We start from the raw sequence: 712,803 nt of genomic DNA, 5'->3' as shown, positions 1-712,803 counted from the left end.
CGAACCTCGCCGCCAACGCCGCGCAGGAGGACGAGGCGGACGACGCCTCGCGCGCGGCGGCGCAGAGCAGCTGACGCACCCGGGCGGGCCGGCCCTCAGGGGCCGACCGTACCGGTGAGGTGCAGCCGTCCCCCCCCCGAGCGCACGGCGAAGCTGCGCGTCTCGGCCTGCTTCTTGGCGGTCAGTGCGCCGCTCAGCTTCGTGGTGCTGCGCGGGGTGCGTGACGGTGCAGGTCTTCGCGCGGGTGGAGCGCACCAAGGCGAACCTCGCCGCCAACGCCGCGCAGGAGGACGAGGCGGACGACGCCTCGCGCGCGGCGGCGCAGAGCAGCTGACGCACCCGGGCGGGCCGGCCCTCAGGGCCGACCGTACCGGTGAGGTGCAGCCGTCCCCCCGAGCGCACGGCGAAGCTGCGCACCCCGCCCGGTCCGGAGGCGTCGGCGCCCGAGGCCACGTAGGTGACGGTGGCGGGCAGCAGGATCGGGGCCTTGAACTCGGCCCGCAGGGTGACCGTTTCGGCGTCCGCGGGGACGGCCTCCGCGGCGCAGCGGGCGACGGTCCACATCCCGTGGGCGATGGCGCGCGGGAAGCCCAGCGGCCGCGCGGTCAGCGGGTGGAGGTGGATCGGGTTCCAGTCGCCGGAGACGGCGGCGTGCTGCCGCCCGAGGCCGGCGGGGAGCCGCCACTCCGCCACGACGGACGGCTCCACGTCCACGTCCACGTCCGCGTCCGTGTACGCGGCGGCCGGCGGGCCGCCGCCGGTCCCGCCGCCCGTGCGGGTCCGGGCGAGGTAGCCGCTGCGGTCCCGCCAGACGACCTCGCCGTCGAGGGACGCCTCCGTGACGATCACGACCTCCACTCCGCGCCGGTGGGGGCGCAACTCCTCGGCGTGGACGGTGATGCCGGGCCGGTCGCCGGGCAGGAGCGGCCGCCGCTGGACGATCTCGATCCACGTGTGCACCAGGCCGAGCAGCGGCAGCGGGAAGCTCCGCCGGGCCATCAGCCGGGCGGCCGGCGGGAAGCCGAGGACGTGCGGGTACGTCAGCGGCAGCCCGGTCCCGGGCGGGAAGCCGCACACCTCGGCGTACGCCGCGAGCCGCCGGGGGGCCACCCGGACGGCAGGAAGGGTCAGCCGGTCGGCGGGCAGCGGCGCGTCGGCGGCCGGGCGCTTGCCGGCCCCGGTCAGTGCGCCTCGGGCGAGGGTGAGCAGCAGGGGCATCGTGGGTTCCCGCGGGATCGGTGGGGCGGTCGTGGACGTGAGGGCGTACGGGCGCCGGGTGGGACGTACGGCGGACTCCGCCCGCGGCGGCCTCCTCGCTGCGTCCGGCCGCCGCGCCACCCGACGGCGACGTCACCGGGGGCAATACGTGCGAACGCCGCCGCGGCGGACCGCCCGGGCGAATTCCCGCCATTTCCCGCGCCGGATCCATAGGCCGCTCGCGCCGCCGGCCGAATTACCGGGGCATTCGCGCCGTCCCACCCGCTCATGAAACGTTGCAGCGCGATTCGGCGCAGCCGACTTCGCACACGGGAGCGAATTGCCCGCGCCCGCCCTGATCCTGACGGGCGCGCCGCAAAAGGCAGGAGCCCCACACGACGGTGCGGGGCTCCTTGGGTACTGCTCGTCGGTTACTGCGCGTCAGTCCGCGATCAGGCGGGGGAGACGTTCTCCGCCTGCGGGCCCTTCGGACCCTGGGTGACGTCGAAGGTCACCGCCTGGTTCTCCTCCAGCGAACGGAAGCCGGAGGCGTTGATCGCGGAGTAGTGGACGAAGACATCGGGGCCGCCGCCGTCCTGGGCGATGAAGCCGAAGCCCTTCTCGGCGTTGAACCACTTGACGGTTCCGGTAGCCATAAGCCCTCCTTGGGCCAAAGGGTTGCCCTGCTCCAGAACCTGCCCTGCTCACTGCAAGAAGTCTGAAAACTACAAAAGCCCGCGGTCACATGCTCCGCAGGCTCTGTACTGCAAGGGAAACCAAACTGCAACTTGCGACGACAGTAGCACGGAGCATCTGCGCCGGGGAAGAGCGACAAGATCGGATTTCACAAGTGCCTCGCGGCGGCCCGCCGCGGGGTTCCTCCGGCGCCCGGCCGGAGGCGGCCCGGCGTGGGGGACGGGGCCCGCCGGAAGTTCCGGGGAGCGGGGGTCTAGCCTCCTGATGTGGACAAATCTGCGCCTCTTCCATCCGCCAGTGGTGTGCGCCGGACCCGGCCCCGCGTCGGGCACATCCAGTTCCTGAACTGCGTGCCCCTTTACTGGGGACTCGCCCGAACGGGTGCCCTGCTCGACCTGGAGCTGACCAAGGACACCCCCGAGAAGCTCAGCGCCCAGCTCGTCTCCGGGGACCTGGACGTCGGCCCGATCACCCTCATGGAGTACCTCCGGCACGCCGAGGACCTGATCGCGCTCCCGGACATCGCCGTCGGCTGCGACGGCCCGGTGATGTCCTGCGTGATCGTGAGCCAGGTCCCGCTGGGCGCCCTGGACGGCGCCAGGGTCGCCCTCGGCTCCACCAGCCGCACCTCGGTCCGCCTGGCCCAGCTGATGCTCGCCGATCAGTACGGGGTCGAGCCCGAGTACTACACCTGCCCGCCCGACCTCTCGCTGATGATGCAGGAGGCCCAGGCCGCCGTTCTGATCGGGGACGCGGCGCTGCGCGCCTCGCTGCACGACGCGCCGCGGCTCGGCCTGGAGGTCCACGACCTCGGGCTGATGTGGAAGGAGTGGACCGGGCTGCCGTTCGTCTTCGCCGTCTGGGCCGCCCGCCGCGACTACCTGGAGGCCCGTCCCGGTGTGGTGCACGAGGTGCACCGGGCCTTCCTCTCCTCCCGCGACCTGAGCATGGAGGAGGTGGAGAAGGTCGCCGAGCAGGCCGCCCGCTGGGAGTCCTTCGACGCCCGAACCCTCCAGCGCTACTTCACCACCCTGGACTTCTCGCTCGGTCCCGAGCAGCTCACCGGCATCGCCGAGTTCGCCCGCCGGGTGGGCTTCCCCGAGCAGGCGCGCGTCGAGCTGCTGGGCGCCGGGGGCTGACCCCGTGGGCCGGCGGGCACCCCCCGCCGGCCGGGGCCCGTTCCCCGGGCCTACTACGATCGGCGGCGGCCCCCCGCTCCGGCTGGGGTGACCACGGCGGCCACGGGTACAACTCCACTGACCTTCCGCACCGGCGAGAGGCGCGCAGATGCAGCCCCTGCAAGCGAACGACCCCCCGTCGATCGGCCCGTACCGTCTGCTCGGCCGGCTGGGCGCCGGCGGGATGGGCCGGGTCTACCTGGGGCGCAGCCCCGGCGGCCGGACGGTGGCCGTGAAGGTGGTGCGCTCGGAACTCGCGGACGACCTGGAGTTCCGCACCCGCTTCCAGCGCGAGGTCGACGCCGCGCGCCGGGTCGGCGGTACGTGGAGCGCCCCGGTGCTGGACGCCGACACCGACTCGCCGGTGCCCTGGGTGGCCACCCGCTACGTCGCAGGTCCCGCCCTCTCCGAGGCCGTCGCCACCTTCGGCCCGCTGTCGCCGCAGGGCGTACGGGCGCTGGGCGCCGGACTCGCCGAGGCGCTGGAGGCCGTGCACGGACGCGGCCTGGTGCACCGCGACATCAAGCCGTCCAACGTGCTGCTCTCGCTCGACGGCCCGGTGCTGATCGACTTCGGCATCGCCCGTGCCATGGACGCCACGGCCGCCCTGACCAGCAAGGGCGTGGTCGTCGGCTCGCCCGGCTACATGGCGCCCGAGCAGGTCACCGGAAGACCCACCGGCCCCGCCGCCGACATCTTCGCCCTCGGCGCGGTGCTGGCCTTCGCCGCGACCGGCCGCGGCCCCTTCACCGGGGACAGCGCGGCCGTCCTGCTCTACAAGGTCGCCCACGAGGAGCCCGAACTCGACGGCGTCCCGGACGAGTTGCGCCGGATCGCCGAGTCCTGCCTCGCCAAGGACCCGGAGGTGCGCCCGACGCCCCGCCGGCTCGCGGAGCTGCTGGCGCCCGGCGGCGACGCCGCGTCGCTGGTGCGCGCCGGCTGGCTGCCGGCCCCGCTGACGGAGCGCCTCGGGCGGCAGGCCGTCGAACTGCTCGACCTCGAACCCACCCCGCACCCGGGCCCGGTGGCCCCGGGCAACGGCACCCCCGAGGGGAACGGCGGGGGACCGGCCGGCGGCCACGGCTCCTACGGCTCGCACCCCTCGTACGGCTCGCACCCCTCGTACGGGTCGTTCGGCCCGCCGCCCTCGCTGACCGCGCCCCAGGACGCGCCGCCGTTCGCCGCCACTCCGCCGCCCACGCCCGTCCCGGGCCGCCGGCGCGGCCGGGCCGCGGCGCTCGCCGCGACGGGCATCCTGCTCGTCGCGGCCGCCGTGACCCTGGCCCTCGTGCTGCCGGGACTCCTCGACGGCTCGAACCAGGCCAAGGGCGGCGAGCGCACCCCCTCGCGGAGCGCGGGGCCCGGGGGCGGTTCCCCGTCCTCGACCACGTCCTCCTCGACCACGTCCTCGACGCCGTCCTCGCCCCCGGCCTCGGGACCGCGCGTGGACGCCCTCCCCAAGGCCTTCGTCGGCACGTGGAAGGGCAGCACGGTCACCGCCGGCGGAGTGCCGGGCACGATGGAGATCACCCTGCGCGAGGGCAAGGTCGGCGCGGTCGTCGGCCGCGACAAGAGCGTGCTGGACCTGCTCGGCCAGTCCTACGACTGCAGCGGCGACTGGAAGCTCGCCGAGGCCACGGAGAAGGGCGTCGTGCTCGACACCAGCGGCGGCACCAACCCGCATCCGGGGATCTGTTCCGACGGTTCGGCCGACGAGCGGTTCACCCTCAACGCGGACGGCTCCCTGCACTACCGCTCGGGCGACTCGCTGGCCGGTCAGCCGGAAGGGGACCTCAGGAAGCAGGGCGGCTGACCCCCTGGCGTAGGCTGGGCGGGTCCGTCACACCCCTCGGAAGGATGCCCGGTGAGCGAGAACGCCGACCTCCAGTCCGTCCTCGACCGTGCCGCCGACGGCGGCCGCATCACCCCCGAGGAGGCGCTCGACCTCTACCGTTCGGCACCCCTGCACGCCCTCGGCGCCGCCGCCGACGCCGTGCGCCGCCGCCGTTACGCCGGTACCGAGCACATCGCGACGTACATCATCGAGCGGAACATCAACTACACCAACGTCTGCGTGACGGCGTGCAAGTTCTGCGCCTTCTACGCCGCGCCCAAGGACACCGCCAAGGGCTGGAGCCGGGACCTCGACGACATCCTGCGCCGCTGCGCGGAGACCGTCGAACTCGGCGGCACCCAGATCATGTTCCAGGGCGGCCACCACCCGGACTTCGGCGTCGAGTACTACGAGAAGCACTTCAGCGCCATCAAGCAGGCCTTCCCGCAGCTGGTCATCCACTCCCTCGGCGCCTCCGAGGTCGAGCACATGGCCCGCATCTCCAAGGTGACGGTGGACGAGGCCATCAGCCGCATCCACGCCGCGGGCCTGGACTCCTTCGCGGGCGCCGGCGCAGAACTGCTGCCGGCCCGGCCGCGCAAGGCGATCGCCCCGCTCAAGGAGAGCGGCGAGCGCTGGCTGGAGATCATGGAGACCGCGCACAAGCTGGGTGTGGAGTCGACCTCCACCATGCTGATGGGCACCGGCGAGACCAACGCCGAGCGCATCGAGCACCTGCGCATGATCCGCGACGTCCAGGACCGCACGGGCGGCTTCCGCGCCTTCATCCCGTACACCTACCAGCCCGAGAACAACCACCTGAAGGGCCGGACCCAGGCCACGCTCTTCGAGTACCTGCGGATCATCGCCATCGCGCGGGTCTTCCTGGACAACGTCGCCCACATCCAGGGTTCCTGGCTCACCACCGGCAAGGAGGTCGGCCAGCTGTCGCTGCACTACGGCGCCGACGACCTCGGCTCGGTGATGCTGGAGGAGAACGTGGTCTCCTCGGCCGGCGCCAAGCACCGCTCCAACCGCATGGAGCTGATCCACCTGATCCGCGCCGCCGGCCGGGTCCCCGCGCAGCGCGCCACCACCTACGAGCACCTCGTCGTCCACGACGACCCGGCGAACGACCCGGTGGACGACCACGTCGTCTCCCACCTGTCGTCGACCGCCATCGAGGGCGGCACGGCGCACCCGGAGCTGAAGCTGCTCAGCACCTCCTGACCGCGCCGCCGATGCTGACGATCCATTCAGGGACCGACGGCACCGCCCTGCTGGTCGACGGCGGCCTCCTCGCCGCCGTCGGCCCGCAGGACGCGCTGCGGGCCGCCCACCCGGGCGCCCGGGTACGGAACTGGCCCGGTGCACTGCGCCCGGGCCTGACCCACGAGGGCGCGCTGCCACCCGCCCCCACCCCGCGCGAACGCGTGCACGCCCTGCTGCTGCGCGGGGTCACCGCCGTCGCCACCGCCCCAGACGACCCCGCGCTGCGTTCCGCGCTGGACCGCAGCGGTCTGCTGCCGGCGCGCCGGGCCCCGTCCCTGGAGCCGGGCGCCCGGGCGGACTTCGCCGTCTTCGACGAGCACGGCACCTGCCTCGCCACCGTCGTCGCCGGGCGGCTCCTGCACCGCAGGGCCTGACCGGCCGCGCGGGCCGTGCCGTACGGCGTGCCACGACCGCGGCGGGGCCCCTGCGCGGGGTGCGGGGACGCCGGGTGAACAATGGGGAGGTGACCCGAGCCTCCCTGGACAAGCAGCCGCACGAAGTCGCCGCGATGTTCGACGACGTCGCCGCCAACTACGACCTGACCAACGACGTGCTGTCGCTCGGCCAGGACCGCCGCTGGCGCAAGGTCGTCGCGCAGTCCCTCGCCGTACGTCCCGGCGAGCGCGTGCTGGACCTCGGCGCCGGCACGGGGACCTCCTCCCTGCCGTTCGCCGGGGCGGGCGCCCGGGTCGTGCCCTGCGACTTCTCCCTGGGCATGCTGCGCGAGGGCAAGCGCCGCCACCCCTTCCTCCCGCTCACCGCGGGCGACGCGACCCGGCTGCCGTTCGCCGACGGGGTCTTCGACGCCGTCACGATCTCCTTCGCGCTGCGCAACGTGCACGACACCGACGCCGCGCTGCGCGAGATGCTGCGGGTCACCCGGCCCGGGGGCCGCGTCGTCATCTGCGAGTTCAGCCACCCCACCTGGGCGCCGTTCCGCACGGTCTACACCGAGTACCTGATGCGCGCCCTCCCGCCGGTCGCCCGGGCGGTCAGCAGCAACCCCGACGCGTACGTGTACCTGGCCGAGTCCATCCGCGCCTGGCCCGACCAGCCCGGCCTCGCCGGGCGCCTGCAGAAGGCCGGATGGTCGAAGGTCGCCTGGCGCAACCTGTCGGGCGGCATCGTGGCGCTGCACCGCGCGGTGCGCTGAAGGCGGGCCGCCCGGCCCGTCCGCGGAGGGGGCCCATAGACTGCTCGGGGTCCGGTCCGGCCGCCGCCGGCGGCCGGAGCCAGGCCCGCAACAGCCCACAGCAGCGAGGAGTGCCGCACTGTGACCGAGACCGCCGCTTCGGAACGCAGCGCCGATGTGATCGTCGTCGGTGCCGGGCCCGCCGGTTCCACGACGGCCTACTACCTGGCGAAGGCGGGACTCGACGTCCTGCTGCTGGAGAAGACCGCCTTCCCGCGCGAGAAGGTGTGCGGCGACGGCCTGACGCCCCGGGCGACCAAGCAACTGGTCGCGATGGGCATCGACATCTCCGAGGAGGCCGGCTGGCTGCGCAACAAGGGCCTGCGCATCATCGGCGGCGGCGTCCGGCTGCAGCTGGACTGGCCGGACCTGGCCTCGTTCCCGGACTACGGCCTGGTGCGCAGGCGCGAGGACTTCGACGAACTCCTCGCCCGCCAGGCGCAGAAGGCCGGCGCCCGGCTCTACGAGCGCTGCAACGTCGGCGCCCCGATCCGTGACGAGCGCACCGGCCGCATCACCGGCGTCGAGGCCAAGCTGGGCGAGGAGAAGACCCCGGTCACCTTCCACGCGCCGCTGGTGGTCGCCGCGGACGGCAACTCCACCCGGCTCTCCCTGCAGATGGGCCTGCACCGCCGCGAGGACCGCCCGATGGGCGTCGCCGTCCGCACGTACTTCACTTCCCCGCGGCACGACGACGACTACCTGGAGTCCTGGCTGGAGCTGTGGGACCGGCGCGTCCCCGGCAACCCGCGGCTGCTGCCCGGCTACGGCTGGATCTTCGGCATGGGGGACGGCACCTCCAACGTGGGCCTCGGCGTGCTCAACACCTCCGCCTCCTTCAAGGAGCTGGACTGGCGCGAGGTGCTGAAGGCCTGGTGCGCCTCGATGCCGGAGGACTGGGGCTACACCGAGGAGAACATGACCGGGCCGATCCGTGGCGCGGCGCTCCCGATGGCCTTCAACCGCCAGCCGCACTACACCAAGGGCCTGCTGCTGGTCGGCGACGCCGGCGGCCTCGTCAACCCGTTCAACGGCGAGGGCATCGCCTACGCGATGGAGTCCGGCCAGATCGCGGCCGACGTCATCGTCCAGGCGCACGCGCGCGGCACCGCGGCCCAGCGGGAGCTGGCGCTGCAGTCGTACCCGCGGATCCTGAAGGACACCTACGGCGGCTACTACACGCTCGGCCGGGCCTTCGTGAAGCTGATCGGCAACCCGAAGGTCATGAAGCTGGCGACCCAGCGCGGCCTGACGCACCCGATGCTGATGCGCTTCACGCTGAAGCTGCTGGCGAACCTCACCGACCCGTCGGGAGGCGACGCGATGGACCGCGTGATCAACGGACTGTCGAAGGTGGCGCCGCGTTCCTGACCCCGGCATCCCGCTCGCCGCGCCGGCCCGTGCTGCACGGGCCGGCGCGGCTTTTTGCTGCGGTGAGACCGGAGGGAGCCGGACGTGCGGAGGCGCGCGGAGGTGCGCGGGGGTACGCGGGGGTACGCATACCTCCCTATCCTTACCTTCACGGGGTAGGATGCGTCACCATGGAGAGGGAATGGCTGTCCGTCGAGCAGGTCGCGGACCGGCTCGGACTGCACGTGCGCACCGTCCGCGGCTACATCCGCGACGGCCGGCTCAAGGCCGTGCGCATCGGCAAGCAGTACCGCGTCGCCCGGGCCGACCTGGACGCCCTCACCGGCGTGCCGGCGGCCGCCGCCCGGCAGCGGGTGGAGGTCTCGGCCATCGTCGAGGTGGACGGCATCGGCCCGGCCGCCGCCGACCGCCTGGGGACCCTTCTCGTGGCCGGTGCCCAGATGGCGCGGGACCCCCACGAGTTGGCCCGGGTCCGGATCGCGTACGACGACGAGCGCTCGCGGCTGAAGGTCGTGGTGCTCGGCGGTGCCGCGGCGACGGCGGACGTCCTGCGCACCATCGACGACGTCATGGGAGGGGGGAACGACATGTTCCCGGAGGAGCACACCGAGGACCCGGAGGCGGGCCGTGGCTGACGTGGTGACCGAGCGGCGGGGCGTGCCCGTCCTCGTCTGCGGCGAGGACGGCGCGAGGATCTCCGGCGTCCAGGACGCGCTCGACGTGATCGGGTCGACCTACCACCGGGCGGACGTGGTGGCCGTCCCCGTCGCCCGCCTGGACGAGCGGTTCTTCGCCCTGCGGTCGGGCCTCGCGGGGGAGGTCCTGCAGAAGTTCGTCAACTACGGCGTCCGGCTCGTCGTCGTGGGCGACGTCTCGGCCCACACGGCGGCCGGCACGGCCTTCCGGGACCTGGTCCGCGAGTGCAACCGGGGCGACCGCACGTGGTTCGTCGACGACCTCGAAGCGCTCGACGCCCGCCTCGGCTGACCGGTCGCCGTCCGTGCCCGGGAGGCGAACCCCGCCCGGTGCGGCGCCCGTTGTCCCGTTGGGCGGCGCTGCGTACCGGGCGGGGTGGTGAACTCCCCCTCCCGGATGGCCGGTTCGCGCGGACCGGGGCGGAGGGGCGCGGGCGGGGCGGGCCGCCGGTGCTTTGACATCGATGTCGTTGACATCGATGTCAGATGCGCCTGCCCCGGAGTCAGCTCGCGCCCGAAATGCGGGATTTGAGGCGCTGTGCTCATACTTTTGATCACTGCTCGGGGATCCGTGATCAACAGAAGGGTGCAGACATGAGCACGCGTATAACCCAGGTCCTCGCCGCCGCGGCCGCTTCGTTCCTGCTCGCCGGAGGGGGCGTGCTCGCAGCCGGCCCGGCCTCCGCGGCCTCCGCGGACCACCGTGCGGGCGACCAGCGCGGTGACGACCGCCGGGACGGCGACCGTCGTGGTGACGACCGCCGTGGCGACGACCGGCGGGACGGCGACCGCCGCGGGGACGACCGCCGCGGGGACGACCGCCGTGACGACGACCGGCGGGGCGACCGGCAGCGTCAGTGCTCGGTCGGTCTGGGCTCCTGGAAGCTGGAGTACCGCCCCGGACGCCTGGTGCGCGTGTCCAGCCACGGTCGCGTCAAGTGGGTCCGCACGCCGGGCCAGTGGGTCAGGGTCTGGCACGGCGGAGGCCACGACTGCCGCCGGTGAACCCGTCTCCCGGAGCCCGGTCCCCCGCCACGGCGGAGCCGGGCTCCGGCGCGTGAGCCCCGAACGGGGCTCCCCGGTCGCCCGGCCCCGCGTGCGGTACCTCTCCTTGCGGCGGGGCCGGGTCCGGCCGCCTGCCGCGGGGCGCGGTGCGGCGGCCCCCCTCGCGGCGGCGGAGGACCGTACGCGGGTGCAACGGAGGAGGCCGCCGGCCCGGGTGCGGGCCGGCGGCCTCCGTGGGGACGGGGCCCGTGATCAGAGCACGCGGACGGCCGACGTCGGCATGTAGTTGGACATCTGCTGGATGACGACGCCCTTGCTCGGGTTCGCCGCGTCCAGGTACTGCCCGCCGCCGATGTAGACAGCCACGTGGTAGGCGGAGCCGACCCCGCCCCAGAAGAGGAGGTCGCCCGGCTGGACCGCGCTCACGGACACCGGGGTGCCGAAGGTCGACTGCGCCTGCGAGGTGCGCGGCAGGTCGACCCCGATGGTGCGGAAGGCGGCCTGGGTGAGACCGGAGCAGTCGTACGCGCTGGGGCCCGTGGCGCCGTATACGTACGGCTTGCCGACCTGGGCCTTCAGGAACGCGAGGACGGAGGCGACGCTGCCCGTCGCGGAAGTGGAGGAGGAGGCGGCCAGCGCGGTGCGTCCGGCGGAGCGGGACGCGATCGCGGTCTCGCGCGCCTTGGCGGCCTTGGCCGCGGCGCGCGACCGCGCGTCGGCGGCGGCCTTCTTCTTCTGTGCGGCCTTCATGGCCTCGGTGCGCGCCTGCGCGCGGGCGGCGTCCAGCTGCTGCTCGACGACGGTCTCGTCGACGGCGTCGGCGGCCTGCGCGGCGGAGGCGGCGGTGGAGAGGGCGGGGATGACGGGGATGCTCCCCGTGGTCGCCGGGTCGGCGGCCGAGGGCTCGGCGTTCGCCGGGGCGGACATTCCGGTCAGGGCGAGCGTTCCGATGACGCCGCCGGCGACTCCTGCGCGGCGCACCCAGTTGGGGCTCTGCGCGGCTCGTCGCCGGCGGCTTATATGCGAGGTCTGAAGGGACATGAAGACTTGGGTATCAGGCCAGGTCGGTTCCGTTCAACAAAAGTGTGATGCGCCACAGTTGGCTCACGACCAGTGGTATTGTCCCCTTTTTGATCTTCCTTATTCAGGACTATAGGGACACCCAAGTACAAATCCTCGTGCGCGCGTTCACGTGCCTCCGGTCGCCGTCAGCGCGCGGTTTCGCGGCTCACCCGCACGGGTGGGGAGGCGCTATCACGTCCCCCGACCCAGCTCCAATTTGCCTCGGCTCGCGGGTGCCTGATAGTGCGGCACCCCTGTTTACCAGCGGAAACGCAGGTAAATGTGACTTCTGGTGATCGTTTGGGATTACTGAGTGAGAAGATCACCGCTCATCCCCGTTCATGATCGTTCGACTGGTGGCAGAGATCACAAGGACCAGACTGAACCCCGTGTCGCAGATCACAGACCAGGAGGCATAGGATGCGGGCAGTCCGGGCTTGTGAACTGCCTCACATGGAGCGGATCCAGGTGGCACGGGGCGCACGTTCGGGCACGGTCCGTCATCAGTCATCGTCGACTGGAAGGAGCGGGGACGTGAATGCCTACGCGCCCATCCTCGTGCTGGGCGGCCTCGGGGCCGGCTTCGCGATCTTCTCCGTGGTCATGGCCTCCATCATCGGCCCGAAGCGGTACAACCGGGCCAAGTTGGAGGCGTATGAGTGCGGCATCGAGCCGACTCCGCATCCAGCCGGGGGTGGCCGTTTCCCGATCAAGTACTACCTGACGGCGATGCTCTTCATCGTCTTCGACATCGAGATCGTCTTCCTCTACCCCTGGGCCGTCACCTTCGACGCCCTCGGGGTCTTCGGGCTCGTCGAGATGCTCCTCTTCGTGCTCACGGTCTTCGTCGCGTACGCCTACGTCTGGCGTCGCGGCGGTCTGGAATGGGACTAGGGGCGGAGAATAGCCATGGGTATTGAAGAGAAGCTGCCGAGCGGGTTCCTGCTCACCTCCGTCGAGGCGGCGGCCGGCTGGGTCCGGAAGGCGTCGGTCTTCCCGGCCACCTTCGGCCTCGCGTGCTGCGCCATCGAGATGATGACGACCGGGGCCGGGAGGTACGACCTGGCGCGCTTCGGCATGGAGGTCTTCCGCGGGTCCCCCCGCCAGGCGGACCTGATGATCGTGGCCGGCCGGGTGAGCCAGAAGATGGCGCCCGTCCTGCGCCAGGTCTACGACCAGATGCCGAACCCCAAGTGGGTGATCTCGATGGGGGTCTGCGCATCGAGCGGCGGGATGTTCAACAACTACGCAATTGTGCAGGGTGTTGACCATGTGGTGCCTGTTGACATTTATCTCCCCGGATGTCCGCCCCGTCCCGAAATGCTGTTGGACGCCATCCTCAAGCTCCACCAGAAGATCCAGCACAGCAAGCTCGGCGTGAACCGCGAAGAGGCCGCGCGCGAGGCGGAGGAAGCGGCGCTGAAGGCGCTGCCGACGATCGAGATGAAGGGGCTGCTCCGGTGAGCGACGCACGCGAGGCCGCCGGTCCGCAGACGAAGACGATGCCCGCGCCTCTGCGCCGAGCGGGCGGAGAAGCGAACGAAGGGGGCGCGCGATGACGGATTCCCCGGACACCCCTAACCCGGACAAGGACGTCAACGCGGCCGGGCTGCCCGGTCAGCGCGGCGACCACGGGGAGGCGATCCGCGTCCAGCGCGGCATGTTCGGTGCCCGCAACGGCGGCGACACCTCCGGGTACGGCGGTCTGGTGCGCACGGTACGGCTGCCCGGTGCGGCGAGCCGTCCCTACGGCGGCTGGTTCGACGACGTCGCCGACGAGCTCGAGGGTGCCCTCGAGGAGCAGGGCCTCGTCGCGGACAACGCGGTCGAGAAGGTCGTCGTGGACCGCGACGAGATCACCTTCCACGTCGCGCGCGAGCACCTGCCCCTGGTCGCCAGGACCCTGCGGGACGACCCCGCGCTGCGCTTCGAGCTCTGCACGGGCGTGAGCGGCGTCCACTTCCCGGAGGACAAGGGCCGCGAGCTGCACGCCGTCTACCACCTGCGCTCGATCACCCACAACCGGCTGATCCGGCTGGAGGTGAGCGTCTCCGACGCCGACCGGCACGTCCCGTCGCTCGTCGAGGTCTACCCGACCAACGACTGGCACGAGCGCGAGGCCTACGACTTCTTCGGGATCGTCTTCGACGGGCACCCCGCCCTGATGCGGATCATGATGCCGGACGACTGGCAGGGCCACCCGCAGCGCAAGGACTACCCCCTCGGCGGCATCGCCGTCGAGTACAAGGGCGCCCAGATCCCTGCTCCGGACCAGCGGAGGTCGTACTCGTGAGCACTCACCACGCACCCCAGCAGGCCGCGGAGCGGGAGACCACCGAGGGCCGGGTCTTCACCGTCACCGGCGGCGACTGGGACGAACTGGCCGAGACCGTCGGCAAGGCCGACGACGAGCGCATCGTCGTCAACATGGGCCCGCAGCACCCCTCCACCCACGGCGTGCTCCGACTGATCCTCGAGATCGACGGCGAGACGGTCACCGAGGCCCGCTGCGGCATCGGCTACCTCCACACCGGCATCGAGAAGAACATGGAGTTCCGGACCTGGACCCAGGGGTCCACGTTCGTGACGCGCATGGACTACCTGACGCCGTTCTTCAACGAGACGGCGTACTGCCTGGCGGTGGAGAAGCTGCTCGGCATCACCGACGCGGTCCCGGACCGCGCCTCGGTGATCCGCGTGATGCTGATGGAGCTCAACCGCATCTCCTCGCACCTGGTGGCCATCGCCACCGGCGGCATGGAGCTCGGCGCCACCACGATCATGATCTACGGGTTCCGCGACCGCGAGATGATCCTGGACGTCTTCGAGCTGATCACCGGCCTGCGGATGAACCACGCCTACATCCGCCCCGGCGGCCTCGCCCAGGACCTGCCGCCCGGCGCCGTGGACCAGGTCCGCGAGGTCGTGAAGAAGTTCCGCAAGAACCTGCCCGAGTACGACAAGCTCGCCACCGGCAACCCGATCTTCAAGGCCCGCATGCAGGACGTGGGTTACCTGGACCTGGCCGGCTGCATGGCGCTCGGCGCCACCGGCCCGATCCTGCGCTCCACCGGGCTGCCGCACGACCTGCGCAAGTCGCAGCCGTACTGCGGTTACGAGAACTACGAGTTCGAGGTGCCGACCGTCGACACCTGCGACTCCTACGGGCGGTTCCTGCTGCGCCTGGAGGAGATGCGGCAGTCGCTGGACATCGTCGAGCAGTGCCTGGACCGGCTGCAGCCCGGCCCGGTCATGGTCGCCGACAAGAAGATCGCCTGGCCCGCGCAGCTCGCCCTCGGGCCGGACGGGCTCGGCAACTCGCTCGACCACATCAAGAAGATCATGGGCACCTCCATGGAGGCCCTGATCCACCACTTCAAGCTGGTGACCGAGGGCTTCCGGGTCCCGGCCGGCCAGGCGTACGTCGCCGTCGAGTCCTCCAAGGGCGAACTCGGCGTCCACGTGGTCAGCGACGGGGGCACCCGCCCCTTCCGCGTCCACTTCCGCGACCCGTCCTTCACCAACCTGCAGACCATGGCGGCGATGTGCGAGGGCGGCCAGGTCGCCGACGTCATCGTCGCGGTGGCGTCCATCGACCCCGTGATGGGAGGCGTCGACCGGTGACAGAGGTATCACTCGGCATCCCCGCGATGCCCGCGCCGGAGTACCCGGCCGACGTACGGCACCGGCTGGCCGAGGACGCGGCGAAGATCATCGCGCGCTACCCCGGCAGCCGCAGCGCCCTGCTGCCGCTGCTGCACCTGGTGCAGGCGGAGGAGGGCCACGTCTCCCGCACCGGCGTGCGCTTCTGCGCCGAGCAGCTCGGGCTGACCACGGCCGAGGTCACCGCGGTGGCCACCTTCTACTCGATGTACCGGCGGGGGCCCTCCGGCGAGTACCAGGTCGGGGTCTGCACCAACACCCTGTGCGCGGTCATGGGCGGCGACGCGATCTTCGAGGAGCTCAAGGAGCACCTCGGCGTGGGCAACGGCGAGACCACCGAGGACGGCAAGATCACGCTGGAGCACATCGAGTGCAACGCGGCGTGCGACTTCGCCCCCGTGGTGATGGTCAACTGGGAGTTCTTCGACAACCAGGACCCCGCGTCGGCCAAGCGGCTCGTCGACGACCTGCGCGCCGGCCGCACCGTCGAACCCACCCGCGGCGCCCCTCTCTGCTCCTTCAAGGAGACGTCCCGGATCCTCGCCGGGTTCCCCGACGAGCGCCCCGGCGCCGTCGAGGCGAGCGGCGGCGCCGGCCCCGCCTCGCTCGCGGGCCTGCGGCTCGCCCGCGGCGAGTCGCTGCCGGGCACCGGGGCCGGCGTGCCCCGGCAGACCTCCGCGCCGCCGCAGGACGAGACGCCCCCGGCCCACCCCAGCTCCCACGATGCCCCGTTGGACTCCGCGGTCTCCGACCCGGAGCACCCGGCGGGACCGGTCACGGAGCGCCCGACCGAAGGCGAGGAGGACCGGTGACCATGGTCGACTCGGCGGAGAAGGTACTGTCACCCGTTCTCTCGGCCTTCTGGGACGATCCGCAGTCCTGGACCCTCAAGACGTACCGTCGCCACGAGGGCTACGAGGGCCTGCGCAAGGCGCTGGCCCTGCCCCCGGACGACGTGATCGCCCTCGTCAAGGACGCCGGCCTGCGCGGCCGCGGCGGCGCGGGCTTCCCCACCGGGATGAAGTGGCAGTTCATCCCGCAGGGCGACGGCAAGCCGCACTACCTCGTCGTCAACGCGGACGAGTCGGAGCCCGGCACCTGCAAGGACATCCCGCTGCTCTTCGCCAACCCGCACTCGCTCATCGAGGGCATGGTGATCGCCTGCCACGCGATCCGCTCGAACCACGCCTTCATCTACCTGCGCGGCGAGGTCGTCCCCGTGCTGCGGCGGCTGCACCACGCGGTGGCCGAGGCGTACGAGGCGGGACTCCTCGGCAAGGACATCCTGGGCAGCGGCTTCGACCTGGAGCTGACCGTCCACGCCGGCGCGGGCGCCTACATCTGCGGTGAGGAGACCGCGCTGCTGGACTCCCTGGAGGGACGCCGCGGCCAGCCCCGGCTGCGTCCGCCCTTCCCGGCGGTCGAGGGTCTCTACGCCTGCCCGACGGTGGTCAACAACGTCGAGTCCATCGCCTCGGTGCCGTCGATCCTGCTCAAGGGCAAGGACTGGTTCCGCTCGATGGGCAGCGAGAAGTCCCCGGGCTTCACGCTCTACTCGCTCAGCGGCCACGTCGCCAACCCCGGCCAGTACGAGGCCCCGCTGGGCGTCACGCTGCGCCAGCTGCTGACCCTCAGCGGCGGCATGCGGCCCGGCCACAAGCTGAAGTTCTGGACCCCGGGCGGCTCCTCGACGCCGATGTTCACCGACGAGCACCTCGACGTCCCGCTGGACTACGAGGGCGTCGGCGCCGCGGGCTCCATGCTCGGCACCAAGGCGCTGCAGTGCTTCGACGAGACGACCTGCGTGGTGCGCGCCGTCACCCGCTGGACCGAGTTCTACGCCCACGAGTCCTGCGGCAAGTGCACCCCCTGCCGCGAGGGCACGTACTGGCTCGTCCAGTTGCTGCGCGACATCGAGGCGGGCAAGGGGACCCTGGCGGACCTCGACAAGCTCGCCGACATCGCCGACAACATCAACGGCAAGTCCTTCTGCGCCCTCGGCGACGGAGCGGCCAGCCCGATCTTCTCCTCCCTCCAGTACTTCCGCGACGAGTACGTGGAGCACCTGGAGGGCCGCGGCTGCCCCTTCGACCCGTCCAAGTCCACGGTCTGGGCCGACAAGTCTCACCTGGAGGTGAACGCGTGACCGTCACGACCAACGCCGCCTCCGGTGAGGCGGCGGTGCCGCCCGAGGACCTGGTGTCCGTCAGCATCGACGGCGTCGAGATCTCCGTGCCCAAGGGCACCCTGGTGATCCGTGCCGCCGAGATGATCGGCATCGAGATCCCGCGCTTCTGCGACCATCCCCTCCTCGACCCCGTGGGCGCCTGCCGCCAGTGCATCGTCGAGGTCGAGGGCCAGCGCAAGCCGATGGCGTCCTGCACGATCACCTGCACCGACGGGATGGTCGTCAGGACCCAGCTCACCTCCGGCGTCGCGGACAAGGCCCAGCGCGGGGTGATGGAGCTGCTGCTCATCAACCACCCGCTGGACTGCCCGGTCTGCGACAAGGGCGGCGAGTGCCCGCTGCAGAACCAGGCGATGTCCGCCGGCCAGGCCGACACCCGCTTCGAGGGACGCAAGCGGACCTACGAGAAGCCGGTGCCGATCTCCACCCAGGTGCTGCTGGACCGCGAGCGCTGCGTGCTGTGCGCGCGCTGCACCCGCTTCTCGCAGCAGATCGCCGGCGACCCGATGATCGAGCTGCTGGAGCGCGGCGCGCTGCAGCAGGTCGGCACCGGAGAGGGCGACCCCTTCCAGTCGTACTTCTCGGGCAACACCATCCAGATCTGCCCGGTCGGCGCCCTGACCTCGGCGGCCTACCGCTTCCGGTCCCGGCCCTTCGACCTGGTCTCCTCGCCGAGCGTGTGCGAGCACTGCGCGGGCGGCTGCGCCACCCGTACCGACCACCGGCGCGGCAAGGTCATGCGCCGGCTCGCGCAGGACGACCCCGAGGTCAACGAGGAGTGGATGTGCGACAAGGGCCGCTTCGCGTTCCGCTACGCGCAGCGCCCCGAGCGGCTGACCACCCCGCTGGTCCGCGACGCCGACACCGGTGAGCTGCAGCCGGCGAGCTGGCCGGAGGCCCTGGAGGCCGCGGCGCGCGGCCTCGCGGCGGCCCGCGGCCGGACCGGCGTGCTGACCGGCGGCCGGCTCACCGTCGAGGACGCGTACGCCTACGCCAAGTTCGCCCGCGTCGCCCTCGACACCAACGACGTCGACTTCCGGGCCCGTGTGCACTCCGCCGAGGAGGCCGACTTCCTGGCGTCCGTGGTGGCGGGCCGCGGACGGGACCTGTCCGGCGACGGCGTCACGTACACCCTGCTGGAGAAGGCCCCCGCCGTCCTGCTGGCCGGGCTGGAGGCCGAGGAGGAGGCGCCCGGCGTCTTCCTGCGGCTCCGCAAGGCCTGGCGCGGGCACAAGCAGCGCACCTTCGCGCTGGCCCCGTTCGCCACCCGGGGGCTGGAGAAGGCGGGCGGCACCCTGCTGCCCGCCGCGCCCGGCACCGAGACCGAGTGGCTGGACGCCCTCGCCGGCGGGGTGGGCCTGGACGGCAACGGCCTCACCGCCCACGAGGCGCTGCGCGAGGAGGGCGCGGTCGTCCTGGTCGGCGAGCGGCTGGCGGCCGTACCCGGCGCGCTGACCGCGGTCGTGCGGTTCGCGCAGGCGACCGGTGCCAACCTGGCGTGGATCCCGCGCCGGGCGGGCGAGCGCGGTGCCGTCGAGGCGGGTGCCCTGCCCGGGCTGCTGCCCGGCGGCCGCCCCGTCACCGACCCGCGGGCCCGCGACGAGGTCGCCGGGGTCTGGGGCGTGGCCACGCTCCCGTCCCGCCACGGCCGCGACACCGGCGAGATCCTGGAGGCGGCCGCGAGCGGCGAGCTCGGTGCGCTCGTCGTCGGCGGCGTCGAGCCGGCCGACCTGCCCGACCCGGCCCGGGCCCGCGCGGCCCTGGACGCCGTGGGCTTCGTGGTCAGCCTGGAGCAGCGTCCCGGCGAGGTCACCGACCGGGCGGACGTCGTCCTGCCGGTCGCCGCCGTCGCCGAGAAGGCCGGAACGTTCCTCAACTGGGAGGGCCGGGTGCGGCTCTTCGAGGCCGCGATCAAGCCCGGCCAGCAGGTCCAGCGCCACCAGTACCCGGACGCCCGGGTGCTGACCATGCTGGCCGACGCGATGGACGTCCCCCTCGGCCTCGCCGACGTCCGCTCGGCCCGCGCCGAGCTGTCCCGGCTCGCCCCGTACGAGGGCCCGCGCGCCGCGGCCCCGCAGGAGACCGGCCGCCAGCTGCCGAAGCCCGGCAGCGGCGAGGCGGTCCTCGCGGGCCACCGGCTGCTGCTCGACCAGGGCCTGCTGCAGCAGGGCGACGACGCCCTCGCCGGCACCCGCCACCCGGCGGTCGCCCGTCTGTCGGCGACCACCGCGAAGGAGATCGGCGTCGCCGACGGCGAGCCGCTGGAGGTGTCCGGTCCGCTGGGCACGGTCCGGCTGCCGCTGCAGGTGACGGCGATGGCCGACCGGGTCGTGTGGGTGCCCCTCAACTCGGCCGGCGGGGGAGTCGCCTCGGACACCGGTGCCCTGCCGGGCCAGGTCGTCCGGATCGCCCCGGCCGCCGTGGACGCCGCTGCCGCACCGGAGGTGACCCCGTGACGGGACTGACGACGCTCGCCGCCGAGGACCTGTCCCTGTTCGGACGGGACCCGTGGTGGCTGATCGCCATCAAGGCGGTCTTCTGCTTCGCGTTCCTGATGGTGACCGTGCTCTTCTCCATCGTGTGGGAGCGCAAGGTCGTCGCGTGGATGCAGCTGCGCATCGGCCCCAACCGGCACGGCCCCTGGGGCATGCTCCAGTCGCTCGCCGACGGCATCAAGCTGATGCTCAAGGAAGACCTGATCGTCAAGAAGGCCGACAAGGTCGTCTACGTGCTGGCCCCGATCGTGGCGGCCATCCCGGCCTTCATGGCGGTCGCGGTGATCCCGTTCGGCCCGGCGGGCAACGAGATCTCCATCTTCGGCCACCGCACGCCGATGCAGCTCACCGACCTGCCGATCGGCGTCCTCTACATCCTGGCCACCGCATCGGTCGGCATCTACGGCATCGTGCTGGCCGGCTGGTCCTCCGGCTCGACCTACCCGCTGCTCGGCGGACTGCGCTCCTGCGCGCAGATGATCTCGTACGAGATCGCGATGGGCGTCGCCTTCGCGTCGGTCTTCCTCTACTCCGGCTCGATGTCGACCTCGCAGATCGTCGCCCAGCAGGAGGACCGCTGGTACGTGCTGCTGCTGCCGGTGTCCTTCATCATCTACATCGGCACCATGGTCGGCGAGACCAACCGGGCGCCGTTCGACATGCCCGAGTCCGAGGGCGACCTGGTCGGCGGCTTCAACACCGAGTACTCCTCGATCAAGTTCGCGCTCTTCATGCTCGCCGAGTACGTGAACATGGTGACCGTCTCGGCCGTGGCCACCACGCTCTTCCTGGGCGGCTGGCGGGCCCCGTGGCCCATCAGCACCTTCTGGGAGGGCGCCAACCACGGCTGGTGGCCGCTGCTCTGGTTCGTGATCAAGGTGCAGCTGCTGCTCTTCTTCTTCATCTGGCTGCGCGGCACGCTGCCCCGCGTGCGCTACGACCAGCTGATGAAGCTGGGCTGGAAGGTCCTGATCCCGGTCTCGATGGTCTGGCTGATGCTGGTCGCCACCGTCCGGGCGCTGCGCAACGAGAACTACGACTTCCAGTCGATCGTGCTCTACGTCGGCGGCGGCGTGGTCCTGCTGCTCCTGGTCTCGCTGGTCTTCGACGTCTTCCGCGACCGCGGGGACAAGGCCAGGGAGGCGGCCGAGGAGGCCGGTCCGCAGGAGCCGTTCGACCCCATGGCGGGCGGGTTCCCCGTACCGCCGCTGCCCGGCCAGGAGCTGCCGCCCGTCCCGCGGCGGCCGTCCCGTGCGGAGCGTCAACTCGTAGGCAAGGAGGCCGACGATGCCTGAGTTCCTGGGCCCGGTAGCCGGCTTCGGCGTGACCTTCAAGGCCATGTTCAAGAAGCGGCTGACCGAGCAGTACCCCGAGGAGAAGAAGCCGACCGCGCCGCGGTTCCACGGCCGCCACCAGCTCAACCGGCATCCGGACGGGCTGGAGAAGTGCGTGGGCTGCGAGCTGTGCGCCTGGGCCTGCCCGGCGGACGCGATCTACGTCGAGGGCGCCGACAACACCGACGAGGAGCGCTACTCGCCGGGTGAGCGCTACGGCCGCGTCTACCAGATCAACTACGCCCGCTGCATCCTGTGCGGGCTGTGCATCGAGGCCTGCCCGACGCGTGCCCTGACCATGACCAACGAGTACGAGCTGGCCGACAGCAGCCGCGAGTCGCTGATCTTCACCAAGGAGCAGCTGCTCGCCGGCCTGGAGGAGGGCATGGTCGACAGCCCGCACGCGATCTTCCCGGGCATGGACGAGGGCGACTACTACCGCGGCGCGGTGACCCACGCGGCACCGGGCACCGAGCGCCAGGTCGCGGTCTCCAAGGGCGAGAAGCCGGACGAGACGGTGCCGGACGACCAGCGCGAGCAGGACGGTGCGGGCACGACGGTCCCCGCGACGGGCGGCACCGCCCCGGCCGGGACGGGAGGCGAGGCATGAACGGCGTGACCACGCTGACCACTGCGGCCGCGTACACCACCTCCACCGGGGAGGCGGTCCAGTTCTGGGTGCTGGGCACCGTCGCGGTGCTCGGCGCGCTCGCGACCGTGCTGATGAAGAAGGCGGTGCACAGCGCACTGTCGCTCGCCGGGACGATGATCGTCCTGGCGGTCTTCTACCTGGCCCAGGGCGCGTACTTCCTCGGCGTCGTCCAGATCGTCGTCTACACCGGCGCGATCATGATGCTCTTCCTCTTCGTCGTCATGCTGGTCGGCATCACCGCCGCCGACTCGCTCAAGGAGACGCTGAAGGGGCAGCGCTGGCTGGCCGCCGGAGCCGGCCTCGGCTTCGGCGTGCTGCTGGTCGCCGGCATCGCCAACGCCTCGCTCAAGAACTTCGAGGGGCTGGGGCGGGCCAACGCCGGGGGCAACGTCGAGGGACTCGCCTCGCTGATCTTCACCAAGTACGTGTGGGCCTTCGAGGTCACCGGCGCGCTGCTCATCACCGCCGCGATCGGCGCGATGGTCCTCACCCACCGCGAGCGCACCGAGGCCCGCGCCACCCAGCGCGAACTGGCCGAGCGCCGGGTGCGCGAGGGCAAGCAGGTCACCCCGCTCCCCGCGCCCGGCGTCTACGCCCGCAACAACGCGGTCGACGTACCCGGCCTGCTGCCGGACGGCACGGTCTCGGAGCTCAGCGTCAGCCCGACGCTGCGCGGCCGCGGCCAGTACCGGGACGTGTCGGCGGAGTCGGTCGCCAAGGTCGCCGAGCTGGAACAGCGCTCCGAGGAGGCGTCGAAGTGAATCCGGTCAACTACCTGTACCTGTCGGCGCTGCTGTTCACCATCGGCGCGGCCGGGGTGCTGATCCGGCGCAACGCGATCATCGTCTTCATGTGCGTCGAGCTGATGCTGAACGCCGCCAACCTGGCGTTCGTCACCTTCTCCCGCATGCACGGCAACCTCGACGGCCAGATCATCGCCTTCTTCACGATGGTCGTGGCCGCCGCGGAGGTCGTCGTGGGCCTGGCGATCATCGTGACGATCTTCCGCTCCCGCCACTCGGCCTCGGTCGACGACGCCAGCCTGATGAAGCTCTAAGGGGTAGCCACAGTGGACTACTTGATCGGATGGCTCGTCCTCCTGCCGCTGCTGGGCGCCGGTGTGCTGCTCACCGGCGGCCGGAGGCTGGACCGTACGGGCCACTGGATCGGCACCGTGCTCGCGGGGTCGTCCTTCGCCGTCGCGGCGGTGCTCTTCTTCGACATGCTCGGTCGCGGCGGCGAGGACCGCGCGCTGCACTCGACCGCCTTCACCTGGATCTCGGTCGGGAGCTTCAAGGCCGACGTGGCCTTCCAGCTCGACCAGCTGTCGATGACCTTCGCGCTGCTGATCACCGGTGTGGGCACGCTCATCCACATCTACTCGATCGGCTACATGGAGCACGACGAGCGGCGCCGCCGCTTCTTCGGCTACCTCAACCTGTTCCTCGCGGCGATGCTCCTGCTGGTCCTCGCCGACAACTACCTGCTGCTGTACGTCGGCTGGGAGGGCGTGGGCCTCGCCTCGTACCTGCTCATCGGCTTCTGGCAGCACAAGCCCAGCGCGGCGACGGCGGCCAAGAAGGCCTTCATCGTCAACCGCGTCGGTGACGTCGGCCTGTCCATCGCGATCATGCTGATGTTCACCACCTTCGGCACCTTCTCCTTCGGGCCGGTCCTCGGCGCGGTGGACGGGGCCGGCGAGGGCGTCCTGACCGGCATCGGCCTGATGCTGCTGCTGGCCGCCTGCGGCAAGTCGGCCCAGGTCCCGCTGCAGTCCTGGCTCGGCGACGCGATGGAGGGCCCGACCCCGGTCTCGGCCCTGATCCACGCGGCGACGATGGTGACCGCGGGCGTCTACCTGATCACCCGCTCCGGCGCGATCTTCGACGCCGCGCCCACCGCCCAGGTGGCCGTGGTGACGGTCGGCGCGGTCACGCTGCTCTTCGGTGCGATCGTCGGTTGCGCCAAGGACGACATCAAGAAGGCGCTGGCCGGTTCGACGATGTCGCAGATCGGCTACATGGTGATGGCCGCGGGCCTCGGCCCGATCGGCTACGTCTTCGCGATCATGCACCTGGTCACCCACGGCTTCTTCAAGGCGGGGCTCTTCCTCGGCGCCGGATCGGTCATGCACGGCATGAACGACGAGGTGGACATGCGCAAGTACGGGGCCCTGCGGAAGTACATGCCGGTCACCTTCGTCACCTTCGGCCTCGGCTACCTGGCGATCATCGGCTTCCCGGGCCTGTCCGGCTTCTTCTCCAAGGACAAGATCATCGAGGCCGCCTTCGCCAAGGGCGGCACCGAGGGCTGGATCCTCGGCGGCGCGGCCCTGCTGGGCGCGGCGATCACCGCGTTCTACATGACCCGCGTGATGCTGATGACCTTCTTCGGCGAGAAGCGCTGGCAGCCCGACGCGGACGGCCACGAGCCGCACCCGCACGAGTCGCCGAAGTCGATGACGATCCCCATGGTCGTCCTGGCCTTCGGCTCGGTCTTCGCCGGCTTCCTGTTCAGCTGGAACGAGGCCTTCGTGAAGTGGCTGGAGCCGGTCACCGGTCACGAGGAGGGCCACCCGCCGATCGGAGCGGGCGCGGTCACCGGCGCCACCATGGTGGTCATGGTGCTCGGCGTGGCCCTGGCCTGGGCCGTCTACGGACGCCGTCCGGTCCCGGCCGTCGCCCCGCGCGGCTCCTGGCTCACCCGCGCCGCCCGGCGCGACCTGCTCCAGGACGACTTCAACCACGTCGCCCTGGTGCTGCCCGGCGAGTACCTCACCCGCGGTCTGGTCTACGTGGACCACAAGGGTGTGGACGGCGTCGTCAACGGCACCGCTGCCGCCGTCGGCGGCCTCTCCGGCCGGATGCGGCGTCTCCAGAACGGTTATGTGCGCAGCTACGCCGTGTCGATGCTGGCGGGCACCGCGGTGCTGGTCGCCGCGACGCTGCTGATGAGGGGTGTTGCCTGATGTCGTTCCCCTTGCTCACCCTGACCGCCGGCCTGCCGGCGCTCGGCGCGATCGTGACCGCCGCCGTGCCTGCCGCGCGGCGCGGGGCCGCCAAGTGGCTCGCGCTGCTCGTCTCGCTGGCGACGCTCGTGCTGGCCGCCGTCGTCTTCGTGCGCTTCGACCCCGGCGGGGCCCGGTACCAGCTCACCGAGTCCCACGCCTGGATCGCCGACTTCGGCGTCCGCTACGAACTCGGCGTCGACGGCATCGGCGTCGCGCTGATCGCGCTGACCGCGCTGCTCGTCCCGTTCGTCATCGCCGCGGGCTGGCACGACGCCGACCCCCTGGAGGAGAAGAACCCCAACCGCCGCTGGCGGCCCACCCAGGGTTTCTTCGCGCTGATCCTGCTGGTCGAGGCGATGGTGATCATCTCCTTCGAGGCCACGGACGTCTTCCTCTTCTACATCTTCTTCGAGGCCATGCTCATCCCGATGTACTTCCTCATCGGAGGCTTCGGGGACCGTGCGCACGAGCACGGCGAGGAGGAGGCGGCCCGTCAGCGTTCCTACGCGGCGGTGAAGTTCCTGCTCTACAACCTGGCCGGCGGGCTCATCATGCTGGCCGCGGTCATCGGGCTCTACGCCGTCACCGCCGACCAGCTCGGGCAGGGCACCTTCTCCCTCCAGGAGATCCTCCAGGCCCGGGCGTCCGGCAAGCTCGACATGTCCACCACCGCCGAACGCGCCCTGTTCCTGGGCTTCTTCTTCGCGTTCGCGGTCAAGGCCCCGCTGTTCCCGCTGCACACCTGGCTGCCCAACGCCATGGGCGAGGCCACGGCGCCGGTCGCGGTCCTCATCACCGCGGTCGTCGACAAGGTCGGCACCTTCGCGATGCTCCGCTTCTGCCTCCAGCTCTTCCCGGAGGCCAGCAAGTGGGCGACGCCGGTGATCCTGGTGCTGGCGCTGATCAGCATCATCTACGGCGCCCTGCTCGCCGTCGGCCAGCGCGACATCAAGCGGCTGGTCGCCTACGCGTCGATCTCGCACTTCGGCTTCATCATCCTGGGCATCTTCGCGATGACCTCCCAGGGCCAGAGCGGCGCGACGCTGTACATGGTCAACCACGGCATCTCCACCGCCGCGCTGATGCTGGTCGCGGGCTTCCTGATCTCCCGCCGCGGCTCCCGGCTCATCGCATCCTACGGCGGGGTGCAGAAGGTGGCCCCGGTGCTGGCCGGCACCTTCCTGATCGGCGGACTGGCCACCCTGTCGCTGCCGGGGCTCGCGCCCTTCGTCAGCGAGTTCCTCGTCCTCGTCGGGACGTTCAGCCGCTACCCGGCCATCGGGATCGTCGCCACCGCCGGCATCGTCCTCGCCGCGCTGTACGTCCTCGTCCTCTACCAGCGGACGATGACCGGCCCGGTGAAGGCCGGGGTCGAGGGCATGCCCGACCTGAAGGTCCGGGAACTCGCCGTCGTGGCGCCGCTGATCGCGCTGCTGCTCCTGCTCGGCGTCTACCCGAAGCCGCTGACCGACGTCGTCAACCCGGCGGTCGGGCAGACGCTCTCCGACGTGCACAAGACCGACCCCAAGCCGGCGCTGGAGGCATCCAAGTGAGCAGCACAGTTGCTGTCCACAGCCTGTGGACAACGGCGGCACCGCTCGCCGCCGACAAGATCACCGCGCCGAAGATCGAGTACGCCCAGCTCGCCCCGGTCCTGATCGTCTTCGGGGTGGCCCTCCTCGGCATCCTCCTCGAGGCGTTCGTGCCGCGGCGCTTCCGCTACACCGGGCAGGTCGGCCTCGCGGTCGTCGGCCTGGCCGCCTCCTTCGCCGCGGTCGTGGCGCTCGCGGCGGGCGGCTACGCCACGACGAAGGCCCACATCGCCGCTATGGGCGCGGTCGCCGTCGACGGCCCGGCCCTCTTCCTGCAGGGCACGATCCTGCTGGTGGGCCTAATCGGGGTGTTCACCTTCGCCGAGCGCCGGCTCGACCCGAAGGCGCACGGCCGGCACGTCGACTCCTTCGCCGCGCAGGGCTCCGCTGTGCCCGGCAGCGACCAGGAGAAGGAGGCCGTCCGGGCCGGCTTCACCACCACCGAGGTCTTCCCGCTGCTGATGTTCGCCATCGGCGGCATGCTGATCTTCCCCGCGGCCAACGACCTGCTGACGCTCTTCGTGGCCCTGGAGGTCTTCTCCCTCCCGCTCTACCTGCTCTGCGCCCTCGCCCGGCGGCGCCGCCTGATGTCGCAGGAGGCGGCCGTCAAGTACTTCCTGCTGGGCGCCTTCTCCTCCGCCTTCCTGCTCTTCGGCATCGCCCTGCTGTACGGCTACGCGGGCACCGTCTCCTACTCCGGCATCGCGTCGGTGGTCGACGGCACCGCCAAGCTCACCCCGGCGCTCGCCGACTCGGCGGGCAGCGACGCGCTGCTCCTGATCGGCGCCGCGCTGGTCGGCATGGGGCTGCTGTTCAAGGTGGGCGCCGTGCCCTTCCACATGTGGACGCCCGACGTCTACGAGGGCGCCCCGACCCCGGTCACCGGCTTCATGGCCGCGGCCACCAAGGTCGCCGCCTTCGGCGCGCTGCTGCGGCTGCTCTACGTGGTCCTGCCGGAGCTGCGCTGGGACTGGCGGCCGGTGCTGTGGGGCGTCGCGATCCTCACGATGCTGGTCGGCGCGATCGTGGCGGTCACCCAGACCGACGTGAAGCGCCTGCTCGCGTACTCCTCGATCGCGCACGCCGGGTTCATCCTGGCCGGTGTCATCGCGACCACGCCGGAGGGCGTCTCCTCGGTGCTCTTCTACCTGGCGGCGTACTCCTTCGTGACGCTCGGCGCCTTCGCGGTCGTCACGCTGGTGCGCGACGCCGGCGGGGAGGCCACGCACCTGTCGCGCTGGGCGGGTCTGGGGCGGCGCTCACCGCTGGTGGCGGCGGTCTTCGCGGTCTTCCTGCTCGCCTTCGCCGGCATCCCGCTCACCTCGGGCTTCGCCGGGAAGTTCGCGGTCTTCAGCGCCGCCGCGCAGGGTGGCGCGGTGCCGCTGGTGATCGTGGGCGTGATCTCGTCCGCGATCGCCGCGTTCTTCTACATCCGGGTCATCGTGCTGATGTTCTTCAGCGAGTCCAAGGCCGACGGCCCCACGGTCGCGGTGCCGTCGCCGCTGACCTCCACGGCCATCGCTGTGGGCGTGGCCGTCACCTTGGTGCTGGGCGTCGCGCCCCAGTACTTCCTGGACCTCGCGAACCAGGCGGGCGTCTTCGTCCGCTGACCCCCTCGCACGGCCCGAGCGCCCCGCGACCGGCTCCCCGGTCGCGGGGCGTCGTGCTGCCGTGACCCGTGCGCCGGGGCGCACTCCGGGCCGTCCATCGAGCGCACATCGGGCCGCCCCTTCGGCCTGTCACGCCCTCATCGCGCCAATTCCCTTCCGGTGCCGACTTCCTGACCTGCGTCCGCCTCCGACACCCCGATGAATTCGGCCACTTCGTGCCCCGGTGAACAGCGATTCTCGATTGTCTAAAGAGTTCGCAATGTCCGGAAAAGTCTTGCAGTGGTGGTCAATTCGGGCTTAGCTTCCTTTCAGGTCACGGTCGGGAGGGGCCGATCAATACCGTGATCATTGGGGGGATTACGTGGTGAAGTCCGCGTTCGCGGTCGACCCTGCCGTGCCGGGGCTGATCGTGAAGATCGGGAACTATCCGCTGCACCACGGTGGCGTGGGGGCCATCCGCAGCCTGGGGAGGCTCGGGGTCCCCATGTACGCCGTCACCGAGGACCGGCGCACGCCCGCCGCGGCCTCCCGCTACCTGCGCGGGCGGTTCGTCTGGCCGACCACCGGACTGGAACCGGCGGAGCGCCTGGTCGAGGGACTGCGCCGGATCGGCCGCCGGATCGGGCGCCCCACGGTGCTCGTCCCGACCGACGAGGAGGCGGCCGTGCTCATCGCCGAGCACGCTGCGCAACTGGACGACCTTTTCCTCTTCCCGCGCGCCGACGACCCGGGGCTGTCCCGGCGCCTGGCCAGCAAGCAGGGTCTGCACGAGCTGTGCGTCCGGCACGGGGTGCCGACGCCCCGGGCGGCCTTCCCCGACTCGCCGGAGGAGGTCGAGAAGTTCGCGGCGGACGCCCGTTTCCCGGTCGTCGCCAAGAACCGGGCGGCCTTCGAGCGGCGCCGGGCACCCGCCGTACCCGGCACCACCCGGATCGACGACGCGGAGGAACTGCTGGCGCTGGCCCGCGGCTGGGGACCGAAGCCCGGCGTGATTCTCCAGGAGTACCTGCCGCGCGAGGAGGCCGAGGACTGGATCGTGCACGCCTACTTCGGGGACGGCGCGACGGAGCCGGTGCTGTTCACCGGGGTCAAGGTGCGTTCCTGGCCGCCGCACGCCGGAATGACGGCCTGCGCCTACGTGGTGGCCAACGAGGAACTCGCCGCGACGGCCCGCCGGTTCTGCGCGGCCATCGGATTCCGGGGCATCGCCGACCTGGACTGGCGCTACGACCGCCGCGACGGGCGCTACAAACTGCTCGACTTCAACCCCCGCATGGGCGCACAGTTCCGGCTCTTCGAATCCGCGGCCGGGATCGACGTCGTTCGCGCGCAGCACCTGGACCTGACCGGCCGGGAGATCCCCCGGGCCGGGCAACTGGAGGGCCGGCGCTTCGTCGTCGAGAACATCGACCTGCCCGCCCTCCTGGCCTACCGCCGCAGCGGCTACACGACGCCCCACGCCCCCGCCCGCGCCACCGGCACCGAACTGGCCTGGCTGGCCGCCGACGACCCGCGGCCGTTCGTCACGATGCTCGCCCGCTTCGTGCGACCGGGCGCCCGGCACCTGATGCAGATGTACCGGTCACGACGTCGAACCGCGATGCGAAGGGAACACCCATGACGACGCCCGTTGCCGTGATCGGCGCCGGTCCGTACGGTCTGTCCACCACCGCACACCTGCGCGAACGGGGCGTTCCCGTACGCACCTTCGGCAACCCGATGGTCAGCTGGCGCGAGAACATGCCCTCCGCCATGGTGCTGAAGTCCACCCCCGCCGCCTCCGACATCTCCACCGCCCGGCCGGGCCACACCCTGCGCGACTTCTGCCTGGACGCCGGGGAGAAGCCGCTGGTCACCGACTGGGACCTGATCCCCGCCGAGACCTTCGTCCGCTACGGCCACTGGTTCCAGGAGCGGCTCGTCCCCGACCTGGAGCAGGTCGACGTGGTGTCCGTGGACCGGGCCGCGAGCGGCGGCTTCGAGCTCAAGCTGGACTCCGGCGAGCAGTTCCGGGCCCGGGCGGTCGTCGTCGCCAGCGGGCTGCACGGCCTGGCGCACACGCCCGACGTGCTGCGCCGCGTCACCTCCGACGGGCCGTCCGCGGCCGGGCCCGTCTCGCACAGCTCCCAGCACACCGACCCGGGCCGGCTCGCCGGACGCGAGGTGGTCGTCGTCGGCGCCGGGCAGTCCGCCCTGGAGAGCGCGGCACTGCTCGCCGAGGCGGGCGCCAGCGTACGGCTGCTGGCCCGCGGACGGCGCGCCGTGGGCTTCGGCGACCCCCCGGACCGGCAGCCGCGCCTGCGGCCCCCGTCGCCCTTCGGCCGGGCCTGGTCGCTGTACGCCTTCACCTACCACGCCCAGTACTTCCGCGGCCTGCCCGCGCCGCTGCGGCTCTACCTCGTGCGGCGCGTGCTGGGGCCGCTGGGGGCCTGGTGGCTGCGGGAGCGCTTCGAGGGCAAGGTCGCCGTCAGCGAGGGCCACACGCTGCGCAGCGCCCGCCTGGACGAGGACGGCGGGGTCGTGCTGTCCACCGCCGCTCCCGGCGGGCGGGCGGCCGAGTTCCGCGCCGACCACGTCATGGCCGCCACCGGCTACCGCGTCGACCTGGAGGCGCTGGACTTCCTCGGCCCGGAACTGCGCGCCGAACTGGCCCGTACCGGCGGTTCGCCCCGGCTGGGCGCCGACTTCGGCTCCTCCGTCCCGGGGCTGTACTTCACCGGCCTGCCCGCCGCGGCCACCTTCGGGCCGGTGCTGCGCTTCGTGTGCGGCACGGAGTGGGCCTCGCCGCGCCTGGCGGCGGCGGTGGCGAAGGCGTACGGGCGCTAGGAGGCCCGGGCCGGCCCGGACCGGCTCCGCTCGGAGAGGGCCCGCGCGGCCATCCACGGCGCGGCCCCCCGCACTTCGCGGGGGCCGCGCCGTTCGCCGTGCGCGCCGGGGGACGTACCGGGGCGGCGCACGGCGGGGGCACGGCGGACGCATGGCGGGCGGTCCGCGGGGAAGGCGGGACAGCGGGAAAGTCCCCGCGCGGGGCCCGTTCCGGGCGCCCCGTCAGAGGTGGTCCGAGGCGGCGGTGGGGCGGCGGCCGGGCGGCGGAGCGGGGCCGAGCCGAGGCGAGGGGCCGGGACGGGCCGGTGGCACAGGCGGGCAAAACCGGGCGTAGTGGCCCGAGGGGGCCATGCCCTCGCAGTGATCGAGAGGCGACCGGTTACTCTGCCGGTGTAGTAAAGCGCCACGCCGCAAGCCGCAGAAGCGATCTCAGCGACAGGAGAATCCCAGGTGACGACCGTCGTCGGGCCCTTCGGGCTGAGCGTCATGGACGAGGACCTCGAGTCCGGGGTCCGGGCCGGGCTGTCCGCCGTCGAGGAAGGCCTCATGGAGGCCACCAAGAGCGATGTGCCCTTCATCACAGAGGCGGCCCGCCACCTCGTGCACGCGGGCGGGAAGCGGTTCCGTCCCCTGCTGGCCCTGCTGGCCGCCCAGTTCGGCGACCCGCACGCGCCCGGCATCGTGCCGTCGGCCGTCGTGGTGGAACTGACGCACCTGGCCACGCTGTACCACGACGACGTCATGGACGAGGCCGACGTGCGCCGCGGGGTGCCGAGCGCCAACGCCCGCTGGGACAACTCGGTGGCCGTGCTGACCGGTGACTTCCTGTTCTCCAAGGCCTCGCACATACTGGCCGACCTCGGGCCGGAGGCCGTACGCATCCAGGCCGAGGCCTTCGAGCGGCTGGTCACCGGGCAGATCCTGGAGACCGTCGGCCCGCGCGACGGACGCGACCCGATCGACCACTACCTGGAAGTCATCGCCGGCAAGACGAGCTCCCTGATCGCCGTCTCGTGCCGCTTCGGCGCGATGATGTCCGGCGCCGACGAGGGCGTCGTCGACATCGTCACCCAGTACGGGGAGCGCGTCGGCACGGCCTTCCAGCTCGCCGACGACGTGCTGGACATCGCCAGCGACTCGCACGAGTCGGGCAAGACCCCGGGCACCGACCTCCGCGAGGGCGTGCCGACCCTGCCGGTGCTGCACCTGCGTGCGGCCGTGGCCAACGCCGGCGACTTCGCCTCGGCGGACGACCGGCGGCTGTGCGAACTGCTGGACGGCGATCTGACGGACGACCGGCGGCACGCCGAGGCACTGGCGCTGCTGCGCACCCACCCGGCGCTCGAGCAGGCCCGTCGGGACACCGTGCGCTACGCGGACGAGGCGCGGGCCCTGCTGGCCCCGCTGCCCGACTGCGCCGCCAAGCAGGCCCTGGAGGGCCTCTGCGACGCCGTGGTGCACCGCGCGGGCTAGTGCCGCCCGGCCGGCCCGCGACGGGCCGTCCCCGGCGCCCACGCGGCCCCCGCGGCCACGGGGGCGGTGGCGCCGGATGCCCTGAGCCGTTGTCAGGGGACGTCATCCCAGAGGTGTACGCGGAGTTGATCCCGGCGGGCGATGCGCCCGGGTGGCGGGATTGATGGGATAAGAGGCACCACCACACGGCGGATCGGGTGACAATGGCCCGAGGTGGACGAGTGCGACGCTGACGGGAACCCGCCGTTGACAACGGAGGTAGGGACGTAATGGCACCCATCCAGCCCATGGACGACGACCGGGAGCCCCGGCGGCGGGCCAAGGCGATACGTTACGCGGTCCCGGTGGCGGCGGCGGGAGTCGCCGCGGCCACCATCGGGCTCGTACCGGCGCTCGCGAACGTGGGCAGCCCGGATCTGCCCAGGATCACGGCCGAGGAGCTGATCGCCAAGGTCGCGGCCTCGGACACCGAGACGATCTCCGGATCGGTCCGCATCAGCACGGACTTCGGCCTGCCGGCCGTGCTGACCGGCGCCACGGGCGCCGCGGGGCCGTTCGGCGGAGGCGGAGGCGGCGGCCGCGGGGATTCCTCGGCCGACCCTCAGGAGCAGCTGCCCCAGCTGCTGGCCGGCTCCCACACCCTGCGCGTGGCGGCCGACGGCCCGCAGCGGCAGAAGGTGTCGATCGTCCAGAACGCCGCCGAGTACAGCCTCATCCACAACGGTGACGAGGTCTGGGCCTACGACAGCGGCAGCAACCAGGCCTACCACCTGACCGGCCTCCCGCAGGAGACGCAGGGTGAGGACCGGGCCAAGGGCGGGCACGAGCTGCCCGAGGGCTGGCCGGCCACCCCGCAGGAGGCCGCCAAGAAGATCCTCGACGCGGCGGACGACACCTCCACCGTCAGCGTGGACGGCACCGCGCGCATCGCCGGGCGGGACGCCTACCAGCTGGTGGTCACGCCCAAGGCGACCGACTCCACGGTCGGGGCGATCCGGATCGGCGTCGACGCCGGCACCGGTGTGCCGCTGAAGTTCACCCTCGCCCCGCGGGGCGGCGGCAAGGCCATCGTCGACGTGGCCTTCACCAAGGTCGACTTCTCCCGGCCCGCCGCCTCCACCTTCGACTTCACCCCGCCCAAGGGCGCCGAGGTGACGACGGAGAAGGCCGGCGAGAAGGCGGCGGAGAAGCCCGGGCAGCAGGGCCGCGGGGCGCACGAGGAGTTCGGTGGCCTCGGCGGCGGCCTGGAGGGTCTGCAGGGCCTGGACGTCCTCGGCAAGGGCTGGGACTCCATCGCCGAGCTGCGGCTGCCGCAGGAGGCGCTCAACGCCGAACCCTCCAAGGGCGGCGAAGGGGCCCCGGGCCTCGGCGGGCAGGGGCTGCTCGGCACCTTCGGCAAGGAGGTCAAGGGCGACTTCGGCACCGGCACGGTGGTCAGCACCCGCCTGGTGAACGCCCTGATCACCGACAGCGGCAAGGTCTACGTGGGCACCGTGACCCAGGACGCCCTGATCAAGGCCGCCGACGCGGCCGCGAAGTAGGGCGCGGAGCAGGGCACCGTCACAGAGCGAAGGAGCGCCGATGGGGGAGCCGTCCGCCCAGACCGGTGAGCACGCGATCTCCACGAGCGGGCTCTCGAAGAGGTACCGCGGCGGACAGCTCGCCGTCGACGGCCTCGACCTGGCCGTCCCCCGCGGCAGCGTCTTCGGCTTCCTGGGGCCCAACGGCTCCGGGAAGACGACGACGATCCGCATGCTGATGGGGCTCATCGCCCCGACCTCCGGCACGGCGCGGGTGCTCGGCGAGCCCATGCCGCGCGCGGTGCGCAGCGTCCTGCCGCGCGTGGGCGCGCTGATCGAGGGCCCCGCCCTCTACGGCTTCCTCTCCGGCCGGGACAACCTGCTGCGCTTCGACGCCGCCGATCCGACCGCCGGACCCCGCACCCGCCGGGCGCGGGTCGACACCGCCCTGGAGCGGGTGGGCCTGGCCGCCGCGGCGGGCAAGAAGGCGCGGGCCTACTCGCTGGGCATGAAGCAGCGGCTCGGCCTGGCGGCCGCGCTGCTGCGGCCCCGGGAGCTGCTGGTGCTGGACGAGCCCACCAACGGCCTGGACCCGCAGGGCATGCGGGAGATCCGCTCGCTCGTCAGGGAACTGGCCGCGGACGGCACCACGGTCTTCCTCTCCTCCCACCTCCTCGACGAGATCGAACAGGTCTGCACGCACGCCGCCGTGATGTCCCGCGGCCGGCTGATCACCCAGGGCCCGGTGGAGGCGCTGTCCTCCGCCGGGCGCCTGGTGGTCGCCACCCCCGACCCCGCCGAGGCGGTGCGCGTCCTGAAGGAGCAGGGGGTCACCGGCCTGGCCGCCGACGGCGACCGGGTCACCGGGGAACTGCCGCAGGAACCCGCGGCGCTCCCCGAACTCGCCGATCTCAACGCCGCACTCGTCGCCGCCGGAGTCCGCGTCCGCGGCTTCGGCGTCGAACGGGCGTCGCTGGAGGACGCGTTCGTCGCGCTGACCGGAGAGGGCTTCGATGTCGCAGGCTGACACCCTGACCAGGTCGGTGTGGCCGATCCGCTCGCTCGGGCTGTTCCGCAGCGAACTGGTGACCGTGCTCCGCCGCTGGCGCACCCTCGCCCTGCTGGCCGTCCTGGCCGGGGTCCCGGTGCTCATCGGCATCGCGGTGCGGATCGAGACCGGTGACGGCGGCTCGGCCGGCGGCGGTGGCGGGGACGGCCCGGCCTTCGTCGCGCTGATCACCAACAACGGTCTCTTCCTGGTCTTCGCCTCACTCGCGGCGACCCTGCCCTTCTTCCTCCCCATGGCGATCGGTGTCGTGGCGGGCGACGCCATCGCCGGCGAGGCCAACGCGGGCACCCTGCGCTACCTGCTGGTGGCCCCGGCCGGGCGCACCCGTCTGCTGGTCTCCAAATACGCCTCCGTCCTGGCCTTCTGCCTGATCGGCACGCTCGTCGTGGCCGTCTCGGCACTGGTGACCGGCGCGCTGCTCTTCCCCCTCGGCGACGTCACCCTGCTGTCGGGCACGACCGTCCCCTTCTCCGAGGGGCTGCTGCGCGCGCTGCTGGTCGCCCTGGTCGTGGCCGCCTCGCTCACCGGCATCGCCGCGCTGGGCCTGTTCATCTCCACGCTCACCACCAGCGGTATCGCCGCCATGGCGACGACCGTGGGCCTGCTGATCACCGTGCAGATCGTCGACACCATCCCCCAACTGCACGCCGTGCAGCCCTACCTCTTCCCGCACTACTGGCTGAGCTTCGCCGACCTGGTCCGCGACCCCGTCTACTGGGACGAGATGCGCAGCAACTTCCAGCTCCAGGCCCTCTACGTCGCCGTGTTCGGATCCGCGGCCTGGGCCCGCTTCACCACCCGCGACGTCACGGCCTGAGGCCGCCGGCCGCCGGTCAGCTGAAGAAGTTCTTCGCCCGGCCCAGCGCCGCCGTGTCCCGCATGATGTCGCCCGGCCTGCTGCCGTAGCCCAGCAAGGCCCCGCCCCAGCGCATCCCGGCGTAGTCCGCCGTGTGGCGCAGGGTGCCCACCAGCGGGGCCGCCGTCGCCGGGTTCCGGCCGCCGTGCACGGTCACCGACCACAGGGTCTTGCCGCGCATCCGCTCCAGGAAGTCCAGCCCTGGCACCCGCATCCACCCCGACCAGTGGTCCAGGTAGAGCTTGGTGGAGGTCGAGACGCTGTACCAGTACAGCGGGGAGACCACCACGATGTCGGTGGCCGCCAAGGTGGCCTCCAGGAGCGTCGCGGCATGCCCGGACGGCGCGGGATAGCGGCCCTCGCCCTCGTGCCGGACGTCCTCGAAGAGCGGCAGCGGCAGGTCCCTGAGCCGCAGCCAGCGCCGGTCCGCCGTGGGCGGAAGCTGCTCGGCCGCCTGCCGCGCCAGCGTCTCGGTGTTGCCGTCGGCGCGGCTGCTTCCCACCAGGAAGAGGAACGACCGCTCTGAGTCCGACACCCCGTCATCTCCTTGCGTGTGCATTAGTTGCGTACGCATGGAGATGTTTTCACCGGTCCGCCTCTGCCGTCAAGGCGAGCGCACGAGGGCTATGCGACGTCGAACTCGTTGCCCTCCGGGTCGGCCATGACGACCCAGGTGCCGGAGGGCTCGGCTATCCGTCGCAGCACCTTCGCGCCGAGCGCTTCCAGCCGGGCCACCTCCTCCTCCCGTCGCCCCTCACCGGGGTGGAGGTCGATGTGCAGCCGGTTCTTCGCCGTCTTGGCCTCGGGCACCCGCTGGAAGAGGATGCGCCGCCCGAGGCCGCTGCCCTTCTCCTCGTCGTACGGGTCGTCCGGATGCCGCACGGCGGCCAGGTCCCGCCAGGCCGCACGGCCGGCGGCCTCCGTCACGAGCTCCTCCGTGACGGCGCCGAAGCCCCGCAGCTTCCCGATCAGCACGCTGTGGTCCTCGAGCGTGTACTCCAGGGCCTCCGCCCAGAAGGCGGCCTGCTGGTGCGGATCCGCCGCGTCGATCACGAGCTTCCAGTGAACTGCCATGACGAGCCCCCTCGTTCGCGTCCCCGCCGGCCGCGGCCGACGCTCGTAACCAGTTATATTGGTTACATGACGGAGCCCGCAATCGGTCTGGTCCTCCATTCATCCGAAGGAGTTGCCTACCGCTTCGACCCGGGCGCGCTCGGCCTGGAACTGCTGCCCACCGGCGGCCCCGGCGCCCACGCCCGCCACGAGGTCCTCCACGGCCCCGCCGACCTGGCCCGCTGGGCGGCGGCGTCCCGGCTGAGCCCCGACCCCGGCGCCCTCACCGTCTCCCCGGACGACGTCGCCGTGGCCCGCTACCTGCGCGACGCGCTCTGGCGCATCGCCGTCGCCCGCGTCCACGGAGAGCCGCTCCCCGCCCCCGACCTCGTCGTCCTCAACGAGGCGGCCGCCTGGCGTCCCCCCGCGCTGCGCCTGGCCCCCGACGGGGGCCGCAGCTGGCGCACCCCGGTCACCGGGAACCAGGTCCTGGCGGCCGTCGCGCGGGACGCGGTGGAGCTCTTCTCCGGCCCGTACGCCGACCGCGTACGGGAATGCTCCGCCCACGACTGCCGGCTGGTCTTCGTGGACACCTCGCGCCCGGGCAGGCGTCGCTGGTGCTCCATGGAGCACTGCGGAAACCGCCACAAGGTCCGTGTCCACCGCTCCCGCCGGGAGGCGCCGCAGACCCGGACGCCGCCGCTCAGCCCGTGACGGCCCCGCGCGGCGCCGCCTCGTCAGGCACCACGGCGGCGTCGCGCACCGCGATCCGGCCGCGCCGGGCGGCGCGCAGCGCGTCCCAGGTCAGCAGGGCCAGGGCGAGCCAGACGAGGCCGAAGCCGGCCCAGCGCTCGGCCGGCATCTCCTCGTGGAACCAGAGGAGTCCGAGCCCGAACTGGAAGACCGGGGCCAGGTACTGCAGCAGCCCCAGCATGCTCAGCGGGATGCGGATGGCCGCCGCGCCGAAGCAGATCAGCGGCACCGCGGTGACGACGCCGCAGGCGGCCAGCAGGGAGGCGTGCCCGGCCCCGTGCGAGGCGAAGGTGGTGTCCCCCCGGGTGCCGAGGAAGACGAGGTAGCCGAGGGCCGGCAGGAACTGGATCGCCGTCTCCGCCGCCAGCGACTCCAGGCCGCCCATGCCGACCTTCTTCTTGATGAAGCCGTACGTGGCGAAGGAGCAGGCCAGCGTCAGCGCGATCCAGGGCAGCCGCCCGTACCCCAGGGTCAGCACCAGGACGGCGGCGGCGCCGACGCCCACGGCCGCCCACTGCGCGGGCCGCAGCCGCTCGTGCAGCACGAGGACGCCGAGGGCGATGGTGACCAGCGGGTTGATGAAGTAGCCCAGCGAGGTCTCGACGACGTGGCCGCTGTTGACGCCCCAGATGTACAGGCCCCAGTTCACGGATATGACGGCCGCGGCCACGGCGAGCATCGCGAGCCGCCGCGGCTGCCGCAGGAGTTCGGGGACCCACGCCCAGCGGCGCATCGCCAGCAGCACGACGGAGACGACGACCAGCGACCAGACCATGCGGTGCGCGAGGATCTCGCCCGCGCCGGACGGTTGGAGGAGCGGCCAGTAGAGGGGGAAGAGCCCCCAGAGCCCGTAGGCAACGAATCCGTACAGCAGACCGGCACGCTGCTCGCTCACTCGTTCCTCCCGGGACGCTCGCCGACTGCTCGAAGGTAGCGTGCGGGGCCTCCTCCCGTCATCTGCGTATCGCATGACGGTCATGACACCTTCGCCGCAGGTCGGGAACGCGCCGGGACGGGCCGCGGGCGGGCCCCGCGAGTGGAGCGCCGCCCGCCGCCCGGGCGCCCGGGGTCAGCCCTTGAGCGCCGCCGCGATGGTGTCCGCGAGCGGGGTGGTGGGACGTCCGATCAGCCGGGCGAGGTCGCCGCTGCCGCCCTGGAGGAGGCCGCGGGAGATGCCGGCGACGTCCACGTCGACGTAGACCGCGGCCATCTGCCCGGGCAGCCCGGCGCCGGTCAGGACCGCCAGGAAGGCGTCGGCGGGCAGGTCGGCGTAGGCCACCGGCCGGCCGGACTGGCGGGCCAGTTCGGCGGCGTACTCGGCCATCGTCCAGGCCTCGTCCCCGCTGAGCTCGTACACGGCGTTCTCGTGCCCCTCGCCGGTCAGCACGGCAGCGGCGGCGTCCGCGTAGTCCCGGCGGGCGGCGGCGCCGACGCGGCCCTCGCCCGCGCTGCCCGCGACGCCGTGCTCCAGCTGCGTGGGGATCTGCGCCGTGTAGTTCTCGGTGTACCAGCCGTTGCGCAGCATCGTGTAGGTCAGGCCGGAGTCCAGCAGGGCCTGCTCGGTGGCGTGGTGCTCGGCGGCGAGCAGGAAGTCGGCGGCCGGTCCGCCGAGGACGCCGGTGTACGCGAGCCGCGCGACCCCCGCCTCCTTGGCGGCCTCGATCACGGCGGTGTGCTGGGCGACGCGCTGCCCGACCTCGCTGCCCGAGATCAGCAGCACCACGTCGCCTGCCCGGAAGGCGCCCTTGAGGGTCCCGGGTGCGTTGTAGTCGGCCACCCGGAGCTCGACGCCCCGGGCGGCCAGGTCCGCGGCCTTGTCGGCGTCGCGCACGACGGCCACGACCTGCTCGGCCGGTACCTCGGCCAGCAGCCGGTCCACGACGAGGCGGCCCAGCTGTCCGGTGGCTCCGGTGACGACGATGCTCATGAGGGGTTCACTCCAGTTTTCGTAGTCCCCGTCGGTGATGACTGGACTAACCCTAAGGCTGGTACTAACTTCCAGAAAGTACCCACTTCAAAGTAAGCTAGTGGCATGGACGTAAGGGAAGAGCTGAGCGAGGTGCTGCAGGCGCCCCCCGACGTGAACGCGCGCAACTGTCCCTCGCGCGTGATCCTCGAGCACGTCACCAGCCGCTGGGGCGTGCTGGTGCTGGCGGCGCTGACCGACGGCACCCTGCGCTTCAGCGAGCTGCGCCGCACGGTCGGCGGAGTCAGCGAGAAGATGCTCGCCCAGACCCTGCAGACGCTGGAGCGCGACGGCTTCGTGCACCGCGAGGCGCACCCCGTCATCCCGCCGCGCGTCGAGTACTCCCTCACCCCGCTCGGCAAGGAGGCCGCCGACCAGGTCTGGGCGCTCGCCCGCTGGACCGAGCGGCGCACCGAGCAGGTCATGGCGGCCCGCCGGACGTACGACGGGGCCCGGGCCTGATCGTCAGGCCCGGGCCCCGTGCGGCGGCCTCGGTGGGCGCCGTGGGCGGGTGGGCTCAGCCCACGACCGTCCAGGTGTCGGTGCCGGCCAGCATGGCGGCGAGGTCGCCCTTGCCGTGCTGCTCGACGGCCTGTTCCAGCTGCTCGGACATCAGGGCGTCGTAGACCGGCCGTTCGACGCTGCGGAACACGCCGATCGGCGTGTGGTGCAGCGTGTCGGGGTCGGCGAGTCTGGACAGGGCGAAGGCGGTCGTGGGCGTCGCGGCGTGCGCGTCGTGGACCAGTACCTCGTCCTCGTTCGACGCGTCGACGTCGACGACCCTCAGGTCGCCGGTCGCCCGGTCGCGCACGACGCCCTTGGCGGCGTCCGCGCCGAAGCGGATCTGCTCCCCGTGCTCCAGCCGGATCACCGCGTTCTCGGCGGAGGTCCGGTCCTTCAGCACCTCGAAGGCGCCGTCGTTGAAGATGTTGCAGTTCTGGTAGATCTCCACGAAGGCCGTGCCCGGGTGCGCGGCGGCCGCCCGCAGCACGCTCGTGAGGTGCTTGCGGTCGGAGTCGACGGTGCGGGCCACGAAGGAGGCCTCCGCGCCCAGCGCCAGCGAGACCGGGTTGAAGGGCGCGTCCAGCGAGCCCATCGGCGTCGACTTGGTGATCTTGCCGAGCTCGGAGGTCGGGCTGTACTGCCCCTTGGTCAGGCCGTAGATCCGGTTGTTGAAGAGCAGGATCTTGAGGTTCACGTTGCGCCGCAGCGAGTGGATCAGGTGGTTGCCGCCGATGGACAGTGCGTCGCCGTCACCGGTGACGACCCACACCGACAGGTCGCGCCGCGAGGCGGCGAGCCCGGTCGCGATGGCCGGGGCGCGGCCGTGGATGGAGTGCATCCCGTAGGTGTTCATGTAGTACGGGAAGCGGGAGGAGCAGCCGATCCCCGACACGAAGACGATGTTCTCCCGGGCCAGGCCCAGTTCGGGCATGAAGCCCTGCACCGCGGCGAGGATCGCGTAGTCACCGCAGCCGGGGCACCAGCGCACTTCCTGGTCCGACTTGAAGTCCTTCATGGACTGCTTGGCCTCGGCCTTGGGGACCAGGGACAGCGCCGGCAGCCCCGGCGTGCGGTGTTCGACGGCAGGAGCCTCAGACATCTGCGCTCTCCTCCTGGATGGCGGCAGCGAGTTGCTCGGCCTTGAAGGGCAGGCCGGTGACCTGGGTGTGCGAGCGTGCGTCGACCAGGTACCTCGCCCGCAGCAGGTGGGCGAGCTGGCCGAGGTTCATCTCCGGGACCACTACCTTCTGGTAACGCCCGAGGACCTCCCCGAGATTCCGCGGGAAGGGGTTCAGATGGCGCAGATGGACCTGCGCGACCGCGCCCCCTGCGCCCCTGATGCGCCGTACGGCCGCCGTGATCGGCCCGTACGTCGAGCCCCAGCCGACGACCAGCGTCCGAGCCTCGCCGTCCGGGTCGTCGACGACCACGTCGGGCACCTCGATGCCGTCGATCTTGGCCTGCCGGGTGCGCACCATCAGGTCGTGGTTGGCCGGGTCGTACGAGATGTGCCCGGTGCCGTCCTGCTTCTCGATGCCGCCGATCCGGTGCTCCAGGCCCGGGGTGCCCGGTACCGCCCAGGGGCGGGCCAGGGTCTCCGGGTCGCGCAGGTACGGCCAGAACTCCTCGGTGCCGTCCTCCGCGACGTGGTTGGGCGACGTCGCGAACTGCACCCGCAGGTCGGGCAGCTCGTCCAGTTCGGGGACCCGCCACGGCTCGGAGCCGTTGGCCAGGTAGCCGTCGGAGAGCAGCAGGACCGGGGTGCGGTAGGTCAGCGCGATGCGGGCCGCCTCCAGCGCCGCGCCGAAGCAGTCGCCGGGGGTGCACGGCGCCACGATCGGGACCGGCGCCTCGCCGTTGCGCCCGTACATCGCCTGCAGCAGGTCGGCCTGCTCGGTCTTGGTCGGCAGGCCCGTCGACGGCCCGCCGCGCTGGATGTCGACGACCAGCAGCGGCAGCTCCAGCGACACCGCGAGGCCGATGGTCTCCGACTTCAGCGCGACGCCCGGACCGGAGGTCGTGGTGACGGCCAGCGAGCCGCCGAAGGCCGCGCCGAGGGCGGCGCCGATGCCGGCGATCTCGTCCTCGGCCTGGAAGGTGCGCACGCCGAAGTTCTTGTGCTTGCTCAGCTCGTGCAGGATGTCCGAGGCCGGGGTGATCGGGTACGAACCCAGGAAGAGCGGCAGGTCCGCCTGCCGGCTCGCGGTGACCAGGCCGTACGACAGGGCCAGGTTCCCCGAGATGTTGCGGTAGGTGCCCGCCGGGAACGCCGCCTCGGCCGGGGCCACCTCGTAGCTGACCGCGAAGTCCTCGGTCGTCTCGCCGAAGTTCCAGCCCGCCCGGAAGGCCGCGACGTTCGCCTCGGCCAGCTCGGGCTTCTTCGCGAACTTCTTGCGCAGGAAGTCCTCGGTGCCCTCGGTGGGACGGTGGTACATCCACGACAGCAGCCCGAGCGCGAACATGTTCTTGCTGCGCTCGGCCTCCTTGCGGGTCAGCGGGAATTCCTTGAGCGCCTCGACCGTCAGGGTGGTGAGCGGCACCGGGTGCACCGCGTAGCCCGACAGCGAGCCGTCCTCCAGCGGCGAGGCCGCGTAGCCGACCTTGCCCATCGCGCGGGAGGTGAACTCGTCCGTGTTGACGATGACCTCCGCGCCGCGCGGCAGGTCGCCGATGTTCGCCTTCAGTGCCGCCGGGTTCATCGCGACCAGGACGTTCGGGGCGTCGCCCGGGGTGAGGATGTCGTGGTCGGCGAAGTGCAGCTGGAAGCTGGAGACGCCCGGCAGAGTGCCTGCCGGTGCCCGGATCTCGGCCGGGAAGTTCGGCAGGGTCGACAGATCGTTGCCGAACGACGCCGTTTCCGAGGTGAACCGGTCTCCCGTGAGCTGCATGCCGTCGCCGGAGTCCCCGGCGAAGCGGATCACCACCCGATCGAGCTTCCTGGTCTCCTTGGCCGGTTTCCGCTGCTCTCCCAGAACGGGACGATCGGGGGTTGTCGGGCTGCTGACCTGGCTGGTCACTGAATCGGACCTCCTTCGAGGCGGCGGCTCACGACCGGGGCCGTGACCTTGTGTCCCACGCGCCATCGTACGTGGGTAAGGGTCGCCTTCCCGGGCCTACCCGCAACGTGAGCGCCGCGCTGAGCTCCCTTTGTGCCCTGATGGGTCACGGTCACCGCCCCCCGGAGCCCGTGCTGCCTGTTTCCTCCATATGGGACGCCTCCTGGCGCCGCTCCGGTTCTCGCCTCCGCGGGTGCCTCTGACGATACGTCAGAGGATCAGGAATTCAGGTACGTGAGCACGGCCAGGACACGCCGGTGGTCGCCGTCGCTGGGGGCCAGCCCGAGCTTCAGGAAGATGTTGCTGACGTGCTTCTCCACGGCTCCGTCGCTCACCACCAGCTGCTTGGCGATCGCCGAGTTCGTCCGACCCTCGGCCATCAGCCCCAGCACCTCGCGCTCCCGCGGGGTGAGACCGGCCAGCACGTCCTGCTTGCGGCTGCGCCCCAGGAGCTGTGCCACCACCTCGGGGTCCAGGGCGGTACCGCCGGAGGCCACCCGTACGACCGCGTCGACGAACTCCCGAACGTCGGCTACCCGGTCCTTGAGCAGATACCCGACCCCGCGGGAACTGCCGGCCAGCAGCTCGGTGGCGTACTGCTCCTCCACGTACTGCGACAGCACCAGCACCCCGAGCTGCGGGTGGTCGCGGCGCAGCCGCACCGCGGCGCGCACGCCCTCGTCGGTGTGGGTCGGCGGCATCCGCACGTCGGCCACGACCACGTCGGGCACCGCCTCCTCGGCGGCGAGCTCCCCGATCACCTTCAGCAGGGCCTCGGCGTCGCCGACCCCGGCGACGACATCGTGCCCGCGGTCGGTCAGCAGGCGGGTCAGTCCCTCCCTCAGCAGCACCGAGTCCTCGGCGATGACCACCCGCACCCTGTCCTCCACCGCTACCGGCTCCCCCGTGTCGACGTCGACGTGTCCCTCCCCAGCATTCCAGCTTCCGGCGGCCGGCACACGGCCTTGCCACCGGGGCGGAATGCGGGGGAGGGACGGAGGGGGGCGCGGTGAGCGTCCTCTCGGTTCTTCTTCGGTTTCTTCGGCTTCTGCGGTCTTCGGGTCTTCCGGTCCTCACCGGTCCAGCGGCTCCGCGGGGTCAGGTCCGCCAGGGCAGCTCGGCCGCGACGGTGGTCGGGCCGCCGGCGGGGGAGTCGACCGCGAGGACGCCGTCCACCGCCCCCAGCCGCTCGGCGAGCCCCGCCAGGCCCGAGCCGCGCCCCGTGGAGGCGCCGCCGCGACCGTTGTCGACGACGTGGATCATCAGCCGGTCCCCGGAGCGCCACAGGTCGACCGCGGCGCGCGAGGCGCCGCTGTGCTTGCTGATGTTCTGCAGCAGCTCGGAGACGGTGAAGTACGCGATGCCCTCGATCGCGGGCACCGGGCGCCCCGGCAGGTCCACGCTCACCTCCACCGGCACGGTGCAGCGCGCCGCGAGGGACGAGAGGGCGGCGTCGAGGCCGCGGTCGGTGAGGACGGCCGGGTGGATGCCGCGGGCCAGGTCGCGCAGCTCCTGGAGCGCCAGCTTCACCTCGCCGTGTGCCTCCTCGACCATGGTGGCGGCCGCCTCCGGGTCCTCCTGCAGCTTCTCCTTGGCCAGGCCCAGGTCCATGGCGAGCGCCACGAGCCGGGCCTGCGCCCCGTCGTGCAGGTCGCGCTCGATGCGGCGCAGGTCGGCGGCGGCGGTGTCCACCACGGTGCCCCGGTCCGACTCCAGCTCCGTGACGCGGCTGGCCAGCCGTGACGGCCCCAGCAGCCCGGCGACCAGGCCGCGGTCCACGTACGCCATGCCGCGGATCAGCCAGGGGGTGGCCAGGACCAGCAGCAGTCCGAGCACGGAGGTCATGGCCACCTCGAACGGCGTGTCCAGCCACCAGCCGTTGCCGTTCCCGTCCCCGTACAGCTGGAGCCCGGGCTGGTCGGTGTAGGCCGGGAAGACCCACTGCCACAGCGGGTACGTGAGGAGCCCCCAGCCGTAGGTGACGAAGGAGACGGCCACCGAGAAGGTGAACACGCCCCACGGGAAGTGCACGAAGAAGTACAGGATGTGCCGCCAGGAGGCGCCGCTGGTCAGCTGGCCGCCGAGCCACGACATGAAGCCCTGGCCGGGGCGCCGGCGCAGCGGCTCGGGCGCGGCAACGTCGATGCGCAGGCACTGGCGGGCCCGCTCGCGCTCCACGACGCCGAGCCCCCGGCAGCCGGCGAGCATGAGGGCCAGGACGGGCAGCCCGAGGAAGGTGACCAGCAGGCCCGCGCCGAGCGACAGCATCGTCACCGTGAAGACGAAGCCGATGATGCCCATCGGCAGGTTCAGCAGCAGATACAGGAGCTCGCGCCAGGTGCGGGCCTCGAACGGCGCGCGCAGCGCCGCGGGCAGCCGGTGCTGGCGCGGCTCCGGGAATCCGTATGCCATGGTCACGTCCGTCCTCTTCGTCGTACCGGCCCTGTCTCCGCCTGTGATGCCTTCAGCCTCCTCTTCCGGGGACCTCGCGCCCATGGTGCGGATCGGCGTCTCGGACCTGGGGAAAACCCCACCCCCGGGCTGCGGCGGCCCGCACCGGGGCGGGGTCAGCGGGGCAGCCGCAGCGCCAGCCCGTCCAGGACGACGTCGAGGCCGTAGGCGAACTTGGCCTCGCGCAGCGCGACCGGGTCCCCGACGGCTTCCGCAGGGTCGGCGTAGGAGGCGGACAGGTGGTCGTGGGGGGCCGCGGCGGCCTGGGCGGCAGGCATGAGGCGGGCGATGAAGTCGGCCTCGCTCTCGCCGGAGCGGGCCACCGTGGTGAGCCAGGCCGCCTCCGTGGTGCTCATGCCGATCACGTAGCTCAGCAGGGTGTCGATCGCCCGGCCCGGCTCGGGGAAGCCGGCGCCGGCGAACAGGGCGGCCAGCCGCTCGGAGTACGACATGAGGTTGGGGCCCAGGTAGGCCAGGCCCGCCTGGCCCAGGACCGAGGACAGCCACGGGTGGCGCAGCGCCGTCGCGCGGAAGGACCCGGCGGCCTCCGTGACCGCCGCGCGCCAGTCGGCGCCGCCGGCGGCGGGGACCGCGATCTCGGCGGCGACCTCGTCGACGGCCAGCTCCATCAGCTCGTCCTTGGTCGCGACGTGCCGGTAGAGCGAGGTCGCGCCCGCGTTCAGCCGGGCCCCGAGCTTGCGCATGCTGAGGGCCTCGATCCCCTCGGCGTCCAGCACGGCGACCGCCTCGCGGACGATCGCGTCGCGGCTGAGCGCGGGCTGGTCGGCCTCGCGCTGCCGGCGGGCCCACACGGAGGGGATCGGGTTCGGCTTCGTCCTGGCGGCCATGGCACTCCTTCGGGGACCTGCGGGCGGTGGCCGAGGTGTCGGGGGCGGGGGCTGCTGCGTACAGCGTTCGCATCAGCGTACAGGAATGGGCGTTGCGCACACTGTTCCGCTGTGCGTACAGTGTGCGCAACGACGGAACGGTGTACGCACGAACCGAGGTCCCGGGAAGGACGCCCCATGGAAACCCGTAACCCACGCCGCTGGTGGATCCTGATCGTGCTCTGCCTCAGCTCGCTGGTCCTGGTGGTCGACAGCATGGCGCTGACCGTGGCGGTGCCCGCGATGACCGGGGACATCGGCGCGAGCGCCCAGGACACGCAGTGGATCCTCGACTCCTACATCCTGGTCTTCGCCGGTCTGCTGCTGACCTCGGGAAGCCTCGGCGACCGGTTCGGACGCCGGAAGGTGATGATCGTCGGCCTGCTGTTCTTCGGGGCCGCCTCGCTGGCCGCCACCTTCTGCACCAGCCCGGGCGAGGTCATCGCCGTACGGGTCGCGATGGGCCTCGGCGGCGCGCTGATCATGCCCTCGACGCTCTCGATCCTCATCACCGTCTTCGACGAGGAGGAGCGCGGCAAGGCGATGGCGGCGTGGAGCTCGGTGTCGATGCTGGGCCTGGTCGGCAGCCCGGTGCTCGGCGGCGTGCTGATCGACCACTTCTCCTGGCACGCGATCTTCCTGATCAACGTCCCCGTCGTCGCGCTCGCCGTCCTCGCGGGCCTCACCCTCATGCCGGAGTCCAAGGGCCCCTGGAGCAAGCCCGACCCGCTCGGCGCCGTGCTGTCCGCGGCCGGCATGACCGCCCTGGTCTGGTGGATCATCGAGCTGCCGCAGCACGGCGCCGTCGGCGGCCGCTCCGGGATCACCCTGGCCGTCGCGGTCGTCGCCCTCGGCGCCTTCGTGGTCTGGGAGAACGTCACCGCCGCGCCCATGGTGCCGCTGGTCCTGTTCCGGCACCGCAACTTCGGCGGCGGCTCGCTCTCGCTGACCCTGGTCCAGATCGGCAACGGCGGCTTGCTGCTGGTGCTCACCCAGTACCTGCAGTTCGTGCTCGGCTACTCGCCGGTCAAGGCGGGCGCCGCCTTTGTGCCGCTGGCGGTCGCCGCGCTGGCCGGCAACGTCCTGGGTGCCAGGATCGCCGCGCGGACCGGGAACCGCCTGCTGATCCTCGGCGGCATGCTCGTCATGGCCTCCTCCTTCGCGCTGCTGGCCACCGTCACCGAGGGCAGCGGCTTCACCGTCCCCGCGGTCGCCCTCGGCCTGCTCGGACTCGGCGCGGGCCTGGCGATGCCGGCCGCGGTCGGCGCCCTGATGAGCACCATCCCCGCGGAGAAGGCGGGCGTCGGCTCCGCCCTGAACGACACCATCCAGCAGGCCGGTACCGCGCTCGGCATCGCGATCCTCGGCTCGCTGCTGGCGAGCGGTTTCTCCCGCGGGATGCCCGCCGGCACCCCCGAGGAGGCGAGGCACTCCATCGCCGGAGCGCTGGCCGCCGCCCACGGCGACGGCGCCATGGTCCGCGCGGCCCGGGAGGCGTTCACCGCCTCGATGTCGACCACCTTCACCATCGGCGCGGTCGGTGTCCTGGCCGCCGCCCTGCTGGCCGCCATGGTCATGCGCGACAGCCGGCCCGAGCCCGCCGCCACCCCGGCGGCGGAGGCCGGACTCGCCGCCTGACGGCAACAGGAGGCCGGCGCCCTCCCCACGGGCGCCGGCCTTCTCCGTGCGCGGCTCAGGCGCGGTCCCGCCAGGGCAGTTCGGCCGTCACCGTCGTCGGGCCGCCCGCCGGGGAGTCGACGACCAGCAGACCGTCCACCGAGTCCAGCCGTTCGGCCAGCCCGCCCAGACCGCTGCCGCCCGACGTGGTCGCCCCGCCCCGGCCGTCGTCACGCACCTGGATCATCAGCCGGCCGTCCGAGCGCCACAGTTCGACGACGGCCCGGCGGGCCCCGCTGTGCTTGCTGATGTTCTGCAGCAGCTCGGAGACGGTGAAGTACGCGATGCCCTCGATCGCCGGCGCCGGGCGGCTCGCCAGGTCCACCTGGACCTGCACCGGCACCGTGCAGCGGGCGGCCACCGAGGACAGGGCGGCGTCCAGGCCGCGGTCGGTGAGGACGGCCGGGTGGATGCCGCGGGCCAGGTCGCGCAGCTCCTGCAGGGCCAGCTTCACCTCGCCGTGGGCGTCGTCGACCATCCTCGCCGCCGCCTCCGGGTCCTCCTGCAGCTTCTCCTTGGCCAGACCCAGGTCCATGGCGAGCGCCACGAGCCGGGCCTGCGCCCCGTCGTGCAGGTCGCGCTCGATGCGGCGCAGGTCGGCGGCGGCGGTGTCCACCACGGTGCCCCGGTCCGACTCCAGCTCCGCGATCCGCCGCTCCAGCTCGTCGGAGGGCGACAGCAGGCCGCGGACCATCGCGCGGTCGGCGTTGGCCAGCCCCCTGGCGATGAACGGCAGCACCGGCCACGCCACGAAGAGCGAGGTCAGGGCGATGGTGAAGGTGGCGATCCCCCACGGCAGCCGGATGAAGAAGTACAGCGCGTGCCGCCACCCCACCGGGTCCTTCAACGAGGTCCACAGCCAGGGGAAGAAGCCCATCCGCCCGGGACGCAACTGCCGGGGCTCCTCCACGGCCACCCCGAGCATGGCGCGCGCCCGTATCCGCTCCAGCCGCCCCAGCAGCCGGCAGCCGGCCAGTCCCAGCGCCAGCAGCGGCAGTCCGATCACGGTCACCGACAGCCCGATGCCGAGGTAGAGCACGACGACCACGAAGACGAAGCCCACGAGGTCCACGGGCAGGTTCGCCAGGAGATACGCGATCTCCTTCCACGTCACGGCGTCGAAGGCGAAGCGCGCCGGCGGCAGCGGGGCGGCTTCCCCGCGCTGGGAGTTGATGGTCATGACGCCAAGCCTGCCGGGGACGGGGCGGCCACCGCCATGGGGTGCGCCTGCCAGGACAAGGTGGGGTTATCCGTACCACCGGTCAGGACGGGTGGTTCGGCTCCGGGGGGCAGGGCCTAGACTCCGTTCGTACAGATCGTCTAAAGATCCACCGGGATCGCTGGACAACGCGCTTACGACGAGAAACGAGGGGCGGACGGACGTGGACTACTTCCACGGCTACTCGGTCGTCGGACTGGTCGCGGTGCTCGGGGTGCTCTTCGTGACCGTGGCCTTCGGAGCCGGTCGCCTGCTGCGGCCCGTCGTGCCGACGCAGGAGAAGATGCTCACGTACGAGTGCGGCGTCGACCCCGTCGGCGAGGGCTGGGCGCACACCCAGGTCCGCTACTACGTCTACTCCTTCCTCTACGTCATCTTCGCGGTCGACGCGATCTTCCTCTTCCCCTGGGCGACGGTGTTCGCCGCCGAGGGGTACGGCGGCACGACGCTGGTCGAGATGTTCGTCTTCCTCGGCTTCCTCGCCGTCGGTCTGCTCTACGCCTGGAAGAAGGGCGTCCTGGAATGGACGTGACCGAAGTGACCGATGTGAGCACTCCCGAGTACCTGCCGGAGCCGCGCCGCCTCGGAACGCTGGCGCGCCTGGCGCCGGAACCGATGAAGGTGGTCCTGAACTGGGGCCGCCGCTACAGCCTGTGGGTCTTCAACTTCGGGCTCGCCTGCTGCGCCATCGAGTTCATCGCCGCGTCCATGGCCCGGCACGACTTCATCCGGCTCGGCGTGATCCCCTTCGCGCCCGGCCCGCGCCAGGCCGACCTCATGGTCGTCTCCGGCACCGTCACCGACAAGATGGCCCCGGCCGTCAAGCGGCTGTACGAGCAGATGCCCGAGCCGAAGTACGTCATCTCCTTCGGCGCCTGCTCCAACTGCGGCGGGCCCTACTGGGACTCGTACTCGGTGACCAAGGGCGTCGACCAGATCATCCCCGTCGACGTCTACGTGCCCGGCTGCCCGCCGCGGCCCGAGGCGCTGCTGCAGGGCATCCTCAAGCTCCAGGAGAAGATCGCCCGCGAATCGCTCGGCGAGCGCTACGGCGACGGCGGCACCCCGCAAGCGTCCACCGCGGCGCTGCGCAGCGGCCTCGTCCAGGCCCCGCCGCCGCCCGGGGAGGCCGCGAAGTGACCACGCCCTTCGACCGGCTCCCCGAGCCGGACGCCGTCGCCGAGGTCTTCGGCGCCGGGGCCACGGCGGAGGAGGCGTACGGTCTGCTCACCGTCGACGTCCCCGCCGTGTCGTGGACGGACGCCCTGCGGGCCGCCCGGGACACCCTCGGCTGCACCTTCTTCGACTGGCTCAGCGCCGTCGACGAACCCGGCACCGGCTTCCGGGTCTGCGCCCACGTCGTGGCCCCCGCGGTCGGCTCCGTGCGGCGGCTGATGATCCGTACGACCGTCCCGCACGAGGCACCGGCCCTGGCGACCGCCACCGGCGTCTACGCGGGCGCCGCCTGGCACGAGCGCGAGACGCACGAGATGTTCGGCGTCGGCTTCACCGGCCACCCGCACCTGGTGCCGCTGCTGCTGCCCGACGGTTTCGAGGGGCACCCGCTGCGCAAGGACTTCGTGCTGGCGGCGCGCGTCGCCAAGGCCTGGCCGGGCGCGAAGGAGCCGGGCGAGTCCGAGCACGGCGGGCCCAAGCGCCGCCAGATGCTGCCACCGGGCGTGCCCGACCCCAACGAGTGGGGCCCGCTGAAGGGGCAGTTGCCGCCCGCCCCGGCACGACCCGCCCGCACCCCGCGCGCGGCCGGTGCCGCGGGTGCCGGTGCGGCGGGCGCCGCCGAGCGCCCCGCACGGCGCACCCGCAGCGTCACCGAGGGCTCCGTGAGCCAGGGCGACGCGGCCCCTGCCGCCCCTGCCGCGACCCCGCGCCGTACCCGCTCGGCCGGCGACGGCTCCGTCAGCCAGACCGGTGCCCCCGCCAGGACCCCCGCGGCGCCGGCCACGGACACTCCCGCGGCTCCCGCGACGCCCCGCAAGCGCACCCCGGACGCCCCCTGGGACGTCCCCCGGCACACGCCCGCCACCGGCCCGGCGCCGGAAGCGGCCCCGCAGGCACCCGCCGCCGAGGCGGCCGACGGCGACCGGCCTCCCGGACGGGAGGCCACAGCGGCCGGCGGCGCGGAGGACGAACCCGCGCGGCCCGCACCGGGCGGCGACGCCGCCGGCACCCCCGACCCCGACGACGCAGAAGGAGGCAGCACACCGTGAGCGACGCCCTCGAAGTGATCCTCCGGCTGCTCGCCGTGCTCGTCGCCTTCCTCGTCCTGCCCCTGGTCGTCGGCCAGACCGAGCACAAGGTCATGGCCCACATGCAGGGCCGCCTCGGGCCCATGTACGCCGGCGGCTTCCACGGCTGGGCCCAGCTCGTCGCCGACGGCGTGAAGTTCGCGCAGAAGGAGGACGTGGTCCCGGCCGACGCGGACCGGAAGATCTTCCAACTCGCGCCCGCCGTCGCGCTGCTGCCCTACCTCCTGGTGCTCGTCGCGATCCCGGTCGGCCCCGACGGGCTCGTCGGCCAGGACATCGACGCGGGCCTGTTCTTCGTCCTCGCCGTCATGGGCGTCGGCGTGCTCGGCTCGCTGATGGCCGGCTGGGCCTCCGCCAACAAGTTCTCCCTCCTCGGCGGTCTGCGCACCGCCGCGCAGCTGATGTCGTACGAGCTGCCGATGCTGCTCGCCGCCGCGTCCGTCGCCATGGCGGCCGGGACGCTCTCGCTGCCCGGCATCGTCGACGCGTACGCCTGGTGGTGGACGCCGTGGCAGCTGATCGGCGCCGTCGTGTTCTTCACCGCCGGCCTCGCCGAACTCCAGCGCCCGCCGTTCGATATGCCCGTCGCGGACTCGGAGATCATCTTCGGTGCGTACACCGAGTACACGGGGATGCGCTTCGCCCTGTTCCTGCTCGCCGAGTACGCCGGCATCGTCGTGCTGTGCGGTCTGACCACCGTCCTGTTCCTCGGCGGCTGGCACGGCCCCTGGTCCGGCAGCGTCGGCTGGCTGTGGACGCTGCTCAAGACCGCGGCCCTGGCCTTCGTCGTCATCTGGCTGCGGGTCACCTACCCCCGGCTGCGCGAGGACCAGCTGCAGCGGCTCGCCTGGACCGTCCTCATCCCGCTCGCCCTGGCCCAGATCGCGCTCACCGGCGTGGTGAAGGTGGTGATCTCCTGATGGGCGTCCCCGGTTCCGGCCTGGCCAAGGGCCTCGCCGTCACCCTGCGCACGATGACCCGCCGCTCGCACACCGCGCAGTACCCCGAGGTGCAGCCCGACCTGCCGCCCCGCAGCCGTGGTGTGATCGCGCTGTTCGAGGAGAACTGCACGGTCTGCATGCTGTGCGCCCGCGAGTGCCCCGACTGGTGCATCTACATCGACTCCCACAAGGAGACGGTGCCCGCCGCGACCCCCGGCGGCCGCGAACGCAGCCGCAACGTGCTCGACCGCTTCGCCATCGACTTCTCGCTCTGCATGTACTGCGGCATCTGCATCGAGGTGTGCCCCTTCGACGCCCTGTTCTGGTCGCCGGAGTTCGAGTACGCGGAGACCGACATCCTCGAACTCACCCACGAGCGCGACAAGCTGCGCGAGTGGATGTGGACGGTGCCGGCCCCGCCGCCGCTCGACCCCGCCGCCGAGGAGCCCAAGGAGATCGGCGCCGCCCGCAAGACCGCGGAGAAGGCCGCCGCCGCGGCAGCCGCCGCAGAGGCCGAGGCCCAGGCGGCCACCCAGACCCAGGCCGAGGAGCCGGGGGGCGACGCGTGAACCTCTCCGCCGCCCACCCCGGTTTCCTGTCCCCGACCGGCGTCGAGATCGTCTTCGTCCTCGTCGGCGTGGCGACCCTGGCCGCCGCAGTCGTCAGCGTCACCACGAAGCAACTGGTGCACGCCGCCCTGTGGCTGGTCGTCGCGCTCGGTGGCGTGGCCGTCGAATACCTCCTCCTCACCGCCGAGTTCATCGCCTGGGTGCAGGTGCTGATCTACGTCGGGTCCGTCGTCGTGCTCGTGCTGTTCGGGCTGATGCTCACCAAGGCGCCCATCGGCCGTTCCCCGGACGCCGATTCGGGCAACCGGATCGCGGCGCTGGCCGTGGCCGTCGCCGCAGCGGGCACGCTCGTGTGGGTCGTGGTCGACGCCTTCCGGGCCACCTGGATCGACGTGGACGGCGCCGCGCAGGGCTCCACCAAGGTCACCGGACAGATCCTCTTCCGGCACTGGGTGCTGCCGTTCGAGGCGCTGTCCGTGCTCCTACTCGCCGCGCTCGTCGGTGCGATCGTCCTGTCCCGCAAGCAGTCCCGTCAGCAGCCGGGAGAGCGCTGATGCATCTCGCCTACCCCGCCGTCCTCGCCGCCCTCCTGTTCTCCGTCGGCCTGTACGGCGTCCTCGCCCGGCGCAACGCGATCCTCGTCCTGATGTCGGTCGAGCTGATGCTGAACGCGGTCAACCTCAACCTGGTCGCCTTCGACGTCTGGCTCCGCGACACCCTCCACGCCGGGCAGGCGCTGACGCTGTTCGTCATCGTCATCGCCGCCGCCGAGATCGGCATCGGCCTCGCCATCGTCCTGCTCGTGTACCGCAACCGGGGCAGCTCGGACGTCGACCGCCTCACCGACCTCGCCGAGCACGGACCGCACGACCCGCACGACCCGCAGGGCGAAGGGGACGGGCCCTCCGCACCCGAAGAGAAGGCCGAGGCCGCAGCGTGACCCCGACGACCCTCGCCGTCCTCGTCCCCCTCCTGCCCTTCCTCGGCGCCGTCGGCGGCCTGCTGCTCGGCCGCACCGCCCCCGGCTTCGTCCGGCCGCTGGCCGTGCTGCCCATCGCGACCGCCTTCGTGCTGGCCGTCGTCGTCGCCGTACGGCAGGGCAGCGGCCCGGCCACCGACGCCGCGACCCGGCTCACCCCGACCGGCTCCGTGCCCGTCGACCTCGCCCTGCACCTCGACGGCTTCGCGGTGCTGATCGCCGTCCTCGTCGGCCTGGTCGCCACCTGCGTGCAGCTGTACTCCACGGCCTACCTGCGCCACGACCCGCGCTACGCCTCCTACTCCGCCCTCGTCTCCCTCTTCACCGCCGCCATGTTCCTGGTCGTCTACACCGGCGACCTGATGGTGCTGCTGGTCGGCTGGGAGATCATGGGCATCTGCTCGTACTTCCTGGTCGGCCACTACTGGGAGACCGAGGTCGCCCGGGCCGCCTCCCTCAAGGCCTTCCTCGTCACCAAGCTCGGCGACGTCCCCTTCCTGATCGGTGTGTTCGCGCTCGCCGCCGACGCCGGCACCTTCCGGATCAACGGCATCCTGACCGCCGCCACCCACGGCCAGATCGCGCACCCGACCGTCGTCGGCGTGCTGCTGCTCGCCGGGGTCGCCGGCAAGTCGGCGCAGTTCCCGCTGCACACCTGGCTGCCCGACGCGATGGCCGGTCCCACCCCGGTGTCCGCGCTGATCCACGCCGCCACGATGGTCGCGGCCGGCATCTACCTCGTCGCCCGGCTGCTGCCGGTCTTCGAGGCCTCCACCGTCACCCTGGCGGTGCTGGGCGTGCTCGCCGCCGTCACCATGATCGGCTCGGGACTGGCCGCGCTCGCGCAGGACGACATCAAACGCGTGCTCGCCTACTCGACGATCGGCCAGCTCGGCTACATGGCCGCCGCACTCGCCGTCGGCGACCGCAGCGCCGCCGTGTTCCACCTCGTCTCGCACGGTGCCTTCAAGGCCCTCCTCTTCCTCGCCGCCGGCGTCGTCATCCACGCCGCCGGCACCAACTCGCTGGCCGCGATGTCCCGCATGGGCGACCTCGGCAAGCGCGTACCCGACGCCATGTGGACCACGGCCATCGCGCTGGCCGCCCTGGCCGCCGTCCCGCCCTTCTCCGGCTTCTTCTCCAAGGAGTCGGTGCTGCGGGCGGCCGAGCACGCAGCCTCCGGCCACGCCGAGGGCGTGCCCTCGGCCGTCGGCTGGCTCGTCCTGGTCGCCGCGCTGATCACCGCCGTGCTCACCGCGGGCTACGCCACCCGCCTGTTCCTCCTCGCCTTCCGCGGCCACGGCGCCACGGCCCCCGAGGCCCACGGCAGGGAACCGGCCGTCATGACCGTCGTCCTGTGGGTGCTGGCCGTCCCGACCCTCGCCTTCGGCGCCGTCGCCCTCGTGCCCTCGCTCCTCGACCTCCCCTCCTGGCTGGACGGCAACGCCCTCGCCCCGACCCTGGTCACCTCGATCCTCGGCGTCGGCCTCGCCGTCGTCGGCATCCTCGCGACCTACGGCGCCTGGCAGGCGACCGCGTCCCGCCGCGGCACCCCGCTCGGCGCGGTGGTCACCGCCGAGGCCGCCGAGGAGGAGCCGGCGCTCACCGAGGCCGCGGCCCTGCAGACCCACGAGCAGGTCTACGGGGACGTCGCCGCCGCCCAGGACCCCGCCGACCCCGGGCGCCTGCTGCTCGGCCCGCTCTTCGGGCCCGCCTCGCACGGCTTCCGTCTCGACGCGCTCTACGCGGCGCTCTTCGTCCGCCCCGTGCTCGCCGCCTCCGGCCTCGTCCGCTTCCTCGACCGCGAGGTCGTCGAGACGTACGTCCGCGGCGCGGGCGGACTGCCCCGGCTGCTCGGCGCCCTCGTACGCCGCACCCAGACGGGCAACGTGCAGACCTATATCAGCGTGCTGCTGGCCGGCTCCGTGATCCTCGCCGTCCTCGTCGCCGTCGGAGCGTGAGCCGTGAACGACACCGTCCTCCAGTACGTCCTCGCGGCCGCCGTCCTCCTGCCGCTGCTCGGCGCCGCCGCGGCCCTGCTGCCGCCCCCGCCCGGTCTGAAGGGGAAGAACCCCGACCAGGCGGTGCTCCGCCACGGCGTCACCGTCACCGGGATCGTCCTCGTCCTGAGCATCGTCCTGGCCGCGGGCTTCGACCACGACCACCCCGCGACGATGCAGGCGAACACCGACATCAACTGGATCCCGGCGCTCGGCGTCCGCATCCACCTCGGCATCGACGGCATCAGCCTCCCCCTCCTCGTCCTGACCGCGCTGCTGACCTTCCTCTGCGCGCTCTACAGCTACTTCAAGATGCCCGCGGGTCCTTCCCCGAAGGCCTTCGTGGCGCTCCTGCTCCTCCTGGAGACGGGCACGCTCGCCACCTTCGCCGTGCTCGACCTGGTGCTCTTCTTCCTCGCCTTCGAGACCGTCCTCATCCCGATGTACTTCCTCATCGCCCGCTGGGGCGGCGAGAAGCGGGAGAAGTCCGCCCTCCGCTTCATCCTCTACACACTGCTCGGTTCCGTGATCATGCTGCTCGGCCTGCTCCTCATCGGGCTGAAGGCGGGCACATTCGACATGGTGGCACTCGCCACTGACAACGGGTCACCGCTCAGTCACTCCACGCAGCTGATCGCCGTCCTCGCCATCGGCCTCGGCCTCGCCGTCAAGGCCCCGATGTGGCCGCTGCACAGCTGGCTCCCGGACGCCCACACCGCCGCCCCCACGGTCGGCTCGGTGCTCCTGGCCGGGGTGCTGCTCAAGATGGGCACGTACGGGTTCGTACGGATCCTGCTGCCGGCCGCCCCCGAGGGCATGCAGACCTTCGCGCCCTACCTCGCCGCCTTCGCGGTCGTCGGCATCGTCTACGGGTCGCTGGCCTGCCTGGCCCTCGCCCGGCGCGGCGGGGGCGGCGACCTCAAGCGCCTCATCGCCTACAGCTCCGTCGGCCACATGGGCTTCGTGCTGCTGGGCATCGCCACCCTGACCCCCACCGGCGTCAACGGCGCGCTCTTCGCCAACATCGCCCACGGGCTCATCACCGGCCTGCTCTTCTTCCTGGTCGGCGCCCTCAAGGACCGCTACGGCTCCACCGACCTGGACACCCTCGCCGGGCAGACCGGCGCCGCCCTGTACGGCAAGGCACCCCGCATGGGCGGCCTGCTCGCCTTCGCGGCCGTCGCCTCCCTGGGCCTGCCGGGCCTGGCCGGCTTCTGGGGCGAGATGCTGGCGATGTTCGGCTCCTTCAAGCCCGCCCCGGGCCTGGACCGCGGCGCCTACCTGGTCTTCACCGCGGTCGCCGCCTTCGGCACCCTGCTCACCGCCGCGTACCTGCTCGTCGTCGTACGCCGCGTGTGCATGGGCGAACGCGACACCGTCCACGCCGCGCCGGAGCTCGCGGACGTCCGGGGCTACGAGTTCGCGGCCTGGACCCCGCTCGTCGTCCTGACCGTCCTCGCCGGCCTGTGGCCCGCCGCCCTGCTCGGCCTCACCGACCCGGCCGTGCGCACCCTGCTCGGAGGCAGCTGATGAGCACCCTCGCCACCTCCGTCGTCCAGTCGGTCGACTGGGCCGCGATCGCCCCGCCCGGCATCGTGGCGGTGGCCGCGATCGTCGTGCTGGTCGCCGACCTCTTCCTGCCCGAGGGCCGCAAGCGGCCCCTGGTGGCGACCACCCTCGCCGGACTCGTGCTGGCCGGGCTCAGCCTGCTGCCGCTGCTCGACGGCGACCGCACCACCTTCTGCCTCGTCGGCAGCCCCGCCGACTGCTCCTACGTCGCCGACCGCTTCACGCTCGTCGTGCAGCTGCTGGTGCTGGCCGGAGCCCTCGTCGCCGCCCTGCTGTCGGTGCACACCCTCGACGAGCTGCCCGCCGGCGAGTTCTGGTTCCTGCTGCTCTCCTCAGCCTCCGGCGCCGCGCTGCTGCCCGCCTCCCGCGACCTGGCGACCCTCGTGATCGCCCTGGAGGTCACCACGCTCCCCTCGTTCGCCCTGGTCGGCCTGCGCCGCGGCGACCGGCTGTCGAGCGAGGCGGCCCTGAAGTTCTTCCTCTCCTCGGTCGCCGCGACCGCCGTCACCCTGCTGGGCGTCAGCTTCGTCTACGCCGCCACCGGCACCCTCCACCTGGAGGCCATGGCCAAGGGACTGCAGGGCGTCGACCCCCGCCTGGACACGCTGGCCGCCGCGGGCGCCGCCCTCACCGTCGTCGGCTTCGCCTTCAAGCTCGCCGTCGCCCCCTTCCACTTCTGGGTGCCCGACACCTACACCGGTGCCCCGCTCCCCGTCGCCGGCTACCTGTCGGTCGTCGGCAAGGCCGCCGGGTTCGCCGGCCTCATCCTCGTCACGGTCGTCGCCTTCCGGCCGTACGCGCACGTCTGGGGCCCCGCCGTCGCCGTCCTGGCCGCCCTCACGATGACCGTCGGCAACGTCGCCGCGCTGGTGCAGCGCCCCGACCGCCCGCGCAGCGCCGTCCGCCTGCTGGCCTGGTCGTCCATCGGCCAGGCGGGCTACCTGCTGGTCCCGATCGCCGCCGCCGCGTACACCGACCCCGACCGCCAGATCGGCACCACCCTCGCCTACGCGCTGATGTACGCCGCCGTGAACCTCGGCGCCTTCGGCGTCGCCGCGCTCGTCGGCCGCTCCGCCCCGCAGAACCGGCTCACCGACTACCGGGGCCTCCACGGCCGCCACCCCCTCGCCGCGCTCGCCATGGCCTTCTTCCTGCTCTGCCTGGCCGGCCTGCCGCCCGGCGTCATCGGCCTGTTCGCCAAGGTCGCCGTCTTCTCCTCGGCCGTCGACGCGGGCCTCGGCTGGCTGGCCGCGGTCATGGCCGTCAACGTCGTGATCGCCCTCGTGTACTACCTCCGGTGGACGTTCCTGCTCTTCGCGAAGCCCGGCACGGAGCCGGCCGCAGCGGTCCGCCCGGCGGGCCCCTCGCGCCCGCTCGGCGCCGCCATCGCACTCACCGCAGTCGTCGGCGTCGTGCTGTCCGGAGCGCCCCAGCTCGTCCTCCGCTTCGCCTCCGCGACCCTGCTCTGAGCACCCGGCAGGAAGGTGCACAAGGGAACTAACGCCCCTCCGGTGGCGTTGGCCCGTACGGGAGGTTCTCCTTGGACGAGGAGAGAAGGTCCTCCCGATGCACAACTTGGAGGGTGTACCGTGCACCGCCGGCACAACGGCCTGAAGACCGCCGCGCTCCTGGGCGGAATGTCGGCTCTCATCCTGGTCATCGGCAGCTTCTTCGGCCGTACGGGACTGATCGTCGCACTCGTCGTAGCCCTCGGGACCAACGCCTACGCGTACTGGAACAGCGACAAGATCGCGCTGCGCTCCATGCGCGCCCGCCCGGTCAGCGAGTTCGAGGCGCCGGCGCTCTACCGCATGGTGCGCGAACTCTCCACCTCCGCCCGGCAGCCCATGCCGCGGCTCTACATCTCCCCGACCGAGGCCCCCAACGCCTTCGCCACCGGCCGCAACCCGCGCAACGCCGCCGTGTGCTGCACCGAGGGCATCCTGCGCCTCCTCGACGAGCGCGAACTGCGCGGCGTCATCGGCCACGAACTGAGCCACGTCTACAACCGCGACATCCTCATCTCCTCCGTCGCGGGTGCCCTGGCCTCCGTGGTCGTGTTCCTGGTCAACTTCGCCTGGCTGATCCCCGTCGGCCGCTCCGACGACGACGAGGGCCCCGGCCTGTTCGGCCTGCTGCTGATGATGATCCTCGGCCCCGTCGCCGCCTCCCTCATCCAGCTCGCCGTCAGCCGCTCCCGGGAGTACGAGGCCGACGCCTCCGGCGCCCGCCTCACCGGCGACCCGCTCGCCCTCGCCTCCGCGCTGCGCAAGCTGGAGACGGGCACCAAGCGCGCCCCGCTGCCGCCCGAGCCCCGGCTGGAGACCACCAGCCACCTCATGATCGCCAACCCGTTCCGCCCCGGCGACGTCTCCAAGCTCTTCTCCACCCACCCCCCGATGGGCGAGCGCATCGCCCGCCTCGAGGAGATGGCCGGCCACCGCCGCTGACACCGGCGTGCGGTCCGGCCCGTACGCGGGTACGGGCCCTGTGGGGGACGCCTGACGGGGCGGCGGCTCCCGCGTCCCCCTGACGGGCGGGGCCACCGGACGCATGGGAGGCTTGGGCCATGAAGGCGGTCAACATCGTCCTGAACGTCGTGTGGCTGGTGATCTGGGGCCTGTGGATGGCGATCGGCTACGCCCTGCTGGGCCTGCTGATGTTCATCTTCATCGTCACCATCCCCTGGGGGATCGCGTCCCTGAGGATCGCCAACTACGTGCTGTGGCCCTTCGGCCGCACCACGGTGGAACGCCGCGACGCGGGGGTCGGGTCGCTGCTCGGCAACATCATCTGGCTGGTCTTCGCGGGGATCTGGCTCGCCATCGGCCACGTGATCGCGGGCATCGGCTTCTGCCTGACGATCATCGGCATCCCGTTCGGCATCGCCAACTTCAAGATGGTGCCGATCTCCCTGGTGCCGCTCGGCCGCGAGATCGTCCCCGTGGACGCCCCGTACGCCACCCGCTGAACCCGGCGCCCGGCACGCCCCGGCATGGCCTCAGCCCGGCTCGATGTTGTGGTTGAGCCGGAACACGTTCTCCGGGTCGTACTCGGTCTTCACCCGGCCCAGGCGCCCCAGGTTGTGCGCGCCGAGACCGGCGATCACGCGGCCCTCGCCCTCGTCGCCGATGAAGTTCAGGTAGACCGCGCCCGAGGACCACTGCCGCAGGTCGGCGCGGACGTCGTGCGCCCACTTCCGGGCCCGCTCGTCGTCCGCCGGATCCGCCCACAGGCCGAAGGGGTGCGCGACCCACGGCGCCCGGCGCCAGGGCAGCGGGTAGTCGGCCGGAGGGCGCGCCACGGCGCCGCCCACGGGGAACAGCACGTGCTGGGAGGGGGAGGGGACCACCATGTCCCGGGCACGCGCGCAGAAGCGCTCCACGGCCGCGTCCGGGAAGTCGTCCAGGTACTCCGCCGACCAGTAGTTCCGGTAGCCCGGCGGGTCGTCGAGCGCCGACTGCAGGTCCGCGTACGGCATCTCCGCCACCATGCGGCCGTGCGGGGCGAGCGCGAGCAGCGGTTCCAGCACCTCGCGCGCCGCGTCCTCGGTGCCCGCGTACGTGAACACCACGGCGCAGGCCAGCGTGCCCACCAGGTGCTCGGGCACGAACTCCTCCGGCGGCCCGGTCAGGAAGATCATGCCCCCGCCCACCTCGTCCGGCGCCGACGCCATCAGGGTGCGGTAGGCGCGCAGCACCTCGGGACCGGCCTCGGGCGGCCACAGCAGCACGGCCAGGGTGGCGGCGGGCAGCGGGTGCAGCCGCAGCGTGAGCGAGGTGGCGACACCGAAGTTGCCGCCGCCCCCGTGCAGCGCCCAGAACAGCTCCGGGTTCTCGTCCTCGGCGGCCCGCACCATGGTGCCGTCCGCCGTCATCAACTCGGCCTCCGCCAGGTTGTCGCAGGCCAGCCCGAACTTCCGCTCCAGCCAGCCCGATCCGCCGCCGAGGGTGAAACCGCCCACCCCGGTCGTGGACACCCGGCCCCCCGTGGTGGCCAGGCCGAACGGCTGCGTCGCCCGGTCCAGGTGGCTCATCGTGGCGCCCCCGCCCACCCGCGCCGTGCGCGCCGCCGGGTCGACCACCACGGCGTGCATGCGCCGCAGGTCGACGACGATGCCGCTGTCGGTCAGCGCCTTGCCGGAGACACTGTGGCCGCCCCCGCGGACGGAGACCTCCAGCCCGCGCTCGCGGCCGAAGCGGATGGCCGCCGCGACGTCGTCCACCGTCTCGCACAGGGCGATCACGGACGGCCGGCGATCGATCATCGCGTTGAACAGGGTGCGGCTCTCGTCGTACGACGCGTCCCCCGGTGCGACGACCTCGCCGGCGAAGCCCTCGCGCAGGGCGTCCAGGGCCTCGTCGTCCAGGACACGGGGTGCCATAGGTGCTGCCCCCTTCCCTCCACCTCCACGGTAGGACGGGGGCAGGGGCCCGGCACGTCGGCGCCGGGCCCGTGCGGTCACTCCGCCAGGCCGGCGGCCAGCGTCGCGCCCAGTTCCCAGCAGGCCCGCAGATCGGCCTTGGACGGCTCCCCGGTGACCGTCACCTCCGCCGCCGCCTGCTCCCAGCCCAGGCCCGTGGTGATCGACCGGATCCCGCGCACCGCCCCCGTGACGTCGTTGCCGCCGTGCACGTAGAAGCCGAACGGGCGGCCGCGCGTGCTGTCCAGGCAGGGGTAGTAGACCTGGTCGAAGAAGTGCTTGAGCGCCCCCGACATGTAGCCGAGGTTCGCCGTCGTGCCCAGCAGGTAGCCGTCCGCCGCGAGCACGTCGGAGGCGGTCGCCGCGAGGGCGGGCCGCCGTACCACGTCCACGCCCTCGATCTCGTCGGTGGTCGCGCCCGCGACCACCGCCTCGAACATCGCCTGCAGGTTGGGCGACGGCGTGTGATGCACGATCAGCAGGCCCGGCACTCAGCTCACTCCGGCGGGCGCCGACGCCGGCAGGCTGTCCATGAACGAGCTCACCGAGAACACCGCGTTGCCGGGACCGGCCGGGCCGTACCCGGGCGGCGAGCTCAGCCCGTACTCCTCCAGCGTCGAGCGGTACACGTCCAGCAGGCGGATGTGGTACTCCAGCGGCGCGCCCTCGGGGTTCGCCTTGCCCAGCGGGGTCGTCGGCTCCGGGCACCAGGTCGTGAAACGCGGCGTGATGCCCCGCGACATGAAGAAGCGCAGGCCCTCCGCCGTGGAGTCGATCGCCTCCCCGACGCTGGTGAAGCCGAACGGCTCCGCCATCTCCACGCCCGCCACGAAGTTGGGGATCACGTTGCGCGGGCCGAAGATCTCCGCCGAGTCCAGGATGCGGCGGTGCCACTCGTCCCGGCCGACGTAACGCTCCTTGCCGGGGCAGTACAGCTCGAACAGACGGCGGTCCCACACCTCGTAGTTGGGGTGGTAGATCTGCACGCCGTAGTCCTTGAAGCGCTGCACGTCCTCCTTGGGCAGCGCCTGCGCGACGACCTTGCCGATCCAGCGGCCGGGGAAGCGCTCCTCGATGGCCTTCGCGTAGTGGCCGTAGAAGTCCGCCTCGTCGCGCCCGGCGACCTTGGAGGTGATCGCCCCGCCGGTCAGGGTGTAGGCGGTGGAGGACTTCGTCTCGTCGTACTTGTCGATGATCTCCAGCGCCTCCAGCACCTCCTCGACCGGCTTCACGCCCGTGTAGGGGCGGCCGGCCGCCTTGTGCTGGCGCCAGTTGTGGTTGATGTCGCAGTACTGGCACTCCTCCTTGGCGCCGAAGTACTGGCACACGCGGAAGACCGTCAGGTAGATCAGGTAGCCCCACTGGATCGTCGGCGCGACCTCCATCACCGACTTCCCGTTCTCCAGGGTGTGCCGGTAGTACGCCGGCATCGGCGGCAGGCCGACGTCCGCGATGCGCACCCCGTCGAGGTAGAGCCCGAGCACCCCGCGCCCGCCCGCCCGCACGCGGTACGGCGAGGCCGGGTTCACCCGCACCGACACCACCGTGCGGCGCAGGTCGTACGGCCCACCGGTGAGCACGATCTCCTCCGGCGGCCGCTTCAGCGCGGCGGCGCCCAACTCGGGGAGGGTGCGGTGGTCGAAGGAGAAGATGAAGTACGACTTCGGCTTGACGTCGCCGTCCTCGTTGCCGCTGAGCGCCGACTCGTCGAACGCGATCCCGCCGCGCAGCAGGTCCTCCTTGATGACCGCCTCACGGGGGACGTGCGGGAAGCGGCTCATCAGGTCCTCGACCAAAGCGGTGCGGCTGTGCATGCCCGGCTCCATCCTCGAGACGCTGCCCCGGGTCCGCCGTCGACGGGCGGGGTCCTGGGGAGACCTAACAGGAAGACATTACGCACCTGCGGCGGCTTCCCGGGCGGCACCCTCCGAATGCGCCCCGTCGTGCGCGTGGCGAAGGCCCCGGCCGCCTCCTCCCGGCCGGGGCCTCGGCAGGGCCTCGCTCAGCGGTAGTTCACGAACTGCAGCGCGAAGTCGAGGTCCTTGCCCTTCAGCAGTGCGATGACGGCCTGCAGGTCGTCCCGGCTCTTGGACGTCACGCGCAGCTCCTCGCCCTGGACCTGCGCCTTGATGCCCTTGGGCCCCTCATCGCGGATGATCTTGGCGACCTTCTTGGCGTTCTCCTGCGAGATGCCTTCCTCGATGGTCGCGAAGATCTTGTACTCCTTGCCGGACAGCTGGGGCTCGCCCGCGTCCAGCGACTTCAGCGAGATCCCCCGCTTGACCAGCTTGGTCTCGAAGACGTCCAGGATGGCCTTGACCCGCTCCTCGGAGTTGGCCTGCATCAGGATCTTGTCCCCGGACCACGAGATCGACGCGCCGACGTTCTTGAAGTCGTAGCGCTGCGAGATCTCCTTGGCGGCCTGGTTGAGGGCGTTGTCGACCTCCTGCCGCTCGACCTTCGAGACGATGTCGAAACTGGAGTCGGCCATCTTCAGTTGGCTCCTTGGCTCTGATCCGTCGGGTCCGCGACCCGCCTCCGGGCCGCCCCCGCAAGCCTAGCCACCGGACCCGCCCGAAGCGCTGATCAATAGGGTGGCGGAGCACCCCCACGCATCGGGTATTGTTTACGACGTCGCCACGGGGACCGCACACAAGCGGCCCGCGGAGACACTTCCCAGGCGGTGTGCCCGAGTGGCCAATGGGAGCGGACTGTAAATCCGTCGGCTTAGCCTACCCAGGTTCGAATCCTGGCGCCGCCACAGTGGAAACACAGCCCCTGAGCTGCGGAAACGCAGATCGGGGGCTGTTTTGTTTGCGCCGGCGGGTGGGGGCTGCCGTCTGTCCGTCCGCTCCCGCACTCCCGCTCCCCGCGGTCGTGGACGGGGCCTGGACGGAATGCTGGGTCCGATGTCTATCGTCGCCCGCATGAAGAGGACTACGCCGCCGCGCCCGCTCGATATCGAAGCGCTCTTCCCGGAACTTGCCGCGCACCGGGGCACGACCACCCGGCTCCACCCACGGCCGGGCAGGCCAGAGGTGTCGGCGAGTTCCGTGGGCGGTCCGATGTTGTGGCCGGCGGACGAGCCGTGGCCGGTGTGCACCGAGGCTCACGGCCGTGGGTGCGGCCGGCGCCCCGCGGACATCCACCGGGAACGACGGATCCTGACCACCGCGTGGACCCGCCGGGCGGCCCCGGGGCCGACGGACGAGGAACGCGGCCTCCTGCAGGAGTTGCGCCGCCCGCACCGGATCGCGGAAGCCTCCGAGACCGACCCGCTGCCGTTGATCGGTCTGGCGCAGCTGTTCCGGCGGGACGTACCCGACCTGGGCGGGCCGGACGACTGCGACCTGCTCCAGGTGTTCTGGTGCCCCTTCGACGCACACGGTCCGGGACGGCACGGCATGCTGCTCGACCTGCGCTGGCGCAGGTCCGCGGAGGTAGGGGAGGTGCTCGCCCTGCCACCACAGCCGCAGGTCGTCGGCTTTGAGGGATACGTCCCGGAGCCGTGTGTCCTGCACCCGGAACAGGTGGTCACCTACCCCTTCGCCGGTCTTCTCCCGGAAGAGCTGTGCGCCCGGATCGACGCCTGGGAAGAGGCCTCGGAAGAAGAGGCCGAGCAGTCTGCCACCGAAGAAGGTGCCGACCCGGTCGGCTATCAGTACGACGTGTCCATCCCACCCGGCTGGCGCGTCGGTGGGTTCGCGTCCTGGCATGTCACCGACCCGTCACCGATGGTGTGTCTCACCTGTGCGACGCCGATGGAACTCCTGCTGACCATCGACAGCTCCGAGTGGGACGGCGGTAGCGCCAGTTGGAAACCGCTCGAAGAGCAAGACCTCTCCCCGCACCCGTTCGCCACACCCACCAAGGTCCGCGTGGGCCGCGACGGTGAACTCAACATCTTCGAGTGCCCCGCCGACCCCGGACATCCGCACCGCTGGAACCTGCAGTAGGACGCCGGATGCCTGCGACCGGACCGAAGCGTCGGTGATCGGCAACGACGCGACGTCGGCGGGACGAACGGCATGAACTCGTCAGATAGGCTGCCGCCTCTTCCAACGGCCTTCTCCTGAAGAGGTGTGAATGAGAACTGGCAGACGAATCGCCGCGGTGGCCACGCTCGTGGGGGCGCTGGGGCTCTCGGCGCTGAGCGCGCCGACGGCTCACGCGGCGGACACCGGCATCACCGTGTCGAACATCGTCGTCAACAACGGCAAGCCGATCGTCGTCGGCACGTCGAAGGTGGTGGAGCCGCCCATGCGGTTCAACATCGCGCTGCCTGCCGGGTACAGCACCGCCGACCCCTCCCGCTATGACGCCTTCCCCTTCCTCTACCGCGGGAGCATCAACACGGCGGCGGACAGCGGGGAGAACTTCATCGGGCCCGGCGGCTACACCTGTTACGAGATCGACTCCAAGCACGCTCGCTGCGAGGGCAACCTCTACATCGACCCGGACCCGAGCCAGGAGCACGTCGACTCCAACAGCGACGCCACGACCTGGAAGGTCGGCGTCTCGCTGCGCCTGTGGAAGGCCGGCGGCGGCCTGAAGGCCGCGGAGCGGGAGACGCGGTCCACGACCGTCCAGCTCAAGCGCGCGGCCAAGGCCACCACCAACGCCTCGCCGGAGCCGGTCACCAAGGGCAAGCCGATCACCGTCACGGGCAAGCTGACCCGGGCGAACTGGAGCACGAAGAAGTACGGCGCCTACAGCGGCCGTTCCGTCAGCCTCCAGTTCCGCGCCAAGGGCAGCGATACCTTCAAGACGGTCAAGAAGGCCACCACCAGCAGCACCGGGGGCCTGAAGACCACGGTCACCGCCTCGGTCGACGGTTACTACCGCTGGGTGTACTACGGCAACTCCACGACCGGCGTGGCCACCAGCGCGTCCGACTACGTCGACGTGCGCTAGGACCAGGCCGGGCGGTTCACCTCACGCTGAGCCCACCCGCGTGCCGACGGGCCCGGCGCTGACGCGCAAGGCCCGTCGGCGGGAGCCGGCGATCTCGACGTGATGCGAGCGGGCGGCGTTCCTGCGACCGGCCGTGACGTGTGCCGCCGGCTACGGCGGCTGCCGCGGATCAGCGGTGCCGGCGGGCCTTGCCGCGGCGACCGGCGCGACGCCGGAGCAGGTGGATGGCCTTGGCCAGGAGGACGGCCAGGAGGGCGCCGAGGGCCCAGTGCTTCCAGGGGCCGGACGTGAGCAGGAGGCCGCCGAGGCCCAGGTGGGCGGCGACGACCAGGACGACGACGGCCGCGATGCCGAGCTTCGTCCCGCGTCGCGGACGTGGCGTGGCGGCTGCGGACGGCTGCCAGGTGACCTCCGGTGCCTCGGGGCCGCCGATCTCCCGCAGCCGTCCGGCGACCAGGTGCTGGATGCGCCGGAGGCTTTCCCGGTCCGCCGCTTCGACGTGGAGCGTCAGCGAGCCGGGCCCGGCCTGCAGGGTGCACCGGCCGCCCTCGGCCTCGATGGTCCCGTGCCTGTCGGACCACGCGGCGTGGTCCTCGTGCTGCGCGGCGGTGCCCGTCACGCCCGCCCGCGTGCACAGTTGAGCCAGGTACCGGGCCGGGTGGTCCGTGGGGATGCGGCCTTCGGCCCGCTGCGACTGCTCGACGCCCATGACGGGGGAACCCCACCTTCCGTGGCCGGTGTGCCTCGTCCATGAGGACAGGGCGGCCGAGCGGAATGTGACACCGGCTGCGCGCTTCGGGGTCAGCGCCAGTAGGTGTCGTGGGTGAGGCGTTGGTGGTGCCCGTCGTACTGGTCGACGGTGGCGATGGTCCTGCCGTCGGGTATGGCGATCGCCCAGGCGCGGTAGTCGGTGCCGGGGACGGTGACGGTGGGGGCTTTGAGGCTGGTGCCGTCGCTGAAGATGACGATGCCGTAGTCGACGGCGGCTTCGGGGTTGGAGACCATGAGGCGGGTGCCGGTGGTGCCCTTGTCGTGCAGGCCCCACAGGCCCGTGTCGCCGGAGCCGGCGGGGTCGTGGGCGCCGGTGACGGGCTGGCAGTCGGACCAGGGTCCGCCCTGGTGGTCGATGCGTACGCCGCCGATGTACATGCGCTGGCACAGCAGTGCGGTGCCGGACGCGGGGGTGCCGTCGGGTGCGGTCGGGAGTTCGTAGCCTCCCGGCAACGTCTTGTGGAACTCCAGCGCCACCGACCAGGCAGTGCCGTCCGTCGTGCCGCCGCCCACGGCTACGGTCACGGGTCCCGGCTTCGCGGTGACCGTGGGACTCGACGCGGGCGAGGAACGCTGCGCGGGTCCGGCGGGGGGGCGGGGGCCGTGGAACGGGAGGGCCAGGGCGACGGCGAGGACGCAGGCCGCACCGGTCACGGCGCCGACCACGGCGGCGGCGCGGTGGCGTTTCCTGCGGGCCCGCGCGGTGGCGAGGATCCGGTCCACGGGGGCCTGGGAAGAGGGGTAGGTGTCGCGCGACCGGGCGAAGGCGTCGCGCAGCCAGTCCTCTTGGGCGGGGCGTCGTCGGTCGTGGTCGGGAGTCATCGTGCCTCTGCGGGGCGGCTGGGCGGGTGGAGGCGGGCGAGCGTCGTCCGGTTGCGCAGTTTGTCCAGGGCCCGGGAGGCCTGGCTCTTCACCGTGCCGACCGAGCAGCCGAGGACGTCCGCCACTTCCTCCGCCGACAGGTCCTCGCAGTAGCGCAGCACGACGACCGCCCGCTGCCGCTCGGGCAGGCCGGCGAGCAGCCGGGCCAGGGCGTCGTAGCCGTCCACGGCCCCGACACCCGCACCGTCCTCGGGGACGGTGCGGGTGTCGGGCAGCGACGGGAGGAGGAGGTGGGCGATCCTGCGGCGGCGGTACCGGCTGCGGTTGGTGTTGACCAGCGCCCGCCGCACGTAGTGCTCGGCGTGCTCGGGCCGCAACCGCCCCCAGTGCGGGTAGACCTTGGCCAGCGTCGACTGCACGAGGTCTTCCGCTTCGTGGAAGTCCCCGGTGAGCAGGTACGCCGTGTGGGTCAGGGCGCGCCAGCGGGCGGCGACGAACCGGGTGAACTCCGCGTCCGGTCCGTCGTCCTCGGCTCGGTCGTCACGTTGCTGCACGGCAGGAGGTGCCCGTCCTTCTTCCCGGGGTCAGCGCCAGTAGGTGTCGTGGGTGAGGCGGTGGTGGCGCTTGTCGTACTGGTCGACGGTGTCGATGGTCTTGCCGTCGGGTATGGCGATCGCCCAGGCGCTGTAGTCGGTGCCGGGGACGGTGACCGTGGCGGCCTTCCGGTGGGTGCCGTCGCTGAAGGTGATGACGCCGTACGCGACGGCCGCTTCGGGGTTGGAGACCATGAGGCGGGTGCCGCTGGTGCCCTTGTCCTGGAAGCCCCACAGGCCCATGCCGCCGGAGCCGGCCGGGTCGTGGGCGCCGGTGACGGGCTGGCAGTCGGACCAGGGGCCGCCCTGGTGGTCGATGCGCACCCCGTCGATGTACATGCGCTGGCACAGCAGTGCGGTGCCGGACGCGGGCGTGCCGTCGGGCGCGGTCGGCAGCTCGTAGCCCTCCGGCAGCGTCTTGTGGAACTCCAGCGCCACCGACCAGAGCTTGCCGTCCACCCGGCCCTTGCCGATCAGCTGCGTGACGACCGGGGACGCCTGCTTCTTCGGCGCGGCGACCGCCGCGGCGGGTACGGCGGCGGGTGCGCCGGCCCGCTGCGCGGCCGGGGCCGCCTGGGCCGCCGGGCCCGACGGCGCCGCCACCGCGGTGGCGCCGAGGGACACCGCGCCGATGGCGACGGCCGCGGCGGTCGCGATGCCCGCCTTCCTGGCAAAACTGAGAGCCACGGAGCATTTCTCCTTCGAAGCTGCCGCCCGGCACGGCGCCGGGCGGTCCTTGGCGGCCGGCGCGGTGGGCCCGCGCGCCGGCCCGCGGTGACCACCGGATGCGGCGGCCGCCACGTTGGACGTCCGTTCGTAGGTACTCCCGAATCTGCGCGGAGGGTTGCACGGCCGGACAAATTCGTTTGCAGCGGAGAGAGTTGAGGCCACAGTCCTACGGTGGCGGCCGGCGGCCGGCGGTCGCTCCGGGGCCGGCCGGGCCCGTGGTCCCGGCCTCCCCGACGGCCGGATCGCCCGCATTCGGGCGCGGAGCGCCGGCGCCGTCCACTCCAGTCAGCGGGCCGCCGGCGAGCACCACCCGGCCGCGATCCGCTCGGCCCCTGCTTCCGCTTCCCGCGCCCGGACGCCCCCGCACGACCGGGCCCCGCGCGGCGCGGTCCCCGGGTACTACTCAGCACTTCCGATATTTCGGGATGAGATGTACGAAAGAGGGGAAAGTGGTTGAAAGCGGCACACCGTCGCGCACTCCTGGAAAGGGAGGAGGGATGTGCGTGTGATCCGCGATCACTGCACCGACACGCTCCGCTGGTCCCCGGGGATCGGCCGGCACCGCCCGCCGGTGCCCCGGGGGCGGAAGAGGGTTCCCCATGAACTACATAGCTGAGCGATTGCGCGTCCCGCCGCAGACCGAGGACGCCGTGCCGCCGCAGCCGCGGGTGACCGCCGGCGACTGCGGCCTGCTGCTGATCCGGCTCACCTTCGGCGTCCTGATGGCGGGGCACGGGCTGCAGAAGCTCTTCGGGTGGTTCGGCGGCCAGGGGCTCACCAGCACCGGGAAGGGCTTCGAGCAGCTGGGCTTCTCGCCGGGCAAGGTCTACGCAGCCATCGGCGGGGCCTCGGAGTTCCTGGGCGGCGTGGGTCTGGCCCTCGGGCTGTTCACCCCGCTCGCCGCCGCGGCGCTGATCGGCGTCATGATCAACGCCATGGTCACCGTGACCGGTGCCCGCGGGCTGTGGGACGAGCAGGGCGGCATCGAGTACAACCTGGCGATCGTCGTCGTGGCCCTGGGCGTCGCCGCCATCGGCCCCGGGCGGCTCGCGCTGGACCGCTGGTTCCGCTGGGGGAGGGGCGGCTGGGCCGACGCGGTCGTCGCGCTCGCTCTCGGCGGCGTGGGGGCGCTGGTCGTCCTGAACCTCTAGGCCGGTCCCCGTACCGGCGGCACGCATCCGTACGACCCCGGGGCGCGGGGGAGCCCCGGGGTCGTGGCACGTCCGGCGCCGGTGGGACACGGGGGTGCCCCCGTCGCAAGCTCACCCCTACGAGTGATGCGTGGGGGCGTGCCGAGAAAATCGAACACGTGATTGAATAACGGCATGGCCAACACCGTGTTCCCGCCCGATCTGGTGCAGGCGCAGCGCGAATGGCACCTCACCTACGCGCAGCTCGCCGCGGAGCCGGCCCACGCGGCGATCCTGAGACGACGCCTGCTGTGGCTGTCCTGCCGGCTGTTCTGGCACCCGTACTGGCACACCGGCCCGGGCCGCTCGCCCGCGGCCCGGGTGGAGTTGCGGCAGCAGGCGCGGGCCGCTCAGAACCCGAGGTCGGACAGACCCGGGTGATCGTCGGGCCGCCGCCCCAGCGGCCAGTGGTACCTGCGCTCCGACTCGGCGATGGGGGTGTCGTTGATGCTGGCCAGCCGCACGCGCATCAGGCCCTCGTCGTCGAACTCCCAGTTCTCGTTGCCGTAGGAGCGGTACCAGTTGCCGGAGTCGTCGCGGCACTCGTAGGCGAAGCGGACCGCGATGCGGTTGCCGTCGAAGGCCCACAGTTCCTTGATGAGCCGGTACTCCTGCTCCCTCGTCCACTTGCGGGTGAGGAAGGCGACGATCTCCTCCCGCCCGTGGACGAACTCGCCGCGGTTCCGCCACCGGCTGTCCGGCGTGTAGGCGAGGGACACCTTCTCGGGGTCGCGGCTGTTCCAGGCGTCCTCCGCGAGGCGGACCTTCTCGATCGCGGTCTCGCGGGTGAACGGGGGTGCCGGGGGTTTCATCGGCATGATGTCTCCGTGACGTCGGGGGATGGCGCCGGCCGTCCCGATACGATCAAGTGCAGCCCAGAGCCGGGCTGATCGCATCTCGGCCGTTCCCCCCTCTACCCGCCCGCCCGTGCCCGCATCCGCGCCGCGCGGAATCGGGGCCACGGGGGGAGGCCGCCCGCCGCGGGCCCGGTTCAGTTGCCGGCGACGTCCTTCACCGCGACCGACACCGGGGTGTGACCCTCGATCAGTTCCAGCGTGAGCCCGGCCGTCGAAGGGGTCTCCAGCAACTCCGCGAGGACCGCCGCGACGTCGTCGCGCGTCACTGAACCGCGCCCGGTCGAGGCGGCGAGCCGGACCCGCCCCGTGCCGGGGTCGTCGGTCAGACGGCCGGGGCGCACGATCGTCCACTCCAGCCCGGTGCGCCGGCGCACCTCGGCGTCGGCGGCGCCCTTGGCCCGCAGATAGGCGGCGAAGACCTCGTCCGTGCCGGGGCGTGGATCGGCGTCGGCCCCCATCGCGGAGACCATCAGGTAACGGCGTACGCCCGCGCGTTCCGCCGCGTCCGCCAGCAGTACGGCGGCGTCCCGGTCCACGGTCTCCTTGCGCGCGAGGCCGCTGCCCGGCCCCGCGCCCGCCGCGAAGACGACCGCGCCGGCACCGGACAGCGCCCGGGCCACCTCGTCCACCGACGCCGACTCCAGGTCGAGCACGATCGGCTCGGCGCCGGCCTCGCGCAGGTCACCGGCCTGTTCCGGCCTGCGGATGATGCCTGCCACCTCGTCCTCGCGCGCGGCGAGCAGGCGTTCCAGCCGCAGCGCGATCTGTCCATGTCCACCAGCGATCACAGTGCGCATGCCACCGACGCTACGCCCGGCGTGCCGTTCATGCCGGGTCACGGCGACTCCTCGACTGACGCGGCAGGTCGAGCGCGAGGGTGTCGGTGTACTCGCGTACCGCGCTGGTCCGGGAGACGACCCGCCCCCGGTGGATGACGATCCGGCTGTACGCGAGCGACAGCGCGCTCTCCAGCCGGTCGGCCCGCACCGCGAGCAGTTCGGCGGGGAAGCCCGCCTCCACCCGCACCTCGGGCAGCCCCATGACGGCACGGGCCTCCCTGCTGACCGCCTCGTACGCCTCGCCGGGGGCGCACTCGCCGTGCGAGGCGAGCAGGAAGGCGGCCTCCAGGGGGTCGCCGCGGCCGACGGGGTTGGTCAGGTCGCGCAGGGCGCCGCTGCCCGCGGCGATCCGGACGCCGGCCGCACGCAGCGTGCGCACCGGCGCGGTGCTGCCCCGACGCACCGACTCCAGCGCGCCGCAGGCGCCCTGGGGGAGGGCGGTCAGCGAGACCCCGGCGGCGGCGAGCTGTCCGGCGAGCCGGACGGTGGTGTCGTACGGCAGCCGGGCCAGGCCCCCGCAGGGGCCGAGGGCGACGCCGGGGCGCAGCCCCCCTGCCATCGCGGCGAGCCGGGAGAGCCGGGCCGGGTCGGCGGCGTCGGTGTGCAGGTCGACGGGGAGGCCGAACTCGGCGGCGACGCCGAGCACGGCCTCCGCGTAGCCGGCCGGGTCGGGGTCGAGGTCGGGGCAGCCGCCCACCACGTCTGCGCCCATCTTGAGGGCGTCGCGGAGCACGGCGAGGCCGTCCGCGCCGGCGGGCCCGGAAAGGACCCGGGGCACGGCCACGGTCTGCACGTCGACCAGGCCGCGCAGCGCGCGCCGGGCCTGCAGCGCGGCCTCCAGGGCGCGCAGCCCCTGGACGTCGCCGATGCGGATGTGGGTGCGGACCGCGGTCGCCCCGTGGCCGAGCTGGTGGAGGGCGCCCTCGGTGACCCTGCGCTGCACGTCCTCGGCGTCGTACGAGGGAGGGCCGGCGGAGCCGGCGGTCAGGGCGGTGTCGAGGTGGGCGTGGGGTTCTGCGGGTGCGGGCAGCAGGAGGTAGCCGCCCAGGTCGACCCGGGTGCCCTCGTGGAGGCTGCCGGCGGTGCCGACGGCCTCGATGCGCGCTCCGGCCAGGCGGACGTCGACGGTGCGTCCGTCGGCGAGGCGGGCACCGCAGAGCAGGAGGGCGGGGGCTGGGGCGGCTTCGCCGAGCGGCGGGTCGGTGGGCTGCTGCGGCTGGCTGTCGGTCATCGCGCTCCTCGGGGCCGGAGGCAAGATCACGCGGTTCCGAGCCTAGGGCGCGCCGCCCGGTACGTCCGGGAAGAGCGAATAGTCGTACTGGTGACGTCAAGTGACGTATGGGGCCGAGCGGCTGGGGCGGCGGAGGTGGGAGGTGGTCCCGCGACCGTCCGCAAGATACGGATTTCACCTTCGGCGGCGGACCGTGTAATGTCTTCCTCGCTCGCCCCAATAGCTCAGTCGGCAGAGCGTCTCCATGGTAAGGAGAAGGTCTACGGTTCGATTCCGTATTGGGGCTCTGGTGATCGGATGACCCGCCACCCGGCGGGTGATCTCTTCATCGAAGCGGCGTAGCTCAGTCGGTAGAGCAAGCGGCTCATAATCGCTGTGTCACCGGTTCAAGTCCGGTCGCCGCTACCCCGCGTAGCCGATTGTGGGATCGGTCCTTCAATCGGCTACTCTTTCCGTGTTCAAACCTTATTGCCGTTCGTCAAGGAGCACTCACGTGGCCGCCACCGACGTCCGCCCGAAGATCACGCTGGCCTGCGTGGAGTGCAAGGAGCGGAACTACATCACCAAGAAGAACCGGCGCAACGACCCGGACCGTCTTGAGATGAAGAAGCACTGCCCGCGCTGCAACGCGCACACCGCGCACCGCGAGACGCGCTGACCCAGGCCGTAAGACCCAAAGAGGCCGCCCCTGTCACCGGGGGCGGCCTCTTGGCGTTGGCGGACCCGCCGACGCGCAGACCGAGTTCCGGAGGTGCCGATGGCGCTGGACCAGTCCTTCGTGGGGCGGACGTATCCGCCCACCGCTCCGTACGAGGTGGGCCGGGAGAAGATCCGCGAGTTCGCCGAGGCCGTCGGTGACCCGAACCCGGCCTACACCGACCCCGACGCCGCCAAGGCGCTGGGCCACCCGGACGTGATCGCGCCGCCGACCTTCCCGTTCGTGATCACGTTCAAGGCCTCGGGGCAGGTCGTCCTCGACCCGGAGCTGGGACTGGACTACGACCGTGTGGTGCACGGCGACCAGAAGTTCAGCTACACCCGGCCCGTCCGGGCCGGAGACCGCCTCTCGGTGACGGTCGCCATCGATGCCATCAAGTCGCTCGCGGGCAACGACGTCCTGGACGTCCGCGGCGAGGTCCACGACGAGAGCGGCGAGCACGTGGTGACGGCGCTGATGAAACTGGTGGCGCGCGCGCCGGAGGGTGAGTGAACCGATGACGGCGAAGATCTCCTACGACGAGGTCGAGGTCGGCACCGAACTGCCGGGCGGCTCCTTCCCGGTGGACCGTGCCACGCTCGTGCGGTATGCCGGCGCCTCCGGTGACTTCAACCCGATCCACTGGAACGAGAAGTTCGCCAAGGAGGTCGGCCTGCCGGACGTCATCGCGCACGGCATGTTCACCATGGCCTCGGCGGTCCGTGTGGTGACGGACTGGGCCGGCGACCCGGGCGCGGTCGTGGAGTACGGCGTGCGCTTCACCAAACCGGTCGTGGTGCCGAACGACGGCACGGGTGCGCTGATCGAGGTCAGCGCCAAGGTCGCGGCCAAGCTGGACGACGACGAGCGCACGGTCCGGGTGGACGTGACGGCCGTCAGCGCCGGCCAGAAGGTGCTGGGCATGTCCCGTGCGGTGGTCCGGCTCGCGTAGCCCGCGCGGCAGGGCCCGAGCGGCAGGGCCCGCGGGGTAGGCCTCGTGAGGTAGGCCTCGTGCGGTGGTCAGGCTCCTGTGGCCGTGAGGAGAAGGCGGCGGGCGTTCCCGCCGCCTTCCTCTTGTCCTGGCTTGTTATTGACTGATAACTTACTTCGTATGGCAGGCGACGGGATGCGGATGAGCGCGGAGGAGCGCCGCGAGGCGGCGGTCCGCGCGGCGATGACGGAGTTCGGCAGGGGTGGCTACAACGGCACCTCCACCGGCGTCATCGCCAAGCGCATGGGAGTGTCGCAGCCGTACCTCTTCCGGCTCTTCCCCAACAAGAAGGCGCTGTTCCTGACCGCCGCGGCACGGTGCGTCGAGACGATCGAGGCGCACTTCGAAAAGGCGGCCGAGGGGCTGGAGGGGGAGGCGGCGTACGAGGCGATGTGCGGTTCGTACCGGGAGCTCGTCGGGAGCGGCGACGTCCTGCGGATGCAGCTGCAGATGTACGTGGCCGCCGTCGACGACGAGGAGATCCGCGAGGCCTGCCGGCGCGGCTGGCTGGGCCTGTGGGACTACATCACGACGCGTACCGGGGTGGGCGACCGCGACGCGGCGGAGTTCTTCGGCACGGGGATGCTCGTGAACGTACTGGTGGCGCTCGGTGTCCCACAGCACGAGCGCAGCTGGGCCGGGATCGACGGCCTCTACGCGGACCGCTTCCCGGAGAAGGGCTGACGGGTCGCGCGGGTCCTTCCGGAGCCCACCCATGTCCATGAAAGTTATTGATCAATTACTAATCAGGTGGGGGAGTTCATGGCACAGCACCCGACGGAGGCCAGGCGCGGCAGCGTCGTCTGGGCCCTCGTCATCACCAGCGTCGCCGGGTTCATGGCGGCGCTCGACAACCTCGTCGTCACCACGGCGCTGCCCTCCATCCGCGCGGACCTCGGCGGGGCGCTGGAGGACCTGGAGTGGACGGTGAGCGCCTACACGCTCACCTTCGCCGTCCTCCTGATGTTCGGCGCCGCCATGGGCGACCGCTTCGGCCGCCGCCGCATGTTCCTCGTGGGCCTCGGCGTCTTCTCCGCGGCCTCGGCCGCCGCCGCGCTCGCCCCCGGCATGGGCGAACTCATCGCCGCCCGCGCCGTCCAGGGCGTTGGCGCCGCGATCCTGATGCCCCTCACCCTCACCCTGCTCTCCGCCACCGTCCCGCCCGAGCGGCGCGGCATGGTGTTCGGCATCTGGGGAGCCGTCAACGGCCTCGCGGTTGCCGCCGGACCGCTGATCGGCGGCTCGCTCACCGAGCACATCTCCTGGCAGTGGATCTTCTGGCTGAACGTCCCGATCGGTCTTCTCCTGCTGCCCCTCGCCCGGTTGCGGCTCGCCGAGAGCCGCGGCCCCGACCCGCGGCTCGACGCGACCGGCACGGTGCTCGCCAGCGTGGGCCTGTTCGGCATCGTCTACGCCCTCGTCCGCGGCAACGCCGACGGCTGGACCAGCGGCCCGGTCCTCGGCGGCCTCATCGGCGGCGGTGTGCTGCTGGCGGCCTTCGTCCGGCACGGGATGCGGGCCCGCAACCCGATCCTGCCGATGCGGCTCTTCCGCAGCCGGGCCTTCGCCGCCATCAACGCGGCCAGCCTGCTGATGTTCCTCGGCATGTTCGGCTCGATCTTCCTGCTCAGCCAGTTCCTCCAGGGGGTAGCGGGCTACTCCCCGACGGAGGCGGGGCTGCGCATGCTGCCCTGGACCGGCATGCCGATGATCGTCGCGCCCATCGCGGGCCTCCTCTCCGACCGCGTCGGCGGCCGGCCGGTGGTCGCCGCCGGACTCGCCCTGCAGGCGGTCGGCCTCGGCTGGTTCGCGCTGGTCGTCGAGCCGGGCATGTCGTACGCGGCGCAGGTGCCGGCGCTGATCGTGAGCGGTGTCGGGATGGCGATGTACTTCGCCCCGAGCGCCAACATCGTCATGGGCAGCGTGCGGCCGGAGGAGCAGGGGATCGCCTCGGGCGCCAACAACGCCCTGCGCGAGGTCGGCGGGGCCCTCGGCGTCGCGACGCTCGCGGCGGTCTTCTCCGCCCAGGGCGGCTACGAGTCCGGGACGCGGTTCGTCGACGGCCTCACCCCGGCTCTCTGGGTGGGCGCGGCCGCCGTCGCGGTCGGCGCGCTCGCGGCGCTCCTCGTCCCGTCCCGGCGCGCCGCGAAGGCGGCTGCCGCGGCGGACGCCGAGGCGGCCCCGGCGCCGGTCGAGCCGCTGGTCGACGCGACGCCCTGACGGTGCATCGCCCGGGGGTGGGTGTGTCACCTCGGCGCACCCGCCCTGCCGGCCCCCCGCCTCACGGGTCGCCCGCCGCACGGGCCGCCCGTCCCGATTCAGCCGGACGCCGCCGGCCCCGCGGTGGTCCAGCCCTCGCTGCGGATGTCGAGGGCGAGGTCGCGGTCGTGGAGTTCCTCCCCGCACGTGCCGCAGTGCTCGACCGCGTCCAGGGGGTGGTCGTCCCGGTGCCGGAGGACGACGGGCGGCTCGTCCACCGCCCACTTGTCGCCCCACGCAACCAGCGCCCGGATGACCGGCGCGAGATCGCGCCCCGCCTCCGTCAGGTGGTACTCGTACCGCGGCGGCCGCTCGCTGTAGGGCCGCCGTTCGACGATGCCGGCCTCCTCCAGGGCGCGCAGCCGGGCGGTGAGGCGGTCGCGCGGGGCACCGGTGTTGCGGGCGACGGCGTCGAAGCGCCGGTTGCCGTAGAGGATCTCCCGGACCGCGAGCAGCGCCCACTTCTCGCCGACGACGTGCAGGGCCGCGGCGGCGGAGCAGGGGCGTCCCGGCAGCGGGGGCACAGGTGTGGTCGGGCTCACCGGACCAGTCTCACACAGCGGGTTGTGATTCCAAACCAACTCGCCCTACCCTTCACCCCACCAGAGAGTTGGAAAATCAAACTAACTGGTACCGCCCCGCACACCCCCCCTCACAGGAGGCGAGAACGCCATGCGCGACGCCGTCGTCGTGGAAGCCGTCCGCACCCCCATCGGCAAGGGCAAGCCGGGTGGGGCGCTCGCCGGGACGCACCCGGTGGAGCTGCTCGCGCACACCCTGAAGGAGCTCGTCGGCCGCAGCGGGATCGACCCGGCGCTCGTCGACGACGTCATCGGCGGCACCGTCGACCAGGTCGGCGAGCAGGCCATGAACACCACCCGCTGGGCCTGGCTCTCGGCGGGCCTCCCCGACTCCGTCCCGGCCACCACGGTCGACCGGCAGTGCGGTTCCTCCCAGCAGGCCGTGCACTTCGCCGCGCAGGGCGTCATCGCCGGCGCCTACGACGTCGTCGTGGCCTGCGGCGTGGAGTCCATGAGCCGGGTGCCCATGTGGTCCAACGTGCCGCCCGGCGCTGACCCGTTCGGCCCGGGCGTCGCCGAACGCTTCCCCGGCGGACTCGTGCCGCAGGGCATCAGCGCGGAGCTGATCGCCGCCAAGTGGTCGCTCAGCCGGGAGGCGATGGACGACTTCGCCGCCGAGTCGCACCGCAGGGCCGCCGCGGCGTGGTCGGCCGGCGCCTTCGAAGCGGAGGTCGCGCCGCTCGCCGGGCTCACCACGGACGAGTCCGTCCGCCCCACGACCACCCCGGAGATCCTCGCCGGACTGCGCCCCGCCTTCGCCGACCCCGGCTACGCCGAGCGCTACCCGCAGATCGACTGGTCGGTCACGGCCGGCAACAGCAGCCCGGTCAACGACGGCGCCTCCGCCGTATTGATCACCAGCGGCGAGACCGCCGAGCGCCTGGGCCTGCGCCCGCTCGCCCGGCTGCACAGCTTCGCGGTCACCGGCTCCGACCCCCTGCTGATGCTGACCGGCGTCGTCCCGGCCACCGAACGCGTGCTGCGCCGCGCCGGGCTGGACCTCGCGGACATCGACCTGTTCGAGGTCAACGAGGCCTTCGCCAGCGTGGTCCTCGCCTGGCTCCAGGAGACCGGCGCCGACCCCGCCAAGGTCAACGTCAACGGCGGCGCCATCGCGCTCGGCCACCCGCTCGGCGCCAGCGGCACCCGGCTGATGACCACCCTCGTCCACGCCATGCGGGCCCGGGGCGCGCGCTACGCGCTGCAGACCATGTGCGAGGCGGGCGGGCTGGCCAACGCGACGGTCCTCGAGGCGCTGTGACCCGTACGGGACGGGCGGCGCCCCTGGCCCGGCCGGCCCGCCCCGTACCCTGAATGCCGTGCACGTACTCAACGACGCCCCGCTCGCGCCCCTGACCACCTTCCGCCTCGGCGGCCCCGCCACGCGCCTGGTGACGGCGACCACGGACGCCGAGGTCGTCGAGGCCGTACGGGAGGCGGACGCGGCCGGGACGCCGCTGCTGGTCATCGGCGGCGGCAGCAACCTGGTGATCGCCGACGAGGGCTTCGCCGGCACCGCGCTGCGCATCGCCACCCGCGGCTTCGAGCTGAACGGCACCGAGCTGGAGCTGGCGGCGGGCGAGGTGTGGACGGACGCCGTCGCCCGCACCGTCGAGGCGGGCCTGGCCGGCGTCGAGTGCCTGGCCGGCATCCCGGGCTCCGCCGGGGCCACGCCGATCCAGAACGTGGGCGCGTACGGCCAGGAGGTCGCCGGCACGATCAGCGAGGTGATCGCGTACGACCGGACCACCGGCGAGACGGTCGTCCTGGACAACGCCGGGTGCGCCTTCTCCTACCGGCACAGCCGCTTCAAGGCCGACCCCGCCCGCTACGTCGTGCTGCGGGTGCGCTTCCGCCTGGAGGACGCCGACGGCATGTCCGGCCCGCTCAAGTACGCCGAGGTCGCCCGCGCCCTCGGCGCCGGCCCGGGCGACCGGGTGCCGCTGGACACCGCCCGCGAGACGGTGCTCAAGCTGCGCTCGGGCAAGGGCATGGTGCTGGACCCCGAGGACCACGACACCTGGTCGGCGGGCTCCTTCTTCACCAACCCGGTCCTCACCGAGGCCGGTTGGGCGGACTTCCTGACCCGCGTCCACGACCGGCTCGGCCCGGACGCCGCGCCCCCCGCCTACCCCGCGGGCGACGGCCGCACCAAGACCTCCGCCGCCTGGCTGATCGACAAGGCGGGCTTCACCAAGGGCTACGGCACCGGCCCCGCGCGGATCTCCACCAAGCACACCCTGGCCCTCACCAACCGGGGCGGGGCGACGACCGCCGACCTGCTCGCGCTCGCCCGCGAGGTCATCGGGGGCGTCCACGCGGCCTTCGGGATCACGCTGGTCAACGAGCCGGTGACGGTCGGCGTGAGCCTCTGATCCACCGGCCGCGGGTGCGCGACGGCGGCCCGGCCGCCGTCGCCCGCTCCGTCCCGGTCCCGATCGATCAGCCGCCGAGCCAGTCGTCGATCCCCGCCAGGAGCTTGGTCCGCACGCCCTCGGGGGCCGCGGAGCCGCGTACCGACTGCCGGGCCAGCTCCGCCAGCTCCTCGTCCGTGAAGCCGTGGGCCTCCCGGGCGAGCGTGTACTGCGCGGCGAGCCGCGAACCGAACAGCAACGGGTCGTCGGCGCCCAGCGCCATCGGCACGCCGGCGTCGAAGAGGGTGCGCAGCGGCACCTGCTCGGGCCGGTCGTAGACGCCGAGGGCCACGTTGGACGACGGGCAGACCTCGCACGTGACCCCGCGCTCGGCGAGCCGGGCCATCAGCCGCGGGTCCTCGGCCGCCCGCACGCCGTGCCCGACCCGGCCGGCGTGCAGGTCGTCCAGGCAGTCGCGGACGCTGCCCGCGCCCGCCAGCTCGCCGCCGTGCGGCGCCGCCAGCAGCCCGCCCTCCCGGGCGATGGCGAACGCCCGGTCGAAGTCCCGGGCCAGGCCGCGGCGCTCGTCGTTGGAGAGCCCGAAGCCGACCACCCCGTGGTCGGTGTAGCGCACCGCGAGGCGGGCCAGCGTACGGGCCTCCAGCGGGTGCTTGGTGCGGTTGGCGGCGACGAGGACGGCCATGCCCACGCCCGTCTCCCGGGAGGCGGTCTCCACCGCGTCCAGGATGATCTCCATGGCCGGGATCAGGCCGCCCAGGCGAGGTGCGTACGAGGTGGGGTCGACCTGTATCTCCAGCCACCCCGACCCGTCGCGGGCGTCCTCCTCGGCGGCCTCGCGGACCAGACGCCGGATGTCGTCGGGGGAGCGGAGCACGGAACGCGCGATGTCGTACAGGCGCTGGAAGCGGAACCAGCCGCGCTCGTCGGTCGCGCGCAGACTGGGCGGTTCGCCCGAGGTCAGCGCCTCGGGGAGGTGCACACCGTACTTGTCGGCGAGCTCCAGCAGGGTCGCGGGCCGCATCGAGCCGGTGAAGTGCAGGTGGAGGTGCGCCTTGGGGAGGAGGGATACATCGCGTGCCATCCACAGATCCTGCCGCACCGGTGGGGGGTGCCGGTACCGCTTTCGGCCGCTTTCCCCGAACGAGGGCTTGCCCGCACACACACGCGGGCCCCTGACCGCCAGGTCAGGGGCCCGCGGGACGGGTTGGGCCCGGGCTCAGGCCTTGGCCTCGCCCAGCAGCTTCTGCATCCGGGAGACGCCTTCGACGAGGTCCTCGTCACCGAGGGCGTACGACAGGCGCAGGTAGCCGGGGGTCCCGAAGGCCTCGCCCGGGACGACGGCGACCTCGGCCTCCTCCAGGATCAGCTCGGCGAGCTCCACGGAGCTCTGCGGCCGCTTGCCGCGGATCTCCTTGCCGAGCAGCGCCTTGACCGACGGGTACGCGTAGAACGCGCCCTCCGGCTCGGGGCAGACGACACCGGGGATCTCGTTGAGCATCCGCACGACGGTCTGGCGGCGCCGGTCGAAGGCCTTCCGCATCTCGGCCACGGCCACCAGGTCACCGGAGACGGCGGCCAGGGCGGCGACCTGCGCGACGTTGCTCACATTGGAGGTCGCGTGCGACTGGAGGTTGGTGGCGGCCTTGACGACGTCCTTGGGGCCGATGATCCACCCCACGCGCCAGCCGGTCATGGCGTAGGTCTTGGCGACGCCGTTGACCACGACGCACTTGTCGCGCAGCTCGGGGAAGAGCGCCGGCAGCGAGACCGCGGCGGCGTCCCCGTAGACCAGGTGCTCGTAGATCTCGTCCGTCAGCACCCACAGGCCGTTGTCGACGGCCCAGCGGCCGATCGCCTCGGTCTCGGCCTCGGTGTAGACGGCGCCGGTCGGGTTGGACGGCGACACGAAGAGCACGACCTTGGTCTTCTCCGTGCGGGCGGCCTCCAGCTGCTCGACGGAGACCCGGTAGCCGGTGGTCTCGTCGGCGACCACCTCCACCGGGACACCGCCGGCCAGCCGGATCGACTCGGGGTAGGTCGTCCAGTACGGCGCCGGGACGATGACCTCGTCACCCGGGTCGAGGATGGCGGCGAAGGCCTCGTAGATGGCCTGCTTGCCGCCGTTGGTGACCAGGATCTGGGAGGCGTCGACCTCGTAGCCGGAGTCGCGCAGCGTCTTGGCGGCGATCGCGGCCTTCAGCTCCGGCAGGCCGCCGGCCGGCGTGTAGCGGTGGAACTTCGGATTGCGGCACGCCTCCACGGCCGCCTCGACGATGTAGTCGGGCGTCGGGAAGTCGGGCTCGCCGGCTCCGAAGCCGATGACCGGTCGCCCGGCGGCCTTGAGGGCCTTGGCCTTCGCGTCCACGGCGAGCGTCGCGGACTCGGAGATCGACCCGATGCGGGCCGACACGCGTCGTTCAGTTGCAGCGGTCATGTCTGCATCGTCGCAGACCCGGCGGCACCGGAGCACACGAGTTCACGTTCCGGGCAGAACCGCGCGCAACCGCTCCGAACCGCGCCCGGACACGCGACGCATTCGACGCCCGGCCCGCGAACACGTACACTCATCCGTCGATGGCCCCCGCGAGCTGATCTTGGCTGCGCACATCGTGCAGCCGCTCGGATGCGGTACGTTGGGGGGCACTCAAAGGGTCGTAGCTCAATTGGTAGAGCACTGGTCTCCAAAACCAGCGGTTGGGGGTTCGAGTCCCTCCGGCCCTGCTACAAGCAGGCAGACGCTTTGAGGATTGTTTCGGCAACGACCCGGATTCAGGTGAGGACGAGTGACGGAAGCCCTGGGCTCCACCGCGACGCCTGAAAGTGGTCGTCCCGACAGTGAATCCGCGGACGCCACCTCCAAGAAGCCCCGCCGCGGCGGCAAGCGCGGCAAGAAGGGGCCCCTCGCGCGCCTCGCGCTCTTCTACCGCCAGATCGTCGCGGAGCTCCGCAAGGTCGTCTGGCCCACGCGCAGCGAGCTCATGACGTACACCAGCGTGGTGATTGTCTTCGTTGTGGTCATCATCGCGCTCGTTACCGTGATTGACTGGGGATTCAACAAGGGCGTCTCGTACGTCTTCGGGTGATTCCTCCCGCGGAGGGCGCCCGCGGCGCCCGACCGCCTGTTCCACATCGTGAAGGAAGAAGCAGCGACCGTGTCTGACCCGAACCTGTACGACGCCGACGAGACCGTCGAGGGCGACGACACCGCGCTCGACATCGTCGAGGCAGCCGACGGCGACATCGACCAGGCGGAGGCTGCAGACGAGGCCGCCGGCGAGCCCGCCGAGCAGGCTGCCGTCCAGGTCGTCGACGAGGACGAGGTGGACGAGGCCGAGGCGGACGAGGCCGACGAGGCAACAGGTGAGGAAGCGGCGGAGGAGCAGGCCCCGGTGGACCCGGTCGCCGCGTTCCGCGAGGAGCTGCGCGTCCTCCCCGGCGAGTGGTACGTGATCCACACCTACGCCGGTTACGAGAACCGCGTGAAGTCCAACCTGGAGCAGCGCGCCGTCTCGCTGAACGTCGAGGACTACATCTACCAGGCCGAGGTGCCCCAGGAAGAGGTCGTCCAGATCAAGAACGGCGACCGCCGCACCGTCCGTCAGAACAAGCTGCCCGGCTACGTGCTGGTGCGCATGGACCTGACGAACGAGTCCTGGGGCGTCGTCCGCAACACCCCCGGTGTCACCGGCTTCGTCGGCAACGCCTACGACCCGTACCCGCTGACGCTGGACGAGGTCACCAAGATGCTGGCCCCGGAGGTCGAGGAGCAGGCCGCCGCCGCTGCCGAGGGCGGCGAGGGCGGTGCCGTACCGAAGCGCAAGGTCGAGGTCCAGGTGCTGGACTTCGAGGTCGGCGACTCGGTCACGGTCACCGACGGCCCGTTCGCGACGCTGCAGGCCACGATCAACGAGATCAACCCGGACTCGAAGAAGGTCAAGGGCCTCGTGGAGATCTTCGGCCGCGAGACGCCGGTCGAGCTCAGCTTCGACCAGATCCAGAAGAACTAGCAGGTCCCGAACCACCGAAGCGCCCCCGCCCGCGGTCACCCGCCGGGACGGGGGCTCTTCCGTGTCCGGCGACGGCCGGCGGGCCGCCGTCCGGTGCCCGGGAAATGCCAGTGGCGGGGGTCGCGCGCGGTGCGGGAGGGGTTGTCTGACCTGCCCGGTTTCAGGGCTCGGCACGATACCCGCTATCGTGGTGCGGTATGCCTGCTCGCAGGCAGGAAAACTCTCACTAGGACCCGGAGAGAGCACATGCCTCCCAAGAAGAAGAAGGTCACGGGGCTTATCAAGCTCCAGATCAACGCTGGTGCGGCCAACCCGGCCCCGCCGGTGGGCCCGGCACTGGGCCAGCACGGCGTGAACATCATGGAGTTCTGCAAGGCCTACAACGCGGCCACCGAGTCGCAGCGTGGCTGGGTGATCCCGGTGGAGATCACGGTCTACGAGGACCGCTCCTTCACCTTCATCACCAAGACCCCGCCGGCCTCCCGCATGATCCTCAAGGCCGCGGGTGTGGAGAAGGGCTCCGGCGAGCCGCACAAGACCAAGGTCGCGAAGCTTACGCGCGACCAGGTCCGCGAGATCGCCACGACCAAGCTGCCCGACCTCAACGCGAACGACCTGGACGCCGCCGAGAAGATCATCGCCGGCACCGCGCGTTCCATGGGCATCACGGTCGAGGGCTGACCACTCCACCAGCAGTTCCGTGGTAGGACCTGCTCGGTCCGCACCACGACTCCTCAAGACACACAGGAGCAGTAGTGAGCAAGCGCAGCAAGTCCCTCCGGGCTGCGGACGCCAAGATCGACCGGGAGCGTCTGTACGCGCCCCTCGAGGCCGTCCGTCTGGCCAAGGACACCTCCACCAGCAAGTTCGACGGCACCGTCGAGGTTGCCTTCCGTCTGGGCGTCGACCCGCGCAAGGCCGACCAGATGGTCCGTGGCACCGTGAACCTTCCGCACGGCACCGGTAAGACCGCCCGGGTCCTGGTCTTCGCGACCGGTGACCGTGCCGAGGCCGCGCGTGCCGCGGGCGCCGACATCGTCGGCGCCGACGAACTGATCGACGAGGTCGCGAAGGGCCGTCTGGACTTCGACGCCGTCGTCGCCACCCCGGACCTCATGGGCAAGGTCGGCCGCCTCGGCCGCGTCCTCGGCCCCCGTGGTCTGATGCCGAACCCGAAGACCGGCACCGTCACCCCCGACGTGGCCAAGGCCGTCACGGAGATCAAGGGCGGCAAGATCGAGTTCCGCGTCGACAAGCACTCGAACCTGCACTTCATCATCGGCAAGACCTCGTTCGGTGAGCAGCAGCTGGTCGAGAACTACGGCGCCGCCCTGGACGAGGTCCTGCGTCTGAAGCCGTCCGCCGCCAAGGGTCGCTACATCAAGAAGGCCGCCATCAGCACCACGATGGGCCCCGGCATCCCGCTCGACCCGAACCGCACCCGCAACCTCCTCGTCGAGGAGGACCCGGCCGCCGTCTGACCGGGTCGGGCCGCCAGGCCCGTGCAGCTGTGAAGCCGGCCCCGCTCCTCTCCGGAGGTGCGGGGCCGGTTTTTTCGTACGACTGTGTCGGCGCGGTGCGTTAACGTGACGAGCGGTTCCACCGGGACCAGTGGACGACGGACGGCATGGGGTGGGGTTTTCATGAGCTTGTCGGCAGCGAAGCGTGTGGGCGTCGGTCTGGCGGCCGTGGCCGTCGTGGTCGGGCTCGCGGGCTGCGACGACGGCGACGGCGGCGGCAGCAAGAAGCGCAAGAAGGCCGACGCGCCCCACGAGGCCGTCCAGACGCAGGGGGACATCACCGAGGCCATCCAGGCCGCCTTCCGCAAGACCTCGGAGGCCAAGTCCGCCAAGGTCCGCATGACGATCACCGTGCCGGCCGGCGCCCAGGGCGGCGGCACCATGCGCATCGCCGGCGTGCAGGGATGGGACCCGGCGGTCATGGACGTCACCATGGACGGCGCCGCCCTCACGGCCGCGGACCCGGACGCCCCCTCCCAGATCCGGATGATCATGCTGGACCAGGCCATGTACATGGACATGGGGGAGAAGTCCGCCGCCGAGATGGGCGGCAAGCGCTGGATGAAGCTGGACCTGAAGGCAGCGGCCGAGGTCAGCGGCAGCAAGGAGCTCCAGCAGAAGATGACCGGCGGCCTGGACAGCACGAACCAGGACCCGGCCGAGCAGCTCGCCCTGCTGCTCCAGTCGCCCAACCTCAAGCACGTCGGCTCGGAGAAGGTCGCCGGCGTCGAGGCGGACCACTACAAGGGCACGCTGACCTTCGAGGAGATGGTGGACGCCAACACGTCGTCCGACGTCCTCTCCGCGAAGGAGCGCGAGGCCCTGATCGCCAACCTCAAGAAGGCGGGCGTCAAGGGCTACGACACCGAGGTCTGGGTCAACCGGGACCACTACCCGGTGAAGATGGTCGTGGGGACGAAGACGCCCGAGGGCACGGTCCGCATGAGCGCCTCCTACTCCGACTACGGCGCCGCGGTGAACGTCCAGGCGCCGCCGGCGAAGGACACGGTCGACCTGTTCGGGATGCTGGGGGACATGAAGGCGTCCGGACTGGACGGGGGCACCGGCCTCGGCGGCTGACCTGCCCCGGTAACGGATTTGCCTGGCGCGGAGCCGTTCGCGTACCCTTCTGCTGAAGCCAAAGACCGCTGGTTGTTGGCGCGCCCGCGAGGGCGCGGCAGCCGAAGGATCCGCTGATGCGGACGGCCCGCGCAGGTGACAGTGGATGTACTCCCGGAATCGCATCGTGGTTCCGGTCGAGTCACGCCCCGTGCGCCTGCGCCGGGGCGTTTGTTTTTGCCCGGCCCCTTCCCGTGCGGTCCGAATCACCCGGAAGGAGGCCGAGGCTCTATGGCGAGGCCCGACAAGGCCGGTTCGGTCGCAGAGCTGACGGACAAGTTCCGCAGCTCCAACGCCGCCGTGCTGACCGAGTACCGCGGTCTCACCGTGGCGCAGCTCAAGACGCTGCGCCGTTCGCTCGGTGAGAACGCCCAGTACGCCGTGGTGAAGAACACGCTGACCAAGATCGCGGCCAACGAGGCCGGGATCACCGCCCTGGACGACCTGTTCGCGGGTCCGACGGCGGTCGCCTTCGTCACCGGTGACCCGGTGGAGTCGGCGAAGGGTCTCCGTGACTTCGCCAAGGAGAACCCGAACCTCATCATCAAGGGCGGCGTGCTTGACGGCAAGCCGCTGTCCGCCGATGAGATCAAGAAGCTCGCGGACCTCGAGTCCCGCGAGGTGCTGCTCGCCAAGCTGGCGGGTGCCATGAAGGCCAAGCAGGGCCAGGCCGCTGCTGTCTTCCAGGCCCTGCCGTCGAAGCTCGTCCGCACCGTGGAAGCGCTGCGTGCGAAGGCCGAGCAGGGCGGTGCCGGTACGCCGGCTCCCGCCGAGGACGCGGAGTAACCACTCCCGTGCTCTAGCGGGCCCGTACGCCCGCCGACATGTACATCCGGCACCCGCCGAATTAGTGGAAGGACCGCCATCATGGCGAAGCTCAGCCAGGACGACCTGCTCGCGCAGTTCGAGGAGATGACCCTCATCGAGCTCTCCGAGTTCGTGAAGGCCTTCGAGGAGAAGTTCGACGTCACCGCCGCCGCCCCGGTCGCCGCCGTCGTCGCCGGTGGTGCCGCTGGTGGCGCCGCCGCCGAGGCCGTCGAGGAGCAGGACGAGTTCGACGTCATCCTCACCGGCGCCGGCGAGAAGAAGATCCAGGTCATCAAGGTCGTGCGCGAGCTGACCTCCCTGGGTCTGAAGGAGGCCAAGGACCTCGTCGACGGCACCCCGAAGCCGGTCCTCGAGAAGGTCAACAAGGAGGCCGCGGAGAAGGCCGCCGAGTCCCTCAAGGCCGCGGGCGCGTCCGTCGAGGTCAAGTGATCCCTGCCCCTTCCGGGGGGCTGATCAGCCGCGGGGCGGCCACCCTTTCGGGTGGCCGCCCTCGGTCGTTTGCGTGGTGCGTCACCCGCTCCGGCGATCGGCCCGGGTAGGGTGATCATCACCGCTCCGGGACCGTCGGCTTCCTTCAGCTGTGACGATCTCCGCGGGGCGGAGCCCTTGACGAACCGCACGTGGCGCGCGATTCTCAGGACGCGTCGTCACATCGGCCATGCACCGAGGCATGGATCGAGGGCGATGCGGGAATGCCTCACCTGGCAAGCGCGAATGAGGGCATGACGGCTCACAACAAGGGGATCCCACGGACCCCTCCGGAGGACGAGATTGGTGCAGCACCGGTCTCCGAAACTCTGCACTGGACATCAGTGTGCCAAGTGGCTACACTGACCCTTTGCGCTGCCTGTTAGCTGCCGCCTGGCCCGTCACCAGGGGCAAGCCCAAGCCTGAGCACACATGAGGAACCGTCCTGACCAGGGCATCCTTGTCTGCGCCCGGGGGCGGAAGCCGGTACGCGCGTAGTGAGTCCGAGCCCTCGGAAGGACCCCCTCTTGGCCGCCTCGCGCAACGCCTCGACTGCCAATACGAACAACGGCGCAAGCACCGCCCCGCTGCGCATCTCTTTCGCGAAGATCAAGGAGCCGCTCGAGGTCCCGAACCTCCTCGCGCTGCAGACCGAGAGCTTTGACTGGCTTCTCGGCAACGCCGCCTGGAAGGCTCGCGTCGAGGCGGCCCTGGACAGTGGTCAGGACGTCCCCACCAAGTCCGGTCTGGAGGAGATCTTCGAGGAGATCTCGCCGATCGAGGACTTCTCCGGGTCGATGTCGCTGACCTTCCGCGACCACCGTTTCGAGCCTCCGAAGAACTCGATCGACGAGTGCAAGGAGCGGGACTTCACGTATGCCGCGCCGCTCTTCGTCACGGCCGAGTTCACCAACAACGAGACCGGCGAGATCAAGTCCCAGACGGTCTTCATGGGCGACTTCCCGCTCATGACCAACAAGGGCACCTTCGTCATCAACGGCACCGAGCGTGTCGTGGTGTCCCAGCTGGTGCGCTCGCCGGGTGTCTACTTCGACAGCCAGATCGACAAGACGTCCGACAAGGACATCTACTCCGCCAAGGTCATCCCCTCGCGTGGTGCCTGGCTGGAGATGGAGATCGACAAGCGCGACATGGTCGGTGTCCGCATCGACCGCAAGCGCAAGCAGTCCGTCACCGTCCTCCTGAAGGCGCTCGGCTGGACCACCGAGCAGATCCTCGAGGAGTTCGGCGAGTACGAGTCGATGCGCGCCACCCTGGAGAAGGACCACACCCAGGGCCAGGACGACGCGCTGCTCGACATCTACCGCAAGCTGCGTCCGGGCGAGCCGCCGACCCGTGAGGCCGCGCAGACGCTGCTGGAGAACCTCTACTTCAACCCCAAGCGCTACGACCTGGCCAAGGTCGGCCGCTACAAGATCAACAAGAAGCTGGGTGCCGACGCGCCGCTGGACGCCGGTGTGCTGACCGTCGAGGACGTCATCTCGGCGATCAAGTACCTGGTCAAGCTGCACGCGGGCGAGACCGAGACCACCGGCGACAACGGTTCCTCCGTGGTCGTCGAGGTCGACGACATCGACCACTTCGGCAACCGTCGTCTGCGCAACGTCGGCGAGCTCATCCAGAACCAGGTCCGCACCGGTCTGGCCCGCATGGAGCGCGTCGTCCGCGAGCGGATGACCACCCAGGACGTCGAGGCGATCACGCCGCAGACCCTGATCAACATCCGGCCGGTCGTCGCCTCCATCAAGGAGTTCTTCGGCACCAGCCAGCTGTCCCAGTTCATGGACCAGACGAACCCGCTGTCGGGCCTGACCCACAAGCGCCGTCTGTCCGCGCTGGGCCCCGGTGGTCTGTCCCGTGAGCGGGCCGGCTTCGAGGTCCGTGACGTGCACCCGTCCCACTACGGACGCATGTGCCCGATCGAGACCCCCGAAGGCCCGAACATCGGTCTGATCGGCTCGCTGGCCTCCTACGGCCGGGTCAACGCGTTCGGTTTCGTGGAGACCCCGTACCGCAAGGTCGACGAGAACGGTGTCGTCACCGACGAGGTCAACTTCCTCACGGCCGACGAGGAGGACCGCTACGTCATCGCCCAGGCGAACGCCCCGCTGACCGACGACGACCACTTCGCGGAGTCCCGCGTCCTGGTGCGCCGCCGTGGTGGCGAGATCGACTACGTCCCCGGCGAGGACGTGGACTACATGGACGTCTCGCCGCGCCAGATGGTGTCGGTCGCGACCGCCATGATCCCGTTCCTCGAGCACGACGACGCCAACCGCGCGCTCATGGGATCGAACATGATGCGCCAGGCCGTGCCGCTGCTCAAGGCGCAGGCCCCGCTGGTCGGCACCGGCATGGAGTACCGCTGCGCGGTCGACGCCGGTGACGTCATCAAGGCCGACAAGGACGGTGTGGTCCAGGAGGTCTCCGCGGACTACGTCACCGTCGCCAACGACGACGGCACGTACAACACCTACCGGGTGGCCAAGTTCTCCCGCTCGAACCAGGGCACGTCCTTCAACCAGAAGGTCGTCGTGGACGAGGGCGCCCGCGTGATCGCCGGCCAGGTGCTCGCCGACGGCCCGTCCACCGAGCGCGGTGAGATGGCGCTCGGCAAGAACCTCCTGGTGGCGTTCATGCCGTGGGAGGGCCACAACTACGAGGACGCGATCATCCTCAGCCAGCGCCTGGTGCAGGACGACGTCCTCTCCTCGATCCACATCGAGGAGCACGAGGTCGACGCCCGTGACACCAAGCTCGGCCCCGAGGAGATCACCCGGGACATCCCGAACGTCTCCGAGGAGGTCCTGGCCGACCTCGACGAGCGCGGCATCATCCGCATCGGCGCCGAGGTCGTCGCCGGCGACATCCTGGTCGGCAAGGTCACCCCGAAGGGCGAGACCGAGCTGACCCCGGAGGAGCGCCTGCTGCGCGCGATCTTCGGCGAGAAGGCCCGTGAGGTCCGTGACACCTCGCTGAAGGTGCCGCACGGCGAGACCGGCAAGGTCATCGGCGTGCGCGTCTTCGACCGCGAGGAGGGCGACGAGCTGCCGCCGGGCGTGAACCAGCTGGTCCGCGTCTACGTGGCGCAGAAGCGCAAGATCACCGACGGTGACAAGCTCGCCGGCCGTCACGGCAACAAGGGCGTCATCTCCAAGATCCTGCCGATCGAGGACATGCCGTTCCTGGAGGACGGCACCCCGGTCGACATCATCCTCAACCCGCTGGGCGTCCCGTCCCGGATGAACCCGGGACAGGTCCTGGAGATCCACCTCGGCTGGCTCGCCGCGCAGGGCTGGGACGTCTCCGGCCTCGGCGACGAGTGGGCGCGCCGCCTGGCGGCCATCGGTGCCGACCAGGTCGCTCCCGGCACCAACGTCGCCACCCCGGTGTTCGACGGTGCCCGCGAGGACGAGATCGCCGGTCTCTTCGAGGCCACGATCCCGAACCGCGACGGCCGGCGCATGGTGCTGCCCTCCGGCAAGGCCCGGCTCTTCGACGGCCGCTCCGGCGAGCCGTTCCCGGACCCGATCTCGGTCGGCTACATGTACATCCTCAAGCTGCACCACCTGGTGGACGACAAGCTGCACGCCCGTTCCACCGGTCCGTACTCGATGATCACCCAGCAGCCGCTGGGTGGTAAGGCGCAGTTCGGTGGTCAGCGCTTCGGTGAGATGGAGGTGTGGGCCCTTGAGGCGTACGGCGCGGCCTACGCGCTGCAGGAACTCCTCACCATCAAGTCCGACGACGTCCTGGGCCGCGTGAAGGTCTACGAGGCGATCGTCAAGGGCGAGAACATCCCCGAGCCGGGCATTCCCGAGTCCTTCAAGGTGCTCATCAAGGAAATGCAGTCGCTCTGCCTCAACGTGGAGGTGCTGTCCTCGGACGGCATGTCCATCGAGATGCGCGACACGGACGAGGACGTCTTCCGCGCGGCGGAGGAGCTCGGAATCGACCTGTCCCGGCGCGAGCCGAGCAGCGTCGAAGAGGTCTGACGGGCCGGCCGGGGAGCCGCCAGTGAGCGGCTCCCCGCCTCCCCCGGACCGTTCAGACATGTTTGACTTTCGACCCCGAAAGAGGGATTGACGACAAAGTGCTCGACGTCAACTTCTTCGACGAGCTGCGGATCGGCCTTGCGACCGCGGACGACATCCGGCAGTGGTCCCACGGCGAGGTCAAGAAGCCTGAGACCATCAACTACCGCACCCTGAAGCCCGAGAAGGACGGACTCTTCTGCGAGAAGATCTTCGGCCCCACCCGGGACTGGGAGTGCTACTGCGGCAAGTACAAGCGTGTCCGCTTCAAGGGCATCATCTGCGAGCGCTGCGGCGTCGAGGTCACTCGCGCCAAGGTGCGTCGTGAGCGGATGGGCCACATCGAGCTGGCCGCTCCCGTGACCCACATCTGGTACTTCAAGGGCGTTCCGTCGCGGCTGGGCTACCTGCTCGACCTCGCCCCGAAGGACCTCGAGAAGGTCATCTACTTCGCCGCCTACATGATCACGTGGGTGGACGACGAGCGGCGCACGCGCGACCTGTCCTCGCTGGAGGCCCAGGTCTCCGTCGAGCGCCAGCAGATCGAGCAGCGCCGTGACGCGGACATCGAGTCCCGGCAGAAGAAGCTCGAGGCCGACCTCGGCGAGCTGGAGGCCGAGGGCGCCAAGTCCGACGTGCGCCGCAAGGTGCGCGAGGGCGCCGAGCGTGAGATGAAGCAGCTGCGCGACCGTGCCCAGCGCGAGCTCGACCGGCTCGACGAGGTGTGGTCCCGCTTCAAGAACCTCAAGGTCCAGGACCTGGAGGGTGACGAGCTGCTCTACCGCGAGCTGCGGGAGCGCTTCGGCACCTACTTCCAGGGTTCGATGGGTGCCGCGGCGCTGCAGAAGCGCCTGGAGTCCTTCGACCTGGACGAGGAGGCCGCCAAGCTCCGCGAGATCATCCGTACCGGCAAGGGCCAGAAGAAGACCCGTGCGCTCAAGCGCCTCAAGGTCGTCTCCGCCTTCCTGCAGACCACCAACAAGCCCCAGGGCATGGTGCTGGACTGCGTCCCGGTGATCCCGCCGGACCTGCGTCCGATGGTGCAGCTGGACGGTGGCCGCTTCGCGACCTCCGACCTGAACGACCTGTACCGCCGCGTCATCAACCGCAACAACCGCCTCAAGCGCCTCCTCGACCTCGGTGCCCCCGAGATCATCGTGAACAACGAGAAGCGCATGCTCCAGGAGGCCGTGGACGCGCTCTTCGACAACGGCCGTCGTGGTCGCCCGGTCACGGGCCCCGGCAACCGTCCGCTGAAGTCGCTGTCCGACATGCTCAAGGGCAAGCAGGGCCGGTTCCGTCAGAACCTGCTCGGCAAGCGCGTCGACTACTCGGCCCGTTCGGTCATCGTCGTCGGCCCGCAGCTCAAGCTGCACCAGTGCGGTCTGCCGAAGGCCATGGCGCTGGAGCTCTTCAAGCCGTTCGTGATGAAGCGCCTGGTGGACCTCAACCACGCGCAGAACATCAAGTCGGCCAAGCGCATGGTCGAGCGCGGCCGCACGGTCGTGTACGACGTGCTCGAAGAGGTCATCGCCGAGCACCCGGTGCTGCTGAACCGTGCGCCGACCCTGCACCGCCTGGGCATCCAGGCCTTCGAGCCGCAGCTGGTCGAGGGCAAGGCCATCCAGATCCACCCGCTCGTCTGCACCGCGTTCAACGCGGACTTCGACGGCGACCAGATGGCCGTGCACCTGCCGCTGTCCGCGGAGGCGCAGGCCGAGGCCCGCATCCTGATGCTGTCCTCGAACAACATCCTCAAGCCCGCCGACGGCCGTCCGGTGACGATGCCGACGCAGGACATGGTCCTGGGTCTGTTCTTCCTCACCACGGACGCGGAGGAGCGCGAGCTCCGGGGCGAGGGCCGGGCGTTCGGCTCGACCGCCGAGGCGATCATGGCCTTCGACGCGCGCGAGCTCTCGCTGCAGTCGAGGATCGACATCCGGTTCCCGATCGGGACCGTCCCGCCGCGTGGCTGGACCCCGCCGGCGGACGTCGAGGGCGAGGAGCCCTGGCAGCTCGGTGACTCCTTCCGGCTGAACACGACCCTGGGCCGTGCGCTCTTCAACGAGCTGCTGCCCGAGGACTACCCGTTCGTGGACTACCCGGTCGGCAAGAAGCAGCTCTCCGAGATCGTCAACGACCTCGCCGAGCGCTACCCGAAGGTCATCGTGGCGGCGACGCTCGACAACCTGAAGGCGTCCGGTTTCCACTGGGCGACCCGTTCCGGTGTCACCGTGGCCATCTCCGACGTGGTCGTGCCCGAGGCCAAGAAGGCCATCATCGCGGGCTACGAGGCACAGGACGAGAAGGTCCAGAAGCAGTACGAGCGCGGTCTGATCACCAAGGACGAGCGCACGCAGGAGCTGATCGCGATCTGGACCAAGGCGACCAACGAGGTCGCCGAGGCGATGAACGCGAACTTCCCGAAGACCAACCCGATCTTCATGATGGTCGACTCGGGTGCCCGCGGAAACATGATGCAGATGCGTCAGATCGCGGGTATGCGTGGCCTGGTGTCCAACGCGAAGAACGAGACCATCCCGCGGCCCATCAAGGCGTCGTTCCGTGAGGGTCTCACCGTGCTGGAGTACTTCATCTCCACCCACGGTGCCCGTAAGGGTCTCGCGGACACCGCCCTGCGTACCGCCGACTCCGGTTACCTGACGCGTCGTCTGGTCGACGTCTCCCAGGACGTCATCATCCGCGAGGAGGACTGCGGCACCGAGCGCGGCCTCAAGCTGGCGATCGCCGAGCGTGCCGAGGACGGTTCGCTGCGCAAGACGGAGGACGTCGAGACCAGCGTGTACGCGCGCTGTCTCGCGGAGGACGTCGTGGTCGACGGCAAGGTGCTGGCCACGGCCGGTACCGACCTGGGCGACGTGCTCATCGAGCAGCTCATCCACAACGGCGTCGAGGAGGTCAAGACCCGCTCGGTCCTGACCTGCGAGTCCGCGGTGGGCACCTGCGCGATGTGCTACGGCCGTTCGCTCGCGACCGGCAAGCTGGTGGACATCGGCGAGGCGGTTGGCATCATCGCCGCCCAGTCCATCGGTGAGCCCGGCACCCAGCTGACGATGCGCACCTTCCACACCGGTGGTGTGGCCGGTGACGACATCACCCAGGGTCTGCCGCGTGTCGTCGAGCTCTTCGAGGCGCGTACCCCCAAGGGTGTCGCCCCGATCTCGGAGGCGGCCGGCCGCATCCGGATCGAGGAGACCGAGAAGACCAAGAAGATCGTCATCACCCCGGACGACGGTGCCGAGGAGATCGCCTACCCGATCTCCAAGCGTGCCCGTCTGATGGTCGGCGAGGGCGACCACGTCGAGGTCGGCGAGAAGCTGACCGTGGGTGCCACCAACCCGCACGACGTGCTGCGCATCCTGGGTCAGCGGGCCGTCCAGGTCCACCTGGTCGGGGAAGTCCAGAAGGTCTACAACTCGCAGGGCGTGTCGATCCACGACAAGCACATCGAGATCATCATCCGGCAGATGCTCCGCCGGGTGACGATCATCGAGTCCGGCGACGCGGAGCTGCTGCCGGGCGAGCTGGTCGAGCGCGGCCGCTTCGAGACCGAGAACCGTCGGGTCGTGGCGGAGGGTGGCCACCCGGCCTCCGGCCGTCCGCAGCTGATGGGTATCACCAAGGCCTCGCTGGCCACCGAGTCCTGGCTGTCGGCCGCCTCCTTCCAGGAGACGACCAGGGTCCTGACGGACGCGGCGATCCACGCCAAGTCCGACTCCCTGCTGGGCCTCAAGGAGAACGTCATCATCGGCAAGCTCATCCCGGCCGGTACGGGTCTGTCCCGCTACCGCAACATCCGGGTCGAGCCGACCGAGGAGGCCAAGGCCGCGATGTACTCGGCCGTCGGCTACGACGACATCGACTACAGCCCGTTCGGCACCGGCTCCGGCCAGGCCGTCCCGCTGGAGGACTACGACTACGGCCCGTACAACGGCTGAGTCGTCCGCTCGAAGCCGCTGGGCGGTCATCCCTTCGGGGGTGGCCGCCCAGTGGCTTTCCGCCTTCCCTGAAGGGCCTGTGGGGCGGTCCGGCCGGGGAGGGGCGGCACGGTCCGGCCGACCGTGCGACGGGACACCCTCGGAACGTGGTTTTCCGGGCATAATGGAGCGATGCGGGCTGCCAACGATGATCGTGAGCGTACGGTGGACGTGCTCAAGGTGGCGTTCGCCGAAGGCCGGTTGACCCAGCCGGAGTTCGAGGACCGGGTCGGGCTGGCCTACCAGGCGGTGACCTTCCAGGAGCTGTACGGCCTCACCGCGGACATCCCGCGTCCCCGCCGGCTGCCCACGCCGCCGCCGCCCGTCAACGCCAAGGCGGTCGCCTCGCTGGTCTGCGGCGCGGTGGGGATGTTCGGGCTGCTGGTCCCGGGGATACCGGCCGTGGTGCTGGGGCACATGGCGCGGCGGGAGATCCGGCGCACGGGTGAGCGGGGCGACGCGCTCGCGGTGTGCGGTCTGGTGATGGGATACCTTCTGACCGCGTTCACGGTCGCGATCACCGCGATCGTCGTTATGGTGGTAGTGGCGGTCAGTCACGGCTGAGTGCGTTCACGCGAGCCCCGGAGGGGCCCGGCGGGAGGGTGCGGCATTGGCCGAGACCATATGTTTTGACCGAAGGCTGAGCGCTGGGTACGCTCTGACCTTGTGCCTGGGGTGTGCCCGGGTTCTCGTGCGTGCACTTGTCCGTACGGGACACCGAGGCCGATACGCCGACAAATACGCATTTTCGCTTCGGCGGAAATCGTATGAGGTGCGCGACACACCCGACCGCGTGGGTCGGCGTGAGCCGCTGAAACCCCAGGTTAGAAGTATCGAGTCGGCACACAGAAACCGGAGAAACGGTGCCTACGATCCAGCAGCTGGTCCGAAAGGGCCGGCAGGACAAGGTCGAGAAGAACAAGACGCCCGCGCTGAAGGGCTCGCCCCAGCGCCGCGGCGTCTGCACGCGCGTCTACACGACCACCCCGAAGAAGCCGAACTCTGCCCTGCGTAAGGTCGCTCGTGTGCGACTGACCAGCGGCATCGAGGTCACCGCTTACATCCCGGGTGAGGGTCACAACCTGCAGGAGCACTCCATCGTGCTCGTGCGTGGTGGCCGTGTGAAGGACCTGCCGGGTGTTCGCTACAAGATCATCCGCGGCTCGCTCGACACCCAGGGTGTCAAGAACCGCAAGCAGGCCCGCAGCCGCTACGGCGCCAAGAAGGAGAAGTAAGAATGCCTCGTAAGGGCCCCGCCCCGAAGCGCCCGGTCATCATCGACCCGGTCTACGGTTCTCCTCTGGTGACGTCGCTCGTCAACAAGATCCTGCTGCACGGCAAGCGCTCCACCGCCGAGCGCATCGTGTACGGCGCCCTCGAGGGCCTGCGCGAGAAGACCGGGCAGGACCCGGTCATCACGCTCAAGCGCGCCCTGGAGAACGTCAAGCCCTCCCTGGAGGTCAAGTCCCGCCGTGTCGGTGGCGCGACCTACCAGGTGCCGATCGAGGTCCGCCCCGGCCGTGCCAACACCCTGGCGCTGCGCTGGCTGGTGGGTTACTCCCGCGCCCGCCGCGAGAAGACCATGACCGAGCGTCTGATGAACGAGCTGATGGACGCCAGCAACGGTCTGGGCGCCGCGGTCAAGCGTCGCGAGGACACCCACAAGATGGCCGAGTCCAACAAGGCCTTCGCGCACTACCGCTGGTAGTCCGCGCCCCCATCGAGAGAACCGAGAGAAGACTGAAGCCTTATGGCTACCACTTCACTTGACCTGGCCAGGGTCCGCAACATCGGGATCATGGCCCACATCGACGCGGGCAAGACGACGACCACCGAGCGGATCCTGTTCTACACCGGTGTCTCGTACAAGATCGGCGAAGTCCACGACGGCGCTGCCACCATGGACTGGATGGAGCAGGAGCAGGAGCGCGGCATCACGATCACGTCGGCCGCGACGACCTGCCACTGGCCGCTGGAGAACGTCGACCACACCATCAACATCATCGACACGCCGGGTCACGTCGACTTCACCGTCGAGGTGGAGCGCTCGCTGCGCGTGCTCGACGGTGCCGTGACGGTGTTCGACGGTGTCGCCGGTGTCGAGCCGCAGTCCGAGACCGTCTGGCGTCAGGCGGACCGCTACGGTGTGCCGCGCATCTGCTTCGTCAACAAGCTCGACCGCACCGGCGCCGAGTTCCACCGCTGCGTCGACATGATCGTGGACCGCCTCGGTGCGGTTCCGCTGGTCATGCAGCTGCCGATCGGTGCCGAGGCCGACTTCAAGGGCGTGGTCGACCTCGTCCAGATGAAGGCCCTCGTCTGGTCCGCCGAGGCCACCAAGGGCGAGATGTACGACATCGTCGACATCCCGGAGACCCACACCGAGGCCGCCGACGAGTGGCGCGGCAAGCTGCTCGAGGCCGTCGCGGAGAACGACGAAGAGATGATGGAGCTGTACCTGGAGGGCACCGAGCCCAGCCAGGAGCAGCTGATGGCGGCCATCCGCCGCATCACCCTCGCCTCCAAGGGCGGCGCGGGCTCCGTCACCGTCACCCCGGTGTTCTGCGGCACCGCGTTCAAGAACAAGGGCGTCCAGCCCCTGCTCGACGCGGTCGTGCGCTACCTGCCGTCACCGCTGGACGTCGAGGCCATCGAGGGCCACGCCGTCGGCGACGCCGAGCAGATCATCAAGCGCAAGCCGTCGGACGACGAGCCCTTCTCCGGCCTCGCGTTCAAGATCATGAGCGACCCGCACCTCGGCAAGCTCACCTTCGTCCGGGTGTACTCGGGCCGCCTGGAGTCCGGCAGTTCCGTGCTGAACTCCGTCAAGGGCAAGAAGGAGCGCATCGGCAAGATCTACCGCATGCACGCGAACAAGCGTGAGGAGATCGAGTCGGTGGGCGCCGGCGACATCGTCGCCGTGATGGGCCTGAAGCAGACCACCACCGGTGAGACGCTGTCCGACGACAAGAACCCGGTGATCCTGGAGTCCATGGACTTCCCGGCGCCGGTCATCCAGGTCGCGATCGAGCCCAAGTCCAAGGGCGACCAGGAGAAGCTGGGTGTCGCCATCCAGCGTCTCTCGGAGGAGGACCCCTCCTTCCAGGTCCACTCGGACGAGGAGACCGGCCAGACGATCATCGGCGGCATGGGCGAACTGCACCTCGAGGTGCTGGTCGACCGCATGAAGCGCGAGTTCAAGGTCGAGGCGAACGTGGGCAAGCCCCAGGTCGCCTACCGCGAGACCATCCGCAAGGCGGTCGAGCGGATCGACTACACGCACAAGAAGCAGACCGGCGGTACCGGCCAGTTCGCGAAGGTGCAGATCGCGCTGGAGCCGCTGGAGGGCGGAGACGCCTCCTACGAGTTCGTCAACAAGGTCACCGGTGGCCGCATCCCCCGCGAGTACATCCCGTCGGTGGACTCCGGTGCCCAGGAGGCCATGAAGTTCGGCATCCTGGCCGGCTACGAGATGGTCGGCGTCCGCGTCACCCTTCTCGACGGTGGCTACCACGAGGTCGACTCCTCCGAGCTGGCGTTCAAGATCGCCGGTTCGCAGGCCTTCAAGGAGGGCGCCCGCAAGGCGAGCCCCGTCCTCCTCGAGCCGATGATGGCCGTCGAGGTCACCACGCCCGAGGAGTCCATGGGCGACGTCATCGGCGACCTCAACTCCCGCCGTGGCCAGATCCAGGCCATGGAGGAGCGCAGTGGCGCCCGGGTCGTCAAGGGCCTGGTGCCGCTGTCGGAGATGTTCGGCTACGTCGGCGACCTCCGCAGCAAGACGTCGGGTCGCGCGAGCTACTCGATGCAGTTCGACTCCTACGCCGAGGTTCCCAAGAACGTCGCCGAGGAGATCATCGCGAAGGCCAAGGGCGAGTAACCCAGCAGTTGTTCCCGCACTAGGCTTGACCGGGAGGCTTGGGGGCATTCCGCCGCGAACCGCAAGGGGAGCGTCGGATGCCCCGGCCGCCCGTAACCCAGCAAAGATCACCCTGGCGCCGATGAAGTAAGGCGTACAGCAACTCCACAGGAGGACCCCAGTGGCGAAGGCGAAGTTCGAGCGGACTAAGCCGCACGTCAACATCGGCACCATCGGTCACATCGACCACGGTAAGACGACCCTCACGGCCGCCATTACCAAGGTGCTGCACGACGCGTACCCGGACCTGAACGAGGCCTCGGCCTTCGACCAGATCGACAAGGCTCCCGAGGAGCGCCAGCGCGGTATCACCATCTCCATCGCGCACGTCGAGTACCAGACCGAGGCGCGCCACTACGCCCACGTCGACTGCCCCGGTCACGCGGACTACATCAAGAACATGATCACCGGTGCCGCGCAGATGGACGGCGCCATCCTCGTGGTCGCCGCCACCGACGGCCCGATGCCGCAGACCAAGGAGCACGTGCTCCTGGCCCGCCAGGTCGGCGTTCCGTACATCGTCGTCGCCCTGAACAAGGCCGACATGGTGGACGACGAGGAGATCCTGGAGCTCGTCGAGCTCGAGGTCCGTGAGCTGCTCTCCGAGTACGAGTTCCCGGGCGACGACCTGCCGGTCGTCCGCGTCTCCGCGCTGAAGGCGCTGGAGGGCGACAAGGAGTGGGGCGAGAAGCTCCTCGGCCTGATGAAGGCCGTGGACGAGGCCGTTCCCACCCCGGAGCGCGACGTCGACAAGCCGTTCCTGATGCCGATCGAGGACGTCTTCACGATCACCGGTCGTGGCACCGTCGTCACCGGTCGTATCGAGCGCGGCATCCTCAAGGTCAACGAGACCGTCGACATCATCGGCATCAAGACCGAGAAGACCACCACCACGGTCACCGGCATCGAGATGTTCCGCAAGCTGCTCGACGAGGGCCAGGCCGGTGAGAACGTCGGTCTGCTGCTCCGCGGCATCAAGCGCGAGGACGTCGAGCGCGGCCAGGTCATCATCAAGCCGGGTTCGGTCACGCCGCACACCGACTTCGAGGCCCAGGCCTACATCCTGTCGAAGGACGAGGGTGGTCGTCACACCCCGTTCTTCAACAACTACCGCCCGCAGTTCTACTTCCGTACCACGGACGTGACCGGCGTCGTGACCCTCCCCGAGGGCACCGAGATGGTCATGCCGGGCGACAACACCGCCATGACGGTCGCGCTGATCCAGCCGATCGCCATGGAGGAGGGCCTCAAGTTCGCCATCCGCGAGGGTGGCCGGACCGTCGGCGCCGGCCAGGTCACCAAGATCCTCAAGTAAGGATCCCGGCGATCTGCCGCTTGCCGTAGGCGAGCCGTACGAGGGCCCCGGCCCACCGTTCACGCGGTGGGCCGGGGCCCTCGCCGTCGTTCCGGGGACGGGGCGGGACGGGTCCTCACACCGGGGTGCGCAGTCGCGGCCGCCAGATCCAGGGCGTCGCGTCCGTACCGAAGCCCACGACGGCCGGCCGGTCCCCGGGGCCGGTGTGCAGCGCCGGGAACCCGTACCCGGGGGCGCCCGGGCGGGCCGCGGCGGCCGGGTGCGCGAGGCCGGCGACGTGGACGGTGCCGTCGCCGGCGCGGCCGGCGAGCAGCCCGTGGGCCAGGGCGAGGGGGCCGTAGCCGTCGAAGTGCCGGGAGCGGTCCGGCCCGAGCGCCGCCCGGACGAGGCCCAGCCGGTGGACGAGGAGTTCGTCGCTCGCGGGCGGCCGGTAGACCAGCGACAGGGAGCCGTCGGGCTCCGCCGCGGCGGCCGGGGGATCGGCGGAAACCGGCAGCGCGGTCAGCGCCCGGCAGACGAGCGGCCGGCCCGGCGCGTCCTGGGACCAGTGGTGGACGGCGGTGCGTCCGGCGGCGAACACATGCACCCGCCCCTCGCGGTCCACGACCGCGCTCAGCCCGTCCTGCACCTCGCCGCCGCCCAGGTCCCGCCAGCCGGTCCAGCCGCCTTCCGGGTCCCGCACGCGGGTGCTCAGGCCCTTGGCGGCGTTGCGCACGAACAGGTGCACCCGGCCGTCCGGCGCCGCCACCGCGACGGGCACGCCGATCCTGCGGCCCCGGTCCGGGTCGTCCTCGGGGCAGCCGAGCCCCTGCCAGTCGCGGCCCCCCTCCAGCACCACCACGTCCCGGGTGTCGGCCGCCCGGTCGCTCTCCAGCGAGGCGAAGCGCAGCGCGAACAGCAGCGGCCCGCCGCCCACCGGGTCGGTGACGACGCTCAGCGCGGGGGCGAGCGGTCCGCCGCCCAGGTCCCGCGGCGGGCCCCAGCGCCCGCTGCCGGGGGCGGTCTCGCGCCAGCGCACCGCCCGGGTGCCGAGCACGCCGTGGGCGACCAGCCGCCCCCGCGCGTCCGTGCCCGGCACGAGGCGGGTGCCGGGGTGCCGGTAGTGGGTGCTGCGCACCCAGCCCTTGCGGTTGGTCAACGGCCTGCCCAGGCCGACCTGGTAGTCGCCGCAGCCGGAGGGGTCGCCGCACGGCCAGTCCGGGGCGCCGCCGTACGGGGCGAGGTAGCCGGCCTTGCGGCGCAGCAGCGCGGGCGGGAGGTTGTGGGGCCAGTGGCGGTTGTAGTAGCCGCGGTAGGCCGTCGTCAGGAAGGCGGGCGCGACGCCTTCCTCGCGGGCCACGGTGTCGGCGTACCGGGCGATCGCCTTCCACGTGAACAGCGCGGTCGCGGTGTGGTCCCAGTGGTCGCTGTAGCCGAGTTGCTCGATGTCCCGTCGCCAGGTGGCCTCGTTGGCCTCCAGGTCCGGGTCGGGGTCGAGCGTGTGGACGACGGTGGGCCGGTGGCGGCGCAGCAGGCCGGCGAGCACGTCCACCAGGAGCTCGTGGGTGTAGGTGCCCCTGGTGGCGTTCGGTGAGCCCGCCGAGGTGAAGGTCGGCAGCGTCATGCCGGGCAGTTGCCACAGCTGCGGCAGCCCGACCCTGACGGTCGTGCCGTGCATGGCGAGGTTGAGGAAGACCAGCACCGCCTCGCGGCCGCGCACCCGCAGCGTGTCGACCTCGGCGGTGAGGCCGTGGGCGAGCCGTGTGGTGCCGCGCCGCCAGGGCGTGAAGACGTCGGTGCCGAGCATCGCGGCGTAGGCCTGCCGCAGTCCCTGGTGGCGGGCGGCGGAGTAGGCGGCCTTGTCGGGGGCCGGACGGGGTTGCCCCGGTGGGCGGTTGACGCCGTGCGCCTCGCCCGCGGTGACGTAGACCGACACCACGGGGACGCCCGCCTCGACGAGCTGCACGGTGTCCGGGTTCATGAAGTACAGCTCGTCGTCGGGGTGCGCCAGCACCTGCAGCAGCCGTGCCCGGGCGGGTACGGCGCGGAACGCCAGGGGTCCGGGCGCCGGACCGGTCGCGGCGGTCCCGGGCCGGGCGCAGCCGCCCACGGCGGCGGCCGCGGTGCCGGCGGAGAGGGCGGCGGCGGCGGAGAGGAGGCGCCGGCGGGTGGCAACGATCTTCACGCCCGGCTAGAGGGCCGTTCCGTCCGCGAGGTTGCCGGACGCCCCTGCGGCGTGCGCCACTCGGGCGACGCGCTACGTCACCGGGGCGACACCTGACGCGGCGGCGTGACGGCGTGTCCGCGTGATGCCGTGTCCGCGTGACGGCGGACCGCCGTGCCCGCTCGCCCGATTGGCGCGCTGCGCGAGCAGGGCCCGAGCACTCGGTGTTACGACTTGTGACGTTCGGTGCACACCCGTACGAGTCCTCCGAGGAGCCCCGCCATGCGCCTGTCCCAGCGCCGGGCAGTGGTCGTCGCCGCCGTCCTGACGGCCGTCCTGCCCGCCCTCGGCGGGGCCGCCGCGGCGCCGGAGCCGCCCGGGGCCCCGCTGCGGATGGCGGCGCACGGCGGCATCACCGGGCAGTACCTGGTGATGCTGCGGCCGGGCACCGACCCGGGCTCGGTGCTGCGCAGCGTCGAGGCGCGGGCGATGTTCACGTTCACCAGCGCGCTGGTGGGCTTCGCCGCCCGGCTGACCGACGGACAGGTCTCCCGGCTGCGCGCGGTGCCGGGGGTGGAGACCGTGGAGCAGGACGCCGAGGTCGCGGCGCCGAAGCCGGACACGCAGACGGCCGCGGCCGCCGCCGAGGTGTCCTGGGGCCTGGCCCGGATCGGCAGCCGGGCCCGCGACGGCGCCGCCTTCGGCGTGCGGGCGACGGGAGCCAAGGTCACCTCGTACGTGATCGACACGGGCATCGACTTCGGGCACGCGGAGTTCGGCGGGCGGGCGGTGCCGGGGTTCGACGCGGTGGGGGACGGCGGGAACGGCGCCGACTGCAACGGGCACGGCACGCACGTCGCGGGGACGGTCGGCGGCGCCACCACCGGGGTCGCCCGGGCGACGAAGCTGGTCTCGGTGCGGGTGCTGGGCTGCGACGGGCGCGGTTCGGTGGCCACGGTGGTCGCCGGGATGAACTGGGTGGCCGAGCACGCGCTGAAGCCGGCGGTCGCCAACCTGTCGACCGGCGGCGCGCGCAGCGAGACGGCCGACCGCGCGGTGGAGGGCCTGGCCGCCGCGGGCGTCTTCCCGGTCGTCGCCGCGGGCAACTCCGACGAGGACGCCTGCGAGGTCTCCCCGGCCGGGGCGCCCGGCGCGTTCACCGTCGCGGCGACCGACGAGAGCGACCACAAGGCGTCGTTCAGCAACTGGGGCGGCTGCGTGGACCTCAGTGCCCCCGGCACGGGGATCACCTCCGCGGCCATGGGCGGCGGCCTGGTCCGCATGAGCGGCACCTCGATGGCCGCACCGCACGTGACCGGGGTGGCGGCGCTCTACAAGGACACCTTCGGGGACGCCTCCACGCCCTCCCTCGCCGCCTGGCTGCTGGCCAACGCCACCCCCGGCGTCCCGGTCGACGCCCCGGCGGGCACCCCGCGGCTGCTGGTCTACACATCCGGACTGTGACCCGGGTTTGGAGGAACGGGGGCGGGGGGTAAGGTACTGCGCCCCGATTGGCGTCCGACGCGTCCGGTATGGCAGACTAGCCGGGTTGCTCGGTCGAGCGCCGATGCTGCGCGCCTCCCGTCGGGAGGACCGGAAGCGAGTCCCACAGTACTCGTCGTCCCTCGCGGGACGGACGTACGGGAATCTTCCGGGAAGCGTCAGCGGGGTGCTCGCCAGGTGCTCGGTGGGTGTCTTCTCCCACGTATCCCCTCCCTGAGGGTCTCCGCCATGCGGAGATTTAAGGGAAGGGAAGCGACACGCCCGACCACGTGGGTCGGAGAAGACGGTCGAACCACCGAGTTCCAGAGCGTTCACTAGCAGACAGGACTACGAAGTAGCCATGGCGGGACAGAAGATCCGCATCCGGCTCAAGGCCTACGACCACGAGGTCATCGACTCCTCGGCGAAGAAGATCGTCGAGACGGTGACGCGTACTGGTGCGCAGGTCGCGGGCCCGGTGCCGCTGCCCACTGAGAAGAACGTGTACTGCGTCATCAAGTCGCCGCACAAGTACAAGGACTCGCGCGAGCACTTCGAGATGCGCACGCACAAGCGCCTGATCGACATCCTCGACCCGACGCCCAAGACCGTTGACTCGTTGATGCGCCTGGACCTTCCGGCCGGCGTCGACATCGAGATCAAGCTCTGAGAGGCGCGGAACAGATGGCTAAGCAGATCAAGGGCATCCTGGGCGAGAAGCTCGGCATGACCCAGGTCTGGGACGAGAACAACCGTGTCGTCCCGGTGACCGTGGTCAAGGCCGGCCCGAACGTCGTGACCCAGGTCCGCACGAACGACGTCGACGGTTACGAGTCGGTCCAGATCGCCTTCGGCGAGATCGACCCGCGCAAGGTGAACAAGCCCCTCAAGGGCCACTTCGCCAAGGCCGACGTGACCCCCCGTCGCCACCTGGTGGAGCTCCGCACCGCGGACGCCGCCGAGTACACCCTGGGCCAGGAGATCACCGCTGAGGTGTTCGAGGCCGGCGTGAAGGTGGACGTCACCGGCAAGAGCAAGGGCAAGGGCTTCGCCGGTGTCATGAAGCGTCACAACTTCAAGGGCCTCGGCGCCGGACACGGCACCCAGCGCAAGCACCGCTCTCCCGGCTCCATCGGTGGCTGCGCCACCCCGGGCCGTGTGTTCAAGGGTCTGCGCATGGCGGGCCGCATGGGCAACGAGCGGGTGACCACCCAGAACCTGACCGTTCACGCCGTTGACGCGGAGAAGGGCCTGCTGCTCATCAAGGGCGCGGTTCCCGGTCCGAACGGCGGCCTCGTCCTGGTCCGCACCGCGGCCAAGGGGGCCTGAGGATATGAGCACCATTGACATTCTGTCGCCCGCCGGCGACAAGGCCGGGACCGTAGAGCTCCCCGCCGAGATCTTCGACGCCAAGGTCAGCATCCCGCTGATCCACCAGGTCGTCGTGGCGCAGCTGGCCGCTGCCCGTCAGGGCACGCACAAGGTCAAGACGCGTGGCGAGGTCCGCGGTGGCGGCAAGAAGCCGTACCGCCAGAAGGGCACCGGCCGCGCCCGTCAGGGTTCGACCCGCGCCCCGCAGTTCGCCGGTGGTGGCGTCGTGCACGGTCCCGTGCCGCGTGACTACTCGCAGCGGACCCCGAAGAAGATGAAGGCCGCCGCCCTGCGCGGTGCCCTCACCGACCGGGCTCGTCACAACCGCATCCACGTCGTGACCGGCGTCATCGAGGGCGAGTCCCCGTCGACGAAGGCCGCCAAGACGCTGCTGGGCAAGATCAGCGACCGCAAGAACGTGCTGCTCGTCGCCGACCGCGCCGAAGAGGTCGCGTGGCTCTCCGCCCGCAACCTGCCCCAGGTCCACATCCTGGAGGCCGGCCAGCTGAACACGTACGACGTGCTCGTCTCCGACGACGTGGTCTTCACCAAGGCCGCCTTCGACCGCTTCACCGGTAACGGCGCCGCCGAGACCGAAGGGAGCGACGCCTGATGGCCGAGCAGACCGCGATCACCAGCAAGACCTTCACGGACCACCGCGACATCCTGGTCAAGCCGGTGGTCTCCGAGAAGAGCTACGCGCTGCTGGACGAGAACAAGTACACGTTCGTCGTCGACCCGCGTGCCAACAAGACCCAGATCAAGCAGGCCGTCGAGGCGGTCTTCTCGGTCAAGGTCACCGGGGTCAACACGATCAACCGTCAGGGTAAGCGCAAGCGCACCAAGACCGGTTTCGGCAAGCGCAAGGACACCAAGCGCGCCATCGTGACCCTCGCTGAGGGCGACCGCATCGACATCTTCGGCGGCCCGGTCTCCTAACGGGGACCGGAACGTGTCGAAGTCCGGAATATTCCGAGGACTGAGAAATGGGTATCCGCAAGTACAAGCCGACGACCCCGGGCCGTCGTGGCTCCAGCGTCGCCGACTTCGTCGAGATCACGCGGTCCACGCCGGAGAAGTCGCTGGTCCGCCCCCTGCACAGCAAGGGCGGCCGTAACAACGCCGGTCGTGTGACCGTTCGCCACCAGGGTGGTGGCCACAAGCGCGCCTACCGCGTGATCGACTTCCGTCGTCACGACAAGGACGGCGTGCCGGCCAAGGTCGCGCACATCGAGTACGACCCCAACCGCACCGCGCGCATCGCGCTGCTCCACTACGCGGACGGCGAGAAGCGCTACATCCTGGCCCCGGCCAAGCTGAGCCAGGGTGACCGGATCGAGAACGGCCCTGGCGCCGACATCAAGCCGGGCAACAACCTGCCGCTGCGCTACATCCCGGTGGGTACGACCGTCCACGCCATCGAGCTGCGTCCCGGCGGCGGCGCGAAGATCTCCCGTTCCGCGGGTTCTTCCGTGCAGCTGCTGGCGAAGGAGGGCTCCATGGCCACCCTTCGCATGCCTTCCGGTGAAGTCCGGCTGGTCGACGCGCGCTGCCGCGCCACCATCGGCGAGGTCGGCAACGCCGAGCAGTCGAACATCAACTGGGGCAAGGCCGGCCGTATGCGCTGGAAGGGCGTCCGCCCGACCGTCCGCGGTGTGGCCATGAACCCCGTCGACCACCCGCACGGTGGTGGTGAGGGCAAGACCTCCGGTGGTCGCCACCCGGTCAGCCCGTGGGGCCAGAAGGAAGGTCGTACTCGCTCGCCGAAGAAGGCCAGCAGCAAGTACATCGTCCGCCGCCGCAAGACGAACAAGAAGCGCTAGGAGCGGGTTTAGATGCCGCGCAGTCTCAAGAAGGGGCCCTTCGTCGACGACCACCTGATCAAGAAGGTGGACGTTCAGAACGAGGCCGGTACCCACAACGTCATCAAGACCTGGTCCCGCCGCTCGATGATCATCCCGGCGATGCTGGGCCACACGATCGCGGTGCACGACGGCCGTAAGCACGTCCCGGTGTTTGTCACCGAGTCGATGGTCGGCCACAAGCTCGGCGAGTTCGCGCCGACCCGCACCTTCCGCGGCCACGAGAAGGACGACCGCAAGTCGCGTCGTCGCTGACCTGCGGAGCGGAACAGTGACGACGAAGACAGACACCGAAGGGACAACCATGGAAGCCAGGGCCCAGGCGCGGTACATCCGCGTCACGCCCATGAAGGCCCGCCGCGTGGTGGACCTCATCCGTGGCATGAGTGCCACGGAGGCTCAGGCGGTCCTGCGTTTCGCCCCGCAGGCCGCGAGCGTGCCGGTGGGCAAGGTGCTCGACAGCGCCATTGCCAACGCCGCGCACAACTACGACCACACCGACGCCCAGTCGCTGTACATCAGCGAGGCGTTTGTGGACGAGGGCCCGACCCTCAAGCGGTTCCGTCCGCGTGCGCAGGGCCGTGCCTACCGGATCCGCAAGCGGACCAGCCACATCACCGTGGTCGTCAGCAGCAAGGAAGGGACCCGGTAATGGGCCAGAAGGTTAACCCGTATGGGTTCCGGCTCGGCATCACCACGGACTTCAAGTCCCGCTGGTACGCCGACAAGCTGTACAAGGACTACGTCAAGGAAGACGTCGCCATCCGCCGGATGATGACGCAGGGCATGGAGCGGGCCGGCATCTCCAAGGTGGAGATCGAGCGCACCCGTGACCGCGTCCGCGTCGACATCCACACCGCCCGGCCGGGCATCGTCATCGGCCGTCGCGGCGCGGAGGCCGACCGCATCCGGGGCGACCTGGAGAAGCTGACCGGCAAGCAGGTCCAGCTGAACATCCTCGAGGTCAAGAACCCGGAGACGGACGCTCAGCTGGTGGCCCAGGCCGTCGCCGAGCAGCTGTCCTCCCGCGTCTCCTTCCGTCGTGCCATGCGCAAGAGCATGCAGAGCACGATGAAGGCCGGCGCCAAGGGCATCAAGATCCAGTGCGGTGGCCGCCTCGGCGGCGCCGAGATGTCCCGCTCGGAGTTCTACCGCGAGGGTCGCGTCCCGCTGCACACCCTGCGCGCCAACGTCGACTACGGCTTCTTCGAGGCCCGTACGACCTTCGGCCGCATCGGCGTGAAGGTGTGGATCTACAAGGGCAATGTCAAGAACATCGCCGAGGTCCGCGCCGACAACGCCGCCGCCCGTGCCGGCAACCGCCCGGCCCGTGGTGGTGGCAACGACCGTCCGCAGCGCCGCGGTGGCGAGCGCGGCGGCCGTGGCCGTCGTCCCCAGGGTGACGCCCAGGCCCCCAAGGCCGAGGCGACCACCGCTGAGGCTCCGGCTGCGGAGACCACCGGAACGGAGGCCTGACCCCCATGCTGATCCCCCGTCGGGTCAAGCACCGTAAGCAGCACCACCCGAAGCGTGATGGCATGGCCAAGGGTGGCACCGAGCTGGCGTTCGGTGAGTACGGCATCCAGGCCGTCACCCCCGCGTACGTGACGAACCGGCAGATCGAGTCCGCTCGTATCGCCATCACCCGTCACATCCGCCGTGGCGGCAAGGTCTGGATCAACATCTACCCGGACCGTCCGCTCACGAAGAAGCCGGCCGAAACCCGCATGGGTTCCGGTAAGGGTTCCCCGGAGTGGTGGATCGCGAACGTCAAGCCCGGTCGGGTGATGTTCGAGCTGTCCTTCCCGAACGAGAAGGTTGCGCGTGAGGCGCTCACCCGAGCCGCCCACAAGCTTCCGATGAAGTGCCGGATCGTCCGGCGCGAGGCAGGTGAGCTGTAATGGCGGCCGGTACCAAGGCGACCGAGCTGCGCCAGCTGGGCGACGAGGAACTCGTCGGCAAGCTGCGTGAGGCCAAGGAGGAGCTGTTCAACCTCCGCTTCCAGGCGGCCACCGGACAGCTCGAGAACAACTCCCGGCTGAAGGTTGTCCGCAAGGACATCGCCCGGATCTACACCCTCATGCGTGAGCGTGAGCTCGGCATCGAGACGGTGGAGAGCGCCTGATGAGCGAGAAGAATGTGACTGAGAGCAGCGAGCAGCGCGGTGACCGCAAGACCCGTGAGGGCCTCGTGGTCAGCGACAAGATGGACAAGACCGTCGTGGTCGCCGTCGAGGACCGTGTGAAGCACGCCCTGTACGGCAAGGTCATCCGCCGTACCAACAAGCTCAAGGCGCACGACGAGCAGAACGCCGCGGGCGTCGGCGACCGTGTCCTCCTCATGGAGACCCGGCCGCTGTCCGCGAGCAAGCGCTGGCGCGTCGTCGAGATCCTCGAGAAGGCCAAGTAACACCGCCCGGCCGGCCGGGCCGTGCGACCCGTTCGCGCGGCCCGGCCCCGGCCGGCATGTAATTCCTGCGGGGGGTTCCCCGCAGGACGGTTCCGCCAGGCTCTCCGGGCCCGCCCCGGAGGGAACCGGCAGACGATCAGGAGATAGACGTGATCCAGCAGGAGTCGCGACTGCGTGTCGCCGACAACACGGGTGCGAAGGAGATCCTTTGCATCCGTGTGCTCGGTGGCTCCGGTCGCCGCTACGCGGGAATCGGTGACGTCATCGTCGCCACCGTCAAGGACGCGATCCCCGGTGGCAACGTGAAGAAGGGCGACGTCGTCAAGGCGGTCGTCGTGCGCACCGTCAAGGAGCGCCGCCGTCCCGACGGTTCGTACATCCGCTTCGACGAGAACGCGGCCGTCATCCTCAAGAACGACGGTGACCCCCGCGGCACCCGCATCTTCGGCCCCGTGGGCCGGGAGCTGCGCGAGAAGAAGTTCATGAAGATCGTCTCGCTCGCGCCGGAGGTGCTGTAACCGATGAAGATCAAGAAGGGCGACCTGGTCCAGGTCATCACCGGTAAGGACAAGGGCAAGCAGGGCAAGGTCATCGCGGCCTACCCCACTGAGGACCGTGTCCTGGTCGAGGGTGTCAACCGGGTCAAGAAGCACACCAAGGCCGGCCAGACCGCTCGCGGTTCGAAGACCGGCGGCATCATCACGACCGAGGCGCCCGTCCACGTCTCCAACGTCCAGCTGGTCGTTGAGAAGGACGGCAACAAGGTCGTGACTCGCGTCGGCTACCGCTTCGACGACGAGGGCAACAAGATCCGCGTTGCCAAGCGGACGGGTGAGGACATCTGATGACTGCCACCACTTCGCCTCGTCTGAAGGCGCGCTACCGCGAGGAGATCGCGGGCAAGATGCGTGACGAGTTCCAGTACGAGAACGTCATGCAGATCCCCGGCCTCACCAAGATCGTGGTCAACATGGGTGTGGGCGACGCCGCCCGCGACTCCAAGCTGATCGAGGGCGCGATCCGCGACCTCACCACGATCACCGGCCAGAAGCCGGCCGTCACCAAGGCCCGGAAGTCCATCGCGCAGTTCAAGCTGCGTGAGGGTCAGCCGATCGGCGCCCACGTCACCCTCCGCGGTGACCGCATGTGGGAGTTCCTGGACCGTCTGCTGTCGCTCGCGCTCCCGCGCATCCGCGACTTCCGCGGTCTGTCGCCGAAGCAGTTCGACGGCCGTGGCAACTACACCTTCGGTCTCACGGAGCAGGTCATGTTCCACGAGATCGACCAGGACAAGATCGACCGCACCCGGGGTATGGACATCACCGTGGTGACCACGGCGACCAACGACGCTGAGGGCCGCGCGCTCCTCCGTCACCTCGGCTTCCCGTTCAAGGAGGCGTGAGCCGTGGCGAAGAAGGCTCTTATCGCGAAGGCCGCCCGCAAGCCCAAGTTCGGCGTGCGTGGCTACACGCGCTGCCAGCGCTGTGGCCGTCCGCACTCCGTGTACCGCAAGTTCGGCCTGTGCCGCGTGTGCCTTCGTGAGATGGCGCACCGCGGTGAGCTGCCGGGCGTGACCAAGAGCTCCTGGTAACCACCAGGGCTCTCGGTAAGCAGATGAGTGGCGGGAGCCCGGCCCTGCATACCGTAAGGTAGAAGGGTTGGGCGCCCGCCGCCCATGACCGTCTTACTACGCCGTAGGTCCCCGCGCCGCACCCGTCCCCAGTCTCATGGGGGAGAGGGATGGCGCATATAGGAAACCCCGGCGAGAGAGGCCTAAGGCCATCACATGACCATGACTGACCCGATCGCAGACATGCTGACGCGTCTGCGGAACGCGAACTCCGCGTACCACGACGAGGTCACCATGCCGTTCAGCAAGATCAAGTCGCACATCGCGGAGATCCTCCAGCAGGAGGGCTACATCCAGGGCTGGAAGGTCGAGGACGCCGAGGTCGGCAAGAACCTCACCATCGACCTCAAGTTCGGTCCGAACCGCGAGCGCTCGATCGCCGGCATCAAGCGCATCAGCAAGCCCGGTCTGCGGGTCTATGCAAAGTCCACCAACCTGCCGAAGGTGCTCGGCGGCCTGGGCGTGGCGATCATCTCCACCTCCCACGGGCTGCTCACCGACAAGCAGGCAAACAAGAAGGGCGTGGGTGGGGAAGTCCTCGCCTACGTCTGGTAGTCGGGAAACGGAGGTATAGCCATGTCGCGTATTGGACGGCTGCCCATCCCGGTTCCCGCCGGCGTGGACGTCACCATCGATGGCCGGACGGTCTCGGTGAAGGGCCCCAAGGGTTCCCTGACCCACACCGTTGCCGCGCCGATCGACATCGTCAAGAGCGAGGACGGCACCCTTCAGGTGTCGCGTCCGAACGACGAGCGTCAGAACAAGGCCCTGCACGGCCTGTCCCGCACGCTGGTGGCGAACATGATCACCGGCGTGACCGTGGGCTACGTGAAGAAGCTCGAGATCAGCGGTGTCGGCTACCGCGTCCAGGCGAAGGGCTCCAACCTGGAGTTCGCCCTGGGCTACAGCCACCCGATCGTCGTCGAGGCCCCCGAGGGCATCGCCTTCAAGGTCGAGAACCCCACCAGGTTCTCGGTCGAGGGCATCGACAAGCAGAAGGTCGGCGAGGTCGCCGCGAACATCCGCAAGCTGCGGAAGCCCGACCCGTACAAGGCCAAGGGCGTCAAGTACGAGGGCGAAGTCATCCGCCGCAAGGTCGGAAAGGCTGGTAAGTAAGCCATGGCATACGGCGTGAAGATCGCCAAGGGCGACGCTTACAAGGGCGCTGCCAAGAAGCGTCGCCACATCCGCGTCCGCAAGCGGATCTCGGGCACCGAGGTGCGTCCGCGCCTGGTCGTGACCCGTTCCAACCGGGGCATCACGGCGCAGGTCATCGACGACCTGAAGGGCCACACCCTGGCCTCGGCCTCGCACCTGGACACCTCGATCCGTGGTGTCGAGGGTGACAAGACCGAGCAGGCGAAGAAGGTCGGCCAGCTGGTCGCCGAGCGGGCCAAGGCGGCCGGCGTCGGGACCGTCGTGTTCGACCGCGGTGGCAACCGGTACGCCGGTCGCATCGCTGCCCTTGCCGACGCCGCCCGCGAAGCCGGGCTCGGTTTCTGAGCCGGTTCCGTAGCTAGCGGAAACAGAGAGAGGTAATCCAATGGCTGGACCCCAGCGCCGCGGTGGCGGTGCCGGTGGCGGCGAGCGGCGGGACCGGAAGGGCCGTGACGGCGGCGCAGCTGCCGCCGAGAAGACCGCGTACGTTGAGCGCGTCGTCGCGATCAACCGCGTCGCCAAGGTTGTGAAGGGTGGTCGTCGCTTCAGCTTCACCGCGCTGGTCGTGGTGGGCGACGGTGACGGCACCGTGGGTGTCGGTTACGGCAAGGCCAAGGAGGTGCCGGCCGCCATCGCCAAGGGCGTTGAGGAGGCCAAGAAGCACTTCTTCAAGGTCCCCCGCATCCAGGGCACCATCCCCCACCCGATCCAGGGCGAGAAGGCCGCGGGCGTCGTCCTGCTCAAGCCTGCTTCCCCCGGTACGGGTGTCATCGCCGGTGGTCCGGTGCGCGCCGTCCTGGAGTGCGCCGGCATCCACGACGTGCTGTCGAAGTCGCTCGGCTCCGACAACGCGATCAACATCGTGCACGCCACGGTGGAGGCTCTGAAGGGCCTGCAGCGCCCCGAGGAGATCGCCGCCCGTCGTGGCCTGCCGCTCGAGGACGTGGCCCCGGCTGCTCTGCTCCGGGCGCGTGCTGGGGTGGGTGCGTAATGGCTCGCCTCAAGGTCACGCAGGTCAAGTCCTACATCGGCAGCAAGCAGAACCACCGTGACACCCTGCGTTCGCTCGGCCTGAAGCGGCTGAACGACGTCGTGGTCAAGGAGGACCGCCCGGAGATCCGCGGCATGGTCCACACCGTCCGCCACCTCGTCACGGTCGAGGAGGTCGACTGACATGGGAGAGCAGTCTCCGCTGAAGGTCCACAACCTCCGTCCCGCCCCGGGCGCCAAGACCGCCAAGACCCGCGTCGGTCGTGGTGAGGCCTCCAAGGGCAAGACGGCCGGTCGTGGTACCAAGGGCACGAAGGCCCGCTACCAGGTTCCGGAGCGCTTCGAGGGTGGGCAGATGCCCCTCCACATGCGCCTCCCGAAGCTGAAGGGCTTCAAGAACCCGTTCCGCACCGAGTTCCAGGTCGTGAACCTGGACAAGCTGGCCGCGCTCTACCCCGAGGGTGGCGAGGTCACGGTGGCCGATCTGGTCGCCAAGGGTGCCGTGCGGAAGAACCAGCTCGTCAAGGTGCTGGGCACCGGCGAGGTCTCCGTGGCGCTGCAGGTGACCGTCGACGCGGTCTCCGGCTCCGCCAAGGAGAAGATCACCGCCGCGGGCGGCTCGGTCACCGAGCTCGTCTGAGTGTGATGCCACATCCAGCCGGGGATGTTCCGCACTTTCGTGCGGGGCATCCCCGGTTGGTCATTCCGGGGACGGATGCTCGCCGGTAAGGTGGGCCGGGCTAGTCTTGCGGAGCCTGTGTGCTGACGCGGGTAAGGCAACCCCGATCGTTTTGCAGTTCCACCATTCGTAGCTTTCAACACCGTCACCTCCCGCCCAAGAAGCGGGGGGCGCAGGAGGCACCGTGCTCACCGCGTTCGCCCGGGCGTTCAGGACGCCCGACCTGCGCAAGAAGCTGCTGTTCACGCTGGCCATCATGGTGCTGTTCCGGCTGGGAGCCCACATCCCGATCCCGGGTGTCGACTACCAGGTGGTCAACTCCTGCATCAAGGCGGTCGGAGGGAACCAGGGCCTCTTCGGCCTGGTGAACCTCTTCAGCGGCGGCGCTCTTCTGCAGCTCACGATCTTCGCGCTCGGCATCATGCCGTACATCACCGCGAGCATCATCCTGCAGCTGCTCACCGTGGTCATCCCGCGCCTGGAAGCCCTCAAGAAGGAGGGCCAGGCCGGCCAGACGAAGATCACGCAGTACACGCGCTACCTGACCGTGGCGCTCGCGATCCTGCAGGGCACCGGCCTGGTGGCCACCGCCCGCTCCGGCAGCCTCTTCCAGCAGTGCCCCGACCGCTTCAACATCGTCCCCGACCAGTCGATCTTCACCACGGTCACGATGGTCATCACGATGACCGCGGGCACCGCCCTGATCATGTGGCTGGGCGAGCTGATCACCGACCGCGGCATCGGCAACGGCATGTCGATCCTGATGTTCCTGTCGATCGCGGCCGGCTTCCCGGGCGCCCTCTGGGCGATCAAGAAGTCCGGGAACATCGCGGACGGCTGGGTCGAGTTCGGCGCCGTCATCATGGTGGGTCTGGCGATGGTCGCCCTGGTCGTCTTCGTCGAGCAGGCGCAGCGCCGCATCCCCGTGCAGTACGCGAAGCGCATGATCGGTCGTCGTTCGTACGGAGGAACCTCCACCTACATCCCGCTGAAGGTGAACCAGGCGGGTGTGATTCCCGTCATCTTCGCGTCATCGCTCCTGTACATCCCGTCACTGGTGGTCCAGTTCAGTGGATCCACCTCGACCTGGGCAAACTGGGTCAGGGACAACCTGGTCAAGGGCGACCACCCGATCTACATCACCGCGTACTTCCTGCTGATTGTCTTCTTTGCCTTCTTCTACGTGGCCATCTCGTTCAACCCCGAAGAAGTCGCGGACAACATGAAGAAGTATGGTGGGTTCATCCCGGGCATCCGGGCTGGTCGTCCCACCGCGGAGTACCTCAGCTACGTGCTCAACCGCATCACGTGGCCGGGCGCGATGTACCTGGGTCTGATCGCCCTGGTGCCCACTGTGGCGCTGGTGCTGTTCAACGCGAACCAGAACTTCCCGTTCGGCGGGACGAGCATCCTGATCATCGTGGGTGTCGGCCTGGAGACCGTGAAGCAGATCGAGAGCCAGCTTCAGCAGCGTAACTACGAAGGGTTCCTCCGCTGATGCGCATCGTCCTCGTCGGGCCTCCCGGGGCCGGCAAGGGTACGCAGGCCGCGTACCTTGCCAGGAACTTGTCGATCCCGCACATCTCCACGGGCGACCTCTTCCGGGCGAACATCAGCCAGGGCACCGAGCTGGGCCGCAAGGCCCAGGAGTACATGGACGCCGGACGGCTGGTCCCCGACGAGATCACCATCGGCATGGCCAAGGACCGCATGCTGCAGCCGGACGCCGGGAACGGCTTCCTGCTCGACGGCTTCCCGCGGAACGTGGGCCAGGCCCAGGCGCTCGACAAGATCCTCGCCGAGAACGGGATAGCGCTGGACGCCGTCCTGGACCTGGAGGTCCCCGAGGAGGAGGTCGTCAAGCGGATCGCCGGTCGCCGGCTGTGCCGCAAGGACGGCGGCCACGTGTTCCACGTGGTCTACAACACTCCGGCCGTCGAGGGCGTGTGCGACCAGTGCGGTGGTGAGCTGTACCAGCGTTCGGACGACACCGAGGAGAAGGTGCGGGTCCGGCTGGAGGAGTACCACAGCAAGACCGAGCCGATCATCGACTACTACAAGCAGCAGGGCCTGGTGCGCACCATCTCGGCCCTGGGCAAGGTCACCGAGGTGACCAAGCGGGCGATGGACGCGCTGCAGGACAAGAAGGACTCGGGCGACAGCGCCGCCTGAGCACATGCGTGACCGTTGCGGCCGCGGTGTCCCCCAGGACCCCGCGGCCGTACCGTTGAGGTATCCCGTGGGACGAAGGAAGGCCAGGACCGATGGTGGAGATCAAGACCCCCGAGCAGATCGCGAAGATGCGCGCGGCGGGCCTGGTCGTCGCGGCGATCCACGAGGCCACCCGTGAGGCGGCCGTACCCGGGGCCACCACCAAGGACCTGGACGACGTGGCCCGCAAGGTCCTCGCCGACCACGGGGCCAAGCCGAACTTCCTCGGCTACGGCGGCTTCCCCGCCACCATCTGCACCTCGGTGAACGACGTGGTCGTCCACGGCATCCCGGACACCGCGACCGTCCTGAAGGACGGCGACGTCATCTCGATCGACTGCGGTGCCATCGTCGACGGCTGGCACGGCGACGCCGCGTACACCGCCTTCGTCGGCAGCGGTCACGCCCCGGAGCTCGTGGAGCTGAGCCGGGTGACCGAGGAGTCCATGTGGGCCGGCATCGCCGCCTTCCGCAAGGGCGACCGGCTGGTCGACATCTCCCGTGCCATCGAGACGTACATCCGGCGGCAGCCGAAGCCCGGCGGCGGCAAGTACGGGATCATCGAGGAGTACGGCGGCCACGGCATCGGTTCGCAGATGCACATGGACCCCCACCTGCTGAACTACGTCTCGCGCAAGCGCGGCAAGGGCCCGCGCCTGGTGCCGGGCATGTGCCTGGCCATCGAGCCCATGGTCAGCCTGGGCACCCCGCTCACCCATGTCCTCGAGGACGAGTGGACGGTCAAGACCGACGACGGCACCTGGTCCTCCCACTGGGAGCACTCCGTCGCGCTGACCGAGGAGGGCCCGCTGGTCCTGACCGCCCGCGACGGCGGCAAGGCCAAGCTGGCGGAGTACGGGATCACGGCCGCGCCGGACCCGCTCGCCTGAGCGCCCCCTCCGTACCGCTTAACGATCTTCGTTCGGGGGCATACACCCCGGATTCGTCTTTCAGGAACGGCTGGCGTAGACTGTCACGTCGGCTCGCGAATGCCTTCAGGCATGCCAAAAGCCGACCAAGGTAGCCGATCCCGAAAGCAGGACATGGCCAAGAAGCAAGGCGCCATCGAGATCGAGGGCACCGTGATCGAGTCTCTGCCGAACGCTATGTTCAAGGTGGAGCTGCAGAACGGTCACAAGGTCCTCGCGCACATCAGTGGCAAGATGCGGATGCACTACATCCGCATCCTTCCCGATGACCGAGTCGTTGTGGAGTTGTCTCCCTACGACCTCACGCGCGGACGGATCGTCTACCGCTACAAGTAGATCTCACGACCCGGAGAACCTGATTCCATGAAGGTCAAGCCGAGCGTCAAGAAGATCTGCGACAAGTGCAAGGTGATCCGCCGCCACGGCCGGGTCATGGTCATCTGCGACAACCTGCGCCACAAGCAGCGCCAGGGCTGACGCACGCCGACCTGCACCTCGCAGTTCTTCGCGCGACGCGAGCAACACATGTACATACGCAGCACCCGTCCGGCCGGAGAGCCTCCGGCTGACGGCACCTCCGGCGGGGGCCGGAGACCTGATCCGTACCTCGTACGGCGGTCAGGAACGGTGCTGCGGAAGACCCCCGGACACCACAGGAGCCATTGAATGGCACGCGTTTCAGGTGTCGACATCCCGCGCGAAAAGCGTGTGGAGGTCGCCCTCACCTACGTCTTCGGCATCGGCCGCACCCTGGCCCAGGAGACCCTCGCCGCCACCGGCGTGAACCCGAACACCCGGGTCCGCGACCTGGACGAAGAGGACCTGGTCAAGATCCGCGAGTACGTGGACGCCAACATCAAGACCGAGGGTGACCTCCGTCGCGAGATCCAGGCGGACATCCGTCGCAAGGTCGAGATCGGCTGCTACCAGGGCCTGCGCCACCGTCGCGGCCTGCCGGTCCACGGCCAGCGGACCCACACCAACGCCCGCACCCGCAAGGGCCCGCGTCGCGCCATCGCCGGCAAGAAGAAGCCGGGCAAGAAGTAGTCCTCAGCGGACGCTCGTCAGCGGTCTTCGCTGTAGGACCGACCACCTCCCGTAGGAGTTAGTAGATGCCCCCCAAGGGTCGTCAGGGCGCTGCCAAGAAGGTGCGCCGCAAGGAAAAGAAGAACGTCGCTCACGGCCACGCGCACATCAAGAGCACGTTCAACAACACCATCGTCTCGATCACGGACCCGTCCGGCAACGTGATCTCCTGGGCCTCCGCCGGCCACGTCGGCTTCAAGGGCTCGCGCAAGTCGACCCCGTTCGCCGCGCAGATGGCCGCCGAGTCGGCCGCGCGTCGCGCGCAGGAGCACGGCATGCGCAAGGTCGATGTGTTCGTCAAGGGCCCCGGCTCCGGCCGTGAGACCGCGATCCGCTCCCTCCAGGCCACCGGCCTCGAGGTCGGCTCGATCCAGGACGTCACTCCGACCCCGCACAACGGATGCCGCCCGCCGAAGCGCCGGCGCGTCTGATCAGCAATCCGCTGAGCAGGTAGGAGAAAAACAGGAATGGCGCGTTACACCGGGGCCGACTGCAAGCGTTGCCGTCGGGAGAAGCAGAAGCTCTTCCTCAAGGGGAGCAAGTGCGAGAGCGCGAAGTGCCCGATCGAGATCCGTCCTTACCCCCCGGGTGAGCACGGACGCGGGCGCACCAAGGACAGCGAGTACCTGTTGCAGATGCGCGAGAAGCAGAAGTGCGCGCGCATCTACGGTGTCCTTGAGAAGCAGTTCCGCGGGTACTACGTGGAGGCGAACCGCAGGTCCGGCAAGACCGGTGAGAACCTGCTCCGCATCCTGGAGTCCCGGCTGGACAACGTGGTCTACCGGGCGGGCTTCGCCAAGTCGCGCGATCATGCGCGGCAGCTGGTCCGTCACGGCCACTTCCTCGTGAACGGCGTCAAGACCGACATCCCGTCGGCCCGTGTCGTCGCGAACGACATCGTCGAGGTCCGTGAGTCCTCCCGCAACCTGACGCCGTTCGCGGTGGCCCAGGGGGAGGCAGGCGAGAGGACCGTCCCGGCCTGGCTGGAGGCGATCCCCTCACGTCTGCGGATCCTCGTGCACAACCTGCCCGAGCGCCCGGTGATCGACACCCAGGTGCAGGAGCAGCTGATCGTCGAGCTCTACTCGAAGTAGCAGGGCTCACGGTCCCGGGCGGTGCGGCACAGCTTGTGCCGCGCCGCCCGTACCCTTGAAGCCTCGGCATCAAATAGTGGGTGCCGGAGACTGGAGGCAATACCCCATGCTGATCGCTCAGCGCCCCTCGTTGACCGAAGAGGTCGTCGACGAGTTCCGCTCCCGGTTCGTGATCGAGCCGCTGGAGCCGGGCTTCGGCTACACCCTCGGCAACTCGCTCCGCCGCACGCTCCTCTCCTCGATCCCGGGTGCCGCCGTCACCTCGGTCCGGATCGACGGCGTCCTGCACGAGTTCACCACCGTGCCGGGCGTCAAGGAGGACGTCACCGACCTCATCCTCAACATCAAGTCCCTGGTCGTCTCCTCGGAGCACGACGAGCCGGTCGTGATGTACCTGCGCAAGCAGGGCCCGGGTGTGGTCACCGCCGCCGACATCGCGCCCCCGGCCGGTGTCGAGGTGCACAACCCCGACCTCGTCCTGGCCACGCTGAACGGCAAGGGCAAGCTGGAGATGGAGCTGACCGTCGAGCGCGGTCGCGGCTACGTCTCCGCCGTGCAGAACAAGCAGCAGGGCCAGGAGATCGGCCGCATCCCGGTCGACTCCATCTACAGCCCGGTGCTCAAGGTCAGCTACAAGGTCGAGGCGACCCGTGTCGAGCAGCGCACCGACTTCGACAAGCTGATCGTCGACGTCGAGACCAAGCCCGCGATGCGTCCCCGTGACGCCGTGGCCTCGGCCGGCAAGACCCTCGTCGAGCTGTTCGGTCTCGCCCGCGAGCTGAACGTCGACGCCGAGGGCATCGACATGGGCCCGTCCCCGACGGACGCCGCCCTGGCGGCGGACCTCGCGCTCCCGATCGAGGAGCTCGAGCTCACCGTCCGTTCCTACAACTGCCTCAAGCGCGAGGGCATCCACTCCGTGGGCGAGCTCGTGGCGCGCTCCGAGGCGGACCTGCTCGACATCCGCAACTTCGGTGCGAAGTCGATCGACGAGGTCAAGGCGAAGCTGGCCGGCATGGGCCTGGCCCTGAAGGACAGCCCGCCCGGATTCGACCCGACCTCCGCCGCCGACACCTTCGGTGCGGACGACGACGCCGACGCCGGCTTCGTGGAGACCGAGCAGTACTGATGAACTGCCTCCAGGCGTCCGCCTGGGGGGTTCCTGACACCGGTACCTGACACGGCCGGTGCAGATCTGAGGAGAAACACCATGCCGAAGCCCGCCAAGGGTGCCCGTCTGGGCGGCAGCGCCGCGCACGAGCGTCTGCTTCTCGCGAACCTCGCGAAGTCGCTGTTCGAGCACGGTCGCATCACCACCACCGAGGCCAAGGCGCGCCGTCTGCGTCCGGTCGCGGAGCGCCTGATCACCAAGGCGAAGAAGGGCGACATCCACAACCGTCGCCTGGTGCTGCAGACGATCACGGACAAGGGCATCGTCCACACGCTCTTCACCGAGATCGCCCCGCGGTACGAGAACCGCCCGGGTGGTTACACCCGCATCACCAAGATCGGCAACCGTCGCGGCGACAACGCGCCGATGGCGGTCATCGAGCTGGTGGAGGCGCTGACCGTGGCCCAGCAGGCCACGGGCGAGGCGGAGGCCGCGACCAAGCGCGCGGTCAAGGAGTCCGAGGCCAAGACCGAGGCTCCGGCCGAGGTCGAGGACAAGGCCGAGGCCACCGAGGCTCCGGCCGAGGAGTCCAAGGACGCCTGACGTCCCGACCGGACGGGCCCGCACCCAGATCGCTGGGGGCGGGCCCGTCCGCGTGTTTGAGAGGATCTGCGGGTGAGTGTGGCGAGCGATGAGGTGGAGCCCGGGTACGTCCGGGTGCGGCTGGACCTGGCGTACGACGGGGCCGAGTTCTCCGGGTGGGCGAAGCAGCGCAGCAGGCGGACCGTCCAGGGAGAGCTGGAGTCGGCCCTGCAGACGGTGCTGCGGCTGCCCGATCCGGTCGAGCTGACCGTCGCCGGTCGTACGGACGCGGGTGTGCACGCCCGGGGACAGGTCGCGCACGTCGACCTCCCGGAGGAGGTCTGGGAGCGGGAGGGCGACAAGCTGCTGCGCCGGCTGGCCGGACGGCTGCCTTGGGACGTACGGGTGTGGAGGGTCTCGCGGGCCCCGGCCGGCTTCAACGCGCGCTTCTCCGCGATCTGGCGCCGCTACGCCTACCGTGTCGGCGACCACCAGGGCGGGGTGGATCCCCTGCTGCGGGGGCACGTGCTCTGGCACGACCGACCGGTGGACGTCGAGCTGATGAACGAGGCGGCGCGCAGGCTGCTCGGCGAGCACGACTTCGCGGCCTACTGCAAGAAGCGGGAGGGCGCGACGACCATCCGCACCCTCCTGGAACTGCACTGGGTACGGGACGCCTCCGGCCTGGCCGTGGCGACCGTACGCGCCGACGCCTTCTGCCACAACATGGTGCGCGCCCTGGTCGGGGCGATGCTGCTGGTCGGCGACGGGCACCGGCCGGCCGGCTTCCCCGGCGAGGTCCTGGCGGGACGGGTGCGGCACTCGGCGGTCAACGTGGTGCGGCCGCACGGGCTGACCCTGGAGGAGGTCGGCTACCCGGCCGACGAACTGCTGGCCGCGCGCAACCGCGAGGCCCGCAACCTGCGCACGCTGCCGCTGCCGCGGGCCTGAGCGGCGGCCGGGGCCGCGCCGCACCGGGTCATCTGCGGCGGCGGCTCATCCGCGGCGGCGCAGTGCCGTGACCACCTGGGTGAGGACGTAGCCGGAGCCCAGGGAGGTCAGCACCAGCGGGACGGGGCGGAGCCGGTCGTGGAAGGCGCCCCACCAGGAGAAGCAGGCGGCGGGGACGACCAGCAGCACGTACAGCGCGCGCGTCGCCCACCAGCGGCCCGGCAGGCGCACCGGAGTGCCCCGCGGGGGGAGCGGCATGCTGCCCTGCTCCGTGGTGAGGGTGTCCCTGACCCCGGAGAGGAAGCCGCGCGGGGCGAGTACCCGGGCCCCGGGGACGCCGTCGAGCGCCGCCTGGCGTTCACCGAACCCCTCCGGCAGCGCCGGCAGGCCCAGTGCCGTCACCGTGTCCGCCAGCCGCCGCCCCGGGGCGTCCATGCCGCGCAGCAGCGCCGTGAGGGGCCGGGCGTCGCGGACGCCGTAGGCCGCGGCGAGGGCGGCGGCCGTGGCACCGGCGGTGTCCAGGGACGGCACGGGCGCGCCCGGCGCCCATTCGTGCGCGGCGACCTTCCGGCCCTTGGCGTACAGCGTGATCCCGTACCGGTCGCCGGAGCGCTGCAGGACCACGGCAGGCCACTTCTCGCCCGCCGTGAAGAGGTCGACGGCCCCGGCCAGGCTGCCCTCCCCGGTCAGCTCGACATGGGTGAAGCCCGCTCCCGCAGGGGCCAGCCGCAGCCCGGTCCGGCACAGCAGCGCCGCCTGCGCGACGGAGGTGAGGGGCGCGGAGGCCACCGCCAGGGTGCGCGGCGCCCAGTCGTGGCCGCCGGCCGGGACGGGGACCGCGGGCGGGGTGCCGAAGAACGGGGTGCGGGTGGCGACCTGCATGCGCACCCCGGTGCGGAAGTCCAGGAACTCCTGGCGGGGGTCGGCGCCCAGGTGGGCCCACGGGAAGCCCGTGGCGTGCACGCCGATGTCGCGGAAGACGCGCAGCGCCTCCTGCCACCGGCCTGCGCGCACCAGCATCAGCGCCAGGTGGTTGCGGAACTCCGCCGCCTCCGGGTCGCCCGGGTCGTACCAGCCGGACAGTTCCAGGGCGCGGTCCACGGCGGCGGCGACGCGGGCCGGCTCGACGGCGTCCGCGCCGGACGCGTCGTCGGTGGTGGTCCCGCGCGCGACGATCTCGTACTCGACGGCGGCGAGCAGCGGCAGCGCGTTGATCTTCGAGCCGGGCAGGGCCTCCTCGGCGGCCTGCTCGGCGAAGTCGAACATCTCGTGGTGGGTGCCGTACCACTTCGCGCACAGATACTGCAGCGCGGAGGCGTGGCAGCCGTAGTGGTGCGGGGCGCGCTCGACGGCCTCGGCCCAGTACGCGTCGAAGATCTCCCGCGAGGACTGCATCCCGCGCGCGTGGGTGAGCGCGACGCGCCACGGGACGGGGTCGGCGGGGTTGAGCTCGGCGGCGGCGCCGATCACCGGAACCGCGTCCTTGAGCAGCGTGAAGAAGGCCTTGAACTGCTCCGGCGAGACCTGCGAGGCCCGGGCGCCGCTGCGTATCTCCCAGGCCTGGTGGACGCGCAGGTCGGCCTTGACCAGGCTCGCGTCCGGGTCCTCCGGGGCGGCGGCGAGCCAGGCGTCCAGCCAGCCGGGGTTGTGGAGGGCGAACTGCGCCAGCTCGGAGACGTAGGTGTCGCGCAGCTCCCACTGGCAGCCCAGCCGGGTCGCGGACAGCAGCTCCCGGGCGGGCCCGTGGTCGCCGCCGCCCGCCGCGGCGAGCGCGCCGCGCAGCGGGAGGTCCGGGACGTCCAGGACGACGGCCTCGTCCGGCGGCAGGCCGGCCCCGACGGCGGCGCCGTGGCGGAGCATGCGGGGCAGGGTCAGCAGCGTACGCAGGGAGGGCATGCCGTTCCGGTCCGGTGGGGTGGGGTCAGTTGGCCGGTGGGGCGGCCTCGGAGGCCATCGCGGCGTCGGCCTGGTCCCTGCCGCGCTGGACGATGCGGTTGAAGGCGTAGTTGAAGCCGTCCTGGCCGGCCTGGCGGGAACCGTCCGAGTTGGTCGCGGCCTTGCCGCCCTTGGGGCCGGCGATGGTGAAGTAGGCGTAGCGGCCCACGGCGCCGGACTTGGACCAGCACGCCACGCCGTGGCAGAAGTCGGCGACGCCGCCGCCGTTCAGCGGGCTCAGGAACTTGTTGGTCCGGGCCACCTTCTTGGCGGTGGCCGCGTCCTTGAACACGGCCACGCCGACGGTGACCGCGGAGCCGCCGCGGGTGTACGTGACGCGCATCATGCGGGTGCAGCCGTTGCGGTCGAGGGCGGTGGCCAGCGAATCGGTCGCGGCGTCGGCGCAGTCGCGGTTCTCCTTGGTCGCGGTCTTCACGTAGGAGCGGCCGCCGGAGTAGTCCAGCTTCTTGCCGGGGAAGAGGGTGCCGGCGCCGAGCGGGGCGGTGTCCTTGGCGGCGGTGGAGAGGAAGTCCAGCGGGCCGTAGGTCGGGCCGGGGGACACCTCGGAAAAGGAGGGCTCGGGCGGCAGGGCGACGTCGGAGGCGGGGGCCGAGGCGGTCGCGGTGGGGGAGGGGGCGGGGCTGCCACCGGAGCTGACCACGGCGACCGTGACGATCCCGGCGACGGCCGCGGCGGCCAGGACGCCGCCGCCTATGAGGAGCAGCCGCCGGCGGCGCCTGGCGCCGGCCTCCGCCTCGTCGGCGAGCGCCGACCAGTCCGGCTGGTCGCCGGCACGCGGCGCGTACTGCGGCTGGGAGGGGCCGCGGGTGCCCTGCCCGGCCTGCGGCGGCGCCCAGTCCGGCGGCGGGGTCCAGGCGGGTTGCTGTGGCTGGTGGTCGGGGCCGCCGACGACCTGGCCGCGGAGCACCTGGCGCTGCTCCCCGGGGGTTCCCGGGACGCCTTGCTGTCCCGGCGGTGCGGTCCATCCCTGGTTCGGGTTGTACGGCTGCTGCGGCCCGTCAGTCATGGCGCGGATTCTATAGAGGAGAAAACCAGTTTGGCGGTGGGCGACCGCGCTACGAGAATCCAGGCATGGGACATGTGGACGTTGCGCATCTGGAGTACTACCTGCCGGACGGCCGGGTGTTGCTGGGCGACGTCTCGTTCCGGGTGGGCGAGGGCGCCGCGGTGGCCCTCGTCGGGGCGAACGGCGCCGGCAAGACGACCCTCCTGCGGCTGATCTCCGGGGAGTTGAAGCCGCACGGCGGCACGGTCACGGTGAGCGGCGGGCTGGGCGTCATGCCGCAGTTCGTCGGCTCGGTACGGGACGACCGCACCGTACGGGACCTGCTGGTGTCCGTGGCGCCGCCGCGGATCCGCGAGGCCGCCGCGGCCGTCGACGCCGCCGAGCTGGAGATCATGGCGCAGGACGACGAGGCCGCCCAGCTGGCCTACGCGCAGGCGCTCAGCGACTGGGCGGAGGCCCGCGGCTACGAGGCGGAGACGGTCTGGGACATGTGCACCACGGCCGCGCTGGGCGTGCCCTACGAGCGGGCCCAGTGGCGCGAGGTGCGCACGCTGTCGGGCGGTGAGCAGAAGCGGCTGGTGCTGGAGGCGCTGCTGCGCGGCACCGACGAGGTGCTGCTGCTGGACGAGCCGGACAACTACCTCGACGTCCCCGGCAAGCGCTGGCTGGAGGACCAGCTGGAGCAGACCAGGAAGACGGTGCTGTTCGTCTCGCACGACCGGGAGCTGCTGGCCCGCTCCGCCGAGAAGATCGTCAGCGTGGAGCCGGGACCGGCCGGCTCGGACGTGTGGGTGCACGGCGGCGGTTTCGCCACGTACCACGAGGCACGGCGGGAACGCTTCGCGCGCTTCGAGGAGCTGCGGCGGCGCTGGGAGGAGGAGCACGCCCGGCTGAAGAAGCTCGTGCTGACCCTCCGTCAGCAGGCGGCGATCAGCCCCGACATGGCCTCCCGCTATCGCGCCGCGCAGACCCGGCTGCGGAAGTTCGAGGAGGCGGGCCCGCCGCAGGAGCCGCCGCGCGAGCAGGACATCCGCATGCGGCTCTCCGGCGGGCGCACCGGCCTGCGCGCCGTCACCTGCGCGCGGCTGGAGCTGACCGGGCTGATGAAGCCGTTCGACCTGGAGGTCTTCTACGGGGAGCGGGTGGCCGTCCTCGGCTCGAACGGCTCGGGCAAGTCGCACTTCCTGCGGCTGCTGGCCGGGGATCCCGGCGTCCGCCACACGGGGGAGTGGAAGCTGGGCGCGCGCGTCGTGCCGGGCCACTTCGCGCAGACGCACGCGCATCCGGAGCTGATGGGGCGCACCCTCGTCGACATCCTGTGGACCGAGCACGCGCGCGACCGCGGCAAGGCGATGTCCGCGCTGCGGCGCTACGAGCTCGACCGGCAGGGCGACCAGCGCTTCGACCAACTGTCGGGCGGGCAGCAGGCACGCTTCCAGATCCTGCTGCTGGAGCTCGCCGGGGCGACGGCGCTGCTGCTGGACGAGCCGACCGACAACCTGGACCTGGAGTCGGCGGAGGCCCTGCAGGAGGGTCTGGAGGCGTACGACGGGACCGTGCTCGCGGTCACCCACGACCGCTGGTTCGCCCGCAGCTTCGACCGCTACCTGGTCTTCGGCTCGGACGGGCTCGTCCGGGAGGTTCCGGAGCCGGTGTGGGACGAGACCCGGGTCGTCAGGGAGCGGTGACCGGGGCCGGGGCCGGGCGCGGAGAAGGAGCCGGGGCCGGGCGCGGAGCCGGGGCCCGCGGGACGGGCGCACGGGCGGGGGCGGCGGGTGCTGGCGCGCCCCTGCACCGGCTGTTTTGACCCGAACGGGCAGCCGCGGGTATTCTGCAGGTTCGTTATGCGTATTGGCTTGCTCGTTCTCACGTGAGAGGCCGCTACGCCGGTTCACCGGGCCGATGACCAGCGTTCGCCCTGCGGTATGCGTCGCCGCAGGCGATAGGGCTGTCGTGATCGTCCGGGTGGCCTTGTCAGTACCCACTCACTGAAGAAGCGAAGGCTACGACCGTGCGTACGTTCAGCCCCAAGCCCGGCGATGTCCAGCGCCAGTGGCACGTCATTGACGCGCAGGACGTCGTCCTGGGCCGTCTGGCGTCCCAGACCGCGTCCCTCCTGAGGGGCAAGCACAAGCCGATCTATGCGCCTCACGTCGACACCGGTGACTTCGTCATCATCATCAACGCCGACAAGGTGCACCTCTCCGGCAACAAGAAGCAGCAGAAGCTCGCCTACCGCCACTCGGGCTTCCCGGGCGGTCTGCGCTCCGTCCGTTACGACGAGCTGCTCGACAAGAACCCCGAGAAGGCCATCGAGAAGGCCGTCAAGGGCATGCTGCCCAAGAACAGCCTGGGCCGCCAGATGCTCTCGAAGCTGAAGGTGTACGCGGGTGCGGAGCACCCGCACGGCGCCCAGCAGCCGGTTCCGTTCGAGATCAGCCAGGTCGCGCAGGGCTAGTCCCGGCCACCACCGACACAGAAAGCATCTGAGGAGCATCGTGGCCGAGACCACCCCTGAGACCCCTCTCGTCGAGGACGGCGAGATCGTGGAGACCATCGAGATCCCGGAGGAGTACACCTCCGAGTCCCTCGCCTCCCGCTTCGGCGAGCCCCAGCCGGCCGCCGGTACGGGCCGCCGCAAGGAGTCCGTCGCCCGCGTCCGGATCATCCCGGGCTCCGGCAAGTGGACGATCAACGGTCGCACCCTTGAGGAGTACTTCCCCAACAAGGTGCACCAGCAGGAAGTCAACGAGCCGTTCAAGATCCTTGAGCTCGACGGCCGTTACGACGTCATCGCCCGCATCAACGGCGGCGGCATCTCCGGCCAGGCCGGTGCGCTGCGCCTGGGCGTCGCCCGTGCGCTGAACGAGGCGGACGTCGACAACAACCGCGGCCCGCTCAAGAAGGCCGGCTTCCTGACCCGCGACGCGCGCGAGATCGAGCGCAAGAAGGCCGGTCTGAAGAAGGCCCGCAAGGCGCCGCAGTACAGCAAGCGCTAAGCATCGCGCGCGCTGCATTGCACGTACGCCCCGGAGGCACTTTGTGCGTCTCCGGGGCGTACGCGTTTCGGGGGGTATAGACGTATAACCGGATGAACGCCCGAAGCGTACGGGGCGGAGCACGGCAACATCTCGGAGGAAAGACGTGGGACGACTTTTCGGTACGGACGGTGTGCGCGGTGTCGCGAACGCGGATCTGACGGCCGAGCTGGCGCTCGGACTGTCGGTCGCGGCGGCGCACGTGCTCGCCGAGGCGGGCACGTTCGAGGGCCACAAGCCGGTGGCGGTGGTGGGACGGGATCCGCGCGCGTCCGGAGAGTTCCTGGAGGCCGCCGTGGTGGCCGGGCTCGCCAGCGCCGGCGTCGACGTGCTGCGGGTGGGCGTGCTGCCGACCCCGGCCGTGGCCTACCTCACCGGGGCGCTCGGCGCCGACCTGGGCGTGATGCTCTCCGCGAGCCACAACGCGATGCCCGACAACGGCATCAAGTTCTTCGCCCGGGGCGGCCACAAGCTCGCCGACGAGCTCGAGGACCGCATCGAGTCCGTCTACGAGGAGCACCGCACCGGCGCCCCCTGGGACCGCCCCACCGGCGCCGGCGTGGGCCGCGTGCGCGAGTACGACGAGGGCTTCGACCAGTACGTCGCCCACCTGATCGCCGTCCTGCCGCACCGCCTGGACGGTCTGAAGATCGTCCTGGACGAGGCCCACGGCGCCGCCGCCCGCGTCTCGCCCGAGGCCTTCGCCCGGGCCGGCGCCGAAGTGATCACCATCGGCGCCCAGCCGGACGGCCTCAACATCAACGACGGCTGCGGCTCCACCCACCTGGAGCTGATCAAGGCCGCCGTCATCGACCACGGCGCGGACCTCGGCATCGCGCACGACGGCGACGCCGACCGCTGCCTGGCCGTGGACCACCAGGGCAACGAGGTCGACGGCGACCAGATCCTGGCCGTCCTGGCCGTCGCCATGCGCGAGGCGGACCGGCTGCGCAAGAACACCGTCGTCGGCACCGTGATGTCCAACCTGGGCTTCAAGCTCGCCATGGAGCGCGAGGGCATCGGCCTCGTCCAGACCGCCGTCGGCGACCGCTACGTGCTGGAGTCGATGAAGGAGCACGGCTACGCGCTCGGCGGCGAGCAGTCCGGCCACGTGATCATCCTCGACCACGCCACCACGGGCGACGGCACCCTCACCGGCCTCATGCTGGCCGCCAGGATCGCCTCCACCGGGCGTTCGCTGACCGAGCTGGCGGCTGTCATGGAGCGGCTGCCGCAGGTCCTGGTCAACGTCCGGGACGTGGACAAGAGCCGCGTCGAGTCCTCCACCGAGCTGTCCGCCGCCGTGGCCGAGGCGGAGGCCGAGCTCGGCACCACCGGCCGGGTGCTGCTGCGCTCCTCCGGCACCGAGCCGGTGGTCCGCGTCATGGTCGAGGCCGCCGACATCGACCACGCCCGCTCCGTGGCCGGCCGGCTCGCCGACGCCGTGAAGTCCGCGCTCGGCTAGACCGGCACGGCCGGGCCGGCTAGGAAGCGCGCGACACCGAACGCCGCCTGCGCTGCATCGCCCAGAAGCCCTTCTGGGCGAGCAGCGTCAGGACGCCGGCGATGACGATGCCCGCCAGGTTGACGCCCAGCTGAGCCGAGGAGCCCCACAGCTCGCGGTAGTCGCCGTACGACAGCGCGAGGGCGGCGTTGGCGGCGGCCGGGACGGTGGTCACCGAGATCGCCACCCCGACCAACGCACCGGACTTGGCGGACGTCAGCGAGAGGATCCCGGCGATCCCGGCGAGGAAGGCCACCACGAAGGAGCTGGCGTCCGGCTGCCAGATGAAAGCGGTCGACGGATGCGGCGCCGTGAAGTCGTCCACGCTGAAGACGCCGAGGACGTCCATCAGGTAGTTGAAACCGCCGGTGAGCACCATCGCCACCGGGAAGCCCACCACCAGCGCCACCAGCGAGCGCCGGGCCAGCCGTCCGCGGCGCTGGACCAGGCCGGTGCACACACCGGCCAGCGGCCCGAACTCCGGGCCCACCACCATCGCGCCGACGATCAGGATCGCGCTGTCCAGCATCACCCCGCAGGCCGCCAGCATCGTCGCCAGGGCCAGGAACGCCAGATAGGTGACGGTGAGGGTGGACTCCTCGTGGGTGGCGTCGGTCAGCGACTCCCACAGCACGGCGTCCGCGCCCTCACCGGGCGCCTCCTCCTCGGCCCTGTCCGCGCTGTCCGACAGTGACAGGTCGATGTGCTCCACCGCGATGGAGCCCGCCTCGGCGACACCCATGCGCCGCAGGGCCCGCAGCAGTTCGTCACCCGCCTCGCGCGCGACGTCGCACATGACGATGTCCCCGCGTGGGTCGCGGGCCGCGCCGGGCAGCACCGCGACGTGGGTGGCGCCGACGGTTCCCTCGACGAGGGAGAGGACCTCGTCGGTGCTCCCCTGCGGGACGATCATCCGAAGATGCAGCATGCGGGGCAGGCTATCCCCGGCCGGCGCACTACAGCTTGCGCAGGGAGAGCTTCTGCACCTTGTGGTCGGGGCCCTTGCGCAGGACCAGGGTGGCCCGGCCGCGGGTGGGGAGCACGTTCTCCAGCAGGTTGGGCTGGTTGATCGCGCGCCAGGTGTGGCGGCCGTACTCCATGGCCTCCTCCTCGGAGACCTCGGTGTAGCGGTGGAAGTACGACAGCGGGTTCTGGAAGGCGGTCTCGCGCAGCTCGCGGAAGCGCGCCAGGTACCACTGCTCGATGTCCTCGGTGCGCGCGTCCACGTACACGCTGAAGTCGAAGTAGTCGGCGAGCGCGACCCGGGTGCGGCCGTCCTTGCCCGGCAGGGCGGGCTGCAGGACGTTCAGGCCCTCCACGATGAGGATGTCCGGCCGCCGGACCACCAGCTCCTCGTCCGGCACGATGTCGTAGATCAGGTGCGAGTAGACGGGCGCACGCACCTCGTCCTTGCCGGCCTTCACGTCGGCCACGAAGCGGGTCAGCGCGCGCCGGTCGTACGACTCGGGGAAGCCCTTGCGGGACATCAGCCCGCGGCGCTGGAGTTCGGCCTTGGGCAGCAGGAAGCCGTCGGTGGTGACCAGCTCCACCCGCGGGTGCTCGGGCCAGCGGGCGAGGAGCGCCTTCAGGATGCGCGCCGTGGTCGACTTGCCGACCGCGACGCTGCCGGCGACGCCGATGACGAAGGGGGTGCCGGCCTGCGAGCGGCCCTCCCCGGTGTCGTCGAGGAAGGTGTTGACCGCGCCGCGCAGGCCGTGGGTGGCGCCGACGTAGAGGTTGAGCAGTCGCGACAGCGGCAGGTAGACGTCGATCACCTCGTCGAGGTCGATGACGTCGCCGAGGCCGCGCAGCCGCTCGACCTCCTCCGCGGTGAGCGGCAGCGGCGTGCGGTCGCGCAGCGCGCTCCACTCGGCCCGTGTCAGGTCGACGTAGGGAGTCGCCTCCGACCTGGGCCGGTGGGCGCTTTGGGGCATCGAGGAGACCGGTGTGATCACAGTCCATTGTTAACGGAGTTTGAACGGGACCGCGGAGTGGGGTGCGTCACGCGAAGGAGCGGACGACGCCACGGGCCGGTGCCGCCAGGAGGTGCGGGTCGCCCTAGTGGTGGCGGGCGACGGCGCCCGCCACCACGACGGCATGCGGCCCTATGCCGAGGTCAGACTCTGCGCGGGCCTGGCGGCCGGGGTGCCGGACGGGTCGTCCGGGGCCGACTGCCCTCGCCGGCCCCGGAGCCGGCGCAGCAGCACCGGCCAGGCCAGGACCAGCAGCGACCCCCCGGCGGCCGCCGAGCCCAGCCGCAGCCCCGGCGGTCGGAAGTCGCAGCTGATCCGGGTGGCGTCGCCGTCCAGCGGCACCGAGATCAGGCCGAGGTAACCGTCGGCCGGCTTCGCCTCACCGTCGCCGGCGGCGCACTGCCAGCCGGCCGTCCGCGGGACGGCGATCACGGCCGTGCCCGTACTCCCGGCGGGCAGTTCGGCCTCCAGACCGCTGCCGCTGACCTGGATGTCGGTGGCCCCGGTGGCCTTGAGCCGCTGTACGGCGGCGGCGAGGCGGGCCGGGTCCAGGCAGCCCACCGGCTGCTCGGGCAGCACGCCTGACCCGGCGGCACTCAGCTCGACGGTGAGCGGGGTCGTCCCCGTGGCCGTGCCGAGCCGTCGCATCGCGGCGCCCAGCTGCGGCGGCTTGCCACGGAACTTCGCGGCCGGTCCGCCGGAGAGCTGCGCGGTCCCGGTGTAACCGGGGGCCCACAGGTACACCTCGCTGCCGGACGGGCAGGAGAAGGTGAGCCGGTCCGTGACCCCCGCGTCGGCCCCACTGCCCCCGGAGAGCTTGTAGCCCTGGTCGGCGGTGCGGGCGGGGGCCTGGCCGTCGGCCGGGCGGACCGAGACGCCGGGAAGGGTGTAGACCTGCGCGCCGAGCAGCTGTTCCTGGTTGCGGAAGGCCGACCGGCCGAAGGCGGGGGGCTGCTCGGACGGCCGCACGGTGACCAGCGGCGGCACGTCCCTGCGGGTGACCGTCATGGTGTCGGGGTGCACCCGGGCGCCGACCGAGAAGATGACGTCGGTGACGGGGTTGTCCAGGCTCTGCGGCGACCGGCCGAGCGCGGACCAGCCTCCGCCCAGGGAGAACAGGGTCCGGCTGAGCGCGATCGAGGTGAGGCTGCTGTAGTACTGGGCCCCCTGCCCACCGACGACCAGCGGATCGTTGCCGACGCCCTGGGGGAGACCGGGGTCGGTGCGGTACCGCGGCCAGCCGTCCGCCTCGGCCACCAGCTGACTCTGGCGTTCCTGGTACTCCCCCCACACCGGGTGGCTGGGGAACTTGTGCTGCCGCGCCTGGGCCGCGTAGTCCGCGCTGACGGCGGCCTGTCCGAGCTGCGACCCCAGGAGCAGTACGGCCGCGGACGCCACCAGGAACCGGCGGGGCCGGCGGGCGGTCAGGCCCAGCAGCACCACGGCGCCTGCCGCGGCCGCGGTGCCCGCGACCAGGGTGGGCACCGTCCAGCTGCTGATGAGCTCGCTCCGCATGGCGCCCGCGGTGATCAGCGCCAGCGCCCCCAGACCGCCGAGCAGCGGCCGGAAGCCCGGTACACCGTGCGCGAAGGCCTGCCAGGCAGCGATCACCAGCAGCCCGCTGAAGATGAACGCCTGCCGGTAGGCGCTGCCGTTGGGCGTGCTGAAGGCATGCCAGGCCAGATGGGTGGGCCCCCACTGCATGGACGCCACCATCCCCACGACCAGCAGGCTCCACACCACCCGTACGCGTGCGGGAACCGCGCCGTTGAACGGCAGGCACAAGGCGAGGAGCAGCACCGCGGTACCCACGTAGACGGCGGGATCCAGCGAGCTGTAGGTGGCCGGGAGCATCCGGGCGAGTACGTCCGTCCAGCCCCGGGGCGAGAACTCCCTCACCGATCCGGGATAGGCGTGCCGGGTGCCCAGCGCGATGGTGAACAGCAGCGGCGCGGACAGACCGATGCCGAGCGCCGTGGTGAGTGCGGCGCGCAGTACGGCCGTGCAGCGCTCCTTGAGCGTGGTGTCGCTGAGCAGCAGTTGGGCGATGAGCACCAGGCCGGCGCCGATGGTGGCCATGTACGCGGTGTAGAAGTTGGCGATCCAGACGACCGCGACCAGCGCCGTGCCGAGCAGTCGGCGACGGCCGTGTCGCGCCCACTCCCCGACCAGGCACAGCACCGGGAATCCGATCAGTCCGTCCAGCCACATGGGGTTGATCGCGCCCTGGAAGAGCGACCAGCCGCACAGCGCGTACCCGGAGCCCAGGACCGCCGCCACCCAGCCGCGGCCGCGCCTCATGGAGAGCAGCAGCCAGGCCATCGCGGCCGCGGCGACGGCCAGTTTGAGCACGGTGATCGCGTAGAGCGCCAGGTCGATCCGGTCCCGCGGGAAGAGCACGACCAGCAGCGCGAAGGGGCTGCCCAGATAGGTCCCCACGTCGGGCAGAGAGCTGGAGCCGTAGCCGGACTGCCAGTTGACCGGCAGGCCGCCGTCCGTGCGACCGTGCAGGAGGTCCCACAGCCAGGTGTGGAAGGGGACGAACTGGTTGGCGAGGTCGATCACACTGCGGGAGCGGGGTCCGAAGGGGAAGCTCCGGGCCAGCGCGTCACCGACGCAGATGGCGACGGCCGTGAGCAGCGCGGCGAGTCCCGCGGCACGCAGGCGCTCCCTGTCCGGCGTCCGGATTGACATCTGGCCCCTTTCGCTCCCGACGGCCTTCCGGAATAACGGACGCCGCTTATACGGGCGCGCACGTACGAAGACCGGACCGATCGCCCGAAAATCGGACTGATCCCGGGGATGCTAGCAGCACGATTAAACCGCCTGGCGCGCTCCACATCGCACCGCGGCAGGGGGACGACGTGCGGGGTGCCGGGCCGGCCGGAGGTGCCGGTGTCCTTGTTCAATAAGTGGACTTGCTTTCGTTACCCACCGCACATCCTCGGCGGGTACACAGGGCACCCTGTCGGTCCGTCGGGCCGATTTCGCCGCCGCCCCCGTAATTGGACTCGTGTTACGGTCGCTGCGCACTTGGCCCAGTAGCACGCTTGGAGCGAGAAGCATGCTCATATCCGTCGTGGTTCCGTGCTTCAACGAAGAGGACGTCATAGCCCGCTTCCATGACCATCTGGTCATGGAACTCGCGATGATCGGCCATGACTTCGAAATCGTCTACGTGGACGACGGAAGCCGGGACCGGACCCTCTCCATCCTTGAGCAGCTGGGCGACCGGGACGGTCATGTGCGGTTCGTCTCCTTCAGCCGCAACTTCGGCAAGGAGGCGGCCATGCTGGCGGGGCTGCAGCACGCCTCCGGCGACGCCGTCGTGATCATGGACGCGGATCTGCAGCACCCGCCGGAGCTCATCAGGCGCATGGTCGACCTGCACGCCGACGGCTACGACCAGGTGATCGCCAAGCGGACCAGGGAGGGCGACCGGGTCACCCGGACGATCGCCGCCCGTGCCTACTACCGGCTCATCAACCGCCTGGTCGACGTGGAACTGGTCGACGGCGTCGGTGACTTCCGGATGCTCTCCCGCCGCGCGACGGACGCGGTGCTCGAGCTCACCGAGTACAACCGCTTCTCCAAGGGCATCTTCGCCTGGGTGGGATTCTCGACCGCCACTTTCGAGTACCAGAACGCCGTGCGCGAGCAGGGCCGCAGCAAGTGGACGTTCGGCAAGCTGCTCAACTACGGACTCGACGGCCTGCTGTCCTTCAACAACAAGCCGCTGCGCATGGCGCTGTATCTCGGCATGCTGCTGCTTTCCGTCGCCTTCGCCTACGCCGCATGGATTGTCGGTAGCGCGTTGGTTAACGGAGTGCGAACTCCTGGATATGTCACGCTCGTGGTGGTCATCACGGCGCTCGCGGGTGTACAGATGGTCATGCTGGGAGTGGCCGGCGAATATGTCGGCCGAATTTACTACGAGGTCAAGCGGCGCCCGCACTATCTGGTGAAGGCCGCCAATGTCGCCTCTGCGCGGACCGGGAGCCGGAACTCGCCGGAGGTGCAGAAGGAACTGGTCCGCTGATGCTCGGCCAGCTCATCCGGTTCGGGATAGTCGGAGTCGCGAACACCGGCGTCTACTACGGCCTGTACCTGTTGTTCCTGCTGCGGCTGCCCTATGTGGCGGCGCACGTCCTGGCCTTCGTGCTCAGCATGATCGGTTCCTACTTCCTGACGACCTGGTTCACCTACCGGACCCGGCCGAGCTGGCGGACCTTCCTGCTCTTCCCGCTCACCAACCTGGCCAACTTCGTGGTCACCACCGGCGGCCTCTACCTGTTGGTCGACGTGCTGCAGGTGGGCAGCTGGTACGCGCCGCTCATCGCCTCGGGGGCGGCCGTGCCGATCACCTTCATCGTCTCCCGCATGATCATGGTCCGGCCCGGGGTCGAGCCGGTCGGCGGCCAGGCGGTCTGAGGCACGGCACCGCCGTACGGGAGGATCCGCGCCCGCCGCTGCGATCCCCGGCTCACCAGGGTTCGTACCCGTGGGAAATTCCGATGTCGGGCAGGCTCCGGCAGGTCCGGGCGCCGGCCGGACCGTAGGCTACGGGCCATGTGCGGAATCGTTGGATACGTGGGCGGCCAGTCCGCCCTCGACGTCGTCATCACGGGTCTGAAGCGACTGGAGTACCGGGGGTACGACTCGGCGGGCGTGGCCGTCCTCGCCGACGGCGGCCTGGCCGCGGCCAAGAAGGCCGGCAAGCTCGCCAACCTGGAGAAGCTGCTGGACGAGCGCCCGCTGCCGACCGGCCCCGCCGGCCTCGGGCACACCCGGTGGGCCACCCACGGCGCCCCCACGGACGCCAACGCGCACCCGCACCTGGACAACGCGGGCCGGGTCGCCGTCGTCCACAACGGCATCATCGAGAACTTCGCCGCCCTGCGCGCCGAACTCTCCGAGCGCGGCCACGACCTGCTCTCCGAGACCGACACCGAGGTCGTCTCCCACCTCCTCGCCGAGGCCTACTCCTCCACCGGCGACCTCGCCGAGGCCATGCGCCAGGTCTGCGGCCGCCTCGACGGCGCCTTCACCCTGGTGGCCGTGCACGCCGACGAGCCGGACGTCGTGGTCGGCGCCCGCCGCAACTCCCCGCTCGTCGTGGGCGTCGGCGACGGCGAGAACTTCCTCGCCTCCGACGTCGCGGCCTTCATCGCGTACACCCGCGACGCGATCGAGCTCGGCCAGGACCAGGTCGTCGAGCTGCGCCGGGAGGGCGTCACCGTCACCGACTTCGAGGGCAAGCCCGCCGACGTCCGGCCGTACCACATCGACTGGGACGCCTCCGCCGCCGAGAAGGGCGGCTACGACTACTTCATGCTCAAGGAGATCGCCGAGCAGCCCAAGGCCGTCGCCGACACGCTGCTGGGCCGGATCGACGCGAGCGGCCTGCTGACCCTCGACGAGGTCCGCATCCCCACTTCCGTGCTGCGCGAGGTCGACAAGATCGTCATCGTCGCCTGCGGCACCGCGTTCCACGCGGGCATGATCGCCAAGTACGCGATCGAGCACTGGACCCGCATCCCCTGCGAGGTCGAGCTCGCCAGCGAGTTCCGCTACCGCGACCCGATCCTGGCCCCCCGCACGCTGGTGGTCGCCATCAGCCAGTCCGGCGAGACCATGGACACCCTCATGGCCCTGCGGCACGCCCGCGAGCAGGGCTCCAAGGTGCTGGCCATCTGCAACACCAACGGCTCCACCATCCCGCGCGAGTCCGACGCGGTGCTCTACACGCACGCCGGCCCCGAGGTCGCCGTCGCCTCCACCAAGGCGTTCCTCACCCAGGTCGTCGCCTGCTACCTCGTCGCCCTCTACCTGGGCCAGGTGCGCGGCACGAAGTGGGGGGACGAGATCGTCGCCGTCATCCGCGAGCTCTCCCAGATCTCCCGCCAGGTCGAGCAGGTCCTGGAGACCATGGAGCCGGTCCGCGAACTGGCCCGCTCCCTCAAGGACAAGAACACCGTCCTCTTCCTCGGCCGCCATGTCGGCTACCCCGTGGCCCTGGAGGGCGCGCTCAAGCTCAAGGAGCTCGCCTACATGCACGCCGAGGGGTTCGCCGCCGGCGAGCTCAAGCACGGCCCCATCGCGCTGATCGAGGAGGACCTCCCGGTCGTCGTCGTCGTGCCGTCGCCGCGCGGGCGCTCGGTGCTGCACGACAAGATCGTCTCCAACATCCAGGAGATCCGGGCCCGCGGTGCGCGCACCATCGTCATCGCGGAGGAGGGCGACGAGTCCGTCGTCCCCTACGCCGACCACCTGGTCCGGGTGCCGCAGACCCCCACGCTGCTGCAGCCGCTGGTCGCGACGGTGCCGCTGCAGGTCTTCGCCTGCGAGCTCGCCACGGCCCGCGGCAACGAGGTCGACCAGCCGCGGAACCTCGCGAAGTCCGTCACGGTCGAGTGACCGCGCCGTGATCATCGGGGTGGGCATCGACGTCGCCGAGATCGAGCGCTTCGAGCAGTCCCTGGAGCGCACGCCCGGCCTGGCCGAGCGGCTCTTCCTCCCCGGCGAACTCCACCTCGCCAGTGGGGCGCGCCGGGGCAGCGCCTCCCTCGCGGCGCGGTTCGCCGCGAAGGAGGCGGTGGCGAAGGCGCTGGGAGCCCCCGGGGGGCTCCACTGGGCGGACGCGGAGGTCGTCACGGAGGATTCGGGGCAGCCGCGGCTCCTCGTCCGGGGGACGGTGGCGGCGCGGGCCGAGCAACTGGGGGTGCGGTCGTTCCACGTCTCCCTCAGCCACGACGCGGGGGTCGCGTCCGCGGTGGTCATCGCCGAGGGCTGAGCGGCGGTCCGGTCGGGGGTGCCCGGTGGCGCGGTGGGCGCGCCCTGCCGGTGTTTTCGGCTGTCCCGGCGTCTCGCGCCCTTCGGGCGCAAAGATGCCTGCTGCGGATGGGGAGGGTGGGGGCCTGCCCTGTTCGCAGTGTGCGGGTGGGTGGGGGGTGCGGGTTCAGGCGCCGGAGCGGGGCTGGTTGCTCGTCTGGTGCCGGTCTCGTTGCCGTCCGCGGGTGCAGATGGCCGGTGACCACGCCATCCGTGGGTGGCGCGCCTGCCGTAACCGGCGTCTGCGGGTGCTTCCCCGATCGGAGATCGGGCTCTCTTCTGACGGCTATACCGCTGAAAGAGAGCCCGATCCAACCCGATCCGAGGATCGGGCTCTGTTTCGACGTCCATACCGCTGAAAGCGGGCCCGATCTTCCGCCGACCGCCCGACAGCACCTCGAATCACCCGCAGTCGCGGGTTACGGCGGGCGCACCCACCACCCACGGATGGCGTGGAAGCGGCCATCTGTACCCGCGGACGGCAACGAGACCGACACCGCCGGAGAGGCAACCCGCTCCGGCGCCTGAACCCGCACCCCCCACCCACCCGCACACTGCACACAAGGGACGCCCCCACCCTCCCCTCCGCAGCCCGCCGCAGTGCGCCCGCAGGGCGCGAGACGAACCCGCACCCACCCACCGGCGCGACCCCCTCCGCCCGTCCCCGCCCCGGTCGACCGGGACCGCCGCCGGGACGGGGAGGCGAACGACCCCGGCAGCGGCCACGACGTACCCGCGCGCCCGGACGGCGCGCAACCACAGCCCCGCGGTGGGAACATGGCCGCATGCGGGTGGCGTACAGCGTGGAGACCGTACGGGCGGCGGAACGGGCGCTCATGGCGCGGGTTCCGGACGGGGCCCTGATGCAACGGGCGGCAGCCGGACTCGCGGCGGCGTGCGTGAACGCGCTCCGCGCCGGGGGCGGGGTCTACGGGGCCCGCGTCGTCGTGCTGACCGGGAGCGGGGACAACGGCGGTGACGCCCTGTACGCCGGGGCCCGCCTGGCGCGGCGCGGGGTGGCGGTGACCGCCGTACTGCTGGCGCCGCAGAAGGCGCACCGCGGGGGCCTGGCGGCCCTGCGTGCCGCGGGCGGCCGGGCGGTCGCCCCGGACGACGTGGACGCGGTGGCGCTGTTCGACCGGGCCGGCCTCGTGCTGGACGGCATCGTGGGCATCGGCGGCAAGGGCGGTCTGCGCCCGGAGGCGGTGCCGGTGGCGGAGGCCGCGCGGGCGTCCCGGGCGGTCGTGGTCGCCGTGGACCTGCCCAGTGGCGTCGACGCGGACACCGGTGAGGTCCGGGGCGCGGCGGTGCACGCCGACATGACGGTGACGTTCGGCACGTACAAGCCGGGCCTGCTCGTGGACCCCGCCGCCGGGCACGCCGGCGCCCTGCGCCTGGTCGACATCGGCCTCGGCCCCTTCCTGGACGGCACCCCGCCCGATCTGGAGGCGCTGCAGCACGCGGACGTCGCCGCCCTGCTGCCGGCCCCCGACGCGGAGAGCGACAAGTACCGGCGCGGGGTGGTCGGCGTCGTCGCGGGCTCCGAGCGCTACCCCGGCGCGGCCGTGCTCGCGGTGGCGGGGGCGCTGCGCGCGGGCGCGGGGGCGGTGCGGTACGTGGGCCCGGGGGCGCGGGCCGTGCTGGCGCGCTTCCCGGAGACGCTGGTGTCGGCGGGGCCCCCGCACAAGGCCGGCCGGGTGCAGGCCTGGGTGGTGGGCCCGGGGCTGGGCGACGGGCCGGAGGCGCGGCGCTCGGTGGACGACGTGCTTGCCTCGGACGTGCCCGTGCTCGTCGACGCGGACGGTCTGCGGCTGCTGGACCGCGCCGTCGTGCGCTCCCGCACCGCGGGCACCCTGCTGACCCCGCACGCGGGGGAGGCGGCGGCGCTGCTGGGCGTCGCCCGCGAGGAGGTGGAGGCGGCGCGGCTGGACCATGTGCGGCGCCTGGCCGAGGCGTTCGGCGCGACGGCACTGCTGAAGGGCTCCACGACGCTCGTGGCGTCCCCGGAGCCGGGGGTGCCGGTCCGGGTCAACCCCACGGGGACGTCCTGGCTGGCGACGGCCGGCAGCGGTGACGTGCTCTCGGGGATCACGGGGTCCCTGCTGGCCGCAGGCCTCGCCCCGCGCGACGCGGCCTCCGCCGGCGCCTATCTGCACGGCCTGTCGGCGCGGGTCGCCGCGGGCCCGGTGGGCGCGCCGATCGCCGCGCACGACGTGGCGGCCGCCCTTCCCGGCGCCTGGCGCGACATCAGGTCCTGAGCCACAGTCAACTGGGCGAAACGGGTGGAGTCCGCCGACGCGGCGTTCTGCGGGGCGGCCGCAGGTCAATTTGTGTGTTCATGGGAACGTATGCCAGGAGCAGGGCCCGGCTGCTCGTCGCGGCGGTGATCGCCCTGGCGGCACTCGGTACGCACACGACGGCCGCCGCGGACGACGACTGGCCGGTGCCGGTCGACCGCCTCGTCCCCGGGGTCCCCTTCGGCCCCGAGGCATCCCGGCAGGTCGACACCCCGGACCAGGGCGCCCCACCGCGCCGGATCGGCATGTCGCCCACCGAGCCCGTGCGCAGCGCCGTGCCCGCGGAGGACCAGGACGACGACTGGGTGGACCCGCAACTGGTGGAGTTCGTGCCGGCCGAGGACACCGAGCTGGCCCGGAAGTTCCAGGAGGAACGGGCCGCGCGGGAGCGGGAACGGGAGCAGAACCAGGAGAGGGAGCGGGAGCAGAACCAGAACCAGGATCAGCAGCAGGACCAGGAGACGTACGACGACGTGGACGAGGGCGGCGGCCCCGGGGACGGGGAGGAGGCCAACGACGGCGGCGACGGCGGCGACGGCGGGAGCGCGGAGAACCCCGAGAACGCGGAAAACCCCGAGAACGCGCAGAACCCTGAGACCGCGGAGAACCAGGAGCCCCCGCAGAACCCGCAGAACCAGGACCACCCGGAGAGCGCCGAGTACTGCACCTCCTTCACCGGGCCCTACCAGCGCGAGGTGGAGAAGCGGCTGCGGCTGCGCGTGAACGGCAAGCAGTCCGAGGCCGACTGCGCGGAGATCCGCCACTACCAGAAGTCCAAGGGCATCGTCCCCGCCAGTGGCTTCGCCGGTCCCACCACCTGGGGCCACCTCCGCCTCGACGAGGCCACCAGGAAGGGCCCGAACGCCTCCCGCCGGTGCCCGGCCCCCGCCCGGGGCAAGAAGATCGTCTGCATCGACCTCAACCGCCAGCTGCTGTGGGTGCAGAGCAGCAGCACCAAGGTCGTCTTCGGCCCGGTCGCCATCCGCAGCGGCCGCAAGGGCTACCTCACCCGTACCGGCCGCTTCACCGTCTACTGGCGCCACAAGAACCACGTCTCCGACATCTACGACGCGCCGATGCCGTACAGCCAGTTCTTCAGCGGCGGCCAGGCGATGCACGCCACTCCCGGGAGCGTCTACAAGGCCCCGGGATCGCACGGCTGCATCAACCTCTCCAACCGCAACGCGCGCCTGCTGTGGGACGCCGTGAAGATCCAGGAGGCGGTGTACGTGTGGGGCGCCAAACCCGCCGTGTGACGGCGGCACAGGCCCGGCCTGAGACACTGGGCGCGATGGAAGAGACGAATCTGCGCGCCCAGGCCACGATCGACCTCGCCGCCCTGCGGTCCAACGTCGCGGCGCTGCGCGCCCGCGCGCCCCGCTCCGGGCTGATGGCCGTGGTCAAGGCGGACGCCTACGGCCACGGGTTGGTGCCGTGCGCCCGGGCCGCCCTCGAGGCGGGTGCCGGCTGGCTCGGCACGGCCACGCCCGATGAGGCGCTGGCGCTGCGCGCGGCCGGGATCACGGCCCCGGTGCTGTGCTGGCTGTGGACGCCGGGCGGCCCCTGGCGGGCGGCCGTCGAGGCGGACGTCGACGTGACGGTCAGCGCGCTGTGGGCGCTGCGCGAGGTCTCGGAGGCCGCCGCGGCCGCGGGCCGCACCGCGCGCGTCCAGCTGAAGGCGGACACGGGCCTGGGCCGCAACGGCGCCCAGCCCTCGGAGTGGCCCGACCTGGTCGCCGCCGCCCGGGCCGCCGAGGCCGAGGGGCTGGTCAAGGTCACCGGGCTGTGGTCCCACTTCGCCTGCGCCGACGAGCCCGGTCACCCCTCCATCGCGGCGCAGCTCGCCGTCTTCCGCACCGCCCTGGAGACCGCCGAGCGGGCCGGACTGCGCCCCGAGGTCCGGCACATGGCGAACTCCCCGGCCACCCTGACCCTGCCCGAGGCGCACTTCGACCTGATCCGGCCCGGTGTCGCGGTGTACGGCATCTCGCCGGTCCCGCAGGTGGGCGGCCCGGCCGACTTCGGGCTGCGGCCGGTGATGACGCTGTCGGCACGGCTGGCCTCGGCCAAGCGCGTCCCCGGAGGTCACGGGGTCTCGTACGGGCACCACTACACGACTCCCGGCGAGACCACCCTCGCGCTGGTGCCCGTCGGGTACGCCGACGGCGTCCCGCGGCATGCCTCGGGCACCGGCCCGGTGCTGGTGGCGGGCAAGTGGCGGACGGTCGCCGGGCGGGTGGCGATGGACCAGTTCGTGGTCGACCTCGGGGGCGACCGCGCCGACGCCGGGGACGAGGCGGTACTGTTCGGCCCCGGTGACCGCGGTGAGCCGACCGCCGAGGACTGGGCGCGGGCGGCGGGCACCATCGCGTACGAGATCGTCACTCGGATCGGGTCCCGGGTGCCGCGCGTCTACGTGGGTACGTAAACGCGTAGCCGAGGGGAAGCAGCGGTACGACCATGACCGAGAGCGGTAGGGCAACGGGGGCGATGGAGGCGGTGGCCGGAGCGGCCGCCGCTTCCGGTCGCTGGCAGCGCGCGGGGATCGTCGGTGCGGCCATCGGCGTCGTGGCGGCGGGCGCCGCCGCGGGCGTGGCGCTGGAACGGGCCACGGTGGGGCGGGGCATGCGCAAGCGCGCCAGGCTCGCCCTGGATCTGACCGGCCCCTACGGCTCGTTGCGCGGGATGCCGGGCCGCGCCGTCGCCGAGGACGGCACCGAGCTCTACTACGAGGTCGAGGAGGCGGACCCGGCGGCGCTCGACGCGGCCGCGCCGCGTCGGCGCCGGCAGTTCTTCCGCCGGGCCGGCCAGGCGCCGCCGCTGACCGTGGTGTTCAGCCACGGCTACTGCCTCAACCAGGACTCCTGGCACTTCCAGCGCGCCGCGCTGCGCGGGTCGATACGCGCCGTCTACTGGGACCAGCGCAGCCACGGCCGCTCCGGCCGGGGCAAGGAGCAGGCGGACGGCGGGGCCGCCACGATCGACCAGCTCGGCCGCGACCTGAAGGCGGTCGTCGACGCCGCCGCGCCGGAGGGCCCGCTGGTCCTCGTCGGGCACTCCATGGGGGGCATGACGGTCATGGCCTTCGCCGACCAGTTCCCCGAGGTGGTGGCCGAGCGGGTGGCCGGCTTCGCCTTCGTCGGCACGTCCTCCGGCAAGCTGGCCAGCGTGACGCTCGGTCTGCCGGCGGCGGGCGCGCGGGCGCTGCGGGTGCTGGCGCCGGGTGTCCTGCGGCTGCTGGGCACCCAGGTCGACCTGGTGGAGCGGGGACGCCGGGCGACGGCGGACCTCTTCGCCGGGATCATCAAGCGCTACTCCTTCGGCTCGGAGGTGGACCCGGGCGTCGCGCGCTTCGCCGAGCGGATGATCGAGTCGACCCCGATCGACGTCGTCGCCGAGTTCTACCCGGCCTTCACCGAGCACGAGAAGAGCGAGGCGCTGGACGTGCTGGACGGTCTGCCCGGGCTCGTACTGGCCGGGGACAAGGACCTGCTGACGCCCAGTGAGCACAGCCGGGCCATCGCCGAGCGCCTGCCGGACACCGAGCTGGTGGTGGTGCCCGGGGCCGGGCACCTGGTGATGCTGGAGCACCCCGAGCTGGTCAGCACGCACCTGGCCGCGCTGCTCGCCGAGGCGGCCGACGCCTCGCGCGCCCCGGTCCCGCAGGCGCTGCGCGCACTGGCCGTGCCGGCGCCCGCCGGTCCGGACAGGGCGGACCGGGTGGTCTCCGGCGGCGCGTAGCATTCGGGCACATGGGCATGGAAGCCATCGGCATGGAAGCGATCCGGGTCACGGTCAAGACCCCCGACCAGATGCGCGAGCTGGGGCGCCGTCTCGCGCCGCTGCTGCGCGCCGGCGACCTCGTCGTCCTCAGCGGTGACCTGGGCGCCGGGAAGACCACGCTGACCCGCGGCCTCGGCGAGGGTCTGGGCGTCCGGGGCGCGGTGACGTCGCCGACCTTCGTGATCGCGCGGGTGCACCCCTCGCTGGGCGGCGGCCCGGCCCTGGTGCACGTGGACGCGTACCGGCTGACCGGCGGTCTGGACGAGATGGAGGACCTGGACCTCGACGTCTCGCTGCCGGAGTCGGTGGTCGTGGTCGAGTGGGGCGAGGGCAGGGTCGAGGAGCTCTCGGACGACCGGCTGCAGCTGGTGATCCACCGCGCGGTGGGCGAGGTCGCCGCGGACGGGCAGGAGGACCACGACGTGCGCGAGGTCGTCGTCACCGGGGTCGGCGCGCGCTGGGCCGGCGAGGACCTGGCGGGGCTCGGCGTCTGAGCGCGTAACCGTTCCGACAAGGTGTCGGGAAGATGTTGCGTACGGCACGTCCTCCGTGTTCTGCTGGAGACAAGGAGCTGGTTAGGCTGCCTAACCCGACCCCGTCGGACCCAGGAGGCATCCATGTCGGCCCACACGGCCCCGGAGCCGGAGCAGGGTTACTCGATGCAGGCGCTGCTCGCGGCCTCCGCGGCGGCGAACGCGGTGTGCACCCCGCCGGGGGAGCACGAGGAGCCGGAACCGGACGCGGCGCAGGACGAGCCCACGACGCGGCCCGAGGCGGACGCGGCGTAGTCCCCGTCAGCCGCCACCGGGGCGCCCCGGGACCGGACCGCCGCGCGTCGCGCGGAGGGCGAGGGCGCCGGTGCCGCGTCGCGCGTGTGCCGTGAGGGCCCCGCAGGCGTCACTCGTCCGGGGGAAATCAGCGGACGACGACGATCTTGCTGCCGATGGTCGCGAACTTCCAGAGCGCGGCCCCGTCCTTCCGCTTCTCGCGGATGCCGCCCGTGTGCTGGCCCGGGGGCGGGGCGTCCGGCAGGGAGCCGTCCTTCGCCGCGCTGAAGCCGATCACCACGCTGTCCACGGTCGTGAACCGCACCACGTTCTCCACGGCCACACCGTCGCCGCCGACGCCCGTGGCGCTGCGGGAGGCCACGGCGTAGGTGCCGGGGGCGGGGTCGACCGTGCCGGGGACGACCGTGTAGGTGGTGCGCGCCTTCCCGTCCTCGCCGACCAGCCACACGCGGTCCGAGCGGAGCGAGTAGACGACGCGGGTGCCGCTGCCGGAGCCGGCGGGGAGCTCGTCCCGTCGCTCCGGTGAGGGCGAGGCGGAGGCCACGGCGGTGGTGCCGGGGTCCGCGGCGTCCACGGGACGGACGCCCTTGGGCATCTCGTCGGCGGAGCTGGAGGCCTGGACGGCGAGCACGCCGACGGCGGCCAGGGCGGCTGCGGTCAGTCCGGTCACGATCGTCCCTGAACCGATCCTTGCCACGGCTTTCCTCCGGAGGTGGGCGTCACGCTGGGTTGACGTTAGCAGCCGTGCCGCACGGCGAAGGGAGCGCCGTCCCGGGGGCCCGCGGAGCCCCCGTCCTGGCAGGGCCACCCCGGTGAACGCCGTAGGCTGAACGCGTGCTGCTGCTTGCCTTCGATACCGCAACCCCCGCCGTGACGGTCGCCCTGCACGACGGCCGGCGCGTGCTCGCAGAGTCGACGGAGATCGACGCGCGACGGCACGGGGAACTGCTGATGCCCGCCGTGGACCGTGTGCTGCGGGAGGCCGGGACGGGCCTCGGCGACGTGACCGGGATCGTGGTCGGGGTCGGCCCCGGCCCCTACACGGGGCTGCGCGTCGGACTCGTGACCGCGGTCTCCTTCGCCGACGTCCTCGGCGTCCCCGTGCACGGGATCTGCACCCTCGACGGGCTGGCGTACGCCGCCGGGATCGAGGGCCCGTTCGTCGTGGCGACGGACGCCCGCCGCAAGGAGGTCTACTGGGCCCGGTACGAGGGCCCGCGGGCCCGGGTGACCGACCCGGCCGTGGACCGTCCCGGGGACATCGCGGCCGAGGTCGCCGGGGTGCCCGCGGTCGGCGCGGGCGCCGCCCTCTACCCCGGGGTCTTCACCGACGTCCGCCCGCCCGCCGACCAGTCCGCCGCCGCGCTGGCCGCGCTGGCCGCCGTGAAGCTGGCGGACGGCGAGGACTTCCTCCCCGCGCTGCCGCTCTACCTGCGCCGCCCGGACGCCCAGGTGCCGGCCGGCTACAAGGCGGTCCTGCCGAAGTGACCGCCGTGATGCGCGAGATGCGCTGGTGGGACCTGGACCCGGTGATGGAGCTCGAACGCCGGCTCTTCCCGGACGACGCGTGGTCGCGCGGCATGTTCTGGTCCGAACTGGCCGACGCGCGGCACCCCTCGGCGACCCGGCACTACGTCGTGGCCGAGGACGGGGCCGGACGGATCGCCGGCTACGCGGGCCTGGCCGCCGTCGCCGGCACCGGGGACGTGCAGACCATCGCCGTCGCCGCCGACCACTGGGGCACCGGCCTCGGCGCACGGCTGCTCGGCGAACTGCTGCGGCAGGCCACCGCCTTCGAGTGCCACGAGGTGCTGCTGGAGGTACGCGTCGACAACGACCGCGCCCAGCGGCTCTACGCGCGCTTCGGCTTCGAGCCGATCGGCTTCAGGCGCGGCTACTACCAGCCGGGCAACGTCGACGCCCTCGTGATGAGGCTCGGCGAGCTGCCGGCCTCCCCTGACGTACCGGGACTACAAGGAACAGAGACCACCCATGGCTGACGAACCCCTTGTCCTCGGCATCGAGACGTCCTGCGACGAGACCGGTGTCGGCATCGTGCGCGGGCACACCCTGCTCGCCGACGCGATCGCGTCCAGCGTCGACGAGCACGCCCGCTTCGGCGGCGTCGTCCCCGAGGTCGCCAGCCGCGCGCACCTGGAGGCGATGGTCCCCACGATCCAGCGTGCCCTGAAGGAGGCCGGCGTCGCCGCCTCCGACCTCGACGGGATCGCCGTCACCGCGGGCCCCGGGCTCGCCGGCGCCCTGCTGGTCGGCGTGTCCGCGGCCAAGGCGTACGCCTACGCGCTCGGCAAGCCGCTGTACGGGGTCAACCACCTCGCCTCGCACATCTGCGTGGACCAGCTGGAGCACGGGCCGCTGCCCGAGCCGACGATGGCGCTGCTGGTGTCCGGCGGCCACTCCTCGCTGCTGCTGGCCCCCGACATCACCGGTGACGTCCGCCCGCTGGGCTCCACCATCGACGACGCGGCGGGCGAGGCCTTCGACAAGGTCGCCCGCGTGCTGGGCCTCGGCTTCCCCGGCGGCCCCGCCATCGACCGCGTGGCCCGTGAGGGCGACCGGGACGCGATCCGCTTCCCCCGCGGCCTGACCGGCTCCCGCGACCCGCTCTACGACTTCTCCTTCTCCGGCCTGAAGACGGCCGTGGCGCGCTGGATCGAGTCCAAGCGCCGGGAGGGCGTGGACGTGCCGGTCGCGGACGTCTCCGCGTCCTTCCAGGAGGCCGTCGTCGACGTCCTCACCCGCAAGGCGATCCGGGCCTGCAAGGACAACGGCGTCGACCACCTGATGATCGGCGGCGGCGTCGCCGCCAACAGCCGGCTGCGCTCCCTGGCGCAGGAGCGCTGCGAGGACGCGGGGATCGTCCTGCGAGTGCCGCGGCCCAAGCTGTGCACCGACAACGGGGCCATGGTCGCGGCCCTCGGCGCGGAGATGGTGGCCCGCGGCAGGCCTTCGTCCACCTGGGACCTGCCGGCGGACTCCTCGCTGCAGGTCACGGACGTGTCCGTGCCCGGTCACACCCACGAGCACGCCCACGACCACGACCACGTCCACGAGCTCGCGAAGGACAACCTCTACTCGTGACCGTTGCCCTGATGTGGGAGGCCCGTGCCGTCGAGGGGCGCGGGCCGGAGCTGCTGGCGTGGGCCCGTGCCCGCCGGCTGTCGCCGGCCCCGCTGCGGCGGGAGACCTTCTCCGCCCCCCAGGACCGGGTGCTGGTCATCACCTGGTGGGACGCCCCGTACGACGCGGAGCTGCCCGAACTGCCCGAGCCGGACGGGGGGCTGGCCCGGCGGGCCGTCCACCGGTGGCGCTTCGAGTCGGTGGGGGAGGGGGCGTAGGTCCTGGCCGCGGGACGCCGGTCGTAGGATGTCTCCGGCGCCGAACGCGACCGGGCTTGTGCCGTGGTGCCCCCGAGCAGGCGTCCTGCCGGACGACCGGTGTCCGGGAGGCGTTCCCCCAGGTGGCGAGAAGACCCGATGACCGACCCCGGCTGTGCCGTCCTCTTCGACCTCGACGGCGTCCTCCTCGACAGCCGGCGGGCGATGCGCAGGGCGATCCTCGACGTCGCCCGCGCGGCCCTCGGCGAGCCCGTCGACGACAGCCGCCTGCCGGCCGGGCTCGACCACCTTCCCCACCACGAACTGCTGGCGCGGCTCGGCGTGACCGACGAGGAGACCGTGTTCGGGGCGGCCTGGGAGGACGCGCTCACCCTCGCCACATGGGGCGCGTCCCCGTTCCCCGGCGCCGCCGGCGTGCTGCGCGACCTCGCGGCCTCCGGCGCGGCGACGGGGGTGGTGACCATGCAGCCGGCGAGCCGGGTGGCACGCCTCGTCCCCGCGGAGTTGTCCGCGCACTTCGGTGTGGTGGTCGGGTGGGGCGACGCGGCGCCCAAGCCCTCCGGGGAGGGCATCCTGCTCGCGCTGGACCGCCTCGGGGTGTCGCCGGAGCGCGCCTGCTTCGTGGGCGACAGCCCCACCGACGTGGCCGCCGCGGCGGCCGCGGGGGTCCCCTCGATCGGCGCGCTGTGGGGGTACACCGGGCCCGCCCTGGGCGACGCGGGGCCCACCGCCCTCGCCGGGGCCCTCACCGAGGTGCCGGGCGTCGCGATGAGCCTCCTCGGGCGGCCGTGACCGGCGTCAGCCGCCGGTCCGGGCCGGGGTGCCCAGCAGCATGCTCGGGGCGCCCGCGACACGGGTCAGGAAGACCGTCGCCGCGTTCGGGCCCTGGGGCTTGACCCGGCGGCGCACCTCCTCCGGTTCGACGGCCGAGCCGCGCTTCTTGACGGTCAGCACGCCCACCTCGCGCTCGCGCAGCAGCGCCTTGAGCCGCTTGAGGTTGAAGGGCAGCACGTCGGTGATCTCGTAGGCGGTCGCCCAGGGCGTGGTGTGCGGCTCGTCCGAGGTGACGTACGCGATGGTCGCGTCGATCAGACCGCCGCCGACCTGCGCCGCCACGTCGGCCACCATGTGGGCCCGGATGACCGCGCCGTCCGGCTCGTACAGCCAGCGCCCCACGGGGCGCACCCGCGGGTCGGGCAGGCCGGCGGCGGGCAGCGAGGCGCCCGACGGCAGGAGGGTCGCCCGGCGGGCCCCCGGGGCCGTGCCGAACCACAGCACCGCCTCCTTCACGTCGCCGTGGTCGGAGACCCACTCCGCCTCGGCGTCCTCCGGCACGGCCTCGTGCGGGATCCCCGGCGCCACCTTCAGGGCGGCCAGCGGGGCCTTCCGGGCCGCCGCGACCGCCCACGACAGCGGCGGGGAGTACGCCTCGGGGTCGAAGATCCTGCCCCGACCGCCGCGCCGGGCCGGGTCGGCGAAGACCGCGTCACAGCCGTCCACGGCGGTCTCCGTCACGTCGGCGCAGCGCACCTCGATCAGGCCGGACAGCCCCAGCGCCTCCGCGTTCGCCCGTGCCACCGCGCAGGTCAGCGGGGAGCGGTCGACCGCCAGCACCTGCACGCCGGCGCGGGCGAGCGGGACGGCGTCGCCGCCGATGCCGCAGCACAGGTCGGCCAGTCGCCGCACCCCGAGCGCGGCGAACCGCTCGGCCCGGTGCCGGGCGACGGAGGCCCGCGTCGACTGCTCGACCCCCTCGGGCGTGAAGTACATCCGGTACGCGTCCTCGCCGAACTTCGCCGCCGCCCGCTGCCGCAGCCGTGCCTGCGTCAGCGCGGCCGCCACCAGGCCGGCGTCGTGCTCCCGCCGCAGCCGTGTCGCGGTCGCCAGTTCGGCGGCGGGGTCGTAGTCCCGCAGGGAGGCCAGCAGCAACTGGCCCTCGTCGGTCAGGAGGGCCGAGAACGCGTCAAGATCCACGCCGTCCATTGTCCCGCGGCGCCGCGGGCGTCGTCCGGGGGCCGTCCGGGGGCCGTGACGGACCCGCACCGCGGCCCGGGCCGGCGGCGGTCGCACAGGTGTCGTCATCCTCGCCCGGCGGGGTGAGCACGCGCCGGACGGTCCCGGGCAATCGGCGGAAGCGGGTTCCAACTCCCGCTGTCGCGGCGCCCGTGACCGGTTCCGCGGCCGTTCCGTACGGCCGGCCTCACCCCCGGGCGCCGTCCGAGGCTCGGCGGCGCGCCGGGCCCGGAACCGCGGACCGGAATCGTGGGGCCGGGCACGCCGTTCCACCAGGGGGAGAGCGGCTCGTACGGCGCGGCGTTGGCACTCCGCTTGACCGAGTGCTAAGCGCGTCATAATCTCGGACCTGGCACTCAGCCTTGCCGAGTGCCAGCACAAACGCGACGGGCAGGTCCGGCACCCGCGACGACGGGCCTACCAGGTCGCCACCCCAGACAGACACTCCCGTGAGCCCTTTGAAGGGGGAGGTCGGATCGTGACGACCGCCAGCACCAAGGTTGCCATCAAGCCGCTCGAGGACCGCATCGTGGTCCAGCCGCTGGATGCCGAGCAGACCACCGCCTCCGGCCTGGTCATCCCGGACACCGCCAAGGAGAAGCCCCAGGAGGGCGTCGTCCTGGCCGTGGGCCCGGGTCGCTTCGAGGACGGCAACCGCATCCCGCTCGACGTCAAGGTCGGCGACATCGTGCTGTACAGCAAGTACGGCGGCACCGAGGTCAAGTACAGCGGCGAGGAGTACCTCGTCCTCTCGGCTCGCGACGTCCTCGCGATCGTCGAGAAGTAGGACCGGCGCCGCGCGCAAGCGAGTAATGCCGTGACCACGCCCCGGGCACACCGAGTCCTCACGGACCGGGGACCCGGGGCGCGGTCTTCGACGAGAACCCAAAGACGAGGAATTCCGCCGGTATGGCCAAGATCCTGAAGTTCGACGAGGACGCGCGTCGCGCCCTTGAGCGCGGCGTGAACAAGCTCGCCGACACCGTGAAGGTGACGATCGGCCCCAAGGGCCGCAACGTCGTCATCGACAAGAAGTTCGGCGCCCCGACCATCACCAACGACGGTGTCACCATCGCGCGTGAGGTCGAGATCGAGGACGCGTACGAGAACCTCGGCGCGCAGCTCGTGAAGGAGGTGGCGACCAAGACCAACGACATCGCGGGTGACGGCACCACCACCGCCACGGTGCTCGCCCAGGCGCTGGTCCGCGAGGGTCTGCGCAACGTGGCCGCCGGCGCCTCCCCCGCCGCCCTGAAGAAGGGCATCGACGCGGCCGTCAAGGCCGTCTCGGACGAGCTGCTCGCCACCGCCCGCCCGATCGAGGGCAAGGACGACATCGCCGCCGTCGCCGCGCTGTCCGCCCAGGACAAGCAGGTCGGCGAGCTGATCGCCGAGGCGATCGACAAGGTCGGCAAGGACGGTGTCATCACCGTCGAGGAGTCCAACACCTTCGGCCTGGAGCTGGACTTCACCGAGGGCATGGCCTTCGACAAGGGCTACCTGTCGCCGTACTTCGTGACGGACCAGGAGCGCCAGGAGGCCGTCCTGGAGGACCCGTACATCCTCATCACCCAGGGCAAGATCGCCTCCATCCAGGACCTGCTCCCGCTGCTGGAGAAGATCCTGCAGGCCGGCGCCTCCAAGCCGCTGCTGATCATCGCCGAGGACGTCGAGGGCGAGGCCCTGTCCACCCTGGTGGTCAACAAGATCCGCGGCACCTTCAACGCCGTCGCGGTGAAGGCCCCCGGCTTCGGCGACCGCCGCAAGGCCATGCTCGGCGACATCGCCACCCTCACCGGTGGCACCGTCGTCGCCGAGGAGGTCGGCCTCAAGCTCGACCAGGTCGGTCTGGACGTGCTCGGCAGCGCCCGCCGCGTGACCGTCACCAAGGACGACACCACCATCGTCGACGGTGGCGGCGAGTCCGCGGAGATCAGCGGCCGCGTCAACCAGATCAAGGCCGAGATCGCCTCGACCGACTCCGACTGGGACCGCGAGAAGCTCCAGGAGCGCCTCGCCAAGCTGGCCGGCGGCGTGTGCGTCATCCGCGTCGGCGCGGCCACCGAGGTCGAGCTCAAGGAGAAGAAGCACCGTCTGGAGGACGCCATCTCCGCGACCCGCGCCGCGGTCGAGGAGGGCATCGTCTCCGGTGGTGGCTCCGCGCTCGTCCACGCGGTCAAGGTGCTCGAGGACGGCCTCGGCAAGACCGGCGACGAGGCCACCGGTGTGGCGGTCGTCCGCCGCGCCGCGGTCGAGCCGCTGCGCTGGATCGCCGAGAACGCCGGCCTGGAGGGCTACGTCATCACCTCCAAGGTCGCCGAGCTGGAGAAGGGCCACGGCTTCAACGCCGCGACCGGCGAGTACGGCGACCTGGTGAAGTCCGGCGTCATCGACCCGGTCAAGGTCACCCGCTCCGCCCTGGAGAACGCCGCCTCCATCGCCTCCCTGCTCCTCACCACCGAGACCCTCGTGGTGGAGAAGAAGGAGGAGGAGCCCGCCGAGGCCGGTCACGGTCACGGCCACGGCCACTCCCACTGAGCTGGACCGCGAAGGCCCCCGTTCCCACCCGGGAACGGGGGCCTTCGGGCTGCCTGAGGGCGGGCCTCAGTCGCGGGGGGAGGCCGGCCCGAAGCTCCGCCCCGCCTTCGACGAGAGGCGGCCGAGCGTCCCGTACGGCGCCACCCTGGCCGCGGCCACCGCGACCTTGTAGCGGGCGTCGGGCACGCTGACGGACCGGCCGCGGGCCAGGTCCCGCAGGCCGGCGGCGACCACCTTGTCGGCGTCCAGCCAGGCCCAGGACGGGATGCCGCCGGTGTCGATCCCGGCCCGCTCGTGGAACTCGGTGCGGACGAAGCCCGGGCACAGCGCCATCAGCCGCACCCCGGTGCCCGCGAGCTCCCGGGCCACGCCCTGGGTGAAGCTGACGACCCACGCCTTGCTCGCCCCGTACGTGCCGCGCGGCGCGAAGGCCGCCACCGAGGCCACGTTGACCACGAAGCCGCGCCCGCGCTCGCCCATGGCCCCGGCCGCGGCGCCGGTCAGCCGCAGGACCGCCTCGCAGTGCACCTTGAGCATGGTCAGCTCCTCGGCCACCGGCACGTCGCCGAAGCGGCCCCGGTTGCCGAAGCCGGCGTTGTTGACCAGCACGTCGACCGGCCGTTCGCGGTCCCGCAGCCGTGCCTCGACCGCCTCGATGCCGCTGTCCTGCGACAGGTCGGCGGGCAGCACCTCCACGGCCACGCCGTACGTGCGCCGCAGTTCCCCGGCGTTCTCCTCCAGCCGCTGCCCGTCGCGGGCGACCAGGACCAGGGCGTGACCGTCCTTCGCCAGCCGGCGTGCGAAGGCCGCGCCGATTCCCGCGGTGGCTCCCGTGATCAGTGAAGTCGTCATGCCCCGCAGGCTAGTGAGCCCCCGTCCGCCGGCGGGCCGCGGCGCGCAGGTCCGCCGGGAGCGCGTCCGCCGCCAGCAGCCGGGGGAGCAGCACGGGCTCCAGGGTGACCGCGCGGAAGGTCAGCGCGACGGTGACCCCGTGGTCCGGGCGGTGGACGACCTCGACCGGGTCGCCGGGGCGGACCTCACCGGCCTCGGCGACCCGCAGGTAGGCGCCGGGCAGCGCGGCCCGCGTGAACGTCTTGATCCAGCCGCCCTGTTCCAGCCAGCCCTGGAAGGTGGCGCAGGGGATCCGGGGGCAGGACACCTCCAGCACGGCGCCGTCCGGCCCGCCGATCCGCCAGCGCTCGCCGATCAGTGCCTCGTTGACGTCCAGACCCGAGGTCGTCAGGTTCTCCCCGAACATGCCGTTGCGCAGCGGCAGGTCGAGCCGGCGCTCCCAGGTGTCCAGGTCCTCGCGGGCGTAGGCGTAGACCGCCTGGTCGGCGCCGCCGTGGTGCGCCACGTCGTAGGCCCGGTCGCCGGCGAGGCCGACCGCGCCGGTGCCCTTGGGGCCCGGTGCGGTCACCGCCACCGGGCCCGGGACCGGGTGCTTGTCGATGCCGGTCGTCCCGGTCGTCTTCCACGGGTTCGGTCGGGGCCGGCCCACGTTCACCGAGAGCAGCTTCATCCCGCGACCGTACGGCGCCGGCCGGCGCCCGGCGAGGTGTTTTCCGGCGGCTGTTTTCCGGCGGCCGGGCGGGTGCTCAGCCCGCGAGCACCCGCAGCAGCCGGTCCACGTCGGCCTTGGTGTTGTACAGGTGGAAGGCCGCCCGCAGGTTCCCGGCCCGGGCCGAGACCCGGATGCCGGCCGCGGCCAGCCGCTCCGCCGCGTCGCCCAGACCGGGCACGGCCACGATCGCCGAGGCGCCTGCGCCGGACGGCACCGCCTTGTGGCCCAGCCGCAGCAGTCCCGCCCGGAAGCGCTCGGCCAGCGCGACGTCGTGCGCGCCGACGGCCTCGACGCCCAGTTCCTCGATCAGTCCCAGGGAGGCCGCCGCCGCCACGTACGGCAGCAGCGGCGGCAGCACGTCGAAGCGCCGGGCGGAACGCGCGAGGTGCGCGACCGGCCCGTAGCAGTCGCCCCAGGGGTCCTCGGCCGCGTACCAGCCGGCGAACTGCGCCGACAGCCCGTCCTCGGCCCCCTCCCGCACGGTCAGGAAGGACACCCCGCGCGGGGCGAGCAGCCACTTGTAGCCCCCGCACACCACGTAGTCGAGGCCGTCCGCGCGCAGCGGCAGCCAGCCGACCGCCTGGGTGGCGTCGACGAGCACGCGCGCCCCGTGCCGGGACGCGGCCTCGCGGACCGCCGCCAGGTCGGCGACCCGGCCGTCCGCGGACTGCACCGCGCTGACGGCGACGAGGCCGGTGCCGGGGCGTACGGCGTCGGCGACGCCCTCCAGGGGCACGGTGCGCACCGTGACGTCGGCGCGGGAGGCGAAGGGGTTGACCAGCGAGCTGAAGTCGCCGTCGGCCAGCACGACTTCGGCCCCGGCGGGGAGCGCCGCGGCGATCATGCCGACGTGCGTGGTGACGGAGGAGCCGACGGCGACGCGGTCGGCGCCGACCCCGGTGAGGCGGGCGTAGGCGGCGCGGGCGGCCGACAGGGCGCGCTCGTGGCGTACCCAGTCGTCGGTGCCGTCGGACCAGGTGCCCACGGCGGTGCGCAGCGCCTCGGCGGAGCGGAGCGGGCCGACGCCCGACGAGGCGGTGTTGAGGTAGGTGGTACCGGCGTCCAGCGCGAATTCCCCGGCGATGTCCATGGTTCCTCAGCCTGCGCCCCGAACTGCCCAAAGTCCATCATCGATCACCGAACGCGATCCCCAAGGAACACTTATGCTCGGAGCGTGTTCGAGGCCCGTCACCTCCGTGTGCTGCGCGCCGTGGCCCGTACCGGCTCGCTGTCGGGCGCCGCGCGCGAACTGGGCTGCACGCAGCCGGCGGTCAGCCAGCAGATGAAGGCGCTGGAACTCGCCGCGGGCACCCCGCTGCTGGTCCGCGGCGGGCGGACGACCCGGCTGACCGACGCGGGCGAGGCGCTGGCCCGGCACGCGAGCGGCATCCTCGCCGGGCTCGCCGCCGCGGAGGAGGAGGTCGCGGCCATCGGGGGACTGCGCGCCGGCCGGGTGCGGCTGGTGTCGTTCCCGAGCGCCGGACCTTCCCTGGTGCCGACCGCGCTGGCCGCGATGCGCGCCGCGCACCCGGACGTACGGATCACGCTGGCCGAGGCGCAGCCGCCCCGCGCGGTGGAGATGCTGCGCGCCGGGGAGTGCGAACTGGCGCTGGTCTACCGCTACGAGGACGACCGGGGCGCTGAGGACGCGGCCGCCTGGGAGGGGCTGCTGGTGCGCCGGTTGCTGGCCGACCGGCTCTTCGCGGTGCTGCCGGCCGGGCACGCGCTGGCCCGCGGCGGGGGCCCGGTGCGGTTGTCCGACCTCGCGGACGAGCCGTGGATCGCGGGCTGCCCCTACTGCCGCCGGCACCTGGTCGAGCTGTGCGGGCGGGAGGGCTTCGAGCCCCGCATCGACTTCGCGACCGACGACTACCCGGCGGCCGTCGGCCTGGTGGCGTCGGGCATGGGCGTCTCGGCGCAGCCCGGCCTGGCGCTGGAGGCCGTCCGGCTGCGCGGAGTGGCCGTGCGCGAGCTGCGGCCGGCGGTACGCCGGGACGTGGCGGCGCTGACGCTGACATGATGCTGGGGCGGCTGCGGCTGGCGGCCCTGCGCGACCCCGGGACGGCCTGAGCCGGCGGCACCGCGGGCGCGCCGTCGCTTGTGATGAAACGTTTCCTCGTCGGCTGACGTCCGGTGGGTCAGTGACTGCCGGTGGCGTGCGAGCTCATGACCCGGTTGCGGGACCGGCCCATCATCTCCTCGCGCTCGTCCTCGGTGAGCCCGCCCCAGACCCCGTAGGGCTCGCGGACCGTCAGAGCGTGCGTCGCGCACTCGGCGCGTACGGGGCAGCGCATGCACACCTCCTTCGCCGCCGCCTCACGCGCGCTCCGGGCGGCACCGCGCTCTCCCTCGGGGTGGAAGAACAGGGAGCTGTCGACGCCGCGGCAGGCGGCGACCAGCTGCCAGTCCCAGAGGTCGGCGTTGGGGCCCGGGAGGCGGGAGAAGTCTGCCATTGCTCATCTCCTCGAGAGGTGGGCTGCAGGGACACCGTCCAGGCACGAAGCTCTGGGAGGGTGCTGTCGACGTTACATCTACTGTCGAAGTAGATGTAAATATGATTCATCACAAAATCGCCAACGAACTCCCGCCATGCGGGTAAAAAGCCTCCAAACAGGCAAAATCTGACATTGCCCCCCGGTCGGCGGCTGATGTGTGCTGCAAGCGGGCGCCCGTCGTGCCGCTTTTTGAGGCCCGGCGAACGGTCGCGACCTGGGATGTTGCTGATCCGTGTCGGTCCGCGCACGGAGAGTGCGGGAGTCGCCCGCCAAACTCCGTAACTCTTTCGAGTGAGGGTCGTTGAAGGTGCGGAAGTGGTTGGCGGTCGAACTAATCGGGCAGGCGCCCGAGGCCGTCATCCCCACCGGTGAACGATTCGTACAGCCTGGAGGCTCAACGTGACGCGGATCAGCTGCGGAGGACGGTCATGACTTCCGTTCTCGTCTGCGACGACTCCCCGCTTGCCCGAGAGGCCCTGCGCCGCGCGGTCGCGACCGTGCCCGGCGTGGAGCGCGTGACGACCGCGGCCAACGGCGAGGAAGTCCTCCGCCGCTGGGGCGCCGACCGCTCGGACCTCATCCTCATGGACGTCCGGATGCCCGGCCTCGGCGGCGTCGAGACCGTACGGCGGCTGCTGTCCGCCGACCCCGGCGCCCGCATCATCATGCTCACGGTCGCCGAGGACCTGGACGGGGTGGCCCTCGCGGTCGCCGCCGGTGCCCGTGGATACCTGCACAAGGACGCCTCGCGCGCCGAGTTGCGGGCCACGGTCACCCAGGCGCTGGCCGACCCGACCTGGCGGCTCGCCCCGCGCCGGCTGCGCTCGGCCGAGATGGGCGCCGCCCCGACCCTGACCGCCCGCGAGATCCAGGTGCTGGAGGGCATGAGCCACGGCCGCTCCAACGCCGAGATCGGCCGCGAGCTCTTCCTCTCCGAGGACACCGTCAAGACGCACGCGCGACGCCTCTTCAAGAAGCTCGGCGCCTCGGACCGGGCCCACGCGGTGGCGCTCGGCTTCCGCTGGGGCCTGGTGCGCTGAGGCAGCGGCTTCAAGGGCTGGAGGGGCCGATGAGCTGTGGGGCGGCTGTGCGGCTGCCCCGCTCGTACCGGTTTCCGCGCCGAGGGCGCATGCTTGAGGTATGGACTCTCGGGGACACGGTCGGGCGGGGCGGCGGGTGCACGACATGACTACGGCCGGTGCGGTCCCTCGAAGCGCCCCGCACGGCGCGCCGCATAACGCTTCGGAGCACAACCACGGGTCCGAGCCCACGGAGCGGCCCTCGGCGATGCACTATGGACGGATGCGCGACGAGGCCACCGGCAATGAGACAGCCATAGGGGCACTCGTACGTCGGGCCGTGGACGGCGACGAGCAGGCGACGCACGATCTGCTCGCCCACGTGCACCCGCTCGCCGTGCGCTACTGCCGTACCAGGCTGTCGCGGCTGCCGGGCGACGCACGCCACTTCGTGGACGACCTCGCCCAGGAGGTATGCCTCGCGGTGCTGTGCGCACTGCCCCGCTACCGGGACCAGGGCCGGCCCTTCGAGGCGTTCGTCTTCGGCATCGCCGCGCACAAGGTCGCCGACCTGCAGCGGGCCGCCATGCGCGGTCCGGGCTCGACGGCCGTGCCCTCCGACGAGATGCCCGAGCAGCCGGACGCCTCGCTCGGGCCCGAGGAGCGGGCGCTGCTCAGCAGCGACGCGGAGTGGGCGAGGAAGCTGCTCGCCAACCTCCCGGAGCACCAGCGGGAGCTGGTGCTGCTCCGCGTCGCCGTGGGCCTCACCGCGGAGGAGACCGGTCAGGTGCTCGGCATGTCGCCGGGCGCCGTCCGGGTCGCCCAGCACCGGGCGCTGTCCCGGCTGCGCGCGCTGGCGGAGGAAGCCGCCGCCGGCGCCCCCGGGTTGAGCGCCTGACGCACGCCGTCCCGGCCCCCGCACCAGGGGCGGAACAGGTTTCCCGCGGGAGCCATTAGCATTGAACATCTCGCCGGGCAAGACCATGGGGAAGGTGTCATGACGTTGAACGCCGACGGAGTAGCCGAGAAGTTCGGGTTGCTCGGACTCACCTACGACGACGTGCTGCTGCTCCCAGGCGCGTCGGACGTCGTGCCGAACCAGGTCGACACCCGCTCGAAGGTCTCCCGGAACGTCAGCGTGAACATCCCGCTGCTGTCGGCGGCGATGGACAAGGTCACCGAGGCGCGGATGGCCATCGCGATGGCCCGCCAGGGCGGTGTGGGCGTCCTCCACCGCAACCTGTCCATCGAGGACCAGGTCAACCAGGTCGACCTGGTGAAACGGTCCGAGTCCGGCATGGTGACCGACCCGATCACGGTGCACCCCGACGCCACCCTCGCCGAGGCCGACGCCCTGTGCGGCAAGTTCCGCATCAGCGGCGTCCCCGTCACCGACGCCTCCGGCAAGCTGCTGGGCATCGTGACCAACCGCGACATGGCCTTCGAGAGCGACCGCTCCCGGCAGGTCCGCGAGGTCATGACGCCGATGCCGCTGGTCACCGGCAAGGTCGGCATCTCCGGCGTCGACGCGATGGACCTGCTGCGCAAGCACAAGATCGAGAAGCTGCCGCTCGTCGACGACGAGGGCCGCCTCAAGGGCCTGATCACGGTCAAGGACTTCGTCAAGGCCGAGAAGTACCCCAACGCCGCCAAGGACGCCGAGGGCCGGCTGCTGGTCGGCGCCGCGGTGGGCGTCGGCGACGAGTCCTTCCTGCGCGCCCAGCGGCTGGTCGAGGCCGGTGCCGACTTCCTGGTCATCGACAGCGCGCACGGCCACAGCCGCGGCATCCTCGACATGGTCGCCAAGGTCAAGGCCAACATCAGGATCGACGTGGTGGCCGGCAACGTCGCCACCCGCGACGGGGCCCAGGCGCTGATCGACGCGGGCGCCGACGGCATCAAGGTCGGTGTCGGCCCCGGCTCCATCTGCACCACCCGCGTGGTCGCCGGCGTCGGCGCCCCGCAGGTGACGGCGATCTACGAGGCCTCCCTCGCGGCCGGCCCGGCCGGCGTCCCGCTGATCGGCGACGGCGGCCTGCAGTACTCCGGCGACATCGCCAAGGCCATCGCGGCCGGCGCGGACACCGTCATGCTGGGCAGCCTCCTCGCGGGCTGCGAGGAGTCGCCGGGCGAGCTGCTCTTCATCAACGGCAAGCAGTTCAAGTCGTACCGCGGCATGGGCTCGCTCGGCGCGATGCAGTCGCGCGGGCAGGCCCAGTCCTACTCCAAGGACCGCTACTTCCAGGACAACGTGCTCTCCGAGGACAAGCTCGTCCCCGAGGGCATCGAGGGCCAGGTGCCCTACCGCGGCCCGCTCTCCGCGGTGGCCCACCAGCTCATCGGCGGCCTGCGCTCCTCCATGGGCTACGTCGGCTCCGCGACGATCCCCGAGCTCAAGGAGAAGGGCCGCTTCGTGCGGATCACCGCGGCCGGGCTCAAGGAGAGCCACCCGCACGACATCCAGATGACCACCGAGGCGCCGAACTACCACACGCGCTGACGGTACGAGCGGACGAACCGGAGCCCGCGGCCGCGCACGGCCGCGGGCTTCCGGCTGCCCTGCCTGGGATACTGGACGGGCAGGCCACGAAGGAAAGGCATAGCGACAGTGACTGAGATCGAGATCGGGCGGGGCAAGCGCGGCCGCAGGGCATACGCATTCGACGACATCGCCGTCGTCCCGAGCCGCCGTACGCGGGACCCCAAGGAGGTCTCGATCGCCTGGCAGATCGACGCCTACCGCTTCGAGCTGCCCTTCCTCGCGGCCCCGATGGACTCCGTGGTCTCCCCGGAGACCGCGATCCGCATCGGCAACCTGGGCGGCCTCGGCGTGCTCAACCTCGAGGGCCTGTGGACCCGCTACGAGGACCCCGAGCCGCTGCTCGCCGAGATCGCGGAGCTGGACGACGCCTCCGTCACCCGGCGCCTGCAGGAGCTCTACGCGGCGCCGATCAAGGAGGAGCTGATCGGGCAGCGCATCAAGGAGGTGCGCGACGCCGGTGTGGTCACGGCCGCCGCGCTCTCCCCGCAGCGCACCGCGCAGTTCTCCAAGGCCGTGGTCGACGCGGGCGTGGACATCTTCGTCATCCGCGGCACGACGGTCTCCGCCGAGCACGTGTCGGGCTCCCACGAGCCGCTCAACCTGAAGCAGTTCATCTACGAGCTCGACGTGCCGGTCATCGTCGGCGGCTGCGCCACCTACACCGCCGCGCTGCACCTGATGCGCACCGGCGCCGCGGGCGTCCTCGTCGGCTTCGGCGGCGGCGCCGCCCACACCACCCGTAACGTCCTCGGCATCCAGGTGCCGATGGCGACCGCGGTCGCCGACGTGGCCGCGGCCCGCCGCGACTACATGGACGAGTCCGGCGGCCGCTACGTGCACGTCATCGCCGACGGCGGCTTCGGCTCCAGCGGCGACCTGCCCAAGGCGATCGCGTGCGGCGCCGACTCGGTGATGATGGGCTCCCCGCTGGCCCGGGCCACCGACGCGCCCGGCCGCGGTTTCCACTGGGGCATGGAGGCCACCCACGAGGAGCTGCCGCGTGGCAAGCGCATGAACCTGGGCACCGCCGGCACGACCGAGCAGATCCTGCTCGGCCCCTCCCACGCGCCCGACGGCTCCATGAACTTCTTCGGCGCGCTGCGCCGCGCGATGGCCACGACCGGCTACTCCGAGCTGAAGGAGTTCCAGCGGGTCGAGGTCACGGTGTCGCCGACGCACCACCGCTGACCGCCGCCGCGCCGCCACGGCGCGGCACAGGGGCCCGGACCGCCACAGGCGGTCCGGGCCCCTCGTCGTTCGTGCCCGCTCCGCCCCGCGGTGCGGTGCGCGTGGCGCCGGTGGTTTTGAGACACACCGAATGGTCGCTGATTGGTAACCGAAAGTTCTTTTTTCTACTTACCTGCAAGGTCCACATATCGGACATGACGGCTTCCTTGTTCATGTGGCATGCCTGCAGGTTGCATATATGCTGCCGGGGCTCGGCGATGTGTTCGACATGTGGAGGCCGGGTAAAGGGTGGGGGCATACGGGCCGGTGGCCCGGGGGGTGGAAATGAGTTCTCTTCAACCTGCGTACGCGGGGGGAAGCCGGGGGCGGCAGCCTGCCGTGAATCGCCGTCACGCGACACGGAAGCACGCCCCGCAGCTCGGCTTGCTGCCCAAGCCGCCCTCGGACCGTGAGAAGTACGCGTACGCCAGGCGCAATCTGTGGGTGCTGACCATCAGCTCCGTGATCAGCTTCTGCTGCCTGGGCTACAGCCAGTACAAGCTCGCCCAGTCCAATCCGCTGCTGTGGCTGTACGCGCCGCCGCTGCTGTTCACCGTGGTCTACTACCTGATCTCGTTGCGGGTGAACGGGTTCTCCCGGGGCTTCGACCTCAAGCGCCACCGGCAGCTGGTGCGCGAATGGCGGCCCCGGGTCTACCCCTCCGTCGACGTGTTCCTGCCGGTGTGCGGTGAACCCATCGAGGTCCTGCACAACACCTGGACGCACGTCCGGGCGCTGGCCGACCGCTACCCGGGTGTGTGCGTCCCGTTCGTACTGGACGACGGCGCCAGCCCCGAACTGGAGGCAATGGCCGCCGATTTCGGATTCCGTTACGGCACCCGCCCGAACCGCGGCTGGTTCAAGAAAGCGGGCAACCTCCACTTCGGTTTCGGGCAGTCGGATGGCAAGTACATCCTGATCCTCGACGCCGACTTCACCCCGCGCTCGGACCTCCTCGAGGAAATGCTCCCGTACATGGAGGCGGACGAGCGGACAGGCATCGTCCAGTCGCCGCAGTTCTTCCGCGTGCTCGACTCCCAGAACTGGATCGAGCGCGGCGCGGGCGCCGTGCAGGAACTCTTCTACCGCTCGGTGCAGGTGTCCCGGCAGAGCAGCGACGGCGCGATCTGCGTCGGCAGTTGCGCCGTCTACCGGCGGGCCGCCCTGGACACCAACGGCGGTACGACCCTCATCGAGCACTCCGAGGACGTGCACACCGGCTTCGACCTGCGCGGCCTGGGCTGGGACCTGCGCTACATCCCCGTCGCGCTCTCCACCGGGGTGTGCCCCGACAACGCGGGAGCCTTCTTCAACCAGCAGTACCGCTGGTGCTCCGGCTCGATGAGCCTGCTGGGAAGCAAGAAGTTCTGGGACGCCCGGATCAAGTTCTCCAGCCGGCTCTGCTACCTGTCGGGCTTCTTCTACTACATCCACACCGCGCTGTTCACCTTCGCGGCGCCGGTCATCCCGATCGTGCTGCTGCTGACCCTGCCGGACAAGCTCGACGTGGACCACCTGCTGATGGTGCTGCCGAGCATCGTCTACACCACCGTCATCTTCCCGATCTGGCACAAGTCGCCGTACCGGCTGGAGGCGTGGTCGGCCCGGCTGATGTACGGCTGGGCGCACTTCTTCGCGATCTGGGACATCCTGCGCAAGCAGCGGATGGGCTGGCAGCCCACCGGTTCGTCAGGGGCGAAGAAGAACAAGACCCGACGGTTCTGGCTCGGCATCCGCATCTGGAGCGCCGGCACCGCCGTGGTCTGGGTGTGCGCCGCGGTCTGGCGCATGCTGGACGGCTACCCGCCGGACTACGCCCTCGTCCTGTCCTCCGGACTCTTCTACGCGCTCGTCGTCGGACGCGTTCTGGTCCAGCCGAGAAGCGAGATCTCCGCATGAGCCGGTTCACCCTGTCCCTGCGCCGCGCGGCGCTCGCGGCCCTCCTCGTCTGCGTCGCCGGCTGCACGTCGACCGCCACCGGCTCCGGGCCCGGCGGCGGTCCCGCGCCGGACCCCGGCGCGTCGAGCGAGGCGCCCGAGACGGCCTACGACGTCACGGACCTGCTGCACCCCGACAAGAAGTTCTTCGGCGTGGCGCTCGACGGCGCCCCCGACTCCCTGGCGCCGGTGACGAAGTACACCGACCTCGTCGGCAAGCAGCCCAACGTCGTCGCCTCCTACTCCGCGTGGGGCAACGACTTCAACATCGACGGAGCCCGCCGCGTGCTGGACTCGGGCGCGATGCTCTACGTCTCCTGGGAGCCCTTCAAACCGTCGATCGCGAAGATCGCCGACGGATCGCAGGACGAGTACATCCGGCGCTACGCCTCCGAGGTGCGCAAGGGCAACGCACCGGTGGCCATCAGCTTCGGCCACGAGATGAACGGCCACTGGTACCCCTGGGGCACGAAGGACACGACCCCGGCCCAGTTCGTGAAGGCATGGCGCCACATCCACGACATCTTCCAGGACGAGGGCGCCACCAACGTCATCTGGGTGTGGAGCCCGAACGTCGTCAACCCGGTCCCCGACGTCGCCCTGAAGCCGTACTGGCCCGGCGACGCCTACGTCGACTGGGTCGGCGTGGTCGGGTACTGGACGGCCACGGGGGCGTCGACCTTCGAGACCCTGTACGGCCCGACGACGAGCCAGGTGCGCACGTTCACGAAGAAGCCCTTCATCCTCTCCGAGACGGCGTCCGAGCCCGGCGAGCGCCGCCGGTCGGACGTCCGCAACCTCGTCGAGGGCGTCGAGGGCGACGACGACATGCTCGGCTTCATCTGGTTCAACATCGCCAAGCGCGCCGACTGGCGCCTCCAGGCGAGCCCGCTGGCCCTGGCGGAGTTCAAGCGCCTGGTCGCCGACGACCGGATCGGTTTCGAGGTGCCGGAGCAGTGACCGAGCAGAACCCCACCCACGGCGACGCGTTCGACCCGTGGTCGCGGCCCACCGGCCGGCTCGACGCCGACGTGACGTGGCAGGAGCACGGAGCGTACCCGCAGTACCAGCCGGAGCCGTACGAACAGCACGACGCGTACGCGGCGGCGCAGCCCTTCACGCTGACGGACGCCCACCCGGCGGACCCGCGGCAGGCCGTGCCCGAGGCGCCGGCCGACCCCGGCTACGTCGTTCCGGAGGTGCCGGTGTCGGCCTGGTCGGTCGACACCCGGCGCAGCACCTGGATCGGACGGAGCGTGGTGCTGTGCGTCCTGCTGGTCCAGGCGGGACTGTCGTTCCGGATCAGCGGGCGCGCCTTCGACAGCGAGGCGCGGTACCTGGCGGTCGGCCACTACCGGCTCGACCACCTGCTCAACGGCACCGACGTGCCGGCCGGCCTCGCGGGCCACCTCCCCGGCCACCCGGCGGTCTACCCGGTGCTGGCCGCGGCGGCGGACTCGGTGGGCGGCCTGTTCGCCGCCCGCCTGCTCAGCCTGTTCTTCATGCTGGGCGCCACCGCGCTGCTCTACGCGATGACCAGCCGGCTGTTCAGCGAGCGGGCCGGACTGTCGGCCGCCGCGCTGTTCGCGGTGGTCGAGTCCACCGCGATGCTCGGGAACCTCGCCGGCTTCGACGCGATGGCGCTCTTCCTGATCGCCGGGGCCGCGTGGGCCCTCGTCCGGACCGGCCGGTCGCACCCCGCCCTGGCGCTGCTCGCCGCCCCCCTGGCGGCCCTCGCCACGGTCACGAAGTACGTCGCCGCGCTGTACCTGCCGAGCCTGGTGGTCCTCGCCGTGCTGTCCGCCTACCCCTACCGGGGCGCGCGGGCGTTCCTGCGCGGCCTGTTCTTCGGCGCCGGGACACTGCTGGTCCTCGCGGGCGCCTACCTCTTCGGCGGGCTGCACGGCTTCACCTCCGCCACCACCGGACGGGCGCACGGCACGGACCCGGCGCTGGACGTGCTGTGGCACGGCGCGCAGTGGGGCGGCCTGGTCCTCCTGGTCGCCGTCGGCGGCGCCGTCGACTACGTACGCAAGTCGCGCATGGGGGAGATGCCCTGGGCGACGGGCGACACCCCCGGGGCGGTCCGGCGTACCGCGCTGGGCCTGGTGCTCTGCGGCACCGCCCTGCTGGCCCCCGTCTGCCAGGCCTATCTGAACGACGACGCCTCGCTCTTCACGCACGTGGGGTTCGGCCTGCTGTTCGCCGCGCCCATGGCGGGACTCGGCATCTCCCGGCTCGTGGGGGCGCACTTCCGCTACCCGCAGCTCGGCATCATGGTCTGGGTGGGCGTCCTGGTCGTGGGCATGGCCCAGACCCAGTCGCTCTACCACCCCGCGGCCTCCGGCCAGGTGGTGGAGTCGCTGCGGAAGGTCGTCGGCAAGGACGGGCGCTACCTCGCGGAGCACTCCGACATCCCCGCCTACTACCTGCGGGACGTGACCCGCCCGGACCAGTGGCAGGGCACGCGCGGCATCGACTTCACCGACAAGGGCGGCGAGCACCACACCGGCGCAGACGGTTTCCGCAGTGCCGTACGGGCGGGGTGGTTCGACGTGATCGTGCTCGACGGGGACGCCACCACGGCCAACGACAAGGCCATCACCGACGCGCTGCACGGCAACCCCGCGTACCGGCTGGTGTCCGTGCTGCCGTCCAGCGACGCCTACGGTTCGACCACCTACCGGATCTGGGTGAAACGATGACCCTCACCGAACCCGCCCACGAGCCGGCGCCCGCGCCTGCCGGGGAGGAACCGGCCCCGCGGCGGCACGGCCGGCCGGAGGACGGCGGCAGCCGGGCCACCACCGCGCTGCTCTTCCTGGTGCCCGCAGGGCTCACGCTCGCCCTCACGCTGCACGGCATCGGCGACCGGCAGCTGTGGCGTGACGAGCACGCCACCTGGTGGGCGACCGGGCTCTCCCTCGGTGACCTGGGCGCACTGATCCGCAACATCGACGTGGTCTTCGCCCCGTACTACTTCGTGATGCACCTGTGGGTCCTGGTCGCGGGGGACTCGCCCACCGCCCTGCGCATCCCGGCGGCGTTCGCCATGGCGGCCGCGGCCGGGCTGCTCGCGCTGGTCGGCCGGCGGATGTTCACCCCGGCGACCGGGCTGCTGGCCGGGCTGGTCTTCGCCACGGTGCCCTCGGTCACCCAGTACGGCGAGGAGGCGCGGCCCTACGCCTTCGCGGTGGCGTTCGTCCTGCTGTCCACCCTGATCCTGCTGCGGGTACTGGAAACGCCGAGCCTCAGGGGCTGGGCGGCGTACGCCGTGACGATCCCCCTGATCGGTTTCAGCCACCTGGTGTCCCTGTCGGTGCTCGCCGGACACCTGGGCCTGGTGGTCACGGCGAAGCGCAAGGGCGACCGCATCGCCCACTGGGCGTTCGCCGCCTCCGCGCTGACGGGTCTGTCCGTGGTGCTCCCGATGCTGGCGCAGGGCTCCGGCCAGAGCGGGCAGATCGCCTGGAACAACCCCACCTTCCAGGACCTGGTCAACCATCCGGAGAAGCTGTTCGGCTCCTGGGTGACCGGCGGGGCGGTGATGGGGCTCGGCGTGGCCGGCCTCCTCGTCGCCCGCAGGTACGCGGTGCTGCTGGCCCCCTGGGTGCTGCTGCCCCCGGTCCTCACCTACCTGACCGCGGCGCAACTGCACCTGTTCCTGCCGCGGTACCTGCTCTTCACCGTGCCCGCCTGGGTGCTGTTGGCGAGCGCAGCCGTCACCCGGCTGTCCGGGCCGCTGAACGCGGCGGCCCGCACCGGCACCGCCCGGCGCGTCGTCGCCGGGGCACTGGTGGCGGCCGCGGCGGTCGTGTTCGCCTGGCAGGCACAGCCCGGCCTGGCGCTCGCCCGGCAGAACGACCCCGCCGAGCCGGACTACCGGGCGGCGGCCAAGGTCGTCGCGCACGGGCTCCGGCCGGGCGACGGGATCGCCTTCTCCGGGCAGAAGTCCGAGCGCCGCGCGATGGCCTACGAGTTCCGCGACGCCGGGACCTCCGGCCGGCCCAAGGACGTGCTGATGTGGCGGACCCCGCAGGAGATGGGCAACTTCGGCGCCCTGGAATGCCCGGAGCCCGCCAAGTGCCTCGCGAAGACCGACCGGCTGTGGGTGGTCTCCACGTCCCAGCTCGGCAAACCGTTCGCCGACATGCCGGAGAAGACGGCGGTCCTGCTGTCGAGCCGGTTCAAGGTCGCGGACACCGACTCCCTGCCCAACGTCCGCGTCCTGCTACTGGAACGCATCCGGTAGCCAGCGCACCCCACCGGGGAGGACCGCGGTCCCGCGGATCTTCCCGACCCACGTACACCTGCCAGGACGGTCACCACGCGCGCGGCGACGTGTGCCGCGTGACCGTCCGCCCGAGACCCGCGCGCCCAGCAACCCGGCACAGCTCCCGCCGGCGCGGCGACCAAGGAGATGCCATGAACCACCCGTTCCCGGACTCCCTCCCCGTCACATGGGGGGACGTACCGGTCACGGTCGTCATGCCGACGTACAACGAGGCGGCGAACCTGCCGCACATCACCGACCTCGTGATGCGACTGCCGGTCCCCGGACTGCATCTGAAGATCGTGGACGACTCCAGCCCGGACGGCACCGGCCGGCTCGCCGAGGAACTGGCCGCCAAATTCAACGAGTTCGGCGCTCGCCCGCGCATGAGTGTACTGCACCGTACGGCCAAGAACGGCCTGGGCAGGGCGTACACCGACGGCATGCTGACCGCCCTGGACGAGGGCGCGGAGTTCGTGGTCCAGATGGACGCCGACGGCAGCCACCCCGCCGACGTCATCCCGCAGATGCTGGGCACGGCGCTCGCCACGGGCGCGGGCTTCGTGGTGGGCAGCCGGTACGTCGACGGCGGCTCGCTGGACAAGGAGTGGGGCAAGCACCGGCAGCTGCTCTCGCGCTTCGCCAACCGCTACGCCCGCGCGGTCCTCGACACCCGGATCCGCGACATCACCGCCGGCTTCAACCTGTGGCGGGCCAGCACGCTGCGTGACGTGGACCTCAGGACGCTGGACAGCGCCGGCTACAGCTTCCAGGTGGAGCTGAAGTTCCTGGCCACGCGGAAGGGACACAACGGCGTGGAGATCCCGATCCGCTTCGAGGAGCGCACCGAAGGCGTCTCGAAGATGACGCTCGGGACGCAGATCGAGTCGGCGCTGGTGCCGCTGCGGCTGCGGATGCGCAACCGCAGGGGCTGAACGGGACTCCGCCGGCCGCGGCCCGGCCGGCGGAGGAGCCGATGCAGGACGACGACGACCACGAGGACCACGAGGACCACGAGCCGCGAGACGGCCGAGACAAGGGACGACTTCACCATGGGCGGACGGCACGCGCTTCCTTCGCGGTTGGGGCACCTGTACCGCGAGATCGCGAAGTTCGGCCTGGTCGGGCTCTCGGGATTCGTGGTCAACCTCGGCGTCTTCAACCTCATCAGGCACGCCGCCCACTGGCAGACGGTACGGGCGAGCCTCCTGGCGACGGTCGTCGCGATCATGACCAACTACCTCGGTCTGCGGTACTTCACGTACCGCGACCGCGACCACGACACGGAGGGCCGGAGCGGTCGGAAGCGGGAGCTCGGGCTCTTCCTCTTCTTCAGCGCGGTCGGCCTGGTCATCGAGAACTCCGTGCTCTACACGACCACGTACGGATTCGGCTGGGAGGGCACGCTCGCCAACAACGTCTTCAAGTTCGTCGGCATCGGCATCGCCACGCTCTTCCGCTTCTGGTCCTACCGGACGTGGGTCTTCAGGACCGCCGGCCGTGGCGCGCAACCCGCCCCGCCGGACCGGCACGTGCCGGCCGCGTCCTCCGAACCCCTCCTGAACGTCTCCTGGGAGAAGACATGAGCGAGGCCATTCTCCTCGTCGGCGGCAAGGGCACCCGGCTGCATCCGCTGTGCACCTTCACGCCCAAGCCCCTGCTGCTCGTCGCCGGGGTGCCGCTGCTGACCCACCAGCTGGCACGCGCCGCGGCGGCGGGGGTGACCCGGATCGTCTTCGCCACGTCCTACCTCGCGGAGCTCTTCGAGCGGGAGTACGGCGACGGTGCCGGGCTGGGCCTGGAACTGGTGTACGTCACCGAGACCGAGCCCCTGGGCACCGGAGGCGCGATCCGCAACGCCGCCCGCCACCTGACCTGCGGGCCGGACGATCCCGTCCTCGTCTTCAACGGCGACATCCTCAGCGGGCTCGACATCCGCGGTCTGCGGGACGGCCACCGGGCCTCCGGCGCCGACGTGACCCTGCACCTGACCCGGGTCGCGGACCCCCGGGCGTACGGGCTGGTGCCCACCGACGGGGACGGCCGGGTCACGACGTTCCTCGAGAAGCCCGAGCGGCCGGAGCAGATCGTCACCGACCAGATCAACGCGGGCTGCTACGTCTTCACGCGCTCGGTCATCGACACCGTCCCCGAGGGGCGGGTCGTCTCCGTCGAGCGCGAGACCTTCCCCGGGCTGCTGTCCTCCGGCGCCATGCTGCGCGGCGTCGTCGACGACACGTACTGGCTGGACCTCGGCACGCCGTCGGCCTTCGTCACCGGCTCCGCCGACCTGGTCCGCGGATACGTGTCCTCGCCCGCGCTGCCCGGGCCGGCCGGGGACGCCCTGATCCTGCCGGGGGCGCTGGTCGACCCGCTGGCGGTGCTCACGGCGGGCACGGCCGTGTGCGCGGGCGCCGTGGTGGAGGCCGGGGCCGTGGTCGAGGGCAGCGTCGTCCTGCCCGGCGCGCGGATCGGCCGGCAGGCGCTCGTCCAGCGGTCCGTGATCGGACGCGAGGCGGTCGTCGGCGAGCGCACCAGCGTCGTCGAAGCGGTGGTCGGCGACCGCGCCCACGTCGGCCCCCACAACGAACTCCCCGCGGGCGTGCGCCTCGACTGCGGCGTCCGCCTGCCCGAACGGGCCGTCCGCGTCTCGGCGCCCGCCTCCCCGGTCTGAGACCGGGGGCTCACAGCCGTGCGGCCGCCCCCGCCGGGGTGGCGCCGCAGGTGTCCAGCATCAACTGGGCCTTCACCGCCAGGCCCTGCATGTCGTAGGTGCGGTGGTGCTGGAGCAGGATCGTCAGGTCGGCGTCCGCCGCGGCCTCCCACAGCGAGTCGGCGCGGGGGACCGGGCGGTCCAGCACCCGCCACCGCGGGACGTACGGGTCGTGGTAGCTCAGCTGCGCCCCCAGCTCGGCCAGCCGGGCGCCGATCTCCCGGGCCGGCGAGCGCTCCTCGTCCGGCAGGTCCGGCTTGTACGTGACGCCCAGCAGCAGCACCCGGGCCCCCCGCAGCGACTTGCCGTGCTCGTTCAGCAGGGCCGCGGCGCGCTGCACCACGTAGCGTGGCATCCGGGTGTTGACCTCCTGCGCGTACTCGACCAGCCGCAGCGGATGGCCGTGCACCCGGCCCTGGTACGGCGGGTGCCCGGGGTCCAGCGGCATGGTGTGGCCGCCGACCCCCGGGCCGGGGCGGAAGGCCTGGAAGCCGTGGGGACGGGTCTCGGCGCAGCGGATGACGTCCCAGACGTCCACGCCGATGTCGTGGCAGAACACGGCCATCTCGTTGGCCAGCGCGATGTTGACGTGCCGGTAGTTGGTCTCCAGCAGGTGCACGCTCTCCGCCTCGCGCACGCCCCGGGCGCGGACGATCCGCTCGGTGAACCGGCCGTAGAAGACGGCCGCGGCCTCCGTGCAGGCGGGGGTGAGCCCGCCGATCACCTTCGGCGTGCCGGGGTGGCGTGCGGGGGCGTACGCCAGGTGGAAGCCGTGGCCGGCCCGCAGGCCGGAGCCCTCCTCCAACAGCGGACGCAGGAAGTCCTCCGTCGTCCCCGGGTACACCGGCGACTCCAGGACCACCGTGCTGTGCGGCCGCAGGTGCCCGGCCAGTGCGCGGGCGGCCTCCGCCAGCGCCGTCAGGTCCGGCTCCCCGCCCTCCCCGAGCGGCGTCGGCGCGCACAGCACGGCCGCCCGCGCCCGGCCCAGGGCGGCCGTGTCCGCGGTCGCCCGGAAGCCGCCCGCGAGCATCCGCCGCACGTCGGCGGCGGCGAGTGCGCCGCAGGGGACCCGGCTGCCGGCGTTGATCGCGTCCACCACGTGCTCGTCCGGGTCGTACCCGATGACCCCGAGGCCGGCGGCGCTGGCCGCCTGCGCGAGGGGCAGGCCGGCGGGGCCGAGTCCGATGACTGCGAGGTCTGAGGGCATGGGGGTCCTCTCCTGCGACGGGGGGCGTCGTGGTACCCGAATGGCGCGAAATCAGGCTAACCAGACAGGTAGCTGATATGACTGCACGCCACGCGGTGCGGCCTTGTATGCCCGGGGTCTGTGGTTGCGGCCGGTTGTCGTGTGCGGGTTGTTTGTGGTTGTCGTTGAGGTTTCTCCCCCACCCTCCCGCCCGATTGCCCGGCACGATCGGTGCGACGTGCGCAAGTTCGTCGGGGGTCGGCGCCGCGCCGGCGCACGTCCTCAACGCTCGCGGTTTGGCCCTACGTCATTCGGCACCGCGTCCGCCGCTCGTCGTTTCCGGGCGCACCCCGACACACCCCCTCCCGTCGTATGGGCGCACAACGGCCGGTGGAGGGTATGGAGGCAGTCCGGAGGCGCCCCGAACCGCCCAGTGACCCCCTACGGCCCTACGGTTCAAGCCCACATCATTCGGCACCGAATTCCACCACCCGTCTCTCCCAGCCTTCGGCCAGGGGGAGCACCCCGACACACCCCCTCCCGTCGTATGGGCGCACACGGCCGGTGGGGGGGCATGGGGGCAGTCCGGGGTGTCCCGAACCGCTCGCTTGCCCCACGGCCCCACGGGTTCAGCCCGCATCATTCGGCACCGGGTTCGCCGCTCGTCTCCCCGGCCTTCGACTGGGTGAGCACCCCGCTACACGCCCTCTTGCTGTGTGGGCGCACGACAGGCGGTGGGGGGCAGTGGAGGCGGTCCGGGTTGCCGCCCATATCTGCCACCGGGCCCCGTCCCACACCTGAGCGGCACCCTGCTCGTGTGGGCGCATGACGGTCGGTGAGGGGTGCGTCGGACAGGTGCGGTACCCCCGGGCTGCCTTGTGACCACCCACCGGCCGTTGGCCGCTGTCGATTCGGAGGGGGTGGGGTCGTAGGGGTGGGCGTTCTGGACGCTGACGTGTATTTGATGTGCGGCAGCGACGGCACCGACGAGTGCTGCCCGTCATGCACATAAATATGCGGTACAGAATGCCCACCCCGGAGGCCCCGCCCCCGGCCCACCCAGCCACAGCGCGCAGCCCGCACCAATCGTGCCGGGCAATCGGGCGGGAGGGCGGGGGATAAACCGCAACCCCAGCCACACACGACCCGCACACACTCCCCGGCCCGGCGAAGCCCGAGGTAGCCGGGGGGCACGACACGGGTAACGATCGTGGGGACGGGGAATGCGCTGAGGCGCGACCCCGCGTCACGACGGGAGGCCAGGATGCTGACGGCGACACTGGGACCGGCGGAGCGTGCCTCCGCGCTCGCCCGGATGGCGGAACAGGAACTCGACGTGCTCGTGGTGGGCGCGGGCGTCGTGGGCGCCGGGACGGCGCTGGACGCCGCGACGCGCGGGCTGACGACCGGCATCGTGGAGGCCCGCGACTGGGCGTCCGGGACGTCGAGCCGGTCGAGCAAGCTGATCCACGGCGGACTGCGCTACCTGGAGATGCTGGACTTCGCCCTGGTCCGGGAGGCCCTCAAGGAGCGGGGACTGCTGCTCCAGCGCCTGGCGCCGCACCTGGTGAAGCCGGTGCCGTTCCTGTACCCGCTGCAGCACCGCGTCTGGGAGCGCTTCTACGCGGGCGCCGGCGTGACGCTGTACGACACGATGGCGCTGTCGTCCGGGCACGGCCGCGGGCTGCCGCACCACCGGCACCTGAGCCGCAAGAGCGCGTTGCGCGTGGCGCCGTGCCTGAAGAAGGACGCCCTGGTCGGGGCGCTGCAGTACTACGACGCGCAGATGGACGACGCCCGGTACACGATGACGCTGGTCAGGACGGCCGCCGCCTACGGCGCGCTGGCCGCGAACCGGGCCCGGGTGATCGGGTTCCTGCGCGAGGGCGAGCGCGTGGTGGGCGCCCGGGTCGAGGACGTGGAGGCCGGGGGCGTCTACGAGGTGCGCGCGCGGCAGATCGTGAACGCCACCGGGGTGTGGACGGACGACACGCAGGCGCTGATCGGGGAGCGCGGCCAGTTCCACGTGCGGGCGTCCAAGGGCATACACCTGGTCGTGCCGAAGGACCGGATCCACTCCGCGACGGGGCTGATCCTGCGGACCGAGAAGAGCGTGCTCTTCGTGATCCCCTGGGGCCGCCACTGGATCGTGGGGACCACGGACACCGACTGGGGCCTGGACAAGTCGCACCCGGCCGCGTCCAGCGCCGACATCGACTACCTGCTGGAGCACGTCAACTCGGTGCTCGCCGTGCCGCTGACCCGGGACGACGTGCAGGGCGTGTACGCGGGGCTGCGCCCGCTGCTGGCGGGCGAGTCCGAGGCCACCAGCCAGCTGTCGCGCGAGCACACCGTGGCGCACCCGGTGCCGGGCCTGGTGGTGGTCGCGGGCGGCAAGTACACCACGTACCGGGTGATGGCAAAGGACGCCGTGGACGCGGCCGTGCACGGCCTGACGCACCGGGTCGCCGAGTGCGTCACCGAGGACGTCCCGCTGGCCGGCGCGGAGGGCTACCACGCGCTGTGGAACGCGCGGGCCAGGATCGCTTCGCGCACCGGCCTGCACGTGGCGCGGATCGAGCACCTGCTCAACCGCTACGGCTCGCTCTCCGAGGAACTGCTGCAGCTGATCGAGGAGGACCCCTCGCTGGGCCGCCCGCTCAGCGGGGCCGACGACTACCTGCGTGCCGAGGTCGTCTACGCCGCCTCGCACGAGGGCGCGCGGCATTTGGACGACGTGCTCACCCGGCGCACCCGCATCTCCATCGAGACCTTCGACCGCGGCACGCTCAGCGCCCGGGAGGCCGCCGAGCTGATGGCGCCCGTCCTGGGCTGGGACAAGGAGCAGGTGGAGAAGGAGGTCGAGCACTACGAGAAGCGGGTGGAGGCCGAGCGGGAGTCCCAGCGCCAGCCCGACGACCAGACCGCGGACGCCGCCCGCCTGGGCGCCCCGGACATCGTCCCGCTGTGAGCCGCCGCCGGTACGCCGGGTGAGGCGTGGGCCACGGCCTTGACGGGATCCGTGGCCCGGCCGGATATCGTTCCTTCTCGTACGTGGCAGGAAGGGGCGCACGATGTCCGACCTCGGACGCCTGGTGGCCGGCAGGTACCGGCTGGTCGAGCGGATCGGCCGTGGGGGCATGGGCACGGTCTGGCGGGCCGAGGACGAGCTGCTGGGTCGTGCGGTGGCGGTGAAGCGCCTGCACCCGCCGCAGCCGCACCTGCACGAGGACGAGCTGGAGACGCTGTTCGAGCGGACCCGGCGGGAGGCGCGCAGTGCGGCGCGGATCAGCCATCCCAGTGTGGTGGTGGTGCACGACGTGGTGGACGACGAGGGTCTGCCGGTGATCGTGATGGAGTACGTGCCGTCGACGACGCTGGGGGATGTGCTGAAGGAGCGGGGTCCGGTGGTGCCGGGGGAGGCGGCGCGGATCGGGCGGGCGATGGTGGCGGCGTTGCGGGCGGCGCATGCGGCGGGGGTGCTGCACCGGGATGTGAAGCCGGGCAATGTGCTGCTGGCGGAGTCGGGCCGGGTGGTGCTGACGGATTTCGGGATCGCGCAGGCTTCGGGGACGTCGACGCTGACGCGGACGGGTGAGCTGATCGGGTCGATCGACTTCCTGGCGCCGGAGCGGCTGACCGGTGGTGCGCCGGGTCCTGAGGCGGATCTGTGGGCGTTGGGGGCGACGTTGTTCCAGGCGGTGGAGGGGCGTTCGCCGTTCCGCCGGGACACGGCGATCGAGACGGCGTACGCGATCGCGACGGACGAGGTGCCGGTGGCGGGGAACGCGGGGCCGCTGGGGCCGGTGATCGCGGGGCTGCTGGTGCGGGAGCCGCAGGGCCGGCTGTCGGCGCCGGAGGCCGAGCGGATGCTGCGGGCGAGCGCCGCCGAGACCGAGACCGCGAGCGTCCCCCGCGAGAGCCTGACCCTGTCGCACACCGCGCCGACCACCGTCGTCCGGCCCCCGGAACCGGTCGCGCAGCCCGCGCCCCCGCACGCCCCCACCCTTCCGTCGGGGGTCCCCGTCCCGGCGGAGCCCCCGCGGGCGCGGCGCCGCACCGGGGTCCGGGTGCTGCTCGCCGCGGTGCTGGCCGCCGCCCTCGCCGGCGGCGGTTTCTACGCCGCGCAGCACTTCGGCGGCTCCACCGGCACCCAGGGCGACCGGCCGGCCCCGAGCCACTCGGCGACCTCCTCGTCGCCGTCCTCCCCGGCGTCCTCCTCCCCGCCCCCCTCCCCGTCCGCTCCGGGCCCGTCGCCCGTGCCGGCCGGCTACCACCTCGCCGAGGAGCCCGAGCAGGGCTTCTCCGTCCCGGTCCCCGACGGGTGGACCCGCCAGGTGCAGGGCGAGCAGGTCATCTACGTCGACCCGAGCGGCCTGGCCGGCCTGCGGATCGGCACGCTGGACTACGCGGCGAGCGATCCGCTGGAGCACTTCGCGGAGGAGGAGCAGCAGACCATCCCCAAGGTGGCGGGGTACGAGCGGCTGCGGATGCAGAGCACCAGGTGGCGTGACCGCCCGGCCGCCATATGGGAGTTCACCTTCCAGGGCAAGGCCCGCGGCTTCCGGGCCATCGACCTCGGCTTCGGGGAGCCCGGCGGACGCGAGTTCGCCGTCTACCTCTCCGCGCCGACGGCCCAATGGGGTGATTTCCGGACGGTCTTCGACGACGCGGTGGCCGGACTCGTCGTCCACGACTAGCACACGGCGGGGCCGGGGTGGGACCACGGCCCCGAGTCAGGGATGATGGAGGTCTCCATCCCGCGGTCGCCGTTGGCAGGCGATGAGGGAGCTTCATCTTCAGCGACTGCAGAGGGATTCATGGGCCAGGCGCACGACACCGACCAGCGGCTCATCGCCGACCGGTACCGACTCGGCGCCGTCCTCGGCAAGGGCGGCATGGGCACCGTCTGGCGGGCCGTCGACGAGACGCTCGGCCGTACGGTCGCCGTGAAGGAGCTGCGCTTCCCGCACAACATCGACGAGGACGAGAAGCGCCGCCTGATCACCCGCACCCTGCGCGAGGCCAAGGCGACCGCCCGCATCCGCAACACCGGCGCGGTGACCGTCTTCGACGTCGTCGAGGAGGACGACCGGCCCTGGATCGTCATGGAACTGGTCGAGGGCCGCTCGCTGTCGGACGCGATCCGCGAGGACGGGCCGCTCTCGCCCAAGCGTGCCGCCGAGGTCGGGCTGACCGTGCTGGACGTGCTGCGGGCCGCCCACAAGGAGGGCATCCTCCACCGTGACGTGAAGCCGTCCAACGTCCTGATCGCCGACGACGGCCGCGTCGTGCTGAGCGACTTCGGCATCGCCCAGATCGACGGCGACCCGTCCGTCACCTCCACCGGCATGCTGGTCGGCGCCCCCTCGTACATCTCGCCCGAGCGGGCGCGCGGCCAGAAGCCCGGCCCGCCGGCCGACCTGTGGTCGCTGGGCGCGCTGCTGTACGCCTCGGTCGAGGGCCGGCCGCCGTACGACAAGGGCTCGGCCATCGCCACGCTCACCGCGGTCATGACGGAGTCGCTGCAGACCCCGCGCAACGCGGGGCCGCTGGCCGACGCGATCCACGGGCTGCTCAACAAGGATCCGGAACTGCGGCTCGACGACGCGGGCGTGCGCCCGCTGCTCACGGGTGTCGCCCACGCGCCGGACGTCCCGGTCGCCGAGGCCACGCGCACCATGCCGCTGCCGCCCTCCGACCCGCAGCCGACGCCCACTGACGCGCCCCCGGCCACCCGGGCCGCCGCCGCCGACCAGGCGGCGCTGCGGGCCGCGAAGGCCAAGCCGGAGCCCGAGGCGACCCCGGCGACCGCGTCCGCCCCGGTCACGCCCGTACCGGTGCCGGCGGCCGCCCCGGCCACCGCCCCGCGGCTGCCGCTCCTGGCGTCGATGGACGAGCGCCGCCGCCGCGCGGTGCTCTTCGCGGCGATCGTGGTCGTCCTCGTGCTGCTCGGGACCGGCATCGGCATCTGGGCCGGCCAGGGCGACGGCGACCCGGGCGCCCGTCAGCCCGCCAATCCGTCCGCCCCGGCGAGTGCCAAGTCCGGTGACGACGGCGTCCAGGACGGCAAGTCCGGCGACGACAAGGGGGGCCAGGGGAGCGAGTCCGGCGACGACAAGGGCGGCGACGACTCCGGCAAGGGGAAGGGCGACGACAACTCCGGCAAGGGCTCGGACACTTCCTCCTCCGGCTCCGGCAGCGGGAAGGACGGCTCCGGCGCGGTTCCGGCCGGCTGGACGACCTACACCGACTCCGAGGGCTTCTCGATAGCGCTGCCCAGTGGCTGGGCCGCGAACAAGGAGCGGGCCGGCAACGGCTGGGTCTTCAACGCCCGCCGCAGCCCCCGGGTGCAGGTCGACTGGACCCACACCCCCGGCAAGAGCGCGGCGGACGCCTGGCGCCAGAACGAGGCCGGTGCTGCGGGCAGGTTCCCCGGTTACCAGAAGGTGGACATAAAGGACGTGAACTACCGCGGCTACCGCACCGCCGCCGACTGGACGTTCACCTACATGTCCGGCGGCACCAAGATGCGCGCCGTCAACCGGGGCTTCGTCGTGGACGACGGGCACGGCTACGCCATCCTCTTCTTCGCGCCGGACGCCGAGTGGAACAGCAAGAAGACCACGGAGATGCGCGAGGCGCTCTTCAACACCTTCAAACCGGCCAAGTGAGGCCGCTCGGGCACGTATCGTGAGTCATTGCGGACTGTCCGCATCCACAACGGATCGGATCTGACGCTTTGGGGAGGCGTCGTGGACGACTACGCGGGACGCGTACTGGCCGACCGCTACCGCCTGCCGCGGCCGCCCGCCGACGAGTTCGAACTGGTGGAGACCAGGGCCTGGGACACCTTCAGCAACCAGGAGGTGCTGATACGCCAGGTCCTGCTGCCCGAGGTCGTCAGCGCCGAGCCGGGACCGCACCACGGGGACGGCGGGGACACCGCCCACCGGGCCCTGGAGGCGGCGCAGGCCGCGGCCGCGATACCCGACCACCCCCGGCTGGTGCAGGTCTTCGACATCTTCGTCGAGGACGGCAGCGTCTGGATAGTGAGCGAGCTGGTCGCCGCCCGCCCGCTGGCCGCGGTCCTCGCCGACAAGCGGCTGAGCCCCTACCGGGCCGCCGAGGTGGCCTCCGACGTGCTGACCGCGCTGCGCGTGCTGCACGCCCACGGCTGGGTCCACCGCAACGTCACCGGCCGGACCGTGCTGGTCTGCGACGACGGCCGGGCGATGCTCTCGGGGCTGGCCGTGAGCGCCGCCCAGGAGGCGCTGTGCGGCTACAACCCGGTGCCGGTGCCCGCGATGGCCGGGGGCGGCGAGGCGCCCGGCGGCGGCTGGGAGGGCCCGCACTCCGCGCTGGAGCTCGAGCGCGCCCGGCAGGCCCGGCTCACCGTCGTCGGTCCCGTCACCGAGCGGTGGGCCCCCGAGCAGGCCACCGAGGTCCACGAGAACTGGCAGCTCGCCCCGCCCGTCGGCCCGGCCGCCGACCTGTGGGCACTGGGGTCGCTGCTCTTCCGCAGCGTCCAGGGGCATCCTCCGTTCCCGGAGGAGAGCACCGCGGAACTGGTCCAGCTGGTCATCGCCGAGCCGCCCGCGTACGCCGAGGAGTGCGGACCGCTGCGGCCCGTCGTGGAGTCGCTGCTGCGCCAGGACCCCGAGGAGCGGCCGGACGCCGAGGAGCTGCGCGGCTGGCTGCGCTCGCTCGTCCGCTCCGCGCCGGAGCCGGACGTGGGGCTGAGCACGGTGCCCGTGCCTGCCGACGACCCGCACAAGCTGCCCGTCGTACGCCGCCGGGGCGAACTGGTGCGCCGCCGCAAGGCCGCCGCCGACCCCGTGCCCGCCCACCCCGCGCACGGGCGCCACAAGCGCACCAAGGAGCGGCGGCAGCGCTCGGGGCGCGGGCCGCGCAGCCTCGGGATCACGCTGGTCGGGCTGGTGCTGCTGCTGATGGTCGCCGCCGTGCTGTACGCCGTGCTCTTCATGCCGCGCGGCGGGTCCACGGACGACGAGGGCGCGGCCGGTGCCACGCGGACCCTGCCCGCGCAGGTGCCCGGCGGCGACGAGCGGCCGCAGACGACCGCCCCGCCGCCCGGCAAGGCCACGCGCGGCTCCGCCCCGGCTACGAGCGCCCCGCCGCCCACGCGGTCGGCCCCGGCGGACGACGCCGCCACCACCGGCCTCGGCGGCGACTTCACGCTGCGCACCGACGCGGAGGGCTTCCGGCTCGCCGTCCCCAACGGCTGGCAGCGCACGCCCAGGAACGCCGACGGGCAGGTCCGCTACACCGGCGGCGACTACCGGCTGCTGGTCGTGCCCGGCCGTGACACCGTCGCCGACAAGGGCAGCGACCCGATCGTCTACCAGAACGACGAGCCCGAGCTGGCCGGCTTCCGGGCTTCCGGCTGGTCCTCGGCCTCCGGGCTGCGCCGCCTGGACATGGGCGGGATCACCGCCGCGGAGGGCGAGTTCAGCTGGAGCGACGGCTCAGGCCGGCAGCTGTTCGCGCGCAACCTGGTGATGATCCGCGACGGCAGGTACCACGTCGTCCTGGTCATCGGGCCGGACGGCCGTCGCGCCGACGTCAAGCGGTACTTCGAGAAGGCCGCGGAGACCTACCGCACCACCTGAGCGCGGTGCCCGGACCGGAACCGCCCGGTCCCGGCGCGCGTTGGAGAGGCCGTGGGGGCAGGGGAGTGAGCGGGAGCGGAAGCGTGCTGGCCGGACGGTACCGGCTCGGCGACGTCATCGGCCGCGGCGGCATGGGGCGGGTCTGGGAGGCCCAGGACGTCGTGCTGCGGCGCACCGTCGCCGTCAAGGAGCTGACCCTCGGCGCCCATCTCGCGGAGGACGACCGCGCCGTGCTCCTGGAGCGGATGAAGCAGGAGGCCCGGGCCGCCGCCCGGATCAACCACCCCAACGTGGTGACCGTCCACGACGTCGTGGAACAGGACGGCCGGCCCTGGATCGTCATGGAACTGGTGGACGGCCGCTCGCTGGACGAGGCGGTGCGCGAGGACGGGCCGCTGTCCCCCAGGCGGGCCGCCGCGGTGGCCGCCGCCGTGCTGGAGGCGCTGCGCGCGGCGCACGCCGCGGGCGTGCTCCACCGGGACGTGAAGCCGGCCAACGTGCTGCTCGCCCGCGACGGCCGGGTCCTGCTGACGGACTTCGGCATCGCCGTCGTCGAGGGCGACTCGGCGATCACCCGCACCGGCGAACTCGTCGGATCGGTCGACTACCTGGCGCCCGAGCGGGCCCGCGGCGGCCGTCCCGGGCCGGAGTCCGACCTGTGGTCGCTGGGCGCCACGCTCTACGCGGCGGTCGAGGGGCGCTCGCCGTTCCGCCGCACGTCGCCGATCGGCACCCTGCAGGCCGTGGTGTACGAGGACCTGCCAGAACCCCGGGCGGCCGGCCCGCTGCGCCCGGTCATCGCGGCGCTGCTCGCGAAGGAGCCCGCCGCGCGCCCGCCGGCCGGGCAGCTGGCGACCACGCTCACGGCCATCGCGGCCGGCGGCCCCCGGCGCCGCCGCCCCGGCGGGCGCCGCGCCGCGCTCGTGGCGGCCGCGGTCGCCGGGGCGCTGCTGGCGGGCACCGGAGGCGTCCTCGCGGTGGTCGAGGGGCGCGGCGACGGCACCGGCGACGCCACCGGGGTCCCGGCCGGCTACGTGCGCGTCCACGACCCGGCGGGCTTCAGCCTCGCCGTACCGCGCGGCTGGCAACGCCAACTGGACGGCGACCAGATCGACTACACGCCCGACGGCGGCGCCCACCGGCTGCGCGTCGGCGTCGGCCGCGCCGCGCCGGGCGTCAACCCGTACATGCACCTGCTCCAGCTGGAGGAGAGCGTGCAGGCGCTCCCCGACTACACCCGGGTGCGGCTGCACCAGAACACCTTCCGGGGCGGCGACGGCTGCCTGTGGGAGTTCACCTGGACCGACTCCAAGGAGCACCCGGGCCCGCGCCGTGCCGTCGACCAGGCGTACGTGACGGCCGACGGCCGCGAGTACGCCCTCTACATGGACGCGCCGGCCGGCGACTGGGCGGCCTCCGCCGCCCGGTTCCAGGTGGCCCTGCAGACCTGGCGGCCGGAACCGGCCGGGTGACCGGCGCTGAGGCATCATGGCCCCATGAGGGGCGACGGGGGGCGGCTGGTCGCCGGGCGGTACCGGATCACGGGGCGGCTCGGGCGCGGCGGCATGGGCACGGTGTGGCGGGCCGACGACGAACTGCTGGGCCGCCAAGTGGCGGTCAAGGAGCTGCACGCCGAGGGCGACGAGGACCGCGCCCTGCGGGAGGCGCGCACGGTCGCCCGGATACGCCACCCCCATGTGATCGTCCTCTTCGACGTGGTCGAGCACGACGGCTCCCCGTGGATCGTCATGGAGCTCGTCGACGGCCGCTCGCTCGCCGACGTCCTCGCCCAGGACGGCCCGCTGCCCCCGCGCGAGGCCGCCCGGATCGGGGCCGCCGTCACCGGTGCGTTGCGGGCCGCGCACGAACGCGGCGTGCTGCACCGGGACATCAAGCCCGGCAACGTCCTCGTCGAGCACGGCACCGGGCGGATCGTGCTGACCGACTTCGGCATCGCGCGGGTGACCGGAGCGACCACGCTGACCGAGGCCGGGGACTTCGTGGGCTCGCCCGAGTACACCGCCCCCGAGCGCATGTCCGGGCGGGCCGCGGGGCCCGCCTCCGACCTGTGGTCGGTGGGCGTGCTGCTGTGCGCGGCGGTCGTCGGGCGGTCCCCCTTCCGCCGGGACTCGTTGGGGGAGGTGCTGCACGCCGTCGTGTTCGAGGAGATCCGGCCGCCGGAGCGGACCGGACCGCTCCTGCCGGTCGTCGAGGCCCTGTTGCGGCGTGAGCCCGAGCGGCGGCCGACCGCGCAGGAGACGGAGGAGCTGCTCGCCGCGTACGCGGAGACCGGCGTGCCGCCCACCGCGGTCCCCGGGCCCGCGCCGGGCACGGAGACGGAGCGCCAGGACGCGCCGCTTCCCCGGCCCCGGCGCAGGCGGGGCCCGCTGGCGGCCGTGCTGGGCGTGGCGGTGCTGGCGGGGGCCGGCGTCGCGGCGGCCTCCCTGCTGCCGGACGCCGGTTCGACGGGCGGCGCCGCACCGGACCGGACCGCCGTCACGAGCGGCGCACCCGCGCGGACCTCCCCGTCCGTCGCGTCCGCTCCGGCGGACCCCGCGTCGGCCACTCCGTCGCTCCCCGCGGGCTTCCGCACCGTCGACGACCCCGCGGGCTTCTCGCTCGCCCTGCCGGACGGTTTCCGGCGCTCCCTCGAACCGCCGCGCGTCTTCTACTACTCCGCCGGCAAGGAGTTCCGCGTCGGCATCCGCACCCAGCGCCCGGACCCCCGCGGGCCCGAGGCGGTCATGCGGGCCCAGGACGCCGCCGGCCCGGCCGCCTACCAGGGTTACCGGGACGGCTTCGTCACCCCGACCACGCAGAACGGGCACCCGGCCGCGCTGTGGGAGTTCACCTGGGACGGCTTCACGCACGGCGTGCCGCGCCGCACCTTCGACCTGTGCTGGGAGGAGGGCGGCCGCCAGTACGACCTGTGGGTCTCCTCGCCGCTCCAGCAGGCCGAGCGGGGCCGCGACTACTTCGACACCGCCCGCGCCGCCTTCCGCGCCGGGTGAGCGCCCGCGCGGGGCGGGCGAGGCACGGGTCGCGGCGTTCCTGCCAGCTTTTGCTGGCGTCATTGTGAAAACCGGCTACTGACGGGTATGCACGCGGTGTCACCGCGTCGTACGCTCCCGCCATGACGGACTCTCCTACTGCCGGTAACGGCAATCCGGTCGCCCCCTCCGGCACCAGGACCGCCGCCGACGTGGTGACCCCGGACCTCGTGGCACGGCTGACGCGAGGCGTGGCCGGCAGCGGCCGGACCGTGAACCACACGCCGCTGACCGGCGAGAAACTGGCGGAGCTCCCGGAGTCGACGCCGCAGGACGTGGCGGCGGCCTACGAGAGGGCGCGGGAGGCGCAGAAGGCGTGGGCGGCGACACCGGTGCGCCGCCGCGCGGCGGTGCTGCTCCGCTTCCACGACCTGGTGCTGGCCAGGCAGTCCGAGGTGCTGGACCTGATCCAGCTGGAGACGGGCAAGGCGCGCCTGCACGCGCACGAGGAGGTGCTGGCGGTCGCCGTCGCCGCCCGGCACTACGGCGTCAAAGCGCCGTCGTACCTGAAGCCCAAGCGGCACACCGGCGCCATCCCGACCCTCACCAAGGTGCGGGAGCTGCGGCACCCGCGCGGTGTCGTCGGCCAGATCGCGCCGTGGAACTACCCCCTCGAACTCTCCGTCGGCGACGCGCTGCCCGCCTTCGTCGCGGGCAACGCCGTCGTGATGAAGCCCGACACCGAGACCGCGCTTACCGCCCTGTGGGCGCGCGAGCAGCTGATCGAGGCCGGACTGCCCGCAGACGTCTGGCAGGTCGTCATCGGCGAGGGCCCGGTCGTCGGCCCGGCGGTCGTGGAGCACGCCGACTACGTGTCCTTCACCGGTTCCACCCGCACCGGCCGGGACGTGGCGACCCGCGCCGCGGCCCGCCTGATCGGCGCCTCCCTCGAACTCGGCGGCAAGAACGCCCTGCTGGTGCTGGAGGACGCCGACCTCGACAAGGCGGCCGAGGGCGCGGTCCGCGCCTGCTTCTCCTCGGCGGGCCAGCTGTGCATCTCCATCGAGCGGCTCTTCGTCCACGCCTCCGTCGCGGACGCCTTCCTGGAGCGCTTCACCGCGCGCACCCGGGCCCTGCGGCTCGGCACCGCCCTCGCCTACGGCGCCGGGATGGGGTCGCTGGCCGGGGAGCGCCAGTTGGAGACCGTCACCCGGCACGTGGAGGAGGCCGTCGCCAAGGGCGCCACCGTCCTCACCGGCGGCCGGGCCCGGCCCGACGTCGGCCCGTACTTCTTCGAGCCGACCGTCCTGGACGGCGTCGAGCCGCCGATGGCCGTGTGCGCCGAGGAGACCTTCGGCCCGGTGGTGTCCGTGTACCGCTTCACCGACGAGGACGACGCGGTCGAGCGCGCCAACGCGACGCCGTACGGCCTCAATTCCAGCGTCTGGACCAAGGACACCCGCCGCGGCGCCCGCGTCGCCGCGCGCCTGCGCAGCGGCACCGTCAACGTCAACGAGGGCTACGCCTCCGCGTACGGCAGCGTGCAGTCCCCGATGGGCGGCATGAAGGACTCCGGGCTCGGCCGCCGGCACGGCTCCGAGGGCATCCTCAAGTACACCGAGGCGCAGACCGTGGCGACGCAGCGGCTGCTGCCGATGGCCCCGTCGCTGGGCATGGACGACTCGGCGTACGCGGCCCTCATGAGCCGCAGCCTGCGGGTGATGAAGACGCTGAGGCTGCGCTGATGGAGGGGGAGCGGATGTCCTACGACTACGACGTGATCGTGATCGGGTCCGGCTTCGGCGGGGCCGTGTCGGCGCTGCGGCTGACCGAGAAGGGCTACACGGTCGGCGTCCTGGAGGCGGGCCGCCGCTGGACGCGGGAGTCGCTGCCGAAGAACTCCTGGCACGTCAAGGACTACCTGTGGGCCCCGGCGCTCGGCCTGTACGGCATCCAGCGCATCCACCTGCTGGACAACGTGATGATCCTGGCCGGCGCGGGCGTGGGCGGCGGTTCGCTGAACTACGCCAACACCCTCTACGTCCCGCCGAAGGCCTTCTTCGAGGACCGCCAGTGGGGCCGCATCACGGACTGGCAGGAGGAACTGGCCCCCTACTACGACCAGGCCAAACGCATGCTCGGCGTGCGGCTCAACCCGACGATGACCCCCTCGGACGTCCACCTCAAGGCGACCGCCGAGCGGATGGGCGTCGGCGACTCCTTCCACATGGCCCCGGTCGGGGTGTTCTTCGGCGACGGCCGGGACGCCGCGGGCGACGCGCGGGCGGTGCCCGGCGGCGAGGTCCCCGACCCGTACTTCGGCGGCGCCGGCCCGTCCCGGCGGGCCTGCACCGAGTGCGGGGAGTGCATGACCGGCTGCCGCCACGGCGCCAAGAACACCCTCAACGAGAACTACCTCCACCTCGCCGAGCAGGCGGGCGCCGAGATCCACGCGATGACCACCGTCACCGGCCTGTCGGAGAACCCCGAGGGCGGCCACGACGTCACCGTCGTCCCCACCGAGCGCCGCCGCAAGGCGGAGCCGCGCGTGCTGCGCGCCCGCCACGTGGTCGTCGCCGCCGGCACCTACGGCACCCAGACCCTGCTGCACCGCATGCGCGACGCGGGCCGGCTGCCGGGCCTGTCCGCCCGGCTCGGCGAGCTGACCCGCACCAACTCCGAGGCGCTGGTGGGTGCGCAGACCGACAGCCGCCGCTACCGCCGGCGCACGGGCGAGCGGCGGGTGGACTTCACCCGCGGCGTGGCCATCACGTCCTCGATCCACCCCGACGAGAACACCCACATCGAGCCGGTCCGCTACGGCAAGGGCTCCAACTCGATGGGCGCCCTGTCGATCCTCCAGGTCCCGCACGGCACCCGGCTGCCGCGCGGACTGGCCTACCTGGCGCACTGCGCGCGGCACCCGGTGCTGCTGATGCGGTCGCTGTCCAACCGCCGCTGGTCCGAGCGCACCATCATCGGGCTGGTCATGCAGTCCCTGGACAACTCGCTGACGACCTACCGCAAGCCCAAGGGCCTGGGGAAGGGCCTGCTCACCGCCCGCCAGGGGCACGGCGCGCCCAACCCGTCCTTCATCCCCGAGGGCGCCGAGGCCGCCCGCCTGCTCGCCGAGGAGATCAACGGCTTCGCGGGCAGCAACGTCGGCGAGTTGATGGGCACCCCGCTCACCGCCCACTTCCTGGGCGGCTGTCCGATCGGGGAGGACGCCGAGCACGGTGTGATCGACCCGTACCACCGGCTGTTCGGGCATCCGGGGATCCACGTGGTGGACGGCGCCGCGGTCTCCGCGAACCTGGGGGTCAACCCCTCGCTCACCATCACCGCCCAGGCCGAACGCGCCATGTCGCTGTGGCCCAACAAGGGCGACGCGGACCCGCGTCCGGCCCAGGGTGAGGCCTACCGGCGCGTCGCCGCGGTCGAGCCCAAGGCGCCGGCCGTCCCGGCGGAGGCCTTCGGCGCGCTGCGGCTGCCCGTGCTCCCCGTACCGCCGGTGCCGCCCAAGGCCTGACCCCGCCGGACGCCGACGGACGCCCGGACACGAGGAGGGGCCGCGCCCGCCGGGGACGCGGCCCTCGGGCCGCTGTTCCGGCCGCCGCCGGACCGCCCGGAGAGCGCCATGTGCGGCCCGACTCACTCGATCGAGGGTCGGATACCTGCTCAAGTGCCGCGAAATGAGTAGTGTGTTCCTCGCAGAGCGGCCGGTCCCGGGCGTCCCCGGAACCGACCGCCACTTTGAGGTGTGACCGGGCTGCTGTCCCCTGCCGTCCGGTCACTGATCACCGGAGCGAGGTCCCACGGCGCGACCGCATTGCTTCCACTCGCGCGGGCGCGCCTCATCGCTCCGGTGGCACCCCGCCCAGCTGCGTCTGAGCGGTGTCCACGCGTGGTCTTCGACGTCCTTGCTTCCCTGGCCCAGGGTGACCGCGCCTGGCTGGCACGGACACCGGATTCAACGAAGGCGTCCGTAGGCGGTCACGTGCCGTACGGGTGATGCCCCCCGAACGGGTCACAGGGCCGGTGCCGCGGGGGTTTCAGACCCGGCCGCGGCACAGTTCTAGCAGGGTCATGGCGAGTGCGGTGCCGGGCCTGCCCAGCGGGTCGCTGTAGCGGCGCAGGACGTCCATCTCGCGGGAGAGGTGGACACGGCGGCCGCCGGACTCCATGCGGGCGCGCTGGATGCCGGCCGAGACCGTCATCCGTTCCCGCACCAGGGCGATGATCCGCGCGTCGAGGTCGTCGATCCGCTCGCGGGCGGCCGCGATGACGGCGGCGGGGTCGGCGGCCGGCGGAGCCGCGGGGTCGGTGGCGGGCGGTGCCGCGGGGGTGCTGCTCATGGGGTTCCTCCTGGGGCCGGGGCCCCCGGGCCGCCCGGGACGGGAAACGCCAGGCGCCCCGGGCCGTGTGGCCCGGGGCGCCTGGTGACGTCTGGATGCGTTCCTCGCTCAGACAGCACGACCATGGCAGCCGGACCAGCCGGTGCCATAGGTAAACGCGAAGTGCGTGCTGCCGAACATGGCGGACAGTGTGACTCCTCGGGCCGGGGAAGTAAAGCCGCGGGCCCCGGTAGAATCAGCAGGGACCCCACGTTCGACCCGCCGGAAGGCCCACCGTGGCATCAGCGACCCCAGCCGCCCCCGACACCGTTCTCGTCGTCGACTTCGGGGCGCAGTACGCCCAGCTCATCGCCCGCCGTGTGCGTGAGGCCCGGGTCTACAGCGAGATCGTTCCGAGCACCATGCCCGTCCAGGAGATGCTGGCCAAGCGGCCCGCGGCGATCATCCTGTCGGGCGGGCCCTCGTCCGTCTACGCCGAGCACGCCCCCCGGCTGGACCGCGCCCTCTTCGAGGCGGGCGTCCCCGTCTTCGGCATGTGCTACGGCTTCCAGTTGATGGCGATCACCCTCGGCGGCACCGTCGACAACACCGGCGCGCGCGAGTACGGCCGTACCCCGCTGCACGTCGGCAAGACCGGCTCCACGCTCTTCGAGGGCACCCCGGCCGAGCAGTCGGTGTGGATGTCGCACGGCGACACCTGCACGGCCGCCCCGGAGGGCTTCTCCGTCTCCGCCGCCACCGACCTGGTGCCGGTGGCCGCGTTCGAGAACGACGAGAAGAAGCTCTACGGCGTCCAGTACCACCCCGAGGTGCTGCACTCCGAGCACGGCCAGCAGGTGCTGGAGCACTTCCTCTACCGGGGCGCCGGCATCGCGCCGGACTGGACCACGCACAACGTGGTCGAGGAGCAGGTCGCCGCGATCCGCGCCCAGGTCGGCGACAAGCGCGCCATCTGCGGCCTGTCCGGCGGCGTGGACTCCGCGGTCGCCGCGGCCCTGGTCAACAAGGCCATCGGGGAGAAGCTGACCTGCGTCTACGTGGACCACGGCCTGATGCGCAAGGGCGAGTCCGAGCAGGTCGAGAAGGACTTCGTCGCGGCCACCGGCGTCCAGCTGAAGGTCGTCGACGCCGAGGAGCGCTTCCTGACCGCGCTCGCCGGGGTCTCCGACCCCGAGGAGAAGCGCAAGATCATCGGCCGGGAGTTCATCCGGGTCTTCGAGCAGGCCGCGAGCGAGATCGTCGCCGAGGCCGGCGCGCACGGCGAGTCGGTGGAGTTCCTGGTGCAGGGCACCCTCTACCCGGACGTGGTGGAGTCCGGCGGCGGCACCGGCACCGCCAACATCAAGTCCCACCACAACGTGGGCGGCCTCCCCGAGGACCTGCAGTTCCAGCTCGTCGAGCCGCTGCGCAAGCTCTTCAAGGACGAGGTCCGCATGGTCGGCCAGGAGCTCGGCCTGCCCGAGGAGATCGTCCAGCGCCAGCCCTTCCCGGGTCCGGGCCTGGGCATCCGCATCGTCGGCGAGGTCACCAAGGAGCGCCTGGACCTGCTGCGCGAGGCCGACGCCATCGCCCGCGAGGAGCTGACCGCCGCCGGTCTCGACCGCGACATCTGGCAGTGCCCGGTGGTCCTGCTGGCCGACGTGCGCTCGGTGGGCGTACAGGGCGACGGCCGTACCTACGGCCACCCGATCGTGCTGCGCCCGGTCTCCAGCGAGGACGCGATGACCGCGGACTGGTCGCGGCTGCCGTACGAGGTGCTGGCCCGGATCTCGACCCGGATCACCAACGAGGTGGCCGACGTCAACCGCGTCGTGCTGGACGTCACCAGCAAGCCCCCGGGCACCATCGAGTGGGAGTAGCCCGCCCGCGTGGGGCGGGCTTGGGGCGATACCGGGGAAACCTGGTATCGCCCCTGTCCATCTGCGGTACCTCGGGGTAACTTCCGCGCCATGACCGACACCGCGCCGCCGCAGCCCGTACCCCCCGACCGGCTCCATTTCGCGCTGCCGCCGACCTTCGAGGACCCCGCGGCCGAACGCCGCCACCGCAAGGAGCGGCTCGTGGTGGCGTTGCGCGCGTTCGCGGAGCTGGGGTTCGAGGACGGGGTGTCCGGGCACATCACCGTGCGCGACCCGGAGCTGGCGGACCATTTCTGGGTGAACCCCTTCGGCGTGCCGTTCCGGCACCTCACCGTGGGCGAGCTGATCCTGGCCAACCAGCACGGCGCCGTCGTCGAGGGCCGGCACCACGTCAACCAGGCGGCGTTCACCATCCACGCCCATGTGCACACCGCGCGGCCCGACGTGGCGGCCGTGGTGCACAGCCACTCGACCTACGGCCGGGCGCTGGCCGCGCTGGGGGAGCGGCTGGAACCGATCACCCAGGACGCCTGCGCCTTCTACGAGGACCACTCGCTGTTCGACGCGTACACCGGGGTCGTGGTGGACGAGGCCCAGGCGCGGCGCATCGCGGTGGTCCTGGGGACGCACAAGGCGCTGGTCCTGCGCAACCACGGACTGCTGACGGTCGGCGAGACCGTGGACGCGGCGGCGTGGTGGTTCATGACGATGGAGAGGTCCTGCCAGGTGCAGCTGAGCGCGAAGGCGGCGGGCAAGCCGGTGTGGATCGCGCACGAGGACGCGATCGCCACCCGTGAGCAGTTGGGACATGATCTGGTCGCCTGGATCAACTACCAGCCCACCTATGAGCGGATAGTCCGCGAGAATTCAGAGCTTTTTGATTGAACGACGGCCGCTTCGCCTACGTATCTCCCAGGGCGCTCCTGGAGAATCGGTCCGGGAGGGGTCCACGGCAGGTGCGTGCGAGAGGGCGGACGTCATGAGCGTGACGGGCACAACGGGCATGAACGGTATGCGGGACACGGAGCGGTACCCCAGTCAGGGTCCGTGGCGGGACACGGCACGGCGCTACGCCCTGCTGCCGCTGCGCATCTTCCTCGGCGTGACCTTCGTCTACGCCGGATTCGACAAGCTGATGTCCGACACCTTCTTCAACGACAGCGCCGCGGGCTCGCTCGTCGGCCTGCTGAACGGGATCCGCGACAGCGCCGCGATCCCGGCCATGGTCGACCTGGCCCTGAAGAACCCGCACGGGTTCGGCTACGCGATCGCCTTCGGCGAGATCGCCGTCGGCATCGGCACGCTGGTCGGCCTGCTCAGCCGGATCGCCGCCCTGGGCGGGGCGCTGATCTCGTTGAGCCTGTGGCTCACCGTCAGCTGGGCCACGCAGCCGTACTACTACGGCAACGACCTCGCCTACCTGATGGCCTGGCTACCGCTGGTCCTCGCCGGCGCCCCGCTACTGTCCGTCGACGCCATGATCGCCGGACGGCGCGGCCGGGGACGGCGCGGCCTGGCCTGACCGCCGGGCGGCCCGCCCCCGGACCATCCGGGAGGTGACCGAGCCGAGTGCCGCGAGCCCCAGACCCGCACAGGTCAGGGGCACCGCGGCCGCCGGGGACAGCGACACCTCGCCGGCCGCGTCGAGCAGGAACACCGCGGCCAGCCCCAGCAGGACCAGCCCGGTCAGCAGCGCCGAGGGCGCGAACGGATGCCTTCTCACGGGAACTGCACCACCTTCACCTGTCCGACGCCCATCTCCACGTCGAGTTCCACCGTGCCCCGCGACTTCCGGCCGTCCGCCGGGTCCAGGGTCACCTTCCGGTCGAGACCGGGCTGGACGTCGACGTCCTTCTCCTGCTCGCCCGGCAACTGCAGGTCGCCCACGCCCACCTGGACGTGCATCCGCAGCGTGACGTCCTCCGGCACCCTGACCACCAGCTGCCCCGCGCCGACCTCGGCCCGCGTCGAGACCGTGCGCCCGCCCGGCTCCAGCGCCGACAGGTCCAGCGTCGCCCGGCCGGTGCCCAGCTCGTACGAGTCCTGCACCGCGGAGAGCGTGGCGGGCGTCCAGGTGCGCTGCTTCCAGTCGGTGCCGACCGAGCGCGGCAGCGTCGTGGAGCCGACCAGCAGCGCGGCGGTCAGCAGCACCACGAAGACGGTGCCGCCGCCGAGCCGCCCCCACCAGGTGCTGACCACGAAACCCAGGCCGAAGACGGCCAGCGCGGAGCCGAGGCCGATCTGCACGCTGGTGGCCAGCGGTTCGGACGACCAGGACGCGGCCAGGCCGCCCGCCGCCGCGGCCGCCGCCAGGAAGAACACGAGCACGCCCAGCCAGGCGCCGTCGCGCCGCACCGCCCGGCGCCGGTCCCGCCACTCGCGGCGGTCGCGCTCCACGTCCGAGGGACCGTCGTCCGGTCCCCACAGGTAGCCGCCCGGCCCCGGCACCGGCGCCGCGTCCTCGACCGCCGTCTCCTTCCACCACGCCGACGTCGCGGGCTGCGGAGGCGGCTGGGTCGGGGGCGGCGCGACCGGCTGGGCGGGCGCCTCGGTCGCCTGCCGCCGGTGCACCGACCAGTAGACGGCGCCGGCGAAGGCCGCCAGCAGCCCCAGCGAGAAGGCCAGGTTCCCGCCGCTGCCCAGCATCGACAGGAAGAGCCCGCAGCCGACCAGCGAGACCAGCACCGCCGTCAGCGCCGTCCCCTCGACCCGCCCGGACAGCAGCCGGTGCGCCTCGCTCTCGGTCTCCCCCGCCGCGGGGACGAGCAGCCACGCCAGGCCGTACGCCACCAGCCCGAGACCGCCGGTGAGCGCCAGCACGCCGAGCACGATCCGGAAGACCACCGGGTCGATGTCGAAGTACCGTCCCGCGCCCTCGCAGACGCCGGCGATCACCTTCCGCTCGCGGCAGCGCGCCAGCCGCGGGCCCGGCGGCGACCCGGCCGTCTCCGTCTCCGTGTACTGCTCCGTCATGGGTCCATGGTGGCGGTCCCGGACGCGCGCCGGTATCCGGAACGACCCTGACCCGGCATGGGGGCCAACCCTGATACCCACCGTGCGCGAAACGTGTGACGATCGGGACATGCCAGCCGCCGGACCACCGACCAGCCCGCCCGACGGGGCGTCGTACTTCGCGTCGCCGGACCCGGCCGGATCGCCGGTCCGCAAGCTCTACCGCAGCTCCGAGGGCCGGATGATCGGCGGCGTCGCCCGCGGGCTGGCCGGGCACCTCGGACTGCCCGTGGCCTGGGTGCGCGTGGTCTTCGTGGTCCTGGCCACCATCCAGGGCCTCGGCATCCTGCTCTACGCGGTCTTCTGGTTCGTGGTGCCGCTCGGCGTCGGCGGGGTCGTCGAGGCCAAGGAACCGCGCGACGCGCGCTCCTGGCTCGCCGGACGCAGGCCCGACCGGGGCCAGATCGTCGCGCTGATCGCGCTCGCCATGGGCCTCGGCATCCTGCTGGACAACCTCAACCTCGGCAAGGCCAACGCCTATGTGTGGCCGCTGCTGCTGATCGGGCTCGGCGTCGCCCTGGTGTGGCGGCAGGCCGACAACGCCCGCCGGGCCCGCTGGGCCGAGCTGAGCCGGCGCAAGCGGCTGCTGCCCTTCGCGCGCGGCGCCGCCGGGGTGATCCTCGTCGGCGTGGGCGTGACCGGCTTCCTCGTCGTGCAGGGCTCGGTCAGCCACCTGGTCACCATCCTGCAGGCCGCGCTCGCCGTCCTGGTCGGGGTGGCGCTGATCGCCGGACCGTACCTGGTGCGCATGACCCAGGACCTGTCCGCCGAGCGGCTGGCCCGCATCCGCGCGCAGGAGCGGGCCGAGGTCGCCGCGCACGTCCACGACTCCGTGCTGCACACCCTGACCCTCATCCAGCGGCACGCCGAGGACCCGCGCGAGGTCGCCCGGCTGGCCCGGGCCCAGGAACGGGAGCTGCGGGCCTGGCTCTACCGGCCCGAGGGCAACGGCAAGGACGACGAACCGGCCACCCTCGCCGAGGCGGTGCGCCGCGCCGCGGCCGAGGTGGAGGACGCGCACGGCGTCCCCGTCGAGGTGGTGTGCGTCGGCGACTGCCCGCTCGACGAGCGCCTGGTGGCGCAGATGCAGGCGGCCCGCGAGGCCATGGTCAACGCCGCCAAGTACGGTGGGGACGAGCCCGTGCAGGTGTACGCGGAGGTCGAGGAGAGCAAGGTCTTCGTATCGGTCCGCGACCGCGGTCCCGGTTTCGACCTCGACGACGTACCGTCGGACAGGATGGGCGTCCGGGAGTCGATCATCGGCCGGATGCGGCGCAACGGCGGCGAGGCGCGGCTGCGCCCGGCACCGGGTGGGGGCACGGAAGTGGAGCTGGAGATGGACAGGGCCCAGGGACCAGGGAGGTCGTCATGAGCACGGAACGACGCGTGAGGGTCGTCCTCGTCGACGACCACCGGATGTTCCGCACGGGGGTGCAGGCCGAGATCGGCGAGACCGAGCGGACCGGTGTCGACGTGGTCGGCGAGGCCGCCGACGTGGACCAGGCGGTCTCGGTCATCACCGCGACGCGGCCCGGCGTCGTGCTGCTCGACGTCCATCTGCCCGGCGGCGGCGGGGTCGAGGTGCTCAAGCGCTGCGCCGGGCTCATGGGCGACGCGGAACAGCCCGTGCGCTTCCTGGCGTTGTCGGTCTCCGACGCCGCCGAGGACGTCATCGGGGTGATCCGCGGCGGCGCCCGCGGCTACGTCACCAAGACCATCACCGGCCCCGACCTGGTGAGTTCCATCTTCCGGGTCGACGACGGGGACGCCGTCTTCTCGCCCCGGCTGGCCGGCTTCGTCCTGGACGCCTTCGCCTCCACCGACGCCCCGCCGGTCGACGAGGACCTGGACCGGCTGACCCAGCGCGAGCGCGAGGTGCTGCGGCTGATCGCGCGCGGCTACGCGTACAAGGAAGTCGCCAAGCAGCTCTACATCTCGGTGAAGACCGTCGAGTCGCACGTCTCGGCGGTGCTGCGCAAGCTGCAGCTGAGCAACCGGCACGAACTCACCCGCTGGGCGACCGCCCGCCGCCTGGTCTGAGCCCTCGCGGCAAGGGCGTCACGCCGGACGCGTGGCGCCCGCGAAGGGCATCTGGTCGACCGGGGCGAGTTTGACGACGTCACCGGTGCGCGGCGCGTGGATCATCATGCCGTTGCCCACGTAGAGGCCGACGTGGCTGATCCCCGAGTAGAAGAACACCAGGTCGCCCGGCTCCAGTTGGGAGCGGGAGATCCGGGTGCCCGCGTTGATCTGGGTGTACGTCGTGCGCGGCAGCGAGACCCCGCCCGCCCGCCACGCCGCCTGCGTGAAGCCCGAGCAGTCGTACGCCGACGGTCCGGTGGCGCCCCAGACGTAGGGCAGCCCGAGGGCGCCGTACGCGAAGGAGACGGCGCGCGCGGCCCGCGCGTTGGGGGCGGCGGCAGGCGTCAGACCGGTGCGGGAGCCGGTGGCGGCACGGCCGGCACGGGCCGGGTCGGCGGAACCGTGGCCGCCGGAGGAGAGCACCTCGGCGCGCCGGCCGGCGGTCAGCCGGCCCAGCAACTGCCGCGCGGAGGCCAGACGCTGCTCCACGGTGCGCTTGTGGCGGGCGAGTTCGGCGCGGGTGCCGCGCAGCTCCTCCAGCTCGGCGCCCGCTTCGGCGCGCAACTGCTCGATGTCCCGCCGCTGGGCCGACAGGGCGCGCAGCGCGGCGTTCTGGCGGCTGCTCATCCGGTCCAGCATCCCGGCGCGCTCCAGGTAGTCGCCGGGGGAGGAGGCGAGGGCCAGCTGGACGGCGGGGTCGATGCCGCCGCTGCGGTACTGGGCGGTGGCGAGGGAGCCGAGGCCGTCGCGGGTGCTGTTGAGGCGCTCGGTCCTGCGGGCGAGCTCGTCCTGGAGGCGCTCGATCCGCCCGGTGGCCGTGTCCGCCTTCTCCTTGGCGCCGTTGTACCGCTCGGTGGCCTGCTCGGCCTCCTCGTACAGCCGGTCCACCCTGGCCCTGGCCTCGTCCGTGGTCAGCCGGGGCTCCGCGTGCCCGGCCTCGCCGAACACCGTCACGGAGGCGGCGCCCGCCAGGGCGAGGCCGACGGCGGTGCGCGCTGCCGTGCCTGCGGGACCGCGGTCCCTGGGCCTTCTGTGCGACGCCACGCGCCGTCACTCCTTCCGGGCTGTCCGTACCTCCCCCCGGCGGTCCGGCGGCGGGCGGACGGGGACCGTCCACCGCCGGACCTTCGGCGGGGGCGGCCGTGCCGGGGACGGGGTCCGCGCGGCAGTGGGGATCGGCCACCTGGGGCAGGACGCTAAACCTGGACGCCGCGAGGGGGCTCCGGAGTGTGCGGGACTGGTCCGATTCGGCCGCGGACTGCCCGCGGATGATCGCTGTTCGACGGGTGACCTGGTCACTTCCGGTCCGTCCCTGACCGATGTGACGGAGGAGCGGGACCTCGGTGCCGGGCGCTGGTATGGGCCTGGCTAGGGTCCTGAGCCATGGACGTACTCATCAACCTGATCGTCGGCCTGCACATCATCGGCATCGCCGCCCTCCTGGGCGGCTTCCTCACCCAGATGAAGGCCATGGGCCGCGGCGAGGCCCGTTTCGTGCCGGGCATGCTGCACGGCGCGCTGACCATGCTGGTCACGGGCGTGCTGCTGGTCGGCCTCAACCAGGCCGACGACCAGCCGGTGAACAACATCAAGATCGGCGTGAAGCTCGCGGTCCTGGTGGTGGTCCTCGGCCTGGTCTACGTCAAGCGGGACGAGGAGAAGGTGCCGGCGGCGGCCTTCGGCACCGTGGGTGCGCTGACCACCGCCAACATCTTCATCGCGGTGCTGTGGACCTGAGCCCGGCCGGCGGCGGCCGGGCGGGGGCCCGGGCTCGGCCGCGGGTTCAGGCTCGGACTCAGGCCATCCGGGCGTAGCCGTAGATCGGCATCTCCGTGATCGGGGCGATCTTCACCACGCTCCCGGTGTGGGGGGCGTGGATCATGTTGCCGCCGCCGATGTACAGGCCGACGTGCGTGATGTCGGAGTAGAAGAAGACCAGGTCGCCGGGTTGCAGCTGGTCCGCGCTCACCCGGGTCCCGAAGTCGACCTGGTCGTAGGTCACGCGGGGGATCGAGACGCCCGCGGCGCCCCAGGCGGCCTGGGTCAGGCCCGAGCAGTCGTAGGAGTTCGGGCCGGTGGCGCCGTACACGTACGGCTTGCCCAGCTGGGCCCGCGCGAACTCGATCGCCTTGGCCGCCTTGGCGGCGTAGGTGCCGGACGGGGCGGTGGAGCCGGTGGATCCCGTGGACGAGCCCGACTCCTTGGCGGCCGCCTCCTGCGCGGCCTTCTCCTTGGCGGCGATCTCCGCGGCCTTCGCGGCGGCCTCCTCCCGGCGCTTCTTCTCCAGCGCCGCCAGCCGCGCCTTCTCCTGCGCGGTGAGGCTGTTGAGCAACTTCTGCGCCGCGGCGAGCTTCTGTTTGACCGAGGTCTTCTCCGCGTTCAGCCGCTGCTGGGCCTCGGTCAGCTTCTGCAGGCTCTCGACGGCCTCGGAGCGCTTGGCCGTCGTCTCGGCCTGCTCGGAGCGGAAGGTCTCCAGCGCGTGCTCCTGGCGGTCGGACAGGCGGTCCATCAGGTGCGCCTGGTCCAGGAACTGCTGCGGGTCGGAGGTGAGGAGGAAGGTCGTCGTCCCGTCCAGGCCGCCGCCGCGGTACTGCGCCGCGGCGTACTCGCCGATGGTGCGGCGGGCGGCGTTGAGCGTCTCGGTCCTGCGGGCCACCTGGTCCAGCAGCGCGTCGGCGCGCGTGCGCTGTCGCTCGGTCTGCTCCTTGGCGCCGTTGTAGCGCTCGGTGGCGGCCTCGGCCTGGTGGTAGAGCTTGTCGACCTGGGCCTTGACCTCGGTGATGGAGGGCTTGTCGGGTGAGGCGGGCGCCGCGCTCGCGCTCTCGCCGAAGAGGGTGACGGTCGCCAGTGCGGCGGTCGTGAGTCCCACCGCGGCCCGGGGGCCGGGGACGGTCAGCGCGCGCGGGCGCGGCTTGCGGTGCGTCGCCAAGTCAGGCGGCTCCTTCCGTGGACCGCCTACCGGGTTAGCTGTCGGGTTCGGGCTTCGGAAGGCCGCCCTACGGTGCGTACGGGCGCGCTGCGCTCGTACGGACCGATTCACCCCAAGGTCGTGGGTCCCCGGCTCCGGCGGTCGCCGGACTCAGCGGAGGCGGCCCGTGACGGCACGGTCGCCGCCGCGTGGAGCGGACCGCCTGATCCGGCACGGTAGTCAACTGCGGGGGTCCGTGGGAACCCTGGTGTTCGAATTGTCCGCAATCATTTCGTGACCTTCGTCATTCGGGGCCGCGAAAGGCTGTGACGCGTTCGCCCGGGACGGGCACCGGGCGACTTCCGGACGCCCCGGAGGGGGCGGGCTCGGGCAAGCGGCACAACGCTGTCCGTCCCACGGCCTAGACTCGGGAGGCGATGAGCAGCCTCTTTGACGACAGCTTCCTGGCCGGCCTCGAACCGAGGGAGGAGGAGCCCCCGCCGCCTCCCGAGGAGGAGCCCGGCACGGTCCCCGACGACCTCTTCGAGGGGCGCTTCGACGCGCCCGTCGACCGGGACGCGTACTACCGGGACGGCGCCCACCGCCCCGTCGTCGACCCGGCCGCGCTGCTCGACGGGCTCAACGAGCAGCAGCGCGCCGCCGTCGAGCACACCGGCTCCCCGCTGCTCATCGTCGCGGGCGCCGGCTCCGGCAAGACCCGGGTGCTCACCCACCGCATCGCGTACCTGCTGGGCGCCCGCAAGGTCCACCCCGGCCAGATCCTGGCGATCACCTTCACCAACAAGGCCGCCGGCGAGATGAAGGAGCGCGTCGAGCAGCTGGTCGGCCCGCGCGCCAACGTGATGTGGGTCTCCACCTTCCACAGCGCGTGCGTCCGCATCCTGCGCCGGGAGTCAAAGAGGCTCGGCTTCACCTCCAGCTTCTCGATCTACGACGCGGCCGACTCCAAGCGCCTGATGGCCCTGGTCTGCCGCGACCTGGACCTGGACCCCAAGCAGTTCCCGCCGAAGTCGTTCAGCGCCAAGGTCTCCAACCTCAAGAACGAGCTCATCGACGAGGAGACCTTCGCCGACCAGGCCGAGAACCCCTTCGAGAAGAAGCTCGCCGAGGCCTACGCGATGTACCAGTCGCGGCTGCGCGAGGCCAACGCGCTCGACTTCGACGACATCATCATGACCACGGTCAACCTGCTCCAGGCATTCCCGGACGTCGCCGAGCACTACCGGCGCCGCTTCCGGCACGTGCTGGTCGACGAGTACCAGGACACCAACCACGCCCAGTACACCCTGGTGCGCGAACTGGTGGGCACGGCGAGCGGAGACGCGCAGGAGGACGGCGAAGGGCCGGCCGAGCTGTGCGTGGTCGGCGACGCCGACCAGAGCATCTACGCCTTCCGCGGCGCCACGATCCGCAACATCCTCCAGTTCGAGGAGGACTACCCGCAGGCCCGCACCATCCTGCTGGAGCAGAACTACCGCTCCACCCAGAACATCCTGACCGCCGCCAACGCCGTCATCGAGCGCAACGCCTCCCGCCGTCCGAAGAACCTGTGGACGGAGGCCGGGCAGGGCCCGGTCATCACCGGCTACGTCGCCGACCAGGAGCACGACGAGGCGCAGTTCATCGCCGACGAGATCGACCGGCTCACCGACGCCGGAGACGCCCGCCCCGGCGAGGTCGCGGTCTTCTACCGGACCAACGCGCAGTCCCGTGTCTTCGAAGAGGTCTTCATCCGCGTCGGCCTGCCCTACAAGGTCGTCGGCGGGGTCCGCTTCTACGAGCGCAAGGAGGTCCGGGACGTCCTGGCCTACCTGCGCGTGCTCGCCAACCCCGAGGACACCGTCCCGCTGCGCCGCATCCTGAACGTGCCCAAGCGCGGCATCGGGGAACGCGCCGAGGCGATGGTCGACGCCCTCGCCTCACGCGAACGGATCACCTTCCCCGCGGCGCTGCGCCGGGTGGACGAGGCCTTCGGCATGGCCGCCCGCTCGGTCAACGCCGTCAAGCGCTTCAACGAGCTGCTGGAGGAGCTGCGCACCGTCGTGGACTCCGGCGCCGGCCCCGCCACCGTCCTGGAGGCCGTGCTGGAGCGCACGGGCTACCTGTCCGAACTCCAGGCCTCCACCGACCCCCAGGACGAGACCCGCGTCGAGAACCTCCAGGAACTCGCGGCGGTGGCCCTGGAGTTCGAGCAGGAGCGCACCGAGGAGGAGCCCGGCACGCTCGCCGAGTTCCTGGAGCGGGTCGCCCTGGTCGCCGACTCCGACCAGATCCCGGACGACGACGAGGGCGGCGGCGTCATAACGCTGATGACCCTGCACACCGCCAAGGGCCTGGAGTTCCCGGTGGTCTTCCTGACCGGCATGGAGGACGGGGTCTTCCCGCACATGCGCGCGCTCGGCCAGACCAAGGAGCTGGAGGAGGAGCGGCGGCTCGCCTACGTCGGCATCACGCGGGCGCGGCAGCGGCTGTACGTGACGCGGTCCACCATGCGCAGCGCCTGGGGCCAGCCCTCGTACAACCCGCCCTCGCGCTTCCTGGAGGAGATCCCGGAACCGCTCATCGAGTGGAAGCGCACGGGCGCCTCCTCGGCGCCCTCCGCCTCGGTGTCGGCGGCGGCCTCGATGCTGTCGCGTTCCCCGTCGAAGATCGGCCCCTCCGGGTTCGCGACGCGGCGCACCCAGGACCGCCCGGTCATCTCGCTGGCGGTCGGGGACCGGGTCACGCACGACACGTTCGGGCTGGGGACGGTCGTCGCGGTCGACGGCAGCGGGGAGAAGGCGAAGGCCACCATCGACTTCGGCGACGAGCGGCCCAAGGTGCTGCTGCTACGCTACGCGCCGGTGGAGAAGCTCTGAGCGGACTATCGGGGTCCCGGTCCCGCCGTGGTGGGGCCGGGGCCGGGGCTCAGCGCGGGTCGATGCCGTGCTTCAGCATCCACTGCAGCGGGTCGATGGCCGCGCCGCCTGCCGGACGCACCTCGAAGTGCAGGTGCGGGCCCGTGGAGTTGCCCGAGTTGCCGGAGTAGGCGATGACGTCGCCGGCCTTGACCGAACCCGATCGGATCTTGGTGCTGCTCAGGTGGCAGTACCAGGTCTCGGTGCCGTCGGGGGCGGTCACTATCGCCATGTTGCCGTAGGCGCTGTTCCACTGGGTGCGCACGACGCCGTCGGTCGCGGCCATCACCGGTGTGCCGTAGTTCACCGGGAAGTCGATGCCGGTGTGGACCGACATCCAGTTCACGCCCGCCTGGCCGAAGTAGGCGCTCAGCCCGTGCTGCTTGACCGGGAGCAGGAACTTGGGGCGCAGCTGCTCCTTGAGGGCCGCCTCCGCGGCCTTCTTCGCGCGCTCCTGCGCCTGGCGCTCCTTGAGGTCGATGCGCTCCTGGTTGCGGCTGGCGCGGTCGGTGAAGTCGTCGACGTCCCGGTTGACCCCGGCGAGCTGCTGGTCGAGCTTGCTGGTCGGGACGTCGGCCGCCGCCTCCGGGGCGCCGTCGGCCTGGGTGCGGCTGGTGTCGGGGTCGTCGGTGTTGACGGTGACGGCGGCCGCGCAGGCGACGCCCATCACCGCGACGGAAGGGACGGCGACCGTGAGCAGGGCCGAGCGCCGGGCCTGCCGGCGCCTGCGGCTCCCGCCGCCGCTTCCCCCGCGCGGGCGCGGCAGTGCGGCCACGGGGGCGCTCTCCTCGGAGTCGTGCTCCGGTTCCGCCTCCGGCTCGGTGTCGTCCTCGGTGTCGTCGTAGGCCTCGGGCTCGTAGCCGCCGGCCTCGTGGGGCTCGGCGTCGTAGGACTCCGGCTCGTAGTGCTCGGCCCGGTAGGGCTCGGCCTCGTAGGAGGCGGCCGCGTAGTGCTCCGGGGTGTGGGCCTCGGCCCCGTACCGCTCCGGATGCTGCTCGTAGGCGGCGGCCTCGGGAGCGGGAGCGTGCGCGTGCGCGGCCTCGGGCTCCTCGTAGGCGGCGTGGACGGCCGTGTGCTCGTAACCCGTGTAGTCGTACGCCGCCGTCGCCTGCGTCTGCGAGGGGTCCAGGTACCAGGTGCCGGTGGCCGCGCCCGTGTGGTCGGCGTAACCCGGGGTGCCGGTGGTCTGCCCGGAGGGCCAGTAGCCGGTCGCGGTGCTGTCGGCGGTGGCGTCGTAGGGCGCGGTGGCGTAGGACCCCGTGTCGTAGGCGGGGTAACCCTGGCAGGAGCCGAAGAGGGGATCGTCATCCGTGTGGGCGGCACCCATGGGCGCGTAGGAGGCGTCGGAAAGCCCCTCGTACCCATAGCCGCTGTACTCGGGGGCGTACCCCGCCGGATGACGGTCGTTCACCGCTTCTCTTTCGCCTCGGCAGCAGGAGAATTAGCGGCGACTGTATCCCCCTGCGGGCGACGCCCACAATCTTCGGCGGGATCTCGGTATCCCCGATGCCTTGTGTTCGACGGCCTTTCGATGCTTATGGGGGCAAGGCCGTCACGCGGCGTCCACGGCCCCCGACGCCAGCTCCTCGCCGAGCAGTGCCTGCCGGATGCCGGCGGCGATGGCCGCGTGGACCGGCATCGTCAGATGGCCGACCCCCGCGACGTGGACGTTGCGCGCGATGAGGTCCGGGTGGTCCAGGCGGGCGGCCTCGACCGGGCTCATCAGCTCGTCCAGATCGCTCCAGAACGCCACAAAACGGGTGCGGCAGCCGGTCGCGGGCTTGGCGAGCTCCTCGATGAGGTCGGAGTTCGGCCGCATCTGGCGGACGATCGGGTGCGGGTTCAGCAGCGGCGCGGCCCGGGTCCCGGCGTGCGGGGTGCCGAGGGTGACCACGGTGCGCACCCGCGTGTCGCCGCCCAGGCGCTGGGCGTAGTAGCGGGCGATGAGCCCGCCGAGGCTGTGGCCCACGATGTCCACCCGGTGGTGCCCGGTCTGCTCGCAGATCTGTTCGACGTGGCGTCCGAGGAGAGCCGCCGCCGTACGGATGTCGCAGGTCAGCGGCGAGTAGTTGAGCGCCTGCACATGCGGCCAGCCGTGCCGCCGCAGCGACCGGCGGAGCATCGCGAACACCGAACGGTTGTCCACGAAGCCGTGCAGCAGGAGCACCGGGGGATGGCTCCGTCCCGCGGTGGGGAGACGGGGCGGCTCCTCGGAGTCACCGACCGCCGGCTGCGGCCCGCGTTCCTGGAAGATTCCGGTCGGGTAGAGGAAGACATGACCGGTCAGGATGGCGATCTCGATCGCCGCGGCTCGTACGTAGGCCGCCTGGCGCACCAAGCGGTCTCCGACACCGAAAGACAGGACGCCCATGGCCTACCTCCCGTGGGCACACGGAGACGGCCCTGTCCCCCGTGCGCCGAGAACGCGACGGCCCGCGTCGCCTGCTGAACGGAGGACGACCACGGGCCGAACGCGTTTCTAACGTGAACGTGTCCCATGTGTGATTTCCCCCTCGGGGCCCTTCGTGAAACTGTCCGCACGGGGGATGCTGGCGATAACGTTCGTTCACACATGTGCCCGCTGAGCGCAGCAATCGTGTATGGAGGCAGCGATGGGAGTGTCCGGACCGATCCGTGTGGTGGTCGCCAAGCCGGGCCTGGACGGTCACGACCGCGGGGCGAAGGTCATCGCGCGGGCGCTGCGGGACGCCGGCATGGAGGTCATCTACACCGGTCTCCACCAGACGCCCGAACAGATCGTGGACACCGCGATCCAGGAGGACGCCGACGCCATCGGCCTGTCCATCCTCTCCGGTGCCCACATGACGCTCTTCGCCAAGGTGATCGAGTTGCTCCGCGAGCGTGAGGCGGAGGACATCAAGGTCTTCGGCGGCGGGATCATCCCGGAGGACGACATCGCCCCGCTGAGGGAGCTCGGCGTGGCGGCGATCTTCACCCCGGGCACCTCGACCGGTGACGTCGTCACCTGGGTGAACGACAACATCCGCCATCCGGCCGAGGCCTGACGGTCGCCGCGGGGGTGCGGGCCGCGTCCCGCACCCCGCCGGCCGGTCCCCGGCCGCCCCCCGTCGGCTGATGCCCGGCCGCCCCCCTCAGGCCAGCTCCGCGAGCATCGCGGCCCGCAGCCGCAGGGTGCCGACCAGCCGCTGGAAGGCCTCCGCCCAGTACGCCCCGGCGCCCGGTGAGGTGTCGGCGGACTCCGCGGGAACGGCGGCCAGTGGGGCCGCCCGGTCGGCCTCCGCCGGGTCCATGCAGCGCTCGGCCAGGCCCATCACCCCGCTGAAGCTCCACGGGTAGCTGCCCGCGTCGCGGGCGATGTCCAAGGCGTCCACCACCGCCGCCCCCAGGGTCCCGGCCCACGGCACGGCGCAGACCGCGAGCATCTGGAACGCCTCCGACAGGCCGTGCGCCTCGATGAAGCGGGCCACCCACTCGGCCCGCTCCGGGGCGGGGAGGATCGACAGCAGCTTCGCCGGGTCCCCGACCGGGCTGACCGCCGCCGCGGGGGCCGGGGTGGGGCCCAGCAGGGCACGGGCCCAGGCCGCGTCCCCCTGGCGCACCGCCGCCCGGCACCACGCGGCGTGCAGATCCGGCTGCCAGTCGTCGGCGACCGGCAGCGCGATGACCTCCTGCGGTGTCCGGCCGCCGAAGCGATCCCGCCACGTGGCGAGCGGCGCCGCGTCCACCACCTGGCCGAACCACCACGCCCGCTCCGCGCGGCCGGCCGGGGGTATCGCCACCACGCCGTCGCGCTCCATGGCCGCGTCGCATTCGTACGGCGCCTCCACGCCGATCCGGCCGGCCGCCGGATCCCAGGCGACGCAGGTCCTGGCCCGTACGGCCATCCGGGCGGCGAGGGCGGAGCCGGGCAGGGCCGACAGCAGCTCGGCGGCGGTGGCCCGCACATTGCGGCTGCGGTCGGTGAGGGACTGCTCCAGGAAGGGCTCGTCCTGCGGCGACAGGCCCTCGCGGAGCGAGTCCAGGAACATCAGCCGGTCCTCGGCGCGCTCGGCGGCCCATCCCGAGCGCAGCAGCTCCAGCGCGCGGCCCGGGTCGCGGGCCCGCAGCCGGGCCAGCAACGCCACCCGTTCGGCGAACAGGCCCTCCTCCCAGAGCGTGCGCACGGCCTCCGGGTCGGCGGTGTCGGGCACGACGCCGGGCGCCCCGGCGCGCAGCGCGAACCGCCAGTCCGCGTTCAGCTCCGCCAGCCACAGTCCGCGCGGTCCCGCCAGGGCCAGGGCGTCCGGCCGCAGGTCGGTGCGCGCGCGGGCGGCGTCCAGCAGCGCGGGCAGCAGCTCCGGCGGGGCCGCCCAGCCGCGGGCGTTGGCCTCGCCGAGCCACTGGGGCAGCAGCTCGGCGAGGTTGGGGGCGGCGCCGCGCCGGCCGCCCCCGCCGCCGACCGAGCGGTCCGCCAGGGCCAGGGACAGCCTCCGTCGGGCCGCCTCGGGCAGCGGCGGCCGCGGGTCGTGGGGCGCCGCGGCCGGCCGCACCCCCGCCGTGGCGGGCCGCGCGCCGGCGCGGCGCCGCAGGACGGCGAGCGCGGCGGAGTCCAGCAGCTCCCCGGGCGTGCCGCCCCTGCGGTCGGTGCCGAGGAGCGCGGTGCCGACCAGGTCGGTCCAGGTTGTCGTCATCGGTCCTCCTTCGTCGTGGTGTGCACGTGCGCGGGCGGGGGGGCTTCCGGGTGGGATCAGGTCGTCAGCGGTACGGGCTGGATGTCCGGGCCGGGCCAGGCGGTGAGGGGGCGCAGGCCCTGGTGGCCGAGTTCGCCGAAGAGGGTCACCGGGTGGCCGCCGGAGACCGCGGCGAGGCGCCACAGTCCCGTTGCGGTCCCGGTGCCGGCCGCCGCGACCGGGACGGCGTCGTTCCCGTCCGCGTCCGCCACCTGCCAGCCCGTGCCACCCGGTATCGGCACGACACCGGCGAGCACGACCGGCCAGGCGTCCAGCCACGGATCGCCGGCCAGGGCCTGCCCGTACGCGTCGAGCGCCGCCGCGACCGGCACGCCCGGGGGCACGCGGCTCGGCAGCGGCGCGCCGTGTCGCGGCCCGAGCGCCGCCCGCAGCGGGCCGGCCCCCGGGTGGAAGGCCAGTTCCGCGTCGAGGCCGAGGCCGACCGGAAGCGCCGGCTCCGGTGGCCGTCCCGCCGCGCCGTAGGACAGCAGCAGTGCCGTCCGGCCCGTGGCCTCCCCGTGCAGCCAGGTCCTGCGGGTGGTGAGACGGTCGTCGGCGGTGTCCTGCCGCGCCAGGACCAGCCAGCGGTCGCGCACCCTGGGCCCGGCGAGGAGCTCCGCCGAGTCCACGGTGAAACCGACCCGGGACCGGACGGTGGCCGCCAAGGGTGCGGGCAGCGCGTCCTGCCGCAGGCAGCCCCGGGCCAGCAGGTGCAGCAGCGCCGTCTCCTCCAGCAGCCGGGACGGCCAGTCGCCCCCCGAGCCGGCCACCGCGCCCAGTTCGCGCACCCGCGAGGCGAGCCCGGGAGCCTGGGCGTCCACCATGCGCGCCGCCGTCTCCTCCCACTGCCGGTACCCCTCGCGTTCCGCGCCCGCCAGGCCTCCCCGCAGCAGGTCCGCCAGCCGCCGCTCCAGCTCGCCGGCCCCGGCGGCCACCCGCCCCGCCCGGCGTTCGGCCCGTCTGCGCGCCGCCTGCGGGTCGCCCCCGGACCTCGCGTGCCCGCCCGGCTCCGTCCGTCCCCCGCGCGCGGCGCGCGCGTCCAGCCACTCGCTGACCCAGCCGGGCCGGCCACCCCCGTGCGCGGCCGGCCCGACCTCGCCCCCAGCCCACAGCAGGAGCAGCGCGACCGCGTGCTCGCACGGGAACGCGCGGCTGGGGCAGCTGCACCCGAAGGCGGGCCCCGCCGTGTCGACGACGGCCCGGTACGCCGCGCCGCCGCCCGCGCACAGCCCCCACACCGCCGTGCCCGAACTCCCCGTCCCGGACCAGCGGGCAGCCGCCGCCAGCTCCTTCCCGGCCGCGCGCGACGCCGCGTCGGGCGCGAGTGCCAGGACCTGGTCGGCGGTCCACCGCTCCGTCCGCTGTCCGTCCATCCCGTCCATGGCCACGACGCTACGGGCAGGCACTGACAAACCGGTCCGAGCTGCGGCTTCCTGACGGTGGAACGGGATTGTCAGTGGGGTGCGCGATGGTGGGAACGCGGACGTCCCGCGGGGGCTGACGGGGCGTCCGCGTCATCCGCTCCATGGGAGAACAGGGGAGAACCATGTCCGTGGACACCGCACTCCGGCCGCACGCCGAAGACGCGTTCGCCCATGAGCTCAAGGCTCTCGCGGCGGCCGACGACCGGCCGCGCCCGGCCCGGTGGAACCTGTCGCCGTGGGCGGTCGCCACCTACCTCCTCGGCGGAGTACTGCCCGACGGCACGGCCGTCACCCCCAAGTACGTGGGTCCGCGGCGGATCGTGGAGGTCGCGGTCAGCACCCTCGCCACCGACCGGGCACTGCTGCTGCTCGGCGTCCCGGGCACCGCGAAGACCTGGGTCTCCGAGCACCTCGCCGCGGCCGTCAGCGGTGACTCCACGCTGCTCGTGCAGGGCACCGCGGGCACCCCGGAGGAGGCGATGCGCTACGGGTGGAACTACGCCCGGCTGCTCACCGGCGGCCCGAGCCGGGAGGCACTGGTCCCGAGCCCGGTCATGCGGGCGATGGCCGAGGGGCGCATCGCCCGGGTGGAGGAGCTGACCCGGATCCCCGCGGACGTCCAGGACGGCCTCATCACGATCCTTTCGGAGAAGACGCTGCCGATACCCGAACTGGGCACCGAGACCCAGGCGGTGCGCGGGTTCAACGTGATCGCGACCGCCAACGACCGGGACCGCGGCGTCAACGACCTCTCCAGCGCGCTGCGCAGGCGCTTCAACACGGTCGTGCTGCCGCTGCCGGCGACCGTGGAGGAGGAGGTCGACATCGTCAGCCGCCGGGTCGGTCAGCTCGGACGCTCGCTGGAGCTGCCGGCCGCCCCGGAGGGCGCAGACGAGATCCGGCGGGTGGTCACCGTCTTCCGCGAACTGCGCGGCGGGGTCACGGCCGACGGGCGCACGAAGGTGAAGTCGCCCTCCGGCACGCTCTCCACGGCCGAGGCGATCTCCGTGGTGACCAACGGCCTCGCCCTGGCCGCGCACTTCGGCGACGGCGTGCTGCGCGCCGGGGACGTCGCCGCGGGCATCCTCGGGGCGGTGGTCCGCGACCCGGCCGCCGACCGCCTGGCCTGGCAGGAGTACCTGGAGACCGTGGTCCGCGAGCGGGAGGGCTGGAAGGACTTCTACCGTGCCTGCCGCGAGGTGACGCCGTGACCGCCGTGGACGGGGTGGCGCTGCTGGGGGTGCGGCACCACGGCCCCGGGTCGGCCCGCGGCGTGCGGGCCGCGCTGGAGCTGCTGGAGCCGCGGATCGTGCTCGTCGAGGGCCCGCCGGAGGCGGACGCGGTGCTGGGGCTCGCCGCCGATCCCGGGATGCGGCCGCCCGTCGCGCTGCTCGCCCACGTCGTGGACGAGCCGTCCCGGGCCGGCTTCTGGCCCTTCGCCGAGTTCTCCCCCGAGTGGGCGGCTATCCGCTGGGCGGCCGGTCGCGGGGTGCCGGTCCGCTTCATCGACCTGCCGGCCGCGCACTCTCTCCTGCTGCGGGACGAGGAGGACGCGCCGCAGCGACCGCAGGAAGGAGAAGAAGGAGAAGGAGTAGGAAGAGGAGAAGGGGAGGGGGGAGCAGGGGAGCCCGGGGCGGCGGACGCGCGGATCGACCCGCTCGCCGTACTGGCCCGGACGGCCGGCCACGACGACCCGGAGCGCTGGTGGGAGGACGCCGTCGAGCACCGCGGCCGGGACGGGCGGGGTGAAGGGGAGGGGGACGGCGATCCGCTGGCCGCGTTCGGCGCGCTCGCCGAGGCCGTGGGCGCGCTGCGCGAGACCTACGGCGACGGGGGACACCCCCAGGACACCGTGCGCGAGGCCCACATGCGGCTGCGGATACGGGAGGCGCGCCGCGCGCACGAGCGGGTGGCCGTGGTGTGCGGCGCATGGCACGTGCCCGCCCTCGCCCGCACGGGCGGGGTCACCGCCGACCGGGCCCTGCTCAAGGGCCTGCCCAAGGCGAAGGTGGAGGTCACCTGGGTGCCCTGGACGCACCGCAGGCTCTCCCGGGCCGCGGGTTACGGGGCGGGAATCGACTCGCCCGGCTGGTACCGCCATCTGTTCACCTCGCCCGACCGGCCCGTCGCCCGGTGGATGACCAAGGTCGCCGGTCTGCTCCGCGAGGAGGACCTCCCGGTCTCCTCCGCGCACGTCATCGAGGCGGTACGGCTCGCCGACACGCTCGCGGCCCTGCGCGGCCGCCCGCTGCCCGGGCTCGGCGAGACCACGGACGCGGTACGCGCGGTGATGTGCGACGGGTCGGACGTGCCGCTGGCGCTGATCCGGGACCGGCTGGTGGTGGGGGACGTGCTGGGCGAGGTCCCGGAGGGCGCGCCCGCGGTGCCCCTCGCCCGCGACCTGGCACGCGAGCAGCGCAGGCTGCGGATGAAGCCGGAGGCCCTGGCGAAGGAAGTGGACCTGGACCTGCGCAAGGACACCGACGCCGGACGCAGCCGCCTGCTGCACCGGCTGCGGATGCTGGGGGTCGGCTGGGGCGAGCCGAGCCGGTCGCGCACGGCCGCCACCGGCACCTTCCGGGAGAGCTGGCGGCTGCGCTGGGAGCCGGAACTCGCGGTGGCGGTCGCGGAGGCCGGGGTGTGGGGCACCACGGTGGAGTCCGCGGCCACCGCGTGGGCCGGGGACGCGGCGGTGAACGCGCGGACCCTCGCCGAGGTGACGGGCCTCGCCGAACGCTGTCTGCTCGCCGGGCTGCCGGACGCGCTGCCGACGGTCATGCGGGTGCTCGCCGACCGCGCCGCGCTCGACGCGGACGTCGCGCACCTCGCCCAGGCATTGCCGTCGCTCGTCCGCGCCCTTCGCTACGGAGACGTGCGGGGCACGGACGCCGGGGCCCTGCGCGGGGTCGCCGAAGGACTCGCGGAGCGGGTCTGCGTCGGGCTCCCGCCGGCCTGCGCGGGGCTCGACGCGGACGGCGCCGACGAGATGCGCGGCCATGTCACGGAGGTGCAGCAGGCACTGCTCCTCCTCGGCGACGACGCGTTGCGCGAGCGCTGGGCCGGCGCGCTGCGGAAGCTGGCCGTGCGCGACCGCGGCGTACCGGGACTGCTGCGGGGCGGCGCCGCGCGGCTGCTCCTGGACGACGCGCGCCTGGAGCCGGGAGAGGTGGCCCGGCTGATGGGGCTCGCCCTGTCCCGGGCCGCGGCGCCCCAGGAGGCCGCCGCCTGGGTGGAGGGCTTCCTCGCGGGCGGCGGGATGCTGCTGGTCCACGACGAGCGGCTGCTCGCGCTGGTCGACGGATGGCTGTCCGCGGTGCCGGCGGCCGCCTTCGACGACGTGCTGCCGCTGCTGCGGCGGACCTTCGGTGGCTTCGACCCGGGGGTGCGGCGCACGGTGGGGGAGCTGGTGCGGCGCGGCCCGGGAGGCGGGGGAGCGGACGGCGGCGCCGGGGAGGGCCTGCCGGGCTTCGCCCCGCGGCTCGACGAGGAGCGGGCGGAGGCGGCGCTGTCCACCGTGCGGCTGCTGCTCGGGCCCGGCGGAGAGGACGGGGGACAGGACGCATGACGGACACCGGCAACGGCCCGGGCGTGGACGCCGACGAGCGGCTGCGCCGCTGGCGGATGGTGCTCGGCGGCGGCCCCGCCGACGGCACGGGGCGGCGCCTCACCGGCCGGGACACGGCGATGGACCAGGCGCTGGAGGCGCTGTACGGCACCACCCCGCGCGGCCCCGGGGCACCGCCGACGCGCGGCGCCGGGCTGGGCGGCTCGGCGCCCCAGGTCGCCCGGTGGCTGGGGGACATCCGCCGCTACTTCCCCAGCAGCGTCGTGCAGGTGATGCAGCGCGACGCCGTCGACCGGCTCGGGCTGTCCGCGCTGCTGCTGGAACCCGAGATGCTGGAGGCGGTCGAGCCCGACGTCCACCTGGTCGGCACGCTGCTCTCGCTGAACAAGGCGATGCCCGAGACGACGAAGGAGACGGCCCGGGCGGTCGTCCGCAAGGTCGTGGAGGACCTGGAGCGGCGCCTGGCCACCCGGACCCGGGCCGCCCTCACCGGCGCGCTGGACCGCTCGGCCCGGGTGCGGCGGCCCCGGCACCGGGACATCGACTGGGACCGCACGATCCGTGCCAACCTCCGGCACTACCTGCCCGAGCACGGCACGGTCGTGCCCGAACGGCTGGTCGGCCACGGCCGCGCCGCGCGGGCGGTGCGCAAGGACGTGGTGCTCTGCGTCGACCAGTCGGGCTCGATGGCGGCGTCCGTGGTCCACGCGTCCGTCTTCGGCGCCGTGCTGGCCTCGATGCGCAGCATCGACACCCGGCTCGTCGTCTTCGACACGGCGGTCGTCGATCTGACGGAGCATCTGGCCGACCCCGTCGACGTGCTGTTCGGCACCCGGCTCGGCGGCGGCACCGACATCAACCGCGCGCTGGCCTACTGCCAGTCCCTCATCGTCCGGCCCGCCGAGACGGTCGTCGTCCTCATCAGCGACCTGTACGAGGGCGGCATCCGCGACGAGATGCTCAAGCGGGTCGCCGCGATGAGGGCGTCCGGTGTGCAGTTCGTCGCGCTGCTGGCACTGTCGGACGAGGGCGCCCCCTCCTACGACCGCGCGCACGCGGCGGCGCTCGCTGCGCTCGGTGCGCCCGCCTTCGCCTGCACCCCGGACCTCTTCCCGGAGGTGATGGCGGCCGCCATCGAGAAGCGCCCGCTGCCCGTGCCCGACGCCGCCCCCGGCGGGTGACGCGGGGGCGGGGTCGGCGGGAGCGGCCTGGTCACCCTCGGTGAACGACGCGTCCCCGGGGCGGCGCCGCGGGCCCCGCCGGAGCGCCGTTCGGCCCGGTCCCGGCCCCGCGCCCGGCGTCACGGGAAGCCGCCCGTTCGGCTGGTCTGTGACCGTTCTCACCGCTCTCGCACCATCTCCGATTTACTCGTGCCGCCCGCGCGGCGATAACCTGCGAGACGGACATGCCGCGTGCTCGGCCGACGTGTGCGCCCCCCGTACGACCGTTCGCATGGTTCGTTACGAAGACGTCAGCGACGACCGCCCCCGGCACGCACGCAGACAACGAACCCGCGATTACCAAGGACGGACGCGCGTGGACCTGTTCGAGTACCAGGCGAGGGACCTCTTCGCCAAGCACGGTGTACCGGTGCTGGCCGGTGAAGTGATCGACACGCCTGAGGCGGCGCGCGAGGTCGCGGAGCGACTCGGTGGCAAGGCTGTCGTCAAGGCGCAGGTGAAGACCGGCGGCCGCGGCAAGGCCGGCGGCGTGAAGGTGGCGTCGGACCCGGAGGACGCGGTCGTCAAGGCCGGCCAGATCCTCGGCATGGACATCAAGGGCCACACGGTCCACAAGGTGATGCTGGCCGAGCTGGCCCCGGAGATCGCCTCCGAGTACTACGTCTCCTTCCTCCTGGACCGCGCCAACCGGACCTTCCTGGCGATCGCGTCCGTCGAGGGCGGCATGGAGATCGAGGAGGTCGCGGCCACCAACCCCGCGGCCGTCGCCCAGATCCCGGTGGACGCCATCGAGGGCGTGACCCCGGAGAAGGCCCGCGAGATCGTCGAGGCGGCGGCCTTCCCGGCCGACGTCGCCGACCAGGTCGTCGAGATCCTGCAGACCCTGTGGAAGACCTTCCTCTCCGAGGACGCGCTCCTCGTCGAGGTCAACCCGCTCGCCAAGGTCGCCGACGGCCGCGTCATCGCGCTCGACGGCAAGGTCTCCCTGGACGAGAACGCCGACTTCCGCCAGCCGGAGCACGAGGCGCTGGTGGACCACGCCGCCGCCAACCCGCTGGAGGCCGCGGCCAAGGCCAAGGGCCTGAACTACGTCAAGCTCGACGGCGAGGTCGGCATCATCGGCAACGGCGCGGGTCTCGTCATGAGCACCCTGGACGTCGTCGCCTACGCCGGCGAGGGCCACGGCAACGTCAAGCCCGCCAACTTCCTCGACATCGGCGGCGGCGCCTCCGCCGAGGTCATGGCCAACGGTCTCGAGATCATCCTGGGCGACCCGGACGTCAAGTCCGTGTTCGTCAACGTCTTCGGCGGCATCACCGCCTGCGACGCGGTCGCCAACGGCATCGTCCAGGCCCTGGAGCTGCTGAAGTCCAAGGGCGAGGAGGTCACCAAGCCGCTCGTCGTCCGCCTGGACGGCAACAACGCGGAGCTGGGTCGGCAGATCCTGACCGACGCCAACCACCCGCTGGTCGAGCAGGTCGACACCATGGACGGCGCCGCCGAGCGCGCCGCCGAGCTGGCTGCGAAGTAAGGGACAGGTCACCACATCATGGCTATCTTCCTGACCAAGGAGAGCAAGGTCATCGTCCAGGGGATGACCGGTTCCGAGGGCACCAAGCACACCCGGCGCATGCTCGCCTCGGGCACCAACATCGTCGGCGGCGTGAACCCGCGCAAGGCCGGCACCAGCGTGGACTTCGACGGCACCGAGGTGCCGGTCTTCGGCTCCGTCGCCGAGGCCATGGAGAAGACCGGTGCCGACGTCACCGTCATCTTCGTCCCGCCGAAGTTCGCCAAGGACGCGGTCATCGAGGCGATCGACGCCGGCATCCCGCTGGCGGTCGTGATCACCGAGGGCATCGCCGTCCACGACACCGCCGCCTTCTGGGCGTACGCGGGCAGCAAGGGCAACAAGACCCGGATCATCGGTCCCAACTGCCCCGGCCTGATCACCCCCGGCCAGTCGAACGCGGGCATCATCCCGGCCGACATCACCACCTCCGGCCGCATCGGCCTGGTGTCGAAGTCCGGCACGCTGACCTACCAGATGATGTACGAGCTCAGCGACATCGGCTTCTCCTCGGCGGTCGGCATCGGCGGTGACCCGATCATCGGCACCACCCACATCGACGCGCTGAAGGCGTTCCAGGACGACCCCGAGACCGACCTGATCGTCATGATCGGCGAGATCGGCGGCGACGCCGAGGAGCGTGCCGCGGCCTTCATCGCCGAGCACGTCACCAAGCCGGTCGTCGGCTACGTCGCGGGCTTCACCGCGCCCGAGGGCAAGACCATGGGCCACGCCGGCGCCATCGTCTCCGGCTCCTCCGGCACCGCCCAGGCGAAGAAGGAGGCCCTCGAGGCCGCCGGCGTCAAGGTCGGCAAGACCCCGTCGGAGACGGCCCGCCTCGCGCGCGCCATCCTGCAGGGCTGATCCCCCCGCCTCCTCGACGGAGGCACGCACACGGGCCCGCTCCCTCCGGGGGGCGGGCCCGTGTGCGTCTGCGGGACGGGACGGGACGTGGCACGCTCAGGGCACGGGCGCCGAGGTGCGCTGCCCGAGGGGTCCGCGGTCGGCGGCGACGCGGTCGCTGAGCGGCCCGAAGACCAGCCCGACCGCGGTCACCAGCGCGATCAGCACCGTCGCCACCACGGCGCCCACCGTGCGGATGCGCAGCCACTGCTCGCTCAGCTCGCGCACCATGGCCGCCGGGTACTCCGGCTGCGGCTGCTCGTCCAGCAGGTCGCCCAGCCGGACCGCCGCCCCCTCGCCCAGGGCCTCGCGTCCCCGGACGATGCGCCGCCTGGTCATGGAGGTGGTGGCCATGCACTCCGCCGCCGTGCGCCGCAGGCTCAGCCCGAGGCCGTCGTGGAGGAGCACGGCGTGCCGGGTGCCGCGCGGCAGCCGCTGGAAGGAACTGCGCTCCCGCGGCGGGGTGCGGTACCAGGGCAGCAGTTGCTGCCAGGGGGCCAGGGCGTGGTGGTGCGCCTCCGCGCGGATCCATCCGGCCGGGTCGGGGTCGACGGCGACCTCGGGCCACCGCTGCCAGGCCAGGTCGAAGGCGCGGTGCACGGCGTGCCGGGCCAGCGCCATGCTGCCGGTGAGCAGTTCGACCTGGCGGAGCAGGGCGGGGGCGTTGCGGGTGTACAGCCCGTCGAAGGCCGCCTGGGCGGCCTCGGCGATCCGTACGGCCTCGGCCGCCTGCGCCTGTGCCAGCGCCCGTTCCTGTGCCCGTACCCGCGCCCGTACCCGCGCCCGCGGTCCCGGGACGGCCTGTTCGCCGGGCGGATCGGACGCGGGCGCGGTCGCGGACGAGGTCGCGGATGCCGGGTCGGTACGGCCGGTGCCGGGGGAGTTCGCCGCCCCCGCGGACACGGGCGGCTGCGCGGGCGCAACGGACTCCCCCCGACCGGCCGCCGGTGCGGCCTGCGGGTCCTGCGCGGCGTTCCCGGCCGACGCCGGCTGGTGACGCCTTCGCTTCTTGACGGCCTTCGCGGCCTTCGTCGTGGGTGTGCGGCTCATGCGATCGACCACTCGGATCGAATGAAGAAACGCATAACGCCATATTCCGCGACACGACGGGCATTCGCATGCTGCCACGTCGAAAGGGGGTCTTGTTGGCAGCATGAGATCCGTGAGTGCCGCAAGCGCCCTGAGTCATGCCGTACACCGGATCCGGGCCGTCCACACGACCCTGCGCACCTCCGAGTCCGCCCCCGCCTTCACCGGCGGAGTCGTCGCGGCGGGCCTGGGCCTGGGCGGCTTCGCCATGCTCGTGCTCTTCCTGTGGGTCGTCTCCCCGTTCCCCGACAGCGGCCTGGACGGGGCTCTGCACGTCGCCGCCGACTGCTGGCTGCTCGCGCACGGGGGCGACCTCGTGCGCACCGAGACCCTCACCGGGGTCGCCGCGCCCGTCGGCGTCACGCCGCTGCTGCCCATGGCGTTCCCGGTGTGGCTGCTGTACCGGGCCGGGGCGGACGCCGTCGCGCCCGCCTCGGACGGCAAGGTCGCGCGGTCCGCCGTCGCATGGCTGATCGGCGGCTACCTGGCGGTGGGCGCCGGGGTGGTCGTCTACACCTCGTACGGGCCGGTGCGCAGCGACGCCCTCGCCGCCGCGCTGCACCTGCCCGTCGTGGCGGCCCTCGCGGCGGGTGCCGGGGCCTGGGCGGAGCGGGGACGGCCGCGGATCCCGCCGCCCGCCTGGCTGTCCCGGGTGCCCGTGCGCGTGACGGTGCCGCTGCGGGAGGCCGTGGCCGTGCTGCGCTCGGCGGTGGGGGGCGTCTGCGTCCTCGTCGCGGGCGGGGCGGCGCTCACGGCGGTGACCCTGGCGCTGCACCCGGGCGCCGCGGGGGCGTCCTTCACGCGGCTGAGCGAGGCGCTGTCCGGGCGGCTGGCGGTGCTCGCGGTGGCGGTGGCGCTGATCCCGAACGCCGCCGTGTGGGGTGCGGCCTACGCGATGGGCCCCGGCTTCGCGCTCGGCACCCAGGCCGTGGTGCGTCCGGCCGGGGTGGTGGGGGAGCCGGTGCTGCCGGACTTCCCGCTGCTGGCGGCGTTGCCCGGGCCCGGGCCGGGGACGTCGCTGACGTGGGCGGCGCTGGCCGTGCCGGTGCTCGCGGGGATCGCGGTGGGGGTGCTCGCCGTGGAGCGCCGGGAGCCGTGCGGCCTCGGGCGCACCGCGGCGCACGCCGCCCTGGGCGGGCTGGTGTGCGGGATCGCCATGGCGCTGCTCGCCGGGTTCGCGGCGGGGCCGCTGGGCACCGGGGCGCTGGAGGACTTCGGGCCGTCCTGGTGGCTCACCGGCGCCGCCGCGGCCGGGTGGACGGCGGCCGCCGGCACGCCGACGGCCCTGCTGGTGCGCTGGGTGCGGGTCCGCCGCACGGCCGCCGCGACGGAGGACGGGCGGGCGGACGGGCAGGACGAGGGCGGGCCGGAGGAAGACCGGCCGTCCGACGCCCCGGCGGCTTCGGTGCTCCCGGGCGCGGCGGGCGACGGCGACGCGGCCCCGGGCGCCGCCCCGCCGGAGGTCTGAGCCTCCGTCCGGGGCGGGCGCGGCGACGCGTCAGGGCGTCTGGAGCACGTCGCGCAGCGGCGTCGGCAGCAGCTTCTCGCACGCGTCGCGCGAGGAGGAGGTCAGCGCGTCGCGGGTGCAGGCGTAGTAGTCCTTGTAGACCACCTGGGTCGTGAAGCTCACCGCCACGACGCACAGGGCCAGCCCGCCCATGATCAGACCGCCGAGCGCGGCGGGGCGCTGCGGCTTGCTGCGGGGGTCGGTGGGCCGCGGCGCCGGCGGGGTCGCCCCGCCCTCGGCCAGCAGCGCGGCCGCCTCGGCGCGGGCCTTGGCCCGCTCCTCGGGCTTCATCCGCAGCGCGTTGACGCTCCAGTACAGCGCGAGGGCGCCGAGCAGCAGCCCCACGTACGTCCAGCCGAGGAAGAGGGCGAAGAAGAGCCCCCACATCCCGCAGATCATCGCGTAGCGGGCACGCCGTTGAGCGGGGTCGGTGGGGTCGAAGCGGGGACCGTCCGGACGCCGGCCGCCGTAACCGCCACCGGGGCGGTCGCCGTAGCCGCCGTCCTCGCGGCCGGGCTGCCGGTCGCTCCACTGGCCGCCCCACGCCCGGGGCGGCGGGGGCGGGGTGGGCGGCGTGGGCTCGTCCCCGGAGTCGGAGGGCTGCTGCGGCCGTCGCGGCTGCCAGGGCTGCTCGGGTGCGTCCTCCGGCGGCGGGGCGAACGGGTTGTCCTGCTCCTGGCCTCGGCCACTGCTCATGTTTGCCTGGGTCATCCCCTTGCCGTCGACTCCTCGAGTTGTCGGACGCGGCACTTCGCCGTTCTCACCCCAGACGCTACCGCCCGCGCGCTCCCCCGTCCCGTGGGGGCGGGCTGGTGTGCCGGTATCGTTGCTGACGGTCGACGGCCTCGTAGAGTTCCCCGGAATTCCGGCGATCTTCGAGTCGTACGATCCTCCAAAGCACCGGATCCCCGAGAGATGACCCGCAGTGGCCACAGTCTTTCCGCCCCTTTCCCGCCCCGCCCGACTCGTCGTGCTCGTCTCCGGTTCGGGCACGAACCTGCAGGCGCTGCTCGACGCGGGACTTCACGTCGTCGCCGTCGGCGCGGACCGGTCCGGTATCGCCGGGCTGGAGCGCGCCGAGCGGGCCGGGGTGCCGACGTTCGTCTGCCGGGTGGCCGACCACGGCGACCGGGAGGCGTGGGACGCCGCGCTGACCGAGGCGGTGGCCGGGTACGAGCCCGACCTGGTGGTCTCGGCGGGGTTCATGAAGATCGTGGGCAAGGAGTTCCTCGCCCGGTTCGGCGGCCGCCTCGTCAACACGCACCCGGCGCTGCTGCCCGGCTTCCCGGGCGCGCACGGGGTGCGCGACGCCCTCGCCTACGGCGTGAAGGTCACCGGCTGCACCGTCCACTTCGTCGACGACGGCGTCGACACCGGCCCGATCATCGCCCAGGGCGTGGTCGAGGTCCGGCAGGACGACACGGAGGAAGCGCTCCACGAGCGCATCAAGGAAGTCGAGCGCACGCTGCTCGTCGACGTCGTGGGGCGGTTGTCCCGCGACGGCTATCGCATTGAGGGACGAAAGGTTCTGTTGCCGTGAGTACCAAGCGGGAGATCCGTCGCGCACTGGTCAGCGTCTACGACAAGACCGGTCTGGAGGAGCTGGCCCGCGGCCTGCACGAGGCGGGCGTCCAGCTGGTCTCCACCGGCTCGACGGCCGGGCGGATCGCCGCCGCCGGCGTGCCGGTCACCAAGGTGGAGGAGCTGACCGGGTTCCCCGAGTGCCTGGACGGCCGGGTCAAGACCCTGCACCCGAAGGTGCACGCCGGCATCCTCGCCGACCTGCGGCTGGAGGACCACCGCCGGCAGCTGGAGGAGCTGGGCGTCGAGCCCTTCGACCTCGTCGTGGTCAACCTCTACCCCTTCCGCGAGACGGTCGCCTCCGGCGCCTCCGAGGACGAGTGCGTGGAGCAGATCGACATCGGCGGCCCCTCGATGGTCCGCGCCGCCGCCAAGAACCACCCGTCCGTGGCGGTCGTGACCAGCCCCGAGCGGTACGCGGACGTGCTCGCCGCCGTCCGCGGGGGCGGCTTCGACCTCACCACCCGCAAGCGCCTGGCGGCCGAGGCGTTCCAGCACACCGCGGCCTACGACGTCGCGGTCGCGAGCTGGTTCGCGAGCTCGTACGCCCCGGCGGACGACACCTCCTTCCCCGACTTCATGGGCGCCACCTACGAGCGCAAGAACGTGCTGCGCTACGGCGAGAACCCGCACCAGGCGGCCGCGCTGTACACCGACGGCGGCACGGGCCTGGCCAACGCCGAGCAGCTGCACGGCAAGGAGATGTCCTACAACAACTACGTCGACACCGAGGCCGCGCGCCGGGCGGCGTACGACCACGACGAGCCCTGCGTCGCGATCATCAAGCACGCCAACCCGTGCGGCATCGCGGTCGGCGACGACGTCGCCGAGGCGCACCGCAAGGCGCACGCCTGCGACCCGCTGTCGGCCTTCGGCGGCGTCATCGCCGTCAACCGGCCGGTGAGCGTGGCCATGGCCGAGCAGGTCGCCGAGATCTTCACCGAGGTCATCGTGGCGCCGGACTTCGAGGAGGGCGCGGTCGAGGTCCTCGCCCGTAAGAAGAACATCCGCGTGCTGCGCTGCCCCGAGGCGCCCGTCGCGCGGACGGAGTTCCGTCCCGTCGAGGGCGGGCTGCTGCTGCAGGAGAAGGACAGCCTCCAGGCCGCCGGGGACGACCCGGCCACCTGGACGCTGGCCACCGGCGAGCCGCTGACCGCCGCCGAGCTGGCCGACCTGGCGTTCGCCTGGCGGGCCTGCCGGGCCGTGAAGTCCAACGCCATCCTGCTGGCCAAGGACGGCGCGACGGTCGGCGTCGGCATGGGCCAGGTCAACCGCGTCGACTCCGCCAAGCTCGCCGTCCAGCGGGCCGGCGAGGACCGCGCGACGGGTTCCTACGCCGCCTCCGACGCCTTCTTCCCCTTCCCCGACGGGCTGGAGGTGCTCACCGGCGCCGGGGTCAAGGCCGTGGTGCAGCCCGGCGGTTCGGTGCGCGACGAGGCCGTCGTCGAGGCCGCGCGCAAGGCCGGCGTGACCATGTACCTCACCGGTACGCGGCACTTCTTCCACTGACCGGCCGCAGCGCCGGAACGCCGAAGGCCCCCGCCTGCGCGGGGGCCTTCGGGCTGCGGGCGGAGTCGCCCCGTACCACGGGCGGACCCGCTCAGTACTGCGGGCGCCGGAACCAGGCCGCCGTCTCGGCCTTGGCCGCGAAGACGATCAGCAGCACGCTGAGCGCGAGCGGTGCGATCAGCACGAACGCGCCGCTGAACATGGTCGCGACGCTGCTCAGCGCGACCAGCACGCCGATCACGATGGACCCGATCCGGGTGCCGTTGCCGCCGGTCCGGTACTTGGCGCCCATGCCGATCGACAGGACGGCGAAGGCGAGGAAGAGCACCCCCATGACGTAGACCAGGCCGATGGGCATGGCCAGTTCGTCGGTGTCGTCCACGCTCTTGAGCGCCGCCGCCCCCAGCAGGAGCAGCAGACCGCCCAGGATCTGCATCCCGCCGAGCACGAACAGCATGGCCCGGGCCGCCCGCGCCGACGACGGCATGACCTCGGGGCCGCCCGGGTACGCCGCGAACGGCGTTCCCTGCTGCGGCTGCTGGGGGTACCCGTACGGCGGCTGGGGCTGCGTCGGGTAGCCGTGGCCGGGCTGGGCCGGCGGCTGCTGCGGGTACCCGTACGGCGCTTGCGGTTGCTGCTGGCCGTAGGGGTTGCCGGGGCCGGGCGGGTAGCTCACTTCTGACTTCCTTCGCGAGGACGGGACCGGGGACGTGGGCGCGTTCTGGCCGGGGCCTACTGGGCCTTGACGACGACCGAGTTGAGGATCTTGTCGGCGAAGGTCTGCTTCTTGTCGTCCCACAGCGGCCACAGGTAGCCGATGTAGCAGGCGGCGCCGTCCAGGCCGTGGCACAGCCGGCGGACGAAGGCCATGCCGAAGCCGAGCGGACGGCCGTCCAACTCCCGCAGCACGCTGATGCCGAGGGCCTTCTTGCCCGGCGTCTGGCCGGTCTTGCCCTCGCGGTAGCACAGGAACAGGCCGCCGGCCAGGGACAGCAGGAGGCCGAGGCCGATCAGGGCGAGGGCGCCGCCCGGCATGGCGGGCGCGGGGCAGGTGCCGTAGGTGCCGCTCGCGTCGCAGTCGCGGGCCGCGTCGACCACGACGGCGATGAACTGCCCGTAGCCGACGCCGACGAGGATCATCGGCACGAGCCCGGCGACCAGGAAGTCGATCAGCGTCGCGCCCACCCGGGCGCCCCAGCTCGCGAACGGCGGCATGCCCGGGACGGGACCTGCGGGACCTCCCGGGTAGCCGTAGCCGTACGGGCCCTGGGCCTGCGGCGGAACGGCGCCGTAGGGCGGCTGGGGCTGCGTCGGGTAGCCGTAGCCGGGCTGGGCCGGGGGCTGCTGCGGGTATCCGTAGGGCTGCTGCGGCTGCTGGTGCGGAGGCTGCTGACCGTACGGATTGCCGGGACCGGGCGGGTAGCTCACGTTGGCTTCTTTCGCGCGGATGGGACTGGGGACGGCCCACATCGTCCTGGTCGGCGTCATCCGCTGTCCAGCGTTGGTGTGCGGACCTGAGAAGATGGAGGTATGACCGCCCAGATTCTCGATGGCAAGGCCACTGCCGCCGCGATCAAGTCCGAACTGTCGACCCGCGTCCAGGCGCTCAAGGAACGGGGTGTCACCCCGGGGCTGGGGACGCTGCTGGTCGGCGACGACCCGGGCAGCCGCTGGTACGTCGCGGGCAAGCACCGCGACTGCGCGGAGGTCGGCATCGCGTCCATCCAGCGCGAGCTGCCGGAGACCGCCTCCCAGGAGGAGATCGAGGCGGTCGTCCGCGAACTGAACGACAACCCCGAGTGCACCGGCTACATCGTCCAGCTGCCGCTCCCCAAGGGGATCGACACCAACCGCGTCCTGGAGCTGATGGACCCGGCCAAGGACGCCGACGGACTGCACCCCACCAACCTCGGGCGGCTGGTGCTCAACGAGCGCGGCCCGCTGCCCTGCACCCCCAACGGCATCGTGGAGCTGCTGCGGCGGCACGGCGTCGAGATCAACGGCGCGCACGTCACCGTGGTCGGCCGCGGCGTCACCGTCGGCCGCTCGATCGGGCTGCTGCTGACCCGCAAGTCCGAGAACGCCACCGTCACCCTCTGCCACACCGGCACCCGCGACCTGTCCGCCCAGCTGCGCCAGGCCGACATCGTCGTGGCCGCGGCGGGCGTGCCGCACCTGGTGAAGCCGGAGGACGTGCGGCCGGGCGCCGCCGTGCTGGACGTCGGCGTGAGCCGCGACGAGAACGGCAAGATCGTCGGCGACGTGCACCCGGGCGTGGCCGAGGTCGCCGGGTGGATCTCGCCGAACCCCGGCGGCGTCGGCCCGATGACCCGGGCCATGCTGCTGGCGAACGTCGTGGAGGCCGCGGAGGGCCGGTACGCATGACCGGCACGGGCCCCCGTACGGGAGGCGGAGCGGCGGAGCCGGAGGAGACCGGCGACGCCGGCCGCAGCCGCCGCTTCCAGGTGCTGACCCGGGGTACCGCACGCCCCGAGGGCGGCGGCCGGGCCATGGGAGCGCACGCCCCGGCCCCGGCCCGCCAGTGGCCGATCCTCGTGGTCTCCGGAGCGGTGCTGCTCGGCCTGGTGCTGGTGGCGGCCGACGTCACCCGGGCCGGCCTGGTGCTGGTCGGCTCGGCGCTGATGCTGGGCGGGCTGATGCGCCGGCTGCTGCCCTCGGTCGGCATGCTGGCCGTCCGCAGCCGCTTCACCGACATGATCACCTACGGGGTGCTGGGCGCCCTGATCGTGCTGCTGGCACTGATGGCGCAGCCCCACCCGGTGCTGGAGATCCCCTTCCTGGAGGACGTCGTCCGTTTCTCCGTGCGTTGATCCGGTTACGCTGTGTGGCGAGTGCCCTGACGTACGACGTGCACTCCGGGCACACGTCACGGCGTGAGAGGGAGAACGACTCCCATGACCAAGATCAAGGCAAGGAACCCGGTCGTCGAGCTCGACGGCGACGAGATGGCGCGGATCATCTGGCGGTTCATCAGGGACGAGCTGGTCCTGCCCTACCTCGACCTCGAACTGGTCCGCTTCGACCTGGGCATCGAGCACCGGGACGCCACCCACGACCGGGTGACGGCCGAGGCGGCGGAGGCGGTCGCACGGCACGGCGTCGGCGTGAAGTGCGCCACCGTCACCCCCGACGAGGCGCGGGTCGCGGAGTTCGGCCTGAGGGGGATGTACCGCTCCCCGAACGCCACCATCCGTGACCGCCTCGGCGGCGGGATCTTCCGCGAACCCGTCGTCCTGCGGAACGTGCCGCGGGCCGTGCCCGGCGGGTCGCGGCCCGTGGTGATCGCCCGGCACGCCTTCGGGGACCAGTACCGGGCCACCGAGCTGCGGATCCCCGGCGCCGGCACCCTCGCCCTGAACTTCACCCCGGCCGACGGCTCCGACCCGGTCGACCTGGAGGTCCACCACTTCCCCGGTCCCGGCGTGGCCCTCGGCATGGTGAACCTGGACGAGTCGATCCGCGAGTTCGCGCGCGCCGCCTTCCGCTACGGCCTGGCGCGCGGGCTGCCCGTCTTCCTGTCCACCAAGAACACGGTGCTCAGGAAGTACGACGGCCGCTTCAAGGACCTCTTCCAGGAGGTCTTCGACACCGAGTTCCGGCGCGAGTTCGAGGCGTCCGGCCTGGGCCACGAGCACCGGCAGGTCGACGACATGGCGGCCTCGGCCCTCAAGGGCGCCGGCGGCTACGTCTGGGCCTGCAAGAACTACGACGGCGACATCCTGTCCGGGGTTCTCACCCGGGGTGTCGGCTCGGCGGGGCTGATGACCTCGGTGCTCATGACCTCCGACGGCCGCACCCTGCTGTCGGAGGCGGCGCACGGCACGGTCACCCGCCACTACCGCAGGCACCAGGCGGGACGGCCGACCTCGACCAACCCCGTCGCCATGGTCTTCGCGTGGAGCCGCGGCCTCGCCCACCGGGCCCGGCTGGACGACACCCCCGAGCTCGCCACGTTCGCCGGGACGCTGGAGAGCGCCGTCCTCGAGGTCGTCGAAGCCGGTCAGCTGACCCAGGACCTGGCGGTGCTCGTCGGCCCGGAGCAGCCGTGGCTGACGACCGAGCAGTTCCTCGCCGCCGTCGACGAGAACCTGCGCAAGCGGATGTCCGTCTGAGGCCCGTCCGCCGCCCGCGCGGTCACGACCCGGTGCCCCGTCCTCCCCCCGTCTGAGGACGGGGCACCGTCGTGTCGGGGTGCCCCCCTCTGGCCCCCGGGCCACGAGGCTACGGCCGGCGGGGCCGGGAGGTCGTCCCGTGCCGGTTTGACCTTTCGCAAGGGGACGTACAACTTCCGCGGTACGGCGGGGGACTGACGCACGCCCGTACGGCCGGGGCCTACGCTGCGGCCGTGGGGAACAAGGGGCTGGTCGACGTCCTGCTGGCGGTGGGCTTCACCGCCGCCGGCATGCTGCTGGGTCACGAACGGCCGCCCGACGACTGGATGCGCCTCGACCTGTTCGGCTACGCGCTGACCGCGCTGGTCAACCTGCCCATCGTGGTGCGCCGCTGGGCGCCGGTCGGCGTCTGCGTCTTCGTCTGCGCCGCCTGGACGCTCTATGTCGCGGCCGGCTACTGGCCGGTCGTCAACTCCATGGCGCCGCTGCTCGCGCTGTACACCGTCGCGTCCCTGCGCCCGGTGCGCACCGCGCTGGCCTGCGCCGCGCTGACCGGCGCGGTCTGGGTCTACGCCGGGCTGACCGCGGCGCAGGGCTCGATGGCCACGGTGGCCGCCCAGGCCGTGGTGTTCCCGCTGGTGATGTGCCGCTTCGGGCGCTCCGCCCGGGTGTCCGGCAAGCGCGAGGAGCGGCTGGCCCGGCTCACCGAGCGGTTGCGGACCGAACAGCAGGACCGGGCCCGGGAGGCGGTGGCGGAGGAGCAGGCGCGGATCGCCCGCGAGCTGCACGACGTCGTCGCCCACCACATGTCGGTGATCTCGGTGCAGGCGGGCATGGCCGCGTACGTCTTCCACACCTCCCCGCAGACCGCCCGCGGGGCGCTCGACACCATCTCCGACACCACCCGCGAGGCGCTCCAGGAGATGCGCCGCATGCTCAAGGTGCTGCGCGCCGGGCCGGGGGAGCCGCAGGAGGGCTGGGCCTCGTACGACCCGATGCCCTCCGTGACCCGGCTGGGCGAGATGATCGAGCGGGTGCGGGCCGCGGGGCTCGCCGTCGAGCTGCGGACCGAGGGGGAGCCCCGGCCGGTCGCCCCCGGCGTCGGCCTGTGCGCGTACCGGGTCGTGCAGGAGGCGCTGACCAACGTGCTCAAGCACGCCCCCCTCGCCCGGGCCCGGGTCCTGGTCGCCTACGAGCCGCACCACCTGACGGTGACCGTCACCGACGACGGCGCGGGCACCACGGGCTCCAGGGGCGCGGGCGGCGGCTCCGGGGCGCCACCGGGCCGATCCGATCCGGCCACAATCGGCCGGGGAACCGGTCACGGCTTGATCGGCATGCGGGAGCGCGCCAGGCTCTACGGCGGGACGGTGGACACCGGCCCGCTCGGCGAGGGCTTCGAGGTACGGCTCGTGCTCCCCACGTCCGCGCGGGGCACAGAGCGGCGAGGGGACTCATCGGACGCATGACCAGGGTGCTCGTCGTCGACGACCAGTTCCTGATCCGGGCCGGGCTCGTCGCGTTGCTGCACGCCGCCCCCGGCATCGAGGTGGTCGGGGAGGCGGGCGACGGCGAGGAGGCCGTCCAGGGGGCGGCGCGGACGGCGCCCGACGTGATCCTCATGGACATCCGGATGCCGGGGATCAGCGGGGTCGTCGCCACCGAGCGCATCCTGGCCGCCGCGGCCGACCCGCCGCCGCGGATCCTCGTCCTGACCACCTTCGACCTGGACGAGTACGTCTACACCGCGCTGCGCGCCGGGGCGTCGGGCTTCCTGCTCAAGGACGCCGGCCCCGAGCGCCTGATCGCCGCCGTCCACGCCGTCGCCGGAGGGGACACCCTCTTCGCCCCGAGCGTCACCCGGCGGCTGATCGAGGCCTACGCGCCGCCGCGCCCCGGCGCCCCGCCCGCCGGCGCCGACCGGGCCCCGCCCGCCGAACTGGCGGCGCTGACCGCGCGGGAGGTGGAGGTGCTGCGGCTGATCGCCCGCGGCCTGTCCAACCCCGAGATCGCCGACCTGCTCTTCATCAGCGAGGCGACCGTCAAGACCCATCTGAACCGCACCATGGCCAAGCTCGGCCTCGGCAGCCGTGCGCAGGCCGTCGTCCTCGCCTACGAGACCGGACTCGTCACCCCGCGGGGAGCATGAGGATTCTCCGGATTCCATGCATCGAGCGTATGTGCGTCGCTACCGTGGGTTGACCGACGGAGCCGGGGGGTGCGTGGTGGCACGGTGGGAGCCATTGCCCGAGACACTGGACGGCGCCGCGCGCCGTCTCGCCGTGCACTTGCGCCGGATGAAGGACCGCAGCGGACTGAGCGTCCCGGCGCTGGCCGCGCGCACCGCGAGCAGCACCGGAGCCTGGGAGCAGTACCTCAACGGCGTGAGGATCCCGCCACGTGACGCGGTCGAGGTGCTGGGGCAGCTCAGCGGCGCCGACTACGACCGGCTGATGGCCCTGTGGGAACTGGCCGACCGCGGCGTCGCCGACACCATGAAGGGCTTCCCGTACGCGGATCCGCTCGACCCGCTCGCCCCCGTCGAGGGGATGCCCCGGCACGCCCTGCGGCGGCGGCGCAAGGCGCTGGTCGTGGTCGCGGGCGGGCTGGTGCTGGGCGGGGTGTTCGCGCTGCTCGTGGCGACCGGGGTGGCCACGGACGGGACCGGGCGGGCCGGGGCACCGCCGGCGGCCCGTCCCACGGCCAGCGTGCCGGCGGCGGGCCCCGCGCCTTCCGCCTCGGGCCGGACCGGGTCCGCCGGCACCTCCTGGCCCGGGTCGGCCCCCTCGGCGGGCACGAAGGACGCGGGGGCCTCCCGTACCGCTGCCGCCGTCTCCCCGGACGGCGGCACGCCCGTGGCGCAGGTGGCGGAGACCGGCGAGGTGTCCTCCGCGCCCGGGCGCGGTCCGCACACGGCGGCGCCCGGCACGGGCGGGACGACGACCCCGGCACCCGGCGGCGGCGCACCCACGACCAAGGCACCGCCGCCCGCGACGAGCGCCCCGGCGGCGCCGGCGCCCTCCGCCTCCCCGAGCCGCAGCCCCGGCAAGGGGCTCTGCCTGGGCCTGATCATCCTGGGCATCTGCATCGGATGACGGGCGTAACCGGACGGGCCGCCCGAAGCATCCCCATCGGTAGCCTTCCGGGGCAGAACGGCAACGGCAGGAGGGGGAACGGGAGATGGCCCGCTGGCGGCCACTGGCCGACGACCTGGACCCGCGGGTACGGGAGTTCACCGAGCAGCTGCGCCGACAGGTCGACCGCGGCGGCCTGAGCGTCGCCGCGCTCGCCGAGGCGACCGGCTACAGCAGGAGTTCGTGGGAGCGGTACCTGAGCGGCCGACTGCTGCCGCCCCGCTACGCGGTGGTCGCGCTCGCCGAGGCGACGGGCGCCGACCCCGCGCACTTCACCACCATGTGGGAGGTCACCGAGCGGGTCTGGAGCCGCGCCGAGGGCCGCCACGACGTCACGATGGAGGCGCTGCGGATCGCCGAGGCCCGTGCAGCGCTGGGGGAGTTCGGCCCGGCCCCGGGCCCGGCGGCGGCACCGGCACCGGCGGAAGCGCCCGCCGCCCCCGGCGTACGGCGGAGTCGGCTCGTGCTCTTCGCGGTGGGTGTGGTGGGCGTGGTGGGCGTCGTACTGGCGGTGTTCGGCGCCACCGCGCTGACCGGCGGCGGGGAGGGCGACGACCGCGCCCGGCCCGACCCGACCCGTACCGCCCGGGCGGCCGCACTGCCCGCGGGCGTGAAGTGCACCGGCCGGGACTGCACCGGCAAGGACCCCGAGGGCATGGGCTGCGGTGGGGGCAACGCCCGTACGGCGGCGGCGGCCTGGGTGGGCGGCGCGTACGTCGAGATGCGCTACAGCCGCGTGTGCGCGGCCGTCTGGGCCCGCATCTCCGCCGGGGCCCCCGGTGACACGGTCAGCGTCACGGAGGCGGGCGGCGCCCGCCGCTCCCAGCGCAGCCGCATCGGCCGGGACCCGGAGGCGTACACCTCGATGCTCGCCGTCCACGCCCCCGGCGCCGCCCGCGCCTGCGCCACCCTGACCACGGGCCCCCACGGCTGCGCCGCACCCCCGCCGGGCTGAGGCGCGCGAAGCCGTCACGCGGGGGGCGGCATGCGCCCGGGCGTTGGGGCCTGCGGGCTCGGGCGGGCGCCCGGGTGCGGCGGTGTGACGGTGTGTCGGCTGTGCCGGTGCCGGTGGCCGCGTGATGGAGCTCGCCGCGCCGGGTGCGGTCCACGCGCTCGCGGGCGGGCCCGCCTCCCGTGACCTTCCGCCCCGCCGACGTCACCGCCGCGGCGGACGCGGTGACCGGAGCTCCAGGGGGGTGCGAGGTGCCGCCTGCGTGCTCCCCGGCGGGCGGGCCCGTCGAGGTCGGCGCCGCGGCGGCGTGGTGGTGGGTCCGATGCGCCGGTGCTCGGTGTGTGCGGAGGTCCCATCCCGTGTGCGTTGCCGTCACGTCGGGGTGGCACGCGCACGGGCGCCACGTACCGCGGCGTGACGGTGTGTCGGCGCCGGAGCCGGCGTGCGGAGGCCCCGGGGGGTGCGGGGGGCCGCGTAGGTGCTCCCCGGCGGGTGGCCCCGTCGAGGTCGGGGCCGCGGCGGTGCGGCGGCGCGGCGGTGACCGGGGCCACACCCGGGGTGGCTTCTGCTGCGACGGCACGGGTATAGCCTGGCGTGGGTCTCTTGACGCCGAGAGATCCCCGTTCCGCGGCAAGGGACGCTGCCGGGGCGGCAAGGGATCCAGCAGGAGAAGGCCAGGAGAAGGCAATGACTCGCACTCCCGTCAACGTCACCGTAACCGGAGCCGCCGGCCAGATCGGCTACGCGCTGCTCTTCCGCATCGCCTCCGGCCACCTGCTCGGCCCCGATGTCCCGGTGAAGCTGCGGCTGCTGGAGATCACCCCGGCCCTGAAGGCCGCCGAGGGCACCGCGATGGAGCTGGACGACTGCGCGTTCCCGCTGCTCAAGGGCATCGACATCTCCGACGACCCGAACGTCGCCTTCGACGGCGCCAACGTGGGCCTGCTCGTCGGCGCCCGTCCCCGCACCGCCGGCATGGAGCGCGGCGACCTGCTGGAGGCCAACGGCGGCATCTTCGGCCCGCAGGGCAAGGCCATCAACGACCACGCCGCGGACGACATCCGCGTCCTCGTCGTCGGCAACCCGGCGAACACCAACGCGCTCATCGCGCAGTCCTCGGCCCCGGACGTCCCGGCCGACCGCTTCACCGCGATGACCCGCCTGGACCACAACCGCGCCGTCTCGCAGCTGTCGAAGAGGACCGGCGTGCCGGTGAGCGAGATCCGCCGCCTCACCATCTGGGGCAACCACTCCGCCACCCAGTACCCCGACATCTTCCACGCCGAGGTCGCCGGCAAGAACGCCGCCGAGACCGTCAACGACGAGAAGTGGCTGGCCGAGGAGTTCATCCCGACCGTCGCCAAGCGCGGTGCCGCGATCATCGCGGCCCGTGGCGCGTCCTCCGCCGCGTCGGCCGCCAACGCCGCGATCGACCACGTCTTCACCTGGACCAACGGGACCGCCGAGGGTGACTGGACCTCCGCCGGTGTCGTCTCCGACGGCTCCTACGGCGTGCCCGAGGGCCTCATCTCCTCCTTCCCGGTGACCGCGAAGGACGGCAGGTTCGAGATCGTCCAGGGCCTGGACGTCAACGAGTTCTCCCGTGCGCGCATCGACGCGTCGGTGAAGGAGCTCGAGGAGGAGCGCGAGGCGGTCCGCGGCCTCGGCCTCATCTGAGACCCGGACACCGAGTCCCACCGGCGGCCCTCCGCCGCGCCCCGCACGGGCGCGGCGGGGGGCCGCTTCGCGTGCTCCTCAGGCCGTGTGCGTGGCGAGCAGGGCGCACAGCTCGTCCAGCGCGCCGGCGAAGGCGTGCTCGGGTGGGGCGCCGTAGCCGACGACGATCGCGTCGTCGTCCGTGCCGCCGAACTCGGCGACGGCCTGCAGCGCGAGCCCGCGCTCCCGCGCCCGGGCGACCAGCGCGGTGCCCGAGGTGCCGGGCGGCAGGCGCAGCACGGCGTGGAGGCCTGCGGCGATGCCCGACACCCGCACGGCGGGCGCACGGGTGGCGAGCGCGGTGACGAGGCGGTCGCGGCGGCGGCGGTAGTGCAGCCGCATCCGGCGCACATGGCGGTCGTAGCCACCGGAGACGATCAGCTCGGCGAGGGTCAGCTGGTCGAGGACGGGGGACTGGTGGTCGGCGAGCACCTTCTCGGTGATCACGGGTTCCACCAGGGCGGGCGGCAGGGCGAGCCAGGCCAGCCGCAGTCCGGGGGCGAGGCTCTTGCTGGCCGTTCCGGCGTACACGACGTGCTCGGGCGCGAGGCTCTGCAGGGCGCCGACGGGTTGCCGGTCGTAGCGGAACTCCCCGTCGTAGTCGTCCTCGATGACCAGGCCGCCGGTGGCGCGGGCCCACGCCACGGTCGCCGTGCGCCGCGCGGGCGAGAGCGGGGCGCCGTACGGGAACTGGTGCGCGGGGGTGAGCAGCGCGGCGTCGACGGCGGCGTCGAGTGCGCAGACCTGCGCGCCGTCGTCGTCGACGGCCAGCGGGACGGTGGTGAGCCCGGCCCTGCGCAGGATGCGCAGGGTGTGCGGGTAGGCGAGCGCCTCGACGGCGACGCGGCGGGCCCCCATGGTCCGCAGGGCACGGCCGACCAGCCCGGCGGCCTGGACGAAGCCTGTGCACACCACGACGAACTCCGGTGCGGTGCGCACCCCGCGCACCCGGCCCAGGTACGCCGCCAGGGCCTCGCGCAGTTCGGGGCGGCCGCGCGGGTCGGTGTAGCCGAGGGCGTCGTTGGGTGCGGCCGCCAGGGCGCGGCGCGCGGCGGCGGACCACGCGGCGCGGGGGAAGGAGCCGAGGTCGGGTGAACCGGGCCGCAGGTCGTACGGGAAGTGCTCCCGCTGCCGCGGCGGTCCGGCCGGGGGCTCCGCGGTGCCGGCGCCGGTCGCGCCGCCGCCCGGGTGCGGTGCGGCGGTGCCGGCGCGGGCACGGCCGCCGCGGGACGGGGCCGCGGCCGGTCCGGCCGGGCGCCAGCCGTCGCCGACCCGCGTGCCGGAGCCCTGGCGGGCGGACAGCCAGCCCTCGGCCACCAGTTGTCCGTAGGCGTCCGCGACGGTGTTGCGGGCGATGCCCAGGTCCCCGGCGAGGGTCCGGGAAGACGGCAGCCGGGTGCCGGGGGCGAGCCGGCCGTCGCGCACGGCCTCGCGCAGCGCCTTCTCCAGCCCGGCCCGCGCACCGGTCCCGCCAGTGAGGTCCAGATGGAGGTCGACTCCTGAAATGGCCCAGTCGTTCACCCCTCAAGTGGACCACGGCCCGAGGCCACCCGGTCACTACGGTGTGTCACATGACGATGATCACGACCCCTGCCGGTGCCGCCGCCGACCTGGGCCCCGACGACCTGGTGCCCGCGCACGCCCCCCGCATGCTGCTGGGCAAGGCCGCCCCCGACTTCTACAAGGCGATGATCGCCCTGGACGCCGCCGCGTCCGCCGGCCTCGACCCGGTGATCAGCGAGCTGGTCAAGGCCCGCGCCTCGCAGCTCAACGGCTGCGCCTACTGCGTGGACATGCACATCGCCGACGCCCGCAAGCTGGGGCTGACCGAGCAGAAGATGCACGGGCTGAGCGTGTGGTGGGAGACCCCGTTCTACACGGTGCGCGAGCGCGCCGCGCTGGCCCTGGTGGAGGCGGTGACCCGGCTGGGTCAGGGCGGTGTCCCGGACGAGGTCTACGACGAGGCCGCCAGGGTCTTCGACGAGGACGAGCTGCCCCGGCTGATCGCCATGTGCGTGACCATCAACGCCTGGAACCGCATGGGCGTGACGACGCGGCTGTCCCCGGCGGCCCGCCCCGACGGCGTCTGACCGCCGGGACGCACCTCCTCCGGACCCCGTACCCCGGGGTTCAGGCCGACAGCACGGCCCGCAGCTGGTCCAGACCCCAGTCCAGGTCCTCCTTGGAGATCACCAGCGGCGGCGCGAGCCGGATCGTGGAGCCGTGGGTGTCCTTGACCAGGACACCCCGCTCCAGGAGCCGTTCGGAGATCTGCCGGCCGGTGCCGTGCTCCGGGGCGATGTCCACGCCCGCCCACAGGCCGCGGCCGCGGACCTGCGTGACGGCCCCGCTGCCGGTCAGCAGCGCCAGCTCGTGGTGCAGGTGGTCGCCGAGTTCGGTGGCCCGCTGCTGGTACTCGCCCGTGCGGAGCATCGCGAGGACCTCGAGCGCCACCGCGCAGGCCAGCGGGTTGCCGCCGAAGGTGGAGCCGTGCTCACCGGGGCGGTAGACCCCGAGCACCTCCGCCGAGGAGACGACCGCCGAGACGGGGACGACGCCCCCGCCGAGCGCCTTGCCCAGCACGTACATGTCCGGGACGACTCCCTCGTGCTCCGACGCGAAGGTCCGGCCCGTCCGGCCCAGGCCCGACTGGATCTCGTCGGCGACGAAGAGGATGCCGCGCTCCTCGGTGAGCCGGCGCACCCCCGCCCAGTAGCCGGCCGGCGGCACGAGGACCCCCGCCTCGCCCTGGATGGGCTCCATCATCACGGCCACCGTGCGGTCGTCCAGCGCCGCCTCCAGCGCGGCGAGGTCGCCGTAGGGGACGACCTCGAAGCCGGGGGTGTACGGACCGAAGTCCGCGCGGGCCTCGGGGTCGGTGGAGAAGCTGATGATCGTGGTCGTCCGCCCGTGGAAGTTGTCCGCCGCGACGACGATCTTCGCCTGGCCGTCCGGTACGCCCTTGACCCGGTAGCCCCACTTGCGGGCCGTCTTCACCGCCGTCTCGACGGCCTCCGCGCCGGTGTTCATCGGCAGCACCATCTCCATGCCGCACAGCTCGGCCAGCTCCGTGCAGAAGCGCGCGAAGCGGTCGTGGTGGAACGCCCGCGAGGTGAGCGTCACGCGGTCGAGCTGGGCCTTGGCGGCCTCGATGAGACGGGCGTTGCGGTGCCCGAAGTTCAGCGCCGAGTAGCCGGCGAGCATGTCGAGGTACCGGCGGCCCTCGACGTCCGTCACCCAGGCGCCTTCGGCGGAGGCGACGACGACCGGGAGGGGGTGGTAGTTGTGGGCGCTGTGCGCCTCGGTGGCGGCGATGTGCTCGGCGGCGGTCGACACGTGAGTGCTCCGTTCGTGGTACGTCGGGAGTTGTGGCGCTGGGCCCGGTGGGGCCCCTTTCTATCGTCGCTCGTCCCGGATGCGAAGAAACCTCGCGCCGGGCGGCGCCCCGACCGGCGTTGCTAGGCTGGCGACGGGTCGTGACTGGCGCGCTGGGATGGGATTGACCATCGGGGAGCGGCCCGTGAACTGTGTGCCGTGCGCCTGGGCCGTCCCGTGTGCCGTGCAGTGCAGCAGGAGGTCTGACATGCCGAGTGGCTCCACCGAATCCACCGCCTTCCGCAGTGCCCTCGAAGTGATCAGGGGCGTCGAGCCGCGCGTGGCCGACGCCATCGGACAGGAGATCGAGGACCAGCGCGCCTCGCTCAAGCTCATCGCCAGCGAGAACTACGCCTCCCCGGCCGTGCTGCTGGCCATGGGCAACTGGTTCAGCGACAAGTACGCCGAGGGCACCGTCGGCCGCCGCTTCTACGCCGGCTGCCGCAACGTCGACACCGTGGAGGCGCTCGCCGCCGAGCACGCGCGCGAGGTGTTCGGCGCACAGCACGCCTACGTGCAGCCGCACTCGGGCATCGACGCCAACCTCGTCGCCTTCTGGGCCGTGCTCGCCGCGCGGGTCGAGGCGCCCGCGCTGGAGCGGGCCGGGGTCCGGCAGGTCAACGACCTGACCGAGGAGGACTGGGCGCGGCTGCGCCACGAGCTCGGCGACCAGCGGATGCTCGGCATGTCGCTGGACGCGGGCGGCCATCTCACCCACGGCTTCCGCCCCAACATCTCCGGCAAGATGTTCGACCAGCGCTCCTACGGCACCGACCCCGCCACGGGGCTGCTGGACTACGAGGCGCTGCGCAAGACCGCCCGCGAGTTCCGTCCGCTGGTCATCGTGGCGGGTTACTCGGCCTATCCGCGGCTGGTGAACTTCCGCATCATGCGGGAGATCGCCGACGAGGTCGGCGCCACGCTGATGGTGGACATGGCGCACTTCGCCGGACTGGTCGCGGGCAAGGTCCTCACCGGCGACTTCGACCCCGTACCGCACGCGCAGATCGTCACCACCACCACGCACAAGTCGCTGCGCGGCCCGCGCGGCGGCATGGTGCTGTGCGACTCCTCGCTGGCCGAGCAGGTCGACCGGGGCTGCCCCATGGTGCTCGGCGGCCCGCTGCCGCACGTCATGGCCGCCAAGGCGGTGGCCCTGGCGGAGGCCCGCCGCCCCGACTTCCAGGCCTACGCGCAGCGCATCGTCGACAACTCCCGGGCCCTGGCCGAGGGGCTGCTGCGGCGCGGCGCGACGCTGGTGACCGGCGGCACGGACAACCACCTTGTCCTGATCGACGTCGAGTCCTCCTACGGGCTCACCGGCCGGCAGGCCGAGGCCGCGCTGCTGGACTCGGGCATCGTCACCAACCGCAACTCCATCCCCCAGGATCCCAACGGCGCCTGGTACACCTCCGGCATCCGCATCGGCACCCCGGCGCTGACCACACGCGGCCTGGGCACCGCCGAGATGGACGAGGTCGCCGGGCTGATCGACCGGGTGCTCACCGCCACGACGGCGGGCGTCACCTCGGCCGGCAAGCCGTCCAAGGCGCAGCACGTGCTGGACGCGAAGGTCTCCGACGAGATCGCGCAGCGCTCGGCGGACCTGGTGGCCGGCTTCCCGCTCTACCCCGGGATCGACCTCGGCTGACCGGCAGTCCGCACGGGGTGCGTGCCGGCGCGGCACGCACCCCCGTCGCGTCAGGCGTCGACGAGTTCCTGGCGGGGCTCCTCGCCCGGCGTGTTCCGGGATATGCGCCGCAGGACGAGGAAGGTCCCGGCGCCGCCCACGAGCAGGCCGGCGCCGAGCCCGGGCAGGGACAGCCACCAGCCGTCCGCTCCACCGCTGTCACCGGCCGCCGCGGCCTGCGGGGCATCCGAGGCCTGCGGTGCGGCCGCCGCGGTCTCCTCGACTGCGGTCGCGTCGTCCGGGCTGAGCGGATAGTCGGGGGCGCTCATGCCGAGGCCCTTGTCGGGCTCCATCAGGTCCAACCGGTCCAGGAGGGCGCGGAGCTCGTCGGAGCGCGCGGCCTTGCGCCACACGCCCTGCTCGGGCAGACCCTTCTCCGTCGCCGTGCGGCTGTGGACCCAGGCACCGCCGGGGCCGTCCGGATACACGTAGTCCACCTTCCAGACGGACACGTCGTGGATCAGCCAGGTGACGGTCACCTGGCGGTGCCGGTCGTTCATCACGTCCGACAGCGACTTCGGCGCCTCCTCCTTCGGCTCGTCCCCGATGGACTGCTCCAGTTCCCGGTAGTCGGGTGAACTGGTGTAGATGCCCGCGGCCTTGCCGCTGCCCGGAGCGACCAGCATCACGCTGGTCGGCCCGCCCGCCGCGGCCGACCCCGACCCGCCGATCACGGCGGCGAGCGCCGTCACGCTGACCCCGGCCCAGGTGACGAACCTTCTGATCCGCATCGCGTCCCCCTCTCCTCTCGCCCGGTCCTGCCCCTGTTACACCGCCCGGGCCCGCGGGGTTCCCGTCCGCGGGAAGGGAAAGGGGCTTGCCGCCGAGTGCCTACCGCCGCCGGGCCGAGTCCGCGACGGCGACCGCGCGGGCCAGGTCGGGCACGCCCTCCAGGCGCAGCGTCGTCCCCCCGCGCTGCCAGACCAGGGTCGGCCCGGCCGTCCGGGGCGGCTCGCGGCGGGTACGTCCGTCGGGATCGACCAGTTGCACGTAGTGGGGCTCCGCGAACCACACCCCGTAGTCGCTCCCGCTGCCTACCTCGACCCATTCGGCCGCGTCGCCGACCCTCTTGAGGAAGACCATGTCGATGGTGGCCCGGAACTGGTCGAGCCGTACCGTGCGCCCGTCCACCCGCCAGCTCATCGACAGCACCCGGCCCCCGTCGACGACCGCCACCCCGTCGGGCTCGCCCAGCTTGGCCGGCACGTACGCCCCGTCCAGCGGAGCGTCCCCCCGCACCGGCGGCGGGGCGCCCGTGCCCGGACGGGCGAAGGGGTCCCGCCGCACGACGACACCGCCGAAGCCGAACCAGTCCGCCACCGCGGCCCGCACCGGCGGCGTCAGCACCAGCACCACCAGCAGCCCGCACAGGACCGCCGTCAGGGCCCGCCACCGCGCCGCGGCCCACGCGCGCACCCGCGCGCCGCGGCCCCGCGCGGGGGCGCCCGGCGCCGGGACCGCCTCGGCCAGCAGCCGGGCCAGCACCTGCTCGGCCACGGAGTCGGGCGACGGCGTCGGGATCTCCAGCCACCGGCCCGCCTCGCGCAGCTCCTCCGGGAGCCGGTCGGTCATGGGCGCCGCCCCCCGTCGTCGCACCGGCCGGCCGGCACCGGCTCGCCCAGCCCCGCCCGCAACCGGGCCAGGGCCCGGTGCAGCCGGGACTTCACCGTGCCACGCGGCCAGCCGAGCACCGTCGCCGTCTCCTCCTCGTCCAGGTCCAGCAGATAGCGGCAGGTGACCACCATCCGGTGCGGTTCGCTGAGCGCCTGCACGGCGGCCAGCAGCTCCGCCCGGCGCTCCCGCGACACCGCCAGCGACTCCGGGTCGTCCGCCGCGGGGGGCAGCGCCTCCAGGGCGGCGTTGCGCTCCACCGCCGACCGCAGACGGCGCGCCGCGCGCCCGGCGTTGCGCGCCTCGTTGGCGACGATCCGCAGCAGCCACGGGCGGAAGGCCGCCCCCTCCTTGAAGGTCGCGAGCGCGCGGTACGCCTTGACGAACGAGACCTGCACCACGTCCTCCGCGTCGGATCCCGCGCCGAGCAGCACGGCGGTACGGTGCGCGACGTCCGCGTGCAGGCGCACCAGCTCCGCGTACGCCTCCCGCTCACCGGCGCGTACGCGCGCGATCACCGCCGCCTCCCCCTCCGTGGCGGACCCCCTTCGCTCCCCCGGCGCCGCCCCCGTGCGGCACCCGTCACCCCTTCTACACCGCCGCCCGCCCCCGGGTTCCCACCGCGGCCGTGGAATCCTCGCGGACCTGAGAGAATGAGTGCCATGGCTCTCGATCGTCCCCGTGTGCTCTCCGGCATCCAGCCCACCGCAGGTTCGTTCCACCTGGGCAACTACCTGGGCGCGGTCCGCCAGTGGGTGGCGCTGCAGGAGTCCCACGACGCCTTCTACATGGTCGTCGACCTCCACGCGATCACCGTGCCGCAGGACCCGGCCGAGCTGCGCGCCAACACCCGGCTCGCCGCCGCCCAGCTCCTGGCCGCCGGGCTCGACCCGGAGCGCTGCACGCTGTTCGTCCAGAGCCACGTCCCCGAACACGCGCAGCTCGGCTGGGTGTTCAACTGCCTCACCGGCTTCGGCGAGGCGTCCCGCATGACGCAGTTCAAGGACAAGTCCGCCAAGCAGGGCGCCGACCGGGCCACCGTCGGCCTGTTCACGTACCCGATCCTGCAGGTCGCGGACATCCTGCTGTACCAGGCGAACGCCGTCCCCGTCGGCGAGGACCAGCGCCAGCACATCGAGCTCACCCGCGACCTCGCGGAGCGCTTCAACGGCCGCTTCGGCGACACCTTCACCGTCCCCGACGCGTACATCGTCAAGGAGACGGCGAAGATCTACGACCTGCAGGAACCGCTGTCGAAGATGAGCAAGTCGGCGGCGTCCCCCAAGGGCCTGATCAACCTGCTGGACGAGCCCAAGTCCTCCGCGAAGAAGATCAAGAGCGCGGTCACCGACACCGACACCGTGATCCGCTACGACGAGCAGGAGAAGCCGGGCGTCAGCAACCTGCTGACCATCTACTCCACCCTCACCGGCACCGGAATCCCGGAACTCGAGCAGAAGTACGAGGGCAAGGGCTACGGTGCGCTCAAGACCGACCTCGCGGAGGTCTTCGTGGAATGGGTCACGCCCTTCCGCGAGCGCACCCAGGAGTACCTGGGCGACCCGGAGACGCTGGACTCGGTCCTCGCCAAGGGCGCCGAGAAGGCCCGGTCCGTCGCCGCGGAGACCCTGGCGAAGGCGTACGAGAGGATCGGCTTCCTGCCCGCCAAGCACTGACGGCGCCCTCCCCTCCCGGACGCCCGGGAAGAGGGGCCTTAGGTCCCGCGCAGGTGTGACGGACGACGCTCGCGCGGGAGGCCGCGCGCGCGTCACACTGGCAATGACGGAGTTGTGCCCGCACGGCGTGCGTACGGTACGACGAACCGACCCGGGGAAGGGGTGAACGCGTGGGAAACCGCATGATCGGCGTGTCGATCGCGGTCCCCGAGCCTTACGGCAGCCTGCTGCAGCAGCGCCGTGCCGGCTACGGAGACCCGCTGGCGTACTGCATCCCCACCCACGTCACGCTGCTCCCGCCGACCGAGGTGGACACCGCGCTGCTCCCGGCCTTCCGGGAGCACCTCGCGCAGGTCGCCGCCACCGGCAGGCCCTTCCCCATGCGGCTGGAGGGCACGGCCAGCTTCCGGCCCGTCACCCCGGTCGTCTACGTCGACCTCGTCCAGGGCGGCCCCGACTGCGCCGAGCTGCAGGAGCGGGTCCGCTCGGGCCCGGTGCGGCGCGAGCTCCAGTTCCCGTACCACCCGCACGTCACCATCGGCCACGGCATCCCCGACGAAGCGCTGGACCGCGCGCAGACGGAGCTCGCCGGCTTCGCCGCCACCTGGACCGCCGGCTGCTTCTCGCTGTACGAGCAGGACGACGAGGGCGTCTGGCGCACCGTGCGGGACTACCCCTTCGGCGGCGGCGCCGCCGGGCACCGGCTCGTGCCGCACCAGCCCGGCGCGTGCGAGCCGGTCAGCACGGCTCCCGCGGGCGGCCCGCCGCACGGGTGAGCGCACCGGGCGCGGCCGAGCACGACGGCCCGCCTACGCTGCCGCCATGCACCCCACACTCGCCGCGGACCGCGCGCACCTCCCCGAACTCCTCCAGGCCGTGCGGGACCTGGCCGCCCGTGAGCTGGCGACCGTCGACGACCGCCCGGCGGCCCGCCCCGGGCCCGCGCCCGAGCCGCAGCCGCTGCCCGTCACCGGAACCGGTGCGCAGGCCGCGCTCGCGCTCTTCGAGCGGCGCTGGGCACCCGGCTTCTCGGGCAGTGCCGGACCGCGCTACCTGGGCTTCGTCACCGGGGGAGCGACCCCCGCCGCCGTCGCCGGGGACTGGCTGACCAGCACCTACGACCAGAACGTCTCGGCGGGCGGCGACTCGTCGGCCGCGGCCCTGGAACGCGAGACCGTCGGCTGGCTCCGCACGATGCTCGGCCTCGGCGAGGAGCACAGCGGCGCCTTCGTCACCGGCGCGACCGTCTCCAACACCGTGGGCCTGGCGGTGGCACGCGAATGGCTCGGCGAGCGGCGGGGGCTGTCCGTCTCCCGCGACGGGCTGGCCGCGCTCGGCCCGGTGACGGTGCTCTCCGGCACCCCGCACTCCAGCGTCGACAAGGCCCTGTCCGTGCTCGGCCTCGGCCGGTCGTCCCTGACCTCCGTGCCGGTGCTGCCCGGTGGCCGCGAGGCGGTGGACGTCGACCGCCTCGATGCGGCGCTGACGGCGCTGGAGGGCCGCCCGGCCGTCGTGGTCGCGAACGCCGGCACCGTCAACACCGTCGACTTCGACGACCTGCGCGCCGTCGCCGCCCTGAAGGAGCGCCACGACTTCTGGCTGCACGTCGACGCCGCGTTCGGCGGCTTCGCCGCGCTGGCGCCCGCGTACGCGCACCTCACCGAGGGCATCGACGCCGCCGACTCCGTCTGCGTCGACCTCCACAAGTGGCTGAACGTGCCCTACGACGCGGCCGTCCAGTTCACCCGCCGTCAGGACCTCCAGGTCAGGGTCTTCCACAACGCCTCGCCCTACCTCGGCCTGCCCGCCCTCCCCGACCCCGACTTCCTCCACCTCACCCCCGAGAACTCCCGCCGGCTGCGCGCCCTCGCCGCGTGGTTCTCGCTCACCGCCTACGGCAGCGAGGGCCACCGCGAGGTCGTCGAACGCAACGCCGCCTGCGCGCGGCGCCTCGGCGAGCGCGTCGAGGCCGACCCCCGCCTGAGGCTGCTGGCGCCCGTCCGGCTCAACGTCGTCTGCTTCACCCTGGCCGGCGACCCCACGGCCGAGCGCGTCGCCGGGTTCGTCCGCGCCGTCGCCGCCTCCGGGGAGGCGTTCCTCACCCCGACGGTTCTCCACGGCGTGCCCGCGGTGCGCGCCGCCTTCAGTAACTGGCGTACATCCGGGGCCGACACGGACCGCGTCATGGACGCGATCACCGCCGCCACGGCGGCCGCCACCTAGAGTGCACGTCGTGACGGAGGGTAGGCGCGCGGTATGGAATGGCTGACTCGGCTCCCAGTGATCGGACCGTGGATCGCGCGGCTCATGCGCACCCACGCCTGGCGCACGTACGAGCACCTGGAGGCCGTGCACTGGACGCGGCTGGCCGCCGCGATCACCTTCGTCAGCTTCGTCGCGCTCTTCCCGCTGCTGACCGTCGGCGCCGCCGTCGGCGCGGCCCTGCTGTCCCCCGGTCAGCTCAAGGAACTCGAGGGCAAGCTGACCGAGCAGGTCCCGGGCATCGCCGACCAGCTCAACATCGGCGGGCTCGTGGACAACGCGGGCACGGTCGGTGTCATCGCCGCCGTCCTGCTGGTCCTCACCGGCGTCAGCTGGGTCGGCGCCCTGCGGGACTGCCTCAGGGCGGTCTGGCACAAGGACGACGAGCCGGAGAACCCGTTCCTCCAGAAGCTCAAGGACTTCGGCGTGCTGGTCGGCCTGGGCGCCGTGGCACTGCTCTCCGTCGCCTGCTCGGTCCTCGCCGGGACGGCCGTCGGCCGCCTCGGCGACGCCGTCGGCCTCGACGAACACGGCCCCGGGCGGGCCCTGTTGTCGGTGGCGGGGTTCTGCATCGCCGTCCTCGTGGACCTGCTGATCCTCGCCTACCTGCTCACTCTGCTGCCCGGGGTCACGCCGAACCGCCGCGACGTCGTCGTCGCGAGCCTCATCGGCGCGATCGGCTTCGAGCTGCTGAAGCTGCTCATCAGCGGCTACCTGCAGAGCGTGGCCACCAAGAGCATGTACGGCGCCTTCGGGGTGCCCATCGCGCTGCTGCTCTGGATCAACTTCACAGCGAAGCTCCTGCTGTACTGCGCGGCCTGGACGGCCACCCCGCACAGCGCGGAACTGGCCGCCGCCCGCGCCGGGCGGCCCGAGGAGCCGGGTGAGCCCGAACGCGGGCGGGCCGTACGACCGGAGCGGCCCGAGCGGCCCGAGCGGCCCGAGCGGCCGGAGCGGCCGGAAAGGCCCGAGCGCCCCGAGACCGCCTGACGCCGTGCGGGCCCCCGCCGGTCAGTAGGCGGGGGTCGCCGGCCAGGCGCCCCGGCCCGCCAGGTCGACGACGAGGGCGGCGATGTTCCACGAGTCGTCCTCGCCGCGGTGGTGGCGGCCTTCCAGGGGCAGCCCGACGAGCCGCAGCGCCTCCGCCATGCCGGGGCGCTTGGTGAGGCGGTGGGCCTGGGTGAAGAGCGTCTTGACGTTGATGTGCCGGCCGCCGAAGGGGTACGTCGTGCCGGTGGCCCGGCACTGGCGGTTGAACTGGTGGCGGTCGTAGTCGCCCCAGCTCGCCCACGGGCGCGATCCCGCCCGGTGCTCGACGGCGAGCAGCTTGCACGCGTCCGCGAAGTCCAGCCCCGCGTCCACCTCGTCCTGCGTCAGACCGGTCAGCTCGGTGCAGAAGGGACTCACGGTGGAGCGCGCGGGCCGTACGAGGACGCGGTGGCGGGCGAAGCGCTCGCCCGCGACGACGTCCACGACGGTCAGCCCGATCTCGATGATCTCGCTCACCGAGCCCTGCGGCGGCTCACCGTCCCAGCACGTCGCCTCGACGTCTATGACGTTCAGGAGTCCCAGGTCACTGTCCATGGCGCGAACCCTACGTCGAGATCCGGCCACTGGTCACTACTGTTTACGGATGGTTTTGTCACTCTGAGTTCGAACCAGACCGTCTTACCGATGCCGTACGGCCGAGGTTGAACGTTCCAGGCGTCGGCGAGCATCTCCACGAGCGCCAGCCCGCGTCCCGACTCGTCCGTCGCGGAGGCCCGCCGCGGTACGGGCGGGTCGTCGCAGGCGTCGCAGACCTCCACCCGCAGGACCCCCGCGACCAGGCCCGCCCGGGCGGCGATCCGCCGGTCCGGCGGAACCCGCGCGTGCCGGACGGCGTTGCCCATCAGCTCGCTGAGCAGCAGCACCGCGGTGTCCGTCGCCTCGGCGTCGAGGCCCCACACGAGGGCCTGTTCGCGCAGCAGGGCCCGCGCCCGGCCGACGCTGCGCGGGTGGCGCGAAAACCACCACCCGACAGGGGGAGTTGTCTCGTTCATGGCTCAAAAGTGCAGGTCGCGGCGTACGGTCGGGAGGAGCGGCGCGAGTACGGAGGGTGGTTGTACCCGAGTGGCGAGTGACGTGTCCCCGCCCCCGATGGCGTGGCGGTACTGCGGCAACCAGGTCAAACTCTGGCGCGAGCACGCCGGCGTCACGCGCGAGCAACTGGCCGACGAGGCAGGGTACGGCTACGAGACGGTCAAGTCGATGGAGCAGGGGCGTCGCCGCCCGACGCAACGGCTGCTTCAGGTCGCGGACGGGCTGTGCGGGGCGCAGGGCAAGTTGACGGCGGCGGAGGCGTTCCTCACCCCGGAGAAGTACCCGACGTATGCCCGGGAGTACATGCGCTACGAGGCCGAGGCGATCGCCGTCAACTGGTACGAGAGCCAGTACATCCCCGGGCTCCTCCAAAGCGAGGCGTACGTGCGCACGTTGCTCTCGTCCCACTGGCCGCCGCTCGACGAGGAGACGCTCGAGGAGCGCGTGGCGGCACGGCTGGAACGGCAGTTGATGCTGGACAGCGGGAGCCGCTCGTTCAGCTTCGTGGTGGAGGAGTCGGCGCTGTGCTCCTTCCCGGACCGCGAGGCGCACCGGGAACAGTTGCGGACGCTGCTCGTGCGCGGGCGGGCCCGGAACATCACCATCCAGGTCATGCCCGCGGACCGGGGCCTCCACCCCGGGCGGCACGGCCCGTTCGTCCTGCTGGAGACCGCCGAACACCAGCACCTTGTCTACGAGGAGGGGCAGACCACCGGACTCCTCTATGCGGACCCGGCGCGGGTCAGTATCGTCATGCGACGCCACGACATGATCACCCGGCAGGCCCTCGGTCCCGAGGAGTCCGCGCGGTTCATCGAGCACTTGGCGGAGGGACCATGACCGAAGGACTCGTGTGGTTCACGTCCAGCCACAGCAACTCCGAGGGCGGCGCCTGCGTCGAGGTCGCGTTCGGGCCCGGCGCGGTCCTGGTGCGGGACTCCAAGGACCGGGCCGGGGCACGGCTGGCGTTCTCGCCTGCCGCGTGGGCGGAGTTCGTGGCGTACGCCGCCACGCGAGGCGCGGACGACGCCGGGCGACGACGCCCATCAGCGCCGCGATGACGAACGGCGTGGCCGCGTACCGCCCGTCGAGGCGGACGGACCCATGGGGTCAGCGCAGGAAGTGCGCGACGGTGAACCATGCGGCGGCCAGCACCAGCACGGTGATCAGGATGTAGCCCACCAGGTAGACCCCGGCGAGCACGGCCGCCGGGGCGGCGATGACCCAGCCGGCGCGTCCGGCGGGGGTCTTGGCCCTGAAGGCCGAGCGGACGCAGTAGGCGACCGCGACGAGGCCCAGGACGAGCCCGATGACCGACAACATGCCCATGGCGTGCTCCCATCCCGTACCGATTCCCTGGTTCCTGGGTACTGGCAGGGCCGTCCGCGTGGCAGGGGGCGGTCGCAGCGGGGTGGGCGCACGAGCCGCACGTGCGCCGTCGAGCGCCCCCCTGTCCGGGGCATGTGCGCGTGGCACGGGACGGCTGCGGCCGGTGGCGTGCGCCACCGGCCGGGTACGGCGGGATCAGGCCACGTCCTGCCGGGGTCAGGCCGTGCGGTCGGCGGCGGTCCCGGCCTTCCGCCCGGTGCCGTCGTCCGCCGCGGACTCCTCCGCCGCGGCCTCCTTCTCCGTCACTTCCTTCGCGCCGGTTCCGCTCTCCGCGTCGGACTTCGCGTCCGTCTCCGCGCCGGCCTCCGTAGTGCCGGCCTTCTGCCCGTCCGCCTGCTCCTCGGCCGCTTCCGCGGGCTTCGCGGCAGCGTCGTCGCCGGGCTTGGTCGGGGCGGGGATGACGGCCTTCGCCGTCCGCTGCGGCAGCGGCCAGCGGCGGCGTACGAGGTAGGCCAGGGCGGCGACGACCAGCACCGAGCCACCGGTGAGCGCGAGGGCCGTCCAGGCCCCGCCCCCACCACCGGAGGGAGTGGGCGCCGCGGCCTGCTGCGGGGCCTTCCTGCTGGGGGAGGCGGAGGGGGAGGGGGACGCGGAGGCCGATGCGATGGCGGACTTCGGCGGCACCAGGATGCCGACGGGGGTGACCATGCCCTCCGCCTCGAAGCCCCAGTCGAGCAGCTTCGCCGCCTCCTTGTAGGCCATGTTGTGGCCGTCGCCGGGGTGCATGACGGTCACCAGCAGCGTGCGGTCGCCGCGCTGAGCGACACCGGTGAAGGTGTTGCCCGCGTTGGTGGTGTAACCGTTCTTCACACCCGCGATGCCCTGGTAGGTGGGGAGGTCGTAGTCACCGGAGAGCAGCCGGTTGGTGTTCTGGATCTCGAAGCTGCTGCGCTTCTTGGTGCCCTTCTTGCCCTTCTTGCCCTTGGTCTTCTTCCACTCGCCGGGGAACTGGGCGCGCACGGTCGAGCAGTACTCGCGGAAGTCCGCGTTCTGCAGACCGGAGCGGGCGAAGAGCGTCAGGTCGTACGCCGAGGAGACCTGGCCGGGCATGTCGTAGCCGTCCGGGGAGATCACGGTGGTGTCGTCCGCCTGGAGGTCCTCCGCCTTGCGCTGCATCTCCAGGACGGTCGCGTCCACGCCGCCGTTCATGGAGGACAGGACGTGGACGGCGTCGTTGCCGGAGCGGAGGAAGACCCCGAGCCACAGGTCGTGGACGGTGTAGCTGAGGTTCTCCTTGACGCCCACGAGGCTGCTGCCCGCGCCGACGCCGTCGAGGTCGGAGGGGAGCACCTTGTGCGTCTGCGTCTTGTCGAGCTTGGGCAGCAGCGTGTCCGCGAACAGCATCTTGAGGGTGCTGGCGGGCGGCAGCTTCCAGTGCGCGTTGTGCGAGGCCAGCACCTGCCCCGTCTCGGCGTCGGAGACGATCCACGACCGCGACGTGAGCTTGTCCGGCAGGCCGGGAGCGCCGGCGAGCGGGCTGACCTGCGTGCCCGGCTGCCCCAGCCGGTCCCCGCCGACCTCCGACATCCGCGCGGGCGGCGTCGGGGTGGCGGACGGGGAGGGCTTCTTCGCGTGCGCGACGGGCGCGGTGGCCAGGGCCGTACCGCCGACCAGTGCGAGGACGGACAGCACCATGGCGGAGCGGCGCGCGGCGCGGGGGGAGGAGTTCGGCACGATGAGAAGTTACAGGCCGTCCGGTGACCGCGGCAGGCGTGGGGGGCCGATCGGGTCCGTGACCGATCCCACGTGCCCGATGTGCAACCGGGCGGTGCCCATCGGCGTCTTGGGCGGCGGCCCACGGTGGACGGACCGGGCGGACCCCGTGGGAGAGGGCCGCGCGGCGGCCCCCATACTGGTCGCATGAAGCTCAGCCGCCCCGTGTCCTGGTTCCTGACCGCCTTCGGGGTGTGGAGCTGGATCGTCTGGACGACGTTCGTCAAGAACCTGTGGAAGGACGCCAGTGGGCTCGCCTTCGAGGGCGGTGACCACGCCTCGCCCACCACGTACTTCTGGGTGCACCTGACGCTGGCGATCACCTCGCTCGTCCTCGGCACCGCGATCGGCGTCATCGGCGTCCGGGGTCTGAGAGCTCTGCGGGCGGGCCGGTGATCGTCGTCGTGGTCGCCGTCGTCGCGGCCGTCCTGGCGCTCCTCGGCGGGGTGCACTACTACCTGTGGCGCCGGCTGGTGCGCGACGTGTCCGCGCCGGGCGGCTGGTGGCGGCGGACGGGAACGGTCCTGGCGGTCGTCCTGCCGCTGCTGAGCCTGGGCGCGCTGGTCGGCGGGCGGTCACTGCCGCTCGCGGCCGAGCGGTGGCTGGCCTGGCCGGGCTACCTGTGGCTGGCGGTGCTGCTCTACCTCACGCTGGCGGTGCTGGTCGGCGAGGGCGTACGACCGCTGCTGCGGCTCGCGCTGGAGCGCCGGGAGCGGTCCCGGGGCGTGCGGGCCACCGAGACCGCCGAGGCCACCGAGGTTACCGGGCCGGCCGGGGAGGCCGGCGAGGCGTCCTCGCCGCCCCAGCCGAAGCCGCAGCCCCAGCCGGAGCCCGTGACCGCCGGACTGCCCAGGCGGCTGTTCGTGGCCCGTACGGTCGGCGCCGCGGCGGCCGTCGCCGCGGGGGTGACGGTCGGTCAGGGCACGTACGGCGTGCTGCGCGGCCCGCGCCTGAAGTACGTCACCGTGCCGCTCGCCAAGCTCCCCGCGAGCGCGGACGGCTACCGGATCGCCGTGGTCAGCGACATCCACCTCGGCCCGATACTCGGCACGGCGCACACCCGCCGGATCGTGGACACGATCAACGGGGCCCGCCCCGACCTCGTCGCCATCGTCGGCGACCTGGTCGACGGCTCGGTCGGGGAACTGGGTCCCGCGGCGGAGCCGCTGGCCGGGCTCCGGGCGCGGGACGGCAGCTACTTCGTCACCGGCAACCACGAGTACTTCTCCGGGGCCGCGCCGTGGATCGACTTCGTGCGCGACCTGGGCGTCCACCCGCTGGAGAACGCCCGCACCGAGCTCGCCGGCTTCGACCTGGCCGGGGTCAACGACATCAGCGGCGCCGAGCACGACCACGCCCCCGACTACACGAAGGCGCTCGGCGACCGGGACCCCGCGCGTGCGGTCGTGCTCCTCGCCCACCAGCCGGTGATGATCGACGAATCCGTCCGGCACCACGTCGACCTGCAGCTGTCCGGGCACACCCACGGCGGGCAGCTGTGGCCGGGCAACCACATCGCGGCACTCGCCAACCCCACGGTGGCCGGACTGGAAACGTACGGCGACACCCAGTTGTACGTCACCCGTGGCGCGGGGGCCTGGGGCCCGCCGGTCAGGGTGGGTGCGCCCTCGGACATCACGATCGTGACCCTGGCCGCACCGCGCGCCTGAATGTGGCCGGAAACCGCTCACCGAACGCGAACAATCTGACACGGAGCGCATTCCCCGCGTCGAAACTGGTAAGGGATGGCGCAACGGAAGGGGGGCGTTCGCTCATGGGGAGAGTGACCTGATGAGGCGCAGTGCGTTCCGGCTGCCCCGGCACCCGACGTCGGTCGGGCTGGCCCGGCACCGGGTACGTGACCACCTCGAGGGCTGGGAGCAGGAGGGCGAGACCGTCGAGTCCGTCGTCCTGGTCGTGTCGGAGCTGGCGACCAACGCCGTTCGGCACAGTCCGCTCCTGGAGCGGGAGTTCGAGGTGGCGGTGACCGTCCACTCGGACGGGTCGTGCGTCGTCGAGGTCTCCGACGGCGGCGCGCAGTCCCGCCCGGTGCCGCGCGACGCGGGGGACGGCGACGAGTCGGGGCGCGGTCTGCGGCTGGTGCAGGCGCTGTCGGACACCTGGGGCGTCCGGGAGCGCGGCCGGTACGGCAAGACGGTCTGGGCGGTGCTGGCCGAGCCCGCCGTGGGCTGACGGGGTGCGCCGCGCGGGCGGCGGGCGCGGCGGGCCGGCTCAGCGCCGGAAGAGGAACTCCGAGAGCAGCTCGCGGATCTCGCGCACGATGGGCCGCAGCAGCCGGTAGCGGGAGAGCCTGAGGATCCGCGCGCCGAGCGGCGCGGTGCGGGCGACCAGCCGCCGGGTGCGCTCGGTGTCGGGGGAGTGGTCGAAGACCCAGTAGACGACGATGCCCATCTGGTACATCCACATCAGTTCGGGCAGCACCGTGGCGAGTTCGGCGTCGACCTTGATGTCGGAGCCGGCGAGCACCCGTTCGTGGATGGAGATGGCGGCGTCGCGGGCCGGGTGCGACTCGGGGGAGAAGGGGCTGAGCGGACTCGCCGGGTCGGCGGCGTTCTTGAAGAACTGCGCGGCGAACTGGTGGTAGGGGCGGGCCACGTCGATCCAGGCGGTCATCACGGTGAGCAGCCGCGCCGCCAGGTCCCGGTCCCCGCCGCCGTCCAGGAGGCCCCGGACCGCGGCCTCGTGCTCGGCGGCGAGGCGGTCGTAGAAGCCCTGGACGAGGTGTTCCTTCCCCGCGAAGTAGTAGTAGGCGTTGCCGACCGAGACCCCGGCCTCCTTGGCGATGGCGCGCATCGTGGTCTTGTCGTAGCCCCGTTCCTCGAAGAGCCGCATGGCCGTCTCGAGGATCAGGGCGCGCGTCTGCTCGCTCTTGGGGGGCCGGGGTGTCCCGGGGGTCGTGCCGGGGGGTGCTTCTTCCACGTCCGTGAGCCTAACCGGGCGGGGCGCAGCCGTCCGCGCAGGCGTCCGGGGCGGTGTCCCCGGCGGTGCCCGGGCCGGTGTGCGTCCAGCCGTCCTCGGGGTGGTAGGACCAGCCCTCCCCGCTGGTGTACACCCGGCCGCCCCAGCCCGTCGCGGCGGCGCCGCGGCCCCACTGCGCCTCGCGGTAGCGCGCGGCGGCGAGCACGGCGGCCCGGGCGACGGGGGCTCCGGCCCGGGTGCCGAGGCGGTGCGCCAGCGGGCGGTACTCGGCGAGGGCCCACAGGCAGACCAGCCAGGCGGCGTCGTCCCGGTACACCTGCCCGGAGTCCCCGATGACGGTGATCTCGCGCAGGGTCGCGGTGTGGTCGAGCTCCGGGAAGCGGCGCCGGGCCTCCTCGGAGGCGACCGGAACGAGGTCCAGCGGCACGATCTGCCGCTGTCGTTCCAGCCAGCGGCGCACGAAGGAGCAGAGCGAGCAGTCCGGGTCGTACAGCACGGTCAGCAGGCGGACCGGCACCGGGGCCGCCGGAGCGGCCCCGGTCGCTGGGGTGCGGTCCACGGCCGTCACGCCCCGGGCCGCGCGGGGGCGGTCCAGCCCTGCGGGCGGACGGGCGGCACTTGCTCGCGGTCCATCACGCCCCGGCGGCGGATCTTGTTGAGGACGTAGACGTTGGCCAGGTGCAGTACCCCGAGGACGAGCAGGACGACACCGAGCTTGACCGACAGCGCCTCGAAGAGCTCGCGGGCGTCGCCGACCGGGTCGGCGTTCTTCAGGTACAGCGCGACGAAGCCCAGGTTCACGAGGTAGAAGCCGACCACCAGGAGGTGGTTGACGGCGTCGGCCAGCTTCTCGTTGCCGTGGAGCACGTCTTCGAGGAAGACCTTGCCGGCCCGGCTGAGGGTCCGGGCCACCCACACCGTCAGCGCGACGCTGATGAGCAGGTAGATGACGTATGCGACGACCGTGAGGTCCATGGGTCCCACCCTTTTCGAACGTGTTCAAAACCCGTTGCCGATGACTGTAGACCTGTTTTTGAACATGTTCAAGGGAGGAAGTGCGGTGCCCCGCGGGGCCCTTGGAGCCGCCGCGCCGCGCTGCCGCGCGCGGCCGGTCGGCGCCCGCGTCGCCGTCAGCCCTCCGCCCGGTCGGTGACCGCGACGGGCGCGGCGGTCCCCGCGCGGGCCGCGCCGATCGCCCGCACCCCCGGCACCGCCGCCGTCGCCAGGCAGGCGGTCGCCACGAGCGCCGCCGAGACCCACAGCGGGACCGCGGGACCCCACAGGCCCTCGGCGAGCGGGGCCAGCGCGTAGCCGGCCGGCATCGCGGCGAGCGACAGCAGCCAGTCGTACGAGGTGACCCGGGCCAGCGCCTGCGGGGGCACCTGCTGCTGGACGACCGTCTCCCAGACCGGGTTGAGGTAGCCGAGGGCGGTCAGCGCCAGCCCGTACGCCGCGACGAGCAGCGGGGCCGGTGCGGCGAGGGCCAGCAGGGCGGACGGCAGCGCGTACGTCGCCAGGCCCAGGTTGGCGACCAGCACGGGACGGCGCGGGCGGGCCCGCGCGGCCAGCAGGGAACCGAGCACGAGCCCGACGGCCCCGGCCTCCAGCACCCAGAACCACACGCCCTCGCCGCCCAGCCGGTGGATCGCCACCCCCGGGCCGAGGGTGGTCAGGACCGCGGCCGCGCCGTTCCACGCGGCGTGCGCGACCAGGCTCGTCCAGTACCAGTCACGCGAACGGACCTCGCTCCAGCCCTCCTTGAGGTCGGTGAGCATCGACGCGCGGGGCAGCGGGGTCCGTTCGACCCGCAGCACCGCCAGCAGCGCGGCACTCACCGCGAAGGAGGCGGCGTCCAGCACGAAGGCGAGGCCGGGGCCGGCGGCCCAGATCAGCGCAGCCGCGACTGCCGGGCCGCACAGCCGGGTCACGCTGCTGGCCACCCCCAGCAGGGAGTTGGCCCGCTGCCGGGCCGCGCCGTCGGTCACGGTGCCGGCGACCAGCGGCGACTGGGTCGGCATCGAGAAGGCGGAGGCGGCGCCGCCCACCGCCTCCGCGAGCGCGATGGGGACCAGTGACGGGTCGCCGCCCAGCAGTTCGAGCCCGACGAACAGCTGCGCGGCGCAGCGCACGAGGTCGGTGGCGAGCGCCACGCGGCGGGCGTCGAAGCGGTCCGCGACCACCCCGCCGAGCGGGAGGAGCAGCAGCTTCGGCACCAGCGCGCAGCCCAGGACGAGGGCGAGGGCCGAGACGTCGCCGGTCGCCCGGGTCACGGCGATGACCAGTGCGGCGGGCACGAGCCCGTCGCCGAGCAGGGACAGCGCGCGTCCGGCGAACAGCAGCCGGAAGTCGCGCAGCCGGAGGGGGTGTGTGGGCGTCATGGCACGCCAATGTATTTCGGTGCCGAATCATTCGCCACCGAAATATATTGCGCCGTACGATTCGGCCATGGAAGCCGATGCCGAAACCGTCGCCGAAACGGCCGCCGAGGGCGCCGCGGTGGAACGGGACTGGACCGACGGGCACGTGGAGCGCTGGCTGCCCGTGCTGCCCGACCTCGACCCGGACATCGAGGGCGCGGTCACCCGCATGAAGCTCGTGACCAGCCACCTGCGCAAGGTCCGCGAGCAGTCGCTGGTCGACTTCGGCCTGCAGCGGCACGAGTTCGACACCCTGCACGCCCTCGCCGGGCGCGGCGGCCGCGCCGCCCCCTCCGAACTCGCCGCCGACCTCGACCTGGCCCCCGCCTCCGTCACCGGCCGGCTCGACGCGCTGGAGGCCCGCGGCCACGTCCGGCGCACCCACTCCACCGCCGACCGCCGGCGCATCGACGTCGAGCTGACCGGGTCCGGCCGGGCGACCTGGCTCGGTGCCATGGACGTCCTCGGCCACGAGGAGTACCGGTTGCTGGGGACCCTCGACGCGGACGAACGCCGTCACCTCTCCGACCTGCTGCGACGCGTCATGGTGAGGGCCGAGGGCGGCTGAGCACAGGATCCGGGAAGATCCGACATCCTGTGCGAAATTTGTGAGCGTTCACCGCTGACAGGCTGCCGAACCGCCGAGTAGCTTTACCTTCTCTTCGGCACGCAACCGCTCCGTCACTGCCGAAGGCCCGACCTGGGGGCAGCATGTTCAACGAGGACCGCTACCTGACCCTCCCCTCACCGCGGGGACCCTTCCCGGGCTTCCCCGTCGCCGGGGGCGTGGGACTCGCCACGCCGTCCGGCGACATGCGCCGCCCCGGGGCCGTCTGGCTGATGGGGCCCCTCACCTTCGGCGTGTACTGGCTCGTCTGGTACTACCGGGCCAACAAGGAGCTGCGGGAGTTCGACCCCGGCATCAAGGTCCGTCCCGCCCTGGCCGTGCTCGCCGTGAGCCTCGGCGCGCTGCTGCTCGTGCCCGCCGTCGTGTCGCTCTACAACACCGGCTGCCGCATCGCCCGCGCCCAGCGCCGCGCGGGCCTCCACAACACGGTCTCCGGCCTCAAGGGGCTCCTGCTGGCGCCGGCGTTCGGGCTGACCTCCTTCTACTACCAGGAGCAGCTCAACCAGGTCTGGGTCGCCCGGAACTGACGCTCAGCCCGTCGCGCGGTCGTCCGCCGGCAGGTCCGCGGCGTGGCCGGGACGGGTGAACTGCTCCGTCACCTGGATGAACGCCGCCTTCAGGTGCTCCGGGATGCCCAGTGCGTCCGCCGCCTGCGCGGCGGTCATGCGCGGTCCCGCCGAGGTGCCGCCCGCGGGGTGGGCGCCGGGCCGGGGGAGGTCGTCCTCGCTCAGCTTGCCGGACCGGACGAGCACGTCCCGTACGGGGATGCCGAGCGCGCGGGCGAGCCCGCGCATCGTCTCCAGGTCCGGCATGCTCTGCCGCTGCAGCAGCCGCGTGATGGCCGCGCGGTGCACCCCCGCGTCGTCCGCGAGCTTCGACTTGCCGCCGCCGCGCGGGCTGTCGATGTCGTACCCCCGGCCGCGCATGAGGCCTTCGATCCAGTCGGCGAACTCTTCGATGTGGTCGGCATCGCTCGGCACCTGTGGGGCTCCTCCCTCTCGCATCTTCACGATAACCAGCGTGCGCGTGCGAAATGTACCGTTGCGCGCTCGCATCGGTGAAGATCCCGTGTCCGGGTCGCCCCTGGTCCCCGCGGCGCTGCCCGGGGCTCCTCGAGGGGGTTCTTCGAGGGGGTTCTTCGAGGGGGTTCTTCGAGGGGGCTCCCGGAGGACTCTCCGCAGGGCCCCAAGAGGTCTGGCATATGCCGCAGGCACCGGCCTCCGGCCTGCGCCGGCAACAAATTTGTTGCGAGCGCGATCGCAACATGCGAAAGTATGTTCGAATTCGAGTCGTCAACGTCGGAGGGTCCGACCGCCGTGTCCTTACGTTCCCCGCACGATCCCCAGCCCCCGCGAGCCCCCGCCTGCGCCGGCCTGCCACCCTCCGTGGTCTTCGCCCGGCGCACCGGGGAGGCGATGCCGGCGCTGCTCGCCTGCGCCCGGTGCCCGATCCGTGCGACGTGCGAGGAGGTCGTCGACCCCGAGCACAACTGGTTCGACGGCGTCTGCGCGGGCCGTCTGTGGCGCAACGGCCGGGTGATCGCTGCGGCGCCGGCCCCCGGCCTGTCCGCGTGAGCCCCACCGCCGTCCACGACGAAAGGAATCGGCACGTGACCTGCAACCTCGCCATCGAGCACACCGCCCGGGCCGCCCGGTGGCTGGACATCCTCCGGCGTCAGTTCCCCGAGCTCGTCCGCGAGCTCGTCCCCGGCAGCCCCGGCTCCTCGGCGATGTCCCGGGACCCCCTGGCGCCGGAGGCGCTGCGCTCGCTCGCCGAGCGCGACCGGGAGGACCGGGCCGACCGCGCGTGGGTGCTCGGCGGGGGCTCCGCCCCGCTGCGGCTCCATGTGTCCGACGCCCTCCGGGACATCACCGACGGCGTCGTCGAACTGGAGGAGGCCGTACGGGACAGGCTCGGCCTCGGCCGGGCGCGCCGCGCCCCCGTCCCCGAACGCCTGGGCCGGATCGCGGGTCTGCTCGACCGGGTGGCCGGGCATCCCGTCCTGGCCGCGCACGTCCTCGACGAATGCCGTCGCATGGCCCGCCGCTGCCAGTCGGTGCTGGGCGGGACCGAGGCCCTGGTCCGGGTCGACGGACGCTGCCCGTGGTGCGACTCGGTCTCGCTGCGGGCGCTTCCCGCCCGCCGGGCGGTGCTCTGCGTGAACCCCGGGTGCCGCTGCACGGACGAGGTCTGCGGCTGCGCGGACGACCCCGCGCGCCGCCACACCTGGGCCGAGACCGCGTGGGGGCAACTCCCCCTGGATCCGGCGGCGATCGCCGGACTCGTGGACCGGGAGGCCGAGTGAGGGGCGCGGCGCTCCCGGGACCGACGCTGATCAACGGTGAGGCCGCCGCACGCGAGACGGGCGTCGTCCCGGCCACGATCCGCAAGTGGGTGCAGCTCGGGCACCTGGCGGCGGCCGGCCGCAACGGCCGGGCGAGCCTGTACCGGCTGGAGGACGTGTTCGCCGCCGAGCGGAGGGCGCGTGGCCGAAAAGCGACCATCCGGCGCCCCTGACGCCACCACACCCCCATGCATCGCCCCGCGTACCCGAGGAGGTACGCGGGGCGCCGTCGTGTCCGGGGGACCGGCCGGCGTCAGGTCATGCCCGCCCCCGGCAGGCCCCGGGGCGGACGCCGCGGTCGCTTCGGCCGGGGAGCGGGCACCGGTCCCCGCGGGGCGGGCGCCGCGTCGGGCGCCGGGTCGACGAGCCGCGGAAAGCCCCCCGGGCGGGGGCGGGCGGCGCCGTCCTCCCGCTCCGTTCCCGCTTCCTCCCCGTACTGGTCCATCGCGTCCTGCCAGCCGTGGGCGTAGGCCCGCAGGGTGATCTCCTCCAGGTGGGAGCGGGTGACGGCCACGAGCCCCCCGGGCAGGCAGGCCTGGACGATCTCCTCGATGAGCCCGTGGGCCTCCTCCTCCGTCAGGAACCGGGCGGCGGGCGGAGCGGCGGGCCGGGCCTGTTCCTGAGCGTGTTCCTGCGTGCGCTGCCGTACCCGGTGCTCCACCGGTTCGTGCATGTCCTCCGTGCCTGGCACGGCACTCCCTCCCCGTTGCCCCCTGGTGCCGGGCGGCGGCCGGGCGTCGCCCGGCACCAGACGTCCTTCAAACACGTGTTCACCACTTTGGGGCGTCGTCAATCCTCGTGCGGCGTGGACGGGCGACGGAATCCGGCCAACGCGCGGACATTCAAGTTGCGTGCGCGAGCGCAATCAATCACCATGGATGCAGCGGCGGAGCTGTGCCCGGGACCGGGCCGGCCCGCCGCTTCGTGCTGGACGGCGGCCTTCCGCCCGTACCGCGGAACGCGCCGCCACCGACCGGAAGGAGCAGAACCCTTGGCCAATCCGCCCGTCTTCCCCGATGTGGAGAAGCTGGTCGTCGACTTCCTGAAGGCCCGACCCGAACTGACCGGGGCGAGTGTCGACAACATCGCGCCCGCCGGCTTCGACGGCACCCAGCCGGTCGTCCTGGTCTCCCGCGCGGGAGGGGCCTGGATCGACGACGCGCACCTGGACCAGCCGCTGGTCGACCTGGAGGTCTACGGCCCGACCAAGACGGCCGCCCACACCCTCGCCCTGTCCGCCAGGACCGCGCTGCAGGCGTTGCGGGCGACGGCCTACGGGACGGCCGTCGTCACCGACGTCGTCGAGGCCGACGGCCCGCGCTGGCTGCCCGACTGGAACCGGGCCGCCGCGAACCGCTACTACTCCACGACGCGGCTGTACATCCGGCCCGCCTGAGCGCGCGCCGGCGCTCACCCCTGATCAGGCCCCGCCGTCCGGCGGGGCCTTCGTCATATCCGCTTCCCTGACAAGGAGTCCCACATGGCAGGCAACAACTCCTCCGAGATCCGCGTCGCCGGCACCGGCCGCATCCTCGTCGCCCCGGTCGGCACCGCCGCCCCGGTCGACACCGTCGTCGCCTGGGCCGCCGCCTGGAAGGACCTGGGCTACACCTCGCCCGACGGCATCAAGTTCAACAAGAAGGACAAGCTCGACCCGGTCGAGACCTGGCAGTCCGTCAGCCCGGCGCGGTTCATCTACTCCGACCGCGACCTGAGCGTGAAGTTCCAGCTCCTGCAGCTCAACGAGGACACCCTGCCCTTCTTCATGGGCGGCGACACCGTGGCCGCGTCCGGCACGGAGTGGAAGTACGACCTCGCCGGCGCCCCGAAGTTCAACGAGAAGGCGATGGGCATCGAGTTCACCGACGGCTCGAGCACCACCTACCGCTTCGTGATCCCGCGCGGCCAGGTGACCGAGACCGAGGAGATCACGCTCAACCGCACCTCCTCGGTCAAGCTTGGCGTGACCTTCACCGCGCTCGCCGTGGACGACGTCAAGCCGCTGGCCACGATCCTCATGAAGGACGCCTCCTACGCGTAGGCATCCCCCTCCCGCGGCCGGGGCCGGGGCCGGTGGCGCCACGCCACCGGCCCCGCCCCCGTCCCGCACGTCCCGCACGCACCGTTCCACCCACCACCCATCACAGAGGGGACCCGCCATGGCCGGTTTCGACGTCAGCGCAGCCAGGGCCCAGCGCCTGGAGGCGCTCGGCCGCTCCTGGACCTTCACCGTCGACGGTGACACCTTCGAGCTCCCCACCGAGCTCACCCGCTCCACCGCCCGCGAACTGCGCGCCCTGGACGACAACGACGTGGACGGACTGCTCCAGCTGCTGCTGGGCGAGCGGCAGTTCGACCGCTTCGACGGCCACGAGGTCACGATGCAGGACATCGCGGCCATTCTGGAGGCCTACGGCAAGGAGACCGGGCTCGGCCTGGGGGAAGGCTGAGCCTCGGCGGGTTCGTCGACGAACACGCCGAGGCGCTCGAGGCGGACCTGCTCCGCCACTACGGCGTGGACCTGCTGGACTGGCACCGCGGCCGGCTGTCCTCCCGCCGGCTCGCGGTGCTGGTCCGGCACCTGCCACGCGACAGCGCGACCCTGCGCCGCATCCACGGTGAGGCCGCCGACTGGTCGGTGGGCGACCACCTGCTCGCCGGCGTGGTCGACCACCTCGCGGAGGCCAACTGGATGTTCGCCACCGTCAACCGTGACGAGGACGCCGAGGCGCTGGAGTACCCCCAGCCCGTCCCGCGTCCCGGAGCCGGGACCGGAGCGGCCGGGGACGAGGCCCCGCCGCCCCCCGGGAACCCCACGCCCGCCCAACTGATCCGCTTCTTCGCCTGAGGGGTCCATCCATCCGTGACCAGTTACACGGCGCTCAGCGCGCTTCCCTTCCCGCAGCCCACCGACAGTGCCGACCTGCCGGCCCACATGAAGGCCCTCGCCGACGCGGCGGACGGCCGCACCGTCCTGCGCTTCGCCGACGCCGCGACGCGCGACGCCAAGATCACCGCGCCGGCGGCGGGCATGGTCGCCTGGCTGGCCGCCCCCGGCTGCTTCACGTACCACAACGGCACCGCCTGGGTGGGGCTCGGCGTCTGGAACGGCTACACCCCGACCTGGACGGCCACGACCACCAACCCCACGATCGGCGACGGCACGATCGCCGGGCGGTACGCCCTCGTCGGCAAGACCTGCCACTTCCAGATGACCCTCGTCCACGGCTCCACCACGACCAACGGCAGCGGCGCCTACACCTTCGGGCTCCCCGTCGCCGCCGGTGCCGCCGGCACGCTCGTCCAGTTCGTCGGCAACACCTCCAACTCCGCCGGCCGTGCCCTCGTCAGCGGCCAGCTCGCCGCCACGTCCGGGGCCACCGGCTTCACCGTCTGGGCGCCGGGCTCGACCACGGGGAACACCCTCGGCCAGCTCGGCAGCGGGGGCGTGTTCGGCACGGCGTTCTCGAGCGGGAGTTTCCTGCGTCTGAGCGGGACGTACGAGACCAGCTAGAGCCGGCATGTCCGGGTCAGATAATTTCGAACGCCATCCATGCGGCGATACAGCACAGAGCCGCTCCGCCCAAGGCGGCGTATATCTCGCCCGGATTTTTCCAGAGTTGTTTGTGCAGGGAAAAGGCAGTCCTTGCTGTTCCGGGATCCGCCGGGTCGTACAGCACTGTAGCGGTTGACTCGCTGGTGAAATCGGGAGGAAGTGCCGCACTCGAGAAGGTCACGCGGAAGGTCCTGCCGTCGACGGTCGTGTAGGTCAACACGTAATGAGCCTTCCCCGGCTGACTCCATGTTCGGTCAACACATTCGCCTTCAGTCGGGATCCCGTTCCGGGAGATGCTCCTCCTCTTGAGTGCTTCCATTGCGGTCGACCGGATGAGAATTAATCCGAGAACGAGTATGCAGGACGCCATGAGCAGGGTAAATACTGGCATTTCTCCTCCAGGGTGAGGGAGTTTGCGGCGATATCCTAGGTGGCGCTTCCGGTCTTGGTCAATGAATTTCGGTTGCGCCCAAGGCGGTGAGTCTTTGAGATGTGTGAGGCGGTGTGAGTATGTCAGAAAAGTCTCTTGAGAAGGTGGCGAGCGATGTTGCGAAGTTGCAGGACCTGGTGGAGGGAAAGGCTGATGCGGGAGCTCTGAGTGGTCTCCTGAGGGCTTCCGACGTCAAGGAGGGGGCTCTCGAGTCAAGCGCCGACAAGAGCCGGGTGGCGACCGAGCGTTTCGTCTCCGAGGCGACCGCGGACCAGATCGTTCAGGCGGTCAAATCCCCGGAGGTCATCGGCATCGCCGTGGCTCTCACGCTTGCGAAGATCGAATTGCCGCCGATCCTGAGCACCGAACCGGTGGTCGAGCGACTCCTCAAGGATCGGGGTGTCGAGCGGAATGACTGGGGTTTCCTCCCCCTCTGGAAAATGCTGCGAAGAGGAGGAGGCTCTGCGGAGGAGGTGACGGGCACGGAAGGATCCGGTCCCGGGGGTACTCGGCAATCAGGTGAGGGTGGCGAGTCGCAGGAGGGGCAGGCACGTCGTACGGAGGAGCAGTTGCGGCGAACGGAGCAGCAGGCGCGTCGTACGGGCCAGGAAGTGCGTGCGGTGACATCGGATCTGCAGGGCTTGGCCCGCCAGGGAGATCGGGCGGCGGATTCGCTCGGCTGAGCTTTATTGAATAGGAGAGAGTATGAGTCTGAAGCAGTCCGTAAATTTCGCCACAGCGGGCCTCAGGGCATTCCGTGGAATGGTTACCCAGACGTCCGCGGGACTCGGGCGTCTTGTTCAGGTTTTCGGGAGCGCGAGCTCGGCTGTGAGCAAGATCAAGTCGTCCACTGGCCAGGTCGATCCCGCGCTCACGAGGATGAGGGGCGGCTCCGACCGGCTGAACACCTCGCTGGGCAGGATGAGGTCGGCGGCAGCCGGCGGCGGTTCCGGCCTCGACAAGGTGAAGTCGTCGGCGGTGGGAGCCGACGGGGGGATGGGGAAGGCCAAGGGAGGGGCGGACAAGTTCAAGGCGTCGCTCGACAGGCTCAAGGGTTCGTCCGGGAAGGCCGAGGGGGCGCTGCGGGAGGTCAAGCAGCAGGCGGACGCGGTCGAGAAGTCCGTCGGGAAGGCCGGCAAGAACGCCGACCGGGGCGGGAAGTCCATGGGGGGTCTCGGCAAGGGGCTCAAGGGGGCCTCGCTCGCGCAGCGGGGGCTCAACCTCGCGATGGCGGCGAACCCGTTCGGGCTGGTCATGGCCCTGCTCGCGCCGATCATCTCCCAGTTCATCAACATGGACAAGGTGTCCGCCGCCCTGGCGAAGGGCGTGAAGTGGGCCTGGAACACCATCCTCGGCGCCATCAAGTCCCACGCGGGCCCCATCAAGTCGGTGCTGCGGGGCATCATCAACGCCTTCACCGCGCTGCCCCGCGCCTACATCAGCGGCATCAACTACATGATCTCCGCGCTGAACCGGGTGCACGTGTCCATCCCGGGCTGGGTGCCGGTCATCGGCGGCAAGTCGTTCTCGATCCACATCCCGCAGATCCCCAACATCCCCGCCCTCGCGCAAGGCGGTGTCGTCCCCGCCCGGGACGGCGGCACGCTCGCGCTGGTGGGTGAGGGCGGTGAGGCCGAGGCGGTCATCCCGCTCAGCAGGCTGGAGCGGATGCTCGGCGCGGGCGGCGGATCGGCGGCGCACATGGCGCGGCTGGCCGCGGCCGTGGAGAGGCTCGCGGAGCGGCCCGTGCTCGTCCAGGTGGACGCGCAGACCATCGCGCGGGCCGTGGCCCTGGGCAACAGGCAGCTCGCGCGGCGCTGAGCCGCGCTCCGCCCTTCGTACGGATTCGACGCCGGCGACCGTGTCGCCGGCTTTTTTCATGCCCTCACGGCAAGAGACGAGGTGACACATGGGCAGGAACCTGTGGATAGGACCGCCCGGTTCGCTGTACGAGATCGACCGCGCGGCGCGGACCTTCGACCGCAGCGCCGACCTCGGCGCGTCGGAGTTCACGTCGCTCGGCGGCCGGGTGACCGTCGTGCGCAACGTGCGCGCCAACCGCCGGACCAAACTCAGCTGGGACACGCTGGAGCCCGCGCAGGCCCGGGTGCTGGACCGGCTGGCCCGCCGTACCGACGGCGCCGGCCCGGTCGCGCTGCTCGACCCCGCGGCGGCCAACATGCTCGACGGCCTGCAGGCGGCTGGCCGGGGGGAGCCCGGAAGCCCGGGGCTCGCCCAGTGGTTCCTGGTGACGGGCGGCGGCACGGGCACCGTCGTGGAATCGGCCTCTCCCGGGGTCTTCGCCTTCACGGCCTCGGACACCGCGGGCAAGGTCGCCTGGCGCCACCGCTACTGGGGCAATTTCCCCGTCGCGCCGGGCACCCGGATCTCCTTCCGGGCTCCCACGGCGATCGCCGCCCTGCCGACGTGCGCGGTGATCCTCGACTTCAAGAACGCGGCCGGCTCCTACCTGTCGTCCTTGTCGGCCAACGGCGCCTACACGGCGGGGACCGTGCCCGGGGGCGCCGCCTTCGTGACGCCCTGCGCCAGGCCCGGCACCACCGGGACGTACGCACTCGCCGGGGCCTGCCTGTCCTACGACGACGGCGCCGCCGACGGGATCCCCGGCGACGGCTGCCCCGCCATGGCGGTGACCGGGTACAGCGACGCCCCCGCCCAGCCCCTGCCGTACCGCGGCGTGAGCATCGACCTGGTGGAGGTGGCCGGTGCAGCGGGCTGACGACGACCTCGCCACCGCCCTCGCGCGGGGCGAGCGGACCACGTCCCACTCCACCCGCTTCGGCGGACAGGAACTCGGCGCCCAGGTGCAGTCCTGGAGCGTGGACCGGTCCTACGCGACCGACCTGCCGGAGGCGATGCGGGCGTTCTCCGGCAGTGCCTCCGCCCAGGCCGAGTTCGAGATCTCGGGCGCGGCGCTCACCACGGCCGAGCACGTGCAGGGCCGGCCCGACCGGTCCGGCCCGCAGCTGTACTCGCCGTGGGCGCCCAGGACCACGGGAGACCTCGTGCGTCCCGGGCAGTCCGTGGTGCACGCCGCGGGGCTCGACGGGAACGACCTGGCCGCCTTCCGCGGCACGGTCCGGTCCCGCAGCGCCGCCTCGGGCAGCGACACCGTGAAGGTCACCGCGCTGGACGGGGCCGAGCGGCTGCGTGGCCCCGCCGTCCTGCCGAAGCCGTACATCGGGTTCTTCCGCAAGCGCCCGGTGTCCTCGGTGACCTGGTGCGTGGACGAACTGCTCCGACAGGCGGGACTGCACAGCTCCCCGCCCGCGCGCTACCCCGAGTTCGTGGAGGGGCAGCCGCTCACCCTCGTGCACGCGACGCTGCACGGCGGGTTCACCACGCCCTACGGCCAGCCGGAGGTGCTGCCCGATCCGCGGAACTACACGTGGACCCGGCAGGACGCGCCGTACGAGATGGCGCTGGTGCCCACGGGCCTGGAACCGGGTACGACGGGCCTGACGGCCTCGTGGTTCCCGCGCAGCCGGGTCACCGTGCCGGGCAGCCGGCTGTTCGCCGAGGCGTGGGTCAACAACGCCGTCGGCATCGGCGACACGGTGGAGATCCAGCTGCAGTTCAACCGCACGGGAACGGCGACGGGGACGCTGCGACTGGTCGTCGACTTCGCCGCCGGCACCGTCCGCATCCACTCCGAGGGCTCGGACCCCCAGGGCTACTGGTACTTCGAGTGGTCGTGGGCGGCGCTCAGGGCCCAGCGGGGCGTCTGGCACATCGGCGCGTTCTTCGACACGACGGGCGCCGGCGGCACGGTCTACCCCACCGTGCAGCCGCGGCTGACCGCACCCGACGGAACGCACCTGCTGGGGCCCGCGGCCACGTACGTCCAGCCGCCCGGCGTCCAGAAGTCCTCCGAACTGGACCAGGTGCGGCTCGTGACCACCATGGCCGTGGAGTCGCTGCAGGTGACCTCCGGGCTGGCGGCCATGCCGGTCGCGGCCGACTTCGGCCAGTCCGGCACATGGACCAAGGGCGCCGTCCTCGACGACGCGGTCCTCCCGCTGGTCTCCGTCCCCCGGGTCTCGGGTTCGCAGTGGGACGTGCTGACGCAGATCGCCAAGGCGACCATGGCGACGGCCGAGTTCGACGAGCACGGCGTCTTCCGCTGGCGCAACCACACCCGGTTCGCCCAGCCCCCCACGGCGGCCGACCTCACGCTCACGACGGTGCGGGACATCGGCGCGCTGACCGTCACCGAGGAGATCGACGCCTGCCGGAACTACTGCGTCCAGCCCGCCAAGGACTGGTCCAGGACCGGCGCGGCGACCGGCACCGTCTACGACGACAGCACCGTCCGGGAGATCCCCGCGAACCGGTCCGTCACGGTCAGCTACGTGATGGCCGAGGAGGAGTTCGACATCGGACCGCCGCTGACCGACGACGACTCCGTCACCACCTCCGGGTCCTCCGTGCGTTTCGCGACCTCGCCCGCGGCCGGGGCGACGGCGGTCAAGGGGGCGGTCGACGTCCTGACCCGCCGTGAGGACGGCTACCTGGTGGTGCGCTTCAGCAACCGCAGCGCGCAGACGCTCTACACCGTCACGAAGACCGGCGAGCCGTCCGTCCACCTGGAGACCCTCAAGCCGGCCGACGACCCGGCCGAGCGCTACGCCACCTCCTGGGTGGCGGGCACCGCCGGCGAGCGGTTCTACGGCCGGCAGGAGTACTCCGCCGAGCCGACGGACTGGGTGCAGGACCTGCGGGGCGCCCAGTCGCTCGCCGACGCCATGCGCAGGGCGGGCGAGTACCCCGTCCCCGTCATCGGCGACGTCGAGGTGCTCCACGACCCGCGGATCCAGCTCGGCGACGTCGTGCGGCTGGTCGACACCCATGGCGCCCAGCTGGACACCCTGGCCTGGGTCACCGGGATCAAGACCGCGGCGACGGCGGCCGGCGGGGTGCGGCAGACCCTGACCCTGCGCGGGACGACGCCCAACGGGGTCCCCGCGGACTCCGGGCTGACCCCCGACGTCCCGGCGGCGCCGGTGACGGCGGTGTGGCAGACGTACGCGCAGGTGGCGGCCGCGTGGCCGACCCTCGCCGAGGTGAAGGCCGACGGCCGGACCTGGCGGGACGTCAAGGAGGGCACCCATGTCTGAGAACACGCCCGGCACCGCGCCCGTCACCCTGACGGAGGACCAGTTCCAGCAGCTGGCCGACACGGTGACGACGGAACTCGCCGGATACCTCGGGGTCGGCGCCGGCGCGGGGTACGGGCCCGACCACCCGGTCGCCGTCACGGTCAGCGACGGCCCGCCGCCGGAGGGGCGACCGGGGCCGCCGTCCCCGGAGGGCCCGGCCGAGGAGGAACCCACCCCGTACACGAAGACCGCCGAAGGCGGCGGCTCACCCGACCCCGCGACGGAGGCGACGGCGTGACCACGCAGTACACCCCGATCAGCAACCTGCCCTACCCCCAGGCCACCGACGCCGCCGACCTGCCCGCGCACCTGAGGGCGCTGGCGGAGGGCGTGGACGGCCGTACCGTGATGCGCTTCGGGGACGCGGCCTCGCGCGACGCCAAGGTGACGGCCCCCGTGGCCGGCATGGTCGCCTGGCTGACGACCCCGGGCCGGCTGGTGCAGTACACCGGGACCGCCTGGGTGCCGGTGGGAGCCGTACCGGTGTTCCGGGTGAACCTGGACGGCGGCACCACGACCTCGACGACCTACGCGGAGACGCTGGCCGACGCGGTCGGCGACCCCATGGCGGCCGCCTTCACGGCGCCCGCCTCCGGCCAGGTCATCGTGACGGTGGGCGCCTACATGTGGAGTTCCGCGACGTACAGCTCCTTCATGTCCGCCACGGTGCGCAGGGCGTCGGACAACGCGGTGTTCCTGACGACCAGCGACGACCGGGCGGCGCTGGTCACCAACACCGGCCGGGCGTCCTCGTCCAGCCAGTTCCTCGTGACGGGCCTCACGGCGGGTGCCGGCTACACCGCCACACCCGCCTACCGCTCCGGCAACGCGGTCAACACGGCCACCTTCGACACCCGCTTCATCCGGATCGACCCGCTGCTGTAGCGCGCCCGGCGCCCCCGCCCCGAGCCCCGGACCGCCGTGCACACGGCGGTCCGGGGCTTTCCCGTTCCACCCGTTCCACCCCATCAGATCCGTCCCCCACCAGAGGAGGAACCATGGCCGCACCCGTCTCCGCGACGGCATTCCTGGCCGCTCTCGACGCCGAAGGCGTCACCGTCGCCGGGCACGGCGACTGGCGCACCCACCACCGCAACGCCGTCGGCGCCTGGGGCCCGGTGCACGGTGTGATGCTGCACCACACCGCCGGCCGGGACAGCGTCGGGCTGTGCCGGACCGGCCGCCCCGACCTGCCCGGACCGCTGTGCATCGGCGTCGTCGCCAAGGACGGCACCGTGCACCTCGTCGGGTACGGGCGCACCAACCACGCGGGAAGTGGTTCGAGCGCCGTCTACGAAGCCGTCCGCGCGGGCCGCCCGGTACCCGCGAGGCCGGGTGCCGACACCGTCGACGGCAACGCCCACTTCTACGGGTTCGAGATCGAGAACCTCGGCGACGGCCGCGACCCCTACCCGGCCGCCCAACTGACCGCCGTGGAGCGGACCGCGGCCGCCCTGTGCCGGGCGCACGGCTGGAGCGCCGCCCACGTCGTCGGGCACAAGGAGTGGACCCGGCGGAAGATCGATCCGAGCTTCTCGATGCCCGCCATGCGGCAACGCGTCGCCGAGCGCCTGGGAGCCCGCCCCGCGCGGACGTACGAGCCCTTCCCGGGGGCGGCCTTCTTCCGGGCCGGGCGCCGCAGCGACGTCGTCACCGCGATGGGGAAGCGCCTGGTCGCCGTCGGCTGCGGCCGCTACCGGCAGGGTCCCGGCCCGGAGTGGACCGAGGCCGACCGCAGCTCCTACGCCGCCTGGCAGCGCAAGCTCGGCTACGGCGGCGCGGACGCCGACGGCATCCCCGGCCGCACCAGTTGGGACGCCCTGCACGTCCCGAGGAAGGAGACCGCATGACCGACGCCGACCGCCGTACCGTCCGCACCCTCGTCCAGACCGGCGTCGCCCTCGCCGCCGCCGCGCCACTGCTGGTGGACGCGACCTGGCCGGGCGCCTGCACCGTGCTCGCCGTCGCGGCGGGCGTCACCCGCGTGATGTCCCTCGACGCCGTCGAGCGGCTGCTGCCCTCCTGGCTGAGGAGGTGCGGCGGATGACCACGCATCAGGAGGGCACCCTCGGGGTCGCCCTCGAACTGGAACGCCTGCGCCGCTCCGTCGACGTCGGCTTCGCCACCACCCGGGGCGACCTCGCCCTGCTCCTGCAGCGCGCCGACCAGACCGACAAGGTGCTGGGCGAGCACGAGGAGCGTCTGGAGGCGCTGGAGCGTTCCCGCTGGCCGCTGCCCGCCGTGGCGGCGCTCACCGGGCTGCTGGCGCTGGTCGTCGCGGCCTACGGGATCTTCGCCCGGTGACCCGCGGGCCCCGGCCGCGCGACGGCGGCCTCAGCGGGCGCGGCTCGAGCCGCGCCCGCGCCGCCGCGCGTCCCCCCGGGCGGCGGCCGTACGCTGCGGCAGCGGGCGGCGCCTGATCGCCAGGACGAACGCCGCCACGGCCGCCACCAGCACGGTCTCCACGGCCGGTCCGACCCACGAGGACCCCTTCGACCCGTCGGCCGCCGCCGCGGGCCGCGGGCCGGGGCCGTCGGCCGGCGGCCCGCCGGCCATCGCGCGCGCCTGGCTCAGCGTCGGCACCAGCTCCCCGACCGGCTCCACGCGGCCCACCGCGTCGAAGCCCCAGTCGAGCAGGTCGGCCGCCTCCTGGTACACCTCGTCGTAGCCGGACTCCGGGTGCATCACGGTCACCAGCAGCGTCCGCCCGTCGCGTTCCGCGGCGCCCGTGAAGGTGTTCCCGGCGTTGGTGGTGTAGCCGTTCTTCACCCCGATCATGCCGTCGTAGTCGCCGAGCAGCCGGTTGGTGTTCTGGATCTCGAAGCTCGCGCCCTTCTCCCCGGGGAAGCGGGCGACGCGCGTGGCGCAGTAGTGCCGGAAGTCGGGGTTCCGCAGCCCCGCGCGGGCGAAGAGCGTCAGGTCGTACGCCGAGGAGAGCTGGCCGGGCGTGTCGTAGCCGTCCGGGCTCACCACGTGCGTGTCGTTCGCCTGCAGCTCCCGCGCCCGCGCCCGCATGTCCCGGACGGTCTTCTCGACGCCGCCGTTCATCGAGCACAGCACGTGCACCGCGTCGTTCCCCGAGCGCAGGAACACCCCGAGCCACAGCTGCTCGACCGTGTAGCTGATCCCCGCCTCGATCCCGACCAGACTGCTCCCGGCCCCTATGTCCGCCAGGTCCGCGTGCGTCACCTGGTGCCGGGACCGCCGGTCGAAGAGCGGCAGCAGCGTGTCCGCGAAGAGCATCTTCAGCGTGCTGGCCGGCGGCAGCCGCCGGTGCGCGTTGTACGACGCCAGGACCTCACCGGAGTCGGCGTCCGCCACGATCCACGACAGGGAGTTCGTCTCCGGCAGCTTCGGCGCCCCCACGGCCACCTGCACCCCGTGCAGCCCCAGCCGCTCGCCCCCGACCACGGATCTGCCGGCGGCCACCGCCTTTCCGGCGGGGAGCAGCGCGGCAGCCACGCCGAGCCCGAGGACGGCACGTCGCGGCGGTGTGGGGGGTGTCGCGGCCATGGGGGGACGGTACAAGCTGCGACCCCCCACGGCCGAACCGGGCCCACCCCCGTGCACACCGGTCGGCCCAGTGCACGGGGGGTGCTTGCGCCGGACGGGGGAAGCGCGGCGCGCTGTCAGAGGGCGGTCCTACGCTCGGTCGGGACGGGGAACGTGGGGTCGCCGCATGGGGGTGGACGGTGAGCGTGATCGTGTGGGGGGACGCCGGGGGGCCGGCCGTGCCCGGGTACGGGCTCGGAGTGGCGCAGCCGCTGGGCGGGGTCACCGCGCAGCTGGGCATCCGGGACGGGCGGGCCGTGCTGGGGTGGCGGAACGCGGCGGGCAAGGCCCTGAAGGGCGCCCCGGCGGCCGTACGGCGTGAGCACGCCGGGGAGTTGACCCGGCTCAGGACCGCCGTCAGGGACATCGACCGGACGCTGGCCGCCGAGGCCGGCCGGCTGGACCGGCTGTTCCCGGAGCGGCCCGCGTGGCCGTACGCCGTCTGGCGGGACGGGTTCGCCGGCCACCCGCTACTCGGCACCCTTGCCCGGCGGTTGCTGTGGACGGTCGACGGGGTCGCCTGCGGCTGGGCCGGGGGCGGCCTGCGCACGCTCGACGGCGCGCCGGTCCCGGCCGGCGCAGAGGGCGTCGTCGCGCTGTGGCACCCCCTGGGGCGCGAGCGCGCGGAGGTCACGGCCTGGCGGGAGTGGCTGGAGCGGCACGGCGTCACGCAGCCCTTCCGGCAGGCCCACCGCGAGGTGTACGGCCCCGCCGACGCCGGACGCCTCTTCGCCACCCCGCACGTCCTGAGGCGGCGGCGGTTCGCCGCGCTGGCCACCGCCCGCGGCTGGCGCCACCTCCCGCTCCCGCCGCCCGGGGACGCCCTCCCGCCCGGGGACGCCCTCCCGCCCGCCACGCGCGAACTCCCGCAGTGGGGGCTGCGTGTGGAACTGCCCCTCCAGGGCCTCGACGGCTCCGGCGACGACCCGGCCCTCTGCGGCGGCCCCGCGCTCGTCGCGGCGGACCGGGTGCGCTTCCTCCCGCTGGACGCCCCCGCCGGGCGGGCCGACCCGCTGCCGCTCACCGGCGTCCCGCCGCTGGTCCTCAGCGAAGTCCTGCGCGACGTCGACCTGTTCGTCGGAGCCGCCGGCATCGGCAACGACCCCACCTGGCAGGACGGCGGCCCCGACGGCCGGTTCCGCGCCTACTGGACGTCCTATGGCTCCGGCGAGCTGACGCCCTGCGCCGAGACCCGCCGCGACGTGCTGGCCCGCCTCGTGCCGCGCCTGGCCGTCGCCGGCCGCTGCGCCGTGGACGGCCGCTTCCTGCACGTCCGGGGCGACCGGCACACGTACCGGATCCACCTCGGCTCGGGCAACGTCCTGATGTCCCCGGGCGACCGCCACCTGTGCGTCGTCCCGCCCGTGACCGCCGGCGCGGTCCCGGGCCCCCTGCCCTTCGAGGGCGACCCCATGCTGCCGGTGATCCTCGCGAAGGCGCTGCTCCTGGCCCGTGACACGGAGATCACCGACCCGACGATCGTGAGCCGGCTGTGAGACGCGTACGGACCCTCGAGTACTCGCCCTGGGAGGACCCGGGCCGCATCGACCTCATCGCCCGGCTCACCGCGCGCGGGGACGCGGCCGAGCTGGCCGGGCAGTTGCTGTCGGCGCCGGAGTGCGAGGGGTACGGAGCGGTGTCCCTGCTGAGGGCGATGCCCCAGGAACTGCGGTTCACCCTCGCGGGGCTGCTCGTCGAGCGTGCCAACGCGCCGGGTTCGACTCCCGACCGGTACGAGCGGGTCACGGTGCTGCTGGCCGCGGTGTCCCGGGGCTTCGTGCACGACGCGTGGTGCGCCCTCTGGAACGACATGCTGGAGGGCATCGCCAGGCGGTCCTACTGCTTCGACTACGGCGACGAGATGCCCGTCGTCGCGGAGGCCCTGCTCGACGCGGGACGTCCGTTGTCGGCGGAGGTCGTCGGGATGATCCGCCGGTGCGCGCACCACGGCCTCGACTGGGCGGAACTCCTCCTGGACCGCCTTCCCGAGCCGCCCCTCAACCCCGGCGAGCCCTGGTCCGACCGCGTCCTGGCCGAGCTGCCGGCACTCGGCGCACGGTGGCGGCGGCTGATCCCGCACCTGCGCGCCGCCAAGCCGGGCCCCGGCGCGCGCTGGGACCGGGCGGCCGCCGGGATCCTCGACGGCGTCGGCCCCGAGGCGGTACGCCGCACCGCCACACCCTGGCTCGCCCTCGCGACCCACGGCGGCAGCGCCGAGGCGGGCGCCCACGACCCCTGGAACGTCTCCGCCGTACGGGGCCTGGCCTGGCTGCTGTCGTCCCCGGCCGTGCCTCCCCACCAGGAGACCGTCCGCGTCCTGGGCGCACTCGTGGAGCGGTCCCCGGTCAAGACCGTCGTCGCCGGTGCCGGCGTACGCGCCCTGGCCCGGCTGGAGCGCGGCGCCGGACGGGAGGAACTGCGCAGGCTCGCGGAGCGCGTCGACCACACGACCACCCGCAAGCAGATACACCGGGCGCTGGCCCCGTGAACGCCCGAGGGCCCCGCGGCCCGGCGGGAACCGGGTGCGGGGCCCTCGGGGGAGCCTCGGCGGAGGGGATCAGAAGCGACGCGTGATGAGCGCGCGCTTCACCTCCTGGATGGCCTTGGTGACCTCGATGCCACGCGGGCAGGCGTCGGTGCAGTTGAACGTGGTGCGGCAACGCCACACGCCGTCCTTGTCGTTCAGCACCTCGAGCCGCTGCTCGCCCGCCTCGTCACGCGAGTCGAAGATGAAGCGGTGGGCGTTGACGATGGCCGCCGGGCCGAAGTACTGGCCGTCGTTCCAGAAGACCGGGCAGGACGACGTGCACGCGGCGCACAGGATGCACTTGGTGGTGTCGTCGAAGCGCGCGCGGTCCTCGGGGGACTGCAGGCGCTCGCGGGTCGGCTCGTTGCCCTTGGTGATCAGGAAGGGCATCACGTCCCGGTAGGCCTGGAAGAACGGGTCCATGTCGACGACCAGGTCCTTCAGCACCGTCAGGCCCTTGATGGGCTCGACGGTGATGGGCTTGTCCGGGTTGATGTCCTTGATCAGGGTCTTGCAGGCCAGCCGGTTGCGGCCGTTGATGCGCATGGCGTCGGAGCCGCAGATGCCGTGGGCGCAGGAACGACGGAACGTCAGCGTGCCGTCCATGTCCCACTTGATCTTGTGGAGGCCGTCGAGGACCCGCTCCTTGGGGTCGATCTCCAGCTCGAAGTCCTGCCAGGTGGCCTCGTCCGAGATCTCCGGGTTGAACCGGCGGATCCGGAAGGTGACCGTGATGTAGGGCGAGGCCTGGGCCTCGGCCTCGACCTTGTCGAGGGTCGCGGTGCTCATCAGTACTTACGCTCCATCGGCTGGTAGCGGGTCTGCACGACCGGCTTGTAGTCGAGCCTGATCGACTCGGTGCCGTCGGCTCCCACCTCGCGGTACGCCATCGTGTGCCGCATGAAGTTGACGTCGTCGCGGTTCGGGTAGTCCTCGCGGTAGTGGCCGCCGCGGGACTCCTTGCGGGCCAGGGCCGAGACCGCCATGACCTCGGCGAGGTCGAGCAGGTTGCCGAGCTCGATCGCCTCGAGCAGGTCGGTGTTGAACCGCTTGCCCTTGTCCTGGATCGACACGTTCTTGTACCGCGCGCGCAGCTCGCCGATCTTCTCGACGGCCGTCTTGATGGTCTGCTCGGTGCGGAACACCATCACGTTGGCGTCCATGGTCTCCTGCAGCTCCTTGCGCAGCTGCGCGACCCGCTCGTTGCCGGTGGAGGCGCGGAGCCGCTCGACCTGGTCCACGACCAGCTGCGCCGGGGCCTCGGGGAGCTCGACGTAGCCGTGGTCCGCGGAGTACTCGGCGGCCGCGATGCCGGCCCGGCGGCCGAAGACGTTGATGTCCAGCAGCGAGTTGGTGCCCAGGCGGTTGGCGCCGTGCACGGAGACGCAGGCGACCTCGCCGGCGGCGTACAGGCCCGGGACGACGGTGGTGTTGTCCGACAGGACCTCACCCTCGACGTTGGTGGGGATGCCGCCCATGGCGTAGTGCGCGGTGGGCTGGATCGGGATCGGGTCCGTGTAGGGCTCGATGCCGAGGTAGGTCCGCGCGAACTCCGTGATGTCCGGGAGCTTGGCGTCCAGCTGCTCCGGCGGCAGGTGCGTCAGGTCGAGGTAGACGTGGTCGCCCTCGGGACCGCAGCCGCGGCCCTCGCGGATCTCGGTGTAGATCGCGCGGGAGACGACGTCGCGCGAGGCGAGGTCCTTCATGACCGGCGCGTACTTCTCCATGAAGCGCTCGCCGTCCTTGTTGCGGAGGATGCCGCCCTCACCGCGGGCGCCCTCCGTCAGCAGGATGCCCATGCGCCAGATGCCGGTCGGGTGGAACTGGAAGAACTCCATGTCCTCCAGCGGCAGACCGCGGCGGTAGACGGCGGCCTGGCCGTCACCGGTGAGGGTGTGCGCGTTGGAGGTGACCTTGAAGAACTTGCCGGTGCCGCCGGAGGCGTACACGACGGCCTTCGCCTGGAAGACGTGGATCTCGCCGGTGGCCAGCTCGTAGGCGACCACACCGGCGGACTTCTGGACGCCGTCCTCCTCGACGAGGAGCTGGTCGAGGACGTAGAACTCGTTGAAGAACTCCACACCCTCCTTGACGCAGTTCTGGTACAGCGTCTGGAGGATCATGTGGCCGGTGCGGTCGGCCGCGTAGCAGGCCCGGCGGACCGGGGCCTCGCCGTGGTTGCGGGAGTGACCGCCGAAGCGGCGCTGGTCGATCCGGCCCTCGGGGGTGCGGTTGAAGGGCAGGCCCATCTTCTCGAGGTCGAGGACCGCGTCGATGGCCTCCTTCGCCAGGATCTCGGCGGCGTCCTGGTCGACCAGGTAGTCACCGCCCTTGATCGTGTCGAAGGTGTGCCACTCCCAGTTGTCCTCCTCGACGTTCGCGAGGGCCGCGGCCATGCCGCCCTGGGCGGCGCCGGTGTGGGAGCGGGTGGGGTAGAGCTTCGTCAGCACGGCGGTGCGGCTGCGCTTCGTCGCCTCGATGGCGGCGCGCATGCCGGCGCCACCGGCGCCGACGATGACGGTGTCGTACTTGTGGATCTGCATGAGGGGTCGCTTCCCTGTCCAGCCCTGGCTAGCGGATGTTCGGGTCGAAGGTGAAGATCACCAGCGTGCCGAGGATGATGGTGAACGCGGTCGCGGTGTAGAGCACCATCTTCAGCCAGAACCGGGTGTTGTCCCGCTCCGCGTAGTCGTTGATCACGGTGCGCAGGCCGTTGCCGCCGTGCAGCATCGCCAGCCACAGCATGACCAGGTCCCAGGTCTGCCAGAAGGGCGAGGCCCAGCGGCCGGCGACGAAGGCGAACCCGACCTTGGTCACGCCGCCGTCGAGGACCAGCTGGATCAGCAGGTGACCGATGACCAGGACGACCAGGACGATGCCGGACAGGCGCATGAACAGCCAGCCGTACATCTCGAAGTTGGTCCGGGTGCTGCGCGGGGTGCGCTTGGTGCGGGCGCGCGGCGCCTCGATGACCGGGGCCGGGTTGTCGGGGCCGTAGGCGGCGCTGGAGGAGCTGAGCTCCACGTGTTCGGTTGCGGACATGACTTCGCTCAGCTCCCGAACAGCACTCGTGCGGCGTGGCCGAGGACGGGGTAGATGGCCCCGATCATCAGCACGACCCAGATTCCGACGACGGTCCACAGCATCTGCTTCTGGTACTTGGGGCCCTTGGACCAGAAGTCGACGGCGATGACGCGCAGGCCGTTCAGAGCGTGGAAGAGGACAGCCGCGACCAGCCCGTACTCGAGCAGGCTGACGATGGGCTGCTTGTAGGTGTTGACGACCTTGTCGTAGTCCTCGGGGGAGACACGCACCAGTGCGGTGTCGAGGACGTGGACGAACAGGAAGAAGAAGATGAGGACACCGGTGACTCGATGAGCCACCCATGACCACATGCCTTCCCGGCCGCGGTACAACGTTCCAGCCGGCACGGAAAAAACCCTCCGGGAGCGGATGTGGGGCCTGCCGGCTTCGTTGGTCGGTCGGCCCGGCCGGGTACGGTCCACCGGCCCTGGCCATCGTAGCGACGGCTTGTCGGCTACGTCCTGCCGGGTCCTTCAGGTGTGATCGATCCCGCACGTGTGGGTGTATCGGCCGGGAACCCCGGGCCCGCCCCGCGCGTCCCCGAGGGCCAGTCGCACCAGGCGGGAGCGGGTGACGCGGCGCAGTTCCTCGGCGGCCGTGACCCGTTCCTCGTCCGGGTCGTTGCCCAGACGCTGACGGAGTGACGCCAGCATCCGGTCGAGGGACTCTCCGGGGTGCACGCCGTCGAGGGACAGCACGAAGACATGGCCGAAGCGCGCCTCGTACGCGGCCTGCGCGGCCCGCAGCGCCGTGTGCGCGGCGAGGTGGCCGCGGGTGGGGGCGGAGTCCGGCGGGGCGCCGGAGGCCTCGGCGGCCAGCGCCTCGGCGAGGTCGGCGGGCGTGAGGTCGTAGGCGGCCTCGTCGGCGGCGGCCAGCAGCGCGTCCAGGTCGGGGTAGGGGCGGTGCGCGGCGACCCGGCGGGCCCAGCGCAGGCTGCCGCAACAGCTCAGCAGGACGGCTTCGGCCGCGCCGGGCGAGGCGTCGTTGAGCCGCCGCAGGCCGTGGGGGAGGCCGGGGCGGATCGCCGGGGCGGGCCGGGGCACGCGGCCGCGCGACTGCGCGGGGAGGTGCGCCGGGGCCCGTGGCGGGACGGCGGGGGTGTCGCTGGACAGCGGTGGGCTCCTGGGAGGGAACGGTGACGGCCGTGGGGGGAACCGCGAGGCGGCTGCGCGGCGTGAACCACAGTGGGACGGCGAGTGACGACCACCGTATCGGCCTATGTTCGGCCCTGTACGACGGATGCGCGAATTTCACTCGTACGGGAACGAAAGTGCACGACTTCTCCAGGTCCGCGCGGCGAGATCCACACAGCGGGCATAAATTCGGATCATGTGGCAGATGCGGGCGAAACGTGCGTCGGCGTACGCGGCGACGGCCGTACTGACCGCCGTGCTCGGGGCGGGCCCGGCGCTCGCCGCGCCCGTGGGGACCACCACCCCCGGCGCCCCGCGGACGGGGCAGGCGGGCACGTCCGCCGGGTTCCCGTCGATCCCCGCCGTCCGTTCCTTCACGCCCGCCGCCGGGGACGCCGCCTTCGTCCCGGGACCGGGCTCGCGGGTGGTGGCGCCCGCCGGGAGCGCGGTGGAGGACGAGGCGCGGCTGCTCGCGGGGGAGCTCCGCCGGCCGTACGCCAGCGGGCCCGCCGGACCGGGGGACATCTCGCTTTCACTCGAACGGAGTAATTCGGGGCCGGAGTCGTACGAGATGACAAGTTCGGCCGACGGGGTGACAGTGCGCGCCGGCACCGACGCCGGGGTCTTCTACGGCACCCGCACCCTCCTCCAGGCGGTCCGTTCCACCGGAAGGGTGCCGGCCGGCACCGTCGAGGACGGTCCGGACCGCCCGGAGCGCGGGCTGATGATCGACATCGGCCGCAAGTACTTCAGCCGCGAGTGGCTGGAGGCCCGGGTCCGCGAGCTGGGCGACCTGAAGTACAACCAGCTCCACCTGCACCTCAGCGACGACCAGGGCTTCCGCGTGCAGAGCGACAGCCACCCCGAGGTCGTCTCGGCCCGGCACCTGTCCAAGGAGGACGTCCGCGCCGTCGTCGAACTCGCCGCGCAGCGGCACATCACCGTCGTCCCCGAGATCGACAGCCCCGGCCACATGGGCGCCGTGCTCGACGCCCACCCGGACCTCCAGCTGCGCTCCGCGAACGGCACGCCCGTGCGCGGGGCGCTCGACGTCTCCCGGCCCGGCGCGGCGGCCGTCGTCGACGACCTGATCAAGGAGTACGCGCCGCTCTTCCCCGGCACCTACTGGCACGTCGGCGGCGACGAGTACGGACCGCTCGTGACGGACGACCCGGAGGCGTCCTTCCCGCAGGTCGCCGCGTACGCGCGCGAGCGCTACGGCCCGGACGCGGGTGTGGCCGACGCGGCGGCCGGCTGGCTCAACGACCGCGCCGCCACGCTGCGCTCGCTCGGCAAACGGGTCGAGGCGTGGAACGACGGCTTCTCCGACGGCGCCCGGGTCACCGCGGACCCGGACCGGGTGGTGGCCTACTGGTCCAGCAACAAACTGCGCGGACGGCTGCCCGAGGAGTACCTGCGCGAGGGCCGGCAGCTGCTCAACCTCAACTCCTGGTACCTCTACTACGTCCTCGGCGCGCCGGAGAACTTCCCCTACCCCAGCGGGCGGCGCATCTACGAGGAGTGGACCCCGGCCGTCGTCTACCGGGACGACGCCGTGCCCGCGGCGCTGTCGGGGCCGGACCGCATCCTCGGCGCGCGGCTGGCGGTCTGGTGCGACCGGGCCGACGCCCAGACCGAGGAGGAGGTCGCGGCCGGCATCCGGATGCCGCTGCGCGCGCTCACCCAGAAGCTCTGGGACCCCGGTCCGCCCGCCCTGAGCTGGCAGGACTTCAGCGCCCTCGCCGAGCGCGCCGGCTGAACCGGCGCGCTCGGGCGCACACAGGTGAAGCGGCCGAAGTCCGCCTCCCCCCACAGGAGCGTCTCCGGCCGCTTCTGATTGTTAAAGCGCCGGCGCGGCCGAAAACGTCACACCCATCGCCACGCGGCCCGGCAGGTGTGACGATTCAGTGCGAATCCACGCTGTACAGGATGCCGGCGATTCGAGGGGACGGTGTGGCCAGCAACGGGGGGCGCCACGATCCGCGGGCCGACCGCGACATGGAGCTCGGGGCCGCGGTCCGGCGCGCCCAGGGCGGGGACGAGCACGCCTTCGCGGTCGTCTACCGGCTCGTCCAGCCGCTGCTGCTCGGCTACGTGCGCGGCCTCGTCGGTGACGAGGCCGAGGACGTCACCTCCGAGGCCTGGCTCGAAATCGCCCGCGACCTCGGCCGGTTCCGCGGCGACGGGGCGGGCTTCCGCGGCTGGGCGGCGACCATAGCCCGGCACCGCGCCCTGGACCACCTGCGGCGCCAGGACACCAGGCCCCGCGCCCGGCCCTTCGACGCCGAACTGCTGGACCTCCCCGCGGCCGAGGACACCGCCGACCGCGCGCTGGAGGCGCTCGCCACACGACGCGCGCTCTCCCTGATCGCCTCGCTGCCGCCCGACCAGGCGGAGGCGGTCCTGCTGCGCGTCGTCGTCGGGCTCGACGGGGGCTCCGCGGCCCGGGTGCTGGGCAAACGGGCGGGAGCGGTCCGCACGGCGGCGCACCGCGGCCTCAAGCGGCTCGCCAGGCTGCTGTCCTGACCCTTGGTGACCGGCCGGTAACCGCCCCGGGGGCCCTGCGGCCGCCCACCATGCGGCAGTATGGTGCGCGATTCCGAGGGGGAGGCTCGAACGTGGATTTGGCGACCGCGGTACGCGCGGCGCAGGAGGGGGACGAGGACGGCTTCCGGTTCGTGTACCGAGCGGTGCAGCCGCAACTGCTGCAGTACATACGCTCACTGGTCGGCGCTGGGGACGCCGAGGACGTGGCGTCGGAGGCGTGGTTGCAGATAGCGCGCGACCTGCCGGGCTTCAGCGGCGACGGGGACGCGGTACGCGGCTGGGCCGCCCGGGTCGCCCGCAACCGCGCGCTGGACCACCTGCGGGCGGTGGGCCGCCGGCCGCTGGCCGCCGCCGGCGTGGAGGAACTGGTCGACCGGCCGTCCGTCTCGGACACCGCCGAGGAGGCGGTCGCCGCGGTGGGCACCGGTGCCGCGCTGGCGGCCATCGCCGCCCTTCCCCAGGACCAGGCCGAGGCCGTACTGCTGCGCGTGGTGATGGGCCTGGACTCCCGGTCGGCGGCCGAGGTCGTCGGCAAGAGGCCCGGTGCGATGCGCATGGCCACCAGTCGCGGCCTGCGCCGTCTCGCCGAGCTGCTGGATTCCGACGGCGGCTCGTCGAGTGTGACGTTTTCGGCGCCCCGAACGCTTGAGGACATGAGATGAGCGATAACCGAGGACACGACTGGCTGGACGACGCCACCGCGGAGCGGTTGCTGCGGGGTGCCCACGGTGACGACCCCGCCGGGCGGGCCTGGCGCGACGAGCGTGCCGCCGCCCTCGCGGGGCTGCTGTCCGCCGCCGCGGAGCCCGCGGCCCTCGACCCGGAGCGCGAGGAGGCGGCCGTCGCCGCCTTCCGCGCCGCGCGTGACGACCGGGCGCTCACGGCGGACCCCGCGGACGTCCGCCTGGGCGCGTCCGACGACTGGTCGCCCGGCGCGGGCGCGGGCGGGGTGTCCCGCAGCGTCCGCAACCGTACGGCCCGTCAGACCCGTTCGCTGACCGGGTCGCTGATCGCGACCGCGGCGGTGGCGGGGGTGAGCGTGGCGGCCGCCGCGGGCGCGCTGCCCGCCCTGCTCGGCTACGGCGTCCCGGACCCGACCCCGGTCCACACCCAGGGCGCGGCCACGGCCGCCTCGGACAGCGGTTCGCCGTCCCCGGGCCGTACCGCCCCGCCGGTCTCCTCCCGCCCCGGCTCCGGCAGCGACCGCCCGGCGGGCGGCGCCGGCGGCACCCACGGCACGGTCGTCCCCGGCCGGCCCGCCGGTACGCCGTCCTCCACGGCGCCGGTCACGGCGGCCCTGGACCACAAGGCGCTGTGCCGCGCCTACGCCGCGGCCGGTCGGCACCGCAAGGGCGTGGACGAGCAGGCCTACAAGCAGCTGCGCACGGCTGCGGGCGGCGGCGGTCAGCAGCAGGTCCGCCGCTACTGTGCCGGACTGCTCGGCTGGAACGCCGGGGACGGCGGGAACGCCGGGAACGGTGCGAACGGCGGCAAGGCCCGGAGAGGTGACGAGTCGGGCGGCAATGACTCGCAGGACGGCCGCGGCCGTTGGAAGAATCGTTCCGGCGGACCCCACCGCCACGGGGGCCGCGCCCCGCGCGGCACCGCCGATGGCCCTCCGGCCCTCCGGGCGGGCCCGTCCGTACCGACGTCCCGCCCGGCGGCGACCTCCCGTCCCGCACCGGCCGACGGGAGGCCGGAACCGCGTTCCGGACACGGCTCTCACGGCACCCACGGCACCCACGGCTCGCACGGCACCCACGGGGAGTGACACTTCCCGGCCGCCGTGCGCTTCTGAGGAGGGGCCGACTGGTCATCGGCCCCCGCGGATCCGGGCCTTTCCGTGCCCAGGGGTCCGCACCCGAGCGCGGCCGGGCGGCTCCCCTCTCCCGGCCGCGCTCCCGGGCGCGGCGGGTCCGGGGTGTGACACTTTCGGCCCCCAGGGCGCTTTAACCAGTAGACCGACTGGTCATCGGTCGAGGGGTCGCCCGGTCCCCCCGTATCGGGCCCCCAACGAGGGACGCGGGCGGAGCGCTTTCCCCCCGCTCCGCCCGCGTCCTCACGTACCGCCCCGGGGACGGCGGCGTAGGGTCGATTCCGTGATCTTCCGGATCGAGCGGCACTGCCCGCTCCCCGCCGCCGAGGCCTGGCGCCGGGTCACCGACTGGGAACGCCACGCCGAGCTGGTGCCGTTCACCACCGCCGTCGTGACGGGGGAGCGGTCGTTCACGGCGCGCACCGGGATCGGGCGGGCGGTCGTCGACGACCCCATGGACGTCGTGCGATGGGAGCCGCCGGAGGCGGGCCGTCCCGGGCGCTGCCGGCTGGAGAAGCGCGGCCGGACCGTGCTCGGCTGGGCCGAGATCGAGGTGTGGCCGCGCGAGGGCGGGGGCTCGCGGGTGGTGTGGCGCGAGGACCTGCGGGTGCGCCCGCTGCCGGGGGTGTTCGACCGGCCCACCGCGTGGGCCGGCCGGTTGCTGTTCGGGCGGGCGCTGGACGGGCTCCTGGCCCGGGCTCACCAGTAGACGACGACCTTGTCGCCGATCCGCACCTGGTCGAAGAGCGCCGAGATCCTGGCCCGGTCGCGCACGTTGACGCAGCCGTGCGAGGCCCCCGCGTAGCCGCGGGCCGCGAAGTCGGCGGAGTAGTGCACCGCCTGGCCGCCGCTGAAGAACATCGCGTACGGCATGGGCGTGTGGTAGATCGTCGACACGTGGTTGCGGCTCTTGGCGAAGACGCTGAAGGTGCCCTCGCGGGTCGGCGTGTACTGGGAGCCGAAGCGGACGTCCATCGCCGAGACGACCCTGCCGTTCACGACCCAGGCCAGGGTGCGGCTGGTCTTGCTGACGCACAGCACGCGGCCCGTCATGCAGCGCGGGTCCAGCTTGGCCACCGTGTTGGCGGTCGGCGGGTACATGGCGTCGTGGGTGGGCTGCCGGGTGACCGAACGCAGCTTCGCCCAGGTCTTGTCGGTGACGGTGCCCGTGACCGGCAGCTTGTTGCGGGACTGGAAGGCGCGGACGGCGGAGACGGTGACGTCCCCGTAGTAGCCGGTGGGGTTGCGGCCGAAGAAGCCGAGCTGCTTCAGCCGGGCCTGCAGCTCGCGGACCCGGGCGCTGGTGCTGCCCCGCGCGATGACGACGACCGGCCGGGGGGTGCGGTCGGCCTTCGGCTTCTTCGTGGCCGTGGCGGAGGCGGAGGCGGAAGCGGAGGCCGTCGGGGAGGCGGAGCCGGTGGACGGCGCCGTGCTCGGGCTCGTGCTCGGGCTCGCGGAGGGGCTCGCCGTGCCGGCCGAGGCGTCCGGTGCCACGGAGCCCCTGGCGCTGGGCTCGCTCGCCTGGGCCGTGCAGCCGGCGAGGAGGGCCGCGGTGAGAAGCGCGGCGGCCGCTGCCGCCGCGCGCGGTCTTGCGACGGATATGAGTGCCACGTGGTCCCCCTGGTGATGAGTCGGTACACCCTTTGACTGATTTCCCCGGCATGTAGTTGCACCGGCGCGGGCACCGATCGCCGCACACTGAGGAAAGGGGCCCCGAGTCGCTGGAGGCACGAGACATGGCACGCGAGTCCGAATCCGGTCTGCCGATCGAGCCCGTCTACGGCCCCGGGTCCCTGGACGGCTGGGACCCGGCCGAACGGCTCGGTGAGCCGGGCGGCTACCCGTACACCCGCGGCGTCCACCCGGCCATGTACACCACGCGGCCCTGGACGATGCGCCAGTACGCGGGCTTCGGCACCGCCGCCGAGTCCAACGCGCGCTACCGGCAGCTGATCGCCCACGGCACCACCGGTCTGTCCGTCGCCTTCGACCTGCCGACCCAGATGGGCCACGACAGCGATGCGCCCCTCGCCCACGGCGAGGTCGGCAAGGTCGGCGTGGCCGTCGACTCGGTCGAGGACATGCGGGTGCTGTTCGACGGCATCCCGCTCGACCGGGTCTCCACCTCGATGACGATCAACGCGCCCGCGGCCCTGCTGCTCCTGATGTACCAGCTGGTCGGCGAGGAGCAGGGGGTCCCCGCGGACCGGCTCACCGGCACGATCCAGAACGACGTGCTCAAGGAGTACATCGCCCGCGGGACCTACATCTTCCCGCCCAAGCCCTCGCTCCGGCTGGTCGCGGACCTCTTCCGCTACTGCCGCGCCGAGATCCCGCGCTGGAACACCATCTCCATCTCCGGCTACCACATGGCCGAGGCCGGTGCCTCGCCCGCGCAGGAGATCGCCTTCACGCTCGCCGACGGCGTCGAGTACGTCCGTACCGCCCTCGCCGCCGGCATGGACGTCGACGACTTCGCGCCGCGGCTGTCCTTCTTCTTCGTCTCGCGCACGACCCTCCTGGAGGAGGTGGCCAAGTTCCGTGCCGCCCGCCGCATCTGGGCCCGGGTCATGCGCGAGGAGTTCGGGGCGAGGAACCCCAGGTCGCAGATGCTGCGCTTCCACACCCAGACCGCGGGCGTGCAACTCACCGCCCAGCAGCCGGAGGTGAACCTGGTGCGGGTCGCCGTCCAGGGGCTGGCCGCCGTGCTCGGCGGCACCCAGTCGCTGCACACCAACTCCTTCGACGAGGCGATCGCGCTCCCCACCGAGAAGTCCGCCCGGCTCGCGCTGCGCACCCAGCAGGTCCTGGCGTACGAGACCGACGTGACGGCGACCGTGGACCCCTTCGCCGGGTCCTACGTCGTGGAGTCGATGACCGACGCCGTCGAGGCGGCCGCACTTGACCTGATGGCCAGGGTGGAGGAGCTCGGCGGGGCGGTGAGCGCGATCGAACGCGGCTTCCAGAAGGCCGAGATCGAGCGCAACGCGTACCGGATCGCCCGGGAGACCGACTCCGGGGAGCGGGTGGTCGTCGGCGTCAACCGCTTCCGGCTGGCGGAGGAGGAACCGTACGAGCCGCTGCGCGTCGACCCGGCGATCGAGGCGGCGCAGGTGGCGCGGCTGGCCGCGCTGCGGGCCGGGCGCGACCGGCGGGCCGTGGACTCGGCGCTGGCCGCGCTGCGGAAGGCCGCCGAGGGCACGGAGGAGGTCCTGTACCCGATGAGGGACGCGCTGCGCGCCCGTGCCACGGTGGGCGAGGTCTGCGACGCGCTCCGCGAGGTCTGGGGGACGTACGTCCCCTCGGAGGTGTTCTGAGGCATCCGGCGAAGCGGGCGAGCAAGGCGGTGACGCGCTCCGGGTCGTGCGTGGCGATGCCGAGGTAGCCGTCCGGGCGGACGACGAACAGGCCCTCGCCGTACTCCCGGTGGACCGGGTCGCCGGGCCGGGCGCGGTGCGTGCGGACGAAGCCCGGCAGGTCCGCGGGCGGCTCGGCGCCGACCGCCAGCACGGTGAAGTGGGGGCCGCGCAGGACGTCGAAGAGCCGCCTCCCGCCGTCGAGCGGCGCGTCCGGTGCGCGGTGGAGGGGCCGGACGGGAGATGTTCGACCACTACGAGGCACGCTTCGAGACCGGCCTGCGGATCCTCGTCGCGGGCATCGCCGCGACCCTCGCCCCGGACCCCGCGCGGTAGCCCGCGTCGTCACGCGCCCGACGCGGCGTGCGGCCCGGTCCCTCCGGCGGCCCGCGTGCTCAGGGGCCGGCGCGGTGGTCCGCGCCGGCCCCCGGTGGCGTCGGCGTCCGCGGTCAGCGGCGTGACGTGACCCGCTTGATCCGCCGCGCGACCCGGCGCACGGCCGGGTTGGCCGGCAGGAACGCCAGCTGGGACGGCACCGCCCCCGGCAGCCCCAGCGACGCCAGCCGGCGCCGCCTGAAGTAGCGCCAGGTGCCGGCGTCCAGGCCGTCGGTCAGGTGGCGTACCGCGTCGTCCCGCAGGTGCGCGTACGTCTGGGGCTGCATGCAGTAGCCCACGGCGCGCACCAGGGAGGCCAGCTCGCGTTCGACCCGCTCCGCCGTCGGCGGCCGCCAGGCCTGCAGCGCCTGCGGGTCCTCCAGGTCCGGCAGGAGGCGGTCGGCGATCGTGACGGGCACGCGATTGCTGTTCGGGTACGGCGACAGCCGCTCCAGCACCAGCTCCGTGCCCACCCGGGCGACCGGCAGCCCGTACACCGCGGACGCGGTGAACAGCGCGGTGGAGAAGCAGCCGGCGACCAGCCGCGGCCGGGTCCGCAGGAAGAGGACCTCGGCGAGCTCGGACGCCCCGGCCACGGTCAGCTCCGCGCCCAGGGTCTCCGCCTCCCGCTCCAGCCGCCGCGACCAGTGGGCGGGCGCCGTCGGGTGCGGCTTGAAGACCACCGTCCGGTGACCCGCCGCGACGGCTCCGCGCACCATGCGGACGTGCAGCTCCTCCTCCTCGTCGGCGGTGAGGACGTCCAGCGCCGACAGGTACTGGCCGAGCAGCAGCGCGCCGCCCTCGGGGAGCGGGGCCGGGGCCGCGTCGTGCTCCGCGATCCCCGCGAGGACCGCGGTGAAGGCGTCCGCCGGGACGAGCCCGGCGGGGACGTCGTGCTCCGACAGCAGCAGCGGCCGCAGTCCGGGGACCAGGTCCAGGTGCAGCACCCGGTCGACCCGGGTCGTGACCAGCGGGTCCAGCTTGTCCCGGGTCGGGCCGTAGACCATGAGGCCGTCGGCGTACACCCCGACGGGCGCGCCCGGGAAGACGTTCACCAGCGCCAGGGCCGGCTCGACGTGCAGGGACTCGACGACCAGCTCGACCTCGTCCTGGCCCAGACCCCACAGGCGCCGCAGGTGGCGCTCCCACAGCGGTACGTCCTCGGGGCGGGGCGACCAGCCCGACGGGTGCAGCGGGGCGATCGTGTCGTTCCACGAGAGCACCCGGTCGAAGCGGGAGCGCAGCGCCCCGAAGCCGGGGGCCGTGTCCAGCGCCGGCGAGATCTCGGGGACGGCGGCGTTGTTGCTGACCAGCAGCAGCCTGCGGTCGGCCGGGGCGAACAGCCCGGCGTCCAGCGCGGCCGCCACCGTGGCGGCGCCGAACAGCGTCGACGCCAGGAACAGCTGGGTGCGGGGCATCAGGCGGCCACCGCCCCGGCGACGGCGAGCCGCCTGCGCGTCCTGCGCAGCAGCACGCTGCGCTTCATGTCCATCGAGTCCAGCGCCTCGTTCAGGATGTCCTGCGGCATCTGCTTCAGGGCCGCCGCGCTCAGCGCCTTCAGCCTGCGCGCGACCCGGGGCTCGTAGCGGCCCATGGCGCCCAGGTGGTGCGCGATCACCGCGCAGTAGGTGCGCACCGCCTTGGGCAGGAAGCGGTCCGCGTCGGGGTCCGCCGCGGTCTCGGCGAGGACCTGGTCGAAGGAGCGGATGAAGTCCAGCTGCCGGACGTCGCCGATCTGCGTGAGCGAGGTGGCCACCCCGCGCCGGTAGAAGACGCCCAGCAGGCCGACGACCGCGAAGGACTTCGCCTCGCGGTGCAGCCGCCAGATCCACGGCCGGTCCTCGGCGGTGCGCAGCCCGTCGGGGAAGTGCAGCAGCCCCGCGTCGACCAGCCGCCGGTGGTAGATGCCGGCCCAGGCGTACGGGTAGTCCACCGAGGTCGTGCGGTCGGCCGGGAGGATCGCCTGGCGCGGGTCGAGGGCGACCCCGCGACGGCCGTGCGGCACCCGGGCGACGGTGCGCCGGCGCCCGTGCGAGACGACGTGGTCGGTGCGCACGAAGTCGGTGCCGAGGGTCTCGATGGCCTCCAGCAGGCGCGGGAGGTAGCCCTCGGCCAGCCAGTCGTCGCCGTCCAGGAAGGTCAGGTACTCGCCCCGGGCGGCGTCGATGCCCGTGTTGCGGGCGGTGGCGAGCCCGCCGTTGCGCTCGTGGGAGACGAGTATCGCCCCGGGCAGGTCGGGCAGCGCGCGTTCGAGGATCCCGGGGGTGTCGTCCGTTGCGCAGTCGTTCACGAGAATGAACTCGAAATCCGCGCGGGCATTCGCGCGGAGGCTCCTCAACATGTCAGGAGCAAAAGCCTGCACGTTGTAGAACGGGACGATGACGGAGAGCTTAACCACGTCGCGCACCCTATGGGGTGGCTCGTCCCCCGCCCTGACGCCTCCCCCACCCCGAGGTGAACGGGAGATGTCGGAATCATGAATCCGGTGCCGGGGGCGGCCGATTCTTCATTCGGCGGCGTGTTGTTAACCGTCCGTTGGCGTTGCGTTGGAGACCCGCTCGGAATGCATTCCTACCGTCTGCGGCGTGCCAGCAAGTACCGCCGACCCGATGAGGGTCACCGTCCTCGCCGACTCGGACACCCGATGGAAATGGGGTGCGCTGACGGCGCGCCGCATCGCCCCGGAGGCGCGGCTCGACGCCCGCCTGCTCCGTGGCCGGGCGACCCCGACCGAGCGCCAGCTCGCGGAGGTCGGCATCCCCGCGGACTCGATGCGCGAGGTCACCGCGGCACAGTTCCTGGCCGGGACCTCCCGTGACACGGCGGACGTGGTCGTGCTCTCCTGCGTCGGCGGCTCCGTCCAGGCCATGCTGCACGGACTCGCCCGCGCGTGGCAGGGCACCCCCCGCCGTCCGGTCGTCGTGACCGGCTACGTCGGGGTCGTCTACGAGAAGCTCGCCGACGGGCTCCTGCTGCGGGCCGGCGCCGACGCGGTGCTCGCCAACAGCGCCCACGACGCGCGGCGCTTCCGCGAGGTCTACGAGGGCGTCGGCACGGACGCCGGGACGATCGTCGAGACCGCCCTGCCCTTCCTGGAGGGCAAGCCCTACGAGTCCTCCGCGGACCGCCCCTTCACCGTGGTCTTCGCCGTCCAGCCCTCCGTGCCGGACAGCCGCAAGGACCGTACGTACCTGCTGCGCCGCGCGGTGGACCACGCGCGCTTCCACCCGGAGCGCGAGGTCCTGGTCAAGCTGCGCAGCAAGCCCGGTGAGCACACCACGCACATCGAGGAACAGCCGTACCAGAAGCTGGTGTCCAAGCTGGACCCGCCGAAGAACCTCAAGCTCGTCTACGGGCACATGGGCGAGGTCCTGGACCGCACCGACCTGCTGGTCACGGTGAGCTCCACGGCGGCGCTGGAGTCCATGCACCGCGGCATCCCCACGGCCGTCCTCACCGATCTCGGCATCCGCGAGGCGCTGGGCAACCACCACTTCCTCGGTTCCGGCGCCTACGCCTCCTGGGACCAGATCGACTCCGGCGACGTGCCGAGGGTGCACCCCGAGTGGGCCCGCGCCCAGGGCATCGCCTCCGGCGGCGACCCCTTCCGTACCGTGCGCGAGCGCGTCACGGCACTGGCCGCCGCCCCCGTGCTCCCGCCGCTGGCGCCGTACTACACGACCACCACCGCGCCCGGTTACCTGCCCGGCGTCCTCGCCCGCCACGGCCTCGACCCCAAGGGCGAGCCCCTGCCGGGCGCCGCGACCGAGCCCACCGAGCCCAGTCCGCTGCGCCGGGCCGTGCGCGACATCGCGCGCAACTCCGCGCGTGCCGCGTACCGCCAGGGCGTGCAGCGCGTCGCGCCCGTGATCCGCAGGTGGGGGCAGCTGTGAACCCGCACCCCAAATCGCAAGGAGCCACCATGCCAACGGTGTTGGCCGTCATTCCCGCCCGCGGCGGCTCGAAGGGCGTACCCGGCAAGAACCTGGCCACGGTCGGCGGCGTGCCGCTGGTCGCCCGCGCCGTGCGGGCCTGCACCGAGGCCGGGCTGGTCACCGACGTCGTCGTCTCCACCGACGACCCCGCCATCGCCGACGCGGCCCGCACCGCCGGCGCCGAGGTCGTCCTGCGACCGGCAGCCATCGCCGGGGACACCGCGACCAGCGAGGCCGCGGTCCTGCACGCGATGGACGCGCACGAGGCGATGACCGGCCGCGGCGCCGACGTGGTGCTGCTCGTCCAGTGCACCAGCCCGTTCATCACCACCGAGGACGTCAACGGCGTGGCCGCCGCGGTCGTCGAGGACGGCGCGGACACCGCCGTGACCGTGGCCCCCTTCCACGGCTTCATCTGGCGCGACGCCGCCGACCAGATCGGCGCCGCCGCCGCGGCCGCCGACGAGGCCGCCGAGGGCGGCCGGGCCCGTACGACGGTGGCCGCCGCGACCGGCGGCTACGGCGTCAACCACGACAAGGCCCACCGCCCGCGCCGCCAGGACCGGCCGCAGGACCTGCTGGAGACCGGCGCCGCCTACGCGATGCGCGTCCCGGGCTTCCGCGAGGCCAAGCACCGCTTCTTCGGCCACACCGCGCTGGTGCGCACCGACCCGGCCAAGGTCCTGGAGGTCGACGAGCCGGACGACCTGGCTCGCGCCCGCGCCCTGGCCCCGCTGCTCGACCCCGCCGCGGACGCCGCCCCCGAGGCGCCGGCGCGCCCGACCCGCGACGACGTCGACGCGGTCGTACTCGACTTCGACGGCACCCAGACCGACGACACGGTGCTGGTCGACTCCGAAGGACGCGAGGCCGTCACCGTGCACCGCGGTGACGGACTCGGGATCGCCGCCCTGCGCGACAACGGCCTGCCCGTCCTGATCCTGTCCACGGAGACCAACCCGGTCGTCGCCGCGCGGGCCCGCAAGCTCAAGGTCCCCGTGCTCCACGGCATCGACCGCAAGGACCTCGCACTCAAGCAGTGGTGCGAGGAGCAGGGAATCGCCCCCGAGCGGGTCCTGTACGTCGGCAACGACGTCAACGACCTCGGCTGTTTCGCGCTCGTCGGCTGGCCCACGGCCGTCGCCAACGCGCACGACATCGTCAAGGACGCCGCCCGCTCCATCACCGCAACGCCCGGAGGAAGCGGAGCTATCCGCGAGATCGCCTCGTGGATCCTCGGCCCCTCACTTTCCCGAAGGGAACTCTCGCAGTGACCACCACCAACGCCCGCCTTCGTCCGATCGGCGACCGCCTGGTCGGCCCCGGCCAGCCCGTCTACGTCACCGGCGAGATCGGCATCAACCACAACGGCTCCCTCGAGGACGCCTTCGCCCTGATCGACGCGGCCGTGGAGGCCGGCGCCGACGGTGTGAAGTTCCAGAAGCGCACTCCGGAGATCTGCACCCCGCGCGACCAGTGGGACATCGAGCGCGACACCCCCTGGGGCCGCATGACCTACATCGACTACCGCCACAAGGTGGAGTTCGGTGAGGACGAGTACCGCGCGATCGACGAGTACTGCACCAAGAAGGGCATCGACTGGTTCGCCTCCCCGTGGGACGTCCCCTCGGTCGCGTTCCTGGAGAAGTTCGAGAACGTCCGGGTCCACAAGGTCGCCTCGGCCTCGCTGACCGACGACGAGCTGCTGCGCGCCCTGCGCGCCACCGGCAAGACGGTCATCCTCTCGACCGGCATGTCGACCCCGAAGCAGATCCGCCACGCGGTGGAGGTGCTCGGCAGCGAGAACATCATCCTGTGCCACGCCACGTCGACCTACCCGGCGAAGCACGAGGAGCTCAACCTGCGGATGATCAACACCCTGCAGAACGAGTTCCCGAACGTGCCGGTCGGCTACTCCGGCCACGAGATCGGCCTGCAGACCACCCTCGCGGCCGTCGCCCTGGGCGCCGTCTTCGTCGAGCGCCACATCACCCTCGACCGTGCCAACTGGGGCTCGGACCAGGCCGCGTCCGTCGAGCCGCAGGGCCTGGACCGCCTGGTCCGCGACATCCGCATCATCGAGCAGGCGCTCGGCGACGGTGTCAAGAAGGTCTACGAGGGCGAGCTCGGCCCGATGAAGAAGCTGCGCCGCGTGCCCGGCGTCATCGCCGAGCAGGAGGCGGCCCAGGCGGCCGCCGCCGCCGAGGCCGAGACGGTGTCGGCCTGACCCATGGGCGACAGCGGCACTCTGGCACTCGTAGAGAGCCCCGTTCAGCTGCTCAACGTGCTGGAGTGGGCGCATGTTCACCCGCCCGCGGTGCCCACACCGCGGCCCGGGACGGTCACGGCCGTCCCGGGCCCGGTGGCGTCCGGGCGGCCGCTCACCATCGTCGCCCTCGCCCCGCGTGACCCCATGACGCGTGGCCAGCTCCGTCGCATGACGGAACTGGCGATGGACGAGGGCATCACCGTGCGCTGGTGCGAGGCCCGTTCCTCCCGGGGCTCGTTGCTGCGCACCGCCGCCGAGCTGATGCCGGCCCTGCGGGCCGCGCGTCGGATCGTCCTGGGTGACCCCTTCTCCCGGCTGGTGCAGGTGCTCCTGCCGCTCAGCCGGGCGAAGGAGATCACCGTCGTGGACGACGGCACGGCGACCATGGAGTTCACCGAACTCCTCACCCGGGGTGCCCGGCTCGTCCGCTGGCACCGCAGCGGCCGCCGGCTCTCGCCGGCGGACGCGGCCTTCGGCGTCTTCGCCTCGGCCGCCCGGCGCCGTCTCACCCCCGGCGCCGGAAGGCGTGTCGAGCTGTTCAGCTCGATGCCCGCCTCGCCTCCTCCCGGGATGGCGTTGCGGACCAACCGCTTCGCCTGGACCCGGGCGCGGTTCGGGCCGCCCAGGGTCAGCGCCGGCACCGACATCGTCGGCACCTCCCTGGTGGAGACCGGGGTCGTCGATCCCGAGCGCTACCTGACCGCCGTCGCGGCCCTGACCCGGGCGCACGGCGCCACCCGCTACTTCGCGCACCGCCGGGAGAGCGCCGACAAGCTGCACCGGCTGTCGGTGGAGACCGGGCTGCAGATCGTGCGGCCCGACCTGCCGCTGGAACTGATCGCGCGTCGTGGCCCGATCGGCCACACGATCCTGAGCTTCCCCTCCACGGTCGTGCACACCCTGCCGCTCGCCCTGGAGGGCACCGGCGTCAGGATCACGGTCTGCGACGTCGACCCGGAGTGGCTGACCGACAAGGCCTCGCCCCGGGCCCAGAGCTTCCTGTCCGGGATCACGGGCAGCGCCCGCGACCTGCACGGCCTGGCCTCGGTGGCCTCGGGCACGGTCCCGGTCAACTGAACCCGGCTCGCCGGCTTCAGTCGACCGGAACCGCCGGGGGGTCAGCGCGTGACGGAGACGACCTCCATCTCCGTCGGCAGGCTGCCGCTGCTCAGCTGGGCGGCCAGCCGGCCGGCGGAGCTGCGGGTGTAGTTGCCGGCGATGACGGCTGTGCCGCCGGTGATGGCCGAGCTGACCAGCGGCGCCGACAGCACGGCGCCGTCGAGCCGCCATCGCGCACTGGTTGGCCGGGCTCAGCCGGGACGCCAGGCTCCTGGTGAGGTCGGCGAACTTCCGCGCGCCGCCGCTGCCGAAGGTCAGCCGGACCTGCCAGCCGGCGGCGTTCTGCGTGTCCAGCACGGCCTCCGCGTCACTGATGTCGGTGCCGCCCAGGGCCACCGGCCCGAGCAGGTACTTCGTCCAGGCACCGCTCTCGGCCCGCTCGGCGCAGGCGACGGCCCGGTCCGTGGTGCCCCGCCGGTGCTCGGCCCGCTGGGCCGGCACCGAGCAGTCCAGGGCGGCGTACTCCGCGCCGCCGGGCACCGAGGTGCCGCCGGAGCCGCCCGTGGACCCCGGCGGTGGCGCGGGCGAGCCGCGGCCGGAGGCCTCCAGCATCACCACCGGCCGGAAGACCAGGACCGCGGGCTTCCCCAGCGAGGCGATCTCCCGCTCGCTCCCCCCGCGCAGGGAGACCGTGACCCGGCCGGCGTCGGCCTCCGCGGTGACGTCCTCGTAGCCGAAGCCCTCCGCGCGCTGTGCCATGAGGCCGGCGATCTGCCGCAGCCGTGCCGCGTCCACGGCCTCGCGCGGGGCGAACACGGCCGTCGTGCGCGGTCCTTCGGCGGACCCGCCCGACCCCTCTCCCGCGCCCGGCAGCGAGCACGCCGACGCCATCGCGGCGCAGCACAGCGCCATCGCCGCCGCCGACCGTCCACGGCGTGGCCGCTCACCCACCGGTGACCGCGCGTACGCTCTCGTGGACCGCGGTGACCAGCCCGGTGAGCGCGGTGGCGTCGCCGACGAGGGCCCGCAGCCGGGTCAGCCGCTCGCCCACCCGGCGCCCGTCCACACCCCCGGGCTCCGCCGCCCTGAGGTCCTCCGCCAGGGCGTCGGCCTCCTCCCGGGCGGCGTCGGCGCCCTCCAACCCGTCCAGGCGGCGGCGCAGTTCGCCGATCGCGGCCAGCGCCGCGCGCAGCGTCCCGTCGTCCGCGCCGCCCCTGTGTGCGAACGCCCCGTGCCCGGCGGCCAGGGCGGAGCCGGTGACCCGGGCGTCGCCCCCGATCACGATGCCGTGGTTGATCCGCGGAGCCGGATCCCGGGGGGTCATGCCGCGCTCCCCGTGCCGCCCGCACCGGTCAGGGGCGGGCCGCCGGTGGAGACGGCCGCGGCGCCGGAGCCCGCCGCGATGCTGCCGCTCATGGAGCCGCCGGTCATCATGATCCCCTGGTTGAGGATGACGTTCCGGTGCCGCGTCAGGTCCCCCCGGTCCAGGCCGTGTTCGGCGAGGAACTCGGCGAGCGTCCCGAGGATCTGCAGCTCGATCTGCTTGCCGATGCGCGTGACGTCCACCTTCTGGAAGAAGTCGCGGTAGGCGTGCGAGGAGGCCAGCTCGCGCAGGCTGATCCGGGCCCCGAAGTCGTGGCGACGGTCGCCGGCGACGGCCGTCCGCTGCGCCTGCAGGGCCCGTTCGCGGCGGGCCGGGGCGCGCAGCTCGGCACAGGCGTTCGGCAGCGCGGACATCAGCACCGAGCGGCTGAGCAGCAGCGCCTCGGCGAGCCCGGGCGCCGTCTCCTCGGCCTCCCCGGGGCGGGAGACGGAGTCGGCGACCCGGTAGGCCTCCCGGACCGGGGTCAGCACCAGGGTGTCGGCCTGCACATACAGCGTCGCCCCGCTCACCGCGGTCTGGACGAAGACCGACAGCACCAGGTCCGTCCCCCAGCTGCGGACCTGCGCGGCCAGGCAGTGCCGCACGGGGCCGTCGACGACGCCCCGGGCCGCGGCGATGCGCTCCGAGGAGAGCTGGTCGGCCGGCCTGTCCTCGGGCGGCCACCGGCCCGCGGCGCCGGGCCAGAACACCGCCTCCCCGAAGAGGGCGTTCTGCCGCAGCTCCGTGCCGTGGACGAAGACCTTCTCCGTGACCTCCAGGCCGGGGATCCGGTCCACCGGGGAGGCCGCGGCCGCGGGCAGGGCGTCCAGGTCGTCGGCCGTCCGCCGGATCAGGGCGGCCGTGTCGAAGGGCACCGGGGGCGGCTCCTGCCCGGAGCCCCTCGTGGCCCTCGGGGATGAGGCGCATCGCGAAGGACCACGAGGTGACCTCGTCGCCCGCCCCCACGAAGGGCCGGTAGCCGCTGTAGACGACCAGGTTCGCGTCGCCGCCCACGGAGGACTGCGGCAGCCCCGCCGCCTCCGGGTCCCGGGGCGGCTCCTGCGCGGGGGAGCCGAAGGCCTCCCGGGTGAGCTGCTCGCGAACGGCCTTCCAGGCCGCGTTGCGCTGCTCCCAGGTGAACAGCCAGGGGCAGCCGACCAGCAGCACCAGCGTCAGCAGGAAGGTCACCACCGGTCCGGCGCCCGGCCAGAACGGCACCAGGGCGCCCAGCCCACGCGGCCGCCGCCAGGACGGCGAGCGGCACCGCAAGGGCCCGCAGCACCGTGATGACGGCCGGGTCGCGCCGGCCCTCCCGGACGCGGACCCGTCCCGGCACCACGGGGCCCGTCTGCGCGCCACCGGGCAGGAAGGCGGTCGCCAGCCAGTAGGCGAGCGTGGTCACGGGGGCGACCAGCAGCGCCAGGACGAAGGCGGCGCCGACGGCCAGGTCCCGCTTGCGCAGGTCGCGCAGGGTCTGCTCGGCGTGGGCGCCGACCCGGTCGAGGTCGACCCCGTACGAAGGGGCGCAGGCCCGGTAGCGCTCGTGACGCAGTTCGTGCACCACCCGGCGCGCGAACCCCTCGTCCAGGCGCGCCCCCGCACACATGTAGCGGGTCGACGCGCTCCAGTCCTCCTCGGCCCCGTACGGCGTCGCGGACACCCCCCGCGGGTCCCGCGGCGCGTGCGCGGGGCGGGGCGGCGGCACCGCGTCAGCGCCCCGGCCGTCCGCGCCTCCGTCGTCCACACCCCCGTCGTCCGCCCCGTACGCCGCCGTTTCCGCGGCGGCGCCCGCGCTCCCGGCGCCCGGGTATCGCGATGTCACACGCCCCACCCCATTCCCCTCGTCACACCAGTCTGGAGGCCGGTGACAAGCTCCCGAAAGGCGTGGCAAGGGTGAAAACCGGCCGCGCCGGGGCGCGTTGAAGTGCGGGGGCGCGCAAGAGCGCGCGAGCCGGCGGCTGGTGTCGTTCCGCTCACCGCAAGATCCACTTCACCGAGCGGTCACCCGAACCCGGTTGTCTTGATCCATGGCAACGGCACCGAGGTCCGCGCCGCGCATCGCGGTCCTCGCGGACAGCGCGCTCGACGGTGACTCCCGGGCGCACCGCGTCGCCGCCGCCGCGGCCGCGGCGGGGTACGACGTCACCCTCATCGGCCGCGCCGCCGACGCACCGGTCACCGGTGCCGGCACCGCGCCCGCCGGGGTGCGGCTGATCCGTGTGACCGTCGCCGAGACGCTCCACCGCAGGCGGCTGCAGCGCCCCCGTCCGGGCCTGCGGCACGTCCTGGCCTACCGCAGCGCCGACGCCCACGCCTACCGCACCGCGCTGCTCACCGCCCACGCCTCCCTACTGGCCTCGCGCGGGGCCGAACTGGACGTGATCCACCGCCCTTTACCGCTGAAAGCCGCCGCCCGCCTGGTCCACGCGGGCGGGCGGTTCCGGCACGTGCTGCGCCGGGCCTGGACGGCGGTGCGCTCGGCGCAGTACCGCGCCGCGGTCCGCCGCCGGGCCACTCCCGGCGGTCCCCTCGAAGGCGCCGCCGCCACCGCGACCCGGCTGCTGCTCGGCAAGCGCTGCTGGCGCCGGCTCGACCCGCTCCTGCTCGACCTGGAGATCGCCTACGGCCCGGTCCTCGACGAACTGCGCCCGCACCTCGTGCACGCCCTGGGCCACCGCACCCTGGGCACCGCCGTGCGGGCCGCGATGCGCGCCGAGGGCACCGGGCACCGGGTGGAGGTGGTCTGGGACACCACCGCCAAGGCCGAGGCCACCCGGCGCGCCGCCGTCGCCCGGGACGCCCACGAGCGCAGCTACGTACCGCTCACCGACGGGGTGGTCACCGTCGCCGACACCTACGCGGACCGCCTCCGCGAGCGCCACCGGCTGCCCGCGCGCCCGGCCGTCGCCCGCAACACCCCGGCGCACGAGCCGCCGCCCTCCCCGCCTCCGCCCGGCGTCCGCGACCGCTGCCACCTCGCCCCCGAGGTCCCGCTGCTGGTCCACAGCGGCTCCGCCGGCCCCGCCGGCGGCCTGCTCACGGTCGTCGACGCGCTGCCCAAGCTCTACGACCTGCACGCCGCGCTGATCGTCCCCGACCCGGACGACCCCTGGATCCGCACCCTCACCGGCCGCGCCGCCGAGCTGGGCGTGGCCCGCCGGCTGCACGTGCTGCCCTACGTGCCGCCCGCGGAGATACCGCGCTTCCTGTCCTCGGCCGACATCGGTGTGCTCCCCATGCACCGCCTCCCCGACCGGCAGGTCGCGCTCCCGGCCCGCTACTTCGAGTACGCGCACGCGCGGCTGCCCGTGGTGGTCAGCGACGTCCGCGTGCTGGCCCGCCCGACCCTGGAGATCGGCAACGGAGAGGTCTTTCGCTCCGGGGACACCGCCGACTTCGTCCGTGCCGTGGGCGCCGTGCTCACCAATCCGCGCCGCTACCGCAAGGCGTACGAGCGCGGGGACGTCCTTCGCGAGTGGTCCTGGCAGAAGCAGTCCGAGCCGCTCCTCGACCTCTACGCCCGCCTCCTGGGCCCCCGCCGGCCCTCCCCGGAGCTGTCCGCCTCCGAGGCACCCGTCGCCCTGGCCTGAACCCGTCACGGAGTGTCGCCGCGCACCCCTTGCTCCGGGCCGTCCGTAGGCCGCCCGCGGGCCACGGCGAGTCCGGCTGGGCCGTTCCGGGCCGCTCACAGGGCGTTGCCTCGCGGCCGGGCGATCGTTGCGCCACTATGGAGTGGCGAGGGATAAACCAGGTTGATACCCCTGTACGGGGCGGGGTACGCGCCGAACGGGGGAGTTTTTCTTCCTCGCGCGGCATGAATTTACGGCGATGTAGTGATCGGGAGCACAGATGCGGTCTAGCCTGTCGGAGGTGAACGACTCAGCCTCCGAACCCTCCGAAAATCCCGTGCCAGTGGCGCCCACAGTTCCCGCCGCACCCGAAGGTGCGCTGCTGGGCGTACTGCCCGAGCGTCTCCGGGCCGAGCTCGTGGCGTTCCGGCGGGACGTGCACATGAACCCCGAGCTGGGCCGGCAGGAGTTCCGTACCACCGCCGCGATCAAGGCCCGCCTGGAGCAGGCCGGTCTGCGGCCGCGCGTGATGCCCGGCGGCACCGGTCTGCTGTGCGACATCGGCGCCACCGACCCGGAGCGTCCGCGACTGGCGCTGCGCGCGGACCTCGACGCGCTGCCGATCCCGGACACCAAGCGGGTGGAGTACCGCTCGACCGTGCCCGGCCGGGCGCACGCCTGCGGCCACGACGTGCACACCGCGGTGGTGCTCGGCGCCGGCCTGGTGCTGGCGGAGCTGGAGCGCGAGGGCAAGCTGAGGCGTCCGGTACGGCTGGTGTTCCAGCCGGCCGAGGAGGTCATGCCGGGCGGCGCGCTGGACGCCATCAAGGCGAACGCGCTGGACGGCGTGGGCCGGATCCTGGCCCTGCACTGCGACCCGAAGGTGGAGGTCGGCCGGATCGGGCTGCGCCAGGGGCCGATCACCTCGGCCGTGGACCGGCTGGAGCTCTCGCTGGACGGCGCGGGCGGCCACACGGCCCGCCCCCACCTCACCACCGACCTGGTGACGGCCGCCGCCAAGATGGCCACCGAGCTGCCGGCCGTGCTGGCCCGGCGGATCGACCCCCGCTCCGGGATGAGCATCGTGTGGGGCCGCATCGAGGCCGGCCACGCGGCCAACGTCATCCCGCAGCACGCCGAGCTGGAGGGCACGGTCCGCTGCCTGGACCTGAACGCCTGGCACGAGGCCCCCGACCTGGTCCACGAGGTGATCGACCAGGTGGCCGCCATGTACCGGGCCAAGTGGGAGCTGACCTACCACCGCGGCGTGCCGCCGGTGGTGAACGAGGCGGACTCGACCGAGCTGCTGCGCGACGCCATGACGGCCCGCTACGGTGCGCACACCGTCGAGGACACGGAGCAGAGCCTCGGCGGCGAGGACTTCTCCTGGTACCTGGAGCAGGTTCCGGGGGCGCTCGCGAGGCTGGGCGTACGGCCCGTCGGGGACACGGCGAAGCGTGATCTGCACCAAGGTGATTTCGACGTCGACGAGGGCGCGATCACGGTCGGCGTGGAGCTCTTCACCTCCGCTGCGCTGCTCGCATGACGGTGGGTGACCCGGCCGACACGGCCGGGTCACCTGGCCGAAATGCGACGATCCGATAACGGGCGGCCAACCCCCCTTTACCTGACATCTACGCGCGTTAAGCTCCGGTTAAGCCAGCGCCGGACGGGGCGCTCAGAGTTGAAGGGGTACCCTCTTGCGCCGGGTAACCAAGATCGCCGCCGCGGGTATAGCCTCCGCGGCTCTCGCGCTCACTGCGACCGCTTGCGGCAGCAGCTCCAAGGACAGTGACACCACCAGCGGCAGCAGCGACAGCAGCAAGCTGAAGGTCGGCGTCGCCTACGACGTGGGTGGCCGTGGTGACCACTCGTTCAACGACTCCGCCGCCGCGGGCCTGGACAAGGCGAAGGCCGACTTCGGCGTCGAGGTGAAGGAGCTGACCGCGAAGACCTCGGACACCGAGGCCGACCGCGAGCAGCGCCTGGAGGACCTGGCCGACGCGGGTTACAACCCGGTCATCGGTGTCGGCTTCGCGTACGCCGAGTCCATCACGGCCGCGGCCAAGAAGTACCCCAAGACGACCTTCGCGATCGTCGACTCGGTCGTCGACGCCAAGAACGTCGACAGCATCGTCTTCACCGAGGAGCAGAGCTCCTACCTCGCCGGTGTCGCCGCCGCCCTGAAGACCAAGGACAACAAGGTCGGCTTCATCGGTGGCGTGGACATCCCGCTGATCAACAAGTTCGAGGCCGGCTTCCGCCAGGGCGTCGAGGCGACCAACCCGAAGGTCAAGGTCACCACCCAGTACCTGACCCCCGGCTCGGACATCTCCGGCTTCTCCGACCCCGCCAAGGGCAAGGCCGCCGCGCAGGGCATGCTGGACAACGGCATCGACGTGATCTACTCGGCCGCCGGCTCCTCCGGCAACGGCGCCATCGAGGCCGTCGCCGGCAAGTCCGGCACGTGGGCGATCGGTGTCGACTCCGACCAGCACGAGCAGCCCGGTCTGGCCAAGTACAAGGACTCGATCCTGACCTCCGCGCTGAAGAACGTGAACGTCGCGGTCTACGAGGCGGTCAAGTCGGTCAAGGACGGTGCCCCGCTGACCGGCACCAACGCCTACGACCTGGCCAAGGACGGTGTCGGCCTGTCCACCAGCGGTGGCTTCATCGACGACATCAAGTCGCAGCTGGACGAGGCCAAGACCAAGATCGTGAGTGGCGAGATCAAGGTCAAGACGACCGTCAAGTGACGTCCGGTCTCTCATGAGCGCCGGGCGCGAGGCTCGGGAGGGGACAGCCCAGGCTCCCCCCTTCCCGGGCCTCGCGCCTGCGTTCAGCCGGGTGTCGCGCACGCGGTATCCGTTGTGACTCATCCCCTTATGGATCTGGCAACGCTACGCGTGTAGAAGCCCTTCCTCGCGATACGTTCGCCACACCCCGCCCACCCCGCTCTTTTCCGCGAGGAGAGTGCGCCATCGACGCGTCCAGCCCCCCCAGCCAGAACGCCGTGGAGCTCCGCGGCATCACCAAGCGATTCCCAGGTGTCGTGGCCAACCACGACATCGACATCACGGTTCGCCGTGGCACGGTGCACGCCCTCGTGGGCGAGAACGGCGCCGGCAAGTCGACGCTGATGAAGATCCTCTACGGCATGCAGAAGCCGGACGAGGGCACCATCACCGTCGACGGCGAGCGGGTCACCTTCCACGACCCGGGCGACGCCATCGTCCGCGGCATCGGCATGGTGCACCAGCACTTCATGCTCGCTGACAACCTCACCGTCCTCGAGAACGTCGTCCTCGGCAGCGAGAAGCTGTACGGCATCGGCGGCAGGGCCCGGGCGAAGATCAAGGAGATCTCGGACGCCTACGGCCTCGGGGTGCGCCCGGACGTCCTGGTGGAGGACCTCGGTGTCGCCGACCGTCAGCGCGTCGAGATCCTGAAGGTCCTCTTCCGCGGCGCCCGTACGCTGATCCTCGACGAGCCGACCGCGGTCCTCGTCCCGCAGGAGGTCGACGCGCTCTTCGACAACCTGCGCGAGCTCAAGGCCGAGGGCCTGACGGTCATCTTCATCTCCCACAAGCTGGGCGAGGTGCTCTCCGTCGCCGACGAGATCACCGTCATCCGCCGGGGCACCACGGTCGGTTCCGCCGACCCGGCGACCACGACCCCCAAGCAGCTCGCGGAGCTGATGGTCGGCAGCGAGCTGCCTTCGCCGGAGACCCGTGAGTCCACGGTCACCGACGTCCCGATGCTGACCGTCGACGGTCTGCACCTGTCGGACACCGACCTGGAGGGCATCGAGCGCGTCGTCCTGGACCGGATCTCCTTCACCATCCACAAGGGCGAGGTCCTCGGCATCGCGGGTGTCGAGGGCAACGGCCAGGCGGAACTCGTCGAGGCGATCATGGGCATCCTGCCGCCCGACGCGGGCCGGATCGGCCTGGACGGCGACGAGATCACCCAGCTCTCGACGCGCAGGCGCCGCGAGGGCGGCATCGGCTACATCCCCGAGGACCGGCACCGGCACGCGCTGCTGCTGGAGGCCCCGCTCTGGGAGAACCGCATCCTGGGCCACGTCACCGAGCACCCCAACAGCAAGGGCGGCTTCCTCGACCCGGCCGCGGCCCGCCGCGACACCGAGCGGATCGTGCGCGAGTACGACGTCCGCACCCCCGGCATCGAGGTGACCGCCGCGTCCCTGTCCGGCGGCAACCAGCAGAAGCTGATCGTCGGCCGTGAGATGAGCCACCGGCCCAAGCTGCTGATAGCCGCGCACCCCACCCGGGGCGTGGACGTCGGCGCCCAGGCCCAGATCTGGGACCAGATCCGCGAGGCCCGGCGCGAGGGCCTGGCCGTGCTGCTGATCTCCGCCGACCTGGACGAGCTGATCGGCCTGTCCGACACCCTGCGCGTCATGTACCGCGGCCGCCTGGTCGCCGACGCCGACCCCGCCACCATCACCCCGGAGGAGCTGGGCTCCGCGATGACCGGCGCGGCCGCCGGCCATCTCGAGCACGAGGACGGCGACGCCGGCCACGGGGGAGAGGACCGATGAAGAAGTTCGACAAGGAGCGGGTGCTCCTCGCCATCGCCGCCCCCGTGCTGGCGCTCGTGGCCGCGTTCGTGATCACGGCGCTGGTGCTGCTCGCCACGGGCAAGGAGCCGTTCGGCGCCTTCGGGACGATGTTCGACTACGGCTTCAAGAGCGACAGCCAGGTCGAGATCATCAACAAGGCGACCACGTACTACATCGCGGGCATCGCGGTCGCCGTCGGCTTCCGCATGAACCTGTTCAACATCGGTGTCGAGGGCCAGTACCGCCTGGGCGCGTTCTTCGCCGCGGCCGTCGGCGGGGCGGTGTCGCTGCCGGGCTTCCTGCAGATCCCGCTGATCATCGTGGTCGCCATGACCGTCGGCGCGATGTGGGCCGGTATCGCGGGTGTGCTGAAGACCTCGCGCGGGGTCAGCGAGGTCATCGCGACGATCATGCTGAACGCGATCGCGCTGTCCATCGTCGGCTACCTGCTCAAGGACGGCCGGCTCGGCCACCTCGACGAGGCGGGCACCTCGGTGTCGACCACGCCGCTGCCCTCCTCCGGCCACCTGTTCAACTTCGACATGGGCGAGGACGTCGGCCAGATCTACGGCTTCGTCGTGCTCGCCGTGATCATCGGCGTCGGCTACTGGTTCGTGCTGGGCCGCACCCGCTTCGGCTTCGACCTGCGCAGCGTCGGCCTGTCCGAGAGCGCCGCCACCGCCAGCGGCGTCAGCGTCAAGCGCATGGTCGTCACCAGCATGCTGATCTCCGGCGGCCTGGCCGGTCTCACCGGCCTGCCGCTGCTGCTGAACGACACCCACGCCTACGGGGCCGACCTCTTCCCGGCCGGCATCGGCTTCACCGGCATCTCGGTGGCCCTGCTGGGCCGCAACAACCCGGTCGGCGTCGCGCTGGCCGCGCTGCTGTGGGGCTTCCTGGAGCGCGGCTCGGGCCGCCTGGAGTTCGAGGGCTACGACAAGGAGATCGTCGGCGTGATGCAGGGCGTCATCGTCCTGAGCGTCGTCATCGCCTACGAGGTCGTCCGCCGCTACGGCCTCAAGCGCCAGCAGCAGAAGGTCGGCGAGGAGCTCGCCGCCCAGGCCCGCACCAAGAAGGAGGTGACGGCGTGACCGCCACGACGACCCAGACCCCGCCGCCCGCGGCTCCCAAGGCCGCAGGGTCCAAGGGCCGCAAGGGCCGCCTCTCCTTCCCGGTGGTCCTGCTGATCATCGCCGCCGCGATCGCGCTGGTGTCGGTGGTACGGATCATCACCGGCCAGGACCAGCTCACCGCCCAGGGCCAGATCACCGCCGCGCTCGGCCTCGCCGTGCCGATCGGCCTGGCCGGCCTCGCCGGCCTGTGGTCCGAGCGCTCCGGCGTCGTCAACATCGGCCTCGAGGGCATGATGATCCTCGGCACCTTCTTCGGTGCCTGGGCCGGCTGGCAGACCAACCCCTGGGTGGGCGTCCTCGCCGGTGTCGTCGGCGGTGCGCTCGGCGGCCTGATCCACGCGGTCGCCACCGTCACCTTCGGCGTCGACCACATCATCTCCGGCGTGGCCATCAACATCCTGGCGCTGGGTGCCACCCAGTACCTCGCCAAGCTGTGGTTCTCCACCGGCGACGCGGCCACCAAGGGCGGCAACCCCAAGCAGTCCCCGCCGGTCGACTCCCTGCCGTCGTTCGACGTCCCCGGGCTGTCCGACGGGCTGGCGAGCATCGAGAAGCACGGCTGGTTCTTCGTCTCCGACCTCGCCGGCATCCTCGGCGGCCTGGTCACCGACGTGTCCGCGCTGACGCTGGTCGCGGTGGTGCTCTTCGTCGGCAGCTTCTTCCTGCTGTGGCGCAGCCCGTTCGGCCTGCGGCTGCGCTCCTGCGGCGAGAACCCGGTCGCGGCCGAGTCGCTCGGCGTCAACGTGTACCTGTACAAGTACATCGCCGTGATCGCCTCCGGCGGTCTGGCCGGCCTCGGCGGCGCCTTCCTCGCGATGGTGCCCGCGCACATCTACCTCGAGGGCCAGACCGGCGGCCGCGGCTACATCGGCCTCGCCGCGATGATCTTCGGCAACTGGCGGGTCGGCGGCCTCGCCACCGGCGCCGGCCTCTTCGGCTACTCCGACGCGCTCCAGCTGCGCAACGGCGGTCCCACGGTGCATGCGCTGCTGCTGCTCCTGGTGGTCCTGCTGGTGCTGCTGGCGGCCTGGAAGCTGTGGAAGCGGAGCTTCTGGCAGGGCGGCGTCAGCCTCGTCGTCGGCGCGCTGGTGCTGGGCTGGTACCTGCTGACCGACGAGGTGCCCGGCGAGTTCGTGGGCGCGACCCCGTACGTCGTCACCCTGCTGGTGCTCTCCCTGTCGGCACAACGCCTGCGGATGCCCAAGGCTGACGGCATGAGGTACCGGAAGGGCCAGGGCAAGTGAGTGACACCGCGGGCCGGGCCGGCGTCGACGACGTCGACTGGGAAGGCCTGCGGGCGCAGGCCCGGGACGCCATGTCCCGGGCCTACGTCCCGTACTCCCGGTTCCCCGTCGGCGCTGCCGCGCTGGTGGACGACGGGCGGGTCATCTCGGCCTGCAACGTGGAGAACGCCAGCTACGGCCTCGGCCTGTGCGCCGAGTGCGGCCTGGTGTCGATCCTGCACGCCACCGGCGGCGGCCGGCTCGTCGCCTTCACCTGCGTCGACCGCAAGGGCGACCAGCTGATGCCGTGCGGCCGCTGCCGTCAGCTCCTGTGGGAGCACGGCGGCCCCGAACTGCTGGTGGAGATGTCCGACGGCATCCGCACGATGCGCGACGTCCTCCCCGACGCGTTCGGCCCGGACGACCTGATCAACCGCTAAGAAGGTACGTGAACCATGGACGCCATTTCCGTCATCCGCACCAAGCGCGACGGCGGCCGCCTCGGCGACGACCAGATCGACTGGGTCATCGACGCCTACACCAAGGGTGAGGTCGCCGACGAGCAGATGTCCGCGCTCGCCATGGCGATCCTGCTCAACGGCATGGACCGGGCCGAGATCGCGCGCTGGACGGCCGCGATGATCGCCAGCGGCGAGCGCATGGAGTTCTCCTCGCTGCCCCGCCCCACGGCCGACAAGCACTCCACCGGTGGCGTCGGCGACAAGATCACACTGCCGCTCGCGCCGCTGGTCGCGGCGTGCGGCGCGGCCGTCCCCCAGCTCTCCGGCCGGGGCCTGGGCCACACCGGCGGCACGCTGGACAAGCTGGAGTCCATCCCCGGCTGGCGGGCGCTGCTGTCGAACGAGGAGATGCTGCGGGTCCTGGGCGACACCGGCGCCGTCATCTGCGCCGCGGGCGACGGCCTCGCCCCGGCCGACAAGAAGCTGTACGCGCTGCGCGACGTCACCGGCACGGTCGAGGCGATCCCGCTGATCGCCTCCTCGATCATGTCCAAGAAGATCGCCGAGGGCACGGGCTCGCTCGTCCTGGACGTCAAGGTCGGCTCCGGCGCCTTCATGAAGAACCTGGAGCAGGCCCGGGAACTGGCCTCCACGATGGTGGGGCTGGGCACCGACCACGGGGTGCGGACGGTGGCGCTGCTCACCGGCATGTCCACCCCGCTGGGCCTGACCGCCGGCAACGCGCTGGAGGTCCGTGAGTCCGTCGAGGTGCTGGCGGGCGGCGGCCCGGCCGACGTGGTCGAGCTGACCCTCGCCCTGGCGCGCGAGATGCTCGACGCGGCCGGCCTGAAGGACGCCGACCCGGCCAAGGCGCTCGCCGACGGCTCCGCCATGGACGTGTGGCGCCGCATGATCGCCGCCCAGGGCGGCGACCCGGACGCGGCGCTGCCCGTCGCGCGCGAGCAGCACGTCGTGACGGCCGAGCGCTCCGGTGTCCTCACCGGCCTGGACGCCTACGCCGTCGGTGTCGCCGCCTGGCGCCTGGGCGCCGGCCGGGCGCGCAAGGAGGACCCGGTGCAGGCCGGCGCGGGCATCGAGCTGCACGCCAAGCCGGGTGCCACGGTCACCGAGGGCCGGCCGCTGCTCACCCTGCACACCGACACCCCGGAGAAGTTCGGCTACGCGCTGGAGGCCCTCGCCGGCGGCGTCGAGATCTCCCCGGCGGGCACGGCGTTCACGCCGGACCCGATCGTGCTGGACCGCATCGCCTGAGCGGGGCCGCCCCGCGGCAGGGAACGGGACCGGTGGACTTCCACCGGTCCCGTTCCGCTTCCCGGCCGGTCAGACCGCTCGTCCCGCCGGGAGGGCGAGCCGCCGGTCCGCCGCCGCGCGCCGGGTCGCGTGCAGCGTGATGCCCGCGACGCCCAGGACGGCGGCCAGGCACAGGGCGACGGTGCCGTTCCAGCCGGCGGAGTGGAAGGCGGAGGCGCCGAGGGTGCCGCCGAGGCTGTTGCCGATGTAGTACGCGGTCAGGTAGAGCGCGGAGGCCTGGGCGCGGCCGGTGGTGGCGGTACGGCTGACCGCGCCGGAGGCGATGGAGTGCCCGGTGAAGAAGCCGGCCGTGATGAGCACCAGACCCGTCAGCACGGCCGCGAGGGAGCCCGCGAGGGTGAGCAGCAGCCCGCCCGTGGCCAGCGCCACGGCGACGTAGAGGGCGCCGCGCCGGCCGAGACGGCCGTGCAGGACGCCGGAGGCCGCGGAGGCGCCGGTGCCGACCAGGTAGACCAGGAAGATGAGGCCGATCGCGGTCTGCGTCAGGCCGAAGGGCGCGGCGGCCAGCCGGTAGCCCAGCACGTTGTAGACGGCGCCGAAGACCGCCATGAACAGCAGCCCGATCAGGTAGAGCCGGCGCAGCAGCGGGGTGCGCAGGTGGCCGGTGACCGTGTGCCAGAGCGCGACGGGACTGACCGGGCCGGGACGGAAGTTGCGGGCGGTGGGGATCAGCAGGCGGAAGGCGACGGCGCACAGCACCGCCATCGCGCCCGCGGCCAACAGCGCGGCGCGCCAGCCGAAGGCCTGTGCCACGGCGCCGGTCAGGACCCGGGAACTCATGCCGCCGATGCTGTTGCCCGCGACGTAGAGGCCGATCGCCGAGGCGACGGCCTTGGGGTGGATCTCCTCGCCGAGGTACGCCATCGCGGTCGCCGGCAGCCCGGCCAGGGCCACGCCCTGCGCGGCGCGCAGCACGACCAGGGTGGTCAGGTCCGGCGCGAAGGGGACGGCCAGGGCCAGCGCCGAGGCGCTGAAGACCGACGCCGTCATCACCGGCGTGCGCCCGTACTTCTCGCTGAGCGCGCTCACCGGCAGCAGGGCCAGCGCCAGCGCGGCGGTGGTGGCCGACACGGTGAGGCTGGCCTGGGCCGGACCCAGGGACAGCCCCGTGGAGAGCGCCGGGAGCAGGGCCTGCGTCGAGTAGAGCAGTGCGAAGGTGGCGAGCCCCGCGGCGAACAGGGCCAGGTTGGCGCGGCGGTAGCCGGGCTCACCCGGCCGGAGCGTGGCGGCTGAGGAGGCGGAGGAGGCGGCGCCCGGCCGTGTCATGGTGGACGCCCCCGTATCGGCGGGAGGCATGTCTTCACGCTAGGCCTGGCCCGTTTCATGCGTCCAATGCACACGGCGCCCATAATCGTTCCCATGGTGCATGAAGCGAGGTCAGCCCGATCGCCGTCGCAGTCCCGTGACGCAACAGACATGCGGGCGGAGCTGGACAGCGCGTCCTGGGCGGCGGTGCTGGCGCCCCGGCTGGCCCAGTTCGCCGCCGTGGCGCGGCACGAGCACGTCACCCGCGCGGCGCGTGAGCTGGGCGTGCCGCAGTCCACGCTGAGCCGGGCGATGGCCCGGCTCGAACTCGACCTGGGTGTGACGCTCTTCGCCCGGCAGGGCCGTACGGTCTCGCTCACCCCCGCCGGCCGCGGCTTCCTCGCCTCCGTGGAGCGGGCGCTGGGCGAGGTGGAGCGCTCGGCGGAGTCCGTGCGCGCCGCGGCCGACCCTCAGTCGGGTCGGGTCGCCTTCGGCTTCCTCCACACCCTCGGCCCGGAGACCGTACCGGCGCTGCTGCGCGCCTTCCGCGCCGACCACCCGCGGATCCGCTTCCAGTTGGTGCAGAACTACGGCGAGGCGATGCTCGCCGGGCTGCGCGCGGGCGAGCTGGACCTCTGCCTGACCTCACCGGTGCCGGACGCCCCGGACCTGGTCGTCCGCCGCCTGGACGAGCAGCGGCTGCGGCTGGTCGTCCCCGCCGACCACCGGCTCGCGACCCGCCGCAGGGTGCGCCTGGCGGAGGCCTCCGGGGAGCTGTTCGTGAGCCTGGAGGCCGGGTACGGGCTGCGGCGCATCACCGACGCCCTGTGCGCGGAGGCGGGCTTCAGCCCGCGGGTGGGCTTCGAGGGGGAGGAGGCCGAGACCCTGCGCGGGCTGGTCGCCGCCGGCCTGGGCGTGGCCCTGCTGCCTCCCCCGCTCGTGCCGCGTCCGGGCGTCGTGGAGCTGACCGTCACGGCCCCGCGCGCGGTCCGCGAGATCGGGGTGGCCTGGCTCGGCGGCCACGCCGACACGGCCCCCGTCGCCGCGTTCAAGAAGTTCCTCCTGAGCCGGCGCGGCCAACTCCTGCCCGCCTGACGGCGCCGCCCGCGCCGGACGGCCCGGAACCCGGATGCGCCCCGCGCCGCCGGTCCCGGAGGATACGGGGCATGCCCCGTGCGACCGGCGCGATCCCGCCGCCCCCGCGTGTCCTGGAGGCCTTCGGGCTGTCCGGCCGGCCCGAGCCGCTCGAAGGAGGCCAGGGGCAGAGCTTCCGGGTGGCCGGCGCGGTGCTGAAGCCGGGCGCCGACGCGGCGGAGACCGCATGGGCCGCGGGGCTGATGGAACGTCTGCGGGGGCGCCGGGGCTTCCGGGTGCCGCGGTTCCTGCGCTCCGCGGACGACGGCCACGTCGTCGAAGGCTGGACGGCGACCGAGTTCCTGCCCGGGGAGCCCGGCCCCGCCGGCAGATGGGCCGCCCTGCTGGCCGCGGGAAGGGCCTTCCACGAGGCCCTGCGCGATGTGCCGCGTCCCACTCACCTGGACGCGCGGCGGCATCCGTGGGCGGTGGCCGATCGCCTCGCCTGGGGGGAGGCCACGGCGTGGATGCCGGCGGACGTCCGGAGGCCGCTCGCCCGGCTGGAGCGGCTCCGCGCACCGGTCGACGCTCCTGCCCGGCTCATCCACGGCGACCTGACGGGGAACGTCCTCTTCGCGGCCGGCCGGGACCCCGCGGTCATCGACTTCTCCCCGTACTGGCGACCCGTCGCGTACGCCGACGCGATCGTGGCGGTCGACGGCCTCCTCCACCACGGCGCTCCGCACGACCTGGTGGACTCGGCCGTCCCCGGTGCCGAGAGCGCGCAGCTGCTTCTGCGCGCCCTGATGTTCCGCCTGGCCGCGTCGGTCCTCCTGGCCGGTCCCGGCGCCGCCCTGCCCGAGGACGAGGTGGCCGGGTTCACCCGGGTCGCCGACCTCGTCGAACGGAGGGTGGGCGGGCGGCCGTGAGCCCGGGGGTCGCCGGACGGCTCAGCGCAGTTGGGGGGACCGGCCGAAGCCGGAGGCCAGGGGCATGCGCAGGCCGAGCGGGGGAGGGGCGGCCAGCGCGTCGGCGACCGGGCGGGCGAAGGAACGTCCCAGCAGGGTGCCGAGGACGAAGTCGGACGTCAGGGAGGCCACTTCGGAGCGGTGGTCGTGGAGCAGGTGGCCGTCGGTGTGCACCTCGAAGCGGCACACGTCCCGGTTGACCTTCTTCACCCGCTCGGCCAGCCGGTAGGAGAGGTCCGGGTGGGTGGAGCCGTCGTTCGTGCCGTGCACGATCAGGACATGGCGGCCTATCAGCTGTTTCACCGGATCGGGTTCGGGCCCGTCCGGCAGCCACGGGGCTATGGCGACCGCGGAGTTGACGGCCGGGTGGCCCGCGGCTCGCAGCGCGGCACGGGCGCCCATGTCCATGCCGACCAGCGACACCGGTACGTCACCGTAACGGCGGACGACCTCGTCGACCGCCCACTGCGCGTCCTCGGCCGGGTGGGCGTGACCGCCGTTCCAGCCGCGGAAGCGGTAGTGCACGACGTGCACCGCCAGGCCCTCACCGCGTCCCGCCGCCCGCACCAGCCGGCGCGCCAGCGGCACCATCGCCGCGGCGGCCACGGGCGAGCGCCGGCGGGTGCTCAGCGCACTGCCGCCGGGCAGCAGCAGCACGGCAGCACGGACCGCCTCCTCGTCCGTCTCCCGCCGGGCCGCCGGGTTCAGACCCGGAGTCACTCTCTTCCCCAACCGCGCACCACGCACCGGTAAAGCTTGCGAAGCCATGGCGTAACCATGGCAGACGGGAAGGTGTGCACGACCTGGCCAGGAGGTCAATATTCAGCATCATCCAAGAGTTCTACGCGCGTAGGGGGTATGTTTCGGAAATGACGAGCTCAAGCACGCTCCCCCTCCCCGCGGGCGCTGCGGGGGCCACCCCCACGCCCGAGCAGATCCGGCGCGCGCCCAAGGTACTGCTCCATGACCACCTCGACGGCGGCGTGCGCCCCGGCACCGTCGTCGATCTGGCCCGCACCTCGGGCTACGACGGCCTGCCCGAGACCGACCCGGACAAGCTCGGCACCTGGTTCCGCGAGGCCGCCGACTCCGGATCGCTGGAGCGCTACCTGGAGACCTTCTCGCACACGGTCGGCGTCATGCAGACCCGCGAGGCGCTCACCCGGGTCGCCGCCGAGTGTGCGGAGGACCTCGCCGCGGACGGCGTCGTCTACGCCGAGGTGCGCTACGCCCCCGAACTCCACGTCGAACGCGGGCTCTCCCTCGACGAGGTCGTGGAGGCCGTCAACGAGGGCTTCCGGGAGGGCGAACGGCGGGCCCGCGAGGCGGGCGGCCGGATCCGGGTGGGCGCCCTGCTCACCGCGATGCGGCACGCCGCCCGCTCCCAGGAGATCGCCGAACTGGCCATCCGCTACCGCGACCGGGGCGTCGTCGGCTTCGACATCGCGGGCGCCGAGGCCGGCTTCCCGCCCACCCGCCACCTCGACGCCTTCGAGTACCTCCAGCGGGAGAACTTCCACTTCACCATCCACGCCGGCGAGGCCTTCGGCCTGCCCTCCATCTGGCAGGCCCTGCAGTGGTGCGGCGCCGACCGGCTCGGCCACGGCGTGCGCATCATCGACGACATCGAGGTCGCGGACGACGGCTCGGTCTCCCTCGGGCGGCTCGCCAACTACGTGCGCGACAAGCGCATCCCCCTGGAGATGTGCCCCACCTCCAACCTGCAGACCGGCGCGGCGGCCTCGTACGCGCAGCACCCCATCGGGCTGCTGCGCCGGCTGCACTTCCGGGTCACGGTCAACACCGACAACCGCCTGATGAGCGGTACGAGCATGAGCCGCGAGTTCGCCGAACTGGTGGCCGCGTTCGGCTACACCCTCGACGACATGCAGTGGTTCACGGTCAACGCGATGAAGTCGGCCTTCATCCCTTTCGATGAACGTCTCGCGATGATCAATGACGTGATCAAGCCCGGTTACTCGGAGCTGAAGGCAGAGTGGCTGTTCCGCCAGACGACCGCCGGCACCGCCGTGGCCAGCGATTCCTCGCCGGAAGAGGGATGAGGACCGGACCGGCCCGCCGTTCCGGTGCGGGCCGGTCCGGGCCCCGGGCGGCCGCGCGCGGCTGCTTGCACCGCCCCGCGTTCCGTCGCTACGTTCCGAAATCCCGCGAACACCATCCGTGTGTTCCGCGGCGGACGCACCATCCCCCATCACGAGGATCGCAACCATGAAGACCGGAACCGTCAAGACTCTCGGTGCCGCCGCGCTGGGCGTGGCCTTCGTCGGGGCCGCCGCGGGCGTCGCCTCCGCCGCTCCGACGGAAGCCAACCTCGGCCTGCCGGACGCCTCGGCCCTGCCGGCCTCCGTGCCGGTCGCCAACGTCGCGAAGGCGGTCCCGGTCGACGCCGTCACCAGCGGCCTGCCGAAGTCGACCAACCTCGTCCCCGGTGTGCAGAACGCCCCCCAGGGCCTGGGCACCCTGCTCGGCGGCCTCCCGGTCGGCGGGCAGCTGCCGCTGGGTCAGCTCCCGCTGCAGGGCCTGCCGATCGGCGGCTGAGCACCGGCCGTACGCACGGCGGACGGGCCGCACCCGTGAGGGGTGCGGCCCGCCGGTGCTCCGGGGCCGTGGCGTCACACGGCGGCCTTCGTGCCCCCCTCGTTCGGCAGCAGCAGCCACAGCGCGAGGTAGAGCAGGAACTGCGGCCCGGGCAGCAGGCACGACAGCAGGAAGATCACGCGCATCGTGGTGGCGGAGGTGCCGAACCGGTCTGCGAGCCCGGCGCAGACCCCGGCGATCATCCGGCCGTGACGGGGGCGGACCAGTGCGGACATGGTGGGTGCTCCTTCGGGAGTCCAGGCCGGTCTCTCCGGCCGATGACATCACCGTACGAGCGCATACCGTCGTGAATCGTCGCTCTACGGTGCGATCCCGACCCTGGGAATCCTCGGGGTCCGCCCCTGAGTGCCGGTCAGCCGGGCCTGCCGGCGGACGCTGCGCCGGTGCACCCAGGCGCGCACCGCGGGCACCACGGCGAGGTGGGCCAGCGCGACCCCGGCCGTGTTGAGCAGCAGGGCGTCCACGTCGAATATCTGGCCCGGCACCCCGGTCTGCACGAACTCCAGGGCGAGCGAGATCATCAGCCCCGCGAAGACCGTGCGCGCGAACGAGCCCGGCGCCGACACCCGCACCCGGCCGCCCGCCATCGGCAGCAGCACACCCAGCGGGGCCAGCAGCGCCAGCCCCGCGCCGATCCGGCGGGCCGCCTCCGCGGGCCCGAGGGCGAGGTCGGAGCGGATGCTGGCGAACGGACGGAGGTTGGGGGCGTCCACCCAGGGCACGTACTGCGGACGCAACATCAGCCACCCGACCAGAGCCAGATGGACCGCGGCGAGTACCAGGCCCACCGCGCGCACTTTCGGGAGAGAGCCGTCGCGCCGCACGCCTGGAAGGACGTCCGTCACTTCACGGCGGTTCCAGCGGTCTCGGCCGCCTCCGGGTCGGTGCGCAGGTCCCCGGTGCAGGTGAAGCGGCGCACCGGGGTGTCGTCGGGGCCGCCCAGGAGCACCCCGCCGGTGACGGAGCTCGCGGCCGTCCCCGCGTAGGTGCACACCAGCTGGGCGAGCGCGAACGGCGGCAGGTCGCCCAGCGGGGCGCTGAGCCGCAGCGAGCCGCGCGGGTCGTCGCGGCGCGGTCCCTCCACCGCGAGGTCGCCCTGCACGGCCGTGGTGAAGCCGGCCGACGACTCCCCGCCGCGCGGTTTGTGCTGCAGTTCGCGCAGGAGCAGCACGGCCGTGCCCAGCTGGTCCAGGCCCTCGGTCCGCACCGAGCGGTTCACCGCGGCCACCTGGGCACTGCACACCAGGTACACCCGGGCGGTCAGCCCGCGGGGCGACGCCGAGGTCGTCGCCGTGGCGGTCGCCTCCTCGTCCGGCACCGCGCAGGAGACACGGGAGGGTGCGGGCCCGGCGTCCACCGGCACCGAGGTGGTGCGGATGCCGCAGCCGGCCAGCAGGACCACGCCGAGCAGGGTGAGGAGCGGGGCGCGCCGACGGCGGGCGGCACCCGCGGACGTCGGAGCCGGGGCGTCCGGGGCGGCGCCCCGGGACGGCTGCGTCACTTGCTCTCGTTCCCTTCCTCGGTCTCCGCCGCCTGGCCCGCCCCGGTGCGCATCGGCAGCCGCAGCGTGAACACCGCACCGCCGGCAGGGTCGTTGGCCGCGGCGATCTCTCCGCCGTGGATGTGCGCGTTCTCCAGGGCGATGGACAGGCCCAGGCCGCTCCCCTCGGAACGGGCCCGGGAGGCGTCCGCCTTGAAGAACCGGTCGAAGACGTGCGGGAGCACGTCCTCCGGGATGCCGGGGCCGTTGTCGGCGACCTCGACGACGAGCTCGTCCCCGTCCTGCCGGACCTTGACCCGGACCGGCGAACCGCCGTGCTTGAGGGCGTTGCCGATCAGGTTGGCCAGGATCACGTCGATGCGGCGCGGGTCGAGCAGCGCGATGATGCCGCGCGGCGCGTCCAGTTCCACCGCGTCGAGCCAGGCACGGGCGTCGATGCAGGCGGTGACCAGGTCGGAGACGTCGACGTCGTCCATGACCAGGCGGGCCGTCCCCGCGTCGAAGCGGGTGACCTCCATCAGGTTCTCCACCAGCTCGCCCAGCCGCTTGGTCTCGCTGACCACCAGCCGCACCGCCGGGGCGATCATCGGGTCGAGCGAGTCCGCCTCGTCCTCCAGGACCTCGGTCACGGCGGTGATGGCGGTCAGCGGGGTGCGCAGCTCGTGCGACATGTCGGCGACGAAGCGGCGGCTGGCCGCCTCGCGCTGGCTGAGCTCGTCCACCCGCCGCTCCAGCCGCTCCGCGGTGCGGTTGAACGTCCGTGACAGCTCGGCGAGTTCGTCGGTCCCGGTGACCCGCAGCCGGGTGTCGAGCTTGCCCTCGCCGAGCCGCCTGGCGGCGTCGCCGAGGCGCGCCACGGGCCGCAGCACGGTGGAGGCCGCGGCCTGGGCCAGCAGCGCCGCGCCGATCAGGGCGAGGGCGGTGGCGATGCCGAGCGACCAGGCCAGCGAGTTGAGGTCCTTCCGCTCGGCCTCCAGCGACTTGAACATGTAGCCGGTCGGCCCGCCGCCGATCACCTTGGCCCCGCCCACCAGGTACGGCTGGCCGTTGCGGGTGACCCGCTGCCAGTACAGGTGGTACTCGGCGGGGTCGCCCGCCTTGGGGTTGCGCTTGCTGACGGCCTTGCGGAGCGTGGAGGGGACGGCGTCCAGCGAGAAGCCGTCGCTCTGCGACTTGGTCGCGCAGCGCTCGCCGTCCGGGCCGGTGCCGATCAGCAGCACCTGGTAGTTCTGCGTGCTGCTGCCGATGTTGCGCGCGGCGTCGGCCAGCTTGTCGCAGGACGGGTGCCGGGGCAGCGAGCCCGCGTTGCGGGTCATCGAGGCGCGGAAGTCGTTGAGGGCGGCGTTCTGGGCGCGGGTCAGCACGGCGTCGCGGTTGAGCCAGTACGCGATGCCGGAGGCCGAGACGGCGGCCGCCAGGGCCACCGCGGCGAAGACGGCGACCAGCCGCAGCCGCAGGCTCGTCAGCCGCAGCAGCCGCGACCTCCAGCCGCTCAGCCGCCGGTCCGCGCCGTCGTCACCCGTCGTGTCCTCGCGGTCCTCGTTGAGCGGTTGACTCACGCCGGCGCGTCCAGGCGGTACCCGACACCCCGGACGGTACGGATCAGGGTCGGCGACGAGGGCACGTCCTCGATCTTGGCGCGCAGCCGCTGCACGCAGGCGTCCACCAGCCGCGAGTCGCCGAGGTAGTCGTGCTCCCACACCAGGCGCAGCAACTGCTGCCGGGACAGGGCCTGTCCGGGCCGGCGGCTCAGCTCCAGCAGCAGCCGCAGCTCGGTCGGCGTGAGCTGCAGGTCCTCGCCGTTCTTCGTGACGGTCATCGCCGAGCGGTCGATGACGATGCTGCCGAAGGCGGCCGAGTCGGTGCTGTCCCGCTCGCCCCGCCGCAGCACGGCACGGATGCGGGCGTCCAGCACGCGGGGCTGGATGGGCTTGAGGACGTAGTCGTCGGCGCCGGACTCCAGACCCACCACGACGTCGATGTCGTCGGAGCGCGCGGTCAGCAGGATGATCGGCAGTTGGTCGGTGCGCCGGATGCGCCGGCACACCTCGAATCCGTCGATGCCCGGGAGCATCACGTCCAGCACGATCAGGTCCGGCCGCTGCTCACGCAGCAGTTTCAGCCCGTCCTCGCCCGTGGCCGCGGCCACCACACGGTGGCCCTGGCGCGACAGGGCGAGTTCGAGGCTCGCTCGGATGGCGTCGTCGTCCTCGATCAGCAACAGGAAAGGCACGCTCGCATTCTCTCCCAAGAGGGCCCGTGGAAGGTACCGCCGTGGTCTGTGACGGGGCTGTGACACTCGGCGGACAGCGCCATGAAACTGGCACGGCAGGCTAATGCCCATCGACGGGGACGCCACCGGGCGGCCCTCGCCGGACAGGTACGAAGACCAGACCGGCTCCACCCACGGGGGGCGCGAAATGAACGCACTGCACAGCACGACGACCACCGCAGTCCTTCAGCCGCGCCTGCACACCGCGGGCAGGGGCGCAGAGAAGTCCGGTGCCACGGGCGGGCGGGGGTGCGCTCGTGGCACCGGGCGTCAGGTGGTCCGCAACCGGCCGCCGTACATCACGGCGGTCGAGGGCGGTCACGGGGGAGACGGGGGACACGGGGGTGTCGCCGGCGGGGAGGCCACGGGGGCCCGGGAGATCCCGGGGGAGCGGTGCTTCACGGCGGACGCGGACTTCACCGCGTACGTCCAGGAGCGCCGGGCCTCCCTGTACGCGACCGCCTACCACCTGACGGGCGACCGCTACGAGGCGGAGGACCTGCTGCAGAGCGCGCTGTTCTCCACCTACCGGGCCTGGGACCGGATCAGCGACAAGGCCGCGGTCGGCGGCTACCTGCGCCGGACCATGACCAACCTGCACATCAGCGCCTGGCGGCGCCGCAAGCTCAACGAGTACCCGACCGAGGAGCTGCCGGAGACGGCGGGCGAGACGGACGCGATGCGCGGCACCGAACTGCGGGCCGTGCTGTGGCAGGCACTGGCCAAGCTCCCGGAGCCGCAGCGCACGATGCTGGTGCTCCGTTACTACGAGGGCCGCACCGACCCGGAGATCGCCGAGATCCTCGGCATCAGCGTCGGCACGGTGAAGAGCAGCATCTGGCGCTCCCTGCGCCGGCTGCGCGAGGACCAGACGCTCAGCGCGGGCGTCGACGAAGAGGCGGCGTTCGGCGAGCTGGTGGCCTGACGCCGGGGGGAACGGGGGCCCACGGGGGGATCGGGGGAGCCCACGGGGGGATCGGGGGAGCCCACGGGGGGATCGGGGGAAGCAAGAGGGAGCGGTCGCGCCCAGCGGGGGGTCTGTGCGCACCGCTCCCTCACGCATGTCCTTACGGACCCGCGCGCCGTTTCGTTCAAACCTGGACGGCGACCGGTGGGAAATTTGCACGACCGATCCGTTCCAGCGCCTCGTCGCGGTCGCACACATGCGCCCCGAGCGCCGCGTGCCGGGCGACGATGTCCCGTTCGGCGCGCATCAGGTTCCAGCCGCGGCGCAGCAGGAAGGACAGCGACTTCCGCCCCTCGCGCAGGTCGCGGACGAAGCGGCGGCGCGCGGTGGTGACCGCGCCCCGGCTCAGGCACAGCGCGTCCGCGAGCAGGCCGAGTTCGGCGCAGCGCGCGACGATGTCGGCGGCGAAGATGCCCTCGGCGATGAACAGCGGCGCCCCGTCGAGGCCGACCTCCGCCCGCCCGGTGATGGAGCTGGTGGAGATCTCGTACACCGGGACGGCCGTCCGGCCCGTGGCGCACAACTCCGCGACGGCGTCCACCGCCGCGTCGGCGTTCCAGGACGACGGGGAGTCCCAGTCGGCGCCGATGCCGCTCGGCAGCATGGGGAGCGACGGGTCGTCGTGCTCCTTGTAGAAGTCGTCCAGCCGCAGGACCGGCAGGCCGGTGCGGGCGGCGAGGGAGGACTTGCCGGATCCGGAGGGACCGGTCAGCAGGATCACGCGGGCGGCGGGAGGGCGAGAGCTCACGGGACACCAGTGTGACGCATTACGCCTTTGGAGTGACCCGCCGGGACACGCTTTGGATGCGTGACGTTCAACCTAATACCGTGAGTGACGTCATTGTCGCGTACGGGGACGGTCGCCGCGCCGTCCCGGGACCGGTCCGTGGGCGGGCCGGCGACCAGGCAGGTGGATCCTCATGCCGCAGTTCTCCCGCACCCTTCTCCGCGCCACCGTCCTCGCGGTGTCGTCCGTCGCGGCCGTCGCCTCGGCGGGGGCGGCGCACGCGGACGCCGAGAGCGAAGGAGCGGCCACGGCCGCCAAGGCCGGCCGGGCGGCGACGTCGGCCCTGATCGGCACGGTGAACCACCTGCCGGTCAACCCGTTCGCGCAGACCAGCGTCAACCCGCTGGACAACTCCGTGGGTTCGCAGGTCGCCGACTTCAAGCCGGTCTCCACCGCGGACGTCACCAAGCCGGTCGCCGACAGCCGTACGGTCTCCGACCTGCCGCTGGTCGGCGACACCGTCAGGACCCTGCAGGGCGGCTGACGCCGCTCCGGGACGCGTACGGCGGCGGGCCCCCGCGGACGTGACGTCCGCGGGGGCCCGCCGCCGGTCGTGCGGGCGCCGTCGTCCCCCCGGCGACGGGACGGGCCGCCGGGGGAACGGGTCAGTACGCGGAGCCGGAAGCCGCGCCGGTACCCGCGGGGTGCCAGACGGTCTTGGTCTCCAGGAAGGCCGTCATGCGGTCCGTGCCGGGCTCGGCGGCCCAGTCCACAGCCTGTGGACGGAGCACGCGCTTGAGGTTGTCCGCGGCGGCGACCTCCAGCTCCTTCGCGAGCGCGGCGTCGTCCACCGTCCCCGCCAGGTCCAGCGCGTTGACGTCCATGTGCGCCGCGAGCGTCGGCGCGACCTCGGAGGTGCGGCCGGACAGGATGTTGACCACCCCGCCCGGCAGGTCGGAGGTGGCCAGCACCTCGCCCAGCGACAGCGCGGGCAGCGGGGCCCGCTCGCCGGCCACCACCACGGCGGTGTTGCCGGTGGCGATCACCGGGGCGATCACCGAGACCAGGCCGAGGAAGGACGACTCCTGCGGCGCCACGACCGCCACCACACCGGTCGGTTCGGGGCTCGACAGGTTGAAGTACGGGCCCGCCACCGGGTTGGCGCCGCCCACGACCTGGGCGATCTTGTCCGTCCAGCCCGCGTACCAGACCCAGCGGTCGATCGCGGCGTCCACCACGGCCGCCGCCTTGGACTTCGACAGCCCCTCGGCCTCGGCGACCTCGCGCACGAACTGCTCCCGGCGGCCCTCCAGCATCTCCGCGACGCGGTAGAGGATCTGCCCCCGGTTGTACGCGGTCGCGCCCGACCAGCCGGCGAAGGCCTTGCGGGCGGCGGACACCGCGTCACGGGCGTCCTTGCGGGAGGACTGCGGGGCGTTGGCGAGCCACTTGCCCTTGGCGTCGGTCACCTCGTACACCCGCCCGCTCTCGCTGCGGGGGAACTTGCCCCCGACGAACAGCTTGTAGGTCTTGAAGACGGACAGCCGAGCCGCCTCGGTCTTTTCGTGCTTGTCAGACATCGAGGTAGGCCTCCAGACCGTGGCGGCCGCCCTCACGGCCGAAGCCCGACTCCTTGTAGCCGCCGAAGGGCGAGGTCGGGTCGAACTTGTTGAACGTGTTGGCCCACACCACACCGGCCCGCAGCTGGTTCGCGACCGAGAGGATGCGCGAGCCCTTCTCCGTCCAGATTCCCGCGGACAGGCCGTACGGGGTGTTGTTCGCCTTCTCCACGGCCTCGGCCGGGGTGCGGAAGGTCAGCACCGACAGCACCGGGCCGAAGATCTCCTCGCGGGCGACGCGGTGCGCCTGGGTGACCCCGGTGAAGAGCGTCGGCGCGAACCAGTAGCCCGCGGAGGGCAGTTCGCACGCCGGCGACCAGCGCTCGGCGCCCTCGGCCTCGCCGGCCTCGGCGAGCGCGGTGATCCGGGCCAGCTGCTCGGCGGAGTTGATCGCGCCGATGTCGGTGTTCTTGTCCAGCGGGTCGCCGACGCGCAGTGTCGACAGCCGGCGCTTGAGCGCGTCCAGCACCTCGTCCGCGACGGACTCCTGGACCAGCAGCCGCGAGCCCGCGCAGCAGACCTGACCCTGGTTGAAGAAGATGCCGTTGACGATGCCCTCGACGGCCTGGTCGACGGGCGCGTCGTCGAAGACGATGTTGGCGCCCTTGCCGCCGAGCTCCAGGGTGAGCTTCTTCCGGCTGCCGGCGACGGTGCGGGCGATCTGCTTGCCGACGGCGGTGGAGCCGGTGAAGGCGACCTTGTCCACGTCCTCGTGCGCGACCAGCGCGGCGCCGGCGTCACCGTAGCCGGGGAGGACGTTGACGACGCCCTTGGGCAGGCCCGCCTGGCGGCAGATGTCGGCGAAGAACAGCGCCGACAGCGGGGTGGTCTCGGCCGGCTTGAGCACGACCGTGTTGCCGGTGGCCAGCGCGGGGGCGATCTTCCACGCCAGCATCAGCAGCGGGAAGTTCCACGGGATGACCTGGCCGGCCACGCCCAGCGGGCGGGGGGCCGGGCCGAAGCCGGCGTGCCCGAGCTTGTCGGCCCAGCCGGCGTAGTAGAAGAAGTGCGCGGCGACCAGCGGGAGGTCGGCGTCGCGGGTCTCCTTGATCGGCTTGCCGTTGTCCAGCGTCTCCAGGACGGCCAGCTCGCGCGAGCGCTCCTGGACGATCCGGGCGATGCGGAACAGGTACTTGGCCCGCTCGGAGCCGGGCAGCGCCGACCACGACGCGAAGGCCTTGCGGGCGGCCCTGACGGCCCGGTCCACGTCCGCCTCGCCGGCCCGGGCGACCTCGGAGAGGACCTCCTCGGTGGAGGGGCTCACGGTCTTGAAGACCCGGCCGTCGGCGGCGTCGGTGAACTCGCCGTCGATGAACAGGCCGTAGGACGGGGCGATGTCGACGACGGAGCGGGACTCCGGGGCCGGCGCGTACGCGAAGGCGGAGCCCGGCTTCGGCTGCGCGGCCGGCTGGGGCTGCTGGTTCTTCTTGGTCTGTGTCATCGGAGTTCTCAGTCCACCGTCACGTAGTCGGGGCCGGAGTAGCGGCCGGTGCTCAGCTTCTGACGCTGCATGAGCAGGTCGTTCAGCAGGCTGGAGGCACCGAAGCGGAACCACTCGTTGCTCAGCCACTCTTCGCCCACGGTCTCGTTGACGAGGACCAGGAACTTGATGGCGTCCTTGGAGGTGCGGATGCCGCCGGCCGGCTTCACGCCGACCTGCACGCCCGTGGCGGCGCGGAAGTCGCGCACCGCCTCGAGCATCAGCAGGGTGTTGGCGGGGGTGGCGTTGACGGCCACCTTGCCGGTGGAGGTCTTGATGAAGTCGGCGCCGGCGAGCATGCCGAGCCAGGAGGCGCGGCGGATGTTGTCGTACGTCGCCAGCTCGCCGGTCTCGAAGATGACCTTGAGGTGGGCGGAGCTGCCGTCGGGCCGGCGGCAGGCCTCCTTCACCGCCTTGATCTCCTCGAAGACCTTCAGGTAGTGGCCGGCGAGGAAGGCGCCGCGGTCGATGACCATGTCCACTTCGTCGGCGCCGGCGGCCACCGCGTCGGCGGTGTCGGCGAGCTTGACCGGCAGCGCGGCACGGCCGGCCGGGAAGGCGGTGGCGACGGAGGCGACGCGCACGCCGGAGTCGCCGAGGGCCTCCTTGACGGTCGCGGCCATGTCCGGGTAGACGCAGATCGCGGCGACCCTGGGGGTCGTGCGGTCGGTCGGGTCCGGGTTGACGCCCTTGGCGCACAGCGCCCGGACGTTGCCCGGGGTGTCCGCGCCTTCGAGCGTGGTGAGGTCGATCATCGAGATCGCCAGGTCGATGGCGTACGCCTTCGCCGTGGTCTTGATCGAACGGGTGCCGAGGCTTGCGGCGCGGGCCTCGAGGCCGACCGCGTCGACGCCGGGCAGCCCGTGCAGGTAGCGGCGCAGCGCGGCGTCGGAGGCCGTGACGTCGGCCATCGACGCCAGCCGGGCCGCGGCGTCGGGGCCGTGAGCGGGAACAGTGGTGGGCATGGTCACCAGACCAGCATATCTACGCGCGTAGCGAATGTCACCGTCACGGACGGATCCGTCCGGCCCCTTACGGGGGGCCCGGCAACCGAATCGGCGGAACCGGTGGTCTGGTGGGTGAAGGGGGTCATCGATGAATCCAGACGACGAGGCGGAGTTCCAAGGCTACGTCCGCGCCAGATGGGCCCATCTGGTCAGGACCGCCTACCTGCTCACAGGTGACGGGCATCACGCGGAGGACCTGGCGCAGACCGCGCTGGCCAAGGCGTACCGGTCCTGGCGGCGGGTGCAGCGCAGCGACAACCCGGACGCGTACGTGCGGCGGATCCTGATCAGCTGCAACAAGGACCGGTTCCGCAAGAAACGCGTGGCCGAACGGCTCACGGACGTACCGCCCGAGGGCGCGGGGGCCGATCCCACGGCGCGGGTGGCGCAGCGCGAGGAGCTGCTCGCCGCCCTCGGTGAACTGCCCGCCCGGCAGCGGGCCGTGGTCGTGCTGCGGTACTGGGACGACCTGTCCGAGACGGAGGTGGCCCACGCCCTGGGCTGCTCGGCCGGGACGGTCAAGAGCCAGGCGGCCAGGGGCCTGGCCAAGCTGCGGGCCCGGCTGGGCACGGCCGTGACGGCCGGGGAGCCCGTCGGCGCGGGGGCCGGCGCGGCGAGGCGGCCGGGGCGCTGGGGCACGGCGAAGGACACGAAGCTCGAAGGAGGGGCCCGATGAGGGACACGGGAGACACGACGGGGCACGGCCCCGCGGACGGCGACACGGAGTTCGAGGCGCGGCTGCGCGAGCTCCTGGAGGAACAGACGGACGGACTGCACACGCACGAGGCGCCCTACGCCACGATCGTGCGGCAGGGCAGGACGGGCCGCAGACGCCGGGTGTTCGCCGCCGGGGCCGGGCTGGCGGCACTCGTCGTGGTGCCCGGCACGGCCGTCGCGATGCACTACCAGCCGGGCGGCGGTTCGGCCGCCCTGCCGGGTCAGGACGCCCGGCCGTCGGTGCGGGCGAGCGCCGGCTCTCCGCACCCGTCCGCACCGGTGCGCACGAGCGCGGCACCGAGCGGGCCGGCGGCTCCGGTCACACCGGGGCAACTCGCCGACGGGATCACGCTGGAGCGGGCGGCCGAGGCCCTGGAGGGGTGCCTCGCCTTCGACGCGCAGCACCAGCAGGCGGACTCGCCCGCCGCACAGGAGCTCGGGAAGCCCGAGGACTACCGGGTGCTCCTCGCGCTGAACGCCACCGGCGACATGAACTCACCCGGCGACGGCATCCGGGTGGTGGCGGTCGGCACCCCCGGCGGCACGCCGGTCCGGCTGATCTGCACGGACAAGGGCGGGGAGACGCAGGGCGTGAACGTCAGCTCGGGCGACACCTCCGACCCCGGCCGCGGGCCCGTCGTGCCGGACGACAACGCCTACCGGCTCTACAAGCAGGACACCGCCACCGGCCCGGGGCTGCCGTACCGGTTCCCCTTCCGCTGGGGCAGCGTCGGCACGGTCGAGCCCGGCGTCGCCAAGGTCACCGTCTCCTGGGGCGGCGTCACGCAGCAGGCAGCGCTCGACCACGGGTACTTCGCCGCGACGGGGGTCCTGGCCCAGGCGGAGGACGCGCTGCCGCACATCAAGGGCTACGACGCGGGGGGCAAGGTCGTCTACGACTCCGCGCGGGACAAGGCGTACGAGTGAGCGGTCGCTGACGCCGATGCACTAACGCAACCTCCGCCCCGCGGGGCGCAGGCGCGGGGTCAGGCACAATCTGATCTCATGACGAGCTCCGAGAATCCCGCCCCCGAACCGCAGCCCGACCCCGGGCAGCCGAAGTACGCCGAGCGTTCCTACCGCTCGGCGGCCGGCGTCGCAGGCGGCGTGCTCATGCTCGCCATCACGCTGTGGCTCGGCATCGACGCCGTCGTCCGCGGCACGGGGAACACGCCGTGGGTGGCCCTCGCGCTGATGCTGCTGATCGTGCCGCTGGTCGTCGCGTTCACCCTGCGTCCGGTCGTCCGGGCGGGCGACGACCGGCTCGTGGTCCGCAACCCCTTCCGTACCGTCACCGCGTCCTGGGGCGCCGTGGAGGGGCTGCGCTCGGGGTACTCGACCGAGCTGTTCGCGGAGGGCAGGAAGTACCAGCTGTGGGCGGTCCCGGTGTCGATGCGGGCCCGCAAGCGGGCTGCGCGGGCCAAGTCGCGCGCCGCCGCCGCGGGGGACCCGGGCGCGACGCTGGGGTCCCGTCCCGGGGGCCCGGACACGAGCCGGGCCTGGTCCGACCGCGTCGTCGACGAGCTGCGCGAGCTCGCGGAGCGGCACGGCGGCCGGGAGGGCGCGCCCAGCGAGGTCACGGTCCGCTGGGCCTACGAGGTGATCGCCCCCGCGGTCGCGGGAGTGGTCGTGCTGATCGTGCTGCTCGCCATCGGCTGAGCCGGCGGACGGGGCGAGGACGGCGCCCCGGCCGTGCCCCGGGTGGGCACGACCGGGGCGCCGTCGCTCCGCGGGGGCGTCAGGGCCGTGCCGCGGCCTCGTCGCCGGGAAGCCCGGCGGCCGTCGCGAGGTCGGCCTTGACGGCCGCCAGGACCTCGGCGGCCTGGGCGCGCACGGCGGCCAGGCGGTCGGCGCCCGGCACGGGCAGCACGACCTCCAGGTAGCACTTCAGCTTGGGCTCGGTGCCGCTCGGCCGCACGATCACCCGGGCCGACTCCACACCGGCGCCCGGTGAGCCGGCCAGCCGGTAGCGCAGGCCGTCGGTGGGCGGTAGCTCCGCGCTGCCCTTGGCGAGGTCCTCGGCGGAGTCGACGGCGAGACCGGCCAGTGAGCTGGGCGGCCGCTCGCGCAGCCGGCTCATCGCGTCGTCGATCACCGACAGGTCGGCGACCCGCACCGAGAGCTGGTCGGTGGCGTGCAGCCCGTACTCCAGGGCGATGTCGTCCAGCAGGTCGGGGAGGGTGCGGCCCTTCGCCTTGAGCTCGGCGGTCAGTTCCGCCACGGCCAGGGCGGCGGTGACGCCGTCCTTGTCGCGCACGCCCTCGGGGTCGACGCAGTAGCCCAGCGCCTCCTCGTACCCGTAGCGCAGGCCCTCCACCCGGGAGATCCACTTGAAGCCGGTCAGGGTGTCGGCGTAGGGCAGCCCCGCGCGGGCGGCGATGCGCGACAGCAGGGAGGAGGAGACGATGCTCGCCGCGAAGGTGCCGTCGGCCCGGCGGTGCACCAGGTGGGTGGCGAGCAGCGCGCCGACCTCGTCGCCGCGCAGCATCCGCCAGCCGCCGTCGGCGGCGCGGTCCGGCACGGCCACGGCGCAGCGGTCGGCGTCGGGGTCGTTGGCGATGACGATGTCGACACCGGGGCCGAGCGCACGGGCCGCGGCGAAGGCCAGGTCCATCGCCCCCGGCTCCTCCGGGTTCGGGAAGGCGACGGTCGGGAAGTCCGGGTCCGGCTCGCCCTGTTCGCCGACGACGTGTGGAGCGGGGAACCCGGCCCGCACGAAGGCGGCGGTCAGCACGTCGCGGCCGACCCCGTGCAGGGGGGTGTAGACGACCGAGAGGTCGCGCGGGGTGTGGCGGTCCACGACCGAGGCGGCGCGGTCCAGGTAGGCCTCGACGACCTCGTCGCCGAGGACCTCCCAGCCCTCGTCCGCGAGCGGTACGCCGGCCAGCGGGCCGACCGCGGCGATCTCGTCGGCGATCCCGGAGTCGGCGGGCGGGACGATCTGCGAGCCGTCGCCCAGGTAGACCTTGTAGCCGTTGTCGCGCGGGGGGTTGTGGCTCGCGGTCACCGCGACCCCCGCGACCGCGCCCAGGTGGCGGACGGCGAAGGCCAGCACCGGCGTCGGCAACGGACCTGGCAGCACGGCCGCCCGCAGGCCCGCGCCGACCATGACGGCGGCGGTGTCGCGGGCGAAGTCCACCGACTTGTGGCGGGCGTCGTGACCCACGACGACCAGACCGTCGCCCCGGCCCTGCGCCTTGAGGTAGGCGGCGAGACCGGCGGCGGCCCGGATGACCACGGAGCGGTTCATGCACATCGGGCCCGCGCCGACCTCCCCGCGCAGCCCCGCGGTGCCGAACTGCAGGGTGCCGGCGAACCGGGCCGCGAGGTCGTCGGCGGCCGCCGTGTCGCCCGACTCGACGGCCGCGAGCAGGGCCTCCAGCTCGGAGCGGGTGTCGGGGTCCGGGTCCTCGGCCAGCCAGGTGCGTGCCTGAGGGACCAGCTCCGCGTTCTCGCTTGCGCTTGCCACGTGATGCTCCTGCGATGTCTCGGTCTTCGGTGCCGCCCGCGCCCCGCGCGGGTCGGCCTGGGCCCATGGCCCGTCATGCCCGCGACAGGTACCACAGCGGGAGGCCGCGCGGCGGGATCCCGTACGGCACGGCGGCGGGGCGGTGCGCCGTGACGGGTGCCGTCCGGTCACCTCCCCGTAGGGCGCCTTCCCCAACCAGGGTGCGGGCACCCCCCTGATCGCGCGCGGTCTGCCGGCGCGGGTGCGCCGGCCCGCCCGACGGGGGTGCGGGGCGGGTCAGATCCGCTCGAGCACCTGGGCGAGCAGGCTGCCCATCCGCGCGGCGGAGTCGCGGCCGGCCTCCAGGACCTCCTCGTGGTTCAGCGGCTCGCCGGTCATGCCCGCGGCGAGGTTGGTCACCAGGGAGATGCCGAGCACCTCGGCGCCCGCCTCACGCGCCGCGATGGCCTCCAGCGCGGTGGACATGCCGACGAGGTCGCCGCCGATGACCCGGACCATGTTGATCTCGGCCGGGGTCTCGTAGTGCGGGCCCGGGAGCTGGACGTAGACGCCCTCCTCCAGGGAGGGGTCGACCTCCTTGCACAGGGCGCGCAGCCGCGGCGAGTACAGGTCGGTGAGGTCGACGAAGTTGGCGCCGACGATCGGGGAGGCGCCCGTCATGTTGATGTGGTCGCCGATCAGCACGGCCTGCCCGGGGCGGTAGGTGGTGCGCAGCCCGCCGCAGCCGTTGGTCAGGACGACGGTCTTGCAGCCGGCGGCGACGGCGGTGCGCACGCCGTGAGCGACGGTGGCGACGCCGTGGCCCTCGTAGTAGTGGTTGCGGCCGAGGTAGACCAGCGCCCGCTTGTCGCCGATCCGCACGGAACGCACCTTGCCGGAGTGCCCGGCCACGGCCGGCGGCGGGAAGCCCGGCAGCTCGGTCACCGCGAACTCGTACTCGGCCTCGCCGAGGGCGTCGGCGGCAGGCACCCAGCCGGAGCCCATGACCAGGGCGACGTCGTGGGTCTCGCCGCCGGTCAGCTCGCGCAGGCGGGCGGCGGCTGCCGTGGCGGCGGCGTACGGGTCGCCCAGCGGGCTGCGGGCGGCGTGGGGAGTTGCGGAAGAGTTCACGCGGATGAGAGTAGCCGGTTATCTCCTACGCGCGTAGACGTCCCAGGTCACGGTCTGCGAAATTTCGGAGGATCAGCCGATTGACGGGGCCCGCGGGGCCACGGGGGCCGCTGTGCCGCGCCCTTCGCCGTACCGGCCGCGGTACCGCCGGCGGTGTCGCCGCCGGGTCGTGTGCCGGAGCGTCAGCAGGGCCGCTTGCGCAGTTCCATCACGTAGTCGTGCGGGGCGCCCGCGGACTCCGCCGCGTCCGCGATCTCGCCGAGGTAGCGCGCGGAGGGCAGGCCGCCCTCGTAGTCGTTGAGGACGTAGATCCACGCGGGCAGGTCGCCGTCGAGGGTGTGCACCCGCACCAGGTGCCGCCGGTAGATGCCCAGCGGGACGCCCTCCCAGCGGTCCACCGCCTCCTCGTCGACCGGGGCGATGTCGTAGAGCCCGACGAAGACCTGGTGCAGCGGATCCTCCACCAGGGTGGCGAGCGCGCCCTCCCAGCCCATCTGCTCGCCGCCGAAGGTCAGCCGCCAGCCGCTCAGCCACCCGGTGCCGCGCAGGGGCGAGTGGGGGGCGCGGCGCGTCATCAGCCGGGCGTCGAGGTTGCCGGCGTAGGCGGCGTAGAGCGACATGGTCATGAGAGTACGACAGTGGGGCACCGCCCCCGTAAGTGATCACTTGGCGCGTGCGGGACAATGGGGTACGTGACTCGGATCGTGATCATTGGTGGCGGACCCGGCGGATACGAAGCGGCCCTGGTGGCCAGCCAGCTGGGCGCGGAGGTGACCGTCGTCGACTGCGACGGTCTGGGCGGGGCTTCGGTACTCACGGACTGCGTGCCGTCGAAGACCCTGATCGCGACGGCCGAGGTGATGACCACCTTCGACTCTTCGTACGAGGAACTGGGCATCATCGTGGCGGACGACACACCGCACATCGAGCAGGCCGCCCGGGTCGTCGGCGTCGACCTCGGCAAGGTGAACCGACGGGTCAAGCGCCTCGCGCTCGCCCAGTCCCACGACATCACCGCCTCCGTCACCCGTGCGGGCGCCCGCGTGATGCGCGGCCGCGGCCGGCTGGAGGGCATGCAGGCGATGGACGGTTCCCGCACCGTCGTCGTCGAGGCGGCCGACGGCACCTCCGAGACCCTCACCGCCGACGCCGTGCTGATCGCCACCGGCGGCCGCCCCCGCGAGCTGCCCGACGCGAAGCCGGACGGCGAGCGGATCCTCAACTGGACTCAGGTGTACGACCTGGAGGAGCTCCCCGAGGAGCTCATCGTGGTCGGCTCCGGCGTGACCGGCGCCGAGTTCGCCGGCGCGTACCAGGCGCTCGGCTCCAAGGTGACGCTGGTCTCCTCCCGCGACCGCGTCCTGCCCGGCGAGGACCCGGACGCCGCCGCAGTCCTGGAGGACGTCTTCCGCCGCCGCGGCATGAACGTCATGGCCCGCTCGCGCGCCGAGGCCGTCAAGCGGGTCGGCGACCGCGTCGAGGTCACCCTCTCCGACGGCCGGGTCATCACCGGCAGCCACTGCCTGATGGCGGTCGGCGCCATACCGAACACCGGCGCCATGGGCCTGGAGGGCGCGGGCGTCAAGCTCAAGGAGTCCGGCCACATCTGGACCGACAAGGTCTCCCGCACCTCGGCCCCGGGCGTCTACGCGGCCGGTGACGTCACGGGCGTCTTCGCGCTCGCCTCGGTCGCGGCCATGCAGGGCCGGATCGCGATGTACCACTTCCTGGGCGAGACGGTCGGCCCGCTCGACCTCAAGACGGTCTCCTCCAACGTCTTCACCGACCCCGAGATCGCGACCGTCGGCTACACCCAGGCCGACGTCGACGGGGGCGTCATGGACGCACGCGTCGTCAAGCTGCCGCTGCTGCGCAACCCGCGCGCCAAGATGCAGGGCATCAGGGACGGTTTCGTGAAGCTGTTCTGCCGTCCGGGCACCGGCATCGTGGTCGGCGGCGTGGTCGTCTCGCCGCGCGCCAGCGAACTCATCCACCCCATCTCGATCGCGGTCGACAACAACCTGACCATCGAACAGATGGCGAACACCTACACGGTCTACCCCTCGCTGTCGGGTTCGATCGCCGAGGCGGCACGGCAGTTGGCGACCCGCAAGGCGGCAGGAGAGCTCTAGGACGACACGGCCCGGGCACGGCCCGGGGTGTGCGGCACCGGCGCGCCCCTTCGTCACCGAAAGGGATGCCGTCGCCTATATAGCACGGGGCGTCCGGCCATGCGAACAACTTCTGTTAATCGGTGCAAACTGCTGATAGCAGACGGTCATTGGCGTTACTGTCAGTTTCGTGTTCGCAGCAGAACGTCGCCAACTGATCCTCGAAATGGTGCGTGCCAACGGAGCGGTCTCGCTCCGTGAGCTCGCCCGTGTCGTCCAGACCTCGGAAGTGACCGTACGGCGTGACGTGCGGGCGCTGGAGGCAGAAGGACTGCTCGACCGCCGGCACGGCGGTGCGGTGCTGCCGGGGGGCTTCACCAGGGAGTCCGGCTTCCCGCAGAAATCCCATCTATCGACCGCGGAGAAGACGGCGATCGCCGATCTCGCGGCCGGTCTCGTCGAGGAGGGCGAGGCCATCGTCGTCGGTGCCGGCACGACCACCCAGGAGCTGGCACGCCGGCTCGCCCGGGTGCCGGGGCTGACCGTCGTCACCAACTCCCTGCTGGTGGCGCAGGCCCTGGCGCACGCGAACCGGGTCGAGGTGGTCATGACCGGTGGCACGCTCCGCGGCTCCAACTACGCGCTGGTCGGCAGTGGCGCCGAACAGTCCCTGCAGGGACTGCGGGTGTCGCGGGCCTTCCTGTCCGGGGCGGGACTGACCGCGGAACGCGGGCTGTCCACGTCCAACATGCTCTCCGCCAGCGTCGACCGGGCCCTGGTCCAGGCGGCGGCGGAGGTCGTGGTCCTGGCGGACCACACCAAGCTGGGCACGGACACCATGTTCCAGACCGTGCCGACGGACCTGATCACGCATCTGGTCACGGACGAGCCCCCGGCGGGCGACGACCGCGCCGCCACGGAGCTCCAGGCGCTGGCCGACCGCGGTGTGCAGGTCGCCGTGGCGTCGACGGACGGGGCGGACAACGGGATGTCCCACGGGCGGCAGCGACGGGAGATGCCGCCCGTGCCCGGACCCCGGCGCCACCAGCACCCCTCCGGCAACTACCCGGGCGGTGCGGCCCCCGGCGAGCCGCGCGCCAGGGCCGCCGGCCAGTCGGTCGGCGGCGTGTCGGGGATGGGCCCGCTGCGCACCGCCCAACTGGCCGGGGATCAGCAGGCCGCCCGGATCGCCGACCTGGCGCCGCGCAGACGCTAGCCCTGCCGGCGGAACGCCGCGGGCCCCGGCCGGTTGTCCGGCCGGGGCCCGCGGCGTTGGTGCTGCCGTCCGCGGAGGGCGGGTCAGTCCTTGATCTCGCAGAGGAGGGCGCCCGAGGAGACGGAGGAGCCGACGTCCGCGGTGAGGCCCTTGATGGTGCCGGCGCGGTGCGCGTTGATGGGCTGCTCCATCTTCATCGCCTCCAGCACCACCACGAGGTCGCCCTCGTTGACGTGCTGGCCCTCCTCGACGGCGATCTTGACGATCGTGCCCTGCATCGGGGACGTCAGGGAGTCGCCGGAGGCCGCGGAGCCGGCCTTCTTGGTGGCGCGGCGCTTGGGGCGGGCACCGCCGGCGGCGGCGGTGCGGGCCAGGGTCATGCCCAGCGAGGCGGGCAGGGAGACCTCCAGGCGCTTGCCGCCGACCTCGACGACCACGGTCTCGCGACCGGGCTCGGTGTCGTCCTCGGCGTCGGCCGGGGCGGCGAAGGGCTTGATGTCGTTGACGAACTCGGTCTCGATCCACCGGGTGTGGACGGTGAACGGTCCGGTCTTGCCGTTGACCTCGGGAGCGAACGCCGGGTCGACGACCGCCGCGCGGTGGAACGGGATGGCGGTGGCCATGCCCTCGACCTGGAACTCGGCAAGGGCGCGCGCGGCGCGCTGCAGGGCCTGCTGCCGGGTGGCACCGGTGACGACGAGCTTGGCGAGGAGCGAGTCCCAGGCCGGGCCGATGACGCTGCCGGTCTCGACGCCCGCGTCCAGGCGGACGCCCGGGCCGGTCGGCGGGTCGAAGCGGGTGACGGTGCCCGGGGCGGGCAGGAAGCCCCGGCCCGGGTCCTCGCCGTTGATGCGGAACTCGAAGGAGTGGCCGCGCAGCGGCGGGTCGTCGTAGCCGAGTTCCTCGCCGTCGGCGATGCGGAACATCTCGCGTACGAGGTCGATGCCGGTGACCTCCTCGGTGACCGGGTGCTCGACCTGCAGACGGGTGTTCACCTCCAGGAAGGAGATGGTGCCGTCGGTGCCGACCAGGAACTCGCAGGTGCCGGCGCCGACGTAGCCGGCCTCCTTGAGGATGGCCTTGGACGCCGCGTAGAGCTGGGCGTTCTGCTCCGGGGTGAGGAAGGGCGCGGGGGCCTCCTCCACGAGCTTCTGGTGGCGGCGCTGCAGCGAGCAGTCACGGGTGGAGACGACCACGACGTTGCCGTGGGAGTCCGCCAGACACTGGGTCTCCACGTGCCGCGGCTTGTCGAGGTAGCGCTCGACGAAGCACTCGCCGCGGCCGAAGGCGGCGACGGCCTCGCGGACCGCCGACTCGTACAGCTCGGGGACCTCGTCCAGGGTGCGGGCGACCTTCAGGCCGCGGCCGCCGCCGCCGAAGGCGGCCTTGATCGCGATCGGCAGGCCGTTCTCGCGCGCGAAGGCGACGACCTCGTCGGCGCCCGAGACCGGGTCCGGGGTGCCGGCGACGAGCGGGGCCCCGGCGCGCTGGGCGATGTGCCGCGCCGCGACCTTGTCGCCGAGGTCGCGGATGGCCTGCGGCGGGGGGCCGATCCAGGTGAGCCCGGCGTCCAGGACGGCCTGGGCGAAGTCGGCGTTCTCCGACAGGAAGCCGTAGCCGGGGTGGACGGCGTCGGCCCCGGACTCGGCCGCGGCCGCCAGCACCTTGGAGATGTCCAGGTAACTGGTGGCCGGGGTGTCACCGCCCAGCGCGTACGCCTCATCGGCCACGCGCACATGCAGCGCGTCCCGGTCCGGCTCCGCGTAGACGGCCACGCTGGCGATCCCGGCATCCCGGCAGGCACGGGCGACGCGGACTGCGATTTCACCGCGGTTGGCGATGAGCACCTTGCGCACGATGGCTCCCTCCTTGAAACAAGCAGAGTTTAGGTACTGGCGACACTTCGTGCCGAGGCACCCCTGGGGGTGAGCTTGCCCACACGGAGGGTGATACGGGCCCCCAATCGAGACCCGGATGCCTAGGCTTCCTACGGTAAAGCCCTATTTATCCCGGTGCTTGTGGCCCTGGGGTGTGGGCCGGGTCACCGCCCTCCACCGTGACCGACGTGGCGCTTTTTTTGTGGGAACTCCACGAAGGCCCGGGTAAATCTTTGCCGGACCGGCGCCCCATACGGGTGGTGCCGCGCGGACTCTTGCCGCAACTCCTACCCGTTAGTAGCGTTCGGCCCACGAAATACCGCCGGTAATAGGGGTACTGGGACAGGGGGCGCGCAGTGCGCAGAAGTGTCGCCGTGGTGGCGGCCGTGTTGCTGATCCTGGAGGCGTTCGGCTTCGCCTTCGTCAACTGGATCATGGGCATCGTCGTACGCCACCAGAAGATGTCCCTGGCCGGGCTCGACCCCGGCGCGATGGCGATGGGCGCGTGGGCGGCCGGGGCGGTGATGGCGCTCTTCCTCATCGGCTGCGCGGTCGTCCTCGTCCGCATGGCGCAGCGCGACCGGGCCCCGGGCCGCTTCGGCCGGCTCCTGCTCGTCGTGTGCGCGGTGACCCACGGGGTCCTGGGCGCGGGGCTGGCGGCCCCGGTGGGCTGGGCCGCGTTCGCGGGGCTGATGGTGATCCTGGGGTTCGTGGTGCTCGCCCTGGTGCTCTACGCGGGGGAGACCCCGGCCTCCGGACCGGGCGACGAGCCCGGCGGGAGCACGCCCCCGCCGCCCGTCACCCCCGCGGTGGCCTGACCGTACGTCCGTACGGGCCGCCCGGCCGGCTCAGACCCAGAAGTCGGTGATGCGCAGGTCCAGCTCGGCGAGGAGACGGCGCAGCAGCGGCAGCGAGATGCCGATGACGTTGCCGTGGTCGCCCTCGATGCCGTCGACGAACGGCGCCGAGCGGCCGTCCAGGGTGAAGGCGCCCGCCACGTGCAGCGGCTCGCCCGAGGCGACGTAGGCCGCGACCTCGTCGTCGTCCGGGGTGCCGAACCGCACGGTGGTGGAGGCGGTCTCCGAGACCCGGCGCCCGGTGGCGAGGTCGATGACGCAGTGCCCGGTCCGCAGCACGCCGGAGCGGCCGCGCATGGACTTCCAGCGGGCCGTGGCGTCCTCGGCGTCGACCGGCTTGCCCAGCGCGACCCCGTCCAGGTCCAGGACGGAGTCGCAGCCGACGACGACCTCGCCGCCGGAGAGCCCCGCGGCGACCGCGGAGGCCTTGGCCTCGGCCAGTACCCGGGCCAGCTCGGCGGGGCTGCCGGCGCTGATCGCGTCCTCGTCGACACCGCTGACGACGACCCGCGGGTCGAGCCCGGCCTGCCTCAGCAGGCCCAGGCGCGCGGGGGAGGCGGAGGCGAGGACGAGCGGGCGGGGGCTGCGGCTGCTGTCGGTCATGCCCGTCATCGTAGTCAGCAGCGCCAGGCCACCAGGGCCGTGATCAGGGGGACGGCGACGGCGATCACGAGCATCGCGCGGCGCAGCATCGCCTGCGCCTGCCGCATCTCCTCGGGGGGTTCGTCGGACGGGTCTGACCACAGCATGCCGTCCAGGTTGCGCCGTGCGGAACGCCCGCGCCTGAGTACGGATACTCAGGCGCGGGCGGGCAAACGGACCATTTCCGTCCGGCCGGGTCAGTGCGGCCAGTACGTGGCGCGCCAGGACACCGGCGCCGGGCGCGGCATCCGGCCGGGGACGTTGCGCGCGGGGGAGGCCCACTCGTCGGCGTTCCGCGGGCCGTCGGCGGGCCCCGCGGCCGCCGCGGCCCGGGCCTGGACGAGGGCCACGACGGCCGCCAGCTCCTCGGGGGTCGGGTTGCCCCGTTCGACCTTGATCACCATGACAGGGCGGGCTCCTTACAGGGGGATGTTGCCGTGCTTCTTGGGGGGCAGGCTCTCGCGCTTGTTGCGCAGCGTCCGCAGCGCCTTCACCAGGTGCATGCGGGTCTCCGACGGCAGGACGACCCCGTCGACGTAGCCGCGCTCCGCGGCGACGTACGGGTTGAGCAGGGTGTCCTCGTACTCCTGCATCAGCTGGGCGCGCAGCGCCTCGGCCTCCTCCGGGGAGCCCGCCTCGGCCAGGGTGCGGCGGTGCAGGATGTTGACGGCGCCCTGGGCGCCCATGACGGCGATCTGGGCGGTCGGCCAGGCCAGGTTGAGGTCGGCGCCGAGGTGCTTGGAGCCCATGACGTCGTAGGCGCCGCCGAAGGCCTTGCGGGTGATGACGGTGATCAGCGGCACCGTGGCCTCGGCGTAGGCGTAGATCAGCTTGGCGCCGCGCCGGATGATGCCGTTCCACTCCTGGTCGGTGCCGGGCAGGAAGCCGGGGACGTCGACGAAGGTGACGACCGGGACGTTGAAGCTGTCGCAGGTGCGGACGAAGCGCGCCGCCTTCTCGCTGGCGTCGATGTCCAGGCAGCCGGCGAACTGCATCGGCTGGTTGGCGACGACGCCGACCGGGTGGCCCTCGACCCGGCCGAAGCCGGTGAGGATGTTGGGCGCGAACAGCGCCTGGGTCTCGAGGAACTCGCCGTCGTCCAGGACGTGCTCGATGACCTGGTGCATGTCGTACGGCTGGTTCGCCGAGTCCGGGATCAGGGTGTCGAGCTCGAGGTCCTCCGCCGACACCTCCGTCTCGGCCTCCTGCGGGAAGGCCGGGGCCTCCTGCAGGTTGTTGGACGGCAGGTAGGACAGCAGCGCCTTGACGTACTCGATGGCGTCCTTCTCGTCGCCGGCCATGTGGTGCGCGTTGCCGGAGACGGTGTTGTGCGACCGGGCGCCGCCCAGCTCCTCGAAGCCGACGTCCTCACCGGTGACGGTCTTGATGACGTCCGGGCCGGTGATGAACATGTGCGAGGTCTGGTCGACCATCACCACGAAGTCGGTGATGGCGGGGGAGTAGACCGCGCCGCCCGCGCAGGGGCCCAGGATGAGCGAGATCTGCGGGATGACGCCGGAGGCGTGGGTGTTGCGGCGGAAGATCTCGCCGTACAGGCCCAGCGAGGTCACGCCCTCCTGGATGCGCGCGCCGCCGGAGTCGTTGATGCCGATGACCGGGCAGCCGGTCTTCAGCGCCCAGTCCATGACCTTGACGATCTTCTCGCCGAAGACCTCGCCGAGCGCGCCGCCGAACACGGTGAAGTCCTGGGAGAACACCGCCACCGGGCGGCCGTCCACGGTGCCGTAGCCGGTGACGACGCCGTCGCCGTAGGGGCGGTTCCGCTCCAGCCCGAAGTTGGTCGAGCGGTGCCGGGCCAGCTCGTCCAGCTCGACGAAGGAGCCCTCGTCCAGCAGCAGTTCGATGCGCTCACGCGCGGTCAGCTTGCCCTTCGCGTGCTGCTTCTCCACCGCGCGCGCCGAGCCGGCGTGGGTCGCCTCGTCGGTACGGCGGCGCAGGTCCGCCAGCTTGCCCGCGGTGGTGTGGATGTCGATCTCCGGCTCGGCCATGGGAGGCGGCTCTCCTGCTCTCGTCGGGTCGTGCTGAGGGTGTGACGTGACTGGCGAGTAATGCTGTTTTCGTAGCGTAACCGCGCGGATGCTGCCCGGTCAGTGCGGCGTTGGCCACACTCCACTTCCAGGGTCCGCCCTGCGGGCCGCCGCGTCGTCCCGGACCCTTCAGGGCCGCGTCCACGGCGATCCGGAGGGCAGACCCTAGGCTGGACACATGACCTCGAACCGCTGGTCCGACCTCGAGCGGCCGCCGCTCAACGCGGCCTCCCTGCGCCGCGCGATCGTCACCCCCGACAGCCTGTGGACCGACCTGGACGTGGTCGACTCCACCGGCTCCACCAACAGCGACCTGGGCGCCCGGGCCCGGGAGGGCGCCGTCGAGGGCGCGGTCCTGGTCGCCGAGGAGCAGTCCGCGGGGCGCGGCCGGCTGGACCGCCAGTGGCAGGCCCCCGCCCGCTCCGGGCTGTTCTTCTCCGTGCTGCTGCGGCCGACCGCCGTGCCGCCCCGGCACTGGGGCTGGCTGCCGCTGCTGGCCGGCGTCGCGACCGCCACCGCCGTGGCGCGGACGGCGGGCGTGGACACCGGGCTGAAGTGGCCCAACGACGTGCTCGTCACCGTCGACGGCGAGGAGCGGAAGGCCGGCGGCATCCTCGCCGAGCGCGTCGGCGACGACGCCGTGGTGATCGGCATCGGCCTCAACGTCACGCTCCGCGAGGAGGAACTGCCGGTGCCCGCCGCGGGCTCCCTCGCCCTCGCCGGGGCCAAGGCCACCGACCGCGACCCGCTGCTGCGCGCGGTGCTGCGCGCGCTCGCCGAGTGGTACGGCGAGTGGCTGCGCGCCGGCGGCGACCCGGCGGCCTCCCGGCTCCAGCAGGCGTACGCCGCCGGCTGCGTGACGCTCGGCCGCACCGTACGCGCCGAACTCCCGGGCGGGGCCGAGCTCAGCGGGCGCGCGGTGGCCGTCGACGAGGACGGACGGCTGGTCGTCGCGACCGACGAGGGCGAGCGGGCGGTCGGCGCGGGCGACGTCGTCCACGTGCGCCCGGCGGGAGAGTGAGCCAGACCACACCTGCCGTATGGTTGAGGCGGCAGCCTCCGGCGCGGTGATCGGAAGGGCCGGTGCGCAGGGACCCAGGAGGGGGCGGGCGGTGACCGTGGACGACGCGAGCGGCCTCCCGCCGCACGAAGGGCCGGGCGGGCCACAGGGCGGGCAGCCGGAACGCGAGGAGCGTGAAGAGCCCGAGGAACGGGGCGGATCGGCCCGCGCGCACGCCATCGAAGAGGACCCGATCGCGCTCCGCCTGGAGCACCTGATCCTCGGCTCCGGACGGCACTACACGCCCTTCCAGGCGGCCCGCAGCGCCGGCGTCTCCATGGACCTCGCGGCCCGGTTCTGGCGGGCGATGGGCTTCGCCGACATCGGCCAGGCCCGCGCGCTGACCGAGGCCGACGTCCTGGCGCTGCGCCGGCTGGCAGGTCTGGTCGAGGCCGGGCTGATCAGCGAGAGCACGGCGATCCAGGTCGCCCGGTCCACCGGCCAGACCACGGCCCGGCTGGCCGAGTGGCAGACCGACTCCTTCCTGGAGGAGCTGACCGAGCCGCCCGAACCCGGCATGACCCGGGGCGAGGTGGCCTATCCGCTGGTCGAGCTGCTGCTGCCGGAGCTGGAGGAGTTCCTCACGTACGTGTGGCGACGTCAGCTCGCCGCCGCCACCAGCCGGGTCGTCCGCTCGGACGACGAGGAGGCCGTGGACCGCCGGCTCGCGGTCGGCTTCGCGGACCTCGTGGGCTTCACCCGGCTCACCCGCCGGCTGGAGGAGGAGGAACTCGGCGAACTGGTCGAGGCGTTCGAGACCACCGCCGCCGACCAGGTGGCCGCGCACGGCGGACGCCTCATCAAGACCCTCGGTGACGAAGTGCTGTTCGTCGCGGACGACGCCGGCACCGCCGCCGAGATCGGCATGCGGCTCATCGAGACCATGAACGGCGACGAGACGATGCCGGCGCTGCGCGTCGGCATGGCCTTCGGCACCGTCACGACCCGCATGGGCGACGTCTTCGGCACCACGGTGAACCTGGCGAGCCGGCTGACCTCGATAGCGCCCCGGGACGCGGTGCTCGTCGACGGCGAGCTGGCGCAGGCGCTCGTCGCGGCAGGCGAGGCACCCGAGTCGGAGGCGGAGATCGTGCCCGGCTCGGAGGAGAAGTACCGCTTCGGGCTGCAGCCCATGTGGCGGCGGCCGGTGCGCGGTCTCGGCGTCGTCGAGCCCTGGCTGCTGAGCCGCCGGGGCGGCTGAGTCCGGCGAGCGGCCGCTCCCGGGAGAGCACCGCGCGCGGCTGCCGGGTCCGGGCGGACCATGTGGTCGTCCGCGCCCACGCCGAGCCCGGCAGGCATGTCGGTCTCGGCGCCGCGGGCGGTCGGCCCGGCACCCGTGGTACCCGGGGAGCATGACGTCGGGGACGGGCGCGCCCACTACGCTGGCGGTCGACGTTCACGATCGTTAACAGCGACCCGGAGGTGGCGGCGCGATGGCCGAGCAGCGGTTTGGCGAGTGGGTGGCGGTGCGCAGGCACGGTGACGCCGGGCGGGTGGCGGAACTCGTGCTGGACCGGCCCAAGGCGATGAACGCCATCTCGACGGACATGGCCCGGTCGCTCACCGAGGCGTGCGCGGCGCTGTCCGCTGACCGCTCGGTCAGCTGCGTGGTGCTCACCTCGACCCACGAGCGGGCGTTCTGCGTGGGCGCCGACCTGAAGGAGCGCAACTCCTTCACCGACGCCGACCTCGCGCGGCAGCGCCCGTACACCCGGGCCGCCTACACGGCCGTGCTGGAGCTGCCGGTGCCGTCCATCGCCTCGATGCACGGCTTCGCCCTCGGCGGCGGCTACGAGCTGGCGCTGGCGTGCGACGTGATCGTCGCGGACCCGACGGCCGTCGTGGGGCTGCCCGAGGTGACGGTCGGCGTGATCCCCGGCGGCGGCGGCACGCAGTTGCTGCCGCGCCGGGTGGGCGCGGCGCGGGCGGCCCAGCTGATCTTCACCGGGCGCCGGGTGCCCGCGGCGGAGGCGCTGGCGCTGGGCCTGGTGGACGTGCTCGCCGAGGAGGGTCAGAGCCGCGCCGAGGCGCTCGCGCTGGCCGCCCGGATCGCCGCCAACTCGCCGGTGGGCCTGCGGGCGGCCAAGCGGGCGCTGCGGCTGGGCCAGGGCACGGACCTGCGCACCGGTCTGGACGTCGAGGACTCCGCCTGGCGCACGGTCGCCTTCTCCGGCGACCGCGCCGAGGGTGTCGCGGCGTTCAACGAGAAGCGCGACCCGGTGTGGCCGGGTGAGTGATTGACGGGGAAAACGACCGTGCCGCCGGTACGTGACGTGCGGGGCCGTGCGAACGTCGCAAACTGGTAAAAAGTTCTGCTGCGACAGGAGACGGGCGCATGAACGGCACCGGCGGGGACGCTCGACTGCGCGCCGTCGCCGAACTCGCACGGGCGGTGGCGGCGGCGAAGTCGCCCATGGAGGCGGTCGTCGCCGCCGCCTCCTCGGCGCGGGTCGCGCTCGGCGGCTCCATGTCGGCGATCTCCCGCTGGGAGCGCGACCGGGGGCGGCTGCGCGTCCTGGTCAACGACGGGGACCTGGCGCCCGGCGAGGAGCCGCAGCCCGACGAGGAGGTGTACTCGGTCGCGGACTTCCCCGAGATCGTGGAGTTCCTGCACGCCAAGTGGACCGAGGGCGGCGAGCCGCACGCCTGGATCGAGACCGCCGAGGGCCCCGCGGAGGGCCGCGGCGGCGCCTACTGCCACCAGCGGGTGGCCACGCTGCGGCGACGCGGCCGCACCTCCTGCGTCGTCGCGCCGATCATGCTGCACGGGCTCGCCTGGGGCGAGCTGTACGTGGCCCGGGGCGCCGGGCGGCCGGTCTTCGACCGGGACGACGCCGAGTTCGCGACCGTGCTCGCGACGCTCACCGCGGCCGGGATCGCCCAGACCGAGCGGCTGGCCGAGGTGCGCCGGCTGGCCTTCAGCGACCCGCTGACCGGGCTGGCCAACCGGCGGGCCGTCGACCAGCGGCTGGAGGAGGCGGTGGAACGGCACCGCGCCGACGGGACCCCGGTGAGCCTGGTGGTCTGCGACCTCAACGGGCTCAAGCGGGTCAACGACCAGCTCGGGCACGCCGTCGGCGACCGGCTGCTGGTCGGCTTCGGGTCGGTGCTGTCGCTGTGCGGGGCCGCCCTGGAGGGCAGCCTGGTGGCCCGGCTGGGCGGCGACGAGTTCTGCCTGCTCTCGGTCGGGCACCGCGCGGAGGAGGTCGTGGCGGTCGCCGAGGAGCTGTGCGTGCGCACCAAGTGGCTGGGGCTGGGCGACGGGGTCGCGGTCGGGGTGGCGTCCACGGACGCGGAGATCGGCGTGGTGACCTCGGGGCGCCGGCTGTTCCGGCTGGCGGACGCGGCCCAGTACCGGGCGAAGGCCCTCCACTCGGTGGAGCCCGTCGTCGCCGGGCGCGGGGCGCCCGAGGACCCGGTGGTCCGCCTCGCCGACCAGCCCTCGGGCCACGACGTGGAACGACGCCGCTTCCGGGGCCGGGACTGAGCGGCTCGCACGTGGGCGGGGCCGTGGTGTGTGGTGCCGCTTGGCAGGGTCGCGGTCGGGGCGGCGTCGGCGTGGGTGGCGGATCAGCCGTTGAGCCGCGCTCCATGGACGTGCGGTGCTTCCGGGGGCGGGACGGGGCCGGGTGGCTGGACGCTGCCCTGGGTGGGGTCTGCGGGCGTCGGCCCCGGAGCGATGTCTGTTCGGTGCCGATCAGCCGGCGTGCCGCGACCCCCCTTCCGGGGCCGGGACTGAGCGGGCCGGGCGTGGGCGGGGCGTCCGCGTGGGTGCCGGATCAGCCGTCGCGCCGGGCGATGGAGGTGCGCTGCTGACGGGGGCGGGACGGGGCCGGGTGGCTGGGTGCTGCCCTGGGTGGGGTCCGCGGGCGTCGGGGCCCGGAGTGATGCCTGCGGGGCGCCGACCAGCCGGCGGCCGCGACCTGGGGTGTTGCCGCTTCCGCGGGCGGGACTGAGCGGGTCGGGCGTGTGCGGTGGCGCCGGCGGCGCCCGCGCCACGCCATGGAGGTGAAGGCGCGGCGGGACCGGGGCGGAGGGGCGCCCGCGGGGTGCTGGGCCGGCCCGCGGCCGCGGCGAGGAGGCGTGGGTTTCTGAGGTGCCGAGGGCACGGCGGGTTGCCGGCGCGCTGGTGCCCGCGAGGCGCCCGGCCAGTCGGCGGTGGTGCGGGACTGGGCCTCCGGGCGGCTCGGCGGTGCGGCCGCGGAGCGGAGCGGTGCCGCTTCCGGGGGTGGGGGAGGGGGCGGGCGGAAGAGGTGCGTCCGACGCGTGACAGGTAGCGATTCAGTCCGTAGGGTTCGTGAATATGAGTATGCATAACGTGGTGATCGAGGCCCACGGGGTCGCGGCGGAGGATGTGCTGGCGGTGGCCCGCGGCGGGGCGCGGGTCGAGCTGTCTGCGGAGGCGCTGGCCGGGATCGCCGCGGCGCGCGAGGTCGTGGAGGCCCTGGCGGCGAAGCCGGAGCCGGTGTACGGAGTGTCGACGGGCTTCGGCGCGCTCGCGGTGCGGCACATCAGCCCCGAGCTGCGCGCGCAGCTGCAGCGCAGCCTGGTGCGCTCGCACGCCGCCGGCATGGGCCCGCGCGTGGAGCGCGAGGTGGTGCGCGCGCTGATGTTCCTGCGGCTGAAGACGCTGGCCTCCGGCCGGACGGGCGTCCGTCCCGTCGTCGCCGAGACGATGGCCGCGCTGCTCAACGCGGGCATCACCCCCGTCGTCCACGAGTTCGGCTCCCTGGGCTGTTCCGGCGACCTGGCGCCGCTGTCGCACTGCGCGCTGGTCCTGATGGGCGAGGGCGAGGCGGAGGGCCCGGACGGCGTCGTGCGCCCCGTCCCGGAGCTGCTGGCCGCGCACGGCATCGAGCCCGTCGAGCTGCGCGAGAAGGAGGGCCTGGCCCTCATCAACGGCACGGACGGCATGCTCGGCATGCTCGTCATGGCCATCGACGACCTGCGCCGGCTGTTCACCGCCGCCGACGTCACCGCCGCGCTCTCGATGGAGGCGCTGCTGGGCACCGACAAGGTGCTCGCCCCCGAGCTGCACGCGATCCGCCCGCACCCCGGCCAGGCGGCCAGCGCCGAGAACATGCGCCGCGTGCTCGCCGGCTCCGGGCTCACCGGGCACCACCAGGACGACGCGCCGCGGGTGCAGGACGCGTACTCGATCCGCTGCGCCCCGCAGGTGGCCGGTGCCGGCCGGGACACCGTGACGCACGCCATGACGGTGGCCGACCGCGAGCTGGTCTCCGCCGTCGACAACCCGGTCGTTTTTGCCGATGGGCGGGTGGAGTCCAACGGCAACTTCCACGGCGCCCCCGTCGCCTACGTGCTGGACTTCCTGGCCATCGCCGCGGCCGACCTCGGGTCGATAGCGGAACGGCGCACCGACCGGCTGCTGGACAAGAGCCGCTCGCACGGCCTGCCGGCGTTCCTGGCCGACGACCCCGGCGTGGACTCCGGCCTGATGATCGCCCAGTACACGCAGGCCGCGCTGGTCAGCGAGAACAAGCGGCTCGCGGTGCCCGCGTCGGTGGACTCGATCCCGTCCTCGGCGATGCAGGAGGACCACGTCTCGATGGGCTGGTCGGCCGCGCGCAAGCTGCGGCAGGCGGTGGACAACCTGGCCCGCATCGTCGCGGTCGAGCTGATGGCCGCGTCACGCGCCGTGGAGCTGCGCGTGCAGGGCAGCGAGGTGCTGGTGGCCGCCCCGGCGACGCAGGCGGTGGTGAAGGCGGCACGCGAGGCGGGAGTGGGCGGCCCCGGTCCGGACCGCTTCCTGTCCCCGGACCTGGAGGCCGCTTACGACTTCGTGCGCGGCGGCGGTCTGGTGGCGGCGGCCGAGTCGGTCACCGGTCCGCTCGCCTGAGCCGGTCCCGGCACCGCACCACCCCCTCGGGCCCGGAGGCCTCAGGGGGCGGTGCGGACGGGCTCTAGTAGGCGTCGCGTGCCCGGCGGCTCGCGTTGAACACGAGTGCCGCGCCCAGGCCGAGGAAGGCGGTACCGCCGACCAGGTAGGGCGTGGTGTCGACGCTTCCGGTGTCCGCCAGGTGCTGCCCCGGGCCGGTGCCCGAGCCGGTGGTGGCGGTGGAAGCGGACGACTGCGCGCTCGTGTTCGCCGTGTGCTCGGCACTGGCGGACGCGTTGGGCACGAAGTACAGGGCGCCGAGGACGGCGGCCGCCGTGATGGCGACGAAGGCGGGCGGACGGTGCGAGGTCAACGGATCCCCCAGCGGTTGCGGCGACTTGACCGTGAAGGCCGATGGTAGTGAGACAACCGCCGTGGAGGGAAGTTCGGCCCCGGAACCGGTGCTTCCGCGGGTTGCCGGAGGGCCGCCGCGGGTATCCTTCGGCGCCGGAAGCGGACTGCCTGCGCACTGCGGGCCGTTCCCCCGCATACGCTCCGTCACATGAGCACTACTGACATCCCCACCGGGGAGAGCGGGCCGCGCTACGTGCGGCTCCAGGTGGAGCTGGTCCTGGAGATCACCGGGTCCGGCGAGCTGACCGACGCCGCGCTGGACCAGATCGGCGGCGACGACTACATGCCGGACGACGAGCGGCAGCACGCCGAGGCGTCGGTGCGGCAGGACGAGTCGGAGGCGCTGGCCTACCTCGTCGACCCGTTCGACCTGGTCACCAGCGTGCCGGGGATCGAACTGGTGCAGGCGTCCTGGTCCTGCGCCCACACCGAGTACGACCCCGACTCCGACGAGTGGGACCTCTACGGCGACGAGGCCGACGACGAGGCGGAGGACGAGGACGAGGAAGCCGACATCGACGAGGAGGAACCGCGCGGGCGCTGACCGCGTCCTCGCCAGTGCGTGACTCACCTGCCCCGGGCCCCTCAATGGGTCCGGGGTTTCGCACGGGCCGCGGCAGAGCGCCCATGTCACGTGCGTCACGCACGTGTTCTTCCCCACACTTCGAGGCGTGGGGGAACGGACCAAAGACCCTGGCAGTTCCTGGACGTACGAGTGAGGCTCGATCGAGGGCCGTGGCCCGCGACGCGAGCGGGCCGGGGGAAACGCGTACCGGAAGACATTGGAGACCTGTGTGAAGCGCGCCGAGACCGGCACAGTCACCGACACGATTCCCTCCCGCAGGCGGCGAGCCGGGCTGGCAGCTCTGGCGCTGCTCGCCGCCGGGGCGATCACTCTGACCGCGTGCGGGGGCGACAAGTCGGGAACCGCCGGTTCCGACAACAACGTCAAGTCGCAGGACTCGGTCGACGAGCAGGCGGCCAAGGACGCGTCGGACGCCCGAATATCGATCATCCCGAAGACCGGCGCCGACAACGTCAGCATCAACACCGGTGCCAAGGTGCAGGTGACCGAGGGTGAGCTCACCAGTGTTGTGATGACCTCGGTCGCCGACGGCTCCGAGGTCGAGGGCACGATCTCCGCGGACGGCACGAGCTGGTCCCCCAACGACCAGCTGGAGCGGGCCACCAAGTACAAGATCGCCGCCGCGGCGGAGGACGGCAAGGGCCGCAAGGCCGCCGAGAACTCCACCTTCACCACGGTCAGCCCCGAGCACAGCTTCATCGGCTACTACACGCCCGAGAACGGCCAGACCGTCGGCGTGGGCATGCCGGTCTCGCTCAACTTCACCAAGGCGATCGAGGACAAGAAGGCCGTCCAGTCGGCGATCTCGGTGACCTCCAGCAGCGGCCAGGAGGTCGTCGGCCACTGGTTCAACTCCACCCGGCTCGACTTCCGTCCCGAGGCCTACTGGCAGGCCGGCTCCACCGTGACCCTCAAGCTGAACCTCGACGGGGTCGAGGGCGCCAGCGGCGTCTACGGCGTGCAGGAGAAGACCGTCACCTTCAAGATCGGGCGCAGCCAGGTCTCCACGGTCGACGCCTCCACGCACCGGATGAAGGTCGTCCGCGACGGCAAGGTCATCCGCAACGTCCCGATCTCCGCGGGTTCCGACGAGAACACCACCTACAACGGCCAGATGGTGATCTCCGAGAAGTTCACCGAGACCCGGATGAACGGCGCCACCGTCGGCTTCACCGACGACGACGGCAAGGGCGAGTACGACATCAAGGACGTGCCGCACGCCATGCGCCTGACCACGTCCGGCACCTTCATCCACGGCAACTACTGGGGTCCCGACTCGGTGTTCGGCAGCGTCAACACCAGCCACGGCTGCGTGGGCCTGAACGACACCAAGGGCGCCAAGGACACCTCGACCGACGCCTACTGGTTCTACACGAACTCGATCATCGGCGACGTCGTGACCGTGAAGAACTCCAAGGACAAGACCGTCGACCCGTCCAACGGCCTCAACGGCTGGAACATGAGCTGGAGCGCCTGGAAGGCGGGCAGCGCGGTCTGAGACCGCCCCCGCCCCGGACGGCCGCAGGGGCCCGGAACCGTGAGGTTCCGGGCCCCTGCGGCGTTCCCGGCCGCGCCCCGCACGGGCGCGCCCGCCGGGCTCAGTCCTTGGTGCCGTCCACGATGACCGGGGAGCCGCCGGAGTTCGTACCGCAGGGCACCGCGTACACGGGGTTGGACTTCGCGGCCTCGCGGTAGGCGTCCAGGCACTGGTTGTAGAGCACCTTGTCGCTCAGCGACCGGGCGATGATCCGGTTGGCGCTCGCGATGCCCTCCGCCTCGATCCGCTTGCGCTCCGCCTCGGCCTTGGCGGTCCTGGCCGCCTCGACGGCCCGCTCGGTGGCCTGCTGCTGCTGGATCTTCTTGTCGATCTGCTCCTGCAGCTGGTCGGAGGGCCGCACGTTGCGCAGGTTGACGGCGGTGACGTCGATGCCGCGCGGGGCGAGGCGCTGCTTGATCAGGGAGTCGATCTCCGAGCCGATCTGCTCGCGGGCGGAGGCGTACCCCTCCTCGCTGGAGTGCTTGGCGAAGACGTTGCGGATGATCTCGCGGCTGTCCGGCATCACCAGCCGCGACTGGATGGCCTCCTCGTTGCCTGCCAGCCGGTAGAGCTCGACGGCCTTGGCGGGCACCACGGCCCACTTGATGGTGACGTCGGCGTAGAGCACCCCGCCCTGCGAGGAGCGGACCTCGACCACCTCCTTGTCGTGCAGGTCGAGGTCGACCGGACGCGTCGAGAACGAGGTGACGTCGGTGAACGGCGACCTGAAGTGGATGCCGGAGGTCAGCGGCGAGCCGACCTTGCCGAAGGTGACCGGCACGCCGACCTCGTAGGCGCTCACCACGTGGATGCAGGCGAAGACGCCGGCCAGCACGCCCGCCACGGCGCTGAGCGCCGCCCCCAGCTTCCAGCCGCCGGAGCTCTGGCCCCGGGCGACGAAGAACAGCACGACCGCCGCTATGAGCAGCAGGATGGACAGCACGAACACAGGGATCCCCCTCCGGACCACAGACCGGCGCCGCCCCCCCGGCCGCGCCGCGCAGCGCATCGTAACGGTCCGAGGTGACGGGCGGCTGCGTCGTGTGACGGGCCGTGAGGAGCTGTGGCAAGGCTGTTGCCGGGTCCGTACGGGACCGCGGCACGGCTCCCCGCCGGCCTACCGCGGACGCAGCGCCTGGGGGTCGTCCAGGACGGCCCGCACCACGCTGTACGCGGCACCGAGCAGCACGCCCTCGCGGCCCAGCCGGGACACCCGTACGGCGTCCGCGCGCCATTGACGGTCCGTCACGCGGCGGCCCAGTTCGCGCTCGACGGCCGAGCGCAGCCACGGCGCCAGCGAGGCAAGCGTGCCGCCCAGCACCACGGCCTGCGGGTCCAGCAGGTTCACCGCGCCGCTCAGCGCGATGCCGAACGCCTGCCCGGCGGCCGCGAGCGCCTTCAGCGCGGCCGGGTCCCGCTCCGTGGCGGCCGCCTGGAGGGCCTTCAGGGCGTCCGGCCGCTCCGGGGCGATCCCCGCGGCGCGCAGCACGGCCTCCTCGCCCGCGTACTGCTCCAGGCAGCCGCGCGCCCCGCAGGAGCAGCGCGGGCCCGTCGGGTGCACGGGCACGTGGCCCAGCTCCCCGGCGAAGCCGCGCGCACCGCGGAAGAGCCGGCCGTCGACGACCAGGGCGGCGCCGATGCCGATCTCCGCCGAGACGTGCACGAAGTCGGTGACGCCCTCGTGGCCGCCCAGCCAGAGCTCGGCGAGGGCACCGAGGTTGGCCTCGTTCTCGACGGTGACCGGGACGGGGGAGGCGGCCAGGCCGTTCCCGGACCGCGCGAACCAGCCGGCGGCGTCGACGTCCTCCCAGCCGAGGTTGGGCGCCCGCATCACGACCTGCCGGTCGCGGCCGACCAGGCCCGGCACGGCGAGCGTCAGCCCGGCCGGTTCCAGCCCGGCGGCCCGCGCCTGCCGCCGTACCTCGGCCACGAGTGCCGCGAGTTCGCGCAGCACCTCCGCCGCCGGACGACCGCGGTTGTCCGCCTCGACGCGGGCCCGGGCGCGCACGGTGCCCCGCAGGTCGACGGCGACGGCGGCGAGGTGGTCCACCCCGACCTCCGCGCCGAGGCCCGCCGGGCCCGTGTCGTTCAGGGCCAGGGCGGTGCCGGGGCGGCCGACCGTGCCGGGGCGCTGGGCGCCCAGCTCCACCAGCAGGCCGGTCGCCAGCAGCTCGTCGACGAGGGTCGACACGGTGGCCCGGGTCAGGCCCACCTCGGCGGCGACGGCCGCGCGGGACACCTCGCCGTGCTCCGCCACGGCCCGCATCACCAGCGCCAGATTCCGCCGTCGCAACCCCGCCTGCGACCCCGGCCGTTCCGCCACGCTCCGGTCCCCTTCGCTCTCGTCCGTCATCCGTCCTGGTAGACGTCGTCCCTCCCCACCCTCGCACGCCCCGCCCGGGGGACGGGCCCCGGGCGGGGGGAGCGGCTCACCGCACGTCGAAGGAGTCGGCCAGCGCCGTCGCCAGGCGGTCGAGCGCGGCGTCGTCGCGCGGGACGGGGTCGTAGGACGGGCCGGCCGTGGTGTCCCAGCGGCGGGCGACGGCCTGCGGGGTCTCCTTGGTGAGCAGCCCGGCGGCCTGCGCGGCCGCGCCGAGGGCGACCAGCTCGTCCGCCACGGGGATCCGGACGGCCCGGCCCGACAGGCGCCGCACGGTCTCCCGCCACGCCGTGCCGCGGGCGCCGCCGCCGATCAGCAGCAGCGGCTCGTCCGAGCCGGCGCCGTCGACCGCGAGGACCTGGTCCAGGGCGGTGAGCAGGGCGTACGCCGCGCCGTCGTAGGCGGCCTGGAGGATCTGCCCCGGGGTGGTGTCGTGGCGCAGCCCGGTGAGCAGCCCGGAGGCGTACGGCAGGTTCGGGGTGCGCTCGCCGTCGAGAAACGGGAGCAGGACCGTGCCGCCGCCCGCCTCGACCGCCTCGCGGTCCAGCGACAGCAGCCCCGCGATCTTGTCGACGGCGAGGGTGCAGTTGAGGGTGCAGGCCAGCGGCAGCCAGTCGCCGTGCCCGCCCGCGAAGCCCGCGACGATGCCGGTGGGGTCGGTGGGCCGGGTGGTGGCCGGGGTGTAGACGGTGCCGGAGGTGCCGAGGCTGAGCGCGGGCTGCCCGGGGGCGAGCCCGAGGCCCAGGGCAGCGGCGGCGTTGTCGCCGGTGCCGGCGCCGACCAGGACGCCCTCGCGCAGCGGCAGCCCGGGCAGGGTGACGCCGGCGGCCTCGCCGGGGCCCAGGACCCGGGGCAGCAGGGCCGGGTCGAGGCCGATCTCCGCGAGCAGCGCCTCGTCGTACGTCTCGGTGTCCGTCGCCCACCAGCCGGTGCCGGAGGCGTCGCCCCGGTCGGTGACGCCCGCGCCGGCGAGCCGCTCGGTGAGGAAGTCGTGCGGGAGGCGGACGGCCGCCGCGGCCTTCGCCGTCTCGGGCTCGTGCTCGGCGAGCCAGGCCCACTTGGTCACGGTGAAGCTCGTGCCCGGCACGCTGCCGAAGCGCCGCGCCCAGTGCGCGGCGCCGTGCCGCTCCACCAGGGCGGCGGCCTGCGGGGCGGACCGCACGTCGTTCCAGAGCATTGCGGGCCGCAGGGGCCGGCCGACCGGGTCGAGGACGACCAGGCCGTGCTGCTGGCCGCCGACCGAGACGGCGTCGGCGCGCTCGGCGTAGGGCCCGATCTGGGCGAGGGCGGCGCCGAGCGCGCGCCACCACACCTCGGGGTCGGTCTCGCGGCCCGCTCCCTCACTCACCGTGTGCCGGGCCTGTCCCCTGGCCAGCACCTCGCCCGTCTCCACGTCGACGGCGAGCACCTTGGTCGACTGGGTGGAGCTGTCCACACCCAGCGCGATCGGTCCGTTACCCATCCTGCGGCTCCCTTCACAAAGCGGCGATGGCATATTAATTTGTTCAGTGGTCTTACGAATAGGAGCCGCCGCGATGAGTTTCACCCCCACCCCCGAGGACAAGTTCACCTTCGGTCTCTGGACCGTCGGCTGGCAGGGCCGCGACCCCTTCGGTGACGCGACCCGACCCGCCCTCGACCCCGTCGAGAGCGTCAACCGGCTGGCCGAGCTCGGTGCGTACGGCGTCACCTTCCACGACGACGACCTGATCCCCTTCGGCTCGGACGACACCGCCCGCGAGGGCCACATCAAGAGGTTCCGCCAGGCCCTGGACGCCACCGGCCTGAAGGTGCCGATGGCCACCACCAACCTCTTCACGCACCCGGTCTTCAAGGACGGCGGCTTCACCGCCAACGACCGCGAGGTGCGGCGCTTCGCGCTCCGCAAGACCATCCGCAACATCGACCTCGCCGCCGAGCTGGGCGCCAAGGTCTACGTCGCCTGGGGCGGTCGCGAGGGCGCCGAGTCCGGTGCCGCCAAGGACGTGCGGGTCGCGCTCGACCGCTTCAAGGAGGCCTTCGACCTCCTCGGCGAGTACGTCCTGGAGCAGGGCTACGACCTCCGCTTCGCCATCGAGCCCAAGCCGAACGAGCCGCGCGGCGACATCCTGCTGCCGACCATCGGCCACGCGCTGGCGTTCATCAACGAGCTGGCCCACCCCGAGCTCGTCGGCCTCAACCCCGAGGTCGGCCACGAGCAGATGGCCGGGCTGAACTTCCCGCACGGCATCGCCCAGGCGCTGTGGCACGGCAAGCTCTTCCACATCGACCTCAACGGCCAGACCGGCATCAAGTACGACCAGGACCTGCGCTTCGGCGCCGGCGACCTGCGCTCCGCGTTCTGGCTGGTCGACCTGCTGGAGTCGGCCGGTTACGAGGGCCCGCGCCACTTCGACTTCAAGCCCCCGCGGACCGAGGACATGGACGGCGTGTGGGCGTCCGCCGCCGGCGGCATGCGCAACTACCTCATCCTCAAGGAGCGCGCCGCCGCGTTCCGTGCCGACCCGGCCGTGCAGGAGGCGCTGAAGGCCTCCCGCCTGGACCAGCTGGCCCAGCCGACCCTCGGCGAGGGCGAGTCCCTGGCCGACCTGCTCGCCGACCGCGGCGCCTACGAGGAGTTCGACGCCGACGCCGTCGCGACCCGCGGCTCCGCCTTCGAGCAGCTCGACCAGCTCGCCATGGACCACCTGCTCGGCACCCGCTGAGACGCCGGGAAACAGGGTTGCCGCCGGGCGCGCCCCGGCGGCACCCTGCGGGGGTGATCGAACTGCGTGTGCTCACCCCCGACGACTGGCCGCTCTGGCGGCGACTGCGCCTCGCCGCGCTCGCCGACGCGCCGCAGGCCTTCGGCGCCCGCCTCGCCGACTGGCAGGGCGACGGCGACCGCGAGGAACGCTGGCGCGCCCGGCTCGCCCTGCCCGGCTCGTACCACCTGGTCGCCCTCGTCGACGGCGAACCCCGCGGCATGGCCGGCGGCGTCCCCGGCGAACTCCCCGACAGCGCCGAGCTGATCTCGATGTGGGTGGCCGGCGAGGCCCGCGGCCGCGGCGTCGCCGACCGGCTCATCCGGGCCGTCGAGGAGTGGGCCGCGGGCACGGCGGGCGCCTCCCTGCTCCACCTCGCCGTCGCCGAGGGCAACGCTGTGGCGACGGCGCTCTACGTGCGCAACGGCTTCACGGACGACGGGGGGCCCGGCGGGGTCATGCCGGACGGGCGGTCCGAGCGTGTGCTGACGAAGCGGCTCGCGGGGACGCCGGCCTGAGGGAACGGGCCCCGGTGGGGCCGGGTCGGTTCGGGTGGGGCCGGGTCGGTCCGGCCCGGAGCGGCCCGGGCCGGCGTCCCTGCGGATCACCAGGCGAAGGCCTCCGGGGCCGGACCCGGTCCCGGGAAGATCTCGTCGAGGCCCGCCAGCAGCTCCTCGTCCAGCTCCAGTTCCACCGCGCGCAGCGCCGAGGCGAACTGCTCCGCCGTACGCGGCCCCACGATCGGCGCGGTGACCCCGGGCCGGGTGAGCAGCCAGGCCAGCGCCACCTCGCCGGGCTCCAGGCCGTGCTTGCCGAGCAGGTCCTCGTACGCCTGCACGCGGGCCCGGACGACCGGGTCGGCCAGCCCGGCCGCGGACCGCCCCACCTTGGTGCGGGCCCCACTGGCCTCCCGCTCCTTGCGCAGCGCGCCGCCCAGCAGGCCCTGGTGCAGCGGCGACCACGGGATGACACCGAGCCCGTACTCGCGCGCCGCCGGGACGACGTCCATCTCGGCGCGGCGCTCCGCCAGGTTGTACAGGCACTGCTCGCTGACCAGGCCCATCGAACCGCGGTTCGCGGCCGCCTCGTTGGCCTGCGCGATCTTGTACCCGGGGAAGTTCGACGACGCCGCGTGCAGGATCTTGCCCTGGCGCACCAGCACGTCGACCGCCTGCCAGATCTCCTCGAACGGGGTGCGCCGGTCCACGTGGTGGAACTGGTAGACGTCGATGTGGTCCGTGCCGAGCCGGCGCAGGCTGGCCTCGACCGCCCTGCGGATGTTGACGGCGCTGAGGCGGTCGTGGTTAGGCCACGCCTGCTCGTTCCAGGCCTTCCCGTCGGCCGACATGTTCCCGTACACCTTCGTGGCCAGGACCACCTTGTCGCGGCGGCCCCCGCCCCGCGCGAACCACCGCCCGAGGACCTTCTCCGTCAGGCCCTTCTCCTCGGCGACGCCGTAGATGTCCGCGGTGTCGAAGAAGTTGACGCCCGCGTCGAGTGCGGCGTCCATGATCGTGTGGCTGGTGGGCTCGTCCGTCTGACCGCCGAAGTTCATGGTGCCCAGCACGATGCGGCTGACCTTGAGGCCGGTGCGGCCGAGTTGTGTGTACCTCATGGGGTACCAGCGAACGCGTTCGAGTGAACTCCCGGCAAGGGGGTTTGTGGCCGGGGGTTTTGGTTGCGGCCGGTTGTTGGGTGCGGCGCCGCTGTGGTTTCTGTTGGGGGCTTTTGCCCGCCCTCCCTCCCGATTGCCCGGCGCGATTGGTGCGGGTCTCGCACGTCGTTGTGGGGTCGGGGCCGCGCCGGCGCACTCCCCCAGCCTTCGGCCGGGGGGACCCCCAGAACGCTCGCGGTTTGGCCCTACGTCCTTGGGCACCGCACTTAACCGCTCGTCTCCCCCAGCCTTCGGCCAGGGGGAGCACCCCGACACACCCCCTCCCGTCGTATGGGCGCACAACGGCCGGCGGGGGTCAGATAGGCGTGCGGGGGTACCCGGAACCGCCCTCTGCCCCCCACAGCCCCGCGGCTCAAGCCCACATCATTCGGTACCGGGTCCGCCGCCCGTTTCCCCCGGCCCTCGGCCAGGGGGAGCACCCCGCCCACGCCCCAGCCCCTTTGCGCGGGCGCAGGGTGTCCCGTTGGGGGTGCGTAGAACAGGTGCGGTGCCCCCGGGCCGCCTTGCGCCCCCCACCGGCCGTTGGTCGCCGTCGATACGGAGGGGGTGGGGTCGGAGGGGTGGGCGTTCTGGACGCTGACGTGTATTTGATGTGCGGCACAGACGGCACCGACAAGTGCTGCCCGCCATGCACATAAATATGCGGTACAGAATGCCCACCCCGGAGGCCCCGCCCCCGGCCCACCAACCCACAGCGCGCAGCCCCGCACCAACCATGCCGGGCAATCGGGCGGGAGGGCGGGGGAGAAACCCAACAGCAACCACAACGGACCCGCACACGACGACCGGCCACAACCATGGACCCCGGGCACACAAAGCCGCCGGGTGGCTCAGGCCGCCTGACCGTCCACGACGCCCTTGGCGAAGTCCGCGCGCAGCCGCGCGAGTTCGCCGTCCGGCACCGCCCGCGCCCAGGCGTCGGGGAGCCCCCGCACGGTGTGGTCCTTGGTGGTCGCGGCGCTGTAGGTGGCCGTGCAGGTGAGCGACACGGTGCCGGAGGGCTGCATCTTCTTCTGGAAGGTGCAGGTCTTCACCTTGCGGCCGTCGAGGGTGATGTCGATGCTGATCTCCGCGTAGACGGGGTCGTCGGAGGCATCCTCGGCGCCCAGGTCGTCGTACACGGAGTTCTGCAGGGTGAAGCGGGCCGTGCAACTGCTGTTGCCGCAGGGGGTGAAGCGGGCCTTCCCCGTGGTGCTGAAGCTGACCGCGGGGTCGACGGCGGACTTCAGGGCGGCGAGGTCACGGTCGTAGGCGGTCGTGAAGGTCTGGCGGTCGGCGCCGCCGAGCGCGCTCACCGTGGTGTCCAGCCCGTCGGGCAGGGGCAGCGGTCCCGAGGCGGCGGGGGAGTCGCCGGCGGCGAGCCGCAGCAGCGTGCGGGGGACGGATTCGCTGATCCAGAAGCGGCCGCCGGTCGTGGTCAGCACCTTGACGGGCCGTCCGGCGACCGTGGAGGAGGAGATGGCGTCGGGGCGCCCGCGATCGGCGGCGTCACGGAGCAGGGCGGCGACGTTGGAGGGGTCCAGAGGGGTCGTCAGGTCGTCTATCTCGGGCAGGTCGGCGGAGGAGTCCATCCAGCGGCCGTCGATCCGGTCGAGGAGGTCGCCCGCGTAACCGCGGTCCTTCCAGTACGCCTTGCCGGCCTTGGTCAGGCGGTGGTCGTCGGTGGTGAGCAACCGCACGGTCGAGCCCTGGTCCTGCAGCGAGCCGCGGCCCCAGCCGCCCGGGGTGGTCTGCAGGTCGAACGGGGTGCTCGCCCCGCTGTCGAGGGCGAAGTCGCCCCGGTAGGAGACGACTTCGGCCTCCCCGATGGTGTCCGCGGCCTCGCGCAGCATGCGGCCGGCCTCCGCGGCCGGATCCCTGGGCGCGGTCGCCGAGGGGGACCTCCCGTCGCCGGAGCCGTCACCGCTCCAGGGCGCCCAGATGAGGAGGCCGGCCACCAGGGCCGCGGTGGCGAGCCCGGCCACGGCCAGCAGCGGGCCGCGCCGGCGGGGCGGCGGCGGGTAGCCGGGGTGCGGCGGGTACCAGGGCGCCTGCTGATGGGCCTGCGGCTGCGGCGGGTACGGCGGCGCCGGCGGGGGCGGCGGTCCGAAGCCGCCGCCTCCCGTGCCGCCTCCGGTTCCGTGGGCGGGACCCCAACCGCCGCCGCCCCACGGTGTTCCGTCCGTCATATCCGCTTCTCCCCACTTCGTGCGGCCACTCGTGCCCCCACCGGCGTCCCCGTCAGGACGTCCCGCCGGGCGCCGACCCTCTCATCCGGCCCGCGTCCCCGCCCCGTCCTTCCGCGAATCCGCCGCGGGCCGGGCCCCGCGGGTGCACGGCGGGTCCAGGGCAAGGTACTGCAGCGGTCGCGCGGCCCCGGCGGAGGGGTTTCTCATGCCGCTCTCATCGGCCGCTCAGGCTCTCATCACGGCTGGTTCCTACGGTCGCGGCAGCGGAGCGTGAGGCACTGCCCTCCCCCCGCTTCCCGTTCTCCCGACCCGGCGAGGAATCGCATGTTCTTCACGTACCTCCGGCGCGAACTCCGACGCCGCAGAAAGGCGGCGCTCGTCATCGCGATGGGCCTCGCACTGGGCATCGCCCTGGTGATCACCGTCAACTCGGTGTCGGCCGGCATGCAGCAGGCCCAGGGCAAGGTGCTGGAGTCGCTGTACGGCCTGGGCACCGACATGACCGTCACCAAGGCCGCCGACCCCGACTCCTCCTCCTCGGAACGCCCGCGCTTCCGGTTCGACGCGCGCGGCGACGACAAGGAGCAGAGCAGCGACCGCGTCATGGTCCAGGGCTTCCAGTCGCTGAAGTCCTCGGTCGTCGACCAGGTCGCCGGGCAGAGCGGGGTCGAGCAGGCGGTCGGCGGGCTGAGCCTGGTCGTCATCAAGGTCGACGGCCAGTTCCAGCGCGGCGAGTTCCAGCAGGCGCCGGGCGGCGGCAACCGGCAGCGGGGCCAGGGTGGCGACGGGCAGCCGCAGGGCGAGGTGCGCGGCGGCGGCGCCGACTTCGCCATCAACAACTTCACCGTCTACGGCACGGACGTCGCCCACCTCGGCCTCGGCCCGCTGACCTCGTCGAAGATCACCTCGGGGAAGACCTTCACCGCCGCGCAGGCCGACGCCAAGGTGGCCGTGCTCGACAGCGCCTATGCGAAGCAGAAGAAGCTGACGGTGGGCAAGACGCTCACCATCTCCGGCACCGCGTTCGAGGTCATCGGCATCGCGACCGCCGACAGCGGCTCCTCCTCCGCCAACGTCTACATCCCGCTGAAGCAGGCGCAGACGCTCGCGGACGCCAAGGACAAGGTCACCACGGTCTACGTCCAGGCCAGTGACTCCAAGAAGATCGACTCCGTCAAGTCCGCGATCCAGAAGAACGTCTCCGGCACGACGGTGACCACCTCCTCCGACCTGGCCTCCACGGTCTCCGGTTCGCTGTCCACCGCCTCGGACCTGGCGACCAACGTGGGCAAGTGGCTGTCGATCGCGGTGCTCGTCGCGGCCTTCCTCGTCGCGGGACTGCTGACCTCCTCCGCGGTCAGCCGCCGGGTGCGCGAGTTCGGCACCCTCAAGGCGCTGGGCTGGAAGAGCGGCCGGGTGACCCGGCAGGTCATGGGCGAGGCGATCGTCAACGGCCTCATCGGCGGCGCCCTCGGCATCGCCCTGGGCCTCGGCTGCGCCTACCTCATCACCGCGATCAGCCCCACCCTGGAGGCCACCGTGGGCGGGAGCGGGAGCGGCGGCGGTGGCGGGGGCGGCGGCTTCGGGCCGGGCGGCCCGGCCCGGCGCGCCGCGGCCGACGCCCTGCACATCACCCTCCAGGCGCCGGTGGAGGTCGACACCATCGTGCTCGCGGTGGTCCTGGCGGTCGCCGGCGGTCTGGTCGCCGGGACCTTCGGCGGCTGGCGGGCCTCGCGGCTGCGCCCGGCGGACGCCCTGCGCCGCGTCGAGTAGCCCGCGCCCGTCCCCGAGACCGGGGGCCGCGTTCCGCACCCCTCCCCCCGGCGCCGCGCGGCCCCCGCCCTTCCCCTTCAGGACCTCAGGAGTCACCTCATGTACAAGCTGAGCGGCGTGACCAAGCGCTACTCGCGCGGCAAGGACGTCGTGGACGCGCTGCGCGGCGTCGACCTCGTGATCGAGGACGGCGACCAGCTCGTCGTCCAGGGCCCCACCGGCGGCGGCAAGTCGACGCTGCTGCAGATGCTCGGGGGCCTCGACCGCCCGAGCGAGGGCTCGGTGGAACTGGACGGCGTCGACCTGGCCCGGCTGGGCGAGTCCCGGCTGACCAAGGTCAGGTCGCAGAGCATCGGCATCATCTTCCAGAGCTTCAACCTGATCCCCACCCTGACCGCGCAGGAGAACGTCGAGACCGCCCTCGTCCCGCTGGGCGTCAAGGCCGCCGAACGCCGTGCCCGTGCCGCCGAGGCCCTCGCCTCCGTCGGCCTCGGCGACCGGCTGCACCACCTGCCCGGGGAACTGTCGGGCGGTCAGCAGCAGCGCGTGGCGATCGCCCGGGCGCTGGTGAAGCGCCCCAAGGTGCTGCTCGCGGACGAGCCCACGGGTGCCCTCGACGAGGGCACCCGCGACGAGATCCTCGCGCTGCTGGAGGGGCTGTGGAAGGAGTACGGACTGACCTTCGTCATGGTCACCCACGACTCCGCCATCGCCCGGCGCGCCACGAGGGTCGCCACCATCAAGAAGGGCCGGATCACCGTCACCGAGCGGACCCCCGCGGCCTGAACCGCCCTACCCCGTCCCCGGCTCACGGCCCCCGGCGCGCGTCGCCGGGGGCCGTGCGGCGTTCAGTCCGTGACGCCCAGGTCCTCGCGCATCAGGCGCTGCATCGTCCGCAGCAGGGGTTCGGCGTCCTTCAGGGCCTCCAGCGCGGTCCGCGCGCTCTCGCCGTCCGCGCCGAGGCCCCGGTCGAGGCGCTTGGCCGCGGCGTCCGCCGCCGCCAGGACGCGGTTGACCTCCCGTGAGGCCGCCAGGACGCGTTCCGGGACGATCATCTGCGCCTCGGCGTACCGGTCCCGGTGGTCGCGCCGGGACTCCTCGACCGCGTCCCGCTCCTCGGCGGAGTAGACCCCGTCCCTGATCCGGTGCAGGGCGTCCTTGAGCAGCGTGTGGAATTGCCGTGAGGCCCGGTTCATCGCGGTGTACGCCGCCCGCCGCTCCTCGAAGCGGCGCAGGCGCTCCGTCTCGGCGGCCTCCGCCCGGCGCCGCCGGTCGTCGGCGCGCTGGGCGAGCACGGGCGCGAACAGGGTGCCCAGCACCCCGACGACCCCGGTGACCATCGCGCCGAGCGTGGCGTTCACGGTGTGCCTCCCGTCCCGCCCGGCGGGACGGCGCCGGCGGTCGGTGTCGCCGCGCGCGTGTTCTTCCGACGTCGGTGCAACGTGTCCCCCTCGTGTCCGGTCGGCCCGCGCGGGAGCGCCGGTCCCCGGGCGTGTACGCGCGTCGCACGGCCCCCCGCCTCGCAGGCGCAGTATGGACCGCCCGCCGCGGGCGGCTCAAGCGTCACTCCGTGCGCAGGGTTCCTGGTCGGCGTGAGGTTGTCGAAGCGCTTCGACACATGTCTGGACAGGGGTATCGGGTCCCCGGTAGCCTCATTGTCGAAGCGCTTCGACAGTCGTGGGGGATGGGGATCCGGATGGTCACACTCGCCGAGGTAGCCCGCCATGCCGGGGTCTCCGCCAGCACCGTCTCGTACGTCCTCAGCGGCAAGCGGTCGATCTCCGAGAGCACGCGCCGGCGGGTCGAACGGAGCATCCAGGAACTCGGCTACCACCCGCACGCCGGTGCGCGGGCGTTGGCCAGCAGCCGCTCCAACATCATCGCCCTCATGGTGCCGCTCCGTACAGACATGTACGTCCCCGTCATGATGGAGATCGCGATGGCGGTCGCCACGACGGCCCGCCGGCACGGCCACGACGTCCTCCTGCTCACCGGCGAGGAGGGCCCCACCGCGGTCCGCCGGGTCGCGGCCAGCGGACTCGCCGACGCGATGATCCTCATGGACGTCGAGCTGGAGGACGAGCGCATCCCGCTGCTGCGCGCCGGCGACCGGCCCGCCGTGCTCGTCGGACTGCCCGCCGACACCGCCGGACTCACCTGCGTCGACCTCGACTTCGCCGCCACCGGCGCCCTCTGCGCGGACCACCTCGCCGACCTCGGCCACCGCTCCGTCGCCGTCGTCGGGGAGGCCGCCGCGGTCTACCGGCGCCACACCGGCTTCGCCGAGCGCACCCTCCAGGGCCTGCGCTCCCGCGCCGCCGCCCGCGGACTGAGGGTCATCCACCGCCCCTGCGAGGGCAGTTACGAGTCCACCGCCGGGACCCTCTCCCGCATCTTCGAGGAACGGCCGGACACCACCGCGCTCGTCGTCCAGAACGAGTCCGCCATCGGCCCCCTGCTCGGGCTCCTGCGGCAGCAGGGCCGCGCCGTGCCCGAGGACGTCTCCGTCGTCGCCGTCTGCCCCGAGCAGGTGGCCACCGACGCCGCCCCCCAGCTCACCTCGGTGGCCATACCCGCGCAGCAGATGGGCCGGCACGCCGTCGAACTCGTCATCGCCAAGCTGGGCGGCAGCCCCACGGAGGAGGTCCGCCTCCTCGGCCCCGAACTCACCGTCCGCGCGAGCAGCGGCCCGGCGCCGACCGCCTGACGGCGGCGGCGGCGGGCCGCCCAAGCGGCGCTCCGGACAAGGGACTTCGTCCCCCGGCGGACGGCCGCCGTGCCACGCGCGAAGCGTCAGCCCTTGCCGGCCCGCAGGCCCGTGAGGCCGTCGTAGGCGGCCATCACGAGTTCCAGGCCCCGGTTGTCCTGCGCGGGCTCGCGCATCTGGTTGGTCACGTACGCCACCGTCATGCGGGCACCGGGGTCGACCATGACGATCGAGCCGCCCCAGCCGCCCCAGCCGAAGGAGTCGCCGAACAGCCCGTAGCCCAGACCCCAGCGCAGTGGCATGCCCAGGACGCGGTCGTCACCGCTGAACTGCTCCTCCCGCGCACGGTCGCAGCCCGCCCGCGACAGCAGCCGCACCCCGCGCACCGCACCGCCGCAGGCCGGCACGGACTGCACGAGGGCGACCGAGCGGGCGTTGCCGAAACCGCTCGCCGCGGGGATCTGCGCGCGGCGCCAGGCCACGCTGTTGCCGTCGCGGAGCCGGATGGCGGTGCCGGAGGCGGGGGAGGCGGCGTCGCGCGCGCTCGCCGTGTAGTCCTCGTCGCGGGAGGGCGGCGGGACGGCGAGCGCCACCCGGTGGTCGTGCTCGGCGGGCAGCCCGATATGGAAGTCGGCGCCCAGCGGCCCGGCCACCTCCCGCGCGAAGAACTCACCCACGCTGAGGCCGGTGACGCGCCGCACGACCTCGCCCACGAGATGGCCCTGGGTGAGCGAGTGGTACCCGGCCGCGGTCCCCGGCTCCCACTGCGGGGCCAGCGCGGCCAGCCGCGCGGTGGCGGCCGGCCAGTCGTAGAGCTCCTCGACCGGCCCGTCCCAGTCGGGCAGTCCCGCGGTGTGCGCGAGCACGTGCCGCACCAGCACCTTCTCCTTGCCCGCCGCGGCGAACTCCGGCCAGTAGCGGGCGACCGGCGCGTCCGGGTCGAGGTCGCCACGGTCCGCCAGGACCAGGGCGCACAGCGCGGTCATCGTCTTGGTGACGGACCAGACGCCGGTGACCGTGTCCCGCTGCCACGGGACCGTCCGGGCCGCGTCGGCGAACCCGCCCCACACGTCCACCACGGGCTCGCCGTCCACGAAGACCGCGACCGAGCCCCCCGCGTCCCCCTCGTCCAGCAGTCCGGCCAGCGCGCCCGGCACCGCGGTGAACAGGTCGTCGTACGTGCCCTGGATATCGGCCATGCGCCGTATTAGCGCGCATCGGCCGGCCGGGGGCAATCGAATTTCCCGCTCCGGGCCGGGACCCGCCCGGAGGGCTCAGCCGCCGGCCGACGCGATGCCGACCGGGCAGGCCACGCCCGTGCCCTCGATGCCGCAGTAGCCGCCGGGGTTCTTGTCCAGGTACTGCTGGTGGTAGGCCTCGGCCGGATGGAAGGGGCCCGCGGGGACGACCGCCGTGGTGATGGTGCCGTGCCCCCTGGCGCGCAGGGCGGCCTGGTAGGCGTCGCGGGAGGCGAGGGCGGTGGCGAGCTGGCCCGGGGAGTGGGTGTACACCGCGGAGCGGTACTGGGTGCCGACGTCGTTGCCCTGGCGGTGGCCCTGGGTGGGGTCGTGGGCCTCCCAGAACACCTTCAGCAGTTCCGCGTACGTGATCAGCGCCGGGTCGAAGACGACGCGCACCACCTCGGCGTGGCCGGTGAGGCCGCTGCAGACCTCCTCGTACGTCGGGTTCTCCGTGTACCCGCCCGCGTAGCCGACGAGCGTCGTCCACACGCCGGGCGTCCGCCAGAAGACGCGCTCGGCGCCCCAGAAGCAGCCCAGCGCGAAGTCGGCGACCTCCAGGTCGGCGGGGTAGGGGCCGGTGAGGGGACGGCCGAGCACGGTGTGCCCGACGGGCACCGTGTACAGGGGCGCGGGCCGGCCCGGTATCGCCTCCTCCGGGGTGGGCAGGCGCGGCGTCAACGGGCGCGCCCGCGCACGGAGTTCCACTCCAGCCCCGCGAGCGCCTGCGCCCGGTGGGCGGCGTACGACGCGGCCGGGTCGGCGTCGTGGGCCCAGGGGACCGCGCCCGCGTAGCCGTCCACGGCGCGGAACTGCTCGACCGCCTCCGGGTAGCGCTCCGCGCGCAGCAGGAAGGCCGCCAGCAGGTGCCGCACCACGGGCAGCACCGGGTCGGAGGGGGAGGCGTGCTCGGTGGCGTAGAGGGCGCCGCCGATGGCCCGCGAGACGACCTCGCTCTCGTAGAAGCCGCGCACGAGGATGACCTCCGGCAGGTGCGCGAAGACCTCGAAGAGCGGCAGCGCCGGCAGCAGGCTGCCCTCGGGCGCGGAGGAGGCGGCCCGCTCGGCGAAGTCGCGCGCGGCGTCCTCCGGGAGGCGGGCGAGGGCGGCCAGGTGGGCGCCCATGTGGTGCGGGGCGCGGGAGACGACCTTCTCCCAGGCGGCGGCGAAGTCCGCGCCGGCCGCGAGCGCCACGACGTACGGCACGGGGTCGCCCGGCGCGAGCAGCGCGGCCTGCTCGGCGACCGTACGGGCCTCCTCCAGGATCATCGGCACGTCCGGGGAGCCGGCCGGCTCCCGCCGGGCCCGCTGCACCAGGAACGCCGCGTGGACGGCCGCGCCGCCCGCGTCCTTGGCGTCCTCGACCCGCCAGGTGCGCAGCCATGCCGCGCCCGTGCCGGGGGACTGCGCCAGCTCGACCGCCGCGGCCCCCGCCAGCGTCTGCACCCGCTGCCAGCGCAGCTCGCCCTCGGCCGGGGTGCCCTTGAGGAGCGCGGCGACCGCGCGCCAGTCCTGGGTGCGCTGGGTCGCGGTCAGCGCCTGCGTCAGCTCGTCGTCCGGACCCGGCAGCCGGATGTCGATGTCCTCCCGGGGCACGAAGCCGTACCGGACGGGATCGACCGCGGCGACGGCCCGCACACCGCGGTTGCGCAGCATGCGGGGCACCAGCACGATCGCGGAGAACAGCAGTACGCCGTACAGCACCCACAGGAATTCCATGATGACCAAGCCTACGCGGGCCCGGGCGGCACGTCCCTGGCCGCGGCTCGCACTACGCTCGGCGGTATGAGCGAGCAGCAGCACCAGAACTTCGAGACCCTCGCGATCCACGCGGGTCAGCCGGCCGACGCCGCGACCGGGGCCGTGGTCACGCCGATCTACCAGGTCTCCACGTACAAGCAGGACGGGGTGGGCGGCCTGCGCGGCGGCTACGAGTACAGCCGCTCCGCCAACCCCACCCGCACCGCGCTGGAGGAGAACCTCGCGGCGCTCGAGGGCGGCCGCCGCGGCCTGGCGTTCGCGTCCGGCCTGGCCGCCGAGGACTGCCTGCTGCGTACGGTCCTCAAGCCCGGCGACCACGTCGTCATCCCCAACGACGCGTACGGCGGCACCTTCCGGCTCTTCGCGAAGGTCGTCGAGCGGTGGGGCGTGCAGTGGTCGGTCGCCGACACCTCCGACCCGTCGGCGGTCCGTGCCGCGCTGCGGCCCGAGACGAAGCTGATCTGGGTCGAGACCCCCAGCAACCCCCTGCTCGGGATCACCGACATCGCCGCCCTCGCGGACGTCGCGCGCGGCGCGGACGCCCGGCTCGTCGTCGACAACACCTTCGCCAGCCCCTACCTGCAGCAGCCGCTGGCGCTCGGCGCCGACGTCGTGGTGCACTCCACCACCAAGTACATGGGCGGCCACTCCGACGTGGTCGGCGGCGCACTGGTCGCGGCCGACGCGGGACTCGGCGAGGAACTGGCCTACCACCAGAACGCGATGGGCGCGGTCGCCGGCCCCTTCGACGCGTGGCTGGTGATGCGGGGCATCAAGACGCTCGCGGTCCGCATGGACCGGCACAGCGAGAACGCCGCCCGCGTCGCGGAGTTGCTCTCGCTGCACCCCAAGGTGACCCAGGTTTACTACCCGGGGCTGCCCGAGCACGCCGGGCACGACGTCGCGGCCAAGCAGATGAAGCGGTTCGGCGGCATGGTCTCCTTCCGCGTCGCGGGCGGCGAGGAGGCGGCGGTCGAGGTCTGCAACCGGGCGCGGCTGTTCACGCTGGGGGAGTCCCTCGGCGGCGTCGAGTCCCTCATCGAGCACCCGGGCCGCATGACGCACGCCTCCGTCGTGGGGTCCGCACTCGAGGTGCCGGCGGATCTGGTGCGGCTGTCCGTGGGCATCGAGTCCGTCGACGACCTCCTCGAGGACCTTCGGCAGGCCCTCAGCGCGTAGCGCTGCGCTGTGCCGCACCGGTGTCGCGGGGGGTGCCCCCCGCAGCCCCGTTGTTGTGTGCGGGTTGTTTGCGCCTGCGGCGGGCTGCCTCCCGCCCTCCCGCCCGATTGCCCGGCACGGTTGGTGCGGGTCTCGCACGTCGTTGTGGGGTCGGCGCCGCGCCGGCGCACGTCCTCAACGCTCGCGGTTTACCCCCACATCATTCGGCACCGCGTCCGCCGCTCGTCGTTTCCGGGCGCACCCCGACACACCCCCTCCCGTCGTATGGGCGCACAACGGCCGGTGGGGGGTCAGAAGGCAGTCCGGGGTGCCCCGAACCGCGCGCTTGCCCCACGGCCCCACGGGTTCAGCCCGCATCATTCGGCACCGGGTTCGCCGCTCAACTCTCCCTAGCCTTCGACTAGGGGGAGTACTCCCGCCACACTCCCACCGGCCGCTGTGTGCTCACGACGGCCGGTGGGGGGTGTTGAGGCGGTCTGGGGCGCTGCCCATGTCTGCTACCGAGCCCCGTCCCGCCCCTGGGCGGCGCCCTCATCGTCTGTGCGCAGGGTGTCCAGTTCGGGGTGTGTTGGACAGGTGCGGTGTCCCCGGGCTGCCTTGTGACCCCCGACCGGCCGTTGGTCGCGGAACCGGCGGAGGGGGTGGGGTCGTAGGGGTGGGCGTTCTGGACGCTGACGTGTATTTGATGTGCGGCAGCGACGGCACCGACGAGTGGTGCCCGTCATGCACATAAATATGCGGTACAGAATGCCCACCCCGGAGGCCCCGCCCCCGGCCCACCCATGCACAGTGCGCAGGCCCGCACCAATCGCGCCGGGCAATCGGGAGGGCGGGTGGGGGAGAAACCCAACAGAAACCACAACGGCGCCGCATACAACCAAACGGGCCGCAAGGGGCACCGCCGACGACCAGGTGGCCCGGCGCAGCCGTCACCACTGGCCCGGCGTCGTCTCCAGCGGATCCCCCGCCGGCCACCACAACACCGCGAGGACGACCGCGACGACGACCCCCACGACGAGCAGCGTCCACAGCACGGCGTGCACCACGCGGCGCCGGGCCAGGACGCGGCGGCCGCGCTCGGCGGCGCGCGGGGCGAGGTCCAGGGGGACCGCGGGGTGCGGCCCGTCGAGCAGCCGGCGGACCTCGTCCTCCTTGCGGTCGTACGGGCTCACGATGCGGCCCCCCTGGCCCCCGCCTGCGCCCCCGCCTGCGCCTGCGCCTGCTGCTCCCGGCGGCCCCTGCCGCCCCCCACGGGCCGGCTGCGCAGCGCCGCCGTGGCGCGCAGGGTGACCGCCCGTACGCGTTCCGAGGGCATGCCGAGCTGCGCGGCCGCCTGTTCCTCGGCGATGCCCTCGTACAGCCGCAGCACGATCACCAGTCGCTCCCGCACGCCGAGCGTGCCGAGCACACCGCCGCGGGGGCGCCGCCAGCGGGGCCGGTGGGCGAAGCGGCGGACGAGTTCGGCGCGGGTGAAGGCGTACGGGTCCTCCCCCCGCATCCGGAACCAGTCCGCGTAGGTGCGCGACAGGGCGGCGCACAGCAGCTCGGTCCCCTCCGCCCGGTCCCCCGTGAGCAGGACGGCGACGTGCAGCAGCCGCCCTGCCGCGCCCGCCGCGAAGGCCTCGAACTCGGCCTCGCGCAGGCGCTCCGCTGCCTCCCGGCGCTCTCCCACAGCGACATGGGACGGCAGACGGCGACCTCAGGTCAAGAGTTCTGCTCGTCTCCCTGTGTGACGGACGAGTGGTACTGCGCCAGCGCGGAGTTGAACCGGCCCAGGAGGTCGGTGAAGGACTCGCGCTCCTCGGGCGTCCAGTCCTCGGTCACGACCTCCATGAGCCGCTGCCGCGAGCTGCGGACCTCCTCCAGGCGTGAACGCCCGCGCGGGGAGAGCGCGAGCACGACCGCCCGCCCGTCCTCGGGGTGGGAGGTGCGCTTGACCAGTCCGCTGTCGACGAGCGGGGCGACCTGCCGCGTGACGGTGGAGGAGTCGATGCCCATGCCCTCCGCGAGCGCCTTGACGCCCATCGGGCCCTCGTTGTCCAGGCGGTGGAGCAGCAGGTACGCGGCCCGGTCCATGGAGTTGCGGGCCTTGCCGACGCCACCGAGGCGCGTCTGTTCCGCGCGGCGGGCGAAGAGCGCCACCTCGTGCTGCAGGCGCTCCAGGAGGTCGGTCGTGATCTCCGAGGGGGGAATGGGCATGGCCGGAAGCTCGCGTTCTGTCGGTCCTGCGAAGGTTGGGAGAAGAGTACGCGGAGAGCGTCACCCCGGGACCCCGCCGCGGAAAACTGCTCGGTCCGTCCGGGCGGCCGCCCCTGCTGCAAGACTGGGGACCATGGAAAGCCCCGCACGTCAGGCCCGTCGTACGATCCGCGCGACGGTGGCCGCGCGGCCGTGTCCGGTCACCATCGACGATGTGCGCGGCGCGCACAAGATGCTGTCCGGTGTGGCCCGCGTGACACCGATGGAAGGAAGCCGTCACCTGTCCCGTCTGGTGGCCGCCCCGGTGCACCTGAAGTGCGAGAACCTGCAGCGCACGGGCTCGTTCAAGGTGCGTGGCGCCTATGTGCGGATCGCGGGGCTGCGGCAGGAGGAGCGCGCGGCGGGCGTGGTGGCGGCGAGCGCCGGCAACCACGCGCAGGGCGTGGCGCTGGCCGCGTCGCTGCTCGGGGTGCGCTCCACCGTCTTCATGCCGTCCGGCGCCCCGCTGCCGAAGGTCGCGGCGACCCGTGAGTACGGGGCGGAGGTGCGCTTGCACGGGCAGGTCTTCGACGAGACGCTGCGCGCCGCCCAGGAGTACGCGGAGGCGACGGGCGCGGTCTTCATCCACCCCTTCGACCACCCGGACATCGTGGCCGGTCAGGGCTCGGTGGGGCTGGAGATCCTGGACCAGTGCCCGGAGGTGCGCACGATCGTCGTGGGGATGGGCGGGGGCGGGCTCGCGGCCGGCGTCGCGGTGGCGGTGAAGTCGATGCGTCCGGAGGTGCGGATCGTCGGGGTGCAGGCGGCGGGCGCGGCCGCGTACCCGCCGTCGCTGGCGGCGGGGCGGCCGGTGGCGCTGGACTCGGTGGCCACCATGGCCGACGGGATCAAGGTGGGCTGCCCGGGGGAGGTGCCGTTCGCCATCGTCCGCGACCTGGTGGACGAGGTGCGCACGGTCACCGAGGACGAGCTGTCCAGCGCGCTGCTGCTGTGCCTGGAGCGGGCGAAGCTGGTGGTGGAGCCGGCCGGGGCGAGCCCGGTGGCGGCCCTGCTGTCGCGGCCGGACTCCTTCGACGGGCCGGTGGTCGCGGTGCTGTCCGGCGGCAACGTCGACCCGCTCCTGATGGAGCGCACCCTGCGGCACGGCATGGCGGCCGCCGGGCGCTACATGTCCTTCCGGCTGCGGCTGACGGACCGGCCGGGGGCGCTGGCGGCGCTGCTGGAGATCCTTTCCGGGAGTGACGCAAACGTGCTGGACATCGCGCACGTCCGCACGGATCCTCGGTTGGGGCTGAGCGAGGCCGAGGTCGAGCTGCACCTGGAGACCCGCGGCCCCGAGCACCGGGCCGCCGTGGCGGAGGCGCTGCGGACGGCGGGGTACGTGCTGCTCTGAGGCCGTTCGGTCCGGATTGTCAGTGGCGTGCGGCATGGTGGAGCCGGGTGTCGTGGACGCGGGACGGCGTGTGCGGGCGGAGCGAGAGTAATCCGCTTGACGCGATATATCGCGTCTGGGATGCTCGCGACACATCGTGGTGCGCTGCCGCACGGCCGCGCGCCCACAACAGTCCCCATGCACCCCAGCCCCGAATCGGAGACATCGCATGCCAGGCGCCATCCATGCCGAAGGTCTGGTGAAGACCTTCGGTGACGTACGGGCACTGGACGGAGTGGACCTCGACGTCCCTGAGGGGACCGTCCTGGGCCTCCTCGGCCCCAACGGGGCCGGGAAGACGACCGCCGTGCGCGTCCTGACCACCCTGCTGCAGCCGGACAGCGGCAAGGCGGTCGTGGCCGGCATAGACGTGCTGAAGCACCCCAACGAGGTGCGCCGGCAGATCGGTCTGTCCGGCCAGTTCGCCGCGGTCGACGAGTACCTCACCGGCCGCGAGAACCTGCAGATGGTCGGCCAGCTCTACCAGATGAGCGCCCGGGACGCGAAGGCCCGCGCGACGGAACTGCTCGAGCGCTTCAACCTCGCCGAGGCAGCCGACCGCACGGCCAAGACCTACTCCGGCGGCATGCGGCGCCGGCTGGACCTGGCGGCCGCGCTGGTCGTCAGGCCGCCGGTGATGTTCATGGACGAGCCGACCACCGGCCTCGACCCCCGCAACCGCCTCGCGCTGTGGGAGGTCATCCAGGACCTGGTCGCCGGCGGCACCACGCTGCTGCTCACCACGCAGTACCTGGAGGAGGCCGACCACCTCGCCCACGACATCTGCGTGATCGACCACGGCAAGGTCATCGCCCGCGGCACCTCCGACGAGCTCAAGGCCCGGACGGGCGGCGAGCGCGTCGAGGTCGTCGTCCACGACCGCGAGCACCTGGCGACCGCCACCGAGCTGCTGAACGGCTTCGGCAAGGGCGAGACGACCGTGGACGGCCACACCCGGCGGATCACCGTCCCGGTCTCGGGCGGCGCCAAGCTGCTCGCCGAGGTCATCCGCGAGCTCGACACCCGTGGCATCGAGATCGACGACATCGGTCTGCGCCGGCCCACGCTCGACGACGTGTTCATGTCCCTCACCGGCCACGCCGCCGAGGAGAAGGAAGAGGAGTCCCAGTGACCACGGTGACCGACGCGGTCCCCACCAGCGCGCCGCGCACCTCCAACCCGATCGTGCAGTCCGTCCGCGACTCGCTGGTCGTCGCCCGGCGGAACCTGATCCGCATGCTGCGCATCCCCGAGGTCGTGATCTTCGGCCTCGTGCAGCCGATCATGTTCGTGGTGCTGTTCAGCTACGTCTTCGGCGGCTCCATGAACGTCGGCGGCTCCACCAGCCCCGCGCTCTACCGCGAGTTCCTGATGGCGGGCATCTTCGCCCAGACCGTGACCTTCGCCACCGCCGGCGCCGGCGCCGGCATCGCGGACGACATGCACAAGGGCCTCATCGACCGCTTCCGCTCGCTGCCCATGGCCCGCGGCGCGGTGCTCACCGGCCGCACCCTGGCGGACCTGGTGCAGACGGCTCTCACCGTCGTGGTCCTCGCGATCGTCGCCGTGCTCGTCGGCTGGCGCGTCCACGAGGGCCTGCCCAAGGCACTGGCCGCGTTCGGCCTGCTGCTCCTGCTGGGCTACGCGTTCTCCTGGATCGGCGCCCTGATCGGCCTTTCCGTCCGTACCCCGGAGGCGGCCACCTCCGGCGGCCTGATCTGGCTGTTCCCGCTGACGTTCATCTCGAACGCCTTCGTGGACTCCAACCAGATGACCCCCTGGCTGCGGCACATCGCCGAGTGGAACCCGTTCAGCTCCACCGTGCTGGCCTGCCGGGAGCTGTTCGGCAACCTCCCGCCCGGCTACCAGACGCCGGACGTCTGGCCGATGCAGCACCCGGCGCTGGCCTCGGTGCTGTGGTCGATCGTCATCATCCTGGTCTTCCGCACCCTCGCGGTGCGCAAGTACCGTTCGGCGACCGCCTGAGCCCGGCCCGCGGGCGCACGCCCGCGGCACGCGACGAGCCCCCGGCCTTCCCGGCCGGGGGCTCGTCCGCGTTCCGGTGCGGCCTCAGCCGCTGTGCGGCTTGGCGTCGAGGATCTTCACCGAGGCCTTCTTGCCGTTCGGGAGCTCGTACGTCGCGTCCTCGCCGATCTTCTTGCCGTTCACGCCCGAGCCCAGGGGCGACTGCGGGGAGTAGGTCTCCAGCTCGGAGGAGACGTACTCACGCGAGCCGAGCAGGAACGTCAGGGTGTCGTCCGGGTCGCCGTCGAAGGCGATCGTGACGACCATGCCGGGCGCGACCACGCCGTTGTCCGCCGGGGCCTCGCCCACCTTGGCGTGCTGCAGGAGCTGCGTCAGCTGGCGGATCCGGAGCTCCAGCTTGCCCTGGTCCTCGCGTGCCGCGTGGTAGCCGGCGTTCTCCTTGAGATCGCCCTCCTGGCGGGCTTCCTCGATCTTGGCGACGATCTCGGCGCGTGCGGGACCCGACAGGTGCTCCAGCTCGGCCTTGAGCTGGTCGTACGCCTCCTGGGTCAGCCAGGTGACGTTCTCGCTGGTCTGGGTCACAGGTGCTCCTCGTCGTACTCGAACTCGCTTGCTTACAAATGAACGCCCTACCCAAAAAGATGCGTCTTCGCGGGAGGGCGAAACCACGAGCGTAACAATTCCCCCCCACAATCGGCGAGAGGAATGCCATCAAGAAGCCATCGGCCCAGCTCACGGGGCGAATGGCCGGGCAGGTCGGATCAGGCGGCGCCTTGGCAGCCGACCAGTTCCGCGGAAGTCCCGCGACTCGTGGTGCGAATGGTGACGACGGTGTCGATGCGACTGGTGTGCTGATTGAGGCGAACGTCCTTGCGGCCCACCTCGCCGTGGTCCTCGGCGAGCGAGCGCAGGGTGCACACCGCGGTGACGCCGGTGTCCTTGCGCACCTCGATGTGGACCTGGACCGCCTGGTCGGAGACGACCTGGAACTTGATCACCTCGGCGCTGACCTCGGTGCCGGTGAGCTTGTCCCAGCCGATCCAGCCGACGAACAGCAGCAGGACGACGCCGAGCACCGAGCCGACCAGCCGCAGCCTGCGGTCCGCGCGCGCGTCGGCGCCGGCACCCCGCCCGTACCGTCCCTCGGGCAGCCCGTCGCGCTCCGCGCTCATCATCCAGTCCTCCCGGGGCCCGGGGAATCCCGCCTTGGAATCAAACAGCCCCTCGCTTCGGTCACTATAGAAGCCGCTACTTACGACCCATGACTGAGGATCCGACCTTGACCGAGCAGCTGCGACTGATGGCCGTGCACGCACACCCCGACGACGAGTCCAGCAAGGGCGCGGCCACCATGGCCCGGTACGTCTCCGAGGGCGTCGACGTCCTGGTCGCCACCTGCACCGGTGGCGAGCGCGGTTCCGTGCTCAACCCCAAACTGCAGGGCGACACCTACATCGAGGAGCACATCCACGAGGTCCGCGCCAAGGAGATGGACGAGGCGCGCGAGATCCTCGGCGTCCGGCAGTCCTGGCTCGGCTACGTCGACTCCGGACTTCCCGAGGGCGACCCGCTGCCCCCGCTGCCCGAGGGCTGCTTCGCCCTCCAGGACGTCGACGAGGCCGCGGGCACCCTGGTGAAGCTCATCCGCGAGTTCCGTCCGCACGTGATCACCACGTACGACGAGAACGGCGGCTACCCGCACCCCGACCACATCATGACCCACAAGATCTCGATGGTCGCCTTCGACGCCGCCGGCGACCCGGAGCGCTACCCCGAGGCCGGCGAGCCGTGGACGCCGCTGAAGCTCTACTACAACCAGGGCTTCAACCGGCAGCGCACGGTCGCCCTGCACGAGGCGCTGCTCGCCCGCGGGCTGGAGTCCCCGTACGGCGAGTGGCTGGAGCGCTGGCAGACCGCCGACCGGCCGGAGCGCAACATCACCACGAACGTGCCGTGCGCGGACTTCTTCGAGATCCGGGACAAGGCGCTGCTCGCGCACGCCACCCAGATCGACCCCGACGGCGCCTGGTTCCACGTCCCGATGGAGCTCCAGAAGGAGGTCTGGCCCACCGAGGACTACGAGCTCGCGCAGTCCCGGGTGGACACCTCCCTCCCCGAGGACGACCTCTTCGCGGGCATCCGGGAGAATTGAGCGCGTGAACGCGACTCTCGGCACGGCCGCAGCCCAGCTCGTCCCCCTCGCCGTCAAGGACCTGGACCAGAACAAGGTGACGCCGGGCCTGCTCGGCTTCGTCATCTTCGCCCTCATCGGCCTGTCCCTGTGGTGGCTGATGAAGAACATGAACAAGCAGTTCAAGAAGATCGACTTCGAGGAGCAGCCGACGGAGCCGGCCAAGGCCGCCTCCGTCGCCGGCCCCGAGGGACCGGGCCGCACGGGCTGAGGCACGCCGGACCCCCTCCCGCGCGGGAGGGGGGACCGCGGCCGTGCTCACTGCGGCGCGGCGACCGTGACCCGCGTGAAGAGCAGCGGGACACCCTCGTCGTCGGAGCGCGTGTACGAGGTCCGCACCGCGACCACCCGCACGTCGTGGTCGTGCACGGCGACGTGCCCGCCGACGGGCGGTACGGGGAGCGTGCCGCTGGAGACGATCACGGCGAGGGCGTCGTCGACGCCGGCCGGCGCCTCCCACGCGAAGGTGATCGTGTGCCGTACCGGGCTCTCGTGGTAGATGCTGGCCTCGCGCGGCAGCGCCTGCTCCCGGTCGCGGATGGGCTGGAGCGCAGCGGGCAGCCGGTCCATGGTTCGTCCTCTCGCGGTCGGTCCCCGTCGCGATTGTCGCCCGCGGGACGCCGTGGCGCGGGTGACACGCTGGGCCGGGGCCTCAGCCCTCCACCGCCCGGTCCACCGGCACGGCCATCACCATGCGGGCACCCCGCGAGGGCACCATGCCCAGCCGCCACGCCTCCCACGGTGTGCCCGGCTCCACTCCGCGCTCCAGCAGCAGGGCGTAGGCCTCCGCGTACTCCTGCAGATCCAGGTCACGGCCCTCGTGCGTGTCGTCGCCCAGCCGGGCGAGCCGTTCACGGGCCTCGGCGGCGCCCTCGCGGGAGAGCAGCGGCAGCAGCGTGCACTGCAGGAAGCGCGCCCACGCCAGGCCGCGCCGGTCGTCCATGCCGGCGAAGAGCCGCTCCGCCTCCCGCACCAGTTCCAGCGCCGCCGGGACCCGGCCGTTGCCGGCGTCGATGACGGCGAGCTCCACACAGGACCAGCCCTCGCCGTGCGGCACCCCGACGCGGTGGAAGTCGGCGCGGGCGTCCTGCAGGAGCTGGCGGGCGAAGCCGCTGTTGCGCAGGTTGCCGGTGAGCGCCGCCCGCTGGTCGCGGGTGACCCGGGCCGAGTGGTGGCGGGCGCAGGCCAGTCCGTAGACGTCGCGCATCCGGCTGAACATCGTGCGGGAGCGCTCCAGGGCCCGCAGGGCCGCGTCCAGCTCGCCACCCTCCTCCAGCGCCTGGCCGAGGTAGTACAGCGACCAGGCCTCGCCCCGGGCGTCCTCGTTGGCGCGGTGGCGGGTCAGGGCGTCGCGCAGCAGGTGCTGGGCGGCGCCGGCGTCCCCGCGCAGCAGCCGGGCGCGGCCGAGCTGGGTGCCGGTCCAGGCCTCGCCGCGGGGGTCGCGGGTCGCCGCGTAGCACTCGCCCGCGGTGCGCAGCTCCGTCTCGCCGCGCTCGGCGTCGCCGAGCCGCAGCAGCAGCTGGCCCAGCTGCAGGTGCGCCCAGGCCTCGCCGTGCACGCTCTCGCTCTCCCGGTGCAGGGCCAGCGACTCGGTCAGCAGCCCGTGCGCCTCCGCCAGCCGGCCGGCGTCGCGCAGCACCGCGGCCAGCGCGTGCTGCGTCCAGGCCCGGTCGGCCCGCAGCTCGTCGCCGGACTGCAGCTCCAGGGCCTCCCGCAGCTTGGCCTCCGCCTCCCGCAGGCCGCCCTGCTGGTGCAGCGTGATGCCGAGGCTGCACAGGGCCCGGGCGGCGCCCGCCGGGTGCTGCGCCTCGAAGTACAGGTCGACCACCGAGGACAGGGTGGAGCGGGCCTTGTCCAGCTCGCCCAGCTGCCGTGCGGCGATGCCGGTGCGCCACTGCACCGAGCGGACCAGCACCGACTGGTCGGCCTCCCGCTGGTGCGCCTGGGCCAGCTCACTGATCTCGCCCAGCCGGTACAGGTCGCCGCGGAGCAGGCAGTAGTCGCACAGCGCGCCGAGCAGGTGCTGCACGACCCGCTGGTCGACGCCCTCGGAGTGCCGCAGCGCCGCGGTGATGAAGCTCGACTCCTCGTCCAGCCAGCGCAGCGCCTGGTCCAGCGAGGGGAAGCCCTGCGGCCCGAAGCGGTCGGCACGGGTCGAGGTCCGGCCGTCGACGAGCCGGATGACCGCGTCCGCCAGTTCGGCGTAGCTGCGGATCAGCCGCTCCTGGGCGGCCGTCCGCTCGCCCGGGTCCTCCTCGTCCAGCAGGCGGGCGTGCGCGAAGCGCCGTACGAGGTCGTGCAGCCGGTAGCGGCTGCCGCGCACGTGCTCGATGAGCCCGGCCGAGGCCAGCTCGCCCAGCCGCCGGGCGGCCTCCTGCTCCTCCGCACCCAGCAGGGCCGCGGCGGCCGCCGCGCCGAGGCTGGTCCGCCCGGCGAGCGCCAGCCGGCGCAGCAGCCGGCGGGCCGGTTCCGGCTGGTCGTGGTAGCGCAGTGCCAGCGCCCGGTCGACGGGGCCCACCGGCCCGTACGCCGCCAGATCGGCCGCCAGCCGCTCCGCGCCCCGGTCCGGCAGCGAACTGCCCGCGATGCGCAGCGCGAGCGGCAGCCCGCCGCACAGCCGCCGTACGGCGTCGGCGGCGGCGCCGTCCGCCGCCGTGCGGACCGTGGTCACGAGCCCGGCCAGCAGCTCCCGCGACGCCTCCGCGCCGAGCGGGTCGACCGGCAGCGCGTACACCCGGGCCGCCGGCACGTCGAGGGCGAGCGGTTCCGCCGAGGTCACCAGTACGAGGCTGTCGGAGCGTTCCGGGACCAGGGCGCGGACCTGCTCGGGCCCGGCGGCGTCGTCCAGGACGATGACGACGGGCACGTCGGTGAGGTGCTTCTGGTACTGGTCGGCCAGGCGCCGCAGATGCTGCTCCTGCGAGGTGCGCTCGCGGAACAGGAGCTGTTCGCGGGGTGCGCCGAGCCGGTTGAGCAGGTGCAGCAGCGCGTCCCGTACGGGCAGCGGGCGCTCCCCGGGCGCGGCGCCGCGCAGGTCGACGACGCAGGCGCCGCGGAACTGGTCCTTGAGCTGCTGCGCGGCGCGCACCGCGAGCGTGGTGCGGCCCGAACCCGCCTGCCCGTGCAGGACGACCACGACGGGCTCCGAGGCGGGGGAGACCCGCGCCTGGTGCACCCACTGGGCGATCTGCCGCAGCGGGTCCCGGCGCCCGGCGAACGGCCCGTCGGTGGCCGGCAGCTGGGCGAAGGACTGCTCCAGGACGCTGCGTCCGCGCGCCGCGGCGCTGCGGTCGGTGCGGCGCTGCGCCGGCACCTTGGCGGGGGCCGTCGCCGCGCGCCGGCGTTCCAGGAACGGCCGTACACCGCGCTGCTCCACGGCCTCCAGCCAGGCGCGGCGCAGGTCCTGCGGCCGGGTGCCGCCGCCACCGGTCGTCAGCGCGGCCGTCACCGCCGCCCCGGCGAGCGCCACCACGCCGCCCACGCCCAGCGCGGTGGACGTCGGCGTGCCCCAGCCGAGGTCCGCCACGCACGCCGCGACGGCGGCGACCGCGGTCACCAGCGCCGGGGTGACCAGCGAGGACCGGCGTCCGGCGCGTTCCGCGGCCAGCGCGGCGGTGTACGCGGCGTACTCGGCGGACGCCTCGGCCGCGATCTCGTCGACCGCGGCCCGTGCCTGCCGGAGCGCCTCCGCGTCCTCGCCGGAGCGGTCCCGCCCGCGCCCGGCGACGGCCTGTTCCAGCAGCCGTACCACCTCGGCCCGGTCGGACGTGCTCAGTTGCGTGCCCCGTCGCGGCGTCTGCTTCGTCACCAATGGCCCCCTCGGTAGCCGCCCGCCCCCAAGTGTCCTGCCGAACGCGCCACATCGCGACACCGCGTACGCGGGCGGGGGCGCCCGTCCGTGCCGGGGAGGTGCCGGGGAGGTGCCGGGGGCGTGCCCGGCACGGGGCTTCCTCCCCGGTCGTGGTTCGGGCCTCTTTGCGGCTCATGTCCCCTGGCGCAAAGGTGACTTGTCCTCTGACCGACAGGTGGAAGTGCTGACCGCCGCCGGTGGCGGGGCCACGCTGTCGCGTCATGACACAGATGAACTACGGACGACGGCCGGGGGCCGGAAGCCCTCGGACGCGGTATGCGGCGGCGGCCGCCCTGGCGGCCGTGCTGGCGGGACTGACCGCCGCACCGGGTGCCGCCCAGGGCACCGAGCGGTCCGGCTCGGCCGTGCGGGGCGAGGCGGCGGCGTCCACCGCGAAGACCCGGCACCACGTCACCCTGATCACCGGCGACCGCGTCACGCTGGAGACGGCCCCGTCGGGCGGGCAGAGCGTCTCCGTCCAACCGGCCCCGGGCCGTGAGCACATCACCTTCGTCAAGCGCCAGGACGGCGACGACTGGTCGGTCGTACCCGTCGACGCGCTGCCCCTGCTCACGGCGGGACGTCTCGACGAGGCGCTGTTCGACGTCTCGGCCCTGGCCCGGGGGAAGTACGCCGAGCGGCCCGGACTGCCGCTCATCGTCGAGTACGCGGGCGACGCCGGCACCGCCGGGCGCCGGCTCTCCGCGGCCGGCGCCGACGGGGTCCGCACCATCGCCGGGACCTCCTTCGCGACCCTTCGCCAGGACCGCGAGGACGCCGCGGAGTTCTGGAAGGGCATCGCCCCCACCGAAGCGGGCGTCGCGTCCCTCGGCGCGGGCATCCGCCGGGTCTGGCTCGACGGCCGCTCCGAGGTCCGGCTCGACCGGACGGTGCCGCACATCGGCGCGCCGCAGGCCTGGGCGAAGGGCTACCGGGGCGACGGGGTCAAGGTGGCGGTGCTCGACACCGGCTACGACCCGCACCACCCGGACCTCAAGGGCATCGTCGAGGAGTCCGCGAACTTCACCGCCGAGGCGGACACCGACGACCTGAACGGCCACGGCACCCACGTCACCTCGACCGTCGCCGGTTCCGGCGCGGCCTCAGGGGGCAGCTTCAAGGGGGTCGCGCCCGGTGCGCGGATCCTGTCGGGCAAGGTCTGCGACGCGGGCGGCCAGTGCGACGACTCCGACGTCATCGAGGGCATGGCCTGGGCCGCCGAGCGCGGCGCCAAGGTGATCAGCCTCAGCCTGGGCGACACCGACACCCCGGAGACCGACGCCCTGGAGGCCATGGTCGAGAGCGTCACCCGCGACCACGGCGTCCTGGTCGTGGCGGCGGCCGGCAACAGCGGGCCCGGCAAGGTCGGTTCGCCCGCCTCCGCCGACCGCGCGCTGGCCGTCGGCGCCACCGACCTCGACGACGGACTCGCCCACTTCAGTTCGGTCGGCCCGCGGGTGGGCGACCACGGCCTCAAGCCCGACCTCGTCGCCCCCGGTGTCGGCGTCGTCGCCGCACGGGCGGGCGGTACGACCGCCGAGGACGGCTACACCGCGTTGGACGGCACCTCGATGGCGACGCCGCACGTCGCCGGTGCCGCCGCCATCCTCTTCCAGCAGCACCCGGACTGGACGCCCGACCAGGTCAAGCGGCAGCTGATGCAGTCGACGGCGGCCGGAAAGGAGCGCGGCGCCTACTTCCAGGGCGCGGGCCGGGTCGACGTCGCCCGCGCGGTCGGCCAGCAGGTCACCGCCGGGACCACCGGAGTGGACTTCGGGCAGATCCGCTGGTCCGACGGCCCGCGGCCGCCGGTGGAGAAGACGATCACCTACCGCAACCCGGGAGACGCGCCGGTCACCCTCGGCCTGGCGCTCCACGTCTCCCGCGGCGCGGGCGAGCCCGCGCCGCAGGGCCTGTTCCGGCTCGGCGCCGACCAGGTGACCGTGCCCGCTCACGGCACCGCGGACGTCACCGTCACGGCGGCCCCGGAGGCCGCCACCACCTACGCGGCCTACAGCGGCGTGGTCGTCGCGGCCACCGCCGACCGGGCCGTCTCGGTGCGCGTGCCGGTCGGCATGGACGTCGAGCAGCCCTCGGACAGCCTCCGCCTCACCGTGAAGGACCGCTTCGGCAAGGCCCCCGACCACGCCTACCTGCTGGTCACCGCGGCCGACGGCGAGGTCCGCGAGGTGGAACTGCACGGCAGGACCGGCACCGAGCTGAGGGTGCCGCGCGACGGCAGGACCTACTCCGTGCAGGGCTTCCTCTTCGACGCGGAGTACACCGAGGCCACCGTGGTGGGCGCCCCGAAGGTCGTCATGGGCGCCGACCGGGACGTCGCCGTCGACGCCCGGAAGGCGAAGCCCGTCACGGTGTCGGCCCCGAGCCGTTCTGCCCGCATCAGAACGGCCGAGATCGGCACCGTGGGCGCGGACGGTCACCTGTTCTCGATCTCGGTGAACGACGCGATCGGCGGCGACCGCATCCGGAACGTGTACGCCACCCCGACGGCGCCGTCCAAGGGCGCGAAGTTCACCTACCTGGTCAACACCGTCTGGGTCGATCCCGCGGGCGCCGACGGGAACCCCTCCTCGGTCTACTACCTCACCCGGCCGGTGCGCGGGGAGATCCCGGCCGATCCCGGTTACCGTCCCCGCACGTCGGAGCTGGCCACGGTGAAGAGCACCCTGGCCGCCACCGCGCCGGACACCACCGCGTACCGCAGCGTGTGGATGGCCTTCGACGGCCTCCGCTGGGTCCACGGGATGAACGGGCTCCCGCTCCCGGCCCGGCGCGTCGACTACTTCTCGCCCTCCCCGGACCTGCGCTGGCAGAGCGTCTTCGAGCAGAACTTCTTCACCGACCCGGACGCCCACGGGCAGAGCTTCCTCAGCCGCCTGCACGGCTACCGGGCCGGAACCGTCGAGGAGCGCTGGAACCAGGGCGTCCAGGCCACGGGTTTCACGCCCGACGAGATGATCACCTCCCGGATGGGCGACGCCATGACCTTCGCGATCCAGGACGCCGCCAACGGGAACCTCGACCGGGTGGCCGGAACCTCGAGCAGCAGCCGGCCCCGGTGGGAGCTGCGGCGCAACGGTGAAGTCGTCTCGACGACCCGGGGTTACGCCACGGTGCCGGCCGACGTCACCCCCGCCGACTACGTCGCCACGTTCGAGCAGGAGCGCGACCTCGCCCCCAGCACCATCTCCACGCGCCTGAAGTCCGAGTGGCGGTTCCGGTCGCAGACCGCGGCGACCCGCCAGGCGCTGCCGCTGATGGCCGTGCTCATGTCGCCCGAACTGGACGAGTGGAACCGGGCCCGGGCCGGACGCCACTTCGACATCCCGGCCCTGGTCCAGCGACCGGGCGGCGCGCCCGAGTCCCCCGTCCGCACCTTCACCGTCGACGTCTCCTACGACGAGGGGAGGACCTGGATCCCGGCGAAGGTCAAGGGCTCCGGGACGAAGCGCACCGTGACCGTGGAGCACCCGCGCCGCTCCTCGGCCGGATCGGTCAGCTTCCGCACCCACGTCAAGGACGCGGCGGGGAACTCCTTCCGGCAGACCGTGATCAAGGCCTACCTGCTCAAGTAGCCGGAGCCCGTGCCGACGGGCCCGCCGGATCCGTCCGGCGGGCCCCGTACGGCCGTCCGCTCAGAGCCAGTTGCGGCGGGCGGCGTGCCACCCGAGCTGCATGCGGGTGGCGACGCCCGCGAGGTTCATCAGCCCCTGGACGCGCCGCTGGACGGTGCGCTTGCTCACGCGCAGCTGCCCGGCGATCGCCTCGTCGGTCATGCCGGCGACCATCAGGGAGAGCAGGTGCCGGTCGTCCGCGACCGGCATCGCGGGATCCTCGGGTCCGGCGCCGCCGATCTGCCCCTCCTCGGTCACCCGCAGCGGCGCGCCGACCTCCCAGTACTGCTGGAACAGGTCGATGAGCGCCTCCAGCAGGCTGCTCTCCCGCACCAGCGCCGTCCTGAGCTCCCGGGAACCGGCCGGCGTGCCGGTGGAGGACAGCGGCAGGACGGCCAGCGACCGGTCGGCCACCGCCATCCGCAGGGGCAGCCGCGGCACCGCCCGGGCGACCTCTCCGGCGCGCACCCCTCTGACCACGTTGTCCACCGCGCCGGGGTCGTCGAAGTAGGCCTGCTCGTACAGGACCCGGTAGAGCACCCCGCGGCCCAGCGCCTCGTACTCCTCGCGGTTGCTCCCCGCGGGCATGGCCACGTGGTGGGCCTTGCAGAACCACAGCATCTCGTGGCGGACGCCGTCCTGGAGCTGCCGCAGACGCTGCCGCAGCGCGGCCGCGCCGCTGATCACCTCGATCGCCTCCCCCGCCCCCCAGGAACGCGCGCTGCGGCGGTAGGTCTCCACCAGCCCGAGCACGACCGCCCGGTCCTGCTCCAGGGCCTCCGCGTGGCGCTGCAGCCGCGGTACGAGGGCGACCTGCGGCGGGATCACCGCGAACGCGCCGGGGCTCTCCTCCACCGCGTACGCCAGTCCCTTGGCCTCCAGCGCGAGCAGCAGCCGCCCGACCGCCGGGGGGCCGAGGTCGGTGCGTCCCGAGATCTCCTCGGCGGACGCCGACTCGGCGACGAGCAGCAACCGGTACACCTCGGCCTCGGCGCCCGTGAGACCCACCGTCTCCAGCATGTCGTCCCTCTCCCCTCACCGTCCGGCGTTCGATTCCATCAGCACGAACGGCCGTGGACAACGTCCGTTGCCGCGGGCAACCGGGCCCCGTGGCAGGTGGCGGGCGGGGTGGGGCCGTCCCGATCGCCCGGCTGCCGGAAAGAGCGGGGCGCGGCGAGGGTGCGGTGGGTGAGCGACGCCGGGATGGGCAAGGATGGGGTCATGTCGAACCGCCTCGCCGACGCGACGTCGCCGTACCTCCTCCAGCACGCCGACAACCCGGTGGACTGGTGGCCGTGGGGTCCTGAATCGTTCGAGGAGGCGAAACGGCGGAACGTACCCGTCCTGCTGTCGGTCGGCTACTCATCGTGCCACTGGTGCCACGTCATGGCCCACGAGTCCTTCGAGGACGAGGCGACCGCCGCGTACCTCAACGAGCACTTCGTGTCGGTGAAGGTCGACCGCGAGGAACGCCCCGACGTCGACGCGGTCTACATGGAGGCCGTGCAGGCCGCGACCGGCCACGGCGGCTGGCCGATGACGGTCTTCCTCACGCCGCGGGGCGAGCCGTTCTACTTCGGCACCTACTTCCCGCCCGACCCCCGGCACGGCATGCCCTCCTTCCGGCAGGTGCTGGAGGGCGTCGAGGCGGCCTGGCGCGAGCGCCGCGACGAGGTCGGGTCGGTCGCGGCGAGCATCGTCAAGGACCTGGGCGGACGGTCGCTCGCCCTCGGCGGGACGGCCGCCCCGGGGGAGGAGCAGCTCGCGGCGGCGCTGCTGGGGCTGACCCGGGAGTACGACGCCAAGCACGGGGGGTTCGGCGGGGCGCCCAAGTTCCCGCCGTCGATGGCCCTGGAGTTCCTGCTGCGGCACCACGCCCGCACCGGCTCCGAGGGCGCGCTCCAGATGGTGCGGGACACCTGCGAGGCGATGGCCCGCGGCGGCATCTACGACCAGCTCGGTGGCGGCTTCGCGCGCTACTCCGTGGACCGCGAGTGGGTCGTGCCGCACTTCGAGAAGATGCTCTACGACAACGCGCTGCTCTGCCGGGTCTACGCCCACCTGTGGCGGGCCACGGGCTCCGGCCTGGCGCGCCGGGTCGCCCTGGAGACCGCCGACTTCCTCGTCCGCGAACTGCGCACCCACGAGGGCGGGTTCGCCTCCGCGCTCGACGCCGACAGCGACAAGCCGGACGGCGGCCACGGCGAGGGCGCGTTCTACGTCTGGACGCCCGCGGAGCTGGCGGAGGTCCTCGGCGAGGAGGACGCGGCGCTCGCCGCCGAGTACTTCGGGGTGACCGGGGACGGCACCTTCGAGGAGGGCGCGTCGGTGCTGCAGCTCCCGGCCGACGGGGGCTTCGCGGACGCCGAACGGATCGCCTCGGTGCGCGGGCGGCTGTTCACCGCCCGCGAGGGGCGGCCCCGCCCCGGCCGCGACGACAAGGTCGTCGCCGCCTGGAACGGGCTGGCGATCGCCGCGCTGGCCGAGACCGGGGCGTACTTCGAACGGCCGGACCTCGTCGCGGCCGCCGTCGAGGCCGCGGACCTGCTGGTGCGGGTCCACATGGACGAGCACGGCCGGCTCGCCCGTACCTCGCGGGCCGGCACGGTGGGCGCCAACGCCGGTGTGCTGGAGGACTACGCCGACGTCGCGGAGGGCTTCCTCACGCTGGGCGGGGTGACCGGCGAGGGCGTGTGGCTGGACCTCGCGGGGCTCCTGCTGGACTCCGTGCTGCGGCACTTCACCGGTGAGGACGGCACGCTCTTCGACACCGCCGACGACGCCGAGACGCTGATCCGCCGCCCGCAGGACCCCACGGACAACGCGGCCCCCTCGGGCTGGACGGCCACGGCCGGCGCGCTGCTGTCGTACGCCGCGTACACCGGTTCGTCGCGCCACCGCGAGGCCGCCGAGCGGGCGTTGGGCGTCGTGGGCGCCCTCGGCGGCCGGGTGCCGCGGTTCATCGGCTGGGGGCTGGCGGTCGCCGAGGCGGCGCTCGACGGCCCGCGCGAGGTCGCCGTGGTCGGCCCGGCGGGCGACCCCGGCACGGCCGCACTGCACCGCACCGCGCTGCTGGGCACCGCTCCCGGCGCGGTGGTCGCCGTGGGGGAGCCCGGGTCCGCCGAGTACGCCCTCCTCGACGGTCGCCCGCTGCTCGACGGCCGCCCCGCGGCCTACGTCTGCCGCCACTTCGTCTGCGCGGCCCCGACCGCGGACCCGCAGGCCCTCGCGGAGCAACTGGGCGGCCACTGAGGGCCGTTCCGGCCCGTCCGCGCCGACGCGGACGGCCGCACCCCGTCGTGCGGGGGCGGTGTCACCCGGCCCCGGGGAAGGCCGCGGGCGCGGTCCGGGTCGCCGGGGCGGTGACGGTGCGTGCGTGGCGTCCGGCGGCGCCCGGCGGGCTCGCGCGGGCCGGAGGGCGCCGCACGCCAACCGGGCGCTGGGTCCACCTGGGCGCGGCGGGGACGGGGCCCGCCGCGTGTTCCGCTTCCGGCGGCGCCCGGCCTAGCGGCCGAGGTGGGCAGCGAGCAGTGCCAGCGCGCGGTCCAGGACGGCGTCGAGGTCGGCGGCGCCGTCCGAGTCGAGCCAGTGGAGGACGGCCTCGGACCAGGCCCCGACCAGCGCCCCGACGACGACCCGGATCTCGAAGTCGTCCTCGGGGCGCCCGAGGCGCTCGGCGGTGACGGCGGCCAGCAGCCGGCCCGACTCCTGGATGTTCTCGCCCACGCGGGCGCGGACGGCGGGCACCGAGCACACGAGGCGGAGCCGTTGCCGCGTCTCCTCGTACGCGCCCTCGTCGGCGGGCTTCCCGCGCAGCGGCCCCGGCAGCGCGTGGCGCAGCGACGTGACGAGGGGTTCCCCGGGCGGGCGGGCACGCATTTCGGCCACCGTGACGGGGCCGTACGCGTCGCAGAGGACGATGTCCTCCTTGGTGGGGAAGTACCGGAAGACCGTGCTGGCCGACACCTCGGCCGCGTCCGCGATCTGCTCGACGGTGGTGCCGTCGTACCCCTGCGCCTCGAAGAGCCGGTAGGCGGCGCGCCGGATGGAGCGCCGGGTCCGGATCTTCTTGCGTTCGCGCAGGCCCGGTGCGGTCGGTACGGTCACGCCGTCATTGTCGTGCATCGACGGCGGGCGGGGCCCCCGCGGAACCCGTGGCGGCCGCACGGGGGCGGTCCGGTAGCCGCTGTCGGATGACAGCGGCTGTCAACGGGGACCGGCTGTCACTCCGGGTCCGCGCGTGGGCCCCGCGGACGGGCTACGCGTGGTTGTAGGCCACCAGCGAGATCCCGACGTAGTGGACGATGAACGCGGCCAGCGTGAACGAGTGGAAGACCTCGTGGAAGCCGAAGAAGCGCGGCGAGGGGTTGGGCCGCTTGGTGCCGTAGACGACGGCTCCGATGCTGTAGAGCAGGCCGCCCACGACGATCAGGACGAGCACGGCGATGCCGCCGTGCTGCAGGAAGTCGGGCAGGAAGAAGACCGCCGCCCAGCCGAGCGCGATGTAGCAGGGCGTGTAGAGCCAGCGCGGCGCGCCCACCCAGAAGACCCGGAACGCGATGCCGGCGAGGGCGCCGGCCCACACCAGCCAGAGCAGGATCTCCTGCTTGCCGTCCGGCAGCAGCAGGAGCGTGAAGGGCGTGTAGGTCCCCGCGATGATCAGGAAGATGTTCGCGTGGTCCAGCCGGCGCAGCACCGCCGAGGCCCGGGGGCCCCAGTCGCCGCGGTGGTAGAGCGCGCTCACGCCGAAGAGCGCGCAGGCCGTGAGGGTGAACACCGCGCAGGCGATCCGCCCGCGGGTGCTCTCGGCGAAGGCGGTCAGGACCACCCCGGCGACGAGGACGGCGGGGAACATCCCGGCATGGAGCCACCCCCTCAGCTTGGGCTTCAAGGGGGCGGCGGCGGATGCGAGTTCTTCAAGGGCGGCGGGCACAACGGGAGTCTCGTCCACGGAGCTCATGAAATCAATGCTACCTACGGTTGCGTAGGTTACCGATCCGTAGTAGGTGGTGTCGCCGGGCGTTGGGAGTGGCGATGCTCACCCCACGCGCCCTGGACAGATCGCGTTTCCTGTCCTGATACTCATATGAGTGCGGACGGCACCGGATGAGCATCCCACGACAGCAGCGTCCGGGTCGCAGCCCCCAAGGGGCCGACAACAACACCCTCGGAATCTGACGCCAGGTGAGTGCACACCGGGCGGAACGGAGCGATCGTGGCGCGCGTCAATGCGGCTCCCACCAATCACCATGACCTGATCGCATGGGTCGGCGAGATCGCCGAGCTGACCCAGCCGGACGAGATCGTGTGGTGCGACGGCTCCGAGGAGGAGTACCAGCGCCTCGCGGACGGGCTCGTCTCGAAGGGCACCTTCAAGAAGCTCGACCCGATCAAGCGCCCCAACTCGTACTACGCCGCCTCCGACCCGACCGACGTCGCTCGTGTCGAGGACCGCACCTTCATCTGCTCCGAGGAGGAGCAGGACGCCGGCCCCACCAACCACTGGAAGGCCCCCGCCGAGATGCGGGAGATCTTCAGCGGTGAGAAGGGGCTGTTCCGCGGCGCCATGCGGGGCCGCACCATGTACGTCGTCCCGTTCTGCATGGGCCCGCTCGGCTCCGAGCTGTCCGCGATCGGCGTGGAGATCACCGACTCCGCGTACGTCGCCACCGCCATGCGGACCATGACGCGCATGGGCCAGGACGTGCTCGACGAGCTCGGCGAGGACGGCTTCTTCGTCAAGGCCGTGCACTCCGTCGGCGCCCCGCTGGAGCCCGGCCAGGAGGACGTACCGTGGCCGTGCAACTCCACCAAGTACATCTCGCACTTCCCCGAGAGCCGTGAGATCTGGTCCTACGGCTCCGGCTACGGCGGCAACGCCCTGCTCGGCAAGAAGTGCTACGCCCTGCGCATAGCCTCGGTCATGGCCCGCGACGAGGGCTGGCTGGCCGAGCACATGCTGGTCCTGAAGCTCACCCCGCCGCGCGGTGGGGCCGAGGCCATCAAATACGTCGCCGCCGCCTTCCCGAGCGCCTGCGGCAAGACCAACCTCGCCATGCTGGAGCCGACCATCCCCGGCTGGACCGTGGAGACCATCGGCGACGACATCGCCTGGATGCGCTTCGGCGAGGACGGCCGCCTGTACGCGATCAACCCCGAGGCGGGCTTCTTCGGCGTCGCGCCGGGCACCGGCGAGCACACCAACGCCAACGCCATGAAGACCCTGTGGGGCAACTCGGTCTTCACCAACGTCGCCCTCACCGACGACAACGACGTCTGGTGGGAGGGCATGACCGAGGAGCTGCCGGCCCACCTCACGGACTGGAAGGGCAACTCCTGGACGCCCGGGTCCGGGACCCCGGCGGCCCACCCTAACGCCCGCTTCACCGTCCCCGCCGCGCAGTGCCCGACCATCGCGCCGGAGTGGGAGGACCCCAAGGGCGTGCCGATCTCGGCCATCCTCTTCGGCGGCCGCCGCGCCTCGGCCGTGCCGCTGGTGACCGAGTCCTTCGACTGGCAGCACGGTGTCTTCCTCGGCGCCAACGTCGCCTCCGAGAAGACCGCCGCCGCCGAGGGCAAGGTCGGCGAGCTGCGCCGCGACCCCTTCGCGATGCTGCCGTTCTGCGGCTACAACATGGGCGACTACTTCGGCCACTGGGTCGAGCTCGGCCAGAAGCACGACGCCGACAAGCTGCCGAAGATCTACTACGTGAACTGGTTCCGCAAGGACGCGGACGGCCGGTTCGTGTGGCCGGGCTTCGGCGAGAACAGCCGAGTGCTGAAGTGGATCGTCGAGCGCCTGAACGGCCAGGCCGAGGGCGTACGGACCCCGATCGGCGTGCTGCCGGCCGAGGGCTCCCTGGACACCGCCGGTCTGGACATCTCCCAGGAGGACCTCGACCTGCTGCTCTCGGTCGACGTCGAGACCTGGCGGCACGAGGCCTCCCTGATCCCCTCCCACCTGGAGACCTTCGGCGACCACACGCCCAAGGAGCTGTGGGACGAGTACCGGTCCCTGGTCGAGCGCCTCGGCTAGACCGGCACGGATCCCCCGGGAATCCGGGCGGTCCGGCCCTCCCCGCGCGTGCGGCGCGGGCGGACGGCCCGGCGGTAGGCCCGGCCCGGTCGTGGGAACCGCGACCCTGACCGTCACCCCACGGGTGGACCGCGCCGACCCTCACACCGAGGGCCGGGACCGGAGGTCACGACCTCCGGTCCCGGCCCCCGGGCTAGGCGGCTGCGGTGTGGACCGCGATGTGGCGCTCGGCGAGCGCCACGGCCTCCGCGTTCTGACGTGACTCGGCGACCACCAGGGCCCGGCCGGCGAGCGCGCGCGCCCTCCGGTGCAGGGCCGCCACGCGGGCCGCCTCCGCGTGGCCCCGTCCGGCCGGAGCCGGGGAGATCCGCAGCGGGGGACGCCCGTGGTGCAGGCCCGCCACGGCCTCGGCGAGCTGCTCCGCGGCACGGTCGAGCTCGGGACAGGGCTCCAGCGCCCGCAGCTCGTCGGTGACGGTCAGCAGGGCGGCGAGGTGTCCGGCGAGCTGGAGGTCCAGCTCCTCGTCACGACTGCGTCGCGGAAGGGTGGGCGCCACCGCCGTATGGACCGATTTGGTGCGGATCGGTTCGTACATGGATGCACTCCTCCTGCAAACAGGAGTACATCCTACCTTGGACTCAGTCTAAGGAGGGAGTGTTTCGACGTATCGGCCGCACCGGCCGCGGGTCACGGCTGCCCGTAACCGTTTAGGAAGCGCGCGATCCGGCCCACCGCGTCCGCCAGATCCTCCTTCGCCGGCAGCGTGACCAGGCGGAAGTGGTCCGGCTCCGGCCAGTTGAAACCGGTGCCCTGCACCACCAGGATCCGCTCGGCCCGCAGCAGGTCCAGCACCATCTGCTGGTCGTCCTTGACCTTGTAGACCTTCGGGTCCAGCCGCGGGAACGCGTACAGCGCGCCCTTCGGCCGTACGCAGGTGACCCCGGGGATCTGCGTCAGCAGCTCGTACGCCACGTCCCGCTGCTCGGCCAGCCGGCCGCCCGGCAGCACCAGGTCCTTGATCGACTGGCGGCCGCCCAGTGCCGTGGCCACCGCGTGCTGGGCCGGCACGTTGGCGCACAGGCGCATGTTCGCCAGGATGGTCAGGCCCTCGAGGTAGCTGGTCGCGTGCTCCTTCGGGCCGCACACCGCGAGCCAGCCGCTGCGGTAGCCCGCCACCCGGTACGCCTTCGACAGCCCGTTGAAGGTGAGCGTCAGCAGGTCGGGGGCGATCGCCGCGGTCGGGGTGTGGGTCACGCCGTCGTAGAGGATCTTGTCGTAGATCTCGTCCGAGCAGACGATCAGGTTGTGCCGGCGGGCGATGTCGGTCAGCTGCCGCAGCAGCTCGTCGTCGTAGACCGCGCCCGTCGGGTTGTTCGGGTTGATGATCACCAGCGCCTTGGTGCGGTCGGTGATCTTGCGCTCGATGTCGGCGAGGTCGGGGAACCAGTCCGCCTGCTCGTCGCAGCGGTAGTGGACCGGGGTGCCGCCCGACAGGGAGACCGCGGCCGTCCACAGCGGGTAGTCGGGCGCCGGGATGAGCACCTCGTCGCCGTCGTCCAGCAGCGCCTGCATCGACATCTGGATCAGCTCGGAGACGCCGTTGCCGAGGTAGACGTCCTCGACGTCCAGCTCGATGCCCTTGGTCTGGTAGTGCTGCATGACCGCGCGCCGCGCCGGGAGGATGCCCTTGGAGTCCCCGTAGCCGTGCGCGCCGCCGAGGGAGCGCAGCATGTCCTCCAGGATCTCCGGGGGGCACTCGAAGCCGAAGGCGGCGGGATTGCCGGTGTTCAGCTTCAGGATGCGGTGACCTGCCGCCTCCAGCCGCATGGCCTCCTCCAGCACGGGGCCGCGGATGTCGTAGCAGACGTTGGAGAGCTTCGTGGACTGGATCACCTGCATGCCCGCGAGCTTACGGCCACGTACCCCGGACCGCCCCGTGTTCTTGGCCACGTATGCGCCGAATGGTGACGTGCCGCTACTCTCGCCGCATGTTCTCGTTACTCAACGACGAACCCGTCGCCAGTGCCGACGACGACCTCCTCGGCGCGGGGCGCGCCGCGCGGCAACTCGCCCGGCTGCTCCTCGACTCGCGCGGATCCACCCCGTTCACCCTCGCCGTCGACGCCGGCTGGGGGACGGGCAAGAGCAGCCTGATGCGCCTGCTCGACGCCGAGCTCCGGGGCGCCGCCGACGTCCACACCGTCTGGTACAACGCCTGGACCTCTCACGGTGCCGACGCCCTGGAAGGCCTGATCAAGTCCGTCCTGACGCAGTTCGACCGCCGGCTGCTGCGCCGTGCCCTGCACCGCGCGACCGAGCACCGTGCCCTGCTGCGGACCCTGCGCGCCGCGGCCACGCTGCTCGCCGGCCCGCTCGGTGCGGCGGGCCTGGTCGACGAGCTGTGGCGCAGCCTCTCCGTCAACGCCCAGGCCCGCAACGAGATGCGCGACGCCCTGCGGGACCTGGCGACGCAGTGGGCCGACACCGGTGAGCACGCGCCGCGCCGGCTGCTCGTCGTCTTCATCGACGACCTCGACCGCTGCGCCGAGGAGACCGTGCTCGCCGTCTGCGAGGCCGTCAAGGTCTACCTCGATGTTCCCGGGGTGGCCTTCGTCATCGGATGCGACCGCTCCGCGCTGTCCCCGGGCGGCCTGCTCGGCGACCTGTCCCCGGCGGGCTCCGCCTTCATGGAGAAGGTCTTCCAGACCAACTACCGCGTACCGCCCCCCGAGGACATCGAGGGATACGTGCGCGGATGCGCCGAACGGGCCGGCATCGGCGCGCTCCTCGACGATACGCACGTCAACCTGCTCGCCGAACGCACCGGGGGCAATCCACGCCGCGTCAAGAGGCTGCTCAACGGGTTCGTCCTGGAGGCCGGACTCAACCCCGTCTGGCAGGACTTCGGTCCCGAGGTCATGCTCCGCATGCTTCTGCTGCAGTACCTGTACGGCGACTTCCACGGCGTGCTGGTCGGCGGACGCGGCAACGACGCGATCCAGGAGTTCCTGGACTACCGGGCGGTGCGGCGTCTGCTGCGCACGCCCGCGGTCCCCACTGGCCAGGGCGACGCACTGGTGCGCCGCCTCCTCACCGAGCACGAGGTGCCGCTCGCCGCCGACCCCGGACCGGAGGAGCGCGCCCGGGTCCTGGCCGAACTGGAACGGCAGCTCCCCCCGTCCTTCCCGGCGCTGGTCGCGGACCGCGCGTTCACCTCCCTCGTCGACGACCTCGTCCGCATGCCCGAGGCCGCCGACCTGATCCACCGCCTGCGACGCTCCCCTCTGGCCTCCGTGGTCACGACGGTCGACCTGGACCAGGCCGTCCCGCAGGCCGCACCCGAGCCTCCCCGGGCTCCGGAGGACGGCCCGTACACCGGGCTGCGCGTGCTGTGGATCGACGACAACCCCGGGACCGTCGCCACCGAGGTTCGGGCGCTGCGGCACAAGGGCGCCGAGGTCGAGGTCGTCGAGGACCGTGCCGGTGCGGAGGAGCGGTTGCGGCTCGCCGTTCCGGACCTGCTGATCTCCGACGTCGAACGCCACGGCGACCCGGAGGCGGGCTTCACCGACCTCGAGCACCTGGGCGGCACCGGCCGCTACACCGGCCCCGCGCTCTTCTACGCGGGCTGGGTCGCCCCGGAGCGCGAGGAGCGCGCGCGCCGGGCCGGCGCCCTCGGCCTCGTCTGCGAACCCGCTGCGCTGCGCGACCTCATCGACCACGTCCTGCGGCAGCCCGACTCCGCACCGAGCGTCCCGCCAGGACGTCCGTCCGGCGGCCGTCCTCGATGACGAACCGCCCGTCGACGAGGACGTACGGGATGCCGGTGGGCAGCGTGCGCGGCGCTTCGAACGTCGCGCCCGCGGCCACCGTCCCCGGGTCGAAGAGCACCAGGTCGGCGCGGTGGCCCTCGCGGACCAGGCCGCGGTCGGACAGGCCCAGCCGGGCCGCGGGCCGTCCGGTCAGGTGCGCGACGCACTCCTCCAGGCCGAGCACGCCGAGCTCGCGCACGTAGCGGCCCAGGTAGTGCGGGAAGGTGCCGTACGCGCGGGGGTGCGGCTTGTCGCCCACCAGCAGGCCGTCGCTGCCGCCGGTGTGCACCCGGTGCCGCATGATCGCCCGGACGTTCTCCTCGTGGCCCACGTGCTGCAGGATCGTCGTGCCCAGGCGGTCCTCCAGCAGCAGGCGGCGCGCCGTCGCGAAGTCCGGGACCCGGCGGCCCACGTGCCCCGCGAGGGAGGGCTCGCGCACCCCGGACACCTCCAGCGTCCGCCACTCCACGGGCACGCCGTGGCAGCCGTCCGAGCCCTCCACCTCCATCGCGTGCCGGATGCGCTCCGCCTGCACGTCGTCCCGGAGCCGGGCGAGCGTCGCCTCCGGGCCGCCCTCCGTCGCCCAGCTCGGCAGGGTCGCCGCGAGCGTGGTGCAGCCCGGCAGATAGGGATACGTGTCGAGGGTGATGTCCGCGCCCGCCGCCAGGGCCTCGTCCAGCAGCGCCAGCAGTTCCGGGGCGCGGCCCTCGTTCACCCCGAAGTTCATCGTCGCGTGCGCCAGGTGCAGGGCGCAGCCGGCCTCGCGGGTCACCGCGATCATCTCCGCGTACGCCTCCAGCGCGCCCGCGCCGTAACTGCGGTGGTGCGGGCAGTAGTAGCCCCCGTGGGCCGCCACGACCCGGCACAGCTCGGTGAGTTCGGCGCCCGAGGCGTACATCCCCGGGGTGTACGTCAGCCCCGACGACATCCCCACGGCGCCCTGCGCCAGGCCCTCGGCGACCAGCCCCCGCATCCGGTCCAGCTCCGCTGGGGTCGCCGGGCGGTCCTCCCACCCCACGGCCAGCATCCGCACGGTGCCCTGCGGGACCAGGTACGCGGCGTTCACGGCGATGCCCCGGTCCAGCCGGTCCAGGTACTCGCCGACGCTGCGCCAGTCGTACTCCAGGCCCTCGGGGTCGCCGTTCCACCCCGCGAGCTGGCTGCGCAAGCCTGCGAGTGTGGCGTCGTCCACGGGGGCGTACGACAGCCCGTCCTGGCCCAGCACCTCCAGGGTCACGCCCTGCGCCGCCTTCGCCTCGTGCGCGGGGTCCGTGAGCAGGGCGAGATCGCTGTGGGCGTGCATGTCGATGAAGCCGGGGGCGAGCACGAGGCCCCGCGCGTCGACCGTCCGTTGCGCGTCACGCACCGTCCCGATCTCCGTGATGCGGCCGTCCTCGACGCGGACGTCCGCCCGGTACGCCGGGGTGCCCCCGGTCCCGTCCACGACGGTCGCACCCCGAATCGCCAACTCCATGCGGGCGTCTCCTTTGTGCCGGTTGCGTTAGTGTTGCGGCCCGTTGCTTGTGTGCGGGTTGCTTGCGCCTGCGGTCGGCTGCGTCGGGCTGCGTCGGGCTGCGCCGGGCTGCGCGGGCTGCCCCCCGCGGCCCCGTTGTTGTGTGCGGGTTGTGTGTGGCTGGGGTTGGGGTTTCTCCCCCGCCCTCCCGCCCTCCCCCAGCCTTCGGCCGGGGGGACCCCCATCCGGCGCGATTGGTGCGGGCCTGCGCTCTGTGGGTTGGTGGGCCGGGGGCGGGGCCTCCGGGGTGGGCATTCTGTACCGCATATTTATGTGCATGGCGGGCACCACTCGTCGGTGCCGTCTCTGCCGCACATCAAATACACGTCAGCGTCCAGAACGCCCACCCTTACGACCCCACCCCCTCCGAATCGACAGCGACCAACGGCCGGTGGGGGTGCGAAGGCGGTCCGGGGTTGCCGCACGTGCCCAACTGACCGCCCACCGGCGGTTGTGCGCCCATACGACGGGAGGGGGTGTGTCGGGGTGCGCCCCCTGGCCGAAGGCTGAGACGGACGGGCGGCGGACCCGGTGCCGACCGATGCGGGCCTGAACCACGGGGCCGCGGGGTCAGTGAGCGCTTCCGGGTACCCCCGCACGCCTATCTGACCCCCCACCGGCGGTTGTGCGCGCAAACCGGCCGGAGGGGGTGTGTCGGGGTGCGCCCGGAAACGACGAGCGGTTAAGTGCGGTGCCCAAGGATGTTGACGTAAACCGCGAGCGTTGAGGACGTGCGCCGGCGCGGCGCCGACCCAACAACGAGGTGCGAGACCCGCACCAATCGCGCCGGATGGGGGTCCCCCCGGCCGAAGGCTGGGGGAGGGCGGGAGGGTGGGGGAGAAACCCAACATCAACCACGACGGCGCCGCACACATCGACCCACCGGGGTCAGAAGAACGTACGGACGAAGTCCGTGACGACCCCACCCGCGTCCACGACAGGGATGAGCTGCCACTTGTCGAACGCCGTGCACGGATGCGACACCCCCAGCCCCACCCAGTCGCCGACCGCCAGGTCCCGCGCCCCGGGGGCGACGTCCACGAACGCGTGCTGGTCGGCGAGCTTCGTGACCGTCAGCCCGGCCGCCGGGGCGGCGGAACCGTCGGCGCGGCGCACGACCTGCGGCACCGGGAGGTCGAGGTCGTACGGCGCGTCGCGCTTGCCCGCGTTGAGGAGGGCGAGCCCGGGCTCGGGCCGGGAGAGCACCTGGGTCCACAACCGGAACGCCGGTTCGAGCGACCCCTGCGCGGGGATGCGCTCGCGGAACGGCGTCAGATCCCGGTAGTGGACGTCGTCGTGGGTGACGTACGCCCCGGACCGCAGGAGCCGCACCACCGGCAGGGAGAGTTCCCCGAGCGTCCCGAACGCGTCCGCCACCGCGTCGAACCACTCGCTGCCGCCCGCGCTCACCACGATCTCCCCGGCCCCGGCGAACCTCCCGGCCGCGTCGAACGCGCGGGCCAGCGCGACGAGTCCGGCGAGCCACCCGCGCGGGTCCGGCGCCGCCGCCTCGTAGCCCGCGACGCCGACGAGCCGCAGGTGGCGGGCCGCGGCGACCGCGTCGGCGACGCGCGCCGCCTCGGCCGTGCCGCGCACGCCCGTGCGGCCCCCCTCGGCGCCGAGTTCGACGACGACGTCCACGACCTCGGTCAGGGCCGCGTCCATCAGCTCCACCCCGCGCACGGAGTCCACGTAGCAGACGAAGCGGAAGTCCGGGGCGCCCGCGAGTTCGGCCGACAGCCAGCGCAGTGCGGCCGCGTCGACGAGTTCGTTGGCGAGGAAGACGCGCCGGACGCCGAACGCCCGGTAGACCCGGACCTGGTGCGGGGTGGCCGCGGTGATGCCCCACGCGCCGTGGTCGAGCTGGCGGGCGAAGAGCTGCGGGGCCATGGAGGTCTTGCCGTGCGGCGCGAAGGCGAGGCCGTGCCGGCCGGCCCAGCCGGCGAGCTGGGTGAGGTTGTGCTCCAGGGCGGGCTCGGCGAGCGTGAGCAGCGGGGTGGTGAATCCGCCGTCGAAGACGGTGCGGCGCTGGGCGGCGAGTTCGCCGACGGTCAGCCCGTCCGCGTCCGGCGGGAGCCCCTTGAAGCGGTGGTCCACCCGCTCCCGGTGCAGCTCGTCGATGCGCGTGACCTGGTCCATCCCGCCTCCGTCCACGGCCCGTTGCAATATGTGCAACGGTCGTTGCGTGCTGTGTTTCCCGCTGTCTAACATCCCGGCCAGCACCGGGTCAACGGTGCGCGGAGAGGAGCGGACGTGACCGGGACCGTGGCCGTGGACGTCGTGTGCGTGGGCGAGTCCATGGTCGCCTTCGTCCCCTCCGTCCCGGGGCGGCGCCTCGCCGACGCGGCCGCCTTCGACCGCGGGGCGGGCGGCGCGGAGTCCAACGTGGCCTGCGCGCTGGCCCGGCTGGGACATGCCGTCCGCTGGATCAGCCGGGTGGGCGCCGACCCGTTCGGGGACCACCTGGTGGCGGCGATCGCCGCGGCCGGCGTCGACGTCTCGGGGGTGCGCCGCGACCCCGGCCGCCCCACCGGGGTCTACTTCCGCACCGGCGACGGCGAGGTCGCCTACTACCGGGCCGGGTCGGCCGCCACCGCCATGGGCCCGGGGAACGTCGCCCGCCGCGACGCCTGGGCCGGCCGGGTCCTGCACCTGTCCGGCATCACGCCCGCCCTCTCCGCGGGGTGCGCGGACCTCGTCCACGCGCTCACCGCCCAGGGCCCGGGCCGCCCGCTGGTCTCCTTCGACGTCAACCACCGCCCCGCCCTGTGGCGTTCGGCCGACCCGCGGCGGCTCGCCGGGCTGGCCGCCCGCTGCGACCTCGTCCTGGTCGGCGAGGACGAGGCGGGGACCGCGTGGGGCCTGCCGGACGCCGACGCGGTGCGCGAGGCGCTGCCGGGTCCCGCCGTCCTGGTCGTCAAACAGGGCGCGCGGGGGGCCACCGCGTACGAGGGCACGGCGGACGGGGTGTTCGTGCCCGCGCCGGACACACCCGTGGTCGACCTGGTCGGGGCCGGTGACGCCTTCGCCGCCGGCTTCCTGTCGGCGACGCTGCGCGCCCTCCCGCTGCGGGACCGGCTCGCCCGCGGCCACGCCCTGGCCGCCGCGGTGATCGGGGTGCGGGGCGACTCCCTCGCCGCCCTGGGCGACGAGGCATGGGGGAGACTGCGCGCATGAGCCAGACCGTGGACCGCGCGCTGCGCATCCTGCCCCTGCTCGCCGAGGGGCCCGCCAACCTCGAACAGGTCGCCGCCCGCCTGGACGTGCACAAGTCCACCGCGCTGCGCCTGCTGCGCACCCTGCACGAACACGGCATGGTCTACCGCCAGGACGACCAGCGCTACCGCCTCGGCACCCGGCTGTTCGCCCTCGCCCAGGAGGCGATGGAGAACCTGGACGTCCGCGGCATCGCCCACCCCCACCTCGCCGCCCTGAACGAGCTGACCGGGCACACCGTCCACCTCGCGGTGTACGAGGAGGGCGAGGTGGTCTACATCGACAAGGTGGAGAGCCGCTACCCGGTGCGCATGTACTCGCGGATCGGCAGGCCCGTCGCCATCACCGTGGCCGCCGTGGCCAAGCTGCTCCTGGCCGACCTGCCCGAGGCGGAGCGCCGCGCGGTCGTGCAGACCCTGGAGTACCCGCGCTACACGGCCCGTTCCACCACCGACGCCGCCGCCCACCTCGCCGAACTCGCCCGGGTCCGCGAGCAGGGCTGGGCGAGCGACCTCGGCGGCCACGAGGAGTCCATCAACTGCGTCGCCGCGCCGATCCGCGGCGCCGACGGGCGCGTCGCGGCCGCCTGTTCCCTCTCCGCCCCCAATGTGGTCGTCAGCGCGGAGGAGTTGCTGCGACTGCGTCCACGGGTCCAGCGCACCGCGGAGGCGATCAGCCGCGAGTACTCCGGAAGACCGAGCGAAGGAACCACATGAGCGAGAAGACCGCGATCACCCCGGCCGGCCACACCACCCCGCCCGCCAGGTTCTCCCACGGCGTCCGCAAGGGCGGCATCCTGCAGGTCGCCGGTCAGGTCGGCTTCGGCCCCGCCGTACCGGGACAGGCACCGGCGCCCGTCGGGCCGGGGCTGCGGGAGCAGACCCTGCAGACCCTCGCCAACGTGCAGGCGGTGCTGGAGGCGGGCGGCTCCTCCTGGGAGGACGTCGTCATGATCCGGGTCTACCTCACCGACACCGCCCACTTCCCCGAGTTCAACGCCCTCTTCGACGAGTTCTTCGCCGGCCTGACGGGCGCCCCCGCCGCCCGTACGACGGTCTACGTCGGCCTGCCCGCCGGGCTGCTCGTCGAGATCGACGCGCTCGCCGTCCTGGACTGACCCCACCCCGGTCCACCGCTTCCCCCGCCCCACCCTCACCCGCACGCCGTCCCGTGGTCCCCCCATGCCCGAAACCCCCCGGGAGCCCTGAGTGAATCCGGAAACCGTCCCCCACACCGGCGGCCTCATAGCCCTGATCCCCGGCACCGCCGGGTTGCTGACCGTGGCCGTCCTCGGCATCGTCCTTCTGCTCCTGCTCATCATCAAGGCGCGGCTGCAGCCGTTCGTCGCCCTGCTCGCCGTCTCCGTGGCGGTGGCGCTCGCCGCGGGGCTGAGCGTCACCGAACTCTTCGGCACCGTCCAGCGGTCCACCGCCACCAGCCTCATCGAGACCGGCATGGGCGGCATCCTCGGCCATGTCGCGATCATCATCGGCCTCGGCACGATGCTCGGCGCGATCCTGGAGATCTCCGGGGGCGCCGAGGCCCTCGCCGCCCGGCTGCTGGGCGCCTTCGGCGAGCGGCGCGCCCCGCTCGCGATGGGCCTGACCGGTCTGGTCTTCGGCATCCCGGTCTTCTTCGACGTCGGCATCTTCGTGCTGGCGCCACTGGTCTACGCGGCCGCCAAGCGCGGCGGCCGGTCGATCCTCCTCTACTGCCTGCCGCTGCTGGCCGGGCTCTCCATGACGCACGCCTTCCTGCCGCCCCACCCCGGACCGGTCGCCGCGGCCGCCGTGTTCGGGGTGGACCTCGGCTGGGTCGTGCTCATGGGCGTGGTCTGCGGCGTCCCCGCGGTGCTGGCGGCGTGGGCGTACTCCGCGTGGATCGGGCGGCGCATCTTCGTCCCCGTGCCGCAGGACATGGCCGACGCGGTGGAGGAGGCCCGCGAGGCGGTGCGCGCCGAGGACGCGCCGTCGCAGGAGCCGGTGTCGGTGCGGATCGTGCTGGCGATCATCGGCACGCCCCTGGTGCTGATCCTGCTCGCCACCTTCTCCTCCGTCACGATGGAGGAGGGCACGACCCGTTCGCTGCTCGCCTTCTTCGGGCACCCCTTCGTGGCGCTGACCATCGCCCTGCTCCTCGCGTACTGGCTGCTGGGCATCCGGCGCGGCTGGAGCCGGCGGAGCCTGGAGACGGTCTCCACCGCCTCCCTCAAGCCGATCGGCAACATCCTGCTGGTGGTGGGCGCGGGCGGGGTCTTCGGCGCGGTGCTCAAGGCGAGCGGCATCGCCGACGCCCTGGCGGGGGCCTTCGGCGACGCGGGGCTGCCGGTGATCCTGCTGGCCTGGCTGCTGAGCGTGGCGCTGCGGGTGGCGCAGGGCTCGGCGACGGTCGCGATCGTCACCACCGCGGGCATCGTCCAGCCCGTGCTGGCCTCCGGCCACGCGTCCCAGGCGCACCTGGCGCTGGTCATCGTCGCGATCTCGGCCGGTTCGATCTTCGCCTCGCACGTCAACGACGGCGGCTTCTGGATGGTGGCCAAGTACTTCGGCATCAGCGAGCGCGACACCCTGCGCACGTGGACGGTGCTGGAGTCCGTCCTGTCGGTGGCCGGCTTCGCGGTGGCCGGGGCGCTGAGCGTGGTCGTCTAGGACGATACGGCCTGGAACGCCACGACGTGTGGCCGCGGACACCGCGCCCCCGGGGGACGGGACCTCTCCCGGGGGCGCGGTGCGTTCGGTGACGGTCCCGCCGGTTACGGCAGCCCGTGCACGTGCGGGCCGACGGTGCCGGAGAAGGCGTTGCCGTTCGTCGCGTCCCAGTTGGTGGACCAGGTCATCGCGCCGCGCAGGCCCGGCCAGGTGGTCGGGGGCTTGAAGGAGCCGCAGTTGGTGCCCTTGGTGAGGCAGTCCAGGGCGTTGTTGACGACGGCCGGCGACACGTAGCCGCCGCCCGCCGCCCGGGTGGAGGCCGGCAGGCCGAGGCCGACCTGGGAGGGGGCGAGACCGCTCTGCAGCTGGATGCAGGCCAGCGCGGTGATGAAGTCGACCGTGCCCTGCGCGTACACCTTGCCGTCGCAGCCGTTCATCGTGCCGCTGTTGTAGTACTGGGTGTTGACGACGGTCAGGATGTCCTTGATGTCGAGCGCGGTCTTGAAGTAGCCGAAGGACGTCGACTGCATGTCGATGGTCTGCGGGGCCATGGTGATGACCAGCCCGGAGCCGGCCTTGGCCGACAGGGAGCGCAGCGCCTGCGTCATGTAGGTCGCGTTGATCCCGTTCTCCAGGTCGATGTCGACGCCGTCGAAGCCGTAGGTCTGCATCAGGGAGAAGACGCTGCCCGCGAAGTTGTTCGCCGAGGCGGAGTCGCTGACGCTGATCGTGCCGTTCTGGCCGCCGACGGAGACGACGACCTTCTTGCCGGCCGCCTTCTTGGCCGCGATGTCGGCCTTGAACTGGTTGACCGGGTAGTTGAGCGCCGGGTCGAGCGTGAAGGAGACCGCGCCGGGCGTGCTCGTGGCGTCGGCGAAACTGACGGCGATGATGTCGTACTGCGACGGGACCTGCGCGATGGTCTGCACCGTCGCCCCGTTGTTGAAGTTCTGCCAGTAGCCGGTCAGCACGTGCTTGGGCAGCGAGCCGCCACCGGTCGGCGTCGGCGTCGGCGTCGGCGTGGGCGTCGGCGTCGGCGTGGGGGTCGGTGTCGGGGTCGGGTCCGTCGGCGTGGGGGTCGGGGTGGGTGTCGCGGTGCCGGCCGCGCCCAGCAGGCTCACGTCGTCGGCGAGGAAGGCGGGCTGGGCGTACCAGCCGTGCACGTAGACCGTCACCGAGGTGGTGGTCGCGCCGGTGGTGAAGCCGGTGGACAGCTGCTGGTAGGAGGACGCGGACGGGGTCCAGGTGGAGGCCTCGGCCATCCCGCTGCCGGTCGCGCCGAGGTAGACGTAACTGCCCTGGACGAAGGCGCTCAGCCGGTACGTGGAGTTCGGCCGGACGCTGATCGTCTGCGAGCAGCGGGCGTTGTCCGAGGACGACGGGGCGGCCTGCAGGGCCTTGCCGCCGCCGTGCACCGGGCTGCCGACGGCGGTGCCGCTGGAGGCGGTGCAGGTCCAGCCGCTCAGGCCGGCCTCGAAACCGCCGTTGGTCACGAGTTCGGGGTCCGCGGCGCTGGCGCTGCCGGACGTGGCGACCAGTCCCGCCACCGCGAGGGCGGCGGCGCCGACGGCCGCCGCGGCTCTGAGGGCGGTGCGCCGAGGGCGTGCGTGTTCCACTACTGCCTCCTGGGGGCGAGGAGTTGGGCGGGTACGCGAGTGGCCACTCTTGTGTGGACGCAGTTTGGTCCAGACCAATCCTCGGGTCAATACCTCGGCCCGCGTGCGTAGTCCGGCGTCCCGCGGGTACCACCGACTTCATCAACTGTTCGGCGACTTTCCGCACTGCTCCGGCTACGCAGGGATAAGCTCTCCGGGCATGGGACTGGGCGGGAGTTCCGGGAGGTCGCGGGTGTCGAGCGTCATAGCGGTCACGGCGGACGATCTCGCGCTCCCGCTGGAGCAGCACGTGATGGGCACCGCCGCCGCCCTGGAGGCCCACGGCCACCTGGTCGTACTCGTCCCGCCGGAGCCCACCGATCCGCTGCGCCGCCGCGTCCACACCGTGCGCGCGGCCCTGGAGGCGGACCGGGTGGCGATCGTCCCGGTCGACCTGCCGCCGCTGGCCGCCCTGCTCCTGGCCGAGCAGCTGCGCCAGCTCGCCGCCACCGACCTCGGGCCCGGAGTGCTCGCCGGGGCGGCCCGGCTGCTCTCGCACTACCTCCACTCCGGCGCGCTGCTCGGCTCGGTGTCCCGGCTGGACCGGGTGGACGTGCCGGTCGGCGCCCACCTGAAGTCCCTCGTGCCCGGGCGTCACTTCGCCGTCCTCGCGCACCCCGAACCGCATCTGTCCGAGGCGCGGTCCGACGCCGTGCCGCCCGGGCCGGCCTTCCTCACCCAGCTCGCCGTGGCGCACGGCCACGGCCTCGACGCCGGCTGGGTCACCGGGCCGCTGGCCCGCGCCTGGCGGAGCCAGCACGTGCGGGAGGTGCCGCTGCCTGCGGACTCCGCACGCTGGTGGGGCACCGGCCGGCTCGTCGAGTTCACCGCCTACATCGCCGACGTCGGCGTGCTGTACCAACTGGTCACCTCGGTCCGCCGGGACACCTGCGGCTGGTGCGGACTGGCCGTCATCGGCGACCGCTGCCTGTTCTGCTCGGCCACGGTCGACGGGCAGCAGCGCGTCCGTCCCCCCGAGCGGCCGCGCCAGGTCGTGCACTCGGGTCCCCGCGCGCCCTCCCTGACGCCCAGGGCGTCCCCCGCCCCGCAGGTATCCCCTCACCAGCACTCGGCACTTGAGCGATAGGGCCCCACCTCTATGAACTCACGTCAGCGTCGCGGCGTCGTCCTCCTCGTGGTCTCCGCGCTGTGCGCGCTCGCCGCCTTCGCCGGGGTCGTCACCGTCATCGGGGACGCCCGCTCCCAGGTCGGGCCGAAGGTGACCGCGTACCGGCTGGCCGCGGACGTGCCCGCGTACGAGGCGGTCGGCCGCGCCCAGTTGCAGGAGGTCCGGATACCCGAGCGCTGGCTGCCCGCCACCGCCGTCCGCGACCTCGGCCGGCTGGCCGGCAAGATAGCCGCCGTCCCGCTGCACCGCGGCTCCCTGCTGCAGACGGACATGGTCGCCGAACGGCCCGCGCTGCAATCCGGGCAGATGGAGATCGCGATCATGATCGACGCGGAGACCGGGGTGGCCGGGAAGATCACCCCGGGTGCGCGGGTCAACATCTTCGCCACCTTCGCGCCCCGCGGGGACGACGACCCCGAGGTCTCGAAGATCATCGTCGCGGGCGCCCGGGTCATCGACGTCGGCGAGCTCAAGGCCTTCGACACCGGCAGCGACAACCGCCGCGTCAGCAGCCAGGGCGTCCCCATCACCTTCGCCCTCGGTGCCGCCGACGCCCAGCGGGTCGCCTTCGCCGAGTCCTTCGCCCGGCACGTGCGCCTCGCGCTCGTCGCCCCGGGCGACGCGACCGCCCCCTCCGAACGGGACCGTACCTACACCCTCGCCCGCGACGGAGCCGCCTCGTGACCGGCGTACGCATCCTGTCGGGCACCCCCGACCCCGACACCGCACGGGCCCTGACCGGGGTCCTCCACCAGCTGCCGGGCGCCGAACCCGGGCCCGCGCTCCCCGACTCCACCACCCTGCTCGACGTCCTCGCGCGCGCCGCCGAGACCGGGGTGGACGAACTGCCCGAGGTCGTCGTCGTCCACGACCGCATCACACCGGTGCCCGCGCTCGAGGTCGTCCGCGAGATCGCGCTGCGCTTCCCCGCGGTCGGCGTCATCCTGCTCACCGCCGACCCGAGCCCGGCCGTCCTGTCCGGCGCCATGGACGCCGGCGCGCGCGGCGTCGCCGGGGTGCCGCTGTCGTACGACGAACTCGGCGCCCGCGTGGAGGCGGCCGCCGCCTGGGCGGCCGGCGTACGGCGCCACCTCAGCCCCCAGCAGCCCGCGCTGCCCGCCGTGGCCGGGGGCCGGCTGGTCGCCGTCGCCGGGGCGAAGGGCGGGGTCGGCACCACCGTCGCCGCCGTCCAGCTCGCCCTCGCCGCGCAGGCCGCGGGGAAGTCCACCGCCCTGGTCGACCTCGACCTCCAGGGCGGCGACGTCGGCTCCTACCTCGACGTCCAGTTCCGCCGCTCCGTCGCCGACCTCGCGGACATCGCGGACGTGTCGACCCGCGTGCTGCAGGACGCCATGTACGTCCACGAGTCCGGGCCCGCGCTGCTGCTGGCGCCCGGCGAGGGCGAACGCGGCGAGGAGGTCACCGACCGCGCCGCCCGGCACGTGCTGCACGCCCTGCGACAGCGCTACGAGGTCGTGGTCGTCGACTGCGGCACCCAGATGACCGCCGCCAACGCGGTCGCCGTCGAGACCGCGGACACCGCGCTGCTGGTCACCACCCCCGACGTGGTCGCCGTGCGCGCCGCCAAGCGCATGGTGCGCATGTGGGACCGGCTGCAGATCCGCAAGCCCCAGGACGTGCTCGTCGCCGTCAACCGGCACACCCGCGGCAGCGAGATCCAGCCCTCGCTGATCGCCCGCATCACCGGCACCCGGATCGCGGGCGCCGTCGTCCCCGCGGCCTTCCGGGAACTCCAGGCGGTGGTGGACGCCGGACGGCTCCAGGACCTCGACAACCGCTCCAGCGTCAAGCAGGGACTGTGGACGCTCGCCGCCGAGATCGGCCTGACGGGCCCCGGGAACGCCGTGACGCCCCGCCGGGGCCGCCGCGGCCGCGGCGAACAGGGCCAGGTCGTCCTGGAGACGCTCGGCATGACGCCGCTGATCCTCCTGGTGCTTGTCCTGGTCTGGCAGGCGGTGCTCGCCGGGTACACCTTCACCCTCGCCGGCCACGCCGCCGACCGGGCCGCGCGTGCGGCGGCGGTCGGTGAGGACGCCCGCGCGGCCGCCGCCGACGACCTGCCGGGCGCCTGGCGGATCCAGGACTTCGGCACCGACGACGCCGACGGGATGGTCGGGGTCACCGTGGGCCTGCGCGTCCCCGTCCTCTTCCCCGGCACGATCGACTTCCCGTTGACCGTCCACGGCCACGCCTCGGCCGTCGACGAAGAGGCGGTCGCCCCGTGACGGCCCGGACCCGCCGCCCCCGCGACCGCGGCAGCGCCTCCCTGGAGTTCCTGGGGATGCTGCCGATCCTGCTGCTGATCGCCCTCGCGGGCGTGCAACTGGGCCTGGCCGCCTACACCGCGGCCCAGGCCGGTACGGCCGCCCGCGCCGCCGCGCGCATGGCGGCGCTGCACGACCCCCCGGTGAGCGGCTCCGTCGCGGGCACGGAGGCGGTGAGCTCCTGGCTGCGCGACGGTACGCGGATCGGCACCACCGGCGACGCCGGCGACTCGGTGCGGGCGACGGCGACCGTGGAGATCCCGTCGGTGCTGCCGGGCCTGCGCCCCGGCTCCGTCACCCGGACCGCCACGATGCCCAGGGAGGACGACGAAGGGGCCGACGAATGAGCCTGCGCGACCGCATCGCCGCGAACGAGGACGCCGCCCCGCAGACGCAGGAGGGCCACCTCGTCGCGGTCTACCGGGCCAAGCTCCTCCAGGAGATCGACCTCGCCGAGATGTCCGCCCTCGCCGCCGCCGAGCGCCGGGTGCGCCTGGAACGCGTCCTCGGCCACATCATCAGCCGCGAGGGCCCGGTGCTCTCCACCAAGGAGCGCACCGGCATCATCCGCCGGGTCGTGGACGAGGCCCTGGGCCTGGGCATCCTCGAACCGCTGCTGGAGGACGCCTCCATCACCGAGATCATGGTCAACGGCCCGGACCGCATCTACATCGAGCGCGCCGGTCGCGTGGAGCCGGTCGCCGCCCGGTTCAGCAGCCCCGAGCAGCTGCTGCAGACCATCGAGCGGATCGTGTCGACCGTCAACCGCCGGGTGGACGAGTCGAATCCGATGGTGGACGCCCGCCTGCCCTCCGGCGAGCGCGTCAACGTCATCATCCCGCCGCTGTCCCTGACCGGCCCCGTCCTGACCATCCGCCGCTTCCCCCGCGCGTACGCCCTGCACGAACTGATCGGCCTCGGCACCCTCGACGAGCACATGCTGATGCTGCTCTCCGCGCTCGTACGGGCCAAGTTCAACATCATCGTCAGCGGCGGCACCGGCTCGGGGAAGACCACGCTGCTCAACGCGCTGTCCGGGCTCATCCCCGACGGCGAGCGCATCATCACCGTCGAGGACGCCGCCGAACTCCAGCTCCAGCAGGAGCACGTCGTACGCCTGGAGAGCCGGCCGCCCAACGTCGAGGGACACGGCCGGATCACCATCCGCGACCTCGTGCGGAACTCGCTGCGCATGCGCCCCGACCGGATCATCGTCGGTGAGGTCCGCGGCGGCGAGACCCTCGACATGCTGCAGGCCATGTCGACCGGCCACGACGGCTCGCTGGCCACCGTGCACGCCAACTCCGCCGAGGACGCGGTGCTCAGACTGCAGACCCTGGCCTCGATGTCGGAGGTGAAGATCCCCTTCGAAGCGCTGCGCGACCAGATCAACAGCGCCGTCGACGTCATCGTCCAGCTGCGCCGCGACGTCGACGGCACCCGCCGGATCGCCGAGATCGCCGTGCTGTCCTCACGCGGCCGCGACACCTTCCGGCTGACCACCGCGACCCGCTTCCGCGCCGAGCCGATGGGATCCGACCGGATCGTGCGGGGCTGGTTCCACCACCAGCCCGTACCGCGGGAACTGGCCGAACGCTTCCACCTCGCGGGCGAGTCCGTGCCGGCGGCGTTCGGCATCGGCGAGAGCGAACTGGAGCTGTCCAGCAGGGAGGCGAAGTGAACACGCCCACGATGGCCCTGACCGTGCTCGGCGTGACCGGCCTCGCGCTGGTGCTGGCCGTCTGGGGCCTGCACGCCTGGAGCGGCGGCCGCGCCGACCGCGCCGCGCTCGTCGACCGGCTGGCCGACGTCCCGGCCGCCGAACGGCACGCCGTGCCCTTCGCCGGCCTGGACCGCAGGGTCCGGCGCACCGCCTGGGGCGGCCGGCTGGCCAACCGGCTCGCCGCCACCGGCACCAGCCTGACGCCGGGACAGTTCACCGCGGCCGCCCTCGGGGTCGTCGGCGGTGCCTGGCTGGTCGCAGACGTCCTCCTGGCACCCTTCTTCGGCCCGATCGCCGGGCTCCTGGCGGCCTGGGCGGTCAGCTCCTTCCTCGGCTGGCGGCGCCGGGTGCGCACCGAGCGCTTCATCGCCCAACTGCCCGAACTCGCCCGCGTCCTGGCCAACGCCACCCAGGCCGGGCTCGCCCTGCGCACCGCCGTCGGCATGGCGGCGGAGGAACTGGAGGCCCCGGCCGGCGAGGAACTGCGCAAGGTCGCCGATGCCATGACGCTCGGGCACTCCATCGAGGACGCCATGGCCGAACTGCAGGAACGGCTGCCCAGCCGGGAACTGGTGGTGCTGGTCACCACACTCGTCCTGTCGTCCCGGGCCGGCGGCTCGGTCGTGGAGTCGCTGCGCAACCTCACGGTGACCCTGGAGGAGCGCAAGGAGACCCGGCGCGAGATCCGCACCCAGATGTCCCAGGTCACCGTCACCGCGTACGCCGTCCCCGTGATCGGGATCGGCTCGCTGCTGCTGCTCGACCGCATCATGCCGGGTTCGCTGGGCGCGATGACCGGCTCCGGGGCCGGGCGGATCGCCGTGCTCGTCGCCCTCGGCCTGTACGTCGTCGGCTTCGCGCTCATCCGCCGCATGTCGCGGATCGACGTGTGAGGGGGGTGGGGGACCTGTGATCACCGTCGCGCTGGCCGCCGTCGCCGCCCTCGGAGTGGTGGGCGTCTGCTACGGCATCGGCATCTACCGCTCCGAGGTCAAGCTGCCCAGCGACCTCCAACTGGCCCTGGAGGTCGGCCGGACCCGCACCACCAAGGTCGGTAACGCCGTCGACCGCCTCGGTATGCGCTGGGCGCCCCTGGTGCTGCGCCTCATGGGCCCCGCCCGGGTCAACCGGATCCGCACCCGCATCGACCACGCCGGCCACCCCTACGGCCTCACCGTCGACCGCTACGCCGCCCGCCGCGCCGTCTACGGCGCGCTGGGCGCCCTCGCGGCCCTGGTGCTCCTCCAGGCCGGCCACTGGTTCGTCGCCCTCCTGATGGTCGCCTACGGCCTCGGCTGGACGGACCTCGGCATCTGGCTCGCCGTCCGCAGGCGCCGCGACGAGATCGAGCGCACGCTCCCGGACTTCCTCGACGTCCTCGCCGTGGTGGTCAGCGCCGGCCTCGGCTTCCGCCAGGCCCTCGAACGCGTCGCCTCCGTCTACAAGGGCCCCTGGAGCGACGAGATCCGCATCGCCCTGCGCCAGATGGACGTCGGCGTCAGCCGCCGTGACGCCTTCGACCAGCTGCGCCGGCGCAACGGCAGCGAGCAGGTCGGGCAGTTCGTCACGGCCCTGCAGCAGGGCGAGGAACTGGGCGCGCCCATCGCCCGCACGCTGCTCCAGATCGCCACGGACATGCGGCGCACCGAGGCCCAGAACGCCCGCCGCCGCGCGGCCCGTACGGTGCCCCGCGCGACCGGCGTGGTCACCACGCTCCTCGTCCCCGCGACGATGATCCTGCTGATGACGGGCACGATCCTCGGGTCGCGCATCAACTTCGGCGAGCTGCTGGGGTGATGGGGGTGACGGGGCCGTGAACGCATGTGCGGTGCGGGTGGTGGGTAGTGACCGGGGCCGCCATATTGGGTGCGGAGTCCGGGGTTGCGCTGTACATTTGCAGTCGCAACCACATTTGCACCTGCAATCAGGCACGGATCGCAGCGGGTCGACCCGATGGGAGGCGGTGCGCCGTGGACCTCACCGGCACCGCGACCGCCCGCGGCGATAGCCAGACCCCGGCCGACGCAAGGGGCGCGGCCGGAGCACGTCTCGTGACTACGGTTTGGGGCACGGAAGATGAGCAGGTGGGTTGTGAAGCGACTGACCGCGCTGCGCACACGCATGCGCGTCCACGACGACTCGGGACAGACGTCGTTCGAGTACCTGGGCATCGCGGTGGTGATCGCGGTGATCATCGGGGTGCTGGCGGGGACGACAAGCATCGGCCAGGCTGTATTGACCGGCATCCTGGGCAAGATCGCGGACATCGTCGGCTCAGGCTGAGCGGGCGTATCGTCGGCGACTCGGGGCAGACCGTCGGTCTTTACATCGTGGCGGTGGCCGCACTGTTCTTCCTGGCGTTCGCGTTCTTCGCCGTCGGGCAGGCATCGTCGGTGAGGAACACGGCGCAGACCGCGGCCGACGCCTCGGCCCTCGCGGCCGCACGGGAGGTTCGCGACAGCGTCAGGGAGTCATTCCTCGGCGCACTGGAGGCGGGAGACCTGGAGCGGCTGGCGGAGCTTCTGGCTCTGAACGGGATGACCGCCGAAGGCGCCTGTGGCGCGGCCGCGGACTACGCGGCGCAGAACGAGGCAGTCGTCGACGAGTGTGACGTGGGCGGTCCGAACCGTGCCACGGTTGCCCTTCACTCTTCGGGCACCGTCGGCAAGTCCGTTGTTCCGGGCACGGAATCGATGCACGCCAACGCGACCGCGACGGCGATCGTCGAGAGCCGCTGCGGTGTCGATGACAAGGATGGCGACACGGTCACGTTCATCTGTGCCGGAGACCGGCTCACCGTGGACCCGACGGCCGACGATTTCGATCTGAACCTGGCGGAGTTCTACTCCGTCCATCTCAGCGAGTGAGGAACGGGGGACCGATGCGTATTCAGAAGCAAGGCCCGGCCACAGTCGTCGTCGCGGTGGTCCTCGCCGCGGCACTCTCCGGGTGCGGCGGTGGTGACGGCGACGACAAGGCCAGCCCCACATCGTCCGCGAAGAAGACCGCGCCGAGTGGTTCGGACAAATCGAGCGCGACTCCTTCGGACGAGCCAACCGAGGTCTTGGCCCAGATGAAGGGTGAAGAGGGCGTCACGGTCACCCTCAACGAAGCGACGCGTGATTCCGGCGGCTTCGTCACCGTCAAGGGCTCGCTCACCAACAATGGGGACTCCGCCTTCAGCGCCACGTACTGGACGGGGCCGGAAAAGGCGGTGCAGCGCTCCGGGCCTTCCGTCGCCGGGGCCGTCCTGGTCGACTCCGTCGGCAAGAAGCGCTACTACGTGCTCCGGGACACCGAGGGCAAGTGCCTGTGCACCACGGGCCTCACCCTGATCAAGCCGGGCGAGACCCGGCCCCTCTTCGCGCAGTTCCCGGCGCCGCCGGAGGGCACGACCGAGGTGGAGTTCCAGCTGCCGACGATGCCCCCGGCCAAGATCACGATCGGGGAGGGGTGAGCCGTGCCCCGTCGCCGACCCCGTCCGCACGGTCGCCCCGGTGTCGCGGCCGTGCTCGGCCTCGCGCTCGTGCTCACGCCGCTCACCGCCGCGACCGCGCGGGCGGACGACGACCCGACGGCGCAGCCGACCCCGTCCGCGCCCGTGGAGGTGGACCCGGACGACCCCGACCTGCAGCTGCCCGAGGGGGCGACCCTGGCGCCACCCAAGGTGCTGGACATCGTCTCCGTGTCGGACGCGTCGTCCTCCGAGAACGCTTCCGCCGACGACGGCGAGGAGCGGCACGAGGAGTCGAACTCCTCCGTGACCTACGCCCTCCAGTCGGACGTCCTGTTCGGCCGGGACAGCGCCAAGCTGAACGCGGCGGCCACCGCCCGGATCAAGGCCATCGCGGGCGACATCGACGCCAGGAACGTCACGCAGCCGATCCGCGTCTTCGGCTTCACGGACGACCTGGGCTCGTACGAGCACGGCGAGGTGCTTTCCAAGAAGCGGGCGGACGCGGTCTACAAGATCCTCGCCGAGGAGCTCGGTTCGCTCGGCAGCTCCGGTCACTCGTTCCAGGTGCGCGGGTACAGCGAGGACTACCCGATCGCCGACAACTCCAGCGAGGCGGGCCGCAAGCAGAACCGCCGTGTGGAGATCACGTTCCGGCCGTCGTAGCGCCGCCGGCCGGCAGTGGAGGATTCCGGCGTGTCGCCGGCGTCCCGGGTCCCGGTCAACGGAACGGGTCACCTACACGGGTAAGGCGCCGCCCCAGGACTGCCGAAATCCTCGCCAAGGCTCCGGTGCGCTCCGTGACGGAACGTATGCGGTGCGGATGTGGTGCTGGTGGGCAAACAGCCTGAACCAGGGCCATTCGGTCCAATCGCCCACCGTTCGCGCAACTTGTTCGGGGGAACCTTCACATCTCCCTCATGACCTTGGACCGGGAGAGCGGTTCCGGCGCGGTACCTTGGAACCCCCCCCTCGGGCCGGTCCGCTCTCCCCCCCTGCGGACCGGCCCGTCTTCTTTCCCCGGGTTTCCCCGCGTTTCCCCGGGGCTCCGGCACCCGCCCCGGCGGGAACCGCCCCGGGCGCGCCGGGTGTCTCCAGACGACGACGGGGGCGTGCGCCCCCTCGCAGTGACGGGGGATGCCGATGGACGCTGCGATACCGGTCGTCTTCACCGGGGTGGCCGTGCTGATCACGCTCGTACCGCTGGCGGTCGCGGCGCGCGCCGGTCACCGCCTGCTGTGGATACGGCGGGCCGTGCACGGCGGGCTGCGCGCCGAGGGGCGCTGCGTGCGGGTGTACACGACCGTCGGATCGACCGGTGAGGGCCCGACCCGCTCGCGGCAGCACTTCGTCTTCGAGTTCCGCACCGCCGACGGCCGCGACGTGCGCTTCGAGGACCCGGAGGCGCCCGGCACGACGATCGAGGGCGACCGGCTGACGGTCGCCTACGTGCCCGGTGCGCCGGAGCGCGCGCTGGTCGTACCGCCCGGGTACCGGGTGCCGTACGGCCAACTCGCCCTGACCCTGGCCTTCCTGGGGATCTTCGTCACCGTGGGCGTCCTGCTGGTCCTCGGGGGCGTGCGGTTCGCCGAGGCCTTCGGCAGTGCCTCCGACCCGGCCGGCTTCGGCGGGGAGGGCTTCTAGGACGACACGGTCCTCCCGCCCAACCCGGCCTCCGGCGGACGGCGCGTCATGCAGGGGAGCCGCACGGCCGGGGCGCGGGTATGGCGTCGGGGGGCTCACGCGCCGGGCCGCACGGTCAGCGCCGTACCCCGCACCAGGCCCCAGGCCGCCATCGCGCCGGCCTCCGCCTCCAGTACGTGACGGGCCCGCAGCCGCGGGCGGCCCACCCGGCCGGGCGGCATGGTGCGGACGGCGAGCACCCGCAGCCGGCGGTCGAGGTAGGCGACGTCGATGGCGAAGCGCATGCCCAGGGTGTGCACGCTCGCGGCGGGGGTGAGCAGCAGCGCCCCGCTGATCCCGGTGCGGCCCAGCAGCCCCCGGGTGCGGGCCCGGTACGAGGCCGCGATCTCCAGCGGTATCCCCGCGCCGTCCGCGGGTCCGGCACCGGCGAGGTGCAGCAGCCCGGCCCCGTCGCGGCGGAGGTCACCCATGCGGCTCACGTCCCTTCGCGTGGTGCGCCCGTGTACGGTCGGGCCCGATGCATGTCTATCCGATCGCCGCGGCCGTCGTGTGGGGAACCGTCGTGGGGCTCGCGCTGCCCCGTCCGGCGTTCCGGCTGTCCGTCGCGCCGGAGCAGCCCCGGCGCAGCCGGTGCCCGGCGGACCTGCCCTATCCGGCCGGGTGGCGGGGCTGGTGGGGGCCGGCGCGCAACGCGGGCCCGCTGGCGACCGGCTGGCGCTCCGCGGTGCTCACCGCCGCGGTCTGCGCGGCGGTGGCGGCGGGCACCGGTCCACGGCCCGAACTGACGGTGTGGCTGCTGCTCGTCCCGCTCGGAGTGCTGCTCGCCCGGGTCGACCTGACGGTGCTGCGGCTGCCGGACGTGCTGACCCTCCCCGCCGCCGCGGGGACGGCGGCGCTGCTGGGCGCGGCGGCGCTGCTCCCGGGTCACGGGGGCTCCTGGCCCCGGGCGTTGCTGGGGGCGGCGGCGCTGGGGCTGTTCTACCTCGTCCTGCACCTGGTCAACCCGGACGGCATGGGCTTCGGCGACGTCAAACTCGCCCCCACCGCGGGGATGGTGCTCGCCTGGTACGGGTGGGGGACGCTCGCCGCCGGCACCCTCGTGGCCTTCGCGCTGGCCGCGGTCACCGGCCTGGCGCTGCTGGCGGCCCGCCGCGCCGGCCGCCGCACCCCGCTGCCCTTCGGGCCGTTCATCCTGGCCGGCGCCCTGGCCGGACCGCTGCTGCCGTCCTGACCAGGGCGCCCGCCGTCGTCACGCGTCGCTGCTGCGGGACCAGAGATTGACGCCCGACTCGAGGGCGAACTCGTCGACCTCGGCGAGTTCCGCGGCCGTCAGCGGGGCGGCGCCCACCGCCGCGACGTTGGCCTCCAGCTGGGCGACGCTCGACGCCCCGATGAGCGCGGAGGTGATCCGCTTGTCACGCAGCACCCAGCTCAGCGCGAGCTGCGCCAGCGACTGGCCGCGCCGGGCGGCGATGTCGTTGAGGCCGCGCAGCCTCCGCACGACCTCGTCCGTGATCAGGGTGGGGTCAAGGGACTTGCCCTGGGCGGCCCGCGAACCCTCCGGGATGCCGTTCAGGTACTTGTCCGTCAGGAGGCCCTGGGCCAGCGGGACGAAGGGGATGCAGCCGATGCCCTCCTCCTCCAGGACGTCCAGCAGCCCGTCGTCCTCGACCCAGCGGTTGATCATCGAGTACGAGGGCTGGTGGATCAGCGCCGGCACACCCATCTGGCGCAGCAGGGCGGCGGCCTCGCGGGTGCGCTGCGCGCTGTACGAGGAGATGCCGACGTAGAGCGCCTTGCCCTGGTGGACGGCGGACGCGAGGGCGCCCATCGTCTCCTCCAGCGGGGTGTCGGGGTCGTAGCGGTGCGAGTAGAAGATGTCGACGTAGTCCAGGCCCATGCGGCCCAGGGACTGGTCGAGCGAGGACAGCAGGTACTTGCGGCTGCCCCACTCGCCGTACGGGCCGGGCCACATGTCGTAGCCCGCCTTGGTCGAGATGACCAGCTCGTCACGGTAGGGCCGGAAGTCCTGGGCGAGGATGGTCCCGAAGTTGCTCTCGGCGGAGCCGTAGGGCGGGCCGTAGTTGTTGGCGAGGTCGAAGTGGGTGACGCCGAGGTCGAACGCGCGGCGCAGGATGGCGCGCTGCGAGTCGAGGGTGCGGTCGTCGCCGAAGTTGTGCCAGAGCCCGAGGGAGATCTCGGGGAGCTTCAGACCGCTGCGGCCGGTACCGCGGTACGCCATCGCGTCGTAGCGCCCGTCGGCGGCGCGGTAGAGAGAACGAATATCCACAGAAGCGGTCCTATCACGACGGTGCTCCACACCCTCGCACCCGGTTCGGCGGCCCGTGGAGAGGCGCAGTAGGGTGGCGAAGGGGTGACGACCGCAGGAGGGGCCCGCCAATGAATCTGCGCGACCTGGTACGTCTCAGGCTGACCGACCTGTACGCCCACCGTGTGGAGCGCCGGCTGGACCTGGCACAGGCCCCGAAGCACATCGGAGTCATCCTCGACGGCAACCGCCGCTGGGCCAAGGCCGCCGCGCGGACGACCGAGCAGGGCCACCGGGCCGGCGCGGACAAGATCACCGAGGTGCTCGGCTGGTCCGAGGAGACCGGCGTCGAGGTCGTCACGCTCTGGCTGCTCTCCACGGACAACCTGGACCGCCCGGCGGAGGAACTCGTCCCGCTGCTCGGCATCATCGAGGACGCGGTCACCGGCCTCGCCGCGACCGGACGCTGGCGCGTCCACCACGTCGGCGCGAGGGACCTGCTGCCCGCGCGCACCCAGTCCGTCCTCAAGGAGGCCGAACAGGCCACGGAGGGCGTCGAGGGCATACTCGTCAACGTCGCCGTGGGCTACGGCGGCCGCCAGGAGATCGCCGACGCGGTCCGCTCGCTGCTCCACGAGCACGCGGGCCGCGGCACCTCCATCGAGGACCTCGCGGAGATCCTCGACATCGACCACATCGCGGAGCACCTCTACACCCGCGGCCAGCCCGACCCCGACCTCGTCATCCGGACCTCCGGCGAGCAGCGGCTGTCGGGCTTCATGCTCTGGCAGAGCGCGCATTCGGAGTACTACTTCTGCGAGGTGTTCTGGCCGGCGTTCCGCCGGGTGGACTTCCTGCGGGCGTTGCGCGACTACGCGGCGCGGCACCGGCGCTACGGCACCTGAGCGCGGCCCCGGGCCCCCGGCGGTCACCCGGACGGCGGTACCGGGAGAGATGCGCCACACCCGGGTCGCGGCGAACGGCGGTGGGCGCGGTGGCCGGTTTACGTCCCGGCGAAGGGCCCGCGAACGCCCGGTGACGGGGCGGCAAGAGTAGGGCCCGAACCAACACCTGTCATATGCAGTCGCATAGGCCTCCTCTTTCGAGGGAATAGACCCGTCAGACCGACATCCGGCCCATGGATGTCGGACAGAAGCGGACGGCACCTGGCCCGTCCGCCCGGGAGGCCCCTTGCTCACGGACGTGCCGTTGTCAACCCTTGACTCAGACGGCATTGACCGCGTCGACTCGAAGGGTCGTGGTCCGGCCCTTCTGGTCGGTCCCGGCCCTGTCCCGCGCGACGCCGTCGCACCCGCACCTCTTCCGAGGGGGTTCGTCCACACGTGGTGACCAGCAAGAATCGCCGTGAGCACGACCGGCGCACTTACGTACTCGACACCAGCGTGCTGCTTGCCGACCCGCATGCCCTCCTCCGCTTCGACGAGCACGAGGTGGTCCTGCCGGTCGTGGTGGTGACCGAGTTGGAAGCCAAGCGCCACCACCCCGAGCTCGGCTACTTCGCCCGCCAGGCGTTGCGGCTGCTCGACGAGTACCGGATCCGGTACGGGCGGCTGGACGCACCCATCCCGATCGGCGAGCTGGGCGGCACCCTGCGCGTCGAACTGAACCACTCGGACCCGGGCGTGCTGCCCGCGGGGTTCCGGCTGGGCGACAACGACTCGCGGATCCTCGCCGTCGCCCGGAACCTCCAGGCCGAGGGGTACGACGTCACCGTCGTCTCCAAGGACCTGCCGCTGCGCGTCAAGGCCTCCTCCGTCGGCCTGCTGGCCGAGGAGTACCGGGCCGAGCTGGCGATCACCTCCGGGTGGACCGGCATGCACGAGTTGCAGGTCGCGGCCCAGGAGGTGGACGAGCTCTTCCAGTCGGAGACGGTCGACCTGCCCGACGTGGAAGGGCTGCCGGTGCACACCGGCCTGGTCCTGCAGTCCGACCGCGGCAAGGCGCTCGGCCGGGTGACGGCCGACGGCCGGGTCCGGCTGGTGCGCGGCGACCGCGAGGCCTTCGGCATCCACGGCCGCAGTGCCGAGCAGCGGATCGCGCTGGACCTGCTGCTCGACCCGGACGTCGGCATCGTGTCGATGGGCGGCCGGGCCGGCACCGGCAAGTCGGCGCTGGCGCTGTGCGCGGGCCTGGAGGCGGTGCTGGAGCGTCAGCAGCACCAGAAGGTCATGGTCTTCCGGCCGCTGTACGCCGTGGGCGGCCAGGAGCTCGGCTACCTGCCGGGCACCGAGGCGGAGAAGATGAGCCCGTGGGCCCAGGCGGTCTTCGACACCCTGGGCGCGGTGACGTCGAAGGAGGTCATCGAGGAGGTCGTGGCGCGCGGCATGCTGGAGGTCCTGCCCCTGACGCACATCCGGGGCCGCTCCCTGCACGACGCGTTCGTGATCGTCGACGAGGCGCAGTCGCTGGAGCGCAACGTCCTGCTGACCGTGTTGTCCCGTATCGGGCAGAATTCCCGGGTCGTCCTGACCCATGACGTCGCCCAGCGCGACAACCTGAGGGTGGGTCGGTACGACGGCGTGGTCGCCGTCGTCGAGAAGCTCAAGGGCCACCCGCTGTTCGCACACATCACCCTGACCCGTTCCGAGCGCTCGCCGATCGCCGCGCTCGTGACGGAGATGCTGGAGGACGGCCGGGCGTAACAGGCGAGTTGGAGGGTCCGCTAGGCTGCTGCGCCGCAAGGGCGCAGCAGCCTAGCGCTGTCCGGCGAGGCTACGGATGCGTAACGGAAATTCCCGTGGCCCACGTGGCGTGTGAGCTTTGACACGCAACGGGGAATTGCGTTGACGCGTCCGCCTACGGCAGGCTGTCGGTTCTGTCAGGCCCCCGCCCTCGGCACACCCGTACCCGCAAACGTACGGAACCTCAGAATTGAACAGCGTTCGCCGTGGGCCGCCCGAGTTGCAACAGCGGACTCCTCCTCGCCGGGGGAGCCTCCACCGGGCCAGTGCTTCTGTGACCGGTGCAGGAGGAGCCAGCGCGAAGGGGCACGATCGCGCCCGCGAGGTCACCGAGCGGGCGACGCTGGAAGGAAACCGTGTGAGCCGGATCTCGGTCCGGGGATTCGCGGTGGCTTCGGCCACTGCGGTCACCACTGTGGGCGCCGTCGTCGGTGTCGCCTCCGGCAGCGAGGGTGCAGTACAGCCCGTCGCAGCCGCCGACGCGACGACCGTCCTCGCGGACATACCCGCTGGCCAGCAGGTTCAGCAGGCTTCCCTGACGCAGCAGGTGCAGGCGCAGTCGGACGCCGCCGACGCCAGCGCCAAGAAGACCGCCGAGGAGGCAGCCCGCAAGCAGGCCGCCAAGGACGCCTCCGCCCGCAAGAAGGCGGAGGAGAAGGCCGAGGCCGACCGCAAGGCCAAGGAGGCCTCCCGCGCCGCCGAGCGTGCCGCGCTGGTCGTCAAGGCCTCGTACACGGTCGCCGAAGTCCAGGCCATGGCCCAGGGGCTCATCGGTGACGCCTCGCAGTACCAGTGCTTCTCCAACATCGTGACCCGTGAGAGCGGCTGGAACTACACCGCGACCAACGCCTCTTCCGGCGCCTACGGCCTCGTCCAGGCCCTGCCGGGATCCAAGATGGCCTCCGAGGGCGCGGACTGGCGCACCAACCCCGGCACCCAGCTCAAGTGGGGCCTGAAGTACATGAACGGCCGTTACGGCAGCCCCTGCGGCGCCTGGTCGTTCTGGCAGGCCAACCACTGGTACTAGGCCGAACCTGACCGCGGCTCCGCGCCCGGCCGTCCGGAATCCGCCGACGAGCCCCCGACCCTTTGAGGGATCGGGGGCTCGTTGCGCGTACGGTGGTGCGGGACGGAAGGACGCACCGGGGGGCGGGGGACAGGGGAAGCGATGTCGGAGAGACGCCAATGGGGCTCCGGGCTGGCGGCCGAGCTGGCCAAGCTCGCCGGGAGGCTGGAGGAACAGCGCCGGGCCGCGGCCGCGAGCGCCCGCGAGGAGGCCCGCCGCCAGGAGCAGCAGACCGTGCGCCGGCACACGCCGCGCGCCTCCGGGCCCGGCAACCCGGTCGCCCAGGTGCCGTGGAGCATGCGGGTCGCGGCCGAACTCGGCTGGCGGCTGCTGGTGCTGGCGGGCACCGTCTGGGTGCTGATGCGGGTGATCGGCACCATACAGCTGGTCGTCCTCGCCTTCGTCGCCGCGCTCCTGATCACCGCGCTGCTGCAGCCCTTCGTGGGCCGGCTGAAGCGGATGGGGGTGCCGCGCGGGTTCGCCACGGCCATCGTCTTCATCGGCGGCTTCGTGATGATGGGCCTGGTCGGCTGGTTCGTGGTCTGGCAGGTCATGGAGAACATCGACAACCTCTCCAACAGCCTCCAGGACGGCATCACCGAGCTGAAGCGCTGGCTGCTCAACAGCCCGTTCCACGTGACCGAGGACCAGATCAACCAGATCGCCAAGAACCTCCAGGAGGCGATCGGCACCAACTCCAAGGCGCTGACCGACGCCGGACTGCAGGGCGTGACCGTCGTCGTGGAGATGCTCACCGGCATCCTGCTGGCGATGTTCAGCACGCTGTTCCTGCTCTACGACGGCCGGAACATCTGGAACTGGTTCCTCAAGCTCTTCCCCGTGGCCGCCCGCGACGGGCTCGGCGGGGCCGGGCCGCGCGCCTGGCGCACGCTCACCCTCTACGTGCGCGGCACGGTGATAGTGGCCCTGATCGACGCCATCTTCATCGGCATCGGCATCTTCTTCCTCGGGGTGCCGATGGCGGTGCCGCTGGCCGTCATCATCTTCCTGGCGGCGTTCGTGCCGCTGGTCGGCGCGGTCGCGTCGGGCGCCATCGCGATGGTGGTGGCACTGGTGACGGAGGGTCCGTTCACGGCGCTGATGGTGCTGGTGGTGGTCCTGCTGGTGCAGCAGATCGAGGGCCACATCCTGCAGCCGTTCATCCTGGGCCGCGCGGTGCGGGTGCACCCCCTGGGCGTGATCCTGTCGGTGGCGGCCGGTTCGCTCATCGCCGGCATCGGCGGCGCGGTCGTGGCCGTACCGCTGGTCGCCGTGACCAACACCGTCGTCGGCTACCTGCGGGCGCACTCGCGGGAGTCGGCCATGGCCGACGAGCCGCCGCCGCACGGCTCGACCGCCGCCGAGGTGGCGCCGGTCGGCGCGCCGGGGCTCCCCGACGCCACGTCGGGGGACACCGCCTGACGGCCCGAGGGCCCGGCCTCCCACGTCGGGGAGACCGGGCCCTCGGGGGCACGCGTCACGCGTCGGCGAGGACCGCCTCGGCCTCCAGGGTCGCCGCGACCGCCTGCACGACGGCGGCGATCTTGAAGGCCTCCTGGACCGTCTCGCGCTCGACACCGGCCTTGCGCAGCACCTGCTCGTGCGAGTCGAGGCACATCCCGCAGCCGTTGATCGCCGAGACCGCCAGCGACCAGAGCTCGAAGTCGGTCTTGTCGACGCCCGGGTTGCCGATGACGTTCATCCGCAGACCGGCCCGCAGGTTGCCGTACTCCGGGTCCGACAGCAGGTGCCGGGTCCGGTAGTAGACGTTGTTCATCGCCATGATGGCGGCGGCCGCCTTGGCGGCCTGGTACGCCTCCGGCGAGAGGTTCTCGCGGGCCTCGGGCTCCAGCGCGCGCAGCACGACGGCCGAGCGCGAGGCGATGGCGGTCGCCAGCACCGTCCCCCACAGCTGCTGCTGCGGGAGGTCGGAGTTGCCGATCACGGAGCCCAGGTTGAGCTTGAGGTCCTTGGCGTAGTCCGGCAGCGCGGACTTCAGCTCATCGAGCGCCACGGTCACTCACCGGCCAGCAGCTTGACGACGTCGAGGGTCTCGTCGCCCTTCTTCCAGTTGCAGGGGCACAGCTCGTCCGTCTGCAGCGCGTCGAGGACCCGCAGGACCTCCTTGGGGTTACGGCCGACGGAGCCGGCGGTCACCATGACGAACTGGATCTCGTTGTTCGGGTCCACGATGAAGGTGGCGCGCTGGGCGACGCCGTCCTCGCCGAGGATGCCGAGGTCGGTGCAGAGCTCGCGCTTGATGTCCGACAGCATCGGGAAGGGCAGGTCGCGCAGGTCGTCGTGGTCCTTGCGCCAGGCGTGGTGCACGAACTCGGAGTCGACGGAGAAGCCGAGGACCTGCGCGTCACGGTCGGCGAACTCGTCGTTCAGCTTGCCGAACGCCGCGATCTCCGTCGGGCAGACGAAGGTGAAGTCCTTCGGCCACGCGAAGTAGACCTTCCACTTGCCCTCGTACGACTTGTGGTCGATCTGGGCGAAGGCCTTCTCGGGGTCGAGGTCCACACAGGCGGTCAGTTCGAACGTGGGGAACTTGTCACCGACGGTGAGCACGAGCACTCCTAGTGAGGGTCGGGACCGGGGCGCGGGGTGGCCGCACGGTCCCTCGATGGGTCCCGATCACCCTGCCATGAGCCCTTTGATCAGTGAAATCGTCCCGACGGGTCGTATTGATCGGAACCCCTTATCGACGAGTGAGGCAGGGGCGACCCACTGCGCAGAGTGACCGGCGCCACAGGGCGGCTTGGGTGACACCGGGGCGGTGTGCGACGGCGTCCGGCCCGGCGGCCATTGATCGCCCGCGCAACTAGACTGAAGATCGTTGATCGGAGGCGGTTATCAGTAGTCAGCGCGCGAACCAGCGCCAGCCGAGCCTGTCCCAGCTGCGGGCCTTCGCCGCCGTCGCCGAGCACCTGCACTTCCGGGACGCGGCCTCGGCGATCGGCACGAGCCAGCCCGCGCTGTCCGGGGCGGTCGCCGCGCTGGAGGAGGCCCTCGGGGTGGTGCTCGTGGAGCGCACCACCCGCAAGGTGCTGCTGACCGCGGCGGGGGAGCGGGTCGCGGTCCGGGCGCGGGCGGTGCTGGCGGCGGTCGGCGACCTGCTGGACGAGGCGGAGGCGGCGCGCGCCCCCTTCACCGGGGTGCTGCGGCTCGGGGTGATCCCCACGGTCGCGCCCTACCTGCTGCCGACCGTGCTGCGACTGGTCCACGACACCTACCCGGAGCTCGACCTCCAGGTGCACGAGGAGCAGACCTCCTCGCTGCTGGAGGGCCTCGCGGCGGGGCGGCTGGACCTGCTGCTGCTCGCCGTCCCGCTCGGTGTCCCCTCCGTCGTGGAACTGCCGCTCTTCGACGAGGACTTCGTCCTGGTCACCCCGCGCGACCACTGGCTCGCCGGGCGGACGGACCTCCCGCGGGAGGCCCTGCGGCAACTGGACCTGCTGCTGCTGGAGGAGGGCCACTGCCTGCGCGACCAGGCGCTGGACGTCTGCCGGGAGGCGGGCCGCACCGAGGGGGCCGCCGCCGGCACGACCGCGGCGGGGCTGTCCACGCTGGTGCAACTGGTGGCCGGCGGGCTCGGGGTGACGCTGCTGCCGCGGACCGCGGTCCCGGTGGAGACCGGACGCAGCGCGGACCTCGCCACGGCGTTCTTCGCCGACCCGGCGCCCTCGCGGCGGATCGCGCTGGCCATGCGCGCGGGCACCGCGCGCGCGGAGGAGTTCGAGACCTTCGCCTCCGCGCTGCGCGGTGCCCTGGAGCCGCTGCCGGTACGGTTCGCCCGCTGACGGCCGTGGCCGCCCCCGGTCACTCCGTCCGCAGGCCGTCCGGACGCATCATCCGCCACAGCGGCGGCAGGCTCAGCAGCGTGACCACGACGACCACCGCCGCACCGGCGCCGGTCATGGCGCCCACGCTCGCCCAGTCGACGTGCGGGCCGAGGCCCACCATGCTGCGCAGGGCCGTGGCGAGACCGGCACCGCCGACGACGGCGAGGGCGAGTCCCAGCGCGACGGGGAGCGCCGTCTGCCAGAGCACCGACAGACCGAGCACCGACCGGCGGGTGCCGAAGGCGACCAGGACGGCCAGCAGCCTCCTGCGCTCGCGCAGCTGCTCCAGCATGGAGACCAGCAGGCTCGCGCCGATCAACGCCAGGGTGGCCGTGGCGCCGATGAACAGACCGCGCCGGATGGTCGCGAACTTGCGGTCCTCGGTGGTCGTCCGCAACTGGTAGACCGACAGCGTGGGATCGATGCGCGCGGCGGTGTTGCGGGCGTGCTCTACGGCGTCCGGCGAGGCCGGGTCGGTGCGCAGCATGAGCCGGACGGAGGGTGAGTGCAGTGCCGCCACGTCCAGGGCGGCGGGGGTGGCCAGCACGCCCCACTGCCGGTCCCCGTCCGGCGCGGTACGGGACTTCGCCGGGCGGGCGTCGGCCGGGATCCGCCACGGCCTCGGCGTGCCGGTGTACGTGTCCGTGACCGGAACGTTCAGGTCGAGCGTGCCGCCGGGCTCGGCGAAGCCCATGTCGCCGTCGCCCTCCGGCTCAGGGACCAGGAACACGTCTCCGTCGGTGCAGCCGGTCCCCACCTCGGCGAGTTCCCGCAGCGTCGGGCAGTCGCCCACGACCAGGGGCGTGTACCGGATGTCATCGGCCGTCAGCTTCGAGGCGTTCCCCTGCACGCTGTCGCCCTGGACGAGGCCGAGCACCGTGCTGATGCCCGGGGTGTCGGCGAAGGCCTTCTCCACGCGCTGCGCCTCGGCCCCGCTGTCGACGCTCTGCGAGACGCTGAGCTGGGCGCGGTCGGGGTCCTGCCCGGTCTGGCTGACGAAGTCGCTCTGCACCCCGGTGAAGAGCGACTGGAGGGCGATCGCCCCCGCCACGGCGACGGTGACGCCGCTGACCATGCGGGCGGCGGCGCCGCTGTTGAGCTGGATGCGGCGCGTGGCCAGCTGCCAGGGCAGCGAGCCGCCGCGGAGACGGCCGACGACCGACTCGACCAGCCAGGGCAGCACGGCGGTGAGCCCGACCAGCAGCAGGACCGTGCCCGCCGTCACCTGGTAGGGGTTGACCGAGGTGTCCTGCGAGATGCCCCCGAACAGCGGCGCCAGCAGTGCGATGCCGGCCAGCGGGATCAGCAGCCGCCACCACAGCCGGCGCTTGTTCGCGGTGGCGTTGCGCACCACCCCGAGCGGCTCGACGGCGATGCCGCGCATCGCCAGCAGGGTGACCGCGACCGCCGCCCCGGGAACCGCCAGCGCCACCAGGGCGGCCAGTGCGGGGCCGGGCGTGATGTCCGACGGGAAGAGGCTGATGTCGTACAGCGTCACGTCGGGCGAGAACTGCCGGCCCCACAGGAAGATCCCGGTGCCCACGACGAGTCCGAGCAGGGAGCCGAACAGCGCCTCGCCGGCCGCGACCCGCCGGGTCATGCTGCTGTCCGCGCCGACCAGCCGCAGTGCGGCCAGCCGCCGGTCCCGGCGTTCGCCGCCGAACCGTACGGCGGTGCCGATGAAGACGGCCACCGGCATCAGCAGGACGACGACGATGATGACGACCAGCAGGGTCAGCACCCCGCCCAGCGGCTCGGGCTTGACGCTGCCGCGGCCGAAGTACGGGATGCGGGTGGCGTTCCCGACGGAACCGTCCTCGTTGCGCGCGACGAGGTCGTCGTCGCCCGCGTAGTAGGCCAGTTCGGCCGGGCCGAGCAGGCCCTGGTCGCCGATGGTTCCGGCGATGCGGTAGTCCAGACGTTCGCGCAGCAGCTCGCTGCCGGGCCGGTCGAGCAGCTTCCTCAGCGCGGGGGAGACGACCATCTCGCCGGGCGCGGGCATCCTGTCGACGCCCGGCGGCATTACCGGCCGGTCGCCGTCGGCCTTGAGCAGCAGACCCCGGATCTCCTCGTCGTGGAACCGGGTGTCGGACTGCTCGCGCAGCACCGTGGTGGCGGACTGCGCCGGCTGGTCGTTGAACCAGGAGTAGTCCCGGTCGTATCCGCGGTCGCTGCGGGCACCCAGCATGGCCGGCACGGCGGCCGCCACCAGCAGCAGCGCGACGCCGAGGCCGACGCCGACCGCGGTGAGCAGGGTGCGGGTCCAGCCCTCGCGGCCGCCGGTCGCCGCGAAGCGGACGCCGAGGCCCAGGTCACGGACCCACGTGGCGAGGGTGCCGCCGGGGGAGGCACGGGGGGTGGTGCGGGTGGTGCTCATGCCACCCGCTCCATGTCGCGGGACTTGCCGTCACGGACGACGACCTCGCGGTCGGAGTAGGCGGCCACCCGCGCCTCGTGCGTGACGAGGACGACGGCGGCGTCGGTGTCGCGGGCGGCGTCGGTGAGCATCCGCATCACACGCTCGCCGTTGAGGGAGTCCAGGGCGCCGGTCGGCTCGTCGGCGAAGACCACCCGCGGGCCGGTGACCAGGGCACGGGCCACGGCGACGCGCTGGCCCTGGCCGCCGGAGATCTCACCGGGGCGCTTGCCGGCGAGGTCGTCGACCTCCAGCCGGGCCAGCCACTCGCGGGAGCGCGCCTCCGCCTCCTTGCGCCGGGTGCCGTTCAGCCGCAGCGGCAGCGCCACGTTCTCCACGCAGGTCAGTTCCGGGACGAGCTGGCCGAACTGGAAGACGAAGCCGAACTCGCCGCGCCGCAGCGCGCTGCGTTCGGCGTCGCTCATCGCGGTCAGGTCGCGTCCCCGGTACCGGATGCTGCCGGAGTCCGGCCGGACGATGCCGGCCAGGCAGTGCAGCAGTGTCGACTTGCCGGAACCGGACGGCCCCATGACGGCGACCACCTCCCCGGCGCGTATCGCGAACTCCGCGCCGTCCAGGGCAGGGGTCGGGCCGTACGCCTTGTGCAGGCCGACGGCTTCCATCAGGTTCTCCGTGCTGCTCACTCGGCTACCTCCGCCGCGAGTCGGTCGAGGCGGGCGGCGGTGAGTTCCAGCCACCGCAGGTCCGCCTCCAGGTGGAACAGGGCGTGGTCGCAGATGAGCTGGTCCGCGAGGTCGCCGTGCCGTTTGCGTTCGGTCAGGTCCCGCATCAGCCGCAGGTGCTCGGACCGCTGGGTGTCGAGCAGGCCGGCGGCGCTGCGCCCGGTGAGCAGGGCGAGGACGACCTTGGTGTAGAGGGTGTTCTGCAGGTAGGGCTCGGGCTTCTCCGGCTGCCCGAGCCACTTCTCGACGTCGGTGATACCGGCATCGGTGATCGCGTACCGCTTGCGTTCCGGGCCGCCGCCGGGCTCGATGCCGTCGACCTCGACCAGCCCGTTCTTCAGCAGCCGGGCCATCGTCGAGTACACCTGGCCGTAGTGCAGCGGTCGGTCGTGACCGAACTTGTCGTCGAACGCGCGCTTCAGGTCGTATCCATGGCGCGGGCCGGACTCCAGGAGCCCGAGCAGGGTGTGGCCGATGCTCATGGCCGAGGACTCTACACGATGCGTATACCTAGGGTGTATAGATCTTGTGCATAGCGGTACGCCGGTGCGTCATTCCTCCCCGGGGCCCGCTGCGAACAGGCCCTTTCCCGGTTCGTACCCGAGTCGCGCCTGGTACGCGGTGGGCTCGCAGCCCGGACCGTTCGGCTGCCACTTCTCGAGCGTCACCTCGAGGCGCTCGTCCACCGCGGGCCCGGTGGAGGTGCCGGTGGAAGTGCCGGTGAAGCGCACGGGTACCCGCTTCGGGCCGGCCGGCTCGGGCAGGTCCAGGACGAGCAGCAACTCGCGCCCGTCGCCGGTCGCGCTCCGCGTGCACGCCGCGCCCGCGCACAACCGGTAGGTCGTCCCGGGCTCCGTGTCGAACAGCAACCGCACCCCGGAGTGCGCCCCTATGTCGGTGCAGTCGGGGCCGTCCGGCCATGACAGCCCGCGCCCGCGCCCACGGCCTCGCCCTCATGCCGGTGGGATGCGTCCGGCCCCGGTCCGGTTCCGTCCGGTTCGCGTCCGGTTCCGGACCGGACGGCACGATGCAGCCCCGGGGCACGGACGGACATCACGTGCACCGGGGCTGCGGCCGTGGGGAGGTCCTTCTACAGGCCGTTGACGTTGGCGGCGATGCGGTCGCCGACCTCCTTGTCGATGTTGCGCCAGTACTCCACCGCACGGGCCAGGACCGGGGCGCTGACCCCGTCCTTCAGGTGGCCCGAGACGTTGGAGACCAGCCGGTCGCGGGCGGCGTCGTCCAGGACCTTCCGGACCATCGTCCCGGCCTGCCCGAAGTCGTCGTCCTCGCGGTGCAGCTTGTACGGCTCGTGCACCATGTTGCCCGCCGCCTCCCAGCCGGCCGGGTCGCCGAAGCGCGCGACGTCCGCCGCGGGTCCGCCGACGGAGTTCGGCGCGTACGGCGCGGCGGTGCGCGCCGGCTCGTAGCGCATCGGGCCGTCCTTGGCGTACGAGTGCACCTCGGTGTGCGGCCGGTTCGGCGGCAGCTGCGCGTAGTTGGGGCCGATCCGGTAGCGGTGGGTGTCGGCGTAGGAGAAGAGCCGTCCGAGCAGCATCTTGTCCGGCGAGGGGCCGATGCCGGGCACCATGTTGCTGGGCTCGAAGGCGGCCTGCTCGATGTGGACGAAGTAGTCCTCGGGGTTCCTGTTCAGCGTCATCCGGCCGACCTCGACCAGCGGGTAGTCGCCGTGCGGCCACACCTTGGTGAGGTCGAAGGGGTTGAACCGGTAGTCCGCGGCGTCGTCGAACGGCATCACCTGGACGTAGAGCGTCCACGAGGGGTGTTCGCCGCGCTCGATGGCCTGGAAGAGGTCGCGGCGGTGCAGGTCGCCGTCGGCGCCCGCGAAGTGGTCGGCCTCCTCCTGCGTGAGGAAGTCGATGCCCTGGTCGGTCTTGAAGTGGTACTTGATCCAGTGCCGCTCGCCGCCGCCGTTGACCCACATGTAGGTGTGGGAGCCGTAGCCGTTCATGTGGCGGTAGTTCTTGGGCACGCCGCGGTCGCCCATCAGCCAGGTGACCATGTGCGCCGACTCGGGGGACAGCGTCCAGAAGTCCCACTGCATGTTGTTGTCACGCAGGCCGGAGTCGGGGCGGCGCTTCTGGCTGCGGATGAAGTCCTGGAACTTCATCGCGTCGCGTACGAAGAAGACCGGTGTGTTGTTGCCGACCAGGTCGTAGTTGCCGTACTCGGTGTAGAACTTCAGGGCGAAGCCGCGCGGGTCCCGCCAGGTGTCGGGGCTGCCCAGCTCGCCCGCGACCGTGGAGAAGCGGGCCAGCATCTCGGTGCGGCGTCCGGGCTGGAAGAGGTCGGCCTTGGTGAACTGACTGACGTCGTTCGTCACCTCGAAGACGCCGTAGGCGCCCGAGCCCTTGGCGTGCACCACGCGCTCCGGCACCCGTTCGCGGTTGAACTGCGCCATCTTCTCGATGAGGTAGTGGTCCTGGAGGAGGACCGGGCCGTCCGAGCCCACCGTCAGCGAGTGCTCGTCGCTCTCCACCGGGATCCCGGCGTTGTTGGTGGTGTAGGGGGTGCTCATGTGAGTGTGTCCTCCCGTCGATCTTCGGAAGAGTCCGTCGGGGGCTCCTGGTCGCTAACGACCACACAAACACTGAATCACCGGCTCGGCACGCCGGGCAACGGCTTCACGCCAAGGATCTGGACAATGTCCAGAAATAAAACGTGTACGGATACGGAGTGTCTACCGGTCCACACCGTCCGGAATGCCCATCTCGAACCAGACCACCTTCCCCGCGCTCAGCCGCGTCGCTCCCCAGCGCTGCGCCATCCGGTTGACGAGGTAGAGCCCGCGCCCGCCCTCGTCCTGCGGCTGCGCGTGGCGCATCCGCGGCAGCGTCGGGGCGTCGTCGCCCACCTCGCAGCGCAGCACGTCGGTACGGAGCAGCCGCAACGTGATGGGACGCTCGGCGTACCGCACCGCATTGGTCACCACCTCGCTGACCAGCAGCTCCGTCGCCTCGGTCAGCGGCTCCAGGTTCCAGCGGCCGAGCGCCTGGCGCACCAGCCGCCGGGCCCGGCCGGCCGTCTGCGCCCGGGGCTCCAGGAACCAGTAGGCGACGTCGCGCGGCGCGATGCCGTCGAAGCGGGCGGCCAGCAGCGCGATGTCGTCGTCCCGGTCGCCCGGGCCGACGATCTCCAGCACCTCGTCGCACAGCGGCTCCAGCGGCGGCGGGCACACCACCGCCGACGCCGTGTGCAGCCGCTCGCGCAGCATCTCGATGCCGCCCCACACGTCGCGGGTGCGGGACTCCACCAGCCCGTCGGTGTACAGCAGCAGCGTCGCCCCGGCCGGGGCCGGCAGCTCGACCGCCTCGAAGGGCACGCCGCCCACGCCGATCGGCGCGCCCGGCGGCACACGCAGCACCTCGGCCAGGCCGCTGGCGTGCAGCAGCACCGGCGGCGGGTGGCCCGCGTTGGCGATGGTCACCCGGTGCGCTATCGGGTCGTAGACCGCGTAGATGCAGGTGGCCATGCGGTCCTGGCCGAGCCGCTGGGCCTGCTCGTCCAGGTGGTAGAGCACCTCCTGCGGCGACAGGTCCAGGCCGGCCAGGGTCTGCACGGTCGTCCGCAGCTGGCCCATGATCGCCGCCGAGGTCATGGAGTGGCCCATGACGTCGCCGACCACCAGCGCCACCCGGCTGCCCGGCAGCGGGATCGCGTCGTACCAGTCGCCGCCGACCCGGGCCGACTCGGCGGCGGGCAGGTAGCGGCTGGCCAGCCGGACCCCCGTGGGCTCCGGCAGGGAGTCCGGCAGCATCTCGCGCTGCAGGGAGTCGGCGATGGACGCCTCGCGGTCGTAGAGCACCGCCTTGTCCACGCCGAGCGCGGTGTGGGTGGCCAGCTGCGCCGCGATCAGCAGGTCGTCCTGGTCGAACGGGGCGCGCTCGGGACGGCGCAGCAGCACGGTCGCGCCGATCACCCGGCGGCGGCCGCGCAGCGGTGCCAGGATCGCCCGGCGTCCGTTCGGAAGGTCTAACGTCTCGCCGAACTCGGCCTCCCGGCAGCCACCGACCAGCTCGTGCAGGGCCGCCGTGGACTGCGCGCTCTCGGAGAACACCGGACGCACCCCGCGCAGCACTTCGGCCAGCGAGCCGTCCGTGGGGACGGTCACGACCTCGGCGGCCGAGCCGTAGGCGCCCTCCGTGGAGGGGACGACCGGCATGAGCAGCCCCTCCACCGGCTCCGGGGCGTCCTCGTCCGGCACCCGGTCGGTGCGCCGCAGCCGCAGCACCAGCGGGCCGGAGGGGCGCTCGTCGCCCACCGGCAGCGGGTCGCGCAGGTAGACCAGGATCGCGTCGGCGAAGGCGGGCACCGCGGAGCGGCACAGGCCCAGCACGATCTCGTCCAGGTCCAGGCCGCGGGCGATGCGGCGGGTGGCCGCGCCGACGTAGCGCAGCCGCTCGGTCTCGGCCTGCGCCGCCCGGCCCCGCTGCTGCGGGCCGATCTTCTTCAGCGGCTGGCCGCCGGTGGAGTCCTCGTCGACGGGGTGCCCGCCGGCCTGGCCGCCGCGGCCGCCCTGCCGGCCCGTCGCCCGTGAGGTGGGCAGCGTCGTGTCGGGGGTCCGCTGCCGGGCGCGCGGCTCGCCGCCGTCGGGCTGCGTGGGGCCGGGGACGCCCGGGGCACCCGGGTTCCCGCCGCTCGCGGTGGCCCGGCGGCCGGGTTCCACGGGGGCCGCCATCGCGGTGGCCGCCCGCCGGTCCCGGCCCGTGGAGCCGTTCCAGGACTCACCGCCCGCCGGGGCGACGCCGGGGGCCTCGGGGGTGCGCAGCCGTACGGCCTGCCGTCCGCGGGCGCCGTCCGCCGGGGCGGCGGTCATGTGCTGGACGGCGGCGACCCCCTCGCCCGCGACCACCCGGGCGGCCTGACGGTCCCGCACCTCGGCGGACCGCCGCGCGGACCGTCCGCCGCGCGCCCGCCGGCCACCGCGGCCGGGCTTGGCGGGGCCGGGCTTGGCGGGGACGGGAGCCGACGCGGGGGCGTCGGGAGGGGTCTGACGCTGTGCCGGCGGCGTGGCGGCGCCGCCGGCATCGCCGGTCCCGCCGGCGGCCGCGTCGCGCTCGGCGCCGCCGCCCCTGCGGCCCCGGCGCGGGCGTTGGCCCGCCGCGGACGGGGCCGGGGACCGGCCGGGGGCCTGCGGCCCGGGGGACGGGGACGCGACCGCCTCGTCGCCCTGCTCGGGGTCCGCGGGCAGCCGGAAGCCGGCCCGCGGATCCGGGACCGGCTCGGTGTCGCCCGGACGTGCCGGGCCGGCCGTCGTCGCCTGGGCGGCGGCCTGCTCAGAAATGCGCTCCGTGCTCACGCTGGTCGTTCCATCCGGTCGGGTGCGTCACGTGCCGGGCACGTGACGGGGCGGCCGCGTCAGGCGGGTCGTCGACAGTGCAGGAAGAGCTGCTCCTCCGGCGGCACTTCGGTGGTGTGCGGCGCGTACGCGTACGAATCCTCCTCAAGGACCACGAATCCCGCTTCGGTGACCACCTGGCGCAATTCCTCCCGTAGATAACCCGATACCCGGATGGTGTTACCAAGGAACGGAATCGCGAAGTCGTCCACGTCGGCTTCCACCATCGAAAGGGTGAACATTCCGCCCGGCAGGAGGAGGTCGTGGACGCTGCGCAGGGCCAGCGGGATCTCCACCCGCGGCAGCATCAGCAGCGAGAAGAAGGCCACGGCGGCGTCGAAGCGGCCCAGGTCCTCCGGCCCACCGGGGCCGAGGCGGCCGCCGGTCCGCAGGTCGGCGATGTCGGCCTGGTGGAAGGCCGCCCGGGGCACGTGCCGGCGGGCGAGCGCCAGCATCCCGGCGGAGAGGTCCACCCCCGTCACCTTGTGCCCGGCCTCGGTCAGCTGACGGCAGGTCGGCAGCCCCGTGCCGCAGCCGAGGTCCAGCACGCGGGAGCCCGCGGGGAGCCGCGCCAGCAGCCGCTCGCCCGCGGTGACCTGGCCCTCCTTGTAGGGGAAGGCCTCGTCGTAGCGGTCACCTATGGCGTCGAACCCCTCGGCCTGGCCGGTGCGGTCCAGCTGTATGTCCTCGTAGCCGCCGACTCCCACAGCCCGGGCCTCCCGTATGACCTTGGTGACATAGCGTCAAACTCTAGTGTGAGCCTGTGTTTTGTGCAGCACTATGGGCCACGATCTTACGATTGGGGTTGGGGTCCTCGGCAAGCCGCTCACGCGGTCACCTTGCCGGACGACCCCAGTCAACCGGAAGGGCCGGTACCGGCCACGCCGGATCCGGACGCCAGTGTTCCCATCCGTCCCGGAACGGGCGCCCCCAGTCACCGATCACGCCGACCGCCCGGCGGCCGGCCTCCCGCACCCGCTCCGCCGTCTCCGCCGTCATCAGGCCCGCGGTCTGGGCCTGCGCGAACTCGTCCTCGTCCCGCCACTGCCAGGCGCGGTCCGGGGTGACGTGGATGTCCAGGAAGTGGTCCACCGAGTCGACCCCGCCCGACCAGCGCAGACGCGGCTCCTCCAGGTTCACGTACCAGTTCTTGAAGCGCCAGCCCTGCTCCCAGAACAGCCACACCGACCAGGGCTCGTCCGGGCGCGCCAGCTTCAGCACGCCCGCGCCCCACCAGCGGTCCACGCACGTCGTGCGCGGCTTGAGGTAGCGGGTCTCCAGCGGCTCGCGGTGGATCGGCGAGCCGTCCGCCAGGACCGGCTTGACGCACTCGGTGCCCGGCGCCATCCACACCGCCAGCAGGTCCGGGTCGTCGCGGACCACGGTCACCGGGCGGCAGATGTGCACCGCGTCGCCGCCGTTGCCGCGGTAGCGCCACAGCACCTGCTCGCCGGGTGCCCAGCGGCCCGCGCCGCCGTCCCGGCCCGCTCCCTGGGAAAGAAGGATGTCCGCTGTCATGAACGGATCTTACGGACACCGTGTCACGGAGGCGTCACCCTTGAGCCGATCCTTCGTCACGCCGGACGCGGAGCGGCCGGCACCGGGCGGCCCGGACGACGGCGCCCCGCACCGTCAGGGCGCGGTCATCCGCAGCACGTCCAGCGCCTCGTCCAGCTGCTCCAGGGTGAGCTGCCCGCGCTCGACGTAGCCGGACTCCAGCACCACCTCGCGGATGGTCTTCCGCTCGGCCAGCGACCGCTTGGCGACCTTGGCCGCCTCCTCGTAGCCGATGTACTTGTTCAGCGGGGTCACCACCGACGGCGAGGACTCCGCGTACTCGCGGGCCCGCTCCACGTTCGCCGTGATCCCGTCGACCGTGCGGTCCGCCAGCAGCCGGGAGACGTTGGCGAGCAGCCGGGCCGACTCCAGGACGTTCCGGGCGATCACCGGGAGCATCACGTTCAGTTCGAAGTTGCCCGCGGCGCCGGCCGTCGTGATCGTCACGTCGTTGCCGATGACCTGCGCCGCCACCATCAGCACCGCCTCGGGGATCACCGGGTTCACCTTGCCCGGCATGATCGAGGAACCGGGCTGCAGGTCCGGCAGGGCGATCTCGGCCAGGCCGGTGCGCGGGCCGGAGCCCATCCAGCGCAGGTCGTTGGCGATCTTGGTCAGGCCCACGGCGATCGTCCGCAGCTGCCCGGAGGTCTCCACGACCCCGTCGCGGGCGCCCTGCGCCTCGAAGTGGTCCCGCGCCTCGGTCAGCGGCAGCCCGGTCGTCCGCGCCACCTCGGCGATCACCGCCGCCGAGAAGCCGGGCGGGGTGTTGATCCCCGTGCCGACCGCGGTCCCGCCCAGCGGCAGCTCCGCCAGCCGCGGCAGCGAGGCCCGCAGCCGCTCCACCCCGTACCGGACCTGGGCCGCGTAACCGCCGAACTCCTGGCCGAGCGTCACCGGCGTGGCGTCCATCAGATGCGTACGGCCGGACTTCACGACGTCCGCGAACTCTGCGGCCTTGCGCTCCAGCGACGCCGCCAGATGCTCCAGCGCCGGGACCAGGTCGCCGGTCACCGCGGCGGTCGCGGCGATGTGCAGGGAGGAGGGGAAGACGTCGTTGGAGGACTGGCTGGCGTTGACGTGGTCGTTGGGGTGCACGTCGCGGTCCAGCCGCTCGCTCGCCAGGGTCGCGATGACCTCGTTGGCGTTCATGTTGGACGAGGTGCCGGACCCGGTCTGGAAGACGTCGATCGGGAAGTGCGCGTCCCAGCGCCCCTCGGCCACCTCGGCGGCGGCCTCCTGGATCGCCTCCGCCACGTCCTTGTCCAGGACGCCCAGCTCCGCGTTCACCTTCGCAGCGGCGGCCTTGATCCGGGCGAGCGCCTCGATGTGGGCGCGCTCCAGCCCGCGTCCGCTGATGGGGAAGTTCTCCACCGCCCGCTGGGTCTGCGCGCGCCACTTGGCGTGGGCCGGGACGCGCACCTCGCCCATCGAGTCGTGCTCGGTGCGGTACTCGCGCTCGTCCCCTGCGTCCTGCTCGGACATGGCCGGAATCCCTTCCATCGCGGACATCGTCGGGCGTCCTGGTACCTCCCAGTACACCCCCTCCCCACGACAGCGGCACGGCACGTTTCATTCCCCCGGAACGCACCGCGCAACGCCGACGGCCCGGCACCGCGCACGCGGTGCCGGGCCGTCGGGACGGGTCACGCCCCCGGACGCACCGGGATGCTGGTGAACGTCGGCGCGGGGGCGGGATCGGTGAAGAAGTCGTTGCCCTTGTCGTCGACGACGATGAAGGCCGGGAAGTCCTCGACCTCGATCTTCCAGACCGCCTCCATGCCGAGCTCGGCGTACTCCAGCACCTCGACCTTCTTGATGCAGTCCTGGGCCAGGCGCGCCGCCGGGCCGCCGATCGAGCCGAGGTAGAAGCCGCCGTGCGCGGCGCACGCGTCGGTGACCTGCTTCGAGCGGTTGCCCTTGGCGAGCATCACCTTGGAGCCGCCCGCGGCCTGGAACTGCTCGACGTAGGAGTCCATGCGGCCGGCCGTGGTCGGGCCGAAGGAGCCGGAGGCGTAACCCTCGGGGGTCTTGGCCGGGCCCGCGTAGTAGACCGGGTGGTCGCGCAAGTACTGCGGCATCTCCTCGCCCGCGTCCAGCCGCTCCTTGATCTTGGCGTGCGCGATGTCGCGGGCGACGACCAGCGAGCCGGTCAGCGACAGCCGGGTCTTGACCGGGTACTTGGACAGCTCGGCCAGTACCTCGTCCATCGGGCGGTCCAGGTCGACGCGCACGACGTCCTCGTCCGACAGGTGCTCGTCGGTGGTCTCCGGCAGGTACCGGGCCGGGTCGGTCTCCAGCTGCTCCAGGAAGACGCCCTCGGCGGTGATCTTGGCGACGGCCTGGCGGTCGGCGGAGCAGGACACGGCGATGGCGACCGGCAGGGAGGCGCCGTGCCGGGGCAGCCGCACCACGCGCACGTCGTGGCAGAAGTACTTGCCGCCGAACTGCGCGCCGATGCCGATCTTCTGCGTCAGCTCGAAGACCTTCTCCTCCAGCTCCTTGTCCCGGAAGCCGTGGCCGGTCGGCGAACCCTCGCCCGGCAGCTCGTCCAGGTAGTGCGCGGAGGCGTACTTGGCGGTCTTCAGCGCGTACTCGGCGGAGGTGCCGCCGACGACGATCGCCAGGTGGTACGGCGGGCAGGCCGCCGTGCCGAGCGAACGGATCTTCTCCTCCAGGAACTTCATCATGGAGGCCTCGTTCAGGACCGCCTTGGTCTCCTGGTAGAGGAAGGACTTGTTGGCCGAGCCGCCGCCCTTGGCCATGAACAGGAACTTGTAGGCGCCGCCGTCGGTCGCGTACAGCTCGATCTGGGCCGGAAGGTTGGAGCCGGTGTTCTTCTCCTCCCACATGGTCAGCGGGGCCATCTGGGAGTAGCGCAGGTTGAGCTTGGTGTAGGCGTCGAAGATGCCGTGCGAGAGGGCTTCCTCGTCGCCGCCCGCCGTCAGCACGTTCTGGCCGCGCTTGCCCATCACGATCGCGGTGCCGGTGTCCTGGCACATCGGCAGCACGCCGGCGGCGGCGATGTTGGCGTTCTTCAGCAGGTCCAGGGCGACGAAGCGGTCGTTGGCGGACGCCTCGGGGTCGTCCAGGATGCGGCGCAGCTGGGCGAGGTGCGCGGGACGCAGGTAGTGGGAGATGTCGTGCATCGCCTCGGCGGCGAGCGTGCGCAGTGCCTCCGGCTCCACCTTGAGGAACGTCCGGCCGTCGGCCTCGAAGGTGCTGACGCCCTCGGAGGTGATCAGTCGGTACGGAGTGGTGTCCTCACCGAGGGGAAGCAGATCCGTATAGGCGAACTCGGGCATAAGGGACATCCTCACTGGCGCTGCGTCATAGAAGCCCAACAAGCGTAGAACGTGCGCGGGGTACCGGATGTGTGAGGTGACCCTCACCGGCCCTAGTCGCGATCTATCGCGTTTGTGTACGGTAGTCGGGTGGATGAGTCGTCGCTCCAGAAGCGTGAACAGCACCCCGTGCGCCCCGTGGCCGAAGCCGATCTCCGCGCGTCCGACGCGGACCGCGACCGGGTGGCCGACATCCTTCGCGATGCCCTGGCGGAGGGCCGCCTGACCACCGAGGAGCACTCCGAGCGGCTCGACGGGGTCTACGCGGCCAAGACCGTCGGCGAACTGGAGCCGTACGTCCGTGACCTCCCCGCGGGCCGCACCGCGAGCGCGCCCGCCCCGGCGCCGGGGGCGCACCACTGGGTGCCCGACGGGTCCGGGGAGAACCCCAACCTGATCGGCATCCTCGGCGGCGCCGAGCGCAAGGGCCGCTGGCGGGTCGGCTCGAAGATCAACGCCGTCGCCATCATGGGCGGCGTCGTCATCGACCTCACCGAGGCCACCTTCACCAGCCCCGAGCTCGTCATCAACTGCACCGCCATCATGGGCGGCGTCGAGATCAAGGTCCCCGAGAACGTCACCCTGCGCGGCGGCGGCGTCGTGGGCATCATGGGCGGCTCCGACGTGAAGGCGTACGAGGCGCCCGACCCGAACGCCCCCGTCATCAAGGTCCAGGGCTTCGCCTTCTGGGGCGGCGTCGAGGCCAAGCCGCGCCGCGGCAAGCGCGTGAAGAAGAAGGGGCTCGGCCCCGCGGAGCTCGACGGCTGACCGCAGGGCCCGGCGGCCCACCGCGGCGCGGCCCAACTCCCGCGCCGCGTACGGGGATCGAAGGAACACACCACGGGCCGGCGGGCGGCGTGCCCGGCACGGTGCGCATGAACGCGCGCACAGCGGGTAGGGCAAGAGGACACGTCGCTCGCCGCAGCCCTCCTCACGCCGACAGACCCGTGGAGACGCACCGGCACCGCAGCGACGGGCAAGGGTGACACCAAGCCGAGCCGTCGTCAGGAGTATCCCGTGCTTCAACCGATCGAGCCCCCGGCACCCTCCAGGTCCTCCCTGAGTCACCCCCGGGACCTGGGCGGCCCATGGCACGCGGAGGCGGCGTGCCGCAGTGACGAGGCGGGTCTGTTCTTCGCGCCGTCCAAGGAGCCGACCGCGGCGCGGCTGTCCCGTGAGGAGGCCGCCAAGCGGGTCTGCGCGCGCTGCCCGGTGATGCTGGAGTGCCGCGAACACGCGCTGCTGCAGCCGGAGCCCTACGGGGTGTGGGGCGGGATGACCGCCGCCGAGCGCAGGGTCGTCCTTGCCCGGCGCCGCCGCCGCGAGGCGGAGCTGCAGCGGCCCGGGACGCGGATCGCCGCGGCGGGCTGAGACGGGAGCGAGGACCGGGACCCCGCCGTGCCGGCGGGCTCCCGGTCCTCGTCCGTGGGTGCGCGGCGCGGGGCCGCGGCGGCTCAGCGTGCGCGGTCGAAGTCGATGGTGCTGTAGGCGCGCAGCTTCGACAGGCGGTGCGTGGAGTCGATCTGGCGGATCGTGCCGGACTTCGAGCGCATGACCAGCGACTGGGTGATGGCCGTCTCGGCGCGGTACCGCACTCCGCGCAGCAGCTCGCCGTCCGTGATGCCGGTGGCGACGAAGAAGACGTTGTCGCCCCTGACCAGGTCGTCCGTGTGCAGGATGCGGTCCAGGTCGTGACCCGCGTCCAGGGCGCGGCGCTTCTCCGCCTCGTCCTTCGGCCACAGCTTGCCCTGGATGGTGCCGCCCAGGCACTTGATCGCGCAGGCCGCGATGATGCCCTCGGGTGTGCCGCCGACGCCCATCAGCATGTCGACGCCGGTGCCCTCCCGGACGGCCATGATCGCGCCGGCCACGTCGCCGTCGGAGATGAACTTGATGCGCGCCCCGGTCTCCCGGATCTCCTTGACGATGCCCTCGTGGCGTGGACGGTCGAGCACGACGACCGTGACGTCCTCGGGGGCGCTGCCCTTCGCCTTGGCGACCCGGCGGACGTTCACCGACGGCGGGGCCGTGATGTCGACGTAGTCGGCGGCCTCGGGGCCGGTGACCAGCTTGTCCATGTAGAAGACGGCCGAGGGGTCGTACATCGTGCCGCGGTCGGCGGCGGCGAGCACCGCGATGGCGTTGGGCATGCCCTTGGCGGTCAGGGTGGTGCCGTCGATCGGGTCCACGGCGATGTCGCACTCCGCGCCGTTCCCGTCGCCGATGCGTTCGCCGTTGAAGAGCATCGGGGCCTCGTCCTTCTCCCCCTCGCCGATGACGACGACGCCGTTCATCGACACGGTGGAGACGAGGGTGCGCATGGCCTTGACGGCCGCGCCGTCGGCGCCGTTCTTGTCGCCGCGCCCGACCCAGCGGCCGGCCGCCATGGCGGCGGCCTCGGTGACCCGGACGAGCTCCAGGGCGAGGTTGCGGTCGGGGGCCTCGGGATTCACCTCGAGCTGCGGCGGCAGAGTGTGGTTCTCGTGCTGCTCGGTCATCAGCGCACCTTTCTGTACGAGGACGGCCGGAATAGAGGGTGTTACGACCTTATCCGGACCCCGCCAGGATGAGCAGGGCACCCGTCACATGAGCGGATTTCCCGCCGGGTGCGACCCCGGGCGGCCGGACGGTCCGGGGCATGGGGGACCATAGGGGACGTGGCAAAGAAGCGCGGCACGGAAACCCTGCGGGACATGGTGCTCTCGATGGCGGCGATCGGCGTCGTCGCCGGAGGCATCTGGCTGTTCATCCCGCACGACGAGAACCACGACCCCGTCAAGGTGGTCGGCTACCGGGTCGAGCTCGACCAGGCACGGCGCGACGCCCCCTACGGGGTCGCGGCGCCGGAGGGCCTCGGCGAGGACTGGCGGGCGACCTCGGTGACGTACGAGTCCACCGACCCGAAGGCCGTGCGGTGGCACCTGGGCTTCGTCGACCCGGAGAACGAGTACGCGGCCGTCGAGCAGAGCAACGAGGCCGCGGAGAAGTTCGTCGCCGCCAAGAGCCACGAGGCGGAGCGGGTCGGCACCCGCAGCGTCGGGGGCGAGACCTGGCAGCGCTACGAGGGCCCCAAGTACGACGCGCTGGTGCGCGAGGAGGGCGGGGTGACCACGATGGTCACCGGCACGGCCCCGATGGCCCGGCTCGCGGAACTGGCCGGGGCGCTCGAGCAGCGCGGCGGCGTGCAGGGCTGAACCCCGTCACCGCCGCCGGCCCGGGGGTGCCCGCCGCGGGGGAGAGCCCCGAGCCGCACCCCCTGGCCGCGACGGGGACCCGCGCGCTCGGCCGTCGTGTCGGAGGACGGCCCTAGGCTGGTGCCATGGCAGATCAGGACACGCTGGGGTACGAGCAGGCCCGCGACGAACTCGTCGACGTCGTTCGCCGTCTGGAGGCCGGCGGCTCCACGCTGGAGGAGTCCCTCGCCCTGTGGGAACGGGGGGAGCAGCTGGCCAAGGTGTGCCGCGACTGGCTGGAGGGCGCCCGCGCCCGGCTGGACGCGGCCCTGGCGCAGGAGTCCGGCGGCACCGCGGGCGAGGGGCCGGAGGCCGCGGAGGAGGAATGACGGGTCACCGGTCCCCGGACCGGTGACCTTCGCCTTCGTCGTCGCCGCGCCCGGTCAGCGTGTGACGCGGACGGTGAACTCGCCCCCGGCCACGCGGGCGCGCAGCTTCTCCTCCTCGGACACCTCGTCCGCGGCGCGCACGACCTGACCGTCCTCACGCTGCAGCACCGCGTACCCCCGCTGCAGCGTGGCGGCCGGGGAGAGCGCCAGGACCCGGGCCCGGGTGTGCGCCAGCTCGTCGTCCGCCCGCTCCAGGCGGTGCCGCAGATGCCGCCGGGACCGCTCCAGCAGGGCGGCGACCTGCTCCTCCCGCTCGTCCACCATCAGCTGGGGCCGCGCCATGCACGGCCGGCTCACCGCGGCGGCGAGCCCGCGCTCCTCCCGGTCCAGCAGCCCACGCATCACCCGCAGCGACCGCTGCCGCAGCTGCTCGACCCGGGCCAGCTCCTCGCCCACGTCCGGCACGACCCGCTTGGCCGCGTCGGTCGGCGTCGAGGCCCGCAGATCGGCCACCAGGTCCAGCAGCGGGGTGTCCGGCTCGTGCCCGATCGCCGACACCACCGGCGTACGGCACTCCGCGACCGTCCGCACCAGCCGCTCGTCGGAGAACGGCAGCAGGTCCTCCACGCTGCCGCCGCCCCGCGCCACGATGATCACGTCGACCTCGGGACGGGCGTCCAGGTCGCGCACCGCCTCGATCACCTGCGGCACCGCGTACGCCCCCTGGACGGGCACGTTGCGCACCTCGAAGCGGACCGCGGGCCAGCGCAGCCGCGCGTTCTCCAGCACGTCCCGCTCGGCGGCCGAGGCCCGGCCGCAGACCAGCCCGATCAGCTGCGGCAGGAACGGCAGCGGCCGCTTGCGTTCCAGGGCGAACAGGCCCTCGGCCGCCAGCCGCTTCTTCAGCTGCTCCAGCCGCAGCAGCAGGTCGCCGACGCCTATCGGACGGATCTCCGCCGCGCGCAACGACAGCTGGCCGCGCGGCGCGTACCACTCCGGCTTGGCGTGCACCACGACCCGGGCGCCCTCGCCGACCGCACCGTCGAAGGCGTCGAAGACCGCACGGCGGCACGTCACGCTGAGCGAGATGTCGTGCGACGGATCGCGCAGCGTCAGGAACACCACGCCGGCCCCCGGGCGCCGGGACAACTGGGTGATCTGCCCCTCGACCCACACCGGACCGAGCCGGTCGACCCAGCCGCCGATCAGCCGGGACACCTCGCCGACCGGGATCGGCGTCTCCGCGGACGTGTTCACAGCCATACGCCGAGACTAGCCCCCGCCACGGACAGTGACGCCCCCGCGGCCCGACCCGAATGGCGCGCCCCGCTGTCCCCGCGCACCCTGGGGTCAGCGGTGCCGCCGGCGGCACCGCACTCCACCGACAGGTCCTGGGAGGTCCCATGCGCCGACCCGGCCGGTACGGCTGGACCCCGTCCGAACGGCCGCCGCGGGTCCACGCCGGGTTCCGCGTCGGCCGCTACGGGCCCGGCTGCGGCTGCTTCAGCTGCCTGCCCCTGGCGGGGGCCGCCCTGGCGACCGGCTGGGCGCTCGCCGCCCGCCGTGCCGCACGGGGCCGGCGCGGCTGCCGCTGAGCCCCTCGGCGTGTGCCCGCCCCGCGCTGTCCGGCCGGTCGTCCCGCCGGGCACCGCGCGTGCGCCCCGGGACGCTCCGGCACCGCCCCCGCACCCCCGTCCGGAGCACCCGGGGCAGGGGTGGGGCCCCGTCCGGGGCCCGTACGATGGGCACATGACCGCTACGACTTCCCGCCGCGTCCTGCTCGCCGCCCCGCGAGGCTACTGCGCGGGTGTGGACCGTGCCGTGATCGCCGTCGAGAAGGCCCTGGAGCAGTACGGGGCCCCGATCTACGTCCGCCACGAGATCGTCCACAACAAGTACGTCGTGCAGACCCTGGAGCGGAAGGGCGCGATCTTCGTCGAGCAGACGGAGGAGGTGCCGGCGGGGTCGATCGTGATGTTCTCCGCCCACGGCGTCGCCCCGGTCGTCCACGAGGAGGCCGCCAAGGGCCGGCTCGCCACCATCGACGCGACCTGCCCCCTGGTCACCAAGGTCCACAAGGAGGCCGTGCGGTTCGCGAACGAGGACTACGACATCCTCCTGATCGGCCACGAGGGCCACGAGGAGGTCATCGGCACCTCCGGCGAGGCCCCCGACCACATCACCCTGGTCGACGGCCCCGGCGACGTCGAGAAGGTCGAGGTCCGCGACCCGTCCAAGGTCGTCTGGCTCTCCCAGACCACGCTCTCCGTGGACGAGACCATGGAGACCGTCGACGCGCTCAAGGAGAAGTTCCCGCTGCTGATCTCGCCGCCGAGCGACGACATCTGCTACGCCACGCAGAACCGCCAGCTGGCCGTGAAGCAGATGGGCGCCGAGGCGGACCTGGTCATCGTCGTCGGCTCGCGCAACTCCTCCAACTCCGTGCGCCTGGTGGAGGTCGCCAAGCTGGCCGGCGCCCGCGCCTCCTACCTGGTCGACTTCGCCGACGAGATCGAGGAGGCGTGGCTGGACGGCGTCTCCACGGTCGGCGTCACCTCCGGCGCCTCCGTGCCCGAGGTGCTCGTCGAGCAGGTGCTGGAGTGGCTGTCCGCCCGCGGCTTCGAGGACGTGGAGATCGTCAAGGCCGCCGAGGAGTCGATCACCTTCTCGCTGCCCAAGGAACTCCGCCGCGACCTGCGCGCGGAGGCCGGCGAACTCATGCGGGGCGACACCTCCGAGGGGTGACCGACCGTGCCACGTCGTAGCGTTGGGGCATGAGCGTTTTCGGTGTGGACATCGGCGGATCGGGCATCAAGGGTGCCCCGGTCGACCTCGGGCGTGGCGACCTGGCGGAGGAGCGCTTCAAAGTGCTCACCCCCCATCCCGCGACCCCGGACGCCGTCGCGGAGTGCGTGAAGCAGGTCGTGGACCACTTCGGGTGGACGGGCCCGGTGGGGGCCACGTTCCCCGGAGTGGTGACGCACGGCATGACACGTACGGCGGCGAACGTCGACAAGGGCTGGATCGACATGGACGCCGCCGGGCTCCTGTCGCAGAAGGTCGGCTGCGCGGTGACGCTGCTCAACGACGCGGACGCCGCCGGCATGGCGGAGATGGAGTACGGGGCGGGCCGCGGCCGCAAGGGCACGGTCGTCGTGCTCACCCTCGGCACCGGCATCGGCAGCGCCGTCTTCATCGACGGCGCCCTGCTGCCCAACACGGAGCTGGGCCACCTCGAACTGCACGGCCACGACGCCGAGACGAAGGCCTCCACCAAGGCGAAGGACGACGAGGGCCTCAGCTGGGAGCACTGGGCCAAGCGCGTGCACAAGTACCTCGCCCACGTCGAGATGCTCTTCTCGCCCGAGCTGTTCATCCTCGGCGGCGGGGTCAGCCGCAAGGCCGACAAGTTCCTTCCGCTCCTGACCGGCATCAGGGCCGAGATCGTGCCGGCCGCGCTGCAGAACAACGCGGGCATCGTCGGCGCGGGCATGGCGGCGGCCGCGGTCCGCTCCTGACCGCGGCCGCCGGCGAGGTGGCCGGGGACCGGTGCCCGTGGGGGCGCCCCCCGGCCGCCCGGGGCCGCGGCGGCGGGCGCCGTCAGCGGCGCCGTTCGCGCATCACATAGGCCACCTTCCGCCCGGCCACGATCATCGCGGCACCGACCGTGCCGCCGTACAGCCAGCCCGTCAGGGTGGCGAGTCCGGTCAGCAGGCCCATCACATGGCCCGTGAAGCCCCCGCCGTCGCCGTCGGCCGTCACGGCCAGCGCGATGGTGAAGGCGATGGGCGCGCTGACCGGCGCCGCCGACAGGTCGTACGGCCGTACGAAGGCGCCGGCCGCGAGGCAGGCCAGCAGGAAGACGACCCCGAAGAGGGTGCCGGGCTCGCCCGTGATCAGCGAGTCCGCGGCGCCGCCCGCGAGCGCGGTCAGCGTGAGGAAGACGCCCGTGCCCAGTCCGGTCAGCCGGGGCTCCGTCCGGCGCAGCCGTGCCACCCGCAGCAGCAACTGCCCCCGGGGCAGGCCGCCCCGGACGGCTGTCGCGCCCTGCGGGCGACGCTGCGGGCGGGCCGGCCGCGGCAGCGGGGAGGCGGCGGTGGGGGCACCGTTCTTGTGGGGTGTGCGCGCACTGTGTTGCTCCACGCACCCAACGTAGGCGCCGGGGAGGGGGGAAACGGGGGCAGGACACGACTTTTCACCGCCTCAGGGGGCTGCTCGGGGCGCGGCCACCCGGGGGCCGCCGCGTTCCGTAGACTGGTGGATCGGTCCGCCGGTCGCCCCGCCCGGGCGCGGCGGCCCATTCCACCCACATCTCGCTACGGGAAGTCGTCACGTGTCGCTCACGATCGGAATCGTCGGCCTGCCGAACGTCGGCAAGTCGACCCTGTTCAACGCCCTGACCAAGAACGACGTGCTGGCGGCCAACTACCCGTTCGCCACGATCGAGCCCAACGTCGGCGTGGTCGGCGTCCCCGATCCGCGTCTGGACACGCTCGCCGGGATCTTCGAGTCGCAGCGCAAGCTTCCCGCGACCGTGGACTTCGTCGACATCGCCGGCATCGTGCGCGGCGCCAGCGAGGGCGCGGGCCTGGGCAACAAGTTCCTCGCGAACATCCGCGAGTCCGACGCGATCTGCCAGGTCATCCGGGCCTTCGTCGACCCGGACGTGGTCCACGTCGACGGCAAGGTGTCGCCCAAGGACGACATCGAGACGATCAACACCGAGCTGATCCTCGCCGACCTGCAGACCATCGAGAAGGTCGTGCCGCGGCTGACGAAGGAGGCCCGCCTCCAGAAGGAGAAGGCCTCGGTGCTCGCCGCCGTCCAGGAGGCCCAGCAGATCCTGGAGGACGGCCGCACGCTGTTCTCCTCCGGCATCACCGCCGGCACCGAGAAGGGCGGCCTGCTGCACGAGCTGCACCTGCTGACGACCAAGCCCTTCCTGTACGTCTTCAACGTCGACGAGGACGAGCTGGGCGACGAGGCCTTCAAGGCCGAGCAGCGGGCCCTGGTCGCCCCGGCCGAGGCGATCTTCCTGAACGCCAAGATCGAGTCCGAGCTCATCGAGCTGGAGGACGACGAGGCCCTGGAGCTGCTGCAGTCCATGGGCCAGGACGAGCCGGGCCTCGCCACCCTCGCCCGGGTCGGATTCGACACCCTCGGCCTGCAGACGTACCTCACCGCGGGCCCCAAGGAGGCCCGGGCCTGGACGATCAAGAAGGGCGCCACCGCCCCCGAGGCCGCCGGTGTCATCCACACCGACTTCCAGAAGGGCTTCATCAAGGCGGAGATCGTCTCCTTCCACGACCTGGTGGAGACCGGCTCCATCCCCGAGGCCCGCGCCAAGGGCAAGGCCCGCATGGAGGGCAAGGACTACGTCATGCAGGACGGCGACGTGGTGGAGTTCCGCTTCAACGTGTAGCCATCTCGTTGCCGCATGTGAGGTAGCTGCGTCAAATCTGCAGGTCAGAAGGGGTCGGACTCTGGTGAGTCCGACCCCTTCTGCATTCCCGTGCTGACTTGGTGCTGACTTTTCAACTGCTTCGGGGTGGCGTGAGCTTGTCGAGGTCCAGGCTGACCGGGAAGGGCACCGGGCGCTGGAGGGTGCCTCGGAAGATCCCGGCGGGCGCGTAGGCGCCGGTGGGTTCGTCGAGCTCGTAGACGTGGACGACAGGTGCCCCGTCCTCGTCCTCGATGCACCAGTAGTGCGGGATGCCGGCCTCCGCGTACTTGCGGAGTTTTACTGTGCGATCGCGATGGGCGGACTCCGGGGAGACGACCTCGACGACGAGCCGGACATCCTCCGGTGCGAACCAGGTACGGTCGCCGTCGAAATCGGCCGTCGTCACCAGCAGGTCCGGTTCGGGACGGTTGCGCTGGTCGAGCTTGATGGTCATCTCGCGGCCGACTCGGGTGCCGGCGGGCACCTGCTCCATGAGTGCGACGGTGAGCATGGTGACGAGGTGGCCGTGCCACCACCTCTGGGGCGACATCATGAAGACGAGGGCTCCGTCGATCAGCTCGGTGTGGCGCGGCGCTTCCGGGAGGTGGTCCAGGTCCTCCGCGAACCAGCCTTCCGCGCGCGGCGGGCGCATCCAGTCGGGCAGTGCGGTCATGGCTTCACGCTAGCGGCCCGCAGCTCAGGCTGGAGGGCCAACCATCCCGGCCCGGGGCGCGCCATATGTCCGTGCGCTTGAGAGATCGCACGACTCGGTGGTCGCCGACCCTCAGGCGCCGGCGCTCGGGCTGCGATACGACTGGTAGCGACCCGCGACGGCCGCGCAAGGTGACGGGCAGCCGATCGTTGTCCCCCGTAGGTCACAGCACGGCGACGGAAACCGCGCAGCGGCGGAGGCTGGGGGCGCCGGGCGCCACCATGGCGGGCATGATGCGTACACGCCTCAGTGCCGCGGCGCTGCTCGCCGCCGTACTCCTCGCGGTCCCCGCCTGCAGCTCCGGCAGCGACGACACCGGCGAGCCCGGCGGCGGCGCCACGCCGTCCGCCGGGGCACCCGGTTCGAAGGTGCCGGACATCAGCGAGGGCGTCCCGCAGGAGCCGACCGGGGCCGAACGCGCGGCGCTGGTGGCCGCGCTCAAGGCGGTCGACCCGGCCCTGGCCGCCGACGCCGACAAGGCCGTGGCCAACGCGCGCCAGCAGTGCGCCACCGTCACCGGCGGCGGCAACGCGGTGGCCGCGGCCCAGTCGCGCTTCGGCAGCGCCGGCCACCAGGTCACGGAGGAAGAGGCCAAGGCCATCAACGCGGTGCTGGAGCAGACCCTCTGCCCGTCCTGAACCCGCCCCGCCCCGCATCGCCTACGGGGTACGGGGCCGGGTCGGCGGCCACCGGGTCGATGCTGTCGAAGCAGACCAGCCACCGTGCGTCCGCCGGCCTTCGTACCGTCACGCGCCCGACCCCGGACGGCCCGCGTCGATCGCGGGGTTGTCGAGTGCGGTCCAGAACGCCGCGTCCGGTTCCGGCGGAAGTGGCGGGGAGCCGAGGTCGGCATGGAGTTCGGCGTCTCGCGCGGGCACGATCCGGGCGCGGACGTCGGCCGTCCTCACCAGTGCCCGGAGCGGGAGGTCGGTGAGCAGCAGCACGAGGCACACCACGGCCTGTCCGCGGACGGCGTCGCCGAGGGCGGACGCGTCGCGGCGCACCTGGCGCAGCCGGAGCCCGAGCGGGCCGGTGCCGGTGAGTGCGACGGGCCGGTCGCCGGCGAGGGCGTCCAGGGTCTCGCTGACCTCGGAGTACCGGGCCAGGCCGCTCTCCTCGGCCAGCCGGCGCATCTGCCGGACGGCGGCGGTGGCGACCGTCGCACGGGGAAGCGTGGCCAGGAGCGCGCCGAGGCCGCCCAGCCCGCGCACGTGGAGCACGGGCAGCGGCTCCTCGGAGCCGTGCGGCGGCAGTGGCGGCAGCGAGGCGTCGTCGGGGGAGGGCAGCGGGTCCGACGGATCGCCCCACTCCGGGTGGGCGCGCTCGGAGTCGTCCCACTCCAGGACGCCGTCGCTGACGACGGGCCACCGCCGTCCGCCCTGGAAGGGGCGCCCGCCCTCCAGGCTGTCCGCTACGTCGGTCAAGTACGCCCCCAGCGACGGGGCATGCCGAAGTCCGTGCCGGACTCGTCGAAGAAACGGCCGACCGCGCCGAAGGACGCGCCGGGGCGGCAGTCCACGGTCAGGCCGTCCGCGGTGATGACGTAGGAGGCGAACTGCACGAAGTGGTGGTGCCAGTAGGCGCCGTCGTTCTCCTCGCCGTCCCCGTCAAGGACCTCGGCCAGCATGCCGCGCAGGAATCCGGACCGTTCCTCGCACCCGCGTGCGCCCAGCAGGCCGTCGTGTGTCGGCAGGGCGAAGTCCTCGTCCGCCCCGTCGTGCCGGCGCAGCGTGGCCACCAGGTCCGGCGGGAAGGTGACGCCCATGCGACGCTGCGTCGCGGCGATCTCCCCCTCCGGCGCGGGCGGGTGGAGCATGGCGAACGTCCCCGGGGCGTGGGCGGCGAGCCAGGAGTCGATGCGGTCCCAGGCGTGTTCGGCCGTTGCGGCGGACAACGTGACTCCCCCCTTGGACGTGTGCGACGGAACCCTAGCGGTGGCCACCGGATGCAGGGGGCCGGGGGAGGGATATATTCGCGCGGGCGTTCGTCGCTTCGCCCTTCCGTGAGGAGCCGTTCCGTGCAGCCTCCGTCGTTTCCCTCGTACCCCGACCGGCCGGTGCTCCCGCCCGTGGCGCGGCGGGCGCCGCTGAACGGGCTCGCCGTGGCCGCGCTGGTGACCGGGCTGCTGTGCTTGCCGCCGGTGGCCGGTGTCGTGCTGGGGAGCATCGCGCTGGTGCAGATCAGGCGGACGGGCGCGCACGGCAGGGGCATGGCCGTCACCGGGCTGGTGCTGTCGGCCGTCGGCACGCTGCTGTGCGCGTTCGTGCTCGCCGGTGGCGCGGGCGGCTTCGTCAAGGGCTTCAAGGAGGGCGCCCGGGACGGGGCGCGGGACGGCGGCGCGCTCTCGCTGCGCCGGGGCGAGTGCTTCGGCACCTCCGGCGCCGGCGTGGAGGACCCGGCCGCCGGCATGGACGCCGTGCCCTGCGCCCGGCGGCACGCGGCGGAGGTGGTCGGGGCGTTCCGGCTGCCCGGGTCCCAGGACTACCCGGGCGACGCGGCGCTCGAGGAGCGTGTGGAGGAGCGCTGCCGACGGCTGGCCGACGGCTACGCCATGGACAGCTGGGCGGTCCCGCCGGACGTCAAGGTGTACTACTACGCCCCGGACCGGGAGAGCTGGAAGCTCGGCGACCGCGCTGTGACCTGCGTGTTCGGCAAGGCGAAGGGGACGCTCGAGGGCTCGTTGCGGCAGGACGCGAGCACCCTCGACGCGCACCAGCTCGCCTACCTCGAGGCCGCCGGCGCCCTCAACGAGGTCATGGCCAAGGGGCCCGAGGAGGAGTACGTCGAGGACGACCTCGACGGCTACCGGGAGTGGGCCGGCCGGGTCGCGGTGGCCCTCGCCGCGGAGGCCCGGGCGCTCGAGGCCCACCACTGGCCGGCCCGCGCCGCGGAACCGGTCGCGGCGCTCGCGGCGGAGGCCGGGAAGGCCCGCGTCCTGTGGGCCAGGGCCGCCGAGGCGGAGGACGCGGACGCCTACTACGAGCACTACGAGGCCGCCGACGCCCACAGCGGTCACGGCGAGGCCGTCAGGGCCCGGGAGGCACTGGGGCTGGCCACGACGGTCGCGGCGGCGAACCCTTCGGTGTGATCAGCCCGGACTCGTAGGCGTAGACGACGAGTTGGGCGCGGTCGCGGGCACCCAGCTTGGTCATCGCGCGGCTCACATGGGTCTTGGCGGTCAGCGGGCTGATGACCATCCGTCCGGCGACCTCGTCGTTGCTGAGCCCGCGGGCGACGAGCGCGAGCACCTCGCGCTCCCGGTTGGTCAGCGCCTCCAGGCCCGCCACATGTGTGGCGTCGGGCGGCCGTGACACGAACTCGCCGATCAGCCTGCGGGTGATGGCGGGGGAGAGCAGGGCGTCGCCGCGCCGGGCGACGTGGATGGCCTGGACGAGGTCGGCGGGTTCGGTGTCCTTCAGCAGGAAGCCGCTGGCGCCGGCGCGCAGCGCGTCGAAGACGTACTCGTCCAGGCCGTAGTTGGTGAGGATGACCACGTGCACCCCGGCCAGCCGCGGGTCGGCGGCGATCAGCCGGGTCGCGCCGATCCCGTCGAGCACCGGCATCTGGACGTCCAGGAGCACCACGTCGGGCACGTGCCGCCGGGCGAGTTCGACGCCCTGCTGCCCGTCGCCCGCCTCGGCCACCACCTCGATGCCCTCCTCGGCGTCGAGCAGGGCGCGGAAACCGGCCCGCATCAGCGCCTGGTCGTCGACGATCAGCACACGGATCACGACACCTCCTCCAGCGGCGCCCCGCCCGGCTTCGCCGCGGCGGCCGCCGGCAGCGCGTCCAGGGGGAGTTCGGCCCGTACGGAGAATCCGCCCTCGGGCCGCGGCCCCACCCGCAGCCGTCCGCCGAGCGCGGCCACCCGCTCCCGCATCCCGGTCAGCCCGACCCCGGGCACCGTGCCGTCGGCGGGGGTCGCCGTGCCGTCGTCGTCGACCTGCACGACCAGTTCCCGGTCGCCGTACTCGATGCGGACGGTGGCCCGGGGCGCCGGCCCGGCGTGCCGGGTGACGTTGGTGAGCGCCTCCTGCACGATGCGGTACGCGGCCCGGTCGACCCCGTCGGCCAGCGGCCGTTCGCGTCCGCCGACCGTGACGCTGGTCGGCAGCCCGGCCGTGCGCGAGCGCTCCACCAGGTCCTCGATCCGGTCCAGCCCGTGACCGCCGCCGGTGCCGCGCAGCACCTCCAGGGTGGCGCGCAGCTCCCGCATCGCCTCCCCGCTCGCCTCCTGGATCGCCAGCAGCGTGTCGGGCACCTCCTCGCCGCGCTTGCGGGCCAGGTGCACGGCGACCCCGGCCTGTAGTTTGATGATCGAGATGCTGTGGGTGAGCGAGTCGTGCAGCTCCCGGGCGATCCGCAGCCGCTCCTCGCCGGCCCGGCGCAACGCGGCCTCCTCACGGGTGCGTTCGGCGTCCAGGGCCCGTCGCTCCAACTGCTCCAGGTAGGCCCGGCGGTGCCGGCCCACCACGGCCATGGCGACCGAGGCCAGGAACCAGCCGAGCAGCAGCGCGGTGGACTGCGCGGAGGTGGGCGCGGGCTGCCCGGAGGCGAGGTAGCCGGCGAGGAACGTCAGGGCCGACACCTGCACCGGAAGCCGCTTGCCGCCCGCCCTGACGGTCATGTGGACGGCGACCAGCACGGGGAACGCCGCCGAGGGCCCGGGGTGCACCCGCAGCGCGTACGCCAGCATGCAGCCGGTGCACAGCAGCAGCGCGGCCGCGGGACGGCGGCGGCTCCCGCACACGGCCAGCGTGCCCACCAGGCCCAGTGCCAGGTCGAGGGCGTTCGCGGGGTGCGGCCCGCCGGGCAGCAGCAGGACTCCCGCGGCGAGGACGAGACCCGCCACGGCGTCGAAGGCGAGGCCTCGCCACCCCCGCAGCCCGGCCCATCCCTGACGCCCGATCAGCGTGCCACCCATGCCCGCACCCTACGCCGCCGCGCCGGGCGGCACGTCCTCCCCGAAGACGGCTCCGCGGCTACTCCCGGCGGAGTAGTGCGGCCCGCGCCCGCGGCGCCCGGAGCAGCGGCAGGTCCCTTCCCGCGGACGACGACCGGACGGACCCCGGACGGCCACGATCGACCCGTCGCGCACACCAGCGTCCACGAGCCCGTCAGCGAGGAGGCCCGGCCATGCCCACGCCCTTCCGTCTCACCACCCCCGCGCCGCCCGGCGGCGCCACGGGCCGGACCGCCGCGGTCTACGCCCAGCTCGCCGCCGACTTCGGCATCGGTCACGCGCCCACCTTCGTGGCGTTGTCGGCCGCCCCCGACCTGCTCGCGGCGGCCTGGGCCGTGCTGCGCGAGTCGCTGCTCGCCGGCCGCGTACCGCGGGCCGACAAGGAACTGGTCGCCGTCGGGGTGTCGGCGGCGAACCGCTGCCCGTTCTGCGTGGACGCCCACACCGTCCTGCTGCACGCCACCGGCGACCACCGTCTCGCCGAGACCGTCGCCCGCGGCGGCACGCCGGGCGACCCCGGGCAGGCGGCGCTGGTCGCCTGGGGCAGGGCGACCGCGACCCCCGGCGCCCCGGCGGCCGCGGCGTACCCCTTCGCCCCGCGGGACGCGCCGGAGTTCGTCGGCACCGCCCTCGCCTTCCACTTCGTCAACCGGATGGTGTCCGCGCTGCTGACCGAGGACCTGCTCCCCGGCGGGCTGCAGCGGCTGCGGCTGGTGCGCAGCCTCGGCGGCCGGGCGCTGGCCCGCACCGTCCGCAGGCCGCTGCCGGCCGGGGCCAGCCTGCCCCTGCTGCGCGGCCCGGCAGGGCCCGTGCCGCGGTGGGCCGCCGACGCCCCGGTGGGCACCGCCTTCGCGGCGCTGCGGCGGGCCGCGGCCGCCGGCGGGGAACGGCTCGGGGACACGGCCCGGGAGGCGGTCGTGGCCGCCGTGGACGCCTGGGACGGCACGCCGCCGCCGCTCGGCGGCGATCCGGCCGCCGCGGCGCTCGCAGCCGTAGCCGCCGCCGAACGTCCCGGCGCCCGGCTGGCGTTGCTCGCCGCCCTCGCCCCGTACCGGATCACCGAGGCCGACGCGGAGGCCTGGCGGATCGCCGATCCCGACCCCTACGACGCCGATCTGGTGCGGCTGCTGGCCTTCGGCGCCATGACCGCCGTGAGCAGGATCGAAACCTCGCTCCACGAGTCTTTGCGTCGCCCCAGGTTGACAGCCCATTGACAGAACCACGACGATGCGTGGTGCCACTGGGGCCGATGAGCCCCGTGTGCACTTCGACCACTCGCCCGGTGACGCCTCGGCCTGCTCACGTACGGGGAGAGCTGCCGTCAGCCGCGCCCGCCGGGCCACGCAACGCCAAGATTGGGTTCTGCATGTCCATATCGCGACGTGTCACCGTCGGACGGCTGCTGGGCGTGAGCGCCGCGGCCGTCGCCCTCACCGCCGTGGGTGCCACCTCCGCCTGGGCCGGCGACTGCCCGGGCGGCAAGGGCTGGGACCGCGGTGGCCACCACGGCTACAAGCCCGGCCAGGGCGGTGGCACCAAGACCTCCACCGACCGCTGCGAGTTCTCGCTCGACGGTACGGCCTGGTACCCGTCGGTCAAGGTCGACGACGTCAACCTCAAGCCCGGCGAGGACGGCAAGGTCCACGTCAAGGTCCGGGTCGCGGACGGCTCCTCGTCCTGCACCGTGTCCCTCGCCTCCTACCGCACCCACGGCGCCACCTTCCAGACGTCGGGCAAGCAGGTGTTCCACGACTGGGACACCGTGAAGATCACCACCGGCACCGACACGCTCGACGTGGCCGTCCCGGACGTCACCTGCTTCGCGCAGGTCGACCTGTACTACGGCAACAAGAAGTACGACGGCGTCCTGGACGCCAACGACGGCTACGAGCACGGCGACCTGCCCGAGGGCCCGGACCACGCGGTCATCGGCGACAAGAAGATCGCCTGGTGGAACGGCGGCACGAAGGACTGCACCACGCAGACCGTCCCGTCCACCCCGGCCACCGACACCCCGACCACCCCCGCGGGCGACGAGACCACCCCCGCCGGTGACGAGACCACGCCGGCCGGCGGCGAGGAGACCACCCCCGCCGCGACCGCGACCCCCTCGGACACCGCCCCCGCCTCCGAGGAGGCGTCGGCCTCGGCCTCCGCCTCCCCGTCCGGGTCCGTCGAGGCCGAGACCTCCGAGTCCCCCAACGGCGGCTCGGGCGACCTCGCCGAGACCGGCAGCGGCAACGTCGGCATGCTCTCGGCCGCCGCGGCCGTGCTGCTGGCCGCCGGTGGCGCCGTGGTCGTCGCGACCCGTCGCCGTCAGGCCGCCCGCCGGCACTGACCTTCGCAGGCACCCGCACCCGCCGTGCGGAGGAGGGGTACGGCTACGTCAGCAGTCGTACCCCTCCGTCGTGCCGGGCCGGACAGCCGCCCTACGCGCTCTAGCCCCCGCTCCGTACGGATTGGAACAATCCGAACCTGACCGTAGGGACCGAGGCGGGGGGCCGCATGACATCTCCGGGGGACACCGCCGTCGGCGAGCGCTACCCGACCGTGGACGAGGTCGCCGCGGCGGCCAGGGCCCTGGCGCTGCGCAGGCCCGACGTCTGCCGGCTGCGGACGGTGGGCCTGTCCCGGGCCGGGGAGCCGCTGCTGCTGCTCTCGGTCGGGCACGGATCGCGCAACGTCCTGGTGGTGGCGGGCCCGCACGCCAACGAGATGGTCGGCGGCGCCACCGCGCTGCTGCTGGCCCGCCGGGTCACCGCCGACCCCGCGCTGCGCGACGGGACCGACGCCGCCTGGCACTTCCTGCTGTGCGCGGACCCGGACGGGGCCCGGCTCAACGAGGCCGTCCCCGACGCCCGGTTCACGATGCTCGGCCACTACCGCCACTTCTTCCGCCCGCGCGCCGCGGAGCAGCCCGAGTGGCTGCCGGACGACGGCACCCTGGACGGGGCCCTGCCCGAGACCCGGGCGCTGATCGGGGTCATCGACGAGCTGCGGCCGGTGCTGCAGTGCTCGCTGCACGGCATCGACGTGGGCGGCACCTTCATCCAGGTGACCCGGGACATTCCACGACTGGCGGAGCGGATCGCCAAGTCCGCCGCCGAGTTCGACATCCCCCTGGAGGCCGGCTCCTCCGACGCCTTCCACTGGCCGAGCCCCGGCCCCGGGGTGTACGTGCTGCCGCCGCCCGGCGGCCCGCCCGAGGACGCCTCCAACTCCACCTGGACGTACGCCCACCGGTACGGCGGGGTGACCGCGATAGCGGAGGTGCCCATGTGGGCGTGCGACCGCGCCGCGGACACCTCGCCGCACCCGGGTGCCGACGGGGCGCTGCGCACCGCGGGGGAGGCGCTGCGCCGCGCCAGCCTGCTGGTCGGCGGGCTCATCGGGGAGGTCCGGCCGCACCTGCCCGACGACGGCGGGCCGTTGCTGCGCGCTGCGCAGGAGATCGTCGCGGTCGGTCCGGCGCTCGCCGCCGACTGGGACCCGGCGCTGCGCACGGCGGCCGCGCCGCCGCTGCCCGCGATGACCCGGGCCCGGGTCAGCAGCGTCGAGATCTACGCGCAGCGACTGCCGTTGCGCGCCGCCGCGATGCTGCTGCGGGTGGTCCGTGCGGCGGAGCTGCCGCCCGTCCCGTCGGCGGCCGTGCGGGAACTGCTGGAGCGGCTGGTGGCGGACTGGTGCGAGGCGTACGCGACGGCGCACCGGGCCCGCTGGATCCCGGTGCGGCACCAGGCGGAGCAGCACGCCAGGGTGGTCCTGGCGGCCTTCGATCTGCTGCCCGGGTGACGCGACACGGGTAAAGCCTTGCGGAAGGCTTGCGGGTGGCAACCCTGAGTTGTCAAGCTGTTGCACACAGTCAACCCGAGGGAGGGGCACGTGCCTTTCGGTGAGCAGCCCGCGTACCTGCGCGTCGCCGAGGATCTCCGCCGGAAGATCCTCGACGGCAGCCTCCCTCCGCACACCCGCCTGCCCTCGCAGGCCCGCATCCGCGCCGAGTACGGGGTGTCGGACACCGTCGCCCTCGAGGCCCGCAAGGTGCTGATGGCCGAGGGCTTCGTCGAGGGCCGTTCCGGTTCCGGGACGTACGTGCGCGAGCGCCCCGACCCGCGGCTGGTCGTGCGCACGGGCTACCGTCCCGGCAGCGGCCAGGCGACGCCGTTCCGGCAGGAGCAGGCCGACGAGGGCTTCAAGGGCACCTGGGAGTCGAACAGCTTCCAGGACACGGCGAACGCGCGCATCGCCGAGCGGCTGGGCGTCAAGCCCGGCGACCGCGTGATGCGCACGCGCTACCTCTACCGGACGGAGGGCGAGCCGATGATGCTCGCCACCTCCTGGGAGCCGCTGTCGGTGACCGGCCGCTCGCCCGTTCTGCTGCCCGAGGAGGGCCCGCTGGCCGGCCAGGGCGTGGTGGAGCGCATGGCGGCGCTCGACGTCGTGGTCGACAACGTGGCCGAGGACGTCGGCGCCCGGCCCGGGCTCGCGGAGGAGACCGCGGTGCTCGGCGGGGTGCCCGGCCACGTCGTCATCGAGATCCGCCGTACGTACTACGCGTCGGGGCTGCCCGTCGAGACCGCGGACCTCGTCATCCCGGCCGACCGCTACCGGGTGTCGTACCGGATGCCGGTGAAGTGACCCCCCTCGGGCGCCGGGCGGCGCCCGGGGAGCGGGCCGGGCCGCGCCGGCCCGGCGCCGCGGGCCGCGCCCGTTGTGCGCCGGCGCCGGCAAGGCCGCTGGTGGGCCGCGTGCCCGCGGGGCGCCGGGGGTGCGCGCGGGGCGGAGGGCGGCGCCGGGGCGCACACCGATGTACGAAGGGCGCGGGCAAGAGCCCCTTCTGAGTCAACTCCCCATCGAACATGGCCCGATCGAGTCGAATACTGCCCGAACGTGTCCGGCGCGTCACGTTCGGGCGTAGGCTCCGGCATATGCGCATCGCCGTTTCCTCGGACATGGACGAGCCGGTCGCGCGACTGGTCGTCGACGAACTGCGCCGTCGCGGGCACACCGTGGTCGCCTACGGCGCGCTGCGCGCCGGCGACCGCGAGGACTGGGCCTGGAGCGCGGAGAACGCCGCCCGCCAGGTCGCGGAGGGCCGCGCCGACCAGGCCGTCGTGTGCTGCTGGACGGGCACGGGCGCCTCCATCGCCGCCAACAAGGTGCCCGGCGTGCGCGCCGCCCTCTGCGCCGACGCGTACTCAGCGGACGGCGCCCGCAAGTGGAACGACGCCAACGCCCTCGCCCTGAGCCTGCGCCTGACCAGCGGGCCCCTGCTCCGGGAGATCCTCGACGCCTGGTTCGCCGGCGCCCCGAGCGACGAGGACGACGACCGGGCCAACGTGGCGCACCTGGAGGAGATCCGATGAGCGAGCTGGTCTGGGTCGTCATACGTCAGGACGACAACGGCAACCGCTACCGGGTCGGCCGCTACGCCACCCGGCAGGAGGCCGAACGCGTCGCCGACACCCTCGACGCCCGCGGCCACAAGCAGCTCTACCTCATCGAGCGGATAGACCGGCGCGCGTCGTAGCCGTCCGCCGCGGATAGGGTGCCGCCCATGACGACGCACGACGTGACGGTGGTGGTCGGCGCGGCCGTGCTCGACCGGGGCCGGCTGCTCGCGGCACGGCGCAGCGCGCCGCCGGAGCTGGCGGGGCGCTGGGAACTGCCTGGTGGGAAGCTCGAACCCGGGGAGACGGCGCCGCAGGCACTGGTCCGTGAGCTCCGCGAGGAACTGGGCGTGGAGGCCGAGGCGCTGGAGCGGGTCCCCGGGGAATGGCCCCTGAAGCCCGGTTACGTCCTGCAGGTGTGGACCGCCCGCATCCTCTCCGGGCAGCCCCGGCCCCTGGAGGACCACGACGAGCTGCGCTGGCTCACCCCCGACCGCCTCGACGAGGTCGACTGGCTCGACCAGGACCGCCCCGCCGCCACCTGGGCCGCCACCCGCGCCACCCCCCGGGACTGACCCGGCCCCTCCCGTTCCTCGCGGGTCCCTCCGGACGCGGGCCCGCCCCGGCCGGACGCCCGGACCACCCGGCCCGCTCGTGCTCCGGACCCGTACGGGCCCCGGCGACCTCGCCCGGGACCCGGGCCCGGACCCCGCGGGGCCGCCGCCCGGCGATCCGGAGGGGAACTCCCGGGCCCCGCGCCGCCCGGACGTCCCACCACCCCGGCCCCCACCCTCGCAGCCGCCCCCGGCGCCCGGACGCCCCGCGACCCCCACATCGCCGAGCCCGCAGGGCCCTTGCGCCGCCCCGACCTCCCCACCCCCCGGCCCCGCGGCCTCCCCGCCCCCTCCGCGGCGCGCCGGGACGGATATGCGGTGCGGAATATCGGGTATGGGGGGATTGATCCACCGACGGGGACCGGCCCCGAGCCGGTGGCCCTGCGATGGTCTGGGGTCCCCACACGTGAGCGGGAGCGAGGACGGCACGGCGAAGGGCGAGGCCCCGGGACGCCCCGGGTCCCCGGCCGGGCACGCGCGCGCCCACGCCGGGCTCCAGCCGGGGCCCGCGGGACGGGCGCCGGGCGGACCGCCCATCGCATCCGGGACGCTCCTCGACACCCTGCGGCTGGCCGTCGTCATGCTCGACACCTCCGGCCGGGTCCTGCTCTGGAGCCCCCTCGCGGAGGAGATGCTCGGCTGGGCGGGCGAGCACATCGTGGGCCGCCGGATCTCCGTCCTGCTCGACCCCGCCGAGGACGGCGGCCGGGCGGGGCGGCCCCCGGAAGCCGTGGCCGCCGTCCGGCGGACGCCCTCCGTGCCCCGGCCCGGTCCCGGCGAGCGGATCCTGGCCGAGTTGCTGCGCACCGGCCGCTGGGACGGCGTCCTCGCCGTCCGGCACCGCGACGGCCACCGGGTGCAGGTCGAGGCGCGGGCCTCGCTCCTCGTTGACGGCGACGGCCGGCCCTTCGTCCTGGTGTCGATCGCCGAGACGAGCCGGATCCGCGGCATGGAACACGACCTGGCGGCCCTGGACTCGCTCTTCGACTCCTCGCCGCTGGGCGTCGCCATCTTCGACACCGAGCTGCGCTACGTCCGTGTCAACGAGGCACTGACGCGCATGAACGAGGTCCGCGCCGAGGACACCCTCGGCCACCGCGTCGAGGAGATCGTGACCGCCGGGGCCGCCGACGAGCTGACCACCCTCCAGCGGCACGTGCTGTCCACCGGACGCCCCGTCATCGACGTCGTCGTGCCCGGCCCCTCCGGCGGCTGGCGCTCGGTGTCGTACCACCGGCTGGAGGACCGCGCGGGCCGGGTGCTGGGCATCAGCTGCAGCGTGATGGACGTGACGGAGCGCCAGCAGAGCGCGGAGAAGATCGAGCGCACCCGGCGCCGGCTGGCGCTGCTCAACGACGTCGGCTCGCGCCTGGCGGACCTGCTGGACGTGCGGCGGATCGCCGAGCAGCTGGCCAGGACCGTCGTGCCGCGGTTCAGCGACTACAGCGGGGTGATCCTGCACGCGGCCGTGCCGGACGGCGGCGAACTGCCCGGCGCCCCGTACGGGGAGCGCACCGAGATGCGCCAGCTCGGCATCGGGGCGGTCAAGGAGGGGCCCCTGGTCGACCGGATGCTCGGCATCGGCAAGGTCATCCAGGTCGACCGGGCGTCCGTCTTCGGCTCCGTGCTGCACAGCGCGCGGCCCGCCCTGGTGCGCAGCGCGGACGAACTGCGCGACGGCGTCGCCACCTTCCCGGGCGACCCCAAGGTGCAGGCCGCCGTGGACCTCGGCATCCACTCCCTGCTGGTCGCGCCGCTGCGGGCCCGCGGCATCGTCCTCGGGCTGCTGGTCGTCAGCCGCGCCGGCGGGCGCGAACCCTTCGACCGGGACAACGTCGAACTCGCCATGGAGCTGTGCGACCGCTCCGCCGCCGCCCTGGACAACGCCCGCCTCTACATCCGTGAGCGCGAGGGCGCGTTGATGCTGCAGCGCAGCCTGCTGCCGCGGAGCGTGCCCGAGCCGCCCGGCGTGGACCTCGCCTTCCGTTACGTCCCCGGCAGCACCGGGGCGGCGGCGGGGGGCGACTGGTTCGACGTCATCCCGCTCGCCGGCGGCCGGGTCGCCCTCGTCGTCGGCGATGTCGTCGGCCACGGGCTGCGCGCCGCCGCGACGATGGGCCGGCTGCGCACCGCCGTGCGGACCCTGGCGGCGTTGGAGATGGCGCCGGAGGAACTGCTGCGCCGCGTCGACGACCTCGGCGACGACCTCGCGGCGGGCACCGCCGAGGGCTGGACGGCGACCTGCGTCTACGCCGTCTACGACCCCTCCACCCGGCGGCTCGCCGTGGCCCGCGCCGGGCACCCGCCGCCCGTCCTGGTGGAGCCCGCGGTCCACGGGGGCGGCCGGGCCCGGCTGCTGGACTCCCCGGCCGGGGTGCCGCTGGGTGTCGGCGGAGTGGAGTTCGAGTCGGTCGAGCTCGACGTGCCCGACTCCTCCGTCCTCGTGCTCTACACCGACGGCCTGGTCGAGGCGCGCGGCGAGGACATCGGCGTCGGCATGGACCGGCTGCGGTCGGTGCTCGCCCGCCGTCCGCTGCGCTCCCTGGAGGAGGCCTGCGACGACCTGCTGGCTACCCTCGTCCAGGGCCGCGAACCCGACGACGTGGCCCTGCTCGTGGCCCGCCTCGGCGGCCTCCCGGAGGGCAGCACCGCCCACTGGACGTTCTCGGCCGAGCCGAGCGCCGTCCGCCGTGCCCGGCGGCACGTACGGGAGACCCTCGCCGAATGGGGCCTGCGCGAGCTCACCGACGTCACCGTGCTGCTCGTCAGCGAACTCGTCACCAACTCCCTGCGGTACGCCCGCGGGCCGATCGGCGTGCGCATGGTGCGCGGTACGTCGTTGCTGGTCGAGGTCTCCGACCCGCTGCCCGACCCGCCCCGCAGGCGCGCCCCGGCCGAGGAGGACGAGGGCGGCCGCGGGCTGCAACTGGTCGCCCACGCCTCCCGGCGCTGGGGGACGCGGCACGGCCCGCTGGGCAAGACGGTGTGGTTCGAGCTCGCCCTCCCCGGCGGCCCGGCGGCCGCCGCGGGCGGCTCCCGCGGATGACCGGTCACGCACGGTTCGGCGGGCCGGAGCAGGGTAGTTGAAGTGGGGCGTCGGCGGAATCCGTACGCCTCGAGATGATGCTGTGATCGACAAGTGCATGTGCGGAACGGGGGTAATGCTGGATACTCGGCACCAGCCGGTCCGTATGTGTGAGCTGGAGGGGTCGGGCGTGAGCGATGAGCCGTCGGGGGCTGTTGGGCCCCGGAACCCTGAGGCCGTGACACAGAGCGCCTGGCAGTCCAGTCCGCCCGGCTCCCTCTACGACTACATCCGGGTGGCCTCGTTCTCCCTCGGCCCCGACGGGCGGATCGAGCAGTGGAGCGAGCGCGCCGAGGAGTTCTTCGGCGTTCCCGCGTCCGAGGCGCTCGGCCAGGACCCGATCACCGCCTTCGTCCCCGAGGACCGGCGCACCCGGGCGCACGAGCGGATCGCGGAGATCCTCGACGGCCGCGAGTGGATCGGCACCGTGCCGTACCGCGACAAGGCCGGCCAGGAGGGCCTGGCCGAGGTCTACGTGATGCCCTCGCGCAGCGAGACCGGGGCGCGCGGGGCGCTGTGCATTGCCGTGGACGTCCGCGTGCTGCGCCAGATCGAGACCGACCTCGCGTCCTCGCAGGCGGTGTTCGGCCAGTCGCCGATGGGCTTCATCCTCTTCGACACCAACCTCAAGCTGCTCCGGGTCAACCAGCGCTTCGCCACCGTCTTCGGCCGGCACACCGGCGACCACCGCGGCCGCACCCCGCACGACTTCCTGTCCCGCGTCGAGGCCGACCGGCTCACGGCCGCGCTCAAGCAGGTGCTGGACAGCGGTGATCCGGTCCTGGACATGACGATCGTGGGCACCGTCCCCTCCGGCTCGGGCACCAACAACCGCAGGCGCTGGTCGATCTCCCTGTACCGGCTGCACAGCGGCAGCGGCCGCCCCATCGGCGTCGCCGGCCTCGCCCAGGACGTCACCGGACGCCAGCGGGCCGAGCGGGAGGCCGCGCACACCCGCCGCAACCTCGCCCTGCTCAACGAGGCCAGCCGGCGCATCGGCAGTTCCCTGGACCTGGAGACCACGGCCCGCGAACTGCTCGACGTCGCCGTGCCGCACTTCTGCGACCTGGCCTCCGTCGACCTGTACCAGGCGCTGCTGGTCGGCGAGGAGGGCCCGGTCGGCACCGCCGACGGCAGCGGCGAGGTGCGCAGGGTCGCCTTCGCCAGCGCCGTGTCCGACGCGCCCGTGGTCCCGCTCGACGGCGGCCACGCGGGCGGCCCGGTCTCGGTGGGCGCCGTGCACCGCTACCCCTTCAACTCGCCCTGGGCGGGCGCCCTGCGCACCGCCCAGACCCAGGTCATAGGCGCCGACGGCGGCGACCAGGAGGTGGAACTCGGCGAACTCGGCGGCGGCCTGGTGCAGTCCACCCTCGCGGTACCCGTCGTCGCCCGCGACACCGTGCTGGGCCTGGTCCAGTTCGCCCGCGCCAAGGGCAGTGAGCCCTTCTCCGAGCGCGACCGGATGCTCGCCGAGGAACTCGCCGCCCGCGCCGCCGTGTTCATCGACAACGCCCGGCTGTACCGGCGCGAGCACGAACGCGCCCTCATCCTGCAGCGCAGCCTGCTCCCGCCGGGCAACCCCGAGGCCGCCGGGCTCGACATCGCCTGCCGCTACCTGCCCGGCAACATGGAGACCGAGGTCGGCGGCGACTGGTTCGACGTCATCGAACTCCCCGGTCACCGCACGGCGCTCGTCGTCGGCGACGTCATGGGCCGCGGTCTGCGCGCCGCCGTCGCCATGGGCGAACTGCGCACCGCCGTACGCACCCTGGCGCTGCTGGACATCGAGCCGGCCGACGTGCTCACCGCCCTCGACGAGGTCGCCCGCGGCCTCGGCGGCAGCGGCGACGGCCGCAGCAGCCGGCGCGGCAAGGAGGCCGACGGCTCGGACCTGTCCGAGGTCTACCTCGCCACCTGCGTGTACGCCGTCTACGACGCCATCTCCCGCCGGGTCACCATCGCCAACGCCGGCCACCTGCCGCCGGTCCTGGTCGAGCCCGGCGAGCAGGCCATGATGCTGGAGGTGCCCACCGGGATGCCGCTGGGCGTCGGCGGGGAGCCCTTCGAGGAGGTCGAGGTCGACCTGCCGGACGGCGCCCTGCTCGCCCTCTACACCGACGGCCTCGTCGAGTCCCGCAACCACCCGCTCGACGAGGGCCTGCGCGCCTTCCGGGCCGCGCTCGACGAACCCCAGCGGCCGCTGGAGGACGTCTGCGACCACATACTCGCCCGGCTGGACACCGCCCACGGCGAGGACGACATCGCCCTGCTCATGGCCCGCGTCCACGGCCTTCCCGCCGACTCCGTCGGGGACTGGACGCTGGAGCCCAACCCCCGCTCCGTGGCCCGCGCCCGCGAACTCGCCCGCGACTGCCTGCTCTCCTGGGACCTGGGCGCGCTGGTCGACACCACGGAACTGCTCGTCAGCGAACTGGTCACCAACGCCCTGCGGCACGGCCAGGGCGACATCCGGCTGCGGCTGCTGCGCGACCGCACGCTGGTCTGCGAGGTGTGGGACGACGCCCTCGTCCAGCCGCGCCGGCGCCGCGCCCGCGCCACCGACGAGGGCGGCCGCGGACTGCAGCTGGTCTCCCTGCTGAGCACCCGCTGGGGGTCCCGCCGCACCCACCGCGGCAAGACGGTGTGGTTCGAGCTGGACCTGCCCTCCGAGGGCGAGGGCAGTACGGGCGAGGACACGATCGAGGCGCTGCTCAGCCTCTTCTGAGCAGCGCCCCGACGCCGGGTGCGACGGTCCCGGTCAGCTCCTGCGGCGGATCTTGTCGCCGAGCCAGACCAGCGGGTCGTACTTGCGGTCCACCGCGCGCTCCTTGAGCGGGATGAGCGCGTTGTCGGTGATCTTGATGTGCTCGGGGCAGACCTCGGTGCAGCACTTGGTGATGTTGCAGTAGCCCAGTCCGTGGTCTTCCTGGGCCGACCGCTTGCGGTCCAGGCCCTGCTCCTCCGCCGCGTCCAGCGGGTGCATGTTCAGCTCCGCCACCCGCATCAGGAAGCGCGGACCGGCGAACGCCTTCTTGTTCTCCTCGTGGTCACGGACGACGTGGCAGGTGTCCTGGCACAGGAAGCACTCGATGCACTTGCGGAACTCCTGCGAGCGCTCGACGTCCTGCTGGTGCATCCGGTACTCGCCCGGCGCCACCCCCTCGGGCGGGACGAAGGACAGCACCTCCCGGGCCTTCTCGTAGTTGAAGGACACGTCCGTCACCAGGTCCCGCACCACGGGGAAGGTCCGCATCGGCGTGATCGTGACGGTCTCGTCCCGGTCGAACACCGACATGCGGGTCATGCACATCAGCCGCGGCCTGCCGTTGACCTCCGCGCTGCACGAGCCGCACTTGCCGGCCTTGCAGTTCCACCGCACCGCCAGGTCGCCCGCCTGGGTGGCCTGCAGGCGGTGGACGATGTCGAGGACCACCTCGCCGTCGTGGACCTCGACCTGGTAGTCCTGGAGCCCGCCGCCGTCCGCGTCGCCGCGCCAGACCCTGAAGTGCGCCGTGTACGAACTCACCGGTCCAGCTCCTCGTCCGTCAGGTACTTCAGCAACTCGTCCTTGTCGAAGAGCGCGAGCAGGTCGGGCCGGATCGGTTCCGTCTCGCGCCGGCCGACCGTCACCTCGCCGAACGCGTCCGCCGGGTCGGAGAGTTCGCAGACCAGGTTGAGCTTGCGCCAGCGGCGGTCCATCTCCGGGTAGTCGTCCCGGGTGTGACCGCCCCGGGACTCGGTGCGTTCCAGCGCCGCCCGGGCCACGCACTCGCTCACCAGCAGCATGTTCCGCAGGTCGATGGCGAGGTGCCAGCCCGGGTTGAACTGCCGGTGCCCCTCGACGCCGGCCCGCCGGGCCCGGACCCGCAGCGCGTCCAGCCGGGTCAGCGCCTCCTCCATCTCGCCCTGCCGGCGGATGATGCCGACCAGGTCGTTCATCGTCTGCTGCAGTTCCTGGTGGAGCGTGTACGGGTTCTCCGGCGCCCCGTCCGGCACGGCCTCGGCCTCGGCGCTGAACGGCCGCAGCGCCTCCGCTGCCGCGGAGTCGACCTGCCACTCGGCGACGGCCGGACGGGCGCCGCCGAGCCCTGCGGCGTACTCGGCCGCGTGCAGACCCGCCCGGCGCCCGAAGACCAGCAGGTCGGAGAGGGAGTTGCCGCCCAGCCGGTTGGAGCCGTGCATGCCGCCGGCCACCTCGCCCGCCGCGAACAGCCCGGGTACCCCGGCCGCCGCCGCGGTGTCCGGGTCGACGTCCACGCCGCCCATCACGTAGTGGCAGGTGGGGCCGACCTCCATGGCCTCCGTGGTGATGTCGACGTCCGCCAGCTCCTTGAACTGGTGGTGCATCGAGGGCAGTTTGCGCCGGATGACCTCGGCGGGCAGCCGGGTCGACACGTCCAGGAACACCCCGCCGTGCGGGGAACCGCGGCCCGCCTTGACCTCGGAGTTGATGGCGCGGGCCACCTCGTCGCGGGGGAGCAGCTCCGGCGGCCGGCGGTTGTTGTCCGGGTCCTCGTACCAGCGGTCGCCCTCGTCCTCGCTCTGCGCGTACTTCTCCTTGAAGACGTCGGGGACGTAGTCGAACATGAACCGCTTGCCCTCGGAGTTGCGCAGCACCCCGCCGTCGCCGCGGACCGACTCGGTGACGAGGATGCCCTTCACCGACGGCGGCCAGACCATCCCGGTCGGGTGGAACTGCACGAACTCCATGTTGATCAGCGGCGCCCCGGCGAGCAGCGCCAGCGCGTGCCCGTCGCCGGTGTACTCCCAGGAGTTCGACGTCACCTTGAAGGACTTGCCGATGCCGCCGGTCGCGAGCACCACGGCGGGCGCCTCGACGACGAAGAAGCGGCCCGACTCGCGGACGTAGCCGAAGACGCCGGACACCTTCCCCCCGGGCCTTCGGCCGGCGGGCACCCCCGTCTCGCTCCGCTCGTCCTCCTTGAGCACCCGGGTGACCGTGCACTCCTGGAAGACCTTCAGCCGGGCCTCGTAGTCGCCGTACTCGCGGTGGTCCTCCTGCTGCAGCGAGACGATCTTCTGCTGGAGGGTGCGGATCAGCTCCAGGCCTGTGCGGTCGCCGACGTGCGCCAGGCGCGGGTACTCGTGGCCGCCGAAGTTGCGCTGGGAGATCCGCCCGTCCTTGGTGCGGTCGAAGAGCGCGCCCCAGGTCTCCAGCTCCCAGACGCGGTCCGGTGCCTCCCGGGCGTGCAGCTCCGCCATCCGCCACTGGTTGAGGAACTTCCCGCCGCGCATGGTGTCGCGGAAGTGGACCTGCCAGTTGTCGTGCGGGTTGACGTTGGCCATGCTCGCGGCGATGCCGCCCTCGGCCATCACGGTGTGCGCCTTGCCGAAGAGCGACTTGCAGATCACGGCGGTACGCATGCCCTGCTCGCGCGCCTCGATGGCGGCGCGCAGCCCCGCCCCGCCCGCGCCGACCACGACGACGTCGTACGCGTGCCGTTCGACTTGTGCCATCAGAAGAACCTCGGATCGTCGAACGCCCCACTGGCGACCAGGTAGACGTACAGGTCGGCGAGCGCCACGCTCACCAGCGAAAGCCAGGCCAGCAGCATGTGGCGGGAGTTGAGCTTCCCCACCCAGGTCCACATGCGGTACCGCACCGGGTGCTTGGAGAAGTGCCGCAGACGGCCGCCGACGATGTGCCGGCAGGAGTGGCACGAGGCGGTGTACGCCCAGATCAGGGCGATGTTCACCAGCAGCACCAGGGTGCCCAGGCCCATGTGGCCCCACGCCCCGTGCTCGTCGCGGAAGGCGAGCACGACGTCGTAGGTCAGGATCCCGGCGACCGGGATGGCGAAGTAGAAGAAGTACCGGTGGATGTTCTGCAGGATCAGCGGGAACCGCGTCTCACCGGTGTACTTCTCGTGCGGCTCGGCCACCGCGCAGGCGGGCGGCGACGCCCAGAACCCGCGGTAGTACGCCTTGCGGTAGTAGTAGCACGTCAGGCGGAAGCCCAGCGGGAAGATCAGCACCAGCAGTGCGGGCGACAGCCCCCACCAGTCGCCGAACAGCGGCCAGCGGGCGCCGAGGGGCATGTCCGCGCAGTTCGCGCCCAGGCAGGGCGAGTAGAACGGCGAGACGTACGGCTCGGCGTAGTAGTGCGCGTTCGCGAAGGCCCGCCAGGTCGAGTAGACGACGAAGGCGCCCAGGCCGAGCGCGGTCAGCAGGGGCTGCACCCACCAGCGGTCGGTGCGCAGATGTCGTGCCGGAATGGCCGCGCGCCCGGCGGAAAGTACGCCGTGGCGCGCGGGTGGAGCGGGTGGAGTCGGTGGAGCGGGGGGTTGTGTGTCGGTGGCCAAGGACTACTCCCTAGGGCGCTCGGCGGCCCGGCGCCCCCAGCCCTTCGTCTTCCGCGCCGGACCAGAGACTGGGGTCGTACGGCGTATCCGGGATCGTCACCATGTCCTGCCGCGGCTTCTGCGCGGCCGGGGTGGTCCCGACGCTGTCGCGCAGCAGCGCGAGGTCGTCGCTGAGGTGCTTCGTGTCGGCGCGCACACGCCTCATGTCCAGGCTGTCGCCGACGTGCTGCTCCAGCTTGGACACGGCCCGGCCCAGTTCGTCGAGCCGGCGCTGTACCGATGCAAGTTCGTCCTGCAGGGACATGGCTGTCCTCACCTCCGCCACGTTGCGGGTGCACGACGCTGGCGCCAAGCGAGTGTCGCGCGTCACAGTCGCGCTTGGGAAGGGATCTGCACGGATTCTCCCACCTACGGGTGGCGCGCGCCCGGTGCGGACGCGCCGTGGCGTGGGGATTCCCCCGAAGGCCGCGCACCCGTGCGGGGGCGGTGCCCGCTCCGCGGGGCGGGGGCCCGCCGTGGCGTTGCGCCGGGCGGGTGGGAGGGCGGGGACGCGCGACGTGTCGAGGGCGTCCGGGTCGCGGAATGGCTTTCAGTAGGTGCGATAAGCGGCAAATAGACCGCCCCGTGATCATGGCTCCCTGGCGGAGGTACGCACGCATGGCCCGCAGCGCCACCTTGATCCGTTCCGCGACCGCCGTGGCACTCGCCGCCGCGGTCGCCGCCTCCGCCGGGTGCTCCGCCGGCAAGGACGACCCCCTCGCCGGGACCGACCTCGCCGCGGCGCCGCGCGACGGGGTGCGCGACGGAGGCACCCTGCGCTGGGCCGTGGACGCGGCCCCCGGCACGCTGAACGCGTACCAGGCCGGGGCGAACGAGACCACCTCCCTGGTCGCCGGGGCCGTCCTGCCGGCCACCTTCCGGCTGGACGGCAAGGGCCGTCCCCGGATGGACACCGACCTGCTGCGGTCGGCGAAGGTGGTGCGCAGCGAGCCGCAGCAGGTGGTGTCGTACCGGCTCGACCCCAAAGCGGTCTGGAGCGACGGCCGCGCGATCGGCGCCGCCGACTTCGCCGCCCAGTGGAAGGCGCTGCGCGGCACCGACGACGCGTTCTGGAGCGCGCGCAACGCCGGGTACGACCGGATCTCGGCCGTCACGGCCGGCAAGGACGCGCACGAGGTGAAGGTCACCTTCAAGAAGCGGTACGCGGACTGGCAGGCGCTGTTCACGCCGCTGTACCCCAAGGCCGTCACCGGCACCGCCAAGTCCTTCAACGAGGGGGCGCGCCGCACGCTGCCGGTGTCCGGCGGGCCCTTCAAGGTCCGAAGCGCGAGCGGCAAGTCCGTCACGCTGGAACGCAACGCCAAGTGGTGGGGCGACCGGGCCAAGCTGTCCGAACTGGTCCTCGCCGTGACGCCCGCGCACGAGCGGGCCGGCGACCTGGCCTCGGGCGCGCTGGACGTGGCGGAGGTCGACCGCGACGTGACCGGCAAGCACGTGGCCGTGTACCGGACGCGCGCCGCCTCCTACACGCAGCTCGCGCTGAACGGCTCCACCGGGCCGCTCGCCGACGACGAGGTGCGGCACGCCGTGGCCCGCGCGGTGGACCGCCGGGCGATCGCCAAGGCGGTGCTGGGCCCGCTCGGCCTGCCCAAGGAACCGCTCGGCAACCACCTGCTGCTGCTCACCCAGGCCGGGTACGCCGACCACAGCTCCGCGCTGGGCACCTCCGACACGAAGGCCGCCCGCGCGCTGCTGGCCGCCGCGGGCTGGCAGCGCACCGCCCTGGACCCCGGTGCCGGGGCGGGCACCGGCAGTGGCGCCGGGGCCGCGGAGCGCAACCAGGCGGCGCCCGCCCGCAAGGTCGAGGTCAGCGTCGTCGAACCGGCCAAGACGGTGCTGCGCAAGAACGGCAAGGCGCTGACGCTGCGCTTCGTGCTCCCCAAGTCCTCGGCGACCCTGAACGCGGTCGGTGACCGCATCGCCACCATGCTCTCGGGCATCGGCGTGCGCACCGAGCTGCAGCGGGTCGCCGACGACAGCTTCTTCCGCGACCACGTCGCCGCCGGTGACTTCGACCTCGCCCTCTACGGCTGGCCCGGCACCCCCTACCCGGCGACCGACACCCGTCCGATCTTCGCCAAGCCCGAGCCGGCGCCGGACGGCTCCCTGGTCGTCGCGCAGAACTACCCCCGGGTCGGCACCGACCTCATCGACCAGCTCTTCGACCAGGCCGCCGGCGAACTCGACCCCGACAAGGCCCGTGACTTCGCCGCCCGCGCCGACGCCCGCATCTGGGCGGCGGCCGGCTCCATCCCCCTCTACCAGCGCCCCGAGCTGGTCGCCCTGCGCAAGGACGTCCTCAACGCGGGCGCCTTCGGCTTCGCGACCCCGCGCTTCCAGGACATCGGCTTCAGGAAGTGACCGCGCCCTCCGCGTGAGCCCCCCGGCGACGGTGACGATCATGCCCGGGCGGTCCTTGCCGCCCGGGCCCCGTACCATGGGGTGAGGCCGCGGCTTGACTCGCCCGGCGGGCCAGGTGTGCCGACGAGGGCACGCCGCCCCACCTACCAACCCGGGAGAAGCGCCCCAGTATGCCCACGCGTAACGACATTCGTAATGTCGCCATCGTCGCCCACGTCGACCACGGCAAGACGACGCTGGTGGACGCCATGCTCAAGCAGGCCGGAGCCTTCGCCGCGCACCAGCATCTGGACGACCGGATGATGGACTCCAACGACCTGGAGCGCGAGAAGGGCATCACCATTCTCGCGAAGAACACGGCCGTGAAGTACCACCCCAAGGGTGGCGGCGAACCCATCACGATCAACATCATCGACACCCCCGGCCACGCCGACTTCGGTGGCGAGGTCGAGCGCGGCCTGTCGATGGTCGACGCGGTCGTGCTGCTGGTCGACGCATCCGAGGGCCCGCTGCCGCAGACCCGCTTCGTGCTGCGCAAGGCGCTGTCCGCGAAGCTGCCGGTCATCCTCTGCATCAACAAGACCGACCGTCCGGACTCCCGGATCGACGAGGTCGTCAACGAGACGTACGACCTGTTCCTGGACCTGGACGCCGACGAGGACCAGATCGAGTTCCCGATCGTCTACGCCTGCGCGCGTGACGGTGTGGCCTCGCTGACCAAGCCGGAGAACGGCACCGTCCCGGCCGACAGCGACAGCCTGGAGCCGTTCTTCTCCACGCTGCTGGAGCACGTCCCGGCCCCGGTGTACGACGAGGCCGCGCCGCTCCAGGCGCACGTCACCAACCTCGACGCCGACAACTTCCTGGGCCGTATCGCGCTGCTCCGCGTCGAGCAGGGCGAGCTCACGAAGGGCCAGACGGTCGCGTGGATCAAGCGCGACGGTTCGATCCAGAACGTGCGCATCACCGAGCTGCTGATGACCGAGGCGCTCACCCGCAAGCCCGCCGAGAAGGCCGGCCCCGGTGACATCTGCGCCGTCGCGGGCATCCCGGAGATCACCATCGGCGAGACCCTGGCCGACCCGGAGAACCCGGTCGCGCTGCCGCTGATCACGGTGGACGAGCCCGCGATCTCCATGACCATCGGCACCAACACCTCCCCGCTGGTCGGTCGCGGCCCCGGCGGCAAGGGCGCCGTCAAGTCCGCGGTCAAGGACCGCAAGGTCACCGCTCGCCAGGTCAAGGACCGTCTCGACCGCGAGCTGATCGGCAACGTCTCCCTCCGGGTGCTGGACACCGAGCGTCCGGACGCCTGGGAGGTCCAGGGCCGCGGTGAGCTCGCGCTCGCCATCCTGGTCGAGCAGATGCGCCGTGAGGGCTTCGAGCTGACGATCGGCAAGCCGCAGGTCGTCACCCGCGAGGTCGACGGCAAGGTCCACGAGCCGGTCGAGCGCATCACCATCGACGTGCCCGAGGAGCACATGGGCGCCGTGACGCAGCTCATGGGCACCCGCAAGGGCCGGATGGACAACATGTCCAACCACGGCTCCGGCTGGGTCCGCATGGAGTTCGTCGTCCCCTCCCGCGGTCTGATCGGCTTCCGTACCGAGTTCCTGACCGGAACGCGCGGTACGGGCATCGCCCACTCGATCCACGAGGGCCACGAGCCGTGGTTCGGCCAGCTGGTGACCCGCAACAACGGTTCGCTGGTCGCCGACCGCGCCGGTGCCGTCACCGCCTTCGCGATGACGAACCTCCAGGAGCGCGGCGTGCTGTTCACCGACCCGGGCACCGAGGTGTACGAGGGCATGATCGTCGGCGAGAACTCCCGCGCCGACGACATGGACGTCAACATCACCAAGGAGAAGAAGCTCACGAACATGCGGTCCTCGTCGGCCGACTCGTTCGAGGCGATCGTCCCGCCGCGCAAGCTCTCCCTGGAGCAGTCGCTGGAGTTCTGCCGCGACGACGAGTGCGTCGAGGTGACCCCGGAGACGGTCCGCATCCGCAAGGTCGTCCTGGACCAGAAGGAGCGCGGGCGCACCGCCTCCCGCGCCAAGCGCTGAGGCCTGCCCGGTCCGCGCCCCCGCGGCGCGGACCGGGTCCTCGGCGGCGGCGACAGCGGCCCGGCCGTCCTCGGTCCCCCCGAGGCGGCCGGGCCGCTCCATGACGGTCCCCGGCTGCGGCCCGCCGTGTCGCATGTGCGACATCGCCGGGCGTCCCCCGTGGGTCCGGGTGCGCGCGGAGCGCCGTTCCCCGTGACGCCGGTCACATCCACGGCCCTTGCGGGGGCCCCGTGTGACCGAACTCACCGCCGCGTCGCCCGCTGTGCGGGGATCGGCCCCGGGGGTGCCGATGTGTCGCGGTTGCGCCACTGGCGCGGGCGCGACACATCGTTCCCTGTCGGCCCGTCAGGCACGTACATTCGCGTGGAATCTACGCGCTTTGAGGGCAACCGGATTTCAGTCCGGCGACGTCCGGATACCGGACGACGTTCACCGGTACTTGTGTTACAAGTCCGTTTCGTCGGTGTCTGTCTACAATCTAAATGTCCGAATTGCGGGATTGTTTTGGACCGGTTGTGACCAAAACGAAATCGTAAGTGTGTGGTTCGTAGGCCCAACGTGACCGATAGTTGGAGCCGTTGAGCTCGGGTCAATGGGTCCAAGCGCTTATGGGGAGCGCCGACTCACGAGCACAGGTGACCGGAATCACTGTCAGGGGTGTCAGTGAGGCCGGCCCTTTCACGTAAGAACAGTGACTCCTGAGGAGGCAAACCCATGCGCGGTGCCAAGAGCGCCACTTGGGTCGCAGGTGCGATCATCGTCGCTATGGCTGCTACCGCTTGCGGTGGCGGCGGTGGCGACAAGGGCAGCAAGAACGACGCTGGCGGCGTCAACCCCAACGGCAAGTTCTCCGTCGAGGTCGGCGAGCCGCAGAACCCCCTGCAGCCTGCCAACACCATGGAGTCCAACGGCAGCATCGTCGTCCGCTCGCTGTTCGCGCAGCTCGTGGACTACGACCCCAAGGGCAACATCGTCATGGTGAACGCCAAGTCGGTGGACACCAAGGACAACAAGACCTACACGGTCACCCTGCAGGACGGCTGGACCTTCCACGACGGCACCCCGGTGACCGCGGAGTCCTACGTCAAGGCGTGGAACTGGGCCGCCAACATCAACAACGCGCAGACCAACGCGTCGTGGTTCGCCGACATCAAGGGCTTCGCGGACGTCCACCCCGACAAGGAGGGTGCGAAGCCGAAGGCCGACGCCATGTCGGGCCTGAAGGTCGTCGACGACAAGACCTTCACCATCGAGCTCACCACCGCGATCCCGTACTTCGTGTACAAGCTCGGTTACGAGGTGTTCTCGCCGCTGCCGGAGTCCTTCTACAAGGACCCGAAGGCCGCGGGCGAGAACCCGGTCGGCAACGGCCCGTACCAGTTCGTCAAGTGGGACCACAAGAAGCAGATCGAGGTCAAGCGCTTCGACGGCTACAAGGGCCCGGACAAGGCGAAGAACGGCGGTGTGATCTTCAAGAACTACACCGGCCTCGAGGCTGCGTACGAGGACCTGAAGTCCGGCAACGTCGACGTCCTGCGCCAGATCGGCCCGAAGGACCTCCCGGTCTACCGTGACGACCTCGGCGACCGCGCCGTGGACCAGGCGTACTCCGCCATCCAGTCCATCGTCCCGGCCTTCTACTCCAAGCAGTGGAAGAACGTCGACCCCAAGGTCATCCAGGGTCTGTCGATGGCGATCGACCGCGACACCATCACCAAGACCGTGCTCCAGGGCACCCGTGAGCCCGCCACCGGCTTCGTCGCCAAGGGCGTGCTCGGCTACCAGGACAACGTGGGCGGCGACGTCTTCAAGTACGACCCCGCGAAGGCCAAGGAGCTCATCAAGGCCGGCGGCGGCGTCCCCGGCAACAAGATCTCCATCCAGTACAACGCCGACGGTGGCCACAAGGAGTGGGTGGAGGCCGTCTGCAACAGCATCACCAACGCGACGGGCATCAAGTGCGCCGGCGACTCCAAGGCCGACTTCCAGAGCGACCTGGACGCCCGCGACGCCCACGAGGTCAAGTCGATCTACCGCAGTGGCTGGGTGCTCGACTACCCCGTGAACGCCAACTTCATCCGTGACCTGTACGCCACCACCTCGGCGGGCAACCAGTCCGGCTTCTCCAACAAGGAGCTGGACGAGATGATCAAGAAGGCCGACACCGCGGCCAGCCTGGACGAGTCGGTCAAGGAGTACCAGGCCGTCGAGAAGAAGATGGTCGAGCTCATGCCCGCCATCCCGCTCTGGTACTACAAGGTCAACGCCGGCTACTCGGAGAACGTCTCTAACGTCCAGTACGCCCAGAACGGTGACCCGATCCTCACCGGCGTCGAGGTCAAGAAGTAACCATCGCGTACTGAGCACGCCGGTGCGGGGCTGACGGAGACGTCGGACGCGCGGGGTGCAGGCAACGGCTGGGGGGCCCTTCTCCCGTCTTCCCGAAGAGGAGGACGGGGGAAGGGCCCATCTCTGCTGCCACAGCGACTGACATGGAGGCACGATGGGGCGTTACGTCGCGCGGCGACTGCTCCAGATGATCCCGGTTTTCATCGGGACGACTCTGCTCATCTTTCTCATGGTCTACGCCCTCCCCGGCGACCCCGTACGGGCGCTCGGCGGTGACAAGGGCATCGACCCGGCGACCGTGGCACGGATCCGTCACGAACTCGGTCTCGACCAGCCGATCCTGAAGCAGTACTGGGATTACATGACGGGCATCATCCTGCACTTCGACTTCGGCAACCAGATTGCCAGCGGTCGGCCGGTGCGGGACGTGCTCAGCGACGCGTTCCCGGTGACCTTCCGGCTCGCGGGGCTCTCCTTCGCGATCGAACTGGTCGTGGGCATCGCCCTCGGTGTCTGGGCCGGCATGCGCGCGGGCAAGCTCGCCGACTCGATGGTGCTGATCTTCACCCTGCTGCTGATCTCGGTGCCGGTCTTCGTCCTCGGCTTCATCTTCAAGCTGGTCTTCGCCTTCCAGCTCGACTGGATGACACCGAACGTCCAGGACGACACGAACTACAGCCAGCTGCTGATGCCGGCCATCGTGCTGGCCAGCCTCTCGCTGGCGTACGTGGCGCGCCTCACCCGTACCTCCATAGCCGAGAACCTGCGCGCCGACTACATGCGGACCGCCATCGCCAAGGGCCTGCCCCGGCGCCGGGTGGTCGGTGTGCACCTGATGCGCAACTCGATGATCCCCGTGGTCACCTTCCTCGGCACCGACATCGGCGCCCTGATGGGCGGTGCGGTCGTCACTGAGGGCCTGTTCAACATCCATGGTGTCGGCGGCACGATCTACGAGTCGATCCTGCGCCGCGAGGGGACCACGCTGGTCGGTCTGGTCACCGTCCTCGTGCTGGTCTTCCTCTTCACCAGCCTGATCGTCGACCTGCTCTACGCGGTCCTGGACCCGAGGATCCGTTATGCCTGACGTCACCAAGACCGCCGTCGAGAACGCGGACCCGATGGCCGCCACGGCCGCGGACGCCGTTGCCGCCACAGGGCCCGCGCCCGCGGCGGAGAAGGCGCGCAGCCTGTGGGGCGACGCCTGGCGGGACCTGCGCCGCAACCCCTACTTCGTGGTCTCCGGCATCCTGATCCTGATCCTCCTGGTCATCGCGGTCTTCCCGGGCCTGTTCACCAGTGCCTCGCCGACCTACGCCGACCTGCGGAACCACTACCTCGGCAAGCCCGAGTACGGGAAGGTGTTCTCCGCCGGGTGGCTCGGTTACGACGGGCAGGGCCGCAGCGTCTTCGCCCGCGTGATCTACGGGACCCGTGCCTCGATCACCGTCGGCATCAGCGTGACCCTCCTGGTCACCGTGCTGGGCGGCCTGGTCGGCATGGTCGCCGGCTACTTCGGCGGCTGGGTCGACACGCTGCTGTCCCGGATCACCGACATCTTCTTCGCGGTCCCCTTCCTGCTCGGCACGCTGGTCGTGCTGAACTCCTTCACCAACCGCACCGTGTGGGTGGTGTCGGGAGCGCTGGCCTTCCTCGGCTGGACGCAGATCGCCCGCGTCATGCGCGGTTCGGTGATCACCATCAAGCAGGCGGACTACGTGCACGCCGCCCAGGCGCTGGGCGCGAGCACCTCGCGGATCCTGTTCAAGCACATCCTGCCGAACGCGGTCGCCCCGGTGATCGTGGTCGCCACCATCGCGCTCGGCGGTTACATCTCCGCCGAGGCGACCCTGTCCTACCTCGGACTCGGTCTGCCGACGTCCGTGGTCTCCTGGGGCCAGGACATCTCCGGCGGCGCCCAGCAGATCCGTACGGCGCAGCACATCATGCTGTACCCGTCGATCATGCTGAGCATCACGGTCCTGGCGTTCATCATGCTCGGCGATGCGGTCCGCAACGCCCTCGACCCCAAGCTGCGCTGAGGGAGGCGTACGTGACCATCATCGACAAGAACGCGGACGTGCCCGCGCCCCGTACCGGGGACGCCACCTCTCCGCTGCTGGAAGTGCGCGACCTGCACGTGGAGTTCCACACCCGGGACGGCGTCGCCAAGGCCGTCAACGGCGTGAACTACACGGTGTCGGCCGGTGAGACGCTGGCGGTGCTGGGTGAGTCCGGCTCCGGCAAGTCCGTCACCGCGCAGGCGATCATGGGCATCCTCGACATGCCGCCCGGGAAGATCCCGCAGGGCGAGATCCTCTTCCAGGGCCGGGACATGCTCAAGATGTCCGGCGAGGAGCGCCGGAAGATCCGCGGCCGCAAGATCGCGATGATCTTCCAGGACGCGCTGTCCTCGCTGAACCCGGTGCTCACCGTCGGCTACCAGCTGGGCGAGATGTTCCGGGTCCACCAGGGCATGTCCAAGAAGGAAGCCAGGGCCAAGTCCATCGAGCTCATGGACCGGGTCCGCATCCCGGCGGCGAAGGAGCGGGTCAACGACTACCCGCACCAGTTCTCCGGCGGCATGCGCCAGCGCATCATGATCGCGATGGCGCTCGCCCTGGAGCCCGAGCTGATCATCGCCGACGAGCCGACCACCGCGCTCGACGTGACGGTGCAGGCCCAGGTCATGGACCTGCTCGCGGACCTGCAGCGCGAGTACAACATGGGCCTGATCCTCATCACCCACGACCTCGGCGTGGTCGCCGACGTCGCGGACAAGATCGCCGTGATGTACGCGGGCCGGATCGTCGAGACCGCGCCCGTCCACGAGATCTACAAGCGCCCGGCGCACCCGTACACCAAGGGCCTGCTGGAGTCGATCCCGCGCCTGGACCAGAAGGGCCAGGAGCTCTACGCGATCAAGGGCCTGCCCCCGAACCTGCTGCGCATCCCCTCCGGCTGCGCCTTCAACCCGCGCTGCGAGATGGCGCAGGACATCTGCCGCACCGAGGTCCCCGCGCTGCACCGGGTGACCGAGAAGGACGGCAGCGAGCTGCCGGGCCGCGGCAGCGCGTGCCACTTCTGGAAGGAGACGATCCATGGCTGACGTCACCAAGAACGACGAGGCCGTCTCCGACGAGGTGGCGGCGGTCGAGGCCGCCATCGCCAAGCCGGTCGAGCGCGGCGAGCCCATCCTCCAGGTGCGCAACCTGGTCAAGCACTTCCCGCTGACCCAGGGCATCCTCTTCAAGAAGCAGGTCGGCGCCGTCAAGGCGGTCGACGGCATCTCCTTCGACCTGTACCAGGGCGAGACCCTGGGCATCGTGGGCGAGTCCGGCTGCGGCAAGTCCACCGTCGCCAAGCTGCTGATGAACCTGGAGCGGGCCACCGCCGGCGAGGTCTTCTACAAGGGGCAGGACATCACCAAGCTGTCCCGCCGCGCCCTGAAGGCCGTGCGCCGGAACATCCAGATGGTGTTCCAGGACCCGTACACCTCGCTGAACCCGCGCATGACGGTCGGCGACATCATCGGCGAGACCTTCGACATCCACCCCGAGGTGGCCCCGAAGGGCGACCGGCGCCGCAAGGTGCAGGAGCTGCTGGACGTCGTCGGCCTGAACCCGGAGTACATCAACCGGTACCCGCACCAGTTCTCCGGCGGCCAGCGCCAGCGCATCGGCATCGCCCGCGGCCTGGCGCTCAACCCGGAGATCATCATCTGCGACGAGCCGGTCTCGGCGCTGGACGTCTCGGTGCAGGCGCAGGTCATCAACCTGATGGAGAAGCTGCAGGACGAGTTCAACCTGTCCTACATCTTCATCGCGCACGACCTGTCGATCGTCCGCCACATCTCCGACCGCGTCGGCGTGATGTACCTGGGCAAGATGGCCGAGATCGGTACCGACACCGAGATCTACGACCACCCGACCCACCCGTACACCCAGGCCCTGCTGTCGGCGGTGCCGGTTCCGGACCCCGAGGCGCGCGACCACCGCGAGCGCATCATCCTGACCGGTGACGTGCCCTCGCCCGCCAACCCGCCGTCCGGCTGCCGCTTCCGCACCCGCTGCTGGAAGGCGCAGGACCGGTGCGCCACCGAGGAGCCGCTGCTGGCCGTTCCGCAGCGCTTCAAGGGTGACGACACCCCGGCCGCGCACGAGTCGGCCTGCCACTTCGCCGAGGAGAAGGACGTCGTCCACGCGGTGAACTGAGCACCACCCGCACCACCCACGAGGGGCGCCCGCGCGAACACCGCACGGGCGCCCCTCGGGCGTTCACGGCCGTACGGGACGGTCGTCCGGCCCGGCGAGGGCGAGTGCGGTGAGGAAGGCCCCCTGGTGCGGGTCGGCCCAGTCGTCGCACTCGGTGGCGTCCAGGAGCGTCCAGATGCCCCACTCGACCTGCATGTAGCGCACGGCCACCGGCCACAGCGCCACCTCGGCCGCGGTCAGCGCGCAGTGGCGGCGGTAGGCGCCCTGGAAGACGGCCCATTCGCGGGGCGTGAACGGCCGTGGCGGGGCGGCCGGCGACTCGGTGTGGAAGAGCAGCAGCGCCAGTGCGAGGTCGAGCAGCCGCGGCGCGTACTCGGCGTTCTCCGGGTCGACGAGCACCGGTCCGCCGGCGGCGTAGACCAGGTTGTTCGCCTTGAAGTCCATCGACGCGACGACATGCGGCAGGCCCCCGTCGCGCAGTGCGGGCATCAGCTGCGTCATCAGCGTCCGGGACCACCGCTCCAGCCGGGCCGTCGCGGCCTCCCGGACCGCCGGGGCGTGGCGCTCCAGGGCGGGGCGCAGCGCGTCGAGCTCGGCCTCGAGGTCCGCCGGTTCGTGGTCCGGCCAGGTGAAGGCCGGGACGCCGGCGGGGCCGTCGGCGCTGTGCGCGTGCAGCCGTCCCAGCAGGTCGCCCGCCGCCTCGATGTCCGCGTCCGTGCCGGAGTAGGGCCGGCCCTCCACCCAGGGATAGGCCACCCAGGCCTCCTCGCCCATCCGGGCCGGGTTCGTGGCGGGCCCGTCGAGCGGGGTCACCACCGGTACGTCCCGCGCCGCCAGGGCGCGCGTCCAGCCGGCGAGGGCCGCCGCCGCGGACTCCGGCGAGGCGGCCCTCTTCAGCACCGCCTCCGTACCGGCCACGCGGCACCGGAAGACCGGTGAGTGCGGGTGGAGCGAGCGGGCGGGACGGTCGCCCGGCGCCACCCCGAAGTGGGCGAAGACATGGGCGTACGGCAGCGAGTTCTCGAGCATGGGCGGGGAATCCTGTCCTGCCGGAGGGCCGGTGCGTGCGGGGCCGTCGACGGTCCCGCGGCGACGGCCCCGCATGCGCCACGGGAACGAAGGGGTCCGCCCCGTCACCGGGTGGTGACGGGGCGGACGAGGGTGCCGGGAGCCGGCGGGGCGGCCTACTTCAGGAAGCCGATGTTCTCGTAGCGCAGGTCCTGGAAGCCGAAGGCGCCGATGTTGACCAGGTTCTTCTTCACCGCGTAGATGTCGGGGCGCTGGTACAGCGGCAGCAGGTTGGCCTGCTGCCAGATCATCAGGTCCGAGGCGTTGGCGTCGGTGATCGCCTGGGCCGGGTCGGTGTCCGCGGCGGCCTTGTTCATCGCCGCGTCCAGCTCGTCGCTGCCGACGCCGGTGTAGTTCTGCTGGATGTTGTCGCCCACGGGCTTGGCGTAGATCGACTTCGTCGACGACACCGGGAAGGGCGTGCCGAGCCAGGAGAAGGCCGTCAGGTCGAAGCTGCCGGTGTTGACGTACTTGTCGAAGAACTCCTGCAGCGGCACCGACTTGATGTTCATCTTGATGCCGACCGCCTTGAGCATCGGCTGCATCAGCTTGCCCTCGTTGGCGGAGGTGCTGACGTTCGCCGGGATGACGAAGTCCAGCTCGAGGGTCTTGCCGTCCTTGGTGCGGAACTCGCCGCCCTGCTTCCAGCCGGCCTCGTCCAGCAGGCTCTTGGCCTTGGCCTGGTCGAAGACGCCGATGCCCGCGGCGTTGTCCTTGTACCCCTTCTGGTTGGTGACGAAGAAGTGGTTGTTGAGCGGCTTGGCGTCCCAGTCCAGACCCTGCAGGTCGGACTCGGCGATGGCCTGCCGGTTCAGCGCGGACATGATGGCCTGGCGGACCTTGACGTCCTTCAGCGGGCCGCGGGCGCCGTTGAAGGTGACGTGGCGGTAGTTGGGGCCGGCCGCCTTGCGGATGTCGGCGCCCTTGACCTCCTTGGCCTGCTTGTAGGCGGCCGAGTCGGGGCCGACGTTGAAGAAGTCGACCTCGCCGTTGGCGAAGGCGCCGGCGGTGGCGTCCGAGTCCAGGGCCCGGTAGATGATCTTGTCCAGGATGGCCTTGTTGCCCCACCAGGCGTCGTCGCGCACGACGGTCAGGGTCTTGGTGGTCTTGTCGATGCCCTGGAACTTGAAGGCACCCGAGGTGACCGGGAACTTGCCCAGGTAGCCGGTGTTGAAGCCGTCCGGGGTGCCGATGACCTGGGCCGGGTACAGCGGGCTGAACAGGCTCTTCCAGTCACCGAAGGGGCTGGAGAAGGTGACCACGGCCTCCTGGTCGTTCGCGCCCTTGGCGACGCCGCTGATCAGCTCGTAGCCGGTGCTGGAGGAGATCTTGTACTTGGCGTCCTTGCCGTTCAGCGCCTTCCAGCTGGCCTCGAAGTCCTTCCAGGACAGCGGGGTGCCGTCGGACCACTTGGCCTTGGGGTTGATCTTGTACGTGACGACCTGCTTGCCGGAGCTGTCGGAGGCCTCCGCCGAGGTCAGGTAGTCCGGGTTGGGGGCGACCGTGCCGGTGGCGTCGGACATCATGATGATCGGCATCACGGCGCGCTCGACGTCGAAGCCGTCGGCCAGGGTGCCGTCGACCTGGTTGTAGTTGAAGTTCTCGGCGATCTCGCCCAGCGGCCAGTTCACCGTGCCGCCCTGCTTGAGCTGGTCGCGGTCGGTGGCCTTGATGTTGTTGACGCTGGACTTGGGCACCGAGTTCTTCTTGGACCCGGCGGCGTCCTTCCCGTCCCCGCCGCCGCACGCGGTCAGGGTCAGCGCGCTCGCCGTGGCCAGCGCCACCACGGCGACGGACATACGTGTTCTGTTCAACGGACTCTCTCTCCTCTTGCGGGGTGGGAAATCACACGACGGTGACGGCGGCGGCGAAGTGGCAGGCCGCGGTGTGGTCGCCCGCCAGTCCGGTCGGTGCCGGGTCCTCCTCGCGGCACCGGCCGCGGTCGGACTCGTCCAGGGAGGCGAACTTCGGGCAGCGGTTGCGGAATCGGCAGCCGGTCGGCACGTCCGCGGGGCTGGGAAGGTCACCGGTGAGCAGGATGCGCCTGCGTTCGCGCTCCTTGCGGGGATCGGGCAGCGGCACGGCGGAGAGCAGCGCCTGGGTGTACGGGTGGGAGGGCGCTTCGAAGACCGCCTCGGCGGTGCCGAGTTCGACGATCCGGCCCAGGTACATCACCGCGATGCGGTCGGCGATGTGGCGTACGACGGACAGGTCGTGCGCCACGAAGAGGTAGCTCAGGTTCATGCGCGCCTTGAGCTCGTCCAGCAGGTTGAGCACACCGGCCTGGATCGAGACGTCCAGCGCCGAGACCGGCTCGTCCAGGACGACCAGCTTGGGCTCCAGCGCGAGCGCCCGCGCGATGCTGATGCGCTGCCGCTGACCGCCGGAGAACTCCGCGGGGAAGCGGTCCACGTGGTCCGGGTCGAGGCCGACCTGGCCCAGCAACTCCGGTACCCGGGCGGCGACGCGGTCCCGGGACCAGCCGTGGGTCTTCAGCGGCTCGGCGAGGATGTCGCCGACCGGCATCCGCGGGTCCAGCGCGGCCATCGGGTCCTGGAAGACGACCTGCAGGTCGCGGCGGAGCGCCTTGCGCTCGGCGCCCTTCAGGCCCCGGATGTCCTTGCCGAAGACGGTGACCGTGCCGGACTGCCCGGAGGGCAGGTCGAGGATCTCCAGCAGCGTGGTCGTCTTCCCGCAGCCCGACTCGCCCACCAGGCCCAGGGTCTCGCCCTCGCGGATGTCGAAGCTGATGCCGTCGACGGCACGCACCTCGCCCACCTTGCGCTTGACGACCGCGCCGTGGAGCAGGGGGAAGTGCTTGACCAGCCCGTTGACCTCCAGCACCGGGGCGCGGTCGTGGCGGGGCACGGAGTCCGCCGGGGCCTCGGGCAGCGGCGGCACCGGGTAGATGGTCGCGGGGTCCAGGGCGCCGCCCGCCACCAGTTCGTGGCTGCGGTGGCAGGCCGTGGGGTGGTTGCCGCCGTCGCGCACGGTCAGTTCGGGCTCGACGCGCCGGCACAGGTCGGTCGCGATGGGGCAGCGGGCCGCGAAGGGGCAGCCCTCCGGCAGGTCCACCAGCGAGGGCGGATTGCCGTCGATCGGGGTCAGCGCGTGGCGCCCGCCGTCGTCGAGCCGGGGGATCGAACCGAGCAGGCCGATGGTGTACGGCATGCGCGGGGAGTAGTAGACGTCGTCCACGGTCCCCGTCTCCACGGGACGGCCCGCGTACATCACCTGGACCCGGTCGGCGAAGCCGGCCACCACGCCCAGGTCGTGGGTGATCATGACGATCGCGGCGCCGGTGACCTCCTGGGCCTTCTTCAGGACGTCCAGGATCTGCGCCTGGATGGTCACGTCCAGGGCGGTCGTCGGCTCGTCGGCGATGATCACCTCGGGGTCGTTGGCGATCGCCATGGCGATCATCGCGCGCTGGCGCATGCCGCCGGAGAACTCGTGCGGGAAGGCGTCGGCGCGCCGCGCCGGGTCGGGGATGCCCACCAGTTCCAGCAGTTCGACCGCGCGCTTGCGGGCCGCGTCCTTGTCCAGGTCCTGGTGGATCCGCAGCGCCTCGACGATCTGGTCGCCGACCGAGTAGACCGGGGTCAGCGCGGACAGCGGGTCCTGGAAGACCATCGCGATGTCCTTGCCGCGGATCTCCGTCATGTCCCGGTCGTCCAGCTCCAGCAGCTCGCGGCCGTGCAGCTTGACCGAGCCCTTGATGTCGGCGGTCTCCGGGAGCAGCCCGAGGACCGCCAGGGAGGACACGGACTTGCCGGAGCCGGACTCGCCGACGATGCCGAGGACCTCGCCCGGACGCACCGAGAAGGACACGCCGCGCACGGCCCTGACCGGCCCGGCCTCGCTCGGGAAGGAGACGTGGAGGTCGGTGACCTCGAGGGCGGGGGGCGTCTCGCTCACGACGTGCGTCCTTCCTTGGTGGTGCTCTTGGCGGTGCTCTTGGAGGTGCGGGGGGCGCGGGCCTTGGCGCCGCTGGAGTTGGGGTCGAGCGCGTCGCGCAGGCCGTCGCCGATGAAGGCGATCGACAGGCAGATCAGCACCAGGCACCCGGCCGGGAAGTAGAACAGCCACGGGAAGGACGGGGCCGCCGGCGTGCCGGTGGCGATGACCGTGCCCAGGGAGACGTCGGGGGACTGCACGCCGAAGCCGAAGTACGACAGGCTGGTCTCGCCGATGATCGCCGCACCGACCTGGATCGTGCCGTCGATGATCAGCATCGAGGCCATCGACGGCAGGATGTGCCGGAAGATGATGACGGGCGCGGGTACGCCCATGTACTTGGCGGCCTTGACGAACTCACGGTCCTTCAGGGTGAGCGTCATGCTGCGGACCACCCGTCCGGTGATCATCCAGCTGAACCCCGCCAGCAGCACCACGAACACCAGCCAGGTGGTGCCCTGGAACAGGGGCGAGAGCACCGCGATGATCAGGAAGCTGGGCATCACCAGCAGCAGGTCGACCACCCACATCAGGGAACGGTCCGTCCAGCCGCCGAAGTAGCCGGCGCTGGCGCCGACCGCGGCGGCGACGAAGGTGCAGATGAGGCCGGTCAGGATGCCGATGACCAGGGACTTCTGCATGCCGCGCGCGGTGAGCGCGAAGAGGTCGGAGCCCGTCTGGTCGGTGCCGAACCAGTGCTCGCCCGAGGGCGGCTTCTGGAAGGCGGTGAAGTCCAGCTCGGTGTAGTCCCACTTGTAGAACAGCGGCGAGACGTAGGCCATCAGGAAGAGCAGCAGCAGCATGACCAACCCGAACAGGGCCATGCGGTTGCGCGAGAAGCGGACGGCGGTGAGCCGGAGCCGGCCGCTCACGCGGCGCCGGGCGGGCTGGTCGCCCGGCACGGCGGACGCCGGTGCGGGAGGCTGCACGGAGGGGGTCTGGACGGCCATGGGTGGAGGCTCCTGGGAACGCGGGATCGGGGCGGCGGAGGGGTGCGGTGGGTCTCAGCGCACCCGTACGCGGGGATCGAGCGCCGCGTAGAGCACATCGGACAGCAGGCCGGCGATCAGCACCACGCACGCCGTGAACATGCCGACGGCGGCGACCGCGTTGACGTCGTTGGTGCTGATGGAGTTGACGAGCCACTCGCCCATGCCGTGCCAGCCGTAGATCTTCTCGGTGAAGGTGGCTCCGGTGAAGAGCAGGACGACGTTGTAGACCAGCAGCGGGACCACCGGGAGGACCGCGGTGCGCAGGCCGTGCTTCATCAGCGCCGCCCGCCGCGTCAGGCCCTTGGCCCGGGCGGTGCGCAGGAAGTCGCTGCCGAGCACGTCCAGCATGGTGCTGCGCTGGTAGCGGCTGTAGAGGGCGACCTGGATGACGATCAGGGTCAGGCTGGGCAGCAGCAGGTGCTGCAGCCGGCTGGCGAGGATCTCACCCGTCCCGGTCAGCCCGGGATCGTACTCCCCCGTGTACTCGATGACCTTGTGCCCGACGGCGTCGTTGATGTCGATCGCCCAGAGCTTGAAGGTCACCGCGATCACGAACACCGGCATGGCCAGGACGAAGAACGAGGCCAGTGTGGTCACCCGGTCCGACGTCCGGTACTGCCTGATGGCCCCCCAGGCGCCCATCAGGACACCGCCGATGGAGCCCAGGATGGTGGCGATCAGCAGCAGGCGGGTGCTCACGCCGACGCGCCGGCCGAACTCGTCGTTGACCTCACCGCCGGTGACGGTCCGTCCGAGGTCCCCGTGGGCCACGCCGTTCGCCCAGTGGGCGAAGCGGACCACGACCGGGGTGTCCGGGTTGAGGTTGTATTCGTTCAGGGTGGCCGTCACCGAGGAGGCCGCCACCGGGGGGTTGCGGCCGGCGAAGTTGGCCCGCGGGTTCAGGCTGATCGCCGCCAGGAAGTACGTGAGTGAGGCCGCGATCAGAACCAGCGCCACGTTGTTGATCAGTCGGCGCAGCAGGTAACGGCCCACGGCTCACACTCTCAGTCGGTTCGTTTCGAACGAATAACAAGATTGAACTTTCTTCGCCGGCCGCTTCTGACATAGTGGTGTAGCACGGCCGAAACATTTGAACTCCGGCCGTCTGCGCAGGTCGTGCGTATTCCGGCCGGGCTTGCAGGGTTGATGGGACTTTCGCAACCGAATTATGGCCGCGTCAACGAGCACCGGTTCGTCGTGATGGATCCTTTATTTTTTTGGTCGAAATTTAACCTGACTATCGGGATGCCCCTCATTGACGGATCGGTGCATAGGGAAAACCCTCTGTCCCCCTCGTGGCCACCCCGGGCCGGTGAGCCGCTGTGCAATATGTATGGGTTTGCGATGTCATGGTGAGTCTCGTGTCCTTCATGGCCCAGAGCTCCCCGAGGAGGCATCCGATGCGACGGAGCGCGGCGAGGTGGGCCGTCTGCGCGGCCGCGGCCGCCCTGGTGGCGACAGGCTGCGGAGGCGGGGACGGGGGCGGCGGCACCGGCGGCCCGGGTGTGTTCAGCGCCTCGTGGACCGATCCGCAGAATCCTCTGGAGCCCGCCAACACCAATGAGGTGCAGGGCGGCAAGGTGCTCGACATGATCTTCCGCGGCCTCAAGCGGTACAACCCGAGGACGGCGGCCGCCGAGAACGTCATCGCCGACTCGATCGCGACCACGGACCAGCGGACCTTCAGGATCAGGCTCAAGGACGGCTGGACCTTCGGCAACGGCGAGAAGGTCACCGCCGATTCGTTCATCGACGCCTGGAACTACGGCGCGCTCGTGACGAACAAGCAGATCAACGCGTCCTTCTTCCGGTACGTCGAGGGCTACGGGAAGGTCCATCCGGAGTCCGGGAAGCCGTCCGCCGCGAAGCTCTCCGGGCTGACCCGGCAGGACGACCTGAACTTCACCGTCAGGCTCAACCAGAAGTTCTCCACCTGGCCCGACACCCTCGGCTACGCCGCGTTCATGCCCCTGCCGAAGGCCTTCTTCACCGACCACGCCGCCTGGCTGAGGAAGCCCGTCGGCAACGGCCCGTACCGCGTGGAGTCCTACACCAAGGGCCAGGGCATGCGGCTGCGCGCCTGGGACGGGTACAAGGGCGACGACGCGGCCGTCAACGGCGGCGTGGACCTGAAGGTCTACACGGACAACAACACCGCCTACACCGACCTCCAGGCCGGCAACCTCGACCTCGTCGACGACGTCCCCGCCGCCCAGTTGAGGAACGTCAAGACCGACCTGGACGGCCGCTACCTCAACACCCCGGCCGGCATCATCCAGACCCTGGCCTTCCCGCTCTACGACAAGGCCTGGTCGGGCAGGAACTCCGAGAAGCTCCGCCAGGGCATCTCCATGGCCGTCAACCGCCCGCAGATCACCCGGCAGATCTTCCAGAACACCCGCATCCCGGCCCGGGACTGGACCTCACCCGTGCTCGGCGCGGACGGCGGCTTCGACGACACCCTCTGCGGCCGGGTCTGCGACTACGACCCCGCCCGGGCCAGGCAGCTGGTCAAGGAGGGCGGCGGCCTCCCCGGCGGCACCATGAGGATCACGTACAACGCGGACGGCGGCTCCCACAAGGACTGGGTCGACGCGGTCTGCAACAGCATCAACAACGCGCTCGGCAAGGACGACGCCTGCGTCGGCGATCCCGTCGGCACCTTCGCCGACTTCCGCAACCAGATCGTCAACAAGCGGATGCGCAACCCGTTCCGGGCGGGCTGGCAGATGGACTACCCGCTGATCCAGAACTTCCTGCAGCCGCTGTACTACACCGACGCCTCGTCCAACGACGCGCACTTCAGCGACCCCGACTTCGACCGGCTCGTCGACCGGGCGAACGCCGAGAGCGACCCCGCCAGGGCCGTCGAGACCTTCCAGCAGGCCGAGCGGATCCTGCCGCGGCAGGTGCCCGCGATCGCCCTGTGGTACCAGAACGGCAGCGCGGGCTGGTCGCAGCGGCTCTCCGGCGTCGCCCTCAACCCCTTCAGCGTCCCCGTCTACCACCAGATCAAGGTCAGCTGACGCCCATGGGACGGTACGTCATCCGCCGTCTGCTGCAGATGATCCCGGTCTTCGCCGGAACCACCGTGCTCATCTTCGTCATGGTGTACGCGCTCGGCGACCCGGTCCAGGCCCGCTGCGGGGACCGCGCCTGCGACCCCGCGACGGCCGCGCAGATCCGCCACGACCTGTACCTGGACCACCCCTTGTGGCAGCAGTACCTGCGCTACATGGGGCAGATCTTCCGGGGCGACTTCGGGATCGCCTGGAACGGGCAGCCGGTCACCGAACTGCTGGCCTCCGCCCTGCCCGTCACGCTGCGGCTGACCGTCCTCGCCGTCCTCCTCGAGATCGTCATCGGCATCACCCTCGGCGTCCTCACCGGCCTGCGCCGCGGCCGTCCCGCGGACACCGCCACGCTACTCGGCACCCTCGTCGTCATCTCCGTGCCGACCTTCGTGACCGGCTACGTGCTGCAGTACCTGCTGGGCGTCAAGTGGAACGTCATCGCGCCCTCGGTCTCCTCCGAGGCCCGGTTCGACGAGCTGATCGTGCCGGCGTTCGTGCTGGCCCTGACCTCGCTCGCGTACGTCACCCGGCTCAGCCGCACCTCGGTCGTGGAGAACGTCCGGGCCGACTACGTCAGGACCGCCGTCGCCAAGGGGCTGCCCAGACGCCGGGTGATCACCCGTCACCTGCTGCGCAACTCCCTGATCCCGGTGGTCACCTTCATCGGCACCGACATCGGGGCGCTGATGGGAGGGGCCATCGTCACTGAGCGCATCTTCAACATCCACGGCGTGGGCTACCAGCTCTACCAGGGCATCCTGCGGCTGGACTCGGCGACCGTGGTGGGCTTCGTGACGATCCTGGTCATCGTCTTCCTCCTCGCCAACCTGCTGGTCGACCTCCTCTACGCCGTCCTCGACCCGAGGATCCGCTATGCCTGAACCGCGCAACCACCCCGACGAGGCCATGGAGCCGGCCGGCGGGACGGGAGCCGCCATGGGGCTGGGCCAGGACGAGGCACGCACCCTGGAGCGGACGCCGGCCCCCGGGACGGCGCCGGGCGTCCCGGCCGGCCGGGACGGCGCCGACCGGCCCCGCAGCCTGTGGTCGGACGCCTGGCGGGACCTGCGGCACAACCCGGTCTTCGTGGTCGCCGCGCTGGTCATCCTGTTCCTCGTCGTCATCTCCGTCTGGCCGCAGCTCATCGCCCCCGGCAACCCGCTCAGCTGCAACCTGGACCACTCCCAGCAGGGCTCCTCGCCCGGCCACCCCTTCGGCTTCGACACCCAGGGGTGCGACGTCTACACCCGGGTCGTCCACGGGGCCCGCGCCTCGCTCACTGTGGGCATCTGCGCCACCGTCGGCGCCGCCCTGCTCGGCGCGCTGCTCGGCGGCCTCGCCGGCTACCACGGCGGCTGGGCGGACGCCGTGCTCTCCCGGGTGAGCGACATCTTCTTCGGCATCCCGATCGTCCTGGGCGGGCTGGTGTTCCTGTCCGTGGTCACCGGCACCACCGTGTGGCCGGTGGTGGGCTTCATCGTGCTGCTCGGCTGGCCGCAGATCGGCCGCATCGCCCGCGGCTCGGTGATCACCGTCAAGCAGAACGACTACGTCCAGGCCGCCCGGGCGCTCGGCGCCGGCAACACCCGGTTGCTGCTGCGGCACATCGCGCCCAACGCGGTCGCGCCCGTCATCGTCGTCGCGACCATCGCGCTCGGCACGTACATCTCCCTGGAGGCCACCCTGTCCTACCTCGGTGTCGGGCTGAAGCCGCCCACCGTCTCCTGGGGCATCGACATCTCGCAGGCCTCCACCCAGATCCGCAACGCCCCGCACATGCTGCTCTGGCCGGCCGGGGCGCTGAGCGTGACGGTGCTGGCCTTCATCATGCTCGGTGACGCGGTGCGCGACGCCCTCGACCCCAAGCTGCGCTGATGGACGGAGGAGCGATGGCCGCCGCGGCCCCGGACGAGCCGCCCCTGCTCGACGTACGCGACCTGCACGTGGAGTTCCGCACCCGGGACGGCGTCGCCCGCGCCGTCAACGGGGTCTCGTACGCGGTGCGACCCCGCCAGACGCTGGCCGTGCTCGGCGAGTCCGGCTCCGGCAAGTCGGTGACCGCGCAGGCCGTCATGGGCATCCTCGACTCGCCGCCCGGGTTCGTCACCCGCGGCGAGGTCCTCTTCCACGGCGAGGACCTGCTCACCATGGGCGCCGAGGAGCGCCGCAAGGTGCGCGGCGCCAGGATGGCGATGATCTTCCAGGACGCGCTGTCCGCCCTCAACCCCGTGCTGACCGTGGGCGACCAGCTCGGCGAGATGTTCCGGGTGCACCGCGGGATGTCCCGCAAGGACGCCCGGGCCCGGGCGGTGGAGCTGATGGACCGGGTGCGCATCCCCGCGGCCCGCGACCGCGTCGGGCAGTACCCGCACCAGTTCTCCGGCGGCATGCGGCAGCGCGTCATGATCGCGATGGCGCTCGCCCTGGAACCCGAGCTGATCATCGCCGACGAGCCGACCACCGCGCTCGACGTCACCGTCCAGGCCCAGGTGATGGAGCTCCTGGCGGAGCTGCAGCGCGAGTACGGCATGGGCCTGATCCTCATCACCCACGACCTGGGCGTGGTCGCCGACGTCGCCGACCACATCGCGGTGATGTACGCCGGGCGCATCGTGGAGACCGCGCCCGTCCACGAGATCTACCGGGCGCCCGCGCACCCGTACACCAAGGGCCTGCTGGAGTCGATCCCGCGCCTGGACCGCAAGGGCCGCGAGCTCTACGCGATCAAGGGCCTGCCCCCCAACCTGCTGCGCATCCCTTCCGGTTGCGCCTTCCACCCGCGCTGCCCGCTGGCCCGCGACGTGTGCGCCACCGACGAGCCGGAGCTGTACCGGATCAACGCCCGGCGGGGCAGCGCCTGCCACTTCTGGAGGGAGTGCCTCGGTGAGGACCAGCGGTGAGCCCGTGCTCCAGGTGCGCGGGCTGTACAAGCACTTCCCGCTGACCCAGGGGATCGTCTTCAAGCGGCAGGTCGGCGCTGTGAAGGCGGTCGACGGCGTGGACCTCGACCTGCACCGCGGCGAGACCCTCGGCGTCGTCGGCGAGTCCGGCTGCGGCAAGTCCACCGTGGCCCGGCTGCTGGTGCACCTGGAACGGGCCACCAAGGGGCAGATCCTCTACCGGGGCGAGGACGTCACCAGGCTGTCGGGCCGGGCCCTGAAGGCCGTGCGCCGGAACATCCAGATGGTCTTCCAGGACCCGTACACCTCGCTGAACCCGCGCATGACGGTCGGCGACATCGTCGGCGAGCCGTACGAGATCCATCCGGACGCCGCGCCCAAGGGCGACCGCCGCCGCCGGGTGCGCGAACTACTGGAGGTGGTCGGCCTCGACCCCGAGCACGTCAACCGCTATCCGCACCAGTTCTCCGGCGGCCAGCGGCAGCGCGTCGGCATCGCCCGCGGGCTGGCGCTGCGCCCCGAGGTCATCGTCGCCGACGAGCCGGTCTCGGCGCTGGACGTGTCGGTGCAGGCGCAGGTCGTCAACCTGATGGAGCGGCTGCAGGACGAGTTCGACCTCTCCTACCTCTTCATCGCCCACGACCTGTCGATCGTCCGGCACATCTCGGACCGGGTGGCGGTGATGTACCTGGGACGGATCGTCGAGACGGGCGACGGCACCCAGATCTACGACCACCCCACCCACCCCTACACCCAGGCGCTGCTGTCGGCGGTGCCGGTGCCGGACCCCGGGGCGCGCGCGCACCGCGAGCGCGTCATCCTGAGCGGCGACGTCCCCTCACCCGCCGATCCGCCCTCCGGCTGCCGCTTCCGCACCCGCTGCTGGAAGGCGCGCGAACGCTGCACGCTGGAGGTGCCGGAACTCGCGGTGCCCGCGGTGTTCCGCGGGGTGGACTCCCCGGCGGCGCACGCCAGCGCGTGCCACTTCGCCGAGGAGAAGACGGTGGTGCCGCCCGAGGCCCCGGGCGAGTGAGCCGCGGAGCAGCGCGCCAGGCGAACCGAGCCACAAGAACGCGCGACCCGCGCCCGGTGGTGCAGGGGTGTGGGCGCGGGTCGGGCTCCGAACGGAGACGTCTGTCGGCCCGGGTCAAGGGGTCCTGTCGGCGGGCGTCTCCTCGATCGCGGTCAGTGCCGGGTCGAGGACGACGTCCTCGCCGCGGGCCGCGGTCGTCGGCTCCTCGGGGAAGTGGCACGCGCTCAGGTGACCCTCCCGGTTCCCCTCCAGGCGGACCAGGGGAGGTTCCTCGGTGGCGCACCTGTCCTGCGCCTTCCAGCAGCGCGTGCGGAAGCGGCAGCCGGACGGCGGCGAGACGGGCGAGGGCACGTCGCCGGCGAGGCGGATCCTCTCCGTCGCGTGGCGGTCGTCCGGGTCCGGCTCGGGCGAGGCGGACAGCAGGGCGTGGGTGTACGGGTGGCGCGGCCGCTCGTAGATGTCCCGGCGCTCGCCGACCTCCACGATCCGCCCGAGGTACATCACCGCGACGCGCTGCGAGAAGTGCCGTACCACCGCGAGGTCGTGGGCGATGAACAGGAAGGCGATGCCCAGTTCCCGCTGCAGGCGCTGCAGCAGGTTGACCACCTGGGCCTGGATCGAGACGTCCAGCGCCGACACCGGCTCGTCGGCCACGATGAGCTTCGGCTCCAGCGCCAGTGCCCGGGCCACCCCGATGCGCTGCCGCTGGCCGCCGGAGAACTCGTGCGGGAAGCGGTTGTAGTGCTCCGGGTTGAGGCCGACGGTCTCCAGCAGCTCGCGCACCCGCTTCTCGCGGCCGCCCGGCGGGTCGATCCCGTTGATCTCCAGCGGCGCCGACACGATGTGCCCGACGGTCTGCCGCGGGTTCAGCGAGGCGTACGGGTCCTGGAAGATCATCTGGATCTCGGAGCGGATCGGGGCCAGCTCCCTGCGCGAGGCGTGCGTGATGTCCCGGCCCCGGTAGCTGATCCGTCCCGCGCTGGGCTCCAGCAGCCGGGTCACCAGCCGCCCGGTGGTGGACTTGCCGCAGCCCGACTCGCCGACCAGGCCGAGGCTCTCGCCCTCGGCGATGGTGAAGTCGATGCCGTCCACCGCCCGCACGTCCGCCACGTGGCGCTTGACCAGGAAGCCGCCCCGCACGGGGAAGTACTTGCGCAGCCCGGTCACTTCGAGCAGCGGGCCCATGGTCTCCCCCGGCGCGTGGTCCTGCTCCGCGGCGCTCACCGCGCACCTCCGCCCAGCCGGGGCCGGATCTGCCCGGTGAAGATCTCCCGTTTCCGCTCCCGCTCCAGGTGACAGGCGGAGCCGTGCCGCTCGTCCTCCGCAATGGCGGGCCGCTCGGTGGTGCAGCGTCCGCCGCCGACCTCCCCGGTGAAGCCGCAGCGCGGGTGGAAGGGGCAGCCGGAGGGCGGGGAGAGCAGGCTCGGCGGGCTGCCGGGGATCGGGGACAGCGGCAGGTCCACCGGCGCCGACAGCCGCGGGATGGAGGCCAGCAGCCCCCAGGAGTAGGGGTGTTCGGGTGCCTTGAGGATCTCGTGCACGGTGCCGCGCTCCACGCAGCGCCCCGCGTACATCACCATCACGTCGTCCGCCGTGTTGGCGACCACGCCCAGGTCGTGGGTGATGATGACGATCGCCGTGCCCGTCTCCCGCTGCAGGTCCTTCAGCAGGTCGAGGATCTGCGCCTGCACGGTCACGTCCAGGGCCGTCGTCGGCTCGTCCGCGATGACCAGCGCCGGGTCGCAGACCAGCGCCATCGCGATCATCGCGCGCTGCCGCATGCCCCCGGAGAACTGGTGCGGGAAGTCGTCCACCCGCAGCCGCGGCTGCGGGATGCCCACCCGGGCCAGCATCTCGATCGCCCGCTCCCGGGCGGCCTTCTTCGAGGCCCCCATATGCTTCATGTACGGCTCGGCGATCTGCCGGCCCACCGAGTAGTACGGGGAGAGCGCGGTCAGCGAGTCCTGGAAGATCATCGCCATCTTCCGGCCGCGCAGCCGTTCCAGGGTCCGCTCGGAGGCCCCCGTCAGCTCCTGCCCGTCCAGCACGATCTCGCCGCGGACGGTGGTGTTGCGGCGGTCGTGCAGACCGAGGACCGCCAGGTTGGTGACCGACTTGCCGGAGCCGGACTCGCCGACGATGCCCAGGGTGCTGCCGCGCTCCAGGTCGAAGGAGAGCCCGTCGACGGCCTTGACCACGCCGTCCTCGGTGGCGAACTGCACGTACAGGTCGCGGACCGACAGGAACGGCCCGGACGGCGCGGGGTCCCCGGGCCCGGGCGGCCCCGCCTCGGTCTTGGTGAGGATGCTCAACGGTGCTTCTCCTCTGCGTGCCGGCAGGCGTCCCGGCTCACGACAGCCTGATCCGCGGGTCGATGAGGGCGTAGGCGGCGTCGACGACGATGTTGCAGACGACGATGATCGTGGCGCCGATCAGCATCACGGCCATCTCCAGCGGCAGGTCGCTGCGGAGCACGGCCTGCACGGACAGCAGGCCGAGGCCGTGCAGTCCGAAGGTGACCTCGGTGATGATCGCGCCGCCCAGGACGGCGCTCAGGTCGATGCCGAAGATGGTGATGATGGAGGCGGCGGCGCCGCGCAGCGCGTACCGCAGGAAGACGTAGCGGGAGGACATGCCCTTGGCGCGGGCGGCCCGGATGTGGTCCTCGGACAGCTGCTCCACCATCAGCGAGCGGGTCTGCCGGCTGTAGTTGGACCAGAAGATCACCGAGAGCACCAGGCAGGGCAGGATCAGCCCCTGCACCGAACCCCACGGGTCGTGCGACCAGTCGGGGTCGTGCCCGCGGTCCAGCACGTGCCAGCTGCTCGCGAACAGGCCGATGGCGATCGGTCCGAGGAAGTAGATCTGCACGGAGTTGCCGACCAGCGAGACGCCGCTGGCGATCCGGTCGAAGGCCTTGCCCTGCTGCCAGGCGGAGACCAGCCCGAGGCCGACGCCGACGCACAGGAAGACGGTGGCGCCGCCGATCGCCAGCGACAGCGTCGTCGGGTAGCGGTCGGCGATGGTGTCCCAGACGAGTTGCTGGTCGGCGAAGGAGTAGCCGAAGCACGGCGCCGGGCAGTGGCCGATGGGCATGTCCCGGCCGGCGAAGATGCCGACCATGAAGTGCCAGTACTGGGTCCAGATCGGCAGGTCCAGGCCGAGGTTCTTGCGGATCAGGGCCACGTTCTGCGGGCTGCAGTTCTTGCCGCAGGACAGCAGCGCCGGGTCGGAGGGCAGGAAGAAGAAGAGGAAGTACGTGATGGCGCTGATCAGCAGCAGGATGACCAGCGCGCCCAGCACACGGCGTACCAGGAAACGCAGCATGGGTCAGGCTCTCCGTCGGTTCCGTCGGGACGCCGGTCCCGGCCCGGGGAGAGGTCGGGACCGGCGTGTCTGCGCTGGGCCTACTGCTTGACGAAGATCGTGTTGGGGTTGATCGTCCCGTAGACCTCGTTGTAGGTGACGCCGCCGAGGCCCGAGCCGTGGATGTTGAAGTACTTGTCGAAGATGAACGGGATCTGCGACGTGTCGTTCTTCAGCACGTACTCGGACAGCGTCCGCCACTCGTCGTTCTGCTTCTTGATGTCCGTGATCGCCAGGATCCGGTCGATCTCGGAGTTGACGTGCTCGTCGTTGAGGAACGAGTAGTTGTTGGTGCCGTCGGCGAGGTTGCGGCCGTCCATGGTCGGCGGGACCACGGTGGAGGCGCTGGGCCAGTCCGCGCCCCAGCCGGTGCGGAAGATGTCGTACGGGGTGTCGAGCTTGCCGACGACCGTGTAGTACGAGGTCGGGTCGATCGCCTTGCGCTGGACGTCGAAGCCGGCCTTCTCCAGCGCCTTCTCGATGGTCAGTGAGACGTTCTGCCAGCGCGGGGTGTTGGCGTAGGCGTAGGAGAGCTTCACCTTGCCGGTGACACCGGCCTCCTTCAGCAGCTCCTTGGCCTTCTCGACGTCACCGGTGGGCTTGTCGAGCTTGCCGAAGGGGTCGTACTTCTTCCAGCCGGCCACGGTCGGGCTGAGCAGCGTGGTGCCGAGCTCGCCCTGCGCGCCGCCGCCGAAGGCCTGCTGGACCTGGGTCATCGGGAAGGCGTACATGATCGCCTGGCGGACCTTCGGGTCGGTGATCCGCTTGGTGTTGATGTTGATGACCTCGACGTACGGCTGGTACTGGTTCACCGTCCGCGACTTGTACTGCGCGTCCGTCGTCAGCGTCTGCATCTTCGACGGGTCGGAGGAACCGGAGAGGTTCACCGCGTACTTGTCGTCGCCGTCCTCGGCGGCGAGCCGGTTGGTCAGGCCCGGCTCCGCGATGCCCAGCTGGAAGTTCCAGCTGTCCGGGTAGGCGTTGCGGATCGGGTCGGTCTTCGGGTCCCAGTTGGTGTTGCGCTCGAAGACCAGCTCCTTGCCCGGCTTGTAGCTGGCGATCTTGTACGGGCCGGTCGCGACCGGGTGGTTGTTGTACTTCTGCTTGTCGTCCTTGGCCTTCGGCACCGGCGAGATGTTCGGCATCGCGGCCGCGTAGGGCGCGTCGGCGTGCGCCTCCAGGAAGTGGAGGACGATGGTCTTGTCGTCCGGCGTGTCGATCTTGTCGGCCGGGATCTCCTTGCCCTCGTACGGGCCCGTGTAGGCCTTGCGGTAGTCGGCGCCGTAGAGCCACTTCTGGATGTACTGCGGACCCTGCGTCTGGTAGTCGGCGAACAGCCGCTCGATGCCGTACTTGACGTCCTTGGAGGTGACGGGGGTGCCGTCCTCGAACTTCAGGCCGTCCTTGAGGGTGAAGGTCCAGGTCTTCGCGCCGTCGGAGGGCTTGCCGGTGTCGGTGGCGAGGTCGCCCACCAGGATCGTCTTGCCGGTCTTGGCGTCGATCTTGTAGCCGGTCAGCGAGCGGTTGTAGAGCAACTGGACCGACAGCTGGTCGCTGACGTACTGCTGGCCGGGGTCCAGGTAGTCGAAGCCCGCCTGGTCGAGGTCGTACGCCGTGCCGCCCTTCGTGGCCCCCGGGACCTCCGGGGCGGGGCCCTTGGAGTCGGCGGCCGTACCGATGCCGAAGTTCTGCACGGTGGCCTTCTTGCCCTCGCCGCCGCCGGTGCCCGTCCCCCCGCCGCCACCGCTGCTGCACGCGGCGGACAGTGTCAGAGCTCCCAACGCCAGGAACGCGGAGGCGTGACGCGCCTTGCGAATTCTCATTGTTCCCTGCCTGTCAGTGAACCGAACTGCGGATACCGGCGCGCCCGGTCTCCCCCCACAGGGGCCCGGCGCGGCGGCTTGGACACCTAGCGCACGGTCTTGGGATCGAGTGCGTCCCGGACCGAATCCCCGAGCAGGTTGAAGGCCACCACGAAGATCACCATGGCGATGCCGGGGAAGAACATGAAGGTGACGTCGGATTCGTAGTACGCCGCGGCCTGCTGGAACATCAGCCCCCAGTCCGGGGTGGGCGGCAGAATTCCGACACCGAGATAGGAAAGGCCCGCCTCGGCGGTGACGTTCACCGGCAGCAGCAGGGTCGACTGGACGAGGATCGTGGACCAGATGTTCGGCAGCAGCTCCTTGCGGATGATCCGCGCCGGGGAGGCGCCGCTGATCCGCGCGGCCTCGATGAACTCACGCTCGCGCAGGCTCAGCACCTGGGCCCGCACCAGCCGGCCGACGCTCATCCAGCCCAGCACGAACTGGACGATGACCAGCGCCGCGATGCGCACGTAGGTCGGTTCCTCGTCGCGCGGGGAGACGAACAGCGCCACGATCACCGGGGTGAAGGCGATGAAGAACAGCTGCTGCGGGAAGGACAGCATCAGGTCCGAGAACCGGCCCAGGAAGTAGTCGGTGCGCCCGCCGAGGTAGCCCTGCACGAGCCCGATCAGCACGCCGACCACGACGGAGACCGTGGTCACGGCGAGGGCGATGCCCAGCGAGGTGCGGATCCCGTAGATCAGCAGGGTGAACACGTCCCGGCCGAGCTGGGGTTCGAGCCCGAACCAGAAGTCGCCGTCGATGCCGCCGTTGGGCTTGAGCGGGATCCCGTAGCTGTTCAGCAGCCCGAGGTCCTGGCCGTACAGCTCGTAGGGGTTCTTGCCGTACACCTTGGAGATCAGCGGCGCGGCCAGGGCCACGACGAGGTAGAGGACCACGACGCCGGCGCAGATCACTCCGGTGCGGTCGCGCCGGAAGCGCAGCCAGGCCAGCTGCCCCGGGGAGCGCCCGACGAGTTCCGAGGGCTCCTTCCCGGTGCCCTCGACGTGGGCGGGTGCCTCTGCCGGAACGGGTTCCGGCCGGTTCGCGGCCGTGCTCGGACTGGACATGGTCATCTGCCCCCGCACCAAAGAGATTTGGCGGCGCATGTGAACGCCCGTGGCTAGCTAGCCGGTATTGGGCAATGGATTTGGCGGCCAGTCAAGGGGGTGAAGCGACCGGAAGACAAGATCGCCGTTATCTTGGGGCAAGGTTTTGGATATTGTCGTGAACGCGTGCTTGACAGCTTCCGCGGTCGCTCGGCGAATGCGGTGGATTCAGGATGAATTTCTTTTACACGCGCGCAACTTGATCGAAGCGTCACCGATATACGGACGCGCCACGCTGGGCAGCGTACGGCCGTGCGGGTGCCGTGGGCCGGCCGGGGCGAACGTGCGTCGCCCCGGCCGGCCGCCGTACGCCGCAGCACGCCGCCGCGCGCCGGCGGTGAACGGTGGGGCGGCCCGCTGCGTATCCCCTGCGAAGGCCAAACGACAGTGCTGCCGGAAGGGCCGGGGAGGTGGCCGTGCGGCGGGCGTATCGGCTCGGAGGAGTGGTCTGCGCCGCCCTGGGGGCCGCGGAGGCGGTCTGGCTGGGCCAGGACCTCGTGCAGTTCCGCGCGGAGGGCGCCGTCAAGGTGTGGGCCGGGCTGGCGGTGCCGGTCGGCGGGGCACCGCTGGTGACCTCCACCGTGGACCTGCTGCTCCTCGTGCTCTACACGGCCGCCGCGGTCGCGTCCCTCAAGCCCGGCGGCGTCGGGGTCCTCGGGGCGGCCTCGGTGGTCACCCTGGCGCTGCGCACCCCCACGGCGTACCTGCTCGCCCCCGCCGCGGGCGGCGGGGCGCCGGGGCTGCAGGGGGCCCTGCTGCTGACCGCGGCCGGGCAGGTCGCCGGCGCCCTCGTGCTGCTCGTGGTCGTACGGCGCACCGGCCAGGACGCGCCCGCCCCGCCGCGGCCCGCGGCGGGCGTGCTGGCGGGGATGCTGCTGCTGGTGGTCGCGCTCATCGCCGGGGTCCTGGAGTTCTCCCGCCGCTCCGACCCGAACGCGCCGCTGCCCCCGGGCTTCTTCTGGCGCACCGCCACGGGCGGCTACCTGGTCGACTCCCAAGTGGGCGCGCCCTACGAGTGGCTGGTCTGGGCGACCGCCGGGCTGGCCGCGGCCGCGGGCCTCGCCGCGTTCTCCCGGGCCCCGTTCGCCCGGCCGCTGGGCATCTCCGTGGCCGGGCTGCTGGCGGTGACCGCGGTCCCGGTGATCGGCACCTCCCGCATCGACGCCCCGGCCGCCGACGACTTCGCCGCCGCCTTCGCGGTGGGCGCCGCCCTGGTGGTGACGCTGCTGCTCGTGCCCGGTGACCTCGCTGCGGTGGGCGTGCCCGGCGGCGACCCGTACGTGGAGGCGGAGGTCCCGGCGGCCGCTGACAACCTGTCCATGCCGCTCTACGAGCAGACCGCCGTCCTCCCCGTCTTCGGCGCGTACGGGCAGCCGCCGCCCGGCCCCGGTGCGGGCCCCGGCCCGGGCTCCGAGGCGCGGGCGGCCTACCTGCAGGACCCGCCCTGACCCGCCGGGACCCCCGTTAGTCCCGCCCGACGCCCAGGGAGCGCTTGAGGAACGCGACCTGGAGCAGGAGCAGGTTCTCGGCGACCTCCTCCTGCGGCGTCATGTGCGTGACGCCGGACAGCGGCAGCACCTCGTGCGGGCGTCCGGCGGCCAGCAGCGCGGAGGAGAGCCGCAGGGTGTGCGCGGCCACCACGTTGTCGTCGGCCAGACCGTGGATGATCATGAGCGGCCGGACCTCCTCGGCCGGGTCCGCCAGGCCGGCGTCGGTGACCAGGGAGTTGGCGGCGTACACCGCCGGCCGCTCCTCGGGGTGGCCGAGGTAGCGCTCGGTGTAGTGCGTGTCGTACAGCCGCCAGTCGGTGACGGGGGCGCCCGCCACCGCCGCGTGGAAGACGTCCGGACGCCGCAGCACGGCCAGCGCCGCCAGGTAGCCGCCGTAGGACCAGCCGCGGATGCCCACCCGGGTGAGGTCCAGCGGGTAGTGGCCGGCCAGCGCGTGCAGCGCGTGGACCTGGTCGTCGAGCGTGACCCCCGCGAAGTCGCCCGCGATCGCCTTCTCCCAGGCGGGGGAGTGCCCGGGGGTGCCCCGGCCGTCCGCGACGACGACCGCGAAGCCCTGGTCGGCCAGCCACTGCGCCTGCAGGTAGCCGCGCTGGGCGCTCACCACCATCTGGCCGTGCGGCCCGCCGTAGGGGTCCATCAGCACCGGCAGCGGGCCGTCGTCCGCCCGGTACCCCGAGGGGAGCAGCACCGCCGCCGGCACCCCGCGCTCGCCGGCGCCGACCAGCACCGGGCGCGCGCTGAGGACCGGGGTCTCGGTGTACGAGGCGATCTCCGCCACCTCCTCGCCGTCCCGCAGCACCCGCACGGAAGTGGCCGCCGACCCCAGTGACGCGGAGGACAGCACCGTGACGCCCCCGGCGCGCACCGCGGAGTGCACCCCCGGCTCGGTGCTCAGCCGGACCGGTCCGCCCGGGCCGCCGTCGGCGCGGTACACATGGATCTCGCCGATCTCCGGGTCCTTGGCGCCCGGTCCCGCGGAGGCCGACAGCAGGACCGCGTCGCCGTCCCGCCCGAGCATCGCACGTACGTGCAACTCCAGCCCCGTCCAAGGCTGTTCGCCGACGAACAGCGACCGTGCGCCGTCCTCGTCGGAGATCCGCACGAGGCGCTCGCCGGACGTCCACACGGGCACCCCGGCGAAAAGATCAAGCCAGATTTGATCGCGGTCCCGGTGCACCTCCCGGGTGCCCCCGGTGGCGGTGTCCACCGCCAGGTACACCTGCTCGCGCTGGTCGCGGGTCTGGACGAGCAGCAGCGGCGGGCCCGCCGCCGACCAGTGCACCTGCGCCAGGTACGGGTAGCGCTCGCGGTCCCACTCGACCGCGGTGGCCGTGCCGTCCAGCGACAGCAGCACCAGCGTGACCTCGGCGTTCGGCGTGCCCGCGGCCGGGTAGGCCACCTCGGCCGGCGCCTGCCCGGGGTTCGCCGGGTCGGCGATCCACCAGCGGCGGACCGGGGACGCGTCCACCCGGGCCGCCAGTACGCGGTCGCCGTCCGGCGACCACCAGTAGCCGCGGCTGCGGGACATCTCCTCGGCCGCGATGAACTCGGCCAGCCCGTAGGCGACGTCCGGGCCCTCGGGCTCGGCCAGCGCACGGTCCCCGCCGCCGTCCGCGGCCACCACGCGCAGTGCGCCGTCCGTCACGTAGGCCACCAGGCGGCCGTCAGGCGACGGGCGCGGGTCCACCACCGGGCCCGGCACGGCGATCTCCCGGGCGGTGCCCGCCCGCAGTTCCGCGGTGAACAGCCGCCCGGACAGGGCGAACGCGGCGAGCTCGACCGCGTCGTCGGTCGCGTGGGCGACGATCCCGGCCGAACCCTCCCGGCTGCGCTCGCGGCGCGCCCTCTCCTGCGGCGACAACTCCTCCGCCGTACCGGACAGCAGCACCTCGGGGTCCGCCGCGACCCGCTCGGTGCCGGACTCCAGGTCCAGCACCCACAGCAGGTGCGAGCGGTCGGTGCCGGTACGGGAGCGCAGGAAGACGACCCGGCCGCCGTCCGGCGACACGGTGAAGGCGCGCGGGGCGCCGAGCGAGAACCGCTGCGTGCGGGCGTACTGCCGCGGGAACGAGAGCGCTTGCGTCATGGGGGGAGTGTGCCACCGCCCGCCGGCGGGCCCCGCGCACGCCAACCGCGAGATCCGGCCATGCGCCCCCGCGTGCTCCCGTGCGACGAGCTATGCGGTGCGCCACAAAGTTATGATCCACTGCCGAGAGTGGGTAACAACCGGTTGGCAATTGCTGTCGGACCACGAGGCCCTGGAGGTGAGCCGCTGTGGCACTTTCGATTTCGGCGGTGCTGCTGCTGCTGATCGTCGTCTTCCTGCTGGTCAGGAAGGCCGGTCTGAAGGCGGGGCACGCGGTGGTCTGCGTACTGCTCGGGTTCTACCTGGCGAGCTCCTCCATCGCCCCGACGATCAGTGACCTGACCAGCAACGTGGCGGGCATGATCGGGGACTTCAAGTTCTGAGCCCGTGCCTTCGGCCCGGAAAGCCGCCGGATCGTCCCCGTGGCCCGCTGCGGGGGTGACCCTCCACCGTGCGGCGCACCCCGTCGGCGAACCGGGGGACCCGCCCTTCGGCCGGCCCGGGCCACCCCGACAGCAGGGCCTAGGCTCTCCTCATGACCGCACTGCCCGCCCGGCGACTGCTGCTCGTCCACGCGCATCCCGACGACGAGTCGATCAACAACGGCGCCACCATGGCCAAGTACGCCGCCGAGGGCGCGCACGTCACGCTGGTGACGTGCACCCTCGGGGAGGAGGGCGAGGTCATCCCGCCCGAACTGGCACACCTGGCGCCCGGCCGCGACGACACCCTCGGCGCGTACCGGGCCGGCGAACTCGCGGACGCCATGGTGCAGCTCGGCGTCACCGACCACCGCCTCCTGGGCGGCCCCGGCCGCTTCCGCGACTCCGGGATGATGGGCGCGCCCCAGAACGACCGGCCCGACAGCTTCTGGCAGGCGGACCTCGACCTCGCGGCCGGGTACCTCGTGGAGGTGATCCGCGAGGTCCGTCCGCAGGTCCTGGTCACCTACGACCCCGACGGCGGCTACGGCCACCCCGACCACGTCAAGGCGCACCGGGTCGCCATGCGGGCCGCCGAGCTGTCCGCGGAGCCGGCCTACCGGCGCGACCTCGGCGGGCCGCACTCCGTCGCCAAGGTCTACTGGAACTGCGTCCCGCGCCGCGTGGTCGAGGAGGGCTTCGCCCGGCTGCACGCGGCCGGCCGGCAGATGCCCTTCGAGGGCATCGCGACCGTCGACGACGTCCCGGGCGTGGTGGACGACGACATGGTGACCGCCGCCATCGACGTGGAGGCCCGCTACGCCGAGCGGAAGGCCGCGGCGATGAAGGCCCACGTCACCCAGATCGCGGTGGACGGCCCGTTCTTCGCGCTCTCCAACGACCTCGGACAGCCCCTGTTCGGCGCCGAGTTCTACCGGCTGGTCAAGGGCGCGCCCGCGGCCGCCGGCAGCCTGGAGGACGACCTGTTCGCCGGGAGCGGGGCATGAGGCGCGCGGCCTACCCCCTGCTCGCGGTCCTGGGCGTGCCGGTCGCCGTCGCGGGGTCGCTGGTCCAGGCCGCCTGGTTCCCGGGCGGGTTGCTGCTGGCGCTCGCCGGGAGCGCGGCGCTCTTCCACGGCGGTGCCAGGCTGACCGGCACAAGACTGGGCGCGGTGGTGCCGGCGGCGGTGTGGCTGATCACCGTGATGCTGCTCAGCTCGGCCCGTCCGGAGGGCGATTTCCTGTTCGCCAACGGAATCAGCCCGTACGTCTACCTGTTGGGCGGAGCCATGGCGGGAGTGATGTCGGCCACGCTTGTGCAACCCCGAACTCCCCCTGGTGGATCACTTGAGGCACGATAGGCGCCACGTTGCGTCCGTTACGGAGCGAGCGTCGTCCGTTTTGGCGGTCGACGTCACATAAACCCCTTTGATCAGGGCGGTCTCCATCCGGCGGACAGGCGGCTCCGACGCGGCGCCCAGTATGGTGGTGCGCGCCGCCGGGCCGCCCGCGGAAAGGCCGTGACGGGTGGCGAAGCGAACCGGGAGAGCCTGCTTTGAGTCGTGAAACTGATCGTCCGTCCCCCGGCCCCCAGGGCCGGGGCGGAGCCGCGTACCCGTCGGGTACCCCGCCGTACGGAACCCGACCGTTTCCGTCGCTGCATCCGCAGGAGGGCCCGCGCGACGGTGCCGCGAACGGGGAGCCCGCCGATGCCCCCGCCGCGGAGGAGACCAAGACCGAGACCACACTGACCACCCGGGTGCGCATCAACATCCCCGGGTCCCGGCCGATCCCGCCGGTCGTCGTCCGCACGCCCGTCGAGGGCGGCGCGGAGGACGAGGCGGCCGCCGGGTCCGCACCGGCCGGCCCCGCCGCCGAGTCCGCCCCGCTGCCCGCGGGCTGGGCCACCGGCGGCGGTACGGGCACCGGCAACGGCACCGGGGCGGGTCAGGGCGCCCCGGCACCCGCGCCCGAGCCCGCCGCCGAGCCGACTGCGGGGCCGAAGAGCGAGAAGCCGACGAGCGACTGGTTCGCGCCGCGCAAGGCCGCGCCCGTACCGGCGCCAGCGCCCGCGCCCGAGGCGGCCCAGGAGTTCTCCGCCCCCGAGGTCACCCAGCCGATGCAGATCGGCGACATCCCCGCCCAGCCCGGGCCGGCCGAGCGCGGTCCGGCCCCCGGGCCGGCCGGCGCCCCCGGCGGGCCCCGGCGCGGGGGCATCCCGTACCTGAACGACGGCGCGGTCGGCCCGGCGGGCCCCGGCGGCCCGGTCGCGCCGGGTGGCCCCGGTGGTCCGGGCGGACCGGGTGTTCCCGGCGGCCCCGGCGGCCCCGGTGGGCCCGTGGCGCCCGGCGGTCCGGCCGGCCCCGGTGGCCCCGCCGGCCCCGGGCGCCCCCCTCAGGGACAGCGTCCGTTCCCCGGCGGGCCCGGTGCGGGCCCCGCGGGTCCGGGGGCCGGTCTGCCCTTCCCGGGGCAGCAGCCGCCGTCCGGCCCCACCGCGGGCCCGGTGACCGGTGAGATGCGGGTGCCCCCGGCGGGCCCCGCGACCGGCCGGTCGCCGTTCCCGACGCCGTTCCCGTCCTCCGCGTCCGAGCGGCTGTCCGGGGACACCGTCGTCAGCGGCATCCCCGCGGTTCCCCCCGCGGGACCGTCCGCGAACCGTCCGGCTCCGGCCGGCGGCGAGATGTACCGCTTCGAGCAGGACGAGCCCGCGGCGCCGCCCGCCGCGCGCCAGAGCGCGGCCGAGCCGGAGCGCAAGGGACGTTCCAAGCTCATACTGGCGGGCGTCGGTGTGCTGGGCCTGGCCGGCATCGCCTACGGCGCCGGACTCCTGATGGACCACTCCGACGTGCCGGCCGGCACGACCGTCTACGGCGTGGAGATCGGCGGCAAGACCAAGGACGCGGCCGTCGCGCTTCTCGACCAGGCGCTGGGCCCCCGCAAGAACGCGCCGATCACCGTCACCGTCGGTGACGCGCAGAAGTCGCTCAAGCCCTCGGCCGCCGGTCTCGTCCTCGACACCGACGCGACCGTCCGCAACGTGGCGCACCGCGACTACAACCCGGTCACCGTCATCGGCTCGCTGTTCGGCGGTTCGCGCGCGGCCGAGCCCGTGCTGACCACCGACGGCGAGAAGCTCCGCGCCCAGTTGGAGAAGCTCTCCCAGGGCCTCGGCGGCTCCGGCTCCGAGGGCATGGTCAAGTTCGTGGACGGCAAGGCTGTCGCCGTCCCCGGCAAGCCCCACGAGGGCGTGGACGTGGGCGCCTCGATCGACGCCGTCACCGCCGCCTACGCCACGCAGGTCGCCACCGGCAAGGCCGGCACGGTCAGCCTGAAGGTCGCCACCGTGGAGCCCAAGGTGACCCAGGAGGCGCTCGACAAGGCCGTCGACGGCTTCGGGAAGTCCGCCATGTCCGGGCTGGTCACGGTCCGTGCCGGCGCCGCACAGGTCCCGTTCAGCCCGGAGAAGTCGCTGTCGCAGATCCTCACGATGGTGCCGGACCAGGAGGGCAACCTGACGCCGTACATCGACCGCAAGGTGCTCCAGGGGCTGTACGGCGGCGCTTTCGACGGTGTGCTGGTCGAACGCGGTGACGGCAGCAAGACCGCCGTCACCCCGGAGGACGTCGCCTCGGCGATGATGGCCGCGCTGCAGACCACCGACGCCGCCAAGAAGACGGTGACCATCGAGGGCGCCTCCTGACCCCCGGTCGCCCGATCCCGGCGTGAAGGTGTGGCCCCGGTACCCGTACCGGGGCCACACCCATGACATCTGTCACCCGCGGAACAGGACGCCCGGCACTGCCGTGCGGACCCCGCCGTCGGCGAGGCTGCTGCCATGACCGCAACAGTGTTCACGCACGTGAGCAAGAGCTTCGGTCAGGTCCGGGCCGTCGACGACCTGAGCCTGACCCTCCACCCCGGTGAGACCGTCGCCCTGCTGGGCCCCAACGGCGCCGGCAAGTCCACCGCCCTGGACCTGCTGCTGGGGCTGCGCACCCCCGACTCCGGCACCGTCGAGGTCTTCGGCACCACCCCGCGCCGGGCGATCGCCGACGGCCGGGTCGGTGCCGTGCTGCAGAGCGGCGGCCTCATGGAGGAGGTCACCGTCCGCGAGCTCGTACGGCTCGCCTGCGACCTGCACCCGCGCGCCCACCCCGTCGCCGAGGTGATGGCGGCCGCCGGACTGGAGTCCATCGCCGACCGCAAGGTCGACAAGCTCTCCGGCGGGCAGGAGCAGCGCGTGCGCTTCGCCCTGGCCACGGCCGGTGCCAGTGACCTGCTGGTCCTCGACGAGCCGACCACCGGCATGGACGTCTCCGCCCGGCAGGCCTTCTGGGAGGCCATGCGCGGGCAGGTGGCGCGGGGCCGCGCGGTGCTCTTCGCGACCCACTACCTGGAGGAGGCGGACGCCGTCGCCGACCGGGTGCTCGTCCTGCAGGGCGGCCGGCTGGTCGCCGACGGCACCGCCGCCGAGATCAAGGCCCGGGCCGGGGTCCGCCGCATCGTCTTCGACCTGGACACACCGCCGGACCGGCCTGCCCTGCGGGCCTTGCCGCGGGTCACGGACGTGGAGGTCACCGGGCGCACAGTGCGCATCCGCTCCACGGACGCCGACGCGACCGTGCACGCCCTCTACGCGACCGGGCTCTACCCCCGGCACCTGGAGGTCGCCGGGCTGGGCCTGGAACAGGCCTTCCTGGCCATCACGGAGTCGTCCGGGCAGCCCGGGCAGCCCGAGAAGTTGGAGAAGTCCGAGAAGGAGGCGGCGGCGCGATGAGGACACTGGCCCGGCTGGAGATCCTGCGCGTCCTGCGCAACCGCAAGTTCATGTTCTTCTCGGTGCTGTACCCGGTGCTGCTCTTCATGATCCTCACCGCCGGCCAGAGTGCCGCGATGGTGCCGTACTACATGGTGGCGATGTGCGCCTTCGGCGCCATGACCGCCGTGCTCATGGGCAACTCCGAGCGGATCGCCCGGGAGCGCGACAAGGGCTGGGTGCGCCAGCTGCGGCTCACCGCCCTCCCCGGGCGCGGCTACGTCCTGGCCAAGGTCGCGGCGGCCGCCACGGTCAGCCTGCCCTCGATCGTGCTCGTGCTGCTCGCCGGCGGCGCCGTGAAGGGCGTGCGGATGGCCGCGTGGCAGTGGGCCGGGGTGCTGATGACCAGTTGGGCGGGGAGCTTCGTCTTCGCCGCGCTGGGCGTGGCCATCGGCTACGTCGCCTCGGCGGAGACCGCCCGTCCCGTCGCGATGATCGCCTACTTCGGGCTCGCGCTGCTCGGCGGGCTGTGGGTGCCCTTCGACTCCTTCCCCGGCCGGCTGCGCGACATCGCGGAGCTGCTCCCGTCCCGCCCGTACGCGGCGCTCGGCCAGGCCGTCGAGTCCGGACGGGCCCCGCACGCAGGGGACGTCGCCGTGCTGGTGGTCTACGGGCTGGTGTTCGCCGGGACAGCCGCTTGGATGTACCGCAAGGACACCGCGAAGGCCTGACGGGCCGGAGAGGAGGAGGACCGTGACCGCCGGAACGACGCAGGCGCCGGACGTCGCCGAGCCCCGGGACGCCCCGGCGATCGGCAGGGCCCCGGAGAACCGCCGCCAGGCCGTGGTCAAGCTGGTCTGGGTGGCCATGTGGATGCTCTACCTCGGCGCCCCGGTCAGCGACCTCGCCGAGGGCGGGCACGGCCTCACGACGAGCGTGCTGGGCTGGCTCGGGCTCGCCGGCTACGTCGCCGGCTACCTCGGCATCGTCTTCCTGCGGACCAACGCCGAACACCAGCCGCGCTGGGTGTACGGGCAGCTCGTGCTGCTGGGCGCGCTGGCGCTGCTGATGACGTTCACCCTCGGCGAGGCCTTCCTCGTCCTGTTCGTCTACCTCGCCGTCGGCTGCGGGGCGGTGCTCCCCGGCCGCCAGGCGCGCTGGGCGATCCCGCTGGTCACCGCGCTGCTCGCCGCCGCCGCCTGGCTCGCCGGCGCGGGCGAGGACCTGGTGATCCCGCTGCTCGTGCCGTGCCTGCTCGGCGGCTACGCCATGATGGGCGTGCGCCAGCTGGTGCGGACCACCCGCGAACTGCGCGAGGCCCGGGCGGCCGTCGCCCAGCTCGCGGCCACGGAGGAACGGCTGCGGCTCGCCCGCGACCTGCACGACCTGCTCGGCCACTCCCTCTCGCTGATCACCCTCAAGAGCGAACTGGCCGGACGCATGCTGCCCGACCGCCCCGAGGACGCCGCCGCGCAGGTGGCCGACATCGAACGGGTCAGCCGGCAGGCCCTGGTGGACGTCCGGGAGGCCGTCAGCGGCTACCGCAGGCCCACCCTCGCCACCGAGCTCGCCGGCGCCCGCGCCGTCCTGCAGGCCGCCGGCATCCGCGGCCGGCTGCCCGCGACGGTGACCGCCCCGCTCACGCCGGAGGCCGAGGGCGCGCTCGCCTGGGCCCTGCGCGAGGCCGTCACCAACGTCGTACGGCACAGCGGCGCCACACGCTGCGTGGTCACCGTCGCCGAGGACGACGGCACGGTACGGCTCACCGTCGCCGACGACGGCCGGGGACCGGGGCCGGGCGGCACGCACCGCGGCAACGGCCTGACCGGCCTGGAGGAGCGCCTGCAGCTCGCCGGGGGCCGTCTGGAGACCATGGCGGAGGGCGGCTTCACCCTCCACGCCGTCGTCCCGGCCGACTACGCTCACGGCCATGATCCGGGTGCTGCTGGCAGAGGACCAGTCGATGGTGCGGGAGGCCCTGGCCGCGCTGCTGGGGCTTGAGGGTGACATCGAGGTGGTCGCCCAGGTCGCCCGCGGCGAGGACGTCGTCGGCGCGGCCCGCGACGCCGGGGCACAGGTGGCCCTCCTGGACATCGAGATGCCCGGCGCGATGACCGGCCTCGACGCGGCCGCCGCGGTGCGCGCGGAGCTGCCCGGGGTGCGCGTGGTCATCGTCACCACGTTCGGCCGGCCCGGGTACCTGCGCCGCGCGATGGAGGCGGGCGCCGACGCGTTCCTGGTCAAGGACGCGCCCGCGGGGCAACTCGCGGAGGCGGTGCGCAGGGTGCTGCGGGGGGAGAAGGTGATCGACCCCGTGCTCGCGGCGGCCGCGCTGTCGGAGGGGGCCGACCCCCTCACCCCGCGCGAGCGGGACGTCCTGCGTGCGGCGGCCGACGGCTCCCTCAACGCGGACATCGCCCGCCGCCTCCACCTCTCGGAGGGGACCGTCCGCAACTACCTCTCCACGGCGATCCAGAAGACCGCCGCCCGCAACCGCGCCGAAGCGGTCCGCATCGCCCTCGAACGCGGCTGGCTCTAGGCGGCTGTTCGGCTGTCCCGCCGTCTCGCGCCCTTCGGGCGCAAAGCGGCGGGCAGGGCGCGAGACGGCGCGACAGCCGAAGAACCGGCGCACCGCACCACCCCCACCCACCCACCCACGCACCACACGCCCCCGTCAGTTGAGGAGCGCGCGGGCGGCCCGCGCCTGGCGGCGCATGGCCGTCGCGGCGGAGGGTTCCGCCTCGGCGAGTACGTCGGCGTACTCCTCCATCTCCGTCGCGCCCCGCGCGAAGTCCCCCTTGCGCACCAGCAACTGGGCGTGCTCGAAGCGCAGCCGCGCCGGATGGTGGGGCAGCAGCAGCGCCAGCTCCACCGCCCACAACTGCGTGGCCAGGTGCTCGGGCCGTGCCGACGCCCACGCGCGGATGTTGTTGAGCACCCGCTGCACGATGTCCAGCGGATCCGCCGGCTCCAGCATCGCCGGGGACGGCGCTGCCCCCGTGGCGCCCGCCACCAGTACGCGTACGTCCTCCTCGCCCAGCCGCCGCCCGCCGTTGAACGGGTCGGCCAGCACGAACCCGCCCGCGGGGTCGCCGAAGCCCACGACGAAGTGCCCCGGGAGGGCGACCCCGTGGACCGGGCCGCCCGCGCGCCGGACGACCTCCATCCAGACCACCGACAGCAGGATCGGCAGCCCACGCCGCCGGCGCAGCACCTCGTGCAGCAGCGAGGACTCCAGCCGCTGGTAGTCGGCGGGGGAGCCGCCGAACCCGCAGCGGCTGCCGAGCAGTTCCGCGGCGGCGTCGGCCCAGTCGCCGGGTGCGGAGAGGCCGTACGGCAGGAGCCCGGCGAGGCGGTCGAGTTCCATCTGCGCCGCGTCCGTGCCCGCCTCGTCGAGGGACGGGTCGGCCTCCGCGCCGATGAGCAGGCACAGCTCCGCGAGGTCGGGGCGCGGCTCTCGGGCGGCCTCGCCGAAGCGCTGCCTCATGGCGTCGTCCATACCGGGCTTCTCACCCTTCCGCGGACAGCGGGCCGCGCCGGTAGTGGTAGGCGTGGTGGGTGGTGAAGCCCATCCGGTCGTAGAGGGCGCGCGCCCCCTCGTTGCCGGTCTCCACCTGCAGGTACGCGCCGGAGGCGCCCTCGTCCAGCGCCTTGCGGGCGAGCGCGGCCATCACGGCCCGGGCCAGTCCGCGCCGCCGGTGGTCCGGGGCCACCTCGACGGCGCCGAAGGAGGCGAACCGGCCGTCGACGACGCAGCGGCCGATCGCCGCGGGCCCGGTGCCGGCCGGACCGTCGCCCGGAACGGTGGCGAACCACACCGAGGGACCGCCGCCCAGCACCTTCAGCGCCGCGTCGCCCAGGTCACCCGTGCGGTGGTAGCGGGCGAGCCACGCCGCGTCGGCCTCGCGGGACAGCCGTACGGCCTCGGCGCCCGGCAGGTCCGCGATCGGCGCCAGCGCGGCCGTGCGCAGCAGGGCGTGGCCCTCCGCGGTCCAGCCGTAGTGGTCCAGTGCCTCGGCCAGCGCCTCGTCGGAGTCCTCGCCACCGGTGGTGACCTGCACGTACGGCGGCAAGCCGCGGTCGCCGTACCAGCGGGCGATCCGTGCCGCGGCCTCCGACAGCGGGACACCCGGATCGCCGAGCGGCAGCACGGAGTTGGCGCGCCGGGTGAAGCCGCCGGCCGCCCGCAGCGTCCACCCGCCCAGCCGGGCGGTCTCCTGGGCGGGCCAGCCGCGGGAGGCCGATTCCTGCAGTTCGCGGGCGGTCGCACGGGGCGCGCGGGCGCCGCGACGCGCCGGTGCGGCGGGCACGACCTTCCCCGCCACCAGGGACGATTCCGCGATGCGGACGGCTTCTCCGTCCCGTCGGGTGACGACGAGCACCCCGTGGTCCCACGATGTGAGAACCCCTACGGCGTCGGTGAACACCGGGTGTCCGTCGACGATCTCCGCGATCCTCCGTACCGAAACGCGTTTGCCCACGTCAGAAGGGGTTATGCGCACCTCGAGCCGGCCTCCGGCGGTGAAATCCATGCTCATGACCGCCCCTCCTGTTCGTCTGCTGCCCAAGAACGGAGATACTAGGGGCGGGCATCGACGACGCCGCGCTCCCGCGCGAGACAGCCCTATCGAGGAGGAACGACAGCGTGACCTACGTCATCGCGCAGCCTTGTGTCGACGTCAAGGACAAGGCGTGCATCGAGGAGTGCCCCGTCGACTGCATCTACGAGGGCCAGCGGTCCTTGTACATCCACCCGGACGAATGCGTCGACTGCGGAGCCTGTGAGCCGGTCTGCCCGGTGGAGGCCATCTTCTACGAGGACGACACCCCGGAGGAGTGGAAGGACTACTACAAGGCGAACGTCGAGTTCTTCGACGAGCTCGGTTCGCCCGGTGGTGCCTCCAAGCTCGGGCTGATCGAGCGCGACCACCCCTTCATCGCCGCCCTGCCCCCGCAGGGCGAATGACCCGAGAATTGCTTGCGGTCCCGCACGGCACACCGCCGTGCGGGACCGTCGTGCTTCAGGCAGTGGCAGGCCGCGTGCCTGCGAGGAACGGAAAGTGAGCACCACCGTGGCGCAGCCAGTCTCGTCCAGACTCCCCGTCTTCCCGTGGGACCGGCTCGAACCGTACAAGGCCACGGCCGCCGCCCATCCCGGCGGCATCGTCGACCTGTCGGTCGGCACCCCGGTCGACCCGGTCCCGCACATCGTGCAGCGTGCCCTGTCCGCGGCCGCGGACAGCCCCGGCTACCCGACCGTGTGGGGGACGCCGCAGCTGCGCGCCGCCATCACCGGCTGGGCCGGCCGCCGGCTGGGCGCCGCCGGGCTGACCGACGCGCACGTGCTGCCGGTGGTCGGTTCGAAGGAGCTGGTGGCCTGGCTGCCGACCCAACTGGGCCTCGGCGCGGGCGACAAGGTGGCGTACCCGCGGCTCGCCTACCCGACGTACGAGGTCGGGGCGCGGCTGGCGGGCGCCGAGCCGGTCGTCTACGACGAACCGACCGAGCCCGACCCGGCGGGGCTGCGGCTGCTGTGGCTCAACAGCCCCTCCAACCCCACCGGTCGCGTGCTGTCCAAGGACGAGCTGACCCGTGCCGTCGCCTGGGCACGCGAGCACGGCGTGCTGGTCTTCAGCGACGAGTGCTACCTGGAGCTGGGCTGGGACGCCGACCCGGTCTCCGTCCTGCACCCGGACGTCTGCGGCGGCTCCTACGAGGGCATCGTGGCCGTCCACTCGCTGTCCAAGCGCTCCAACCTGGCCGGCTACCGCTCCGCCTTCCTCCTGGGCGACCCGGCCGTGCTCGGCGAGCTGCTGCAGATCCGCAAGCACGGCGGCATGATGACGCCCGCCCCGGTGCAGGCCGCCACGGTCGCGGCGCTCGGGGACGACGCCCACGTGGCCCGGCAGCGCGAGCGCTACGCGCGGCGGCGGGCGACGCTGCGGGAGGCCTTCGAGGTCGCCGGCTTCCGCATCGAGCACAGCGAGGCGAGCCTGTACCTGTGGGCGACGCGCGACGAGTCCTGCTGGGACACCGTCGCGGACCTGTCCAAGCACGGCATCCTCGTGGCGCCCGGCGACTTCTACGGCGCGGCGGGCGAGCGGTACGTACGGATCGCCTTCACCGCCACCGACGAGCGGGTGGCGGCGGCGGTGCGCCGGCTGTCCTCCTGAGCCGCGGCGGTACGCCCGGCGGCGGTACGGCCGCGCACAGGACGCGCAAAGGGCCCGGGGAGCACCGCTCCCCGGGCCCTTTCGGTGCGGCTGTGGGGGGTCAGCCGCCGATGGGGAGCCCCTGGAGGGGCAGTTGGCCGGTGGAGGGGAGGCCACCCGGCAGCCCCGAGCCCTTGGCGGTCTTCCCGAGCTCCTGGGCGGTGCCGCCGACGGTCTTGGCGGCCTCCGTCGCGGCGCCCTTGACGGTGGGCTGGGTGCTCTTGGCGAGGCCGCCGACGGTCTCGGTCGTCGCGGGCAGCGCCTGCTGCACGGTCTTCACGGCGCCGGAGTGCTTGGCCACGCCGTTCACGGTGCCGGTGAGCTCGGGGGTCTTGTCCACGTTGGTCAGCCCACCCAGGTCGCCGACCTGCGGCAGCTCGGCGGCGGACGCGGCACCGGCACCGATGAGAGGAGCCACGGCCGCGCCGACCAGCAGGGCGGCCCGGGCGATCCGACGCGCGAGGGGGAGAGACATGGTGCTCCTTTTACGGAGAGACGACAGTTTCGACGTGACATGTCCGCGGGGCGGACGTCGTGACTACCGCGTGAAGGGGGCCGAAGGTTGCGGCCGCCAAGAGTAAAGAGTTGGTAATGCGGCCGGATTCTCGGGGCGGTAAAGCGGAGCAATTGGGACGGAGCCGGAACTGCCGCGGAAACGTCACATCCCTTGATCAGAAGCTTTTTTCGCACCCCCGAACGAGGGGATTCACATCTGATGGGTTTGGCGTATCAATCACCCGCCTGGGGGTGAATGCCCGCACTATTGCGCGACGGTGATCCTGACATCGCCCGCGGCGCCCCGCGCGGCGCCGGAATTCGACGCCGTCCAGCCCCGGTCGGATGCCTCCGCCGACCACTCGCGGTCCCCGAAGGTCACCTTCTCCACCTTCAGTTCATGGGCGTGCGCCACCGCCCACTGGGCCAGCTCCCAGCCGCGCCGGCCCTCGTCGCCGCGCACCTCGTTCCCCGCCGGGGCCGACGGCACGGCCACCGTGCGGCGGGCCGGACCCCCGCCCCGCGCACCGTTCTTGGCGTCCCGCGCGGTCCCGTCGCCGGGGTCCGCCGGCGTCTCGGTGGTCCGCGGCGCCACGTCGGCACCGAACTCCCGCACCAGCCGGGCCCGCAGCTTCGCCGGGTCGCCCCCGGAGACGGTCCCCGCGGCGACCGGGGTGACGCAGGTGAGTGCCCCGGCGTGCCGGCCGGTCAGCGCGCCGGCCAGCAGCGCGGCGTCCGCCTCGTGCTTGGCGTACGCCTGCGGGAAGCCGCTCTTCTGCACTTTCTGCGCGGCCACCGTGAGGGGCAGCCGGGAATAGCCGTGGATCTTCACCAGGCCGTCGAAGAATTCGTTGGAGGCGTAGACCGGGTCCATGATCTGCGCGGCCGTGCCCCAGCCCTGCGAAGGGCGCTGCTGGAACAGGCCCACCGAGTCGCGGTCCCCGTGGTCGAGATTGCGCAGCGCCGACTCCTGCATGGACGTGGCCAGCGCTATCGTCACCGCGCGCTCCGGCAGCCCGCGCGAGGCCGCCACCGCGGCGATCGTCGAGGCGTTCGCCGCCTGCTGCGGCTCCAGGGTGACGCTGCCGGCCTCCGTGGTGACCGTGCAGGCCGGATGGCGCGGACCGCCGCCGACACCGGCGAAGTGGTACGCGGCATAGCCCGCGACCCCCAGCAACACCAGCCCTGCGGTGGCCAGACGGGCGGCGCGCCCCCGCCTGCTGGGGGCGCGCGCGGCGGGTGTCGAGGTCGACGGTGGCTTCGGCACGCGCACACCGTACCGAAGCCCGCTGTGCCGGGGCCCCGACCCGCCCCCGGGTAGGGTCGGCGGCATGGAACGGCCCGTGCTCGATCTCAGTCAGGACGCCGCCGCCGTGACGGCGCAGCTCGTCGACATCCCCTCCGTCAGCCTCGCCGAGAAGCCGCTGGCGGACGCCGTGGAGAGCGCCCTGCGCGCCCTGCCGCACCTCACGGTCGACCGGGACGGGGACGCCGTCGTGGCCCGCACCCGCCTCGGCCGGGCGGAGCGGGTCGTCCTCGCCGGGCACCTGGACACCGTGCCGATCGCCGAGAACGTGCCCTCCCGCCTCGACGAGGACGGCGTCCTGTGGGGCTGCGGCACCTCCGACATGAAGTCCGGGGTCGCCGTCCAGCTGCGACTGGCCGCCACCCTCCCCGCCCCCAACCGCGACCTGACCTTCGTCTTCTACGACGCCGAGGAGATCGCGGCGGAGCACAACGGCCTCAAGCGGCTCGCCGAGAACCACCCGGAATGGCTCGCCGGCGACTTCGCCGTCCTCCTGGAGCCCACCGACGCCAAGGTCGAGGGCGGCTGCCAGGGCACCCTGCGGGTCCGTGTGGAGACCACCGGGCGCCGCGCCCACTCCGCGCGCAGCTGGCTGGGCGAGAACGCCATCCACAAGGCCGCGCCGGTGCTGGCCCGGCTCGCCGCCTACCAGCCGCGGCAGGCGGCCGTCGACGGCCTCACCTACCGCGAGGGGCTCAACGCGGTCATGATCGAGGGCGGTCACGCCGGCAACGTGATCCCCGACTCCTGCGCGGTGATCGTCAATTTCCGCTTCGCCCCCGACCGTTCCGAGGCCGAGGCCCTCGACCACGTCCGCGAGGTCTTCGAGGGCTTCGAGGTGCGGCTGACCGACAGCGCCCCCGGCGCCCTGCCGGGCCTGTCCCACCCGGCGGCGGCCGCCTTCGTCGCGGCCATCGGCACCGAGCCCGCGCCCAAGGAGGCGTGGACCGACGTGGCCCGCTTCTCCGCGCTGGGCGTCCCGGCGGTCAACTACGGCCCCGGGGACCCCCGGCTCGCCCACACCCGCGAGGAGCACGTCGCCGTCGCCGCCGTCCTGGAGGCGGAGGAGAAGCTGCGCGCCTGGCTGTCGTAACGAGCAATTCAGCGGCGCGTTCTTGATCCGCCCGGCGGACGCGGCCGTACCCTGACCGGACGGTAGTGAAAGGAGTCCGACATGGACAGGGACGCGGAGGAGGCGGCCGCCGCCGAGACGGCGGCGGCGGAGGGCCGGCCCATGGCACGCGGCTGGCCCGAGCGCCACACCGGGCCGGTCGTACGGCGCCGGGGCCAGGTGCAGAAGTCCACGACCGACCAGCGCCTGCTGGACACCCGGGAGCCCTCGGACTGGGTCCACAGCGACCCCTGGCGCGTGATGCGCATCCAGTCGGAGTTCGTCGAGGGTTTCGGCGCGCTCGCCGAACTCGGCAGGGCGGTCAGCGTCTTCGGTTCCGCCCGTACCGCCGAGGGATCGACCGACTACGAGACCGGCGTCCGCATCGGCCGGGCCCTGGCCGAGGCCGGCTTCGCCGTGATCACCGGCGGCGGCCCCGGCGCGATGGAGGCCGCCAACCGCGGTGCCTGCGAGGCCGGCGGGGTCTCGGTGGGGCTGGGCATCGAGCTGCCGTTCGAGCAAGGGCTCAACCCCTACGTCGACATCGGCGTGAACTTCCGCTACTTCTTCGTCCGCAAGACGATGTTCGTGAAGTACGCCTCCGGGTTCATCGTGCTGCCCGGCGGCTTCGGCACCCTCGACGAGCTCTTCGAGGCCCTCACGCTGGTCCAGACCCGCAAGGTCACGCAGTTCCCCATCGTCCTGTTCGGCTCCGCCTACTGGCGCGGCCTGGTCGACTGGGTCCGCGACACCGTCGTGGACGGCGGCAAGGCGTCGCCCGTCGACCTGGAACTCCTGCACATCACGGACGACGTCGACGAGGCAGTCGCGCTGGTGACCAAGGAGATCGGCGACTGAACCGCCGGCGGGGCTACGCCAGCCCCCGTCGGGCGACCGCCGGGGGCCGGTGACCCGCGATCGAGGCCACCATGTCCAGCACCTGACGCGTCTCGGCGACCTCGTGCACCCGGTACACCCGGGCGCCGAGCCACGCCGAGACGGCGGTCGTCGCCAGGGTGCCGATCAGCCGCTCCTTGACGGGTCGGTCCAGGGTCTCGCCCACGAAGTCCTTGTTGGACAGCGAGACCAGCACCGGCCAGCCGGTGGCCGTCATCTCCGGCAGCCGCCGGGTCGCCTCCAGCGAGTGCCGGGTGTTCTTCCCGAAGTCGTGGCCGGGGTCGATGAGGATGGCGTCCCGCCGCACCCCGAGCGCGGCCGCCCGCTCGGCGAGGCCCACCGTCACCTTCAGGATGTCGGCCATCACGTCCGCGTAGCCCACCCGGTGCGGCCGGGTCCGCGGCAGGGCGCCGCCCGCGTGGGTGCACACCAGCCCGACGCCGTGCGTCGCGGCGACCTCGGCGAGCCGGGGGTCGACACCGCCCCAGGCGTCGTTGAGCAGGTCCGCGCCGGCCTCGCAGACCGCCTCGCCGACCTCGTGGCGCCAGGTGTCCACGCTGATCACCACGTCGGGGTGGCGGCGGCGGACCTCGGCGACGAAACCGACCGTCCTGCGGATCTCCTCCTGCGCCGACACCTCCTCGCCGGGGCCCGCCTTCACCCCGCCGACGTCGATGATCGCGGCGCCCTCCGCGACCGCGCGCTCGACGCGTTCGAGGGCCGGAGCGTCGCTGAACGTGGCGCCCTGGTCGTAGAACGAGTCCGGCGTCCGGTTCACGATCGCCATGATCACGGGCTCGTGCTCGCCGAATTCCCGTGTGCCCAGCCGCAGCATGTCGCGCCTGCCTCCCTCGAAATGTCGTACGCCGATCGAAGATAGTCGCCGACCGCACGCCGCGCGCACGGCGCGACGTGGCACGATCGTGCCGTACACGTCGAGCCGACCCCGGGAGAGGTCTTGTTCTGGTTCATGCTCATCGCGTTGGTCGCGGTGGTCGGCGCGGTCGCCCTCGCGGTGCTCGGCGACGGCGGGGTGCTCCGTGACGTGCAGCCGGACCGGGTGGACGACCGGCTGCCGCCGGAGCGGCCGGTGGGCCGCGCGGACGTCGACCGGCTGCGCCTGCCGGTGACCGTGCGCGGGTACCGCATGGTGGACGTCGACGACGTGCTGGAGCGCCTCAGCGCCGAACTCGCCCAGCGCGACGCGCACATCGCCGACCTGGAGGCCGCCCTGGCCGGCGCCCACGCCACCCGGCTGGGCGGCCAGTCGCTGGTCAAGGACGCCGAGCAGGCCCCGCAGCCCCCCGAGGACCCGCGCGCCCCCGGGAGCGGGCTGTGAGCGACGGCGGCGTGGTGACCGGGCCGGACGGCCTGGCCCGCTGCCCCTGGGGGCTGTCCACCGACGACTACGTCGCGTACCACGACACCGAGTGGGGCCGGCCGGTGCACGGCGAGGCGGCCCTCTACGAGCGGCTGAGCCTGGAGGCCTTCCAGTCCGGCCTGTCGTGGATCACGATCCTGCGGCGCCGCGAGGGCTTCCGGAAGGCTTTCGCGGACTTCGCCCCTGAGGCGGTCGCCGCCTTCACCGACGAGGACCGGGAGCGGCTGCTCGCCGACACCGGCATCATCCGCAACCGCGCGAAGATCGACGCGGCCATCGCCAACGCGCACGCCACCCTGGCGCTGCGCGAGGCCCACGAGGGCGGCCTGGACGCCCTCGTCTGGTCGTACGCCCCGGACCCCGCCGGACGCCCGGCACCCCGCACGGTCGCGGACGTGCCGGCCGTCACGGCGGAGTCCACCGCACTGGCCAAGGACCTCAAGAAGCGCGGCTTCCGCTTCGTCGGCCCCACCACCGCCTACGCGCTGATGCAGGCCTGCGGCCTGGTGGACGACCACCTGGCCGACTGCTGCGCCCGTCGCTGAGCGCCCGCCGGGCCCGCCTCGCCCCCGCCGCCCGGGCTCAGCGGCCCAGGAAGCGGGGCTTCTCCTTCTTCAGGAAGGCCTCGACGGCGATCCGGTGGTCCTCGGAGGCGCCGGCGGCCGTCTGCAGCTCGTCCTCCTTGGCCAGGGTGTCGACCAGCGAGTGCCCCTCGCCGTACGCGATGGAGGCCTTGACCGCCGCATAGGCGACGGTCGGGCCCTCGGCGAGCTGCCGGGCGACCGAGGCGGCCTCGGCGGCCAGCTCGCCGGCCGGCACCAGCCGGTTGGCGATGCCCAGCTCGTACGCCTCCTGAGCGCCGATCTTGCGCGGGAAGAGCAGCAGGTCGGCGGCACGGCTGCGGCCGACCAGCCGCGGCAGCGTCCAGGAGGCCCCGGAGTCGGCGGTCAGGGCGACGCCGACGAAGGAGGTGTTGAAGCCGGCCGTGTCGGCGACCACGCGGTAGTCGCAGGCGAAGGCGAAGCCCGCGCCGGCGCCCGCGGCGACCCCGTTGACCCCGGCGACGACGGGCTTGGGCATGGTGGCGATCGCGGTGACGATCGGGTTGTAGTGCTCGCGCACCGTGGACATGGCCGGACCGCCGCCCTCCTGCTGGAGGAACCCGACGTGCTCCTTGAGGTCCTGGCCGACGCAGAAGGCCTTGCCGTTCGCGGTCAGCAGCACGGCCCGCACCGCGGGGTCGGCGCCCGCCGACTGGAGGGCGTCCCGCAGCGCGACCTTGGTGTCGACGTTGAGCATGTTCATCGCTTCGGGGCGGTTCAAGGTGATGGTGGCGAGCCCGTCGCTCACCTCGTACAGCACGGTGTCGGCCATGTGGTCCCCTTCGTCGCGGCTCACGTTCGGGGTCAGCATGCCGGAGATCTCCGGGCGCGGACACGTGACCCCCGGCAAACGCGCCGGAGAGTGCGATCACCGAAATGGACGGTTTTGCGGGACAGGGTTCTCGAACGGATGGGAACCGATGTTGGTCATCAGGTCACCCGATGCGGGATAATGGCTGAGAACCAATGTGTTCGAGTCCGGTGGCGCCTGGGCCACCGGTTGCGAAGAGCTGGTTTCAGGAAGGGGAACGAGCATGGCGGCCATGAAGCCGCGGACGGGTGATGGCCCGCTCGAGGTGACCAAGGAGGGGCGGAGCATCATCATGCGCGTTCCGCTCGAGGGCGGCGGACGGCTTGTCGTCGAGCTGACTCCCGACGAGGCGGATGCACTCGGCGAGGCTTTGAAGAAGGCCATCGCCTGACAACCGGCCAATCCAAGCCTTGGGCCCCTGGCGGCATGTCGCCGGGGGCCCACTTGTTTCTCCGATTGGATGCCGGACCGGAAACAGGTGCATTCCGGGCGGGGAATTCTCAGCCGCGCCGTACCGCGCAGAGCAGCCCGTCGTCGGTGGGCAGCAGGACGGGCGCGAGGGCCGCGTTGTCCCGTACGGTCCGCATCAGTTCGCGGAGCCGCATCACCTCCGGCTCGGAATGGGCGGCGTCCATCGAGCGGCCCTGGGCGAACGCGCCCTCGAAGCAGACCAGCCCGCCGGGGCGCAGCAGCCGCAACGATTCGCCGAGGTAGTCCGGGTACTCCAGCCGGTCCCCGTCGCAGAAGACCAGGTCGTAGCCGCTGTCGGCGAGGCGGGGGAGGACGTCCAGCGCCCGGCCGGGGATGAAGCGGGCCCGGTTCCCCGCGAACCCCGCCTCCCGGTAGGCGGTGCGGGCGAGCTGCTGGCGGTCCGGTTCGGTGTCGACGGTGGTCAGCACGCCGTCGGGGCGCATGCCGTGCAGCAGGTGGATCCCGGAGACGCCGGTGCCGGTGCCGATCTCGACGGCCGCCTTGGCGTCCGTGGCGGCGGCCAGCAGCCGCAGCGTCGCGCCGGTGCCGGGGGAGACCGGGCGCACGCCGGCCTCACGAGCTCGCCCGCGGGCTCGTATCAGCGCGTCGTCCTCGGCGACGAAAGCGTCCGCGAACGCCCAGCTCGCCTGCCGGTTGCCGGTAATTGCCCTCTCCTGTCCGCCTGACGGTTGCAGCCCGCCCGGCGACTGTATCCGTTGCGGTCGGGAACCCGCAGATGGGACCGCTCGTTGGTACCTGCGACGGACCTGAACGTCGGGGCCGGGCGAGCATGAGCCCGGCACTTATCCGGAGCTAACGGGCGAGGTGGCTATGGTAGGGGCTCTACTGGACACCACCAGAGCCGACAGGGGAGGTGCGGCTGCGGCGGGTCACCGGGGAGTGCTCTCGCGCTTCCGCAGGTCGGCCGGCGAGCCGAAATCCGTGACCGATACAGCTGACGACCGTCCGCGCACCGACGAGTCCGCGACTGTGGTCGCCAACGCGACCTTCGCCACCGACGGGGACAACCAGGCGTGGACGCCCCCTTCCTGGGAGGAGATCGTCAGTACGCACAGCGCCCGGGTGTACCGCCTCGCGTACCGCCTCACCGGCAACCAGCACGACGCCGAGGACCTCACGCAGGAGGTCTTCGTGCGGGTCTTCCGTTCGCTGTCGACGTACACCCCCGGCACCTTCGAGGGCTGGTTGCACCGCATCACCACCAACCTCTTCCTCGACATGGTCCGCCGTCGCCAGCGCATCCGCTTCGACGCCCTCGGCGACGACGCGGCCGAGCGGCTGCCGAGCCGTGAGCCGTCCCCGGCGCAGCACTTCGCCGACACCCACTTCGACGCGGACATCCAGCAGGCGCTGGACACCCTCGCCCCGGAGTTTCGCGCGGCCGTCGTGCTGTGTGACATCGAGGGCCTGTCGTACGAGGAGATCGCCGCGACGCTCGGCGTGAAGCTGGGCACCGTGCGCAGCCGTATCCACCGCGGCCGTTCGCACCTGCGCAAGGCGCTGGAGCACCGCGCGCCGGCCGCCCGTCCGGGCCGCGCGCCCGTCCTGGCCACCGGCCGGCCGGCCCTGGAGGGCGGGAGCACGTGAGCAGCGGTGTCAGCCGGCACCTCACGTGTGCCGACCAGCACTTGGGTGACCATCTCGCCGCCTTCGTCGACGGCGAGCTGCACGACGACGCCCGCGACCGGGTGCTCGCGCACCTGGCGACCTGCGCGGAATGCAAGGCCGCGGCCGACGAGCAGCGCCGGATGAAGGACGTGGTGGCCGCCGCCGCGCCGCCCACGCTCTCGGCGGGCCTGCTCGCCCGCCTCCAGGAGTTGCCCGGGGGAGACGGCGACGGTGGAAGAGGGCTTTTCGGTGACGGCGGACTGATGGAGACGGCCAGCCTCGGCGGCGAGCGCCTCGGCGGCGGCCTCTTCGGCAAGGCGCGCGAGGAGTTCTCGCTGCCCCTGTCCGCCTCCGCGTCCCGCGGCTTCCGGATCCACGAGAGCGGCCGCTCCGGCGCCGCCGTCGCGCCCGTCGGCCCCGCCTCGCCCGCCACCGCGGTCCGCGGGCGGCGCCGTTTCGCGTTCGCCGCGGCCGGCGCGGTCTCCATGGCCGCCATCGCCCTCGGCGGCGCCCTGCCGCTGGACGCGGCGGTGGACGGAGCCGGCGGCACCCCGCTCTCCCGCAGCGGCCCGGGCGCCCCCACGACGCCCTTCACCGGCGGCACCGCGCGTGCGGCAGCCGACGTGTGGAGCACCGCCACCAGCGACCTGCTGCACCCCGCCTCGGGCGGCATGCACCCGTACGGCGTCGGCGCCGCCGACGGAGTGCCCGCCGGTGCCGTCACCCGGCCGCTGGGTCTGTCCGGCGACGAGGGGCCGCTCACCACCCCGGCCGTATCGGCCGTTCCCGGGGTCACCCCGGCACCCGCCCTCGCCCTGCCCGCGACCACCGGCCCGAGCGCCTCCGCCACCTCGGCGAGCGGCACCACGGCCGCCCCGACCACGCCCGTTCCGTTCGACTCGGTCGTCCCCCTGGTCGGCCACTTCCCCGTGACCCGCTGAGCGGTCGGCTGCGGGCGGCGCCGACTCCTGGTTCAATCCAGGGAGGACTGGTCGTCGTAGGGGAGCACCGTGGACGAGGGGAAGGCCGAAGGGCCGAAGTGGTGGAGCCGGCCGGAGACGGTCACGCCGGTTCCCCCTGAGCCGCGGGACGGGCCCGCCCCGGACGCGCCCGACACACCCGCCGGGCCCCCCGCCGAAGCCGCCCCCCGGCACCCCCGGGACCCGTACGACACCCCGCCCTACGGCGAGCCCGGCCCCTGGGCGCCCGCGCCGCCCGTACAGCACCCCGCCGGCGCGGCCCCGCCGCACCGGCCCGCGCCCCCGACCCCGCCCGGCGGCCCGCCCGCGACCCCGCCCCCGCCGCTGTCGGTGGGCCAGTGGCACCGCTACGACCCCTGGGCGCCCCCGGGCGGCACCACCGGCCCGCAGCGGCCCGCCGCCCAGTCGACGGGGAGCCGCCGCGCGCCGCTGGCGGCCGCACTCATCGCCGTCACCCTCATCGCCGGCGGCATCGGCGGGGCGCTGGGCGCCTACGTCCACGACAGCGGCGGCGCACCGGACGTGACCCTGCCGCAGGCCACGGCGGAGGCCGGCACCCGGGCCCCGGACAGCGTCGCCGGCATCGCCGCCCAGGTCCTGCCCGGCGTCGTGTACATCCACGTCAAGGGCGACGCCGGGGAGGGCACCGGCACCGGCTTCGTGCTGGACGACGAGGGCCACATCCTCACCAACAACCACGTGGTGGAGAGCGTCGCCAAGAGCGGCACCATCTCGGTGACCTTCAACGGCGGCCAGGTCGAACCCGCCACGATCGTGGGCCGGGACACCGGCTACGACCTCGCGGTCATCAAGGTCAGCGGCGTCAAGGGGCTCCACCCGCTGACCCTCGGCGACTCCGACGCCGCCCAGGTCGGCGACCCGGTCGTCGCCATCGGCGCCCCCTACGGCCTGGAGGGCACCGTCACCTCCGGCATCATCAGCGCCACCCAGCGCCCGATCACCGCCGGCGGGGAGACCAACAGCAACGACGTCAGCTACGTCGACGCCATCCAGACCGACGCGCCGATCAACCCGGGCAACTCCGGCGGTCCGCTGGTCGACGCCAAGGGCCTGGTCATCGGGATCAACAGCGCCATCCGCTCGGCGGACAGCGGCACCGACCCGTTCGGCAACAGCAGCCAGGGCGGGAGCATCGGCCTCGGCTTCGCCATCCCCGTCAACCAGGCCAAGCGGGTCGCCGAGCAGTTGATCAACGACGGCAAGGCCACCCACCCGGTGATCGGCGTCAGCATCAACCTGCAGTACTCCGGCGACGGCGCCCAGGTCAGCCCCGACGGCCAGGGCGAGGGGGACTCGGTCACCCCGAACGGACCGGGCGCCAAGGCGGGCATCGAACCGGGCGACGTGATCACCGCCATCGACGGCAAGCGGGTGCACAACGGCGAGGAGCTGATCGTGCGGATCCGTGCCCACCGGCCGGGCGACACGTTGCAGATGACCGTGAAGCGGGGCGGCAAGGAGCGGGCCGTGGAGCTGACCCTGGGCTCGGCCAGCGGGAACTGAGCACGGCGAATTCGGGATTTACCGGGGCGCGACCTACTGTTGACCCTGCCTACTCCCGTGCAGGCGGTTGGGCCAGGTACGGTGAGATGCGCCGGATTCCGTCCGCCGGCCGAGGCCACGAGGAGCTGCACGGTGTTTTCAGACATAGGCGCGCTGGAGGTCGTCGCGCTCGTGATCCTTGCCGTGCTCGTGTTCGGGCCGGACAAGCTGCCCAAGGTCATCAAGGACGTGATGCAGTTCGTCCGCAAGGTCCGGGAGTTCTCGGACAGCGCGAAGGCCGACATCCGCAACGAGCTGGGCCCGGAGTTCAAGGACTTCGAGTTCGAGGACCTGCACCCGAAGAACTTCGTCCGCAAGCAGCTGATGGACAACGACGAGCTGGGCCTGAAGGAGATCCGCAACGGATTCGACTTCAAGGAGGAGATGTCGGCGGTCACGGACGCCGTGCACGGCCGTGACAGCGGCGGCGGCTCGGGCTCCGGGGCTTCCCCGGGCACCCCGGACCGGCTGCGCAAGCGCGACGTGTCCCCCGGCGAGGCCCCGCCGTTCGATTCCGACGCCACCTGATACGGGGGCCCTGCCCCGTTCACGCTGCGCGAGTGGCTATTCTCCCTTTGTTTGCCCTTATGGAGGAGGCCCCGCGCGTATGGAGACCACAGCTGATCCGGCGGATCGTACGGTCGACGGCCATCTCAAGGCCGACTTCCCCTGGTACGGGCTGGACGAGGCGTTCACCGGCGAGCGCTGGCTCGCCCCCGTCGGCCTGAACGCCGACGGCACGGTCGAGCACGGCTCCACCGGCCACGGCGACGAACCGTCCGTCAAGGTCGAGCCCACCCCCGACAACCGCCGCTTCGTGGTGGTCGTCACGGTCGCCGAGCGCCCCGTCCGGCGCAGCTCGGACGGCACCGGCGTGCTGGACGCCACCTCCGTCGCCACGGCGGCCTGGCTGGCGGGCTCGGGACTGCTCTCGTGCACCTGGCCCACCCAGATGGAGCGGCACCTGCGGCAGGACTGGCTCGACCAGCAGACCGCCATCGCCTGGGACCTCGCGGACAACCTCGAGGGCTCCGGCTGGTCGGCGCTCACCCTGCCCGTGGACGGCGCCCCGACGCCCTTCCACTACCGGGAGTCGGAGTACGGCTGGGTGATGGCCGGATCGGCGCGCGGGGTGCACCTCGGTGCCTTCGGGCGCGGGATGAGCGCCTACGGCCTCGGCCTGGCCCAGGTGAAGGACATCACCACGTACCGGCCGTGAGAGACGGCTCAGGGGCGCCTCCCGGACCGGGGGGCGCCCCTGAGGTGTTCACGGAGCCGGTACGCGGCCCTGCCGCCGCACGGACGGCCTGGCCGTACGACCCGGCGTACCGGACGTACCGGGTCAGAACTTGTTGCGCGGCGTGATGCCCAGCGACAGACCGGCGAGACCGCGCTGGCGGCCGCCGAGCTTGCCCGCGATGGCCCGCAGCGCCGAGCCCGCCGGGGACTCCGGGTCGGTGAGGACGACCGGGCGACCGTCGTCGCCGCCCTCGCGCAGCCGCACGTCGATCGGGATCTGGCCGAGCACCGGCACGGTGGCGCCCGTGGTGCGCGTCAGGCCCTCGGCGACCCGCTCGCCGCCGCCGGCGCCGAAGACGTCGACCATCTCGCCGCAGTGCGGGCAGGGCAGCCCGGACATGTTCTCGATGACACCGACGATCTTCTGGTGGGTCTGGACGGCGATGGTGCCCGCGCGCTCGGCGACCTCGGCCGCCGCCTGCTGGGGCGTCGTCACCACGAGGATCTCGGCGTTCGGGACCAGCTGCGCGACGGAGATCGCGATGTCGCCGGTGCCGGGCGGCAGGTCGAGCAGCAGCACGTCCAGGTCGCCCCAGTACACGTCGGCGAGGAACTGCTGCAGCGCCCGGTGGAGCATCGGGCCGCGCCACACGACCGGGGCGTTGCCCGGGGTGAACATGCCGATGGAGATGACCTTCACGCCGTTGGCCGAGGGCGGCATGATCATGTTCTCGACCTGGGTCGGACGGCCGTCCGCACCGAGCATCCGCGGCACGCTGTGGCCGTAGATGTCGGCGTCGACCACACCGACCTTCAGCCCGTCGGCGGCCATCGCGGCGGCCAGGTTCACCGTCACCGAGGACTTGCCGACGCCGCCCTTGCCGGAGGCGACCGCGTACACCCGGGTCAGCGAACCGGGCTTGGCGAACGGGATCTCGCGCTCCGCCTGGCCGCCGCGCAGCGAGGTGGCCAGCTCGCGGCGCTGCTCGTCGCTCATCACGTCCAGCTCGACGGTCACACCGCTGACCCCGGGGACCTTCGCGACGGCGGTCGTCACCAAGCTGGTGATGGTGTCCCGCATCGGACAGCCCGAGACCGTCAGGTACACACCGACCCGCACCGCGCCGTCGTCCGCGATGTCGACCGATTTGACCATGCCCAGGTCGGTGATCGGCTTGTGGATCTCGGGGTCGTTCACCGTCGCGAGCGCGGCCCGCACCGCGTCGGGCGAGGGGGAGGAGCCTGGGTGAGGATCGGTAGCCATGCGTCGATGGTACGTCCCGCACCGTGCCCGCAGGACCCCCGGTGGGCGGGTTCACACCCCCGCCGGCGCACCCCGTCGCTCACTCCGCCTCGGCCCGCTGCCGCTCCTCGATGTCCTTCAGCAGGTCCTGCAGTTCGGAGCGGATCCAGTCGCGCGTGGCGACCTCCCCCAGGCCCAGCCGCAGCGCGGCCACCTCGCGGGTCAGGTACTCGGTGTCGGCGATGCTGCGCTCGTTCGCCTTGCGGTCCTGCTCCAGGTTGACCCGGTCGCGGTCGTCCTGCCGGTTCTGCGCCAGCAGGATCAGCGGGGCGGCGTAGGAGGCCTGCAGCGACAGCATCAAGGTCAGGAAGATGAAGGGGTACGAGTCCCAGCGCAGCTCCCTCGGGGCCAGCGCGTTCCACGCCACCCACGCGATGATCACCACCGTCATCCAGACGATGAAGCGGCCGGTCCCCAGGAAGCGGGCGATCTTCTCCGACAGCCGCCCGAAGGCCTCCGGGTCGTAGGAGGGCAGCAGGCTGATCCGCGGTACCCGCGGCTGGTCCAGGCGGATGCGCGGGCGTTCCTCGCTCACTGCGCCTCCTCGCGCAGCTCCGTCTCGCGCCAGTCCTCCGGCAGCAGGTGGTCCAGGACGTCGTCGACGGTGACGGCGCCCAGCAGGGAGCCGCCGTCGTCGACGACCGGCACCGACACCATGTTGTACGTGGCGAGGAAGCTGGTGACCGCCGGCAGCGGGGTGTCCGGCGCCAGCGGCTGCAGGTCGCGGTCGAGCAGCGCGCTGACCAGGGTGAACGGGGGGTCGCGCAGCAGCCGCTGGAAGTGCACCGTGCCCAGGTACTTGCCGGTCGGGGTCTCGTCCGGCGGCCGGCAGACGTACACCTGCGCGGCGAGCGCGGGGGACAGGTCCGGGTTGCGGACCCGGGCCAGGGCGTCGGCGACGGTGGCGTCGGGGCGCAGCACGATCGGTTCGGTGGTCATCAGACCCCCGGCGGTGCGCTCCTCGTACGACATCAGCCGCCGCATGTCGGCCGCCTCGTGCGGCTCCATCAGACCGAGCAGCCGTTCCTGCTCCTCCTCCGGCAGCTCCGCCAGCAGGTCGGCGGCGTCGTCCGGGTCCATCGCCTCCAGCACGTCGGCGGCCCGCTCCTCCTTGAGCTTGCCGAGGATCTCCACCTGGTCGTCGTCCGGCAGCTCCTCCAGGACGTCGGCGAGCCGGTCGTCGTCGAGGGCGGCGGCGACCTCGGCGCGGCGCTTGGGCGACAGGTGGTGCAGGACGTTCGCCAGGTCGGCCGGGCGCAACTGGTCGAAGGTGGCCAGCAGCGCCTCCGCGCCCTGCGCGTGCTCGTCCAGCGAGAAGCCGGTGACCGCCGACCACTCCACCGTCAGTGTCAGGCCGCTGCGCCGCAGCGGGCCGCCCTTGCCGCGGCGGACGAAGGCCTTGTCGATCTCCCAGTCGCGGCGCGAGGCCAGCCGCACCATGGACACGTCCAGCACGGTCACCTCCTCGCCGGTCTCGACGAGCGTCACCCGGCGGTCGAGCAGTTCGCCGAGGACGAGGGTCTCGGTCGGGCGCTGTTCGAAGCGCTGCATGTTGACGACACCGGTGGTGATCACCTGACCGGACTCCACGCCCGTCACGCGCGTGATCGGCAGGAAGATCCGGCGCCGGCTGACGACCTCCACCACCAGCCCCAGCACACGCGGCGGCCGGCCCCCGACGCGCAGCATCACGACCACGTCCCGGACCCGGCCGACCTGGTCGCCGTTGGGATCGAAGACCCGCACCCCGGACAGGTGCGAGACGAAGACCCGGGAGGTTCCCGCTGGCATGCCGCCAGGCTAACGCCGCCCCCGCGGGCGGGGCGCGCGGTAATGCTCCACGGGTGCTTCGCACGGCGTTCACAGGGGTTCACCCGGCCAGCGGTACGCTGCGGTGGCTTCGGCTCCGCTTCGCCGCTCCCCTCGTGTGACGGGCGCGTACCACCGCAGGAGGAAGAGAACACGTGATCCCCGGCCGCACGTCGTCGTCGGTCCTCGTGAGCCTCCTGGGCACGGTCCTCGTCCTCGCCGGGGCGACAGGGTGCGCGGGCGACCCGGACGCGGGGACCAACGGCGTCGGCAAGCTGCCCGCCGGGACCATCGAGAAGCGCGCCCGTACCGCCGCCGACGCGGCCGACACGGTACGGCTGGCCGGCACCGTCGTCAGCAGGGGCCACACCTACACGCTCGACATGCGGCTGCGCGGCAACGGTGGCCTGGGCGAGGTCACCTCCGAGGGCAGCACCTTCGAACTGCTGCGGGTGGGCGACGACCTCTACCTCAAGGCGGGCGCGGGGTTCTACGGCGACCAGGTCGGCGCCAAGCTCAAGAACAAGTACGTCAAGGTCCCCACCGCGGACCCCGCGTACGACCAGTTCAGCGGCTTCACCGACAAGGAGGTGCTGCTGGAGGGCCTGTTCGTGCTGCACGGCGCACTCGCCGTCGGGGAACACCGCACCGTCGGCGGCGTCCGCACCATCGCCGTCACCGCGGACGGCGGCGAGGGCGGCACGATCGACGTGTCCCTGGAGGGCAAGCCGTACCCGCTGCGCTACGAACGCGCCGGCGGCGCCGGCACGCTGACCATGGACGACTGGGGCAAGGACTTCACGCTGCGGGCGCCCGACGAGGACGACGTCGTCGACTACGGCAAGGCCGTCACGCAGTAGTCCCGAGGGCCCCGGGACTCAGGACTTCCTGCGGCGCCGCAGCAGCAGCTTCGGCAGGCCCGCCGGCACCGGGCGGCGGGTGGTCGCGGGCGTCGGCACCGGGGCCGCCGCGCCGCTGCCGTCCGGCATCGCTCCCGGGCGTTCCAGCAGGTCGCCGGCGGGTTCCAGGCGCAGTACGCGGCACTCGCGGGCCCAGCGCGCGGTCATCGTCTCCGCGTCCGGCGCGTTGAGGCGCTTGCCCTTGAGCTCCTCCACCGCGGCCGTCCACGCCTCGCCGTCCGGGCGCAGCTCGGTGACCCGGACCGGGAAGGCGACCAGCCGGCCGCCCTTGTCCTTGCTGCGGACGGTGACCGTGGCGGTGCCGCCGTCGGTGAGCCCGGGCCCGGGCAGCGGCTGCTCGCCGGGGCCGCCGCCGACGACCACCACGGCGCCGTCGACCCAGGCGTGCCACAGGGCCTGACCGTCGGCCCAGAGCAGACCGGACTTCTTCACGGCCTCCTCGACCAGGGCCCGGTCCAGCTGCGGCTGCGTCACGGTGTCCGTCATGCGTCCCACCCTATGGCGTGGCCCGCGCCGGGCGCCGCCGTGGTGCCGCACACATGGTGAGACGACAGGAGCTCAGGGCCGGAACGGGCCTTACGCTAAGGGGGTCACCGCCCCGCCCGCCCCGAGGAGACCCCGCGTGTCCGCCGCGCCGCCCGCCAGAACCACGCCCGCCGCACCGAAGGCGGACGCCGCGTCCGGCACGGTCCCGCACGGGAAGGCGCCGCTGGACTTCACGCTCCTCGCCGTCGCCATCGCCGGCGTCTCGCTCTCCGCCCCGCTGATCGCCGCGACCGCCGCGCCCGCGCTGGCCATCGCCTTCTGGCGGAACGCCATGGCCGTCGGGGTGCTGAGCCCCTTCGCCTGGCTGCGGCACCGGCGGGAGCTGTTGGGGATGGGCCGCCGGGCCTTCGGGCTCTCGCTCGCCTCCGGTCTGGTGCTGGCACTGCACTTCGGGCTGTGGCTGCCGAGCCTCACCATGACCTCGGTCGCGTCCTCCACGGCGCTCGGCACCACCACGCCGGTGTGGACCACCCTGTTCCTGTTGATGCGCGGTCACCGCCCGCCCCGGATGGTGTGGCTGGGCTCCGCGCTCGCGGTCGCCGGCGTGGTGCTGCTCACCGGCGTCGACCTGTCGCTGTCGCCGCGCGCCCTGGCCGGGGACGCGCTGGCGCTGGGCGGCGGCATCGCGGCGGCCGGCTACGTCCTGCTCGGCGCGGAGGTCCGACGGACCGTCAGCACGACCGCGTACACCTACGTCTGCTACTCCACCACGGCCGTGGCCCTGCTCGCCGTCTGCCTGGCCTCGGGCTCCTCGCTCGGCGGCTACGACGGCGGCACCTGGGCCAAGCTGATCGCCCTGACGGTGGCCGCGCAGCTGCTCGGCCACAGCCTGCTCAACCGAGTGGTGCGCGGGCTCGGGGCGTCGACCACGTCCACGGCGATCCTGCTGGAGACGCCGGGCGCCGCCCTGGTGGCGGCGGTCTGGCTGGGCCAGACCCCGCCCGCGGCGGCCTACCCGGCGCTCGCGGTGATCCTCGCCGGACTCGCCCTGGTGATCCTGGCGGACCGCAGGAAGGCCGGTTAGCGCCGGCCCTACAGCCAGCCGTTGCGCCGCAGGATGCGGTGGATCGCGAAGCAGATCCCGCCGATGGCGACCAGCACCATCGGGTAGCCGAACCTCCAGCGCAGTTCGGGCATGTAGTCGAAGTTCATCCCGTACACGCCGCAGATCATGGTCGGGACGGCGATGATCGCCGCCCAGGAGGTGATCTTGCGCATGTCCTCGTTCTGCGCGACGGCCGCCTGGGCGAGGTTGGCCTGCAGGATCGAGTTGAGCAGGTCGTCGAAGCCGACCACCATCTCGTGGACGCGGGCGACGTGGTCGGCGACGTCCCGGAAGTACTTCTGGATCTCCGGGTCCACCACGCGCATCGGCCGCTCGCTGAGCATCTGCATCGGGCGCAGCAGCGGGGAGACGGCCCGCTTGAACTCCAGCACCTCGCGCTTGAGCTGGTAGATGCGCCCGGCGTCGGTGGCGCGCGGGGACTTGCCCTGGGCGGAGAAGACGTCGATCTCCACCTCGTCGATGTCGTCCTGGACGGCCTCGCTGACCGCCAGGTAGTCGTCGACGACCTGGTCGGCGATGGCGTGCAGCACGGCGGAGGGACCCTTGGCGAGCAGGTCCGGGTCGTCCTCGAGACGGTGCCGCAGGGCGCGCAGCGAGCCGTGGCCGCCGTGCCGGACGGTGATGACGAACTGCCGGCCGGTGAAGACCATCACCTCGCCGCTCTCCACCACCTCGCTGGTGGCGGTCAGTTCGGCGTGCTCGACGTAGCGGATGGTCTTGAAGACCATGAAGAGCGTGTCGTCGTAGCGCTCCAGCTTGGGCCGCTGGTGGGCGTGGACGGCGTCCTCCACGGCCAGCGGGTGGAGCCCGAACACCTCGGCGATCTCCGCGAACTCCCGCTCCGACGGCTCGTGCAGGCCGATCCACACGAAGCCGTCGCCGCCGCGCACCTTCTCCAGGGCCTCGCGCGGCGAGATGTGGTCGCTGCCGCGGCGGCCGTCCCGGTAGACGGCGCAGTCCACGACCGAGCTGGGCGTGGCCGACGAGGTGCGGGAGCGGTCCGGGCCGTAGTCGTATGACGTGCTGCTCTTGCGCAGGGCGGGGCGGACGACTGCGCGCAGGTCGCGGATCATCGACATGGCAAGCTCCTTCACGGACTGGCCGGGCTGAAATGCGGATCAGGGCAGGGGTGATCACCTTTGATCACTGCGCAGTTCAGGAGCTCTTCCGGAGGCGGCAGGGTGACCCGGACAGGTCCCGGGAGCGGGCACGCGGCGATGTCACGCGATCGCGCTCGCGGGAAATTCCGGGATTCCCCGGCGGTTCCGTGGTTCTCTGGTTTCAGGCCCGGACGACCGGGTACGGAACGCTGGGGATCAGGAGGGTTGCCGGGCGGAAGAGCTGCCGGTACTGCACGGTCGACTGGGATCCATTGCAGCCCCACCTCCTCCGGCCGATCCCCGCTGGGGGATGATGTGCACGCCTCAAGGGGCGTAGCCGACGGCCCACCTTATCAGGCGGCCCACGGGCGAAGCCGCGGCTTTGCACGTTCCATACGCGCTCTATGCTCACCCCATGGTCGACGTACTGGGGCTCGTTGAGGCGCGGCTGCGCATGGCCTTCGGTGAACCGGACGCCCGCGCCGCGGTCACCTTCCTGGGCGCCGAACGGATCGAGGTGCTCCGTTTCCGCGACGGTGAGCTGCTGCGGTACGTGACCCTCGGCATGTCGCGCGCGCCGATGAACGATCCCGTCGCCGTCGTCGCGGACCCCGTGCGCGGACCTCGCGCGGAGCTCGTGCTCACCCTGCGCGGCGGGCGCGGCGCCGACACCGACAAGGTCCTGCGGCCGCTCGCCGTGCTGGCCGCCGGCCCCCAGGTCGAGGGCGTCGTCGTCGCGCCGGGGAACTCGCTGGACCTGGGCGAACCGCTGTGGCCCGGGGCGGCGTTCTCGGCCGTCCTGGTCGCCGAGCCCGGCGGTCTCGTGGAGGACCTGGAACTCGACGCCCCGATGGACCCGGTCCGCTTCTTCCCGCTGCTGCCGATGACGCCGAACGAGGCCGCCTGGAAGCGGGTGCGCGGCGCGGGGGCGCTCCAGGAGCGCTGGCTGCAGGCGGGGACCGACCTGCGGGACCCGCTGCGCGCGGCGGTCGCGCTGACGGACTGAGCCCCGGCGGTCCGTGACGCCCCCTCAGACGGGCCCTGCCGGCGACGCCTCGGCCGGCCCGTGTGGCCGGTGGGGGAGGTGTGCCGTACGACGGCGCCACGCGCCGGACTCGGACGGGTGATCGTCCTTGACGCGGGCACGCCGCGGGAGGACCGTGGGGCGTTATGAGAGGCGAACCCAGTTGCCCGAAGTGCGGTGGCCGGGTCCGAGCACCCGGGCTCTTCGCCGACTCCTGGCAGTGCGACGAGCACGGCGCCGTGTACCCGTTGCAGCCTGTCGTCCCGCCGAGCGTGGAAGCCCTCGGCGTGGTCGTGAGCCGGTCACGCGTCCCGGTGTGGATGCCCTGGCCCCTGCCGGTCGGCTGGCTCTTCACCGGGGTGGCGTCCGCCGGGGACGACCGCAGCGGCGGACGGGCCACGGCGGTGGCGTGCTCGGGGCCGGGGCCGCTCGGCGGTCAGGGCGAGATGGTGCTGGTGGCGGAGGAGCTCGGGGTCGGGCTCGGGGCGAGGTTCGCCGGGATCCCGGGGCCGGACCCCGGACCGGCGATGTGCCTCGGCAAGCCGCCGGCCGCCAAGGTGATCGCGGCCGGACGGCCGACCGGCCTGTGGCACGTGAACGGGACGCCACCGGACCGGGCGGTCTTCGCGGGGGAGTCCTTCGGGCTCTGGCTGTGGGCGATCGTGTGGCCGGAGGAGTCGGGCCTGCTCATGTACGACGAGCTGATACTGACCGATCTGCGCGAGGCCGGCGCCGAAGTCGATCTCGTTCCGTGCGGGGCGCTCTCCCCTCGCCTGCTCTCCTGAGATTCAGAGGTTGGCCGGACAGTTATCCTGGTAATCACAACCCCCGAATCCGTCCGAGCACCGAGCGCCTGGAGTGACCTGAGTGCGAATCGACCTGCACACCCACTCCACGGCCTCCGACGGCACGGACACCCCCGCGGAACTGGTCCGGGCCGCGGCCGCGGCCGGCCTGGACGTCGTGGCCCTCACCGACCACGACACCGTCGGCGGCCACGCCGAGGCCGAGAAGGCGCTGGCCGAGCTGCACGCCGCGGGCGTCGCGGCACCGGCCCTGGTCACCGGCGCCGAACTCTCCTGCCGCATCGACGGGGTGAGCCTGCACATGCTCGCCTACCTCTTCGACCCGCAGGAGCCCGAGCTCCACCGGGAACGCGAACTCGTACGCGACGACCGGGTGCCCCGCGCGCAGGCCATGGTCGCCCGGCTCCGCGAGTACGGGGTGCCGGTGACCTGGGAGCGCGTCGCCCAGATCGCCGGCGACGGCGCAGTGGGCCGGCCGCACATCGCCCAGGCGCTGATCGAGGCGGGACTGGTGGACAGCATCGCCGAGGCGTTCACCCCCGAGTGGATCGGGCCGGGAGGGCGCGCCTACGCCGAGAAGCACGAACTCGACCCCTTCGAGGCGGTCCGGCTCGTCAGGAACGCGGGCGGGGTGACCGTCTTCGCCCATCCCGCCGCTGTCAAGCGCGGCACCTGCGTGCCCGAGAGCGTCATCCATGACCTGGCAGCGGCCGGGCTGGACGGCATCGAGGTGGACCACATGGACCACGACGGGCCGACCCGCGCCCACCTGCGCTCCCTCGCCGCCGAGCTGGGACTGCTCACCACGGGGTCCAGCGACTACCACGGCACCCGCAAGACCGTCCGGCTCGGCGAGCACACCACCGACCCCGAGGTCTACCGGGAGATCGTCCGCCGGGCCACGGGCGCGGCGCCGATCACCCCGTGAACCGCTGAGCGGCCGGACCGCCGGCTCCCCGACCACCGTCCCCGGACATCCCCCCGACCACCTGTCACCGCACCACCGCTAGGCCCATGGATCTTTTCTCCCTCACCCTGTTCGGCTCGGTCTTCGTCACGCTCTTCGTGATCATGGACCCGCCCGGGATCACCCCGATATTCCTCGCCCTCACCTCCGGCCGCGCGGCCAAGGTCCAGCGCCGCATGGCCTGGCAGGCCGCCGGCGTCGCCCTGGGCGTCATCACCGTCTTCGGCATCTGCGGCCAGCAGATCCTCGACTACCTGCACGTCTCGGTGCCGGCCCTGATGATCGCCGGCGGCCTGCTCCTGCTGCTCATCGCCCTCGACCTGCTCACCGGCAAGGCGGACGAGCCCACCCAGACCAAGGACGTCAACGTCGCGCTGGTGCCGCTGGGCATGCCGCTGCTCGCCGGGCCGGGCGCGATCGTCACCGTGATCCTCGCGGTGCAGCGCGCGCACGGGTTCGGGCAGCAGCTGTCGGTGTGGGTCGCCATCGCCGCGATGCACGTGGTGCTGTGGCTGACGATGCGTTACTCACTGGTGGTCATCCGTCTGATCAAGGACGGCGGTGTGGTGCTGGTCACCCGGCTCTCGGGCATGCTGCTCTCCGCGATCGCGGTGCAGCAGATCGCCAACGGGGTCTTCGGCTTCATCCGCGGCGAGGGCTGACGGACCGTCGGCGCGATCCGGACGCGACGAGGGCCCCGTACCGTGATGTACGGGGCCCTTCGCGTTCATGGCGTCCGGCCGTGCGGCCACGCCGGGGTGACGGAGCCTTACTGGGCGGGGCGGATGTAGATGCGCTGGCCGATCGCGGCGGCCTGCTGGACGATCTGGTCGACGGAGGCGGCGTCCACGACCGTGCAGTCGACGGCACGGCCGTCCTGGTCGTTGAGGCGCATGATCTCGAAGCGCATGGTGTTCACGGCTTCTCCCTTCGCGTCCGGGCACTCCTCCATTGGAGTACGGGGCTGCTTCGCAGCCGTTACCTGCCGGGGTCATTCATGTATCAACAACAGTTGCCCCCGCGAAAACCTTCCCTGTCCTAAAGAAAATTTTTCCCACGCATCTACCGGCGGGTAGCCACCGGTACCGGCGGTCCTGGTTCCGGTTGTGTGTGCGGACGGAACCGCCGGACAATGTGATCTCTATGAACGACGACGCCCTTTCCGCCATCGCCGCCGGCATCGAGCGCACGAACGAGCTCCTGCAGCGGGTGCTCGCCGAGGTCGCCACGACCCCGGCGACCCACGCCGTGTTCGTCGACGCCGGCTACGTGTACGCCGCGGCCGGTCGACTCGTCGCGGGCACCGAGGACCGGAGGGCCTTCGAACTCGACGCCGAGGGCATCATCGAGGCCTTCATCGACCGGGCCCGCACCCTGTTCGCCGACAGCCGCCTGCTCCGCGTCTACTGGTACGACGGGGCACGCCGCCGCATCCACACCGCCGAGCAGGAACGCATCGCCGAGCTCCCCGACGTCAAGGTGCGGCTCGGCAACCTCAACGCCAGCCGCCAGCAGAAGGGCGTCGACTCCCTGATCCGCAGCGACCTGGAGTCACTGGCCCGGCACCGCGCCATCAGCGACGCCGTCCTCATCGGGGGCGACGAGGACCTGGTGTCCGCGGTCGAGGCCGCCCAGGGCTACGGCGCCCGCGTCCACCTGTGGGGCATCGAGGCCGCCGACGGCCGCAACCAGGCCGACCCCCTGCTGTGGGAGGTCGACAGCCTGCGCACCCTCGACCTGGACTTCTGCAAGCCGTACATCACCCGGCGCACGGTCCCCGTCTACGGCGACGCGCCGATCCCCACCGGGCCCATCCCGTCCCGCGAGGACGTGCACTTCGTCGGGGCCCGGGTCGCCGCGCAGTGGCTGGCGACCCGCGGCCGCGACACCCTGGCCGAGCTGCTGCCCGGTCACCCGTACCTGCCGCCCGCCTTCGACCAGGAACTGCTCGTCGAGGCCGAGGGCATGCTCAACATCTCGCTGCGCGGCCACGCCGACCTGCGGCGCGTCCTGCGCGACGGCTTCTGGGAGCACCTGCAGGCGCGCCTGTAGGCCCCGGCTAGGCCTCCGCCCGGTCCTCCCCGGAGCCGGCGGTGGCCCAGAAGTCCAGGAGGGCGCGCGCGGTCGGGGCCGGCTGCTCGGCGTTCGGGGAGTGCTCGGCACCCTCGACGACGACCCGGCGGGCGCCCAGGCGCTCGGCCATCGCGTCCAGCCACGGGACGGGCCAGGCGTGGTCCACCGTGCCGGAGATCACCAGCTTGGGGAGCGGGACCGCCGCGAGTTCGGCCACCCGGTCCGGCTCGTCGATCAGCTGCCGCCCGGTGACGACCAGCTGCTCCGGCACCGTCGCCAGCCAGCGGTCGTGCAGGAAGTCCTCGACCGGGCCCGTGGCGTTCGCCGTGCCTTCGAGGTCCTCCGCGTCCAGCTCTCGCATCGCGCGCCACACGCCCTCCATGTCCATCGCCGACAGCGCCCCCAGCAGCAGCTTCGTACGGGCCTGCTGCGCGGCCTCGATGGCCGCCGGACCGGAGCTCATCAGGGTCAGCGACGCCCAGGGCAGGGCGGCGCCCCCGCCGTGCGCGGCGAGGACGGCGGCGCGGACGACCAGGCCGCCCATCGAGTGCCCCAGCAGGTGCACCGGCTCACCGGCCGGGCCGGCCAGCGCGGCGGTCTGCGCGAGCACGTCGGCGGCCAGCTCGCCCTGCGCGTACGCCGCCTCGTCCCGCGGGCCGGGCGTCTCGTGCTGGCCCCGGCCGTCCACGGCGACGGTGCGGTAGCCGGCCGCCGCGAGCGGTTCCAGCAGCGCGACGAAGTCCTCCTTGCTGCCGGTGAACCCGGGCACCAGCAGGGCGGTGCCGCGCCGCGGCGTGCCGGCCGGCGGGACGGCGTCCAGCGCGGCGAAGGCGCCGCGGGCCGTCTCCAGCAGGTGCGCGGTGGCGTTCGGGGGCAGGGTCAGGAAGGGCGGTCGGCTCATGGGCCGAGGCTAGCCGTGCCGGGTTGCCCCCACTCGACGTGGGCCCCAACCCCGGACGCCGGGCGGGCGGAACGCCGACGGCCGGGCACCCCCGTCAGGGGCGCCCGGCCGTCGGCGGTACGGGAGCGCGTCAGCCGGTGGCCTCGTCGGCCGGCTTGGCCGTCCGCGTGCGGCGACGGCGGCGGACGGTCTTGGCCGCGCCCTCGCCCTCGGCGGGTGCCGCCTCGGGGGCCGCGGTCTGCGCCGCGGTCTCAGCGGCGACGGGAGCCTCGGCGGCGGTGGCGCCGGACCGGGTACGGCGGCGGCGCGGCGCCGGGACCTCCTCGGCCGCCGGGGCGGCCGCGACCGTCTCGGTGCCGGCCGTGCCCGTCGTGCCCGCCGCGGCCGCACGGGTGCGGCGACGACGGCGCGGGGCCGGGGCCTCGGTGGCCGGGGCCTCGACGGTCTCCACGACCGCCTCCGCCTCGGCGGGAGCCTCGCCGAGCGACTGCCCGCCGCGGGTGCGGCGGCGCTGGCGCGGCGTACGGGTGCGGGCCGGACGCTCCTCCGCCTCGGCGGAGGCGGCGGGGCCGGACTTGCGGCCGCCGCGGCCACGACCGCGGCCGCCGGTCTCGCCGAGGTCTTCGATCTCCTCGGCGTCGAGTCCGGCACGGGTGCGCTCCGCACGCGGCAGCACGCCCTTGGTGCCCTCGGGGATGCCGAGCAGCTCGTAGAGGTGGGCCGAGGTGGAGTACGTCTCCTCCGGCGCGTTGAACGGCAGGTCCAGCGCCTTGTTGATCAGCTGCCAGCGCGGGATGTCGTCCCAGTCGACCAGGGTGATCGCCGTGCCGGACGCGCCCGCGCGGCCGGTGCGGCCGATGCGGTGGAGGTAGGTCTTCTCGTCCTCCGGCGTCTGGTAGTTGATCACGTGCGTGACGCCCTCGACGTCGATGCCGCGGGCGGCGACGTCGGTGCAGACCAGGACGTCGACCTTGCCGTTGCGGAAGGCGCGCAGCGCCTGCTCGCGGGCGCCCTGGCCGAGGTCGCCGTGGACGGCGCCGGAGGCGAAGCCGCGGCGCTCGAGCTGCTCGGCGACGTCGGCGGCGGTGCGCTTGGTGCGGCAGAAGATCATCGCCAGGCCGCGGCCCTGCGCCTGCAGGACGCGGGAGACGAGCTCCGGCTTGTCCAGCGAGTGGGCGCGGAAGATGTGCTGGGTGATGTTGGCGACCGTCGCGCCCTCGTCGTCCGGCGAGGTGGCCCGGATGTGCGTGGGCTGCGACATGTAGCGGCGGGCGAGACCGATGACGGCGCCCGGCATGGTCGCGGAGAAGAGCATCGTCTGCCGCTTGACCGGCAGCATGTCGATGATCTTCTCGACGTCGGGGAGGAAGCCCAGGTCCAGCATCTCGTCGGCCTCGTCCAGGACGAGCGCGCGGACGTGGCGCAGGTTGAGCTTCTTCTGGCCCGCCAGGTCCAGCAGGCGGCCCGGGGTGCCGACGACGACGTCGACGCCCTTCTTCAGGGCCTCGACCTGCGGCTCGTAGGCGCGGCCGCCGTAGATCGCCAGGACACGGACGTTGCGCACCTTGCCGGCGGTCAGCAGGTCGTTGGTGACCTGCTGGCACAGCTCACGGGTCGGGACGATGACCAGGGCCTGCGGACCGTCGACGACGTCCTCGGGCGTGGCCCGCCCGGCCTCGACGTCGACCGGCACGACGACCCGCTCCAGGAGCGGCAGGCCGAAGCCCAGGGTCTTGCCGGTGCCCGTCTTCGCCTGGCCGATGACGTCGTTGCCCGCGAGGGCGACCGGGAGCGTCATCTCCTGGATCGGGAAGGGAGTGATGATGCCGACGGCCTCGAGGGCCTCGGCGGTCTCGGGGAGGATCCCCAGATCGCGGAAAGTCGTGGTGGTGGTCAGGATGCTGCCTCTTCTGGTTGGACGCGGCGCCGAGCGTTGTCCGGGGAGGGTCGGGCGCAAGGAACTGCGCTGACCGCGCGGAGTGTCGTCCGGCCGTTGATGGCCGAGGTGCGCGGGACCACTGCCCTCGTGCGCGCCGCGAAGCTGTCCCCCTCCATGTGAGGAGGGCGGTCGGTAGGAGCCGATCGGGCCACCGACCGGGCATCCATTCATGCGCGACCCGCCGGGTCACCTGGCGGGTCCATATCACTGTACCCCGGAATCACGCACCCGCGGCGGATGGATTTTCCGGTACGTAGGACAGGTCACCGCGCCGCTCCCGCGCGGCGGGCCGCACGGGATGGTTGCCGCGCTGGTGGGGTTGGCTATTGTGCGCAGCATGGAGACGCCTGACACCCCCGCCGAGACCCCCGCCGAGACGACCATCGCCGCCAAGGACTGGGCCGCCGCCTCCGCGGACCCGCAGTACCGCGCGGCGGTCGTGGACCTGCTCGGGGCACTCGCCTACGGCGAACTGGCCGCCTTCGAGCGGCTCGCGGAGGACGCGAAGCTCGCACCGTCCCTGGCGGACAAGGCGGAGCTCGCGGCGATGGCGTCCGCCGAGTTCCACCACTTCGAGCAGCTCCGCGCGCGGCTCGCCACCATCGAGGCGGAGCCGACCGAGGCGATGCGCCCCTTCGCCGCCGCGCTGGACGAGTTCCACCGCCAGACCGCGCCGTCGGACTGGCTGGAGGGCCTGGTCAAGGCGTACGTCGGCGACTCCATCGCGTCCGACTTCTACCGCGAGGTCGCCGCCCGGCTCGACGCCGACACCCGCGAGCTGGTGCTGGCGGTGCTCGACGACACCGGCCACGCCTCCTTCGCGGTGGGCAAGGTGCGCTCCGCCATCGAGGCCGACCCCCGGGTCGGCGGGCGGCTCGCGCTGTGGGCGCGCCGGCTGATGGGCGAGGCGCTGTCGCAGGCGCAGCGCGTCGTGGCGGACCGGGACGCGCTCAGCACGATGCTGGTCGGCGGGGTCGCCGACGGCTTCGACCTGGCGGAGGTCGGCCGGATGTTCACCCGGATCACCGAGGCCCACACCAAGCGGATGGCGGCGCTGGGCCTGTCCGCCTGAGCCCTCCGGGCCGCGCGGCTCAGGCCGTGCGCGGCGCGGACCGGCGGGTGCCGCGGGGCGGGCGCACCAGCAGCGAGAGCAGGGCGGCCGCCACTGCCACCGACACGGCGAGGTTGATCAGGAACCGGTCCGAACCGAGGACGGTACGGGTGATGAGGCCGCCCAGCACGGCGGCGACCACGCCCGTGGCGAGCACGAGCGTCGCCGCCGGAAGGCGGCGGCGGGGCAGCAGGCGCGTCGCGGCGTACGCGACGGACAGTCCGACGGCGGCGAACGCGAGCGCTTCCCACATCATCGTGCGGCCCCTCCCGGAGACTTCGGTCGCACGGGTCCTACCCCGCGGGCCCGCACGGCGAAACGGCGGGTCACCCCATTCGGGGGTGACCCGCCGTACGTACTCCCGTCACGGGAGCGGCGAGGCTGTGACCTGCCCCGGAGCGCCTGCCCCGGAGCAGACGGCCTAGAGCTGGGCGCCGAAGCCGACCCGGCGGGCCGCCGGCTCGCCGATCTCGACGTAGGCCAGCCGGTCGGCCGGCACGAGCACGCGCTTGCCGTGCTCGTCGGTGAGGCTGAGCAGCTTGCCCGTGCCCGTCAGCGCCTCGGCGACGGCCTTCTCGACCTCCTCGGCCGTCTGCGCGCTCTCGATGATGATCTCGCGCGGCGCGTGCTGCACGCCGATCTTGACCTCCACGGCTTTGGTCCCTCCGAACGGTCTGCGGTGTGCGCGGTTGGAAATCGCGCCGTACGCAGGACACATTAGCCGCGCCCGGCGACCGGGCACCGGCGGACGGGCACGCCCAGAGCGAACAGGCCGGGGCTCGGTCAGTGCTCGCTGCCGTGCAGCGGGAAGCCCGCGATGCCGCGCCAGGCCAGGGACGTCAGCAACTGCACCGCGGTGTCGCGGGGCATGGAGCTGCCGCTGGAGAGCCAGTAGCGGGCCACCACCTGCGAGACGCCGCCGAGGCCGACGGCGAGCAGCATGGACTGCTCGGTGGTCAGACCGGTGTCCTCGGCGATGACCTCGCTGATCGCCTCGGCGCACTGCAGCGCGACCTTGTCGACGCGCTCGCGGACGGCGGGCTCGTTGGTGAGGTCGGACTCGAAGACCAGGCGGAAGGCGCCGCCCTCGTCCTCCACGTACGCGAAGTACGCGTCCATGGTCGCCGCCACGCGCAGCTTGTTGTCGGTGGTGGAGGCCAGGGCGGTGCGCACCGCGTCCAGCAGGGCCTCGCAGTGCTGGTCCAGCAGGGCCAGGTAGAGCTCGAGCTTGCCGGGGAAGTGCTGGTAGAGCACGGGCTTGCTGACGCCCGCACGCTCGGCGATGTCGTCCATCGCGGCGGCGTGGTAGCCCTGGGCGACGAACACCTCCTGAGCCGCGCCCAGCAGCTGGTTCCTCCGGGCCCGGCGCGGCAGGCGCGTGCCGCGAGGGCGCGCCTCAGTCTGCTCGATGGCTGTCACGCCGCCTCCCAAGTGATGTCGTTCTGCGCTGCGGGTGCCATCGTACTTTTCGGTAGCGGGGGCATGCGCTGTGCGAACGCACATTCTCACCAAGTGGAACTCAGCGATAGTCGTCCTCGTCGAGTTCCACCACCCTGTGCTGCTCGGCGACGTCCGCGGGATCGGCGTCGTCCGGGCGTTCGGTGATCGGGACATCGCGGTGCTGCAGCAGTTCGAGGTGCTGTTCGGCGATGTCCGCCTCGGGCGCCTCGATGTCGGCCTCGGCGTCCTCCAGGTCGTCGATGGCGTCGTCGTCGAAGGTCTCGATGTCGTCGGACACGGGCACCTCCCGTCTGGTCGTGCGCTGCCGTCCCCCGCTGCTACCCACTGTCCCCCTCTTTCCCCTTCTGCGAGCGTAGGAGACAGGGACGGGGTGTGCAGAGTGACGGGAGGGGCGCGAAATCCTCACGACGCGTGTGAGGGCGAACACACGAGCGTGCGCGTGATCACCTCGTAACATTGGCCCATGTCCTCGACGGAGTCATCCGAAGCCGCTCTCGCCGCCGTGCCCGTACCGCCTTCGGGAGCCAGAGCCGGGGACGGGGAGAAGGTCCGGACCGTGGCGTTGCCGGGGCGGACGGTGAGCGTGCGAGCGCGGGCGGAGCAGGCCGGAGGGCTGCCGCCCGCGCTCTTCGTCCACGGCCTGGGGGGCTCGTCCTCCAACTGGTCGGCGCTGATGCGGCTGCTCGCGGACCGGGTGTCGTGCGAGGCCCTCGACCTGCCCGGTTTCGGGTACTCGCCGCCGCCGGACGACGGCAACTACTCGATCGGGGGGCACGCGCGCGCCGTCGTGCGCCTGCTGGAGGCTTCCGGGCGCGGGCCCGTGCACCTCTTCGGCAACTCGCTGGGCGGAGCCGTCGCCACCAAGGTGGCCGCGGCCCGGCCCGACCTGGTCCGCACCCTGACGCTGATCTCGCCGGCCCTGCCGGAGGTGCCGCCCCGGCCCGGCGCCTGGCCGACCGCCTTCCTCGGGCTGCCGGGCGCGAGCGCGGTGGTCACCCGGGCCACCCGCGACTGGTCCGTGGAGCGGCGCACCAAGCAGTTGCTGGACCTCTGCTACGGGGACCCGTCGCATGTCAGCGACGAGTCCTTCACCGAGCACGCCACCGAGTACGAGCGCCGGCTGGCGCTGCCCTACTTCTGGGACGCGCTCACCCGTTCGGCGCGCGGCATCGTCGACGCCTACACGCTCGGCGGCCAGCACAACCTGTGGCGGCAGGCCGAGCGGGTGCTCGCGCCGACGCTGCTGGTGTACGGCGGCCGGGACCGGCTCGTCTCCCCCCGGATGGCGTACCGTGCCGCCCGGACGTTCCGTGACGCGCGGCTGCTGACGCTCCCCGACAGCGGGCACGTCGCGATGATGGAGCACCCCGATGCGGTGGAGCGGGCCTTCCGCGAACTGCTGGACGCCACGGACGCGCGGACGGATCACTGACTTCATGGGCAGGCACAGCGCACCGGGCGGCCGCGACGGCCGCCGCGACGACGTACCGGGCATAGCCGGCGGCGGTTCAGGTTCCGGCCGGCGTCGGCGTACCGGCCCGGCGGCGACGACCCCGCAGCGGCCGGGCGGGCCGGGCCAGGCGCCCGGTGGCCCCGTGCCGGGCGGCCGGGACGGCTTCCGGGCCGGCGACCCCGGGCACGGGGAGGTCCCGGGTCACTCCCACCCCGAGCACCGGGAGCACTCGGCCTGGGGCCGGGCCGGTTCCTGGGCCCCGCCGCGCACACCGCGGGGCACCCGGCCCACCGAGCTGGCGGACGGCGCGCTGGGCACCGAGTACGCGGAGGACGACGACCCCCTCGACGGGGGCGCCCGCACCGCGGCCCGGATAGCCGGCTTCCCGCGGCAGCGCCGGGCGCCCGGCGCTGCCGCGGGAGCACGGAACGTCCCCGGGCCGCGGAAGGACTTCGTCGCGGCCTTCGACGCCCCCTCCCTCCCCGCCGCCACCGAACCCGGGGCACCCGTCGGGGGCGCGGCGGAGGCCGGGGAGGCCGGGGAACCACCCGGACGGCCCAGGACGGCCGTCAGGACCCGGGCCCTCAGCGGCGCGGCCGCCGCGGCGGTCGTGACCGTGCTGGCCGTCGTCGTGGCGGGCCAGATGGCCGCCGGGGGTGAGAAGCGTCACCCGTCCGCCGCGGCGAAACCGGGCGGCAGCCGGGCCGCGGACGACTCCGCGTCCCGCTCCGAGGGCCGGGCCACCCCCTCCGGCTCACCCTCCGCGGTCGCCGCGCCGCTCACGTACGGCGAGGCCATGACCCGGACCTACCCGCTCGACCAGGACCTGGGCCTGGCGGGGAAGTTCCAGACCGTGGGCGGCCACGAGAAGGCACCGGGCAAGGGCAGGCTGCTGCGGGTACGGGTGGACGTCGAGAAGGGGCTGCCGCTCAACGCCCGGCTCTTCGCGGACGCCGTCCACAAGACGCTGAACGACAAGCGCAGTTGGGCGCACGCCGGGGCCCGCACCTTCGAGCGGGTCTCAACGGGCCCCGCCGACATCGTGGTCACGCTGGCCAGTCCCGGCACCACGGCCACCTGGTGCGCCAAGTCCGGCCTGGACACCACGGTTGACAACGTGTCATGTGACGCGGCGTCGACCCCGCGCACGATGATCAACGCGTACCGCTGGGCCCAGGGCTCGGAGACCTACGGCCCGGACCGGATGCTCGACTACCGCGAGATGCTGATCAACCACGAGGTCGGGCACCGGCTCGGCTACGGCCATGTGCTCTGCCCCAAACAGGGCGCCCTCGCCCCGGTCATGATGCAGCAGACCAAGTTCCTCTCCTACGGGGGCCTGACCTGCAAGCCCAACGCCTGGCCCTACCCCCGGGGCTAGCTTTTTGACATCGGGCGATTAATCGTTCAATGTTTTCGGCATGCCGCACAGCCCCGCCACCGACGACGACGCCAGCATCGAGCTGGCGCTCATCGGCGTGGCCGGGCACTGCGTGGCCGACATCCTGTGTCGGTGTTCCACGGTGCCGGGCGCGTAAAAGGGGCACGTTCCCCCCTCTCGCCCCGGACCTCTCCGCCCGTGGGCACAGTGCTCGACGCACGATTGATCCTTCCCGGCCTCCGCATGAGGCCGTCGCCGCTGCCTGCGGGCCTTCCACAGCCCTGCCCTCCTCATCTCGCAGCCGCGAAAGGGATCTTCGATGTCTCACCCGTCCGTCACACCCCGCCGCCTCGCGGCGGCCGCCGTTGTCCTCGCGATCACCGGTGGCGCCGCCGCCTGCGGCCCGGAGGACAGCGGGGCCAAGGCGGCCGACGGCAAGCCGGCCAAGGGGGGCACGCTGTACGTGCTCAACCAGTCCCCGCAGGAGGACTTCGACCCGGCGCGGCTCTACACCTCCGGCGGCGGCAACGTCCCCGGCCTGGTCTTCCGCACGCTGACCACCCGCAACCGGGAGGACGGCGCGGACGGCGCGAAGGTCGTCCCGGACCTCGCCACCGACACCGGCACGCCGAACGGGGACGCCACCGTCTGGACGTACCACCTCAAGGACGGCCTGAAGTACGAGGACGGCTCGCCCATCACCACCGCCGACATCAAGTACGGCATCGAGCGCTCCTTCGCCGCCGAACTGTCCGGCGGCGCCCCCTACCTGCGGGACTGGCTGATCGGCGGCAAGGACTACCAGGGCCCGTACAAGGACAAGGGCGGCCTGGACTCCATCGAGACCCCGGACGCGAAGACCATCGTCTTCCACCTGGACAAGCCCGAGGGCGACTTCCCGTTCCTGGCCACCCAGACCTCCTTCGCCCCCGTCCCGCAGGCCAAGGACACCGGCACCAAGTACGAGAACCACCCCTTCTCGTCCGGCCCCTACAAGGTCGTGTCGAACCAGAACGACGGCGAGCACCTGGTCCTGGAGCGCAACACCCACTGGGACCCGAAGACCGACGAGGAGCGCAAGGCCTACCCGGACCGCATCGACGTCCAGTCGGGTCTCGCCGCCGCCGTGATCAACCAGCGGCTGTCCTCCGGCTCGGGCAAGGACGCGGCCGCCGTCACCACGGACACCAACCTCACCGCCGCCGAACTCGCCAAGATCACCGGCGACAAGGAACTGGCGAGCCGGGTCGGCACCGGCCACTTCGGCTACACCGACTACATCGCCTTCAACCCGAAGGTGAAGCCCTTCGACGACCCGAAGGTGCGTCAGGCCATCGCCTACGCGACCGACCGCACCACCGTGGTCAACGCCCTCGGCGGCTCCTCGCTCGCCGAGGCCGCCACCACCTTCCTCCCGGCGCAGGAGTCCTTCGGCCACACCCCGTACGACCCGTTCCCCGCGGGCGCGAACGGCAACGCCGCCAAGGCGAAGGAGCTGCTGAAGGAGGCCGGTCACGCGGACGGCCTGACCGTCACCCTCACCCACGACTCCGCCACCGGCGACGAGCAGGGCCCCGAGGTCGCCACCGCCCTCCAGGACGCGCTGAAGAAGGCCGGCATCACCGTCAAGCTCGAGGGCCTGGAGTCCAGCGCTTACAGCGAGAAGATCCACGGCCTGAAGACCGAGCCGGGCTTCTTCCTCACCGGCTGGGGCGCCGACTGGCCGTCCGGCGGCCCCTTCCTGGCCCCGATCTTCGACGGCCGGCAGATCGTCAAGGACGGCTACAACTTCAACGCCTCGCAGCTGGACGACCCGGCCGTGAACAAGGAGATCGACGAGATCAACAAGCTCACCGACCTCCAGGCCGCCGCGACCCGCTGGGGCGCGCTGGACAAGAAGATCGGTGAGCAGGCGCTGACCGTGCCGCTGGTGCACCCCGTCTACAAGCGCCTGTACGGCAAGGACGTCAAGAACGTCGTCATCAGCGACTGGACCGGTGTCCTCGACGTCGCGCAGGTCGCGGTCAAGTGACCACCACCGACGTGCTCGCCGCGCCCGGCGCGGCCTCGGACACCCCCGAGGCCGCGCCGGGCGCCCGGCAGCTCTGGCGGCGGCTGCGCGCCCAGCGCGCCGCCCTCGCCGGCGTCGCCGTGATCGCCCTGCTCGTCCTGGTGGCCCTCGCCGCGCCGCTGCTCGCCGCCCTGGAGGGCCAGGACCCGGACGCCTACCACGCCTCGGCCGTCGACTCCGCCCTCGGCGGCGTCCCGCTCGGCTCCTTCGGCGGCGTGAGCGCCGACCACTGGCTCGGCGTCGAACCCGGCACCGGGCGCGACCTGTTCGCCCGGCTCGCCTACGGCGCCCGGATCTCGCTCGGCATCGGCCTCGCCGCCACCGTCGTCCAGGTCGTCATCGGGGTCGCGGTCGGCCTCGCCGCCGGGCTCGGCAACCGCTTCCTGGACAACCTGCTCAGCCGGACCACCGACGTCATGCTGGCGCTGCCCACCCTGGTCTTCTCCATCGCCCTGCTGGCGATCGTGCCCGCCGGCTTCCCGCGGCCGGTGCTGCTGGTCCTCGTCCTCGGCCTGCTCGGCTGGGGCGGCACCTCCCGCATCGTCCGGGCCCAGACGCTCAGCCTGAAGTCCCTCGACTACGTGGCCGCCGCCCGGCTCGGCGGCGCCGGCCGCTGGCGGATCGCCCGCCGCGAACTGCTGCCCTCGCTGGCCGCGCCCGTGGTGACGTACAGCGCGCTGCTGGTGCCGTCCAACATCGCCTCGGAGGCCGGGCTGTCCTTCCTCGGCATCGGCGTCAAGCCGCCCACACCCTCCTGGGGACAGATGCTCTCCTCCGCGACCACCTGGTACCAGGCCGACCCGACGTACGTGCTGCTGCCCGCCGGCCTGATCTTCGTCACCGTCCTCGCCTTCACCGCGCTCGGCGACGGCGTGCGCACCGCCCTCGACCCGCGGGCGGGCAGCCGCCTGCGCGCCGTGACCCGCAGGCGGAAGGAGGCGCGCCCATGACGCTCCTCACCCGCTTCGCGCTGCGCCGCCTGCTGGCGGCGCTGCTCGTGCTGCTCGTGCTGAGCATCGCGGTCTACGCGCTCTTCTACGTCCTGCCCGGCGACCCGGCCCGGCTGGCCTGCGGGCCCAAGTGCACCGCCGACCAGGTCGCCCAGGTCCGCACCCAGCTCGGCCTCGACGACCCCGCCTTCGCGCAGTACGCGCACTTCCTGCACGGCCTGTTCGCCGGCACCGACATCAGCACCGGCGTCGGCACCGAGCACTGCGGCGCCCCCTGCCTGGGCTTCTCCTACCAGAGCGGCGAACAGGTCACCTCCCTGCTCGCGCAGCGGCTGCCCGCCACCGCCTCGCTCTCCCTCGGCGCGATGGTGCTGTGGCTGGTCATCGGCGTCGGCACCGGTGTGCTCTCGGCGCTGCGCCACGGCGGGCTCACCGAACGGCTGCTGACCGCGGTCACCCTCGCGGGCAACGCCGTGCCGGTCTTCATCATCGGCATCCTGCTGATGCTGCTGTTCGTCTCGGTGCTGGGCTGGCTGCCCTTCCCGTCCTACGTCCCGCTGACCGAGGATCCCGAGCAGTGGGCCTGGAACCTGGTGCTGCCCTGGCTCTCGCTGGCCATCCTGGAGAGCGCCAAGTACGCCCGGCTGACCCGCGGTTCGATGCTGGACACGCTCTCCGAGGACCACGTGCGCACCTTCCGCGCCTACGGCGTCCGCGAGCGCTCCGTCATCGGGCGCCACGCGCTGCGCGGCGCGCTGCCGCCGGTCATCGCGCTCACCGCGCTGGACCTCGGGACGATGTTCGGCGGCGCGGTGCTCACCGAGTCGCTCTTCGGCATCCCCGGCCTCGGCAAGAGCCTGGTGGACTCGGTGCGGACCGAGGACCTGCCGGTCGTCGTCGGGCTCGTGCTGGTCACCGGGTTCTTCGTGGTCCTCGCCAACGCCGTCGCGGACGTCCTGTACGCGGTGGCCGACCGACGGGTGGTGCTGGCATGACGTCACCGCTGATCGAGGTCGAGGACCTCACGATCGACTTCCCCACCGGCACGGGCACCGTCCGCGCCGTGGACGGGCTCTCCTTCTCCCTGGAACAGGGCGGGGCCCTGGGCATCGTCGGCGAGTCCGGCAGCGGCAAGAGCGCCACCGCCTTCACCCTGCTGGGACTGCACCGCGGCAGCGGGGCGCGGATCGGCGGCTCGGTGCGGGTGGCCGGCGTCGACGTCCTCACCGCGGGGGAGAAGGAACTGCGCGGGCTGCGCGGCGGGCTGGCGGCGATGGTCTTCCAGGACCCGCTGTCCTCGCTCGACCCCTACTTCTCGATCGGCGACCAGATCGCCGAGGTGTACCGGGTGCACCACCCGGGGGCGTCCCGGCGCGCGGCCCGCGCGCGGGCGGTCGAGGTGCTCGACCGGGTCGGCATCGCCGACGCCCCGCGGCGGGCCCGCTTCCGGCCGCACGAGTTCAGCGGCGGCATGCGCCAGCGCGCCCTCATCGCCATGGCGCTCGCCTGCGAGCCGCGGCTGCTCGTCGCCGACGAACCGACGACGGCGCTCGACGTCACCGTCCAGGCGCAGATCCTCGACCTGCTCGGCGACCTGCGCCAGGAGACCGGGATGGGGCTGCTGCTGGTCACCCACGATCTGGGCGTGGTGGCCGGGAGCGTCGACGAGGTCCTGGTGATGAAGGACGGCCGCGCCGTGGAGCGCGGACCGGTCGGCACGGTGCTGGGCGCGCCCCGGGAGCCGTACACCCGGAACCTGGTGGCCGCGGTCCCGCGGGTGGGGACGGCGCGGCCGCGCGGCGGCGTCACGGGCGATGTGCTCCTCGAAGCCGTCGGCGTACGGCGGGAGTTCGGCCGGCGCGGCGCCCGGGTCGCGGCGGTCGACGGCGTCTCGCTCACCGTGCGCGCGGGCGAGACGCTCGGCGTCGTCGGGGAGAGCGGCAGCGGCAAGACCACGCTGGGACGGATGCTGGTGGGGCTGCTGGAGCCCACGGGCGGCGAACTGCGGCGCCCCGGCGTGCGCTCCGGCGCGGGCGCATCGGGGCTGCAGATGGTGTTCCAGGACCCGGTGTCCTCGCTCAACCCGCGGCGCAGCATCGGTGAGTCCGTCGCGGACCCGCTGCGGACGGCCGGCGTGCTCGACGACGCCGCGGTCACCGCCCGCGTGCGCGAACTGCTGGAGCGGGTCGGACTCGACCCCGACTGGTACCACCGCTACCCGCACGAGTTCAGCGGCGGACAGCGGCAGCGCGTCGGCATCGCCCGGGCGCTGGCGCCCGAGCCGCGGCTGATCGTCTGCGACGAACCGGTCTCGGCGCTGGACGTCACGACGCAGGCGCAGGTCATCGGGCTGCTGGGCGAACTGCAGCGCGAGCTGGGGATCGCGCTGGTCTTCATCGCCCACGACCTGGCCGTGGTGCGCCAGGTCAGCGACAACGTCGCGGTGATGCGGGCGGGCCGGGTCGTGGAGTACGGGCCCGCGGCGCGGGTCTACGAGGCTCCGGAGCACGAGTACACCAAGGGGCTGCTGGCGGCGGTCCCGGTCCTCGACCCGGAGGAGTCCGCCGCGCGTCGGGCCGCCCGCCGCGCCCTGGTGCCCACCGCCTGACGCACGGCGGGGGCACGGCAGGTGTGCCGTGCCCCCGCCGTGCGCGTTCGGGGCCGGCGGTGTGCCACCGGCCCGGGAGCCTCCGCTCCCGGCCACCGGCCCGGGCGGGCCCTGCGCGCGGATTCCGGCGTTGCGGGGGGATGCCTGTGCGGGGTGTTTCGGGCGGAAGTGGCCCGCGCGTCGGCCCGATGGACCCAGGCGCGTCGGGGCCGTGCCCTGGCGGGCACGCCTGCACCGGACGCCTGCGTCACGTGCCGGAACCGGGCGCGTGGGGGACGCCTGTGCGGTGCGTGCTCCCGACGGCCGGGAGGCGGGTCGGCCGGGGCGTGTCCTGGCGGGTACGCCTGCACCGCACGCCCGGGCCCCGTGCCCGTGCCCGGGGTCCCGGGGACGCCCGAGCACGGGCGCGCCGGCGCCCGCGTCCCGTCAGGGGGAGTCCGCAGGCTCGGGCCACAGCTCCACGTCGTGGGCGGCCACGGCCGCGCGGACGGCCGCCAGTACCGCCTCCCCCGGCTGAGGGGTGAGGCGGCGGCCGTCGCGGAGCCGGAGGGCGACGTGCGCGTCGGCGGCCTCCTTCGGACCGATGACGGCCTGGTAGGGGACGAGGCGGGCCTCCCGGACGCGGGCCCCGAGGGTGCCGCGGTCCGGGGCGCGCAGCTCCGCCCGCAGCCCCAGGTCGAGGCAGCGCCGCAGCAGCGCCTCCGCCCCGGGCAGTTCGGCCTCCGACACCGGGAGGACGGCCACCTGGACGGGTGCGAGCCAGGGCGGGAACGCCCCGCCGTGCCGCTCGACCAGGTGCGCCACGGCCCGCTCCACGCTGCCGATGACGCTGCGGTGCACCATGACCGGACGGTGCTTCGCGCCGTCCGCGCCGACGTAGCTCAGCCCGAACTGCCGGGGCTGGTGGAAGTCGATCTGCACGGTGGACAGGGTGGCCTCGCGGCCCGCGCCGTCGGCGACCTGGACGTCGATCTTGGGCCCGTAGAAGGCGGCCTCGCCCTCCGCCGCCTCGTAGGGCAGCCCCGAGCGCTCCAGCACCTCGGTCAGCAGGGCGGTGGAGCGTTCCCACAGTTCGGGCTCGGCGACGTACTTGCCGCCCGGTCCGGGGAGGGAGAGCCGGTGGCGGGCGGGGGTGATGCCCAGCGCGCGGTACGCCCGGCCGATCATCGCCAGGGCGGCGGCGGCCTCCTCGGCGACCTGGCCGGGGGTGCAGAAGACGTGCGCGTCGTTGAGCTGGATGGCGCGTACGCGGGTCAGCCCGCCGAGCACCCCGGACAGCTCGGAGCGGTACATGCCGCCCAGCTCGGCCATGCGCAGCGGCAGTTCGCGGTGGCTGCGGGAGCGCGAGCGGTAGATCAGCGCGTGGTGGGGGCAGAGGCTGGGCCGCAGCACGACCTGCTCGCCGCCGAGGTCCATCGGGGGGAACATGTCCTCGCTGTAGTGCGCCCAGTGCCCGGAGATCTCGTACAGCTCCCGTTTGCCGAGCACGGGTGAGTACACGTGCCGGTAGCCCGCCCGGCGTTCGGCCTCGCGGACGTACTCCTCCAGCGCGTGCCGGACGGCGGCGCCGTCCGGCAGCCAGTAGGGCAGTCCCGCGCCGATCAGCGGGTCGGTGTCGAACAGGCCGAGCTCGCGGCCGAGTCTGCGGTGGTCGTGCATGACGGTCTCCTCGCGGACGGAGGGCGAGTGACCGCAGACGAAAGCCCCGGGGCACTCGCCCCGGGGCTTCGTCGTGACATGGGTCAGCGCGCCGGGACACTCTCCGGCGTCGTCGTCATGGCAGCGCGCTTCATGCCGTTCACGGTAACAGGCACCCGCGGTGCGCGCGCGGGAGTGATCCGCGCCGCCTCCGCACGCCCGTGGACCACCCGGCAGACGTCTACCCGGTCACAACGCGCAACGCCGGGGAAAGTCACGTCTCTTCACCCCTTTCGGTGGCACGGCGGACAACCGTCCGTCGTGCCCCCACTTCGCCGGAATACGGTCATCGCGCCCGAACAGACCGGTGCCGAGAGGGGGCAGACGTGCGTATCGCATTACTCGCGGAGGGTGGTTATCCGTACGCCCGGGGTGAGGGGGGCGCCTGGGTCGACCGGCTCGTACGCGGGCTCACCGGGCACGAGTTCGCGGTGTACGCGCTGGGCAGGACCGAACGGGCCGAGGCCGGGGGGCTGGTGGCGCTGCCACCCCAGGTGACCGGCGTGCGCGCGCTGCCGCTGTGGGGGCCCGCGCCGGGTCCGGGGGCCGTGTCGGGCAAGGCGCGCCGCCGGCGGGCGCAGGCGCTGGAGCAGTACCGCGACCTCGTCGGGGTGCTGGCGGGCGACGCCGGCGCCAACGGCGTGGCGGACCGTTTCGCCTCCGCGCTCTACGCCCTCGCCGAACTCGCCCGCGAGGACGGCGGGTTGCCGGTGCTGCTCCGCTCCGAGCACGCGGTGCGCGTGCTGGAGGAGGTCTGCCGGGCGCCTGGCGCGCGGCCCCTCGTCGCGGACGCCGGGGTGGGCGACCTGCTGCTCGCCGCCGACCAGCTGGAGCGCGTGCTGCGGCCGCTCTCCGCGCCCTGGTACGACGAGTTCGGCGACGCCCTCGCCACCGCCGACCTCTGCCACGCCGTGACGGGTGGCACCGCCCTGCTGCCCGCGCTGCTGGCCAAACGGTTCTTCGGCACACCGCTGCTGGTGACCGAGTACGGCGTGCGGCTGCGCGAGACCCTGCTGCTGCACCGTGCCGCGGGCCTGCCCGCCCCCGTACGCGCCCTGCTCGCCGCCTTCCACCGCCACCTGGCGGGCGAGGCGTACCACGGGGCCGCCCTGGTCACCCCCGGCAACGCCCATGCGCGCCGCTGGCAGGAGCACTGCGGCGCCGAGCGGGACCGGGTCCGCACGGTCTACCCCGGCTACCAGGGACCCCTGCCCGAGCCGGCCGCCGAGGCCGAGGAGGGCGACCCCACACTGGTGTGGGTCGGCCGGGTCGAGCCCGGCAAGGACCTGACCGGGCTGCTGCACGCCTTCGGGGAGGTGCGCAAGGAGGAGCCCGGGGCGCGGCTGCGGGTCGTCCGCGCCGGCGAGGGCGACCCCGCGCACCTGGAGCGCTGCCGCGCCCTGGCGGCGCAGCTCTTCCCGGACGAGGCGGCCGACGCCGTCACCGCGGGGGAGAACCCGGTCACCTTCGAGGAGCTCGGCTCGCCGGGCGCCCCGGCGCTGCCCGACGCGTACGCGGCCGGGGACGTGGTCGTGCTCTCCAGCGTCGTCGAGGGATTCCCGGTCACCCTGGTCGAGGCCATGTTCTGCGGCCGGGCCACCGTCTCGACGGACGTCGGCGCCGTACGGGAGGTCATCGGCGGCACCGGCCTGGTCGTGCCGCCGCGCAACCCGAAGGCGCTCGCCGAGGCCTGCGTCGCCCTGCTGCGCGACCCCGAGCGCCGGCAGCGGCTGGGCGCCGCCGCGCGCGAACGCGCCCTGGAGCTCTTCACCGTCGAGCGGAACCTGGCGGCCTTCCGCGAGATCTACCTCGACCTGGTCGCCCACACGCCCGGGCGGCACGCCCCGCTGATCGATCCGGACGGCACCCCCGTCCCCTTCGGCAGGCCCGCCGAATCCCGTGTCCCGGGCCGCTGGACGGCCGCCCCCGCCTGGGCGCTCGCCGCCCGTGAGCCCGCGTACGCCGGAGCCGAGGGGCGGGAGCGCGCATGAGCCACGTGCAGGAGGGCGAGACCGGCGCCCGCAGGACCGGCCCCCGCAGACGCGGGCCCGCCGACCCCGTCCGCGGCCTGATGCACCGCCACCAGGAGCTGTGCGCCGAGGCCGTCGACCCGCTGGAGATCGTGGCGGGACTGGAGGCGCAGGGCGTCACCGACCGCGTCGCGGCGGGCTTCCGGCACCGCGACGTCTTCACCCTCGCCGAGGAGCTGTACGCCCGGGTGCCCCGCGCCGGTGCCGCGCCCGCCACGGGCCGGCCCGCCGGCCGCCCCGCCCTGCTGCTCGCCCTCGCCCCGGGCGCCGTCTGCGCCGCCGCGAGCGGGGCGCTGCGCGTGCTGCCGCCGCTCACCGTGGTCGCCGTGGCCGTGCCGCTGCTGCTGCTCGCGCTCCTGGCCGCCTTGCGCCGTGGACCACTGCGGGCGCCGTACGGCACGGGCCCGGGCGGCGCGGTGTGGAGCTGCTGGCTGGTGGGCTTCGGGCTGTACGGGCCGCGCGCCGTCGACGGTCTCGCCGGGGGCGTGCTGCCCGCCGCGGACGCCGCCGAACTGACCGCGCTGGCGCTCTCCCTCGCACCCGCCGCCTGGTGCGCCCACCGCTTCGCCGTGCGTTCCCGCGGCCATCTGCTGCGCAGCCGCACCCTGGAGGAGTTCGGCGGCTCCGTACGGCCGCTGCTGGCGGGCACGCTTGCGCTCTTCCTCGGCTGCGTGCTCGCGCTGCTGTGCGCCGCCCGCGCCGTGGCCGGGGCCCCGCTGACGCCCGGGGCGCTGGCCGGCCCGGCCGCGCTGGCCCTGCTGCTGTTCACCGCGCGGCTGCTCGCCGTGCACGGCCACCCGGACCCGGCCGCCATCGGCACCGGGCTCGCCTGCGCCACCGAGGCCGTGGCCCTCGCCGCCGCCCTGCTGGACCGGTTCCCCCTGCCGCCGGCCGCCGTCCCGGCCCTGGCCTGCGCGGCCGCCGCCCTGGCGCTGGCGGCCCACGCCCTGACCACGCTCTCGCGCGCCTCCGCGTACACGGCCGCGGCGGCGCCGCGATGAGCGGGCGGTGGCCGGCCCGGCCCGGCACACCCCGCAGTTCCGAAGAAGAAGCCAAGGAGCAACCCACGATGACCCACCCGCACCCCCGGCCACGGCACGCGCAGCGGAGGCGCTCGCGATGAGAGTCCTCCTCCTGGGCGCCAACGGATTCGTCGGCCGCCACGTGGCCGAGCGGCTGCTGGCCGACCCCGCCGTGCAGCTGACCGCGCTCGGCCGCAGCGACGACGCCGACGTGCGCTTCGACCTGTCGTCCGGCAGCCCCGGCGCCCTGGCCCGCTTCATGGACGCCGTCCATCCCGGGGTCGTCGTCAACTGCGCGGGCGCCACGCGCGGCGGGGCCCGCGACCTGACCCGGCACAACACGATCGCGGTCGCCTCCGTGTGCGAGGCGATGCGCCGCAGCGCCACCTCGGCCCGGCTGGTCCAGGTGGGCTGCGCCGCCGAGTACGGGCCCTCGCCCACCGGTTCCTCGACGGCCGAGGACGCCGTGCCCCGGCCGGGCGGCCCGTACGGGGTCAGCAAGCTCGCCGGGACGGAACTGGTGCTGGGCTCCGGGCTCGACGCCGTCGTGCTGAGGGTCTTCACCCCGGTCGGGCCGGGGACGCCCACCGCCTCGCCCATCGGACGGCTCGCGGAGGCGATGCGCCGGGCCATGCAGACCGGCGACGGCGACCTGAAGCTGACCGGCCTCGGCGTGCAGCGGGACTTCGTGGACGTGCGCGACGTGGCCCGCGCCGTGCACGCGGCCTCGCTGTCCGCCGCCCAGGGCCTGGTCAACATCGGCACGGGCCGCGCCGTACCGCTGCGCGAGGTCGCCGCGGCGCTGGCCAACGCCGCGGGCTACGCGGGCGCCCTCCACGAGGTCGAGGACCCGCACCTGACGGCGAACGGCAACACCCACCCCCACTACCCCGACGGCTGCGGCGTCTGGCAGCAGGCCGACATCCGCACCGCCCGCGACCGCCTCGGCTGGCGACCGCGCATCGCCCTCGAGGAATCCCTCGCCGACGTCTGGATGGAGGCGGCATGCCGCGTGTGAATCCGAGCGGCCTGCGCAGGCCGGTCGACCGCTGCGACGGACTGGGCTTCGGGGTGCCCGCGTACGCGCACCCGCTGGTCGCCCCGGGCGAGTGGGCCGAACTGGCCCGCCCCGGCGCCCCGATGCACTGGGTGGTGCTCAACGTGGCGCGCGGCCCCGGCGCCCGGGTCGACCCGCTCTACACCGAGGCGTGCGCCCGGCTCCGCGACGCGGCCGTGCCCGTGCTCGGCTACCTGGACACCCGGCACGGGGCCCGCCCCTTCGGCCAGCTGGTCGCCGACGCGCACCGCTTCCTCGACTGGTACCGGGTCGACGGCTTCTACCTCGACCGCGCCCCCACCACGAGTTCGGAGCTGCCGGACTGCCGGCGGGTGATCACCACCCTGCGCGCGCTGCTGAGCGTGGAGGGCGGCAGCACCGGGCACATCGTGCTGGGCCACGGCTGCCACCCGTACGAGGGGTACGCCCAGGCCGCCGACCAGCTGGTGACCTTCGCCGGGCCCTGGACGCAGTACCGCTGGTCGGAGGCCCCGGAGTGGACGGCCGCCCACCCGCCGGAGCGCTTCTGCCACCTGGTGCACGGCGTCCCCGCACCGCACCTGGAGAACGCGATGCGGATCGCCCGCTGGCAGGGCGCGTCGACGGTCTACTTCACCGACCGCACCGACCACGCGGCATGGGACGGCCTGCCGGCCTACTGGGACGAGGCCTCGCGGATGCTGCGCCGTCAGCCGCCGCCCAGCATGTGACCAAGAATCGTCTCGGTCCTCGGGACGGCGGTCTTGGAATGAAGAAGGGCGTGGCAGTGTTACGGGGAGAACCACCCGTAGTGATCGATCGACAAACGGAGTCCCCGTGTCGCTGCCACCCCTGGTCGAGCCGGCCGCCGAGCTCACCGTCGACGAGGTCCGCAGGTACTCCCGCCACCTGATCATCCCCGATGTGGGGATGGACGGGCAGAAGCGGCTGAAGAACGCGAAGGTGCTCTGCGTGGGCGCCGGTGGTCTCGGCTCGCCCGCCCTGATGTACCTGGCCGCCGCCGGTGTGGGCACGCTCGGCATCGTGGAGTTCGACGAGGTCGACGAGTCCAACCTGCAGCGCCAGATCATCCACAGCCAGGCGGACATCGGCCGCTCCAAGGCGGAGTCCGCCCGCGACAGCGTCAAGGGCATCAACCCGTACGTCAACGTGGTCCTTCACGAGGAGCGGCTCGAGGCCGACAATGTGATGGACATCTTCAGCCAGTACGACCTGATCGTCGACGGCACGGACAACTTCGCGACCCGCTACCTGGTCAACGACGCGTGCGTGTTGCTGAACAAGCCGTACGTCTGGGGCTCCATCTACCGCTTCGACGGCCAGGCGTCGGTCTTCTGGTCCGAGCACGGCCCCTGCTACCGCTGCCTCTACCCCGAGCCCCCGCCGCCGGGCATGGTGCCCTCCTGCGCCGAGGGCGGCGTCCTGGGCGTGCTGTGCGCGTCCATCGGCTCCATCCAGGTCACCGAGGCGATCAAGGTCCTCACCGGCACCGGCGAGCCGCTGGTCGGCCGCCTGATGATCTACGACGCCCTGGAGATGCAGTACCGCCAGGTCAAGGTCCGCAAGGACCCCGACTGCGCGGTCTGCGGCGAGAACCCGACCGTCACCGAGCTCATCGACTACGAGGCCTTCTGCGGCGTCGTCTCCGAGGAGGCGCAGGAGGCGGCGATGGGGTCGACGATCACTCCGAAGCAGCTCAAGGAGTGGATCGACGACGGCGAGAACATCGACATCATCGACGTCCGCGAGCCCAACGAGTACGAGATCGTCTCGATCCCGGGCGCCCGGCTGATCCCCAAGAACGAGTTCCTCATGGGCAACGCCCTCCAGGACCTCCCGCAGGACAAGAAGATCGTCCTGCACTGCAAGACCGGTGTCCGCTCCGCCGAGGTCCTCGCCGTGCTGAAGTCCGCGGGCTTCGCCGACGCGGTCCACGTCGGCGGCGGCGTCATCGGCTGGGTCAACACGATCGAGCCGGACAAGCCGGTCTACTGACCGACGCGAGAGCGGAGGCCCACGGAGTCCGGCCGGTCCGGATGCCGTGGGCCTCTGCCGTTGCCGAAGGCCCCTGCCGTCGGAGTGGGCCGGACGTCACGGACCCGCCGGAGTGACCCCGGCCGGTTCGCGCCGTGCCGGGGCCGCGGCGACGGAACGGCGCAGCACCGGCAGGGACTTCCAGGAGCGGTGCCGTTTGAAGGGCAGCTCGAAGACCCGGGCGAACAGCCACGCCGCCAGCAGCGAGACGGGCAACGCCACCAGCAGGGTGAACCAGAACGTGGGCAGTCCCGGGGCGACGAACCGCGGCGCCACGCGCCGGATGACGGCCATGACGACCGGCAGGTGGACCAGGTAGAGGCTGTACGACACGTTGCCCAGGCCCCGGACGGGACGTGCGGTCAGCAGCCGGAGCAGGAAGGCCGGCCGGCCCGTGGCGACCGCGGCGATCAGCAGCGTCATGGCGGGGACGACGGCGAGGTCCACCCAGAAGTAGTGGTCCACGGTCCAGACCCGGCCCTTGACGGCGGCGAGCGCCGCGACGGGCACGGCGGACGCCACGGCGAACCAGTGCCACGGCAGGCACCGGACGCGGGCCGGGGCGACGACGATCCCCGCGCCCACCAGGCCGGCGACGAACACCGGGGCCAGGTGCGGGGTGAGCCAGTTGTCCCCCTCCACCGGGGACGCGCCCGGCGCCGTCAGGCCGTACACCACGACCGGCAGCGTCACCCCCGCGACCAGCACCACGGCGCCCAGCCGCCGCCGCACGAGCAGCAGCAGCGGGAAGAGCAGGTAGAGCTCCGCCTCCACGGCGATCGACCAGAACGTGCCGTTCGGCGTCGGCGCGTTCAGCACGTCCTGACCGAGGAGGCCGTACACCACGACCGTCGCGCCGGTGGGCGGCCCGAAGTGCGAGGCCGGCACCACGTACCGGGCGATGACCAGGCTCGCCGCGAGCGCCGCCCAGTACGGGGGCAGGATGCGCCAGGCCCGGCGGCGCAGGAAACGGGCGGCGCCGCCCAGCCGCCAGCCGTCCCGCGCCGGGGCGACGGCCAGCGAGAACCCGGACAGCACCAGGAAGAAGACGACGGTGAGGCGCCCGTACATGAGCCCGTCCAGCCACCGCGGGGCCGAACTGTCGGGATACCCGGGGAACGTGTAGAGCCAGCAGTGGAAGAGCACCACGTACAGGGCGGCCAGGCCGCGGAGCCCTTCGAGGCCTGGCACCTCGGGCCGGCCGTGGCCTTCGCGCGCGTTGCTGACGGGACGGCTCGCATCCACGGGGATAGTTGGGCCCTTCCTCCGGCGTCGGCGGCCCGGTGCCACCCACGGCGACTGGTACGTCGCCGTGGGCCGGGCGGTTCAACGGGCCGTGCGGCCTCCCGTCCGGGTCACTGCACGCCGTTGCGGATGACGTCCGGGCGGTTGGTGATGATGCCGTCGGCCCCCAGGGCCGCCATGCGGACGGCGGTGGTGAGGTCGTCGACCGTCCACGCGTTCACGCGCAGCGGCTTGCCGTCGGGGCCGTCGACGCTGTGCACGGCCTGCACGTAGGCGTAGGTGACGTCCTTCTCGTCCGGGTTGATCTGGTCGGCGAAGGCCGCGTACTCCTTCAGGCGGGAGACGGGCGGGCTGCCCAGGAACCCGGTCACGACGGCCGGGCGCAGTTCGTGGGTGCGGCGCAGGGCGTCGGCGCTGAAGCTCTGGATGACCAGCCGGCCGGCGAGGTGCGCCTGGTCGAGCCAGCCGGCCTTCTGGAGGGCGTCGACGGTCTGCTGCTCGACGCCGGGGTAGAGCTCGGGCTGCTTGAGCTCCAGCAGCAGCCCCTGCTGGTTCCGGTCGAGGAGCTGCAGGTACTCCTGGAGGGTGGGGACCCGCTCGCCGCGGAAGCGGGGCGCGAACCAGCTGCCGGCGTCGAGCCGGCGGATCTCGGCGAGCGTGAAGTCGGCGACGCGCCAGGGGGAGCGGTCGGGGAAGACCTGCTCGACGTCGGTGGTGCGGTTCAGCGTCGCGTCGTGGATCACGACCAGGGCCCCGTCCTTGGTGCGCTGGACGTCGTTCTCGATCCACGCGATGTGCTGCTCGTGGGCCCGGCGCACGGCCGCCAGGGTGTTCTCGGGGGCCTCGGTGGAGGCGCCCCGGTGGGCGAAGACCGTGGGGGACGAGGGGTCCGCGGGCGCGGCGTGGGCCGGCATGGTGACGAACGCGGAGGTTCCCAGCAGGAGGGCGGCCGTGACGCCACGGGCGAGGTGTTGGTGCATGCGTACTCCTCACGACGGCACGGTCCCCTCCCGACCGAGGTTCGCAGCCCGTACCAGGACACGGCGGTGCACAACATGACAAACGGGTGAATAACATCATCCCGTTCCCCCGTCAGGGTGGCATGGATGGAGTCCGGCCGCAGGTCGTGGGGAGCGCCCGCCCCGGCCGGGCGGAGCCGCGACGGGCCGCGGGGGCCCCGACGGGCCGCGGGGCCGTCCGGGGCGCCGCCGTGGGCGCCCCGGACGACCCCGCGGTCACGGAACGTGAGGTCCTCGCCTGTCGCCGGGGTCAGCGGTGGCGGCCCTCCACCATCGCCTCCAGCGTGTCCCGGTGCAGGATCAGCGCGTCGGTGTCGGCCGGCGTCTCGCGCTCCCCGAAGTGGATCTGGCGGTGGCCGATCCGCAGCATCACGACCGCGTGCCGCAGCGCGGCGTACAGGAGGTGGAAGTCCAGGTCGCGCGGGGTGTGCCCGGTGAGTTCCGCGTAGGTCGCGGCGGTCCGGTCGCGGTCGAGGAAGTCCGGCATGCCGGGGAAGCCGGCGGTGACGGTGAGGTCCTGGAAGAAGCGGTGCAGGTACACCAGCCAGGCCAGGTCGAGTTCGCGGGGGCCGGAGGAGGCCATCTCCCAGTCGAGGACCGCGACCGGGGTGAAGTCCGCGTCGTAGACGATGTTGCCGATCCTGGCGTCGCCCCAGCTGAGCACCGACGGGCCGGGGTCGGCGGGCCAGTGCTTCTCCAGCCAGGCGAAGGCCCGCTCGACGAGGGGGGAACGGGTCCGCCCGCCGACGACCCATTCGTAGTAGGCGCGTTGGGCGTCGACGTGCGCGCGCAGGGTGCCCTCGCCGGGGACGGTGTGGAGTTCGGCGAGCACCCGCACCGTCGAACGCTCCAGCCGTGCCCGCTCCTCCTCGGAGGCGTCGAAGAGCCAGTTGCCGCCGTAGGTGTACGGCATGACGTCCGGCGGGACGCGGCCGGGGACCCGTTCCATGACGAAGAACGGCGCGCCGAGCGGCCCCGGGTCCGGCTCCAGCCACAGCAGTTCGGGCACGGGGACGCGGGTGCGGGCCGCGACCGTCCTGATGACGCGGTACTGCTCGGCCATGTCGTACGTCGGGAAGACGGCGTACGCGTCGGGGTCGCCGGCCAGCCGCAGCACGCAGGGGCGGATGCGCTGCCGCGCGGTGCCCGCCGGGTGGGGGACGGCCAGGTCGAACAGGACGGTCTCGCTGGACAGGCCGTTCGCGGCCGGCAGGTGCACGCCACGGCAGTGGGCGCCGGGGTGCTTCGCGGCCAGCCACTCGTCGAGGCGGCTGCGCAGCAGTCGGGGGTCGCGGGTGGTGGTGCGCACCGTTGTCACATGGCCTCCTGACCGGTGAAGCCGCTGGGGGAGTGGCGGCCGAAGCTGCCGTGCTCAAAGATGCCGTAGCCGACCCGGCCGTCCCAGGCGAAACGCGCGGCGTGGTCGGTGACTCCGTACGCGGCGGGCGCGGTCACCGCCGGATCCGTCAGGTCATACGCACGGCGGTCGAGCCAGCCGCGGCCCTTCCACTCGCCGTGCTGCCAGTCGCGGGCGGGCGGGTAGCCCGCGCCGACCGCGAGCGGGCTGGAGACCAGCACCTCGGCCCCGATCTTCCCGCCGTCGAGGTGGACGACGGCCGAGACCGGTGTGCGGGTGCCCTCCCGGTAGGTGATGTCGATCCGGGCGCGGCCCAGTTGCCGGTCCGGGCCGTGCTCGGTGATCTGCAGGGCCTCGTCCAGGGAGCGGTAGCCCTCGCCGTCCTCCTGGGCGATCACCATGACGAAGCGGTCGTCGAACCGGATCGGTATCCACAGCCAGTGGAAACCCCGCGGGCGGTGCTCCTCCTCGGTCCGCCCCGGAGCCTCGCCGGGCACCGGGCGCACGCCCCAGCTGCGGTCCCGCGTGGCCGTCCAGCGACCGCGTTCCACGCGGATCTCCTCGCCGTCGCCGGTGCGGACCACGCCGTGGCAGGTGCCGGCCTGCACGAAGCGGCTGGCCTCCAGGAAGAGCCGGCCGCCCCGGTACTGGGCGTGGTGCGGCTCCTCGACGGCCGGGAAGGCGGCCTCCCACTCCAGGTCGTAGGAGAGGAACTCGTCGTCGCAGGTCAGCCGGAGCCTGCGGAGCGGTTCCAGGACGTCGACGCGCAACGGCCCGACCTGCTGCCGCATCCGGTCCTCGCCGAGCGCGTCGGAGGCGCGCACCGCGAGCATGCCGGTGCCGCGGGTCAGGGTCGCGTAGGCGTCGGTGACGCCGAGGTTGGGGTGGACGCCGAGGCCCGTGATGAGCAGGGCCCGGCCCTCGTGGTCGAAGAAGTGGAAGATCGAACGGTCGTAGGCGTTGCGGTCACCGGTCGCGACGTGGCGCATGGAACGGGCGATCTGATGGACCGGGTACTCGTCCAGGGGCACGGGTCGAGGCGCGGGCATGCGCCTGATGATGCGTCAGTGCGGCCCCGCTGGGAAGGGGTCGCGCCGCCCTCCGGCCCCTCGGGGACCGGGGGCGTGCCGCGCCGCGGGTCGTGCGTGGTGCCGTGTTGGGCGGGCTGTGCCGTGCTGTGCCGCGCGGCGTGTCCGTGCCGCGCCGCGCGGCGGGCGCCGATTCGCGGCGTACCGAGGCCCGTTTCGTGCGGTGCGCGGGGTCGTAGGGGGTGCCGCGCCGTGCGTTGGCCGCACCGCCCGTCTCCTGCGCCGCCGCCCCGAAGCGTGCGACGCGCCGTGCGTTGTTGTGGACTCGGCGTTGCGCCGTGCCCGGTGCGTCGAGTCACGCCGCACCCTGGTCCGTTCTGGTCCCCGCGTCGTGCCCCGTGGGTCGGGTCGCGCGACACCGCCGTCCGTGGTGCCCCGCCGTCAAGGCGATGCGGCTGCGGCGGTGGCCGGTGAATCCGTACCGCCCGTTTTCTCTGCCGCCGCCCGGCCCGCGCGACGTACCGTGCGTCGTCGTGCTCGGCCCAGCGCCGCGCCGGGCGCCGGGCACACGGGGTCTGCCGCGCAGTCAGTCCCCGTCGGCCGGCTTGCGGCGGGCCCTGCTCGGCTGGACGCGCAGTGGTTCGCCGGGCATCTTGGGGTGGTCCGGCGGGTACGGCATGTCGCTGAGCCCGTGGTCGTGTTCGTCGCGTTCGGCCAGTTCCAGCACGGCGTCCAGCCGGTAGGCCCGCTCCTCCATGTCCGCGTGGACGTCGCCCAGCTCGGCGTACCGCGCGGGCATCGTGACCAGGTCGAAGTCCCGCGGGTGCACCTGCGGCACCTCCTCCCAGCGCAGCGGCGCCGAGACCGGGGCGTGCGGCCTGGGCCGTACGGAGTAGGCGGAGGCGATGGTGCGGTCGCGCGCGGTCTGGTTGTAGTCGACGAAGATCTTCTCGCCGCGCTCCTCCTTCCACCACGCGCTGGTCACCTGGCCGGGCATCCGCCGCTCCATCTCGCGGGCGATGGCGATGGCGGCCCGCCGTACCCCCGTGAACGTCCACGCCGGCTCGATGGGGACGAAGACGTGCAGGCCCCGCCCGCCGGAGGTCTTCGGCCAGCCGCGCAGGCCCAGTTCCTCCAGCAGCCCGCGCAGTTCGCCGGCGACGACCACCGCGTCGGAGAAGTCGGTGCCCGGCTGCGGGTCGAGGTCGATGCGCAGCTCGTCCGGGTGGTCGAGGTCGCCCCGCCGGACCGGCCAGGGGTGGAAGGTGAGGCAGCCGAGGTTGGCGCCCCAGACGACCGCGGCGGTCTCGGTCGGGCAGATCTCGTCGGCGTGCCGGCCGGAGGGGAACCGGATGCGGCCGGTGGGGATCCAGTCCGGGGTGTTCTTCGGCGCGCGCTTCTGGAAGAACGACTCGCCCCCGACGCCGTCCGGGTAACGCTCCATGGTCGTCGGCCGGTCGCGCAGGGCCCGCAGGACGCCGTCGCCGACCGCCAGGTAGTAGCGGGCCACGTCCAGCTTGGTGAAGCCCGGTTCCGGGAAGTACACCTTCCCCGGGTTCGAGATCCGGACCGTCCGCTCGCCGACGGTCAGCTCGACCGCCTCTGCCATGCCGTCACCGCCTCTCCCGGCACCGCCTCTTCCGTCCCCGACACGGTAGGCCCGACGGGCGGGCGGCGCCTGTCGGGCGGAGAATCGCCGCATGGACCTGCCGGTGATGCCGCCCGTGAAGCCGATGCTCGCCAAGTCCGCCGCCGCGATCCCGCCCGGCATGCTGTACGAGGGCAAGTGGGACGGCTTCCGCGCCATCGTCTTCCGGGACGGCGCCGAGGTGGAGATCGGCAGCCGCACGGGCAAGCCCCTGACGCGCTACTTCCCGGAGGTCGTCGAGGCGGTTCGCGCCGAACTGCCGCCGCGCGCCGTCGTCGACGGGGAGATCGTCATCGCCCGCGAGGGACGGCTGGACTTCGACGCGCTGCTGGAGCGCATCCACCCCGCCGACTCCCGGGTGCGGCAGCTCGCCGAACGCACCCCCGCCTCCCTCGTCGCCTTCGACCTGCTGGCCCTCGGCGACCGCTCCTTGATGGCCGACCCGCAGACCTGGCGCCGCCAGGCGCTGGTCGACGCGCTCGGCCCGGCGGGGGCGCCGGTCCACGTCGCCCCCGCCACCACCGACATCGAGCTGGCGCGGCGGTGGTTCGAGCAGTACGAGGGCGCGGGCCTGGACGGCGTCGTCGCCAAGCCCCCGGACCTCGGCTACCGGCCCGACGAACGCACCATGTTCAAGGTGAAGCACGAGCGCACCGCCGACTGCGTGCTCGCCGGCTTCCGCTGGCACAAGTCCGGTCCCGTGGTCGGCTCCCTGCTGCTCGGCCTGCACGACGCCGCCGGCCGTCTCCAGCACGTCGGCGTCTGCGCGTCCTTCCCGATGCGCCGCCGCGAGGAACTGGTCGGCGAGCTGGAGCCGCTGCGCATGGACTCCACCGAGGGCCACCCCTGGGCGGACTGGGCGGAGGCCGCGCCGGGCGGCCGCATGCCGGGGGCCCAGAGCCGCTGGAGCGCGGGCAAGGACCTCTCCTGGATCCCCCTGCGACCCGAACGCGTCCTGGAGGTCGCCTACGACCACATGCAGGGCGACCGCTTCCGGCACACCGCCCAGTTCCGCCGCTGGCGCCCCGACCGCGACCCCGCCGGCTGCAGCTACGCGCAGCTGGAGGAGCCGGTCGGCTACGACCTCGGCGACGTCCTGCGCTGAGCCCCGCCGCGTTCGGGCGCCGGGACGCGTACCGGCGCCAGCCGCAGCCGCTGCACGGGCCGCAGCAGCGGGTGATCGGCCACCCCGGCGGGCAGGACGGGCAGTCCGGGCCGGGGCCGGGCGTCGGGGAAGGCGGTGAACCACAGGACGACGTCCTCGCCGGTGCGGACCGGCAGCGCGGGGAAGTCGTTCACGGCGTGCTCGCTGCGGTGCACCGCGGCGTCCGGCGGCAGCCCGCCGGGCCCCGCGAGCGCCCCGGCGAAGGCCTCCGGGTCGGCGGGATGACAGATGGTCACGACGACCTGCCCCGCGTCCGGCGGCACCCGGTGGCCGGGGCCGCGCAGCAGCAGGACGTCGTCCGAGTCGGTCATGGTGGCGTTGGCGGCGTCCCGGTGCGCCCGCCACAGCGGGCCCCCGTAGAAGGCGTGCAGCGAGCGGAGCCGCGCGGGCATGCCGGGGAAGGCGCGCATCCACACGAAGCGGTCCGGGTCGTCCAGGTCGGTGAAGCGGCCGCCGACCCGGATCCCGGCGGCCTCCTGGCCGGTGACGAACTCGCGTTCGAACAGTTCGACCAGGGTGTCCCGGGCACCGGGGCGCAGCGTGTACTGCCGTAGCTCGACGACGTGCGTGGTGTCCATGACCGGGGACCGTAGGGGCGGCCCACTGACATCTCATCTCCTGTCAGTGGGCCCTGGTCACAGTGCCTGCCGCCTGGTGAGCGTGGTGAACGCCAGCCAGCCGGGCAGCACCGGCAGCCAGAAGGTCAGCACCCGGAAGAGCAGCACCGCGGAGGTGGCCGTCGCCGAGTCCAGGTGGCCGATGGTGGTCAGACCGGCGATCAGCGCGCCCTCGACCGCGCCCAGGCCGCCCGGCGTCGGGGCCGCGGAGCCCAATGCGTTGCCCGCCAGGAAGACCACCGCGATCGCCGCGAAGTTCACCTCGCCGTGGAAGGTGCGGATGCTGGCGTCCAGGCACAGCACGAAGGCGAGGGTCAGCAGCAGGGTGCCGCCGATGCCCGTGGTGAGCTTCATCGGCTGCTGCAGCACGTCCAGCATGCGCGGCACCACGCCGGCGAACAGCGCCCGCACCCGCGTGGAGACGAAGCGCCGCAGCGGCGGGACGGCGGTGACCACCAGGAACAGCACGCCGGCCGTCAGCAGACCCGCCATCACCGTGCGGGACGGCGACAGCGAGGGCGTCTTCTCGGTGCCGGTGATGTAGCCGAACACCAGCAGCAGGCTGATGTGCGAACCGAGGCCGACCAGCTGCGAGGCCCCCACGCTCGCCACCGCGAGGCCCGGGCGCACACCCGACTTCTGCAGGTAGCGCGTGTTCAGCGCCACGCCGCCGATGGCGGCGGGGGCGACCAGCTTCACGAAGGAGCCGGCGATCTGCGCCAGCGTGGTGCGCAGGAAGGACAGCTTCTCCGGCACGAAGCCGGACAGCGCCATCGCCGCCGCCACGTAGCTGAGCGCGGAGGCCAGCACGGCCACGATGACCCAGATCCAGTTCGCCTCGCCGAGCAGTGTCGCCGGGTCGATGCTGCTGATCTGGGAGAGCAGGAAGTACGCGGCGAAGGCGCCCGCGATGATGCTGATCAGCGTGCGCGGCCGCACCCGTTCCAGCCGTACCGGCTCCACCGGTGCCTGCGGGCGGATGAGCAGCACCTGGTGACGGATCCGGGTGAGCAGGTCCTCCTCACGGGCCCCGTCCAGCGCGTCCTCCATCGCCTTCTTCTCGGCGCGCCGTTCCGCCTTGGTCTCCTTGCCCGTCTCCTTGGTGCCGCTTCCGTCGGTCTCCCCGTCCGCCCGCCGGGCCCGGGACGCGGCCAGCACGGCGTCGCGCTCGCGCTGCGCCCGCTCCCTGGCGAGCTGCTTGAGCGTGGCCCGGGTGGTACGGCTCAGGGCGATGGGCTGCAGCAGGGGCAGCGAGTCGGCGACGGCGTCCGGGCCCAGCACGGCGACGGCCGAGGCCACCGACCGCTCCGGTCCGACGCGCAGCGCCAGGGTGGTGAGCAGCTGCGCCACGTCCATGCGCAGGACGATGTCGCCCGCGGCGATCTCCCCGCCGCGCAGGTCGGTCAGGAAGACGCCGCCGCAACGATCCATCTTCAGGGCCTCGCCGACCAGCCGGCGGTGCGCGATCCGCCGCGACTGCAGCGCCCGCACCTGCTCCCAGGCGCCGTGCAGCACCTCGTCGGTGATCTCCTCGTCCGACAGCGCGTCCAGCGAGCGCCCGCTCATGTGCTCGTAGACCAGCATCACGGCGTCCGGACCCAGCTCCGAGGTGGCGATCAGCCGAGGGGCGTTGGCACCGGCGGCGATGGCCGCGTAGGCGAGCAGCGCCTCCTGCTCCAGCGCCTGGCGCAGCGACTGCAGGCTGCGCCGCTGGGTGATCCCGCGCAGCTGGAGCCGGCGCCACATCCGGTAGAAGAAGCCGTGCGCCTGCTGCTCGCGGTCCACCACGGTGACGTCGAGCAGCGGGCCGTCCTCGAGCGTCACCAGGTAGCGGCGGCCCCGGTCGGAGTCGGGCGCGTCGGGGAACTCGTCCTCCGCGCGGACCGCCGTCAGCGGTGCGAAACCCACCCGGCGCAGGCCCGCGAGCAGGTTCTGGCCGGTCGGGCGGACGTTGGGCGAGCCGACCCCGTAGAGCGTGCCGTAGGCGACGGTCCAGCCGATGAGCACCGTCACGACGATCGAGAACGGTGTGGTGTAGCCGCCGACCAGTACCGCGAAGGAGTCCACGACCAGCACGAACCACAGCGCCACCCGCCAGCGCGGGCGCCGGGCCATGCCGACGGCCGTCATGTAGGCGATGACCGGTGCCAGGTAGCCGTGGACGGGGTCGGTGATGCCGCCGCCGGGCGCGTCGCGGGTCAGCGCGTCCCGGATCGCCACGGGGGCCGCGTCCGACACCCACAGGTCGGTCGCCAGCGACACCCCGTGCGCCAGGACCGCGGCCAGCACGCCGTCCGCGATGCGCAGTCCGTCCCGTTTGATCAGCCGTTCCACGGCGAACGCCACGGGCACGATCAGCACCGCCACGGTCGCCAGCAGCCCGGCGATCGTGATCAGCGGCTCGGGTGCGTGCGTCGCGCCCTCGGCGATGTCCTGCTCCACGCCGGAGGTCGTCGCGTGCGCGAAGCCCGCGATCATCAGCACGATCGCGATGCCGAGCAGCCCGAAGAGGAAGCGCATGAGGTCGACGGGCCGGTGCACGCGCGCGGGCAGCAGCGGTTCGTCGCGCGCCACCGGGTCGGTGTGCGGGGAGGTGCCGGTGGTCCGTGCGCCGTCGGCCGCGTCGGCCGCGTCGGCCGCGTCGTCTGTGCCGGGTTCGTCGGGTTCGCCCGGTGGCCGTGCCGCGTCCGCGTCGTCCGCGGCGTTCCTTTCCGGCTCCCCGGCCGGGGTCTCCTCCGCCGGAGCGGCCGGGCCGTCACCGTCGGGGTCCGCACCGGACGCGCCGCGGGCCTGCGGTTCCTCGTCCGGCCCGGGGTGCGCGGCGGCCCGCTCCGCACGGCCGGCCCCGTCCTCCGCCGCGGTCACGGCGTCGTCGCCGGAGGCCGGCGCCACACCCGTGGACGGCGGGACCCCGGCCCCGTCGTCCGTGTCACCGGGCGCACGCGGGGCCTGCGACACGGCGGTGGAACCCTCGGCCGGGGCGCCGTCCCCGGGGCCCTCGGAGGCAGCGGGGACCGCGCGAGCGGCTCCGTTCCCGCTCGCGTCGTGCTCTCCGGCTGTCTCTTTTTGATCTCGTATCACCAGTCACCGCCCGGATGATGGTGGCACGAGCGGCCCGCGCATGGGCGCAGGAGGGGGCAATTCGCCGTTCCGGGCGCCCCCGCGCGCGCTCCCGCCGCCCGCGACTGTCGGTGCCGTGGGGCACCATGTGACGGATGAGCAAGGACACCGCGCACGACCCGGACGACGGTCCGGGCGACGCCCCGGAGCTGCCCGCGTACGCGGAGCGTGTGCTGGACGTCGCCGAGCGGATCCCGCCCGGACGGGTCATGACGTACGGCGACGTCGCCGAGTGGCTGGGGGAGGGCGGCCCCCGGCAGGTGGGCCACGTCATGGCGCTGTACGGCGGGGCCGTGCCGTGGTGGCGCGTGGTGCGCGCGGACGGCGGGCTGCTGCCGGGCCACGAGCTGCGCGCCCTGGAGCACTACCGCGCGGAGGGCACCCCGCTGCGCCCGGCCCCGCGCGCCGCGAAGGGCCACATACCCCGTCTGGACATGCGCGTGGCCCGCTGGGACGGCACGGACCCCGTGCCCGCCCCCGGCGGGGACGACTGACGACCGGACGCTCACACCATCCAGCTTCCGCCATCGGGGACGGGTTGATGCGATCCGCCGTCCGGAAGGAGTACGGCCCCCCGCGCCCGGCCGCTCCCGCATCCGTACCGGAAGGACGGGACGCGCGGCGCCCCCGGTGACCGGTGGCGTACCGTCGGCACCCGGCCTCCCCCGGCCACCGGGAGCCCAGGCCCCCGCATCCGCACCCGCACGCACACGGAACCGGCGAACCACGTGACCTCCTCCTCCACACGCCAGACGGACGCCGCCGCACGGCGCTCCGGGGGGACGGTCGGGCCTTCCGGCGGCTACCGCCTGCTACGGACCGCTCCGGATCCGGTGACGCCCCCTGAACTGGACGCCGCGCAGCGCGCCGTGGTTGAGCACCCCGGCGGTCCGCTGCTCGTCCTGGCCGGGCCGGGCACGGGGAAGACCACCACCCTGGTCGAGGCCGTCGCCGAACGCGTGCGGCGCGGCACCGACCCGGAACGGATCCTCGTCCTCACCTTCGGGCGCAAGGCCGCGGGTGAACTGCGGGACCGCATGGCCGCCCGGATGGGCGGCGCGGTCGCACCGCAGGCCACCACCTTCCACTCCTTCTGCTACGCCCTGGTCCGTGCCCACCAGGACCCCGAGCTGTTCGCCGACCCGCTGCGACTGCTGTCCGGCCCCGAGCAGGACCTGGCGGTGCGCGAGCTCCTGGCGGGCGAGGCCGGACTGGAGCGCCGGGGGCGGACCCGGGTCCGCTGGCCGGACGAGCTGCGCGCGGCCCTGACGACCCGCGGCTTCGCCGACGAGGTGCGGGCCGTGCTGGCCCGCACCCGCGAGCTGGGCCTCGGCCCGCGCGCCCTGGCCGTGTTCGCCGGCCGCACGGGCCGCCCCGACTGGTCGGCGGCGGCCGGCTTCCTCGCCGAGTACCTGGACGTCCTCGACCTGCAGGGCGTCATCGACTACGCCGAACTGGTGCACCGCGCGGTGCTGCTGGCCGGGCGCCCCGACGTGGCACGCCACCTCGCCGGGGCCTACGAGGCCGTGTACGTCGACGAGTACCAGGACACCGACCCGGCGCAGGTGCGGCTGCTGCAGGCGCTCGCCGGCGGCGGCCGCCACCTGGTGGCGTTCGGCGACCCCGACCAGTCCATCTACGCCTTCCGCGGCGCCGACGTGAACGGCATCCTCGGCTTCCCCGAGGCCTTCCGGCACGCCGACGGCCGCCCGGCCGGCGTCCGGGTCCTGACCACCTCCCGCCGCTCCGGCGCCGGTCTGCTGGCCGCCACCCGGCTGCTCACCCGCCGGATGCCGCTGACCCGGCTCCCGGCCGCGGCGGTGCGCGCCCACCGCGAGCTCACGCCGGTCCGCGAGGGGGGCTCGGTCGCCGTCCGCACCTACCCGACGCCCGGCGCCGAACTCGACGGCATCGCCGATGTGCTGCGCCGCGCCCACTTGGAGGACGGCGTCCCCTGGTCCGACATGGCCGTGCTGGTCCGCGCGGGGTCCCGCTCGCTGCCCGTGCTGCGGCGGTCCCTGACCTCCGCCGGGGTGCCCGTCGACATCGACGGCGACGACCTCCCGCTGCGCGACGAGCCCGCCGTCGCCCCGCTCCTGCTCGCCCTGCGGGTCTGCGCACAGGCCGTGCTGCCCGACGCCCCGGAACCGGGCATCGGCGTCGAGGACGCCCTGACCCTGCTCGGCTCCCCGCTCGGCGGCATGGACGCCGCCGACCTGCGCCGCCTGGGCCGCGCCCTGCGCGAGGAGGAGCGGGCCGCCGGGGTGGCCGTACCGCGGCCGTCGGACGAACTGATCGCCGAGGCGCTGGCGGAGCCCGAGCGCCTGGTGGCGCACGACCCCTCGTACGCGCGGGGCGCCCAGCGGCTCGGCGGGCTGCTGCGCAAGGGACGCGAGCTGCTGGCCGGCGGCGGCACCGCCGAGGAGGCGCTGTGGGAGCTGTGGGACGGCACCCCCTGGCCGGGCCGCCTGGAGCGCGCCGCGGCACGGGGCGGCGCGGCCGGCCGCAACGCCGACCGTGACCTGGACGCGGTGTGCGTGCTCTTCGACACCGCCGCCCGCGCCGAGGAGCGCACCGGCGGCCGCGGCGCGCTCAACTTCCTGGAGGAGCTGTCCGCCCAGGACATCGCCGCCGACGTGCTGACCCGCCGTGCCGTCCGGCCCGACGCCGTACGCCTGATGACCGCGCACCGCTCCAAGGGCCTGGAGTGGGGGCTCGTCGTCGTCGCGGGCGTCCAGGAGGGGCTCTGGCCCGACCTGCGGCGCCGCGGCTCGCTGCTGGAGGCCGACCGCATCGGCCGTGACGGCCTCGCGGAGCCGCTCACCCCGGGCGCGCTGCTCGCCGAGGAGCGCCGGCTGTTCTACGTCGCGGCCACCCGGGCCCGCGAGCGGCTCGTCGTGACCGCCGTGAAGGCCGCCGCCGACGACGGCGACCAGCCCTCCCGCTTCCTCACCGAACTCGGCGTCGAGCCCGCCGACGTCACCCACCGGGCGCGCCGCCCGCTGTCCGTCGCGGCCCTCGTCGCCGAGCTGCGCGCCACGACCGTCGACCCGGCCGCCTCCCCGGCGCTGCGCGAGGCCGCCGCCCGCCGGCTGGCGAGGCTCGCGGGCCTGGAGGACGCCGGCCAGCCCCTGGTGCCCGCCGCCCATCCCGAACGCTGGTGGGGCCTGTACGAGCAGACCCGCTCCGGGGTGCCGCTGCGCGACCGCGACGAGCCGGTCACCCTCTCCGGCAGCGCGCTCGACCAGCTGGCCAACACCTGCGCCCTGCAGTGGTTCCTCGGCCGCGAGGTGAAGGCCGAGCCGCCCTCCACGGCGGCCCAGGGCTTCGGCAACGTCCTGCACGTCCTCGCCGACGAGGTCGCCTCCGGCAGCACCCCGGCCGACCTGGACGTGCTCATGGAGCGCCTGGACTCGGTGTGGAACGCGCTGGCCTTCGACGCGCCGTGGAAGTCCCAGCAGGAGAAGGAGAACGCCCGGGCCGCCCTGGAGCGCTTCCTGCGCTGGCACGTCATGGAGCGCGGCCGGCAGGCCGTCGCCTCCGAGCACGGCTTCGACGTCACCTTGGAGACGGGGGACGTGGCCGTCCGCATCCGCGGCAGCATGGACCGCGTCGAGACCGACGCGGACGGCAACGCCTACGTCGTCGACTTCAAGACCGGCAAGGCCAAGCCCACCGCCGCCGAGGTCGAGGGCCACCCGCAGCTCGCCGTCTACCAGCTGGCCGTCCGCGAGGGCGCCGTCGACGAGCTCTTCCACGGCACCCGGCCCGCCCCAGGCGGCGCCGAACTCGTCCAGCTGCGCATCGGGGCCGCCCGCCGCGACGGCGGCGACGCCCAGCCCACCGTCCAGCACCAGGAGGCGCTGAGCGGCGACTGGGCCGACTCCCTGCTCGCCGACGCCGCCGCCCGCGTCCTCGACGAGCGGTTCACCCCCTCCACCGGACAGCACTGCGAGAACTGCGCCTTCCGCGCTGCCTGCAGCGGCCGCCCGGAGGGCCGGCACGTGGTGGAGTGAGGCGGGAGCCTCAGCCCCCGGGAGCCTCGGCCGTCAGCCCGAGGTCCTGGGCGGCCTTCAGCAGGCGCCGGTCGTAGGTGACGAACACGAGCGGATCCGCGCCCACCTGATCGGCGAGCAGCTGCGCCGTCGCCAGATGGATCGAGCCGAGCGAGCGGAGCAGAGGATCGCCGTACGCGGCAGCCGTGGCACGGACGGTCGCGTCGGTCCTCAACCGGTAGAGCCGGACGATCAGCCCGGGGACCCCGGCGAGTGCCTGCGGGGCCGATCGGCGCAAGGCCCGCGGCACCTCCACCTCGACGAGGGAGGAGGACACCAAGGGCTCGTCGGGGCGGTCGTTCAGCCAGGCGACCAACTCCTGTGTGCCCTGCTCCCGGGGCAGATCACCAGCGCTCCTCGTCCCGCAGCGCGACGAGTGCCGCCGCCGTGTCGGTCTCCGGGGCGCCGAGCAGGGGCGGCACCGGGACCGGGCCGGAGGACAAGGGTGGGGTGGCGCGTCCCTCGGCGACCATGCGGTCCAGCACGGACTGGCTGCCCGGGACGGGCACGAGACGGGCGACGGGGGCTCCGCTCACGGTCACCTCCAAGGTCTCGCCGCGCTGCACGCGCGCGAGCACGGCGCTGGTGTTCTGGTTCAGCTCGCGTACCGGGATGCGCTCCATGCCCCCAACGTAGGACGTGATGTTCCGCATCGTTGGGGAGCAACGTCCCCGAGCGGGTGACAGCCTGCGGACCGGGCGGCGGCGGCCGCTGTCGGTGGTGCCCGATAACCTCCCCTTCGTGTCCTCCCGCATCACCGGTCCCGAGCAGCTGAAGGAGCTGCTGGGCATCCCGTTCACCCCGGAGCAGCTGGCGTGCATCACCGCGCCGCTCGCCCCGCAGGTGATCGTGGCCGGCGCCGGTTCCGGGAAGACGACCGTCATGGCGGCGCGCGTGGTGTGGCTGGTCGGCACCGGGCAGGTCGCGCCCGAGCAGGTGCTGGGGCTGACGTTCACCAACAAGGCCGCCGGTGAGCTGTCGGAGCGCGTGCGCAAGGCGCTCGTCCGGGCCGGCGTCGGCGACCCCGACCCGGCGGACCCCGACCACGCGCCGGGCGAGCCGCAGATCTCGACGTACCACGCCTTCGCCGGACAACTGCTCAAGGAGCACGGACTGCGCATCGGGCTGGAGCCGACCGCCCGGCTGCTCGCCGACGCGACGCGCTACCAGCTGGCGGCGCGCGTCCTGCGCGCCGCGCCCGGTCCCTTCCCCGCGCTCACCAAGGGCATCCCGAACCTGGTCAGCGATCTGCTGGCGCTGGAGGGCGAGCTCGCCGAGCACCTGGTGCCGCCCGAGCGGCTGCTCGCCCACGACCGGGAGTGGCTCGCCGCCCTCGGCGGCATCCGGCTGGGCAACGCGGATCTGCGCAGGCTCCCCGAGACGGCCCGCGCCCGCATCGACCTGACCGGGCTCGCCGCCGCGTACCGCGCCGAGAAGAAGCAGCGCGACCTGCTCGACTTCGGCGACCAGATCGCCCTCTCGGCGACCCTGGCCCGCACCCGCCCCGAGGTCGGCCGCATCCTGCGCGAGCAGTACGCCGTGGTGCTGCTCGACGAGTACCAGGACACCTCCGTCGCCCAGGGCCTGCTGCTCTCCGCGCTGTTCGGCGACGGCACGGGACATCCGGTGACCGCCGTCGGTGACCCCTGCCAGGCCATCTACGGCTGGCGCGGCGCCTCGGTGGCCAACCTCGACGACTTCCCGGTGCACTTCGCGCACGCCGACGGGAGCCCCGCCCGGCGCCAGTCCCTGTCGGAGAACCGGCGCAGCGGCGGCCGGCTGCTCGACCTCGCCAACGACCTCGCCGCCGAGCTGCGCGAGCGCCACGAGGGCGTCGAGGCCCTGCGGCCGGCGCCCGGCGCCGAACGGGACGGCGTCGTGCGCTGCGCGCTGCTGCCCACCCAGGAGGCGGAGATCGCCTGGCTCGCCGACTCCATCGCGCACCTGGTCCGCACCGGCACCGCGCCCGGCGAGATCGCCGTGCTGTGCCGGGCCGCCGGTCACTTCGCCGACATCCACGCGGCGCTGGTGGCCCGTGACGTGCCGGTGGAGGTGGTGGGACTCTCCGGGCTGCTGCACCTTCCGGAGGTCGCCGACCTGGTCGCCGTCTGCGACGTGCTGCAGGACCCGACGGCCAACGCCGCCCTCGTCCGGCTGCTCACCGGGCCGCGCTGGCGGATCGGGCCGCGCGACCTGGCCCTGCTCGGACGGCGGGCGCGGCTGCTGGTGCCGGGCCGCGGCGACACCGCGGACCGCCTGGCGGCCGCGGTGGCGGGCGTCGACCCGGCCGAGGTGATCTCGCTCGCCGACGCCCTGGAGACCTTCGTCGACGGCGAGCCCGCGGACCGCCTGCCCTTCTCCGCCGAGGCGCGGGTGCGCTTCGCGCGCCTGGCGACCGAGATACGCGAGCTGCGCCGCGCCCTCGCCGACCCGCTCATGGACGTCCTGCACCGGGTGCTGGCCGTCACCGGCCTGGAGGTCGAGCTCTCCGCGTCCCCGCACGCGCTGGCCGCCCGCCGCCGGGAGACCCTGCACGCCTTCCTGGACATCGCGGCCGGCTTCGCCTCCCTGGACGGCGACGCCACATTGCTGGCCTTCCTCGGCTTCCTGCGCACGGCGGCGCAGTACGAGAAGGGCCTGGACAGCTCGCTGCCCGGCGGCGAGAACACGGTGAAGGTGCTCACGGCGCACAAGTCCAAGGGCCTGGAGTGGGACGTCGTCGCCGTCCCCGGGCTGGTGCGCAAGGGGTTCCCGAGCGAGCGGGGCCGTGAGCTGTGGCACTTCAACGCCAAGGTGCTGCCGCACTCACTGCGCGGTGACGCCGCCACCCTGCCCGACGTGGAGGAGTGGTCCCGGGCGGGCCTGGCCGGGTTCAAGGCGGCCATGGCCGAGCACAACCGGGTCGAGGAACTGCGGCTCGGCTACGTCACCTTCACCCGCCCGCGTTCCCTGCTGCTCGGCTCCGGCCACTGGTGGGGGCCCAGCCAGAAGCGGCCCTTCGGCCCGTCCGCCTTCCTCGAGGCGCTGCGCGCGCACTGCGAGGCCGGGTACGGCGAGGTCGAGCACTGGGCCGAGGAGCCCGCGCCGGACACCGGCAACCCGGCGCTGACCCGTACGGGTGAGACGCCGTGGCCGCTGCCCCTGGACGAGGCCGCCCTGGCCCGCCGCCGCGAGGCCGCACGCAGGGTGCTGGCCCACCTGCGGGCCCCGGTCGCGTACCCGGCGGCAGCCCCGCCCGACCCCGACTGGCCACCCCCCGAGGACCAGGAGGAGCCGCCGCCGTACGACGAGTACGACGGCTACGGGGATTACGACGGCTACGACGCGTACGGCGACCCGTACGAGGAGGGCCCCTACGGCCCGGACGACGCGGGCGACAGGGGGGACGCGTCCGCGCCCCGCCCCGCCATCCCGGGCCAGCCCGGCCCGCCCGCGTCCGGCCACGGAAGCGGCGACGAGGGGCTGCTCCCCGAGGAGGCCCGCGCCGTCGCGTCCTGGGACCGGGACCTCGACGCCCTCACCGAGGAACTGCTCCGCTCCCGCGCGGCCGTCCGCGACGTCCCGCTGCCCGCCACGCTCAGCGCCTCGGCGCTGCTGCGGCTGGCCGCCGACCCCGACGGCTTCGCCCGCGAGCTGGCCCGCCCCATGCCCCGCCCGCCGCAGCCCGCGGCCCGGCGCGGCACCCGCTTCCACGCCTGGGTCGAGTCCCGCTTCGAGGAGCTGCCGCTGATCGCCCCCGAGGAGCTGCCCGGCATCGAGGGCGACGACGAGATCGCCGACGAGCGCGACCTCGCCGCGCTCAAGGAGGCGTTCCTGCGGACCCCGTACGCCGAGCGCACCCCCTACCGTGTCGAGGCGCCGTTCCAGATCGGCCTCGCCGGGAGGGTGATCCGCGGCCGGATCGACGCGGTGTACCGGGAGGGTGAGAGCTACGAGATCGTCGACTGGAAGACCGGGCGGTCCGGCACGGCGGACCCGCTGCAGCTGGCCGTCTACCGGCTCGCCTGGGCCGAGCGGTACGGGGTGCCGTTGTCACAGGTCACGGCCGCTTTCCTGCACGTCAGGACGGGGGAGGTGAGCCGGCCGGGGCCGCTGCCGGACCGGGCCGCGCTGGAACGCCTGCTGCTGGGTGGGCCGGAACCCGGGCCCGGGACCGCGTCCGGTGCCGACGCCGGAGGTCCCGGCGTCGCCCGATAGGCTCAAGGCCATGAGCACCACCCCGGACAGCGTCGTCCGCACGTACGTCGAAGCCCATCGCGAGGCCTTCCTCGGCGACCTCGCCGAGTGGCTGCGGATCCCCTCGGTCTCGGCCGATCCGGAGCGCGCCGCCGACGTACGGCGCAGCGCCGAGTGGCTGGCGGCGAAGCTGAAGGAGACCGGCTTCCCGGTGGCGGAGGTCTGGGAGACGCCCGGCGCCCCCGCGGTCTTCGCCGAGTGGCCGTCCGACGCCGCGGACGCGCCGACGGTGCTCGTCTACGGCCACCACGACGTGCAGCCCGCCGCCCTGGAGGACGGCTGGGACGGCGACCCCTTCGAGCCGCGGGTCCGGGACGGCCGGATGTACGCGCGGGGCGCCGCCGACGACAAGGGCCAGGTGTTCTTCCACACACTCGGGGTCCGCGCCCACCTGGCCGCCACCGGCCGCACCGCCCCCGCGGTGAACCTGAAGCTGCTGATCGAGGGCGAGGAGGAGTCCGGCTCGCCGCACTTCACCGACCTCGTGCGCGCCCACGCCGGGCGGCTGGCCTGCGACACCGCGATCGTCTCCGACACCGGCATGTGGGACGAGGACACCCCCACCGTCTGCACCGGCATGCGCGGCCTGGCCGACTGCCAGATCGACCTGTACGGCCCCGACCAGGACATCCACTCCGGCTCCTTCGGCGGCGCCGTCCCCAACCCCGCGACCGAGGCGGCCCGGCTCGCCGCGGCGCTGCACGACGCGGACGGCCGCGTCACGATCCCCGGCTTCTACGACGGCGTCGTCGAGCTCAGCGGCCACGAGCGCGAGCTCTTCGCCCGGCTGCCCTTCGACGAGGAGCGCTGGCTGCGCACCGCCAGGTCGCACGCGACGAGCGGCGAGGCCGGCTACTCCACCCTGGAGCGGGTCTGGGCCCGGCCGACCGCCGAGGTCAACGGCATCGGCGGCGGCTACCAGGGCCCCGGCGGCAAGACCATCGTGCCGTCCTCGGCACAGCTGAAGCTGTCCTTCCGGCTGGTGGCCGGGCAGGACACCGACCGGGTGCAGCGGCTGGTCACCGACTGGGTCGCGGCCCGTGTCCCGGCCGGGATCCGGCACGAGATCACCTTCTGGGGCGCCACCCGCCCCTGTCTGACCCCGCTGGACCACCCCGCGCTGCGCGCGGTGACCCGGGCGATGGGCCGGGCCTTCGGCAAGGAGGTCCTGTTCACCCGCGAGGGTGGTTCCGGTCCGGCGGCCGACCTGCAGGACGTGCTCGATGTCCCCGTCCTGTTCCTGGGAATTTCCGTGCCGTCCGACGGTTGGCACTCGGTGAACGAGAAGGTGGAGCTCGACCTTCTGCTCAAGGGCGTGGAGACGTCCGCGTACCTCTGGAGCGAGTTCACGACTCTGTAAGCATCCGCACCCATCCGCGCGCTACGGGGAGTTGACAGCAATCTTGTCCGATACGTCCGGAACCGGCGCCACCTTCGACGTGACCGCCTTCCCGCCGCCCCTCGCCCGCCCGTCGGGCGTGGACCGTGCCTCCGAGCACCGGCTCGACGAGGCGTGGCTGGCGGCCGCCTGGAGCCACCCGGCGACCAGGGTGTTCGTGGTCTCCGGGGGGCAGGTCCTGGTCGAGGACACCCCGGACGGCCGCCCCGAGCTGGTGATGATGCCGAGCTTCGAGGCGCCCGAGAGCGAGGTGCACCGCTACTTCCTCGGCGTCGACGAGGAGGGGGTCCGCTACTTCGCGCTGCAGAAGGACTCGCTGCCGGGACGCCTGGACGAGGCGGCCCGCCCGGCCGGGCTCCGGGAGGTCGGGGCCCTGCTGTCGGACCGCGACGCCGGCCTGATGGTGCACGCGGTCGCGCTGGAGAACTGGCAGCGCATGCACCGCTTCTGCTCGCGCTGCGGGGAGCGCACCGTGGTGGCCGCCGCCGGCCACATCCGCCGCTGCCCGGCCTGCGGCGCCGAGCACTACCCGCGCACCGACCCCGCGGTGATCATGCTGGTCACCGACGACGAGGACCGGGCGCTGCTGGGCCGCCAGGCGCACTGGCCCGAGGGGCGCTTCTCGACGCTGGCGGGCTTCGTGGAGCCGGGCGAGTCGATCGAGCAGGCCGTGGTGCGGGAGGTCGCCGAGGAGGCCGGGGTGACCGTCGGCGAGGTGGCGTACGTCTCCAGCCAGCCCTGGCCGTTCCCCTCCAGCCTGATGCTGGGCTTCATGGCGCGCGCCACGTCCGCGCAGATCACCGTGGACGGCGAGGAACTCCACGAGGCGCGCTGGTTCTCCCGCGAGGAGTACCGCAAGGCGATGGAGACCGGCGAGGTCCTGCCGCCGTACGGGATCTCCATCGCGGCGCGGCTGATCGAGCGCTGGTACGGGATGCCGCTGCCGGCCCGCCGCTGAGGGCGGGCCCGGCGCTGCCCGGCCGTGCTGACGCGCGGCCGGGCGGGACCTGCCTCAGCCCGCGAGGGCCTGCTTGACCTGGGCGAGGCTGGGGTTGCTGAGCGCCACGGCCTCGGCGCCGCTCTTGGGCGCCACCAGCAGTGTCGGGACGAGCTGGTTGCCCCCGTTGACACTCTCGACGAACTTCGCCGAGTCCGGGTCGTGCTCGATGTTGACCTCCGTGTAGGCGATGCCCTCACGGTCCAGCTGGCCCTTCAGGCGGCGGCAGTAGCCGCACCACGTGGTGCTGTACATCGTCACAGTGCCGGACATCGGTGTTCGCTCCTTCAAGGCTGGGGATGACGTCGATCCCAGAACGCTAACCCCTCGCCGCGGCATTCCTTGCAATCGTTCGCGGTACGACCATCCGACCTCAGCTGTGGATAACTTTCCCGCCCGTCTCCCGGGACCTGGCAGCATGGCGGGGTGACTGCACCAACCCACTCCCCGCTCTTCCCGGACTTCCCCGCCGTCCCGGAGTCGCCGGACGCCGTGCTCGCCGGGCTCGACCCCGAGCAGCGCGCGGTGGCCACCGCCCTGCACGGCCCGGTGTGCGTGCTGGCCGGAGCCGGCACGGGCAAGACGCGCGCGATCACCCACCGGATCGCGTACGGGGTGCGGGCCGGGATAATGCAGCCGGCCAGTGTGCTCGCGGTCACCTTCACCGCCCGCGCGGCGGGGGAGATGCGCGGGCGGCTGCGGCAGCTCGGCGCGGGCGGCGTGCAGGCGCGCACCTTCCACTCCGCGGCGCTGCGGCAGCTGCAGTACTTCTGGCCGCGGGCCGTCGGCGGCGAGATGCCGCGGCTGCTCGAGCGCAAGATCCAGCTCGTCGCGGAGGCCGGGGCCCGCTCCCGCATCCGGCTGGACCGAGGCGAGCTGCGGGACGTCACCGCCGAGATCGAGTGGGCCAAGGTCACCCAGACCGCCCCCGAGGACTATCCCGGGGCCGCCGCCAAGTCCGCGCGCGACGTGCCGCGCGACCCCGCCGAGATCGCCCGGGTCTACACGACGTACGAGCAGCTCAAGCGCGACCGCGCGGTGATCGACTTCGAGGACGTGCTGCTGCTCACCGTCGGCGTCCTGGAGGACCGGCCGGACGTGGCCGAGGCCGTCCGCTCCCAGTACCAGCACTTCGTCGTCGACGAGTACCAGGACGTCAGCCCCCTGCAGCAGCGCCTGCTGGACCTGTGGCTCGGCGGCCGGGACACCGTCTGCGTCGTCGGCGACGCCTCGCAGACCATCTACTCCTTCACCGGCGCCACCCCGGAGTTCCTGCTCGGCTTCCGCAGCCGGCACCCGGAGGCCACGGTGGTCAAGCTGGTCCGCGACTACCGCTCCACCCCCCAGGTGGTGCACCTGGCCAACGGGCTGCTGTCCCAGGCCCGGGGCCAGGCCGCCCAGCACCGCCTGGAACTGGTCTCGCAGCGCGAGGCCGGCCCCGAACCGGTCTACACCGAGTACGCGGACGAGCCCGCCGAGGCCGAGGGCACCGCCCGGCGGATCCGCGAGCTGATCGACGAGGGCGTGCGGCCCAGCGAGATCGCCGTGCTCTACCGGGTGAACGCCCAGTCCGAGGTCTACGAGCAGGCGCTCGCCGACGCCGGCGTGCCGTACCAGCTGCGCGGCGCCGAGCGCTTCTTCGAGCGTCCCGAGGTCCGCGAGGCCGGGATGCTGCTGCGCGGTGCCGCGCGGGCCGGCGGCGGCTCCGACCCGGGAGTGGACGACGCGGACCTGCCCGGCCACGTGCGGGCGGTGCTCAGCACCCGCGGCTGGTCCACCGAACCGCCGGCCGGATCGGGCGCGGTCCGCGACCGCTGGGAGTCGCTGGCCGCCCTGGTGCGGCTGGCCGAGGACTTCTCCCGGGCCCGGCCCGAGGCCGCGCTCGCGGACTTCGTCGCCGAGCTCGACGAACGCGCCGGCGCCCAGCACGCCCCGACCGTCGAGGGCGTCACCCTTGCCTCGCTGCACGCCGCCAAGGGCCTGGAGTGGGACGCGGTGTTCCTGGTCGGCCTGACCGAGGGCACGATGCCGATCACCTACGCCAAGACCGACGAGCAGGTCGAGGAGGAGCGCCGGCTGCTCTACGTCGGCGTCACCCGCGCCCGGTTCCACCTCGCCCTGTCGTGGGCGCTGTCCCGCTCGCCGGGCGGCCGCGGCGGCCGGCGCCCCTCGCGCTTCCTGGACGGGCTGCGGCCCGGCTCGGCGGCCCGGGGCCGGGCGGGCGGCCGTTCGGCCGCCACGGGTGGCGTGGAGCGCGGCTCGGGCGGCAGGAAGCGACGCGGGCCGGTGCAGTGCCGCGTGTGCGGGCGCACCCTGTCCGACGCGGGCGAGATCAAGCTGATGCGCTGTGAGGACTGCCCCTCCGACATGGACGAGGCGCTGTACGAGCGGCTGCGCGAGTGGCGGGTGGAGCAGGCGAAGGCACTGGGCCAGCCGGCCTACTGCGTCTTCACCGACAAGACGCTGTTGGCGATCGCCGAGGTGCGGCCCACCACGGAGGGGGAACTGTCCGTCATCTCCGGCGTCGGCGCCCGCAAACTCGACAAGTTCGGCGCCGACGTCCTCGCCCTGTGCGAGGGCCGCGAGCCCGGCGGCGAGGCGGGTGCCGAGGCCGGTGGCGAGGCACTTGACGAAGCCGTTGCAGAAGAGCCCGGAAAATAGTTTGCGCGCCCCGAGGAAATCCCCATAGCCTGCGTGAGCGCGAACGACGCGGCTCTGTGAAGGACCTTCCCGGAGCGGTGGAATCCGTGATGTACTGACCCAGCACCACCTGCCAGACCAGCCCTACGAGACGCCGAGAGGAGGCGAGACCAGTGACCAGCTTCATGACGAAAATGACCGATCGTCCGGTCGCCGCCGCCTGCTCCCTTGGTGCCTCGCTCCGTGGCACCGGTCTGTCCAGCCGCCTGTCCGGCGGTCTGCCCACCACTGTCCTCTCCATTCGAGAGCGCGGCGGCGAGCGACCGACGCAGGCGCCGGTGGTGGCAGTGATGGCTGAGGCTCAGGCCTATGCCTTTGCGGCGACCAATGGTGCCGGAAACCAGAAGCAGCAGCACCCGAAGTGGGCCTTCCGCGGGCTCGAACCCTGGAGTGATCCAGTCTGATCGACGATCAGGCCGGCGCCTTCAGGGCCGCGGAATCCCAGACCGGGATCCGCGGCCCTTCTGTTTTCCCACCCCCCGACAAACAGACGAGGAACGAAGCGATCGTGCATCTCACCCCGCACGCACCGTCCGTACCCGCCCCCGCACGCCCGCCCGTCATCCAGCACCGCGCTGGTGACGAGGCACTCCGCGCCGCACCGCCTGACCCTGACCCGGAGGTCCCCTTGCTGCCCCTCACCGAGCTCGACGACGAGATCGACCGCCTCGGCGTCCCCGTCCCGTGCCGGACCTACGACCCGGAGGTCTTCTTCGCCGAGTCCCCGGCCGACGTCGAGTACGCCAAGTCGCTGTGCCAGACCTGCCCGGTCCGCGAGGCCTGCCTCGCCGGCGCGAAGGACCGCCGTGAGCCCTGGGGTGTCTGGGGTGGCGAGCTCTTCGTCCAGGGCGTCGTGGTGCCGCGCAAGCGTCCCCGTGGCCGTCCGCGCAAGAACGCGGTTGTGGCATGAAGCGCCCAGCCGTCGGAACGATCGACCGTCCCCTCACGCACGACCCCAAGAAGCAGGCCCCGATGAGCCCGTCCGCCACCGAACGTCCCGCCCCGCCCTCCGACGCTCCCGCTGAGCGTCAGAACAGGAACCTCGAAATGCAACTCATGCCAGAAGCCCTGGCCCGTGCCCATATGCAAGAGCGCCTCTACGAGGCCGAGCACGAACGGATGGCCCTCCGCGTGCTCAAGGCCCGGCGCCTGCAGCGCCGTGCCGAGCGTGCCTCGCTCCGCGCCCGCCGGGCGCTGGCGATGGCCGTGATGCAGTAGCGCCGGCACATCGGCAACGACACACAGCCGCGGGGCCGGTCGATTTCGACCGGCCCCGCGATATCGTCACGAAGTGGACCAGAAGACTCAATTCGAACGGGTCGGGACTGCTCCTACGACGACGACGTGTGCCCGGTGCGGGGCCGTCGCCGAGGGACTCCCCCTCACTTGGACCTGCTCCGTCGAGAACGGCAGTCGCGTGTACTTCTGCGACGACTGCGCCCGCACCAACATCCGCAGCATCGAGGGTCGGCTGGACTCCTCCTGGTGGTAGCGCCGCCCGGGGCCCCTGTGCCTAGGCCGAGGCGTCCTCGGTCTCGGACAGCGGGGCCAGGCCCTCCCCGGAGAAGCCCGGCAACCACTCCAGCAGCTCGTCCCGCAGCCTGACCGTGGCCGCCAGCTGGCACAGCACCCCGATGGTGCTGAGCGTCACCCGGTGGATGAGCAGGTACGAGGGCGGCAGGTTGAGCTGCTTGCCGAGCTGGTGCGCCGGTGAGCGCGGGTCGGCGATCCGCGCCGCCTGCGCGCGCATCCAGCCGCGCGCGAAGGTGAACTCCTCCACCGCCGCGGGCTCGATGATCGGCCGCAGGTAGTCCAGCACGGCGTCGGGGTCGAGCGCGATGGTCGGCTTGACGAAGCCCTCCTGGCAGAGCATCGCGTGCACCGAGTCCGCGTCGTCGGCGAGCGCCAGGCGCAGCGCCGTCCCTATCGGCAGCGGCAGGCCCTCGGGGAGGCGGTCCACCGTGCCGAAGTCGAGCACGCCCAGCCGCCAGCCCTGCGCCGGGCCGTCGTCGACGAGCAGCCGGAAGTTGCCCGGGTGCGGGTCGGCGTGCAGCAGTCCGGTGCGGGCCGGACCGGCGAACAGGAAGTGCGCCAGCAACTGGCCCGCGCGGTCGCGCATCTCCGGCGTGCCCCGTGAGATCACCTCCGCCAGCGGCACCCCGTCCATCCACTCGGTGACCAGTACCTGGTCCGTGCGGTGCACCACGTCCGGGACCACCACGTCCGGGTCGTCGGCGAACTCCACCGCGTGGGCGTGCTGCGCCTGCGCCTCCAGCTCGTAGTCCAGTTCCTCCGAGACCCGGTCGCGCAGCTCCGAGATCAGCGGCTTGATGTCCATGCCGGGGATGAGCGGCCCGAACAGCCGTGCCACCCGGCTGAGTTGGTTGAGGTCCGACAGCAGGGCGTCCCCCGCGCCGGGGTACTGGACCTTCACCGCGACCTTGCGGCCGTCGTGCCACACGGCCCGGTGCACCTGCCCGATCGAGGCGGCCGCAGCCGGCTGGTCCTCGAACTCGGTGAAGAACGTGCGCCAGTCCTCGCCCAGACGTTCGGCCAGCACGGCGTGCACGGTGCGGGCGGGCATCGGCGGCGCCGCGTCCTGCAGTTTGGTGAGGGCGGCACGGTAGGGGCCCGCGACCTCCTCGGGCAGGGCGGCCTCGAAGACCGAGAGGGCCTGCCCGAACTTCATGGCACCGCCCTTCAGCTCGCCGAGCACCTTGAAGAGCTGCTCGGCCGTCCGCTCCTGCAGCTCGGTGGCGACCTCTTCCGCGGGGCGTCCGCCGAGCCGCTTGCCCAGCCCCAGCGTTGCCCGCCCGGCGAATCCCAGTGGGAGCGCCGCCAACTTGGCGGTACGGGTCACCGCTTTGCGCGGAAGATCAGACATGCGCCCCCTCTTTCCGATCGGTCACCTCGTCATTGTCCCCCGCCCCTCCCGGAGCATGGCACCGGCGGTGTCACAAACCTCCGGCGTCGTCGGTCACCCCCGCCTCCACGGCGTGCGCACCGCACCCGCACCTGCGGTCGCCCGGCACCGGCCGCACCTCCGTCGTCAGCCGGGCGAGCCCCAGCTCGACACGCCCGCCGCAGCTCGGCGGCCGGCCGCCGTCGACGAAGGCCAGGGCGTGCGCCGCCGCGAGCCCCGCGACCGTGGTGGCCAGCGCGACGTCGCAGGCGGGGACCCCGCCCCGGCCGGACCGCAGCTGCGCCAGCACCCGCGGCCAGGCGGCGTCGGCGTCCGCCATCCGCAGCCCCAGGCATCCCGCGCACCCCGTGCTCCCCGGCACCACCAGCGGACCCACCACTCCGCGGCCCTCCAGCACCCCCGTGTAGAGATGCGGGATCCCGGCGGCCATCAGCGGCTCGTCCTCCTGGGCGTCGGGGGCGTAGGCGGCCAGGCCTTCCCGTGGCGCGACCACCACCAGGGACAGCCCGGGCTCCGGCACGGCGGCCGGCCCCCGGCGGCCCGGCGCCGCGGCCCGCGGGTCGGGTGCCGCCCTGCGCACCAGACCGCGCGCCGCCGCGTCCCGGCGCTCGCCGATGTGCTCGGCGGGGATGCCGCCCGGCGCGGTGTCCCAGGGTTCGACCCGGCCGCCGTCACGCACCTCGACCCTGCCGACCCCCGCCGCGGACAGGACGGCCGCGACCGTGGCGCCGACCCGGCCGGCCCCGGCCACCCGTACCCGGGCGGCCCGCCGCCGGCCCATCCGGTCCGCCGCCCCGCCGGGGTCGGAGTGCACCACCGACAGGGCCGCCAGGTCAGGACGGAGCCGGTCCAGCGCGGCCGAGTGGTGCCGTATCGTCTCGGACAGCTCGGCGTGCGCCGTGGCGTCGTCGAGCACACCGCCCTCGGCCAGCAGCCCGAGCAGCCGCCGGGCCTGCGGGGGCCGCAGCCCCAGCGACTCGGCCTCGCGGGAGAGCGGACCGAGCCCGCGCGTGCCGTCGAGCAGGTCGAGGAAGGCGGCGGCCGCGCCGTCCACCGGGTCCAGGACCACCGCGTGCGCCGGGTCGACGCCGAATTGCAGGCTTTCCCGGCTGCGCCAACTACGGCGCATCGCCGGCTTGAGCATGGGACGCATCGCCACCCCCGTGGGCAGAGTTCCCGATCCAGGGACCGTTCCGATTCCGTGCCGTACCAGCATGCACGGAATCCACGGACAGGCCGTGAAAGTTATCCACAGGCACGACGAATGATCATTCGATATGACCGGGACTCGGCATCTTCCCGCCCTCCTTTTCCACCGGGCACCACCGGGGGCGGGACTTCCCGGACCCGGTGCGGGTAACGTCGGGGCGTGTCCGCCGACCCCGCCCAGAGCCTTTCCGGCCATTCTCCGCGCGCCCCCCGGACCAGTGCGGTCGAAGTGCGCCGGAGCGCCCGCCGACGCCGCACGGTCTCGGCGTACCGGGAGGGCGACGTCACCGTCGTCCTCATCCCCGCCCGGATGTCCGTCGCCGAGGAGAAGCGGTGGGTGACGGTCATGCTCGACAAGCTCGCCGCCCAGGAGAGCCGCCGGCAGCTCGGCGACGACGAGCTGACCGCGCGCGCGGCGCGGCTGTCCGCGCAGTACCTCGGCGGCCGCGCGATACCGCGGACCGTGCGCTGGGTCACCAACCAGAACTCCCGCTGGGGCTCGTGCACACCGGCCGAGGGCAGCATCCGCCTCTCCCACCGGCTCCAGGGCATGCCCGAGTACGTCATCGACTACGTCCTCCTCCACGAACTCGCCCACCTGCTGGTGCCCGGTCACGGGGCGGACTTCTGGAAGCTGCTGGAGTCCTACCCGCGCACCGAACGCGCGCGCGGGTACCTGGAGGGCGTCGTCGCCGCGGCCCGACTGCCGCACCCACCCACGGCACGCGAGGAATGACCGGGGGAATAGCCCCTGTCACGGCCAGCGGTTAGCCTGGCGCAACGCAGCGAGTAGGTACGTACGGATGGGGGGGACGGTCCTTAGCGATGGCCAGGGAATTCCAGCGCGGCCACAAGGCCAAGATCAGCGACCTGACCGCAGGGACGGATCTGTACATCGGCGTGCAGATCAGCGGACCCGGTCTCGGCTTCGACATCAGCTGCTTCGGGCTCGACGCCGGGGAACAGCTCTCCGACGACCGCTACTTCATCTTCTACAACCAGCCCAAGTCGCCCGAGGAGGCGATCCAGCAGCTGGGTGCGCAGGCCGGGGACACCGAATCCTTCCGGGTGACGCTGGACCGGATCCCCCCGCAGATCCAGAAGCTGAGCTTCACCGCGACGATCGACGGCGCCGGGCAGATGTCGCAGGTCGGCCCGGGCTACGTCCGGATCGTCGCCGGGGGCGAGGAAGTCGCCCGTTACGCCTTCACGGGCGCCGAGTTCAGCACCGAGCGCGCGGTGATGCTCGCCGACTTCTACCTCAAGGACGTCTGGCGCTTCGCCGCCGTCGGCCAGGGCTTCGACGGCGGACTGGACGCCCTGCTGAAGAACTTCGGCGGCGAGGTCGCCGAGGAGCAGCAGGCCGCGCCCCAGCAGCCCGCCGTCGCACCGGGCTTCGCGCCCCCGGCCGGTCCCGCCCCGGGATTCGCGCCCCCCGCGTCCTCCGCGCCCGCCGCCGCGCCGCAGCCCGCACCGTCCTTCGGCGCTCCGCCCGCACCCGCTCCGGCCCCGGCGCCCGTGCACGCGGCCCCCACCATGGTGGCGCCGATGACCACGCCGACGCCCCAGGCGCCCCCGGGCCAGCCGCCGTTCGGCCAGGTCCCGCCGCCGCAGGCGCCTCCGGGGCAGGTCCCCGGCCAGCCGCCCTACGGCCAGCCGCCGTACGGTCAGCCCGCACCGGGACAGCCCCCCTACGGTCAGTCCGCACCGGGCCAGGCGCCGTACGGTCAACCCGTCCCCGGCCAGCCGATGCCCGGTCAGGGCATGCCCGGCCAGCCCGCCTTCGGCCAGCCTCCGCAGGCCCCGCACGCCGGCCACGTCCCGCAGACCCCGGGTGCCGGGCTCGCGGCCGCCATGCAGAAGTACCGCGAGCTGCCCACGGGCCAGCGCTGGACCCAGCAGAACCCGAAGCTGATGCGAGCCGACCTCGCACAGGCCGGCGGCCAGCCGGTGCTCGCCCGGCAGGGCAGCATGGTGCTGTACCAGGGCAAGGTCGAATTCGGTTACAAGGGCGCCGGGTTCACCGGCCGCATCGTCGGCAACATGACCGGCCAGGAGATGCAGCTGATGCGCTGCACCGGCCGCGGCCAGGTCTTCTTCGCCGAGGACGCGTCCTACCTGCACCCCATCGAGCTCCAGGGCGACGCGATCTGCGTCTCCGCCGAGAACGTGCTCGCCTTCGACGAGTCGCTGCAGCACGAGGTCCGCCGCATCGAGGGCCACGGCATCCCCGGCGGCGCCCTGTTCACCATGCAGTTCCAGGGCACGGGCACGGTCGTGGTCAAGACCCACGGCACCCCGGTGGTGCTGCCGGTCACCCCGACGACCTACGCCGACAGCAACGCGATCGTCGCCTGGTCGGCCGCCTCGCAGGTGGTGCTCTCCAGCCAGGTGCGGCTGCGCAGGAACGCCTACCCCGGACACAGCGGGGAGACCGTGAACCTGCAGTTCCGGGGCGCCCCGGGCAACTTCATCATCGTCCAGCCGTACGAGGTCTGAGGGGGAGCCCGTCATGGACCAGTCACTGATCTCCGGGTACGCCCCGGCACCGGTCACCGCCCGCATGGAGAACCACGGCAGCAGCATGCTGAAGGTGGCCATGCAGAGCGGCCAGGACCTCTACGCGCGCACCGGTTCGATGGTCGCCTACGAGGGCTTCGTCCAGTACGAGCCCAACCCGCCCGCCGTCCGCCAGATGGCCTCGCAGTGGCTCACCGGCGAGGGCGCACCCATCATGAAGTGCTCCGGCGACGGGCTGCTCTACCTCGCGGACTACGGCGCCGACGTGGTCTGCGTCTACCTCAACAACGAGGCGCTGTCGGTCAACGGCAGCAATCTGCTCGCCTTCGACGCCCACCTGCAGTGGGGCGTGGAGCGGGTGAAGGGCCTGGCCAAGTTCGCCGGCCAGGGGCTGTTCAACGTGGGGATCTCGGGCACCGGCTGGGTGGCCGTCACCTCGCGCGGCACCCCGGTCGTGGTCGACTGCGGCCGCGGCGAGGACGAGACCTACGTCGACCCGGACGCGCTCGTGGCCTGGTCGAGCGGGCTGAAGACGAAGGCGAAGCGCAGCTTCAAGGCGTCCGCCCTCATCGGGCGCGGCAGCGGCGAGGCCTTCCAGATCGGCTTCTCCGGTCAGGGCTTCGTCGTCGTACAGCCCAGCGAGGACAGCACCGACCGCCTCCGAGTGCGGGGCTGAGGGGGAGCGAGAGATCATGCAGAGCCCGCTTTTCGGCTACACCGAGGTCCAGACCGAGGACCAGTACGCACTCCAGAACCCGTACCTGCTGCGGGTCAAGCTCGACGGCCGCACCGACTGCCTGGCCCGCAAGGGCGCGATGGTCGCGTACCAGGGGCTGATCGAGTTCGACGGCGAGTACCAGAGCCACGCCCAGCGCTCCTCCCGCTACCGCACCGGTGAGGGGCTGGACCTGATGCGCTGCTCCGGGCAGGGCACGGTCTACCTGGCCAACCTCGCCCAGCACATCCACGTCGTCGACGTGGACCAGGAGGGCCTGACGGTGGACGGCGCCTATGTGCTGGCGCTCGACTCCGGGCTGCACTGGGAGGTCATCTCCGTCGACAGCCAGTTCGGCATCTCCGGCAGCGGCGCCTACAACCTCAACATCTCGGGGCACGGCAAGGTCGCGCTGATGACCTCGGGCAAGCCGCTGCTGATGCCGGTCACCCCGGACAAGTACGTCTCCGCCGACTCCGACGCCGTCGTCGCCTGGTCGTCCTCGCTCCGGGTGCAGATGCAGGCGCAGACCAGCTCCTCCGGCGTCTGGCGGCGGCGCGGCAACACCGGCGAGGGCTGGGAGCTCAACTTCCTCGGCCAGGGCTACGTCCTGGTGCAGCCCAGCGAGCTGATGCCGCCGCAGAACGCCCAGCTCGGCGGGGGAGCCGGCGCGCAGTACGGCTTCGGGCAGCAGGGCGCGCACGGCATGAACCAGGGCAACATCTTCAGCAACCGCTGAGCGCCCACCGCGGGTCCCGCCCCGCGCGCCGCATCAGAGCAGCGCGCGGGTGCGGGCCAGCAGCGTCCGGACGGAACCGTCCGCGACGTCGGCGACCTCGTCGTAGCCGAACCACGTGAGGTCCAGTGACTCCTCGCTGATCTCCTCGACCGCGCCGGGCGGGGCCACGGCCGCGTACTGCACGTCCAGGTGCCAGGCGCACGGCGTCAGGTGCCGGTCGAGGTTGACCGGCTCGGGACGCAGCAGGGTGAGCCCGCGGATGCCCGACTCCTCCACACCCTCGCGCAGCGCGGCCGCCGCCAGGGAGGTGTCCTCCGGCTCGCAGTGACCGCCCATCTGCAGCCACATCCCGAGCTTCTTGTGCAGGGTCAGCAGCACCCGCCCGCGCTCCGGGTCCACCACCAGGGCGCTGCCCGTGATGTGGCCCTCGGCGCAGGCCTTCCACATGCCGTCCGGGTGGGCCTCCAGGTGGGCCAGGTAGGTCTCCCGGAGCCGTTCCTGGCCCGTGTCGGGTGCGGACCAGTCCTTCAGGACGCGCACGGCGTCTTCGTGCAGGCTCACTTCGCGTCGTCGCCCTTGTCCTCGCCGCGGCCGTCGTGCTTGCCGTCGCCCTTGTCGTCCCCCTGGCCGCCACCGGCCCCGGCCTCGCCGAGCATCTTCTCGAGCTCGGAGAAGTCCAGCTGCTCACGGTGTACGAAGCCGTCGGGGTCGTCCAGGTCCGCGGCGGTGGGCAGCATGTCGGGGTGGGCCCACAGCCCGTCGCGCCCGTCGACGCCTCGGGCGTCGGTGAGGGAGGCCCACAGCCGGGAGGCGTCCCGCAGCCGGCGGGGCCGCAGCTCCAGGCCGATCAGCGTGGCGAAGGTCTGCTCCGCGGGGCCGCCGCTCGCCCGGCGGCGGCGCAGCGTCTCGCGCAGCGCCCCGGCCGACGGCAGGTGCGGGGCGGCGGCCGCGTGCACGACCGCGTCCACCCAGCCCTCGACGAGGGCGAGGGCCGTCTCCAGCCGGGCCAGCGCCGCCTTCTGCGCCGGGGTGTCCTCGGGCTGGAACATGCCCTGCTGCAGGGCGTCCTGGAGCGCCTCGGGGTTCGACGGGTCGAGCTGTCCGACCGCGTCCTCCAGCTTCGAGGTGTCCACCTTGATACCGCGGGCGTACCCCTCCACGGCGCCGAACAGGTGTGCCCGCAGCCACGGGACGTGGGCGAACAGCCGCTGGTGTGCCGCCTCGCGCAGCGCCAGGTAGAGCCGGACCTCGTCCTGCGGCACGCTCAGGCCCTGGCCGAAGGCCTCCACGTTGGCCGGGAGCAGCGCGGCCTTGCCGGCCGGGCCGAGCGGCAGGCCGATGTCGGTCGAGCCCACGACCTCACCGGCGAGCGTGCCCAGCGCCTGCCCGATCTGGGTGCCGAACATGGCGCCGCCCATGGAGCGCATCATGCCGAGCAGCGGGCCCGCCATGGCCTGCATCTCCTCGGGCAGCACGTCGCCCATCGCGGTGCCGACACGCTCGGCGACCGGGTCGACCAGCTCCTTCCACACGGGAAGGGTCGCCTCGACCCACTCGGCGCGGCTCCACGCCACCGCCGAGCCGGCGCCGGAGGGCATCGACGTCACGCCGTCGAGCCACAGGTCGGCCAGCCGCAGCGCCTCCTGGACCTTCGCCCGGTCCGCGGGGCCCACGCTGACGTCCTTGGAGCCGTCCGGCGTGCCCTGGGCCACCGTCTGGCGGGCGATGTCCTTGGCCATCTCCCAGTTCACCGGGCCGCCCTCGTACGAGAGCATCTGGCCCAGCTGCTGGAAGGCGGCGCCCAGGTCGTTGGGGTTCAGCGAACCGAACATCGCGGCGAACGGGTTGTCGCCGGCGGGGCCGCCGCCGAAGGGATTCCCGCCGCCGAAACCGAAGGGACCGGCCGGTTCCCGGGAGCCGCCGCCGGAACCGCCCGGCTTCTTGCCGTCGTCCCCTTCCTCGGGCTCCTCGGGAGGGACTCCGAATCCGAATGGGATGTCGCTCACGGTTTCCTCGGCTCTGTGTGTTGTGGGCTGTACCTCCAGCCTAGACACCCGTCAGGCAGGATGGCTGCGTACGGACCGCGGTTGCGGACCGCGCACCCGGTACCAGAGACAACCGTGGGAGACACCTGGTGAGTTCCCCAGAACCGACCGTTCGCCCAGAGCGGAGCGGCGGCAGGGCCCCCGCCGGACCTGTGGTCGCCGTCACAGGCGCCGCCTCCGGTGTCGGCCTGCGGCTCGCGCTGCGGCTGGCCGAATCCGACCAGGTCAAGAAGGTCGTGGCGATCGACGAGCGCCGCGGCGACGTCCCCGGCGCCCAGTGGGCGGTGCTCGACGTACGGGACCCGGCGATCGCCGAGCGGCTGCGCGGCGTGGACGTCGTCGTCCACCTCGCCCTCGACCTGGACCTGGAGTCGGACCCCAAGGCGCGCAGCGCCTTCAACGTGCGCGGCACGCAGACGGTGCTGACCGCGGCGGCCGCGGCGGGCGTGCGGCGCGTGGTGCTGTGCACCTCCGCCATGGTCTACGGCGCCCACGGGGACAACGACGTCCCCCTCGCCGAGGACGCGCCGCTGCGCGCGACCGCGGAGGCGTCCTTCGTGGGCGACCTGCTGGAGATCGAACGGCTCGGCAAGCGCGCCCCCCGCGCCCACCCCGGCCTCAACGTGACGGTCCTGCGGCCGGCCGTGCTGGTCGGCGGCACCGACACCGCGCTGACCCGCTACTTCGAGTCGCCGCGCCTGCTGGTGGTGGGCGGAAGCCGCCCCTGCTGGCAGTTCTGCCACGTGGAGGACCTGGTGACGGCGCTGGAGCACGCGGCGCTGGAGAGGGTCGACGGCGAGATGACCGTGGGCTGCGACGGCTGGCTGGAGCAGGAGGAGGTCGAGGAGCTCTCGGGCATCCGCCGCATGGAGCTGCCGCCCGCGGTGGCGCTCGGCGCGGCCTCCCGGCTGCACCGGCTGGGGCTCACCCCGTCCCCGGCGGGCGACCTGGCGTACACGATGCACCCCTGGGTGGTCAGCGGCAGCAGGCTGCACGAGTCGGGCTGGCGCCCGAAGTGGACGAACGAGGAGGTGCTGGCCGTCCTGCTGGAGGAGGTCTCCGGACGCAACTCCGTCGTCGGGCGGCGGCTGGGCCGCAAGGACGCGGCGACGCTCGGCGCGGCGGGTGCGACGGTCGCCCTGGTCGGCACGGCGGCGATGGTGCGCAGGGCGCGCCGGCGCCGCGGTGTCTGAGCGTCGCCGGGCGAACTCGCTCCGGAAGGGGGTTTCCGCATGGCGGGCGATGGGGCAGCATGAGCCGCATGGCACAGACGCACGACGAACCCCTCCGGCTCATCGCGGTCCGGGACACCGAGCTGTCCGTGGACGAGGTCTTCCGCGCCGTGGGGCACGACTCCGCGGGGGGCACCGCGCTGTTCGTCGGTACGGTCCGTGATCACGACGGCCCCTCGGACGCCGTGGTGACCGGGCTCGGCTACTCGGCGCACCCCGGCGCGGAGGCGGAACTGCGCCGGGTCGCGGAGAAGGTCGCCGCGGACTTCCCGGTCAAGGCGCTGGCCGCCGTCCACCGCGTCGGGGATCTGCGGGTCGGCGACCTCGCGGTCGTCGTGGCCGTCTCCTGCCCGCACCGGGCCGAGGCCTTCGCCGCCTGCCGGCGGCTGATCGACGACCTCAAGCGCGAGGTCCCGATCTGGAAGCACCAGGCCTTCGCCGACGGCACCGAGGAGTGGGTCGGGGCCTGCGCCCACTGACCACCGCGCACGCGTTCGCACCAGTACCTCACCCGGATGGCCCACGGGGTGGCCCACCTGCGGTTGCGTAACCTGCGACCCGCTCTGAACGTTGTAGCAGCAGAAGATTAGTCTGCTCATAGTTCTTGATCGGCATGCGCGTCCAGGAGGCCGAAGTGGCAGCGCTCGCATGGTTGCTCATCCCGCTGGTCGCCGCCGTCGCCGCGGCCGTCTGGGGAAGCTGGGCGGCGCGTACGCGCTCCACCGGGGACGGTGCCTCGCTCGCCGACTACGAGCGTTTCCGCGAGGCCATGCAGCGCACCGGATCGGGCGGACCGGCCTGAGGGCCCACGGGGCGGCTGCCGGTTCCGTACCGTACTGTCGTTCCATGCCACGCCGCACCGCGACGCTGCTCGCATCGACCCTGACCCTGATAGCGCTGCTGTGCGTCGCGCTGCTGTGGCCCGTCCCGTACGCGGAGATGTCGCCGGGGCCGACGGTGAACACGCTCGGGTCGCACGACGGGGACCCGGTGCTGCAGATCTCGGGGCACAAGACGTACCCGACCAGCGGTCACCTCAACATGACCACGGTGCGGGTGACGAGCGCGGACTACTCGATGAACCTGGTCGAGGCGGTCGTCGGCTGGCTGGCGCACGACCAGAAGGTCGTCGAGCACGACACGCTCTACCCCAAGGGGCAGACGGCCGAGCAGGCCGACCAGGAGAACGCCGAGGAGTTCACGCAGTCCCAGGACAGCGCGAAGGTCGCGGCCCTCGACGAGCTCGGCATACCCGTCGGTTCCCGGGTGATCGTCTCCGCCGTGGTCAAGGGCGCCCCGGCCGAGGGCGAACTCCACGCGGGCGACGTGGTCAAGGCCGTCGACGGCCGGCCGGTCAAGGCGGCGGGCGACGTCGCCGAGCTGGTCACCAAGCACCAGCCGGGGCAGAAGGTGGTCTTCACGGTCGTGCCCAAGGGCGCGAAGGGCGACGGCACCCGGGACGTCAGCATCACCACGAGGAAGTCGGACGACGACGGCGAGGCCCGGGCGGTCGTGGGCATCCAGGCCGGGGTCGAGCACACCTTCCCGTTCGCGATCGACATCAAGCTGGCGGACGTCGGCGGCCCCAGCGCCGGTCTGATGTTCGCGCTGGGCATCGTCGACAAGCTCACCCCGCAGGACCTCACCGGCGGCAAGTTCGTCGCCGGCACCGGCACCATCGACGACGAGGGCAAGGTCGGCCCCATCGGCGGCATAGACATGAAGACCATCGGCGCACGCCAGAAGGGCGCCGAGTACTTCCTCACCCCCGCCGACAACTGCGAGGAGGCGGCGGCCGACACCCCGAGCGGCCTCACCCTCGTCAAGGTGAAGACCATCGACGACGCCATGGACGCGCTCAAGGACATCCGCGAGGGCAGGACGTCGGCGCTCCCCTCCTGCACCACGGGCTGAGCCCGCGGGCGATCCGCACGGTCCGACGGCCCCGGGGAGCTGCTCCCCGGGGCCGTCGGCGTCAGTCCTCGAAGGTCGCCGCCAGGGCGTCGGCCAGCCCCGGCACCAGCGAGGAACCGGTCAGCACCTCGGTGGGGGAGTCCTTCTCGCGCAGCCGCACCGCGGACTCCCGGGAACCGTCGCGCAGCACGCCCACCGTCATGCGGACCTCCTGGCGGTCGGGGTGACCGGCGACCCAGCGGGCCAGCGCGGCGTCGTCCAGTCCCTCCGGGATGGACTCCTCGGCGGACGGCGGCAGCATCAGCCGCTCCACGGTGAGGGCGCAGCCGCTGACGACGCCGGGCCAGGCGATGGTGGCGAGGAACTCGTCCAGCGCGGCGCCCGGCGGGAGCTCGTCCTGCTCGATCGGGGTCAGTCCGGCGGCCTTGTCGCCGCCGAGGCCGAGTTCCTCGGCCAGTTTCGGCTCCTGGGCGCGCAGCGCCGCGGTGTCGACCAGGGCGAAGAGCCGGGCGGGCTGGTCCCAGCCGAGGCCGGACGCGTAGTCGTCGATCTCCAGGACGGCACGGGTGAGCGGGTTCGCGGCGAGCGGCGCACCCTCGGACGTGATGTTGGACATGCTCAATATCCTGCCTGTTCTGTGACCCGCATCCCCAATCGGGAGCCTTGGGGAACTGAGTAAACGCTGAGTAAGTTGCATCAGTGGGCGCCGGGACGGCGTCCGACGGAGACCGACACTTCGAGGTGCGCACCTTGGTATTCCAGATGCCGGACCGCGGCGGGGGTCCGCACGGCCCGCGGATCAGAGTGGGCCGCCCGTCGCGGCGAGCCCGGACACTGCTCATGACCCTTGGCGTACTGGCCGCGCTGGCCATGGCCTTCGTCATGTTCTCGGGCTTCTGGACCGACTGGCTCTGGTACCGCTCCGTCCACTATTCCTCGGTCTTCACCACCACGCTGTGGACCAAGATCGGCCTGTTCTTCGTCTTCGGCCTGCTGATGGCCGCGGCCGTCGGCGTCAACGTGTACCTGGCGCACCGGCTCCGGCCGCCGCTGAGCGCGATGTCGATGGAGCAGCAGAGCCTCGACCGCTACCGGATGGGCATCGCACCCTACAAGAAGTGGGTGCTGCTCACCGTCTGCGCGCTCGTGGGGCTGATCGCGGGTGCGTCCGCCTCCAGCCAGTGGCGCACGTGGCTGCTGTGGACGAACTCCACCCCGTTCGGCACCAAGGACCCGCAGTTCCACGTCGACATCGCCTTCTACGCGTTCGACCTGCCCTGGTACCGCTTCCTGCTGAGCTTCGGTTTCGCGGCCGTCGTGCTCTCGCTGCTGGCGGCGGCGCTGGTGCACTACCTGTACGGGGGCCTGCGGATCACCTCCCCGGGCGGCCGGGCGACGGCGGCGGCGACCGGGCACCTGTCGGTGCTGCTGGGCCTGTTCGTCACGCTGAAGGCCGTCGCGTACTGGCTGGACCGCTACTCGCTGGCGGTGAAGTCCGGCAACCTCAGGTCGGGTGACTGGACGGGTCTGCGCTACGTGGACGCCAACGCCTACCTGCCGGCCAAGACGATCCTGTTCGCCATCGCCATCATCTGCGCGCTGCTGTTCTTCGCCACCTTGTGGCGGCGCACCTGGTCGCTGCCGCTGATCGGGTTCGGCCTGATGGTGCTGTCGGCGATCCTGATCGGCGGCCTGTACCCGGCGATCGTGCAGAAGTTCCAGGTGCAGCCGAACGAGGCCGCCAAGGAGCAGCCGTACATCCAGAAGAACATCGACGCCACACGTGAGGCGTACGGCATCGACCAGGCCGATGTGACGGAGTACTCGGGCACGAGCAGCGACGGCAAGGAGAAGCTGCGCGGCGACGCCGACACCGCGGCGTCCATCCGCCTGCTCGACCCGAACGTGGTCTCGCCGACCTACCAGCAGCTGCAGAAGGTGCGCGGCTACTACGCCTTCCCGTCCACGCTCGACGTCGACCGCTACACGATCGACGGCAAGGAGCAGGACACCGTGGTGGGCCTGCGGGAGCTGAACCTCGAGGGCATCCCGCAGCACAGCTGGATCAACGACCACTTCAAGTACACGCACGGCTACGGCATGGTGGCGGCCAAGGGCACCACCACGACCGCCAGCGGCGAGCCGGACTTCACCGAGTACAACCTGCCGACCAAGGGCGACCTCGGGACGTACCAGCAGCGGATCTACTACGGCGAGCAGACCAAGCAGTGGTCGATCGTCGGCGACCGGTCCACGCCGGAGATCGACTACACCGACGACAGCGGCGAGAAGCCGTACACCTACACCGCCAAGAGCGGTGTCGGCCTGAAGAACCCGGTGACCCGGCTCGCCTACGCGGTGGCCTTCGGCGAGCCGCAGATCTTCTACTCCGGGGCCGTCGGCGACGACTCGCAGATCCTGTACAACCGCATGCCCAAGGAGCGGGTCGAGGCGGTCGCGCCCTGGCTGACGATCGACGGCGACTCCTACCCGGCGGTCGTGGACGGCCGGATCGTATGGATCGTCGACGCGTACACGACGAGCAACGGCTACCCGTACTCCTCGCGCACCACCCTCGGCGACACCACCGCGGACTCGCTGACCGACGGGCAGCGCGCCGTGCTGGCGCAGCAGAACCAGGTCAACTACATCCGCAACTCGGTGAAGGCGACCGTCGACGCGTACAGCGGCAAGGTCACGCTCTACCAGTGGGACACCGAGGACCCGGTGCTGAAGACCTGGATGAAGGCCTTCCCGGACACGGTCGAGCCCAAGTCGGCGATCGGCGACGCGCTGATGGCGCACCTGCGGTACCCGCAGGACCTGTTCAAGGTGCAGCGCGAGCTGCTGACCCGCTACCACGTCACCAAGGCGTCGACCTTCTACAGCGGCAGTGAGGTGTGGGCGGTGCCCAACGACCCGGCCGCCAAGACCGGGAAGTCGGTGCCGCCGTACTACCTGAGCCTGAAGATGCCCGGCCAGAACGAGCAGGCCTTCTCGCTCACCACGACCTTCACGCCCAACAAGCGCGAGAACCTCAGCGCCTTCATGGCGGTCGACGCGGACGCCAAGAGTCCGGAGTACGGCGCGATCAAGGTGCTGAAGCTGCCGTCCAACACCACGGTGTCCGGACCGCAGCAGGTGCAGAGCCAGTTCAACTCCGATCCCGACGTGGCGGAGAAGATCAGGCTGCTCAAGGGCGGCGACTCGGAGGTCGAGTACGGCAACCTGCTGACCGTTCCCCTCGACGGCGGGCTGCTGTACGTGGAGCCGGTCTACGTCCGCGGCGCGGGCACCAACTACCCGCTGTTGAAGAAGGTGCTGGTGAGCTACGGCGGCCAGACCGAGTTCGAGGACACGATCGGGCAGGCGCTCGACGCCGTCTTCGGATCGGACGGCGGGGAGCCCGTGACGCCGCCGGAGACGGGCGGCGGCGGGGGCACCGAACCGCCGGCCGCGGGCAACCCGACGGTCGCCCAGGCCCTGGAGGACGCCCAGGAGGCGTACGACGCGGGTCAGAAGGCGCTCAAGGACGGCGACTGGGGTGCGTACGGCCAGGCGCAGAAGGACCTCGCCGACGCGCTGAAGCGCGCGAAGGACGCCGAGCAGCAGGCGGAGAAGACGGGCTGACGGGACCCACCCCGCGTCGTGGTACTGTTGGTGCACCGACGCGGGGTGGAGCAGCTCGGTAGCTCGCTGGGCTCATAACCCAGAGGTCGCAGGTTCAAATCCTGTCCCCGCTACTGTTGGAGAGGGTCCGGAGTCAATAGACTCCGGGCCCTTTCACTTGTTGGGGGGAACTCCTTCCGCTGAGGTTTCGGCAGGCACCCTGTCGGGAAGTCGACAAAACGCTGTAGTGACCTACGAAGTGACCAACTGGGATCGGCCGAGCTGTGCAGGTTTGCCGCATACCAGGTGTACTGCGGGTACGGGTGATGCGACGATGGACCTCATGGGGGATGGTGCAAGGCTGCTGAACGCTCGTCAGATCCGGGATACCGGGTCCGCGGGGCGGACGACCGTGCCCGCGGCCGGGGCCGCGCTCGTGCCGGCCGTCGCCGACCTGCTCCCCGGTCCGCGGGTGGGCGGTCTCGACGAGGAGCGCCTCATCGAGTCCGAACTCCCGGACGAGGAGACCCTGGAGGCCCGCGAGGAGGCCGAACTCGAGGCGCGCCACCGGCGGGCCGCCGAGCACGGCGACATCGGGGCCATGAGCGTGCTGGGCACCCTGCTGCTGCGCCGCGGCGACCTCGAGGGCGCCGAGCCCCATCTGCGCGGCGCCGCCGCCGGAGGGGACCGCCCCGCCGCCAACAACCTGGGCCTGCTGCTGCACCAGCGCGGCTACGCCGACGAGGCCGCCGCCTGGTGGCGGATCGCCGCGGTCGCCGGTTCCGCCGCGGCCGCGCACGCGCTCGGCCGGCACTTCCGCGAGCGCGGCGACGAGCCCGGCGCCGAGTACTGGCTGCGCCAGGCCGCCGAGTCCGGGCACACGCTGGGCGCGTACGCGCTGGCCGACCTCCTGGACCACCGCCGCGACGTCGGCGCCGAGCGCTGGTTCCACGCCGCCGCCGAGCACGGCCACCGCGAGGCCGCCTACCGCCTCGCCGGCATCTGCGCCGAGCGCGGCGAGGAGCGCGAGGCCGAGCAGTGGTACCGGCAGGCCGCCGCCCGCCGGCACCGCAGGGCCGCCCTGCGCCTGGGCACGCTCCTGGAGGAGCGCGGCGAGTTCGAGGAGGCCAAGCGCTGGTACCTGACCGCCGCCCGCGACGGGGAGCCGCGCGCGGCCTGCGCGCTCGGCTTCCTGCTGCGCGACGCGGGGGACGTGGACGGCGCCGCCACCTGGTGGCGGCGCGCCGCCAACGCCGGTGACGGCAACGCCGCCAACGCCCTGGGCGCGCTGCACGCCCAGGAGGGCGAGACCCAGACCGCGGAGCGCTGGTACCGGGCCGCCCTGGAGGCGGGGGACGTCAACGGCGCCTTCAACCTCGGTCTGCTCTGCGCCGGCCAGGGCCGCACGACCCAGGCCGAGCAGTGGTACCGCAAGGCCGCCTACACCGGGCACCGCGAGGCCGCCAACGCGCTCGCCGTGCTGCTGCTGCAGCGCGGCGACGCGGCGGGCGCCGAGCCCTGGTTCTCCAAGGCCGCGGAGGCGGGCAGCGTGGACGCCGCCTTCAACCTCGGCATCCTGTACGCCGGGCGGGGCGACGACGTCACGGCGCGCCGCTGGTACGAGCGCGCGGCGGCCAGCGGGCACGGCGAGGCCGCGCTCCAGGTGGCCATCGCCCTGCAGAAGGAGGGCGACGCGCACGGCGCCGAGCGGCACCTTCGCTGCGCCGCGGGCGGCGGCAGCCCCGAGGGCGCCTTCCGGCTCGGCGCGCTGCTGGACGCCCAGGACGCGCCGGAGACCGCCGTCGAGGCCGAGGAGTGGTACGCCCGCGCCGCCGGCCAGGGGCACCGCCGCGCCCAGGTGCGGCTCGGCATGTGCGCCGCCAAGCGCGGGGACGTCGTCGACGCCGCCCACTGGTACCGGGAGGCCGCGGAGGGCGGCAGCCGCAACGGGGCCTTCAACCTGGGGCTGCTCCTCGCCCGTGAGGGCGCGGAGCCGGAGGCGGCCCTGTGGTGGACCCGGGCCGCCGACGCGGGGCACGGACGCGCCGCGCTGCGGCTGGCCCTGCTGGCCGCACGGCACGGACAGCTCGCGGACGCCCAGGCGTGGTGCGCCCGGGCCGTGGAGTGCGGCCCCGCCGAGGTGGCCGAGCGGGCGGCCCGGCTGACCGACGCCCTGGAGCACGAGCTCTCCGCCTGAGAAGCGATTTGCGCTGCTCAGGGACGGCAGGTTAACCTAGGGACACAACGACGCGGGGTGGAGCAGCTCGGTAGCTCGCTGGGCTCATAACCCAGAGGTCGCAGGTTCAAATCCTGTCCCCGCTACTGAAAGGGAAGGGCCCGGAAGCCAAGGCTTCCGGGCCCTTCTCGTATGCGTTAGGTACAGCCCAGGCATGGTTCGGGCAAAAGGGTGGGGACGGTCCTGGGCCAGCCGGCGCCGGCGCGCGATCCTGAGGACAGGCCCTCAGGCGGCGCGAGGAGGCGGGGTTGCTGCGCAGGCGGCGTAAGCGGCGGCCGACGGAACTCATGGATGTGACGCGGTGGGGTCGGCTGTGCGCGGCCGCGGACGTGGAGGAGCTGCTCCGTGAGCTGCGGGGCGCCGCGGCGGACGAGGACGCCGCCTACGACCGCGCGGCGGCACTGAAGGCGCTGGCCGCCGCGCCGCCCCGGTTGTGGCTGCTGATGGACCGTGCCGCCCGGGTGCAGGAGGGCGCGCCCCTGGTGCCGGGCGACGTGGAACCCCTGCGCCTGCTGCTGGCCGCGATGGACCGGGACGGCCGGACGCGGCAGGCCGCCGTGGAGGGGCTGGCGGTGCACGGCGGGCCGTTGGTGGCGTCCGCCCTCGCGCTACGGACGGCGGACTGGGTGGACCAGGTCCGCGAACGCGCCCTGGCGGCGCTGCTGCGCCGTACCGCCCCGGACGAGGCCGCCGCGGCCGTACGGCTGCTGCTGAGGCTGCGCGGGCGGAGCCGGGCGACGCACACCCCCGAGGAGTACCGCGGGGTGCTGGCGGCCCCCGAGGCCCGGCGTGCGGTGCGTGCGCTGGCGGCCGACGCGGACCCGCTGACCCGGCGGTTCGGGGTCGAGCTGGCCCTGGAGCTCGGTGAGTTCGTCCGCGGGGACCTGGTGCGCACCGCGCTGCGCGACCCGGACCAGCTGTGCCGCAGGCTGTGCGCCGAGCGGCTGCTGCAGATGGACCCGGACCAGGCAGGGCGGCTGCTGTGGGCCCGCTCGGCGGCGGTGCGGGAGCTGGCGGTCGCGGCGCTGCCGGACGACGTGGCGGCGGCCCGGCTGACCGCGCCGCTGGCCGACCCGGCGCGGATCGTGCGCGCGCAGGCCCGCTGGCGGCTGTACAGCAGGGGCGAGCCCCCGGCGCTGGCGTACCGCAGGCAGTTGCTGCGCTGCGGCCCGCAGAGCCCGCCGCGGCTGGTGGCGGGGCTGGTCACGGGGCTGGGGGAGTGCGGGGACGCCTCGGACGCGCCCCTGTTGCTGCGGCTGGCACGTGAGGCGCGCACCCCGTGGCCGCCGGTGGTGCGCCGGGCCGCGGTGCGCGCGGCGGGCCGGCTCCTCCCCCGGGAGGGGCTGCTGCCGCAGATGGCGCCGCTGGCCGTGGACCGGGATCCCGGGGTGGCCAGGGAGGCCTTCGAGGCGCTCGCCAAGGTGGCGGGCCAGGTGCCGGTGGAGACGGTGTGGGTGGGCCGTACCCGGCCGGAGCCGGGGGTGCGGAAGGCCGCGGAACGCGTGCGGCGGGCCGCGCAGCGTCAGGCGCAGGCGGGGCACAGGCCCCGGTAGGTGACCTCCACGCCGGAGACCGTGAAGCCGAAGCGCTCCGCGTCGGGCAGGTCCGTCAGCGGGTTCCCGTGCGGGTGGACGTCCCGGATCGTGCCGCAGCCGGAGCACACCAGGTGCTGGTGCGGACGGTGGGCGTTGGGGTCGTAGCGCTTGGCGCGGCCGTCGGTGGCGACCTCCATGACCTCGCCGAGCGAGACCAGTTCGCCCAGCGTGTTGTAGACGGTCGCGCGGGAGATCTCGGGCAGCCGGGCCGCCGCCCGGGCGTGCACCTCGTCGGCGGTCAGGTGGACGTGGTCGCCGTCCAGGACCTCGGCCACGACGCGCCGCTGCGCGGTCATGCGCCATCCGCGGCCGCGCAGTCGTTCCAGCAGGTCACTCATTCCGGTTCACCTATCAGTGGGATGCGAACAGCTTAACAGTGACGGTCCGTGTTCCGACCGGGTACGAGTTTGGGACCCTTCTTGACTTGGACTTAGTCCATTGTAGGATCGCATCCGGCGATGGCCACGGCACAGCACCAACCCAGGGAGAGCACGTGACGGCTCAGGAGACCGGCCCGCTGACCACGGAGGCGGGCGCCCCGGTCGCGGACAACCAGAACAGCGAGACCGCGGGCCCCGGAGGGCCGGTCCTGGTCCAGGACCAGCAGCTGCTGGAGAAGCTCGCCCGCTTCAACCGCGAGCGCATCCCGGAGCGCGTGGTGCACGCCCGCGGCGCGGGGGCCTACGGCACCTTCACCGTCACCGCCGACGTGACGAAGTACACGCGGGCGAAGTTCCTCTCCGAGGTCGGCAAGCAGACGGAGACCTTCCTGCGGTTCTCCACCGTGGCCGGCAACCTCGGCGCGCCGGACGCGGTGCGCGACCCCCGGGGCTTCGCGCTGAAGTTCTACACCGAGGAGGGCAACTACGACCTCGTCGGCAACAACACCCCGGTGTTCTTCATCAGGGACGCCATCAAGTTCCCGGACTTCATCCACACCCAGAAGCGCGACCCGTACACCGGCTCCCAGGAGGCGGACAACGTCTGGGACTTCTGGAGCCTGTCCCCGGAGTCGACGCACCAGGTGACGTGGCTGTTCGGCGACCGCGGCATCCCCGCGAGCTACCGCCACATGAACGGCTACGGCTCGCACACCTACCAGTGGACCAACGAGGCCGGCGAGGTCTTCTGGGTCAAGTACCACTTCAAGACCGACCAGGGCGTGCGGAACCTCACCCAGGACGAGGCCGACCGGGTCGCCGGCACGGACCCCGACTCCCACCAGCGCGACCTGCGCGAGGCCATCGAGCGCGGTGAGTTCCCCAGCTGGACCGTGCAGGTGCAGATCATGCCCGCGGCCGAGGCGGCGGGCTACCGCTTCAACCCGTTCGACCTCACCAAGGTGTGGCCGCACGAGGACTACCCGCCGATCGAGATCGGCAGGCTGGAGCTCAACCGCAACCCGCGGAACATCTTCGCCGAGGTCGAGCAGTCGATCTTCTCCCCGGCGCACTTCGTGCCCGGCATCGGCCCGTCCCCGGACAAGATGCTGCAGGGCCGGCTCTTCGCCTACGGCGACGCCCACCGCTACCGCGTCGGCATCAACGCCGACCACCTGCCGGTGAACCGCCCGCACGCGACCGAGGCGCGCACCCACGGCCGCGATGGCGCCCTCTACGACGGCCGCCACGGCGGCGAGCGCAACTACGAGCCGAACAGCTTCGGCGGCCCGGCCCAGACCGACCGCCCCCTGTGGTCGGCCACCGCGGTCACCGGGCACACCGGCAACCACGAGGCGCCCTCGCACGCCGAGGACGACGACTTCGTGCAGGCGGGCAACCTCTACCGGCTGATGTCGGAGGCGGAGAGGGCGCGCCTGGTCGCCAACCTCTCCGGATTCATCGCCAAGGTGTCGCGCGCCGACATCGCCGAGCGGGCGATCGGCAACTTCCGCCGCGCCGACGAGGACTTCGGCAAGCAGCTGGAGGCCGCCGTCCAGGCCCTGCGCGGCTGAGCGGAGTCCGTCCCACAGGCCCGGAGGGGGCCGGGTGCGTCCAGGCGCCCGGCCCCCTCCGATCCATGTCCCGGGCCGGCCGTCAGCCCGCCAGGGTGGCGTGCACGGGCTGCCAGCAGCGCACGATGTCGCGTACCGAGACCATGCCGACCGGGTTGCGGTCGTCCAGCACCACCAGGTGCCGGAATCCGCCGCGCACCATCGCGGCGGCGGCCTCCTCCAGGGTCCACCGGGGCGCGGCGAAGACCACGTCGGTGGTGGTGTGGGCGGCGGCGAGTTCGTGGTCGGGGTCGAGCCCCGCACCGATGGCGTTGAGGATGTCGCGCTCGGTCAGGATGCCGAGACCGCAGGTGTCGGGATCCAGCACCACCGCGGCACCCACCCGTCGGGCGGACATCAGCCGGGCGGCCTGGCGGAGGGTGTGGGCGGGACCGACTGTGAGAACGACCGTGCTCATGGCGTCGCGTACGAGCATGGGATACCCCTCGGGCTGCGTCGTGGCCGTCTTGAGAACAGTTTCACAAATGCACAAGCTCACGCATTCTCATGTTCACATGCGCCGGGGGCCGCAGCAAGGGGCGTGCGGAGGTTGATCGGTAGTGTGAGGGGGCGGGGAATCACGCGCGGTTCAGGTGGGCGAGCATCTCCTCGTGCAGCAGGCCGTTGGACGCCGCCGCGTTGCCGCCGTACGGCCCCGGGGTGCCGTCCAGGCTGGTGAAGCGGCCGCCCGCCTCGCGCACGATCACCTCGTTCGCCGCCATGTCCCACAGGCTCAGCTCGGGCTCGGCGCAGATGTCCACGGAGCCCTCTGCGACCATCATGTACGGCCAGAAGTCACCGTAGGCACGCGTCCGCCAGCAGGACCGGGTCAGGTCGAGGAAGCCGTCCAGCCGGCCCTGCTCCTCCCAGCCGCTCAGCGAGGAGTACGCGAAGGAGGCGTCCTGCAGCCGGCCGACCTGCGACACCCGCAGCCGCGTGGCGGAGGACAGGCTGCGCCCGGTGTACGCCCCGCCGCCCTTCACCGCCCACCAGCGGCGCCCCAGGGCCGGTGCGGACACCATGCCGACCACGCCCTCGTCGCCGCCCTCGCCGCGCACCATCAGCGCGATCAGGGTGGCCCACACCGGCACCCCGCGGACGTAGTTCTTGGTGCCGTCGATCGGGTCGACGATCCAGCGCCGCGGGCCGCTGCCCTCCGTGCCGTACTCCTCGCCGAGCACGGCGTCGCGCGGTCTGGCCCGCCCGAGCTGGCTGCGGATCAGTTCCTCGGCCCGCTTGTCCGCCTCGCTGACCGGCGTCATGTCGGGCTTGGTCTCGACCTTGAGGTCCAGGGACTTGAAGCGCTCCATGGTGGCGGCGTCGGCGGCGTCGGCAAGGATGTGCGCGAGGCGCAGATCGTCGTTGAAGTCCGGCATGGAGCGAACAGTATCGATCGTGGCAGGTCGAGGTCACGCAGGGTACGCGGGCGGGGTTGACACGGACCGACGGCGCGTCAATTCTGAGCCCACAGCCCTCTGAGGCCGCTCGGCGCCGGTTGAGACCGCTCGGGAACGCTTGAGACCGCTTGGGACGCTTGGAGGCGAACGTGCCGACAGCGCGTGATTCACTCCTGGACGCGGCACTGTCCGCACTCGGCGACCGGTCCTGGGCGACGGTCAGGATGGTGGACGTCGCGGCCGTCGCCGGGGTGTCGCGGCAGACCCTCTACAACGAGTTCGGCACCAAGGAAGGGCTCGCGCGGGCCCTGGCACGGCGGGAGGCCGAGGCGTTCCTTGCGGGCGTGGAGCGCGCCCTGGACACCGCCGGGCGGCACGGCGCCGACGCCGGCGACTGCTTCGCCGCGGCGACCGCCTGGACCCTGCACAGCGCCCGCCGCAGCCCGCTGGTGCGCGCGGTGCTCACCGGCTGCCGCGGGGACCGGGTCCCCGCCGCTGCCGTCGTGCCGGTGCCGCTGCCCCGGCTCCCGGGCCGGCGGCCGCGCAAGGACGACACCCCTATCGCGCCCGCCGAGCTGCTCGACGCCTTCCGTGCGCGCGCCGTCACCGCGCTCGGGCGGCGCTTCCCCGCACTCGACCGGGCCGAGGCCGACTGGGCCTGCGGGACCGCGGTCCGTGTCACCGTCTCCTACGTCGTCGCGCCCGCCGGCTCCGACGAGGAGGCGTGCCGGCGGATCGCCCGGCTGGTCCGGGGGCTCCTCCAGCGCGGCTGGTGACGGAGCCGGATCTGTGGCGGAGCCGGATCGATGGGTGGGGCCGGACCAGTGTGTGGAGCCGGATCAGTGGGTGGAGCCGGAGAGTTGGAGCCCGATGACGCCCAGGACGACCAGGCTGATGGAGATCAGCTTCAGGGTCGAGACGACGTCACCGAGGAAGGCCATGCCGTAGATCGCCGTCCCCGAGGCCCCGATGCCCGTCCACACCGCGTAGGCCGCCCCGACGTCCAGCTTCTTCAGGGCCAGCGTGAGCAGGCCGAAGCTGCCGAGCGCGAAGGCGCAGAACGCGATGGTCGGCCACAGGCGGGTGAACCCGTGGGAGAGCTTGAGGGAGACCGCGAAGCCGGTTTCGAGGAGACCGGCGACCACCACGAGGAGCCAGGCCATCGAACGCCCTCCCGTTTCCGTCTGTCGATGAGCGATCATCACACAGCATGCCCGGAAATGGCGTCTCAGTCCCCTTCCTTGCGCTCACGCGTCGCGAGCAGCCGCCGCAGCGAGAACAGACGGGCGGGTTCGGCGTGCCCGTCGGCGACCCAGGCGTCCAGCGCGCAGTCGGGTTCGTCGTGGCTGCAGGCTCGCGGGCAGTCCGCCGTGCCGGGCTCGAGGTCGGGGAAGGCGTGGATGACCCGGGACGGGTCGATGTGGGCCAGGCCGAAGGAACGCACGCCGGGGGTGTCGATGACCCACCCCTCCTCGGCCCGCAGGGGCAGCGCGAGCGCGGAGGTGGTGGTGTGCCGGCCCCGGCCGGTGACCGCGTTGACGTGGCCGGTCGCGCGCTGACGCTCCACCAGCGCGTTGACCAGGGTGGTCTTCCCGACGCCGCTGTGGCCGACGAAGGCGGTGACGCGGTCCTTCAGGTGCTCGCGCACGGCCTCCGTCGCCCCGGCGTCGAAGTTCTCGTGACTGGTCACCACATAGGGGACGCCCAGCGGCGCGTACGTCTCCAGGAGCGGTCCAGCCGGCGCGAGATCGGACTTGGTGAGCACCAGCAGCGGTTCGAGACCGGCGTCGTAGGCCGCCACCAGGCAGCGGTCGATGAGCCGGGGCCGCGGCTCGGGGTCGGCGAGGGCGGTGACGATGGCGAGCCGGTCCGCGTTGGCGACGACCACTCGCTCGAACGGGTCGGTGTCGTCCGCGGTACGGCGCAGCACCGAGCTGCGCTCCTCGACGCGCACGATCCGCGCCAGGGTGTCCTTCTCCCCGGACAGGTCGCCGACGATGCCCACCCGGTCGCCGACCACGATGCCCTTGCGGCCCAGCTCGCGGGCCTTCATCGCGGTGACCGTGCGGTCCTCGACGAGGCAGGTGACGCGGCCGCGGTCGACGGTGAGGACGAAGCCCTCCTCGGCGTCCTCGTGCTTGGGCCGGATGCTGGTGCGGGGCCGGTTCCCCTTGCGGTTCGGGCGGACCCGGACGTCGTCCTCGTCGGTGTGCTTGCCGTAGCGCCGCATCGTTCAGGCCCGCACCGGGGACGCGGGGGCCGCCGGCGCCGCGCCCAGCATGGCCGTCCACATCTCGGGGAAGTCCGGGAGGGTCTTGCCGGTGGTGGCCACGTTCTCGACCAGGACGCCGTCGACGGCCAGGCCCAGGACGGCGCCCGCGGTGGCGAGCCGGTGGTCGTCGTAGGTGTGGAAGACGCCGCCGCGCAGCGGCCGCGGCCGGATGCGCAGTCCGTCCTCGGTCTCGGTGACGTCGCCGCCGAGCTCGTTGATCTCCTTGCTCAGCGCGGCCAGCCGGTCCGTCTCGTGCAGCCGCAGGTGGCCGACGCCGCGCAGCACGGACTCGGAGTCGGCGAGCGCGGCGACCGCCGCGATTCCGGGGGTGAGTTCGCCGACCTCCGACAGGTCGGCGTCGATGCCGTGGATCCGGCCCGAGCCGGTGAGGACCAGGCCCGAGTCCGTCAGCTCGCACGAACCGCCCATCCGGGTGAACAGGTCACGCAGCGCGTCACCGGGCTGGGTGGTGCGGCGCGGCCAGTCGGGGACGACCACGCGGCCGCCGGTGACGAGCGCGGCGGCCAGGAAGGGCTGGGCGTTGGAGAGGTCCGGCTCGACGGTGACGTCGACTCCGAGCAGCGCGCCCGCGTCGACCCGCCACACGTTCGGCTCGCCGCCGTTCTCCGGGGTGTCGACCTTGGCGCCGGCGCGGCGCAGCATCTCCACCGTCATCTTGATGTGCGGCAGCGAGGGCAGCGTCGGACCGGTGTGCCGCACTTCGACGCCCTGGTTGAAGCGCGGGCCGGACAGCAGCAGCGCGCTGACGAACTGGGAGGACGAGGACGCGTCGACCGACACCGGGCCGCCGTCCAGCGCCCCGCCGCCGTGCACGGTCAGCGGCAGCGCGCCGCGGCCCTCGTCGTCGATGCGGGCGCCCAGCGAGCGCAGCGCGTCGATGACCCCGTTCAGCGGGCGTTCGTGGCTGCGCGGGTCCCCGTCGAAGTGCACCGGGCCGTCGGCGAGCGCGGCGACGGGCGGCAGGAACCGCATCACCGTGCCGGCGTTGCCGACGTCGACCGTGGCCGGCCCGTGCAGTCCGGCCGGGATGACCCGCCACGCCTCGCCGCCGTAGGGGTTGACCACCTCGTCGATCTGGACGCCCATGGCGCGCAGCGCGTCGGCCATGAGCACGGTGTCACGGCTGCGCAGCGGACGGCGCAGCCAGCCCGGCTCGGAGGCGAGCGCCGCGAGCACCAGGGCGCGGTTGGTGACCGACTTGGATCCGGGCACGGTGACCGTCGCCTGGACGGGGGCGGACGCGAGAGGCGCGGGCCACAGGGCGGTGTTCGCGGGGTTACCGGTCATGGACCCAAGCGTAGTGGCTCAAGCAGAAGGCGAATCGCTCACAAAGCGGACGAAACCTGAAGGAAACAGTTACCCGCTCGCAAGGGCTACAGACCCACCAGCCAGCGGCCGCCGCCGAACAGCGACAGCAGCGCCACCGCGTAGAACAACAGCATCCACAGTGCCGCAGGGGTGTGCGTCAGCCGGGCCAGCTGGTCCGCGTCCGAGCCGGGGGCCGCGCCGCCGCGCCGCTTGTGCTGGAGTTCCAGCACCGGCCGCACGCCCCCGAACAGCAGGAACCACACCACGAGGTAGGCGAACACCGCCTGGACCGCGGGCTCGGTCAGCCAGGACACCAGCAGGAAGAGGCCACCGGTCAGGAACACCGTCAGCACCCCGTACGCGTTCCTGATCATCACCAGCATCACCAGCAGCAGGGCCGTCGCCCCCCACAGCAGCGCTGTGATGTGCCCGGCCGCGAGCAACAGGGCCCCGCCCAGGCCCAGCAGGGAGGGCGCGGTGTAACCGGCCGCCGCGGTGAGGACCATGCCGAGGCCGTACGGCTTGCCGCGGGAGACGGTCAGGCCCGAGGTGTCCGAGTGCAGCCGGATGCCCTGCAGCTGCCGTCCGGACAGCAGGGCGACCAGGCCGTGACCGCCTTCGTGGGCGATCGTGATCGCGTTGCGGGAGAGCCGCCATATGGCGTGCGGCAGCACCGCGGCCAGGGCGACGGCCGCGGTGACGCCCACCAGCCAGGAGGAGGGCGCGGGCTGGGTGCCGAGGAGGGAGTCGATGAGCTGCACGGTTCCGCACCATACGACGCCCGGCTGTGTCCGCGCCGTGGCAATCTGACACTCATGTGCGGTCGATATGCAGCGAGCCGGAGCCCCGAGGACCTCGTCGGGCTGTTCGACGTGCAGAAATGGGATCCCACCGAGGCACTGGACCCCAATTGGAACGTCGCGCCCACCGACGGCACCTACGCGGTGCTGGAGCGGCCGGACAAGGAGACGGGCGAGGTGGTGCGGCAGCTGCGCGCCCTGCGCTGGGGGCTGGTGCCGAGCTGGGCGAAGACACCCGACACCGGCGTCAAGATGATCAACGCGCGCGCCGAGACCGTGCACGAGAAGGCCTCCTACCGCCGCCCCTTCGCCTCGCGCCGCTGTCTGCTGCCCGCCGACGGCTACTTCGAGTGGGTCACCGGCAAGGACGAGCGGCAGCTGGAGGAGCAGGGGAAGAAGAAGCGGTCCCGCAAGCAGCCGTACTTCGTCACCCCCGTCGACGGCTCGGTCTTCGCGATGGCCGGGCTGTACGAGTTCTGGCGCGACCGCACCCTGCCCGACGAGCACCCGCGCGCCTGGTGGGTCACCTGCACCGTCATCACCACGGAGGCCGAGACCGAGCCCTTCGCCGACGCCGGCGAGCGCCCCGGCGGTCCGCAGTCGCTGGCCGGGATCCATCCGCGCATGCCGCTGTGGATCACCCCCGACCGCTGGGACGAGTGGCTCGATCCCGCGCGCACCGACGTCGAGGAGCTGCGCGGGCTGCTCGCGCCGCCGCGGCCCGGCCTGCTGCGCGCGTACCCGGTGCGCACCGAGGTGAGCAACGTCCGCAACAACGGGCCGGAGCTGGTCGAACCGATAGCGGCGCCCGAGGAGGCGACGCTGTTCTGACCGCCCGCGGTGCCAGACTGGCCGCTGTGAGCGAGATCATGGAGACCGTGCCGACACCGGTCGGGGACGCGCGCGTCACCTGGCACCGGGCCCGTCGCCCCCGTGCCGTCGTGGCGCTGGGCCACGGTGCCGGAGGCGGCGTGGAGGCGCGCGACCTGCGGGCTCTGGCCGAGGCCCTGCCGGCGCGCGGCTGGACGGTCGCGCTGGTGGAGCAGCCCTGGCGGGTGGCCGGCAGGAAGCTGGCGCCCGCGCCGAAGACCCTGGACGCCGCGTGGACGGCGCTGTGGCCCGCGCTGGCCCGGCCCGGCGCGCCGGTCGTCGCGGGCGGCCGCAGCGCGGGGGCCCGGGTGGCCTGCCGTACGGCGGCGGAGTTGGGCGCGGTCGCGGTGCTGGCGCTGTCCTTCCCGCTGCACCCGCCGGGCAGGCCGGAGACGTCCCGCGGGGACGAGCTCCTCGCGCCGGGGACGGCGGGCCTGCCGCTCCTGGTCGTCCAGGGCGGCCGCGACCCCTTCGGCCGCCCCGAGGAGTTCCCCGAGGGGTACGAGCCGGTCGGGGTGCCCTTCGCCGACCACGGGTTCGCGGTGCCGAAGTCCGCGGACCTCACCCAGGAGGCTGCACTGAGCGTCATCACGGACGCGGTGCTCGGCTGGCTGGAGGAACTGCCGCCGCTTCGGGAATGAGCGGTGCGTGGCCCGTGTTGTGCGAGTCGTCCGCACGAAAGAACGTACGCACAGTGAGGAAGGCAGCCGGATGGTCAGAGCCGAGTGCCGCGCACGTGCCGAGGCGCCCTACCTGTCGTGGCCGGAGTGGCCGTCGACGGGTGGGACGAGCAGGAACAGCGCGCCGATCCCGCCCGGGATATCCTCCGATGGCGTGGGGTCCGCTTACGGCCCCGTGACCGTCGTGGAGGAGGTGGGTCCGGTCAGCGGCAACGACGACAGCCCGTCCGAGGTGCCTGAGGTGCAGGTGGTTCCGGAGTCCGACGTGGAGCGCAGCGCGCGCTTCGAGCGGGACGCCCTGGAGTACCTGGACCAGATGTACTCGGCGGCGCTGCGCATGACCCGCAACCCGGCCGATGCCGAGGACCTGGTGCAGGAGACGTACGCGAAGGCGTACGCGTCGTTCCACCAGTTCCGTGAGGGCACGAACCTGAAGGCGTGGCTGTACCGCATCCTCACCAACAGCTTCATCAACTCCTACCGGAAGAAGCAGCGCGAGCCCCAGCGCAGCGGTACGGAGGAGATCGAGGACTGGCAGCTGGCGCGTGCCGAGTCGCACATGTCCACGGGTCTGCGCTCCGCCGAGTCCCAGGCCCTGGACCACCTTCCCGACTCGGACGTGAAGCAGGCGCTGCAGGCGATCCCGGAGGAATTCCGGATCGCGGTGTATCTCGCGGACGTCGAGGGCTTTGCCTACAAGGAGATCGCCGACATCATGGGAACCCCCATCGGTACGGTGATGTCCCGCCTGCACCGGGGGCGGCGGCAGCTGCGTTCGCTGCTGGAGGACTACGCGCGGGAGCGCGGGCTCGTCCCGGCGGGCGCGGGAGACGAGAAGGGCTCGGGCACATGAGCTGCGGCAACCCGCATGAGACGGACTGCTCCGAGGTACTCGAACACCTTTACGAGTACCTGGACAACGAGATGTCCGACGACGCCTGCGCCAAGTTCAAGCAGCACTTCGACGAGTGCCACCCTTGCTTGGAGAAGTACGGCCTCGAGCAGGCCGTCAAGAAGCTGGTCAAGCGCTGCTGCGGCCACGACGACGTGCCCACGGACCTGCGCGCCAAGGTGCTCACGCGGATCGAGCTGATCCGCGCGGGCGACGTGGCGCCGGTGCCGGAGCCGGCCGACGGGGGCAACGCGCCGACCGGCTCGCCGGCCGCCTGACGACCACCGCACCGCCAGGTCACCCGGGATCACCCGAAGGCGGGAATCGCGGCCGCTCGCCCACCGGGCGGCGGCCGCGCCCCTAGCCTCGGTGGGGTGCGTGCGAAGCGGGCGGTCCGGATGCTCCCCGTCGCGGCTCGGGTCTACATCCCGGTCGTCGTGGTGTCGGCGTGCGGCGCCCTCGTCACCGGCCCCCACGAGGGCACTCCCTGGGCGACCGCCGCGGTGCTGGCGGCGCTCTACGCGGCGGGGGAACGCACGGGGGCGTCACTGCCCCCGGTGCTCTTCACGGCCGCGCTCCTGTTACCCCCGGGCGCGGCCGCTCTCGTCGCCGTGCCCGGCGGGCTGCTGGCGCCCGTACGGGGAGAGCCGCGCCCGGTGCGCCGCGTGTGGCACGCCGCGCAGCTCGCCCTGGCGACGGCCGCCGCCGCCCAGGTGCGCACCGCCTTCGGGGACGGCCCCTTCGCGCGGCTGCCGGGATTGCTGGTGCCCGCGCTCGCCGCCGTCCTCGTCTTCTGCCTGTACTCCGCGGCCCTCACCGCCGCCGTGCTGGTCACCGCCGAGCGCACCGCCCCCGTCGCGGCCTGGCGGGAGTCCCTGCTGGAGCCGCTCGCCCCGCACCTCACCTACGGCCTGGTGGGGCTCATGGCCGCGGTGCTCTGGCAGGGCCCGTACGGGGCGGTGGCCGCGGTCCTGGCCCTGCTGCCGACGCACATCGCGCGCTGGGTCGTCGGCCAGGCGCGCCGCGAGCGGGCCGCGCACCAGGCGACGGTGCGGGCGCTGGTGCAGGCCGTGGAGATCAAGGACCGCTACACCCGGGGCCACAGCGAGCGCGTCGGCCGGGCGTCGGCGCTGATCGCCCGTGAGATCGGGCTGCCGCCCGAGCGGGTGGAGGCCCTGCGGCTGGCCGGCATCCTGCACGACATCGGCAAGCTGGGTGTGCCCACCCGGGTGCTGCGCAAGGACAGCCCGCTCACCCCAGAGGAGCGGCGGATCATCGAGCTGCACCCGGGATACGGGCACGAGATGGTGCGCGGCATCGCCTTCCTCGACGACGCCCGCACCGCGATCCTCCACCACCACGAACGCCTCGACGGATCGGGCTATCCGTACGGCCTGGCGGGCGAGGCCATCCCGTCCTCCGCGCGGCTGGTGGCCGTGGCCGACGCCTTCGACGCGATGACCTCCACCCGCGCCTACCAGGCCACTCGCGGCGTCGACGACGCCCTGGGGGAACTGCGCCGCTGCGCGGGCAGCCACTTCGACCCGCTCATGGTGCAGGCCCTGGTCCGCGCCGTCCGCAGGGAGGGCTGGAACCCGGCGGTCACCGCCGACGAGCCGGAGCCCTTCGCCCCGGCGCAGGCCAGACGCCACGCCCGTCGCGAGGCCCCGCCCCACCGCACCCCCGAGCCCCGCCCGTGAGCGCCTCCGGACGCCGTGGCGGCGGCGACCACCGGCGTCATCGCCGGCGCACGCCCTCCGTCGTGTTCGCCGTCCACGGGCTCGCGGTCGCCGTGGGCGGCGCCGCGTCGGTGTGGACGGCGGTGCACGGCGTCGCCGATCCCGCGGCGGCAGCCGCGTTCGGGGCGCTGGTCGTCGTCGGCGAGGCGCTGCGGATCCCGGAGCCCGAGGGCCGGGAGGCCGCCCCCGTCGCCTTCGCCGGCGCCCTCGCCTACGCGCTGCTCGCGGCCGAGGCGGTGGCGGTCGTCGTGGCGGTCTCCGCCGCCGCGGTGGTCGCCGGGCAACTGCGGGGCGCGACCCATGACGCGGCGGCACGCCGGGTGCTGACCGTGGCGTTCGCCGCCGCGACCGCGCAGCCGCTGTACGGCGGCAGCGGCGGCCATCCGGGGTACGCCGTCCTGCTGCTGGCCAGCACGATCCTCTGCGACGCCGTGCTGGCCGCCGTGCTGGGCGCCGCCCGCGCCGGGCATCCCTTCGCCTCCGTCCTGCGCGACGAGTTGGCCGTGCTGCCGGGCGTCGGCTCGGCCGTGTGCGCCGGCGGGGTCGTGCTGGCGCAGGCCGAGCAGGCCGCCGGGCTGTGGGCGCTGCCCGTGTGCGGGGTGCCGCTGCTGCTGACCCAGACGGCCTTCCGGCGGCACGCGGCGATCCGGGCCACCCACCGGGAGACCATCGCCTCGCTGGCCCGCGCCACCGAGGTCGCCGGCTACACCCCGGCCGGGCACGCCCGCCGGGTCAGCGCCCTCAGCCACGCCATGGGACGCGAACTCGGCCTGGGCGGCAAGGCGCTGGCGGCTCTGGAGCACGCCGCGCTGATGCACGACATCGGCCAGCTCTCCCTCGTCGACCCCGTGCCCGGCGGCGCCACCTCATCCCTCGATCAGGTGGAACGCCGCCGCATCGCGCTGCTCGGGGCGGAGGTCGTACGCCGGACGGGTGCCCCCGAGGAAGTCGCGCGGATCGTGGAGGGCCAGGCCGATCCGTACCGGGAGCAGCCGCTCGCCGGACGCATCGTGCGTACGGCCAACGCCTACGAGGACCTGGCCGGAGGCGGTACGGCCGTGGGCCGGGGGCTGCAGGCGCTGGAGCGGTTACGCCTCGATACCGCGCACGAATACGACCCTCGCGTGGTTGAGGCGCTGACCAGGGTCGTTGCCCGGGCAGGGCAGTGAACCCACCGGTAATGAGCGGGCGCACCAAGGGGCATGGTTGGATGCCCGCAGAGGCGCAGAGCGCTCAAGAGGCGCACCATGGCGCCGATGCTGCCAAACCGACGAGCCCGGCCGTGTGTGACAGGCCCTGCCGATGGCAAGGAGGACTGATGAGCACCGCTGAGCACGGGACGTGGGGGAACGGACGGGGCACCGTGGAGCACCAGCGAACGCGAACGGCAGGCGGGACACCTTGAGGATCTTCGGCAGGGCACGGCATCGCCCGTCCGCCACCTGGCGGCAGGCGACCGACCGGGCGTTCACGCTGATCAGCGACGGGCGGTACGAGGACGCCGGTGCGCTGCTCATCCGTGCGGCCGACCTGGAGCCCTGGCGTTCGGAGTCCTGGTACAACCTCGCTCTGCTGCACAAGTTCCGGCACGACTGGGAGCAGGCCCGCACCACCGGCCTGCGGGCCGTCGCCCTGCTGGACCGCGCCCCCGGCGCCCCCGACTGGTGGAACGTCGGCATCGCCGCCACCGCACTCCAGGACTGGCCGCTGGCCCGCCGCGCCTGGCAGGCGTACGGGCTGCGGCCCGACGCCGCCGGGACCGGCCCCGTCGAGATGGCGCTGGGCAGCTCCGCGGTGCGGCTCTCCCCGGAGGGCGAGGCGGAGGTGGTGTGGGGCCGCCGGATCGACCCGGCCCGCATCGAGGTGCTGAGCATCCCGCTGCCGTCCTCCGGCCGCCGCTGGGGCGAGGTCGTGCTGCACGACGGCGTCCCGCACGGCGAGCGGCGCACCGCCGACGGCGCCACCTACCCCGTCTTCGACGAGATCGAGCTGTGGGCGCCCTCGCCCGTGCCGACCTGGCTCGTCCTGCTGGAGGCGGCGACCGAGTCGGACCGCGACGCCCTGGAGCAGCTCGCCGCCGACGCCGGCTACGCCGCCGAGGACTGGTCGTCCTCCGTACGTCTGCTGTGCCGCACCTGCTCCGAGAGCCGGATGCCGACCGACGACGGCTCCGACGCCTCGCGCGACCCGCACGACCAGGGCGAACCCGGCCACCCCGGCCACCTCAGCCACCGCACCCCCGGCGCCCTGTGGGCGCCCGAGCGCGAGTGCGGCATCGCGGCCCCCGTCGGGCTGGTGCGGGGCCTGCTGGACAGCTGGGTCGCCGACAGCCCGGACACCCGTGACTGGCGCGATCTCGAAGAGGTCTGCTGACCCCTCCGCGGGCACGTACCCTTGATGGGCCATTGAGCTTTGGCGAAGGCCCCAGGAAGGCGTACGACGGACCATGTCCCAGCAGGAGACCGAGCAGACCGCATTCACCGACGACGTGACGGACGCGGAGGAGCGCGAGGCCGCCCACCGCGAGCGCGGCACGGCCCGCCCCGTCACGGTCGTCGGCAACCCGGTGCTGCACCACCCGTGCACGACGGTCACGTCCTTCGACGACGAGCTGGCCGCGCTGATCGACGACATGTTCGCCAGCCAGCACGCCGCCGAGGGCGTCGGCCTCGCCGCCAACCAGATCGGCGTGCCCCTGCGGGTCTTCGTGTACGACTGCCCGGACGACGACGGCGTCCGCCACGTCGGCCACGTGGTCAACCCCGTCGTCGACGACCTCCCCGCCGAGCGCCGCGTCCTCGACGACGGCAACGAGGGCTGCCTGTCCGTGCCGGGCGCGTACGCCGAACTGCCGCGCCCCGACTACGCGGTCTGCCGCGGCCAGGACCTGCACGGCAACGACATCGTCGTCGAGGGCACGGGCTTCTTCGCCCGCTGCCTGCAGCACGAGACCGACCACCTCAACGGCTACCTCTACATCGACCGGCTCTCCAAGCGCGACCGCAAGGACGCGCTGAAGCAGATGGCGGAGTCGACCCCGAAGTACGAGACGGTCCCGAACGACTGATCGACGCCTGCCGTTAACCTGTTCGTCCCCCGGTGTGATCGCGCCGGGGACGAACAGGGGAGGGACATGCGACACAGAGCGCTGACGGCCGCCGCGGCGGGCGCTGCGGCGATGGTCGTCCTGACGGCGCCGGCCGCCCACGCGGAGGGGCGGGGGGACATCCGTGTCATCAAGACGGTGGTGGACCACGGCACCAATGTGATCGTCGGGACGAAGAAGGTCATCGAGTTCCCGATCGCCCTGACGATCAGGGACAACTCGGGGGTCAAGCGGATCTCCGACATCTCCGCCTTCAGCAGGGCCCACGCGGACGGTCCGGTCGACTGGACCGGAACCCGCTGCGAGAAGAAGACCGCCACCACGTCGGTGTGCACCGCGACGATGAAGATCCACCCGGACACGATTCGTTCGTACGGCGCGGGCAACCCGGGCTGGAACGCCAACCGGGTCGCGGGCGTCTGGGAGGTCAGCGCCACGGTGAAGGCCAACGACGGCGACTACTGGATCAGCGACGACATCGCCAGGTTCAAGGTGAAGCGCGCCTCGGTGCTCACCACCGACGCCGGGCCCGAGCCGGTCGTCAAGGGGCGCACGCTCACCGTCAAGGGCAAGCTCACGCGGGCGAGCTGGCAGAGCCTGAAGTACTGGGGCTACGCCGGGCAGCCCGTCAAGCTGCAGTTCAAGAAGGCGGGTTCCACGAAGTGGAGCACCGTCAAGACGGCCACCACGAGCAGCACCGGTGGCCTGAGCACCAAGGTGACCGCCACCGCGGCGGGCAGTTGGCGCTGGTTCTTCCCGGGCACGACCACGACGGCCCAGGTGACCTCGGCCGCCGACGCGGTCGCCCTGAAGTGACCGCGGGTGGGGCCCGGCCGGTGCGGCCGGGCCCCACCCCCGCGGTGCGGGGACGCGCGGATCAGAAGTCGTCGTCGAAGGAGACCGTGCCCTCGACCGCCACCTGGTACGCGGAGGCGCGGCGCTCGAAGAAGTTGGTCAGCTCCTGGACGTTCTGCAGCTCCATGAAGGAGAACGGGTTCTCCGAGCCGTAGCGGGCCGGCAGGCCGAGGCGGACCAGGCGCTGGTCGGCGACGCACTGCAGGTACTCGCGCATGGAGTCGGTGTTCATGCCGGGCAGGCCGTCGCCGCACAGGTCGCGGGCGAACTGGAGCTCGGCCTCGACGGCCTCCTCCAGCATCGCGGTGACCTGCTTGACCATCTCCTCGTCGAAGAGGTCGGGCTCCTCCGCGCGGACGGTGTCGACGACGTGGAACGCGAAGTCCATGTGCATCGACTCGTCGCGGAACACCCAGTTGGTGCCGGTGGCGAGCCCGTGCAGCAGGCCGCGTGAGCGGAACCAGTACACGTACGCGAAGGCGCCGTAGAAGAACAGGCCCTCGATGCAGGCCGCGAAGCAGATCAGGTTGAGCAGGAAGCGGCGGCGGTCCGCCTTGCTCTCCAGGCGGTCGATGGACTCCACCGAGTCCATCCAGCGGAAGCAGAACTGCGCCTTCTCGCGGATGGAGGGGATGTTCTCCACGGCCGCGAACGCGGCCGTGCGCTCCTCGGGATCGGGCAGGTAGGTGTCGAGCAGTGTCAGGTAGAACTGGACGTGCACGGCCTCCTCGAAGAGCTGCCGCGACAGGTACAGCCGCGCCTCGGGGGAGTTGATGTGCTTGTAGAGCGTCAGCACGAGGTTGTTGGCCACGATCGAGTCGCCGGTGGCGAAGAAGGCGACCAGCCGGCCGATCATGTGCTGCTCGCCGGCGGACAGCTTGGCGAGGTCGGCGACGTCGGAGTGGAGGTCGACCTCCTCCACGGTCCAGGTGTTCTTGATGGCGTCGCGGTAGCGCTCGTAGAAGTCCGGGTAGCGCATCGGACGCAGGGTCAGTTCGAAGCCCGGGTCGAGCAGGTTCTTGGTGGAGCTCATCACTGGCAGGCCTCGCAGGACTCGGGGTTCTCAAGGGAGCAGGCGATCGCGTCGGCGTCGGGCGTCGTCGCCTGCACGGGGATGGGGGCGGCCGCGCGGGCGGACTGGGCGATGCGCGTGGCCGGGCGGGAGCGCAGGTAGTACGTCGTCTTCAGGCCCTGCTTCCAGGCGTACGCGTACATCGAGCTGAGCTTGCCGATGGTGGGCGAGGCCATGAAGAGGTTGAGCGACTGGCTCTGGTCGAGGTACGGCGTACGGGCCGCGGCCATGTCGATCAGGGCGCGCTGCGGCAGCTCCCAGGCGGTGCGGTACAGCTCGCGGACGTCCGCGGGGATCCAGTTGAAGCCCTCGACGGAGCCGTTGGACTCGCGCAGCGCGTCGCGGGTCTGCGCGTCCCAGACGCCGAGCTTCTTCAGGTCGGCCACCAGGTAGGAGTTGACCTGGAGGAACTCACCGCTGAGCGTCTCGCGCTTGAAGAGGTTGGAGACCTGCGGCTCGATGCACTCGTACACGCCGGCGATCGAGGCGATCGTGGCGGTCGGGGCGATGGCCAGCAGCAGCGAGTTGCGCATGCCGGTGGCGGCGACGCGGGCGCGCAGCGCCTCCCAGCGCTCCGGCCAGTTCTCCGCGGTGTCGTAGTGGTCCGGGTGCAGCACCCCGCGGGCGGCGCGAGTCTGCGACCAGGCCGGGTGCGGGCCGTGGCGCTCGGCCAGGTCGCAGGAGGCCTCGTAGGCGGCGAGCATGATGCGCTCGGCGATCCTGGTGGAGAGCGCCTTGGCCTCGGCGGAGTCGAAGGGCAGCCGCAGCTTGAAGAAGACGTCCTGCAGGCCCATCGCGCCCAGGCCCACCGGGCGCCAGCGCTCGTTGGAGGCGGCGGCCTCGCGGGTCGGGTAGAAGTTGATGTCCACGACGCGGTCGAGGAAGGTCACGGCGGTGCGGACGGTGGCGTCCAGCCGCTCCCAGTCGATCGAGCCGTCCTCACCCACGAACGCACCGAGGTTGACCGAACCGAGGTTGCAGACCGCGGTCTCGCCGTCGTTCGTGACCTCCAGGATCTCCGTGCAGAGGTTGGAGGAGTGGATGACGCGGCCGGGCTCGGCGGTCTGGTTGGCGGTGCGGTTGGAGGCGTCCTTGAAGGTCATCCAGCCGTTGCCGGTCTGCGCGAGGGTGCGCATCATGCGGCCGTACAGCTCCCGCGCCGGGAGGGTTTTGCGGGCCAGGCCCGCGGCCTCGGCCTTGCGGTAGGCGGCGTCGAACTCCTCGCCCCACAGGTCGGCCAGCTCGGGCACGTCGGCGGGGGAGAACAGCGACCAGGTGCCGTCGGTGTCGACGCGGCGCATGAACTCGTCCGGGATCCAGTGCGCCAGGTTCAGGTTGTGGGTGCGGCGCGCCTCCTCACCGGTGTTGTCGCGCAGCTCCAGGAACTCCTCGATGTCCGCGTGCCAGGTCTCCAGGTAGACGCAGGCCGCGCCCTTGCGGCGGCCGCCCTGGTTCACGGCGGCGACGGAGGCGTCGAGGGTGCGCAGGAACGGGACGATGCCGTTGGAGTGCCCGTTGGTGCCGCGGATCAGCGAGCCGCGGGAGCGGATGCGGGAGTAGGACAGGCCGATGCCGCCGGCGTGCTTGGACAGCCGGGCCACCTGGTGGTAGCGGTCGTAGATGGAGTCCAGCTCGTCCAGCGGGGAGTCCAGCAGGTAGCAGGAGGACATCTGCGGGTGCCGGGTGCCGGAGTTGAAGAGCGTGGGGGAGCTGGGCAGGTAGTCCAGCCGGCTCATCAGTCCGTAGAGCGCCGCGACCTCGTCCACCGACCGGCTGGTGCCGTCCTCGGCCAGGCCGCAGGCGACGCGGAGCATGAAGTGCTGCGGGGTCTCGACGACCTGGCGGGAGATCGGGTGGCGCAGCAGGTAGCGGCTGTGCAGGGTGCGCAGGCCGAAGTAGCCGAAACGGTCGTCGGCGCCGTCGGCGAGCGCGGTGTCGACCAGGGCGTCCAGCCGGCCGGCGTGCTCGGCGACGAAGGCGGCGGTGCCGTCGGCGATCAGGCCCTCGCGGTGGCCCACGGCGATGGACGCGGAGAAGGAGACCGCGCCCTCGCCCGCCGCCTCGTCGGCGATGGCGAGGGTGAGCAGACGGGCGGCGAGCCGCGAGTACTGCGGGTCCTCCGCGATCAGTCCGGCGGCGGCCTCGGTGGCCAGCGCCCGCAGTTCCGCCTCGTCCGCGGCGGCGCTGCGGCCGCGCAGCGCGGCGGCGGCGACCCGGCCGGGGTCGGTGTCGGGGAGGTCTGCGGTCAGTTCCGTCAGGGTGCGCAGCAGTTCGGCCCCGGTTGAGGCAGGGTCCGATGCGGTGGCGGGTGCGGCGGGCGCGATGGTCACGTGTGCTCTCTCCCTCGTACGGCGGCGACGCGGAGGAGCGACGGGGCGCACGCGGGGCAGGCCAGGGCATGCCGCGGCGCGTCCGCCGGCCCAACCCGCGAGGCCCGGACACTTCACCGTCCGGACGGCGCGCCGGACGGTGCCGTCGGCAGGTACTCGGACTCGCGGGTATGCCCTGGGGCGCCCGCACACCGTTGCGGGGCAGTCCCGGATTCCCACCGGCTTCCCCTGCGGCGACAGCGGAGTTGAGCATACATCTAGTGGCGCCCGCTGGTGACACCACCAGATGTTGTGTCGGCGTGGTTACAGAGCGACGGGTTCACCGGTGCCAGTCGTGGCCGTCGCGGGAGTCGTGGACGTGTCCGGTCAGGGCCGCGAGGGCCAGGGCCAGGAAGAAGACCAGTGCGGTGACGGTGGCGAGGAAGGTTTCCATGCCCTCGACTCTCCTCCTCGCGCGGTCCCGCCGGGAGTGGCAGGACTGACGTGCTACCGCGAAATCCTGCCACGCCCCGGCGGCCGGTCTGCCATCCTGGAGGCATGCTGCAGAACGTGGCCGTGGTCCTGCTCGACGGAGTCCATCCCTTCGAACTCGGGGTCGTCTGCGAGGTGTTCGGAATCGACCGGTCGGACGACGGTCTGCCGGCCTACGACTTCGCCGTGGCCTCCGCGGAGAGCCCGACGCTGACGACACCCGCCGGGTTCACCGTCGGCACCCGGCACGGACTGGAACGGCTGGAGGAGGCCGACCTGGTCGCGGTGCCGGCCGGCGACTCCTATGTGGACCGGCAGTACCCGCCGGAGCTGCTGGACGCGCTGAACCGTGCCGTCGGACGCGGGGCGCGGGTGCTCAGCGTCTGCTCGGGGGTCTTCGCGCTGGCCGCCGCCGGCCTGCTGGACGGCCGCCGCTGCGCCGTCCACTGGAAGCACGCGGAGGAACTGGCGCGGCGCTACCCCCGGGTGCGGGTCGAGCCCGACGTGCTCTACGTGGACGAGGACCCGGTGATCACCTCGGCCGGCACCGCCGCCGGGATCGACGCCTGCCTGCACCTGGTGCGCAAGGAGCAGGGCAGCGACGTGGCCAACGCCATCGCCCGGCGCATGGTGGTGCCGCCGCACCGGGAGGGCGGCCAGACCCAGTACGTCGACCGCCCGCTGCCGCGCACCCGCTGCGACACCGTGGGCGAGGTCCTGGCGTGGATGGAACGGCACCTGGACCGCGTGGTCACCGTCGACGAACTGGCCGCCCGGGCGCACATGTCGCCGCGCACCTTCGCCCGCCGCTTCCAGCAGGAGACCGGTACGACGCCCTACCGCTGGCTGCTGGGCCAGCGCGTCCTGCTGGCCCGGGAGTTGCTGGAGGGCACCGACGAGACGGTGGACGCCGTCGCCGCGCGCGCCGGGTTCGGCAACGCGGCCACCCTGCGCCACCACTTCGCCCGCTGGGTGGGCACCACCCCCCAGGCGTACCGGCGCACCTTCCGCTGCCCGGTGCCGGCCGCCCGTACCGCATGACGACGGGCCGCCACCCCGTCCCAGGGCGGCGGCCCGTGCTCGTGGCCGGTGCGGCGGTCAGTGACCGGCGCCCACCGGCAGGTCCTTCTGCACGCCCGGGTCGCCGGCGTCGGCCGTGAAGTCGGCCTGGCTGGTCTCGTCGACGCCCTCGGGGGCCTTGAGGGCCCGCAGGACGAAGGTGAGGACGACGGTCACCACGACGTTGAGCACGAAGGCGGTCAGGCCGATGTAGCCGATCTGGCCGATGACCGGGATGGTGTCGGAGGAGCCGCCGAAGTGCTTCTGGGCCGGGCTGGCCACGCCGTACGCCACCCAGGTGCCGTAGACCATGCCGACCGCCCAGCCCGCCAGCAGCGCCCAGCGGTGGAACCAGCGGGTGAACAGGCCGCCGACCAGGGCCGGGAAGGTCTGCAGGATCCAGATGCCGCCCAGCAGCTGGAAGTTGATCGCGACCGTCTTGTCCATGGTGAGGACGAAGACCAGGGCGCCGACCTTGACCAGCAGTGAGACCACCTTGGAGACCTGGGTCTCCTGCGCCGGGGTGGCGTCGGGTTTGAGGAAGTCCTTGTAGATGTTGCGGGTGAAGAGGTTGGCCGCGGCGATCGACATGATCGCCGCCGGCACCAGCGCGCCGATGCCGATCGCGGCGAAGGCCACGCCCGCGAACCAGGACGGGAACATGTTCTCGAACAGCTGCGGGATCGCCAGCTGGCCGTTGTAGCCCTTGACCCCGGCGCCGACACCGCTGGCCAGCGCCATGAAGCCGAGCATCGCCAGCAGGCCGAGCATCAGCGAGTACAGCGGCAGCACGGTGGTGTTGCGGCGGATGACGTCGCGGCTGCGGCTGGAGAGCACGGCCGTGATGGAGTGCGGGTACATGAACAGCGCGAGCGCCGAGCCCAGCGCCAGCGTGCCGTACGCCCACTGGGCGGTGTCGCCCGGGGCCAGGGATCCGCGCGGCTTGCCGGTGGCGGGGTTGACCTGGGAGTAGGCGTCGCCGGCCTTGGCGAAGATGTCGTCGAAGCCGCCCAGCTTGATCGGGATGTAGATGATCGCCACCGCGATGACGATGTAGATCAGCGTGTCCTTGACGAACGCGATCAGCGCCGGCGCCCGCAGGCCGGAGGAGTAGGTGTAGGCCGCCAGCACACCGAAGGCGATCAGCAGCGGCAGGTCCTTGATGAACCAGTTGGACGACTCGCCGCCGCCCACGCCCATCACGTCCAGGACGGCCTGGATCCCGACCAGCTGCAGCGCGATGTACGGCATCGTGGCGAGGATGCCGGTGACCGCGACCGCCAGCGACAGGCCCTTGGAGCCGAAGCGCCCGCGCACGAAGTCGGAGGTGGTGACGTAGCCGTGCTTGTGCGACACCGACCACAGCCGCGGCAGGAAGGTGAAGATCAGCGGGTAGACCAGGATCGTGTACGGGACGGCGAAGAAGCCGGACGCGCCCGCCGCGTAGACCGCCGCCGGCACCGCCACGAAGGTGTAGGCCGTGTACAGGTCACCGCCCAGCAGGAACCAGGTGATCCAGCCGCCGAAGCTGCGGCCGCCCAGGCCCCACTCGTCCAGGTGCAGCGCGTTCTCCGCCCGGCGCCAGCGCGCGGCGAGGAAGCCCAGGACCGTGACGACCAGGAAGAAGAAGATGAAGACGGCGAGTGCGACGCCGTTGACCCCGTCCTTCACTTCGCGACCTCCTTCCGTGCCCGCTCCTCACGACGGACCAGGACGTACGCGGCGTACGTCAGTCCGGAGGACAGGAACACCCACAGCATCTGGTACCAGTAGAAGAAGGGGATGCCGATGAACTCCGGGGTCAGCTTCGCGTACGAGCCGACCCAGAGCATGGCGACGAAGGGGATGACGAGGCAGACACCGGCGATCACACGGGTGGTGGTGACCACCGGTGGCCGGCCGGAGGTTCCGGATGGTTCGGACATTGCTACGGCTCCGTCCTGATCTCTTACTCCTGTGTAATGCGCAGGCAATCTAGAGTCAGGACGGGATGCACGTCACTACCCACCCGCATTGCGGTATGGAAACGATCTACAAGGCCCGGGAACGGCACCGGTGTCACGGTCGTTGCAGGCGCGCCACGAACTTGTAGCGGTCGCCGCGGTAGACCGAGCGCACCCACTCCACGGGCTCGCCGCCGGTGTCGATCGAGTGCCGGGACAGCAGCAGCATCGGCAGGCCGACGTCCGTGCCCAGCAGGCCCGCCTCGCGCGGGGTGGCGAGCGAGGTCTCGATCGTCTCCTCCGCCTCGGCGAGCCGGACGTCGTAGACCTCGGCGAGCGCGGTGTACAGCGAGGTGTACTTCGCCAGGCTGCGGCGCAGCGCGGGGAAGCGCTTGGCCGACAGGTGGGTGGTCTCGATGGCCATCGGCTCGCCGTTCGCCAGGCGCAGGCGCTCGATGCGCAGCACGCGGCCGCCGGCCTTCATGTCCAGCAGTCCGGCCAGCCGGTCGTCGGCGGTGATGTAGCCGATGTCGAGCAGCTGGGAGGTCGGTTCCAGGCCCTGGGCGCGCATGTCCTCGGTGTACGAGGTGAGTTGGAGCGCCTGGGAGACCTTGGGCTTGGCGACGAAGGTGCCCTTGCCCTGGATGCGCTCCAGCCGGCCCTCGACCACCAGTTCCTGCAGCGCCTGCCGCACGGTGGTGCGCGAGGTGTCGAACTCGGCGGCCAGGGTGCGCTCGGGAGGCACCGGGGAACCGGGGGGCATCGTCCGGGTCAGTTCGAGCAGATGGCGCTTCAGGCCGTAGTACTTGGGCACCCGCGCGGTCCGTCCGGCCGCGGTCCCGGCCGCCTCCGCGGTCTCCGTCACCGCCGTGCCGGCCTCGCCGTCGGTCTCCATCGCCTCTGCTCCCGAGTGCTGTCGTGCTGCCGTCACCGGCTCCTCCGTCATTCGCGGCTCACATGGTGGCACGGCCAGGGCTCATATCGCGTTACGAGCCCAGATGTCGGTCCGGTAACGGACGCGTCCGGTGCTCTTATACACCCTTGACACCCCTAAAGGTCTAGGCCAAGCTTCGGTCACTGGTCTACACCACTTGGTACTCACTGCCCTGGGGAGGGTGTTGTGAAGCGCAAGCTGATCGCGGCGATCGGTGTCGCCGTCATGGTCGCCGGCGTTGCGGCCTGCGGTTCGGACGACAAGGGCTCCGACAAGGCCTCGGCGCCGAAGGAGATCACCGTCTGGCTGACGGTCGACGCACAGAAGAACTGGCCCGAGTTGGTCAAGCAGGCGGACGACGCCTTCACGGCCAAGCACAAGGGCGTCAAGATCCACCACGAGTACTACGAGTGGACCGCCAAGAACCAGAAGCTCGACGCCGTCCTCGCCACCAAGAAGGTGCCGGACGTCGTGGAGATGGGCAACACCGAGACCCTCGGCTACCTCGTCAAGGGTGCCTTCGCGCCCATCGACAAGAGCAAGTTCGAGAACTCCGGCGACTGGCTGGACGCCCTCGAGGGCTCGGTGACGTACAACGGCAAGACCTACGGCGTGCCTTACTACGCCGGTGCCCGCGTCGGCACCTGGCGCAAGGACGTCGCCAAGGCGGCCGGCGTCACCAAGGCCCCGACCACCTGGGCCGAGCTGACGGACGCGCTCGACAAGATCCAGAAGAAGAACGGCGACAAGTTCTCCGCCTGGTACCAGCCCAGCCGCGACTGGTACACCGCGCTGGCCTTCGTCAAGGACGCCGGCGGCGACGTCGCCAAGGAGGACGGCGGCAAGTGGACCGCCACCCTCTCCGACCCGAAGTCCATCGAGGGCCTGAAGACCTGGAAGGGCGTCCTCGACACGTACTTCCACGGCGACAAGAACAAGGACGAGTCCGACCGCTACATCGTCTACGGCCAGGGCAAGTCCGCGCTCATCTACGGCGCGAGCTGGGAGGGCGGCGCCGCCGCCGACCCGAAGACCGACAAGACCGGCAAGCTGAAGGACAACCTGGAGACCTTCGCGCTGCCCGGCCCGAACGGCGAGCTGCTGCCGAACTTCATCGGCGGCTCCGACCTGGTCATCCCGGTCAAGTCCGCCGCGCAGGACCTCGCCGCCGACTGGATCAACGGCTTCACCGACAGCGCGGCCCAGAAGGTCCTGATCGCCAAGGGCAACCTCCCCAACGCCAAGTCGCTGCTCGCCCCGCTGAAGGACGACCCGGCGACGGCCGCCTCCGCCCGGGCCAACGAGAACACCTGGTTCGTCCCCACCGCCCCGGGCTGGCTGCAGGTCGAGAAGAAGCAGATCCTGCAGAACATGCTGAACGACATCGCGGTCGGCAAGGCCTCGATCGAGGACGCGGCCAAGTCCGCGGACGAGCAGATCAACGCGGTGATCAACGCCGGCTGACCGGCACACGGGCAACACAGTGATCGACGCCGGCCGGCCGCCCCAGGGCGGCCGGCCCCGGCGCGACGCCAGGGACTGGAGTACCCGAGGAGCACATGATGAGTGCCGTTGACACACCGCTGGACGAGGTGCCGCGCCCGCGGCCGGCGGGACCGGACCGGAAGCCGCGCCGCTTCGGCGGAGCCGCGCTCCCGTGGACCCTGCTCGCGCCGACCATCGGCGTCCTGCTGCTGGTCCTCGGCTATCCGCTGGTGCGGCTGGTCACCCTCTCCTTCAAGCAGTACGGCCAGGCCGAGTTGTGGCAGGGACTGCCCGGCGACTGGCAGGGATTCGCCAACTACACCCACGTCCTGGGGGACTCGGTCTTCTGGGGCGTCGTCCTGCGCACGCTGCTCTTCACCCTCGTGGCGGTGCTCCTCACGCTCGTCGTCGGCATGGGCGTGGCGCTGCTGATGCAGCGGGTCTCGCCCTGGGTCAAGGCGCTGATCAACATCGTGCTGGTGGCGAGCTGGGCGATGCCCGTGGTCGTCGCCATCACCATCTTCAAGTGGATGTTCGACAGCGACTACGGCGTCCTCAACTGGCTGCTCAGCCGGCTGCCGGGGGCCGATTTCAGCGGCCACAACTGGTTCACCGACACCAAGCAGGGCTTCCTCGTCATCGCCCTCATGGTGGTGTGGGGCGCCATCCCGTTCGTCGCGATCACCCTGCACGCCGGTCTCACCCAGGTGCCGAGGGAACTGGAGGAGGCCGCCCGCATGGACGGCGCCGGACCGGTCAAGGTCTTCCGGCACGTCACCCTGCCGGTGCTCAAGCCGATCATCGTCATGCTGACGACGCTGTCGGTCATCTGGGACATGGGCGTCTTCCCCCAGGTCTTCCTGATGCGCGACGGACACCCCGAGCCCGCGTACCAGGTGCTCACCACCTACTCCTACGACCAGGCCTTCGTCGCCAACGACTACGACGCGGGCGCGGCCATCGCCGTCGTCACGGTGCTGCTCCTGCTCGGGGTGATGGCCGTCTACATGCGCCAGATGCTCAAGATCGGAGAGGTGGAGTGACGACCATGCTCGACACGGCTCCCGCCGAGAGGGCGCCGGCCGCCGCTCCGGCGGCGCGCACCGCCCGGCGGCCCCGGCGCAAGGGGCGGACGGTCTACAACCTGCTCGGCCTGCTGGTCGTGGTGGTCTCCGGCTTCCCGGTCTACTGGATGCTCAACACGGCGTTCAAGCCCGCCAAGGACGCGATCGACCCCGACCCCAAGTTCTTCCCCACCAGCCTGTCCTTCCAGAACTTCTCCGACGCCCTGGACGTCGGCGACTTCTGGGGCTCGGTCGGCCGCAGCCTGATCGTCTCCGGCTCCACCGTCGGCCTCGGCCTGGTGATCGGGCTGCTGGCGGCGCTGGCCATCTCGCGCTTCGTCTTCCGCGGCCGCAAGGCCGTGATCGTCGCGATCCTCGCCGTGCAGATGGTGCCGCTGGTCGCGATGATCATCCCGGTCTTCCTGCTGCTCAACCAGATCGACCAGATCGACAAGCTCACCGGGCTCATCGTCACCTACCTGACGTTCGTGCTCCCCTTCACGGTGTGGAACCTGCGCGGATTCATCGTCAACATCCCCAAGGAACTGGAGGAGTCGGCGATGGTCGACGGCTGCACCCGGATGGGTGCCTTCTTCCGGATCATTCTGCCGCTGCTCGCCCCGGGTCTCGTCGCCACCTCGATCTACGCGCTGATCCAGGCCTGGAACGAGTACCTGTACGCGATGCTCATCATGAGCCAGGAGCACCAGACGGCCACGGTGTGGCTCGGCAACTTCGTCACCTCGCGGGGCACGGACTACGCGCCGATGATGGCCGGTTCGACCATGATGGGCGTGCCCGTGGTGGTCTTCTTCCTGATCGTGCAGCGCAAGGTCGCCGCCGGACTGACCGCCGGTGCGGTGAAGGGATGACCGAGACCTTGAGCCAGATCCACGACGGCGCCGCGGACACCGAGGCCCTCGTCCGCGACGCCCTCACCGTCCTGCAGCCGGGCTTCCACGGCACCACCGCGCCCGAGTGGCTGCTGCGCAGGCTCGCCGAGGGACTGGGCTCCGTCGCCCTGTTCGCCCGCAACATCGAGTCGCCCGGGCAACTGGCCGCGCTCACCGCGCAACTGCGCGCCGTACGGCCCGACGTCCTGATCGCGGCCGACGAGGAGGGCGGCGACGTGACCCGGCTGGAGGCCCGCAGCGGCTCCTCCTTCCCCGGCAACCTCGCCCTCGGCGCCGTCGACGACACCGCCCTGACCCGCGACGTCGCTGCGGAACTCGGCCGCCGGCTGGCCGAGTGCGGGGTCAACCTCAACTGGGCGCCCTCCGCGGACGTCAACTCCGACCCCCGCAACCCGGTCATCGGCGTGCGCTCCTTCGGCTCCGATCCGCTGCTGGTCGCCCGGCACACCGCGGCGTACGTCGAGGGACTGCAGTCCGCCGGGGTCGCCGCGTGCACCAAGCACTTCCCGGGCCACGGCGACACCTCCGTCGACTCCCACCACGCCCTTCCGCGGGTGGACGTGAGCCCGGAGACCCTGCGCGCCCGCGAACTCGCCCCGTTCCGGGCCGCCCTGGCCGCCGGCAGCAAGGCCGTGATGAGCGCGCACATCCTGGTGCCCGCCCTCGACCCGGAGCGCCCCGCCACCCTCAGCCCCGCCGCGCTCACCGGACTGCTCCGCGACGAACTGGGCTACGACGGCCTGATCGTCACCGACGGCATCGAGATGCGCGCCATCGCCGACGCCTACGGCATCGAGCGCGGCACCGTCCTGGCGCTCGCCGCCGGCGCCGACGCCATCTGCGTGGGCGGCGGCCTCGCCGAGGAGGAGACGGTGGTCGCCCTGCGCGACGCCATCGTCGCCGCCGTGCGCGACGGCGACCTGCCCCGGGCGCGGCTCGCCGACGCCGCCGGACGGGTGCGGAGCCTGGCGGCCTGGGCCGCCGAGCACTCCGCGGCGCGGGCGACCGCGGCACCGGACCCCGGGATCGGCCTGGTCGCGGCCCGCCGCGCGCTGCGCGTCACCCGCACCGACGGCTACCTGCCGGTCGCCGAGGCGCCCTACGTCGCCGCCTTCACCCCGGTCGCCAACATCGCCGTCGGTGACGAGACCCCGTGGGGTGTCGCCGCCGAACTCGACCGGATCTTCCCGGACACGGTGACCGGGAGCTTTCGCGAAGGTGACGCCTCGGCCGCACAAGTGCTGAGGTCGGCGGGGGCTCGTAGGATCGTCGCAGTGGTGCGTGACGTGCACCGTCACCCCTGGATGGCCGAGGCGCTGGGCTCGCTGCTCGCCGCCCGTCCGGACACGGTGGTGGTGGAGATGGGCGTTCCGCAGGCGGCACCGTCAGGGGCGCTGCACATCGCGACCCACGGCGCCGCCCGCGTGTGCGGGCGGGCGGCCGCGGAGGTCATCGCGGGCAAGGAGGCCGGCGACTGAGGTCCGCCGCGGCCCCACCCCTTCCGCACCATCTGGAGGCCCAGAGAATGTCCGCCCCGACGCCGACCGGACAGCAGCCGATGCCGGGCCGGATCATGTCCGGCGAGATGGCCGAGCAGCCCGCCGTGCTGCGCCGCATCCTCGAGGAGGGCGCCCCGCGGATCCGGCGGATCGCCGAGGAGATCGCCGCGCGCGGACCGCGCTTCGTCCTGCTCACCGCGCGCGGCACCTCCGACAACGCGGCCCTGTACGCGAAGTACCTGGTGGAGGTGGTCCTGGGCAAGCCCGCCGGGCTGACCTCCATGTCCACCACCACCGCGTACGGCGCCCGCCCCGACCTGACGGACTGCCTGGTCGTCACGGTCAGCCAGTCCGGCGGCTCGCCGGACCTGGTGGCCTCCACCCGGGCCGCGCGCGAGGCCGGTGCGATCACCCTGGCGGTCACCAACAACGCCGACTCCCCGCTGGCCGAGGTCTCCGAGTTCCACATCGACGTCCTGGCCGGCCCCGAGAAGGCGCTGCCGGCGACCAAGACGTACACGGCCGAACTGCTCGCGCTCTACCTCTTCGTGGAGGGGCTGCGGGGCGGCGACGGCAGCGCCGCCAAGGTCCTGCCGGAGCTCGCGGAGCAGATCCTGGCCCGCCAGGACGAGGTCAGGACGCTCGCCGCGCGCTACCGCTTCGCCGAACGCCTGGTGCTCACCTCGCGCGGCTACGGCTACCCGACCGCGAAGGAGGCCGCGCTGAAGCTGATGGAGACCAGCTACATCCCGGCCCTGTCCTTCTCCGGCGCCGACCTGCTGCACGGGCCGCTGGCCATGGTCGACAACGTCTCCCCGGTCATCGCGATCGTCACGGAGGGCAAGGGCGGCGAGGCGCTCCGGCCGGTCCTGGACCGGCTCCGCGGCCGCGGGGCCGACCTGGTGGTGATCGGCGACCAGGCGTCGGTCGACGCGGCCTCGGCAGGCTTCGTCCTGCCGACCGGGGGCGTTGCCGAAGAGGTGCAGCCGATCCTGGAGATCCTCCCGCTGCAGATGCTCGCCTACGAGGTCACCATGGCCCGCGGCCAGGACCCGGACGCGCCGCGCGCCCTGGCGAAGGTGACGGAGACGCGCTGAGACGCGCCGAGAGCCGCTGGGACCCGCCCACCGGGCGGGCGGCGAGCCGGGAAGTGCCCTGACGTCACTTCGGGCCGCGGCGCCGGGACGGGACCCTCAGCCCGCCCAGCACCGCAGCCCGGAGCTGCCGTCGGTCCGTGGCGCGCGGGATGTGCGGTACCCGCGGCCCGTGAGGACCGACCGTGAGGCCTGGCGCAGTCAGGGCAGAGAGCGCCCCGGCCTCGCTCCACCCTTCTGTGCGGGAAGGGTGGAAGTCGTGTTGTGCGTCAATTCTGGACTAGACCACTAATGCCTGTCCATAAGCCGGCGCAGTCAGATCATAGGTCGTCGAGGGCCTTTGTGAAGACCGGATGGCGGGCCCTGCCATGAGCGCGGGTACGCTCATTTGCGTGCCCTCCATGAACGATCTCGTACGCCAGCACACGGACCTCGACGATTCCGATCTCGAGTGGCTCCACCTGCTGGTGTCGGAGTGGCAACTGCTCTCCGACCTCTCCTTCGCGGACCTCGTGCTGTGGGTGCCGACCAGTGACGGGACTCGTTACGTTTCGGTCGCCCAGATGCGGCCGAACACCGGCCCGACGTCGTACCAGGACGACATGGTCGGCCACCTGGTGCCGCGCGGCCGCCGCCCGATGCTGGACGCCGCGCTCGACGAGGGCCGGATCGTCCGGGAGGGTGACCCGGAGTGGCGCGAGGAGGTCCCGGTCCGGGTCGAGTCCATCCCGGTGCGCCGGGCCGGCCGGGTCCTCGGCGTGATCGCCCGCAACACCAACCTGCTCACCGTACGGACCCCCAGCCGCCTGGAGCTGACCTACCTGCAGAGCGCCTCCGACCTGGCGCAGATGATCGCGGCGGGCAGCTTCCCGTTCCCCTCCGAGCAGGTCGACATGGACGCCTCACCGCGCGTCGGCGACGGCCTGATCCGGCTCGACGCCGAGGGCGTCGTCCAGTACGCCAGCCCCAACGCGCTCTCCGCCTACCACCGGCTCGGCCTGGCCGCCGACCTCGTCGGCCACCACCTGGGCTCGGTCTCCGCCGAACTCGCGCCCTCCCGGAGCAAGAGCCACGAGGCCCTGGTGACCGTCGCCGGCGGCAAGGCGCCGCGGGAGACCGAGATCGAGGGCAACGGCGGCGTCATCCAGCTGCGGGCGATCCCGCTGAGCCCCAAGGGCACGCACAACGGCTCCCTGGTGCTGCTGCGCGACGTGACCGAGCTGCGCCGCCGGGAGCGCGAGCTGATCACCAAGGACGCCACCATCCGGGAGATCCACCACCGGGTGAAGAACAACCTGCAGACGGTTGCTGCCCTGTTGCGGCTGCAGGCCCGCCGGATGGACTCCGACAAGGGCCGCGAGGCGCTGGAGGAGGCGGTCCGCCGGGTCGGCTCGATCGCGATCGTGCACGAGACGCTGTCCCAGAACCTCGACGAGTGCGTGGAGTTCGACGAGATCGCCGACCGCGTGCTCGCGATGGTCGCGGAGATCTCCCCGGGCCGGGTCACCACGCGCCGCAGCGGACGGTTCGGGATCCTGACGGCCGAGGTGGCCACGCCGCTGTCGATGGTCCTCACCGAACTGCTGCAGAACGCCCTGGAGCACGGCTTCGGGCCGGGCGAGCAGGGCACCGTCGAGGTGGCCGCCGAGCGGCGCGGGCAGAAGCTGGGGATCGCGGTGCGGGACGACGGGCGGGGCCTGCCCGCCGAGTTCGACCCGCAGCGGGCCGGCAACCTGGGGCTGCAGATCGTACGGACCCTGGTGGTGGGGGAGTTGGGCGGCACCTTCGACATGGTGCCGGCCGAGGAGCGCGGTACGAAGGTCGTCCTGGAACTGCCGCTGGAGGGCTGACGCCGGCCCGCCGGCCGGGCCCCGGGAACGCCGAAGCCCCGGCCGCTCGGGGAGCGGCCGGGGCTCTTCGCGTCGCGATGCTGCGCGCTGCGGCTCGGGGGTAAGCGAGTGCGTCAGGCGCTGGCGTTGCGGGCGCGGTTGCGGGCGGCGCGGCGCTTCATTGCGCGACGCTCGTCCTCGCTGAGGCCACCCCACACGCCGGCGTCCTGGCCGGTCTCCAGCGCCCACTGCAGGCACTGCTCCATCACGGGGCAGCGGCGGCAGACGGCCTTGGCTTCCTCGATCTGCAGCAGCGCAGGACCGGTGTTGCCGATGGGGAAGAAGAGCTCGGGGTCTTCCTCGCGGCAAACGGCGTTGTGACGCCAGTCCATGGCTGCTCCATCTCCTTGTGTTGCATGCAAGTTGCTTGTGAATGTGAACGCTTTCACGAATCCGCCAACACGACACGGGACATCGCCCAGTCTCCTGGTGCGGTCCCGCTGGGAAGTGGTGAGGATTCGGCTACCGAGGACGCCCGATGAGCGGCTGTCCCGATCGCCAGGAAGAGCCTCGCAAACCTGGGCTGCGGATACAACCCCTTCCAGAAAGTTTTTTTTGATTCCTCGGTGTCGGCTCCGTCACAGCCGTACTTCCATGGGGTGCAGGGCAGTCTAAACGTTCGAGTGAAAGGACTTTGTGTCCTTCTGCTTACACAATCACACGCAGTGCACGGCGTACGCCTGTGAAGGTTGCGCTCATTCGCAGTCCCAGGTGGTCTCCGTCCACCTGGAACGGCAGTGGCGCCTGCGAATGCAAGGTGAAGTCCGTCAGATCGTGCAGCGAGGTCGCGTGCTTGCCCTCGGGCCCGCGCTCGGGCGTCGAACGCAGCAGCTGGGTGGCGTAGCGGGCGACCGCCGCGGTGGACAGCCGGGACAGTCCGAGCACGTCGAGGGCGGTGTCGAAGGAGGCGCGTGGCGACGCGTAGATCGGCCGGTTGCCCAGGTAGGTCCACGGCGCGGTGTTGCAGACGAGGGTCAGCACCAGGTCGGTCACCGGGTCCTCGCCGGGCCGCTCCAGGGTGATCGCGCCGGCGCGCCGGTTGGGGTCGGCGAGGAACTGGCGCACGACCTGGCGTATGTAGAGCGCGTGCGTCGAGCGCTTGCCGTGCTCGCGCTGCTGTTCCACCCGGCCCACCACGCCCGCGTCGAAGCCCAGCCCGGCGCAGAAGGTGAACCAGCGCGCCGGCACGCCCTCGTCCTCCGTGCCCGGGGTGCCGCTCACCAGGCCCAGGCCGACCGTGCGGGAGCTGCGCTCGCGCAGGGCGTCCAGCAGCGCGCCGGTGGCCTCAACGGCGTCGTTGGGCAGCCCCAGGGCGCGCGCGAACACGTTCGTGGAGCCGCCGGGGACCACCGCGAGCTTCGGCAGCCCGTCCGGGTCGGGGCCGTTGTGGAGCAGGCCGTTGACCACCTCGTTGACCGTGCCGTCCCCGCCCAGGGCGACGACCAGCTCGATCTCGCCGCCCTCCGCGGCCTGGCGCGCGAGGTCCCGGGCGTGACCCCGGTACTCGGTCGCCGCGACCTCCAGCTTCAGGTCGCTGGCGAGCGCGTGCGCGAGGACGTCACGCGTCCGGGCGCTGGTGGTGGTGGCGGCTGGATTGACCACGAGAAGGGCGCGCATGCCCGCCAGGGTACCTACCGGGCGGTACCGGGCCGCACCCCTGGTGGTCCGGATACGGCGGCTACCCTGCTGGGGTGAGTGGCAACGAGAAGCCCGCGACGCAGCCGGGCCGCACCCCCCGCCTCGCGGCGGCGGCCGCGGTCGCGGCACTGGAAGGCGCCGCCCTGGCGGCCTGGGGGATCGCGATGCTGGTCGTGGGGATCCTCGGCGACCCCGACAGCCCGCGCCAGGCGGAGGCCGGGGGTGTGACCGTCCTCGCGCTGGCGGCGATGCCGCTCGCGGCCGCCTACGGCCTGTGGCGCGCGCGCCGCTGGAGCCGCGGCCCGGCGCTGATCATCCAGCTCGTCGCCCTCCCCGTCGCCTGGACGATGGTGCAGGCGGGCGGCGCGATGATCGCGGCGGGCGCCGCGCTGGGAGTGGCCGCCGTCGCCGAGCTGGTGCTCCTCGTCCACCCGGCGGCCACCGACGCCCTCGGGATCGGGCGCACGGCCGAGCAGTGAACCGCGGCGCCCTCGGGCGCCGCCGTCACCTCCGTCCGGCCGTCACTCCTCGACCAGCAGCTTGTCGCGCAGCTGGGCCAGCGTGCGGGCCAGCAGCCGGGAGACGTGCATCTGGGAGATGCCGACCTCCTGGGCGATCTGCGACTGGGTCATGTTCCCGAAGAAGCGCAGCAGCAGGATCTTCTTCTCGCGCGGCGGCAGCTGCTCCAGCAGCGGCTTGAGCGACTCCCGGTACTCCACGCCCTCCAGCGCGTCGTCCTCGGCGCCTAGGGTGTCGGCGACGGCCGGCGACTCGTCGTCGGTGTCGGGCACGTCCAGGGAGAGCGTGCTGTACGCGTTGGCGGATTCGAGGCCCTCCAGGACCTCCTCCTCCGTGATCTTCAGGTGCTCGGCCAGCTCGTGCACCGTCGGCGCCCGCCCGTGCTGCTGCGAGAGCTCGCCGGTCGCCGTCGTCAGGGCGAGCCGCAGCTCCTGCAGACGGCGCGGGACGCGCACCGCCCACCCCTTGTCGCGGAAATGCCGCTTGATCTCGCCGACGACGGTCGGGGTGGCGTAGGTGGAGAACTCCACCCCGCGCTCCACGTCGAAGCGGTCCACGGACTTGATCAGCCCGATCGTGGCCACCTGCGTCAGGTCGTCGAGCGGCTCGCCCCGGTTGCGGAACCGCCGGGCGAGGTGCTCGACCAGCGGCAGGTGCATGCGGACCAGCCGGTTGCGCAGCTCGGCGCGCTCCGGGGAACCCGGCGGGAGCTTGCTGAGCTCCACGAAGAGCGCCCGGGCCCCGGCCCTGTCGTGGGACTCATGGCGCCCGTGCGGCTCCTGCTCCTGCTCGTGGTCCTGCTCCTGCTGCTCCTGCGCCATGCGATCCGCCCGATCCGCCTGATCCGTCTGCCCGGCCGCGTCACTGCTCCCGAGGCCGGCCACGGGCCCGGTGCCGGGATGCGGCCGCGCCTCGTGGGGCCGGGCCGCAGGGGCGGGTACGGGGCGGCCCCGCACCTCCGGGGTGCTGCCTTCCAGATCGTTCACGGCGATTCCCCCGTTACAGCTGTCCCGGTCCGGCACCGCGCTTCTTGTGCAGGGCGATGCTCACGGTCTTGTCGTCGGCCACGCTGGAGTCCACCTCGCCGGCCAGTGCGGACAGCACCGTCCAGGCGAAGGTGTCACGCTCCGGGGCGCGGCCGTCGGTCGTGGGCGCCGACACGGTCACCCACAGGGCGTCCCCGACCAGGCGGAAGACGCAGCTCAGCACGGACCCCGGGACGGCCTGCTGGAGCAGGATGGCGCACGCCTCGTCCACGGCGATGCGCAGGTCTTCGATCTCGTCGAGGGTGAAGTCCAAGCGGGCCGCGAGTCCTGCCGTCGCCGTACGCAGCACCGACAGGTAGGCCCCCGCCGCGGGCAGCCGGACCTCGACGAAGTCCTTCGACCCGGGCTCGCCTGCGATCTGGGACACCCTCACCTCCAAGGTGGCACACGCACTGCCCTCATCGGCATTGCACTGATCTGGTTCGGTTCGCCAGCGACGCTATCGCGATCCGTACCCCGGTGTCGCCCGGACGGAGCACGGCCGCCGCCGTGACGGGCCCTGGCCCGGCACCCCACGGCTGTCACCCATAGTAGGCGCACGAGCACGCAACGTCGCTAGTGGTCTGCGGTCTCAATTCGAAAGAGATGTCGCTTTGTTGACACGTGCCTGCTCAGCGAGGTCGTGAAGGGGTTCGCCGGTCAGTCGTTGTACCGTCCATTCGTCCTGGGGACGGGCACCCATCGCACGGTAGAAGGCGAGGGACGGCTCGTTCCAGTCCAGCACGGACCATTCGAAGCGCTCGTATCCCCGCTCGACGCATATGGCGGCGAGACCGGCGAGCAGCGCCTTGCCGTGACCGCCGCCGCGCGCATGGGGGCGCACGTACAGGTCCTCCAGGTAGACGCCGTGGGTCCCGGTCCAGGTGGAGAAGTTCCGGAACCACAGCGCGAAGCCCACGGGCGCGCCCAGGGTGTCGTCCTCCGCCATGAGCGCGAAGACGGCCGGATCCGCGCCGAAGAGCGCGTCGTGGAGTTGTTGCGTGGTGGCCCGCGCGCTGTCCGGCTCCCTCTCGTACTCCGCGAGTTCGCGGATCATCGCGTGGATCTCCGGGACGTCGCCAGGGGTCGCGGCTCGGATCATGCCAGCAAGGCTAACCGGTCGGCCGCCCTGTCACGACGGCCGCGACCGTCGTGCCCGGCGCGAAGGCACCCTCCTGCGCCAGCGAGTACAGGCCGTGGAGCATCTTCGCGACGTAGACGAGGTCCGGCACGAAGCCGTGCCGCGCGCCGAAGTCCTCCGCGAACGCCCGCAGCTCGGGCGAGACACGGGCGTAGCCGCCGTGGTGGAAGCGGTCGTCCAGCAGCCAGCTGCCGCGCGGGCCGCCGAAGGCCGCCTCCTGGAGCCGGCGTATCTCCCCGGCCAGGAATCCGCCGCCCTTGAGGACCGGGAACCCGATGGCCCGCTGCCCCGGGTCAAGACCGGCCGCCAGGCCCGCCAGGGTGCCGCCCGTCCCGCAGGCCACGCCCACGACGTCCGCCAGGCCGCGCAGCTCCTCACCGAGCGCGGCGCAGCCCCGTGCGGCCGCCGCGTTGCTGCCGCCCTCGGGGACGACGTAGGCGGGGCCCAGACACTCCAGGAGGGCTGCCAGGACCTCCGGGTCGTCCTTGCGGCGGTAGGTGGCCCGGTCGACGAAGTGCAACCGCATCCCGTCGGCGGCGGCCTGCGCCAGGGAGGGGTTCAGCGGGCGGCCGGCCAGTTCGTCGCCGCGGACGACACCCGTGGTCCCGATGCCCAGCAGCCGCCCCGCGGCCGCGGTGGCGCGCAGGTGGTTGGAGTAGGCGCCGCCGAAGGTGAGCAGTCGGCCGTGGCCGCCGTCGAGGGCGGCCCGCAGGTTCAGGTGGAGCTTGCGCCACTTGTTGCCGGGCAGGTCGGGGTGGATCAGGTCGTCCCGCTTGAGGAGGATGCGCACGCCACGCCCGGTCAGCCGCTCGTCGCCGTGCAGCTCGACCAGCGGGGAGGGCAGGCGGACGTCCGGGATCACCCGCCCATTGTGGCCGTCACCTGGGGGGAGAGGTGCACCCGGTAGCCCGGGTGGTAGCTCAGGTTCGGCAGCGGCCGGGAGGGCCAGTCCCGCGCGTACGCCGGCGGCTGCCCGCCCCGGGGGGTCAGGACGGCGACGGGCTGCGTGCGGGCCAGCCGCAGGATGCCGGCCGCGGTCATGTTCTCGTTGTTCCCCGCGGTTTGGCCGGAGGCGCAACGGGCCTGGTAGCCGACGGGCGTCGCCATCGGCCCGGTGACCAGGCACGGCGGGCGCACTCCGAGCCGGTTCAGTTCCGCGGCCATGCGCGCGTAGTCGCCGTTGCCGATGGTGGAGCTGCGCACCGCGCGGTGCAGCACGATCTGCTGGGTGACGAGCTGCGCGAGCACGACCGCGACCACGGTCCCGGTGACGGCCGGCCGCAGCGCCGGCCGTACCCGCGAGGGGAGCAGCAGGAGGCACTGGGCCGCGGGCAGGGCGAGCAGGGCGTACGCCGGGAGCAGGAAACGCGGCGCGGCGTAGTCGATGAGCACCAGGTAGGGCAGCGCCAGGGACAGGCCGCACACGGCCGGCAGGAACCGCGCACCGGGCGCCTGCCCCTCACGTCGTGCCGCGAGGGCGACGCCGGCCGCCACCAGGACGGGCAGGACGAACCACCACACGGCGTCGCCCTTGTGCTGCCAGACGGCGTCGCAGGGGCGGCACAGCGTGTGCGAGGCGTCCAGGGTGCTCAGCTGGTCGGCGAAGGCCAGGTGCCAGCCGAGACCGCCCTCGATCTCGTTCGCGCGGTCCATCCGGGCGAAGACGCCGCCGTAGGCGGTGAACGCCTCGACGACCCACTGGGCGCCGCCCAGCAGCCCGCCGGCGGCGATCACCGCGAGCAGCACCAGGCGGCGCCGGCCGCGCAGGAAGAGCGCGGCGACGCACAACGGCAGGGCCAGCCAGACGGCGTCGTGCGGGCGCAGCAGGGTGAGGGCGGCGAACGCCGCGCCCAGCCCGGCGAGCGCACCCCGGCCGGTGCGGCCCGGCGCCGCCGCGCGCAGGTAGCAGCCCACCGCGATCAGGGCCACCAGCGCGACCCAGAGGTTGGGCATCGCCTGGGGGCCGTACAGCAGCGTCACCCACAGTCCGCTGAAGAGCAGCCCGGCCAGTGCCACCACCCGGGTGCCCAGCAGCGGCTTCCAGAGCCACAGGGCCAGGAAGAGGGCCGCGCCCGACAGGACCGCCAGGTAGACGCGGAGCGCGAGGGTCGAGGCCGTCAGCAGCGCCACCGGCGCCACTAGGGCCGGCACGCCCCGGGAGCGGGGCGCGCTGAAGAACGCCGAGGGGATGTCCGCGGAGACCTGGCTGACGTAGACCGACTCGTCCCAGCCGAGGCCCATGCCGGGCGCGACGACCAGGAGGAGCTGGACCACGGTGAAGAGCGCCGCCAGACAGGCGAGCAGAAGGACCCCGGAGTGCGGGCGGCTGCGCGGCGGTGCGGCGTGGCGCGCGCGGTGCCGGGCATCCGGTGACGTCAGCTCATGCGTCGTCGCCATAGTGCGTCATGGCAACAGCCGTGACCCACGTGATCAAGGCGGCGCGCCGCTCCCCGGGGGCGGCTCGACCGGTGGGGTGACCGCCGTGGGCCCGTTCGCCCGCAGGAGGTCCCGGGCGGGTGACGTGGGCCGGCGGCGCGGCTTCCCGGGCGCGTTCGGGGTGGCCCGGGCGGGCGTGGGGCGTGCGCCGGGCTGCGGGTGGCCTGCGGTACCGGCGAGGCTGCGCATGCGCGGGGCGGGACGATGGCGCGGCCGGTTCGGGGGAGGCGTCACCCGAGGGCGTGTGCCGGTCGTGGCGAGGTCTTGGGGCGCGCGGGGTATGTCGCCGGTCCATGGCGTTCCTCCGTCGCTGGTCTGTCTGGCGTCGGGACGATGGCGCGGCTGGGGGGTGGGGTACCTGGACGGCGTCGTCCACCCGCTCGCCGAGACGACGGCTGCCGGGCGCGTGGGGGCGTGGTCCCGGGTCGCCGGGCCACCTGTGCCGTGCGGGGGCGGGACGGGCGCGAGAGGGGCCGCCAGGGGTGCTCAGGCGGGTGCCGCGAGTCCGGCCAGCCGGGCGAGGGTGCGCTCGGCGTCGGCCATGACGCGTGCGACGAGCTCCGCGCAGGAAGGGAGGTCGTCGATCACGCCCGCGACCTGCCCGGCGGCCATCACCCCCAGGTCCGGGCGGCCGTCGACCATGGCGGACTTCAGCATCATCGGCGTGCTCGCGGCGAGCAGCGTCTGACTCCAGGTCAGCTTCCTGCCGTGCCGCATCGCCAGGCCGTCGCGCACCATGGCGCGCGGGCCCAGCCCCGAGAGGCGGCAGAAGGCCACCGCGTGCCGCAGCGCGCGCAGCAGGGCGGACGCCCTGCCCGAGCGCTCCAGGGCGGCCACCAGCTCGGTGCGGAGCATGCGGTGGGGTAGCCCGTCGACGCGGTCGGTGACGACGACGTCCCGCACCGAGGCGGCCAGGTAGCGGGCCTTGACCGCGTCGGGCACCGGGCTGTCGGAGGTGAGCAGGAAGCGGGTGCCCATGCCGACGCCCGCCGCGCCGTACGCCAGGGCGGCGGCCAGGCCCCGGCCGTCGAAGAAGCCGCCCGCCGCGATCACGGGAATGCCGACGGCGTCCACCACCTGGGGCAGCAGCACGGTGGTGGCGACGTCCCCCGTGTGGCCGCCGCCCTCGCCGCCCTGCACCATCACGGCGTCCGCGCCCCAGGCGGCGACCTTCTCGGCGTGCCGCCGCGCCCCGACCGAGGGGACGACCACGACTCCCGCGTCCTTGAGACGGCCGATGAGCTCGCGGGACGGGGCCAGCGCGAAGGAGGCGACACGGACGCCCTCCTCGACGATGACGCGCACCCGTTCCGCCGCGTCGCCCGCGTCCGCCCGCAGGTTGACCCCGAACGGCGCCCCCTGGGTGCGTTCGCGCACCTCACGTACGGCCTCGCGCAGCCGCTGCGGGGTCATGGTGGCCGAGGCGAGGATGCCGAGCGCGCCGGCGTTCGCCGTGGCCGACACCAGGCGGGGGCCGGCGACCCAGCCCATGCCGGTCTGCACCAGGGGGTGGCGGACCCCGGTGAGCCGGGTCAGCGCGGTGTCCATCAGGCCCGCACCTCCCGTTCCCGCAGCCCTCCGGGGTCGAGGACGGTACGGATCAGCCGCAGCTCCTCGGCCGCGGGCTCGCGGGTGCGCGGCGGGTCCGCGGGGACCGGCAGCGGGAAGCCGGTGGCCTCCCGGAGGGCCGCCGGGCGGACCCCGGGGTGCAGGCAGCGGACGCGCATCGTGCGGTCGGCGGTCTCGAAGTCGAAGACGCCCAGGTCGCTGACGACCCGGCGGACGTCGTGGAACCGGGTGGCGGACGGGCCGGCGGCGGCCGCCCTGTCGTGGCCGACTCCGCACACCATGTCGACGCGTCCGACGAAGACCCGGGGCGAGTGCCGCGGCACCCAGTAGCTGGTGGGGTTGTTGAGCGTGTTCACGGGCGCGCCCCGCACCCCCAGCAGTTGCCGGGCGGGGCGGCGCCAGTCGCCGATGCACGAGATGTTCTGGTTGCCGTACCGGTCGAGCTGGCTCGCGCCCATCATGACGTGCCGCCGGCCGCCGGTGACCAGCGCCAGGTGCTGCCGGTAGGGCAGCCAGCCCTCCACCTCGCCCGCCGCGTCCAGGAGGAGGGCCTCACCGTCGGTGAGCAGCAGATCCGGTGCGAAGGTCAGCCGGGCCAGGCGCGCGCCCAGGGAGGGGATCAGGCCCATGGGGGCGGCCAGGATCTCGCCGTCGCCACGCCACGCCTCGGCGCAGGCGACGACGGCGTATTCGGCGCGGGTGGGGTTCACGGCCGCTCCTTCGCCGCGCCCCGGACCAGGTGTTCGGCGAAGGCCGCCCAGGCGTCGGGATCGGCGGCGGCCCGGGCGTACTCCCGCTGGAACTCCTCGTCGCGGTCGTAGTCCGGGACGCAGGAGGTGAAGTGGGCGCCGTGCGGGGCCTCGACGACCCCGGTGACGAACTGCCGCTTGACCAGGAGCGACTGCGGACAGGCCGCCCTGAGGAGGTCGGCGGTGTCGACGACGCGTTCGCACGACACATATGCGGCGTCCGCGGCCTCGCAGAACAGGTCGTCGAAGTACGGGTCCGGGCCCAGGTACTGGCCGTTGCCGCGGGCGTCGGCGCGGTTGAGGTGCACCAGGGCGGCGTCCAGGTGCAGCGCGGGGACGGCCACCAGCTCCTCCCCGTCGTCGTACGGCGAGGTGAATGTCCGCAGGCAGGGGTTGACCCGCATCACGTCGGAGCCGAGCCCGGCGCGCACCGGCAGGAAGGGCAGCCGCTGCGCGGCCGCGGTCAGGCCCCACATCATCATGGCCTCGTCCAGCTCGGTGAGTTCGAGGGCGCCGCCTTCGCGGGCGGCGCGGAAGTGCGGTTCGAGGGGGATCGAGTCCAGTGTGACGAAGGCGGTGACCAGCCTGCGTATCCGCCCCGCCGCCGCCAGCAGTCCGACGTCCGGGCCCCCGAAGGACACGACGGTCAGGTCGGTGACGCCGGAGCGCAGCACGGCCTTCACCAGGGCCATGGGCTTGCGGCGGGAGCCCCAGCCGCCGATGCCGACGGTCATCCCGGAGCGGAGCCCGGCGGCCGCCTCGTCCGCGGTCATGGTCTTGTCGCTCATGGCCGTCCCCCCGATCCGGGACCCGGACCGGGACCGGTACGGGACACGAAGGCATCGCGGTGCCGGTCCGCGACGCCGATGAGGTTGGCCTCGAAGGTGAAGCCCTGCTCGAAGCGGTAGCTGCGGCGGACGTCGACGGGGTCGATGCCGTTGATGGCGGCCTTGGCGAGGCGGAGCAACTGGCCGTCCTTGGCGGCGATCTCGTGGGCCAGGCCCAGGGCCGCGGCGTCGAGCTCCCCGCGGGGCACGACCCGCCAGACCGAGCCGTGGCGGTGGAGTTCGCCGGCGGTGACGGTGCGGGAGGTGAAGTAGAGCGTGCGCATGAGGTGCTGGGGGACCAGGCGCGCCAGGTGCGTGGCCGCGCCCAGGGCGCCGCGGTCGAGTTCGGGCAGCCCGAAGGTGGCGTCCTGCGCGGCGACGACGGCGTCCGCGTTGCCGACCAGGCCGATACCGCCGCCCAGACAGTGGCCGTGGACGGCCGCGACGACGGGCACCTCGCACTCGTAGACGGCCGCGAAGGCCTCGTGGCAGCCGCGGTTGGCGCCGACGAGGGCGGCGTGGCCCGCGGTGCGCTGCATCTCCTTGAGGTCGACGCCCGCGTTGAAGCCGCGTCCCTCGGCGCGCAGGACGACGCAGCGGACGTCCGGGTCGCGGCCGGCCGCGCGCAGGGAGGCGGCCAGTTCGTACCAGCCGCTCACGGGAAGGGCGTTGACCGGCGGGTGGTCGACGGTGACGGCGGCGACGCCGGGTTCGGGGTGCGAGGCGGAGACAGTCATCCGCGGATCAGCTACCTTTCCACCAAACGTTTGTTAGGTGAAAGGTACTCCGGCGTGAGCATGACTGTCGATCTGTCGGACCGGGTCGCCGTCGTGGCCGGCGGCACGCGGGGGGTCGGCGCCGGCATCGCCCGGGCGTTCGCGGAGGCCGGCGCCCGCGTCGTGGTCTGCGCCCGCCGTCCGCCGCCCCGCGAGTCCCCGCACGGGGCCGACTTCCGCGCGGTGGACCTGCGCGACCCCGCAGCCGCGGCCGAGGTCCTCGGCGCCGTGGGGGAGGCGTACGGCCGCATCGACGTCCTCGTCAACAACGCGGGCGGGACGCCGTACCGGATGCTCGGCGAGGCGGCCGCCGAACGGCACGCGCGGGTCGTCGAGCTCAACCTGCTCGCGCCCCTCAACGCCTCCCTCGCCGTCCGCCCGGTGATGGCCGGTCAGCCCGGTGGCGGTGCGGTCGTGATGATCGGCAGCGTCAGCGGCGGGCGCCCCTCACCGGGCACGGCGGCCTACGGCGCCGCCAAGGCGGGGCTGGAGAGCCTGGCCCGCTCCATGGCCGTCGAATGGGCCCCGCTGATCCGCGTCAACACCCTGGTGCTCGGCATGGTCCGCACGGAGTCGGCGCACCTGCACTACGGCGACGAGGACGGCGTCGCCGCGGTCGGGCGCACGGTGCCGCTCGGCCGGCTCGCCGAGCCGGCGGAGGTGGGGGACGCGTGCGTCTTCCTCGCCTCCGACCGCGCCCGCTACATCAGCGGCGCCAGCCTGCATCTGCACGGCGGAGGGGAGGCCCCGGCGTACCTCGCCGCGGCCCGGGTCGGAGACGGAAGGGGAACGGGATGACGGCGGAGGACGGCGTCACCACGGGTGTCTGCGCCGGGCGCGTGGTCGCCGTCACCGGTGCGGGGCGCGGGCTGGGCCGGGCGCACGCGCTCGCGTTCGCCGCCGAGGGCGCCCGGGTCGTGGTCAACGACCTCGGCGCCGGGCCGGACGGCGCCGGGAGTTCGGCCGCGCCCGCCCACGAGGTCGCCGCGCAGATTCGCGCCCGGGGCGGCGAGGCCGTCGTCCACGACGGCGACATCGCCACCGCGCGGGGTGCGGCGTCCCTCGTCGCCGCCGCGCTGGAGGCCTTCGGCAGGCTGGACACGCTCGTCAACAACGCGGGTTTCCTGCGCGACCGGATGCTCGTCAACCTGGGCGCGGACGACTGGGACGCCGTCCTGCGGGTCCACCTCACCGGCCACTTCCTGCCGCTCAGGCACGCGGCGGCGCACTGGCGGGCCGAGGCCCGCGCGGGCCGCACCCCTGACGCGCGGATCGTCAACACCACCTCCGGCGCCGGGTTGCTGGGCAGCGTCGGGCAGGGCAACTACGCGGCGGCCAAGGCCGGCGTCGTCGGCCTGACCCTGGTGGCCGCCGCGGAACTGGCGCGGTACGGGGTGCGGGTGAACGCCGTCGCCCCGGCGGCCCGGACCCGGATGACCGAGGCGGCCTTCGCCGACACCATGGCGGCGCCCGGGGGCGGGGCCTTCGACGCCATGGCGCCGGACAACGTCTCACCGCTCGTCGTCTGGCTCGGCTCGGCCGCCTCCGCCGCGGTCACCGGACGGGTCTTCGAGGCCGAGGGCGGCCGCATCACGGTCATGGAGGGCTGGCGTCCGGGGCCCACCGCCGACCGGGGGCCCGCTGGTCGCCCGCGGAGGCGGGGGAGGCCGCCGTGAAGCTGCTCGCGGCGGCGGAGCCCCCCGGGCGCGTGTACGGGGCGCGGGCGGACGGTCACTGACGGCCGGTCGGCGACACGGATGCCCGGGGCCGGGAGGCGGTCCGGGCAGGTGTGCCACTGCGCCGGTGCGGCGGCCGTGGTGCACCGGGCCGTGCGCGGGGACTGCCGTACCGGGGCGGCCCGGGCGGCCTCGGGTACCCGTATCGCCAACGGTGGCGACGTCGGCCTGGCCGTCGGTGAGGCGTCGCCTGACCCGCCCGGAGCGGCCGGCGCGATGGAACCGACGTGGTTGTCGGCCTCCCAGGGCCGGGCGGGCCCCCGGCGCCGTGGCCGAGCGGGACCGTCGGGGGCGCGCCCTCCGTTTCCCTGCCTTAGACCGCGGCTCCACGGCGGCACCCGGGGACGGCGGGCGGGGCCCACCACACGAAGCGCGCCGGGTCGATGCCGCGAGCGTCGACGCACACCGGGCCGAGGGCCGGGCGCACCCCGGCGCCGTACCGGCCGTACGCCGTCGAGGGCGCCGGCCCCGGTGACACGGAGGCGCCGGCACGCCCTCAGAGGCGTTCGATGATCGTGACGTTGGCCTGGCCGCCGCCCTCGCACATCGTCTGGAGGCCGAAGCGGCCTCCGGTGCGCTCCAGTTCGTGCAGGAGGGTGGTCATGAGCTTCACACCGGTGGCGCCGAGCGGATGGCCCAGCGCGATGGCGCCGCCGTTGACGTTGACCCGGGCGGGGTCGGCGCCGGTCTCCTTGAGCCAGGCCAGGACGACGGGGGCGAAGGCCTCGTTGATCTCGACCAGGTCGATGTCGTCGATGGTCATCCCGGTCTTCTTCAGCGCGTGCGCGGTCGCCGGAATGGGCGCCGACAGCATGCGGATGGGGTCCTCGCCGCGTACCGACAGGTGGTGGACCCGGGCCCGCGGGGTGAGCCCGTGCTCGCGGACCGCGCGCCCGGAGGCGACGAGCATCGCGGCGGCCCCGTCGGAGACCTGGGAGGCGAGGGCCGCGGTCAGCCGGCCGCCCTCCACCAGGGGGGCGAGGCCGGCCATCTTCTCCAGGGTGGTGTCCCGGCGCGGCCCCTCGTCGGCCGTGACCCCGGCGTACGGGACGAGCTCGCGGTCGAAGCGGCCCCCGTCGGCGGCGGCGATCGCGCGCCGGTGGGAGCCCAGCGCGAACTCCTCCATGGCCTCGCGGGTGATGCCCCACTTGGCGGCGATGAGCTCCGCGCCGTGGAACTGGCTCACCGGGGTGCTCCCGTAGCGGGCGCGCCAGCCCTCGGAGCCGGAGAACGGGCCCCCGGTCATGCCGATCGGCTCGACGGCACGGTGGTTGGCGTAGCCGATGGGGATGGCCGACATGTTCTGGACGCCGCCCGCCACGACGAGGTCCTGGGTGCCGGACAGCACGCCCTGGGCGGCGAAGTGGACGGCCTGCTGGGAGGAGCCGCACTGGCGGTCGACGGTGACCCCGGGGACCTCCTCGGGCAGTCCGGCCGCCAGCCAGCTGGTGCGGGCGATGTCGCCCGCCTGCGGGCCGACCTGGTCGAGGCAGCCGAAGACGACGTCCTCGACCGCGGCCGGGTCCACCCCGGAACGTTCCAGCAGCGCCTTCAGCACATGGGCGCCGAGGTCGGCGGGGTGGACCCCGGACAGCCCGCCGCCGCGCCGGCCGACCGGCGTGCGGACCGCTTCGACGATGTAGGCCTCGGCCATGACTGCTCCTTGATGGGGACCGGGTGCCGGACCGGTGGCGGCGGCGCCGTCACTCCCGGACGGTGACGCCGTCCAGCACCATGGACAGGTACTGCCGGGCGATCTCCTCGGGGCTGTGCTGCCCGCCCGGCCGGTACCAGGACGCCGCGACCCACACGGTGTCGCGGATGAAGCGGTACGCCAGCCTCAGGTCGAGGTCGGCGCGGAACACCCCGGCGGCGGCGCCGCGTTCCAGCGTCCCGAGCCAGAGCCGCTCGAACCGCCGCTGGGAATCGGCGAGGTAGCCGAAGCGCGGCTCCGACGACGCCAGGTGCCGGGCCTCCCGCTGGTAGATCGCGACCGCGTCCAGGTGCCGGTCGATCTCCCGGAAGGACTCGGTGACCAGGGCCTCGACGGTCTCCCGTGGACTGAGCCCGGCCGCGAGGACGCCCTCGTAGCCGGCCCACAGCTCGTCCAGGAAGCCCGAGAGGATCTCGTCCAGCATCGACTCCTTGGAGTCGAAGTGGTAGTAGAGGCTGCCCGCGAGCATCCCCGCCTCGTCCGCGATGCGCCGGACGGTGGTGGCGTCGTAGCCCTGCGCGGCGAACACCCGGGCGGCGATGGCGAGGAGTTCCGCGCGGCGCCCGTCGGGGGCGGCAGCGCCGCCCGCGGGGCTCTTGGCGGTCCTGGGCGTGGTCTTCGGCGTCGTCTTCGGCACGGGGATCATTCTCGCTTCACGCGCGCTGGCTGCTCACCGGGACGACCTCCCCGGTCATGTACGAGGAGTAGCCGGAGGCGAGGAAGACGATCACGTTGGCGACCTCCCAGGGTTCCGCGGGGCGGCCGAAGGCCTCGCGAGCGGTCAGTTCCTCCAGCAGGCCGGGGCTGGTCACCTTCACCAGGTGCGGGTGCATGGCGAGGCTGGGGGAGACGGCGTTGACCCGCACCCCGTACGCCGCCGCCTCCACCGCCGCGCAGCGGGTGAGCGCCATGACGCCCGCCTTGGCCGCGGCGTAGTGCGCCTGCCCGGCCTGGGCGCGCCAGCCCGCGACGGAGGCGTTGTTGACGATGACGCCACCGGCCCCGGAGGCCTTCATCCGGCGCAGGGCGGCGCGGGTGCAGCGGAAGGTGCCGTTCAAGGTGACGTCCAGGACCTTCCCCCACTGGGCGTCGGTCATCTCGGTCAGTTCGGCGGTGCCGCCGAGGCCGGCGTTGTTGACGACGATGTCCAGCCGGCCGTGCCGCCGTTCCGCGAGGTCGAGCAGGGCCGCGACCTGGGCCTCGTCCGTGACGTCGCAAGGGAGCCCGGCGACCCGTTCCGGCCCGAACGCGTCCGCCAGCGTGGCCGTGCACTCCGCCAGTCGCCGCGCGTGGGCATCGCCCACCACCACCCGGGCGCCCTCCTCCAGGAGGCGCCTGGCCGTCGCGCCGCCGATGCCGGCGCCCGCCGCGGCGGTGACGACCGCAGTGCGGTCCGCCAGCAGCGCGTGGCCCGGCAGGTACGGGGGTGGTGGAGTCACGCCACCGACGTTAATCTACCAAACACTTGTTAGGGAAGGGGGAGCGGGTGGACCTCGACGTCACCCCGGAGGAACGGTCCTTCCGGCGCCAGGCCCGGGACTGGCTCGCCGCGCACGTCCCCGCCGTCCCGCTGCCCTCCCTGGAGACGGCCGAGGGCTTCGCCGCCCACCGCGCCTGGGAGCGGCGGCTGGCCGCCGGCCGCTGGTCGGTCGTCTCCTGGCCCGCCGCCTACGGGGGGCGTGACGCGACGCTCGCGCAGTGGCTGCTCTTCGAGGAGGAGTACCACGCCGCCGGGGCGCCCGGCCGGGTCGGCCAGAACGGCGTCAGCCTGCTCGGGCCCACGCTCCTGGAACACGGCACCCAGGAGCAGCGCGACCGCGTCCTGCCGCCCATGGCGCGCGGCGAGGTGATCTGGGCGCAGGCCTGGTCCGAGCCGGAGGCGGGCTCCGACCTGGCGTCGCTGCGCTCCACCGCCACCCGCACCGACGGCGGCTGGCTGCTGCGCGGCCAGAAGACGTGGAGCTGGGGCGGCACGCCGTGCCCGGGCCGCTCGCCGAGACGGTGGCCGCGGCCGCGCTCCTGGAGGCGCTGCCCGACCCGGGGCCGGCCGAGGAGTGGCTGCCCCGGGTCGCCGAGGGGCGGGCCCTGCTCGGTCTCGCCGATCCGGAAGGCGGCCACGCCCTCGACGCCGACGCCGCCGACGGCGTCCTGCTCGTGAGCGGGGACCGGCTGCTCCTGGCCCGCGAGCACGGTCCGCCGCTGGCCTCCCTCGACCCCGTACGGCGCCTGGCCCGGCCGCGGCAGGACACCGCGGCGGTGCTGGCCACCGGGCCCGCCGTCGTGGCCGCGGCCGCCCGCGCCGCCGACCGGGCCACCCTCGTCACCGCGGCCCAGGCGCTCGGCGTCGGGCTCGCGCTGCTGGCCCGCACGGTCGAGCACGTACGGCGGCGCCACCAGTTCGGCGTCCCGGTCGGCTCCTTCCAGGCCGTCAAGCACCGGCTGGCCGACACACTGATCGCCCTGGAGTTCGCCCGGCCGCTGCTGCACGGCGCCGCCGTGACCGGCACCGGGGCCGACGTCGCCGCCGCGAAGGCGGCGTGCGGCGAGGCCGCGTACCGGGCGGCGCGCACCGCGCTGCAACTGCACGGCGCCCTCGGCTACACCGCCGAGTACGACCTGTCCCTGTGGCTGACCAAGGCCCGCGCGCTGCGCTCCGCCTGGGGCACGCCCGCCCGTTGCCGGGCACGGGTGCTGGCGGAGACGCCCCGGTGAGCCCCCGGCGCCTTCACCGCGTCGTGGCGTCGACCGCGCCCGTCAGCCGCATGCCCGCGGCAAGGGCGCGGTCCGCCCAGGCGGGCAGCGGCTGCTCGGCCCAGATCACCTTGCCCCAGGGGGTGTAACGGGTGCCCCAGCGCTCGGCGACCTGGGCGACGAGGAACAGCCCGCGGCCGCCCTCGTCGGTGGTGGCGGCGTAGCGCAGGTGCGGCGAGGTGCTGCTGCCGTCGGACACCTCGCAGGTCAGGGTGCGGTCCAGCAGCAGCCGCACCCTGATGGGCGCGGAACCGTAGCGGATCGCGTTGGTGATGAGTTCGCTGAGCACCAGCTCCATGCCGAACGCCAGTTCCGACAGGCCCCACTCGTCCAGCTTGTCCGCGACGGCGGCCCGCATCCCCGACACGGCCGCGGGATCGACCGGCACCTCCCATTCGGCGACGTGGTCGGCCGGCGTGGCGCGGGTGCGGGCGATGAGGAGGGCCACGTCGTCCTTGGGGCGGCCCGGCAGCAGCGCCTCCAGCACGGCCTGGCAGCTCTCCTCGGGCGGCCGGTCCGGGTGGGCGGCCAGGGCCCGCCCCAGCATCTCCATGCCGACGTCGAGGTCCCGGGTGCGGTCCTCGATCAGCCCGTCGGTGTACAGGACGAGCTGCGTGCCCTCCGCCAGCTCCAGTTCCGCGGTCTGGAACGGCATGCCGCCCAGGCCCAGCGGCGGCCCCGCCGGCAGGTCGGGGAACTCCACGCCGCCGTCGGGGCGCACCAGCGCGGGAGGGTGGTGCCCGGCCCTGGCCATCGCGCAGCGCCGCGAGACGGGGTCGTAGATGGCGTACAGACAGGTGGCACCCATGACGCCGGCGCCGACACCGGTGCCGGACTCGTCCTGGTCGATGCGCCCGACCAGGTCGTCGAGGTGGCCGAGGAGCTCGTCGGGCGGTAGGTCGAGGGTGGAGAAGTTGTGCACGGCGGTGCGCAGCCGTCCCATGGTGGCGGCGGCGTGCAGCCCGTGCCCCACGACGTCGCCGACGACCAGCGCCACCCGGTTGCCCGGGAGCGGGATGACGTCGAACCAGTCGCCGCTGACGCCGGACTGCGCGGGCAGGTAGCGGTGCGCCACGTCCAGCGCGCTCTGCTCGGGCAGCGCGCGCGGCAGGAGGCTGCGCTGGAGGGTGACGGCCAGGGCATGCTCGCGGGTGTAGCGGCGAGCGTTGTCGATGTTGATCGCGGCCCGGGCCACCAGTTCCTCGGCGAGCGACAGGTCGTCCTCGTCGAACGGCTCCGGCTTCTCGGACCGCCAGAAGTTGGCGATGCCCAGCACCACGCCACGGGCCTTGAGCGGGGCCGCGATCAGCGAGTGGATGCCGTAGCCGACGACCCGGTCGGTGCGCTCGGGGTCCTGGGCGAGCCAGCCCGGGTCCGAGGACAGGTCAGGGACGATCTCCGAGCGGCCGCTGCCGAAGCCCCGCGCCTGCGGGGTGGAGGGCAGGAAGTCGATCAGCTTGCCGAGCGGGTAGAGCGGGGCGTCGGAGCGGATGCCGTTGACGGCCGTACGGCGCATGTCGGAGCCGGCGGCGCCGCTCGGCTCCTCGCCGCGCAGCACCGGGTCGGCCAGGTCGACGGTGACGAAGTCGGCGAAGCGCGGCACGGCGACCTGGGCCAGCTCCTCGGCGGTGCGCACCACGTCGAGGGTCGTGCCGATGCCCAGGCCCGCGTCGTAGAGCAGCTTGAGGCGTCCCCTGGCGGCCTCGGCGCGGCCGGACAGGGCCCGCAGCTCGGTGGAGTCGCGCAGGGTCGCGATGGAGCACTTGGGGCCGCCGTGGCGGCCGTTGGTGGGACGCTGGTTCACCGCCAGCAGGCGGTCGCCGGCCGGGAGCACCTCGTCGGTGGCCACCCGCCCGGAGGTCAGCAGCTCGACCGTGCCGGGGTCGAGCCCCGCGAGGTCCGGGATCCGCCGGCCCTCGGCGTCGGGGGCGAGGTCCAGCAGGCGCTTGGCCTCGTCGTTGGCGAGGAGCAGCCGCCCGTCGGCGTCGACGATGAGCACGCCCTCCCGTACGGAGTGCAGCACCGTGTCGTGGTGCTCGTACATGCGGGACATCTCGGCCGGGTCCAGGCGGTGGGTCTGCCGGCGCAGCCGTTTGGCGACCAGGGCCGTGCCGCCCATGGCCAGGGCGAGCGCGGCCGCGCCGGCGCCGAGGATGATCGGCAGCTGCTTGGCGACCACACCGGTCACGCTCTTGACCTTCATGCCGGCCGACACCAGCGCCACGACCTCGCCGTGCGGGTCGTCGACGGGGTCGAAGACGGGCACCACGGCCTGGACCTCGTGGCCGAGCGGACCGTGCACGCTCTCGGTGTGGACCCTGCCCTGCAGGGACGGCTCGATGGTGCCGACGAACCGCCGGCCGATCCGGTCGGGGATCGGGTGCGTGTAGCGGATGCCGGAGGTGTCCATCACCACGATGAAGTCGACCCCGGCCTCCTTGCGGGCCAGTTCGGTGATCGGCTGGAGGGTCTTGGAGGGGTCCGGTTCCTTCAGCGCCTCGTCCAGGCCGGGGGAGCGCGCGAAGGTGCCGGCCGCCGCGATGGAGCGGTTGACGGCCTCCCGCTCGCCGTCGTGCCGGGACTGCAGGACGAGCGCGAACACCCCGCACGCGACGAGCAGCACGACGATCGCCACCTGCAGGATGAACACCTGTCCGGCGACGCTCCGCGGGCTTTTCTCGGTCAGTGACCGCATTGACACGCCCCGAATCGGTCGAAAACGTCGACCATGTCGACATTTCTAACACTGCCCGGGATCGCGTTGCCATAGGCCACAAGGTCCCCCGACCGGTGCCCGGGCCCGGTGCCCCGGCACCCGCCGCCGCGCCGGGTCCGGTGTCCGGCGGGGGAACGGGGCGACCGCCCTCAGAAGTGCAGCTCGGCCGGGAAACCGGTCCAGCGCAGCTCCTCCGGGAGGTGCCGCATGTCGTTGAAGAGCAGCACCGAGTTCGGGCGGCCGGGGGTGTAGCGGATCACCGTCAGGGCGGCGTTGGCGTGGTTGAGGCTGAGCCAGCGCCAGCGGGGCGCGTCCAGCGCCGCCGAGACCAGCCAGCCGATCAGGAAGTTGTGCGTCACGACCAGCTCGTGGTGCGCCTTGCCCGCCGCCATGGGCCCGGCGAACCGCGTCAGCGCCTCGGTGGCCAGCTGCGGCCCCCAGGCGCGCTCCTCGGGGGAGAAGTGGTCGAGGAAGCGGGAGAGGTAGTACGCGCTGTCCGGCGGCAGCTCGGACTCCGCCGGGAAGTACGGCGGGTAGTCCCCGGCGAGCTCGTGGGGCGCCACGGGCACCCCGCTCCCCAGTTGTTCGCCGATCATCGCGGCGGACTGCGCGGCCCTGGGCAGCGGACTGTGGTGGACGGCGGAGATCGGGGAGCCCTTCAGCCGCTCGCCGAGTAGCCCGGCCTGCCGGAAGCCGTTCTCCGTGAGTCCGCTCTCGTCCGGCAGCGCCTCGGCGTGCCGGGTGAGGTAGAGGTAGCGGCTCGCCGTTGCGGTCATGCCCTGCCCCTCTCGGGTGTCGACGACGATGGTTGTCCTGCGCGCGGTCGTCGCGTGGGACGGGGGCCGTGCGGAGGGACGCTCCGGACCCCGGTGACGCGGCGGTCGCATGTGGCGACGCCCGGCGCACGGGCCGCGGTTCCCGCCGCGCCGTGGGCGGCACACCGCAGGATGATCCCATGAGCGGGAAGTATGTCCACCCCGCTCGGCGGCCCCCGGTGAGGGCGCACGGTGGTCCGCGCGACACCGAGGGGGGCGTGCGCCGCCCCGGGGGACCGGCCGTCACCCGGGCCGCGGGCAACGGCCGTTGACGCGCGGATGCGGCGCGCGCCCGCCGCCGTACGATGAGGGAACGGGCCGTCGCCGAGACCGTGGGAGGCCGCCATGGGCAGGACGAGGGCGACCGCACGTCACTACGGGTTGTACGGGCTCGCCGCGGCGGTCGCGGTGGTGGTCGCGGTCGGGCTGGGCGTGCCGATCGGCGCGATCTTCATCCTCGCCGTGGCGCTGATGTGCCCGCTGATAATGTTCGTGATGCTGCACGCCCTGCGCGGGCCCGGGGCCCACCGGCACCCCGTCGTCGAGGCCATCGGCAGCGTCGCGGGCCGCCGCCGCGGCCGGTCGTCCGACACGCGTCCGCCGGCCCTTGAGTCACGTGACGACACGCGCTAGGGCCTGTTTCGAAAGTCCCGCCTGTCCCGCGACGCCTGGCACGGCGCCTCGCTGCGTTGTCGAATCGTCCGAGTAGCCCACTACGAGGACGACTCTCCGCCTTGCGATGCACCGCACCTGGGGGCACCTCCCGGCGCAAGCTGGGGGAGCCGCGGGACCCGCCCTCCGGGCGGCCGACGCTACTTTCGAAACAGGCCCTAGCCGTCCCCGGCCGCCAGGCTCGCCCTCGCGGCGCGTTCCACCAGCAGGGCGCGTTCGCGCTCGTTGCGGGTCAGGGTGGCGGCGCGCAGGAACTCCTCACGCGCCTCGGCGTGCCGGCCGAGCCGTTCCAGCAGGTCACCGCGGACGCTCGGCAGCAGGTGGTAGCCGCGCAGCGACGGCTCGCCGGTGAGCCTGTCCACGAGCGCGAGCCCCTCCTCCGGCCCGTACGCCATGGTGACGGCGACCGCCCGGTTGAGCTCCACCACCGGGGTGGGCGTGCGCCGGGCCAGGGCGGCGTAGAGCTCCGCGATCCGCGGCCAGTCCGTGTCCCGCGCGTGCGGCGCGCGGGCGTGGCAGGCGGCGATGGCGGCCTGCAGCGTGTACGGGCCCGGCGGGCCGCCCGCCGCCTCGGCGCGGGCCAGGGCCGCGAAGCCGCGCCGGATCAGCAACTGGTCCCAGCGCCGCCGGTCCTGGTCGGCGAGCAGGACGGGCTGCCCGTCCGGGCCGGTGCGGGCCGCCGCGCGCGACGCCTGGATCTCCAGCAGCGCGGCCAGTCCGTGCGCCTCCGGCTCCTTGGGCATCAGCCCCGCCAGCACCCTGGCCAGGCGCAGGGCGTCCTCGCACAGCGCGGGGCGCATCCAGTCGTCGCCCGCGGTCGCCGAGTAGCCCTCGTTGAAGACCAGGTAGACGACCTCCAGGACGGAGGAGAGCCGCTCGACCCGCTCGGGCCCGTGCGGCTGCTCGAAGGGCACGTCCGCCTTCGCCAGCGTCCGCTTCGCCCGGACGACGCGCTGGGCGACGGTCGCCTCCGGCACCAGGTAGGCGCGGGCGATCTCCGCGGTCGTCAGACCGCCGAGCAGCCGCAGCGTGAGCGCCACGCGGGCCTCGGTGGACAGCACCGGGTGGCAGGCGGTGAAGACCAGCCGCAGCAGGTCGTCCTCGATGTCGCCGTCGGCGGACGCCTCGGCCGCCGCGAAGTCCGGCTCGTACGCGAGGCCGCCCTCCAGGGAGTGGCCCAGCTCCTGGAGCTTGCGGGCGAAGACCTCCCGGCGGCGGACGAGGTCGATCGCGCGGTGCTTCGCCGTGGCCGTCAGCCAGGCGCCGGGGTTGTCCGGGACACCGTCCCCCGGCCACTGCTCCAGGGCCGCGACCAGGGCGTCCTGGGCGAGTTCCTCGGCGACGCCGATGTCGCGCACGATCCGCGCGACACCGGCGATCACCCGGGCCGACTCGATCCGCCACACCGCCTCGATCGCGCGGCGGGCGTCATCGGTACCTGGAGCCGAGGCCGTCACAGCCACCCATCACAGCAGCACCTCCGGCGGAGGGCAACCGGCGGCCGGCCGCGGCGCTCAGGAGAGCTCCGGGGCCTCCTCGACCTGCCGCAGCTCGCAGGTGATCTCCCAGGCGTCGCCGTGGATCTGCAGGAAGCGCTTGGTCCACTCCACGGCCTCCTCCTTCGACTTCGCCTGGACGATCGCGTAGCCGCCGATGAACTCCTTGGACTCGGTGAAGGGCCCGTCGATCACCGACAGCTTCCCGTGGTCCCAGTGCAGCCGCGTCCCCTCGGAGGTGGGCCGCAGACCCGCCGTGTCCAGCAGCACACCGGCCTTGGACATCTCCTCGATGAGCCGGCCCATCTCCTCCATCAGCCGCTCGTCGGGGCCGCCCTCGGGGACGTTGTCCTCGTTGATCCGGATCAGGGACATGAAACGCATGGCGTTCTCCTTCTTCGTGCGACGGCGGGATCCTTCCCCGCTCCTGCCTACGCGTCGAACGGGCGGCGCGCGGATCGACACGTCGGCGGACGTTCTTTCCGCGGACCCGTCCGGGCCGGATCCGGGCCGCCGCTCACTCGGACCGGTGATATCCGGCGTCCTGGCTTGGACCGGGAGGAACCGGTCCGTGATGCTGATGCACGAGCGGCAGCGCCGCGCCCCGGACCGGAAGCCGCGCCGGGCGCGCGGTGACACGAAGGACGAGTGGATGACCCAGATCTTCTTCGCCGCCACCCCTTACGCGGCGGCGACCGTCACGGCGGCCATCCGGGCGGGGTTGTTCGGACCCCGTGGGGGGCGCCGCCGCCTCCTCGTGGTGAGCGACGTCTCGGCCGTCCCCGAGCTCGCCACGCCCCTCGACCGTACGCCGGGCTTCGCGGCCCTGCGTCCCGAGTTCGACGCCGTGCGTTCCTGGAACGCCATCATCGCCCCGCACCACCCGGCGGACTGGGCACCCCGCGAGGAGGACCTGACCCTGTGGGAGCGGGCGCTGCGGCTCGCCTGGGACCTGGGCGACGGAGCCGTGGAGATCGTCTGCGAGGCGCCGGACGCCCCGCCGGCCCGCTCGGTCGCCGAGGTCTTCGCCGAGAGCCCGGTCCATGTGTACGACCCGGGTCCGAGGGGGTACGGCCCGACCGCCGACCGGCTGCCCGCGGGCCTGAGTTGCCGCATCGTGCGGCTCCTCCACGTCGACCTGCTGCCGGGGCTGCGCCCGTTGCTGCTCGCCGAGCACGCGGTGGAGCCCGTCGCCGTCCCCCGGGACGTCCTGCTGCGCACGCTGGAGGGGATGGCCGACCTCGTCCCGCCGGTTCCCGGGCGGCACACCGCGCTCCTGCTCGGTGAGCACCTGACCGCGAGCGGCCTCGTCGACGAGCGGGAGGAGGCCGGGCTGCACGCGCGGATGCTCCGCGGCGCGGTGGCGGCCGGACACACCTCGCTGCTGTACGCCCCCGGCCCCGGCGCACCGGAGGACCTGACGCACGCGCTGGGCAAGGCCGCCGCCGGACTCGGTGTGGAACTGGCCGTGCTGGAGGGCCCCGTCGCCGCCGAGGCCCTTCTGGCGCGGTTCCGTCCCGCGCTGGTCGTCGGGTGCTCCTCCGCCGCCCTGGTCACCGCCGCGGCCCTGCACGGCATCGCCGCCGCCCGCGTCGGCACCGGGCCGCTGCTGGACCGGATCGCCCCGTACGAGAACGCCGACCGGGTCCCGCTCACCCTCGTCGACGCCGCCCTCCCCGACCTGGAGCGGGACACCGCGCTCGTCGGCCGGCCCCCGGCCCTCACGGGGGAGGCGGTGGAGGCGACCCTGGCCCCGTTGCTGCGAACCGTGGGCTACTGCATGCAGGCGCGTCTGCACCCGGCGCTGCGCCCGGAGGCCGAGGAATGGCTCCGTCGTCATCTGCCGGACCACGCGCGGTACTTCAAGCGGCGCCGGCTCACCAGCCTGCGGCTGCCCGGGGGCAGCCCGGTCCGTGCCGAGGCCCTGCGCCGTCATCCCGCCGTGCGCCGGATGGTGCGCCGCGTACGTGCGGTACGCGCCGTGAGCGTCGTGCGTGCCGTACGCGCCGGACGGGCGCTGCGGGCGTGAACGGGACGCGGGCGGCTCACAGGGGCGCGGCGACACGCCGCAGGAAGCGGGCGCCGGCGGTCAGCGCCTCCAGGCAGGCGATGTAGAGATATGCCGGCGGGGTGAGCCGGACGCCGCCCCTGGAGCAGATCCACAGGGCCGGGTGCCGGGCCGGCCTCCGCGGGTCGGCGGCGGCGAGCCACGCTCCCCGGGTGAGCAGGCGCAGCCCGAGCGGGGACCAGACGTCCCCGGCGAGCGGCGGCACGAGGAAGTACAGGTGGCCGCAGCGCCGGTCCCACATGACCGGCCCGACGGGCGCGGTGCCGTCCTGGAGCCGGGCGAGGACGTCGTGGCCCGGCCGTTCGGGAATCCTGACGGCGTCCCAGCGGTGGCCGGCCGGCAGCAGCGTCACCCTGTTCCTGGCGCGCGCCCACTCCTCGAGGTGGCGCCGCGGCCCGTCGGCCCCTCGGGCGAGCCATGCCGCGAGGGCGGGCCCGCAGAATTCGTCGCACATACCACTCCCGGGTTCTGCGGCAAGTGATCAGCGTGCGGACGGCGTCCGGCCGGGGAGAGCCGACGAAGGATGCATATATCTGCTGTCGGCATGTGCGGAGAGCAAAGCCCATGACGTTGAATCACTTGATCGGATGGGGCAAAAGCGGCCAGTTTTGGGCAACTGCGTTTCGGGGGCGTTGATCACCTCTAGATTCCGTCCGACGTGACCGCCGCCGGGCGTGACGCACCGCGCCCCGGAGCGTTGAAGGTACGGGTTTCGGAGGAGGGAGGGCAGTTTTGGCGACGCTGGAGAAAACCGCCCGGGGAAGCGCGGAATCGCCGTCGGGATTCCGGGTGGCGGACCGCCTTCGCGGGCGAGCCCGGTGGGGCGGGTGGGCGAAGGCGGGTCCGCGCCGCGTCGTCCATAGTCATTGGACGAGGTGTCTGATGGCATTGGACGCTAGCCCCTGGCCCGCCCCGCGGCAAGCACTTCGTGGCAGTCCGGTCCGGCCGGCCTGGCAGGCCCGGGCGAAGGTGCAGGTGAGGGGGTGCGGGTCCGGGTCGGGCGGGTGGCACCGCTGTAGACTCGATCTCACTCGGACGGGTCAACCGACGTGCTAGCAGGAAGAATCCATCCCGTGGTGAACGCACTGCAGGAACTGATCAAGCGCCGGCTGGAGCAGCGGGGCTGGTCGTACGGTGAGGTGGCGCGGCGTGGTGGTGTCCCGCGGTCGACGGTGCATCACCTGGCGACGACCGCGCGGGTGACCCGGATGCCGCAGCAGTCCACGCTGGAGGGCCTCTCCCGCGGCCTGGAACTGCCGTTGGACGCGGTGCGCAGGGCCGCGGCCGAGGCCTGCGGCATCCACCTGTACGTCGAGGACGGCACCGGCGCGACCACCGACCCCGAGGTCGCCACCCTCATCGCCAGCGTCCAGCAGCTCTCCGAAGCCGACCGCCGGCACGTCGCCGCACTCGTCGAATCCCTCCTCCGCAGCTCCGCGGAGTCCCGGTCGCAGGCCGGTCCGGAGTCCGGCTGACCCTTCGGGGTGCACGCCGGCGCAGGGAACATCGCAACGCCAATCGCCGCCAGCCGTCTACTGCGGATGGCCCGGTCCGTCTCGTGCAGCAGGGTGCTGATTTGGCCGTTGCCGCCGTCCGCTGACCGGGACCCGGCGTTCGATTGGCCATGCTCATGCCGTGCCTGACGGGGCGTGTGGTGGTGAAGCAACTCAGAACGGACAAAGAGCGGCGAGCGCGGGGATATTCTCTCCAGTCTCGGGACGAGTTCGCGGACCCGAGGCCTCCGGTGAGAGGGGTGCACGTGCTTGTCGTTCAAGGGGCGACCGCCACCGCCGTCGTCCGCCACCGGACCGGAGAGCCGGTGGTCCTGCTTTCCGGCGAACTCCCCGCGGTCCTCACTCCGGCCGCCCTGAACGAACTGCTGAATCTGGCGGCCGCCGTCCTCACGGCCGAGGAGACCGCCCTCTTCCGCAGTTGCCTGACCGCACTGCGTTGCGGGGAGAAACTCCAGGAACGCCGTATCGAGGTCAGCGGCGCCGTCCTCACCGTCTACAGCAGCTGAGCGGCCGGCCGGGCGGGCGGAACGGAATGCGCACAGGGGTGGGCCCCCGGGAAAGTCCCCTTCCCGGGGGCCCACGTCACGGGTGGCCGGTTCAGTAGCGGTAGCGGCAGTCGCAGTCCCGGTCCAGCCGGTAGCGGTCGAACCCGAAGCGGTCGTACCGCTGGTGGGTGAAGCCACGCCCGTGGCCGTGGCCCCGGCCGCGGTCCCAGCGGTCGTCCCACCTGCCGTACCCCCACAGGCGTGGCCCGCAGCGACCGCGGTCGCCGCCCCAACGGCCGTGGTCCCCGCCCCAGCGGCCGTGGTCGCCGCCCCATTGGCCGTGCCCGGCGCTCCGGTAGGCGCCGGACGCGGAATGGGACGGGGTGGCCGACGCCGCCGTCGTCATGGGGACCGCCAGGGCCACGGTGGCCAGTGCTGCCGTTGCGGCAGCGCGAACGAATTTTCTCACCGCATTTCTCCTCAAACTCGGTGAATTGCCGGATGGCCCGCCAGACGTTACTCGGGACTCGTGCCGCATTCATTCCGCCGAACGGGGTCGGGCGTCCGAACGGGCGACGGCCCGTCCTGTCCGCGGATTCCGGCCGAAACCCCTCCTGAGCTTTGCCGGTCGCTATTCGCCGAGCCCCCGTGGTGGGTCCCGGAAACACTCTCCAGGGTGATCCGCATCCGGCATGTCGCCCTCGGATGCGGGCTTTTGGAAATGCCCCGGAAAATGCAATCCAAAACAGCCGGAATTCGGTTCGGATCAGCTGCTGTAGACGGTGAGGACGGCGCCGCTGACCTCGATACGGCGTTCCTGGAGTTTCTCCCCGCAACGCAGTGCGGTCAGGCAACTGCGGAAGAGGGCGGTCTCCTCGGCCGTGAGGACGGCGGCCGCCAGATTCAGCAGTTCGTTCAGGGCGGCCGGAGTGAGGACCGCGGGGAGTTCGCCGGAAAGCAGGACCACCGGCTCTCCGGTCCGGTGGCGGACGACGGCGGTGGCGGTCGCCCCTTGAACGACAAGCACGTGCACCCCTCTCACCGGAGGCCTGGTGGGCCCAAGCACCTCGGGGATCGAGAGGATAGCCACCGGTTCGTCGTGCTTCGCCCCCTCTGCCGGGACTTCCCCACATCGGGCAGGGGGCGGATTGACCCGTTCGAGTGACATCCGGCGGTCGGGCCCGATCGTCCGGAACGCCCCTGCCGGCGCTCCCACCTGCCTCTTCCCGCGCCCTGACGCGGTGTTGACGGACGGTCATGCCTCCGAGTCGCTTGCCGGGGCCGTGGCGCCCGGCTACTGTCCAACGCCGTCAGACAGATCGTCCGGTGTGGATGGACGGGCCCTGTGGCCCGGTCCGCGTCCGCACCCCTCGTCCGAAGGATCCCCCATGCTCGACATGCGTGAGCTGGACACCGAGTCCGCGGAGCTGCTGCCCGGCCGCGAGGCCCTGGGCAAGCTCAAGTTCAGCTTCGTCAAGACCACGCACGTGACCAAGCACGTGGCCCACGTCGACGCCCACAACGAGTCGCTCGCGGCCAACGAGTGGTCGCCGTACGCGGTCGCCCAGTCGCAGGCCACCCAGGCCATCAACATCCGCCAGTAGTCCGCGGCCCACCTCCTTCCGCATACCGAGAAAGGTATCCCCCCCCATGAACATGGACCAGCTCGACGCCGAGTCCGCGGAGCTGCTGCCGGGCCGCGAGGCCCTGGGCAAGCTCAAGTTCAGCTTCGTCAAGACCACGCACGTGACCAAGAACATCGCGCACGTCGACGCCCACAACGAGTCGCTCGCGGCGAACCAGTTCTCCCCGTTCGCGGTCGCCCAGTCCGAGGCCGTCCAGGCCATCAACATCCGCCAGTAACAACACCCGTACGTGTGCGGACCGCGCCCGTCGTGGCGCGGTCCGTCTCGGGAGGAAGAGCAGGACGGTGACGGAAAGTCACATTGCTCACGGCCCCGGCCCCACGGGGACGGCGGTGTACGGCGCGGACGTGACGGAACCCCCCTGCGACACGGGTTTCCCCGTCCCGCGGCTGGGCGCGGGCCTGCAACTCCTCGGCGAGTACAAGGGATCGGGGACCACCGAGCCCCGGTACATCGTCCGCCGGGGGGACGGGCAGGTCGTCCAGCTGAGCCGGCTGCTGTACCTGGTCGCCCGCGCCATCGACGGGCGGCGCGACACCGAGGCCATCTCGCACCGGGTGAGCGGGCGCTTCGGCCGCGAGGTCAGCGCCGAGAACGTGCGCTACCTGATCGAGAACAAGCTCCAGCCGCTGGGCGTCACCGTCCCCTTCGGCCAGGAGGACGACGAGGTCACCGGGCCCACCGCGGACCTCCTGCTCGTCCTCAAGGGCCACCGGGTCATCTTCCGCGAACGGCAGGTCGCCCGGATCGCCCGCTCCCTGGCCTGGCTGCACCGCCCGCTGGTGGTGGCCCTGGTGCTCGCGACCGCGGTCGCCATGGAGATCTGGCTGTTCGCGCTGCACGGGGCGATGACACCGGTGCTCCAGGTGCTGGAACAGCCCGTGCTGATGCTGGTGGTGTTCGCGCTCACCGTGGCCTCGCTCGTCTTCCACGAGTTCGGGCACGCCTCCGCCTGCCGCTACGGCGGGGCCCGCCCCGGCGCCATCGGCTGCGGCATCTTCCTGATCTGGCCGTCGATGTACACCGACGTCACCGACGTCTACCGGATCGGCCGGGGCGGGCGCATGCGCACCGACCTCGGCGGCGTCTACTTCAACGTCGTCTTCATACTGGCCCTGGCCGGCGGCTACTTCGCCACCGGGCAGTCCTTCTTCCTCGCCGCCGTCTACCTGGCCCACTTCGAGATCATCGAGCAGCTCATGCCGGCCGTCCGGCTGGACGGCTACTACATCCTCGGTGACCTCGCCGGCGTCCCCGACCTCTTCGGCAAGATCAAGCCGATCCTGCGCAGCATGCTGCCGGGCCGCCCGGTGCCCCCCGAGGTCTCCGACCTCAAGCGCTCCGCCCGGATCATCGTCACCACCTGGGTGCTGACCATGGTGCCGCTGCTGCTGGCCGAACTCGGCTACGTGCTGTGGAACCTGCCGCGCCTGCTCGAGACGAGCCTGCGGTCGCTGGTCGAGCAGCTCACCGGGACCGGCTCCGCCTTCGCCGAGGGCCAGTTCGCCGCCGGGACAGTCGGCGTCATCGGCAGTCTCATGCTGGTCTTCCCCCTGGCCGGCGCCGCGTACCTGTCGGTGCGTCTGGGGGGCCGGCTCGTCCGCCACGTCGTCCGCGCCACGGAGGGGAATCTCCGGCTGAGGCTCCTCATCGGCGGGGTCACGCTGGCCGGAGCTGCGGCGCTGTGCGCCGCGTGGGTGGGCGGGGTGACCCCCAAGCCGCTGCCTCCGCAGCCGCCGATCGCCCCCATCCTGCAGCCCGGGGTGCCCGATATCCGGCCCCTGCGCCCCGTCGCCCCCGCACCGCTGCCGAGCGTCACCACACCCCCGGTGACCGTGGCGGTGGGCGAGCCGTCGGCGACCGCGCCCTCGCCGTCGCCCTCGGAGTCCGGATCGGCCGGCGCCTCCGCCTCGGCGAGCGGCAGTTCCTCGCCCGCCGCGTCGCCGAGCCCGCGCGCCTCGCGCAGCGAACCGGAGCCGAGCAGCACCCGGACCACGGCCACGGCCGGGCCGAGCCCGTCCGCGAGCTCGCCCACCGCCTCGCCCTCGGACTCCGCGTCGCCCTCGGAACCCCCCATCCCGAGCTTCACCGTGTCCTTCCCCGCGCCCCTGCCGACCTGACACGGACCGGCCCCACACTCGCATCCGCCCCCTTCCCCGACATCCCTTCCATCCGTACAGGAGAAGTCCGTGACGCACCGAAAGCCCCGTACCAGCACGGTGGGCCGCAAGGCCGTCCGGCTGGGCATGCTGACCACCGCCGGCCTCGCCGCCCTCGCCACCGCGGCCCCGGCCGGCGCGGCACCGGGGTCGCACATCCCCCGCAGCGTCGGCGCCGCCGTGGACGAGGCGCACACCCTCGCCAACCGGGCCCACCCGGTCCAGTACGACGAGGAGTTCTCGATCCACCGGTTCGGGCCGCTCGTCGCGGCCGCCGCGCACAACCGGGCGGTCGCCGCATCCGTCGGCTGCTCGCCCTCCCGGCCGTGCCGGTCGATCGCCCTCTCCTTCCAGATCGTCACCACCTCCGGTGTCGACCTCCGGCGGATCAACGCCACGAACATCAGCCGGGCCGTCAACCAGCACTGCACGGGATGCCAGACCTTCGCGGGCGCCTACCAGTTCATCGTGGCGACCCCGCGGCCGCTCACCCTGACCGCCCGCGACCGCGACCGGCTCGCCGACATCCGGCGCCGGGTGGCCGAGCTGAGGCGGTGCGGCGACCCGCTCGCGGAGATCGAGCGCCGCGCGGACGCGCTGGCCGCCGAGGTCAGGGCCGTCCTGGACCGGGCCGCGGCAGCGGTGCCGGCCGGAGCCGGGGCCAGTCCGCTGCGCGAGTTCCGGCCCACGGTGACCATGCACCGCCACGTCAGCTGACGCCCCCACCGCTTCCGGGCCGGGGGCACGTCCCTCACCTCCCCAAACCCCCGACGGGTCCCCGGCCCGGGACCACGACCGGCCTTTCCGGAGGCATGAAGTGCCCAGACGATATCCGCCCGAGCTGCGCCGCAAGGCCCTCGACCTGCTGGTCGCCGGCGAGCCCGTGAAGAAGGTCGCCCTGGACCTCGGCCTCGGTGACCAGACGATCTACCAGTGGCGTCGCACGCACCTGCCGCACCTCGGCAGGCCGCGGCGCCCACAGGTGGGCACCGCCGAGCTGACCGCGGCCCGCAAACGCATCACCGAACTGGAGACCGAACTCGCCGTCCACCGGCGGGTGACCGAACTGCTGCGCGATGTGGTGTCCCCAAAAGGCGATTCGAGGCCGTGCAGGTGATGGCCGGTGAGGGTCTCCCGATCCGGACCGCCACGCGCGTCCTCGGCATCTCCGAATCGGGGTACTTCACCTGGCGCAGCCGGCCCCCCTCGGCCCGCGCCGCCCGGCATCTGTGGCTGACGGATCTCATCGCCTCCATCCACGCCGCCTCGCGCGGCACCTTCGGGTACCGGCGCGTCCACGAGGAGCTCACCCTGCGGCACGGCCTGTCCCTCAGCCACGGCACCGTGGAACTGCTCATGCGGCGCGCCGGGCTCCAGGGCCGCCCCGGGGTGCCCGACCGGCTCTGGGTGACCGACGCCGTCGAACTCGCCACCGGCCAGGGCGCACTGCTCTGCGTGATCGTCCTCGACGCCCACGCCCGGCGGCTGATGGGGTGGAGCACGGGTTCCGCGCCGGCGGCGGCCGTGGCGGCGGACGCCCTGAGCAGGGCCGTACTGCAGCACTCCCTGCACCCCGGCCCCCGGCCGGAGGGGCGCTTCACCACGCTCGTCTTCACCGAACGCGCCCACGCCCGGGGACTGGCGCCCCCCACCGGCCTGGTCGCCGACCGCAACGACCACGCCGTCGTCGGGGCCTTCTGGGCCCGGGCACGGACCGAACTCCTCGACCACCGCGCATGGCACAGCCGGCTCGACCTCACCACAGCCCTGTCCGACTACTTCGAGGGAATCCGCGCATGACCGTGGACCGACCGACGCCCCCGCTGCCCATCTCCTACCTGCTGCGCGCCCAGATCCGTCCCGGCCAGACCCTGCCACCCACCCAGGCGCACCAGGTCATGCTGCACTGCGCCCTCGACGCCGCCGGCGTCCCGGTCCGCCGCGACGACGCGGACGCCGTCGCCAGGATCGCCGAACTCGACTACGCCACCGTCAACGCGGTCATCGGCTGGCTGCGCGTCGTCAGACCGGCGGCGTGCTGAATGCCCGGGCCCACCTCGGCGGGGCGCCTGCTGCCGCGCCTGGCGTACGGCCGCGCGCTGCTCGGTGCGCTGACGGCGCGCCGCCCCGACCGGCCGCCCGTCGAACCGATGGCGGCGCTGTGCGAGGTCGACCAGGACGGATTCCTGCACCGCTGCCGCTCCGTGTGCGGTGCCGGTCCGCCGGGCGGCACGGCGTCCGACGGCGCGGCAGCGGAGCGGCTATGACGGGGTGGAGCTGCGGAGGAGGGATTCGACGAGGGCGGCGACGTGCCGGCGGTCGGCTTCGGAGAGCTGCTGGACGCTGGCGATGAGGGTGGCGACCTCGGGGTCGGTGGTCGCGCCGGTGCCGTCCTCGACGTACAGGTGGATGCCGCAGGCCTCGGCCGCGGCCCTGCGCACCGCGTCGGGCGGCAGTTCCAGGCCGCGGGAGAGGCCCTCCAGCGTGGACTGCTGCGGCATCCGGGTCACCCGCGCGGTCGTCGCCAGGTGATGCACCGTCGACCGCGGGACACCTCCGCGTCGCGCCACCTCACCGTACGACCAGCCCCGCTGCTCCAGCCGGCGCTTGATCAGTTCCTGCAGTGCGTTCACCACGGGATGGATTCTTCCTGCCGGCACGTCGGTCGGCCCGTCCGAGGTCCGCGGCGGCGCCACCCGCCCGACCCGGACCCACGCCCCCTCACCCGCACCTTCGCCCGGGGCCCGCCGGGAACGGTTCCGCCACGGGGGCGAGTCCATCAAAACGGGGGCGCCCACCACACGGACTTCCGCGGTTTTGCCCCCGGCCTTCCGGAGTGCGGACGTCCGCGCGCGCGGGAGCGCAGGTGACGGCTCGGGCGGCGCGCCGGTGCCCCGCGGAAGCGCCCCCCGGGCCGTCACCTTGCCTCCGGCCCGGGGGGTCCGCCCGCCGCAGGTCCGTACACACGACCGCGCCCGGTCCGCGCGGGCCCTCGTGGGGCCGTACGGACCGGGCGCGGATCGCCGACGGCAGGTCAGGCCTTCTTCGTCTCCTGGAAGATGGCGTCGATCTGGTCGATCAGGTCGAGCAGCTTCTGGCCGGTCGCCGGGTCGGTCGAGGCCTTGGCGGCGCTGCCCGCCTTCAGCGCGTCGTTGAAGAGCTGGTGCAGCTGCGGGTACTTCTCGAAGTGCGGGGCCTTGAAGTAGTCGCTCCACAGCACCGACAGGTGGTGCTTGACGAGCTCCGCGCGCTGTTCCTTGATGACGATGGCGCGGGCCCGGAAGTGCGGGTCCTCGTTGGCCTGGTACTTCTCCTGGACCGCCTTGACGGACTGCGCCTCGATGCGGGCCTGGGCCGGGTCGTAGACACCGCAGGGCAGGTCGCAGTGAGCGCTGACCTTGACCTTGGGCGCGAACAGGCGAGCGAGCATGACTGTCCTTCCTCGTGATCGTCTTTCCACCAGGGAGATTACTCCCCTGTCGAGTGGTTTTCTCGGGCGCCCCTTGGTGCTTACGACAAAAGTCTGGTGTCACCCTGGGGCTGGTGGAGCATGGAGGAGGAGGCTGAGCATGCGCGAGCCCGGGGCTGGGCAGAGGAGGAGCGTGCCGTACCAGCTGGTCGAGGTGACAGGTCCGTCGATGGTGCCGACGCTGCTGAGCGGCGACTGGCTGCTGGTGCAGCACGTCAGGAGCGCGGCGGAGGTCCGGGAGGGTGACGTGGTGGTGCTGCGGCATCCGCTCCAGCAGGACCTGCTGATCGTCAAGCGCGCCGTCGAGCGGCGCGAGGGCGGTTGGTGGGTGCTGGGCGACAACACCTTCGTGGAGAACGACAGCAGGGAGTTCGGCACCGTCCCGGACGAGCTGGTGCTCGCCCGGGGACGGGGGCGCTTCCGGCCGCCGCGCGAGGTTCAGCGCTCGGTGGCGGGCGTGGCGGGCTGGCTGGTGTCCTGCGTCAGGCCGCTCAGGGCGGACCGCTCGTTCTCCAGGCGCTTGCGGGCGCGGTAGGCGGCGACGTTGGCGCGGGTCGCGCAGCGGTCCGAGCAGTAGCGGCGGGACCGGTTGGTCGAGGTGTCGATGTAGGCGTTGCGGCACGTGGTGGCCTGGCAGATGCCGAGCCGGTCCACGCCGAGGTCGGTCAGCTGGAAGGCCAGGCCCATGCAGGCGGTCGCGGCGTACGAGGCCGTGGCCGTGGCCGCGTGCTCGGCGAGGTGCATGTGCCAGTCGGGCCGGCCGCTCTCGTCGAGGAACTCGTGGCCGGAGATCTGCGGGCTGACCGGGAACTCCAGCAGCAGGGCGTTGAGCAGGTCGACGGCGCGCACCTCGTCGCCCTCGGAGGCGGCCTCGAAGACGCCGCGCAGCCGGGTGCGGACGGTGCGCAGCCGCTGCACGTCGGCGTCCCCCGCGCGGCCCGCGGCCAGGCTGGACGGGCCGAAGAGCTCGCGCACCGCGTCGACCGAGGTCAGGTTGTCGATGCCGCGCTCGGGCTCCTCGCTGTTCACCAGGCGCACGGCGTAGTCGGAGTAATAGGCGAGTTCCACTTGTAGTCCTTACGCGTGCGCTCTAAGGTCGGTAATGACTGCTCTAGCTCTAAGGGTATTACGACTGGAGGGGAACCGTATGTCCGACACCACCGCGGCAGCGACCGACTGGCAGGCCTGGCAGGACAGCTGGGACCGGCAGCAGGAGTGGTACCTGCCGGACCGCGAGGAACGGTTCCGGGTCATGCTCGACATGGTGGAGGCGCTGGTCGGCCCCGAGCCCCGCGTGCTCGACCTGGCCTGCGGCACCGGCAGCATCTCCGACCGGCTGCTGCGGCGCTTCCCGGGCGCCGAGTCGACCGGCGTGGACCTCGACCCGGCGCTGCTGACCATCGCCCGCGGCCACTTCGAGGGCGAGCGCAGGGTCGAGTTCGTCACCGCCGACCTGCGCGACCCGCAGTGGCCGCTGGCCCTGCCGTACGACTCGTACGACGCCGTGCTCACCGCGACCGCCCTGCACTGGCTGAAGCCCGGGCCGCTGAAGGCCCTGTACGGCACGCTGGCGGGCCTGCTGCGCGACGGCGGGGTCTTCCTCAACGCCGACCACATGCCCGACACCTCGACGCCCCGGCTGAACGCGGCCGTGCGCGAGCTGGAGCGGTCCCGGCGCGAGCGGCGGCGCGCGGAGGGGGCGCTGGACTGGGAGCAGTGGTGGGACACCGCCAGGGCCGACCCGGTGCTGGCCGGTCCCACCGAGGAACGGTTCGTGGTCTACGGCTCCCACGCCGACGGCGACGAACTGCCCCCGGCCTGGCACGCCGCGGCCCTGCGGGAGGCCGGCTTCGGTGAGGCGCGGGAGGTCTGGCGGTCGGTGTCGGATGCGATCGTCCTCGGGCTGAAGTGATCCGTGCCCCGCTGCGGGGTACGCGTGAGGGGCGGCGCCGTCCGGCGCCGCCCCTCACGCACGCGCGGTCAGAGGACCTTGGAGAGGAAGGCCTTGGTGCGGTCGTGCTGCGGGTCGGTGAGCACGTCGCGCGGGTGGCCGGACTCGACCACGACGCCGTCGTCCATGAAGACCAGGGCGTCGCCGACCTCGCGGGCGAAGCCCATCTCGTGGGTGACCACGATCATCGTCATGCCGTCCTCGGCCAGGCCCCGCATGACGTCCAGGACGTCGCCGACCAGCTCCGGGTCGAGCGCGGAGGTGGGCTCGTCGAAGAGCATCAGCTTCGGCTCCATCGCCAGCGCGCGGGCGATGGCCACCCGCTGCTGCTGGCCGCCGGAGAGCTGGGCGGGGTAGTGCCCGGCCTTGTCGCGCAGGCCGACCCGGTCCAGCAGGGCCAGCGCCCGCTCCCGGGCGACGGCCTTGGCCTCCCTCTTCACCCGCACCGGGGCCTCGATCACGTTCTCGATCGCGGTCATGTGGGGGAAGAGGTTGAAGCGCTGGAAGACCATGCCGATGTCGCGGCGCTTGGCGGCGACCTCGCGGTCCTTCAGCTCGTAGAGCTTGTCGCCCTTCTGCCGGTAGCCGACCAGCTCGCCGTCGACCGAGAGCCGGCCGCCGCTGATCTTCTCCAGGTGGTTGATGCACCGCAGGAAGGTCGACTTGCCCGAGCCCGACGGGCCGATCAGGCAGAACACCTCACGCGGGGCGACCTCCAGGTCGATGCCCTTGAGGATGTGGGCCGGGCCGAAGTGCTTGTGCACGGCCTCGGCCTTGACCATCGGGTGGGCGCCGGTGACGCCCTTGCTGAAGTCGGTCATCGTGCCACCTCCGGGCGGCGGAAGGTGCCCAGGTTGGCCTTGATCCGCTGCCACGGGGTGGGCGGCAGGTTGCGGGTCGTGCCGCGGGCGTAACGGCGCTCCAGGTAGTACTGGCCGACCGAGAACACCGAGGTGAGGACCAGGTACCAGACCGCGGCGAGGAAGAGCATCTCCACGGTGGCGCCGGTGGTGTTGCCGATGTCGGTGGTGGAGCGCAGCAGTTCGGCGTACTGGGCGGCCTGCGCGGCCAGCGACGAGGTCTTCAGCATGTTGATGAACTCGTTGCCGGTCGGCGGGACGATCACCCGCATCGCCTGCGGCAGCACCACGCGGCGCAGGTTCTGGCCCTGGGTCATGCCCAGGGCGTGCGACGCCTCGGTCTGGCCCTCGTCGACGGACTGGATGCCGGCCCGCACGATCTCCGACATGTAGGCGGCCTCGTTCAGACCCAGGCCGAGCAGCGCGGCCATGAAGGGGGTCATGAACTGGTTCATCTCGTCCTTGTAGAAGCCGAGATTGATGACCGGGAAGATCAGCGCCAGGTTGAACCAGATCAGCAGCTGGACGTAGACCGGGGTGCCGCGGAAGAACCAGATGTAGCCCCAGGCCACCGAGGAGGTCACGGGGTTCTTGGACAGCCGCATCACCGCGAGGACGATGCCCAGGACCAGGCCCAGGACCATCGAGACCACGGTGATGACGATCGTGTTCCGCAGGCCCTTGAGGACCGTGGAGTCGAACAGGAAGTCCGGGATCGCCCCGTAGTTCACGTTCGCGTTGGCGAACGCGTTGACCAGCAGCCCGAGCACGGCGAGCACCAGGATCGCCGAGATCCAGCGGCCGTAGTGCCGTACGGGGATCGCCTTGATGGCCTCCGGGCGGGAGGCGGCGGGCGGGGTCCCGGCCGGGGTGCCGGCCGGGACCTTGTCATTCGCTTCGGACATGGAGGAAGTCCTCTTGCTGTCGTGACTCAGGAGCCGCCGTTGATCTTGGCCTCGGTGACGGCGCCGTCGGTGACGCCCCACTTCTCCATGACCTTGGTGTAGGAGCCGTCCTTGATGACGGCGGTCAGCGCGGCCTGCAGCGCGTCGCGCAGCTCGGTGTTGCTCTTGGAGACCGCGATGCCGTACGGGCCGGCCTCGACCTGCTCGCCGGCGAGCTCGAAGTCGTTGCCGCCGCCGGAGGTCTTCACGGCGTACGCGGCGACCGGGAAGTCGGAGACGTCGGCGACGACGCCGCCGGCCTTCAGGCGGGTCTGCGCCTCGGTGTCGGTGTCGAAGGGCTCGATCGACATCGGCTTGTCGCACTTCTGCGCCTTGAGCAGGTCCTGCGAGGTGGTGCCGCGCTGCACGGCGACCTTCTTGCCGCACAGGTCCGCGAGGGACGTGACACCCTCCGGGTTGCCCTTCTTCACGATGATCGAGGAGCCCGCGGTGAAGTAGTCCACGAAGTCGACGCCCTCGCCGACCTTCTTGCCGGTGGAGGAGTCCACACCCTCCTGGCGGTCCTTGGTGTCGCTCATCGCCGACATGACCATGTCGTAGCGCTTGGCGCGCAGACCGGTCAGCAGGGTGTCGAAGGTGCCGTTGTTGAACTCGACCTTCACGCCGAGCTGCTTGGCCATGGCGTCGGCGAGGTCGGGGTCGATGCCGACGTTCTTGCCGTCCTTGACGAACTCCACCGGCGGGTACGCGATGTCGGAGCCGACCTTGAGCACGCCCGCCGACTGCACCGACTTCGGCAGCTTGTCGAACAGGGGCGCCTTGGAGGCGTCGCTCGACGCGGACGAGGAGCCGCCCTTGTCCGTCTGGTCGCCGCAGCCGGTGAGGACGAGGGCGCCGGCGACCGCGATCGCGCCGACCGCGGCGAAGCGGCTCGTCACGGTCGAGCGACGGGTGGTACGTGCGGTCATTGCTGGTTCCTCCTGCGGGGAATCCTGGGAGCAGCCGATCTTCCGGGTACACGCGTTCGGGTGTCGCGAACGCGTGTGATCTCCGCATCTTGCCATCCGGACACGTCCTCTTGGGTGTCCGGATGTGTCAAAATCGCATAACGGGCGATCCCCTGACCCCCACCAGGCCGGTACACCAGGGCCGGACCGCGGTGGGGCCGTGCCGCGAAGTTGCGTGCATCACTTCCCTTGTCCCGCTATTCGGACGACTTGTTGCGTCGTGCGCAAAAGTTCCCGATGTGCGAGGCCCTGTGGCGGCGAACAGACTCGTCAGCGGAAACCGTCTTCCGGTACAACGGACCCTCACCCCTCACCGGGGGCCCCTCGGCGTGCGTGCGGCGCGCCCGGCCTCCGTCGCGCCCGGGACCACTCGAGTCCGGGTGTACGGAAGCCGAGCCCACCTATCCCCTGTTGTAGGGGGTAGTACCCTCATAGACAATTCGGACAAAGGGGTCAGAAGTGGCAGCGGAGATTGTCAATCCTCGCACCGACAGCAGTGACGACGCCGGTGGCGCCGGCAGCACCGAACGCACGGAAGGCACCGACGCCGACGGCCCGGAAAGCCCCGTGGACCCGGTGTTCGCCCTCCACCGCGGCGGCAAGATGGAGGTGACCGCGACCGTCCCGGTGCGCAACGCCGACGACCTGTCGCTCGCCTACACGCCGGGTGTCGCCCGCGTGTGCACCGCCATCGCCGAGCAGCCCGAGCTGGTCCACGACTACACCTGGAAGTCCCAGGTCGTGGCCGTGGTCACGGACGGCACGGCGGTGCTGGGCCTCGGTGACATCGGGCCCGAGGCGTCCCTGCCGGTGATGGAGGGCAAGGCGATCCTCTTCAAGCAGTTCGGCGGCGTGGACGCGGTCCCCATCGCGCTGGCCACCACCGACGTGGACGAGATCGTCGACACCGTCGTGCGCCTCGCCCCCTCCTTCGGCGGGGTGAACCTCGAGGACATCTCCGCCCCCCGCTGCTTCGAGATCGAGCGCAGGCTGCAGGAGAGCCTGGACATCCCGGTCTTCCACGACGACCAGCACGGCACGGCCGTCGTCACGCTCGCCGCGCTGCGCAACGCCACCCGGCTGACCGGCCGCGCGCTGGGCGAACTGCGCGCGGTGATCTCCGGGGCCGGCGCCGCCGGCGTCGCCATCGCCAAGATCCTCGTCGAGGCGGGCATCGGGGACGTCGCCGTCACCGACCGCAAGGGCGTGGTGCACGCCGGCCGCGAGGATCTGAACGGCGCCAAGCGCGAGCTCGCCGGCTTCACCAACAAGGCCGGGCTCACCGGGACGCTGGAGGAGGCGCTCGCGGGCGCGGACGTCTTCATCGGCGTCTCCGGCGGCACGGTGCCGGAGGAGGCCGTCGCCACCATGGCGAAGGGCTGCTTCATCTTCGCCATGGCCAACCCCACGCCGGAGATCCACCCCGACGTGGCGCACCGGTACGCGGCCGTCGTCGCCACCGGGCGCAGCGACTTCCCGAACCAGATCAACAACGTGCTCGCCTTCCCCGGCATCTTCTCGGGCGCGCTGCAGGTGCGGGCCTCCCGCATCACCGAGGGCATGAAGATCGCCGCGGCCGAGGCGCTGGCCGCCGTCGTGGACGGCGAGCTGTCCGCCGACTGCGTGATCCCCTCGCCGTTCGACGAGCGCGTGGCCCCCGCGGTCTCCGCCGCCGTCGCCGCGGCCGCCCGCGCCGAGGGTGTCGCCCGGCGCTGAGCGCCGCCGTACGCCCGCGGACCGCGCCGCCGCGCGGTGCGGTGCCCGCCGGTCGGGGGCACCGCGCCGCGCGGCGCGTGTCACATCCCCGCGCGGTTACGCGGGGGCACCGCGCGGCGCTAGCGTCAAGGTCATGTTCGCTGCCTACGCCGCCCGAATCGACCGCGACCAGCCGCTGAACGGCCTCGAGCTCGGGGAGCGCCCCGAGCCGGAGGAACGGCCCGGCTGGAGCACCGTCACCGTCAAGGCCGCCTCCCTGAACCACCACGACCTCTGGTCGCTGCGCGGGGTGGGGCTCGGCGAGGAGAGCCTGCCGATGATCCTCGGCTGCGACGCCGCCGGGATCGACGAGCACGGCAACGAGGTCGTCGTCTACCCCGTCGTCGGACTGAGCGGGCACGGGGTCGGCCCCGACGAGTCCCGCAGCATCCTCACCGAGAAGTACCAGGGCACCTTCGCGGAGAAGGTCTCCGTGCCCACCTGGAACCTGCTGCGCAAGCCGAAGGAACTCTCCTTCGAGGAGGCCGCCTGCCTGCCCACGGCCTGGCTGACGGCCTACCGGATGCTCTTCACCAACGCGGGCGTGCGCCCGGGCGACTCCGTCCTGGTCCAGGGCGCCGGCGGCGGTGTCGCCACGGCCGCCATCGTGCTGGCCAAGGCCGCGGGCCTGCGGGTCTTCGCCACCAGCCGCGACGCGGCCAAGCGCAAGCGCGCCGAGGAACTGGGCGCCGACGCGGCCTTCGAGCCGGGAGCCCGGCTGCCGCAGCGCGTGGACGCGGTCATCGAGACCGTCGGCGCCGCGACCTGGTCCCACTCGGTCAAGTCGCTGCGCCCCGGCGGCACGCTGGTGATCTCCGGCGCCACCTCGGGCCCCGACCCGAGGTCCGCCGAGCTGAACCGGATCTTCTTCCTGGAGCTCAAGGTCGTCGGCTCGACCATGGGCACCAAGGACGAACTGGCGGACCTGCTGAGCTTCTGCGCGCTCACCGGGGTGCGCCCGGTCGTCGACACCGTGCTGCCGCTGGACCGGGCCCGCGAGGGCTTCGCGAGGATGGCGGGCGGCGAGCTGTTCGGGAAGGTCGTTCTGACCGTCTGAGGCCCGGGCCCGGGGGCGTTCCGCCGGCCGGAGGAGCGGACCCGGCAGCGGCGTCCCCAGCGTGCGGGCCGTGCACCGGCGTGCGCCCCCACTGTCGAGGGGGGCGCCGCCAGGCCCTGGTGGCTGCGGCCACCGGGCCCGACCAGGAGGTGGCCCCGGCGCTGGCGGACGTGGCCGGACGGGCGAGACGGCGTGGTGTGCCCGGCAGCGCGGCGGAGACCTGGCACCGGGCGGCCGAGCTGTCCCCGGCGCCCGGCCGGAGCCGGTGCCGTCGCATCGGAGAGCCTGGCAGCGCACGGGGACGGCGGCATCGGGGAACTCCCTACGTCCTCCCCACCGGACCGGGGCGTCCGGGCTGCCGCCCGCGGGTGGGGCCCGGACAGCGGCGGCCTGGCCCCTGCCTAGCCCCGGTCCTTGCGGCCGCCGCGCAGCACGACGCCGATGTGGGCGGCCGCCGTGGACAGATGGCGGCGCACCTCGCGCAATTGCTCGGCGTCCACGCCGTTGTCGCGGGCGGCGTCGCGGACGTCGTCGCGGAAGCGGTCCAGCAGGCGTTCCAGGTCGCGGGCCGGGTCCTCGGTCACGGCGGCGTCCTCCGCGCCCCACTCGGGCGCCTCTGCGGGTTCGGGCTTCACGTACGGCGGCCAGGTGGACGTACGGCCGAACTGGCCCAGTTCCCGGGTGAGTTCCGCCAGCCCCTCACGGACTCCGGTCTGCCAGTCGCCGCGCCGGACGTGGTCCTGGACCTCCTCCTGGACGCGGCGTGCGATGCGCTGCACCTCGTCCCGGGCGGCGTCCTGGGCCTCCCGCGCGGCACGCTTGGCGGTGCGCGCCTCCTCGCGGGCCTGCCGGATCTCCTCCTTCGAGCGGCGCATCTGCTCCTTCCAGTCCGCCGGGGAGGACTTGGGCTGGGTGCGCGACGCCTGCTGGGCGGCCGCCCGGATCTCGCGCCGCAGGTCGCCGGCGGCGCCCCGGACGTCCTCGCGGATCTCGGCGGCGAGCGTGGAGACGGAGTCGCGGATCTCGTTCTCCAGGTCGGCGATCTCGTCGCTGCGGGAGACGAGTTCGGCGCGGCCCGCGTCGGTGATCGAGTACACCTTCCGGCCGCCCTCGGTGGAGTGGGTGACCAGGCCCTCCTTCTCCAGCTTGGCCAGCCGCGGGTAGACGGTGCCGGCGGAGGGGGCGTACAGGCCGTGGAAGCGCTCCTCCAGCAGCCGGATCACCTCGTAGCCGTGGCGGGGGGCCTCGTCGAGCAGCTTGAGCAGGTAGAGGCGCAGCCGGCCGTGGGCGAAGACGGGGGCCATCTCAGACGTCCTTCCGGAACGGATCGGTGTCCGCGGGCCCGTGCTCCTCCTGCGGCGGGCGGCGCAGCAGCGCGATCGCGCCCGACACCGTGGTGGCCTTCAGCCGCGAGCCGCCGGAACCCATCCGGCCGGAGATCCGCTTGGCCCCCCACTGCCCGCTGACCCGCAGCTCGTCGAAGGCGCAGGAGACGTCGCCGCTGGTGGTGTTGGCGTCCACCTCGGCGTCACCGGGGTCGGGGATGCGGATAGCGATCTCCCCGGAGACGGAGGTCAGCCGGACGTCGGCGCCGCTGCGCGGGTCCAGGTCGAGCACCATGTTGCCGCTGACCGAGTCGGCCTTGACGTGGGCGCCACTGCCCTCGACCACCGTCAGGTCGCCCGAGACGGTGTTGACCCGCAGGTCGCCGGAGACCGCCTGGGCCTCCACGTTCCCCGCGACCGTCTCGGCGGTCACCGGGCCGGCCTGGCCGACCAGCGTGATGTCGCCGTTGACGCCCCGTACGGCGGTGCGGTCCGAGATCCCCGAGATCACCGCGTTCGCCCCGACCACCCCGACCGACACATTGGTGCGCTGCGGGACCGCGAGCGAGACGACGGCGTGCCGCCGCCAGCCCTTGCGGTCGAGCCACTTGAGCAGGCCCTTCCAGGGCAGGTCCTCGTAGGTGACGGTGAGCGTGCCGCCCTCGTGGGACACGATCAGCGGCGGGCCGTCGAGCTCGCTCACCTCGAGCCGGGCCGGGCCCTCGTCGACGCCGACCACGTTGACGGCGCCGTTGACGACCCGGACGTGCAGGGTGTCCACGCTGCCGTCGAAGACCATCTTGTGCGGCTCGGTGACCGTCCACTCCCGTGAGCCGGGTGTTCCGCTCATTTCGCCCCTCCTTGGGGTCACCCGGGCACGCCGGGGCAACGCCGACAACGCAACATATCGCGTCTCTCCGATAGACACGATATATCGCGTGGAGGGGAAGTCAAGGGAGCTCCGTCCGCGCCCTGGTGGCGTTTCCCGGCGGAACGGCCGACGTCCGCGCGGGGCCGGTTGTGCGGCGTACGGGTGAGGTCCCGCACGCGGGGGACGACCTCGCGCGCGCCGTGCCGGGCCGTACGGGGCGCCGGGTGATGTGCTCGTCCGTCATGCGCCCCTCGTGCCCCCTGCGCCCCCGCGCTGCCGTCGCCGCCGCCGTCCTGCTCCTCACCGGCCCCGCCCTCGCCGGCTGCGGCACCCGGACCGGGACCCGCGCGCCCGCCGTCGCGGTGAGCCCCGCGCACGCCCGGGCGAGCGCCTGCACGGCCGGCACGACCACCGTGCGCTTCGTGGCCGCCGGCGTGCACGCGACCGTGTGGCAGCCCGCGGTCGGCAGGGTCGAGGTCACCAACACCTCCGGCGCCACCTGCACCCTGGCCGGCGCCACGACCCTCACCGCGAGGGACGACCAGGGCAAGGCCGCCCCCGTGCGGACCGACAACTCCGCCGCCGGCACCGACGCCGTGGACCTGCGCCCCCACGCCACGGCAGTCGCCGACGTCCGCTACACCGACGTCAACTTCGAGGGCACCCCCTCGGCGCGCGAGGTCTGCGCCGTCCAGGCCTCCCGGGTGGAGATCGCCCTCCCCGACGACGTGGCCCGCACGGTCGGGGTCACCGGGGCCGACGGCGCCCCGGCCGTCCTCAGCGTCTGCGGGGAGCAGGTGGGTTTCGGCGCCTTCCGCGTCTGAGCCGGGCGGCCCGGCGGTGCGCCGTCACTCGTCCTCGTCGTCGTCCAGCCGGGCCAGCCAGGTCGCCAGCCGTTCCACCGGGATCTCGAACTCCGGGTTGAGGTCGACGAACTCCCGCAGCCGCTCGGCCAGCCACTCGAAGGTGACCTCCTCCTGGCCGCGCCGGTTCTCCAGCTCCTCGATGCCGCGGTCGGTGAAGTACAAAGGGTGCTCCGGATCAGGGTCGAAGGATGACGTACCAGGCCAGGATAGGTACTCCCGCCGCCTGGGCCCGGCCTGCCCCTCCCGCGGGCCGGCGCACGGGAGGGGCCCCGCACTCGGTGAGTGCGGGGCCCTGCGCGTGCGTACCGGGACTGCGAGCCTCAGAGCTCGAAGACCTCCTGCACCAGCTGCTCCTGCTCCTGCTGGTGCCGCTTGGCGGAACCGACCGCGGGCGACGAGGAGGACGGACGCGACACACGACGCAGCCGGTCGGCGTTGTCGGGCGCGGCGCCCAGCACCAGGTCGAGGTGGTCGATCAGGTTGAGGGCGATGAACGGCCAGGCACCCTGGTTGGCCGGCTCGTCCTGGGCCCAGACGAACTTCTGGGCCTTGGTGAACGGGGCCAGGGCGGCCTGGATCTCCAGGCCCGGCAGCGGGTAGAGGCGCTCGATGCGGATCAAGGCGGTGTCGAAGGCACCGCGCTTCTCGCGCTCGGCGACGAGGTCGTAGTAGACCTTGCCGGAGCAGAAGACGACCTTGCGGACGTCCTCGGGCCGGCCCCCGCCGGAGGTGAAGTGCGGGTCGCCGATGACCGGCTGGAACTCGCCGGAGGTGAACTCGTCCGTCCTCGACGTCGCCGCCTTCAGACGCAGCATCGACTTCGGGGTGAAGACGATGAGCGGCTTGTGGTGCGGGTTGTGGACCTGCCACCGCAGGAGGTGGAAGTAGTTCGCCGGCGTGGTCGGGACGGCCACCGTCATGTTGTTCTGCGCGCACAGCTGCAGGAAGCGCTCGATGCGGGCCGAGGAGTGGTCCGGGCCCTGGCCCTCGTAGCCGTGCGGCAGCAGCAGGGTGACGCCGGAGGTCTGGCCCCACTTCTGCTCGGCGGAGCTGATGAACTCGTCGACGACGGTCTGGGCGCCGTTGACGAAGTCGCCGAACTGGGCCTCCCAGGCGACCAGCGCGTCCGGGCGGGCCAGCGAGTAGCCGTACTCGAAGCCCATCGCCGCGTACTCGCTGAGCAGCGAGTCGTAGATGTTGTAGCGCGCCTGGTCCTCGGAGAGGTAGAGCAGCGGGGTGTAGTCCTCGCCGGTCTCCCGGTCGACCAGGACGGCGTGCCGCTGGCCGAAGGTGCCGCGGCGGGAGTCCTGGCCGGCGAGCCGGACCGGGGTGCCCTCCATCAGCAGGGAGCCGATGGCGAGCGTCTCGCCCATGGCCCAGTCGATGCTGTCGTCCTCGACCATGGCCGCGCGGCGCTGCAGCTGCGGCATCAGGCGCGGGTGGACGGTGATCCGCTCGGGGATGTTGACCTGCGAGGCCGCGATCCGCTTGACGGCCTCCTCGCTGATCGCGGTGCCCACCGGGACGGGGAACTCCGGACCGGTGGCCTGGCTCTCCTCCTGCTGCGCGGCGGCCGGCGCGGTCGCCTCGCGGACCTCGGTGAAGACCTTCTCCAGCTGGCCCTGGTAGTCCTGCAGGACCTGCTCGGCCTCCTCCAGGGTGATGTCGCCGCGACCGATGAGGGACTCGGTGTAGAGCTTGCGCACCGAGCGCTTCTTGTCGATCAGGTCGTACATCAGCGGCTGCGTGAAGGACGGGTTGTCGGCCTCGTTGTGACCGCGGCGGCGGTAGCAGATGAGGTCGATGACGACGTCCTTGTTGAACGCCTGGCGGAACTCGAAGGCCAGCCGCGCGACGCGGACGACGGCCTCCGGGTCGTCGCCGTTCACGTGGAAGATCGGCGCCTCGATCATGCGCGCGACGTCGGTGCTGTACATCGACGAGCGGGAGGACTCCGGGGCGGCGGTGAAGCCGACCTGGTTGTTGATCACCACGTGCACGGTGCCGCCGGTGCGGTAGCCGCGCAGCTGCGACATGTTCAGGGTCTCCGCCACGACGCCCTGGCCGGCGAAGGCCGCGTCGCCGTGGAGCACGACCGGCATGACGGTGAAGTCCGTGCCGCCCTTGCCGATGACGTCCTGCTTGGCGCGGGCGATGCCCTCGACGATCGGGTCGACCGCCTCAAGGTGGGAGGGGTTCGCGGCCAGGGAGACGGTGATCTGCTCGCCGTCCAGGCCGGTGAAGGTGCCCTGGGCGCCCAGGTGGTACTTCACGTCGCCGGAGCCGTGCATCGACTTCGGGTCGAGGTTGCCCTCGAACTCGCGGAAGATCTGCGCGTACGACTTGCCGACGATGTTGGCGAGCACGTTGAGGCGGCCGCGGTGGGCCATGCCGATGACGACCTCGTCCAGACGCGACTCGGCGGCCGCGTCGATGACGGCGTCCAGCAGCGGGATGACGGACTCGCCGCCCTCCAGCGAGAAGCGCTTCTGGCCGACGTACTTGGTCTGCAGGAAGGTCTCGAAGGCCTCGGCGGCGTTGAGCCGGCGCAGGATGCGCAGCTGCTCGTCGCGCTCGGGCTTGGTGTGCGAGCGCTCGACGCGGTCCTGGATCCACTTGCGCTGCAGCGGGTCCTGGATGTGCATGAACTCGATGCCGACGGTGCGGCAGTAGGAGTCGCGCAGCACGCCGAGGATGTCGCGGAGCTTCATCAGGGACTTGCCGGCGAAGCCGCCGACGGCGAAGTCGCGCTCCAGGTCCCACAGGGTGAGCCCGTGCTCGGTGATGTCCAGGTCGGGGTGCTTGCGCTGCTTGTACTCCAGCGGGTCGGTGTCGGCCATGACGTGGCCGCGGACCCGGTAGGAGTGGATCAGCTCGAAGACGCGGGCGGCCTTGGTGACGTCGTCGTCGTGGCTGGCGTCGATGTCCTTGAGCCAGCGGACCGGCTCGTAGGGGATGCGCAGCGCCTTGAAGATGTCGTCGAAGAAGTTGTTCTCGCCCAGCAGGAGCTGGTTCATGATGCGCAGGAACTCGCCGGACGCGGCACCCTGGATGACCCGGTGGTCGTAGGTGCTGGTCAGCGTCATGACCTTGGAGATGCCCAGCTTGTTCAGGGTGTCCTGGGAGGTGCCCTGGAACTCGGCGGGGTAGTCCATGGAGCCGACGCCGAGGATCACCGACTGGCCGGGCATCAGGCGCGGCACGGAGTGGACGGTGCCGATGCCGCCGGGGTTGGTGAGCGAGACGGTGACGCCGGAGAAGTCGTCCATCGTCAGCTTGCCCACGCGGGCGCGCCGGACGATGTCCTCGTAGGCCTGCCAGAACTCGAAGAAGTTGAGGGTCTCGGCCTTCTTGATGGCCGCGACGACCAGCTGGCGGTCGCCGTTGGGCTTGACCAGGTCGATGGCGAGGCCGAGGTTGATGTGGTCGGGCTTGACCAGTGTCGGCTTGCCGTCCTTCTCCGCGAACGACCAGTTCATCGCCGGCATGATCTTCAGCGCCTGCACCATGGCGTAGCCGATGATGTGCGTGAAGGAGACCTTGCCGCCGCGGGCGCGCTTGAGGTGGTTGTTGATGACGATGCGGTTGTCGAACAGCAGCTTCACCGGGATGGCGCGCACGGACGTGGCCGTGGGCAGCTCCAGCGAGGCGTGCATGTTCTTCGCCACGGCCGCGGACGGGCCGCGCAGCGTCACGTACTCCGGGCCCTGGGGCGCCTCGGTGGCCGGGGCGGCCTTGGGGGCCGGCTGCGGCTGTGCCGGGGTGGGCTTCTCGGCGACGGGCTTCGCGGGGGCCGGGGCCGGGGCCGCGGGCGCGACCGGCGCGGGGGCCGGGGCCTGGGCGGCCGGGGCCGGCGCGGCGGCGGGCGTCACGGCCGGCTGGACCGGTGCGACCGGTGCCGCGGCAGCGGGTGCGGCAGCAGGAGCGGCCGGAGCGGCCGGCGGCGCTGGGGGGGCCGCCTGAGGCTGGCCCGAGGCGACTGCGGAACCCGTATCCGCTCCCGGCTTGTAATCGGCGAAGAAGTCCCACCAGGCTCGGTCCACCGAGTTCGGGTCCTGGAGGTACTGCTGGTAGATCTCATCGACAAGCCACTCGTTAGGCCCGAAGCCCGCGGCAGGGCCCTGGCCCTGCCCATCGGTTTCGGTCGGGACGCTCGAGCTACTGGGGTGTGGCGACACGGCGGCAACCGCCCTCTTCCGCTTCACAAGGTGATGGACAGCGGAAATAAAGGCTACGCCTACCGGAGCGTTTCCTGCAGGCGGGGAGGCCAGTCGTCGCCTAAGTCACATCGGAAAGGCGGTTTCGGGGCGGAGTTTGGCGGGAATGGGGTGCTGAATCGACTGGTCCGGTTGCCTCTGGCAACGTCCGCCCCGGTGGGAGCGTCAAGCCGGCGCCGCGTGCGACCCCGGGAGGGTGACGCGGATCCGGCAGCCGCGGGGGGATTCGGCCACCGCGATGCGGCCGCCGTGGAGGTCCACCGCCCAGCGCGCGATCGCCAGTCCCAGCCCCGTCCCGCCGTCGCCCGGTCCCGCGGTGCCGCGGTTGAAGCGCTCGAAGACGCGGTTGCGCTCGGCCTCCGGTATGCCCGGGCCCTCGTCCAGGACCTCCAGGTGCAGGCTGCCCGGGCCGGGGCCGCGGCGGGCGCTGACGGTGACCCGGCCGCTGGGCGGGCTGTGCTTGACGGCGTTGTCGATCAGGTTGGCGACCACCTGGTGCAGCCGCTCGGCGTCCGCGTACGCCGTCAGCTCCGGCGGTGAGACGTCCAGGTGGAGGTGGACGTCCTTCCGTGCCCGGCGGCCCGGCCCTTGGCCGTCCTGGAGGCCCAGGCCGGCTGTCTTGATCACGGCCGACAGGTAGGGCCAGACCTCGAAGCGCTTGGCGTCCAGCGGCACGATGCCGTTGTCCAGGCGGGAGAGGTCCAGCAGGTGGGTGACGAGCAGGCTCAGCCGCTCCGCCTGCTGCAGCGCGGTGCGCATGGTCTCCGGGTCGGCCTCGGAGACCCCGTCGACGACGTTCTCCAGCACCGCGCGCAGCGCCGCGATCGGGGTGCGCAGCTCGTGTGAGACATTCGCCACCAGCTCCTTGCGGTGCTGGTCGACGGCCTCCAGGTCGGCGGCCATCCGGTTGAAGGTCTCGGCCAGTTCGCCGACCTCGTCGCGGCGCACGGCGGTGACCCGCCGGCTGTAGTCGCCGCGCGCCATGGCGCTGGCGACCGAGGTCATCTCGCGCAGCGGCGCGGTCAGGCCGTGCGCCACCAGCTGCGAGATCAGCAGCGAGGCGATGATCGAGAAGATCGTGATGATCCGGATCTCGGTCGCGGAGTGCATCGCCACGAAGACCAGGCCCGTGGTGATCAGCACGGAGGCCAGCACCAGGTACTGCAGCGCCGCCTTGATCGACCGGAAGGGGTCGTACGGCCTCAGCGCGGCCCAGGCACGTTCCCGCAGCTTCGGCGGGCGCGGCGCGCTGTAGGGGCTCACGGCGTGGGCGTCTCGAGCGCGTAGCCGACGCCGTGGACCGTACGGATGCGCTCCGCGCCGATCTTCCGCCGCAGCGCCTTGACGTGGCTGTCGACGGTGCGGGTGCCGGAGGCGTCCGCCCAGTCCCACACCTCGGCGAGCAGCTGCTCCCGGGAGAGCACCGCCCGCGGCTGCTGGGCCAGGCAGACCAGCAGGTCGAACTCGGTCGGGGTGAGGTGCACGTCGGCACCCCGGACCCGGACCCGGCGCTGGGCGTTGTCGATCTCCAGGTCGCCGAGCTGCATGTTGGCGCCCCGCGGGTCGCGGGCGGCGATCGTGGCGCGCTCCACGCGGCGCAGCAGCACGTGCACCCGGGCCACCAGCTCGCGCAGCGAGAAGGGCTTGGTCATGTAGTCGTCGGCGCCCACGCCGAGCCCGACCAGCATGTCGGTCTCGTCGTCGCGGGCGGTCAGCATCAGGACCGGGACCGGGCGCGAGGCCTGCACGCGGCGGCAGACCTCCAGGCCGTCGTAGCCGGGGAGCATGACGTCGAGGACGAGGAGGTCGGGCTGCCAGGAGGCGGCGGTCTCCACGGCGGCGGGGCCGTCGCCCGCGGTGCGGACCTGGAAGCCCTCGGCCCGCAGGCGCGCCGCGATGGCGTCGGCGATCGTGGCGTCGTCCTCCACCACCAGCACGCGGCGCTGCGCCCCGGGGGTGGCCGCCACCGCTGCGGCGTCGGCGGTCGTCGGCTGTGTGCTGTCCATGTGGGGTCCCCCATGGTCGTTTACGTTGCGCAGCAGCGTACGGGGCGGGACGACGACGCGGCTATGCGGGATTGGTTGCCAGGTGCACGACATCCGGAACGCCCCGATTCACCGGGATCTCGATGGTCCGGACCTGCGTGAACTGCGCCGACCTCAGTGCGTCGTCGAACGCGGCGGACGGCTGCGCCGACCATACCGCCAGTACGCCGCCCGGTTCGAGCCGCTCCTTGCAGGCCGCGAGGCCCGCCGGACCGTACAGCCCTTGGTTGCGCTCGGTGACCGTCCAGTCGGGGCCGTTGTCGATGTCCAGGCAGAGTGCGTCGTACGTCACGTCCGCATCCCGGACGTACTCCACCAGATCGCCCTCGACCACGGTGACCCGCGGGTCCTCCAGCGCGTGCTCGGAGAAGGCGCCGAGCGGGCCCGTGCGGTGCCAGTCGACCACCGCCCGCTCCCGCTCGGCCACCGCGATCCGCGCCCAACGCGGCTCGCCCGCCGCCCGTGCGAGGGAGAAGCCCACCCCGAGCCCGCCGATCAGCACCGACAGGCCGGACCGGTCCGCGGGCAGCGCCTCCAGGGCCGCGTCGACCAGCAGCCGCTCGGAGCGGCCGTCGGAGGTGTCCATGAGGAAGGTGCCGTTGGCGATGATCTCGTAGCGCCCGCCGCCGCGCCGCAGCGCGACCTCGCCGTAGGGCCCCTCGCGGCGGTCGATCGTCACGGGTCGTGTGTCGTCCTCGTCGTACATGCCCACACAGCGTAATGACGCGGTCGTTCGGGTTGTACCGGTTATCGGACCCCGTCCGCCGCCGGGCCCCGGACCGCCACCAGGGCGGCGCCGCCGGCGAACAGCACGACGGCCGTCGCCCAGGCGGCGGGCTGGGCGCCCGGCTGCATCGACCAGGCCCACACCGCGGCCGCCCCGCCGGGGGTGCGGGGCGCCGCCAGGAAGGCGGCGCCGCCGAGGACCACGGGCGGCAACCAGCTCAGCCGGGCGCCGAACAGCGCGGCGCCGGCCGCGGCGAGCCCCGTGAAGCCGAGCACGCCGCGGACCATCGCCGGGGCGCCGAAGTGCGCCGGGTCGCCGGGCACCGCGGTGCCCAGCCAGAGCGCGGCGAGCCCGGTGAGGCCGAGCAGGTGCGCCGCGCGCCACCGCCACCACGGCAGCGGGGCGGAGCGGTCCAGTTCGCCGGAGCGGCTGTGCAGCGAGAGCCCGGTGACCGCGGCGGCGAGCACCGGGGCCAGGACGACCAGCGGCACCCGGGCACCCGGGTCGAAGAGGGCCCGGTCGACCAGCCGGTCCGCGCTCCAGCGCGAGACGGCGAAGAGGACGGCCAGGGCGGCGACAGCGCCGGGCAGACGGCGCGAGCGCAGGTAGAGGGGGACGAGCGAGGGCGTCATGGCACCGCCTCCTCGGCGGGTAGGGTTGACGATCACGGCGCCGGGACACCACTGGTGTCGCACACCCGCGCCGCGGCCAGGTAGCGGCCCAGCCAGGCCCGGCGGTCGGCGGGTGCCAGCGTGCGCAGGCGACGTGCAGCCGCCTCCGCCTGCCGCTCCTCGGCCGCAGTGTCCGCGAACAGTGGTTTGCCGAGGTCCAGCCACTCCTGGGCGGCGTACTCGGCGGGGTAGCCCGCCGCGTGGGACTGGCCCTGACAGCCGGGCGGCGTGGTGACCGCGTACACGAAGTCCCGGTACAACATCTCCGGATCGCCCAGGTGACCGCGGAAGACCCCGCCGTACAGCTCGAACCGGACCTCCCCGGGCGGTGTGGCGTCGCCGGTGCCGCCCTCGTGGTAGCGGACGGGAGCCCCCGGGGTACCCGCGAGCCGGGCGTCGATCCGGGCCACCACCGCCCGCACGGCAGGCAGCGCGCCGGCGTGGGTCGCGCGGACGCACACAGCGGGCGTGCCCCGGTCGCAGACCAGCGCAGTGGCGGAGGAATCGGAGCGCAGCAGGCCGTCGCCGGTGCCGTACAGCACGGACGCGGCGGCGACCGCGGCCACGAGCGGCAGGACGGTGAGGGCCCTGCGCCGCGCATGGCCCGCCAGCAGGGCGGCGACGGCGAGTCCGGCCGTCCAGACCGCGCACAGGGCCCCGGCCCACCACACGGGGACGTCGCCGCCGAACCTCCCCCAGTCGCCGTTCGCGGGGCTCAGCCACGCCGTTCCCGCTCCGGTGTACCTTGAGACGCCGAAGCCGAGCAGGACGTACCCGGCGACGCCGGCCAGCGGGGGCGAGAAGCGCCAGGGCAGGGCCCGCCCCGCCGCGAAGCCGAGCGCCCCCAGGGAGCCGAGCGCCACCGCGTCCACCGCCGCCAGGTGCCAGACGGGGTGCCCGTAGGACGCGTACGGCAGCAGCACCCCCAGGCAGACGGCGGTCGCCGCCAGGTGGCCCAGCACCGGCCAGGCCACCGACGGCAGGGCCGCCACGAGTGCCCTGCGCAGCGGCGACCGCGCGGCGGTGGCGAGCAGGTCGCCGGTGTCGCGCCGGTGCTCGCGGCCGCCCTGCCGGCAGCCCGCGGCGAGCGCGAGCGGACCGCCGAGCAGCAGGCCCGCCTCACGGAGCGCCGCCTGGGTCGTCGCCCAGGTGTCGAACAGGAAGTACCGCCTGGCCAGTACGGCGACGATCACGCTCACGGCCAGGACGGCGCCCACCCACACCCCGCCCCCGCGCAGCAGCTCGGTGCGGTGCGCACGGGGAGCGGCGGGAGGGCCTTGCGGCGCGGTGGTCAGGGTGCCCGCGGCGCTCATACGGCGGCCTCCGGGGAGGCGGCGCGCGCGGAGCGATGGCGGCGCAGCGCCGCCGTGTAGCCGCGTTCGGTCGGGCTGTCGCCGGCCGCGTCGTCGTCACCGGCGGCGGCCAGTTCCCCCGAGGTGCCCCGGAAGGCGACCCGCCCCTCGTCGAGGAGGGTCACCTCGGTGCAGGCGGTGGCGACGTCCTCGACGAGGTGGGTGGAGACCAGGACGGTCGCCGTGGCGCCCAGTTCCCTCAGCAGGGCGCGGAACTCCACCCGCTGCTCCGGGTCGAGGCCGGCCGTCGGCTCGTCGAGCAGCAGCAGCTCCGGGTCGTTGACGATCGCCTGGGCGATGCCGACCCGGCGCACCATGCCGCCGGACAGCGTCCTGATCCGCGCGTCCGCGCGCCCGGCGAGACCGACCCGTTCCATCGCGCGCTCGACGGCCTCGGGCACCGCGTCCTTGGGCACCTCCTTCAGCCAGGCCATGTACGCCACGAACTCGCGCACCGTGAAACCGGGGTAGTGGCCGAACTCCTGCGGCAGGTAGCCCAGGCGCCGCCGCACCGAGGTGCGCCCCGCGGGGGCCGCAGGGTCGAGGCCCAGCAGTTCCAGGCGGCCGGAGCGGTACGGCGCCACGGTGGCCAGCACCCGGATCAGCGAGGTCTTCCCCGCGCCGTTGGGGCCCAGCAGCCCGTGGACGCCGCGCCCGATGCGCAGGTCGAGGGCGTCCAGGGCGGTGGTCCTCCGGTGCCGTACGGTCAGGCCGTCCACATGGACGGTGGTCTCGGTGGTCACGTGCGCTCCAGGTGGTCGTAGGCGGTACGGCGCAGGATCAGCAGGCCGGCGCAGGCCGCGGCCGCCGCGGCCCAGGCGGGCTGCGCCGCGGGGGAGAGCAGCAGGGGCAAGGCCGCGGCGGGGAGCCCGCACAGGGTGACGGCGCACAGCCAGGCGGCCGTGACGGCGCCGGCGGCCCGATGGCACCCCGTCCAGCTGCCGAGCGCCAGGGTGGCCCCGGTCAGCACGAGCCCCGGCAGCAGCCAGGCCACGGCCGCCCCTGCCCCCGCGAGCACGCCCCCGGCGGCGCTCAGCAGGGGCACGCACACCGCCAGCACCAGCCCCGTGCGCGTCAGCAGCAGCCGCAGCCCCCCGGAGGGCGTCGACGCGGTCAGTTCGTGGGCCGGGTCCCCGTACCTGCCGTACGCGAGCGCCACGCCCAGGGGCGGCAGCACCGGCGCGAGCGCCAGCAGCCAGGGGCGTCCCTCCGGCGCCGCGCCCAGCCGGGACAGCGCCACGGCGACCGCGAGCGTGAGCAGTACGGACCCGACCCAAGCGGGCCGCAGGACGCGCGCGGACCGCAGCGCCGCCCGCCAGGGAAGGCTCCGCGCGGCCCGGGGCGCCGGCGCGGCCGCGGCGAGGACGGCCTCGCGGACGCCGGCGAGGAGCGGGCCCGCGTCGCCCGCCCTGACCAGCGCGGAGAGCCGGGTGGCGCAGGCCGTGCAGGACTCCAGGTGCTTGTCCACCGACCACGCGGCGGAGTCGGCGAGGGTGCCGTCGGCGTAGGCGGCGGCCGCGGCGTCCGGCACGTGCCAGCCGGTCCGGTCCGCGGGCGGCGCGGCGTGGGTGTGGCGGGGATTCAGCATGCGGCTCCTCCTGCGGGGCCGAGGGCGGCGAGGGCGGCGCGCAGTTCGCGGCGGGCCCGGGACGCGCGGGTCTTGACGGTCCCCTCCGGTATGCCGAGCAGGCGCGCGGTCTCCCGGGTGGTGAGGCCGTCGACCACGGTGGCCCGCAGCACGTCCCGCAACTCGGGGGAGATCCGGTCGAGCGCCGCGCCCACGTCGCCGTACTCCAGCCCGGCGAGGACGTCCTCCTCGGCCGACGGGGCGGTACCGGATTCGTGCGTCCGCGCGGCCAGCAGGTCGCGGGTGCCGGCCCGTACGGCGGCGCGGCGGGCGTCCGCCAGCCGCCGGACGGCGATCACCCAGAGCCAGCCGCCCACGGCGCCGCCGCCGTGGCCGCCCGCCGAGCGCCAGGCCGTGACGAAGGTGTCCTGCAGCACCTCGCGGACGGTCTCGGGGTCGGAGCAGCGCCGGGTGAGCCGGGCGTGCAACCAGCCGGAATGCCGGTCGTACAGGTCCGCGAGGGCCTGGGCGTCACCCCGGGCGACCGCGCGCAGCAGCGCGTCGTCCCCGGGGGGCTCGTGGCTCATGGGCCGGAAGAGTCTCACACCCCTCTATCGCCCCCGCTCCCTCGCACGGTTCTCGTGCGGCCGCCCCCGTGTGCGCTTCGGCGTCTCCTTGGTGCCGCCCTGACTCGTCGCGCGCCCAAGGGGACGCCCGTCGGTCGGCCCGGGGGTGTCGGGCGTCGGTGGCGGGCATGTGGTGCGGTCGGAGGTCCGTGGCGTCGGTACCGGAGACGGATGCGGGCCGGCGCAGGGTGGCCGGCCGTGGTGTGGGCGTCGCCCTGGTGCCGCCCGCCGTGCGCGCACGGCGCTCTCCCGGGAGCCGGGCCTCTCGGCGCGCGACGAGTCACGCGCCGGGGGGCAGGACCGCTGCAGCGGGGCGTTCGTGCTGGCCGGTGGCCGATCGCTCAGAGCGAACAGGGGCTGGGGAACACGAGGGGCATCAGATGCATTGAGTCTGCATAGCTCAACTTGATTGCTTAGGGAGAGATAATGGCTCAATCGTCTTCGTCGGCGTTCGCGCCGCTCACCCTCCCCGTGCTGCCCCTCGACGACGCGGTGGTCCTGCCCGGCATGGTCGTGCCGGTGGACCTGACCGACGCCGAGGCGCGTGCCGCGGTCGAGGCGGCCCAGGCCGCGCAGCGGTCCGGTCTGCCCGGTGTCGGCAACAAGCCGCGGGTGCTGCTCGTTCCCCGGGTGGACGGCGACTACGCGGGCGTGGGCACGCTGGGCACCGTCGAGCAGGTGGGACGGCTGTCGGACGGCGATCCCGGCGCGGTGATCCGCGGCATCGGCCGCGTGCGCATCGGCGCCGGCACGACCGGACCGGGCGCCGCCCTGTGGGTGGAGGGGACCGAGCTCGCCGAGCCGGTGCCCGCCGAGGCTCCCGGCACCGTCGCGGAGCTCATGAAGGAGTACAAGGCCCTGGCCACCAGCTGGCTGCGCAAGCGCGGGGCCTGGCAGATCGTGGACCGCGTCCAGCAGATCGAGGACGTCTCGCAGCTGGCCGACAACGCGGGCTACTCGGGCTTCCTCACCACCAAGCAGCGCGTCGAGCTGCTGGAGACCGTGGACCCGGTCGCCCGGCTGAAGCTCGCCACGCAGTGGCTGCGCGACCACCTGGCCGAGCAGGACGTCGCGGAGACCATCCGCAAGGATGTCCAGGAGGGGATGGAGAAGCAGCAGCGCGAGTTCCTGCTGCGGCAGCAGCTCCAGGCCGTCCGCAAGGAGCTGGCCGAGCTGAACGGCGACCCCGAGGACGAGGCGGACGACTACCGTTCCCGCGTCGAGGCCGCCGACCTGCCCGAGAAGGTGCGCGAGGCCGCCCTGAAGGAGGTCGAGAAGCTGGAGCGGTCCAGCGACGCGTCCCCCGAGGGCAGCTGGATCCGCACCTGGCTGGACACCGTCCTGGAGCTGCCGTGGAACACCACGACCGAGGACGCCTACGACATCCCCGGCGCGCGGGCGGTGCTGGACGCCGACCACGCGGGCCTGGAGGACGTGAAGGAACGCATCACCGAGTACCTGGCCGTGCGCAAGCGCCGCAGCGACCGCGGTCTCGGGGTCGTCGGCGGCCGTCGCGGCGGCGCGGTACTGGCCCTGGTGGGCCCGCCCGGCGTCGGCAAGACCTCGCTCGGCGAGTCCGTGGCCCGCGCGATGGGGCGGAAGTTCGTGCGCGTGGCGCTCGGCGGCGTTCGGGACGAGGCCGAGATCCGCGGCCACCGTCGCACCTACGTCGGCGCGCTGCCCGGCCGGCTCGTGCGCGCCATCAAGGAGGCCGGGTCGATGAACCCGGTGGTCCTGCTGGACGAGATCGACAAGGTGGGCTCCGACTACCGCGGCGACCCGTCCGCGGCCCTGCTGGAGGTCCTGGACCCGGCCCAGAACCACACCTTCCGGGACCACTACCTGGAGGTCGAACTGGACCTGAGCGACGTGGTGTTCCTGGCCACCGCCAACGTCCTGGAGGCCATCCCGGAGCCGCTGCTGGACCGCATGGAGCTGGTGCGGCTGGACGGCTACACCGAGGACGAGAAGGTCGTCATCGCCCGCGACCACCTGCTGCCGCGCCAGCGCGAGCTGGCCGGGCTCGGCGAGGACGAGGTGACGGTCGACGACGCGGCCCTGCGCAAGCTGGCCGGGGAGTACACCCGCGAGGCGGGCGTGCGCACCCTGGAGCGGTCGCTCGCCCGCATCCTGCGGAAGGTCGCGGCCAAGCACGAACTCGGCGAGCGCGAGCTGCCGTTCACCGTCACCGCCGAGACCCTGCGGGACCTGATCGGCCGTCCGCACCACGTGCCGGAGTCCGCGCAGGACCCGCAGGAGCGGCGCACGGCGGTGCCGGGCGTGTCCACGGGTCTGGCGGTCACCGGCGCCGGCGGCGACGTCCTCTACATCGAGGCGTCGCTGGCCGACCCGGAGACCGGCGGCAGCGGACTGCAGCTCACCGGTCAGCTGGGCGACGTGATGAAGGAGTCCGCGCAGATCGCCCTCTCCTTCCTGCGCTCGCACGGCGCCGAACTGGAACTGCCGGTCGGCGACCTGAAGGAGCGCGGGGTCCACATCCACGTCCCCGCGGGCGCGGTCCCCAAGGACGGCCCGAGCGCGGGTGTCACCATGACCACCGCGCTGGCCTCGCTCCTGTCGGGACGCCGGGTCCGCACCGACGTGGCGATGACCGGCGAGGTGTCGCTGACCGGGCGCGTGCTGCCCATCGGCGGCGTCAAGCAGAAGCTGCTGGCGGCGCACCGCGCCGGGATCACCACCGTGGTGATCCCCAAGCGGAACGAGGCGGACCTGGACGACGTCCCCGCCGAGGTGCTGGAGAAGCTGGAGGTCCACGCGGTCTCCGACGTCCGGCACGTGCTGAAGCTGGCCCTGGAGCCCGCCGGCACCGGCGCGGACTCCGGACTGGAGGCCGGCCCCCTGCCTTCGGCGGAGGAGCCCCCGGTCGCGGCCTGAACCAGGCCCTGACCGGGTGAACGAGAGCGGCCCCTCCCACGGCCTGAGGAGGGGCCGCTCCCGTGCGTCCGGCCTTCCCGGCGGGACACCGGCGCACGGAAGGGCCCCTGGTCACGCCGTTGGCGCCGGCCTGCGAAATACTGGGCACGCTGCGCACAGGGCGGCCGGAGACGAGAAGTTTTCACGACGGAAGGCGGGTGACCAGGTGGCCGGAACCGCCGGCTCCCCCAGGGAGGCGGACCCCGTGATGGAGGCGCTCGAACGCGAGCTCACCGTCCTGCTGCGGCGGGCCCGCGCCTCCTCCGGCGAGATGGCCCGGGAGGTCCATCCGGAACTGGAGCCCGCGGCGTACGGGATCCTCGCCCGGCTCGCCGAGACGGGCCCCGAGCGGGCCACCGTGCTCGCCGGCTACTTCGGGGTCGGCAAGGCCACGATGAGCCGTCAACTGCGCGCCCTGGAAGTGCTGGGGCTCCTCCGCCGCGAACCCGACCCGGCCGACGGGCGGGCCTTCCTGGTGCAGCTGACGGCCGAGGGCGCCGAGCGCTTCTCGCGCGTCCGGCAGGCGCGCCGGGCGCGCTACGTCAACCGGCTCCGCAACTGGGACCGGGACGAGCTGCGCGAACTGGCCCGGTTGCTGGGTCAGTTGAACGCCTCGCAGGAGTAGGAGGGCGCGCGACCCGCGCCTGTCCCCGTCCGGCGCGCGACCCGCGCCCATCCCCGCCCGGCGCGCGGCCACGCCGCCGTCACCACCGCGCGAACACCGCGGTCGCGTCGTCGCGCACCTTGCCGCGCGGGAAGCGGGTGCCGTCCGGGTCCGCGGACTCCGCCGCGCGCACCCGCCGCAGGAGTTCCCCGGGCCCGGCCTTGCGCAGCAGGGTGAACGTGTCCTGCCAGGCGTGCTCGTGGAAGACCTCGACCAGGCGGGCGGCGCCGTCCGTGAGGGCCGCGACCGCGCGGACCCGTGAGCGCGGCCGGCTGCCCGTGACGGCGTGGGCGGCGACCGCGGGGTCCGCCGCCGCGGTGAAGAAGCCGCCCTCGGCGTTGCGCAGGGCCTCCACGGCCCGCCCGTACTCCGCGGCGGCCGCGGCGCGGGCGGCCGTGCCGCGCGGCAGGGCGCGCACCGCGGCGCGCAGCGCGGGCAGCGGAGGGGGCAGCCGGTCGAGCCGGTCGTCGCGCACGGCACCGACCTGACCTGCGGTGTCCTCGATGAGCAACACCGAGTCGGATAGCACCAGATGCTCCATGGCGTCCGCATTCCACCGGACCGCCACCACGGTCGCCTGGGGGGTGCGGCGGTGATAAAGGTCACAGGTTCCGCGGTGCGCGTCGGCGGTGCGCAGGACGGCTTCCGCGAGACACTGCGCCAGGCTCGGGGCCGCGGGCGAAACGGACAGTTCGATCATGGATCCGCCCAGCTGGGAGACGTACCAGGGCACGTCGTGGCGGCACCCCGTGGGGCCGTCGGGAGGGGTGACGCCGTCCAGCAGGACCAGTGAACCGCCGCCGCCTGACGCGGGCATGGCCACTGCCACGAAGTCCTCGTTGGGGCGTCCCGGGACGCCGGGCTCGGTGGCCGTCTCGATGCGCATGCGGCCAGTCTGCAGCAGCCGCCCGGGGGAGCTGTTCGAACCCCGGGGGCGCCCGCCGGGGGTTACCCGTCGGTGAAGGTGCGCATCCTGCCAGGACGGCGGCTCCGATGCCAGTTCCGGGACCGCCCGGCGCGGTGGCGGGCGCGTAACGATCGTGCGGGGGAGTTGAACGTCAACTTGTCCGTGCGATTCACTCGTTCGAGTGTCGAGGCGGGGGACGCACATCTGCATTCCGGGTCGGCCTGAGAAGGTCGGGACGATGCCGGGATGAGGCCAGACGTTGCCGTGCTCGGCGCTCGGCCGATGTGTCGTCATCTCGGGACCAGTGGACCAGGCGAGACGGGATAGCGAGCACCGGTGCGAACACGACGTAACCCGCGGACCAAGCGCGTACGGCAGAGACTGCTGGTCGCCCTGCTGATCTGCGCCGTCACGGTCCTGGCCGCCTCCGCTCCTGGCGTTGCCACGGGCGTGCGCGACCTGGCCGAGTCACAGCGACTGGTCGGCATGGCCCGACTCGGTGCCCAGGCGGTCTCCTTGTCGCACGCCCTGGCCGACGAGCGCGACGACATGGCCGTCTTCGTGGCCGGCGGCCGCTCCACCGAGGGCGGCACCGGCGTCTCCGAGACCCAGCGCGAGCGGGTCGACCGCCAGGCCGAGGAGGTGCTGGCGGCGGCGGCCGGGACGGACACCGACGACGCCCCCGCCTTCGCCGCCGCGACCGCCGAGGTCGTCCGGCAGCTCGGGGAACTCCCCGACGTCCGGCAGAAGGTGCTCTCCGGTCCCGGCTCCGCCGAGGCCGCCGTCGCGGCCTACGACCCGGCGATCCGCGCGCTGAGCGGGGTCGGGTCCGCGGTCGCCCGCTCGCTGCCGGCCCGGGGCGCCTCCGCCGACACCACCGCGCTGCCGGAGCTCGCCCGCGCCGTCGACCAGGCCTCCGTCCAGCGCGGCCTGCTGGTGGGCGCGCTCACCAAGGGCGGCGAGGCGTCCGGCCTGGTCGGTGCCGCGCAGACCGCCGCGGTCAGCGAACGGGCCGCGCTCGCCGACTTCCGGGGCGGGGCCTCGCAGGCCGCGGTCGAGCAGTACGACCAGACCGTCACCGGTTCCGACGTCAACGACGCCGACAAGCGGCTGAAGCAACTGCTGAACAGTTCCTCGCTCTCCGCGGCCGACCGCGCGCTCAAGCCGGGATCGGTCCAGACGGCGCTCTCCGCGCGGATCGACATGATGCGCGGCGTCGAGTCCTCGCTCGCGGCCGCGGCGGCCGAACGGCTCGCTGCGCTGCGCGACGACGACGTGACGGCCCTCGAACTCCACGTCGCCCTCGCCTCGGTGTGCTTCCTGCTCGTCCTCGGCGTCGGCGTCTCCACGGCCCGGTCCATCACCCGCCCGGCCGCCGCACTGAACCGCTTCGCCCGCGGCGACGTCCCCACCGGCGAGCAGGTCAGGATCGTCGGCTCCGACGAGTTCGCGGCCACGGCCCGGGCGATCAACGCGCTCCGCGCCGAGGTCACCGGGCTGCGCGGCCGCGTCGCCACGCAGGACGCGGAGCACACCAGGCTCCAGGGCGTACGCGACGCCCTCGCCGCGGAACGCGACCTGCTGCACGGACAGCAGGACGCCCTCAGCACGCGCCTGGGCACCCTGCAGGACAACGTCCACGGTACGTACGTCAACCTGACGCTGCGCACGCTCGGCCTGGTCGAGCGCCAGCTCACGCTGATCGAACGGCTGGAGGAGCTGGTCCACGACCCGGAGGAGCTCTCCCAGCTCTTCAAGCTGGACCACCTGGCCACCCGCATGCGCCGCAACAGCGAGAACCTGCTGCTGCTGGCCGGCGTCGAGCACGGGCACGCGCACCCCAAGCCCGTTCCGCTGGTCGACGTGGCGCGCGCCGCGGTCTCCGAGATCGACAAGTACGAGCGGGTGCGCATCCAGCAGCTGCCCGCGGGACGCGTCGCCGGCTTCGCCTCCGACGACCTCAGCCACCTGATCGCCGAACTCCTGGAGAACGCGGCCGCGTTCTCCCCGCCGGAGAACGAGGTGCAGCTGTCCGGCTGGATGCTGGAGAGCGGTGAGCTGATGCTGTCGGTCGAGGACCAGGGCATCGGCATCCCCACGGCCCGGCTGGACGAGCTCAACGCGCTGCTGACGCAGGCCGATCCCGCGGAGCACACCACCGTCGCGGAGGCCACCGGGATGGGCGTGTACGTCGTCGCCCGGCTCGCCGCCCGGCACGGCATCCGTGTGCAGCTCCGTGACGCCAAGCGCGGCGGCACCACCGCCGTGGTGGTGGTCCCCACGGCGCTCACCGCGCCCGCGGAGGACCCGGACGGCCCGCAGACCCCCGTGGAGGCGGCCGTCGCGGGCGAGCCGTGGCAGCCGCGCAAGGCACTGCGGCGGGCCCGCGGGGAGCAGGCGGAGGAGCCGGAGCGTACGGCGCCGGCGACCGAGGAACCCGTGACGGAGACCGGCGCGGCGCCCGTCGAAGCGGCGGGAGCGTCCGGAACGGCCGAAGCGGCCGAAGCGCCCGAGCCCGGTGGCGAAGCGCCCGGTCCCGGCGAGGAAGCCGTCGAGCACGCCCGCGCCGACGGGTCCGCCGCGGCCGTGACGGCCGCCCCCGAAGCGGCCGCGGCCGTGGCCCCGGCCGCCGCCGTGGAGGTGCCGGACGGCATCGCCGTCACCGGCAAGGGACTTCCGCAGCGGGTGCCGCGGTCCACGGGGCTCTCGGGCGAACCGCAGGTCCACGGGCGGGCCCGGCAGGGGGGCGGGGTGGACCCGGAGGAGCTGCGGCGCAAGCTCGGCGGCTTCGCTCAGGGGCTGCGCGACGGCCGGGCGGACGCCCAGGCCGAGACGCAGGAGGTCCGGCGCGGTCTGCCCGCGCCGAGGAAGGCCGCGGACGAGACCGCGGACGCGGCCGCAGCAGAGGGCGGTTCGGGGGGACACCAACAAGTCGAAGCCGAAGGCGTCGAGGAGGCACGCGGTTGATGTCGGCCGGTACGGACACCCAGAGCGAACGGGGCCTGAGCCACGAGGCACGTAACCTCCAGTGGCTGCTGAGCAATTTCGTGGAGGACGTGCCCGGGGTCCGCTCCGTGGCCGTCGTGTCCTCGGACGGACTGCTGCTGCTGTCCTCGGAACCCGAGGACGAGGCCGGCCCGGCGGACGAAGGCGCGGCGGACGGAGCGGACGGAGCGGTCCGGCGGCCCAGGGGCCCGGCGGGCACCTCCGCCGACCTGGCCACGGTGGTCTCCGGCATCGCCTCGCTGACCGACGGCGCCGCGCGTCTGATGGACGGCGGCGGCGTGCGCCAGACGGGCGTGTCGATGGAGAACGGCAGCGTGTTCGTCATGACGATCGGGGACGGCTCGCTGCTCGGCGTCCACGCGGACGCGGAGTGCGACATGAGCGTGGTGGCCTACCACATGGCCCTGTTCGTGGGCCGGGCCGGACACGTGCTCACCCCCGCGCTCCGCACGGAGCTGCGCCAGGCGATCGAGGAGAGCCGCTGATGCGCCGTCCGCTGATTCCCGCCGCCCAGGCCGCCGCCGCCCTGCCGGTACGGGGCGCCGGGCGCAGGGCCGCCCGCGTGCGGCCGTACGCGCTGACCGGCGGCCGTACGTCCTTCGGCCACGTGCTGCTGGTGGAGACCTTCGTCGCGACGATCGACGGTTCCACCGAGCGCCGTGAGCTGACCTCGGGCAACTGGGCCGAGCGCGTCATGCCGGAGATGCGGGCCATCGTGGAACTGTGCCGCCGTATGCGCTCGGTGGCGGAGATCTCGGCGCTGCTGCGCATGCCGCTCGGTGTGGTCCGGGTGCTGCTCAGCGACCTGGCCGATCAGGGAAGGATCCGCGTGTACGGGACCGGGCACGGGCCCGGCGCCCCGGATCGCGCGCTGCTGGAGAGGGTGCTCGGTGGACTTCGCAGGCTCTGACATGTCGTCCCTAGCGGAAGAAGACGGCCTGCAGGAGTGGCAACTGGACGTGAGCCACGCCCCCACCTCGACCAAGATCGTCGTGGCGGGCGGCTTCGGGGTGGGCAAGACCACCTTCGTCGGCGCGGTCTCGGAGATCACCCCGCTCACCACCGAGGCGGTGATGACGCGGGCCAGTGAGGACATCGACGACCTCGGTTCGACCCCGGACAAGACCACCACCACGGTGGCGATGGACTTCGGCCGCATCACGCTCGACCGCGAACTGGTGCTGTACCTGTTCGGCACCCCCGGCCAGCAGCGCTTCTGGTTCATGTGGGACGACCTGGTGCGCGGGGCGATCGGCGCGGTCGTCCTCGCCGACACCCGGCGGCTGGCCGACGCCTTCCCGGCGCTGGACTACTTCGAGAGCAGCGGCCTGCCCTACGCCGTGGCGGTCAACCGCTTCGAGGGCACCACCGCCTACGAGGAGATCGACGTCCGCGAGGCGCTCGCCGTGCCGGAGGAGATCCCGGTGGTCATATGCGACGCCCGTGACCGCCAGTCGGTGATCCAGGTGCTGCTGGCCCTGGTCAAGCAGGCACTCACGGCCTAGGACGACACGGCCGAGCAGTCTTCCGGGGGCGTCGTGGGGACGCCCGCCGGACGCATCCCAGCCGCACCCGTACGAGAGAGCGTGCCGCCTTGCGCAAGATACTGATCGTGGGAGCCGGCCAGTCCGGGCTCCAACTGGCCCTGGGCCTGCAGTCCCGGGGATACGAGGTCACCGTCATGTCCAACCGCACGGCGGACGAGATACGCCAGGGGCGTGTCATGTCCACCCAGTGCATGTTCGGCACGGCGCTGGCGCACGAGCGTGACCTCGGCGTCAACTTCTGGGAGGACCAGGCGCCCCGGATCGAGGGCCTGGGCGTCTCCGTCGCCGCCCCCGACGGGTCCCGGCCCGTCGACTGGGTCGGACGGCTCGACGCGTACGCGCAGTCCGTCGACCAGCGGGTGAAGATGGCCGGCTGGCTGGAGACCTTCGTCGAGCGCGGCGGCAAGCTGGTCGTCCACGGCGTGACCGTCGGGGACCTGGACTACTTCTCCCGCGCCTACGACCTGGTGCTGGTCGCGGCGGGCAAGGGCGAACTGGTCTCCCTGTTCGGCCGGAACGCGGAGCGCTCCCCCTACGGCACCCCCCAGCGTTCGCTGGCCGTCGCCTATGTGCACGGCCTCGCCCCGCGCCCGGAGCACCCCGACCTCCACGCGGTGCGGCTCAACATGGTGCCCGGCGCCGGCGAGCTGATCGTGATCCCGGCGCTCACCACCTCGGGTCCCTGCGACATCCTCTTCTGGGAGGCGCTGCCCGGCGGTCCGCTCGACGTCTTCGCCGGGGTGAAGGACCCGCAGGAGCACCTGCGCATCACCCTGGAACTGATGGGACGTCACATCCCCTGGGAGTACGACCGCGCGCGCGAGGCCGAGCTGACCGACGCCGGCGGCACCCTCTCCGGGCGGTTCGCCCCGGTCGTGCGGCACCCCGTCGCGGAACTGCCCTCCGGCGGGCTGGTCCTGGGCGTTGCCGACGTCGTCGTCGCCAACGACCCGATCACCGGCCAGGGCTCCAACAGCGCCTCCAAGTGCGCGGCCGCCTACCTCGACGCCATCGTCGAGCAGGGCGACAAGCCCTTCGACCGGGACTGGATGGAGTCGGCCTTCGCCCGCTTCTGGGCCACCGCCGAGCCGGTGACCAAGTGGACCAACGCCCTGCTCGGCCCGCCGCCGGAGCACGTCCTGGGCCTGATCGGTGCCGCCGGACAGCTGCCGGCCGTGGCGAACCGCTTCGCCAACGGCTTCGACGACCCGGCGGACTACGAGTCGTACTTCTACGACCCGCAGGCGGCGAGCGCCTACCTGGCCTCGGTCACCGGAGCCTGACCGCTCCGCGGCGCCGGCGGTGCCCGCCGCCGGTGCCGCGACGCCGGACGGCCTGCCGGTCTCAGCCCCGCAGCCGCGTCCGCTGCATCGAGGCGAGCCTCAGCACCACACCGATGCACAGCGCCCCCGCCAGAACCCAGAGCGCGGCGCCTGCCGTCTCCGTCGCCGCCGGGTCCCCGGTGGCGGTGGGGGAGGCCAGGAGCTGGGCCGCCACGAAGAGCAGCCACCACGAGTCAGCAGCACACTGGTGCGCCAGAAGGCGACATGGCTCAGACCGGTCAGGGTGACGACCTGGTCCTTCCGCACGAGCGCGGCGTCCGAGCCGGCGGTGGCGCGGTCGAGCAGCAGCCGGTCGACGAGGAGCGCGGCGTTCACCAGCACGCACACCCCGAGCGCGGCCACGACGACGACGGTCGTCGCCCTCGGGACGAAGACCGGCTCGCCCCGGGGCGGACGTGCGGGCGGGGAGATGATGACGGCGTCGTCGTGGGTCACGGCGCCGCAACCTGCCGCCGTCCCCCGCTCTCCGGTCCACCGCCGCCCGCGTCCCGCCGTCCGCGCAGCGGCTCCGGAACGCGCGCCCCGGGTGCTCGCGGTCCCGCCGTGGCGGGGTCCGCGGGGCTGTGAAACGCTCGTCGTACGGGACATCTGTCCGGCGTCCGCACACAGATCCCGCACCGGTGGGCCGGGCCGTCCGCCGCGCAGCCCCGGGCCCCGCGCTCCCGCACGGGAGAGGGAACGGCCATGACGACGACCGAGCACGACCGCGACGGCCACCTCGACCCCAGCCTGTACCGCACCCCGGCGGACGCGGTCGCCGCGCCGCCGGAACGGCTCGCCTACGTCGTCGGGTTCGACCCGGCCGGCGAGCGCCCGGACGCGCTGTTCACCGTCGTCACCGATCCCGCGTCCCCGGCGTACGGCCGGGTGGCCGCCCGGGTCGAGCTGCCGGGCCTCGGAAACGAACTGCACCACTTCGGCTGGAACGCCTGCTCCAGCGCGCTGGCGCACCCCGGCCACCACCACGCCGCGCGCCGCTTCCTCATCGTCCCGGGACTGCGTTCCTCCCGGCTGCACGTCCTCGACACCGTTCCGGACCCGGCCCGCCCGCGGCTGGTCAAGGTGGTCGACGCCGGGGAACTCGCCGCCGGGGCCGGGTACTCGCGGCCGCACACCCTCCACTGCGGCCCCGACGGGGTGTTCCTGTCCTGCCTGGGCGGCGCGGACGGCACGGACGGTCCCGGCGGTGTCGCGCTGCTGGACCACGAGACCTTCGACGTGCTGCGCGCCTGGGAGAGCGAGCGCGGACCGCAGCGGCTCGCCTACGACGTCTGGTGGCACCTGCGCCGGAACATCGCGGTCACCAGCGAGTGGGGCAGCCCTTCGATGATCGAGGACGGGCTCGTCCCCGAACTGCTGCTGGACCGCCGCTACGGGCACGCGGTGCACTTCTGGGACCTGGAGACGGGCCGGCACCTGCAGTGCGTCGACCTGGGCGACCGGAACCAGATGGTGCTGGAGCTGCGCCCCTCCCACGACCCCGAGGCGACCTGGGGGTTCGTGAACACCGTCGTCGACGTCGAGGACCTGTCGGCCTCGGTGTGGCTGTGGACGCGGGAGGGCGGGGAGTTCACGGTCCGCAAGGTGATCACCCTGCCCGCCGAGCCCGCCCGGGCGGAGGAGCTGCCCCCGGCGCTGCGGCCGTTCGGCGCGGTGCCCCCGCTGATCACCGACATCGACCTGTCGGTGGACGACCGGTGGCTGTACGTGTCCGCGTGGGGGACCGGCGACCTCCTCCAGTACGACGTGGGCGACCCGCTCCGGCCGCGGCTGACCGCGTCCGTGCGACTGGGCGGCATCGCCGGCCGGCAGGCGCACCCCGCGGCGCCGGACGTCCCGCTGAGCGGCGGCTCGCAGATGGTCGAGCTCAGCCGCGACGGGCGGCGCGTCTACGTGACGAACTCCCTGTACGCCGCCTGGGACGAGCAGTTCTACCCCGAGGGCATCGACCCGTGGATGGTCAAGCTCGACGCCGACACCGCCGGCGGCGGGCTGCGCGTCGACCCGGGCTTCTTCCCGCACGGCCCCGACTTCGGGGGACTGCGGGTGCACCAGACACGCCTGGAGGGCGGCGACGCCTCCTCGGACTCGTACTGCTACCGGCACTGACCGCCGGGCGCCCTCACCCGGGGACGTCGACGACGACCTTGCCCCGGCCCTCGCCCCGCTCCACCACGGCGTGCGCCTCGGCGGCCGTGGCCAGGGTGAAGCGGCGCGGGTCGAGCAGCGGCCGCAGGGCCCGGGCCTCGGCGAGGGCGGCGGCCTCGCGCAGGATCCCGCCGTGGTGTTCGCGCCCGCGGCCGGTGAGCATCGGCAGCAGCGTGAAGACCCCGGAGTAGGTGGCGCCGCGGAAGGACAGCGGCGCGAGGCTGTGGCTGCCCCAGCCGAGGGCGCTCACCACGTGGCCGGTGTAGGTGCGCACCGCGGCGAAGGAGGCGTCGAGCGTCTCCCCGCCGACGGTGTCGACGACGACGTCGAAGCCCTCGCCGCCGGTGTGCTCGGCGACGTAGGCGTCGACCGGGGTGGTGGTGCGGTCGACCGGGGTCGCCCCCAGGCCGGCGATGGTCTCCAGGCTCCGCGGCGAGCCGGTGGCGAAGACCTCCGCGCCCCGGGCCCGGGCGAGCTGGACCGCGACGTGGCCGATGCCGCCGGCGCCGCCGTGGACGAGCACCTTGTGCCCCTCGCGCACGCCCGCCCGGTCCACCAGGCCCTCCCAGGCGGTGATGAAGACCAGCGGGAGCGCGGCCGCCTGACGTGCCGTCAGGCAGGCGGGCCGGCGGGCCAGGAGCCGGGCGTCCACGGCCGCGTACTCGGCGAGGGAGCCCTGCAGGCCGCCGACCCCGCCGGTCATGCCGAAGACCTCGTCCCCGGGCGCGAAGCCGGTGACGTCCGCCCCGACGTCCTCGACCACGCCGGCGAGGTCCAGGCCGAGCACGGCGGGCGGCCGGGTCCTGGCGTGCGCCGCCTTCCCGGCGCTGATCTTGGTGTCCAGGGGGTTCACCCCCGAGGCCGCGATCCGGACCAGCACCTCGCCGGGTCCGGGCGCGGGGGTGCGGATCGTGCCGAGGACGAGGGGGCTGCCGAACTCTTCCAGCAGGACGGCGCGCATGGTGGCGCCCACCGGGGGTCGGGAGGTGGTCATCGGATGTCCTTTCGAACAGACAGGTCTGTTTGATTCGGATCGGAGGAAAGCCCTCGTCCCGCGGCGGGGCGAGGGCGCGACGGGGTCAGGCGGCGGGCGGGCAGGCCCGCTCGACCGCGGCGCGGGCGGCGGCCTTGGCGGCGGCCGGCATCGCCGGGTCCTGCTCCAGCTTGCCCGCGGCCAGGGTGCCGTCCACGAGCAGGGTCAGCTGGAGCGCGAGCTCGTCGGGGTCCGCGGCGCCGGCCGCCTCGGCCAGCCCCCGCACCCAGGCCCGCACCGCCCGCTTGTGCGCCACGGTCACCTCGTGCGGGGGGCTGCCGGGCTCGCTCTCCGCGGCGGCGTTGATGAACGGGCAGCCGTGGAAGCCGTGGCGTTCGTACGAGGCCGAGACCGCGTCGAACAGGCCGACCAGCCGCTCGCGGGGATCGTCCCCGGCCGCCGTCGCGGCGGCGCGCAGCCTGCCCCGCCAGGAGTCGTCGACCCGGCGCAGGTACGCGGCGGCCAGCTCGTCCTTGGAGGGGAAGTGCACGTACAGCGTGGACTTGGCCACGCCCGACTCGGCGATGATCCGGTCGACGCCCACGCCGCGCAGGCCGTGGGCGGCGAACAGCGCCTCGGCCGTGGTCAGTATGCGCTCCCGCGCCGGGAGGCGCTTCGCCGTCGTGGGCATGGTGCTCACCGTGGTCCTCGCCGGGGCCCGGCGGGCCCCTCACGGCAAAACTAACAGACAGGTCTGTCCGATGCCGGTGATAACCCGGTCACACCGGTGCCGGCGCCCGTGCGCACGAGCCGCCGGCGCGGCTTCAGGAGCGGGTGCCGAGCGGGGTCGGGTCGTGGGCCGACTTGGGGGCCGACGGGGAGACGTAGTGCTTCATCGGCGGGTTGCCGGAGTCCGGCCGGACCGCGCCGAGGACCGGGTTGGCCGCGATCGGGGAGATCTTGACGACGCCGCCCGGGCGCGGGGCCTGGATGACCATGCCGTTGCCGATGTACATCGCCACGTGGGTGGCGCCGGGGAAGTAGACCACCAGGTCGCCGGGGCGCAGCAGGTTCAGCGGGACGTGCGGCAGCTGCTTCCACTGCTCCTGGCTGGTGCGCGGGATGGTGGTGCCCGCGTGCTCCCAGGCCTGCGAGGTGAGGCCCGAGCAGTCGTACGCCTTCGGGCCCTCGGCGCCCCACACGTAGGGCTTGCCGAGCTGGGCGTAGGCGAAGCTCAGCGCCCTGTTGCCGGCCATCGACGGGGCGAGGGCCACGTTGCCGAGCTTGCCGGAGCGCAGGAAGGCGGCCTGCGCCTGGTCGATGCCCTGCTCCTCCAGCTTCTGCAGGTCCTCGATCTGGGTGCCGGTGAGGCCGGCCAGGATCCGTTCGACGTCGGCGAGCTGCCGCTCGATCTCGTCCCTGGCCTCACGCTGCTTCTCCTCCAGCTGCTCCGAGCCGTCCAGCGCGTGCTGCTGGGCCCGGTTGAGCGCGGCGATCCGCTTCTCGCCGTTCTCCAGCTGCGCGACGAGCTCGGCCTGGCTGCCCGCGGCGCGGTCGAGCATGTGCCCCTGGGTGAAGGCGTCCTGCGGGTCGTTGCTGAGCAGCAGGTTGAGGTACGGGGAGACGCCGCCCGACTTGTACTGCTCCCGCGCCAGCTGCCCGGCCAGCGCGCGGGCGTCGCTGAGCGCGGTGCGCTCCTCGGCGAGCTGCCGGTCGAGGCGGTCGGCCTTGCTCTGGTTCTCCTCGAGTTCGACCTTGGCCTGGTCGTAGGTCTCGGTGGCCTGCTCGGCCCTCTGGTAGAGGTCCTGGAGCTGTTCCAGCAGCACGACGAGCGTCCGGTCGCCCGGCGTGGGGTCGTCGGGTACGGCGTAGGCCTGGGCGGGGATGCCCAGGGCCGCGACGGCCAGCAGCGCCCCGCAGACGAGTGCCCTGCGCACCCATTCCTTGGGCCGGTGTGCTGCTGACATTCCGTCACCTCCGCCTGTCCGCCGATGTCCGCGGGTAGATCCTTACATGATCGGGTCGGCTGCGACAGGGGGACGGGCCGGAACGGGCGGCTCCGGCGGTCCCGGAGCCACCCGTTCGTCCGGCGTCAGCCGAAATAGCCGTCGAAGTTCCGCTGGAATTCCCCATTGCCGAACCTGTCCCAGTTGATCGACCAGGTCATCAGGCCGCGCAGCCCGGGCCAGGTGCCGTGGGTGGCGTAGCCGCCGCAGTTGACCTTCCGGGTAAGGCAGTCCAGCGCCTTGTTCACCTCGGCCGGGGTCGTCCAGCCGTTGCCGGCGTTGCTGGTAGCGGGCAGGCCGATCGCGACCTGCGAGGGGGAGAGCGGCGGGAAGACCCGGGAGGTGTTGCCCGCGACCGGGAAGCCGGTGAGCAGCATGTCGGTCATGGCGATGTGGAAGTCCGCGCCGCCCATCTGGTGGTACTGGTTGTCCAGTCCCATGATCGGCCCGGAGTTGTAGTCCTGGACGTGCAGCAGGGTCAGGTCCGCGCGCATCGCGTGGATCACCGGGAGGTAGGCGCCGGCCCGCGGGTCCTGGGCGCCGTTCGGGCCCGGGCCGTAGAACTGGTAGCCGAGCTGGACGAAGAAGGTCTCGGGGGCCATGGTCAGCACGAAGGCGCTGCCGTACTTGGCCTTGAGGGTCTTCAGCGCGGAGATCAGGTTGACCACGACGGGGGTGGTCGGGCTACGGAAGTCGGTGTCACCGGCGTTGAGGGAGAGGGAGTGGCCCTCGAAGTCGATGTCGAGCCCGTCCAGTCCCCAGGTGTCGATGATCCTGCCGACGGAGGCGACGAAGGCGTCGCGGGCGGCGGTGGTGGTGAGCTGGACCTGGCCGTTCTGGCCGCCGATGGAGATCAGCACCTTCTTGCCCTGCGCCTGCTTGGCCTTGATCGCGGCCCTGAACTCCGCGTCGGACTCCACGTTCGGGCACTCGGCGACCGGGCAGCGGTTGAAGCGGATGTCGCCGGAGGTGGTGGAGGTGGGCTCGCCGAAGGCGAGGTCGATGTAGTCCCAGCTCGCCGGGACGTCGGCCATGCGGACGTAGCCCGAGCCGTTGGCGAAGCTGGAGTGCAGGTAGCCGACCAGGGCGTGGGAGGACGGCGCCGGGTCGGTCGGGGTGGGGGTCGGTGTCGGCGTCGGGTCGGTCGGAGTGGGCGTCGGCGTCGGGTCGGTGGGGGTCGGACTGGGCGTGGACCCACCGGGCCCGGTGAGCGACAGGTCGTCGGCGTAGTAGGTGGGCTGGGCGTACCAGCCGTGCACGTAGACCGTCGCGCTGGTCTGGTTCGGGCCGGTCGTGAACGCGACGTTCAGCTGCTGGTAGCCGCCGCCGGTGCCCGGGGTCCAGGTGCCGGCACCGCCGTCCACGCCGATGTAGACGTAACTCCCCTTGACCTGCGCCGAGAAGGTGTACGCGGTGTTGGGGGCGACGCTCACCGTCTGCTTGCACTGCGCGGTTCCGGTGCCGCCCGGGGTGCCGGCGAGGGCGCGACTGCCGCTCTTCGCCTGCCCGGTCACCACCTGCGTGGTGCCGGAGTCGCAGCTCCAGCCGGACAGGTTGCCCGACTCGAAGCCTCCGTCGGCCAGGAACTCACCGGCGTGCGCCGTGGGGGCGAGGGCGACCAGCCCGCCGAGCACGGCGGTGCAGGCGAGGGTCGCGGTCGCGGCGACGAGGTGTCTCATGGGGGCCGCTCCTTCGGGGGCGAGAAGAAGTGCGCATGACAACCCGCAGCAAACAGGTCTGGACCAATCCTGTCAATGGTCCGGACCATCCCGACGGCCCGTCGCCCCCGTCACCCGGGTGGCGCCGCCCGTCGCCCGGGCGGCCGCCCCGCGGTCACCCCCGCGGCTTCGACCAGGGCCAGCGCGGCCCCTCCGGCCGGTTGCCCTCCGGGTCGTAGACGAAGACCCAGCGCGTACGGCGCTGCGCGCGCGGGCCGGGACTGGGCTCGCGATGATAGACGTGCACCACCGGGGCTGCGCCGTCCTCCTGCGGCACCGGCACCTCGTACACCTTCGGGGGCTGCCCGGTGATGCCGGTCAGCACCCCCAGCACGCGGCCGTCCAGCGGCCCTCCGACGAATTCCGTGTCCTCATGCCTCACGGGGTCAGGGTAGGCCCTGTGGAGGGGGTCACGTTCAGGAAACGGCAGGTGGGAGCAGATGTGCGACTGCCTGGGCCAGCGGGGTCACCCGGCGGGCCAGGTCCCCGGCGGGGCTTCCGGCGCTCTCCCGCTCCAGCGCGGCCAGCGCGACCTCGGCGGTCTCCTGGTCGGTGGTGGAGCTGACCAGCAGCAGGGCGATGAAGTGGTCCACCAGCCACTGCCGCAGCTCCTGGGCGGGGGGCCGCTTGCCCTCGTCCAGCCAGGTCAGCGAGACGGCCTCGACGCTGGCGATCCAGGAGCGCACCATCATGGCCAGCCGCGGCCCCGGGTGCGGGGCGCCCAGGTGCATGAGGATCTGCTCGGCCGCGCCGCGCCGCACGCCGTCCACGATGGCGTCGGTCCGGCTGGTCTCGGCCACGCTGCCGCCGCGCAGCAGCGCGGAGTACGCCGCGTCGTGCTCGTCCACGTAGGCGAGGTAGCGGTCCAGCGCGTTGGACAGGCGCTGGGTCATCTCGCCCTCGGCGGGCTCGACGAAGCAGGTCCTCAGCTCCTCGGCGGCGTTGCGCATGGCGGCCTCGTACAGTTGCTGCTTCCCGCCCGGGAAGTAGCGGTAGACCAGGGGGCGGGAGACCCCCGCGGCCGCGGCCACGTCGTCGACCGAGACGTCCTCGGGCCTGCGGTGCCCGAAGAGGTCCACCGCGGCGGCGAGCAGCTGGGTGCGGCGCTGCTCGACGCTCAGCCGGCGGTAGGCGGGAGCGGCGGGCGCCGGCGTCGAACGGCCGTTCATGGACGCCAGCGTATCCGCCCGGGCGGTGTCCTAGCCGAGAAGCCCCGAGGTGCGCCACATGCGCCGTACGCCCGGGCCCTCGAACATGCCGATCTCGTCCAGGAAGTCCATGAGCTTCCGCGCGGCCTGCCGCATCACGTCCCGGCGGTGCGGGCTGGTGCGGGCCAGCTCGGCGGCGTACCGGGGATCCAGTCCCACCGAGGCGTACACCCGCGGGCTGATCAGCGACCGGGCGATCACCCGGGCGGCCTCCGCGGAGGAGACCCGGGTGAAGGCGAGTTCCCAGCGCGGCGCCGATGCCATCTGGCGGCGCAGTTCCTCACGGGCGTAGCGGATGTGCCGGGCCTCCTCGACCACGTGGATGCGGGTGACGCCGCGGGTCAGCGGCTGCACGCGCTCGTCCGGGAAGGTCAGCCGCTGCATCCAGTCGAGGATCTCCTCGGCGAGCAGGGTGCCGGTGAAGGAACCGGGCGTGGTGGAGACCGTCTTCAGCACCCGGCCGAGGTTGTGGTCCAGGCGGGAGGGCCGGTACACGGGCGTGCCGAGCCGGGTCACCAGCCGCGCGAACATCTTCGAGTGGCGGCACTCGTCGGCGATCTCGGTCAGCGCGTAGCGGACGTGCCCGCTGGTGGGGTCGAGGTCGTAGGAGTGCCGCAGCAGCAGCTGCATGAGGATGATCTCGAACCAGATGCCGATCGAGGCCAGCGACGCCGCCTCGTGCCGGCTCAGTTCGATCCGCTGCTCCTCGGACATGTGCTTCCACAGCGGGGTGTCGTACAGGGAGACCAGTTCGGGGGGCCAGAACCAGGCGCCGTCCTCGAACGGGGCCTCCCAGTCGAGCTCGGTGTCGGGGTCGAAGGAGTGCTTCGCGGAGGCGTCGAGCAGCCGCTCCGCCACTTTCTCACGCGTTGCAAGAGGGGTGCCAGCGGTCATGCTCTTATGAGACTGTGTGTCAGCAAGCCCGTCAAGAGTCGAGGAGACGCCAATGCCGTCGCAGGACAACCTGTGGGAGATCCCGGCTTCCGGAGCCGCCCGCTTCTCCTGGGAGTACGACGACGGGCGCGACCGGCTGCTGGCCCTCTACCAGAAGGGCAAGGACAAGCAGTGGGACGCGGTCACCCGCATCGACTGGGACATCGAGGTCGACCCGTACGACCCGCTCGGCGTGCCGGACCAGAACATGACCGTGTACGGCACGCCCCACTGGGACAGGATGTCCGAGCGGAACAAGCGCGACATGCGCCGTGCCTACGCCTCCTGGCAGTTCAGCCAGTTCCTCCACGGGGAGCAGGGCGCCATGGTCTGCGCCGCCCGCATCGTGGAGTCGGTGCCCGACCTCGACGCCAAGTTCTACTCCGCGACCCAGACCATGGACGAGGCCCGGCACGCCGAGATCTACTCCCGCTTCCTGCGCGAGAAGGTCGGCATGGTCCACCCGGTCAACGACTCGCTGCAGGCGCTGCTCGGCGACACCCTGCGCGACTCCCGCTGGGACATGCCGTACCTGGGCATGCAGGTGCTCATCGAGGGCCTGGCGCTGGCCGCGTTCGGCATGCTCCGCGACACCACCGACAAGCCGCTGCCCAAGCAGATCCTCACCTACGTCATGCAGGACGAGGCCCGGCACGTCGCCTTCGGGCGGATGGCGCTGCGCGACCACTACAAGCAGCTGTCCGACGCCGAACTGCGCGAGCGCGAGGAGTTCGTCATCGAGGGCTGCTACCTCATGCGCGACCGGCTGCGCGGCGCCGAGGTGCTGGAGGACTTCGGCATCCCGCGGCAGGAGGCCGAGGAGCTGAGCGAACGCTCCGAGTACCTGCAGCTCTTCCGCAAGCTGCTGTTCAGCCGCATCGTGCCGTGCGTGAAGGACATCGGGCTGTGGGGCGAGCGACTGCAGCGCGCCTACGTCGACATGGGCGTGCTGGAGATGGGCGACTCCGACCTCGACCTGCTGATGGCCCAGGACGAGGAGATCGCCGAGAAGCTCGACGCCGAGCGCTTCGCGAAGGAGGAGCGCGAGCGGGCCGCCGAGGTCGAGGAGGCCATCGCGCTGGGCGCCGAGGACTGAGCGGGGCCGGGCGCGAGGGTCAGTCCCCCAGCACCGCGCGCATCACGGCGCGGGCGACCGGGGCCGCCTTGCCGCCGCCGCTGATGTCGGCGCGGTCCGCGGCGGCGTCCTCCACGACGACGGCCACGGCCACCTTCGCCGGGGCCCCGCGGGTCTCCTTCGCCCAGGAGATGAACCAGGCGAACGGGTTCCCGCGGTTGTCCTCGCCGTGCTGGGCCGTGCCCGTCTTGCCGCCCACCAGCACGCCCGGCAGGGCGGCGTTGCGGCCCGTGCCGTGCCGCACCACGGCGACCATCAGGTCCTGCATCGTGAAGGCCACGGCCACGTCCATCACCTGCCGGTAGGCCCGGTCCCCGGTGACCTCCAGGGGGAGGCCGTCGGCGTCGGTCGTCCGGTCCACCAGGTGCGGGTACATCAGCGTGCCGTCGTTGGCGACGGCCGCGGCGACCATCGCCATCTGCAGCGGGGTGGCCCGGGTGTCGTACTGCCCGATCGACGACATCGCCAGCTGCGCCCGGTCCATGCGGCGGTCGAAGACGCTCACCGCGGGGCGCGACGGGACCCCGATGGAGGGGTCGTTGAAGCCGAAGGCCTCGGCCGTCTCGCGCATCGCCCGCAGTCCCACGTCGTCACCGAGCTTGCCGAAGACGGTGTTGCAGGAGACGACGTACGCGTACCGCAGCGGCGCGTCCTCGCAGCGGGAGGACGCCGACTCGTTCCCCAGCGAGGTCGTGGAACCCGGCAGCGGGTAGGGGTCGGGGGAGTCGGTGGGCCGGTCGACGTCGGTGACCACCCCGGAGGCCAGCGCCGCCACCGCGGTCACCGTCTTGAAGGTCGAACCCGGCGGGTACGTCTGGCGCAGCGCCCGGTTGAGCATCGGCTGGTCCTCGGCGGAGACCAGCGCGCGCCAGGCGCCGAGCGCCTCCGGGCCGGTCCCGGCGATCGTCGCCGGGTCGTACGAGGGCGTGCTGACCAGTGCCAGGATCCGGCCGGTCGCCGGGTCGAGGGCGGCCACCGCGCCCTTCTTCCCGGCCAGCGCCTTGTACGCGGCCTTCTGCGCGGCGGGGTCGATGGTGGTGCGGACGTCGCCCGGGCGCTGCGGCTGCCTGCTGATCGCGTTCCACAGCGGGAGCGCGGACAGGCCGGGGGAGGAGCCGGACAGCACCTCGTCCTCGGCGGCCTCCAGCAGGGCGGTGCCGTACGTCTGGGAGGAGAAGCCGGTCACCGGGGCGTAGAGCGGGCCGTCGGCGTAGGTGCGGACCCAGTCCAGCTGCGCGCCGGTGGAGCGGGAGCCGGTCACCGGCCGGCTGCCGACGAGGATGTCGCCGCGCGGCTGCCCGTAACGGTCGATCGGCACCCGCCGGTTGGCGGGGTTGCCGTCGTACGCCGGGGCCCGCACCACCTGGATCCGGAGGGCGTTCACCAGCAGGGCCACCAGGAGCAGCAGGCACAGTGCCGCGGCCCGGCGGGCGTACGTGATCACGCGGCGTCCGCCCGGCCCGCGTCCGCCCGGCCCGCGGCGGTGGCGCCGGTGTCGGGACCGGGCAGCGGGCGGCGCGCGGTGTCGCTGAGCAGGATCAGCAGCGCGACGATCACCCAGTTGGTGACGACCGAGGAACCCCCCTGCGCGAGGAAGGGCATGGCCATCCCCGTCAGCGGGATCAGGTCCGTCACCCCGCCGGCGATCACGAAGACCTGCAGCGCGACGATCGAGGCCAGCCCCACGGCCAGCAGCCGGCCGAAGGGCTCGCGGACCGCCAGCCCCGCCCGGTGGCCCCGGGCCACCAGCAGCCCGTACAGCAGGAACAGCGCGGTCAGCCCGGTCAGTCCCAGTTCCTCGCCGGCCGTGGCCAGGATGAAGTCGGACTTGGCCGCGAAGCCGATGAGGATCGAGTGCCCCTCGCCCAGGCCCGCGCCGAGCAGCCCCCCGGCGGAGAAGGCGAACAGCGACTGCGCCAGCTGGCCCGGCCCCCGGCCCTCCTCGATGCCGGCGAAGGGGTGGAGCCAGTCCGCGACCCGGGAGTGGACGTGCGGTTCGAGGGAGCCGACGAGGAAGGCGCCGGCCGCCGACAGCAGCAGCCCGATCGCGATCCAGCCGGTGCGGCCGGAGGCGACGTAGAGCAGGATCACGAAGAGGCCGAAGAACAACAGCGAGGTCCCCAGGTCGCGTTCCACCACCAGCACGCCGAGGCTGATCGTCCAGACCGCCAGCACCGGGCCGAGCACCCGGCCGGGCGGCAGCTGCAGCCGGCGGAACCCCCGGACCCGCCGTCCGGCGTGGGCGAGCGCGGCGCGGTTGTCGGCCAGGTACGCCGCGAAGAACACCGCCAGCAGCACCTTCGCGAACTCGCCCGGCTGGAAGGAGAAGCCCGCGACCCGGATCCAGATCCGCGCGCCGTTCACGGCGGGGAAGAGGCTCGGCACGATCATCAGCACCAGGGCCGCCGCGACACCGAGGTAGGCGTACCGGGCCAGGGTGCGGTAGTCGCGCAGCAGCAGGACGACCGCGGTGAACAGGGCCACGCCCAGCCCCGACCAGATCAGCTGGGCCGGGGCGGCGTCGTCGGGGGTCTCCAGGTCGAGGCGGTAGATCAGGACCAGGCCGAGGCCGTTGAGCAGCACCCCGATCGGCAGCAGCAGCGGATCGGCGTACGGGGCGCGCAGGCGCACCGCCAGGTGGGCCACCAGCGCCAGGCCGCCGAGCGCCGCGCCGTAGCCGGCCGCGCCCTGCGGCACGGCGCCGTCGTGCGCCAGGCCCACGGCGCAGTAGCCGTACACCGGGATCAGCACCGCGCCGACCAGCAGCGCCAGCTCGACGCCCCGGCGCCGGGGCAGCCGGACGGCGGGCACGGCGACGGCCGGCGACGAGGTCCCGGGGGCGGGGGCGGTCATGGGACGCAACGTAGCAAGACATCACGGACAAATCGCTCATATTCATGAAGGGTGGCGTTGTCACAGGGGGCCACTAGCGTGGCCGCCATGACCTTCAAAGCACCGCAGTCCCTGTCCGAGCTGCCGTACGCGGAGGTGCTGGAGCCCTTCGGCGAGTCCGCGCTGGGCGTCGAGGAGCGCTACGACACCGTCCACTTCGACGGCCTCGTCCTCGGCGAACAGGAGGCCGGCGGCGCCGTCTTCCTGGAGTGCGCGGTCACCGACACCGTCCTGGAGGGCGGCAGCCTGCGGCGGGCGCGCTTCAACGAGGTCTGGCTCCAGGGCGCCCGGTTCGTCGGCACCTCGGCCGCCGAGACGAACTGGACGGACGTCACCGCCGACTCCTGCGTGCTCGCCGGGGTCGAGGCCTTCGGCGCGGTGCTGCGGCGGGTGGTCTTCCGGCGCTGCAAGTTCGACTCCGTCAACCTGCGTGCCGCCCGGCTGCACGAGGTCGTCTTCGAGGACTGCGTGCTGCGCGACGTCGACCTCGGCGGCGCCCGTCTGAAGGACGTGTCCTTCCCCGGCACCGCCCTGGAGCGCCTGCGCATCGGCCGTGCCGAGCTCGACGCCGTCGACCTGCGCGGCGCCACCCGCCTCGACCTCGCCGACGGCCACGACTCGCTGCGCGGCGCCGTCATCGGCAGCGCCCAGCTGCTCGACCTCGCCCCGGCGCTCGCCGGCGCGCTGGGCATCGTCGTCCGCGACGGCGAGGACGACCGCCCGCGCCCTCCCCGGCGGCGCTGACCCGCCCGCGGCCGGAAAGGTGCGGCGCGCGCCGCACCCGCGACCGGAGAATCGCAGGCATGGGAAAGACGTACGAACGCATCGACGGGCGCCTGCGCGCCTTCATCGAGGAGCAGAAGGTCTTCTTCACCGCCACCGCGCCCCTGTCCGGCGACGGGCACGTCAACGTGTCGCCCAAGGGCCTCGACGGTTCCTCCGCCCTCGTCGACGACCACACCTTCGCCTACGCCGACCTCGGCGGCAGCGGCGCCGAGACCATCGCCCACCTGCGGGAGAACGGCCGCATCACCCTGATGTGGTGCGCCTTCACCGGACCGCCCACCATCGTGCGGGTGCACGGGCGCGGCGAGCCCGTCTTCCGCGACAACCCGCGCTGGGACGGCCTCCTGCCGCACTTCTCCGACGACATCCGCAAGCGGACCGACCTGCGCGCCGTGATCGTCGTCACCGCCGAACGCATCAGCGACAGCTGCGGGTTCGCCGTCCCCTACCTGGACTTCCGGGAGGAACGGCCGCTGCACACGCAGCGCTTCGCCCGTGAGACCGAGGAGTCCTTCGGCGACTACTGCGCGGCCAAGCCCTACGTCGAGGTCAGCCTCGACGGCCTGCCGGGGCTGCCGCTCCCGCTGCCGCCGCGCACCTCCTGAGGGGGCGCGCCCGCCTCAACCCGGTTCCGGGGCGCACGGTTTGGGACGACAGAGTCTCAAAAGCACCCTTGCGGTGACAAGATCCTTCTGTCGTACTTGTACGGCCGTGTGTCCGGAACCGAGAGGTGGTCCCCCATGCCCGTACGGTCCGTGCGCGGTCGCCACCGCAGACCCCAGCCGCCGAGCCGGCTCTCGCCGGTGTCGGTCGCCGTCACCGCCGCCTCCGGCGCGGGGCTCGCGCTGCCGTTCATCGCCGCCCCGGGGGCGGGCGCGGCCACGGCCGGGACGTGGGACAAGGTCGCCGCGTGCGAGAGCAGCGGCAAGTGGCACATCAACACCGGCAACGGCTACTACGGCGGGCTGCAGTTCGCGCAGTCGACCTGGAAGGCGTACGGCGGCGCGAAGTTCGCCGCGCGGGCCGACCTGGCGACGAGGTCCGAGCAGATAGCGGTGGCCGAACGCGTCCTGGACGGTCAGGGCCCCGGGGCGTGGCCGGTGTGCTCGCAGCGGGCCGGTCTCTCCCGGGACGAGCCCCGGCGTGAGGCGGCGGCCCCGGCGAAGCGGACCGAGGGGAAGAAGACCGAGGGGAAGCACGGCAAGGAGGCCGCGAAGAAGGACGACCGGCGGGAGAAGCCGGGGACGGACCGTCGTCCCGCAGGCCGGGGCGGCTCCTACACCGTCGTCGGCGGGGACACGCTCTCCGGCATCGCGGACGAGCAGGACGTCAGCGGCGGCTGGCAGCGGCTGTACGACGTGAACCGCCGGGTCGTCGGCGCCGACCCCGACCTGATCCTCCCCGGGCAGCAACTCTCCGTGCCCCGCGGCCCGAAGGCAGCCAAGGCCGCCAAGCCCGCCAAGGCTGCCAAGCCCGCGAAGAGCACGAAGCCCGCGAAGAGCACGAAGCCCGCGGAGCGGCGCGCCGCGCCCGCCTCGGCCGCGCAGGCCTTCGTCGCGCCGGTCAGCGGTGGGCTCGGTACCCCGTACCACCGCAGCGGAGCCCACTGGGCCAGCGGTTACCACACCGGCCAGGACTTCACCGTGCCCACCGGCACCTCCGTCAAGGCGGTCGCCGCGGGGACCGTCGTCGAGGCCGGCTGGGGCGGGGCCTACGGCTACCAGGTGGTCATCCGGCACCACGACGGCATGTACACCCAGTACGGCCACCTGTCCTCGCTGACCGTGCGCGCCGGCCAGTCCGTGGCCGCCGGCCGTCAGGTCGGCCGCTCGGGCTCCACGGGCAACACCACCGGCCCGCACCTGCACTTCGAGGTCCGCAGCGGCGAGGGGTACGGCTCCGACGTCGATCCGGTCGCCTACCTGCGCCGGCACGGCGTGCGGCTCTGAGGGGGCCGGTCGTCGCGGTCCGCACGGCCCGGGTGGGGCCGCACGGACCGGGCGTGCTGCGCGGGCGCGCGGGGGTGCCGTCTAGTGCTCGCGCTCGACGAGGTCCTTGAAGCGTTCGAGGTCGCCACGGACGGTGCGCTCGATCGCGCTGACCTGGGCGAAGCCCTTCGGGCCGCCGAAGGCGTCGTGGATCTCGGCGGGGTCGTACTCGATGCGGACCTGGACGCGGCTGTGCTGCTCGTCGATCGGGAGGACCGAGCACGTTCCGGTGATCTCGGCACCGCCGCTGGTGCGCCAGGTCATCTCACGGGTGTCGCTCCGGGCCTTGGTGCGGTCGGAGAACTCCGCGTCGAGCGAGTCGTGGGTCGTTCCCGACACGCCGAGCCGGGCCTTGCCGTCCCCGGCCGCGCTCGCCTCCCGGACGCCCCCGACGAACTGCGGGTAGTCCTCCAGGCGGTGCAAGTGCCGCCACGCCACCTCGGTCGGAACGTTCAGGTCGATCTGCTCTTCGAGTCTGCTCATGAGCCGCCACCTCCTTCCTCCCTCCAGCCTGCCCCCTGCCCCCGGCTCACGCCACGCTGACCTCCGGGACCTCCGGGACCCCCGTGACCGCTTGCGTCACGGTCGGCACGGTGTCCGGGCGGCGAGCGCGGGCGCGCCGGGGACGGGAGCCGGGGCGGGCGCCACGCCCCCGATCACGCCACGCTGACCTCCGGGACCCCGGGAACCCCGGGGAGACCGGGGACGTCCGCGACCCCGGGGACCACCGGGACCTCGGTGACCGCCTCCGTCACGGCGACCCGGCCGCCGAGCCGGGGAGCGGTGCGGAGGCCGGCGTCGCCCCGGGTGAGCAGGCGGACGGCCGCCCAGGGCAGGTTCACCCCGGTGAAGGCGGTCTGGAAGATCCCCGCGGAGGGCCGGGGGTTCGCCTCCAGGAGGACGGGCTCGCCGTGGCGGTGGCGCAGCTGCACATTGGAGAGGTAGGCGAGGCCGAAGTGACCGACGAGACGCCGCGCGATCTCCGTGATCCCGGGGTCGTCCAGCAGCAGCCGGTAGCGGCCCTCCTTGGCCCGGGGGATCGCGGCGAGCAGCTGCCCGCCCGGGGCGGACAGGCAGTCGACGCTGACCTCGGGGCCCTCCAGGTACGGCATGACGATCATGCGCGGGACGTGCTCGCCCTCGTCCGCGGCCCGTTTCATCGCCTGGGCGACCGCCTCGACCGAGGCCATGGGGCGGGCGGGGGCGAGCAGGTCGCGGATGCCCATCGGCCGGTCCTCCAGGATGCGGAAGCCGAAGGCCGAGTACTCGCCGGCGGGCTTGATGCAGAGGGTCTCGCCGGTGGCGGCCAGCTCGTCCACCGCGGCCCGCAGGCCGTCGGCGTCCCTCACCACCCGCCACGGCGGCACCGGGATGCCGGCGGCGAGCGCCTCCTCGTACGTACGGCTCTTGCTGGTCAGCACCTTGACCGAGGCGGGCGGCGAGCACATCAGCCGGGTGCCCGCGGCGGCGAAGTCGTCGGCCCGCCCGGCGAGGGCGGCGAGCCGGCGCGGTGGCACGAGGACGTCGATCCCGTGCCGGCGGCAGAAGTCGAGGGCGAAGTCGGCGTAGGCGTCGTCGCCGACGTGACGGGGTTCCAGCTCGGCCACGTCGCACGCGGCCAGGGCGGGTGCCGATGGGTCGACGTTGGTCCCGTAGACGCGGACGTCCACGGAGTCCGGGTTGCCGCGCAGCATCCGCATCACCTGGGTGGTGGCCACCCCCGCGCTGCTGAGCCATATTCGGAGGGCTATCGGACGTCTCCCCTCATGCATGGGAGGCGGCAGGAAGGCATGCGGAACGCACGTCTTCCGGCCGTCCGGGATCTTGTGTGAGGCGGATCATATCCGTGTTCGATGACGCCGGTGTTTCACGTCCGCGGAGCGCAGGGGAAGAGCGGACGATCCGCCGTCACCCGTCCGTCACTCGTCCGTCCCCCGGGAACGAGCGGGACGGGCGCGGCGGGCCAAGGCTGGGAGACGACAGCAGCCCCTCCGGCCGGAAGAGAGAACAGCATGGCTGGGCCGTCCTCCTCCCCCGCTCCGCTGAACCGACGTCACATAGCGCGCGCGGGCGCGCTCGTCGCGGCGCTCGCCTCGACGGCGTTCGCCGCCGGTCCCGCCCTCGCCTCGTCGGTCGCCGACGGCTCCGCCGGCGGGGCCCGGCCGACGGTGGTGCTGGTGCACGGCGCCTTCGCCGACGCGTCCAGCTGGAGCCCGGTCGTCGAGCGCCTGGAGAGCGCCGGTTACGAGGTCGTCGCCCCCGCGAACCCGCTGCGCGGCCTGACCGGCGACTCCACCTACACGGCCAGTGTGCTGAAGGACATCGACGGCCCCGTCGTGCTCGTCGGCCACTCCTACGGCGGCGCGGTGATCAGCGCCGCCGCGGCGGGCAACCGGAACGTCAGGGCGCTGGTCTACGTCGCCGCCTTCATGCCGGACACGGGGGAGACCCTGGGCGGGCTGTCGGCCCGGTTCGCCCCGAGCGAGCTCGCCTCGGCGCAGCGTTCCGTGCCGTACCGGGACGGCACAGGCAGCGGCACCGACATCTACATCCGCGACTCCCTCTTCCGGAAGGTCTTCGCCGCGGACCTGCCCGCGGCGCGGACCCGGCTGATGGCCGCCGAGCAACGGCCCGTCGCGCTACGGGCGTTCACCGACAAGGCGCCGGGCGCGGCCTGGCGGACCGTCCCCTCCTGGGCGCTGGTCGCCACCGCTGACCACGCCATCAACCCGGCACTGGAACGCTTCGGGGCCAGGCGGGCGGGGTCGCACACCGTCGAGGTCGACTCCTCGCACGTCGCGATGCTCTCCCACCCCGACGCCGTCGTGCGGATGATCCGCGAGGCCGCCGACAGCACGGCCGCCGGATCCGCGGAGCGCCCCGCGCTCGCCGACACCGGCCCGCGGGACAAGGTCCTCACCGGCGTGGGCGGCGTGGCGAGCCTGGCCCTCGTGGCCGGCGCGGTCCTCGTCGCGGCGGTGCGCCGCTTCCGCCGCTGAACGGCGGCGGGGGGGGGGGGGGGCCCCCCCCCCCCCCCCCCCCCCCCCCCGCCCCCCCGCGGCGCGGCCCCCCCGCCCCCCCCCCCCCCCCCCCCCCGGCCCGCC

At 72.8% G+C, this 712,803-nt stretch carries 676 protein-coding genes, 6 tRNA genes, 6 pseudogenes and 3 riboswitches; of the genes and pseudogenes, 426 read left to right on the top strand and 262 right to left on the bottom strand.

The annotated features are described in order from the left end of the window. Together ACFZAU_RS08500 and ACFZAU_RS08495 are read right to left on the bottom strand one after the other, a co-directional pair. Positions 1–1,218, bottom strand: a 1,218-nt coding sequence (locus tag ACFZAU_RS08500; protein ID WP_500551536.1) for a MaoC family dehydratase, incomplete at its 3' end; no start/stop codon positions are given. 431 nt (positions 1,219–1,649) lie between these two features. Then, a complete protein-coding gene (locus ACFZAU_RS08495; protein WP_354796699.1) occupies positions 1,650–1,853 on the bottom strand; it encodes a cold-shock protein in 204 nt (67 codons plus the stop codon). A gap of 342 nt (positions 1,854–2,195) precedes the next feature. Here ACFZAU_RS08495 and ACFZAU_RS08490 point away from each other — a divergent pair, with 342 nt between their 5' ends. From ACFZAU_RS08490 to ACFZAU_RS08450, 9 genes and pseudogenes are all read left to right on the top strand, one after another. Beyond that, a complete protein-coding gene (locus ACFZAU_RS08490; RefSeq protein ID WP_499606466.1) occupies positions 2,196–3,032 on the top strand; it encodes a menaquinone biosynthetic enzyme MqnA/MqnD family protein in 837 nt (278 codons plus the stop codon). A gap of 148 nt (positions 3,033–3,180) precedes the next feature. Next, complete coding sequence (locus ACFZAU_RS08485) at positions 3,181–4,884, top strand: serine/threonine-protein kinase (RefSeq protein ID WP_500551535.1); 1,704 nt, start codon at positions 3,181–3,183, stop codon at positions 4,882–4,884. A gap of 51 nt (positions 4,885–4,935) precedes the next feature. Next, on the top strand, positions 4,936–6,135 hold the full coding sequence (mqnC, locus tag ACFZAU_RS08480; RefSeq protein ID WP_500551534.1) for a cyclic dehypoxanthinyl futalosine synthase: 1,200 nt from the start codon (positions 4,936–4,938) through the stop codon (positions 6,133–6,135). Between the two features lie 11 nt (positions 6,136–6,146). After that, entirely contained in the window at positions 6,147–6,551 is a 405-nt protein-coding gene (locus ACFZAU_RS08475) for an imidazolonepropionase-like domain-containing protein (RefSeq protein WP_500551533.1), read from the top strand. A gap of 89 nt (positions 6,552–6,640) precedes the next feature. Continuing rightward, positions 6,641–7,330, top strand: a complete 690-nt coding sequence (locus ACFZAU_RS08470) for a demethylmenaquinone methyltransferase (protein WP_500462405.1) — start codon at positions 6,641–6,643, stop codon at positions 7,328–7,330. A gap of 39 nt (positions 7,331–7,369) precedes the next feature. After that, positions 7,370–8,740: pseudogene (locus tag ACFZAU_RS08465) on the top strand (geranylgeranyl reductase family protein); the annotation flags it as partial. 170 nt (positions 8,741–8,910) lie between these two features. Continuing rightward, entirely contained in the window at positions 8,911–9,375 is a 465-nt protein-coding gene (locus ACFZAU_RS08460) for a helix-turn-helix domain-containing protein (RefSeq protein WP_499606369.1), read from the top strand. After that, positions 9,368–9,727: a DUF4180 domain-containing protein gene (locus ACFZAU_RS08455; protein WP_500551532.1), complete on the top strand. Its 360-nt coding sequence runs from the start codon at positions 9,368–9,370 to the stop codon at positions 9,725–9,727. Before ACFZAU_RS08460 ends, ACFZAU_RS08455 begins: the two co-directional genes overlap by 8 nt. 302 nt (positions 9,728–10,029) lie before the next feature. Beyond that, positions 10,030–10,440, top strand: a complete 411-nt coding sequence (locus ACFZAU_RS08450; protein WP_500551531.1) for a hypothetical protein — start codon at positions 10,030–10,032, stop codon at positions 10,438–10,440. Between the two features lie 252 nt (positions 10,441–10,692). On the opposite strand, the gene ACFZAU_RS08445 is transcribed toward ACFZAU_RS08450, so the two are convergent. Further along, positions 10,693–11,481: a C40 family peptidase gene (locus tag ACFZAU_RS08445; protein WP_500551530.1), complete on the bottom strand. Its 789-nt coding sequence runs from the start codon at positions 11,479–11,481 to the stop codon at positions 10,693–10,695. 555 nt (positions 11,482–12,036) lie between these two features. On the opposite strand from ACFZAU_RS08445, the gene ACFZAU_RS08440 reads away from it, so the two are divergent. From ACFZAU_RS08440 to ACFZAU_RS08345, 20 genes are all read left to right on the top strand, one after another. Then, positions 12,037–12,396, top strand: a complete 360-nt coding sequence (locus tag ACFZAU_RS08440; protein ID WP_018558791.1) for an NADH-quinone oxidoreductase subunit A — start codon at positions 12,037–12,039, stop codon at positions 12,394–12,396. Positions 12,397–12,411: 15 nt separating this feature from the next. Continuing rightward, a complete protein-coding gene (locus tag ACFZAU_RS08435) occupies positions 12,412–12,966 on the top strand; it encodes a NuoB/complex I 20 kDa subunit family protein (protein WP_500551529.1) in 555 nt (184 codons plus the stop codon). Between the two features lie 91 nt (positions 12,967–13,057). Then, positions 13,058–13,795: an NADH-quinone oxidoreductase subunit C gene (locus ACFZAU_RS08430; RefSeq protein ID WP_500551528.1), complete on the top strand. Its 738-nt coding sequence runs from the start codon at positions 13,058–13,060 to the stop codon at positions 13,793–13,795. Further along, positions 13,792–15,126 carry an NADH-quinone oxidoreductase subunit D gene (locus tag ACFZAU_RS08425; RefSeq protein WP_500462410.1) on the top strand — a complete coding sequence of 445 codons (1,335 nt, stop codon included), beginning with the start codon at positions 13,792–13,794 and terminating at the stop codon, positions 15,124–15,126. Before ACFZAU_RS08430 ends, ACFZAU_RS08425 begins: the two co-directional genes overlap by 4 nt. Positions 15,127–15,152: 26 nt before the next feature. Further along, positions 15,153–15,977: an NADH-quinone oxidoreductase subunit NuoE gene (gene nuoE, locus ACFZAU_RS08420; RefSeq protein ID WP_500551610.1), complete on the top strand. Its 825-nt coding sequence runs from the start codon at positions 15,153–15,155 to the stop codon at positions 15,975–15,977. 2 nt (positions 15,978–15,979) lie between these two features. Beyond that, positions 15,980–17,311: an NADH-quinone oxidoreductase subunit NuoF gene (gene nuoF, locus ACFZAU_RS08415; RefSeq protein ID WP_500551609.1), complete on the top strand. Its 1,332-nt coding sequence runs from the start codon at positions 15,980–15,982 to the stop codon at positions 17,309–17,311. Next, a complete protein-coding gene (locus ACFZAU_RS08410) occupies positions 17,308–19,809 on the top strand; it encodes an NADH-quinone oxidoreductase subunit G (RefSeq protein WP_500551527.1) in 2,502 nt (833 codons plus the stop codon). Before nuoF ends, ACFZAU_RS08410 begins: the two co-directional genes overlap by 4 nt. Beyond that, on the top strand, positions 19,806–21,143 hold the full coding sequence (nuoH, locus tag ACFZAU_RS08405; RefSeq protein ID WP_499606376.1) for an NADH-quinone oxidoreductase subunit NuoH: 1,338 nt from the start codon (positions 19,806–19,808) through the stop codon (positions 21,141–21,143). Before ACFZAU_RS08410 ends, nuoH (ACFZAU_RS08405) begins: the two co-directional genes overlap by 4 nt. Beyond that, positions 21,136–21,792, top strand: coding sequence for an NADH-quinone oxidoreductase subunit NuoI (gene nuoI, locus ACFZAU_RS08400; protein ID WP_499606377.1), 657 nt, complete (start codon positions 21,136–21,138; stop codon positions 21,790–21,792). The genes nuoH (ACFZAU_RS08405) and nuoI overlap by 8 nt, the downstream gene beginning before the upstream one ends. After that, positions 21,789–22,595: an NADH-quinone oxidoreductase subunit J gene (locus ACFZAU_RS08395; RefSeq protein WP_500551526.1), complete on the top strand. Its 807-nt coding sequence runs from the start codon at positions 21,789–21,791 to the stop codon at positions 22,593–22,595. The genes nuoI and ACFZAU_RS08395 overlap by 4 nt, the downstream gene beginning before the upstream one ends. Then, entirely contained in the window at positions 22,592–22,891 is a 300-nt protein-coding gene (gene nuoK, locus ACFZAU_RS08390) for an NADH-quinone oxidoreductase subunit NuoK (RefSeq protein WP_018558801.1), read from the top strand. The genes ACFZAU_RS08395 and nuoK (ACFZAU_RS08390) overlap by 4 nt, the downstream gene beginning before the upstream one ends. Positions 22,892–22,903: 12 nt before the next feature. After that, positions 22,904–24,802 (top strand): NADH-quinone oxidoreductase subunit L, encoded by a 1,899-nt coding sequence (gene nuoL, locus ACFZAU_RS08385; protein WP_500462415.1) that lies wholly within the window; start codon positions 22,904–22,906, stop codon positions 24,800–24,802. Continuing rightward, the gene (locus ACFZAU_RS08380) at positions 24,802–26,397 is read left to right on the top strand and encodes an NADH-quinone oxidoreductase subunit M (RefSeq protein ID WP_499606380.1); all 1,596 of its coding nucleotides are present in this window, start codon (positions 24,802–24,804) and stop codon (positions 26,395–26,397) included. Before nuoL ends, ACFZAU_RS08380 begins: the two co-directional genes overlap by 1 nt. Next, positions 26,394–28,046 (top strand): NADH-quinone oxidoreductase subunit NuoN, encoded by a 1,653-nt coding sequence (gene nuoN, locus ACFZAU_RS08375; RefSeq protein WP_500551525.1) that lies wholly within the window; start codon positions 26,394–26,396, stop codon positions 28,044–28,046. Before ACFZAU_RS08380 ends, nuoN begins: the two co-directional genes overlap by 4 nt. Positions 28,047–28,407: 361 nt before the next feature. Then, complete coding sequence (locus tag ACFZAU_RS08370; RefSeq protein ID WP_500551524.1) at positions 28,408–29,667, top strand: carboxylate--amine ligase; 1,260 nt, start codon at positions 28,408–28,410, stop codon at positions 29,665–29,667. Then, positions 29,664–30,872 carry an FAD-dependent oxidoreductase gene (locus ACFZAU_RS08365; RefSeq protein WP_500551523.1) on the top strand — a complete coding sequence of 403 codons (1,209 nt, stop codon included), beginning with the start codon at positions 29,664–29,666 and terminating at the stop codon, positions 30,870–30,872. The genes ACFZAU_RS08370 and ACFZAU_RS08365 overlap by 4 nt, the downstream gene beginning before the upstream one ends. 486 nt (positions 30,873–31,358) lie before the next feature. Further along, complete coding sequence (locus tag ACFZAU_RS08360; protein ID WP_500551608.1) at positions 31,359–32,345, top strand: polyprenyl synthetase family protein; 987 nt, start codon at positions 31,359–31,361, stop codon at positions 32,343–32,345. Positions 32,346–32,614: 269 nt separating this feature from the next. Continuing rightward, the gene (locus ACFZAU_RS08355) at positions 32,615–33,886 is read left to right on the top strand and encodes a LolA family protein (protein ID WP_500551522.1); all 1,272 of its coding nucleotides are present in this window, start codon (positions 32,615–32,617) and stop codon (positions 33,884–33,886) included. A gap of 40 nt (positions 33,887–33,926) precedes the next feature. After that, the gene (locus ACFZAU_RS08350) at positions 33,927–34,892 is read left to right on the top strand and encodes an ABC transporter ATP-binding protein (RefSeq protein ID WP_500551521.1); all 966 of its coding nucleotides are present in this window, start codon (positions 33,927–33,929) and stop codon (positions 34,890–34,892) included. Further along, positions 34,879–35,751, top strand: coding sequence for an ABC transporter permease (locus tag ACFZAU_RS08345; protein WP_499606386.1), 873 nt, complete (start codon positions 34,879–34,881; stop codon positions 35,749–35,751). Before ACFZAU_RS08350 ends, ACFZAU_RS08345 begins: the two co-directional genes overlap by 14 nt. Positions 35,752–35,767: 16 nt before the next feature. Here ACFZAU_RS08345 and ACFZAU_RS08340 read toward each other — a convergent pair whose 3' ends face one another. Beyond that, on the bottom strand, positions 35,768–36,325 hold the full coding sequence (locus ACFZAU_RS08340; protein ID WP_500551520.1) for a flavodoxin family protein: 558 nt from the start codon (positions 36,323–36,325) through the stop codon (positions 35,768–35,770). 89 nt (positions 36,326–36,414) lie between these two features. Then, positions 36,415–36,864 (bottom strand): VOC family protein, encoded by a 450-nt coding sequence (locus ACFZAU_RS08335; protein ID WP_500551519.1) that lies wholly within the window; start codon positions 36,862–36,864, stop codon positions 36,415–36,417. Positions 36,865–36,930: 66 nt separating this feature from the next. Here ACFZAU_RS08335 and ACFZAU_RS08330 point away from each other — a divergent pair, with 66 nt between their 5' ends. Next, on the top strand, positions 36,931–37,557 hold the full coding sequence (locus ACFZAU_RS08330) for a CGNR zinc finger domain-containing protein (RefSeq protein WP_500551518.1): 627 nt from the start codon (positions 36,931–36,933) through the stop codon (positions 37,555–37,557). On the opposite strand, the gene rarD is transcribed toward ACFZAU_RS08330, so the two are convergent. Continuing rightward, positions 37,547–38,491 (bottom strand): EamA family transporter RarD, encoded by a 945-nt coding sequence (rarD, locus tag ACFZAU_RS08325; protein WP_500551517.1) that lies wholly within the window; start codon positions 38,489–38,491, stop codon positions 37,547–37,549. The two genes, ACFZAU_RS08330 and rarD, sit on opposite strands and share 11 nt — an antisense overlap. 174 nt (positions 38,492–38,665) lie before the next feature. Further along, on the bottom strand, positions 38,666–39,523 hold the full coding sequence (locus tag ACFZAU_RS08320; RefSeq protein WP_500551516.1) for an SDR family oxidoreductase: 858 nt from the start codon (positions 39,521–39,523) through the stop codon (positions 38,666–38,668). 105 nt (positions 39,524–39,628) lie between these two features. On the opposite strand from ACFZAU_RS08320, the gene ACFZAU_RS08315 reads away from it, so the two are divergent. Continuing rightward, the gene (locus tag ACFZAU_RS08315) at positions 39,629–40,024 is read left to right on the top strand and encodes a winged helix-turn-helix transcriptional regulator (RefSeq protein ID WP_499606392.1); all 396 of its coding nucleotides are present in this window, start codon (positions 39,629–39,631) and stop codon (positions 40,022–40,024) included. A gap of 55 nt (positions 40,025–40,079) precedes the next feature. Here the strand turns inward: ACFZAU_RS08315 and ACFZAU_RS08310 are convergent, their stop codons facing one another. The 5 genes from ACFZAU_RS08310 to ACFZAU_RS08290 form a co-directional block, all read right to left on the bottom strand. Next, the gene (locus ACFZAU_RS08310; RefSeq protein ID WP_499606393.1) at positions 40,080–41,165 is read right to left on the bottom strand and encodes a 2-oxoacid:ferredoxin oxidoreductase subunit beta; all 1,086 of its coding nucleotides are present in this window, start codon (positions 41,163–41,165) and stop codon (positions 40,080–40,082) included. After that, positions 41,158–43,083 (bottom strand): 2-oxoacid:acceptor oxidoreductase subunit alpha, encoded by a 1,926-nt coding sequence (locus ACFZAU_RS08305; protein WP_499606394.1) that lies wholly within the window; start codon positions 43,081–43,083, stop codon positions 41,158–41,160. Before ACFZAU_RS08305 ends, ACFZAU_RS08310 begins: the two co-directional genes overlap by 8 nt. A 257-nt stretch (positions 43,084–43,340) precedes the next feature. After that, positions 43,341–44,000, bottom strand: coding sequence for a response regulator (locus tag ACFZAU_RS08300; protein ID WP_500551607.1), 660 nt, complete (start codon positions 43,998–44,000; stop codon positions 43,341–43,343). 220 nt (positions 44,001–44,220) lie between these two features. Then, positions 44,221–45,534 (bottom strand): sensor histidine kinase, encoded by a 1,314-nt coding sequence (locus ACFZAU_RS08295; RefSeq protein WP_500551515.1) that lies wholly within the window; start codon positions 45,532–45,534, stop codon positions 44,221–44,223. Between the two features lie 155 nt (positions 45,535–45,689). Next, on the bottom strand, positions 45,690–46,421 hold the full coding sequence (locus tag ACFZAU_RS08290; protein ID WP_499606396.1) for a TetR/AcrR family transcriptional regulator C-terminal domain-containing protein: 732 nt from the start codon (positions 46,419–46,421) through the stop codon (positions 45,690–45,692). A 177-nt stretch (positions 46,422–46,598) separates the two neighbouring features. Between ACFZAU_RS08290 and ACFZAU_RS08285 the strand changes: the two genes are divergently transcribed. Further along, the gene (locus ACFZAU_RS08285) at positions 46,599–48,098 is read left to right on the top strand and encodes an MFS transporter (RefSeq protein ID WP_500551514.1); all 1,500 of its coding nucleotides are present in this window, start codon (positions 46,599–46,601) and stop codon (positions 48,096–48,098) included. 55 nt (positions 48,099–48,153) lie between these two features. On the opposite strand, the gene ACFZAU_RS08280 is transcribed toward ACFZAU_RS08285, so the two are convergent. Continuing rightward, positions 48,154–49,317: a sensor histidine kinase gene (locus tag ACFZAU_RS08280; RefSeq protein WP_500551513.1), complete on the bottom strand. Its 1,164-nt coding sequence runs from the start codon at positions 49,315–49,317 to the stop codon at positions 48,154–48,156. A gap of 202 nt (positions 49,318–49,519) precedes the next feature. Here ACFZAU_RS08280 and ACFZAU_RS08275 point away from each other — a divergent pair, with 202 nt between their 5' ends. The 12 genes from ACFZAU_RS08275 (at position 49,520) to ACFZAU_RS08220 (ending at position 60,649) form a co-directional block, all read left to right on the top strand. Beyond that, entirely contained in the window at positions 49,520–49,888 is a 369-nt protein-coding gene (locus ACFZAU_RS08275) for an NADH-quinone oxidoreductase subunit A (RefSeq protein WP_499606399.1), read from the top strand. Further along, on the top strand, positions 49,879–50,496 hold the full coding sequence (locus ACFZAU_RS08270; protein WP_500551512.1) for an NADH-quinone oxidoreductase subunit B: 618 nt from the start codon (positions 49,879–49,881) through the stop codon (positions 50,494–50,496). The genes ACFZAU_RS08275 and ACFZAU_RS08270 overlap by 10 nt, the downstream gene beginning before the upstream one ends. Continuing rightward, positions 50,493–51,581, top strand: coding sequence for an NADH-quinone oxidoreductase subunit C (locus ACFZAU_RS08265; RefSeq protein ID WP_500551511.1), 1,089 nt, complete (start codon positions 50,493–50,495; stop codon positions 51,579–51,581). The genes ACFZAU_RS08270 and ACFZAU_RS08265 overlap by 4 nt, the downstream gene beginning before the upstream one ends. Continuing rightward, positions 51,578–52,540: an NADH-quinone oxidoreductase subunit NuoH gene (nuoH, locus tag ACFZAU_RS08260; protein ID WP_499606402.1), complete on the top strand. Its 963-nt coding sequence runs from the start codon at positions 51,578–51,580 to the stop codon at positions 52,538–52,540. Before ACFZAU_RS08265 ends, nuoH (ACFZAU_RS08260) begins: the two co-directional genes overlap by 4 nt. Then, positions 52,540–53,130, top strand: coding sequence for a NuoI/complex I 23 kDa subunit family protein (locus ACFZAU_RS08255; protein ID WP_500462433.1), 591 nt, complete (start codon positions 52,540–52,542; stop codon positions 53,128–53,130). The genes nuoH (ACFZAU_RS08260) and ACFZAU_RS08255 overlap by 1 nt, the downstream gene beginning before the upstream one ends. After that, complete coding sequence (locus tag ACFZAU_RS08250; protein ID WP_499513364.1) at positions 53,127–53,684, top strand: NADH-quinone oxidoreductase subunit J family protein; 558 nt, start codon at positions 53,127–53,129, stop codon at positions 53,682–53,684. The genes ACFZAU_RS08255 and ACFZAU_RS08250 overlap by 4 nt, the downstream gene beginning before the upstream one ends. Further along, positions 53,684–54,070 carry an NADH-quinone oxidoreductase subunit NuoK gene (nuoK, locus tag ACFZAU_RS08245; protein ID WP_500551510.1) on the top strand — a complete coding sequence of 129 codons (387 nt, stop codon included), beginning with the start codon at positions 53,684–53,686 and terminating at the stop codon, positions 54,068–54,070. Before ACFZAU_RS08250 ends, nuoK (ACFZAU_RS08245) begins: the two co-directional genes overlap by 1 nt. After that, complete coding sequence (locus ACFZAU_RS08240; protein WP_500551509.1) at positions 54,067–56,070, top strand: NADH-quinone oxidoreductase subunit 5 family protein; 2,004 nt, start codon at positions 54,067–54,069, stop codon at positions 56,068–56,070. The genes nuoK (ACFZAU_RS08245) and ACFZAU_RS08240 overlap by 4 nt, the downstream gene beginning before the upstream one ends. 3 nt (positions 56,071–56,073) lie before the next feature. Then, positions 56,074–57,639 (top strand): complex I subunit 4 family protein, encoded by a 1,566-nt coding sequence (locus tag ACFZAU_RS08235; protein WP_500551508.1) that lies wholly within the window; start codon positions 56,074–56,076, stop codon positions 57,637–57,639. Next, positions 57,639–59,147, top strand: a complete 1,509-nt coding sequence (locus ACFZAU_RS08230; RefSeq protein WP_500551507.1) for an NADH-quinone oxidoreductase subunit N — start codon at positions 57,639–57,641, stop codon at positions 59,145–59,147. The genes ACFZAU_RS08235 and ACFZAU_RS08230 overlap by 1 nt, the downstream gene beginning before the upstream one ends. A gap of 120 nt (positions 59,148–59,267) precedes the next feature. After that, positions 59,268–60,128: a zinc metalloprotease HtpX gene (gene htpX / locus ACFZAU_RS08225; RefSeq protein ID WP_499606409.1), complete on the top strand. Its 861-nt coding sequence runs from the start codon at positions 59,268–59,270 to the stop codon at positions 60,126–60,128. Positions 60,129–60,247: 119 nt separating this feature from the next. Beyond that, entirely contained in the window at positions 60,248–60,649 is a 402-nt protein-coding gene (locus ACFZAU_RS08220) for a YccF domain-containing protein (protein WP_499606410.1), read from the top strand. Positions 60,650–60,679: 30 nt separating this feature from the next. Here ACFZAU_RS08220 and ACFZAU_RS08215 read toward each other — a convergent pair whose 3' ends face one another. The 4 genes from ACFZAU_RS08215 to ACFZAU_RS08200 all read right to left on the bottom strand — a co-directional run bounded on the left by ACFZAU_RS08215 (position 60,680) and on the right by ACFZAU_RS08200 (position 64,592). After that, positions 60,680–62,062, bottom strand: coding sequence for an FAD-binding oxidoreductase (locus ACFZAU_RS08215; RefSeq protein WP_500551506.1), 1,383 nt, complete (start codon positions 62,060–62,062; stop codon positions 60,680–60,682). A gap of 77 nt (positions 62,063–62,139) precedes the next feature. Continuing rightward, entirely contained in the window at positions 62,140–62,592 is a 453-nt protein-coding gene (locus ACFZAU_RS08210; protein WP_500551505.1) for a flavodoxin family protein, read from the bottom strand. Further along, a complete protein-coding gene (locus tag ACFZAU_RS08205; protein WP_499606413.1) occupies positions 62,593–63,915 on the bottom strand; it encodes a radical SAM protein in 1,323 nt (440 codons plus the stop codon). It lies immediately after the preceding gene. A gap of 188 nt (positions 63,916–64,103) precedes the next feature. Next, complete coding sequence (locus tag ACFZAU_RS08200; protein WP_018558836.1) at positions 64,104–64,592, bottom strand: YajQ family cyclic di-GMP-binding protein; 489 nt, start codon at positions 64,590–64,592, stop codon at positions 64,104–64,106. Between the two features lie 188 nt (positions 64,593–64,780). Between ACFZAU_RS08200 and ACFZAU_RS08195 the strand changes: the two genes are divergently transcribed. From ACFZAU_RS08195 to ACFZAU_RS08185, 3 genes are all read left to right on the top strand, one after another. Next, positions 64,781–64,862: transfer RNA gene (locus tag ACFZAU_RS08195), tRNA-Tyr, on the top strand. A 166-nt stretch (positions 64,863–65,028) separates the two neighbouring features. Beyond that, entirely contained in the window at positions 65,029–66,057 is a 1,029-nt protein-coding gene (locus ACFZAU_RS08190; protein ID WP_500551504.1) for a hypothetical protein, read from the top strand. 130 nt (positions 66,058–66,187) lie between these two features. After that, positions 66,188–67,015, top strand: a complete 828-nt coding sequence (locus tag ACFZAU_RS08185; RefSeq protein WP_500551503.1) for a hypothetical protein — start codon at positions 66,188–66,190, stop codon at positions 67,013–67,015. A gap of 169 nt (positions 67,016–67,184) precedes the next feature. Here the strand turns inward: ACFZAU_RS08185 and ACFZAU_RS08180 are convergent, their stop codons facing one another. From ACFZAU_RS08180 to ACFZAU_RS08165, 4 genes are all read right to left on the bottom strand, one after another. After that, positions 67,185–67,724, bottom strand: coding sequence for a DUF2218 domain-containing protein (locus ACFZAU_RS08180; protein WP_500551502.1), 540 nt, complete (start codon positions 67,722–67,724; stop codon positions 67,185–67,187). A 92-nt stretch (positions 67,725–67,816) separates the two neighbouring features. Further along, positions 67,817–68,608, bottom strand: coding sequence for a hypothetical protein (locus ACFZAU_RS08175; RefSeq protein ID WP_500551501.1), 792 nt, complete (start codon positions 68,606–68,608; stop codon positions 67,817–67,819). Beyond that, complete coding sequence (locus tag ACFZAU_RS08170) at positions 68,605–69,162, bottom strand: SigE family RNA polymerase sigma factor (RefSeq protein WP_500462450.1); 558 nt, start codon at positions 69,160–69,162, stop codon at positions 68,605–68,607. Before ACFZAU_RS08170 ends, ACFZAU_RS08175 begins: the two co-directional genes overlap by 4 nt. Positions 69,163–69,192: 30 nt before the next feature. Next, positions 69,193–69,888: a hypothetical protein gene (locus ACFZAU_RS08165; protein WP_500551500.1), complete on the bottom strand. Its 696-nt coding sequence runs from the start codon at positions 69,886–69,888 to the stop codon at positions 69,193–69,195. Between the two features lie 641 nt (positions 69,889–70,529). Here ACFZAU_RS08165 and ACFZAU_RS08160 point away from each other — a divergent pair. Together ACFZAU_RS08160 and ACFZAU_RS08155 are read left to right on the top strand one after the other, a co-directional pair. Further along, the gene (locus ACFZAU_RS08160) at positions 70,530–71,081 is read left to right on the top strand and encodes a DoxX family protein (protein ID WP_499606421.1); all 552 of its coding nucleotides are present in this window, start codon (positions 70,530–70,532) and stop codon (positions 71,079–71,081) included. A gap of 174 nt (positions 71,082–71,255) precedes the next feature. Beyond that, complete coding sequence (locus tag ACFZAU_RS08155; RefSeq protein ID WP_500462452.1) at positions 71,256–71,501, top strand: DUF8825 domain-containing protein; 246 nt, start codon at positions 71,256–71,258, stop codon at positions 71,499–71,501. Here ACFZAU_RS08155 and ACFZAU_RS08150 read toward each other — a convergent pair. The 3 genes from ACFZAU_RS08150 to ACFZAU_RS08140 all read right to left on the bottom strand — a co-directional run bounded on the left by ACFZAU_RS08150 (position 71,471) and on the right by ACFZAU_RS08140 (position 74,047). Further along, positions 71,471–71,938, bottom strand: coding sequence for a nuclear transport factor 2 family protein (locus tag ACFZAU_RS08150; protein WP_500551499.1), 468 nt, complete (start codon positions 71,936–71,938; stop codon positions 71,471–71,473). The genes ACFZAU_RS08155 and ACFZAU_RS08150 overlap by 31 nt on opposite strands. A gap of 173 nt (positions 71,939–72,111) precedes the next feature. Further along, complete coding sequence (locus tag ACFZAU_RS08145; protein WP_499606424.1) at positions 72,112–72,774, bottom strand: NAD(P)H-binding protein; 663 nt, start codon at positions 72,772–72,774, stop codon at positions 72,112–72,114. Between the two features lie 28 nt (positions 72,775–72,802). After that, complete coding sequence (locus tag ACFZAU_RS08140; protein WP_500551498.1) at positions 72,803–74,047, bottom strand: amidohydrolase family protein; 1,245 nt, start codon at positions 74,045–74,047, stop codon at positions 72,803–72,805. A 213-nt stretch (positions 74,048–74,260) separates the two neighbouring features. Here ACFZAU_RS08140 and ACFZAU_RS08135 point away from each other — a divergent pair. The 7 genes from ACFZAU_RS08135 (at position 74,261) to ACFZAU_RS08105 (ending at position 77,955) form a co-directional block, all read left to right on the top strand. Then, positions 74,261–74,333, top strand: a tRNA-Thr gene (locus ACFZAU_RS08135). A 46-nt stretch (positions 74,334–74,379) separates the two neighbouring features. Beyond that, positions 74,380–74,452 (top strand) — tRNA-Met (locus ACFZAU_RS08130). Positions 74,453–74,540: 88 nt separating this feature from the next. Beyond that, on the top strand, positions 74,541–74,705 hold the full coding sequence (rpmG, locus tag ACFZAU_RS08125; RefSeq protein WP_004571794.1) for a 50S ribosomal protein L33: 165 nt from the start codon (positions 74,541–74,543) through the stop codon (positions 74,703–74,705). 99 nt (positions 74,706–74,804) lie between these two features. Continuing rightward, a complete protein-coding gene (locus ACFZAU_RS08120) occupies positions 74,805–75,257 on the top strand; it encodes an FAS1-like dehydratase domain-containing protein (RefSeq protein ID WP_499606426.1) in 453 nt (150 codons plus the stop codon). Positions 75,258–75,261: 4 nt separating this feature from the next. Next, on the top strand, positions 75,262–75,696 hold the full coding sequence (locus ACFZAU_RS08115) for a MaoC family dehydratase (RefSeq protein WP_500462456.1): 435 nt from the start codon (positions 75,262–75,264) through the stop codon (positions 75,694–75,696). Between the two features lie 159 nt (positions 75,697–75,855). Further along, on the top strand, positions 75,856–76,419 hold the full coding sequence (locus ACFZAU_RS08110) for a TetR/AcrR family transcriptional regulator (protein ID WP_500551497.1): 564 nt from the start codon (positions 75,856–75,858) through the stop codon (positions 76,417–76,419). A 78-nt stretch (positions 76,420–76,497) separates the two neighbouring features. Beyond that, a complete protein-coding gene (locus ACFZAU_RS08105; RefSeq protein ID WP_500551496.1) occupies positions 76,498–77,955 on the top strand; it encodes a DHA2 family efflux MFS transporter permease subunit in 1,458 nt (485 codons plus the stop codon). A gap of 98 nt (positions 77,956–78,053) precedes the next feature. On the opposite strand, the gene ACFZAU_RS08100 is transcribed toward ACFZAU_RS08105, so the two are convergent. Continuing rightward, positions 78,054–78,536 carry a winged helix-turn-helix transcriptional regulator gene (locus ACFZAU_RS08100; RefSeq protein ID WP_500551495.1) on the bottom strand — a complete coding sequence of 161 codons (483 nt, stop codon included), beginning with the start codon at positions 78,534–78,536 and terminating at the stop codon, positions 78,054–78,056. 130 nt (positions 78,537–78,666) lie between these two features. On the opposite strand from ACFZAU_RS08100, the gene ACFZAU_RS08095 reads away from it, so the two are divergent. Beyond that, positions 78,667–79,836, top strand: a complete 1,170-nt coding sequence (locus ACFZAU_RS08095) for a thiolase family protein (RefSeq protein WP_500551494.1) — start codon at positions 78,667–78,669, stop codon at positions 79,834–79,836. A 58-nt stretch (positions 79,837–79,894) separates the two neighbouring features. Then, a complete protein-coding gene (locus ACFZAU_RS08090) occupies positions 79,895–80,950 on the top strand; it encodes a UDP-N-acetylmuramate dehydrogenase (protein WP_500551493.1) in 1,056 nt (351 codons plus the stop codon). A 67-nt stretch (positions 80,951–81,017) separates the two neighbouring features. Here ACFZAU_RS08090 and ACFZAU_RS08085 read toward each other — a convergent pair whose 3' ends face one another. Both ACFZAU_RS08085 and ACFZAU_RS08080 read right to left on the bottom strand, forming a co-directional pair. Beyond that, on the bottom strand, positions 81,018–82,031 hold the full coding sequence (locus ACFZAU_RS08085; RefSeq protein WP_500462461.1) for an adenosine deaminase: 1,014 nt from the start codon (positions 82,029–82,031) through the stop codon (positions 81,018–81,020). A 135-nt stretch (positions 82,032–82,166) separates the two neighbouring features. Next, positions 82,167–83,384, bottom strand: coding sequence for a pyridoxal phosphate-dependent aminotransferase (locus ACFZAU_RS08080; protein ID WP_499606434.1), 1,218 nt, complete (start codon positions 83,382–83,384; stop codon positions 82,167–82,169). Between the two features lie 214 nt (positions 83,385–83,598). On the opposite strand from ACFZAU_RS08080, the gene ACFZAU_RS08075 reads away from it, so the two are divergent. The 15 genes from ACFZAU_RS08075 to tuf all read left to right on the top strand — a co-directional run bounded on the left by ACFZAU_RS08075 (position 83,599) and on the right by tuf (position 102,179). Next, positions 83,599–83,671: transfer RNA gene (locus ACFZAU_RS08075), tRNA-Trp, on the top strand. Between the two features lie 62 nt (positions 83,672–83,733). Beyond that, complete coding sequence (secE, locus tag ACFZAU_RS08070; RefSeq protein ID WP_499606435.1) at positions 83,734–84,033, top strand: preprotein translocase subunit SecE; 300 nt, start codon at positions 83,734–83,736, stop codon at positions 84,031–84,033. A 69-nt stretch (positions 84,034–84,102) separates the two neighbouring features. After that, complete coding sequence (gene nusG / locus ACFZAU_RS08065) at positions 84,103–84,957, top strand: transcription termination/antitermination protein NusG (protein WP_499606436.1); 855 nt, start codon at positions 84,103–84,105, stop codon at positions 84,955–84,957. A 246-nt stretch (positions 84,958–85,203) separates the two neighbouring features. Beyond that, a complete protein-coding gene (gene rplK, locus ACFZAU_RS08060; protein WP_319135229.1) occupies positions 85,204–85,638 on the top strand; it encodes a 50S ribosomal protein L11 in 435 nt (144 codons plus the stop codon). Between the two features lie 74 nt (positions 85,639–85,712). Further along, the gene (gene rplA / locus ACFZAU_RS08055) at positions 85,713–86,438 is read left to right on the top strand and encodes a 50S ribosomal protein L1 (protein WP_500551492.1); all 726 of its coding nucleotides are present in this window, start codon (positions 85,713–85,715) and stop codon (positions 86,436–86,438) included. A 162-nt stretch (positions 86,439–86,600) separates the two neighbouring features. Continuing rightward, complete coding sequence (locus ACFZAU_RS08050) at positions 86,601–87,557, top strand: SCO4651 family lipoprotein (protein WP_500551491.1); 957 nt, start codon at positions 86,601–86,603, stop codon at positions 87,555–87,557. Positions 87,558–87,827: 270 nt separating this feature from the next. Then, positions 87,828–88,382 carry a 50S ribosomal protein L10 gene (rplJ, locus tag ACFZAU_RS08045; RefSeq protein ID WP_089226434.1) on the top strand — a complete coding sequence of 185 codons (555 nt, stop codon included), beginning with the start codon at positions 87,828–87,830 and terminating at the stop codon, positions 88,380–88,382. Between the two features lie 81 nt (positions 88,383–88,463). Then, on the top strand, positions 88,464–88,853 hold the full coding sequence (rplL, locus tag ACFZAU_RS08040; protein ID WP_499606439.1) for a 50S ribosomal protein L7/L12: 390 nt from the start codon (positions 88,464–88,466) through the stop codon (positions 88,851–88,853). Between the two features lie 566 nt (positions 88,854–89,419). After that, on the top strand, positions 89,420–92,908 hold the full coding sequence (gene rpoB / locus ACFZAU_RS08035) for a DNA-directed RNA polymerase subunit beta (RefSeq protein ID WP_499606440.1): 3,489 nt from the start codon (positions 89,420–89,422) through the stop codon (positions 92,906–92,908). A gap of 98 nt (positions 92,909–93,006) precedes the next feature. Continuing rightward, a complete protein-coding gene (locus tag ACFZAU_RS08030; RefSeq protein ID WP_499606441.1) occupies positions 93,007–96,906 on the top strand; it encodes a DNA-directed RNA polymerase subunit beta' in 3,900 nt (1,299 codons plus the stop codon). A gap of 171 nt (positions 96,907–97,077) precedes the next feature. Beyond that, positions 97,078–97,509: a DUF1707 and DUF4190 domain-containing protein gene (locus ACFZAU_RS08025; protein ID WP_499606442.1), complete on the top strand. Its 432-nt coding sequence runs from the start codon at positions 97,078–97,080 to the stop codon at positions 97,507–97,509. 299 nt (positions 97,510–97,808) lie between these two features. Further along, entirely contained in the window at positions 97,809–98,180 is a 372-nt protein-coding gene (gene rpsL, locus ACFZAU_RS08020; protein WP_014144289.1) for a 30S ribosomal protein S12, read from the top strand. A gap of 2 nt (positions 98,181–98,182) precedes the next feature. Continuing rightward, positions 98,183–98,653: a 30S ribosomal protein S7 gene (gene rpsG / locus ACFZAU_RS08015; protein ID WP_018558864.1), complete on the top strand. Its 471-nt coding sequence runs from the start codon at positions 98,183–98,185 to the stop codon at positions 98,651–98,653. A gap of 42 nt (positions 98,654–98,695) precedes the next feature. Further along, positions 98,696–100,825 carry an elongation factor G gene (gene fusA / locus ACFZAU_RS08010; RefSeq protein ID WP_499606443.1) on the top strand — a complete coding sequence of 710 codons (2,130 nt, stop codon included), beginning with the start codon at positions 98,696–98,698 and terminating at the stop codon, positions 100,823–100,825. A 160-nt stretch (positions 100,826–100,985) separates the two neighbouring features. Then, positions 100,986–102,179 carry an elongation factor Tu gene (gene tuf / locus ACFZAU_RS08005; protein ID WP_319135252.1) on the top strand — a complete coding sequence of 398 codons (1,194 nt, stop codon included), beginning with the start codon at positions 100,986–100,988 and terminating at the stop codon, positions 102,177–102,179. Between the two features lie 115 nt (positions 102,180–102,294). Here tuf and ACFZAU_RS08000 read toward each other — a convergent pair whose 3' ends face one another. Continuing rightward, on the bottom strand, positions 102,295–104,343 hold the full coding sequence (locus ACFZAU_RS08000; RefSeq protein WP_500551490.1) for a PIG-L family deacetylase: 2,049 nt from the start codon (positions 104,341–104,343) through the stop codon (positions 102,295–102,297). A 261-nt stretch (positions 104,344–104,604) separates the two neighbouring features. Between ACFZAU_RS08000 and ACFZAU_RS07995 the strand changes: the two genes are divergently transcribed. The 33 genes from ACFZAU_RS07995 (at position 104,605) to truA (ending at position 123,867) form a co-directional block, all read left to right on the top strand. Beyond that, complete coding sequence (locus ACFZAU_RS07995; RefSeq protein WP_500551489.1) at positions 104,605–105,786, top strand: S8 family peptidase; 1,182 nt, start codon at positions 104,605–104,607, stop codon at positions 105,784–105,786. A 379-nt stretch (positions 105,787–106,165) separates the two neighbouring features. Further along, on the top strand, positions 106,166–106,474 hold the full coding sequence (rpsJ, locus tag ACFZAU_RS07990) for a 30S ribosomal protein S10 (RefSeq protein ID WP_014144312.1): 309 nt from the start codon (positions 106,166–106,168) through the stop codon (positions 106,472–106,474). A gap of 14 nt (positions 106,475–106,488) precedes the next feature. Further along, positions 106,489–107,133, top strand: coding sequence for a 50S ribosomal protein L3 (gene rplC, locus ACFZAU_RS07985; protein ID WP_018558869.1), 645 nt, complete (start codon positions 106,489–106,491; stop codon positions 107,131–107,133). Between the two features lie 4 nt (positions 107,134–107,137). Continuing rightward, on the top strand, positions 107,138–107,788 hold the full coding sequence (gene rplD / locus ACFZAU_RS07980) for a 50S ribosomal protein L4 (RefSeq protein WP_500462468.1): 651 nt from the start codon (positions 107,138–107,140) through the stop codon (positions 107,786–107,788). Further along, positions 107,788–108,114, top strand: a complete 327-nt coding sequence (gene rplW, locus ACFZAU_RS07975; protein ID WP_018558871.1) for a 50S ribosomal protein L23 — start codon at positions 107,788–107,790, stop codon at positions 108,112–108,114. Before rplD ends, rplW begins: the two co-directional genes overlap by 1 nt. A 47-nt stretch (positions 108,115–108,161) precedes the next feature. Beyond that, positions 108,162–108,998, top strand: a complete 837-nt coding sequence (rplB, locus tag ACFZAU_RS07970; protein WP_018558872.1) for a 50S ribosomal protein L2 — start codon at positions 108,162–108,164, stop codon at positions 108,996–108,998. Positions 108,999–109,010: 12 nt separating this feature from the next. Next, positions 109,011–109,292: a 30S ribosomal protein S19 gene (gene rpsS, locus ACFZAU_RS07965; protein ID WP_018558873.1), complete on the top strand. Its 282-nt coding sequence runs from the start codon at positions 109,011–109,013 to the stop codon at positions 109,290–109,292. Positions 109,293–109,341: 49 nt separating this feature from the next. Then, the gene (gene rplV, locus ACFZAU_RS07960) at positions 109,342–109,689 is read left to right on the top strand and encodes a 50S ribosomal protein L22 (RefSeq protein WP_018558874.1); all 348 of its coding nucleotides are present in this window, start codon (positions 109,342–109,344) and stop codon (positions 109,687–109,689) included. Beyond that, a complete protein-coding gene (gene rpsC / locus ACFZAU_RS07955) occupies positions 109,689–110,513 on the top strand; it encodes a 30S ribosomal protein S3 (RefSeq protein WP_089226444.1) in 825 nt (274 codons plus the stop codon). The genes rplV and rpsC overlap by 1 nt, the downstream gene beginning before the upstream one ends. Positions 110,514–110,518: 5 nt before the next feature. Next, positions 110,519–110,938: a 50S ribosomal protein L16 gene (rplP, locus tag ACFZAU_RS07950; protein WP_499513426.1), complete on the top strand. Its 420-nt coding sequence runs from the start codon at positions 110,519–110,521 to the stop codon at positions 110,936–110,938. Then, positions 110,938–111,162 carry a 50S ribosomal protein L29 gene (rpmC, locus tag ACFZAU_RS07945; protein ID WP_018558877.1) on the top strand — a complete coding sequence of 75 codons (225 nt, stop codon included), beginning with the start codon at positions 110,938–110,940 and terminating at the stop codon, positions 111,160–111,162. The genes rplP and rpmC overlap by 1 nt, the downstream gene beginning before the upstream one ends. Further along, entirely contained in the window at positions 111,162–111,446 is a 285-nt protein-coding gene (gene rpsQ, locus ACFZAU_RS07940; RefSeq protein ID WP_018558878.1) for a 30S ribosomal protein S17, read from the top strand. Before rpmC ends, rpsQ begins: the two co-directional genes overlap by 1 nt. 149 nt (positions 111,447–111,595) lie before the next feature. Beyond that, on the top strand, positions 111,596–111,964 hold the full coding sequence (rplN, locus tag ACFZAU_RS07935; protein WP_004946682.1) for a 50S ribosomal protein L14: 369 nt from the start codon (positions 111,596–111,598) through the stop codon (positions 111,962–111,964). Between the two features lie 3 nt (positions 111,965–111,967). Next, positions 111,968–112,291 (top strand): 50S ribosomal protein L24, encoded by a 324-nt coding sequence (gene rplX, locus ACFZAU_RS07930; RefSeq protein WP_018558879.1) that lies wholly within the window; start codon positions 111,968–111,970, stop codon positions 112,289–112,291. Next, the gene (gene rplE / locus ACFZAU_RS07925) at positions 112,291–112,848 is read left to right on the top strand and encodes a 50S ribosomal protein L5 (protein WP_018558880.1); all 558 of its coding nucleotides are present in this window, start codon (positions 112,291–112,293) and stop codon (positions 112,846–112,848) included. The genes rplX and rplE overlap by 1 nt, the downstream gene beginning before the upstream one ends. A gap of 3 nt (positions 112,849–112,851) precedes the next feature. Then, entirely contained in the window at positions 112,852–113,037 is a 186-nt protein-coding gene (locus ACFZAU_RS07920; protein WP_003948630.1) for a type Z 30S ribosomal protein S14, read from the top strand. A gap of 195 nt (positions 113,038–113,232) precedes the next feature. Further along, entirely contained in the window at positions 113,233–113,631 is a 399-nt protein-coding gene (gene rpsH, locus ACFZAU_RS07915) for a 30S ribosomal protein S8 (protein ID WP_018558881.1), read from the top strand. A 21-nt stretch (positions 113,632–113,652) separates the two neighbouring features. Beyond that, positions 113,653–114,192, top strand: a complete 540-nt coding sequence (rplF, locus tag ACFZAU_RS07910) for a 50S ribosomal protein L6 (protein WP_499606447.1) — start codon at positions 113,653–113,655, stop codon at positions 114,190–114,192. A gap of 3 nt (positions 114,193–114,195) precedes the next feature. Further along, the gene (gene rplR, locus ACFZAU_RS07905) at positions 114,196–114,579 is read left to right on the top strand and encodes a 50S ribosomal protein L18 (RefSeq protein ID WP_499606448.1); all 384 of its coding nucleotides are present in this window, start codon (positions 114,196–114,198) and stop codon (positions 114,577–114,579) included. Between the two features lie 40 nt (positions 114,580–114,619). Continuing rightward, the gene (gene rpsE / locus ACFZAU_RS07900; protein ID WP_003998815.1) at positions 114,620–115,225 is read left to right on the top strand and encodes a 30S ribosomal protein S5; all 606 of its coding nucleotides are present in this window, start codon (positions 114,620–114,622) and stop codon (positions 115,223–115,225) included. Then, on the top strand, positions 115,225–115,407 hold the full coding sequence (rpmD, locus tag ACFZAU_RS07895; protein ID WP_018558884.1) for a 50S ribosomal protein L30: 183 nt from the start codon (positions 115,225–115,227) through the stop codon (positions 115,405–115,407). The genes rpsE and rpmD overlap by 1 nt, the downstream gene beginning before the upstream one ends. 1 nt (position 115,408) lies before the next feature. Beyond that, positions 115,409–115,864 (top strand): 50S ribosomal protein L15, encoded by a 456-nt coding sequence (gene rplO, locus ACFZAU_RS07890; protein WP_431960949.1) that lies wholly within the window; start codon positions 115,409–115,411, stop codon positions 115,862–115,864. 223 nt (positions 115,865–116,087) lie between these two features. After that, positions 116,088–117,401: a preprotein translocase subunit SecY gene (secY, locus tag ACFZAU_RS07885; protein ID WP_499606449.1), complete on the top strand. Its 1,314-nt coding sequence runs from the start codon at positions 116,088–116,090 to the stop codon at positions 117,399–117,401. Next, positions 117,401–118,075, top strand: coding sequence for an adenylate kinase (locus ACFZAU_RS07880; RefSeq protein WP_499606450.1), 675 nt, complete (start codon positions 117,401–117,403; stop codon positions 118,073–118,075). The genes secY and ACFZAU_RS07880 overlap by 1 nt, the downstream gene beginning before the upstream one ends. Before the next feature lie 92 nt (positions 118,076–118,167). Then, on the top strand, positions 118,168–119,004 hold the full coding sequence (gene map / locus ACFZAU_RS07875; protein WP_018558888.1) for a type I methionyl aminopeptidase: 837 nt from the start codon (positions 118,168–118,170) through the stop codon (positions 119,002–119,004). A 153-nt stretch (positions 119,005–119,157) separates the two neighbouring features. Continuing rightward, on the top strand, positions 119,158–119,379 hold the full coding sequence (infA, locus tag ACFZAU_RS07870) for a translation initiation factor IF-1 (RefSeq protein WP_003956442.1): 222 nt from the start codon (positions 119,158–119,160) through the stop codon (positions 119,377–119,379). 27 nt (positions 119,380–119,406) lie between these two features. After that, positions 119,407–119,520, top strand: coding sequence for a 50S ribosomal protein L36 (gene rpmJ, locus ACFZAU_RS07865; protein WP_003956441.1), 114 nt, complete (start codon positions 119,407–119,409; stop codon positions 119,518–119,520). Between the two features lie 189 nt (positions 119,521–119,709). Beyond that, complete coding sequence (gene rpsM / locus ACFZAU_RS07860) at positions 119,710–120,090, top strand: 30S ribosomal protein S13 (protein WP_089226450.1); 381 nt, start codon at positions 119,710–119,712, stop codon at positions 120,088–120,090. Positions 120,091–120,155: 65 nt separating this feature from the next. Further along, the gene (gene rpsK, locus ACFZAU_RS07855; protein ID WP_003956432.1) at positions 120,156–120,560 is read left to right on the top strand and encodes a 30S ribosomal protein S11; all 405 of its coding nucleotides are present in this window, start codon (positions 120,156–120,158) and stop codon (positions 120,558–120,560) included. A gap of 36 nt (positions 120,561–120,596) precedes the next feature. After that, the gene (rpsD, locus tag ACFZAU_RS07850) at positions 120,597–121,223 is read left to right on the top strand and encodes a 30S ribosomal protein S4 (RefSeq protein ID WP_499513434.1); all 627 of its coding nucleotides are present in this window, start codon (positions 120,597–120,599) and stop codon (positions 121,221–121,223) included. Positions 121,224–121,329: 106 nt separating this feature from the next. Continuing rightward, positions 121,330–122,352: a DNA-directed RNA polymerase subunit alpha gene (locus tag ACFZAU_RS07845; RefSeq protein ID WP_361800610.1), complete on the top strand. Its 1,023-nt coding sequence runs from the start codon at positions 121,330–121,332 to the stop codon at positions 122,350–122,352. Positions 122,353–122,433: 81 nt separating this feature from the next. Beyond that, on the top strand, positions 122,434–122,937 hold the full coding sequence (rplQ, locus tag ACFZAU_RS07840; protein WP_499606452.1) for a 50S ribosomal protein L17: 504 nt from the start codon (positions 122,434–122,436) through the stop codon (positions 122,935–122,937). Between the two features lie 72 nt (positions 122,938–123,009). Further along, on the top strand, positions 123,010–123,867 hold the full coding sequence (gene truA / locus ACFZAU_RS07835; protein WP_499606453.1) for a tRNA pseudouridine(38-40) synthase TruA: 858 nt from the start codon (positions 123,010–123,012) through the stop codon (positions 123,865–123,867). 45 nt (positions 123,868–123,912) lie between these two features. On the opposite strand, the gene ACFZAU_RS07830 is transcribed toward truA, so the two are convergent. Then, positions 123,913–125,763 carry a hypothetical protein gene (locus ACFZAU_RS07830; RefSeq protein ID WP_500551488.1) on the bottom strand — a complete coding sequence of 617 codons (1,851 nt, stop codon included), beginning with the start codon at positions 125,761–125,763 and terminating at the stop codon, positions 123,913–123,915. Positions 125,764–125,788: 25 nt separating this feature from the next. Next, entirely contained in the window at positions 125,789–126,829 is a 1,041-nt protein-coding gene (locus ACFZAU_RS07825) for a hypothetical protein (protein WP_500551487.1), read from the bottom strand. 65 nt (positions 126,830–126,894) lie between these two features. Here ACFZAU_RS07825 and ACFZAU_RS07820 point away from each other — a divergent pair, with 65 nt between their 5' ends. From ACFZAU_RS07820 to glmM, 4 genes are all read left to right on the top strand, one after another. Next, on the top strand, positions 126,895–128,517 hold the full coding sequence (locus tag ACFZAU_RS07820; protein ID WP_500551486.1) for an ATP-binding cassette domain-containing protein: 1,623 nt from the start codon (positions 126,895–126,897) through the stop codon (positions 128,515–128,517). 323 nt (positions 128,518–128,840) lie between these two features. Beyond that, complete coding sequence (rplM, locus tag ACFZAU_RS07815) at positions 128,841–129,287, top strand: 50S ribosomal protein L13 (protein WP_089229083.1); 447 nt, start codon at positions 128,841–128,843, stop codon at positions 129,285–129,287. A gap of 40 nt (positions 129,288–129,327) precedes the next feature. Further along, positions 129,328–129,828: a 30S ribosomal protein S9 gene (gene rpsI / locus ACFZAU_RS07810; RefSeq protein ID WP_319140461.1), complete on the top strand. Its 501-nt coding sequence runs from the start codon at positions 129,328–129,330 to the stop codon at positions 129,826–129,828. Between the two features lie 145 nt (positions 129,829–129,973). Next, a complete protein-coding gene (gene glmM, locus ACFZAU_RS07805) occupies positions 129,974–131,332 on the top strand; it encodes a phosphoglucosamine mutase (RefSeq protein WP_500551485.1) in 1,359 nt (452 codons plus the stop codon). Positions 131,333–131,351: 19 nt separating this feature from the next. Here glmM and ACFZAU_RS07800 read toward each other — a convergent pair whose 3' ends face one another. The 3 genes from ACFZAU_RS07800 to ACFZAU_RS07790 all read right to left on the bottom strand — a co-directional run bounded on the left by ACFZAU_RS07800 (position 131,352) and on the right by ACFZAU_RS07790 (position 136,038). Further along, on the bottom strand, positions 131,352–132,299 hold the full coding sequence (locus ACFZAU_RS07800; protein ID WP_500551484.1) for a DUF389 domain-containing protein: 948 nt from the start codon (positions 132,297–132,299) through the stop codon (positions 131,352–131,354). A gap of 28 nt (positions 132,300–132,327) precedes the next feature. Continuing rightward, positions 132,328–133,305 (bottom strand): type I pantothenate kinase, encoded by a 978-nt coding sequence (gene coaA, locus ACFZAU_RS07795; protein ID WP_500551606.1) that lies wholly within the window; start codon positions 133,303–133,305, stop codon positions 132,328–132,330. Positions 133,306–133,476: 171 nt separating this feature from the next. Beyond that, entirely contained in the window at positions 133,477–136,038 is a 2,562-nt protein-coding gene (locus ACFZAU_RS07790; protein WP_500551483.1) for a YfhO family protein, read from the bottom strand. 370 nt (positions 136,039–136,408) lie between these two features. Here ACFZAU_RS07790 and ACFZAU_RS07785 point away from each other — a divergent pair, with 370 nt between their 5' ends. The 10 genes from ACFZAU_RS07785 to ACFZAU_RS07740 all read left to right on the top strand — a co-directional run bounded on the left by ACFZAU_RS07785 (position 136,409) and on the right by ACFZAU_RS07740 (position 147,043). After that, entirely contained in the window at positions 136,409–137,383 is a 975-nt protein-coding gene (locus ACFZAU_RS07785; RefSeq protein WP_499606460.1) for a glycosyltransferase family 2 protein, read from the top strand. Further along, positions 137,383–137,775, top strand: a complete 393-nt coding sequence (locus tag ACFZAU_RS07780; protein WP_500551482.1) for a GtrA family protein — start codon at positions 137,383–137,385, stop codon at positions 137,773–137,775. The genes ACFZAU_RS07785 and ACFZAU_RS07780 overlap by 1 nt, the downstream gene beginning before the upstream one ends. Before the next feature lie 138 nt (positions 137,776–137,913). Further along, complete coding sequence (gene glmS, locus ACFZAU_RS07775) at positions 137,914–139,761, top strand: glutamine--fructose-6-phosphate transaminase (isomerizing) (RefSeq protein ID WP_500462478.1); 1,848 nt, start codon at positions 137,914–137,916, stop codon at positions 139,759–139,761. 7 nt (positions 139,762–139,768) lie between these two features. After that, entirely contained in the window at positions 139,769–140,137 is a 369-nt protein-coding gene (locus ACFZAU_RS07770; protein WP_500551481.1) for a holo-ACP synthase, read from the top strand. An 823-nt stretch (positions 140,138–140,960) separates the two neighbouring features. Continuing rightward, positions 140,961–142,433, top strand: a complete 1,473-nt coding sequence (locus ACFZAU_RS07765; RefSeq protein WP_500551480.1) for an NAD(P)H-hydrate dehydratase — start codon at positions 140,961–140,963, stop codon at positions 142,431–142,433. A gap of 80 nt (positions 142,434–142,513) precedes the next feature. Beyond that, complete coding sequence (locus tag ACFZAU_RS07760; protein ID WP_500551479.1) at positions 142,514–143,728, top strand: L,D-transpeptidase; 1,215 nt, start codon at positions 142,514–142,516, stop codon at positions 143,726–143,728. A gap of 35 nt (positions 143,729–143,763) precedes the next feature. Then, positions 143,764–144,900 carry an alanine racemase gene (gene alr / locus ACFZAU_RS07755; RefSeq protein WP_500551478.1) on the top strand — a complete coding sequence of 379 codons (1,137 nt, stop codon included), beginning with the start codon at positions 143,764–143,766 and terminating at the stop codon, positions 144,898–144,900. A 32-nt stretch (positions 144,901–144,932) separates the two neighbouring features. Continuing rightward, entirely contained in the window at positions 144,933–146,213 is a 1,281-nt protein-coding gene (locus ACFZAU_RS07750; RefSeq protein ID WP_500551477.1) for an alpha/beta fold hydrolase, read from the top strand. An 11-nt stretch (positions 146,214–146,224) separates the two neighbouring features. Next, a complete protein-coding gene (tsaE, locus tag ACFZAU_RS07745) occupies positions 146,225–146,749 on the top strand; it encodes a tRNA (adenosine(37)-N6)-threonylcarbamoyltransferase complex ATPase subunit type 1 TsaE (protein WP_499606477.1) in 525 nt (174 codons plus the stop codon). Positions 146,750–146,872: 123 nt separating this feature from the next. After that, positions 146,873–147,043, top strand: coding sequence for a hypothetical protein (locus ACFZAU_RS07740; RefSeq protein ID WP_500465992.1), 171 nt, complete (start codon positions 146,873–146,875; stop codon positions 147,041–147,043). 127 nt (positions 147,044–147,170) lie between these two features. On the opposite strand, the gene ACFZAU_RS07735 is transcribed toward ACFZAU_RS07740, so the two are convergent. Continuing rightward, entirely contained in the window at positions 147,171–147,713 is a 543-nt protein-coding gene (locus ACFZAU_RS07735; protein WP_500551476.1) for a hypothetical protein, read from the bottom strand. Between the two features lie 164 nt (positions 147,714–147,877). Between ACFZAU_RS07735 and tsaB the strand changes: the two genes are divergently transcribed. From tsaB to ACFZAU_RS07710, 5 genes are all read left to right on the top strand, one after another. Then, positions 147,878–148,531: a tRNA (adenosine(37)-N6)-threonylcarbamoyltransferase complex dimerization subunit type 1 TsaB gene (tsaB, locus tag ACFZAU_RS07730; RefSeq protein WP_500551475.1), complete on the top strand. Its 654-nt coding sequence runs from the start codon at positions 147,878–147,880 to the stop codon at positions 148,529–148,531. Between the two features lie 8 nt (positions 148,532–148,539). Next, a complete protein-coding gene (gene rimI, locus ACFZAU_RS07725) occupies positions 148,540–149,043 on the top strand; it encodes a ribosomal protein S18-alanine N-acetyltransferase (RefSeq protein ID WP_500466009.1) in 504 nt (167 codons plus the stop codon). Further along, the gene (gene tsaD, locus ACFZAU_RS07720; protein WP_500551474.1) at positions 149,036–150,145 is read left to right on the top strand and encodes a tRNA (adenosine(37)-N6)-threonylcarbamoyltransferase complex transferase subunit TsaD; all 1,110 of its coding nucleotides are present in this window, start codon (positions 149,036–149,038) and stop codon (positions 150,143–150,145) included. The genes rimI and tsaD overlap by 8 nt, the downstream gene beginning before the upstream one ends. Beyond that, complete coding sequence (locus ACFZAU_RS07715; RefSeq protein WP_500551473.1) at positions 150,142–150,402, top strand: hypothetical protein; 261 nt, start codon at positions 150,142–150,144, stop codon at positions 150,400–150,402. Before tsaD ends, ACFZAU_RS07715 begins: the two co-directional genes overlap by 4 nt. Positions 150,403–150,540: 138 nt before the next feature. Further along, a complete protein-coding gene (locus tag ACFZAU_RS07710; protein WP_500551472.1) occupies positions 150,541–151,194 on the top strand; it encodes an HAD family hydrolase in 654 nt (217 codons plus the stop codon). Positions 151,195–151,200: 6 nt separating this feature from the next. On the opposite strand, the gene ACFZAU_RS07705 is transcribed toward ACFZAU_RS07710, so the two are convergent. Further along, a complete protein-coding gene (locus ACFZAU_RS07705; protein WP_500551471.1) occupies positions 151,201–152,385 on the bottom strand; it encodes a class I SAM-dependent methyltransferase in 1,185 nt (394 codons plus the stop codon). A gap of 508 nt (positions 152,386–152,893) precedes the next feature. Here ACFZAU_RS07705 and groES point away from each other — a divergent pair. Together groES and groL are read left to right on the top strand one after the other, a co-directional pair. Further along, a complete protein-coding gene (gene groES, locus ACFZAU_RS07700; protein ID WP_018562788.1) occupies positions 152,894–153,202 on the top strand; it encodes a co-chaperone GroES in 309 nt (102 codons plus the stop codon). Positions 153,203–153,324: 122 nt separating this feature from the next. Continuing rightward, positions 153,325–154,953 (top strand): chaperonin GroEL, encoded by a 1,629-nt coding sequence (gene groL / locus ACFZAU_RS07695; RefSeq protein WP_499606485.1) that lies wholly within the window; start codon positions 153,325–153,327, stop codon positions 154,951–154,953. Positions 154,954–155,019: 66 nt separating this feature from the next. On the opposite strand, the gene ACFZAU_RS07690 is transcribed toward groL, so the two are convergent. From ACFZAU_RS07690 to ACFZAU_RS07680, 3 genes are all read right to left on the bottom strand, one after another. After that, a complete protein-coding gene (locus ACFZAU_RS07690; protein ID WP_500465997.1) occupies positions 155,020–155,805 on the bottom strand; it encodes an SDR family NAD(P)-dependent oxidoreductase in 786 nt (261 codons plus the stop codon). Between the two features lie 10 nt (positions 155,806–155,815). Continuing rightward, a complete protein-coding gene (locus ACFZAU_RS07685; protein WP_500551470.1) occupies positions 155,816–156,475 on the bottom strand; it encodes an MOSC domain-containing protein in 660 nt (219 codons plus the stop codon). Positions 156,476–156,551: 76 nt separating this feature from the next. Further along, on the bottom strand, positions 156,552–157,607 hold the full coding sequence (locus ACFZAU_RS07680; RefSeq protein ID WP_500551469.1) for an aminotransferase class V-fold PLP-dependent enzyme: 1,056 nt from the start codon (positions 157,605–157,607) through the stop codon (positions 156,552–156,554). Between the two features lie 84 nt (positions 157,608–157,691). Here ACFZAU_RS07680 and ACFZAU_RS07675 point away from each other — a divergent pair, with 84 nt between their 5' ends. After that, positions 157,692–158,537 (top strand): LysR family transcriptional regulator, encoded by an 846-nt coding sequence (locus tag ACFZAU_RS07675; RefSeq protein WP_500551468.1) that lies wholly within the window; start codon positions 157,692–157,694, stop codon positions 158,535–158,537. A gap of 118 nt (positions 158,538–158,655) precedes the next feature. On the opposite strand, the gene ACFZAU_RS07670 is transcribed toward ACFZAU_RS07675, so the two are convergent. Beyond that, positions 158,656–158,970 (bottom strand): WhiB family transcriptional regulator, encoded by a 315-nt coding sequence (locus ACFZAU_RS07670; RefSeq protein WP_319138961.1) that lies wholly within the window; start codon positions 158,968–158,970, stop codon positions 158,656–158,658. A gap of 470 nt (positions 158,971–159,440) precedes the next feature. On the opposite strand from ACFZAU_RS07670, the gene ACFZAU_RS07665 reads away from it, so the two are divergent. From ACFZAU_RS07665 to manB, 11 genes are all read left to right on the top strand, one after another. Further along, entirely contained in the window at positions 159,441–160,052 is a 612-nt protein-coding gene (locus ACFZAU_RS07665; RefSeq protein ID WP_003948568.1) for a response regulator transcription factor, read from the top strand. 262 nt (positions 160,053–160,314) lie between these two features. Beyond that, positions 160,315–160,929, top strand: a complete 615-nt coding sequence (locus ACFZAU_RS07660; protein WP_499606489.1) for a sigma-70 family RNA polymerase sigma factor — start codon at positions 160,315–160,317, stop codon at positions 160,927–160,929. Between the two features lie 99 nt (positions 160,930–161,028). Beyond that, entirely contained in the window at positions 161,029–162,531 is a 1,503-nt protein-coding gene (guaB, locus tag ACFZAU_RS07655) for an IMP dehydrogenase (protein ID WP_500466002.1), read from the top strand. A gap of 108 nt (positions 162,532–162,639) precedes the next feature. Continuing rightward, positions 162,640–163,761 carry a GuaB3 family IMP dehydrogenase-related protein gene (locus tag ACFZAU_RS07650; RefSeq protein ID WP_326572831.1) on the top strand — a complete coding sequence of 374 codons (1,122 nt, stop codon included), beginning with the start codon at positions 162,640–162,642 and terminating at the stop codon, positions 163,759–163,761. Between the two features lie 324 nt (positions 163,762–164,085). After that, on the top strand, positions 164,086–165,699 hold the full coding sequence (locus ACFZAU_RS07645) for a glycosyltransferase family 2 protein (protein WP_500551467.1): 1,614 nt from the start codon (positions 164,086–164,088) through the stop codon (positions 165,697–165,699). Continuing rightward, entirely contained in the window at positions 165,696–166,697 is a 1,002-nt protein-coding gene (locus ACFZAU_RS07640) for a glycoside hydrolase family 26 protein (protein ID WP_500551466.1), read from the top strand. The genes ACFZAU_RS07645 and ACFZAU_RS07640 overlap by 4 nt, the downstream gene beginning before the upstream one ends. Beyond that, the gene (locus ACFZAU_RS07635; protein ID WP_500551465.1) at positions 166,694–168,442 is read left to right on the top strand and encodes an ArnT family glycosyltransferase; all 1,749 of its coding nucleotides are present in this window, start codon (positions 166,694–166,696) and stop codon (positions 168,440–168,442) included. Before ACFZAU_RS07640 ends, ACFZAU_RS07635 begins: the two co-directional genes overlap by 4 nt. Continuing rightward, on the top strand, positions 168,439–169,989 hold the full coding sequence (locus ACFZAU_RS07630) for a glycosyltransferase family 39 protein (RefSeq protein WP_500551464.1): 1,551 nt from the start codon (positions 168,439–168,441) through the stop codon (positions 169,987–169,989). Before ACFZAU_RS07635 ends, ACFZAU_RS07630 begins: the two co-directional genes overlap by 4 nt. 173 nt (positions 169,990–170,162) lie before the next feature. Next, a complete protein-coding gene (locus ACFZAU_RS07625; protein WP_500551463.1) occupies positions 170,163–170,945 on the top strand; it encodes a polyprenol monophosphomannose synthase in 783 nt (260 codons plus the stop codon). 117 nt (positions 170,946–171,062) lie between these two features. Further along, on the top strand, positions 171,063–171,596 hold the full coding sequence (locus ACFZAU_RS07620) for a GtrA family protein (RefSeq protein WP_500551462.1): 534 nt from the start codon (positions 171,063–171,065) through the stop codon (positions 171,594–171,596). Continuing rightward, complete coding sequence (manB, locus tag ACFZAU_RS07615; RefSeq protein ID WP_500551461.1) at positions 171,593–172,684, top strand: mannose-1-phosphate guanylyltransferase; 1,092 nt, start codon at positions 171,593–171,595, stop codon at positions 172,682–172,684. The genes ACFZAU_RS07620 and manB overlap by 4 nt, the downstream gene beginning before the upstream one ends. A 10-nt stretch (positions 172,685–172,694) precedes the next feature. Here the strand turns inward: manB and ACFZAU_RS07610 are convergent, their stop codons facing one another. After that, positions 172,695–173,930: a nucleotide sugar dehydrogenase gene (locus tag ACFZAU_RS07610; protein ID WP_500551460.1), complete on the bottom strand. Its 1,236-nt coding sequence runs from the start codon at positions 173,928–173,930 to the stop codon at positions 172,695–172,697. A 1,243-nt stretch (positions 173,931–175,173) separates the two neighbouring features. On the opposite strand from ACFZAU_RS07610, the gene ACFZAU_RS07605 reads away from it, so the two are divergent. The 8 genes from ACFZAU_RS07605 to ACFZAU_RS07570 all read left to right on the top strand — a co-directional run bounded on the left by ACFZAU_RS07605 (position 175,174) and on the right by ACFZAU_RS07570 (position 189,061). Beyond that, the gene (locus ACFZAU_RS07605) at positions 175,174–176,880 is read left to right on the top strand and encodes a glycerol-3-phosphate dehydrogenase/oxidase (RefSeq protein WP_500551459.1); all 1,707 of its coding nucleotides are present in this window, start codon (positions 175,174–175,176) and stop codon (positions 176,878–176,880) included. A 103-nt stretch (positions 176,881–176,983) separates the two neighbouring features. Further along, complete coding sequence (locus ACFZAU_RS07600) at positions 176,984–178,609, top strand: serine/threonine-protein kinase (RefSeq protein ID WP_500551458.1); 1,626 nt, start codon at positions 176,984–176,986, stop codon at positions 178,607–178,609. A gap of 120 nt (positions 178,610–178,729) precedes the next feature. Beyond that, on the top strand, positions 178,730–180,583 hold the full coding sequence (locus tag ACFZAU_RS07595) for a serine/threonine-protein kinase (protein ID WP_500551457.1): 1,854 nt from the start codon (positions 178,730–178,732) through the stop codon (positions 180,581–180,583). An 81-nt stretch (positions 180,584–180,664) separates the two neighbouring features. Further along, on the top strand, positions 180,665–182,542 hold the full coding sequence (locus ACFZAU_RS07590; protein ID WP_500551456.1) for a serine/threonine protein kinase: 1,878 nt from the start codon (positions 180,665–180,667) through the stop codon (positions 182,540–182,542). 83 nt (positions 182,543–182,625) lie between these two features. Further along, a complete protein-coding gene (locus ACFZAU_RS07585; protein ID WP_500551455.1) occupies positions 182,626–184,014 on the top strand; it encodes a serine/threonine-protein kinase in 1,389 nt (462 codons plus the stop codon). 24 nt (positions 184,015–184,038) lie between these two features. Beyond that, the gene (locus tag ACFZAU_RS07580; RefSeq protein ID WP_500551454.1) at positions 184,039–185,553 is read left to right on the top strand and encodes a serine/threonine-protein kinase; all 1,515 of its coding nucleotides are present in this window, start codon (positions 184,039–184,041) and stop codon (positions 185,551–185,553) included. A 122-nt stretch (positions 185,554–185,675) separates the two neighbouring features. Then, positions 185,676–187,277 carry a succinic semialdehyde dehydrogenase gene (locus ACFZAU_RS07575; protein ID WP_500551453.1) on the top strand — a complete coding sequence of 534 codons (1,602 nt, stop codon included), beginning with the start codon at positions 185,676–185,678 and terminating at the stop codon, positions 187,275–187,277. After that, complete coding sequence (locus tag ACFZAU_RS07570; RefSeq protein WP_500551452.1) at positions 187,277–189,061, top strand: GMC family oxidoreductase N-terminal domain-containing protein; 1,785 nt, start codon at positions 187,277–187,279, stop codon at positions 189,059–189,061. The genes ACFZAU_RS07575 and ACFZAU_RS07570 overlap by 1 nt, the downstream gene beginning before the upstream one ends. 523 nt (positions 189,062–189,584) lie before the next feature. On the opposite strand, the gene ACFZAU_RS07565 is transcribed toward ACFZAU_RS07570, so the two are convergent. Continuing rightward, a complete protein-coding gene (locus ACFZAU_RS07565) occupies positions 189,585–189,887 on the bottom strand; it encodes a chorismate mutase (RefSeq protein WP_500551451.1) in 303 nt (100 codons plus the stop codon). A gap of 275 nt (positions 189,888–190,162) precedes the next feature. Here ACFZAU_RS07565 and guaA point away from each other — a divergent pair, with 275 nt between their 5' ends. From guaA to ACFZAU_RS07550, 3 genes are all read left to right on the top strand, one after another. Continuing rightward, on the top strand, positions 190,163–191,746 hold the full coding sequence (gene guaA / locus ACFZAU_RS07560) for a glutamine-hydrolyzing GMP synthase (protein ID WP_500551450.1): 1,584 nt from the start codon (positions 190,163–190,165) through the stop codon (positions 191,744–191,746). Positions 191,747–191,836: 90 nt separating this feature from the next. Continuing rightward, a complete protein-coding gene (locus ACFZAU_RS07555; protein WP_500551449.1) occupies positions 191,837–192,631 on the top strand; it encodes a class II aldolase/adducin family protein in 795 nt (264 codons plus the stop codon). 118 nt (positions 192,632–192,749) lie between these two features. After that, positions 192,750–193,268, top strand: a complete 519-nt coding sequence (locus ACFZAU_RS07550) for a DoxX family protein (RefSeq protein ID WP_500551605.1) — start codon at positions 192,750–192,752, stop codon at positions 193,266–193,268. Here the strand turns inward: ACFZAU_RS07550 and ACFZAU_RS07545 are convergent. Then, complete coding sequence (locus tag ACFZAU_RS07545; protein WP_499606512.1) at positions 193,206–193,469, bottom strand: hypothetical protein; 264 nt, start codon at positions 193,467–193,469, stop codon at positions 193,206–193,208. The genes ACFZAU_RS07550 and ACFZAU_RS07545 overlap by 63 nt on opposite strands. Next, positions 193,466–194,719, bottom strand: coding sequence for a PspC domain-containing protein (locus tag ACFZAU_RS07540; protein ID WP_500551448.1), 1,254 nt, complete (start codon positions 194,717–194,719; stop codon positions 193,466–193,468). Before ACFZAU_RS07540 ends, ACFZAU_RS07545 begins: the two co-directional genes overlap by 4 nt. A gap of 109 nt (positions 194,720–194,828) precedes the next feature. Between ACFZAU_RS07540 and ACFZAU_RS07535 the strand changes: the two genes are divergently transcribed. Both ACFZAU_RS07535 and ACFZAU_RS07530 read left to right on the top strand, forming a co-directional pair. Beyond that, positions 194,829–196,130: a PspC domain-containing protein gene (locus tag ACFZAU_RS07535; protein WP_500551447.1), complete on the top strand. Its 1,302-nt coding sequence runs from the start codon at positions 194,829–194,831 to the stop codon at positions 196,128–196,130. Continuing rightward, positions 196,127–196,798, top strand: a complete 672-nt coding sequence (locus ACFZAU_RS07530) for a LuxR C-terminal-related transcriptional regulator (protein ID WP_499606515.1) — start codon at positions 196,127–196,129, stop codon at positions 196,796–196,798. The genes ACFZAU_RS07535 and ACFZAU_RS07530 overlap by 4 nt, the downstream gene beginning before the upstream one ends. Positions 196,799–196,816: 18 nt before the next feature. Here the strand turns inward: ACFZAU_RS07530 and ACFZAU_RS07525 are convergent, their stop codons facing one another. Further along, positions 196,817–197,884: a C40 family peptidase gene (locus ACFZAU_RS07525; RefSeq protein WP_500551446.1), complete on the bottom strand. Its 1,068-nt coding sequence runs from the start codon at positions 197,882–197,884 to the stop codon at positions 196,817–196,819. A gap of 339 nt (positions 197,885–198,223) precedes the next feature. Here ACFZAU_RS07525 and ACFZAU_RS07520 point away from each other — a divergent pair, with 339 nt between their 5' ends. Next, a complete protein-coding gene (locus ACFZAU_RS07520) occupies positions 198,224–198,577 on the top strand; it encodes a hypothetical protein (protein ID WP_499606517.1) in 354 nt (117 codons plus the stop codon). 58 nt (positions 198,578–198,635) lie between these two features. On the opposite strand, the gene ACFZAU_RS07515 is transcribed toward ACFZAU_RS07520, so the two are convergent. Next, on the bottom strand, positions 198,636–199,769 hold the full coding sequence (locus ACFZAU_RS07515; RefSeq protein ID WP_500551445.1) for a C40 family peptidase: 1,134 nt from the start codon (positions 199,767–199,769) through the stop codon (positions 198,636–198,638). Between the two features lie 8 nt (positions 199,770–199,777). After that, a riboswitch (cyclic di-AMP (ydaO/yuaA leader) is annotated at positions 199,778–199,935 on the bottom strand. Between the two features lie 250 nt (positions 199,936–200,185). On the opposite strand from ACFZAU_RS07515, the gene pcrA reads away from it, so the two are divergent. Next, positions 200,186–202,627 (top strand): DNA helicase PcrA, encoded by a 2,442-nt coding sequence (gene pcrA / locus ACFZAU_RS07510; protein ID WP_500551444.1) that lies wholly within the window; start codon positions 200,186–200,188, stop codon positions 202,625–202,627. A 49-nt stretch (positions 202,628–202,676) separates the two neighbouring features. Here the strand turns inward: pcrA and ACFZAU_RS07505 are convergent, their stop codons facing one another. Next, entirely contained in the window at positions 202,677–204,077 is a 1,401-nt protein-coding gene (locus tag ACFZAU_RS07505) for a M23 family metallopeptidase (RefSeq protein ID WP_500551443.1), read from the bottom strand. A 141-nt stretch (positions 204,078–204,218) separates the two neighbouring features. Then, positions 204,219–205,037, bottom strand: a complete 819-nt coding sequence (locus ACFZAU_RS07500) for an esterase/lipase family protein (protein ID WP_499606521.1) — start codon at positions 205,035–205,037, stop codon at positions 204,219–204,221. A gap of 241 nt (positions 205,038–205,278) precedes the next feature. On the opposite strand from ACFZAU_RS07500, the gene icmB reads away from it, so the two are divergent. Then, positions 205,279–205,692, top strand: a complete 414-nt coding sequence (gene icmB, locus ACFZAU_RS07495; protein WP_499606522.1) for a coenzyme B12-dependent isobutyryl CoA mutase small subunit — start codon at positions 205,279–205,281, stop codon at positions 205,690–205,692. Between the two features lie 87 nt (positions 205,693–205,779). On the opposite strand, the gene ACFZAU_RS07490 is transcribed toward icmB, so the two are convergent. After that, complete coding sequence (locus ACFZAU_RS07490) at positions 205,780–207,318, bottom strand: DUF5691 domain-containing protein (protein ID WP_500551442.1); 1,539 nt, start codon at positions 207,316–207,318, stop codon at positions 205,780–205,782. A gap of 56 nt (positions 207,319–207,374) precedes the next feature. Further along, positions 207,375–208,739: an SWIM zinc finger family protein gene (locus tag ACFZAU_RS07485; protein WP_500551441.1), complete on the bottom strand. Its 1,365-nt coding sequence runs from the start codon at positions 208,737–208,739 to the stop codon at positions 207,375–207,377. A gap of 164 nt (positions 208,740–208,903) precedes the next feature. Here ACFZAU_RS07485 and ACFZAU_RS07480 point away from each other — a divergent pair, with 164 nt between their 5' ends. The 5 genes from ACFZAU_RS07480 (at position 208,904) to sucD (ending at position 215,961) form a co-directional block, all read left to right on the top strand. Beyond that, on the top strand, positions 208,904–209,992 hold the full coding sequence (locus ACFZAU_RS07480; RefSeq protein WP_500551440.1) for an ATP-binding protein: 1,089 nt from the start codon (positions 208,904–208,906) through the stop codon (positions 209,990–209,992). Beyond that, complete coding sequence (locus ACFZAU_RS07475; RefSeq protein ID WP_500551439.1) at positions 209,989–212,346, top strand: DUF5682 family protein; 2,358 nt, start codon at positions 209,989–209,991, stop codon at positions 212,344–212,346. Before ACFZAU_RS07480 ends, ACFZAU_RS07475 begins: the two co-directional genes overlap by 4 nt. Beyond that, positions 212,343–213,527, top strand: a complete 1,185-nt coding sequence (locus tag ACFZAU_RS07470) for a VWA domain-containing protein (RefSeq protein WP_500551438.1) — start codon at positions 212,343–212,345, stop codon at positions 213,525–213,527. Before ACFZAU_RS07475 ends, ACFZAU_RS07470 begins: the two co-directional genes overlap by 4 nt. A gap of 355 nt (positions 213,528–213,882) precedes the next feature. Then, on the top strand, positions 213,883–215,058 hold the full coding sequence (gene sucC / locus ACFZAU_RS07465) for an ADP-forming succinate--CoA ligase subunit beta (RefSeq protein ID WP_500464829.1): 1,176 nt from the start codon (positions 213,883–213,885) through the stop codon (positions 215,056–215,058). Between the two features lie 18 nt (positions 215,059–215,076). Continuing rightward, positions 215,077–215,961, top strand: a complete 885-nt coding sequence (sucD, locus tag ACFZAU_RS07460) for a succinate--CoA ligase subunit alpha (RefSeq protein ID WP_431960236.1) — start codon at positions 215,077–215,079, stop codon at positions 215,959–215,961. 96 nt (positions 215,962–216,057) lie between these two features. Here sucD and ACFZAU_RS07455 read toward each other — a convergent pair whose 3' ends face one another. Further along, complete coding sequence (locus tag ACFZAU_RS07455) at positions 216,058–217,050, bottom strand: RNA polymerase sigma factor (protein ID WP_500551437.1); 993 nt, start codon at positions 217,048–217,050, stop codon at positions 216,058–216,060. 112 nt (positions 217,051–217,162) lie between these two features. On the opposite strand from ACFZAU_RS07455, the gene ACFZAU_RS07450 reads away from it, so the two are divergent. Then, positions 217,163–218,557 (top strand): cell division protein PerM, encoded by a 1,395-nt coding sequence (locus ACFZAU_RS07450; RefSeq protein WP_500551436.1) that lies wholly within the window; start codon positions 217,163–217,165, stop codon positions 218,555–218,557. 30 nt (positions 218,558–218,587) lie between these two features. Here ACFZAU_RS07450 and ACFZAU_RS07445 read toward each other — a convergent pair whose 3' ends face one another. Further along, positions 218,588–219,292, bottom strand: coding sequence for a hypothetical protein (locus tag ACFZAU_RS07445; RefSeq protein ID WP_500551435.1), 705 nt, complete (start codon positions 219,290–219,292; stop codon positions 218,588–218,590). Between the two features lie 229 nt (positions 219,293–219,521). On the opposite strand from ACFZAU_RS07445, the gene purN reads away from it, so the two are divergent. Both purN and purH read left to right on the top strand, forming a co-directional pair. Beyond that, complete coding sequence (gene purN / locus ACFZAU_RS07440; protein WP_499606532.1) at positions 219,522–220,136, top strand: phosphoribosylglycinamide formyltransferase; 615 nt, start codon at positions 219,522–219,524, stop codon at positions 220,134–220,136. Further along, complete coding sequence (gene purH, locus ACFZAU_RS07435; protein ID WP_500551434.1) at positions 220,133–221,686, top strand: bifunctional phosphoribosylaminoimidazolecarboxamide formyltransferase/IMP cyclohydrolase; 1,554 nt, start codon at positions 220,133–220,135, stop codon at positions 221,684–221,686. The genes purN and purH overlap by 4 nt, the downstream gene beginning before the upstream one ends. Positions 221,687–221,777: 91 nt before the next feature. Here purH and ACFZAU_RS07430 read toward each other — a convergent pair whose 3' ends face one another. Together ACFZAU_RS07430 and ACFZAU_RS07425 are read right to left on the bottom strand one after the other, a co-directional pair. Beyond that, complete coding sequence (locus tag ACFZAU_RS07430) at positions 221,778–222,362, bottom strand: hypothetical protein (protein ID WP_499606534.1); 585 nt, start codon at positions 222,360–222,362, stop codon at positions 221,778–221,780. A gap of 56 nt (positions 222,363–222,418) precedes the next feature. Beyond that, positions 222,419–223,114, bottom strand: a complete 696-nt coding sequence (locus tag ACFZAU_RS07425; protein WP_500551433.1) for an RDD family protein — start codon at positions 223,112–223,114, stop codon at positions 222,419–222,421. A 102-nt stretch (positions 223,115–223,216) separates the two neighbouring features. Between ACFZAU_RS07425 and ACFZAU_RS07420 the strand changes: the two genes are divergently transcribed. From ACFZAU_RS07420 to ACFZAU_RS07385, 8 genes are all read left to right on the top strand, one after another. Next, positions 223,217–224,071: a bifunctional methylenetetrahydrofolate dehydrogenase/methenyltetrahydrofolate cyclohydrolase gene (locus ACFZAU_RS07420; RefSeq protein WP_500464834.1), complete on the top strand. Its 855-nt coding sequence runs from the start codon at positions 223,217–223,219 to the stop codon at positions 224,069–224,071. Then, entirely contained in the window at positions 224,068–224,517 is a 450-nt protein-coding gene (locus tag ACFZAU_RS07415) for a DUF3017 domain-containing protein (protein WP_500464835.1), read from the top strand. The genes ACFZAU_RS07420 and ACFZAU_RS07415 overlap by 4 nt, the downstream gene beginning before the upstream one ends. Before the next feature lie 84 nt (positions 224,518–224,601). Beyond that, positions 224,602–225,819: an NADP-dependent isocitrate dehydrogenase gene (locus ACFZAU_RS07410; RefSeq protein ID WP_500551432.1), complete on the top strand. Its 1,218-nt coding sequence runs from the start codon at positions 224,602–224,604 to the stop codon at positions 225,817–225,819. A 290-nt stretch (positions 225,820–226,109) separates the two neighbouring features. Continuing rightward, positions 226,110–227,288 (top strand): sensor histidine kinase, encoded by a 1,179-nt coding sequence (locus ACFZAU_RS07405; protein WP_500551604.1) that lies wholly within the window; start codon positions 226,110–226,112, stop codon positions 227,286–227,288. After that, positions 227,285–227,968, top strand: coding sequence for a response regulator (locus ACFZAU_RS07400; RefSeq protein WP_499606540.1), 684 nt, complete (start codon positions 227,285–227,287; stop codon positions 227,966–227,968). Before ACFZAU_RS07405 ends, ACFZAU_RS07400 begins: the two co-directional genes overlap by 4 nt. A gap of 94 nt (positions 227,969–228,062) precedes the next feature. Further along, complete coding sequence (locus ACFZAU_RS07395; RefSeq protein ID WP_500551431.1) at positions 228,063–228,914, top strand: helix-turn-helix domain-containing protein; 852 nt, start codon at positions 228,063–228,065, stop codon at positions 228,912–228,914. Between the two features lie 85 nt (positions 228,915–228,999). Further along, a complete protein-coding gene (locus ACFZAU_RS07390) occupies positions 229,000–229,908 on the top strand; it encodes a helix-turn-helix domain-containing protein (RefSeq protein ID WP_500551430.1) in 909 nt (302 codons plus the stop codon). Between the two features lie 684 nt (positions 229,909–230,592). Further along, on the top strand, positions 230,593–231,582 hold the full coding sequence (locus ACFZAU_RS07385) for a malate dehydrogenase (RefSeq protein WP_500551429.1): 990 nt from the start codon (positions 230,593–230,595) through the stop codon (positions 231,580–231,582). A 78-nt stretch (positions 231,583–231,660) separates the two neighbouring features. On the opposite strand, the gene pdxR is transcribed toward ACFZAU_RS07385, so the two are convergent. Continuing rightward, positions 231,661–233,142 carry a MocR-like pyridoxine biosynthesis transcription factor PdxR gene (gene pdxR, locus ACFZAU_RS07380; protein WP_500551428.1) on the bottom strand — a complete coding sequence of 494 codons (1,482 nt, stop codon included), beginning with the start codon at positions 233,140–233,142 and terminating at the stop codon, positions 231,661–231,663. A 56-nt stretch (positions 233,143–233,198) separates the two neighbouring features. On the opposite strand from pdxR, the gene ACFZAU_RS07375 reads away from it, so the two are divergent. Then, a complete protein-coding gene (locus ACFZAU_RS07375; protein WP_500551603.1) occupies positions 233,199–233,711 on the top strand; it encodes a carboxymuconolactone decarboxylase family protein in 513 nt (170 codons plus the stop codon). A 40-nt stretch (positions 233,712–233,751) separates the two neighbouring features. Here the strand turns inward: ACFZAU_RS07375 and rocD are convergent, their stop codons facing one another. Beyond that, positions 233,752–234,957 (bottom strand): ornithine--oxo-acid transaminase, encoded by a 1,206-nt coding sequence (gene rocD, locus ACFZAU_RS07370; RefSeq protein ID WP_500464841.1) that lies wholly within the window; start codon positions 234,955–234,957, stop codon positions 233,752–233,754. 130 nt (positions 234,958–235,087) lie between these two features. Continuing rightward, positions 235,088–235,174: riboswitch (ZMP/ZTP riboswitch) on the top strand. A gap of 30 nt (positions 235,175–235,204) precedes the next feature. Between rocD and ACFZAU_RS07365 the strand changes: the two genes are divergently transcribed. After that, the gene (locus tag ACFZAU_RS07365) at positions 235,205–236,647 is read left to right on the top strand and encodes a glycine hydroxymethyltransferase (protein WP_500551427.1); all 1,443 of its coding nucleotides are present in this window, start codon (positions 235,205–235,207) and stop codon (positions 236,645–236,647) included. 50 nt (positions 236,648–236,697) lie between these two features. Here ACFZAU_RS07365 and ACFZAU_RS07360 read toward each other — a convergent pair whose 3' ends face one another. The 3 genes from ACFZAU_RS07360 to ACFZAU_RS07350 all read right to left on the bottom strand — a co-directional run bounded on the left by ACFZAU_RS07360 (position 236,698) and on the right by ACFZAU_RS07350 (position 238,815). Beyond that, positions 236,698–237,417: a hypothetical protein gene (locus ACFZAU_RS07360; protein WP_500551426.1), complete on the bottom strand. Its 720-nt coding sequence runs from the start codon at positions 237,415–237,417 to the stop codon at positions 236,698–236,700. A gap of 100 nt (positions 237,418–237,517) precedes the next feature. Then, a complete protein-coding gene (locus tag ACFZAU_RS07355) occupies positions 237,518–238,258 on the bottom strand; it encodes a hypothetical protein (protein WP_500551425.1) in 741 nt (246 codons plus the stop codon). Beyond that, a complete protein-coding gene (locus tag ACFZAU_RS07350) occupies positions 238,255–238,815 on the bottom strand; it encodes an RNA polymerase sigma factor (protein WP_499606550.1) in 561 nt (186 codons plus the stop codon). The genes ACFZAU_RS07355 and ACFZAU_RS07350 overlap by 4 nt, the downstream gene beginning before the upstream one ends. Positions 238,816–238,959: 144 nt before the next feature. Here ACFZAU_RS07350 and trpS point away from each other — a divergent pair, with 144 nt between their 5' ends. From trpS to ACFZAU_RS07330, 4 genes are all read left to right on the top strand, one after another. After that, entirely contained in the window at positions 238,960–239,973 is a 1,014-nt protein-coding gene (trpS, locus tag ACFZAU_RS07345; RefSeq protein ID WP_499606551.1) for a tryptophan--tRNA ligase, read from the top strand. Positions 239,974–240,143: 170 nt separating this feature from the next. Next, positions 240,144–240,749, top strand: coding sequence for a 2'-5' RNA ligase family protein (locus tag ACFZAU_RS07340; RefSeq protein ID WP_500551424.1), 606 nt, complete (start codon positions 240,144–240,146; stop codon positions 240,747–240,749). A 46-nt stretch (positions 240,750–240,795) separates the two neighbouring features. Continuing rightward, on the top strand, positions 240,796–242,196 hold the full coding sequence (locus tag ACFZAU_RS07335) for a pyridoxal phosphate-dependent decarboxylase family protein (RefSeq protein ID WP_500551423.1): 1,401 nt from the start codon (positions 240,796–240,798) through the stop codon (positions 242,194–242,196). Positions 242,197–242,229: 33 nt separating this feature from the next. Further along, on the top strand, positions 242,230–243,225 hold the full coding sequence (locus ACFZAU_RS07330) for a YihY/virulence factor BrkB family protein (RefSeq protein WP_500551422.1): 996 nt from the start codon (positions 242,230–242,232) through the stop codon (positions 243,223–243,225). 21 nt (positions 243,226–243,246) lie between these two features. On the opposite strand, the gene ACFZAU_RS07325 is transcribed toward ACFZAU_RS07330, so the two are convergent. Further along, the gene (locus ACFZAU_RS07325; RefSeq protein WP_500551421.1) at positions 243,247–243,819 is read right to left on the bottom strand and encodes a 3'-5' exonuclease; all 573 of its coding nucleotides are present in this window, start codon (positions 243,817–243,819) and stop codon (positions 243,247–243,249) included. Next, complete coding sequence (locus tag ACFZAU_RS07320; protein ID WP_500551420.1) at positions 243,795–244,277, bottom strand: ATP-binding protein; 483 nt, start codon at positions 244,275–244,277, stop codon at positions 243,795–243,797. Before ACFZAU_RS07320 ends, ACFZAU_RS07325 begins: the two co-directional genes overlap by 25 nt. Positions 244,278–244,347: 70 nt before the next feature. Here ACFZAU_RS07320 and ACFZAU_RS07315 point away from each other — a divergent pair, with 70 nt between their 5' ends. Further along, entirely contained in the window at positions 244,348–245,157 is an 810-nt protein-coding gene (locus ACFZAU_RS07315) for a helix-turn-helix domain-containing protein (RefSeq protein ID WP_500551419.1), read from the top strand. Then, on the top strand, positions 245,154–245,378 hold the full coding sequence (locus ACFZAU_RS07310; RefSeq protein ID WP_500551418.1) for a DUF397 domain-containing protein: 225 nt from the start codon (positions 245,154–245,156) through the stop codon (positions 245,376–245,378). Before ACFZAU_RS07315 ends, ACFZAU_RS07310 begins: the two co-directional genes overlap by 4 nt. A 49-nt stretch (positions 245,379–245,427) precedes the next feature. On the opposite strand, the gene ACFZAU_RS07305 is transcribed toward ACFZAU_RS07310, so the two are convergent. Together ACFZAU_RS07305 and ACFZAU_RS07300 are read right to left on the bottom strand one after the other, a co-directional pair. Continuing rightward, positions 245,428–245,646: a hypothetical protein gene (locus tag ACFZAU_RS07305; RefSeq protein WP_499606558.1), complete on the bottom strand. Its 219-nt coding sequence runs from the start codon at positions 245,644–245,646 to the stop codon at positions 245,428–245,430. A gap of 216 nt (positions 245,647–245,862) precedes the next feature. After that, entirely contained in the window at positions 245,863–247,341 is a 1,479-nt protein-coding gene (locus ACFZAU_RS07300; protein ID WP_500551602.1) for a D-alanyl-D-alanine carboxypeptidase family protein, read from the bottom strand. A 225-nt stretch (positions 247,342–247,566) separates the two neighbouring features. On the opposite strand from ACFZAU_RS07300, the gene ACFZAU_RS07295 reads away from it, so the two are divergent. The 3 genes from ACFZAU_RS07295 to ACFZAU_RS07285 all read left to right on the top strand — a co-directional run bounded on the left by ACFZAU_RS07295 (position 247,567) and on the right by ACFZAU_RS07285 (position 249,612). Next, positions 247,567–247,815, top strand: a complete 249-nt coding sequence (locus ACFZAU_RS07295; RefSeq protein ID WP_499606559.1) for an SCO4848 family membrane protein — start codon at positions 247,567–247,569, stop codon at positions 247,813–247,815. Continuing rightward, positions 247,812–249,089: a metallophosphoesterase gene (locus ACFZAU_RS07290; RefSeq protein WP_500551417.1), complete on the top strand. Its 1,278-nt coding sequence runs from the start codon at positions 247,812–247,814 to the stop codon at positions 249,087–249,089. Before ACFZAU_RS07295 ends, ACFZAU_RS07290 begins: the two co-directional genes overlap by 4 nt. A 118-nt stretch (positions 249,090–249,207) precedes the next feature. Beyond that, positions 249,208–249,612, top strand: a complete 405-nt coding sequence (locus tag ACFZAU_RS07285; protein ID WP_499606656.1) for an ATP-binding protein — start codon at positions 249,208–249,210, stop codon at positions 249,610–249,612. 39 nt (positions 249,613–249,651) lie between these two features. Here the strand turns inward: ACFZAU_RS07285 and ACFZAU_RS07280 are convergent, their stop codons facing one another. The 4 genes from ACFZAU_RS07280 to ACFZAU_RS07265 form a co-directional block, all read right to left on the bottom strand. Next, on the bottom strand, positions 249,652–250,359 hold the full coding sequence (locus tag ACFZAU_RS07280; protein WP_499606561.1) for a TetR/AcrR family transcriptional regulator: 708 nt from the start codon (positions 250,357–250,359) through the stop codon (positions 249,652–249,654). Positions 250,360–250,369: 10 nt separating this feature from the next. After that, entirely contained in the window at positions 250,370–250,918 is a 549-nt protein-coding gene (locus tag ACFZAU_RS07275; RefSeq protein ID WP_500551416.1) for a thiol-disulfide oxidoreductase DCC family protein, read from the bottom strand. Between the two features lie 5 nt (positions 250,919–250,923). After that, a complete protein-coding gene (locus tag ACFZAU_RS07270; RefSeq protein ID WP_499606563.1) occupies positions 250,924–251,334 on the bottom strand; it encodes a hypothetical protein in 411 nt (136 codons plus the stop codon). Between the two features lie 155 nt (positions 251,335–251,489). Next, positions 251,490–252,737 carry an MFS transporter gene (locus ACFZAU_RS07265; protein ID WP_500551415.1) on the bottom strand — a complete coding sequence of 416 codons (1,248 nt, stop codon included), beginning with the start codon at positions 252,735–252,737 and terminating at the stop codon, positions 251,490–251,492. A 67-nt stretch (positions 252,738–252,804) separates the two neighbouring features. Between ACFZAU_RS07265 and ACFZAU_RS07260 the strand changes: the two genes are divergently transcribed. Beyond that, complete coding sequence (locus ACFZAU_RS07260) at positions 252,805–253,344, top strand: MarR family winged helix-turn-helix transcriptional regulator (RefSeq protein ID WP_500551414.1); 540 nt, start codon at positions 252,805–252,807, stop codon at positions 253,342–253,344. 143 nt (positions 253,345–253,487) lie between these two features. Continuing rightward, a complete protein-coding gene (locus ACFZAU_RS07255) occupies positions 253,488–253,931 on the top strand; it encodes a DUF4234 domain-containing protein (RefSeq protein ID WP_499606566.1) in 444 nt (147 codons plus the stop codon). A 3-nt stretch (positions 253,932–253,934) separates the two neighbouring features. Here ACFZAU_RS07255 and ACFZAU_RS07250 read toward each other — a convergent pair whose 3' ends face one another. Further along, a complete protein-coding gene (locus ACFZAU_RS07250; RefSeq protein WP_499606657.1) occupies positions 253,935–254,330 on the bottom strand; it encodes a helix-turn-helix transcriptional regulator in 396 nt (131 codons plus the stop codon). A gap of 390 nt (positions 254,331–254,720) precedes the next feature. Here ACFZAU_RS07250 and ACFZAU_RS07245 point away from each other — a divergent pair, with 390 nt between their 5' ends. The 3 genes from ACFZAU_RS07245 to ACFZAU_RS07235 are packed head-to-tail and all read left to right on the top strand — an operon-like array spanning position 254,721 to position 255,921. After that, positions 254,721–254,978 carry a WhiB family transcriptional regulator gene (locus ACFZAU_RS07245; protein ID WP_500464857.1) on the top strand — a complete coding sequence of 86 codons (258 nt, stop codon included), beginning with the start codon at positions 254,721–254,723 and terminating at the stop codon, positions 254,976–254,978. A 35-nt stretch (positions 254,979–255,013) separates the two neighbouring features. Next, positions 255,014–255,709 (top strand): hypothetical protein, encoded by a 696-nt coding sequence (locus tag ACFZAU_RS07240; protein WP_500551413.1) that lies wholly within the window; start codon positions 255,014–255,016, stop codon positions 255,707–255,709. Continuing rightward, positions 255,706–255,921: a hypothetical protein gene (locus tag ACFZAU_RS07235; protein WP_499606569.1), complete on the top strand. Its 216-nt coding sequence runs from the start codon at positions 255,706–255,708 to the stop codon at positions 255,919–255,921. The genes ACFZAU_RS07240 and ACFZAU_RS07235 overlap by 4 nt, the downstream gene beginning before the upstream one ends. An 80-nt stretch (positions 255,922–256,001) precedes the next feature. Here the strand turns inward: ACFZAU_RS07235 and ACFZAU_RS07230 are convergent, their stop codons facing one another. Further along, positions 256,002–256,439, bottom strand: a complete 438-nt coding sequence (locus ACFZAU_RS07230) for a hypothetical protein (protein ID WP_500551412.1) — start codon at positions 256,437–256,439, stop codon at positions 256,002–256,004. A 300-nt stretch (positions 256,440–256,739) separates the two neighbouring features. On the opposite strand from ACFZAU_RS07230, the gene ACFZAU_RS07225 reads away from it, so the two are divergent. The 5 genes from ACFZAU_RS07225 to ACFZAU_RS07205 all read left to right on the top strand — a co-directional run bounded on the left by ACFZAU_RS07225 (position 256,740) and on the right by ACFZAU_RS07205 (position 259,262). Beyond that, positions 256,740–257,144 carry a phage tail termination protein gene (locus ACFZAU_RS07225; protein WP_500551411.1) on the top strand — a complete coding sequence of 135 codons (405 nt, stop codon included), beginning with the start codon at positions 256,740–256,742 and terminating at the stop codon, positions 257,142–257,144. An 84-nt stretch (positions 257,145–257,228) separates the two neighbouring features. Then, positions 257,229–257,789, top strand: coding sequence for a phage tail tube protein (locus tag ACFZAU_RS07220; protein ID WP_500551410.1), 561 nt, complete (start codon positions 257,229–257,231; stop codon positions 257,787–257,789). Between the two features lie 118 nt (positions 257,790–257,907). Next, the gene (locus tag ACFZAU_RS07215) at positions 257,908–258,198 is read left to right on the top strand and encodes a hypothetical protein (protein WP_500551409.1); all 291 of its coding nucleotides are present in this window, start codon (positions 257,908–257,910) and stop codon (positions 258,196–258,198) included. 65 nt (positions 258,199–258,263) lie between these two features. After that, entirely contained in the window at positions 258,264–258,596 is a 333-nt protein-coding gene (locus ACFZAU_RS07210; protein ID WP_500551408.1) for a hypothetical protein, read from the top strand. Positions 258,597–258,611: 15 nt separating this feature from the next. Beyond that, positions 258,612–259,262, top strand: a complete 651-nt coding sequence (locus tag ACFZAU_RS07205; protein WP_500551407.1) for a hypothetical protein — start codon at positions 258,612–258,614, stop codon at positions 259,260–259,262. Positions 259,263–259,278: 16 nt separating this feature from the next. On the opposite strand, the gene ACFZAU_RS07200 is transcribed toward ACFZAU_RS07205, so the two are convergent. After that, positions 259,279–259,623 (bottom strand): DUF3592 domain-containing protein, encoded by a 345-nt coding sequence (locus ACFZAU_RS07200; protein WP_500551406.1) that lies wholly within the window; start codon positions 259,621–259,623, stop codon positions 259,279–259,281. A 191-nt stretch (positions 259,624–259,814) separates the two neighbouring features. On the opposite strand from ACFZAU_RS07200, the gene ACFZAU_RS07195 reads away from it, so the two are divergent. The 9 genes from ACFZAU_RS07195 to ACFZAU_RS07155 all read left to right on the top strand — a co-directional run bounded on the left by ACFZAU_RS07195 (position 259,815) and on the right by ACFZAU_RS07155 (position 267,218). Next, the gene (locus tag ACFZAU_RS07195) at positions 259,815–260,417 is read left to right on the top strand and encodes a hypothetical protein (RefSeq protein ID WP_500551405.1); all 603 of its coding nucleotides are present in this window, start codon (positions 259,815–259,817) and stop codon (positions 260,415–260,417) included. Between the two features lie 145 nt (positions 260,418–260,562). Continuing rightward, complete coding sequence (locus ACFZAU_RS07190; protein ID WP_500551404.1) at positions 260,563–261,555, top strand: hypothetical protein; 993 nt, start codon at positions 260,563–260,565, stop codon at positions 261,553–261,555. Between the two features lie 88 nt (positions 261,556–261,643). Further along, positions 261,644–262,474, top strand: coding sequence for a hypothetical protein (locus ACFZAU_RS07185; protein ID WP_500551403.1), 831 nt, complete (start codon positions 261,644–261,646; stop codon positions 262,472–262,474). After that, a complete protein-coding gene (locus tag ACFZAU_RS07180; RefSeq protein ID WP_500551402.1) occupies positions 262,461–264,872 on the top strand; it encodes a hypothetical protein in 2,412 nt (803 codons plus the stop codon). The genes ACFZAU_RS07185 and ACFZAU_RS07180 overlap by 14 nt, the downstream gene beginning before the upstream one ends. Beyond that, positions 264,865–265,152: a hypothetical protein gene (locus tag ACFZAU_RS07175; RefSeq protein WP_500551401.1), complete on the top strand. Its 288-nt coding sequence runs from the start codon at positions 264,865–264,867 to the stop codon at positions 265,150–265,152. The genes ACFZAU_RS07180 and ACFZAU_RS07175 overlap by 8 nt, the downstream gene beginning before the upstream one ends. Next, on the top strand, positions 265,149–265,799 hold the full coding sequence (locus ACFZAU_RS07170) for a hypothetical protein (RefSeq protein WP_500551400.1): 651 nt from the start codon (positions 265,149–265,151) through the stop codon (positions 265,797–265,799). The genes ACFZAU_RS07175 and ACFZAU_RS07170 overlap by 4 nt, the downstream gene beginning before the upstream one ends. Positions 265,800–265,912: 113 nt before the next feature. Then, the gene (locus tag ACFZAU_RS07165; RefSeq protein WP_500551399.1) at positions 265,913–266,764 is read left to right on the top strand and encodes a peptidoglycan-binding protein; all 852 of its coding nucleotides are present in this window, start codon (positions 265,913–265,915) and stop codon (positions 266,762–266,764) included. After that, positions 266,761–266,961 (top strand): hypothetical protein, encoded by a 201-nt coding sequence (locus ACFZAU_RS07160; protein WP_500551398.1) that lies wholly within the window; start codon positions 266,761–266,763, stop codon positions 266,959–266,961. The genes ACFZAU_RS07165 and ACFZAU_RS07160 overlap by 4 nt, the downstream gene beginning before the upstream one ends. Next, complete coding sequence (locus tag ACFZAU_RS07155; protein ID WP_499606585.1) at positions 266,958–267,218, top strand: hypothetical protein; 261 nt, start codon at positions 266,958–266,960, stop codon at positions 267,216–267,218. Before ACFZAU_RS07160 ends, ACFZAU_RS07155 begins: the two co-directional genes overlap by 4 nt. Before the next feature lie 30 nt (positions 267,219–267,248). Here the strand turns inward: ACFZAU_RS07155 and ACFZAU_RS07150 are convergent, their stop codons facing one another. Further along, entirely contained in the window at positions 267,249–268,427 is a 1,179-nt protein-coding gene (locus ACFZAU_RS07150) for a D-alanyl-D-alanine carboxypeptidase family protein (RefSeq protein ID WP_500551397.1), read from the bottom strand. A gap of 179 nt (positions 268,428–268,606) precedes the next feature. On the opposite strand from ACFZAU_RS07150, the gene ACFZAU_RS07145 reads away from it, so the two are divergent. Continuing rightward, positions 268,607–269,962, top strand: coding sequence for a DUF4132 domain-containing protein (locus ACFZAU_RS07145; protein WP_500551396.1), 1,356 nt, complete (start codon positions 268,607–268,609; stop codon positions 269,960–269,962). Beyond that, a complete protein-coding gene (locus ACFZAU_RS07140) occupies positions 269,959–270,954 on the top strand; it encodes a hypothetical protein (RefSeq protein WP_500551395.1) in 996 nt (331 codons plus the stop codon). Before ACFZAU_RS07145 ends, ACFZAU_RS07140 begins: the two co-directional genes overlap by 4 nt. 69 nt (positions 270,955–271,023) lie before the next feature. Here the strand turns inward: ACFZAU_RS07140 and ACFZAU_RS07135 are convergent, their stop codons facing one another. The 5 genes from ACFZAU_RS07135 to ACFZAU_RS07115 all read right to left on the bottom strand — a co-directional run bounded on the left by ACFZAU_RS07135 (position 271,024) and on the right by ACFZAU_RS07115 (position 275,120). Beyond that, positions 271,024–271,782 carry a succinate dehydrogenase iron-sulfur subunit gene (locus ACFZAU_RS07135; protein ID WP_499606589.1) on the bottom strand — a complete coding sequence of 253 codons (759 nt, stop codon included), beginning with the start codon at positions 271,780–271,782 and terminating at the stop codon, positions 271,024–271,026. Then, entirely contained in the window at positions 271,782–273,536 is a 1,755-nt protein-coding gene (gene sdhA, locus ACFZAU_RS07130) for a succinate dehydrogenase flavoprotein subunit (protein ID WP_500551394.1), read from the bottom strand. The genes ACFZAU_RS07135 and sdhA overlap by 1 nt, the downstream gene beginning before the upstream one ends. Positions 273,537–273,564: 28 nt before the next feature. After that, positions 273,565–274,035: a succinate dehydrogenase hydrophobic membrane anchor subunit gene (locus tag ACFZAU_RS07125; protein WP_500551393.1), complete on the bottom strand. Its 471-nt coding sequence runs from the start codon at positions 274,033–274,035 to the stop codon at positions 273,565–273,567. Between the two features lie 8 nt (positions 274,036–274,043). Next, entirely contained in the window at positions 274,044–274,424 is a 381-nt protein-coding gene (sdhC, locus tag ACFZAU_RS07120; RefSeq protein ID WP_078620037.1) for a succinate dehydrogenase, cytochrome b556 subunit, read from the bottom strand. 126 nt (positions 274,425–274,550) lie between these two features. Continuing rightward, positions 274,551–275,120: a 2-oxo-4-hydroxy-4-carboxy-5-ureidoimidazoline decarboxylase gene (locus tag ACFZAU_RS07115; RefSeq protein ID WP_500551392.1), complete on the bottom strand. Its 570-nt coding sequence runs from the start codon at positions 275,118–275,120 to the stop codon at positions 274,551–274,553. Positions 275,121–275,415: 295 nt separating this feature from the next. Between ACFZAU_RS07115 and ACFZAU_RS07110 the strand changes: the two genes are divergently transcribed. The 5 genes from ACFZAU_RS07110 (at position 275,416) to ACFZAU_RS07090 (ending at position 280,282) form a co-directional block, all read left to right on the top strand. Then, a complete protein-coding gene (locus tag ACFZAU_RS07110; protein WP_500551391.1) occupies positions 275,416–276,969 on the top strand; it encodes a beta-N-acetylhexosaminidase in 1,554 nt (517 codons plus the stop codon). Positions 276,970–277,208: 239 nt separating this feature from the next. Then, positions 277,209–277,736, top strand: coding sequence for an RNA polymerase sigma factor (locus tag ACFZAU_RS07105; RefSeq protein WP_499606658.1), 528 nt, complete (start codon positions 277,209–277,211; stop codon positions 277,734–277,736). A gap of 50 nt (positions 277,737–277,786) precedes the next feature. Continuing rightward, positions 277,787–278,419: an RNA polymerase sigma factor gene (locus ACFZAU_RS07100; protein WP_500551390.1), complete on the top strand. Its 633-nt coding sequence runs from the start codon at positions 277,787–277,789 to the stop codon at positions 278,417–278,419. Then, positions 278,416–279,528 (top strand): hypothetical protein, encoded by a 1,113-nt coding sequence (locus tag ACFZAU_RS07095; RefSeq protein ID WP_500551389.1) that lies wholly within the window; start codon positions 278,416–278,418, stop codon positions 279,526–279,528. The genes ACFZAU_RS07100 and ACFZAU_RS07095 overlap by 4 nt, the downstream gene beginning before the upstream one ends. Before the next feature lie 328 nt (positions 279,529–279,856). Then, positions 279,857–280,282, top strand: a complete 426-nt coding sequence (locus ACFZAU_RS07090; RefSeq protein ID WP_500551388.1) for an SRPBCC family protein — start codon at positions 279,857–279,859, stop codon at positions 280,280–280,282. Here ACFZAU_RS07090 and ACFZAU_RS07085 read toward each other — a convergent pair. Then, entirely contained in the window at positions 280,273–281,184 is a 912-nt protein-coding gene (locus tag ACFZAU_RS07085; protein ID WP_500551387.1) for a L,D-transpeptidase family protein, read from the bottom strand. The genes ACFZAU_RS07090 and ACFZAU_RS07085 overlap by 10 nt on opposite strands. 125 nt (positions 281,185–281,309) lie before the next feature. On the opposite strand from ACFZAU_RS07085, the gene ACFZAU_RS07080 reads away from it, so the two are divergent. Next, positions 281,310–282,890 carry an acyl-CoA mutase large subunit family protein gene (locus ACFZAU_RS07080; RefSeq protein ID WP_500551386.1) on the top strand — a complete coding sequence of 527 codons (1,581 nt, stop codon included), beginning with the start codon at positions 281,310–281,312 and terminating at the stop codon, positions 282,888–282,890. Positions 282,891–283,378: 488 nt separating this feature from the next. Here the strand turns inward: ACFZAU_RS07080 and ACFZAU_RS07075 are convergent, their stop codons facing one another. After that, positions 283,379–284,722: a polysialyltransferase family glycosyltransferase gene (locus tag ACFZAU_RS07075; protein WP_500551385.1), complete on the bottom strand. Its 1,344-nt coding sequence runs from the start codon at positions 284,720–284,722 to the stop codon at positions 283,379–283,381. Then, complete coding sequence (locus ACFZAU_RS07070; protein ID WP_500551384.1) at positions 284,722–285,702, bottom strand: glycosyltransferase family 2 protein; 981 nt, start codon at positions 285,700–285,702, stop codon at positions 284,722–284,724. The genes ACFZAU_RS07075 and ACFZAU_RS07070 overlap by 1 nt, the downstream gene beginning before the upstream one ends. Positions 285,703–285,889: 187 nt before the next feature. Here ACFZAU_RS07070 and ACFZAU_RS07065 point away from each other — a divergent pair, with 187 nt between their 5' ends. The 4 genes from ACFZAU_RS07065 to ACFZAU_RS07050 are packed head-to-tail and all read left to right on the top strand — an operon-like array spanning position 285,890 to position 290,585. Continuing rightward, positions 285,890–287,197: a DUF6716 putative glycosyltransferase gene (locus ACFZAU_RS07065; RefSeq protein ID WP_500551383.1), complete on the top strand. Its 1,308-nt coding sequence runs from the start codon at positions 285,890–285,892 to the stop codon at positions 287,195–287,197. A 29-nt stretch (positions 287,198–287,226) separates the two neighbouring features. Continuing rightward, the gene (locus tag ACFZAU_RS07060) at positions 287,227–288,513 is read left to right on the top strand and encodes a cytidylyltransferase domain-containing protein (RefSeq protein ID WP_500551382.1); all 1,287 of its coding nucleotides are present in this window, start codon (positions 287,227–287,229) and stop codon (positions 288,511–288,513) included. Then, positions 288,510–289,466 carry an N-acetylneuraminate synthase family protein gene (locus ACFZAU_RS07055; RefSeq protein ID WP_499606607.1) on the top strand — a complete coding sequence of 319 codons (957 nt, stop codon included), beginning with the start codon at positions 288,510–288,512 and terminating at the stop codon, positions 289,464–289,466. Before ACFZAU_RS07060 ends, ACFZAU_RS07055 begins: the two co-directional genes overlap by 4 nt. Positions 289,467–289,469: 3 nt before the next feature. Then, the gene (locus tag ACFZAU_RS07050; protein ID WP_500551381.1) at positions 289,470–290,585 is read left to right on the top strand and encodes a hypothetical protein; all 1,116 of its coding nucleotides are present in this window, start codon (positions 289,470–289,472) and stop codon (positions 290,583–290,585) included. 41 nt (positions 290,586–290,626) lie between these two features. Here ACFZAU_RS07050 and ACFZAU_RS07045 read toward each other — a convergent pair whose 3' ends face one another. From ACFZAU_RS07045 to ACFZAU_RS07030, 4 genes and pseudogenes are all read right to left on the bottom strand, one after another. After that, entirely contained in the window at positions 290,627–290,779 is a 153-nt protein-coding gene (locus ACFZAU_RS07045; protein ID WP_500551380.1) for a SecDF P1 head subdomain-containing protein, read from the bottom strand. A 106-nt stretch (positions 290,780–290,885) separates the two neighbouring features. Beyond that, positions 290,886–291,179, bottom strand: a pseudogene (locus tag ACFZAU_RS07040) (protein translocase subunit SecD); the annotation flags it as partial. A gap of 331 nt (positions 291,180–291,510) precedes the next feature. Further along, a complete protein-coding gene (locus ACFZAU_RS07035; RefSeq protein ID WP_500551379.1) occupies positions 291,511–291,891 on the bottom strand; it encodes a hypothetical protein in 381 nt (126 codons plus the stop codon). Then, positions 291,888–292,826, bottom strand: a pseudogene (locus ACFZAU_RS07030) (AbeC-like domain-containing protein); the annotation flags it as partial. The gene ACFZAU_RS07035 and the pseudogene ACFZAU_RS07030, both read right to left, overlap by 4 nt. Before the next feature lie 1,131 nt (positions 292,827–293,957). Here ACFZAU_RS07030 and ACFZAU_RS07025 point away from each other — a divergent pair. From ACFZAU_RS07025 to ACFZAU_RS06990, 8 genes are all read left to right on the top strand, one after another. Then, positions 293,958–295,520 carry a glycosyltransferase gene (locus ACFZAU_RS07025; RefSeq protein WP_500551378.1) on the top strand — a complete coding sequence of 521 codons (1,563 nt, stop codon included), beginning with the start codon at positions 293,958–293,960 and terminating at the stop codon, positions 295,518–295,520. Positions 295,521–295,842: 322 nt separating this feature from the next. Beyond that, positions 295,843–297,045, top strand: coding sequence for a M20 family metallopeptidase (locus tag ACFZAU_RS07020; RefSeq protein WP_500551377.1), 1,203 nt, complete (start codon positions 295,843–295,845; stop codon positions 297,043–297,045). Positions 297,046–297,199: 154 nt separating this feature from the next. Next, entirely contained in the window at positions 297,200–298,255 is a 1,056-nt protein-coding gene (locus ACFZAU_RS07015) for a BMP family lipoprotein (protein ID WP_499606613.1), read from the top strand. A 257-nt stretch (positions 298,256–298,512) separates the two neighbouring features. After that, positions 298,513–300,063, top strand: a complete 1,551-nt coding sequence (locus ACFZAU_RS07010) for an ABC transporter ATP-binding protein (RefSeq protein WP_500551376.1) — start codon at positions 298,513–298,515, stop codon at positions 300,061–300,063. Continuing rightward, positions 300,060–301,175: an ABC transporter permease gene (locus ACFZAU_RS07005; RefSeq protein WP_500459069.1), complete on the top strand. Its 1,116-nt coding sequence runs from the start codon at positions 300,060–300,062 to the stop codon at positions 301,173–301,175. Before ACFZAU_RS07010 ends, ACFZAU_RS07005 begins: the two co-directional genes overlap by 4 nt. Beyond that, complete coding sequence (locus ACFZAU_RS07000) at positions 301,172–302,461, top strand: ABC transporter permease (protein WP_500551375.1); 1,290 nt, start codon at positions 301,172–301,174, stop codon at positions 302,459–302,461. Before ACFZAU_RS07005 ends, ACFZAU_RS07000 begins: the two co-directional genes overlap by 4 nt. Continuing rightward, positions 302,458–302,880: a cytidine deaminase gene (locus ACFZAU_RS06995; protein ID WP_500459071.1), complete on the top strand. Its 423-nt coding sequence runs from the start codon at positions 302,458–302,460 to the stop codon at positions 302,878–302,880. Before ACFZAU_RS07000 ends, ACFZAU_RS06995 begins: the two co-directional genes overlap by 4 nt. 15 nt (positions 302,881–302,895) lie before the next feature. Then, positions 302,896–304,173, top strand: a complete 1,278-nt coding sequence (locus ACFZAU_RS06990; protein WP_500551374.1) for a thymidine phosphorylase — start codon at positions 302,896–302,898, stop codon at positions 304,171–304,173. Between the two features lie 69 nt (positions 304,174–304,242). Here ACFZAU_RS06990 and ACFZAU_RS06985 read toward each other — a convergent pair whose 3' ends face one another. Then, positions 304,243–305,529, bottom strand: a complete 1,287-nt coding sequence (locus tag ACFZAU_RS06985) for an MFS transporter (protein WP_500551373.1) — start codon at positions 305,527–305,529, stop codon at positions 304,243–304,245. Between the two features lie 63 nt (positions 305,530–305,592). On the opposite strand from ACFZAU_RS06985, the gene ACFZAU_RS06980 reads away from it, so the two are divergent. Together ACFZAU_RS06980 and ACFZAU_RS06975 are read left to right on the top strand one after the other, a co-directional pair. Next, positions 305,593–306,573 (top strand): LysR family transcriptional regulator, encoded by a 981-nt coding sequence (locus tag ACFZAU_RS06980; RefSeq protein ID WP_500551372.1) that lies wholly within the window; start codon positions 305,593–305,595, stop codon positions 306,571–306,573. Between the two features lie 71 nt (positions 306,574–306,644). Further along, a complete protein-coding gene (locus ACFZAU_RS06975; RefSeq protein WP_500551371.1) occupies positions 306,645–307,481 on the top strand; it encodes an aminoglycoside phosphotransferase in 837 nt (278 codons plus the stop codon). Between the two features lie 21 nt (positions 307,482–307,502). Here ACFZAU_RS06975 and ACFZAU_RS06970 read toward each other — a convergent pair whose 3' ends face one another. Further along, a complete protein-coding gene (locus ACFZAU_RS06970) occupies positions 307,503–308,288 on the bottom strand; it encodes an alpha/beta fold hydrolase (RefSeq protein WP_499606622.1) in 786 nt (261 codons plus the stop codon). A 101-nt stretch (positions 308,289–308,389) separates the two neighbouring features. On the opposite strand from ACFZAU_RS06970, the gene ACFZAU_RS06965 reads away from it, so the two are divergent. Both ACFZAU_RS06965 and ACFZAU_RS06960 read left to right on the top strand, forming a co-directional pair. After that, positions 308,390–309,583 (top strand): adenosine deaminase, encoded by a 1,194-nt coding sequence (locus tag ACFZAU_RS06965; RefSeq protein ID WP_500551370.1) that lies wholly within the window; start codon positions 308,390–308,392, stop codon positions 309,581–309,583. Positions 309,584–309,749: 166 nt separating this feature from the next. Then, a complete protein-coding gene (locus tag ACFZAU_RS06960; RefSeq protein WP_500459076.1) occupies positions 309,750–310,079 on the top strand; it encodes a hypothetical protein in 330 nt (109 codons plus the stop codon). A gap of 74 nt (positions 310,080–310,153) precedes the next feature. Here ACFZAU_RS06960 and ACFZAU_RS06955 read toward each other — a convergent pair whose 3' ends face one another. The 5 genes from ACFZAU_RS06955 to ACFZAU_RS06935 form a co-directional block, all read right to left on the bottom strand. Next, the gene (locus ACFZAU_RS06955) at positions 310,154–310,354 is read right to left on the bottom strand and encodes a PspC domain-containing protein (protein WP_500459077.1); all 201 of its coding nucleotides are present in this window, start codon (positions 310,352–310,354) and stop codon (positions 310,154–310,156) included. Positions 310,355–310,438: 84 nt separating this feature from the next. Continuing rightward, positions 310,439–310,927 (bottom strand): VanZ family protein, encoded by a 489-nt coding sequence (locus tag ACFZAU_RS06950; RefSeq protein WP_499606626.1) that lies wholly within the window; start codon positions 310,925–310,927, stop codon positions 310,439–310,441. A 53-nt stretch (positions 310,928–310,980) separates the two neighbouring features. Beyond that, positions 310,981–311,640 carry a hypothetical protein gene (locus ACFZAU_RS06945; protein WP_499606627.1) on the bottom strand — a complete coding sequence of 220 codons (660 nt, stop codon included), beginning with the start codon at positions 311,638–311,640 and terminating at the stop codon, positions 310,981–310,983. Then, positions 311,637–313,112, bottom strand: a complete 1,476-nt coding sequence (locus tag ACFZAU_RS06940) for an ATP-binding protein (protein ID WP_500551601.1) — start codon at positions 313,110–313,112, stop codon at positions 311,637–311,639. The genes ACFZAU_RS06945 and ACFZAU_RS06940 overlap by 4 nt, the downstream gene beginning before the upstream one ends. Before the next feature lie 83 nt (positions 313,113–313,195). Then, on the bottom strand, positions 313,196–313,873 hold the full coding sequence (locus tag ACFZAU_RS06935; protein WP_500459079.1) for a response regulator: 678 nt from the start codon (positions 313,871–313,873) through the stop codon (positions 313,196–313,198). A gap of 187 nt (positions 313,874–314,060) precedes the next feature. Here ACFZAU_RS06935 and ACFZAU_RS06930 point away from each other — a divergent pair, with 187 nt between their 5' ends. After that, positions 314,061–314,837 (top strand): SigE family RNA polymerase sigma factor, encoded by a 777-nt coding sequence (locus ACFZAU_RS06930; protein WP_500459080.1) that lies wholly within the window; start codon positions 314,061–314,063, stop codon positions 314,835–314,837. A 166-nt stretch (positions 314,838–315,003) separates the two neighbouring features. On the opposite strand, the gene ACFZAU_RS06925 is transcribed toward ACFZAU_RS06930, so the two are convergent. Beyond that, positions 315,004–315,627, bottom strand: a complete 624-nt coding sequence (locus ACFZAU_RS06925) for an ATP-binding protein (protein WP_499606629.1) — start codon at positions 315,625–315,627, stop codon at positions 315,004–315,006. Positions 315,628–315,799: 172 nt separating this feature from the next. On the opposite strand from ACFZAU_RS06925, the gene ACFZAU_RS06920 reads away from it, so the two are divergent. Further along, positions 315,800–316,150: a hypothetical protein gene (locus ACFZAU_RS06920; RefSeq protein ID WP_499606630.1), complete on the top strand. Its 351-nt coding sequence runs from the start codon at positions 315,800–315,802 to the stop codon at positions 316,148–316,150. Positions 316,151–316,271: 121 nt separating this feature from the next. Here ACFZAU_RS06920 and ACFZAU_RS06915 read toward each other — a convergent pair whose 3' ends face one another. The 3 genes from ACFZAU_RS06915 to deoC are packed head-to-tail and all read right to left on the bottom strand — an operon-like array spanning position 316,272 to position 319,670. Beyond that, positions 316,272–317,186 (bottom strand): aldehyde dehydrogenase family protein, encoded by a 915-nt coding sequence (locus ACFZAU_RS06915; protein ID WP_500551369.1) that lies wholly within the window; start codon positions 317,184–317,186, stop codon positions 316,272–316,274. Continuing rightward, entirely contained in the window at positions 317,179–318,666 is a 1,488-nt protein-coding gene (locus ACFZAU_RS06910; RefSeq protein WP_500551368.1) for an aldehyde dehydrogenase family protein, read from the bottom strand. Before ACFZAU_RS06910 ends, ACFZAU_RS06915 begins: the two co-directional genes overlap by 8 nt. An 8-nt stretch (positions 318,667–318,674) precedes the next feature. Further along, entirely contained in the window at positions 318,675–319,670 is a 996-nt protein-coding gene (deoC, locus tag ACFZAU_RS06905; protein ID WP_500551600.1) for a deoxyribose-phosphate aldolase, read from the bottom strand. A gap of 130 nt (positions 319,671–319,800) precedes the next feature. Between deoC and ACFZAU_RS06900 the strand changes: the two genes are divergently transcribed. The 3 genes from ACFZAU_RS06900 to ACFZAU_RS06890 all read left to right on the top strand — a co-directional run bounded on the left by ACFZAU_RS06900 (position 319,801) and on the right by ACFZAU_RS06890 (position 322,088). Continuing rightward, complete coding sequence (locus ACFZAU_RS06900; RefSeq protein WP_500459085.1) at positions 319,801–320,388, top strand: SigE family RNA polymerase sigma factor; 588 nt, start codon at positions 319,801–319,803, stop codon at positions 320,386–320,388. Further along, the gene (locus ACFZAU_RS06895; RefSeq protein WP_500551367.1) at positions 320,385–321,356 is read left to right on the top strand and encodes a hypothetical protein; all 972 of its coding nucleotides are present in this window, start codon (positions 320,385–320,387) and stop codon (positions 321,354–321,356) included. Before ACFZAU_RS06900 ends, ACFZAU_RS06895 begins: the two co-directional genes overlap by 4 nt. Before the next feature lie 78 nt (positions 321,357–321,434). Continuing rightward, positions 321,435–322,088, top strand: a complete 654-nt coding sequence (locus ACFZAU_RS06890) for a PH domain-containing protein (protein ID WP_500459087.1) — start codon at positions 321,435–321,437, stop codon at positions 322,086–322,088. 79 nt (positions 322,089–322,167) lie between these two features. On the opposite strand, the gene ACFZAU_RS06885 is transcribed toward ACFZAU_RS06890, so the two are convergent. The 3 genes from ACFZAU_RS06885 to ACFZAU_RS06875 form a co-directional block, all read right to left on the bottom strand. Continuing rightward, the gene (locus ACFZAU_RS06885) at positions 322,168–323,898 is read right to left on the bottom strand and encodes a phospho-sugar mutase (protein ID WP_500551366.1); all 1,731 of its coding nucleotides are present in this window, start codon (positions 323,896–323,898) and stop codon (positions 322,168–322,170) included. Positions 323,899–324,174: 276 nt separating this feature from the next. Next, positions 324,175–325,008, bottom strand: a complete 834-nt coding sequence (locus ACFZAU_RS06880; RefSeq protein ID WP_500551365.1) for a purine-nucleoside phosphorylase — start codon at positions 325,006–325,008, stop codon at positions 324,175–324,177. Between the two features lie 182 nt (positions 325,009–325,190). Next, on the bottom strand, positions 325,191–325,628 hold the full coding sequence (locus ACFZAU_RS06875; protein ID WP_499606638.1) for a gamma-glutamylcyclotransferase family protein: 438 nt from the start codon (positions 325,626–325,628) through the stop codon (positions 325,191–325,193). A gap of 63 nt (positions 325,629–325,691) precedes the next feature. Here ACFZAU_RS06875 and ACFZAU_RS06870 point away from each other — a divergent pair, with 63 nt between their 5' ends. Next, positions 325,692–327,140, top strand: coding sequence for an NAD(P)H-quinone dehydrogenase (locus tag ACFZAU_RS06870; RefSeq protein ID WP_499606639.1), 1,449 nt, complete (start codon positions 325,692–325,694; stop codon positions 327,138–327,140). Positions 327,141–327,345: 205 nt separating this feature from the next. Then, positions 327,346–328,335 (top strand): DeoR/GlpR family DNA-binding transcription regulator, encoded by a 990-nt coding sequence (locus ACFZAU_RS06865; protein ID WP_499606661.1) that lies wholly within the window; start codon positions 327,346–327,348, stop codon positions 328,333–328,335. Between the two features lie 83 nt (positions 328,336–328,418). On the opposite strand, the gene ACFZAU_RS06860 is transcribed toward ACFZAU_RS06865, so the two are convergent. Beyond that, positions 328,419–330,191: an acetyl/propionyl/methylcrotonyl-CoA carboxylase subunit alpha gene (locus tag ACFZAU_RS06860; RefSeq protein WP_500551364.1), complete on the bottom strand. Its 1,773-nt coding sequence runs from the start codon at positions 330,189–330,191 to the stop codon at positions 328,419–328,421. A gap of 377 nt (positions 330,192–330,568) precedes the next feature. Between ACFZAU_RS06860 and ACFZAU_RS06855 the strand changes: the two genes are divergently transcribed. Beyond that, positions 330,569–331,030 carry a hypothetical protein gene (locus ACFZAU_RS06855; RefSeq protein ID WP_499606641.1) on the top strand — a complete coding sequence of 154 codons (462 nt, stop codon included), beginning with the start codon at positions 330,569–330,571 and terminating at the stop codon, positions 331,028–331,030. A 30-nt stretch (positions 331,031–331,060) separates the two neighbouring features. On the opposite strand, the gene ACFZAU_RS06850 is transcribed toward ACFZAU_RS06855, so the two are convergent. From ACFZAU_RS06850 to ACFZAU_RS06835, 4 genes are all read right to left on the bottom strand, one after another. Further along, entirely contained in the window at positions 331,061–331,672 is a 612-nt protein-coding gene (locus ACFZAU_RS06850) for a nucleoside triphosphate pyrophosphatase (RefSeq protein WP_500551363.1), read from the bottom strand. 14 nt (positions 331,673–331,686) lie between these two features. After that, the gene (mmpB, locus tag ACFZAU_RS06845; RefSeq protein WP_018561319.1) at positions 331,687–331,818 is read right to left on the bottom strand and encodes a morphogenic membrane protein MmpB; all 132 of its coding nucleotides are present in this window, start codon (positions 331,816–331,818) and stop codon (positions 331,687–331,689) included. Positions 331,819–331,908: 90 nt separating this feature from the next. Continuing rightward, on the bottom strand, positions 331,909–332,115 hold the full coding sequence (locus ACFZAU_RS06840) for an acyl-CoA carboxylase subunit epsilon (RefSeq protein WP_499606643.1): 207 nt from the start codon (positions 332,113–332,115) through the stop codon (positions 331,909–331,911). 15 nt (positions 332,116–332,130) lie between these two features. Then, positions 332,131–333,720, bottom strand: coding sequence for an acyl-CoA carboxylase subunit beta (locus tag ACFZAU_RS06835; protein ID WP_500551362.1), 1,590 nt, complete (start codon positions 333,718–333,720; stop codon positions 332,131–332,133). 217 nt (positions 333,721–333,937) lie between these two features. On the opposite strand from ACFZAU_RS06835, the gene ACFZAU_RS06830 reads away from it, so the two are divergent. The 5 genes from ACFZAU_RS06830 (at position 333,938) to hutH (ending at position 340,679) form a co-directional block, all read left to right on the top strand. Next, a complete protein-coding gene (locus ACFZAU_RS06830) occupies positions 333,938–334,780 on the top strand; it encodes a biotin--[acetyl-CoA-carboxylase] ligase (RefSeq protein ID WP_500551361.1) in 843 nt (280 codons plus the stop codon). Between the two features lie 91 nt (positions 334,781–334,871). Continuing rightward, positions 334,872–336,020 (top strand): adenylate/guanylate cyclase domain-containing protein, encoded by a 1,149-nt coding sequence (locus ACFZAU_RS06825; protein WP_499606646.1) that lies wholly within the window; start codon positions 334,872–334,874, stop codon positions 336,018–336,020. Positions 336,021–336,252: 232 nt separating this feature from the next. Further along, positions 336,253–337,056, top strand: coding sequence for an enoyl-CoA hydratase/isomerase family protein (locus tag ACFZAU_RS06820; protein ID WP_500551360.1), 804 nt, complete (start codon positions 336,253–336,255; stop codon positions 337,054–337,056). Between the two features lie 98 nt (positions 337,057–337,154). After that, positions 337,155–338,306, top strand: coding sequence for a diguanylate cyclase domain-containing protein (locus ACFZAU_RS06815; protein WP_500551359.1), 1,152 nt, complete (start codon positions 337,155–337,157; stop codon positions 338,304–338,306). Between the two features lie 816 nt (positions 338,307–339,122). Then, a complete protein-coding gene (gene hutH, locus ACFZAU_RS06810; RefSeq protein ID WP_500551358.1) occupies positions 339,123–340,679 on the top strand; it encodes a histidine ammonia-lyase in 1,557 nt (518 codons plus the stop codon). A gap of 64 nt (positions 340,680–340,743) precedes the next feature. Here the strand turns inward: hutH and ACFZAU_RS06805 are convergent, their stop codons facing one another. After that, positions 340,744–341,031 carry a hypothetical protein gene (locus tag ACFZAU_RS06805; RefSeq protein ID WP_500459098.1) on the bottom strand — a complete coding sequence of 96 codons (288 nt, stop codon included), beginning with the start codon at positions 341,029–341,031 and terminating at the stop codon, positions 340,744–340,746. 189 nt (positions 341,032–341,220) lie between these two features. Here ACFZAU_RS06805 and ACFZAU_RS06800 point away from each other — a divergent pair, with 189 nt between their 5' ends. Both ACFZAU_RS06800 and ACFZAU_RS06795 read left to right on the top strand, forming a co-directional pair. Next, on the top strand, positions 341,221–341,616 hold the full coding sequence (locus ACFZAU_RS06800) for a hypothetical protein (protein ID WP_500459099.1): 396 nt from the start codon (positions 341,221–341,223) through the stop codon (positions 341,614–341,616). Positions 341,617–341,866: 250 nt separating this feature from the next. Next, positions 341,867–343,156: a L,D-transpeptidase gene (locus ACFZAU_RS06795; protein ID WP_500459100.1), complete on the top strand. Its 1,290-nt coding sequence runs from the start codon at positions 341,867–341,869 to the stop codon at positions 343,154–343,156. Between the two features lie 100 nt (positions 343,157–343,256). On the opposite strand, the gene ACFZAU_RS06790 is transcribed toward ACFZAU_RS06795, so the two are convergent. The 3 genes from ACFZAU_RS06790 to xylB form a co-directional block, all read right to left on the bottom strand. Continuing rightward, positions 343,257–344,144, bottom strand: coding sequence for a prohibitin family protein (locus ACFZAU_RS06790; protein WP_499606652.1), 888 nt, complete (start codon positions 344,142–344,144; stop codon positions 343,257–343,259). Positions 344,145–344,312: 168 nt separating this feature from the next. Further along, entirely contained in the window at positions 344,313–345,548 is a 1,236-nt protein-coding gene (locus ACFZAU_RS06785; protein WP_500551357.1) for an ROK family protein, read from the bottom strand. Between the two features lie 76 nt (positions 345,549–345,624). Continuing rightward, the gene (gene xylB / locus ACFZAU_RS06780) at positions 345,625–347,037 is read right to left on the bottom strand and encodes a xylulokinase (RefSeq protein WP_500551356.1); all 1,413 of its coding nucleotides are present in this window, start codon (positions 347,035–347,037) and stop codon (positions 345,625–345,627) included. A 73-nt stretch (positions 347,038–347,110) separates the two neighbouring features. Between xylB and xylA the strand changes: the two genes are divergently transcribed. Beyond that, positions 347,111–348,280 carry a xylose isomerase gene (xylA, locus tag ACFZAU_RS06775; RefSeq protein WP_499611858.1) on the top strand — a complete coding sequence of 390 codons (1,170 nt, stop codon included), beginning with the start codon at positions 347,111–347,113 and terminating at the stop codon, positions 348,278–348,280. Positions 348,281–348,333: 53 nt separating this feature from the next. Continuing rightward, the gene (locus tag ACFZAU_RS06770; protein WP_500551355.1) at positions 348,334–348,837 is read left to right on the top strand and encodes a GNAT family N-acetyltransferase; all 504 of its coding nucleotides are present in this window, start codon (positions 348,334–348,336) and stop codon (positions 348,835–348,837) included. Positions 348,838–348,923: 86 nt separating this feature from the next. Here the strand turns inward: ACFZAU_RS06770 and ACFZAU_RS06765 are convergent, their stop codons facing one another. Both ACFZAU_RS06765 and ACFZAU_RS06760 read right to left on the bottom strand, forming a co-directional pair. Beyond that, a complete protein-coding gene (locus ACFZAU_RS06765; protein ID WP_500551354.1) occupies positions 348,924–349,934 on the bottom strand; it encodes an aldo/keto reductase in 1,011 nt (336 codons plus the stop codon). Positions 349,935–350,824: 890 nt separating this feature from the next. Further along, positions 350,825–352,162, bottom strand: a complete 1,338-nt coding sequence (locus ACFZAU_RS06760; protein WP_500551353.1) for a hypothetical protein — start codon at positions 352,160–352,162, stop codon at positions 350,825–350,827. Positions 352,163–352,486: 324 nt separating this feature from the next. Here ACFZAU_RS06760 and ACFZAU_RS06755 point away from each other — a divergent pair, with 324 nt between their 5' ends. Continuing rightward, a complete protein-coding gene (locus ACFZAU_RS06755; protein WP_500551352.1) occupies positions 352,487–353,935 on the top strand; it encodes an ABC transporter permease in 1,449 nt (482 codons plus the stop codon). Between the two features lie 99 nt (positions 353,936–354,034). Continuing rightward, positions 354,035–354,721, top strand: a complete 687-nt coding sequence (locus ACFZAU_RS06750; protein ID WP_500459108.1) for an ABC transporter ATP-binding protein — start codon at positions 354,035–354,037, stop codon at positions 354,719–354,721. Positions 354,722–354,783: 62 nt separating this feature from the next. Here ACFZAU_RS06750 and ACFZAU_RS06745 read toward each other — a convergent pair whose 3' ends face one another. Beyond that, complete coding sequence (locus ACFZAU_RS06745; protein WP_499610105.1) at positions 354,784–355,296, bottom strand: hypothetical protein; 513 nt, start codon at positions 355,294–355,296, stop codon at positions 354,784–354,786. Between the two features lie 335 nt (positions 355,297–355,631). Here ACFZAU_RS06745 and ACFZAU_RS06740 point away from each other — a divergent pair, with 335 nt between their 5' ends. Further along, entirely contained in the window at positions 355,632–356,642 is a 1,011-nt protein-coding gene (locus ACFZAU_RS06740; RefSeq protein WP_500459110.1) for a LacI family DNA-binding transcriptional regulator, read from the top strand. Between the two features lie 86 nt (positions 356,643–356,728). Here ACFZAU_RS06740 and ACFZAU_RS06735 read toward each other — a convergent pair whose 3' ends face one another. From ACFZAU_RS06735 to ACFZAU_RS06725, 3 genes are all read right to left on the bottom strand, one after another. Beyond that, positions 356,729–357,841, bottom strand: coding sequence for a serine hydrolase domain-containing protein (locus tag ACFZAU_RS06735; RefSeq protein ID WP_500551351.1), 1,113 nt, complete (start codon positions 357,839–357,841; stop codon positions 356,729–356,731). 75 nt (positions 357,842–357,916) lie between these two features. Beyond that, positions 357,917–358,561 carry a peptide-methionine (S)-S-oxide reductase MsrA gene (gene msrA, locus ACFZAU_RS06730; protein WP_500551350.1) on the bottom strand — a complete coding sequence of 215 codons (645 nt, stop codon included), beginning with the start codon at positions 358,559–358,561 and terminating at the stop codon, positions 357,917–357,919. Next, on the bottom strand, positions 358,558–359,598 hold the full coding sequence (locus ACFZAU_RS06725) for a hypothetical protein (RefSeq protein ID WP_500551349.1): 1,041 nt from the start codon (positions 359,596–359,598) through the stop codon (positions 358,558–358,560). Before ACFZAU_RS06725 ends, msrA begins: the two co-directional genes overlap by 4 nt. 66 nt (positions 359,599–359,664) lie before the next feature. Between ACFZAU_RS06725 and ACFZAU_RS06720 the strand changes: the two genes are divergently transcribed. Beyond that, positions 359,665–360,819 carry a cystathionine gamma-synthase gene (locus ACFZAU_RS06720; RefSeq protein WP_499610117.1) on the top strand — a complete coding sequence of 385 codons (1,155 nt, stop codon included), beginning with the start codon at positions 359,665–359,667 and terminating at the stop codon, positions 360,817–360,819. Positions 360,820–361,748: 929 nt separating this feature from the next. Here ACFZAU_RS06720 and ACFZAU_RS06715 read toward each other — a convergent pair. From ACFZAU_RS06715 to ACFZAU_RS06705, 3 genes are read right to left on the bottom strand one after another with little or no spacing between them, the layout of a single operon-like run. After that, entirely contained in the window at positions 361,749–361,991 is a 243-nt protein-coding gene (locus ACFZAU_RS06715; protein ID WP_499610118.1) for a hypothetical protein, read from the bottom strand. Next, positions 361,988–362,491: a sigma factor-like helix-turn-helix DNA-binding protein gene (locus ACFZAU_RS06710; protein WP_500551348.1), complete on the bottom strand. Its 504-nt coding sequence runs from the start codon at positions 362,489–362,491 to the stop codon at positions 361,988–361,990. Before ACFZAU_RS06710 ends, ACFZAU_RS06715 begins: the two co-directional genes overlap by 4 nt. Positions 362,492–362,523: 32 nt before the next feature. Next, positions 362,524–363,018: a MarR family winged helix-turn-helix transcriptional regulator gene (locus ACFZAU_RS06705; RefSeq protein WP_089224297.1), complete on the bottom strand. Its 495-nt coding sequence runs from the start codon at positions 363,016–363,018 to the stop codon at positions 362,524–362,526. A gap of 232 nt (positions 363,019–363,250) precedes the next feature. Here ACFZAU_RS06705 and ilvA point away from each other — a divergent pair, with 232 nt between their 5' ends. The 3 genes from ilvA to ACFZAU_RS06690 all read left to right on the top strand — a co-directional run bounded on the left by ilvA (position 363,251) and on the right by ACFZAU_RS06690 (position 366,436). After that, positions 363,251–364,411, top strand: coding sequence for a threonine ammonia-lyase (ilvA, locus tag ACFZAU_RS06700; RefSeq protein ID WP_500459384.1), 1,161 nt, complete (start codon positions 363,251–363,253; stop codon positions 364,409–364,411). 208 nt (positions 364,412–364,619) lie between these two features. Further along, positions 364,620–365,582: an ATP-binding cassette domain-containing protein gene (locus tag ACFZAU_RS06695; RefSeq protein ID WP_499610124.1), complete on the top strand. Its 963-nt coding sequence runs from the start codon at positions 364,620–364,622 to the stop codon at positions 365,580–365,582. Next, a complete protein-coding gene (locus ACFZAU_RS06690; RefSeq protein ID WP_499610127.1) occupies positions 365,579–366,436 on the top strand; it encodes an ABC transporter permease in 858 nt (285 codons plus the stop codon). The genes ACFZAU_RS06695 and ACFZAU_RS06690 overlap by 4 nt, the downstream gene beginning before the upstream one ends. An 84-nt stretch (positions 366,437–366,520) precedes the next feature. Here the strand turns inward: ACFZAU_RS06690 and greA are convergent, their stop codons facing one another. Next, positions 366,521–367,018 carry a transcription elongation factor GreA gene (gene greA, locus ACFZAU_RS06685; RefSeq protein ID WP_500459117.1) on the bottom strand — a complete coding sequence of 166 codons (498 nt, stop codon included), beginning with the start codon at positions 367,016–367,018 and terminating at the stop codon, positions 366,521–366,523. Between the two features lie 179 nt (positions 367,019–367,197). Next, positions 367,198–367,608, bottom strand: coding sequence for a DUF4307 domain-containing protein (locus ACFZAU_RS06680; protein WP_499610251.1), 411 nt, complete (start codon positions 367,606–367,608; stop codon positions 367,198–367,200). A gap of 107 nt (positions 367,609–367,715) precedes the next feature. Between ACFZAU_RS06680 and mca the strand changes: the two genes are divergently transcribed. After that, the gene (gene mca, locus ACFZAU_RS06675) at positions 367,716–368,588 is read left to right on the top strand and encodes a mycothiol conjugate amidase Mca (RefSeq protein WP_500459118.1); all 873 of its coding nucleotides are present in this window, start codon (positions 367,716–367,718) and stop codon (positions 368,586–368,588) included. Positions 368,589–368,592: 4 nt separating this feature from the next. Next, entirely contained in the window at positions 368,593–368,838 is a 246-nt protein-coding gene (locus ACFZAU_RS06670) for a hypothetical protein (protein WP_500459119.1), read from the top strand. Between the two features lie 47 nt (positions 368,839–368,885). Here ACFZAU_RS06670 and ACFZAU_RS06665 read toward each other — a convergent pair whose 3' ends face one another. Both ACFZAU_RS06665 and ACFZAU_RS06660 read right to left on the bottom strand, forming a co-directional pair. Continuing rightward, positions 368,886–369,197 (bottom strand): hypothetical protein, encoded by a 312-nt coding sequence (locus ACFZAU_RS06665; protein ID WP_500459120.1) that lies wholly within the window; start codon positions 369,195–369,197, stop codon positions 368,886–368,888. Between the two features lie 82 nt (positions 369,198–369,279). Then, positions 369,280–372,438 (bottom strand): tetratricopeptide repeat protein, encoded by a 3,159-nt coding sequence (locus ACFZAU_RS06660; RefSeq protein WP_500551347.1) that lies wholly within the window; start codon positions 372,436–372,438, stop codon positions 369,280–369,282. 260 nt (positions 372,439–372,698) lie between these two features. Here ACFZAU_RS06660 and ACFZAU_RS06655 point away from each other — a divergent pair, with 260 nt between their 5' ends. Then, complete coding sequence (locus tag ACFZAU_RS06655; RefSeq protein ID WP_500551346.1) at positions 372,699–376,073, top strand: S8 family peptidase; 3,375 nt, start codon at positions 372,699–372,701, stop codon at positions 376,071–376,073. A 60-nt stretch (positions 376,074–376,133) separates the two neighbouring features. On the opposite strand, the gene ACFZAU_RS06650 is transcribed toward ACFZAU_RS06655, so the two are convergent. Further along, on the bottom strand, positions 376,134–377,132 hold the full coding sequence (locus ACFZAU_RS06650; protein ID WP_500551345.1) for a helix-turn-helix domain-containing protein: 999 nt from the start codon (positions 377,130–377,132) through the stop codon (positions 376,134–376,136). 201 nt (positions 377,133–377,333) lie between these two features. Here ACFZAU_RS06650 and ACFZAU_RS06645 point away from each other — a divergent pair, with 201 nt between their 5' ends. Beyond that, a complete protein-coding gene (locus ACFZAU_RS06645; protein WP_500551344.1) occupies positions 377,334–379,364 on the top strand; it encodes a thioredoxin domain-containing protein in 2,031 nt (676 codons plus the stop codon). Between the two features lie 252 nt (positions 379,365–379,616). On the opposite strand, the gene ACFZAU_RS06640 is transcribed toward ACFZAU_RS06645, so the two are convergent. Together ACFZAU_RS06640 and trhA are read right to left on the bottom strand one after the other, a co-directional pair. Then, positions 379,617–380,219 carry a TetR/AcrR family transcriptional regulator gene (locus ACFZAU_RS06640; RefSeq protein WP_500551343.1) on the bottom strand — a complete coding sequence of 201 codons (603 nt, stop codon included), beginning with the start codon at positions 380,217–380,219 and terminating at the stop codon, positions 379,617–379,619. Positions 380,220–380,370: 151 nt separating this feature from the next. Beyond that, positions 380,371–381,072 carry a PAQR family membrane homeostasis protein TrhA gene (gene trhA, locus ACFZAU_RS06635; protein ID WP_499610151.1) on the bottom strand — a complete coding sequence of 234 codons (702 nt, stop codon included), beginning with the start codon at positions 381,070–381,072 and terminating at the stop codon, positions 380,371–380,373. Positions 381,073–381,327: 255 nt separating this feature from the next. Here trhA and ACFZAU_RS06630 point away from each other — a divergent pair, with 255 nt between their 5' ends. Continuing rightward, positions 381,328–383,148 (top strand): phosphoenolpyruvate carboxykinase (GTP), encoded by a 1,821-nt coding sequence (locus ACFZAU_RS06630; protein WP_500551342.1) that lies wholly within the window; start codon positions 381,328–381,330, stop codon positions 383,146–383,148. Between the two features lie 193 nt (positions 383,149–383,341). Here ACFZAU_RS06630 and ACFZAU_RS06625 read toward each other — a convergent pair whose 3' ends face one another. Then, positions 383,342–383,743, bottom strand: a complete 402-nt coding sequence (locus tag ACFZAU_RS06625; RefSeq protein WP_500459129.1) for an SCO4983 family protein — start codon at positions 383,741–383,743, stop codon at positions 383,342–383,344. A 92-nt stretch (positions 383,744–383,835) separates the two neighbouring features. Continuing rightward, positions 383,836–385,047 (bottom strand): pyridoxal phosphate-dependent aminotransferase, encoded by a 1,212-nt coding sequence (locus ACFZAU_RS06620; RefSeq protein WP_500551341.1) that lies wholly within the window; start codon positions 385,045–385,047, stop codon positions 383,836–383,838. Between the two features lie 89 nt (positions 385,048–385,136). On the opposite strand from ACFZAU_RS06620, the gene ACFZAU_RS06615 reads away from it, so the two are divergent. Then, a complete protein-coding gene (locus tag ACFZAU_RS06615; protein ID WP_500551340.1) occupies positions 385,137–386,939 on the top strand; it encodes a P-loop NTPase fold protein in 1,803 nt (600 codons plus the stop codon). Here the strand turns inward: ACFZAU_RS06615 and ACFZAU_RS06610 are convergent. Together ACFZAU_RS06610 and ACFZAU_RS06605 are read right to left on the bottom strand one after the other, a co-directional pair. Further along, positions 386,860–388,434, bottom strand: a complete 1,575-nt coding sequence (locus ACFZAU_RS06610) for an N-acyl-D-amino-acid deacylase family protein (protein WP_500551339.1) — start codon at positions 388,432–388,434, stop codon at positions 386,860–386,862. The genes ACFZAU_RS06615 and ACFZAU_RS06610 overlap by 80 nt on opposite strands. Before the next feature lie 927 nt (positions 388,435–389,361). Further along, on the bottom strand, positions 389,362–390,612 hold the full coding sequence (locus tag ACFZAU_RS06605; protein WP_500551338.1) for an alanine racemase: 1,251 nt from the start codon (positions 390,610–390,612) through the stop codon (positions 389,362–389,364). Between the two features lie 114 nt (positions 390,613–390,726). Here ACFZAU_RS06605 and ACFZAU_RS06600 point away from each other — a divergent pair, with 114 nt between their 5' ends. The 4 genes from ACFZAU_RS06600 (at position 390,727) to ACFZAU_RS06585 (ending at position 394,337) form a co-directional block, all read left to right on the top strand. Further along, positions 390,727–391,650, top strand: coding sequence for a sugar kinase (locus ACFZAU_RS06600; RefSeq protein ID WP_500459132.1), 924 nt, complete (start codon positions 390,727–390,729; stop codon positions 391,648–391,650). Beyond that, positions 391,647–392,405, top strand: coding sequence for an IclR family transcriptional regulator (locus tag ACFZAU_RS06595; RefSeq protein WP_499610169.1), 759 nt, complete (start codon positions 391,647–391,649; stop codon positions 392,403–392,405). The genes ACFZAU_RS06600 and ACFZAU_RS06595 overlap by 4 nt, the downstream gene beginning before the upstream one ends. Then, positions 392,402–392,806: a RidA family protein gene (locus ACFZAU_RS06590; protein WP_500551337.1), complete on the top strand. Its 405-nt coding sequence runs from the start codon at positions 392,402–392,404 to the stop codon at positions 392,804–392,806. Before ACFZAU_RS06595 ends, ACFZAU_RS06590 begins: the two co-directional genes overlap by 4 nt. A gap of 91 nt (positions 392,807–392,897) precedes the next feature. Beyond that, positions 392,898–394,337: a GntP family permease gene (locus ACFZAU_RS06585; RefSeq protein WP_500551336.1), complete on the top strand. Its 1,440-nt coding sequence runs from the start codon at positions 392,898–392,900 to the stop codon at positions 394,335–394,337. Between the two features lie 104 nt (positions 394,338–394,441). Here ACFZAU_RS06585 and ACFZAU_RS06580 read toward each other — a convergent pair whose 3' ends face one another. Further along, the gene (locus ACFZAU_RS06580) at positions 394,442–395,953 is read right to left on the bottom strand and encodes a chitinase (protein ID WP_500551335.1); all 1,512 of its coding nucleotides are present in this window, start codon (positions 395,951–395,953) and stop codon (positions 394,442–394,444) included. A 232-nt stretch (positions 395,954–396,185) separates the two neighbouring features. On the opposite strand from ACFZAU_RS06580, the gene ACFZAU_RS06575 reads away from it, so the two are divergent. From ACFZAU_RS06575 to ACFZAU_RS06520, 12 genes are all read left to right on the top strand, one after another. Beyond that, positions 396,186–397,079 carry a hypothetical protein gene (locus ACFZAU_RS06575; protein WP_500551334.1) on the top strand — a complete coding sequence of 298 codons (894 nt, stop codon included), beginning with the start codon at positions 396,186–396,188 and terminating at the stop codon, positions 397,077–397,079. Between the two features lie 12 nt (positions 397,080–397,091). Further along, the gene (gene cpaB / locus ACFZAU_RS06570) at positions 397,092–397,805 is read left to right on the top strand and encodes a Flp pilus assembly protein CpaB (protein WP_500551333.1); all 714 of its coding nucleotides are present in this window, start codon (positions 397,092–397,094) and stop codon (positions 397,803–397,805) included. Continuing rightward, positions 397,802–399,367 carry a CpaE/TadZ family protein gene (locus tag ACFZAU_RS06565; RefSeq protein ID WP_500551332.1) on the top strand — a complete coding sequence of 522 codons (1,566 nt, stop codon included), beginning with the start codon at positions 397,802–397,804 and terminating at the stop codon, positions 399,365–399,367. Before cpaB ends, ACFZAU_RS06565 begins: the two co-directional genes overlap by 4 nt. Further along, the gene (locus tag ACFZAU_RS06560; RefSeq protein ID WP_499610186.1) at positions 399,364–399,753 is read left to right on the top strand and encodes a TadE/TadG family type IV pilus assembly protein; all 390 of its coding nucleotides are present in this window, start codon (positions 399,364–399,366) and stop codon (positions 399,751–399,753) included. The genes ACFZAU_RS06565 and ACFZAU_RS06560 overlap by 4 nt, the downstream gene beginning before the upstream one ends. Further along, the gene (locus tag ACFZAU_RS06555) at positions 399,750–401,087 is read left to right on the top strand and encodes a TadA family conjugal transfer-associated ATPase (protein ID WP_499610187.1); all 1,338 of its coding nucleotides are present in this window, start codon (positions 399,750–399,752) and stop codon (positions 401,085–401,087) included. The genes ACFZAU_RS06560 and ACFZAU_RS06555 overlap by 4 nt, the downstream gene beginning before the upstream one ends. Next, positions 401,084–402,022: a type II secretion system F family protein gene (locus ACFZAU_RS06550; protein ID WP_500551331.1), complete on the top strand. Its 939-nt coding sequence runs from the start codon at positions 401,084–401,086 to the stop codon at positions 402,020–402,022. Before ACFZAU_RS06555 ends, ACFZAU_RS06550 begins: the two co-directional genes overlap by 4 nt. Positions 402,023–402,041: 19 nt before the next feature. Continuing rightward, positions 402,042–402,926, top strand: coding sequence for a DUF5936 domain-containing protein (locus ACFZAU_RS06545; protein WP_499610254.1), 885 nt, complete (start codon positions 402,042–402,044; stop codon positions 402,924–402,926). A gap of 294 nt (positions 402,927–403,220) precedes the next feature. After that, entirely contained in the window at positions 403,221–403,412 is a 192-nt protein-coding gene (locus ACFZAU_RS06540; RefSeq protein ID WP_499610256.1) for a hypothetical protein, read from the top strand. Next, positions 403,364–403,996 carry a pilus assembly protein TadG-related protein gene (locus ACFZAU_RS06535; RefSeq protein ID WP_500551599.1) on the top strand — a complete coding sequence of 211 codons (633 nt, stop codon included), beginning with the start codon at positions 403,364–403,366 and terminating at the stop codon, positions 403,994–403,996. Before ACFZAU_RS06540 ends, ACFZAU_RS06535 begins: the two co-directional genes overlap by 49 nt. Positions 403,997–404,202: 206 nt before the next feature. Continuing rightward, positions 404,203–404,586 carry a hypothetical protein gene (locus ACFZAU_RS06530; RefSeq protein WP_500551330.1) on the top strand — a complete coding sequence of 128 codons (384 nt, stop codon included), beginning with the start codon at positions 404,203–404,205 and terminating at the stop codon, positions 404,584–404,586. Between the two features lie 3 nt (positions 404,587–404,589). After that, positions 404,590–405,249 carry an OmpA family protein gene (locus ACFZAU_RS06525; RefSeq protein ID WP_500459141.1) on the top strand — a complete coding sequence of 220 codons (660 nt, stop codon included), beginning with the start codon at positions 404,590–404,592 and terminating at the stop codon, positions 405,247–405,249. 477 nt (positions 405,250–405,726) lie between these two features. Beyond that, a complete protein-coding gene (locus tag ACFZAU_RS06520) occupies positions 405,727–406,227 on the top strand; it encodes a DUF3592 domain-containing protein (RefSeq protein ID WP_500551329.1) in 501 nt (166 codons plus the stop codon). A 95-nt stretch (positions 406,228–406,322) separates the two neighbouring features. Here the strand turns inward: ACFZAU_RS06520 and ACFZAU_RS06515 are convergent, their stop codons facing one another. Then, a complete protein-coding gene (locus tag ACFZAU_RS06515; RefSeq protein ID WP_500551328.1) occupies positions 406,323–406,697 on the bottom strand; it encodes a DUF192 domain-containing protein in 375 nt (124 codons plus the stop codon). A 47-nt stretch (positions 406,698–406,744) separates the two neighbouring features. Between ACFZAU_RS06515 and ACFZAU_RS06510 the strand changes: the two genes are divergently transcribed. Further along, positions 406,745–407,458 (top strand): prepilin peptidase, encoded by a 714-nt coding sequence (locus tag ACFZAU_RS06510; RefSeq protein WP_500551327.1) that lies wholly within the window; start codon positions 406,745–406,747, stop codon positions 407,456–407,458. A gap of 18 nt (positions 407,459–407,476) precedes the next feature. On the opposite strand, the gene mgrA is transcribed toward ACFZAU_RS06510, so the two are convergent. Then, positions 407,477–408,517, bottom strand: coding sequence for an L-glyceraldehyde 3-phosphate reductase (gene mgrA, locus ACFZAU_RS06505; RefSeq protein ID WP_500551326.1), 1,041 nt, complete (start codon positions 408,515–408,517; stop codon positions 407,477–407,479). A gap of 110 nt (positions 408,518–408,627) precedes the next feature. Between mgrA and ACFZAU_RS06500 the strand changes: the two genes are divergently transcribed. The 4 genes from ACFZAU_RS06500 to ACFZAU_RS06485 all read left to right on the top strand — a co-directional run bounded on the left by ACFZAU_RS06500 (position 408,628) and on the right by ACFZAU_RS06485 (position 413,686). Further along, a complete protein-coding gene (locus tag ACFZAU_RS06500; RefSeq protein WP_499610206.1) occupies positions 408,628–409,401 on the top strand; it encodes an isoprenyl transferase in 774 nt (257 codons plus the stop codon). A 438-nt stretch (positions 409,402–409,839) separates the two neighbouring features. Further along, complete coding sequence (gene phoH2, locus ACFZAU_RS06495; protein ID WP_500551325.1) at positions 409,840–411,159, top strand: RNA 5'-3' helicase PhoH2; 1,320 nt, start codon at positions 409,840–409,842, stop codon at positions 411,157–411,159. A gap of 397 nt (positions 411,160–411,556) precedes the next feature. Next, positions 411,557–412,225, top strand: a complete 669-nt coding sequence (locus ACFZAU_RS06490; RefSeq protein WP_500551324.1) for an aggregation-promoting factor C-terminal-like domain-containing protein — start codon at positions 411,557–411,559, stop codon at positions 412,223–412,225. A gap of 141 nt (positions 412,226–412,366) precedes the next feature. Continuing rightward, positions 412,367–413,686 (top strand): AI-2E family transporter, encoded by a 1,320-nt coding sequence (locus ACFZAU_RS06485; protein WP_500459148.1) that lies wholly within the window; start codon positions 412,367–412,369, stop codon positions 413,684–413,686. 55 nt (positions 413,687–413,741) lie between these two features. Here the strand turns inward: ACFZAU_RS06485 and ACFZAU_RS06480 are convergent, their stop codons facing one another. Both ACFZAU_RS06480 and ACFZAU_RS06475 read right to left on the bottom strand, forming a co-directional pair. After that, complete coding sequence (locus ACFZAU_RS06480; RefSeq protein WP_500551323.1) at positions 413,742–414,278, bottom strand: alkyl hydroperoxide reductase; 537 nt, start codon at positions 414,276–414,278, stop codon at positions 413,742–413,744. Between the two features lie 2 nt (positions 414,279–414,280). Next, entirely contained in the window at positions 414,281–414,835 is a 555-nt protein-coding gene (locus tag ACFZAU_RS06475; RefSeq protein WP_500551322.1) for a peroxiredoxin, read from the bottom strand. A gap of 284 nt (positions 414,836–415,119) precedes the next feature. Between ACFZAU_RS06475 and ACFZAU_RS06470 the strand changes: the two genes are divergently transcribed. Continuing rightward, positions 415,120–416,067, top strand: a complete 948-nt coding sequence (locus tag ACFZAU_RS06470) for a hydrogen peroxide-inducible genes activator (protein ID WP_500551598.1) — start codon at positions 415,120–415,122, stop codon at positions 416,065–416,067. Positions 416,068–416,086: 19 nt separating this feature from the next. On the opposite strand, the gene ACFZAU_RS06465 is transcribed toward ACFZAU_RS06470, so the two are convergent. From ACFZAU_RS06465 to ACFZAU_RS06420, 10 genes are all read right to left on the bottom strand, one after another. Continuing rightward, on the bottom strand, positions 416,087–418,486 hold the full coding sequence (locus ACFZAU_RS06465; RefSeq protein ID WP_500551321.1) for an FtsX-like permease family protein: 2,400 nt from the start codon (positions 418,484–418,486) through the stop codon (positions 416,087–416,089). After that, positions 418,483–419,148, bottom strand: a complete 666-nt coding sequence (locus ACFZAU_RS06460; RefSeq protein ID WP_499610265.1) for an ABC transporter ATP-binding protein — start codon at positions 419,146–419,148, stop codon at positions 418,483–418,485. The genes ACFZAU_RS06465 and ACFZAU_RS06460 overlap by 4 nt, the downstream gene beginning before the upstream one ends. Before the next feature lie 17 nt (positions 419,149–419,165). Then, complete coding sequence (locus ACFZAU_RS06455) at positions 419,166–419,690, bottom strand: PadR family transcriptional regulator (protein WP_500551320.1); 525 nt, start codon at positions 419,688–419,690, stop codon at positions 419,166–419,168. A 69-nt stretch (positions 419,691–419,759) separates the two neighbouring features. Next, the gene (locus ACFZAU_RS06450; protein WP_500551319.1) at positions 419,760–420,077 is read right to left on the bottom strand and encodes a hypothetical protein; all 318 of its coding nucleotides are present in this window, start codon (positions 420,075–420,077) and stop codon (positions 419,760–419,762) included. A 221-nt stretch (positions 420,078–420,298) separates the two neighbouring features. Further along, a complete protein-coding gene (locus ACFZAU_RS06445) occupies positions 420,299–421,747 on the bottom strand; it encodes a catalase (RefSeq protein ID WP_500551318.1) in 1,449 nt (482 codons plus the stop codon). Positions 421,748–421,909: 162 nt separating this feature from the next. After that, positions 421,910–424,528: a SpoIIE family protein phosphatase gene (locus ACFZAU_RS06440; protein ID WP_500551317.1), complete on the bottom strand. Its 2,619-nt coding sequence runs from the start codon at positions 424,526–424,528 to the stop codon at positions 421,910–421,912. A gap of 59 nt (positions 424,529–424,587) precedes the next feature. Continuing rightward, the gene (locus ACFZAU_RS06435) at positions 424,588–425,274 is read right to left on the bottom strand and encodes a class I SAM-dependent DNA methyltransferase (RefSeq protein ID WP_500551316.1); all 687 of its coding nucleotides are present in this window, start codon (positions 425,272–425,274) and stop codon (positions 424,588–424,590) included. Positions 425,275–425,401: 127 nt separating this feature from the next. Next, positions 425,402–426,085 carry a cytidylyl-2-hydroxypropylphosphonate hydrolase gene (gene fomD, locus ACFZAU_RS06430; RefSeq protein WP_500551315.1) on the bottom strand — a complete coding sequence of 228 codons (684 nt, stop codon included), beginning with the start codon at positions 426,083–426,085 and terminating at the stop codon, positions 425,402–425,404. Between the two features lie 114 nt (positions 426,086–426,199). Beyond that, entirely contained in the window at positions 426,200–427,609 is a 1,410-nt protein-coding gene (locus ACFZAU_RS06425; RefSeq protein WP_500551314.1) for a class II fumarate hydratase, read from the bottom strand. A 161-nt stretch (positions 427,610–427,770) separates the two neighbouring features. After that, positions 427,771–429,429, bottom strand: a complete 1,659-nt coding sequence (locus tag ACFZAU_RS06420) for a fumarate hydratase (RefSeq protein WP_500551313.1) — start codon at positions 429,427–429,429, stop codon at positions 427,771–427,773. Between the two features lie 129 nt (positions 429,430–429,558). Between ACFZAU_RS06420 and ACFZAU_RS06415 the strand changes: the two genes are divergently transcribed. Together ACFZAU_RS06415 and ACFZAU_RS06410 are read left to right on the top strand one after the other, a co-directional pair. Continuing rightward, the gene (locus ACFZAU_RS06415) at positions 429,559–430,236 is read left to right on the top strand and encodes a DUF1707 SHOCT-like domain-containing protein (protein ID WP_500459156.1); all 678 of its coding nucleotides are present in this window, start codon (positions 429,559–429,561) and stop codon (positions 430,234–430,236) included. A 249-nt stretch (positions 430,237–430,485) separates the two neighbouring features. After that, positions 430,486–430,839, top strand: a complete 354-nt coding sequence (locus ACFZAU_RS06410; protein WP_499610244.1) for a WhiB family transcriptional regulator — start codon at positions 430,486–430,488, stop codon at positions 430,837–430,839. Between the two features lie 83 nt (positions 430,840–430,922). On the opposite strand, the gene glpX is transcribed toward ACFZAU_RS06410, so the two are convergent. After that, the gene (glpX, locus tag ACFZAU_RS06405) at positions 430,923–431,966 is read right to left on the bottom strand and encodes a class II fructose-bisphosphatase (RefSeq protein WP_500459157.1); all 1,044 of its coding nucleotides are present in this window, start codon (positions 431,964–431,966) and stop codon (positions 430,923–430,925) included. A 195-nt stretch (positions 431,967–432,161) separates the two neighbouring features. On the opposite strand from glpX, the gene ACFZAU_RS06400 reads away from it, so the two are divergent. Both ACFZAU_RS06400 and ACFZAU_RS06395 read left to right on the top strand, forming a co-directional pair. Continuing rightward, the gene (locus tag ACFZAU_RS06400) at positions 432,162–432,662 is read left to right on the top strand and encodes a DUF4245 domain-containing protein (protein WP_499610267.1); all 501 of its coding nucleotides are present in this window, start codon (positions 432,162–432,164) and stop codon (positions 432,660–432,662) included. A 125-nt stretch (positions 432,663–432,787) separates the two neighbouring features. Beyond that, a complete protein-coding gene (locus ACFZAU_RS06395) occupies positions 432,788–433,030 on the top strand; it encodes an exodeoxyribonuclease VII small subunit (protein ID WP_499607203.1) in 243 nt (80 codons plus the stop codon). A 54-nt stretch (positions 433,031–433,084) separates the two neighbouring features. Here the strand turns inward: ACFZAU_RS06395 and xseA are convergent, their stop codons facing one another. Next, entirely contained in the window at positions 433,085–434,293 is a 1,209-nt protein-coding gene (gene xseA / locus ACFZAU_RS06390) for an exodeoxyribonuclease VII large subunit (protein WP_500459159.1), read from the bottom strand. A gap of 140 nt (positions 434,294–434,433) precedes the next feature. Between xseA and ACFZAU_RS06385 the strand changes: the two genes are divergently transcribed. The 3 genes from ACFZAU_RS06385 to ppgK all read left to right on the top strand — a co-directional run bounded on the left by ACFZAU_RS06385 (position 434,434) and on the right by ppgK (position 436,548). Continuing rightward, the gene (locus tag ACFZAU_RS06385; RefSeq protein WP_500551312.1) at positions 434,434–434,625 is read left to right on the top strand and encodes a hypothetical protein; all 192 of its coding nucleotides are present in this window, start codon (positions 434,434–434,436) and stop codon (positions 434,623–434,625) included. A 154-nt stretch (positions 434,626–434,779) separates the two neighbouring features. Next, positions 434,780–435,775, top strand: a complete 996-nt coding sequence (locus ACFZAU_RS06380; protein ID WP_500459160.1) for a 4-hydroxy-3-methylbut-2-enyl diphosphate reductase — start codon at positions 434,780–434,782, stop codon at positions 435,773–435,775. 29 nt (positions 435,776–435,804) lie between these two features. After that, positions 435,805–436,548 (top strand): polyphosphate--glucose phosphotransferase, encoded by a 744-nt coding sequence (gene ppgK, locus ACFZAU_RS06375; protein WP_500551311.1) that lies wholly within the window; start codon positions 435,805–435,807, stop codon positions 436,546–436,548. Between the two features lie 82 nt (positions 436,549–436,630). Here ppgK and ACFZAU_RS06370 read toward each other — a convergent pair whose 3' ends face one another. After that, the gene (locus ACFZAU_RS06370) at positions 436,631–437,173 is read right to left on the bottom strand and encodes a DUF6542 domain-containing protein (RefSeq protein WP_500459161.1); all 543 of its coding nucleotides are present in this window, start codon (positions 437,171–437,173) and stop codon (positions 436,631–436,633) included. 190 nt (positions 437,174–437,363) lie between these two features. Between ACFZAU_RS06370 and ychF the strand changes: the two genes are divergently transcribed. Beyond that, positions 437,364–438,452 (top strand): redox-regulated ATPase YchF, encoded by a 1,089-nt coding sequence (gene ychF, locus ACFZAU_RS06365; RefSeq protein WP_500551310.1) that lies wholly within the window; start codon positions 437,364–437,366, stop codon positions 438,450–438,452. A 112-nt stretch (positions 438,453–438,564) separates the two neighbouring features. Here the strand turns inward: ychF and ACFZAU_RS06360 are convergent, their stop codons facing one another. Beyond that, entirely contained in the window at positions 438,565–439,146 is a 582-nt protein-coding gene (locus ACFZAU_RS06360) for a Uma2 family endonuclease (RefSeq protein WP_500551309.1), read from the bottom strand. Positions 439,147–439,415: 269 nt separating this feature from the next. On the opposite strand from ACFZAU_RS06360, the gene ACFZAU_RS06355 reads away from it, so the two are divergent. Continuing rightward, complete coding sequence (locus ACFZAU_RS06355; protein WP_500551308.1) at positions 439,416–439,823, top strand: hypothetical protein; 408 nt, start codon at positions 439,416–439,418, stop codon at positions 439,821–439,823. Between the two features lie 108 nt (positions 439,824–439,931). Here the strand turns inward: ACFZAU_RS06355 and ACFZAU_RS06350 are convergent, their stop codons facing one another. Both ACFZAU_RS06350 and ACFZAU_RS06345 read right to left on the bottom strand, forming a co-directional pair. Then, positions 439,932–440,609, bottom strand: a complete 678-nt coding sequence (locus ACFZAU_RS06350) for a hypothetical protein (protein WP_500551307.1) — start codon at positions 440,607–440,609, stop codon at positions 439,932–439,934. Further along, positions 440,606–441,079 carry an SMI1/KNR4 family protein gene (locus tag ACFZAU_RS06345; RefSeq protein ID WP_500551306.1) on the bottom strand — a complete coding sequence of 158 codons (474 nt, stop codon included), beginning with the start codon at positions 441,077–441,079 and terminating at the stop codon, positions 440,606–440,608. The genes ACFZAU_RS06350 and ACFZAU_RS06345 overlap by 4 nt, the downstream gene beginning before the upstream one ends. A 123-nt stretch (positions 441,080–441,202) precedes the next feature. Here ACFZAU_RS06345 and ACFZAU_RS06340 point away from each other — a divergent pair, with 123 nt between their 5' ends. Next, on the top strand, positions 441,203–442,273 hold the full coding sequence (locus ACFZAU_RS06340; RefSeq protein WP_500551305.1) for a DUF4190 domain-containing protein: 1,071 nt from the start codon (positions 441,203–441,205) through the stop codon (positions 442,271–442,273). Here the strand turns inward: ACFZAU_RS06340 and ACFZAU_RS06335 are convergent. Both ACFZAU_RS06335 and ACFZAU_RS06330 read right to left on the bottom strand, forming a co-directional pair. Continuing rightward, positions 442,212–442,916, bottom strand: a complete 705-nt coding sequence (locus ACFZAU_RS06335) for a response regulator (RefSeq protein WP_500459169.1) — start codon at positions 442,914–442,916, stop codon at positions 442,212–442,214. The two genes, ACFZAU_RS06340 and ACFZAU_RS06335, sit on opposite strands and share 62 nt — an antisense overlap. Beyond that, positions 442,913–444,109 carry a sensor histidine kinase gene (locus ACFZAU_RS06330; protein ID WP_500551304.1) on the bottom strand — a complete coding sequence of 399 codons (1,197 nt, stop codon included), beginning with the start codon at positions 444,107–444,109 and terminating at the stop codon, positions 442,913–442,915. The genes ACFZAU_RS06335 and ACFZAU_RS06330 overlap by 4 nt, the downstream gene beginning before the upstream one ends. Before the next feature lie 212 nt (positions 444,110–444,321). Here ACFZAU_RS06330 and ACFZAU_RS06325 point away from each other — a divergent pair, with 212 nt between their 5' ends. From ACFZAU_RS06325 to ACFZAU_RS06285, 9 genes are all read left to right on the top strand, one after another. After that, on the top strand, positions 444,322–445,362 hold the full coding sequence (locus ACFZAU_RS06325) for a carboxymuconolactone decarboxylase family protein (RefSeq protein WP_500551303.1): 1,041 nt from the start codon (positions 444,322–444,324) through the stop codon (positions 445,360–445,362). A 152-nt stretch (positions 445,363–445,514) separates the two neighbouring features. Then, on the top strand, positions 445,515–446,486 hold the full coding sequence (locus ACFZAU_RS06320) for a hypothetical protein (protein ID WP_500459172.1): 972 nt from the start codon (positions 445,515–445,517) through the stop codon (positions 446,484–446,486). Between the two features lie 167 nt (positions 446,487–446,653). Continuing rightward, positions 446,654–447,940: a M14 family zinc carboxypeptidase gene (locus tag ACFZAU_RS06315; protein ID WP_500459173.1), complete on the top strand. Its 1,287-nt coding sequence runs from the start codon at positions 446,654–446,656 to the stop codon at positions 447,938–447,940. A gap of 90 nt (positions 447,941–448,030) precedes the next feature. Further along, on the top strand, positions 448,031–448,786 hold the full coding sequence (locus ACFZAU_RS06310) for a GntR family transcriptional regulator (protein ID WP_500551302.1): 756 nt from the start codon (positions 448,031–448,033) through the stop codon (positions 448,784–448,786). A 290-nt stretch (positions 448,787–449,076) separates the two neighbouring features. Beyond that, on the top strand, positions 449,077–449,514 hold the full coding sequence (locus ACFZAU_RS06305) for an RpiB/LacA/LacB family sugar-phosphate isomerase (protein WP_500551301.1): 438 nt from the start codon (positions 449,077–449,079) through the stop codon (positions 449,512–449,514). Next, a complete protein-coding gene (locus ACFZAU_RS06300; RefSeq protein ID WP_361808082.1) occupies positions 449,511–449,678 on the top strand; it encodes an SPOR domain-containing protein in 168 nt (55 codons plus the stop codon). The genes ACFZAU_RS06305 and ACFZAU_RS06300 overlap by 4 nt, the downstream gene beginning before the upstream one ends. Before the next feature lie 27 nt (positions 449,679–449,705). After that, entirely contained in the window at positions 449,706–450,113 is a 408-nt protein-coding gene (locus ACFZAU_RS06295; protein WP_500551300.1) for a (deoxy)nucleoside triphosphate pyrophosphohydrolase, read from the top strand. A gap of 445 nt (positions 450,114–450,558) precedes the next feature. Further along, positions 450,559–453,198 (top strand): SpoIIE family protein phosphatase, encoded by a 2,640-nt coding sequence (locus ACFZAU_RS06290; protein WP_500551299.1) that lies wholly within the window; start codon positions 450,559–450,561, stop codon positions 453,196–453,198. A 145-nt stretch (positions 453,199–453,343) separates the two neighbouring features. Continuing rightward, positions 453,344–455,962: a SpoIIE family protein phosphatase gene (locus ACFZAU_RS06285; RefSeq protein WP_500551298.1), complete on the top strand. Its 2,619-nt coding sequence runs from the start codon at positions 453,344–453,346 to the stop codon at positions 455,960–455,962. Between the two features lie 33 nt (positions 455,963–455,995). On the opposite strand, the gene ACFZAU_RS06280 is transcribed toward ACFZAU_RS06285, so the two are convergent. From ACFZAU_RS06280 to ACFZAU_RS06265, 4 genes are read right to left on the bottom strand one after another with little or no spacing between them, the layout of a single operon-like run. Then, positions 455,996–456,763: a succinate dehydrogenase/fumarate reductase iron-sulfur subunit gene (locus tag ACFZAU_RS06280; RefSeq protein WP_500551297.1), complete on the bottom strand. Its 768-nt coding sequence runs from the start codon at positions 456,761–456,763 to the stop codon at positions 455,996–455,998. Continuing rightward, a complete protein-coding gene (locus ACFZAU_RS06275; protein WP_500551296.1) occupies positions 456,760–458,715 on the bottom strand; it encodes a fumarate reductase/succinate dehydrogenase flavoprotein subunit in 1,956 nt (651 codons plus the stop codon). Before ACFZAU_RS06275 ends, ACFZAU_RS06280 begins: the two co-directional genes overlap by 4 nt. Next, entirely contained in the window at positions 458,715–459,560 is an 846-nt protein-coding gene (gene sdhC, locus ACFZAU_RS06270) for a succinate dehydrogenase subunit SdhC (protein ID WP_500459178.1), read from the bottom strand. Before sdhC (ACFZAU_RS06270) ends, ACFZAU_RS06275 begins: the two co-directional genes overlap by 1 nt. Positions 459,561–459,570: 10 nt before the next feature. Then, the gene (locus ACFZAU_RS06265; protein ID WP_499607147.1) at positions 459,571–459,864 is read right to left on the bottom strand and encodes an Rv0250c family protein; all 294 of its coding nucleotides are present in this window, start codon (positions 459,862–459,864) and stop codon (positions 459,571–459,573) included. A 353-nt stretch (positions 459,865–460,217) separates the two neighbouring features. On the opposite strand from ACFZAU_RS06265, the gene ACFZAU_RS06260 reads away from it, so the two are divergent. The 7 genes from ACFZAU_RS06260 to ACFZAU_RS06230 all read left to right on the top strand — a co-directional run bounded on the left by ACFZAU_RS06260 (position 460,218) and on the right by ACFZAU_RS06230 (position 470,610). Further along, complete coding sequence (locus tag ACFZAU_RS06260; protein WP_500551295.1) at positions 460,218–461,981, top strand: ABC transporter family substrate-binding protein; 1,764 nt, start codon at positions 460,218–460,220, stop codon at positions 461,979–461,981. Between the two features lie 170 nt (positions 461,982–462,151). Continuing rightward, on the top strand, positions 462,152–464,047 hold the full coding sequence (gene typA / locus ACFZAU_RS06255; RefSeq protein WP_499607142.1) for a translational GTPase TypA: 1,896 nt from the start codon (positions 462,152–462,154) through the stop codon (positions 464,045–464,047). Between the two features lie 714 nt (positions 464,048–464,761). Then, a complete protein-coding gene (locus ACFZAU_RS06250; protein ID WP_500551294.1) occupies positions 464,762–466,396 on the top strand; it encodes a peptide ABC transporter substrate-binding protein in 1,635 nt (544 codons plus the stop codon). 154 nt (positions 466,397–466,550) lie between these two features. Next, on the top strand, positions 466,551–467,483 hold the full coding sequence (locus tag ACFZAU_RS06245) for an ABC transporter permease (RefSeq protein WP_500551293.1): 933 nt from the start codon (positions 466,551–466,553) through the stop codon (positions 467,481–467,483). Next, complete coding sequence (locus ACFZAU_RS06240) at positions 467,476–468,438, top strand: ABC transporter permease (RefSeq protein ID WP_500551292.1); 963 nt, start codon at positions 467,476–467,478, stop codon at positions 468,436–468,438. Before ACFZAU_RS06245 ends, ACFZAU_RS06240 begins: the two co-directional genes overlap by 8 nt. Before the next feature lie 11 nt (positions 468,439–468,449). Beyond that, entirely contained in the window at positions 468,450–469,505 is a 1,056-nt protein-coding gene (locus tag ACFZAU_RS06235; RefSeq protein WP_499607131.1) for an ABC transporter ATP-binding protein, read from the top strand. Beyond that, positions 469,498–470,610 carry an ABC transporter ATP-binding protein gene (locus ACFZAU_RS06230; RefSeq protein WP_500551291.1) on the top strand — a complete coding sequence of 371 codons (1,113 nt, stop codon included), beginning with the start codon at positions 469,498–469,500 and terminating at the stop codon, positions 470,608–470,610. Before ACFZAU_RS06235 ends, ACFZAU_RS06230 begins: the two co-directional genes overlap by 8 nt. Positions 470,611–470,673: 63 nt before the next feature. Here ACFZAU_RS06230 and ACFZAU_RS06225 read toward each other — a convergent pair whose 3' ends face one another. From ACFZAU_RS06225 to ACFZAU_RS06205, 5 genes are all read right to left on the bottom strand, one after another. Next, a complete protein-coding gene (locus tag ACFZAU_RS06225; protein ID WP_500551290.1) occupies positions 470,674–471,639 on the bottom strand; it encodes a phosphotransferase in 966 nt (321 codons plus the stop codon). 155 nt (positions 471,640–471,794) lie between these two features. Beyond that, positions 471,795–473,492 carry an ABC transporter family substrate-binding protein gene (locus tag ACFZAU_RS06220; RefSeq protein ID WP_500551289.1) on the bottom strand — a complete coding sequence of 566 codons (1,698 nt, stop codon included), beginning with the start codon at positions 473,490–473,492 and terminating at the stop codon, positions 471,795–471,797. Between the two features lie 31 nt (positions 473,493–473,523). Continuing rightward, the gene (locus ACFZAU_RS06215; protein WP_500551288.1) at positions 473,524–475,596 is read right to left on the bottom strand and encodes an ABC transporter ATP-binding protein; all 2,073 of its coding nucleotides are present in this window, start codon (positions 475,594–475,596) and stop codon (positions 473,524–473,526) included. Next, the gene (locus ACFZAU_RS06210) at positions 475,593–476,585 is read right to left on the bottom strand and encodes an ABC transporter permease (protein WP_500551287.1); all 993 of its coding nucleotides are present in this window, start codon (positions 476,583–476,585) and stop codon (positions 475,593–475,595) included. Before ACFZAU_RS06210 ends, ACFZAU_RS06215 begins: the two co-directional genes overlap by 4 nt. A 54-nt stretch (positions 476,586–476,639) precedes the next feature. Next, positions 476,640–477,620 carry an ABC transporter permease gene (locus ACFZAU_RS06205; RefSeq protein WP_499607113.1) on the bottom strand — a complete coding sequence of 327 codons (981 nt, stop codon included), beginning with the start codon at positions 477,618–477,620 and terminating at the stop codon, positions 476,640–476,642. 407 nt (positions 477,621–478,027) lie between these two features. Between ACFZAU_RS06205 and ACFZAU_RS06200 the strand changes: the two genes are divergently transcribed. Genes ACFZAU_RS06200 through ACFZAU_RS06180 form a run of 5 tightly spaced genes read left to right on the top strand, consistent with a single transcriptional unit; the run spans position 478,028 to position 483,634 of the window. Then, positions 478,028–479,653, top strand: a complete 1,626-nt coding sequence (locus ACFZAU_RS06200) for a peptide ABC transporter substrate-binding protein (RefSeq protein ID WP_500551286.1) — start codon at positions 478,028–478,030, stop codon at positions 479,651–479,653. Between the two features lie 5 nt (positions 479,654–479,658). Beyond that, on the top strand, positions 479,659–480,582 hold the full coding sequence (locus ACFZAU_RS06195; protein WP_499607108.1) for an ABC transporter permease: 924 nt from the start codon (positions 479,659–479,661) through the stop codon (positions 480,580–480,582). Continuing rightward, a complete protein-coding gene (locus tag ACFZAU_RS06190) occupies positions 480,575–481,576 on the top strand; it encodes an ABC transporter permease (protein ID WP_500551285.1) in 1,002 nt (333 codons plus the stop codon). Before ACFZAU_RS06195 ends, ACFZAU_RS06190 begins: the two co-directional genes overlap by 8 nt. Beyond that, positions 481,576–482,601 carry an ABC transporter ATP-binding protein gene (locus ACFZAU_RS06185; RefSeq protein ID WP_500551284.1) on the top strand — a complete coding sequence of 342 codons (1,026 nt, stop codon included), beginning with the start codon at positions 481,576–481,578 and terminating at the stop codon, positions 482,599–482,601. The genes ACFZAU_RS06190 and ACFZAU_RS06185 overlap by 1 nt, the downstream gene beginning before the upstream one ends. Further along, positions 482,585–483,634 (top strand): ABC transporter ATP-binding protein, encoded by a 1,050-nt coding sequence (locus ACFZAU_RS06180; protein ID WP_500551283.1) that lies wholly within the window; start codon positions 482,585–482,587, stop codon positions 483,632–483,634. Before ACFZAU_RS06185 ends, ACFZAU_RS06180 begins: the two co-directional genes overlap by 17 nt. A 114-nt stretch (positions 483,635–483,748) precedes the next feature. Here ACFZAU_RS06180 and ACFZAU_RS06175 read toward each other — a convergent pair whose 3' ends face one another. From ACFZAU_RS06175 to ACFZAU_RS06155, 5 genes are all read right to left on the bottom strand, one after another. After that, positions 483,749–484,819: an ABC transporter ATP-binding protein gene (locus ACFZAU_RS06175; protein ID WP_500551597.1), complete on the bottom strand. Its 1,071-nt coding sequence runs from the start codon at positions 484,817–484,819 to the stop codon at positions 483,749–483,751. 35 nt (positions 484,820–484,854) lie between these two features. Further along, entirely contained in the window at positions 484,855–485,946 is a 1,092-nt protein-coding gene (locus ACFZAU_RS06170; RefSeq protein ID WP_500551282.1) for an ABC transporter ATP-binding protein, read from the bottom strand. A gap of 37 nt (positions 485,947–485,983) precedes the next feature. Beyond that, entirely contained in the window at positions 485,984–486,961 is a 978-nt protein-coding gene (locus tag ACFZAU_RS06165) for an ABC transporter permease (protein WP_499607095.1), read from the bottom strand. Between the two features lie 80 nt (positions 486,962–487,041). After that, complete coding sequence (locus tag ACFZAU_RS06160; protein WP_500551281.1) at positions 487,042–488,823, bottom strand: ABC transporter substrate-binding protein; 1,782 nt, start codon at positions 488,821–488,823, stop codon at positions 487,042–487,044. 86 nt (positions 488,824–488,909) lie between these two features. Beyond that, a complete protein-coding gene (locus ACFZAU_RS06155) occupies positions 488,910–489,938 on the bottom strand; it encodes an ABC transporter permease (RefSeq protein ID WP_500459392.1) in 1,029 nt (342 codons plus the stop codon). A 455-nt stretch (positions 489,939–490,393) separates the two neighbouring features. Here ACFZAU_RS06155 and ACFZAU_RS06150 point away from each other — a divergent pair, with 455 nt between their 5' ends. After that, positions 490,394–491,425 (top strand): hypothetical protein, encoded by a 1,032-nt coding sequence (locus tag ACFZAU_RS06150; protein ID WP_500551280.1) that lies wholly within the window; start codon positions 490,394–490,396, stop codon positions 491,423–491,425. A 16-nt stretch (positions 491,426–491,441) separates the two neighbouring features. On the opposite strand, the gene ACFZAU_RS06145 is transcribed toward ACFZAU_RS06150, so the two are convergent. Continuing rightward, positions 491,442–493,574 carry a S9 family peptidase gene (locus ACFZAU_RS06145; RefSeq protein WP_500551279.1) on the bottom strand — a complete coding sequence of 711 codons (2,133 nt, stop codon included), beginning with the start codon at positions 493,572–493,574 and terminating at the stop codon, positions 491,442–491,444. Between the two features lie 188 nt (positions 493,575–493,762). Between ACFZAU_RS06145 and ACFZAU_RS06140 the strand changes: the two genes are divergently transcribed. The 8 genes from ACFZAU_RS06140 (at position 493,763) to ACFZAU_RS06105 (ending at position 501,290) form a co-directional block, all read left to right on the top strand. Next, complete coding sequence (locus ACFZAU_RS06140) at positions 493,763–493,957, top strand: hypothetical protein (RefSeq protein ID WP_499607081.1); 195 nt, start codon at positions 493,763–493,765, stop codon at positions 493,955–493,957. 152 nt (positions 493,958–494,109) lie between these two features. Further along, positions 494,110–495,003, top strand: a complete 894-nt coding sequence (gene mshB / locus ACFZAU_RS06135) for an N-acetyl-1-D-myo-inositol-2-amino-2-deoxy-alpha-D-glucopyranoside deacetylase (protein WP_500551278.1) — start codon at positions 494,110–494,112, stop codon at positions 495,001–495,003. Continuing rightward, positions 495,000–495,356 (top strand): DUF6113 family protein, encoded by a 357-nt coding sequence (locus ACFZAU_RS06130; RefSeq protein ID WP_499607075.1) that lies wholly within the window; start codon positions 495,000–495,002, stop codon positions 495,354–495,356. Before mshB ends, ACFZAU_RS06130 begins: the two co-directional genes overlap by 4 nt. Positions 495,357–495,550: 194 nt before the next feature. Continuing rightward, positions 495,551–497,695 carry a VanW family protein gene (locus ACFZAU_RS06125; protein WP_500551277.1) on the top strand — a complete coding sequence of 715 codons (2,145 nt, stop codon included), beginning with the start codon at positions 495,551–495,553 and terminating at the stop codon, positions 497,693–497,695. A gap of 135 nt (positions 497,696–497,830) precedes the next feature. Next, positions 497,831–498,772 (top strand): ABC transporter ATP-binding protein, encoded by a 942-nt coding sequence (locus ACFZAU_RS06120; RefSeq protein WP_500551276.1) that lies wholly within the window; start codon positions 497,831–497,833, stop codon positions 498,770–498,772. Beyond that, positions 498,769–499,482: an ABC transporter permease gene (locus tag ACFZAU_RS06115; protein ID WP_500551275.1), complete on the top strand. Its 714-nt coding sequence runs from the start codon at positions 498,769–498,771 to the stop codon at positions 499,480–499,482. The genes ACFZAU_RS06120 and ACFZAU_RS06115 overlap by 4 nt, the downstream gene beginning before the upstream one ends. A gap of 22 nt (positions 499,483–499,504) precedes the next feature. Further along, positions 499,505–500,752, top strand: a complete 1,248-nt coding sequence (locus ACFZAU_RS06110) for a sensor histidine kinase (RefSeq protein ID WP_500551274.1) — start codon at positions 499,505–499,507, stop codon at positions 500,750–500,752. Next, positions 500,682–501,290, top strand: coding sequence for a response regulator (locus ACFZAU_RS06105; protein ID WP_396568620.1), 609 nt, complete (start codon positions 500,682–500,684; stop codon positions 501,288–501,290). Before ACFZAU_RS06110 ends, ACFZAU_RS06105 begins: the two co-directional genes overlap by 71 nt. Positions 501,291–501,425: 135 nt before the next feature. Here ACFZAU_RS06105 and ACFZAU_RS06100 read toward each other — a convergent pair whose 3' ends face one another. Then, complete coding sequence (locus tag ACFZAU_RS06100; protein WP_500551273.1) at positions 501,426–502,250, bottom strand: transglutaminase-like and tetratricopeptide repeat-containing protein; 825 nt, start codon at positions 502,248–502,250, stop codon at positions 501,426–501,428. Between the two features lie 10 nt (positions 502,251–502,260). Then, entirely contained in the window at positions 502,261–503,283 is a 1,023-nt protein-coding gene (locus ACFZAU_RS06095; protein ID WP_500551596.1) for a GNAT family N-acetyltransferase, read from the bottom strand. A 113-nt stretch (positions 503,284–503,396) separates the two neighbouring features. On the opposite strand from ACFZAU_RS06095, the gene fdxA reads away from it, so the two are divergent. Both fdxA and dapC read left to right on the top strand, forming a co-directional pair. Beyond that, on the top strand, positions 503,397–503,717 hold the full coding sequence (fdxA, locus tag ACFZAU_RS06090) for a ferredoxin (RefSeq protein WP_018561461.1): 321 nt from the start codon (positions 503,397–503,399) through the stop codon (positions 503,715–503,717). A gap of 94 nt (positions 503,718–503,811) precedes the next feature. Further along, positions 503,812–504,924 (top strand): succinyldiaminopimelate transaminase, encoded by a 1,113-nt coding sequence (dapC, locus tag ACFZAU_RS06085; protein ID WP_500551272.1) that lies wholly within the window; start codon positions 503,812–503,814, stop codon positions 504,922–504,924. A gap of 100 nt (positions 504,925–505,024) precedes the next feature. Here the strand turns inward: dapC and ACFZAU_RS06080 are convergent, their stop codons facing one another. Together ACFZAU_RS06080 and ACFZAU_RS06075 are read right to left on the bottom strand one after the other, a co-directional pair. Further along, positions 505,025–505,438 (bottom strand): ATP-binding protein, encoded by a 414-nt coding sequence (locus ACFZAU_RS06080; RefSeq protein ID WP_500551271.1) that lies wholly within the window; start codon positions 505,436–505,438, stop codon positions 505,025–505,027. Positions 505,439–505,723: 285 nt separating this feature from the next. Continuing rightward, positions 505,724–506,725: a VldE C-terminal domain-containing protein gene (locus tag ACFZAU_RS06075; protein WP_500551270.1), complete on the bottom strand. Its 1,002-nt coding sequence runs from the start codon at positions 506,723–506,725 to the stop codon at positions 505,724–505,726. 64 nt (positions 506,726–506,789) lie between these two features. Between ACFZAU_RS06075 and dapE the strand changes: the two genes are divergently transcribed. Next, entirely contained in the window at positions 506,790–507,857 is a 1,068-nt protein-coding gene (gene dapE / locus ACFZAU_RS06070) for a succinyl-diaminopimelate desuccinylase (RefSeq protein WP_499607051.1), read from the top strand. Between the two features lie 141 nt (positions 507,858–507,998). Beyond that, positions 507,999–508,733: an LOG family protein gene (locus tag ACFZAU_RS06065; protein WP_500551595.1), complete on the top strand. Its 735-nt coding sequence runs from the start codon at positions 507,999–508,001 to the stop codon at positions 508,731–508,733. A gap of 13 nt (positions 508,734–508,746) precedes the next feature. On the opposite strand, the gene folP is transcribed toward ACFZAU_RS06065, so the two are convergent. Next, the gene (gene folP / locus ACFZAU_RS06060; protein ID WP_500551269.1) at positions 508,747–509,607 is read right to left on the bottom strand and encodes a dihydropteroate synthase; all 861 of its coding nucleotides are present in this window, start codon (positions 509,605–509,607) and stop codon (positions 508,747–508,749) included. Between the two features lie 123 nt (positions 509,608–509,730). Between folP and ACFZAU_RS06055 the strand changes: the two genes are divergently transcribed. Both ACFZAU_RS06055 and ACFZAU_RS06050 read left to right on the top strand, forming a co-directional pair. Continuing rightward, positions 509,731–510,111 (top strand): cell division protein DivIVA, encoded by a 381-nt coding sequence (locus ACFZAU_RS06055; RefSeq protein WP_500551268.1) that lies wholly within the window; start codon positions 509,731–509,733, stop codon positions 510,109–510,111. Further along, positions 510,108–510,698, top strand: coding sequence for a DNA-3-methyladenine glycosylase I (locus ACFZAU_RS06050; protein WP_499607042.1), 591 nt, complete (start codon positions 510,108–510,110; stop codon positions 510,696–510,698). The genes ACFZAU_RS06055 and ACFZAU_RS06050 overlap by 4 nt, the downstream gene beginning before the upstream one ends. 37 nt (positions 510,699–510,735) lie before the next feature. Here ACFZAU_RS06050 and chcB read toward each other — a convergent pair whose 3' ends face one another. Further along, positions 510,736–511,527: a 2-cyclohexenylcarbonyl CoA isomerase gene (chcB, locus tag ACFZAU_RS06045; RefSeq protein WP_500551594.1), complete on the bottom strand. Its 792-nt coding sequence runs from the start codon at positions 511,525–511,527 to the stop codon at positions 510,736–510,738. 262 nt (positions 511,528–511,789) lie between these two features. Here chcB and ACFZAU_RS06040 point away from each other — a divergent pair, with 262 nt between their 5' ends. Beyond that, a complete protein-coding gene (locus tag ACFZAU_RS06040) occupies positions 511,790–511,957 on the top strand; it encodes a DUF3117 domain-containing protein (RefSeq protein WP_018561471.1) in 168 nt (55 codons plus the stop codon). Between the two features lie 109 nt (positions 511,958–512,066). Here ACFZAU_RS06040 and ACFZAU_RS06035 read toward each other — a convergent pair whose 3' ends face one another. Continuing rightward, positions 512,067–512,732: an O-methyltransferase gene (locus tag ACFZAU_RS06035; RefSeq protein WP_500551593.1), complete on the bottom strand. Its 666-nt coding sequence runs from the start codon at positions 512,730–512,732 to the stop codon at positions 512,067–512,069. A gap of 136 nt (positions 512,733–512,868) precedes the next feature. Here ACFZAU_RS06035 and sigE point away from each other — a divergent pair, with 136 nt between their 5' ends. The 5 genes from sigE to ACFZAU_RS06010 all read left to right on the top strand — a co-directional run bounded on the left by sigE (position 512,869) and on the right by ACFZAU_RS06010 (position 517,428). After that, on the top strand, positions 512,869–513,645 hold the full coding sequence (gene sigE, locus ACFZAU_RS06030; RefSeq protein WP_499607223.1) for an RNA polymerase sigma factor SigE: 777 nt from the start codon (positions 512,869–512,871) through the stop codon (positions 513,643–513,645). Continuing rightward, entirely contained in the window at positions 513,642–514,607 is a 966-nt protein-coding gene (locus tag ACFZAU_RS06025) for a zf-HC2 domain-containing protein (RefSeq protein WP_500551267.1), read from the top strand. The genes sigE and ACFZAU_RS06025 overlap by 4 nt, the downstream gene beginning before the upstream one ends. A 69-nt stretch (positions 514,608–514,676) precedes the next feature. After that, on the top strand, positions 514,677–516,170 hold the full coding sequence (locus tag ACFZAU_RS06020; RefSeq protein ID WP_500551266.1) for a S1C family serine protease: 1,494 nt from the start codon (positions 514,677–514,679) through the stop codon (positions 516,168–516,170). Positions 516,171–516,302: 132 nt separating this feature from the next. Next, positions 516,303–516,737 (top strand): sec-independent translocase, encoded by a 435-nt coding sequence (locus ACFZAU_RS06015; RefSeq protein WP_499607034.1) that lies wholly within the window; start codon positions 516,303–516,305, stop codon positions 516,735–516,737. Positions 516,738–516,816: 79 nt separating this feature from the next. Further along, entirely contained in the window at positions 516,817–517,428 is a 612-nt protein-coding gene (locus ACFZAU_RS06010) for a hypothetical protein (protein ID WP_500551265.1), read from the top strand. Between the two features lie 123 nt (positions 517,429–517,551). Here the strand turns inward: ACFZAU_RS06010 and ACFZAU_RS06005 are convergent, their stop codons facing one another. The 3 genes from ACFZAU_RS06005 to ACFZAU_RS05995 form a co-directional block, all read right to left on the bottom strand. After that, positions 517,552–518,712 carry an Mrp/NBP35 family ATP-binding protein gene (locus ACFZAU_RS06005; RefSeq protein WP_499607028.1) on the bottom strand — a complete coding sequence of 387 codons (1,161 nt, stop codon included), beginning with the start codon at positions 518,710–518,712 and terminating at the stop codon, positions 517,552–517,554. Positions 518,713–518,791: 79 nt separating this feature from the next. Next, positions 518,792–519,319: a DUF1003 domain-containing protein gene (locus tag ACFZAU_RS06000; RefSeq protein WP_500459396.1), complete on the bottom strand. Its 528-nt coding sequence runs from the start codon at positions 519,317–519,319 to the stop codon at positions 518,792–518,794. After that, positions 519,283–520,542 carry a magnesium transporter MgtE N-terminal domain-containing protein gene (locus tag ACFZAU_RS05995; RefSeq protein ID WP_500459212.1) on the bottom strand — a complete coding sequence of 420 codons (1,260 nt, stop codon included), beginning with the start codon at positions 520,540–520,542 and terminating at the stop codon, positions 519,283–519,285. The genes ACFZAU_RS06000 and ACFZAU_RS05995 overlap by 37 nt, the downstream gene beginning before the upstream one ends. Positions 520,543–520,715: 173 nt before the next feature. Between ACFZAU_RS05995 and ACFZAU_RS05990 the strand changes: the two genes are divergently transcribed. Continuing rightward, positions 520,716–521,420: a hypothetical protein gene (locus ACFZAU_RS05990; RefSeq protein ID WP_500551264.1), complete on the top strand. Its 705-nt coding sequence runs from the start codon at positions 520,716–520,718 to the stop codon at positions 521,418–521,420. Between the two features lie 18 nt (positions 521,421–521,438). Here ACFZAU_RS05990 and ACFZAU_RS05985 read toward each other — a convergent pair whose 3' ends face one another. Beyond that, positions 521,439–521,966, bottom strand: a complete 528-nt coding sequence (locus tag ACFZAU_RS05985; RefSeq protein ID WP_500551263.1) for a hypothetical protein — start codon at positions 521,964–521,966, stop codon at positions 521,439–521,441. Positions 521,967–522,102: 136 nt separating this feature from the next. Here ACFZAU_RS05985 and ACFZAU_RS05980 point away from each other — a divergent pair, with 136 nt between their 5' ends. Beyond that, on the top strand, positions 522,103–523,050 hold the full coding sequence (locus ACFZAU_RS05980; protein ID WP_500551262.1) for a DMT family transporter: 948 nt from the start codon (positions 522,103–522,105) through the stop codon (positions 523,048–523,050). An 8-nt stretch (positions 523,051–523,058) separates the two neighbouring features. Here ACFZAU_RS05980 and ACFZAU_RS05975 read toward each other — a convergent pair whose 3' ends face one another. Further along, the gene (locus ACFZAU_RS05975; protein WP_499607014.1) at positions 523,059–524,171 is read right to left on the bottom strand and encodes a magnesium and cobalt transport protein CorA; all 1,113 of its coding nucleotides are present in this window, start codon (positions 524,169–524,171) and stop codon (positions 523,059–523,061) included. Between the two features lie 436 nt (positions 524,172–524,607). Here ACFZAU_RS05975 and ACFZAU_RS05970 point away from each other — a divergent pair, with 436 nt between their 5' ends. The 4 genes from ACFZAU_RS05970 to ACFZAU_RS05955 all read left to right on the top strand — a co-directional run bounded on the left by ACFZAU_RS05970 (position 524,608) and on the right by ACFZAU_RS05955 (position 527,651). After that, positions 524,608–525,198: a suppressor of fused domain protein gene (locus ACFZAU_RS05970; RefSeq protein ID WP_500551261.1), complete on the top strand. Its 591-nt coding sequence runs from the start codon at positions 524,608–524,610 to the stop codon at positions 525,196–525,198. 164 nt (positions 525,199–525,362) lie between these two features. Continuing rightward, entirely contained in the window at positions 525,363–526,001 is a 639-nt protein-coding gene (locus ACFZAU_RS05965) for a DUF6758 family protein (protein WP_026251441.1), read from the top strand. An 82-nt stretch (positions 526,002–526,083) separates the two neighbouring features. Continuing rightward, positions 526,084–526,950 (top strand): PHP domain-containing protein, encoded by an 867-nt coding sequence (locus ACFZAU_RS05960; protein WP_500459217.1) that lies wholly within the window; start codon positions 526,084–526,086, stop codon positions 526,948–526,950. A gap of 86 nt (positions 526,951–527,036) precedes the next feature. Continuing rightward, the gene (locus ACFZAU_RS05955) at positions 527,037–527,651 is read left to right on the top strand and encodes a MarC family protein (RefSeq protein ID WP_500551260.1); all 615 of its coding nucleotides are present in this window, start codon (positions 527,037–527,039) and stop codon (positions 527,649–527,651) included. 107 nt (positions 527,652–527,758) lie between these two features. Here ACFZAU_RS05955 and ACFZAU_RS05950 read toward each other — a convergent pair whose 3' ends face one another. Then, the gene (locus tag ACFZAU_RS05950; RefSeq protein ID WP_086020735.1) at positions 527,759–527,899 is read right to left on the bottom strand and encodes a DUF8834 family protein; all 141 of its coding nucleotides are present in this window, start codon (positions 527,897–527,899) and stop codon (positions 527,759–527,761) included. Positions 527,900–528,132: 233 nt separating this feature from the next. Between ACFZAU_RS05950 and ACFZAU_RS05945 the strand changes: the two genes are divergently transcribed. After that, positions 528,133–529,041, top strand: a complete 909-nt coding sequence (locus ACFZAU_RS05945; protein ID WP_499607005.1) for an NYN domain-containing protein — start codon at positions 528,133–528,135, stop codon at positions 529,039–529,041. 7 nt (positions 529,042–529,048) lie between these two features. On the opposite strand, the gene ACFZAU_RS05940 is transcribed toward ACFZAU_RS05945, so the two are convergent. Both ACFZAU_RS05940 and ACFZAU_RS05935 read right to left on the bottom strand, forming a co-directional pair. Further along, positions 529,049–529,963 carry an alpha/beta fold hydrolase gene (locus ACFZAU_RS05940; RefSeq protein WP_500551259.1) on the bottom strand — a complete coding sequence of 305 codons (915 nt, stop codon included), beginning with the start codon at positions 529,961–529,963 and terminating at the stop codon, positions 529,049–529,051. Between the two features lie 130 nt (positions 529,964–530,093). Continuing rightward, positions 530,094–531,920, bottom strand: a complete 1,827-nt coding sequence (locus ACFZAU_RS05935; RefSeq protein WP_500551258.1) for a DEAD/DEAH box helicase — start codon at positions 531,918–531,920, stop codon at positions 530,094–530,096. Positions 531,921–532,239: 319 nt separating this feature from the next. On the opposite strand from ACFZAU_RS05935, the gene ACFZAU_RS05930 reads away from it, so the two are divergent. Next, positions 532,240–532,974 (top strand): ferritin-like fold-containing protein, encoded by a 735-nt coding sequence (locus ACFZAU_RS05930; RefSeq protein ID WP_500459219.1) that lies wholly within the window; start codon positions 532,240–532,242, stop codon positions 532,972–532,974. Between the two features lie 19 nt (positions 532,975–532,993). On the opposite strand, the gene ACFZAU_RS05925 is transcribed toward ACFZAU_RS05930, so the two are convergent. The 4 genes from ACFZAU_RS05925 to ACFZAU_RS05910 all read right to left on the bottom strand — a co-directional run bounded on the left by ACFZAU_RS05925 (position 532,994) and on the right by ACFZAU_RS05910 (position 534,751). After that, positions 532,994–533,269 (bottom strand): hypothetical protein, encoded by a 276-nt coding sequence (locus tag ACFZAU_RS05925; protein ID WP_500551257.1) that lies wholly within the window; start codon positions 533,267–533,269, stop codon positions 532,994–532,996. Positions 533,270–533,434: 165 nt separating this feature from the next. Further along, positions 533,435–533,665: a DUF3107 domain-containing protein gene (locus ACFZAU_RS05920; protein WP_431960353.1), complete on the bottom strand. Its 231-nt coding sequence runs from the start codon at positions 533,663–533,665 to the stop codon at positions 533,435–533,437. A gap of 131 nt (positions 533,666–533,796) precedes the next feature. Continuing rightward, positions 533,797–534,432, bottom strand: coding sequence for a TetR/AcrR family transcriptional regulator (locus tag ACFZAU_RS05915; protein ID WP_499606995.1), 636 nt, complete (start codon positions 534,430–534,432; stop codon positions 533,797–533,799). 100 nt (positions 534,433–534,532) lie between these two features. Beyond that, positions 534,533–534,751 carry a hypothetical protein gene (locus ACFZAU_RS05910; protein ID WP_431960356.1) on the bottom strand — a complete coding sequence of 73 codons (219 nt, stop codon included), beginning with the start codon at positions 534,749–534,751 and terminating at the stop codon, positions 534,533–534,535. A 186-nt stretch (positions 534,752–534,937) separates the two neighbouring features. On the opposite strand from ACFZAU_RS05910, the gene ACFZAU_RS05905 reads away from it, so the two are divergent. From ACFZAU_RS05905 to ACFZAU_RS05875, 7 genes are all read left to right on the top strand, one after another. Next, positions 534,938–535,906, top strand: a complete 969-nt coding sequence (locus ACFZAU_RS05905) for an alpha/beta fold hydrolase (RefSeq protein ID WP_500551256.1) — start codon at positions 534,938–534,940, stop codon at positions 535,904–535,906. A 4-nt stretch (positions 535,907–535,910) separates the two neighbouring features. Beyond that, positions 535,911–537,308 carry a DUF3152 domain-containing protein gene (locus tag ACFZAU_RS05900; RefSeq protein ID WP_500551255.1) on the top strand — a complete coding sequence of 466 codons (1,398 nt, stop codon included), beginning with the start codon at positions 535,911–535,913 and terminating at the stop codon, positions 537,306–537,308. 40 nt (positions 537,309–537,348) lie between these two features. Beyond that, positions 537,349–537,465: an Ms4533A family Cys-rich leader peptide gene (locus ACFZAU_RS05895; RefSeq protein WP_499606988.1), complete on the top strand. Its 117-nt coding sequence runs from the start codon at positions 537,349–537,351 to the stop codon at positions 537,463–537,465. A 162-nt stretch (positions 537,466–537,627) separates the two neighbouring features. Next, positions 537,628–539,340 carry an ABC transporter substrate-binding protein gene (locus tag ACFZAU_RS05890; protein ID WP_500551254.1) on the top strand — a complete coding sequence of 571 codons (1,713 nt, stop codon included), beginning with the start codon at positions 537,628–537,630 and terminating at the stop codon, positions 539,338–539,340. Beyond that, the gene (locus ACFZAU_RS05885; protein WP_500459222.1) at positions 539,337–540,329 is read left to right on the top strand and encodes an ABC transporter permease; all 993 of its coding nucleotides are present in this window, start codon (positions 539,337–539,339) and stop codon (positions 540,327–540,329) included. The genes ACFZAU_RS05890 and ACFZAU_RS05885 overlap by 4 nt, the downstream gene beginning before the upstream one ends. Continuing rightward, complete coding sequence (locus ACFZAU_RS05880) at positions 540,326–541,324, top strand: ABC transporter permease (RefSeq protein ID WP_500551253.1); 999 nt, start codon at positions 540,326–540,328, stop codon at positions 541,322–541,324. The genes ACFZAU_RS05885 and ACFZAU_RS05880 overlap by 4 nt, the downstream gene beginning before the upstream one ends. Further along, positions 541,321–542,937 carry a dipeptide ABC transporter ATP-binding protein gene (locus ACFZAU_RS05875; protein ID WP_500551252.1) on the top strand — a complete coding sequence of 539 codons (1,617 nt, stop codon included), beginning with the start codon at positions 541,321–541,323 and terminating at the stop codon, positions 542,935–542,937. Before ACFZAU_RS05880 ends, ACFZAU_RS05875 begins: the two co-directional genes overlap by 4 nt. 426 nt (positions 542,938–543,363) lie before the next feature. On the opposite strand, the pseudogene thrS reads toward ACFZAU_RS05875, so the two are convergent. Continuing rightward, positions 543,364–544,602: pseudogene (thrS, locus tag ACFZAU_RS05870) on the bottom strand (threonine--tRNA ligase); the annotation flags it as partial. 359 nt (positions 544,603–544,961) lie between these two features. Between thrS and pelF the strand changes: the two are divergent. From pelF to moeZ, 5 genes are all read left to right on the top strand, one after another. Next, entirely contained in the window at positions 544,962–546,626 is a 1,665-nt protein-coding gene (pelF, locus tag ACFZAU_RS05865) for a GT4 family glycosyltransferase PelF (RefSeq protein WP_500551251.1), read from the top strand. Further along, the gene (locus ACFZAU_RS05860; RefSeq protein ID WP_500551250.1) at positions 546,623–547,666 is read left to right on the top strand and encodes a hypothetical protein; all 1,044 of its coding nucleotides are present in this window, start codon (positions 546,623–546,625) and stop codon (positions 547,664–547,666) included. Before pelF ends, ACFZAU_RS05860 begins: the two co-directional genes overlap by 4 nt. A 118-nt stretch (positions 547,667–547,784) precedes the next feature. Continuing rightward, positions 547,785–548,705, top strand: coding sequence for an NAD-dependent epimerase/dehydratase family protein (locus ACFZAU_RS05855; protein ID WP_499606970.1), 921 nt, complete (start codon positions 547,785–547,787; stop codon positions 548,703–548,705). Then, a complete protein-coding gene (locus ACFZAU_RS05850; protein ID WP_499606967.1) occupies positions 548,693–549,454 on the top strand; it encodes a spherulation-specific family 4 protein in 762 nt (253 codons plus the stop codon). Before ACFZAU_RS05855 ends, ACFZAU_RS05850 begins: the two co-directional genes overlap by 13 nt. Positions 549,455–549,560: 106 nt before the next feature. Continuing rightward, entirely contained in the window at positions 549,561–550,739 is a 1,179-nt protein-coding gene (gene moeZ, locus ACFZAU_RS05845; RefSeq protein WP_500551249.1) for an adenylyltransferase/sulfurtransferase MoeZ, read from the top strand. A 96-nt stretch (positions 550,740–550,835) separates the two neighbouring features. Here the strand turns inward: moeZ and ACFZAU_RS05840 are convergent, their stop codons facing one another. The 5 genes from ACFZAU_RS05840 to ligD all read right to left on the bottom strand — a co-directional run bounded on the left by ACFZAU_RS05840 (position 550,836) and on the right by ligD (position 557,036). After that, positions 550,836–552,023 (bottom strand): acyltransferase family protein, encoded by a 1,188-nt coding sequence (locus tag ACFZAU_RS05840; protein ID WP_500551248.1) that lies wholly within the window; start codon positions 552,021–552,023, stop codon positions 550,836–550,838. Positions 552,024–552,133: 110 nt separating this feature from the next. Further along, positions 552,134–553,003, bottom strand: a complete 870-nt coding sequence (locus ACFZAU_RS05835) for a glycerophosphodiester phosphodiesterase (protein ID WP_500551247.1) — start codon at positions 553,001–553,003, stop codon at positions 552,134–552,136. A 289-nt stretch (positions 553,004–553,292) separates the two neighbouring features. Further along, on the bottom strand, positions 553,293–554,360 hold the full coding sequence (locus ACFZAU_RS05830) for a phosphotransferase family protein (protein WP_500551246.1): 1,068 nt from the start codon (positions 554,358–554,360) through the stop codon (positions 553,293–553,295). Beyond that, entirely contained in the window at positions 554,357–555,448 is a 1,092-nt protein-coding gene (locus ACFZAU_RS05825; protein WP_500551245.1) for an Rv3169 family protein, read from the bottom strand. The genes ACFZAU_RS05830 and ACFZAU_RS05825 overlap by 4 nt, the downstream gene beginning before the upstream one ends. 565 nt (positions 555,449–556,013) lie before the next feature. Further along, positions 556,014–557,036 (bottom strand): non-homologous end-joining DNA ligase, encoded by a 1,023-nt coding sequence (gene ligD, locus ACFZAU_RS05820; RefSeq protein ID WP_500551244.1) that lies wholly within the window; start codon positions 557,034–557,036, stop codon positions 556,014–556,016. A gap of 91 nt (positions 557,037–557,127) precedes the next feature. On the opposite strand from ligD, the gene ACFZAU_RS05815 reads away from it, so the two are divergent. Continuing rightward, the gene (locus ACFZAU_RS05815) at positions 557,128–558,180 is read left to right on the top strand and encodes an ATP-dependent DNA ligase (RefSeq protein WP_500551243.1); all 1,053 of its coding nucleotides are present in this window, start codon (positions 557,128–557,130) and stop codon (positions 558,178–558,180) included. Here ACFZAU_RS05815 and ACFZAU_RS05810 read toward each other — a convergent pair. Further along, positions 558,153–558,818, bottom strand: a complete 666-nt coding sequence (locus tag ACFZAU_RS05810) for an NIPSNAP family protein (protein ID WP_500551242.1) — start codon at positions 558,816–558,818, stop codon at positions 558,153–558,155. The genes ACFZAU_RS05815 and ACFZAU_RS05810 overlap by 28 nt on opposite strands. A gap of 57 nt (positions 558,819–558,875) precedes the next feature. Next, entirely contained in the window at positions 558,876–561,815 is a 2,940-nt protein-coding gene (locus ACFZAU_RS05805) for a lysylphosphatidylglycerol synthase transmembrane domain-containing protein (RefSeq protein ID WP_500551241.1), read from the bottom strand. A gap of 257 nt (positions 561,816–562,072) precedes the next feature. Here ACFZAU_RS05805 and ACFZAU_RS05800 point away from each other — a divergent pair, with 257 nt between their 5' ends. Then, complete coding sequence (locus tag ACFZAU_RS05800; protein WP_500551240.1) at positions 562,073–562,471, top strand: MGMT family protein; 399 nt, start codon at positions 562,073–562,075, stop codon at positions 562,469–562,471. A 234-nt stretch (positions 562,472–562,705) separates the two neighbouring features. Next, entirely contained in the window at positions 562,706–565,993 is a 3,288-nt protein-coding gene (locus tag ACFZAU_RS05795) for an ATP-dependent helicase (protein WP_500551239.1), read from the top strand. Between the two features lie 10 nt (positions 565,994–566,003). On the opposite strand, the gene ACFZAU_RS05790 is transcribed toward ACFZAU_RS05795, so the two are convergent. Both ACFZAU_RS05790 and ACFZAU_RS05785 read right to left on the bottom strand, forming a co-directional pair. Further along, complete coding sequence (locus ACFZAU_RS05790) at positions 566,004–566,348, bottom strand: PIN domain-containing protein (protein WP_500551238.1); 345 nt, start codon at positions 566,346–566,348, stop codon at positions 566,004–566,006. Between the two features lie 28 nt (positions 566,349–566,376). After that, a complete protein-coding gene (locus ACFZAU_RS05785) occupies positions 566,377–566,655 on the bottom strand; it encodes a type II toxin-antitoxin system Phd/YefM family antitoxin (RefSeq protein ID WP_500551237.1) in 279 nt (92 codons plus the stop codon). A gap of 118 nt (positions 566,656–566,773) precedes the next feature. Between ACFZAU_RS05785 and ACFZAU_RS05780 the strand changes: the two genes are divergently transcribed. Genes ACFZAU_RS05780 through nudC form a run of 3 tightly spaced genes read left to right on the top strand, consistent with a single transcriptional unit; the run spans position 566,774 to position 572,625 of the window. Further along, positions 566,774–570,229, top strand: coding sequence for an ATP-dependent helicase (locus ACFZAU_RS05780; RefSeq protein WP_500551236.1), 3,456 nt, complete (start codon positions 566,774–566,776; stop codon positions 570,227–570,229). A gap of 10 nt (positions 570,230–570,239) precedes the next feature. Further along, the gene (locus ACFZAU_RS05775) at positions 570,240–571,628 is read left to right on the top strand and encodes a dipeptidase (RefSeq protein ID WP_500551235.1); all 1,389 of its coding nucleotides are present in this window, start codon (positions 570,240–570,242) and stop codon (positions 571,626–571,628) included. 43 nt (positions 571,629–571,671) lie between these two features. Then, positions 571,672–572,625 carry an NAD(+) diphosphatase gene (nudC, locus tag ACFZAU_RS05770; protein WP_500551234.1) on the top strand — a complete coding sequence of 318 codons (954 nt, stop codon included), beginning with the start codon at positions 571,672–571,674 and terminating at the stop codon, positions 572,623–572,625. 54 nt (positions 572,626–572,679) lie between these two features. Here the strand turns inward: nudC and ACFZAU_RS05765 are convergent, their stop codons facing one another. Next, complete coding sequence (locus ACFZAU_RS05765) at positions 572,680–572,937, bottom strand: mycoredoxin (RefSeq protein WP_499606927.1); 258 nt, start codon at positions 572,935–572,937, stop codon at positions 572,680–572,682. Between the two features lie 153 nt (positions 572,938–573,090). Between ACFZAU_RS05765 and ACFZAU_RS05760 the strand changes: the two genes are divergently transcribed. From ACFZAU_RS05760 to ACFZAU_RS05740, 5 genes are all read left to right on the top strand, one after another. After that, entirely contained in the window at positions 573,091–575,325 is a 2,235-nt protein-coding gene (locus ACFZAU_RS05760) for an ATP-dependent DNA helicase UvrD2 (RefSeq protein WP_500551233.1), read from the top strand. 164 nt (positions 575,326–575,489) lie between these two features. Further along, the gene (locus ACFZAU_RS05755) at positions 575,490–575,768 is read left to right on the top strand and encodes a hypothetical protein (RefSeq protein WP_500459401.1); all 279 of its coding nucleotides are present in this window, start codon (positions 575,490–575,492) and stop codon (positions 575,766–575,768) included. Positions 575,769–575,872: 104 nt separating this feature from the next. Continuing rightward, complete coding sequence (locus tag ACFZAU_RS05750; RefSeq protein ID WP_500551232.1) at positions 575,873–576,274, top strand: WhiB family transcriptional regulator; 402 nt, start codon at positions 575,873–575,875, stop codon at positions 576,272–576,274. Continuing rightward, positions 576,271–576,582, top strand: coding sequence for a putative WhiB-interacting protein (locus tag ACFZAU_RS05745; protein ID WP_500459247.1), 312 nt, complete (start codon positions 576,271–576,273; stop codon positions 576,580–576,582). The genes ACFZAU_RS05750 and ACFZAU_RS05745 overlap by 4 nt, the downstream gene beginning before the upstream one ends. Positions 576,583–576,655: 73 nt before the next feature. Next, positions 576,656–576,856: a hypothetical protein gene (locus ACFZAU_RS05740; protein WP_326572546.1), complete on the top strand. Its 201-nt coding sequence runs from the start codon at positions 576,656–576,658 to the stop codon at positions 576,854–576,856. A gap of 21 nt (positions 576,857–576,877) precedes the next feature. Here the strand turns inward: ACFZAU_RS05740 and ACFZAU_RS05735 are convergent, their stop codons facing one another. Both ACFZAU_RS05735 and ACFZAU_RS05730 read right to left on the bottom strand, forming a co-directional pair. After that, a complete protein-coding gene (locus ACFZAU_RS05735; protein ID WP_500459248.1) occupies positions 576,878–578,248 on the bottom strand; it encodes an ABC1 kinase family protein in 1,371 nt (456 codons plus the stop codon). Between the two features lie 70 nt (positions 578,249–578,318). Continuing rightward, positions 578,319–579,440: a TOMM precursor leader peptide-binding protein gene (locus ACFZAU_RS05730; RefSeq protein WP_500551231.1), complete on the bottom strand. Its 1,122-nt coding sequence runs from the start codon at positions 579,438–579,440 to the stop codon at positions 578,319–578,321. 216 nt (positions 579,441–579,656) lie between these two features. Here ACFZAU_RS05730 and ACFZAU_RS05725 point away from each other — a divergent pair, with 216 nt between their 5' ends. From ACFZAU_RS05725 to ACFZAU_RS05710, 4 genes are all read left to right on the top strand, one after another. Further along, positions 579,657–580,232 carry a M48 metallopeptidase family protein gene (locus ACFZAU_RS05725; protein WP_500459250.1) on the top strand — a complete coding sequence of 192 codons (576 nt, stop codon included), beginning with the start codon at positions 579,657–579,659 and terminating at the stop codon, positions 580,230–580,232. Between the two features lie 89 nt (positions 580,233–580,321). After that, on the top strand, positions 580,322–581,995 hold the full coding sequence (locus ACFZAU_RS05720) for a TerD family protein (protein WP_500551230.1): 1,674 nt from the start codon (positions 580,322–580,324) through the stop codon (positions 581,993–581,995). Between the two features lie 13 nt (positions 581,996–582,008). Beyond that, positions 582,009–582,692: an AIM24 family protein gene (locus ACFZAU_RS05715; RefSeq protein ID WP_499606907.1), complete on the top strand. Its 684-nt coding sequence runs from the start codon at positions 582,009–582,011 to the stop codon at positions 582,690–582,692. A gap of 16 nt (positions 582,693–582,708) precedes the next feature. Then, on the top strand, positions 582,709–583,470 hold the full coding sequence (locus ACFZAU_RS05710) for an AIM24 family protein (protein ID WP_500551229.1): 762 nt from the start codon (positions 582,709–582,711) through the stop codon (positions 583,468–583,470). A gap of 33 nt (positions 583,471–583,503) precedes the next feature. Here the strand turns inward: ACFZAU_RS05710 and ACFZAU_RS05705 are convergent, their stop codons facing one another. Both ACFZAU_RS05705 and ACFZAU_RS05700 read right to left on the bottom strand, forming a co-directional pair. Then, entirely contained in the window at positions 583,504–584,031 is a 528-nt protein-coding gene (locus ACFZAU_RS05705) for an NUDIX hydrolase (protein ID WP_500551228.1), read from the bottom strand. Further along, the gene (locus tag ACFZAU_RS05700; RefSeq protein ID WP_500551227.1) at positions 584,028–585,476 is read right to left on the bottom strand and encodes a zinc-dependent metalloprotease; all 1,449 of its coding nucleotides are present in this window, start codon (positions 585,474–585,476) and stop codon (positions 584,028–584,030) included. Before ACFZAU_RS05700 ends, ACFZAU_RS05705 begins: the two co-directional genes overlap by 4 nt. A gap of 128 nt (positions 585,477–585,604) precedes the next feature. Here ACFZAU_RS05700 and ACFZAU_RS05695 point away from each other — a divergent pair, with 128 nt between their 5' ends. The 4 genes from ACFZAU_RS05695 to ACFZAU_RS05680 all read left to right on the top strand — a co-directional run bounded on the left by ACFZAU_RS05695 (position 585,605) and on the right by ACFZAU_RS05680 (position 588,661). Further along, on the top strand, positions 585,605–586,708 hold the full coding sequence (locus ACFZAU_RS05695) for an SDR family oxidoreductase (RefSeq protein WP_500459255.1): 1,104 nt from the start codon (positions 585,605–585,607) through the stop codon (positions 586,706–586,708). A gap of 59 nt (positions 586,709–586,767) precedes the next feature. Then, positions 586,768–587,226 (top strand): molybdenum cofactor biosynthesis protein MoaE, encoded by a 459-nt coding sequence (locus tag ACFZAU_RS05690; protein ID WP_499606894.1) that lies wholly within the window; start codon positions 586,768–586,770, stop codon positions 587,224–587,226. Between the two features lie 155 nt (positions 587,227–587,381). Further along, positions 587,382–587,549, top strand: a complete 168-nt coding sequence (locus ACFZAU_RS05685) for a hypothetical protein (protein ID WP_018561540.1) — start codon at positions 587,382–587,384, stop codon at positions 587,547–587,549. 44 nt (positions 587,550–587,593) lie between these two features. Next, the gene (locus ACFZAU_RS05680; protein ID WP_500551226.1) at positions 587,594–588,661 is read left to right on the top strand and encodes a YlbL family protein; all 1,068 of its coding nucleotides are present in this window, start codon (positions 587,594–587,596) and stop codon (positions 588,659–588,661) included. 61 nt (positions 588,662–588,722) lie between these two features. Here ACFZAU_RS05680 and ACFZAU_RS05675 read toward each other — a convergent pair whose 3' ends face one another. Then, a complete protein-coding gene (locus ACFZAU_RS05675) occupies positions 588,723–589,277 on the bottom strand; it encodes a PPA1309 family protein (protein ID WP_500459257.1) in 555 nt (184 codons plus the stop codon). Between the two features lie 146 nt (positions 589,278–589,423). Between ACFZAU_RS05675 and ACFZAU_RS05670 the strand changes: the two genes are divergently transcribed. The 5 genes from ACFZAU_RS05670 (at position 589,424) to ACFZAU_RS05650 (ending at position 596,059) form a co-directional block, all read left to right on the top strand. Further along, the gene (locus tag ACFZAU_RS05670; protein WP_500551592.1) at positions 589,424–592,291 is read left to right on the top strand and encodes a UPF0182 family membrane protein; all 2,868 of its coding nucleotides are present in this window, start codon (positions 589,424–589,426) and stop codon (positions 592,289–592,291) included. Between the two features lie 39 nt (positions 592,292–592,330). Beyond that, positions 592,331–592,404: transfer RNA gene (locus ACFZAU_RS05665), tRNA-Met, on the top strand. Between the two features lie 209 nt (positions 592,405–592,613). Next, positions 592,614–594,467, top strand: a complete 1,854-nt coding sequence (locus ACFZAU_RS05660) for a tetratricopeptide repeat protein (RefSeq protein ID WP_499606885.1) — start codon at positions 592,614–592,616, stop codon at positions 594,465–594,467. Between the two features lie 51 nt (positions 594,468–594,518). Further along, positions 594,519–594,592 (top strand) — tRNA-Met (locus ACFZAU_RS05655). 201 nt (positions 594,593–594,793) lie between these two features. Beyond that, positions 594,794–596,059 carry a hypothetical protein gene (locus ACFZAU_RS05650; RefSeq protein ID WP_500551225.1) on the top strand — a complete coding sequence of 422 codons (1,266 nt, stop codon included), beginning with the start codon at positions 594,794–594,796 and terminating at the stop codon, positions 596,057–596,059. Here the strand turns inward: ACFZAU_RS05650 and ACFZAU_RS05645 are convergent. Beyond that, on the bottom strand, positions 596,029–596,439 hold the full coding sequence (locus ACFZAU_RS05645) for a Fur family transcriptional regulator (protein WP_500459261.1): 411 nt from the start codon (positions 596,437–596,439) through the stop codon (positions 596,029–596,031). The genes ACFZAU_RS05650 and ACFZAU_RS05645 overlap by 31 nt on opposite strands. A gap of 155 nt (positions 596,440–596,594) precedes the next feature. Between ACFZAU_RS05645 and ACFZAU_RS05640 the strand changes: the two genes are divergently transcribed. Next, positions 596,595–598,055: a catalase gene (locus ACFZAU_RS05640; protein WP_500551224.1), complete on the top strand. Its 1,461-nt coding sequence runs from the start codon at positions 596,595–596,597 to the stop codon at positions 598,053–598,055. A gap of 82 nt (positions 598,056–598,137) precedes the next feature. Here ACFZAU_RS05640 and ACFZAU_RS05635 read toward each other — a convergent pair whose 3' ends face one another. Together ACFZAU_RS05635 and hisN are read right to left on the bottom strand one after the other, a co-directional pair. Beyond that, positions 598,138–598,530: a CBS domain-containing protein gene (locus ACFZAU_RS05635; protein ID WP_499606877.1), complete on the bottom strand. Its 393-nt coding sequence runs from the start codon at positions 598,528–598,530 to the stop codon at positions 598,138–598,140. Between the two features lie 142 nt (positions 598,531–598,672). Next, positions 598,673–599,470, bottom strand: a complete 798-nt coding sequence (gene hisN / locus ACFZAU_RS05630) for a histidinol-phosphatase (RefSeq protein WP_499606875.1) — start codon at positions 599,468–599,470, stop codon at positions 598,673–598,675. A gap of 170 nt (positions 599,471–599,640) precedes the next feature. Between hisN and ACFZAU_RS05625 the strand changes: the two genes are divergently transcribed. Then, positions 599,641–600,267: a TetR/AcrR family transcriptional regulator gene (locus tag ACFZAU_RS05625; protein WP_500551223.1), complete on the top strand. Its 627-nt coding sequence runs from the start codon at positions 599,641–599,643 to the stop codon at positions 600,265–600,267. Between the two features lie 63 nt (positions 600,268–600,330). On the opposite strand, the gene ACFZAU_RS05620 is transcribed toward ACFZAU_RS05625, so the two are convergent. The 4 genes from ACFZAU_RS05620 to ACFZAU_RS05605 all read right to left on the bottom strand — a co-directional run bounded on the left by ACFZAU_RS05620 (position 600,331) and on the right by ACFZAU_RS05605 (position 603,853). After that, the gene (locus tag ACFZAU_RS05620) at positions 600,331–600,654 is read right to left on the bottom strand and encodes a DMT family transporter (RefSeq protein ID WP_499606871.1); all 324 of its coding nucleotides are present in this window, start codon (positions 600,652–600,654) and stop codon (positions 600,331–600,333) included. 65 nt (positions 600,655–600,719) lie between these two features. After that, positions 600,720–601,721 (bottom strand): ribosome small subunit-dependent GTPase A, encoded by a 1,002-nt coding sequence (gene rsgA / locus ACFZAU_RS05615; protein WP_500459265.1) that lies wholly within the window; start codon positions 601,719–601,721, stop codon positions 600,720–600,722. 3 nt (positions 601,722–601,724) lie between these two features. Then, entirely contained in the window at positions 601,725–603,071 is a 1,347-nt protein-coding gene (gene aroA / locus ACFZAU_RS05610) for a 3-phosphoshikimate 1-carboxyvinyltransferase (RefSeq protein WP_500551222.1), read from the bottom strand. Positions 603,072–603,157: 86 nt separating this feature from the next. Beyond that, entirely contained in the window at positions 603,158–603,853 is a 696-nt protein-coding gene (locus ACFZAU_RS05605) for a M50 family metallopeptidase (protein ID WP_499606865.1), read from the bottom strand. 54 nt (positions 603,854–603,907) lie between these two features. Here ACFZAU_RS05605 and ACFZAU_RS05600 point away from each other — a divergent pair, with 54 nt between their 5' ends. The 9 genes from ACFZAU_RS05600 to ACFZAU_RS05560 all read left to right on the top strand — a co-directional run bounded on the left by ACFZAU_RS05600 (position 603,908) and on the right by ACFZAU_RS05560 (position 611,995). Then, positions 603,908–604,723, top strand: coding sequence for an SOS response-associated peptidase (locus tag ACFZAU_RS05600; RefSeq protein WP_500459266.1), 816 nt, complete (start codon positions 603,908–603,910; stop codon positions 604,721–604,723). Positions 604,724–604,761: 38 nt separating this feature from the next. Continuing rightward, complete coding sequence (locus ACFZAU_RS05595) at positions 604,762–605,403, top strand: alpha/beta hydrolase family protein (protein WP_500551591.1); 642 nt, start codon at positions 604,762–604,764, stop codon at positions 605,401–605,403. Positions 605,404–605,635: 232 nt separating this feature from the next. Further along, positions 605,636–606,295, top strand: a complete 660-nt coding sequence (locus ACFZAU_RS05590) for a sigma-70 family RNA polymerase sigma factor (protein ID WP_499607209.1) — start codon at positions 605,636–605,638, stop codon at positions 606,293–606,295. After that, positions 606,292–606,612, top strand: a complete 321-nt coding sequence (gene rsrA / locus ACFZAU_RS05585; RefSeq protein WP_499606861.1) for a mycothiol system anti-sigma-R factor — start codon at positions 606,292–606,294, stop codon at positions 606,610–606,612. Before ACFZAU_RS05590 ends, rsrA begins: the two co-directional genes overlap by 4 nt. 120 nt (positions 606,613–606,732) lie before the next feature. Next, positions 606,733–608,034 carry an HD-GYP domain-containing protein gene (locus tag ACFZAU_RS05580; RefSeq protein ID WP_500551590.1) on the top strand — a complete coding sequence of 434 codons (1,302 nt, stop codon included), beginning with the start codon at positions 606,733–606,735 and terminating at the stop codon, positions 608,032–608,034. Beyond that, positions 608,031–609,242 (top strand): HD-GYP domain-containing protein, encoded by a 1,212-nt coding sequence (locus tag ACFZAU_RS05575; RefSeq protein ID WP_500551221.1) that lies wholly within the window; start codon positions 608,031–608,033, stop codon positions 609,240–609,242. The genes ACFZAU_RS05580 and ACFZAU_RS05575 overlap by 4 nt, the downstream gene beginning before the upstream one ends. Before the next feature lie 232 nt (positions 609,243–609,474). Then, positions 609,475–610,446: a tetratricopeptide repeat protein gene (locus ACFZAU_RS05570; RefSeq protein WP_500551220.1), complete on the top strand. Its 972-nt coding sequence runs from the start codon at positions 609,475–609,477 to the stop codon at positions 610,444–610,446. A gap of 73 nt (positions 610,447–610,519) precedes the next feature. After that, positions 610,520–611,140 carry a peptide deformylase gene (gene def, locus ACFZAU_RS05565; RefSeq protein WP_499606855.1) on the top strand — a complete coding sequence of 207 codons (621 nt, stop codon included), beginning with the start codon at positions 610,520–610,522 and terminating at the stop codon, positions 611,138–611,140. A gap of 66 nt (positions 611,141–611,206) precedes the next feature. Next, entirely contained in the window at positions 611,207–611,995 is a 789-nt protein-coding gene (locus ACFZAU_RS05560; protein WP_500551219.1) for a hypothetical protein, read from the top strand. Positions 611,996–612,056: 61 nt separating this feature from the next. Here the strand turns inward: ACFZAU_RS05560 and ACFZAU_RS05555 are convergent, their stop codons facing one another. Together ACFZAU_RS05555 and ACFZAU_RS05550 are read right to left on the bottom strand one after the other, a co-directional pair. Further along, complete coding sequence (locus ACFZAU_RS05555) at positions 612,057–613,067, bottom strand: ribonucleotide-diphosphate reductase subunit beta (RefSeq protein ID WP_499606849.1); 1,011 nt, start codon at positions 613,065–613,067, stop codon at positions 612,057–612,059. Next, a complete protein-coding gene (locus ACFZAU_RS05550; protein ID WP_500551218.1) occupies positions 613,067–615,436 on the bottom strand; it encodes a ribonucleoside-diphosphate reductase subunit alpha in 2,370 nt (789 codons plus the stop codon). The genes ACFZAU_RS05555 and ACFZAU_RS05550 overlap by 1 nt, the downstream gene beginning before the upstream one ends. A gap of 130 nt (positions 615,437–615,566) precedes the next feature. Beyond that, a riboswitch (cobalamin riboswitch) is annotated at positions 615,567–615,726 on the bottom strand. A gap of 247 nt (positions 615,727–615,973) precedes the next feature. Between ACFZAU_RS05550 and ACFZAU_RS05545 the strand changes: the two genes are divergently transcribed. Next, the gene (locus ACFZAU_RS05545) at positions 615,974–616,948 is read left to right on the top strand and encodes a GlxA family transcriptional regulator (RefSeq protein WP_500551217.1); all 975 of its coding nucleotides are present in this window, start codon (positions 615,974–615,976) and stop codon (positions 616,946–616,948) included. A gap of 57 nt (positions 616,949–617,005) precedes the next feature. Here ACFZAU_RS05545 and mctP read toward each other — a convergent pair whose 3' ends face one another. From mctP to ACFZAU_RS05530, 3 genes are all read right to left on the bottom strand, one after another. Beyond that, on the bottom strand, positions 617,006–618,637 hold the full coding sequence (mctP, locus tag ACFZAU_RS05540) for a monocarboxylate uptake permease MctP (protein ID WP_500551216.1): 1,632 nt from the start codon (positions 618,635–618,637) through the stop codon (positions 617,006–617,008). Next, positions 618,634–618,891, bottom strand: coding sequence for a DUF3311 domain-containing protein (locus tag ACFZAU_RS05535; protein ID WP_500459279.1), 258 nt, complete (start codon positions 618,889–618,891; stop codon positions 618,634–618,636). Before ACFZAU_RS05535 ends, mctP begins: the two co-directional genes overlap by 4 nt. Before the next feature lie 133 nt (positions 618,892–619,024). Further along, positions 619,025–619,804, bottom strand: a complete 780-nt coding sequence (locus ACFZAU_RS05530; RefSeq protein ID WP_500551589.1) for a GntR family transcriptional regulator — start codon at positions 619,802–619,804, stop codon at positions 619,025–619,027. 225 nt (positions 619,805–620,029) lie between these two features. Between ACFZAU_RS05530 and ACFZAU_RS05525 the strand changes: the two genes are divergently transcribed. From ACFZAU_RS05525 to ACFZAU_RS05500, 6 genes are all read left to right on the top strand, one after another. Beyond that, positions 620,030–621,307: an extracellular solute-binding protein gene (locus ACFZAU_RS05525; RefSeq protein WP_500551215.1), complete on the top strand. Its 1,278-nt coding sequence runs from the start codon at positions 620,030–620,032 to the stop codon at positions 621,305–621,307. A 98-nt stretch (positions 621,308–621,405) separates the two neighbouring features. Beyond that, positions 621,406–622,371: a carbohydrate ABC transporter permease gene (locus ACFZAU_RS05520; protein WP_499611645.1), complete on the top strand. Its 966-nt coding sequence runs from the start codon at positions 621,406–621,408 to the stop codon at positions 622,369–622,371. Positions 622,372–622,376: 5 nt separating this feature from the next. Then, the gene (locus ACFZAU_RS05515) at positions 622,377–623,264 is read left to right on the top strand and encodes a carbohydrate ABC transporter permease (protein ID WP_500551214.1); all 888 of its coding nucleotides are present in this window, start codon (positions 622,377–622,379) and stop codon (positions 623,262–623,264) included. Continuing rightward, positions 623,261–624,784 (top strand): glycoside hydrolase family 3 protein, encoded by a 1,524-nt coding sequence (locus ACFZAU_RS05510; protein ID WP_500551213.1) that lies wholly within the window; start codon positions 623,261–623,263, stop codon positions 624,782–624,784. The genes ACFZAU_RS05515 and ACFZAU_RS05510 overlap by 4 nt, the downstream gene beginning before the upstream one ends. A 47-nt stretch (positions 624,785–624,831) precedes the next feature. Then, positions 624,832–625,902, top strand: a complete 1,071-nt coding sequence (locus ACFZAU_RS05505; RefSeq protein ID WP_500551212.1) for an SIS domain-containing protein — start codon at positions 624,832–624,834, stop codon at positions 625,900–625,902. A gap of 398 nt (positions 625,903–626,300) precedes the next feature. Continuing rightward, positions 626,301–627,749: a sensor histidine kinase gene (locus ACFZAU_RS05500; protein ID WP_499611652.1), complete on the top strand. Its 1,449-nt coding sequence runs from the start codon at positions 626,301–626,303 to the stop codon at positions 627,747–627,749. Positions 627,750–627,862: 113 nt separating this feature from the next. On the opposite strand, the gene ACFZAU_RS05495 is transcribed toward ACFZAU_RS05500, so the two are convergent. After that, positions 627,863–628,120, bottom strand: a complete 258-nt coding sequence (locus ACFZAU_RS05495) for a WhiB family transcriptional regulator (protein WP_018563321.1) — start codon at positions 628,118–628,120, stop codon at positions 627,863–627,865. Between the two features lie 316 nt (positions 628,121–628,436). Then, complete coding sequence (locus tag ACFZAU_RS05490) at positions 628,437–629,405, bottom strand: diacylglycerol/lipid kinase family protein (protein WP_499611653.1); 969 nt, start codon at positions 629,403–629,405, stop codon at positions 628,437–628,439. A 74-nt stretch (positions 629,406–629,479) separates the two neighbouring features. Between ACFZAU_RS05490 and ACFZAU_RS05485 the strand changes: the two genes are divergently transcribed. Beyond that, entirely contained in the window at positions 629,480–629,905 is a 426-nt protein-coding gene (locus ACFZAU_RS05485) for a hypothetical protein (RefSeq protein WP_500551211.1), read from the top strand. Between the two features lie 42 nt (positions 629,906–629,947). Here ACFZAU_RS05485 and ACFZAU_RS05480 read toward each other — a convergent pair whose 3' ends face one another. From ACFZAU_RS05480 to ACFZAU_RS05440, 9 genes are all read right to left on the bottom strand, one after another. Beyond that, positions 629,948–630,931 carry an RNA polymerase sigma factor SigF gene (locus ACFZAU_RS05480; protein ID WP_499611658.1) on the bottom strand — a complete coding sequence of 328 codons (984 nt, stop codon included), beginning with the start codon at positions 630,929–630,931 and terminating at the stop codon, positions 629,948–629,950. A 13-nt stretch (positions 630,932–630,944) separates the two neighbouring features. Next, the gene (locus tag ACFZAU_RS05475; RefSeq protein WP_319138557.1) at positions 630,945–631,358 is read right to left on the bottom strand and encodes an ATP-binding protein; all 414 of its coding nucleotides are present in this window, start codon (positions 631,356–631,358) and stop codon (positions 630,945–630,947) included. A 204-nt stretch (positions 631,359–631,562) separates the two neighbouring features. Further along, entirely contained in the window at positions 631,563–632,072 is a 510-nt protein-coding gene (locus ACFZAU_RS05470) for a GNAT family N-acetyltransferase (RefSeq protein ID WP_500551210.1), read from the bottom strand. Between the two features lie 10 nt (positions 632,073–632,082). Beyond that, the gene (locus ACFZAU_RS05465; RefSeq protein ID WP_500551209.1) at positions 632,083–632,973 is read right to left on the bottom strand and encodes a 1-aminocyclopropane-1-carboxylate deaminase/D-cysteine desulfhydrase; all 891 of its coding nucleotides are present in this window, start codon (positions 632,971–632,973) and stop codon (positions 632,083–632,085) included. Continuing rightward, entirely contained in the window at positions 632,970–634,508 is a 1,539-nt protein-coding gene (locus ACFZAU_RS05460) for a hypothetical protein (protein WP_500551208.1), read from the bottom strand. The genes ACFZAU_RS05465 and ACFZAU_RS05460 overlap by 4 nt, the downstream gene beginning before the upstream one ends. Before the next feature lie 525 nt (positions 634,509–635,033). Beyond that, positions 635,034–636,095 (bottom strand): NAD(P)H-dependent flavin oxidoreductase, encoded by a 1,062-nt coding sequence (locus ACFZAU_RS05455; RefSeq protein WP_500551207.1) that lies wholly within the window; start codon positions 636,093–636,095, stop codon positions 635,034–635,036. Beyond that, entirely contained in the window at positions 636,095–636,826 is a 732-nt protein-coding gene (locus ACFZAU_RS05450; RefSeq protein WP_500551206.1) for a CoA-transferase subunit beta, read from the bottom strand. Before ACFZAU_RS05450 ends, ACFZAU_RS05455 begins: the two co-directional genes overlap by 1 nt. Beyond that, a complete protein-coding gene (locus ACFZAU_RS05445) occupies positions 636,823–637,653 on the bottom strand; it encodes a CoA transferase subunit A (RefSeq protein ID WP_500551205.1) in 831 nt (276 codons plus the stop codon). Before ACFZAU_RS05445 ends, ACFZAU_RS05450 begins: the two co-directional genes overlap by 4 nt. Then, the gene (locus ACFZAU_RS05440; RefSeq protein ID WP_500551204.1) at positions 637,650–638,429 is read right to left on the bottom strand and encodes an enoyl-CoA hydratase family protein; all 780 of its coding nucleotides are present in this window, start codon (positions 638,427–638,429) and stop codon (positions 637,650–637,652) included. Before ACFZAU_RS05440 ends, ACFZAU_RS05445 begins: the two co-directional genes overlap by 4 nt. A gap of 60 nt (positions 638,430–638,489) precedes the next feature. Between ACFZAU_RS05440 and ACFZAU_RS05435 the strand changes: the two genes are divergently transcribed. Beyond that, entirely contained in the window at positions 638,490–639,266 is a 777-nt protein-coding gene (locus ACFZAU_RS05435) for an SDR family oxidoreductase (RefSeq protein ID WP_500551588.1), read from the top strand. Beyond that, a pseudogene (locus tag ACFZAU_RS05430) lies at positions 639,263–640,206 on the top strand (SDR family oxidoreductase). Before ACFZAU_RS05435 ends, ACFZAU_RS05430 begins: the two are co-directional and overlap by 4 nt. A gap of 494 nt (positions 640,207–640,700) precedes the next feature. On the opposite strand, the gene ACFZAU_RS05425 reads toward ACFZAU_RS05430, so the two are convergent. Genes ACFZAU_RS05425 through ACFZAU_RS05415 form a run of 3 tightly spaced genes read right to left on the bottom strand, consistent with a single transcriptional unit; the run spans position 640,701 to position 643,357 of the window. After that, positions 640,701–641,858: an acetyl-CoA C-acetyltransferase gene (locus ACFZAU_RS05425; RefSeq protein ID WP_500551203.1), complete on the bottom strand. Its 1,158-nt coding sequence runs from the start codon at positions 641,856–641,858 to the stop codon at positions 640,701–640,703. 49 nt (positions 641,859–641,907) lie between these two features. Continuing rightward, positions 641,908–642,555, bottom strand: a complete 648-nt coding sequence (locus tag ACFZAU_RS05420; protein ID WP_500551202.1) for a TetR/AcrR family transcriptional regulator — start codon at positions 642,553–642,555, stop codon at positions 641,908–641,910. A gap of 16 nt (positions 642,556–642,571) precedes the next feature. Next, positions 642,572–643,357, bottom strand: a complete 786-nt coding sequence (locus ACFZAU_RS05415) for an SDR family oxidoreductase (RefSeq protein WP_500551201.1) — start codon at positions 643,355–643,357, stop codon at positions 642,572–642,574. A 47-nt stretch (positions 643,358–643,404) separates the two neighbouring features. Between ACFZAU_RS05415 and ACFZAU_RS05410 the strand changes: the two are divergent. Next, positions 643,405–643,704 (top strand): annotated as a pseudogene (locus ACFZAU_RS05410) (acyl-CoA dehydrogenase family protein); the annotation flags it as partial. Next, complete coding sequence (locus ACFZAU_RS05405; protein WP_500551200.1) at positions 643,617–644,630, top strand: acyl-CoA dehydrogenase family protein; 1,014 nt, start codon at positions 643,617–643,619, stop codon at positions 644,628–644,630. The pseudogene ACFZAU_RS05410 and the gene ACFZAU_RS05405, both read left to right, overlap by 88 nt. A 13-nt stretch (positions 644,631–644,643) precedes the next feature. Here the strand turns inward: ACFZAU_RS05405 and ACFZAU_RS05400 are convergent, their stop codons facing one another. Together ACFZAU_RS05400 and ACFZAU_RS05395 are read right to left on the bottom strand one after the other, a co-directional pair. Then, entirely contained in the window at positions 644,644–647,364 is a 2,721-nt protein-coding gene (locus tag ACFZAU_RS05400) for a SpoIIE family protein phosphatase (protein ID WP_500551199.1), read from the bottom strand. Positions 647,365–647,534: 170 nt separating this feature from the next. Further along, entirely contained in the window at positions 647,535–648,161 is a 627-nt protein-coding gene (locus tag ACFZAU_RS05395; protein WP_500551198.1) for a histidine phosphatase family protein, read from the bottom strand. A gap of 384 nt (positions 648,162–648,545) precedes the next feature. Here ACFZAU_RS05395 and ACFZAU_RS05390 point away from each other — a divergent pair, with 384 nt between their 5' ends. Further along, on the top strand, positions 648,546–648,833 hold the full coding sequence (locus tag ACFZAU_RS05390; protein WP_500551197.1) for a hypothetical protein: 288 nt from the start codon (positions 648,546–648,548) through the stop codon (positions 648,831–648,833). A gap of 197 nt (positions 648,834–649,030) precedes the next feature. Here ACFZAU_RS05390 and ACFZAU_RS05385 read toward each other — a convergent pair whose 3' ends face one another. Together ACFZAU_RS05385 and ACFZAU_RS05380 are read right to left on the bottom strand one after the other, a co-directional pair. Further along, positions 649,031–650,335 carry an RNA polymerase sigma factor gene (locus tag ACFZAU_RS05385; RefSeq protein WP_500551196.1) on the bottom strand — a complete coding sequence of 435 codons (1,305 nt, stop codon included), beginning with the start codon at positions 650,333–650,335 and terminating at the stop codon, positions 649,031–649,033. A gap of 51 nt (positions 650,336–650,386) precedes the next feature. Next, the gene (locus tag ACFZAU_RS05380; protein WP_499602729.1) at positions 650,387–650,752 is read right to left on the bottom strand and encodes a YciI family protein; all 366 of its coding nucleotides are present in this window, start codon (positions 650,750–650,752) and stop codon (positions 650,387–650,389) included. Between the two features lie 268 nt (positions 650,753–651,020). Here ACFZAU_RS05380 and ACFZAU_RS05375 point away from each other — a divergent pair, with 268 nt between their 5' ends. Further along, positions 651,021–652,397, top strand: a complete 1,377-nt coding sequence (locus tag ACFZAU_RS05375; RefSeq protein WP_500551587.1) for a polysialyltransferase family glycosyltransferase — start codon at positions 651,021–651,023, stop codon at positions 652,395–652,397. Positions 652,398–652,413: 16 nt separating this feature from the next. Here the strand turns inward: ACFZAU_RS05375 and ACFZAU_RS05370 are convergent, their stop codons facing one another. Then, positions 652,414–652,890, bottom strand: coding sequence for a hypothetical protein (locus tag ACFZAU_RS05370; protein ID WP_500551195.1), 477 nt, complete (start codon positions 652,888–652,890; stop codon positions 652,414–652,416). A 619-nt stretch (positions 652,891–653,509) separates the two neighbouring features. On the opposite strand from ACFZAU_RS05370, the gene ACFZAU_RS05365 reads away from it, so the two are divergent. Then, positions 653,510–653,911 (top strand): helix-turn-helix domain-containing protein, encoded by a 402-nt coding sequence (locus ACFZAU_RS05365; protein ID WP_500551194.1) that lies wholly within the window; start codon positions 653,510–653,512, stop codon positions 653,909–653,911. Positions 653,912–654,195: 284 nt separating this feature from the next. Then, positions 654,196–654,456, top strand: coding sequence for a hypothetical protein (locus tag ACFZAU_RS05360; protein WP_499602723.1), 261 nt, complete (start codon positions 654,196–654,198; stop codon positions 654,454–654,456). Positions 654,457–654,547: 91 nt separating this feature from the next. On the opposite strand, the gene ACFZAU_RS05355 is transcribed toward ACFZAU_RS05360, so the two are convergent. Both ACFZAU_RS05355 and ACFZAU_RS05350 read right to left on the bottom strand, forming a co-directional pair. After that, positions 654,548–654,904 (bottom strand): hypothetical protein, encoded by a 357-nt coding sequence (locus ACFZAU_RS05355; protein ID WP_500551193.1) that lies wholly within the window; start codon positions 654,902–654,904, stop codon positions 654,548–654,550. 297 nt (positions 654,905–655,201) lie between these two features. Beyond that, complete coding sequence (locus ACFZAU_RS05350; protein ID WP_499602723.1) at positions 655,202–655,462, bottom strand: hypothetical protein; 261 nt, start codon at positions 655,460–655,462, stop codon at positions 655,202–655,204. A 361-nt stretch (positions 655,463–655,823) separates the two neighbouring features. Here ACFZAU_RS05350 and ACFZAU_RS05345 point away from each other — a divergent pair, with 361 nt between their 5' ends. From ACFZAU_RS05345 to ACFZAU_RS05310, 8 genes are all read left to right on the top strand, one after another. Continuing rightward, the gene (locus tag ACFZAU_RS05345; protein WP_018563645.1) at positions 655,824–656,039 is read left to right on the top strand and encodes a hypothetical protein; all 216 of its coding nucleotides are present in this window, start codon (positions 655,824–655,826) and stop codon (positions 656,037–656,039) included. Positions 656,040–656,085: 46 nt separating this feature from the next. Next, entirely contained in the window at positions 656,086–656,298 is a 213-nt protein-coding gene (locus ACFZAU_RS05340) for a hypothetical protein (protein WP_431969350.1), read from the top strand. A 130-nt stretch (positions 656,299–656,428) separates the two neighbouring features. Next, complete coding sequence (locus tag ACFZAU_RS05335) at positions 656,429–658,201, top strand: zinc metalloprotease (RefSeq protein ID WP_500551192.1); 1,773 nt, start codon at positions 656,429–656,431, stop codon at positions 658,199–658,201. Positions 658,202–658,270: 69 nt separating this feature from the next. Then, complete coding sequence (locus tag ACFZAU_RS05330) at positions 658,271–658,957, top strand: hypothetical protein (protein WP_499602721.1); 687 nt, start codon at positions 658,271–658,273, stop codon at positions 658,955–658,957. 100 nt (positions 658,958–659,057) lie between these two features. Continuing rightward, complete coding sequence (locus ACFZAU_RS05325; RefSeq protein WP_499602720.1) at positions 659,058–659,357, top strand: transposase; 300 nt, start codon at positions 659,058–659,060, stop codon at positions 659,355–659,357. Next, a complete protein-coding gene (locus ACFZAU_RS05320; RefSeq protein WP_500551191.1) occupies positions 659,357–660,040 on the top strand; it encodes an IS3 family transposase in 684 nt (227 codons plus the stop codon). Before ACFZAU_RS05325 ends, ACFZAU_RS05320 begins: the two co-directional genes overlap by 1 nt. Then, positions 660,037–660,282, top strand: a complete 246-nt coding sequence (locus ACFZAU_RS05315; RefSeq protein WP_499602718.1) for a hypothetical protein — start codon at positions 660,037–660,039, stop codon at positions 660,280–660,282. Before ACFZAU_RS05320 ends, ACFZAU_RS05315 begins: the two co-directional genes overlap by 4 nt. After that, the gene (locus ACFZAU_RS05310; protein ID WP_500551190.1) at positions 660,283–660,507 is read left to right on the top strand and encodes a hypothetical protein; all 225 of its coding nucleotides are present in this window, start codon (positions 660,283–660,285) and stop codon (positions 660,505–660,507) included. It abuts the gene before it with no gap. Here ACFZAU_RS05310 and ACFZAU_RS05305 read toward each other — a convergent pair. Beyond that, positions 660,502–660,876 carry a helix-turn-helix domain-containing protein gene (locus ACFZAU_RS05305; RefSeq protein ID WP_499602715.1) on the bottom strand — a complete coding sequence of 125 codons (375 nt, stop codon included), beginning with the start codon at positions 660,874–660,876 and terminating at the stop codon, positions 660,502–660,504. The two genes, ACFZAU_RS05310 and ACFZAU_RS05305, sit on opposite strands and share 6 nt — an antisense overlap. A gap of 398 nt (positions 660,877–661,274) precedes the next feature. Beyond that, positions 661,275–661,670, bottom strand: a complete 396-nt coding sequence (gene sodN / locus ACFZAU_RS05300) for a superoxide dismutase, Ni (protein ID WP_018563636.1) — start codon at positions 661,668–661,670, stop codon at positions 661,275–661,277. Between the two features lie 139 nt (positions 661,671–661,809). Here sodN and sodX point away from each other — a divergent pair, with 139 nt between their 5' ends. Next, positions 661,810–662,244: a nickel-type superoxide dismutase maturation protease gene (gene sodX / locus ACFZAU_RS05295; protein ID WP_499602714.1), complete on the top strand. Its 435-nt coding sequence runs from the start codon at positions 661,810–661,812 to the stop codon at positions 662,242–662,244. Here the strand turns inward: sodX and ACFZAU_RS05290 are convergent. Then, complete coding sequence (locus tag ACFZAU_RS05290) at positions 662,148–662,777, bottom strand: CGNR zinc finger domain-containing protein (RefSeq protein ID WP_499602713.1); 630 nt, start codon at positions 662,775–662,777, stop codon at positions 662,148–662,150. The genes sodX and ACFZAU_RS05290 overlap by 97 nt on opposite strands. 79 nt (positions 662,778–662,856) lie before the next feature. Here ACFZAU_RS05290 and ACFZAU_RS05285 point away from each other — a divergent pair, with 79 nt between their 5' ends. Further along, positions 662,857–663,621, top strand: a complete 765-nt coding sequence (locus ACFZAU_RS05285) for a class I SAM-dependent methyltransferase (RefSeq protein WP_500551189.1) — start codon at positions 662,857–662,859, stop codon at positions 663,619–663,621. Between the two features lie 68 nt (positions 663,622–663,689). Here ACFZAU_RS05285 and ACFZAU_RS05280 read toward each other — a convergent pair whose 3' ends face one another. The 3 genes from ACFZAU_RS05280 to ACFZAU_RS05270 are packed head-to-tail and all read right to left on the bottom strand — an operon-like array spanning position 663,690 to position 666,393. Then, positions 663,690–664,481: an amino acid ABC transporter ATP-binding protein gene (locus ACFZAU_RS05280; protein ID WP_499602709.1), complete on the bottom strand. Its 792-nt coding sequence runs from the start codon at positions 664,479–664,481 to the stop codon at positions 663,690–663,692. Further along, a complete protein-coding gene (locus ACFZAU_RS05275; protein WP_500551188.1) occupies positions 664,478–665,425 on the bottom strand; it encodes an amino acid ABC transporter permease in 948 nt (315 codons plus the stop codon). Before ACFZAU_RS05275 ends, ACFZAU_RS05280 begins: the two co-directional genes overlap by 4 nt. Before the next feature lie 26 nt (positions 665,426–665,451). Next, positions 665,452–666,393 carry an ABC transporter substrate-binding protein gene (locus ACFZAU_RS05270; RefSeq protein ID WP_500459332.1) on the bottom strand — a complete coding sequence of 314 codons (942 nt, stop codon included), beginning with the start codon at positions 666,391–666,393 and terminating at the stop codon, positions 665,452–665,454. A gap of 606 nt (positions 666,394–666,999) precedes the next feature. On the opposite strand from ACFZAU_RS05270, the gene ACFZAU_RS05265 reads away from it, so the two are divergent. Both ACFZAU_RS05265 and ACFZAU_RS05260 read left to right on the top strand, forming a co-directional pair. Then, the gene (locus ACFZAU_RS05265) at positions 667,000–668,148 is read left to right on the top strand and encodes an NAD(P)-dependent malic enzyme (protein WP_500551586.1); all 1,149 of its coding nucleotides are present in this window, start codon (positions 667,000–667,002) and stop codon (positions 668,146–668,148) included. A gap of 133 nt (positions 668,149–668,281) precedes the next feature. Next, positions 668,282–669,244 (top strand): zinc-binding dehydrogenase, encoded by a 963-nt coding sequence (locus ACFZAU_RS05260; protein ID WP_500551187.1) that lies wholly within the window; start codon positions 668,282–668,284, stop codon positions 669,242–669,244. A gap of 401 nt (positions 669,245–669,645) precedes the next feature. Here ACFZAU_RS05260 and ACFZAU_RS05255 read toward each other — a convergent pair whose 3' ends face one another. Both ACFZAU_RS05255 and ACFZAU_RS05250 read right to left on the bottom strand, forming a co-directional pair. Continuing rightward, positions 669,646–670,548, bottom strand: coding sequence for a PadR family transcriptional regulator (locus tag ACFZAU_RS05255; protein ID WP_499602702.1), 903 nt, complete (start codon positions 670,546–670,548; stop codon positions 669,646–669,648). A gap of 1 nt (position 670,549) precedes the next feature. Then, a complete protein-coding gene (locus ACFZAU_RS05250) occupies positions 670,550–671,419 on the bottom strand; it encodes a DUF4097 family beta strand repeat-containing protein (protein WP_500551186.1) in 870 nt (289 codons plus the stop codon). A gap of 263 nt (positions 671,420–671,682) precedes the next feature. Here ACFZAU_RS05250 and ACFZAU_RS05245 point away from each other — a divergent pair, with 263 nt between their 5' ends. Continuing rightward, the gene (locus ACFZAU_RS05245; protein WP_500551185.1) at positions 671,683–672,264 is read left to right on the top strand and encodes a DUF4232 domain-containing protein; all 582 of its coding nucleotides are present in this window, start codon (positions 671,683–671,685) and stop codon (positions 672,262–672,264) included. A gap of 24 nt (positions 672,265–672,288) precedes the next feature. On the opposite strand, the gene ACFZAU_RS05240 is transcribed toward ACFZAU_RS05245, so the two are convergent. The 10 genes from ACFZAU_RS05240 to ACFZAU_RS05195 form a co-directional block, all read right to left on the bottom strand. Next, positions 672,289–672,468: a DUF6104 family protein gene (locus ACFZAU_RS05240; protein ID WP_431967379.1), complete on the bottom strand. Its 180-nt coding sequence runs from the start codon at positions 672,466–672,468 to the stop codon at positions 672,289–672,291. 158 nt (positions 672,469–672,626) lie between these two features. Beyond that, positions 672,627–676,484 carry a multifunctional oxoglutarate decarboxylase/oxoglutarate dehydrogenase thiamine pyrophosphate-binding subunit/dihydrolipoyllysine-residue succinyltransferase subunit gene (locus tag ACFZAU_RS05235; protein ID WP_500551184.1) on the bottom strand — a complete coding sequence of 1,286 codons (3,858 nt, stop codon included), beginning with the start codon at positions 676,482–676,484 and terminating at the stop codon, positions 672,627–672,629. A 204-nt stretch (positions 676,485–676,688) separates the two neighbouring features. Next, entirely contained in the window at positions 676,689–677,786 is a 1,098-nt protein-coding gene (locus ACFZAU_RS05230; protein ID WP_500551183.1) for a HAMP domain-containing sensor histidine kinase, read from the bottom strand. Then, the gene (locus ACFZAU_RS05225) at positions 677,783–678,529 is read right to left on the bottom strand and encodes a response regulator transcription factor (RefSeq protein WP_500325555.1); all 747 of its coding nucleotides are present in this window, start codon (positions 678,527–678,529) and stop codon (positions 677,783–677,785) included. The genes ACFZAU_RS05230 and ACFZAU_RS05225 overlap by 4 nt, the downstream gene beginning before the upstream one ends. A gap of 61 nt (positions 678,530–678,590) precedes the next feature. Next, entirely contained in the window at positions 678,591–679,274 is a 684-nt protein-coding gene (locus ACFZAU_RS05220) for a spermidine synthase family protein (protein ID WP_500551182.1), read from the bottom strand. Between the two features lie 41 nt (positions 679,275–679,315). After that, positions 679,316–679,927: a hypothetical protein gene (locus ACFZAU_RS05215; RefSeq protein ID WP_500551181.1), complete on the bottom strand. Its 612-nt coding sequence runs from the start codon at positions 679,925–679,927 to the stop codon at positions 679,316–679,318. 32 nt (positions 679,928–679,959) lie between these two features. Beyond that, the gene (locus ACFZAU_RS05210; RefSeq protein WP_500551180.1) at positions 679,960–681,279 is read right to left on the bottom strand and encodes a hypothetical protein; all 1,320 of its coding nucleotides are present in this window, start codon (positions 681,277–681,279) and stop codon (positions 679,960–679,962) included. Beyond that, positions 681,276–682,061 (bottom strand): ABC transporter ATP-binding protein, encoded by a 786-nt coding sequence (locus ACFZAU_RS05205; RefSeq protein ID WP_500551179.1) that lies wholly within the window; start codon positions 682,059–682,061, stop codon positions 681,276–681,278. The genes ACFZAU_RS05210 and ACFZAU_RS05205 overlap by 4 nt, the downstream gene beginning before the upstream one ends. Continuing rightward, positions 682,058–682,906 carry a zf-HC2 domain-containing protein gene (locus ACFZAU_RS05200; protein WP_500551178.1) on the bottom strand — a complete coding sequence of 283 codons (849 nt, stop codon included), beginning with the start codon at positions 682,904–682,906 and terminating at the stop codon, positions 682,058–682,060. Before ACFZAU_RS05200 ends, ACFZAU_RS05205 begins: the two co-directional genes overlap by 4 nt. Continuing rightward, the gene (locus ACFZAU_RS05195; protein WP_500551177.1) at positions 682,900–683,472 is read right to left on the bottom strand and encodes an RNA polymerase sigma factor; all 573 of its coding nucleotides are present in this window, start codon (positions 683,470–683,472) and stop codon (positions 682,900–682,902) included. The genes ACFZAU_RS05200 and ACFZAU_RS05195 overlap by 7 nt, the downstream gene beginning before the upstream one ends. Positions 683,473–683,937: 465 nt before the next feature. Here ACFZAU_RS05195 and lon point away from each other — a divergent pair, with 465 nt between their 5' ends. Continuing rightward, complete coding sequence (gene lon / locus ACFZAU_RS05190) at positions 683,938–686,406, top strand: endopeptidase La (RefSeq protein WP_500551176.1); 2,469 nt, start codon at positions 683,938–683,940, stop codon at positions 686,404–686,406. A 247-nt stretch (positions 686,407–686,653) separates the two neighbouring features. Next, positions 686,654–687,070 (top strand): MarR family winged helix-turn-helix transcriptional regulator, encoded by a 417-nt coding sequence (locus ACFZAU_RS05185; RefSeq protein ID WP_499602762.1) that lies wholly within the window; start codon positions 686,654–686,656, stop codon positions 687,068–687,070. A gap of 79 nt (positions 687,071–687,149) precedes the next feature. On the opposite strand, the gene ACFZAU_RS05180 is transcribed toward ACFZAU_RS05185, so the two are convergent. Continuing rightward, the gene (locus ACFZAU_RS05180; protein ID WP_500551175.1) at positions 687,150–687,995 is read right to left on the bottom strand and encodes a hypothetical protein; all 846 of its coding nucleotides are present in this window, start codon (positions 687,993–687,995) and stop codon (positions 687,150–687,152) included. Between the two features lie 357 nt (positions 687,996–688,352). Between ACFZAU_RS05180 and ACFZAU_RS05175 the strand changes: the two genes are divergently transcribed. The 5 genes from ACFZAU_RS05175 to ACFZAU_RS05155 all read left to right on the top strand — a co-directional run bounded on the left by ACFZAU_RS05175 (position 688,353) and on the right by ACFZAU_RS05155 (position 693,852). Then, positions 688,353–690,983, top strand: a complete 2,631-nt coding sequence (locus ACFZAU_RS05175; RefSeq protein ID WP_500551174.1) for a sensor histidine kinase — start codon at positions 688,353–688,355, stop codon at positions 690,981–690,983. Beyond that, entirely contained in the window at positions 690,983–691,507 is a 525-nt protein-coding gene (locus ACFZAU_RS05170; RefSeq protein WP_500459355.1) for a roadblock/LC7 domain-containing protein, read from the top strand. Before ACFZAU_RS05175 ends, ACFZAU_RS05170 begins: the two co-directional genes overlap by 1 nt. Continuing rightward, positions 691,507–691,932, top strand: coding sequence for a DUF742 domain-containing protein (locus ACFZAU_RS05165; RefSeq protein WP_499602678.1), 426 nt, complete (start codon positions 691,507–691,509; stop codon positions 691,930–691,932). Before ACFZAU_RS05170 ends, ACFZAU_RS05165 begins: the two co-directional genes overlap by 1 nt. 1 nt (position 691,933) lies before the next feature. After that, positions 691,934–692,527, top strand: coding sequence for a GTP-binding protein (locus tag ACFZAU_RS05160; protein ID WP_499602677.1), 594 nt, complete (start codon positions 691,934–691,936; stop codon positions 692,525–692,527). Positions 692,528–692,616: 89 nt separating this feature from the next. Then, the gene (locus tag ACFZAU_RS05155; RefSeq protein WP_500551173.1) at positions 692,617–693,852 is read left to right on the top strand and encodes a styrene monooxygenase/indole monooxygenase family protein; all 1,236 of its coding nucleotides are present in this window, start codon (positions 692,617–692,619) and stop codon (positions 693,850–693,852) included. 99 nt (positions 693,853–693,951) lie between these two features. Here ACFZAU_RS05155 and ACFZAU_RS05150 read toward each other — a convergent pair whose 3' ends face one another. Continuing rightward, complete coding sequence (locus ACFZAU_RS05150; protein WP_500551172.1) at positions 693,952–694,347, bottom strand: hypothetical protein; 396 nt, start codon at positions 694,345–694,347, stop codon at positions 693,952–693,954. Between the two features lie 249 nt (positions 694,348–694,596). Here ACFZAU_RS05150 and ACFZAU_RS05145 point away from each other — a divergent pair, with 249 nt between their 5' ends. Beyond that, positions 694,597–696,021 (top strand): selenium-binding protein SBP56-related protein, encoded by a 1,425-nt coding sequence (locus ACFZAU_RS05145; protein ID WP_500551171.1) that lies wholly within the window; start codon positions 694,597–694,599, stop codon positions 696,019–696,021. Between the two features lie 13 nt (positions 696,022–696,034). On the opposite strand, the gene ACFZAU_RS05140 is transcribed toward ACFZAU_RS05145, so the two are convergent. From ACFZAU_RS05140 to ACFZAU_RS05110, 7 genes are all read right to left on the bottom strand, one after another. Beyond that, entirely contained in the window at positions 696,035–697,054 is a 1,020-nt protein-coding gene (locus tag ACFZAU_RS05140; RefSeq protein WP_500551170.1) for a zinc-dependent alcohol dehydrogenase family protein, read from the bottom strand. Positions 697,055–697,139: 85 nt separating this feature from the next. Next, positions 697,140–697,724: a TetR/AcrR family transcriptional regulator gene (locus tag ACFZAU_RS05135; protein ID WP_500551169.1), complete on the bottom strand. Its 585-nt coding sequence runs from the start codon at positions 697,722–697,724 to the stop codon at positions 697,140–697,142. A 133-nt stretch (positions 697,725–697,857) separates the two neighbouring features. After that, positions 697,858–699,000 (bottom strand): C40 family peptidase, encoded by a 1,143-nt coding sequence (locus tag ACFZAU_RS05130; protein WP_500551168.1) that lies wholly within the window; start codon positions 698,998–699,000, stop codon positions 697,858–697,860. A gap of 125 nt (positions 699,001–699,125) precedes the next feature. Beyond that, the gene (locus tag ACFZAU_RS05125; RefSeq protein ID WP_500551167.1) at positions 699,126–700,718 is read right to left on the bottom strand and encodes a chitinase; all 1,593 of its coding nucleotides are present in this window, start codon (positions 700,716–700,718) and stop codon (positions 699,126–699,128) included. A gap of 154 nt (positions 700,719–700,872) precedes the next feature. Then, positions 700,873–701,139 (bottom strand): DUF8847 domain-containing protein, encoded by a 267-nt coding sequence (locus ACFZAU_RS05120; protein ID WP_500459365.1) that lies wholly within the window; start codon positions 701,137–701,139, stop codon positions 700,873–700,875. A 34-nt stretch (positions 701,140–701,173) separates the two neighbouring features. Continuing rightward, a complete protein-coding gene (locus tag ACFZAU_RS05115) occupies positions 701,174–701,926 on the bottom strand; it encodes a TetR/AcrR family transcriptional regulator (protein WP_499602664.1) in 753 nt (250 codons plus the stop codon). 30 nt (positions 701,927–701,956) lie between these two features. Next, on the bottom strand, positions 701,957–702,859 hold the full coding sequence (locus tag ACFZAU_RS05110; RefSeq protein ID WP_500459366.1) for an AurF N-oxygenase family protein: 903 nt from the start codon (positions 702,857–702,859) through the stop codon (positions 701,957–701,959). A gap of 52 nt (positions 702,860–702,911) precedes the next feature. Between ACFZAU_RS05110 and ACFZAU_RS05105 the strand changes: the two genes are divergently transcribed. Next, on the top strand, positions 702,912–703,994 hold the full coding sequence (locus ACFZAU_RS05105) for a ferritin-like domain-containing protein (RefSeq protein WP_500551166.1): 1,083 nt from the start codon (positions 702,912–702,914) through the stop codon (positions 703,992–703,994). Positions 703,995–704,013: 19 nt separating this feature from the next. Here the strand turns inward: ACFZAU_RS05105 and ACFZAU_RS05100 are convergent, their stop codons facing one another. Together ACFZAU_RS05100 and ACFZAU_RS05095 are read right to left on the bottom strand one after the other, a co-directional pair. Beyond that, positions 704,014–705,477 carry a penicillin-binding transpeptidase domain-containing protein gene (locus ACFZAU_RS05100; protein ID WP_500551165.1) on the bottom strand — a complete coding sequence of 488 codons (1,464 nt, stop codon included), beginning with the start codon at positions 705,475–705,477 and terminating at the stop codon, positions 704,014–704,016. Further along, positions 705,474–706,886 carry an FtsW/RodA/SpoVE family cell cycle protein gene (locus tag ACFZAU_RS05095; RefSeq protein WP_500459370.1) on the bottom strand — a complete coding sequence of 471 codons (1,413 nt, stop codon included), beginning with the start codon at positions 706,884–706,886 and terminating at the stop codon, positions 705,474–705,476. The genes ACFZAU_RS05100 and ACFZAU_RS05095 overlap by 4 nt, the downstream gene beginning before the upstream one ends. Before the next feature lie 87 nt (positions 706,887–706,973). On the opposite strand from ACFZAU_RS05095, the gene ACFZAU_RS05090 reads away from it, so the two are divergent. The 3 genes from ACFZAU_RS05090 (at position 706,974) to ACFZAU_RS05080 (ending at position 709,660) form a co-directional block, all read left to right on the top strand. After that, positions 706,974–707,669: a pentapeptide repeat-containing protein gene (locus tag ACFZAU_RS05090; protein WP_500551164.1), complete on the top strand. Its 696-nt coding sequence runs from the start codon at positions 706,974–706,976 to the stop codon at positions 707,667–707,669. A gap of 59 nt (positions 707,670–707,728) precedes the next feature. Further along, positions 707,729–708,316: a pyridoxamine 5'-phosphate oxidase family protein gene (locus ACFZAU_RS05085; RefSeq protein ID WP_500551163.1), complete on the top strand. Its 588-nt coding sequence runs from the start codon at positions 707,729–707,731 to the stop codon at positions 708,314–708,316. 135 nt (positions 708,317–708,451) lie between these two features. Further along, positions 708,452–709,660, top strand: coding sequence for a transglycosylase family protein (locus ACFZAU_RS05080; protein ID WP_500551162.1), 1,209 nt, complete (start codon positions 708,452–708,454; stop codon positions 709,658–709,660). A gap of 81 nt (positions 709,661–709,741) precedes the next feature. Here ACFZAU_RS05080 and ACFZAU_RS05075 read toward each other — a convergent pair whose 3' ends face one another. After that, positions 709,742–710,182: an SRPBCC family protein gene (locus tag ACFZAU_RS05075; RefSeq protein WP_500551161.1), complete on the bottom strand. Its 441-nt coding sequence runs from the start codon at positions 710,180–710,182 to the stop codon at positions 709,742–709,744. Positions 710,183–710,355: 173 nt separating this feature from the next. Further along, positions 710,356–711,417 (bottom strand): ATP-grasp domain-containing protein, encoded by a 1,062-nt coding sequence (locus ACFZAU_RS05070; protein WP_500551160.1) that lies wholly within the window; start codon positions 711,415–711,417, stop codon positions 710,356–710,358. A 294-nt stretch (positions 711,418–711,711) separates the two neighbouring features. Here ACFZAU_RS05070 and ACFZAU_RS05065 point away from each other — a divergent pair, with 294 nt between their 5' ends. Then, positions 711,712–712,698 carry an alpha/beta fold hydrolase gene (locus ACFZAU_RS05065; RefSeq protein ID WP_500551159.1) on the top strand — a complete coding sequence of 329 codons (987 nt, stop codon included), beginning with the start codon at positions 711,712–711,714 and terminating at the stop codon, positions 712,696–712,698. Positions 712,699–712,803 lie beyond the last annotated feature (105 nt).

The organism is Streptomyces sp. NPDC008238 (assembly GCF_042956445.1).
Lineage (GTDB): Bacteria > Actinomycetota > Actinomycetes > Streptomycetales > Streptomycetaceae > Actinacidiphila.
This window is presented reverse-complemented; position numbering and strand designations above follow the sequence as displayed.

Bases quoted from the DNA above. Each gene is read 5' to 3' on its own strand.
- ACFZAU_RS06520 (WP_500551329.1), top strand. From the start codon at position 405,727: ATGGACGCTGCGATACCGGTCGTCTTCACCGGGGTGGCCGTGCTGATC.
- ACFZAU_RS06315 (WP_500459173.1), top strand. From the start codon at position 446,654: ATGACATCTCCGGGGGACACCGCCGTCGGCGAGCGCTACCCGACCGTG.
- ACFZAU_RS06975 (WP_500551371.1), top strand. From the start codon at position 306,645: ATGCCCCGTGCGACCGGCGCGATCCCGCCGCCCCCGCGTGTCCTGGAG.
- ACFZAU_RS05950 (WP_086020735.1), bottom strand. From the start codon at position 527,899: ATGCGCTTCGAGATCATGCGCCTCAACGACCAGGACGGCCGTGCCGTC.
- ACFZAU_RS08140 (WP_500551498.1), bottom strand. From the start codon at position 74,047: ATGACCGACAGCCAGCCGCAGCAGCCCACCGACCCGCCGCTCGGCGAA.
- rplR (WP_499606448.1), top strand. From the start codon at position 114,196: ATGGCATACGGCGTGAAGATCGCCAAGGGCGACGCTTACAAGGGCGCT.
- ACFZAU_RS06105 (WP_396568620.1), top strand. From the start codon at position 500,682: ATGATCCGGGTGCTGCTGGCAGAGGACCAGTCGATGGTGCGGGAGGCC.
- ACFZAU_RS06850 (WP_500551363.1), bottom strand. From the start codon at position 331,672: ATGACCGACAGCAGCCGCAGCCCCCGCCCGCTCGTCCTCGCCTCCGCC.
- rimI (WP_500466009.1), top strand. From the start codon at position 148,540: ATGCGCGAGATGCGCTGGTGGGACCTGGACCCGGTGATGGAGCTCGAA.
- rplJ (WP_089226434.1), top strand. From the start codon at position 87,828: ATGGCGAGGCCCGACAAGGCCGGTTCGGTCGCAGAGCTGACGGACAAG.
- ACFZAU_RS07665 (WP_003948568.1), top strand. From the start codon at position 159,441: ATGACTTCCGTTCTCGTCTGCGACGACTCCCCGCTTGCCCGAGAGGCC.
- ACFZAU_RS05645 (WP_500459261.1), bottom strand. From the start codon at position 596,439: ATGAGTGACCTGCTGGAACGACTGCGCGGCCGCGGATGGCGCATGACC.
- ACFZAU_RS05280 (WP_499602709.1), bottom strand. From the start codon at position 664,481: ATGACCGACTTCAGCAAGGGCGTCACCGGCGCCCACCCGATGGTCAAG.
- ACFZAU_RS05320 (WP_500551191.1), top strand. From the start codon at position 659,357: ATGGCCGGTGAGGGTCTCCCGATCCGGACCGCCACGCGCGTCCTCGGC.
- ACFZAU_RS06865 (WP_499606661.1), top strand. From the start codon at position 327,346: ATGGTGCGTGCCAACGGAGCGGTCTCGCTCCGTGAGCTCGCCCGTGTC.
- ACFZAU_RS06820 (WP_500551360.1), top strand. From the start codon at position 336,253: ATGGCCGAGCAGCGGTTTGGCGAGTGGGTGGCGGTGCGCAGGCACGGT.
- ACFZAU_RS06300 (WP_361808082.1), top strand. From the start codon at position 449,511: ATGAGCGAGCTGGTCTGGGTCGTCATACGTCAGGACGACAACGGCAAC.
- ACFZAU_RS08295 (WP_500551515.1), bottom strand. From the start codon at position 45,534: ATGGCATACGGATTCCCGGAGCCGCGCCAGCACCGGCTGCCCGCGGCG.
- ACFZAU_RS07610 (WP_500551460.1), bottom strand. From the start codon at position 173,930: ATGCCCTCAGACCTCGCAGTCATCGGACTCGGCCCCGCCGGCCTGCCC.
- ACFZAU_RS08475 (WP_500551533.1), top strand. From the start codon at position 6,147: ATGCTGACGATCCATTCAGGGACCGACGGCACCGCCCTGCTGGTCGAC.
- ACFZAU_RS05455 (WP_500551207.1), bottom strand. From the start codon at position 636,095: ATGGACACCGCGCTGACCCGGCTCACCGGGGTCCGCCACCCCCTGGTG.
- sigE (WP_499607223.1), top strand. From the start codon at position 512,869: ATGGTAGGGGCTCTACTGGACACCACCAGAGCCGACAGGGGAGGTGCG.
- rplP (WP_499513426.1), top strand. From the start codon at position 110,519: ATGCTGATCCCCCGTCGGGTCAAGCACCGTAAGCAGCACCACCCGAAG.
- ACFZAU_RS07305 (WP_499606558.1), bottom strand. From the start codon at position 245,646: ATGGGCATGTTGTCGGTCATCGGGCTCGTCCTGGGCCTCGTCGCGGTC.
- ACFZAU_RS06840 (WP_499606643.1), bottom strand. From the start codon at position 332,115: ATGGTGATCAAGGTCGAACGGGGCAACCCGACCCCCGAGGAGCTGGCG.
- ACFZAU_RS06420 (WP_500551313.1), bottom strand. From the start codon at position 429,429: ATGCCCGAGTTCGCCTATACGGATCTGCTTCCCCTCGGTGAGGACACC.
- ACFZAU_RS07255 (WP_499606566.1), top strand. From the start codon at position 253,488: ATGTTCAACGAGGACCGCTACCTGACCCTCCCCTCACCGCGGGGACCC.
- ACFZAU_RS05680 (WP_500551226.1), top strand. From the start codon at position 587,594: ATGCCACGCCGCACCGCGACGCTGCTCGCATCGACCCTGACCCTGATA.
- ACFZAU_RS07405 (WP_500551604.1), top strand. From the start codon at position 226,110: ATGCTGCTGGGTCACGAACGGCCGCCCGACGACTGGATGCGCCTCGAC.
- ACFZAU_RS05600 (WP_500459266.1), top strand. From the start codon at position 603,908: ATGTGCGGTCGATATGCAGCGAGCCGGAGCCCCGAGGACCTCGTCGGG.
- ACFZAU_RS05215 (WP_500551181.1), bottom strand. From the start codon at position 679,927: ATGACGCCCTCGCTCGTCCCCCTCTACCTGCGCTCGCGCCGTCTGCCC.
- ACFZAU_RS06175 (WP_500551597.1), bottom strand. From the start codon at position 484,819: ATGGGCCCGCTGCTCGAAGTGACCGGGCTGCGCAAGTACTTCCCCGTG.
- ACFZAU_RS05160 (WP_499602677.1), top strand. From the start codon at position 691,934: ATGTCGTCCCTAGCGGAAGAAGACGGCCTGCAGGAGTGGCAACTGGAC.
- ACFZAU_RS05925 (WP_500551257.1), bottom strand. From the start codon at position 533,269: ATGATGTGGGAAGCGCTCGCGTTCGCCGCCGTCGGACTGTCCGTCGCG.
- ACFZAU_RS06080 (WP_500551271.1), bottom strand. From the start codon at position 505,438: ATGTCTCTCCCCCTCGCGCGTCGGATCGCCCGGGCCGCCCTGCTGGTC.
- ACFZAU_RS07060 (WP_500551382.1), top strand. From the start codon at position 287,227: ATGCCAACGGTGTTGGCCGTCATTCCCGCCCGCGGCGGCTCGAAGGGC.
- ACFZAU_RS06515 (WP_500551328.1), bottom strand. From the start codon at position 406,697: ATGGGTGACCTCCGCCGCGACGGGGCCGGGCTGCTGCACCTCGCCGGT.
- ACFZAU_RS06500 (WP_499610206.1), top strand. From the start codon at position 408,628: ATGAATCTGCGCGACCTGGTACGTCTCAGGCTGACCGACCTGTACGCC.
- ACFZAU_RS08360 (WP_500551608.1), top strand. From the start codon at position 31,359: ATGGACGAGGACCTCGAGTCCGGGGTCCGGGCCGGGCTGTCCGCCGTC.
- groL (WP_499606485.1), top strand. From the start codon at position 153,325: ATGGCCAAGATCCTGAAGTTCGACGAGGACGCGCGTCGCGCCCTTGAG.
- ACFZAU_RS05255 (WP_499602702.1), bottom strand. From the start codon at position 670,548: ATGGCCCCCGTCTTCGCCCACGGCCGGCTGCGCCTCTACCTGCTCAAG.
- ACFZAU_RS05270 (WP_500459332.1), bottom strand. From the start codon at position 666,393: ATGACCGCACGTACCACCCGTCGCTCGACCGTGACGAGCCGCTTCGCC.
- ACFZAU_RS07455 (WP_500551437.1), bottom strand. From the start codon at position 217,050: ATGAGCCGCACACCCACGACGAAGGCCGCGAAGGCCGTCAAGAAGCGA.
- ACFZAU_RS05675 (WP_500459257.1), bottom strand. From the start codon at position 589,277: ATGTCCAACATCACGTCCGAGGGTGCGCCGCTCGCCGCGAACCCGCTC.
- ACFZAU_RS06360 (WP_500551309.1), bottom strand. From the start codon at position 439,146: ATGACCGCACTGCCCGACTGGATGCGCCCGCCGCGCGCGGAAGGCTGG.
- ACFZAU_RS07125 (WP_500551393.1), bottom strand. From the start codon at position 274,035: ATGTCCGCAACCGAACACGTGGAGCTCAGCTCCTCCAGCGCCGCCTAC.
- ACFZAU_RS08315 (WP_499606392.1), top strand. From the start codon at position 39,629: ATGGACGTAAGGGAAGAGCTGAGCGAGGTGCTGCAGGCGCCCCCCGAC.
- dapE (WP_499607051.1), top strand. From the start codon at position 506,790: ATGGAACGGCCCGTGCTCGATCTCAGTCAGGACGCCGCCGCCGTGACG.
- deoC (WP_500551600.1), bottom strand. From the start codon at position 319,670: ATGCCCACCACTGTTCCCGCTCACGGCCCCGACGCCGCGGCCCGGCTG.
- ACFZAU_RS08175 (WP_500551501.1), bottom strand. From the start codon at position 68,608: ATGACTCCCGACCACGACCGACGACGCCCCGCCCAAGAGGACTGGCTG.
- ACFZAU_RS08380 (WP_499606380.1), top strand. From the start codon at position 24,802: ATGTCGTTCCCCTTGCTCACCCTGACCGCCGGCCTGCCGGCGCTCGGC.
- ACFZAU_RS05945 (WP_499607005.1), top strand. From the start codon at position 528,133: ATGAACGACGACGCCCTTTCCGCCATCGCCGCCGGCATCGAGCGCACG.
- ACFZAU_RS07195 (WP_500551405.1), top strand. From the start codon at position 259,815: ATGTCAGAAAAGTCTCTTGAGAAGGTGGCGAGCGATGTTGCGAAGTTG.
- ilvA (WP_500459384.1), top strand. From the start codon at position 363,251: ATGCTGTCCGGTGTGGCCCGCGTGACACCGATGGAAGGAAGCCGTCAC.
- ACFZAU_RS06240 (WP_500551292.1), top strand. From the start codon at position 467,476: ATGCCTGACGTCACCAAGACCGCCGTCGAGAACGCGGACCCGATGGCC.
- rpsJ (WP_014144312.1), top strand. From the start codon at position 106,166: ATGGCGGGACAGAAGATCCGCATCCGGCTCAAGGCCTACGACCACGAG.
- ACFZAU_RS08230 (WP_500551507.1), top strand. From the start codon at position 57,639: ATGAGCACCCTCGCCACCTCCGTCGTCCAGTCGGTCGACTGGGCCGCG.
- ACFZAU_RS05800 (WP_500551240.1), top strand. From the start codon at position 562,073: ATGAGCAAGGACACCGCGCACGACCCGGACGACGGTCCGGGCGACGCC.
- ACFZAU_RS06275 (WP_500551296.1), bottom strand. From the start codon at position 458,715: ATGGCACAAGTCGAACGGCACGCGTACGACGTCGTCGTGGTCGGCGCG.
- ACFZAU_RS06720 (WP_499610117.1), top strand. From the start codon at position 359,665: ATGAGCGAGCAGCAGCACCAGAACTTCGAGACCCTCGCGATCCACGCG.
- glpX (WP_500459157.1), bottom strand. From the start codon at position 431,966: ATGACCGAGCAGCACGAGAACCACACTCTGCCGCCGCAGCTCGAGGTG.
- ACFZAU_RS06455 (WP_500551320.1), bottom strand. From the start codon at position 419,690: ATGAGCATCGGCCACACCCTGCTCGGGCTCCTGGAGTCCGGCCCGCGC.
- ACFZAU_RS06695 (WP_499610124.1), top strand. From the start codon at position 364,620: ATGCCAGGCGCCATCCATGCCGAAGGTCTGGTGAAGACCTTCGGTGAC.
- mmpB (WP_018561319.1), bottom strand. From the start codon at position 331,818: ATGCTGTGGTCAGACCCGTCCGACGAACCCCCCGAGGAGATGCGGCAG.
- ACFZAU_RS07600 (WP_500551458.1), top strand. From the start codon at position 176,984: ATGTCCGACCTCGGACGCCTGGTGGCCGGCAGGTACCGGCTGGTCGAG.
- ACFZAU_RS05530 (WP_500551589.1), bottom strand. From the start codon at position 619,804: ATGGAGACCGACGGCGAGGCCGGCACGGCGGTGACGGAGACCGCGGAG.
- ACFZAU_RS05250 (WP_500551186.1), bottom strand. From the start codon at position 671,419: ATGAGCGGAACACCCGGCTCACGGGAGTGGACGGTCACCGAGCCGCAC.
- ACFZAU_RS06895 (WP_500551367.1), top strand. From the start codon at position 320,385: ATGAGGGACACGGGAGACACGACGGGGCACGGCCCCGCGGACGGCGAC.
- xylB (WP_500551356.1), bottom strand. From the start codon at position 347,037: ATGGGTAACGGACCGATCGCGCTGGGTGTGGACAGCTCCACCCAGTCG.
- ACFZAU_RS06725 (WP_500551349.1), bottom strand. From the start codon at position 359,598: ATGGAATTCCTGTGGGTGCTGTACGGCGTACTGCTGTTCTCCGCGATC.
- ACFZAU_RS08435 (WP_500551529.1), top strand. From the start codon at position 12,412: ATGGGTATTGAAGAGAAGCTGCCGAGCGGGTTCCTGCTCACCTCCGTC.
- ACFZAU_RS06965 (WP_500551370.1), top strand. From the start codon at position 308,390: ATGACGAGCTCAAGCACGCTCCCCCTCCCCGCGGGCGCTGCGGGGGCC.
- ACFZAU_RS05745 (WP_500459247.1), top strand. From the start codon at position 576,271: ATGAAGCGCCCAGCCGTCGGAACGATCGACCGTCCCCTCACGCACGAC.
- ACFZAU_RS06145 (WP_500551279.1), bottom strand. From the start codon at position 493,574: ATGACGCAAGCGCTCTCGTTCCCGCGGCAGTACGCCCGCACGCAGCGG.
- ACFZAU_RS05125 (WP_500551167.1), bottom strand. From the start codon at position 700,718: ATGAGACACCTCGTCGCCGCGACCGCGACCCTCGCCTGCACCGCCGTG.
- ACFZAU_RS05510 (WP_500551213.1), top strand. From the start codon at position 623,261: ATGACCGAGACCTTGAGCCAGATCCACGACGGCGCCGCGGACACCGAG.
- ACFZAU_RS08290 (WP_499606396.1), bottom strand. From the start codon at position 46,421: ATGGCCGCCAGGACGAAGCCGAACCCGATCCCCTCCGTGTGGGCCCGC.
- ACFZAU_RS05955 (WP_500551260.1), top strand. From the start codon at position 527,037: ATGGATCTTTTCTCCCTCACCCTGTTCGGCTCGGTCTTCGTCACGCTC.
- ACFZAU_RS06900 (WP_500459085.1), top strand. From the start codon at position 319,801: ATGAATCCAGACGACGAGGCGGAGTTCCAAGGCTACGTCCGCGCCAGA.
- mshB (WP_500551278.1), top strand. From the start codon at position 494,110: ATGACCGCACTGCCCGCCCGGCGACTGCTGCTCGTCCACGCGCATCCC.
- ACFZAU_RS07685 (WP_500551470.1), bottom strand. From the start codon at position 156,475: ATGAAGCTGCTCTCGGTGAACGTGGGCCGGCCCCGACCGAACCCGTGG.
- ACFZAU_RS07420 (WP_500464834.1), top strand. From the start codon at position 223,217: ATGACCGCCCAGATTCTCGATGGCAAGGCCACTGCCGCCGCGATCAAG.
- ACFZAU_RS06970 (WP_499606622.1), bottom strand. From the start codon at position 308,288: ATGGCTTCGCAAGCTTTACCGGTGCGTGGTGCGCGGTTGGGGAAGAGA.
- sodX (WP_499602714.1), top strand. From the start codon at position 661,810: ATGCGCGAGCCCGGGGCTGGGCAGAGGAGGAGCGTGCCGTACCAGCTG.
- ACFZAU_RS06095 (WP_500551596.1), bottom strand. From the start codon at position 503,283: ATGGATTTCACCGCCGGAGGCCGGCTCGAGGTGCGCATAACCCCTTCT.
- ACFZAU_RS05810 (WP_500551242.1), bottom strand. From the start codon at position 558,818: ATGGACACCACGCACGTCGTCGAGCTACGGCAGTACACGCTGCGCCCC.
- ACFZAU_RS06325 (WP_500551303.1), top strand. From the start codon at position 444,322: ATGCCCACGCCCTTCCGTCTCACCACCCCCGCGCCGCCCGGCGGCGCC.
- ACFZAU_RS07555 (WP_500551449.1), top strand. From the start codon at position 191,837: ATGACCGACACCGCGCCGCCGCAGCCCGTACCCCCCGACCGGCTCCAT.
- ACFZAU_RS07165 (WP_500551399.1), top strand. From the start codon at position 265,913: ATGGCCGCACCCGTCTCCGCGACGGCATTCCTGGCCGCTCTCGACGCC.
- ACFZAU_RS07270 (WP_499606563.1), bottom strand. From the start codon at position 251,334: ATGGACCTCACGGTCGTCGCATACGTCATCTACCTGCTCATCAGCGTC.
- ACFZAU_RS05245 (WP_500551185.1), top strand. From the start codon at position 671,683: ATGCGCCCCTCGTGCCCCCTGCGCCCCCGCGCTGCCGTCGCCGCCGCC.
- ACFZAU_RS05275 (WP_500551188.1), bottom strand. From the start codon at position 665,425: ATGTCCGAAGCGAATGACAAGGTCCCGGCCGGCACCCCGGCCGGGACC.
- rpsS (WP_018558873.1), top strand. From the start codon at position 109,011: ATGCCGCGCAGTCTCAAGAAGGGGCCCTTCGTCGACGACCACCTGATC.
- ACFZAU_RS07630 (WP_500551464.1), top strand. From the start codon at position 168,439: ATGACCCTCACCGAACCCGCCCACGAGCCGGCGCCCGCGCCTGCCGGG.
- ACFZAU_RS07375 (WP_500551603.1), top strand. From the start codon at position 233,199: ATGATCACGACCCCTGCCGGTGCCGCCGCCGACCTGGGCCCCGACGAC.
- ACFZAU_RS05785 (WP_500551237.1), bottom strand. From the start codon at position 566,655: ATGGAGCGCATCCCGGTACGCGAGCTGAACCAGAACACCAGCGCCGTG.
- ACFZAU_RS06465 (WP_500551321.1), bottom strand. From the start codon at position 418,486: ATGAGCACCACCCGCACCACCCCCCGTGCCTCCCCCGGCGGCACCCTC.
- guaB (WP_500466002.1), top strand. From the start codon at position 161,029: ATGACGTTGAACGCCGACGGAGTAGCCGAGAAGTTCGGGTTGCTCGGA.
- ACFZAU_RS06185 (WP_500551284.1), top strand. From the start codon at position 481,576: ATGGACGGAGGAGCGATGGCCGCCGCGGCCCCGGACGAGCCGCCCCTG.
- ACFZAU_RS07050 (WP_500551381.1), top strand. From the start codon at position 289,470: ATGGGCGACAGCGGCACTCTGGCACTCGTAGAGAGCCCCGTTCAGCTG.
- ACFZAU_RS08355 (WP_500551522.1), top strand. From the start codon at position 32,615: ATGGCACCCATCCAGCCCATGGACGACGACCGGGAGCCCCGGCGGCGG.
- tsaE (WP_499606477.1), top strand. From the start codon at position 146,225: ATGGGCATGGAAGCCATCGGCATGGAAGCGATCCGGGTCACGGTCAAG.
- ACFZAU_RS06815 (WP_500551359.1), top strand. From the start codon at position 337,155: ATGAACGGCACCGGCGGGGACGCTCGACTGCGCGCCGTCGCCGAACTC.
- ACFZAU_RS07310 (WP_500551418.1), top strand. From the start codon at position 245,154: ATGACCGAAGGACTCGTGTGGTTCACGTCCAGCCACAGCAACTCCGAG.
- ACFZAU_RS08200 (WP_018558836.1), bottom strand. From the start codon at position 64,592: ATGGCCGACTCCAGTTTCGACATCGTCTCGAAGGTCGAGCGGCAGGAG.
- rplC (WP_018558869.1), top strand. From the start codon at position 106,489: ATGGCTAAGCAGATCAAGGGCATCCTGGGCGAGAAGCTCGGCATGACC.
- ACFZAU_RS06595 (WP_499610169.1), top strand. From the start codon at position 391,647: ATGAGCCAGACCGTGGACCGCGCGCTGCGCATCCTGCCCCTGCTCGCC.
- ACFZAU_RS07750 (WP_500551477.1), top strand. From the start codon at position 144,933: ATGACCGAGAGCGGTAGGGCAACGGGGGCGATGGAGGCGGTGGCCGGA.
- ACFZAU_RS06295 (WP_500551300.1), top strand. From the start codon at position 449,706: ATGACGACGCACGACGTGACGGTGGTGGTCGGCGCGGCCGTGCTCGAC.
- ACFZAU_RS08145 (WP_499606424.1), bottom strand. From the start codon at position 72,774: ATGCGCACTGTGATCGCTGGTGGACATGGACAGATCGCGCTGCGGCTG.
- ACFZAU_RS05545 (WP_500551217.1), top strand. From the start codon at position 615,974: ATGCTGCAGAACGTGGCCGTGGTCCTGCTCGACGGAGTCCATCCCTTC.
- ACFZAU_RS05440 (WP_500551204.1), bottom strand. From the start codon at position 638,429: ATGACTGTCTCCGCCTCGCACCCCGAACCCGGCGTCGCCGCCGTCACC.
- ACFZAU_RS07550 (WP_500551605.1), top strand. From the start codon at position 192,750: ATGAACGGTATGCGGGACACGGAGCGGTACCCCAGTCAGGGTCCGTGG.
- ACFZAU_RS05075 (WP_500551161.1), bottom strand. From the start codon at position 710,182: ATGAGCAGACTCGAAGAGCAGATCGACCTGAACGTTCCGACCGAGGTG.
- ACFZAU_RS07670 (WP_319138961.1), bottom strand. From the start codon at position 158,970: ATGGCAGACTTCTCCCGCCTCCCGGGCCCCAACGCCGACCTCTGGGAC.
- ACFZAU_RS07155 (WP_499606585.1), top strand. From the start codon at position 266,958: ATGACCACGCATCAGGAGGGCACCCTCGGGGTCGCCCTCGAACTGGAA.
- ACFZAU_RS05670 (WP_500551592.1), top strand. From the start codon at position 589,424: ATGCCGGACCGCGGCGGGGGTCCGCACGGCCCGCGGATCAGAGTGGGC.
- ACFZAU_RS06230 (WP_500551291.1), top strand. From the start codon at position 469,498: ATGGCTGACGTCACCAAGAACGACGAGGCCGTCTCCGACGAGGTGGCG.
- ACFZAU_RS06800 (WP_500459099.1), top strand. From the start codon at position 341,221: ATGAGCACTACTGACATCCCCACCGGGGAGAGCGGGCCGCGCTACGTG.
- ACFZAU_RS07410 (WP_500551432.1), top strand. From the start codon at position 224,602: ATGACCAAGATCAAGGCAAGGAACCCGGTCGTCGAGCTCGACGGCGAC.
- ACFZAU_RS05515 (WP_500551214.1), top strand. From the start codon at position 622,377: ATGCTCGACACGGCTCCCGCCGAGAGGGCGCCGGCCGCCGCTCCGGCG.
- ACFZAU_RS05520 (WP_499611645.1), top strand. From the start codon at position 621,406: ATGAGTGCCGTTGACACACCGCTGGACGAGGTGCCGCGCCCGCGGCCG.
- rplE (WP_018558880.1), top strand. From the start codon at position 112,291: ATGACTGCCACCACTTCGCCTCGTCTGAAGGCGCGCTACCGCGAGGAG.
- ACFZAU_RS05395 (WP_500551198.1), bottom strand. From the start codon at position 648,161: ATGACCGCAACGGCGAGCCGCTACCTCTACCTCACCCGGCACGCCGAG.
- ACFZAU_RS06650 (WP_500551345.1), bottom strand. From the start codon at position 377,132: ATGCTGGAGACGGTGGGTCTCACGGGCGCCGAGGCCGAGGTGTACCGG.
- rpsH (WP_018558881.1), top strand. From the start codon at position 113,233: ATGACCATGACTGACCCGATCGCAGACATGCTGACGCGTCTGCGGAAC.
- ACFZAU_RS05860 (WP_500551250.1), top strand. From the start codon at position 546,623: ATGAGCCACGTGCAGGAGGGCGAGACCGGCGCCCGCAGGACCGGCCCC.
- ACFZAU_RS05495 (WP_018563321.1), bottom strand. From the start codon at position 628,120: ATGGACTGGCGTCACAACGCCGTTTGCCGCGAGGAAGACCCCGAGCTC.
- ACFZAU_RS08395 (WP_500551526.1), top strand. From the start codon at position 21,789: ATGAACGGCGTGACCACGCTGACCACTGCGGCCGCGTACACCACCTCC.
- rpsC (WP_089226444.1), top strand. From the start codon at position 109,689: ATGGGCCAGAAGGTTAACCCGTATGGGTTCCGGCTCGGCATCACCACG.
- ACFZAU_RS07390 (WP_500551430.1), top strand. From the start codon at position 229,000: ATGGCCCGCTGGCGGCCACTGGCCGACGACCTGGACCCGCGGGTACGG.
- ACFZAU_RS07785 (WP_499606460.1), top strand. From the start codon at position 136,409: ATGCTCATATCCGTCGTGGTTCCGTGCTTCAACGAAGAGGACGTCATA.
- ACFZAU_RS08255 (WP_500462433.1), top strand. From the start codon at position 52,540: ATGGGCGTCCCCGGTTCCGGCCTGGCCAAGGGCCTCGCCGTCACCCTG.
- ACFZAU_RS05375 (WP_500551587.1), top strand. From the start codon at position 651,021: ATGACCCAGATCTTCTTCGCCGCCACCCCTTACGCGGCGGCGACCGTC.
- ACFZAU_RS08115 (WP_500462456.1), top strand. From the start codon at position 75,262: ATGACGGCGAAGATCTCCTACGACGAGGTCGAGGTCGGCACCGAACTG.
- rpsE (WP_003998815.1), top strand. From the start codon at position 114,620: ATGGCTGGACCCCAGCGCCGCGGTGGCGGTGCCGGTGGCGGCGAGCGG.
- ACFZAU_RS06260 (WP_500551295.1), top strand. From the start codon at position 460,218: ATGGCCCGCAGCGCCACCTTGATCCGTTCCGCGACCGCCGTGGCACTC.
- chcB (WP_500551594.1), bottom strand. From the start codon at position 511,527: ATGGCCGACACCGTGCTGTACGAGGTGAGCGACGGGCTCGCCACCATC.
- rplV (WP_018558874.1), top strand. From the start codon at position 109,342: ATGGAAGCCAGGGCCCAGGCGCGGTACATCCGCGTCACGCCCATGAAG.
- ACFZAU_RS07355 (WP_500551425.1), bottom strand. From the start codon at position 238,258: ATGACCGACCGGCTCCCGGAGGAGCTGCGCGAGGCGGGCCGGTGGCTG.
- ACFZAU_RS05560 (WP_500551219.1), top strand. From the start codon at position 611,207: ATGCGACACAGAGCGCTGACGGCCGCCGCGGCGGGCGCTGCGGCGATG.
- ACFZAU_RS05710 (WP_500551229.1), top strand. From the start codon at position 582,709: ATGCAGAGCCCGCTTTTCGGCTACACCGAGGTCCAGACCGAGGACCAG.
- ACFZAU_RS08185 (WP_500551503.1), top strand. From the start codon at position 66,188: ATGAGAACTGGCAGACGAATCGCCGCGGTGGCCACGCTCGTGGGGGCG.
- ACFZAU_RS06425 (WP_500551314.1), bottom strand. From the start codon at position 427,609: ATGTCCGAGCAGGACGCAGGGGACGAGCGCGAGTACCGCACCGAGCAC.
- ACFZAU_RS05200 (WP_500551178.1), bottom strand. From the start codon at position 682,906: ATGCTGAATCCCCGCCACACCCACGCCGCGCCGCCCGCGGACCGGACC.
- ACFZAU_RS08450 (WP_500551531.1), top strand. From the start codon at position 10,030: ATGAGCACGCGTATAACCCAGGTCCTCGCCGCCGCGGCCGCTTCGTTC.
- ACFZAU_RS06200 (WP_500551286.1), top strand. From the start codon at position 478,028: ATGCGACGGAGCGCGGCGAGGTGGGCCGTCTGCGCGGCCGCGGCCGCC.
- ACFZAU_RS07995 (WP_500551489.1), top strand. From the start codon at position 104,605: ATGCGCCTGTCCCAGCGCCGGGCAGTGGTCGTCGCCGCCGTCCTGACG.
- ACFZAU_RS06755 (WP_500551352.1), top strand. From the start codon at position 352,487: ATGTTCTTCACGTACCTCCGGCGCGAACTCCGACGCCGCAGAAAGGCG.
- ACFZAU_RS06750 (WP_500459108.1), top strand. From the start codon at position 354,035: ATGTACAAGCTGAGCGGCGTGACCAAGCGCTACTCGCGCGGCAAGGAC.
- ACFZAU_RS05310 (WP_500551190.1), top strand. From the start codon at position 660,283: ATGCCCGGGCCCACCTCGGCGGGGCGCCTGCTGCCGCGCCTGGCGTAC.
- ACFZAU_RS06225 (WP_500551290.1), bottom strand. From the start codon at position 471,639: ATGCTCGAGAACTCGCTGCCGTACGCCCATGTCTTCGCCCACTTCGGG.
- ACFZAU_RS05720 (WP_500551230.1), top strand. From the start codon at position 580,322: ATGGCCAGGGAATTCCAGCGCGGCCACAAGGCCAAGATCAGCGACCTG.
- ACFZAU_RS05895 (WP_499606988.1), top strand. From the start codon at position 537,349: ATGCCGCACAGCCCCGCCACCGACGACGACGCCAGCATCGAGCTGGCG.
- xseA (WP_500459159.1), bottom strand. From the start codon at position 434,293: ATGGCTGTGAACACGTCCGCGGAGACGCCGATCCCGGTCGGCGAGGTG.
- ACFZAU_RS07790 (WP_500551483.1), bottom strand. From the start codon at position 136,038: ATGTCAATCCGGACGCCGGACAGGGAGCGCCTGCGTGCCGCGGGACTC.
- ACFZAU_RS07485 (WP_500551441.1), bottom strand. From the start codon at position 208,739: ATGGACGGGATGGACGGACAGCGGACGGAGCGGTGGACCGCCGACCAG.
- ACFZAU_RS07360 (WP_500551426.1), bottom strand. From the start codon at position 237,417: ATGCGGATCAGAAGGTTCGTCACCTGGGCCGGGGTCAGCGTGACGGCG.
- ACFZAU_RS05140 (WP_500551170.1), bottom strand. From the start codon at position 697,054: ATGACCACCTCCCGACCCCCGGTGGGCGCCACCATGCGCGCCGTCCTG.
- ACFZAU_RS07260 (WP_500551414.1), top strand. From the start codon at position 252,805: ATGGAAGCCGATGCCGAAACCGTCGCCGAAACGGCCGCCGAGGGCGCC.
- ACFZAU_RS05460 (WP_500551208.1), bottom strand. From the start codon at position 634,508: ATGGCGACGACGCATGAGCTGACGTCACCGGATGCCCGGCACCGCGCG.
- ACFZAU_RS07660 (WP_499606489.1), top strand. From the start codon at position 160,315: ATGCGCGACGAGGCCACCGGCAATGAGACAGCCATAGGGGCACTCGTA.
- ACFZAU_RS08495 (WP_354796699.1), bottom strand. From the start codon at position 1,853: ATGGCTACCGGAACCGTCAAGTGGTTCAACGCCGAGAAGGGCTTCGGC.
- ACFZAU_RS06305 (WP_500551301.1), top strand. From the start codon at position 449,077: ATGCGCATCGCCGTTTCCTCGGACATGGACGAGCCGGTCGCGCGACTG.
- ACFZAU_RS05380 (WP_499602729.1), bottom strand. From the start codon at position 650,752: ATGCGTTTCATGTCCCTGATCCGGATCAACGAGGACAACGTCCCCGAG.
- trhA (WP_499610151.1), bottom strand. From the start codon at position 381,072: ATGAGCTCCGTGGACGAGACTCCCGTTGTGCCCGCCGCCCTTGAAGAA.
- ACFZAU_RS08270 (WP_500551512.1), top strand. From the start codon at position 49,879: ATGGACGTGACCGAAGTGACCGATGTGAGCACTCCCGAGTACCTGCCG.
- ACFZAU_RS05555 (WP_499606849.1), bottom strand. From the start codon at position 613,067: ATGAGCTCCACCAAGAACCTGCTCGACCCGGGCTTCGAACTGACCCTG.
- ACFZAU_RS08460 (WP_499606369.1), top strand. From the start codon at position 8,911: ATGGAGAGGGAATGGCTGTCCGTCGAGCAGGTCGCGGACCGGCTCGGA.
- ACFZAU_RS05900 (WP_500551255.1), top strand. From the start codon at position 535,911: ATGGGCAGGCACAGCGCACCGGGCGGCCGCGACGGCCGCCGCGACGAC.
- ACFZAU_RS07595 (WP_500551457.1), top strand. From the start codon at position 178,730: ATGGGCCAGGCGCACGACACCGACCAGCGGCTCATCGCCGACCGGTAC.
- ACFZAU_RS07780 (WP_500551482.1), top strand. From the start codon at position 137,383: ATGCTCGGCCAGCTCATCCGGTTCGGGATAGTCGGAGTCGCGAACACC.
- sucD (WP_431960236.1), top strand. From the start codon at position 215,077: ATGGCTATCTTCCTGACCAAGGAGAGCAAGGTCATCGTCCAGGGGATG.
- ACFZAU_RS05775 (WP_500551235.1), top strand. From the start codon at position 570,240: ATGAGCACCACCCCGGACAGCGTCGTCCGCACGTACGTCGAAGCCCAT.
- ACFZAU_RS06875 (WP_499606638.1), bottom strand. From the start codon at position 325,628: ATGTCGCTCTACGCCGCCTACGCCGGCAACCTCGACGCCCGGCTGATG.
- ACFZAU_RS05890 (WP_500551254.1), top strand. From the start codon at position 537,628: ATGTCTCACCCGTCCGTCACACCCCGCCGCCTCGCGGCGGCCGCCGTT.
- ACFZAU_RS06890 (WP_500459087.1), top strand. From the start codon at position 321,435: ATGACGAGCTCCGAGAATCCCGCCCCCGAACCGCAGCCCGACCCCGGG.
- ACFZAU_RS06610 (WP_500551339.1), bottom strand. From the start codon at position 388,434: ATGGAGTTGGCGATTCGGGGTGCGACCGTCGTGGACGGGACCGGGGGC.
- ACFZAU_RS05105 (WP_500551166.1), top strand. From the start codon at position 702,912: ATGCCGTCGCAGGACAACCTGTGGGAGATCCCGGCTTCCGGAGCCGCC.
- ACFZAU_RS05730 (WP_500551231.1), bottom strand. From the start codon at position 579,440: ATGCGTCCCATGCTCAAGCCGGCGATGCGCCGTAGTTGGCGCAGCCGG.
- trpS (WP_499606551.1), top strand. From the start codon at position 238,960: ATGGCTCTCGATCGTCCCCGTGTGCTCTCCGGCATCCAGCCCACCGCA.
- ACFZAU_RS06980 (WP_500551372.1), top strand. From the start codon at position 305,593: ATGGTGCATGAAGCGAGGTCAGCCCGATCGCCGTCGCAGTCCCGTGAC.
- ACFZAU_RS08050 (WP_500551491.1), top strand. From the start codon at position 86,601: ATGAGCTTGTCGGCAGCGAAGCGTGTGGGCGTCGGTCTGGCGGCCGTG.
- ACFZAU_RS07570 (WP_500551452.1), top strand. From the start codon at position 187,277: ATGGAGGGGGAGCGGATGTCCTACGACTACGACGTGATCGTGATCGGG.
- ACFZAU_RS05940 (WP_500551259.1), bottom strand. From the start codon at position 529,963: ATGAGCCGACCGCCCTTCCTGACCCTGCCCCCGAACGCCACCGCGCAC.
- ACFZAU_RS05315 (WP_499602718.1), top strand. From the start codon at position 660,037: ATGACCGTGGACCGACCGACGCCCCCGCTGCCCATCTCCTACCTGCTG.
- ACFZAU_RS06460 (WP_499610265.1), bottom strand. From the start codon at position 419,148: ATGGAAGCCGTCGGCCTGCACAAGGCGTACGGCCCGACCCCTGCCCTG.
- ACFZAU_RS07220 (WP_500551410.1), top strand. From the start codon at position 257,229: ATGGCAGGCAACAACTCCTCCGAGATCCGCGTCGCCGGCACCGGCCGC.
- ACFZAU_RS05220 (WP_500551182.1), bottom strand. From the start codon at position 679,274: ATGTACGACGAGGACGACACACGACCCGTGACGATCGACCGCCGCGAG.
- ACFZAU_RS06765 (WP_500551354.1), bottom strand. From the start codon at position 349,934: ATGAGGTACACACAACTCGGCCGCACCGGCCTCAAGGTCAGCCGCATC.
- xylA (WP_499611858.1), top strand. From the start codon at position 347,111: ATGAGTTTCACCCCCACCCCCGAGGACAAGTTCACCTTCGGTCTCTGG.
- ACFZAU_RS05260 (WP_500551187.1), top strand. From the start codon at position 668,282: ATGTTCGCTGCCTACGCCGCCCGAATCGACCGCGACCAGCCGCTGAAC.
- ACFZAU_RS06590 (WP_500551337.1), top strand. From the start codon at position 392,402: ATGAGCGAGAAGACCGCGATCACCCCGGCCGGCCACACCACCCCGCCC.
- rplX (WP_018558879.1), top strand. From the start codon at position 111,968: ATGAAGATCAAGAAGGGCGACCTGGTCCAGGTCATCACCGGTAAGGAC.
- ACFZAU_RS06330 (WP_500551304.1), bottom strand. From the start codon at position 444,109: ATGGGTGGCACGCTGATCGGGCGTCAGGGATGGGCCGGGCTGCGGGGG.
- ACFZAU_RS05735 (WP_500459248.1), bottom strand. From the start codon at position 578,248: ATGTCTGATCTTCCGCGCAAAGCGGTGACCCGTACCGCCAAGTTGGCG.
- ACFZAU_RS07415 (WP_500464835.1), top strand. From the start codon at position 224,068: ATGACCGGCACGGGCCCCCGTACGGGAGGCGGAGCGGCGGAGCCGGAG.
- ACFZAU_RS05850 (WP_499606967.1), top strand. From the start codon at position 548,693: ATGCCGCGTGTGAATCCGAGCGGCCTGCGCAGGCCGGTCGACCGCTGC.
- ACFZAU_RS05650 (WP_500551225.1), top strand. From the start codon at position 594,794: ATGGATGTGACGCGGTGGGGTCGGCTGTGCGCGGCCGCGGACGTGGAG.
- ACFZAU_RS06265 (WP_499607147.1), bottom strand. From the start codon at position 459,864: ATGTCCCTGCAGGACGAACTTGCATCGGTACAGCGCCGGCTCGACGAA.
- ACFZAU_RS06785 (WP_500551357.1), bottom strand. From the start codon at position 345,548: ATGACGGACGAGAGCGAAGGGGACCGGAGCGTGGCGGAACGGCCGGGG.
- ACFZAU_RS08080 (WP_499606434.1), bottom strand. From the start codon at position 83,384: ATGACCGCTGCAACTGAACGACGCGTGTCGGCCCGCATCGGGTCGATC.
- ACFZAU_RS07820 (WP_500551486.1), top strand. From the start codon at position 126,895: ATGGGACATGTGGACGTTGCGCATCTGGAGTACTACCTGCCGGACGGC.
- ACFZAU_RS07740 (WP_500465992.1), top strand. From the start codon at position 146,873: ATGTCGGCCCACACGGCCCCGGAGCCGGAGCAGGGTTACTCGATGCAG.
- ACFZAU_RS05715 (WP_499606907.1), top strand. From the start codon at position 582,009: ATGGACCAGTCACTGATCTCCGGGTACGCCCCGGCACCGGTCACCGCC.
- ACFZAU_RS07845 (WP_361800610.1), top strand. From the start codon at position 121,330: ATGCTGATCGCTCAGCGCCCCTCGTTGACCGAAGAGGTCGTCGACGAG.
- ACFZAU_RS07625 (WP_500551463.1), top strand. From the start codon at position 170,163: ATGAACCACCCGTTCCCGGACTCCCTCCCCGTCACATGGGGGGACGTA.
- ACFZAU_RS07160 (WP_500551398.1), top strand. From the start codon at position 266,761: ATGACCGACGCCGACCGCCGTACCGTCCGCACCCTCGTCCAGACCGGC.
- rpsM (WP_089226450.1), top strand. From the start codon at position 119,710: ATGGCACGCGTTTCAGGTGTCGACATCCCGCGCGAAAAGCGTGTGGAG.
- ACFZAU_RS06955 (WP_500459077.1), bottom strand. From the start codon at position 310,354: ATGTCCGCACTGGTCCGCCCCCGTCACGGCCGGATGATCGCCGGGGTC.
- ACFZAU_RS07100 (WP_500551390.1), top strand. From the start codon at position 277,787: ATGCGGCAGTATGGTGCGCGATTCCGAGGGGGAGGCTCGAACGTGGAT.
- ACFZAU_RS08310 (WP_499606393.1), bottom strand. From the start codon at position 41,165: ATGTCTGAGGCTCCTGCCGTCGAACACCGCACGCCGGGGCTGCCGGCG.
- glmS (WP_500462478.1), top strand. From the start codon at position 137,914: ATGTGCGGAATCGTTGGATACGTGGGCGGCCAGTCCGCCCTCGACGTC.
- ACFZAU_RS05595 (WP_500551591.1), top strand. From the start codon at position 604,762: ATGGAGACCGTGCCGACACCGGTCGGGGACGCGCGCGTCACCTGGCAC.
- rpsK (WP_003956432.1), top strand. From the start codon at position 120,156: ATGCCCCCCAAGGGTCGTCAGGGCGCTGCCAAGAAGGTGCGCCGCAAG.
- ACFZAU_RS07800 (WP_500551484.1), bottom strand. From the start codon at position 132,299: ATGCTGCATCTTCGGATGATCGTCCCGCAGGGGAGCACCGACGAGGTC.
- sodN (WP_018563636.1), bottom strand. From the start codon at position 661,670: ATGCTCGCTCGCCTGTTCGCGCCCAAGGTCAAGGTCAGCGCTCACTGC.
- nuoK (WP_500551510.1), top strand. From the start codon at position 53,684: ATGCATCTCGCCTACCCCGCCGTCCTCGCCGCCCTCCTGTTCTCCGTC.
- ACFZAU_RS07710 (WP_500551472.1), top strand. From the start codon at position 150,541: ATGACCGACCCCGGCTGTGCCGTCCTCTTCGACCTCGACGGCGTCCTC.
- ACFZAU_RS08120 (WP_499606426.1), top strand. From the start codon at position 74,805: ATGGCGCTGGACCAGTCCTTCGTGGGGCGGACGTATCCGCCCACCGCT.
- ACFZAU_RS05755 (WP_500459401.1), top strand. From the start codon at position 575,490: ATGACGAAAATGACCGATCGTCCGGTCGCCGCCGCCTGCTCCCTTGGT.
- ACFZAU_RS06620 (WP_500551341.1), bottom strand. From the start codon at position 385,047: ATGCAGGTGATCCAGTCCACGAAGCTCTCCAACGTCTGCTACGACATC.
- ACFZAU_RS07175 (WP_500551401.1), top strand. From the start codon at position 264,865: ATGTCTGAGAACACGCCCGGCACCGCGCCCGTCACCCTGACGGAGGAC.
- ACFZAU_RS08025 (WP_499606442.1), top strand. From the start codon at position 97,078: ATGCGGGCTGCCAACGATGATCGTGAGCGTACGGTGGACGTGCTCAAG.
- ACFZAU_RS06165 (WP_499607095.1), bottom strand. From the start codon at position 486,961: ATGCTGCGTTTCCTGGTACGCCGTGTGCTGGGCGCGCTGGTCATCCTG.
- ACFZAU_RS08430 (WP_500551528.1), top strand. From the start codon at position 13,058: ATGACGGATTCCCCGGACACCCCTAACCCGGACAAGGACGTCAACGCG.
- ACFZAU_RS07765 (WP_500551480.1), top strand. From the start codon at position 140,961: ATGCGGGTGGCGTACAGCGTGGAGACCGTACGGGCGGCGGAACGGGCG.
- ACFZAU_RS05975 (WP_499607014.1), bottom strand. From the start codon at position 524,171: ATGTCGATGATCCGCGACCTGCGCGCAGTCGTCCGCCCCGCCCTGCGC.
- nuoI (WP_499606377.1), top strand. From the start codon at position 21,136: ATGCCTGAGTTCCTGGGCCCGGTAGCCGGCTTCGGCGTGACCTTCAAG.
- ACFZAU_RS05180 (WP_500551175.1), bottom strand. From the start codon at position 687,995: ATGCGCATCGAGACGGCCACCGAGCCCGGCGTCCCGGGACGCCCCAAC.
- ACFZAU_RS05930 (WP_500459219.1), top strand. From the start codon at position 532,240: ATGGAGACGCCTGACACCCCCGCCGAGACCCCCGCCGAGACGACCATC.
- typA (WP_499607142.1), top strand. From the start codon at position 462,152: ATGCCCACGCGTAACGACATTCGTAATGTCGCCATCGTCGCCCACGTC.
- ACFZAU_RS07470 (WP_500551438.1), top strand. From the start codon at position 212,343: ATGACGGACACCGGCAACGGCCCGGGCGTGGACGCCGACGAGCGGCTG.
- rplB (WP_018558872.1), top strand. From the start codon at position 108,162: ATGGGTATCCGCAAGTACAAGCCGACGACCCCGGGCCGTCGTGGCTCC.
- ACFZAU_RS07580 (WP_500551454.1), top strand. From the start codon at position 184,039: ATGAGGGGCGACGGGGGGCGGCTGGTCGCCGGGCGGTACCGGATCACG.
- ACFZAU_RS07075 (WP_500551385.1), bottom strand. From the start codon at position 284,722: ATGCCCCGCACCCAGCTGTTCCTGGCGTCGACGCTGTTCGGCGCCGCC.
- ACFZAU_RS05185 (WP_499602762.1), top strand. From the start codon at position 686,654: ATGGAGGCGCTCGAACGCGAGCTCACCGTCCTGCTGCGGCGGGCCCGC.
- ACFZAU_RS06605 (WP_500551338.1), bottom strand. From the start codon at position 390,612: ATGGACCAGGTCACGCGCATCGACGAGCTGCACCGGGAGCGGGTGGAC.
- def (WP_499606855.1), top strand. From the start codon at position 610,520: ATGTCCCAGCAGGAGACCGAGCAGACCGCATTCACCGACGACGTGACG.
- ACFZAU_RS05875 (WP_500551252.1), top strand. From the start codon at position 541,321: ATGACGTCACCGCTGATCGAGGTCGAGGACCTCACGATCGACTTCCCC.
- ACFZAU_RS05835 (WP_500551247.1), bottom strand. From the start codon at position 553,003: ATGCACCAACACCTCGCCCGTGGCGTCACGGCCGCCCTCCTGCTGGGA.
- ACFZAU_RS07830 (WP_500551488.1), bottom strand. From the start codon at position 125,763: ATGCCCTCCCTGCGTACGCTGCTGACCCTGCCCCGCATGCTCCGCCAC.
- ACFZAU_RS07400 (WP_499606540.1), top strand. From the start codon at position 227,285: ATGACCAGGGTGCTCGTCGTCGACGACCAGTTCCTGATCCGGGCCGGG.
- ACFZAU_RS05135 (WP_500551169.1), bottom strand. From the start codon at position 697,724: ATGCCCACGACGGCGAAGCGCCTCCCGGCGCGGGAGCGCATACTGACC.
- ACFZAU_RS05090 (WP_500551164.1), top strand. From the start codon at position 706,974: ATGACCTTCAAAGCACCGCAGTCCCTGTCCGAGCTGCCGTACGCGGAG.
- ACFZAU_RS07500 (WP_499606521.1), bottom strand. From the start codon at position 205,037: ATGGGCGTCCTGTCTTTCGGTGTCGGAGACCGCTTGGTGCGCCAGGCG.
- rplW (WP_018558871.1), top strand. From the start codon at position 107,788: ATGGCCGAGCAGACCGCGATCACCAGCAAGACCTTCACGGACCACCGC.
- ACFZAU_RS06510 (WP_500551327.1), top strand. From the start codon at position 406,745: ATGCATGTCTATCCGATCGCCGCGGCCGTCGTGTGGGGAACCGTCGTG.
- ACFZAU_RS07365 (WP_500551427.1), top strand. From the start codon at position 235,205: ATGCCGAGTGGCTCCACCGAATCCACCGCCTTCCGCAGTGCCCTCGAA.
- ACFZAU_RS06160 (WP_500551281.1), bottom strand. From the start codon at position 488,823: ATGAGAATTCGCAAGGCGCGTCACGCCTCCGCGTTCCTGGCGTTGGGA.
- ACFZAU_RS08280 (WP_500551513.1), bottom strand. From the start codon at position 49,317: ATGACCATCAACTCCCAGCGCGGGGAAGCCGCCCCGCTGCCGCCGGCG.
- ACFZAU_RS06990 (WP_500551374.1), top strand. From the start codon at position 302,896: ATGGACGCCATTTCCGTCATCCGCACCAAGCGCGACGGCGGCCGCCTC.
- ACFZAU_RS07005 (WP_500459069.1), top strand. From the start codon at position 300,060: ATGAAGAAGTTCGACAAGGAGCGGGTGCTCCTCGCCATCGCCGCCCCC.
- ACFZAU_RS05985 (WP_500551263.1), bottom strand. From the start codon at position 521,966: ATGACGGACACCGTGACGCAGCCGCAGCTGGACCGGGCCCTGGTCGAG.
- ACFZAU_RS08345 (WP_499606386.1), top strand. From the start codon at position 34,879: ATGTCGCAGGCTGACACCCTGACCAGGTCGGTGTGGCCGATCCGCTCG.
- ACFZAU_RS05815 (WP_500551243.1), top strand. From the start codon at position 557,128: ATGGACCTGCCGGTGATGCCGCCCGTGAAGCCGATGCTCGCCAAGTCC.
- pcrA (WP_500551444.1), top strand. From the start codon at position 200,186: ATGAGCAGCCTCTTTGACGACAGCTTCCTGGCCGGCCTCGAACCGAGG.
- ACFZAU_RS05435 (WP_500551588.1), top strand. From the start codon at position 638,490: ATGACTGTCGATCTGTCGGACCGGGTCGCCGTCGTGGCCGGCGGCACG.
- ACFZAU_RS06915 (WP_500551369.1), bottom strand. From the start codon at position 317,186: ATGTCTGACAAGCACGAAAAGACCGAGGCGGCTCGGCTGTCCGTCTTC.
- ACFZAU_RS06130 (WP_499607075.1), top strand. From the start codon at position 495,000: ATGAGGCGCGCGGCCTACCCCCTGCTCGCGGTCCTGGGCGTGCCGGTC.
- ACFZAU_RS06740 (WP_500459110.1), top strand. From the start codon at position 355,632: ATGGTCACACTCGCCGAGGTAGCCCGCCATGCCGGGGTCTCCGCCAGC.
- ACFZAU_RS08335 (WP_500551519.1), bottom strand. From the start codon at position 36,864: ATGGCAGTTCACTGGAAGCTCGTGATCGACGCGGCGGATCCGCACCAG.
- ACFZAU_RS06155 (WP_500459392.1), bottom strand. From the start codon at position 489,938: ATGTCCAGTCCGAGCACGGCCGCGAACCGGCCGGAACCCGTTCCGGCA.
- ACFZAU_RS06195 (WP_499607108.1), top strand. From the start codon at position 479,659: ATGGGACGGTACGTCATCCGCCGTCTGCTGCAGATGATCCCGGTCTTC.
- rplF (WP_499606447.1), top strand. From the start codon at position 113,653: ATGTCGCGTATTGGACGGCTGCCCATCCCGGTTCCCGCCGGCGTGGAC.
- ACFZAU_RS07760 (WP_500551479.1), top strand. From the start codon at position 142,514: ATGGGAACGTATGCCAGGAGCAGGGCCCGGCTGCTCGTCGCGGCGGTG.
- ACFZAU_RS06555 (WP_499610187.1), top strand. From the start codon at position 399,750: ATGAGCCTGCGCGACCGCATCGCCGCGAACGAGGACGCCGCCCCGCAG.
- ACFZAU_RS07540 (WP_500551448.1), bottom strand. From the start codon at position 194,719: ATGACGGAGCAGTACACGGAGACGGAGACGGCCGGGTCGCCGCCGGGC.
- ACFZAU_RS06190 (WP_500551285.1), top strand. From the start codon at position 480,575: ATGCCTGAACCGCGCAACCACCCCGACGAGGCCATGGAGCCGGCCGGC.
- ACFZAU_RS07605 (WP_500551459.1), top strand. From the start codon at position 175,174: ATGCTGACGGCGACACTGGGACCGGCGGAGCGTGCCTCCGCGCTCGCC.
- folP (WP_500551269.1), bottom strand. From the start codon at position 509,607: ATGCTGCGGCTGGGCACACGGGAATTCGGCGAGCACGAGCCCGTGATC.
- ACFZAU_RS05390 (WP_500551197.1), top strand. From the start codon at position 648,546: ATGGGCAGGACGAGGGCGACCGCACGTCACTACGGGTTGTACGGGCTC.
- ACFZAU_RS05965 (WP_026251441.1), top strand. From the start codon at position 525,363: ATGAGAGGCGAACCCAGTTGCCCGAAGTGCGGTGGCCGGGTCCGAGCA.
- ACFZAU_RS07110 (WP_500551391.1), top strand. From the start codon at position 275,416: ATGCGGGCGAAACGTGCGTCGGCGTACGCGGCGACGGCCGTACTGACC.
- ACFZAU_RS05225 (WP_500325555.1), bottom strand. From the start codon at position 678,529: ATGGACAGCACACAGCCGACGACCGCCGACGCCGCAGCGGTGGCGGCC.
- ACFZAU_RS07185 (WP_500551403.1), top strand. From the start codon at position 261,644: ATGGGCAGGAACCTGTGGATAGGACCGCCCGGTTCGCTGTACGAGATC.
- ACFZAU_RS07265 (WP_500551415.1), bottom strand. From the start codon at position 252,737: ATGACGCCCACACACCCCCTCCGGCTGCGCGACTTCCGGCTGCTGTTC.
- ACFZAU_RS08330 (WP_500551518.1), top strand. From the start codon at position 36,931: ATGACGGAGCCCGCAATCGGTCTGGTCCTCCATTCATCCGAAGGAGTT.
- ACFZAU_RS05195 (WP_500551177.1), bottom strand. From the start codon at position 683,472: ATGAGCCACGAGCCCCCCGGGGACGACGCGCTGCTGCGCGCGGTCGCC.
- ACFZAU_RS06615 (WP_500551340.1), top strand. From the start codon at position 385,137: ATGTTCTCGTTACTCAACGACGAACCCGTCGCCAGTGCCGACGACGAC.
- infA (WP_003956442.1), top strand. From the start codon at position 119,158: ATGGCCAAGAAGCAAGGCGCCATCGAGATCGAGGGCACCGTGATCGAG.
- ACFZAU_RS08220 (WP_499606410.1), top strand. From the start codon at position 60,248: ATGAAGGCGGTCAACATCGTCCTGAACGTCGTGTGGCTGGTGATCTGG.
- rplK (WP_319135229.1), top strand. From the start codon at position 85,204: ATGCCTCCCAAGAAGAAGAAGGTCACGGGGCTTATCAAGCTCCAGATC.
- ACFZAU_RS05970 (WP_500551261.1), top strand. From the start codon at position 524,608: ATGGTCGACGTACTGGGGCTCGTTGAGGCGCGGCTGCGCATGGCCTTC.
- ACFZAU_RS06485 (WP_500459148.1), top strand. From the start codon at position 412,367: ATGTCGGAGAGACGCCAATGGGGCTCCGGGCTGGCGGCCGAGCTGGCC.
- ACFZAU_RS07680 (WP_500551469.1), bottom strand. From the start codon at position 157,607: ATGGACATCGCCGGGGAATTCGCGCTGGACGCCGGTACCACCTACCTC.
- ACFZAU_RS05425 (WP_500551203.1), bottom strand. From the start codon at position 641,858: ATGGCCGAGGCCTACATCGTCGAAGCGGTCCGCACGCCGGTCGGCCGG.
- ACFZAU_RS07200 (WP_500551406.1), bottom strand. From the start codon at position 259,623: ATGGAAGCACTCAAGAGGAGGAGCATCTCCCGGAACGGGATCCCGACT.
- ACFZAU_RS06910 (WP_500551368.1), bottom strand. From the start codon at position 318,666: ATGACACAGACCAAGAAGAACCAGCAGCCCCAGCCGGCCGCGCAGCCG.
- ACFZAU_RS05130 (WP_500551168.1), bottom strand. From the start codon at position 699,000: ATGTCAGCAGCACACCGGCCCAAGGAATGGGTGCGCAGGGCACTCGTC.
- nuoE (WP_500551610.1), top strand. From the start codon at position 15,153: ATGCCCGCGCCGGAGTACCCGGCCGACGTACGGCACCGGCTGGCCGAG.
- rplL (WP_499606439.1), top strand. From the start codon at position 88,464: ATGGCGAAGCTCAGCCAGGACGACCTGCTCGCGCAGTTCGAGGAGATG.
- ACFZAU_RS07645 (WP_500551467.1), top strand. From the start codon at position 164,086: ATGAGTTCTCTTCAACCTGCGTACGCGGGGGGAAGCCGGGGGCGGCAG.
- ACFZAU_RS05825 (WP_500551245.1), bottom strand. From the start codon at position 555,448: ATGCCCGCGCCTCGACCCGTGCCCCTGGACGAGTACCCGGTCCATCAG.
- ACFZAU_RS06735 (WP_500551351.1), bottom strand. From the start codon at position 357,841: ATGGCCGATATCCAGGGCACGTACGACGACCTGTTCACCGCGGTGCCG.
- ACFZAU_RS06830 (WP_500551361.1), top strand. From the start codon at position 333,938: ATGACCTCGAACCGCTGGTCCGACCTCGAGCGGCCGCCGCTCAACGCG.
- fomD (WP_500551315.1), bottom strand. From the start codon at position 426,085: ATGACAGCGGACATCCTTCTTTCCCAGGGAGCGGGCCGGGACGGCGGC.
- ACFZAU_RS07325 (WP_500551421.1), bottom strand. From the start codon at position 243,819: ATGGACAGTGACCTGGGACTCCTGAACGTCATAGACGTCGAGGCGACG.
- ACFZAU_RS07445 (WP_500551435.1), bottom strand. From the start codon at position 219,292: ATGAGCAGTGGCCGAGGCCAGGAGCAGGACAACCCGTTCGCCCCGCCG.
- ACFZAU_RS06120 (WP_500551276.1), top strand. From the start codon at position 497,831: ATGACCGCAACAGTGTTCACGCACGTGAGCAAGAGCTTCGGTCAGGTC.
- ACFZAU_RS06100 (WP_500551273.1), bottom strand. From the start codon at position 502,250: ATGGACGACGCCATGAGGCAGCGCTTCGGCGAGGCCGCCCGAGAGCCG.
- lon (WP_500551176.1), top strand. From the start codon at position 683,938: ATGGCTCAATCGTCTTCGTCGGCGTTCGCGCCGCTCACCCTCCCCGTG.
- ACFZAU_RS07535 (WP_500551447.1), top strand. From the start codon at position 194,829: ATGCCAGCCGCCGGACCACCGACCAGCCCGCCCGACGGGGCGTCGTAC.
- ACFZAU_RS06355 (WP_500551308.1), top strand. From the start codon at position 439,416: ATGATGCGTACACGCCTCAGTGCCGCGGCGCTGCTCGCCGCCGTACTC.
- rplO (WP_431960949.1), top strand. From the start codon at position 115,409: ATGGGAGAGCAGTCTCCGCTGAAGGTCCACAACCTCCGTCCCGCCCCG.
- ACFZAU_RS08105 (WP_500551496.1), top strand. From the start codon at position 76,498: ATGGCACAGCACCCGACGGAGGCCAGGCGCGGCAGCGTCGTCTGGGCC.
- ACFZAU_RS07825 (WP_500551487.1), bottom strand. From the start codon at position 126,829: ATGACTGACGGGCCGCAGCAGCCGTACAACCCGAACCAGGGATGGACC.
- ACFZAU_RS07105 (WP_499606658.1), top strand. From the start codon at position 277,209: ATGGAGCTCGGGGCCGCGGTCCGGCGCGCCCAGGGCGGGGACGAGCAC.
- map (WP_018558888.1), top strand. From the start codon at position 118,168: ATGGTGGAGATCAAGACCCCCGAGCAGATCGCGAAGATGCGCGCGGCG.
- ACFZAU_RS06010 (WP_500551265.1), top strand. From the start codon at position 516,817: ATGGAGACCACAGCTGATCCGGCGGATCGTACGGTCGACGGCCATCTC.
- rpsG (WP_018558864.1), top strand. From the start codon at position 98,183: ATGCCTCGTAAGGGCCCCGCCCCGAAGCGCCCGGTCATCATCGACCCG.
- rplQ (WP_499606452.1), top strand. From the start codon at position 122,434: ATGCCGAAGCCCGCCAAGGGTGCCCGTCTGGGCGGCAGCGCCGCGCAC.
- ACFZAU_RS05065 (WP_500551159.1), top strand. From the start codon at position 711,712: ATGGCTGGGCCGTCCTCCTCCCCCGCTCCGCTGAACCGACGTCACATA.
- ACFZAU_RS05115 (WP_499602664.1), bottom strand. From the start codon at position 701,926: ATGAACGGCCGTTCGACGCCGGCGCCCGCCGCTCCCGCCTACCGCCGG.
- ACFZAU_RS06625 (WP_500459129.1), bottom strand. From the start codon at position 383,743: ATGTACGAACCGATCCGCACCAAATCGGTCCATACGGCGGTGGCGCCC.
- ACFZAU_RS06645 (WP_500551344.1), top strand. From the start codon at position 377,334: ATGTCGAACCGCCTCGCCGACGCGACGTCGCCGTACCTCCTCCAGCAC.
- ACFZAU_RS08160 (WP_499606421.1), top strand. From the start codon at position 70,530: ATGAACTACATAGCTGAGCGATTGCGCGTCCCGCCGCAGACCGAGGAC.
- ACFZAU_RS07490 (WP_500551442.1), bottom strand. From the start codon at position 207,318: ATGACGACAACCTGGACCGACCTGGTCGGCACCGCGCTCCTCGGCACC.
- ACFZAU_RS07480 (WP_500551440.1), top strand. From the start codon at position 208,904: ATGTCCGTGGACACCGCACTCCGGCCGCACGCCGAAGACGCGTTCGCC.
- ACFZAU_RS07095 (WP_500551389.1), top strand. From the start codon at position 278,416: ATGAGCGATAACCGAGGACACGACTGGCTGGACGACGCCACCGCGGAG.
- ACFZAU_RS06960 (WP_500459076.1), top strand. From the start codon at position 309,750: ATGAAGACCGGAACCGTCAAGACTCTCGGTGCCGCCGCGCTGGGCGTG.
- ACFZAU_RS05370 (WP_500551195.1), bottom strand. From the start codon at position 652,890: ATGTGCGACGAATTCTGCGGGCCCGCCCTCGCGGCATGGCTCGCCCGA.
- ACFZAU_RS06400 (WP_499610267.1), top strand. From the start codon at position 432,162: ATGGTGCTCTCGATGGCGGCGATCGGCGTCGTCGCCGGAGGCATCTGG.
- ACFZAU_RS06930 (WP_500459080.1), top strand. From the start codon at position 314,061: ATGAACGCACTGCACAGCACGACGACCACCGCAGTCCTTCAGCCGCGC.
- ACFZAU_RS06210 (WP_500551287.1), bottom strand. From the start codon at position 476,585: ATGGCCGTCCAGACCCCCTCCGTGCAGCCTCCCGCACCGGCGTCCGCC.
- ACFZAU_RS07565 (WP_500551451.1), bottom strand. From the start codon at position 189,887: ATGAGCAGCACCCCCGCGGCACCGCCCGCCACCGACCCCGCGGCTCCG.
- ACFZAU_RS06985 (WP_500551373.1), bottom strand. From the start codon at position 305,529: ATGCCTCCCGCCGATACGGGGGCGTCCACCATGACACGGCCGGGCGCC.
- ACFZAU_RS07035 (WP_500551379.1), bottom strand. From the start codon at position 291,891: ATGACCCCCCGGGATCCGGCTCCGCGGATCAACCACGGCATCGTGATC.
- ACFZAU_RS07025 (WP_500551378.1), top strand. From the start codon at position 293,958: ATGGCAACGGCACCGAGGTCCGCGCCGCGCATCGCGGTCCTCGCGGAC.
- ACFZAU_RS05445 (WP_500551205.1), bottom strand. From the start codon at position 637,653: ATGAGCGACAAGACCATGACCGCGGACGAGGCGGCCGCCGGGCTCCGC.
- ACFZAU_RS08285 (WP_500551514.1), top strand. From the start codon at position 46,599: ATGGAAACCCGTAACCCACGCCGCTGGTGGATCCTGATCGTGCTCTGC.
- ACFZAU_RS06040 (WP_018561471.1), top strand. From the start codon at position 511,790: ATGGCGGCCATGAAGCCGCGGACGGGTGATGGCCCGCTCGAGGTGACC.
- ACFZAU_RS07080 (WP_500551386.1), top strand. From the start codon at position 281,310: ATGGCACGCGAGTCCGAATCCGGTCTGCCGATCGAGCCCGTCTACGGC.
- rpmD (WP_018558884.1), top strand. From the start codon at position 115,225: ATGGCTCGCCTCAAGGTCACGCAGGTCAAGTCCTACATCGGCAGCAAG.
- ACFZAU_RS07300 (WP_500551602.1), bottom strand. From the start codon at position 247,341: ATGGTGCTGTCCGTCCTCGCACTGGTCGGCGGTACGGCCCTGGCCACC.
- ACFZAU_RS05880 (WP_500551253.1), top strand. From the start codon at position 540,326: ATGACGCTCCTCACCCGCTTCGCGCTGCGCCGCCTGCTGGCGGCGCTG.
- alr (WP_500551478.1), top strand. From the start codon at position 143,764: ATGGAAGAGACGAATCTGCGCGCCCAGGCCACGATCGACCTCGCCGCC.
- ACFZAU_RS08110 (WP_500551497.1), top strand. From the start codon at position 75,856: ATGGCAGGCGACGGGATGCGGATGAGCGCGGAGGAGCGCCGCGAGGCG.
- ACFZAU_RS05855 (WP_499606970.1), top strand. From the start codon at position 547,785: ATGAGAGTCCTCCTCCTGGGCGCCAACGGATTCGTCGGCCGCCACGTG.
- ACFZAU_RS05580 (WP_500551590.1), top strand. From the start codon at position 606,733: ATGCTCCCCGTCGCGGCTCGGGTCTACATCCCGGTCGTCGTGGTGTCG.
- ACFZAU_RS05110 (WP_500459366.1), bottom strand. From the start codon at position 702,859: ATGACCGCTGGCACCCCTCTTGCAACGCGTGAGAAAGTGGCGGAGCGG.
- ACFZAU_RS08445 (WP_500551530.1), bottom strand. From the start codon at position 11,481: ATGTCCCTTCAGACCTCGCATATAAGCCGCCGGCGACGAGCCGCGCAG.
- ACFZAU_RS07620 (WP_500551462.1), top strand. From the start codon at position 171,063: ATGGGCGGACGGCACGCGCTTCCTTCGCGGTTGGGGCACCTGTACCGC.
- ACFZAU_RS05345 (WP_018563645.1), top strand. From the start codon at position 655,824: ATGCTCGACATGCGTGAGCTGGACACCGAGTCCGCGGAGCTGCTGCCC.
- fusA (WP_499606443.1), top strand. From the start codon at position 98,696: ATGGCTACCACTTCACTTGACCTGGCCAGGGTCCGCAACATCGGGATC.
- ACFZAU_RS06665 (WP_500459120.1), bottom strand. From the start codon at position 369,197: ATGGACCGGCTGCCCGCTGCGCTCCAGCCCATCCGCGACCGGGAGCAG.
- ACFZAU_RS06655 (WP_500551346.1), top strand. From the start codon at position 372,699: ATGACACAGATGAACTACGGACGACGGCCGGGGGCCGGAAGCCCTCGG.
- ACFZAU_RS05210 (WP_500551180.1), bottom strand. From the start codon at position 681,279: ATGAGCGCCGCGGGCACCCTGACCACCGCGCCGCAAGGCCCTCCCGCC.
- rpsD (WP_499513434.1), top strand. From the start codon at position 120,597: ATGGCGCGTTACACCGGGGCCGACTGCAAGCGTTGCCGTCGGGAGAAG.
- ACFZAU_RS05535 (WP_500459279.1), bottom strand. From the start codon at position 618,891: ATGTCCGAACCATCCGGAACCTCCGGCCGGCCACCGGTGGTCACCACC.
- ACFZAU_RS08320 (WP_500551516.1), bottom strand. From the start codon at position 39,523: ATGAGCATCGTCGTCACCGGAGCCACCGGACAGCTGGGCCGCCTCGTC.
- coaA (WP_500551606.1), bottom strand. From the start codon at position 133,305: ATGCCCCAAAGCGCCCACCGGCCCAGGTCGGAGGCGACTCCCTACGTC.
- rsgA (WP_500459265.1), bottom strand. From the start codon at position 601,721: ATGCGGCGCTACGGCAAGCACACCGACGAGGACGACGTCCGGGTCCGC.
- ACFZAU_RS05765 (WP_499606927.1), bottom strand. From the start codon at position 572,937: ATGTCCGGCACTGTGACGATGTACAGCACCACGTGGTGCGGCTACTGC.
- ACFZAU_RS05080 (WP_500551162.1), top strand. From the start codon at position 708,452: ATGCCCGTACGGTCCGTGCGCGGTCGCCACCGCAGACCCCAGCCGCCG.
- ligD (WP_500551244.1), bottom strand. From the start codon at position 557,036: ATGGCAGAGGCGGTCGAGCTGACCGTCGGCGAGCGGACGGTCCGGATC.
- ACFZAU_RS05620 (WP_499606871.1), bottom strand. From the start codon at position 600,654: ATGGCCTGGCTCCTCGTGGTGGTCGCCGGTCTCCTCGAAACCGGCTTC.
- ACFZAU_RS06320 (WP_500459172.1), top strand. From the start codon at position 445,515: ATGTCCATATCGCGACGTGTCACCGTCGGACGGCTGCTGGGCGTGAGC.
- ACFZAU_RS05145 (WP_500551171.1), top strand. From the start codon at position 694,597: ATGACGACGACCGAGCACGACCGCGACGGCCACCTCGACCCCAGCCTG.
- ACFZAU_RS05165 (WP_499602678.1), top strand. From the start codon at position 691,507: ATGCGCCGTCCGCTGATTCCCGCCGCCCAGGCCGCCGCCGCCCTGCCG.
- ACFZAU_RS05505 (WP_500551212.1), top strand. From the start codon at position 624,832: ATGTCCGCCCCGACGCCGACCGGACAGCAGCCGATGCCGGGCCGGATC.
- hutH (WP_500551358.1), top strand. From the start codon at position 339,123: ATGAGTATGCATAACGTGGTGATCGAGGCCCACGGGGTCGCGGCGGAG.
- tsaD (WP_500551474.1), top strand. From the start codon at position 149,036: ATGGCTGACGAACCCCTTGTCCTCGGCATCGAGACGTCCTGCGACGAG.
- ACFZAU_RS06835 (WP_500551362.1), bottom strand. From the start codon at position 333,720: ATGGCCGAGCCGGAGATCGACATCCACACCACCGCGGGCAAGCTGGCG.
- ACFZAU_RS07330 (WP_500551422.1), top strand. From the start codon at position 242,230: ATGGAATGGCTGACTCGGCTCCCAGTGATCGGACCGTGGATCGCGCGG.
- ACFZAU_RS05635 (WP_499606877.1), bottom strand. From the start codon at position 598,530: ATGCTCGTACGCGACGCCATGAGCACGGTCGTTCTCACAGTCGGTCCC.
- ACFZAU_RS08155 (WP_500462452.1), top strand. From the start codon at position 71,256: ATGGCCAACACCGTGTTCCCGCCCGATCTGGTGCAGGCGCAGCGCGAA.
- ACFZAU_RS07320 (WP_500551420.1), bottom strand. From the start codon at position 244,277: ATGAACGAGACAACTCCCCCTGTCGGGTGGTGGTTTTCGCGCCACCCG.
- ACFZAU_RS06385 (WP_500551312.1), top strand. From the start codon at position 434,434: ATGCGCCGACCCGGCCGGTACGGCTGGACCCCGTCCGAACGGCCGCCG.
- rplD (WP_500462468.1), top strand. From the start codon at position 107,138: ATGAGCACCATTGACATTCTGTCGCCCGCCGGCGACAAGGCCGGGACC.
- ACFZAU_RS06245 (WP_500551293.1), top strand. From the start codon at position 466,551: ATGGGGCGTTACGTCGCGCGGCGACTGCTCCAGATGATCCCGGTTTTC.
- ACFZAU_RS05490 (WP_499611653.1), bottom strand. From the start codon at position 629,405: ATGCGCGCCCTTCTCGTGGTCAATCCAGCCGCCACCACCACCAGCGCC.
- icmB (WP_499606522.1), top strand. From the start codon at position 205,279: ATGGGAGTGTCCGGACCGATCCGTGTGGTGGTCGCCAAGCCGGGCCTG.
- ACFZAU_RS06065 (WP_500551595.1), top strand. From the start codon at position 507,999: ATGGCACGCGGCTGGCCCGAGCGCCACACCGGGCCGGTCGTACGGCGC.
- ACFZAU_RS07640 (WP_500551466.1), top strand. From the start codon at position 165,696: ATGAGCCGGTTCACCCTGTCCCTGCGCCGCGCGGCGCTCGCGGCCCTC.
- ACFZAU_RS07215 (WP_500551409.1), top strand. From the start codon at position 257,908: ATGGCCGGTTTCGACGTCAGCGCAGCCAGGGCCCAGCGCCTGGAGGCG.
- ACFZAU_RS06285 (WP_500551298.1), top strand. From the start codon at position 453,344: ATGTGTGAGCTGGAGGGGTCGGGCGTGAGCGATGAGCCGTCGGGGGCT.
- ACFZAU_RS06395 (WP_499607203.1), top strand. From the start codon at position 432,788: ATGGCAGATCAGGACACGCTGGGGTACGAGCAGGCCCGCGACGAACTC.
- ACFZAU_RS06920 (WP_499606630.1), top strand. From the start codon at position 315,800: ATGCCGCAGTTCTCCCGCACCCTTCTCCGCGCCACCGTCCTCGCGGTG.
- ppgK (WP_500551311.1), top strand. From the start codon at position 435,805: ATGAGCGTTTTCGGTGTGGACATCGGCGGATCGGGCATCAAGGGTGCC.
- ACFZAU_RS08350 (WP_500551521.1), top strand. From the start codon at position 33,927: ATGGGGGAGCCGTCCGCCCAGACCGGTGAGCACGCGATCTCCACGAGC.
- ACFZAU_RS05690 (WP_499606894.1), top strand. From the start codon at position 586,768: ATGAGCCGCATGGCACAGACGCACGACGAACCCCTCCGGCTCATCGCG.
- ACFZAU_RS07575 (WP_500551453.1), top strand. From the start codon at position 185,676: ATGACGGACTCTCCTACTGCCGGTAACGGCAATCCGGTCGCCCCCTCC.
- ACFZAU_RS05660 (WP_499606885.1), top strand. From the start codon at position 592,614: ATGGGGGATGGTGCAAGGCTGCTGAACGCTCGTCAGATCCGGGATACC.
- ACFZAU_RS07135 (WP_499606589.1), bottom strand. From the start codon at position 271,782: ATGAGCACCGCGACCCTCGACAAGGTCGAGGCCGAGGCCCAGGCCTCG.
- ACFZAU_RS08190 (WP_500551504.1), top strand. From the start codon at position 65,029: ATGAAGAGGACTACGCCGCCGCGCCCGCTCGATATCGAAGCGCTCTTC.
- ACFZAU_RS07335 (WP_500551423.1), top strand. From the start codon at position 240,796: ATGCACCCCACACTCGCCGCGGACCGCGCGCACCTCCCCGAACTCCTC.
- cpaB (WP_500551333.1), top strand. From the start codon at position 397,092: ATGAACTCACGTCAGCGTCGCGGCGTCGTCCTCCTCGTGGTCTCCGCG.
- ACFZAU_RS08365 (WP_500551523.1), top strand. From the start codon at position 29,664: ATGACGACGCCCGTTGCCGTGATCGGCGCCGGTCCGTACGGTCTGTCC.
- ACFZAU_RS07705 (WP_500551471.1), bottom strand. From the start codon at position 152,385: ATGGACGGCGTGGATCTTGACGCGTTCTCGGCCCTCCTGACCGACGAG.
- ACFZAU_RS08095 (WP_500551494.1), top strand. From the start codon at position 78,667: ATGCGCGACGCCGTCGTCGTGGAAGCCGTCCGCACCCCCATCGGCAAG.
- ACFZAU_RS05995 (WP_500459212.1), bottom strand. From the start codon at position 520,542: ATGCCAGCGGGAACCTCCCGGGTCTTCGTCTCGCACCTGTCCGGGGTG.
- ACFZAU_RS05085 (WP_500551163.1), top strand. From the start codon at position 707,729: ATGGGAAAGACGTACGAACGCATCGACGGGCGCCTGCGCGCCTTCATC.
- ACFZAU_RS07250 (WP_499606657.1), bottom strand. From the start codon at position 254,330: ATGCGCGGCCGGGGGTACGACATCGACAGCCCGCGCGGCGGCGGCAAG.
- ACFZAU_RS05905 (WP_500551256.1), top strand. From the start codon at position 534,938: ATGTCCTCGACGGAGTCATCCGAAGCCGCTCTCGCCGCCGTGCCCGTA.
- rpsQ (WP_018558878.1), top strand. From the start codon at position 111,162: ATGAGCGAGAAGAATGTGACTGAGAGCAGCGAGCAGCGCGGTGACCGC.
- ACFZAU_RS06705 (WP_089224297.1), bottom strand. From the start codon at position 363,018: ATGCCCATTCCCCCCTCGGAGATCACGACCGACCTCCTGGAGCGCCTG.
- ACFZAU_RS05340 (WP_431969350.1), top strand. From the start codon at position 656,086: ATGAACATGGACCAGCTCGACGCCGAGTCCGCGGAGCTGCTGCCGGGC.
- ACFZAU_RS06115 (WP_500551275.1), top strand. From the start codon at position 498,769: ATGAGGACACTGGCCCGGCTGGAGATCCTGCGCGTCCTGCGCAACCGC.
- nuoF (WP_500551609.1), top strand. From the start codon at position 15,980: ATGGTCGACTCGGCGGAGAAGGTACTGTCACCCGTTCTCTCGGCCTTC.
- ACFZAU_RS08215 (WP_500551506.1), bottom strand. From the start codon at position 62,062: ATGGCACCCCGTGTCCTGGACGACGAGGCCCTGGACGCCCTGCGCGAG.
- aroA (WP_500551222.1), bottom strand. From the start codon at position 603,071: ATGACCGGTAACCCCGCGAACACCGCCCTGTGGCCCGCGCCTCTCGCG.
- ACFZAU_RS05095 (WP_500459370.1), bottom strand. From the start codon at position 706,886: ATGACCGCCCCCGCCCCCGGGACCTCGTCGCCGGCCGTCGCCGTGCCC.
- ACFZAU_RS05170 (WP_500459355.1), top strand. From the start codon at position 690,983: ATGTCGGCCGGTACGGACACCCAGAGCGAACGGGGCCTGAGCCACGAG.
- ACFZAU_RS07530 (WP_499606515.1), top strand. From the start codon at position 196,127: ATGAGCACGGAACGACGCGTGAGGGTCGTCCTCGTCGACGACCACCGG.
- ACFZAU_RS05500 (WP_499611652.1), top strand. From the start codon at position 626,301: ATGAACGATCTCGTACGCCAGCACACGGACCTCGACGATTCCGATCTC.
- hisN (WP_499606875.1), bottom strand. From the start codon at position 599,470: ATGCCGGACTTCAACGACGATCTGCGCCTCGCGCACATCCTTGCCGAC.
- ACFZAU_RS07690 (WP_500465997.1), bottom strand. From the start codon at position 155,805: ATGACGACTTCACTGATCACGGGAGCCACCGCGGGAATCGGCGCGGCC.
- ACFZAU_RS08150 (WP_500551499.1), bottom strand. From the start codon at position 71,938: ATGCCGATGAAACCCCCGGCACCCCCGTTCACCCGCGAGACCGCGATC.
- ACFZAU_RS06445 (WP_500551318.1), bottom strand. From the start codon at position 421,747: ATGAGCACCCCCTACACCACCAACAACGCCGGGATCCCGGTGGAGAGC.
- ACFZAU_RS06380 (WP_500459160.1), top strand. From the start codon at position 434,780: ATGACCGCTACGACTTCCCGCCGCGTCCTGCTCGCCGCCCCGCGAGGC.
- manB (WP_500551461.1), top strand. From the start codon at position 171,593: ATGAGCGAGGCCATTCTCCTCGTCGGCGGCAAGGGCACCCGGCTGCAT.
- ACFZAU_RS05470 (WP_500551210.1), bottom strand. From the start codon at position 632,072: ATGATCCGAGCCGCGACCCCTGGCGACGTCCCGGAGATCCACGCGATG.
- ACFZAU_RS07295 (WP_499606559.1), top strand. From the start codon at position 247,567: ATGAAGCTCAGCCGCCCCGTGTCCTGGTTCCTGACCGCCTTCGGGGTG.
- ACFZAU_RS06005 (WP_499607028.1), bottom strand. From the start codon at position 518,712: ATGGCTACCGATCCTCACCCAGGCTCCTCCCCCTCGCCCGACGCGGTG.
- ACFZAU_RS07880 (WP_499606450.1), top strand. From the start codon at position 117,401: ATGCGCATCGTCCTCGTCGGGCCTCCCGGGGCCGGCAAGGGTACGCAG.
- ACFZAU_RS06870 (WP_499606639.1), top strand. From the start codon at position 325,692: ATGGGGTACGTGACTCGGATCGTGATCATTGGTGGCGGACCCGGCGGA.
- rpmC (WP_018558877.1), top strand. From the start codon at position 110,938: ATGGCGGCCGGTACCAAGGCGACCGAGCTGCGCCAGCTGGGCGACGAG.
- ACFZAU_RS07150 (WP_500551397.1), bottom strand. From the start codon at position 268,427: ATGGCCGCGACACCCCCCACACCGCCGCGACGTGCCGTCCTCGGGCTC.
- ACFZAU_RS08085 (WP_500462461.1), bottom strand. From the start codon at position 82,031: ATGGCACGCGATGTATCCCTCCTCCCCAAGGCGCACCTCCACCTGCAC.
- ACFZAU_RS08180 (WP_500551502.1), bottom strand. From the start codon at position 67,724: ATGGGCGTCGAGCAGTCGCAGCGGGCCGAAGGCCGCATCCCCACGGAC.
- ACFZAU_RS05400 (WP_500551199.1), bottom strand. From the start codon at position 647,364: ATGCGGTCACTGACCGAGAAAAGCCCGCGGAGCGTCGCCGGACAGGTG.
- ACFZAU_RS06680 (WP_499610251.1), bottom strand. From the start codon at position 367,608: ATGAGCGCGGAGCGCGACGGGCTGCCCGAGGGACGGTACGGGCGGGGT.
- rpmJ (WP_003956441.1), top strand. From the start codon at position 119,407: ATGAAGGTCAAGCCGAGCGTCAAGAAGATCTGCGACAAGTGCAAGGTG.
- ACFZAU_RS06760 (WP_500551353.1), bottom strand. From the start codon at position 352,162: ATGACGGACGGAACACCGTGGGGCGGCGGCGGTTGGGGTCCCGCCCAC.
- sdhA (WP_500551394.1), bottom strand. From the start codon at position 273,536: ATGCAGATCCACAAGTACGACACCGTCATCGTCGGCGCCGGTGGCGCC.
- ACFZAU_RS06530 (WP_500551330.1), top strand. From the start codon at position 404,203: ATGAAGGGTGAAGAGGGCGTCACGGTCACCCTCAACGAAGCGACGCGT.
- rsrA (WP_499606861.1), top strand. From the start codon at position 606,292: ATGAGCTGCGGCAACCCGCATGAGACGGACTGCTCCGAGGTACTCGAA.
- ACFZAU_RS08485 (WP_500551535.1), top strand. From the start codon at position 3,181: ATGCAGCCCCTGCAAGCGAACGACCCCCCGTCGATCGGCCCGTACCGT.
- ACFZAU_RS06250 (WP_500551294.1), top strand. From the start codon at position 464,762: ATGCGCGGTGCCAAGAGCGCCACTTGGGTCGCAGGTGCGATCATCGTC.
- ACFZAU_RS07520 (WP_499606517.1), top strand. From the start codon at position 198,224: ATGGACGTACTCATCAACCTGATCGTCGGCCTGCACATCATCGGCATC.
- ACFZAU_RS08205 (WP_499606413.1), bottom strand. From the start codon at position 63,915: ATGCACAGCCGCACCGCTTTGGTCGAGGACCTGATGAGCCGCTTCCCG.
- ACFZAU_RS07385 (WP_500551429.1), top strand. From the start codon at position 230,593: ATGACTCGCACTCCCGTCAACGTCACCGTAACCGGAGCCGCCGGCCAG.
- ACFZAU_RS05285 (WP_500551189.1), top strand. From the start codon at position 662,857: ATGTCCGACACCACCGCGGCAGCGACCGACTGGCAGGCCTGGCAGGAC.